At 60.7% G+C, this 682,585-nt stretch carries 620 protein-coding genes, 1 tRNA gene, 1 other RNA gene, 6 pseudogenes and 1 riboswitch; of the genes and pseudogenes, 321 read left to right on the forward strand and 307 right to left on the reverse strand.

Annotated elements, in window-relative coordinates; all coding sequences use genetic code 11:
* Positions 1-197: 197 nt before the first annotated feature.
* Both ACLD1Y_RS00005 and ACLD1Y_RS00010 read right to left on the reverse strand, forming a co-directional pair.
* Positions 198-1,085 carry a lysophospholipid acyltransferase gene (locus ACLD1Y_RS00005; protein ID WP_257780486.1) on the reverse strand — a complete coding sequence of 296 codons (888 nt, stop codon included), beginning with the start codon at positions 1,083-1,085 and terminating at the stop codon, positions 198-200.
* A 40-nt stretch (positions 1,086-1,125) separates the two neighbouring features.
* The gene (locus ACLD1Y_RS00010; protein WP_429474371.1) at positions 1,126-1,683 is read right to left on the reverse strand and encodes a DNA-3-methyladenine glycosylase I; all 558 of its coding nucleotides are present in this window, start codon (positions 1,681-1,683) and stop codon (positions 1,126-1,128) included.
* Positions 1,684-1,764: 81 nt separating this feature from the next.
* Here ACLD1Y_RS00010 and glyQ point away from each other — a divergent pair, with 81 nt between their 5' ends.
* The 4 genes from glyQ (at position 1,765) to ACLD1Y_RS00030 (ending at position 6,160) form a co-directional block, all read left to right on the forward strand.
* Entirely contained in the window at positions 1,765-2,718 is a 954-nt protein-coding gene (gene glyQ / locus ACLD1Y_RS00015) for a glycine--tRNA ligase subunit alpha (RefSeq protein WP_003187265.1), read from the forward strand.
* Positions 2,715-4,769 carry a glycine--tRNA ligase subunit beta gene (gene glyS / locus ACLD1Y_RS00020; RefSeq protein WP_429474373.1) on the forward strand — a complete coding sequence of 685 codons (2,055 nt, stop codon included), beginning with the start codon at positions 2,715-2,717 and terminating at the stop codon, positions 4,767-4,769. Before glyQ ends, glyS begins: the two co-directional genes overlap by 4 nt.
* A 2-nt stretch (positions 4,770-4,771) precedes the next feature.
* Positions 4,772-5,308: a D-glycero-beta-D-manno-heptose 1,7-bisphosphate 7-phosphatase gene (gene gmhB, locus ACLD1Y_RS00025; RefSeq protein WP_429474375.1), complete on the forward strand. Its 537-nt coding sequence runs from the start codon at positions 4,772-4,774 to the stop codon at positions 5,306-5,308.
* 81 nt (positions 5,309-5,389) lie between these two features.
* Positions 5,390-6,160 (forward strand): lysophospholipid acyltransferase family protein, encoded by a 771-nt coding sequence (locus ACLD1Y_RS00030; protein WP_429474377.1) that lies wholly within the window; start codon positions 5,390-5,392, stop codon positions 6,158-6,160.
* A 182-nt stretch (positions 6,161-6,342) separates the two neighbouring features.
* Here the strand turns inward: ACLD1Y_RS00030 and ACLD1Y_RS00035 are convergent, their stop codons facing one another.
* Positions 6,343-8,622, reverse strand: a complete 2,280-nt coding sequence (locus ACLD1Y_RS00035) for a CHASE2 domain-containing protein (RefSeq protein ID WP_429474379.1) — start codon at positions 8,620-8,622, stop codon at positions 6,343-6,345.
* A 327-nt stretch (positions 8,623-8,949) separates the two neighbouring features.
* Here ACLD1Y_RS00035 and ACLD1Y_RS00040 point away from each other — a divergent pair, with 327 nt between their 5' ends.
* On the forward strand, positions 8,950-9,669 hold the full coding sequence (locus ACLD1Y_RS00040; protein ID WP_429474381.1) for a response regulator transcription factor: 720 nt from the start codon (positions 8,950-8,952) through the stop codon (positions 9,667-9,669).
* A gap of 94 nt (positions 9,670-9,763) precedes the next feature.
* Here the strand turns inward: ACLD1Y_RS00040 and gyrB are convergent, their stop codons facing one another.
* The 4 genes from gyrB to dnaA are packed head-to-tail and all read right to left on the reverse strand — an operon-like array spanning position 9,764 to position 15,959.
* Positions 9,764-12,181, reverse strand: coding sequence for a DNA topoisomerase (ATP-hydrolyzing) subunit B (gene gyrB / locus ACLD1Y_RS00045; protein WP_429474383.1), 2,418 nt, complete (start codon positions 12,179-12,181; stop codon positions 9,764-9,766).
* Between the two features lie 4 nt (positions 12,182-12,185).
* The gene (gene recF / locus ACLD1Y_RS00050) at positions 12,186-13,289 is read right to left on the reverse strand and encodes a DNA replication/repair protein RecF (protein ID WP_010565854.1); all 1,104 of its coding nucleotides are present in this window, start codon (positions 13,287-13,289) and stop codon (positions 12,186-12,188) included.
* 10 nt (positions 13,290-13,299) lie between these two features.
* A complete protein-coding gene (dnaN, locus tag ACLD1Y_RS00055; protein ID WP_185709615.1) occupies positions 13,300-14,403 on the reverse strand; it encodes a DNA polymerase III subunit beta in 1,104 nt (367 codons plus the stop codon).
* Between the two features lie 38 nt (positions 14,404-14,441).
* Positions 14,442-15,959 (reverse strand): chromosomal replication initiator protein DnaA, encoded by a 1,518-nt coding sequence (gene dnaA, locus ACLD1Y_RS00060; RefSeq protein ID WP_429474386.1) that lies wholly within the window; start codon positions 15,957-15,959, stop codon positions 14,442-14,444.
* Between the two features lie 586 nt (positions 15,960-16,545).
* On the opposite strand from dnaA, the gene rpmH reads away from it, so the two are divergent.
* The 5 genes from rpmH to mnmE all read left to right on the forward strand — a co-directional run bounded on the left by rpmH (position 16,546) and on the right by mnmE (position 20,495).
* Complete coding sequence (gene rpmH / locus ACLD1Y_RS00065; protein ID WP_003213577.1) at positions 16,546-16,680, forward strand: 50S ribosomal protein L34; 135 nt, start codon at positions 16,546-16,548, stop codon at positions 16,678-16,680.
* 16 nt (positions 16,681-16,696) lie between these two features.
* Positions 16,697-17,101 carry a ribonuclease P protein component gene (gene rnpA, locus ACLD1Y_RS00070; protein WP_429475341.1) on the forward strand — a complete coding sequence of 135 codons (405 nt, stop codon included), beginning with the start codon at positions 16,697-16,699 and terminating at the stop codon, positions 17,099-17,101.
* On the forward strand, positions 17,094-17,339 hold the full coding sequence (gene yidD / locus ACLD1Y_RS00075) for a membrane protein insertion efficiency factor YidD (RefSeq protein ID WP_010207715.1): 246 nt from the start codon (positions 17,094-17,096) through the stop codon (positions 17,337-17,339). The genes rnpA and yidD overlap by 8 nt, the downstream gene beginning before the upstream one ends.
* 2 nt (positions 17,340-17,341) lie before the next feature.
* Positions 17,342-19,045 carry a membrane protein insertase YidC gene (yidC, locus tag ACLD1Y_RS00080; RefSeq protein WP_429474388.1) on the forward strand — a complete coding sequence of 568 codons (1,704 nt, stop codon included), beginning with the start codon at positions 17,342-17,344 and terminating at the stop codon, positions 19,043-19,045.
* A gap of 79 nt (positions 19,046-19,124) precedes the next feature.
* Complete coding sequence (gene mnmE / locus ACLD1Y_RS00085; RefSeq protein ID WP_429474390.1) at positions 19,125-20,495, forward strand: tRNA uridine-5-carboxymethylaminomethyl(34) synthesis GTPase MnmE; 1,371 nt, start codon at positions 19,125-19,127, stop codon at positions 20,493-20,495.
* A gap of 19 nt (positions 20,496-20,514) precedes the next feature.
* Here the strand turns inward: mnmE and ACLD1Y_RS00090 are convergent, their stop codons facing one another.
* The 3 genes from ACLD1Y_RS00090 to ACLD1Y_RS00100 form a co-directional block, all read right to left on the reverse strand.
* Entirely contained in the window at positions 20,515-22,953 is a 2,439-nt protein-coding gene (locus tag ACLD1Y_RS00090) for a TonB-dependent siderophore receptor (protein ID WP_429474391.1), read from the reverse strand.
* A gap of 88 nt (positions 22,954-23,041) precedes the next feature.
* The gene (locus ACLD1Y_RS00095) at positions 23,042-23,986 is read right to left on the reverse strand and encodes a FecR domain-containing protein (protein WP_429474393.1); all 945 of its coding nucleotides are present in this window, start codon (positions 23,984-23,986) and stop codon (positions 23,042-23,044) included.
* On the reverse strand, positions 23,986-24,492 hold the full coding sequence (locus ACLD1Y_RS00100; protein WP_429474395.1) for a sigma-70 family RNA polymerase sigma factor: 507 nt from the start codon (positions 24,490-24,492) through the stop codon (positions 23,986-23,988). The genes ACLD1Y_RS00095 and ACLD1Y_RS00100 overlap by 1 nt, the downstream gene beginning before the upstream one ends.
* 565 nt (positions 24,493-25,057) lie before the next feature.
* Between ACLD1Y_RS00100 and mnmG the strand changes: the two genes are divergently transcribed.
* From mnmG to ACLD1Y_RS00190, 18 genes and pseudogenes are all read left to right on the forward strand, one after another.
* Positions 25,058-26,950 carry a tRNA uridine-5-carboxymethylaminomethyl(34) synthesis enzyme MnmG gene (gene mnmG, locus ACLD1Y_RS00105; protein ID WP_105521474.1) on the forward strand — a complete coding sequence of 631 codons (1,893 nt, stop codon included), beginning with the start codon at positions 25,058-25,060 and terminating at the stop codon, positions 26,948-26,950.
* Positions 26,947-27,591: a 16S rRNA (guanine(527)-N(7))-methyltransferase RsmG gene (gene rsmG / locus ACLD1Y_RS00110; protein WP_429474397.1), complete on the forward strand. Its 645-nt coding sequence runs from the start codon at positions 26,947-26,949 to the stop codon at positions 27,589-27,591. The genes mnmG and rsmG overlap by 4 nt, the downstream gene beginning before the upstream one ends.
* An 18-nt stretch (positions 27,592-27,609) precedes the next feature.
* Positions 27,610-28,407: a ParA family protein gene (locus ACLD1Y_RS00115; RefSeq protein WP_017736233.1), complete on the forward strand. Its 798-nt coding sequence runs from the start codon at positions 27,610-27,612 to the stop codon at positions 28,405-28,407.
* Between the two features lie 9 nt (positions 28,408-28,416).
* Positions 28,417-29,289 (forward strand): ParB/RepB/Spo0J family partition protein, encoded by an 873-nt coding sequence (locus ACLD1Y_RS00120; RefSeq protein ID WP_016970690.1) that lies wholly within the window; start codon positions 28,417-28,419, stop codon positions 29,287-29,289.
* Between the two features lie 148 nt (positions 29,290-29,437).
* Entirely contained in the window at positions 29,438-29,845 is a 408-nt protein-coding gene (locus tag ACLD1Y_RS00125; RefSeq protein ID WP_003177069.1) for a F0F1 ATP synthase subunit I, read from the forward strand.
* 16 nt (positions 29,846-29,861) lie between these two features.
* Positions 29,862-30,731, forward strand: coding sequence for a F0F1 ATP synthase subunit A (gene atpB, locus ACLD1Y_RS00130; protein WP_003213554.1), 870 nt, complete (start codon positions 29,862-29,864; stop codon positions 30,729-30,731).
* Positions 30,732-30,864: 133 nt separating this feature from the next.
* Positions 30,865-31,122, forward strand: a complete 258-nt coding sequence (gene atpE, locus ACLD1Y_RS00135) for a F0F1 ATP synthase subunit C (protein WP_002555987.1) — start codon at positions 30,865-30,867, stop codon at positions 31,120-31,122.
* Positions 31,123-31,178: 56 nt separating this feature from the next.
* Positions 31,179-31,649, forward strand: coding sequence for a F0F1 ATP synthase subunit B (locus ACLD1Y_RS00140; protein ID WP_008439543.1), 471 nt, complete (start codon positions 31,179-31,181; stop codon positions 31,647-31,649).
* Between the two features lie 12 nt (positions 31,650-31,661).
* On the forward strand, positions 31,662-32,198 hold the full coding sequence (locus tag ACLD1Y_RS00145) for a F0F1 ATP synthase subunit delta (protein WP_017528669.1): 537 nt from the start codon (positions 31,662-31,664) through the stop codon (positions 32,196-32,198).
* 21 nt (positions 32,199-32,219) lie between these two features.
* Positions 32,220-33,764, forward strand: a complete 1,545-nt coding sequence (atpA, locus tag ACLD1Y_RS00150) for a F0F1 ATP synthase subunit alpha (protein WP_429474402.1) — start codon at positions 32,220-32,222, stop codon at positions 33,762-33,764.
* A 50-nt stretch (positions 33,765-33,814) separates the two neighbouring features.
* Positions 33,815-34,675 carry a F0F1 ATP synthase subunit gamma gene (gene atpG / locus ACLD1Y_RS00155; RefSeq protein ID WP_010207685.1) on the forward strand — a complete coding sequence of 287 codons (861 nt, stop codon included), beginning with the start codon at positions 33,815-33,817 and terminating at the stop codon, positions 34,673-34,675.
* Between the two features lie 27 nt (positions 34,676-34,702).
* Positions 34,703-36,079, forward strand: coding sequence for a F0F1 ATP synthase subunit beta (gene atpD / locus ACLD1Y_RS00160; RefSeq protein WP_003177062.1), 1,377 nt, complete (start codon positions 34,703-34,705; stop codon positions 36,077-36,079).
* A 44-nt stretch (positions 36,080-36,123) separates the two neighbouring features.
* The gene (locus tag ACLD1Y_RS00165) at positions 36,124-36,540 is read left to right on the forward strand and encodes a F0F1 ATP synthase subunit epsilon (protein ID WP_178920930.1); all 417 of its coding nucleotides are present in this window, start codon (positions 36,124-36,126) and stop codon (positions 36,538-36,540) included.
* A gap of 122 nt (positions 36,541-36,662) precedes the next feature.
* Positions 36,663-38,030 carry a bifunctional UDP-N-acetylglucosamine diphosphorylase/glucosamine-1-phosphate N-acetyltransferase GlmU gene (gene glmU / locus ACLD1Y_RS00170; RefSeq protein WP_429474405.1) on the forward strand — a complete coding sequence of 456 codons (1,368 nt, stop codon included), beginning with the start codon at positions 36,663-36,665 and terminating at the stop codon, positions 38,028-38,030.
* A gap of 229 nt (positions 38,031-38,259) precedes the next feature.
* A pseudogene (locus tag ACLD1Y_RS00175) lies at positions 38,260-38,337 on the forward strand (XRE family transcriptional regulator); the annotation flags it as partial.
* A 67-nt stretch (positions 38,338-38,404) separates the two neighbouring features.
* On the forward strand, positions 38,405-39,172 hold the full coding sequence (locus tag ACLD1Y_RS00180) for a DeoR/GlpR family DNA-binding transcription regulator (protein WP_429474407.1): 768 nt from the start codon (positions 38,405-38,407) through the stop codon (positions 39,170-39,172).
* 10 nt (positions 39,173-39,182) lie between these two features.
* Positions 39,183-41,015, forward strand: coding sequence for a glutamine--fructose-6-phosphate transaminase (isomerizing) (glmS, locus tag ACLD1Y_RS00185; RefSeq protein ID WP_429474409.1), 1,833 nt, complete (start codon positions 39,183-39,185; stop codon positions 41,013-41,015).
* Positions 41,016-41,076: 61 nt separating this feature from the next.
* Positions 41,077-41,460 (forward strand): hypothetical protein, encoded by a 384-nt coding sequence (locus ACLD1Y_RS00190; RefSeq protein ID WP_429474411.1) that lies wholly within the window; start codon positions 41,077-41,079, stop codon positions 41,458-41,460.
* Here ACLD1Y_RS00190 and pbpC read toward each other — a convergent pair.
* The 3 genes from pbpC to ACLD1Y_RS00205 form a co-directional block, all read right to left on the reverse strand.
* The gene (pbpC, locus tag ACLD1Y_RS00195) at positions 41,457-43,754 is read right to left on the reverse strand and encodes a penicillin-binding protein 1C (protein ID WP_429474413.1); all 2,298 of its coding nucleotides are present in this window, start codon (positions 43,752-43,754) and stop codon (positions 41,457-41,459) included. The genes ACLD1Y_RS00190 and pbpC overlap by 4 nt on opposite strands.
* Positions 43,735-49,542, reverse strand: a complete 5,808-nt coding sequence (locus tag ACLD1Y_RS00200; RefSeq protein ID WP_429474415.1) for an MG2 domain-containing protein — start codon at positions 49,540-49,542, stop codon at positions 43,735-43,737. Before ACLD1Y_RS00200 ends, pbpC begins: the two co-directional genes overlap by 20 nt.
* Before the next feature lie 98 nt (positions 49,543-49,640).
* Positions 49,641-50,534, reverse strand: coding sequence for a LysR family transcriptional regulator (locus ACLD1Y_RS00205; protein WP_429474417.1), 894 nt, complete (start codon positions 50,532-50,534; stop codon positions 49,641-49,643).
* A gap of 128 nt (positions 50,535-50,662) precedes the next feature.
* On the opposite strand from ACLD1Y_RS00205, the gene ACLD1Y_RS00210 reads away from it, so the two are divergent.
* The 3 genes from ACLD1Y_RS00210 to ACLD1Y_RS00220 all read left to right on the forward strand — a co-directional run bounded on the left by ACLD1Y_RS00210 (position 50,663) and on the right by ACLD1Y_RS00220 (position 54,608).
* The gene (locus tag ACLD1Y_RS00210; protein ID WP_429474419.1) at positions 50,663-51,574 is read left to right on the forward strand and encodes a dihydrodipicolinate synthase family protein; all 912 of its coding nucleotides are present in this window, start codon (positions 50,663-50,665) and stop codon (positions 51,572-51,574) included.
* Between the two features lie 65 nt (positions 51,575-51,639).
* The gene (locus tag ACLD1Y_RS00215) at positions 51,640-52,956 is read left to right on the forward strand and encodes an MFS transporter (RefSeq protein WP_429474421.1); all 1,317 of its coding nucleotides are present in this window, start codon (positions 51,640-51,642) and stop codon (positions 52,954-52,956) included.
* 71 nt (positions 52,957-53,027) lie between these two features.
* Positions 53,028-54,608 (forward strand): aldehyde dehydrogenase (NADP(+)), encoded by a 1,581-nt coding sequence (locus tag ACLD1Y_RS00220; protein WP_429474423.1) that lies wholly within the window; start codon positions 53,028-53,030, stop codon positions 54,606-54,608.
* Positions 54,609-54,749: 141 nt separating this feature from the next.
* Here ACLD1Y_RS00220 and ACLD1Y_RS00225 read toward each other — a convergent pair whose 3' ends face one another.
* Genes ACLD1Y_RS00225 through ACLD1Y_RS00250 form a run of 6 tightly spaced genes read right to left on the reverse strand, consistent with a single transcriptional unit; the run spans position 54,750 to position 60,424 of the window.
* Positions 54,750-55,682 carry a phosphatidate cytidylyltransferase gene (locus ACLD1Y_RS00225; RefSeq protein ID WP_429474425.1) on the reverse strand — a complete coding sequence of 311 codons (933 nt, stop codon included), beginning with the start codon at positions 55,680-55,682 and terminating at the stop codon, positions 54,750-54,752.
* Between the two features lies 1 nt (position 55,683).
* A complete protein-coding gene (locus ACLD1Y_RS00230; RefSeq protein WP_429474427.1) occupies positions 55,684-56,304 on the reverse strand; it encodes a lysophospholipid acyltransferase family protein in 621 nt (206 codons plus the stop codon).
* 9 nt (positions 56,305-56,313) lie between these two features.
* Positions 56,314-56,757, reverse strand: coding sequence for a hypothetical protein (locus tag ACLD1Y_RS00235; RefSeq protein WP_429474429.1), 444 nt, complete (start codon positions 56,755-56,757; stop codon positions 56,314-56,316).
* Positions 56,747-58,045 (reverse strand): phosphatase PAP2/dual specificity phosphatase family protein, encoded by a 1,299-nt coding sequence (locus ACLD1Y_RS00240; RefSeq protein WP_429474431.1) that lies wholly within the window; start codon positions 58,043-58,045, stop codon positions 56,747-56,749. The genes ACLD1Y_RS00235 and ACLD1Y_RS00240 overlap by 11 nt, the downstream gene beginning before the upstream one ends.
* Positions 58,046-58,047: 2 nt before the next feature.
* Complete coding sequence (locus ACLD1Y_RS00245; protein ID WP_429474433.1) at positions 58,048-59,796, reverse strand: bifunctional alpha/beta hydrolase/class I SAM-dependent methyltransferase; 1,749 nt, start codon at positions 59,794-59,796, stop codon at positions 58,048-58,050.
* A gap of 10 nt (positions 59,797-59,806) precedes the next feature.
* The gene (locus tag ACLD1Y_RS00250; RefSeq protein ID WP_429474435.1) at positions 59,807-60,424 is read right to left on the reverse strand and encodes a CDP-alcohol phosphatidyltransferase family protein; all 618 of its coding nucleotides are present in this window, start codon (positions 60,422-60,424) and stop codon (positions 59,807-59,809) included.
* Positions 60,425-60,744: 320 nt separating this feature from the next.
* Between ACLD1Y_RS00250 and hflK (ACLD1Y_RS00255) the strand changes: the two genes are divergently transcribed.
* From hflK (ACLD1Y_RS00255) to cfaB, 8 genes are all read left to right on the forward strand, one after another.
* Positions 60,745-62,649 carry a protease modulator HflK gene (hflK, locus tag ACLD1Y_RS00255; protein ID WP_429474437.1) on the forward strand — a complete coding sequence of 635 codons (1,905 nt, stop codon included), beginning with the start codon at positions 60,745-60,747 and terminating at the stop codon, positions 62,647-62,649.
* A gap of 9 nt (positions 62,650-62,658) precedes the next feature.
* Positions 62,659-63,651, forward strand: a complete 993-nt coding sequence (gene hflC, locus ACLD1Y_RS00260; RefSeq protein WP_429475343.1) for a protease modulator HflC — start codon at positions 62,659-62,661, stop codon at positions 63,649-63,651.
* Positions 63,648-64,673 (forward strand): protease modulator HflK, encoded by a 1,026-nt coding sequence (gene hflK / locus ACLD1Y_RS00265; protein ID WP_429474439.1) that lies wholly within the window; start codon positions 63,648-63,650, stop codon positions 64,671-64,673. The genes hflC and hflK (ACLD1Y_RS00265) overlap by 4 nt, the downstream gene beginning before the upstream one ends.
* Positions 64,670-66,562: a cation-translocating P-type ATPase gene (locus ACLD1Y_RS00270; protein WP_429474441.1), complete on the forward strand. Its 1,893-nt coding sequence runs from the start codon at positions 64,670-64,672 to the stop codon at positions 66,560-66,562. The genes hflK (ACLD1Y_RS00265) and ACLD1Y_RS00270 overlap by 4 nt, the downstream gene beginning before the upstream one ends.
* A 100-nt stretch (positions 66,563-66,662) precedes the next feature.
* Positions 66,663-66,914, forward strand: coding sequence for a BufA2 family periplasmic bufferin-type metallophore (bufA2, locus tag ACLD1Y_RS00275; RefSeq protein ID WP_429474443.1), 252 nt, complete (start codon positions 66,663-66,665; stop codon positions 66,912-66,914).
* Between the two features lie 65 nt (positions 66,915-66,979).
* Complete coding sequence (gene bufB, locus ACLD1Y_RS00280; RefSeq protein WP_429474445.1) at positions 66,980-67,825, forward strand: MNIO family bufferin maturase; 846 nt, start codon at positions 66,980-66,982, stop codon at positions 67,823-67,825.
* Positions 67,816-68,604, forward strand: a complete 789-nt coding sequence (locus ACLD1Y_RS00285; protein ID WP_429474447.1) for an HvfC/BufC family peptide modification chaperone — start codon at positions 67,816-67,818, stop codon at positions 68,602-68,604. The genes bufB and ACLD1Y_RS00285 overlap by 10 nt, the downstream gene beginning before the upstream one ends.
* Positions 68,605-68,689: 85 nt before the next feature.
* Positions 68,690-69,874, forward strand: a complete 1,185-nt coding sequence (gene cfaB, locus ACLD1Y_RS00290; RefSeq protein ID WP_429474449.1) for a C17 cyclopropane fatty acid synthase CfaB — start codon at positions 68,690-68,692, stop codon at positions 69,872-69,874.
* A 133-nt stretch (positions 69,875-70,007) separates the two neighbouring features.
* Here cfaB and cls read toward each other — a convergent pair whose 3' ends face one another.
* Positions 70,008-71,447: a cardiolipin synthase gene (cls, locus tag ACLD1Y_RS00295; protein WP_429474451.1), complete on the reverse strand. Its 1,440-nt coding sequence runs from the start codon at positions 71,445-71,447 to the stop codon at positions 70,008-70,010.
* A 130-nt stretch (positions 71,448-71,577) separates the two neighbouring features.
* Between cls and ACLD1Y_RS00300 the strand changes: the two genes are divergently transcribed.
* The gene (locus ACLD1Y_RS00300) at positions 71,578-72,099 is read left to right on the forward strand and encodes a DUF3617 domain-containing protein (protein ID WP_429474453.1); all 522 of its coding nucleotides are present in this window, start codon (positions 71,578-71,580) and stop codon (positions 72,097-72,099) included.
* On the opposite strand, the gene ACLD1Y_RS00305 is transcribed toward ACLD1Y_RS00300, so the two are convergent.
* Genes ACLD1Y_RS00305 through folE2 form a run of 7 tightly spaced genes read right to left on the reverse strand, consistent with a single transcriptional unit; the run spans position 72,096 to position 77,715 of the window.
* Positions 72,096-73,433 (reverse strand): dihydroorotase, encoded by a 1,338-nt coding sequence (locus ACLD1Y_RS00305; RefSeq protein ID WP_429474455.1) that lies wholly within the window; start codon positions 73,431-73,433, stop codon positions 72,096-72,098. The two genes, ACLD1Y_RS00300 and ACLD1Y_RS00305, sit on opposite strands and share 4 nt — an antisense overlap.
* Before the next feature lie 3 nt (positions 73,434-73,436).
* A complete protein-coding gene (locus ACLD1Y_RS00310) occupies positions 73,437-73,997 on the reverse strand; it encodes a DapH/DapD/GlmU-related protein (RefSeq protein ID WP_429474457.1) in 561 nt (186 codons plus the stop codon).
* Positions 73,994-74,407, reverse strand: coding sequence for a phosphoribosyl-AMP cyclohydrolase (gene hisI, locus ACLD1Y_RS00315; RefSeq protein ID WP_429474459.1), 414 nt, complete (start codon positions 74,405-74,407; stop codon positions 73,994-73,996). Before hisI ends, ACLD1Y_RS00310 begins: the two co-directional genes overlap by 4 nt.
* Positions 74,404-75,282, reverse strand: a complete 879-nt coding sequence (locus ACLD1Y_RS00320) for a metal ABC transporter substrate-binding protein (RefSeq protein ID WP_429474461.1) — start codon at positions 75,280-75,282, stop codon at positions 74,404-74,406. The genes hisI and ACLD1Y_RS00320 overlap by 4 nt, the downstream gene beginning before the upstream one ends.
* A gap of 11 nt (positions 75,283-75,293) precedes the next feature.
* A complete protein-coding gene (locus ACLD1Y_RS00325) occupies positions 75,294-76,160 on the reverse strand; it encodes a metal ABC transporter permease (protein WP_429474463.1) in 867 nt (288 codons plus the stop codon).
* Complete coding sequence (locus ACLD1Y_RS00330) at positions 76,160-76,828, reverse strand: metal ABC transporter ATP-binding protein (RefSeq protein ID WP_429474465.1); 669 nt, start codon at positions 76,826-76,828, stop codon at positions 76,160-76,162. Before ACLD1Y_RS00330 ends, ACLD1Y_RS00325 begins: the two co-directional genes overlap by 1 nt.
* Positions 76,825-77,715: a GTP cyclohydrolase FolE2 gene (gene folE2 / locus ACLD1Y_RS00335; RefSeq protein ID WP_429474467.1), complete on the reverse strand. Its 891-nt coding sequence runs from the start codon at positions 77,713-77,715 to the stop codon at positions 76,825-76,827. The genes ACLD1Y_RS00330 and folE2 overlap by 4 nt, the downstream gene beginning before the upstream one ends.
* A 128-nt stretch (positions 77,716-77,843) precedes the next feature.
* Between folE2 and ACLD1Y_RS00340 the strand changes: the two genes are divergently transcribed.
* Entirely contained in the window at positions 77,844-79,046 is a 1,203-nt protein-coding gene (locus ACLD1Y_RS00340; protein WP_429474469.1) for an N-acetylmuramoyl-L-alanine amidase, read from the forward strand.
* On the opposite strand, the gene ACLD1Y_RS00345 is transcribed toward ACLD1Y_RS00340, so the two are convergent.
* Entirely contained in the window at positions 79,043-79,411 is a 369-nt protein-coding gene (locus ACLD1Y_RS00345) for a glutamine synthetase (RefSeq protein ID WP_429474471.1), read from the reverse strand. The genes ACLD1Y_RS00340 and ACLD1Y_RS00345 overlap by 4 nt on opposite strands.
* A gap of 126 nt (positions 79,412-79,537) precedes the next feature.
* On the opposite strand from ACLD1Y_RS00345, the gene dksA reads away from it, so the two are divergent.
* From dksA to ACLD1Y_RS00365, 4 genes are read left to right on the forward strand one after another with little or no spacing between them, the layout of a single operon-like run.
* The gene (dksA, locus tag ACLD1Y_RS00350; RefSeq protein WP_429474473.1) at positions 79,538-79,942 is read left to right on the forward strand and encodes an RNA polymerase-binding protein DksA; all 405 of its coding nucleotides are present in this window, start codon (positions 79,538-79,540) and stop codon (positions 79,940-79,942) included.
* 27 nt (positions 79,943-79,969) lie between these two features.
* Positions 79,970-81,178 (forward strand): zinc metallochaperone GTPase ZigA, encoded by a 1,209-nt coding sequence (gene zigA, locus ACLD1Y_RS00355; RefSeq protein ID WP_429474474.1) that lies wholly within the window; start codon positions 79,970-79,972, stop codon positions 81,176-81,178.
* Positions 81,178-81,822 (forward strand): DUF1826 domain-containing protein, encoded by a 645-nt coding sequence (locus ACLD1Y_RS00360; protein ID WP_429474476.1) that lies wholly within the window; start codon positions 81,178-81,180, stop codon positions 81,820-81,822. The genes zigA and ACLD1Y_RS00360 overlap by 1 nt, the downstream gene beginning before the upstream one ends.
* Before the next feature lie 44 nt (positions 81,823-81,866).
* A complete protein-coding gene (locus tag ACLD1Y_RS00365; RefSeq protein WP_429474478.1) occupies positions 81,867-82,829 on the forward strand; it encodes a CobW family GTP-binding protein in 963 nt (320 codons plus the stop codon).
* Here the strand turns inward: ACLD1Y_RS00365 and ACLD1Y_RS00370 are convergent.
* The gene (locus tag ACLD1Y_RS00370) at positions 82,823-83,218 is read right to left on the reverse strand and encodes a DUF3301 domain-containing protein (RefSeq protein ID WP_429474480.1); all 396 of its coding nucleotides are present in this window, start codon (positions 83,216-83,218) and stop codon (positions 82,823-82,825) included. The genes ACLD1Y_RS00365 and ACLD1Y_RS00370 overlap by 7 nt on opposite strands.
* 117 nt (positions 83,219-83,335) lie before the next feature.
* Between ACLD1Y_RS00370 and pdxY the strand changes: the two genes are divergently transcribed.
* Positions 83,336-84,208, forward strand: coding sequence for a pyridoxal kinase PdxY (gene pdxY / locus ACLD1Y_RS00375; protein WP_429474482.1), 873 nt, complete (start codon positions 83,336-83,338; stop codon positions 84,206-84,208).
* Positions 84,209-84,251: 43 nt separating this feature from the next.
* On the opposite strand, the gene ACLD1Y_RS00380 is transcribed toward pdxY, so the two are convergent.
* Positions 84,252-84,728 (reverse strand): acyl-CoA thioesterase, encoded by a 477-nt coding sequence (locus ACLD1Y_RS00380; RefSeq protein ID WP_017739034.1) that lies wholly within the window; start codon positions 84,726-84,728, stop codon positions 84,252-84,254.
* Between the two features lie 291 nt (positions 84,729-85,019).
* Between ACLD1Y_RS00380 and ACLD1Y_RS00385 the strand changes: the two genes are divergently transcribed.
* The gene (locus ACLD1Y_RS00385) at positions 85,020-86,783 is read left to right on the forward strand and encodes a cation:proton antiporter (RefSeq protein ID WP_429474484.1); all 1,764 of its coding nucleotides are present in this window, start codon (positions 85,020-85,022) and stop codon (positions 86,781-86,783) included.
* A 147-nt stretch (positions 86,784-86,930) separates the two neighbouring features.
* Here the strand turns inward: ACLD1Y_RS00385 and ACLD1Y_RS00390 are convergent, their stop codons facing one another.
* The 3 genes from ACLD1Y_RS00390 to uvrD all read right to left on the reverse strand — a co-directional run bounded on the left by ACLD1Y_RS00390 (position 86,931) and on the right by uvrD (position 90,836).
* Positions 86,931-87,338, reverse strand: a complete 408-nt coding sequence (locus tag ACLD1Y_RS00390) for an SMI1/KNR4 family protein (RefSeq protein ID WP_429474486.1) — start codon at positions 87,336-87,338, stop codon at positions 86,931-86,933.
* Positions 87,339-87,474: 136 nt separating this feature from the next.
* A complete protein-coding gene (locus ACLD1Y_RS00395; RefSeq protein ID WP_429474488.1) occupies positions 87,475-88,347 on the reverse strand; it encodes a Tim44 domain-containing protein in 873 nt (290 codons plus the stop codon).
* Positions 88,348-88,652: 305 nt separating this feature from the next.
* The gene (uvrD, locus tag ACLD1Y_RS00400; RefSeq protein ID WP_429474490.1) at positions 88,653-90,836 is read right to left on the reverse strand and encodes a DNA helicase II; all 2,184 of its coding nucleotides are present in this window, start codon (positions 90,834-90,836) and stop codon (positions 88,653-88,655) included.
* Positions 90,837-91,082: 246 nt separating this feature from the next.
* Between uvrD and ACLD1Y_RS00405 the strand changes: the two genes are divergently transcribed.
* The 3 genes from ACLD1Y_RS00405 to ACLD1Y_RS00415 all read left to right on the forward strand — a co-directional run bounded on the left by ACLD1Y_RS00405 (position 91,083) and on the right by ACLD1Y_RS00415 (position 95,315).
* Positions 91,083-93,956 (forward strand): EAL domain-containing protein, encoded by a 2,874-nt coding sequence (locus ACLD1Y_RS00405; RefSeq protein WP_429474492.1) that lies wholly within the window; start codon positions 91,083-91,085, stop codon positions 93,954-93,956.
* Between the two features lie 161 nt (positions 93,957-94,117).
* Positions 94,118-94,984 (forward strand): transcriptional regulator HexR, encoded by an 867-nt coding sequence (gene hexR / locus ACLD1Y_RS00410; protein WP_017739023.1) that lies wholly within the window; start codon positions 94,118-94,120, stop codon positions 94,982-94,984.
* A gap of 133 nt (positions 94,985-95,117) precedes the next feature.
* A complete protein-coding gene (locus tag ACLD1Y_RS00415) occupies positions 95,118-95,315 on the forward strand; it encodes a PA3496 family putative envelope integrity protein (protein ID WP_429474494.1) in 198 nt (65 codons plus the stop codon).
* Here the strand turns inward: ACLD1Y_RS00415 and ACLD1Y_RS00420 are convergent.
* A complete protein-coding gene (locus ACLD1Y_RS00420; protein ID WP_429474496.1) occupies positions 95,245-96,219 on the reverse strand; it encodes a LysR family transcriptional regulator in 975 nt (324 codons plus the stop codon). The genes ACLD1Y_RS00415 and ACLD1Y_RS00420 overlap by 71 nt on opposite strands.
* A gap of 196 nt (positions 96,220-96,415) precedes the next feature.
* On the opposite strand from ACLD1Y_RS00420, the gene ACLD1Y_RS00425 reads away from it, so the two are divergent.
* Both ACLD1Y_RS00425 and oadA read left to right on the forward strand, forming a co-directional pair.
* Positions 96,416-97,831, forward strand: coding sequence for an acetyl-CoA carboxylase biotin carboxylase subunit (locus ACLD1Y_RS00425; protein WP_429474498.1), 1,416 nt, complete (start codon positions 96,416-96,418; stop codon positions 97,829-97,831).
* A gap of 11 nt (positions 97,832-97,842) precedes the next feature.
* Complete coding sequence (gene oadA / locus ACLD1Y_RS00430; protein WP_429474500.1) at positions 97,843-99,651, forward strand: sodium-extruding oxaloacetate decarboxylase subunit alpha; 1,809 nt, start codon at positions 97,843-97,845, stop codon at positions 99,649-99,651.
* Between the two features lie 87 nt (positions 99,652-99,738).
* On the opposite strand, the gene ACLD1Y_RS00435 is transcribed toward oadA, so the two are convergent.
* Positions 99,739-100,533: a hypothetical protein gene (locus ACLD1Y_RS00435; protein WP_429474502.1), complete on the reverse strand. Its 795-nt coding sequence runs from the start codon at positions 100,531-100,533 to the stop codon at positions 99,739-99,741.
* A 110-nt stretch (positions 100,534-100,643) separates the two neighbouring features.
* Positions 100,644-101,927: an autotransporter outer membrane beta-barrel domain-containing protein gene (locus ACLD1Y_RS00440; RefSeq protein ID WP_429474504.1), complete on the reverse strand. Its 1,284-nt coding sequence runs from the start codon at positions 101,925-101,927 to the stop codon at positions 100,644-100,646.
* Between the two features lie 268 nt (positions 101,928-102,195).
* Between ACLD1Y_RS00440 and ACLD1Y_RS00445 the strand changes: the two genes are divergently transcribed.
* Together ACLD1Y_RS00445 and ACLD1Y_RS00450 are read left to right on the forward strand one after the other, a co-directional pair.
* A complete protein-coding gene (locus tag ACLD1Y_RS00445) occupies positions 102,196-103,521 on the forward strand; it encodes a HipA domain-containing protein (protein ID WP_429474506.1) in 1,326 nt (441 codons plus the stop codon).
* Positions 103,518-103,796, forward strand: coding sequence for a helix-turn-helix domain-containing protein (locus tag ACLD1Y_RS00450; RefSeq protein ID WP_429474508.1), 279 nt, complete (start codon positions 103,518-103,520; stop codon positions 103,794-103,796). The genes ACLD1Y_RS00445 and ACLD1Y_RS00450 overlap by 4 nt, the downstream gene beginning before the upstream one ends.
* Before the next feature lie 3 nt (positions 103,797-103,799).
* Here the strand turns inward: ACLD1Y_RS00450 and ACLD1Y_RS00455 are convergent, their stop codons facing one another.
* Together ACLD1Y_RS00455 and ACLD1Y_RS00460 are read right to left on the reverse strand one after the other, a co-directional pair.
* The gene (locus ACLD1Y_RS00455) at positions 103,800-104,621 is read right to left on the reverse strand and encodes an amino acid ABC transporter permease (RefSeq protein WP_429474510.1); all 822 of its coding nucleotides are present in this window, start codon (positions 104,619-104,621) and stop codon (positions 103,800-103,802) included.
* On the reverse strand, positions 104,618-105,439 hold the full coding sequence (locus ACLD1Y_RS00460; RefSeq protein WP_429474511.1) for an ABC transporter substrate-binding protein: 822 nt from the start codon (positions 105,437-105,439) through the stop codon (positions 104,618-104,620). Before ACLD1Y_RS00460 ends, ACLD1Y_RS00455 begins: the two co-directional genes overlap by 4 nt.
* A 112-nt stretch (positions 105,440-105,551) precedes the next feature.
* Between ACLD1Y_RS00460 and ACLD1Y_RS00465 the strand changes: the two genes are divergently transcribed.
* Positions 105,552-106,448 carry a homocysteine S-methyltransferase family protein gene (locus ACLD1Y_RS00465; protein ID WP_429474513.1) on the forward strand — a complete coding sequence of 299 codons (897 nt, stop codon included), beginning with the start codon at positions 105,552-105,554 and terminating at the stop codon, positions 106,446-106,448.
* 25 nt (positions 106,449-106,473) lie between these two features.
* Here ACLD1Y_RS00465 and ACLD1Y_RS00470 read toward each other — a convergent pair whose 3' ends face one another.
* From ACLD1Y_RS00470 to ACLD1Y_RS00485, 4 genes are all read right to left on the reverse strand, one after another.
* Complete coding sequence (locus ACLD1Y_RS00470) at positions 106,474-110,964, reverse strand: dermonecrotic toxin domain-containing protein (RefSeq protein ID WP_429474515.1); 4,491 nt, start codon at positions 110,962-110,964, stop codon at positions 106,474-106,476.
* Positions 110,965-111,044: 80 nt separating this feature from the next.
* Positions 111,045-111,725 carry a GNAT family N-acetyltransferase gene (locus ACLD1Y_RS00475; protein WP_429474517.1) on the reverse strand — a complete coding sequence of 227 codons (681 nt, stop codon included), beginning with the start codon at positions 111,723-111,725 and terminating at the stop codon, positions 111,045-111,047.
* Positions 111,726-111,735: 10 nt separating this feature from the next.
* The gene (locus ACLD1Y_RS00480) at positions 111,736-112,182 is read right to left on the reverse strand and encodes an N-acetyltransferase family protein (protein WP_429474519.1); all 447 of its coding nucleotides are present in this window, start codon (positions 112,180-112,182) and stop codon (positions 111,736-111,738) included.
* Positions 112,179-112,817, reverse strand: a complete 639-nt coding sequence (locus ACLD1Y_RS00485; protein ID WP_429474521.1) for an FMN-binding negative transcriptional regulator — start codon at positions 112,815-112,817, stop codon at positions 112,179-112,181. Before ACLD1Y_RS00485 ends, ACLD1Y_RS00480 begins: the two co-directional genes overlap by 4 nt.
* Before the next feature lie 87 nt (positions 112,818-112,904).
* Here ACLD1Y_RS00485 and ACLD1Y_RS00490 point away from each other — a divergent pair, with 87 nt between their 5' ends.
* Positions 112,905-114,437, forward strand: a complete 1,533-nt coding sequence (locus ACLD1Y_RS00490; protein ID WP_429474523.1) for a PLP-dependent aminotransferase family protein — start codon at positions 112,905-112,907, stop codon at positions 114,435-114,437.
* Positions 114,438-114,591: 154 nt separating this feature from the next.
* Here the strand turns inward: ACLD1Y_RS00490 and ACLD1Y_RS00495 are convergent, their stop codons facing one another.
* The 7 genes from ACLD1Y_RS00495 to aspA all read right to left on the reverse strand — a co-directional run bounded on the left by ACLD1Y_RS00495 (position 114,592) and on the right by aspA (position 126,932).
* Positions 114,592-115,683 (reverse strand): polyamine ABC transporter substrate-binding protein, encoded by a 1,092-nt coding sequence (locus ACLD1Y_RS00495; protein ID WP_429474525.1) that lies wholly within the window; start codon positions 115,681-115,683, stop codon positions 114,592-114,594.
* Complete coding sequence (locus ACLD1Y_RS00500) at positions 115,680-116,720, reverse strand: histone deacetylase family protein (RefSeq protein WP_429474527.1); 1,041 nt, start codon at positions 116,718-116,720, stop codon at positions 115,680-115,682. Before ACLD1Y_RS00500 ends, ACLD1Y_RS00495 begins: the two co-directional genes overlap by 4 nt.
* A gap of 121 nt (positions 116,721-116,841) precedes the next feature.
* Positions 116,842-117,834 (reverse strand): AraC family transcriptional regulator, encoded by a 993-nt coding sequence (locus ACLD1Y_RS00505; RefSeq protein WP_429474529.1) that lies wholly within the window; start codon positions 117,832-117,834, stop codon positions 116,842-116,844.
* A 49-nt stretch (positions 117,835-117,883) separates the two neighbouring features.
* The gene (locus ACLD1Y_RS00510; RefSeq protein WP_429474531.1) at positions 117,884-122,524 is read right to left on the reverse strand and encodes a hypothetical protein; all 4,641 of its coding nucleotides are present in this window, start codon (positions 122,522-122,524) and stop codon (positions 117,884-117,886) included.
* A 103-nt stretch (positions 122,525-122,627) separates the two neighbouring features.
* Complete coding sequence (locus tag ACLD1Y_RS00515; RefSeq protein ID WP_429474533.1) at positions 122,628-123,605, reverse strand: asparaginase; 978 nt, start codon at positions 123,603-123,605, stop codon at positions 122,628-122,630.
* 77 nt (positions 123,606-123,682) lie between these two features.
* Entirely contained in the window at positions 123,683-125,128 is a 1,446-nt protein-coding gene (locus tag ACLD1Y_RS00520) for an alanine/glycine:cation symporter family protein (RefSeq protein WP_429474535.1), read from the reverse strand.
* A 379-nt stretch (positions 125,129-125,507) separates the two neighbouring features.
* The gene (aspA, locus tag ACLD1Y_RS00525) at positions 125,508-126,932 is read right to left on the reverse strand and encodes an aspartate ammonia-lyase (RefSeq protein ID WP_032884466.1); all 1,425 of its coding nucleotides are present in this window, start codon (positions 126,930-126,932) and stop codon (positions 125,508-125,510) included.
* Positions 126,933-127,114: 182 nt separating this feature from the next.
* Here aspA and ACLD1Y_RS00530 point away from each other — a divergent pair, with 182 nt between their 5' ends.
* From ACLD1Y_RS00530 to ACLD1Y_RS00560, 7 genes are all read left to right on the forward strand, one after another.
* A complete protein-coding gene (locus ACLD1Y_RS00530) occupies positions 127,115-128,035 on the forward strand; it encodes a LysR substrate-binding domain-containing protein (RefSeq protein WP_429474537.1) in 921 nt (306 codons plus the stop codon).
* A gap of 195 nt (positions 128,036-128,230) precedes the next feature.
* Positions 128,231-128,596, forward strand: a complete 366-nt coding sequence (locus ACLD1Y_RS00535; RefSeq protein WP_429474539.1) for a helix-turn-helix domain-containing protein — start codon at positions 128,231-128,233, stop codon at positions 128,594-128,596.
* Positions 128,593-129,897: a type II toxin-antitoxin system HipA family toxin gene (locus ACLD1Y_RS00540; RefSeq protein ID WP_429474541.1), complete on the forward strand. Its 1,305-nt coding sequence runs from the start codon at positions 128,593-128,595 to the stop codon at positions 129,895-129,897. Before ACLD1Y_RS00535 ends, ACLD1Y_RS00540 begins: the two co-directional genes overlap by 4 nt.
* 196 nt (positions 129,898-130,093) lie before the next feature.
* Positions 130,094-130,585 carry a 5-(carboxyamino)imidazole ribonucleotide mutase gene (gene purE, locus ACLD1Y_RS00545; RefSeq protein ID WP_003176980.1) on the forward strand — a complete coding sequence of 164 codons (492 nt, stop codon included), beginning with the start codon at positions 130,094-130,096 and terminating at the stop codon, positions 130,583-130,585.
* 12 nt (positions 130,586-130,597) lie between these two features.
* Positions 130,598-131,683, forward strand: coding sequence for a 5-(carboxyamino)imidazole ribonucleotide synthase (locus ACLD1Y_RS00550; protein ID WP_429474543.1), 1,086 nt, complete (start codon positions 130,598-130,600; stop codon positions 131,681-131,683).
* A gap of 105 nt (positions 131,684-131,788) precedes the next feature.
* Entirely contained in the window at positions 131,789-132,034 is a 246-nt protein-coding gene (locus ACLD1Y_RS00555) for a GlsB/YeaQ/YmgE family stress response membrane protein (protein ID WP_429474545.1), read from the forward strand.
* An 81-nt stretch (positions 132,035-132,115) separates the two neighbouring features.
* The gene (locus tag ACLD1Y_RS00560) at positions 132,116-132,652 is read left to right on the forward strand and encodes a DUF3299 domain-containing protein (protein ID WP_429474547.1); all 537 of its coding nucleotides are present in this window, start codon (positions 132,116-132,118) and stop codon (positions 132,650-132,652) included.
* Between the two features lie 271 nt (positions 132,653-132,923).
* Here ACLD1Y_RS00560 and ACLD1Y_RS00565 read toward each other — a convergent pair.
* Together ACLD1Y_RS00565 and ACLD1Y_RS00570 are read right to left on the reverse strand one after the other, a co-directional pair.
* Positions 132,924-133,799, reverse strand: a pseudogene (locus ACLD1Y_RS00565) (D-hexose-6-phosphate mutarotase); the annotation flags it as partial.
* Between the two features lie 58 nt (positions 133,800-133,857).
* Entirely contained in the window at positions 133,858-134,262 is a 405-nt protein-coding gene (locus tag ACLD1Y_RS00570) for an acyl-CoA thioesterase (RefSeq protein WP_003176975.1), read from the reverse strand.
* A gap of 240 nt (positions 134,263-134,502) precedes the next feature.
* On the opposite strand from ACLD1Y_RS00570, the gene ACLD1Y_RS00575 reads away from it, so the two are divergent.
* The 9 genes and pseudogenes from ACLD1Y_RS00575 to ACLD1Y_RS00615 all read left to right on the forward strand — a co-directional run bounded on the left by ACLD1Y_RS00575 (position 134,503) and on the right by ACLD1Y_RS00615 (position 145,220).
* Positions 134,503-135,792, forward strand: a complete 1,290-nt coding sequence (locus ACLD1Y_RS00575; RefSeq protein WP_429474549.1) for an MFS transporter — start codon at positions 134,503-134,505, stop codon at positions 135,790-135,792.
* 246 nt (positions 135,793-136,038) lie between these two features.
* Positions 136,039-137,025 carry a phosphate ABC transporter substrate-binding protein PstS gene (locus tag ACLD1Y_RS00580; protein WP_429474551.1) on the forward strand — a complete coding sequence of 329 codons (987 nt, stop codon included), beginning with the start codon at positions 136,039-136,041 and terminating at the stop codon, positions 137,023-137,025.
* Positions 137,026-137,411: 386 nt separating this feature from the next.
* Positions 137,412-139,445, forward strand: coding sequence for an ABC transporter permease subunit (locus tag ACLD1Y_RS00585; protein WP_429475345.1), 2,034 nt, complete (start codon positions 137,412-137,414; stop codon positions 139,443-139,445).
* A 16-nt stretch (positions 139,446-139,461) separates the two neighbouring features.
* A complete protein-coding gene (gene pstA, locus ACLD1Y_RS00590; protein WP_429474553.1) occupies positions 139,462-141,132 on the forward strand; it encodes a phosphate ABC transporter permease PstA in 1,671 nt (556 codons plus the stop codon).
* Positions 141,133-141,485: 353 nt separating this feature from the next.
* Positions 141,486-142,319: a phosphate ABC transporter ATP-binding protein PstB gene (gene pstB, locus ACLD1Y_RS00595; RefSeq protein ID WP_025856391.1), complete on the forward strand. Its 834-nt coding sequence runs from the start codon at positions 141,486-141,488 to the stop codon at positions 142,317-142,319.
* A 70-nt stretch (positions 142,320-142,389) separates the two neighbouring features.
* The gene (phoU, locus tag ACLD1Y_RS00600; protein ID WP_135289272.1) at positions 142,390-143,151 is read left to right on the forward strand and encodes a phosphate signaling complex protein PhoU; all 762 of its coding nucleotides are present in this window, start codon (positions 142,390-142,392) and stop codon (positions 143,149-143,151) included.
* 168 nt (positions 143,152-143,319) lie between these two features.
* Complete coding sequence (locus ACLD1Y_RS00605; RefSeq protein WP_429474556.1) at positions 143,320-144,228, forward strand: response regulator; 909 nt, start codon at positions 143,320-143,322, stop codon at positions 144,226-144,228.
* A gap of 50 nt (positions 144,229-144,278) precedes the next feature.
* Positions 144,279-144,494, forward strand: a pseudogene (locus ACLD1Y_RS00610) (helix-turn-helix domain-containing protein); the annotation flags it as partial.
* Positions 144,495-144,557: 63 nt separating this feature from the next.
* Positions 144,558-145,220, forward strand: a complete 663-nt coding sequence (locus ACLD1Y_RS00615; RefSeq protein WP_429474558.1) for a M23 family metallopeptidase — start codon at positions 144,558-144,560, stop codon at positions 145,218-145,220.
* Positions 145,221-145,223: 3 nt separating this feature from the next.
* Here ACLD1Y_RS00615 and ACLD1Y_RS00620 read toward each other — a convergent pair whose 3' ends face one another.
* From ACLD1Y_RS00620 to phoB, 3 genes are all read right to left on the reverse strand, one after another.
* A complete protein-coding gene (locus ACLD1Y_RS00620; protein ID WP_135289277.1) occupies positions 145,224-146,564 on the reverse strand; it encodes a hemolysin family protein in 1,341 nt (446 codons plus the stop codon).
* A 269-nt stretch (positions 146,565-146,833) separates the two neighbouring features.
* Complete coding sequence (gene phoR, locus ACLD1Y_RS00625; RefSeq protein ID WP_429475346.1) at positions 146,834-148,120, reverse strand: phosphate regulon sensor histidine kinase PhoR; 1,287 nt, start codon at positions 148,118-148,120, stop codon at positions 146,834-146,836.
* Between the two features lie 82 nt (positions 148,121-148,202).
* The gene (gene phoB, locus ACLD1Y_RS00630) at positions 148,203-148,892 is read right to left on the reverse strand and encodes a phosphate regulon transcriptional regulator PhoB (protein WP_003231714.1); all 690 of its coding nucleotides are present in this window, start codon (positions 148,890-148,892) and stop codon (positions 148,203-148,205) included.
* Positions 148,893-149,047: 155 nt separating this feature from the next.
* On the opposite strand from phoB, the gene ACLD1Y_RS00635 reads away from it, so the two are divergent.
* Positions 149,048-149,425, forward strand: coding sequence for a COG4315 family predicted lipoprotein (locus tag ACLD1Y_RS00635; RefSeq protein ID WP_429474560.1), 378 nt, complete (start codon positions 149,048-149,050; stop codon positions 149,423-149,425).
* Positions 149,426-149,550: 125 nt separating this feature from the next.
* On the opposite strand, the gene ubiA is transcribed toward ACLD1Y_RS00635, so the two are convergent.
* Positions 149,551-150,441 carry a 4-hydroxybenzoate octaprenyltransferase gene (gene ubiA, locus ACLD1Y_RS00640; protein WP_429474562.1) on the reverse strand — a complete coding sequence of 297 codons (891 nt, stop codon included), beginning with the start codon at positions 150,439-150,441 and terminating at the stop codon, positions 149,551-149,553.
* Positions 150,441-151,004 carry a chorismate--pyruvate lyase family protein gene (locus tag ACLD1Y_RS00645; protein ID WP_429474564.1) on the reverse strand — a complete coding sequence of 188 codons (564 nt, stop codon included), beginning with the start codon at positions 151,002-151,004 and terminating at the stop codon, positions 150,441-150,443. The genes ubiA and ACLD1Y_RS00645 overlap by 1 nt, the downstream gene beginning before the upstream one ends.
* A 198-nt stretch (positions 151,005-151,202) precedes the next feature.
* Between ACLD1Y_RS00645 and ACLD1Y_RS00650 the strand changes: the two genes are divergently transcribed.
* The 3 genes from ACLD1Y_RS00650 to ACLD1Y_RS00660 all read left to right on the forward strand — a co-directional run bounded on the left by ACLD1Y_RS00650 (position 151,203) and on the right by ACLD1Y_RS00660 (position 153,022).
* Positions 151,203-151,370: a rubredoxin gene (locus tag ACLD1Y_RS00650; protein ID WP_429474566.1), complete on the forward strand. Its 168-nt coding sequence runs from the start codon at positions 151,203-151,205 to the stop codon at positions 151,368-151,370.
* Between the two features lie 36 nt (positions 151,371-151,406).
* Positions 151,407-152,555, forward strand: coding sequence for an NAD(P)/FAD-dependent oxidoreductase (locus tag ACLD1Y_RS00655; RefSeq protein WP_429474568.1), 1,149 nt, complete (start codon positions 151,407-151,409; stop codon positions 152,553-152,555).
* Between the two features lie 191 nt (positions 152,556-152,746).
* Positions 152,747-153,022: an HU family DNA-binding protein gene (locus ACLD1Y_RS00660; protein ID WP_095014020.1), complete on the forward strand. Its 276-nt coding sequence runs from the start codon at positions 152,747-152,749 to the stop codon at positions 153,020-153,022.
* Between the two features lie 91 nt (positions 153,023-153,113).
* Here ACLD1Y_RS00660 and ACLD1Y_RS00665 read toward each other — a convergent pair whose 3' ends face one another.
* From ACLD1Y_RS00665 to tssA, 12 genes are all read right to left on the reverse strand, one after another.
* Positions 153,114-153,557 carry a hypothetical protein gene (locus ACLD1Y_RS00665; protein ID WP_429474571.1) on the reverse strand — a complete coding sequence of 148 codons (444 nt, stop codon included), beginning with the start codon at positions 153,555-153,557 and terminating at the stop codon, positions 153,114-153,116.
* 13 nt (positions 153,558-153,570) lie between these two features.
* On the reverse strand, positions 153,571-157,944 hold the full coding sequence (locus ACLD1Y_RS00670) for an RHS repeat-associated core domain-containing protein (protein ID WP_429474572.1): 4,374 nt from the start codon (positions 157,942-157,944) through the stop codon (positions 153,571-153,573).
* A 12-nt stretch (positions 157,945-157,956) separates the two neighbouring features.
* A complete protein-coding gene (locus ACLD1Y_RS00675) occupies positions 157,957-158,388 on the reverse strand; it encodes a DcrB-related protein (RefSeq protein WP_429474574.1) in 432 nt (143 codons plus the stop codon).
* A gap of 15 nt (positions 158,389-158,403) precedes the next feature.
* Positions 158,404-160,344, reverse strand: a complete 1,941-nt coding sequence (locus tag ACLD1Y_RS00680) for a type VI secretion system Vgr family protein (protein ID WP_429474576.1) — start codon at positions 160,342-160,344, stop codon at positions 158,404-158,406.
* A gap of 158 nt (positions 160,345-160,502) precedes the next feature.
* Entirely contained in the window at positions 160,503-163,166 is a 2,664-nt protein-coding gene (tssH, locus tag ACLD1Y_RS00685; RefSeq protein WP_429474578.1) for a type VI secretion system ATPase TssH, read from the reverse strand.
* Positions 163,159-164,202, reverse strand: a complete 1,044-nt coding sequence (gene tssG / locus ACLD1Y_RS00690; RefSeq protein ID WP_429475348.1) for a type VI secretion system baseplate subunit TssG — start codon at positions 164,200-164,202, stop codon at positions 163,159-163,161. The genes tssH and tssG overlap by 8 nt, the downstream gene beginning before the upstream one ends.
* Complete coding sequence (gene tssF / locus ACLD1Y_RS00695) at positions 164,166-166,025, reverse strand: type VI secretion system baseplate subunit TssF (protein WP_429474580.1); 1,860 nt, start codon at positions 166,023-166,025, stop codon at positions 164,166-164,168. Before tssF ends, tssG begins: the two co-directional genes overlap by 37 nt.
* The gene (gene tssE, locus ACLD1Y_RS00700) at positions 166,022-166,537 is read right to left on the reverse strand and encodes a type VI secretion system baseplate subunit TssE (protein WP_026013585.1); all 516 of its coding nucleotides are present in this window, start codon (positions 166,535-166,537) and stop codon (positions 166,022-166,024) included. The genes tssF and tssE overlap by 4 nt, the downstream gene beginning before the upstream one ends.
* Positions 166,538-166,615: 78 nt before the next feature.
* Positions 166,616-167,104 carry an Hcp family type VI secretion system effector gene (locus ACLD1Y_RS00705; RefSeq protein ID WP_017735732.1) on the reverse strand — a complete coding sequence of 163 codons (489 nt, stop codon included), beginning with the start codon at positions 167,102-167,104 and terminating at the stop codon, positions 166,616-166,618.
* 175 nt (positions 167,105-167,279) lie between these two features.
* Complete coding sequence (gene tssC, locus ACLD1Y_RS00710; RefSeq protein ID WP_429474583.1) at positions 167,280-168,779, reverse strand: type VI secretion system contractile sheath large subunit; 1,500 nt, start codon at positions 168,777-168,779, stop codon at positions 167,280-167,282.
* A 2-nt stretch (positions 168,780-168,781) separates the two neighbouring features.
* The gene (gene tssB, locus ACLD1Y_RS00715) at positions 168,782-169,288 is read right to left on the reverse strand and encodes a type VI secretion system contractile sheath small subunit (RefSeq protein WP_135289293.1); all 507 of its coding nucleotides are present in this window, start codon (positions 169,286-169,288) and stop codon (positions 168,782-168,784) included.
* A gap of 54 nt (positions 169,289-169,342) precedes the next feature.
* A complete protein-coding gene (tssA, locus tag ACLD1Y_RS00720) occupies positions 169,343-170,353 on the reverse strand; it encodes a type VI secretion system protein TssA (protein WP_429474586.1) in 1,011 nt (336 codons plus the stop codon).
* 394 nt (positions 170,354-170,747) lie between these two features.
* Here tssA and tagH point away from each other — a divergent pair, with 394 nt between their 5' ends.
* From tagH to ACLD1Y_RS00785, 13 genes are all read left to right on the forward strand, one after another.
* Positions 170,748-172,052, forward strand: coding sequence for a type VI secretion system-associated FHA domain protein TagH (gene tagH / locus ACLD1Y_RS00725; protein WP_429474587.1), 1,305 nt, complete (start codon positions 170,748-170,750; stop codon positions 172,050-172,052).
* Between the two features lie 51 nt (positions 172,053-172,103).
* Positions 172,104-172,613: a type VI secretion system lipoprotein TssJ gene (gene tssJ / locus ACLD1Y_RS00730; RefSeq protein ID WP_429474589.1), complete on the forward strand. Its 510-nt coding sequence runs from the start codon at positions 172,104-172,106 to the stop codon at positions 172,611-172,613.
* An 18-nt stretch (positions 172,614-172,631) separates the two neighbouring features.
* Positions 172,632-173,966: a type VI secretion system baseplate subunit TssK gene (tssK, locus tag ACLD1Y_RS00735; RefSeq protein ID WP_429474591.1), complete on the forward strand. Its 1,335-nt coding sequence runs from the start codon at positions 172,632-172,634 to the stop codon at positions 173,964-173,966.
* A gap of 6 nt (positions 173,967-173,972) precedes the next feature.
* Positions 173,973-175,262, forward strand: coding sequence for a DotU family type VI secretion system protein (locus ACLD1Y_RS00740; RefSeq protein WP_429474593.1), 1,290 nt, complete (start codon positions 173,973-173,975; stop codon positions 175,260-175,262).
* Positions 175,259-178,759, forward strand: coding sequence for a type VI secretion system membrane subunit TssM (gene tssM / locus ACLD1Y_RS00745; protein ID WP_429474595.1), 3,501 nt, complete (start codon positions 175,259-175,261; stop codon positions 178,757-178,759). The genes ACLD1Y_RS00740 and tssM overlap by 4 nt, the downstream gene beginning before the upstream one ends.
* Complete coding sequence (tagF, locus tag ACLD1Y_RS00750; RefSeq protein WP_429474597.1) at positions 178,756-179,376, forward strand: type VI secretion system-associated protein TagF; 621 nt, start codon at positions 178,756-178,758, stop codon at positions 179,374-179,376. Before tssM ends, tagF begins: the two co-directional genes overlap by 4 nt.
* Positions 179,377-180,096 carry a PP2C family protein-serine/threonine phosphatase gene (locus tag ACLD1Y_RS00755; protein ID WP_429474599.1) on the forward strand — a complete coding sequence of 240 codons (720 nt, stop codon included), beginning with the start codon at positions 179,377-179,379 and terminating at the stop codon, positions 180,094-180,096. It begins immediately after the preceding gene.
* Positions 180,093-183,050 carry a serine/threonine-protein kinase gene (locus tag ACLD1Y_RS00760; protein ID WP_429474601.1) on the forward strand — a complete coding sequence of 986 codons (2,958 nt, stop codon included), beginning with the start codon at positions 180,093-180,095 and terminating at the stop codon, positions 183,048-183,050. Before ACLD1Y_RS00755 ends, ACLD1Y_RS00760 begins: the two co-directional genes overlap by 4 nt.
* Complete coding sequence (locus ACLD1Y_RS00765; RefSeq protein ID WP_429475350.1) at positions 183,050-183,754, forward strand: ABC transporter ATP-binding protein; 705 nt, start codon at positions 183,050-183,052, stop codon at positions 183,752-183,754. Before ACLD1Y_RS00760 ends, ACLD1Y_RS00765 begins: the two co-directional genes overlap by 1 nt.
* Positions 183,754-184,938, forward strand: coding sequence for an ABC transporter permease (locus ACLD1Y_RS00770; protein WP_429474603.1), 1,185 nt, complete (start codon positions 183,754-183,756; stop codon positions 184,936-184,938). The genes ACLD1Y_RS00765 and ACLD1Y_RS00770 overlap by 1 nt, the downstream gene beginning before the upstream one ends.
* Positions 184,931-186,640: an SUMF1/EgtB/PvdO family nonheme iron enzyme gene (locus ACLD1Y_RS00775; RefSeq protein WP_429474605.1), complete on the forward strand. Its 1,710-nt coding sequence runs from the start codon at positions 184,931-184,933 to the stop codon at positions 186,638-186,640. Before ACLD1Y_RS00770 ends, ACLD1Y_RS00775 begins: the two co-directional genes overlap by 8 nt.
* Positions 186,641-186,724: 84 nt before the next feature.
* Positions 186,725-187,648 (forward strand): type VI secretion system-associated lipoprotein TagQ, encoded by a 924-nt coding sequence (gene tagQ, locus ACLD1Y_RS00780; RefSeq protein ID WP_429474607.1) that lies wholly within the window; start codon positions 186,725-186,727, stop codon positions 187,646-187,648.
* A gap of 124 nt (positions 187,649-187,772) precedes the next feature.
* Positions 187,773-188,141, forward strand: a complete 369-nt coding sequence (locus tag ACLD1Y_RS00785; RefSeq protein ID WP_429474609.1) for a helicase — start codon at positions 187,773-187,775, stop codon at positions 188,139-188,141.
* 136 nt (positions 188,142-188,277) lie between these two features.
* On the opposite strand, the gene ACLD1Y_RS00790 is transcribed toward ACLD1Y_RS00785, so the two are convergent.
* The 6 genes from ACLD1Y_RS00790 to exbB form a co-directional block, all read right to left on the reverse strand.
* Entirely contained in the window at positions 188,278-189,678 is a 1,401-nt protein-coding gene (locus tag ACLD1Y_RS00790) for an HDOD domain-containing protein (protein WP_429474611.1), read from the reverse strand.
* A gap of 77 nt (positions 189,679-189,755) precedes the next feature.
* Positions 189,756-191,831 (reverse strand): ATP-dependent DNA helicase RecG, encoded by a 2,076-nt coding sequence (recG, locus tag ACLD1Y_RS00795; RefSeq protein ID WP_429474613.1) that lies wholly within the window; start codon positions 191,829-191,831, stop codon positions 189,756-189,758.
* Between the two features lie 8 nt (positions 191,832-191,839).
* Entirely contained in the window at positions 191,840-192,760 is a 921-nt protein-coding gene (locus ACLD1Y_RS00800; protein ID WP_122511903.1) for a hydrogen peroxide-inducible genes activator, read from the reverse strand.
* Between the two features lie 220 nt (positions 192,761-192,980).
* Entirely contained in the window at positions 192,981-193,730 is a 750-nt protein-coding gene (locus ACLD1Y_RS00805; protein WP_185709996.1) for a TonB family protein, read from the reverse strand.
* A complete protein-coding gene (gene exbD / locus ACLD1Y_RS00810) occupies positions 193,727-194,152 on the reverse strand; it encodes a TonB system transport protein ExbD (protein ID WP_135289310.1) in 426 nt (141 codons plus the stop codon). Before exbD ends, ACLD1Y_RS00805 begins: the two co-directional genes overlap by 4 nt.
* Positions 194,153-194,158: 6 nt before the next feature.
* Positions 194,159-195,118: a tonB-system energizer ExbB gene (gene exbB / locus ACLD1Y_RS00815; protein WP_429474616.1), complete on the reverse strand. Its 960-nt coding sequence runs from the start codon at positions 195,116-195,118 to the stop codon at positions 194,159-194,161.
* Positions 195,119-195,307: 189 nt separating this feature from the next.
* On the opposite strand from exbB, the gene ACLD1Y_RS00820 reads away from it, so the two are divergent.
* A complete protein-coding gene (locus ACLD1Y_RS00820; RefSeq protein ID WP_429474618.1) occupies positions 195,308-196,159 on the forward strand; it encodes an SDR family oxidoreductase in 852 nt (283 codons plus the stop codon).
* Between the two features lie 124 nt (positions 196,160-196,283).
* Here the strand turns inward: ACLD1Y_RS00820 and ACLD1Y_RS00825 are convergent, their stop codons facing one another.
* The 6 genes from ACLD1Y_RS00825 to ACLD1Y_RS00850 form a co-directional block, all read right to left on the reverse strand.
* Positions 196,284-197,027: a hypothetical protein gene (locus tag ACLD1Y_RS00825; protein ID WP_429474620.1), complete on the reverse strand. Its 744-nt coding sequence runs from the start codon at positions 197,025-197,027 to the stop codon at positions 196,284-196,286.
* A gap of 57 nt (positions 197,028-197,084) precedes the next feature.
* Positions 197,085-197,465, reverse strand: coding sequence for a RidA family protein (locus tag ACLD1Y_RS00830; RefSeq protein ID WP_003176922.1), 381 nt, complete (start codon positions 197,463-197,465; stop codon positions 197,085-197,087).
* Between the two features lie 24 nt (positions 197,466-197,489).
* Entirely contained in the window at positions 197,490-199,595 is a 2,106-nt protein-coding gene (gene spoT, locus ACLD1Y_RS00835) for a bifunctional GTP diphosphokinase/guanosine-3',5'-bis pyrophosphate 3'-pyrophosphohydrolase (RefSeq protein ID WP_058424246.1), read from the reverse strand.
* 60 nt (positions 199,596-199,655) lie between these two features.
* On the reverse strand, positions 199,656-199,919 hold the full coding sequence (gene rpoZ, locus ACLD1Y_RS00840) for a DNA-directed RNA polymerase subunit omega (RefSeq protein ID WP_003176920.1): 264 nt from the start codon (positions 199,917-199,919) through the stop codon (positions 199,656-199,658).
* Positions 199,920-200,086: 167 nt separating this feature from the next.
* Positions 200,087-200,707 carry a guanylate kinase gene (gmk, locus tag ACLD1Y_RS00845; protein ID WP_016975930.1) on the reverse strand — a complete coding sequence of 207 codons (621 nt, stop codon included), beginning with the start codon at positions 200,705-200,707 and terminating at the stop codon, positions 200,087-200,089.
* A gap of 10 nt (positions 200,708-200,717) precedes the next feature.
* On the reverse strand, positions 200,718-201,581 hold the full coding sequence (locus ACLD1Y_RS00850) for a YicC/YloC family endoribonuclease (protein WP_429474624.1): 864 nt from the start codon (positions 201,579-201,581) through the stop codon (positions 200,718-200,720).
* 197 nt (positions 201,582-201,778) lie between these two features.
* On the opposite strand from ACLD1Y_RS00850, the gene rph reads away from it, so the two are divergent.
* Both rph and ACLD1Y_RS00860 read left to right on the forward strand, forming a co-directional pair.
* A complete protein-coding gene (gene rph, locus ACLD1Y_RS00855) occupies positions 201,779-202,501 on the forward strand; it encodes a ribonuclease PH (protein ID WP_017735760.1) in 723 nt (240 codons plus the stop codon).
* 22 nt (positions 202,502-202,523) lie between these two features.
* Positions 202,524-202,892 carry a DUF4870 domain-containing protein gene (locus ACLD1Y_RS00860; protein WP_429474626.1) on the forward strand — a complete coding sequence of 123 codons (369 nt, stop codon included), beginning with the start codon at positions 202,524-202,526 and terminating at the stop codon, positions 202,890-202,892.
* 58 nt (positions 202,893-202,950) lie between these two features.
* On the opposite strand, the gene ACLD1Y_RS00865 is transcribed toward ACLD1Y_RS00860, so the two are convergent.
* Positions 202,951-203,730, reverse strand: a complete 780-nt coding sequence (locus tag ACLD1Y_RS00865; protein WP_003195493.1) for an exodeoxyribonuclease III — start codon at positions 203,728-203,730, stop codon at positions 202,951-202,953.
* 82 nt (positions 203,731-203,812) lie between these two features.
* Between ACLD1Y_RS00865 and pyrE the strand changes: the two genes are divergently transcribed.
* Complete coding sequence (gene pyrE / locus ACLD1Y_RS00870) at positions 203,813-204,457, forward strand: orotate phosphoribosyltransferase (RefSeq protein ID WP_003195489.1); 645 nt, start codon at positions 203,813-203,815, stop codon at positions 204,455-204,457.
* 200 nt (positions 204,458-204,657) lie between these two features.
* Here the strand turns inward: pyrE and argB are convergent, their stop codons facing one another.
* From argB to coaBC, 4 genes and pseudogenes are all read right to left on the reverse strand, one after another.
* Positions 204,658-205,563, reverse strand: coding sequence for an acetylglutamate kinase (argB, locus tag ACLD1Y_RS00875; RefSeq protein ID WP_016975925.1), 906 nt, complete (start codon positions 205,561-205,563; stop codon positions 204,658-204,660).
* Between the two features lie 19 nt (positions 205,564-205,582).
* Positions 205,583-207,004: pseudogene (locus ACLD1Y_RS00880) on the reverse strand (phosphomannomutase/phosphoglucomutase); the annotation flags it as partial.
* A gap of 240 nt (positions 207,005-207,244) precedes the next feature.
* Positions 207,245-207,700 (reverse strand): dUTP diphosphatase, encoded by a 456-nt coding sequence (gene dut, locus ACLD1Y_RS00885; protein ID WP_110620471.1) that lies wholly within the window; start codon positions 207,698-207,700, stop codon positions 207,245-207,247.
* Between the two features lie 5 nt (positions 207,701-207,705).
* Entirely contained in the window at positions 207,706-208,914 is a 1,209-nt protein-coding gene (coaBC, locus tag ACLD1Y_RS00890) for a bifunctional phosphopantothenoylcysteine decarboxylase/phosphopantothenate--cysteine ligase CoaBC (protein WP_015886530.1), read from the reverse strand.
* Between the two features lie 143 nt (positions 208,915-209,057).
* Here coaBC and radC point away from each other — a divergent pair, with 143 nt between their 5' ends.
* Positions 209,058-209,732 (forward strand): RadC family protein, encoded by a 675-nt coding sequence (gene radC, locus ACLD1Y_RS00895; protein ID WP_429474630.1) that lies wholly within the window; start codon positions 209,058-209,060, stop codon positions 209,730-209,732.
* 28 nt (positions 209,733-209,760) lie between these two features.
* Here radC and ACLD1Y_RS00900 read toward each other — a convergent pair whose 3' ends face one another.
* Positions 209,761-211,353, reverse strand: a complete 1,593-nt coding sequence (locus ACLD1Y_RS00900) for an ABC transporter substrate-binding protein (protein WP_429474632.1) — start codon at positions 211,351-211,353, stop codon at positions 209,761-209,763.
* A gap of 458 nt (positions 211,354-211,811) precedes the next feature.
* Between ACLD1Y_RS00900 and rpmB the strand changes: the two genes are divergently transcribed.
* Positions 211,812-212,045, forward strand: a complete 234-nt coding sequence (rpmB, locus tag ACLD1Y_RS00905) for a 50S ribosomal protein L28 (RefSeq protein WP_003176907.1) — start codon at positions 211,812-211,814, stop codon at positions 212,043-212,045.
* A gap of 11 nt (positions 212,046-212,056) precedes the next feature.
* The gene (rpmG, locus tag ACLD1Y_RS00910) at positions 212,057-212,212 is read left to right on the forward strand and encodes a 50S ribosomal protein L33 (RefSeq protein ID WP_003176906.1); all 156 of its coding nucleotides are present in this window, start codon (positions 212,057-212,059) and stop codon (positions 212,210-212,212) included.
* 71 nt (positions 212,213-212,283) lie between these two features.
* On the opposite strand, the gene ACLD1Y_RS00915 is transcribed toward rpmG, so the two are convergent.
* Positions 212,284-212,646: a cupin domain-containing protein gene (locus ACLD1Y_RS00915; RefSeq protein WP_065902480.1), complete on the reverse strand. Its 363-nt coding sequence runs from the start codon at positions 212,644-212,646 to the stop codon at positions 212,284-212,286.
* Between the two features lie 230 nt (positions 212,647-212,876).
* On the opposite strand from ACLD1Y_RS00915, the gene ACLD1Y_RS00920 reads away from it, so the two are divergent.
* Both ACLD1Y_RS00920 and ACLD1Y_RS00925 read left to right on the forward strand, forming a co-directional pair.
* Complete coding sequence (locus ACLD1Y_RS00920) at positions 212,877-214,370, forward strand: aldehyde dehydrogenase (RefSeq protein WP_429474636.1); 1,494 nt, start codon at positions 212,877-212,879, stop codon at positions 214,368-214,370.
* 160 nt (positions 214,371-214,530) lie between these two features.
* Positions 214,531-215,673 (forward strand): MFS transporter, encoded by a 1,143-nt coding sequence (locus ACLD1Y_RS00925; RefSeq protein WP_429474638.1) that lies wholly within the window; start codon positions 214,531-214,533, stop codon positions 215,671-215,673.
* A 125-nt stretch (positions 215,674-215,798) separates the two neighbouring features.
* Here ACLD1Y_RS00925 and ACLD1Y_RS00930 read toward each other — a convergent pair whose 3' ends face one another.
* Positions 215,799-217,364: a phospholipase D family protein gene (locus ACLD1Y_RS00930; RefSeq protein ID WP_429475352.1), complete on the reverse strand. Its 1,566-nt coding sequence runs from the start codon at positions 217,362-217,364 to the stop codon at positions 215,799-215,801.
* Positions 217,365-217,429: 65 nt separating this feature from the next.
* Complete coding sequence (locus ACLD1Y_RS00935; RefSeq protein ID WP_429474641.1) at positions 217,430-218,854, reverse strand: PLP-dependent aminotransferase family protein; 1,425 nt, start codon at positions 218,852-218,854, stop codon at positions 217,430-217,432.
* 166 nt (positions 218,855-219,020) lie between these two features.
* Between ACLD1Y_RS00935 and ACLD1Y_RS00940 the strand changes: the two genes are divergently transcribed.
* Complete coding sequence (locus ACLD1Y_RS00940; RefSeq protein ID WP_429475354.1) at positions 219,021-219,245, forward strand: DUF1127 domain-containing protein; 225 nt, start codon at positions 219,021-219,023, stop codon at positions 219,243-219,245.
* 1 nt (position 219,246) lies between these two features.
* Here the strand turns inward: ACLD1Y_RS00940 and ACLD1Y_RS00945 are convergent, their stop codons facing one another.
* On the reverse strand, positions 219,247-220,539 hold the full coding sequence (locus ACLD1Y_RS00945) for an NAD(P)/FAD-dependent oxidoreductase (RefSeq protein ID WP_429474643.1): 1,293 nt from the start codon (positions 220,537-220,539) through the stop codon (positions 219,247-219,249).
* Positions 220,540-220,654: 115 nt separating this feature from the next.
* On the opposite strand from ACLD1Y_RS00945, the gene ACLD1Y_RS00950 reads away from it, so the two are divergent.
* Complete coding sequence (locus ACLD1Y_RS00950; protein WP_124405656.1) at positions 220,655-221,008, forward strand: YkgJ family cysteine cluster protein; 354 nt, start codon at positions 220,655-220,657, stop codon at positions 221,006-221,008.
* 165 nt (positions 221,009-221,173) lie between these two features.
* Here the strand turns inward: ACLD1Y_RS00950 and ACLD1Y_RS00955 are convergent, their stop codons facing one another.
* Complete coding sequence (locus ACLD1Y_RS00955; protein ID WP_003176896.1) at positions 221,174-221,662, reverse strand: Lrp/AsnC ligand binding domain-containing protein; 489 nt, start codon at positions 221,660-221,662, stop codon at positions 221,174-221,176.
* 156 nt (positions 221,663-221,818) lie between these two features.
* On the opposite strand from ACLD1Y_RS00955, the gene dadA reads away from it, so the two are divergent.
* The 6 genes from dadA (at position 221,819) to ACLD1Y_RS00985 (ending at position 227,902) form a co-directional block, all read left to right on the forward strand.
* Positions 221,819-223,120 (forward strand): D-amino acid dehydrogenase, encoded by a 1,302-nt coding sequence (gene dadA, locus ACLD1Y_RS00960; RefSeq protein ID WP_429474646.1) that lies wholly within the window; start codon positions 221,819-221,821, stop codon positions 223,118-223,120.
* Complete coding sequence (locus tag ACLD1Y_RS00965; RefSeq protein ID WP_017135862.1) at positions 223,092-223,445, forward strand: RidA family protein; 354 nt, start codon at positions 223,092-223,094, stop codon at positions 223,443-223,445. The genes dadA and ACLD1Y_RS00965 overlap by 29 nt, the downstream gene beginning before the upstream one ends.
* A gap of 67 nt (positions 223,446-223,512) precedes the next feature.
* Positions 223,513-224,586, forward strand: coding sequence for an alanine racemase (gene alr, locus ACLD1Y_RS00970; RefSeq protein WP_429474648.1), 1,074 nt, complete (start codon positions 223,513-223,515; stop codon positions 224,584-224,586).
* Positions 224,587-224,702: 116 nt separating this feature from the next.
* A complete protein-coding gene (locus tag ACLD1Y_RS00975; protein WP_003176893.1) occupies positions 224,703-225,251 on the forward strand; it encodes a cupin domain-containing protein in 549 nt (182 codons plus the stop codon).
* A gap of 180 nt (positions 225,252-225,431) precedes the next feature.
* On the forward strand, positions 225,432-225,842 hold the full coding sequence (locus ACLD1Y_RS00980) for a c-type cytochrome (protein WP_019819811.1): 411 nt from the start codon (positions 225,432-225,434) through the stop codon (positions 225,840-225,842).
* A gap of 137 nt (positions 225,843-225,979) precedes the next feature.
* Positions 225,980-227,902 carry an acetyl-CoA hydrolase/transferase C-terminal domain-containing protein gene (locus ACLD1Y_RS00985; protein ID WP_429474651.1) on the forward strand — a complete coding sequence of 641 codons (1,923 nt, stop codon included), beginning with the start codon at positions 225,980-225,982 and terminating at the stop codon, positions 227,900-227,902.
* A 132-nt stretch (positions 227,903-228,034) separates the two neighbouring features.
* Here ACLD1Y_RS00985 and ACLD1Y_RS00990 read toward each other — a convergent pair whose 3' ends face one another.
* Together ACLD1Y_RS00990 and rep are read right to left on the reverse strand one after the other, a co-directional pair.
* Positions 228,035-228,607, reverse strand: a complete 573-nt coding sequence (locus ACLD1Y_RS00990; protein WP_124526902.1) for a xanthine phosphoribosyltransferase — start codon at positions 228,605-228,607, stop codon at positions 228,035-228,037.
* Positions 228,608-228,665: 58 nt separating this feature from the next.
* Complete coding sequence (gene rep, locus ACLD1Y_RS00995) at positions 228,666-230,675, reverse strand: DNA helicase Rep (protein WP_185709973.1); 2,010 nt, start codon at positions 230,673-230,675, stop codon at positions 228,666-228,668.
* A 255-nt stretch (positions 230,676-230,930) separates the two neighbouring features.
* Between rep and ACLD1Y_RS01000 the strand changes: the two genes are divergently transcribed.
* Positions 230,931-232,595: a putative bifunctional diguanylate cyclase/phosphodiesterase gene (locus ACLD1Y_RS01000; protein ID WP_429474654.1), complete on the forward strand. Its 1,665-nt coding sequence runs from the start codon at positions 230,931-230,933 to the stop codon at positions 232,593-232,595.
* Between the two features lie 128 nt (positions 232,596-232,723).
* Here the strand turns inward: ACLD1Y_RS01000 and ACLD1Y_RS01005 are convergent, their stop codons facing one another.
* Positions 232,724-234,127, reverse strand: a complete 1,404-nt coding sequence (locus tag ACLD1Y_RS01005) for a NorM family multidrug efflux MATE transporter (RefSeq protein ID WP_429474656.1) — start codon at positions 234,125-234,127, stop codon at positions 232,724-232,726.
* Between the two features lie 152 nt (positions 234,128-234,279).
* On the opposite strand from ACLD1Y_RS01005, the gene ACLD1Y_RS01010 reads away from it, so the two are divergent.
* Together ACLD1Y_RS01010 and ACLD1Y_RS01015 are read left to right on the forward strand one after the other, a co-directional pair.
* Entirely contained in the window at positions 234,280-235,197 is a 918-nt protein-coding gene (locus ACLD1Y_RS01010) for a LysR substrate-binding domain-containing protein (RefSeq protein ID WP_429474658.1), read from the forward strand.
* A gap of 179 nt (positions 235,198-235,376) precedes the next feature.
* Positions 235,377-237,353 (forward strand): methyl-accepting chemotaxis protein, encoded by a 1,977-nt coding sequence (locus ACLD1Y_RS01015; protein WP_429474660.1) that lies wholly within the window; start codon positions 235,377-235,379, stop codon positions 237,351-237,353.
* Positions 237,354-237,366: 13 nt separating this feature from the next.
* On the opposite strand, the gene ACLD1Y_RS01020 is transcribed toward ACLD1Y_RS01015, so the two are convergent.
* Complete coding sequence (locus tag ACLD1Y_RS01020; protein ID WP_429474661.1) at positions 237,367-238,863, reverse strand: YifB family Mg chelatase-like AAA ATPase; 1,497 nt, start codon at positions 238,861-238,863, stop codon at positions 237,367-237,369.
* A gap of 202 nt (positions 238,864-239,065) precedes the next feature.
* The gene (locus tag ACLD1Y_RS01025; RefSeq protein ID WP_071488052.1) at positions 239,066-239,329 is read right to left on the reverse strand and encodes an accessory factor UbiK family protein; all 264 of its coding nucleotides are present in this window, start codon (positions 239,327-239,329) and stop codon (positions 239,066-239,068) included.
* A 421-nt stretch (positions 239,330-239,750) separates the two neighbouring features.
* Between ACLD1Y_RS01025 and glnK the strand changes: the two genes are divergently transcribed.
* The 4 genes and pseudogenes from glnK to sutA all read left to right on the forward strand — a co-directional run bounded on the left by glnK (position 239,751) and on the right by sutA (position 242,177).
* Complete coding sequence (gene glnK / locus ACLD1Y_RS01030) at positions 239,751-240,089, forward strand: P-II family nitrogen regulator (protein WP_002555808.1); 339 nt, start codon at positions 239,751-239,753, stop codon at positions 240,087-240,089.
* A 34-nt stretch (positions 240,090-240,123) separates the two neighbouring features.
* Entirely contained in the window at positions 240,124-241,461 is a 1,338-nt protein-coding gene (locus ACLD1Y_RS01035) for an ammonium transporter (protein WP_135289348.1), read from the forward strand.
* 211 nt (positions 241,462-241,672) lie between these two features.
* Positions 241,673-241,747 (forward strand): annotated as a pseudogene (locus tag ACLD1Y_RS01040) (secondary thiamine-phosphate synthase enzyme YjbQ); the annotation flags it as partial.
* Positions 241,748-241,850: 103 nt separating this feature from the next.
* Positions 241,851-242,177: a transcriptional regulator SutA gene (gene sutA / locus ACLD1Y_RS01045; RefSeq protein WP_135289349.1), complete on the forward strand. Its 327-nt coding sequence runs from the start codon at positions 241,851-241,853 to the stop codon at positions 242,175-242,177.
* Positions 242,178-242,278: 101 nt separating this feature from the next.
* On the opposite strand, the gene ACLD1Y_RS01050 is transcribed toward sutA, so the two are convergent.
* From ACLD1Y_RS01050 to lptM, 6 genes are read right to left on the reverse strand one after another with little or no spacing between them, the layout of a single operon-like run.
* Positions 242,279-242,974, reverse strand: a complete 696-nt coding sequence (locus tag ACLD1Y_RS01050) for an HAD family hydrolase (RefSeq protein WP_429474664.1) — start codon at positions 242,972-242,974, stop codon at positions 242,279-242,281.
* Positions 242,971-243,870, reverse strand: coding sequence for a tyrosine recombinase XerC (gene xerC, locus ACLD1Y_RS01055; protein WP_429474666.1), 900 nt, complete (start codon positions 243,868-243,870; stop codon positions 242,971-242,973). The genes ACLD1Y_RS01050 and xerC overlap by 4 nt, the downstream gene beginning before the upstream one ends.
* Before the next feature lie 2 nt (positions 243,871-243,872).
* Complete coding sequence (locus ACLD1Y_RS01060; protein WP_429474667.1) at positions 243,873-244,589, reverse strand: DUF484 family protein; 717 nt, start codon at positions 244,587-244,589, stop codon at positions 243,873-243,875.
* Positions 244,590-244,602: 13 nt separating this feature from the next.
* Positions 244,603-245,433 (reverse strand): diaminopimelate epimerase, encoded by an 831-nt coding sequence (gene dapF / locus ACLD1Y_RS01065; protein ID WP_159956336.1) that lies wholly within the window; start codon positions 245,431-245,433, stop codon positions 244,603-244,605.
* A gap of 3 nt (positions 245,434-245,436) precedes the next feature.
* Positions 245,437-246,684 carry a diaminopimelate decarboxylase gene (gene lysA, locus ACLD1Y_RS01070; RefSeq protein ID WP_429474669.1) on the reverse strand — a complete coding sequence of 416 codons (1,248 nt, stop codon included), beginning with the start codon at positions 246,682-246,684 and terminating at the stop codon, positions 245,437-245,439.
* 9 nt (positions 246,685-246,693) lie between these two features.
* Positions 246,694-246,861, reverse strand: a complete 168-nt coding sequence (gene lptM, locus ACLD1Y_RS01075; RefSeq protein WP_017845169.1) for an LPS translocon maturation chaperone LptM — start codon at positions 246,859-246,861, stop codon at positions 246,694-246,696.
* A 238-nt stretch (positions 246,862-247,099) separates the two neighbouring features.
* Here lptM and cyaY point away from each other — a divergent pair, with 238 nt between their 5' ends.
* From cyaY to rnk, 3 genes are all read left to right on the forward strand, one after another.
* On the forward strand, positions 247,100-247,447 hold the full coding sequence (cyaY, locus tag ACLD1Y_RS01080; protein ID WP_429474672.1) for an iron donor protein CyaY: 348 nt from the start codon (positions 247,100-247,102) through the stop codon (positions 247,445-247,447).
* Between the two features lie 2 nt (positions 247,448-247,449).
* A complete protein-coding gene (locus ACLD1Y_RS01085; RefSeq protein ID WP_429474674.1) occupies positions 247,450-247,668 on the forward strand; it encodes a DUF1289 domain-containing protein in 219 nt (72 codons plus the stop codon).
* A gap of 131 nt (positions 247,669-247,799) precedes the next feature.
* Positions 247,800-248,213: a nucleoside diphosphate kinase regulator gene (rnk, locus tag ACLD1Y_RS01090; protein ID WP_429474676.1), complete on the forward strand. Its 414-nt coding sequence runs from the start codon at positions 247,800-247,802 to the stop codon at positions 248,211-248,213.
* Here the strand turns inward: rnk and ACLD1Y_RS01095 are convergent.
* The 3 genes from ACLD1Y_RS01095 to ACLD1Y_RS01105 all read right to left on the reverse strand — a co-directional run bounded on the left by ACLD1Y_RS01095 (position 248,210) and on the right by ACLD1Y_RS01105 (position 251,855).
* Entirely contained in the window at positions 248,210-251,050 is a 2,841-nt protein-coding gene (locus ACLD1Y_RS01095; protein WP_429474678.1) for a class I adenylate cyclase, read from the reverse strand. The two genes, rnk and ACLD1Y_RS01095, sit on opposite strands and share 4 nt — an antisense overlap.
* A gap of 169 nt (positions 251,051-251,219) precedes the next feature.
* Positions 251,220-251,474 (reverse strand): TIGR02647 family protein, encoded by a 255-nt coding sequence (locus tag ACLD1Y_RS01100; RefSeq protein WP_110620436.1) that lies wholly within the window; start codon positions 251,472-251,474, stop codon positions 251,220-251,222.
* Between the two features lie 96 nt (positions 251,475-251,570).
* Positions 251,571-251,855 carry a hypothetical protein gene (locus ACLD1Y_RS01105; RefSeq protein WP_135289356.1) on the reverse strand — a complete coding sequence of 95 codons (285 nt, stop codon included), beginning with the start codon at positions 251,853-251,855 and terminating at the stop codon, positions 251,571-251,573.
* Between the two features lie 127 nt (positions 251,856-251,982).
* On the opposite strand from ACLD1Y_RS01105, the gene ACLD1Y_RS01110 reads away from it, so the two are divergent.
* On the forward strand, positions 251,983-252,642 hold the full coding sequence (locus ACLD1Y_RS01110) for a glutathione S-transferase family protein (protein ID WP_429474680.1): 660 nt from the start codon (positions 251,983-251,985) through the stop codon (positions 252,640-252,642).
* Positions 252,643-252,750: 108 nt separating this feature from the next.
* Here ACLD1Y_RS01110 and argH read toward each other — a convergent pair whose 3' ends face one another.
* Entirely contained in the window at positions 252,751-254,145 is a 1,395-nt protein-coding gene (argH, locus tag ACLD1Y_RS01115; protein ID WP_429474682.1) for an argininosuccinate lyase, read from the reverse strand.
* Positions 254,146-254,650: 505 nt separating this feature from the next.
* Here argH and ACLD1Y_RS01120 point away from each other — a divergent pair.
* The 7 genes from ACLD1Y_RS01120 (at position 254,651) to rsd (ending at position 261,052) form a co-directional block, all read left to right on the forward strand.
* Positions 254,651-255,397, forward strand: a complete 747-nt coding sequence (locus ACLD1Y_RS01120; RefSeq protein ID WP_429474684.1) for a LytR/AlgR family response regulator transcription factor — start codon at positions 254,651-254,653, stop codon at positions 255,395-255,397.
* Positions 255,398-255,535: 138 nt separating this feature from the next.
* Positions 255,536-256,477, forward strand: a complete 942-nt coding sequence (gene hemC / locus ACLD1Y_RS01125) for a hydroxymethylbilane synthase (protein WP_429474686.1) — start codon at positions 255,536-255,538, stop codon at positions 256,475-256,477.
* The gene (locus ACLD1Y_RS01130; protein ID WP_429474688.1) at positions 256,474-257,223 is read left to right on the forward strand and encodes a uroporphyrinogen-III synthase; all 750 of its coding nucleotides are present in this window, start codon (positions 256,474-256,476) and stop codon (positions 257,221-257,223) included. Before hemC ends, ACLD1Y_RS01130 begins: the two co-directional genes overlap by 4 nt.
* A gap of 41 nt (positions 257,224-257,264) precedes the next feature.
* Positions 257,265-258,377: a uroporphyrinogen-III C-methyltransferase gene (locus ACLD1Y_RS01135; protein WP_429474690.1), complete on the forward strand. Its 1,113-nt coding sequence runs from the start codon at positions 257,265-257,267 to the stop codon at positions 258,375-258,377.
* Between the two features lie 5 nt (positions 258,378-258,382).
* Positions 258,383-259,624: a heme biosynthesis protein HemY gene (locus ACLD1Y_RS01140; protein ID WP_429474692.1), complete on the forward strand. Its 1,242-nt coding sequence runs from the start codon at positions 258,383-258,385 to the stop codon at positions 259,622-259,624.
* Positions 259,625-259,862: 238 nt separating this feature from the next.
* Positions 259,863-260,384, forward strand: a complete 522-nt coding sequence (locus ACLD1Y_RS01145; RefSeq protein ID WP_429474694.1) for a disulfide bond formation protein B — start codon at positions 259,863-259,865, stop codon at positions 260,382-260,384.
* Positions 260,385-260,593: 209 nt separating this feature from the next.
* Complete coding sequence (gene rsd / locus ACLD1Y_RS01150) at positions 260,594-261,052, forward strand: sigma D regulator (protein ID WP_429474696.1); 459 nt, start codon at positions 260,594-260,596, stop codon at positions 261,050-261,052.
* 53 nt (positions 261,053-261,105) lie between these two features.
* Here the strand turns inward: rsd and ACLD1Y_RS01155 are convergent, their stop codons facing one another.
* Positions 261,106-261,783: an FKBP-type peptidyl-prolyl cis-trans isomerase gene (locus ACLD1Y_RS01155; RefSeq protein WP_429474698.1), complete on the reverse strand. Its 678-nt coding sequence runs from the start codon at positions 261,781-261,783 to the stop codon at positions 261,106-261,108.
* A gap of 193 nt (positions 261,784-261,976) precedes the next feature.
* Between ACLD1Y_RS01155 and ACLD1Y_RS01160 the strand changes: the two genes are divergently transcribed.
* The gene (locus tag ACLD1Y_RS01160; protein ID WP_429474700.1) at positions 261,977-263,167 is read left to right on the forward strand and encodes an AlgP family protein; all 1,191 of its coding nucleotides are present in this window, start codon (positions 261,977-261,979) and stop codon (positions 263,165-263,167) included.
* On the opposite strand, the gene ACLD1Y_RS01165 is transcribed toward ACLD1Y_RS01160, so the two are convergent.
* A complete protein-coding gene (locus tag ACLD1Y_RS01165) occupies positions 263,164-263,628 on the reverse strand; it encodes a TIGR02444 family protein (protein ID WP_429474702.1) in 465 nt (154 codons plus the stop codon). The genes ACLD1Y_RS01160 and ACLD1Y_RS01165 overlap by 4 nt on opposite strands.
* 50 nt (positions 263,629-263,678) lie before the next feature.
* On the opposite strand from ACLD1Y_RS01165, the gene ACLD1Y_RS01170 reads away from it, so the two are divergent.
* The 3 genes from ACLD1Y_RS01170 (at position 263,679) to ACLD1Y_RS01180 (ending at position 266,846) form a co-directional block, all read left to right on the forward strand.
* Complete coding sequence (locus ACLD1Y_RS01170; RefSeq protein ID WP_429474704.1) at positions 263,679-265,589, forward strand: ATP-binding cassette domain-containing protein; 1,911 nt, start codon at positions 263,679-263,681, stop codon at positions 265,587-265,589.
* Positions 265,589-266,143 carry a mechanosensitive ion channel domain-containing protein gene (locus ACLD1Y_RS01175; RefSeq protein ID WP_122485151.1) on the forward strand — a complete coding sequence of 185 codons (555 nt, stop codon included), beginning with the start codon at positions 265,589-265,591 and terminating at the stop codon, positions 266,141-266,143. The genes ACLD1Y_RS01170 and ACLD1Y_RS01175 overlap by 1 nt, the downstream gene beginning before the upstream one ends.
* Positions 266,144-266,213: 70 nt before the next feature.
* Positions 266,214-266,846, forward strand: coding sequence for a LysE family transporter (locus ACLD1Y_RS01180; protein WP_135290740.1), 633 nt, complete (start codon positions 266,214-266,216; stop codon positions 266,844-266,846).
* Between the two features lie 151 nt (positions 266,847-266,997).
* On the opposite strand, the gene ACLD1Y_RS01185 is transcribed toward ACLD1Y_RS01180, so the two are convergent.
* The 4 genes from ACLD1Y_RS01185 to ACLD1Y_RS01200 are packed head-to-tail and all read right to left on the reverse strand — an operon-like array spanning position 266,998 to position 270,141.
* Positions 266,998-267,738 (reverse strand): penicillin-binding protein activator LpoB, encoded by a 741-nt coding sequence (locus ACLD1Y_RS01185; RefSeq protein ID WP_429474708.1) that lies wholly within the window; start codon positions 267,736-267,738, stop codon positions 266,998-267,000.
* 3 nt (positions 267,739-267,741) lie between these two features.
* Positions 267,742-268,329, reverse strand: a complete 588-nt coding sequence (lpoB, locus tag ACLD1Y_RS01190; protein WP_429474710.1) for a penicillin-binding protein activator LpoB — start codon at positions 268,327-268,329, stop codon at positions 267,742-267,744.
* A 35-nt stretch (positions 268,330-268,364) separates the two neighbouring features.
* Complete coding sequence (locus ACLD1Y_RS01195; protein WP_017530843.1) at positions 268,365-268,736, reverse strand: YcfL family protein; 372 nt, start codon at positions 268,734-268,736, stop codon at positions 268,365-268,367.
* 10 nt (positions 268,737-268,746) lie between these two features.
* Positions 268,747-270,141, reverse strand: coding sequence for a COG3014 family protein (locus tag ACLD1Y_RS01200; RefSeq protein ID WP_429474712.1), 1,395 nt, complete (start codon positions 270,139-270,141; stop codon positions 268,747-268,749).
* 268 nt (positions 270,142-270,409) lie between these two features.
* On the opposite strand from ACLD1Y_RS01200, the gene ACLD1Y_RS01205 reads away from it, so the two are divergent.
* Both ACLD1Y_RS01205 and ACLD1Y_RS01210 read left to right on the forward strand, forming a co-directional pair.
* Entirely contained in the window at positions 270,410-272,305 is a 1,896-nt protein-coding gene (locus ACLD1Y_RS01205) for an FTR1 family protein (protein ID WP_429474714.1), read from the forward strand.
* Positions 272,306-272,365: 60 nt separating this feature from the next.
* Positions 272,366-272,821: a YaiI/YqxD family protein gene (locus ACLD1Y_RS01210; RefSeq protein ID WP_429474716.1), complete on the forward strand. Its 456-nt coding sequence runs from the start codon at positions 272,366-272,368 to the stop codon at positions 272,819-272,821.
* A 121-nt stretch (positions 272,822-272,942) separates the two neighbouring features.
* On the opposite strand, the gene elbB is transcribed toward ACLD1Y_RS01210, so the two are convergent.
* On the reverse strand, positions 272,943-273,608 hold the full coding sequence (elbB, locus tag ACLD1Y_RS01215) for an isoprenoid biosynthesis glyoxalase ElbB (protein ID WP_429474717.1): 666 nt from the start codon (positions 273,606-273,608) through the stop codon (positions 272,943-272,945).
* Positions 273,609-273,724: 116 nt separating this feature from the next.
* Between elbB and ACLD1Y_RS01220 the strand changes: the two genes are divergently transcribed.
* Positions 273,725-274,960, forward strand: a complete 1,236-nt coding sequence (locus tag ACLD1Y_RS01220) for a sterol desaturase family protein (protein WP_429474718.1) — start codon at positions 273,725-273,727, stop codon at positions 274,958-274,960.
* On the opposite strand, the gene ACLD1Y_RS01225 is transcribed toward ACLD1Y_RS01220, so the two are convergent.
* A complete protein-coding gene (locus ACLD1Y_RS01225) occupies positions 274,941-275,576 on the reverse strand; it encodes a DedA family protein (protein ID WP_429475357.1) in 636 nt (211 codons plus the stop codon). The two genes, ACLD1Y_RS01220 and ACLD1Y_RS01225, sit on opposite strands and share 20 nt — an antisense overlap.
* A gap of 208 nt (positions 275,577-275,784) precedes the next feature.
* On the opposite strand from ACLD1Y_RS01225, the gene hemB reads away from it, so the two are divergent.
* Together hemB and ppk1 are read left to right on the forward strand one after the other, a co-directional pair.
* On the forward strand, positions 275,785-276,798 hold the full coding sequence (gene hemB / locus ACLD1Y_RS01230) for a porphobilinogen synthase (RefSeq protein ID WP_429474719.1): 1,014 nt from the start codon (positions 275,785-275,787) through the stop codon (positions 276,796-276,798).
* Between the two features lie 18 nt (positions 276,799-276,816).
* The gene (ppk1, locus tag ACLD1Y_RS01235) at positions 276,817-279,039 is read left to right on the forward strand and encodes a polyphosphate kinase 1 (protein WP_429474721.1); all 2,223 of its coding nucleotides are present in this window, start codon (positions 276,817-276,819) and stop codon (positions 279,037-279,039) included.
* 149 nt (positions 279,040-279,188) lie between these two features.
* Here ppk1 and ppx read toward each other — a convergent pair whose 3' ends face one another.
* Entirely contained in the window at positions 279,189-280,691 is a 1,503-nt protein-coding gene (ppx, locus tag ACLD1Y_RS01240; protein WP_429474723.1) for an exopolyphosphatase, read from the reverse strand.
* Positions 280,692-281,184: 493 nt separating this feature from the next.
* Here ppx and ACLD1Y_RS01245 point away from each other — a divergent pair, with 493 nt between their 5' ends.
* From ACLD1Y_RS01245 to ACLD1Y_RS01260, 4 genes are all read left to right on the forward strand, one after another.
* Entirely contained in the window at positions 281,185-281,847 is a 663-nt protein-coding gene (locus ACLD1Y_RS01245) for a DUF1120 domain-containing protein (RefSeq protein WP_429474726.1), read from the forward strand.
* Between the two features lie 45 nt (positions 281,848-281,892).
* A complete protein-coding gene (locus ACLD1Y_RS01250; protein WP_429474728.1) occupies positions 281,893-282,648 on the forward strand; it encodes a fimbria/pilus chaperone family protein in 756 nt (251 codons plus the stop codon).
* A gap of 105 nt (positions 282,649-282,753) precedes the next feature.
* Positions 282,754-285,153: a fimbria/pilus outer membrane usher protein gene (locus tag ACLD1Y_RS01255; protein WP_429474730.1), complete on the forward strand. Its 2,400-nt coding sequence runs from the start codon at positions 282,754-282,756 to the stop codon at positions 285,151-285,153.
* Entirely contained in the window at positions 285,125-285,670 is a 546-nt protein-coding gene (locus ACLD1Y_RS01260; RefSeq protein ID WP_429474732.1) for a hypothetical protein, read from the forward strand. The genes ACLD1Y_RS01255 and ACLD1Y_RS01260 overlap by 29 nt, the downstream gene beginning before the upstream one ends.
* A gap of 4 nt (positions 285,671-285,674) precedes the next feature.
* On the opposite strand, the gene ACLD1Y_RS01265 is transcribed toward ACLD1Y_RS01260, so the two are convergent.
* The 4 genes from ACLD1Y_RS01265 to ACLD1Y_RS01280 are packed head-to-tail and all read right to left on the reverse strand — an operon-like array spanning position 285,675 to position 288,515.
* On the reverse strand, positions 285,675-286,412 hold the full coding sequence (locus ACLD1Y_RS01265; RefSeq protein WP_429474734.1) for an amino acid ABC transporter ATP-binding protein: 738 nt from the start codon (positions 286,410-286,412) through the stop codon (positions 285,675-285,677).
* On the reverse strand, positions 286,399-287,049 hold the full coding sequence (locus ACLD1Y_RS01270) for an amino acid ABC transporter permease (RefSeq protein WP_429474736.1): 651 nt from the start codon (positions 287,047-287,049) through the stop codon (positions 286,399-286,401). The genes ACLD1Y_RS01265 and ACLD1Y_RS01270 overlap by 14 nt, the downstream gene beginning before the upstream one ends.
* The gene (locus tag ACLD1Y_RS01275; protein WP_135290724.1) at positions 287,046-287,714 is read right to left on the reverse strand and encodes an amino acid ABC transporter permease; all 669 of its coding nucleotides are present in this window, start codon (positions 287,712-287,714) and stop codon (positions 287,046-287,048) included. Before ACLD1Y_RS01275 ends, ACLD1Y_RS01270 begins: the two co-directional genes overlap by 4 nt.
* A 15-nt stretch (positions 287,715-287,729) precedes the next feature.
* Positions 287,730-288,515: a transporter substrate-binding domain-containing protein gene (locus ACLD1Y_RS01280; RefSeq protein WP_429474738.1), complete on the reverse strand. Its 786-nt coding sequence runs from the start codon at positions 288,513-288,515 to the stop codon at positions 287,730-287,732.
* A gap of 255 nt (positions 288,516-288,770) precedes the next feature.
* Between ACLD1Y_RS01280 and ACLD1Y_RS01285 the strand changes: the two genes are divergently transcribed.
* The 5 genes from ACLD1Y_RS01285 to ACLD1Y_RS01305 all read left to right on the forward strand — a co-directional run bounded on the left by ACLD1Y_RS01285 (position 288,771) and on the right by ACLD1Y_RS01305 (position 293,982).
* Positions 288,771-289,466 carry a FadR/GntR family transcriptional regulator gene (locus tag ACLD1Y_RS01285; protein WP_429474740.1) on the forward strand — a complete coding sequence of 232 codons (696 nt, stop codon included), beginning with the start codon at positions 288,771-288,773 and terminating at the stop codon, positions 289,464-289,466.
* A gap of 121 nt (positions 289,467-289,587) precedes the next feature.
* The gene (gene trxA / locus ACLD1Y_RS01290) at positions 289,588-289,917 is read left to right on the forward strand and encodes a thioredoxin TrxA (protein WP_429474742.1); all 330 of its coding nucleotides are present in this window, start codon (positions 289,588-289,590) and stop codon (positions 289,915-289,917) included.
* Positions 289,918-290,151: 234 nt separating this feature from the next.
* On the forward strand, positions 290,152-291,411 hold the full coding sequence (gene rho / locus ACLD1Y_RS01295; RefSeq protein ID WP_016973082.1) for a transcription termination factor Rho: 1,260 nt from the start codon (positions 290,152-290,154) through the stop codon (positions 291,409-291,411).
* Between the two features lie 136 nt (positions 291,412-291,547).
* Positions 291,548-293,014: a 4-hydroxy-3-polyprenylbenzoate decarboxylase gene (ubiD, locus tag ACLD1Y_RS01300; protein WP_122427246.1), complete on the forward strand. Its 1,467-nt coding sequence runs from the start codon at positions 291,548-291,550 to the stop codon at positions 293,012-293,014.
* Complete coding sequence (locus ACLD1Y_RS01305) at positions 293,014-293,982, forward strand: CDP-6-deoxy-delta-3,4-glucoseen reductase (RefSeq protein ID WP_429474746.1); 969 nt, start codon at positions 293,014-293,016, stop codon at positions 293,980-293,982. The genes ubiD and ACLD1Y_RS01305 overlap by 1 nt, the downstream gene beginning before the upstream one ends.
* A gap of 122 nt (positions 293,983-294,104) precedes the next feature.
* Here the strand turns inward: ACLD1Y_RS01305 and ACLD1Y_RS01310 are convergent, their stop codons facing one another.
* Entirely contained in the window at positions 294,105-294,587 is a 483-nt protein-coding gene (locus ACLD1Y_RS01310; RefSeq protein ID WP_429474748.1) for a sn-glycerol-3-phosphate transporter, read from the reverse strand.
* A gap of 328 nt (positions 294,588-294,915) precedes the next feature.
* Between ACLD1Y_RS01310 and ACLD1Y_RS01315 the strand changes: the two genes are divergently transcribed.
* A complete protein-coding gene (locus ACLD1Y_RS01315) occupies positions 294,916-297,303 on the forward strand; it encodes a TonB-dependent receptor plug domain-containing protein (RefSeq protein WP_429474751.1) in 2,388 nt (795 codons plus the stop codon).
* A gap of 26 nt (positions 297,304-297,329) precedes the next feature.
* Positions 297,330-297,986: a gamma-glutamylcyclotransferase gene (locus ACLD1Y_RS01320; protein ID WP_429474753.1), complete on the forward strand. Its 657-nt coding sequence runs from the start codon at positions 297,330-297,332 to the stop codon at positions 297,984-297,986.
* Here the strand turns inward: ACLD1Y_RS01320 and glpT are convergent.
* Positions 297,983-299,320, reverse strand: coding sequence for a glycerol-3-phosphate transporter (glpT, locus tag ACLD1Y_RS01325; RefSeq protein ID WP_429474756.1), 1,338 nt, complete (start codon positions 299,318-299,320; stop codon positions 297,983-297,985). The genes ACLD1Y_RS01320 and glpT overlap by 4 nt on opposite strands.
* Before the next feature lie 293 nt (positions 299,321-299,613).
* Positions 299,614-300,591 carry an NADPH:quinone oxidoreductase family protein gene (locus ACLD1Y_RS01330; protein WP_429474758.1) on the reverse strand — a complete coding sequence of 326 codons (978 nt, stop codon included), beginning with the start codon at positions 300,589-300,591 and terminating at the stop codon, positions 299,614-299,616.
* Between the two features lie 150 nt (positions 300,592-300,741).
* Between ACLD1Y_RS01330 and ACLD1Y_RS01335 the strand changes: the two genes are divergently transcribed.
* Positions 300,742-301,149: a flagellar basal body-associated protein FliL gene (locus tag ACLD1Y_RS01335; RefSeq protein ID WP_099585937.1), complete on the forward strand. Its 408-nt coding sequence runs from the start codon at positions 300,742-300,744 to the stop codon at positions 301,147-301,149.
* Positions 301,150-301,267: 118 nt separating this feature from the next.
* Here ACLD1Y_RS01335 and ACLD1Y_RS01340 read toward each other — a convergent pair whose 3' ends face one another.
* From ACLD1Y_RS01340 to ACLD1Y_RS01355, 4 genes are all read right to left on the reverse strand, one after another.
* Positions 301,268-302,386, reverse strand: a complete 1,119-nt coding sequence (locus ACLD1Y_RS01340; RefSeq protein ID WP_429474761.1) for an ABC transporter permease — start codon at positions 302,384-302,386, stop codon at positions 301,268-301,270.
* Entirely contained in the window at positions 302,386-305,103 is a 2,718-nt protein-coding gene (gene rbbA, locus ACLD1Y_RS01345) for a ribosome-associated ATPase/putative transporter RbbA (protein ID WP_429474763.1), read from the reverse strand. Before rbbA ends, ACLD1Y_RS01340 begins: the two co-directional genes overlap by 1 nt.
* Positions 305,100-306,065 carry an HlyD family secretion protein gene (locus ACLD1Y_RS01350; protein ID WP_429474765.1) on the reverse strand — a complete coding sequence of 322 codons (966 nt, stop codon included), beginning with the start codon at positions 306,063-306,065 and terminating at the stop codon, positions 305,100-305,102. The genes rbbA and ACLD1Y_RS01350 overlap by 4 nt, the downstream gene beginning before the upstream one ends.
* A 176-nt stretch (positions 306,066-306,241) precedes the next feature.
* Positions 306,242-306,691, reverse strand: coding sequence for an EVE domain-containing protein (locus ACLD1Y_RS01355; RefSeq protein WP_429474767.1), 450 nt, complete (start codon positions 306,689-306,691; stop codon positions 306,242-306,244).
* A 195-nt stretch (positions 306,692-306,886) separates the two neighbouring features.
* Here ACLD1Y_RS01355 and ACLD1Y_RS01360 point away from each other — a divergent pair, with 195 nt between their 5' ends.
* Positions 306,887-307,036 carry a hypothetical protein gene (locus ACLD1Y_RS01360; RefSeq protein ID WP_090234720.1) on the forward strand — a complete coding sequence of 50 codons (150 nt, stop codon included), beginning with the start codon at positions 306,887-306,889 and terminating at the stop codon, positions 307,034-307,036.
* 21 nt (positions 307,037-307,057) lie between these two features.
* Here ACLD1Y_RS01360 and ACLD1Y_RS01365 read toward each other — a convergent pair whose 3' ends face one another.
* From ACLD1Y_RS01365 to ACLD1Y_RS01380, 4 genes are all read right to left on the reverse strand, one after another.
* Positions 307,058-307,672: a 5-formyltetrahydrofolate cyclo-ligase gene (locus ACLD1Y_RS01365; protein WP_429474770.1), complete on the reverse strand. Its 615-nt coding sequence runs from the start codon at positions 307,670-307,672 to the stop codon at positions 307,058-307,060.
* Between the two features lie 57 nt (positions 307,673-307,729).
* A non-coding RNA gene (gene ssrS, locus ACLD1Y_RS01370) (6S RNA) lies at positions 307,730-307,908 on the reverse strand.
* Between the two features lie 30 nt (positions 307,909-307,938).
* The gene (locus ACLD1Y_RS01375; RefSeq protein ID WP_003176812.1) at positions 307,939-308,256 is read right to left on the reverse strand and encodes a cell division protein ZapA; all 318 of its coding nucleotides are present in this window, start codon (positions 308,254-308,256) and stop codon (positions 307,939-307,941) included.
* Positions 308,253-308,462, reverse strand: coding sequence for a TIGR02449 family protein (locus tag ACLD1Y_RS01380; protein WP_003177365.1), 210 nt, complete (start codon positions 308,460-308,462; stop codon positions 308,253-308,255). Before ACLD1Y_RS01380 ends, ACLD1Y_RS01375 begins: the two co-directional genes overlap by 4 nt.
* A 138-nt stretch (positions 308,463-308,600) precedes the next feature.
* Between ACLD1Y_RS01380 and ACLD1Y_RS01385 the strand changes: the two genes are divergently transcribed.
* The 8 genes from ACLD1Y_RS01385 (at position 308,601) to gcvH (ending at position 317,524) form a co-directional block, all read left to right on the forward strand.
* On the forward strand, positions 308,601-309,158 hold the full coding sequence (locus ACLD1Y_RS01385) for a YecA family protein (RefSeq protein ID WP_429474773.1): 558 nt from the start codon (positions 308,601-308,603) through the stop codon (positions 309,156-309,158).
* A 20-nt stretch (positions 309,159-309,178) separates the two neighbouring features.
* Entirely contained in the window at positions 309,179-310,501 is a 1,323-nt protein-coding gene (gene pepP / locus ACLD1Y_RS01390; protein ID WP_429474775.1) for a Xaa-Pro aminopeptidase, read from the forward strand.
* Positions 310,498-311,685: a 2-octaprenyl-6-methoxyphenyl hydroxylase gene (gene ubiH / locus ACLD1Y_RS01395; RefSeq protein ID WP_429474777.1), complete on the forward strand. Its 1,188-nt coding sequence runs from the start codon at positions 310,498-310,500 to the stop codon at positions 311,683-311,685. The genes pepP and ubiH overlap by 4 nt, the downstream gene beginning before the upstream one ends.
* 61 nt (positions 311,686-311,746) lie before the next feature.
* Positions 311,747-312,964 carry a 2-octaprenyl-3-methyl-6-methoxy-1,4-benzoquinol hydroxylase gene (locus ACLD1Y_RS01400; protein WP_429475359.1) on the forward strand — a complete coding sequence of 406 codons (1,218 nt, stop codon included), beginning with the start codon at positions 311,747-311,749 and terminating at the stop codon, positions 312,962-312,964.
* Positions 312,965-313,059: 95 nt separating this feature from the next.
* A complete protein-coding gene (locus ACLD1Y_RS01405) occupies positions 313,060-314,064 on the forward strand; it encodes an extracellular solute-binding protein (protein WP_429474779.1) in 1,005 nt (334 codons plus the stop codon).
* Positions 314,065-314,228: 164 nt separating this feature from the next.
* On the forward strand, positions 314,229-315,845 hold the full coding sequence (locus ACLD1Y_RS01410; protein ID WP_429474781.1) for an ABC transporter permease: 1,617 nt from the start codon (positions 314,229-314,231) through the stop codon (positions 315,843-315,845).
* Between the two features lie 156 nt (positions 315,846-316,001).
* Positions 316,002-317,084 carry a glycine cleavage system aminomethyltransferase GcvT gene (gene gcvT, locus ACLD1Y_RS01415; protein WP_429474783.1) on the forward strand — a complete coding sequence of 361 codons (1,083 nt, stop codon included), beginning with the start codon at positions 316,002-316,004 and terminating at the stop codon, positions 317,082-317,084.
* 53 nt (positions 317,085-317,137) lie between these two features.
* The gene (gcvH, locus tag ACLD1Y_RS01420; RefSeq protein ID WP_429474786.1) at positions 317,138-317,524 is read left to right on the forward strand and encodes a glycine cleavage system protein GcvH; all 387 of its coding nucleotides are present in this window, start codon (positions 317,138-317,140) and stop codon (positions 317,522-317,524) included.
* A gap of 65 nt (positions 317,525-317,589) precedes the next feature.
* Here the strand turns inward: gcvH and ACLD1Y_RS01425 are convergent, their stop codons facing one another.
* From ACLD1Y_RS01425 to ACLD1Y_RS01455, 7 genes are all read right to left on the reverse strand, one after another.
* Positions 317,590-318,732, reverse strand: coding sequence for a DegT/DnrJ/EryC1/StrS family aminotransferase (locus ACLD1Y_RS01425; RefSeq protein WP_429474788.1), 1,143 nt, complete (start codon positions 318,730-318,732; stop codon positions 317,590-317,592).
* A 159-nt stretch (positions 318,733-318,891) separates the two neighbouring features.
* On the reverse strand, positions 318,892-319,557 hold the full coding sequence (locus tag ACLD1Y_RS01430; RefSeq protein ID WP_429474791.1) for an outer membrane protein: 666 nt from the start codon (positions 319,555-319,557) through the stop codon (positions 318,892-318,894).
* Between the two features lie 184 nt (positions 319,558-319,741).
* On the reverse strand, positions 319,742-320,056 hold the full coding sequence (locus tag ACLD1Y_RS01435; protein ID WP_003176799.1) for a DUF2388 domain-containing protein: 315 nt from the start codon (positions 320,054-320,056) through the stop codon (positions 319,742-319,744).
* 69 nt (positions 320,057-320,125) lie between these two features.
* The gene (locus tag ACLD1Y_RS01440; protein ID WP_429474793.1) at positions 320,126-320,572 is read right to left on the reverse strand and encodes an NfeD family protein; all 447 of its coding nucleotides are present in this window, start codon (positions 320,570-320,572) and stop codon (positions 320,126-320,128) included.
* Positions 320,573-320,576: 4 nt separating this feature from the next.
* Positions 320,577-321,497: an SPFH domain-containing protein gene (locus tag ACLD1Y_RS01445; protein WP_105521176.1), complete on the reverse strand. Its 921-nt coding sequence runs from the start codon at positions 321,495-321,497 to the stop codon at positions 320,577-320,579.
* A 77-nt stretch (positions 321,498-321,574) separates the two neighbouring features.
* On the reverse strand, positions 321,575-323,254 hold the full coding sequence (locus tag ACLD1Y_RS01450; RefSeq protein ID WP_429474796.1) for a GspE/PulE family protein: 1,680 nt from the start codon (positions 323,252-323,254) through the stop codon (positions 321,575-321,577).
* 83 nt (positions 323,255-323,337) lie between these two features.
* On the reverse strand, positions 323,338-323,676 hold the full coding sequence (locus ACLD1Y_RS01455; protein ID WP_429474798.1) for a hypothetical protein: 339 nt from the start codon (positions 323,674-323,676) through the stop codon (positions 323,338-323,340).
* A gap of 127 nt (positions 323,677-323,803) precedes the next feature.
* Between ACLD1Y_RS01455 and ACLD1Y_RS01460 the strand changes: the two genes are divergently transcribed.
* A complete protein-coding gene (locus ACLD1Y_RS01460; RefSeq protein WP_429474800.1) occupies positions 323,804-324,274 on the forward strand; it encodes an Lrp/AsnC family transcriptional regulator in 471 nt (156 codons plus the stop codon).
* Between the two features lie 19 nt (positions 324,275-324,293).
* Here ACLD1Y_RS01460 and ACLD1Y_RS01465 read toward each other — a convergent pair whose 3' ends face one another.
* Positions 324,294-325,661 (reverse strand): inorganic triphosphatase, encoded by a 1,368-nt coding sequence (locus tag ACLD1Y_RS01465; protein ID WP_135290694.1) that lies wholly within the window; start codon positions 325,659-325,661, stop codon positions 324,294-324,296.
* Between the two features lie 158 nt (positions 325,662-325,819).
* On the opposite strand from ACLD1Y_RS01465, the gene argE reads away from it, so the two are divergent.
* Together argE and argA are read left to right on the forward strand one after the other, a co-directional pair.
* A complete protein-coding gene (argE, locus tag ACLD1Y_RS01470) occupies positions 325,820-326,968 on the forward strand; it encodes an acetylornithine deacetylase (protein WP_185709779.1) in 1,149 nt (382 codons plus the stop codon).
* Positions 326,969-327,103: 135 nt separating this feature from the next.
* Positions 327,104-328,405 (forward strand): amino-acid N-acetyltransferase, encoded by a 1,302-nt coding sequence (argA, locus tag ACLD1Y_RS01475; RefSeq protein ID WP_429474803.1) that lies wholly within the window; start codon positions 327,104-327,106, stop codon positions 328,403-328,405.
* 129 nt (positions 328,406-328,534) lie between these two features.
* Here the strand turns inward: argA and tauA are convergent, their stop codons facing one another.
* Positions 328,535-329,521, reverse strand: coding sequence for a taurine ABC transporter substrate-binding protein (tauA, locus tag ACLD1Y_RS01480; protein ID WP_429474805.1), 987 nt, complete (start codon positions 329,519-329,521; stop codon positions 328,535-328,537).
* A 371-nt stretch (positions 329,522-329,892) separates the two neighbouring features.
* On the opposite strand from tauA, the gene ACLD1Y_RS01485 reads away from it, so the two are divergent.
* The 8 genes from ACLD1Y_RS01485 to ACLD1Y_RS01520 all read left to right on the forward strand — a co-directional run bounded on the left by ACLD1Y_RS01485 (position 329,893) and on the right by ACLD1Y_RS01520 (position 337,213).
* Complete coding sequence (locus ACLD1Y_RS01485) at positions 329,893-331,293, forward strand: OprD family porin (protein WP_429474807.1); 1,401 nt, start codon at positions 329,893-329,895, stop codon at positions 331,291-331,293.
* A 290-nt stretch (positions 331,294-331,583) separates the two neighbouring features.
* Entirely contained in the window at positions 331,584-332,222 is a 639-nt protein-coding gene (locus tag ACLD1Y_RS01490) for a peroxiredoxin (RefSeq protein WP_003195267.1), read from the forward strand.
* A gap of 315 nt (positions 332,223-332,537) precedes the next feature.
* Complete coding sequence (ssuE, locus tag ACLD1Y_RS01495) at positions 332,538-333,131, forward strand: NADPH-dependent FMN reductase (protein WP_429474810.1); 594 nt, start codon at positions 332,538-332,540, stop codon at positions 333,129-333,131.
* Between the two features lie 94 nt (positions 333,132-333,225).
* Complete coding sequence (locus tag ACLD1Y_RS01500; protein WP_429474812.1) at positions 333,226-334,194, forward strand: sulfonate ABC transporter substrate-binding protein; 969 nt, start codon at positions 333,226-333,228, stop codon at positions 334,192-334,194.
* A gap of 26 nt (positions 334,195-334,220) precedes the next feature.
* Positions 334,221-335,369: an FMNH2-dependent alkanesulfonate monooxygenase gene (gene ssuD / locus ACLD1Y_RS01505; protein ID WP_429474814.1), complete on the forward strand. Its 1,149-nt coding sequence runs from the start codon at positions 334,221-334,223 to the stop codon at positions 335,367-335,369.
* Positions 335,370-335,377: 8 nt separating this feature from the next.
* Entirely contained in the window at positions 335,378-336,166 is a 789-nt protein-coding gene (gene ssuC, locus ACLD1Y_RS01510; protein WP_429474816.1) for an aliphatic sulfonate ABC transporter permease SsuC, read from the forward strand.
* Entirely contained in the window at positions 336,163-336,969 is an 807-nt protein-coding gene (gene ssuB / locus ACLD1Y_RS01515; protein ID WP_429474818.1) for an aliphatic sulfonates ABC transporter ATP-binding protein, read from the forward strand. Before ssuC ends, ssuB begins: the two co-directional genes overlap by 4 nt.
* Positions 336,970-336,997: 28 nt before the next feature.
* Positions 336,998-337,213 carry a TOBE domain-containing protein gene (locus ACLD1Y_RS01520; protein WP_003213899.1) on the forward strand — a complete coding sequence of 72 codons (216 nt, stop codon included), beginning with the start codon at positions 336,998-337,000 and terminating at the stop codon, positions 337,211-337,213.
* A gap of 130 nt (positions 337,214-337,343) precedes the next feature.
* Here ACLD1Y_RS01520 and ACLD1Y_RS01525 read toward each other — a convergent pair whose 3' ends face one another.
* A complete protein-coding gene (locus ACLD1Y_RS01525) occupies positions 337,344-337,970 on the reverse strand; it encodes a TetR/AcrR family transcriptional regulator (protein ID WP_429474820.1) in 627 nt (208 codons plus the stop codon).
* 231 nt (positions 337,971-338,201) lie between these two features.
* On the reverse strand, positions 338,202-339,578 hold the full coding sequence (locus ACLD1Y_RS01530; protein ID WP_135290682.1) for a glutamine synthetase family protein: 1,377 nt from the start codon (positions 339,576-339,578) through the stop codon (positions 338,202-338,204).
* A 597-nt stretch (positions 339,579-340,175) separates the two neighbouring features.
* Between ACLD1Y_RS01530 and ACLD1Y_RS01535 the strand changes: the two genes are divergently transcribed.
* The 7 genes from ACLD1Y_RS01535 to ACLD1Y_RS01565 all read left to right on the forward strand — a co-directional run bounded on the left by ACLD1Y_RS01535 (position 340,176) and on the right by ACLD1Y_RS01565 (position 348,570).
* On the forward strand, positions 340,176-341,534 hold the full coding sequence (locus ACLD1Y_RS01535; RefSeq protein ID WP_101273482.1) for a glutamine synthetase family protein: 1,359 nt from the start codon (positions 340,176-340,178) through the stop codon (positions 341,532-341,534).
* A 58-nt stretch (positions 341,535-341,592) separates the two neighbouring features.
* Positions 341,593-342,957 carry an aspartate aminotransferase family protein gene (locus ACLD1Y_RS01540; protein WP_429474823.1) on the forward strand — a complete coding sequence of 455 codons (1,365 nt, stop codon included), beginning with the start codon at positions 341,593-341,595 and terminating at the stop codon, positions 342,955-342,957.
* Between the two features lie 193 nt (positions 342,958-343,150).
* Positions 343,151-344,245 carry a polyamine ABC transporter substrate-binding protein gene (locus ACLD1Y_RS01545; RefSeq protein WP_429475361.1) on the forward strand — a complete coding sequence of 365 codons (1,095 nt, stop codon included), beginning with the start codon at positions 343,151-343,153 and terminating at the stop codon, positions 344,243-344,245.
* A 223-nt stretch (positions 344,246-344,468) separates the two neighbouring features.
* Complete coding sequence (locus ACLD1Y_RS01550) at positions 344,469-345,563, forward strand: polyamine ABC transporter substrate-binding protein (protein ID WP_429474825.1); 1,095 nt, start codon at positions 344,469-344,471, stop codon at positions 345,561-345,563.
* A gap of 66 nt (positions 345,564-345,629) precedes the next feature.
* Complete coding sequence (locus ACLD1Y_RS01555) at positions 345,630-346,772, forward strand: ABC transporter ATP-binding protein (protein WP_429474827.1); 1,143 nt, start codon at positions 345,630-345,632, stop codon at positions 346,770-346,772.
* The gene (locus ACLD1Y_RS01560; RefSeq protein ID WP_105697207.1) at positions 346,769-347,689 is read left to right on the forward strand and encodes an ABC transporter permease subunit; all 921 of its coding nucleotides are present in this window, start codon (positions 346,769-346,771) and stop codon (positions 347,687-347,689) included. The genes ACLD1Y_RS01555 and ACLD1Y_RS01560 overlap by 4 nt, the downstream gene beginning before the upstream one ends.
* Positions 347,686-348,570 (forward strand): ABC transporter permease subunit, encoded by an 885-nt coding sequence (locus ACLD1Y_RS01565; protein ID WP_017739035.1) that lies wholly within the window; start codon positions 347,686-347,688, stop codon positions 348,568-348,570. The genes ACLD1Y_RS01560 and ACLD1Y_RS01565 overlap by 4 nt, the downstream gene beginning before the upstream one ends.
* 123 nt (positions 348,571-348,693) lie before the next feature.
* Here the strand turns inward: ACLD1Y_RS01565 and ACLD1Y_RS01570 are convergent, their stop codons facing one another.
* Positions 348,694-349,332, reverse strand: a complete 639-nt coding sequence (locus ACLD1Y_RS01570; RefSeq protein ID WP_429474829.1) for an HD domain-containing protein — start codon at positions 349,330-349,332, stop codon at positions 348,694-348,696.
* 250 nt (positions 349,333-349,582) lie between these two features.
* Between ACLD1Y_RS01570 and ACLD1Y_RS01575 the strand changes: the two genes are divergently transcribed.
* Positions 349,583-350,548, forward strand: coding sequence for a GlxA family transcriptional regulator (locus ACLD1Y_RS01575; RefSeq protein WP_429474832.1), 966 nt, complete (start codon positions 349,583-349,585; stop codon positions 350,546-350,548).
* A 39-nt stretch (positions 350,549-350,587) separates the two neighbouring features.
* Here ACLD1Y_RS01575 and ACLD1Y_RS01580 read toward each other — a convergent pair whose 3' ends face one another.
* Positions 350,588-352,942 carry a penicillin acylase family protein gene (locus ACLD1Y_RS01580; RefSeq protein WP_429474834.1) on the reverse strand — a complete coding sequence of 785 codons (2,355 nt, stop codon included), beginning with the start codon at positions 352,940-352,942 and terminating at the stop codon, positions 350,588-350,590.
* Between the two features lie 30 nt (positions 352,943-352,972).
* Positions 352,973-353,548, reverse strand: coding sequence for a DUF6436 domain-containing protein (locus ACLD1Y_RS01585; protein ID WP_429474836.1), 576 nt, complete (start codon positions 353,546-353,548; stop codon positions 352,973-352,975).
* Between the two features lie 98 nt (positions 353,549-353,646).
* Between ACLD1Y_RS01585 and ACLD1Y_RS01590 the strand changes: the two genes are divergently transcribed.
* Positions 353,647-354,570 carry an alpha/beta hydrolase gene (locus ACLD1Y_RS01590; RefSeq protein WP_429474838.1) on the forward strand — a complete coding sequence of 308 codons (924 nt, stop codon included), beginning with the start codon at positions 353,647-353,649 and terminating at the stop codon, positions 354,568-354,570.
* A gap of 7 nt (positions 354,571-354,577) precedes the next feature.
* Here the strand turns inward: ACLD1Y_RS01590 and ACLD1Y_RS01595 are convergent, their stop codons facing one another.
* Positions 354,578-355,330: a DUF2059 domain-containing protein gene (locus tag ACLD1Y_RS01595; protein WP_429474840.1), complete on the reverse strand. Its 753-nt coding sequence runs from the start codon at positions 355,328-355,330 to the stop codon at positions 354,578-354,580.
* Between the two features lie 132 nt (positions 355,331-355,462).
* Here ACLD1Y_RS01595 and ACLD1Y_RS01600 point away from each other — a divergent pair, with 132 nt between their 5' ends.
* Both ACLD1Y_RS01600 and ACLD1Y_RS01605 read left to right on the forward strand, forming a co-directional pair.
* A complete protein-coding gene (locus ACLD1Y_RS01600; RefSeq protein WP_429475363.1) occupies positions 355,463-356,095 on the forward strand; it encodes a 2OG-Fe(II) oxygenase in 633 nt (210 codons plus the stop codon).
* 2 nt (positions 356,096-356,097) lie between these two features.
* On the forward strand, positions 356,098-356,592 hold the full coding sequence (locus tag ACLD1Y_RS01605) for a DUF523 domain-containing protein (protein WP_429474842.1): 495 nt from the start codon (positions 356,098-356,100) through the stop codon (positions 356,590-356,592).
* 104 nt (positions 356,593-356,696) lie between these two features.
* Here ACLD1Y_RS01605 and ACLD1Y_RS01610 read toward each other — a convergent pair whose 3' ends face one another.
* Positions 356,697-357,191 (reverse strand): transporter substrate-binding domain-containing protein, encoded by a 495-nt coding sequence (locus ACLD1Y_RS01610; RefSeq protein WP_429474844.1) that lies wholly within the window; start codon positions 357,189-357,191, stop codon positions 356,697-356,699.
* A 134-nt stretch (positions 357,192-357,325) separates the two neighbouring features.
* Here ACLD1Y_RS01610 and ACLD1Y_RS01615 point away from each other — a divergent pair, with 134 nt between their 5' ends.
* Positions 357,326-357,766, forward strand: a complete 441-nt coding sequence (locus ACLD1Y_RS01615) for a DUF4399 domain-containing protein (protein WP_429474846.1) — start codon at positions 357,326-357,328, stop codon at positions 357,764-357,766.
* 64 nt (positions 357,767-357,830) lie between these two features.
* Here the strand turns inward: ACLD1Y_RS01615 and serA are convergent, their stop codons facing one another.
* Positions 357,831-359,060 carry a phosphoglycerate dehydrogenase gene (gene serA / locus ACLD1Y_RS01620; RefSeq protein ID WP_005792342.1) on the reverse strand — a complete coding sequence of 410 codons (1,230 nt, stop codon included), beginning with the start codon at positions 359,058-359,060 and terminating at the stop codon, positions 357,831-357,833.
* A gap of 204 nt (positions 359,061-359,264) precedes the next feature.
* Between serA and ACLD1Y_RS01625 the strand changes: the two genes are divergently transcribed.
* The 4 genes from ACLD1Y_RS01625 to ACLD1Y_RS01640 all read left to right on the forward strand — a co-directional run bounded on the left by ACLD1Y_RS01625 (position 359,265) and on the right by ACLD1Y_RS01640 (position 363,489).
* Positions 359,265-360,659, forward strand: coding sequence for an FAD-binding oxidoreductase (locus tag ACLD1Y_RS01625; protein WP_429474848.1), 1,395 nt, complete (start codon positions 359,265-359,267; stop codon positions 360,657-360,659).
* A 22-nt stretch (positions 360,660-360,681) separates the two neighbouring features.
* The gene (locus ACLD1Y_RS01630) at positions 360,682-361,347 is read left to right on the forward strand and encodes a fumarylacetoacetate hydrolase family protein (protein ID WP_429474850.1); all 666 of its coding nucleotides are present in this window, start codon (positions 360,682-360,684) and stop codon (positions 361,345-361,347) included.
* Positions 361,348-361,524: 177 nt separating this feature from the next.
* On the forward strand, positions 361,525-362,451 hold the full coding sequence (locus ACLD1Y_RS01635) for an SdiA-regulated domain-containing protein (RefSeq protein WP_429474852.1): 927 nt from the start codon (positions 361,525-361,527) through the stop codon (positions 362,449-362,451).
* Between the two features lie 123 nt (positions 362,452-362,574).
* Positions 362,575-363,489: an SdiA-regulated domain-containing protein gene (locus ACLD1Y_RS01640; protein ID WP_429474854.1), complete on the forward strand. Its 915-nt coding sequence runs from the start codon at positions 362,575-362,577 to the stop codon at positions 363,487-363,489.
* Between the two features lie 132 nt (positions 363,490-363,621).
* Here the strand turns inward: ACLD1Y_RS01640 and rpiA are convergent, their stop codons facing one another.
* A complete protein-coding gene (gene rpiA, locus ACLD1Y_RS01645; RefSeq protein ID WP_065902245.1) occupies positions 363,622-364,293 on the reverse strand; it encodes a ribose-5-phosphate isomerase RpiA in 672 nt (223 codons plus the stop codon).
* Between the two features lie 108 nt (positions 364,294-364,401).
* Here rpiA and ilvA point away from each other — a divergent pair, with 108 nt between their 5' ends.
* The gene (gene ilvA / locus ACLD1Y_RS01650) at positions 364,402-365,946 is read left to right on the forward strand and encodes a threonine ammonia-lyase, biosynthetic (protein WP_429475365.1); all 1,545 of its coding nucleotides are present in this window, start codon (positions 364,402-364,404) and stop codon (positions 365,944-365,946) included.
* Positions 365,947-365,987: 41 nt separating this feature from the next.
* On the forward strand, positions 365,988-366,401 hold the full coding sequence (locus ACLD1Y_RS01655; protein ID WP_429474856.1) for a DUF2269 family protein: 414 nt from the start codon (positions 365,988-365,990) through the stop codon (positions 366,399-366,401).
* Between the two features lie 105 nt (positions 366,402-366,506).
* Here the strand turns inward: ACLD1Y_RS01655 and ACLD1Y_RS01660 are convergent, their stop codons facing one another.
* Positions 366,507-367,163 (reverse strand): HAD family hydrolase, encoded by a 657-nt coding sequence (locus tag ACLD1Y_RS01660; RefSeq protein ID WP_429474858.1) that lies wholly within the window; start codon positions 367,161-367,163, stop codon positions 366,507-366,509.
* Positions 367,164-367,306: 143 nt separating this feature from the next.
* Between ACLD1Y_RS01660 and ACLD1Y_RS01665 the strand changes: the two genes are divergently transcribed.
* Both ACLD1Y_RS01665 and ptsP read left to right on the forward strand, forming a co-directional pair.
* Positions 367,307-367,786: an RNA pyrophosphohydrolase gene (locus tag ACLD1Y_RS01665; RefSeq protein WP_003176750.1), complete on the forward strand. Its 480-nt coding sequence runs from the start codon at positions 367,307-367,309 to the stop codon at positions 367,784-367,786.
* Positions 367,787-367,808: 22 nt separating this feature from the next.
* Positions 367,809-370,088: a phosphoenolpyruvate--protein phosphotransferase gene (gene ptsP / locus ACLD1Y_RS01670; protein WP_429474861.1), complete on the forward strand. Its 2,280-nt coding sequence runs from the start codon at positions 367,809-367,811 to the stop codon at positions 370,086-370,088.
* Between the two features lie 90 nt (positions 370,089-370,178).
* Here the strand turns inward: ptsP and ACLD1Y_RS01675 are convergent, their stop codons facing one another.
* Complete coding sequence (locus ACLD1Y_RS01675) at positions 370,179-370,925, reverse strand: NRDE family protein (protein WP_429474862.1); 747 nt, start codon at positions 370,923-370,925, stop codon at positions 370,179-370,181.
* Between the two features lie 215 nt (positions 370,926-371,140).
* On the opposite strand from ACLD1Y_RS01675, the gene lgt reads away from it, so the two are divergent.
* Together lgt and ACLD1Y_RS01685 are read left to right on the forward strand one after the other, a co-directional pair.
* Positions 371,141-371,953 carry a prolipoprotein diacylglyceryl transferase gene (gene lgt / locus ACLD1Y_RS01680; protein ID WP_010207296.1) on the forward strand — a complete coding sequence of 271 codons (813 nt, stop codon included), beginning with the start codon at positions 371,141-371,143 and terminating at the stop codon, positions 371,951-371,953.
* A gap of 52 nt (positions 371,954-372,005) precedes the next feature.
* Positions 372,006-372,839 (forward strand): thymidylate synthase, encoded by an 834-nt coding sequence (locus tag ACLD1Y_RS01685; RefSeq protein WP_429474864.1) that lies wholly within the window; start codon positions 372,006-372,008, stop codon positions 372,837-372,839.
* Between the two features lie 134 nt (positions 372,840-372,973).
* Here the strand turns inward: ACLD1Y_RS01685 and cadR are convergent, their stop codons facing one another.
* The gene (gene cadR, locus ACLD1Y_RS01690) at positions 372,974-373,414 is read right to left on the reverse strand and encodes a Cd(II)/Pb(II)-responsive transcriptional regulator (RefSeq protein ID WP_135291915.1); all 441 of its coding nucleotides are present in this window, start codon (positions 373,412-373,414) and stop codon (positions 372,974-372,976) included.
* A gap of 84 nt (positions 373,415-373,498) precedes the next feature.
* On the opposite strand from cadR, the gene ACLD1Y_RS01695 reads away from it, so the two are divergent.
* The 8 genes from ACLD1Y_RS01695 to ACLD1Y_RS01730 all read left to right on the forward strand — a co-directional run bounded on the left by ACLD1Y_RS01695 (position 373,499) and on the right by ACLD1Y_RS01730 (position 383,089).
* Complete coding sequence (locus ACLD1Y_RS01695; RefSeq protein ID WP_429474867.1) at positions 373,499-375,718, forward strand: heavy metal translocating P-type ATPase; 2,220 nt, start codon at positions 373,499-373,501, stop codon at positions 375,716-375,718.
* Between the two features lie 16 nt (positions 375,719-375,734).
* Positions 375,735-376,598 carry a LysR family transcriptional regulator gene (locus tag ACLD1Y_RS01700; protein WP_429474869.1) on the forward strand — a complete coding sequence of 288 codons (864 nt, stop codon included), beginning with the start codon at positions 375,735-375,737 and terminating at the stop codon, positions 376,596-376,598.
* A gap of 237 nt (positions 376,599-376,835) precedes the next feature.
* The gene (locus ACLD1Y_RS01705) at positions 376,836-377,900 is read left to right on the forward strand and encodes a putative 2-aminoethylphosphonate ABC transporter ATP-binding protein (protein WP_429474871.1); all 1,065 of its coding nucleotides are present in this window, start codon (positions 376,836-376,838) and stop codon (positions 377,898-377,900) included.
* A gap of 1 nt (position 377,901) precedes the next feature.
* Positions 377,902-379,608, forward strand: a complete 1,707-nt coding sequence (locus tag ACLD1Y_RS01710; RefSeq protein WP_429474873.1) for a putative 2-aminoethylphosphonate ABC transporter permease subunit — start codon at positions 377,902-377,904, stop codon at positions 379,606-379,608.
* Between the two features lie 19 nt (positions 379,609-379,627).
* Positions 379,628-380,650, forward strand: coding sequence for a putative 2-aminoethylphosphonate ABC transporter substrate-binding protein (locus ACLD1Y_RS01715; RefSeq protein WP_429474875.1), 1,023 nt, complete (start codon positions 379,628-379,630; stop codon positions 380,648-380,650).
* A 126-nt stretch (positions 380,651-380,776) separates the two neighbouring features.
* Positions 380,777-381,910 carry a TIGR03364 family FAD-dependent oxidoreductase gene (locus ACLD1Y_RS01720; RefSeq protein WP_429474877.1) on the forward strand — a complete coding sequence of 378 codons (1,134 nt, stop codon included), beginning with the start codon at positions 380,777-380,779 and terminating at the stop codon, positions 381,908-381,910.
* A complete protein-coding gene (locus ACLD1Y_RS01725; RefSeq protein ID WP_429474879.1) occupies positions 381,910-382,464 on the forward strand; it encodes a phosphonate degradation HD-domain oxygenase in 555 nt (184 codons plus the stop codon). The genes ACLD1Y_RS01720 and ACLD1Y_RS01725 overlap by 1 nt, the downstream gene beginning before the upstream one ends.
* 91 nt (positions 382,465-382,555) lie before the next feature.
* Positions 382,556-383,089: a hypothetical protein gene (locus tag ACLD1Y_RS01730; protein WP_429474881.1), complete on the forward strand. Its 534-nt coding sequence runs from the start codon at positions 382,556-382,558 to the stop codon at positions 383,087-383,089.
* Positions 383,090-383,094: 5 nt separating this feature from the next.
* On the opposite strand, the gene ACLD1Y_RS01735 is transcribed toward ACLD1Y_RS01730, so the two are convergent.
* Positions 383,095-384,462 carry a DUF3482 domain-containing protein gene (locus tag ACLD1Y_RS01735; RefSeq protein ID WP_429474883.1) on the reverse strand — a complete coding sequence of 456 codons (1,368 nt, stop codon included), beginning with the start codon at positions 384,460-384,462 and terminating at the stop codon, positions 383,095-383,097.
* Positions 384,455-385,825 (reverse strand): DUF2868 domain-containing protein, encoded by a 1,371-nt coding sequence (locus tag ACLD1Y_RS01740; protein WP_429474885.1) that lies wholly within the window; start codon positions 385,823-385,825, stop codon positions 384,455-384,457. The genes ACLD1Y_RS01735 and ACLD1Y_RS01740 overlap by 8 nt, the downstream gene beginning before the upstream one ends.
* A 69-nt stretch (positions 385,826-385,894) precedes the next feature.
* Here ACLD1Y_RS01740 and ACLD1Y_RS01745 point away from each other — a divergent pair, with 69 nt between their 5' ends.
* Positions 385,895-386,407, forward strand: a complete 513-nt coding sequence (locus ACLD1Y_RS01745; RefSeq protein WP_429474887.1) for a dihydrofolate reductase — start codon at positions 385,895-385,897, stop codon at positions 386,405-386,407.
* Positions 386,408-386,514: 107 nt separating this feature from the next.
* Here the strand turns inward: ACLD1Y_RS01745 and ACLD1Y_RS01750 are convergent, their stop codons facing one another.
* The gene (locus tag ACLD1Y_RS01750) at positions 386,515-387,906 is read right to left on the reverse strand and encodes an L-cystine transporter (RefSeq protein WP_429474888.1); all 1,392 of its coding nucleotides are present in this window, start codon (positions 387,904-387,906) and stop codon (positions 386,515-386,517) included.
* A gap of 238 nt (positions 387,907-388,144) precedes the next feature.
* Here ACLD1Y_RS01750 and ACLD1Y_RS01755 point away from each other — a divergent pair, with 238 nt between their 5' ends.
* From ACLD1Y_RS01755 to ACLD1Y_RS01770, 4 genes are all read left to right on the forward strand, one after another.
* Positions 388,145-389,209, forward strand: coding sequence for a haloacid dehalogenase-like hydrolase (locus ACLD1Y_RS01755; RefSeq protein WP_429474890.1), 1,065 nt, complete (start codon positions 388,145-388,147; stop codon positions 389,207-389,209).
* A gap of 232 nt (positions 389,210-389,441) precedes the next feature.
* Positions 389,442-389,975, forward strand: a complete 534-nt coding sequence (locus ACLD1Y_RS01760; RefSeq protein ID WP_429474892.1) for an RNA polymerase sigma factor — start codon at positions 389,442-389,444, stop codon at positions 389,973-389,975.
* Positions 389,972-390,919: a FecR family protein gene (locus ACLD1Y_RS01765; RefSeq protein WP_429474894.1), complete on the forward strand. Its 948-nt coding sequence runs from the start codon at positions 389,972-389,974 to the stop codon at positions 390,917-390,919. Before ACLD1Y_RS01760 ends, ACLD1Y_RS01765 begins: the two co-directional genes overlap by 4 nt.
* A gap of 132 nt (positions 390,920-391,051) precedes the next feature.
* Positions 391,052-393,493 carry a TonB-dependent siderophore receptor gene (locus ACLD1Y_RS01770; RefSeq protein ID WP_429474897.1) on the forward strand — a complete coding sequence of 814 codons (2,442 nt, stop codon included), beginning with the start codon at positions 391,052-391,054 and terminating at the stop codon, positions 393,491-393,493.
* A gap of 207 nt (positions 393,494-393,700) precedes the next feature.
* On the opposite strand, the gene ilvD is transcribed toward ACLD1Y_RS01770, so the two are convergent.
* The 3 genes from ilvD to ACLD1Y_RS01785 form a co-directional block, all read right to left on the reverse strand.
* Positions 393,701-395,542, reverse strand: coding sequence for a dihydroxy-acid dehydratase (gene ilvD, locus ACLD1Y_RS01775; RefSeq protein ID WP_429474899.1), 1,842 nt, complete (start codon positions 395,540-395,542; stop codon positions 393,701-393,703).
* Positions 395,543-395,830: 288 nt separating this feature from the next.
* Complete coding sequence (locus ACLD1Y_RS01780) at positions 395,831-396,289, reverse strand: REP-associated tyrosine transposase (RefSeq protein WP_429474901.1); 459 nt, start codon at positions 396,287-396,289, stop codon at positions 395,831-395,833.
* Positions 396,290-396,499: 210 nt separating this feature from the next.
* The gene (locus ACLD1Y_RS01785) at positions 396,500-397,696 is read right to left on the reverse strand and encodes a class I SAM-dependent rRNA methyltransferase (RefSeq protein ID WP_071490392.1); all 1,197 of its coding nucleotides are present in this window, start codon (positions 397,694-397,696) and stop codon (positions 396,500-396,502) included.
* Between the two features lie 267 nt (positions 397,697-397,963).
* Here ACLD1Y_RS01785 and ACLD1Y_RS01790 point away from each other — a divergent pair, with 267 nt between their 5' ends.
* Complete coding sequence (locus ACLD1Y_RS01790) at positions 397,964-398,776, forward strand: HDOD domain-containing protein (protein WP_429475367.1); 813 nt, start codon at positions 397,964-397,966, stop codon at positions 398,774-398,776.
* Between the two features lie 21 nt (positions 398,777-398,797).
* Positions 398,798-399,610 (forward strand): bifunctional DNA-formamidopyrimidine glycosylase/DNA-(apurinic or apyrimidinic site) lyase, encoded by an 813-nt coding sequence (gene mutM / locus ACLD1Y_RS01795; RefSeq protein ID WP_429474903.1) that lies wholly within the window; start codon positions 398,798-398,800, stop codon positions 399,608-399,610.
* 52 nt (positions 399,611-399,662) lie between these two features.
* Here the strand turns inward: mutM and ACLD1Y_RS01800 are convergent, their stop codons facing one another.
* From ACLD1Y_RS01800 to ACLD1Y_RS01820, 5 genes are all read right to left on the reverse strand, one after another.
* Positions 399,663-399,914: a YfhL family 4Fe-4S dicluster ferredoxin gene (locus tag ACLD1Y_RS01800; RefSeq protein WP_017734768.1), complete on the reverse strand. Its 252-nt coding sequence runs from the start codon at positions 399,912-399,914 to the stop codon at positions 399,663-399,665.
* Positions 399,915-400,148: 234 nt separating this feature from the next.
* Positions 400,149-400,628 (reverse strand): pantetheine-phosphate adenylyltransferase, encoded by a 480-nt coding sequence (gene coaD, locus ACLD1Y_RS01805; protein ID WP_003176711.1) that lies wholly within the window; start codon positions 400,626-400,628, stop codon positions 400,149-400,151.
* Positions 400,629-400,741: 113 nt separating this feature from the next.
* Positions 400,742-402,337 (reverse strand): GMC family oxidoreductase N-terminal domain-containing protein, encoded by a 1,596-nt coding sequence (locus tag ACLD1Y_RS01810; RefSeq protein ID WP_429474905.1) that lies wholly within the window; start codon positions 402,335-402,337, stop codon positions 400,742-400,744.
* A 43-nt stretch (positions 402,338-402,380) separates the two neighbouring features.
* Positions 402,381-402,926 carry a twin-arginine translocation pathway signal protein gene (locus ACLD1Y_RS01815; protein ID WP_429474907.1) on the reverse strand — a complete coding sequence of 182 codons (546 nt, stop codon included), beginning with the start codon at positions 402,924-402,926 and terminating at the stop codon, positions 402,381-402,383.
* Positions 402,927-402,954: 28 nt separating this feature from the next.
* Positions 402,955-404,382 carry a coniferyl aldehyde dehydrogenase gene (locus tag ACLD1Y_RS01820; RefSeq protein ID WP_429474909.1) on the reverse strand — a complete coding sequence of 476 codons (1,428 nt, stop codon included), beginning with the start codon at positions 404,380-404,382 and terminating at the stop codon, positions 402,955-402,957.
* 146 nt (positions 404,383-404,528) lie between these two features.
* Between ACLD1Y_RS01820 and ACLD1Y_RS01825 the strand changes: the two genes are divergently transcribed.
* Entirely contained in the window at positions 404,529-405,200 is a 672-nt protein-coding gene (locus ACLD1Y_RS01825) for a TetR/AcrR family transcriptional regulator (protein WP_429474911.1), read from the forward strand.
* Between the two features lie 33 nt (positions 405,201-405,233).
* Entirely contained in the window at positions 405,234-406,088 is an 855-nt protein-coding gene (locus ACLD1Y_RS01830) for a sulfurtransferase (RefSeq protein WP_429474914.1), read from the forward strand.
* Between the two features lie 121 nt (positions 406,089-406,209).
* On the opposite strand, the gene ACLD1Y_RS01835 is transcribed toward ACLD1Y_RS01830, so the two are convergent.
* The 4 genes from ACLD1Y_RS01835 to ACLD1Y_RS01850 all read right to left on the reverse strand — a co-directional run bounded on the left by ACLD1Y_RS01835 (position 406,210) and on the right by ACLD1Y_RS01850 (position 410,809).
* Entirely contained in the window at positions 406,210-407,205 is a 996-nt protein-coding gene (locus tag ACLD1Y_RS01835; protein ID WP_429474916.1) for a hydrolase, read from the reverse strand.
* A 148-nt stretch (positions 407,206-407,353) separates the two neighbouring features.
* The gene (gene rsmD / locus ACLD1Y_RS01840; protein ID WP_429474918.1) at positions 407,354-407,971 is read right to left on the reverse strand and encodes a 16S rRNA (guanine(966)-N(2))-methyltransferase RsmD; all 618 of its coding nucleotides are present in this window, start codon (positions 407,969-407,971) and stop codon (positions 407,354-407,356) included.
* Positions 407,971-409,461, reverse strand: coding sequence for a M16 family metallopeptidase (locus tag ACLD1Y_RS01845; RefSeq protein ID WP_429474919.1), 1,491 nt, complete (start codon positions 409,459-409,461; stop codon positions 407,971-407,973). The genes rsmD and ACLD1Y_RS01845 overlap by 1 nt, the downstream gene beginning before the upstream one ends.
* The gene (locus ACLD1Y_RS01850) at positions 409,454-410,809 is read right to left on the reverse strand and encodes a M16 family metallopeptidase (RefSeq protein ID WP_429474922.1); all 1,356 of its coding nucleotides are present in this window, start codon (positions 410,807-410,809) and stop codon (positions 409,454-409,456) included. Before ACLD1Y_RS01850 ends, ACLD1Y_RS01845 begins: the two co-directional genes overlap by 8 nt.
* 232 nt (positions 410,810-411,041) lie before the next feature.
* Between ACLD1Y_RS01850 and ftsY the strand changes: the two genes are divergently transcribed.
* The 4 genes from ftsY (at position 411,042) to rpoH (ending at position 415,041) form a co-directional block, all read left to right on the forward strand.
* Positions 411,042-412,370: a signal recognition particle-docking protein FtsY gene (gene ftsY, locus ACLD1Y_RS01855; protein ID WP_429474924.1), complete on the forward strand. Its 1,329-nt coding sequence runs from the start codon at positions 411,042-411,044 to the stop codon at positions 412,368-412,370.
* Positions 412,367-413,038, forward strand: coding sequence for a cell division ATP-binding protein FtsE (gene ftsE, locus ACLD1Y_RS01860; RefSeq protein WP_017737950.1), 672 nt, complete (start codon positions 412,367-412,369; stop codon positions 413,036-413,038). Before ftsY ends, ftsE begins: the two co-directional genes overlap by 4 nt.
* Positions 413,035-414,060: a permease-like cell division protein FtsX gene (ftsX, locus tag ACLD1Y_RS01865; protein WP_429474926.1), complete on the forward strand. Its 1,026-nt coding sequence runs from the start codon at positions 413,035-413,037 to the stop codon at positions 414,058-414,060. The genes ftsE and ftsX overlap by 4 nt, the downstream gene beginning before the upstream one ends.
* 126 nt (positions 414,061-414,186) lie before the next feature.
* Positions 414,187-415,041, forward strand: coding sequence for an RNA polymerase sigma factor RpoH (gene rpoH / locus ACLD1Y_RS01870; RefSeq protein ID WP_016972967.1), 855 nt, complete (start codon positions 414,187-414,189; stop codon positions 415,039-415,041).
* Positions 415,042-415,235: 194 nt separating this feature from the next.
* Here rpoH and mtgA read toward each other — a convergent pair whose 3' ends face one another.
* A complete protein-coding gene (mtgA, locus tag ACLD1Y_RS01875) occupies positions 415,236-415,958 on the reverse strand; it encodes a monofunctional biosynthetic peptidoglycan transglycosylase (RefSeq protein WP_429474929.1) in 723 nt (240 codons plus the stop codon).
* A gap of 74 nt (positions 415,959-416,032) precedes the next feature.
* On the opposite strand from mtgA, the gene ACLD1Y_RS01880 reads away from it, so the two are divergent.
* From ACLD1Y_RS01880 to ACLD1Y_RS01900, 5 genes are all read left to right on the forward strand, one after another.
* The gene (locus tag ACLD1Y_RS01880; protein WP_429474931.1) at positions 416,033-416,410 is read left to right on the forward strand and encodes a DUF423 domain-containing protein; all 378 of its coding nucleotides are present in this window, start codon (positions 416,033-416,035) and stop codon (positions 416,408-416,410) included.
* A 71-nt stretch (positions 416,411-416,481) separates the two neighbouring features.
* A complete protein-coding gene (gene thiS, locus ACLD1Y_RS01885; RefSeq protein ID WP_015886354.1) occupies positions 416,482-416,682 on the forward strand; it encodes a sulfur carrier protein ThiS in 201 nt (66 codons plus the stop codon).
* Between the two features lie 52 nt (positions 416,683-416,734).
* Complete coding sequence (locus ACLD1Y_RS01890; protein ID WP_105521099.1) at positions 416,735-417,529, forward strand: thiazole synthase; 795 nt, start codon at positions 416,735-416,737, stop codon at positions 417,527-417,529.
* A 9-nt stretch (positions 417,530-417,538) separates the two neighbouring features.
* Positions 417,539-418,264, forward strand: a complete 726-nt coding sequence (trmB, locus tag ACLD1Y_RS01895) for a tRNA (guanosine(46)-N7)-methyltransferase TrmB (protein WP_429474933.1) — start codon at positions 417,539-417,541, stop codon at positions 418,262-418,264.
* Between the two features lie 76 nt (positions 418,265-418,340).
* Positions 418,341-419,153: a hypothetical protein gene (locus tag ACLD1Y_RS01900; RefSeq protein WP_429474935.1), complete on the forward strand. Its 813-nt coding sequence runs from the start codon at positions 418,341-418,343 to the stop codon at positions 419,151-419,153.
* 179 nt (positions 419,154-419,332) lie between these two features.
* On the opposite strand, the gene ACLD1Y_RS01905 is transcribed toward ACLD1Y_RS01900, so the two are convergent.
* The 9 genes from ACLD1Y_RS01905 to ACLD1Y_RS01945 form a co-directional block, all read right to left on the reverse strand.
* Positions 419,333-419,656 carry a DUF3392 domain-containing protein gene (locus ACLD1Y_RS01905; protein WP_010207241.1) on the reverse strand — a complete coding sequence of 108 codons (324 nt, stop codon included), beginning with the start codon at positions 419,654-419,656 and terminating at the stop codon, positions 419,333-419,335.
* 18 nt (positions 419,657-419,674) lie between these two features.
* Positions 419,675-420,877 (reverse strand): radical SAM family heme chaperone HemW, encoded by a 1,203-nt coding sequence (hemW, locus tag ACLD1Y_RS01910; protein WP_429474936.1) that lies wholly within the window; start codon positions 420,875-420,877, stop codon positions 419,675-419,677.
* Positions 420,874-421,470, reverse strand: a complete 597-nt coding sequence (gene rdgB, locus ACLD1Y_RS01915) for an RdgB/HAM1 family non-canonical purine NTP pyrophosphatase (RefSeq protein WP_429474938.1) — start codon at positions 421,468-421,470, stop codon at positions 420,874-420,876. The genes hemW and rdgB overlap by 4 nt, the downstream gene beginning before the upstream one ends.
* Positions 421,467-421,901, reverse strand: a complete 435-nt coding sequence (locus ACLD1Y_RS01920) for a DUF4426 domain-containing protein (RefSeq protein WP_429474941.1) — start codon at positions 421,899-421,901, stop codon at positions 421,467-421,469. Before ACLD1Y_RS01920 ends, rdgB begins: the two co-directional genes overlap by 4 nt.
* Before the next feature lie 21 nt (positions 421,902-421,922).
* A complete protein-coding gene (metW, locus tag ACLD1Y_RS01925) occupies positions 421,923-422,543 on the reverse strand; it encodes a methionine biosynthesis protein MetW (RefSeq protein ID WP_105521094.1) in 621 nt (206 codons plus the stop codon).
* A gap of 7 nt (positions 422,544-422,550) precedes the next feature.
* On the reverse strand, positions 422,551-423,690 hold the full coding sequence (gene metX, locus ACLD1Y_RS01930) for a homoserine O-succinyltransferase MetX (RefSeq protein ID WP_429474943.1): 1,140 nt from the start codon (positions 423,688-423,690) through the stop codon (positions 422,551-422,553).
* A 105-nt stretch (positions 423,691-423,795) separates the two neighbouring features.
* Positions 423,796-424,383, reverse strand: coding sequence for a YggT family protein (locus ACLD1Y_RS01935; protein WP_429474946.1), 588 nt, complete (start codon positions 424,381-424,383; stop codon positions 423,796-423,798).
* A 24-nt stretch (positions 424,384-424,407) separates the two neighbouring features.
* Positions 424,408-425,226: a pyrroline-5-carboxylate reductase gene (proC, locus tag ACLD1Y_RS01940; RefSeq protein ID WP_429474948.1), complete on the reverse strand. Its 819-nt coding sequence runs from the start codon at positions 425,224-425,226 to the stop codon at positions 424,408-424,410.
* A 33-nt stretch (positions 425,227-425,259) separates the two neighbouring features.
* The gene (locus ACLD1Y_RS01945; RefSeq protein WP_429474950.1) at positions 425,260-425,946 is read right to left on the reverse strand and encodes a YggS family pyridoxal phosphate-dependent enzyme; all 687 of its coding nucleotides are present in this window, start codon (positions 425,944-425,946) and stop codon (positions 425,260-425,262) included.
* Positions 425,947-426,003: 57 nt separating this feature from the next.
* Here ACLD1Y_RS01945 and ACLD1Y_RS01950 point away from each other — a divergent pair, with 57 nt between their 5' ends.
* Positions 426,004-427,038, forward strand: coding sequence for a type IV pilus twitching motility protein PilT (locus tag ACLD1Y_RS01950; protein WP_429474953.1), 1,035 nt, complete (start codon positions 426,004-426,006; stop codon positions 427,036-427,038).
* A 297-nt stretch (positions 427,039-427,335) separates the two neighbouring features.
* On the opposite strand, the gene ACLD1Y_RS01955 is transcribed toward ACLD1Y_RS01950, so the two are convergent.
* A complete protein-coding gene (locus ACLD1Y_RS01955) occupies positions 427,336-427,974 on the reverse strand; it encodes a C40 family peptidase (protein WP_429474955.1) in 639 nt (212 codons plus the stop codon).
* 249 nt (positions 427,975-428,223) lie between these two features.
* On the opposite strand from ACLD1Y_RS01955, the gene ACLD1Y_RS01960 reads away from it, so the two are divergent.
* Positions 428,224-428,652, forward strand: a complete 429-nt coding sequence (locus ACLD1Y_RS01960; protein ID WP_429474958.1) for an NINE protein — start codon at positions 428,224-428,226, stop codon at positions 428,650-428,652.
* Between the two features lie 86 nt (positions 428,653-428,738).
* On the opposite strand, the gene ACLD1Y_RS01965 is transcribed toward ACLD1Y_RS01960, so the two are convergent.
* The 7 genes from ACLD1Y_RS01965 to gshB all read right to left on the reverse strand — a co-directional run bounded on the left by ACLD1Y_RS01965 (position 428,739) and on the right by gshB (position 434,734).
* Positions 428,739-430,010, reverse strand: a complete 1,272-nt coding sequence (locus ACLD1Y_RS01965) for a dihydroorotase (RefSeq protein WP_429474960.1) — start codon at positions 430,008-430,010, stop codon at positions 428,739-428,741.
* The gene (locus ACLD1Y_RS01970; RefSeq protein WP_016976042.1) at positions 430,007-431,011 is read right to left on the reverse strand and encodes an aspartate carbamoyltransferase catalytic subunit; all 1,005 of its coding nucleotides are present in this window, start codon (positions 431,009-431,011) and stop codon (positions 430,007-430,009) included. Before ACLD1Y_RS01970 ends, ACLD1Y_RS01965 begins: the two co-directional genes overlap by 4 nt.
* 24 nt (positions 431,012-431,035) lie before the next feature.
* Positions 431,036-431,542, reverse strand: a complete 507-nt coding sequence (pyrR, locus tag ACLD1Y_RS01975; RefSeq protein ID WP_429474963.1) for a bifunctional pyr operon transcriptional regulator/uracil phosphoribosyltransferase PyrR — start codon at positions 431,540-431,542, stop codon at positions 431,036-431,038.
* A 74-nt stretch (positions 431,543-431,616) separates the two neighbouring features.
* Positions 431,617-432,054 (reverse strand): Holliday junction resolvase RuvX, encoded by a 438-nt coding sequence (gene ruvX, locus ACLD1Y_RS01980; protein WP_005792259.1) that lies wholly within the window; start codon positions 432,052-432,054, stop codon positions 431,617-431,619.
* A complete protein-coding gene (locus ACLD1Y_RS01985) occupies positions 432,054-432,623 on the reverse strand; it encodes a YqgE/AlgH family protein (protein WP_429475368.1) in 570 nt (189 codons plus the stop codon). Before ACLD1Y_RS01985 ends, ruvX begins: the two co-directional genes overlap by 1 nt.
* 174 nt (positions 432,624-432,797) lie before the next feature.
* Positions 432,798-433,703, reverse strand: a complete 906-nt coding sequence (locus ACLD1Y_RS01990) for a TonB family protein (RefSeq protein WP_429474967.1) — start codon at positions 433,701-433,703, stop codon at positions 432,798-432,800.
* Between the two features lie 77 nt (positions 433,704-433,780).
* On the reverse strand, positions 433,781-434,734 hold the full coding sequence (gene gshB / locus ACLD1Y_RS01995) for a glutathione synthase (protein ID WP_429474969.1): 954 nt from the start codon (positions 434,732-434,734) through the stop codon (positions 433,781-433,783).
* A gap of 238 nt (positions 434,735-434,972) precedes the next feature.
* Between gshB and pilG the strand changes: the two genes are divergently transcribed.
* The 6 genes from pilG (at position 434,973) to ACLD1Y_RS02025 (ending at position 444,805) form a co-directional block, all read left to right on the forward strand.
* Entirely contained in the window at positions 434,973-435,380 is a 408-nt protein-coding gene (pilG, locus tag ACLD1Y_RS02000) for a twitching motility response regulator PilG (protein WP_429474971.1), read from the forward strand.
* 46 nt (positions 435,381-435,426) lie between these two features.
* Positions 435,427-435,792 carry a twitching motility response regulator PilH gene (gene pilH / locus ACLD1Y_RS02005; RefSeq protein ID WP_014720320.1) on the forward strand — a complete coding sequence of 122 codons (366 nt, stop codon included), beginning with the start codon at positions 435,427-435,429 and terminating at the stop codon, positions 435,790-435,792.
* Positions 435,793-435,804: 12 nt separating this feature from the next.
* Positions 435,805-436,329: a chemotaxis protein CheW gene (locus ACLD1Y_RS02010; RefSeq protein ID WP_429474973.1), complete on the forward strand. Its 525-nt coding sequence runs from the start codon at positions 435,805-435,807 to the stop codon at positions 436,327-436,329.
* A complete protein-coding gene (locus tag ACLD1Y_RS02015) occupies positions 436,326-438,377 on the forward strand; it encodes a methyl-accepting chemotaxis protein (protein ID WP_429474975.1) in 2,052 nt (683 codons plus the stop codon). Before ACLD1Y_RS02010 ends, ACLD1Y_RS02015 begins: the two co-directional genes overlap by 4 nt.
* A gap of 160 nt (positions 438,378-438,537) precedes the next feature.
* A complete protein-coding gene (locus ACLD1Y_RS02020) occupies positions 438,538-444,357 on the forward strand; it encodes an Hpt domain-containing protein (RefSeq protein WP_429474977.1) in 5,820 nt (1,939 codons plus the stop codon).
* Positions 444,350-444,805 carry a chemotaxis protein CheW gene (locus tag ACLD1Y_RS02025; RefSeq protein ID WP_429474979.1) on the forward strand — a complete coding sequence of 152 codons (456 nt, stop codon included), beginning with the start codon at positions 444,350-444,352 and terminating at the stop codon, positions 444,803-444,805. The genes ACLD1Y_RS02020 and ACLD1Y_RS02025 overlap by 8 nt, the downstream gene beginning before the upstream one ends.
* A gap of 154 nt (positions 444,806-444,959) precedes the next feature.
* Here the strand turns inward: ACLD1Y_RS02025 and ACLD1Y_RS02030 are convergent, their stop codons facing one another.
* A complete protein-coding gene (locus ACLD1Y_RS02030; protein ID WP_429474980.1) occupies positions 444,960-445,247 on the reverse strand; it encodes a HigA family addiction module antitoxin in 288 nt (95 codons plus the stop codon).
* Between the two features lie 429 nt (positions 445,248-445,676).
* On the opposite strand from ACLD1Y_RS02030, the gene ACLD1Y_RS02035 reads away from it, so the two are divergent.
* The 10 genes from ACLD1Y_RS02035 to madM all read left to right on the forward strand — a co-directional run bounded on the left by ACLD1Y_RS02035 (position 445,677) and on the right by madM (position 453,351).
* On the forward strand, positions 445,677-445,916 hold the full coding sequence (locus ACLD1Y_RS02035; RefSeq protein ID WP_122488784.1) for a DUF6124 family protein: 240 nt from the start codon (positions 445,677-445,679) through the stop codon (positions 445,914-445,916).
* Between the two features lie 314 nt (positions 445,917-446,230).
* The gene (mdcA, locus tag ACLD1Y_RS02040) at positions 446,231-447,901 is read left to right on the forward strand and encodes a malonate decarboxylase subunit alpha (RefSeq protein ID WP_429474982.1); all 1,671 of its coding nucleotides are present in this window, start codon (positions 446,231-446,233) and stop codon (positions 447,899-447,901) included.
* A complete protein-coding gene (locus tag ACLD1Y_RS02045; RefSeq protein WP_429474984.1) occupies positions 447,902-448,735 on the forward strand; it encodes a triphosphoribosyl-dephospho-CoA synthase in 834 nt (277 codons plus the stop codon).
* Positions 448,735-449,034: a malonate decarboxylase subunit delta gene (locus ACLD1Y_RS02050; RefSeq protein ID WP_135290263.1), complete on the forward strand. Its 300-nt coding sequence runs from the start codon at positions 448,735-448,737 to the stop codon at positions 449,032-449,034. Before ACLD1Y_RS02045 ends, ACLD1Y_RS02050 begins: the two co-directional genes overlap by 1 nt.
* Positions 449,027-449,869: a biotin-independent malonate decarboxylase subunit beta gene (locus tag ACLD1Y_RS02055; RefSeq protein WP_429474986.1), complete on the forward strand. Its 843-nt coding sequence runs from the start codon at positions 449,027-449,029 to the stop codon at positions 449,867-449,869. The genes ACLD1Y_RS02050 and ACLD1Y_RS02055 overlap by 8 nt, the downstream gene beginning before the upstream one ends.
* Complete coding sequence (gene mdcE, locus ACLD1Y_RS02060) at positions 449,866-450,636, forward strand: biotin-independent malonate decarboxylase subunit gamma (RefSeq protein WP_429474988.1); 771 nt, start codon at positions 449,866-449,868, stop codon at positions 450,634-450,636. The genes ACLD1Y_RS02055 and mdcE overlap by 4 nt, the downstream gene beginning before the upstream one ends.
* Entirely contained in the window at positions 450,630-451,217 is a 588-nt protein-coding gene (locus ACLD1Y_RS02065; protein WP_429474990.1) for a malonate decarboxylase holo-ACP synthase, read from the forward strand. The genes mdcE and ACLD1Y_RS02065 overlap by 7 nt, the downstream gene beginning before the upstream one ends.
* On the forward strand, positions 451,214-452,113 hold the full coding sequence (mdcH, locus tag ACLD1Y_RS02070; RefSeq protein WP_429474992.1) for a malonate decarboxylase subunit epsilon: 900 nt from the start codon (positions 451,214-451,216) through the stop codon (positions 452,111-452,113). The genes ACLD1Y_RS02065 and mdcH overlap by 4 nt, the downstream gene beginning before the upstream one ends.
* Before the next feature lie 67 nt (positions 452,114-452,180).
* Positions 452,181-452,585, forward strand: a complete 405-nt coding sequence (gene madL / locus ACLD1Y_RS02075; RefSeq protein ID WP_429474993.1) for a malonate transporter subunit MadL — start codon at positions 452,181-452,183, stop codon at positions 452,583-452,585.
* A gap of 1 nt (position 452,586) precedes the next feature.
* On the forward strand, positions 452,587-453,351 hold the full coding sequence (gene madM, locus ACLD1Y_RS02080; RefSeq protein ID WP_135290258.1) for a malonate transporter subunit MadM: 765 nt from the start codon (positions 452,587-452,589) through the stop codon (positions 453,349-453,351).
* A 128-nt stretch (positions 453,352-453,479) separates the two neighbouring features.
* On the opposite strand, the gene ACLD1Y_RS02085 is transcribed toward madM, so the two are convergent.
* Genes ACLD1Y_RS02085 through ACLD1Y_RS02100 form a run of 4 tightly spaced genes read right to left on the reverse strand, consistent with a single transcriptional unit; the run spans position 453,480 to position 456,642 of the window.
* Positions 453,480-454,394: a LysR family transcriptional regulator gene (locus ACLD1Y_RS02085; protein WP_429474995.1), complete on the reverse strand. Its 915-nt coding sequence runs from the start codon at positions 454,392-454,394 to the stop codon at positions 453,480-453,482.
* A 37-nt stretch (positions 454,395-454,431) separates the two neighbouring features.
* On the reverse strand, positions 454,432-454,974 hold the full coding sequence (locus ACLD1Y_RS02090; protein ID WP_429474997.1) for a chromate transporter: 543 nt from the start codon (positions 454,972-454,974) through the stop codon (positions 454,432-454,434).
* Entirely contained in the window at positions 454,974-455,537 is a 564-nt protein-coding gene (locus ACLD1Y_RS02095; protein WP_429474999.1) for a chromate transporter, read from the reverse strand. Before ACLD1Y_RS02095 ends, ACLD1Y_RS02090 begins: the two co-directional genes overlap by 1 nt.
* 22 nt (positions 455,538-455,559) lie before the next feature.
* Positions 455,560-456,642, reverse strand: a complete 1,083-nt coding sequence (locus ACLD1Y_RS02100; protein ID WP_429475000.1) for a TauD/TfdA family dioxygenase — start codon at positions 456,640-456,642, stop codon at positions 455,560-455,562.
* 323 nt (positions 456,643-456,965) lie between these two features.
* On the opposite strand from ACLD1Y_RS02100, the gene trhA reads away from it, so the two are divergent.
* Positions 456,966-457,583 (forward strand): PAQR family membrane homeostasis protein TrhA, encoded by a 618-nt coding sequence (gene trhA, locus ACLD1Y_RS02105; protein ID WP_429475002.1) that lies wholly within the window; start codon positions 456,966-456,968, stop codon positions 457,581-457,583.
* A gap of 32 nt (positions 457,584-457,615) precedes the next feature.
* Here the strand turns inward: trhA and ACLD1Y_RS02110 are convergent, their stop codons facing one another.
* The gene (locus ACLD1Y_RS02110; protein ID WP_429475004.1) at positions 457,616-458,518 is read right to left on the reverse strand and encodes a LysR family transcriptional regulator; all 903 of its coding nucleotides are present in this window, start codon (positions 458,516-458,518) and stop codon (positions 457,616-457,618) included.
* Positions 458,519-458,617: 99 nt separating this feature from the next.
* Here ACLD1Y_RS02110 and ACLD1Y_RS02115 point away from each other — a divergent pair, with 99 nt between their 5' ends.
* Genes ACLD1Y_RS02115 through ACLD1Y_RS02125 form a run of 3 tightly spaced genes read left to right on the forward strand, consistent with a single transcriptional unit; the run spans position 458,618 to position 461,139 of the window.
* The gene (locus ACLD1Y_RS02115; protein ID WP_429475370.1) at positions 458,618-459,850 is read left to right on the forward strand and encodes a D-amino acid dehydrogenase; all 1,233 of its coding nucleotides are present in this window, start codon (positions 458,618-458,620) and stop codon (positions 459,848-459,850) included.
* A gap of 10 nt (positions 459,851-459,860) precedes the next feature.
* Positions 459,861-460,217, forward strand: coding sequence for a RidA family protein (locus ACLD1Y_RS02120; protein WP_429475006.1), 357 nt, complete (start codon positions 459,861-459,863; stop codon positions 460,215-460,217).
* 19 nt (positions 460,218-460,236) lie between these two features.
* Positions 460,237-461,139 carry a transporter substrate-binding domain-containing protein gene (locus tag ACLD1Y_RS02125; RefSeq protein ID WP_429475008.1) on the forward strand — a complete coding sequence of 301 codons (903 nt, stop codon included), beginning with the start codon at positions 460,237-460,239 and terminating at the stop codon, positions 461,137-461,139.
* A gap of 140 nt (positions 461,140-461,279) precedes the next feature.
* Here the strand turns inward: ACLD1Y_RS02125 and ACLD1Y_RS02130 are convergent, their stop codons facing one another.
* Together ACLD1Y_RS02130 and ACLD1Y_RS02135 are read right to left on the reverse strand one after the other, a co-directional pair.
* Positions 461,280-461,999, reverse strand: a complete 720-nt coding sequence (locus ACLD1Y_RS02130; protein WP_429475010.1) for a 16S rRNA (uracil(1498)-N(3))-methyltransferase — start codon at positions 461,997-461,999, stop codon at positions 461,280-461,282.
* A gap of 135 nt (positions 462,000-462,134) precedes the next feature.
* The gene (locus tag ACLD1Y_RS02135; protein WP_429475012.1) at positions 462,135-463,541 is read right to left on the reverse strand and encodes an adenosylmethionine--8-amino-7-oxononanoate transaminase; all 1,407 of its coding nucleotides are present in this window, start codon (positions 463,539-463,541) and stop codon (positions 462,135-462,137) included.
* Positions 463,542-463,790: 249 nt separating this feature from the next.
* Between ACLD1Y_RS02135 and ACLD1Y_RS02140 the strand changes: the two genes are divergently transcribed.
* Both ACLD1Y_RS02140 and ACLD1Y_RS02145 read left to right on the forward strand, forming a co-directional pair.
* The gene (locus ACLD1Y_RS02140; RefSeq protein ID WP_429475014.1) at positions 463,791-464,342 is read left to right on the forward strand and encodes a cytochrome b; all 552 of its coding nucleotides are present in this window, start codon (positions 463,791-463,793) and stop codon (positions 464,340-464,342) included.
* Positions 464,343-464,374: 32 nt separating this feature from the next.
* Positions 464,375-464,953: a YceI family protein gene (locus ACLD1Y_RS02145; protein ID WP_429475016.1), complete on the forward strand. Its 579-nt coding sequence runs from the start codon at positions 464,375-464,377 to the stop codon at positions 464,951-464,953.
* Positions 464,954-465,202: 249 nt separating this feature from the next.
* Here the strand turns inward: ACLD1Y_RS02145 and ACLD1Y_RS02150 are convergent, their stop codons facing one another.
* The 5 genes from ACLD1Y_RS02150 to ahcY all read right to left on the reverse strand — a co-directional run bounded on the left by ACLD1Y_RS02150 (position 465,203) and on the right by ahcY (position 471,792).
* Complete coding sequence (locus ACLD1Y_RS02150) at positions 465,203-467,089, reverse strand: DEAD/DEAH box helicase (RefSeq protein WP_429475018.1); 1,887 nt, start codon at positions 467,087-467,089, stop codon at positions 465,203-465,205.
* Positions 467,090-467,310: 221 nt separating this feature from the next.
* Positions 467,311-468,102, reverse strand: coding sequence for a substrate-binding periplasmic protein (locus ACLD1Y_RS02155; RefSeq protein WP_429475020.1), 792 nt, complete (start codon positions 468,100-468,102; stop codon positions 467,311-467,313).
* A 63-nt stretch (positions 468,103-468,165) separates the two neighbouring features.
* A complete protein-coding gene (locus ACLD1Y_RS02160) occupies positions 468,166-469,248 on the reverse strand; it encodes a hypothetical protein (protein ID WP_429475022.1) in 1,083 nt (360 codons plus the stop codon).
* A gap of 81 nt (positions 469,249-469,329) precedes the next feature.
* Positions 469,330-470,175: a methylenetetrahydrofolate reductase [NAD(P)H] gene (metF, locus tag ACLD1Y_RS02165; protein ID WP_429475024.1), complete on the reverse strand. Its 846-nt coding sequence runs from the start codon at positions 470,173-470,175 to the stop codon at positions 469,330-469,332.
* A 207-nt stretch (positions 470,176-470,382) separates the two neighbouring features.
* Positions 470,383-471,792, reverse strand: a complete 1,410-nt coding sequence (gene ahcY, locus ACLD1Y_RS02170) for an adenosylhomocysteinase (protein ID WP_429475026.1) — start codon at positions 471,790-471,792, stop codon at positions 470,383-470,385.
* A 21-nt stretch (positions 471,793-471,813) separates the two neighbouring features.
* A riboswitch (S-adenosyl-L-homocysteine riboswitch) is annotated at positions 471,814-471,920 on the reverse strand.
* A 198-nt stretch (positions 471,921-472,118) separates the two neighbouring features.
* Between ahcY and ACLD1Y_RS02175 the strand changes: the two genes are divergently transcribed.
* Together ACLD1Y_RS02175 and ACLD1Y_RS02180 are read left to right on the forward strand one after the other, a co-directional pair.
* Positions 472,119-472,523: an acyl-CoA thioesterase gene (locus tag ACLD1Y_RS02175; protein WP_135290242.1), complete on the forward strand. Its 405-nt coding sequence runs from the start codon at positions 472,119-472,121 to the stop codon at positions 472,521-472,523.
* A 75-nt stretch (positions 472,524-472,598) separates the two neighbouring features.
* Positions 472,599-473,486: a formate/nitrite transporter family protein gene (locus tag ACLD1Y_RS02180; protein ID WP_429475028.1), complete on the forward strand. Its 888-nt coding sequence runs from the start codon at positions 472,599-472,601 to the stop codon at positions 473,484-473,486.
* Here ACLD1Y_RS02180 and ACLD1Y_RS02185 read toward each other — a convergent pair.
* Complete coding sequence (locus tag ACLD1Y_RS02185; RefSeq protein ID WP_429475030.1) at positions 473,480-474,739, reverse strand: cation:proton antiporter; 1,260 nt, start codon at positions 474,737-474,739, stop codon at positions 473,480-473,482. The genes ACLD1Y_RS02180 and ACLD1Y_RS02185 overlap by 7 nt on opposite strands.
* A 206-nt stretch (positions 474,740-474,945) precedes the next feature.
* On the opposite strand from ACLD1Y_RS02185, the gene ACLD1Y_RS02190 reads away from it, so the two are divergent.
* Positions 474,946-475,332, forward strand: coding sequence for an MAPEG family protein (locus tag ACLD1Y_RS02190; protein ID WP_429475032.1), 387 nt, complete (start codon positions 474,946-474,948; stop codon positions 475,330-475,332).
* 147 nt (positions 475,333-475,479) lie between these two features.
* Here ACLD1Y_RS02190 and mltA read toward each other — a convergent pair whose 3' ends face one another.
* Positions 475,480-476,664, reverse strand: a complete 1,185-nt coding sequence (gene mltA / locus ACLD1Y_RS02195) for a murein transglycosylase A (protein WP_429475034.1) — start codon at positions 476,662-476,664, stop codon at positions 475,480-475,482.
* A 129-nt stretch (positions 476,665-476,793) separates the two neighbouring features.
* On the opposite strand from mltA, the gene ACLD1Y_RS02200 reads away from it, so the two are divergent.
* A complete protein-coding gene (locus ACLD1Y_RS02200) occupies positions 476,794-477,243 on the forward strand; it encodes a c-type cytochrome (RefSeq protein ID WP_429475036.1) in 450 nt (149 codons plus the stop codon).
* 6 nt (positions 477,244-477,249) lie between these two features.
* Here the strand turns inward: ACLD1Y_RS02200 and ACLD1Y_RS02205 are convergent, their stop codons facing one another.
* The 5 genes from ACLD1Y_RS02205 to ACLD1Y_RS02225 all read right to left on the reverse strand — a co-directional run bounded on the left by ACLD1Y_RS02205 (position 477,250) and on the right by ACLD1Y_RS02225 (position 482,228).
* The gene (locus tag ACLD1Y_RS02205) at positions 477,250-477,645 is read right to left on the reverse strand and encodes a DUF1090 domain-containing protein (RefSeq protein WP_429475038.1); all 396 of its coding nucleotides are present in this window, start codon (positions 477,643-477,645) and stop codon (positions 477,250-477,252) included.
* A 39-nt stretch (positions 477,646-477,684) separates the two neighbouring features.
* A complete protein-coding gene (ligB, locus tag ACLD1Y_RS02210; RefSeq protein ID WP_429475040.1) occupies positions 477,685-479,349 on the reverse strand; it encodes an NAD-dependent DNA ligase LigB in 1,665 nt (554 codons plus the stop codon).
* Between the two features lie 96 nt (positions 479,350-479,445).
* A complete protein-coding gene (locus ACLD1Y_RS02215) occupies positions 479,446-479,799 on the reverse strand; it encodes a hypothetical protein (RefSeq protein ID WP_429475042.1) in 354 nt (117 codons plus the stop codon).
* A 223-nt stretch (positions 479,800-480,022) separates the two neighbouring features.
* Positions 480,023-481,213 carry a methionine adenosyltransferase gene (metK, locus tag ACLD1Y_RS02220; RefSeq protein ID WP_429475044.1) on the reverse strand — a complete coding sequence of 397 codons (1,191 nt, stop codon included), beginning with the start codon at positions 481,211-481,213 and terminating at the stop codon, positions 480,023-480,025.
* 19 nt (positions 481,214-481,232) lie between these two features.
* Complete coding sequence (locus ACLD1Y_RS02225; RefSeq protein ID WP_429475046.1) at positions 481,233-482,228, reverse strand: ArsR/SmtB family transcription factor; 996 nt, start codon at positions 482,226-482,228, stop codon at positions 481,233-481,235.
* Positions 482,229-482,487: 259 nt separating this feature from the next.
* On the opposite strand from ACLD1Y_RS02225, the gene tkt reads away from it, so the two are divergent.
* The 7 genes from tkt (at position 482,488) to ACLD1Y_RS02260 (ending at position 489,300) form a co-directional block, all read left to right on the forward strand.
* Positions 482,488-484,485, forward strand: a complete 1,998-nt coding sequence (tkt, locus tag ACLD1Y_RS02230; protein WP_429475047.1) for a transketolase — start codon at positions 482,488-482,490, stop codon at positions 484,483-484,485.
* A 159-nt stretch (positions 484,486-484,644) separates the two neighbouring features.
* On the forward strand, positions 484,645-485,700 hold the full coding sequence (gene epd, locus ACLD1Y_RS02235) for an erythrose-4-phosphate dehydrogenase (protein ID WP_429475049.1): 1,056 nt from the start codon (positions 484,645-484,647) through the stop codon (positions 485,698-485,700).
* A 17-nt stretch (positions 485,701-485,717) separates the two neighbouring features.
* Positions 485,718-486,881 carry a phosphoglycerate kinase gene (locus ACLD1Y_RS02240; RefSeq protein WP_429475051.1) on the forward strand — a complete coding sequence of 388 codons (1,164 nt, stop codon included), beginning with the start codon at positions 485,718-485,720 and terminating at the stop codon, positions 486,879-486,881.
* 29 nt (positions 486,882-486,910) lie between these two features.
* The gene (locus ACLD1Y_RS02245) at positions 486,911-487,141 is read left to right on the forward strand and encodes a hypothetical protein (protein WP_429475053.1); all 231 of its coding nucleotides are present in this window, start codon (positions 486,911-486,913) and stop codon (positions 487,139-487,141) included.
* A gap of 47 nt (positions 487,142-487,188) precedes the next feature.
* A complete protein-coding gene (locus ACLD1Y_RS02250; RefSeq protein ID WP_429475054.1) occupies positions 487,189-487,524 on the forward strand; it encodes an MliC family protein in 336 nt (111 codons plus the stop codon).
* Positions 487,525-487,648: 124 nt separating this feature from the next.
* Positions 487,649-488,713, forward strand: coding sequence for a class II fructose-bisphosphate aldolase (gene fba, locus ACLD1Y_RS02255; protein ID WP_122488823.1), 1,065 nt, complete (start codon positions 487,649-487,651; stop codon positions 488,711-488,713).
* Positions 488,714-488,871: 158 nt separating this feature from the next.
* Positions 488,872-489,300, forward strand: coding sequence for a hypothetical protein (locus tag ACLD1Y_RS02260; RefSeq protein WP_429475056.1), 429 nt, complete (start codon positions 488,872-488,874; stop codon positions 489,298-489,300).
* 53 nt (positions 489,301-489,353) lie between these two features.
* Here ACLD1Y_RS02260 and ACLD1Y_RS02265 read toward each other — a convergent pair whose 3' ends face one another.
* Positions 489,354-490,019: a polysaccharide lyase family 7 protein gene (locus tag ACLD1Y_RS02265; protein ID WP_429475058.1), complete on the reverse strand. Its 666-nt coding sequence runs from the start codon at positions 490,017-490,019 to the stop codon at positions 489,354-489,356.
* Positions 490,020-490,330: 311 nt separating this feature from the next.
* Here ACLD1Y_RS02265 and ACLD1Y_RS02270 point away from each other — a divergent pair, with 311 nt between their 5' ends.
* From ACLD1Y_RS02270 to ACLD1Y_RS02280, 3 genes are read left to right on the forward strand one after another with little or no spacing between them, the layout of a single operon-like run.
* Complete coding sequence (locus tag ACLD1Y_RS02270) at positions 490,331-492,436, forward strand: putative bifunctional diguanylate cyclase/phosphodiesterase (RefSeq protein WP_429475060.1); 2,106 nt, start codon at positions 490,331-490,333, stop codon at positions 492,434-492,436.
* Between the two features lie 42 nt (positions 492,437-492,478).
* Positions 492,479-492,979, forward strand: coding sequence for a M48 metallopeptidase family protein (locus ACLD1Y_RS02275; RefSeq protein WP_429475062.1), 501 nt, complete (start codon positions 492,479-492,481; stop codon positions 492,977-492,979).
* A 19-nt stretch (positions 492,980-492,998) separates the two neighbouring features.
* Positions 492,999-493,295, forward strand: coding sequence for a winged helix-turn-helix domain-containing protein (locus ACLD1Y_RS02280; RefSeq protein WP_429475064.1), 297 nt, complete (start codon positions 492,999-493,001; stop codon positions 493,293-493,295).
* Between the two features lie 130 nt (positions 493,296-493,425).
* Here ACLD1Y_RS02280 and ACLD1Y_RS02285 read toward each other — a convergent pair whose 3' ends face one another.
* A complete protein-coding gene (locus ACLD1Y_RS02285; RefSeq protein WP_429475066.1) occupies positions 493,426-493,878 on the reverse strand; it encodes a GNAT family N-acetyltransferase in 453 nt (150 codons plus the stop codon).
* Between the two features lie 176 nt (positions 493,879-494,054).
* Here ACLD1Y_RS02285 and ACLD1Y_RS02290 point away from each other — a divergent pair, with 176 nt between their 5' ends.
* Complete coding sequence (locus tag ACLD1Y_RS02290; protein ID WP_429475068.1) at positions 494,055-494,792, forward strand: substrate-binding periplasmic protein; 738 nt, start codon at positions 494,055-494,057, stop codon at positions 494,790-494,792.
* 90 nt (positions 494,793-494,882) lie between these two features.
* Here ACLD1Y_RS02290 and yccS read toward each other — a convergent pair whose 3' ends face one another.
* From yccS to betI, 10 genes are all read right to left on the reverse strand, one after another.
* Positions 494,883-497,057: a YccS family putative transporter gene (gene yccS, locus ACLD1Y_RS02295; protein WP_429475070.1), complete on the reverse strand. Its 2,175-nt coding sequence runs from the start codon at positions 497,055-497,057 to the stop codon at positions 494,883-494,885.
* Between the two features lie 219 nt (positions 497,058-497,276).
* Positions 497,277-498,455 carry an NAD(P)/FAD-dependent oxidoreductase gene (locus ACLD1Y_RS02300; protein ID WP_429475072.1) on the reverse strand — a complete coding sequence of 393 codons (1,179 nt, stop codon included), beginning with the start codon at positions 498,453-498,455 and terminating at the stop codon, positions 497,277-497,279.
* Positions 498,456-498,614: 159 nt separating this feature from the next.
* On the reverse strand, positions 498,615-499,952 hold the full coding sequence (dbpA, locus tag ACLD1Y_RS02305) for an ATP-dependent RNA helicase DbpA (protein WP_233081520.1): 1,338 nt from the start codon (positions 499,950-499,952) through the stop codon (positions 498,615-498,617).
* Between the two features lie 131 nt (positions 499,953-500,083).
* On the reverse strand, positions 500,084-501,511 hold the full coding sequence (gene mdtD, locus ACLD1Y_RS02310; RefSeq protein WP_429475073.1) for a multidrug transporter subunit MdtD: 1,428 nt from the start codon (positions 501,509-501,511) through the stop codon (positions 500,084-500,086).
* A 37-nt stretch (positions 501,512-501,548) separates the two neighbouring features.
* Positions 501,549-502,397 carry an alpha/beta fold hydrolase gene (locus tag ACLD1Y_RS02315; protein ID WP_429475075.1) on the reverse strand — a complete coding sequence of 283 codons (849 nt, stop codon included), beginning with the start codon at positions 502,395-502,397 and terminating at the stop codon, positions 501,549-501,551.
* A 273-nt stretch (positions 502,398-502,670) separates the two neighbouring features.
* Positions 502,671-503,987 (reverse strand): TldD/PmbA family protein, encoded by a 1,317-nt coding sequence (locus tag ACLD1Y_RS02320; RefSeq protein WP_429475077.1) that lies wholly within the window; start codon positions 503,985-503,987, stop codon positions 502,671-502,673.
* Entirely contained in the window at positions 503,987-505,429 is a 1,443-nt protein-coding gene (locus ACLD1Y_RS02325) for a TldD/PmbA family protein (protein ID WP_429475079.1), read from the reverse strand. The genes ACLD1Y_RS02320 and ACLD1Y_RS02325 overlap by 1 nt, the downstream gene beginning before the upstream one ends.
* A 176-nt stretch (positions 505,430-505,605) precedes the next feature.
* On the reverse strand, positions 505,606-507,309 hold the full coding sequence (betA, locus tag ACLD1Y_RS02330) for a choline dehydrogenase (RefSeq protein WP_429475081.1): 1,704 nt from the start codon (positions 507,307-507,309) through the stop codon (positions 505,606-505,608).
* 191 nt (positions 507,310-507,500) lie between these two features.
* A complete protein-coding gene (gene betB, locus ACLD1Y_RS02335; RefSeq protein WP_429475083.1) occupies positions 507,501-508,973 on the reverse strand; it encodes a betaine-aldehyde dehydrogenase in 1,473 nt (490 codons plus the stop codon).
* Between the two features lie 92 nt (positions 508,974-509,065).
* Entirely contained in the window at positions 509,066-509,659 is a 594-nt protein-coding gene (gene betI / locus ACLD1Y_RS02340; RefSeq protein ID WP_017735982.1) for a transcriptional regulator BetI, read from the reverse strand.
* Between the two features lie 380 nt (positions 509,660-510,039).
* On the opposite strand from betI, the gene ACLD1Y_RS02345 reads away from it, so the two are divergent.
* Complete coding sequence (locus ACLD1Y_RS02345; protein WP_429475372.1) at positions 510,040-511,974, forward strand: BCCT family transporter; 1,935 nt, start codon at positions 510,040-510,042, stop codon at positions 511,972-511,974.
* Between the two features lie 187 nt (positions 511,975-512,161).
* Here the strand turns inward: ACLD1Y_RS02345 and choV are convergent, their stop codons facing one another.
* The 3 genes from choV to ACLD1Y_RS02360 all read right to left on the reverse strand — a co-directional run bounded on the left by choV (position 512,162) and on the right by ACLD1Y_RS02360 (position 515,198).
* Positions 512,162-513,340, reverse strand: coding sequence for a choline ABC transporter ATP-binding protein (gene choV, locus ACLD1Y_RS02350; RefSeq protein WP_429475085.1), 1,179 nt, complete (start codon positions 513,338-513,340; stop codon positions 512,162-512,164).
* Positions 513,337-514,182 (reverse strand): choline ABC transporter permease subunit, encoded by an 846-nt coding sequence (choW, locus tag ACLD1Y_RS02355; protein ID WP_017735985.1) that lies wholly within the window; start codon positions 514,180-514,182, stop codon positions 513,337-513,339. The genes choV and choW overlap by 4 nt, the downstream gene beginning before the upstream one ends.
* 68 nt (positions 514,183-514,250) lie before the next feature.
* A complete protein-coding gene (locus tag ACLD1Y_RS02360; RefSeq protein ID WP_429475087.1) occupies positions 514,251-515,198 on the reverse strand; it encodes a choline ABC transporter substrate-binding protein in 948 nt (315 codons plus the stop codon).
* Between the two features lie 414 nt (positions 515,199-515,612).
* On the opposite strand from ACLD1Y_RS02360, the gene ACLD1Y_RS02365 reads away from it, so the two are divergent.
* Positions 515,613-516,989, forward strand: coding sequence for an L-serine ammonia-lyase (locus ACLD1Y_RS02365; protein ID WP_429475089.1), 1,377 nt, complete (start codon positions 515,613-515,615; stop codon positions 516,987-516,989).
* A 517-nt stretch (positions 516,990-517,506) separates the two neighbouring features.
* The gene (locus ACLD1Y_RS02370; protein WP_429475091.1) at positions 517,507-518,610 is read left to right on the forward strand and encodes a GlxA family transcriptional regulator; all 1,104 of its coding nucleotides are present in this window, start codon (positions 517,507-517,509) and stop codon (positions 518,608-518,610) included.
* A gap of 105 nt (positions 518,611-518,715) precedes the next feature.
* Here the strand turns inward: ACLD1Y_RS02370 and ACLD1Y_RS02375 are convergent, their stop codons facing one another.
* From ACLD1Y_RS02375 to ACLD1Y_RS02395, 5 genes are all read right to left on the reverse strand, one after another.
* Positions 518,716-518,979, reverse strand: a complete 264-nt coding sequence (locus ACLD1Y_RS02375) for a hypothetical protein (RefSeq protein ID WP_429475093.1) — start codon at positions 518,977-518,979, stop codon at positions 518,716-518,718.
* Positions 518,980-519,204: 225 nt separating this feature from the next.
* Complete coding sequence (locus ACLD1Y_RS02380; RefSeq protein ID WP_429475095.1) at positions 519,205-519,690, reverse strand: thioesterase family protein; 486 nt, start codon at positions 519,688-519,690, stop codon at positions 519,205-519,207.
* Positions 519,691-519,734: 44 nt separating this feature from the next.
* Positions 519,735-520,700, reverse strand: a complete 966-nt coding sequence (locus ACLD1Y_RS02385; protein ID WP_429475096.1) for an L-carnitine dehydrogenase — start codon at positions 520,698-520,700, stop codon at positions 519,735-519,737.
* A 162-nt stretch (positions 520,701-520,862) separates the two neighbouring features.
* Positions 520,863-521,750 (reverse strand): 3-keto-5-aminohexanoate cleavage protein, encoded by an 888-nt coding sequence (locus ACLD1Y_RS02390; protein ID WP_429475098.1) that lies wholly within the window; start codon positions 521,748-521,750, stop codon positions 520,863-520,865.
* A gap of 77 nt (positions 521,751-521,827) precedes the next feature.
* Entirely contained in the window at positions 521,828-522,760 is a 933-nt protein-coding gene (locus ACLD1Y_RS02395; protein WP_429475100.1) for a choline ABC transporter substrate-binding protein, read from the reverse strand.
* Positions 522,761-522,953: 193 nt separating this feature from the next.
* On the opposite strand from ACLD1Y_RS02395, the gene ACLD1Y_RS02400 reads away from it, so the two are divergent.
* Complete coding sequence (locus tag ACLD1Y_RS02400; RefSeq protein WP_429475102.1) at positions 522,954-523,898, forward strand: GlxA family transcriptional regulator; 945 nt, start codon at positions 522,954-522,956, stop codon at positions 523,896-523,898.
* A gap of 137 nt (positions 523,899-524,035) precedes the next feature.
* On the opposite strand, the gene ACLD1Y_RS02405 is transcribed toward ACLD1Y_RS02400, so the two are convergent.
* Genes ACLD1Y_RS02405 through ACLD1Y_RS02415 form a run of 3 tightly spaced genes read right to left on the reverse strand, consistent with a single transcriptional unit; the run spans position 524,036 to position 525,402 of the window.
* A complete protein-coding gene (locus ACLD1Y_RS02405) occupies positions 524,036-524,452 on the reverse strand; it encodes a DUF3010 family protein (RefSeq protein ID WP_429475104.1) in 417 nt (138 codons plus the stop codon).
* Between the two features lie 27 nt (positions 524,453-524,479).
* A complete protein-coding gene (locus tag ACLD1Y_RS02410; RefSeq protein ID WP_429475106.1) occupies positions 524,480-524,962 on the reverse strand; it encodes a hypothetical protein in 483 nt (160 codons plus the stop codon).
* 38 nt (positions 524,963-525,000) lie between these two features.
* A complete protein-coding gene (locus tag ACLD1Y_RS02415) occupies positions 525,001-525,402 on the reverse strand; it encodes a lysozyme inhibitor LprI family protein (RefSeq protein WP_429475108.1) in 402 nt (133 codons plus the stop codon).
* A 219-nt stretch (positions 525,403-525,621) separates the two neighbouring features.
* Here ACLD1Y_RS02415 and ACLD1Y_RS02420 point away from each other — a divergent pair, with 219 nt between their 5' ends.
* The 6 genes from ACLD1Y_RS02420 to ACLD1Y_RS02445 all read left to right on the forward strand — a co-directional run bounded on the left by ACLD1Y_RS02420 (position 525,622) and on the right by ACLD1Y_RS02445 (position 533,379).
* Positions 525,622-526,599, forward strand: a complete 978-nt coding sequence (locus ACLD1Y_RS02420; protein WP_053258385.1) for a dipeptidase — start codon at positions 525,622-525,624, stop codon at positions 526,597-526,599.
* A gap of 55 nt (positions 526,600-526,654) precedes the next feature.
* Positions 526,655-527,185: a DUF5943 domain-containing protein gene (locus tag ACLD1Y_RS02425; protein WP_429475110.1), complete on the forward strand. Its 531-nt coding sequence runs from the start codon at positions 526,655-526,657 to the stop codon at positions 527,183-527,185.
* Positions 527,186-527,200: 15 nt separating this feature from the next.
* On the forward strand, positions 527,201-529,261 hold the full coding sequence (gene dgcA / locus ACLD1Y_RS02430; protein WP_135288976.1) for a dimethylglycine demethylation protein DgcA: 2,061 nt from the start codon (positions 527,201-527,203) through the stop codon (positions 529,259-529,261).
* 173 nt (positions 529,262-529,434) lie between these two features.
* On the forward strand, positions 529,435-531,378 hold the full coding sequence (gene dgcB, locus ACLD1Y_RS02435; protein WP_429475112.1) for a dimethylglycine demethylation protein DgcB: 1,944 nt from the start codon (positions 529,435-529,437) through the stop codon (positions 531,376-531,378).
* Complete coding sequence (locus tag ACLD1Y_RS02440) at positions 531,378-532,598, forward strand: electron transfer flavoprotein subunit alpha/FixB family protein (RefSeq protein WP_429475114.1); 1,221 nt, start codon at positions 531,378-531,380, stop codon at positions 532,596-532,598. The genes dgcB and ACLD1Y_RS02440 overlap by 1 nt, the downstream gene beginning before the upstream one ends.
* A 10-nt stretch (positions 532,599-532,608) precedes the next feature.
* Positions 532,609-533,379, forward strand: a complete 771-nt coding sequence (locus tag ACLD1Y_RS02445) for an electron transfer flavoprotein subunit beta (protein WP_429475116.1) — start codon at positions 532,609-532,611, stop codon at positions 533,377-533,379.
* 120 nt (positions 533,380-533,499) lie between these two features.
* Here ACLD1Y_RS02445 and ACLD1Y_RS02450 read toward each other — a convergent pair whose 3' ends face one another.
* The 14 genes from ACLD1Y_RS02450 to gbcA all read right to left on the reverse strand — a co-directional run bounded on the left by ACLD1Y_RS02450 (position 533,500) and on the right by gbcA (position 546,773).
* Entirely contained in the window at positions 533,500-535,443 is a 1,944-nt protein-coding gene (locus tag ACLD1Y_RS02450) for a secretin N-terminal domain-containing protein (RefSeq protein ID WP_429475118.1), read from the reverse strand.
* An 18-nt stretch (positions 535,444-535,461) separates the two neighbouring features.
* On the reverse strand, positions 535,462-535,947 hold the full coding sequence (locus ACLD1Y_RS02455; protein ID WP_429475120.1) for a hypothetical protein: 486 nt from the start codon (positions 535,945-535,947) through the stop codon (positions 535,462-535,464).
* Positions 535,944-536,480, reverse strand: coding sequence for a hypothetical protein (locus tag ACLD1Y_RS02460; RefSeq protein WP_429475122.1), 537 nt, complete (start codon positions 536,478-536,480; stop codon positions 535,944-535,946). The genes ACLD1Y_RS02455 and ACLD1Y_RS02460 overlap by 4 nt, the downstream gene beginning before the upstream one ends.
* A gap of 7 nt (positions 536,481-536,487) precedes the next feature.
* Positions 536,488-537,030, reverse strand: a complete 543-nt coding sequence (locus tag ACLD1Y_RS02465) for a hypothetical protein (RefSeq protein WP_429475124.1) — start codon at positions 537,028-537,030, stop codon at positions 536,488-536,490.
* Positions 537,027-537,752 (reverse strand): hypothetical protein, encoded by a 726-nt coding sequence (locus ACLD1Y_RS02470; protein WP_429475126.1) that lies wholly within the window; start codon positions 537,750-537,752, stop codon positions 537,027-537,029. The genes ACLD1Y_RS02465 and ACLD1Y_RS02470 overlap by 4 nt, the downstream gene beginning before the upstream one ends.
* On the reverse strand, positions 537,733-539,370 hold the full coding sequence (locus tag ACLD1Y_RS02475; protein WP_429475128.1) for a GspE/PulE family protein: 1,638 nt from the start codon (positions 539,368-539,370) through the stop codon (positions 537,733-537,735). The genes ACLD1Y_RS02470 and ACLD1Y_RS02475 overlap by 20 nt, the downstream gene beginning before the upstream one ends.
* Before the next feature lie 4 nt (positions 539,371-539,374).
* Positions 539,375-540,559: a type II secretion system F family protein gene (locus ACLD1Y_RS02480; protein ID WP_429475130.1), complete on the reverse strand. Its 1,185-nt coding sequence runs from the start codon at positions 540,557-540,559 to the stop codon at positions 539,375-539,377.
* On the reverse strand, positions 540,556-541,020 hold the full coding sequence (locus tag ACLD1Y_RS02485) for a transglycosylase SLT domain-containing protein (RefSeq protein WP_429475131.1): 465 nt from the start codon (positions 541,018-541,020) through the stop codon (positions 540,556-540,558). Before ACLD1Y_RS02485 ends, ACLD1Y_RS02480 begins: the two co-directional genes overlap by 4 nt.
* A 1-nt stretch (position 541,021) precedes the next feature.
* Positions 541,022-541,453 carry a type II secretion system major pseudopilin GspG gene (gene gspG / locus ACLD1Y_RS02490; protein ID WP_429475133.1) on the reverse strand — a complete coding sequence of 144 codons (432 nt, stop codon included), beginning with the start codon at positions 541,451-541,453 and terminating at the stop codon, positions 541,022-541,024.
* Between the two features lie 206 nt (positions 541,454-541,659).
* Positions 541,660-543,189: a lytic polysaccharide monooxygenase gene (locus ACLD1Y_RS02495; RefSeq protein WP_429475135.1), complete on the reverse strand. Its 1,530-nt coding sequence runs from the start codon at positions 543,187-543,189 to the stop codon at positions 541,660-541,662.
* Positions 543,190-543,254: 65 nt separating this feature from the next.
* Complete coding sequence (locus ACLD1Y_RS02500) at positions 543,255-543,770, reverse strand: type II secretion system protein (protein WP_429475137.1); 516 nt, start codon at positions 543,768-543,770, stop codon at positions 543,255-543,257.
* On the reverse strand, positions 543,757-544,137 hold the full coding sequence (locus ACLD1Y_RS02505; RefSeq protein WP_429475139.1) for a type II secretion system protein: 381 nt from the start codon (positions 544,135-544,137) through the stop codon (positions 543,757-543,759). The genes ACLD1Y_RS02500 and ACLD1Y_RS02505 overlap by 14 nt, the downstream gene beginning before the upstream one ends.
* The gene (locus ACLD1Y_RS02510) at positions 544,112-544,606 is read right to left on the reverse strand and encodes a prepilin-type N-terminal cleavage/methylation domain-containing protein (protein ID WP_429475374.1); all 495 of its coding nucleotides are present in this window, start codon (positions 544,604-544,606) and stop codon (positions 544,112-544,114) included. The genes ACLD1Y_RS02505 and ACLD1Y_RS02510 overlap by 26 nt, the downstream gene beginning before the upstream one ends.
* A gap of 871 nt (positions 544,607-545,477) precedes the next feature.
* Positions 545,478-546,773: a glycine-betaine demethylase subunit GbcA gene (gene gbcA / locus ACLD1Y_RS02515; protein WP_429475141.1), complete on the reverse strand. Its 1,296-nt coding sequence runs from the start codon at positions 546,771-546,773 to the stop codon at positions 545,478-545,480.
* Between the two features lie 282 nt (positions 546,774-547,055).
* On the opposite strand from gbcA, the gene gbcB reads away from it, so the two are divergent.
* Entirely contained in the window at positions 547,056-548,156 is a 1,101-nt protein-coding gene (gene gbcB, locus ACLD1Y_RS02520) for a glycine-betaine demethylase subunit GbcB (RefSeq protein WP_124527192.1), read from the forward strand.
* 55 nt (positions 548,157-548,211) lie between these two features.
* On the opposite strand, the gene ACLD1Y_RS02525 is transcribed toward gbcB, so the two are convergent.
* On the reverse strand, positions 548,212-548,409 hold the full coding sequence (locus ACLD1Y_RS02525) for a hypothetical protein (RefSeq protein WP_429475143.1): 198 nt from the start codon (positions 548,407-548,409) through the stop codon (positions 548,212-548,214).
* 176 nt (positions 548,410-548,585) lie between these two features.
* On the reverse strand, positions 548,586-549,626 hold the full coding sequence (locus ACLD1Y_RS02530) for a threonine aldolase family protein (protein ID WP_207046252.1): 1,041 nt from the start codon (positions 549,624-549,626) through the stop codon (positions 548,586-548,588).
* Positions 549,627-549,716: 90 nt separating this feature from the next.
* On the opposite strand from ACLD1Y_RS02530, the gene ACLD1Y_RS02535 reads away from it, so the two are divergent.
* The 8 genes from ACLD1Y_RS02535 to fdhA all read left to right on the forward strand — a co-directional run bounded on the left by ACLD1Y_RS02535 (position 549,717) and on the right by fdhA (position 559,544).
* The gene (locus tag ACLD1Y_RS02535) at positions 549,717-550,439 is read left to right on the forward strand and encodes a TraX family protein (RefSeq protein ID WP_429475145.1); all 723 of its coding nucleotides are present in this window, start codon (positions 549,717-549,719) and stop codon (positions 550,437-550,439) included.
* A 237-nt stretch (positions 550,440-550,676) separates the two neighbouring features.
* Positions 550,677-551,930 carry a serine hydroxymethyltransferase gene (gene glyA, locus ACLD1Y_RS02540; protein ID WP_429475147.1) on the forward strand — a complete coding sequence of 418 codons (1,254 nt, stop codon included), beginning with the start codon at positions 550,677-550,679 and terminating at the stop codon, positions 551,928-551,930.
* Positions 551,931-551,952: 22 nt separating this feature from the next.
* On the forward strand, positions 551,953-553,203 hold the full coding sequence (locus ACLD1Y_RS02545; RefSeq protein WP_429475149.1) for a sarcosine oxidase subunit beta: 1,251 nt from the start codon (positions 551,953-551,955) through the stop codon (positions 553,201-553,203).
* 15 nt (positions 553,204-553,218) lie between these two features.
* Entirely contained in the window at positions 553,219-553,521 is a 303-nt protein-coding gene (locus ACLD1Y_RS02550; RefSeq protein ID WP_101273319.1) for a sarcosine oxidase subunit delta, read from the forward strand.
* On the forward strand, positions 553,518-556,535 hold the full coding sequence (locus tag ACLD1Y_RS02555) for a sarcosine oxidase subunit alpha (protein WP_429475151.1): 3,018 nt from the start codon (positions 553,518-553,520) through the stop codon (positions 556,533-556,535). Before ACLD1Y_RS02550 ends, ACLD1Y_RS02555 begins: the two co-directional genes overlap by 4 nt.
* Before the next feature lie 122 nt (positions 556,536-556,657).
* Positions 556,658-557,290 (forward strand): sarcosine oxidase subunit gamma, encoded by a 633-nt coding sequence (locus tag ACLD1Y_RS02560; protein ID WP_429475153.1) that lies wholly within the window; start codon positions 556,658-556,660, stop codon positions 557,288-557,290.
* A 10-nt stretch (positions 557,291-557,300) separates the two neighbouring features.
* Entirely contained in the window at positions 557,301-558,158 is an 858-nt protein-coding gene (gene purU / locus ACLD1Y_RS02565) for a formyltetrahydrofolate deformylase (protein ID WP_005792124.1), read from the forward strand.
* Between the two features lie 186 nt (positions 558,159-558,344).
* Positions 558,345-559,544 carry a formaldehyde dehydrogenase, glutathione-independent gene (gene fdhA, locus ACLD1Y_RS02570; RefSeq protein WP_429475155.1) on the forward strand — a complete coding sequence of 400 codons (1,200 nt, stop codon included), beginning with the start codon at positions 558,345-558,347 and terminating at the stop codon, positions 559,542-559,544.
* 126 nt (positions 559,545-559,670) lie between these two features.
* Here the strand turns inward: fdhA and ACLD1Y_RS02575 are convergent, their stop codons facing one another.
* From ACLD1Y_RS02575 to ACLD1Y_RS02590, 4 genes are all read right to left on the reverse strand, one after another.
* Positions 559,671-560,129 (reverse strand): anti-sigma factor domain-containing protein, encoded by a 459-nt coding sequence (locus ACLD1Y_RS02575; RefSeq protein ID WP_429475157.1) that lies wholly within the window; start codon positions 560,127-560,129, stop codon positions 559,671-559,673.
* A 125-nt stretch (positions 560,130-560,254) separates the two neighbouring features.
* Entirely contained in the window at positions 560,255-560,740 is a 486-nt protein-coding gene (locus ACLD1Y_RS02580; RefSeq protein WP_429475159.1) for a hypothetical protein, read from the reverse strand.
* 147 nt (positions 560,741-560,887) lie between these two features.
* On the reverse strand, positions 560,888-561,565 hold the full coding sequence (locus ACLD1Y_RS02585; RefSeq protein WP_429475161.1) for an anti-sigma factor: 678 nt from the start codon (positions 561,563-561,565) through the stop codon (positions 560,888-560,890).
* Positions 561,562-562,188, reverse strand: a complete 627-nt coding sequence (locus ACLD1Y_RS02590) for an RNA polymerase sigma factor (RefSeq protein ID WP_429475163.1) — start codon at positions 562,186-562,188, stop codon at positions 561,562-561,564. Before ACLD1Y_RS02590 ends, ACLD1Y_RS02585 begins: the two co-directional genes overlap by 4 nt.
* Before the next feature lie 151 nt (positions 562,189-562,339).
* On the opposite strand from ACLD1Y_RS02590, the gene ACLD1Y_RS02595 reads away from it, so the two are divergent.
* Entirely contained in the window at positions 562,340-562,912 is a 573-nt protein-coding gene (locus ACLD1Y_RS02595; RefSeq protein WP_429475165.1) for a DUF2780 domain-containing protein, read from the forward strand.
* On the opposite strand, the gene ACLD1Y_RS02600 is transcribed toward ACLD1Y_RS02595, so the two are convergent.
* Positions 562,909-563,796 carry an acyltransferase gene (locus ACLD1Y_RS02600; RefSeq protein WP_429475167.1) on the reverse strand — a complete coding sequence of 296 codons (888 nt, stop codon included), beginning with the start codon at positions 563,794-563,796 and terminating at the stop codon, positions 562,909-562,911. The two genes, ACLD1Y_RS02595 and ACLD1Y_RS02600, sit on opposite strands and share 4 nt — an antisense overlap.
* 174 nt (positions 563,797-563,970) lie before the next feature.
* Between ACLD1Y_RS02600 and ACLD1Y_RS02605 the strand changes: the two genes are divergently transcribed.
* The 4 genes from ACLD1Y_RS02605 to creD are packed head-to-tail and all read left to right on the forward strand — an operon-like array spanning position 563,971 to position 568,013.
* The gene (locus ACLD1Y_RS02605) at positions 563,971-564,471 is read left to right on the forward strand and encodes an ATP-dependent zinc protease family protein (protein WP_429475169.1); all 501 of its coding nucleotides are present in this window, start codon (positions 563,971-563,973) and stop codon (positions 564,469-564,471) included.
* A 9-nt stretch (positions 564,472-564,480) separates the two neighbouring features.
* On the forward strand, positions 564,481-565,149 hold the full coding sequence (gene creB / locus ACLD1Y_RS02610; RefSeq protein ID WP_429475171.1) for a two-component system response regulator CreB: 669 nt from the start codon (positions 564,481-564,483) through the stop codon (positions 565,147-565,149).
* Positions 565,149-566,588: a two-component system sensor histidine kinase CreC gene (gene creC / locus ACLD1Y_RS02615; RefSeq protein WP_429475173.1), complete on the forward strand. Its 1,440-nt coding sequence runs from the start codon at positions 565,149-565,151 to the stop codon at positions 566,586-566,588. Before creB ends, creC begins: the two co-directional genes overlap by 1 nt.
* Positions 566,589-566,639: 51 nt before the next feature.
* Complete coding sequence (gene creD, locus ACLD1Y_RS02620; protein ID WP_429475175.1) at positions 566,640-568,013, forward strand: cell envelope integrity protein CreD; 1,374 nt, start codon at positions 566,640-566,642, stop codon at positions 568,011-568,013.
* Positions 568,014-568,187: 174 nt separating this feature from the next.
* On the opposite strand, the gene ACLD1Y_RS02625 is transcribed toward creD, so the two are convergent.
* The 8 genes from ACLD1Y_RS02625 to ACLD1Y_RS02660 form a co-directional block, all read right to left on the reverse strand.
* Positions 568,188-568,817 (reverse strand): glutathione S-transferase N-terminal domain-containing protein, encoded by a 630-nt coding sequence (locus ACLD1Y_RS02625; RefSeq protein WP_429475177.1) that lies wholly within the window; start codon positions 568,815-568,817, stop codon positions 568,188-568,190.
* Positions 568,818-568,951: 134 nt separating this feature from the next.
* A complete protein-coding gene (locus ACLD1Y_RS02630) occupies positions 568,952-569,134 on the reverse strand; it encodes a hypothetical protein (RefSeq protein WP_429475179.1) in 183 nt (60 codons plus the stop codon).
* On the reverse strand, positions 569,131-570,225 hold the full coding sequence (locus tag ACLD1Y_RS02635; protein ID WP_429475181.1) for a PepSY-associated TM helix domain-containing protein: 1,095 nt from the start codon (positions 570,223-570,225) through the stop codon (positions 569,131-569,133). Before ACLD1Y_RS02635 ends, ACLD1Y_RS02630 begins: the two co-directional genes overlap by 4 nt.
* A gap of 63 nt (positions 570,226-570,288) precedes the next feature.
* Positions 570,289-572,721 (reverse strand): TonB-dependent siderophore receptor, encoded by a 2,433-nt coding sequence (locus ACLD1Y_RS02640; RefSeq protein ID WP_429475182.1) that lies wholly within the window; start codon positions 572,719-572,721, stop codon positions 570,289-570,291.
* Between the two features lie 230 nt (positions 572,722-572,951).
* Positions 572,952-573,920, reverse strand: a complete 969-nt coding sequence (locus tag ACLD1Y_RS02645) for a FecR domain-containing protein (protein ID WP_429475184.1) — start codon at positions 573,918-573,920, stop codon at positions 572,952-572,954.
* Positions 573,917-574,435, reverse strand: coding sequence for an RNA polymerase sigma factor (locus tag ACLD1Y_RS02650; protein ID WP_429475186.1), 519 nt, complete (start codon positions 574,433-574,435; stop codon positions 573,917-573,919). The genes ACLD1Y_RS02645 and ACLD1Y_RS02650 overlap by 4 nt, the downstream gene beginning before the upstream one ends.
* Positions 574,436-574,535: 100 nt before the next feature.
* Positions 574,536-575,243 carry a 3'-5' exonuclease gene (locus ACLD1Y_RS02655; protein ID WP_429475188.1) on the reverse strand — a complete coding sequence of 236 codons (708 nt, stop codon included), beginning with the start codon at positions 575,241-575,243 and terminating at the stop codon, positions 574,536-574,538.
* Complete coding sequence (locus ACLD1Y_RS02660) at positions 575,240-577,162, reverse strand: putative nucleotidyltransferase substrate binding domain-containing protein (RefSeq protein ID WP_429475190.1); 1,923 nt, start codon at positions 577,160-577,162, stop codon at positions 575,240-575,242. Before ACLD1Y_RS02660 ends, ACLD1Y_RS02655 begins: the two co-directional genes overlap by 4 nt.
* A 245-nt stretch (positions 577,163-577,407) precedes the next feature.
* Between ACLD1Y_RS02660 and ACLD1Y_RS02665 the strand changes: the two genes are divergently transcribed.
* Complete coding sequence (locus ACLD1Y_RS02665; protein ID WP_429475192.1) at positions 577,408-577,854, forward strand: response regulator; 447 nt, start codon at positions 577,408-577,410, stop codon at positions 577,852-577,854.
* A 174-nt stretch (positions 577,855-578,028) separates the two neighbouring features.
* Here the strand turns inward: ACLD1Y_RS02665 and ACLD1Y_RS02670 are convergent, their stop codons facing one another.
* A complete protein-coding gene (locus ACLD1Y_RS02670) occupies positions 578,029-580,206 on the reverse strand; it encodes a malate synthase G (protein ID WP_429475194.1) in 2,178 nt (725 codons plus the stop codon).
* 364 nt (positions 580,207-580,570) lie between these two features.
* Between ACLD1Y_RS02670 and ACLD1Y_RS02675 the strand changes: the two genes are divergently transcribed.
* The gene (locus ACLD1Y_RS02675) at positions 580,571-581,083 is read left to right on the forward strand and encodes a glycine cleavage system protein R (RefSeq protein ID WP_429475196.1); all 513 of its coding nucleotides are present in this window, start codon (positions 580,571-580,573) and stop codon (positions 581,081-581,083) included.
* Between the two features lie 223 nt (positions 581,084-581,306).
* Here ACLD1Y_RS02675 and rarD read toward each other — a convergent pair whose 3' ends face one another.
* The 5 genes from rarD to ACLD1Y_RS02700 all read right to left on the reverse strand — a co-directional run bounded on the left by rarD (position 581,307) and on the right by ACLD1Y_RS02700 (position 586,921).
* A complete protein-coding gene (rarD, locus tag ACLD1Y_RS02680; protein ID WP_429475197.1) occupies positions 581,307-582,191 on the reverse strand; it encodes an EamA family transporter RarD in 885 nt (294 codons plus the stop codon).
* A gap of 36 nt (positions 582,192-582,227) precedes the next feature.
* Positions 582,228-583,202 (reverse strand): serine/threonine protein kinase, encoded by a 975-nt coding sequence (locus ACLD1Y_RS02685; protein ID WP_016977838.1) that lies wholly within the window; start codon positions 583,200-583,202, stop codon positions 582,228-582,230.
* Between the two features lie 178 nt (positions 583,203-583,380).
* On the reverse strand, positions 583,381-585,279 hold the full coding sequence (locus ACLD1Y_RS02690) for a PhoX family protein (protein WP_429475200.1): 1,899 nt from the start codon (positions 585,277-585,279) through the stop codon (positions 583,381-583,383).
* Between the two features lie 79 nt (positions 585,280-585,358).
* Entirely contained in the window at positions 585,359-586,123 is a 765-nt protein-coding gene (locus tag ACLD1Y_RS02695; protein ID WP_429475202.1) for a TOBE domain-containing protein, read from the reverse strand.
* A 60-nt stretch (positions 586,124-586,183) separates the two neighbouring features.
* Positions 586,184-586,921 (reverse strand): ComF family protein, encoded by a 738-nt coding sequence (locus ACLD1Y_RS02700; protein ID WP_429475204.1) that lies wholly within the window; start codon positions 586,919-586,921, stop codon positions 586,184-586,186.
* A gap of 92 nt (positions 586,922-587,013) precedes the next feature.
* Between ACLD1Y_RS02700 and bioB the strand changes: the two genes are divergently transcribed.
* The 10 genes from bioB (at position 587,014) to ACLD1Y_RS02750 (ending at position 599,390) form a co-directional block, all read left to right on the forward strand.
* Complete coding sequence (gene bioB / locus ACLD1Y_RS02705; RefSeq protein WP_122487227.1) at positions 587,014-588,069, forward strand: biotin synthase BioB; 1,056 nt, start codon at positions 587,014-587,016, stop codon at positions 588,067-588,069.
* Between the two features lie 151 nt (positions 588,070-588,220).
* On the forward strand, positions 588,221-589,402 hold the full coding sequence (bioF, locus tag ACLD1Y_RS02710; RefSeq protein ID WP_429475206.1) for an 8-amino-7-oxononanoate synthase: 1,182 nt from the start codon (positions 588,221-588,223) through the stop codon (positions 589,400-589,402).
* Positions 589,395-590,126: an alpha/beta fold hydrolase gene (locus tag ACLD1Y_RS02715; protein WP_429475208.1), complete on the forward strand. Its 732-nt coding sequence runs from the start codon at positions 589,395-589,397 to the stop codon at positions 590,124-590,126. Before bioF ends, ACLD1Y_RS02715 begins: the two co-directional genes overlap by 8 nt.
* The gene (gene bioC, locus ACLD1Y_RS02720; RefSeq protein WP_429475210.1) at positions 590,119-590,931 is read left to right on the forward strand and encodes a malonyl-ACP O-methyltransferase BioC; all 813 of its coding nucleotides are present in this window, start codon (positions 590,119-590,121) and stop codon (positions 590,929-590,931) included. The genes ACLD1Y_RS02715 and bioC overlap by 8 nt, the downstream gene beginning before the upstream one ends.
* Positions 590,928-591,608: a dethiobiotin synthase gene (gene bioD / locus ACLD1Y_RS02725; RefSeq protein ID WP_429475212.1), complete on the forward strand. Its 681-nt coding sequence runs from the start codon at positions 590,928-590,930 to the stop codon at positions 591,606-591,608. The genes bioC and bioD overlap by 4 nt, the downstream gene beginning before the upstream one ends.
* Before the next feature lie 106 nt (positions 591,609-591,714).
* A complete protein-coding gene (locus tag ACLD1Y_RS02730; RefSeq protein WP_105698178.1) occupies positions 591,715-591,996 on the forward strand; it encodes a pyrroloquinoline quinone biosynthesis protein PqqE in 282 nt (93 codons plus the stop codon).
* A gap of 328 nt (positions 591,997-592,324) precedes the next feature.
* Positions 592,325-594,130: a phenylacyl-CoA dehydrogenase gene (locus tag ACLD1Y_RS02735; protein ID WP_135289024.1), complete on the forward strand. Its 1,806-nt coding sequence runs from the start codon at positions 592,325-592,327 to the stop codon at positions 594,128-594,130.
* Positions 594,131-594,338: 208 nt separating this feature from the next.
* Positions 594,339-595,628: a diguanylate cyclase gene (locus ACLD1Y_RS02740; protein ID WP_429475215.1), complete on the forward strand. Its 1,290-nt coding sequence runs from the start codon at positions 594,339-594,341 to the stop codon at positions 595,626-595,628.
* A gap of 90 nt (positions 595,629-595,718) precedes the next feature.
* Positions 595,719-597,488: an acyl-CoA dehydrogenase C-terminal domain-containing protein gene (locus ACLD1Y_RS02745; protein ID WP_429475217.1), complete on the forward strand. Its 1,770-nt coding sequence runs from the start codon at positions 595,719-595,721 to the stop codon at positions 597,486-597,488.
* A gap of 123 nt (positions 597,489-597,611) precedes the next feature.
* Positions 597,612-599,390, forward strand: a complete 1,779-nt coding sequence (locus ACLD1Y_RS02750; protein ID WP_429475219.1) for an acyl-CoA dehydrogenase C-terminal domain-containing protein — start codon at positions 597,612-597,614, stop codon at positions 599,388-599,390.
* Positions 599,391-599,616: 226 nt separating this feature from the next.
* Here ACLD1Y_RS02750 and ACLD1Y_RS02755 read toward each other — a convergent pair whose 3' ends face one another.
* Entirely contained in the window at positions 599,617-600,516 is a 900-nt protein-coding gene (locus ACLD1Y_RS02755) for a LysR family transcriptional regulator (protein ID WP_429475221.1), read from the reverse strand.
* A 209-nt stretch (positions 600,517-600,725) separates the two neighbouring features.
* Here ACLD1Y_RS02755 and ACLD1Y_RS02760 point away from each other — a divergent pair, with 209 nt between their 5' ends.
* Entirely contained in the window at positions 600,726-601,988 is a 1,263-nt protein-coding gene (locus tag ACLD1Y_RS02760; protein ID WP_429475223.1) for an aspartate aminotransferase family protein, read from the forward strand.
* A 183-nt stretch (positions 601,989-602,171) separates the two neighbouring features.
* Positions 602,172-602,330, forward strand: a complete 159-nt coding sequence (locus tag ACLD1Y_RS02765) for a YqaE/Pmp3 family membrane protein (protein WP_007904205.1) — start codon at positions 602,172-602,174, stop codon at positions 602,328-602,330.
* A gap of 5 nt (positions 602,331-602,335) precedes the next feature.
* Here the strand turns inward: ACLD1Y_RS02765 and pqqE are convergent, their stop codons facing one another.
* The 10 genes from pqqE to ACLD1Y_RS02815 form a co-directional block, all read right to left on the reverse strand.
* Positions 602,336-603,466, reverse strand: coding sequence for a pyrroloquinoline quinone biosynthesis protein PqqE (pqqE, locus tag ACLD1Y_RS02770; RefSeq protein ID WP_105698171.1), 1,131 nt, complete (start codon positions 603,464-603,466; stop codon positions 602,336-602,338).
* Entirely contained in the window at positions 603,459-603,734 is a 276-nt protein-coding gene (gene pqqD, locus ACLD1Y_RS02775; RefSeq protein ID WP_003194772.1) for a pyrroloquinoline quinone biosynthesis peptide chaperone PqqD, read from the reverse strand. Before pqqD ends, pqqE begins: the two co-directional genes overlap by 8 nt.
* Positions 603,731-604,483, reverse strand: coding sequence for a pyrroloquinoline-quinone synthase PqqC (gene pqqC, locus ACLD1Y_RS02780; protein WP_429475228.1), 753 nt, complete (start codon positions 604,481-604,483; stop codon positions 603,731-603,733). Before pqqC ends, pqqD begins: the two co-directional genes overlap by 4 nt.
* A gap of 106 nt (positions 604,484-604,589) precedes the next feature.
* Entirely contained in the window at positions 604,590-605,501 is a 912-nt protein-coding gene (pqqB, locus tag ACLD1Y_RS02785) for a pyrroloquinoline quinone biosynthesis protein PqqB (RefSeq protein ID WP_185709262.1), read from the reverse strand.
* Positions 605,502-605,573: 72 nt separating this feature from the next.
* Entirely contained in the window at positions 605,574-605,648 is a 75-nt protein-coding gene (gene pqqA / locus ACLD1Y_RS02790; protein WP_003194766.1) for a pyrroloquinoline quinone precursor peptide PqqA, read from the reverse strand.
* 159 nt (positions 605,649-605,807) lie between these two features.
* Positions 605,808-608,162, reverse strand: a complete 2,355-nt coding sequence (pqqF, locus tag ACLD1Y_RS02795; RefSeq protein ID WP_429475230.1) for a pyrroloquinoline quinone biosynthesis protein PqqF — start codon at positions 608,160-608,162, stop codon at positions 605,808-605,810.
* Between the two features lie 48 nt (positions 608,163-608,210).
* A complete protein-coding gene (locus ACLD1Y_RS02800; RefSeq protein ID WP_429475232.1) occupies positions 608,211-609,005 on the reverse strand; it encodes a carbon-nitrogen hydrolase family protein in 795 nt (264 codons plus the stop codon).
* A 10-nt stretch (positions 609,006-609,015) separates the two neighbouring features.
* Positions 609,016-610,707: a flavin monoamine oxidase family protein gene (locus tag ACLD1Y_RS02805; RefSeq protein WP_429475234.1), complete on the reverse strand. Its 1,692-nt coding sequence runs from the start codon at positions 610,705-610,707 to the stop codon at positions 609,016-609,018.
* A 146-nt stretch (positions 610,708-610,853) separates the two neighbouring features.
* Positions 610,854-611,300 carry an Lrp/AsnC family transcriptional regulator gene (locus ACLD1Y_RS02810; protein WP_429475236.1) on the reverse strand — a complete coding sequence of 149 codons (447 nt, stop codon included), beginning with the start codon at positions 611,298-611,300 and terminating at the stop codon, positions 610,854-610,856.
* Positions 611,301-611,336: 36 nt separating this feature from the next.
* Positions 611,337-612,206: a LysR family transcriptional regulator gene (locus tag ACLD1Y_RS02815; RefSeq protein WP_429475238.1), complete on the reverse strand. Its 870-nt coding sequence runs from the start codon at positions 612,204-612,206 to the stop codon at positions 611,337-611,339.
* 113 nt (positions 612,207-612,319) lie between these two features.
* On the opposite strand from ACLD1Y_RS02815, the gene ACLD1Y_RS02820 reads away from it, so the two are divergent.
* From ACLD1Y_RS02820 to ACLD1Y_RS02845, 6 genes are all read left to right on the forward strand, one after another.
* Positions 612,320-612,745 carry a VOC family protein gene (locus ACLD1Y_RS02820; RefSeq protein ID WP_429475240.1) on the forward strand — a complete coding sequence of 142 codons (426 nt, stop codon included), beginning with the start codon at positions 612,320-612,322 and terminating at the stop codon, positions 612,743-612,745.
* A gap of 291 nt (positions 612,746-613,036) precedes the next feature.
* Positions 613,037-614,203, forward strand: coding sequence for a nucleotide sugar dehydrogenase (locus ACLD1Y_RS02825; protein WP_429475242.1), 1,167 nt, complete (start codon positions 613,037-613,039; stop codon positions 614,201-614,203).
* Between the two features lie 11 nt (positions 614,204-614,214).
* Positions 614,215-615,078 (forward strand): NAD-dependent epimerase/dehydratase family protein, encoded by an 864-nt coding sequence (locus tag ACLD1Y_RS02830; RefSeq protein WP_429475244.1) that lies wholly within the window; start codon positions 614,215-614,217, stop codon positions 615,076-615,078.
* Positions 615,075-616,025 (forward strand): hypothetical protein, encoded by a 951-nt coding sequence (locus ACLD1Y_RS02835; protein ID WP_429475246.1) that lies wholly within the window; start codon positions 615,075-615,077, stop codon positions 616,023-616,025. Before ACLD1Y_RS02830 ends, ACLD1Y_RS02835 begins: the two co-directional genes overlap by 4 nt.
* A gap of 13 nt (positions 616,026-616,038) precedes the next feature.
* Positions 616,039-617,412 (forward strand): flippase, encoded by a 1,374-nt coding sequence (locus tag ACLD1Y_RS02840; RefSeq protein ID WP_429475248.1) that lies wholly within the window; start codon positions 616,039-616,041, stop codon positions 617,410-617,412.
* Positions 617,413-617,546: 134 nt separating this feature from the next.
* On the forward strand, positions 617,547-618,377 hold the full coding sequence (locus tag ACLD1Y_RS02845) for a class I SAM-dependent methyltransferase (RefSeq protein ID WP_429475250.1): 831 nt from the start codon (positions 617,547-617,549) through the stop codon (positions 618,375-618,377).
* Between the two features lie 202 nt (positions 618,378-618,579).
* Here ACLD1Y_RS02845 and ACLD1Y_RS02850 read toward each other — a convergent pair whose 3' ends face one another.
* The 6 genes from ACLD1Y_RS02850 to rpsU form a co-directional block, all read right to left on the reverse strand.
* The gene (locus tag ACLD1Y_RS02850; RefSeq protein WP_429475252.1) at positions 618,580-619,371 is read right to left on the reverse strand and encodes an FkbM family methyltransferase; all 792 of its coding nucleotides are present in this window, start codon (positions 619,369-619,371) and stop codon (positions 618,580-618,582) included.
* Positions 619,372-619,794: 423 nt separating this feature from the next.
* Positions 619,795-619,871: transfer RNA gene (locus ACLD1Y_RS02855), tRNA-Ile, on the reverse strand.
* A 15-nt stretch (positions 619,872-619,886) separates the two neighbouring features.
* Entirely contained in the window at positions 619,887-623,630 is a 3,744-nt protein-coding gene (locus tag ACLD1Y_RS02860; protein WP_429475254.1) for an EAL domain-containing protein, read from the reverse strand.
* Positions 623,631-623,753: 123 nt separating this feature from the next.
* Positions 623,754-625,604, reverse strand: coding sequence for an RNA polymerase sigma factor RpoD (gene rpoD / locus ACLD1Y_RS02865; RefSeq protein WP_429475256.1), 1,851 nt, complete (start codon positions 625,602-625,604; stop codon positions 623,754-623,756).
* A 67-nt stretch (positions 625,605-625,671) separates the two neighbouring features.
* A complete protein-coding gene (gene dnaG / locus ACLD1Y_RS02870; protein ID WP_429475258.1) occupies positions 625,672-627,645 on the reverse strand; it encodes a DNA primase in 1,974 nt (657 codons plus the stop codon).
* 360 nt (positions 627,646-628,005) lie between these two features.
* Positions 628,006-628,221: a 30S ribosomal protein S21 gene (rpsU, locus tag ACLD1Y_RS02875; protein WP_002551877.1), complete on the reverse strand. Its 216-nt coding sequence runs from the start codon at positions 628,219-628,221 to the stop codon at positions 628,006-628,008.
* Between the two features lie 201 nt (positions 628,222-628,422).
* Here rpsU and tsaD point away from each other — a divergent pair, with 201 nt between their 5' ends.
* A complete protein-coding gene (gene tsaD / locus ACLD1Y_RS02880; RefSeq protein WP_429475260.1) occupies positions 628,423-629,448 on the forward strand; it encodes a tRNA (adenosine(37)-N6)-threonylcarbamoyltransferase complex transferase subunit TsaD in 1,026 nt (341 codons plus the stop codon).
* Between the two features lie 43 nt (positions 629,449-629,491).
* Here tsaD and plsY read toward each other — a convergent pair whose 3' ends face one another.
* A complete protein-coding gene (plsY, locus tag ACLD1Y_RS02885; RefSeq protein ID WP_429475262.1) occupies positions 629,492-630,061 on the reverse strand; it encodes a glycerol-3-phosphate 1-O-acyltransferase PlsY in 570 nt (189 codons plus the stop codon).
* A gap of 74 nt (positions 630,062-630,135) precedes the next feature.
* On the opposite strand from plsY, the gene folB reads away from it, so the two are divergent.
* The gene (folB, locus tag ACLD1Y_RS02890) at positions 630,136-630,489 is read left to right on the forward strand and encodes a dihydroneopterin aldolase (RefSeq protein ID WP_053131128.1); all 354 of its coding nucleotides are present in this window, start codon (positions 630,136-630,138) and stop codon (positions 630,487-630,489) included.
* The gene (folK, locus tag ACLD1Y_RS02895; RefSeq protein WP_429475264.1) at positions 630,480-630,998 is read left to right on the forward strand and encodes a 2-amino-4-hydroxy-6-hydroxymethyldihydropteridine diphosphokinase; all 519 of its coding nucleotides are present in this window, start codon (positions 630,480-630,482) and stop codon (positions 630,996-630,998) included. The genes folB and folK overlap by 10 nt, the downstream gene beginning before the upstream one ends.
* A 90-nt stretch (positions 630,999-631,088) precedes the next feature.
* On the opposite strand, the gene ACLD1Y_RS02900 is transcribed toward folK, so the two are convergent.
* The 11 genes from ACLD1Y_RS02900 to ACLD1Y_RS02950 form a co-directional block, all read right to left on the reverse strand.
* On the reverse strand, positions 631,089-632,318 hold the full coding sequence (locus ACLD1Y_RS02900) for a multifunctional CCA addition/repair protein (protein WP_429475266.1): 1,230 nt from the start codon (positions 632,316-632,318) through the stop codon (positions 631,089-631,091).
* A gap of 63 nt (positions 632,319-632,381) precedes the next feature.
* Complete coding sequence (locus tag ACLD1Y_RS02905; RefSeq protein WP_429475268.1) at positions 632,382-633,947, reverse strand: SpoVR family protein; 1,566 nt, start codon at positions 633,945-633,947, stop codon at positions 632,382-632,384.
* On the reverse strand, positions 633,944-635,215 hold the full coding sequence (locus tag ACLD1Y_RS02910) for a YeaH/YhbH family protein (RefSeq protein WP_016977872.1): 1,272 nt from the start codon (positions 635,213-635,215) through the stop codon (positions 633,944-633,946). Before ACLD1Y_RS02910 ends, ACLD1Y_RS02905 begins: the two co-directional genes overlap by 4 nt.
* 115 nt (positions 635,216-635,330) lie before the next feature.
* Positions 635,331-637,253 (reverse strand): PrkA family serine protein kinase, encoded by a 1,923-nt coding sequence (locus tag ACLD1Y_RS02915; protein ID WP_135289065.1) that lies wholly within the window; start codon positions 637,251-637,253, stop codon positions 635,331-635,333.
* 285 nt (positions 637,254-637,538) lie between these two features.
* Complete coding sequence (glpE, locus tag ACLD1Y_RS02920; protein ID WP_429475270.1) at positions 637,539-637,868, reverse strand: thiosulfate sulfurtransferase GlpE; 330 nt, start codon at positions 637,866-637,868, stop codon at positions 637,539-637,541.
* 8 nt (positions 637,869-637,876) lie between these two features.
* Complete coding sequence (locus ACLD1Y_RS02925) at positions 637,877-638,725, reverse strand: symmetrical bis(5'-nucleosyl)-tetraphosphatase (RefSeq protein ID WP_429475271.1); 849 nt, start codon at positions 638,723-638,725, stop codon at positions 637,877-637,879.
* Positions 638,725-639,105 carry a Co2+/Mg2+ efflux protein ApaG gene (gene apaG / locus ACLD1Y_RS02930; RefSeq protein ID WP_429475273.1) on the reverse strand — a complete coding sequence of 127 codons (381 nt, stop codon included), beginning with the start codon at positions 639,103-639,105 and terminating at the stop codon, positions 638,725-638,727. Before apaG ends, ACLD1Y_RS02925 begins: the two co-directional genes overlap by 1 nt.
* 191 nt (positions 639,106-639,296) lie before the next feature.
* Complete coding sequence (gene rsmA / locus ACLD1Y_RS02935) at positions 639,297-640,109, reverse strand: 16S rRNA (adenine(1518)-N(6)/adenine(1519)-N(6))-dimethyltransferase RsmA (protein ID WP_429475275.1); 813 nt, start codon at positions 640,107-640,109, stop codon at positions 639,297-639,299.
* Positions 640,106-641,095, reverse strand: coding sequence for a 4-hydroxythreonine-4-phosphate dehydrogenase PdxA (gene pdxA / locus ACLD1Y_RS02940; RefSeq protein ID WP_429475277.1), 990 nt, complete (start codon positions 641,093-641,095; stop codon positions 640,106-640,108). The genes rsmA and pdxA overlap by 4 nt, the downstream gene beginning before the upstream one ends.
* Positions 641,092-642,432, reverse strand: a complete 1,341-nt coding sequence (gene surA, locus ACLD1Y_RS02945) for a peptidylprolyl isomerase SurA (RefSeq protein WP_429475279.1) — start codon at positions 642,430-642,432, stop codon at positions 641,092-641,094. Before surA ends, pdxA begins: the two co-directional genes overlap by 4 nt.
* Entirely contained in the window at positions 642,407-645,220 is a 2,814-nt protein-coding gene (locus ACLD1Y_RS02950) for an LPS-assembly protein LptD (protein ID WP_429475281.1), read from the reverse strand. Before ACLD1Y_RS02950 ends, surA begins: the two co-directional genes overlap by 26 nt.
* 130 nt (positions 645,221-645,350) lie before the next feature.
* Between ACLD1Y_RS02950 and ACLD1Y_RS02955 the strand changes: the two genes are divergently transcribed.
* From ACLD1Y_RS02955 to ACLD1Y_RS02965, 3 genes are read left to right on the forward strand one after another with little or no spacing between them, the layout of a single operon-like run.
* A complete protein-coding gene (locus ACLD1Y_RS02955) occupies positions 645,351-646,376 on the forward strand; it encodes an aminoglycoside phosphotransferase family protein (RefSeq protein WP_429475283.1) in 1,026 nt (341 codons plus the stop codon).
* The gene (gene murU / locus ACLD1Y_RS02960; protein ID WP_429475284.1) at positions 646,373-647,047 is read left to right on the forward strand and encodes an N-acetylmuramate alpha-1-phosphate uridylyltransferase MurU; all 675 of its coding nucleotides are present in this window, start codon (positions 646,373-646,375) and stop codon (positions 647,045-647,047) included. The genes ACLD1Y_RS02955 and murU overlap by 4 nt, the downstream gene beginning before the upstream one ends.
* Position 647,048: 1 nt before the next feature.
* Positions 647,049-647,816, forward strand: a complete 768-nt coding sequence (locus ACLD1Y_RS02965) for a TerB family tellurite resistance protein (protein WP_429475286.1) — start codon at positions 647,049-647,051, stop codon at positions 647,814-647,816.
* Positions 647,817-647,966: 150 nt separating this feature from the next.
* Here the strand turns inward: ACLD1Y_RS02965 and ACLD1Y_RS02970 are convergent, their stop codons facing one another.
* Entirely contained in the window at positions 647,967-648,941 is a 975-nt protein-coding gene (locus tag ACLD1Y_RS02970; RefSeq protein ID WP_429475288.1) for an alpha/beta hydrolase family protein, read from the reverse strand.
* A 77-nt stretch (positions 648,942-649,018) separates the two neighbouring features.
* On the opposite strand from ACLD1Y_RS02970, the gene ACLD1Y_RS02975 reads away from it, so the two are divergent.
* The 15 genes and pseudogenes from ACLD1Y_RS02975 to ACLD1Y_RS03045 all read left to right on the forward strand — a co-directional run bounded on the left by ACLD1Y_RS02975 (position 649,019) and on the right by ACLD1Y_RS03045 (position 664,309).
* Positions 649,019-651,013, forward strand: a complete 1,995-nt coding sequence (locus ACLD1Y_RS02975) for a transporter substrate-binding domain-containing protein (RefSeq protein ID WP_429475290.1) — start codon at positions 649,019-649,021, stop codon at positions 651,011-651,013.
* A gap of 18 nt (positions 651,014-651,031) precedes the next feature.
* Complete coding sequence (locus ACLD1Y_RS02980) at positions 651,032-651,661, forward strand: response regulator (RefSeq protein WP_017739608.1); 630 nt, start codon at positions 651,032-651,034, stop codon at positions 651,659-651,661.
* 214 nt (positions 651,662-651,875) lie between these two features.
* On the forward strand, positions 651,876-652,988 hold the full coding sequence (locus ACLD1Y_RS02985) for an ABC transporter ATP-binding protein (protein ID WP_135289077.1): 1,113 nt from the start codon (positions 651,876-651,878) through the stop codon (positions 652,986-652,988).
* A 44-nt stretch (positions 652,989-653,032) separates the two neighbouring features.
* A complete protein-coding gene (locus ACLD1Y_RS02990) occupies positions 653,033-654,073 on the forward strand; it encodes an ABC transporter substrate-binding protein (RefSeq protein ID WP_429475292.1) in 1,041 nt (346 codons plus the stop codon).
* 195 nt (positions 654,074-654,268) lie between these two features.
* On the forward strand, positions 654,269-655,501 hold the full coding sequence (locus ACLD1Y_RS02995; RefSeq protein ID WP_429475294.1) for an ABC transporter permease: 1,233 nt from the start codon (positions 654,269-654,271) through the stop codon (positions 655,499-655,501).
* Positions 655,502-655,514: 13 nt separating this feature from the next.
* Positions 655,515-656,339 (forward strand): ABC transporter permease, encoded by an 825-nt coding sequence (locus tag ACLD1Y_RS03000; protein ID WP_429475296.1) that lies wholly within the window; start codon positions 655,515-655,517, stop codon positions 656,337-656,339.
* Positions 656,340-656,555: 216 nt separating this feature from the next.
* Entirely contained in the window at positions 656,556-657,704 is a 1,149-nt protein-coding gene (locus tag ACLD1Y_RS03005; RefSeq protein WP_429475298.1) for an iron-containing alcohol dehydrogenase, read from the forward strand.
* 84 nt (positions 657,705-657,788) lie between these two features.
* Positions 657,789-658,463: a ribulose-phosphate 3-epimerase gene (rpe, locus tag ACLD1Y_RS03010; protein WP_429475300.1), complete on the forward strand. Its 675-nt coding sequence runs from the start codon at positions 657,789-657,791 to the stop codon at positions 658,461-658,463.
* Entirely contained in the window at positions 658,460-659,278 is an 819-nt protein-coding gene (locus tag ACLD1Y_RS03015) for a phosphoglycolate phosphatase (protein ID WP_429475302.1), read from the forward strand. Before rpe ends, ACLD1Y_RS03015 begins: the two co-directional genes overlap by 4 nt.
* A 67-nt stretch (positions 659,279-659,345) precedes the next feature.
* Positions 659,346-660,827: an anthranilate synthase component I gene (trpE, locus tag ACLD1Y_RS03020; RefSeq protein ID WP_429475304.1), complete on the forward strand. Its 1,482-nt coding sequence runs from the start codon at positions 659,346-659,348 to the stop codon at positions 660,825-660,827.
* A 10-nt stretch (positions 660,828-660,837) separates the two neighbouring features.
* Complete coding sequence (locus ACLD1Y_RS03025; RefSeq protein WP_024077700.1) at positions 660,838-661,431, forward strand: aminodeoxychorismate/anthranilate synthase component II; 594 nt, start codon at positions 660,838-660,840, stop codon at positions 661,429-661,431.
* Positions 661,432-661,440: 9 nt separating this feature from the next.
* Positions 661,441-662,490, forward strand: a complete 1,050-nt coding sequence (gene trpD / locus ACLD1Y_RS03030) for an anthranilate phosphoribosyltransferase (RefSeq protein ID WP_429475306.1) — start codon at positions 661,441-661,443, stop codon at positions 662,488-662,490.
* Positions 662,487-663,323, forward strand: a complete 837-nt coding sequence (gene trpC, locus ACLD1Y_RS03035; protein ID WP_429475308.1) for an indole-3-glycerol phosphate synthase TrpC — start codon at positions 662,487-662,489, stop codon at positions 663,321-663,323. Before trpD ends, trpC begins: the two co-directional genes overlap by 4 nt.
* Before the next feature lie 145 nt (positions 663,324-663,468).
* Positions 663,469-663,609, forward strand: a pseudogene (locus ACLD1Y_RS03040) (lipoate--protein ligase family protein); the annotation flags it as partial.
* Positions 663,610-663,613: 4 nt separating this feature from the next.
* On the forward strand, positions 663,614-664,309 hold the full coding sequence (locus ACLD1Y_RS03045; RefSeq protein ID WP_429475310.1) for a lipoate--protein ligase family protein: 696 nt from the start codon (positions 663,614-663,616) through the stop codon (positions 664,307-664,309).
* On the opposite strand, the gene crp is transcribed toward ACLD1Y_RS03045, so the two are convergent.
* Complete coding sequence (crp, locus tag ACLD1Y_RS03050) at positions 664,306-664,950, reverse strand: cAMP-activated global transcriptional regulator CRP (RefSeq protein WP_429475312.1); 645 nt, start codon at positions 664,948-664,950, stop codon at positions 664,306-664,308. The genes ACLD1Y_RS03045 and crp overlap by 4 nt on opposite strands.
* A 245-nt stretch (positions 664,951-665,195) precedes the next feature.
* Here crp and ACLD1Y_RS03055 point away from each other — a divergent pair, with 245 nt between their 5' ends.
* On the forward strand, positions 665,196-665,618 hold the full coding sequence (locus tag ACLD1Y_RS03055; RefSeq protein WP_124364628.1) for an OsmC family protein: 423 nt from the start codon (positions 665,196-665,198) through the stop codon (positions 665,616-665,618).
* Between the two features lie 53 nt (positions 665,619-665,671).
* Here ACLD1Y_RS03055 and coq7 read toward each other — a convergent pair whose 3' ends face one another.
* From coq7 to hemJ, 12 genes are all read right to left on the reverse strand, one after another.
* Positions 665,672-666,319 carry a 2-polyprenyl-3-methyl-6-methoxy-1,4-benzoquinone monooxygenase gene (gene coq7 / locus ACLD1Y_RS03060; RefSeq protein WP_017739622.1) on the reverse strand — a complete coding sequence of 216 codons (648 nt, stop codon included), beginning with the start codon at positions 666,317-666,319 and terminating at the stop codon, positions 665,672-665,674.
* A gap of 117 nt (positions 666,320-666,436) precedes the next feature.
* Complete coding sequence (locus ACLD1Y_RS03065; RefSeq protein ID WP_017739623.1) at positions 666,437-666,775, reverse strand: histidine triad nucleotide-binding protein; 339 nt, start codon at positions 666,773-666,775, stop codon at positions 666,437-666,439.
* A 74-nt stretch (positions 666,776-666,849) separates the two neighbouring features.
* Positions 666,850-668,100, reverse strand: a complete 1,251-nt coding sequence (locus tag ACLD1Y_RS03070) for a glycosyltransferase WbsX family protein (RefSeq protein ID WP_429475315.1) — start codon at positions 668,098-668,100, stop codon at positions 666,850-666,852.
* An 82-nt stretch (positions 668,101-668,182) separates the two neighbouring features.
* Positions 668,183-669,043: a class I SAM-dependent methyltransferase gene (locus ACLD1Y_RS03075; RefSeq protein WP_429475317.1), complete on the reverse strand. Its 861-nt coding sequence runs from the start codon at positions 669,041-669,043 to the stop codon at positions 668,183-668,185.
* A 40-nt stretch (positions 669,044-669,083) separates the two neighbouring features.
* A complete protein-coding gene (locus ACLD1Y_RS03080; RefSeq protein ID WP_429475319.1) occupies positions 669,084-669,923 on the reverse strand; it encodes a TylF/MycF family methyltransferase in 840 nt (279 codons plus the stop codon).
* A 20-nt stretch (positions 669,924-669,943) separates the two neighbouring features.
* Positions 669,944-671,287, reverse strand: a complete 1,344-nt coding sequence (locus ACLD1Y_RS03085) for an ABC transporter ATP-binding protein (RefSeq protein ID WP_429475321.1) — start codon at positions 671,285-671,287, stop codon at positions 669,944-669,946.
* A gap of 16 nt (positions 671,288-671,303) precedes the next feature.
* Positions 671,304-672,125: an ABC transporter permease gene (locus ACLD1Y_RS03090; protein ID WP_429475323.1), complete on the reverse strand. Its 822-nt coding sequence runs from the start codon at positions 672,123-672,125 to the stop codon at positions 671,304-671,306.
* Between the two features lie 105 nt (positions 672,126-672,230).
* Positions 672,231-673,160, reverse strand: a complete 930-nt coding sequence (locus ACLD1Y_RS03095) for a glycosyltransferase family 2 protein (RefSeq protein ID WP_429475325.1) — start codon at positions 673,158-673,160, stop codon at positions 672,231-672,233.
* Between the two features lie 244 nt (positions 673,161-673,404).
* The gene (locus tag ACLD1Y_RS03100; protein ID WP_429475327.1) at positions 673,405-674,193 is read right to left on the reverse strand and encodes an SDR family NAD(P)-dependent oxidoreductase; all 789 of its coding nucleotides are present in this window, start codon (positions 674,191-674,193) and stop codon (positions 673,405-673,407) included.
* Positions 674,194-674,255: 62 nt separating this feature from the next.
* Positions 674,256-675,209, reverse strand: coding sequence for a DUF805 domain-containing protein (locus ACLD1Y_RS03105; protein WP_429475329.1), 954 nt, complete (start codon positions 675,207-675,209; stop codon positions 674,256-674,258).
* A 69-nt stretch (positions 675,210-675,278) separates the two neighbouring features.
* The gene (locus ACLD1Y_RS03110) at positions 675,279-676,241 is read right to left on the reverse strand and encodes an NAD(P)H-dependent flavin oxidoreductase (protein ID WP_429475331.1); all 963 of its coding nucleotides are present in this window, start codon (positions 676,239-676,241) and stop codon (positions 675,279-675,281) included.
* A gap of 24 nt (positions 676,242-676,265) precedes the next feature.
* Positions 676,266-676,694 (reverse strand): protoporphyrinogen oxidase HemJ, encoded by a 429-nt coding sequence (gene hemJ / locus ACLD1Y_RS03115; protein ID WP_429475333.1) that lies wholly within the window; start codon positions 676,692-676,694, stop codon positions 676,266-676,268.
* 135 nt (positions 676,695-676,829) lie between these two features.
* On the opposite strand from hemJ, the gene argC reads away from it, so the two are divergent.
* Entirely contained in the window at positions 676,830-677,864 is a 1,035-nt protein-coding gene (argC, locus tag ACLD1Y_RS03120) for an N-acetyl-gamma-glutamyl-phosphate reductase (RefSeq protein ID WP_010206935.1), read from the forward strand.
* 165 nt (positions 677,865-678,029) lie between these two features.
* Positions 678,030-678,380, forward strand: coding sequence for an iron-sulfur cluster insertion protein ErpA (gene erpA, locus ACLD1Y_RS03125; protein ID WP_003176443.1), 351 nt, complete (start codon positions 678,030-678,032; stop codon positions 678,378-678,380).
* Positions 678,381-678,445: 65 nt separating this feature from the next.
* Here erpA and ACLD1Y_RS03130 read toward each other — a convergent pair whose 3' ends face one another.
* On the reverse strand, positions 678,446-679,537 hold the full coding sequence (locus ACLD1Y_RS03130) for an anhydro-N-acetylmuramic acid kinase (protein ID WP_429475335.1): 1,092 nt from the start codon (positions 679,535-679,537) through the stop codon (positions 678,446-678,448).
* A gap of 3 nt (positions 679,538-679,540) precedes the next feature.
* Positions 679,541-680,959, reverse strand: coding sequence for a peptidoglycan DD-metalloendopeptidase family protein (locus tag ACLD1Y_RS03135; RefSeq protein ID WP_429475337.1), 1,419 nt, complete (start codon positions 680,957-680,959; stop codon positions 679,541-679,543).
* Between the two features lie 209 nt (positions 680,960-681,168).
* Between ACLD1Y_RS03135 and tyrS the strand changes: the two genes are divergently transcribed.
* Entirely contained in the window at positions 681,169-682,368 is a 1,200-nt protein-coding gene (gene tyrS, locus ACLD1Y_RS03140) for a tyrosine--tRNA ligase (RefSeq protein ID WP_429475339.1), read from the forward strand.
* Positions 682,369-682,585: the final 217 nt, after the last annotated feature.

A 682,585-nucleotide genomic window follows, 5' to 3' on the forward strand; every position in this document is an offset into this window, starting at 1 on the left:
GGGCGAAGTCTCCCACGGTCTGTACTGGCTAGAGTCAGATGCTGGCTTTTAGTCCCACCACCCCTACAAGTCTAACCATACAAGCTGGCTTGCCTGCGATAGCATCACTGCGGTGTAACTGAAACACCGAGTTGCCCGCATCGCAGGCAAGCCAGCTCCCACATTTGATCTCCATTGGCTGGGAGGTCAGTGGTAAGTCAGTACCACCGCTCCTCACCCGGCGGGCGTTTCTTGAAGCGCTTCATGCTCCACATGTACTGGCTCGGGTAGGCGCCGACATACCGCTCCACCACCTTACTCATCGCCGCGCAGGACGTGGCCGTGTCGGTGCTGTACATGTCTTCCGGCGCCGCTTCCAGAATCACTTTGTAACCCGAACCGTCCGGCAGCCGTAGGGCATGCAGGAACACGCCCACGGCCTTGTGCCCTGCGAGCATGTTCGGCACGAACTTGCTGGTGAGGGCCTGGGTGGCAAAGAACGGCACGAAGATCCCGGCGGATTCGGCCGGCTCCGGGTCGGCGGGAATACCCACCTGACCGCCCCGGCGCACTTCCTTGATCACACTGAGGATGCCTTCCTTGGTCGATGCCGCCACGCGGTTGCCCAGTTGCACGCGTTGTTTGCGCAGCAATTCATCCACCGCCTTAAGCTTGGGCGGGCGGTAGAAAATGATCGGCTTGCACTGGCTGCAATAGAAGTGGTTCAACACTTCCCAGTTGCCCAGGTGACTGGTGATGCCGACCACGCCTTTGCCTGAGGCCAGGGCTTGGTGCAGCACTTCCAGGCCTTCGACTTCGCGTACCAGGTCGATGGAACGCTGGGCCGGCCAGATCCAGGCGCAGGCGCTTTCGGTCAGGGACTTGCCGATATCCATCAAGCTCTGGCCGACCAGACGCTCGCGGGCAGCTGGGTCCATGTCCGGGAAGCATTTGGACAGGTTGATCCGCACCGTGTCGCGGGAGCGGTTGGGGGTTTTCCACATGATCCAGCCAATCGCCGTGCCGACGGCCTGGACAGCGCGCCAGGGCAGCAGGGCGAACAATCGCAGAGCCCCTACCAGCAAGGCGCCTTTCAACTTTTCCACAGGTCACTCCTGATCGTGTGTGGTGCGCAAAGCCGGCATTCTAACCGGCGTTGGCCAGGTCCGCGTAACGGTCGCAGTCCAGGGTGTGGTCCATGACCATGCCCGAGGCCTGCATAAAGGCGTAGCAGATGGTCGGACCGACAAAGGTAAAACCGGCCTTTTTAAGCGCGCGGCTCATGGCTTCGGCTTCGGGAGTGATCGCCGGGACTTCGCTGCGATCCTTGAAGTGATTGACCTTGGGCACGCCGCCGACGAAGGACCAGAGCAGCGCCACGGGATTCTCCAGCGCCAGCCAGGCCGCGGCATTGCGGCGGGTGGCGTTGAGCTTCAGGCGATTGCGCACAATGCCTGGGTCGAGCATCAGCGCTTCAATCTCATCATCGGTCAACTGCGCCAAACGCTGCGCATCAAAACCAAACAAGACCTTTCGATAATGCTCGCGTTTGCGTAAAACGGTGATCCAGGAAAGGCCCGCCTGGAACCCTTCGAGCAATAACAACTCGAACAAACCCTGCGCATCGCGCAGCGGCGTTCCCCACTCCTGATCGTGATAAGCCATGTACAGCGGATCTTCAGAACACCAAAAGCAGCGTGGCATAAGGCTCCAGGGGATGGTGGCGCGGCCGAATCGGGTATACTCCCGCTCTTTAAATCGCAGCCCAAGTAACAGGTGAATTTCGTGAGCCAGCCTACGCCAGCCGTGCGTACCTTCCAAGACTTGATCCTCGCCCTCCAGCAATACTGGGCCGAGCAAGGTTGTGTGGTACTTCAGCCCTACGATATGGAAGTAGGCGCCGGCACTTTCCACACCGCAACATTCCTGCGGGCCATCGGCCCGGAAACCTGGAACGCCGCTTATGTGCAGCCCAGTCGTCGCCCGACTGACGGCCGCTACGGCGAAAACCCGAACCGTCTGCAGCACTACTACCAGTTCCAGGTGGTATTGAAGCCGAACCCGGACAATTTCCAAGAACTCTACCTGGGCTCGCTCAAGCATGTCGGCCTGGACCCTCTGGTGCACGACATCCGTTTCGTCGAAGACAACTGGGAATCGCCAACGCTGGGCGCCTGGGGCCTGGGCTGGGAAGTCTGGCTCAATGGCATGGAAGTGACGCAATTCACTTACTTCCAGCAAGCGGGCGGCATTGAGTGCTACCCGGTAACCGGCGAAATCACCTACGGCCTTGAGCGCCTGGCCATGTACCTGCAAGGCGTGGACTCGGTCTACGACCTGGTGTGGGCTGACGGCCCGTTCGGCAAAGTCACCTACGGCGATGTGTTCCACCAGAACGAAGTGGAGCAATCCACTTACAACTTCGAACACGCCAACGTCGACAAACTGTTCGAACTGTTCGACTTTTATGAAAGCGAAGCCAAGCGCCTGATCGAACTCGACCAGCCGCTGCCGTTGCCAAGCTATGAAATGGTGTTGAAGGCCTCCCATACCTTCAACCTGCTGGACGCCCGTCGTGCCATCTCGGTAACTGCGCGCCAGCAATACATCCTGCGTGTACGCACCCTGGCGCGCTCCGTCGCCCAAGCCTACCTGCTGGCTCGCGCCAAGCTGGGCTTCCCGATGGCGACCCCAGATTTGCGTGATGAAGTGTTGGCTAAGCTGGAGGCTGCACAATGAGTGCTCAAGATTTCCTGGTTGAACTGGGCACCGAAGAGCTGCCACCCAAGGCACTCAACACCCTGGCCGACGCGTTCCTGGCCGGTATCGAAAAAGGCCTGCAAAGCGCTGGCCTGAAGTTCGAAGCGAAAAAAGTCTACGCCGCGCCACGTCGCCTGGCAGTTTTGCTGACCGCGCTGGAAACCCAGCAGCCGGACCGCAGCATCAACCTCGACGGCCCGCCACGCCAGGCAGCGTTCGACGCCGAAGGCAATCCGACCCAAGCCGCGTTGGGCTTCGCCAAGAAGTGTGGCGTAGAACTGAGCGAGATCGACCAAAGCGGCCCTAAACTGCGCTTTAGCCAGGTCATCACCGGCAAGCCGACCGCCAGCTTGCTGCCGACCATCGTTGAAGACTCGCTGAACGACCTGCCGATCCCCAAGCGCATGCGCTGGGGTGCACGCAAAGAAGAATTCGTCCGCCCGACCCAATGGCTGGTGATGCTGCTCGGTGACCAGGTCATCGACTGCACCATCCTCGCCCAGAAGGCTGGTCGTGATTCCCGCGGCCACCGCTTCCATCACCCGGAAGCCGTTCGCATCACCTCGCCGGCCAACTACGCCGCCGACCTGCGTGCCGCCTACGTGCTGGCCGATGCCAACGAGCGTCGCGAGCTGATCAGCAAGCGCACCGAAGAACTGGCCCGCTTGCAGGAAGGCACCGCCATCGTGCCGCCAAGCCTGCTGGACGAAGTGACTGCCCTGGTTGAATGGCCGGTGCCGCTGGTGTGCTCGTTTGAAGAACGCTTCCTCGACGTGCCGCAAGAAGCGCTGATCACCACCATGCAGGACAACCAGAAGTATTTCTGCCTGCTGGACGTGGACGGCAAGTTGCTGCCGCGCTTCATTACCGTGGCCAACATCGAAAGCAAAGACCCGCAGCAGATCATCGCCGGTAACGAAAAAGTCGTGCGCCCGCGCCTGACCGATGCCGAGTTCTTCTTCAAGCAAGACAAGAAGCAGAAGCTGGAAGACTTCAACCTGCGCCTGCAAAACGTGGTGTTCCAGGAAAAACTCGGCAGCGTCTACGACAAGGCTGTACGGGTTTCCAAGCTGGCGGCCTACATTGCGCCGCGTATTGGCGGCGATGCTGCCTGGGCCGCCCGAGCGGGCCTGCTGTCCAAGTGCGACCTGGCCACCGAGATGGTCGGCGAGTTCCCGGAGATGCAAGGTGTTGCCGGTTACTACTACGCCCTCAACGACGGCGAGCCGGACGACGTAGCCCTGGCCCTGAACGAGCAGTACATGCCGCGCGGTGCCGGCGCTGAACTGCCAACCACCCTGACCGGTGCGGCCGTGGCCATCGCTGACAAGCTGGACACGTTGGTCGGCATCTTCGGTATCGGCATGCTGCCTACCGGTAGCAAAGACCCGTATGCCCTGCGCCGTGCCGCCTTGGGTGTGCTGCGTATCCTGATCGACAAAAAGCTCGACCTCGACCTGACCCAGGCCGTGGTGTTTGCCGTCGGCCAGTTCGGTGCCAAGGTCAAGCAAGCCGGCCTGGCCGAGCAAGTGCTGGAGTTCGTGTTCGACCGCCTGCGTGCGCGTTACGAAGACGAAGGCGTGGACGTGTCGGTGTACCTATCGGTGCGTGCGCTGCAGCCGGGTTCGGCGCTGGACTTCGACCAACGCGTACAAGCCGTGCAAGCCTTCCGCAAACTGCCGGAAGCCGATGCCCTGGCCGCCGTGAACAAACGTGTGTCGAACCTGCTGAGCAAGGCCGAAGGCCTGGGCAACGCCGACGTCGACCCTGGCCTGTTCGCCGACGCCAAGGAGTTCTCGCTGAACTCGGCCATCGCCAAGGCAGAAAACGCCGTGAAGCCGTTGATCGCCGAACGCAACTACGCCGAAGCCCTGGCGCGCCTGGCGACCTTGCGTGAGCCGGTGGATGCGTTCTTCGAAGCGGTGATGATCAATGCCGAAGACGCTGGCGTGCGCAAAAACCGCTACGCCATGCTGGCGCGTCTGCGCGGCCTGTTCGTCAACATCGCTGACATTTCGACGCTGAGCTGACCATGTTGAAACTGCTGATTCTTGATCGGGACGGGGTGATCAATTACGACTCCGACGCTTACATCAAGTCGGTGGAGGAGTGGGTTCCACTGCCCGGTTCGATCGAGGCCATCGCGCAGTTGAGCAAAGCCGGCTGGACGGTGGCCATCGCCACCAACCAGTCCGGCATCGCCCGCGGTTACTACGACATCGCCACCCTGGACGCCATGCACGCGCGCTTGCGCAGGCTGGTGGCCGAGCAGGGTGGTGAGGTGGGGATGATTGTGTACTGTCCCCACGGCCCAGACGAGGGCTGCGCTTGCCGCAAACCCAAGCCTGGCATGTTGAAAACCATTGCAGAACATTACAAGGTGCCGCTGGCTGGGCTATGGTTCGTCGGCGATAGCCTCGGTGACCTGGAAGCGGCCAAAGCCGTCGACTCTCAGCCAGTTTTGGTTAAGACCGGAAAAGGCGAAACGACCCAGGCGAAGACCCTGCCGGTGGGCACTTTGATTTTTGACGATCTCGCGGCCGTTGCCGCAGAACTTATCAACAACTAGCCGCCCTCGACTTCCTGACAAGGAATGTTCGGGAGTGCGCTTTTAACAGGCGGGCGTTGTCCCGCAACGGTAAATGCCGCCATGTCGATTTTGCAGGCCATCAGAACCTTCTTCTTTTACCTGCTGTTGGGCACCAGTTCGTTTCTCTGGTGCACCCTGAGCTTTTTTATTGCGCCATTTTTGCCGTTCAAGGCGCGCTATCGCTTTATCAACGTCTACTGGTGCCGCTGTGCGTTGTGGCTGTCCAAGGTATTCCTGGGCATTCGCTTCGAGATCAAGGGCGCTGAAAACGTCCCGGAACAGCCCTGCGTGATTCTGTCGAACCACCAGAGCACCTGGGAGACGTTCTTTCTTTCGGCGTACTTCTCGCCATTGAGCCAAGTGCTCAAGCGTGAGCTGCTGTATGTGCCGTTCTTTGGTTGGGCCATGGCCATGTTGCGGCCGATCGCCATCGACCGCGACAACCCCAAGGCGGCCCTCAAGCACGTGGCCAAGAAGGGCGACGAGCTGCTCAAGGATGGCGTCTGGGTGCTGATCTTCCCGGAAGGTACACGCGTGCCCTACGGCACCGTAGGCAAGTTCTCACGCGGTGGTACGGCATTGGCGGTCAACGCCAACCTGCCAGTGCTGCCGATTGCCCATAACGCCGGCAAGTTCTGGCCGAAGACCGGCTGGGCAAAACGCGCGGGCACCATCACGGTGGTGATTGGCGAACCGATGTACGCAGAAGGTGAAGGCCCACGCGCCATTGCTGCGCTCAATGACCGCGCTTCGGCATGGAACGAGGCACAGCAACGGGCCATGGGATCGTTGCCGCCGGAGCCGGTTGTGGCCGAGAAGCCGGCGGCTTGAGCATCTGTGGATAAGCTGTGTACGGTTTGTTGGCGAATTGCCGTTTTTGAATTGTAAGAAGCTGATTTACTTACATATTTCTCAAGACGCTAAAATCGCAAAAATGGTGCATAAGTTTTTCCCGCATTAAAAAAACCGGTCCTTGGGACCGGTTTTTTATGCACAGCGAAAAAGATGCTTTTTTAGTCATCCAACAACGGCAATTGCAGCCGGAACGTTGTGCCTTTGCCCAGAACACTGTCGCAGCTGATACGCCCACTGTGGCGCTCCACCACCGCCTTGACCATGGTCAACCCCAACCCGAGCCCCTCGCTGCCCTGAGCTGAATCGAAGCGTCGATACTGGCTGAAGAGCTCTGGCAAATCCTCTGCGGCGATCCCCGGGCCCTGATCGCTGATGCGGCATTCCAGCCAGCCTTGTGTGCTTTCGTGAGTCAACCTGACGGTGGTACCAGAGGGCGAGTACTTGACGGCATTCTCCAGCACGTTGAATAACGCACGGGTAAGCAGCGACTGATCAGCTGACACCATGCCTTCATCGGCCTCATCAAGGTCATGAACCAAGTGAATGCCTTTGAGCTGGGCGATCAGCGCCACTTGGTCAAACGCATCCATCACCAACATGGCGAACAGCGTTGGTTGGAACCGATAGCCGTCAGCCTCGGCTTTCGCCAGTTGGACGAAGGATTCGGTGAGGCTCAGGGCACGCCGCACCTGCTGTTCGATCTGGGCAAACACGGGTGACTCACCGTTATGCACATCCAACAGCGCAAGAATTGCCGAGTGCGGCGCACGCAGGTCGTGAGAAAGGAAGCGCAGCATGGTTTCACGGTGCTGCTGTGCTTCACGCTCCTTGCTCAAGTCTGTCAAGCTCAGCAGCCAGCCAAGGGCCACGTCACCTTCTGCGGGCAACAGCGGCGCTAGCTCCATGCGCAGGCTACGTTGGTGGATATCGCGAAACTCGATCAGTTCAAGCGCCGAGAGGGGCGGGCGCACGCCGTTGTGCAGCGGCGGGTAACCCAAGTCTGCCAGTTGTTCCTGCAAGTTCTCACTGACCAGGTCATTGTCGAATACTTCACGGGCAATGCGATTGGCCAGCAGGATATTGCCCCTAGGGTCGGTGATCAGCGTGGCCACCGGCAAGCACTCCAGGCCATCGGCCATAAACCGTCGGGTGTCACGCGTACGGCTAACGGCTTGTTCCAGGGCGAAGATACGCGACTGGAGCACGTCGCCATTGTTGGAAGGCGCACGGCGGCGCTCGGGCAATACTTTAGGTTCGTTATCCAGACGTGCCAGTTCCCAGCCGAAGTAGGCCAGGATCACGCTCAGGCGGCGCCAGTTCCAGATCAGGTAGCTGAGCAGCAAACCGATCAGGCACGCGGCAGGCGACCACCAGTGCCCCAGACGCAGCAGGCTTAGGGAAACCAGCAGCGCCATGGCCATGCAGCCCAGGGTCATCCATAACGCAAAGCGTGGGCGATACAGCAACAGTCCCAGCAGCAGTGCCACCAGGGACGTCGCCATGAGGGCCGCCAACCAGCCCGATAGATCGACGATGCTACGCCCTTGCAACAAGCCGTTAAGCACGTTGGCCTGGATCTCCACGCCTGCCGTGGTACCGACCGTGGAGGAGAGCGGAGTGACGAAACGGTCGCCCATACCGGAGGCGGTTGCGCCCACCAAAATCAGACGACCGCGCAATAGCTCTGACGGCACTTCGCCGTGTAATACGCTGGCGTAGGACACGCTGGGGAAATGGGTATGGGCGGCGATGAATGGGATTCGAATTGCGTGTTCCCGATGCCACTGCTTAGTCACAGGCTCCAGTGGTTCCCCAGGCATCTGCGACGGCTCATCACTCATTTGGTAGGCCAGCCACGCCAGTTGTGGGACGGTGGCGTCGGGTGGACCTTCGAGCAAATACAGGCTACGCACAACACCATCGTTGTCCGCTTCCACGTTGATATGGCCTACGCCCTTGGCGCATTTGAGCAATGGCAACATTTGCGCGCTTGGCTGGCTGTAGCTCGCAGAGCTGTCACGAACCAAGGGCAACAAGACATTACCGGCGCTGCACACCGCATCGGCCAGGCGCTTGTCATTGATAGGGTCGCCGGGCTCGCTGAAAAAAACGTCGAATAAAATACCCGCCGGTTGTGCCGCACTCAGACGATCAATCAGGTCAGCGTGCAAGCTACGTGGCCAAGGCCATTGGCCGAGTTTTTTCAGGCTGGGTTCGTCGATGGTCACCAGCAGGATTCGCGGATCGACCGGCAGCGGGGCGAGTCGACGAAGGCTGTCATACAGCGGGTTATTCAAGGCCAGGCCGGGGCTCAGCGACAAGTAGGCCGTGATGGGCAAAAGCAACAGGCCGATCCACAGCCATTCGCGCACCAGGCCGTGGAACAGGCGCTGGGCATGGGTGGGTTGGCGTTTTTCTGGCTTGCCCCAGAGCATCATAGGTCAACGTGCCTGTGCTGTTGTCGAGTAGGAGACGATGTCATGGAACGCGGCTTAGCTCATCGTAGGACGACACTGGAGTTTACGACAGCGCACGCGTCGGCTGATCCTTTTACTTACGGTCAGGAGCCGGTATCTTTCCCACACAGGTACCGAGGACTTTCAACGGCTTGACCACTGATTGATCCCAGCGTACCGAGAGATCCAAGGGGTCGATGAATCTGCGCATAATTCTTCAGATTCAATGGCCGGCATCTACGCAGCACGTGCCCTTATTCGAAACGGGTCAAAACGACTGCCATACTTTTCAAGAAGAAAGGACCACCCATGCGTGTCGCAATACTGGATGACGAACCCGCTGAACTGCGCCGGGTGGAACAGACACTGCGACAAATTCCCAGCACCGCCGAACAACCCTGGACCCTGCATTGCTTCGAGCGGGGCGAAGACCTGCTTCGTCAACTGCGCCGGGAAACCTTCGACCTGCTGATCCTCGACTGGCAACTACCGGACATCACAGGTATTGCCCTGTTGCGTTGGACCCGTGAACACATGGAGTCGCCACCTGCCGTCATCATGCTGACCAGTCGTGATGCCGAAAGCGACATCGTCACCGCGTTGAACAGTGGTGCCGATGATTACGTCAGCAAACCTTTCCGGCCTAACGAGCTCAAAGCTCGCGTCACGGCAGTTTTGCGTCGTCACGGCCTGCAGAAATCAGCTGCTCACGAAGTACAAAGCTTCAACGACCTGACCTTCGACGATGCTGAATTGACCGTCACTCGCGCGGGTAAACCGATCAACCTCACAGAGCGTGAGTACCGCTTGGCCAGTTGCCTGTTTGCCAACTTGGCGCGGCCTCTGTCCCGCGAATACTTGTACGAGCGGTTCTGGACCCACGAAGAAATGGTGTCCTCTCGGCCGCTGGATACGCACATCTACCGGCTGCGCAACAAACTGGGGCTAACGGCAGACCGGGGTTGGCAGCTGTTGACCATTTATGGGTATGGGTATCGGTTGGAGAGCGTCGCGGCTGCTTCACCGTGATGTTCCACGTGGAGCAATTTGGAAACCTATAGTTTCACGCAATAAAAAAGGCCAACGCTAAGCGTTGGCCTTTTTAATTTAGCGACTACCGGAATCAGAAATCCAGGTTAGAAACCGCCAACGCATTGCTCTCGATGAAGTCACGACGAGGCTCGACCGCATCACCCATCAGGGTGTTGAAGATCTGGTCTGCACCGATGGCGTCTTCGATGGTCACGCGCAGCATGCGACGCTGGCTTGGGTCCATGGTGGTTTCCCACAGTTGATCCGGGTTCATCTCGCCCAGACCTTTGTATCGCTGGATGGTGTGGCGCTTGGTGCTTTCTGCCATCAGCCAGTCGAGGGCTTCTTTGAATTCCTTGACCTGCTTCTTGCGTTCGCCACGTTGGATGTAAGCGCCGTCGTCCAGCAGGGTGCTCAACTGCGCGCCCAGGGTAACCACGGTTTTGTAGTCGTTGCTGCCGAAGAAGTCGCGGTTGAAGGTGACGTAGTTCGACAGGCCGTGGGAGATCAGTTCGACCTCTGGCAGCCAGACGTTACGTTCACGGTCTTCACGCAGGCTGGCTTTGTACACCAGGCCGGACTTCTCGGAGGTGCGCAGGCGCACTTCGTACTGAGCCAGCCAATCCTGCATCGCTGCATGATCGCCCAACTGCTCCATGCTCACGGCCGGCAGGTAGATGAAGTGCTCGGTCAGCTCCTGAGGGTACAGGCGCGACAAACGCTTGAGGGTCTTCATCACCATGCGGAAGTCGTTAACCAGACGCTCCAGCGCCTCACCGGAGATACCCGGAGCTTCGTCGTTCAAGTGCAGGCTGGCATCTTCCAAGGCCGACTGCGTCATGTACTCTTCCATGGCGTCGTCGTCTTTGATGTATTGCTCTTGCTTACCCTTTTTCACTTTGTACAACGGTGGCTGGGCGATGTAGATGTAGCCACGCTCGATCAGCTCCGGCAACTGACGGAAGAAGAACGTCAGCAGCAGGGTACGGATGTGCGAACCGTCGACGTCAGCATCGGTCATGATGATGATGTTGTGGTAGCGCAGCTTGTCGATGTTGTATTCGTCACGGCCGATACCGCAGCCCAATGCCGTGATCAAGGTGCCGACTTCCTGGGAAGAAATCATCTTGTCGAAGCGGGCTTTCTCGACGTTGAGGATCTTACCCTTCAACGGCAGGATGGCCTGGGTGCGACGGTTACGACCCTGCTTGGCGGAACCGCCAGCAGAGTCACCTTCCACCAGGTACAGTTCGGAAAGGGCAGGGTCTTTTTCCTGGCAGTCAGCCAGTTTGCCCGGCAGGCCAGCGATGTCCAACGCGCCTTTACGACGGGTCATCTCACGGGCTTTACGCGCGGCTTCACGGGCACGTGCGGCGTCGATCATCTTGCCGACAACCAGCTTGGCTTCGTTCGGGTTCTCCAATAGGAAGTCAGAGAAGTATTTACCCATCTCTTGTTCCACTGCGGTCTTCACTTCGGAAGACACCAGCTTGTCTTTGGTCTGGGAGCTGAACTTTGGATCCGGCACTTTTACCGAGATAATCGCGGTCAGGCCTTCACGGGCATCGTCACCGGTGGTGGCGACTTTGTGCTTCTTGGCCAAGCCTTCGGCTTCGATGTAGGTGTTCAGGTTACGCGTCAGTGCGGAACGGAAACCCACCAAGTGGGTACCGCCATCGCGCTGAGGAATGTTGTTGGTGAAGCACAACAGGTTCTCGTTGAAGCTGTCGTTCCACTGCAGGGCAATTTCTACACCGATGCCGTCTTCACGCTGGATGTTGAAGTGGAACACCTGGTTGACCGCGGTCTTGTTGGTGTTCAGGTATTCAACAAACGCACGCAAGCCGCCTTCGTATTTGAACAGTTCTTCCTTACCGCTGCGCTCGTCCTTGAGGACAATACCCACACCGGAGTTAAGGAACGAGAGCTCACGAATACGCTTGGCCAGGATGTCCCAGCTGAAGTGAATGTTCTTGAAGGTTTCGCTGGAAGCCTTGAAGTGGATCTGGGTGCCGGTGGTTTCACTGTCGCCTACGATAGCCATCGGTGCCTGAGGCACGCCATGCACGTAGGTCTGTTCCCAGATCTTGCCACTACGGCGCACAGTCAGAACCAACTGTTCCGATAGGGCGTTAACGACAGAAACACCTACACCGTGCAAACCGCCGGAGACTTTATAGGAGTTATCGTCGAACTTACCGCCGGCGTGGAGCACGGTCATGATGACCTCTGCCGCCGAAACGCCTTCTTCTTTATGCACATCAACCGGGATGCCACGACCGTTGTCGCGCACGGTGATAGATTCGTCCGGGTGGATGATGATGCTGATATCGTCGCAGTAGCCGGCCAGCGCTTCATCGATGGAGTTATCGACCACCTCGAACACCATGTGGTGCAGACCGCTACCATCATCGGTGTCGCCGATGTACATACCGGGACGTTTGCGTACGGCATCCAAACCTTTCAGCACTTTAATGCTGGTCGAGTCGTACGTGTTTTCTTCGCTCATGCCTTCACTCCCGATGGTCGTGGGTCTGGGTGATACGGCCCTGTTCCACGTGGAACAAAGCGACTGGCGTTTCCGTCTGCCAGCCTTCCCTCAATAATTCGTGGTCTACACAGGTGATAAACACCTGGCAGCGTAAGTCTTCCAACAAGCGGCATAGCGCACGGCGATGTTGCTCGTCGAGTTCAGACGGCAAGTCATCCACCAGATAAATACATTGACCGCGCCGGGCCTGGCTAACCAAGTGGCCTTGGGCGATACGCAGCGCACATACCACCAACTTTTGCTGACCACGGGACAAGATGTCCGCAGCGTTATGAGCGCCTAACCTAAGACGCAAATCAGCACGTTGGGGGCCGGCCTGGGTATGGCCAATTTGCTGATCCCGCTGCAGGGACGTCGCAAGCACAGCACTCAGCTCACGCTCTTTGTCCCAACCACGGTAGTAACTCAGCGTCAGTCCCTCAAGGTCCAACAGCTCACTCAAGGTCTGCTCAAAGACTGGTTTCAAGGCTTTGATATAGGCACGGCGGTATTCATCTATTTCGTCGCTGGCCAGGCACAGTTCCCGGTCCCAGGCCGCTTGCGAAGCGGCGTCAAGTGTACCATGCCGCAGCCATGAGTTCCGCTGCCGCAGGGCCTTCTGCAGCCGCTGCCAAGTGGCCATAAAGCGCGGTTCCACGTGGAACACTCCCCAATCGAGGAATTGCCTGCGGATTTTTGGCGCGCCTTCCAGTAACCGAAAACTGTCGGGATTGATCAGTTGCAGCGGCAGGATCTCAGCCAACTGAGCTGCACTGCGTGCATTCTGACCATCGATACGGATTTGAAACTCCCCACCGCGATCACGGGATATCCCCAGGCTGCTATGTCCACCTTCGGCCAGTTCAACCTGGCCAAACACCGTGCACGCCAATTGTTCGTATTGGATAACCGGTAACAGACGGGCACTGCGAAAGGAACGGGCGAGCCCCAACAAGTGAATGGCTTCCAGCACGCTGGTTTTGCCACTGCCATTGGCGCCGTGGAGGATATTGATGCGGGGGGAGGGGGAGAAGGTCACCGGGTGCAGATTGCGCACCGCGGTGACCGAGACGCGACTGAGGGACATCTAGCTTCTATTACAGGCGCATCGGCATAACAACGTAGGCCGAGTCGTCGTTGTCGGATTCTTGCACGAGGGCGCTGCTGTTGGAGTCGGACAGAATCAGGCGAACCTGTTCGGTGGTCATCACGCCCAGCACGTCGAGCAAGTAGCTCACGTTGAAGCCGATCTCCAGGGAACCGCCGTTGTAGTCAACGCCCACTTCTTCTTCCGCCTCTTCCTGCTCCGGGTTATTGGCCTGGATTTTCAACTGACCGTTGGCCAGTTGCAGGCGAATACCGCGGTACTTCTCGTTCGAAAGAATCGCAGTACGGCTGAACGCTTCACGCAGGGCTTGGCGATCACCGAGCACCAGCTTGTCACCACCTTTAGGCAGCACGCGCTCGTAATCCGGGAACTTGCCGTCGACCAGCTTGGAGGTGAAGGTAAATTCGCCAGTGGTTGCGCGGATATGGTGCTGACCCAATACGATGCTGACGTTGCCATCCGGTTCGGTGAGCAGACGCGCCAATTCGAGGATACCTTTGCGCGGCACGATCACCTGATGGCGATCCGGCTGGCCGATATCAGCCTTCATCGAGCACATCGCCAGACGGTGACCGTCAGTGGCAACAGCCCGGATGATGCCTTCGGACACTTCCAGCAGCATACCGTTGAGGTAGTAACGCACGTCCTGCTGGGCCATGGCGAAGCTGGTGCGCTCGATCAAACGGCGCAGTTTGCTTTGCTCCAGGCTGCAGGTCAGCGAGCCCGGACCCTCTTCTACAGTCGGGAAATCGTTGGCCGGCAAGGTGGACAAGGTAAAGCGACTGCGACCGGCCTTAACTACCAACTTGGCGTCATCGACCTTGATGTCGATCAGCGCGTCGTTCGGCAGACTTTTGCAGATATCCATCAGCTTGCGCGCTGGCACGGTGATCTCGCCCGGTTCGGCGGGTTCTTCCAATTGAACGCGACCGACCAGCTCAACCTCCAGGTCAGTACCCGTCAGGGACAATTGCTGGCCTTCGACCACCAGCAATACGTTGGAGAGCACCGGCAAGGTCTGTCGGCGCTCGACGACGCCTGCGACCAGTTGCAGGGGTTTCAACAGGGCTTCGCGTTGAATGGTGAAATGCATGGTCTAGTCCCTTGCCTTAATAAGCTGCGCTGGTGTCATCACGTAGTCAGTGTGCGCAGCAGGTTCTTGTAGTCCTCGCGAATATCCGCGTCGGATTCCTTAAGTTCGTTGATCTTGCGGCATGCGTGCAAGACCGTGGTGTGATCGCGACCGCCAAACACATCGCCGATTTCCGGCAGACTGTGGTTAGTCAACTCTTTAGAGAGCGCCATGGCCACTTGCCGTGGACGTGCGACCGAGCGCGAACGGCGCTTAGACAGCAGGTCGGAAATCTTGATCTTGTAGTACTCGGCCACAGTGCGCTGGATGTTATCCACACTCACCAATTTGTCCTGCAGTGCCAACAAGTCTTTCAGGGATTCGCGAATCAGCTCAATGGTGATGTCGCGGCCCATGAAGTGGGAGTGAGCGATGACCCGCTTGAGCGCGCCTTCCAGCTCACGCACATTGGAACGAATCCGTTGTGCGATAAAGAACGCTGCGTCATGGGGCAGATCGACTTTGGCCTGATCGGCCTTTTTCATCAGGATCGCCACGCGGGTTTCCAGCTCCGGTGGCTCGACCGCAACGGTCAGGCCCCAGCCGAAACGCGATTTGAGGCGTTCTTCCAGGCCCTCGATTTCCTTCGGGTAACGGTCACTGGTCAAGATGACCTGCTGGCCGCCTTCGAGCAGGGCGTTGAAGGTGTGGAAAAACTCTTCCTGGGAACGCTCTTTGCGGGCGAAGAATTGAATGTCATCGATCAACAACGCATCAACGGAGCGATAAAACCGCTTGAACTCGTTGATGGCGTTGAGCTGCAAGGCCTTGACCATGTCAGCCACGAAGCGCTCCGAGTGCAGGTATACAACCTTGGCATTCGGGTTCTTCTTTAATAGGTGGTTACCGACTGCGTGCATCAAGTGCGTCTTACCCAAGCCCACGCCACCATAAAGGAAGAGCGGGTTGTAGCCATGCTTGGGGTTATCGGCAACTTGCCAGGCAGCGGCGCGCGCCAGCTGGTTGGATTTACCTTCGACGAAGTTTTCAAAGGTAAACGTGCGGTTCAGGTAGCTGGTGTGCTTGAGCGCACCTTCAACCTGCACGGTGCGCTGTTCGGCGCGGACCGGTGCCTGTTGAGAGCTGGCACCTGCCATCGGGTCGAAGCTGTCGCGAGACGGCTCTTCATGCTCTGGCGCGCTTTTGCGCGCAGACGATTTGGACGGTGCAGGCACAGCAGTTGGCGTCGTGACAACCGGTGCCGCCGCAGCCTGGGCCTGCGACGCAGCCGCCGCCAAGGGCGCATTCGGCGCAGCGCGAGGCGCAGAGCTGCGTTTGCTACCTATTAATAAGGAAAGCACGGGCGCGATGCCGTTGCCATGTTCGTCGAGCAATTCGAGAACGCGGCTCAGGTACTTCTCGTTGACCCAGTCGAGAACAAAACGATTGGGTGCGTAGACACGCAACTCGTCGCCTTCGGCTTCGACTTGTAGTGGACGGATCCAGGTGTTGAATTGCTGGGCAGGCAGCTCTTCGCGCAAAAGCTCCACGCACTGCTGCCAAAGTTCCACTGACACGGATATCCCCTAAGTTGAAAGCCGGTGAGGCAAAAACAGCCGCCATTGTAGCGACCAGCCGCCCACTTATCCACATGTAGGTTGCTCACAGGGCAGCCAAAATCAATGCCTTATCCCATAAAAAAGCGACAGATGGTCTGTGCATAAGCTCTGTGGATAAGCGCGCCTGAGCTCGTTGTACAAGTGGGGTCGAAAGTCTGTGGGTAACTGGCCTGTGGATAACAACCCATTCCACCCACAGCTTATCCGACAGTGCAGCACAGGCAGAGCCCAGTTTCTCCCCCGTGTTGTCATTCTCTGTACATCAGGTGAAACATGGCCTCAAGGCAGTTATCCACAGATAGGCGGCTGCCTAGCTTTTATAAGCTTTACAGAAAAGCTTTAAATAACTTCCTTCTTTATTTTTATATCTATGGCATTGCCCGTGAAAGCTGAGCGTAGAGAAAAGGGCCCTTTGCCCTATAGAGATCTAATTGAAGGAAAAGCTGGTTGGAAATTGACCTAGAGGCTTGCTTTCTCTAGAATCGCCGGTCTCTTAAAACGGGGGCCATTCCGGCCCGTTGTGGACGAACCAGGTAACAACGCCATGAAACGTACTTTCCAACCAAGCACCATCAAACGCGCCCGTACCCACGGCTTCCGTGCTCGCATGGCTACCAAGAACGGCCGTGCTGTCCTGTCGCGTCGCCGCGCCAAAGGTCGTGCGCGTCTGGCAGTTTGATAATCCGGTACTGGTGGTGAGTCAGGACTTCAGTCGGGAAAAGCGTCTGCTAACCCCCCGGCACTTCAAGGCAGTCTTTGACTCCCCCACCGGCAAGGTTCCGGGGAAAAATCTCCTGCTCCTTGCGCGTAACAACGATCTGGATCACCCCCGCCTCGGGTTGGTGATCGGCAAGAAGAGCGTAAAGCTCTCCGTTGAGCGCAATCGCCTCAAGCGTCTGATGCGCGAATCGTTTCGCCTCCACCAGGACACTCTGGTTGGTTGGGATATTGTTATCGTCGCGCGCAAAGGCTTGGGGGATGTAGAAAACCCCGAATTGATTCAGCATTTCGGCAAGCTCTGGAAACGTCTGGCGCGTACCAACAAGCCAGCACCAGCAGTCATCACCGAAACTGTAGGGGTAGACAGCACTGATGCGTAAACTGGCACTCGTTCCGATCCAGTTTTATCGCTATGCCATTAGTCCTCTGATGGCCAGCCACTGTCGTTTCTACCCCAGTTGTTCCTGCTACGCGTTAGAGGCCATAGAAAATCATGGTCTTCTGCGCGGTGGCTGGCTGACCTTTCGTCGTTTAGGTCGCTGTCATCCGTGGAATCCCGGTGGTTATGACCCGGTTCCGCCTATCCCTACCTCCCGTTCTTCTTCGATGGCCGAGTAATCATGGATATTAAACGCACGATCCTGATCGTCGCCCTGGCAATCGTGTCCTACGTCATGGTCCTTAATTGGAACCAGGACTACGGCCAAGCTGCCCTGCCGACTCAGAATGTTGCTGCCAATGCTGTTCCTGCGGGACTTCCCGACACAGTGAGCGGTACCAACGCTGCCGCCAGTGATGACATTCCACGTGCAGCGGGCGAAACAAACGCACCCGCAGAAGTACCAGTTGCCGCCAGCACAGACCTCATCCAAGTCAAAACGGATGTATTGGACCTGGCTATCGACCCGCAAGGTGGCGATGTTGCCAAACTGACACTTCCGCTGTACCCGCGTCGTCAGGATCACCCGGAAATTCCATTCCAACTGTTCGATAACGGTGGCGAGCGTGTTTATCAGGCGCAAAGTGGCCTGATCGGCAGCAATGGTCCCGATGCCAGCCCTACCGGTCGTCCGGTTTTCTCCTCGGAGAAGAAGAGTTATCAACTGGCCGATGGCCAGGACCAACTGGTCGTTGACCTGAAGTTCAGCAAAGACGGCGTCAATTACATCAAGCGCTTCACACTCAAGCGTGGCCTGTACGACATCGTTGTCACTTACCTGATCGACAACCAGAGCGCACAGCCTTGGACTGGCGCAATGTTTGCCCAGCTCAAGCGTGACGCCAGCTCCGATCCATCGTCCAGCACTGCTACTGGCACCGCGACTTACCTGGGCGCAGCCCTGTGGACAAGTTCGGAGCCGTACAAAAAAGTATCCATGAAAGATATGGATAAGGTGGCTGAAGACAAAACCAAGGCGCCAATCACCTATAACGTGAGCGGCGGTTGGGTTGCGTGGCTGCAGCACTACTTTGTGACGGCGTGGATTCCTCAGCCAGGCCAGAACAATGCGGTACTGGCGCGCAAGGACACCAAAGGCAACTACATCATTGGCTACACTGGCCCGGCATTGACCGTGGCACCAGGTGCCAAGGCTGAAACCAGCGCTACCCTGTATGCCGGCCCGAAAAGCCAAGCCGTACTCAAAGAGTTGTCCCCAGGTCTGGAACTGACTGTGGATTACGGCATCCTGTGGTTCATTGCCCAGCCGATTTTCTGGCTGCTGCAACATATCCACAGCATCGTGGGTAACTGGGGCTTCTCGATTATCTTCCTGACCATGCTGATCAAAGGGATCTTCTTCCCGCTGTCGGCAGCCAGCTACAAGTCGATGGCGCGCATGCGTGCCGTGGCACCGAAACTGGCCGCTCTGAAAGAGCAACATGGTGATGACCGGCAGAAAATGTCGCAGGCCATGATGGAGCTGTACAAGAAAGAGAAGATCAACCCGCTGGGTGGATGCTTGCCGATTCTGGTACAGATGCCGGTATTCCTGTCGCTGTACTGGGTGCTCCTGGAAAGCGTGGAAATGCGCCAGGCACCGTTCATCCTGTGGATTACTGACCTGTCGATCAAAGACCCGTTCTTTATCCTGCCGATCATCATGGGCGCCACCATGTTTATCCAGCAGCGTCTGAACCCGACTCCGCCGGATCCGATGCAGGCCAAAGTGATGAAAATGATGCCAATCATCTTCACCTTCTTCTTCCTGTGGTTCCCAGCTGGTCTGGTTCTGTACTGGGTAGTCAACAACGTGTTGTCGATTTCCCAACAGTGGTACATCACTCGTAAAATCGAAGCGGCTACCAAAAAAGCCGAGGCGTAATTTACTCTGTGGATAACCACTCAAGACGCCCCCTAGTGGGGCGTTTTGCTTTCCGTCACTTTTGTTCTGGAACCTGCTGATGAGCGCTCCTCGTGAAACCATCGCTGCTGTCGCCACCGCTCAAGGTCGCGGTGGTGTCGGTATCGTTCGAATTTCCGGGCCGCTCGCCGGCATCGCGGCCAAAGCCATCAGTGGGCGGGAGTTGAAACCACGCTATGCCCACTTTGGTCAGTTTCTGGATGCTGACGACAGCGTCTTGGATGAGGGCTTGGCCATTTATTTTCCCGGTCCGAATTCCTTCACCGGTGAAGATGTACTGGAACTGCAGGGTCACGGTGGCCCGGTGGTGTTGGATATGTTGTTGCAGCGTTGTCTGCAATTGGGCTGCCGACTGGCTCGCCCCGGTGAATTTAGCGAACGTGCGTTCCTGAACGACAAACTCGACCTGGCTCAGGCCGAGGCGATTGCCGACTTGATCGAAGCCAGTTCTGCACAAGCTGCGCGTAATGCATTGCGCTCGCTGCAGGGCGCTTTTTCCCTGCGTGTGCATAACTTGACCGAGCAACTGATCAGCTTGCGCATCTATGTCGAGGCCGCGATTGATTTTCCGGAAGAAGAAATCGACTTCCTGGCGGATGGTCATGTGCTGGCGATGCTGGATAAAGTCCGCGATGAGTTATCCACAGTGCTGCGCGAAGCCGGGCAGGGGGCACTATTGCGCGACGGCATGACCGTAGTGATTGCCGGACGGCCGAATGCCGGAAAATCCAGCTTGCTCAATGCACTGGCCGGCCGTGAAGCCGCCATCGTCACCGAAATCGCCGGCACCACCCGGGATATCCTGCGTGAACATATCCACATCGACGGCATGCCGCTGCACGTGGTCGATACGGCCGGCCTGCGCGATACCGACGACCAGGTTGAAAAGATCGGCGTGGAACGAGCACTCAAGGCTATCGCCGAAGCAGACCGCGTGTTGTTGGTGGTGGACGCTACGGCGCCCGAGGCTGTGGATCCTTTTGCGCTCTGGCCAGAGTTCCTGGAGCACCGACCGGACCCGGCCAAAGTCACCTTGATCCGCAATAAGGCCGACCTGACAGGTGAGGCCATTGCCATGGAAACCAGCGACGACGGGCATGTGACGATCAGCCTGAGCGCGAAGTCCGCTGGCGAGGGCCTGGAAGTGCTGCGCGAGCACCTCAAGGCCTGCATGGGCTACGAGCAGACCTCGGAAAGCAGCTTCAGTGCGCGTCGTAGGCACCTGGAAGCGCTGCGACACGCCAGTGCGGCGCTGGAGCACGGTCGGGCCCAACTGACCTTGGCGGGGGCCGGTGAGCTGCTGGCGGAGGATTTGCGCCAGGCGCAGCAGCTGTTGGGCGAGATCACTGGGGCATTCAGCTCCGATGATTTGCTGGGGAGGATATTTTCCAGTTTCTGTATTGGTAAATAACCGAGTTATCCACAGCGCCTCACCAGTTGTAGGACACCGTACCGAGCAAGGTACGGCTGTCTCCCCAATAGCAACGGCCTGCGTCGTTGCAACCAGACACATATTCCTTGTCGAACAGGTTCTTGGCATTCAGGTCGACCGACCAGTGGGTATCGATCTGGTAGCCGATGGCTGCATCCACCAAGGTGACGCTGCCGGGGTCGAGTTTCCCGTAAAGGGTCGGCTTGGTGTAGGAAAAGGCGCTATCGAAGTAACGCACACCACCGCCCAGGGAGAGCCCTTTGAGATGGCCGTCCAAGAATCGGTATTTGCCCCACACCGAGGCCTGGTTGCGGGGAACACCGGTCATCTGCCGCCCCTCAACCAATGAGCCCACCGTATCCTTGGTAATCCGTGCATCGGTGTAGGTGTAGGCCGCCGTCAGATTCAGGTTCGGCGTGATGTTGCTGTTGATCTCGACTTCAGCACCCTTGGCGCGGCTTTCACCCACTTGGCGATAAGTATTGGTGGTGCTGTCGAGATAGGTGTCGTCTTGCTTGCGCAGGTCATAGACCGACAGCGTCATCGCTGTGTCCCAACCGATTGGCTCGTACTTCACGCCCACTTCATATTGACGACTGGTGATCGGCTTGAGCGGTGAGCCTGTCACCGAGATCTGCTGTACGGGTACGAACGCAGTGGAATAGCTGACATACGGCGTCAGGCCGTTGTCGAACTGGTACATCACGCCACCCTGGTAGGTGAATTTCTGCTCGGTGGTGCTTGAGTCCGATGAGGGCTTCACCTTGTCCCGGAATTGGCTATCGACCCAATCCTGACGCCCGCCGAGCAGGAACAGCCAGTGGTCGTACTTGCTCTGGACCTGTGCATACACCCCTTTCATCTGTTGTTCGAGCAAGGTGTTCTGCACCGCCAGCGGTGTGGTCGGTTCGCGCAGGTAAACCGGGTTATACACATTGATGGTGCCGGCGAAACCCGCGTCCCAGTCCTGATTGAACGAGGTCCGATCGTAGCTCGCGCCGAACAGGACAGTGTTTTCCAGTTCGCCCAGCTGGAATTTTCCTTCCAGTTGGTTATCCACGGAGTACACCATCGACTTGTTGTAGCGGTCGTAGGCGTTCATGTTCAGCTGGGTGCCGAAGCCCTGATTGTTCAGGTCACCCGGCCAGGTTTCATGGCGGTTGATGCGGGACTGCATGTAACGCGAGTTCTGGCGGAACTGCCATTCGTCATTGACGCTGTGGCTGAACTCGTAGCCAGTGCTCCAGGCTTCCCGTTCAAAGGTGTTCCAGTCTGGATCACCGAGCATGGTGTGCTTGGATAACTTGCCATTCGGGTTGGTCAGCAAAGTACCAGCGGCGGGTAAGCCAAGTTCCAGGTTGGTGTGGTCTTTCTGGTAGTTGGCCAACAGCGTCAGGGTGTTGTAATCGTCGAAATTCAGGGTCAGGGATGGCGCAATGTATAGGCGGTCATCCGGCACATGGTCCGTCTGTGTGTCGGACTTGCGACCCAGCATCACTACCCGGCCAAGGATATTGTCGCTGTCATTAAGTGGCCCGGAGATATCCACACCCAATTGGCGGCGGTTGTTCGAACCGTAGCCCAACTGCACCTCTCCCTGTGGCGTAGCGGTTGGATGCTTGCTGACCAGATTCACCAGGCCTCCCGGGGCGTTTTCGCCGTAGAGCAGTGAAGACGGACCACGGAAGATTTCTACGCGTTCCAAACCATAGGGCTCGCTGGTGGTGTCATACCGATTGCCTTGCACGCGTAGGCCATCGCGCAGCAGGCCATAGCCGTAATCCGTGGCGTTGAAACCGCGAATGAAGAACAAATCCCCGGCTAGGCTATCGCCGGCGGCAAAGGGCGGCGCGAAAATCCCGGGGACGTAGCCCAAAACCTCTGTCAGGGTTTGGGATTTCTGGTCCTTGATGCGTTGGCCCGTTACGACTGAAACCGAGCGGGGGGTTTCCGACAAGGGTGTGCTGGTCTTGGTGCCAATGCGGCTGTTTTGTGCTTTGTAGCCTACGTCGCCGGCGATCTCTTGGTTGAACCCAGCCTGTTGATAAGTGCTGACCGTGGTGGGTGACAGGGTGAGTTGGCCAACGGGTGCTGCTTGCAACACGTAGCTGCCAGGGGCTTGGGCCAAGGCCTCGAGGCCTGAGTTTTGCAGCAGCAGTGCAAAGCCTTGTTCCACCGAATAGTCGCCTTCCAGCCCCGGCGTGTTCAAACGCGCGGTTTGCTGGGGGGAGAAGGACAGAATCACATTCGCCTTGGCGGCAAATTGGCTTAAGGCATTATCGAGCGGGCCAGCCGCAATTGCGTAATGTTGCACCGCACTGGCGGCCATGACGCCAGTCGACAGCACAGCGCCGGTGCTGGCAGCAGTGCCTAGCATCAAGCCATAGGTGATGCCGTGGTATGAGAGTCGCTGGCGAAGCTTGGTTGAGAGGCGCATAGGTGGGTAAGCCCTGAAGGTTGCGTCGTGATTACCTGTAGGGCCGCGTCAGGTAAAAAAAAGATAACCCCCTGCGGATTATTTTTGTTCATCCGATTCGTTTCACCGAAACCCAATACCGAGTGAAGTATTTCACTTGGATTGGCAGGGTTGCTTGCAGATTGGCCAGCACCGCGTCAGTGGAGTCCAGCCGGAAGGTTCCCGACACCCGCAACCGCGCTGAGGCCGGATCGCACTGCAATACGCCTGTTCGATAGCGGGCGAGGTCGTCGATCACATCACCCAATCTGGCATCCAACACGATCAGTTGACCCTCCACCCAGGCCGCCTGGCTGCCGCGATACGGGTGATTCACGCCAACGTTCTGCCGGTCGAAGTCGACGCTTTCGCCGGCATTGAGCATCCGCACGTGGTCGGGTTGATCCGCGGGTGACACGCTGACCCGGTCTTCCAGTACCCCGACGCGTGTGGCGTCCGATAGCTGACGCACGGTGAACCGGGTGCCCAGTGCCTGCACCCGGCCCTGGCGGGTTTCGACGTAAAACGGTGTTTGGCCGCTCGACTTGCCCGTGCGGATAAGTACTTCACCTTCGCGCAGGCGGATCAATCGTTGGTTGGCGTCGAACACCACATCAATCGAGGTGTGTGTATTGAGGTCAACCTGTGTGCCGTCCGCCAACTCGATGCGCCGACGTTCGCCCACGCGGGTGCGATAGTCGGCCCACGCGTTGCCCAGGGACGTATGTTGCTGAACATTCCAGCCCAGATACCCGGTGCCACCGAGCAACAGCATCCACTTGAGGACCTGTCGTCGTTGTTGAGTTGTGGATAACGCACGGCGGGTCAATTCCGGGTGCAGGGCGCCGAGGCTGCGCTGCAGTTGCTCCATCTGATTCCACGCGGCTTGATGGGACGGATCGCCATTGAGCCATTGCTGCCAGGCCAGGCGTTCGGTAGGTGTAGGTGGTTGGGATTGAAACTGCACATACCAGCTGGCGGCGGCTTCGAAGGTTTTGCGATCGGGGACGGCCATTACAGGCAAGCCATGATCAGCGCGCATTCCGTCAGTGTGCGAACCATGTGCTTCTTCACCGTAGTCAGTGATACCTGTAGCTGATCGGCGATCTGTTGATAAGTCAGCCCATCAAGCTGGGACAGCATGAAAATCCGCCTCGCCCTTTCACCCAGGCCCGATAGAGCTTTGTCCACAGCCACCAGGGTTTCAATGATGATTGCCTTGTCTTCTTCACTGATGGCCGTGGGTTCAGGCCGCTCGGCCAGCGCCTGCCGATAGGCCTGTTCGATGGCATGCCGGCGATAACGATCAATCACCAGGCCCCGGGCGATGGTCGCCAAGTAATCCCGCGGTTCCTGGATCTGCGCCGCATGGCGTCCGCCCAGAATACGTACGAACGTATCGTGCGCCACATCGGCCGCATCGCAGGCGTTGTGCAACTTGCCTTTGAGCCAGCCGTGCAACCAGGAATGGTGTTGCTCGTAGATGTGCTGGACGGCAACCGTGTGTGAAGGAGGCGGCATAGGGGCGAGAAAAGGCTGCTTAATGATAATCGCTATTATTAACTGCACTGTGGTTTTCTCACAATAGGGGTCTTTTTGCGGTGAGGTTGCTCGTGCTGAAGGATTTCGGCGGCATCGTCGTGGGCGCAATTCATCTGAATTCGCGTATTTCTGTGGATTAAGCCCTGTGAATAACCGCCCCTGTGCCCAGTTGATAACAGGGCTCGAAAACTGAGTACAAACCCAACTGTGGATAACCACCTGTTTAATCCACAGGCTTAAAGCACTTATCCAAGGGCCTCATTGGCATATGACCACAGACTTTTGAATCGCTGTACATCACGTAAATAAAGGCCTGTATAGATCTATCCACAGAAAGGTTGCTCAGTAGAAATAAACATAAAAACAAAGATTTAATAAATTTCTCTCTTTTAATTTCTATTGTCTGTGATTCATCCACAGCTGGTTAAATTTTGTGCAAAGGGTTCTTTAGGAAGGGCTAAGTCCCTATACTTGCCGCCAAAGCTCTAAATCTCTTTCAACAGACAATTCCTGATTACCTACATAAGCAGGCACGAGGTGCGTGGTGGATTTCCCTTCCCGTTTTGAAGTGATCGTCATCGGCGGCGGTCATGCCGGTACCGAGGCAGCACTGGCGTCAGCACGCATGGGCGTAAAAACCCTGTTGCTGACGCACAACGTGGAAACCCTCGGTGCAATGAGTTGCAACCCCGCCATTGGTGGGATCGGCAAAAGTCATTTGGTTAAAGAAATCGACGCCCTCGGCGGCGTGATGGCCATGGCTACCGACAAGGGTGGTATTCAATTTCGCGTGCTCAACAGCCGCAAAGGCCCGGCCGTGCGTGCCACTCGGGCACAAGCCGACCGCATCTTGTACAAGGCGGCCGTACGCGAAACCCTGGAAAACCAGCCGAACCTGTGGATATTTCAACAGGCAGCCGATGACCTGATCGTCGAGCAAGACCAGGTACGTGGTGTTGTCACGCAAATGGGCCTGCGTTTCTTCGCAGAGTCCGTGGTGTTGACCACCGGTACCTTCCTCGGCGGACTTATCCACATTGGTATGCAGAACTATTCCGGCGGCCGCGCCGGTGATCCGCCGTCGATTGCCCTGGCAAAACGCCTGCGTGAATTACCGCTGCGTGTCGGCCGCTTGAAAACCGGTACTCCGCCGCGTATCGACGGGCGTTCTGTGGACTTTTCGGTAATGACCGAACAGGCCGGCGACACACCGATTCCAGTGATGTCGTTCATGGGCTCCAAAGAACAGCACCCGAAACAGGTGAGTTGCTGGATTACCCACACCAACGCCCGCACCCACGAAATCATCGCGGCGAACCTCGACCGTTCGCCAATGTATTCCGGAGTGATCGAAGGCATTGGCCCGCGTTATTGCCCATCCATCGAAGACAAGATCCATCGCTTTGCCGACAAGGAAAGCCACCAGGTCTTCATCGAACCCGAAGGCTTGACCACTCACGAGCTTTACCCAAACGGGATTTCCACTTCCCTGCCATTCGACGTGCAGATCCAGATCGTGCAATCGATTCGCGGCATGGAAAACGCGCACATCGTGCGTCCTGGCTACGCCATCGAGTACGACTACTTCGATCCGCGTGACCTCAAGTACAGCCTGGAAACCAAAGTGATCGGCGGCCTGTTCTTCGCCGGACAAATCAACGGCACCACCGGTTACGAAGAAGCCGGCGCCCAAGGTTTGCTGGCCGGGACCAACGCCGCATTGCGCGCGCAGGGCAAAGACAGCTGGTGCCCGCGTCGCGATGAGGCGTACATCGGTGTGTTGGTGGACGACCTGATTACCCTGGGTACCCAGGAACCGTATCGGATGTTCACATCCCGTGCCGAATACCGCCTGATCCTGCGCGAAGACAACGCCGACTTGCGCCTGACCGAAAAAGGCCGCGAACTGGGCTTGGTCGATGACGTGCGCTGGGAGGCCTTCTGCAAAAAACGCGAAAGCATCGCGTTGGAAGAGCAGCGTCTGAAAAGCACCTGGGTTCGCCCGGGCACCGAGCAAGGCGATGCGATTGCCGAAAAATTCGGCACGCCGCTGACCCACGAGTACAACTTGCTGAACCTGCTGTCTCGTCCGGAAATCGACTACGCTGGCCTGGTAGAAGTGACCGGTGGCGGCGCAGAAGATCCACAGGTCGCCGAGCAGGTTGAAATCAAGACCAAGTACGCCGGTTACATCGATCGTCAGCAGGACGAAATCGCTCGCCTGCGCGCCAGTGAAGACACCAAGTTGCCGGTGGATATCGACTACACCGGGATTTCCGGGCTGTCGAAAGAAATTCAAAGCAAGCTGGGGATAACTCGGCCAGAAACCCTGGGCCAGGCTTCACGCATTCCCGGCGTCACCCCGGCAGCGATTTCGCTGTTGATGATTCATTTGAAAAAACGCGGCGCGGGCCGTCAGTTGGAGCAAAGCGCTTGAGTTCGTTGGTCACCACGCAACACGCCGAAGAGTTATCCACAGGTGCACGTCAGTTGGGCGTTGACCTGACCCCGGCCCAGCACGAATTGCTGCTGGGCTACCTGGCCCTGTTGATCAAATGGAACAAGGCTTACAACCTCACCGCAGTGCGCGATCCGAACGAAATGGTCTCCCGTCACTTGCTCGACAGTTTGAGCGTGATGCCGTTTATCGAAAATGGCCGCTGGCTCGACGTTGGCAGTGGCGGTGGGATGCCTGGCATTCCGCTGGCCATCCTGTTTCCAGAGTCCCAAGTGACTTGCCTGGACAGCAACGGCAAGAAAACCCGCTTCCTGACCCAGGTCAAACTCGAGCTCAAATTGGATAACCTGCAAGTTATCCACAGTCGCGTCGAGGCCTTCACGCCTGAGCAGCCCTTCAACGGGATTGTTTCCCGGGCGTTCAGCAGCATGGAGAACTTCAGCAACTGGACTCGCCACTTGGGCGATCGCGATACGCGCTGGCTGGCAATGAAGGGCGTCCATCCAAGCGATGAGCTGTTAGCATTGCCGGCAGACTTCCACCTCGATAGCGAACACGCCTTGGCCGTACCCGGTTGCCAAGGCCAACGCCATCTGCTGATACTGCGCCGCACGGCATGATTGGGAACACAAGCAAGAATGGCTAAGGTATTCGCGATAGCGAACCAGAAAGGTGGCGTGGGCAAAACCACCACCTGTATCAACCTCGCAGCATCCCTGGTGGCTACCAAGCGCCGGGTGCTGTTGATCGACCTCGATCCACAGGGCAACGCCACCATGGGTAGCGGTGTGGATAAACACGGCCTGGAAAACTCGGTCTACGACTTGCTGATCGGTGAGTGCGACCTGGCCCAGGCCATGCACTTCTCCGAACATGGCGGTTATCAACTGCTGCCGGCCAACCGCGATTTGACCGCGGCGGAAGTGGTGCTGTTGGAAATGCAGATGAAAGAAAGCCGTCTGCGCAGCGCCTTGGCGCCGATCCGCGAGAATTACGATTACATTTTGATCGACTGCCCGCCGTCGCTGTCGATGCTCACGCTCAATGCGTTGGTGGCTGCCGATGGGGTGATTATCCCCATGCAGTGCGAGTACTACGCACTGGAAGGCTTGAGCGACCTTGTGGATAACATCAAGCGTATCGCCGAGCTGCTCAATCCGAACCTGCAGATCGAAGGCCTGCTGCGGACCATGTTCGATCCGCGCTTGAGCCTGATGAACGATGTATCGGCCCAGCTCAAGGAACACTTTGGCGACCAGCTGTACGACACGGTGATCCCGCGCAACATCCGTTTGGCCGAAGCCCCGAGCTACGGCATGCCGGCGCTTGCGTACGACAAATCCTCGCGGGGTGCCATTGCCTATCTGGCCCTTGCTGGCGAGATGGTCCGTCGCCAACGCCGCAACTCACGCACCGCTGCCGCCCAGCCAACTTAAGGAATCCCCATGGCCGTCAAGAAACGAGGTCTCGGACGTGGACTGGATGCACTGTTGAGTGGTCCGACCGTCACATCGCTTGAAGAACAAGCGGTGCAGGCCGACGAGCGCGAGTTGCAACACCTGCCCCTGGACCTGATCCAGCGCGGCAAATATCAGCCACGCCGGGACATGGACCCTCAGGCGCTGGAAGAACTGGCCAATTCGATCAAGGCCCAGGGCGTGATGCAGCCGATCGTGGTACGCCCGATCGGTGGCGGACGCTTTGAAATCATCGCCGGTGAACGCCGCTGGCGTGCCAGCCAGCAGGCCGGCAAGGAAACCATCCCGGCGATGGTGCGTGATGTGCCGGATGAAACCGCCATCGCCATGGCGCTGATCGAGAACATCCAGCGTGAAGACCTCAACCCGATCGAAGAAGCGATTGCGTTGCAGCGTCTGCAACAGGAATTCCAGCTGACCCAGCAACAAGTGGCCGAGGCGGTGGGTAAATCCCGCGTGACCGTATCCAATTTGCTGCGCCTGATCGCGTTGCCGGAAGTTATCAAGACCATGTTGTCCCATGGCGACCTGGAAATGGGTCACGCCCGTGCTTTGCTGGGTTTGCCGGAAAATCAACAGGTTGAAGGGGCGCGACACGTTGTCGCACGAGGGCTCACCGTTCGTCAGACCGAGGCCCTGGTTCGCCAGTGGCTCAGCGGCAAACCTGCACCGGTCGAAACGGCCAAACCTGATCCGGATATCGCGCGCCTTGAGCAGCGCCTGGCCGAGCGCCTGGGCTCTGCGGTGCAAATTCGCCACGGCAAGAAAGGCAAAGGCCAATTGGTCATCGGATATAACTCCCTTGATGAGCTTCAGGGCGTTCTTGCCCACATCCGCTGAAACATTTACTCATGTAGCGTGTGATCGGAAATCACTACCCGACAGTTGAATAGGGGCAGAACCGCCCCTATACTCTGCGCGCATTTTGTCGGCACAAATTATGCCAAGTTATTGATTTCCGGCAGCCGACCATTGAGGAGCAAGAGTGATGGAAACCCGCACGCCAAACACGTTGCCGTTCCATCGCTTGGCCGTTTTCCCGGTTTTATTGGCTCAATTTGTCATCTTGCTGATCGCCGCGTTGGCGCTTTGGTACGGGCATGGAGTCGTAGCCGGATATTCAGGACTCTGCGGAGGCCTGATAGCCTTGCTGCCCAATATGTATTTTGCTCATAGGGCCTTTCGGTTTTCCGGCGCCCGAGCAGCCCAGGCTATCGTCCGGTCATTTTATGCTGGCGAGGCAGGGAAACTGATTTTGACGGCAGTGCTGTTTGCACTGACCTTTGCAGGTGTGAAGCCATTGGCGCCGCTGGCTGTATTCGGCGTCTTCGTGTTGACCCAACTGGTCAGCTGGTTCGCTCCCCTGCTAATGAAAACAAGACTTTCGAAACCTTAGGGCGTTTGAGGCAACCATGGCAGAAACAACCGCTTCGGGCTATATCCAGCACCACTTGCAGAACCTGACCTTCGGTCAGCTTCCTAATGGCGGCTGGGGCTTTGCCCACTCCGCAGCAGAGGCCAAAGAAATGGGCTTCTGGGCTTTCCACCTGGACACTCTGGGTTGGTCGGTCGCATTGGGTCTGATCTTCGTCCTGATTTTCCGCATGGCGGCAAAAAAGGCGACTTCCGGTCAGCCAGGTGCTTTGCAGAACTTCGTTGAAGTATTGGTCGAATTCGTCGATGGCAGCGTGCGAGACAGCTTCCATGGTCGTAGCGCGGTGATTGCACCGTTGGCACTGACCATCTTCGTCTGGGTGTTCCTGATGAACGCTGTCGACCTGATCCCGGTCGACTGGATTCCTCAGCTGGCCATCCTGATCTCCGGCGATCACCACATTCCATTCCGTGCGGTTTCCACCACGGACCCTAACGCCACCCTGGGCATGGCCCTGTCGGTGTTCGCGTTGATCATTTTCTACAGCATCAAGATCAAGGGCATCGGCGGCTTTATCGGCGAACTGACCCTGCACCCGTTCGGCAGCAAGAACATCTTCGTTCAAGCCCTGCTGATCCCGGTGAACTTCCTGCTGGAATTCGTGACCCTGGTCGCCAAGCCGATTTCCCTGGCGCTGCGACTGTTCGGCAACATGTATGCCGGCGAGTTGGTGTTCATTCTGATCGCTGTGATGTTCGGCAGCGGCCTGCTCTGGCTTAGCGGCCTGGGCATTGTTCTGCAGTGGGCGTGGGCTGTGTTCCACATCCTGATCATCACCCTGCAGGCCTTCATCTTCATGATGCTGACCATCGTCTACCTGTCGATGGCGCACGAAGAAAACCATTAAGGCCAGTCTCGACTAGTCTGATGTCCTTCCCGGTAACACGGGAAGGTGGCCCTCACGGGCTATGAAACGATTTGTTTTACCGCTTTAAAATCTAAAAAACCTAAACCATACGACGTAAAAGTCGGGAGGAAAGATGGAAACTGTAGTTGGTCTAACCGCTATCGCTGTTGCACTGTTGATCGGCCTGGGCGCCCTGGGTACTGCCATTGGTTTCGGCCTGCTGGGCGGCAAGTTCCTGGAAGGCGCAGCGCGTCAGCCAGAAATGGTTCCAATGCTGCAAGTTAAAATGTTCATCGTCGCCGGCCTGCTCGACGCCGTGACCATGATCGGTGTTGGTATCGCTCTGTTCTTCACCTTCGCGAACCCTTTCGTTGGTCAACTCGCCGGTTAATCACTCGTCTTTTCGAGTGATTGGTGTGTTGTGCAACGAATGAGCGAGGTATTGGCGTGAACATTAATGCAACCATTATTGGTCAGTCCTTAGCGTTCTTGATTTTTGTCGTTTTCTGCATGAAGTTCGTATGGCCTCCGGTCATCGCAGCTCTGCACGAACGTCAGAAGAAGATCGCGGATGGGCTGGACGCTGCAGCACGAGCAGCTCGCGACCTGGAGTTGGCCCAAGATAAAGCGGGTCAACAACTGCGCGAAGCGAAAGCTCAAGCAGCCGAAATCATTGAGCAAGCCAAGAAACGCGGTAACCAGATCGTTGAAGAGGCTGTTGAAAAAGCCCGTATCGACGCTGACCGTGTGAAGGTTCAGGCTCAGGCCGAGATCGAGCAGGAACTGAACGGTGTCAAAGACGCGCTGCGTGCCCAATTGGGTGCCCTGGCCGTTGGCGGTGCTGAGAAGATCCTGGGTGCCACAATCGATCAAAACGCGCACGCGGAGCTGGTTAACAAACTGGCTGCTGAAATTTAAGCGAGGGCGATCATGGCAGAATTGACCACGTTGGCCCGACCTTACGCTAAGGCAGCCTTCGAGCACGCCCAGGCCCACCAGCAGCTGGCCTCTTGGTCAGCCATGCTCGGCCTGGCTGCAGCAGTGTCGCAAGACGACACCATGCAGCGCGTGCTCAAGGCCCCGCGACTGACGAGCGCAGACAAGGCCGCCACTTTTATTGAAGTGTGCGGCGACAAGTTTGATGTGAAGGCACAGAACTTCATCAACGTCATTGCCGAAAACGACCGTCTCCTGCTTCTGCCGGAGATCGCCGCTCTGTTCGACCTGTACAAGGCCGAACAAGAGAAATCGGTAGACGTTGAAGTGACCAGTGCTTTCGCATTGAACCAAGAACAGCAAGACAAACTCGCCAAGGTTCTCAGTGCACGACTCGACCGGGAAGTGCGCCTGCAAGTTGCGGAAGACCCATCCCTCATTGGGGGTGTTGTCATTCGCGCCGGCGACCTGGTTATCGATGGCTCGATTCGCGGCAAACTCGCGAATCTTGCCGAAGCATTGAAATCTTGAGTTTGAAGGGGCAGCAGAGCAATGCAGCAACTCAATCCTTCCGAAATAAGTGAAATTATCAAGGGCCGCATCGACAAGCTCGATGTGACCTCCCAAGCCCGTAACGAAGGCACTGTCGTCAGCGTATCTGACGGCATCGTGCGGATTCACGGTCTGGCCGACGTAATGTACGGCGAGATGATCGAGTTTCCGGGCGGCGTCTTCGGTATGGCCCTCAACCTGGAGCAAGACTCCGTAGGTGCCGTTGTATTGGGCGCATACACCAGTCTGGCCGAAGGCATGAGCGCCAAGTGCACTGGCCGCATCCTGGAAGTTCCGGTTGGTAAGGAACTGCTGGGTCGCGTTGTCGACGCACTGGGTAACCCTGTTGACGGTAAAGGTCCACTGGGCAACACCGAGACCGACGCGGTCGAGAAAGTTGCTCCAGGCGTGATCTGGCGTAAGTCGGTAGACCAGCCTGTACAGACTGGCTACAAGGCTGTCGATGCCATGATCCCTGTCGGCCGTGGCCAGCGTGAGCTGATCATCGGTGACCGTCAGATCGGTAAAACCGCTCTGGCCATCGACGCGATCATCAACCAGAAAGACAGCGGCATTTTCTGCGTCTACGTAGCTATCGGTCAGAAACAATCGACCATCGCCAACGTGGTTCGCAAGCTGGAAGAAAACGGCGCCCTGGCCAACACGATCATCGTGGCTGCCAGTGCTTCGGAATCTCCTGCGCTGCAATTCCTGGCACCGTACTCCGGTTGCACCATGGGTGAATTCTTCCGCGACCGCGGTGAAGACGCGCTGATCGTTTATGACGATCTGTCCAAGCAAGCAGTGGCTTATCGCCAGATTTCCCTGCTGCTGCGCCGTCCACCAGGCCGTGAAGCTTACCCAGGCGACGTGTTCTATCTCCACTCCCGTCTGCTGGAGCGCGCATCCCGCGTTTCGGAAGAGTACGTAGAGAAGTTCACCAACGGCGCAGTGACCGGCAAAACCGGTTCCCTGACCGCACTGCCGATCATTGAAACCCAGGCTGGCGACGTTTCCGCGTTCGTTCCGACCAACGTGATCTCGATCACCGATGGTCAGATCTTCCTGGAATCGGCCATGTTCAACTCAGGTATTCGTCCTGCAGTGAACGCCGGTGTTTCGGTATCCCGTGTGGGTGGTGCTGCTCAGACCAAGATCATCAAGAAGCTCTCCGGTGGTATCCGTACCGCTCTGGCTCAGTACCGTGAACTGGCGGCATTCGCCCAGTTTGCTTCTGACCTGGACGAAGCGACCCGTAAGCAACTTGAGCATGGTCAGCGCGTTACCGAGCTGATGAAGCAGAAGCAATACGCCCCAATGTCGATCGCTGACATGGCGTTGTCGCTGTATGCCGCTGAGCGTGGGTTCCTGACTGACGTCGAAATCGCCAAGGTTGGCAGCTTTGAACAAGCGCTGATTGCTTACTTCAACCGCGATCACGCCGACTTGTTGGCCAAGATCAACGTGAAGGGTGACTTCAATGACGAAATCGACGCTGGCCTGAAAGCCGGTATCGAGAAGTTCAAGGCCACCCAAACCTGGTAAGCCGCAGCGGGAGCCGCAAGGCTCCCGCTTGCTAACCTGATAGGTGTTACATGGCAGGCGCAAAAGAGATTCGCAGTAAGATTGCGAGCATCAAAAGCACGCAAAAAATTACCAGCGCCATGGAAAAAGTGGCGGTCAGCAAAATGCGCAAGGCACAAATGCGCATGGCTGCTAGCCGTCCTTATGCGGAGCGTATCCGCCAGGTAATTGGGCATCTGGCTAACGCCAACCCGGAATACCGCCACCCATTCATGATCGACCGTGAAGTTAAGCGCGTGGGTTATGTGGTTGTGAGCAGTGACCGTGGTTTGTGCGGTGGTCTGAATACCAACCTGTTCAAGGCCCTGGTCAAGGACATGGCGGTAAACCGCGAAAAGGGCGTCGAGATCGATCTGTGTGTAGTTGGTAGCAAGGGTGCGGCCTTTTTCCGCAACTTCGGCGGTAACGTCGTTGCAGCTATCAGCCACCTGGGTGAAGAGCCGTCGATCAATGATTTGATCGGCAGTGTGAAGGTGATGCTGGATGCGTACCTGGAAGGCCGGATTGACCGCCTCTCCGTGGTATCCAACAAGTTCATCAACACCATGACCCAGCAGCCAACCGTGGAGCAATTGATTCCACTGGTGGCGACTCCGGATCAGGAACTCAAGCACCACTGGGACTACCTCTACGAACCAGACGCCAAAGAGCTGCTTGATGGCTTGATGGTGCGCTACGTGGAGTCGCAGGTGTACCAGGCGGTGGTCGAGAACAACGCAGCTGAACAAGCGGCGCGGATGATCGCGATGAAAAACGCTACCGATAACGCCGGTGATCTGATCAGCGATTTGCAGCTGATCTACAACAAGGCGCGTCAGGCTGCGATCACCCAAGAGATCTCGGAAATCGTCGGCGGCGCTGCCGCGGTTTAACGGTTCAAATATTCAGAGGATCCAGCTATGAGTAGCGGACGTATCGTTCAAATCATCGGCGCCGTTATCGACGTGGAATTTCCACGCGACAGCGTACCGAGCATCTACAACGCGCTGAAAGTACAAGGCGCGGAAACTACTCTGGAAGTTCAGCAACAGCTGGGCGACGGCGTAGTTCGTACCATTGCGATGGGTTCCACCGAAGGCTTGAAGCGCGGTCTGGACGTTATCGACTCTGGCGCAGCCATCTCCGTACCGGTCGGTAAAGCGACCCTGGGCCGGATCATGGACGTACTGGGTAACCCAATCGACGAAGCTGGCCCGATCGACACCGAAGAGCGCTGGGGCATTCACCGTCCAGCACCTTCGTTCGCGGAACAAGCTGGCGGCAACGACCTGCTGGAAACCGGCATCAAGGTTATCGACCTGGTTTGCCCGTTCGCCAAAGGCGGTAAAGTCGGTCTGTTCGGTGGTGCCGGTGTAGGCAAGACCGTAAACATGATGGAACTGATCCGTAACATCGCCATCGAGCACAGCGGTTATTCCGTGTTCGCAGGTGTTGGTGAGCGTACTCGTGAGGGTAACGACTTCTACCACGAGATGAAGGACTCCAACGTTCTGGACAAAGTGGCACTGGTTTACGGTCAGATGAACGAGCCGCCGGGTAACCGTCTGCGCGTAGCACTGACTGGCCTGACCATGGCCGAGAAGTTCCGTGACGAAGGTAACGACGTTCTGCTGTTCGTCGACAACATCTACCGTTACACCTTGGCCGGTACTGAAGTATCCGCACTGCTGGGCCGTATGCCTTCCGCAGTAGGCTACCAGCCGACCCTGGCTGAAGAGATGGGCGTTCTGCAAGAACGTATCACTTCGACCAAAGAAGGTTCGATCACCTCGATCCAAGCGGTATACGTACCTGCGGATGACTTGACCGACCCGTCGCCTGCGACCACCTTCGCCCACTTGGACGCCACCGTCGTACTGTCCCGTGACATCGCCTCCCTGGGTATCTACCCAGCGGTCGATCCACTGGACTCGACTTCGCGCCAGCTGGACCCGAACGTGATCGGCCAGGAGCACTACGACACCGCTCGCGGCGTTCAGTACGTGCTGCAGCGTTACAAAGAGCTGAAGGACATCATTGCGATCCTGGGTATGGACGAGCTGTCGGAAGCCGACAAGCAGTTGGTAAACCGTGCTCGTAAGATCCAGCGCTTCTTGTCGCAGCCGTTCTTCGTGGCTGAAGTCTTCACCGGTGCCTCGGGTAAATACGTTTCCCTGAAAGACACCATTGCTGGCTTCAAAGGCATCCTCAACGGTGACTACGACCACCTGCCAGAACAAGCGTTCTACATGGTCGGCGGCATCGAAGAAGCGATCGAGAAAGCCAAGAAACTGTAATCCAAGCGCCCGGAAACGGGCGCTCATCAGGTTGAGGCAATCAGATGGCTATGACAGTCCATTGCGATATCGTCAGCGCGGAAGGGGAAATCTTCTCCGGTCTGGTAGAGATGGTGATTGCACACGGCGAACTCGGTGACCTTGGTATTGCCATGGGTCACGCGCCGTTAATTACCAGCTTGAAGCCGGGTCCGATCACTCTGACCAAGCAAGGCGGGGATAAGGAGGTGTTTTACATCTCCGGTGGTTTCCTCGAGGTTCAGCCGAACATGGTCAAGGTACTTGCCGACACCGTGCAACGTGCTGGCGACCTGGATGAAGCCTCCGCTCAGGAAGCCGTCAAGGCTGCTGAGAAGGCCCTGAACGAAAAGGGTGCGGACTTCGACTACAGCGCTGCTGCTGTACGTCTGGCCGAGGCTGCAGCCCAGCTGCGCACGCTCCAGCAGATCCGCAAGAAGTAAGCGGCCACGCCGTCATGCTTCAAGCGCGATTGATTAAAAAGGGTAGCCTCGGCTACCCTTTTTCTTTTTCCGCAAAACACTCTCTGGTCTGAAGCCGGACCGCCCAGGATTGGTAGCCACTCATGTCTCTTGAAATCGTCATTCTTGCCGCAGGCCAGGGTACCCGCATGCGCTCGGCCTTGCCCAAGGTGCTGCACCCGGTTGCCGGCAACTCCATGCTCGGCCATGTTATCCACAGCGCCCGGCAGCTCGACCCGCAGCGTATTCACGTAGTGATCGGCCACGGTGCCGATGTGGTACGGGAACGCCTGGCTGCGGACGACCTGAATTTCGTATTGCAAGACAAACAACTCGGCACCGGTCACGCCACCGCGCAAGCCGTGCCGTTCATCACTGCCGACACCGTGCTGATCCTCTATGGCGACGTGCCACTGATCGAAGTGGAAACCCTGCAACGCCTGCTCAAGCACGTGGTGCCTGGCCAAATGGGCCTGCTCACCGTTGAGCTGGACGACCCCACCGGCTACGGTCGCATCGTGCGCACCGCAGACGGCAAGGTTGCCGCCATCGTCGAACACAAGGACGCCAGCGAAGCCCAGCGCGCCATCACCGAAGGCAACACCGGTATTCTGGCGGTGCCTGCCAATAAGCTCGCCGACTGGATGAGCCGCCTGTCCAACAACAACGCCCAGGGCGAGTACTACCTCACCGACGTTATCGAGATGGCCGTGAGCGATGGCCTGCTGGTCGCCACCGAGCAACCCCACGACCCGATGGAAGTGCAGGGCGCCAACGACCGCAAGCAACTCGCCGAGCTTGAACGTCACTACCAACTGCGCGAAGGCCGACGCCTGATGGCCCAGGGTGTGACCCTGCGCGACCCGGCGCGTTTCGATGTGCGTGGTGAGGTCACGGTAGGCCGCGATGTTCTGATCGACATCAACGTGATCCTCGAAGGCCGCGTGATCATCGAGGACGACGTGGTGATCGGCCCGAACTGCGTGATCAAGGACAGCACCTTGCGCAAAGGCGTGGTGATCAAGGCCAACAGCCACCTGGAAGGCGCAGTGATGGGCGAGGGCAGCGATGCCGGCCCGTTTGCCCGTTTGCGCCCTGGCAGCGTGCTGGAAGCCAAGGCCCATGTGGGTAACTTTGTCGAACTGAAAAACGCCCACCTGGGTGAGGGCGCAAAGGCCGGTCACCTGACTTACCTGGGCGACGCCGTCATTGGTGCGCGCACCAACATCGGTGCCGGCACCATCACCTGCAACTACGATGGGGCCAACAAGCATGTGACCGTATTGGGTGAAGACGTGTTCATCGGTTCTAACAACTCGTTGGTTGCCCCGGTAAGCGTCGGCGATGGCGCCACCACGGCGGCGGGCTCCACCATCAACCAGAATGTGGATAACTTGCAGCTTGGCGTGGCCCGTGCTCGCCAGCGCAACATCGACGGCTGGAAGCGCCCGGAAAAAATCAAAACGTCCTGATTTATCCACAATTTCACCCGCAACAAATATCCAATGTGGGAGCGGGCTTGCTCGCGAATACGGTGTGTCAGTCACTGATCATGTTGACTGATACACCGCATTCGCGAGCAAGCCCGCTCCCACATTTGGTTTGTGCTGGGCTGAAATTTTTGCTCATCCTGCTTGACGATCTTTCGCCAATAGGTTTTGATTGCCTTCGTTATCTTTCGAAACGAAACTTATAACCACCATGTCGAAACGAAATACTCCCCAACGCCGTCACAACATCCTCACCCTGCTCAATGAACAGGGCGAAGTCAGCGTGGACGCNACGATCTTTCGCCAATAGGTTTTGATTGCCTTCGTTATCTTTCGAAACGAAACTTATAACCACCATGTCGAAACGAAATACTCCCCAACGCCGTCACAACATCCTCACCCTGCTCAATGAACAGGGCGAAGTCAGCGTGGACGCATTGGCCAAACATTTCGAAACTTCGGAAGTTACGATCCGTAAAGACCTGGCCGCCCTCGAAAGCAACGGCCTGCTGCTGCGCCGCTACGGTGGCGCCATCACCATGCCCCAGGAACTGGTGGGCGACGCCGCTCAGCCCATCTCGGTATACAAGCGCGCCATCGCCCGTGCCGCCGTGACGCGCCTGCGTGAACACGCCCGCATCATCATCGACAGCGGCAGCACCACCGCCGCCATGATCCCTGAACTGGGCCACCAGCCCGGCCTGGTGGTCATGACCAACTCTCTGCACGTGGCCAGCGCCTTGAGCGAACTGGAACACGAACCGGTGCTGCTGATGACCGGCGGCACCTGGGACCCCCATTCGGACTCGTTCCAGGGCCAGGTCGCCGAGCAGGTGTTGCGCTCCTACGACTTTGATCAACTGTTCATCGGCGCTGACGGCATCGATTTGCAACGCGGTACCACCACCTTCAACGAACTGCTGGGCCTGAGCCGTGTAATGGCCGAGGTCGCCCGTGAAGTAGTGGTGATGGTCGAATCCGACAAGATCGGCCGCAAAATCCCCAACCTGGAACTGCCCTGGAGCAGCGTCCATACCCTTATTACCGATGATCGCCTGCCGCTTGAGGCCCGCGACCAGATCCAAGCCCGCGGCATTACGCTGATATGCGCGGCAATCATCTAGGAGAAGCACCATGTGTGGAATTGTTGGCGCAGTCGCCGAACGCAACGTAACCGCCATCCTGATCGAAGGCCTCAAGCGCCTGGAATACCGTGGCTATGACAGCGCCGGTGTGGCCGTTTTTACCAATGCCGGTAAGCTTGAGCGCGTGCGTCGCCCGGGCAAGGTCAGCGAGTTGGAACAGGCCCTGGCCGGTGAGCCGCTGGTCGGTCGCCTGGGCATCGCGCACACCCGCTGGGCCACCCATGGTGCGCCGTGCGAACGCAACGCCCACCCGCATTTCTCCGGCGACCTTGCCGTGGTGCACAACGGCATCATCGAAAACCACGAAGTGTTGCGCGAACAACTCAAGGGCCTGGGCTACGTATTTACCTCAGACACTGACACCGAAGTCATCGCCCACCTGCTAAACCACAAGCTCAAAGACCACAGCGACCTGACCACCGCCCTCAAGGCCACGGTCAAGGAACTGCACGGCGCCTACGGCCTGGCCGTGGTCTGCGCCAGCCAGCCGGACCGCGTCGTCGCCGCCCGCAGCGGTAGCCCATTGGTAATCGGCCTGGGCCTGGGGGAAAACTTCCTTGCCTCCGACCAACTGGCCCTGCGCCAAGTCACCGACCGCTTCATGTACTTGGAAGAAGGCGATATTGCCGACATCCGCCGTGAAAGCGTGGCGATCTGGGACGTTAACGGCAACTCAGTCGAACGCGAAGCCGTGCAGTACCGTGACGGTGCCGAAGCCGCCGACAAAGGCGAGTACCGCCACTTCATGCTCAAGGAAATCCACGAGCAACCGGCTGTAGTCCAGCGTACCCTCGAAGGTCGCCTTGGCGACAAACAAGTGCTGGTCAACGCCTTCGGCCCGCAAGCCGCCGAGCTGTTCGCCAAGGTGCGCAATGTGCAGATCGTCGCCTGCGGCACCAGCTACCACGCCGGTATGGTTGCCCGTTACTGGTTGGAAGAACTGGCCGGCATCCCGTGCCAGGTCGAAGTCGCCAGCGAGTTCCGCTACCGCAAAGTAGTGGTACAGCCCGACACCCTGTTCGTGACCATCTCCCAGTCCGGCGAAACCGCCGACACCCTGGCCGCCCTGCGTAACGCCAAGGAGTTGGGCTTCCTGGCCAGCCTGGCGATCTGCAACGTCAGCATCAGCTCCCTGGTGCGCGAGTCCGACCTGACCCTGCTGACCCAGGCCGGTCGTGAAATCGGCGTGGCGTCCACCAAAGCCTTCACCACCCAGCTGGTTGGCTTGCTGCTGCTGACCCTGTCCCTTGGCCAAGTGCGCGGTACTCTTGCGAACGGCGTCGAAGCCACCCTGGTAGAAGAACTGCGTCGTCTGCCAACCCGCCTGGGCGAAGCCCTGGCCATGGACAGCACCGTGGAAAAAGTCGCCGAGCTGTTCAACGACAAAAACCACACCCTGTTCCTCGGCCGTGGCGCGCAATACCCGGTTGCGATGGAAGGTGCTCTCAAGCTCAAGGAAATCTCGTACATCCACGCCGAAGCCTATCCTGCTGGCGAGTTGAAACACGGCCCACTGGCCCTGGTGGATGACGACATGCCCGTGGTCACCGTGGCGCCGAACAACGAACTGTTGGAAAAGCTCAAATCCAACCTGCAGGAAGTACGCGCTCGTGGCGGCCAACTGGTGGTATTCGCCGACGAGAAAGCCGGCATGACCAACGGCGAAGGCACCCACGTCATCAACATGCCGCACATCAACGACACCCTGTCGCCGATTCTCTACACCATCCCGTTGCAACTGCTGTCGTACTACGTGGCTGTGCTCAAGGGCACTGACGTCGACCAGCCGCGTAACCTGGCCAAGTCGGTGACAGTCGAGTAATACCTCACGCACTTGGAGCCCCCATCGGGTCTCCAGGTTTTAACGCAAGGACGTTACGTCGATGCCATCTTCCTTTTCCCTGCTCGGCGAGCGTTTGCATAATCGCCGGTTTGCGGTTGTCAGCAACTCACAAGGGTTATCCGGTTCTGGCACGGTGTTTCATTACCTTGTCGACGGTGATGCTATTTCCAGCACTTACCAAGGCGGCCGAATCCGTATCGGCACGCAAGTCGGTCGCGTGACCGGCGCCGATACCATTGAGCTGTTATTTCAGTGCCTGACACTGGACGGTGAGTTGCTGTCCGGTTGGTCGCGCGGCACGGTGGCTGTGGATAAATCCGGCTGTACCAGCCTGAGCTTTGTATGGGGGTGGTTGTCGGGCGCGACAGGCGGTGGAGAGTCGAATTATGTTGAGATTGCTGAGCGTGATTGCCACTTCCCCTAAGGCACAAACTCCACCCGCAACCCCCTGCCCGCACTGCGCCCCTGATCATCACTGACCCGCAATCGGTACTCTCCCGATTTACCCGGCCGCCAGTTCAGTGTGGTTTGCGGGGTTCCCTGGCCGATCAGGGTTTGATCGGCAAACCAGTACAACGTGGTCGCATCGCTGGCCGCGTTGGCGTTGAGCGGAATGCTTTCCTGCGGCTGGGACAGGCGCAGTTGGTAGCTCACCTGGGTCAGCGGCGAGCGGATCTGCGGCGCCTCGCTCTGGTCGCTGATGCGGTTGGGTTGGCAGTTCTTCATCACAGTGGGCGGCGTGCGGCGTGGCAGGCCGGCAGCGCGGTACAGGCGCTGCACATCGCTGGGCCAGAACTCAAAGACTTCTTCACGGGTGTATTGCGCCTCGAACGGCGGGCACGCGGCTTTGCCGGTGCGGGTGTCGATCAGCACCGGGCGGTGCAGGTTGGACACGCGAATTGGCGACACGCCGGGGATGTACCAGGTCTTGCGGGTTTGCGGGCACCAACGGTTGGGCAGCTCACCGGACGCTGTGCACACATCAATGCGCACCAGTCCGGCGGGTGGCTTGTCGGGCTTGATCACCACATTGGGCAGGGCCAAGGGCAGGGCGTCGGCGATACGAAAGAACAACGGCGCGGCGGTCTTGGCGCCGATAAATGCCGGGTTCGGCCGCCCATCGAAATTGCCTACCCACACCACCAACACGTACGGGCCCACCAGCCCTGCACTCCAGGCGTCGTGAAAACCCCACGAAGTGCCGGTCTTCCACGCCGTGCGCCAATGCCGGCCGGGTAAACCATCCGGTCGCGGGTTGCGACGAAGCATGTCGCGCACCATAAATGCGGATTGCGCCGTGAGCAGTTGCACGCCTGTGGACTGCGGCTGCTCCTGCAAGTAGCGCAAGGGCCGCAAATGGCCGTCACCGGCCAACATCACATACAGCCGCGCCAGTTCCTCAGGGGTCATCTCGCCGCCACCAAGGGCCAGGGCCAGGCCGTAGTGGCTCTCGTCTCGCAGGCCTTTGATGCCGGCGCGTTGCAGCAAACCGTATAAAGACGGCGACTTGACCTGGCTGGCCAACCACACCGCCGGAATATTGCGACTACGGATCAACGCATCCCGTGCTGTCAGCGGGCCGACAAAACTGCCGTCGAAATTTTCCGGCTGGAAGTAGCCGAAGTTACTCGGCAAGTCCTTGAGGATGCTCATGGGGTGGATCACCCCTTGGTCCAGCGCCAGCCCATACAAAAACGGCTTGAGGGTCGACCCCGGCGAGCGTCGCGACAGCACGCCATTGACCTGGCCGTGGATGCTTGTGGATAAGTAATCCGCTGACCCCACCAGCGCCTTGACGCTCTGGTCGCGGCTGTCGATCAGGATCGCCGTGGCGTTTTCCACGCCAGTGCTGCGCCGCTCGGCGATAAAACCTGTGATCAGCCGCTCAAGCAATTGCTGCAAGGGCAGGTTGAGGGTGCTGTTGAGCTCGTTGCCGGGTTGGGACGCCAGCAGTTGCTCGCTCAAGTGCGGCGCCAGAAACGGAATCTGCTGGCGGTTGCGCGCCTCCAGAGGCAAGTCCAGCAAACTGTCGTTACGCGGGTCTTGTGGATAAGTCTCGCGCCAGTCCGCCATCAAGCGCAGCCGCGCGTTTTGCAGCGACGGCCCGAAGCGCGCACGCCGCCCCGGCTGCTGCGGAATCACCGCCAGCGCCAGCGCTTCGGACAACGACACCTGCGCCGCCGACTTGCCAAAGTAGATGCGGCTGGCCGCTTCGGCGCCTTCGATATTGCCGCCCATGGGCGCCAGGTTCAGGTAGGCCTCAAGGATGTCGTGCTTGCTGTAGCGCGCTTCCAGCCACAGGGCCAAGGCCATTTGCTGCAACTTGCCGGGCACCTGGCGGGTGTTCAAATCCCACAGGCGTCGCGCCAGTTGCATGCTCAGGGTCGAGCCGCCCTGGCGCTGACCGCCGCTGTAAGTGGCCAGCGCTGCGCGCAGCAACGCCGGGGGATTGATCCCCGGGTGCCAGTAGAAATTGCGGTCTTCCTTGAGCAACAAGGCTTCGACCAGTGAAGGCGATATTCGCTCAAGCGGCAGCCAGAGGCGGTATTGGCCGTCATCCGCCAAGGTCATGCGCAACAGCGAACCGTCGTCGGCCAACACCACCCGTGACGAAGTGACCGCCTGCTCCAGCGGCGCGTGGGGCCACAAGCGCAAGCCCGCCAACACTACCGCCGCTGCAAGCAGCGGCGTCAGGCGCTTAAGGCTTTGTAATTTCAAGCTGGCCTACTTTGCCGCGCCCTTGCAGGGTGGTTTCGTACATGCCTTCGGCGTAGGCCGGTGGCGTATTGAAGGTGCCCGCGTTAGTGGCACGCACGCGGTAGACGAAAGTGCCTACGTCCCGCAGTGCAGTGCCGTACAACACCACGCGATCATCTCGCACGTCCACGTACTCCGGCTGCCAGGTGCTCAGCTCGATTTCGCCGATGGGTGCTTGCCATGTGTCTTCTTCCTGGCGGTCCTCTACGTATTCGGACTCTTCGCCTTCGCCCTCACTCTCGTCAGTACTGGCGGCTTCCGGCTCCGGCGGCAAGTTATACACAGGCTCAACGCCACCCGGCAGCAAGTCGACCACGGCCACTTGCTGCACTTGATCGCGGTCGGTGGCGCGCAGACGCAAGCGCACCAGGAACTCTTCGCCCACGGCGACTTTGCTCACCGGCTCGCCCTTAAGGTCGAGGTATTCGTGGATGATCTCCAGCCCATTGTTGATCGGCTTGAGCTTGGTGCCCTTGTCGAAACCGGCTTCGCTGAGCATGTAGAACGCGGCAGGGCCATCGGATTTTTCCATCACCAGCTTTTGCGTGGCACCCGGCACCGCCGCGCGTGGCGGTTGGCCGGCCATGTCCAGCAACTGCTGCTGTTTGTCACCCAGCCAGGCCGTGGCCTTGAGGGTCATGTCGCTTTGCGCCCGCTGGCCATAGTTGTCCAGGGCCCGCAGCAACAGCGCCGCCGACAACGAGTTGTAACGCTGCTCGTTGAGGCGCTTACCGAGTTTATCCAGCAGCGCCGTGGGCACATCGTCCATCAACTCCGGGAAGTGCCGCGCCAGCAGGTGCAGGTGTTCGGCATCGTGCACCAGCGGGTCGTAGTACAGGCCATCGCTGTCCCACTTATCCACAAGGGCGCGCCACGGGATTTTGCGGAACAAGGTGTCGGCCTGGCGATCCTGCTTGAGCAACTTGTAGCTGGCGGCCAGGTACGCGGCGCCCAGGTCGTTCTGCCAGGTGTCCTTGAAGTAGCTCTCGTAGCGCTCGCGGATATCGCTCAAGGCGCCGCTCACCAGAATCCCCTGACGGCTCAAGAGGTAACTGGCGTAGGCGCGGTTGCGCAATTCCGACAGGCCTTCACTCGGGCCGTTGGCCAGGTCTGTCAGATAGGCATTCGAGCGCACCAGCAGATCTTCCGGCACCGGCAGGCCACGTTCCTTGGCTTCGATCAGGAAGTCGGTGGCATACAGGCTGGCGTACGGCGCCACGTCCGGGTTGGCCGCCCACAAACCAAAGCCGCCGGCCTGGTTCTGGCGTTGGCGCAGCATGCGCACCGCGCTGGCGAAGGCTTGCTCGGCTTCGGGTGCGTTGCCGCCCCAGATCAAAGCGGGCATGGCCTTGGACACCAATTGCTCGGTGCAGGCGTAGCCGTAGTCATCCAGGTAATGCTTGAGGCCGTTGGCCCACACCAGCGGCGAGGCCGCCACGCCCAATTGCACGTCGCGCAGTTGGCTGAACAGCTCGCGGGTGGGTTTGAGCTCTTTGCTGGCGCTGTCGAAGCGGCCCAGGCTCAAGGCTACGCGGTGTTCGCTCAACGGCCGGATCGAGGTGGTTTCCGCCACCTGGATGCGCTTGCCGTTGGGCAGTACCGCGACAAAACGCAGGTCCGCAGAACCCAGGGTATCGCCGACCTTGATCTTGAACTCGGCGGTGCCTTCCTTGCGCGGTTGCAACGACAGGGTGCTGCCCTTGTCGCCCTGCACCTTGAGGCCGTCGCTGGTCTGCACTTCAAACTTCACGTCGGCCGCCGCATCGAGGTTGCTGAACACCCCGGCGCTGACGTTGAACACATCCCCCGGCGCGACAAAGGCTGGCACGTTCGGCGTGATCACAATCGGCCCACGCACGTCGGTGTTGGCTTCGCTCACGCCCACACTGTCGCTGTCCACGGCCACCGCGAACAGGTGCAGCTTGCCGTTGAAGTTGTCTGGCACCTGGTAATGCAGCACGGTTTCACCGGCCGGCAAGTCCACCAAACCCGACCACCACGCCACCGGCGGCTGATGTTTGCGCTTGAACGGGTTGAGGTGATTGGCCAGGGCGCCTTCGGTGTCGCCACCGGGCGCTGCCCCACTGAGCAGGCGGCTGAATTCCGGCAGGATCAGGTCAAGGATCTGACTGGTACCGACCTCCAGCGCGCGCTTCTGGAAGAAGAAGCCCAGCGGGTCCGGCGTTTGGTAGCGCGCCACTTGCAGGATGCCTTCGTCCACCGCATACACCACGGCGCGGCCCGGACGGTCGGCGTTGACCTTGATGTCGAGCATTTGCCCCGGCTCGATCTTCGCCGGGCCTTCGACGTTGAGCGCCATGCGCCGCGCATCCAGGTTGATGCCAAAGGGCACCACGCCGTAGGACAGCGGGCTCATATACACCTCGGCCGAGCCCGTATCCCGCACAAACTGCACGTTGACGTAGGCATTGCCCTCAAGGCCTGCCGGCACGCGGATATGTTGCACGCTGTTGGTGCTGTCGGCCTTGAACCACTGCTGGGTGTAGACCTTGTCACGCTCGATGGTGATCAAACCGGCGCCGGTGTAAGGCGCGCGGATGCTGATGGCGATCTCATCACCGGTGGCATAGCTGCGTTTATCCAGGCGCAGTTGCAGCTCGGCGTTGCGCTCCAGGGAGCGCGAGGTGTTGCCGCGCCCGGCCACGCTGTAGTCGATCTGGTTGAGCAGGTTGCCGTTGGCGTCCTTGAGTTGCAGGGTGAAATCCCCCGGTGTGGCGGTATTCAGGCTCTGCTTGGCGCCGTCCACGGTCATCGCCAGCGGTGAGGCCGGTTGGCTGATGTTCTTGATGCGCGACTCGTACTTGTAGGTGCCGTTGGACTGCTTCACCAACACCGACACGTAGCGATGCTCGACGACTTCAGTGGTCAGACCGTCCACGGGCAGTGGCGAAAGGTCCGGCGCGACGGCCAGCCATTGCACTTGGCGCGGTGCATCCTTGGCAACGTACGACAGCGAATCCTGACTTTTCACACCCACCAGATAGGGCGCGGACGACACCAGCAAGGCACTTTGCGCCGCCACATTGCGACCGCCCTCGGCTTCAAACACCTGGGCCATCACTTGCAGGCGGTAGGTGCTGTTGGCAAAACGTTGCAGGTTCAGGTCGAGCACCGCCTGGCCGTTATCGTCGGCGGTGGTTTCGGCCAGGTCTTCGGTGCTGGCGTCTTCCAGGCCATCGTTAAGGCGGAAGCGATAGTCGGGGTAGCGGTCGAACGCCGCGAGGGTTGGGCTCAGGGACATCTTCGCCGTGACCCGACGCCCGGACGCCGGAGCACCGAACAAATGCATCGCGGTGACTTTGGCCACCACTTGGTCGGGTGCAATCCAGCCCTGCACAGGGGTGTCGTGCAGGCTCAGGCTGACCTTCATGCGGTCGGGCTCGAAGTCGCGCACCTTGAAGCTCACGCTGCCCAGGTCGGTGCGGGTCTGCTTTTGGCCAATCAGCTGCAACGTCGCGGTGTAGTCCCCGGCGGGGGCCACTTCACTGCTTTGGAAGTCAAAGGTTTCAAAGCCGCTGGCGGACAGCTTCAGCGGTTGGCGAATCACTTCCAGGCCACGCGGGTCGGTGATTTGCAGCTCCACCGGCAGGCCTTGCAGGGCCCCTTTCCAGTTGCCGCTGCGCACGATCATGCCCAAGTGCGCGGTTTCACCCGGGCGGTACAGGCCACGGTCGGTAAACAGGTAGGCGCTGAGGCGATCAATCGCACCGTCTTCTTCCAAACCGCCTACGTCGAAGCGCGACAAATCCAACTGCTGGGACTGACGGGCAATGGGCAAGAACGACTGGTCATTGCCACGGGTGACCACATACATCAGCGGCGTTTTCTCACGCCGCAGTTCATCGAGCTTGGCGAAATGCGCGTGGCCTTCGCCATCGGTGCGGCCGCTGCTGACCGGCAGACCGTTGCGGCCGATGATGTCCACCTGTGCGTCGGCCACCGGCGAGCCGTTACCGATGGACTGCACGTACACATCATGGCTGCCGTCGCTGGAGCGCTTGGCGATGATGCCGAGGTCGGTCACCACGATAAACCGCAGGTCGCTGGTGCTGCTGCGGTCGTACTCGAAGGTGCGCTCGGCCGGGTCATCCTGGGGGCTGAGCTTGAGTACGAAAATACCGCGTCGGCCGCCGTTGGCAGTGAGGTAGTGGCCCAGGTCCACGTTGTCGTAGACGGTTTTGGCCGGGTCATTGGACGACAGTGGAATATCCAGCGACTGCCGCTCGACCATGCGGTCGAAATACTCGTTACCGAAGTTGGGCCGGGCAAAGCTGCCGCTGCTCTGGTCCACCAGGTGTTGCAGCTGGTTGGGCAGCAGGCGGGCGATTTCTACGTGGGCGCCGGGCACGCCACGGGCCATGAAGCCCAGGCGTTTTTCGCCATTGAGGCTGAGCAATGCGCCGTCAGACAGGAACTGCAACGTGCGCGGATACGCCGGCATGCTGATGAGCGACGCCGTAGGATTCTTCGCCAGGTAGCCGCCGATGGCTTCCAGGTTGGCCGGAACGCGCACGTAAATGGCACGGCCAGCCGGCGCCTTGAACTTGAAGGCATGCAGGGTGTTCAGCGGTTCGACGCTGGGCACATGGGTCAGGTTGACCTTGGTGCTACGGGCGAGCAGAGCGTCGTCAATGTCGTTGCTGCTGTAGGGGCGGGTATCGTCTTGGGCTTTTTCCGGCAGCAACCAGGCCTGCACCTTACCGGCGATGGTGTCATCGGCTACAGCGCTGGAACTACTGAACATCAGCACCGGCTCCGGCTCGCCACGTGCGTTATCGACAAAACTCACTTCGGCGCTGGTAAAGGTCAGGCGATAACGACCGGGCACGGTCACTTGCGCCACCAGCGGCGCGGTGCTGGCGTTGCCGCCGTCGCGGGCCTTGAGGCCTTCGTCGAGCTTGGCGGTGACCGGCGTGCTTTCCAGCGGTGTGGCCAGGGCGGCGGAGCGCACGTAGGCGTTGAGCTTTTTCTCGTCGAAGGTGATTTCCGGGCGGTTGGGCAACTGCGCGTCGCGGTAGGCCAGGCCTTTGTCGAGGGTGACTGACACGCGCTTGCGTAGGCTGTCTTCATCCACCGGGTGGGAAAAATGGAAGGTGGCCACCAGCTGTTTCAGCGTCGGGTTGGACGGGTCTTGATACAGCTCGCTTTGCCCCAGGGTGGCGCGGAACGTCTGGGTCGAAAATTGGCTGCTGTATTGGCTGAGCAGTACGCCATCGGCCAGCAGGTTTTGCTTGGCCAGGTCCAGGGTGTAACCGGCGTCGACTGGCCAGTCTTTTTCCGGCACGAACAGCAAGGTGCGGTCGTCGGACCAACGCCAGGTACCGGCCACGTTGGGCTTGAGGCTGATGCCTTCGGTCACCGGCTTGCCAATCGCCGCCAGGGGCGCCACGGACTCGGCGAAGCGTACCTGCACGTTATCCACCACCGGCGTTGGCTGGGTGTAATCGGTCAGGTTCGGCTTGTGCAGGGAATAACCCACGGTGTGGGGTTGTGGCAGGTGGGAATACCACTGCCAGCCATAGAACCCAGCGGCCGCCAAAAGTACCAGGCCCAATACACCGGCGCCGGTCTGACGCGGATACGCACGGGCCTTGTGGCCCAGGTTCGCAACGCCACTGCCTATGGCCCGCAGCCAGAACGGCGGACGCCACTGGCCAAAGACGGCCCCCACCACAGTCGCTAACGCACCGGCAATACGGCGGCTGATCGCTTTGAACGAGTCGAACATGGTGAGCATCCCTGGCTAAGTGCGGCGTATCTTACACGCGTCTTTGATACAAAAGATGACGCCGACAGGCCGTAAAGCGGGGATGTGTGTGCGGCCCCTCACAAGGTGGTTTGAAACAAGCCTTTTACATATTCGCGAAAGTTGGCCACCAGCGGATCAGTGTCGCCCTTGCGCCAAGCCAGGTGCAGTTCGGCGTGGGCGCCGCCTAGTTCGATGGGTTTGAACACCACCTGTTCGGAGGGCAAGTGCTGGGCGGTGCTGGGCACCAGCGCGATGCCCATGCCGATATTGACCAGCGAAAGAATGGTGTGGGTCTGGTACAGGTATTGGACGTAGTGGGGCTCGACGCCCGCTGCGCGAAACAGCCCTGAGAGCAGCTCAAACGAGTATCGGCCCTCCGAGGGCGAATACATGATGAAGGGCTCACGGTCCAAGTCGCGCACGGTGAGGTGTTCGCGCTGGGCCAGGGGGTGGCCGACGGGGAGAGCCAGAGTGAACGGGTCGCGCAGCACGCAGGTGGTTTCGATGCCGGCATGGACTTTATCCGGGCGGATCAGCCCCAGGTGCAGGCGATTGGAGAGCAGGGCTTCTTTCTGTTCGGGAGTGGACATCTCCTTGAGCACCAGGTCGACGTTTTCAAAGGTGCGGTAAGCGCCGGACACAACCTCGGGCAGCACCTTGAAGCGCGCTGCCGATATAAAGCCCAGGCTGATGCTGCCAGCCTCACCGCGCACCGTGCGCCTGGCAGTGAGCGCGGCGGTTTCGCAGCGCAGCAGGATGTCCTCGGCTTCGGGCAAAAAAGCCCGGCCGGCGGGCGTTAACTGCACCGACCGGCGGGTGCGCGCGATCAGCATCACCCCCAGGTCATGCTCCAGCGCCTGGATCTGCCGGCTCAGCGGCGACTGGGTCATGTTCAAGCGTTGAGCGGCCTTGCCAAAGTGCAGTTCGGTGGCCACCGCGACAAAGCAGCGAAGTTGAATCAGCTGGAACATGATGCAAATCCTGCATTAGTTGATGCCGATTGAGCGTTGGAGAGGAATAAGTGCCACTGATTAGACTGAGTACCGTGTGCTAAATCAAGGGATGCGGCACCGTCAGGCCACTCTTCAGGAATACCTCAATGACAGTGACAACTACTTTGCGTGCCGCGCTGGACGGGATCTCCGGGATCCTCGTGACACCCTTTGATGCCCAGGATCAAATCGATGGCCCGCGCCTCAAGTCGATTGTCGACCACGCTATCGACGCCGGTGTGCATGCACTGGTGGCCAACGGCAATACTGGCGAGTTCTACGGGCTGAGCCTGGCGGAAGCCAAAGACATGGCCCAGATCGCCGCGGCCCATATCGACGGCCGGGTTCCCTTGATCGCCGGTGTAGGACGCAGCATTGGCGACGCGTGCGATCTTGCTAAAAACGCAAAAGAAGTCGGCGCCTCGGCGCTGATGATCCACCAGCCGCCAGACCCGTTCTCGGCGCCCCGTGGGTTTATTGATTATGTGAAGCGCGTGGGCGCGGCCAGCGGCGGCTTGCCGTTGATTCTGTACCTGCGCAACGAAGCCATTGGCCTGGCCGCGATTGAAGAACTGTGCCGGCTGCCCCAGGTGATCGGGGTCAAGTGGGCCTCGCCCACGCCGATGGTACTGGCCGAGGCGATTCGCCGGACTGCCGATTTGGATATCGCCTGGGTCGGCGGCTTGGCCGAGACCTGGGCGCCGCCGTTCTACGCCGTCGGCGCACGCGGTTTCACCTCGGGACTGATTAACGTCTTCCCGGCGCGTTCGGTGGCTATTCACAACGCACTGGAAGCCTCGGACTACGCCACGGCGCGCACGCTGATCAACGACATGTTGCCGTTTGAAGAACTGCGCGCCGAAGAAAACAACGGCACCAACGTGACTGTGGTGAAAACCGCTTTGCAGATGATTGGGCATGACTGTGGTGCAACCCGTCCGCCGTCCGCCTGGCCGCTGACCGCCAAGGCCAAGACGCACTTGAACGACCTGCTAGTGGGTTGGGAGTTGGTGCCTTAACCGACCTGGATCTTCACCGGTTTCAACTTGTTTCCCGCGAAAAAAAATAATATCGGAGAGCGCTCGTGGAAAGTTCTAAAGACCTGACCAAGCTCAGGAAAATACAACGCGTCAGTTTATTCCTGCTGGTGATCAGCGTGACGGTCAGCACCATTGACCGTGCCGCACTGTCGGTGGCCAATCCGCTTATCCGCGAAGAGTTCGGACTCTCCGTGGCTGACATGGGTTATCTGCTGTCGGCGTTTCTGTGGGCCTACGCATTGGCCCAACTGCCTATCGGCACCCTGATTGACCGCTACGGCCCGCGCTGGGTGCTGTCCATCGGTTTGGCCGTATGGTCGACCGCCCAGGCGTTGTGTGGCCTGGTGACCGGCCCGGTGCAACTGTTTGCCGCCCGCGCGTTGTTGGGGGCCGGTGAAGCGCCGCAGTTTCCATCCGGCGCACGGGTGGTGCGCGACTGGTTCGCCATCAAGGAGCGCGGTACGGCCACGGGGATCTTCCTCAGTGCCTCGTACTTGGGCACGGGTCTGGCCGCGCCCTTGCTGACCTTTTTGATGCTGTCGTTCGGTTGGCGCTGGATGTTCATCGTCATGGGTGTGGTGGGCTTGGTGGTGGCGGTGCTGTGGAAGTGTTTCTACCGCGAACCCGAGCAAGTGCAGCTGTCCCAGGCCGAGAACGAGCATCGCCTGGATGGCAACGTTAAGCCCACCACCAACCGCGTCACCTTTGCGCAATGGCGCAGCCTGTTCCGCAGCACCACCACTTGGGGCCTGGTGATCGGTTACTTCGGTGTGATCTATGTGAACTGGCTGTTCAATACCTGGCTGCCAGGCTACTTGCAGATGGAACGCCACATGACCTTGGAAAAGGTCGGCTGGGCGGTGGCCGTGCCTTACACCTTCGCGGTGTGCGGCGCACTGTTTGCCGGGCGTTTGACCGACTGGCTGACCCGTCGCGGTGTCAGCCTGATCAACAGCCGCCGTATTCCGGCCAGTTGCTTCTTGCTGGTGCAATTTGCCTTGATCGTGATGGTGACGTTCATTCCGGATAACACCCTGGCGCTGGCTTGCCTGTCGATGGCGATGTTCTGCGGCACAGCGGCAACCACCACGGCCTGGGCCATGATCAGTGCGCTGTGCCCGTCCAGTTGCACCGGCTCCATGGGCGCCCTGCAAAACCTGGGGGGTTACACCGGCGGTGCGTTGGCACCGGTGATCACTGGCTTGATCGTGCACAACACCGGCTCATTCACCCCGGCCTTGTTTACCGGCGCCGGCATGTCGCTGATGGCAGCGGTGGTTTATCTGTTCTTTGTGCGCTCGCCGGTAACGGTCGATGACGTCGAGACATTTACCAACGTTCAGCCTGCCAAGTCGGCTTAAAACCCACTCACTACTAATAAGCGCCCCGACTCACTCATCGGGGCGCTTTCGAGTCTTTTAGGAGTCACGCCATGCTGACCATTCTGGGTCAAAACTTTATCAACGGCGCCCGCAGTGCCCTGGGTCAATCGCTGCATGTCAGTCTGGACGCCACCACTGGCGAAGTGCTGCCTTACGCGTTCTACCAGGCCACGGAAGATGAAGTGGATGCTGCCTGCTGCGCTGCCCAAGACGCGTTCTCGGTGTACCGCCAACTGAGCCCGGCGCGCCGTGCCGAATTTCTTGACGCCATTGCCGATGAACTCGATGGCTTGAATGACGATTTCGTCGCCATCGTCTGCCGCGAAACCGGTCTGCCTGCGGCCCGCATCCAGGGTGAACGCGGGCGTACCGGTGGCCAGTTGCGGCTGTTTGCCCAAGTGCTGCGTCGCGGTGATTTTCTGGGGGCGCGCATTGATCTGGCGTTGCCGGAGCGCCAACCTCTGCGGCGTGCCGATATTCGTCAATACCGCATCGGCGTCGGCCCGGTGGCGGTGTTTGGCGCGAGCAATTTCCCCCTGGCCTTCTCAACGGCCGGTGGCGATACCGCCTCGGCGCTGGCGGCGGGTTGCCCGGTGGTGTTCAAGGCCCACAGTGGGCATATGGCCACGGCTGATGTGGTCGCCAACGCCATCACCCGCGCGGCTGAGCGCACCGGCATGCCTAAAGGTGTGTTCAACATGATCTTCGGCAGCGGCGTAGGCGAAGGTCTGGTCAAGCACCCGGCCATTCGCGGCGTTGGCTTCACCGGCTCGCTGACTGGTGGCAACGCGCTGTCGCGCATGGCGGCAGAGCGCCCGGACCCAATCCCGGTATTTGCCGAGATGTCGAGCATCAACCCGGTGATCATCCTGCCGGGCGCGCTCAACGCCCGCAGCGCAACGGTGGCCAAGGAGCTGGCCAATTCGGTCACCATGGGCGTGGGCCAGTTCTGCACCAAGCCTGGCCTGGTAATGGGCGTGCGTTCGGCGGCATTCAGCGCCTTTCTCGATGAGCTCAAAGTGCAAATGGGCGCCCAACCGCCCCAGACCATGCTCAATGCCGGTGGCCTGAAAAGTTACATCGGTGGCGTCGAACACCTGGGCGCCCACCCCGGCGTGGCGCATCTGGCGGGCCAGGCCCAAGGTAAAAAGCACGCACAGGCGCAGCTGTTCAAGGCGGATGTGAGTTTGCTGATCGACGGCGACGAACTGCTGCAAGAAGAAGTCTTCGGCCCTGCCACCGTGGTGGTCGAAGTCGCCGACGACGCCGAACTGGGCCGCGCCCTGCTGGCCCTGCGTGGTCAACTCACCGCCACCCTGATCGGTGAGCCATCGGACCTTGAGCAGTACCAGTGGCTGGTACCGCTGCTGGAAGAAAAGGTCGGGCGCATCCTGGTCAATGGCTACCCCACCGGCGTCGAAGTCTGCGATGCCATGGTGCATGGCGGGCCTTACCCGGCCACCTCCGATGCTCGAGGCACTTCGGTGGGCACCTTGGCCATCGACCGCTTCCTACGCCCGGTTTGCTACCAGGACTACCCGGACGCGCTACTGCCCGAAGCCCTGCGCAACGCCAACCCGCTGGGGTTGCGGCGGTTGGTTAACGGAGAGTGGAGCAGCGCGGTGTTTTAGGTTTCACCGAAAACCCTATGTGGGAGCGGGCTTGCTCGCGAAAGCGGTGTGTCAGCCAACCTATCAAGTGGCTGAACCACCGCTTTCGCGAGCAAGCCCGCTCCCACATTTTGATCTTCACCAGGCTTCAATACAGAGGGCTCAGGTCCACCAGAAACGCACAAGGTGGAAGAAAATCGGCGCGGCAAAACATACCGAATCCAGCCGATCCAGCATGCCGCCATGCCCTTCGATCATATGCCCCCAGTCCTTCACGCCGCGGTCGCGCTTGATCGCTGACATCACAATGCCGCCGGCAAAGCCCAGCAGGTTGATCAACAGTGCAATCAAAAACGACTGCCACGGGTTGAACGGGGTGGTCCAAAACAGCGCGGCGCCGATCAGGGAGGAGAGCAGGATGCCGCCGACGAAGCCTTCCACGGTTTTGGACGGTGACAGGTTGGGCGCAATCTTGTGTTTGCCGAACAACTTCCCACACACGTACTGAAGCACGTCCGACAGTTGCACCACGATCACCAGGTAGGCAATCAGCAACAGATTGCGACCTTCATAGCCGGGGATGTCGAGGGTGAGCAGCGCGGGCACGAACGACACGCAGAACACCGCGATCATCAAGCCCCACTGCACTTTCGAAGCGCGCTCCAGGAAGTGCGTGCTGTCGCCACCCAGGGACGCGAGGATCGGCAACAGCAAAAACACGTACACCGGGATAAAGATCGAGAACAACCCGTACCAGTCCGAATAAATCAGTAGGTATTGCAACGGCAGCGCCAGGTAGAACGCCGCCACCAACGCCGGGTAGTCGCTGCGCCGCGTTGGGGTGAGGGTGAGGAATTCGCGCAGGGCGTAGAACGACACCGCGTAGAACAGCAGGATCACTGCGCCGGTGCCGAGCCAGAAGGCAATGCCGATCACCACCACCATCACCCACCAGGCGTTGATGCGGGCGTTGAGGTTGTCGATCACCGCGTTGGGCGTGCCACGGGTGCGCAGCTTGAGGATCAGGCCGATCAGCGAGGCGAGCACCAGGATCGCGCCGATGCCGCCGAACAGCATTATGGTCTGGCTGTGCATATCAGGAATGCTCCGGGGCAAGGGCGAGCAGGGCGTCGCGGGTGCGGGCGAGGAAGGCGGCTTTGTCTTCGTCGTCTTCCAAGTGCAGCGGTGCGCCGAAGCTGGTGGTGCACAGCAAGGGCAACGGCAAGACGCGGCCCTTGGGCATGACCCGGTTGAGGTTGGCGATCCACACGGGGATCAATTCAGCCTGTGGGTAACTTTTGGCCAGGTGATAGAGGCCGCTTTTGAACGGCAGCAGGCCGTCTTCGAGGTTGCGGGTGCCTTCGGGGAAGATGATCAGCGAGTCGCCGCCTTCCAGGGCACTGAGCATGGGCTGCAACGGGTTATCCACAGGGTCTTTGCGTTCGCGGTCGATGAGCACGCCGTTGAATACGCGGTTGATGATGTAGCGGCGCAGGGCGCTTTTGTTCCAGTAATCGCTGCCGGCCACCGGGCGCGTGAATTTGCGCAGGTTCTGCGGCAGTGAGGCCCACAACAGCACGAAGTCGCCGTGGCTGCTGTGGTTGGCGAAATAGATGCGCTGCACCGGCACCGGCGCGCACCCGAGCCACAGGCTGCGAGCGCCGGTGACGGTGCGGGCCATGGAGGTAATGAGCGTGGCGACCACGGGTTCGAACATGGGAATTCCTTATCCGGCGAAAGGCAGCCAAGGGCTGGCGAGGATCACGCCCAGGGTCAGCAGCGCTTGCGCGCCCAGCAGCCAGGCTTGTTTGCGCAGCAGTTTGAGCGCGCCGCGACGGCGTTCGGCCCAGGGCCTGCCAGCGCGCTTGGGCGATTGCAGGCCGAGGGTTTGCAGGGCTTGGTCGAGGTCGCCGGTACGGTCTATGTCGCGGGCCAGCAGGGCGAACAGGTCGGCATCGAAGGCCACCCGCAGCGCCCAGTATTTTTGCAGCAGCCCCAGAATAATCATCCACAGGGCCAGCAGCAGGCAGATCGTTGAAATGCTCGCCATCAATACTTGCGCAAGGCCGAACAGCACGCCGAGCACGGTCAGGCCTGTGGATAACTGGTCCAGCGAACGACCACGGCGCAACAGGATGGCGACGACCTGTAGTTCCATATCAGCAGGCATGGGGCAGACCCTCCAACGCTTCACGGTGAGCGGGATGCAGGACCACATCGGCCCGCGCTGTACGAATAATAGTCAGCGCCTGCTCCACCGTCGCGGCGTGGCCGGTATGCAGCAACCAAGCGGCGACGGCCGTTGCGCTGCGGGAGTAGCCGAGGGCGCAGCACACCAGCAGCGGGCCGTGGGCGCGCAGGCGCTCGATGGCCTGGGCGGCTTGCAGGCATTCGGCGGGTGTGGGGGCGATCAAGTCGAGCACGGGGATGGATACGTAGGCGCGCCCCTGTGGATTAATCGGCAGCTCGGCGCACAGATCGACGATGGCCTTGAAGTGCTCTTGCTCGCGCGTTGTAGGAATACGCCCGAGCCAGACGTTATCCACAATCAGATCCGGTTGTGGATGTTTGCGTGTCCACAATCGTGAGTTGATCCACGCGGCGGCCAGATAAGGCGCATAAAGCCACCGCGCGGCGGGCGTGAGTCGACCATCGGCACGCTTCTGAAAACCCGCAGCCCCCAGCACGAAATAGTTCGCCTTGATCAAGGCCAGGGAAACCGCTGGCCAAAGTATCCACAGCCAGCCGCCGCCCATTACAAACGCCAGGATCGCCAGCGCCAACGCGCCCAGACCGTAGCGCATGCCCAGCCGCCAGCGCTGGGTGTCCCGCGTCAGCCGTGCGTTTAGCAGCGGGCTAGGATGCTCCACCGGCCACAACCACACGCATATCCAACCGGCGAGGGCGCCTGTGGGTAAGTCGATAAAGTGATGTTGATAAGTGGTCAGCACCGAAATACCGATCAGCGCGAACCAGCCATGCACCAGCCAACGCCACATGCCCTGGCTGTGGCGCTGGTACATGACCCACAAAATCACCAGCAGCGCGATATGCAGCGAAGGCGCCTGGTTGAAGGGTTTGTCGAACCCGGCCAGGACCGCGAACAGCCAGCCGAATACGCCGTCCAGTTCCGGGCGCTCGAAGGTGAAGCGCAGCGGCCAGATCAGGAAGCAGCTCACCGCGATTACCTGTGCACTCAGCAGCCGCAGCGCATGTTGCTTCAACTCATGCCGGGTGTGGGGCAGCAGCAGGGAAAACCCGTAAAGCAGGTCGATGGACCAGTAGGGCACGATGGTCCAGGCCCAAAACGGCATATGGGTTTCCCAGTCGAACACCAGCGTGCCGACGTCGCTGCGTTGGCTGGTGACCCAGGTGGCGAAGCCGTAGGTGCTGAAAAACAGCGGCGCCAACAGCAGCAGCCACAGAAAGGCAGGCTTTAACAGGCCGGGTTCGCGCATGTTCAGATCTTCTGTGCCAGGGACACGGTAAAGATGCCCCACTCATCCACACGCTGGGTGATCTTGCGAAAGCCCGCGGCTTCGACCAATTGATCCATCTCGGCCTGGCTGCGGCGGCGCATCACCCAGGCCTGGCCTTGGCGGTGGCTGGTGAGGGCGCGGGCGATCAGTTCCAACTGCGGGTGCCATGGTTGGCCGGTGTAGACCAGGTAACCGCCAGGCTCCACGGCCTCGGCCAAGCCCGCCAACGAGCCGCCGACCATGGCGTTGTCGGCAAACAATTCATACAGGCCGGACACCACTGCCAGCGTCGGCTTGGGCTCCAGCGCCGCCAGATCGGCGCGATCAAACGCATCGCCTTTGACGAACTGCGCAATATCCCCCAGGCCCTTCTCGCGAATCAGCGCGCCACCGTCGCGCACGTTGATGTCGCTGTAGTCGCGCAGCAGGATCGATTCCGGCAGCGGCGATACGCCCTGCAAGGCTTCGAGAATGTAGCGCCCGTGGCCGGCGGCGATATCGACAATGCGCACTTGGCGGTCATCGTCACGCAGCTTGGCCATGGCTAGGCGCAGCAGTTCCTCGACGTTCAACTTGCGCTGGCGAATACCGCGCCAGCCGATGGAGTTGAGGTAGTTGGTGTCGATCATCCGACCCAGCCCGCCCTTGCCGGTGGGCTTGTTGCGGTACACGTAGTCCAGGGTGCTGCCGGAGTCGAAGCCGGTGTCGAAGCCCAGCTTCACGCCATCGGACAGGTTCTTGCCCAGGCCCATGCTGGCGCGGGTGAGGCGCCAGTACAGGTCGCGCAGGGAGTTGCGCGGCAACGGCGCGGCGAGGGCTTCGGACTCGGCGCAAGTGGCGCCTATTTTGTCGGCGTCCAGCAACGAAGCGCGGTCCAGCGGGTGCGCGAAGTTTTGCAGGATAAAGCGCCGGGCGCTGCTCACGGCGGTGGCGCGGTCACGCTCACCCAAGGTGTCGTGGAAGAAACCGGGGAGGATGTGCAGCTCTTTTTTCAGGCTGCCCAGGCGGTCGAAAAACTGCTGCTGGGGTTTGCGGTGCACCACAAAGTCCGAACCCGAGACCAACAGTTGGGTCGGCACCTGGATCGCCTGGGCATCAGCGACAACGCGGTCGGCCGCTTCGTACAGGCCCAGCAGCACATTCACCGAGATGGCCTTGGTGATCAGCGGGTCGCTGTCGTAGGAGGCCACGCGCTCGGGGTCATGGCTGAGGAACTTGGCCTTGACGTAACTGTTGACGAAAAAGTTGCCACGAAACTTGCGCATCAGGGCCAGGCCCGGACGGGCGAAGGGCACGTACAGCTTGACCTTGAAGGCCGGGGAGGCCAGCACCAGGGCGCGGATCTTCGGCGCGTAATCGTGCACCCAGGTGGCTGCGATCACCGCGCCGACGCTTTGTGCGATGACGGCGAAGTTCTCTGGCTCGATGCCATAGGTGGCGCCGATGTGATCGCAAAAGGTCTGCACATCGCGGGCGCTGGTGGCGAAGCTTGGGCTGTCGCCGCGTTCACCGGGGGACTGGCCGTGGCCACGGGCGTCCCAGGCGAAGAAGTCGAATTGCGGCAGGTTCAGCTCATCCACCAAGTGGGCAATGCGCCCCGAATGTTCGTGGCCGCGATGGAACAACACGATGGCCTGGCGTGGCCCGGCACCTTCTGTCGCCGGCCAATGCCGGTAGAACAGCTCGACGCCATCGTGGGTGCTGAAGGTGTGTGCTTGTTGTTCACGCATCGCAAAATCCTTATGCAGAAGGGGAAGTGGTTTCGTTAAGACCTTGGCGCACGCGGTTGACCAAGGTATAGGCGAGCAGGGCGGCCACCAGCCACATCACCCCCTCCACCCAGCCTGCGCCGAGCCAGCCCAGCGCCACGCCGGTGGCCAGCACGCCGAGCACGAAGGCCCGGTCGCTTTTGCCCATCGGCCCGTCATAGCGGCGGGATGCGCCCACCATCGGCCCCAACACACCCGCGTATTCGCTGAACACCGCCAGCAGCGCCACCAGCAACACCGGCGCCAGGCTCACGCCTGGGATCAGCGCAAACGGCAGGATCAGCGCGCTGTCGGCGATCACATCGCAAAGTTCATTGAGGTAGGCACCCAGGCGCGACTGCTGGCCGAATTCACGGGCGAGCATGCCGTCTATGGCGTTGAGGGCCATGCGCAGGATCATCCACAGCGGGATCAACGCAAACAGCCACAGGTGTTGGGCAAAGCTGGCGATCAACAGGCCCACCAGCAGGGAAACCACACCGGCAAGGACGGTGATCTGATTGGCAGTGGTGCCGTTGTCGTAGAGACGCTGCACCAGCGGGCGCAGCAGATTTTGAAAACGCGGCTTGAGCTGATAGATCGAAATCATGGGGGTGACGCTTCCTTGTCCGTGAGCCCGCGAAAAACTGGGTGGGAGTGTGCCGATTAAACGCGGCGTACACCAGTGATGGCGCGTGTTTATGGGGGGTTGGTCACGGTCTTGAGTACTGCGATGTACCCCTGTGGGAGCGGGCTTGCTCGCGAAAGCGGTGTATCAGTCAGAACATGTAGCGACTGACACCCTGCTTTCGCGAGCAAGCCCGCTCCCACAGGGGATTTGCAATGAGTTCGAAAGCTGTATTCATCGAACAAAAATTTCACGCTCTGTGTTATATCGTAACGAATTGTGTACGTGCGGGCGTTGAGTGGATGCAAGTGGATCTAGAAGCTGACGGCGCTTCGGTGGAAGGCCTGCCGCGTTTTCAGCAAGGGCTGTTCCATGCCCGTCGGTTGCGCCAAGCCGGCATCAGCCTGACGGTGCTGGCGGTGGCCGGTTGGGTGTTGGCGTTGTTTGTCGCCCTGTTTGCGCCGCTGTCGATCTGGCCGGTGGTGTTGATCAACTGTGCCTCGGCGCTGCTGGTGCTGGTGGCCGGTTTGCAATCGGCGTGGTGGGTAGCCGATTGGCGTGCCCAGGCGCTGGAAGAACCGGTGGTGGAACTATCCGTTGAGCCAAGCGGCCGCTATGCGCGCCTGATGGGACGCTTCGGCCAGCAGATCGGCGCGCCGGTGTTGTGGCTCGGCGGCTGGTCGCTGCTGGCGCTGGTCAGCATTATCGAGTTCTGGAGCCTGGCGCTGCCTGCCGCGCCGGTCGGCCAATCAGCCAGCATCGGTGCAGCGTTGGCCTTGGCACTGGGGTTTGGCTTGCTGGTGTTCGAACGCCGCCTCGCGCAGGAAACCACCGCCCAATGGCCGGAAGCCTCGCAACTGGCACAGTTGAGCCGGGTGGCGATTATCTGCCTGGTGGTCAGTGCGGTTTGCCTGCTGTTTGCTGGCGCCGAGTCGGTCTGGCCGCTACGTCTGGCCGTACTGATTGGCCTGTTGCCGGCACTGGTGGCCGTCGAATTTCTGCTGAGGGCCGTGCTGTCGTTGTTCAGCCCGCGCCAGCCGCGCCTTGAGCCGCGCCTGATGGCGCAAAGTTTTATCGCCGGGTTGTTGCGCTGGCCACCGCAACCCTTGCTGGCCTTGCAGCACGAACTGCACAACCGCTTCGGCATCGACCTGCGTCAGATCTGGGCCTTTACCTACATGCGCCGGGCATTTTTGCCGGTGTTGCTGGTGGTGCTGGCGGTCGGTTGGGCGCTGACCGGGGTGCACGAAGTGCCGCTGCAAGGGCGTGGGATTTATGAACGCTTTGGCAAACCGGTTGAAGTGTTCGGCCCAGGTTTGCATGCCGGGTTGCCCTGGCCGTTGGGCCGCGTGATCAGTGTGGAAAACGGCGTGGTGCACGAGCTGGCCACCAGCGTCAGCGAAGCCGCCACCCCGGAATTGGCCGCTGCCGAAGGCCCGGCGCCGCTGATCGCCAACCGCCTGTGGGACGCCAGCCACGTGAATGACAAATCCCAGGTCATCGCCAGCAGCAGCGGCGACAAGCAGAGCTTCCAGATCGTCAATATGGATGTGCGGTTCGTCTACCGCATCGGCCTGACCGATCAGGCCGCGCTCGCCGCCACTTATAACAGCGCCGATGTGCCGACCCTGATCCGCAGCACCGCCAGCCGCATCCTGGTCCACGACTTTGCATCACGTACTCTCGACGAATTGCTCGGGGAACAACGCACCAGCCTCGCCGACGAAATCGGCCGCGCCGTGCAGACGGATCTGCAAACACTCGACAGCGGCGTGGAAATTCTCGCCACCGTGGTCGAAGCGATCCACCCCCCGGCCGGTGCCGCCAATGCTTATCACGGTGTGCAGGCTGCGCAGATCGGCGCCCAGGCCTTGATCTCCCGCGAGCGCGGTGCCGCCAGCGAGCAAACCAACCAAGCCTTGCTGCAAGCCAGCACCGCCCGCGACCAAGCCACGGCCACCGCCCGCGAAGTGAATGCCGGTGCCCAAGCCGCCGACCTGCGGTTTGCCGCCGAACAAAAGGCCTATGCCACCGCTGGCAAGGCCTTCGTGCTGGAGCAGTACCTCGGCCAACTCAGCCAGGGCCTCGCCCACGCCAAGCTGCTTATTCTGGATCATCGCCTGGGCGCCGACAGTGCGCCGACGATTGATCTGCGTTCCTTTACCTTACCGGCCGATCCTTCGGTGCCGCGTAAAGCCGTTCAATAAGGAGTCTGTCTGTTGAGCGCTCATTCCCACGATCACGGTCATCATCATGGCCATCACCACCACCATCATCACGGTGACGAACACGCTGGCGGCCCGTTCCCATGGCGGCGCATGGCCTGGGCGTTGTTGCTGGTGTTGTTTGCGGTAGCGGCCGCCAGCCTGGTGCAGGTGCGTTCCGGCGAGGCCACGGTGATTACCCGTTTTGGCAACCCGGCGCGGGTGCTGTTGGAGCCGGGCCTGGGCTGGCGTTGGCCGGCGCCGTTCGAGGCGGCGATTCCGGTGGATTTGCGCCTGCGCACCACCTCCAGCGGCTTGCAGGATGTGGGCACCCGCGATGGCCTGCGCATCATCGTGCAGGCCTATGTGGCGTGGCAGGTGCAGGGCGATGCCGACAATGTGCAACGCTTTATGCGTGCGGTGCAGAACCAGCCGGATGAAGCGGCGCGGCAGATTCGCACCTTTGTCGGCTCGGCGCTGGAAACCACGGCGGCCAGTTTTGACCTGTCCAGTTTGATCAACACCGACGCCAGTCAGGTACGCATTGCCGATTTTGAAACGCAGTTGCGCCAGCAGATTGAGCAACAATTGCTCACCACCTACGGCGTGCGCGTGGCTCAAGTGGGGATCGAGCGGCTGACACTGCCCTCCGTCACCCTCACCGCCACCGTTGACCGCATGCGCGCCGAGCGCGAAACCATCGCCACTGAACGAACCGCCGTGGGTAAGCGCGAAGCGGCGCAGATTCGCTCCGCTGCCGAGCGCGATGCGCGCATCGTGCAAGCCGATGCCACGGTGAAAGCTGCCGATATCGAAGCCCAATCGCGGGTAGAAGCGGCGCAGATTTACGGCCGCGCTTACGCCGGTAATCCACAGTTGTATAACTTGCTGCGCTCCCTCGACACCTTGGGCACCGTGGTCACGCCGGGCACCAAGATCATCCTGCGAACCGATGCGGCGCCGTTTCGCGCCTTGGTGGACGGGCCTAAGGACGTCCAGCCATGACCGAGCCTGACAGCCCGTGGATTCAGGCCGGGCGCCTCACGTTCCTGGCGCTGTACGCGGTCACCGTGTTGGCCGCGCTGGCCTGGGCATTTTCCAATGTGCGCCAGATCGACCCGCAGAACCGCGCCGTGGTGCTGCATTTTGGCGCCTTGGACCGCATCCAGAATGCCGGGCTGTTGCTGGCCTGGCCGCAACCGTTCGAGCAAGTGGTGCTGTTGCCAGCGGCGGACCGGGTGATTGAGCGCCGGGTGGAGAACCTGCTGCGTTCCGACGCGGCGGTGCAGGCCGACCGGGTGGCCAGTTTCGCCACGCCGCTCAGCGATGCCTTGGCTGGTTCCGGCTACCTGCTGACCGGCGATGCCGGTGTGGTGCAACTGGATGTGCGGGTGTTCTACAAGGTCACCGAACCCTATGCGTTTGTGTTGCAGGGCGCGCATGTATTGCCGGCATTGGATCGACTGGTGACCCGCAGCGCCGTGGCCCTCACGGCGGCCCGAGACCTGGACACCATTCTGGTGGCGCGCCCCGAGCTGATCGGCAGCGACAACGGCGCCGCCGAACGCCGTGAACGGCTGCGCGGTGACCTGGTGCAAGGCATCAACCAGCGCTTGGTGGACTTGACCGCAAGCGGTCTGGGCCTGGGTATCCAGGTTACTCGTGTGGATGTGCAATCGAGCCTGCCGGGCCCGGCGGTGAATGCCTTCAACGCGGTGTTAACCGCCAGCCAGCAAGCCGACAAAGCCGTGGCCAACGCGCGTACAGAAGCCGAAAAGCTCACCCAGACTGCCAACCAACAGGCTGACCGCCTGGTGCAAGTGGCCCATGCCCAGGCCAGCGAACGCCTGGCCAATGCTCAGGCGCAAACCGCCACGGTGGCCAGCCTCGCCCAAGTCAAAGACCCCGGCCTGCTGCTGCGCCTGTACCGCGAGCGCTTGCCGAAGATTCTCGGCCAGGCCGGTTCCGTGACCACGGTGGACCCCAAGGACGACTCCCGCTTGATCATCCAGGGAGCCGAACAATGAGCGCACCCATGCTGACCTCCGCCGAACAGCGCAGTGCTGCGCGGCAATTGACCCTGGCCATGCTGGCTTTGGGTTTGCTGGTGTTGGGCCTGGTGTGGCGCTGGCTGGCGCCGGACCAGACCGGCGTGAGCCAACTGCTGCTGGGCGTGGCTTCGCTGTTGGTGGCGGTGCCGGTGATGCGTTCGGCCTGGTACAGCCTGCGGTTTCCCAGCCTGCACGGCATCACCGACCAACTGATCGCCCTGGCCATGCTCGGCGCTTGGGCCACCGGTGATCTGCTGACCGCCGCGCTGTTGCCGATCATCATGATCTTCGGCCATGTGCTGGAGGAGCGCAGCGTGATCGGCTCCCAGGAAGCCATTCACGCGTTGGGCAAGCTGACCCGCAGCCACGCGCGGTTGGTGCAGGCTGACGGCAGCATCGTTGAGGTGGACAACGGCACGCTGCACACCGGCGACATCGTTGAAGTGCGTGCCGGCGACCGCGTGCCCGCCGATGGCGTGGTGTTGTCGGGCCAGGCCAGCTTGGATACGGCGCCGATCACCGGGGAGTCGGTGCCGCTGGAAGCCAGTGTGGGCGTGCAGGTGTTTGGCGGGGCGATCAACCTCGATGGCCTGCTGCGCCTGCAAGTGACCCGCACCGGCAGCGAGTCGACTCTGGGCAAAGTCATCGCCTTGATGCAGAACGCCGAGCGCTCCAAGCCGCCGATCACGCGGCTGCTGGAGCGTTACGCCGGCAGCTATATGGTGCTGGTGCTGTTGCTGGCGGCGGTGACCTGGTTTGTGACCAACGACGCCCAGGCGATGCTCGCCGTGCTGGTGGCGGCGTGCCCCTGTGCGTTGGTGCTGTCGGCACCGGCCACGGCGATTGCCGGGATTGCCGTGGCGGCGCGCCATGGGATTTTGATTCGCAGCTCGGCGTTCCTTGAGGAGTTGGCAGACCTGACCTCGCTGGTGGTCGACAAGACCGGCACCCTGACCTTTGGCACCCTGCGTTTGCAGTCCATCGAAACCACAGCGCCGGATCGACAGGTGTTGCTCAATCTAGCCGCCAGCCTGGGTTCGGCCAGCAGCCATCCGGTCAGCCGGGCGTTGGCGGGGTTGGCCACGCAGGAACAGATGCTGGTGCTGACCGATATTCGTGAACGCCAGGGCCTGGGCGTGGTGGCGCAGACTGATCAAGGCGAAGCGGCGCTGGGACGGCCTGAGTTGTTCGAGCAATTGGGCATTGTGACCACGCCTGTCCCCAACCATGACGGACCGATTGCAGGCTTGGCGTTGAACGGGCAGTTCCTGGCCTGGCTGCTGCTGGCCGACAGCGTCAAGCCGGAAGCCCGCCAGGCCCTGCAAGAGTTGCGCGAGCTGGGCCTGGGGCGGCAACTGCTGCTGACCGGCGACCGCCAAAGCGTCGCCGACAGCTTGGCGTTGGACGTGGGCATCAGTGACGTTGAAGCCCAGGCGTTGCCGGAAGACAAGCTCAACCGCGTGCTGGGGGAGATCGGCAGCGGCTTCCGCCCGATGGTGGTGGGCGACGGCATTAACGATTCGCTGGCGCTCAAGGCCGGTGTGGTCGGCGTGGCCATGGGGGCGGGCGGGGCGGATATCGCGCTGGCGTCGGCGGACGTGGTGCTGATCGGCAGCGACCTGCGGCGCTTGGGCACCTGCGTGCGCTTGAGTCGCCAGTGCCGGCAGACGTTGCAGGTGAACGTGATCATCGGCCTGGGTTGGACGCTGGCCATCGTGGTGTTTGCCGCATTCGGCTGGCTGGGGGCGGCGGGCGCGATGATTGCGGCGGTGCTGCATAACCTCAGCACGTTACTGGTACTGGGCAACGCCGGGCGGTTGCTGCGTTTTCAGGAGCCATTGTCGAAACTTGAAGAAAAATCGTGAAGGCGTTGTAACGCCGATGGGGGGCCTCTCTCTAGTGGTGTGTCGAGACTGAGCAATCCGCTCGGACCGACACCCCTACTGATCTCTGAGGACTACAAAAATGAACATCAAGAACGCCGTATCCGGTGCTGCCCTGGCTATCGCTGCCGCCACTCTGTTTGCCGGTGTCGCCACCCAGGTACAGGCTGCCGACGCTACTGTTCATTGCTACGGCGTCACCTCCTGCAAAGGCATGAACGACTGCAAAACCGCTGAAAACGCCTGCAAAGGCCAGGCAGTCTGCAAAGGCCACGGCTTCAAGGCCATGACCAAGGCCGCCTGCGATGCGGCTGGCGGTAAAGTCGGCGAGTAAGCGCGAGCCGGGTGCAACCGCAGCGGGTCTTCAAGCCGCTGCGGACACTTTTGCAGGAGTTCATGATGACGACACCATTCTCCTCCCTGGGCTACGGCCTGGGTCTACGCAACGAATACTATGAGCAGATCCTTGAACAATCCCCCGCGGTGGATTGGTTTGAAGTGATCTCCGAGAACTACCTGGTGCAAGGCGGCAAAGCCTTGTACTACCTCGACGCGATCGCCGAGCGTTACCCCCTGGTGATGCACGGCGTGTCACTGTCCATCGGCGGCCCCCATGCCCTCGATCTCGACTACCTGAAACAGATCCAGCAGCTCGCCGAGCGTATCCAACCGGCGTGGGTGTCCGATCACCTGTGCTGGAGCCGCGGCAGCGCCCACCAGTTGCATGACCTGTTGCCCCTGCCTTATACCGAAGAAAGCCTGTACCACGTGGCCGCCCGCGTGCGCCAAGTGCAGGACGTGTTGCAGCGCCCTCTGGTGCTGGAAAACGTCTCCAGTTACGTGCGCGCCAAGGCCGACGAATTCACCGAGTGGGAGTTTCTCAACGCGCTGGCGCACCTGTCGGGGTGCCAGTTGCTGCTGGACGTCAACAATGTGTACGTCAGCTCGCGCAACCATGGCTTCGACGCCTGGACGTTTATTCGTAACCTGCCACCGCACAGCATCCGCCAACTACACCTGGCCGGGCATATGGACTATGGCGACTATGTGGTCGATACCCATGATCATCCCGTATGCGATCCGGTGTGGGCGTTGTATCAGCAGACGTTGGAACATTTGGGGCCGGTGTCGACGTTGTTGGAGCGCGATGACCACTTCCCACCGTTCGAAGAATTGCTCACAGAGTTGAGCAAAGCGCGTGAGCTGGGCACCACGGCATTGGCCCGGAGGCCGTTATGCGCCTGACCGACTGGCAGTTGGCCTTCGAACAACATTTATTGACCGAGTCATCCGTCGCCAATAGTGGCTTCGCCTCTACCTTGCTGGGCGGCCCGACGCTGGATGTGGAAACGGGCTTGGCGATTTATCACAACGCCTATCTCGCACGCTTGAAGGAGGTGCTGCTGCATGACTTCGGCGCCATCCGCTATTGGCTGGGGGATGATGAGTTCGCGGTGTTGGCCCAAGCCTATGTGCGCCGCTATCCGTCTGCCCATTACAGCCTGCGTTGGCTGGGCGAGCGGTTCTCGGCGTTTATCCCCGAGCACTTGGTAGCAGAGCAAAGCGCACCACTGGCCGAACTGGCCCAGTTGGAGTGGGCGTTTACGCTGGCGTTCGACGCGCCAGGGGGTGAGCCACTGACCTTCAATGACATGGCGTCGCTGGCGCCTGAAGCCTGGCCGGGTTTGCAGGTCAGTCTGGCGCCCTCGGTGCAGCAGTTGCTGTGCCATTTTAATAGCGTTGCCATCTGGCGGGCCTGCAAGGAGGACGCGGACTTCCCCGGCAGCCAGGCCCTTGAGCTTGCGCAGGTTTGCCTAGTGTGGCGCCATCAGAATGTATGCCATTACCGCAGCCTGGATCCCGCCGAAGCCTGCGCCCTGGCGGGCATGGTGACCAGCGGCTGGTGCTTTGCAGAACTGTGCGCCGAGTTGGCAATCACCTGTGCAGAGGGTGCCCCGCTGCAAGCCGTTACATGGCTGAAACAGTGGGTCCAGGAGGGGTTGGTCGAGCGTCGAACCCCGTAGATGCGTGCGACTAATAGATAGCTTCCTACTTTTATAGGGATGGTCTACCCTCATTCCAGACGTCTGAAACAAGGGGGGACTACTCATGCTCGCGCAACTTCCACCGGCCTTACAGAATCTTCAGCTACCGCTGCGTCTTCGACTCTGGGACGGCCACGAATTCAATTTGGGCCCCGAGCCCAGTGTGACCATCGTGGTGAAGGACCCTACGATGGTGAGCAAGCTGACCCATCCCACGCTCAACTCACTGGGCGAAGCCTTCATCGAGGGCAAACTGGAGCTGGAAGGCTCCATCACCGAAGTGATCCGGGTGTGTGATGAGTTGAGTCACGCCCTGATCGAAGATGACGAAGAAAGTCGTCCGGTGCGTTCGATACACGACAAGGCCACCGACGCAGCAGCCATTTCCTACCATTACGACCTGTCCAACGAGTTCTATCAGCTGTGGCTGGACCAGGACATGGCGTACTCCTGCGGTTATTTCGAAACCGGCAGCGAATCCATCGACCAGGCCCAACAAGATAAATTTCGCCACCTGTGCCGCAAGCTGCGGCTGCAGCCAGGGGAGTATTTGCTCGACGTCGGCTGTGGCTGGGGTGGGCTCGCACGGTTTGCCGCGCGGGAGTTCGGGGTGAAGGTGTTTGGCATCACCCTGAGCAAAGAACAGTTGGCATTGGCCCGGGAGCGGGTGAAAGCCGAGGGCCTGGAAGACCAGGTGGACCTGCAGTTGCTCGACTACCGCGACCTGCCCCAAGACGGGCGTTTCGACAAAGTGGTGAGCGTGGGCATGTTTGAGCACGTTGGCCACGCCAACCTGGCGCAATACTGCCAGACCCTGTTTGGCGCGGTGCGTGAAGGTGGCCTGGTAATGAACCACGGCATCACCGCCAAGCACACCGACGGCCGCCCCGTTGGCCGTGGCGCTGGGGAGTTTATCGAGCGCTACGTGTTCCCCAACGGCGAATTGCCGCACCTGGCGATGATGACGGCTGAACTCAGTGAAGTCGGGCTGGAAGTGGTCGACGTCGAAAGCCTGCGCCTGCACTACGCGCGCACCCTGGACCACTGGAGCGAGCGCCTGGAAGACAACCTGGAAGCGGCGGCGAAGATGGTGCCGGAGCAGGCGTTGCGGATTTGGCGGTTGTATCTGGCCGGGTGTGCCTATGCGTTTGCGCGGGGCTGGATCAACTTGCACCAGATATTGGCGGTGAAGCCTCACGCCGATGGCAGCCATGAGCTGCCGTGGACGCGGGAAGATATCTATCGCTGAGCCTCTGGGAACACTGAGGATCCAAATGTGGGAGCGGGCTTGCTCGCGAATGCGGTGTGTCAGTCACTTGTGATGTAACTGATCCACCGCATTCGCGAGCAAGCCCGCTCCCACATGGGTTTTAAGTTGCCTGTTAGAGAATCGGTGAAATAAGCCGTGCCACCCGCATCCCCAACTGCTGCAAACGCCGCGTCTCGCGGCTTTCTTCCTGGCTGACTTCATGGGCCTGGGCAAAATCCTCCAGCAACATCTGCTCCACTTCGCGGGCAAAGGCTTCATCCACCGTCAGCAACATCACTTCGAAATTCAGCCGGAACGAGCGGTTATCCATGTTCGCACTGCCGATAGCGCTGATTTCGTTGTCCACCAACACCACCTTCTGATGCAGAAAGCCCGGCGTGTAGCGGAACACCCGCACCCCGGCGCGTACGGCTTCAATCGCATACAGGCTGGACGCGGCATAGACGATGCGGTGGTCAGGGCGCGATGGCAGCAGCAAGCGCACGTCAACGCCGCGCAATACCGCCAGGCGCAGGGCGGCGAACACCGCCTCGTCGGGGATGAAATACGGGCTGGTGATCCATACCCGTTCGGTCGCCGCATGGATCGCTTCGACGAAGAACAGCGAACAGGTTTCGTACGGATCGGCCGGGCCGCTGGCGAGCAGTTGGCACAGCACGCCATCTTCAGGGTAGGCGTCCGGCAGGATCAACGGCGGCAACTCACGGGCAGCCCAGAACCAATCCTCGGCAAATGACTCCTGCAAGCACGCCACCACGGGACCGGTGACTTGCATATGGGTATCGCGCCACGGTGCCAGTGGCGGCTTTTTGCCCAGGTATTCATCGCCCACGTTATGCCCGCCGACAAACCCGGTGATGCCGTCCACCACCACGATCTTGCGGTGGTTGCGAAAGTTGACCTGGAAGCGATTGAGCCAACCGCTGCGGGTGGCGAACGCCTTGACCTGCACCCCGGCCTCGCGCAGTGATTGCACGTAGCGATGGGGCAGGGCGTGGCTGCCGATGCGGTCGTAGAGCACGTAAATGTCGACGCCCTCGGCGGCTTTTTCCTTCAACAGGCTGTGCAGTTGGCGACCGAGGTCGTCGTCGTGAATGATGAAGAACTGAAACAGGATCGCGGTCTTGGCGCTGCGGATGGCGTCGAAGATTGCACTGAAGGTGGCATCGCCGTTGATCAATAAACGTACTTCGTTGTTGGCCAGGCACGGCATGCGGCCGAGCTTGGGCATGGCGCGCAGGGCGGCGTAGGCGCTGGAGTTGCGCGCGGCCAGGGCCTCCTCGACCCACGGGCGCCAGTTCAGCGCGGTGATGGCGGTGTGCATTTCCTGGTTGGCCTGGCGGCGCGCCTGGATATAGGCGTCGAAGGTGCTGCGGCCGAAGATCAGGTAGGGGATCAGCGTGAGGTAGGGAATGAACATCAGCGACAAGGCCCAGGCGATGGAGCCTTGGGCGGTCCTGACGGTCAGCACCGCGTGGATCGCGGCGAGGATGCCGAAAAAGTGCAGCGTGGCGATGAAGTAGGCGAGCAGGTGCGGGCCAAAGAAATCCATGGACGGCGGTACTCCAGACAATCCAATGCCTAACAGACCATGAACGGCTGTGAATGTCGCTATTTTATTTGCCGTGCAACACTGGCAACTTTGCGGCGTCTAACGCCCAACATTACCCAGGAGTTACCCGATGAATGCTCGTTTGCTCTGTTTAGCCTTGGTCACGGGTGTGGCGCTGCCGATGGCAGCCCAGGCGCAGATGCTGGCGCCGGGCTTGTGGGAATTGACCACCAGCAACATGAAAGTGGATAACCAGGACCTGCCGGATTTGTCGCTGATCCTGGGTCAGCTCAAGCAACAGATGACCCCTGAACAACGCGCCATGCTGGAAAAACAAGGCATCACCATGGCCGGCAAAGGCGTGCAGGTGTGCCTGACCCCGGCCCAGGTAGCCTCCGACTCGATCCCCCTGACCGACCCGCAGTCGGGCTGCAAGCAGGAAGTGACCGACAAGACCGGCAACCAGTGGAAATTCCGTTTCAGCTGCCCGAAAGCCCAAGGCACTGGCGTGGCGACCTTCCAGAGCCAGAAGGAATTCACCACCACCGTCAACGGCACCTTCAATGCTACCGGCATCCAGCAGAAGGGCAGCCTGGACAGCCACGCCCAGTGGCTGGGCAACGACTGCGGTACGGTCAAACCCCGCGCTTAACGCAAAAAATGCAGGGGCAATCCCTGGCAGCTGTCGACCACCTGGCCGTTGTGCCACGCCAGGTGGCCAGACACCAGCGTGGTACTGACGCTGTGCCGGAAGCTGCGCTCGGCAAAGGGCGTCCAACCACAGCGGCCAAGGATCGGTTGGCTGCTGACCGGTTTGCCTTCGGGCTCGGGTTGGATCAAAACAAGATCTGCCCAATAGCCTTCGCGCAGGTAGCCGCGATCCGGAATGGCAAACAGGTCGGCCACGCGATGGCTGGTCTTGGCCACCAGCATCGTCAGGGGCAAGTGCCCATCCGCCACCAATTCCAATAACGCCGGCAGCGCATGCTGCACCAGGGGCAAACCCGACGGCGCCTCTCGATACCCCAGTTGTTTTTGCGCCCAGGTATGCGGCGCATGGTCACTGCCAATCACATCCAGACGATCACTGAGCAAGGCTTGGCGCAGCGCGTCGCGGTCGGCGCGGGTCTTGATCGCTGGGTTGCATTTGATCTGGTGGCCGAGGCGGTGATAGTCGCGGTCATCGAACAGCAGGTGGTGCAGGCACACCTCGGCGGTGATGCGTTTTTCGGCCAGCGGCTTGTCGTCGAACAGCGCCAGTTCGCGGGCGCTGGTCAGGTGCAGCACATGCAGGCGCGTGCCGTGGCGCTTGGCCAATTCCACCGCGAAGGACGATGAGCGATAGCAGGCCTCGGCATCGCGGATCAGCGGGTGAGCGACGGCGGGGATGTGCTCGCCAAACCGCTCGCGCAAGCGCTGCTCGTTGGCCAGGATGCTCGGCGTGTGTTCGCAATGGGCCAGCAGGATGGTGGGCACTTCGGCAAACAGGCGTTCCAGGATGCGCGGGTCGTCCACCAGCATATTGCCGGTGGAGGCGCCCATGAACACTTTGACCCCGGCCACTTGGCACGGGTCGAGGGCGGCGACGATGTCGAGGTTGTCGTTGCTCACGCCAAAGTGAAAGCCGTAGTTGGCGACTGAATGCAGGGCCGCACGGCGCTTTTTGTCGGCCAGGGCTTCCAGGTTCAACGTGGCCGGGTTGGTGTTGGGCATGTCCATGAAGCTGGTGATGCCACCGGCCACTGCCGCGCGAGACTCGCTGTAGAAACTGCCTTTGTCCGGCGCACCAGGTTCACGAAAGTGCACCTGGTCATCGATCATGCCCGGCAGCAGCCATTGGCCTTGGGCGTCGATGGCCACAGGGGCGTTGCAGCCTTCGATGCTGCTGGCGATCTTCTCGATGCGGCCGTTGGATACCAGCACATCGGCGTCGAATTCCTGACCTTCGTTGACCAGGCGGGCATTGCGGATCAGCAGGCGGCTCATGGTTCAGAACTCGTTTTGCAGGGCTTTGTAGCCGCGTACCAGGTCGACGTTGGTGCGCGCCACGTCTTCGGAAAACTCCGAAGCGCTGACGCTTACCGGCGGGAATTGGGACAGGTCGGTAGTGGGTCCGATGCGGGTGGTGGAGGGCACGTAGAAGGTGTCCGGCAAGTCGCGACCGTCCACCACCGAGTTGTGGCGCACCACGCAGCCGTCGCCCACGGCGCAGTTGAACAGCACGCTGTTGAAGCCGATGAACACGCGGTCGCCGACCGTGCAGGGGCCGTGGACGATAGAGCGGTGGGCGATAGACGTGAATTCACCAATCGTCACCGCCGCGCCGGACTTGGAGTGGATGACCACGCCGTCCTGGATATTGGAATTGGCGCCGATGGTGATCGGGTCCATGGCGCCGCTGGCGTCAACCTCGTCGGCGCGGATCACGGCGTAGGGGCCGACGAAGACGTTCTCGCCGATGATGACTTTGCCGCAGATGATCGCGGTCTTGTCGACGTAGGCCGATTCGGCAATCACCGGCAGATCGCCGGAAGGGTTCTTGCGGATCATTCTGTGGGTTCCGTAATGATTTGTATGTGGTCGCCGTCGATGGCGTTGTAGAAGCAGGTGGGCCGGCCGGTATGGCAGGCCGGGCCTTGTTGATCGACGATCAGCAGTACCGCATCGCCGTCGCAATCCAGGCGTGCTTCCACCAACTGCTGCCAATGGCCGGAGCTTTCGCCCTTGCGCCACAACCGCTGGCGCGATCGCGACCAGTAGCAAACGTGCCCGGTGGCCAGGGTTTCGTTGAGGGCCTGACGGTTCATCCAGGCCAGCATCAATACCTCGCCGCTGCCGTGTTGCTGGGCGATGGCGGCGATCAGGCCATCGCTGTTCCACGCCAGGGCGTTGAGTACCTGTTCGAGTGGAAAGCGACTGCCAAGGGCAGCGCCTTCCAGGTCGAGCATGCTCAGGGTCATGGCTTGCTCAAGGCGGCGCACAGAGTGTTGAGGTTGTATTCGAACAGCCCGGTAAAGGTGCTGGCCGGGCCTTCTGCGGCAAGGGCATCGGAGTACAGCGTGCCGCCGATTTGCGCGCCGCTTTCGTCAGCGATTTGCTTGAGCAGGCGCGAATCCTTGATGTTCTCCATGAACACGGCCTTGACCTTGTCTTTGCGGATCTGGGTGATCAGCGCAGCCACTTCGGCAGCAGACGGCTCACGTTCGGTGGACAGGCCCTGTGGCGCGAGGAACTCGATGCCATACGCCTGGCCCAGGTAACCAAAGGCGTCATGGGAGGTGACGATGCGGCGGTTGCCCGGTGGCAGCGCGCCGAACTTGGCCTTGGCTTCGGCCAGCAGGCGGTAGATTTCTTTCAAGTAGGTTTGGCTGTTGCGCTGGTAGTCGGCCTTGTTGGTCGGGTCGGCGGCGACCAGCGCCTTGGTGATGTTGTTCACGTAGATTTCGGCGTTGGCCAGGTTGTGCCAGGCGTGGGGGTCGGGGATGGTTTCGCCGTCTTCGTCCATGGTGTGGGAGATCACGCCTTTGCTGGCGGTCACCACCGTGGCTTTGGTTTCGGTGCTGGTTACCAGGCGGTCGAGCCAGGGTTCGAAGCCCAGCCCGTTCTTGATGATGAGCTTGGCCTTGAGCAGCGCCTTGGCGTCGTCTGGGGTTGGCTCGTAAGTGTGGGCGTCGGCGTCGGGGCCGACCATGTTGCTGATCTGGATGTGATCACCACCGATCTGATGGGTGATGTCATCCAGGATACTGAAGCTGGTGGCCACTTGGAGTTTGTCGGCGGCCTGGGCCATCGATAGCGGCAGCAGAAGGCTGAACAGCACGAGTAAAGCGCGCATCGGGAAACACCTCATTGGGATGTGAGAGAGGGCGGGCGGCGCAGCAAACCGTGCACCGGACCGAAGACCACGGACAGCAAGTACCCGGCGCCCGCCACCAGCACGATGGCCGGGCCGCTGGGCAACGAGTAGTAGAACGACAGCAACAAACCCAACCACACCGACAGGCATCCCAGCACCGCCGATACCGCGATCAACACCGGCAGGCGCCGGCTCCAGAAACGTGACGCAATGGCCGGCAACATCATCAGCCCCACCACCATCAAGGCGCCGATGGCCTGAAAGCCAATCACCAGGTTCAGCACCACCAGCGTCAGGAACAACCCGTGGGCGAGCGGGCCGAGGCGGCTGACGGTTTGCAGGAACAGCGGGTCGAGGGTGTCCAGCAGCAGCGGTTTGTAGATAGCCGCCATGGCGATCAGGCTGAACCCGCTGACCCAGAGCATGCCGGTGAGGGTGGTTTGATCCACGGCCAGGGCAGAACCGAACAGCAGGTGCAGCAAATCCAGGCGTTTGCCGGCGATGCCGAGGATCAGCACACCCGCGGCCAGGGAGATGGGATAGATGGCGGCGAGGCTGGCGTCTTCACGCAGCCCGGTGCGGCGGGTGATCCAGGCGGAGAGGCCTGCCATGCCCAGGCCTGCACCGAGGCCACCAAGAGTCAGGGCGGGCAGGCTGAGGCCGGCGAACCAGAAACCGAGGGCCGCGCCGGGCAGGATGCCGTGGGCGACGGCGTCACCGATCAGGCTCATACGCCGCAGGATCAGGAACACCCCCAGCGGCGCAGTACTGCAAGCGAGCACCAGCCCGCCGATGAGGGCGCGGCGCATAAAGACGAAATCGACGAAGGGCATCCACAGGTGGGCGGCGAAGTGCATCAGGCCACCTGCATGTGCGGTTGGGGGCGGATCAGTGCCTTGCTTTCGCCGAACACGCAGCCGGTGCGTTTGATCTGCACAACTTGCTGGGTGTGGTGGCGCACGGAGGCCAGGTCATGGCAAACGATGACCACCGTGCGGCCTTCATCGTGCCAGGCGTGCACGTGCTTCCAGCATAGCGCCTGGCCTTCTTCGTCGAGGGCCGCGTGGGGTTCGTCGAGCAGCAGCACCGGCGCTTGCGCCAGGCTCATGCGGGCAAGCAGGGCGCGTTGCAGTTCACCGCCGGACAAGGCCATGAGTGGGCGATGCTCCAGGCCGCTAAGGCACCAGTCTTCCAGGACCGCTTCCAGGCGTTGGCTGCGTTGTTGTGGTGTGAGTTGAGTGCCCCAGAAACCGGCGGCGACCAGCTCTTGCAAGCTGATGGGGAACTGGCGATCCAGGTGCTGTTGCTGGGGCAGGAACGACAGGCCGCCACGGCGTGGAACATCCACCATCACTTTCCCCGCCAGCGGCTTTTGCAGGCCGGCGATGACTTTAAGCAGGCTGCTTTTGCCAGTGCCGTTGGCGCCGATGATGCCGGTGAGGCTGCCTTTTTCCAGGGTGAGATCGAAGGCGGGCGTGAGCGGTTGGCCGGGGGCGCCCCAGCGCAGAGCGGTGCAGGTGATCATGCAGGGTTTCTCGTCCAGCGGCTTTCAGCCACGGCATCGTGCGCGTGCAGGCTTTCGGCGTGGATCACTTTCAGGTGGAAGGCTTTGACGGCATCCGAGCGCTTCAAGGCGAGGTTCAGACGGCGGGCGGCGTCTTCGCAGAACATCAGGTTCTGCCCGTTGGCCAGGGCGAAGGCTTGTTCGTCCGCACGCTTTACAGCGGTTTGTACGGCAGTGCCGAGGGCGGCTTCGGCGTTATCAATCAGCTCTTTGAGCGGCAGGTGTTCGCCCTGCAACTGGACGTTTAGCTGCGCGCTGCTGCGCTGGCTGTGGGGCGTGGCGACAATACCGTTGGCACTGCCGAGCCAGCTAAGCACGTCTTCATGCTGCAACGGCGTGTTGGCGAAATCTTCTAGAAATTGCTGCTGAATCAACTGCCTGGCGAGGGCAGCCGAGCAAGGGCAGGTTGAGGAATAAGTAACGTCAATTTTTAGTTCCACGTGGAACATCTGGTTTTCCAAACGCGCTTGGATGCTCACCGGGTAGCTTTTCCAGCCGGCTAACGGGCTGACCAATGCCGGGCGTTTGAGCAGCAAATCGGTGTGGATACGCAGGTAAGCGTTCTTAGATAAACCTTCATGTGTGTCGAGGAAGCGCTGCAGTACATTACGCAGAAGTGCAGGTGTAAGAAGCTGCTGCTCCAGCATCTCTAGCGCCAGGTACAGGCGTGACATATGAATGCCACGAGCCTCGCCGTCGTCCAGGCTTACGCCGGCATCGGCGCGGGCGCTGAGGCGTTGGCCGTCGATCAGGATTGGCAGGGCAATGCCGCACATGCCTACCCAGTCGAGTGGCAAGGCTTGGCGTGAAGCCTGCGCGGCGATATCCGGCAGAGTCAGCGCATTCATGGGCAGGTCCATCGTTGGAAATAATTAGACATGTTATAGTATAACAATAAGATCGACGATGAATATTCTGCACCAGCCCTTTTTCAGTCATGTCGAGTAGGGATGCTCCTCCATTCGCGGTAGTTGTCATGCACAGACGTCAGCTCCTTAACCTGCTTCTAGCCAGTCCTCTTTTCACGCTACCGTTTGCGGCGAATGCCACGCAGATCAGCAATGCGCGGCTGTGGCGCTCGGACGACAAGCTGCGGCTGGTGTTCGACCTCAGTGGCCCGGTGCAGTACAAGACCTTTTCCCTGACCGCGCCGGAGCGCCTGATCATCGACCTGAGCGGCGCCGGGCTCAGCGGTGATTTCTCTCAGCTGGCGTTGAAGAACAGCGGGATCACCGCGATCCGCTCGGGGCATTTCGGTAAGAGCGACACGCGCATCGTGCTGGACTTGGCGGCGCCGATGCAGCTCAACAGCTTCCTGCTGCCGCCACAGGATGGCCAAGGCCACCGCCTGGTGCTTGATTTGACCAACGCTACCCAGGCGCCACGCCAGATTGCGGCTGAACCCAAGCCACTGGTGGATAAGGCTCATCCCAAGCGCGACATCATCGTCGTAGTCGACCCCGGCCACGGCGGCAAAGACCCCGGCGCCGTCGGTTCCAAGGGCCAGCGCGAAAAAGATGTGGTGCTGTCCATCGCCCAGTTGCTGGCCAAGCGCTTGAAGCGTGAGAAGGGCTTTGATGTGAAGCTGGTGCGCAACGACGATTTTTTTGTGCCATTGCGCAAGCGTGTGGACATCGCCCGTCAGCACAAGGCCGACATGTTTATCTCGGTGCACGCCGATGCCGCGCCACGGCTGACGGCCTCGGGCGCGTCGGTGTATGCGTTGTCTGAAGGGGGGGCGACATCTGCCACGGCACGCTTTATGGCGCAACGTGAAAACGGCGCCGACCTGTTGGGCGCCACGACGCTGCTCAATCTCAAGGACAAGGACCCGATGTTGGCCGGGGTGATTCTGGATATGTCGATGAACGCCACCATCGCCTCCAGCCTGCAACTGGGCAGCTCGATCCTGGGCAGCCTGGAAGGCATCACCACCCTGCATCAGAAACGCGTGGAGCAGGCTGGATTCGCGGTGCTCAAGTCACCCGACGTACCGTCGATTTTGGTGGAGACCGGGTTTATCTCCAACACCCGGGACGCTGCGCGCCTGGTCACGGCACGTCATCAGCAGGCGGTTGCGGAGGGGCTGTTCGATGGCCTTAAACGGTATTTCGAGAAAAACCCACCGATGAACAGCTACATGGCCTGGGCCCAAGAACAGAAGAGCGGCCAGGTCTAACAGCCCGTAATTCGGCTGCAGGTGAACTTGGCGCTGGCGCCTCCGGAACTGGAAAACCGGTTGATCGTGGTCCAGCCCACACGCCGCGTGTAGCCGACCCACGCCTCCCCATCCGATGCCAAACCGGTAAAGAACGTCAGCTGCCCATAGCGGCTGTTGGTCTGCGCCCAATAGCGTTTGCCGACTACCTCAAAGCCGCGCAAATACGTGGTGCTGCCTTGGGTCGCCACGCTGTAGGCATTGCCCTGTGGGTCCACGCACGCCAGCAGGTTGGCGCTGCGCGTGCAGTTGGCCAACAGGCTCGGCACTTGGGCGCACGCCGGTGCTGCCACGGCCACTAACAGGGCGCACGCCAGGTATTTCATAAGGTTTCTCTGGGCAGGAAGGTGCTCAAGCATTGCGCCCTTCGTCGTGGCGTTCAAGAGGGATTGGCTTATTTGTATTGTTATACTATAACATAAAAACACAGCCTGACCCGTGAACCGCTCCCCATGACCCGACAAGACCTGCTGGCCCAACCGCCCGCCGACTACATGAATGAAGCCCAGCAAGGCTTCTTCCGTGAGCTGCTACTCACCCAACGCAATGAGCTGCAAGCCCGTATCGAAGCCGAGTTCCTGGTGCTGCGCGAGCAGGAGCCCAACAGCGACCCCGCGGATGTCGGCAGCGCCGAAGAACAGCGCCAATGGCAACTGCGCCTGTTGGAGCGGGAAAAGAAGCTGCTGGACAAGATCGACGATGCCCTCGAACTGCTGGCCCGCGGTGAATACGGCTGGTGCCGCGAAACCGGCGAGCCCATCGGCCTGCAACGCTTGTTGCTGCGCCCCACCGCCACCCTGTGTATCGAAGCCAAAGAACGTGAAGAGCTGCGCGAACGTCATAAACGGGCGATTTGACCGGCCAACCCTGATGAGGAATATCTGATGCCCAACCGTCTCCCCGTTACTGTGCTGTCCGGCTTTCTCGGCGCCGGTAAAAGCACGCTGCTCAACTACGTCCTGCGCAACCGCGACAACCTGCGGGTAGCGGTGATCGTCAACGACATGAGCGAAATCAACATCGACGGCAGCGAGGTCCAGCGCGACGTCACCCTCAACCGTTCCGAAGAAAAACTGGTGGAGATGAGCAACGGCTGCATCTGCTGCACCTTACGCGAAGACCTGCTGCTGGAAGTGGGAAAACTCGCCAAGGAAGGTCGCTTCGATTACCTGCTGATCGAATCCACCGGCATCTCCGAACCCTTGCCCGTGGCCGAAACCTTTACCTTTCGCGATGAAAACGAGCAAAGCCTGGCCGACATCGCCCGCCTGGACACCATGGTCACCGTGGTCGATGGCATGAATTTCCTGCTCGACTACCAGGCCGCCGAAAGCCTGGCCTCACGGGGCGAAACCCTCGGCGAAGAAGACGAACGCTCCATCACCGACCTGCTGATCGAGCAGATCGAATTCGCCGATGTGATCCTGATCAGCAAGATCGACCTGATCAGCAGCCGCGAGCGTGAAGAGCTGATGGCGATCCTCGAACGCCTTAACGCCCAGGCTGAAATCATCCCGATGGTCATGGGCGAAGTGCCGTTGCACAAGATCCTCAACACCGGCCGCTTCGACTTCGAACGCGCCGCCCAGGCCCCGGGATGGCTACAAGAACTGCGCGGTGAACATGTGCCGGAAACCGAAGAGTACGGCATTGCGTCCACCGCTTATCGCGCACGCCGCCCATTCCATCCCCAGCGCTTCTTCGACTTTATCGACCGGCCTTGGGTGAACGGCAAATTGCTGCGCTCCAAGGGGTTTTTCTGGCTGGCCAGCAAACACCAGGACGCCGGCAGTTGGTCCCAGGCCGGGGGCCTGATGCGCCATGGTTTTGCCGGACGATGGTGGCGCTTCGTGCCCAAAAGCCAGTGGCCGCAGGACGAAGAAAGCGTTGCGGCGATCATGGGCAACTGGCAACTGAGCACCGGCGATTGCCGACAAGAACTGGTGTTTATCGGCCAGAACATCGACTTCGCCCAGATGCGCGCCGAGCTGGATGCGTGTTTGCTCAACGATGAAGAAATGGCCTTGGGCGTCGACGGTTGGCGCCTGCTGGCCGATCCCTTTGGCCCCTGGTATGAGGAGGCAGCCGCCTGATGCTCGCCCCGGTAATTCCCCTGCGCCCCGTGATCCGCCAGTCGTTTGGTGACACACCCCTGGCCTTGTCCGACATTCTTGAAGACGGCGTGAACCTGGCGCTATGGCAGCGCCAGTTGCCCCTGCATATCGCCGAGTTCGGTGCCTTGTTGGTGGCGCTCAACGAGCCGTTGGCCGACTCGATGGTGATAGAACTCAACAGCGAAGAGGCTGAGCCAAACTTGCTGGGTTTGGCGGCCAGTTGCCGTGATCTTGAAGGTTACGAGGGCTTTATCGCCGATGTGTCCTGGCTGGTCAGTGCGTTCGCCTGCCTGCTGGGCGCCAAGCGCATTGGCGTGCGCCTGCGGTTGTTGGACAAGGCCATGTGCCCGCGTTTTCACGTTGACCACGTGCCGGTGCGGCTGATCACCACCTATGCGGGCATCGGCAGCCAGTGGCTGCGTGAAGGCGTGATGGATCGCCGCAAATTGAGCCAGCCGGACGCCGAGCCCAGCGAGCGCATCCAGCAGGTCCACTGCGGCGAAGTGGCGTTGCTCAAAGGCACCAAATGGCATGGCAACGAAGGCTACGGCCTGATCCACCGCTCACCCGCACTCAAGGTCGACGAGCGCCGCTTGATCCTGACACTGGATTGGCTCGCATAACCGCGTAGGATCAAGCGCTCTACACGGCCTGAATGATGCCCCTGATGCTGCAGAACATTCCCACCCACGTGATTGCCGGGCCCTTGGGCGCCGGCAAGACCAGCCTGATCAAGCACCTGCTCTCTCAGCGCCCGGCCAACGAGCGCTGGGCGGTATTGATCAACGAGTTCGGGCAGATAGGCCTGGACGCGGCACTGCTGACCCTGGACGACGATGGCATCGCCTTGGGCGAGGTAGCGGGCGGCTGCCTGTGCTGCGTGAATGGCGCACCGTTCCAGGTAGGCCTGGGCCGTTTGCTGCGTAAGGCCAAGCCGGATCGGCTGTTTATTGAGCCCTCGGGGTTGGGGCATCCGGCGCAGTTGCTTAAACAGTTGCGCGAGGCACCGTGGCAAGCGGTGTTGGCGGTTCAGCCTTGCGTGATGGTGCTGGATGCCCAGGCCTTGGCAGCGGGCAAACCTTTGCCCCACGCGCAACAAGAGGCGTTGGCCAGCGCCGGACTGTTGGTGTTGAACAAGGATGAAACGCTGAATGCCGTGCAACGCCAGGTAATCGAAGAGAAGTTACCCGATTGCCCGCGTTACTGGACTCGCCAGGCGCAACTGCCTCTGGAACAGTTACCCGGCTTGAATGCGCAGGCTCGCGCCGCTGTGGATAACTTCGAAGTGCCCAAGGGGCTGGCGCAAATACCGGCGATCTGGAGTGATCCCACGCTACCCATCTGTCTCAGCCAGGCCCAGGAAGGCGGCTGGAGTGTTGGCTGGCGCTGGCATCCGGGCCAGCAATTCGACGTTGCGCGTTTGCACCAGTGGCTCACAAGCCTTGAGTGGCGCCGCGCCAAGCTGGTTATCCACAGTACCGAAGGCTGGGTATCCGCCAACGCTGTGGATAACAGCCCACTTGCCTGGCAACCCAGTGAATGGCGTCGCGACTCACGTATCGAATTGATCTTCAGCGCACCCCAGGACGTGGCGGCGTTGCAGGCTGCGCTGGCAGCCTGTCGTCAGTGACGATTCTTGCTGGCGTGGTCCTGGCGCCACTGGCTTAGCTCGATCACGTCGGCACTGGGCAGGGGCGTCTTGATCTCGAACGGATAGGGCGCCAATTCGATTTGCGCGCTGTGGGCGCCGAATTGGGTAATGGTCCCAGGGTGGCGGGCTTCGCCGGTCACGGTGAATTCGAAGTTATAGATGCGTGCCAGGCGCCGCCGACCGTTGGCATCCTTCACAAAACCGATGCGTTTGAGCGCCACGGCGCCATCGAGCAGTTCAATGTCGAGCTTGGCGCAATGCTGCTTGACCCGCTCCAGCGCACGTTCGCGCAGGCCGTGGTTGTGCCACACCCAGGCAGCGCCGGTGGCCAGCAGCATCAACACGAAGATATTTCCCAGGGTCAGCATGCGAAAAACTCCAACAAAGTGAGAGCAGCTTAACTGTGTCGCCGGTCTGTCGTACAGGCTGCGTTTAGTCGCATACTGCGCGGCCAGAATTTCAATGGTTTTACGGAAATCTCCTGCATGAAACGCACACCTCATCTGCTTGCGATCCAGTCTCATGTGGTCTTCGGCCACGCCGGAAACAGCGCCGCCGTTTTCCCCATGCAACGCGTCGGGGTGAATGTGTGGCCGCTCAACACTGTGCAGTTTTCCAACCACACCCAGTATGGACAGTGGGCGGGCGAAGTGTTGGCGCCGCAGCAAATTCCCGCGTTAGTAGAAGGGATTGCTGTTATCGGTGAGCTAGGCAACTGCGATGCGGTGCTGTCCGGCTACTTGGGCAGTGCCGATCAGGGGCGTGCGATTCTCACGGGGGTGGCGCGCATCAAGGCCACTAACCCCAAGGCCCTGTACCTGTGCGACCCGGTGATGGGCCATCCGGAAAAAGGCTGCATCGTGCCCCAGGAAGTCAGTGATTTCCTGCTGGACGAAGCGGTGGCCATGGCCGACTTCCTGTGCCCCAACCAGCTAGAGCTGGACAGCTTTGCCGGGCGCAAGCCGCAGTCCCTGTTCGATTGTTTGGCCATGGCCAAGTCGCTGCTGGCCCGTGGGCCGAAGGCGGTATTGGTCAAGCACCTGGATTATCCAGGGAAGGTGCCAGAAGGCTTCGAGATGTTGCTGGTGACCGCTGAAGGCAGTTGGCACCTGCGGCGGCCATTGCTGGCGTTTCCGCGCCAGCCGGTGGGCGTGGGTGACTTGACCTCGGGGCTGTTTCTGGCGCGGGTACTGCTGGGTGACAGCCTGGTGGCGGCCTTCGAGTTCACCGCAGCGGCGGTGCATGAAGTGCTGTTGGAAACCCAGGCGTGTGGCAGTTATGAGCTGGAGTTGGTGCGGGCCCAGGACCGTATCGCCCATCCGCGGGTGCGGTTTGAAGCCACCCCGATCGGTCTCTAACTCCACATTTTGATTGGGTTTACAGTTTGAGATTTACGGCGCTTCAGCCCTTGATTTCCTGATACCGCTTCTCCAGCTCCTGGCGAATCTGCCGGCGTTGTTGCGCCTGCACAAAGCGGCGTTTGTCTTCGCTGTTATGCGGCTGCAACGGCGGTACGGCGGCCGGTTTGCGCTGGTCGTCCACCGCTACCATGGTGAAGAAGCAGCTGTTGGTGTGGCGCACCGAGCGCTCGCGGATGTTCTCGGTCACCACCTTGATGCCCACCTCCATCGAGGTGTTGCCGGTGTAGTTGACCGAGGCGAGGAAGGTGACCAGCTCGCCTACGTGGATCGGCTCGCGGAAAATCACTTGGTCTACGGACAAGGTCACCACATAACGACCGGCATAACGGCTCGCACAGGCGTAGGCCACTTCGTCGAGGTACTTGAGCAGGGTGCCGCCGTGGACATTGCCAGAGAAGTTGGCCATATCAGGGGTCATCAGCACCGTCATCGACAGCTGGGCGTTTCCGGGTTCCATAGCACACTCACGGGTTGTAGGCATTGGTTGGGGGGCACCTCTGCGGGTGCTGGACTCTTTGCTGCGCCTTCCTTAACGGGACGCCAGCGGGCGGCTTGCCGTCACGCGTGCACCGATCTGTTTCCATATATTGCACCGGCTTTCTGCTGGAAGTCGCGGTGTTAACCTGCAAAAGCCCATCTCAGGGCATTTCTTACGATTTAGGCAGACTTTTCCTTCCGCATTTTGCGACCGTTTAAAGGTGCGTGCGGAAGTGGGAAAAGCGCCAGTACCCTCAAGGAGCCCCTCGCCATGCACGCCATCAGCTTTATCCAGGACTTGGCCGTGATCATGCTGGTGGCGGGGGTTGTCACCATCCTGTTCCACCGCCTTAAGCAGCCAGTGGTGCTGGGCTACATTGTCGCCGGCTTTATCATCGGCCCCCACACCCCGCCGTTCGGCCTGATCCACGACGAAGACACCATCAAGACCCTCGCTGAGCTGGGGGTGATCTTCCTGATGTTCTGCCTGGGCCTGGAGTTCAGCCTGCGCAAGCTGTTCAAGGTCGGCGCCACGGCGTTTATCGCGGCCTTCCTGGAGATCATCCTGATGATCTGGATCGGCTACGAGATCGGCCAGTGGTTCGACTGGAACACCATGGATTCACTGTTCCTCGGCGCGATCCTGGCGATCTCCTCCACCACCATCATCGTCAAGGCCCTCAACGACTTGAAGATGAAGAACCAGCGCTTTGCCCAACTGATTTTTGGCGTGTTGATCGTTGAGGACATCCTGGGCATCGGCATCATCGCCTTACTGTCGAGCATCGCCGTCAGCGGCACGGTCAGCTCCGGCGAAGTGTTCTCCACGGTCGGCAAGCTTTCGCTGTTTATGATCGTTGCGCTGGTGATCGGCATTTTGCTGGTGCCACGCCTGCTGGCCTACGTGGCCAAGTTCGAAAGTAACGAGATGCTGCTGATCACCGTATTGGGCCTGTGCTTCGGCTTCTGCCTGCTGGTGGTCAAGCTGGAATACAGCATGGTGCTGGGCGCCTTCCTGATCGGCGCAATCATGGCCGAATCCAAGCAGTTGATTAAGATTGAGCGCCTGATCGAGCCGGTTCGCGACATGTTCAGCGCAATCTTCTTCGTGGCCATTGGCTTGATGATCGACCCGCAGATATTGCTGCAATACGCCTGGCCGATTGCGGTGATCACCGTGGCTGTGGTGCTGGGCAAGATGCTGTCCTGCGGCCTGGGAGCGTTTATCGCCGGCAACGATGGCCGCACCTCACTGCGGGTGGGCATGGGGCTGTCACAGATTGGTGAGTTTTCCTTCATCATCGCGGCGCTGGGGATGACCTTGCAGGTGACCAGCGACTTTCTTTACCCGGTGGCGGTGGCTGTATCGGCGATTACCACGTTGCTGACGCCGTACCTGATTCGCGGCGCCGACCCGTTGTCGTTGAAGATCGCAGCGGTGATGCCCAAGCGCATGAGCCGGGTGTTCGGCATGTACGGGGAATGGCTGCGCAGTATTCAGCCACAAGGCGAGGGCGCGATGCTGGCGTCGATGATCCGCAAGATCATCCTGCAAGTGGGGGTAAACCTGGCACTGGTGGTGGCGATCTTCTTTACCGGCAGCTTTTTTGCGAAGCGTATTGGCGGCTATCTGGAGGGTTTGGTCAGCGACCCAAGCTGGCAGAAGGCATTGATTTGGGGCGGGGCGTTACTGCTGTCGCTACCGTTTTTGATTGCGGCGTATCGCAAGCTCAAGGCGCTGTCGATGCTGCTGGCCGAAATGAGCGTAAAGCCGGAAATGGCCGGGCGGCATACCCAGCGTGTGCGGCGAGTGATCGCGGAGTTGATCCCGATCCTGTCGCTGCTGGTGATCTTCCTGCTATTGGCAGCCTTGTCGGCCAGTATTTTGCCGACCAACAAGTTGCTGGTGCTGATCGCCGTGGTCACGGCAGCAGTAGCGGCCGTGCTGTGGCGGTGGTTCATCCGCGTACATACGCGGATGCAGGTCGCCTTGTTGGAGACGCTGGATAACCACAAAGACTCGCCTGAACACTAGCCTGTGGCGAGGGAGCTTGCTCCCGCTGGAGTGCGCAGCACTCCCATCCAGGCATTGGGTTTTTTCAGTATGACCTCGGTCGCTTGTGTTGGGGCTGCTTCGCAGCCCAGCGGGAGCAAGCTCCCTCGCCACAACAGCATACTGGGCTCAGCTTTCCAGCCAGACGTCCCGCGCCCAGTGCCACACCGATTCCCAGGACTCTTCGGTAACGAGTTCTTCTTCGCCGGACCACAGCACCACGGTGCCGTCTTCTTCGACGCAATAGTAATCGTCGCCATCCTGGCAGATTGGAATCAGCTCGCGAGGCACGCCGTTGTCCCAGGCTGTCGCGGCCACCTCCGGCAGGAAGGTATGGGAGCCAGGATCAGTGATGGTCACCGGTTCCAGGCTGCCGTACACCACATCACTGACGGTCAGCAGGAATTCCTTGAAGACAAACGGGATGTTGATGAACAGCTGTTCTTCAACTTCCACCAGTTGGTCTTCGTCAGGCAGCTCCAGGGGAACCGGGACCGGTTCGTTGGCTTCACGCAATTGTTCGATGATTTCTTCCACGGCCGGGATCCTCTTGCTAGATGGCGCGGTTTATAGGGGCGTTTTATACAGTAGCTCGCTATAAGTGCAACCGTGAAATAGAAAACCCCGGAACATGTCCGGGGTTTCGGCTATTGCTTGGTCACACGTGCGGGTTTCAGCCGTTCTGGCGGATACCGGCCACCAGCCAAGGCTGGTTTTCGCCTTGCGGGCGTTCCATGTTCCAGCTTTCGCTGAACACTTCGCCCTGGTCGAAGCGCGAAGTCTTCGACACGCCGCTGAAGGTCAGGGTGGCGATGGTCTTGTCGGCGCGATCATCCACACCTTCGAGCTGTACGCGCAGGTCGTCGATGTAGGTCGACTGGAAGCCGTCGCCCAGGTCGGCACGTTCGCGCTTGAGGAACTCCAGCAGTTGCGGGGTCACGAACTCGGCGATCTTGTCCATTTCGTTGGCGTCCCAGTGCTGTTGCAGGGACTGGAAGTGGCTGCGGGCCGCTTCAATAAAGCGTTCTTCGTTGAACCAGGCCGGTGCGTTGATCACCGGGCGGGCTGCAGCAGGGGCTGCCGAACCACCGAAGATCGAACCCATGGCAGGTTTTTGCTCGAACACTTCACGCTGCATCGGCGCGCCGGCTGGAGCCAGGTGCTCCTGCTGCTTGCGGCGACGGGCGGCGATAAAGCGGAAGATCACAAAGGCGATGACCGCCAGGATCAACATGTCGAAGATCTGCATGCCCTGGAAGCCGCCACCCATGAACATGGAAGCGAGCAGGCCACCGGCGGCGATGCCGGCCAGAGGGCCCAACCAGCGCGAAGCACCGCCGGCCTTGGCCGCGGCGCCAGCAGCACCGGCTGCGCCTGCGGTAGCGGCTGCACCGCCCATGCCGCCTGCGGAGGGAGCCATTTGGCTGGTTTGGTGAGTCGGGGCTGCGCCCGAACTTTTGCCGCCACCGAAGCGCTTGGCGTTGGCGTCGAGGCTCATCGTCAGGCCGATGCACAACGCCATGGCGATGCTAAGAAATCGTTTCATAAAGGGAATTCCCATTTGTGGATTGCACGCGCGCCATGTTGCACAGGTGAAGTGACAGTGGCTAGCGACATAATGTTTCGGGCTTTTACGTAAGACCGATTCAGAATGGTCTGTAGGACTTATTACTGATATTGGCCCGGCCTCGTTAAAAACAAGGGCGGGCCAATAAGCTTCATGTAACGCCAGGTTTCATTGACCGGTTTTTTGTGGCGAGGGAGCTTGCTCCCGTTGGGCTGCGCAGTAGCCCCAAAAACAGGCGCGCTACGCACGCCAGCGGGAGCAAGCTCCCTCGCCACAGGAATGTTTCAGACGGCTTCGAGCTTGGCGTAGCCCATCATCAGCCACTTGCTGCCTTCGGCGAAGTTCACCTGCACCCGGGCCTGTGCACCAGCGCCTTCGAAGTTGAGGATCACCCCTTCGCCGAACACGGCATGCTTGACCTGCTGACCCAGGCTGAACTGGGTTTCCGGGATCTCGGAACCGGCGAACAGACTGCTCGCGCTCTGCTGCTGGCCACCGCCGAACGGGCGGCTGACGCTGTTGGACAAGCGCACTTCCTGGATCAGGCCCTTCGGCACTTCCCGTACGAAACGCGACACCTTGTTGTAGGTCTCGCTGCCGTACAGGCGACGGGTCTCGGCGTAGGTCATCACCAGGTTCTGCATGGCGCGGGTGATGCCCACGTAGGCCAGGCGGCGTTCTTCCTCAAGGCGGCCGGGCTCTTCCAGGCTCATCTTGTGGGGGAACAGGCCTTCTTCCATGCCCACCAGGAACACGTACGGAAACTCCAGGCCCTTGGCGCTGTGCAAGGTCATCAGCTGGATGCTGTCTTCGTGCTCGTCGGCCTGGGTATCGCCGGCTTCCAGCGATGCATGGCCGAGGAACGCGGCGAGCGGAGTCAGCTCCTCGTCTTCCTCGGTGTTTTCGAACGCACGGGCGGCGCTCACCAATTCCTCAAGGTTTTCTACCCGGGCCTGGCCTTTCTCGCCTTTTTCCGCTTCGTGATAGGCGATCAGCCCGGACTGTTCGATCACCGTCTGGGTCATCAAGTGCAGGGGCATTTCCGCGCACTTGGCCGCCAGGTTCTCGATCAGCTCGACAAACACACCCAAGGCACCAGCTGCACGCCCGGTCAGGCCTTTATTGGCGATGAGCAAGCGCATGGCTTCCCACATCGACACATCGGCATGGCGTGCGTGATCGCGGATGGCTTCGACGGTTTTTTCGCCGATGCCACGGGCCGGGATGTTGATCACCCGCTCCAGCGCTGCATCATTGCCACGGCCTTCCAGCAAACGCAGGTAGGCCATGGCGTTCTTGATTTCGGCGCGTTCGAAGAAGCGCTGGCCGCCATAGATGCGGTACGGGATGCGTTCGCGCAGCAAGGCTTCTTCCAACACCCGCGATTGGGCGTTGGAGCGGTACAAGATTGCGATATCACTGCGCGCCAGGCCGGTTTTCAGGGCGCTTTCGATGGTTTCCACCACGTAGCGCGCTTCATCGTGTTCGTTGAACGCGGCGTACAGGTTGATGGCTTCGCCTTCGCCGCCGTCGGTCCACAGCTCTTTGCCCAGGCGCCCGGTGTTGTTGGCGATCAAGGCGTTGGCAGCCTTGAGGATACCGGCGGTGGAGCGGTAGTTCTGCTCCAGGCGGATGGTGACCGCATCCGGAAAGTCTTCGGAATACTGGTAGATGTTCTCGATTTTCGCGCCACGCCAGCCGTAGATCGACTGGTCGTCGTCGCCCACCACCATCAGGCTGTCGCCGCCCTTGGCCAGCAGGCGCAACCAGGCGTATTGCACGGCGTTGGTGTCTTGGAACTCGTCCACCAGGATGTGCCGGAAGCGCTTCTGGTAATGGGCCAGCAAGCCGGGGTTGTCGCGCCACAGGTCGAGGGCACGCAGCAGCAGTTCGGAGAAATCAATGACGCCGGCGCGCGCGCAGGCAGCCTCGTAGGCTTCATAAATGCTGCGCATGGTGGCCAGGAACAGATCACCGCTGGCCTGGATATGCTGCGGGCGCAAGCCTTCGTCTTTCTGGCCGTTGATAAACCATTGCGCCTGGCGCGCCGGCCAACGTTGTTCGTCCAGGCCCAGCTCGCGGATCACCCGCTTGACCAGGCGTTGCTGGTCGTCGCTGTCCAGAATCTGAAAGGTTTGGGCCAGGCCCGCCTCCTGCCAGTGCGCTCGCAACAGGCGGTGTGCCAGGCCGTGGAAGGTGCCCACCCACATGCCGGCCGGGCTGATGCCCATCAACTGCTCGATGCGGTGGCGCATCTCGGCAGCGGCCTTGTTGGTGAAGGTCACCGACAGGATGGAATGGGGGGACGCGTTTTCGACCTGGATCAACCAGGCGATACGGTGCACCAGCACTCGGGTTTTACCGGAGCCAGCACCGGCCAGGACCAACTGACGGCCAACGGGGGCCGCTACGGCCTGGCGTTGGGCATCGTTGAGGGAGTTCAGCAAAAGAGAGAGATCATCGCGCATCGGCGCATTCTATGGCCCTCGGGGGAGTGGGGCAAACACCAATACCGGTTGGTCGACGGAAAACAGTCAGGGTGATGACCGGTCGGTCAATGGCTCTAGCCCCCGCAGCGCCTCACTCAAGCCGTCTGGCCCGGAGGTCTGGGTCCAAGGTCGTACAGTTTTTATGACGTGGAGCAGTTTGGCCCAAGCGCTTGCTTGTGTATGCTCCGTCGACGTTTCGGGCTCACCATTATAAGAACACTGCCTATGACCCTCAGCACTGACCTGTTCGGCCCCTCGGCGGCCCCCGCGCAGGTTATCCGCAAACATTACGCCACCGAGATGGCGGTTGAGCGCACACGCCTGCTGTACCAGGGGTCGTTGTTGCCTACCTTGTTAATGTTGGTCAATGGCTTGGTCTGTGCCTGGCTGCTGTGGAACCCCAAGCAGTACTTGCTGGACAGTGTCTGGCTGGTCTGGCTGCTCGCGTTGGTGGCCATGCGCGTGATCCAGGTTGCGGCCTTTGACTCGGCTATGCCCAGCCGCCAGGCGCAACCGGTGTGGCGACGTATGTTCATGCTGGGTTCGGCAGTCAGCGGTTTGACCCTGGCCACTGCCGCCATCGCCCTCGTTCCGGCCGACAGCTTTATGCAACAGGCCTGGGTGTTCGGCCTGATCGGCGCCGCAACGCTGTCGGCCAGCGTGGCCTATGCCGTGAGCCTGCCGGCGTTCCTGTCGTTTGCCCTGCCGTGCCTGGTGCCGGCTATCGTTTATCTGTTCTGGAACGGTGCCCCGCAGCAACAGGGCTGGGGTGTGCTCGGCCTGATCCTGCTGGCTTCCTTGAGTTTGGTGGCATGGCAGGTCAACCGCCTGATCCAGCGCGGGCTGCTACGACGCTTTCAGAACCAGGCGCTGATCGAGCATTTGCAGAAGGCCCAGCAGCGCAGCGAGCAGTTGAATCTGGAGCTGGTTCGCGAAGTCGAGCAGCGCCGCCAGGTCGAGCTGGAACTGCGCCAAGCACAAACCGGCCTGCAGGACCGTGTGGCCCAACGCAGCCAGGAACTGGACGCCGCCAGCCTTGCCCTGAATAAAAGCGAAGCGCGCCTGGCCATGGCCCTGCAAGCCAGCGAACTGGGTCTCTGGGACTGGAACCTGCAAACCGATGAAGTGCACCACACTCAGCTCAAAGAGCTGTTCGGCCTGGAGCCCGAGTACGTCACTGCGATGCTCAGCCACCTCAAGCCCCGCCTGCACCCCGAAGACCTACCGCTGCTCAAGCGCGCCCTGGTGGAGCACCTCAAGGGTCGCAGCGAGGACTACCTGGTGGAATACCGCGTGCGCCATGGCGATGGGCACTGGGTGTGGATCGAAGACCGTGGCCGCGCCGTGGAGCGTGCGCCCAGCGGGCGGGTGACCCGAATGCTCGGCACGCGCCGCAATATCAGTGCCGGCAAGGCGTTGGAGGAGGAGCAACGCCTGGCATCGACGGTGTTCGAGGCGGCCAGCGAAGGCATTGTGATCCTTGACCCCAACTACGTACTGATTGCGGTGAACCAGGCCTTTAGTCGCGTTACCGGGTTTGATATCGACGACATGATCGGCCGCAATGTGGTGGAGTTGCCCAGCAGCCGCGACGCTCGCCGGCATTTCCCGGTGATCCGCCAGGCGTTGCTCAGCCATGGCACCTGGCAAGGCGAGTTGGTGGAAACCCGCAAGAACGGCGAGCTGTACCCGCAATGGCTGCAATTGAATGTGGTGCGCGATATCCGGGGGAACGTCAGCCATATCGTGGGTTTCTTCGCCGATCTATCCGCTCGCCGCGAATCCGAAGAACGCATGCGCTACCTCACCCATTACGACGAACTGACCGGCTTGGCCAACCGTTCGCTGTTTCGCGAGCGATTGCGCGAGGCCCATGCGCGGGTGCGTCAGGGCGGGCGCAGCCTGGCGTTGCTGCATATCAACCTGGACCGCTTCAAGTTGCTCAATGACAGCCTGGGCCATGAAGTCGCCGACCAACTGCTGCAAAAAATGGCGCGCCGCCTGATCAATGCCCTGCCTGAAGCTGACACCATTGCGCGCCTGTCCGGGGATGAGTTTGCCGTGCTGTTCGATGCCTACGGCAACCTGTCGAGCCTGGCGCGGGTGGCCACACGGCTGTTGGCAAAACTGCGGGTGCCGGTGACGGTGGACGGGCATGAGCTGGTGGTAAGCGCCTCGATGGGCGTCAGCCTGTTGCCGGATAACGCGCGGGAAATTTCTGCGCTGGTCAGCCAGTCGAACATGGCCATGCAGCATGCCAAGCACCTGGGCGGCAATAACTTCCAGTTCTACACCGACAGCCTGCAAGCCAGCACCCTGGAGCGTTTGCAGCTGGAAAACCACCTGCGCAAGGCCATCGAAGAGCGCCAGCTCACGGTGTTCTACCAACCCAAGTTGTGCCTGGCCACGGGCAAGCTCAATGCCGCCGAAGCGCTGATCCGCTGGGAGCATCCGCAGTGGGGCATGGTGCCGCCGGGGGACTTTATCGGTTTGGCCGAAGAGACTGGCCTGATCGTGCCCTTGGGCGAATTCGTGTTGCGCCAGGCCTGCTGGCAGGCGTGTGAGTGGCAGCGCCAGGGGCTGGCGCCGATCCGGGTGTCGGTAAACCTCTCGGTGCATCAGTTGCGCCAGGGCAAGTTGGTCAGCCTGGTGCGCCAGGTGTTGGAAGAAACCGGCCTGGACCCGCAGTACCTGGAGCTGGAACTCACCGAAAGCCAACTGCTCGACAGCGTTGAACACATCATCGCCACCTTCCAGCAACTGCGGGACCTGGGCGTGAAGCTGGCCATCGACGACTTTGGCACCGGCTATTCCTCCCTCAGCTACCTCAAGCGCATCCCGGTGGACTACGTGAAGATCGACCAGACCTTCATCCGTGGCCTCGGCCAAGGCCGTGAGGACGCGGCCATCACCCGGGCAATCATCGCCATGGCCCACGGCTTGGCGCTGAAAGTGGTGGCCGAAGGTGTTGAAGATCAGCAGCAACTGGACTTCCTGCGGGGGGAGCGTTGCGATGAAGTACAGGGCTACCTGATCAGCCGACCGATGCAGGCCGAAGGCTTGGCAGATTTGTTACGGAAAAATGCAGATTTTCCTTAGGGTAGGCCAGGGCGCCCCTGTGGCTACAAAGCCTGCGCCCTTTGATTCAGAGGGCAGCAGGGCGATTTAGTGATGCGTCGGACGGGCAAAACGACAATTCTTGTAGTATAACTACAAGCTTGCTACATCCCTGGCCCTGCCCATAAGAAGAGTCCTGCCCTTTGAACCTGTTGCAACATATCGCCCAGTCGCGCCACCTGTTACGCAAATCGGAACTCAAGGTTGCCGATCACGTGCTGCTTGACCCTGCGGCCGTAATGCACAGTTCCATGGCCGACCTGGCCCACAGCGTGGGCATCAGCGAGCCGACCATCGTGCGCTTCTGCCGTGCCATCGGTTGCTCCGGGTTCCAGGATTTGAAACTCAAACTGGCCCAGAGCCTCGCTGCCGGTGCGAGTTTCGGGCAGTTCGCAATCCACGAAGACGATTCCGTCGCCGACTACAGCCTGAAAATCTTCGACACCACGCTGCACACCCTGATGGAAGTGCGCGAGAAGCTCGACCCGATCGAGCTGCAAAAGGCCGTGACGGCCATGTCCCAGGCCCAGCGTGTGGAGTTTTATGGCTTCGGTGCCTCGGGTGCCGTAGCGGCCGATGCCCAGCACAAATTCTTCCGCTTGCTGCTTACCGCAGCGGCCTACAGCGACCCGCACATGCAGGCGATGTCGGCGGTGACCTTGAAGCCCACCGACGTGGCTATCTGTATTTCCCAGTCGGGGCGCTCCAAAGACCTGCTGATCACCGCCAACCTGGTGCGTGAAAGCGGTGCCACCCTGATTACCCTGTGCCCGAGCCAGACGCCGTTGGCGGAACTGTCCACGGTCAACCTGGCGATCGATGTGCATGAAGATACCGAGATCTACACGCCACTGACGTCGCGTATCGCCCACCTGGTGGTGATCGACGTGCTGGCGATGGGCGTGGCCATGGCGCGCGGGCCGAGCCTGGTCAACCACCTCAAGAGCGTGAAGCGCAGCTTGCGCAGCCTGCGGTTGTCACCCAAGTCGGTCAAAGCCCTGGACGACTGATTGAAATGCACGCGGACCCCTGTGGGAGCTCCTGCATATTTAGGAATATTCATCGTCCTGTAACCCTCGCGCCGCCAAACCGTAACCCCTCAAGGCCATCCTGAACTCCCGTACTCGCATTGGGAGACTCGAAATGGCCCGTCCCTACGAAGACAGCAACAGCGCCGTAAAAACCCGTCGTCAGCAGGAAGACCAGCGCCGCATGGCGTTCCGTCGCGCAATCGAAGACCGTTGCGAGGAGCGCCAATTGCTCCAGAGCATCAGTGACTACCCGGAGCTCCATTGGCAGGCACCCGCGGCTGCCCAGCGAAACGTTCAGCCAACACGCTGATCTGTGCCCGTTCGCTGCGGATAAAGCCCAGGAACGCATGGGCTACCGGTGACAGGCGCTTGGCCTTGGCCTGCACCAGGCACCAACTGCGGTACAGCGGCAGTTCCTCCACCGGCAGCTCTTTGAGCCCGCCGGTGGCCAGCTCCATGTTGACCGCGTGACGCGTCAGCAGGGCCACGCCTAACCCCGCGCATACACACTCACGCTGCGCCTCGGCCGAGGCCACTTCTACCGTTTGGGTGAAGTGCACGCGTTTTTCCTTGAAATACTCCTCGCAAGCCAGCCGTGTGCCCGAACCCGGCTCGCGCAGTAGCAGCGTGTAAGGCTCCAGGTCTTGCAGGCGCAGCGGGCCTTGCAGGCTCAAGGGGTGGTCGAGGGGCGCCACGGCGACAATCGGGTTGTTGAGGAAGGGTAGGAACTCCAGGCCCATGTCCTGGGGCACCATGGACATGATCACCAGGTCGTCGCGGTTGTCCGAAAGTCGTCGGATCACCTGGGCGCGGTTGACCACTGTCAGGTGCAATTGCACTTCGGGGTGCTGGCGCTTGAACGCGGCAAACAGATGCGGCACGAAGTACTTGGCGCTGGATTCAATCGCCAGTTTCAGCTGACCTTGCAGCGAGCCCTGCATGTCCGACAGCTGCATATCGAGGTTTTCCAGGCGCCCGAAAATGTCCCGGCTCGCCCGTTGCAAGGCTTCGGCGGCCTCGGTCATATAGAGTTTTTTGCCGACGTAATCGAACAATGGCTGGCCGATCAGCTCTTCGAGCTGACGAATTTGCAGGCTTACGGCCGGTTGTGTGAGGGACATTTCCTCGGCAGCGCGGCTATAGGAGCGCAAATCGCACACTTCATTGAAGATCTGCAATTGACGCAATGTCATACGCATCAATGACTTACGCATTTTTATCGTCCTTTCGCCCGAAGCTGTCAGGCCAACTATAAGTCTTTACTTATGCACGACCCAATAATTATTGATTTTTGTTAATCCCTCCGCGGGCTTAGTGTGTGTCTCGCGACTGTCATGAAACATTTGGTCACGCGCCGACCCGGGTCTAGCGGGTCGAAGAACGCAGCAATCGGCTCAAGGGAATTTCCAAGTGATAAAAAAGATCCTGATCGCCAACCGTGGTGAAATTGCCGTACGAATCGTGCGTGCCTGCGCCGAGATGGGCATTCGCTCGGTCGCGGTCTACTCCGACGCCGACCGCCACGCGTTGCACGTCAAACGTGCCGACGAAGCCCACAGCATTGGTGCCGAGCCCCTGGCCGGTTACCTGAACCCGCGCAAGCTGGTGAACCTGGCGGTGGAAACCGGCTGTGATGCACTGCACCCCGGCTACGGCTTCCTGTCGGAAAACGCCGAACTGGCCGACATCTGCGCCGAACGTGGCATCAAATTCATCGGCCCGTCCGCTGAAGTGATCCGCCGCATGGGCGACAAGACCGAAGCGCGCCGCAGCATGATCAAGGCCGGTGTACCGGTTACCCCCGGCACCGAAGGCAACGTCGCCGACATCGCCGAAGCCCTCACCGAAGGTGACCGTATTGGTTACCCGGTGATGCTCAAGGCCACCTCCGGTGGTGGCGGTCGCGGCATTCGCCGTTGCAACAGCCGTGAAGAACTCGAACAAGCCTTCCCCCGCGTGATTTCCGAGGCCACCAAGGCCTTTGGTTCGGCGGAAGTGTTCCTGGAAAAATGCATCGTCAATCCCAAGCACATCGAGGCACAGATCCTCGGTGACAGCTTTGGCAACGTGGTGCATCTGTTCGAGCGCGATTGCTCGATCCAGCGCCGCAACCAGAAGCTCATCGAAATCGCCCCCAGCCCGCAACTGACGCCAGAACAGCGCGCCTACATCGGCGACCTGTCGGTGCGTGCCGCCAAGGCCGTGGGCTACGAAAACGCCGGCACCGTGGAGTTCCTGCTCGCCGAGGGCGAGGTGTACTTCATGGAGATGAACACCCGGGTGCAGGTGGAACACACCATCACCGAAGAAATCACCGGGATCGACATCGTTCGTGAGCAGATCCGCATCGCCTCGGGCCTGCCGCTGTCGGTGAAGCAGGAAGACATCCACCACCGTGGTTTCGCGTTGCAGTTCCGTATCAACGCCGAAGACCCGAAGAACAACTTCCTGCCAAGCTTTGGCAAGATCACCCGTTACTACGCCCCCGGTGGTCCCGGCGTGCGTACCGACACGGCGATCTACACCGGCTACACCATCCCGCCGTTCTACGACTCCATGTGCCTGAAACTGGTGGTGTGGGCGTTGACCTGGGAAGAAGCCATGGACCGCGGCCTGCGTGCCCTGGACGACATGCGCCTGCAAGGCGTGAAGACCACCGCCGCCTACTACCAGGAAATCCTGCGTAACCCGGAATTCCGCAGCGGCCAGTTCAACACCAGTTTTGTGGAAAGCCACCCTGAGCTGACCAACTACTCGATCAAGCGCAAACCCGAAGAGCTGGCCCTGGCCATCGCCGCCGCCATCGCCGCCCACGCAGGCCTGTGAGGAATAGAACAATGACTAAGAAAATATTCGTAACCGACACCATCCTGCGCGACGCCCACCAATCGTTGCTCGCGACCCGCATGCGCACCGACGACATGCTGCCGATCTGCGACAAGCTCGACAAAGTCGGCTACTGGTCCCTGGAAGTCTGGGGCGGCGCGACCTTCGACGCCTGTGTGCGCTTCTTGAAAGAAGACCCGTGGGAGCGCCTGCGCAAACTGCGCGCCGCATTGCCTAACACGCGTTTGCAAATGCTGCTGCGCGGCCAGAACCTGCTGGGCTACCGCCACTACAGCGACGACGTGGTCAAAGCCTTCGTCGCCAAAGCCGCCGTGAATGGCATCGACGTGTTCCGTATCTTCGACGCCATGAACGACGTGCGTAACCTGCGCGTGGCCATCGAAGCGGTAAAGGCCGCCGGCAAACACGCCCAAGGCACCATCGCCTACACCACCAGCCCGGTGCACACCGTTGAGGCGTTCGTGGCCCAGGCCAAGCAGCTCGAATCCATGGGCTGCGACTCCATTGCGATCAAGGACATGGCTGGCCTGTTGACCCCGTTTGCCACCGGTGAACTGGTCAAGGCGCTGAAAGCCGAGCAGAACCTGCCGATTTTCATCCACTCCCACGACACCGCAGGCCTGGCCGCGATGTGCCAACTCAAGGCCATCGAAAACGGTGCCGACCACATCGACACCGCCATCTCCAGCTTCGCTTGGGGCACCAGCCACCCCGGCACCGAGTCGATGGTCGCCGCCCTTAAAGGCAGCGAATTCGACACCGGCCTGAGCCTGGAACTGCTGCAAGAGATCGGCTTGTACTTCTACGCTGTGCGCAAGAAGTACCACCAGTTTGAAAGCGAATTCACCGCCGTCGACACCCGTGTGCAAGTCAACCAGGTGCCGGGCGGGATGATTTCCAACCTGGCCAACCAGTTGAAAGAGCAGGGCGCTCTGAACCGCATGAGCGAAGTGCTGGCTGAAATCCCGCGTGTGCGAGAAGACCTGGGCTTCCCGCCGCTGGTCACGCCGACTTCGCAGATCGTCGGCACCCAGGCGTTCTTCAACGTGCTGGCCGGCGAGCGCTACAAGACCATCACCAACGAAGTGAAGCTCTACCTGCAAGGCGGCTACGGCAAGGCGCCGGGCACTGTGAACGAGAAACTGCGTCGCCAGGCCATCGGCAGTGAAGAGGTGATCGACGTACGCCCGGCCGACCTGCTCAAGCCGGAAATGACCAAGCTGCGCGGCGAGATCGGCGCGTTGGCCAAGTCTGAAGAAGACGTGCTGACCTACGCCATGTTCCCGGACATTGGCCGCAAGTTCCTCGAAGAACGCGACGCTGGCACCCTGGCGCCGGAAGTGCTGTTGCCGATTCCTGAAGCCGGCGGCGTGGCCCGTGCTGGCGGCGAAGGCGTGCCGACCGAATTCGTCATCGACGTGCACGGCGAAAGCTACCGCGTAGACATCACCGGTGTGGGCGTGAAGGCCGAAGGCAAGCGTCACTTCTACCTGTCCATCGACGGCATGCCGGAAGAAGTGGTGTTCGAACCGCTCAACGAATTTGTCGGCGGCGGCAGCAGCAAGCGCAAGCAAGCCACCGAGCCCGGCCATGTCAGCACCGCGATGCCGGGCAATATCGTCGACGTGCTGGTCAAGGAAGGCGACGTGGTCAAGGCCGGCCAGGCCGTGCTGATCACCGAAGCCATGAAAATGGAAACCGAAGTGCAGGCTGCGATAGCCGGCAAGGTAACCGCCGTTCATGTGGCCAAGGGCGACCGGGTCAACCCTGGCGAAATCCTGATTGAAATCGAAGGCTGATCCCTAGCCTTCGACACTACCGCTTAATCCTCGGGGGGGCAGGTGCTCCCCTTTTTTTTGCCTGGAATTTGGCGGCATTAAGGTGGGTCACTCCACCGTCGAGTAGGTCGCGCCTGGCTCGACCTCCATTGAACCGCCGATTTTGCTTTTATTGATCAACGTTGCGCCGCTATAGACCTTGCCCTGCTGGTTGGCCGCCATCTCGCCGGTGAGGGTCCAAGTGCCGCTTACGACCCATAGGTGCTGCATCCGCGTGGCGCCGTCGAAGGTGCCGCCACGGGGGTCGTCCAAGATGACTTGGTTGGTGCCGCTGCCGCCGTCCACTGCGCCTTCGAAGCGGCCGCCGTGCCTGACGATCAGCACATCGTCGCCGCCCCCCATATCCAGCGCCATCCCGTTGCCACCGGCAATCAGCCCGGCATTGACCACTTCGTCATTGCGGTCTCCACCCAGCTTTAGCCCCGTGTCTTTTTTGCCGACGATGCTGCCGTAGTTTTCCAGCCACACCGGCGCAAGCCCGGAGCTGACGAGACCATGATGTTCACCCGTTGTTTTGGCGGTTGCGCTGTTAATGATTTCAACCCCGCGCAGGGAAGTCGCGGGGCCGGTGGCAGGTGGGGGAGACAGCAGCCGGGCAGCGTTGTCGATGTCCAGGCCTATGCCGTTGTTGAGGGTGATGCTGACCGAGCTGAAACGCGCGCTGGACTTGGCTGCAGGTTGATCGCCGAGCGCGCTTTCAAGGGCTTTGGCGATGTCAGCTTGAGTCGCAGGGGCCTCGCTGGGGCTTGGGGTGTGCGCCGTGCTGGCGGGCTGCGCCAAGGTGCGCATGCCATAGCCCATCAGGGCGCCGATGGAAGGCATGTACGGGAATACAGATGACATAGTTTCCGGCCTCACGTGTGTAGGAGACCGGAATTTAGCCGGTGAGCGTGAGGGCTGACTGTCAGGAGACAGGCCCTGTGTATGCGCGAAATGTCATTGATTCAATGGCGTTAAAACCGCATCTGCCACTGACCCATCAGGCCCTGGCTGCGGCTGTTAGTGCCGTTTTCAGCGCTGTAGGTCAGGCCGACCGTATGTTGGGGCGACAAGGCGAGGTCCAGACCGGCGCTGATGCTGACGCTATTTCGGTTCAGGGCCGTGCCATTGATGTTGAAGCCGTCAACCAACCCAGGGACATAGCGATAGGACTGGCGGACCTGACTTTCGACATCGCCGTAAAGACGCTTCCAGCGGGTATCGACGTGTGGGGTGAGGCTGATCTGGTTATCGAAGCGGTAGACCGTGGCCAGGCGCAGGCCAAGGGTGCTGCTCAGGTTTTGCCGGGTTTGCGCTTCAACGTTCAGTGCGCTTATCCCACCGCTTTCCTTGAAACCGTCGCGGTGGTAGCGCTGGTAACCCAACCCGGCGAAGGGTTCGACACTGTAGTCGGCGTTGCCCAGTTGGTACCCCATTTCCGAAAACAAGGTTTGGCTGGTGGCATCGTAGCTGGCCTTGAGTGAGTCCTTGCGATCAACCACCTCGACGCTGCGCTTGTTCTGCCCGGCGTGCTCGCTATGGATCGCGCCCAGGCGCAGGGCCAGCGGACCGTCCTGATGCACCGCATAACCGCCCAAGTGCCAACTGTCCAAGTCGCCGGCAAAACGTTTGGCATCCAGGCGGCTGTTGGATTTGGCGCCCACCACGCCGATACGCCAAGCGTCGTCCAGCGCCCAGTCGGCGCCGAGCAACACGCCTTGAATACCGTATTTCAAGCCATCGCTGCCGCCTTGTTTGTCGAGGCTGCCGTCGTTGCCCAGGCCTTGCACCCAGAAGTGGCCGTCGTCGTCGGTGGGCAAGGTGCGCAGGGTTGAAAGCAACCGGTCGCTGATGTGACCGGTGGTGGCGTGGGCAGCGCTGGCCAGGTTGGCATTCTGACTACCGGCCAATTGTTCGAGCACCGCACCCATCCCGCCGGGTGCCCGGGCGATGTTGTCACCGAGCTTTTCCAGGTTTTTGATCTGTTCGGAGGTCAACTGACCGGACGTCAGCAAGCGGTTCAGTGCGGGATCCAGCACCTTGGCAACCTGCTGACCGTTACGGGTAGTGGCTTGGTTGTAGAAATAGCCGTCGATAGGGCCACTCTTAACAACAGGCTCATAAGTCCCATAGTTGTAAGAGGGTAATTGCATCGAAAACTGAAAGGGTGAACCCGCCTGCGCCTGAGCGAGCTGAGCGCTGGTCACGCCCACCGCGAACGCAGTGACACGGGCCAATTGCTTGAATGAAAAGGGCATGAAATCCCGACCTCTTGTGAATGAGGCCGGGAATTTAGCGAGAGGGCGCGGGGTTAACTGTCAGGTGATACGGGCACGATTTGCGGGAGTTGTCTCTGTTGCGAGACGATTTGTAGAACATGCATTTTATTGCGCTTATACGCCAACTTGAGCTTATCATATGCATTTTAATGCGTTTTATTAAGGTGCTTTAGGGCGATGTCTGCACTATATTGCATTAGGTCACCGTATTTTCGGCTTGATACCGCATTAAATTGCAGGTCTATCCATGCTCAATCTGACAGTGCAAATTTACTTCGAAGGCACCTGGCTAGACGCCATGCAACTGACGTTTGACGCTCCGGAACAAGGTCTCGACAGCCGTTGCAGCGCTGGCTATGAGCAGCGCTATCTGGTGAACCATCTCGACGAAATTGCCATGCCTTTCGCCGCCGCCGTGAGTGCCAGGCTGCCTTTGCAATGGGAAGGCTGTCGAACCCAGGGTGTACCAGCCTTTGTTCACGACATTGCACCGGCAGGCGCAGCCAAGCGTTTCCTCATGGCGCATCTTGGCCACGGCAAGCCCGATGACATCAGCGCAGACCTGTTCTTACTGATGCGCAGCACACCTGCTCCTATCGGTCATATGCGGATTAAAGAGTCGGTTGCCGCGTTGAGCAGCCGCCCGGCCATGGGGTTTTCCCGCCTAGAAGTGATCCAGCGAGATTATCGTTTTCTTGAGTATGCCTATGAGCAGGGCGCGGCCATCGGTGGTGCCACGGGGGCGGGAGGCGAGGCTCCAAAGTTGCTGCTGACAGAAAACCACGATGGCCTGTTGTTTCCGGATGCGGTGCTGGATGACGAGCAGGTCCGGCAGCATTGGTTCGTGAAATTTGCGCGCAATAAAGGTACGCAGCTTGACCAAGACATTCTGCGTAGCGAATACCACTACTACAGAGGTTTGCAGACCCTGGGCATCGATACGGTTGCAGCACAAGGGTTGGCGCTGGAAGAGGCGAGCAAGCCTAGCCTGTGGATGCAGCGTTTCGACCGGCATGTCGGCGACCAAGGCGTCGAGCGTTATGCGGTGGAATCGATCTACTCAATGGCTGGCGTGACGGTTCCCGGAAGTGCCATGGGGCACCGTGCAGTGGTTGAGCAATTGGTCGGGTTATGGCGCCAAGCGGGGCAATCCCAGGACGTGCCGGCATTGGTGGCGGAGTATCTCAAGCGGGATCTGCTGAACAAGGTCTTGGGTAACTCGGATAACCACGGACGCAACACCTCGATCATTCGTCAAACCGATGCTTTACGCCTGGCCCCGGTCTACGACCTGGCCCCCATGGTGATGGACGACGAAGGGATCACGCGCACCACCAAATGGCCCCGGGAGTTGGAGCGGGCTGGCGAGGTGGACTGGCTGGGTGTGTGCCGTTTGCTGGGCGACTTGGTCGATAGCCACGCGCTGTTTGAAGGTTTGAGGGAGGACGCACGCCAGCTTTTGGCACTGCCTGACATTCTCAGTGCCAGCGGCCTGCCTGTCGTGACGATGAACCACCCCGGCATTGCCTTGAAAAACTTGCCGCAACGCCTGAAAGAATGGGGATTGAAATGAGCCTGACCATTGAGGAACGCACCCAACTGATCGAAAGCATCCAGGCCGCGCTCGCCGACGGCACGCTGCCAATCAGTGAAGCCGTGCGCCGCCTGCGTACCGAAGTCACCGGCCTTCACCAAAGCCAGTTCGCCAAAATGTGCAAGATTTCGGTGCGAACGTTGGTGCATATCGAACATGGTGAGGGGAACCAGACGCTCAAGTCCTTGAACGCGGTGTTTCGCCCATTCGGCATGCAAATGGGTGTGGTCAAGCTGCGCCGCCAATGGGGCTGAGCCTCAACTGCGACGCACATACCCCTTGCCGTAATGCCGTTCCATACGCGCCTGAATCAGCTCCAGCCCCAAGGACATCACCCAGTAGATAATCGCCGCCGTGGTCAGCATCTCGATATAGCGATAGCTCGAACGCCCATACGATTGCGCCAGGAACATCACTTCCCACACGCCCATCACCGAAATCAGCGACGAGTCCTTGAGCATTGAGATGAACTGGTTGGTGGCTGGCGGAATGATGGTGCGCATGGCCTGGGGCAAGGTGACGTGCCAGAAGATCGCACTGTCGCGCATGCCCAGCGCAAGCGCCGCTTCCCGTTGACCGTGGGCGACGCCAAGGATGCCGGCGCGGAAAATTTCGCTCAAGTACGCGCCGTAGTTCAACGACAACGCAATGATCCCGGCGACGATCGCGCCCGGCACCAGGCCCAACTGCGGCAGGCCGAGGTAAATCAGCAGAATCTGGATCAGCAACGGCGTGCCACGAAAGAACGACGCGTAGAAACTCGCGATGCCGAACGCCACGGCGCTTTTCGACAAGCGCCCCAACGCGGTGACAAAGCCCAGCACCGACGACACCACAATCGAACACAGGCACAGAAACAACGTCAGCGCCGCGCCTTGCAGGAAGCCGTTGGGCGCCAGGTGCACGCCCACAAGGTTAGGCAGCTTGTCGAGGATGATCGAGAACTTCAGGTCAAAGCTCAGGAAGAAGCTGGCGAACAGGCAGAACAGCGCGGCCCAGGTCAGGTACAGCCGCGTGCGAAAGCCAAAGAGCCGTGGCTTGATCACCGGCGGCTTTGGAGGAGAGGGAAACGCAGTCATTGGCTGATATCGGCGCCGATCCATTTTTGCGACAGCTGGCTCAGGGTGCCGTCCTGTTTGAGCTGGGCGAAGACTTCACGCACCTTGGCGTCCCACTGCGGATCGCCTTTTTCGATGGCCACCGAGTTGGGTTCCGAATACAGCGCCTCGCCCGCCAGTTTGAAGCGCTTGTCTTCGTTCAGGCGCGGTTGGGCAGTGACCAGGTTGGTGAGGATCGCATCCAGACGCTTGCCGGCGCCCAGGCCGAGGTCTTGGAAGGCCACGTTGTCGGTGTCATACGGGGCGATCTGCACGTCCTCGAACGGGTACTGCAATTGGGTGTCTTCGGCGCCTTCGATCACCAGGTTTTTGTTCAGGTAGCTCTCGTAGCTGGACGCGCTGGTGAGGCCGACTTTCTTGCCGCTCAAGTCCTTGGCGCTGTGGATGCGATCATCCGTGGCGTTGACCACGATCACCGCAGGCGAGGCGTAGTACTCCACTGGGAAGTCGAATACTTCGGCGCGGGCTTTGCTCGGGGTCATGGAGCAGATGCAGATGTCATAGCGCCCGCTCCAGCGGCCGGCGGCGATCACGTCCCAGGACGGGGTTTCCAGGCGCAGCTTTACGCCGAGCTTGTGTGCCACGGCCTTGGCGACGTCGACGTCAAAGCCATCGAGTTGGTTTTGCTCGTTTAGAAACGAGAACGGCGGGTAGCTTTCCATCAGCACGCCGACCAGCTCTTTTTTCTTCTCGATCCGGTCCAGCGTAGCGCCGCCGAAGGCTTGAGTGGAAGCAGCCAAAATCGTCAGGCCCAAGGCCAGCAGCGGTTTTAGTTTCACGAAGGACACCTGAGTAAAAAAGAGTTGTTATGAACGGAATTGAACGTATTAAATAGTTATAAGAACGACTCTCATAGTGAGTTATTTTCATAAGCTTATGAGTAAAAAGCATATGGCCACAGCAACAGTAATTCTCGATGGCGGCATGGGCCGTGAACTACAGCGTCGCGGCGCACCGTTCCGTCAACCGGAGTGGTCTGCCCTGGCCTTGAGCGAGGCCCCGCAGGCGGTTGAAGCGGTGCACGCGGCGTATATCCAGAGCGGTGCCAACGTTATCACCAGCAACAGCTACGCGGTGGTGCCGTTTCATATCGGCGAGGAGCGTTTCGCCAAAGAAGGCCAGGCCTTGGCAGCGTTGGCCGGTGAACTGGCACGCCGTGCGGTTGAGGCGTCGGGCAAGTCGGTGCGTGTGGCGGGCTCGCTGCCGCCGCTGTTTGGTTCGTACCGTCCCGATCTGTTCGAGCCGCAGCGCGCAGCCGAGTTGCTGACACCGCTGGTGCAAGGCCTGGCGCCGTTTGTTGACCTGTGGCTGGCGGAAACCCAGAGCTCAATCGCCGAAGCACGCGCCATCCAGGCCGGGCTGCCAAAGGACGGCAAGCCGTTCTGGCTGTCGTTTACCCTCAAGGATGAAGACACCGATGACGTGCCGCGCCTGCGCTCCGGTGAACCGGTGGCAGACGCCGCCGAAGCGGCAGCGCAGTTGGGTGTGCAAGTGCTGCTGTTCAACTGCAGCCAGCCGGAAGTGATCGGCGATGCCATCGACGCCGCGCGCCAGACCTTCGAACGCCTGGGCGTGCAGATTGACGTCGGCGCCTACGCCAACGCTTTCCCGCCGCAACCCAAGGAAGCCACTGCCAACGATGGCCTGGACCCGTTGCGTGACGACCTCGACCCGCCAGGCTACCTGCACTGGGCCGCCGACTGGCAGGCGCGTGGTGCCAGCCATTTGGGCGGGTGCTGCGGGATTGGGCCGGAGCACATTGCAGTGTTGGCCCAAAAGCTTCGGTAGGTAAGCGAACATTGATCCGAATGCGTCAGCGGCGGCGCTCCTCAAGCCGTAAAAACGCGGCCAACGCGACCGGATCGTTGAGTTTGCGCAAAAGATTATCCAGCGCTGTCCGGGTCGTGAGCGCTGGTTGAGTGTCGGCGGGCAGTTGCTTCAGGTAGGCGTCGTCGATTTTAAGATGGGCCGCCGTGAACTGATTGGCTGGTGTCTTGAGGGTGGGGTAATGAAAGTGCGCCAGCCATAGCGGCTGGTCGCCGTTGGCTGAATCAAGAATGAAGTACTCCTGGAAGTAGTCATTGAACTGCGTGGTCTTGATTCTGCCCGCTTGATTGCGCGTGACCCGGACCTGGTCGTTCTCCAGCAGCCACTGAAAGTAGCCTTGCTGGGGTTTGCGCAGCTTGAGCAGCGTTGCTCTGATAGTGATGCCCTCTCGGCGCAATCGGGCTGCGCCGTCGCGCAGCTCCGCACTCAGGCTGGCGACCGGTAGGGCGTTGCCTGCCAGCTTGGCCAGCGTGTGCAGCGGTTCGAATACCTTGAGCGTCTGTTCCATCTTCAGTGCCTGCTGATCGAAGATGTCTTGCATGTCTGCCGGTATTCGAAACGGCTTCAGCGCGCTTTTTCGGGTGTCGCTGATAAAACTGTCCAGGCCCTCGGTCAACTCCAGCCCTTGTTGGGTGATGTCGATATAGTCGCCCGTGAGTTTCGCTGTCTGTTTTTTCAGCGGCGGGATAAGTGTCAATGGTGCCTGTTCGGGCACGTCTTGCGGCTCTTTGGGTTGATCCCGCAGGCGCTTTTTAATGACCCTGGCTTTTGCATACGGCTTGGACGTTGAGGGCTTGGCAGGTGCGCGCAACGACGGAGCGGCCTGTTGGAGCCGGCTGCCGATATTGCTCTGGGCCAATAGTAGAAATTCGTTGACGACACCTTTGAGGTTCGCAAGGGCATTGAGGTCTACGCGCTCTGGAAACTCGCCAGGCAGTTCCTCTATCCGATTGCGCACACTCTGGAACGTCTCGACCATTGCACTCAGGGTTTCCAGTTGTGCCTCTTGCGGGTCGTCCTTCAACAGTTGTGTCATGTTTCTACTGGCCGCTGTAGCGCGCTCCACCATCTCATAGACGGCACTGCGCGCCTGGGCCATGTCATGAGCGGCTTGCTCGCGTATGCACAGTTCGGCGGCGCTGGCGATTTCGTTGGTTTTCAGCTCCCAGCGGGTGTGAAATCGCTCCGATACTTGGATTTGACGGGCATCCATGGCACCGGCCGAGCCCATGCCGGACAGTGCGTGTTTGGCGCCCGCCAGAGCAATGAGTTTGGCGTCTATTTCCCGGCCCATTTCCACCGCCAGGTGGATGTCTGCCGGGAGTTGCTGGCGAGCGGTCACGTCTTCGGATTCGCGGTTTTTCAGGATGCGTTCAACGGCGGCGTTGTACGCGACATGTTTGAACGCGGTCCAGGTCATCAAGTAGGTGTTAAAGCCCTTGTACAGCCTGAGCAGTGTGTCCTCATACCCGAGGGTGCCGCCTTCATTGCGCCACTGATCGAGCAGCTTCAATGACGCTTCGCGATTGGCGATCAGCTCCTGGGCCTTGGACAAACTCTGGTCCAGCAGGGTCTGCGTGGAGGGGGACTTGAGCAGCGTGTGCATCTCGCCTTTCAGGACTTTTTCACGTTGCTCCAGCGCTTCGCGTTGTTGCTCCAGGGGCTGGAGTTTTTGCGCCCTGAGCATCCGCGACGCCTTCAACTTGCTCTTCAGGCTCTCGTTGCTGCGCAGCAGGCGCAGGTCGGTGTTGATGCGCCAGGTTCCCATCGACGTCTTGGCCAGGCAGGGGCCGGTAAGCGAAGGGTTGCGCGGGTCGAGAATGTGAATGTTGGCATCTTCATCGCCCACCACCTGGAACCAGCGCTGATCCACTTGGGCATAGGTGTTTTGCGCCACGTCGTAGAGCGGCGGGCGTTGCTGGGGCAGGGCATGGTCGCGCAGGTCCGGTGCTTCGACCTTGAACGCGTCCAGATAGGAGCCCCACTGCGTTGGCGTGCGGCGCGGCACGGCGCCTTCGACAGCCAATATCGAGAACTGGCGATGGGGCAGCGCGCGGCTGTCTGAGGCAAGGGCACGTAGCTGCGGCGGCGCAGGCAGGGGTGGCCTTGAACCTCGAGCGTCGGCAGATTTGGCTTTGCCCCTGCGCAGTGGCCCGGCCTTATGGGTGATGACAATGGCCAACGCCATCAGCACGTCGCCCAGGCGCTGCCACTTGATCAAACCATTGCTTTGCGCCGGCGTATCCAGCACTTGCTGGAGTTGATTGAAGATTTGCCAGACCCACACTGCCGTGGCGACGTAGCCGTTCAGGAAGCTTGAAGCGGCATTGAAGATGGCCCACGCGCTGTCTTCCAGCAATGCCCAGCGCCGCTCTGCGTTGGACAGCGACTCACGATCCGCCAGCTGTGCCATGGCCTTTGCGTTAGCCTCAAACAACGCGGCAAAAATATCCCCGGTCAGCTCGGTTTTGGAAAACACAAGGCTGCCGCCCCATTCGAACAGTTTCAACGGTGTCTGCACCAGTTCTGAAATCAGCCAGGCCGAGGTCAGACCGGTTGGGAAAACGTACTGGGCGTAGTTGAAGCTCAAGCTCTGGTTCGGCAGCCACGCCAGGATGGAGTCTCTGATCTCGCCGGGCTGGTGCAGCTCATACTTGAGGTTTTGCAGTGAAGGGAACTGTATCAGCGGGTTTTCGAGCAGCGGGCGATACAGCAGGCAGGGGCCGTGTTGTTGCGAGCGGGGGCCAATGATGAAGATGTTGAGCACCTCATCGAAGGTCTGGCTGATACGAAGGCTGGGGCGTATCGACAAGGGGCGGATGACGATAGGGTCTGGCGTGTCGGGCGTCGGGTTGACCAGCTCATTGATGGCGCGACAGCCCTGTTCGTCAACGTTGCCGGTGTGGGTGAGTTTGCATTCCAGCGCCAGCAGTGGCAGCAGCGACCGCAATTGCTGGATGTAAAACCGTTGTTGCCGGGGGGCTTCGAGTGGGTCGTCAATCAGCTTGTCTTGAATCAGTTTTGGGTACATCTGGCCGATGTCGACTTGCTCTGAAAGGCGCGTCAGGTAGCTGTCCGTGAGCCAGTCAGGCACGGTTTGCCCGCCCTTGAAACTCACGGTTGCCTGGTAGGGCGGCGTGTTACTGAGCGCATATTCGCCCAGGGTCTGCGGGTAGCTTTCCAGTGGATTGGCCAGGTTGAAAGGCCCCACCGCGAGGCTTTCCGTGCGGATGATCTGTATCTCATCGAGTGGCAGTGTGTCGGTGCCAGGGCGGTGGTCGGCAAGGATGGCGTTGCGCATTTTGTCCTGGGCGAAGGCTTTGATCGGTTGCAGTTGGAACAGGTCGGCGGGCACATCGTTGTACAGCGTGCTCAGGTCCAGCATGTGCTGGCTGTAGTCGTTCAAATCATGCGGCGAGGCATTGAGCAGCCAGTGGGGGATCGCCCCGTCGAGCATGTTCAGGCGTGTTGTATCCGGGTCGAGGTCCAACGGCTCTGTGGCGGTGGAGAGTGGTTGCGGTTGAGGCGCAGAGGTCACCAGGTTGCTGAACCCCTCGGTTTCTATCGCGGTGAGCTGGGTGGCGATGAGGGCCCAGGCCATGTGATCGAAAAAATTCCCCTCAGGTTCGACCAGGCGCATGGCCAAGGGCAACGAACTCATTGAAGTGCTGAGCCTGGACTGCGCGGCGGTCGCCAAGTCCTGTAAAGACGGGAAGGTTTCGTACCCATATTCGAGGGTATACATCATCAGGATGTCGGTTTGTTTGAATGTGCCTTGCACGATGGCGGTGCCGGCCAACATGAGATGTTTGAGGTTTTTCGCGTTGGGACTGTCAATGTCGAGCAGGCACACCTGGATGTGCGCCAGGTCGGGGCGGTGGATAAGCCGTTGGTGTTTGTCGGGGTACATCGAGATCCCCCGCGCAATGTCGCAGTGATCGGCATTCCAGCCCTCGACTTCCTGGATGTTCAGCGCGGCGGCGAGCCCGTCGGCCAGCTCTTGCCAGCGTGGCAGGCGAACCCCTGTGGCGTTCCAGAACGCCAATTGCTGCTCTTTGAAGGCGACGAAAAACACCGGCGCCAAATCATTGAGCAGTGTGGCTATCTGCTCAATGTCCACCGGCAATTGAACGGGCTCAGGCGTTGAGGGCTGTTGAGTGAGGAAGTGCTCACCTTGCAGATAGTTGGCCTTGGTGTTCTCCAGGGCCAACCGCACAAGAACGTGGGTCAGGGGCGTGTAATGGGTATCGACACAGGTCAGTTCGTTGTCGACGAACCTCCAGATGGGGGTGCCCACCACTGTTCGGTCGAGGTCCGGGTTCAGGTCGGGGTAGAGGATGTTCAGTTCGCTGCGCAGCAGGATCGAAGCCACTTCATTGCTGGTCGGCCCATCCTCGGTCAGACGAGTGAGCAGGGCTTTTTCCAACAGCGGTTTTGGGCTTGGCAGCGAGGGCGCTACGGAGGTTTTGGCATTCATGAGTTTCTCCATGGTCAGGACGGTGCGAGGCGCCGTTGCATGGAGAACCTAAGGGAAAGCCGGTGTAGGGTCGGTGGTAGTTAGATAGGCGCGGTGCGACACTCCAGCAGCGTCTTCAACTGGCGATCACCGTTCAGGTTGCCTGACGACAACCAGGCTTCAAACCCAGTCCCAACCGCCGGCCATTCGGCGTCGATGATCGAGTACCACGCCGTATCGCGGTTCTGCCCCTTGACCACCATGTGCTGGCGGAACACCCCTTCAAAGCTGAAGCCCAACCGCTCGGCCGCATACTTGGAGCGGGCGTTGGCGTTGTTGCACTTCCACTCCAATCGGCGGTAACCCTGCTCGAACGCATGCTTGGCCAGCAAGTACACCGCCTCGGTGCTTTTGGGCGAGCGCTGCATCGGCGCGCCAAAGGTGACGTGGCCGATCTCGATACGACCCTGGGCCGGCACGATGGACATCAGGCTGAGGATGCCTTGCACCTGGCCGGTGGCGCGGTCGATTACGCTGAAAAAGTACGGGTCGCTGTGGGCTGCGTGGTTGTTGAGCCAGTCGTTGAATACGCTGCGCTCGGGGAAGGGTCCGTAAGGCAGGTAGTCCCACAGTTTGGGGTCGGCGCCCGGGCCTTGGAGTGCCTGGAACAGATCGTCGCCATGGCGCGCCGGGTCGAGTTTCTCCAGGCGGATAAAGCGCCCTTCAAGCAGTTGCACGGTGGGCGCCGGGACGCCTGTCCAGTCAGCGGGGGAAATGGGCATGCGATGCTCCTTAAAGGCCTTTGCGAAATTGAATGAAACCCGGGCGTTCGGCGATGCGTTCGTACAACTGGATCGCCGTGGCATTGGTTTCGTGGGTGAGCCAGTGCACCTTGCAGCAGCCATCGGCCTTGGCGGTGGCGTAGACGAATTCGATCAGCTTGCGGCCCACGCCGGTGCCGCGTTGGCTCGGGTTTACCAGCAGATCCTGCAGGTAGCAGGCGTTCTCGATGCTCCAATTGGAACGGTGGTAGATGAAGTTGACCATGCCCACCGCCTTGCCGTCCTGCCAGGCCAGCGCCGAATGAGTCGGCTCGCTGGCATCAATCAGGCGCTGCCAGGTGCTTTGGCTGACGGCGTCCGGCAGTTCGGTTTGGTAGAACTTCAAGTACGCCTGCCACAGCGGCAACCAGGCGTCGTGGTCGGCGGCGGTGACCTGGCGGATGTCGATCTGGCTCATTCTGCAACTCCTTGGGGAATAAAGCGGGCGAGGGTCTGGTCGTGCGCGTCGGTGCTGGCGGCGAGGCCTTCACGTACGCCGGCGATGTCGGCCGGGCTGCGGTTCTGGCTGAGTTTGCGCTTGCCGATCAGGCGCTCCATCGGCAAGGCGAAGCCGACAATGGCCTTGAGCATGCCGTCAATGTAGTCGGCCGGGGCGTCGCTGACTTTCCAGGGCTGGGCGCGGTTGCCTTCATGGCGATCGGTCAGCGCAGTGACCAACTCAAGCAAGCGCTCGGCGTCGTTGAACACTTCGGCTTTGCCGTAGGCATGCACGGCGATGTAATTCCAGGTGGGTACGACTTTGCCGTGTTCGGCCTTGGCTGGGTAAAACGATGGACTGATGTAAGCCTCGGCACCTGCGAAAATCACCAGGGCTTCGCTGCCATTTTGCAGGTCGCGCCATTGTGGGTTGGCCTTGGCCAAGTGCCCGTAGAGCGTGCCATTCGGGCCTTCGTCGGGGTTGAGCAGCAGTGGCAGGTGGCTGGCCAACAGGCCTTGCTCGCCAAAGGTCACCAGTTGCGCCAGGCGGGTGTGCTGGATCATTTGATGCAGTTCGGGCAAGTCGTCGAGGGCAAAGGCGCGAGGTGTGTACATGGAAATATTCCTTGGCGAATGCCTGCATCCTAGGCAGGCTAATGGCTCGATGTAAGAGCCATCTAAGACCAATTTCATAGGTCCAATATGCCGTCTATGTCTTTCAATCCCGCGGGTATCGAGCTGGACCGCCGCCAGGGGCTGACCCGGCAACTCTACGAAGCCCTGCGCCAGCGGGTGCTGGACGGGCGACTGGTCAGCGGCACGCGTCTGCCCGCCAGCCGTGACTTGGCGGCGGCGTTGTCGATCTCGCGCAACAGCGTGGTGCGTGCGTACGATCAGCTGTATGCCGAGGGGTTTATCGAAAGCCGGGTGGGTGATGGCACTTACGTAGCGCAACTGCCCATGGCAAAAAAATTATCCACAAAAGTATCCACAGGGTTACGCACAGGCTTATCCCCAGGTTTATCCACAAAATGGGCAAATTTGCCGGAAGACTTGGACAGTGAAGTTATCCACAGCGGCGGTTTGGCGCGGATAAAAACCAACCACCTGCCACAGCCTCCAGCGGGGCAACCACGGGCTTTCCGGGTGGGGGTGCCGGCGTTCGACCTGTTCCCGTTTGAAGTATGGGCCAAGCTGAATGGGGCTTTCTGGCGCAAACCCGACCTCGAGCAACTGTGTTACGGCGACCCGGCGGGGGACGCTCGGCTGCGCAGTTTGATCGCGGCTTATTTACGCAGCTCCCGAGGCATGCAGTGCAGCGCTGAACAAATTGTGATCACCAGTGGCGCACAGCAAGCGATAAGCCTTTGTGCACAGTTGCTGGTGGAGTCCGGTGACGGAGTGGCGGTGGAAAACCCTGGCTACCGCGCGGCAGGTCATGCGTTCGCACTCGCTGGCGCGCAATTGCATGGGGTGCCGGTGGATGGCGAGGGGATCAATTGCCAAGTGCTCAACACCCTGGAGGATTGCCGTGTGGCCTACGTTACGCCGTCTCACCAATACCCGCTCGGCGTGGTGATGAGCCTGGCGCGCCGCCTGGAGCTGCTGGCCTGGGCCGAGCGCATGGGCGGCTGGATCATCGAAGACGACTACGACGGCGAGTACCGCTACAGCGGCGCGCCGCTGTCACCGTTGGCGGCGTTGGACCGCAGCGGCCGAGTGCTGTACGTCGGCACCTTCGGCAAGGTCGCATTCCCGGCCTTGCGCCTGGGCTACCTGGTGTTGCCGCCGGGGTTGGTAGACGCCTTCGCCCGGCGCCGCGCCGTGGACATGCGCCACTCCGAAGTCAGCACCCAGGCGGTCATGGCCGAGTTCATGGCGGCGGGGCACTTTCAGCGGCATATCCGTCGCATGCGGCGCGCTGCCTTGAGTCGGCGCAATGCGCTGTTGGCCGGCTGGCCCATTGGGTTGCCCGGTGTTGGCGAACTGCCCAGTGTTGCGGCAGGGCTGCATATGACGGTACGCGTCGACAGCCTGGCCCGCGAACAGCAATTGCTGGCGCAGGCCCATGCGGTGGAGGTCGAAGTCAACGGCTTGAGCGGCTACTGGCTGGCAGAATCGACCACGCCGGTGGACCAGCGCGCCGGCCTGGTATTGGGTTTCGCCGCTGTGCCCGAAGCGGATATCGCCGCGGCACTGGGGCGCTTGCGCCAGGCCTGGCGTGATGCCAGTTAGTTAAGAGCAAAAATTAACCTGTGGCGAGGGAGCTTGCTCCCGCTGGAGTGCGAAGCGCTCCCAGGCTTTTTAATCAAAGAGCTGGGGCCGCTGCGCGGCCCAGCGGGAGCAAGCTCCCTCGCCACAGGTACAGTGTTCGCCCTTACTGACCTGATCAGGTGCCGGACTTGATCTTGGTCCAGGCCCGCGTGCGTGCCCGCTCCGCATCACGTCCCAACGGCTTGAGCGTATACAGCGTGCCCATCGCCGCCTCGGTCGGGTACAGGTTGGGGTTGTTGCGAATCGCCGGGTCCACTTGCTCGGTCGCATCCTTGTTCGGGTTGGGGTAGCCGACAAAATCGCTGATCGGCGCGATCACCTGGGGTTGCAGCAGGTAGTTGATAAAGGTGTAGGCGTCCTGGGGGTTCTGCGCGCCTTTGGGGATGGCGAGCATGTCGAACCAGATCGGCGCGCCTTCCTTGGGTAGGCGCATGTCCACGGTCACGCCGTTCTTGGCTTCCTTGGCGCGGTTGGCGGCCTGGGAAAAACTGCCGGAATAACCCACCGCTACACAGATGTCGCCATTGGCGATATCGGCCATGTACTTGGAGGAATGAAAGTAAGTGATGTACGGGCGGATCTTCATCAGCAGCGCTTCAGCCTTGATGTAATCCTTGGGGTTGCTGCTGTTGGGGTCCAGGCCCAGGTGCTGCAAGGCCAGCGGCAGGATTTCCGAGGGCGAGTCGAGCAAGGCCACACCGCATTGCTTGAGTTTGCTGATGTTTTCTTCCTTGAAGATCAGGTCCCAACTGTCCACCGGTGCATTTGGCCCCAAGGCAGCCTTGACCTTGTCGGGATTGAAGCCGATCAGGATGGTGCCGTACATGTAGGGCACGGCGAATTTGTTGCCGGGGTCGTTGGCTTCGATCAGCTTCATCAGCTTGGGATCGAGGTGGTTCCAGTTGGGCAACTGGCTGCGGTCCAGGGGCTGGAATACGTTAGCCTCGATCTGCTTGGCCAAAAACACATTGGACGGCACCACCACGTCATAGCCGGAGTTGCCGGTGAGCAGCTTGGCTTCCAGGGCTTCGTTGGTGTCGAAGATGTCGTAGACCAGCTTGATCTTCGGGTTCTGCGCCTTGAAATCCTCCAGCGCCTTGGGGGTGATGTAGTCGAACCAGTTGTAGACCTTGAGGGTTTTTTCTTCGGCCTGGGCGGCGGCGCTGACTACGGCGGCGCACAGGGCCAGGGAGGCGAGCAGCTTCATCGGGTAGATCCTTCTTGTTCGAAACCTTCAAGAACATTGACGGCGTTGATGCCGATTTCTTCGACAGCGTAGCCGCCTTCCATCACGAACAGCGTGGGCTTGCCCAGGCGTGCGAGGCGCCGGCCCATGGCCAGGTAGTCCGGGCTGTCGAGCTTGAATTGCGAGATGGGGTCGTCCTTGAACGTGTCGACGCCCAGCGACACCACGATCACGTCGGGGGCGTAGCGTTCGGTTGCCTTGCATGCCTGTTCCAGTGCCGCACTCCACTGATCCCAGCCGGAGCCTGCCGGCAGCGGGTAGTTGAAGTTGAACCCTTCTCCAGCACCCTCGCCCAGCTCATCGGCGTAACCGAGGAAGAACGGAAACTCCGCCTCCGGGTGGCCGTGGATCGACGTGAACAGCACGTCGCTGCGCTCATAGAAGATCGACTGGGTACCGTTGCCGTGGTGGTAGTCCACGTCGATGATGGCGACCTTTTTGTGACCCTGGTCGAGGAACGCCTGGGCCGCGATGGCGGCGTTGTTGAGGTAGCAATAACCGCCCATCAAGTCGCTGGCGGCGTGATGCCCAGGCGGGCGGCACAGGGCAAAGGCACTGCGGGCGCCTTGCTGGATTGCCTGTTGCGCGGTGAGTGCCACTTGCGCCGCGCTGTATGCCGCTTGCCAGGTGCCAGCGGTGATCGGCGCGCCGCCGTCGAAGCTGTAGTAACCCAACTGACCATGCAGGCTGGTGGGCAATACCCGGCGCAGGGTGCGGGCGGGCCAGGTGTAGGGCAGCAGGTCGCCGTCCTGGGCGAATTCGGTCCAGCGCGCCCAGGCACCCTTGAAGAAATCGAGGTAGTCGCGGCTGTGGATGCGCTGCAGTGGCGCCAGGCCAAAGTCCTGCGGCGCCTGCACCGGGCCCAGTTCGCGGTCCTTGACCCGTTGCAGTACATGGTCGGCGCGGGACGGCATCTCGAAGCAGGGCATCAGTTGCCCGTCCATCAATTCGCAGCGTCCGTGGTGCAGGTGGTGGTCGTCGGAGTAGATCGTCAGCATGGGTGTTCCCCGCAGGCTCGTTGTTGTGCTTGCAGTGTTGGGGCCAGCGGCAATCGTGAAAACGGCAGGAGCGGCCATAAGGGGATAAATATGGCCAAAGACTTTGACCATAAATCGCCTATCAGTGGCGCATCAAGCTGGGCGCCACCCCACTCCAGCGCACAAACGCATGGCGGAAACTCGCGGTTTCACTAAAGCCCAGTTGCTCGGCGATCTTGTGAATCGGCATCTGGTCTTGCGCCAACCATTGCTTGGCCTGCTCAAAGCGCAACTCATCGAGCAATTGTTGATAGCTGCAGCCCACGGCCTGCAAGTGCCGGCGCAACGTACGTGCCGAACAGTTCATCTGCGCGGCCAACCCCTCCAGGCCGGGAGCGGCGTGCAGTTGCTCGGCCAGCAATTGGCGCACGCGGTTGAGCCAGGCCTGGCGCCCGGTGAACTCGGAGTTCTGTTTGCGGCAGCGTTCGGCCATGGCGCGGTGGGTAATGGCGTCCGCCAGTGGCAAGGGGTGTTGCAGCCATTCGCGGTCGAAGGCAAAACCATTGGTGCTGCACGCGAATCGCAGCGGACAGTCAAAGCGCTCGGCATAACGGGTGTGATAGCCCGGCGCCGGGTAGTCGAAGCGCGCCTCACGCAGTGCCAGGGGGCGGCCGAGCAAGTCATCGCAGATCACCTTCAGCGACACCAGGCAAAACTCCACGTTGAACGCCGCCAGTGCCGGGTTTTCCCGATAGTCACTGGCGTTCAGCCAGACCTGATCGCCATCCTCCACCAGTTTTAGTTCAAAAAGTGTTCCCAGCAGCGCCGGGTAGCGCAACGCCAGGCGTAACGCGTCACCTAAGGTGGCACTGGTGAGCAGCGCGTAGCCGAGCAAGCCGTAGCTCGACACATGCATGCGCCGGCCCAATTCCAGACCGATGTCCTGGCGCAGGGCCACGGCATTGGCGCATACACGCATCTCCTGGCAGGTGGTGATGCGGGTGTCGGCATGGCGCAGTTCTGCCGGGCCAATGCCGCTGCCGGCCAGCAATACATCGCTGGCCAGGCCTTGGTCCTTGAAGGTGGCCAGCACCAGGGACACGGCGTTGAGGGTGGTCAAATGGGAATGCAGCATGGGTAACCGTCGCCAGGGGTGTGTCTGCTGCGCAGCAAGTTACATGCCGTCATTCACCCTGTTTGGTCGAGGCTTGAAAGAACAACTGCGTGGCCGGCCTTAGGCTGATCTCACTGCGCAGGTAGGCGATTCGGTCTGCATCGTTCCCGCTTTCCCGCGAGCCGGCGTCGCGACCTGAAAGCTGTTCCCTGACGGTCTTGAGCCGGCCCGACAAATAGCGCTCGGCGCTTGACCAGGACTGGCTGTACTCAAAGTGCGCGTACCAAAGCACTTGCAGGGTCTTGCGGTCACGGATGGCGTACTCGTCGAGATAGATCGGCTTGGGACCTATCGGCTCCCGGAAACGGGTTTGCTTGATGGTGATTGCCGTATGCCGCACGAGCCACTCGACGCCGGTGACAGTGGGTGAGGCGTCCCGGATAACCGTCGACATATGCCCCTCGCTCTGCTCATAGAGGTTTTTTACCGCCACTTGCAGGGCCTGGCGCACGGTTTTTGCTGCACGGATGTCGATCTCGGCGAGGTTCTTTTGGGTGAGCCCGCGGCTGATGGCACTGCGGCTGTTTTCCAGTTGGTGGGCGTGTTGGTGATACAGGTACTCGATACCGCTGGGGGTGCGTTGGGCCTTGGTGGCGTGGCGTTCGGCCTGTTCCAGGAACCCCGGCAGTTGGTCGAGCAACGCCTGGCCTTCACGGGTCGCCCTGAGCAGGTCAACCACAGGGGTTATGGGCGCAGTCTCCCAGTGTCGCACCCACACGCCGTCTTTCTCGTGGTAGGTGGCGTAGATTTTCTCTGTGAGCGGCGAGCGGATATCGACGAATTTGGTTTCTTGCCTGGCTCTGTCCAGACGCGGTTCACCGATGAGCAGGCCATCGTAGCGGGTGCGGATAAATTTCTTCTGCGCCAGAGGCGGCGCGGGCAGCGGTTTTGTGCGGCTGCGCAGGCTGTCTCGTTCGCCACTCAAGAGGGCCAGGTTGTGCGTGGTTTTGCGTTGGAACTCGGTGAGTTGGTCGCGCAGCGCCTGAACATTGGGTTCAAGCGCATGCTCGGAAAACGTCACCGCGAAGTCTTCCAGGCGTTCGTCCAGCATCTGGAACTGTTCGGTCAGGCTGCTCAGCAAGTCGATGCGTTCGTCCAGGCGTGATTCGCTTCGTTCAAACAAGGTATCGCGCAGGCCCATGATGGCCAGGTCGGCACTGTCGACGATCTTGTCGATGGCGCCCCAGGCTTCGGGTTTTGCGGTCGTGGTGCTGGCAGGCAGGCACAGGTTGCGTGCAATGGTGACCTGAAGTGATTTGAGGTCCATCTCGGTATAACTCGGCAGTGCGTGCCGGGTGTCGCGGCTCAACTCAGCGCCATCGGTGCCCAATTGGTACATTTCTTCGAGGCGAGTCTGCATGTACGCCAGGTGCTCAAGCATTTGCGGGATCAACTCGCGCATTTGCCGGGCTTCGTTGATGTAACGCTCGCTCGGTGTTTCGGCTTGGCGCACGATCCTGACCAGTACGTCGTTCATTTTGGGCTGAAAGCGTGTCTGGGACTCTTTGATCCCGGCCAGGGTGAGTTCGGTCTGGGCCTTGAGGTAGCCGAGGGCCTTGGGCAAATAGTCCGGTGTGTAGGCATGCACGGCCAATTGCTTGAGCTTTTGCAGCGCCGATTCGTACCGCGTGCATTGGCTTTTCAAGGTGCTGAAGTAGGCCTCGCGGCTGGTTTCGGCCACGCTCGGTGAGCCTGTTTCGGGTCCAGCGTCCATATCCTCGCGGGCTTGGCGCAGTTCGGTCTGGAGGGTTTGCTTGTCTTTTTCGAACTCGCTCAACTGTTTTTTGAGTTGTTCGGCGCGCTGTTGCGCCAGGGTCTTGGCTTTTTGCACGAGGAATGTCGGGCCACCTCCGCGCAGGCGCAGGCGGGGGTCGACGAACCACTGGCCTTGCTTGTTGTGCATAAGCGGCGGGCCCGTACGCTCCGGGTTTTTGGGGTCGACAATGATAGCTCTGTCGTTGTCATTCACCTGCACTTCGAACCAGCGTTTGCCCACCGGGGCGTAATACTTTTGCCCGCTCTGATACAGGTGCCGGTAAGGCCCGGCGTCGCTGATGGGCTTATTCAGTGCGTCGGGCTTGTCCACCTGGAAGCTGTCGAGCACGGCGCCCAGGCGCTTGGGCGCGAGCGTGAGGGCACCACTGGTGTGCAGTGGGCTGAGGTGATCGTTGGGCAGGTTGGCGGTGCTGAGGGTAGGCAGTTGTTTGACAAGGGGCGGCGCAGGTTTGGGGACGGTGGGCGGTGGCGCGGGCTGCTCGCGGCTCGGCGCAGTTTCAAGGGCGCGACGCGGGGCCGTGCGGGCCGCGGCATGCATGGCAATCGCCATGCCCAGGTTGAGTAGCAGGTCACTCAGCGCAACACGTCTGGCTGAAGCGTCGTGGTGCTCGGTGGCGTCAACCAGCGCCTGCACCTGATCCATGATCTGCCAGACCCAAGCCGCAGTGCCCACTGCACGCCCCAAAAAGGGCAGCACGCCATTGAATATCGCCCAACCGGCGCGCTTGAGGGTGGCCCAGCGTGCCTCGGCATTCGATACCGATTGGCGGTCTGCCAGTTCGATCAGTGCGCGGGCGTTGGCATCGTAAAGGCTGGCGAACAGGTCGCCGCTGATGGCGTCCCCGCCTAGATTGAGTGGCCCGCTCAGGGTCACCAGCTTGATCGGGTTGGTCACCACTTCAGCAATCGCCCAAGGGGAGGGGATCTTCGCCGGGAACACATAGTTGCTGTAGTCACTGCGCGCGGCGTCGGGCAGCCACGCCAGCACCGATTCCCGCAGGCTGGGGGTCTGCTGGATGGCATACACCAGGTTTGCAGGCGAGGGGTACTGGCTCAAGGGCATGTCGAGCAGGGGCCGATACAGCACGCACGGCCCGGCCGTGATGTCCTGCGGGCCGATCACAAACATCGTGGCGACGACGTCCGGGGTGCTGTCCAACACACGATAGCTGGGCACGAACGCCAGCGGGCGCATGACGATGGCCTGCCCATCCACCTGGCGATCCGTCTCTTCGGGTTGCATCACGGCGGCGACAAAACGGTAGCCCCGCTCATCCAGCCCGGACTCCTGGCGGATCTTGCCTTGCAGTGCCAGCAGCGGCAGTTGCACCGCCAGATAATGGCCGTACAACACGCGGCGGCGGTCGGTTTCGGCGGTGTCACCGAGCAACGTGCGCTTGATCAACTGAGGGTAGGTATTGCCGATGTCGATGCGGTCGATCAGTTTCTCCACGTAGTCGACGGTTAGCCAGTCTGGCAGGGTGTACGGGGCCTTCTGGCGCAGGGTCTTGATGCCGAGCGGCACGTTGATCAGGTTTTGCAGGGCCAGTTGCGTGAGGCTGTAGAGCGTTGTATCGAACTGCCCCGGCACGGGGAACAGGCCCCACACCACAGGGCTCTGGACTTTCAGTTGAAGGGTGCCCAGCGACAGATCGGTCGCCTCGGGGTGATCCTTGAGCATCTCGGCCCGGAACCTGTCCAGCGCGTACTGCTCGATGGGTGCGATGCCCTCGTTGTACGTCTTGCCCTGATAGAACGTGTGCAGGGCCGACAGGTTTTTCAGGTAGCGCGAGTAGCTGTTCATGTCGGAAATCGAGGCGTTGGCCAGCCAGTCGGGCAGGGCCTGTTGCAGCCAGTCCATGTCCTCGTCCGGGCGTTTGCCATAGGGGGTGGCGCCGGGCGGGCCGGCCATGGACAACGGGCTGGCGTCTTCGCCGCGCAGGTCAGAAAAGTCGATGGCGCCAATCGCCTCAATCTGGATCGTGACCAGGGTGCAGGCCAGGTAATCGAAAAAATCGCCATCCGGCTCCACCAGTCGCCACTGGATGGTCTTGTGGGTGATGGCGGTGTCCAGCAGCAGGGGCAAATCCTCGCCCAGGGCCTCCAGGCTGGCGTACTTGCGAAAGCCCAGCAGCATCGAGTGCGCCAGGATGACGTCGTGCTTGTCTTGCTGGCCGATCACCACACTGACCAGGTGTTCGCTGAGGTGGGTGGCCGTGCCCTGGTCATCCACCTGGTCGACATCGAGCACGTAGGCATGGGTGCTGTAAGGGTCATTGGCCTTTCGATCCTCCAGATCGGGAGACTGGAACACTTGGCGCGCCATCAGGCAGTCCTCGTCTGTCCAGCCGGGCACCTTGTCGGCACTCCACAGCTTGCGCAGCACACCGGCCAATTCGTGCCAGTGGGGGCCGCTTTCGCCCACCGTTTGACTCCAGAATGCCAGTTGCTGCTCCTGATAACCCCGGATCATCACGGGTGCCAACACGTTTATGATCAGGCCGATGTCCTCTATGCGCGCGGCCAGGTGGACGGCGGGTTCGGTGATGGGCAACTGGGTGAGAAAGTGAATACCTTCGACAAACAGCGCCGGAACCGCCAGCACGGCCTGTCGCGCCAGGATGTCAGTAAGGGCTTGGTAGTGCGTGGGCTGGGCGACAACTTCACCGTTGATGATCTTCCAGCTGGGGGTGCCGACCATCACGATGTCCGGGTCGATATTCAGGCTGGGGTAACGTCGCTGCAGTTGTTTGCGCAGCAGCGCCGCAGCCACCTCGCGAAACGCCGGGCCGATGGAGAGCTGGTTGATCAGTGAAGAGGTGAGGCGGGCGCGGGGAGGGCGTCGATGGTGTTCGGTTGCGGGGGTCGAAGGCATGGGAAGTCCTGATGTGCGTTAGCAATGGCAATCACCCGAAGTGGGTGGTTGCCATGCTAGAAAGCGCTCGATCAGGCAGGCGGTGTATATCTAGGCCATGGGCTCAGCCCAGTTCACCGCACAGGTTGGTTTCAACCAGGTTTCGGACCTGGGCGTTGTCCAGGCCCGCGCCGAGCAACGCGTTGAGCTTGCCGAACGCCGCTTCACGGGTCATGCCGCCACCGGACAGCACGCCCACGCCACGCAGGCGACTGCCGGCCTCGTAGACGTCCAACTCCACACCGCCCTCATGGCATTGGGTGATGGCGACCACGACAATGCCCTGCTCTTGCGCGCGCTGGAGGCTGGCGAGAAACGCGGGGTTATCGCTGGGGCCGGTACCGCTGCCGAAGCATTCGAGGATCAGGGCCTGGATACCGCTGGCGATGACCGCGTCCAGCTGCGCCGCGCCAATACCGGGTACCAGAGGCAGCACGCCGACGCTGGCCAGGGCTTTTGGCTGGCGATAGCTCAGCGCACCGGGGATGGACTCGGCGCGGGCCACGCCGCCCTGACGATTGAGCGCTGCAAACGGGTTGCGGCCGAAGCTGCGGATTTTCGCGCAGGCCGTCGGCGCCATCATTGCACCGTGAAAGTGCAGGTGTACCCCTGCGGACAAGCCTGTGCCCAGCGCCTGCAAGGCACCGCTGACGTTTTCCCAGGCATCGCTGTCCGGCACGCCGGCCGGCAACATGGAACCGGTGAACACCACCGGCGTAGGCAGGCCCAGCAGTTGGAAGCACATGGCCGCCGCGCTGTAGGCCAGGGTGTCGGTGCCGTGCAGGATCAGCACGCCGTCGCAGCCCTGGTCCACGGCATCGATCACTGCTGTGCGCAGGCGCTGCCAGTAGGCGGGGGTCATGTTGGCGCTGTCGATCAGCGGGGCCATTTCCTGGAATTGCCAGGCGGGCAGCGGCTGACCGGCGAGCTGTTCGCGCATGCGGGCTTCAAAGCCGGACGCGGGGGCCAGGCCATTGGCACTGGCCTGCATGCCGATGGTGCCGCCGGTGTAGAGCACCATCACGTTGTGAGCTGGTTGCATCGAGAAATCTCCTGAACGAAAAACGCCGCCGGGCCCAGAGCATGCCCAAGGCCGGGCGGCGTGTCATCTATCGATGTTTAGCGTTGTACTTGGGCGTTCAGCTCAGCCGAAGTAGCGGTATCCGGTTTTGCCGGATTGGCCGGCCAGGCCTTGCGGTCCAGGTCCAGGTCAGGGAACTGGCTGGAATCGAACACCGGGGTCTTGATGCCTGCCGCGCGCTGGTTGTCGTAGTCGTTCAGCACGCGCATGGCGATTTTGAACAGGAACGCCAGGGCGAACAGGTTGACGAACGCCAGCAGGGTCATGGTGATGTCGGCGAAGGCGAACACGGTGCTCAGGTTCTCGATCGAACCCCAGAAGATCAACGCCAGTACCAGGGCGCGATAGCCCATCAACACCTTGCGATTGTTGCCTACCAAAAAGCGCAGGTTGCTCTCGCCCAGGTAGTAGTTGTACATGATCGAGGTGAACACGAACAACGCCAGGGCCACGGAGATGAACATGCGGCCCCAGTCGCCGACCACGGCCGCCAGGGAGTTCTGGGTCAGGGCAATGCCGTCGCCTTCAAAGCCTGGGGTGTAGAAGCCGGAGAGCAGGATCAGCAGCGCGGTGCAGGTGCAGATCACGAAGGTGTCGAGGAACACGCTGAATGCCTGGACCACGCCCTGGGCAATCGGGTGCTCTACAGAGGCCACCGCCGCCACGTTAGGCGCACTGCCCAAGCCGGCTTCGTTGGCGAACACGCCGCGCTTCACGCCCATGATGATCGCGCTGCCCACCAGGCCACCGAAGGCTTGGTCCAGGCCAAAGGCGCTCTTGACGATGGTCGCGAGCATGGCCGGTACGTGGTCGAATTGCAGCACGATCACGTACAGGGTCACGGCGATGTACACCAGGGTCTTGACCGGCACCAGCAGGTCGGCAATCGAGGCGATGCGCTTGATCCCGCCGATGAACACCAGGCCCAGCAATACCGCCAGCGCAAGGCCGGTGTAGGTGGTGTCCAGGCCAAAGGCGTTGTTCAGCGAGTGGGTCACGGCGTGGGCTTGCAGGCCGTTGAAGGCGAAACCGAAGGTCACCAGCAACAGGAACGCCATGACCATGCCCAACCAGCGCTTGTGCAGGCCGTGCTGGATGTAATACGCCGGGCCACCACGGTAGGTGCCTTCGGCGTCGGTACGTTTGTACAACTGGCCGAGGGAGCATTCGATAAAGCTCGACGACATGCCCACCAATGCAGTGACCCACATCCAGAACACGGCACCCGGGCCACCCAGGGTTACGGCGATGCCGACCCCGGCAATGTTACCGGCGCCTACACGGCCGGCCAGGCTGAGCATCAGCGCCTGGAACGAACTGAGTTGGCCAGAACTGCTCTTGAGGCTGTCTTTAAACACCGAGAACATGTGGAAAAAGTGACGCAGCTGTACGAAACGCGAGCGAATCGTGAAATAACCGCCGAGCCCGACAATGAGCACGATCAGTACTTTCCCTGAGAGGAAGTCGTTGATGACTTCGAGCATGGAGTGTTCCTCGCTGATTTTTCTAATGGCAAACGCAGGACGGTTCGACGCCGTCGCTTAGCACCAGGCAGTGCGCGACAGTTCGACCCCAATCCTTTTGCGGGTTGTTATTCATGCGGTTTCGCGCTGTTCGCGGGCCTCGTGACCGACGGCCTCACACGCGAGAGGGGCGGCACTATACCTAGGCGAACGTGATCCGTCTGCCCGGGGTGATTAAAGGTTTCAGCAGGGTGGTGGGCTTGCAGGGCGATATTGGATTTCTTATGGGCTTCATTTCACAACCTTGAGGCAAAAAAAAGGGCCTGAAGAACGAGCCTTCAGGCCCTCAAAAGGTGAGAGGTGTCTAGTCCCTCAACCTGGTGAGCTGTGCAACAAGCGCTTAGGCCTTCAGCGGGACCAAACGTGGAGCGATCATGTTTTCGGGGCGCAGGATGTCGTCGAGCATGGCGTCGTCGAGCAAGCCTTCTTCGCGCACCAGTTCCAGCACGCCACGGCCGCTTTCAAGGGCGATACGGGCGATGCGGGTGGCGTTTTCGTAGCCGATGTACGGGTTCAGTGCGGTGACCAGGCCGATGGAGTGCTCCACCAGTTCGCGGCAGCGCGCTTCGTTGGCGGTGATGCCGACGATGCAGTGTTCGCGCAGCATGTCCATGGCGCGTTGCAACAGGCGGATCGAGTCGAAGATCTTGAAGGCGATCAGTGGCTCCATCACGTTCAGCTGCAATTGGCCGCCTTCGGCTGCCATGGTCAGTGCCAGGTCGTTGCCGATCACTTGGAACGCCACCTGGTTCACCGCTTCCGGGATTACCGGGTTGACCTTGCCGGGCATGATCGAGCTGCCTGGCTGACGCGCTGGCAGGTTGATCTCGTTGATCCCGGTACGCGGGCCGCTGGACAGCAGGCGCAGGTCGTTGCAGATCTTCGACAGTTTTACGGCGGTACGCTTGAGCATGCCGGAGAACAGCACGAAGGCGCCCATGTCGGAGGTGGCTTCGATCAGGTCGGCTGCCGGTACCAGCGGTTGGCCGCTGATGGTGGCCAGGCGTTGTACGGCCAAGGCCTGGTAACGCGGGTCGGCGTTGATGCCGGTGCCGATGGCGGTGCCGCCCAGGTTCACTTCGGTCAACAGCTCCGGTGCCAGGGTTTTCAGGCGGGCCAGGTCTTCGCTCAATGTGGTGGCGAAGGCGCGGAACTCCTGGCCGAGGGTCATTGGCACAGCGTCTTGCAATTGGGTGCGGCCCATTTTCAGCACATGGCCGAACTCGACGCCCTTGGCGGCGAAGGCCTGGATCAGGCTGTCGAGGCTAGCCAGCAGCGCGTCATGGCCCAGCAGCAGACCCAGGCGGATCGCGGTTGGGTAGGCGTCGTTGGTCGACTGCGCCATGTTCACGTCGTTGTTGGGGTGCAGGTACTGGTATTCGCCCTTCTGGTGACCCATGGCCTCCAGCGCGATGTTGGCGATCACTTCGTTGGCATTCATGTTGGTTGAAGTGCCAGCGCCGCCTTGAATCATGTCCACCACGAACTCTTCGTGGAAATCGCCGCGGATCAGACGGGCACAGGCTTCGCTGATGGCAGCGTGCTTGGCTTCACTGAGCTGACCCAGCTCGCGGTTGGCGTCAGCCGCCGCTTGCTTGACCATTGCCAGACCGACCACCAATTTCGGGTAATGCGAAATCGGAACGCCCGAGAGGCGGAAGTTATTCACCGCTCGCAGGGTCTGGATGCCGTAATACGCTTGAGCCGGTACTTCGAGTACGCCAAGCAGGTCTTTTTCGGTACGGAAAGATGCAGCGGAGGACATGACGGAAATCATCTCGATATGGACCCGGAACTGGCCGGAACGCTGTGAATGCTAGGCTTGTGTGTGTTTTTGGGCCAATGCTGTTAAACACTGGGCTATGCATAAACGGCATAATGCGGATGTGACCCGGCTATCATGGCGGGCGTGTGTACCAAAATGGTGCATACCCGTGGGAGGAAGTAATGAACCTAGAGAGCAAATGGCTGGAAGACTTCAGCGCCCTGGCGGCCACCCGCAGCTTTTCCCAGGCGGCGGAACGGCGCTTTGTCACCCAGCCGGCGTTCAGCCGACGCATCCGTAGCCTTGAGGCAGCGCTGGGACTGACCCTGGTCAACCGCTCGCGCACCCCGGTGGAATTGACGGCGGCGGGGCAGCTGTTCCTGGTGACCGCGCGCACCGTGGTCGAACAGCTCGGTGAAGTGCTGCGCCATTTGCATCACTTGGAAGGCGGGCAGGGCGAAGTCATGCAAGTGGCGGCGGCGCACTCCCTGGCGCTGGGCTTTTTCCCACGTTGGATCGCACAACTGCGCAACGAAGGCTTGAACATCGCCACGCGGTTGGTGGCCACCAACGTCGGCGACGCCGTGCATGCCCTGCGCGAAGGCGGTTGCGACCTGATGCTGGCGTTCTACGACCCGGACGCTGCCATGCAGATGGACGCGGAAATCTTCCCCTCCCTGCACCTGGGCAACACCGAAATGCTCCCGGTGTGCGCCGCTGATGCCGATGGCAAGCCGTTGTTCGACCTGGAAGGCGAGGGCAGCGTGCCGTTGTTGGCCTACAGCGCCGGCGCGTTCCTCGGCCGCTCGGTGCACTTGCTGCTGCGCCAACGCGCCCTGCGCTTTACCACCGTGTATGAAACCGCCATGGCTGACAGCCTGAAAAGCATGGCGCTGGAAGGCCTGGGCATTGCCTGGGTGCCGCAACTGAGCGTGCGCGCAGAACTGGCGCGTGGCGAGTTGGTGGTGTGTGGCGGGCCGCAATGGCATGTGCCGCTGGAGATCCGCCTGTATCGCTGTGCGTTGGTACGCAAAGCCAACGTGCGGTTGTTGTGGCGCAAGTTGGAAGGTGGAGCGGCGCAGAGTCCTGTGACCGGGGGGTAAGATGATGTTTTGTAAATTGGATAGATTTTTGATCAATACTTGGCTTTAAATCATATTTTGATCATGTTTCTATCCAGAAGATTAGGTTCCATACATCGACTTACATGTCGCCTGATTATTGGCTAGGATACTGATCAATAAGTGGTAAATGTTCACCTATCGATCAGGAAGCCAGACAAAATGCGGATGACTACGATGAGTGAGCAAGCCATCGCAGAAGTGATTGGCTCGCGCCTTGAAGCCTTGAGGGTGAAAAAGAACATCAATCAGCAAACCGTGGCCGATGAGGCGGGCATATCCCGCACCACGTTACGCCAGTTGATGGCGGGCAAGGGCACCTTGCTTAACCTGATTGCGGTGTTGCGCGTGATCGGAGAATTGGATCGGTTGAGTTCTCTTGTCGAGGAGGTGCGTTCAAGCCCCATCCAGATGGCAAAGATGGCCGGGAAGAAACGCCAACGCGCCTACACCACCCGCAAGCCACCCTCCGCAGGCGCGTTGGTGACGGGCCAGAAGAAGCTCATCGTTCCCGACGCATCTGAGAAGGACACGAGTTGGTGATCGCACAAATCTACTTATGGGGCCTGTACGTTGGCGCGCTCAATTGGGATGAGGCAAGCCAGGTTGGCGAGTTCGAGTTTTCTCCCGAGTTTGTCGCCACCGGGCTGGAAATCTCGCCCATCCATATGCCCGCCCGCGTTGGTTACACCTATGCGTTCACAAGCCTGAACCGGGAAACCTATAAGGCGCTTCCGGCGATCTTTGCCGACTCGCTTCCGGATGATTTCGGTAATGCTTTGATTGACGCCTGGTTGGCCCAGCAAGGTCGCGACAAGCGTTCCTTCACGCCGGTGGATAGGCTGTTGTATCAAGGCAATCGCGGCATGGGCGCCCTGGAATACCGGCCGGCCATGAAGACAGAGGCCAACGAGGCCGAAAGTATCGAGATCGAGGCTCTGGTCCAGCTGGCTGGCGAAGTCCTTGCGGGGCGCGAGAGTCTTGAGGATCGCCTGACGTCCAACGATCCCACGGTGGATGATGCCGCGTTACAGCGCTTGATCCAGGTCGGCACCAGCGCAGGCGGTGCGCGTGCCAAGGCGATCATTGCGATCAACGACGAGGGGCATGTCAGGTCGGGCCAAGTGACGGCGCCACAGGGGTATAGCTACTGGCTTCTCAAGTTTGACGTTGCAAAAAACACCGACGTACTTGCTGATAGCCAAGGATTTGGCCGGATCGAATATGCATATCACCTGATGGCCAGGCAGGCCGGTGTAGTGATGACCGAATGCCGCCTGCTCGAAGAGGGCGGCCGCGCCCATTTCATGACCAAACGATTCGATCGCACGGATGATGGCGAGAAAATTCATACCGCAACGCTGTGCGCGCTGGATCATGCCGACTATAAAAAGCCCGGTGAGTACTCGTACGTTGAGGCGTTGAGCGTGTTCAGGGCATTGAAGTTGAGCCGTCGAGAGGCAGAGCAGTTTTTTCGGCGGATGGTGTTCAACGTTATCGCCCGAAACCAGGACGATCACACCAAGAACATCAGCTTTCTGTTGGATACGGACGGCACTTGGTACCTGTCACCTGCCTATGACGTGACGTGGTCCTATATGCCCGGTAATTTCTGGGTCGATAGCCATCAAATGAGCATTAACGGCAAGCGCGATCATTTTGTGCTGGAGGACCTGCTCAGTGTTGCAAGTCAGATCAACGGGCTCAAGGCGCGCCAGATTATCCGCGAAGTGCATGAGGCGGTCGTTCAATGGCCTGTTATTGCTGACAAGGCAGGTGTCTCGCAGGCCATGATTGATGCCATCGCCAAGACCCATCGCCTTGACCTGGCTACTGACTCTTGAGTCAATAAAACCGCCACTTTGCCCCGCTAGACAGATGGTCATCCAAGGGGCTGTTTATCTGGATTATTACGGTATACTGCGCGGCCTTCGGCCGGTCCAACTGGCCTTAATTCGTACAACAAGCCACGCCGGATTTCCCGCGTGGCTTGTTGTTTTTTGACGCGCCTGCGGGCGCCCAGAGAGAAGAGGCACGACGATGAGTGCATTGGTTGGCGTGATCATGGGCTCCAAGTCCGATTGGTCCACCCTTAGCCACACCGCCGATATGCTGGAAAAACTCGGCATTCCGTATGAAGTGAAAGTGGTCTCTGCCCACCGCACCCCGGATTTGCTGTTCCAGTATGCCGATGAAGCAGAATCCCGTGGCATCGAGGTGATCATCGCCGGTGCCGGCGGTGCGGCGCACCTGCCAGGCATGTGTGCGGCTAAGACTCACCTGCCGGTACTTGGCGTGCCGGTGCAGTCGGCAATGCTCTCGGGCGTGGATTCGCTGTTGTCCATCGTACAGATGCCGGCCGGCATCCCGGTGGCGACCCTGGCGATCGGCAAGGCTGGCGCCATCAACGCCGCGCTGCTGTCCGCCAGCATCCTGGGCGCCAAGCACCCGCAGTTCCACGCGGTGCTGAAAAAATTCCGTGCTGAGCAGACAGACAGCGTGCTGGACAATCCAGACCCACGCATCGCCTGAGGTTGTTGATTGATGAAAATCGGTGTAATCGGTGGCGGCCAACTGGGCCGCATGCTGGCTCTGGCGGGAACCCCGCTGGGGATGAACTTCGCTTTCCTGGACCCGGCGCCGGACGCTTGTGCGGCCGCGTTGGGTGAACACCTGCGGGCTGACTACAGCGACCCGGACCACCTGCGCCAGCTGGCCGATGAAGTCGATCTGGTGACCTTCGAGTTCGAAAGCGTACCGGCCGAAACCGTGGCCTTCCTCTCGCAGTTCGTGCCGGTATACCCGAGCGCTGAAGCGCTGCGCATCGCCCGCGACCGCTGGTTCGAGAAAAGCATGTTCAAGGACCTGGGCATCCCGACCCCGGCCTTCGCCGACATCCAGTCCCAGGCAGACCTGGACGCCGCCGTCGCCAGCATCGGCCTGCCAGCCGTGCTGAAAACCCGCACCCTGGGTTACGACGGCAAGGGCCAGAAAGTCCTGCGTACTCCAGCCGATGTGGTGGGCACCTTCGCCGAGCTGGGTAGCGTCGCTTGCCTGTTGGAAGGTTTCGTACCGTTCACGGGTGAAGTGTCGTTGATCGCCGTGCGTGCCCGTGATGGCGAAACCCGCTTCTACCCGTTGGTGCACAACACCCACGACAGCGGCATTCTCAAGCTGTCGGTGGCCAGCACCGACCACCCGTTGCAGGCGTTGGCCGAAGACTATTCCAGCCGCGTGCTCAAGCAGCTGGATTATGTTGGCGTGATGGCGTTCGAGTTCTTTGAAGTCGACGGTGGCCTCAAGGCCAACGAAATCGCCCCGCGCGTGCACAACTCCGGGCATTGGACCACCGAAGGCGCCGAGTGCAGCCAGTTCGAAAACCACCTGCGGGCGGTCGCGGGCTTGCCACTGGGTTCCACCGCCAAGGTCGGCGAGAGCGCCATGCTCAACTTCATCGGCGTGGTGCCAGCGGTGGAAAAAGTCATCGCCATCGACGACTGCCACCTGCACCACTACGGCAAGGCTTTCAAGGCCGGGCGCAAGGTGGGTCACGCCAACCTGCGCTGCAAGGACCGCGCAACGCTTGAAGCGCAGATCCTCAAGGTTGAAGCGTTGATCGCCGGGCAATAAGCCTGGGATCGGCGGGAACCATTCGGTAACCGCCGTCCTCTGATTGCAGGATGCCAAAGCCTGACTAGGCTTTGGCATAGCTCACTTCATTCAGAGGGAAATGCCATGGGTATCATCGGAACCATCTTTATCGGCCTGATCGTCGGCCTGCTGGCGCGTTTCCTCAAGCCTGGCGACGACAGCATGGGCTGGATCATGACCATCCTGCTGGGTATCGCCGGTTCCTTGGTCGCCACGTATGGTGGCCAGGCGCTGGGCATCTACCAGGCAGGCCAGGGCGCAGGCTTCCTTGGCGCACTGATCGGCGCCATCGTGCTGCTGGTGATCTACGGCCTGATCAAAAAGAAATGACCTAAGCGACAAAGCCCTCTGCGCTGCGCAGGCGCAGAGGGCTAGAATGCCGGCACTGTTTACCTTGCCGAGCTTTTTTTCATGCGCCGTCTTCTGTTGACTGTTCTTCTGCTGGGCTCAAGCCTGGCGCACGCCGGTGAACTGCCGGAAACCGACTGGCTCGACCTTATGCCGCTTTCTGACCAGAAAGCCCTCGAAACCATGCCTGAGATCGACCACAACTCCCCAGAAGCCCAAGGCACGTTCACCGATAAAGGTGGCTTGAAGCAGAGCAAAGGCTTGCCCGCAGTGATGTATTCCACCAAGACCGTGGGCGCCATGAACGGCAAGAATATCCGTATCGGCGGCTACCCGGTGCCGCTGGAAACCGACGCCAAGGGCCGCAGCACATTGTTCTTCCTGGTGCCGTACCCAGGCGCCTGCATCCACGTGCCGCCACCGCCGCCTAATCAGTTGGTGCTGGTGCGGTATCCCAAGGGGCTGAAGCTGGATGATATCTACACGCCCTTGTGGGTGACGGGCACGCTCAAGGTGGAGACGGTCAACAATGACTTGGCGGATGCTGCGTATGCGCTGGATGCGGGGAAAGTGAGGGTGGTGAAAGAGTCCGATCTCTAAAACCCGGCACAGAACCAATGTGGGAGCGGGGGGGGGGGGGGGGGGGGGGGGGGGGGGGGGGGGGGGGGGGGGGGGGGGGGGGGGGGGGGGGGGGGGGGGGGGGGGGGGGGGGGGGGGGGGGGGGGGGGGGGGGGGGGGGGGGGGGGGGGGGGGGGGGGGGGGGGGGGGGGGGGGGGGGGGGGGGGGGGGGGGGGGGGGGGGGGGGGGGGGGGGGGGGGGGGGGGGGGGGGGGGGGGGGGGGGGGGGGGGGGGGGGGGGGGGGGGGGGGGGNTACGCCAAGGGTGTGGCTTTTGCCGGGTGCCAACTCAATGACATCATCCAGTACATTCGCCGTCTCGATGCACAACATGCCTGTCCAGCCGTCATTGGCCATGTCATCAAAGGCTTTCGCGCGTTCGGTCCACGGGTTCCAGATTACGGTGGACTTCGAGCCCTCGCTGGTGAGCTGGATACGACGCTGCCAGTCTTGATCGACGATGTTCAACTGCGCCGGTGTGTCGAGGTAGATGCGATCCGTCTCGGCGGTGAAGTGCAGCAAACCGGATTGGTTTTTCTCGGTCCAGCTGTCAGCGGTGTCGATATACGCCGTCCCGTCCAGCCCTTCGACCTGCACGTTACGCACGTCGCTCACGGCAAAGTAGGTGTGCAGCGCTTGGCTGATGGTCACAGTGTGAGTGCCACGGTTGTGGCTGGTCAGGCGGATATGCAGTTGCTCGTCCAGCAGCAGGCTCAGGGTGAGGTCGACTTGATGGGGCCAGCCGGGGAAGCCACCTGCCGGCACCGGCAACACCAGGTCGATACGCAGGGCGTCACCTTCAAGCTCGGTCCCGGCCAATTCCCATAGCGCCGTACGTGCGAAACCGTGGGCCCCCGCAGGCTGCTCGCTCTGGCGCATGGCCTTGACGCTTGGCGGGTTGCGATCAAACACGCCAAACCACGGCCAGCACACTGGCACACCGGTACGAATGCCTTTGCCTAGCTTGAACACCGCTTCGGGGTTCGGCCAGATCAGCGGCTGCTCGCCATCGCGTTGGTAACGGAAGATGTGCGCGCCCTGTTGGGCCACCATCAACTCAGCGCCGTTGTGGCGGATGCGCCAGCAGTCCAGCTCGTCGATTTTCACGGTTTCAACGTGGGGCGTCGGCATAACAAAGCACTCTTCATGGCAGGCAATAGGGCAATTGACCGTCAAAACCCGGCGAGGTTTAACGTGCGCGCGACGGAACCGAACGCGTGCGGCCGCTGCCGTCGATGGCGACGAACACGAACACCGCCTCAGTGACCTTGCGCCATTCGCTGGACAGCGGATCGTCGCTCCACACTTCGACCATCATCTGGATCGAGCTGCGGCCGATCTCCAGGGCCTGGGTATAAAAGGACAACTGCGCGCCAACGGCCACCGGGACCAGGAACGCCATGCGATCAATAGCCACCGTGGCAACACGCCCGCCAGCGACCTTACTGGCCATGGCGGTGCCGGCCAGGTCCATCTGTGCGACCAGCCAGCCGCCGAAGATATCGCCAAAGCCGTTGGTTTCACGCGGGAGCGCTGTGATTTGCAGGGCGAGGTCGCCTTGCGGGATAGGGTCTTCTTGTTCGAGTTCGATCATGCCGGGGATGCCTCTCAAGACTGCGGGTTCTGGCGCGTGCGTGGGCCGAGTATATCGACACCCTTGCGCCGCGACGACCGTCTGTGGCTGATTTGGTCGGCAATTAGCCGCTGTATCGCGGCTTTTTGCCGCAACTGTGCTTGTGATGTGCTTTTGCAAGCGATTTGCTATCTTGCCCAACCCGTCCTGGCGCAGCCTGCACCTTGATTTGCCGTTCTGACTAATAAGAGAAGCCTTGCCATGTCCTCCGTGCCCGCAAGCAGTGCGCAACCGTCGCGCCCGCTGACCCGCAACGACTACAAAACCCTGTCGCTGTCTGCCTTGGGCGGGGCGCTGGAATTTTATGATTTCATTATTTTCGTGTTTTTCGCCACCGTGGTCGGAAAACTCTTTTTCCCGGTGGATATGCCTGAATGGCTGCGCATGATGCAGACCTTCGGTATTTTTGCCGCCGGTTACCTGGCACGCCCACTGGGCGGCATCATCATGGCGCACTTCGGCGACCTGCTGGGGCGCAAGAAGATGTTCACCCTGAGCATCTTCATGATGGCCGTGCCGACCCTGATCATGGGCCTGCTGCCGACCTACGCACAGATCGGCCTGTGGGCGCCAATCCTGTTGCTGCTGATGCGCGTCATCCAGGGCGCGGCGATTGGAGGCGAAGTACCGGGCGCCTGGGTGTTCGTCTCCGAACACGTACCACCACGCCACGTTGGCTATGCCTGCGGCACCCTCACCAGCGGCCTTACCGCCGGCATCCTGCTGGGTTCGCTGGTGGCCACGGCCATCAACACCCTGTACACCCCGGTGGAGGTTTCGGACTACGCCTGGCGTATCCCTTTCCTGCTGGGCGGCGTGTTCGGCCTGTTGTCGGTGTACCTGCGTCGCTGGCTGCATGAAACACCGATCTTCGCCGAAATGCAGCAACGCAAGACCCTGGCCGCCGAGCTGCCACTGCGCGCCGTATTGCGCGACCACCGTGGCGCCATCGTACTGTCGATGCTGCTGACCTGGTTGCTGTCGGCCGGGATCGTGGTAGTCATCCTCATGACCCCGACTGTGCTGCAAACCGTCTACCACTTCAGTGCGACCATCGCCCTGCAAGCCAACAGCCTGGCCATCGTCACCCTGAGCCTGGGTTGCATCGCCTCCGGCGCATTGGCCGACCGTTTCGGTGCGGGTCGCGTACTGGTGGCCGGTTGCGCGCTGTTGCTGGCGACCTCCTGGACGCTGTACCACAGCCTGATCAACCACCCTGACTGGTTGTTCCCGCTGTACGCCCTGACCGGTTTGTTTGTAGGCACCATCGGCGTCGTGCCGTATGTCATGGTCAAGGCCTTCCCACCGGTGGTGCGCTTTAGCGGGTTGTCGTTCTCCTACAACGTCGCCTACGCCATCTTTGGCGGTTTGACGCCGCTGGCGGTGTCGCTGCTGCTTAAGGAAAGTCCGATGGGGCCTGCTTATTATGTTGCGGCGCTGTGCCTGATGGGGATGGTCGTCGGTGGCTACCTGTGGAAGCGCGCACGCTGAAATCAGCCTGACACGACTGTGGCGAGGGAGCTTGCTCCCGCTGGACTGCGCAGCAGTCCCCCGCATTTTCAGGGCCGCTTCGCGGCCCAACGGGAGCAAGCTCCCTCGCCACGGTTGTGGTGTTTCTCTCATTCCTTTCCCCGTAGTGGCCTTTCATCTAACTGTCACATTGCAGACATAGAGTGTTCACACGGCCTCCCGATACTTGGCCCCGATCCAACTATCCCTATCTGCTAGGAGCAAGGCATGAAACTGAAACGTTTGATGGCGGCAATGACTTTTGTCGCTGCTGGCGTTGCGACCGCCAACGCGGTGGCCGCTGGTGTTGATCCGGCAATCCCGGCTTACGTTAAGACCACTGGTGTGTCGGGCAACTTGTCCAGCGTCGGTTCCGATACCCTGGCTAACCTGATGACCCTGTGGGCCGAGGGTTACAAAAAGGAATACCCGAACGTCAACATCCAGATTCAAGCTGCCGGCTCCGCCACCGCGCCACCTGCGCTGACAGAAGGCACCTCCAACCTGGGCCCGATGAGCCGCAAGATGAAGGACACCGAACTGGCGGCCTTCGAGCAGAAGTACGGCTACAAGCCAACCGCCATCCCGGTTGCCGTGGATGCCCTGGCCGTGTTCGTGCACAAGGACAACCCGATCCAGCACCTGACCATCGAACAAGTCGACGCGATCTTCTCCTCGACTCGCCTGTGCGGCGGCAAAGCCGACGTGAAGACCTGGGGCGACCTGGGTGTGACCGGCGACCTGGCCAACAAACCAGTGCAACTGTTTGGTCGTAACTCGGTATCCGGCACCTACGGCTACTTCAAGGAAGAAGCCCTGTGCAAAGGCGACTACAAGCCAAACGTGAACGAACAACCAGGCTCGGCTTCGGTCGTGCAGTCGATCAGCTCCTCGTTGAACGGCATCGGTTACTCGGGCATCGGCTACAAGACCGCTAGTGTGAAGACGGTGGCCCTGGCCAAGAAAGGCAGCACTGACTTCATCGAAGACAGCGAAGAAAACGCCCTGAACGGCAAATACCCGCTGTCGCGCTTCCTCTACGTTTACGTCAACAAAGCCCCGAACAAGCCTTTGGCTCCGCTGGAAGCCGAGTTCGTGAAGCTGGTTCTGTCCAAACAGGGCCAGGAAGTTGTAGTTAAAGACGGCTACATCCCACTGCCAGCCAAAGTTGCCGCCAAGGCCCTGGCTGATCTGGGTCTGAAAGAAGGCAACTAAGTTGCCTGCGCGGGGCCGGTAAATCGGCCCCCGCTTCTCAAATTCTTCGCCCGCTGCCAGCTCTGCTACGCGGCGGCTTTGTTGCGTCACTGCTTTGTCATCTTTCTGTCATACAGGATCGCTAGGGTGTGCGCATGAATGATCTGGCCAATTCCACCATGACGACGTCTTCTCCCCCCAAGCGCATTGACTTCAATACGCCTGAGTTGCAACGCAAGCGCCGCATTCGCGCGCTCAAGGATCGCCTTACTCGTTGGTACGTACTGGTCGGCGGCCTCGCTGTGCTCGGTGCGATCACCCTGATTTTCTTCTTTCTTGCTTATGTAGTCGCGCCCCTGTTCCAGGGGGCTTCGCTGACCAAAGCCGATGCGCTGACCCCGGCCTGGATCCAGGACGCCGGCAAGCCGCTGATGATCTCCCTCGAAGAACAGAACCAAGTTGCCATGCGGGTTTCCGACAAGGGCCAGGCGCTGTTCTTTGCCGTCGATACCGGTGCTGAGCTCAAGCGTGTCGACCTGCCGCTGCCCGCCGGCACCAGCGTGGTATCCATCGGCCAAGACCAGCCGGGCACCCCGTTGGTGATCCTCGGTTTGTCCAACGGCCAGTCCCTGGTGTTCCGCCACACCTATAAGGTGTCGTACCCAGATGGCAAGAAAACCATCTCGCCCGCCATTGAGTACCCCTACGGTGAAACGCCGATCGTGCTCGATGAAGCCGGGCGCCCGTTGGAACACGTTTCCCTGAATGCCACCGACTCGACGTTGGTGGTCGCCGGTTCCGCCGGATCGCACTTGAACGTGCTGTCCTTGAGCCGCGAAGAAAACATGATGACCGGCGAAGTGACCAGCGAGCAGAAGCGCATCGAGCTGCCGCAAATGACCGAGCCGGTGAAGGCGATCTTCATCGATCCGCGTCAACAGTGGCTGTACGTGATCAACGGCCGGGCCCTGGCCGATGTGTTCAGCCTGCGCGACAACAGCCTCAACGGCCGCTACAAACTGCTTGAAGACGGCACCGCCGAAATCACCGCCAGTACCCAACTGGTGGGCGGTATTTCGCTGATCGTCGGTAACTCCAAGGGTGGCCTGGCCCAATGGTTCATGGCCCGCGACCCGGATGGCGAGCAGCACCTCAAGCAGATCCGCACCTTCCAGATGGGCAGCGCGCCGATTGTTGAAATCACCGCTGAACAACGCCGCAAAGGCTTTACCGCCTTGGATGCATCCGGCAAGTTCGGCGTGTTCCACAGCACCGCCCACCGCACCTTGCTGGTAGACCCAGTGGTCGACGGCCAAGGCCTGTTCGGCCTGTCGCCACGGGCCAACCACGTGATCGTCGAAGCCGGCGGCAAGCTGCAACCGCTGCTGCTGGACAACCCGCACCCGGAAGTGTCGTGGAGCGCGTTGTGGAGCAAGGTCTGGTACGAGAACTACGACGAGCCTAAATACGTCTGGCAATCCACCGCCGCCAACACCGACTTCGAACCCAAGATGAGCCTGGCCCCGCTAACCTTCGGCACCTTGAAGGCTGCGTTCTACGCCATGCTGCTGGCCGCGCCGCTGGCGGTTGCCGCGGCGATCTACACCGCTTACTTCATGGCGCCGAGCCTGCGCCGCAAGGTCAAGCCGGTGATCGAATTGATGGAAGCGATGCCCACGGTGATCCTGGGCTTCTTCGCCGGCCTGTTCCTGGCGCCGTATGTCGAGGGGCACCTACCGGGGATTTTCAGCCTGTTGATGCTGCTGCCGATTGGCATCCTGGTGGCGGGTTTCATCTTCAGCCGTTTGCCTGAGTCGATCCGCCTGCGGGTTCCCGATGGCTGGGAAAGTGCGATCCTGATCCCGGTGATCCTGTTTGTGGGCTGGCTCTCGCTGTACATGAGCCCGTACCTGGAAACCTGGTTCTTCGGCGGCGACATGCGCATGTGGATCTCCCACGACCTAGGCATCACCTACGACCAGCGCAACGCTCTGGTGGTCGGCCTGGCCATGGGGTTCGCGGTGATCCCGAACATCTACTCCATCGCCGAAGACGCCGTGTTCAGCGTGCCGCGCGGCCTGACCCTGGGTTCGTTGGCCCTGGGCGCCACGCCGTGGCAGACCATGACCCGCGTGGTCATCCTCACCGCCAGCCCGGGCATTTTCTCGGCGCTGATGATCGGCATGGGCCGCGCCGTCGGCGAGACCATGATCGTGCTGATGGCCACCGGCAACACCCCGGTGATGGAGATGAACCTGTTCGAAGGCCTGCGAACGCTTGCGGCCAACGTCGCGGTGGAGATGCCCGAGTCGGAAGTGGGCGGTAGTCACTACCGCGTGCTGTTCCTCTCGGCGCTGGTGCTGCTGCTGTTCACCTTCATCATGAACACCCTCGCCGAGCTGATTCGTCAGCGTCTGCGCAAGAAATACTCGTCGCTTTAAGCAAAGGTAGAAGTCTGTGAAACAGAACTCCCTGAATGGATGGTTCAAGAGCGGCGCCCCGGGTGTCTGGATCAGCGGTGGCGCGGTGTCCATCGCGGTCATCATGACCATCGGCTTGCTGGCCGTGATCGCTGTGCGTGGCCTGGGCCACTTCTGGCCGGCCGACCTGATCCAGGCCAACTACACCGTGCCGGGCCAGGAAAACCATGTCGTCATCGGCGAAGTGGTGCAGAAGGAAGAAGTGCCTCGCGAGCGTCTGAAAAGCGCTGGCCTGCCAGTGCCGGACCAAGGCCCGGAATTCATGACCCGCGAGCTGATCAAGGTCGGCAACCGTGACCTGAACGGCAACGACTTCACCTGGATCGTCGGCGAGTGGTTGAAGGACCAGACCAAGCCTGCCGACCTGATGGCCATCGAACGCCGTGAGTGGGGCAACTTCTACGGCACCCTGGTCAACGTCAAGCAAGATGGCAAGGTTGTCGCCGAAGGCGCCGCGGCCTGGCCGGAGTTGCAAGCCCGTGTCGAGCGCGTCAACAAGCTGGCTGCCCAGCTCAAGACCCTGGAAAAATCCGATATCGGCGCGATCAACGCCGGCCTCGAACGCATCCGCCTGCATAGCCGCAAGCTTGAGCTGGAAGGCAAGCTCGACGCCGCCGCCCAGGCCGACATGGACGCAGACCGCGCCGAGCTGAACGCCCGCTACCAAGACATCGAAGCGCGCCTGACCGACCTGCACACCCAGTTCAACCGCGACGCCCTGACCGCCCGTGACGGCAACGGCAAGGAAGTAGAAATCGGCATTGGCAAAGTGGTGCACGCTTACCAACCGAACGGCATGGGCACGTTGACCAAAATCGGCTTCTATTTCAGCAAGGTCTGGGAATTTCTCAGCGATGACCCACGGGAAGCCAACACCGAAGGCGGGATTTTTCCGGCCATCTTCGGCACCGTGATGATGACCCTGATCATGGCGATGATCGTGACCCCGTTCGGCGTGCTGGCGGCGGTGTACCTGCGTGAATATGCCAAGCAGAACGCCTTGACTCGCATCATCCGCATTGCCGTGAACAACCTGGCCGGTGTACCGGCCATCGTCTACGGCGTGTTTGGCCTGGGCTTCTTTGTGTATGTACTGGGTGGTTCGGTGGACCGCTTGTTCTTCGCCGAAGCCCTGCCGGCGCCGACCTTCGGTACGCCGGGCCTGCTGTGGGCCTCGCTGACCCTGGCGTTGCTGGCGGTGCCAGTAGTGATCGTGGCCACCGAAGAAGGCCTGGCGCGAATTCCGCGCACCGTACGTGAAGGCTCCCTGGCACTGGGCGCGACCAAGGCCGAAACGCTGTGGAAGATCGTGCTGCCCATGGCCAGCCCGGCGATGATGACCGGCATGATCCTCGCCGTGGCCCGCGCCGCCGGTGAAGTGGCGCCGCTGATGCTGGTGGGCGTGGTGAAACTGGCGCCGTCGCTGCCGCTGGACGGCAACTACCCGTACCTGCACCTGGACCAGAAGATCATGCACCTGGGCTTCCATATTTATGACGTCGGCTTCCAGAGCCCCAACGTCGAAGCCGCACGGCCATTGGTGTACGCCACCGCCTTGCTGCTGGTGCTGGTGATCGCCACGCTTAACTTGTCGGCGGTGTGGATTCGTAACCACCTGCGCGAAAAGTACAAGGCGTTGGACAGCTGATTTAGGAGTCAACGCGGACCCAATGTGGGAGCGGGGGGGGGGGGGGGGGGGGGGGGGGGGGGGGGGGGGGGGGGGGGGGGGGGGGGGGGGGGGGGGGGGGGGGGGGGGGGGGGGGGGGGGGGGGGGGGGGGGGGGGGGGGGGGGGGGGGGGGGGGGGGGGGGGGGGGGGGGGGGGGGGGGGGGGGGGGGGGGGGGGGGGGGGGGGGGGGGGGGGGGGGGGGGGGGGGGGGGGGGGGGGGGGGGGGGGGGGGGGGGGGGGGGGGGGGGGGGGGGGGGGGGGGGGGGGGGGGGGGGGGGGGGGGGGGGGGGGNAGGTGGTTCAACGAAACGAATTGGTAGCACAGGGAGCATCCCATGCAACAAGACACCCACACCCACGGCATCAACATGTCGGCCCTGGGTCGCGACAAACAGAGCCTGAGCCTGGCCCAGGAAACCGTGGCCATCGAAGTACCGGGCCTGAGCCTGTACTACGGTGAAAAGCAGGCGCTGTTCGACGTCAGCATGAACATCCCCAAGCAGCGCGTGACCGCCTTCATCGGCCCGTCCGGCTGCGGCAAGTCCACGCTGCTGCGCACCTTCAACCGCATGAACGACCTGGTGGACGGCTGCCGCGTTGATGGCGCCATCAACCTTTACGGCACCAACATCTACCGCAAGGGCGAGGACGTGGCCGAGCTGCGTCGTCGTGTGGGCATGGTGTTCCAGAAGCCCAACCCGTTCCCCAAGACCATCTACGAAAACGTGGTCTATGGCCTGCGTATCCAGGGCATCAACAAGAAGCGCATTCTCGACGAAGCGGTGGAATGGGCCTTGAAAGGCGCGGCGCTGTGGGACGAAGTCAAAGACCGTCTGCATGACTCGGCACTCGGCCTGTCCGGCGGCCAGCAACAGCGTCTGGTGATCGCGCGCACCATCGCCGTGGAACCGGAAGTGCTGCTGCTCGACGAACCCTGCTCGGCACTTGACCCGATCTCCACGCTGAAAGTCGAAGAGCTGATCTACGAACTCAAATCCAAGTTCACCATCGTCATCGTGACCCACAACATGCAACAGGCGGCGCGGGTTTCTGACTACACCGCGTTCATGTACATGGGCAAACTGGTGGAATTCGGCGACACCGATACCCTGTTCACCAATCCGGCGAAGAAGCAGACCGAAGACTACATCACCGGTCGCTACGGCTAGGATGCCGGGGTTCTCCTCGCACTGACGCTGCGGTTCTCCGCACCTTACCGGACGCTCCAAGGACGCCAACATGATTAGCAAAGAAGGCCTTACCCATCACATCTCCGCGCAGTTCAACGCCGAGCTTGAGGAAGTGCGCAGCCACCTCCTGGCAATGGGCGGGCTGGTGGAGAAGCAAGTCAACGACGCCGTCACTGCGCTGATCGAGGCTGACTCGGGCCTGGCCCAGCAAGTGCGTGAGATCGATGACCAGATCAACCAGATGGAACGCAACATCGACGAAGAATGCCTGCGCATTCTGGCCCGTCGCCAGCCGGCGGCGTCCGACCTGCGTTTGATCATCAGCATCTCCAAGTCGGTGATCGACCTGGAGCGCATCGGCGACGAAGCCACCAAGATCGCCCGCCGCGCCATCCAGCTGTGCGAAGAAGGCGAAGCGCCGCGCGGTTACGTGGAGGTGCGCCATATCGGCGACCAGGTGCGCAACATGGTGCGCGATGCCCTCGACGCCTTTGCCCGCTTCGACGCCGACCTGGCGTTGTCGGTGGCCCAGTACGACAAGATCATCGACCGTGAATACAAGACCGCCCTGCGTGAGCTGGCCACCTACATGATGGAAGACCCGCGCTCTATCTCGCGGGTCTTGAGCATCATCTGGGTGCTGCGCTCCCTGGAGCGGATCGGCGACCACGCGCGCAATATCTCGGAGCTGGTGATCTACCTGGTTCGCGGCACCGACGTACGGCACATGGGCCTTAAGCGCATGAAGGCCGAAGTTGAAGGCTCGGCTGATCTAATCCCTAATGTTCCGGGCGAATCTGACGATAAGTAAGATTGCCCGAGAAAATAACGCCCGGCCTTTGGTCGGGCGTTTTCGTTTGTGGCCTCCGAATATTTTGCGCAGCGGAAGCAATAAAGTCCGACTGTGACTACCGAGTTTTGGCAAAATGCCACCAGTCAGGCGTCTTGCGTGCCGAAGTTTTTATAGGATGAAGGGTCGATGAGTAAAGTCAGTGTATTGGTGGTGGATGACGCCTCGTTTATCCGCGACCTGGTGAAGAAGTGCCTGCGCAACTACTTCCCAGGGATCAAGCTGGAAGACGCGGTGAACGGCAAAAAGGCCCAGGCCATCCTGATGCGCGAGACCTTCGACCTGGTGCTGTGCGACTGGGAAATGCCGGAAATGTCTGGCCTTGAGCTGCTGACCTGGTGCCGCGAGCAACCCCACCTCAAGGCTATGCCGTTCGTGATGGTGACCAGCCGTGGTGACAAGGAAAACGTGGTCCAGGCCATCCAGGCCGGAGTTTCCGGTTATGTCAGCAAGCCGTTCACCAACGAACAGCTGCTGAATAAGGTCAAGCAGGCCCTGCATAAGGTCGGTCGTCTCGACGCGCTGGTTGCCAGTGCGCCCACCAAGATGAACTCGGCCTTTGGTAACGACTCCCTGAGCGCCCTGACCGGCGGTAAAGTCGAGACCGTGCGTGCGGCCCCGGTTGCCACCGCAGCCCCTGCGCCAAGCAAAGGCCTGCTCAACAGTCCACCGGTGCAAGCCCCCGCAGCCGCACCAGCGGGCGGCCGCGGCCAGGGCCAGTTGCGCCTGTCCAGCGGCACACAGCAATGCGTGATCAAAGGCTTGAGCATCAAGGAAGCGCTGTTGGTGGTACGTCGCGGTGAAGTCCTGCCTCAGGTACTGGAAAGCGCCGTGCTCGACCTGGAACAAGGCGACAACGCCGAAGTGGCCCGCCTCAACGGTTACCTGCACGCCATTGTTGCCCACGAGCCCAAGCCCGACAGCGACTGGCTGCAACTGACCTTCCGGTTTATCGACCAGGACGCGCAGAAGCTCGACTACATCTCCCGCCTGATTGCACGCGGCACGGCGCAGAAGCATTTTGTGCCGGGTGCGTAACCTTTAGCTTTAGCGCAGCACTTGTGGCGAGGGAGCTTGCTCCCGTTGCGCGCCTGCGCTCAAAATTGATGTTGGAGTTGTACAAGACCATTCGCAGCTGGGAGCTTTCTCAAAAAGATGCGGCACACAGATTGGGCATCAGTCAGCCCCGACTTAACGACGTCCTCACCGGCAAGATCGACAAGCTCTCTCTGGATGCCTTAGTCAATCTGTCGGCGGCAGCCCAGATGAACGTAGATATTTGTTTCACCGGGCTCCCTGCCTGAGGTTCACTCAGCTTTGTCATGATCCCTTGCTAGCCTGCCGTTTCATCCCGGCAGGTTCACACCATGCTCATGCGCTGCTTGCTGTGCTGCGGGCTGGCTACGGTTGCCATGTCGGCCCAGGCCATGACCGTCTACAAATCCGTTGATGCCAACGGCAACGTGTTCTACAGCGACCGGCACACCCCCGGCGCGCAGGCGTTCGTGATCCGGGAGCGCAAGCCCGTGCGGCCGCTGCTCGACAGGCCAGCGCCGGTTTATCCACAACAAGCCTACCGCTACCCGCTGCCCTGGCGCGGTGGTCCGTTTCGCCTGAGCCAAGGGCCCAACGGCAGTTTCAGCCACACCGACAGCAAAAGCCGCTACGCCATGGACATCGCCATGCCTGAAGGCACGCCGATCATTGCGGCGCGCAGCGGCGTGGTGGTGAAGACCGAGAACGCGCAGGCTGGGCGCGGCAGTGATGCGTCGGGAAATTTTGTGCGGGTGCGCCATGACGACGGCAGCGAGGGCGTGTATCTGCACCTCAAGCAAGGGTCGGTCAGCGTGCGTGTGGGGCAGCGCGTGGCGGTGGGCAGCCCGCTGGCGTTGTCGGGCAATACCGGCAACAGCAGCGGGCCGCACTTGCATTTTGTGGTGCAGCGCGCCACCGAGGCGGGGCTGGTGTCGATCCCGTATGAGTTCAACCAGCCGGTGGGCGCCTTGCCCAACTTTGCGTTGGGCAATTGAGGGTCAGTCCAGCAACAGGACCTTGGCCAACACGATCTTCGGCCCTTTCATCTTCTTGATGATAATGCGTAAGCCTTCCACTTCCAGCACTTCCTCTTCTTCCGGCACCCGCTTGAGGGTGTCGTAGATCAGGCCGGCCAGGGTTTCGGCTTCGATGTGGTCCAGGTCAACGCCCAGTAGGCGTTCCACCTTGAACAGTGGCGTGTCACCGCGCACCAGCAGCTTGCCCGGCTGGTAGGCCAGGATGCCGCGCTCGGCCTTGCGGTGTTCGTCCTGGATATCGCCCACCAGCACTTCGAGCACGTCTTCCATGGTCAGGTAGCCGATGATCTTGCCGTCGGCTTCTTCCACCAGGGCAAAGTGCGCGCCGCCTTTGCGGAACTGCTCCAGCAGTTGCGACAACGGCATATGGCGTGACACGCGCTCCAGCGGACGGGTCAGTTCGGCCAGGTTGAACGACTCGGGGATGTGGTCCAGGGCTGCCAGTTCCAGCAGCAGGTCCTTGATGTGCAACAGGCCCACGAATTCATTGCGCACCGCGTCATACACCGGGTAGCGGCTGAATTTGTGGCGGCGGAACAGTGCGAGGATTTCCTTGAGCGGGGCGTTGAAGTCCAGGGTCACCAGGTCTTCCCGGGAGTTGGCCCAGTCCACCACTTCCAGCTCGCCCATTTCCACGGCGGAGGCGAGTACGCGCATGCCTTGGTCGCTCGGGTCCTGGCCACGGCTGGAGTGCAGGATCAGCTTGAGTTCTTCACGGCTGTAATGGTGCTCATGGTGCGGGCCAGGCTCGCCTTGGCCGGCGATACGCAGGATCGCGTTGGCGCTGGCGTTGAGCAGGTAGATCGCCGGGTACATGGCCCAGTAGAACAGGTACAGCGGCACGGCGGTCCACAGCGACAGCAACTCGGGTTTGCGAATGGCCCAGGACTTGGGCGCCAGTTCACCTACCACGATGTGCAGGTAGGAGATCACGAAGAACGCGGCGAAGAACGACACGCCCTTGATTACCTCAGGCGACTCGACGCCCACGGCGCCCAGCAACGGCTCCAGGATATGCGCAAAGGCCGGTTCACCGACCCAGCCCAGGCCCAGGGAGGCGAGGGTGATACCCAGCTGGCAGGCCGACAGGTAGGCGTCGAGCTGGCTGTGTACGGTGCGCAGGATCTGCCCGCGCCAGCCGTTGGTGTCGGCAATGGCCTCGACCCGGGTAGAGCGCAGTTTGACCATGGCAAACTCCGCCGCAACGAAGAAACCGTTGAGCAGGACCAGGATCAGTGCAAAAAGAATCATGCCGAAGTCGGCGAAGAGTGTCGCGAGGGTAATGCCAGGGGAAGGGTCCATGATGGGGTTTTGCAGGTTCCGTGTGTTCAATAAGGGGTGGCAGGTGGGCCGCAAAGGCAGGCGCAAGTCGGCCAATGTAGCGGCTGGCGGGGCGCTTGCCTAGTGCCCGCTGCCGGGTGGGACTTGGAATGCACGCTTGGAAACGATGCAAATCCACTGTGGGAGCGGGCTTGCTCGCGAATGCGGAGGGTCAGCTACACATGAGTTGACTGACCCACCGCATTCGCGAGCAAGCCCGCTCCCACATTGTGTCCTGTGTTGTGCTCGGGTTATTCGTCGGTGCTGAGCGCCTGCGCCCGCGCCACCTGTGCCGGCGGAAAATGGCAAGTAAACGTACTGCCATGCCCCAGCACACTGCTGATTTCCAGGCGCGCCCGGTGGCGCAACAACACATGCTTGACGATCGCCAGCCCCAGCCCGGTGCCGCCAGTGTTGGAGTTGCGGCTGGAGTCGACGCGGTAGAACCGTTCGGTCAGGCGCGGCAGGTGCTTGGCATCGATGCCGATGCCGGAGTCCTGCACGCTCAGGTGTGCGCCTTGCTCATCGGCCCACCAGCGGATGCGGATGTTGCCCTTGTCCTGGGTGTACTTCACCGCGTTGAACACCAGGTTGGAGAACGCACTGCGCAACTCGCCCTCACTGCCTTTGAGCAGCACGGCCGGGTCGGCTTCCAGGCTGATCTGCTGGCCGCGTTGGCCGGAGAGGGCCTGGGCGTCGTTCTTGATGGTCTGCAATAGGCTTTGCACCGTCACCGGGTGGTTGTCCGACGGGTAATCCGTGGCCTCCAGCTTGGCCAGCAACAGCAGGTCGTTGAGCAGGGTCTGCATGCGTGAACCCTGTTGCTGCATCTGTTGCAGCGCACGGCTCCAGCGCGGGTTGATGTCGTCGACGTTGTCCAGCAGCGTCTCCAGGTAGCCACAGATCACCGTCAACGGCGTGCGCAGTTCGTGGGAGACGTTGGCGACGAAGTCTTTACGCATCTGTTCCAGTTGGTGGATGCGGGTGACATCGCGTACCAGCATCAGGTGTTCGTTGTTGCCGTAGCGCGTGAGGTACAACTGGATGCGCACGCGGTCATTGGTGGGCGAGGGGATTTCCAGGGCTTCTTCGTAGTTGTCCTGCTCGAAGTACTCCTTGAAGCGCGGGTGGCGCACCAGGTTGGTCACCGGCTGGCCGCTGTCTTGCGGGGTCTTGAGGCCCAGCAGGGTCTCGGCAGCGCGGTTCCACCATTCCAGGTTGCCGTCGCTGTCGAGCATGATCACCGCGTCTTTGAGTGCGGCGGTAGACTCCTGCACCCGGTCGATCACTGCTTGCAGACGCCCGCGCACCCGTTGGTCGCGGCGTTGCAGGTGGTAGATGCTGTCGAACACCTCGCCCCACAGGCCGTAGCCGTCGGGCGGCGCTTCGTCGGGTTTGTGCTGGCGCAGCCATTCATGCAGGCGCAACAGCTGCTTGAGCGTCCAGCCCAGGTACAGGCCGATGCCGATGGCCAGGCTCCAGCCGTAATAGCCGCTGATCAGGCCTACGAGCAGGCAGCCGGTGATCAGCAAAAGCATGTGGCGGATCAGGGTGCCATGCCAGTTTTGGTTCACTTAAACATGCGTCCTTGTCAGCTGTTAAGAGAGGAGAGGGGCGGGCTCAGCCTTTGGTGGAAAACCGGTAGCCTGTACCGCGCACGGTTTGTACCAGATTCTCGTAGGCATCGCCCAAGGCTTTGCGCAGGCGACGGATATGCACGTCCACGGTGCGCTCTTCCACATACACGTTGCCGCCCCACACCTGGTCCAGCAATTGGCCACGGGTGTAAGCGCGTTCCTGATGGGTCATGAAGAATTGCAGCAGGCGGTATTCGGTAGGGCCCATCTCGGCCGGGGTGCCGTCGATGGTCACGCGGTGGCTGATGGGGTCGAGGATCAGGCCACCGACTTCAATCGGTGCCTCGCCATCGGTAGGACCTGCGCGGCGCAATACGGCCTTCAGACGAGCGACCAATTCCCGTGGGGAAAAGGGCTTGGTGATGTAGTCATCGGCGCCCACTTCCAGACCCTGGATCTTGTTGTCCTCTTCGCCCTTGGCGGTGAGCATGATGATCGGGATATCCCCGGTCAGCTCGTCACGCTTGAGACGGCGGGCCAACTCGATGCCGGAGGTGCCTGGCAGCATCCAGTCCAGCAGGATCAGGTCCGGCTTGCGGTCGACGATAATGGCATGGGCCTGCTGGGAGTTTTCAGCCTCCAGGCAGTCATAGCCGGCCATTTCCAACGCAACGGCGATCATCTCGCGGATGGGCGCTTCGTCGTCAACGATCAGAATGCTCCTGCCTACCATGCTCAAAAATCCTCTTGTCATTTAACTGTCTTGCGCCGCATTAGATAACGGAATTATTGCAGTCGTGTGACAGTAATTTAGTCGCTTGGGCAAGCAGCGGCACTCTGGACTACGCTTTGGGTCCGAATCCTGACAACCACAAACGGAAGGTTCCGATGACTAAAAGTACTTTTTCCTGGAAAGCCCTGTTGGTAACGGCGGCGTTGACGCTGCCAGGCTTGGCGTTCGCGGCAGAGCCAGCCATGACCCAGGATGGAATCTTGGTGGATCACAAGGGGATGACGCTCTACACCTTCGACAAGGACGCCGACGGCAAGTCCGTGTGCAAGGACAAGTGTGCGACCAACTGGCCGCCGTTGAAGGCCGAGTCTACCGATAAGTCGATGGGCAAATGGACCGTGATCACGCGCGATGACAATACCAGCCAGTGGGCCTACGACGGCAAGCCGGTCTACACCTACAAGGATGACCATAAGGCCGGGGACAAGACTGGGGATGGCAAGGGTGGGGCGTGGCACGTCATCAAGCCTTGAGCCTGCGGCGCCGCTGAGACCTTCGCGAGCAAGCTCGCTCCCACATTTTGATTTGTGAATACACTCAAATGTGGGAGCGGGCTTGCTCGCGAAGGCGTCCGTCCAGTCACTACAAAAAATGGCACCTAGCGAAACGCGTAATCCAACACAATCCCCACAAAAATCGCCAACCCCGCCCAGTGGTTATGCAAAAACGCCTTGAAGCACTTCATCCGATCCCTGTCCCGCGTATACCAGAACTCCCACGCAAAGCACGCCGCCGCCGCCAGCAGCCCCAAGTGGAACCAACCCCCTAGCTCAAACCGCGCGCCCGCCAGCAACAGGCACACCAGCGCCAGCCCTTGCAGCGTCAGGATGATCACGCGGTCCGCATCGCCAAACAGAATGGCCGTGGACTTCACGCCGATCTTCAAGTCGTCATCGCGGTCGGTCATGGCGTAATAGGTGTCATACCCCACCGTCCACAACAGGTTGGCGATATACAGCAGCCACGCGGCAGCAGGCAGGCTGCCGGTCTCGGCGGTGAACGCCATCGGCATGCCCCAGGAAAACGCCGCGCCCAGTACCACCTGTGGGTAATAGGTGTAGCGCTTCATGAACGGATAACTCGCCGCCAGCGCCAGGCCGCCCAGGGACAGCAGGATGGTGGTGGCGTTGGTCAGCAGCACCAGCAGGAAGCTGATGCCCATCAGCACGGCAAAAAACACCAGCGCCTCTTTAGAGCTGATCTTGCCGCTGACCAGCGGGCGTTGCTCGGTACGCTTCACATGGCCGTCGACCTTGCGGTCGGCCCAGTCATTGATCACGCAGCCGCCGGCGCGGGTCAGCACCACGCCCAGCACAAAAATCACGATATTGATGAAGGACGGCGAGCCCTTTCCAGCAATCCACAATGCCCATAGCGTCGGCCACAGCAGAAGGTAGATGCCAATGGGCTTGTCCATGCGGGTCAACTGAATGAAATCCCAGGCCCTTGGGTTCAGGCGGTTCAGGGACTTGAGCAGACGTTGATACATCAGCGGTTCTCCGGATGGTCATGCAGCGCGTGCCAGAAGGCCGGCAAGAAGATCTCCGCCACCAGGATACTGAGGGCACCGCGATCAAAGCGTGAGCGACGGCCCCACAAACCATCGACCTGATCCGCCGTGGGCAGCCACTGGCGTGGGTAATGGCACACCTCGATGGCCTGGCGGGTGAAGGCCTGGTCGCAGAACAGCAGCTCCCCCAGGGAGCGGCTGCCCAACTCATCCATGTGCAACCCGTCGCCCTGCAACGCACTGCGCGCCGCCACGCTGCGGGCGAATACCCACGGCTGGCCAGCCCCGCGCAAATACACTTCGCGCACCCAGCCCACCGTGGCTGGCGCCAGGTTCAGGGCGGCGCATTCGTCGTCCCGCAACGGTTGCCAGCCTTCGAACAGCGGCGTCACGCTGAAACCACCGTTGGACAACCCCGTCAGCCGTCGCGTAAGCGAGCCTTCATCGAGCAGCCAGTTGAGGGTCAGGGGCGCAGGCAAGGGGCTTAGAAGGCTCTGGGTCAGCCATTGGCAAGCAGCGGGAAGGGCGATTGAGTGCGGCACAGTGAGTCAGTATTGGCAGCAAAAGAGGCGGCGAGCTTACCATGGCGTCCTGCGCTTTTGCCGCGCCAAACCCGCCGTTTGCGCCGATCATGCTTGCATCTGCACGCCCCGATCAGTACAAAACGCCCTGAGCCGTACGGCAACGCTGTATCCATCGACCGTCGGCCAAGACGCCTGGACTCCCTGAGGAAGTAAGTGATGAAGAAGTGGCAATGTATCGTCTGTGGCCTGATCTATGACGAATCTGAAGGCTGGCCAGATGACAACATCGCGCCCGGCACCCGTTGGGAAGACGTCCCGGAAGACTGGCTGTGCCCGGACTGCGGCGTGGGCAAAATGGATTTCGAAATGATCGAAATCGCTTAATTCTGATTTTAAGAAACGTACTACAAGGAGAAAGGAATGAACGCACCTGTCGTGATCATCGGCACAGGACTGGCCGGTTACAACGTAGCCCGGGAGTTTCGCAAGCTCGACAGCGAGACCCCATTGCTGCTGATCACCGCAGATGACGGGCGCTCCTACTCCAAGCCCATGCTCTCCACCGGCTTTGGCAAAAACAAGGAAGCCGATGGCTTGAGCATGGCTGAACCCGGCGCCATGGCCGAGCAACTCAAGGCCGAGGTGCGTACTCATACCCGCGTCAGCGGTATCGATCCGGGCCACAAGCGCCTGTGGATCGGCGAGGAAGCGGTGGCCTACCGCGACCTGATCCTCGCGTGGGGCGCCGAGACCGTGCGTGTGCCCGTGGAAGGCGACGCCGCTGAGCTGATTTTCCCGATCAACGACCTTGAAGACTACGCACGCTTTCGCGCCGCCGCTGCTGGCAAGCGCCGTGTGCTGCTGCTCGGCGCCGGCCTGATCGGCTGTGAATTTGCCAACGACCTTATCCTCGGTGGCTACGAGATCGACCTGGTGGCGCCTTGCGAACAAGTCATGCCGACTCTGTTGCACCCGGCGGCGGCCGCTGCTGTCCAGGCCGGGTTGGAAAGCCTCGGCGCACGCTTCCACTTGGGCCCGGTGCTCAACCGCCTGCAACGCACCGCCGACGGCCTGGAAGCCCACCTGTCGGACGGTGAAGTGATCCACTGCGACCTGGTGGTCTCGGCCATCGGCCTGCGCCCGCGTGTCGACCTGGCCGCCGCCGCCGGCTTGCAGACCAACCGTGGGGTCACCGTGGATCGCCACCTCAAGACCTCCCACGCCAACATCTACGCCCTGGGCGACTGCGCCGAGGTCGACGGCCTGAACCTGCTGTACGTGATGCCCCTGATGAGCTGTGCCCGCGCCCTGGCCCAGACTTTGGCCGGCAACGCCACGGCGGTCAGCTACGGCCCGATGCCCGTCACCGTCAAGACACCGGTCTGCCCGCTGGTGGTTTCGCCACCGCCACGGGGCACCGAAGGCGTGTGGAGCGTCGAAGGCCAAGGCGCCGACATCAAGGCCCTGTGCCGTGACGCCAGCGGTCGCTTACTGGGCTACGCGCTCACCGGCAGCGCCGTGATGGAAAAACTGGCCCTCAACAAAGAACTTCCGCCGTTGCTGGCGTAAATACTGGTCGTTCTGTCGGAATCAGCACGTTCTTACCCCCAGAAAGGTCGCTGCGAGACTGGCGCAGCGTCTGTGAGCATGCCATTCTCACTTCCGTCTGCCGCAGAGTAGAGCCTGCGGCGCTTTGGGCGTTGCTCCAGAAGAGAGCAACACGGACATAACAACAAAAAACCGTCAAAGAGGCTTCACACATGCGTAAACCAGAACTCGCAGCCGCCATCGCTGAAAAAGCGGATCTCACCAAAGAACAGGCCAACCGCGTCCTCAACGCCGTTCTCGAAGAAATCACCGGCGCCCTGCACCGCAAGGACAGCGTCACCCTGGTTGGCTTCGGCACCTTCCTGCAACGCCACCGCGGCGCCCGCACCGGCAAAAACCCACAGACCGGCGAGCCGGTGAAAATCAAAGCGAGCAACACCGTTGCGTTCAAGCCGGGTAAATCGTTGAAAGATACGGTTAACGAGTAACCGGTTGTACCGTCTCGAAAGGGGGCGGGGCGGTAGGAAAAATGGGCACGCCGACTGGGTTGGGTGCCCATTTTTTGTTAGGACGAATATATCAGTGACTTTTCTTTTTTTCGTCCAGATAGAAATTCAGATATTTCTTTGGTCTTTCTTGAAAGGCACGCGCTTTGCCGAATCCATGAGCCTCATCAAAGTACTTATAGGCTTCGGTAGGTTTTCCCAATTCGAAAAATACCATCCCGAGGTTAATCAGCGGGCCGGTATCAATATCAGATTCTCGACCATCCAATGTCTTTTGTGCCCAAGGCTCAGCGGCCTTGAAGTCGCCGTTATCAAAGTGAAGATTGAAGAAAGACCCTGTAACCCAAGAAGATAAAGGCGACCACTCAAGTTTTGGTTCCGGTAGCAAGTCCCAGGCTTGCTGGTACAGGGCCTTGGCTTCCACTTTCTTGTTTTGCTCATCGAGATCATTGCCTGAAGCCATGATGGCCATGATCTTGTCGGCCAATGTTGGATTCTCGTCTGCCAGGTCTTTCATAAAATAATCCTTACTAATATTTTGGCTTTTCTGCTGGACCGATAAAGTCACCGGGGTCTTTGTACCGGTCGGTTAGCTGTGCACCTTTTGATCGGTTATGGGAATAGTATTCCAGCTCATAGTTGTCAGGGTCGCGCATCCAACCCCTTACTTCTTTGGTTTTAGCCCCGTGGTAACCGCCTTTGCTGTTCCAATACTTAACAGCATCGGTTTTATGGGCCATGTCAGCGTCTTTGATCGAATACCATTTTTTATCAGTGCTCTGGAACCGCATGTTTTTTCCGGAGCCAATTATTTTGCCTTCGGCTTTCATTCGCGCGATCACCGCCTTCCCTGTCCGACTGCCTTTGCCTGGTGTTCTGCCCACTGAATTCAGGCGGCAGGACAACCCGAGGGGGTCGATCCAACCGAACGGGTTGGGCGTGTATGCATAGAAATTCAACCCGCCGTGCAACCCAATCGGATCCGGCGTAGTAAACCGCCCCACATCCGGATCATAAAACCTGAACGTATTGAAATGCAGCCCCGTCTCCCGATCCAGATACTGCCCCTGAAACCGCAGGTTCTGCTCTTCGATGTAATACGGCTCCCGCGCTTCTTCCAGCGTGTTGCCCCAGACCCGATACGTCGCCTGCCAGACGTTGTGCCCATCCGCTTCGGTGAGTTGTTCGGGCAATCCGTTCAGGTCGTTGTGGTAGTACCGAATCTTCTGCAACGGCCCCGTACCGTCAACACGGGCCAGGGGCTCGTAGCCTTCGTCCTGGTAGATATAAAGACTGGTCTGACTGTGCCGATGCTCCTGCAATAACCGCAGGCCGTCCCACACAAACCGCGTTTCGCCCAGCGGGTAGCCATCGTTGGCGTATTCGGTTTTTTCAATGCGTCGGCCCAGCGGGTCGTAGGTCATCCTGACCACGCTGCCGTTCTCGTTGTGCACTTCAATCAACCGGCTTTCGGCGTCGTAGGCAAACCGCTGCAAGCCCCGCGCGGCGCTGCGTTTTTCTATCGTGCGGCCGAAGGCGTCGTAGCGGTAGCGCTTGTCCTGATAGGTCAGCAGCTTGTTATGCACCACCAACCCAGCGCCCGGTGGCGGGCCGTCGAGCAGGTTGGCGGCGGCGTCGTAGGCGAAGGTTTCGCGTTGGCCATGGAGGCTGTCTTGGCTGGCAATGATGCGGCCGGTGGCGTCGTAGTGCAGCAGTTGGCGGTGTTGGGTGGTGGGTTGCTGGTCGAGTTTGCCGATCAGGTTGTCAGCCGGGTCGTATTCGAATTGTTTTTGCGCCGCTGCGGGTAGCAACGAGGGCTGGCTGGCGTGGCGGCGTTGGCGTGCGCGCAGGCGGCCGCTGCGGTCGTATTCGCTGCGGGTGGTGAGCTGGCCTTGGGTGCGTAGTACTTCGCGGTGCAGGCGGTCGCGTTCAAAATCGCTGATGACCTGGCCGTCGAGGTTGATCTGGTGCAGGTGGCCACTGCCGTAACGTAGGCGATTGAGCCAACGGCCGTCTGGCAGTTGGGTCTGGATCAGGTTGCCGAGTTCGTCGTAGTGATGCGCCAGGTTGCCCGCTGCACTTTGCTCGGCGAGTAGCTGGCCGAGGGCGTCGTAAGCGAAGCCCAAGGCCTGTGCATTGCCCTGCACATCGGTAAAGATGACGGCGGTGAGTTGGTCCACCGGGTTGTAGGCGTAGTCGGTACGGCCATCGTCGGTGGTCTTGGCGATCAGGCGGCCAACCGCGTCACGCTCAAGGCGATGCACGATGGGCGCGGGTGGTGTCTCGGGGACGACCGCCAGGCCATTGCCGTAAGGGGCTGGGACCGCGGCGACCTCAATCACGTTATCTAGCAGGTCATAGCGGTAGCGCTTGGCACTGCCGTCGAGGTCTTGCTGTTCCGTCAACCGGTCGCCAGCATCCCAGGCAAACCGATAGCGCTCACCGTTTTCGTTGATCAGCGCTTGCAGCCGCCCGTAGCTGTCATAGCCGAACTGCACCTGCCGGCCGTGGGCGTCGGTTCGCTGGCGTACCTGGCCGCGACGGTTGTGCTGGTACAGCGTGGTGTGCCCGGCTGGGTCGGTGTAGCCCACCAGTTGCCCGCTGACGTCGCGCTGGTACTGCTCGGTGCGTCCGTCCGGCAGTTGGCTGCTGAGCAAGCGGCCCTGGGCGTCATAACTGAACAGAGTACGCTCGCCGAGGGCATCGGTGATCACCTGCAAGTTGCCACGCTCGTCGTAGCCAAAGCGGGTTGGGTAGCCCGAGCAATCAACGTGCTCGACCAACTGCCCGAACGGGTTCCAGCGCAGTTTTTTACTTTTGCCGGTGGCGTCGATGATTTCTACGGGTTGGCCGTGATCGTCATAGCGGTAGCGGGTGACGTAGCCCAGCGGGTCGGTCTCGGCGGTGCAATTGCCACGCGGGTCGTAGCGATACTGCCAACTGTTGTCGGCGGAGTCGGTCTCCACCATCGGCAACGCCCAATGCTCCAGCCACAACGTCGACTCACTGCGCCCCAACGGGTCACTCTCGCCGATCAGATTCCCGGCTTCGTCATAGCTGTATTCATAACGCCCACCCTGCGGGTCGGTGGCGCTGAGCAATTGGCGTTCGTCGTTCCACTCAAACAACCAGGTCTGGCCGAGGTTGTCGCGGTACTCAGTAATTTGGTGCTGTGGGTTCCACCGCCGTGTGCTGACGCGCTGCAAGCCGTCGCTGATACGGGTAAGGCCGGTCTGCAAGTCATAGTCGAACTGGTACGCGTCGCCCTCGTCGGTCCAATGCCGGACCACGCGCCACTCCAGGCCTTCAACCAATGCCCACTCATAAAAGCAACGCAATCCGGTGGGCAGTTGATGCTCCACCATCCGGCGGGCGCTGTCGTAGGCGAAACGCCGCTGCACTTGGCCGGTAGCATCGCGAACTTCAGCCAGGTTACCGGTGCTGTCATAGCCATAACTGACCAGCACTTCGCGACGCTCATCAGGGTAGACACGTTCGATCCGCACCAACTGGCCTTGATCACGGATCAACGCCACCTGCACCAAATCGAAGGTATCGCGCAGCCGCACCAGGCGCCCGGCGTCGTCGTAGTCGATATAAATACGGTTGTCGTTGCGGTCGCCAAGCTGAGTCAGGCGCAGCAGCGTGGGGTTGGCGCTGGGCTCAAACAAACGGTACAGGCCATCGTCGCTCTCGATCAGCAACTGCCCATTGAGATGACGCCGCACCGCCAGCCCTTCGCCAGCGCTGAACACCGCGCCACCCAAGGGAATCGAGCCCATGTCGATAGGGCGACCTTGCTCGTCGGTGTAGATCAGCGTGTCGCCGCCATCGGGATGGGGGCGGATCTCGACGCATACTTCATACACCACGCTCCAACCCGCGCCAAACACGCTACCGGTGCGTTCATCGCGGCTGTTGTAGAAGCGTTGCCAATCGATGGGCAGGATGCCCGGCAGTACGAAATCCAGCTCCTCGGCACCGCCCAGGACCTTGGCGCCCGTGGCCGCGTGCACCGGGTTCGATGAGCCCATCGCGGCATTGGCCATGGCGCCCATGGCACTGCTGACGGCCATCGAGGTGGCGCCACTGATCAGCATGCACGGCAATTTACTGAAGAACTTGCCCTTGCCGCCCTTGAGCATCAACAACGCCGTCACCGCCAGCCCGACGCCTGGGGTCTTGCCGCTGCGAATCTCGCGCACCACCACCGAGCCGCCGCCAATGGTCACGTTGGACGAGATCAACCCGGACGACACCACCTTTGCATCACAAGTACTGCGATCACCACTGCGCACCGCCGGCTGGCCGTTGATCGTGACCTTGTCCGACCCTTCGGCCAGAAACTGCGGTGGCATCGGCGGATGCTTCATGCAGGCCACCAGGTCCAGCGGCTTGGGCACGGCGCCAGGCGCTGGCGTGGCCACGGTGGGGCGCCACATCTGCGAGAAGAAACTCTCGGCCATGTCCAGGTAGCTGGCTTCTGGCGCGGGTTCTTCCAGCTCGGTACCCGCTGGCGCGACATGGGAGCTGATTGCCCCGGCAGCGCGAGCAGCGGGAATGTTGTTGGTCAGGGTATTGGTGGAGCCGGTGAGAATATTGGCCTGCACCGTGGGCGGGAACAGGGCGTTGCTGAAACTCTCACATAAATTCGATAAGCCTTTGTCCGCGCCGGTCTTGCTCATGGCCAGCCCGACAATGGTGCCCACCACCGCGCCCAGCAGGAAGCAGCCAAGCCCGCCGGTGGCCACGGTAATCCCGGTGGCGGCGACCACGGCAGCGGTCGCCACGGCGGTGATGGCGATATTGGCCGCCACCTCCAGCACGCCGCCGAGAATGTCGGCCATCATCGAGGTGTGGTCGAGCGCATCGCCCATTCGGGCCGCCCAAAGCGCGTCAGACATGCAGGCCGCTCATCAAAGGGCGTCGAACGACAGCGAATTCTTGATCAAGGCCCAGTGCGCCGCCTCGGCATCCCCCAAGGCGTCGGCCTTCACATAACTCAAGGCAAGCATCTTGCGCGTACCCGGCAGCACCAGCGCCAGTTGGTACTGGAACACCTTGTCATTGCCCTTGTTGAACTGGCTGCGCAGCTCAATCGCCGGCACGTCCTGATCCGCCCCCAACCGCACATCAACGCCCGGCTGGAAGCGCAAATCCTGCACCTGTTTTTCCAGGCGCTTGAGCTGGTCATCGAAGTTGCTGTGCAGGGTTTCACCGTCTGCCAGCAAGCTGCGGCTGATGATCAGCGAAGTGCCCAGCTCGGGGAACTTGAGGATGTTGATCGTGGCGTCCTGCACCTCGGCGGCGGGCAGTTGCAGCTGGAATTCGTTGATTCGGTACGTCATGGAAAACAGGTCTCGTCAGGAGCTTTTAGGCGTTGGGAACGCGGCTTTGATATTGGCGTCGATGCTGGTTTTCACACCCTGGCCATCGGGCGTTGCGCCGGGGCCGCCGCCGTTGTTCAGGTGCAGCACGCCACCGGTGTTGAACTCGGCATCGCCGCTGGCGTAGAAGCTGATTTGCACGCCGGTCAGGTTGATCTGCCCGCTGGCGTTCAATTCCAGGATGCTTTCGCCACACACCAGACGCAGGTTTTCGCCCACTTCGATGACGTAGCTTTGGCTGATGCTGTCGGTCTTTTTCTGGCCCACCGAGAGGATGTCTTCCTGCTTGACGATGCGCAGGCGGTTATTGCCAATCGTCACCGTCTCGTTGTGCCCAACGCTCTTGTTACGGTCATGCCCCACCGAATGGCTCTCATCCACCTCCACCACGATGTCCTGATTACGCTCGGCGTGGATATACAGCTGCTCCAGCCCCTTCTTGTCCTCCATGCGGATTTCATTGAAGTTGGCCGGCGTGCCGCCCTTGCTGGAGCGACTTTTCATGCCGCTTTGGGTGGCGTTTTCCGGCAGGTCGTAGGGCACGGTCTGTTCGGCGTTGTACACCCGCCCGGTGATGATCGGCCGGTCAGGATCGCCTTCCAGAAAGCTCACGATCACTTCCTGGCCGATCCGTGGGATCTGCATCGAACCCCAGTTTTTGCCTGCCCAGGACTGCGATACCCGAATCCAGCACGAGCTGTTTTCGTTGGACTGGTCGTGACGGTCCCAGTGGAAGTGCACCTTCACGCGGCCGTACTGGTCGGTCCAGATTTCCTCACCTTTGGGGCCGACCACCACGGCGGTCTGCGGGCCTTTGACCTCTGGCCGATGGGTGCTCTGCAAGGCGCGGTAGCTTTGCTGTGCGGGGATGCAGTTGAGGCTGCTTTCGAACTGTGCCGAGCCCGATCCACCACCGCTTTCCAGGCTTTCCTGGGTGATGTAGTAGCGGATGCCGACGATCAGGTATTCGCGGTTCTGGTCCTGGCGACTGAAGCCGGTGAGGCTGAACAAATGCCCCGACCCCAGGCCCCGTGCATTGCCACTGAATTCGATCTGCTCATGCTGGGTGTGCAGGGCTTCGATGCGGGTGCGGGCGTAGTGTTCGCCGTCCTCGCTTTGCACGTAGGTGCCGGGGTAGTCGTACAGCGGATAATCGCCGGCGGTGTGCTCGCGGGGTATGGCCGACCGCACGTCGATGCGAGCGCTGGGGCGCTGGAAATCGTAGTCGTTGAGCTCCAGCGAGCCGGGTTGGACATTCCGTGCCAGATGCCAGTTGTGCATATGGTCGCGCTCGCGCTGTTGCTCATCCTTGGGGTAATACGGGATCGAGGCGTAGCCGGGCACGGTGGTGTGGGCGCCATAGGCGTCGGCCAGCACCAGCACATGGCGGTCCTGTTCATGGCGGAAGAAGTAGTAGATGCCTTCCTGTTCCATCAGGCGGCTGACGAAATCGAAGCTGGTCTCGCGGTACTGCACGCAGTATTCCCACTCGCGGTACGGGCGGCTCAGGGCGTCTTCGAAGTCGGAAAAACCCAGGTCGCGAAACACCTGCTTGATGATCTGCGGGATGCTCAGGTTCTGGAAAATCCGGCAGTCCGAGGTGCGGCTCAGCAACCAGAACCACGGGCGCAGCACCACCTGGTAACTGGCGAACTGGCCTTGGTCGATGTCTTGGCTGCAACGGGCGACGATGCCGTGGAAGTGCCGCTCGCCACCGTCTGCCAGCTGCACGCCCACGCTCATGGGTTTGCCCAGCAACTGGTTGAGGTCGATGTTGGCGTCCAGGGAGGTCAGTTGCAGCTCATAGCTGAACAGCCGCCCCAACTCCTCACCGCCGCCCATTTGGTTGAGCAGCAGCACATCCGGCCCGAGGGGGCTGGTGATTTTGGCCAGGCGTGAGGCTTGGTTAAAAAGCATCGGGTATCTCGTAAATGACTAGATAACTGAAGAAACCGAATCCAAATGTGGGAGCGGGCTTGCTCGCGAATGCGGTGAGTCAGCCACCGGATGTGTCAACTGACACAGCGCTTTCGCGAGCAAGCCCGCTCCCACATTTTTTACCGCGTTCCGTCAGGTCAATCGGCGTCGCTGAAGGCGTAGTGCAATTCGTTATCCCGACTGCTGATCCGCACCCCCGCCAACGCCTTGCCTTCCAGCATGCGCGTGAGGAACTCGCGGCTCATGTCCGGCAGCAGGCTGTTGGTGAGGATGGTGTCGATCATGCGCCCGCCGCTTTCGGTTTCGGTGCAGCGCGAGACGATCAAATCGATCACCGCGTCGTCGTAGTCGAAGGCCACCTTGTGGGTGCTCTCCACACGCTTCTTGATGCGGTTCAGTTGCAGGCGGGTGATCGCCTTGAGCATCTCGTCGCTTAGCGGGTAGTACGGGATCGTTACCAAACGGCCAAGCAGTGCCGGCGGGAAAATCTCCAACAGCGGCTGGCGCAACGCCTTGGCGATCTCTTCCGGCTCCGGCACATTCGCAGGGTCTTTGCACACGCGGGAAATCAGCTCGGTACCGGCGTTGGTGGTCAACAGGATCAGGGTGTTCTTGAAGTCGATCACCCGGCCTTCGCCGTCTTCCATCACGCCTTTGTCGAACACCTGGAAAAAAATCTCATGCACGTCCGGGTGGGCTTTTTCCACCTCGTCCAACAGCACCACGCTGTAGGGTTTGCGCCGTACGGCTTCGGTCAGCACGCCGCCTTCGCCGTAGCCGATGTAGCCCGGTGGCGCGCCCTTGAGGGTGGACACCGTGTGGGCTTCCTGGAACTCGCTCATGTTGATGGTGATCACGTTCTGCTCGCCGCCGTACATGGCTTCGGCCAGGGCCAGGGCGGTCTCGGTCTTGCCCACGCCCGAGGTGCCGGCGAGCATGAACACGCCAATCGGCTTGCTCGGGTTGTCGAGGCCGGCGCGGGAGGTCTGGATGCGCTTGGCGATCATCTGCAACGCGTGGTCTTGGCCGATGATGCGTTTTTTCAGATGCTGGTCGAGGTTGAGCACCGTCTCCAGCTCATTGCGCGCCATGCGGCCCACTGGGATGCCGGTCCAATCGGCGACGACCGAGGCCACGGCCTGGTAATCCACGGTGGGCAGGATCAGCGGAGTTTCGCCTTGCAGGGCGCTGAGGCGCTGCTGCAGGTCGACCAGTTGGGCGCGCAGCTCGTCGTTGCCGCTGTCTACGGTACCGACGGTTTCGCGCAGGGTCGCGCGGGTGGCGAGCAGTTCGTCCACCAGCGCTTTTTCTTCGGCCCAGCGGCTTTCCAGGGTAGCCAGACGCTCACGCTCGGCACTCAACAGCGCTTCGCTGTTGGTTTGACGCGCACCAATGGCAATGCCGATGGCATGCTCGCGGGCGATGATTTGCAGCTCGGTTTCCAGGGCCTCGATGCGACGGCGGCTGTCGTCCACTTCGGCGGGCACTGCGTGCAGGCTGATGGCGACGCGGGCGCAGGCGGTGTCCAACAGGCTTACGGACTTGTCCGGCAACTGACGCGCCGGGATGTAGCGATGGGACAGCTTCACCGAGGCTTCCAGGGCTTCGTCGAGGATCTGCACCTGATGGTGTTTCTCCATGGTCGAGGCCACACCGCGCATCATCAGCAGCGCCTTGTCTTCCGAAGGCTCGGCCACCTGCACCACTTGGAAACGCCGGGTCAGCGCTGGGTCTTTCTCGATGTGCTTTTTGTACTCAGCCCAGGTGGTAGCGGCCACGGTCCGCAGGGTGCCACGGGCCAAGGCAGGCTTGAGCAGGTTAGCCGCATCGCCGGTCCCGGCGGCGCCACCGGCACCGACCAATGTGTGGGCTTCGTCGATAAACAGGATGATCGGCTTGGGCGAGGCCTGCACGTCTTCGATGACCTGGCGCAGGCGCTGTTCGAACTCGCCTTTCATGCTCGCGCCAGCTTGCAGCAGGCCCACGTCGAGGCTGCGCAGTTCCACGTCCTTGAGCGCGGGCGGCACGTCGCCGGCGACGATGCGCAGGGCGAAACCTTCAACCACGGCGGTCTTGCCCACGCCCGCTTCACCCGTGAGGATCGGGTTGTTCTGGCGTCGGCGCATGAGGATATCCACCAGTTGGCGAATCTCTTCATCACGGCCCACGATAGGGTCGAGCTTGCCGCTGCGGGCCTGTTCGGTCAGGTCCACGGTGAAGCGCTTGAGGGCTTCTTGCTTGCCCATGGCACTGGGCGCCATGGCGCCGCTGGCTTCACCCGGTACGGCACCGGCATTGAAACCATCGCTGGCGCTCAGGGCGTTTTCCGGCGAGTCGCCGACGTATTCGTCAAAGCGTTCGCTCAAGGCTTCTGCCTTGATCTTGTCGAATTCTGCCGACAAACCCAGCAATGCATGGCGCAAGCTCGGCGTCTTCAAGATGCCCAGCACCAGGTAACCGGTACGCACCTGGCTTTCGCCAAACATCAGGCTGCCGTAGACCCAGCCGCGCTCAACGGCTTCTTCCACATGGGAGGACAGGTCGGTGATCGACGTCGAGCCGCGGGGCAGGCGGTCCAGCGCTTCGGTGAGGTCACGGGCCAGGCGCGCCGGTTCCACGTTGAACTGACGGATGATGCGGTGCAGGTCCGAGTCCTGCAGTTGCAGCAACTGGTGAAACCAGTGGGCCAGTTCCACGTAGGGGTTACCGCGCAACTTGCAGAACACCGTGGCGGCTTCGATGGCCTTGTAGGCCACGCTGTTGAGTTTGCCGAACAGTGCGGCGCGACTGATTTCACCCATGCTCTGGATTCCTTGAGGTAGTGGCGTGGTCGGCGTAATGCCGGGCCAGGATTAGGTCGTTGGCGTCTTGCTCGGGCTTGCCGAGCCAGGTGTTGAAGCCCAGGCGGAACTGGCCGTTAAGTTGCAGCGCCGGCACTTCGGGTTGTTGCAGAACCAGGTTCAAGTCCCAGTCCAATTCATGGCCCAGGTACTCGGCCACCCACGCCACCAGCTCGTTGAACGGCTGTTGGCCGGGCAGCATGCCCATGTAGTCGTCAAGGGTGAGCGGGCCGAGGCGGATGCGGAATTTATGCTGGCGGTCCCACACATGGCTGCCCAGGCAAAAGTCCACACCCAGGCGGTTGGCGCTCACGCCCACGCGGCTGCGTTCGGGCAGTTCCAGCCATTGGCCGACGTACTCTTCGATCGCCACGGGCAGGCCGAAATACTCGCCGAGGATGGCCTTCAAACCGTCCGGGTAACGGGTTTGCGCCGACAGGTGGCCGCTGTAATGCAGCTTTGCGGTGTCGGGGATCAAACCCTGGTTGAGCAAGCTCGGCATGCCGCGTCCGCTCAGGGCCGCGAGGCGTGCGGACCAGTAATCGTCGTCTGGGCGGTCATGGCTGACCGTTGGCCGCGCCTCGGCCCAGGCCCGGTAAAACAGGCTGAGCAGGCGATGGTGGAACACATCCAAAAACTGTTTGCTGGTGCTGTCGGCGTTGTTGCGCTGACGCTCGCGCACATACTCGGTGATGTGCAGCGGCAGCGGGCCGTTGGGGCCGCCGAGGCCGAAGAAAAACTGCTCCAGGCGCGCCGGTTTGCCGTCGCCACCGGGATCGACCGAGGCCAGCGTGGCCGGTGCGAAGGTGCAATCGGCCTGTTGCCCCAGGCGCAGTGGGTCGTCCGCCAGGCGCAGGGAGTGGCCCAGGCGCGGCAGGTCCGGCGATTCGCACTCGATACGCCGCAGCGCCTGGAAAAAATCGTATTCCCAGGGCTCCTGATGCATCGCATCCAAGGTATTCACAGGGTCGGCCGCCGGCCGGGCTTGGCTTTCCAGCGCATGATCTCGCCGCGCTCGGTAGTACGGATCACCGTTTCGGTAAAGCTGTTAATCGACACGTAGCGCGCTAAAAAGCGTTCCAGCACCGCACCGAGCAGGAACACGCCGGTGCCGCGAAACGCGTTTTCATCGAACTCCAACGTGATCTCCAAACCACGGCCAAACACAATCGGGCCGGGCATCGGCAGGCGCCGGGTGACGGCTTTGCTGCTGACTTCGCGCAGGCCTTCGATCTGCAATTGCAGCGCCGCGTCGTTGCTGTCGCCGTACAGGCGCAGCAGTTCGCGCAAGGCGCCGGCGCCCTGGCCTTGCTCGCTCAACGACAGGTAATTGAGCGACAGCTGGCTGATCAGGCGCCAGGCCTTGGCGTCGTGGGCATGGCTGGCACGCGGGCGGCTCGGCCCGGCCACGCAACGCACAGATAACACCGGCGCGCTGTCGGCCAGGGTGAAGTCGGTCTTGCCATTGCCCACGCTCATGAATAACGGCAAATCGCGGTTGGTGCACAGCGCGGTCACGCCGAGCTGACGCAAGTCGTGGCCGTACGGCGCCTGGCGGCTGTCCACCAGGCTGACGAAGGTTTCACTGCCCACATAGGTGGAGCGCGGGCCATTGCGGCGCTGATCGCTGGACAACACTCGGGGCTCACGGCGCACCGTGTAGTAGGCCTGATCGCGGCCATAACGCGATGGATCGCGCACCGCATAAAACGGCAAAAACGGCTGCTCCGGCCCGGTGCCGTGGCCGGTGAGGCCGCTCAGGGAGTGAATCTCGAAGTCCATCGGCCGCGTGCGGTCGGCGATCACATGGTGTTCGTTGACCCGGTCCGACAGATGGATACGGTCCACACGCTTGGGAAACAGGTTGATCGCCGGCGTACAGAACGGCAAAAACTGCGCCGCGCCGACGCTGCCTTCCAGGCTCGGCTCGTGACGATCAAACAGCACGATCAGCTCCAGCTCCTGGCCATCGCAGCGCTTGACCGCCCGGCTCAGCTCGGCGAATTCCACGAACAGAAAACGGTGGGGCAGGGCGAAGTATTCCTGAAGCAAGCGATAGCCCTGGAACGCCCGCGCCACCACGGGCATGGCGGCGTCGGCATCGTCAAAACCCCGGGAACGCAGCGCGTCCTGGGGCAACCGCTCGACCCAATCGCCACCGGGCTTGCGTGCAAACACCGCGCAGGCATTGCCCAGCAGTTGCTCGTACAGGCGGAAGGGTTGCTCATCGGCGCCGCTTAAGTACAGCGGCAGGTTGTCCAGGTCGAGGCTGTTGAACGGCAGTTCGGCGCCGGTGCGCAGGGTCAGGCGCAGGCCAGCCTTGGCTTTCGGTTCGCTGGCGGCCAGGCGACCGAGCACGGCGCCGGGGTTGCCGAAGTATTCGGCGTTGCTGACCTGCAACGGCCACAACGTCACCGGGTGCGCGGTGCGGTACTCGCAGCAGGTTTGGGTTTCACGGCCCAGGGCGGCGCGCAAGACGGTGTCGCGGGGCAGCGGGAAGCCACTGGCCAGTGAGCCTTCGTCCGGGTCGGTCTGCAATTGCACCACGGTCATCGACGGCGTGGGCGCCAGGTAGTGCGGGTAGGCGATTTCCAGCAGGTTGTGGGTGAAGGTCGGGTACTCGGCGTCGAGCTTGAGTTGCACGCGGGCCGTGAGGTAGGCAAAGCCTTCGAGCAAACGTTCGACGTACGGGTCGGCGCAGTCCATGCCGGACAACGTCAGCCGACTGGCGATCTTCGGGTATTCCTTGGCGAACTCGGCGGCGCTTTCGCGCACATGGTGCAGTTCCTGGTTGTACAGCTCCAGCAGGCGCGGGTTCATGGGCGTCTCCGCTGGTCGGCATTCACCACGCGTACATGGCCGGACTCCAGGTCCAGGTCGGTTTGCAGCAACAGGCGCAAGGGCACAGGCTGCGCCCACAGGTCGCCTTCGATCTCGAAACTGAGCGCGTTGTGGTTCATCTCGCCATGGCCGACACGGGCTTTGACCCGCAAGGTGTGGCGCAGAATGCGCGGTTCAAACGTGGCGATGGCCTGGTAGATCAACGCTTCGAGCGCCTTGATATCGACGCTGGACACACTGTTGCCCGCCAGCGCCGGCAGGCCGTAATTGACCACCGAAGTACCGGCCGGGGTGTGCAGCGTTGCATCGGCATCCAACAACGACGTGGTGTTGAGCAGCCACGCCAGGTCGCGCAGCACCGAGGCTTTCAATTGGGTCAGGGACAGCACGCGTTTGTCGGCGCTTTCCTTGAGATTGGTTGGATCGTCATCGGTCAACCGGTCCAGCAGGGACGGTTGCAGACGGTCGCGGGAAGCGATTTCAGTGACCACCAAAGCAGCTCCACGGACGGGTTGCGGGAGGGACAAAATGCAGGCGGCCGTGGCGCAGAACCAGGGCCGCCAAGGCTATCAGCGCTTGGTGTTGGAACGGATATTCCAGCCAAACTTGATCGCGCCGCCGTCTTTGGTGCCGTCGGCTTTCTGCGGCTGGTAGTCGACCATTACTTGGGCAAAGTTCAGGGTGACGTTTTCGGTCAGGCGGTCATCGGAGCCCGAACCGCCGGTGCTCAGCGAGGTAACCAGCACTTCTTCCAGGTTGATCACCATGTACTCGACCTGGCTTTCACCACCGGCCTTGCGCACGGTGAGCTTGACCTTGTCGATGTGCTTGCCGCTGGCGCAGTGCATCATCAGGTTCGGCGAGGCCTTGTCGACGTACTTGGTCAGCGACAGGTCCTGGATATTCACCTTGCCTGCACCGCCGCCACCGCCCACGTGCATGTTGCCGGACTGGGCCATGCCCCAGCTCCAGTTCAATACGTCGATTTCGTCCTTGTGGGCTTTGTCCATGGACTCGCCCTTGATGTCGCCGATCTTGATGAAAATATCAACAGCCATGTTTTCTCCCTGTGTGGCGTGGGCCACTGAATGTGTTGATGTCGCCGACCCCTGTACGAGCGAGCTTGCTCGCGAAGGTCGTTAACGATGACGCGGGCATCCTGGATGGTCGCGGCGTCTTTGAGTTTTTCGCGAGCAAGCTCGCTCCTACAGGGAGCGAGCCGGTCCCGATTATTTATGCGCCCTTGGCCGAAGGCAGCTTCGACACCAAACGCAGCGACACGGTCAGCCCTTCCAGCTGGTAGTGCGGGCGCAGGTAGAACTTGGAGTTGTAGTACCCCGGGTTGCCTTCCACTTCTTCCACGATCACTTCGGCCGCCGCCAACGGGTGCTGGGCCTTGGTGGTTTCGGTGGAGTGCGCCGGATCACCGTCCACGTAGTTGAGGATCCAGTCCTGCAACCAGCGCTGCATCTCGTCCTTCTCTTTGAAGGAACCGATCTTGTCGCGCACGATGCACTTCAAGTAGTGGGCGAAGCGGCACGTGGCGAACAGGTACGGCAGGCGCGCGGCCAGGTTGGCGTTGGCGGTGGCGTCCGGGTCGTCGTATTCGGCCGGTTTCTGCAACGACTGGGCGCCGATGAACGCGGCGAAGTCGGTGTTTTTCTTGTGCAGCAGCGGCATGAAACCGTTCTTCGCCAGCTCCGCTTCACGGCGGTCGCTGATGGCGATTTCGGTCGGGCACTTCATGTCCACGCCACCGTCATCGGTGGGGAAGGTGTGGGCTGGCAGGTTCTCGACTTCACCACCGGACTCCACGCCACGGATGCGCGAGCACCAGCCGTAGTGCTTGAACGAACGGTTGATGTTCACCGCCATCGCGTAGGCGGCGTTGGCCCAGGTGTACTTGGAGCTGTCGGCACCGTCGGTGTTTTCTTCGAAGGCGAAGGCTTCCACCGGGTCGGTCTTGGCGCCGTACGGCAGGCGCGCCAGGAAGCGCGGCATGGTCAGGCCGATGTAGCGCGCATCTTCCGATTCACGCAGGGAGCGCCAGCCGGCGTATTCCGGGGTGGTGAAGATCTTGGTCAGGTCGCGCGGGTTCGACAGTTCTTGCCACGAGCCCATGCCCATCACGGTCGGCGATGCAGCTGCAATGAACGGGGAGTGCATGGCGGCGCAGACTTTGGACAGCTCGCCCAGCAGTTCCACATCCGGTGGCGACTGGTCGAAGTAGTAGTCGCCCACCAGGCAGCCGTAAGGTTCGCCGCCGAACTGGCCGTATTCTTCTTCGTACATCTTCTTGAAGATCGGGCTCTGGTCCCACGCGGTGCCCTTGAATTTCTTCAAGGTCTTGTGCAGGTCCGGCTTGGAGATGTTGAGCACGCGGATCTTGAGTTGCTCATCGCTCTCGGTGTTGTTGACCAGGTAGTGCAGGCCACGCCAGGCGCTTTCCAGTTGTTGGAAATCCTGATGGTGGATGATCTGGTTGACCTGGGCAGTGAGCTTTGCGTCGATGGCGGCGATGATCGATTCAATCGACTTGATCGCGTCGTTGGACACCAGGTCAGTCTGGGCCAACGCCTGTTCAGCCAGGGTGCGCACGGCGGTTTCCACGGCTTCGCGGGCACGCTCGGTCTTGGGCTTGAATTCTTGCAGCAGCAGGTTGGCGAACTCGCTGGCTTCTTCGGTTTGGGTGCCGAGGATCTGGCTGCCCTCGCGGGCGGTATTGTCCGTCATGATTACTGGTCCCCTACAGGCTTGGGCGCGCTGGCAAGTGCTTGCAGCAGTGCCGGGTCCTTGATCGCCTTCATGATGATTTCTTCAGCGCCAGTCTTGCCGTCCATGTAGGTCAGCAGGTTGGCCAACTGGGTGCGGGCTTCGAGCAGTTGGTTGAGCGAATCAACCTTGCGCGCCACGGCGGCGGGGCTGAAGTCGTCCATGCTTTCGAAGGTGATGTCCAGGCTCAAGTTGCCTTCGCCGGTCAGCTCGTTCGGAACGTGGAAGGCCACGCGCGGCTGCATGGCCTTGAGGCGCGAGTCGAAATTGTCGACGTCCACTTCAAGGAACTTGCGGTCGGCCACAGGTGCCAGCGGCTCGGCGGGCTTGCCGGCGAGGTCGGCCATCACGCCCATCACGAAGGGCAGCTGGACCTTTTTTTCGGCGCCGTAGAGCTCGACGTCGTACTCGATCTGCACTCGAGGCGCACGGTTGCGCGCGATGAATTTCTGAGAACTTTGCTTCGCCACGTTGCTGCTCCTGGTCGCTTGAGCGACGGTGTTGTTACTGGACTGCCGGACGCCTTACTCGTCGTCCGGGCCGCGCAGGTTTTCAAATTGGGACATGCCATCGGGAATCAGGTTGCGCACAATCGCCGCGAAGTCGGCGTGCACCAGATTCTTCGCCCGGTTCAACAGCACCGGCAACGGGCTCGAAGGCTCGTGCCGGGTGTAGTACGCAAGGATCTTGTCGAGGCTGCGCAGCACGTCATCGCGGCTGGCGATGTCGCCGACCGGGCGGGGTGCTGCGGGGGCGGCGGCGTATTCGACCGAGGGGGCACTGTCTTCACTGACGGCCTCGGGAACGCTGCTGCCGGGCACTGCTTGGTTGAGTATCTGCAACGCCTGTTTGAGCGGTTGCTTCAAGGCACTGAGGTCCACGCCCTGGGCGGAACCGACTTGATCGTTGACCTGTTCTTCGATGGCTTCGCAGGCCGCACGCGCTGCGCTCAAGGCGTCACGGGTGGCTTGCAGCTGCTCGGGGTCGCTGTCGAGGAATGCCGCATTGAGCTGCTGGGCGCCCAATTGCTCATCGGCAAAGTTCTGCAAACCGCTGGCGTTGAGCGCCGCGCGCAGGCTCACGGGGCCGAAGGTGCGCGAGCGCGTAAGGATGCTTTCGCGCAGCAGGCGGATGTTGGTGTCGCAGGTCAGGCCGGTGAGGGCGTTGATGCGTACGGTGGGGTCGTTATCGTCGTCGGCATCCAGGCGCGGGTGCAGCTCGGCCCAGTAGTCGCGCAGCAGCGCGTTGATCAGGGCGAGGGCTTCGGCAAACCCTGCAATGCCTTGCAAGGCAAGGGCGCTTTGCACCAGAAAATGGGTGATGCGCAGGTCTTTGCTGCGCTGCAACAGGTCGAGGCTTTGCTGCTGGATGCTGCGCCATTCCGGCGGCTCGGCAGGCAGGATGGCGTCGCCCATGCTGCGCTCGGGCTGGCCCTTGGCGGCACGCTCTAGTTGTAGAAAGTCCGCGTCATATTCCATGTCTTCACCACACGGCGAAGTCGCGGAAACGGCGGTGAGCAGCAACGGCACATCCACTGAAATTGATCTCCCTATCAGCCCGTTAGATGGCGGGCAATTCATGCATTAGTTGCGCGAGGAACTTTGCATGTTTTTTCGGTCATATAAGCAGGACGCCACTAGTGTGCCATCACTGATCTATGCGAAGTTGTGCATTTTTGGTGTAGTACTTACGCCTTGTCAAGGTAAGCTATTCGCCCTCTGTGACAGATGTGCGGTGCTTAACAACCTGCGCGACTGGTGGGTCGAACGGCGCACCGGGACAGGATTTTTGTCATGGAGCCCAGTTAAGATCAGCGATCATGCGGGAAAAAGCAGGTTGTAGACGGTCGGTTGCATGACCGGATGGGGATCTCCCGGGAGCCGTTGTCCTGGGAATCTACCGCGCGCGAAGTATCAGCAAGGAGGCAAGATGTCGCTGTGTTTGACTATCACTAGTTATCACAAGATTACCCCTGGGCAATGCCCCGAAAAGTCCATGAATCAGGGCGCGATGGCGATTGGCCGCAGTTCTGATAATGACTGGGTATTGCCTGACCCAGAGCGCCTGGTGTCCTCGCAACATTGCGTTATTCAATACAAAGACGGTCGTTATTATTTAACCGATAACAGCACCAACGGTGTGGAGTTGGTTAAAGCCGGTATTCGCATGCGCCGGGGAAACAGCGAGCTATTGCAAGATGGCGAGTTGATCCGCATCGGCGACTACGAGATTCAGGCGCGTATCGACTTCAACGTGCAGGCCGTCGACAGCCAATCTTTTGCTGGCGACTCACCCAACAGCTTTGAAGCGCTGATGGGGGCCGTAGCCAGCCCGCAGACGCCCACGCCTGCGATCGCGCCGCAGTTCCAGGGTGCCTCGTCGATGGACACCCTGCCGGACCTGTTCGACTTCCTCAGCCCTGCCGCCGTGCCACCGCCCACCGTGGCCGATCATGTGCCGGCCGAGCAGCATGACTTCCGCCCGCCGACCCCGGTTGCGGTCGAAAAGCCGGTGGTGTCGGGCGCGGTGATTCCCGAGGATTGGGACCTGTTTGGCGACGCGCCAGCCGCCGTTGCGCCGCCGCCAGCCCCCATCATCCAGCCGCCACCTGTGGTTGAGCCTGTGCTCCCCGTGGCAAACAGCCAACAGCCGGACTTGCTGCAAGCCTTCCTGCGCGGCGCCGGGCTGGATCAACTGAGCCTGGACAAGGCCCAGGCTGAGGCGCAGATGGAAAACATCGGCCGCAGCTATCGCCTTATGGTCGAAGGCCTGATCGACGTGCTGCGCGCCCGTGCCAGCCTCAAGGGTGAGTTCCGTATGCAGCAGACGATGATCCAGCCTGCTGAAAACAATCCGTTGAAATTCGCCCCCAATGCTGACGAAGCGTTACTGCTGTTGCTTCGTCATGGCAACCAAGCGTTTATGGCACCCGACGCGGCCGTGCGTGACAGTTTCAACGATTTGCGCGCCCACCAACTGGCGGTAATGGCCGGGGTGGAAGCCGCCATAAAACACTTGCTCACGCGCTTCGAACCAGCGCAGTTGGAAGAGCGCATGGGCAAGCCGGGTGGGCTGTCGAGCTTGTTCAACGGTTCGCGCCAGGCCCAGTACTGGCAGCAGTTCACCGAGCTCTACAGCAATATTTCCCGTGAGGCCCAGGAAGACTTCCAGGACCTGTTTGGCCGCGAATTCAGCCGGGCCTACGAAGACCACAGCGCCCGGCAGCGGCGCTGACCCGCAACACATGGATTAACGGATAGCTAAATACGTCATTGAGGACGCAGGATGATTCCCAGGTTTTTACTCGCAGTTGCCACACTGCTTCTGCTGGCGGCGTGTGCCAGTGACCCGGCCAAACCCGAAGCGGTGGCTGAGGCCGAAGCAGACACTGCCGCCATTGAGCTGCACTTTCACGCCATCGACGGGCTTAACCCCGGCGCCAATGGCCAGGCCGCCCCGGTGCGGGTGCGCATTTTCGAGCTGAAAAACGCCGCCACCTTTTCCCGTTCCGATTACTTCTCCCTGGCTGACCGCGCCCAATCCACCCTGGGCCTGGACCTGCTGGACCAGGATGAAGTGGTGGTGCACCCCGGCCAGCAACTGAGCATCCAGCGCGACCTCGACCCGTCCACCCGTCAGATCGGGCTGTTAGTCGGCTACCGAGAATTGGACCGCGCCCAATGGCGCACGGTCGTGACCGTACCGCCGCGCCAATACACCGAATACCAGATCAGCCTCGATGTGCGTGCCGTGCGCGCCGACGTCGTGGCTCCCCCATCCAGCCCTGCCCAATAAGAAGCAATCGGAGCCCCCATGTCCTGGAACAATCGCGTGGTCTGGTCGGAAGGCATGTTCATTGGAACGCAGCACTTCCAGCAGCATGACCGTTACCTGGAAAACCTGATCGACGCCCGCAGCCGCCCATTGTCCGCAGGCGCCTGGGGGTTCTCCGAGTTACTGATCGACCAGGGCCTGCTGGCCCAGGGCAAGCTGGCGATTGTGTCGGCGCGCGGCCTGTTGCCCGATGGCACACCGTTCAACATTCCCCAGGATGACCTGGCACCGAGCCCGCTGAATATCGACGACCACCTGCGCGACGGCCTGGTGTACCTGGCTTTGCCGCTCAAACGCGCGGGCGCCCGTGACACCGTGGACGAGGGCGAAGCCCTGGAAGCGGCGCGCTACGTGAGCCAGGTGCGCGAAGTGCGCGACGACAACGCCCCTTTCGAAAACCGTGCACCGGTGGCCGTGGGCTCCCGTGCCCTGCGCCTGTTGACCGCGCAAGACGGTATCAGCGATTACGCCGCCATCGGCCTGGTGCGCATCAAGGAAAAACGCGCCGACCGCGCCTTGGTGCTCGACGACTCCTACATCCCGCCGGTACTGGACGTGGCTGCGAGCAAACCGCTGACGGCGTTTCGCAGTGAACTGCTGGGCCTGCTGCACCAGCGTGGTGAAGCCCTGGCCGGGCGTGTGGTTGCCTCGGGTGCCGGTGGCGCGTCGGAGTTTGCCGACTTCCTGTTGCTGCAACTGGTCAACCGCGCCCAACCGCTGATCCAGCATTTGAGCCAACTGAGCCCGCTGCACCCGGAGCGTTTTTTCAGTGAACTGGTGAGCCTGGCCGGTGAGTTTTCGACCTTTTCCACCTCGGGCCGCCGCCCCCAGGAATACCCGCAATACCAGCACGACGAACTGGCCCTGAGCTTCGCCCCGGTGATGGCGGCACTGCGCGAAGCGTTGTCGATGCTGATCGACAGCAAAGCCACACCGATCCCGATTGTGGAGAAGGCCTACGGCATCCACGTGGCGATGCTGGCCGACAAGACCTTGCTCGACAACGCCAGCTTCATCCTGGTGGTGCGCGCCGACGTGCCCGGCGAAACCCTGCGTGCACGCTTCGGCCAGCAGAGCAAGGTGGGCTCGGTGGAGCACATCCGCGACATGGTCAACCTGCAACTGCCGGGTATTACCTTGCAGCCATTGCCGGTGGCGCCACGCCAGATTCCGTTCCACGTCGGCTCCACCTACTACGAGCTGGATCGGGGCAGTGAGCACTGGCAGCAGTTGCAGAACTCCGGCGGTTTCGCCTTCCACATCGCCGGGCAGTTCCCGGGTTTGAACCTGGCCTTCTGGGCGATCCGAGGATAATCCGCGATGCATCCCAATGATGACGACCGCACCCAGTTCATGCCGCGCCCAGGTGGCCGAGAGCCTGCGCCGGTGCGTGCCGAACCTGCGCCTTTGTCGGTGCCGGCCGCGCCGATGCTCACCGGCAAAAGCCAGGGTCTCAACCCGCTGGAAAGCGCCGCCGGCCCGCTGCTGGCCCTGCTGACGCGCCTGCGCAACACCATCGCCCACCCGGCGCCGGCCAGCCTGCGCGCGCAGTTGCTGGCCTACCTGCGCCAGTTCGAAGAGCGCGCCGAAGCCGCCAACATCCCGCGCAACGAAGTGCTGTTGGCCCGCTACGCACTGTGCACCGCCCTCGATGAAGCCGTGCTGAGCACGCCGTGGGGCAGCACCAGTGATTGGGGCAAACAGAGCCTGCTGATCACCGTGCACAACGAAGCCTGGGGCGGCGAAAAAGTCTTCCAGTTGCTCGACCATTGCCTGCAAAGCCCACGGGAACGCCTGTACCTGCTGGAGTTGCTGTACCTGTGCATGTGCCTGGGTTTTGAAGGCCGCTACCGCGTGATGAATGACGGGCGCAGCCAGTTGGAAGCGTTGCGCGAGCGTACCGCAGCGGCGATTCGCAGTGCCCGTGGCGAACACGAGCGCGAGCTGTCGCCGCATTGGCGTGGCGTGACCGTGGCGCGGGATCGCCTGGCGCAATTCATGCCGCCGTGGATCGCCGTGGCCATTGGCGTGGCGCTGTTGCTGGCGCTGCTGTTTGGCTTGCGCCTCAAGCTGGCCTCGGATGCCGAGCCGGTATTCAAGAACATCCATGCATTGGGCGAGATCCCGGTGCAGGCCATCGACCGTCCGGTGGCGCAGCCCAGAGTGATTGAGCGCCCGCGCCTGGCGGGCTTCTTGGCGGAAGACATCAAGGCTGGTCGCGTGGCCGTCGAGGATGCGGTGGACCGTTCGGTCGTGACCATCCGTGGCGATGAGCTGTTCGCCTCCGCCAGCTCCAGCATCGTCGATGACTACCAGCCACTGATGCTGCGCATTGCCGACGCGATTCGCAAAGTGAAGGGCCAGGTGCGCGTCACCGGGCACAGCGACAACCGCCCGATTGCCACGCTGCGCTTCCCGTCCAACTGGGCGTTGTCCGAAGCGCGGGCCAAGTCGGTGCTGGAGATTCTCGCGGCCAAGACCGGCCAGGCCGAGCGCTTCAGTGCCGAAGGGCGCAGTGACACCGAGCCGGTGGCCACCAACAGCACAGCCGAAGGCCGCGCCCGCAATCGTCGGGTAGAAATCACCGTATTGGCGGAGGGCGTCGAGTGAAGGCGTTTTTCAGTTTCATGATTCGCTGGGTGATCCCGGTGCTGGGCCTGATCGCCCTGAGCCTGATCATCTGGTTTGTCGGGCCGTTGCTCGACGTGCTGGTGCCGGAAGGGCGCCGCTGGGCGCTGATCATTCTGGTGTTTGCGCTGTGGCTCGCCTACCGCGTGTTGCGCATCATCCAGGCCCGCCGTCAGGCCGCCGAAGTGATGCGCAGCCTGGCCGCCGAAACCCCCGCCGACCCCAACAGCGTGGCCACCGCCGAAGAACTCACCACCCTGCGCCAGCGCATGGATGAGGCCTTGGCGTTGCTGAAAAAGGCCAAGCTCGGCGGCGATGAGCGCCGCAACCTGTATGAGCTGCCGTGGTACGTGATCATCGGCCCGCCGGGTTCGGGCAAGACCACCGCACTGGTCAATTCCGGCCTGCACTTCCCGCTGGCCGCCCAGTTGGGCGCTGGTGCCGTGCGTGGCGTCGGCGGTACGCGCAACTGCGATTGGTGGTTCACCGATCAAGCCGTATTGCTCGACACGGCCGGGCGCTACACCACCCAGGACAGCAACTCCACGGTGGATAAAGCCGCGTGGCTGGGCTTTCTCGACCTGCTGAAAAAGCAGCGTTCGCGCCGCCCCATCGATGGTGCGTTCATTGCCATCAGCCTGTCGGACCTGCTGCTCGGTACGGATGCCGAGCGCGCCGCCCACGCCGCTGCGATCCGCCTGCGTATCCAGGAGCTGTACACCCAACTGGGCGTGCGTTTCCCGATCTACCTGATGCTCACCAAGCTCGACCTGGTGCCGGGCTTCATGGAGTTCTTCGACAACCTGAGCAAAGAAGAGCGCGCCCAGGTGTGGGGCATGACCTTCGCCCTGGACGACGGCAAAAACAGCGACAGCCCGCTGGCCCACCTGCAAAGCGAATTCGCAGGCCTGGAACAGCGCCTCAACGAACGCTTGGTGGAGCGCCTGCAACAAGAACGCGACCCGGCGCGGCGCGACCTGATCTACGGCTTCCCGCAGCAGTTCGGCGCGTTGAAAGACTGCCTGCAAAGCTTCCTTGAGGGCGTGTTCAAACCCAATGCCTTCGAGGAGCGTGTGTTGCTGCGCGGTGTGTACTTCACCAGCGGCACCCAGGAAGGCAGCCCGATTGACCGCCTGATCGGCGCGATGGCCCAGAGCATGAACCTGGACCGCCAGCACCTGGCGCGCCAGAGCGGCACCGGGCGCAGCTATTTCATCGAAAAACTGTTCACCGCCGTGGCGTTTGCCGAACGTGGATTGGTGGGGGTGAACCCCAAGGTCGAACGTCGACGCAAATGGATCGCACGCGGTGTACTCGCCGCTACCGTGGCGACAGTGGTGGTGGTCAGCGGCTTGTGGTGGGTGAGCTACCGCGCCAACCAGGCCTACATCGCCCAGGTCGACCAAAAGGTCGCGCCGCTGGGCCAGAGCGTGCAGAACTTGAGCCCGGCCCAGCGCGACATCCTCGCCGTGCTGCCGCTGCTCAACGCGGTGAAAAACCTGGCGGGGGATTCGCCGAGCTGGTCCGAAGGCTTGGGGTTGTACCAGGGCGATATGCTTGAAGCCGAGTCCGCCAGCGTCTACCGCAAGCTGCTGATCGCCGTGTTCGCGCCGCGTTTGGTCACGCGCATCGAAGAGCAACTGCACGGCGGCGGCAACTCCGACTTCCTCTACGAAGGCCTCAAGGCTTACTTGATGCTGGCTGACGCCGAGCACTACGACCCGGACTTCATCAAGGCCTGGATTGCTCTCGACTGGGACCGCAACCTGCCCCGCGACTTGCCGGCCGATCAGCGCCAGGCCTTGGCCGGGCACTTGCAGGCGTTGTTCGAACGCCACCCACCGAATGCGCGCCTGGACCCACGCTTGATCGACGATCTGCGCCGCCAGTTGCAGCAACTGCCGGTGGCTCAGCGCGTCTACGACCGGGTCAAGCGCCAGAAACTGCCCGAAGGCATCGCGGATTTTCGGATCAACGAAGCCGCCGGCCGCGATGCCGCGCTGGTGTTCAGTCGCAAAAGTGGCAAGCCGTTGGGTGAGCCGCTGAGTGGGTTCTTTACTGCCAAGGGCTATCGCCAAGCGTTCCTGCTGAGCAGCCTGAACCAGACCGGCACCCTGGCCGAAGAGCAATGGGTATTGGGCCACGAGCAAGCCGACCAGCAGAACGTGGTGAGCCTGGCTGCCGATGTGCGCCGCTTGTATTTCCAGGACTACCAGCGCCAGTGGGATGCCTTGCTCGCGGATATCGACTTTGTGCCGATCACCAGCGTGGCCCAGGCGGCCGATGTGCTGCGGGTAATTTCCGGGCCGACCTCGCCGTTGAAAAAACTGTTGGTGGCGGTGGCCAAGGAAACCGATCTGCAAGCCGAGGAACGCCAGTTGGCCGCCAAAGGTGTGCCGGTGGAAGGCGGTGTCGACAAGCTCAAGGAGCGCCTGGGCAGCTTGTTGGGGCAGGAGCAAGCGACCGCCAATACGGCGGTGGCAGCGGATGACCCAGTGACCGCACACTTTGCCGAACTCAACAGCATCGTCAGCAAAAACGAAGGCGAACCGGCGGCTATCGACGGTTTGCTGGCGGACATGAACGCGTTGTATGTGCAGGTCAGCGCCATGGTGGGTGCCAGCGGCGATGCGTTGCTGGGGGAAGCGAAGAACCAGGCAGCGGCAGCGGCCACCCGCGTCAGCCTGAATGCCGAACGCCAGCCGCCGCTGGTGCAGGGCATGGTCAAGTCAGTGGTCAACTCCACCACCAACAGCATGATGGGCGGGGTGCGCAACCAACTGAACGCAGCCTGGATGAGTGAAGTGGTCAACGTCTATCGCCAGTCGCTGGCCGGACGTTACCCCATGTCGCCGGGCAGTGCGCGAGACGCGACCCTGGATGACTTCGGCATGTTCTTCGGCGTGGGCGGGGTGATGGATAACTACTTCCGCAAATACCTGCAGCCGTACGTGGACACTTCCGCCCAGACCTGGCGCTGGCAGCCGGGGGCGGCGCAGAAGCTCGGGATTGCCCCAGGGGTGCTGCAAACCTTCCAGCGTGCCGCGAGCATTCGTGATGCGTTTTTCCGCGCCGGTGGTACCCAGCCCATCGTGCGTTTCGAGCTTAAGCCGGTGTCGATGGACCCGAGCATCACCCAGTTCTTGCTCGACCTCGACGGCCAGCAACTGAGCTACGACCACGGCCCCAGCCGCCCGGTGGCGATGCAATGGCCGAACCCCGGCAGCATTGGCGTGGTGCGAATCTCGATCATGCCGCCTGCGGCCAGCGGCCGTTCCGGCGTGACCCTGGACGGCCCGTGGGCCTGGTTCCGTCTGCTGGAGCAATCGGACCTCACCGCCGGCAACTCGCCGGACCGCTTCAACCTGCGCCTGCGGGTGGATGGGGCGAGCATCGCTTACGAGCTGCGCGCCAACAGTGCGTTCAACCCGTTCAAGAGCCGGGTACTCAGCGGTTTCAGCCTGCCGGAGCGGCTATGACGACGCTGGGTTTCTACGGCAAGTTGGCCAGTCGCGGGGATTTCGTGAGCCGCGCCTTGCCCCAGAGTTTTATCGGCCCGTGGGACAGTTGGCTGGCGGCAGGTTTGCTTGCCAGCCAGCACAGCCTCGGCGGTGAATGGCTCAACGTGTACCTGGTCAGCCCATTGTGGCGCTTTGTGTTGGCGCCCGGCGTGTGCGGGCCGGATGCCGCGGTGGGGGTGGTGATGCCGAGTATTGACCGGGTCGGTCGGTACTTTCCGCTGGCGGTGGTGGCGTTGCTGGATCACGACACCAATCCCGCCGCCCTGGTGGGCGGCCCGGACGCCTGGTTTGAACAGGCCGAAGACCTGTTGCTCAGCACCCTGGACGCGGGCGCGACTTTTGAAGGTTTCAACGCTGGCTTCGACGCGCTGGGCGTTCCGCCCTGTGAGCCGCGAGTGGCTCAAACCCTGCCCTTTGGACGCATGAGTGCCCTCGCCGAACAGGCCTGTGTCGGTGCCAGCGTGTGGTGGGGACGGGGTTCGGAGCGGGTTCGGCCTGGTTTATCACGGTGCCAGGGCCTGCCGGCCGCCGACGTTTTTGCGCAGTTTTTGCTCGGACAAGAAGGTGTGGTGTAGATGGGGGCGATGTACAAATCCGCGAGCAAAAGCCATGTGGGCATGGTGCGCCAGGTCAACGAAGACGCGTGCCTGGACCTGCCGGAAAACCGCCTGTGGGTGGTGGCCGACGGTATGGGCGGGCATGCGGCGGGGGACTACGTGAGCAGCCTGATCGTCGACAGCCTGCGCAATGTGCCGCTGGGTCGCTCCCTTGAGGAATACAGCGCAGCGCTGCGCAATGACCTGCTGCGCATCAACGCTGCCGTGCGCGAAGAAACCGCCAACCGGGGCGTGACCCTGATGGGCAGCACCGTGGTGCTGCTGGCCGCCCGTGGCCTGCGCGGCGTGTGCCTGTGGGCCGGCGACAGTCGCCTGTACCGCCTGCGCGATGGCGTGCTGGAGCGCATCTCCCGCGACCACAGCTACGTGCAAGACCTGCAAGACAGCGGCCTGCTCAGCGAGGCCGACGCCCGTGTGCACCCGCGCGCCAATATCGTCACCCGCGCCATTGGCGTGGAAGCCCAGCTTGAGTTGTCGGCGGTCGACCTGCTGATCGCCCCTGGCGACAGCTACCTGCTGTGCAGCGATGGCCTGAACAAGACCGTCGAAGACCATGAGATCCGCGACGTGCTCAGCCACGACGCGCCGGACGAAATCGTCCGCAGCCTGGTGCACCTGGGGCTTAACCGGGGTGCGCCGGACAACATCACCACTATCGTCGTGAAGGTCTCGGCATGAACATCCAGATTCCTGGCTACGACATCGAAGGCGAGATCGGCGAAGGCGCCATGGCCAGTGTGTATCTGGCGACCCAGCGGTCGCTGGAGCGCAAGGTAGCGTTGAAGGTGATGGCGGCGGCGCTGGCGGCTGACCCAACCTTTTGCGAACGGTTTTTGCGCGAGGGCAAGACCCTGGCGCGTTTGTCCCACCCGCACACGGTGACCATCCATGACATCGGCAATGTCGGTGAGCTGTATTACATGGCCATGGAGTACCTGCCCAACGGCACGCTCAAGGAGCGTATCGCCGCAGGCATGACGCCAGAGCAGGGGGTGACGCTGATCCGCCAGATCGCTTCGGCGCTGGGTTACGCCCACGCTCAGGGCTTGGTGCACCGCGACGTCAAACCGGCGAACATCCTGTTCCGTGCCGATGGGACGGCGGTGTTGTCGGACTTCGGTATCGCCAAGTCCCTGGACGACCGCACCCAATTCACCCAGGCCGGTTTTGCCGTGGGCACGCCGAGCTATATGAGCCCGGAACAGGCGCGGGGCCAGGAGATCGACGGCCGCGCCGACCTGTATGCGCTGGGCGTGGTGCTCTACGAAATCCTGGTCGGCAAGCTGCCCTACAGCGGCACCGATGCGCTGTCCACGGCGCTGGCGCACCTGACCGAACCGCTGCCGGAATTGCCGGTGCACCACGGTCGTTACCAGCAGGTGTTGCGCAAGCTGTTGGCCAAGGACCCGGCCGAGCGTTACCCGGACGCAGCGGCGTTGCTGCGGGCGCTGGATGAGTTGCCGGTGTACTCGTCAGAAGCCACGCTGGTACGGCCGTTGCCGATACCGTTGAGTTTTGATCTGGGGGGGATTACCCCGGAGTCCATCGAGATTCCCACCGATAAACCCCAGCCGGTGCGCCAACCGGTGGTGCCGCCGACTCAGCACAGCGAGCAACGTCGCGGCCCGGTGTTGGCGCTGGCGGGCATTGCGGTGGCGGTTGCCTTGGCCATTGGCGGCGCCAGTTATTGGTGGTTGAGCGGTAGCGATGAGCCTGTGGCTAAGCCGCCCGTTGCCGTTGTTCCTACAGAGGTGCCAGCGGTTGCCGAAGTGGACGGCGGCCAGCGACCGTTGCTGATGGCGGGCAAGAAAACCTTGTTCCAGCGCGTCCTCAGCAAGCCGGGAGCGAAGCTTTCTTCTGATGCAGGCAGTGCGCCGGGCAAGGCATTGCCGGCGTTCTCCGTGCTCTACGTGTACCAGCGCAAAGACATCGACGGCAGCCCGTGGGTGCGCGTCGGCACCGCCACCGATGGCCGCAGCGACGGCTGGCTGCCCGCATCCCAGGTCAGCGACTGGAAGCAGAGCCTGGTGCTCAAATTCACCGAGCGTTCGGGCCGCGCGCCCGTGATGTTCCTGCGCCAACCCAGCGAAGTGGAAAAACTGCTCGCCGACCCAGCTGCCGCCAAAGGTGTATTGGCCAAGGCGCAGAAAAACAGCGACGACAATAGTCAGATCCTGGCCCTGGAACCCACCGCCAGCGCAGTGCCGCAAAACCAGTTCTACCTGCTGCCGATCTTCGATTCCAAAGAGAGCTTCGACGAAAACGGCACGCCGGTGCAGTTGCTCAATGTGGCGTCCATCGACCCTGGCACCAGCGCCGTGGCGAAACCTGCGACGCCTGTGCTCAATGCCAACGCCGATGCCTTCCGCACGGCGGTGGTGCTGGTGGTGGACACCACGGTGTCGATGCAGCCCTATATCGACCAGATCCGCGACGTGGTGCACGAGCTGCAAACCCGCATCGCCGAGCGTGGCGAGTTGGACAGCGTCAGCTTCGGCATGGTGGGTTTTCGCAGCAGCACCCAGAAGACGCCGGGGCTGGAATACGTGTCCAAAACCCTGATCACCTTGGATCAAGGCCGCGACCCGCAACGCTTCCTCGACCTGGCGCGCCAGGTCAAGGCGTCCACCGTGTCCAGCCATTCCTTCAACGAAGATGCGTTCGCCGGGGTGATGCAGGCGGTGGATGGCATGGACTGGTCTGGCTACGGTGGGCGCATCATCCTACTGGTCACCGACGCCGGTGCCCTGCGCAAGAACGACCCGTTCGCCGCCACCCAAATGAACGAAGCCGAAGTGCGCCAGGCTGCGCTGGGCAAGCAGATCAAGATCTACGCCCTGCACCTGCGTACCGACGCCGGCAAGAAGACCCACGCCGGTGCTGAAAGCCAATACCGCATCCTTACTGCCGACGCCAACCCGCAGATCGGCGATCTCTACACGCCGGTGCCCGGTGGTGATGTACGCAAGCTGGGCGAGCGGGTGGATGAGATCGGCACAGTGTTCGCCAACCTTGTGCACCAAGTGCGCAGCAACACGCCGCAGCCGGTGCCATTGCTCAATAGCGCACCGAGCCTGGCGGACAAATCCGCAGCGGTCGGCTACGCCATGCACATGGACTTCCTGGGGCGCAAAGCCGCGAGCCAGGCGCCGCAACTGGTCAGCGCCTGGACCGCTGACCGCGACCTTACCAACCCGGCGCTGCCGGCGTTTCAGGTGTGCGTGATGCTCACCAAGTTGCAGCTCAACGACTTGCAGCAGTCGCTGAAACTGATCGTCGATGCGGCGCGCAAAACCCAGACCTCGCCCAAGGATTTTTTCCAGGAAATCGCCAGCGCCTCGGCCTACATGAGCCGCGACCCGCAAGCCCTACGCAAAGGCGGCAACCTGGCCGATGGCGGCATCCTCGGCGAGTACCTGGAAGGCCTGCCGTACCGCAGCAAGTCGTTGAACATGACCCAGGACTTGTGGCTGTCGTTGAGCGTGGCCGAGCAGGAAGACTTTATCGACGAGCTGGATTCGAAAATCCGCCTCTATGAAACCTTCCACAATGATGTGGCCAACTGGGTCCGTTTCGGCGCTGCCGAACCGGGTGATGCGTTGTACCGCGTGCCGTTGTCGACGCTGCCGTGATGCTGAACCTGAGCGCAGTGCACAAGAGCCGGGGTGTCGGTAGCCAGCGCTATAGCCTGGTGATTCCGGCGTTGGCGCTGCGGGCGGGTGAGCAGGTGGCGATTGTCGGGCCCAGCGGCTGCGGCAAAAGCACCTTGCTGGATTTGCTGGCGCTGGTGTTGGCGCCGGATTCGGTGGGCCAGTTCGATTTCAATCAGGTCGATATCGGCGCGCTGTGGCGGGCTGATCGGCAAACCACCCTGGCCCAATTGCGCAGCCAGCATTTGGGCTATGTGCTGCAAACCGGTGGGCTGCTGGGCTTTCTCGATGTGCGCGGCAATATCGCGCTGTCCCGGCAACTGCTGGGCTTGAAGGACGATGGCAGCGTGATGCGCTTGGCTGAGCAGTTGGAAATCAGCGATCAGTTGGCGAAGAAACCGGCGGCATTGTCGGTGGGCCAGCGCCAGCGCGTCAGTTGTGCCCGCGCCTTGGCCCATGCGCCGCAATTGGTGCTGGCCGATGAGCCGACGGCATCCCTCGATCCGCTGAACGCCGAGCGCGTGATGCAGGCGCTGCTGGCTCAGGCCCGCGAGCACCGTGCGGCCTGCGTGATCGCCACCCATGACGAACCCCTGGCCCGCGCCAGTGGCTTGCAGGTGCGGCGCATCCGTTGCCGTCGCGATACCGATGGCGGCGTCACCGCCACCCTCGGGGAGGCGTGCTGATGCGCCTGGGTCTGGTGGCTTCGCTGGCGTGGCAGGACTATCGCAACGACGCCTGGCTGTCGACCTGTTCGGTGTTGGCGCTGGTGGCAGTGATCGCGCCGTTACTGGTGTTATTCGGCCTGAAATTTGGACTGGTTAGCAGTTTGACCGAACGTTTGGAGACCGACCCCGCGACCCGTGAAATTATTCCGCTGGGCGGTGGTCGATTTAGCAGCGCGTTTATCCAGCAGCTTGGCGAGCGCGCGGATGTGGCGTTTGCAGTGCCGCGTACACGCCAGATTGCTGCGACGGCGCAGGTCGGCGCGCTAACCCTGGAGATGCTGCCCACCGCACCGCGTGACCCGTTGCTCGATGGTTTGCCGATGCCCAAGGGCCTCGACCAGATCGTGCTCAGCCACACCGCCGCCGAAAAGCTCGCGGCCCGGCCCGGCGATTGGTTGCAAACCAGCTTTGCACGGCAAGTGGCGGGGCGCGTAGAGGCTCAGCACACGCGTTTGCAAGTGCTGGCGGTGTTGCCGCTGGAAGCATTCGCCCGTGACGGCTTGTTTGCCGATTTGGGCCTGCTGGAAGCGGCGGAAGATTATCGCGACGGCCGCGCCGTGCTGGCGTTGGGCTGGGAAGGTGAGGCGGTGGGCGTGAGCGAGCAGCGGGTGTATCCGGCGTTTCGCTTGTACGCCCGCAACCTTAGCGATGTGGAGCCGCTGCGGTTGTTGTTCGCCGCGCAGAACCTGTTGGTCTCGACCCAGGCCCAGGCCATTGCCCAGGTACAGTCGTTGAGCCGCAACCTGTCGATCGTGTTCTGGGTGATCGCCGGGCTGGCACTGGCGGGGGCGTTTGCGGCGATCTTTGCCGGAGCGTTGGCGGCGGTGGCGCGCAAGCGTCGGGAATTGTCGGTGTTGCGCCTGTTGGGGTTTTCTACCGGTGGGCTGTTGCTGTTTGTGGTGATGCAGGCGCTGTACAGCGCAGGGTTTGCCGCCGTCCTCAGTGCTGGCTTGTATGGGGTGGCCGAGGCGGGTTTGAATCAACTTTTTGTGCAGGTGCCGGGCGAGTACGCCAGCCACCTGCTGGCGCGCCATTACGGCCTGGCCCTGGTTGCAGTCATGGGCGTGAGCGCCGTGGCGGCGGCCTGTGGCGGTTGGCGAGTGGCGCGTATCCAGGCTTCTGAAGGAATCAGAGATGTATAAGTTACTGAGCGCCTGTGTGGTGCTGAGCCTGGCCTCGATGGCGTGGGCCGATGAGGCGAGCGACAAACTCGACAACCCCAAACCGTTGGAAGGTGACGTGAGCCTGCCGCTGCCGTGCGATGGCAACATGGTGTTCCGCTACGCCTACGTGCTGGCCCAAGGCACCCTGGATGACCGCGAGATCAGCCTCGGCTACCCCTTTGCCGAAGGCGAGGCGGGTTATCAGCAGTCGTTTATTTCTGGCTACCGCCGCGACTTTATCAACGGCCAGTTCACCCTCAAGGACTTGCCCAAAGACTGGAACAAAGTCATCGCGCCGCTGATGCCGAAGACCGACGCCAAGACCCCGCTCAAGCCCATGCTGTACTTCATCGGCAAGTACGAAGTGACCGCCCGCCAGTATGCCCAGGTGATGTCCCAGGCCCAGTCCCTGGCCAGCGGCGAACCTGCCCCGGCCTGTGATGTGCCCACCGGCATGCCTGGGCGTTTGCCCAAGGTGAAACTGTCGCGCTTTGAAGCCGAACGGTTCTCGGCGGTGTACAGCGCCTGGTTGATGAAATACCACCGCGACCTGCTGCCGGTGAGCGGGCGTGGTTCGTCGGCCGACGATGGCGGCCTCGGCTTTGTGCGCTTGCCCACCGAAGTGGAGTGGGAATTCGCTGCACGCGGTGGCCAGGCGGTGAGCCGTCAGGACCTGGAAGGGCGGCTGTTCCCGCGCCGTGTCGAAGGCAGCGACAGCGATGGCCCGCTGGGGGATTACGCGGTGTTCAACCAGGTCGCCGGAGGGACGGGCCAGGCTGCGCGGCTGATGCCTATCGGCACCAAGTTGCCCAACCCCATCGGGATGTTTGACGTGATTGGCAACGCCGCCGAAATGGTCCAGGAATCCTTCCAACTGGTGCACGCCGGGCGCCGCCAAGGCACCTACGGCGGCTTTGTGGTCAAGGGCGGCAACTACCTAGAAGGCGAGGGCACGCTGTTTACCGGCATGCGCCGCGAGTACCCGCTGTTCGCCGCCGATGGCACCGAACAAAGCAACGAGACCACCGGTTTTCGCGTGGCGATTGGTGCGCTGTCGGCGCCGCGTTCGCGCTACAAGGAGTTGTTCGCCCAGTGGCAGAAAGAAGGCCGCCTGGCCGCGCTGACCGATGCCATCGACGACGCCCAGGACCCGACCAAGCGCCTGGACAGCATCATCGCCGCCAGTGCCGACCCCAAGCTGCAAGCCGAGTTGGGGCTGGTCAACGAAGAGCTCAAGCGCAACGTTTCGCTGATCGCCCAGCAACGCGAAGAAGCGGCGGGCAACCTGATCCAGTCGGCCGCGTTGGTGGCCGAGACCATCAGCAACTACAACATCCGCCTGGCCAACCTGCAGAAGAGTCGCCAGCAGGCCAAGGACAACAAGGACGAGGCCAGCGCGCAGCTGTTTGACATGGCCATCGCCAATGGCCGCAGCGCCCTCGATGGCGCGGTGGCGATCTATATCGACAACCTGGCCACCGGCACGCGTTACACCGACGCGGTGATCCAGGCGCAGTTTCAACGCATCAAGGAAGAGTTGGATCGCAAGCCCGTGCTCGGCAAGAGCCTGGTGACGCGCGCGACACTGTTCGTCCGCCATGTCGGCAACTACCGCAAACAACAGCGGGCCGACCCGGCGACGATCTTGAAGGAATTGCTCGCAGCGAGCGGTCAGCGATGAGCGCTGGCTGTATGGCGAGCTTGGAAGGGACTCAGGCGGCGGTGGGCCGTGCTGGGCAAGTCAAACTAAACAGAGAACAGACCTATGCTTTTTTCCCGTAAGACGGTTTCCAAGCGTCACTTGTTGTTGATCGCCGCAGGCTTCAGCACCGTGCTGACCGGTTGCGCCACGTCGCCGACCTCCAAGGTCGCGTCGAGCACCAAGGTCGAGTACTACCCCAACTGCTACGAGCCGGTGCAGCACCTGCGTGCCACTGACTCGGACATGACCAAATCGGTCGTGACCGGTGCCGCCATCGGCGCAGCCGGTGGTGCACTGCTGGGCGCCTTCACCGGCGACAAGGAAAAACGTGGCCGTAACGCGGCGATCGGCGCAGCCGGCGGCGCCCTGGCGGGCGGCGCGGCGGGTTATTACACCGAGCGTCAAAAGCAGATCAGCGATGACAACCAGCGCATCGCGTCGTACTCCACCGACTTCAACAAAAGCGCCTCCGACATCGACCGCAGCACCGCCTACGCCAAGGCGTCGCAGCAGTGCTACCAGAGCGCATTCACCAAGCTGGTCAATGACCGCAAGGCCAAGACCGTCAACGACACCGAAGGCCGCAAGCGCCTGGCGGAAATCGTCGCGGGCCTGAAGGAATCCAATGACCTGATCGTCGCGGTCAACGGTAAAGCCAGCGAAGACCTGAACAACTACACCCAGGCCTACGAGAAAGACCTGCAACAAGTGGGCGTGCAGCGCACCGACGTAGTGACCGTGGCCACTGCCGATACCACACCGGTGACCCCGCCGGCCAAAGGTAAGAAGGCCGTGAAACCGGCGAAGAAGCCCGTACTGCCAACTGTGCCCAAAGAAGCGGTGACCACCGAGAAGAGCATCCAGACCGTGCAGGCCAAGCAAGCTGAAAGCAAGCAGGTCGCCAGCGCCGGTAAGGCGCAGCTCGAAGGCTCGTGCCGCGATCCGAACCTGGCCGACTGGGCGCCGGTGCCTTGCCCAAACGTTTAAGTAACATGCTGCTATAAGCGTCAAACGCCAGCCGATCTTCCGCCAATGCGCAAGATCGGTGGCGTTCTTTTTGCAAATCGTTACACTGCTGCGGCCACTCAATAATTACACCGAGGCCGTGTGCATGAAATTTCGTCTTCTTCTGTGGGTGCTGGGCCTGATGATGGGCAAAGCCAGCCGCACCAACCCTGCGTTCCAGCAACAGCTGGGTGACAAAGACCTGGCGTTCCAGTTGCAGACCCTCGACGGCAAAGTCGCCCGTCATTTCATCGTCAAAGACCAACGCATTACCAGCCGTTCGGGTGCTCACCCGTCGCCTGCGTTTGTTATCGCCTTTAAAGATGCCGCCTACGGCTTCGCCACGATGCAGGCGAAGAACAAGCAACTGGCATTCATGACGGGGATTCAGGACAAGTCGATCCAGATCAAGGGCAACCCGGCGCTGGTGATTTGGTTCCAGGGGTTGACCAAGTATTTGAAGCCGAAGAAATAGAAGTAGGCTTTCAGGTAGACCGAGGTGGATTCATCGGGAGCAAGCCCCCTCCCACATTCGACCGCATTCTCATGTTGGAACTCGGTCAACTGTGGGAGCGGGCTTGCTCGCGAAAGCGGTCCAACAGGCTACAGATTCAGTTCTGACTGAACTGGGACGCCAGTTCACGCAACAACACCTCAGCATCCAACACCTTACCGACCACTTCCTCAGCCTTGTCCCGGCTCAGCCCCAAACGCTCAAGCAGCGCATCCGGAATCGCTTCATCCGGCCCGGAGCCAATGCCACGGCTGCGCAACAGGCGCACCGCCAAACACACCAGGTTCGGGTATTCAGCGTACTGACCGTCATAGGTCGGGTCGTGCTGGAAGCGCAGGGCCGTAGACAGTTCGTCCGGCATGTCCCAGTAACGCATCAACCACGCACCGATCTGCTCGCGGCTGATCCCCAGCAGGTGCTGTTCCACATAGCTGTGGCACAGGTGCGGGTTGACCTCCAGGTGACGGCAGATCAGCGAGAAGTGCGGCGGGAACACGTGGGCCAGCAGCAGGTAACCGAAGTTGTGCAGCAGGCCGGCGAGGTAGGTCAGGCCGGCTTCCGGGCGCTGGGCACGGGGCATGGCACGGGTGAGGCCTTCGATCACGGCGGCGGTGTAGATCGACTGGTGCCAGTACGGCGTGGCCTGGTGCGGGTGGTCCTTGGGCAGGCTCAAGGTCTTGCCCAGAGCCAGGCCCAAAGCCAGGTTGATCACCAGGTCAAAGCCCAGCACGCGCACGATGGCGTCTTCCACCGAGCGGATCTTGCCTGGCGAGGCGTAATACGGCGATGCAGCCCAGCTCACAACCTGGGCAGCCAGGGCCGGGTCGGTTTCCACCACGCCGGTGATGTCATCAATGGTGGCGTTGGGGTCGACCCGCAGCTTGATGATCTTCTGCGCCGTGTCGGCCAGCGGCGGGATCTCGATGGTTGCTTCCAGGCGTTGCTGGATGCGACGGGCGGTGAACGCCTGCATCGCCTGGGTGATTTCCTCGCGGTCATCGTTGGGGCGGTCGAGGTTGGGGCGGATATTGCTCAGCGGCTCGCCGAAGTGCGCGGCACTGGCTTTGGTGAGCATGGTCTTGAAGTCGGCGCTGGCGATTTCCAGCAGCAGCCCGGCTTCGCCCGAGTGCACCAGCAGGCTGGGCTCGTTGAGCAAGCTCTCCTCGTACAGGCACGGCGAGCTGGTCAGGGCCGGCAGGCCTGGCAGCAGGCTCAGCTCATGCTTATCCAGCATGCGCTTGACGCGATCCGGCGACACCGCCGTAAGGCGTCGGCCGGTGAGTTCGGCGAGGCGGTTGAGGTCGAGCAACTGGTTTTGCGGGAACAGCACCATCAGTGCGCCCACCGCATCTTCCAGCAACACGGCCTGCACCTTGCGCGCAGGGTTCAGGCCAGGGTGTTCGGCGACTTCCTTGTAGGGGATGGCGAGCTTTGCGAGCAGAGCCTGAATGACCGGCGGGACGGTCACTGGGGCTGTAGCGAGGGCAACTTCTGACATGGCCTGGTCCAATTTCGTACAATCACAGAAGTATAACCAGCTTGATACATCTGTTGGTCGTATTAGTGAGTCAGGCGTCACACTTGGCCGTATTGCTGCCCGTGCCTGAGCCAGCGATCCAGCAGCGGGCTGACATGTTCCGGCCAGCGCTCCAGCAGCGCTTGCGCCGCATCGCGTACAGCGGGGAGCAAATCGGCATCGCGCATCAGGTCGGCGACCTTGAATTGCAGCAGTCCGGTTTGGCGGGTGCCGAGCATTTCGCCGGGGCCGCGCAGTTCCAGGTCCTTTTCGGCGATGACAAACCCGTCGTTGGTCTCGCGCATGATGCCCAGGCGCTGACGACCGATCTGTGACAGCGGTGGGTGATACAGCAGCACGCAATGGCTGGCGGCGCTGCCTCGGCCGACGCGGCCGCGCAATTGGTGCAGTTGGGCCAGGCCCAGGCGTTCAGGGTTTTCGATGATCATCAGGCTGGCGTTGGGCACATCCACGCCCACTTCGATCACCGTGGTGGCCACCAGCAGTTGCAGGTTGCCGGCCTTGAATTCGGCCATTACCGCCGCCTTTTCCGCAGGCTTCATGCGCCCGTGAATCAGGCCGACCTTGAGTTCGCCGAGGGCGCTGGTGAGGTCTTCATAGGTGGTTTCGGCGGCCTGGCAGGTCAACTCTTCGGATTCTTCGATCAGCGTGCACACCCAATAGGCTTGGCGGCCTTCGGCACAGGCGCCGCGCACGCGTTCGATCACTTCGACACGCCGGGTGTCGGTGACCAGCACGGTATTGACCGGGGTTCGGCCGGGGGGCAGTTCGTCGAGGATCGAAGTGTCGAGGTCGGCGTAAGCGCTCATGGCCAGGGTGCGCGGGATGGGCGTGGCGGTCATGATCAACTGGTGCGGGTTCATACGCCCGCCGACGCCTTTCTGGCGCAGGGCCAGGCGTTGCTGCACGCCGAAACGATGCTGTTCGTCGATGATCACCAGGGCCAGGTTCTTGAACTTCACTTCGTCCTGGAACAGCGCGTGGGTGCCTACCACCATCGGTGCGCCACCGGCGATCTGTTCCAGCGCGGCTACGCGGTTCTTGCCCTTGAGCTTGCCCGCCAACCACGCCACTTCCAGGCCCAGCGGTTCGAGCCAGCGCTTGAAGGTGATGAAGTGTTGCTCGGCAAGGATCTCGGTAGGGGCCATCAGCGCCACCTGGTAACCGGCTTCCAGTGCTTGCAGGGCGGCGAGGGCGGCGACGACGGTCTTGCCGGCGCCTACGTCGCCTTGGATCAGGCGCAGCATGGGTTCTTGCTGGCTGAGGTCGTAGGCGATTTCGTTGCCCACCCGCTGCTGGGCGCCAGTGGGCGCAAAGCCCAGGTTGGCCAGGTATTGCGCGGGCAGGCGCGTGGCCTTGGGCATCGCGGGCGCGCGCAGGGAACGCATGCTTTCGCGCAGGCGTTGCTGGGACAGTTGGTGAGTCAGCAGTTCTTCAAAGGCCAGGCGGTGCTGGGCCCAGTGGTGACCGAGGGCCAGTTCGTCCACATCGGCATCGGCCGGTGGGTGATGCAGGTAGCGAATCGCATCGTCCAGCGGCGCCAGTTGATAGTCGCGGGCCAGCTCCAGCGGGAGCCAGTCGGGCAGGCTTTTGGGGCCGAGCATCGTCAACGTTTGCGTGCACAGTTGGCGCAGGCGCTGTTGGGTCAAACCTTCGGTGAGCGGGTAGATTGGCGTGAGCGTGGTGTCTACCGGCGGCGGTTCGTCGCCGGTGATGGCGCGGTATTCCGGGTGGTAGATCTCCAGGCCCGACGCGCCGGGGCGGGCTTCGCCGTAGCAGCGTACGCGGGTGCCGCGCTTGAGGCCTTCCTTCTGCGCATTGCTGAAATGGTAGAAGCGCAGGCTCAGGCCGCCGGTGCCGTCTTGCAGGCGCACCACCAGGCTACGGCGCTTGCCCATCACCACATCGGCACCGCTGACGGTGCCTTCAACCACCGCATCTTGCCCAGGGCGCAATTGGCCGATCGGCACCACGCGGGTGCGATCCTGATAACGCAAGGGCAGGTGGAACAGCACGTCCTGAAGGTTCTCCAGGCCGACCTTGGCCAACTTCTCGGCCATGGCTTCACCGACACCCTTGAGTGCCGTCACCGACACCTGCGACAACTCAGTCATACGGTTGCTCAGCTCGCAGCAGTCGGCTTGGCCACCGAACACAGGCGGATCGAGTCGGCGAGGATCTCAATGGCCTTGGGCCGTGGGAAGCTGGCGCGCCAGGCGATGGCCACGGTACGGAATGGCACCGGTGGCGTCAGTGGACGCACTTCGATCACGCCGGGGGCGTAGTGATGGCTGTCCACGGCGGAGAACGGCAGGATCGAAATACCCAGGCCGGACGCGACCATGTGGCGGATGGTTTCCAGGGAGCTGGATTCCACCGTAGTGTGCTTGGCACCGTCGTTGCCCTTGGTCAGGGTCGGGCAGGCTTCGAGCACCTGGTCGCGGAAACAGTGACCTTCGCCCAGCAACAGCAGGCTCTTGTCGTTGAGCAGGCCGGCGTCGATGGTGTCTTTTTGCGTCCACGGGTGGGAGGCTGGCATCAATACGTAGAACGGCTCGTCGTAGAGGGGCAGGGTGAGCACGTCCGCCTCGTTGAACGGCAGGGCGATGATGATCGCGTCCAGCTCGCCATTGCGCAGTTTGTCGCGCAGTACGTGGGTGAAGTTTTCTTCGATATACAGCGGCATCTGCGGCGCGACGCGGTGCAGTTGCGGGATCAGGTGCGGGAACAGGTACGGGCCGACGGTGTAGATGGCGCCGACTTTCAGCGGAGCGGTCAGCTGGTTCTTGCCGGCCTGGGCCAGCTCGCGAATGCTTTGCGCCTGCTCCAGTACCTTCTGGGCCTGGGCAACGATGCCTTCACCCACGGGGGTGAGGCGCACGGCGCTCTTGCTGCGCTCGAAAATCAGCACACCGAGTTCGTCTTCAAGCTTCTTCACGCCTACCGACAACGTCGGCTGGCTGACATGGCAACGCTCGGCCGCGTGGCCGAAGTGCTGCTCTTGGGCGAGGGTAACGATGTAGCGTAATTCTGTAAGAGTCATAGCGGGCGTCCATGAGGTTGCGGGCCAAGCATACCGGCTGCAATCGATAGACGCACGTTATCAGAAGTTTGTTGGGGATTGAGTGGGGAATTTGGTTGTACACAGACAAATGTGGGAGCGGGCTTGCTCGCGAAGGCGGTGTGTCAGTCACTGAAAATGTCGACTGATCCACCGCCTTCGCGAGCAAGCCCGCTCCCACACAAGCCTGTACCCGCAGTCCTTAGCGGCGGCGCTTCTCGATGTTGTACACGAACGGTGCAACGATCTCGATGCTGCCGCCCTTGAGCATGTCGGCCGGCGGCTTGGGCAGCGGCTGGGCACGACGGATCATGTCCAGGGTGGCACGGTCCAGGTCGGCGTTGCCGGAGCGGCCCACTAACTCATAGGACAGCACGTTGCCGTCAGCGTCCACCACGAACCGCAGGCGGTTCAGGCCTTCCTTGCCTCGGGCCTGGGCGCCGGGCGGGTACTTCTTGTACTTCTGCAAGTGCGCCAGCAGGGTGCCTTCCCAGGATGCCTTGGCCGCGACTTGCTGCGGCGACGGGCCTGGTACGGGCTGGGCCGATTTCTCAGCCGGTGCGTTGGTCGGTGGAGCGTCGCTCGGCGGGTCCTCGGAAGGTTTCTCCTTGGGTGGCTCGATCTTCTTCTCCACCGGCTTTGGCGGCTGCGGCTTGGGCTTTGGCTTGACCGGCTTGGGCACCTGGATCGTCGGCTTGGGCGCCTCGGCCAGTTTCGGCAGGGGCAGCTCTTCGACCGGCGTCGGCGGTTGCGGCGGCGTGATCACCTTGGGCGGAGCCGGCGGCGGTGGCGCTGGCATCGGCGCCAGGTCGATGACCATGGCAGCCGGTGGCAACTGCACCGTGTGCGGCGCTGACCAATGAAGCGCGATAGCAATCGCGACGGCATGCACGCCCAGCACGACGGCGAGGCTGGTGCCATAACGCGTCAGTTTGTGGCGCGTCGTGATCATTTCTTGGCTGCCGTCTCAAGTCCGACCAGGCCCACCTTGAGGTAGCCGGCTGCCCGCAGGGCATCCATCACGCTCATCAGGTCGCCGTAGTCCACGCCTTTGTCGGCCTGGAAGAAGATCGTCGTGTCTTTCTTGCCTTGGGTCTTGGCGTCCAGCACCTGGCCCAGGGTTTCGGATTTGACTTCTTCTTCGCCCAGGAACAGACGCTGGTCCGCCTTGACGCTGAGGAACACCGGTTTCTCTGGCCGCGGCGCCGGTTTGGCGGTGGAGGCGGGCAGGTCGACCTTGATGTCAACGGTGGCCAATGGAGCGGCCACCATGAAGATGATCAGCAGCACCAGCATCACGTCGATAAACGGCGTGACGTTGATTTCGTGGTTCTCGACGAGCTCGTCGTCGCCTTGATTCAAATGCAGGCCCATGGCCGATTACCCCACTTTCACCATGTGCGGTTGCGAGCTGCGCTCGGTAGGCAGGTGATCGAGGTCGCGGCTGACCAGCAGCAGGACTTCTGCCGACGCGTCCGATACCTGGGCTTTGTAGCCGGCAATCGAACGGGCGAAGACGTTGTAGATCACTACCGCAGGAATCGCGGCAACCAGGCCCAGGGCGGTGGCCAGCAGGGCTTCGGCAATGCCTGGGGCAACGACGGCGAGGTTGGTGGTCTGGGTTTTGGCGATGCCGATGAAGCTGTTCATGATGCCCCATACGGTGCCGAACAGGCCGACGAACGGCGCGGTGGAACCGATAGTGGCCAGCACGCCGGTGCCGCTGCTCATGTTACGACCGCAGGCTGCAACCAGGCGCTCCAGGCGGAAGGCCACACGCTCCTTGATGCCTTCTTTTTCGCGGGTATTGGCCGACAGGCGCATTTCTTCCAGCGCGTCGTGCACCAGGGTGTTGGCCAGGGTGCCCTTCTTGGTCGCGCTTTCGCTCGCTTCCTTGAGGGTGGTGGCCTTTTTCAGGTGGACGATTTCAGTGCGCAGGCGACGCTTGGCGCCCAGCAGCTCGAAGCCTTTGGCGATCCAGATGGTCCAGGTGATGATCGAGGCGATAGCCAGGCCGATCATGACGGCTTTCACCACCACGTCAGCGTTCTGGTACATGCCCCATGGGGACAGGTCGTGGGCCATGCCCAGGGTGTTGTCTTCTTCCAGGACTACGCCGGTGTCGTCAGCGGAGGCAGGGTCGGCTGCCAGGGCTGGGTCGGTTGCGGCAGGCGCGGCGGCTGGGGTGGCAGTGCTGTGCTCGGCGGCAGCCGGGGTGGCTGGGGCGGTGGCGTCAGCGAATGCGGCGGTCGGCGCCAGCAGGACGCTGAACAGCAGCGCAGCAATCGCGCGCCAGGCGCGGGATGTGGTTGGCGAAGCGGGGGTTGTATTACGTGTCATGCTGGCCGGACCTGAGAGGAAAAATGAGTGGTCGTCCTTCCAGACCCTTGGGGGGCCGAGGACAAATGGGCGGTTATTATTGCAAGTAATTCTTGTTAACAGAAGTAATACAGTAACTTTATTTGTGCTTTTTCTGGCCGTTTGTCACCTGTGAGGGCTAACCTAGACCTTTGCGTACGGAGTTTTGTGATGTCTGCGCCTTCTGTTGTGATTGCCGGCTGTGGCGATGTAGGGAGCCGGCTGGCCAGCCAACTGCTCGCCTCGGAATGGGAAGTTCACGGCCTACGGCGTGATATTTCGCGGCTGCCCGAAGGGGTGATCGGCATTGCCGGCGACCTGTTCAACAAGGATTGCCCTGACACCTGGCCCATTGGTGGGGTGGATTACCTGGTGTATTGCGCAGCCGCCACCGACCACGACGAAGCCGGGTATCGCGCGGCTTACGTGCAAGGGCTCAAACATGTGCTGGAGTGGCTGCAGGACTACGGCCAAGCGCCCAAGCACCTGATTTTTGTGTCCAGCAGCAGTGTGTATGGGCAGCAGAACGGCGAAAAGGTCGATGAAACGTCCGACACCCAGGCGAAGGGATATTCAGGGCAGGTGATGCTGGAGGCTGAGCAAGTGGCGCTCAATAGCGGCATCCCGGCAAGCATTGTGCGTCTCACCGGCATTTATGGGCCTGGCCGCGAGTGGCTGTTGACCCAGGTCCGCCAAGGCTACCGCGTGGCGATTGACCCACCTTTATATGGCAACCGCATTCACGCGGATGACGCGGCGGGGTTGCTGGCGTTTTTGCTGCGGCACGTGGAGCAGGGCGGTGTGTTGGACAAGGTCTACATCGGTGTTGACGATGCGCCGGCGCCGTTGGCTGAAGTGGTGGACTGGTTGCGCGGATATCTGGGCGTGACCGAGTGGGCTGAGGATGCCAGTGTGCGACGGGCGGGGAGCAAGCAGTGCAGTAATGCACGGGCTAAAGCTTTGGGTTGGAAGCCCACGTACCCGAGCTATCGTGAAGGGTATGCTGCCATTCTGAAGGGCTGAAATGCATTTAAAAATGTGGGAGCGGGCTTGCTCGCGAATGCGGAGTGTCAGTCACTGAATGTGCTGCTGATACACCGCATTCGCGAGCAAGCCCGCTCCCACTTTTGGATCTTCGTTAGGCCTCTTACTGCTTTTCAAGCAACCACTGGCGAGGACCGGGGGTGAACTGCGGTACTTCATCCGTCTGCGCAGTGTTGATCGCCTGGAAGATTTCCAGTTGCTTGCCCTTGCGCACAAAAATCCACGGGTTGCCCTGGCCGTTCAACTGTAACCAGATGCTGTCATAGCCGCCGCTCATTGACGCGCAATCACCCGCCAGGCACAGCGAGTACTGGTCGACATTGGGCAGGCCTGCGACTTTGCCGTTGGCCTGGAATTGCACGATGGCGCCGCTGCCGAAGCCGTCGAGGATCTTCCAGTCACCGCCCATATAGGCCGCGTACAGCGCACGCTCGAAGTTGGCGCCCAATGGCGCGCCTTCCGGTGCGGGTTCTTTGGCGCGTGCAAACACTTGCTCTGGCTCGTTGTCGTTGGCCACTTGCAGCAGTTGTTTGCCTTTGCGCTTGAGTTCGGTGGCGGAGCTGCCATAGAAGTCCACGCTCCAGGCGCCGGACTGTTCGCCCAGCAACTTGCCTTCCGCTACTTCAAAGCCGTTGTAGTAGCGCGCCTGTGCTGCCTTGGTGTTGACCTCCCATTCGAGGTTCGGGCCAAAGCTCTGCAGGGCTTCACGCAAAGGGCCGCCCTTGGCTGCCGCATCGATGGCGACCTGGTTGATCCAGGTGCCGCTCACATCCAGGTCGGCGGGGTTGCTGGCGCAGCCGCCGAGCAGCAAGGTGAGCAGTGATGAGGCTACAAGCGCTTTGCGCATTACGAAATCCTTCTGAAACGGAGTCGGCGCAGCCTGGGGAAAGCTGCGCCGGGTGTTTTACTCGATGACCAGAATCGCGTCCATCTCAACCTGCGCGCCCTTTGGCAGGGCAGCAACGCCGATGGCGGCGCGGGCTGGGTACGGCTGTTCGAAGTACTTGCCCATGATCTCGTTGACCTTGGCGAAGTGGCTCAGGTCGGTGAGGAAGATGTTCAGTTTGACGATGTCCTTGAACGAACCGCCAGCGGCTTCGGCCACGGACTTGAGGTTCTCGAAGACCTGTACGGTCTGCGCTTCAAAGCCTTCCACCAGCTCCATGGTCTTTGGGTCCAGCGGGATCTGGCCAGACATGTAGACGGTGTTGCCCGCCTTGATCGCCTGGGAGTAGGTGCCGATGGCAGCTGGGGCCTTGTCGCTGGTGATAACGGTCTTGGTCATGAATGACTCCTTGTAATGGATCGCTTATGCACGCATGCGGGTGATGCGGATCACACCGGTCAAGGCGCGCAGTTTCTTGATCACGCGGGCCAGGTGCACGCGGTCGTGCACGCTGACGACAAGCTGGACCACGCTGATGCGACCATCGCGTTCGTCCATGCTGATTTTTTCGATATTGCCGTCCGCCGCGTTGACACTGCTGGCCAGCAGCGCGATCAGCCCGCGCTGGTGTTCCAGCTCCACCCGCAGCTCGACATTGAATTCGCCGGTGACATCCTTGGCCCACGAGAGCTGGATGCATTTTTCCGGGTTGTGGCGGATTTCGGTGATATTGCGGCAGTTGTCCAAGTGCACCACCATGCCTTTGCCCGCCGACAGGTGACCGACAATAGGGTCGCCCGGGATCGGCGTGCAGCACTTGGCGTAGCTGAGCACCAGGCCCTCGGTGCCGCGAATCGCCAGCGGGCCTTCGGGGCTTGGCAGTTGCTCGCCTTCGCCCAGCAGGCGGCGGGCGACCACGTAGGCCATGCGGTTGCCCAGGCCGATATCTTCCAGCAGGTCTTCGATGGTTTCCTGGCGATACTCGTGGAGCATCGCTTGCACGCGTTCCTGCGGGATCTTGTCCAGGGCGCTGTCGAAACCGTTGAGCACTTTGTTCAGCAGGCGCTCGCCCAAGCTGATGGACTCGGAGCGACGTTGCAGTTTCAGGGCGTGGCGAATATGCGTACGCGCCTTGCCGGTGACCACGAAGTTCAGCCATGCCGGGTTCGGGCGTGCACCTGGTGCGCTGACGATCTCTACCGTGGAGCCGCTTTGCAGTGGCTCGGACAGCGGTGCGAGACGGCGATTGATCCGACAGGCAATGCAGCTGTTGCCCACGTCGGTGTGTACCGCATAGGCAAAGTCGACCGCCGTGGAGCCTTTGGGCAGCTCCATGATCCGGCCTTTGGGCGTGAACACGTAGACCTCGTCCGGGAACAGGTCGATCTTCACGCTTTCGATAAATTCCAGGGAGTTGCCGGCACGTTGCTGCATTTCCAGCACGCCTTTGACCCACTGACGGGCGCGGGCATGGGTGCCTTTTGGCTGTTCGTCACCGCTGGATTTATACAGCCAATGGGCGGCAATGCCGTTGTTGGCCATCTCTTCCATTTCCCGGGTGCGGATCTGGATCTCGATCGGCACCCCATGCATACCAAACAGCGTGGTATGCAGCGACTGATAGCCGTTGGCCTTGGGAATGGCGATGTAATCCTTGAAGCGGCCCGGCAGGGGTTTGTACAAATTATGTACAGCGCCCAGCACGCGGTAGCAGGTGTCGACCTTATCGACGATGATCCGGAACGCGTACACGTCCATGATCTCGTTGAAGGCCCGGCGCTTGCCGCGCATCTTTTTGTAGATGCCGTAGATGTGTTTCTGTCGGCCGCTGACTTCGCCTTCGATCTCGTCGATCGCCAGGCAATGGCTCAGGGACTCTTCGATCTTGTTGACGATTTCCTTGCGGTTGCCCCGGGCGCGCTTGACCGCCTGGTAGATGCGCGCCGAACGCATCGGGTGCATGGCCTTGAAGCCGAGGTCTTCGAATTCGATACGAATGGCGTGCATGCCCAGCCGATTGGCGATGGGCGCGTAGATTTCCAGGGTTTCCTTGGCGATGCGCCGGCGTTTCTCGCCGGACAGCACTTCCAGCGTGCGCATGTTGTGCAGACGGTCGGCCAACTTGACCAGGATCACCCGGATATCGCGGGCCATGGCCATGGCCATCTTCTGGAAGTTTTCTGCCTGGGCTTCGGCCTTGGTCTCGAAGTTCATCTGGGTCAGTTTGCTGACCCCGTCGACCAGTTCGGCCACGGTTTCGCCAAATTGCGCGCTGAGCGCCTCTTTGGCGATGCCGGTGTCTTCGATCACGTCATGCAGCATTGCGGCCATCAAGCTCTGATGGTCCATGTGCATGTCGGCAAGAATATTTGCCACCGCAAGAGGATGGGTGACATACGCCTCGCCACTGCGGCGGCGTTGGCCGTCGTGGGCTTGTTCGGCGTAGAAATACGCTCGGCGGACCAGGTTGACCTGGTCTGGGCCGAGGTAGGCCGATAAGCGATCGGCGAGGGCGTCTATGCTCGGCAAAGTGTTAACTCCTGCCGATGGCTGTGACCCCGCGCCGTGCTACGTCGACCAGGCATAGGCTTAGACGGCCTCGTTGGACTCGTCCTCGAACGCTGCAAACAGCGGTTCGTCTTCAACGATTTCAGCGTTGGCGATGAACTCATAGCTCATCAGGCCTTCAGCGATTTCACGCAGGGCTACAACGGTAGGCTTGTCGTTTTCCCACTGGACCAGGGGCTCTTTGCCGCCAGTGGCCAGTTGACGGGCACGCTTGGTAGAGAGCATGACCAGCTCAAAGCGGTTATCCACGTGTTCTAGGCAGTCTTCAACGGTTACGCGGGCCATGGTATTCCTCGGAGCGAATGCAAGATGCGCGCTGCCCGGTTGGGCGAGCGGACTGAGCAGTTTAAAAAATCACCAGCGTTTAGGGAAGCGCTGATTTTTCGCGAGCCCTGGTAAAACCGCTGTAAGCGCCAATGTAAAGCCCTTGCAGCGGTTTTGGAAAGAGCTAATCAGCCAAGCAGTTCGGCGAGCAATTTGCCAAAACGCTGCTGTTGACGCTTTTGCTGGAGCTGATTGGTGCGGAAAATCGCCTTCAAATCGTCCAGTGCGTGGGCAAAATCGTCGTTGATGATCAGGTAGTCGTAGTCGACGTAGTGGCTCATTTCGCTGACGGCTTCGCGCATGCGGCCTTCGATGATCTCGTCGCTGTCCTGGCCACGGTTGGTCAGGCGCTGGTGCAAGGCTTCCAGCGATGGCGGCAGGATGAAGATCGAACGCGCCTGTGGCATCAGCTTGCGCACTTGTTCGGCGCCCTGCCAGTCGATTTCCAGGATCAGGTCGTGGCCTTCGTCCAGGGTCTGCTGCAGGTGGCTTTGCGAGGTGCCGTAGAGGTTGCCGAACACTTCGGCGCGCTCCAGGAAGTCGCCGTGTTCAATCATCTTGACGAACTCGGTGCGCTCGACGAAATGGTAGTGCACGCCGTTCACCTCACCCGGGCGCATGGCGCGGGTGGTGTGGGAGACCGAGATGCGGATCTGCTCGTCAGCGTCGGTCAGGGCCTTGACCAGGCTGCTTTTGCCCGCGCCCGAAGGGGCGGAAATGATGTAAAGGGTGCCGGTGCTGTGGGTCATGGAAGTTGCCTTACTCAATATTCTGTACTTGTTCGCGCATTTGCTCGATCAACACCTTGAGGTTGACCGCTGCCGTGGTGCTGCGCGGGTCGAAAGCCTTGGAGCCCAGTGTATTGGCTTCGCGGTTGAGTTCCTGCATGAGGAAGTCCAGGCGCCGACCGGCGGCACCGGCGGACTTGAGCACGCGGCGCACTTCGAGGATGTGGGTGCTCAGGCGGTCGAGTTCTTCGGCGACGTCGCTCTTTTGCGCCAGCAGGACCATTTCCTGTTCCAGGCGTGTCGGGTCGAGGTCGGCCTTCATGTCGGTGAAGCGGTCCAGGACCTTCTGGCGCTGGGTGGCGAGCATCTGCGGTACCAGCTCGCGCAGGGTCACCACGTCTTCTTCGATGGCGGTGAGGCGTTCGCTGATCAGGCGGGCCAGTTCGGCACCTTCACGCTCGCGGCCAGCCTTGAGCTCCTTCAAGCCCTGGTTGAACAGGGCGAGGGCTTCGGCGTTGAGGGCTTGCGGGTCAGTGGCGTCGGCCACCAGTACGCCGGGCCAGGCCAGTACTTCCAGGGGGTTCAGCGCGGCAGGCTGCTTGATCAGGCCGGCGATGGTCTCGGCGGCGGCCACCAGTTGCGCGGCGCGATCGCGGTCGATCTGCAAGGCCTTGCCGGTGGTTTCTTCGGTAAAGCGCAGGGTGCATTCCAGCTTGCCGCGGGAAATACCCTGGCGTAGTGCTTCGCGCACGGCGCCTTCGAGATCGCGGAATGATTCCGGCAGGCGCAGGTGCGGCTCCAGGTAGCGGCTGTTGACCGAGCGCAGTTCCCAGCTCAGGGTGCCTTGGACGCCGGCTTTTTCGACGCGGGCGAAGGCGGTCATGCTGTGCACCATGGAGGTACCTCGCGTTGCAGTCCCGCAAACGCGGGCTGATGGTTAAGAAGGCGCAGGATTGTAGCGCAGTGGGGCGAATGCGCCCAAACAAAGGGCGATAGGCCGGGCATTCGTAACCGAATTTTAAGAAGTGCCCCGAATCGGCTCACGGCTCTATAATGCTCGGCAGTTTTTCGTCCTCAGTACAGGTATCCCCTATGAAACGTCCAAGTGGTCGCGTTGCCGATCAGCTCCGCTCGATCCGCATCACCCGCAACTACACCAAACACGCCGAGGGTTCTGTACTGGTCGAGTTTGGCGATACCAAGGTGATCTGCACCGTCAGCGTCGAGAACGGCGTGCCGCGCTTCCTCAAGGGCCAGGGCCAGGGCTGGTTGACCGCCGAGTACGGCATGCTGCCGCGTGCGACTGGCGAGCGTAACCAGCGCGAAGCCAGCCGTGGCAAGCAAGGCGGGCGTACCCTGGAAATCCAGCGCCTGATCGGCCGCTCCCTGCGCGCGGCCCTGGACATGTCCAAGCTGGGTGACGTAACCCTGTACGTCGACTGCGACGTGATCCAGGCTGACGGCGGCACCCGCACCGCTTCCATCACCGGCGCCATGGTGGCCCTGGTTGACGCACTCAAAGTGATCAAGAAGCGTGGCGGCCTTAAGGGCGGTGACCCGCTCAAGCAAATGATCGCCGCTGTATCGGTGGGCATGTACCAGGGCGAGCCGGTGCTTGACCTGGACTACCTGGAAGACTCGGCCGCCGAGACCGACCTGAACGTGGTGATGACCAGCACCGGTGGCTTCATCGAAGTGCAGGGCACCGCCGAAGGCGCGCCATTCCAACCTGCTGAGCTGAACGCCATGCTGGCCTTGGCCCAGAAGGGTATGACCGAGATCTTCGAACTGCAGAACGCCGCACTGGCTGACTGAACCTGATTCAAGGAGAAACGCCATGAATGACAGCCAATTGCCTGTGCCTACGCCGTCCTACGAGGCGCGCCAGGGTGCGATGTTGTGTCATTTCGCGGCGTTTCTGGGGTTTGTCTTCCCCTTTGGTAGCGTTATCGGGCCGTTGATCCTGTGGCAGCTCAAGCGGGAGAAGGATGCGTTCATTGATGACCAGGGCAAGGAAGCCTTGAACTTCCAGATCACCGTGGCCATCGCCTGGATTGTTTGCATGGTGCTGGCGTTCGCGGTGATCGGGTTTTTCCTGATGATCGTGCTGGTGATCGCCACCCTGGTGCTGACTATCATTGGCGGCATCAAGGCCAACAAGGGGGTTGCTTACCGTTACCCCTTGACCTGGCGGCTGGTCAAATAATGATCGCCCACAAAAAAACCGACAGCGATGTCGGTTTTTTTGTGCCTGGGAAAAGACCTTAGATGGTCAGTGTCCAGTCGTAGTCCACGATCAGCGGCGCGTGCTGCGAGAAGCGCGGCTGGCGCGGCAAGCGTGCGCTGCGAACGAACCGGCGCAGACCAGGGGTCAGCAACTGGTAGTCGAAGCGCCAGCCCAGGTTGAGCATCTCAGCCTGTTCATTATCCGGCCACCAGCTGTACTGGTCGCCTTCACGGCTGACTTCACGCAAGGCATCCACATAGCCCATGTTGCCGACAATCTCGTCCATCCAGGCCCGTTCCGGCGCCAGGAAGCCCGGGGATTGCTGGCTGTCGCGCCAGTTCTTGATATCCAGCTTCTGTTGCGCCACGTACAGCGAGCCACAATAAATGTACTCGCGACGTTTGCGCCGCTGTTTATCCAGGTAACGGGCGAAATCGTCCATTAGCTTGAACTTCTGGTTCAAGTCTTCATCGCCGTTCTGCCCTGAAGGGAGCAGCAAGGTCGCGATGCTGACCTTATCGAAATCGGCTTGCAGGTAGCGCCCGTAGCGGTCGGCTGTCTCGAAGCCGAGGCCGCTGATGACCGCCTTGGGTTGCAACCGCGAATACAAAGCCACGCCACCTTGGGTGGGTACTTCGGCATCGCAGGCATAAAGGAAGTAGCCATCCAGTTGGAAGGCTGGGTCGTCCAGTTCAAAGGCGGAGGCGCGGGTATCCTGCAGGCAGATGACGTCGGCATTCTGGGCTTGCAGCCAACTGAGCAAACCACGCTCGACTGCAGCCTGAATACCATTAACGTTCACACTGATGATCCGCATAAATGGCCCCAAAAATCGCGTGCGTGTATGATACACGCCGTCCACCTAATTAGCTAAATCCGTGGTATCTGAGGCTTTTTTCATGCAGGCGTATCAACGCGATTTCATTCGTTTTGCCATCGATCGCGGCGTTTTGCGCTTCGGTGAGTTCACACTCAAGTCCGGGCGCACCAGCCCGTACTTCTTCAATGCTGGCTTGTTCAACTCGGGTTCGGCCCTGGCTCAACTGGGTCGTTTCTACGCGGCCGCCATCGTTGAGAGCGGTATTTCCTTCGACGTACTGTTCGGCCCGGCCTACAAGGGTATCCCTCTGGCGGCCGCGACAGCCGTGGCTTTGGCCGAACATCATGGGCAAGACCTGCCGTGGTGCTTCAACCGTAAAGAAGCCAAGGCCCACGGTGAGGGCGGTAGCCTGGTGGGTGCGCCGCTGACTGGCGATGTGCTGATCATCGATGACGTGATCACTGCCGGTACGGCCATCCGTGAAGTGATGCAGATCATCGCTTCCCAGGACGGCGCCAAGGCTGCCGGCGTATTGATCGCGCTGAACCGCCAAGAGCGCGGCAACGGTGAGTTGTCGGCGATCCAGGAAGTGGAGCGTGATTTCGGCATCCCGGTGGTGAGCATCGTGTCGTTGAACCAGGTGTTGCAGTTCCTGGAAGATGATCCGCAGCTCAAGCAGCATTTGCCTGCTGTTCGCGCTTACCGCGAGCAGTTTGGCGTTTGACCCAGAAAGTTCTGTGGAGTGGGCTTGTGTGGGAGCGGGCTTGCTCGCGAAGGCGGTGGGTCAGACATACATGTGCTGACTGACACTGCGCTTTCGCGAGCAAGCCCGCTCCCACAGTGGATCTCCACTGGTCTGTAGGTTCAAGCACATAAAAAAGGCCCCGCTCAACCAGATTGAGCGGGGCCTTTTATTTGCAGTGTTTAAGGACGCTTGCGATTACTGATCAGCGTGCCCATGCCGGTATCCGTGAAGATTTCCAGCAGTACCGCGTTCGGTACACGGCCGTCGATGATCAGCGAGCTGCCAACGCCGCCTTGCACCGCCTCCAGTGCACAGCGGATCTTCGGCAGCATGCCGCCATAGATGGTGCCGTCGGCGATCAACTCGTCCACCTGTTGCGTGGTCAAGCCGGTTAGCACTTTGCCTTCCTTGTCCATCAGGCCGGCGATGTTGGTCAGCAGCATCAGCTTTTCAGCTTTCAGCGCCTCGGCCACCTTGCCGGCCACCAGGTCGGCGTTGATGTTGTAGGACTCACCGTTGGCGCCCACGCCGATCGGCGCGATCACCGGGATGAAATCACCCTTGACCAGCAGGTTCAGCAGGTCGGTGTTCACACCCACCACTTCGCCCACCTGGCCGATGTCGATGATTTCCGGCTGGGTCATCTCCGGCGTCTGACGGGTGACGGTCAGTTTTTTCGCACGAATCAGCTCCGCATCCTTGCCGGTCAGGCCGATGGCACTGCCGCCGTGGCGGTTGATCAGGTTGACGATGTCCTTGTTGACCTGGCCGCCGAGGACCATCTCCACCACATCCATGGTCTGCGCGTCAGTGACACGCATGCCATCGATGAAGTGGCTCTCGATCGACAAGCGCTTGAGCAGGTCGCCGATTTGCGGGCCGCCACCGTGCACCACCACTGGGTTGATCCCCACAGCTTTCATCAACACGATGTCGCGGGCAAAGCCGGTTTTCAGCTCGTCGCTTTCCATGGCATTGCCGCCGTATTTGATCACCAGCGTCTTGCCGACGTAGCGTCGAATGTAGGGCAACGCTTCGGAAAGGACCTTGGCGGTGTTGGCAGCGGCTTCGCGTTCGAGGGTCATTCAGGGCTCCGGTAAAAAATCAGAACGGTAATTGGAGATCAGGGGCAACACGTTTCAACTGGGCGTGGAACACGTCCTTGATGCGCTGCAACTCAGCCTCGGTATCCGCCTCGAAACGCAGGACCAGCACCGGAGTGGTGTTGGACGCGCGAACCAGGCCCCAGCCTTTGGCGTAATCGACTCGCACACCATCAATGAGGGTCAGGTCGGCGCCTTCGCCCCATTGCGCATCGTGCAGTGCGTCAATGATGCTGAATTTGCTCTCCTCGGTCACATGGATATTGATCTCTGGCGTAGAAATATCATTCGGGAAGGTCTGAAACAGCTCTTCTGCGGAGGATTTTTCCTTGCTGAGGATCTCCAGCAGACGAGCGGCGCTGTAAATACCGTCATCAAAGCCGAACCAGCGTTCCTTGAAGAACACGTGACCGCTCATTTCGCCGGCCAACAGGGCGCCGGTTTCCTTCATTTTCTTTTTGATCAACGAGTGACCGGTCTTCCACATTAGCGGTCGGCCGCCGTATTCCTTGATCAGCGGGGTGAGGCGGCGGGTGCACTTCACGTCAAAGATGATCTCGGCGTTGGCATTGCGCGCTACCACATCACGGGCGAACAGCATCAATAGGCGGTCCGGGAACACAATCTCGCCGGTCTCGGTCACCACCCCCACGCGGTCGCCGTCGCCGTCGAAGGCCAGGCCCACGTCGGCCCCGGTTTCCTTGACCTTGGCGATCAGGTCTACCAGGTTTTCCGGCTTGCCCGGGTCCGGATGATGGTTGGGGAAGTTGCCGTCAACCTCGCAGAACAGCGGGATCACTTCGCAGTTCAGCGCTTCGAGCAGTTGCGGGGCGATCACGCCGGCCGCGCCGTTGCCGCAGTCCACCACCACTTTGAGGCGGCGCGCGAGCTTGACGTCGCGGGTAATTTCATCGGAATAGCGCTGCAGGATGTCGACCTTGGTGATGCTGCCCTGACCGCTGGTCAGGTCGTTGGTCTTCAGGCGGGTGTGCAGGGCCTGGATCTGCTCGTTGGCGAGGGTGTCGCCGGCGATGACGATCTTGAAGCCGTTGTAGTCCGATGGGTTATGGCTACCGGTGAGCATCACCCCGGACTTGCCGGCCAGGACGTTGGCGGCGTAGTACAGCGCCGGCGTAGGCACCAGGCCGACGTCGCTGACATGGCAGCCGCTGTCGGCCAGGCCCTGGATCAATTGCTCCACCAGTTCGGGGCCGGACAGGCGACCGTCACGACCGACCGATACATTCGGCTCGTCCTGGGCCAGGCTCTGGGAGCCAATGGCGCGGCCAATCCAGTAGGCGGTTTCGGCAGTCAGGGTCTTGGGCACCACGCCACGGATGTCGTAGGCGCGAAAGATGCTGTCGGGGAATGTCGGGGCTACTCGGGCTGCGGTACTCATCGCGGGGGGAAACTCCATCTGAAGGGGGCAAGGCTGGTCCCAATGTGGCTGACCGGCAGGCTCAAACTGAAGGGTATGACGGTGTTTTCGGCAGAGAGTTCGTGGTGCAAAAATGCCATCGGAGCGTGCGCTCCGTCTTTTTGTCTGCGTAATTCGTTGATTTCAAAGGGGAAATCTCGCTGATAAGGTCCGCGCATTCTTCGTCCTGAAAAGCCTTGCGGTGGCGTCGGGCCGGGCAACGGCGCCCGGCCAGATTCAGCTTAGTCAGTGACTGCCGGAATGCCCGAAGCCGCCAGCGCCGCGTTGGGTTTCATCAAATTCCTGTACCAGTTCGAAGTGCGCCTGCACCACCGGCACCAGCACTAACTGTGCAATGCGCTCGCCGACCGCGATGTTGAACGCGGTCTGGCCACGGTTCCAGCACGACACCATCAACTCGCCCTGGTAGTCCGAGTCGATCAAGCCCACCAGGTTGCCCAGCACGATGCCGTGTTTGTGGCCCAGGCCCGAGCGCGGCAGGATCAGCGCCGCCAGGCCTGGGTCGCCGACGTAGATCGACAGGCCGGTGGGAATCAGGAGGGTCTGGCCCGGCTCAAGGACGGTGTCCTCCTTCAGCATGGCGCGCAGGTCCAGGCCGGCGGAGCCTGGCGTGGCGTAGGCCGGCAGTGGGAATTCGTTGCCGATGCGGGGGTCGAGGATCTTGGCTTGCAAAGCGTGCATGGAAATTAAACCTGGTTCAGCCGTTGGGCGATAAAAGAGATCAGTTGGCGGGCAATCTTGCCCTTGCTGGTCTGGGCGAAAAGGGTGGCGTGCAGCTCGCGGTCGATCACGCTGCAGGCGTTTTCCTCGCTGTTGAAGCCGATGCTCGGGTTGGCGACATCATTGGCAACGATCAGATCGAGGTTTTTGTCCTTCAATTTGCGTGCGGCGTAGTCCAGCAAGTGCTCGGTCTCGGCGGCAAAACCGACGCTAAACGGACGGTCCGGACGGGTGGCGATGGTGGCCAGGATGTCCGGGTTGCGCACCATTTGCAGGAGCAGGCCGTCGCCGCTTGTAGGGTCTTTCTTGAGCTTTTGCGGGGCAACGACTTCTGGGCGGTAATCCGCAACCGCTGCCGAGGCGATAAACAAGTCGCAGGGAATCGCCGCTTCACAGGCCGCCAGCATGTCGCGGGCGCTGACTACGTCGATTCGCGTGACCCGATCAGGGGTGGGCAAATGCACCGGCCCGGTGATCAGCGTGACGCGTGCGCCTGCCTCAACCGCCGCTTCTGCCAAGGCAAAGCCCATTTTTCCTGAGCTATGGTTGGTGATGTAGCGCACCGGGTCGATGTTTTCCTGGGTTGGCCCGGCAGTAATCAACACGTGTTTGCCGGTCAGGGCCAGGTGCTGGAAGCACTCGGCGGCGCACAGTGCCAGGTCAGTGGCTTCGAGCATGCGACCCATGCCGACGTCGCCGCAGGCCTGGCTGCCGGACGCCGGGCCGAACACCTTGAGGCCACGGCTCTGCAGCAGTTGCGTGTTGGCCTGGGTCGCCGGGTCGCGCCACATGGCCTGGTTCATCGCCGGGGCGATGGCGACGGTGGCGTCGGTGGCCAGTACCAGGGTGGTGAGCAAGTCATCGGCGATGCCTTGGGCGAGGCGGGCGATCAGGTCGGCGGTGGCCGGGGCGATCAGCACCAGGTCGGCCCATTTGGCCAGCTCGATGTGGCCCATGGCAGCTTCGGCGGCCGGGTCGAGCAGGTCCAGGTGAACCGGGTGCCCGGACAGGGCCTGCATGGTCAGCGGGGTGATGAACTCACTGCCGCCGCGGGTCATGACCACGCGCACCTCGGCGCCTTGGTCCAGGAGCCTGCGAACCAGTTCTGCGCTCTTGTAGGCGGCAATGCCGCCGCCGACGCCGAGAACGATGCGTTTCCGATACAGACGCTGCATTGGTTTGCCTTTCCAGTTCAGTGATGCCAGTTCAGTGACGCCTGCGATGCCCCCTCCCCAGGTGAAATCGCACGCAAAAAAGAGGGCCTACGATAACACAGCGTCCGCCGGGCAACAGCGGCGCACAGATACAGGGAGGCGGGATGAGTATTCGCGATTGGCCAGTGGCGGAGCGGCCACGGGAAAAACTGTTGGAATGGGGCGCAGCGAGCCTGTCGGATGCCGAATTGCTGGCGATCTTCCTGCGTACGGGCGTTGCTGGCAGTAGTGCGGTGGACCTGGCGCGCCATCTATTGGCCCAATTTGGTGGTTTGCGCCCGTTGCTGGAGGCCAGCCAGACCGTGTTCAGCCAGCACTTGGGGCTGGGTCCGGCGAAGTTTTCCCAGTTGCAGGCGGTACTGGAAATGTCCCGGCGCCATATGGCCGAGCGGTTGCGGGTTGATTCGGTGCTGGAAAGCCCGGTAGCTGTGCGTGAATACCTCAAGGCGCTGTTACGCCATGAGCCTCACGAGATCTTTGGCTGCCTGTTTCTCGATTCAAAGCACCGGGTGTTGGGGTTCGAGGCGTTATTCCAGGGCACCATCGACGGTGCGGTGGTCTACCCCCGGCAAGTGGTCAAGCGCGCCTTGGCGTACAACGCGGCGGCATTGATTCTGTGTCATAACCATCCATCCGGGAGCGTGGAGCCCAGTGCGGCAGACCGCAGGTTGACCAAGTTGCTGCAAAAAGCCTTGGAAGTGGTGGATGTGCGGGTGCTGGACCACATCATCGTGGGCGATGGTGATCCATTGTCGATGGCGGAATATGGGTGGATGTAGCCCCGCCCGGTCAAGGCGGGGCGAGTGCTCAGGGCTTGACGCTGACCTTGGAGAAATCCTGGCGCCCGAACGGGCTCACCTGGTATCCCTCGACATTCTTGCGTGCCAGGGCAAAGGCCGTCGGGTGCGCCAGCGGCAACCACAGTGCCTGCTGCTGGATCTGCGCCTGGGCTTGTTGGTACAGCTTGCTGCGCACCCCTTGCTCGCTGGTGGTCTTGCCGGCGCTGATCAGCTTGTCCAGCGCAGGGTCGCAGTAGCGGGCGAAGTTGGTACCGGATTTCACCGCCGCGCAGGAAAACTGCGGGGTCAGGAAGTTGTCCGGGTCACCGTTGTCGCCGGCCCAGCCCATGAACAGCAGGTCGTGCTCGCCAGCCTTGGCGCGGCGGATCAATTCGCCCCACTCGATCACACGGATCTCGGCCTGGATGCCGATTTTGGCCAGGTCCGCCTGCAACAACTGTGCGCCCAGGTTTGGGTTGGGGTTCAGCAGGCTGCCGGTGGGGCGTGTCCAGATAGTGGTCTTGAAGCCGTCCTTGAGCCCGGCACGATCCAGCAAGGCCTTGGCTTTGTTCAGGTCCTGTGGATAACCCGGCAAGTCCTTGGCGTAGCTCCAGGTATTGGGCGGATAAGGGCCGTTGGCGGCTTCGGCGGTGCCTTCAAACACGGCCTTGAGGTAGCTGGCCTTGTCGAACGCCAGGTTGATCGCCTGGCGTACCTCGGGCTTGTCCAGCGGTGGATGCTGGCTGTTGATCGCCACGAAGGCGGTCATGAAGGCGGCGGTTTTCTCGACCTTGAGCGCCGCGTCTTTTTCGGCTTCGCCCACATCCAGAGGCTTGGGCGATAGGGCGATCTGGCATTCATTGCGGTGCAGTTTCTGCAGGCGCACGTTGGCGTCTGGCGTGATGGCGAAGATCAAGTTATCCACAGCCGGTTTGCCGCCGAAGTAGTCCGGGTTGGCCTTGTAGCGCACTACTGCGTCTTTCTGGAAACGCACGAAAACGAACGGCCCGGTGCCGATGGGTTGGCTGTTGAGCTTCTCGGGCGTACCGGCCTTGAGCAGTTTGTCCGCGTATTCCGCGGGGTAGATCGAGGCAAAGCCCATGCTCAGGGCGGCAAGGAAGGTGGAGTCGGCGTGATCCAGGGTGAAGCGCACGGTCAGCGGGTCGAGGGCGTCGATCTTCTTGACCAGCGTCGGCAGTTGCAGCGACTGGGCGTGGGGGAAGCCGCTCTGGGCGATCTTGTGCCATGGGTTGGCCGGGTCGAGCATGCGCTCGAAGCTGAAGCGTACGTCTTCGGCGGAAAGGGCGCGGCTTGGGGTGAAGTAGTCGGTGCGATGGAACTTCACATCCGGGTGCAGCTTGAAGGTGTAGGTCAGGCCGTCCGGCGAAACTTCCCAGCTGTCCGCCAGGCTCGGCACCAGCTTGCCGCTGGCTGCGTCGAACTCCACCAGGCGGTTCATCAGCACGTCGGCCGAGGCATTGGTGGTGGTCAGCGAGTTGTACTGCACCACATCGAACCCTTCGGGGCTGGCCTCGGTGCAGACGCTCAAGTTACTGGCGGCAGAGGCCAGCGGCGCGATAAAGAGTGGGGCGAGCAACAGCGGTAGGGCAGCGAGGCGCATGTTCGGTTTCCTTTGCAGATCGAAGGCCCATCTGCGAGTGCAGTCTGGAAAAGTCCTACCGTAGTGCTCAGATTGATAAATGACTAGCCCATTTTTGCCTGTGCTTTTGCCTCAAATGCTGTTTTCATGGCGCCTCAGCGCGTTCCGCTGTGCATTTTTTTGTGCGCGCGGGCGCTGTAAATCATTCTGTGCGACGAGTGGTCGGCTGTGACAGCGGCCCCTCCTGGCAACGGTTTAGGTGTGTTTTGCCTAGATTTACGCCGGTAAAAACACACGGGCTGTTGTTGCACTGGGGTCTTTCTGGTATAAAGCAGCGCTCTTTTCTAGGGGCCCGGTTCCTTCGCTTGTAGGTGTAGCCGGTAAGACCCTAAAGAAACGCGGCGCCTGGCGCCAAATGACTGAGAGATTAAGCGGCCAACCCATGCCGGGTTGGGCATGTGGTTTTAGAGGGCTGAGGCATGTCGAGAGTCTGTCAAGTTACCGGTAAGGGTCCGGTGACTGGGAATAACATTTCCCACGCAAATAACAAAACCCGTCGTCGTTTCCTGCCGAACCTGCAGCATCACCGCTTCTGGGTTGAAGAAGAGAAACGTTTTGTTCGCCTGCGTGTATCTGCCAAAGGCATGCGCATCATCGACAAGCGTGGCATCACTGTCGTGCTGGCCGAAATCCGTGCCGCTGGCAAGATCTAAGGAGCTCTATCATGCGTGAATTGATTCGAATGATCTCTAGCGCCGGTACTGGTCACTTCTACACTACCGACAAGAACAAGCGTACTACCCCGGACAAGCTCGAAAAGAAAATGTTCGACCCGCGCGTTCGCAAGCACGTGATCTACAAAGAAGGCAAAATCAAGTAATTGATTTTCTTCCTTGTGAAAAAAAGCCCGTCTCTCACGAGTCGGGCTTTTTTTTGCCTGTGATTTGCTGATCAGGCCTTCTGTTCAAACACCACGTAGATCTTGCGGCACGGCTCCAGCACTTCCCAGGTGCCACTGAAACCGGCAGGGATTACGAAGCGGTCGCCGGCGCGCAAGGTCTTGGCGTTACCTTCGGCATCTCGCAATACCGAAACACCCTGCACAATCTCGCAGTACTCGTGTTCGGTGTAGTTGACCTTCCACTGCCCGACTTCACCTTCCCACACGCCAGCACTCATTTGCCCACACGGACTGTTGTAGTGGTTGTAGATCGTTTGCTCAGGGTCGCCCTTGAGGATTTTTTCCGCGGCAGGGCGGTAGCGGTCGGGGGCGGTGTTGGCTTGGCTGAAGTCGACGATGTCCTGGATGCTCATGTGCGTGTCCCGTCTGGCCTGCGGTTGGAGAGCCCAAAGTCTATGTTTATTAAAATGAACATCGCAAGGGCGTTTGCCGGCGTTATGTCAAATATATTGAAACATCCCCAGCGGCTGGTTTAGGGTGGCTGCTGCCTTGAGCCGAACAGCAGGCTGGCCGGGCAAGCATTCTTTGAGGCTGCCGGGGGACATCACCTGGCCCTTGTATTCAATAAGAGGAGGACACTCGCATGACCACCCTGACCCGTGCCGACTGGGAACAACGCGCCAAGGATCTGAAGATCGAAGGCCGCGCCTACATCAACGGCGAATACACCGCCGCCGCGTCCGGCGACACGTTCGAATGCATCAGCCCGGTCGATGGCCGCCTGCTGGGCAAGGTTGCCAGTTGCGACGCCGCCGACGCCCAGCGCGCCGTGGAGAACGCCCGCGATACCTTCAATTCCGGTGTCTGGTCGCGCTTGGCGCCAGCCAAACGCAAGTCCGCCATGATCCGTTTCGCCGCGCTGCTCAAGGCCAATGCCGAAGAGTTGGCGCTGCTCGAAACCCTGGACATGGGTAAGCCGATCAGCGACTCCCTCAATGTCGACGTGGCCGGTGCTGCCAACGCCCTGAGCTGGAGCGGAGAGGCCATCGACAAGATCTACGACGAAGTCGCCGCGACGCCTCACAATCAGCTGGGCCTTGTCACCCGTGAACCCGTCGGCGTTGTTGCGGCCATCGTGCCGTGGAACTTCCCGCTGATGATGGCCTGCTGGAAACTGGGGCCTGCGCTGTCCACCGGTAACTCGGTGATCCTCAAGCCGTCCGAAAAATCCCCGTTGACCGCCATCCGTATCGCTGCCCTGGCGGTTGAGGCCGGCATTCCAAAAGGCGTGTTCAACGTGCTGCCGGGCTACGGCCATACCGTGGGCAATGCACTGGCATTGCACATGGACGTCGACACTCTGGTGTTCACCGGTTCAACCAAGATCGCCAAGCAACTGTTGATCCGCTCCGGCGAGTCGAACATGAAGCGCGTTTGGCTGGAAGCCGGTGGCAAGAGCCCGAACATCGTGTTCGCCGATGCGCCAGACCTGCAAGCCGCTGCCGAATCCGCCGCCGGGGCGATCGCCTTCAACCAGGGCGAAGTTTGCACCGCCGGTTCGCGTCTATTGGTCGAGCGCTCGATCAAAGACAAATTCCTGCCACTGGTGATTGAGGCCCTCAAGGGCTGGAAACCAGGCAACCCGCTGGACCCGGCCACCAACGTCGGCGCACTGGTGGACACCCAGCAGATGAACACCGTGTTGTCCTACATCGAAGCTGGCCACGCAGATGGCGCCAAATTGGTCGCGGGCGGCAAGCGTACCCTGGAAGAAACCGGTGGCACTTACGTTGAGCCAACGATCTTCGATGGCGTGACCAACGCCATGAAGATTGCCCAGGAAGAGATCTTTGGCCCAGTCCTGTCGGTGATTGCCTTTGATAGCGCTGAGGAAGCCGTCAAGATTGCCAACGACACCATCTACGGCCTGGCCGCAGCGGTGTGGACGGCGGATATCTCCAAGGCCCACCTGACCGCCAAGGCCCTGCGTGCGGGCAGCGTGTGGGTTAATCAATACGATGGCGGCGATATGACTGCACCGTTCGGTGGCTTCAAACAGTCGGGTAATGGCCGCGACAAGTCGCTGCATGCGTTCGACAAGTACACCGAGCTGAAGGCGACCTGGATCAAGCTCTAAGCAACACTGCTGATCACCTGTAGGAGCGAGCTTGCTCGCGAAGAGCTTGAAGGTGCCGCGTTTATCCAAGATGAACGCGACATCATTAACGTTTTTCGCGAGCAAGCTCGCTCCTACAGTTCGTTTTGCAAACCCGAAAATAATCCACAGGAGCGCACACATGCGTTGGGCGACCTATTTCGCCGTATTGGCCTCGGTCCTCAGCGTCGGGCTGGCCCTGGGCGTGAGCATGCCGTTGGTGTCCCTGCGCCTGGAGGGCTGGGGTTATGGCAGTTTCGCCATTGGTGTGATGGCTGCGATGCCGGCCTTTGGCGTGCTGTTGGGCGCGAAGGTTTCCAGCCGTATGGCCGCATGGCTGGGCACAGCCAACCTGATGCGCCTGTGTCTGTGGGGCGGCGCAGTGTCCATTGGCTTGCTGGCAATTCTGCCGAGCTACCCGGTGTGGCTGGTGCTGCGGCTGATGATCGGGGTGATCCTGACCATCGTGTTTATCCTGGGTGAAAGCTGGATCAACCAGTTGGTGGTGGAGCAATGGCGTGGCCGCCTGGTGGCGCTGTATGGCTGCAGTTATGCCCTGAGCCAATTGTCTGGCCCTTTGTTGCTGGGGGTTATCGGCACTGACCATGATTACGGCTTCTGGGTCGGCGTTGGCCTGTTGGTGGTGGCGCCGGTCCTGTTGTTGGGGCGTTCCGGTGCGCCTACCGCCGATTCCTTTAGCGTGACGTTCGGCGATCTGTGGCGCTTCTGCCTGGGCCTGCCGGCGATTGCCTGGGCGGTGGCGTTGTTCGCCGCGTTTGAAGCGATGATTCTGACGTTGCTGCCGGTGTATTGCCTGCAACAGGGCTTCACCGCCGAGATCGCCCTGGCCATGGTCAGTACAGTGGTGGTTGGCGACGCGCTGTTGCAATTGCCCATCGGCGCGCTGGCCGACTACCTGCCGCGACGCACGTTGTTCCTGGGGTGTGCTGTGCTGTTGCTGGTGTCGAGCCTGGCAATTCCACTGGTATTGCATACGCCGCTGATCTGGCCGATTTGGGTGCTGTTTGGCGCCAGTGCGGGCGGGCTGTTCACGCTGTCGTTGATCCTTATTGGAGAACGTTACCGTGACGATGCGCTGGTGCGCGCCAATGCCCATGTGGCGCAACTGTGGGGGATTGGCTGCTTGATAGGGCCGTTGGTGGCTGGTGCAGGTAGTCAGTGGATCAGCGGGCATGCGTTGCCGTTTTTAATGGCGGCGGGTGCGTTGGGATTAGTGGTGTTATTGCTGCGCCAGGGTGCATTTGGGGCGACTCAACCTGCCTGATTTTGGAATGCGGTCGAGTGTGGGAGCGGGCTTGCTCGCGAATGCGGTGTATCAGCCAAGTAATCTGTCACTGATACACCGCATTCGCGAGCAAGCCCGCTCCCACAATTGGATCTGTGTTGTATTTAAAGCATGCGTTCCAGGCCTACGCTGGTGGCAAACCACGCATTGAACCTGCGCCACCAACTCCCCGGCTCGCGGTCCAAGGTGTGCAGATGCCCGTCATCCTCGGTCACCCACACCACCTGGCCATCCTGTAACTTCGCCTCGTAACTCAACGCCGGCGCCATGCCCTGCAGCGCCAGGTTGCGCACGTGTTCCGCCAGCTCCGGGCTGTCCACCAGCACGCCGACCTCCGTGTTCCACAGCACGGAACGCGGGTCGAAGTTGAACGAGCCGATAAACGACTTCTCGCGATCAAAAATCATCGCCTTGCTGTGCAGGCTCGAATCCGAACCCCGAAAGCTGCCGCGTCGAAACAGGTGAGGCCCGCTGCCACCGCCGCCATCGCCCGGCTGGCGGCGCAGTTCATAGAGTTTCACCCCATGCTCCAGCAATGCCTTGCGATACGGCGCGTAGCCACCGTGCACGGCCGGTACGTCGGTGGCTTCCAGTGAGTTGGTCAACAGGCTTACCGATACGCCCGCGTCGGCGCGACCGGTCAGGTACACCAACCCCGGTTCCCCGGGAACGAAGTACGCCGAGATCATCATCAGCTCGTGGTTGACGCCTTCGAGTTGCGGCGCCAGTTGGGTGGTGAGCAGCAGCCGCGGGTCCGGCTCGGCGGTGGCCAGCACCTTGCTGGGAGCATCCCACAGCGCCTGGTTCCAGGCCCAGATCAGCTCGCGGCGCCAGATGTCCATGCGCGGCTGGGTCTGGTAGGTGCGCAAGCGGTTGTACAACGCATGATTCTGCTGGCGCGATTCGGCCAGCGACGCTTGCAAGCGCTCGCGCACGGCGGACAGGTCGCCTTTGGAGGGGCTGATGGACACAAAGTCATCAATCGGCTTGCTCAGGGCGCTGTTCCAGTACTGGTCGAAACTGTGCCCGAGTTGCTCGGCCACCGGGCCCACGCTGAGCATGTCGATATCGGTGAAGTTCAGGTTGGGCTCGGCGTCGAAATACTCATCCCCCAGGTTGCGCCCTCCGACGATGGCCACGCTGTTGTCTGCCAGCCACAGCTTGTTGTGCATGCGCCGGTGTTGCAGCGACAGGTTGAACAAGCGGCCCATGGCTCGGGTAACGCCGGTGCTGCGGCCCAGGTGCAGCGGGTTGAACAGGCGGATTTCGATCTTGGGGTGGGCGGCGAGGGTGGCGATGAGCTGGTCGAGGCCGTCGCTGGTGGTGTCGTCCAGCAGGATACGTACTCGCACGCCACGGTCGGCAGCCTTGAGTAGTTCATCCACCAGCATGCGCGTGCTAATGCCGTCGTGGACGATGTAGTACTGCAAGTCGAGGCTGGTTTGGGCGTTGCGGATCAGCTCGGCACGGGCCATGAAAGCTTCGCTGCTGTTGGGCAGCAGGCGAAAGCCCGAGCGGCCCTGGTACGGCGCGGCCTGGGCCTGGATCGAACGGCCAAACGAGGACTGTGTGGCAGGTAGGGCGTCGCTGGGGATGCGCGGCGTACTCACCGTCGCGCAGCCGCCCAGGGTCAGGGCTCCCAACAGGAAAAACGGTAATAGCCGTTGCATCTTCAAGGGAGTCGCTTCCAGATCAGGGCGGTTGTCGGCATATGACGGTTATTTCCCGTGAAAGGTCAGTCCACCGTTTCAGCCAACAGTTTGATTGCGGCAGCGCCGACTTTGCGCACGGCCTCTTCAATCTGCGGGGATGGCTTGGCACCGTAGTTCATGCGCAGGCAGTTGCGGTACTTACCGGACGCCGAAAAGATACTTCCCACCGCCACCTGTACGCCTTGTTCGATCAAGATGCGGTTGAGCTTGAGCGTATCAAAACCTTCCGGCAGCTCGACCCACAGCATAAAGCTGCCCTGAGGCCGACTGGCGCGGGTGCCCGCCGGGAAATAGCGGCTGACCCAATCGAGCATCAAGTCGCGATTGCGCTGGTATTGGGTGCGCATCCGCCGCAAATGCGGCTCGAAGTGCCCGCCCTTGAGAAATTCGGCAATGGCGATCTGCGGCTGCGTGGCGGTGGAGCCGGTGCTGATGTATTTCATGTGCAGCACCCGTTCCAAATACCGACCGGGCGCAACCCAACCGATGCGCAGGCCAGGCGCCAGGGTTTTCGAGAACGAACTGCACAGCAGCACACGGCCGTCTTCGTCGAAGGACTTGATGGTGCGCGGGCGCGGGTAGCTGTAGGCCAACTCGCCATACACATCGTCTTCAATGACTGCCACGTCAAAGCGCTGGGCCAGGGTGAGCAGCGCCCGCTTGCGCGCCTCCGGCATGATGTAGCCCAGGGGGTTGTTGCAGTTGGGGGTCAGTTGGATGACCTTGATCGGCCATTGCTCCAGCGCCAGTTCCAAGGCCTCAAGGCTGATGCCGGTGATGGGGTCGGTGGGGATTTCCAGGGCCTTCATGCCCAGGCCCTTGAGGGTCTGCATGGCGCCATGAAAGCTGGGGGAGTCCACCGCGACGATATCGCCGGGCTCGCAAATGGCATGGATGCTGGCGGACAGCGCCTCGTGGCAGCCGGTGGTGATCACGATGTCGTCGGCGGTCAGTTGGCAGCCGGAATCCAATGACAGCCGGGCGATCTGTTCGCGCAGTTCCATACAGCCAAGGATGTTGTCGTAATACAGGCCGGGCAGGTCCTGGCGGCGGCTCACGCGGGCCAGGCTGCGCAGCAGGGGCTTGAGGGTGGGGGACAGCACATCCGGCATGCCACGGCCCATCTGTATGACGTCTTTGCGGGGCACCGCGCGGATCAATTCCAGCACTTGGTCCCACTGGGAAATTTCCACTGGGCGCTGTGCCGGGCGACCGACTTCCGGCAGGGCCGGCAACTCTCGACCGACGGGCACAAAGTAGCCGGATTTCGGCTTGGGCATCGCCAGGCCATTGTCTTCCAGCACGCGATAGGCCTGTTGCACGGTGCTCAGGCTGACCCCATGTTCGACACTCAAGGCCCTTACAGAGGGCAGCCGGTCACCAGGGCGATAGAAGCCTTGTTCGATGCGGGTGCCCAGTAATTCGGCGAGGTTGACGTATAGGGTCATGGCGGCCACTCCCGGAGGACCATTACAGATACACGGAAAATACAGGATTCAGCTGCCCGAAGGCAGTCTCTGTATGGATTTAATAAAAGTGGGTTGAATCTGTAATGGTTTTGCCCCGGCGCTCATTCTTGTCACTCAAGGCAACAAGCCAATGAGAGGCAGCAAAATGAACGGCATGAGCGATGTGCGGCTGGCGTTACACAGTCAGGAACTGGAAGCAGGGCAGGAGCGCGCCGTGTCGGCGCCGACCGAGAGCCGCTGGGGTCTGTTCTGGCAGCGCCGCCACACACGCAAGGCGTTGCTGGAGCTGACCCGCGAACAACTGAGGGATGTGGGCTTGACCGCCGAACAGGCGCGCCAGGAAGGCTTGAAGCCGTTCTGGCGCAGCTGACTCACACCAGCTCTTTGAGCCGGTGCCAGAGCATCCCCAGCGCCAGCAGCGGCGAGCGCAGATGTTTGCCGCCGGGGAAGGTGATGTGCGGCACCTGGGCAAACAGGTCGAAACGCCCCTGCTGCTGGCCGCTGATGGCTTCGGCCAGCAGCTTGCCCGCCAGGTGCGTGGCGTTGAGGCCGTGGCCTGCGTAGGCCTGGGCGTAATACACGTTGGGTTGGTCGGCCAAACGGCCAATCTGCGGCAGGCGGTTGGCGCCGATGCCGATCATGCCGCCCCACTGGTAGTCGATCTTCACGTCGGCCAGTTGTGGGAACACCTTGAGCATCTTTGGCCGCATATAGGCGCCGATATCCTGGGGATCACGTCCGGAGTAGTGGCAGGCCCCACCGAACAATAAACGTCGGTCAGCGGACAGTCGGAAGTAGTCCACGGTGACCCGCTGGTCACACACCGCCATGTTCTGCGGCAGCAGGTTGGCGGCTTGCGCCTCGCTCAGCGGCTCGGTGGCGATGATGTAACTGCCAGCGGGCAGCACCTTGCCGCCCAACTGCGGGTTGAGGCCGTTGAGGTAAGCGTTGCAGGCCAGCACCAGGGTTTTGGCGCGCACGGTACCTTGGGCGGTGTGCACCTTGACCTCAGGGCCGTAGTCGATGCGCGTCACTTCGGACTGTTCAAACAGCTTCACGCCCAACTGTTGCGCGGCAGCGGCTTCGCCGAGTGCCAGGTTGAGCGGGTGCAGGTGGCCGGAGCCCATGTCGATCATGCCGCCTACGTAGCGCTCGGAGCCGATCACGCTGCTCATCTCTTGCGCTTGCAGTAGGCGCACTTCATGGCGATAGCCAAGGCTGCGCAATTCTTCTGCGTCTTCGGCCAGGCCTTGCAGGTCGCGGGGTTTGTTGGCGAGGTCGCAATAGCCCCAGGTGAGGTCGCAGGGGATCTGGAAGCGTTCGACGCGCTCGCGCACGATCTCTACAGCCTCCAGGCCCATCAGCTTGAGCTGGCGCACGCCGTCAGTGCCGATCACATTGGCAAACTGGTCCAGGCCGTGGCCAACGCCGCGAATCAACTGGCCGCCGTTGCGCCCGCTGGCGCCCCAACCGATCTTGCGTGCTTCCAGCAGCACCACGTTGAAGCCGCGCTCAGCCAGCTCCAAAGCCGTATTGAGCCCCGAATACCCACCGCCAATCACGCACACATCGCACGCCACTTCGCCGGTCAATGCCGGGTAATCGGGCTGCGGCACGCTGCTGGCGGCGTAGTAGGAAGTGGTGTGCCGGGCGCTGGCAGTCATGGGGAGCATCCCTGTTTGGAAAATTTGACGCAGGATACAGCGGTCGGACGAAGCTGTCTCAGCGCCGGCTTTTGCGGCAGAATCCACGCCTATCCGCCGTTTGGTACCTGTTTCGATGAGTTGCAACAGCCAGAAAGTCAGTGCACTGCGTAGGCAGATTCCCTCGTTCGAGTGCGTTCCCGGCTGTCACGACTGCTGTGGGCCAGTGACCACCTCGCCCGAGGAAATGTCGCGCCTGCCGCGCAAGACCGCTGCCGAGCAGGATGCGGCCATGGATGAACTGAACTGCGTGCACCTGGGGCCCAACGGCTGCACCGTGTATGACGAGCGGCCGCTGATCTGCAGGCTGTTCGGCACCACCAAGACGCTGCCATGCCCGAATGGGCGCCGGCCTGTGGAACTGATTCATCCGCGGGTGGAGAAACAGATCCATGAGTACATGGCGAGTACGCGGCAGGTGCTGGTCTAGCAGGTGTACGCAGTTCAAATGTGGGAGCTGGTTTTTGTGGCGAGGGAGCTTGCTCCCGCTGGGCTGCGTAGCTGCCCCAAAAAGCTTGGGAGCGCTTCGCACTCCAGCGGGAGCAAGCTCCCTCGCCACAGCAAGCCCCCTCCCACATAGACCTCATTTCTCCAGTCAGTCCGGGATCGGCAGGTTCAGGCTCTCTTTCACCTCTTCCATCACGATATAGCTCTTGGACTCCCGCACATGGGGCAGTTTGAGCAAGATATCCCCCAGCAGTTTGCGGTACGAAGCCATCTCCGAAATCCGCGCCTTCACCAGGTAGTCGAAGTCACCCGACACCAGGTGGCACTCCAGCACATGGGGCAGTTTCAGCACCGCGCGGCGGAACTCTTCAAAGGTGTCGCCCGATTTGTAGTCCAGGCTGATCTCGACAAATACCAGCAAACTCCCCTTCAAATGCTGGGGATTGAGCCGTGCGTTGTAGCCCATGATGATCCCTTCGCGCTCCAACCGGCGTACACGTTCGGTGCACGGCGTGGTCGAAAGGCCGACCTTTTCCCCCAGCTCGGTGAACGAAATACGCCCGTCGGTTTGCAGGATGCGCAGGATGTTGCGGTCGATCTTGTCCAGCTCCCGCTTGGTCTGGGTGTTGGTACGCATAGGGGATACGCCTCTGTGAAAAGCTTTTTTGCCGAGAATTGTCGCCAAATATAGGCACTTATATAGTGAAATGCACTGGCAATAGTTTTTTACACTGCGCCCATCATTGCTCGAATAACACACGTCAGCGGCCAAGCCCGCGATGAGGATCTAAAAATGCGCGTTCTGGTCTTGGGTAGCGGCGTCATTGGGGTGACCAGTGCCTACTATTTGGCGCGGGCCGGTTTTGAAGTGGTCGTTGTCGACCGTCAGCCCGCCGCTGCCATGGAAACCAGCTTCGCCAACGCCGGCCAAGTGTCCCCAGGCTACGCCTCGCCATGGGCCGCGCCGGGCGTGCCGCTCAAGGCCATCAAGTGGTTGCTGCAACGCCACGCACCGCTGGCCATCAAGGCCACCGCTGATATCGATCAATACCTGTGGATGGCGCAGATGCTGCGCAACTGCACCGCCAGCCGTTATGCAGTGAACAAAGAGCGCATGGTGCGCCTGTCCGAATACAGCCGGGACTGCCTCGACGAACTGCGTGCCGAGACCGGCATTGCCTACGAAGGCCGCAGCCTGGGGACGACCCAACTGTTCCGCACCCAGGCCCAGCTTGATGGCGCCGCCAAGGACATCGCCGTACTGAAAGAGTCCGGCGTGCCCTTCGAGCTGCTCGACCGCGCCGGCATCGCCCGCGTTGAACCGGCCCTGGCCAGCGTCACCGATATCCTCGCTGGTGCGTTGCGCCTGCCGAACGACCAGACCGGCGACTGCCAGATGTTCACCACCCGCTTGGCCGATATGTGCAAGCAACTGGGTGTGGAATTCCGTTTTGAGCAAGACATCCAGCGCCTCGACTACGCAGGCGAGCGCATCAACGGCGTGTGGATCGACGGCAAGCTGGAAACCGCCGACCGCTACGTGCTGGCGCTCGGCAGCTATTCGCCAAAACTGCTCAAGCCGCTGGGGATCAAGGCGCCGGTGTACCCGCTCAAGGGTTATTCGCTGACCGTGCCGATCACCAACCCGGCGATGGCGCCGACCTCGACCATTCTCGACGAGACCTACAAGGTCGCGATCACCCGTTTCGACAACCGCATCCGTGTCGGTGGCATGGCTGAAATAGCCGGTTTTGACCTGTCCCTTAACCCGCGTCGGCGCGAAACCCTGGAGATGATCGTCAACGACCTTTATCCTCAGGGCGGCGATCTGGCCCAGGCTTCGTTCTGGACCGGTTTGCGCCCGACCACACCCGACGGCACGCCGATTGTCGGTGCCACGCCGTTCAAGAACCTGTTTCTGAATACCGGCCATGGCACCCTCGGTTGGACCATGGCCTGTGGCTCCGGCCGTTTGCTGGCCGACCTGATGGCGAAAAAGACCCCGCAGATCAGCGCCGCAGGCCTCGATATTTCCCGTTACGGCAACCACCAGGAGTCCGCCAAACATGTCAATCCAGCGCCAGCTCACCAATGAGCGCATGAGCCAGATCGTTGTCCACAGCGGTACCGTGTATCTGGCAGGGCAAGTCGGCGACGACATGAACGCCGGGATTGAACAGCAAACCCGTGAAACCCTGGCCAATATCGAACGTTTGCTGGACCTGGCCGGCACCGACAAGACCAAGTTGTTGTCGGTGACGATTTACCTCAAAGACATTGATGCCGATTTTGCCGGCATGAATGCGGTGTGGGACAAGTGGCTGCCCAAAGGCGTCGCGCCGGCCCGTGCCACGGTTGAAGCCAAGTTGTGCGAGCCGGAAATTCTGGTAGAGCTGTCTGTTGTAGCTGCACTGCCTTAAACACCGAGCCCGGTACCGCTACAGGTGCCGGTTTTTATATCACCCTGCCGCCTAGAAGCCTGCCGCCATGCGTCCTGCCCGTGCCCTGATCGACCTCCAAGCCCTGCGCCACAACTACCAATTGGCCCGTGAAGTCACGGGGGCCAAGGCCCTTGCCGTGGTCAAGGCCGATGCCTACGGCCATGGTGCCGTGCGCGTGGCCCAGGCGCTGGAAGCCGAAGCCGACGGGTGTGCCGTGGCCTGCATCGAAGAAGCATTGGAGCTGCGCGCCGCCGGTATTCGTGCGCCGGTGCTGTTGTTGGAAGGTTTTTTCGAAGCCAGTGAACTGCCGCTGATCAACGAGCATGACTTGTGGTGTGTGGTGCATTCGCTGTGGCAACTGGAGGCGATTGAGCAAGCCAAGCTGAGCAAGCCCCTGACTATCTGGCTCAAGCTCGACTCGGGCATGCACCGCGTTGGCCTGCACCCCAAGGATTACCACGAGGCCTACCAACGGCTACTGGCCAGCGGCAAGGTGGCCAAGATCGTACTGATGAGCCACTTCGCCCGCGCCGATGAACTCGATTGCGTGCGTAGCGATGAACAAGTGGCGGTATTCGAAGCGGCGCGCCAAGGCCTATCGGCCGAAGTGAGCCTGCGCAACTCGCCGTCGGTGATGGGCTGGCCGAATGTGGTCAGCGACTGGGTGCGCCCGGGCATCATGCTCTACGGCGCCACGCCGTTTGGCGAAGACCAGGCCGTGGCAGCGCGTTTGCAGCCGGTAATGACCCTGGAATCGAAAGTGATCTGCGTGCGTGAGCTGCCGGCCGGCGAGCCAGTGGGCTACGGCGCCAGGTTTATCACGCCCAAACCGATGCGCATCGGTGTGGTTGCCATGGGCTATGCCGATGGTTACCCACGTCACGCGCCAACTGGAACGCCGGTGCTGGTAGCCGGGCAGCGCAGCCAATTGCTCGGCCGCGTGTCCATGGACATGCTGTGCATCGACCTGACGGACGTGCCCCAGGCCGGTCTCGGTTCCACGGTGGAACTGTGGGGCAAAAACATCCTGGCCAGCGACATTGCTGTGGCTGCCGAAACCATCCCCTACCAGATCTTTTGCAACCTGCGCCGCGTGCCGAGGCTCTATTCCGGGGATTGATCTTCAGGTACGAACACTGCTGCCCGGGATTTAGGCCCAAGTGTTGTAAATACTGAACGCTGTCGCCATGATAACGCTCAATTACAACAAAGCCTGAATCCTAGGAGGCTCCTGCATTGGACGTCGGCGAACGACTGCAATCCATCCGTAAACTGAAGGGTCTTTCCCAGCGTGAGCTCGCCAAGCGCGCGGGTGTCACCAACAGCACCATTTCGATGATCGAAAAAAACAGCGTCAGCCCCTCGATCAGCTCCTTGCGCAAGGTGCTGGGTGGCATCCCCATGTCCATGGTCGAGTTCTTTTCCGAGGAGATCCTCCAGGAAATACCGACGCAGATCGTCTATAAAGCCAATGAGCTGATCGACATCTCTGACGGCGCCGTCACCATGAAACTGGTAGGTCGGGCGCACCCCAGTCGGGCGATTGCGTTTCTCAACGAAATCTACCCGCCAGGTGCCGACACCGGCGAAGAAATGCTCACCCACGAAGGCGAGGAAACCGGGATCCTGGTGGAAGGACGCCTGGAATTGGTGGTCGGTCTTGAAACTTTTGTGCTCGAAGCTGGCGATAGCTACTACTTTGAAAGCACCAAGCCCCATCGTTTTCGCAATCCGTTCGACGTGCCGGCGCGACTAATCAGCGCAGCCACACCCGCGAACTTTTAAAGAAGAGGCGCCCTGCCAGCGTTGCAGAGGCACCCGCAGCAGTAACCGTGCGGCCGAATCTCCCTTTATTTAATAGGGTTGTTTCGGCCCGGCGGGCTAACCGTTATACTTTCGCCGCCTGCGAAACCGTGGCCGCAGGCGTGAATAGCCACCATTGAGGGTGAACGCGTGAACCTAATTATGAAAATGCTGGCTGCACCAGCAACCGTACTGGCCCTATGGGCTGTCAGCGCTCAAGCTGCGACCAATGACGATATTGCCAAGCGCCTGGAGCCTGTGGGCCAGGTGTGTGTCCAGGGTCAGGAATGCAAGGGTATGGAAGTCGCGGTTGCCGCTGGCGGCGGCGGGGCGAAAACCCCGGATGACATCATCGCCAAGCACTGCAACGCCTGCCACGGTTCCGGCCTGTTGGGTGCCCCAAAAATCGGCGACACCGCCGCCTGGAAAGAACGCGCCGACCACCAGGGCGGCCTCGACGGCATCCTGGCCAAGGCGATTACGGGCATCAATGCCATGCCGCCTAAAGGCACCTGTGCTGATTGTTCGGATGACGACCTCAAGGGCGCCATCAAGAAGATGTCCGGGCTCTAATCAGCCGATCTTCGCCAAAAATGCCGCTTACGAGCGGCTTTTTTGTGCCCGTCAATTTTGTTTCAGTGCTGGCCATTGCAGCAAACACCCGCCACGCTCTGTCCAACCCCTAATCACGCAATGTTGAGGAGGCTCGGATGGTGCAGTTGTGTTCAATCGAACAAGCAGTTGACGACGTACTGGCGCGCTTGCCGGCCCATATCCACATGGGCATGCCCCTGGGCCTGGGCAAGCCCAACCTGTTCGCCAATGCGTTGTACCGGCGCATCGCCAAGTTGCCGCAGCGGTCGCTGACAATCTACACCGCGCTGAGCCTGGGTCGCCCGCCGCTGGGGGATGGCTTGCAAAAGCGCTTTCTCGAACCCTTTATCGAGCGGGTGTTTGGCGATTACCCCGAGCTGGATTTTCTCGCCGACTTGCACAAAGACAGCCTGCCCAAAAACATCCATGTGCAGCAGTTCTTTATGCAGCCCGGCAGCTTGCTCCACAGCGAGTCGGCCCAGCAGGACTACGTGAGCAGCAACTACAGCCACGCCGCCCGCGATATCAACGCCGCCGGCCTGAACCTGGTGGCGCAGTTGGTGGCCAGCAGCAGCGAACACCCGGACCGCCTGAGCCTGAGTTGCAACCCGGATATCACCCTCGACCTGCTGCCGATGATCGCCAAGCGCCGTGACGCCGGGGAAACCATCCTGATCGTCGGCCAGGTTCACACCGATTTGCCCTACATGCCCGGCGATTCCGAGTTGGGCATGGATGCCTTCGATTACCTGTTGGATGAAAAGGACAGCACCGCGCTGTTCTCCACGCCGAATATGCCGGTGGGGTTCCAAGACCACTTTATCGGTCTGCATGCCAGCACTCTGGTGCGCGATGGCGGCACCTTGCAGATTGGCATCGGCTCCATGGGCGATGCATTGACCGCTGCGTTGCTGGCGCGCCAGGCCGATAACGAGGCGTACCGGTTACTGCTGACCGATCTGGATGTGTACCAATGGGCGCCGCTGATCAGCCATGAGGGCGGCGTCGATCCGTTCGCCCGTGGCCTCTACGGTTGCAGCGAAATGTTCGTCAACGGTCTGCTGGTGCTGGCGGATGCGGGGATTGTGCGGCGCAAGGTCTACCCAGATGTGGCAACCCAGGAACAGGCGAATGCCGGTACGTTGGATGATGCTGCACAGCCCGATGGTGTCTCGATCCACGGTGGCTTCTTCCTTGGCCCGCGCAGTTTCTACCAGCGCTTGCAGGAAATGACCCACGCCAAGCGCCTTGAATTCAACATGACCCGCATCAGCTACATCAACGAGCTGTACGGCCAGGAAGAACTCAAGCGCCTGCAACGCCAGGATGCGCGGTTTATCAACAGCGCGATCATGGTGACCTTGCTTGGCGCCGGTGTGGCTGACCAGTTGGAAGATGGCCGAGTACTCAGCGGCGTCGGCGGGCAGTACAACTTCGTCGCCCAAGGCCACGCGCTGGAAGGTGCGCGGTCGATCCTGATCTTGCGCAGCTGGCGTGAATCGGCGGGAGAGGTGAGTTCCAATATTGTCTGGGACTACGGCCACTGCACCATTCCCCGGCATCTGCGGGATATCGTCATCACCGAGTACGGCATCGCCGACCTGCGCGGTCAGACGGATGCCAAGGTGATCGAGGCGTTGCTCAATATCACCGACTCGCGTTTCCAGGAGGGTTTGATCGAGCAGGCGCAACAGGCCGGCAAACTGCCCAGGGACTTCCAATTGGATCCGCGCTTTGCCGACAACACGCCGGAGCGGCTCAAGGGTATTCAGGCGCGGCATCGACGGTTGTTTCCGGAGTACCCGCTGGGCAGTGATTTCACGGATGAGGAACGGGATCTGTTGCGGGCGCTGAATTGGCTCAAGAGCAAATTCAAACTGACGGAGATGTTGGAGTTGGGCAAGGCGGCGCTGGATGCGCCGGAGCCGGAGGCTTTTCCCGCGCATCTGGAGCGGATGGGGTTGGATAAGCCGGAGGGGCTGAAAGAGGATTTGTATCAGCGCTTGTTGCTCGCCGGCCTACAGGCCACCGCGCACTGACAAACACCACAAAACCAAATGTGGGAGCGGGCTTGCTCGCGAATGCGGTGTATCAGTCGGTAAATCTGCTGACTGACACTCCGCATTCGCGAGCAAGCCCGCTCCCACATTTTGATCTGTGTTCGCAGCGAATTACTCGATGAAGGTCACTACACCACCCGCCAACGACTTCACCCGCGCCAACGACTCAACCCGATAACCCTGCGCATCCAATTCCGCACGACCACCCTGGAACGACTTCTCGATCACGATCCCCAAACCGGCAACGGTTGCGCCGGCCTGCTTGATGATCGAAATCAGCGCCTGGGACGCCTTGCCGTTGGCCAGGAAGTCATCGATCACCAGCACGCGGTCGCTGCTGGTCAGGTGGCGCGGGGAGATCGCCACGGTGCTTTCAACCTGCTTGGTGAACGAGTACACGGTCGCCGACAGCAGGTTTTCAGTCAGGGTCAGGGACTGGTGCTTGCGCGCGAAAATCACCGGAACGCCCAGGTTCAGGCCGGTCATGATCGCCGGCGCAATGCCTGAGGCTTCGATGGTGACGATCTTGGTGATGCCCGAGTCCTTGAACAGCGCGGCGAATTCGTCGCCGATCAGCTTCATCAGCGCCGGGTCGATCTGGTGGTTCAAAAAGGCGTCGACCTTGAGTACCTGATCGGAAAGCACGATGCCTTCTTCGCGAATTTTCTTGTGCAGTGCTTCCACGGAAAGCTTCCTCTGTTGGCGCAACGTGCGCCGAAAGTAGATTAAAAAGTAGTCGATTCTAGCGCTTTAACATCGCGCGTATGTCCGCCAAGGCAGTGTTGCCGCGCACGGCCTTCACCTCGGTCGGGGTGTCGTCATTGCCTTCCCAGGCCAGGTCGTCTGGCGGCAGTTCGTCCAGGAACCGGCTGGGGGCACAATCGATGATCTCGCCGTATTGCTTGCGCTTGGCGGCAAAGGTAAAGGCCAACGTCTGACGTGCGCGGGTAATGCCCACGTAGGCCAGGCGGCGTTCTTCTTCGATGGTGTCGGCTTCGATGCTGGAGCGGTGCGGGAGGATTTCTTCTTCCATGCCCATGATGAACACGTAAGGGAATTCCAGGCCTTTGGAGGCATGCAAGGTCATCATCTGCACACCTTCGGCGCCGTCTTCCTCTTCTTGCTGGCGCTCAAGCATGTCGCGCAGCACCAGCTTGCCGATGGCGTCTTCGACGGTCATCTCGCCGTCTTCGTCTTTTTCCAGGGTGTTCTTCAGCGCTTCGATCAGGAACCAGACGTTGCCCATGCGGTAGTCGGCGGCTTTGTCGCTGGAGCTGTTGGTGCGCAGCCAGTTTTCATAGTCGATGTCCATGACCATGCTGCGCAGGGCACTGATGGGGTCTTCGCCGGCGCATTGTTCGCGCACCTTGTCCATGAAGCGCTTGAAGCGCGACAGGCGATCGGTGAAGCGTGTGTCTAGGTGTTCGCCCAGGCCGATTTCGTCGGTGGCGGCGTACATGGAAATTTTGCGTTCGGTGGCGTAGTTGCCGAGCTTTTCCAGGGTGGTGGAACCGATTTCCCGACGCGGCACGTTGATCACGCGCAGGAAGGCGTTGTCGTCGTCCGGGTTCACGATCAGCCGGAAGTAGGCCATCAGGTCTTTTACTTCCTGGCGTCCGAAAAAGCTGTTGCCGCCCGACAGACGATACGGCACCTGGTGGTGCTGCAATTTCAGCTCGATCAGCTTGGCCTGGTAGTTGCCGCGATAAAGAATCGCGAAATCGCTGTAGGGCCGGTCGGTACGCAGGTGCAGGCTGAGGATTTCTACAGCCACGCGCTCGGCTTCGGCATCTTCGTTGCGGCAGCGGATTACGCGGATCTCGTCGCCGTGGCCCATCTCGCTCCACAGTTGTTTTTCAAACTCGTGGGGGTTGTTGGAGATCAGCACGTTGGCGCAGCGCAGGATGCGGCTGGTGGAGCGGTAGTTCTGCTCCAGCATCACCACTTTCAAGGAGGGGTAGTCGTCCTTGAGCAGCATCAGGTTTTCCGGGCGGGCGCCGCGCCAAGCGTAGATCGACTGGTCGTCGTCGCCCACCACGGTGAACTGGTTGCGCGTGCCGATCAGCATCTTTACCAGCAAGTATTGGCTGGCGTTGGTGTCCTGGTATTCGTCCACCAACAGGTAGCGCACCTTGTTCTGCCATTTTTCCAGAATGTCGGCGTGCTCTTCGAACAGCTTCACGGGCAGCAGGATTAGGTCGTCGAAGTCCACCGCGTTGAACGCCTTGAGCGTGCGCTGGTAGTGGGTGTAGACGATGGCGGCGGTCTGTTCCTTGGGGTTGCGCGCGTTTTCCAGGGCTTGGGGCGGCAGGATCAGGTCGTTTTTCCAAGCGCCGATCATGTTCTTGATCTCATCCACGCCGTCATCGCCTGCGTATTCCTTTTGCATGATGTCGGTCATCAGGGCCTTGACGTCGGTCTCATCGAAGATCGAGAAGCCCGGCTTGTAGCCCAGCCGCACATGCTCCTTGCGGATGATGTTCAGCCCCAGGTTGTGGAAGGTACACACAGTGAGGCCACGGCCTTCGCCACCCTTGAGCAGGGTGCCGACGCGCTCTTTCATTTCCCGCGCCGCCTTGTTGGTAAAGGTCATGGCGACGATGTACTGGGCGCGGATGCCGCAGTTCTGGATCAGGTGCGCGATTTTTCGGGTGATCACACTGGTCTTGCCGGAGCCAGCACCGGCGAGCACCAATAGAGGGCCGCCGACGTAGTTCACGGCTTCTTGCTGCCGGGGATTGAGTCGGGACATACAGAGTTCAGGAGTCGTTATTCAAAAGGGCGGGCATTTTAACAGGCTGGCAGGATTCTGCTCTGTCAGAACGACGGTGTGACGTACCGCTCGATCTAAATTTGCCGGTTTTGATACTTTGCCGCAGGATGTGAGGGCATTTGGGACTATTGTTCGTAATCTGTGTATTTGATAACCCCTATCATTGGTGATTATCAGCCCGCACGTCATAATGCCCGCCGCCAACGAAATTTTTGCAGAGTCTAGGGAGCTAGCTTGTCTACGCCTGTCGAACCCTTGCGTTTGCTGCTATTGGCCGATGAGCCCGCGTGGGCAGCGTTGTTGCGCGAGTGCCTGGCGCCGATGGGCGATGGGGCTGTGCTGATCAGCGCGCCAAATTGGGACTCGGTGAGTCGTTTGTTCGACGACGACCACAGCGCCGTGCTATTGACCACGCCCAGCCTGCAACCCGGCCCTGGCCGTTGCAGCTTGCCGTGCGTGTTGCTGTTGGAACAGGAGCCGCTGGTTTCTCCCCTGGGTGTCAGCGATTGGTTGGTCCGTGATGTATTGGACGCCGATACATTGCGGCGCTGCCTGCGCCACGTTCGCGAACGCGGCCTGCTGGAAAACACCCTGCAACGCCTGGCCGAGCAGGACCCGCTCACCGGTATCGCCAACCGCCAGGGTTTCCAGACCCTGCTGGCGGCGCGTCTGGCCGAGAACGACGGTCGCGGCCTGGCGTTGGGGCACCTGGACCTTGACAACTTCCGCCACGCCAACGACGCCCTCGGCCACCAGGCCGGCGACCGGTTGATCCTGCAAGTGGTGTCGCGGCTTAAAAGCCAGCTTGAAGCCGGTGACCAGTTGGCCCGCCTGGGCAGCGACGAGTTCGCCCTGCTGATCGACACCCGCCGAGCGCCCCAGCGCGCCGAGTGGATGGCTGAGCGCATCACCGAAGTCATGGCCGAACCCTACTGGGTGGACGGCGAGAGCCTGCTGATCGGCTGCAGCCTGGGGGTGGCCCATGCCCGCGCCCGTGCGGGTGCCGACCCACTGATGTGGCACGCCCATATCGCCATGCAGCAAGCCAAGAGCACCCAGGGCTGCACCTTTCATATCTTCAACGAACGTATCAACCGCAACGCCCGCAGCCTCGCCGACCTGGAAACGGAGCTGCGCCGCGCCTTGCGTCGTGATGAACTGGAGTTGCATTACCAACCCCGGCTGGACCTGGACGACGGGCGCATCGTCGGCCTGGAAGCCCTGGTGCGTTGGCGTCACGGCGAGCGCGGCTTGTTGCCACCCAGCGAATTCGTGCCCCTGGCCGAACAAAGCGGCCTGATCGTGCCGTTGGGGTATTGGGTTATTTCCCGGGCCCTGCGCGACATGCAAGACCTGCGCGAGCGCGGCTTGCCGCCGCTGCACATGGCGGTCAACCTGTCATTTCGCCAGTTTCAGGACGGCCAATTGCTCTCGACGCTTAGCCGATTGATCGCCGAGCGTGGCGTGGACGCACGTTGGCTGGAGTTCGAGCTGACCGAAACCGCCGTGATGCGCCGCAGCGACCTGGTCAAGCAGACCATGGATGCCCTCGGCCGCCTCGGCGTACGGTTTTCCCTGGATGACTTCGGTACTGGTTTCTCCTCGTTCGTGCACCTCAACAGCCTGCCGATTGCCTTGTTGAAGGTGGATAAGAGCTTTGTCGGCGGCATGGAAGGGCGTGAGGAAAACCGCAAGCTGGTACACGCCATGATCAACCTGGCGCATAACCTGAACCTGGAAGTGGTGGCGGAGGGTGTGGAAACCCCCGAGCAACTGGCGTTGCTGAGGTTGTTTGGATGTGACCAGGCCCAGGGTTACCTGATCAGCAAGCCGTTGCCGCTGCTGGAGTTGGTGGAATACCTCACCTTCGGAAAAGGCCAGCAGGCGCTGCTTGGTTGAGTTGCAAACCCAATCCAATGTGGGAGCGGGCTTGCTCGCGAATGCGGTGGGTCAGTCAATAAATTTTTACCTGACATACCGCATTCGCGAGCAAGCCCGCTCCCACAGTTTTTGACCGAGCAAGGCCTTTATTCTGTCTGTGAGGCCTGAAATGAGGCTTGAACATCCGGCTCCTGCCGAATCATCCGCTTCATCTTCGCCTCAAACGCCCAGGTCAGGCTCACCGCCGCGCACGCTAACCCCAGTGCCAAGCCCCACCACACGCCGGTCGGGCCCCAGCCTAGCGTGAACGCCATCAGCCAGGCGGACGGCGCGCCGATCAGCCAGTAACAGCCCAAGCCCACCAGGAAGGTGGTCTTGGCGTCTTTCAGCCCGCGGATGCAGCCCATGGCGATGGTCTGCACGCCGTCGAACAATTCAAACCATGCCGCCACGGCCAGCAGGCTGACGGCCAGCACGATCACGTCGTGGAACGCCGGGTCGTTATGGTCCAGGAACAGTCCTATAAGCGGGTCGGAAAACAGCCACAACACGGCCGCAAATCCCAGCATCACCATGGCACCAAAGCCGATGCCGACCCGTCCGGCCATGCGCGCCTGCAGCAACTGACCTGCACCGTAATGCTGGCCGATGCGCATGGTCACCGCGTAGGACATCCCCGCCGGCACCATGAATGCCACCGAGACGATTTGCAGGGCAATCTGATGCGATGCCAGTTGCGTACTGCCCATGGTGCCCATGCACAGCGCCGCAAAGGCAAACAGCCCGACTTCCACCGCATAGGTGCCGCCAATCGGCAGGCCCAGGCGCCACAACTCGCGCAGGTACTGGGTGTTGAGGCGCAGCAGGCCGTTACTCAGCGGATAGGCGGCATACGCACGGTTGCTGCGGATGTACCACATCAGTGCCAACGCCATGCCATTGGCGACGATAGCGGTGACCAGGCCGATGCCCATCAGGCCCAGCTTGGGCAAGCCAAACATGCCCTCGATCAAGGCGTGGTTGAGCAGGTAGTTAAGCACCGTGCCGCAGAGGCTGATCACCATCACCGGGGTGGCCTTGCCGATGGCGCTGGTGAACCCGCGCAAGGCCATGAAGCTGAGGTAACCGGGCAGGGCGAACGGCAGGATCGTCAGGAATTGCCCCGCCGAATGCACATTGGTTTCGGTCTGCCCGAACATCAGCAGCAGCGGCTTGAGGTTCCACAGCAATAAGCCCGCTGCCAGGGCCATCAGCCAGGCGAGCCACAGCCCGGCCTGGGTCAGGCGGGTGGCGCCCTCGATATCACCTGCGCCATGACGGATTGCCACCAGCGTGCCCACCGCAGCGATCACGCCGATGCAAAAGATCGACACGAACGAATAGCTGGCTGCGCCCAGGCCGCCACCGGCCAAGGCTTCGGGGCTCAAGCGCGCCATCATTAGAGTGTCGGTCAACACCATCAGCATGTGCGCCAACTGTGAGGCAATCAACGGCCCCGACAGCCGCAGAATGGCCCAGAGTTCGGTACGTGCCGGATGCTGCATGATCATCACGCTCAAATAGTCAGAAGGTTGTAGAAGGGTTGATTCTCGGCGCTTACAGCCCGTTGCACAAAGGGATAAAAGCGATCGTTGGCATGATTAAAAGTCATGCTTGATTGATTCTGGTAGGGTTTTGCTGTCCTGCTGTCGGAGTTTTCCTCATGTCTCGTCGTCTTCCTCCTCTTTATGCTCTGCGGGCATTTGAAGCTGCCTCTCGACACAACTCGTTCACCCGCGCAGCGGAGGAACTGTCGATTACCCAAAGTGCGGTGAGCCGACATATCCGCACCCTTGAGGAGCATTTCGCCTGCCGGCTGTTCCAGCGCAGTGGTCGCAGCCTGCAGCTCACCGAGTCCGCCCGACTGTTATTGCCCGGCGTGCGCGAGGGCTTCGCAGCGCTGGAACGTGCCTGCCATACCTTGAACGCCGAAGATGACATCCTGCGCATGAAGGCGCCGTCCACACTGACCATGCGTTGGTTACTGGCCCGGCTCAGTCGCTTCCGGGCGTTGCAGCCAGGCAATGAGGTGCAATTGACCAGCGCGTGGATGAGCGTGGACGAAGTGGACTTCAACCAGGAGCCCTTCGACTGCGCGGTACTGTTGAGCTACGGGCACTTCCCCGCCGATTGGGAGGCTTGCTACCTGTTTCCCGAGTTGTTGATTCCTGTGGGGACGCCGAATTTGCTGGATGATGGCCCTTGGGACGCCGAGCGCCTGGCGACCGCCGAACTGCTGCATCCCACGCCTGATCGACGGGACTGGCGCAACTGGCTGGAACGCATGGGGTTGTCATCGCGGATATCGCTCAAGGGTGGGCAGGTGTTCGATACGTTGGAACTGGGCATGATTGCTGCCGCCCGGGGCTACGGCGTGTCCATGGGCGATTTGCTGATGGTGGCCGAGGACGTGGCCCAAGGACGGCTGAGCCTGCCGTGGCCTACTGCTGTGGCCAGCGGGGAAAACTACTATTTGGTATGGCCGAAAACCCGTCCCGGCGGTGAGCGTTTGCGAAGGTTGGCGGATTTTCTGCAAAGCGAGGTCAATGCCATGGAATTGCCTCCCGTTGAACGCCTGTAACGGGCAGACACACATCACCGTGCAATCGTTTGCGGCATACCCCTGTGATTCGCTCAAGTATTGATCGCGCCCGCCGAAGTAGGTGTGTTGGAACCATCGTGCACCAACGCTTCCCACTAGATAATTTGCCGAGCAGCGCTATGAGATCAGGATGATCCTGGCCTCGGCCAGGAGCTGTCATGTCTCAACCTCGCGCTCGGATCGCTTCCCAGCTTGGCCTCGCGTTAGCCGTGATTCTGGCTGTCGTGATCAGCGGCAGTACCGTGTTTGCCTTGCGTTCCCTCGACTCTGCCAACCTCGACACCCGCGAGGAACACCTGGCCAGCGAGGCGCGCTTGCTCGCCGACCAACTCAATACCTTCCACAGCACCTTGCGCGAAAGTACCCAGCGTTTGAGCGGGCTGTTTGAAAAGCGCTTTGGCGCTGGCTTGAGCGTGCGTGCGGATCAGCCGGTGAGCGTGGCCGGGGTACAAACCCCTGGCCTGTACCTGGGCAGCGATGTGCTGAACAACGATTTCGATGAGGTCGATGAGTTCAAGGACACTTCGGGCGGCGTGGCCACCGTGTTCGTGCGCACTGGTGAGGACTTTATCCGCATCAGCACATCGCTGACCAAGCAGGATGGCAGCCGCGCCATCGGCACTGCGCTGGATCACCAGCACCCGGCCTACCAACGTTTGCTGGCCGGGCAGAGCTACGTCGGCCGTGCGGTGTTGTTCGAACGCTCCTACATGACCCAATACACACCGGTGCGCGACGCGGCCGGCAAGGTGATTGCGGTGTTGTTCGTCGGTTTCGACTACACCGACGCGCAGAACGCGCAGTTCGACAACCTCAAGCGCTTCCGCATCGGCAAGACCGGCTCGCTGGCCCTGCTGGATGAGCAAAAGCGTTGGCTGGTGCCGCCAGCGGGCGTGCAGGCGCTGGACCAAGCAGTCCCGGTGATGCTCGACCTGGCCAAGACACCGGGTGCAGGGCACTTCTGGACGGACAAGAACGAAGACTTCTACAGCGTCGCGGTGCCATTCGACGGTGGCCCTTGGTCGGTCGTGGCAAGCATGCCGAAGGCGGAAATCCGTGAGGTCACCTGGGCTGTGGGCATTCGCCTGGTGATTGGCAGCGTGCTGGCGATGTTGTTTGCGGTGGGCGCTGCGGTGTGGCTGCTGCGCAGCAAGTTGCAGCCCTTGAGCGACCTGGTGCGCCAGGCCGAAGCCTTGGGCGCGGGTGATTTGAGCGCACGCCTGAACGTGTCCAGCCATGACGAAATCGGCCAGTTGGCCCGCAGCTTCAACCAGATGGGCGAAGCGTTGTCGACCATGGTTTCCCACATTCGCAAGGCGGCCGAAGAGGTCAACAGCCGGGCTCAGGCGTTGTCCGGTTTGTCCGGCGGTGCTTATGAAGGCATGGAGCAACAGTCCGGTGAAATCACCAGCATGGCTGGGGCGGTGGAGGAGTTCAGCGCCACGTCGTTGAATATCGCCGACAACATGGGCAATACCGAACGCCTGGCCCAGGAAAACGCCCAGCAAACCCGTATCGGCCGCACGTCGATGCAAGAGGCGTCGTCGTCCCTGGAACACATCGCCACTGCGCTCAACAGCACGGCCACGGTGATCAACACTCTTGGGCAGCGTTCCCAGGAGATTGGTGGGATTGTGGGTGTGATTACCTCCATTGCCGATCAGACCAACCTGCTGGCGCTCAATGCCGCCATCGAAGCTGCCCGCGCCGGTGAACAAGGCCGTGGGTTTGCCGTGGTCGCTGACGAGGTGCGTAACCTGGCATCGCGCACCCGAGAGGCCACCGACGAGATCTCTGGGATGATCCAGAGCATCCAGCAGGAAACCGGCAACGCCATCACCACCATGGAGCGCGGCAATGTGCTGATGCAGGAAGGCCTGTCGCGCAATGCCGACGTGGCTTCTGCCTTGGCGCGTATCGATGAGCAAAGCCGTTCGGCGGGGCAGCAGTTCGCCGCGATTACCACGGCGACTCAGGAGCAGAGCAGTACGGCAACGTTGCTGAGCAGTAATTTGCAGAGCATTGCGTTGGCGAACAGTGAGCAACGTGAGGTGGTGTCGAATCTGGCGATCACGGCCAAGGAGCTTGAGACCTTGGCGGCAGGCTTGCGTCATGAGGTAGATCGCTTCCGCTGACATAATGTGGGGCTTAAGTAATCGCCGCTGGCCGGTACTGCAGGGCCTCTTGCAGATGGTGGCGAGCAATTGCTTCCGTTTGCTCCAGATCTGCCAGGGTGCGCGCCACCTTGAGCAAGCGGTGCGCCGCCCGTAGCGATAGCGTCAGCCGTTCGCAGGCGGTCTCTAGCCAGCTTTCATCGACTTTCGGCAGCCTGCAATGCTCGCGTAACCCCGGCAAGTCTAGGAACGCATTGGCACAGCCCTGGCGCTGCTGCTGACGTTCACGGGCTTCAGCCACTTGCCTTGACGCGCTCGCCGTATCATCGCCGACCTGTGGTGTTGGATTCAGCGCAGTGCTTTCCCGCGCGACCGTCAGGTGCAGGTCGATCCGGTCCAACAGTGGTCCGGACAGTTTGTTGCGATAGCGCTGGATTTGTTCTGGGGTGCAGCGACAACGCCCGCTGGGCTCGCCCATGTAGCCACAAGGGCAGGGGTTCATCGCCGCCACCAGTTGAAAGCGCGCCGGGAAACTTACTCGGTCGCGAGCACGGGAGATCACGATATGTCCCGACTCCAAGGGCTCACGTAAAACCTCCAGCACCTTGCGATCAAACTCCGGTAACTCGTCCAGAAACAGCACGCCGTGATGGGCCAGGGTGATTTCCCCTGGCTGCGGCTTGGACCCGCCGCCCACCAAAGCAGGCCCTGACGCTGAATGGTGCGGCTGGCGAAATGGCCGATGGGGCCAATGGCTCAGCGGCGCCAGGCTGACCACTGATTGAATGGCCGCCACTTCCAACGCCTCCTGCTCGCTCAGCGGCGGCAAAAGGCCGGGAAGGCGGCTGGCGAGCAAGGTCTTGCCGGTGCCGGGAGGCCCGCTGAAAAGCAAATTGTGGGCGCCAGCGGCCGCAATCAACAAAGCGCGCTTGGCGGCGAGTTGGCCTTGGACTTCGCTCAAGTCCGGGTAAGGCTTGTTCAAATACAGCAGGCCATCGGATTTGTAGGGTTCGATGGGTTGGTGCCCATTCAGGTGCGCCACCACCTGCAGCAAGTGATCTACCGCAATCACTTTCAAACCCGACGCCAGGCACGCTTCTTCGGCATTGGCCCTGGGCACTATCACCGTGCGCCCGGCCTTGCGCGCCGCCAAGGCCGCCGGCAACACGCCTTTGATCGCACGCACCTCCCCGGATAACGCCAGTTCGCCCAGGCATTCCACGTCATCGAGCATCAGCGCTGGCACCTGCACACTGGCCGCCAAAATCCCCAGCGCAATCGCCAAGTCAAAGCGCCCGCCGTCCTTGGGCAGGTCGGCGGGCGCCAGGTTAAGGGTGATGCGGCGGGCGGGGTATTGCAGCGCGGAGTTGAGGATGGCGCTGCGTACGCGGTCCTTGCTTTCCTTGACGGCGGTCTCCGGCAAACCCACCAGGGTCAGGGACGGTAGACCATTGGCCATGTGCACTTCGACGGTGACGGCAGGGGCTTCGACGCCGACCTGGGCGCGGCTGTGGACGATGGCGAGGGACATGGAGGTTCCTTGAAAAGGGGGTTTTTCAAGGGTAGGCGAGGCGGGGAAAAGCGCGGCGTGGAGGTTTTACAGAACGTATCCAGAGCGCGACGCAGAGCTGATGTGGGAGCGGGCTTGCTCGCGAATGCGGTGGGTCAGTCACCGGATGTATTGACTGACCCACCGCATTCGCGAGCAAGCCCGCTCCCACAATGGACTGCGTTTATTCAGCAGAGGGGGGCGTGAGTCGTGCTTCCAGCTCGGCCACTTTCGCTTCCAGGCTCTCCAACCGCGCACGCGTGCGCGCCAACACCACCATCTGGCTATCAAACTCTTCCCGGCTCACCAGGTCGAGCTTGCTGAAGCCGCTTTGCAACAATGCCTTGAACTGGCTTTCGATTTCATTGCGGGGCAGCGGGGTGTCGCCGCTGAACAGGCGAGAGGCGTGGCCGCTCAGGGCGTCGAGGAGGTCTTTGGGCGCGAGCATGGGAAATATTCCGGAAAACTGTTGGCCGGCAGTGTATCACGCAGCGTCTATAGTCTTTTTCACGGCCTTGGGCGCACGCTTTTCGCGCAATGGCCCAGGCGGGTGCGCACTGTTTTTGTGCGCATTGCCATCGCGAAAAAGCCCCGTAGCTGGGCAAAAGTGGGCAAAGGACTGATTTCAGTGATTTTTACGGAGCTGGCAAGGTTTCTGCTTAGACGATCATGACCCATGCACTGATGCAGTCGCTGTGACGAATGCAGTGCGCCGACGGATCAGGGGTACAGGTTTCGTCACCAGTGGTTCGCTGGCGTCGCAACGGCACTGCCTTTGCGACGACGCGTTACAAAGCCAGGCACTGCGCTTAGACTTGAGACGGGTTTGTTTTCCTGGGGCAAGTCCACCAATTCGGGAGAGAGTTTTCATGAAGCTAGTCACTGCCATCATCAAGCCGTTCAAGTTGGACGATGTACGCGAGTCGTTGTCCGAGATCGGCGTGCAGGGCATTACCGTTACTGAGGTCAAAGGCTTCGGTCGGCAGAAGGGTCACACCGAGCTGTATCGCGGCGCGGAATACGTAGTCGATTTCCTGCCGAAGGTGAAGATTGATGTCGCCATTGACGACAAGGATCTTGATCGGGTTATCGAGGCGATAACCAAGGCCGCCAACACCGGCAAGATCGGTGACGGCAAGATCTTTGTGGTCAATCTGGAACAGGCGATTCGCATCCGTACCGGCGAAACCGATACCGACGCAATCTAAGCCGCCAAACCCCAACGCCCCAGGAGAAAACAATATGACTCTGCGTAAATTCGCAGGGCTCGGAGCCCTGTTGTCCATCGTAATGCCAAGCCTGGCCATGGCGGCAGACGAAGTGGCTGCTCCAGTCCTCAACTCCGGCGACACCGCCTGGATGCTGACCGCCACCGCTTTGGTGCTGTTCATGACCATCCCAGGTCTGGCGCTGTTCTACGGCGGTATGGTCCGCTCCAAAAATATTCTGTCGGTGATGATGCAGTGCTTTGCCATCACTGGCCTGATCAGCATCCTGTGGGTGGTCTACGGCTACAGCATCGCGTTCGATACCACCGGTATGGAACAGGGTGTGGTCAACTTCAATTCCTTCTTCGGCGGCATGGGCAAGGCGTTCCTGGCGGGCGTAACCCCGGCCAGCATCACTGGGCCTGCGGCGTTGTTCCCTGAGGCGGTGTTCATCACCTTCCAGATGACCTTCGCGATCATCACCCCGGCGCTGATCGTCGGTGCTTTCGCTGAGCGTATGAAGTTCTCCGCGATGCTGATCTTCATGGCTATCTGGTTCACCCTGGTTTACGCGCCGATCGCGCACATGGTCTGGAGCGGCAACGGTGGCCTGATGTGGGACTGGGGCGTGCTGGACTTCGCCGGCGGCACCGTGGTGCACATCAACGCCGGTGTGGCTGGCCTGGTAGCGTGCATCGTGCTCGGCAAGCGTAAAGGCTTCCCGACCACCCCAATGGCACCGCACAACCTTGGTTACACCCTGATCGGTGCGGCCATGCTGTGGATCGGCTGGTTCGGCTTCAACGCCGGTTCCGCTGCTGCGGCCAACGGCACTGCCGGCATGGCGATGCTGGTCACCCAGATCGCTACCGCTGCTGCGGCGCTGGGCTGGATGTTCGCCGAGTGGATCACCCACGGTAAGCCAAGCGCCCTGGGCATTGCCTCCGGTGTGGTGGCTGGCCTTGTGGCAATCACCCCAGCCGCTGGCACCGTGGGCCCGATGGGCGCCCTGGTCATCGGCCTGGTCGCCGGTGTGATCTGCTTCTTCTGCGCCACCAGCCTCAAGCGCAAGCTGGGCTACGACGACTCCCTGGACGCATTCGGCGTGCACGGTATCGGCGGTATCGTCGGTGCGATCCTCACCGGTGTGTTCGCGGCACCTGCTCTGGGGGGCTTCGGCACCGTGACTGACGTGGCTGCACAGGTCTGGATCCAGTGCAAAGGCGTTGGCTTCACCGTGATCTACACGGCGGTGGTGACCTACATCATCCTCAAGGTACTCGACATGGTCATGGGCCTGCGGGTAACCGAAGAGGAAGAGGCTGTCGGCCTCGACCTGGCGCAACACAACGAACGCGGCTACAACTTGTAAGTACGCATAAAAAAATTGCCCGGCTTGCCGGGCATTTTTTTGTCTGGTGTTTGTCAGTCCCAGAAAGCTGTAACGGTTTTTCCCAGGAGATTGTGCTGGGATGCGCGGGGTACTTTTCACCCTGCGAATGTCTTACAGGCATGTAGGCGTATTCGACACTTTGTTTTTTCCCTGAGCGCGCTAGAATGCGCGCCGATGGGCGTAGAACTGTATTTATCCAGGCGAGCACCGTGATCATGGCGGTGCTCGCAAAGTCCTCTCCACCTTGCACGGTGATGGGGCATAAGCCACTGGTTATCCAGTGGATGTTGATTTTTTTCCAGCAGCCTTCGACAGTTGGCGAAGCTGGGCTATAACTAATCTGCTTTTCGCAAGTCATGAGGTAGAACATGAGCGACGATGATCTGGAAAACGACGAACTCGAAGTAGGTGACGAAGACGACACCGAAGAAGGTCTTGAAGCGGCGGCGGAAGACGTTGCTGACGACGATGGTGGCGATGATGCACCTGCGCCGACGGCCAAAGGCAAAGCCAAGGCTGCGGTGTCGGTAGACGAACTGCCAAGCGTTGAAGCCAAGAACAAAGAGCGTGATGCCCTGGCCCGAGCGATGGAAGAATTCCTCGCTAAAGGCGGCAAAGTGCAGGAAGTCGAGGCCAACGTGGTGGCAGATCCACCGAAGAAGCCGGATAACAAGTACGGCAGCCGACCTATCTGAGGTCAGCCATCTGCTTGTAAGAAAAAGCCCGCCGTCGCTGCGGGTTTTTTCATGCCTGGAATAAAACTTAAGGTGTTGCACGGTTCCATGTGGGCGCGGTGTTAATTCCAGCTTTTGAGCAGTGCAGGGAGTTCAGTCAGGCTACGAACCTGCGCATCCGGCCGCTTATCCCCTTCCCACACCTTGCCCATCGGGTTAAACCACACCGCCCGCAACCCCGCCTGCTGCGCACCGGCAATGTCATCGCCTGGATGATCACCCACATGCACCGCCGCACTCGCACCCACCCCACCGCGCTGCAACGCCTCCTGGAACAGTCGTGAATCCGGTTTGGCGATGCCAATATCCTCGGCACGCAAGGCAAAGTGGAAGTAGTGCGCCAAGCCAACGCGCTGCACATCGGCATTGCCGTTGGTGATTACGCCCAGCAAAAAGTGCTGGCGCAGCGCTTGAAGCATCGGCTCGGCTTCGGGAAATGGAGTGAGCTGGTGCCGCGCATGAATGAAGGCTTCAAAGCACACATCCGCCATCTCCGTGGCTTCGGGCTGTGGATAACCGGCCTCTTCAAAGGCGTGGATCAGCACCCGGTGGCGCAAGAGGCTGATGCGATGCTTGAGTTCGGGATGATGCTCCAGCACTTTTTGGCGCAGGCTGGCGAAATGCTCCAACGGCAAGTCGCCGACTTTGGCGGCGTTAACCGTCAGCCATTCACGCATCGACGCTTCGGCGCTGATGATGACGGGTACGTTGTCCCAGAGGGTGTCGTCCAGGTCGAAGGTGATCAGCTTGATACTCATGAGTCGCCGCCCTTGATGCGTTTGGCCCGTGGATGGGCGCTGTCGTACACCGTTGCCAGGTGTTGGAAGTCCAGATGGGTGTAGATCTGGGTGGTCTTGATATCCGAGTGGCCGAGCAGCTCTTGCACGGCGCGCAAGTCCTGGGAGGACTCCAGCATATGGCTGGCAAAGGAGTGCCGCAGCATATGCGGGTGCAGGTTTTGCCCCAGTTCGCGCTCGCCGGCTGCCTTGACCCGTACCTGTATCGCCCGTGGCCCGAGGCGCCGGCCTTGCTGGCTGACAAACACCGCATCGTCCACCGGGTTGGTCAAAAGACGCAGTGGCAACCACAGCTGCAAGGCTTCGCGGGCTTTGCGGCCCACCGGCAGTACGCGGGTCTTGCTGCCTTTGCCGAGCACTTGCACCAGGCCGTCCGCCAGGTCCAACTGGTCCAGATTCAAGCCGGTCAGCTCAGACAGGCGCAGGCCCGAGGAATAGAACAGCTCAAGAATCGCCTGGTCGCGATGGGCTAGGAAATCGTCCTCGACCGCGCCATCCAGCAGTTGCAGGGCGCGGTCGGTGTCCAGGGTCTTGGGCAGGCGCCGCTCGCCCTTGGGCGGGGACAGGCCATTGGCCGGGTCGTGGTCGCACAGGCCTTCACGGTTCAGGTAGTGATAGAGGCCGCGCACCGCTGACAGCAGGCGTGACAGGCTGCGTGAGGACTGGCCCGCCTGGTGCAGGCGTGCGACCAGGCTGCGCAGGCTTTGGATATCCAGGGCCTTCCAGCTGTTGATCTGTTGTTTTGCGCAATACGCCAGGACCTTGTTCAGGTCCCGCCGGTAGGCTTCCAGCGTATGGGGCGACACTTGGCGCTCGTTGCGCAGGTGAGCGCAATAAGCGTCCAGTTGCCGTTCCATGGCTAGCGCACCGCGCGCAGGGCGGTGGTGAAGCGTGGCAGCACGCGGCCCAGTACTTCGGCGATGTAGGTCAGGAACAGCGTACCGACCGAACTTTTATAATGCGCAGGGTCGCGACTGGCGATGGCCAGCACGCCATGCAGGCCTTGGTGGCTGAGGGCGACCACGGCGGTGGAGCCGATCTGCTTGCGTTGTTCTGCGCCAAACAGGAAGTCCAGTTCATGCTCGCGCAGGGTGCCGCTGATGGTCTTGCCTTCGGATAGCAGGCCGCCAATGGCTGTCTGCGCTTCGCTGCCGCTGACCCAGCGTCCTACCGGCATCGGGTTGTCGCTGAACAGGATCAGGCTCACAAACGGCACCTGGAAATCCTGGCGCAGGCTGTCTTCCACGGCGATCACCGTTTCTTCCAGGCTGTTGGCATCCATCAGGGCCAGGATCAGGCGCCGGGTCTTGTCGAACAGGCGGTCGTTGTCACGAGCCACGTCCATCAAGTGCGAGAGCTTGTGGCGCATTTCGATATTGCGCTCGCGCAGGATTTTCATCTGTCGCTCCACCAGCGACACGGTATCGCCGCGCTGGTGGGGGATGCGCAGGGCCGGCAGCAGTTCTTCGTGTTCGACGAAGAAGTCCGGATTAGCCTCAAGGTACGCCGCGACGGCAGCGGCCTCCAGACTGTCGCTTGGGGATGCTTGTGCGGGTACTTGAGGCTTATCGGTCATTAGCTGGGCTCACTCATAGACGGACCTGTCCTTCGTATACACGCGAGGCCGGCCCGGTCATCAGCACCGGGTGGCCAGGGCCTGCCCATTCGATGGACAGGCGTCCACCAGGCAGGTCGATCAACAGCGGCGAATCCATCCACCCCTGGCTGATCGCGGCCACGGCAGCGGCGCAAGCACCGGTGCCGCAAGCCTGGGTCTCGCCGGCGCCGCGTTCCCATACGCGCAATTGCGCGCGAGAACGGTCGATCACCTGCAGGAAACCCACGTTGACCCGTGCCGGAAAGCGCGGGTGGTGTTCGATCTTCGGCCCCAGTTCATGTACGGGCGCGTTGTTGATATCGGTTACCCGAAGCACCGCATGGGGGTTGCCCATGGACACGGCTGCGAGGTCGACGACCTGGCCATCAACGTCAACTGCGTAGCTGGTCGCCTGCTCGGTGGCCTGAAACGGAATGTCCGCCGGCACCAGGCGAGGCGCGCCCATGTTGACGCTGATCTGGCCGTCATTGCGGATGTCCAGCTCGATCACGCCGCTCTTGGTCTCGACACGAATCTGCCGCTTGGCGGTCAGGCGCTTGTCCAGCACAAAGCGCGCAAAGCAGCGTGCACCGTTGCCGCACTGTTCCACTTCGGAGCCGTCGGAGTTGAAGATCCGATAACGGAAATCCACTTCCGGGTTGCTCGGCGCTTCAACAATCAGCAACTGGTCGAAACCAATACCGGTGTGCCGGTCGCCCCATTGTTTGGCGTGCTTGGGCAGGATGTGCGCGTGCTGGCTGACCAGGTCGAGGACCATGAAATCATTGCCCAGCCCGTGCATCTTGGTAAAACGCAGCAGCATGGCTTACTCCGGCAGCAGGCTTTCGCCAGCATACAACTCGGCTACCGTCTCGCGGCGACGCACTTCAAACGCTTGATCACCGTCCACCAGCACCTCGGCGGTACGGCCGCGGGTGTTGTAGTTGGAGCTCATGACAAACCCGTAGGCACCGGCCGAATGCACGGCCAGCAGGTCGCCTTCTTCCAGGGCCAACTGGCGATCCTTGGCCAGGAAGTCGCCGGTCTCGCAGATCGGACCGACGATGTCATAGGCGCGCGCTTCGCTATCACGAGGCGTTACGGCGGTGACGTTCATCCAGGCCTGGTACAGGGCCGGGCGGATCAGGTCGTTCATCGCCGCGTCGACGATGGCGAAATCCTTGTGCTCGGTGTGCTTGAGGTACTCGACCTGGGTCAGCAGCACGCCGGCGTTGGCGACGATATAACGCCCCGGCTCGAACATCAGCGCCAGGCCACGGCCTTCGATACGTTCGCGCACGGCTTTGATGTAGTCAGCGATCTGCGGCGGCTCTTCATCGCGATAACGCACGCCCACGCCACCACCGAGATCGATGTGGTGCAGGTAGATGCCGCATTCGCCGAGGCGGTCGATCAGCGCCAGCAGGCGGTCGAGGGCATCGAGGAACGGCGGCAGGGTGGTCAGTTGCGAGCCGATATGGCAATCGACGCCCAGTACTTCCAGGTTCGGCAGTTGGGCGGCGCGGATGTACACGTCTTCGGCGTCGGAAATGGCGATGCCGAACTTGTTTTCTTTGAGACCGGTGGAAATGTACGGGTGGGTGCCGGCATCGACATCCGGGTTGACGCGCAGGGAGATCGGCGCGCGAACACCCATCTCGGCGGCAACCACTTGCAGGCGTTCCAGCTCGTCGGTGGATTCGACGTTGAAGCAATGCACGCCGACTTCCAGGGCGCGGCGCATGTCTTCGCGGCTTTTGCCGACGCCAGAGAACACGATTTTGTCAGCCTGGCCGCCGGCGGCCAGTACACGTTCCAGCTCGCCACGGGACACGATGTCGAAACCAGCGCCCAAGCGCGCCAGGACATTCAGTACACCCAGGTTGGAGTTGGCCTTGACCGCGTAGCACACCAGGCTCGGCGTGCCTTCCAGCGCGTCGGCAAAGCTGCGGTATTGGGCTTCGATGTGCGCACGGGAGTACACATAGGTCGGGGTACCAAAGCGCTGGGCAATCGCGGACAACGCCACGCCTTCCGCGAACAGCTCGCCGTCCCGGTAGTTAAAAGCGTCCATGGGGTTCCCTTAGTAGGTGTCGTGCTTATGCGCTTTGGCAGGTTTTTGCGACGATTGCGCCTGTTCATTTGGGTCTTTGCTGTCATCGGGCAGGTACAGCGGGCCTTTTTGACCACAGGCACTCACGAGGCAGGCGACCGCGACGAGCGCAGCAAGGGAAGAGATCAGGCGCTTCATGGCGAAATCCTTGAATATGCATTAATTGCGCCCGAGTATACCGACCACCTGCCAGCTTGCCTATGCGCCGAAATACCCGTCCAGCGGGGCTTTGCCGAGAAGGCATGGAAGCGGGCTACGCTGGCTGGGGATATTTCGTACCGTCAATCGCGATGAAATCGGTATCCTTTGCAATCGGCGGGGCTCGCCCGTATCGTGCGGCGCTTGAGCAAAACCAGACACTTTTGAGGTTGCCACAATGAGTTTGACCGAAGCCCGTTTTCACGACTTGGTGGATGCTACCCAGCAGGCGCTGGAAGATATTTTCGACGACAGCGGCCTGGACGTGGACCTGGAAAACTCGGCCGGCGTGCTGACCGTCAAATTCGAGAGCGGCCAACAGCTGATCTTCAGCCGCCAGGAGCCTCTGCGCCAACTGTGGCTGGCAGCGCGCTCCGGTGGCGTGCACTTCGACTATGACGAAGAAAGCGGCAAGTGGCAGTGCGACAAGAGCGAAGAACTGTTGGGCGAAATGCTCGCGCGCCTGGTCAGTGAATATACCGACGCTGACCTGGACTTTGATGAGTTGGGGCAGGACGAGATCTGATCGTGAGCCAGCCTGCACCTGTACGCCCGCCCAAGCCACTGTTCAGTAATGTCAGCCCGGCAGTGCCGTCACCTTGTATCAGTTTGTGTCGCCTGGATGAGCAGAAAGTCTGCCTCGGTTGCTTTCGGCACGTCGAAGACATCCGCGAATGGCGCTCCGCCGACGATGCACGGCGCCGGGTGATCTGCGCCCAGGCCGAGCAGCGCAGGGCCCGCGCCTGAGGCTGTCTTGTTTATTTGTGACGCTGTGGTAGTGTCCGGCTACGCCTCAATTCATCGAGGCCCGTGAGAACCCCGCCTTTTTCTGGCGGGGTTTTGCTTTTTTGTGCAGAAAAAAGGAGTCTGCCTGAATCATGACCACCGCACCGTCCATCATCCTCACCCGTCTTGACGTGCAGCGCCTGGAGCAATTGATCGACCGCTTGGGCGATGAGTCTCCCGGCGTTGCAGCGTTGCAAGCCGAACTCGACCGCGCCGAAGACGTGGTTGGCCACGATGAAGTCCCGGCAGGTGTCGTGACCATGAACTCCAGCGTGCATTGTCGCGAGCAAGGCAGTGGCAAGGACTACCATCTGACTCTGGTCTACCCGAAACACGCGAATGCCGATGAAGGCAAGATCTCGATCCTGGCGCCGGTGGGCAGCGCGTTGCTCGGTCTGCAAGTGGGCCAGCACATCGATTGGCCAGCACCGGGTGGCAAAACCCTCAAGCTGGAATTGCTCAGCGTTGAAGGCCAGCCTAAAGATGGCGGCGCCTTTCCTCTCTAAATGTGGCTCAGCGCCTCGTTGAGCGACAGCTCAAGCTCCGCCTTGTAGCGCAGGTACAGGTTACTCGGGCTGTGCACGTCACCGAGCAGGCCTGACAGGTCCAGGTCGGTGATGTAGCAGCGGTAGCGTTCGGTCTCTCGGCGCTGCCCGACGATCTCTTGGGCGACCACGGTAAAAAGCTGGTCGCCGAATTCCAGCTCGCTAAACTCCCGCTGATTGCAGTACAGGGTTATGCCCACTTGGCCCGGCGCGGCTTTGCCGATAATTGCCTGCACGTCATAGAACGGCTTGTTGGCCGGGTTCTGTGGCGCCGGCCTTGGCTCGATGCCGCGTGCGCGACCGCTGCCCGACGGCAACAGTTGGTAATACAACGTTTGCACTGCACTCGGCGGTTCCTGTTGGTCCAGCGGTGACAGCGCGTCCCGGCGATAAATGATCGATTGCAGGAAGCGCTGCAACGGCGCAAGCAAACTCTGCTCGTCATGAAACGGCAGACGTTGTTGCCAAAGTGCGTTGAACTCATCGAGTACATACAACTCGGCGAAGCCTTCGTTGACCCGGTAGAACACCTGTACGCAATTGGCCATGCCCATGGGCAGCAGCAGCGCCAGGTCGTGGTCCTCCAGGGCCATCGCGTCCAGGTGCAGCGGGCTGTAGCTGGCCAGTTCTTCGCTGAGGTAGGCGATTAGCGCGTCCTGGGTCGCAAGCGAAACGTGGGTGGCTTGGCCGGGTATCAACTCCATCACGTGATAGTGCTGCTGCACCTGCAACAGGTAGCGGTGATTGGACTGGCCCAGCAGCAGGTTCTGCGCAGTGTCGAAGATTTCTTCCACGCGCTGGGCAATGAACTGCGCACGGTTGTGGCAAAAGCAGCGCACTCGCAACCGGGGAAGATGGTCTGGCGGCAACTGGTTGAGGTAGTCGCGCAGGCAGTCCAGCAGGGCGTGGGGGCCGTCGTAGCGGCTGACCATCACCTCGTTCCAGCTGTTGAGGGTGACCTGGTCCAGGGTCAGCACCAGGTTGTCGCGCACACCGGCGTAACTCAGGGAGTCCGTGCGCTCGGTGGTCATCAGGATATTCAGGTCGCGGTGATGCTTGAGCGGGTCGACGCCCACGTTGATCAGCAGCAACACTTCTTCGGGCACTGCCGAGCGCAGCAGGCGTTCTTCATCGACGCTGGCCAGGGGCAGGGCGATGGTCTGTTGCAGGCTGCCCAACAGGTTGAACAGCTCGAACTCAGTCATGTCGCTGGCGCCCGGGTGCAGGGCCAGGCGGGTGCTGCTGTCGATCACGCCGTTGCGATGGCACCAGGTGAGCATTTCCAGCAGGTCGCGGCTGCGTTTGATCGGCGCGAAGTGTTCCGATTCCTGGGCCGTCAGGCTGCCGTTGTACAGGCCCCAATAGTGCTGGCCGGGTTCCTTGCGGTTGGGCGATTGCACCAGGGTCAGGGTGTCTTCGGCCAGGTCCGGGGCGATGCCTGGGTTGATGAACTCGACTTTGCCGGCCTTGCGCTCAAAGGCTGCATACAAGCGTCGGCCCAGTACATTGAGATCACGCTTGTTGATCAGGCTGACGGTCTGTTCGGTACGGGCGAACTGGGTCAGGAAGCGATAGCTGTAGTTCAGCTCGTTGACCAGGGCGCGACGCTCGGAAGCCACTTGGCGCACTTTCCACTGGCTGCGGCTGTCCAGCAGGGCCAGTTGGCGTGTGTCCCAGCCCCATTCATGGGCCAGGCGCTCCAGCAGCAAGCGTTGCCAACCGGTGCTGCGCTGGCCGGCGCTGAGCTTGCGGTTGACCTTCAAGTACAGCGCCCGCCGCACCAATTCCAGACGTTCCGGCTCGTTGCGCGCCTTGAGATATTCCTCGATACGGCGGTACACCACGATGTACGGGTCCAGCTCGTCCAGGTCCATTTGGTTGGCAAACACCGCCCGCTTGAAGCGCAGGCTCAGGCAATGCACGTTGGGGTGTTCGCTGGCGTAGACCTCGGTCAGCAGCAGCTTGAGCACCGACTTGTAGGGCGACTCGATGCCCTTGAACAGTTGCCACAGCCCGGCCCCGATGAACTCCCCCGGGGGAATGCGCGCCAGGTGGCCGAGGTCGAGGGTTTCATCGGCGCGGATAAAGCGCTTGGAGATCAGTGTGTGGGTGAACTCGGCATAGCGGGTTTCTTCATACACCGGCACCAGCCACCAGATCGGCGTGCGCCCCGCGAGCCAGATGGCAGTGCGGTAGAACTCATCCAGCAACAGGTAGTGCTGGGTGGTGCCGCAGTCGTCGGAACTGAGTTGGGTGTCGCGTTCGCCCAGTACAAAGCGTGTCGGCTCGATCAGAAAGAAGTGCGCCTCGGCTCCCATGGTCAGGGCCCAGGCTTCCAGCAACTGGCACTTTTTGCGCAGTTCGGCCAACTCGGTTTCGCCAAGGTCCGGCGCGTGGCAGACCCACACGTCCATATCGCTCTGGTCGGCCTGGGCCAGGGTGCCGAGGCTGCCCATCAGGAACAGGCCATGGATAGGCCGGGGCGGGTTGCCATGGCGCGCCTTGTACGAGAACGAGCGAGTCAGGCGCTGGGCTTCGGCCAGGGCTTGGGGGTCGGGTTCGAAGTTCGACAGCCCGGCAGGGGTACTGCCGGAAACATAGCCGGGCAACAGCGGGTGGTTGACGTGGAAAAACAGCGGCAGCAGGGTCAGCACGCTTTGCTGGCGTGGCGTCAGCCCTTCGATGGCGCGGGCCATGCGGCCGTCATTGAGGGCCATGAAGCGCGCGCGCAGTTGGGCCAGCACCTTGCGGTCGATGCCTTCGTCCAGGTCAGGGCGGATCTCGTGGGTGCGGGTCATGTCGGACTCGGTGGCGCGCAGGGCCCGACGTGGGCGGCCGTGTTGGAGTTTACAGCCAGTAGCGTAGGTGGTTTAGAAAGTAATCGGTTTTTGGCGTCAGAACTTTAACCCGTTCACAGCAACGCCCTCGGAATCCGCGTTGGGCGGACTCCATGGGCGGGATCAGGTGTCAGGCAGCTTCTTTGGTGCTGGCAGTCGTAAGAATAGTCAGCAGGGTTTGGGCCTGCTCTGCAGCGTCACGACCCAGGCTGGTCAGATAGCCTCCGTCCGGCTGGTCGATAAGCCCTTTGGCGTGGAGGCGTTTGGCAGCGGCAATAGCAGCGGGAGCGGCGGTCTGGTGGACTTTCAGACCCTCCTTGGTGCTGTCCAATGGGAAGAGTACAAGGATTTCCAGTTCGGCAACCAACTCAGGGGTATACGACATAAGGACTCCAGACTTTCTAAGAATTTATTAGAGGCTAGCAGGCCATAAGGTGAACGCACTTTGCCGAACTGTCCAGTGTGTTGCCGCGTACTGGATTTATTGTTTTTCGGGCGGCAATGTCGGCAGGGCACGCAGTGCAGTTTCATACCATTCGGTATTGAACGCACGGTCTTCTTCCAGCAGTGCGTCAATCTCGACGGCCAGTACGTGGGCCATCAATTGCAGGATTTCTTCACGCTCATAACCGACCAGGGTCAGCTTGTTGAAGGTGGCCTTGGCGGCAGGCGGGTTTTCGCTTTCGATCTGGTTCTCGATGGCTTCGATCAGGGTGTTTTCGGCGAACTCTTCTTCGTCGTTGTCGATATCGGTTGGCTCGCTCATGGCAGGCTCCTTAAGGGAAAGGGCGCCAGTCTACCCCCATTCAGGCAGGTGATGCTGCTGGCAAGGCGTGGCCCTGGGAGCTATAACGCTTGCAGCCAACCCCACACTCGGCCTGGAGGCAGACGCAATGCTCAAGCTCTACGGATTTTCGGTCAGCAACTACTACAACATGGTCAAACTGGCACTGCTGGAGAAGGGGCTGCCTTTCGAAGAGGTGCCTTTTTACGCCGGGCAGACCCCAGAAGCCCTCGCTGTGAGCCCGCGAGGCAAGGTGCCGGTACTGGGCGTGAAACAGGGGTTTATCAACGAAACCAGCGTGATCCTTGAATACATCGAGCAAACCCAGGAAGGGCCTTCGCTGCTGCCGGCCGACTCGTTCCAGCGCGCCCAGGTACTGGCGCTGTGTCGGGAAATCGAGCTGTATATCGAACTGCCTGCCCGTGCCTGCTTCGCCGAAGCGTTCTTTGGCATGCCGGTGCCGGAGGCGATCAAAGACAAGTCCAAGGCCGAGTTGTTGCTGGGGGTTGGCGCGTTGGGCCGACACGGCAAATTCGCACCCTATGTGGCGGGGGAGAGCTTTACGCTGGCGGATCTGTATTTCATGTACAGCGTGAACCTCGCCTGTGGGGTAGGCGAGAAGCTGTTTGGGTTGGATTTGTTGGCGCAGATGCCAGCGGCCAAGGCGTTGCTGGAGAAGTTGCATGCCATGCCCAACGCGCAGAAGGTAGCGGCGGACAGGGAAGCGGCGATGCCGGCGTTTATGGCGATGATTGCTGCCAAGAAATAGGCACCGCCTTTGTGGCGAGGGAGCTTGCTCCCGCTGGAGTGCGAAGCGCTCCCAATATTTTGGGGCCGCTGCGCAGCCCAGCGGGAGCAAGCTCCCTCGCCACAGTTATCAGCGGCTGGCGAGCAACGCCTGACCGCGCACAACGGCTGCCTTCACCTGCACCGGCGCAGTCCCGCCAACATGGTCACGAGCATTCACCGAACCTTCCAGCGTCAGCACAGCAAACACGTCCTGCTCGATCTGGTCGCTGAACTGGCGCAGTTCCTCCAAGCTCATTTCCGCCAGGTCCTTGCCGGTGTCCACGCCGTACTTCACGGCATGGCCGACGATTTCGTGGCAGTCACGGAACGGCAGGCCACGGCGCACCAGGTAGTCCGCCAGGTCGGTGGCGGTAGAGAAGCCGCGCAGCGCCGCTTCACGCATGATCGCGTGCTTGGGCTTGATCGCCGGAATCATGTCGGCAAAGGCGCGCAGCGAGTCGCGCAGGGTGTCGGCGGCGTCGAACAGCGGCTCTTTGTCTTCCTGGTTGTCCTTGTTGTAGGCCAGGGGTTGGCCTTTCATCAGGGTCAGCAGGCCCATCAGTGCGCCGAACACTCGGCCGCTCTTGCCACGTACCAGTTCGGGCACGTCGGGGTTTTTCTTTTGCGGCATGATCGAGCTGCCGGTGCAGAAGCGGTCCGGCAGGTCGATGAACTGGAATTGCGCGCTGGTCCACAGCACCAGCTCTTCGGAGAACCGCGACAGGTGCATCATCGCGATGCTGGCGGCGGCGCAGAATTCGATGGCGAAGTCACGGTCGGACACGCCGTCCAGTGAGTTGCCGCCCACGGCGTCGAAGCCCAGCAGTTGCGCGGTGTATTCACGGTCGATCGGGTAGGTGGTGCCGGCCAGCGCGGCGCTGCCCAGGGGCATGCGGTTGGCGCGCTTGCGGCAGTCCACCAGGCGCTCGTAGTCGCGGCTGAGCATTTCGAACCAGGCCAGCAGGTGGTGGCCGAAGGTCACGGGCTGCGCGGTCTGCAGGTGGGTGAAGCCGGGCATGATGGTGCCGGATTCACGCTCGGCCTGCTCCAGCAGGCCTTTTTGCAGGCGGGTGATTTCGGCCAGGATCAGGTCGATTTCGTCACGCAGCCACAGGCGAATATCGGTCGCGACCTGGTCGTTACGGCTACGGCCGGTGTGCAGCTTCTTGCCGGTCACACCGATGCGGTCGGTGAGGCGGGCCTCGATATTCATGTGCACGTCTTCCAGGTCGACGCGCCAGTCGAACGTCCCGGCTTCGATCTCGCCACGGATGGTGGTCAGGCCGTCGATGATGCTGTCGCGCTCGGCGTCGGTCAGCACGCCGACCTTGGCCAGCATCGTCGCGTGGGCGATGGAGCCCATGATGTCGTGGCGGTACAGGCGCTGGTCGAAGGTGACGGAGGCGGTGAAGCGGGCGACGAAGGCGTCGACGGGTTCACTGAAGCGGCCGCCCCAGGACTGGTTGGTCTTGTCGGTGCTCATGGATTCGCTCGTGATCTGCTTAATAAAGAGGCATGGAAGTGTGTCGGCGATAATAACAGGGTTGCCTGTGCAGGCGGTGCTGCGGGTCGTCGGCATTTTTATTTGTGCAAAGGATGGCTAAGTGCCTTGCCGCCGATCGCGTCCCGGACGAGACTGGAGACAGAGGCTTATTGAAACGATATTTGACGAATGAGCAATGCCGTCGCAGTGAGCGTCTACAGTTGGACTGATAGTGTGTGAATGCACCAAAGTCGGGTGATGCGGTCAGAACCCAGACTATCCATTTAACACGGGGGGTATTCGGATTGTGTATCAGCAAACCCTACGACAATGCCCAAAGGCAGCAGGTCTTGGGCGCTATTGAACAGGTCCGGGTAAATATGGGTGCCGCTGTCAGGGCACTTTTTGCCGCTCGCGCTAGTCTTAGCGTGGATCGCTGTGACGCAAGTCACCGCACCTGTCTACGCTATCCTTGTGCGAGACTCACGCAGGAATCCAGCGCAATATGAATGTCCTGATCGTTGATGACGAACCCCAAGCCCGCGAGCGACTGAGCCGTTTGGTCAGTGATCTCGAGGGTTATACAGTCCTTGAACCGAGTGCCACCACTGGCGAAGAAGCGTTGACGCTGATCGACAGCCTCAAGCCCGACGTGGTGTTGCTCGATATCCGCATGCCGGGTCTTGATGGCCTGCAAGTTGCCGCCCGCCTGAGCGAGCGCGAATCACCGCCAGCGGTGGTGTTTTGTGCGGCTCAGGAAGAGTTTTCCGAGCAGACCTTGGAAGCCAGTGGTGCCAGCTTCGTTGCCAAGCCGGTCACAGGCGAGGCGTTGCTCAAGGCCTTGAAAAAGGCCGAGCGTCCCAACCGCGTTCAACTTGCCGCCTTGACCCAGCCCGCCGCCCAAAGTGGCAACGGGCCGCGCAGCCACATCAGCGCCCGCACACGCAAAGGCATCGAGCTGATTCCCCTGAGCCAGGTGGTCTATTTTATTGCCGACCACAAATACGTGACCCTGCGCCATGAGGCCGGTGAAGTCTTGCTCGATGAGCCGCTCAAGGCCCTTGAGGATGAATTTGGCGACCGCTTCGTGCGTATCCACCGCAACGCGCTGGTGGCCCGCGAACGAATAGAGCGCTTGCAGCGCACGCCGTTGGGGCACTTTCAGCTGTTCCTCAAAGGGCTTAATGGTGATGCCTTGATCGTCAGCCGGCGCCATGTCGCTGGCGTACGCAAAATGATGCAGCAGCTTTAGCCCGAGGGCTGTGGGCAGGGCTGCATTCCTTATCCCGGTGCGACGTGGCCAGGGAGGCCCCGCACTTGCTGATTCAAATCAAAGCGTATTTGCCTGAGCTGTTATTATCTGCCGTATCTATTCAGTACGGATTGATCCATGTCCTCTCGCGAAATCCGCATCGCCACCCGTAAAAGCGCCCTGGCCTTGTGGCAGGCCGAATACGTCAAAGCACGCCTTGAGCAAGCCCACCCAGGCCTCACGGTGTCCCTGGTGCCCATGGTCAGTCGCGGCGATAAGCTGCTGGACTCGCCACTGTCGAAGATCGGCGGCAAAGGCCTGTTCGTCAAGGAGCTGGAAACCGCGCTGCTGGAAAACGAAGCCGACATCGCCGTGCATTCGATGAAGGACGTGCCCATGGACTTCCCCGAAGGCCTGGGCCTGTTTTGCATCTGCGAGCGCGAAGACCCGCGCGATGCCTTTGTTTCCAATACCTATGCTTCCCTGGACGAGCTGCCTCTGGGCAGCATCGTCGGCACCTCCAGCCTGCGCCGCCAGGCACAGTTGCTGACCCGCCGTCCGGACCTGCAAATCCGCTTCCTGCGTGGCAACGTCAACACCCGTCTGGCCAAGTTGGATGCCGGTGAATATGACGCGATCATCCTTGCCGCCGCCGGCCTTATCCGCCTGGGCTTTGAAGACCGTATTACCTCGGCCATCAGCGTCGAAGACAGCTTGCCAGCAGGCGGGCAGGGCGCCGTAGGCATCGAATGCCGCACCGCCGACAGTGAAATCCACGCCCTGCTCAAACCCCTTGATCACCACGACACCGAGGTGCGCGTCACGGCCGAGCGTGCCCTGAACAAGCACCTCAACGGTGGCTGCCAGGTACCGATCGCCTGCTACGCGGTGCTCGAAGGTGAAAACCTATGGCTGCGCGGCCTGGTGGGCGATCCGGAGGGTGGCAACCTGTTGACCGCCGAAGTGCGCGGGCCACAGCGTGACGCCACTGCCCTGGGTATCCAGGTGGCCGAGGAGCTGCTGGACAAGGGCGCTGGCGCCATTCTGCAAAAAGTCTACGGCGAGGCCGGCCCGCAGTGACCCCATGGCGAGTGCTGCTGACGCGGCCTGCCGAGGAGTCGGCGGCGCTGGCGGCGGCGCTGTCGGACGCCGGCATTTTCAGCAGCAGCTTGCCTTTGCTGGACACTGAGCCGCTTCCCATCACTCCAGAGCAGCAGGCTGTGTTCCACGACCTTGGCCGCTATTGCGCGGTGATCGTGGTGAGCAAGCCTGCCGCGCGCCTAGCCGTGCAACAGTTGGAACAAGCCTGGCCACAGCTGCCATGGTTCAGTGTGGGGGCCGCCACCGCACAGGTACTGGCCGATCACGGCCTCAGCGTTCACTATCCCCCCACTGGTGATGACAGCGAGGCCTTGCTTCAACTGCCTGCGTTGCGCGAGGCTATCGCGCAGCCTGCTGCGCGGGTGTTGATCCTGCGGGGCGAGGGTGGTCGAGAGCTGCTAGCTGAGCGTTTGCGCGAGCAAGGTGCTAGTGTCGATTACCTGGAGTTGTATCGTCGGTTCCTCCCGGCCTACGACGTCGGGGTACTGGCCCAACGCATCCAGTTGGAACGCCTGAACGGCCTGGTGGTCAGCAGTGGGCAGGGTTTCTTGAACCTGCAGGCCTTGGCCGGTGCCGATTGGCCCCAGGTGGCGCAGCTACCGTTGTTCGTGCCCAGTGCGCGAGTCCAGGAAATGGCGCGGGCGGCTGGCGCAGAAAAAGTTGTGGATTGTCGCGGCGCAAGTGCCGCGGCTTTGTTAGTGGCGTTGCGCAGCACGACCTTTTAAGGAAGGCCGCCGCCACTCTCTGATACGCAAAGGACGGATACGTGAGCGAAACAGCCTTGCCTAAAGATGAAACCCAACCCGCACTCGATGCGCCGGTTGAGTCACCGGTCACCGCGCCGCGCCGTGGCAATGGCCTGGCAATCGTGGCCTTGCTACTGGGCGCCGCTGGCGTTGCTGCCGGCGGCTGGGGGATCTGGCAGGTCCGCGCCCTGCAAGCCAGCAACCAGCAACAGCTGGGCCAGGTGCAGGTGCTCGATGACCAATCCCAGTCTCTCAAGCAGAGCCAGCAACAACTGGCCGCGCGCCTGGCCCAGTTGCCAGGCGCGGACGAACTTGAGGAGCGCCGCCGCCTGGTCGCCCAGTTGCAGGGCGATCAGCAGCGTTTGAGTCAGCGCTTGGAAACCGTGTTGGGTGCCAGTCGCCAGGACTGGCGTCTGGCCGAAGCCGAGCATTTGATCCGACTGGCAAGCCTGCGCCTCTCCGCGCTGCAAGATATCAACAGCGCCCAGTCGCTGGTGCAGGGCGCCGACGAGATTCTGCGCGAACAGAGTGACCCTGGTTCATACGCCGCCCGCGAGCAACTGGCCAAGAGCCTGGCCGCGCTGCGCAGCACCGAACAGCCAGACCGCACCGGCCTGTACCTGCAATTGGCAGCATTGCGTGACCAGGTAGTGCAACTGGCGGCCATCGCCCCTGAGTATCAGCTGACCGAGCCTGCCTCCCAAGGGCGCCCGACCACCGATACCGACAGCCGCTGGAGCCAGTGGTGGGAGCAGATTTCCCGTTACTTCCGCATCGACTTCAACCCGGACGACAACATCCGCCCACTGCTGGCTGGCCAAGGTTTGAACCAGGTGCGTCTGGCGCTCAGCCTGGCGCTGGAGCAGGCGCAATGGGCGGCGCTCAATGGCGAGTCGGCGGTGTATAGCCGTTCGCTCGGCGAAGCGCGCAGCGTGCTGCAAGACAACTTCAACCAGGACAACCCGCAGAGCAAGGCGATGCTGGCGCGTATCGCCGAGCTTGAGCCCAAGGCGGTGTCGGTGGTAACGCCGGACCTGGCCGCGAGCCTGGCTGCGGTGCAGGCGTACCTTGAGCGTCGGCATCTGTCGGCTGATGAAGCCAAGGCGGCGGCCACATCGCCGAAGCAGGAGTAGAGCCGATGAAGCGTTTCTATGTGATCCTGGTGCTGGCGATTGCCATCGCGCTGGCACTGGCCGTGGGCATTTCGAAACACACCGGCTATGTGCTGATTACCTATCCCCATGTGTTGCATTACGAGTCCAGCCTGTGGGCGACGTTGGTGGCGGTGGCCGCCATCGGCCTGGCGATCTACCTGATCCGCGTGCTGCTGGGCTTGGTGACGACCTCCGGCGGCGTGGTTAACCCATGGTCGCGGCGTAACCGCAGCCGCCGTGTGCAAATCGCCATCGAACAAGGCCAAATGGACCTCGCCGAAGGCCGCTGGGCCAGCGCTGAACGCCACCTGCACCGTGCCGCCGAGGCGGAGCGCCAGCCATTGCTGTATTACCTCGGCGCGGCGCGTGCGGCCAATGAGCAGGGGCGCTACGAAGAGTCCGACGGTTTGCTGGAGCGTGCCTTGGAGCGTCAACCCCAGGCTGAGCTGGCGGTCGCCTTGAGCCACGCGCAGCTGCAATTGGACCGGGGTGATACGGATGGCGCGCTGACCACCTTGCAGGCTATGCATGAACGTCATCCCCATAACGCTCAGGTGCTGCGCCAGTTGCAACGTCTGCATCAGCAGCGGGGCGATTGGTCGTCGGTGATCCGCCTGTTGCCGGAGTTGCGTAAAGACAAGGTGCTGCCCGCCAGCGAGCTGGCTGAGCTGGAACGCCGCGCCTGGGGTGAAAACCTCAGCCTGGCCGCTCAGCGTGAGGAGCAGGGTGAAGCGGGTTTGCAGTCCCTTGAGCGAGCCTGGCAGCAACTGACTTCCGCCCAGCGCCAGGAGCCGCAATTGGTGCTGGCTTATGCCGAGCAGCTGCGTCAGTTGGGTGCCGATGCCAAGGCCGAAGAAGCGCTGCGAGGCGCGATCAAGCGTGATTACGACAGCCACCTGATCCGTCTCTATGGCTTGCTGCGTGGGAGTGACCCGGCCCGGCAATTGAAGTTTGCCGAAGGCTGGCTCAAGGACCATCCCGGCGATGCCAGCCTGCTGCTGACCCTGGGTCGCCTGTGTCTGCAAAACAGTTTGTGGGGCAAGGCGCGGGATTATCTGGAAAGCAGCCTGCACGTGCAGCGCAACCCAGAGGCGTGTGCCGAGTTGGCGCGCTTGCTCGCCCAGTTGGGCGATACCGAGCGCAGCAATCAACTGTTCCAAGAGGGCCTGGGCTTGTTGGATAGTCGCCTGCTGGCGTCGCCACTGCCTGTTCCCGCTCGGGTTTGAAGTAGGAAAGTGTCCGAGGGTTAGCTCAGAAGTGTCTGACCGCTGGCCCTCCGATACCCTGATCAAGACAGGGTCTAGCACCTTCTTCGGCAGAGTCCTACGTTCAGTTTCTTGGCGTCTTGCATCCTCTGATGGGATGTCCTTAGGCTCTCGCGGAAACGTCTGCTCTAGTGCTTATTGAAAGGGGTCAGGCCTTTCCTCTACCGTAGCGGCCTATCTTTCGCGATGCGGATAAAGCATGTCTTTGGCCCCTTCACGCTCCTTGTTTTTCCTCGCGTTCATGGCGGGTGCGCTGACGTTGGGCGCGTCCTTTTATCTTGAGTTCGGGGCCTCTTTGCGTCCGTGCTTCCTGTGCCAGATGCAACGGGTCTTCCTGGCTGCCTTCATGCTGATCAACCTGCTCGGCGCACTCCATAACCCCAAGCATTGCGCCGTTTACATGTACGGGGCGGCAAGCATGGGCTGCGCATTACTGGGCGCCATCACCGCTGTGCGCCAGGTGTTGCTACAAAATGTCGCTCCCGACCAGGCGGCCGATTGCTGGCCCAGCCTGCACTACATGATCGAAAACCTGTCGTTTTGGCAGGCATTGCAATTGACCGTCAAAGGCACTGTCGACTGCGTGGACATCAACTGGACCCTGTTTGACCTGAGCCTTCCGGAATGGAGCCTGTTGTTCTTCGTGGCGATGTTGATCCTGGGTGTCATGCAGTTTTCGCAGTTGCTGCTGAACCCACGTTTGCGCGCTTTTAGGCACTAAAAGCAGGTCGCGGCTTGTAGGACGGGATTAAACACTTGTATGAACTTTCTCTCCTGCGTACCTTGAAGCCATAGTCATGCGGGCATAATCTGGCCCGCACGTGTCATCGAAACCGTTTGTCAGATGCGGCCTTGTCCGGTTGCGGCTTTATCCTTGAAGTGTTGCGCGGGCACCAGGCGGCAGCGCCCCTATAGGGAAGAGAGATCATCATGCTGGAAAGTTGTCAGAATGCTCAGGAACGCTGGGGTGGGGTGCACAAGCTGATCGACAGCTGGTTGAAGGCACGTCACGAACTGGTTCGGGCCTTTGATGCTCTCGGCGCCAAGCCCGAAGCACTGGCTGAAAACCGTGAACCGCTACAGGATTTTTGTGGTGTGTTGGTGGATTACGTGTCGGCCGGTCATTTCGGCGTCTATGAGCAGTTGACCAAGGAGGCAGAAGCCTTTGACGATCAGCGTGGCCTGGAGTTGGCTGAGACGATCTACCCGCGCATCGATGCCATCACCGAACAGTTGTTGGCCTTCACCGACCTGTGTGATGCCGGAAACTGTGTCGCGGCAAAATTCAAAGAGCTGGGTGGGCTGTTGCACGAGCGTTTCGAGCTGGAAGACTGCTTGATCGAAGTGCTGCACAACGCCCACAAGGAAGAGTCTGCGACCCAGGCTTGACCCAGATGGCGAATTAAAAAAACGGTGCGCATTGCGCACCGTTTTTTATTGGGTCAGTGGCGGCTGCCGAGCAACTCGATTTCGAATACCAGCGGTGTATAGGGCGGGATCAACTCGCCTGCGCCGTCAGCGCCGTAGGCTTGGGCGGATGGAATCACCAAGCGCCATTTCGCCCCTACTGGCATCTGTTGCAGCGCACTGCTCCAGCCGCTGATGACACTGTCCAGGCGAAACCATTGCGGTTGGGTGCTCTGATCGAACACCGTCCCATCGGGCAACCGACCGACGTATTTTACCTGCACCTGGTCGCTGGCCATCGGCTTGTTGCCGGTGCCGGGAGTGAGTTCAGTGAGCAGGATTCCATCTGCCAGTTCGCGCACGCCCTTGGTGGCTTTTTCTTTGCTGAGAAATTGTTGTTCGACGGCAAGGGCTTTTTCGCTTTGAGGTAGCTGGGCATCGGCTTCGCTTTGCGCCTCGTGCTGGGCGAGAAGCTGTTCGATGCGTGCGTTTTCCAATGCCAGCGGCTTGCCTTGGTAGGCTTGCTTGAGGCCATCGATCAGGGCTTGGATCTGCAGGTCGGGAACCTCTTGGCGCAGGCGCTCGCCAAGGCTGGCGCCCAGGCTGTAGGCGAGGTCATGCTGATCCTGCTCAGAGGTTTTGGATGGCAATTGCGCGCCCGCATTGGCCACCGAAATCGCCAAGCCCAGCACAAGAAAAAGGTAACGCGACATGGGGCATTCTCCCGCCGAAAGTGCGACGGATTATGCCAGTGTGAATGGGCAAAAAGTGCCGCGTATTTTCGTTATATCGATAAGAATTTTCGTAGGTTGCAACGCAAGGCAAACGATACTGTCAACATGCCCTAGCGGCGGTAAGAGCAGAGGGCTAGTATGAGCCGCACCCAAGTCAGCCAGGAGGTAAACCATGTCGGCCAAACAGAAGCCTGTTAATACCCCGTTGCATTTACTCCAACAACTCTCGGGCAGCTTGCTCGAACATCTGGAAAGCGCTTGTTCCCAAGCACTGGCCGATGCAGAAAAGCTGCTCGCCAAGCTGGAAAAACAACGCGGTAAAGCGCAAGAGAAGCTGCACAAATCCCGCACCAAACTGCAAGACGCCGCCACTGCCGGCAAGGCCAAGGCACAAGCCAAAGCCAAAGACGCCGTTAAAGAACTTGAGGACCTGCTGGACGCCCTCAAGGATCGCCAAGCTGAAACCCGCACCTACATTTCCCAACTCAAAAAAGACGCTCAAGAAAGCCTGAAACTGGCCCAGGGCGTTGGTCGTGTGAAGGAAGCCGTTGCTAAGGTACTGGGCGCTCGCACCCCGGCAAAAGCTGTTGCCAAGCCAGTTGCTAAAACTGCTGCCAAACCAGCCGCCAAGCCAGTTGCTAAAACCGCTGCTGCCAAACCAGCCGCCAAGCCAGTTGCCAAAACTGCTGCTGCCAAGCCAGCCGCTAAGCCAGCTGCCAAAACCGCTGCTGCCAAGCCAGCCGCTAAGCCAGCTGCCAAAACCGCTGCTGCCAAACCAGCTGCTAAGCCAGCTGCCAAAACTGCTGCTGCCAAACCAGCCGCTAAGCCAGCTGCCAAAACTGCTGCTGCGAAACCAGCCGCCAAGCCAGCTGCCAAAACTGCTGCTGCGAAACCAGCCGCTAAGCCAGCTGCCAAAACTGCTGCTGCGAAACCAGCCGCTAAGCCAGTTGCCAAAACTGCTGCTGCGAAACCAGCTGCCAAACCAGCCGCTAAGCCAGCTGCTAAAACCGCTGCTGCGAAACCAGCCGCCAAGCCAGCTGCTAAAACCGCTGCTGCGAAACCAGCCGCCAAGCCAGCTGCCAAACCCGCTGCTGCGAAACCAGCCGCCAAGCCAGCTGCCAAACCCGCTGCTGCGAAACCAGCCGCCAAGCCAGCTGCCAAACCCGCTGCTGCGAAACCGGCCGCTAAGCCAGCTGCCAAACCTGCTGCTGCGAAACCAGCCGCTAAGCCAGTAGCCAAACCAGCTGTTGCCAAGCCAGCAACGCCTGCCGCTACCCCGGCAGCGTCCACCGCTCCAACTGCACCGGCCAGCAGCACTCCTGCACCGGCAGCGCCAAGCACCACCCCAACCAGCGCTTCCTAAGTGCCGGTGGCCACGACGCGCAGCTGCTGCAGCGTGTCGTGGTCAAGGTTGGCGGCATCCTCAGCCGCCAGTCCTTCCAGCCATTGCTGTTGACCCGCCACACCCGTCGGCCATGCCTGCGCCAGTAGCTCCAAGCGCATCAGCAACGCTCGCTCGGCATCCAGCTCCAAGGCTTTGACCCGCTCCCTCAACGTCGCCAACGGCTCATCCTGCTGTGCCAGGGCACGCCATTGCATGCGTAGGTGCCGTAACGGTTCGATGACGTCGGTTCGCCACGGTCGGGCAAGTTGCTGCAGTGCCTGCACACGCTCCGTCTCTAGTGCCACGCCACGCTGCTCCAACCACATGCCACACAGCAGCAGGCACACATCCGCCCCTTGTTCCTGCAAGCGCAGGCACGCGGTTTCGCACCCTGAGCGGGCGTAAGTCGAGAGGGCAAAGCTCCACAGGTCAGCGCACATATTCACACCCAAGCCAGCGGCCAACGAAGCTGGTAGACTCCGCCGCCATTATGATCCGACTTCAAAGCCTAACATTACAGCGTGGCCCGCAACGTCTTCTCGAAGACGCCGAGCTGACCCTGCACGCCGGTCACAAAGCCGGCCTGATCGGTGCCAACGGCGCCGGCAAATCCACGTTGTTCGCCCTGTTGCTGGGTGAGCTGACCCCGGATTCCGGGGACTGCTTGCTGCCGGCCGACTGGCGCATCGCCCATATGCGCCAGGAGATCGACACCCTGGACCGCATCGCGATCGACTACGTGCTCGATGGCGACCTGCGTCTGCGCCAGGTGCAACACGACCTGGCCGAGGCCGAGAAAGCCCAGGACGGTGCCGCCCAGGCACGCCTGCACGCGGAACTCGACAGCGCCGACGGCTACACCGCCGACGCCCGCGCCCGCAAGATGCTCGCCGGCCTCGGTTTTACCAACGAACAGATGGACCGCCCGGTCGCCGACTTCTCCGGCGGCTGGCGCATGCGCCTGAACCTGGCCCAGGCGCTGATGTGCCCTTCGGACCTGCTGCTGCTCGACGAACCGACCAACCACTTGGACCTCGATGCGATCCTGTGGCTGGAAGATTTCCTCAAGAGCTACCAGGGCACCTTGCTGCTGATTTCCCACGACCGGGATTTCCTCGACGCTGTGGTCGATAACATCGCCCACGTCGAACAGAAGAAAATCACCCTCTACCGTGGCGGCTACACCGCGTTCGAACGCGCCCGTGCCGAGCGTTTGGCCCAGCAGCAACAGGCCTTCGAGAAGCAGCAGGCGCAACGTGCGCACATGGAAAGCTACATCGCCCGGTTCAAGGCCCAGGCCACCAAGGCCCGTCAGGCCCAGAGTCGGATCAAGGCGCTGGAGCGCATGGAAGAGCTGTCGGCGGCCCACGTCGATTCGCCGTTCGACTTTGTGTTCCGCGAGTCAGTGAAAATCTCCAGCCCGCTGTTGGACCTGTCGGATGCACGCCTGGGTTATGGCGACAAAACCATCCTGGAGAAGGTCAAGCTGCAACTCACGCCGGGCGCGCGTATCGGTTTGCTTGGCCCTAACGGCGCGGGCAAGTCGACGCTGATCAAGAACCTCTCGGGCGAACTTGAGCCTTTGGCCGGGCGCCTGACCCGTGGCGAGAACACCGTGGTGGGCTACTTCGCCCAGCACCAGTTGGACTCCCTCGATTCCAAGGCCAGCCCGTTGCTGCACTTGCAACGCCTGGCGCCGACCGAGCGCGAGCAGACCCTGCGCGACTTCCTCGGTGGCTTCGACTTCCGTGGCGCGCGCATCGATGAGCCGGTGCTGAATTTCTCCGGCGGCGAAAAAGCTCGCCTGGCCCTGGCGTTGATCGCTTGGGACCGGCCGAACCTGCTGTTGCTCGACGAACCCACCAACCACCTGGACCTGGAAATGCGCCTGGCGCTGACCATGGCCTTGCAGGAATTCAGCGGTGCGGTGTTGGTGGTGTCTCACGATCGCCACTTGCTCAAGAGCACCACCGACAACTTCTTGCTGGTGGCGGACGGTAAAGTCGAAGAGTTCGACGGCGACCTTGACGACTACGCGCGCTGGCTGACCGATTACCGCCTGCGCAACGCGCCGGTCAGCAACACGCCGGTCAACCCGGACAAAACCGACAAGAAAGCCCAGCGCCAGGCTGCCGCCGCGTTGCGTCAACAACTGGCTCCGCACAAGCGTGAAGCCGACAAGCTGGAAGCGGAGCTTGGCAAGGTGCATGAGCGCTTGGCCAAGATCGAAGCCAGCCTGGGCGACAGCGCCGTATATGAAGCCGCCCGCAAGGACGAGCTGCGCGACCTGCTGGCCGAACAGGCCAAGCTCAAGGTACGCGAAGGGCAATTGGAGGAAACCTGGATGGAAGCCCTCGAACTGCTTGAAACCCTGCAAGCGGAGCTGGAGGCGTTGTCCTGATGGAAGCGCTGCAACTGCCGCTGCCGGCGCAATGGATCGAGCCTGTGTGGATCGGCGTGCAAATCCTGCTGATCCTGCTGGCTGGCTACCTGGCCCAGCGTTTTGTCGCCAAGGGCCTCACCCGCCTGGGCGAGCGCTACCCGCTGCCACCGCAACTGCTGATGCCACTGCGCGGTGGCTTGCGCTGGCTGATCATGGGCAGCGCGCTGATCTTTGTGCTGGGCCGCCTGGGCGTTTCCGCCACGGTGCTGTGGACTGCGCTGTCAGGGTTTGTGGCGGTCGCCGCCGTGGCGTTCTTTGCCATGTGGTCGGTGCTGTCCAACCTGCTGTGCGCCATTTTGATCTTCACCGTAGGGCCTTTCCGTATCGGCGATATCGTCGAGTTGGTGGATACCGTCGACAAACCGGGCGTCAAAGGGCGGGTAGTCGCGATCAATCTGCTCTACACCACGCTGATCGAAGTGGCCGAAGCCGGCACCGACAGTGCGATGGTGCAGGTGCCTAACAGCCTGTTCTTCCAGCGCTCGGTGCGCCGCTGGATTTCGCCTGCGTAAAAATCTATAGCCAGGCCTCGGTGCTCGGAGTTAGCTTAACGCTCACGACGAATTTGAAACGAGGTGTGTAATGGCACTCGATACATGGCTGGCCTTTTTCGTGGCCAGTTGGATCATCTCCCTTTCCCCTGGTGCTGGCGCCATCGCCTCGATGTCCAGCGGCCTGCAATACGGTTTTGTGCGCGGTTATTGGAACGCCATTGGCCTGCAAATCGGCCTGGCGATGCAGATTGCCGTGGTCGCCGGCGGCCTGGGTGCCATTTTGGCGACGTCCTCTACCGCGTTCTATGCGATCAAATGGTTTGGCGTGGCGTACCTGGTGTACCTGGCCATCAAGCAATGGCGCGCCTTGCCCATGGACATGACCGATGACGCGGCCGTGCGCCCGATCGGCAAACCGATGGCGATGATGTTCCGAGGTTTCCTGGTCAACGCCAGCAACCCCAAGGCCTTGGTGTTCATGCTGGCGGTACTGCCGCAGTTCGTGAACCCGCAGGCGCCGCTGCTGATCCAGTACGTGATCCTGGGTGCGACGATGATTGCCGTCGATATGATCGTGATGGCGGGGTATACGGGGTTGGCGTCGAAGGTGTTGCGCTTGTTGCGCACGCCCAAGCAGCAGAAGCGGATGAACCGTACGTTTGCGGGGTTGTTTGTGGGGGCGGCGGGTTTCCTCGCCAGCCTGCATCGCGCGACGGCATAGATCGCGATTTGGCTGAAGGAACCCAATCAAAATGTGGGAGCGGGCTTGCTCGCGAATGCGGTAGATCAGCCGGTACATCGGGTGACTGACACTCCGTCTTCGCGAGCAAGCCCGCTCCCACATTGGTTTGTGGTGCTTGTGAAATCGTGGCTCAGCGCAAGATTTTCGGCGCTTCATCCCTCGGCAAGTTATTACGCAACACCGGCTGGCCCGGCTCTTGATAACCACCACCCAACTGCTCCGCCAACTGCCGCGCCACATCTTCACCCAGCGCTTTCGATACTTCTTTCACCACCCGCGGCCGATTCAGGCTCACGCGCACGTCGCGGCTGTTCACCAGTTTGGTGTCCTGGCCTTCACCCATGGCGGTAAACGCCGAGGTGATCTCGTAAGTGCGAGTGTTGATCAGGCTGAAATCCGCCACCAGCGTCAGGCCCAGCACCGCCGAGTAGCTGTTGGTGTGGTCCAGGGCGTTGATGTCTTGGGTGAAGTCGATATCCGACAGCGTGCCGAACAGCACGTAGTCAGCGCCCTTGAAGTTGCCAGCCTTGATGCGCTTGATCACGTCGTAGACGTCACCCTTGGCATCGGCGGTGTAGGGCGTGCCCTGCACCAGTTGGAACTGGCGGGATTTGAGGATCTCGCCCTTGATATCGCCACTGAATTTGCGCAACTCAGTCTGTTCGATATAGCTGGTACGGCTTTCGTACTCGCTGTAGTTCGACGCGCCGCTGGCGTGGTAGGCGCTTGCCTGCATGTTGTTGCTGGCCGACACCTGGTGGATGTATTCCTCGACCCGCGCCTCGTAGGCCAGGTCGGTTACCGCGATTTTCGGGGCGGCCGAGGCGCCAAAGGCGCACAGCAGGCCGATCAAACCGATCCATGCACGCATTGCTTAGCGCTCCGTGGTCTTGCGGATTTCTTTTTCGTCCATCCATTCGGCCAGGCCGCTCTCGACGTCGATCAGTTGCAGGCTGAACTTGTAGAACACGTCCTTGTAGTCAGAGCTGCGCTTGACGATGGAGCTGATGGAGCCTTCCAGGCGGTACTTGGCAGCGACCATATTGCCGGTCTTGCTCACCGTGGACTTCTTGTACAGGCCGCTCTGGTTCTGCAACTTGAGCTGGTCCACCTGGCTTTGCATGTCGGTGTTGTCGCTGGCAAAGCGTGCGGTGCCGGTCTTCATCAATTGGGTCTTGATCGACGTGGTGATCTCGCGGGTATCGATGTACTCGCTGGTCTTGTTCTTCACGTCGTACACCTGCACCACCGGGCGGCCTTGCAGGATGCCGGACTGAGCCAGGGAGCGGGTCATGGTTTCGGCGATCATCTGCAGGTCGGTGGAGCCGAACTCGTTGGTCACGGTTTCCACGGCCTTGGTGTCGCCGTAGCTGATGTTCTTGCTGCCCAGGACCGGCGATGTGTTGGAGCAACCGCTGGCCAGGACGGCAACCACGGCGAGGATCGAGAAGCGTGCAAACATGGGGAAATCTCTCCAGAGCTGAATAGGGGCGGGCGTCAAGGCGTCTTCACTTCAAGGCGGAAGTCCGCCGCTTGCGGCAAGTTGGCGATGGCGGGCAGGAAGGTCGCCTGGTTGGCGTACAGGTTCAGCACTTTCCAGGTGTCTTCGTCGCCCACCGGGAAGCCATCGGCGCCCAGCCAGGCGAAGCGGTAGTACATCGTCTGGTTGCTGCTGGTGATGTTGCTCAACTGCACCTTGGCGGTGAGGAAGCCGTTCTCGCGGGCCACGCGGATGGCGCCGACGGCGATGCCCTTGAACTTGCCCATCACCACGATTTTGCTCGCAGCGCTGCCAGGTTCCGGCGGCGGCGGGGTGGCGCAGCCGGCAAGCAGGACCAGCGCCAGGGCGCCGAGGATGAAATGACGCATAGCGTGCTCCTTAAGGTTGTTTGAGGGCGATGGCTTGGGTGGCCTGGCTCGGTACCACATGCGCCGCAAGGCCGCCGGCGAACACCTGGTTGCCGACCACGCGCAGGGTGATCACTTGGTAGCGCTGGTCGGCCTTGACCGTCACCAGCGTGCCGCCCAGGGCATTGGGCAGGCTGACCTGGTGCTCGCCGTGCTTGAGGCGCAGGCGGGTGACCTGGGTCATGTCCGGCAGGGTGCGCCAGGTGCGGGTGTCGGCCCCTTCGGCGACGGCGGAGGCGATGCCCAGCACCAGGCCTGCCATGGGGTTGGTCTTGTTCAGGTTGTTCTGTGCCACGCCACGCGTAACCGCACGCACGGTGGTGCGCAAAATGATCCCTGGCATGTCATCGCGCAGGGCGCGGCGGGACATGGCGGTGGTGCTATTGAGCGGGGTGAGGTTCTGTTGCTGGCCGTCGATACCGATCTGGGCGAAGGTCGCCGTGGAGGTATCGGCCTTGATTACCGGGAACGACAGCGGGGTGATCACCAGGTTGCCGTTGATCGGGATCGGCAGCGGCAGCCGAATCGAGTCGCGGGCCGGCGCCAAGCCGCTCTGGACCACGATCAGCACCTCGGTTTCGTCGGCGCCGACCTTGGATTTGTCCAGGTCCAGCAACGCTTGCTCCAACAGCGGGGTGTTGGGGCGCAACTCGGCCGCTTTGCGGTAACCAGGGGCGGCCAGGTCTTTTTCACCCAGGGCCTCGTAGACGAAGCCGGCCAGGTAATGGCTGAACGCGCTCTGGTAGCTGTTTTTCAGGCCGACCACTTCCGGCGCGTCCAGGGCCTCCACTGGGTAGCCGCGCAGGTCTTTCATCTGGGTGGTCACGCCTTCGCGCTCGGCTTCATCTTCGCGCTTGAGGTATTCCTTGTCCCGCAGGTCGGCGATGACGGCTTCGCGCTCGTGGGTTTTCTTGATTTCGGTGCGGGCGCCGTCGAAGTCATTCAGGGCCAGCAGGTTCAAGGCCATCTGAGTGGTCAGCATGACTTTTTCGTAGTCGTAGCCTTCGTAGCGACGCACTTTGTCGTTGGCCAGGAAGCTACCGAACTGGGCAAGGTATTTTGCACTGTCGAACTTGACCGATTCTTCCCACTTGTAGACCTGCAGGTCGGCGCTGCGCCACGCGGTCTGGCTGCCAGTGAGGTCGCCCTTGGCCCGCAGCAACTCGCCCTTTTCGAAGAAATAGAGCAGGTCTTTGTCTTCGCCGGTGTTGTTTTTTTCCAGCAGGGTCAAGGCGGCGTCCACATTGCCGGTGGCCAATTGCTGGTTGGTGGCTTGCAACTCGGTGTCGTAGCTGCGGAACATCGAACAGCCGGAGAGCAAGGTAACCGCCGCGAGCGCGAACGGAGTCAAGGCGCGAAATGCCATGCAAACTTCTTCCCTGAAATGATCAGTCGGTGTGGTGATTCCTCATAAAAACGAGGAACGAAATTCCCTTTCGCACTAACAGGGCGCGGCATTATAAACGCCGTTACTGGCTAAACAATGGCTTATTGATGTGACGCAATCGACAAAAAGCCATCACTGAGCTCCGAAAAATACCCGCCTGTTTTAAACGCCACATCACTTACGCCTTGAGTCAAACCTGCTAAGCCTTAACAATGTGTTACTTCGTATTTCCCTCTGAGATTCATTCATGACTGCCCCCTTCCGTTTTCTCGCCTGGCTGCTGTTGCCGGCGTTGATGTCGTGCAGCTTCAATCTGTTGGCCGCAACTGCCGAAGGCGCTCCGCAAGCCCTGCATTTGCTGGACTACATTGGTGCTGACTACCCTCCTACAGTGGAGGCGGGCAAGGTTATTGATGAGTCTGAATACCGTGAGCAGGTCGAGTTTCTAGGCGTGTTGCAAGGCTTGGTCGCAGAACTGCCGCAACGCCCGGAGCGCGACGCATTAGTCAAAGGCGTCGACGAACTGAAAGCCGCTGTAACCGGCCATCAGGATGGCGCGACAGTGGCCCGTCAGGCCCGTCAATTGGGTGCCCAACTCGCGGTTGCCTATGAAGTGAGCCAAGCCCCGGCCATTACTCCCGACCCCACCCGAGGCGCTCCGCTTTACGCGCAGCATTGCTCGGTGTGCCACGGCGTTGCCGGTGCCGGCGATGGCCCTGCGGGCATGGGCATGACGCCGCCACCCGCCAACCTCACAGACGCCACGCGCTTGGACCGCCTGAGCCTTTACGCGATCTATAACACCTTGGGCCTGGGTGTCGAAGGCACCGATATGCCGTCCTTCGCCGACCAACTGGACGACCGCCAACGCTGGGACCTGGCCACCTACATTGCCGGTTTCACCGCCGACCCGGCCGCGGCTAAAAGTGAGCAACCGTTCAACCTCGCTGACCTGGCTCGCCAGACCCCCAATGAAGTACTCGCCGCCAACGGCCCAGCCGCTGCTGCGACCTTCCGCGCCCAACGTGCGCAACCGCCCCAGGTCAAGCGTGGTCCCGCGCAGTTGCTCGACTACACCGCCGCTACCCTGGACAAGAGCCTCGCCGCCTTCCGCAACGGCGACCACGAACAGGCCTACGACCTGTCTGTTGCCGCGTACTTGGAAGGTTTCGAGCTGGTGGAAAGCTCCCTGGACAACGTTGACGCCAACGTGCGCAAGGACACCGAAAAAGCGCTGATGGCCTACCGGCAGTCGTTGCAGGACGGCTTGCCGCTGGAGCAGGTGCAACAGCGCCTGGACGTGGCCAAGGGCAAGCTCACCGAATCGGCCGGCCTGTTGGGCAGCGACGGTTTGAGCTGGTCATTGAGCTACATCTCCGGCCTGTTGATCCTGCTGCGTGAAGGTTTGGAAGCGATTTTGGTGTTGGCGGCGATCCTGGCGTTCCTGCGTAACACTGGCCAGCAGTCGGCAGTGCGCAGCGTCAACGTGGGTTGGGGCCTGGCGCTGTTGGCCGGCTTGGCCACCTGGGCGTTGGCGGCGTATGTGATCGACGTGAGCGGCGCCCAGCGCGAATTGCTCGAAGGCTGCACCGCGCTGTTTGCCAGTGTGATGGTGCTGTGGCTGGGGGTGTGGATGCACGACCGCCGCCACGCGGCCGCCTGGCAGGACTACATCAAGAGCAGCCTGGTGGGCGGCGGCGGGCGGTTTGGTTTTGCGATGCTGGCGTTCTTCTCGGTGTACCGCGAACTGTTCGAAGTGATCCTGTTCTACGAAACCCTATGGCTGCAAGCGGGCCCGGCCGGGCACAACGCGGTATTGGCCGGTGGTGCTACGGCGCTGGTGCTGCTGGTGGGCCTGGCGTGGGTGATCCTGCGCGGTTCGGCGAAGCTGCCGCTGGCGTTGTTCTTCGGCATCAATGCGGCGTTGCTGTGCGCGCTGTCGGTGGTGTTTGCCGGGCATGGGGTGAAGGCGTTGCAGGAAGCCGGCATCTTCGGTACGCGACCGGTGGCGTTCTTTGACTTTGACTGGCTGGGTATTCATGCCGATGCGTATTCGCTGAGTGCGCAGGCGGTGGCGATCCTGGCGATTGTGGTGTTGTATGGTCGCAGTCGATTGGCCGAGAAGCGTCGCGTTACTGCTTAAGTCTTAAGTGGGCACCGCCGCTCCCACATTGGATCGATGTTGCTTCTGGAAGGAGTGTTTATGCGCGTATGGATCGATGCCGACGCCTGCCCTAGGGCGGCCAAGGACCAAGTGGTCAAGTTCGCCCTCAAGCGCCAGTTCGAAGTGGTGCTGGTGGCCGGGCAAAGCCAGATCAAGCCGAGCTTTTCCTGCGTAAAACTGATTGTGGTACCCAGCGGCCCGGACGCAGCAGACGACTACCTGGTGGAACACGCGCAGCCCGGTGAGCTGGTGATCTGCAGCGATGTGCCCCTGGCCGATCGGCTGGTGAAAAAAGGCGTAACGGCGCTCGACCCACGGGGCAAGGAATTCAGCCCGGCGAACATGAGTGAACGCCTGGCGGTGCGCAACCTGTTCACTGACCTGCGTGAACAGGGCCAGATGGACGGCGGGCCACCGCCCCATGGCGAGAAGGACAAGCAGGCGTTTGCCAATGCCCTGGACCGGATCCTCACGCGGTTGATGCGAGAAGCCTAACCGGTGGCGAGGGAGCTTGCTCCCGCTGGAGTGCGAGGCGCTCCCAAGATTTTTGGGCCGCTACGCAGCCCAGCGGGAGCAAGCTCCCTCGCCACATAAACTTCTGTGCCAGCATCGGTGTTCAGTCGTTCTCGTGGGTCAACTCCAGCACCCGATCCACCAACTTGTTGATCCCCGAAGCGACCTCGCTGATGTTCTTGCCCACCATATAGGCCGGCGTGCTCACCAGCTTGCGGGCCTTGTCTTCGACGATATCTTCCACCGCGCACTCCTGGTGCGTGGCGCCCATCTTGTCCAAGGCCGCCGCCGTATCAGGGCAGGTGCCGATGGTGCAGGTCACGCCGGGGCCGTAGATCTTCGCGGCCAGGGCAGGGGCGATGCAGATCAGTCCGACCGGCTTGCCCGATTCAGCAAACGCCTCGGCCAAGGCCAATACCTGGGGGTTAACGCTGCAACCGGCGCCCTCCACCGCAAAGTTCGACAGGTTTTTCGCCGCGCCAAACCCGCCGGGCACGATCAGCGCGTCGAAGTCTTCAGCGTTGGCTTCGCCGATGTCCTTCACCTCACCTCGGGCAATACGCGCCGACTCCACCAGCACATTGCGTGACTCGGGCATTTCCTCGCCGGTGAGGTGGTTGATCACATGCAACTGCGCAATGTCGGGGGCAAAGCATTGGACCTGAGCGCCGCGCTGGTCCAGGCGCAGCAGGGTGATCACGCTTTCGTGGATCTCTGCACCGTCGTACACGCCGCAGCCGGAAAGGATCACTGCAATCTTTTTGCTCATGGGCATTTCTCCTGGGGTCATGGCGTTAAATGTCTACTAATTTGTCACCTGTTGCCAATGGGGCTTGGCGCCACTACACCTACTCTAGATGTAACAAAAACAAACCGGACCAGACCATGGACTTCGTGCCTTACGCGGTACCGTTTTTCATCGCCTTGATCGTGGTGGAGCTGCTTGCCGACCGCTGGCGTGGCGAGCGCAACTACCGGGTGGCAGACGCCATCAACAGCCTCAGCACCGGCGTGCTGTCGACCACCACGGGCCTGCTGACCAAAGGCGTGGGGATTTTGACCTACGCGTTCGCCCTCAAGCACCTGGCGCTGTTCGAACTGTCTGCCCAGAGTGTCTGGACTTGGGTGTTTGCCTTTGTGTTCTACGACTTCTGCTACTATTGGCTGCACCGTATGGGCCATGAGCGCAATATCCTCTGGGCCGCCCACTCGGTGCATCACCAGAGTGAGGACTACAACCTCAGCACGGCCCTGCGTCAGACCAGCACCGGTTTTCTGCTGAGTTGGATCTTCTACCTGCCGCTGGCGGTGGTGGGTGTGCCGCTGCTGGTGTTTATCAGCGTGGCGTCCCTGAATTTGCTGTATCAATTTTGGGTGCACACTCGCCATGTGCCCAAGCTCGGCTGGTACGAGTGGTTCTTCGTCACCCCGTCCAATCATCGGGCCCACCATGCACAGAACGCTCTCTACATGGATCGCAACTACGGCGGGGTGTTCATTATTTGGGACCGGCTGTTCGGTACTTTCCAGGAGGAAGACGACAACGAGCCGGTGATTTTCGGCGTGACCACCCCACTGGCCAGCTGGAATCCGCTGTGGGCCAACCTGCAGTTTTATGCGCAGTTGTGGAGTGATGCGCGGCGCACCGAGCGCTGGAAGGACAAGCTGCGTATCTGGTTCATGCGCACTGGCTGGCGGCCTGAGGACGTGAAGGCCAAGTACCCGTTGGCCAAACACGACCTGAGCCAGTTCCGCAAATTCGAGGTGGCGCTGGACGTGCGCCAGCAGGTGTACATCGCCCTTCAATTTGCGGTGTATGTGGGCTTTGGCAGCTATTTGATGAATTTCGGCGAGGGGTTGCCCACCACGGCGCTGGTGGTGGGCTGGAGTGCAATGGCGCTGGGTTTGTTTACCTTGGGCGTGGCCCTGGAGAACCGCCCGTGGGCACTCAAGGCTGAATTGGCGCGGTTGGTATTGAATGTGCCGTTGGTATGGTTGGCGCCGCTGGTCGGGCTGTGGCCGGCCAGCAACTTGGGCTGGCTGGGCCTGGTCAGTTACAGCTTGTTGAGCGTGATCGGCCTCTACTGTTGCAGAAGCCGGCTTACTCCACTGGTGTCTTAGGCGCTTCAGCCGGGGCCGGCTCGGCAGCGAGTCGGGCCTTGGCGTCGGCACACGCCTCGCGGGCGATGCGCGCGTTCTTGAAGCGCCGGCGCAGCCACAGGCCGAAGCCCAGTACCAGCAAGGCGCCCAGCACCCACAGTTCGTACTTCTTCACGCTGCCCAGCATGCCTTCCAACACCGCACCGAAGTGGTAGGCGGCCGCGCCCAGTGCGGCGGCCCAGATCGCCGCGCCAATCCCGTTGAGGATCAGGTAGCGCAAGGGTGGATAGCCGGAAAGGCCAATCGCTACCGGCATGACCGTGCGTAACCCGTAGACGAAACGGAAGCTCAACACCCACAGATCCGGGTGCTTGCGGATATGCCCCAGGGCCTTGTCGCCCATCAATTGCCAGCGGGGCTTGCGTGCCAACAATTTGCGCCCGTGTTTACGGCCCATGTAATACCAAAGCTGGTCGCCGGCGTAGCTGCCAAAGAAGGCAACGACCACCACCAGGTTGATATCCATGTACCCACGGAACGCCAGGAAGCCTGCGAGAACCAAGATGGTCTCGCCCTCGAAGAAGGTGCCCAGGAAGAGCGCAAAGTAGCCGAAGTCATGCAGAAATTGTTGAAGCATGGTCTGGGGTGCTGGCGAAATGAACGCGCAGCCTACGCCTTCGTGAACATTCATGAAAGTATCGAGATGTGTCACGAAGTGAACAATTCCTACATAAACGACGAATGCGGCTACAGGTCGCATCGGCAAGCACAACTGTCATACCTTCGTCATAATGGCCGCTTATAACTGCAACGCTCGCCCGTATACGCGGGCTCAGGAGTCTGTCGTGAGCTTTACCCCTGCCAATCGCCTGTTCCCCGCAACCCGCCTGCGTCGCAATCGTCGTGATGATTTTTCTCGCCGCCTGGTACGTGAAAACGTCCTGACGACGAATGATCTGATCCTGCCGGTGTTTGTGCTCGACGGTGAGAATCGGCGCGAAGCAGTGGCATCGATGCCGGGTGTGGAGCGCTTGACCATTGATCAGTTGCTGATCGAGGCGGCCGGTTGGGTTGAGCTGGGGATTCCGGCGTTGGCACTGTTCCCGGTCACGCCTGCCGGGCTCAAGTCCCTGGATGCCGCCGAAGCCTGGAACCCGGAGGGCATCGCCCAGCGCGCCACCCGTGCCCTGCGCGAACGTTTCCCGGAACTGGGGGTGATCACCGACGTGGCGTTGGACCCGTTCACCACCCATGGCCAGGATGGCATTCTCGACGAAGACGGCTATGTTCAGAACGACATCACCGTTGATGCGTTGGTCAAGCAGGCCCTGTCTCACGCCGCAGCAGGCGCCCAGGTGGTTGCCCCGTCGGACATGATGGACGGGCGCATCCAGGCGATTCGCGAAGCCCTGGAGCTGGCCGGTCACGTCAATGTGCGCATCATGGCCTACTCGGCCAAGTACGCCAGCGCCTATTACGGCCCGTTCCGCGATGCGGTGGGCTCGGCGCTGAACCTGGGCAAGGCCAACAAGGCCTCGTACCAGATGGACCCGGCCAACAGCCACGAAGCCCTGCACGAAGTCGCGGCCGACCTGGCCGAAGGCGCTGACATGGTGATGGTCAAGCCGGGGATGCCGTACCTCGACATCCTTTACCGGGTCAAAGAGGAATTCAAAGTGCCGACCTTTGTCTATCAGGTCAGTGGCGAATACGCGATGCACATGGCTGCAATACAGAATGGATGGCTGAGTGAAGGGGTGATCCTTGAATCCCTGACAGCCTTTAAACGCGCCGGGGCTGATGGCATTCTGACCTACTTCGCCGCCCGCGCCGCTCAATTGCTTAGAGAGCAACAATAGCCCTCACAGGAACACTCGATGAATACCGAAGGACTCACAGACGTTGCTGTAAAAGACGCTCACCCGGTGGTTGAACAAGTCACCGAGACCCCACCGGAACTGGAACCGGCCCCGCCCGCCGTGGTGGCCGAGCCACCGGTGCCGGCGCCGGTGGCCGCGGTGACCAACCTGGATGACAGCAGCCTGTACATCCACCGCGAGCTGTCCCAACTGCAATTCAACATCCGCGTGCTGGAACAGGCGCTGGATGAGTCCTACCCCTTGCTGGAGCGGCTGAAATTCCTGCTGATCTTCTCCAGCAACCTGGACGAGTTCTTCGAAATCCGCGTAGCCGGCCTCAAGAAGCAGATCACCTTCGCCCGTGAACAAGCCGGCGCCGACGGCTTGCAACCGCACCAGGCGCTGGCGCGCATCAGCGAACTGGTGCACGGCCATGTGGACCGCCAGTACGCGATCCTCAACGACATCCTGCTGCCGGAACTGGAAAAACATCAGGTCCGCTTTATCCGTCGTCGCCACTGGACCACCAAGATCAAGACGTGGGTGCGTCGTTACTTCCGCGACGAGATTTCGCCGATCATCACCCCGATCGGCCTCGACCCGACGCACCCGTTCCCGTTGCTGGTGAACAAGAGCCTCAACTTTATCGTTGAGCTGGAAGGTATCGACGCCTTCGGCCGCGATTCGGGCCTGGCGATCATCCCGGCGCCGCGCCTGTTGCCGCGGATCATCAAGGTACCGGAAGAGGTGGGGGGCGCAGGCGATAACTATGTATTCCTGTCGTCGATGATCCATGCACACGCCGATGACCTGTTCCAGGGCATGAAGGTTAAAGGTTGCTATCAGTTCCGCCTGACCCGTAACGCCGACCTGGCGTTGGACTCCGAAGACGTCGAAGACTTGGCCCGTGCCCTGCGCGGCGAGCTGTTCTCGCGCCGTTACGGCGATGCAGTGCGCTTGGAAGTGGCGGATACCTGCCCGAAACACCTGTCGGACTACCTGCTCAAGCAATTCAACCTGGCCGAATCCGAGCTGTATCAAGTCAACGGTCCGGTGAACCTGACGCGGCTGTTCAGCATCACAGGCCTGGACAGTCACCCGGAGCTGCAATACACGCCGTTCACGCCGCAGATCCCGAAATTGCTGCAAAACAGCGAGAACATTTTCAGCGTGGTGAGCAAGCAGGACATCCTGCTGCTGCACCCGTTCGAGTCCTTTACCCCGGTGGTCGACCTGCTGCGCCAGGCCGCGAAAGACCCGCACGTGCTGGCTGTGCGCCAGACCCTGTATCGCTCAGGCGCCAACTCGGAAATCGTCGATGCGCTGGTGGACGCTGCGCGTAACGGCAAGGAAGTCACCGCGGTGATCGAACTGCGTGCGCGGTTCGACGAAGAGTCCAACCTGCAACTGGCCAGCCGTCTGCAAGCGGCCGGTGCGGTGGTGATCTACGGTGTGGTGGGCTTTAAGACCCACGCCAAGATGATGCTGATTCTGCGCCGTGAAGCCGGTGAAATCGTGCGCTACGCCCACTTGGGTACCGGTAACTATCACGCCGGTAACGCCAAGCTCTACACCGACTACAGCCTGCTGACCTCCGACGACGCCTTGTGTGAAGACGTCGGCAAGTTGTTCAGCCAGTTGATCGGCATGGGCAAGACCTTGCGCATGAAGAAGCTGCTGCATGCGCCGTTCACCCTCAAGAAGGGCATGCTCGACATGATTGCCCGCGAGACCCAGTTCGCCCTCGACGGCAAGCCTGCGCACATCATCGCCAAGTTCAATTCGCTGACCGATCCGAAGATCATTCGCGCGCTGTACAAGGCCAGCCAGTCCGGCGTGCGCATCGACCTGGTGGTGCGTGGCATGTGCTGCCTGCGCCCGGGCATTGTCGGCGTGTCGCACAACATCCATGTGCGCTCGATCATCGGCCGCTTCCTGGAGCACACGCGGGTGTTCTACTTCCTTAACGGCGGCGAAGAGCAGATGTTCCTCTCCAGCGCCGACTGGATGGAGCGCAACCTCGATAAGCGCGTAGAGACGTGCTTCCCGGTGGAAGGCAAGAAGCTGATCATGCGGGTCAAGAAGGAGCTGGAAAGCTACCTCACCGACAACACCCACAGCTGGAGCCTGCAGTCGGACGGCCGCTACGTGCGCAACACGCCAACCGGCAACCAGAACCCGCGCAGTGCGCAGGCGACGTTGTTGGAGAAGTTGGGTAGCCCGATTTTGACGGTGAACTAAAACCTGGTGTGGGGCGGGCTCTTGTGGCGAGGGAGCTTGCTCCCGCTCGGCTGCGCAGCAGCCGCCAGCTTTTGGGGGCGCTTCGCACCCCAGCGGGAGCAAGCTCCCTCGCCACAGCAATCCCTCTCCCACATCTTTTGCGGTGTGCTTTAGCGCACGTTCAGCGTGAACCCAACCCGCGTCAACCACTCCGCTTCCTGCGCAAAGTCCGCCTGGGTCAATTGGTTTTCATCCAGCCAGCCTTTGGGGAACAGCACGTCCAGGCTCTCGCCGTTGGCGCGCAGGGTCACTTGGGGCATTTCCTGGGTGCCACGGATGTGGTGGAACAAGATTGCGAAGCGCAGCAGCACGCACAGGCGAATCAGCTTGATGCCTTCATCACCGAACTCGGCAAACTTGTCCTTGGGGATATTGCGGCGATGGCCGCGCACCAGCAGGGCGAGCATTTGCTGGTCTTCGCGGGAGAACCCGGCGAGATCCGAGTGCTCGATCAGGTAGGCGCCGTGCTTGTGGTAATGGTAGTGGGCGATATCCAGGCCCACTTCATGCACCTTGGCGGCCCAGCCGAGCAGCTCGCGCCACACACCGTCTTCCAGGTCCCAGTCCTCGGCCACCTGGTCGAATGCGTGCAGGGCTTTGCGCTCAACGCGCGCCGCTTGTTCCAGGTCGACGTGATAACGCTCCATCAGCGAGCTGAGCGTGCGCTCACGCACGTCTTCGTGGTGATGGCGGCCCAGCAGGTCGTAGAGCACGCCTTCGCGCAGGGCGCCGTCACAGTGGTCCATGCGTTGCAGTTCTAGGGCGTCGAAGATGGCTTCGAGAATCGCCAGGCCCGCTGGGAAAATGGTACGGCGGTCGGGCTTGATGCCATCGAAGTCGATTTTCTCTGCGTCGCCCAGCTTGAACAGCTTGCGCTTGAGCCACGCCAGGCCTTCGGCATTCACCTCGCCAGTGCCGTGGCCGCCAGCCTTGAGGGCCAGGCCGATGGCACGGATGGTGCCGGATGAGCCAATGGCTTCATCCCAGGTCAGGCGGTGCAAGGCGTGTTCGATGCTCATGATCTCCAACCGCGCCGCCGTGTAGGCCTGGGCGTAGCGTGCCGGGGTGATCTTGCCGTCCTTGAAATAGCGTTGGGTGTAGCTGACGCAGCCCATTTGCAGGCTTTCGCGCAGCAATGGCTCAAATCTTTGCCCAATGATGAATTCGGTACTGCCCCCGCCGATGTCGGCAACCAGGCGTTTGCCAGGGGTGTCGGCCAGGGTGTGGGACACGCCCAGGTAGATCAGGCGCGCTTCTTCACGGCCGGAGATGACTTCTACCGGGTGCCCCAGGATCTCTTCAGCGCGGCGGATGAACTCGCCACGGTTGCGCGCTTCACGCAGCGCGTTAGTGCCGACGATGCGCACGGCGCCCAGGGGCATGCCGTTGATCAGTTGGGCAAAACGCTTAAGGCAATCGAGGCCGCGCTGCATGGACTCTTCATTGAGCTGGCGCTCGTCGTCGATGCCTGCAGCCAGTTGTACTTTCTCGCCGAGCCGCTCAAGGATGCGGATTTCGCCGTTCTGGGCCTTGGCCACGACCATGTGAAAGCTGTTGGAGCCCAGGTCGATGGCGGCGATCAGGGACAGATTCTTGGCTTGGGATTGCGGCATGGTGTGTGGGTCTCGGTCGATAACCTGACCATCGTGCCACGATCGACCGCTGGCGCCAACGCGTAGTGCGAGGGGATTTCCAATGAGTCTCTCGATAAGAGTCTTCTTTGCGGCGTGTAGGAGTTTTTTATGACGTTTGTATTACAAGTTAGATCGTTGCTGTGGTCCTCAATTTTAAAAGCCTTTGTTTTCAAGTCTTAAGAATATTTCCTACGCGATTCCGTGTTAATTGCATTGAGTGGTTTTGTATTTCGCACATCACTCTAAGCATTCTAGGTGGGTGGTCGCTGATAGTTCTTACGGATTTTGATATTTTTTCCTGCTTTATTATAAAGATGAAGTGTTGATACTTTGGTTCGGTATTTATGCCGTGGTGTTATTTATTTATGGGTGTGGGTTTTTAATGGGTAGGCACTTTGGTCGTGTACGCGTAAGGCCGAAAGTAATCCCTGTCCGTCACTCATTGTCTTTTATGCACGAGAGGTGATGCTTCATGAAATATAAAGCCAGTGTTGTCGCAGGTTCGCTGTTGGTGGCGGCTGTCAGCTTGAACGTTCAAGCAGCGGACTTGAAAGTCAAAGGCTATATAGCCCCTGCCAGTTGCAGTTTTACCATTGGCAACTCGGTTATCGATTATGGCCGGATTGACCCAAATACCCTGAGCCCGACCAACTACACCAAGCTCGCGAAGAAGAGTACGCCCTATGCCATCCGCTGCGGCAGCAACGCCACGGCCAAAATCGGCGTGAAGGTGGTGGACAACCGTTCGAGTACTCGGATAGCCGGCCTGATGACTTCCCAATTCGGCAGCGGCTACCGGGACAACTACAACTTCGGATTGGGGGCCACCGCGAAGGGGCAAAAGATCGGCGGGTATGTGGTGCACTTGCGTAACTCGGTTGCCGACGGTAAGCCCGCCTACGTCATTACCGACGAAGGCTACGGTGGAACTTGGGATCCTCGCAGTAGCGATTCCTTGGGCCACACCGCGAACATATCCAGTTGGCGCACGGGTGCGGCGATTACACCGGCACCTGTCAATACCGTCACCGGCAATTTGGAAGTTCAGGCGGTGATTAATAAGACCGCTGAACTTGATATGAGTAATCAAGTGAGTCTGGACGGTCAGGCCACACTTGAATTGCGTTATCTCTAAGCGATAGTTGAGGTCGGTACAAGTGGCTAAGTGCAGTTTTAACTTGTGCCGGCTTTTTTCTGTCCTGTAGTAAAGGAAAAACAGAGGGCTGCCAGTTTGCGAATTAAGTTTTTCTTGTCGCTGTCGACAGTTGTCGGTTTTTTAGTGTGCGCACCCGCATTGGCCGATGGCGTAGAGCCCGAAACCACGGTGATTGTACTTAATGAAGCCGACGGTGAGGTCAGTATGAACGTGAAGAATACTGATGCGACGCCGGTATTACTTCATTCGGCGATTGAAAATATCCCAGAAGATGGTGAGCCACTGGTTGTGATCACTCCGCCGGTAGCACGGGTTGACGCAGGCGAGCGGCAGATGGTCAGGTTTCTTTTTATAGGCGATTCACCGCTTAAAACTCAGCGCCTCAAACGTGCGACATTCGAAGGTATTGCCCAGGCGCGCCCCGGCTCAGGTGCGACGATCGGTATCAGCCTTCGGCAAAACCTGCCCCTGATCCTGCACCCCAAGGGTCTGCCCCTGCACCACGCACCGTGGGAGCTGCTGACCTGGCACTTGCAAGGCAAAACCCTGAGTGTGCGCAATGACAGCGCCTATGTGGTGCGCCTGGCTGACGAAGTGGTGTTGAAGCCGCTGCAGCGCAAGGTCTATCTGCCGCGCACCTACGTGTTGCCGGGTGAAACCCTCAGCGTGCCAATGGATACCGCACCGGTTGGCGCCACCGGCGTTTCGATTTCACCCGCGACCGTCTATGGGTTCACGGTGGAAAACTACGAAGCGCCAATCGTCGCTGCCGCGCAGTGACCTGCCATGAAAAAAAACTACGCTAGGCCACCCAATGTGGGGCTTCTACAGCGGCCCGATGAGCTATTCAGACGCAGTGGACTGAGCTTTTCGGTGTGCATGGCCATGATGTCGAGCGTTGTCGGCAGCGCACAGGCTGCACCCGCTGCTACGACTGTGGGTGGGTTTGACCTGGCTACCCTGCAGGCGCGTGGAATCAGCCCATCGGTGGCCCATTACTTTCGCCATGCTGCGCGTTTCAGTGAGGGCGTGCGCGTGGTGGACCTTACGGTCAATGGCGAGCGTATTGGCTTGACGGACGCCCGTTTTGATAGCGATGGCGAACTGTGTTTCACCCGCAGCCTGTTGGACCGAGCCGGCTTGCGTGTGCCCTCTGCGGTAATCGACAAACAGGCTGACCCCGCCTGCTATGACCTGCGGGGTGCTTACCCCAAGGCGATCGTCACGCTGCGACCCGGCAATGAAGAAGTGTCGTTGGTGGTGCCGACCGATGCCCTGCGGGGGCCGCAACGCGTTTCTGGCAGCTATGCGCGAGGTGGGACCGCAGCGCTGCTCAACTACGACATCCAGGCAGTCAACAGCCATTCGCGGGAAGATACGAACCGATATCTGTCGGCCTCCACCGAGGTGGGTTTCAACATGGGCGACTGGATAACGCGCAGTCGCCAGTTCTTTGTGTCCAATGATCACCGCTCAACGGCCGAGCATTTATATGCCTATGCGCAGCGTGACTTCCTGCCATTGGCGTCCACCTTCCAGGTTGGCCAGATTTCGGGAAACAACCCGGTTTTTGGCGGCGTTCAACTGATGGGCGCGCAGTTGTTTCCCGATGGCATTGAAGCGCCTCGCAGCAACGCTGGCGTGGTTGTCGAGGGGCAGGCGTATAGCCAGTCGCGGGTGGAGGTGCGCCAGTCCGGAGCTTTGATTTACACCACCGTGGTGCCGCAAGGGCCTTTCTCCCTGAGCAATCTGCCCTTGCTCAATGGCACCAGCGACCTTCAAGTCACGGTGATTGACACCCGTGGTGGGCAGCGCAGTTTTGTCGTGCCGGCGGCCACATTCCGCGCGGCGGTGCCGGTCAAGGCTGGCTATACAGCGTCTGTGGGCAAAATCCGGGATGTGGAGCGCCAAGGGCGCAAAGAGCCTTTGCTGGCAATGGGCAGCGGGACTTGGGCGGTGGGCAAGGGCAGTGCACTCAGCGCGGGTATGCAAGGCACCAATGACTACACCTCGGTGGGCGTGGCGATGGACAGCAGTTTTTCCGAGCGCTTTTCCCTAGGGCTGCGCAACAACCTTTCCCGCGATCATTCAAAAAAGGTGAAGGGAGCTCGTAACAGTGTTTCTGTCAGCGCGGGTTTACCGGCCAACGTGCAGATGGCATTGAGTGCCACCACCCAGACGCCGGGCTACCGCGATGTGCTCGATACGGTAAACCCAGACGTTAAAGGGGGGCAAAGCGCACGCTTCAAAAACCAATACACCGCCGGGTTCAGTTGGGCGAACCCGCAACTGGGCGGTTTTTCGATTGGCTACAGCCGGAGTGCCCATTTCAACAGCCGGACCACAGAGCATGTCCATGGGGCGTGGAACAAGAATTTCCGGTACGCCAACGTCGGCGTCACAGTCGAGTCCCAGGTCGGGCAATCGCGCCGTGTGGGCGACAGGGAAAAGGATGACGACGGGGTGGGAATCCGACTGCAAGTCAGCGTGCCCTTGGGTGGCGGCCGCAGTCTCAGCACCTACGCCCGTCGCCACGGCGAGCGCGCAAGTATTGGCGCAGCTTATGACGAGCGTGTTGATGACACCTTGAACTACCAACTGCGCAGCGACCATGACCTGGGCGAGCGCCGCGAAAACAGCGGCGGCGGCACCCTCAATGCAACATCCCGTTACGCTCAAGTGGGTTTGGGATTCAACCGGGATGGTGCCAGCACCAGCTATACCGGCCAATTGCAGGGGGCGGTAGTTGCCCATTCCGGCGGGGTGACGCTGTCGCCCTATCGGGTTGAGGACACCTTCGGCATCGCTTCGGTCGGTGATATCCCGGGCGCGCGGATCACTACCCCTCAAGGGCCGGTGTGGACCGACCCGTGGGGGAATGCGGTGATTGCCGGTCTGCCTGCCTATCAGGACAGCCTGTTGGATCTGGACGGCAAAAGCCTGCCGCGGCAAGTGGACATCAAGAACGGCACCCAGGCGCTGCAAGCCGGGCGCGGCTCGTTCAGCAAGGTCGATTTCGATGTGGTCAAGGTACGCCGGGTATTGCTGCGTGCCACGGATGTGCACGGCAAGCCGCTGCCACAGGGCGGTGCGGTGCTGGGAACCGACAACGCCTTGCTGACCACGGTTGTGGGGGACGGAATGATTTTCCTGAGCAATGTCCAGGCGCCGCAAACCCTCAAGGTGTCGTCGTCGAACGCCACGACTTGCGCACTGCAATTGGACCTTCCGGAGCGGACTTACAATGGTCAATTCTATGAAACGGCTGCTGCGACCTGCCGCTAAGCGGGCGGTTGGAAGCATCGTGGCACTGGGCGTGGTGTTGGGCTGCTTGATTCCGACAGCGCACGCTGCGAGCTGTCGACTGTTCCTGAGCCAATCTGTCATCGACTTCGGCCAACTACGTTCTGCTGATCGCTCTGCAAGCCTGGGCAGGCGTACGGTGCGGCTGAACGTTGTATGCCCTGAAAACAGCACTATTGCGCTGCGCTTCCAAGCTGACGCGGCGGATGGGCGAGGCTACCGTTTTGGGTCGCAGGGTTTGTTCGGCCTGGCACTCTTGCATCCCCAACTGGACGGGAAACCGGTCGAGCTGGCGCAGTTGTATAACCCTTCAGAGCGCAATGGCCAGATGCGGCCTGGCCAACCGTTGGTGGTAGTAGCGGGTGGGTTGCCGGCCAAGGGTCGTACGTTTTCTGCACAGGTGCAGGTGGACACCTGGCTACCGAGCGCGGCCACCGCTGTGCGCGATAAAACCACGCTGGAGGGCGGTGGGCGGTTCGAACTGGTGCCGGCCGGTTGATGGGTCAGGCGGGCACTTCGGTGGTGCGGATGAAGTTGGCCAGTTCCGCTGTCTGCGGGTCGGCAAACAACACCTTTGGATCACCGACTTCATGCACCTTGCCTTGGTGCATGAACACCAACTTATCCCCAACCTCCCGGGCGAAGCGCATTTCGTGGGTCACCATGATCAGGGTCATGCCGTCCTTGGCCAGTTGACGCACCACGCTGAGCACCTCGTTGACCAGCTCCGGGTCCAGCGCCGAGGTGATTTCATCGCACAGCAATACTTTGGGCGACATCGCCAGGGCGCGGGCAATGGCGACGCGCTGCTGTTGGCCGCCAGACAGGCGATCGGGGAAGGCGTCGAATTTCTCCCCCAGCCCGACGCGCTCCAACATCTGTTTGGCCAACTGGGCAGCCTTGGCCTTGGGTACTTTCTGCACCACCTGGGGGGCGAGCATCACGTTTTCACCCACGGTCAGGTGTGGGAACAGGTTGAACTGCTGGAACACCATCCCGACTTTCTGCCGCAGGCTACGCAGGTCGGCGCGGGCGGCGTCGAGGTATTCGCCGTCGACTTCGATCACGCCGTCGTTGATCGATTCCAGGCCATTGAGGGTGCGCAGCAAGGTGGATTTGCCCGAGCCGCTGCGGCCGATGATCGCTACCACCTGGCCTTCTTCAACCGTGAGGTCGATGCCTTTGAGGACGTGGTGATCGCCGTAGTATTTATGCAGGGCCGAAATTCTAAGCAGAGGCATGCAGTCTCCTTTCCAGGTAGCGCGCACTGAGGGACAAGGGGTAGCAGAGCAAAAAGTAACCAAGGGCCACCAGGCCGTAGACCATGAAGGGCTCGAAGGTGGCGTTGGCGAGCATGCCGCCGGTCTTGGTCAGTTCGGTAAAGCCGATGATCGAGGTCACGGCGGTGCCTTTGACCACTTGCACCGAGAAGCCCACCGTGGGCGCCACGGCAATCCGCAGGGCTTGGGGCAGGATCACGTAGCGCAATTGTTCAAGCGGGTTCAGCGCCAAGCTGGCCGAGGCTTCCCACTGCCCGTGGGCGATGGAGTCGACGCAGCCGCGCCAGATCTCGGCAAGGTAGGCGCTGGTAAACAGGGTCAGGGCAATGGCCGCTGCCAGCCACGGCGAGATATCCACACCCAGCAGGGCAATGCCGAAAAACACCAGGAACAGCTGCATCAACAGCGGCGTGCCCTGGAACAGTTCGATATAGGTACGGGCGACGTTGCGCGCGAATGCCTTGCTGCTGATGCGCATCGTCATCACCAGCAGGCCGATCACACCGCCGCCGATAAACGCCACCAACGACAGCAGCAGCGTCCATTGCAGGCCGGTGAGCAGGTTGCGCACGATGTCCCAGAACGAAAAATCACTCATCGGCTGTTCCTCATCACAAACCGGCGGCCGATCCAGTTGAGCAACTGGCGAATCATCAGCGCCATGCACAGGTACACCAGGGTGGTCAGGGCGTAGGTTTCGAAGGCGCGGAAGTTGCGCGACTGGATAAAGTTGGCGGCAAAGCTCAGCTCTTCGGTGGCGATCTGTGAACACACCGCCGAACCGAGCATCACGATGATGATCTGGCTGCTCAGCGCCGGCCACACCTTGCCCAGTGCCGGCAGCAGGACTACGTGGCGGAATGCCTCAAAACGTGTCATCGCCAGTGCAGCCGCAGCCTCCAATTGTCCACGGGGGACGGCCTGGATACCGGCGCGGATAATTTCGGTGGAGTAGGCCCCCAGGTTGATCACCATCGCCAGCACGGCGGCTTGCCACTCGGTGATTTTCAGCCCCAACGATGGCAAGCCGAAGAAGATAAAGAACAACTGCACCAGAAACGGCGTGTTGCGGATCAACTCGACATACACCCCGAAAAACCAGGCAAACGGCTGGATCTTCCACGCCCGCACCACGGCGCCGACGGTGCCCAGGGCCACCCCCAGAATCGCGCCGATGGCCGTCAGCTCAAGGGTGAACAGCGCACCGCGCAACAGCAGGTCGGTATTGGCCAGCACCGGCACAAAGTCAAATTGATACGCCATGAATCAGCTCCGCGTTCAGAGATCGGCAGGCAAAGGTTCTTTGAGCCATTGCAGCGCGTTCTTTTCCAGGCTGCCGTCGGCCTTGGCGGCGATCAGGATCTGGTTGACCTTCTCCAGCAGCGCCGGCTCGTTCTTGTTCACGCCCACGTACACCGGCGAATCCTTGAGTTTCACTTTCAGCGCCGGCACGCGTTTGGGGCTGCGTTCGCTGATTGCCACCATCACCACGTTGCCACTGGCGATCAGGTCGACCTGGCCGGCGAGGTAGGCGGCGATGGTGGAGTTGTTGTCTTCAAAGCGCTTGATGGTGGCTTCCTTGGGCGCCACGGCAGTCAGCTCGATGTCTTCGATGGCGCCACGGGTCACGCTGATGGTCTTGCCCTTGAGGTCGTCGAGGTTAGCGATGGCCGCGTCAGGCGGGCCGAACACCGCCAGGTAGAACGGCGCGTAGGCCTTGGAGAAGTCGATGACCTTTTCCCGCTCGGCGTTCTTGCCCAGGCTTGAGATCACCAGGTCGACCTTGCCGGTGGTGAGGAACGGGATGCGGTTGGTGCTGTTGACCGGGGTGAGTTCCAGCTTGACCTTGAGCTGGTCGGCCAGCAGCTTGGCGGTGTCGATGTCCAGGCCACGGGGCTTCATGTCCGGGCCGACCGAGCCGAAGGGCGGGAAGTCCTGGGGCACGGCGACCTTGAGGGTGCCACGGGCGACGATGTCGTCCAGACCGTTGGCCTGGGCGGGTGCCTGGCTCAGCATCAGGCTGGCAAACAGGGCAGTAAGCAGGGCGCTGTAGCGCTTGGTCATGGCAACTCTCCGAGAATGGCGAAGGAATTTTCTGAGTTTGCGCAGTGCACAGCCCATGCCATGACCGTCAAGATTGGCTGGAGCTCAGAGATTTGTTGACCTGCGGTGGTCTTACTGGTCTGAACAGTTGCTGGCTGTTTCGCACCCTTTTCGAGCGCCGATAAAACCCCGCGAGCCCCTTTGGGGCGTGGCTTGCCGCGGACTGCGAATAGCTTTACAACTAGCCGCTCAGTTGACTGCAACCTTGAGTTTTTTATGAATTCCATCGCCCAAGCCGTACCGGAAGCGGCCCTGCAGGCCATCCGCAAACTGATCAAGGAGCAAGGCTTCGGGCCGGGCCATGCGCTGCCGTCCCAGCGCGACTTGGCGGTGCAGTTGGGGGTGAGCCGGGCGTCGTTGCGTGAGGCGTTGTCGTCCTTGAGTGCCTTGGGTGTGGTCAGCGTGCAACCGGGTAAAGGCGTGTTTGTGCAGGCGGCGGAGGAAGCACCGGGATTTGCCTGGCCGTTTGCAGCCCAGGCCACGCCGCTGGATATCTTCCAGTTGCGCTACGCCCTGGAAGGCTTCGCGGCGGGGCTGGCGGCCGTGACCTTGACGATCGATGAGCTGGACCAACTCGAAGATAACGTCGAGGCCATGCGCAAGGTGCTCAAGGCTGGCGACTTCGAAGCGGCCGCCCGGCTGGACTTCGAATTCCACCAGCGCATCCTGCTGGCCAGCGGTAACCAGGCGATGATGAGCATCCTGAGTGTCAGCGCCGAGGTGTTCCTGGAGAGCCAGAAACTACCGTTCATCCGGCCGGAGCGGGCTATGGAAACCTGGCAGGAGCACCGCAAGATCCTGCGCGCCCTGGCCCGGCGCGCCAGTGCGGCGGCGCAAAAAACCATGCAGGAACATGTACGTAATGCGGCGTTGCGCACAGGCATTGCCTTCGTGACCCCCGTCGCGCCGTGAGCTGGGCGATACCCAAACTCATGCACCACCATAGCAACACTCAATCAGAGGCGGCTTCCTGAACGGGGGAAGGGCGGCTATGATGGGCCACGTTTTTTTTGCTTACAACCCGGAGACATCCATGAGCAACGATCTTATCAAGCACGTCACCGACGCGACCTTTGAGGCCGAAGTACTCAAGGCTCAAGGCCCGGTGCTGGTTGACTACTGGGCTGAATGGTGTGGCCCTTGCAAAATGATCGCTCCTGTTCTGGACGACATTGCGACCACTTACGACGGCAAGCTGACCATTGCCAAGCTGAACATCGACGACAACCAGGAAACCCCGGCCAAGCACGGCGTGCGTGGTATTCCTACGTTGATGCTGTTCAAGAACGGCGAAGTTCAGGCGACCAAGGTAGGCGCGCTGTCGAAGTCCCAGCTGCAAGCTTTCCTCGACGCGAACATCTAAACGTCGTCAAAAAAGCCCCGCAAATCGCGGGGCTTTTTCGTTAAACAGGGCTAGACGCTCCGAAACTCAGGTGTTACATTCGGCCCCGCACTGGTTTCTCCACTGCCCCCTGCAAGCCGTCGCCGACGCATTCCTTTTCGATTAGTACGCGATCCTGTCGCCTTCTCTGCGGCGCGGCCTCATTAAGCCAAAAGCTTAATTTCCCCCCTCCATAAATGATTACGTCATTCCTATATGAATCTGACTGAACTCAAGCAAAAGCCGATTACCGACCTGCTCCAACTGGCCGAAGAAATGGGCATAGAAAATATGGCCCGTTCGCGCAAGCAGGACGTGATTTTCTCCCTGCTGAAAAAGCACGCGAAAAGCGGCGAGGAAATCTCCGGTGATGGCGTGCTGGAGATTCTCCAGGACGGCTTCGGCTTCCTCCGCTCTGCTGACGCTTCCTATCTTGCCGGCCCAGACGATATCTACGTCTCGCCGAGCCAGATCCGTCGCTTTAACTTGCGCACCGGTGACACCATCGTTGGCAAGATCCGCCCTCCAAAGGAAGGCGAGCGGTATTTCGCCCTGCTCAAGGTCGACACGATCAACTTCGATCGTCCTGAGAACGCGAAAAACAAGATTCTTTTCGAGAACTTGACCCCGCTGTTCCCGACTGTGCGCATGAAGATGGAAGCCGGTAACGGTTCCACCGAAGACTTGACCGGTCGTGTGATCGACCTGTGCGCCCCGATCGGCAAGGGCCAGCGTGGCCTGATCGTCGCACCGCCGAAAGCCGGTAAGACCATCATGCTGCAGAACATTGCAGCGAACATCGCGCGTAACAATCCTGAAGTTCACCTGATCGTATTGCTGATCGATGAACGTCCGGAAGAAGTAACCGAAATGCAGCGCACCGTGCGCGGCGAAGTGGTTGCCTCCACGTTCGATGAACCGCCAACCCGTCACGTACAGGTTGCCGAAATGGTGATCGAGAAGGCCAAGCGCCTGGTCGAACACAAGAAGGACGTGGTGATCCTGCTCGACTCCATCACCCGTCTGGCCCGTGCCTACAACACCGTGATCCCGAGCTCCGGCAAGGTCTTGACCGGTGGTGTCGATGCCCACGCCCTGGAGAAACCGAAGCGTTTCTTCGGCGCCGCGCGGAACATCGAAGAAGGCGGCTCGCTGACCATTATCGCCACCGCACTGGTTGAAACCGGTTCGAAGATGGACGAAGTGATCTACGAAGAGTTCAAGGGTACCGGCAACATGGAACTGCCCCTGGACCGTCGCATCGCGGAAAAACGCGTGTTCCCGGCCATCAACATCAACCGCTCCGGCACCCGCCGCGAAGAGTTGCTGACCGCCGACGACGAACTGCAGCGCATGTGGATCCTGCGCAAGCTGCTGCACCCGATGGACGAAGTAGCCGCCATCGAGTTCCTGGTCGACAAGCTGAAGACCACCAAGACCAACGACGAGTTCTTCCTGTCGATGAAGCGTAAGTAATACAGCGTTTCAGGTCCGAAAGAATGGCGCCCTCAGGGGCGCCATTTTTTTTGCGCCCGCTTTTTAAGCACGCCCCGCAGCCAAATACCCCCCAGAGCAGGTAGGATGTACGCCTATTTTACGGGTGGCATGGTTAATGAAATTCAAGGATCTTCGGGATTTCGTGCAGCAACTTGAGCAGCGCGGAGAGTTGAAACGTATCCAGATGCCGATTTCCCCGGTACTGGAAATGACTGAGATTTGCGACCGCACCCTGCGCAACAAGGGCCCGGCGCTGCTGTTCGAGAACCCGACCGGCTATGACATCCCGGTGCTCGGCAACCTGTTCGGCACGCCTGAGCGCGTGGCGTTCGGCATGGGCGCCGAGTCGGTCAGCGAACTGCGCGAGATCGGCAAGCTGCTGGCCTTCCTCAAGGAGCCCGAGCCGCCCAAGGGCTTGAAGGATGCCTGGTCGAAGCTGCCGATCTTCCGCAAGATCATTGCCATGGCCCCCAAGGTGGTCAAGGACGCGGTGTGCCAGGAAGTGGTCATCGAAGGCGATGACGTCGACCTGGCCATGCTCCCGGTGCAAACCTGCTGGCCCGGCGACGTCGGCCCGCTGATCACCTGGGGCCTGACCGTTACCAAAGGCCCGAACAAGGACCGCCAGAACCTCGGCATCTACCGTCAGCAAGTGATCGGTCGCAACAAAGTGATCATGCGTTGGCTGAGCCACCGTGGCGGCGCGCTGGACTACCGCGAGTGGTGCGAAAAACACCCTGGCCAGCCGTTCCCGGTCTCCGTGGCTCTGGGCGCTGACCCGGCGACCATCCTCGGCGCCGTGACGCCGGTGCCCGACAGCCTCTCCGAGTACGCTTTCGCGGGCCTGTTGCGCGGTAACCGCACCGAGTTGGTGAAGTGCCGTGGCAACGACCTGCAAGTGCCGGCCACGGCCGAAATCATTCTCGAAGGTGTGATCCACCCGGGCGAAATGGCCGATGAAGGCCCGTACGGCGACCACACCGGCTACTACAACGAAGTCGACAGCTTCCCGGTGTTCACCGTCGAGCGCATCACCCATCGGATCAAGCCGATCTACCACAGCACCTACACCGGCCGTCCGCCGGATGAGCCCGCGATCCTTGGCGTAGCGCTCAACGAAGTGTTCGTACCGATCCTGCAAAAGCAATTTCCGGAAATCACCGACTTCTACCTGCCGCCCGAAGGCTGCTCGTACCGCATGGCCATCGTGACCATGAAGAAGTCGTATCCGGGCCACGCCAAGCGGGTAATGCTGGGTGTGTGGTCGTTTTTGCGACAGTTCATGTATACCAAGTTCGTTATCGTCACCGACGACGACATCAACGCCCGCGACTGGAACGACGTGATCTGGGCCATCACCACGCGCATGGACCCCAAGCGCGACACGGTGATGATCGACAACACGCCAATCGACTACCTCGACTTCGCCTCGCCAGTCTCGGGGCTGGGCTCGAAGATGGGCCTGGATGCCACCCACAAGTGGCCGGGTGAAACCACCCGCGAGTGGGGCCGGGTGATCGTCAAGGATGAAGCCGTCACCGCCCGTGTCGATGCGATCTGGAAAGAATTGGGAATAGATTGATGCGTGTAACCCTGCAACCTTCCGGCGCCGTATTGGAGCTGGTCCCTGGCGAGCGAATCCTCGAAGGCGCGCGTCGCCTGGGTTACGAGTGCCCCCAGGCCTGCCGCAACGGCGTGTGTCATGTCTGCGCCGCGCTGCTGGTGGAAGGCCGTGTGAAGCAGGCCGGTGAAGTGCGCGACCATGGCGAGTTCTACACGTGCATCGCTGAGCCGCTGGAAGATTGCATTGTGTTGTGGGATGGCGTGTTGGCGCCGGGAGAGTTGCCGTTGCGCAAGTTGTCGTGCCAGTTGAGTGAGTGCGTGGACGTCGGTGGTGATGTGTGGCGCGTGCGCCTGCGGGCCCCGGCCGGCAAGGCCGTGCGTTACCACGCCGGGCAATACCTGATGATCGAACGAGAGAATGGCGAGAAATCGGCGTTTTCCCTGGCCTCGGCGCCCCACGCCGGGCGTGAGCTGGAGTTGCATGTGCTGGTCCGCGAAGACAGCGCCCGCAGCCTGCTTGAGCAATTGCAGCGCAACCAGATGGCCCGCATCGAGTTGCCCTTTGGCGACACCCACCTGGCCGAACTGCCCGACGGGCCGTTGGTACTGATCGCCGCCGGCACCGGCATGGCGCAGATGCACAGCCTGATCGAACATTGCCGTGCTTCCGGCTTCAAGCACCCGGTGCACCTGTACTGGGGCGTACGACGCCCGGAAGACTTCTACGACATCGAACACTGGGACCAGTGGCAGCAACTGCCCAACCTGTTCCTGCACAAGGTCGTCAGCGACCTGTGCGGCTGGGAAGGGCGTTGCGGGTTGTTGCATGAAGCGGTGTGCGAAGACATCAGCGATCTCAAGGCCGTGCACGTCTACGCCAGCGGTTCGCCGGCGATGATCTACGGCACGCTGGATGCGTTGGTCGAGGCCGGGATGGATGCGCACCAGATGCGTGCCGACGTGTTTGCCTACGCACCTCGCCCCTGAAGGCTTGCGCTGAACCCTGTGGGAGCTGGCTTGCCTGCGATATCGGTGTGCCAGCCAGCCGATGTTTTCCTGACCCACCGCTATCGCAGGCAAGCCAGCTCCCACACCGATCTGCGCTGTACTCAGAAGCGCACACCCGTCGTCACCATCGCCGCATTGAACCCCAGCAACACCAACTCCGCCGCCACCGGCCCGTAATGGGCACCCACCGACGGAATGATCACCGGCGCCACGCCATAACGGTTCAAAGGGATCTTGTCACGGTACTTGCCGCGATAACCCTGGATCGCCCCGCCGGTCAGCTTCAGGTACACCGGATAGTCAGCCATGTCGTAGCGCTTGCCCGCGTAGGCGTAGTACGAACGCTGTCTGAACGAGTTGCGAAACGTCGCCCCGCCATACACAAAGCCTGAGGCCTCATTGCGCTCCAGGCCGATCAGGTCCTGGTTGTTGTTGTGCTCGGGGTCTGGCGCGAAGTGCCGGGTGTAGAGGCTGGTTTGCGCGTACCAGAAGCCTTTGTCATCTTCGGTCGCTGGCGCTTCGCCCGCCAGTGCAGTGGTGGCCTGGGCCAGGAACAGCAGGCCCGGCAATCGGAATTTTTTCATCGGTGCGACCTCGATAGTCGGTTTGAAGAGCGGCTAAGTGGGTCGTTGTGTGCACGCTATTTTGACGGCTTGCGGCGTTCCCAGGCTGAACCGTGGCTGAAAGTAGCGGGAGTACCCCCTTCAATCCTGACGGACGGGGCATCGGGCTTATGCTTTTGCTTATTCCTTTAAGGTATTTAATTTATCTGAAAGATATCTTTAAGCTATATCGCAACGGACTACCGATTTTCTGCCAAACACTAATAACTGACCGCCACCGCCCGCCAGCCGGATCGATCGTACGCATTCAGAGCATGAAGTTCTGACAGATGATTCCAAGGGGAGCGGTATGGGGAGTTACCAGAAACACGCGCTGTACTCGGCGATTTTGTCGGCCAATTTGCTGACCGCCGTGGGCTTCAATCCAGTATTCGCGGCTGAAACGTCCGCCACCGATGCAGCCAAACTCGACACAGTGATTGTCACCGGCACCCGCGCCCAGGAGCGTACTGCCAGTGCTTCGCTGTCGCCGGTGGATGTGATTTCCGGCGATACCCTGCGCAGCACCGGCTCTGATGAGTTGGGTGCGGTATTGGCGCGCCTGATCCCGTCGATCAACTTCCCACGCCCGAGCCTGGTGGACGGCGCCGAACTGGTGCGCCCGGCGCAGTTGCGCGGGCTGTCGCCGGATCAGGTGCTGGTGCTGGTCAACGGCAAGCGCCGTCACACCAGTGCTTTCGTCAACCTCGGCGGTGCGGTGGGGCGTGGCTCGGCACCGGCGGACCTGAACGCGATCCCGCTGTCGGCAGTGGACCATATCGAAGTGCTGCGCGACGGCGCCTCGGCGCGCTACGGTTCGGACGCGATTGCCGGGGTGATCAACGTGATCCTCAAGCACGCCGACCATGGCGGTTCGATCTCCAGCAAGTTCGGCCAGTACAAGAAGGGTGACGGCATCCAGCGCAACATCAGCGGCAACACTGGGCTGGCGCTGGGCGACAACGGTTTTATCAGCCTCTCCGGCGAAGGTGCCGACAACGATTACACCAACCGCGCTGGCAAGGATTACCGCGCCGCGAGCATCGGCTCCACCACCTATGGTCAGCAGGTGTTCCGCCAGGGCGAACCGGCGACCAATGAAGGCAAGTTCCAGTTCAACGCCGAATATGCCTTCAACGATGCGGCCGAGTTCTACAGCTTCGGCGGCTACAGCAAGCGGCGCGGCGAGACGGCGGCGTTTTACCGCGCCAGCAATGCGTCCAACAACATCGCGGCGCTCAACCCCAACGGCTACCTGCCGCTGATCAAGGGCAACCTCGAAGACACCTCGCTGGTGGTGGGCCTGCGCGGGTTGCTGGCCTATGACTGGCATTACGACCTCTCGGCCAACTACGGCAAGAACCAATACGAACTCAGTACCGAAACCATCAACACCTCCCTAGGCCTGGCCACGCCGCGCAAGTTCGACAACGGCACCCTGAGCAACGACCAGAAGCAGGTCAGCCTGGACTTGTCCCGTGAGTTCGACGTGGGCTTCCTGCCGTATCCGGTGTCCGTCGCCTTTGGCGGCGAATACCTGCGTCAGGGTTATGAAATCGAAGCGGGTGACGCTGCGTCCTACTACCAGACGGGTAGCTCGGGCCTTGGCGGCTTCCGTGAGGCGGACGCCGGCACCAGTTCGCGCCACAACTGGGCGCAGTACCTGGACCTGGAAACCAACTTCACCGAAAAACTCAGCGCCTCGGCCGCCGTGCGGCATGAGGATTACAGTGATTTCGGCTCCAACGTCAGCGGTTCGCTGTCGGCGCGCTACGACTTCACCCCGCAGGTGGCCTTGCGCGGCAGTATTTCCAATGGCTTTCGCGCACCGTCCCTGGCCCAGCAGAACTTTGCGTTTACCTCGTCCCAACTGATCGGCAGCGAAATCCGCGAGGCCGGCACGTTCCCGGCCTCCAGCCAGGTCGCGCGCCTGCTCGGCGCAGAAGACCTGAAGGCCGAGAAGTCGCGCAACTACAGCCTGGGCCTGGTGCTGGAACCCGCCGATGACCTGACAGTGACGGTGGATGTGTATCGCATCGATATTCGCGACCGTATCAGCCTGTCGTCCAACCTCAACCTGAGCCCGGCCACCCAGGCTTACCTGCAAGCCAACGGCGTCGGCAACATCAACTACACCACCGCCCGTTACTTCACCAATGCCACCGACACCAGCACCGACGGCGTCGACCTGGTGGCCAATTATCGCTACCAGTTCGATAACGGCATCCGCTGGAACAGCACCGTGGGCTACAACTACAACCACACCAAGGTCACGGACGTGAAGGCCAACCCGGCTATCCTCGACAGCCTCGGTGCCAACCTGGTGCGCGTAGACCGTCGCGAGAAAAGCGGTTTGCTCGGCGACACCACACCGGAACACAAGCTGAGCCTGGGTAACGACTTCACCTTCGGTAATTGGGCGCTGCACAGCAACCTGGTGCGCTACGGTGAATTCACCAGCTATCAGGCCGACAAGGTCAACGACCAGACCTTCAAGGCGGCGTGGGTGCTGGACCTGTCGGCGGACTACAAGCTGCAGAACTGGACCTTCACCCTGGGCGGCGACAACGTCACCGACAAGTACCCGGAAAAGGTCAATGCGTTCGCCAGCAGCGGCGGCAACCTCGCCTATAGCACTTTTTCGCCGTACGGTTACAGCGGTGCGTTTTATTACGGTAAAGTTGCTTACAACTGGTAACAGACAGGAGACCTAAGCGATCTGCCATGACCGTTATTGAATCCGATCTTATGCAATTGGCTTACCCTCCGCGGCTCGATCTGGGGCCGCAACTCACTCACGAACAGTTGATGAGCTCGATGCAGGCCACGATGGGTCGGCATAAGGGTGGGCCGGTCTGGCTTTTTGCTTACGGTTCGCTGATTTGGCGTCCGGAATGTTCTTCGACGCAACGGGTGCGGGCACGGGTCCACGGTTATCACCGGGGCCTGTATTTGTGGTCCCACGAGCATCGGGGCACGCCGGAAGTGCCGGGGTTGGTGTTTGGCCTGGATCGCGGTGGCTCTTGCAGCGGGTTCGCCTACCGCTTGCCGGAGGACCAACTGGAAGCCTCGCTGTACGCGCTGTGGTGCCGCGAAATGCCCTATCCCTCCTACCGGCCGCATTGGCTCAGCTGCCGTCTTGAGGATGGCACCCAGGTGCAGGCGTTAGGGTTTGTGTTGGAGCGGCACTTGCCCAGTTATGCGGGAAATTTACCCGACCAGGTGTTGAATCATGTGCTGGAGAGCGCTTGCGGGCGTTACGGCACTACGCGCGATTATGTCGAGCAGACCGTCAACGCCCTGCGTAGCCACGCCATGCCAGATAAAAACCTGGAGGCGCGGCTCAAGCGGTGTGCCAAGGACTGTTCAGGCAGCGATTAACGCGCTGCGCTGACGCTGTTGGTGTGCCACAGCGTAGGAATCAGGAACGCGATGGCCAACAGGCATGCGCCCACCAGCAGCACGAAGCCGCCGTCCCAGCCGAAGTGGTCCACGGTGTAGCCCATGGCCGCACTCGCCGCCACCGAACCACCCAGGTAGCCGAACAAGCCGGTGAAGCCTGCCGCGGTGCCAGCGGCTTTCTTCGGTGCCAGTTCCAGTGCCTGCAAGCCGATCAGCATCACCGGGCCGTAGATCAAAAAGCCGATGGAGAACAGTGCGATCATGTCGATCATCGGGTTGCCTGGCGGGTTGAGCCAGTAAACCAGGGTCGCCACGGTTACCAAGGCCATGAACACCACGCCGGTCAGGCCACGGTTGCCACGGAAGATCTTGTCCGACATCCAGCCGCATAGCAGCGTGCCTGGAATGCCCGCCCACTCGTAGAAGAAATACGCCCACGAGGTTTTATCCACGTTGAAGTGCTTGGCTTCCTTGAGGTAGGTCGGTGCCCAGTCCAGCACGCCGTAGCGCAGCAGGTAGACGAACACGTTGGCGAAGGCGATGTACCACAGCATTTTGTTGCGCAGCACGTACTTGACGAAGATTTCCTTGGCGCTGAATTCCTCCTCGTGGCTGGCGTTGTAGCCTTCGGGGTAGTCGTTCTTGTACTGCTCAATCGGCGGCAAGCCCACCGATTGCGGGGTGTCGCGCATGGTGATGAAGGCAAACGCCGCCACCAGCAACGCTACGGTGGCCGGGACGTAGAACGCCGCGTGCCAGTCGTTGAACCACGCCATGCCCAGCAGGAACAGCGGGCCGATCAGGCCGCCACCGACGTTATGCGCCACGTTCCACACCGAGACCACGCCGCCGCGTTCTTTCTGCGACCACCAGTGCACCATGGTCCGCCCACTCGGCGGCCAGCCCATGCCTTGGGCCCAGCCGTTGATGAACAGCAAGATAAACATCATGGTCACGCTGGACGTTGCCCAAGGTGCGAAACCGAAAATGAACATCACCCCCGCCGATACCAGCAGGCCGAAGGTCAGGAAGTAGCGCGGGTTGGAGCGGTCGGACACCAGGCCCATCAGGAACTTGGACAAGCCGTAGGCAATTGCGATGGCCGACATCGCCAGCCCCAGTTCACCACGGGTGTAACCCTCGTCGATCAGGTAGGGCATGGCCAGGGAAAAGTTTTTGCGCAGCAGGTAGTAACCGGCGTACCCAAAGAAAATACCGGCGAAGATCTGCCAGCGCAGGCGTCGGTAAGTGCTGTCTATTTTTTCTTCAGGCAGGGGCGCCTGATGTGCGGCAGGGCGAAAGAAAGCAAACATTCAAGAGCTCCAAATTTCTTGTTTTGACTGCGGATGCGAATGTTACAGTTTCGTTACCGAAAATAGCATCGCCTCTTATCTGCAAACACAGGAAATGAGAGCAAGTGCATGTTCTCTTACGAACATGTCGCGAATGGGTAAGTGTGGGTCGTTTGCCGTTCTTCGGGACTGTGGAGATGAAAATGTGGGAGCGGGCTTGCTCGCGAATGCGGTGGATCAGTCACCGAATATATTGACTGACGCACCGCATTCGCGAGCAAGCCCGCTCCCACACTGATCGCATTTCAAAGCTATTAGCGGGTTTGTACGACGACTTTCCCGACAGCCCGACGCTGCCCCAAGTCATTAATCGCCTGGGCCGCCTGCTCCAGCGGATACACCTGCGACACCAACGGTTTCAACTTGCCCTCGGCATGCCAAGTGAACAACTGTTGGAAATTCGCCGCATTGTCCTGCGGCTGACGCTGGGCAAACGAGCCCCAGAACACACCCACCACCGCCGCGCCCTTGAGCAACGCCAGGTTCACCGGCAACTCAGGGATGCGCCCGCTGGCAAAACCCACCACCAGCAAGCGGCCGTTCCAGGCGATGCTGCGGATGGCCTGGTCAAACAGGTCGCCGCCCACCGGGTCGTAGATCACGTCGGCGCCGTTGCCGTCGGTGAGGCGCTTGATCTCGTCTTTCAGGCTGGTTTCGCTGTAGTTGATCAACTCATCGGCGCCGGCCGCCTTGGCCACCGCGAGTTTGTCGGCGCTGCTGGCGGCGGCGATCACGCGGGCGCCCATGGCTTTGCCGATTTCCACGGCGGCCAGGCCCACGCCACCGGAGGCGCCGAGGACCAGCAGGGTTTCGCCGGGTTGCAGGTTGGCGCGTTGTTTCAGCGCGTGCATCGAGGTGCCGTAGGTCATGCTGAAGGCAGCGGCGGTGTTGAAGTCCATGCTTGGCGGGATCGGCAGCACGTTGTAGCCGGGCACCGCGACCTGCTCGGCAAAGCTGCCCCAGCCGGTCAGGGCCATGACCCGGTCGCCAACCTTGAGGTGGCTGACCTTTTCGCCGACTTCACTGACTACGCCCGCCGCTTCACCGCCCGGCGAGAACGGGAAGGGTGGCTTGAACTGGTACTTGCCCTCGATGATCAAGGTGTCCGGGAAGTTGACCCCGGCGGCATGCACGTCCAGCAGGATCTCGTTCTTCTTGATCGCTGGGCTGGCGACCTCTTCCAGCACCAGGGTTTCGGCAGGGCCGAAGGCTTTGCACAGCACAGCTTTCATCGGACTATTCCTTTGGGCGTCGTGGCCGATAAGTGTAGAAGGGCAGGTCTGTGGGTCAACGAGCATGCTCGCGCCTGATAAGTCGCCATAAGCTTGTGCTTAGCGTTGCTAGCGTTATGCTAGCGCGCAACCGAATGTGAGGAATGAACTGTGAAAGCGTGGATCCTGTTGATGCTGGCCCTGACCTTGCCGATGGCAGCCCAGGCCGAAGAAGCCAAAGAAGGCGAGGCGCCGAAAGTCAGCTACATCAGCCTCAGCCCGCCGTTTGTGGGTAACTATGGCCTGGACGGCACCGCGAAACTCAAAGTGTTCAAGGCCGACATCGCCCTGCGCGTGACCGGCACCGAAGCCGCCGCAGCGGTCAAAGCCAACGATGCGTTGATCCGCAACCAGTTGGTGGCGTTGTTCACCCAGCAGACCAACGAGACCATGAGCACGGTGGAAGGCAAGGAGAAGCTGCGCCAGGAAGCCCTGAAACAGACTCAGCAAGTGATGAATGACGAAACCGGCAAGCCGGTGGTGGAAGACCTGTTGTTTAACAACCTGATCATTCAGTAAGCCGGGCGCTTCGCGCCATTCGCGAGCAAGCCCGCTCCCACATTCGACCGCATTTTCATGTTGAAACGCGATCAACTGTGGGAGCGGGCTTGCTCGCGAAGAGGCCCTGACAGTCACCTCAGGACGCCAAACTCTTCCTGAACCGCCCCAACGCCACCAAGAAAAACACCAACCCAATCCCTGCCAACGCCAGCAAATCCGGCCACACCACGCCAACCCCTGCATCCCGAAACAGAATCGCCGCACTCAAGCTCACAAAGTGTGTGGAAGGCGAGCCCTGCATCACCCACTGCAACCACTCGGGCATGCTGTCCAACGGCGTACTGCCGCCTGACAACAGCAGCATCGGGATAATCACCGGAATCGCCAGCAAGCCGAACTGCGGCGTCGAGCGCGCCAGTGTGGCGAGAAAGATCCCCAGCGCCGTACTGGCAAACAGATACAGCGCCGTCACAAACAGGAACAGACTCAGCGACCCGGCCAGCGGTACGCCGAGCAACCCCTTGACCACCACCTCCAGCGACACCCAGGTACACAGCACCACCACCAGCATGTTGCTCCAGATTTTCGCCAGCATGATCTCCAGCGCAGTCAGCGGCAGCACCAGCAAGTGGTCGAGGGTGCCGTGTTCGCGTTCGCGCAGCAGCGCGGTGCCGGTGAGCACGATGGCCAGGATGGTGATGTTGTTGACGATCTGGATCACCGCCAAAAACCAGCCGCCTTCCAGGTTGGTATTGAACAGCGCGCGGGTGGTCAGCAGCGCAGGCGTCTGGCTGGCTGCGTTGGCTTGGCCGCTATAGGCCAGCAGCTCGCGCTGGAAAATCCGGCCGATGTAACCGGCGCCCATAAACGCCTGGCTCATCGCCGTGGCATCCACATTCACCTGCACGCCAGGCTGGCGACCAGCCAACAGGTCGGCCTGGAAGTTCGCCGGTACGTTGATCACGAAGGTGTACTCGCCGCTGTCCATGACCTTGTCCAACTGTTCATAGGCCAAGGGCGCAGGTGCTTGAAACTCGGGCGGCTGCAACGCCTCGGCCAGTTGCCGAGAGAGCGCGCTGTGGTCTTCATCGACAAACGCCACGCTGGCGTTGTGCACGCCGATCACTGAACCGGCGGCGGGCATGTAGATGGCCACGGTGAAGGCATAGAACAGGAACAGCAGCAGCACGCTGTCGTGGCGCAGGCTGGTCAATTCCTTGAGCCCCAGCCGCAGGATGTGCGCGAACGTATGCATCAGGCCTCCTGCTTCTTGAGCATCACCAGGCTCAGCCCGGTGAACGCGACAAAGAACCCGAACAACGCCAGGCACTGCGGCCACAACTGGCGCAGGTCCAGGGCCTTGGTGAAAGTGCCCACCGCGATATCCAGAAAGTGCCCCGCCGGAAACAGCGTGCCCATCAGCGCAGCCGCCCCTTCCAGGGACGAGCGCGGCACGATCAGCCCGGAGAACTGAATGGTCGGCAGGCTGGTGATGATCATGGTGCCCAGGATCGCCGCGATCTGGGTGCGGGTGAACGCGGAAATCAGCAGGCCCATGCTGGTGGTGGCCAGCACGTACAACAGGCCACCGAAGGCCAGGGTCACACCGCTGCCCTTGAAGGGCACGCCGAACAACCAACGGTTCATGGCCACCAGCAACGCCAGGTTGACCAGGCTGACGGCCAGATACGGCGCCTGTTTACCCAGCAGGAACTCCAGACGCGTGAGCGGCGTGGCGTAGAAGTTGGTGATCGAGCCCAGCTCCTTCTCGCGCACGATGCCCAGCGCGGTCAGCATCGCCGGGATAAACGCCAGGATCAGCGCCATCACGCCGGGGCCGATGGCATTCACGCTGACCACGTCCTGGTTGTAGCGGAAGCGGGTTTCCAGCGTGGCGCCGCCTGCGCTGCTGCGGGGCAGGCTGCTCAGTTCGGCCAGTTGCGCAAGGTTGCCTTGGTGTACGGCTTCCACATAATTACGGCTGGTTTCTGCACGAAACGGCATGCCGCCATCGAGCCAAGCGGCGACTGTGGGCTGGCGGCCGGCATAGAGGTCACGGCCAAACCCCGGCGGGATTTCCAGAGCCAGTTTGATTTCCGAGCGTTGCAGGCGCCGGTGCAGTTCGTTAGCGTCGCGGATGGCCGGTTGCTCGGCGAAATAACGTGAGCTGCGAAAAGCCTCCAGGTAGGCGCGGCTTTGTGGCGTCTGGTCTTGGTCGTAGACGGCAAAGGCGAGTTTCTCCACATCCAGGGAAATGCCGTAGCCGAAGATCACCATCATGAACAACGCCCCGAGCAGGGCAAAGGCCATGCGCACTTTGTCGCGCAGCAGTTCCTTGCCTTCGCGGCTGGCCACGGCCAACAGGCGGGCCACGCTGAAACCGCGTTTGCTCACCGGCGGTGCAGTGGTTGGGTTGACGGTGGCGACGGGCGCCTGGGCTTCGGGTTCACCTTGGGCTTGCTCCAGGCAGGTGACGAATGCCGCCTCAAGCGTGTCGCCCTGGAACTGCTGTTGCAGCGCCTGCGGCGTGTCGCAGGCGAGCACCGTGCCGGCGTGCATCAGGGAGATGCGGTCGCAACGCTGGGCTTCGTTCATAAAGTGGGTAGACAGGAAGATCGTCACGCCTTGTTCGCGGGACAGTTCGATCAACAGTCGCCAGAAGTCATCCCGTGCTGCCGGGTCTACGCCTGAAGTGGGCTCATCCAGGATCAGCACTTCCGGGCGATGCAGCACCGCTACCGCCAGTGACAAGCGCTGACGCAAGCCCAGGGGCAGCTCGCCAGATGGTTGTTCGGCCACATCACCGAGGTCGAAACGCTGGATCAACTCATCGATACGCGGGCCGCTGTCGGCCTTGGGCAGGTCGAACAGTTGCGCATGCAGCACCAGGTTCTGGCGCACGCTGAGTTCGCCATACAGCGAAAAGCTTTGCGACATGAAGCCCACGCGCTTGCGGGTGGCCAGGTCCTTGGCATTCACCGGGTTGCCCAGCAGCTTGGCGCTGCCTTCGGTAGCTGGCATCAGCCCGGTGAGGACTTTCATGGTGGTGGTCTTGCCACAGCCGTTGGAGCCGAGGAAACCAAAAATCTCGCCCCGGCCGATGGCAAAGCTGACGTTGTTTACCGCCGTAAAGTCGCCAAAGCGCAGGGTCAGGTCGTGGGCCTCGATGGCGATGTCGGTGTTGTCGCTTGCGCGGGGCGGGATCACCAGCGGTTGGTTGTCGTGGGCGCTGTCGCCCTGGAAGTGGGTGAACGCCTCGTCCAGCTTGCCGCTGGGCGTGGCGGCGGCCAGTTCACTGCTCAGGCCCTCGGCGATCAGCTTGCCGCGATCAAGCATCAAGCAGTGTTCGAATTGCTCGGCCTCTTCCATGTAGGCCGTTGCCACCAGCAGCGTCAGTAGCGGGCGTTCCTGGCGTACGGTTTCCACCAGTTCCCAGAAGCGGCGGCGCGACAGCGGATCGACGCCGGTGGTGGGTTCGTCGAGGATCAGCAGGTCCGGGTCGTGGATCAGCGCGCAGCACAGCCCGAGTTTCTGCTTCATCCCGCCGGAGAGCTTGCCCGCCGGGCGCTCGGCGAAGCGTGCGAGGTCAGTGGCCAGCAGCAGGTTGTGCATACGCTGGTCGCAGTCGGCCTTCGACAAGCCAAACAGGGTGGCAAAGAAGCGAATGTTTTCGCTGATGGACAACTCGGGGTACAGGTTGCCGCCCAGGCCTTGGGGCATAAAGGCGATGCGCGGGTACAAGCTGTTGCGGTGACGGCGGTCATCGATGGCGCCGCCCAGCACATTCAGTTGGCCGTCCTGAAGTTTCTTGACCCCTGCGATCAACCCCAACAGGCTCGACTTGCCCGCACCGTCCGGGCCGATCAACCCGCAGCGCGTGCCGGCCGGCAGGCTGAAACTGATATCGAGCAGTGCCTGTTGCTTGCCGTAGCGGTGGTGGATGCCGGTGGCGTGCAGCGCCAGACCGGTCATTGCAGGTTGGCCGGCCAGTCGATATCAGCTGTGCGCACATAGCCAGCGCCGGGCATGCCGGGCTTGGCCTGGGGCACGGCGCTGGGTTGGGTCAGGCGCAGTTTGACGCGGAACACCAGCTTCTGGCGTTCGTTGCGGGTTTCCACTTCCTTGGGCGTGAATTGGGATTTGGCGGCGACAAAGCTGATTTTCGCCGGCAGCGGTTGCTGGGGCAACGCGTCGAGCAGGATGCGCGCATCGCTGCCGACGGTGAGGCGGCCGGTGACGGAGGCGGGCAGGTAGAGGTTCATGTACTGGTCATTGGGATCGATCAGCAGCAGCACGCGACCGCCTGCGCCGAGCACTTCACCGGGCTCGGCCAGGCGCAGTTGGATGATCCCGTCGATAGGCGCGCGCAGGCTGCTGTCGTCGATTTCGCTGGTGAGCTGGGCGACCTGGGCCTGGGCGGCGCCGATGGCGGCTTTCACCGAATTGACCTGGGCTTGGGCTGCAATTACGGCGGCGTTGCCGGTGTTTTGCCGGGCTTGCTGCTGGTCGATCAATTGGCTGCTGGCGAAGCCGCGCTTGTACAGTTCCTGGGTGCGCTTGAGTTCTTGGTTGGCCAACAGTTGTTCGCTCTGGCGCAGTTGCACATTGGCCTCGGCGGCGGCGAAATTTTCCTTGGCGCGCAGTACTTCGGCTTCGGCTTGGGCGCGTTGGGCTTCCAAGGTGCGGGTGTCCATGCGTGCCAGCACCTGGCCCTTGAGCACTTTGTCGCCTTCATCCACGCGCACTTCGGCCAGGCGCCCGGGGATTTTGGCGGCGATCTGCACTTCGGTGGATTCCAGGCGGCCATTGCCCATGCTCAGGCCTTCGGGCAGGCGGTCTTGGGTGGAGCGCCAGTAACCAAAGCCGCCAGCGCCCAGCAGCAGGGCGATCAATGCGATGGCGAAAAGACGGGAGGTGTGGTGGTTCGTCGACATGGCGGCTTCCTGCGGCATTAGCGTCCTAGTTTGACCGGTTGGCGCCCGAAGGCGGTTGATGCCGGTCAAATGAACTGTAGGAGCGAGCTTGCTCGCGAAAAACGTCAACGATAGCGCGGTCCGTCTGGAAGGTCGCGGTGACTTTGCGTTTTTCGCGAGCAAGCTCGCTCCTACAGTTAACGCAGTTGGAGCACGGCTGCCCACTGCTCGGCAGTCACAGGCATCACCGAAAGCCGGCTGCCTTTTTGCACCAAGGGCAATTCGGCGAGTGCGGTTTGTTGTTTCAGATAACCCAGGCCGAGCACCTTGGGGAAGGTTTTGACGTGCGCCACGTCAATGGCGCTCCACGGGTTTTTCTCCGGGCTGGCCTTGGCGTCGAAATAGTCGCTTTGCGGCTCCAGCGCGGTGGGGTCCGGGTAGGCCGCCTTGATGATTTTGCCAATACCGGCAATGCCTGGCTCCGGGCAGCTGGAGTGGTAGAAGAAAAACTCGTCACCTTCCGCCATGGCACGCAGGAAGTTGCGCGCTTGGTAATTGCGCACCCCGTCCCAGCGCGCTTCACCGAGCTTTTCCAGGCCTTTGATGGAGAGTTCGTCGGGCTCGGATTTCATCAGCCAGTAGGCCATTTTTGGGCTCCTGAAATAGGCAGTGGGCAAGTTGTCTGGCAATTTGATGACAAACCGACAGTCGGTTGGCGCCAAGGTTTGCGTGTTGGTTCACGTTACCGCAGAATGCCGGCTTTTAAAGCTTGACGCAGCTGCAACGGACTACTTTGGAACGTTGTTGTCATCGTGTACGAGGTGCCTGAAGGGGGGCAATCGATGCAACGTAAACCGGATTTACTATGGATTTTGGTTATTTTGTTTGGTCTGGGCGTCGTGACCACCGGGTATGCGCAAAGCTTGTGGTCGAACAAGACCGATGCTCCCGTCGAGCTGACCCAGCAGCCGCTGCAACCGTTCAAACGCTGACCCTTCTTCGAGACGCCGCTTTTAGTGCGGCGTCTGTGCGACATACCACCGCTTATCGGTGACGGTGCCTGCCAACGGCACATCCCAAGTCGCCTGTACCAGCCTTTCGACTTTCTGACATTCATGGGCCAGGCCCAACAACGTCGGCTTGCGCCAGCTCTTGCGGCGCGCCAGGTAGGCGAGGCTGCGATCGTAGAAACCACCGCCCATGCCCAGGCGTCCACCCGTTTCATCGAACCCCACCAGTGGCAGCAATACCAGGTCCAGCGCCCATACCTTGCGCTGTCGGCTGATATTTACCCGTGGCTCAAGGATGCGAAAGCGATTGGGCAGCAGCTTTTCCCCTGGCCGTACGCGCTGGAACACCATCTTGGTCCGTGGCCAGGCGCTGAGCACGGGCAGGTAGGTGGCCTTGCCCCGGCGCTGGGCAGCACGCAGCAGCAGGCGCGGGTCGATTTCACCGTCCGTCGGTAGGTATAAGGAAATATGCTTGGCCCGGCGAAACAGCGGGTGCTGTGCCAGTTGCCGATACAGGCCGTGGGCGGCCTTGCGTTGCTCGCTCGGCGTAAGAGCACGGCGGGCCTTGCGCAACATGCGTCGAAGTTGCGGACGGGAAAGCGGCGCAGGTTCGGTCATGGTTTTCGGCTCATAAAACAATGCCAGTCCGAAGACTGGCATTGAGTTTGGGAATTCAGGCTCCCCGACAGAGCCGCTGTCGACTTAGCCCTTGAACCCGAAAGTTCAAGGTGGAAGAAGCAGTAGGCTTTAAGGCTTTCCGTCTAGCGGACATGCACACCAGCCCAACGTGCAACTTCCAGGGTAGTGCGAATCGGCTCAGGGACATCGCCGACTGGCAAACACGCCAGGGAGTGGAGCGAGTATACCTTAAACAGTCGCGGCAATCAGCCCTTGGGTGCGTCTGAATCGCTGGAAAGCACCAGATCCACGCGTTCCAGCAGGTCGCGCACCTGCTCGCGCGTCGAGCCGCTGGCCTGCACGTCAGGGCGTTCCTGCTTATGCAGCAGGTCGTGGGTGATATTCAACGCTGCCATCACGGCGATACGGTCGGCGCCGATCACTTTGCCGCTGCTGCGGATCTCACGCATCTTGCCATCCAGGTAGCGGGCGGCGCTCACCAGGTTGTTGCGCTCTTCCTGGGGGCAGATGATCGAATACTCTTTATCGAGAATCTGCACGGTGACGCTATTGCTTGAACTCATGAGTCTTGCTCCAGGGCCTTCAGGCGCGAAATCATCGATTCGACCTTACGCCGGGCGATTTCGTTTTTTTCAATGAGGTGAGCGCGTTCCTCGCGCCAGGTTTTTTCCTGAGCTAGTAGGAGTCCGTTTTGACTCTTAAGTTGCTCGACCCGATCAATTAGCAGTTCGAGTCTGGCCATCAGCGCTTGCAGGTCGGTGTCTTCCATTGGGTTCCACTGGATTTGTCTGATGAATGGCAACTGCAGGATAAACGATCTGACGCCCTTGATAGTCTTGGTACGTCTGCCGGTGCTAGGATACAGCGCTCCATTCTAGACATTGCGCCGTCTGGCGCCTAGCTCACCATGCCTATTCAGAACTCCCCGTACGACGCTTTCTCCAAACTGCTGAGCACCAGCGGCCACCCATGCTCGCCGGCCGAATTGCACGGCGTGTTGCTGGGCCGCAGCTGCACCGGCGTAGGCTTTGACGCCGACAACTGGCTGGCCGATGTGGCCGAGCTGCTGGAAACCGAGCCGACCGACAACGTGCGTAACGCGCTGATCGGCCTGCAGGAAATGGTCAAGGGCGAGCTGACCGGTGATGATGTCACCGTGGTCCTGCTGCTGCCCACCGACGACGCGCCGCTCGCCGACCGTGCTGCCGCCCTGGGCCAATGGTGCCAAGGCTTCCTCCACGGTTTCGGCGTGAACGCCGGCGGCCTGGACCTGAGCACCGACGCCAAGGAAGTGCTGCAGGACCTGGCAGCCATCTCCCAGGTGCAAGACGCCCTGGAAGAGTCCGAAGACGGTGAAGGCGACTACATGGAAGTCATGGAATACCTGCGCGTTGCGCCGCTGCTGCTGTTCACCGAGACCAAGAAGTCCGCTGAACCTGTAGCCCCCAAGCCGTCGCTGCACTAAGAAAGGAAGCCCATCTGCCCATGATTCATATCCCCCGAGCGGAATACACCCGGCGCCGCAAGGCGCTCATGGCGCAGATGGAACCCAACAGCATCGCGATCCTGCCGGCCGCCGCCGTGGCGATCCGCAACCGTGATGTGGAGCACGTTTATCGCCAGGACAGCGACTTCCAGTACCTGAGCGGTTTCCCCGAGCCTGAAGCGGTGATCGTGCTGATGCCCGGCCGCCTGCACGGCGAGTACGTGCTGTTCTGCCGCGAACGCAACGCCGAACGCGAACTGTGGGACGGCCTGCGTGCGGGCACCGAAGGCGCAATCCGTGATTTTGGCGCCGACGACGCGTTTCCCATTACCGATATCGACGACATCCTGCCCGGCCTGATCGAAGGCCGCGACCGGGTGTACTCGGCCATGGGCAGCAATGCCGAGTTCGACCGGCACCTGATGGAGTGGATCAACGTGATCCGCTCTAAAGCGCACCTCGGCGCCCAACCGCCGAACGAGTTTGTTGCGCTGGATCATCTGCTCCACGACATGCGCCTGTATAAATCAGCGGCAGAAGTGAAGGTGATGCGTGAGGCTGCACGAATCTCGTGCGTCGCGCATGTGCGGGCGATGCAGGCCAGCCGTGTCGGGCTGCATGAGTTCAGCCTGGAAGCCGAGCTGGATTACGAGTTCCGCAAGGGCGGCGCGAAAATGCCGGCCTACGGTTCCATCGTCGCCGCCGGGCGCAACAGCTGCATCCTGCATTACCAGCAGAATGACGCCGTGCTTAAGGACGGCGACTTGGTGCTGATCGACGCCGGTTGCGAGATCGACTGCTACGCCAGCGACATCACGCGCACCTGGCCGGTCAACGGCAAGTTTTCACCGGAACAGAAGGCGATCTACGAGATTGTGTTGGCTTCCCAGGAAGCCGCCTTTGCCCAGATCGCCCCGAACAAGCATTGGAACCAGGCCCACGAAGCGACGGTGCAAGTCATCACCGCCGGGCTGGTCAAGCTGGGTTTGTTGCAGGGCGACGTCGACGAGTTGATCGCCAGCGAAGCCTACAAAGCCTTCTACATGCACCGCGCCGGCCACTGGCTGGGCATGGATGTGCATGACGTGGGCGAGTACAAGGTGGGCGGTGAATGGCGTGTGCTGGAAGTTGGCATGGCCTTGACCGTGGAGCCGGGCATCTACATCGCGCCGGACAACCCGAACGTGGCAAAGAAATGGCGTGGCATTGGCGTACGCATCGAGGACGACGTGGTAGTGACCAAGCAAGGCTGTGAAATCCTGACCGGTGGCGTGCCCAAGGCAGTCGCCGAGATCGAAGCGCTGATGGCGGCGGCCCGATGAGCCGGGTCAATCTCGCCATTATCGGCGGTGGGCTGGTGGGCGCCAGCCTTGCGCTGGCGTTGCAGGCCGGGGCCAAGGCCCGTGGCTGGAAGATCGTGCTGATCGAGCCGTTCGCCCCGGGCGACAGCTACCAGCCGAGCTACGATGCGCGTTCGTCGGCGTTGTCCTACGGCGCCAAGCAGATTTATCAGCGCCTGGGCCTGTGGCAGGACATCTCCCGCCGTGCCGAACCGATCAAGCAGATCCATGTGTCGGACCGGGGGCGTTTTTCCACGGCGCGCCTGTCCGCCATGGAAGAAGGCGTACCGGCGCTCGGCTACGTGGTCGAAAACGCCTGGCTTGGCCAATGCCTGTGGCAGGGCCTGGACAAGGACGTGGTCAGCTGGCGTTGCCCGGCCGAAGTCACGCGCATGGAGCCATTGCCCGATGGCTACCGCCTGACCCTCAACGATGAAACCGTGCTGGAATGCGACCTCGCCGTGCTGGCCGATGGCGGCCGCTCCGGCTTGCGCGAGCAACTGGGGATTGGCGTGAAAACCCGCCCCTACAACCAGAGCGCGCTGATCGCCAACATCACCCCAAGCGAAGCCCACAACGGCGAAGCCTTCGAGCGCTTCACCGATGACGGCCCGATGGCCTTGCTTCCGCTGCCGGACAACCGTTGCGCGCTGGTGTGGACGCGCATCGGCATGGACGCCCAGCGTCTGGCCAATCTCGATGAGCGGGCTTTTCTCAGCGAATTGCAGGGTGTGTTCGGCTACCGCCTGGGCACCCTCAAGCAAGTCGGCGCGCGCCACCTGTATCCGTTGACCCTGGTGGAAGCCGAAGAGCAAGTGCGCTCCCACCTGGCGATCCTCGGCAATGCCGCCCACAGCCTGCACCCGATTGCCGGGCAGGGCTTCAACCTGTCCCTGCGCGATGCGCAGGCCTTGGCCGAAGCCTTGCTGGCCGGGCCGCAAGTACCGGGTGACCTGGCGACCTTACAGGGTTATCGCGAACGCCAGCGCCTGGACCAGAAACTCACTGTGGGTTTCTCCGACCAGGTCACGCGCCTGTTTGGCAGCGCCCAGCCGTTGGTCGCACTGGGCCGCAACATGGGCCTGCTGGGCCTGGACCTGCTGCCACCGGCCAAACGCTGGTTCGCCCGCCAGGCCATGGGCCTGGGCACGCGTCCCGATGCCTGACCGTCACCCTTTCATTTACCGGCGGCCCAAGCCGCCTGCGAGACAGGCTTAAACCATGGACATGCGCGCAGATGTGCTGATCGTCGGGGCCGGAATGGTCGGAAGCGCCCTGGCGCTGGCGTTGCAGGGCAGTGGCCTGCAGGTGCTGTTGCTCGACGGTAGCCCGCTGAGTGTCAAACCGTTCGACCATGACGCGGCTTTCGAGCCCCGTGTAAGCGCCTTGTCGGCCGCCAGCCAGCGCATTCTGGAGCGCCTTGGCGTGTGGGACGGCATCGTTGAGCGGCGCGCCAGCCCGTACGGCGAAATGCAGGTGTGGGACGGCAGCGGCACCGGGCAGATCCATTTTTCGGCGGCCAGTGTGCATGCCGAAGTGCTTGGGCATATCGTCGAAAACCGCGTGGTTCAGGATGCCTTGCTTGATCGCCTGCATGACTGCGACCTGGGCCTGTTGGCCAACGCCCGCTTGGAGCAAATGCGCCGCTCCGGCGATGACTGGCTGCTGACCCTGGCCGATGGCCGCAAGCTGCGTGCACCGCTGGTGGTGGCTGCTGATGGCGCCAACTCTGCGGTGCGCCGACTGACCGGCACGGCGACCCGTGAGTGGGATTACCTGCATAACGCCATCGTCACCAGCGTGCGCAGCAGCCAGCCGCATCAGCGCACGGCCTGGCAACGTTTTACCGACACCGGCCCGTTGGCGTTTCTGCCGCTGACGCGCGATGGGCAGGAAGATTGGTGTTCGATCGTCTGGTCGACCACGCCGGCCGAGTCCGAGCGCTTGATGGCGCTGGATGATGAAAGCTTCTGCCGTGAACTGGAACGCGCCTTTGAAGGGCGACTGGGGACGGTGATCAGCGCCGATCCACGTGTCTGCGTGCCATTGCGTCAACGTCACGCCAAGCGCTACGTGGCCGAAGGCCTGGCGTTGATCGGCGACGCGGCCCACGTGATTCACCCGTTGGCGGGGCAAGGCGTGAACCTGGGCTTCCTCGATGCGGCAACGTTGGCCGAAGTGCTGCTCTCTGCCACCGAGCGCGGCGAACGCCTGGCGGATGTGAAGGTGCTGAGCCGTTATGAACGCCGACGCATGCCCCACAACCTGGCCTTGATGGCGGCGATGGAAGGCTTTGAGCGACTGTTCCAGGCCGACCAATTGCCGCTGCGTTGGCTGCGCAACGCGGGGCTTAAGATGGTTGACCAGATGCCGGAAGCGAAAGCGGTGTTTGTGCGTCAGGCGCTGGGGTTGACTGGCGATCTACCGGATTTGGCCAAGCCCTGAAAGGTTTGTGCAACATCTGGTAACGCCTCCACCAAGCGCCACCAAATGTGAGTCCTTATCATTTGCCCTCTTTTTGCAAATGAGAGACCGCACCCATGTTGGCACCCAAGCGCCTCCTGACTGCCCTGGCACTCACCCTGATCGGCAGCACCACCGTGCAGGCCGCCGACGAAGTGGTGGTCTACTCCTCGCGCATCGACGAACTGATCAAGCCGGTGTTCGACGCCTACACCCAGAAGACCGGCGTGCAGATCAAGTTCATCACCGACAAGGAAGCCCCGTTGATGCAGCGCATCAAGGCCGAGGGCGAAAACGCCACCGCCGACCTGCTGCTCACCGTCGACGCCGGCAACCTCTGGCAGGCTGAGCAGATGGACATCCTGCAACCGTTCACGTCGCCTGTGATCGACAAGAACATTCCCCTGCAGTACCGCTCATCCACCCATGCCTGGACCGGCTTGAGCCTGCGTGCGCGCACCATCGCCTATTCCACCGACCGGGTAAAACCGGGCGACCTCACCACCTACGAAGCCCTGGCCGACAAACAGTGGGAAGGCCGCCTGTGCCTGCGCACGGCCAAGAAGGTCTACAACCAGTCGCTGACCGCCACCTTGATCGAAACCCATGGCGCGGCCAAGACCGAAGAAATCGTCAAGGGCTGGGTCAACAACCTGTCTACCGACGTGTTCTCCGATGACATCGCCGTGCTGGAAGCGATCAACGCCGGGCAATGCGACGTGGGCATCGTCAACACCTACTATTACGGCCGCCTGCACAAGCAGAACCCGAGCCTGGCGGTAAAGCTGTTCTGGCCAAACCAGGGCGACCGTGGCGTGCATGTGAACCTGTCGGGCATTGGCCTGACCAAACATGCACCGCACCCGGAAGCGGCCAAGGCGCTGGTGGAGTGGATGACCACGCCTGAGGCGCAGAAGATCTTTGCCGATGTGAACCAGGAATTCCCGGCCAATCCGGCGGTGCCGCCGTCGGCCGAAGTGGCGACCTGGGGCAAGTTCGTGGCCGATACCTTGCCGGTGGAAGTGGCGGGAAAGCGTCAGGCTGAGGCGATTCGCTTGATGGATCGCGCTGGCTGGAACTAAGTACAATCTGCAGGACATCGCAGTCCTAAATGTGGGAGCGGGCTTGCTCGCGAAGGCGTCGTGTCAGTCGATACATGTGTGACTGATACACCGCTTTCGCGAGCAAGCCCGCTCCCACATTGGATTTTGGTGACTTCAAGATATCCATTCACTGAGAACCGACTTTGGCCCACCCCGCCCAACGCCGCTGGTACCTGCCGGTCTTCACCGTCGCCGCCTTGGTGCTGCTGCCGCTGAGCGTGCTGTTGCTGTCCTGGCAAAGCATCGACGCGCAAATCTGGTCCCACCTCTGGGAAACCCAGATGCCGCGTCTGCTGGGCAATACCCTTACCCTGGTGCTGGGCGTTGGTGTCGGCGTGACCTTGCTCGGCGTCAGCCTGGCCTGGCTCACCAGCCTCTGCGAATTCCCCGGGCGGCGCTGGCTGGATTGGGCGCTGATGTTGCCCTTCGCGATTCCGGCCTATGTGCTGGCCTTTGTGTTTGTCGGCCTGCTGGACTTCGCCGGCCCTGTGCAAACCTTGTTGCGCGAATGGTTCGGCAGCGGCTTGCGCCTGCCCCGCGTGCGTTCCACCAGTGGTGTGGTCATCGTGTTGGTGCTGGTGTTCTACCCCTACGTCTACTTGCTGGCGCGCACCGCGTTCCTGGCCCAGGGCAAAGGCCTGATGGAAGCGGCGCGGGTGCTGGGGCAGTCGCCGTGGCAAGCGTTCTGGCGCGTAGCGCTGCCGATGGCGCGACCAGCGATTGGGGCGGGGGTGGCCTTGGCGCTGATGGAGACCTTGGCGGATTTTGGCGCTGTTTCGGTGTTCAACTTCGACACCTTTACCACCGCGATCTACAAGACCTGGTACGGCTTTTTCAGCCTATCCAGTGCGGCCCAACTGGCCAGCCTGTTGCTGTTGGTGGTGATGGTGGTGCTGTACGGCGAGCGCCGCGCCCGTGGTGCCAGCCGACCCAGCAATGAGCGGCCACGGGGCAAGGCGTTGTATCACCTGCGCGGGTTCAAGGCGGTTGCGGCCAGTGGCTGGTGTGGGTTGGTGTTCGCTTGCGCGTTCGTCATACCGATGCTGCAACTGGTGGCGTGGTTCTGGCAGCGTGGCCGCTTCGACCTGGATGAGCGGTATTCGGGCCTGATCGTCCACACCCTCTACTTGGGTGGGATTGCAGCGCTGATCACCGTCAGCGTGGCGCTGGTGCTGGCATTCGCCAATCGCCTGGCACCGACACGGGCGATCCGCTCCGGCATCAGCCTGGCCAACGTCGGCTATGCCTTGCCGGGCTCGGTGCTGGCCGTGTCGATCATGTTGGCGTTCAGCTACCTGGACCGTGAACTGGTGGTGCCCTTGTCCGGCTGGTTGGGTGGCGCGGGCAAGCCGTTGCTGCTGGGCAGTCTGTCGGCGCTGGTGTTGGCGTACCTGGTGCGCTTCTTGGCGGTGGCCTATGGGCCGCTGGAAAACAGCCTGGCGCGCATCCGCCCATCGCTGCCCGAAGCCGCCCGCAGTCTTGGCGTGAGTGGGCCACGACTGTTTTGCAAAGTGTATCTGCCGTTGTTACTGCCGGGGACGTTGAGCGCCGCGCTGCTGGTGTTCGTTGATGTGCTCAAGGAAATGCCCGCCACCCTGCTGATGCGCCCGTTCGGCTGGGACACCCTGGCGGTTCGTATCTTTGAAATGACCAGCGAAGGCGAGTGGGCGCGGGCCTCACTACCGGCGTTGACCCTGGTGTTGGTGGGCCTGCTGCCGGTGATCGGGCTGATCCGACGCTCGGCCCGGCAAATCGGTTAGGTGCCAGTCCTACGGCTTGCGGCTACAATGCGCGGCATTCGGTGCGCTCCGTCTTTCGGACTGGGTTGCTGTAAGTAGCTGCAGGCCTTGTAATTCAAGGTGTACAGCGCAAACAGCCACGCTGCGCACCTTCGCCAAGCCCGGAAGGAGAAACCCATGGGACAGCGTACGCCTCTGTATGACCTGCATCTCGCCCTCGGCGCGAAAATGGTCGATTTTGGCGGTTGGGATATGCCTCTGCATTACGGCTCGCAAGTTGAAGAGCACCATCAGGTGCGGCGCGACTGCGGGGTGTTCGATGTATCTCATATGACCGTGATCGATATCACTGGCCCCCAGGCCAAGGAATGGCTGCAGTACCTGCTGGCCAATGATGTGGATCGTCTGCATGGCTGCGGCCGTGCGTTGTACAGCGCCATGCTCAACGACAAGGGCGGCGTGGTGGACGACATGATTGTCTACCGTACCGACGCCGGTTATCGGCTGGTGGTCAACGCCGCCACTCGCGACCAGGACATGGCCTGGATGCAGGCGCAATTGGGCAGCTATCAGGTGCAATTGCACGAGCGGCCCGAGTTGGCGATGCTGGCGATTCAAGGCCCGCACGCCCGGCAGAAGATCGCCGAGCTGGTCACCCAGTCTCGCAGTACTCTGATCCACCAGCTCAAGCCTTTCGAAGGCCAGGCCGACGGCGACTGGTTTATTGCCCGTACCGGCTACACCGGCGAAGACGGCCTGGAAATTGTCCTGCCGGCCGATCAGGCGCCGGGCTTTTTCAACGACCTGGTAGGCGCTGGCATTTCCCCCATCGGCCTTGGTGCCCGCGACACCCTTCGCTTGGAAGCCGGCATGAACCTGTACGGCCAGGATATCCACCAGGACGTTTCGCCTTTGGCCGCCAATATGGCCTGGAGCATTGCCTGGGAGCCTGCCGAACGCAACTTCATTGGCCGTGCTGCGCTGGAAGCCGAACTGGCGGCGGGTGTGCAGTTCAAATTGGTCGGGCTGGTGCTGGAAGAGCGTGGGGTTTTACGCGCTCATCAGGTGGTTCGTATCGCCAATGTTGGCGAAGGGGAGATCACCAGTGGTAGTTTCTCTCCTACGCTAAGCAAATCCATTGCCCTGGCGCGCGTACCGACGGCAACAGCCGATCGGGCCGAAGTGGAAATCCGCGGCAAGTGGTACCCGGTTCGAGTGGTCAAGCCGACCTTCGTACGCCATGGCAAAACCTTGATCTAACCTATTTCCGGCAGGCCAAAGGCCGCTGACATTAATTCTTGAGGACACAGACTATGAGCAATATCCCGGCCGACCTGCGTTTTGCCGAGAGTCATGAATGGGCCCGCGTGGAAGCAGACGGCACCGTGACCGTCGGCATCTCCGACCATGCCCAGCAAGCGTTGGGTGATGTGGTGTTTGTTGAGTTGGCGGAAGTGGGCAAGGTATTTGCGGCTGGCGATACTGCGGGCGTCGTGGAGTCTGTGAAAGCCGCCTCGGATATCTACTCGCCGGTTGCTGGTGAAGTGATTGCGGTCAATGAAGAACTGGCCGATAGCCCTGAGTCGTTGAATTCCGAGCCTTACAGCGCATGGATCTTCAAGCTCAAGCCAAGCAATGCTGAAGGCGATCTGGCCAAACTGCTGGATGCTGCTGGCTACAAAGCCGCCATCGGCGAGTAAACATAGATTCAAATGTGGGAGGGGGCTTGCCCCTCCCACATTGGATGTTTGTCAGCCGTGAGTATTCAGCCTGCTTTGAGCACCGCTTTTACCGCCGCCACCGACCGCTCCACATCCGCCTCCGTCATCGCCGTGAACATCGGCAACGACACGATCAAACGCCCCACCTTTTCCGCCACTGGGAACATGCCTTCCTTGAAACCCTGTGCCCGATAAAGGCTCAGCAGGTGGATTGGCGGGTAGTGATAGCCAATGCCGACGCCGTGGGCCTGCATCTGCTCCATGAAGGTAGCGCGGGCGGGCAGGCCGTCCTTACGCTCCGGCAGCACCAGTTGGAACAGGTGCCAGTTGCTGTTTTCGAAATCCGCTGGCGGCAGTTGCGCGCCGTACTGCGCTTCAAAGTCAGCGCCAAAGCATTTGAAGTAGTGACGCGCCAGGTTTTGGCGATGGGCAGTGATCTTTTCGATATGGGCAAATTGGCCCAGGCCAATGGCGGCGGCGATATCGGTCATGTTGAACTTGCCACCCAGCACATCCACATCCAGGCCGTCGAAGCCGGTGCGGGTCACGCCCTGCAGGCGATACTTTTCCGCCAGGCGTGCTTCCTCGGCGTTGTTCAGCACCAGGCAGCCACCTTCGGAAGAAGTGATGTTCTTGTTGGCCTGGAAGCTGAACGACACAAAGTCGCCCGTAGCGCCGATGCGCTCGCCATCCCAGCTCGAACCCAGTGCTTGGGCGGCGTCTTCGATAATGCGCAGGTTGTACTTGTTGGCCAGCGCGTAAAGCATCGGCATGTCCAGAGGCAGGCCAGCCAGGTACACCGGGATGATGGCCTTGGTGCGCGGGGTGATTGCGGCTTCCACTTGGGCCAGGTCGATATTGCGGGTGACCGGGTCGATGTCGGCAAATATCGGAGTGGCGCCGACTTCCAGGATCACGTTGGCCGTGGCGACCCACGAGATCGGCGTGGTGATGACCTCATCGCCAGGCCCGATGCCGGCGATGCGCAAGGCAATCTCCATGGTGCAGGTACCCGAATTGAAGGTGCGCACCGGCCGGCCACCAAAGTACTCCGACAACTGCGCCTCGAATGCCTGCACTTTTGGCCCGCTGGTGATCCAGCCCGAGCGCAGTACATCGCCAACCGCCGAGATGGTGGCTTCATCAATGGTAGGTTTGGAAAACGGCAGGAAGGGCTGTTGGCTCATGACGACGAAGGCATCCGTTTCAGATTGGCGATGAGTAAGAGGCGTATCAGTACCGGCATGGTTGCACGGCACGACTGAATATAGCCTGTCTCCCGTGAATGAATCGTCATCGTGCAGGCAAAAACCGGTCTGCTGGAAATCGACACGCTCGGCGGTGTATCAGAGGGACAGCCGAGCTTCAAGAAACACATTCTGTTCCTTGAGCTTGCCTTTGAGCTGCTCGTCCCGTGCGTTAATCCGATTGGCGAATGTGTTGTAACCGGTTTCTACGTCGCCCAAGGAGATGTATCGGTATCCGACGCCGAGGGTAAGCTGCTGGTTGATCTTGGCGTCTAGTCCCATGCCCACGCTGTAGGCGAAATTATGCTGGCGATTGTTGGCGAAGCGACGGGTTTCAACGGTTTGGTAGCCCTCGCTTTCAATCCGAGCGACGCCGACCCCAGCCGTGCCGTAAAACGACAACCAAGGGTTGATCGGTATGTCTTTATAACCATTGAACATTAAGCGCTCGCTGTTGACCTGCAGGCTATTAACGTTGGCATTGAAGGGCGCCCAATAGGATTTGAACGTGGAGCTATTTGGCATCGTGTATTCACCTTCCAGTCGCCAGCCGTCGCTGAAGGCGTAGCCTGCTGCGAAGGAGGCGACGAATGATTTGCTGCTATTGGGGGCCTCTACGCGCTCGGTTACGCGTGGGCTGGTCAGCAGGGCGCTGGAAAGGTTCTGGCGAGCATTGTTGAGCTTCGCCGACCCGTACCAGTTTTCTGCTTGAACGTGGGAGGCTGCGAATGTGGTGAGAAGCGCGGCGTAGACAAACTTTTGCATGGGCTGTGATTCGCTTTTTAAAAAGGAATCCGTAGCTTGTAAGTTTGCCCCAGGTGGCTCGACAGGACTTATCTGTGATCGGTTGGGAAAACTAGAGTAAACGCGTAGCCATCAACATCGAGGACGGTAAGAGCGATCACAAGAATGCCGCTCGAAAGCGGCATTCTTCAGTAAGGCGTAAGTGTTACTCGGTCACTGCGTTTTTAGCGAGGATAGCGTTGGCCAGCTCCATATCCGTGGCTTGCAGGCCAGGGTTGTCGGCGCGGACTTTCTGCATGGCGGCTTCCAGGTAGGGGCCGCGGATGCCGCCGTCGCTGGCAACAAAGCTGCCGGCGTCGTCTTGTGCGGCAACCACCAGCTTGTGGTCCTTGAATGTCAGGTACGTCGAGCCAGTGGTGGCGCCGGACGAGATGACATTGCGCCAGAAACTGTCGGCCATCGCTGAACCGACAGGAAGGGAAAGCACAGCAAGGGTTGCGACAGCATATTTAAGACGCATGATGGGTGACTCCGGTTGGGTGATCTGTACTTTATGATTGTAGTTAGCCCAGCCGAGTTCCATCGCTGACTAAACAGTTTCAACCGTCAAAACCACACCATTCTGACCAATCACCCGTACTTGAGCGCCTACAGGGCTGTCGGGGCCGGTGACCATCCACACGCCGTCACCGACTTTTACCTTGCCTCGCCCGTCCACAATGGCCTGATGCACCACAAAGGTGCGCCCGATCAACTCAGAGCCGCGCTCGTTGAGCCCCGGTTGGTCACTGGCCTTGGCACTGCTGCGTTGGCGTTTCCACCAATACACCGCCGTCAATATCGACAACACGGCGAACAGCAGCAGTTGCCACTCCAGCCCCAGGGGCGGCACCAGGAACTTGATCACGCCCACGGCCGCTGCGGCGATGCCCATCCACAGCAGGTAGCCGCCGGCACCGAATACCTCAAGGATCAGCAACACCGTGCCCAGTGCCGGCCAATCCCAGAACGACAGGTGCTGCAGGAAGTCCCACATGGCCTCAGCCTTTCTTGCTGTCGAAGGTGGCCTTGACGATCTCGCCGATACCGCCGACCGCACCGATCACCTGGCTGGCCTCCAGCGGCATCAGGATCACCTTGCTGTTGTTGGCCGAAGCCAGCTTGCCCAAGGCATCGATGTATTTTTGCGCGACGAAATAGTTGACTGCCTGTACGTTGCCCGACGCGATCGCTTCCGACACCACTTGGGTGGCGCGGGCTTCGGCTTCGGCCTGACGCTCACGGGCTTCGGATTCAAGGAATGCAGCCTGGCGGCTACCCTCGGCTTCCAGGATCTGCGCCTGCTTCTTGCCCTCTGCGGTCAGGATCGCCGATGCCCGCAGGCCTTCGGCTTCAAGGATTTGCGCACGCTTGATCCGTTCGGCCTTCATTTGACCGGACATGGCGGCCATCAAGTCGGCGGGCGGGCTGATATCCTTGATTTCGATACGGGTGATCTTGATGCCCCATGGCGCGGTGGCTTCGTCCACGGTTCTCAGCAGTTTTTCGTTAATGCCGTCGCGCTGGCTGAGCATGGCATCCAGCTCCATGGAGCCGAGTACGGTACGGATATTGGTTTGCAGCAGGTTGCGGATGGCATGTTCGAGGTTGTTGACCTCGTAGGCCGCCTGGGCGGTGTTGACCACCTGGAAAAAGCACACGGCGTCGATCTGCACGGTGGCGTTGTCAGCGGTGATGACTTCCTGCGGCGGAATATCCAACACGCTTTCCATCACGTTGATCTTGCGACCGATGCGGTCCATGACCGGGATAATGATGTTCAGGCCGGGCTTGAGGGTGTTGGTGTAGCGGCCGAAACGCTCGACGGTCCACTGGTAGCCCTGAGGGACCACCTTGAAGCCCATGAACAGGATGGCCACGGCCAAACCCACGAAAAGAAGCAGTACGGTTCCGATCTGCATAACGATTCCCTATCTAGTGGTGTCAGTGAAGCGACGGTCGGCCGATTGTAACGGTCTCGTCACGGATAAGAACGGTTTCAGGCCCTGACAATCAAAGGATTTGTTTCTGAATCCCCAGGCGTTACCCGCAAGACTTCCGCCATTGTTGTCAGGCCGGCCTGCACTTTCTGTATGCCAGCCATTCGCAAGCTGCGCATGCCGTGCGTAATGGCTGCCCGGCGCAAGGCTTGTACGTCGACCCCTGGGGTGATCAGCGCCTTGAGTGGCTCATCGATGAGCATTATTTCGTAGACCCCGGCGCGTCCTTGGTAGCCGCTGTTTCGGCAGTCTGCACATCCGATGGCCTCAAAGGTTTCGCCGGTCGCGCGCTTGCACTGGGGGCATAACACCCGCACCAGGCGCTGTGCCATCACCCCTATAAGCGTAGCCTTGATCAAATAGTGAGCAATCCCCAGCTCCTGCAAACGGCTGATGGCACTGGGTGCGTCGTTTGTGTGCAGGGTCGACAGCACCAGGTGCCCGGTCAGTGCGGCCTGGATCGCCATTTCGGCGGTTTCCTGGTCGCGGATTTCGCCCACCATGATGATGTCCGGGTCTTGACGCAGCAGGGCACGCAGGCCGCTGGCAAAGGTCAGGTCGATATTGTGCTGCACCTGCATCTGGTTGAACGTCGGCTCTACCATTTCGATAGGGTCTTCCACCGTGCACAGGTTGACGTCTCGGGTCGCCAGTTGCCTGAGCGTGGTGTAGAGCGTGCTGGTCTTACCCGAACCGGTCGGGCCGGTGACCAGGAGGATACCGTTGGCCTGGCGCGTCATGCTCTGCCAGCGCTGCTGATCCTCGTTGGACAAACCCAACTGGTCGAAGCCCTTGAGCAGCACCTGCGGGTCGAAAATCCGCATCACCAGTTTCTCGCCAAAGGCTGTGGGCAGGGTAGAGAGGCGCAATTCGACTTCGATACCGGCCGGCGTCTTGGTCTTTACGCGGCCGTCTTGCGGTTTGCGTTTTTCTGCCACGTTCATCCGGCCCAGGCTTTTGAGGCGGCTGACCACCGCCACGGTCACCTGTGGCGGAAACTGATAGACGTCATGCAGCAGCCCATCGATGCGAAAACGCACGCAGCCCTGTTCCCGGCACGGCTCAATATGGATATCACTCGCCCGTTGGCCGAAGGCGTACTGCAACAGCCAATCGACGATATTGACGATATGCGCGTCGTTGGCATCCGGCTCTTGGTCGCTAGCGCCAAGGTTGAGCGGTTCGAAATGGCCAGGCGCCGCGATTTTCTGGTCGGCCCCGCTGACCGATTTCGCCAGCCGATAAAACTCGTCGATGTAACGCCGGATATCCTGGGGGTTGGCCACCACACGCCTGATCCTGCGCTTGAGCACCTGGGCCAGCCCGGCCTCCCAACCGGTCAAATGGGGCTGGGCGCTGGCGATGGTGACTGTCTGAGCGTCTACCGCCACGGCGAGAATGCCATGACGTTGGGCGAACCCGTGGGACATCAGCGGCACTAGCGTTGCCACATTGATCTTTAATGGGTCGATACGCAGATAAGGTTGCTCGACATGCCGCGCCAGCCATTGCGTCAGGGCTTCCAGGCAGGGGCCGTGTGTGGCGATGCATTCCAATGGGTGTTGAGCGTTATTTGCCGGCTGCGCTGACAAGCGTTTTGCCAGATCAGGTGTCACCAAACCGGTATCGACCAAGGCTGGCAACACGTGCTGCAATTCCAAGCGTTGATCGGTGGACATCGAGGTTTTCCTGGGAGGAGTCTGACGTAATCCCAGGCTAGCCAGCCTCTGAATATCTTCCTCCCAGCGTGTATTGCAGGCTTTTACCGAGCGACGCCCAGCACCGCTTCCGGCCTTGCGCAATCCGCCGGCAACAGCTGGAGTGAGCACACGCTGATCAGGTTACGAATCTTTTCACCAATCACCTGGGCGCGGTGCCAGCTCAAGCCGTCGATCACGATCTCGATGTTCAGTAAGTCTTCTTCGCGGCTCACATTCACCTGCTGCGGTGTGAGGAATTGCAGGGCAAAAAAGTTGAGCACCCGGCAGAGCACATCCGGTTCTGCCTCGGCGACGATCTGGTAGCGCGCCTTGCAATGGGCACTGTTGACAGCCCACGCATCAACGCGGGTAACAGGATGGCTGGTTTCGACGGCGTGCATGGGAACTCTCCGGGTTCAATGAGAGGAATTTTTACATTCGCCAGCGGAGATTTCTTATCTAAGATGGGCTGTAATGGCGCATATTTGACTTAATCAATTCAAGATAACCCTCTTAAAAGGTATTTTTATGCATGGCGAGCTGGACGCCTACGACCGCCGCATCCTGGCCCTGCTGCAAGAGGACGCTTCGCTGTCCAGTGCGCAGATTGCCGAACAGGTCGGCCTGTCCCAATCACCGTGCTGGCGGCGTATCCAGCGGCTTAAAGAGGAGGGCGTGATTCGCGCCCAGGTGACCCTGCTGGATCGCAAGAAGATCGGCCTCAATACGCAGATTTTCGCCGAGGTGAAACTCAACGCCCACGGTCGCTCCAACTTCACGGAATTCACCGAGGCGATTCGCGGGTTTCCGGAGGTGCTGGAGTGTTATGTGCTGATGGGGGCGGTGGATTTTCTGCTGCGCATTGTTACTGCGGATATCGAGGCGTATGAGCGGTTTTTCTTTGAAAAACTGTCGATGGTGCCGGGGATTCAGGAGGTCAATTCGATCGTGGCGCTTTCTGAAATCAAGTCCACCACCAGCCTGCCAGTATTGCGCTGACAGGCTGGTGATAGCGGCATCACAGACGCAGCAAAGTCTTCCAAGCCCGGTTCTGATACACCGCAATCGCCTGATGCATCCGCGCATCCAGCGACTCGTCGGTGATCGGCTGGTTGGCCAGTTGCACCAGCTTGTTCAGCTCGCCGTACAAACGGTCCAGCTCCGGAATATCCACCACATGACGCGCATGGTGCAGCCAGGCCTGAATGCGCTCGATGCGTGGCAGTTGCTCGGCCAGGTCTTCCGGTTGTTGCTGGTAGCGCGGCAGTTGCAGGGCGACGGCGTCGTCGGCCAACAGGCGCGGCAGCCAGTTGGTGATTTGCGCAGCGCCCTGGCGGTTGCCACGCACGTTGCGATCGGCGGTCCAGGTGCGGGCCAGCAGCCAACGGGAGGCGTTCAGTGAGAACAAGCCCCAGCGCACGTCTTCCAGTTCTTCGGCGAATTGCTCTGGAGCGGCTTTGCGGATGTCTTCGTCGTCGTCACCGGCTTGTACCAGTGGGCGCCAGTCTTCCAGCAGGGCATCGAGTGCGCTGCGCAGTTCGCTGGTGGATTGGCGCGGCGCGGCTTGGCCGAGGCTGCCAACCAGGGCGCGCAGTTCGCCAAGGTTATCGACCCAGTCTTGCAGCAGGCGCCAGTGGCCGTTGAAGCGGTATTGCTCGGCCAGGCGCTGGCTGCTGCCGAGCAGGTGCCACATGATGGCGGCGAAGGCGTCGTCCAACGGCATTTCGGCGTGGATCTGCGGCGCCGGCAGGCTCAGGGAGTAGCTGCTGGCGTCGTACAGGCGGTAGCCGCGCTCGGCCTTGCTGATATCGCACGGCATCAGCGCCAAAGTGGCGGCCAGTTCGGCGGCCAGTTCCAGCAGGGCAGCCGGTTCGCCTTCGCGCAGTTCCAGTTCCAGCTCGCAGATTTCTTCTTTCTGTTTGCCGACTACTACGTGGCCCAGGTCCAGGGCCGCTTCGATCACGACCTTGGCCTTGCCACGGCCCCAGGCGATTTCGGCGCGCTCACGCACGAAGTCAGTGGTGAAGATCGGCTTGAGGGTCTTTTTGTCCAGCTCAGCCAGTTGCTCGGGCCAGCATTCGCCGTCGAGTTTCTTCACGTCGAGCTTGGCTTTGGGCAGGTCCCAGTTGTACTCGTTGCGTTCCGACAAGCCGGCGATGCTTTGGCCGCGGGTCTTGAGGGTCTGGATAATGGCGTCACCGTCCTTGCGCAGGCGCAGGGCGACTTTGGCCTGGGCCAGGTCGCGCTCGGGGGTGTCGAAATACTGGTTCATCAACTCACGGCGTTCCCAGCCACTTTTGTTGCGTTTTTTCAGTAACGGGTGCTCACGCAGCGCGGCGAGTGTTTCGCGGCTGACGCGGAGCTTGATTTCGGTTTCTTTCTGCATGGCCGGAAAATCCAGGATCGGGAGCGCAGCCGGGGAAAAGTGTGGCTGCCAAGGTCGTGCAGTGTACAGGACTGAGCCCGGCAACGTGCCGCAACGGTTTATTGTGTCGTACAGATGGCTCTATAGTGGGGCTCATCCGGGAAGTTGAGAGACCGCGCATGCCGTTACCGTCCATGAAAGAGCAGTTCGCCGCGCTGATTGCCGCGCCGTCGGTCAGTTGCACCCAAGCGTCTCTCGACCAGAGCAACCGCCCGGTGATCGATTTGCTTGCCGGCTGGCTGGGGGATCTGGGTTTCGCCATCGACATCCAACAAGTCAGCCCCGGCAAGTTCAACCTGCTGGCCAGTTTCGGCAGCGGCCCTGGCGGCCTGGTGCTGGCGGGTCATAGCGACACCGTTCCTTATGATGCTGCACTGTGGAAGACCGATCCGCTCAAGCTGACGGAAGTCGACGGCCGCTGGGTAGGCCTTGGCAGTTGCGACATGAAGGGTTTTTTCGCCTTGGCCATCGAGGCCGTGTTGCCGCTGCTGGACCAGCCGTTCAAGCAACCGCTGCTGATTCTGGCCACCTGCGATGAAGAAAGCTCCATGTCCGGCGCCCGTGCGTTGGCCGAAGCGGGGCGCCCCTTGGGCCGCGCTGCAGTGATCGGCGAGCCCACGGGCCTCAAGCCGATCCGCTTGCACAAAGGCGTGATGATGGAACGCATCGACATCCTTGGCCAAAGCGGCCATTCGTCGGACCCAAGCCTGGGCCACAGCGCCCTCGAAGCCATGCACGACGCTATCGGCGAGTTGCGCGGCCTGCGCCTGGCTTGGCAACGCGAGTACCGCAATCCGCAATTCAGCGTGCCGCAGCCGACCATGAACTTTGGCTGCATCCACGGTGGCGACAACCCCAACCGCATCTGCGGCCAGTGCTCCCTGGAGTTCGACCTGCGCCCCCTGCCGGGAATGGACCCCCAAGTGTTGCGCGATGCCATTCGGCAAAAGCTGCAACCCTTGGCCGAGCGCCATCAGGTCAAGATCGACTACGCGCCGTTGTTCCCCGAGGTGCCGCCGTTCGAGCAACCGGAAGATGCCGAGTTGGTGCGGGTTGCGGAACGATTGACCGGTCATCGTGCCGAAGCAGTAGCGTTCGGCACCGAAGCGCCTTATCTTCAGCGCCTTGGTTGCGAAACCCTGGTACTTGGCCCTGGCGATATTGCCTGCGCCCACCAGCCGGGCGAGTACCTCGAAATGTCACGCTTGACGCCTACAGTGCGTCTATTGCGGGAACTGATCGAACATTACTGCCTGAAACCTGCATAAATTAACCCCTGCTTGTTCGTACATAGAAGGAGAGCGAGCGTGTCGCCAAGCCTGTTCCGACGATAACCATCAGCCCGCTGTGCGTTTTCACGATTCATCCTTTTTCGGCTGCTTTTTATTACAGGCCCAGGTGTTATGCCCGACTACGTTAATTGGCTTCGTCACGCTTCCCCCTACATCAACGCTCACCGGGACTGCACCTTTGTGGTCATGCTGCCCGGCGACGGTGTGGAACACCCCAACTTCGGCAATATCGTCCACGACCTGGTGCTGCTCCACAGCCTGGGCGTGCGCTTGGTACTGGTGCACGGTTCGCGCCCGCAGATCGAAGCGCGCCTTGAAGCGCGCGGCCTGATCCCGGCTTATCACGAAGGCTTGCGCATCACTGATGCAGCGACGCTGGAGTGTGTGATCGATGCGGTGGGCCACCTGCGTATCGCCATCGAAGCGCGCCTGTCCATGGACATGGCCTCGTCGCCCATGCAGGGCTCGCGCCTGCGGGTGGCCAGCGGCAACCTGGTAACTGCACGGCCGATTGGCGTGCTTGAGGGCGTGGACTACCACCACACCGGCGAAGTGCGCCGGGTCGACCGCAAGGGCATCAATCGCCTGCTGGACGAGCGCTCCATCGTGCTGCTGTCGCCCCTGGGCTACTCGCCCACCGGTGAAATTTTCAACCTGGCCTGCGAAGACGTCGCCACCCGCGCCGCCATCGACCTGGGTGCCGACAAGTTGCTGCTGTTTGGCGCCGACATGGGCCTGATTGATGAGCACGGCCGCCTGGTGCGCGAGTTGCGCCCACAACAAGTGCCGGCGCATCTGCAACGCCTGGGCAAGAGCAACTACCAGGCCGAGCTGCTCGACGCGGCCGCCGAGGCTTGCCGTGGCGGGGTAGGGCGCAGCCATATTGTCAGCTACGCCGAAGACGGCGCCTTGCTCACCGAACTGTTCACCCGGGACGGCGGCGGTACGTTGGTGGCCCAGGAACAATTCGAACTGGTGCGCGAAGCGGCGATTGAAGACGTCGGCGGCTTGCTGGATTTGATCAGCCCGCTGGAAGAACAGGGCATTCTGGTGCGCCGTTCGCGGGAAGTGCTGGAGCGTGAGATCGAGCAGTTCAGCGTGGTGGAGCGTGAAGGCATGATCATCGCCTGTGCGGCGCTGTATCAGATCGCCGATTCAGACGCCGGTGAGCTGGCGTGCCTGGCCGTGAACCCGGAGTACCGCCACGGCGGGCGCGGCGATGAGTTGCTGGAACGCATCGAAACCCGGGCTCGCGCGCAGGGCTTGAAGACGCTGTTCGTGCTTACGACGCGTACCGCGCATTGGTTCCGTGAGCGTGGTTTTGTGCCGAGCAGCGTGGACCGTCTGCCATCGGCGCGGGCGTCGCTGTACAACTACCAGCGTAATTCGAAGATCTTCGAAAAGGCCCTGTAAACCAGGACTAGAAATACACGCGGTCTAAATGTGGGAGCGGGCTTGCTCGCGAATACGGAGCGTCAGGCACAGATATGTTGACTGACCCACCGCTTTCGCGAGCAAGCCCGCTCCCACATTGGATTGCGTTTAGTCTCGAACAAATTTGTCGGTCACAAAGGCCGAATAATCGGGCAGCACCGCCTCAACCTTGCCCTGTTCCTTCAAAAACTTCGCCGTCTCCCCAATCGCCTTCGCCGTGCCGCCTTTAAGCAGCGCATCGGTTTGCTGTGCCCGCGCATCTGGAAATGTCGTGCCGGCGAGTAATTCAGGAATGTCGGCGGCATTGGAACCTGTCAATTTGGCGATTTTCTGCACCGGCTCTGAACCCACCGTCCAACCCTCCTTATGGGCGGCGTAGTCCGCGAATGAGTCCAGTGTGACCTTGGCAAACTTGGCCACTATGTCAGGATGTTTTTCCGCAAAATCCTTGCGCGCCACCCACACTTCGAACGTCGGTGCGCCCCACTGGCCCACCTGGGCCGCGTCTGTCAGGGTTTTGCCGGTCTTGCGGATCTCGCCCAGCGCCGGTGACCACACGAATGCGCCATCGATGTCGCCACGCTTCCAGGCCGCCGCGATTTCGGCCGGTTGCAGGTTCACCACTTTGACTTTTTTGCTGTCCAGCCCCCAGTGCTTCAACGCACCTAGCAGGCTGTAATGAGAGGTCGAGACAAAGGGTGTGGCGATGGTTTTGCCGACCAGGTCTTCAGGTTTGTCGATGCCGCTGCCGTTGCGCACTACCAAGGCTTCAGAAGCATTGATCTGCGCCGATACGATAAATGCCACGATCGGTAGATTGCGCGAAGCCGCTGCTGCGAGAGGGCTGGAGCCCAGGTTGCCGATTTGCACATCACCCGAGGCGATGGCCGTTACGACTTCCGGACCACTGTTGAATCGACGCCAGGCGATCTTCTCGCCGATGGCTTTTTCATAGAGTCCGTCGGCCTGGGGCACCTTGCTTGGGTCGATGCCGGTTTGGTAGCCGATGGTTAATTCAGCAGCGCTGACACTAAAAGAAACTATTAGTGACACAAAAACTGTAACAAATTGACGGGAGGATATGCGTTTGGCCATGATGGCGTCGCCTTTTTGATCGTGGGTGACGTATGAAACAGTACGGCCACACTAATCGATCTAAAAAAGCTCTAACAAATACCCTTTAGGAATTAGCTTATGGAGCGGGTCGTCTACTCTGACCGGTCCTGAGTGTTGAGCTGGCTTATTCCTGAATCGTATGAAAAAGAATGAAATAATTCTTTTTGGGTGTATGAAAAACTCATTACCCTGCAGGGACCAAATCAACTGTGGTTAGACGAAGGTAGTAGACACACCAGGTTACGATTGACTTGGTAGTCACTATCCGGTGCTAATCGCGCATCTGTGGATCGAGGGCGTCAGACCCGAGACCAAAGAAATACAAAAATTAGAAATGAGAGGAGCGGTACATGAAGAAGTCCACCTTGGCTTTGGCTGTAGCTTTGGGCGCAATCGCCCAGCAAGCAGGCGCTGCCGGTTTCATCGAAGACAGCAAGGCCACTCTGGGTCTGCGTAACTTCTACATCAACACTGACAACCGTGACGACGCTACCAAAGCGGCCAAAGCACAGAACAAGCAAGAAGAATGGGGCCAGGCTTTCGACCTGCGTTTCACTTCCGGTTACACCCAAGGCACCGTGGGCTTCGGTCTTGATGCGATCGGCCTGCTGGGCGTGCGTCTGGATTCGGGCGGCGGTACCAACGGCGCTACTGCCAAGAGCGCTACCAACTACGGTTCCTACGGCGGCACGGTTTTCCCGAGCAAGTCCAACGGCGAAGCCGTTGATAACTACTCCAGCCTGGGCCTGACCGCCAAAGCCAAGATCTCCCAGACCGAACTGAAATTGGGCACCCTGCAGCCTAAGCTGCCGGTTATCGTGACCAACGACGGTCGTCTGCTGCCGCAAACCTTCCAGGGCGGCCAGATCACTTCTGGCGACATCAAGGACCTGACACTGGTTGCCGGTCAGATCGAAAAAGCCAAGGGTCGTAACTCCAGCAACAATGAGAACCTGTCCATCGCTGGCGCCAACGGCCGTACCGCCAATGGCCGCGACAGCAACAAGTTCCTCTACGCCGGTGGTGACTACAAAATCACCAAGGACCTGACTGCCCAGTACTACTACGGCAACCTGGACCAATTCTACAAGCAACACTTCCTGGGCCTGCTGCACAACTGGGCAATTGGTCCTGGCGTGTTGAAAACCGACCTGCGCTACTTCAACAGCCGCGCAGATGGTAACAACAGCAACGAAGCCAACTACTACACCAGCGGTGACTACGGCACTAACGCAGCTGGCGCTAACATCGTCAAAGGTAAAGTCGATAACAACCTGTACAGCGGCTTGTTCCTGTACTCGGTTGCCGGTCACACCTTCGGTGGTGGTTACCAAGTCAGCAACGGCGACAGCGACTTCCCGTGGCTGAACCAAGGCGACGGTTCGTCGGCTTACCTGACCACTGACTCGCAGATCTCCAAGTTCGCCCGCTCTGGTGAGCGTACTTGGCAAGCTCGCTACGCTTATGACTTCGCCAAGATTGGCGTACCTGGCCTGACCGCTGGTGTGGTTTACCTGCGTGGCGACAACATCGACACCCGTGGTAACACCGGCACTGCGCAGGTTGCTACCAACTCCAACGGCGCGAACGAGTGGGAACGTGACATCACTGTTGCCTACGTCGTACCAGAAGGCCCACTGAAGAACGTTGGTGTTGCCTGGAAAAACGCGGTATGGCGCAACGACATTGCCGGCCAACGCAATCAGGACGAAAACCGCCTGATCGTCAGCTACTCGCTGCCACTGTTCTAGTAGCGTGAAGCTGTTGTAAGCCTGTAAAACCTTGCCCGGCGCGATGCCGGGCAAGGTGTTTTGCTTTCAAGTCAGGCTAAACCCCCGCAAGCCCTTCCTGAACCCCTCTTTTACAGCGTCTCAAGGCCTTCTCGAACCTTGAAGCGGATGTTGCTCCCTGCCCGTCGCAACGTCCAATGAACACATTTTTAATATTCTTTTATCGTCTAGATAAATCGATATTTATTCTTTTTAAATAATCCCCAATCCATGCACAGTAGGCTCCATAAGCACTCACCAGGAGCCACACCATGAGCCTAAGACTGGGCGATATCGCCCCCGACTTCGAACAGGATTCCAGCGCCGGCAAGATTCGTTTCCACGAATGGCTGGGCGATAGCTGGGGTGTGTTGTTTTCCCACCCGGCGGACTTCACCCCGGTGTGCACCACCGAGCTGGGTTTTACCGCCAAGCTCAAGGACGAATTCGCCAAGCGTGGCGTCAAGGCCATCGCCCTGTCGGTGGACCCGGTGGACTCGCACCACAAGTGGATCGAAGACATCAACGAAACCCAGAACACCGTGGTCAACTTCCCGATCCTGGCCGATGCCGATCGCAAAGTGTCCGACCTCTACGACCTGATCCACCCGAATGCCAGTGACACCCTCACCGTGCGCTCCCTGTTCGTGATCGACCCGAACAAGAAGATTCGCCTGACCATTACCTACCCAGCCAGCACCGGCCGTAACTTCCATGAAATCCTGCGGGTCATCGACTCGTTGCAGCTGACCGACAACCACAAAGTCGCCACTCCGGCCAACTGGCAGGACGGTGATGAAGTGGTGATCGTGCCGTCGCTCAAGGATGAGGAAGAGATCAAGAAGCGCTTTCCCAAGGGCTACCGCGCGGTGAAGCCATACCTGCGCCTGACCCCTCAGCCCAATCGTTAAGGCTGAAACCGCTATCGCGGGCAAGCCCGCTCCCACAGGGGGAATGCGGTCAACTGTGGGAGCGGGCTTGCCCGCGATAGCGCCATCACTGACACCACATCTATCAAGCAGCACCCGTCTCACAATGCAGGGGTTTTCAGGCCGTTTTATCGGCCTTTTTTTTCGCCTGGCGATTCATAAATCGTATATGCATTTAAAGAATAAACACATGAAAAAATAAGATTTAAAGATATATAAATCTGCTGATATGGTCTGTTCCATCTTGGCGCCATCGCCACACAGCGAACCGCCGGCACTTGCTCAAGGAATTCCTGCATGTTGGTCGTAACACTTGGAGGCAGTCCCAGCCAGCGTTCCCGCTCCGGGGTCTTGCTGGAAAAAACCCGTCAGTGGCTGCAAGACAAAGGTGTGGAAGTGGTGAGTTACCAGATACGGGACTTCCCGGCTGAAGACTTGCTGCACGCCCGCTTCGACAGCCCCAAGGTCATCGACCTGTTGCAACAAGTGGCCAACGCCGATGGCCTGGTGATCGCGACGCCCGTGTACAAGGCCTCATTCTCCGGCGCGCTGAAAACCGTGCTGGACTTGTTGCCCGAGCGCGCCCTGGCCCACAAGATCGTGTTGCCCATGGCTACCGGCGGCAGCATCGCCCACATGCTGGCGGTGGACTACGCCTTGAAGCCGGTGCTGTCGGCGCTCAAGGCCCAGGAATTGCTCCACGGCATTTTTGCCGAAGACAGTCAGATTGCGTACGGCGAAGGCAGTGCCCAGGCGCAGTTGGTGCCGGTACTCGAACACCGTTTGCACGAGGCCCTGGAGACGCTCTACAGCGCCATGGCCCGTCGCCCGAAACCGCTGGACCCCCATGTATTGAATGACCGTTTGTTGAGTGCTCGTTGGAGCATTTAAGTCTCACCGAAATATAGAAGTACTCACCTTACTCAGCCGCCAACGGCCAAGCAGGTGCAGCCAACCCCCTCATCGCATAGTTGGAGAGAGCGCCATGCGCACTGTCATCTTGCGTCGTGGTCTGGTCGCACTGTTTGCTGCGGCTGTGTCCTTCGGCGCCATTGTTCAAGCTCAAGCCGCCGAGACCCTGCGGATCGGTTATCAAAAGTACGGCACCCTGGTGCTGCTCAAGGCCAAGGGCACGCTGGAAAAACGCCTGGCTGCACAAGGCGTGACCGTGCAGTGGACTGAGTTTCCCGGTGGCCCACAACTGTTGGAAGGCCTGAATGTGGGCTCCATCGACTTCGGTGTCACCGGCGAAACCCCACCGGTGTTCGCCCAGGCCGCCGGTGCCGATCTGCTCTATGTGGCCTACGAGCCGCCCGCGCCGACCAGCGAAGCGATCCTGGTGCCGAAAGACTCGACGATCAAATCTGTGGCCGAGCTCAAGGGCAAGAAAATCGTGCTCAACAAAGGCTCCAACGTGCATTACCTGCTGGTACGTGCGCTGGAAGATGCTGGCCTTAAATACACCGACGTGCAGACCGTCTTCCTGCCGCCCGCCGATGCCCGTGCCGCCTTCGAACGAGGCAGTGTGGACGCTTGGGTGATCTGGGACCCGTACCAGGCCGCCGCCGAGAAACAACTGCAAGCCCGCACCCTGCGTGACGGTACCGGTATCGCTGACAACCACCAGTTCTACCTGGCCACCAAGCCGTATGCCGAGAAGCATCCGGAAGTGGTCAAGGCGCTGATCGAAGAAGTACGCGCCGTGGGCGAATGGTCCAAGGCCAACCCCCAGGAAGTCACCGAACAAGTGGCACCGCTGCTGGGCCTGCCGGCTGACATCACCCTGACGTCGGTGAAGCGCCAAGGCTACGGCGCGTTGTTCCTGACCCCGGAAGTGGTGGCCGCCCAACAGAAAATCGCCGACAGCTTCTACCAACTCAAATTGATCCCCAAACCCTTGAGCATCAAGGACGTGATCTGGACTCCACCCGCCGCCGTTGCCAAAGCGCCGTAAACCGACTTCTTGAAGGAGACAACTCCATGAGCCTCAATATTTTCTGGTTCCTGCCTACCCACGGCGACGGCCATTACCTTGGCACCGCCGAAGGCGCTCGCGCCGTTGATCACGGTTATTTGCAGCAAGTGGCCCAGGCCGCTGATCGCCTGGGGTTCGGCGGGGTGCTGATCCCCACCGGCCGTTCCTGCGAAGACTCGTGGTTGGTGGCGGCGTCGCTGATCCCAGTGACCCAGCGTTTGAAATTCCTTGTCGCCCTGCGCCCCGGGATCATTTCCCCGACGGTGGCGGCGCGCCAGGCCGCGACCCTGGACCGTCTGTCCGGTGGCCGCGCGTTGTTCAACCTGGTCACCGGCGGTGATCCAGAAGAATTGGCCGGCGACGGTTTGTTCCTGAGCCACGAGGAGCGCTACCAGGCCTCGGTGGAATTCACCCGCATCTGGCGTCGCGTGCTGGAAGGCGAAACCGTGGACTACGACGGTGAGCACATCAGCGTCAAAGGCGCCAAATTGCTCTACCCACCGATCCAGCAACCGCGTCCGCCGCTGTACTTCGGCGGTTCCTCCGAGGCGGCCCAGGACCTGGCCGCCGAACAAGTGGAAATGGTGCTGACCTGGGGCGAGCCGCCAGCGGCCGTTGCCGAAAAAATCGAGCAGGTACGGGCCAAGGCCGCCAAGCTTGGGCGCACCGTGCGCTTTGGTATTCGCCTGCATGTGATCGTGCGTGAAACCAACGAGGAGGCATGGAAAGCCGCCGATAAACTGATCTCCCACTTGGACGACGACACCATCACCCGCGCCCAGGCTTCGCTGGCGCGCTTTGATTCGGTGGGCCAGCAACGTATGGCCGCCTTGCACGGTGGCAACCGCGACAACCTGGAAGTCAGCCCTAACCTGTGGGCCGGCGTCGGCCTGGTGCGCGGCGGTGCGGGCACGGCGCTGGTGGGCGATGGCCCAACCGTTGCGGAACGTGTGAAGGAGTATGCAGCGCTGGGCATCGACACCTTTATCTTCTCCGGTTATCCACACCTGGAAGAGTCGTATCGGGTGGCCGAGTTGTTGTTCCCACACCTGGATATCGAACGTCCCGAGCTGCCGAAAAGCGCCGGCTACGTGAGCCCGTTCGGCGAGATGGTTGCCAACGACATCCTTCCTAAAGCTGCGTCGGCAAGCTGAGGCAGCCCATGAATTATGAAAAATTGAGCCATCGGGTGGCGCCTTGGGTGCTGCCGATCTTATTGCTGGCGGTGTGGCAGTTGTCGGTGTCGGCGGGTTGGTTGTCGACGCGCATTCTGCCTGCGCCCAGCGCTGTAATTGAAGCCGGGGTTCACCTGGTCGCCAGCGGCGAGATCTGGACTCACCTGGCCATCAGCGGCTGGCGTGCGGGCCTGGGCTTTGTGATCGGTGGCAGCATCGGCCTGGCCTTGGGCTTTATCACCGGCTTGTCGCAGTGGGGCGAGCGCCTGCTGGACAGCTCGGTGCAGATGATCCGCAACGTGCCGCATTTGGCGCTGATTCCGCTGGTGATCCTGTGGTTCGGCATTGATGAGACGGCGAAGATTTTCCTCGTCGCCTTGGGCACGTTGTTTCCGATCTACCTGAACACCTACCACGGCATTCGCAACGTCGACCCGGCGCTGGTGGAAATGTCGCGCAGCTACGGTTTGTCCGGCTTCAGCTTGTTCCGCCAGGTGATCCTGCCGGGCGCGCTGCCATCGATTTTGGTGGGTGTGCGCTTTGCCTTGGGCTTTATGTGGCTGACGCTGATCGTGGCGGAAACCATCTCGGCCAGCTCCGGCATCGGTTACCTGGCGATGAACGCCCGTGAGTTCCTGCAAACCGACGTGGTGGTACTGGCCATCGTCATGTACGCCATCCTCGGCAAGCTCGCCGACCTGGCCGCCCGTGGCCTGGAGCGTGTGTGGCTGCGCTGGCACCCGGCTTACCAAGTGAATAAAGGAGGTGCGGCATGACAGCTTTACAACCCCCGCGCCTGCTCAAGGGTATTCCCCTGGCGGTACGCAAGTTGCGCAAGGCCTTTGGTGCACGTGAAGTGCTCAAGGACATCGACCTGCACATCCCGGCCGGCCAGTTCGTGGCGGTGGTCGGTCGCAGCGGTTGCGGCAAAAGTACCTTGTTGCGCCTATTGGCCGGTTTGGACAAAGCCAGCAGCGGCGAGCTGCTGGCCGGTTCCGCACCGCTGAGCGACGCGATTGAAGACACCCGCTTGATGTTCCAGGAAGCGCGCCTGCTGCCGTGGAAAAAGATCATCGATAACGTCGGCCTGGGCCTTAAAGGCAACTGGCGTCCCAAAGCCCTGGAAGCCTTGGAAGCGGTCGGCCTGGCCGAGCGTGCCAATGAGTGGCCGGCGGCGTTGTCCGGTGGCCAGAAGCAACGCGTGGCCCTGGCCCGCGCGCTGATCCACCAACCGCGCCTGCTCCTGCTGGATGAGCCACTGGGCGCACTGGATGCGCTGACCCGTATCGAGATGCAGCAACTGATCGAAAACCTCTGGCGCAAGCACGGTTTCACTGTGTTGCTGGTCACCCACGACGTCAGCGAAGCCGTGGCCATTGCCGACCGGGTGATCTTGATCGAAGACGGCGAAATCGGCCTGGACCTGATCGTAGACCTGCCACGCCCACGGGCCCGTGGCTCGCACCGACTGGCCGCGCTAGAAGCCGAAGTGCTCAACCGTGTGCTGTCGCTGCCCGGCACCCCGCCGGAGCCCGAACCTGTTTCACCGCTGCCTACGCAATTGCGTTGGGCTCAATAACTCACTTGTCCCACACAGGAAAAACAACATGACTATTAAAGCCATCAACGTGCGTAACCAGTTCAAAGGCACCATCAAGGAAATCGTCGAAGGCGACGTGCTGTCGGAAATCGACGTGCAGACCGCGTCTGGCATCGTGACTTCGGTGATTACCACTCGCTCGGTCAAAGAGCTGGAATTGGTGATTGGCAGTGAAGTGATTGCCTTCGTTAAATCGACTGAGGTTTCGATTGCCAAGTTGTGATTTGCAGAGGTCTTGAGGCCGCCTTCGCGAGCAAGCCCGCTCCCACATTTGAATGCATTCCAAAGTTGGAACTCGGTCAAATGTGGGAGCGGGCTTGCTCGCGAAGAGGCCCTTCCAGTCACCACAAAACTCAACGCTTAGGCAGATAAGCCGGCAAATACAGCCCCACATACGCATCAAACACCCGCATCCCTTCTTCCGCCATGCGCGGCGTGATCAGCCCATGCTGATGCACCGAGCGTGCATACACCCGGTCGCTCAACTCCAGCGCCAGGGCAAACACATCCACATCATTCGGCAGTGTCGGCACTTCAAAGTGGCGGTTGAACACGGCCAACATCAAATCACCCAACTCCAAATCATGCTGACGGTCTGCCTGGGTCACTTCCGTAAGCCCGTGCTGTGCCAGGATCAGCTGGCGGGCGGCGGCATCGTGGTCGTAGATGGCGAGCATACGGTGCTCGACGATGTAGGACAGGTCGCGCCAATGCTTGAGTGACTCATGTTCGATGGGCGCCTGGATGGCCGCCCGGAAAGCCGCGTGCACATCGGCGGTCAGCGCTTCCAGCAGCGCTGGCACACTGGCGAAGAAGTGATACACCGACGACGGTGGAATCTGCGCCCGCTCGGCCACGCTGTAGATCGACAAACCGGCCACGCCTTCGGCGGCCAGCAGGGTGCGGGCGGCGTCGAGGATCGCATCGATCCGGGCCTGGCTGCGGGCGCGGGGTTTGCGAGGGGCGGGGCGGGTGGGCATGGAAGTCTCCTACAAGGCAGGGGGCATTGTATGAGCAGGAATCTGTGTTGTCTGCCAGGGCCTCTTCGCGAGCAAGCCCGCTCCCACATTTGACCGAGTACCAGCTTTGGAATGCAGTCAAATGTGGGAGCGGGCTTGCTCGCGAAGAGGCCACCTCGATCCCCCGGAAGAAACCCACAAAAAAACGCCACAGAGCAAAAGCCCGTGGCGTTCTTTTAATGCAATCACCGGTTAAACGGTATGCAGGTACCAGTTGTACTCAAGGTCAGAGATGGAGTGTTCAAACTCCTCCAGCTCACTTTCCTTACAGGCGACGAAGATATCGATGTATTTAGGATCGATGTACTTGGCCATCACCTCGCTGTCGTCCAACTCACGCAGGGCATCGCGCAGGTTGTTCGGCAGGCTCTGTTCGTTCTGCTCGTAGCTGTTGCCTTCCACCGGTGCGTTCGGCTCGATCTTGTTGGTCAGGCCGTGGTGCACGCCTGCCAACACCGAAGCCATCAGCAGGTAAGGGTTGGCGTCGGCGCCGGCCACACGGTGTTCGATACGTACAGAGTCGGCGGAGCCAGTCGGTACGCGGATCGCCACGGTGCGGTTGTCCAGGCCCCAGCACGGCGAGTTCGGCACGTAGAACTGTGCGCCGAAACGACGGTAGGAGTTGACGTTAGGGCACAGGAACGCCATCTGGGCGGGCAGGGTCTCCAGCACACCGCCGATTGCGTGACGCAATGCGGCGTTCTGCTCGGGATCCTCGCTGGCAAAGATGTTCTTGCCGTCCTTGTCCAGAATGGAGATGTGTACGTGCAAACCGTTGCCTGCCTGGCCTGGGTAAGGCTTGGCCATGAAGGTGGTGTCCATCTCATGGTCGTAGGCGATGTTCTTGATCAGGCGCTTGAGCAGTACCGCGTAGTCGCAAGCCTTGATCGGGTCGGCGACGTGGTGCAGGTTCACTTCGAACTGCGCCGGGGCACTTTCCTTGACGATGGCGTCGGCTGGGATGCCTTGCTCTTTGGCACCTTCCAGAATGTCCTGGAGGCAATCGACGTATTCGTCGAGGTCGTCGATCAGGTAGACCTGTGTCGAGTGCGGGCGTTTGCCGGAAATCGGCGAGCGGGGCGGTTGTGGGCGGCCGTTCACGTTCTCCTGGTCGATCAGGTAGAACTCAAGTTCGAAGGCGGCGCAGATGGTCAGACCGAGGTCGTCAAATTTGCTTACAACTTGGCGGAGCACTTCGCGCGGATCGGCGAAGAAAGGTTCACCTTCAAGTTCGTGCATGGTCATCAGCAGTTGCGCGGTGGGGCGCTTTTGCCAGGGTTCATTGCACAGGGTGTCAGGGATCGGATAACAGATTCGGTCAGCATCACCGATGTCCAGACCCAGGCCGGTGCTTTCCACCGTCGAGCCGTTGATATCCAGGGCAAATAAAGAGGCAGGCAGGTTAATGCCCTTCTCGTAAACCTTGTGGAGGCTGGTGCGTTCGATGCGCTTGCCGCGCACCACACCATTCATATCCGCAATTAGAAGGTCTACGTACAGAACCTCAGGATGATCCTTAAGGAACGCGTTCGCTTCGTTAAGCTGAACGGCACGCGGGGGTACCGACATGATGCAACACCTTTGTTGTTAAAAATATCAATCATTGATCTTTTCTGGTTTCAGTCAACCCGAACGGCATGCCGAAGTCAAGCGAGGCCTTTTTTGCCCTAAAAAAGCGCCATGAGGGCATTTTCGGGGCTTTTTGGGGCGGTTTTTCGGGTTTGAAGTGAGCAGGACTCGCAGGCTTGAGCGGGCCGTGTTGTATTTTTTACGGGGGTGTTGTGTAAAAAAATGAACAAGGCTAAGCTCGATTCAAACCCATAACAGCAATAATACCGGGGTGCTTCATGTGTCACCTGCCGCCCAACGGCGTCTTGGCCCGCTTCAGCCGGGCTGTGTCATCCGTACATTCCTCCCGCGGCATCGCCCGCGCCCCGGCCAATATTCTTGACGCTCGGGCCGACCTCTTTTTTGCCTCCTCATGTACTGCCCAACAGCGCTCACCCAGTGTGTTGCTCAAGATTGCGCACAACTTTGGCGTGAGGAATGCAACGTTGCAGCAAATGGCAGGTAAGCTCCTACCCTGAATGAACAAACGACGCGGATGCTGCGTCAACCAACGCCTGGCCTTTAATGGACGCCAGGAAACCCAGCCCAGAGGCATTTATGAGTAACAACCTCGACCAGCTCACCGATTGGTTGAAAGACCACAAGATCACAGAAGTCGAATGCATGATTGGCGACCTCACGGGCATCACCCGAGGCAAGATCTCGCCGACCAACAAGTTCATCGCCGAAAAAGGCATGCGCCTGCCCGAGAGCGTTCTGTTGCAGACCGTGACCGGCGACTATGTCGAAGACGACATCTATTACGAATTGCTCGACCCGGCCGACATCGACATGATCTGCCGCCCCGACCAGAACGCGGTATTCCTGGTGCCCTGGGCCATCGAGCCCACCGCCCAGGTGATCCACGACACCTACGACAAGCAAGGCAACCCGATCGAGCTGTCGCCGCGCAACGTGCTCAAGAAAGTCCTCAAGCTCTACTCCGATAAAGGCTGGCAGCCCATCGTGGCGCCGGAGATGGAGTTCTACCTGACCAAACGCTGCGAAGACCCGGACTTCCCGCTGCAACCTCCGATTGGCCGTTCCGGTCGCCCGGAGACCGGCCGCCAGTCCTTCTCTATAGAAGCCGCGAACGAATTCGACCCGTTGTTCGAAGACGTCTACGACTGGTGCGAATTGCAGGAACTGGACCTCGACACCCTGATCCACGAGGACGGCACCGCGCAGATGGAAATCAACTTCCGTCACGGCGATGCATTGTCCTTGGCCGACCAGATCCTGGTGTTCAAGCGCACCATGCGTGAGGCTGCGCTCAAGCACGACGTGGCCGCCACTTTTATGGCCAAGCCCATGACTGGCGAGCCTGGCAGCGCGATGCACCTGCACCAGAGCATCATCGACATCGCCACCGGCAAGAACGTCTTCTCCAACGAAGACGGGACCATGAGCCAGCTGTTCCTCAATCACATTGGCGGCCTGCAAAAATTCATCCCGGAATTGCTGCCGCTGTTTGCCCCTAACGTGAACTCGTTCCGCCGCTTCCTGCCCGATACCTCGGCGCCGGTGAACGTGGAATGGGGTGAAGAAAACCGCACCGTCGGCCTGCGCGTACCGGATGCCGGCCCGCAAAACCGTCGTGTGGAAAACCGCCTGCCGGGCGCCGACGCCAACCCGTACCTGGCGATTGCTGCCAGCTTGTTGTGCGGCTACATCGGCATGGTCGAAGGCCACAACCCGAGCGCGCCGGTGGTGGGTCGTGGTTACGAGCGCCGCAACCTGCGCCTGCCGTTGACCATCGAAGACGCCCTGGAACGCATGGAAAACAGCAAGACCATCGAGAAATACCTGGGTCAGAAATTCATCACAGGCTACGTCGCGGTCAAGCGGGCCGAGCATGAAAACTTCAAGCGCGTGATCAGTTCGTGGGAGCGGGAATTCCTGCTCTTTGCCGTCTGATGCGCCGGGCGCACGGGGCAACCCGCGCGCCCTTCACTGAAAAGTCTAGGAGATCGGTATGTCCAGCAACAACCCGCAAACCCGCGAATGGCAAGCCTTGAGCAGTGATCACCACCTGGCGCCGTTCAGCGACTTCAAGCAATTGAAAGAGAAAGGCCCGCGCATCATCACCAAAGCCCACGGCGTTTACCTGTGGGACAGCGAAGGCAACAAGATCCTCGACGGCATGGCTGGCCTGTGGTGCGTAGCGATCGGTTACGGTCGCGATGAACTGGCTGACGCCGCGGCCAAGCAGATGAAAGAACTGCCGTACTACAACCTGTTCTTCCAGACCGCTCACCCGCCGGTGCTGGAACTGGCCAAGGCCATTTCCGACATCGCGCCTGCCGGCATGAACCACGTGTTCTTCACCGGTTCCGGCTCCGAAGGCAACGACACCATGTTGCGCATGGTCCGCCACTACTGGGCGATCAAAGGCCAGCCAAACAAAAAAACCATCATCAGCCGCAAGAATGGCTACCACGGCTCCACCGTGGCCGGTGCCAGTCTGGGCGGCATGACCTATATGCACGAGCAAGGCGACTTGCCGATCCCGGGCATCACCCACATCGCCCAGCCGTACTGGTTTGGCGAAGGCGGCGACATGAGCCCGGAAGAATTCGGCGTGTGGGCGGCCAACCAGTTGGAAGAGAAGATCCTGGAACTGGGCGTGGATACCGTCGGTGCCTTTATTGCCGAGCCGATCCAGGGCGCGGGTGGCGTGATCGTGCCGCCGGCCACTTACTGGCCGCGGGTGAAGGAAATCCTCGCCAAGTACGACATCCTGTTTGTCGCCGATGAAGTGATCTGTGGTTTCGGCCGCACCGGTGAGTGGTTCGGTAGCGACTTCTACGACCTCAAGCCCCACATGATGACCATCGCCAAGGGCCTGACCTCGGGCTACATCCCCATGGGCGGCCTGATCGTGCGCGATGACGTGGTGGAAGTCCTGAATGAGGGCGGTGACTTCAACCACGGCTTTACCTACTCCGGCCACCCGGTGGCTGCGGCGGTGGCGTTGGAAAACATCCGCATCATGCGCGATGAACAAATCGTTAAGCGGGTGCACGACGAAACGGCACCGTATTTGCAGAAACGTCTGAGGGAACTGGCTGATCACCCACTGGTGGGTGAAGTGCGCGGTGTGGGCATGCTGGGGGCGATTGAGCTGGTGCAGGACAAGGCCACGCGCAAGCGTTACGAAGGCCGTGGCGCGGGCATGATCTGCCGCACTTTCTGCTTCGAAAATGGCCTGATCATGCGCGCCGTAGGCGACACCATGATCATTTCGCCGCCGCTGGTGATCAGCAAGGCTGAGATCGACGAGCTGGTGACCAAGGCTCGCCAGTGCCTGGACCTGACTTTGGCGGCATTGCAGGGCTAAGTGCTAGGCTCATGACGCAGGCTTTCAGGCGCTGCGTCTTGAGCAGTTTTAAGTGAGGCTTTGGTTGAAAGCCGGCCTCGGAACTTGCCAGACTGTCGCCCTGTTTTGTTGCCCTTTAGACGGGCTGCAGAACGTAGTAAGAACGTGGCCCAAAAAAGAAAAATTGGAGCATCACCAAATGAAGGCATTAGGTTTGAAGAACGCTGGCAAGACCCTCCTTGCCTTGTCCCTGATGGGCGCAATGGCGGGCGCGGCCCAGGCAGACGACAAAGTGCTGCACGTCTACAACTGGTCCGACTACATTGCACCGGACACCATCGCCAACTTTGAAAAAGAGTCGGGCATCAAAGTGGTGTACGACGTTTTCGACAGCAACGAAACCCTGGAAGCCAAGTTGCTGGCAGGCAAGTCCGGTTACGACGTGGTCGTACCGTCGAACAACTTCCTCGCCAAGCAGATCAAGGCCGGCGTGTACCAGGAGCTGGACACGTCCAAGCTGCCCAACTACAGCAACTTGAACAAGTCCTTGCTCAAGGCCGTGTCCGTCAGCGACCCGGACAACAAGCACGCCTTCCCGTACATGTGGGGTTCCATCGGCATCGGCTACAACCCGGAAAAGGTCAAGGCTGCGCTGGGCGTGGACAAGATCGATTCGTGGGACGTGCTGCTCAAGCCTGAGAACATCGCCAAGCTCAAAAGCTGTGGCGTGAGCTTCCTTGATTCGCCAACCGAAATGCTGCCGGTGGCGCTGCATTACCTGGGCCTGCCGACCGACACCCAGAAGAAGGCTGACCTCAAGCAAGCCGAAGACCTGTTCCTGAAAATCCGTCCTTCGATCGGTTACTTCCACTCCTCCAAGTACATCTCGGACCTTGCCAACGGCAACATCTGCGTGGCCGTGGGCTACTCGGGCGACATCCAGCAGGCCAAATCCCGCGCGGCTGAAGCCGGTGGCAAGGTCAAGGTGGCCTACGACATTCCAAAAGAAGGCGCCGGCAGCTTCTTCGACATGCTCGCCATCCCTAAAGATGCTGAAAACGTCGATGCGGCCTACAAGTTCCTGAACTACCTGCTCAAGCCAGAAGTGATGGCTGCTATTACCAATGCCGTGCGTTTCCCGAACGGTAACGAGACAGCCACCGCCCTGGTGGACAAAGACATCACCAGCGACCCAGGCATCTACCCGCCGGCAGACGTGCAAGCCAAGCTCTACGCGATTGCCGACCTGCCAGCTGCTACTCAGCGTGAAATGACACGCAGCTGGACCAAGATCAAATCGGGTAAATAAGGCTGTAGACCTGTAGGAGCGAGCTTGCTCGCGAAAATCGTCAACGATGATGCGGGCATTTAGGAAAAACGCGGCGTCAGTGAGTTTTTCGCGAGCAAGCTCGCTCCTACAAATAATTAAATGACAGAAAGTTTTGCCGGATCGGTTTATCGAGGGTAAGTTGCGCGCCGGTTTTGTTGCCGGGCAACAACTCTAAGGCCCAACTATTTAAGAGGACCTCCACTTGCCAATTTCTTTATTTCGCAAAGCCATGCTGGTGGGTGCAGGTATCACGCTGACGTTAAGCGTGCAGGCCGCACCGACGGTGCATATTTATAACTGGTCGGACTATATCGGCACCAACACCCTGGCTGACTTTGAAAAGGCCAGCGGCATCAAGCCGGTGTATGACGTGTTTGATTCCAACGAAACCCTGGAAGGCAAGTTGTTGGCCGGGCGTACCGGCTATGACGTGGTGGTGCCGTCCAACCACTTCCTGGGCAAGCAGATCAAGGCTGGGGCGTTCCAGAAACTCGACAAGTCGTTGCTGACCCACTACGCCAATCTTGACCCGGCACTGCTCAAACGCCTGGAAAAGAATGACCCGGGCAACCAGTACGCTGTGCCGTACCTGTGGGGCACCAATGGCATCGGTTACAACGTCGATAAAGTGAAGGAAGTGCTGGGCATCGACCATATCGATTCCTGGGCCGTGCTGTTCGAGCCGGAGAACATGAAGAAGCTCGCCACGTGCGGCGTATCGTTCATGGACTCGGCCGATGAAATGCTGCCGGCAGTGCTCAACTACATGGGCCTGAACCCCAACAGCGAAAACCCCGACGACTACAAAAAGGCCGAAGAAAAGCTGCTGAAAGTGCGGCCCTACGTGACCTATTTCCATTCATCCAAATACATCTCGGACCTGGCCAACGGCAACATCTGCGTGGCCGCCGGCTTCTCCGGCGATGTGTTCCAGGCCAAGGCGCGTGCAGCCGAGGCCGGCAAAGGCGTGAACATCGCCTACGCGATTCCCAAAGAAGGCGGCAACCTGTGGTTCGACGTACTGGCGATCCCCAAGGACGCCACCAACGTCAAAGAGGCCCACGCCTTCATCAACTATTTACTGCAACCTGAGGTGATCGCCCAGGTCAGTGATTACGTCGGTTATGCCAACCCTAACCCAGGGGCGGACACACTGATGGAGCAATCGATACGCACCGACGAAGCGGTTTACCCACCGCAGGCGGTTCTCGACCGGACATTCGTCAACTTCGAGCTACCCCCGAAAGTGCAGCGTTTAATGACCCGTAGCTGGACCAAGGTCAAGACGGGCAAGTAAGGCTCAAACTATCCAAGGTTCGTCCGTTTTGGACGTTCTGCACTCTTTTTTTTGGGAGTTTCGTAAATGGCAGTTGCCTCCGGCGCCTATAAGAAAGCCCTCGAAGGGGACCAGACACCGAAGAAGGTGCTGGTCAAAATCGACCGGGTCACGAAGAAGTTCGACGAGACGATTGCCGTGGACGATGTGTCCCTGGAAATCAAGAAAGGCGAGATCTTCGCCTTGCTCGGCGGTTCGGGTTCGGGCAAGTCCACTTTGCTGCGCATGCTCGCAGGTTTTGAGCGCCCGACCGAGGGCCGCATCTACCTCGACGGCGTGGACATCACCGATATGCCGCCCTACGAGCGGCCGATCAACATGATGTTCCAGTCCTACGCCTTGTTCCCGCACATGACCGTGGCGCAAAACATCGCGTTTGGCTTGCAACAGGACAAGATCCCCAAGGCCGAAGTCGACGCCCGCGTGGCCGAGATGCTCAAGCTGGTACAGATGAGCCAGTACGCCAAGCGCAAGCCGCACCAGTTGTCTGGCGGCCAGCGTCAGCGTGTGGCCCTGGCCCGTTCCCTGGCCAAGCGCCCGAAACTGCTGCTGCTCGATGAACCGATGGGCGCCCTCGACAAGAAACTGCGCTCGCAGATGCAGCTTGAACTGGTTGAAATCATCGAGCGCGTCGGCGTGACCTGCGTGATGGTGACCCACGACCAGGAAGAGGCCATGACTATGGCCGAGCGCATCGCGATCATGCACCTGGGTTGGATCGCCCAGATCGGCAGCCCGATCGACATCTACGAAACCCCCACCAGCCGCTTGGTGTGCGAGTTCATCGGCAACGTCAATATCTTTGACACCCAGGTGATCGATGACGCCGAAGGCCACGCGGTGCTCAAATGCCCGGACCTGGACCGCGACATCTACGTGGGCTACGGCATCGCCACCTCGGTGGAAGACAAGTCGGTGACCTACGCGATCCGCCCGGAAAAGCTGCTGGTGACCACAGAGATGCCGACCTGCGAGCACAACTGGTCCAGCGGTAAAGTGCACGACATCGCTTACCTGGGCGGCCACTCGGTGTTCTACGTGGAGCTGCCGAGCGGCAAGCTGGTGCAGTCCTTTGTCGCCAACGCCGAACGCCGTGGCCAGCGCCCAACCTGGGGTGACCAGGTGTACGTGTGGTGGGAAGACGACAGCGGCGTGGTACTGCGCTCATGAATACAAAAAAGCTCAAGCGCCGCTTGCAGCGCATCGTCCCCAGCGGCAAGCAGGTGGTTATCGGGATTCCGTTCCTGTGGCTGTTCCTGTTTTTCGCCTTGCCGTTTTTCATCGTCCTGAAAATCAGCTTTGCCGAAGCCGATGTGGCGATCCCGCCTTACACCGAGATCTACACCTACGTTGAGCAGAAGTTGCAGGTGGTGCTGAACCTGGCCAACTACAGCTTGCTGGCGGGCGATGAGCTGTACATCGCGGCTTACCTGGGCTCGCTGAAAATGGCGTTCTTCAGCACGCTGCTGTGCCTGCTGATCGGCTACCCGATGGCCTACGCCATTGCCACCGCGCGCAAAGAGATGCAGACCGTGCTGGTGCTGCTGATCATGATGCCGACCTGGACCGCGATCCTGATCCGCGTGTATGCGTGGATGGGCATCCTCAGCAACAACGGTTTGCTCAATGGTTTCCTGATGTCCATGGGGCTGATCAACGAACCGCTGCAGATCCTCAACACCAACATCGCGGTGTATATCGGCGTGGTCTATTCGTACCTGCCGTTCATGATCCTGCCGCTGTACGCCAACCTGGTGAAGCACGACCAAAGCCTGCTGGAAGCCGCTTCCGACCTGGGGTCGAGCACCTTCAACAGCTTCTGGAAGATCACCGTGCCGCTCTCCAAGAACGGCATCATCGCCGGTTGCATGCTGGTGTTTATCCCGGTGGTGGGCGAGTTCGTGATCCCGGAACTGCTGGGCGGCCCGGAAACCCTGATGATCGGTAAAGTGTTGTGGCAAGAATTCTTCAACAACCGTGACTGGCCGGTGGCGTCTGCCCTGGCGGTGGTGATGCTGGCGATCCTGATCGTGCCGATCATTCTGTTCAACCGCAGCCAAGCCAAAGAGATGGAGGGCAAGATATGAAGCGCGTCAGTTTCTCAAGCTTCATGCTGGTGGCGGGGTTGTTGTTTATCTACCTGCCGATGCTGATCCTGGTGATCTACTCGTTCAACGAATCCAAACTGGTGACGGTGTGGGGCGGTTGGTCGATCAAGTGGTACGTGGGCCTGTTGGACAACACCCAATTGATGGGCTCGGTGATGCGCTCCCTGGAAATCGCCTGCTACACGGCGGTGGCGGCGGTAGCGCTGGGTACCTTGGCGGCATTTGTGCTGACGCGTATCAGCCAGTTCAAGGGCCGCACGCTGTTCGGCGGCCTGGTGACCGCGCCGTTGGTAATGCCGGAAGTGATCACCGGTCTGTCGCTGTTGCTGCTGTTCGTGGCCATGGCGCAGATGATCGGTTGGCCTCAGGAGCGTGGCATCGTCACCATCTGGATCGCTCACACCACCTTCTGCGCGGCGTATGTGGCGGTGGTGGTGTCGGCGCGCTTGCGCGAGCTGGACCTGTCGATCGAAGAAGCGGCGATGGATTTGGGCGCGCGACCCTGGAAGGTGTTCTTCCTGATCACCATCCCGATGATCGCGCCGTCGTTGGCGGCGGGCGGCATGATGTCGTTTGCGCTGTCCCTCGACGACCTGGTACTGGCCAGCTTCGTATCCGGCCCGGGTTCGACCACCTTGCCGATGGAAGTGTTCTCGGCGGTGCGCCTGGGGGTTAAACCCGAGATCAACGCCGTGGCCAGCCTGATTCTGTTGGCGGTGTCGTTGGTGACTTTCCTGGTGTGGTTCTTCAGCCGTCGTGCGGAAGAGAAGCGCAAGAAGGCGATCCAGCAAGCCATTGAAGAGGCGGCGGCGGACGGTTGGCAGCAACCTGACAAGCGCAGAGCACCTGCACCGGTTTAACTGCCGGAACGCGGTTAAAAATGTGGGAGCGGGCTTGCTCGCGAATACGGAGTGTCAGTCACCAGATATGCCGACTGATCCACCGCATTCGCGAGCAAGCCCGCTCCCACATTTGACTGCATTTCAAGTCCAGGGTGATGTACGAATCACCTCCACAAAATTCATCGGCCTGAACCCCGGCTCCTGATCCACCAGCACATCGGTCTTCACATTCCCAAACGTGGTCTGCGGACGATGGCGCAAGCCGTCGGCAAAGGCGCAGATGATGCACTCCTTGAACCCTTCACCCCGTGGGTGCGCATGCACCACCGCTTCGCGCTGCACGCTGGAAAACGCTGCGTAGTCCATACCCAGCACATCCATTTCCACACCCGCCGTCACCAAGGCCACGGTGGGACGCAGATGCTGCGGCACGCCCGGCGTGGTGTGCAGGGCGATGGACAACCACACCTGTTCGATATCGTCATCGCTCAGCCCGTAAGGCTTGAGAAACGCCGCTGCTGCATTGGCGCCGTCCACTTCAAAGCGCTCGTTGTCACTGCGATGGCCTGCTACCAGGCCCAGGTCGTGGAACATCGCGCCGACATACAGCAGCTCCGGGTTGTAGGCCAGTTGCTTGCGCTCACCGCTCAACGCGCCGAACAAGAAGACCCGGCGGGAGTGGTGGTAGAGCAGGTCGGATTCGACATCACGAATGTATTCGGTGGTGGCCTTGGCGAGGGCGCTGTCGGGGATCGGGATACCGGCGATGGTGGTGGTCATGGTGGTGCTCCTCTGGAAAGATTCCAGTCTGGTCGCGTGCTCGCGAAGGGGCTATCGCGGCGGGGGAGCGATCCCGGCCAATGTGGTTGTACATCGTGCCAACGGTGTACTCGATCAAATGTGGGAGCGGGCTTGCTCGCGAATGCGGTCTGTCAGTTAATGCATGTGTCGACTGACCCACCGCCTTCGCGAGCAAGCCCGCTCCCACAGGGGGTCTGTGTTTATCCAGTTAGAGAAGGTGTGCCTGTTCATGAGCAAAACCGTCGCCATCCTGATCTTCCCCGGCGTCCAGTCGCTGGATGTCACGGGGCCTATGGACGTGTTCTGCGAGGCCAACCGCTTTCTGGCGCCGCAAGACCATTACCAACTGGAAGTGATCGGTTTGGGTCACGGCAATATGGCCGCGTCCAATGGCCTGTCATTGCAGGCCCATCGGCATTACAGCGAAGCCCTGCAAGCCTACGACCTACTGCTGGTGGCTGGCGGTCCGCAGTTGCCCTTCGAAGACTTCGGCGCGCCCTTCGATGACTGGCTACGCGGCGCAACCCAAAGAGCACAACGCTTCGGCTCGATCTGCAACGGCGCCTTCATGCTCGCCCGCGCAGGTCTCTTGGACGGCAAAACCGTCACCACCCACTGGAATGACGCCGCCGACCTGGCACACCTGTGCCCCACGGCCCAGGTCGAAGCCGACCGCCTCTACGTGCAGGACGGCAACCTCTACACCTCAGCGGGGGTCACGGCGGGTATCGACCTGTCGCTGTACCTGCTGGCCCAGGACCACGGCCCGGAAGTCGCGCTGAGCGTGGCCAAACGCTTGGTGGTGTTCACCCAGCGCTCGGGCGGGCAGTCGCAGTTCAGTCCGTTCCTTACGCCCCACGCCGAAACCACCTCGGCGGTGGCATTGGTGCAGCTGTACGTATTGGCGAACCTGACGGGGGATTTGACCATTGCCGACCTGGCCAATGCGGCCAATATGAGTGCGCGCAACTTCTCGCGGGTGTTTGCCCGGGAGGCACGCATCACGCCCGCAGAGTTTGTCGAACGGGCACGGGTGGACGCGGCGCGGGTGATGCTCGAAAGCAGCCCCGCACCGCTCAAGACCGTGGCCTATCAATGCGGCTTTCGTGATGCCCAGCATATGCGCAGTGTGTTCAACCGCCGGCTTGGGGTGACGCCGCAGCAATTCCGGCTCAACTTTGCTGCACCGGCTTAAAGCTGTACTCGGACCCACACTGATTGGGTTTGCAGATGATTATCGGGCTGGCAGCAGTTTTAGGGTGCCACGGGTATTGGCGGTGATTTCTTCATCACTGAAATGCGCCTGTTCATACCCACCTTCGATATACGTCTCCGCCTGGTCCCCATAATGCCGATCAAACGGCACCCCGCTTTGCCCCACCGGGTTGATGGTGAGCGCGTGGGCCACGTCGGCAAAGTCGATCAAGCGCCGCGTCGATGGGCCATAAGTCACCGGCCACGGTGCCGGGCCGATCATGGCGGATTGGTTATTCGGCACCTCATGGGTGCCCGGCGCGGGGAACGGGCCGACGTTGAAGACCTTGTCCAACGGCTTTTGCATGCCCAGCGGGTGGCCGTGGGTCAGGGTGTGGGCGTTGCCCCACTGCCATAGGCTTGGGTCATCGCCGAAGGTGGCCTTGAGGTGCGCCAGGCTGTTGTCCCAGGCGAGCTTGACGGTCTCGCTGCGCTTACCGTTCCACCACGGCGACTCCGGTGTGGCGGCCAGTCGCGGCAGGGCGGCGTCGATCACGCGGGTGCTGAGCAGGGTCTTGAACATGCCGTCGCCCAGTTTGGGGTGGAACGCGGCATCGGTGAGGTTGAACAGGAACTGGTTGAACAGTGTGGCGCTAGTGGATTCCAGCGGGTAGTCGCCTTTCCAGGCGGCCAGTTGCTCCACCAGTTTGAGCTGCGCCGGGTCCTTGACCACCTCGCGCAGCACTGGCAACAGCGGCGCCAACAGGCGCGGGCCGAACGCGGTGGTGGTGCCCAGTTGCAGGGCCTGGCTGTTGTTCAAGTCCCACTTCACGCTCTTGTCGCTCAGTTGCAGGTTCAACTGCTGGCCACGGTCGGCCAAATTGTAATAACCGGGGATCTCCATGCCGGTAGGTGACACAGGTTGGGCGTTGGCCGACACCACATAGCCGCGTGCCGGGTTCTCTTCCTGGGGGTTGGCGCTGAACGGGTAGAAGCCCAATTTATCCGCCTGGGCGGTGCTGCCATCGAGGATAAACCCGGCATTGACCCCGGCCGGGCGAATCGGCAACTGCGCGGCCGCCCACCAGCCGATATCACCCTTGGCATTGGCCCACATGATATTCAAACCCGGCGCTGACACCTTGGCCGAAGCGGCACGGGCCTTGGCTAAGGTGTCGGCGCGGTTGAGCTGGTAGAAACCTTCGAGGATCGGATTTTGGGTGTCTAGGAAGGCCCACCACATGGCAATCGGCGTCTTGCCGGCGTTCTCGCCGAGCACGTCATTGATGATCGGGCCATGGGGCGATTGGCGCAGGGTGAGGCTGACCGGCGCCTGGCCCTTGACCTTGATCTGCTGCTCGGTGCGGGTCATGTCGACCCACTGGTCGTGGTACCAGACCTGGTTGGGGTTGTCTGGGTTGAGCTTCTCGGCGATCAGGTCGAGGTCATCGTTCTGGAACATGGTCAGGCTCCAGCCGAAGTCCAGGTTGTGCCCCAGGAACGCCACCGGCACCAGCGCGTTGTGATAGCCATACAGCTCAAAGCCCGGCGCCGACAGCTGCGCCTCGTACCACACCGACGGCACCGAGAAGCGGATATGCGGGTCGCCCGCCAGCAACGGCTTGCCGCTCTTGGTACGGCTACCACTGATGGCCCAGGCGTTGCTGCCCTCGAACTGCGGCAGGCCGTTGTCGGCCAGGGCCTGCTCGCTCAGGGCGGCGATGGCGCCGAGACTCTGCCAGTCGCTGGCGGCGAGGCTGAGGGCGCCCTTGGGTTGCCAGTCCAGGTCGAAGACTTTCAGGTAGTCGCTGCCCAACTGGTCGCGTACGTAAGTCAGCAAGGGCTCGGTACGAAACGCGGCAGCAAAGCTGTAGGCCATGTACCCGGCGACGCTGATGGTGTCCTCGGCGGTGAACGGCCGCTTGGGGATGCCCAGCACATCGAACTCCATGGGGCTGGCGTGGCTGTCCTGATATTGATTGATGCCGTCCAGGTAGGCTTGCAGGGCCTTCCAGTGGGCAGACTCATGATCCAGCTGCGCCACATAGGTGGCGGCGCGGTCGCGAATGCGCAGGCTGCGAAACAGCTTGTCGGTGTCCAGCACCTTGGGGCCCAGCACCTCGGCCAGCTCGCCACGGGCCAGGCGGCGCATGATCTCCATCTGGAACAGCCGGTCCTGGGCATGCACGTAGCCTAGGGCGCGATACAGGTCGGCTTCGTTTTCGGCGCGGATATGCGGCACGCCCCGGTCGTCGTAGCGCACCATGACCGAGCCTTGCAGGTTGGCCAGCGTCACCGTGCCCTGGCGAGTCGGTTGCTTGCTGTACACGTACCAACCGGCGCCCAGGGCGACCAATACCAGCAGAACCGCGAGAACCTGCAAGACGCGCTTCATGAACTTTCCTTAGCAAGAATGGGGAGCGAACTACTGACCTTCGGGCCACGAACAATAGCAGCCCACCGCCAGGGTGTGGGTGGCATTCACTTCACGCCCCTCTTCAAGCGCCTTGAGGATCGGCTCGATAAAACTGTTGCTGGAATTGCACGTCAGCCCTTCGCTGTACGGCCCGAAATACGCGAGTTTGCCGGTGCGGTCCCAGATGCCCACGGCGGGGCTTGCGGGAACCTGGTCGGCGCCGGGCAGGGCGGTGAGGGTTTTCATTTTGCGCAGGTTATCGGGCAACTGGCCGTGGCTGCCGGGTTTTTGCAGGGCGTAAAACTCGACGCCCCGAGGCGCGTAATGCTCGATCAACTCGCCCAAGTGCTGCTGGTTGCCGACGTTGCACGGGCAGGCCGGGTCCCAGAAGTGCACCAGGCGGATTGGGCCGGGCCCAGCGAGGTCGGCGGGCAGTTTTAATGGATCGCCGGAAAACACCGCCGTGTGTTCGCTGAAGGCCCGCAGGTAGCGGCCTTGGAACCAGTCATACGCCGCCCACAGCACACCGGCGCAGATGACCAGGATCAGGCTGGCGAACAGAGTGGTGCGTAAGGGCGGTCGCATTCAGATCAATCCTCGAAGGTCGCGTAGCTTGCCATGCTTGTCCTGACAGATGAATATCGCAGCTCGATATTCATCTTCGCCGTAGTCTGGAAGCCTTTATGCCCGTTACCTTTGACCCCGATCATCTGCGCGAGAGCTTGCGGCCCCTGGTGGATGCGCAACCGCTCAGCGCCGAGGCGCGGGTGTACCAGCGTTTCTACGGGCTGGACCAGGCGGTCAGCCGTCTGGGGCGTTTTGAGGTGGAAGGGTTCGACGTGGTGGCGCAGGTGTGGTGGCCAGCCACGCCTGTGGCGACGATGTTTATGTTCCATGGCTTCTACGACCACATGGGGTTGTACCGCCATGTGGTGGAGTGGGCGTTGGGCCAGGGCTTTGTAGTGATCGCTTGCGACCTGCCGGGCCACGGTTTATCTAGCGGTGCACGCGCCAGCATCGATGACTTTGGGGTGTACCAGCAGGTGGTGAAGGCGCTGTTCGCCGAGGCCAGTGCGCTGCAACTGCCCCAGCCCTGGCACTTGTTCGGGCAAAGCACCGGTGGGGCGGTGGTGGTGGATCATCTACTCAGTCATGGCGCCGACAGCCCAGCCCAGGGCAAGGTTTTTTTGCTGTCGCCGTTGGTGCGGCCACGGTCGTGGGGGTGGTCGCAAGTCAGCTATTACCTGCTGCGCCCGTTCGTCAAAGGCATTGCGCGGCGGTTTAGCGATAACACCAACGACCCTGCGTTCCGGCCGTTCCTCGAAGCCGACCCGCTGCAACCGCGCATGCTGCCCACTGCCTGGGTGGGCGCCTTGGCTCGCTGGATCAAACGCATCGAAGCCGCACCGCGCAGCCCGCGACGGCCGGTGATTGTGCAGGGTGAGGAGGATATGACGGTGGACTGGCAGCACAACTTGCAGGTGCTGCGGGGCAAGTTTGATCAGCCTGAGGTGTTGATGCTCAAGCGGGGAAGGCATCATCTGGCCAATGAGATTCCGGAGATTCGCCAGGAATACTTCAGGTATTTGACGGACCACCTGAAATAACACCGTCTCAATGTGTCAGGCTTGAAGTGCTTTGGCCCACGGCGAGTCCTGCGCGAATCGCCGCCAACGCAGCCTGGTAATACGCCTTACCGTCTGGTGATTCAGCGAAGGTGGCGAACTCTTCCAATTCCGGATCAGACAAGTCCCGATAGACATACAACAAGGTGTTGTTCAGATCCTTATCGATCTGCTGCATCAGTCGCTCGCGCTGCCCATTCAACATACCCTGGGCCTGACCGCCGCCCAGCAGGCCGGGGATCATCTGGCTCAAGCTATCGGCGGCCACGCCGGCAATCGCCAGGCTCACTTCTGCTCCGGCTTCACGTGCAGGCAGTGCTTGAGCCAAGTGACCGATGATCAGGCTGCGGGTCGCGTCGGCTTCAATCTTCGGCAGGCCTTGGGCGTTCTTCGCCAACTGGTCGCGGCGCGTGGCCAGCAGCTCGGCGGCCACGATCTTGCGGCCCAACGGCGATTGGAAAAACGCCAAGGCGGGCTTGGGGTCGGGCAAGTTCTTGCGCAACTGCGCCTCGGCACGCTGGTCCACGGCCTGGGCCGCGAAGCGTTTGTTGCTGTTGTCCACCAGCGCCTGGTACACCGCCGGCGGCAAGCTATTGCGGTAACGTTGCTGGGCGGCACTGAGGGCGTCATTGAAATGCGCACGTTGTTCGGCCCAGCCGGCGACCTTGTACAACTGGTCATGGCCGTCTGCCCAGGCAGGCAAAACGCAGAACATCAGCAAGGATAAAAACAAACGACGCATTAGGGACTCCTGTCAGTCGGCCACTATTGTCCGTGTCGGGCGTAGGATTTGTCGAGAAATCCTATCGGTCAGCTGATTAAAGTGTATTCACGCGCTCGGCGGCTCTGTCGGATTCACAGGCGTATGGATACTATGCGCGCCATGCAAATACCCCTTGATCACCCGCTGTTGCAACGTATTGTCGACGACCTTGCCGAAAAAGGCTGGTCCCGGCAAGACGGCTTCCTGCCCCAGGCTCTGACCCTGGAATTGGCGGCTGAGTGCCGTAAACGTGCGGCCGAGGGTGAACTGGCCCCGGCAGCGGTGGGGCGTGGTCCGGCTCAAGAGATTCGCGAGGGCATTCGCGGTGACCATATCCAGTGGCTGGAAGAAGGTGATGCGGCGGTTTGCGGCACCTATATGGCGTTGATGGACAGCCTGCGCCTGGCGATGAATCGTGGCCTGTTCCTGGGCCTGGAAGATTTTGAGAGCCACTTTGCGATGTACCCGCCCGGGGCGTTTTACCTCAAGCACCTGGACCGCTTCCGCGACGATGATCGGCGTATGGTCTCGGCGGTGATCTACTTGAACGACGCCTGGCTGCCCGAACACGGCGGGCAGTTACGCATGTACCTAAAGGGCGGCGTCGAATACGATGTGGACCCCGCCGGCGGTTGCCTGGTGGTGTTTTTGTCCGGGGAAGTGCCCCACGAAGTCATGCCTGCCACGCGCGAACGCCTGTCCCTCACCGGCTGGTTTCGCCGGCGGGGTAACGAGCCGTTTTAAGCATGGAAAAGATTCTGATCAGCCGCTGCCTGCTTGGGCACAAGGTGCGTTACGACGGTGGCGCCAGCGGGCCGTTCGACCCATTGGCCGCGTGGCAGGCCGAAGGGCGGGTGGTTGCGATCTGCCCGGAGGTCTCCGGTGGTTTGCCGACGCCGCGCCCGCCTGCGGAGATTCCCGGCGGGCAGGGCGTGGAGGTATGGGAAGGGCGGGCCAAGGTGCTCACGGCCGAGGGCGAAGACTTCAGCGCAGCCTTTCTCGATGGCGCGCGCCAGGCGTTGGCGTTGGTGCAGCGCCACAATATTCGGATTGCCGTGCTCAAGGCCAATAGCCCGTCGTGTGGGAATTTGCTGACCTACGATGGCACCTTCTCAGGTGTGAAAGTGACGGGTGAGGGCGTGACAGCGGCGCTGTTGAAACGCCATGGTGTACAGGTCTTCAGCGAGCTAGAGCTGCCCGAGGCGGCGGTGGCCTTGGCCCATCTCCCAGATCAAACTTAGATCAAAATGTGGGAGCGGGCTTGCTCGCGAAAGCGGTGGTTCAGCCAACTCATCCGGTGACTGATACACCGCTTTCGCGAGCAAGCCCGCTCCCACATTGGGTTTTACTGTGTCTTGGCCATTGGTGTTTCACCCTCAAGCCACTTCTGCGCCAACGCCTTCAACCGCCCATCGGCCTTCACCCGCTGCAACGCCTTGTCCAGGCTTGCCTTGAACGCCGGGTTACCCTTCTGGAACGGAATCACCAGTTCCGGCTTCTCGTTATACGCCTCACTGAAATCGAACCGATCCTGCAGCGCGGCAGTCATAGCGATATGGTTGATGGCCACGTCGTACTTGCCGGTTTCCACCCCCGGCAGCAGGTCGGCGTCATCAGTGGTGATAAACGAGGGGCGTACGTCCATCTCTTTAGCCAGTTGTTCACCCAGTTCCACTTCAAAACCGGTTAGCTTGTCGCCTTCCTTGAAGTTGAACGGCGGGGTATTGGCTTCAAGGGCGATGCGCAACTCGCCTCGGTCGAACACATCATCGACCAGTTCGGCGTGAGCCAAGGGGCTCATGAGGGGAAGCAGCAGTAACAGGCCAGGCGAAAAGCGCATGGTCACTCCTAGAGAATTTTTATGTGCGAGGCGCCGTTCAGCATCGCTTTGCTATGGTGTTGAGTGCCTTGGACAGCAATTTGTCGCGAAGTTGTCATAACCCTACAGATTTCACAGAAAAACTGGAGAAGCGAATGAAAGCCTTTTTGTCCCGTGCAACGATTGCCAGCCTGTTGCTGGGCGCCTCCATGTTGGCGAACGCCGCCGACCTGCCGCGTACCCCTGCGCCTAAAGGCGCTGAAGTGTTTATCGTCTCGCCCAAAGACGGCGCAACCGTCGATAAAACCTTCACCGTCAAATTTGGCGTAAAAAACCTGGACCTGGAGCCGATCGACAAGCAAGTGCCGAATGCCGGTCACCATCACCTGCTGGTAGACCGGGACGTACAGTCGCTCCAGGCCGGCGATCCGATTCCAGCCGATGCCACCTCGATTCACTTCGGCAAGGCGCAGACCGAAACCGAACTGACCCTGACTCCAGGCAAGCACACCTTGCAACTGGTGGCGGGCGACAACGTACACCGTCAGTTCGAACCTACTGTAGCCTCGAAAGTCATCACGGTTAACGTCAAGTAAGATTTGTTCAGATGCAAAAAAGGGAGCCCCGAAGGGCTCCCTTTTTCGTGGTGCGGTTGAAACCTTAGAACAACACGCGGCTACGAATGGTGCCGTTGATGTGCTGCAGCTTCTCTTGCGCCAGGTCCGAGTACTCGGCGTCGACGTCGATCACCACGTAGCCGACCTTCTCGTTGGTCTGCAGGAACTGACCGGAGATGTTGATGCCGTTTTCTGCGAAGACCTTGTTGATCTCCATCATCACGCCAGGAATGTTCTGGTGGATGTGCAGCAGGCGGTGCTTGCCAGGGTGAGCCGGCAGGGCCACTTCCGGGAAGTTCACCGACGATACCGAGGTACCGTTGTCGCTGTACTTGACCAGCTTTTCCGACACTTCCAGGCCGATGTTGGCTTGGGCTTCGGCAGTGGAGCCACCGATGTGCGGGGTCAGGATCACGTTGTCCAGGCCACGCAGCGGGCTTTCGAAGATGTCGTCGTTGGAGCGCGGCTCCACCGGGAACACGTCGATGGCCGCGCCGATCAGGTGCTTGTCCTTGATCGCGTCGGCCAGGGCGTCCAGCTTGACCACGGTGCCACGGGCAGCGTTGATCAGGATGCCGCCTTTCTTGATGGCGCGGATTTCCTTCTCGCCGATCATCCACTGGGTCTCAGCGGTTTCCGGAACGTGCAGGGTCACGATGTCGGACATGCCCAGCAGCTCGGTCAGGCTGGCCACTTGGGTGGCGTTGCCCAATGGCAGCTTGGTCAGGGTGTCGTAGAAGAACACCTGCATGCCCAGGCCTTCAGCCAATACCGACAGCTGAGTACCAATGGAGCCGTAACCGACGATACCCAGCTTCTTGCCACGGATCTCGAAGGAGTTGGCTGCGCTCTTGATCCAGCCGCCACGGTGGCAGGAAGCGTTCTTCTCAGGAATGCCGCGCAGCAGCAGGATGGCCTCGGCCAGCACCAGCTCCGCTACGGAACGGGTGTTGGAGTACGGTGCGTTGAACACCGCGATGCCGCGCTCGCGCGCTGCGTTGAGGTCGACCTGGTTGGTGCCGATGCAGAAACAGCCGACCGCCACGAGTTTCTTGGCGTGGTCGAAGATCTCTTCGGTCAGCTGAGTGCGGGAGCGAATGCCGATGAAGTGCGCGTCGGCGATCTTTTCCTTGAGCTGGGCTTCCGGCAGAGAACTGGTGATGTACTCAATGCTGGTGTACCCGGCGGCTTTCAGAACGTCGACAGCCGATGGGTGGACGCCTTCCAGAAGAAGGAACTTGATCTTGCTCTTATCGAGAGAAGTCTTGCTCATCTGCGTAAACCTGTATCCCGGAGAAAAATGGCAGGGAATCGGATCGCTGAATCTGACCCGGACGGCAGGAAAGCCGTCACCGCAGAAACGCCTTTGGGCTCTGTCCTGCGGGGGCGGTATGCTAGCATACGCGCCCCGCAAACACTCATTCCTGCGACGTGAAGCGTTCTCAGGATGACCATGAATTGTTCGAGAGTTCTGTCGATGACCCATCCTGCCCTGATTGATGAGCTAAAGACCCTGGTTGAGCCTGGCAAAGTGCTGACCGATGCAGACTCCCTGGAGGCTTACGGCAAGGATTGGACCAAGCACTTCGCACCCGCGCCGACCGCCGTCGTCTTCCCCAAGACCATCGAGCAGGTCCAGGCCATCGTGCGCTGGGCCAATGCACACAAGGTGGCGCTGGTGCCATCGGGCGGGCGGACCGGCCTGTCGGCGGCTGCCGTGGCCGCCAATGGCGAAGTGGTCGTGTCGTTCGACTATATGAACCAGATCCTCGACGTGAACCTCACCGACCGCACCGCCGTGTGCCAGCCGGGCGTGGTCACCAAGCAATTGCAGAACGTCGCTGAAGAAAAAGGCCTGTACTACCCGGTGGACTTCGCGTCGTCCGGTTCCAGCCAGATTGGCGGCAATATCGGCACCAATGCCGGCGGGATCAAGGTGATTCGCTACGGCATGACCCGCAATTGGGTGGCCGGCATGAAGGTCGTCACCGGCAAGGGTGACGTGCTGGAACTGAACCGCGACCTGATCAAGAACGCCACCGGCTACGACATGCGCCAGCTGTTTATCGGCGCCGAAGGCACCCTGGGCTTTGTGGTCGAAGCCACCATGCGCCTGGACCGTGCGCCGAAAAACCTCACCGCGATGGTGCTGGGTACCACCGATTTCGACTCGATCATGCCGGTGCTGCACGCGTTCCAGAGCAAGCTGGACCTGACCGCCTTCGAATTCTTCTCCGACAAGGCCCTGGCCAAAGTCCTTGGCCGTGGCGATGTGCCGGCGCCGTTCGAGACCGAGTGCCCGTTCTACGCGCTACTGGAATTTGAAGCCACTACCGAAGAAGTTGCCAACCACGCGCTGGAAACCTTCGAGCATTGCGTGGAGCAGGGCTGGGTGCTGGACGGCGTGATGAGCCAGAGCGAAACCCAGCTGCATAACCTGTGGAAACTGCGCGAGTACATCTCCGAGACCATTTCCCACTGGACTCCGTACAAGAACGATATTTCGGTCACCGTCTCCAAAGTGCCAGCGTTCTTGAAGGAAATCGACGCGATCGTCGGCGAACATTACCCAGACTTCGAAATCGTCTGGTTTGGCCACATCGGCGACGGCAACCTGCACTTGAACATCCTCAAGCCGGAAAACCTGAGCAAGGACGAGTTCTTCGCCAAGTGCGCCACCGTGAACAAGTGGGTATTTGAAACCGTCGAGAAGTACAACGGTTCGATCTCTGCCGAACACGGCGTGGGCATGACCAAGCGCGACTACCTGACTTACAGCCGATCTCCGGTTGAGATCGAGTACATGAAGGCCGTCAAAGCCGTATTCGACCCGAACGGCATCATGAACCCCGGCAAAATCTTCGCTGTTTAATCGCCCCTGAAGGAGTCGTTCCATGAGCTATCAGCACAAGTATGTCGACGGCACCAATATCCACTTTCCGGTCGGGAAAGTGGTGTGTATTGGGCGTAACTACGCCGAACATGCCAAGGAACTGGATAACCCGGTGCCGACTGAACCGCTGTTGTTCATCAAGCCGGGCAGCTGCGTTGTCGCGTTGGAAGGTGGTTTCGCCATTCCAACCGAGCGTGGTTCGGTGCATTACGAAGCGGAAATCGCGGTGCTGATCGGCAAACCGTTGTCGACCAAGCCCAGCCGTGAAGAAGTGCTGGACGCCATCTCCGGGTTCGCCCCGGCGCTGGACCTGACCCTGCGCGACAAACAGGCCGAGCTCAAAGCCAAGGGCCTGCCGTGGGAAATCGCCAAGTCCTTCGACGGCGCGGCGGTGATCGCACCGTTCGTGGTCAGCAGCACCTTCCCGGATGTGACTGACATCGGCATCCGCCTGAGCATCAATGGCGAAGTACGCCAGGATGGCAACAGCGCGATCATGCTCAACCCGATCATCCCGATGATCCAATACATGGCCGGCTGCTTCTCGTTGCAGGCTGGTGATGTGATCCTCACTGGCACTCCGGCCGGCGTAGGCCCGCTGAATGTGGGGGATGAGTTGGTGTTGGAATTGCCGGGCGTTAATCGCTTCGAGAGCCAAGTTCGCTGACGAAACGCGGTCAAAAATGTGGGAGCGGGCCTGCTCCCACATTGGTTTGTGTGTGTCCACAAAATCCAGTTCTTTGCATTTTTTTCACACCCCATCCGGATAATCCTCAGCCTCTTGCGCGCGGGCTTCTTGATCCTGTGCTATCACCTAACGCTGACTTCCCGGAAAAAGCGCCCAATGGCCGTGCCCCTGCCTTCCAGTACCCCCAAGCCGCGTTCCCGCTTTGCCTTGCGCTGGTATTCCTGGCTGTTGCTGGCCGGCGTGATTGCCTATGGCGTTTCCTGGGCCATGCATTGGGATGATCGTGGCGTGCTGTGGGTGTTGGAGCGCTTCGAAAGCCCTGCCGAACGCCAGGACAGCGTATGGCTGCCGGACTACCATGCCGTGATCGACGCCAAGCTTTTGCCGGGCATGGAGAAGGACGAGGCCTCGGACGTCTCCTACAACCCCCAGACCAAAACCCTGTTCTCCGTGATGGGCAAGAACCCGTTCCTCGTCGAGCTGAGCTTGCAGGGCGATGTGCTGCGCAAGATGCCGCTCAACGGTTGGGATAACCCGGAAGGCGTGACCGTGATGGAAAACGGCCTGTTGGCCGTGGTCGACGAGCGCCAGCACCTCATGACGATCATCAAGGTCGACGCCACCACCACTGAACTGAACAAGGCCGACTTCCCCAGCTACGACCTGGGGCCCTCCAAAAACCAGAATAAAGCCTTCGAAGGCGTCACCTGGGACAAGCGCAACCAGCAGATCGTCCTGGGTGAAGAGCGCCCGCCGGCACTGTTCACCTGGAAGAGCGATGGCAGCCAGACCCTGGTGGGCGACAAGCAAAAGCTGACCAGCACCGAGTTGGACATGCGCAACCTCTCGGCTCTGGCGGTGGACCCGCGCACCGGGCACCTGCTGGTGCTCTCGGCGGACTCCCACTTGCTGCTGGAGCTGGATGGAAAGGGCGAGCAAGTTAGCTTCATGACCCTGCTTGGCGGCTTCAATGGCCTCAAGGACACCATTCCCCGGGCGGAAGGCGTGACGATGGACGAGAACGGCACCCTGTACATGGTCAGTGAGCCAAACCTGTTCTATCGTTTTGAAAGGCAGAAATAGCGCGCCAGTTACGTCGGATAGTTCTCTAAGAACGGCATTCGCCAGACATCAGGGCGCGTTTAAGTTTAAATTCAGACGGGCGTGATATTTCTTCGCCACTTTTTTTGCTCTCGAGCCCGTCCGATGCGCCGATTTGCCCGCCCCAAAACCGTTCTACTGACACTTGCGCTGATCGCCTTGATCGGCGCCGGGGCCGTTGCTCAGCACTTTCGCCTGTTCGAACGTGCCTGGTTCAACTTCCAGGCGTGGCGCCAGCCCACCAATGAACGTTCCATTGGCCTGGCCGATTACCAGGTGGTGTTGGAGGCCAAGGTTATCGAGGGTCTGCAAGACGACGTCTCGGCCCTCACCTACGACCCGGTGCGCAAAAGCCTGTTCACCGTCACCAATAAAAACCCCGAGTTGATCGAGCTTTCCTTGCAGGGCGATATCCTGCGGCGCATTGCGCTGGTGGGGTTTGGCGATGCCGAGGCTGTGGAATTTATCAGCGAAAACACCTATGTGATCAGCGATGAGCGCCAGCAGCGGCTGATCAAGGTGCATGTGGAAGACGACACCCGATTCCTCGACGCCGCCGATGCCGAGCAGATGACCCTGGGCCTGCATGTCGGCGGTAACAAGGGCTTTGAAGGCCTGGCCTATGACTCGGTGGGCAAGCGCCTGTTCGTGGCCAAGGAACGTGACCCGATGCTGATCTACGAGGTTCACGGGTTTCCCCATTTCAAGCCGGAAAAAACCTACTCGGTGCACGTGATCAACAACCCCAAGCGCGATGCCGGGTTGTTTGTGCGGGACCTGTCGAGCCTGCAATACGATGAGCGCAGCGGCCACTTGCTGGCGCTGTCGGATGAGTCGTTTCTGGTGCTGGAGTTGGATATTGATGGTCGGCCGTTGAGCAGCCTGTCATTGCTCAAAGGGCGCCATGGCTTGAAGCAGCGCGTGCCGCAAGCGGAAGGGATTGCGATGGATGATGACGGTCACTTGTACCTGACCAGTGAGCCGAATTTGTTCTACGTCTTCAAGAAACCGAGTCCTTGAAGTAACGCTGGACCAATGTGGGAGCGGGCTTGCTCGCGAATGCGGTGGTTCAGTCACCGATGTATCAACTGATCCACCGCATTCGCGAGCAAGCCCGCTCCCACACAAGCCCACTCCGCCTTTAGGCGTGCATCAGGCCTTGAGGGTTTTCACGCCTTCCGGAGTGCCCAACAGCAACACATCCGCTGGACGCGCCGCAAACAAACCATTGGTCACCACACCCACGATGGCATTGATCTGGGTTTCCAGCTCAACTGGGTTGGTGATCTGCATGTTGAACACGTCCAGGATAATGTTGCCGTTGTCGGTCAACACGCCTTCACGGTAAACCGGGTCACCACCCAGCTTTACCAGCTCGCGGGCCACGTGGCTGCGGGCCATCGGGATCACTTCCACCGGCAGCGGGAACGCGCCGAGCACCGGCACCAGCTTGCTGGCGTCGGCGATGCAGATAAAGGTCTTGGCCACGGCCGCGACGATCTTCTCGCGGGTCAGGGCGGCGCCGCCGCCTTTGATCAGGTTCAGGTGCGCGTCGCTTTCGTCGGCGCCGTCCACGTAGAACTCCAGGTCGCTCACGGTGTTGAGCTCGTACACCGGAATGCCATGGCCTTTAAGGCGTGCGGCGGTGGCTTCGGAGCTGGCCACGGCGCCATCAAACGCGCCTTTGTGTTGAGCCAGCGCATCGATAAAGCAGTTGGCGGTGGAGCCGGTGCCGACACCGACGATGCTCTTGTCGTCGAGTTTTGGAAGGATTAAATCGACAGCGGCCTGGGCCACTGCCTGTTTGAGTTGATCCTGGGTCATGCGGGCTCCGGAACGGGCGGGGAGTTATCGAGGGCGGCGAGTATAACCCAACAAAACCTCGGGATTCGTGTGGTCGCCCGGCCAAAAGCCGGGTTAGACTCCTTGGCCCTGCCAAACCGTGAAAGTAGAAGCCCGCCGATGCTTGAACAGTACGTCAAAAAGATCCTCACCTCGCGCGTCTACGACGTTGCCGTAGAAACCCCGCTGCAGACCGCCCGCCAGCTCTCCGAGCGGCTGGGCAACATGGTCTGGCTCAAGCGTGAAGACTTGCAGCCGGTGTTCTCGTTCAAGATTCGTGGCGCCTACAACAAGCTGACCCAACTGACCGCCGAAGAACGCGCCCGTGGCGTGGTCACGGCCTCGGCGGGCAACCACGCCCAGGGCCTTGCCCTGGCAGCCAAGGTGCTGGGGGTGAAAGCCACCATCGTGATGCCCAAGACCACCCCCGAGATTAAGGTCGAAGGTGTGCGCTCTCGTGGCGGCAAAGTCGTGCTGCATGGTGATTCCTTCCCGGAAGCCCTGGCCTACTCGCTCAAACTGGTCGACGAAAAAGGCTACGTCTACATCCATCCCTACGATGATCCCCACACCATTGCCGGGCAGGGCACCGTGGCGATGGAGATTCTGCGCCAGCACCCAGGGCCGTTGGACGCGATTTTCGTACCCGTGGGCGGCGGCGGGTTGATCGCCGGTATTGCGGCGTATGTGAAATATCTGCGCCCGGAAATCAAGATCATTGGTGTGGAGCCGGACGACTCCAACTGCCTGCAAGCCGCGATGGCGGCGGGTGAGCGCGTGGTATTGCCGACCGTTGGGCTCTTTGCCGATGGCGTGGCGGTGGCGCAGATCGGTCAGCACACCTTCGATATCTGCAAAGACTATGTCGATGAAGTGATCACCGTGAGCACCGATGAAATCTGTGCGGCGATCAAGGACATCTACGACGACACCCGCTCCATCACCGAGCCTGCGGGCGCGCTGGGCGTGGCCGGGATCAAGAAATACGTGGAGACCCGTGGCGTGACCGGGCAAACCCTGGTGGCCATCGACTCCGGCGCGAACGTTAACTTCGACCGCTTGCGCCACGTGGCCGAGCGCGCCGAGCTGGGTGAAGGTCGCGAAGCCATCATCGCCGTGACCATTCCCGAGAAACCCGGCAGCTTCAAGGCGTTCTGCGAAGCTGTGGGCAAGCGCCAGATCACCGAATTCAACTACCGCTTCCACTCCGGCAGCGAGGCGCACATCTTTGTCGGCGTGCAAACCCACCCGGAAAACGACCCGCGCAGTGCGCTGATCGCCAGCCTGACCGAGCAGGGTTTCCCGGTGCTGGACCTGACCGAGAACGAGCTGGCCAAGTTGCACATCCGCCATATGGTCGGCGGGCATGCGGCCCATGTCAGCAACGAAGTGGTGTTCCGCTTCGAGTTCCCGGAGCGTCCGGGCGCCTTGTTCAACTTCCTGCACAAGTTGGGCGGGCGCTGGAACATCTCGATGTTCCACTATCGCAACCACGGCGCAGCAGATGGCCGTGTAGTGGCTGGCCTGCAAGTGCCAGCGCACGAGCGCCACCTGGTGCCTGCGGCCCTGGAGGCCATTGGCTACCCGTATTGGGATGAAAGCGATAACCCGGCCTACAAGCTGTTTCTCGGCTGAGGGGCTACGCTGATGGGTGCGGCCTTAAAGGAGGACGACACATGGAAACCCTGACCACCCTGAAAGTTATCCACATCGCGGCGACAGTGTTGCTGCTGCTCAGCGGCCTGGGCTTGGCGCTGCTGGCTTGGCGCAAACGCAGCGCCGGCCCGGCGCTCACCGTGCAGCGCCCGTGGGTGTTTGTGTGGTTGTTGATGGGGATTTGCGTGGTCAGCATGCCGTTTACCGGCTGGTGGCTGGTGCACTTGGTTGGCTGGCCGCTGGGGCAGACGTGGATTCTGGGTTCCAGCATCCTCTACACCGTGGCGGCGCTGGCGTGGTTCTGGCTGGTGGCACGGCTTAACCGGTTGCGTAAGGGCGAGGGTGGTAGCTTGAATTTCACGTTGGTGCTGGCGGTGGTCAGCCTGGTGGGGTTTGTGGCGATTGCGGGATTGATGGGGGCCAAGCCCGTGTAGGAGCGAGCTTGCTCGCGAAAGGCGTCAACGATAACGCGGGTATCCTGGATGCTCGCGGTGCTCTCGGGCTTTTCGCGAGCAAGCTCGCTCCTACAAGGGAAGGTATCAGCTACGCAGTGTAATCACCGGCCACCCACGCTTCTCAGCCTCAGCCCGCAGATTCGGGTCCGGGTCCACCGCCACCGCATGCGTCACCTGCTCCAACAGCGGCAGGTCATTCATCGAATCGCTATAGAAATAGCTGTCTTCCAGGCTATACCCCGTCTCCTCCAGCCACCGATTCAAGCGCGTCACCTTGCCCTCGCGAAAGCACGGCACATCCGTGCTGCGCCCGGTGTAGCGGCCGTTTTCCATCTCGCATTCGGTAGCGATCAGGGTGTCGACGCCCAGGCGTGCGGCAATCGGCCCGGTGACGAAACGGTTGGTGGCGGTGATGATCACCAGCTTGTCACCGGCGGCGCGGTGTTTTTCCAGCAGCTCCACTGCCCGCGGGAGCATTAACGGCTCGATGCAGTCGCGCATGAAGTCGCGGTGCCACTCGTCCAATTGGGCCATCTCGGTGCGGCCCAGGATCTCCAGACAGAAGTTCAGATAGGCAGCGTTATCCAGCTTACCGGCGAGGTAATCCTGATAGAACTCGTCGTTACGAGCCTTGTAGGCGATCGGGTCGAGAATCCCGCGTTCACACAGGTAATCGCCCCAAGCGTGATCGCTGTCACCGCCGAGGAGGGTGTTGTCCAAGTCGAATAAAGCCAGGCGCATTGCGGTTACTCGCTGAAAAGTCTGTAAAAAGGCGTCCAGAATACGGTCTTTTCACAAGAGTGCACATAAGCTAAGAAGCCTCGTTGCCGCTTCATCAACCTTTGTGGAACAATGCGACGACATGCGTTTGCGAGGTTGTTGCCGTGATCGACCCCGATGGTTTCCGTCCTAATGTCGGGATTATTCTTACGAATGATGCCGGACAGGTGCTTTGGGCTCGCCGAATCAACCAAGATGCCTGGCAGTTTCCTCAAGGCGGAATCAACCCCGACGAAACCCCTGAAGACGCCTTGTACCGTGAGTTGAACGAAGAAGTCGGCCTTGAGCGCGAAGATGTGCAAATTCTGGCCTGTACCCGTGGCTGGTTGCGCTATCGTTTGCCGCAACGCCTGGTGCGTACCCACAGCCAACCGCTGTGTATCGGCCAGAAGCAGAAATGGTTTCTCCTGCGCCTGATCTCCAACGAGCAGCGGGTGCGGATGGATTTGACCGGTAAACCGGAGTTCGATGGCTGGCGTTGGGTCAGCTATTGGTACCCGTTGGGCCAGGTGGTGACATTCAAGCGCGAGGTTTACCGTCGCGCGCTCAAAGAGCTTGCCCCGCGCCTTTTAGCGCGCGACTGACGACGGAGTTCGACCCCGAGCCATGCTCAATACGCTGCGCAAGATCGTCCAGGAAGTTAACTCCGCCAAGGATCTCAAGGCGGCGTTGGGGATTATTGTGTTGCGCGTCAAGGAAGCCATGGGCAGCCAGGTCTGCTCGGTTTACCTGCTGGACCCCGAGACCAACCGTTTTGTGCTGATGGCCACCGAGGGCTTGAACAAGCGCTCCATCGGCAAGGTCAGCATGGCGCCCAATGAAGGTCTGGTGGGCCTGGTGGGGACGCGTGAAGAACCCCTGAACCTTGAAAACGCGGCCGATCACCCGCGTTACCGCTACTTTGCCGAAACCGGCGAAGAACGTTACGCCTCGTTCCTCGGTGCGCCGATCATCCACCACCGTCGCGTTGTCGGCGTGTTGGTCATCCAGCAAAAAGAACGCCGCCAGTTCGACGAAGGTGAAGAAGCCTTCCTCGTGACCATGAGCGCGCAGCTCGCAGGCGTCATTGCCCACGCCGAAGCCACCGGCTCGATTCGCGGCCTGGGCCGCGAGGGCAAGGGCATCCAGGAAGCCAAGTTTGTCGGTGTGCCAGGCTCGCCGGGTGCTGCGGTGGGTACGGCGGTGGTCATGCTACCGCCGGCGGACCTGGATGTGGTGCCGGACAAGACCGTCAAAGACATCGACGCTGAAATCAAACTGTTCAAAACCGCCCTGGAAGGCGTGCGCGCCGACATGCGCAACCTGTCGAACAAGCTGGCCACCCAGCTGCGCCCCGAAGAGCGTGCGCTGTTCGACGTGTACCAGATGATGCTCGACGACGCGTCCCTGGGTAACGAAGTCAAGACCGTGATCAAGACCGGCCAGTGGGCCCAGGGCGCTTTGCGCCAAGTGGTCACCGATCACGTCAACCGCTTCGAAATGATGGACGACGACTACCTGCGCGAACGCGCCTCGGACGTACGCGACCTCGGTCGCCGTCTGCTGGCCTACTTGCAGGAAGACCGTACCACCAACATGGTCTTCCCCGACAACACCATCCTGGTCAGTGAAGAGTTGACGGCTACCCAGCTCGGCGAAGTGCCGGAGGGCAAGTTGGTGGGCCTGGTCTCGGTATTGGGTTCGGGCAACTCCCACGTCGCAATCCTGGCCCGAGCCATGGGTATCCCGACGGTGATGGGCCTGGTGGACCTTCCGTATGCCAAGGTCGATGGCATCGACATGATCGTCGATGGTCATCGCGGTGAAGTGTTCACCAACCCCAGTGACGTGTTGCGCAAGCAATACGCCGAAGTGGTGGAAGAAGAGAAGCAACTGGCACTGGGCCTGGATTCATTGCGCGAACTGCCGTGCGTGACCACCGATGGCCACCGCGTGCCGCTGCTGGTCAACACCGGCCTGTTGGCCGATGTGGCCCGTGCGCAACAGCGTGGCGCGGAGGGCGTGGGGCTGTATCGCACCGAAGTGCCGTTCATGATCAACCAGCGCTTCCCGAGTGAGAAGGAGCAACTGGCGATCTACCGCGAGCAACTGCAAGCCTTCCATCCGTTACCGGTGACCATGCGCAGCCTGGACATCGGCGGCGACAAGTCGCTGTCGTACTTCCCGATCAAGGAAGACAACCCCTTCCTCGGCTGGCGCGGCATTCGCGTGACCCTCGACCACCCGGAAATCTTCCTGGTGCAGACCCGCGCCATGCTCAAGGCCAGCGAAGGCCTGAACAACCTGCGCATCCTGCTGCCGATGATCTCCGGCACCCATGAGTTGGAAGAAGCACTGCACCTGATCCACCGCGCCTGGGGCGAAGTGCGCGACGAAGGCGCCGACGTACCGATGCCGCCGATTGGCGTGATGATCGAAATCCCCGCAGCGGTGTACCAGGCCAAGGAATTGGCGCGGCAGGTGGACTTCCTGTCGGTGGGCTCCAACGACCTGACCCAATACCTGCTGGCCGTGGACCGCAACAACCCACGGGTGGCCGACCTCTACGACTACCTGCACCCAGCCGTGCTGCAAGCCCTGCAACACGTGGTGCGTGACGCCCATGCCGAAGGCAAGCCGGTAAGCATCTGCGGTGAAATGGCCGGCGACCCGGCGGCGGCCGTGCTGTTGATGGCGATGGGCTTTGACAGCCTGTCGATGAACGCCACCAACTTGCCGAAAGTGAAGTGGATGCTGCGCCAGGTTGATTTGGGCATGGCCAAGGATTTGCTGGCGCAGTTGATGACCATCGACAACCCGCAAGTTATCCACAGCTCGTTGCAGTTGGCGCTGAAGAACCTGGGGCTGACGCGGATGATCAACCCGGCTTCGGCGAAGACCTTGTAGGAGCGAGCTTGCTCGCGAAAAACGTTAACGATAACGCGGGGTATCTGGTTCCCCGCAGCGCTCTCAGGTTTTTCGCGAGCAAGCTCGCTCCTACAGGTTGAGTTCTACCTCACCCAACCGCCCACCATGTGGCCCAAAACTGCGCTCCACCATCCGCCGCTTTCCATCCGCATTCATAATCAACGCCGTACTCGCCCGCGTCCCATAACTGGGGCTGGCGATAAACACACTGGATAACAAGCTCTCCGTCGCCAACCCCACCCCGGTGTCCGGCAACTCTGCAAACGGCGCCGTCTGCGGGTCACTCAAAATCTCCAGCAACGCCTCGGGCTGCGGGTTGTCCAGCACCGCACTCAACGCCGCTTTGGCCTTGAGCAACTTGGGCCACGGCGTATCCAGCCCGGCGTTGGACAAGCCATGCACCCCCGCCTTCAACTGAGTCGGCTCAGTCTGGGTGGCGTTGTAATGCCACAGCTCATCCCGCGTCCCAACCAGCAGGTTAAACCCGGCATATTCAATCGAACGGCCGTTAACGTCGGCTAAATACTCATCAATTGGCAAGGTTCCATTGAGAAAGCGCGCCACCAACTCTCCACGGGACTTGCGTGCCGGCGGCTGGTGCGGGTCGCGGATATTGGTCAGGGCGGCAAAACGCCCATCGGCATTCACGCCGAGCCAGGTACCGCCCGCTTCCTGATCGCGGCCGGCATAGACGTCGGGGGCATCCAGCCACTGGGCCAGCGGCAGGCTGGGGCGGGCGTAAAACTCATCGCGGTTGGCCGCGACGATCAGCGGCTGGGCATGCCCCGGCCGCCAGGCGAAAACAATCAGGCACATCAGGCGATCCCTTTTGTGTTTTTTGCCACTCTACGCACTCAGGCCGAGGCGTTCCATCGTCTCCAGTTGGGTCGCATGCCTTCCATCCGTTAACATGCCGGACCTGATTCGGGGCCATCTTGTTAATTTCTGCTGTATTTGCAGCAGTAACGCAGCCTTAATCGCGCCCGGGCATGGTCCGGTCACCCTGACGAATGATGTAACGAGGAGTCGCAATGCTGCCTTACCCGCAGATCGACCCGGTGGCCCTGGCCATCGGTCCGCTGAAAATCCACTGGTACGGGTTGATGTACCTGATCGGCATCGGCGGTGCCTGGTTCCTGGCTTCTCGACGCCTGAACCGCTTCGACCCCACCTGGACCAAGGAAAAACTCTCCGACCTGATTTTCTGGTTGTCGATGGGGGTGATCGTCGGCGGGCGCCTGGGCTATGTGTTGTTCTACGATCTGTCCGCCTACATCGCCAACCCAACGCTGATCTTCGAAGTGTGGAAGGGCGGCATGGCGTTCCACGGTGGGTTCATCGGCGTGATGATCGCCGCCTGGTGGTTCGGCCGTCGTAACGGCAAGTCGTTCTTCCAGTTGATGGACTTCGTCGCCCCCATGGTGCCGATCGGCCTGGGCGCCGGGCGTATCGGTAACTTCATCAACGCCGAGTTGTGGGGCAAGCCGACCGACGTGCCGTGGGCCATGGTGTTCCCGCCGTTCAGCGACCCGGCGCAACTGCCGCGCCATCCGTCGCAGCTGTATCAGTTCGCGTTGGAAGGCGTGGCGCTGTTCCTTATCCTCTACATCTTCTCGCGCAAGCCACGCCCAACCATGGCCGTGTCGGGCATGTTCGCGCTGTTCTACGGGATCTTCCGCTTTATCGTCGAGTTCGTGCGCGTGCCGGATGCGCAGCTGGGCTACTTGGCGTTCGGTTGGGTGACCATGGGTCAGATCCTCAGCCTGCCGATGATCCTCGGCGGCCTGGGCCTGCTGTGGTGGGCGTACAATCGCCCGCAACCTTTGAAGAACACCGCGCTTTAAATTCGAATGCCGAGGTCTGCGGATCTCGGCTTCAAACGATACGGGTAAACCAATGAAGCAATATCTCGAACTACTGAACGACGTCGTGACCAATGGATTGACCAAGGGCGATCGCACCGGCACCGGCACCAAGGCCGTGTTTGCCCGTCAGTATCGGCATAACTTGGCCGACGGCTTCCCGCTGCTGACCACCAAGAAGCTTCACTTCAAAAGCATCGCCAATGAGCTGATCTGGATGTTGAGCGGCAACACCAACATCAAGTGGCTGAATGAAAACGGCGTGCGCATCTGGGATGAGTGGGCCACCGAAGAAGGTGATCTCGGCCCGGTCTACGGCGAGCAGTGGACCGCCTGGCCGACCAAGGACGGCGGCAAGATCAACCAGATCGACTACATGGTCGAGACGTTGAAGACCAACCCCAACAGCCGCCGCATCCTGTTCCACGGCTGGAACGTCGAGTACCTGCCCGACGAAACCAAGAGCCCCCAGGAAAACGCCCGCAACGGCAAGCAAGCCCTGCCGCCGTGCCACCTGCTGTACCAGGCGTTTGTGCATGACGGTCATCTGTCGATGCAGTTGTACATCCGCAGCTCCGATGTATTTTTGGGCCTGCCGTACAACACCGCCGCGCTGGCGTTGCTCACCCATATGCTGGCCCAGCAGTGCGACCTGATCCCTCACGAGATCATCGTCACCACGGGCGACACCCATGCGTACAGCAACCATATGGAGCAGATCAAAACCCAGCTGGCGCGCACACCGAAGAAGCTGCCGGAGTTGGTGATCAAGCGTAAGCCTGCGTCGATTTATGACTACAAGTTCGAAGATTTTGAAATTGTGGGTTATGACGCTGATCCGAGCATCAAGGCTGACGTCGCCATCTGATCAATGTGGGAGCGGGCTTGTGTGGGAGCGGGCTTGCTCGCGAAAGCGGTGGATCAGTTTGCATAGGTGTTAGCTGACCCACCGCATTCGCGAGCAAGCCCGCTCCCACATTTTGATCCGGTTACCAGGCTGAATTAGTGACCATGGCTCCTGCCCACATGCGAAGGCTCTGCCTCACTCGCCACCACACTCCCGCTGACCTCCAGCCGCTGCAAAATCCCACACTCTGGCCCGCCACCACAGCGCTGGCGCAGGTCCAGCAACTGCTCCTGCAACACCAACAACCCATCGATCCTCGCCTTGACGTGCTGGATATGCTCGTCGATCAACGCATTCACACTCTCGCACTGGTCCTGCGGGCTGTCCCGTAACCCCAACAGGCTGCGGATTTCTTCCAGAGTCATGTCCAAGCTGCGGCAGTTGCGGATAAAGATCAGCCGCTCGGTGTGCGCCTGGGTGTACACGCGGTAATTGGCCTCGGTGCGCGCAGGCGGTGGCAGCAGGCCTTCCTTCTCGTAATAACGGATGGTTTCCACCTGACAGTCGGTCAGTTTTGCCAGTTCGCCGATCTTCATCGCAGCAATCTCCAAATGGGTGCTTGACCCTATAGTGGCTACAGGGTCTTTACTTGGCAACAGGCACCTTACGGACGCGACCTGATGAGCGACTCCCTGCATACCCCCAACAAACTTACCCCTGTGCATAAGCACGGCCATGGCGGCGCCTGCTGCTCCGGCACTCCCGCGCCTGCGTTGGTGCAAGTGAGCGAAGCCCCAACCGCCGGCTCGCGGCTGAGCACGTTCCGCATCGAAGCCATGGACTGTCCCACCGAGCAAACCCTGATCCAGAACAAGCTGGGCAAGCTGGCTGGCGTGCAGCAACTGGAATTCAACCTGATCAACCGCTTCCTCGGTGTCACCCACGACCTGCCGAGCACCGCGCCGATCATCGCGGCGATCAAATCCATCGGCATGCAGGCCGACCCCATTGAGGACGGCACTCCACCTGCCGCGCCGCCTGCCAAGAAACATTGGTGGCCGCTGGCGGTGTCCGGCGTGGGTGCGTTGGGCGCCGAAGTGTTGCACTTCACCAACGCCGCGCCGACCTGGGTGATTGCGTTGGTGGCGCTGGTGTCGATCTTCAGCGGCGGTCTCACCACCTATAAAAAGGGCTGGATCGCCCTGAAGAACCTGAACCTGAACATCAACGCCTTGATGAGCATTGCGGTCACCGGTGCGATCCTGATCGGCCAGTGGCCAGAAGCGGCGATGGTGATGTTCCTGTTCACCGTGGCCGAGTTGATCGAAGCCAAGTCCCTGGACCGTGCGCGCAACGCCATCAGCGGTTTGATGCAGATGACCCCGGAACAGGCCACTGTTCAGCAGGCTGATGGTTCTTGGGCTGAGAAAGACGTTAAAAGTATCGAATTGGGCGCCATCGTGCGGGTAAAACCTGGCGAGCGCATTGGCCTGGACGGTGAAGTCACCGCTGGGCAATCCACCATCGACCAGGCGCCGATCACCGGCGAAAGCCTGCCGATTGAAAAGACCGTGGGCGATAAAGTCTTCGCCGGCACCATCAACCAAGCCGGTGCCCTGGAGTACACCGTCACCGCAGCGGCCAACAACTCCACCCTGGCGCGCATCATCCACGCCGTGGAACAGGCCCAGGGCGCGCGGGCGCCGACTCAGCGGTTTGTCGATAGCTTCTCGAAAATCTACACCCCGGCCGTGTTCCTGTTTGCCCTCGGCGTGGCGGTGATCCCGCCGCTGTTCATGGCTGGCGTGTGGTTTGACTGGATCTACCGCGCCCTGGTGCTGCTGGTGGTGGCTTGCCCGTGTGCGCTGGTGATCTCCACCCCGGTCACCATCGTCAGCGGCCTGGCAGCGGCGGCGCGCAAAGGCATTCTGATCAAGGGCGGCGTGTACCTGGAGGGCGGTTACAAGCTCGACTACCTGGCTCTGGACAAGACCGGCACCATCACCCACGGCAAACCGGTACAAACCGATTACCTGGCGTTGTTCCCCACCGTCGAAGGCAGCGCCCCGGCCCTGGCCGCAAGCTTGGCCGGGCGTTCCGATCACCCAGTGTCTTTGGCCATCGCCAACGCGGCTGTGGATAAAAACCTGTCCGTCCACGTTGTGGATAACTTCGAAGCACTCGCCGGTCGTGGCGTGCGCGGCGATATCAACGGTGAAACCTACCACCTGGGCAACCACCGCCTGGTGGAAGACCTCGGCCTATGCTCGCCTGCGCTTGAAGAAAAACTCTTCGCCCTGGAAAAACAAGGCAAGTCCGTGGTGTTGCTGCTCGACAAGTCTGGCCCGCTGGCACTGTTCGCCGTGGCCGATACGGTCAAAGACAGCAGCCGCGAAGCCATCGCGCAACTCCACGAGTTGGGCATCAAAACCCTGATGCTCACCGGCGACAACACCCACACCGCCCAGGCGATTGGCGCCCAGGTCGGCATCGATCAGGCCCGTGGCGACCTGCTGCCCACCGACAAACTGCAAGCCATCGAGGCCCTCTACAGTCAAGGCCACCGTGTGGGCATGGTGGGCGACGGGATCAACGACGCCCCGGCCCTGGCCCGCGCCGAGATCGGGTTTGCCATGGCGGCGGCCGGCACCGACACGGCCATCGAGACCGCCGACGTGGCGCTGATGGACGATGATTTGCGCAAGATTCCGGCATTCATTCGGTTGTCGCGGCAAACGTCGAGTATCCTCAAGCAGAACATCGCCCTGGCGCTGGTGATCAAGGCGATCTTCCTTGCGGTCACCTTCCTGGGCATGGCCACCATGTGGATGGCGGTGTTTGCCGACATGGGCGTAAGCCTACTGGTGGTGTTCAATGGCCTGCGCCTGCTGCGCAAATAAAGGATGAGAGGGTGGTGTGCTGAGTGCCGAGCTAAAGGCTTTTTTCATGGTCGCCCGCCTGGGCAGCATTACCCAGGCGGCGAAAAAGCTCGGCCTGAGCCAGCCCACCGTCACCACGCAGATTCGCAACCTCGAAAGCCAATACGGCGTTGAGCTGTTCTACCGTGGCGGCCGCCGCCTCACCGTCAGTGACGAAGGCGCGCGGTTGCTGCCGATGGTCAAGGCGCTGTTGCAGCAAGAAGCGGATATCGAATTTTTCCTGCGTAACAACGGCCAGGTCCAGGGAGCGCTGAGGATTGCCGCGACGGCGCCGTATTACATCCTCGACCTGGTCAAAGCCTTTCGCGAGCGCCTGCCCCAGGTGGAGGTGTCAGTAGAGATCGGCAACTCCCAGCAGGTGCTCGAAGCGCTGGATGATTACCGCGTCGATGTCGCTGCGTCTTCGCAACTGCTGGAAGACCCCCGCCTGATCCGTCGTGTATTGGGCAGCGATCCGCTGGTGCTGGCAGTGCACCGCAACCATCCCTTGGCCACACTCGATCATGTGCCGCTCAGCGCGTTGGCCGGGCATACGTTGTTGATGCGCGAAGCGGGCTCGACCACGCGGCGGCTGACGGAAGCGATGCTGCAAGGCGCCCATGTGAGCTACGGGCCGCTGCTGGAAATCGGTAGCCGGGAGTCGATCCGCGAGGCGGTGCTGCGCAATATCGGCATCAGCATCATTGCGCGCCAGGAAGTGCCCCACGACCCGCAGCTGAGGGTGTTGACCATCGAGAATGCGCCGCAGATTCCGGAGTATTTGTACTGCCTCAAGGAACGAAAGGGCGCGCGGCTGCCGGCGGCTTTTCTGGGGTTGGCGCAGGAAATGTCGCCCATTTGAGATCTATGGTGGTGTTGAGAGCCCCTTCGCGAGCAAGCCCGCTCCCACATTTTGACCGTGTGAACCCGATCAAGTGTGGGAGCGGGCTTGCTCGCGAAAGCGGTATTCCAGTCACCGCACCTCTATAACCCCAACCCAAATCCACCAATACCACTATCACTCCCTTTTGCCTTCCTGCCACACCAGCGACGCATTCCCTCCCTAGCATGGCCCTCATTCGTTTAATGAGGTGCCCCCATGAACACAGCCCTGACCCAACCCGGCGCTTCCATGAAGGTGCGCGGTGTCCAGAAACGCTTCGGCGCCTTTACTGCGTTGGACAATGTGTCCCTGGACGTCGCCGCCGGTGAGCTGGTGTGCCTGCTGGGCCCGTCCGGTTGCGGCAAGACCACCTTGCTGCGCTGCATCGCGGGCCTTGAGCGCCAGGACAGCGGCGAACTTTACCTGGGCGAACGTGACGTTTCCCGGCTGCCGCCCCAGGCGCGGGACTACGGCATTTTGTTCCAGTCCTACGCGCTGTTTCCCAACCTCACAGTAGAAGCGAACATCGCCTACGGCCTTACCGGCAGCGGCCGCGATGAAGTGCGCAAGCGCGTCGGCCAGATGCTCGAACTGGTGGGCCTCGCGGGCAGCGAGAAAAAATACCCCGGCCAACTCTCCGGCGGCCAACAACAACGTGTAGCCCTGGCCCGCGCCCTGGCGCCGGCGCCTTCGTTATTGCTGCTGGACGAGCCCATGTCCGCCCTCGACGCCCGGGTGCGTGAGCACCTGTGCACCGAGCTGCGCCAGCTGCAACGGCGCCTGGGCATCACCACGTTGATGGTCACCCACAATCAGGACGAGGCCATGTTGATGGCCGACCGCATTGCCGTGATGAACAATGGCAAGGTCGAGCAATACGCCACGCCCCAGGAGATCTACGACCGCCCGGCCACACCGTTCGTGGCCGAGTTTGTCGGCCAGGGCAATTGGCTGCCGTTCAGCCGCAACAGCGCCAGCCACGCCCAGGTCGGCGGGATGAACATGCGCCTGGCCGATGATGCGGGGGTGGCCAAGTCTGGCCGTCTGTTCTGCCGCCCGGAAGCCATCAGCGTCAACCCGCCGGTGCATGAAGAAAACCTGTTCCCGGCCAAGGTCCGTGAGATCACCTTTCTCGGCAACCGCTGCCGCATGAGTTTTGAATTGGAACAACTGCCCGGCCACGCACTGCTGGCCGAGCTGGCCCCGGAAGCCATGCCACGCCTCGGCGCCCAGGACATCTGGGTCGCCCTGCCGCCGCGCAGCCTGCAGGTGTTTGCCTGAGATGGCCGCTGTCATAACGCTACCGCGTCAGGTCTCCCGCGCCGAAACCGGTGATCGACTGTTTGTCGTCGGCGGCAAACTGCTGTGGCTGGCACTGCTGTGCGTCGCGGTACTGATGCCGTTGCTGGCGATTTTCTGGCGCGGTTTCAGCAGCGAAGCCGGGCAGGGCGGTGGTCTTGTTGCAGCGCGTGAGCTGCTGACCAGCGCCAACTTCCACTGGCTGCTGGGCAATAGCCTGAAAGTTTCCCTCAGCGTCGCGGCCATCGTCGTACCGCTGGCCTATCTGTTTGCCTACGCGCTGCAACGCACGCTGATCCCGGGTAAGGCGATCTGGCGAGGCCTGTCGTTGTTGCCGCTGATGGCGCCGTCGATGTTGCCGGGCATTGCGCTGGTGTACCTGTTTGGCAACCAGGGCATGTTGCGCGGGTTGCTCTCGGAAAACATCTACGGCTTCTGGGGGATCGTTCTTGGAGAGGTGATCTACACCTTCCCACACGCCTTGATGATTCTACTGTCGGCCCTGTCCCTGGCGGATGCGCGTCTGTTCGATGCCGCCTCCAGCATGGGCGCCAGCCCCGCTCGGGCATTTCGCAGCATCACCTGGCCGGCCACGCGCCAGGCGGTGTTCGCCGCGTTCTGTTTGGTGTTCACCCTGACCATCACCGACTTCGGCGTGCCCGTGGTGGTGGGTGGCGATTATCAGGTGCTGGCGCTGGAAGCCTACAAGGCGGTGGTCGGCCAGCAACAGTTCGGTCGCGGTGCGTTGATTGGCATGGTGTTGCTGCTGCCGGCGCTGTTCAGCTTTGGTGTGGATGCGTGGTTGCGCCGTCGTCACGGTGATTCCATGAGCGGCCGTGCCCAGGTCTTTCAGCCGGTGCCTTCACGGGTAAGAGACGGCTGCTACCTGGCCATCGTCCTACTGATCTGCGCCGTATTGCTGCTGGTGTTCGGCATGGCGGTGTACTCCTCGTTGGTGAAATTCTGGCCGTACAACCTGTCGCTGTCGTTGAACCACTACCAGTTCGAAGACACCGCTGGCGGCGGCTGGCTGGCCTATCGCAACAGCCTGACCATGGCCGTGTGCACCGCATTGATCGGCAGCGTGCTGATCTTCACCGGCGCCTACCTGATAGAAAAGACCAAGGGCCAGAAAAGCCTCAACCTCGCGCTGCGCCTGCTCACCTTTGTGCCAATGGCCGTGCCGGGGCTGGTGCTGGGCCTGGGCTACGTGTTCTTTTTCAACCTCAACGGCAACCCGCTGCATGTGTTCTACGGGACCATGACCCTGCTGGTGGTGTGCACCATTGCGCATTATTTGACCACCGCCCAGATGACCGCCACCACGGCGCTGCGCCAGCTGGACGCCGAGTTCGAAGCTGCCGCGCTGTCCCTCAAGGCGCCGCTGTACCGCCACTACCTGAAAGTCACCGTGCCGATCTGCTTGCCCGCTCTGCTGGACATCGTGCGCTACCTGTTTGTGTCGGCAATGACCACCGTGTCCGCCGCGATCTTCCTCTACAGCCCCGACACCATCCTTGCCGCTGTCGCCGTGTTGAACATGGACGACGCCGGCAACGTGGGCGGTGCGGCGGCCATGTCCACCCTGATCCTGTTCACGTCGGCCGGCGTCTCGCTGCTGCTGGCGTGGGCCTCACGCGGCGCACTGCGTCGCTCCCAAGCCTGGCGCCAAACCGCGCCGGGCCAATAATCCCGATAGGAGGTGTTCCATGTTCAAGCCCCTGGCGCTGGTCGCTGCCGTATTGTCTGCATTCAGCCTGAATGCCTTCGCCAAGACCGACCTTACTGTGTACACGGCCCTCGAAGCCGAGCAGTTGAAGACCTATAAGCAGGCCTTCGAAAAGGCCAACCCGGACATCGAAATCAAGTGGGTGCGCGACTCTACCGGCATCATCACCGCCAAGCTCCTGGCCGAGAAAGACCGCCCGCAAGCCGATGCCGTCTGGGGCCTGGCTGCGTCCAGCCTGGCGATTCTCGACCAGCAAGGCATGCTGGCTAACTACGCACCGAAGGACCTGGACAAGATCGGCAAAAACTATCGCGACCCTGCCAACCCACCGGCCTGGGTGGGCATGGACGTCTGGGCCGCGACCATTTGCTTCAACACGGTCGAAGCCGAGAAACAAGGCCTGACCAAACCGGTGAGCTGGCAAGACCTGACCAAGCCCGAGTACAAGGGCAAGATCGTGATGCCTAACCCGGCCTCGTCCGGCACCGGCTTTCTGGATGTGAGCGCCTGGTTGCAGACCTACGGCGAGAAGCAAGGCTGGCAGTACATGGACGACCTGCACCAGAACATCGGCCAGTACGTTCACTCCGGTTCCAAACCGTGCAAGTTGGCGGCTTCTGGTGAATTCCCGATTGGGATTTCGTTTGAATACCCGGCCGTGCAGTTGAAGCGCCAAGGCGCGCCGCTGGACATCATCCTGCCCAAGGAAGGCCTGGGTTGGGACATTGAAGCCACGGCAGTGATGAAGGGCACGGCCCATGCCGAGGCAGCGCAAAAACTCGCCGACTTCTCGGCAAGCGCCGCTGCGATGGATTTGTACAAAGACAACTTTGCCGTGCTCGCCCAGCCGGGTATCGCCAAGCCGCAGACCGAATTGCCGGCCGATTATGAGCAGCGGTTGATCAAGAACGACTTTGTGTGGGCGTCGAAGCATCGCGACAGCATTCTTACCGAGTGGCGTAAGCGCTATGACGGCAAGTCGGAGAAGGTGGCGGGTCAGTAAGTTTTTTCGTTAGGGCTGCTGGCCTCTTCGCGAGCAAGCCCGCTCCCACATTTGAATGTGTTCACAAATCAAAATGTGGGAGCGGGCTTGCTCGCGAAGGCGGCCTTGAATTCAGGACATCACTCCATGACATACCATACCGACCTACTGATCATCGGCGCCGGCATCCTCGGCCTGTCCCACGCCTACGCCGCCGCCAAACGCGGCCTCAGGGTCAAGGTCTTCGAGCGCAGCGCCACCCCGCTGGGCGCCTCGGTGCGCAACTTCGGCCAGGCCCTGGTCACCGGCCAACCGCCGGGCCCGATGCTCGACCTGGCGCGAGAAAGCCGCGACATCTGGAGCCATTGGGCCCAGGTCGCCGGCCTGCAACTCAAGCGCAACGGCGCCTACCTGTTCGCCCGTACCGAAGCCGAAGAGCATCTGCTGGAAGCCTTCAGCAAAGGTCGCGCCCAAGAGCACGGCTACAACGTCGAGCTGCTGCAAGGCGCCGCTATGAAAGATCTGTACGGCGGCCAGTTCCGCCATCACCGCGCCGCGCTGCATGGTCGGGACGATCAGCAACTGTATTCGCGCGAAGCGATCCCGGCGTTGATCAACTACCTTCGCAATGAATTGAAGGTGGAATTCCACTTCTCCACCCTGGTACGCGATGTAGAACCAGGCCAGCTGCACAGCACGGCAGGCAGCTTTCGCGGCGAGCAGATCATCGTGTGCTCCGGCCATGACTACCAAACCCTGCTGGCAGGCGCGATGGCCGAACTCAACCCGAGTATCTGCCGCCTGCAAATGCTGCGCGCCCGGCCTGCGGTCAATCTGAACCTGCAACACGCCTTGCTCACCGGCCTGAGTTGCGTGCACTACGGCGCCTTCGCCGATTTGCCGGAAGCAGCGGCGGTGCAGGCGCAGATCCTGCGCGAGGCACCGCACCTGCATGAACACGGCATCCACCTGCTGATCAGCCCCACGCCCCATGGCGAGCTGATCATCGGCGACTCCCACGACTACGGCCGCGACGCCTCGCCGTTCAATGCCGAGCAGGTGGATGACTGGATGATCGAGTTGGCCGAGCAAACGTTGGGTTGCAAGATCCAGGTGGTCGAGCGCTGGCAGGGTGTCTATGGCTCGCGTGGGCCGGGCCCGTTCTCATTTTTGCGGGCGGCACCGGGCGTCAGCGCGGCATTGATGCACACCGGCGTGGGCATGAGCGTAGGGCCGGCGCTGGCAGAGCGGAACATCGCCGCATTGTGGGGTGCGCTGTGATGAGCCCGGAACAGACGATTGCCGACGTGTTCGGCTTGTACGAGCAACACGGCGCGGCGGACTACATCGGCGAGCCGGTGTCGCAGATCGAACATATGTCCCAGGCCGCGCAATTGGCGATGGCCGAGGGGTTCGACGATGAAGTGGTGTTGGCGGCGTTCTTCCACGACATCGGGCACCTTTGCGGGCAGGGTGGCGAAAATATGGGCGGCTATGGCGTGGTCAGCCATGAGCGGCTGGGGGCCGATTTTCTGCGTCGTGCAGGGTTCGGCGAACGCATGGCCAGACTGGTGGAGTATCACGTGCAGGCCAAGCGCTATCTGACGTTCAGTCAGCCTGAGTATTTCGCCCGGCTAAGCGAAGCCAGCCGCCGTACTTTGGGTTACCAGGGTGGCGTGATGAGTGCCGAGGAGGCTCAGGCCTTCGAGCAGGACCCGTTGTGTGCCGTGAGTTTGCGCCTGCGCCATTGGGATGAGCAGGCCAAGCAAATGCATGTGCCGGTGTTGGATCTGCAAGTGCTCAAAGCCAAGGCTGAACGGCTACTGGCGGTATAGACGCGCCTTACGGTAAACGTCGACTCGCCCCATGGAGCGCCGCCAGCGACCCCATTAAGGTGCTTGCTTCTATTTTTAGGGAGCAACACCGATGCGCTACTTGAAAGCCATAGCCCAAGGCAAGGACTGCCGCGGTCACGCCGATACAGTCATTTTGCAGTTTTATTGGCACAGCCCTGGTTGTCCGGATGAGATGATTTACGAGGTGGTCGGCGTTGATACGACGGCGGATGGCAAGGTCGATGTGCTACGGCCGGAGAAAACCGATCCTGAGGCGCTGGACCTGGATAAACGCCAGCTTGAGGCGTTCGCCAATAGTTTCTTGAAGCTCAATTGGTTCAACGCGGGTGAGCACCAGCACCGCGCACTGGCAATGTATGTCGATCACTTCGGCAGAACGGGGCGGCCGAATGCGGTCAAGCTCGACTTTCACGAGCGCTCGGCCTCCAAGCGTAAAGCGTCACTGGTCTACAGGGCTGCGGCCTATGACGGCGACAGCGATGGTGTGCTGGAGTCGTTCACCAACAGCGACATCGACCGCAACGGGGTGGCCGACCATGCGGATAAAGAGCTGATCCGCTCGTTATGCATCGCCTTTCTGGCCTTTGAATGGCACCAACGCTGACCCTGTCAGGTTTCGTCCAGTCGGCTGGCCAGCACATCAACCTGCTCTTGGCGCTCGGCCTGGCTCAACTTGGCGTGAGGGTTCAGGGATGACCATTGCGGATGGGCGCGGGCCTTGTGTAGGGCTTCGGGCAACTTGCCTTCGCGCCAGGTTTTATCTTGGGGTGTATCGACCTTGATGCTGTGCATCGCCGCATGCCCACGCAGGTTCAGGGCCTTGAGCAACTGGCGTTGGCGCAGGGCGAGCAGGCGCAGCACGCTGTCGTCCACGGTCAGCTCGCGTTGGCCTTTGATTTTGCCCAGCAAGCGGTTGCCATAGCTGCGGGCGGTTTGCAGCGCGCCACCGGCAATGGCACCGGCGAGGGCGGCGGCGCCTAGGGTTAAACCACCGACCAGCAGGTCCACACCGGCGCCAGCGGCTGCCCCTGCGGCGATCCCGCCACCGACGCGCACACCCAGTTGCTTGAGGGTCTCGGGGTTGAACAGGTCATCGCCCCAGCGCCCGTCCAGCAGTGGCAAGTCGCTGGCGGCGGCGTCCTGCGGGCGGAAACCGAAGAGCTTGAGCAGCGCTTCCACGCATTTTTGTTCACGTTGGCGTATGGCCTTGCGCAGTTCGTTGATGGCTTGCGGCTCATCTTCCGGCACCACGCTGCGACGGCAGGCGGCGCAGTCGATCAGCAATTCGGCGATCAAGCGGGCGGCGCTTTGCTGACGGGCCTGGCGCTGGGCCTCCTGATCAAGAATCAAGCGTTCCAACTGTGGCCTTGCGCTTTCCAGCAGCAGGGCGAGGCTTTCATACAGGCGCCGTTCGCCGTCTTCCGGTGGCGCCACGCTGTCGAAGCGCACCAGCGCATGCAGGCCCAGGCGGGCCAGGGCTTCGCGCCAATCGGGCTCGCGGTGGTCGCTGCTGCTGACGAAATTGAGCACCGGCAGCAACGGCTTGCCGCAACTGGCCAGCACTTGCAGCTCGTCGCGGTACTTGGCCAGCACCGGCTCGCGGGCGTCGATCACATACAGCCCGGCGTCGGAGGCCAAGAGCTGGCGCAACACTTTGGCTTCCTGTTCGAAACGCTGGCGTGCCTCGCTGCCTTCGAGGAACCGTGCCAGGCGAGCCGGACCGTCGAGGCGTTCGCCCGGGCGATCCAAGCGTTCCAGATAGTCGAGTAGGGCGATGGCATCTTCCAGGCCGGGGGTGTCGTACAGCTCCAGCAAGGCTTCGCCATCCACCGACAAACGCGCACCTTCCACATGTCGCGTGGTACTGGGGCGATGGGAGACTTCGCCAAAACCCACGTCGCGGGTCAGCGTGCGCAGCAGTGAGGTCTTGCCCACGTTGGTGTGGCCGACCACGGCCAGTTTCAGCGGTTTAGTCATGACCGGTCTCCAGCCAGTTCAGCGGCGCGCAGTCGGCGAAGGGCAGCTCCAGTTGTTGCAGGGCGGCGTGCCAGTCGCCCAGGCGTTCGGCGTCCAGCGCCTGGCCGGGCGGGGCTTGCAGCAGCCAGACGCGGGTTTCGGTGGCACTGCGGGCCAGTTCGGCGATCAGCGCCAGGCTGCCACGGTCTGGCGAGCGGCGTGGATCGCAGGCGATGGCCAGGCGGGCGGGCGGAAAGCGCGTGAGTTGTTCCAGCAGTTTGTTGCGCGACTCGCGGCTGTCGAGGATGCCGGCGTCTTTTACGCTGGCGGGCAATTTGGGTGGCCAGGCGTGCTGGTCGTCCAGCTCGATACCCACCAATAAGGCGCCGTCACTGTGCAGCTCGCTGACGCCGCCAGTGACGTGGTGCAGGTGTTCCGGCGCGACATCATTGACGCCCAGGCGCTCGCTGCTGGGCATCAGGCGTTCGCGCAACTGGCTGTAGCCGGGCAGGTTGAGGTCCAGGCGCAGGGCAGCACGCCCGCGTTTCCAGCGCCACAGGCACAGCAGCGCGAGGACCAGGCGTGGCAGCAGGCCGTAGACCAGCAGCACGCCGACGAGCCAGGCGGCCCAGGCTTGGCGGGCGCTCTCGATATTCAGGGCGGAATCGCCGCTGGCGCGGATCATCTCGACGGTCGGCACGTTGAAGCCGAGCAGGGCGGGTAGGCTGCCCAGGGCCTGGGTCGCGGCGACGAAGGTGTCGGCGCTGAGAATGGTGGTTTCCCACACAAAGCCGTAGCGGCGGGTGGCGAGGAGTGTCAGAAGGATCACCAGCGCGCTGAGCAATGCCAGCAGCCACAAGCCGTTGACCAGCACGCCGACGGCCCAGCGATTGAGCTTCTGGCGTTGCAGCAACAGCAACAGCGCTGGCGCCAATTGCGCGGCCTTGGCGTCACGGGCGAGCTTTTCGCTGAGCCACAACCACAGTCGTCCCAGGCTGGCACTGTGTTCGCCGGCAAACAGCAGGCCCATGGCCCAGCTTATGAGCAAGATCAGATTCAAACCGAGCAGGCTGCCCAAGGCCCAGAACACATTCACCGGCGTCAGGCCGTTGCCCAATGCGGCAAAGGCCAGGCCTGCGCCACTGATTACGGCAACGACCGCCAACAGCACCAGCGCCAGGCGCGCGCCTTGCAGCCAGCGGGTGAGGGCTGTGGTTAGGCCATCACGCTCGGCCAGGTGCAAGGCGCGTTGTTGAATGCGTGTTGGCAAGTCGCCACCGGCCGCGCGGGCCAGGCGGTTGGCTTCCTGGTCTTCCAAAGCGCCTGCGTGTTCTTCACGCAGGCGCACGGTTTCTGTTAGCCAGAGTCTGTGCAGAGGAGTCACGCGCCGTCCTGTTGTGTGAGTGAGCCTGGAGCATAACCCCAGGCTCGTTGCTCTGGTATTCTCGTCGCCATGAAAAAAACTCTCCCTTTAAGCCTGATCGCAGCCCTCGGTGAAAACCGCGTGATCGGCGTCGATAACAGCATGCCCTGGCATTTGCCGGGGGATTTCAAATATTTCAAGGCCACCACCCTTGGCAAGCCGATCATCATGGGGCGCAAGACCTGGGATTCCCTGGGCCGACCGTTGCCGGGGCGCTTGAACCTGGTGGTCAGCCGTCAGACCGATCTGGTGCTTGAAGGTGCGCAAGTTTTTCCGTCGCTGGACGCAGCGATTGAGCGCGCCGAAGAATGGGCGCTGGCCCAGGGCGTGGATGAGCTGATGTTGATCGGCGGTGCGCAGTTGTATGCGCAGGGGCTGGAGCAAGCGGATCGCCTGTATTTGACGCGGGTGGCGTTGAGCCCGGACGGGGATGCTTGGTTTCCGGAGTTTGATCAGGGCCAGTGGAAGTTGGTTTCCAATCAGGAGAACCCGGCTGAAGGCGACAAGCCTGCTTACAACTTTGAAGTCTGGGAAAAAGCCTAATTGTGGCGAGGGAGCTTGCTCCCGCTGGAGTGCGAAGCGCTCCCAAGATTTTTGGGGCTGCTGCGCAGCCCAGCGGGAGCAAGCTCCCTCGCCACAAAGGTGAGTCGTCAGGCCTGCGCTAACTCAGCATGCTCATCGGCCTCCAACAGCGCCTTATCCGTCTGCCCCATGATCTGGCTGGTAATCGCCCCCGCCGTCATCGAACCGTTCACGTTCAGCGCCGTGCGGCCCATGTCGATCAGCGGCTCCACGGAAATCAGCAGCGCCACCAGCGACACCGGCAAGCCCATCGCTGGCAGCACGATCAACGCGGCAAACGTCGCACCACCGCCCACGCCGGCCACACCGGCCGAACTCAGGGTCACAATCGCCACCAAGGTCGCGATCCACAACGGGTCCAGCGGGTTGATGCCTACGGTCGGCGCTACCATCACCGCCAACATGGCTGGGTAAAGCCCCGCGCAACCGTTCTGGCCAATGGTCGCACCAAACGAGGCAGCGAAACCGGCGATGGACTGCGGGATGCCCAGGCGACGGGTCTGCGCTTCAATGCTCAGCGGAATGGCTGCGGCGCTGGAGCGGCTGGTGAAGGCAAACGTCAGCACCGGCCACACCTTGCGGAAGAAGCGCAGCGGGTTGATCCCAGCCAGGGACAGCAGCAGGCCGTGCACCACAAACATCAGGCCCAAGGCCAGGTACGACACCAGCACAAAACTGCCGAGCTTGATGATGTCTTGCAGGTTGGAACCGGCGACCACCTTGGTCATCAGCGCCAGCACGCCGTACGGGGTCAACTTCATCACCAAACGCACCAGGCGCATGACCCAGGCTTGCAGGGTGTCGATGGCGTTGAGGACTTTTTGGCCCTTTTCCACGTCATCCTTGAGCAGTTGCAGCGCGGCAACCCCCAGGAACGCGGCGAAAATCACCACGCTGATGATCGACGTCGGCTTGGCCCGCGCCAGGTCGGCGAACGGGTTTGATGGCACGAACGACAGCAGCAATTGCGGGATATTCAGGTCGGCGACCTTGCCTGCGTAATCACTCTGGATCACTTGCAGGCGTGCCATTTCCTGGGTGCCGGCCACCAGGCCTTCGGCGGTGAGGCCGAACAGGTTGGTCAGGCCGATGCCGATCAACGCCGCAATCGCGGTGGTGAACAGCAGGGTGCCGATGGTCAGGAAGCTGATTTTGCCCAGGGAAGCGGCATTGTGCAGGCGCGCTACAGCGCTGAGGATTGAAGCAAATACCAGCGGAATCACGATCATTTGCAGCAGTTGCACATAACCGTTGCCCACCAGATCGAACCAGCCGATGGAGGCCTTGAGCACCGGGTTGCCGGCGCCGTAGATCGAATGCAGTGCCACACCAAACGCCACGCCCAGCACCAAGGCAAACAACACCTTCTTGGCCAGGCTCCAGTTGGTGCGGCGGGTTTGTGCCAGGCCCAGTAACAGGGCCACGAACACCAGTAAGTTGAGAATCAGGGGCAGATTCATTGAAGCTCCGTAAGAGGCTGCCAATCGCGTGAGCCTGCGATTGCGAACCGGAAAGCCTAACAGCTTGATATCTAATGAATTAATAACAAGATGGAATGGTGACTGTCGTTTTTGGAATAAGCCTTTGGCGCTCAGGCACACGGCATTGGCGCGATCACGACGTAAGCGGTCGTGCTCGGGTGTTTACCGTCATACAGATTTGTTAGCGTCGGTGTCTTTCACTCAGGGAGAAACGCATATGAAGCTCGCTTCGAGACTGTTTGCCGCTGCGCTTTGCATGGGCCTGGGCCTTGCCGGCCACGCCATGGCCGCCACCGAGTTGAAGCACTGGCCAGCGCCCGCTGCCAAGCAACTGAACGAGATGATCGCCGCCAACGCCAACAAGGGTAACTTCGCGGTGTTCGACATGGACAACACCAGCTACCGCTACGACCTCGAAGAGTCCCTGCTGCCCTTCATGGAAAACAAGGGCCTGATCACCCGTGACAGCCTCGACCCCTCGCTCAAACTGATGCCGTTCAAAGACAGCGCTGACCATAAAGAGAGCCTGTTCAGTTACTACTATCGCCTGTGCGAAGTGGACGACATGGTCTGCTACCCGTGGGTCGCCCAAGTGTTCTCTGGCTTCACCCTCAAGGAACTCAAGGTCCAGGTGGATGAGCTGATGGCCTCCGGCAAGCCGGTGCCGGTCAGCTATTTCGAAGGAGATGCGGTTAAAACCTCCGAAGTCCAGCCGCCCAAGGTCTTCACCGGCCAACAGGAGCTGTACAACAAGCTGATGGAAAACGGCATTGAGGTGTACGTGATGACCGCCGCCTCGGAAGAGTTGGTGCGCATGGTCGCCGCCGACCCCAAGTACGGCTACAACGTCAAACCCGAGAACGTCATTGGCGTGACCACCCTGCTCAAAGACCGCACCACCGGCGAACTGACCACCGCCCGCAAGCAGATCGCTGCTGGCAAATACGACGAAAAAGCCAACCTCGGCCTGGAGCTCACCCCGTACCTGTGGACGCCGGCAACTTGGATGGCTGGCAAGCACGCGGCGATCCTGACCTACATCGACGAATGGAAAAAACCGGTGCTGGTGGGCGGCGACACGCCAACGAGCGATGGCTACATGCTGTTCCATGATGTGGACGTGGCTAAGGGCGGCGTGCACTTGTGGATCAACCGCAAGGACAAATACATGACCCAACTTAACGGCATGATGGCCAAGCATGCGGCGGCGCAGGCCAAGGAAGGGTTGGCGGTGACGGCGGACAAGAATTGGGTGATTGTGAAGCCGGAGGAGATTCAGTAACACCGAGTCGCCTGCATTCGCGAGCAAGTCGAATCGTCGCACCGCCGCTCCCACAGTTGACCGCGTTCCATCATGAAAATGCGGTCAAAATGTGGGAGCGGGCTTGCTCGCGAAGACGGCCTCAAGAACACCGCCGAACCCACAGCAAAAAATAGATATCAATTGCGAACCAATCTCATCCTCTGCTAGCGTGCACACCTTCTGAACCCCCCGTTCTCCTCAAGGTAGTGCCGTGCTCTCCTGGAATTCGCAGATCGCGCGCCTGTTCGCGGAGCAGAAGAAAGCCCTCGAAGCCTTCGTCACCCGCCGCACCGGCAGCGCCCAAGTGGCCGCCGACCTGACCCAGGAATCGTTCCTGCGCCTGGCGCGCATGGACTGCGGCGAGAAGATCGACAACCTCCCAGCCTTTCTCTTCACCATCGCCAGCAACCTGGTGCGCGACCACCAGCGCCAGGCCATCCGCCGTGAGCGCCTCGACGCTGGCGAACCCAGTGAGGAACTGCCGTGCACCAACCCCGGCGCCGACGAACAATTGGCCGCCTACCAGCAAGAACAACTGATGCAGGACGCGATCCTGGCGTTGCCTGAAGCGACTCGGCAGATCTTCCTGCTCTATCATGTCGACGAACTTTCCTACCGCGAGATTGGCGAACGCCTGTCGATCACCCCGCGCAGTGTGGAATACCAATTGCGTCGCGCCTTGATTGAATGCCGCGCCTACATCAAGACGCGGCTTGCCTGCGACACACAAGGACGTCGGTCATGACCGCCACACTCACTGCCGACGCGTTGTTCGAAGAAGCGTCCGCCTGGTATTTCCGCCTGCAGGCCGAGGACGTAACCCCGGCCGAACTGGACGCCTTCGCTGCCTGGCTCGGGCAAGGCCAGGCCCAGGATGATGCCTGGCAGGAAGTGCAGGCGCTGCTCGGCGCCATGCGCGAACCCGCACGGGTAATTCGTCGCGCCGAACAGGCGGCCTGGCGCAAGCCGCTGCGGCGTTGGGCGTGTGCCGCCGCCGTGTTACTGGCGGTCGGCCTGACCGTGCAAAACACCCCTTGGCTCGACCGCTTGCGCGCGGACTACGCCACCGGCACCGGCGAGTCGCGCACCGTCGAGTTGGCCGATGGCTCCCAGTTACAACTCAATACCGACAGCGCCATTCAAGTGCGCATGAGCGCTGGTGAGCGTCAGATTCGTCTTCTGCGCGGCGAAGGATTTTTCAGCGTGACCAAGGACCCGGCGCGGCCGTTCGTGGTGCAGTCCGGTGATGGCTGGGTCAAGGTGGTCGGCACCCAGTTCAGCGTGGCACGGCGTGATGCGCAGACGCGGGTGCAGGTGGCCCAGGGCAAGGTGCAGGTCAGCGCTGGCAGCGGTTCGCCGGTGTACCTGGAGCCTGGGCTGGCGGTGGAGTATCAGGACCAGCGCCTGGCCGATGTGCATGGTTTCGACCCGGCCAGCGGGTTTGCCTGGCGCCAACGGCAGTTGGTGTTTCGCCAGCAGCCACTGTCGGAAGTGGTCAGCGAACTGAACCGCTACTGGCCCGGCAAGACCGTGGTACTCGGGGATGCGCTGCGCAATCGTGTGGTGTCCGGCGTGTTCGAGATCGACAAACCCGACGCGGTGATCAAGGCGCTGGAGTACACCCTCAACCTGCATGCCGAGCATTACACCCCGTATTTGCTGGTGTTGCGCGAAGGCAAAGCGTCCTGAGTGTAATTTTCTCAAAATATTTTCAGGGTTTTCCCACAGGGCATCGTCCTTGATCACTGAGGCGCAAATAGTAAGCACTCTCAAGTAGTGCAGCGCCGATCACAGACTTTTTTGCACCGGGGAGCACCATCTATGGCACACCGATACGCCGCACGGCCTTTGCTGGCACTGGCCATTTCCATGGCCAGCGGCACAGCGCCGCTGTACTTGCAGGCCGCTGAGACCACGCAGGCCCAGACCTACCGCTTCGATATTCCAGGGCAAAGCCTGGACGGTGCGTTGGCGGCATTTTCGGCGGTGACGCGGATTCAAGTGTTGGTGTCCGGTGAGTTGACCCAGGGCGTGACATCCCCAGGTGTGCGCGGCAACTTGGGCCAGCGTGAGGCCCTTGGCTTGCTGTTGGGTGGCACGGGGTTGAACGCGGCATTTATCAATGCCGATACCGTGACCCTGGAAAAACCCGTGGCCAGCGGTGGCGCCCTTGAAGTCGGCGCCACGACCATTAGCGCCGAACGGCTAGGGGCTACCACCGAAGGTACAGGCTCCTACACCACCGGCGCGGTGACCATCGGCAAGGGCGAGCAGAAACTCAAGGACATCCCGCAGTCGGTCAGCGTCATGACCCGCAAGCAGATGGATGACCAGAACACCACCAAGCTTTCCGAAGTGGTCAAGCGCACCCCGGGGCTCACGGCGACCAAATCCCCCGGTCCCGGCATGTTTATCTTCTCCCGTGGCTTCGAGGTCGGCACCCTGCAATACGATGGCGTGGGCATCCCGCGTAACACCTACACGCTAGGCAGCTACCTCACCGAAAACATGGCGATCTACGACCGCGTCGAAACCCTGCGCGGTCCTGCAGCCTTATTGCAAGGCGCCAACAGCCCCGGCGGCACCATGAACCTGGTGCGCAAACGCGGCCAACAAGCGCCGACGGTGACCATCACCGCCAAGGCTGGCTCGTGGGACCACTACGGCACCCAGGTTGACGCTGGTGGCCCGCTCAACGCCGAAGGCACATTGCGCGGCCGTTTTGTGGCGGATTACGACACCACCAACTCCTTTGTCGACTATGTTGGCGCATGGAATCAGACGGTCTATGCGGCGGTGGACTACGACTTCACCCCCGACACCACCGTGGGCATCGGCATCAGTAACCAGAAAGGTCACTCGCGCCCCAACTTTATGTCGTTGCCCCGTTACGCCGACGGCAGCGATATCGGCCTGTCGCGCTCGACCTTTGTCGGTGCCAGTTGGAACCGTAGCGTCAACAACCAGACCCAGGTGTTTGCCGACCTGGAGCATCGCTTCAACGATGACTGGAAGGTGAAGGCCGCGTTGGTGGCGATGGACGAACGCAACGACGCGACCTACCAGGCCACGTGGGATACGATCCCCAATGGCGGCGGCACTGTGCGGTACATCGATTGGGTCACCGACTTCAACACCAAGAGCCGTGGTGCGGATGTGTATGTCAACGGCAAGTTCGATGGCTTGGGCTTCCAGCAGGAAATGGTGCTGGGCGCCAACTACTCCAAACTCACTACCGACGACTTGTGGGCGCGGGCGGCGACGCCGGGTGCGGATATCTTCAACATCGACCACAATCGCCCGCAGCGCGACAAATACCAATTGTTCCAGGAGGGTTGGGGCTCCAAGAGCTGGTATGACATCCGTCAGAAAGGCATCTATGGCACCTGGCGCGTGAAAGTCCTGGACCCTTTGACCTTGATCGTCGGCGCTCGCACCAGTTGGTATGACTATTCCTATATCGGCCAGGGCGGCACAAACGGTGTTTACCGTGCCCCTGAAGGCAGCAGCACCCAATCCCACGGTAAGGTCACGCCGTACGCGGGCCTGGTCTACGCCCTCAATGAACAATGGTCGGCCTACGCCAGCTACACCGATGCGTTCGAACCACAGACCAACCTGACCACCTCCCTTTCGATCCTCAAACCCATCGAAGGCAAGAACTACGAGCTGGGCCTCAAGGGCGAACTGGCCGATGGCCGCCTCAACGCTTCGTTCGCCGTCTTCCGCTACGACCAGGAAAACCGCGCCGCCCAGGACCTGCAGGGCGACAAGCTGTGTGGCGGCTGGTACTGCTCAAAGGCCTCGGGCAAGGTCCGCAGCCAGGGTTTTGAAGCCACGTTGGCCGGTGAAGTGCTGCCGGATTTGCAGCTGAACGCCAGCTACACCTACAACACCACCAAATTCCTCAAGGACGACGAATACGAAGGCAAGGTTTTCAGCACTTGGACACCCAAGCACCTGCTCAAAGTCTGGGGTGACTACCAACTGCCGGGGGATTGGCACAAATTCAGCGTCGGCGCCGGTGTGACCGGACAAAGCAGCACCGTGGCCTACGACCGCACGTTCAGCGTGCCGGGCAATGCGCTTTGGGATTCGCGGGTGGCGTACAAGATCAACCAGGAATTCACCGTGGCGGCGAACCTGAACAATATGTTCGACAAGAAGTACTACATCCCTGCGTATAACGCGAATTGGGGCAGTAACTACTATGGTGATCCGCGTAATGTGATGTTCACCATGACCTACACCCCGCAGTTCTAAAGCCTTACACCCAACCCCCTGTGGGAGCGGGCTTGTGTGGGAGCGGGCTTGCTCGCGAATGCGGTGTGTCAGGCAGCACTTCTGTAACTGACAGACCGCATTCGCGAGCAAGCCCGCTCCCACATTTTGATCTCCAGTGTTCTGGAGGGTTTGTATCGGGCAAAAAAAATGCCCCGCACTTGGCGGGGCATTTTTTATGGGTGCAGCTTACAGACCGTCAAGCATCGCCTTGTTACGCACAGCGCCCTTGTCGGCACTGGTGGCCAACAATGCGTAGGCCTTCAACGCGGTGGTGACTTTGCGCGGACGCTTCTCCACCGGCTTCCAGCCTTTCTTGTCCTGCTCAACCCGGCGTGCCGCCAGTTCTTCATCGCTGATCAGCAGGTTGATCGAGCGGTTTGGAATGTCGATCAGCACCTTGTCGCCATCCTGTACCAAGCCAATCGCGCCACCAGCAGCGGCTTCTGGCGAAGCGTGGCCGATGGACAGGCCCGACGTACCGCCCGAGAAACGCCCGTCGGTCAGCAGCGCACAGGCTTTGCCCAGGCCCTTGGATTTCAGGTACGACGTCGGGTAGAGCATCTCCTGCATACCCGGGCCGCCTTTTGGGCCTTCGTAACGGATGATCACGATGTCGCCTTCTTTCACTTCGTCGGCGAGGATGCCGCGAACCGAGCTGTCCTGGCTTTCGTAGATCTTGGCGCGGCCTTCGAAGACGTGGATGGATTCATCCACACCGGCGGTTTTCACCACGCAGCCGTCCAGGGCGATGTTGCCGTACAGCACGGCCAGGCCGCCTTCTTGGGAGTAGGCGTGCTCGACACTGCGGATGCAGCCGTTTTCACGGTCGTCGTCCAGGGTGTCCCAACGGGTCGACTGGCTGAACGCGGTTTGCGTCGGGATGCCAGCGGGGCCGGCCTTGAAGAAGGTGTGCACGGCTTCGTCGTCAGTCTGGGTGATGTCCCACTTGGCGATGCCCTCGGCGATGGTCTTGCTGTGCACGGTCGGCAAGTCGGTGTGCAACAGGCCGCCACGGGCGAGCGAACCCAGGATCGAGAAGATCCCGCCAGCGCGGTGCACGTCTTCCATGTGGTACTTCTGGATGTTCGGCGCGACTTTGCACAGTTGCGGCACGTGGCGGGACAGACGGTCGATGTCGCGCAGGTCGAAATCGATCTCGGCTTCCTGGGCTGCGGCCAGCAAGTGCAGGATGGTGTTGGTGGAACCGCCCATGGCGATGTCCAGGGTCATGGCGTTTTCGAACGCCTTGAAGTTGGCGATATTGCGCGGCAACACCGACTCATCGTTCTCGCCGTAGTAGCGTTTGCACAGCTCGACGATGGTGCGGCCTGCCTTCAGGAACAGTTGTTCGCGGTCGCTGTGGGTGGCCAGGGTCGAACCGTTGCCCGGCAAGGCCAGGCCCAGGGCTTCCACCAGGCAGTTCATCGAGTTGGCGGTGAACATGCCGGAGCACGAACCACAGGTAGGGCAGGCGCTGCGCTCGTATTCCGCGACCTTCTCGTCAGAAGCGCTGGAATCGGCGGCGATGACCATGGCGTCTACCAGGTCCAGGCCGTGGGAGGCCAGCTTGGTCTTGCCGGCTTCCATCGGGCCGCCGGAGACGAAGATCACCGGGATGTTCAGGCGCAGGGAGGCCATCAGCATGCCGGGGGTGATCTTGTCGCAGTTGGAGATGCACACGATGGCGTCGGCGCAGTGGGCATTGACCATGTATTCCACGGAGTCGGCGATGATCTCGCGGCTCGGCAGGGAATACAGCATGCCGTCATGGCCCATGGCGATACCGTCGTCCACGGCGATGGTGTTGAATTCTTTGGCGACACCGCCAGCGCGTTCGATCTCGCGGGCGACCAGCTGGCCCAGGTCCTTGAGGTGGACGTGGCCGGGTACGAATTGGGTGAACGAGTTGGCAATCGCGATGATCGGCTTCTTGAAGTCGTCATCTTTCATCCCCGTGGCACGCCACAGTGCGCGGGCGCCGGCCATGTTGCGGCCGTGGGTGGATGTTTTCGAGCGGTAATCTGGCATGGAGCACTCCGGGCGGCTAATCGGTATCAAAAGGGAGTGAGCTTCTATTGACCTCTGGAACACCCGAAAAATGGCACTGGTGTCCGGAAGTTGCCGCAAACGTTACGGGATCGCCGTGCGCATTGGCCTTGAGCTCATAAACCCGCCGGGGGATGACTGGCGATGAATAGGGCCGATTCTACACCGTCTTCCTGTAGGAGCGAGCTTGCTCGCGAAAATCGCCAACGATGACGCAGCGCTGTCAATTAGCCCGAGTCGTCTATACGTTTTTCGCGAGCAAGCTCGCTCCTACAACCAGCTTGCGTCCCACAGCGGATATTGGCCTATATGCTCCACCAAACCCGCTCGCAAGGGGTTTGCCACGATATAACGGGCCATAGCCTTCATGTCATCCTCTCGGCGCAGTGCCTGATCAAAGTAACCTTTTTGCCAAATAGTCCCGAATGAATGCCTCGTCTGGTTGATGGCACGGGCACTTCGTGACTTGGTGATTCGCATCAGCCTCGGCAGATCGCCGTTATGCAATTGCACCAGCCAGTGGAAATGGTCTGGCATGACTACCCAGGCCAAAGACGTTGCCTCGCCTTCTTCCTGAGCTTTTTTGAATTGGCTGACGAGCAGGCGCCCGATACGCCAATCCTTGAAGATCGGCTGGCGTTGGTGAGTTACGGCGGTAAGCAGATAAATCCTGTCCGTCTCGGAATAGCGCCCGGTACGGAGCCGATGTGCGTTTTGCTGGGTGGACATTCCTTCGTCCTCTTCTGTGATTGGAAGAGAAACGTTAGAAGACCAACTGTTCACTGGCGCCCAGACAGTACTTCTGAATATGTCCCAACTCACTGTAGGAGCGAGCTTGCTCGCGAAAATCCTCAACGATAACGCAGTGCTATCAGGTAGCCCGCGTTGCCTATGAGTTCTTCGCGAGCAAGCTCGCTCCTACAAGTGCGCTGGTGTTAATCAGCTATTGGGCAACAACCGGCACGTAATGCTCTTGATATACCGCGTCTCTGCAATCGCAGGGTGCACCGGATGGTCCGGGCCCTGGCCGCCGCGTTCGAGCATCTGGATATTGCGGTCCAGGTGACGGGCGCTGGTCAGCAGGATGTTTTGCAGGTCGTCTTCCGGCAGGTGCATGGAGCACGAGGCGCTGACGAGGATGCCGTCCTTGCTGAGCAGGCGCATGGCTTGCTCGTTCAGGCGACGGTAGGCGCCTTCGCCGTTTTTCATGTCTTTTTTGCGTTTGATGAAGGCCGGTGGGTCGGCGACGATCACGTCGAAGCGTTCTTCGCTGGCTTTCAGTTCTTTCAAGGCTTCAAACACGTCGCCTTCGATGCAGGTCATTTTCTCGGCAACGCCGTTCAGTGCAGCGTTGCGCTCCACGCCGTCGAGGGCGAAGGCGGAGGCGTCGACGCAGAACACTTCACTGGCGCCGAAGGCCGCCGCCTGCACGCCCCAGCCGCCGATGTAGCTGTACAGGTCGAGCACGCGTTTGCCTTTGGCATACGGGGCCAGGCGCGCACGGTTCATGCGGTGGTCGTAGAACCAGCCGGTTTTCTGGCCCTGGATCACCGGGGCTTCGAATTTCACGCCGTTTTCCTCCAGCGCCACCCACTCCGGCACCAGGCCGAATACGGTTTCGACGTAGCGGTTGAGGCCTTCGGCGTCGCGGGCGGCGGAGTCGTTCTTGAACAGAATGCCGCTCGGCTTGAGCACCTGGGTCAGGGCGGCGATCACGTCTTCTTTATGGGCTTCCATGGTCGCCGAAGCGATCTGCACCACCAGGATGTCGCCGAAACGGTCGACTACAAGGCCTGGCAACAGGTCGGAATCGCCGTAGACCAGGCGATAGAACGGCTTGTCGAACAGGCGGTCACGCAGGGACAGGGCGACGTTCAGGCGGTGCACCAGCAGCGACTTGTCCAGCGGCAACTTGATGTCGCGCGACAGCAGGCGCGCGCAGATCAGGTTGTTCGGGCTCATGGCCACGATGCCCAGGGTCTTGCCGCCGGCCGCTTCCAGGATAGCCTGGTCGCCTGCCTGGAAGCCGTGGAGTGGGGTGGCGGCCACGTCGATTTCGTTGCTGTAGACCCACAGGTGGCCGTTGCGCAAACGACGATCGGCGTTGGCTTTGAGACGCAGGCTTGGCAGGGACATGACGTCGCTCCGGAAAAAAGAGCGGGAGTATACCCCTGTGGGAGCGGGCTTGCTCGCGAAAGCGGTGTGTCAGGCGATGCATCCGCCGACTGGTATACCGCTTTCGCGAGCAAGCCCGCTCCCACCTTTGATCCCATTTCAGTTCGGGTTTTTGAGGTGTCGGTCAGGTTCCCATAGGGGGTAGAATCGCCCCCTAGTCCAGAGTAAGTACTTATGTCCCAAGAGCTATCCGCCGAACAGATCCAACAGGCCCTGCAAGGCATCAGTGTGCCGCCCCAACCGCAGATCATGGTGGATCTGCAGATGGAGCAATACATGCCCGACCCGGACCTGGAAGTGATTGCCCGGCTGATCGCCCAGGACCCGGGCCTGTCCGGCGCGTTGCTGAAGATCGTCAACTCGTCGTACTTCGGTCTGAGCAACAAGATCGCGTCGATCCAGCGCGCGGTTAACCTGTTGGGCAGCCGTTCGATCATCAACCTGATCAACGCGCTGTCGATCAAAGGCGAGATGAGCGACGACACCATCGTCACCCTCAACCGCTTCTGGGACACCGCCCAGGATGTGGCCATGACCTGCCTCACCCTGGCCAAGCGCACCGGCTCCCAAGCAGTGGACGAGGCCTACGCCCTGGGCCTGTTCCACGATTGCGGCGTGCCGCTGATGCTCAAGCGCTTCCCCAACTACATGGCGGTGCTGGAAGAGGCTTACGCCAATGCCGGTACCGACTGCCGCGTGGTCGATACCGAGAACAACGCGTTCAACACCAACCACGCCGTGGTGGGTTACTACACGGCCAAGTCCTGGCGCCTGCCGGAGCATGTGACCGACGCGATTGCCAACCACCACAACGCCTTGGCGGTGTTCAGCGATGAGTCGTCACGTAACCCGCAGCTTAAAAACCTGCTGGCGATCCTGAAAATGGCCGAGCACATCTGTTCGTCCTACCGTGTGCTGGGGAACCAGGCCGTGGACCATGAATGGAACGCCATCGGCCCGCTGGTGCTGGACTACGTGGGCCTGTCGGACTACGACTTTGAAAGCATGAAGCTGTCGATCCGCGAACTGGGCACCCACTGACCCTTCTTCCAAGAGGTACGCATGCCTGAGTTACCCGAAGTCGAAACCACCCGTCGAGGGATTGCGCCGCACCTGGAAGGCCAACGCGTCAGCCGCGTGGTGGTGCGTGAGCGGCGCCTGCGCTGGCCGATCCCGGAAGATCTGGATGTGCGCCTGTCCGGGCAGCGCATCGTGCTGGTGGAGCGGCGGGCCAAGTACCTGTTGATCAATGCCGAAGTGGGTACGTTGATCAGCCATTTGGGCATGTCGGGCAACCTGCGGCTGGTGGAGGCCGGGTTGCCAGCGCTCAAGCATGAGCATGTGGATATCGAGCTGGAGTCAGGTTTGGCCCTGCGTTACACCGATCCACGGCGTTTCGGCGCGATGCTCTGGAGCCAAGACCCGCATAACCACGAACTGCTGCTGCGCCTGGGTCCGGAACCGTTGACCGACCTGTTCGATGGCGAGCGGTTATTCAAGCTGTCGCGCGGTAAGTCGATGGCGGTGAAGCCGTTCATCATGGACAACGCGGTGGTGGTGGGAGTGGGCAATATCTACGCGACCGAAGCGCTGTTTGCGGCGGGGATTGATCCGCGTCGTGCGGCGGGCGGGATTTCCAGGGCGCGTTATTTGAAGCTGGCGATTGAGATCAAGCGCGTGCTGGCTGCTGCGATTGAGCGGGGCGGCACTACGTTGCGGGACTTTATCGGTGGCGATGGGCAGCCGGGGTATTTCCAGCAGGAGCTGTTCGTCTACGGCCGAGGCGGCGAGGGCTGCAAGGTGTGCGGGACTGAGCTGCGCAATGTGGTGCTGGGGCAGCGGGCGAGTGTGTTTTGCCCAAGGTGCCAGAGCTGATTGCTGGGTGAAGGCTGAGATTGCTATCGGGGGCTTGCCCCCGATGAGGCCCTTAAGCCTTACCAGTAATCTTGCGGTACTTATCCATCAACTGCTCTTCCGTCTCCGGATGCGCTTCATCCAACGGAATGCAATCCACCGGGCATACCTGCTGGCACTGGGGTTCGTCATAGTGGCCGACACACTGCGTGCACAGGTTAGGGTCGATCACGTAGATCTCTTCACCTTGGGAAATAGCAGCGTTCGGGCACTCGGGTTCGCAGACGTCGCAATTGATGCAATCGTCGGTGATGATCAGGGACATGGAAACTCCTGCCAGGGCTGTCAGCCAGGGCATCTGAAAACTAATGCGCGCAATTGTGCCGTATTGGCGCCCGCAGTGCGAGCTTGTGGCAAACCCAGGCGACGATCGCAGTCTCTGTGGCGAGGGAGCTTGCTCCCGCTGGAGTGCAAAGCGCTCCCAAGATTTTGGGGCCGCTTCGCAGCCCAGCGGGAGCAAGCTCCCTCGCCACAGCAAGCGCCCTCACTACAATGAGGCTTACTTCTTGAAGCGCAGCGTCAGGGCATCGGCCACGGCTGGGTGCACGAACTTGGTAATATCCCCGCCCAAAGCGGCGATTTCACGGACTAACGTCGAGGAAATGAACGAATAACGCTCTGACGGGGTGAGAAACAGGCTCTCCACGTCCGGCGCCAGTTGGCGGTTCATGTTGGCCAGCTGGAATTCGTATTCGAAGTCTGACACCGCACGCAGGCCACGCAGGAACACATTCGCGTTCTGCTCCTTGGCAAAGTGCGCAAGCAATGTGGAAAAGCCCACCACTTCCACGTTGGGCAGGTGCTTAGTGACCTCACGCGCCAGCTCCACGCGCTGTTCCAGGGGAAACAGCGGGTTTTTCTTGGGGCTGGCCGCGACCGCGATGATCACATGGTCGAACAAGCGAGAGGCGCGTTCGACCAGATCGCCATGGCCTTTGGTAATCGGGTCGAAGGTACCTGGGTACAACACTCGGTTCATCGCGTCGTCCTGGCGGAGTCCGTTGGGGAACCGGATGGTATCGCAGCCATCCCGGTCGGCCAAGTCAACTTACGCAGAAGAAAGCAGTATAGACATCGCGAATACCGTGTTTTTCACGCTGTTCTCAGACGTTCGGCCAAAGCTGTCGCCAGTTGGGCGGTCAATCCATACACCGATAATTGTGGATTGGCCCCAATGCTGGTGGGGAATAGCGAGCCATCGTGGATCGACAGGTTGCGCAGCTGGTGATGGCGGCCGAGGCTGTCGGCCACTGCGTTTTTCGGGTCTTCACCCATGGCGCAACCGCCCATCACATGGGCGCTACCCAGGCAGGTGCGATGCAGCTCCAGGTTCAGGCCTTCAATCATCGTGCGCGCCTCCCCCAGGGTTTTTACGTAGCGCGCATCGTGGTGCAGCGGCTTGACCGACTTGGCGCCCGCCGCGAACTGGATCTCGGCCATGCTGTGGAATGCGCGGCGCAGGCCGTCCCAGGCGTAGTCCGACATCTGGTAGTCGAGCACCGGTGTGCCGTCGCCGCGCAAACCGACCGTGCCGCCAGGGCTGTCGGGGTGGAAACCGTCCCGCAACAGAGCCAGCATTGCGTGGGTGTTGGGCAGTTGGCTCATGTCCAGGGCGTTCTGTTCGCCATAGCCACCGAGCAAGGTGCTGGCCAATGCGGGATGTAAGGGGGGAGCCTCCAGCTTGTACGACATTTTGCCGGTGGTGCCGTCCTGCCACTGGAAATGATCGGAATAGATCGACTGCGGCGCGCCGTAGAACGGGTTGATCACCTCGTCGAACAGGCCCGCCGAAAAATTCACCAAATGCAGGAAGGTGCGCTTGCCCACCCGTGAATGCGGGTCGGGCGCGTCCGAGCGCATCAGCAGCGCCGGGCTGTTGATGCCGCCGCCGGAGAGTACGTAGTGCTTGGCCTTGACCGTGATCTTGCGGCCGGTGGGGGCCACGCACAGCGCGTCCATGGCCACGCATTCCAGGCTGCTGATGCTGTCGCCTTTGTAAATGAGGCGTTCGGCGCGGGCCAAATATAGCAGTTCGCCGCCTTTTTCCAGGGTGGACGGGATGGTCGTCACCAGCATCGACTGCTTGGCGTTGACCGGGCAACCCATCCCGCAATAGCCCAGGTTGAAGCAGCCGCGCACGTTGCGCGGTATCACGTGCCAGCTGTAACCGAGCTGTTCGCAGCCCTTGCGGATCACATCATTGTTGGGGTTCGGCGGCATGGCCCAAGGCGCGATGCCCAGGCGCTGTTCCATTTTTTCGAACCAGGGCGCCATCTCGGCGCTGCTGTGGCCCTTGACCGAATATTCGCTGGCCCAGTGGGCAAGGGTGGCGTCGGGCGTGCGAAAACTCGATGTCCAGTTGATCAGTGTCGTACCGCCCACGGCTCGGCCTTGCAGGATGGTGATTGCGCCGTCCTTGCTCATGCGGCCGATGCCCTCTTGGTACAGGCTGGTGTAGGCCTCGTCCTCCAATAGCTTGAAATCGCTGCTGGTCTTGAGAGGGCCTTCTTCGATCAACAGCACCTTGTAACCGGCAGCACTGAGGATTTCGGCGGTGGTGCCTCCGCCGGCGCCGCTGCCGATAATGGCCACGTCAGCTTCCAGGGTCAGGTCGCTGTCGAGGGCGGCGCCATTGTGGGTTTTCCAGCCGCGTGCGAGGCCTTCACGGAATAGATCGGGTACGGGCATAGGTGTGCACTCTTGTTGTTATAGGTATGCAAGGTGGGAAGGGCTAGATCTTGGGTGGGCCTGGATAGCCGCAATGCACCCAAGCCGCCGGCTGGAAATACCACGCCATGATCACCAACTTGAGCAGCGAGCCCTGGCCCATGCGCAAGAGGTTCAGGTAGCTGTTTTCCCAGCGGTGCAGGAAGTTGCGGATTTGCTCGGCGCTGGCGTTCTCCCAACTGCCCCAGATACCGGTCAACGGCCCACGGGTGATGCCCATGCCCAATACGTCGAACAGTTGCTGGGTGAGCTTGAACATCTCCGGCGACAGGCGTTGCAGGCTGAAATCCAGCTGTTTGAGCGTGTCTTCAATCCGGCCGGCCACTTCCTGGGCGCTGGCCGCGCCTTCCAGTAGCACCGGGATCACCGCCCGCAAAAATGGCAGGTCGCTGCTGCGCAGCATCACGAAGCCACTGGCGGGCGTGCTGTTGGAGCAGCCGCTGAGGCTGGCGCCAAGCCCGGCGGTGGCCAGGAAGGCGCTGGCGCACAGGCCGATTTTCAAGACGCCGCGCCGTGACAGCGCGGGTGTATCAGTCAGGCTGGGGTTCATTGTTTTTATTGTCCCGAGATTGGTGATATCAACGAATAAACAGCTTTTGGATCAGTTTCTGGATCGACTTTCCATAGGGCGGGTAGATCAACTTCGCCGCGTTCAAGCGCTGTTTCACCAGCACTCCCTTGGCTTTGCTGAACGTGAGGAAGCCTTCATGCCCGTGGTAGTGGCCCATGCCCGAAGGGCCGATGCCGCCAAACGGCATGTCGTCTTGGGCCACATGCAGCAGCGTGTCGTTGAGGCACACGCCGCCCGAGTGGGTTTCGTGCAGCACGCGGTTCTGTTCGCCCTTGTTGTAGCCGAAGTAGTAAAGGGCCAGCGGGCGAGGGCGTTGGTTGATGTAGGCAAACGCCTGGTCAATGCCGCGATAGGGCACGATGGGTAGCACCGGGCCGAAGATTTCATCCTGCATCACGGTCATGTCATCGCTGACATTCAGCAGCAGGCTATGAGCCATGCGCCGGGCCTGGCCCTGGTCGTACAGCGGGACCAGGGTAGCGCCTTTGTCGGTGGCGTCCTTTACGTAGGCGTTGAGCCGGGCCAGTTGCCGTTCGTTGATGATGGCGGTGTAGTCCGGGTTATCGTTGAGGGTCGGATAAAAACCACGAACCGCTTCGGTGTAGGCCTTAACGAAACCGTCCACGCGATCTTCGGGCACCAACACGTAATCCGGAGCCACACAGGTCTGCCCAGCGTTCAATGCTTTACCGAAGGCGATGCGTTCGGCAGCGTCCTTGAGCGGCACATCGGCAGATACGATGGCCGGCGACTTGCCGCCCAGCTCCAGCGTGACCGGCGTCAGGTGCTCGGCTGCGGCGCGCATCACATGCTTGCCAATACTGGTAGCGCCGGTGAACAGCAGGTGGTCGAAGCGCAGCTTGGAAAACGCCATGCCCACTTCGGCCTCGCCCAGCACCACGCATACCAAGTCTTCGGGGAAGATTTTCCCCAATAGTTTTTTAAGCAGTTCACCCGTAGCCGGGGTGGACTCGCTGAGCTTGAGCATCACCCGGTTACCCGCCGCCAAGGCACCGACCAACGGGCCGATGGCCAGATACAACGGGTAGTTCCACGGCACGATCACCCCCACCACGCCCAAGGGCTGGTAGATGACTTTGGCGGACGCCGGTTGAAAGGCGATGCCTACCGCGCGGCGGGAAGGTTTCATCCAGCCCTTGAGGTGTTTGCTGGCGTAGTGAATGCCATGCAGGCTGGGCATCAGTTCGGCGAACAGGGTTTCGTCTGCGCTGCGGTGGCTGAAATCCTGGCTGATGGCGTTGATCAACGCCTGGCGTTCGTCGCTGAGCATGTCGCGCAGGGCCTTGAGCCATTGCTGGCGTTGGGCCGCTGGCGGCATCGGGTTAGCCGCATAGGCGCGCTGTTGGGCGTCGAACAGGTGCTGGAGTTGTTCCAGGGCCTGGGAATCTTGCAGGTAGGCAACGTTGGCAGACATGGCGCAGTTCCCGATTGTTATAGGTCTGCGTCGATTTTTAGAGTCATTGCTCTAAATTGTCAAATAACATTGCAGCAACATGCAGATTTATCCGGGCTAGGATAGGCCGTAAGATGCCCCATCACGTGTACAGAAGCTGATTCCCTATGGCACCACGAGTAAAGACCAGCGAGCGCATTGTGCAAACCAGCCTGGAGCTTTTTAACCAGCAGGGCGAGCGCAGTGTGAGCACCAACCATATTGCCGCCCACATGGAAATTTCGCCGGGCAATCTGTACTACCACTTCCCCAACAAGCAGGCGATCATCGCCGTGCTGTTTCGTGAATACGAAGTGCTGGTGGACAGTTTCTTGCGACCGCCCGAGGGCCGCGCCGCCACCGTCCAGGACAAGCGTTTCTATCTGCAAGCCTTGCTGGCCGGGATGTGGCGCTACCGTTTCCTGCATCGCGACCTCGAACACCTGCTGGAGAGCGACCCGGAACTGGCCACCGGTTACCGGCGTTTTTCCCAGCGCTGCCTGATCCAGGGCAATGCCATTTACCGAGGGTTTGTCGATGCCGGCATCCTCAATATGGACCCCATCCAGACCGAAGCCCTGACCCTCAACGCGTGGATCATCCTCACGTCCTGGGTGCGGTTTTTGTGCACCACCAATGAAAACTCCGCCCATCTGAGCGCCGAGGCGATCAAGCGCGGGGTGTATCAGGTGTTGGTGTTGGAAGCGGGGTTTGTCACGCCCGAGGCCAAAGAGGCAGTGGATGCGCTATTCAAAGAGTTTTACGTGCCGCTGGACCAGGCACTGGAAGAAGTGAAGTAGGACCTTTCCCGAATCTGCCCGCAGGAGTCCGTCATGCCGCTTGCCCAACTGATCAGCCCCCAGCAATTGGCCGAGCGCCAACAGTCGCCCGGGCTGGTGATCCTGGATTGCCGTTTTGCCCTGGAAGACCCGGACTACGGGCGTTGCAGCTATGCCGAAGGGCATATCGAAGGTGCGCAATATGCCGACCTTGAGCGCCACCTCAGCGGGCCGGTGACCAAAGGTGTCACCGGCCGCCATCCATTGCCTGTGGCAGACACGTTGGTTCGCCAACTGCGCGCCTGGGGCATCAATGCCGACACCGACGTGGTGCTGTATGACGACGGCCCGGGTGCATTTGCCGCCCGGGCATGGTGGTTGCTGACCTGGTTGGGCAAGCGCGATGGCGTGTTTATCCTCGATGGCGGCCTCAAGGCCTGGCACACCGCTGGTTTCCCGTTGAGCCTGGATGCGCCGGTGATCGAGCCTGGCAGCTTCGCGGGAGCGCCGGACAATCACTTGCTGCTGGACGCCGAACACCTGCAAAAACGCCTGGGCCAGCCGGGCCTGACCCTGATCGATGCCCGCGCCCAGGCACGTTTTCGCGGTGAAGTGGAGCCGATCGACCCGGTTGCCGGGCATATTCCGGGGGCGCAGTGTGCGGCGTTTAACGAGAACCTTGGCAGTGATGGACGCTTCTTGCCGGCGGAGCAACTCAAGCAGCGCTTCGCCGCGCAACTGCAAGGCCGTTCGCCGGATGAACTGGTGGCGTACTGCGGGTCAGGGGTGACGGCGTGTCACAACTTGTTCGCTCTGAGTCTGGCGGGGTATCCGTTGGGTAAGTTGTATGCGGGGTCTTGGAGTGAGTGGATTACGGATCCACAGCGGACGATTGCCACTGGCGACTGAGTTGCTGGGCGTGTGAACCCAATCCAAATGTGGGAGCGGGCTTGCTCGCGAATGCGGTGTATCAGTCACACATCTATCGACTGACACCCTGCATTCGCGAGCAAGCCCGCTCCCACATTTTTTAACCGTGTTGTGTCAGCAGCCATTCGGGGATGCGGCGTTCGAGGTAGTAGCTAGGATGCTTGAGTGAGCCGTCCACAAACCCCACATGTCCACCTTTTTCGGTCAGCTCAAACTCCGTGCACGCCGACAGTTCGCTAGCCTCAGGCAAGCTATGGGCAAACACAAACGGATCATCCGCCGCCTGAATAATCAGCGTCGGCGTGCGAATCTCACCCAGGTAATACCGACTCGACGCGCGCCGATAATAATCCTCGGCACTCAAGAAACCATGCAACGGCGCCGTCACCCGCCCATCGAAATCCCAAAACGTGCGCATCTTTTCCAGCGAGCCCAGGGCCTCCAGGGTCTTAAGCCCGTCAGCTCGGCCATCCTGCAGAAAGCGACTCTGTTTGACGCGGATATACGCCAACATTTCACGCATGAAGTGCTTCTGATACACCCGCGAAAAGCCCAGCCCGATGCGGTCCGCGCATTGATCCAGGCGAAACGGTACCGACACCGCTGCTGCGCCCTGTAACCCTGAGTTCTCGCCGGTTTCACCCAAATGCTTGAGCAATACATTGCCCCCCAGCGAGTAACCCACCGCATACAGCGGCGCCAACGGTCGCTTGGCCCGTAGATGGGCAATCGCTGCCGCCAGGTCTTCACTGGCACCAGAGTGATAACTGCGCGCCAATAGGTTGGGTTCGCCGGAGCAACCGCGCCAGTTCAGCGCCGCGCTGGCCCAGCCTTGAGCGGCGAGGGCTTTTTGTAGGCCGGCCACATAGGGCGAGTTGGATGAGCCCGTCAGCCCGTGCAGCACCAGCACTAACGGCGCTTGCGCGTCGTGGGGGCCGTGCCAGTCGAGGTCGAGGAAGTCACCGTCGTCCAGCCACAGGCGTTCGCGCTGGCGTTCGATATGGGTAGTGGGACGCCACAGCGGCCCCCACAGCGTTTGAAGGTGGGGGTTGCCGAGGCCGAAGGCGGGGGTGAACAGGTGGTTGGAAGGTTTCATGGAATTCTCGGTGTTGTGGCGAGGGAGCTTGCTCCCGCTGGGCTGCGCAGCAGCCCCATCAAGAACACCGCATGTTTTCAATTAGAACACTGTTGACGGTTTTGGGGCCGCTACGCAGCCCAGCGGGAACAAGCTCCCTCGCCACAGGTTAGGCGGCGCTTTCGACCGAGCGCTGCCACAACGCGTAATACACCCGCCCGGACTTCTGCTCCCGGTGCAGGCGCCACGAGCCCGGTAGGCCCAGGGTGGATGGCGCGGTCTCGCTTTCAGTGTAGATCCACGAATCCGGCGCCAGCCATTGGCGCTCTTCCAGCAGTGCGCACACGGTGGGCAGCAAGTTCTGGTTGAACGGCGGGTCGAGGAACACCACGTCGTACTCGCTGGCCGGCTGGGTTTCCAGATAGCGCAGGGCATCGGCGGTTTGCACCTGGCCGTTGGTGCAGCGCAGGGTACCCAGGTGTTCCTTGAGGCTGGAAACGGCCACGTTGCTCGCATCCAGCGCCTGGGCTTGGGCCGCGCCACGGGACAGCGCCTCCAGGAACAACGCACCGCTGCCCGCGAACGGGTCCAGCACCTTGGCGCCGCCGATGTAAGGCGCGAGCCAGTTGAACAGGGTTTCACGCACGCGGTCTGGCGTCGGGCGCAGGCCCACGACATCGGGGAAGCTCAGCTTGCGGCTGCCCCATTCGCCGCCAATGATGCGCAGCTGGCCCACACCGTTATGCACGTTGTGGACGGGTTTTTTCGGGCGAGATGAACTGGCCATTAATGCTCCGGAACCCCGAGCGGCTGCTCGGCGGGTTTATCAGTGGGGGGCGGTAGTGGCTTTTGCGCAGTCGTCGGGCCGGCGGTCACGATGACCATCTTGTCGGCGCTCAAGTGTTTGTTCATTGCAGCCTTGACCTGCTCTACGGTCAGGGCCTGGGATTGTTTCATGAAATCTTCCAGATAGCTTAGCGGCAGGTTGTAGAAACCCATCGCCCCCAGCTGCCCGACGATAGCGGCGTTGCTCGCGGTGGACAGCGGGAAGCTGCCGGCCAGCTCGCGCTTGGCGTCATCCAGTTCCTTTTGGGTCGGGCCGGTCTTAAGGTAGTCGGCTACTACTTCTTCCACCAGGCGCAGGGTGCCGCCGCTCATTTCGGCGCGGGTCTGCAGGTTGATCATGAACGGGCCGCGCACCTGCATCGGTGAGAAACCGGAGTACACACCGTAGGTCAGGCCGCGTTTTTCCCGCACCTCGCTCATCAAGCGCGTGCCGAAGCCGCCACCGCCGAGGATCTGGTTACCCAGGGACAAGGCTGCGTAGTCCGGGTCGGCGCGGTCAATGCCCAGTTGGGCGAACAGCAAATGCGTTTGTTTGGACGGGAACTCGATATGGCTCAGGCCTGCCTTGGGCTCGGTCGGCTGGGCTATCTTCGCCAGGGCCGGGCCTTTAGGCAGCGAGGCAGACACCTTGGCGGTCATGGCTTCGGCTTCGGCGCGGGTCAAATCGCCCACCACGGCAATTGTCGCGTTACCGGCGGCATACGCCTTGGCGTGGAACCCTTGCAGCTGCGCCAGGCTGATCTTGGGAACGCTTTGCGGCGTGCCTTCGCTTGGGTGCGCGTAAGGGTGATCGCCGTACAGACGCTTGAACAGCTCAAGGCTGGCCAGCTTGGCCGGGTTTTGCTTCTGGTATTCGAAACCGGCGAGGATCTGGTTCTTGATCCGTGCCAGGGAGTCGGCGGGGAAGGTGGGTTTACCGATTACCTCGTCAAACAGCTTGAGGGCGGCGTCGCGCTTGTCGCTGTCGCTCAGGCTACGCAGGGACACCAGCGCCATGTCGCGGTAAGCGCCATTGCCAAAGTCTGCGCCCAGGCCTTCGAAGTCGCGGGCGATCTGGCTCACATCCTTGCCCGGCACGCCTTCGTTGAGCATGGCGTTGGTCATCAACGCCAGGCCCGGTACGTCGCCGTCCTGGCTGCTACCGGCGGCGAACAGGATGCGCATGTCGAACATCGGCAGCTCATGGGCTTCGACGAACAGTACCTTGGCGCCTTCGGCGGTGGTCCAGGTTTGCACGTCGAGCTTGCGGTTGGTTGGCGCCTTGCCGTCCAGTTCGGCCAAGGATTGCAGTTTGCTGGCCGATTGGGCTTTTTCCAGCGCCGGGCTGGCGACGGATTCGCTCGGGCGCAGGAAATACACAGCGCTGGTGGCGATCAAGGTGACGACCACCAGGCCTGGGAAAATCAGGCGGCTGCTTTTGCGATCACTCATGAGCGGTCTCCTGGGGCAGAACATGGGCGACGCTGAGACGTTCGCGGGTGAAATAGGTGCGCGCGGCCTTTTGGATATCTTCCGGGGTCACGCTTTGCAGGTCGGCAAGCTCGGTGTCCATCAGTTTCCAGGACAGGCCGACGGTTTCCAGCGAGCCGATGGCCGTGGCCTGGCTGGTGATGGAGTCACGCTGGTAGACCAGGCCGGCAATGACTTGGGCGCGGATGCGTTCCAGCTCTGCGGTGGTCGGTGGCTTGGCTTTGAGTTCATCCAGCAGGCGCCACAGGCCGGCTTCGGCTTGGGCAATGGTCTTTTTCTTCTGCTGGTTCGGCGTGGCCGAGAGGGTGAACAAGGTGTCACCACGGGTGTAGGCGTCGTAGTTGGTGGAGGCGGCGGAGACCAGCTCCTCACCCCGCTCCAGTTGCTCGGAGATACGGGCGCTGTAGCCGCCGTCCAGCAGGGCCGAAATCAACCGCAGTGCCTGGACTGAGCGCTTATCTTCAGCGGTGGCCAGGCCAGGCACGTTAAAGCCCAGGATCACACTCGGCAGTTGGGTCTGCACGCGCATGGTCAGCAGGCGTTCGCCGGGTTCGGCCAGTTCCATCGGGATCTTGGCCGGTGGCACGTCACGCTTGGCGATCGGGCCAAAGTAGCGCTGGGCCAGGGTTTTCACCTCGTCCGGGGTCACATCGCCCACTACCACCAGGGTGGCGTTGTTCGGCACGTACCAGGATTGGTACCAGTGGCGCAGTTCTTCGACCTTCATGCGATCCAGGTCAGCCATCCAGCCGATGGTTGGCGTGTGGTAGCCGCTGGCGGGGAAGGCCATGGCCTTGAAGCGCTCGTAGGCCTTGGACATCGGGTTGTCGTCGGTACGCAGGCGGCGTTCTTCTTTAATAACCTCGATTTCACGGCTGAACTCGTCGGCCGGCAGGCGCAGGCTGGCCATGCGGTCAGCTTCCAGCTCGAAGGCTACGCCCAGGCGATCACGGGCCAGCACTTGGTAGTAGGCGGTGTAATCGTCGCTGGTGAAGGCGTTTTCTTCGGCGCCCAGGTCACGCAGGATCAGCGAGGCTTCGCCTGGGCCGACCTTGGCGCTGCCCTTGAACATCATGTGTTCCAGGGCGTGGGACAAACCGGTCTGGCCTGGGGTTTCGTAGCTCGAACCGACCTTGTACCAGACCTGGGAAACCACCACCGGCGCGCGATGGTCTTCGCGCACGACCACCTTAAGGCCGTTATCCAGGGTGAACTCATGGGTGGGTTGTGGGTCGGCAGCCAAGGCTGAAAGAGGCAGACAAACTGTACTGAACAGCAGGCCTGCGGCACGGCGGGCTAGAGCATTCATTCGTTTTTAAACCTGTTGGGCTGCCCGCTTGGTCTTAGCGTCGGCGGGCGAGGAGGTGCTAGGATACTGATCCGACTTAGGGACGGCCACTGCGGCTGCCCTGTTAAGGCCCGATTTAGGCCTTACAAGATGTTGCGCATGAACGAGCTGGCTAAAAAACAGTCTGTTACGCATCGAATTTTATTTACCGACGCGCCTACTGGCGCGTCGCTACCTTGAGATAGCCGTCTCCATGTTTGGTTCCAACGACGACAAGAAGACCCCAGCCCCGGCTGGCGAGAAAAAAGGCCTGTTCGGATGGCTGCGCAAAAAGCCGCAGGAAACCGCCGACGAACAACCACAGGTTCAGCCCGAGCCGATCCCACAGCCCGTAGTCGAAGCCGAGCCGGTAGTTGAAGCCCCGGCGCCGGTGGTGCTGCCAATGGCTGAGCCGGTGTTGCAACCGGTGGTCGAGGCTGTGCCAGAGCCAGAGCACAAACCGTGGCCTGAGCTGCCGGTGGCCGAAGAGCCCGTGGCATTGGTTGAAGACGTTCAGTCTGAGCACGTCACACCGCCTATTCCGGTGGTGGTCGAAGCCGTTGCACCTGTGGTTGTCGAGCCTGAGCCCGTCGCGGTTGCCGTCGAAACCAGCAAAACCGGCTTCTTCGCCCGCCTCAAACAGGGTCTGAGCAAGACCAGCGCCAGCATCGGCGAAGGCATGGCCAGCCTGTTCCTCGGCAAGAAAGTCATCGATGACGAACTGCTGGAAGACATCGAAACCCGCCTGCTCACCGCTGACGTGGGCGTCGAAGCTACCGCCGTGATCATCCAGAGCCTGACCCAGAAGGTTGCGCGCAAACAGCTGACCGACGCCGATGCGCTGTACAAATCCCTGCAGGCCGAGTTGGCCGCCATGCTCAAGCCGGTGGAAGCACCGCTGGTGATCACTGCGAACAAGCCGTTCGTGATCCTAGTGGTCGGCGTCAACGGCGCTGGCAAGACCACCACCATCGGCAAGCTGGCCAAGAAACTGCAGTCCGAAGGCAAGAAAGTCATGCTGGCGGCTGGCGATACGTTCCGTGCCGCCGCCGTTGAGCAGCTGCAAGTGTGGGGCGAGCGCAACAAGATCCCGGTCATCGCCCAGCACACCGGCGCCGATTCCGCTTCGGTGATCTTCGACGCCGTGCAAGCCGCCAAGGCCCGTAACATCGATGTGCTGATCGCCGATACCGCTGGTCGCCTGCACACCAAAGACAATCTGATGGAAGAACTGAAAAAAGTGCGCCGCGTGATCGGCAAGCTCGACGCAGACGCTCCCCACGAAGTGCTGCTGGTGCTAGACGCCGGTACTGGCCAGAACGCAATCAGCCAAGCCAAGCAATTCAACCAGACGGTACAACTCACCGGCCTGGCATTGACTAAGCTCGACGGCACGGCCAAGGGCGGCGTGATCTTCGCCCTGGCCAAACAGTTCGGGTTGCCGATTCGTTATATCGGCGTGGGTGAAGGCATCGACGACCTGCGCACCTTTGAAGCCGAACCCTTTGTAGAAGCACTTTTCGCCGAGCGGGAGCGTTCATGATTCGATTCGAACAGGTCGGTAAACGCTATGCCAACGGGCATGTGGGATTGCATGAGCTGAGCTTTCGAGTGCGTCGCGGCGAATTTTTGTTTGTAACCGGCCACTCCGGCGCCGGTAAAAGCACCTTGTTGCGCCTGCTGCTGGCCATGGAACGCCCGACTACCGGCAAGCTGCTGCTGGCGGGCCAGGACCTGGCCACCATCAGCAATGCGCAGATTCCCTACCTGCGCCGCCAGATCGGCGTGGTGTTCCAGAACCACCAGTTGCTGTTCGATCGTACTGTGTTCAACAACATTGCCCTGCCGTTGCAGATTCTGGGGTTGTCCAAGGCCGAGATCGTCAAGCGCGTGGACTCGGCCCTGGAGCGCGTGGCGCTGTCGGATAAAACCGATTTGTACCCCGGCGACCTCTCCACCGGCCAGCAACAGCGCGTCGGTATTGCCCGCGCCATCGTGCACCGCCCGGCCTTGCTGCTGGCGGACGAACCCACCGGTAACCTCGACCCGCGTTTGGCGGCCGAGATCATGGGGGTGTTCGAAGACATCAACCGCCTGGGCACCAGCGTATTGATCGCCAGTCACGACCTGGCGCTGATCGCGCGCATGCGCCACCGCATGCTGACCCTGCAACGCGGCCGCCTGATCGGCGACGGGGAGGCCGGCGTATGAGTGCAACACGCAGCCCTAAAGTCTCCGAACGCGTGGCGCCGAAAGCCGCCGACCCGCAACCGCAGAAAAAGAAAAAACACGACGATGACGATGGCCCGGACTTCAGCACGCTGCTGCGCGCCTGGATCGAGAGCCACCGTGCCAGCCTGCTGGACAGCCTGCGTCGCCTGGGCAAGCAGCCGATTGGCAGCTTTTTCACCTGCCTGGTAATGGCCGTGGCCTTGAGTCTGCCGATGGGGTTGTCGCTGCTGCTCAATAATGTGGAGCGCCTGGGCGGTTCCTGGCAGCGCGCGGCGCAGATCTCCCTGTACCTGAACATCGACGCCAGCGCCAAGGACGGTGAGTCCCTGCGCGATGACATCAAGAACCTGCCGGGGGTGGCCGATGCCGAGTACATCAGCCGCGACCAGGCCCTTGAGGAGTTCCAGCAACAGTCCGGCCTGGGCGAGGCGCTCAAGGAGCTCCCGCAGAACCCGCTGCCCGGCGTGGTGCTGGTGACGCCAAACGAAGTGGACAAGCCAGCTCTGGAGGCGCTGCGACAAAAACTCGCAGAGATGCCCAAGGTGCAACAGGCGCAACTTGATCTAGTCTGGGTAGAGCGCCTGGCGGCGATCCTCAAGCTGGGCGACCGCTTTGTGTTCGGTTTGACGGTGCTGTTGGTGTCTGCATTACTTTTGGTGATAGGTAATACCATTCGTCTTCATATTGAAAACCGTCGCACCGAGATAGAAGTGATTAAACTGGTCGGCGGCACGGACAGCTACGTGCGTCGTCCTTTTCTGTACATGGGCGCGCTTTATGGCTTCGGTGCCGGGATTTTGTCCTGGGGCGTGCTGGCGTTTGGCCTGGACTGGCTGAACGACGCGGTTGTCGGGCTTGCCGGATTGTACGGCAGTGATTTCGCCCTGGCCGGCGTGCCGGTAGCCGATGGTCTGAGTCTCTTGCTTGGCGCTGTGTTGTTGGGGTATATCGGTGCTTGGATTGCGGTCGCTCGTCATTTACGTGAGCTGGCACCGAAGTAGTTAATGTCAGATTAATGTGGTTTCGTTTGTATTGACCGTATCAGTGGTTTAGGGAACTTGTCCTACGGTTTCCGGTCAATTTTCGCAGTGCTGAACTGCACGAGTTATGTAAGTCGGAGGTTTCGTATGACCACTTCTTTGCAACCTGCTTATGCTCTGGTCCCAGGTGCAAACCTGGAGGCGTATGTGCACACGGTCAACAGCATTCCATTGCTGACGCCCGAGCAGGAGCGTGAACTGGCCGAGAGTCTCTATTATGAGCAGGATTTGGGGGCGGCTCGGCAGATGGTGCTCGCCCACCTGCGTTTTGTTGTACATATCGCCCGTAGCTATAGCGGCTACGGCCTGGCCCAGGCAGACCTGATCCAGGAAGGCAACGTCGGCTTGATGAAAGCCGTGAAACGCTTCAACCCTGAGATGGGTGTGCGTTTGGTGTCGTTTGCCGTGCACTGGATCAAGGCGGAAATCCACGAGTTCATCCTGCGCAACTGGCGCATCGTGAAAGTGGCGACCACCAAGGCCCAGCGCAAGCTGTTCTTCAACCTGCGCAGCCAGAAAAAACGCCTGGCGTGGCTGAACAACGAGGAAGTCCACCGCGTGGCCGAAAGCCTCGGTGTGGAGCCTCGTGAAGTACGCGAAATGGAAAGCCGCCTGACCGGTCATGACATGGCCTTCGACCCAGCCGCCGAAGCGGATGACGACAGCGCCTTCCAATCGCCGGCCAACTACCTGGAAGACCACCGGTACGACCCGGCGCGTCAACTGGAGGATGCGGACTGGAGCGACAACTCCAACCACAACCTGCACGAAGCGCTGGAAGTGCTGGACGACCGCAGCCGTGACATCCTCTACCAGCGCTGGCTGGCGGAAGACAAAGCCACGCTGCACGACCTGGCGCAGAAGTACAACGTGTCGGCCGAGCGGATTCGTCAGCTTGAGAAAAGCGCGATGAACAAGCTGAAACTGTCGATCGCCGCCTAAAACGCTGCAAAAAGACAACAAAATGCCCCTATCGAGAGATCGGGGCATTTTTGTTTGCATTCGGAAACTTCAAAAAACTACTCGGTCCTCTGTGGGAGCTGGCTTGCCTGCGATGAGGCCCTGTCAGTCAGCCTCTTTGCAAGCTGTCACACCGCCATCGCAGGCAAGCCAGCTCCCACAGGTACTATGTTCTGTCAGTCGGACCAGGGGGCCTTGCGGGTGTTGTTCAGTTCGACCAGGTAGCCATCGCCGCCGAGTTGCCCCATCTGCTGGCGAATCCACGCCGCGCGCCGTGCCACATACGCCGTCGGGTGGCTGGCACTCCACACCCGCGGGTTGGGCAACACCGCCGCCAGGTAACTGGCCTGCTGGCGCGAAAGCCCCTTGGCGCTCACCCCAAAGTGATGCCGCGCCGCCGCTTCTGCGCCAAATACTCCTTCATCCCATTCCACGCTATTGAGGTACACCTCAAGAATCCGCTGCTTGGGCCACAGTATCTCGATCAACCCGGTGAACCAGGCTTCCAGCCCTTTGCGCAGATAACTGCGGCCGGACCACAGGAACAGGTTCTTCGACACCTGCTGGCTCAGCGTGCTGGCGCCGCGAATCGAACCACCGCGCTCGTTGTGCAGGATTGCCGCCTGGATCGCGCCGAAATCAAAGCCCCAATGCTGGGGGAAACGCTGGTCTTCACCGGCCATCACCGCCACTTTCAGGTCGTCAGAGATCTCATCCCACGCCACCCAAGTGCGTTGCAGATCAATGGGCTCGCCGTCGAACCAGGATTCGACCTTGCGCTCCACCATCAGCGCCGTGAACGGCGGCGGCACGACACGAAATAGCAGCACCAGCAGCACACTGGCGATGGCAAACCATTTCACGACTTTGAGAAAACGCTTGAAGAGGAGACGCAGCATAGAGATGGCTTGGCCGAACCCGTTGAGCGGGCCATTATACAGACCCTGCCCCTTGCGTCTGACTGGAGTTCCTCATGCTGCGTGGCTTTCTGATGTTGGCTGCCTTTTTCGGCTTCACCGGTGTCGCCCTTGGCGCCTTCGCCGCCCATGGCCTGAAAAACCGCCTGAGCGCCGAATACCTGGCGATTTTCCACACCGGTGTCACCTACCAACTGGTACACACCCTGGCCCTGTTCGGCGTGGCGCTGCTGGCGGCGCACCTGCCGGGTCGCCTGGTCACCTGGGCGGGCGTTTCGTTTGTGATCGGTATCCTGTTGTTCTCCGGCAGCCTGTATGTGCTGACCATGGCTGGTATCAGCAAGCTCGGCATCATCACGCCGTTTGGCGGGCTGGCGTTCTTGCTCGGCTGGTTCTTCCTGGGGCTGGCCGCATGGCGCTTGCAGACGATCTGACCGAGGGACTTGGGTCATCAACCGGGATCGGGCTAGAATGCCGACCCCTAAAAACGATGGCGGCCCGTGGCATGCGCATTCAGTTGAACGGCGAATCCTTTGAACTGCCCGACGGTGAAACCGTTGCGGCCCTGTTGACCCGTCTGGACCTCACCGGGCGCCGTGTCGCAGTGGAACTCAACCTGGATATCGTCCCGCGTAGCCTGCACGCCGAGACCGCGCTCACCGAAGGTGACCAGGTCGAAGTGGTCCACGCCATTGGCGGCGGCTAGTCGCGCAGCTGTCTGAATTCTGCAGAACCTCACCCCATTTCGAGGATTTCCCATGAGCATCGTTCGTAGCGACAAGCCCTTCGTCCTGGCCGGTCGTACCTACCAGTCCCGTCTGCTGGTCGGCACCGGCAAGTACCGCGACATGGAAGAAACCCGCCTGGCCATCGAAGCCTCGGGCGCCGAAATCGTCACCTTCGCCGTGCGCCGCACCAACCTGGGCCAGATCGAAGGCGAGCCGAACCTGCTCGAAGTACTGTCGCCGGATCGCTACACCTTCCTGCCCAACACCGCTGGCTGCTACGACGCCATCGAAGCCGTGCGCACCTGCCGCCTGGCCCGTGAGCTGCTCGACGGCCACAACCTGGTGAAGCTGGAAGTGCTGGCCGACCAGAAAACCCTGTTCCCCAACGTGATCGAAACCCTCAAGGCCGCCGAAACCCTGGTCAAGGAAGGCTTCGACGTGATGGTCTACACCAGCGATGACCCGATCATCGCCCGCCAACTGGCCGAAATCGGCTGCATCGCCGTGATGCCGCTGGCCGGTCTGATCGGTTCCGGCCTGGGTATCTGCAATCCGTACAACCTGCAGATCATCCTTGAAGAAGCCAAGATCCCGGTGCTGGTGGATGCGGGCGTGGGCACGGCCTCCGACGCGACCATCGCCATGGAGCTGGGTTGTGACGCGGTGCTGATGAACTCGGCCATCGCCCACGCCCAGCAACCGGTCATGATGGCCCAAGCCATGCAACACGCGATCGTCGCGGGCCGCCTGGCCTACCTTGCCGGGCGCATGCCGAAAAAACTCTACGCCAGCGCCTCCTCGCCGCTGGATGGTCTGATCAAGTAAGAGCCATTGATGACTGAATCAAACGAAACGCCGAACACCCTGGAAGAAGGCGACGAGTCCAAGCACCGCCGCATCAAGAGTTTTGTGATGCGCGCCGGTCGCATGACCGAAGGCCAGCAAAAAGGCCTGGAACAAGGCACGCCGCTGTTCGTATTGCCCCTGGCCGATGCGCCGGTGGACTACGACCAGGTGTTCGGCCGTTCGGCCCCGCGTTCCCTGGAAATCGGTTTCGGCATGGGCCACTCCCTGCTGGAAATGGCCGCCGCCTCGCCAGAGCAAGACTTTATCGGCGTTGAAGTGCACCGCCCAGGCGTGGGCGCGCTGCTCAATGGCGTGCTGACCCAAGGCCTGACCAACCTGCGGGTGTATGACTGCGACGCGATCGAAGTGCTCAACCGCTGCATCGCAGACAACAGCCTTGACCGCTTGATGCTGTTCTTCCCGGACCCATGGCACAAATCCCGTCACCACAAGCGCCGCATCGTCCAGGCTTCCTTCGCCGAACTGGTACGCAGCAAGCTGAAAGTGGGCGGTATCCTGCACATGGCCACCGACTGGGAACCGTACGCGGAATACATGCTGGAAGTGATGAATGTCGCCCCTGGCTATCGCAACATCGCCGAAGACGGCAAATGTGTGCCACGCCCGGCCGAGCGGCCGATCACCAAGTTCGAACGTCGTGGTGAGCGACTCGGGCATGGTGTGTGGGATTTGAAGTTCGAAAAACTGGATTAACCCGCTACGCATCTACGGCGGTGGAGCAGGCCTGCTTCACCGCCGTTTCGTTTCTACTTGTAAAGGAATACAAGGGTTGAAAGTTACGTTCCCCTGTCTGTTGTTGCTGAGCCTGCTGTCTTCGACAGTCTGGGCCACCCCTGCTTCCTCCCTTCCGATACCTTCCCCCGACGACTACTTTGAGCGCGCCCAGAACAGGGCAGAGCAACTCAAAACACAATTCGACGAGTACGTGGCGCTGGAGGCCAGCGGTAAGTTGGACACCAAGGCCCTGCCTGAGTTATTGAAGGGTGTGGAAGGCGACATGGCCGCAATGCAGCACGACTTAAAAATGGCCGCCGAAGGTGGGCACGTCGTCGCCACATATATGCTGGCCAATATGCAAAGCCGGTTCGGGATGGGGGACGAACAGCGCAAGCAGGTGTGCGAGCCCATGCACAAAGCAATGGACAAAGGACTTCTGGCGGCAGCGGTGGGTTATTACTATCAGTGCGACCAGACTTACATGCGTTTTGATTTTCTTGACCCAGGCCACGTGAAGTATCTGGAAGATCTTAAGCAGATGCTTTTGCGCGTAGATGGGTTCAAGGACTTTTACCCTTTGTATACACAGCGCTCGTTGTGTTTCGAGGGCGATCCCCGGGCTGAGATCAAGGAGCAAAGAACCTTGGGCAACATGCAGGCGCGGGCCAGTGCGCGGATGTTGACCTATGACCAGTACCGGGCGGATGCCTACTACATATTGGCAGCGACGCGGATGAACGAAAAAGGCATGCCGGACAGCCTTAACCTGACCTACCTGAACCAAGCCTTCGAGCTGGGTTGTAAAGACCCGATGACGCTCAAAGCGTATTACGAAAAGGCGTTTGGAGGGCAGGTGGCCCAGTAGCGTTGTTTCGTTCCTCGACGGTAGCGAGCGCCCCAATCAACGCCAGCCTGGAATGCGGTCAAAAATGTGGGAGCGGGCTTGCTCGCGAATGCGGTGGATCAGTCGACATCTTCAGTGACTGAAAGTCCGCATTCGCGAGCAAGCCCGCTCCCACATTTGTATCTATGTTGGATTTGAGATCAGCGGCGGTCTGCTACTACGCCAATCAGTACCAGTACAACCACCAACACTGGCGCCAAGCTGTAGTTATTGAACTGGCTCAACCCCCGCACAATCCACGGCGTGGCGTAGATTAACGCCGCACCGCTGCCGATCATGCACAGCAACGCCATCAACGGTACGCGCAACGCACCGGCAACGCTGCCCAGGCGGGCTTCGACCCAGCCCTTGATGTCGGCGCCAAACAGCACCAGCAAACAGCCCACCAGGGCCAGGGAGATTTCCGACAGGTTGCTACGGCTCCAGCGGGATACGGTGGCGAGCAGGTCGAGTACCAAATCCATTCGATTTCCTTAGAGCGATCAGCTCAAAAACTTCTGCAACAGGTCATTGAGGAAGAGTTGCCCGCGGTCGGTCGCCGCCAGGCGTGACGGTTCGACCTGCATTAAGCCACTTTGTTCTGCCTCGCGACGGCCTTCATCCAGGCTCGCCAGGTCCAGGCCGGTACGTTCGGCGTACAGCCTGGCTTCGACGCCTTCAGTAAGGCGCAAGGCGTTCATCAGGAACTCGAACGGCAGCTCTTCGTTGGTCAGTTCCTTCGCGCCGGCCTGGAAGTTTTTCGCCGGGTTGAGGTAGTCCTTCGGTGCGCGGGTCTTCCAGGTGCGCACAATGCGCCCATCCGGGTGGCTGAGCTTACCGTGGGCGCCGGCGCCGATGCCGATAAAGTCGCCAAAGCTCCAGTAGTTCAGGTTATGCCGCGCCGGGCGACCGGGTTGGGCATAGGCCGACACTTCGTATTGCGCGTAACCATGCTCGGCCAACAGTGCCTGGCCGGCTTCCTGGATGTCCCACAGGGTGTCGTCTTCCGGCAACGCAGGCGGCTGGTTCCAGAACACCGTGTTGGGTTCCAGGGTGAGCTGATACCACGACAAATGCGTCGGTTTCAGCGCGATCGCCTGGCGTAGATCACTTAAAGCATCGTCCAGGGACTGGTTGGGCAAACCGTGCATCAGGTCCAGGTTAAAGTTATCGAACCCGGCCTGGCGCGCCATGCCCGCCGCGCGTACGGCCTCATCGCCATTGTGGATACGCCCCAGGGCCTCAAGCTTTTCCTTCTGGAAGCTCTGGATGCCAATGGACAGGCGATTAATCCCCAGCTTGCGGTACGCCACGAACTTCTCTTGTTCGAAGGTTCCGGGGTTGGCTTCCAGGGTGATTTCGATATCACGGGCAAACGGAATACGTGCTTCCACGCCTGTCAGCAGGCGGCCCAGCGCCGCAGCGCTGAACAGACTCGGCGTGCCGCCACCAAAGAAGATCGAGCTCAGTTCGCGACCGTAAACATCGTGCAAATCCTGGTCGAGATCGGCGAGCAAGGCGTCCACATACTCCTCTTCCGGCAGCACTTTGCTGGCGGTGTGGGAGTTGAAGTCGCAATACGGGCATTTGCGCACGCACCACGGGATGTGGATATACAGCGCCAAGGGCGGCAGCAGGGGCAGGGCCGCCCGTGGAGTTTGCGCGCCGCCGTGGATCAGCGGCTGCGCAGAGGTGTTTTGGGTCATTTCAGGCTCAGGCGTTGGCGCAGCAAATCCATTGCGCGGGCGCGGTGGCTGATCTGGTTCTTGTCGGCCGGGCTCAGTTCGGCACTGGAGACATTGCGCTCCGGCACCCAGAACAGCGGGTCATAGCCAAACCCATGCTCGCCGCTGGCCGCGTGCAGGATGCGCCCATGCCACAGGCCTTCGCACAGGATCGGCAGCGGGTCATCGGCGTGGCGCACCAGGGCCAGCACGCAGACGAACTGTGCGCCGCGCTCTGAATCCGGCACGTCCTTGAGGGCTTCAAGCAGCTTGGCATTGTTGGCCGCGTCGCCTTTGCCATCGGCATAACGCGCCGAATAGATACCAGGGGCGCCGCCGAGGAAGTCCACTGCCAGCCCCGAGTCATCCGCCAACGCCGGCAGGCCGGAGAGGCGTGCAGCGTTGCGTGCCTTGAGGATCGCGTTCTCAACGAACGACAGGCCGGTCTCTTCCGGCTCTACCTGGCTGAACTCGCCAATGGAGCGCAGTTGCACGGACTCACCAAGCATGGCTTGCAGTTCTTTGAGTTTGCCGGCGTTATGGCTGGCCAGTACGAGTTGGGTGAGGTTCATCATTCGGCCGGGAAAAGTTCTTGGACAAAACTGAAACCGTGGGCCTTGCCGCCGGTTTCAACGTTGATGGTGAAGGTCTTGAATTCCTGCTGCGGCACCGAGTAGGGCGCCAGGTAGTTGGTCACGCCTTTTTCGGTGATCTGCTTGAAGGTCAGCACTTCACTCTTGCCGAGCGAGTCCTTGATGGTGCCGGTCACTTGCGCCACCACGGGCGTCACACCCTTGAACACCGATACGTTGATCAAGCCCTTGTTCTTGCTGCGTACCACACCCACCGCCTGAGCGGTTTCCGGTTGCAGGAAGCTGGAAGTAAAGGTGTTGTAGCGCACAGTGATATCGCCGAATTCCTTCGTACGATTAGGGTCGATAATGTCGGCAGCCATGGCGTTGGCGCCCAGCAGCGCAGTCAATAGAAAAACAGCCAAACGACTCATGAGCGTCCCTCTTGAAAATGATTAGACGGCAATCTTGTGGTCGGTCAGGCCCGGGCTACTGACCCGGTAAATACCGATTTCGCCCAACAGGTTGGGCCATAGTTTACTCGCCCAGCCGTGGCGGTGCTGTTGATCGACGGCAAGGCGGTTGATCACCTTGGCTTCACGCTCGCCACACAAGGCTTCGAAGTCTTCGAAGGTGCAGAAGTGGATGTTCGGCGTGTTGTACCAGGTGTACGGCAGGAAGTCCGACACCGGCATGCGGCCCTTGGTGGCCAGGTACCAGCGGCAGCGCCAGTGACCGAAGTTGGGGAAGGTGATGATGCATTGGCGGCCGACGCGCAGCATTTCGTCGAGGATGCGGTCCGGGTAGTGCACGGCTTGCAGGGCCTGGGTCATCACCACGATGTCGAAGCTGTTGCTGGCAAAGTTGCCCAGGCCCTTGTCCAGGTCCTGCTCGATCACGTTGATGCCCTTGGCCACGCACTGGGCGATGTTGTCCGGGTCGTTTTCCAGGCCATAGCCGGTGACTTGCTTGTTGTCCCGCAACCAGCTCAGCAGTTCGCCATCGCCGCAGCCCAGGTCGAGCACGCGGCTGCCGGCGGGGATCCATTCTTGGATGATGTCCAGGTCGGCTCTCATGGCGTTCTCACAATACGATTCGGTTCATGTAGTTGCTGAAGGCCTGCAAGTAGCGCGGGATCGGGATCAGGAAGGCATCGTGGCCTTGCGGAGCATCGATCTCCAGGTAGCAGACGTCTTTGCGTGCGGCCATCAGCGCATCCACCAGCTCACGGGAGCGGGCTGGCGAGAAGCGCCAGTCGGTGGTGAACGACATCACGCAGAACTTGGCGGTGGCACCTTCGAAGGTTTTTGCCAGGTCGTCGTCGTGGTTGGCGGCCGGGTCGAAGTAGTCCAAGGCCTTGGTCATCAGCAGGTAGGTGTTGGCGTCAAAACGCCCCGAGAACTCCTCACCCTGATAACGCAGGTAGCTTTCTACCTGGAATTCGACGCTGTGGAAGTCGTAGTTGAGCTTTTCGCTCTTGAGACCACGGCCGAATTTCTCGCCCATGGAATCATCGGACAGGTAGGTGATATGACCGACCATCCGCGCCAGCATCAGCCCGCGCTTGGGAATCACGCCCGCTTCCTGGAACGAACCGCCATGGAACTCGGGGTCGGTGAGGATCGCCTGGCGCGCCACTTCGTTGAAGGCGATGTTCTGCGCCGACAGCTTGGGGGCCGAGGCGATGGCCAGGCAATGGCGCACGCGGTCTGGATAGGTGATGGTCCATTGCAGCGCCTGCATGCCGCCCAGGCTGCCACCGATCACGGCGGCCCATTGCTGGATACCCAACAGGTCGGCGAGGCGGGCTTGGCTGTGCACCCAGTCTTCCACGGTCAGCACCGGGAAATCAGCGCCAAATGGCTTGCCGGTTTCCGGGTTGAGGCTGCTGGGGCCGGTAGAGCCGTTGCAGCCGCCGAGGTTGTTCAGGCTGACCACAAAGAACTTATTGGTATCGATGGGTTTGCCGGGGCCGATGCAACTGTCCCACCAGCCGGGTTTGCGATCATCGGCAGAGTGGAAGCCGGCCGCGTGATGATGGCCGGACAGGGCGTGGCAGATCAGTACGGCGTTGCTCGCCGTGGCGTTCAGTTGGCCGTAGGTTTCATAGATCAGGTCATAGGCAGGCAGCGAACGGCCACAGGCCAAGGCCAGGGGCTCGCTGAAGTGCGCCACTTGGGGCACGACCAGTCCAACAGAATCGGGGGGAAAGGCAGCTGGCATCGACCCTGCTCTCGTTTAAATGAGGCGTAAGTCTAAAGACCGCTGCACCTAGCGGCAAGCAAAGGCCGGAGGTTATCCGGCCCTTGCACCAAAGCCAGCCTTGAATCAGATCAGGCCGAACAGTTCTTTAGGCATGAATGCATAGAACGCCAGTCGCGGGATTACCCAGCTCTGCACCAACTGGATCGCGATAAACGCAAAGATCGGCGAGATATCCAGGCCACCCAGGTTAGGAATCAGACGGCGGAACGGCGCCAGTACCGGCTCGGTAATCTGGTACACCAGTTCGGCGCCCGGGCTGCGGCTGCCCGGTGCGACCCACGACAGGATCACGCTGATGATCATCGACCAGAAAATGATCTTCAAAAACAGCGAGAAGATGCCGATCAGCGCCCATGGCAACAGCAGCACGGTGAAGGCCTGGTAACCGTTGAGTGTCAGGATCACGGCGAACAGCAGGATCTGCAGCAACAGCGCCAATACCAGCGACGACATGTCCAAGCCAAACAGGCTCGGGATCACCCGGCGCAATGGCTTGAGCAACGGCTGGGTGGCCTTGACCACGAACTGGCACAGCGGGTTGTAGAAGTTGGCCCGCACCAGTTGCAGGATAAAGCGCATCAGCACGATCAGCAGGTAAAGGCTGCCCAGCGTCTGGATGATAAAGATAAGCGCGTCATTGATTCCGAGCATGTTTGATTCCTGAATAAGGGAAGGTTATTTGCCCAGCTGCTCGGCCATCTCGGCCGAACGATGTGCTGCGGCACCCAGTGCTTTTTCCACCAGGGCTTCAAAGCCCCCGGCCTGGAACGATTCGATAGCGGCTTGTGTGGTGCCACCTGGCGAGGTCACGCGACGGCGCAGCTCGGCGGCATCCACGTCGCTGGAAACCGCCATATGCGCGGCGCCCAGGGCAGTTTGTTCGGCCAGTTGCTTGGCGACCTCCTGAGGCAGGCCCAGCTTCACGCCGGCTGCGGTCATGGACTCGATCAGCAGGAAGAAATACGCCGGACCACTGCCGGACACGGCGGTGACCGCGTCCAGTTGCTGTTCCTGTTCCAGCCACAGGGCGATACCCACAGCAGACAGCAGTTCCTGGGCTTGGTCACGCTGGGCGGCGTTGACCTCGGCGGTTGCGAACAGACCGCTCACACCCTTGCGCAACAGCGACGGGGTATTGGGCATGCAGCGCACAATGGGCTGCGCGCCGAGCCAGCGGGTCATGCTCGCGCAGGTGATACCGGCAGCGATGGACACCACCAGTTGATGCGGTTGCAGGCTTGGACGCAGGCTTTCGCACACGGCTTTCATGGCCTGGGGTTTCACCGCTAGCACGATCACATCGACGCCCTGGATGGCCTCGGCGTTGTTGGCGAAGGTTTCAATGCCGTGCTCGGCACTGACGCGGGCACGGGTGTCGGCGCCCGGGTCGCTGGCACGGATCTGCGCGGCGTCCAGGCCTTTGGCCCGCAGGCCGCCGATCAGGCTGGCCGCCATGTTGCCGGCGCCGATAAAGGCAATACGCGTGTTGCTCATGACAGGTCCTTATTCAGTGAAAAGTCAGCCATTTCATGGCTGGCCGTAGTCGCGGGCACCAAACAGGGCGGCACCGATCCGCACCCAGGTGGCGCCTTGGGCGATGGCCGACTCAAGGTCGTGGCTCATGCCCATGGAAAGTGTGTCCAGCGGCAGGTTCAAGCTGGCTTGCAGCTCGCGCACTGTGGCGAATGCTGCATCTTGCGCGGCGCGATCTTCGGTCGGCTCGGGGATTGCCATCAGGCCACGCAGCTTCAAGCGCGGCAGGGCGCTGATGGCGTTGGCCAGGGCCGGCAGGTCGGCGGGCGTACAGCCGGACTTGCTGGCTTCGCCACTGACATTGACCTGGATGCAGATATTGAGCGGCGGCAGGTCAGCCGGGCGTTGTTCGGACAGGCGTTGTGCAATTTTGAGGCGGTCCACGGAATGCACCCAAGCGAAGTTCTCGGCGATAGCGCGCGTCTTGTTCGATTGAATGGGGCCGATGAAGTGCCAACTCAAGGGCAGGTCGGTTAATTCGGCCTGTTTGCCTAGGGCCTCCTGGAGATAGTTCTCGCCAAAATCCTGCATGCCGGCGGCATAGGCTTCGCGCACGGCTTGCGCGGGTTTGGTCTTGCTCACGGCCAGCAGGTGGATGCTGTTTGCGTCGCGCTGCACGGCGTCGGCCGCGGCGCGGATGCGCTGGCTAACCAGGCCGATGTTGTCTGCTATCGTCGACATTCAAGATGCGCCCGTGGATATGGAGTCCGCGGCATTCTACTGGAAATGGAAAGCCCTATGGATATCACTGAACTGCTCACTGTGTGCGTGCGCCGAGGCGCCTCCGACCTGCATCTGTCGGCGGGCCTGGCGCCGATGCTGCGGGTGGATGGCGAGGTCTGGCCACTGGATTGGCCGGTACTGTCGCCGCCCCAAGTGAAGGATTTGCTCAGTCCTTTACTGAACCAATACCAGCAAAAGGATTTCGAAACATCTCTTGAAACAGACTTTGCCTTCGAACTGCCCGGTGTCGCGCGGTTCCGCGCCAATGTGTTCCAGCAGGATCGCGGCATGGCGGCAGTGTTTCGCACCATTCCCAGCGACGTTCAGAGCCTGGAAGCGCTCGGGCTGGGTGAGGTGTTCCAGCGCATCGCCCAGTTGCCCCGGGGCCTGGTGCTGGTCACTGGGCCTACCGGCTCAGGCAAGTCCACCACGCTGGCGGCGATGATTGACTACCTCAACCAGCATCGACGCCAGCACATCCTTACCCTTGAAGACCCGATTGAATTTATCCACAGGCCAAAAAACGCGTTGATCAACCAGCGCCAAGTGCATCGCGACACCCATAGCTTTTCCACCGCCCTGCGTTCGGCGCTGCGGGAAGACCCGGACGTGATCCTGGTGGGCGAACTGCGCGACCTGGAAACCATCCGCCTGGCCCTGACCGCGGCTGAGACCGGGCACCTAGTGTTTGGCACCCTGCACACCAGTTCGGCGGCAAAGACGGTGGACAGGCTGGTGGACGTGTTCCCGGCAGGGGAAAAAGCCATGGTCCGCTCGATGTTGTCGGAGTCGTTGCAGGCGGTGGTGTCTCAGGTACTGGTGAAGAAGATTGGCGGTGGGCGCGTGGCGGCGCACGAGATCATGCTGGGCACGCCGGCGATCCGGAATTTGATCCGCGAGGACAAGGTGGCGCAGATGGTCTCGGCGATACAGACGGGTGGGGCGTTGGGGATGAAGACGTTGGATATGAGTTTGAAAGCGTTAGTCGGGGAGGGGGTGGTAAGCCGGGATGAGGCGCGGGAGAAGGCGAGGGTGCCTGCGGACATATGAGGTCTTACGGAAGGTGAAAATCAAATGTGGGAGCGGGGGGGGGGGGGGGGGGGGGGGGGGGGGGGGGGGGGGGGGGGGGGGGGGGGGGGGGGGGGGGGGGGGGGGGGGGGGGGGGGGGGGGGGGGGGGGGGGNAGGCGAGGGTGCCTGCGGACATATGAGGTCTTACGGAAGGTGAAAATCAAATGTGGGAGCGGGCTTGCTCGCGAATGCGGTGGTTCAGCCAGCTCATCTGGTGCTGATAGACCGCATTCGCGAGCAAGCCCGCTCCCACATTTTTACCGCATTTCAGTCTGGAATCAGCGTTGCACTACACGAAGGTTGTTCTGTTCTTTAGGCAGCACCCGCTTGGCAATCACGTAGTTCTTGTCCCAAAACGGCTTTTTCAGCGTGTCGATGCTCACCGACTTGCCCCGACGAGGCGCGTGGATAAAGCGGTCGTTGCCCAGGTAGATGGCTACGTGGTTCACCTGGCGGCTCTTAAGTTTGAAGAACAGCAGGTCGCCCGGCTTCAGGTCCTTGCGGTCAACCTTCTGACCGTGGCCAGCGGCCATGGCGTTGGAGGTGCGTGGCAAATCCACCGCTGCGACGTCATTAAACGCATATTTCACCAAGCCGCTGCAGTCGAACCCTTTACTTGGGCTGCTGCCGCCCCAACGATAAGGAGTACCGAGCACGTTAACGGCGCGGCTGAGGACATTGCTGCTTTGCTTAGTGTTCACCCCGACCAGGCCGGCAGTTGCCTTGCCGTTATGAGCCTTGCTCAATTGAGTCGGGCGGTTGACGGTCAGCTTGACCGACTTGGCGGTGCTTGGCGTGCTGTGGACTTTAGGGGTGAAACCGTTGACGTTAGGAAGTCGTTGCTCACGATTGGTGGCGTGGGCGGCCAGTGGCATTAATAGGCAGATGGTTAGCCATGTCTTGAAAAATGGTCGCATTAGGCGTGGCTCTTATGGGTTTGCGCGCAACTTTATAACAGCTTTTTGTGCTGTTCTCAGGCCGTTTGTCGACTGAACCTTGGGGTCAAAATCAGGAAAAACGCGACGAATCGCCGCAATTGTCCTACACAAGTCAGGTGGCATAAGGCTTTGAGGGGAGGGAAGATACCCTAGCCGTACGTCGGGCGCCCGTAAAAAAGTCACAAAGAAAATGAAAAAATTTATCTATCGAGGCAAAAGAGGTACGCGATGAACACCTATCGACAGGATTATCCCCAGCAAGACACCCACAGCAAGGTGATCGGCTACCTGCTCTGGATTTTCGGTTTTACCGGGGCGCACCGCTTCTATTACGGCAAGCCGGTAACCGGCACGATCTGGTTTTTTACCTTCGGCCTTTTGGGTATCGGCTGGCTGATCGACCTGTTCCTGATCCCGGCCATGGACCGTGAAGCCGACCTGCGGTTTACTGCCGGGCCTATCGAGTACAACATCGCCTGGATACTGCTGGCGTTTCTTGGCGTGTTTGGTGTGCACCGCATGTACCAGGGCAAATGGATCAGTGGCCTGATCTACCTGCTGACGGGTGGGTTGTTCCTGGTGGGGGTGCTGTATGACTTCTGGACGTTGAATACGCAGATTTCGATTCGTAATGCTGAGCGTAATGGCGGTCGCTGAGTTTTCTGAACCAGAGTGAGATCCAAATGTGGGAGGGGGCAAGCCCCCTCCCACATTTACTGTGCCCACATTAGAGAGGTGGGCTATCAGGCCTTGTAGGTGATTCTCCCATCGACCACGGTGTAACGCACCGCCGCCGGCAGGCTATGTCCGATGAACGGGCAGTTTTCACCCTTCGACAGCCAATGTTCCCCGGCCACCGTCGAGCTGCCCACATCGAACAACACCAGGTCCGCCGGCCCACCCACGGCCAACTTGCCCGCTGGCAGGCGCAGGGCCTCGCCCGGTCCCGTGCTCAGGCGTGCCAGCAGCGTCGGCAGGTCGAGCAAGCCGTCTTCAACCAGTGTCATCGCCAATGGCAGCAACAGCTCAACACTGCTGATACCCGGCTCTGTCGCACCAAACGGTGCCAGCTTGGCATCCCGCTCATGGGGCTGGTGATGGCTGGAAATCGCCGATATCACACCCGACTTCACCGCCGCACGCAAACCGTCACGGTCGGCACGGGTACGCAGCGGCGGCTGCACGTGGTAAAGGCTGGAGAAGTCGATCAGCGCTTCGTCCGTCAAAATCAGTTGATACAGCGCCACATCCGCCGTTACCGGCAAACCACGGGCCTGGGCCTGGGCGATCAGGGCGACACCGCGGGCGCTGGTCAACTGGCTGAAGTGCGCACGCACGCCGCTTTGTTCCACCAGCAGCAGGTCGCGGGCCAGGGCCACGGTCTCGGCGGTTTCCGGAATGCCGGGCAGGCCGAGGAAGCTGGCCACGGCGCCTTCATGGGCCAGGCCGCCCTCGGCCAGGTCGCGGTCCTGGGAGTGGAAGATCACCGTCAGGTCGAAGGTGGCCGCGTATTCCAGGGCGCGCAGCAGCGTGCGGGTGCTGCGAAAACTCTCCAGGCCATTGCCGAACGCCACGCAACCGGCGTCGCGCAGGGCGATCAGCTCGGCGAGTTGTTCGCCTTCCAGGCCTTTGCTCAGGGCGCCGATGGGGAACACTTTGCAATTGCCGGCTTCACGGGCGCGGTCGAGGATCAGCTCGGTCACCGCCGAGGTATCCAGGATCGGCTTGGTGTGCGGTGGGCAGCACAGGCTGGTCACGCCACCGGCGGCAGCGGCGCGGGTTTCGCTGGTGATGGTGCCTTTGCGACTGTAGCCCGGTTCGCGCAGGGCGACGTTCAGGTCTACCAGGCCGGGCGCGGCTACCAGGCCCTTGGCGTCGATGCTTTCAACTGCGCTGAAACCGGCCGGTGCGGCGCCGATGGCAATGATCTTGCCCGCGTCCAGGTGCAGATCGGTAACTTGGTCCAGGCCACTGGCTGGGTCGATGACGCGAGCGCCGAGGATGCTGAGCTTCACTGGGCGTTCTCCTGCTCGAATTGACGTTGCGCGGTTTGCCCGCTCATGGCCATGGACAGCACGGCCATGCGGACGGCGATGCCGTAGGTCACCTGGTTCAAAATCACCGATTGCGGACCATCGGCCACCGCCGACTCAATCTCCACCCCACGGTTGATGGGGCCCGGGTGCATGACGATGGCATCTGGCTTGGCGCCGGCCAAACGTGCGGTGGTCAGGCCGAACAGGCGGTAGAACTCGCCTTCGCTGGGCAGCAGGCCACCGGCCATGCGCTCACGTTGCAGGCGCAGCATGATCACCACGTCCACATCCTTGAGGCCTGCGGCCATGTCGGTGTAGACCTTCACGCCGTACTGCTCGATGCCGATGGGCAGCAGGGTTTTGGGTGCGATCACGCGGATATCTGGGCAGCCCAGGGCTTTGAGGGCCAGCATGTTCGAACGTGCGACCCGTGAATGCAGGATGTCGCCGACGATGGCCACCGAGAGGTTTTCAAAGCTGCCCTTGTGCCGACGGATGGTGAGCATGTCGAGCATGCCCTGGGTCGGGTGGGCGTGGCGGCCGTCGCCGCCGTTGATGATCGCCACCTGCGGGCACACGTGCTCGGCGATGAAGTGCGCGGCGCCGGAGTCGCCGTGGCGTACCACGAACATGTCGGCGGCCATGGCTTCCAGGTTGCGCAGGGTGTCGAGCAGGGTTTCGCCCTTGCTCGCCGACGAGGTGGACACGTTCAGCGTGATCACGTCGGCCGACAGCCGCTGGGCCGCCAGTTCAAAGGTGGTGCGGGTGCGGGTGGAGTTCTCGAAGAACACATTGCAGATGGTCTTGCCGCGCAGCAGCGGGACCTTCTTCACCGCGCGGCCACCGACTTCGAGGAACGAGTCGGCGGTGTCGAGGATTTCGGTGAGCAGTTCGCGGGGCAAACCGTCGAGGGACAAGAAGTGTTGCAACTGACCCTGAGCATTGAGCTGCAGCGGGCGCTTGGCATCTAGAGGCGTCATCGCGGGGACTCTTTACAAGGCGGTTTAAAGGGCGAGGTCTTGCAGTTCGAGTTCGAGCGGCGTTGGACCGGACAATTTTACTCGCTGGTGGGCTGCAAGCGACAGTGTGGCACCCACCACATCCGGGCTGATCGGCAGTTCGCCAGCGTCCAGGTCCAGCAGGCATACCAGGGTCACGCTGGCCGGGCGGCCGTAGTCGAACAGTTCGTTCAGGGCGGCGCGGATGGTACGACCGCTCATCAGTACGTCGTCGATCAGCACCAGGTGCTGGCCTTCGATCTCGAACGGCAGGGCAGACGGGCGCACTTGAGGGTGCAGGCCGTTCTGGCTGAAATCGTCGCGGTAAAAGGAAACGTCCAGCGTGCCCAGGGGCGCGTCGCTGCCCAGTTCTTCCAGCAACGCCTGGGCCACCCACACACCGCCGGTGCGAATGCCGATAAAACGCGGCTCGCTGATGGCGCGGTGTTGCAGATGGGCCGTAAGGCTTTTAGCCATCTGGCTGATCAGTTCGGCGGGGTTCGGCAAGCTCATGGGGGCTCCTTCAAGGCCTTGGCGCAGGGCAAGGCCCGGGCTCAAACGTAAAAAAACGCGGCAAGCCGCGTCAGTCAGGATTCAAATAAAGCGGTGTTTTCGTCCAACCAGCCCTGCAACAACAAGGCGGCGGCGATGGCGTCCACGGGGTTGTCGCGGTAGCTGCCTTTCTGCCCGCCACGGTCACGGCGTTCACCCTTTGCTTCAAAGGTAGTCAAGCGCTCATCGTGGGTATAGAAGGGCAGGTTGTAGCGGCCATTGAGGCGGCGGGCGAATTTTTCGGCGCGCAGGCACATGTCGCTGGGGGTGCCGTCCATGTTCAGGGGCAGGCCGACCACGACGGCATCGGGCTTCCACTCCTTGATCAGGGCTTCGACCTGGTTCCAGTCGGGTATGCCGTTCTGGGCTTTCAAGGTGCACAGCTCGCGGGCCTGGCCGGTAATCACCTGGCCGACCGCTACGCCGATCTGTTTGGTGCCGTAGTCAAAACCCAATATCAAACGCAAAGCCATCAGGCGTGCCCCGCCTGGCTGGTGAGCAGGCTAAGGTTGACCCGCAGCTTGGCCGCCGCCGCTTCAAGGCGCAGCTCACTGGGGGTGTTGAACAGGATTTCGGCATCGAACGGGCATGTCAGCCAGGCATTACTGGCCAGTTCCGCTTCCAGCTGGCCTGCCTCCCAACCGGCATAGCCAAGGGTGATCACGCTTTGCTCAGGGCCGATACCGTCCGCGATGGCGAACAGCACATCCTGGGACGTCGACAACGACACGCCTTCAAGGTCAACCGTGGCCTGGAATTTCGGCCCGGTCGGGTGCAGCACAAAGCCGCGATCAGTCTGCACTGGCCCGCCGACGTAGATCGGCACGCCCTGGCAGCGCGCCGGCGGGTCGATCTCGGGGCGCAATTGCTCAAGGATATCCGCCAGGTTCAGCTCTTGCGGACGGTTGATCACCAACCCCATCGCACCCTTGGCTGTGTGCTCGACGATATAGGTCAAGGTTTGCGCAAAGTTCGGGTCGGCCATATGGGGCATGGCGATCAGGAATTGGTGCTTGAGGTAGGTCGGGCTGACGTTTTTCATGTTCGGTAGTGTGGCGGTGGAGGGGCGAACTGACAAGTCTGATCATCTGTGGGCATATGACTGTGGCGAGGGAGCTTGCTCCCGTTGGACTGCGCAGCAGGCCCATTTTCTGGGGCCGCTTCGCAGCCCAGCGGGAGCAAGCGCCCTCGCCACAACAAGGCTGCTCTTGAGGCCTCAGTTGCTGGAGAGGCGGTCGCCCTTGGCGAACTTCCAGGTGCGGATGATTTCCAGGCGATCAACGTCGTTCAGGTCACCCGTAAATGGCGCGAAAGGCGCAGCCAGACGCACGATGCGCTGAGCGGCCTGGTCCAGCAGCGGCTGGCCGGAGGACTCCAGTACCTGCACCTCATATAACGTACCGTCACGGTTGATCGACACCAGTAAGCGCAAATTGCCATAGATCTGCTGGCGCCGTGCTTCGTCCGGGTAGTTGAGGTTGCCGATGCGCTCGACCTTCTTGCGCCATTCGTCCTTATACCAGGCGCCTTTGTCGCGCATGGTGGAGGCGGCATTGAGCCGGTAGATGCGTGGGCGCTTGGCGTACAGCTGTTGTTCGTGGGCCAGCTCGGCTTCCAGGCTGGAGATTTCGTCGGTCAGCGTCGAACTGTCGAAAGTGGGCGCCGGCTTGACCGGCTCGGGCGTAGGTTCGGTCTTGGCTTTTTCGCGCTGGGTCGGGGCCTTTTGCGGCTTGGGTGCGACGGTGGTCACGGCGGCCTTTGGCGCGGCCTGCTTGACCTCGGGCTTGGGCGCCGGCGGGGGCGTGACTTTATTGACCTTGTTGTCCTGGAACGGCGCCACTTCGGTGGTCTTGGGTATCGCTTTCTTGTCCAGGGTGCCGCTGCCTTGCTGGTTGTCCTGGGCGAGGAAGTCGGCTTTCTCGGGCTTCTTCTCGCTCTTGAAGGTGGCGAGGGTGATTTCCAGGGTCTGGGTGATCTGTTTGGGCTCGACCATGGTGAAACCCACGCCAAGGATCAGCGCCAGGTGAATCAACGCCGCCAAGAACAGGGTAAATCCGAGCCGATCAGCCGGGCGTACGCCGCTGTGGGAGAGTTCGGGGGGCAGATCGGACGGGAGTGTCATGACAAGAAAACCAACATCGCGCGTTTCACAGGTGGCGCATGATAACGCAATGTTGGTGTGTGTCCGGCTGTTCTATGTCACTTGGCTTGTAGCTTGCGCTCAATGGCGGCCATCAGCATTTCGCCGATGTTCGTGCCAAATGCGTTGTCGATCTCACGGATACAGGTAGGGCTGGTGACGTTGATTTCGGTGAGGTGCTCACCAATTACATCAAGACCTACAAACAATAAGCCTTTTTCCCGCAGGGTCGGGCCAACTTGGCCTGCAATCCAACGGTCTTTTTCTGACAGAGGTCGTGCCTCGCCGCGGCCACCGGCCGCCAGGTTGCCACGGGTCTCGCCTGCGGCCGGGATGCGTGCCAGGCAGTAATCCACCGGCTCGCCGTCGATCATCAGGATGCGCTTGTCGCCGTCCTTGATCGCCGGCAGGTAGGCCTGGCCCATGATCTGCTGGGTGCCTAGGGCGGTCAGGGTTTCCAGGATCACCGACAGGTTCGGGTCGCCGGCGCGATGACGGAAGATCGAGGTGCCGCCCATGCCGTCCAGCGGCTTGAGGATCACATCACCGTGCTTGGCGGCGAATTCACGCAGCACGTCGGCACGGCGGCTGACTACAGTTGGCGGCGTGCACTGTGGGAACAGGGTAGCGAACAGCTTTTCGTTGCAGTCGCGCAGGCTTTGCGGTTTGTTGACGATCAGCACGCCTGCACGCTCGGCCTGCTCCAGCAGGTAGGTGGAGTAGACAAACTCCATGTCGAACGGCGGGTCCTTGCGCATCAGGATCACGTCCAGATCGCTCAAGGGGCTGTCGATTTCGTCCTCAAGCTCGAACCACTTCTCAGGGTTGGCAAATACCTGCAGCGGTCGCATGCGAGCGCGGGCCTCGCCGTCACCCTGGTAAAGATCGCGCTGCTCCATATAGAACAGGGTCCAGCCGCGGGCCTGGGCGGCCAGGAGCATGGCCAGCGAACTGTCCTTTTTATAGGAAATGCTGGCGATAGGGTCCATGACAATGCCGACGCGAACGCTCATGGGGATTTCCTCTAGCAAATTAGGGCGCATAAAAGTGGCGTCAGAGTGGCGCTGCGGCTGTTGTGGGTCAAGGAAAAACCACCTGGCGGGTGCCTCGATAGATTGCTCCCCGAGACTGTGCTAAAAAGACTGCCACGGCGCAGCGGCCCTTGAATTCCAAGGCTTGCGGCGCTCATCCTGTGCAACATCAGGCAGTACACACCGAAAACCGATTCGCTGTGGCGATGGTAGAGCAGATATGGAACAGCATTCCAACGCCTTGAGAGTGATGGTGATCGACGATTCAAAGACGATCCGCCGCACCGCCGAAACCCTGTTGAAGAACGTGGGGTGCGAAGTCATCACGGCCATCGACGGTTTCGATGCCCTGGCGCGGATTGTTGACCATCACCCGCACATTATCTTTGTCGACATCATGATGCCGCGCCTGGATGGCTATCAGACCTGCGCCCTGGTGAAGAACAACCCGGCGTTCAAGTCGATCCCGGTGATCATGCTGTCCTCCAAAGACGGCCTGTTCGACAAGGCCAAGGGGCGCATCGTGGGTGTCGATCAGTTTTTGACCAAGCCGTTCAGCAAGGAAGAACTGCTGGGTGCGATCAAGGCCTACGTGCCTGCCTTCGCCGCAGTGGAACAAGCACACTGACACCGCCCCACAAGGGCTGGCGTCTACCTAAGTAGTGGGGAAAACCATGGCACGTGTTCTGATCGTCGACGATTCGCCGACCGAAATGTACAAACTGACCGGCATGCTGGAAAAGCATGGCCACCAGGTCCTCAAAGCCGAAAACGGTGCGGACGGCGTGGCCCTGGCCCGCCAGGAAAAACCCGACGCCGTGCTGATGGACATCGTGATGCCGGGCCTCAACGGCTTCCAGGCCACCCGCCAGCTGTCCAAGGAGCCGGAAACCAACGGCATCCCGATCATCATCATTACCACCAAGGACCAGGAGACCGACAAGATCTGGGGCGCACGCCAGGGCGCCAAGGACTACCTGACCAAGCCTGTGGACGAAGAAACCCTGATCGCCACCCTGAACAAGGTGCTGGCCGGCTGACGGCAGGCCATCATGACCGAGTCGCAAACCGCCTTTGAGCTGTTGCTGGACATCGACCGCCGCTGCCGCCTGCTGGCCGCCGACCTGCCCTCCCAGGAAACCCGCCTGCAGCGTTGGAGCGGCATCGGTTTTCGCCTGGGCCAGCATTGGTACGTGGCGCCCATGGGCGAAGTCGCCGAAGTGCTGCATGAGCCGCACTGCACGCTGATGCCCGGGGTCAAGACCTGGGTCAAGGGCGTGGCCAACCTGCGCGGGCGCCTGCTGCCGGTGATGGACCTGGGTGGGTTTCTCGGCCTTGAACTGTCCAGGGCGCGCAAGCAACGGCGGGTGCTGGTGGTGGAATACAACGACTTGTTTGTCGGGCTGCTGGTGGATGAGGTGGTAGGCATGCAGCATTTCGCGCAAGACGCCTTGCAGGCGAATGCCGTTCCCGGCACGCCGTATATCCAGGGCCAGTTCGACGGCGACCCGCTGTGGCAGGTCTTCAGCCCCTTCACCCTGGCTCAGGCCCCAGGCTTCATGGATGTTGCCGCATGACTACCCCGACTACGCCCAAACCCCAGGCCGCTTCGCGCAGTCGCTCACAGATCATCGTGCTGTTTATCGCCCTGATCGTGTTCATCATGCTGCTGTTCGCCAACTTCGCGTACCTCAACACCCAGTCCACGTACGACAAGCAGTACATCGGCCATGCCGGTGAATTGCGCGTGCTGTCCCAGCGCATCGCCAAGAACGCCACCGAAGCCGCCGCCGGCAAGGCGGCCGCGTTCAAGCTGCTGTCTGACGCACGCAACGATTTTGCCCAGCGTTGGGGCTACCTGAAAAAAGGCGACCCGCAAACCGGCCTGCCCGCCGCACCCAGCGCGGTACGCGCCGAAATGCGCGCCGTACAGACCGACTGGGAAGCCCTGCTGAAAAATACCGATGCGATCCTGGCCAGCGAGCAGACCGTGTTGTCCTTGCATCAAGTCGCCGCGACCCTGGCTGAAACCGTGCCCCAACTGCAGCTGGAGTCGGAAAAGGTCGTCGATATCCTGCTGCAACGCGGCGCCCCGGCCAGCCAGGTGGCGTTGGCCCAGCGCCAGTCATTGCTGGCCGAACGCATCCTGGGCGCAGTCAACACGGTGCTGGCCGGCGACGAAACCGCCGTCCAGGCCGCCGATGCCTTCGGCCGCGACGCCAACCGCTTCGGCCAGGTACTCAACGGCATGCTCCAGGGCAACGCCGGCCTGCGTATTACCCAGGTCGAAGACCGCGACGCCCGCGCGCGGCTGGCGGAAATCGCCGAACTGTTCGAATTCGTTTCAGGTTCGGTGGATGAAATTCTCGAAACCTCGCCGCAACTCTTCCAGGTGCGCGCTTCGGCGAGCAATATCTTCAACCTCTCGCAAACCTTGCTCGATGAAGCCTCGCACCTGGCCACCGGGTTTGAAAACCTCGCCAGTGGGCGCACGTTCGATACCATTGGCGGCTATGTGCTGGGCTTGCTGGCGCTGGCCTCGATCATCCTGATCGGCTTGGTGATGGTGCGCGAAACCAACCGCCAGTTGCATGAAACCGCGCAGAAGAACGAGCGCAACCAGAACGCAATCATGCGCCTGCTGGACGAAATCGAAGACCTGGCCGACGGCGACCTCACCGTAACCGCCTCGGTGACCGAAGACTTCACCGGCACCATCGCCGACTCCATCAACTATTCCGTCGACCAACTGCGCGACCTGGTAGCCACCATCAACCTCACGGCGGGGCAGGTGGCCGGCGCGGTGCAGGACACCCAGGCCACCGCTATGCACCTGGCCCAGGCGTCGGAGCATCAGGCGCAGCAGATCGCCGAAGCGTCCACTGCCATTAACCAAATGGCCCAGTCCATCGACCAGGTCTCGGCCAACGCCGCCGAATCCTCGGCCGTGGCCGAGCGCTCGGTGGAGATCGCCAACAAAGGCAACGAGGTGGTGCACAACACCATCCACGGCATGGACAACATCCGCGAGCAGATCCAGGACACGGCCAAGCGCATCAAGCGCCTGGGCGAGTCTTCCCAGGAAATTGGCGATATCGTCAGCCTGATCGACGACATTGCCGACCAGACCAACATCCTCGCCCTCAACGCCGCGATCCAGGCCAGCATGGCCGGTGACGCCGGGCGAGGCTTCGCCGTGGTGGCCGATGAGGTTCAGCGCCTGGCCGAGCGTTCGTCAGCCGCCACGCGGCAGATTGAAACCCTGGTACGGGCGATCCAGGCCGACACCAACGAAGCGGTGATCTCCATGGAGCAGACCACCACCGAAGTGGTGCGCGGGGCGCGTTTGGCGCAGGACGCCGGGGTGGCGCTGGAGGAGATCGAAGGCGTATCCAAGACGCTGGCGGCGTTGATCCAGAGCATTTCGAATGCGGCGCAGCAACAGACGAGTTCAGCGGGGCAGATTTCGTTGACGATGAATGTGATTCAGCAGATCACGACGCAGACGTCGTCGGGGTCGACGGCGACTGCCGAAAGTATCGGTAATTTGGCCAAGATGGCGAGCCAGTTGCGCAGGTCGGTTTCGGGCTTCACCCTGCCTGCGGCCAAACAGGTCGATGATTGAAATACAGTCAAACTGTGGGAGCTGGCTTGCCTGCGATAGCGGTGGGTCAGCTACACATGTATCAACTGACTAGCCGCCATCGCAGGCAAGCCAGCTCCCACAGTTGATCTCCATTGTTTCTGGTAGCACCCGCAACTCAAAAATTCTCACCGGAGTGAATATGGTTGATCGGCACGACTACGTGGCCCTCGAATGGGTCAAGGGCGACATTGCCGAAACCCTGAAACAGGCACGCTCGGCGCTGGACGCGTTTGTCGAAACCGCTGACGGCGACGCCATCAGCGAGTGCCTGGCCGCCATCCACCAAGTGCATGGTGCGCTGCAAATGGTCGAATTCTACGGCGCAGCGTTGCTGGCCGAAGAGCTGGAAGAATTGGCCCTGGCCCTGCAAGCCGATCGCGTCAGCCAGCGCGACGAAAGCATCCGCCTGCTGCAACAAGCCCTCAGCCAATTGCCGCTTTACCTGGACCGCGTGCACAGTGCCCGTCGTGACCTGCCGCTGGTGGTCTTGCCGCTGCTCAACGACCTGCGCAGCGCGCGGGGCGAAAGCCTGCTGTCGGAGACCAGCCTGTTCAGCCCGCAATTGCTGTCGATTGCGCCACTGCCCGATGAAGCCCTGGCCCAACGTGCTCCCCCCGACTTGCAAGACCAACTGCGCCAATGGCATCAACTGTTGCAGCAAGCCTTGGCCGGGCTATTGAGGGAAGACCACGGCCCCAGCAACCTGGAAGACATGGCGCGGGTGTTCGCCCGGCTTGAAGCGTTGTGCCAGGGCGCACCGTTGCTGCCGTTGTGGCAAGTCACCTCGGCGCTGGTCGAAGGTATGCTCACTGGCGTGATCGCCAATAGCCCGGCGCTGCGCAGCCTGCTCAAGGCCAGTGACAAACAACTCAAGCGCTTGTTGGCCCAAGGCATCGGCGGCATCAACCAACCGGCGCCGGATGAGCTGCTCAAAAGCCTGCTGTTCTATGTCGCCAAAGTCACCCGGCCGACGCCGCGCATGCAAAGCCTCAAGGAACGCTACGGCCTTGACGAAGCCTTGCCCGACAGTGCCGTGGTCGATGCCGAGCGTGCGCGCCTGGCGGGGCCGGACCGTAACGCCATGGGCTCGGTACTCGGTGCGTTGTGCGAGGAACTGGTGAGGGTCAAGGAACGCCTCGACCTGTTTGTGCGCAGCGACCGCCAACACACCAGCGACCTCGATGCGCTGCTCGCGCCGTTGCGGCAGATCGCCGACACCCTGGCGGTATTGGGCTTCGGTCAGCCGCGCAAAGTGATCATCGACCAACTCGCCGTGGTGCTGAGCCTGGCCCAGGGTCAACGCGAACCCAACGACGCGGTGCTGATGGACGTCGCCGGCGCCTTGCTTTACGTCGAAGCCACGCTGGCCGGGATGGTCGGCACCGTCGAGCCGGAGAGCCGCGAAGAAAGCCGTTTGCCCACCACCGACCTGACTCAGATCCACCAATTGGTGATCCGCGAGTCCTGCCAGTGCTTGAAGCAGGCCAAGGAGCTGGTCATCGACTGCATCGAGGCTGATTGGGACCGCCAGCGCCTGGAATCCCTGCCGGAGCTGCTGAGCCAGGTGCGCGGTGCACTGGCGATGATCCCGTTGCCCCGGGCGGCGAGCCTGATGCGCGGTTGCACCGATTACGTCGACGAACAACTGATGGCCGACGACAACCCGCCGTCCGAGATGCAGTTGAGCCACTTCGCCGATGTGGTCAGCAGCCTTGAATACTACCTGGAACGCATGCTCCAGGACCCCGATGCCGCGGGCGAGCGGGTGCTGGAACTGGCCACCCAAGGCCTGGCGGCGTTGGGTTACCTGCCAGCTGAAAAACCCTGGCGCCAAGCACTGGTTGCGCCGGACGGCGCGCTGTCCTCAGAGATCACGCCGACCCAGTCCCAGTTCGATGCACTGGCCAGCCCCACCTCGCGCCTGAACCCACCGGCCCTGCAACGCCCCGGTAGCCTGCTGCCGCCGCCAGCCGATGAAGAACCCATCGATGACGAACTGCGTGAAGTGTTCCTCGAAGAAACCGACGAAGTCCTCGAGGTATTGCACCGCCACCTGCCCAACAGCGCCGACAAAACCGCCCAAGGCGAAATGCGCCGAGCTTTTCACACGCTCAAAGGCAGCGGCCGCATGGTGCGCGCGCTGGTGTTGGCGGAGCTGGCCTGGGCCGTGGAAAACCTGCTCAACCGCGTGCTGGAACGCAGCGTTACGCTCGGCCCCGAGGTTCAACACGTACTGGATGAAGCGGTGGCCCTGCTGCCGGAATTGATCGCCGACTTCGCCACCGACGACCAGCACCAACGGGATGAAGTCGACGCCCTGGCCGCCCGCGCCCATGCCCTGGCCAGCGGCGCACAGTTCCCGGCCGCCGAAGCCCACGACCCGATGTTGCTGGAGATCTTCCGCAACGAAGCCCAGAGCCATTTGGAAAGCCTTAACCACTTCCTGCAACAGGCCGCCGAGCATGTGCCGCTGCAAGTCAGCGATGAACTGCAACGCGCCCTGCATACCCTCAAAGGCAGCGCCTACATGGCCGGCGTGTTACCCATCGCCGAGCTGGCGCGGCCGCTGGACCACCTGACCCGCGAATACAAGGCCCACCGCCTGCCGCTGGACCTGGACGAAGTGGAGTTGCTGCTGGAAGCCGAAGGCCTGTTCCAACGTGGGCTGCGCCATCTGGACCGTGACCCGCTGGCACCGATCAAAGGCGCACAAGACCTGATCGACCGCACCCAAAGCCTGCTCGATCACCAGCTTGAAGCCTTGCTCGATGCGCCGAACACCGGCCTTCGAACCAAGCGCGACCCGCAACTGATCGCCAACTTCCTGGCCCAGGGCATGGACATCCTGCTTGACGCCGAAAACCTGCTGCGCCGCTGGCAACAGCACCCCGGCGAGCGCCAGGAACTCACCGCACTGTTGGATGAACTGACCACGTTGGGGGAGGGCGCGCACATCGCCGACCTGCACCCCATCGACGAGCTGTGCGAAGCCTTGCTCGACCTGTACGGCGCTGTTGAAGAAAGCAGCCTGGCGGTCAGCGAGCGGTTCTTCCACGAGGCCGAACAGGCCCACGAAGCGCTGATCAGCATGCTCGACCAACTGGCCGCCGGCCAGGAGATAAGCCCGGCACCGGCGCGGGTCGAAGCCTTGCGCGAGCTGCTGGACGAAGCCCTCGATCCGTCCGCCACCGGCCTGATAAAAAGCGACGGCAGCCGTGCGCTAAGTATTTCCGAATTGGGGGCCGCGACCCAGCAACTGGATCACGAAACGGCAGTGGACGATGAGATCGTTGAGATCTTCCTTGAAGAAGCCGTGGATATCCTCGACAGCGCTGGGCAGTCCCTCAAGCGCTGGTTGCTGGAGCCCGACAGCGCGGCGCCGTTGTCCTCATTGCAGCGCGACTTGCACACCCTCAAGGGCGGCGCACGCATGGCCGAAATCGGGCCGGTGGCCGAGTTGGCCCATGAGCTGGAATGCCTGTACGAAGGCCTGGTGGACCGCCGCTACAGCTACAGCGCCGAGTTGTCCCATGTGCTGATGGCCAGCCATGAACGACTGGCCCTGCAACTGGAAGAACTGCAACACCATCAGCCCCTGAGCGACAGTGCCGAACTGGTCGCCAAGGTACGTGCATTGCGCCAGAACAATCCCCCGGCGGCACCGGCGATTGCTGCGCAAACGCCGGGCGCCGATCCGGAATTGCTGGAGATCTTCCTCGAAGAAGCCGCCGATATCCTCGACAGCTCCAGCAGCGCGCTGCTGCGCTGGCAGGCTGAGCCCGGCAACCGCCAGGAAGTGGAAACCCTGCTGCGCGACCTGCACACCCTCAAGGGCGGTGCGCGGATGGTCGAGATTGGGCCGATTGGCGACCTGGCCCATGAGCTGGAGTTTCTTTACGAAGGCTTGTCGGCGGGTTTGCTGGCGCCGTCTGCGGAACTGTTCGCGCTGCTGCAAGGCTGCCATGACCGCCTGGCACAGATGGTTGATGCGGTGGCAGAGGGTTTGCCGGTGGGCTCGGTGGACAAGCTGATCGAGCGCATCAAAAGCCTGGTGCACCCGAGCACTGAGCCGGTGATGCCAGTGGCCTTGCCCACGGGCAAGGCGGAAGCGGTGGTCGACCCCGCCGCGGATATGGTGAAAATTTCCGCCGACCTGCTGGACGACCTGGTCAACCTGGCGGGCGAAACCTCGATCTTCCGGGGGCGCATCGAACAGCAGGTCAACGACGCACGCATCGCCCTCAACGAAATGGAAACCACCATTGAGCGCATGCGCGACCAGTTGCGGCGCCTCGACACCGAAACCCAGGGCCGCATCCTCAGCCGCCAGCAGGCCGAGGCCGAGCGCCTGGGTTACGAAGAATTCGACCCGCTGGAAATGGACCGCCATTCCCAGTTGCAGCAGTTGTCCCGTGCACTCTCTGAATCGGTGTCCGACCTGCTCGACCTCAAGGACACCCTCGACACGCGCAACCAGGACGCCCACGACCTGTTGCAGCAACAGGCGCGCATCAACACCGAGTTGCAAGAAGGCCTGATGCGCACACGCATGGTGCCCTTCGAGCGCATGCTGCCGCGCCTCAAGCGCATCGTGCGCCAGGTGGCGGAGGAGCTGGGCAAGGACGTGGAGTTTATCGTCGGCAATGCCGAAGGTGAGATGGACCGCAACGTGCTGGAACGCATGGTGGCGCCGCTGGAACATATGCTGCGCAACGCCGTTGACCATGGCCTGGAATCCCGCGAGGCACGCCTGCTGGCGGGTAAACCCGAGAAGGGCCGCATCACCCTGGACCTGACCCACGAAGGCGGCGATATCGTCTTCGACATGCGCGACGATGGCGCCGGTGTGCCACTGGACGCGGTACGGCGCAAGGCAATCAAGCGTGGTTTGCTCGACCCCAATCAAGACATCAGCGACCGTGACGTATTGCAGTTCATCCTGCAGCCGGGGTTTTCCACCGCGGAAAAAATCACCCAGATCTCCGGGCGCGGCGTGGGCATGGACGTGGTGCATGAAGAGGTGCGCCAGCTCGGTGGTTCAATGTTCATCGAGTCGACGCCGGGCGTGGGTGTGCATTTTCGCATTCGCTTGCCGTTCACCGTATCGGTCAACCGCGCGCTGATGGTGCAGTGTGCGGACGACCAATATGCGATCCCCCTCAATACCATCGAAGGGTTGGTGCGGGTGCTGCCCCATGAGTTGGCGGGGCATTACCAGCAAGACCCGCCGCATTATGAATACGCCGGCCAGCGTTATGAGCTGTTCTACCTGGGTGACCTGCTGCACACCGTCGGCCGCCCGAAACTGCTGGGCCAGTACCAGCCGGTGCCGGTGCTGTTGGTGCATTGCAATGAACGGCACGTGGCGGTGCATGTGGATGCCATGGCCGGTACGCGGGAGATCGTGGTCAAGGGCCTGGGCCCGCAGTTTGCCGGGGTTCAGGGTTTATCCGGCGCGACCATTCTGGGGGATGGGCGCGTGGTGCTGATCATCGACTTGCTGGCGCACATCCGCGCACGCCAACCGGCCTTGCCAGCCCAGGTGGTGGATGCGCCGCTGATCCTCAACGACCCGTTGAAAAAACGCCCGTTGCTGGTGCTGGTGGTGGACGACTCGGTCACCGTGCGCAAAGTCACCAGCCGCCTGCTGGAGCGCAACGGCATGAACGTGCTGACCGCCAAGGACGGCATCGACGCCATCGCCGTGCTCGAAGAACACACCCCGGACCTGATGCTGCTGGACATCGAAATGCCGCGCATGGACGGCTTCGAAGTGGCCACCCAAGTGCGTAACGACCCCCGGCTGATGCGCCTGCCGATCATCATGATCACCTCCCGCACCGGCCAGAAACACCGCGACCGCGCCATGGCCATTGGCGTGAATGATTACCTCGGCAAGCCGTACCAAGAGTCGGTGCTGCTGGAAAGCATCGCCTACTGGAGCAAGTCCCATGCTTGACCACCGCACCAGCCAACTCACCGGCCTGCTGCTGCCCCTGGCTGACCGCCACTTGGTACTGCCCAACGTCGCCATCGCCGAACTGATCGACTTCCAACGCGGCGAACCGGCCAGCGATGCGCCGCCGTGGTACCTGCGCCAAGTCACCTGGCGGGATCAGCTACTGCCGCTGATCAGCTTTGAAGCGGTGTGCGGTGAAGCGGCCGTCACCGGCGAGCGCTCACGCATCGTGGTGCTGAACGCCTTGGGCGGGCGGCCGACGTTGAAGTTTATTGCGTTGGTGATCCAGGGTATTCCACGCTCGTACAAGCTCGACAGCCAACTGAGTTATGTGGATGTGCCGTTGTGCCCGCTGGAGCTGGCGGCGGTGCAGGTGGGGGAGCATGTGGCGAGGGTGCCGGATTTGATGGGGCTGGAAGCGTTGCTGGTGGAGTCCGGCTTGGCCTGATTCCTACTTTCTTAGCCCCAGCGAAGATCAAAATGTGGGAGCGGGCTTGCTCGCGAAAGCGCAGTGTCAGTCAGCATATTTGTAACTGATGCACCGCATTCGCGAGCAAGCCCGCTCCCACATTTGATCTTCAGCGCTGGATAGACCGTGCCCGCTACTCAATCCGCGCAAACCGCTCAATCACCGGCTGCTCACGATGTTCGGCCTGCCACAAATCGTAGGCGCTCTGCATCGACAGCCATAACCGTCCAGTACTCACCCCCGCTCGCTCAAGTCGCACGGCCAAGTCTGGGCTTACCGGCGCATGCCCATGCAAAATCCTTGAAAACGTCTCACGGGCAAACCCAAGACGACGGGCCATTTCGGTGATGGTGATGCCCAGTGCGGGAATCACATCTTCAAGCAGGATTTCGCCTGGGTGAGGTGGGTTGTGCAGGGGCATGTTGGTCAGTCCTATCGCGGTGGCCATGCGGCCAAAAAGACTAAAAGGGCTAGTTCCCGGCAACAACCTTAAGCGCTGTATGAATTTTCCTTTTTTTTGCCGGCAGGGCTTCGGATTTTTCCTGCAAGATTTTGGGCAGGGCATGAACTTGTCGGGTGCGGTCGGCGGGCCTAGTCTTCGTCCCGTCATCGCAAAAAACGGTGACACGGACGTGCAAGTCCGGTTTCATGTCGGCGCACCAACGCCCTTAGCCTTTCAACGGGCGTTTTTCATGCCTGCTGTATTTGTTATGGCGGCTGTGCGCGGGAGATCCCTCGGGGTCTGCCGGGGTCCGATATGCCCGGTCTTGCACACCTGCGCACGGCTGCCACCTTAATTCGCGTGCAAGCGGAAGAGGGCAGTCTCCATCACATATCGGAGCTGTAAATCATGGTCAAGCCCACCCCCAATCCACCCCTATTCACCGTCAACCCCCACCAAAACACCGAAACCCTGCTGGTCAACGCCAGCGAAACCTTATCGTCCCTCAACGCACTCACCTGCAACCTGGCCTTTGACCTGGACGCCTCGCAGCGGGCAATCATGCTTGGGATTCAGCAAATGGCAGAGCTGGGGCAACTGTTGGTGGAGCGGGCGCTGGAACAAGTCAGTCCGTCACATGATGTTTGAAACGGTCCCTAATAGGGACTGATCGGTCCCTTTGTGGGACCGCGAATTAATAGGCGCCGCCTAGAAAATGTGGGAGCGGGCTTGCTCGCGAATGCGGAGGGTCAGTTAGAGGTGTGTTGACTGATGCGATGCATTCGCGAGCAAGTCGAATCGTCGCACCGCCGCTCCCACATTTTGATCTCTATCTGGTTTAAGTTAGCGTTTGCTGATGTTCCATTACTCCAGCCGTAACGATCAGCCGCTGAGCTTGATTGATGCGCCCACAGGTTCACTCCTAAGGTACAGCCCACGACAGCCAACCCCGTGGAGCGACCATGACAACAATAACTACCCCCGACTCGCGCTGGACGCGGCGGCGCGATGAGAAGCAGCGGCGGCTCGGGTTGGTCAAGCACTATGCAGACGGCGCAGTACTGGCCAGCGACAAGATCGTCGAAGCCCTCGAAGCCCTGATCCTCCCCGGCGACCGTGTGGTGCTGGAAGGCAACAATCAAAAACAGGCCGACTTCCTCTCGCGCTCCCTGGCCAAAACCGACCCCGCCAAGCTCCACGATTTGCACATGATCATGCCCAGTGTCGGCCGTTCCGAGCACCTGGACCTGTTTGAAAAGGGTATCGCCCGCAAGCTCGATTTCTCTTTTGCCGGCACCCAATCCCTGCGCATCAGCCAGTTGCTGGAAGACGGCCTGCTGGAAATCGGCGCGATTCACACCTACATCGAACTCTATGCGCGGCTGGTGGTGGACTTGATCCCCAACGTGGTGCTTTCCGCCGGTTTCATGGCCGACCGCGCGGGCAATATCTACACCGGCGCCAGCACCGAAGACACGCCAGCGCTGATCGAGCCCGCAGCCTTCAGCGATGGCATCGTGATCGTGCAGGTCAACCAATTGGTGGACGACGTCACCGATTTGCCCCGCGTGGACATCCCGGCCAGTTGGGTGGACTTTGTGGTGGTGGCCGACAAGCCGTTCTATATCGAGCCACTGTTCACCCGCGACCCGCGCCATATCAAGCCAGTGCACGTGCTGATGGCGATGATGGCGATCCGTGGCATCTACGAAAAACACAACGTGCAGTCCCTCAACCACGGCATCGGTTTCAACACCGCCGCCATCGAATTGATCCTGCCCACCTACGGCGAATCCTTGGGCCTCAAGGGCAAGATCTGCCGCAACTGGACCCTTAACCCGCACCCCACGCTGATCCCAGCCATCGAAAGCGGTTGGGTCGAAAGCGTGCATTGCTTCGGCACCGAACTGGGCATGGAGAACTACATTGCCGCCCGCCCGGATGTGTTCTTCACTGGCCGCGATGGTTCGATGCGCTCCAACCGCATGTTCTGCCAACTGGCCGGGCAATACGCGGTGGACCTGTTCATCGGCGCGACCCTGCAAGTGGACGGCGACGGCCATTCCTCCACCGTGACCCGTGGCCGCCTCGCCGGTTTCGGTGGCGCGCCGAACATGGGCCACGATCCGCGTGGTCGTCGCCATGGCACGCCGGCATGGCTGGATATGCGCCACGACGATGCGCCGGAGGCGTTGCTCGAACGCGGCAAAAAACTCGTGGTGCAAATGGTTGAGACCTTCCAGGAGGGCGGCAAACCCACCTTCGTCAACACCCTGGACGCGGTGGAGGTGGCGCGCAAAAGCGGCATGCCCCTGGCGCCGATCATGATCTACGGCGACGACGTCACCCACCTGCTCACCGAAGAAGGCATCGCCTATCTCTACAAAGCGCGCTCCCTGGAAGAGCGCCAGGCGATGATCGCCGCCGTTGCCGGGGTGACCGCCATTGGCCTGCGTCACAACCCCAAGGACACCGCACGCATGCGCCGCGAAGGCTTGATCGCCTTGCCCGAAGACCTCGGCATCCGCCGCACCGACGCCACCCGTGAGCTGCTGGCCGCCAAGAGCGTGGCCGACCTGGTGGACTGGTCCGGTGGCCTGTACAACCCGCCCGCCAAATTCAGGAGCTGGTAAATGCGCGCCCTCAAACTGCATGAACTGAGCCTGGCTGAACGCCTGGCAGACATGGCGGTAGATGCCTTGATCGATGAGGCCGACCTGTCGCCCAAACCTGCCCTGGTGGACCGTCGTGGCAACGGCGCCCACAGCGATTTGCACCTGGGCCTGATGCACGCCTCGGCGCTGTCGCTGTGGCCGATGTTCAAGGAAATGGCCGAAGCGGCCCTCGACATCGGCGAGATTGGCTTGCCCCTGCGCGAAGCCCTGGGTCGGATCGGTCGTGAAGGTGAGCAAGCGATGCTCATCACCACCAACGGTGTGAACACCCATCGCGGTGCGATCTGGGCCCTCGGTTTGCTGACTGCGGCGGCCGCTCTGGAGCCCTGCGCTATTACGCTGACCGCCGCTCGTTTAGCCCTGCTCAACGACCGTTACGCCCCGCAACCCATGAGCCACGGCGCCCAGGTCGCCCAGCGTTACGGTGCGCGCGGTGCCCGTGAAGAAGCGCAACTGGGTTTCCCTTCGGTTACGCAACGCGGCTTGCCGCAATTGCGCAAAAGCCGCCAGCAAAACACCGGCGAACAGAACGCCCGCCTGGATGCCTTGCTCGCCATCATGACCGAGCTGGCCGACACCTGCGTGCTCTACCGCGCAGGCCCCGAAGGGATCCACGCCATGCAGCGCGGTGCCCAAGCTGTATTGGATGCGGGCGGCAGCGCCACCCTGGCCGGTCGCCGCCAATTGCATGAACTGGATAACCAACTGCTGGCCCTGAATGCCTCCCCCGGCGGCGCCGCTGACCTGTTGGCCGCCTGCCTGTTTATCGACCGCCTCGACGGAGCGTTGTGATGGAAACCTTATCCTTTGAATTCCCCGCCGGGCAGCCGCCAAAGGGCCGTGCGCTGGTGGGCTGTGTGGGCTCGGGCGATTTGGAAGTGCTGCTGGAACCGGGCACGCCGGGCACGCTGACCATTCAGGTGCAGACCTCGGTGAATGGCGCCGAACAGCGTTGGCAACACCTGTTTGAACGCATCTTCCAGGAACACACACCACCGGCCATGAAGATTGATATCCACGATTTCGGCGCCACCCCCGGCGTGGTGCGTCTGCGCCTGGAGCAGGGCTTCGAGGAGGTTGGCCATGACTGATCTACTCGCCAAACACAGCTTCGTCGAATTGGGCGCACGGCAGCGGGCCAAGGCCTTGCTGGACGCCGGTTCCTATCGCGAATTGATCGACCCGTTCCAGCGCGTCATGTCACCGTGGCTCAGCCGCCAGGGCGTGGTGCCCCAGGCCGATGACGGCGTGGTGATCGCCAAGGGCAGTATCGATGGCAAACCGGTGGTGATTGCTGCCATCGAAGGTAACTTCCAAGGCGGCAGCTTGGGCGAAGTCGGCGGTGCGAAAATCGCCGGTGCTCTGGAGCTGGCCGCCGAAGACAACCGCAAGGGCATCCCCACCCGCGCCGTGCTGCTGCTGGAAACCGGCGGCGTGCGCTTGCAGGAAGCCAACCTGGGGCTGGCGGCGATTGCCGATATCCACGCGGCGATTGTCGATTTGCGCCAATACCAGCCGGTGATCGGCGTGGTGGCGGGCAGTGTGGGGTGCTTTGGCGGTATGTCGATTGCGGCGGGCTTGTGCAGTTACCTCGTGGTGACCCGTGAAGCGCGCCTGGGCTTGAACGGCCCGCAAGTGATCGAGCAGGAAGCGGGGCTTGAAGAATATGACTCCCGCGACCGGCCTTTCATCTGGAGCCTCACCGGTGGCGAGCAACGTTTCAACAGTGGCTTGGCTGACCGTTACGTGGCTGACGACGTGGCCGATATCCAACAGACCGTCAGCGCACTCTTACGCCAAGGCTTGCCGGAACAACAACGCAGCCGCCAGGCCGAGCACTACTTGGCGCGCCTCGCTGAACTGGACGCCACACCGCAAATCAACCCCGCGACCGTGCGCACGCTGTATCAAGGAGAACGCTCATGAGAGGGCTGCAGTGGTTCAACGCACTGAGTGCCGGTGCAACACCCGTTAAGGGGTTGCCGGATTCCTTGAAGGTGGCCGACGGCGTATTGGGCGAACAACCCGTTCGCTATCTCGCCGTGGTCACCGACCCTCACAACCGCTTCCCCCGCGCGCGCAATGGCGAAGTCGGTTTGCTGGAAGGCTGGGGCCTGGCCAAGGCCGTGGACGAAGCCATCGCCCGAGGTGACAAGCGCCCGCTGATCGCCATCGTCGATGTGCCAAGCCAAGCTTACGGCCGCCGCGAAGAAGCCCTCGGCATCCATCAGGCCTTGGCCGCTGCGGCGGACAGCTATGCCCGTGCACGTTTGGCCGGGCACCCGGTGATCGCGTTGCTGGTGGGCAAGGCCATGTCCGGCGCGTTCCTCGCTCACGGTTACCAAGCCAACCGCCTGATCGCCCTGCGCGACCCTGGCGTGATGGTGCACGCCATGGGCAAAGCGTCGGCGGCGCGGGTGACCCTGCGCAGTGTCGAAGAACTTGAAGCCCTGGCCGCCAGCGTGCCGCCGATGGCGTATGACATCGACAGCTATGCCAGCTTGGGTTTGCTGTGGGAGACCTTGTCGGTGAGCCAGATTGAACAGCCTACCGAGCAGGATGTTGAGCGGGTTGGCGATTGCCTGGTCAGTGCGATCAAGGACATCGCCACGTCTGATTTGAGCGGCCGCTTAGGTGCTACCAATCGCGCCGCGTCCAGCCACGTACGCCAACTGCTGCGGGAACAATGGTGAACGCCCACGACTTGCTCTGGGGCATGACCCCGGCGCATCTGCCTGCTGAGGCTCCGGCGTGGGCGGCGGATGCGCTGGGCGCGGTGGTGGTGCGTCGCGCCATCGTTGCCCCAGGGCTTGTCGCCGTCGGCGTGCGCGGGCGCTTGCGTGAGCAGCGTCTTGGCGCGGTGATGCCGATGGCTGCCATACAGCGCCGGGTCGCGCCGGAAGCGTTGTGCGAGGTGACTTCGCCCCGGGATCTACCGGCGTTGCAGGCACTCGCTCAACTACGTCCGGTGCTGGCGCCGCTGAACTGGGGCGTCACCGGCAGTGCGGGTTTTGAATTGGCCACGGGCATTGAAGCGCTGCATGCCCAAAGCGATCTGGATTTGATATTGCGTACGCCCGAGCCGCTGGATCGCAACGATGCACGCGATCTGCTGGCGGCATTGGACAAGGCGGTATGCGCCGTAGACCTGCAACTGCAAACGCCTTTCGGCGCAGTTGCCTTACGCGAATGGGCCGGTGCATCACGGCGGGTACTGCTGAAAACCGCCAGCGGTGCGCACTTGGTGATCGACCCCTGGCAGGCCGTGGCATGAGCAGCCTTTTGGTGTTTCCGGGGCAGGGCGCCCAACGGCCGGGCATGCTCCAGGCGTTGCCCGCCGATGTGCTGGAACACGCCAGCGACGCCTTGGGCGAGGACGTTCGCACCCTGGATTCGGCGCAAGCCCTGGCGAGTACCCGCGCCGTGCAGCTGTGTTTGTTGATCGCAGGCGTGGCCCACGCCCGCCTGTTGCAACACGCCCCGGATTACGTCGCGGGCCTGTCCATCGGCGCCTACCCGGCAGCGGTCATCGCCGGAGCCCTGGACTTCAGCGACGCGCTCAAGTTGGTCAGCCTGCGCGGCGAACTGATGCAAAACGCTTATCCACAGGGCTATGGAATGACCGCACTCATCGGCCCGGAGTTATCCACAGTCGAAACCTTGCTGGCCGAGATCCACAGCCCCGAAACCCCGGTGTACCTGGCCAATATCAATGCCGACAACCAAACCGTGATTGCGGGCAGCGATGCCGCCATGCAGCGTGTGGCCCAACGCATCAAGGGCAACGGCATCGCCAAGCGCCTGGCCGTGAGCGTGCCGTCCCATTGCGCGCTGCTGGAACAACCGGCCCAGGCCCTGGCGAGTGCCTTCGTGCCGCTCAAGGCGCCGCGCATCACTTACCTGAGTAGCACCCGTGCGCGACCTATCCACAACCCTGAACACCTGCGCGATGACCTGGCCTTCAACATGTGCCGCGTTGTCGACTGGCGCGGCACCGTGCAAAGCGCCTATGAACGCGGCGTGCGCCTGCAAATCGAACTGCCCCCGGGCGCCGTACTCACCGGCCTGTCACGCCGGGTGTTTGAACAAGGCACGGTGATCGCCTGCGAAGGCGCACGCCTGGATACGTTGCAGGCCCTGCTGCAAGAGGAGGAGCGCCGCCACCGATAAAGCACCACCCAAGGCTTTCGAAGCACAAAAACAACAATTTCGAACGAGCACTTTGAGGACGACAACAATGATTATTTACGGTGTGGCACTGCTGGCGATCTGCACGCTTGCGGGCGTGATCATGGGCGACATGCTGGGCGTGTTGCTGGGCGTCAAATCCAACGTGGGCGGGGTGGGCATCGCGATGATCCTGCTGATCTGCGCGCGCCTATGGATGCAAAAGCGCGGCGGCATGACCAAAGACTGCGAGATGGGCGTGGGCTTCTGGGGCGCCATGTACATCCCGGTGGTGGTGGCGATGGCGGCGCAACAAAACGTGGTCACCGCCCTGCACGGCGGCCCCGTCGCGGTGTTGGCGGCGATTGGTTCGGTGGTGGTCTGTGGTTGCACCATCGCCTTGATCAGCCGCACTCACAAGGGCGAGCCGTTGCCCGCCGAAGAGCCGCTGATCGCTGCTGCGGGAGGTCGCTGATATGTGGGATCTCATCGAGAAGGGTCTTGAACATAACGGCCTGATCACCGCGTTTGCCTTTGTGGGTGTGGTGATGTGGATTTCTGTGGTGCTGTCCAAGCGCCTCACTTTCGGGCGCATTCATGGGTCGGCGATTGCCATCGTTATCGGCCTGGTATTGGCCTGGGTGGGCGGCACGATTACCGGCGGGCAAAAAGGTCTGGCGGACCTGGCGTTGTTCTCGGGTATCGGTTTAATGGGCGGCGCGATGCTGCGGGACTTCGCCATCGTCGCCACGGCGTTTGAAGTACAAGCCACCGAAGCGCGCAAGGCCGGGATGATTGGCGTGATCGCGTTGCTGCTGGGTACGATCCTGCCGTTTATCGTCGGCGCGAGCATGGCCTGGGTTTTTGGCTATCGCGACGCGGTCAGCATGACCACCATCGGCGCGGGCGCGGTGACCTACATCGTCGGACCAGTGACCGGCGCGGCGATTGGCGCGACCTCGGACGTGATGGCGCTGTCGATTGCCACGGGGTTGATCAAGGCGATTTTGGTGATGGTCGGCACGCCGGTGGCGGCGCGGTGGATGGGCCTGGATAACCCGCGTTCGGCGATGGTGTTTGGTGGGTTGGCCGGCACCGTCAGCGGTGTGACTGCGGGGTTGGCGGCGACGGATCGGCGGTTGGTGCCGTATGGCGCGTTGACGGCGACGTTTCATACCGGGCTGGGCTGCTTGCTCGGGCCTTCGCTGTTGTATTTCATCGTTCGTGGGTTGGTTGGGTAAGTCTTGAATTTGTGTTGTTAGTTCGGGCCTCTTCGCGAGCAAGCCCGCTCCCACATTCGACCGCGTTCTCATGCTGGAACGCGGTCGAATGTGGGAGCGGGCTTGCTCGCGAAAGCGGTGTGTCAGGCTTACACCTGCCGATTGGCATACATCCGACACTCCGCCAACAACGCCAGCAAGTTCGGATCGCGCTCCTTGGCCTTCAAAAACATCACGCCAATCTGCTGCTGCAACCGGTACCTGGGCTGCAGCGGTATCAGCTTCACGCGGTTCTCATACACCGCCGCAATCCGCCCCGGCAGCAGTGCATAACCCACCCCCGAACTGACCATGCTCAGCAGGGTGAAGATGTCGTTCACCTGCATCGCCACCTTCGGTTCGAACCCCGCCTGCTTGAACACGCGATTGCCATCCTGGTGGGTGGCGAAGCCTTGGGTAAGGGTAATGAACGTGGCGTCGCGCACAGCCGCCAAATCGATTTGCTGCTCGCGGTCGAAGGGCGAGTCGGCTGGGGTAGCGAGGAAGATATCGTCGGAAAACAGCGCGATTTGCTCGCAGTCCGGGTCGTTGGCGTGTTCGTCGAGGGAGATGAGGATCGCGTCCACTTCCATGTTTTTGAGCTTGTAGAGCAGGTCGAAATTGGAGCCCAGGATCAGGTCGATGTTGAGTTCGCTGCGGCGGATCTTCAGGCCCATGATCAGTTGCGGCACGGTCTTGACCGTCAGCGAATACAGCGAGCCCAGCTTGAAGCGTTCGGCGGAGAACCCGGCGGCTTCGCGGGTGAGGCGCACGCTGTCGACCACGTCGGCCACCAGTTTCTGTGCGCGTTCTTCCAGCACATAGGCGCTTTCCAGCGGCGTGAGGTTGCGCCCTTCGTGTTTGAACAGCGGGCAGCGCAGGGCGTTTTCCAGGGAATGGATGGCGCGGTGCACGCTGACGTTGCTGGTTTGCAGCTCGGCAGCGGCGCGGGCCAGGTTGCCGGTGCGCATAAACGCCAGGAAGATTTCCAGCTTTTTGAGGGTGAACTCTTCGTCGATCAGCATGGCCGTGGCTCTTATTCGAATGCGCTCGATTGTGCCCCTAAAACCCGTTCACTCCCAGCCATGCGCTGCCCAGGCCCAACAGCACGCCGAGGATGATCAGCCAAATGGCGTTAAGGCGCGTGTAATACACCACGGCGGCGCTGGCCAAGGTCAGCACCAGGCTGGTGGCGTTGTTTTCCAGGCTGTTCATCAGGATGTAGCTGGCGGCGAGGATCAGCCCGATAGAGATGGGCTGCAGGCTGCGTTTGACCCGCTGCACCCACGGTGTTTCGGTGTGCCGCTCCAGCCAACCGGCGCCGAGGTAGGTCACCACCGAGCAGGGCAAGAGCTTAGCCGTCAGTGCCACTAATGCACCGGGCAGACCGGCCGCTTGCTGCCCGATAAACACCAGAAACATGCCGTTGGGTCCCGGCAATGCTTGGGACAAGGCGAAGAACGCGACGAATTGCGCGTCGGTGATCCAGTTCATGTCCGTGACGGTGTAGCGGTGGATATCGCTGAGCGCCACGGTATTGCCGCCAATCGCCATCAGCGACCACAGCGCGCATTGGATCATCAGGTGCAAGAGGACGGTTTGCATCAGCTTGGCGCCTTCTTCCCAGGGATATAGCTCAGGGCCAGTGAGCAGGGGATGCAGACAAGCAGCACGATCCACAACGGCAGTACCCAGACCGCCATCAACACAAAGGTCAGCACAAAGGCGCTGTAATTGGCGACAGTCCTGGGCATGGCCTTGAGCAAGCGCAGGGTGGTGCCTAGCATCAACCCGGTGGCAATCGGCATTACCGCGCCGAAAACCTGCTGCACCACCGTGTGACTCCACCATTTGGCATAGGCGAAGCCGGCGAGCACGGTGATCAGCGAGGGGAACAGGTACAGCCCGAATACCGCCAAGGCCGCTCCGGGCAAGCCATGCAGGCGCCGGCCGTAGATGATGCCGACGTTGGCGATATTGGGGCCGGGGAAAAATTGGCCCGTGGTCAGCAGTTCGTTGAACGCGGCTTCGGTCACCCAGCGCCTGCGGTCGACCATCATCTGTCGGGCCCAGGGCAGTACGCCGCCAAAACCGCAAAGACCTACCCACGCGAAGTTGTAGAACAGTTGCCACAGGCTGGGTGGTGGGGAAAGGGGGGGCTCGGGCATGTTCAGGTCCAGTGACAAGGGGTCAGACAATCACCCCGTGGCGTTCGGCAAGTTGGTGCTGGAAGCTTAGGGTCTCCGGCGTTGACTGCCAGCCGCGATAGCCGCCACGTAGCGTCGCTGCTTCTGTCCGGCCATACGCCTGGCGAAACCCAAGGGGCAGCGGGCGGCTGAACGGAGTGGCGAACCATTGGCGAAACAGGTGACGTTTTTTATCGGCTTGGCCGGTATCGGTGAAGGCCGTGCGGGCATGGCAAACCACGTGGTTATTCAACAGTTGCAGGTCTCCCGGCTGCAAGTGAATTTCCAGACAGTTTTGCGGGGTGTTGGCCAATTGCTCAAACGCGTCGATCGCATCCAGCGTGGTGTGCGACAACACAGGTGCACCGGGTAAGTTGCGGCAAGCAAGGATGCGTTTGCGGTAAAAGCGACCCGCAAAAACACCGTGATGGATGGCAAAGACCGGACAGCGGAAAAAGCGTTGGCGCGCCAAGTCAAAGAACGGCAGGGGTTGATAAAGGGCCTGGAGCCAGGTGGGGTTTTCCCGCGCAAGTTGGTTATGGATGCTCAGCATATTGGCGATACGGGTATGTCCACCGTGAGCCGCGTCACGCCGGCAGAGCAGGCTGGCCAGGTCGCAGGCGTCCACATGAAAACCCATGGCGGCGCTGGTCGCGTTGTCTCGCATCTGATCATGCCGGCCCTCGCTGATATCCCGCACATCCACCATCAATTGGCCCACTTCGTTTTGGACCAGGGGGACTCCCAAGTGCAGCCCTATCCCCCAGGCTAGCCAGCGGGCCAGGGGCTCACTCAGATGGGCGATGGGCAGGCCACGGATCAGAAACAGGCCCAGGCGTGTTTCACAGGCGAGGGCTGCCCTTTGCAGCACCGAATGCAGGGTTGGCAGCGGGAAGTCGTCCGGGCCGCAGTGCAGCGCGGGCTTTGTGCAGTACTGAATATGGGCGAGTGCCCGTTCCACTTCATGGACCTGTGCAGCCGATAGGGTGTAGACCCATTGTTGTTGCCGCTGGCGCAAGCTGGCGGCATCCCAGGGGGTGTTGGATTCGGGCAGCAGTTCACCGAGATTTAAAGGTGTGGGAGACATTTTCAGGCTCCTGGCAGACTTGGATTCGAGCTAAATAGTCCACCGGCTATGCGTCGTCAACCGAGGGCGTGCGCGGAATACGAATATTCTGTTCTGTTGGTAGGAAGGAGGATTTGATGGGCGAAGGCCATCTCCTTTTTTTGCAAGCGAATGCTCTTTTTTCTTTGATCGAAATAGAGAAATCATTGGGTTGAAGAATGAGGTGTGTTGCAAATGCGAAAAACGTTGTCACATATGCGTCAGATAATCACAGCACAGGTTTTTTCTTGAGTTGCACAGGGCTGGATTTGGTCTAGCAGCAGTAATTCAGAGGTGAGTGACACATGTATCACGGGGAACGATTCAACGCCTGGAGCCATTTGCTCGGGGCGGTCGCGGCTTTTGCGGGCGCGGTGTGGATGTTGGTGGCGGCGAGCTTGGACGGCAGCCCCTGGAAGATCGTCAGCGTGGCGATTTATGGCTTTACGCTGCTGGTGCTGTACAGCGCGTCCACCGTGTACCACAGCGTGCGCGGGCGACGAAAAGAGATCATGCAGAAGGTCGATCACTTTTCGATCTACCTGTTGATCGCCGGCAGCTACACGCCGTTTTGCCTGGTGACCCTGCGTGGGCCGTGGGGGTGGACGTTGTTTGGGATCGTGTGGGGGCTGGCGGTGATCGGTATTTTGCAGGAGATCAAGCCGCGTTCCGAGAAGCGGATTTTGTCGATCGTGATCTATGCGGTGATGGGCTGGATTGTGCTGGTGGCGGTCAAGCCGCTGATTGCGGCGTTGGGGGTGGCGGGGTTTACCTGGCTGGCGGCGGGCGGGGTGTTGTACACCGTGGGTATTATCTTTTTTGCCCTGGAGGATCGCCTGCGGCATTCCCATGGGATCTGGCATTTGTTTGTGATCGGCGGGAGTTTGCTGCACTTTGTGGCGATCATGCGCTACGTGCTTTGAACCCTGTGGGAGCTGGCTTGCCCGCTCCCACATTACAAGCGCTGCAGCAGCTCTTGGGCACGCTGACCGAAGATCCCCAGCAACTTGGCCAACATATGCGGTGGCGGCTCATCGGCACGGGTCAGCGCGTACAAGGTGATCGGCAGCGGCGGCGTGAGGGTGCGGATGCAGGTGGTGGCCGTCGAGGCGCCGAGGGCGGTGAAAGGGTCGATCACCGTAAGGCCGGCACCGGATTCCACCATGGCGCGGGCCAGGGAATAGGTCTGCACAGAGATCGTCACCCTTGGCGCCGGGTCGACGTTTTCCAGGTAGCTGTCGAGTTTTGCCGCCAACGGATCGGCACTGGACAGGCCAATCAACGGCGTACCCGCCAGATCCGCCAGGGGCAACGGTGTGCTCAATTCTGCGTCAGACCAGTAGCCTTTGGACGCCAACGCCACCAGCACTCCGTTGGCCAACACCTGGGTGGTCAACCCCGGATGCCCAGAGAAATTCAGCGTCAGCGCCAGGTCAATCTCACGCATCAACAGCTTCTGCACCAACTCGCGGCTATGGTCGCTGGACAGCTCACAGGCCATGTCCGGGTAGTCGCGCTTCCATTCCAGAATCGCTGGCGGCAGCAGCGACAGCGCCAGCGCCGGGATCGCGCCGATGCGCACACTCTGGCCCGGTGCGCGGCGCAAGCTCTTGGCCAGGCGCCGCACGCCTTGCAGGCTTTCAGTGACTTTCTCGACTTCCCGTTCCAACGCCAGGGCTTCCGGCGTGGGTTGCAGTTTGCCGCGCACTCTTAAAAAGAGCGGAAAACCCAACTGCAACTCGGCGTGTTGCAACACCTTGGTCACCGCCGGTTGCGACACGTGCAGCAACTGCGCGGCAGCGCTGACGGAGCCGGTCTGGCGGATGGCCTGGAAGATTTCGATATGACGCAGGCGCATGGCAAGTCCATAACCTTTGTTTATAGGTGGCCCATCTTTATTCATTGTCGGTGCCCTGTCACCTGCCCCTAGGCTTGAGGCCTCTTGATTGAACGGCGGGTGGCGGGGATGGTGTGCATCATCGGCGGTGGGGTGATCGGCTTGGCCAGTGCGTATGCGTTGGTGCGTGCGGGCCATGAAGTGACGGTGATCGAGGCTCGCGACAGCGTGGGCAGCGAAACCAGCTTCGCCAACGGTGGGCAACTGTCCTACCGCTATGTCGCGCCGCTGGCGGATGCCGGGGTGCCGCTGCAAGCCATCGGCTGGTTGCTGCGCGGTGACTCGCCTTTGAAGTTGCGCCCGCGTCTGGACCCCCAGCAATGGCGCTGGATGGCGGCCTTCCTCGGCGCCTGCCGTGGTTCGGTGAACAAACGCAATGCCGCCCACTTGCTGCGCCTGGCAACCCTGAGCCAGACCACCTTGCAGCAATGGCGCGAAGACGATCACCTGGACGGTTTCGACTGGCGCCGTAATGGCAAGCTGGTGACCTTTCGCAATGCCGGCTCCTTTGACCTGGCCCGCAGTAAAGTCACCGATATCCTGCAGCAGCAGGTGTTGTCGGCCGACGACTGCGCCCGGCTGGAACCTGCATTGGCAGGAGGTGGTTTTGTGGGGGGGATCTATACGCCGAACGAGGAAGTCGCCGACTGTCATGCCTTCTGCCAGCGCTTGGCAGCGCGGCTTGAAGCGTCGGGGCGCTGTCGCTTTTTGCTGGGGCGCAAGGTCACCGGCCTTCGCCATGCTGGCGGTGCGGTGCACAGCATCGAGTTGGGTGATGAGGTGATGCCGGTTGATCAATTGGTGCTGGCGGCCGGTTACCGCAGCGCCGAATTGGGCGTGTCGTTGCCGCTGTATCCGCTCAAGGGCTACAGCCTCAGCGTGCCGATTGGCGCGCAGCACCAGGCGCCGAACGTGAGCATCACCGACTACGACCGCAAGATCGTCTACGCGCGTATCGGCGAGCAACTGCGGGTGGCCGCCATGGTGGATATTGTCGGCTTCGATGCCGGCCTCGAACCCAAGCGCCTGGCCTTGATGAAGCGCCAGGCACTGGAGACTTTCCCTATGGCCGGCGACTACGCCCACGCGGTGGAATGGGCCGGCATGCGTCCGGCGACGCCCACCGGCGTGCCGCTGATTGGTGCCAGTGTCTATCGCAACCTGTGGTTGAACCTGGGCCACGGCGCCCTTGGTTTTACCCTGGCTTGTGGCAGCGGCCAGTTGTTGGCAGAGCTGATCGGCCAACACGTTCCTTCCATTGATATGCAGGGCCTGACGCCTCGCGCCGCATAAGGATGCACCCATGACCATCACCCGAATCAGCAGTAACGAGCGCCTCTCTGGTGCCGCAACCTTCAAAGACCTGGTGTTCCTATCCGGCCAAGTGCCTGGCGACGGCCAGGACGTAACGACCCAAACCCAGGAAGTGCTGGCCAAGATCGATGGGTTGCTGGCCCAGGCGGGCAGCGACAAGGACCATCTACTTAACGCGACGATTTACCTGAAAGACATCGATGAAGGTTTCGCACCGATGAACGCGGTGTGGTCCGCGTGGCTGTCGCCGGGCATGGCGCCGACACGCACCACCCTGCAAGCGGAACTGGCGCGGCCGAGTGTGCTGGTGGAAATCAGCGTGATCGCTGTACGTAAACAACCTTGAAGACCAACGGAAAATAACAATGAAAAAGATCCTGTTGACCGGCTGCACACTGGGGCTGTTATTGAGCGCACAGGCGCATGCAAACGAAGCTGCGCTGAGCGGCGCACTGGCCAAGATCGCCAGTGCCAAGTCCATCACCCTGGGTTATCGCGATGCGTCGGTGCCGTTTTCCTACGTGGGAGATCACAGTGGCAAGCCCATGGGCTATTCGGTGGACCTGGCGAGCAAGATCGTCGAGCGCATCCAGCAAAAAACCGGGGTGGCCAACCTGAATGTGAAGTACAACCTGGTGACCTCCCAGACCCGCATCCCGCTGGTGCAGAACGGCACCGTCGACCTGGAATGCGGCTCCACCGGGGTGACGGCTGAGCGGCAGAAGCAAGTGGCGTTTTCCTACGGGTTTATCTACGTGAAGGGCCAGTTGCTGACGGCGAAGGACAGCGGTATCAGCGGCTTTGCCGACCTTGCCGGCAAGAATGTGGTGACCACCGCCGGCACCACCAATGAGCGCTTCCTGAAAAGCTATAACGCCGAGCACAAAGCCAATATGTTCGTGATCAGCGCCAAGGACCACGGCGAGGCGTTCAAGATGCTCGAAACCGGTCGTGCGGCGGCCTTCTACATGGATGATGCGCTGCTCTACGGTGAACGCGCCAAGGCCAAGGACCCGCACAAGTGGGTGGTGGTCGGTAAGGAGCAATCGCGGGAAATCTACAGCTGCATGGTGCGTAAAGATGACCCGCAGTTTCTGGCGGTGGTCAACGAGACGCTCGGCGAGCTGTACAGCAGCGGCGAGATCAACGGGATTTACCAGCGTTGGTTCGAACAGCCAATCCCGCCCAAGGGCTTGAACCTGGAGTTCCCGATGACCAGCGAGTTGAAGGCGATCATTGCCAAGCCGGTGAGTGATCCGGTGGAGTGATGGCTTGGTAACCCAATCCAAATGTGGGGGCGGGCTTGCTCGCGAAAGCGTCGGATCAGTCAGCTTAACTGTGGCTGACACACCGCATTCGCGAGCAAGCCCGCTCCCACATTTTTGATTGGGTTTGCAAAGGGAGAAGGTTAGAAATCGCCCCACAGTTGCTGGGCCACTGCCAACGCAACTACCGGTGCCGTCTCGGTACGCAACACGCGCGGGCCAAGGCGTGCGGCGTGGTAGCCGGCAGCTTGGGCCGCGTCTACTTCTCCATCGGTCAACCCACCCTCAGGCCCGATCAAAAACGCCAGGCTTGCAGGCTTGGCATGGCTGACCATCGGCTCTGCCACCGGGTGCAGCACCAACTTCAAATCCGCCTCGGTCTGTTTCAACCAGTCGGCCAGCAACAGCGGCGGGTGAATCACCGGTACCGTCGAACGCCCACACTGCTCGCAGGCGCTGATCGCCACCTGGCGCCAGTGCAGCAGGCGTTTGTCGGCGCGTTCGTCCTTGAGGCGTACTTCGCAGCGGTCGCTGAAAATCGGCGTGATCGCGTTGACGCCCAGCTCCGTGGCTTTTTGAATCGCCCAATCCATCCGCTCGCCACGGGACAGGCCCTGGCCGAGATGGATATACAGCGGTGATTCAGCCTGGCCCGGGAAGCTCTCTGTCAGTTGCACGGTCACGCGCTTCTTGCCGACTTCCAGCAGGCTGCCCAAGAACTCCTGGCCGGAACCGTCGAACAATTGCACAGCGTCACCTTCGCCCATGCGCAGCACACGGCTGATGTAGTGCGCCTGGGCCTCGGGCAATTCATGCTCGCCGATGCTCAGCGGGGTGTCGGTGAAAAAACGGGACAGTCTCATTTCTGTTCTCTGGAAAATTCTATGTAGGAGCAGGATAACTGTGGCGAGGGAGCTTGCTCCCGCTGGAGTGCGAAGCGCTCCCAAAATCTTGGGGCCGCTACGCAGCCCAGCGGGAGCAAGCTCCCTCGCCACAAATTAGCCGGGGTCGCGAAAGCCTGGATGGAAGTCTTTAGGCACTGCAACACTGACGCTGCTATGGGTGGCGATATCGATACCTTCACTGGCCACCTCGGCGAGGAAATCGATTTGCTCTGGCGTAATCACATAGGGCGGCAGGAAATACACCACGCTGCCCAGCGGGCGCAACAAGGCGCCACGTTCCAGCGCGTGTTCGAACACCTTCAAGCCACGGCGTTCCTGCCACGGGTAGGCGGTCTTGGTGGCTTTGTCCTGCACCATCTCGATGGCCAGCACCATGCCGGTCTGGCGGACTTCCGAGACGTGGGGGTGGTCCACCAGGTGCGCGGTGGCGCTGGCCATGCGCTGGGCCAGGGCCTTGTTGTTTTCGATGACGTTGTCTTCTTCGAAGATATCCAGGGTCGCCAACGCTGCCGCGCACGCCAGCGGGTTGCCGGTGTAGCTGTGGGAATGCAGGAAAGCGCGCAGGGTGGGGTAGTCGTCGTAGAAGGCGTCGTACACGTCATCGGTGGTTACCACCGCCGCCAGCGGCAGGTAGCCGCCGGTGAGGGCTTTGGACAGGCACAGGAAGTCCGGGCGAATACCGGCCTGTTCGCAGGCAAACATGTTGCCGGTGCGGCCGAAGCCTACGGCAATTTCGTCGTGGATCAGGTGCACGCCGTAGCGGTCGCAGGCTTCGCGCAGCAGCTTGAGGTACACCGGGTGGTACATGCGCATGCCGCCAGCGCCCTGGATCAACGGTTCGATGATCACAGCGGCGACGGTGTCGTGGTGCTCGGCGAGGGTCTGTTCCATCACCTGGGCCATCGTGCGCGAGTGGTCTTCCCAGCTCACGCCCTCGGGGCGCAGGTAGCAATCGGGGCTTGGCACTTTGATGGTGTCGAGCAGCAGCGCCTTGTAGGTTTCGGTAAACAGCGGCACGTCGCCCACCGACATCGCGGCGATGGTTTCGCCGTGGTAGCTGTTGGTGAGGGTGACGAAGCGCTTTTTATTTGGCTGGCCGCGGTTGAGCCAATAGTGAAAGCTCATTTTCAACGCGACTTCGATGCAGGACGACCCGTTATCGGCGTAAAAGCAGCGGGTCAGGCCTTCGGGCGTCATTTTTACCAGGCGCTCGGACAGTTCGATCACCGGCTGGTGGCTGAAACCGGCGAGGATCACGTGTTCCAGTTGGTCGACCTGGTCCTTGATGCGCTGGTTGATGCGCGGGTTGGCGTGGCCGAACACGTTGACCCACCAGGAACTGACGGCGTCGAGGTAGCGCTTGCCTTCGAAGTCTTCCAGCCATACGCCTTCACCGCGTTTGATCGGGATCAGCGGCAGTTGCTGGTGGTCTTTCATCTGGGTGCAGGGATGCCACAGCACGGCGAGATCGCGTTGCATCCACTGGTTGTTCAAGCCCATTTTTCGTCTCCTCAAGCAACAATCGCGCAAGCCTATGCAATGGGCGACGGTGTCACAACCCATTACTTGCGAATTGGCAGTAAACACAGGACGGTCTGTCACGTTTCTTCTGGATAGTCCTTAATCCTTGGTTAATTTACGCTTCATAACCTCAAGATCACATTTCTCGATATTTCAAAGCGAAATTTTCCGCTTTAATTCGATAGGTAACGCGCTAGTCTTGGGCGCAGTTCTTACGGGATTAAGTACATGCAGTTACGCAATTCAACCGCCCGCTATGGCTGGGTCAGCATGGTTTTGCACTGGGGCGTGGCCCTGGTGGTGTTTGGCTTGTTTGCCCTGGGTTTGTGGATGGTCGGCCTCGACTACTACAGCGCCTGGCGCAAAGACGCGCCAGACCTGCACAAGAGCATCGGCATCACGCTGTTTGCCGTGATGCTGGTGCGTATCGTCTGGCGCCTGATCAGCCCGCCACCGCCACCGTTGGCCAGCTACAGCCGCATGACCCGTATCGGTGCCGCGTTTGGCCACGCGTTCCTTTATCTCGGGCTGTTTGCCGTGATGATCGCCGGTTACCTGATTTCCACCGCAGACGGTGTCGGTATCCCGGTGTTTGGCCTGTTTGAGATTCCTGCCGTGGTTTCCGGGCTACCGGACCAGGCAGACAACGCAGGCCTGGTGCATCTGTACCTGGCCTGGGTATTGGTGGTCTTCGCCGGCTTGCACGGTGTGGCCGCACTGAAACACCACTTCATTGATCGTGATGTGACCCTGACGCGAATGCTGGGGCGCAAAGCCTGATGTTCAACCTCGACTCACAAGGAATAGAAAGCATGTTGAAAAAGACGCTCGCCGCTCTGGCACTCGGTTCCGCCCTGCTGTCCGCCGGTTCCGCGATGGCTGCTGACTACAAGATCGACAAGGAAGGGCAGCACGCCTTCATCGACTGGAAAATCAGCCACCTGGGCTACAGCTTCATCCACGGTACTTTCAAGGACTGGGACGGCACGTTCAGCTGGGACAAGTCCAAGCCAGAAGCCAGCAAAATCGCTGTCGAAGTGAAAACCGCCAGCCTGTGGTCCAACCACGCTGAACGTGACAAACACATCGCCAGCAAAGACTTTCTGGACGTTGGCAAGTTTGCCGATGCCAAGTTCGTATCCACCGCAGTCAAGTCCACCGGCGAGAAAACCGCTGACGTGACGGGCGACCTGACCCTGCACGGTGTCACCAAGCCTGTGACCTTCAAGGCCACGTTCAACGGCGAAGGTAGCGATCCATGGGGCGGTCAACGTGCTGGCTTCAACGCCACCACCACGCTGAACCTGAATGACTTCGGCATCAAAGGCCCAGGCCCGTCTTCGCAGACACTGGACCTGGACATCTCGCTGGAAGGTGTGCAGCAGAAGTAATTTCTGCCCGCACAAAAAACCGGGTCGTCAGATCCGGTTTTTTTTTGCCTGCAATTTCAACACATCACTTGACCTGTTAATGGGGCCAGATGTGGGAGCGGGCTTGCTCGCGAATGCGGTGGATCAGTTAGTACATTTAATACTGACACACCGCATTCGCGAGCAAGCCCGCTCCCACATTGGATTTATGTCGAGTCAAAAAAAATGCCCCGCTTCCAAAGAAGAGGGGCATTTTCTAAGCGTTGAAACTCAGCGGTTGCGAGTCAGCAGCGCTGGTTTCTCACCACGAGGACGGCCTGGCAGTTGATCCAACTGCTCAGGTGTCGGGAAGCGATCTGCTTTCGACTCCTTGTGGATGATCTTCGGCGCCGGGCCGCCACGCGGGTTCTGCACGGCTGGCTCGGACGAACGAGGCTGGTCGTCACGGGCTGGGCGGCGGTTGTTGCTGCGCGAATCTTCGCGACGGGCTTGACCGTCACGAGGTGCGCCGCTGCGTGGGCCATTGCGCTTGGCAGGTGGCGTACCGGTGGTGCCGCCGCTGCTGTTGCGTGGGCCGTTCTGGCGAGCGCCTTGTGGCTGACCACCACGTGGTGCGCCTGCACCCGCGCCCTGTGCCGGAGCACCTGGGCGACGGCCACGGCCTTGGGCCGGCTTGGCCTGGGGCACGTAGTCAACGCGGTTACCGAAGTTATCCACGTCGTCGTCGAGGAACTCGTCCGGCGCACGGTCAGCAGCGGCGCGTGGTGGCTGGCTCGGCTGGCGCTGTTCGCGGGCCGGGGTGCCTTCACGGGGCTTTTGCTCGCGGGCTGGACGTTCGCCACGGCCGTTGGTGGGCGCTTTTTCCTTGCCGCCTTTGTCTTTGCCCTTGTCGCGACGACCACCGCCACCACCGCCGCCGTTCGGGCCATCGCCCTTCGGACCGCGTGGGTTGCGTGGGTTACGCACGTCCGGACGCTCGCGCGCTTCTGGCTTTTCGGCCTCCACGGCGCTGGCATCGAAGCCCATCAGGTCGCCGTCGGCGATTTTCTGCTTGGTCATGCGCTCGATGCTTTTCAGCAGTTTTTCTTCGTCCGGGGCAACCAGGGAAATGGCCTCGCCCGAACGACCGGCACGGCCAGTACGGCCGATACGGTGCACATAGTCTTCATCGACGTTTGGCAGCTCGAAGTTGACTACATGTGGCAACTGGTCGATGTCCAGGCCGCGGGCGGCGATATCGGTAGCCACCAGGATACGCACGGTGCCGGCCTTGAAGTCAGCCAGGGCCTTGGTGCGCGCGTTCTGGCTCTTGTTGCCGTGGATGGCGACGGCGGTGAGGCCGTGCTTGTCCAGGTACTCGGCCAGGCGGTTGGCGCCGTGCTTGGTGCGGGTGAATACCAACACCTGTTCCCACGCGCCGGCGGTGATCAGGTGCGCCAGCAGCGCACGCTTGTGGCTGGCGGCCAGGCGGAATACGCGCTGTTCGATACGCTCGACCGTGGTGTTCGGCGGCGTGACTTCGATACGTTCCGGGTTGTGTAGCAGCTTGCCAGCCAGGGCGGTGATGTCCTGGGAGAACGTTGCCGAGAACAGCAGGTTCTGACGTTTGGCCGGCAGGCGGGCGAGGACCTTTTTCACGTCATGGACAAAGCCCATGTCGAGCATGCGGTCGGCTTCGTCCAGCACGAGGATTTCCACGTGGGACAGGTCGACGCTGCCTTGGCCGCACAGGTCGAGCAAGCGACCCGGGCAGGCTACCAACACGTCAACACCACGGGACATGGCCTGAACCTGTGGGTTCATGCCGACGCCGCCAAAGATGCAGGCGCTGACGAACTTCAAGTCGCGGGCATACAGCTTGAAGCTGTCGTGCACCTGGGCGGCGAGTTCGCGGGTAGGGGTCAGGACCAGTACGCGCGGTTGGCGCGGGCCGTGACGCTGGGATTTGTCCGGGTGACCATTGGGAAACAACCGCTCCAGAATCGGGAGGGCGAAGCCGCCGGTTTTACCAGTACCTGTCTGAGCCGCAACCATCAGGTCGCGACCTTGCAACACGGCGGGAATGGCCCGCTGTTGCACCGGAGTAGGCTCGGTATAGCCCGCTGCCTCGATGGCGCGGACTAAAGCCTCGGAGAGACCGAGGGAAGCAAAGGACATGAGTAATCCTGTTTTAGTTAGGGCTTGGCCCAAAGGGATAATCTTGCCGGGCGTGAATGACGCTTAGGGGAGCGTTATCCCGTCCGGTCCTGCTGCGTCTGGCGGGCACTCCACCGGCTCGCGCGGGCTGAAAGCTGCGCTGTAGCGGGGTTGGGTGCCTTTTTCAAGACCTCAGCGGCCGGGCGTGAGCCTGGCGGAAAGGCCGGAGTATAACAGAGCAATCACGGCGCGCCGCTTTCCTGCTGCTCAACGGTGTGTTCTGAGGCCGTATCGGCTTGGAAACCCCCGTATTTGGCACTCAAGGCGACATATGCGGGCTCCTGCTTGAAGCGTTTGAGTTCGGCGGCAAAGCGCTGCACCAAAAGGTCCATGCCGGCACCCCGGCGTACCGCCAGGAACTGCTGTTGGCGGCTGACCACCACCGGTGCCTGGCTGACCTTGCCTTCCAGGCCCATGGCCTTGATCACATGCTGGCCCACCCGGCGGTCGGTGATCACCAAGTCAATGCGCCCCAGCAGCAATTTGCCGAAGTTGGCTTCGTGGCTGGGGGCTGGCTCGCGGTTGAACAAGCTGGCGTCGCTGAACGGCGCGCCATACAGGTAGCCCGGCGAGGTGCCAACGGTGAGACCGCGCAGGTCATCCAGGGTCTGGGCGGGATGAGGGCGTTCGTTGGCGTAGAACAGCACGAACTCCACTTCCGACAACGGTTCGCTGGGGTAAAGCAGCAGGGCGTCGCGCTCGTGGCTGTGGAAAATATCCAGTGCGCCGTCGGCGTGACCCTGGTCGAGCATGGCCAGGCAACGCTTCCAGGGCAGGAATTGCCATTGCACCTCCACCCCCAAGCGTTGGAACACGGTCACCGTGGTTTCGTAGTCCAGCCCGTGCATGGCGCCGTGTTCTTCGTACACGTAGGGCGCCCAGGGCTCCGTGACAATGCGCAATTTCTCGCCATAAGCGGCCAGGCTCAGGCAAGTCAATAGCGCAGCGGTCAACAGCTTCAGAATGACGGGCATGCCCTGAGGTTACGATGCCCCAGCGCTAAAGAGAAGCTCTGGCACACGCATCTGCGGGCGACGTTATTTTGTCTCCGAGGTCATCAGGTGTTCATAGATGGCCGCACGGCGCTCGCCGAGAATCAGGCGCACCAGTGGGTTGGCGAACCAGTGCTCCAGTTGATGGGCATCCACCGGGCATTTCTGCCGCTCCTCTTGGTTCTGCCTTGCCTTGTCCCACCAAACGGGGCCACAGGCTTGGTCGAACTCGTTTTCGTGTTCGTAGCAGCCGTAGAGAATCTCGCGGATGAACTGCTGCTTGCGCTTGGGCAAGGCCAGGGTGATCAGCTTGTACATCAGGCGCTGCAAGCGTGGCGGGCGCGGCAGGTGAGCAGAGACCTTGCGGGTATCGGCCAGGGCCGCGGCGCTGGTAGGAGCGGCGGCGTGCTTGGCGATCCACGCTTTGACCTTGGCCCGGAACAGCTGCTTGCGGCTCCAGTAGTGGTGGATCAGGTCTGGGCACTGACGCACGTTGACCGTGCGGTAGGCGGCCACCGACAGGCAGAACTCTTCCAGGGTGTAGGCGCCGTTGGCCATCGGGAACAGCTTGTCCATCAGCTCGATCGAGCGGTCCAGCAGGTAGGCATCCTGTTGTGCGATACCGATCACACCGGAGTTGAGCAGCCACATGTCGTCGTCGGCCAGGTTGCGCTCTGCCAAATGCTTGGCCAAGGTTTCATACAGCACGCCTTCGCGGTTATCGCCGTACTTGGCATGGAAGGCGTTGCACAGCAACGTGCCGGGGGCGACGCGTTCAAACAGGGCCATGGGCGAGTCATGGAAGAACGTATCGGTGTCGATCAATAGCGCCCGCTCTGCGGTCTGCAATACCTGGCGCAACAGCACGTGTTTGGTGCGGAAATGATAACCGTGAGGCTCGCACCAGCGTTTGCGCGTGGCGTCGTCCAGCGCGTGGACCTGCACCGGCAGGTCGCGGTAAGGCGCGGGGTTGTCGCTGAACACCTGGATGTCCAATGGCATGTCCTGGGGGCCTCCCAGGTGGGCCAGGGCACTGGCGATGCTGAATACCGCTTCCTGATGGTAAGTCTCGGCGCCGAAAACCAGGTACACCAGTTGTGGGCGGGGAGTCGGGGACGCTGTATTCATTTACTGCAGGCTTCCTTTCCGGGATGTAGGGATAAAAAAAGCCCTCGTATAAACGAGGGCCTGGGTGCTGCTTGAACAGCCTCAGCGTGGCAGCTTGAGGTTGTTCCAGATAGCTAGGCTTGGTTCAGCTTGGTTCAGGGTATAGAAGTGCAAGCCGGGCGCGCCACCTTGCAACAAACTTTCACACATTTCTGTGATGACCTGCTCACCGAACGCCTGGATGCTCTTGACGTCATCGCCATAGGCTTCCAGTTGCTTGCGCACCCAGCGTGGGATCTCGGCGCCACAGGCGTCGGAAAAACGTGCCAGTTTGCTGTAGTTGGTGATCGGCATGATGCCCGGCACGATGGGGATATTCACACCCATGGCCCGTACACGCTCGACGAAGTAGAAGTAGCTGTCGGCGTTGAAGAAGTACTGGGTGATCGCACTGTCGGCGCCGGCGTTGGCCTTGCGCACGAAGTTCTTCAGGTCGTCTTCGAAGTTGCGTGCCTGGGGGTGCATCTCCGGGTAGGCCGCCACTTCGATATGGAAGTGATCGCCGCTTTCTTCGCGGATGAAGCTCACCAGGTCATTGGCGTAGCGCAGTTCACCGCTGGCCATGCCCATGCCGGACGGCAGGTCGCCGCGCAGGGCGACGATGCGCTTGATGCCGGCGCTCTTGTATTGGGTCAGCAGGCCGCGCAGGTCGTCCTTGCTGTCGCCCACGCACGACAAGTGCGGAGCGGCGGGAACTTTGACTTGGCTTTCCAGCTGCAACACGGTGTTGATCGTGCGGTCACGGGTGGAGCCGCCGGCGCCGTAGGTGCAGGAGAAGAAGTCGGGGTTGTAGCTGGCCAACTGGGTGGCCGTGGCCATCAGTTTTTCATGCCCAGCATCGGTCTTGGTCGGGAAGAACTCGAAGCTGTAGCGACGGTCTTGGGACATGGTCGTATCCTTGGAAACTCGAAACTGGAAGGCTTGTGTGGGAGCGGGCTTGCATGTGGCGAGGGAGCTTGCTCCCGCTGGAGCGCGCAGCGCTCCCAAAATCTTGGGGCCGCTGCGCAGCCCAGCGGGAGCAAGCTCCCTCGCCACAACAAGCCCGCTCCCACATAAAGCCCGCTCCCTTTAAAAAGGGAGCGGGCCGCAGGCAAATCAGTAGCGGTAAGCGTGCGGCTTAAACGGACCTTCAACGGTCACGCCGATGTAGTCGGCCTGGGTCTTGGTCAGTTGAGTCACGACGCCGCCGAAGCCGCGGACCATTTCCAGGGCCACTTCTTCGTCGAGTTTCTTCGGCAGTACTTCCACGGTCAGGCGCTCGGCTTTCTGGGCGGGCGACAGGTCGGCGTACTTTTGGTCGAACAGGAAGATCTGGGCCAGTACCTGGTTGGCGAACGAGCCGTCCATGATGCGGCTCGGGTGGCCAGTGGCGTTGCCCAGGTTAACCAGACGGCCTTCGGCCAGCAGGATCAGGTAGTCGTCGTTCTGTGGGTCGAAATCGCCCGCGCCGGTACGGTGAACCTTGTGGACCTGAGGCTTCACTTCTTCCCATGCCCAGTTCTTGCGCATGAACGCAGTGTCGATCTCGTTGTCGAAGTGGCCGATGTTGCAGACAACAGCGCGCTTCTTCAGGGCTTTGAGCATGTTTGCGTCGCAAACATTCACGTTGCCGGTGGTGGTCACGATCAGGTCGATCTTGCCCAGCAACGCTGCGTCGATGCAGGCGGAGGTGCCGTCGTTCTGGCCGTCGATGAACGGCGAAACCACTTCAAAGCCGTCCATGCAGGCTTGCATGGCGCAGATCGGGTCAACTTCGGAGACTTTAACGATCATGCCTTCCTGACGCAGGGACTGGGACGAACCCTTGCCCACGTCACCGTAGCCGATCACCAGGGCTTGCTTGCCCGACAGCAGGTGGTCGGTGCCGCGCTTGATGGCATCGTTCAGGCTGTGACGGCAGCCGTACTTGTTGTCGTTCTTGCTCTTGGTCACTGAGTCGTTGACGTTGATGGCCGGGATTTTCAGCTCGCCCTTGGCCAGCATGTCCAGCAGGCGGTGTACGCCGGTGGTGGTTTCTTCGGTCACGCCGTGGACGCGGTCGAGGATGGCCGGGTACTTCTTGTGCAGCAGCTCGGTCAGGTCACCGCCGTCGTCGAGGATCATGTTGGCATCCCAAGGCGCGCCATCCTTGAGGATGGTTTGCTCCAGGCACCACTCGTACTCTTCTTCGGTCTCGCCTTTCCAGGCGAATACCGGGATACCAGCGGCAGCGATAGCGGCAGCAGCCTGGTCTTGAGTCGAGAAGATGTTGCAGGACGACCAACGTACTTCGGCACCCAGGGCAACCAGGGTTTCGATCAGCACGGCAGTCTGGATAGTCATGTGGATGCAGCCGAGGATCTTCGCGCCTTTGAGCGGCTGCTCAGAAGCGTACTTGCGACGCAGACCCATCAGGGCTGGCATTTCGGATTCGGCGATAAAGGTTTCGCGACGGCCCCAGGCAGCGAGGGACATGTCGGCGACTTTGTAATCGGTGAAACCAGCAGGCGTGTTGACAGCGCTCATGAAGAGCCTCCATTCGTAGTGTGCGAATGGGCGCCGTTGTGCGTTTAGTATCAGGCCCGATGAACCAGGCCGGACAACGCCCCATCCGAGCCTGACAGGTTGAACCTGCTGCAGCGCCCCTCGGACAGGTGGCGGGAAAACGGTAACAAGTGGATATGACCGTTTTGAAACGGCGCCGATTATAGCCGTGTGCGCCAGACTTCCCAAGCCTTTCTGTCGGACACATGAAGATCCCTCATGGGTTTGATAGGCAATGCCTCATAGAGCTCTGGCGCGGCCTCTGCCATGATGTCGCCCATCATTCGGCAAGACGCTTTGGAGTGACCATGAACTTCCACACCCGCAAATGGGTAAAACCTGAAGACCTCAACCCCAACGGCACCCTGTTCGGCGGCAGCCTGCTGCGCTGGATCGACGAAGAGGCGGCGATCTACGCGATCGTCCAGCTGGGCAATCAGCGCGTCGTCACCAAGTACATCTCCGAAATCAACTTCGTCAGCGCCTCGCGCCAGGGCGACATCATCGAACTGGGCATCACCGCCACCGAGTTCGGCCGCACCTCTATCACCCTGACCTGTGAAGTGCGCAACAAAATCACCCGCAAAAGCATCCTGACCGTTGAAAAAATGGTCTTCGTCAACCTGGGCGAAGACGGTTTGCCGGCGCCCCACGGCCGCACTGAAATCAAATACGTCAAAGATCAGTTCGCCGACGAAAGCATCAGCGAGTAATCCTGCCGGGCCAGTGAACGCTCGTGACCGGCGACAGGTCGTACCTGAACAACACCCTCCTGTTCAGGTACGCCCATGGCCACGCAAGAAGACGGCAAGACTCCCAACCTGTCCCAGGAAGAGCAGCACGACGTCGACAAGAACCAGCCGCCCCGCGCGGCGGTGTTGCATGAAATCATCCGCACCCAGGGCGACCAGGAGCTGGAGCGCAACGTAGCCGCGCTGTGGTGGTCGGCGCTGGCCGCAGGGTTGACCATGGGCCTGTCGCTCATGGGTATGGGCCTGCTCAACTCGCGGCTGCCGGATGCCGAGGGCTTCAAAGTGATCGCCAGCTTCGGCTACTGCGCGGGGTTCCTCGCGGTAATCCTGGCGCGCCAGCAACTGTTCACCGAAAACACCCTGACCGCCGTGCTCCCAGTGATGAGCAAACCCACCCTGGCCAATGCCGGGCGCCTGTTGCGCCTGTGGACGGTGGTGCTGGTGGGCAACCTGTGCGGCACCTTGCTGGTGGCCTACGTGATGTTGCACCTGCCGATCTTCGACACCAAGACCGACATGGCCTTTCTGGAAATCGGCCGTAAGGTCATGGAGAACGACCCGGGCCAGATGTTCGCCAAGGGCATCGTTTCCGGCTGGATGATCGCCACCATGGTGTGGATGATCCCGTCCATGGAAAGCGCCAAGATGTTCATCATCATCCTGATCACCTACCTGATGGCTCTGGGCGACTTCACCCACATCGTGGTGGGTTCGGCGGAAGTGTCGTACCTGGTGTTTGCTGGCGAGTTGCCGTGGAAGGATTTTTGGCTGGTGTTCGCTGGGCCCACGTTGGCGGGCAATATCATCGGGGGCAGCTTTATCTTCGCACTGATCAGCCATGCGCAGATCCGCAGTGAAAGCAGTTTGCCGGGCAAAGCTGCTGCGGACCCGAGGCATCCGCAGCAGATCGACAAGCGTCAGTGATGCTCAGGCGTGGCCTGGGGCTCGTCCCGGGTCACGCGCTTGACCAGCTTGCCGATGCTCAAGCCCTGCAACAGGATCGACGACAACACCACGATGTAGGTGATGCTCAGCAACAGGTCACGCTCCGGGCCCAGCGGCAACGCCAGGGCCAGGGCGACTGACACCCCGCCGCGCAACCCGCCCCAGGTGAGGATACGGATAGTGCCGCGCGGCACCGTGCGCCAGCGCCGCAGCAGCAGAATCGCCGGGGCCACTGTCAGCAGGCGCGACAGCAGGATCGCCACGGCCAGTAAGCTTGCGGCCAGTACGTGCAGCCAATTGAATGGCAGCAGCAACAGCTCCATGCCGATCAGCGCGAACAGCAGGGCGTTGAGCATGTCGTCGAGCAATTCCCAGAAACCGTCCAGGTAGCGACGGGTCATGTCGTTCATCGCCAGCTTGCGGCCGAGGTTGCCGATGATCAGGCCCGCGACCACCATCGCAATCGGTGCCGAGACGTGCAGCTCGGTGGCCAGCGCCGAACCGCCGATCACCAGGGCGAGCGTCAGCATCACTTCGATCTGGTGCTGTTCGATGCTCTTGATCATCAGGTACACCAGGTAACCGATCAGGCCACCGAACACCACGCCGCCAATCGCCTCGTGGGCGAACAGCATCGCGGTGGCGCCCACGGTGGGGGTCTCACCCAACTGGGCGATACCCAGCAATACGGTAAACACCACCACGGCGGTGCCGTCGTTGAACAGCGATTCGCCGACGATGGTGGTTTTCAACGGCTTGGAGGCATTGGCGGTACGCAGCACGCCCAATACCGCAATTGGGTCGGTGGGTGAAATAAGCGCGCCGAACAACAGGCAGTAGAGGAAGCTCACGTGCCAGCCAAACAGGGCAAAGATGTAATACGCCAGGCTGCCGATGACCACCGTGGCAATCAACACGCCGAAGGTGGCCAGCAGGCCGATGGGCCAGCGGTAGCTGCGCAAGTCGTTGAGGTTCACGTGCAAGGCGCCGGCGAACAGCAGGAACGACAGCATCCAGTTCATCAGCAAGTCGCCGAAGTCGATCTGGCCGATCAGTTGCTGGATACGTTCTTCCAGACCCGGGTAGCCGATAAAGCTCAACCCTTGCAGGATCAGGGAAAACATCAGGGCCGTGACCATCACGCCGATGGTGGGCGGCAGGCCGATGAAACGGAAGTTCACATAGGTGAGCAGGGTAGTAAGGCAAATGAAAGCGGCGACAAGTTCAAGCATCCGGGGTCCTTGGAAGTTGGGGGCAGAGCGTTTAGTGGTGGGATGGACCGCAGTAGCGGCGCGATGTTGCAGGGCGGTGCGCAAAACACCGATAGAACCTTTTGCAGCGTGGCGGCTCATAGCGTGGATGCGGCTGGCCAGAATTAGTGCTAAAACTCTAATTTCTGTTTCAAATTAAAAATAGAAAACTAAAAAAGGAATCAGTGATGACGGTAGCTTTCTGGTGTGTGTTGATCGCAATTTTCCTGCCTTATCTGTGCACGGGCCTGGCCAAATTCAGCCAGGGCAAGTTCGGGCCCAGGCAGAACCACGACCCTCGCGCCTTCCTGGAGACCCTCGACGGGTTCGCCCGGCGTGCCCACAACGCCCAGCTCAACAGTTTTGAAGTCACCCCGGCGTTCGCGGCCGCGGTGATTATCGCGCACCTGGCCGGTACGGCCGAATTGGTGACCATCAATGTGCTGGCGGTGCTGTTTATCACCAGTCGCCTGTTGTACATCATTTGCTACGTGGCGGATTGGGCGATTCTGCGGTCGCTGGTGTGGTTCGTGGGTATGGCGTTGATTGCGAGTTTCTTCTTTGTCTCGATGTAACGTTTGACGTAAATCCCTTGTGGGAGCGGGCTTGCTGTGGCGAGGGAGCTTGCTCCCGCTGGGCTGCGAAGCGGCCCCAAAATCTTGGGAGCGCTGCGCACTCCAGCGCGAGCAAGCTCGCTCGCCACAAAAGGCGTCTCCTACAGATTAGGTTCCGGCAGGAGCATCAGGCACGTGGGGAAGCGCCGCGCCCTTAGGCCACAACATCCAGATCTGCCCCTGTTGCTTCATATTCCCCGCCAATTCACCCGCCGCATCACCGGTGCCCCAAAACAAATCCGCCCGCACTTCGCCGGTAATGGCGCCGCCCGTGTCCTGCGCGGCGACAGGTCGTGCGATTGGGGAACCATCCGGCTTGGTGGTGGACAGCCACAACAGGCTGCCCAATGGAATCACCTTGCGATCCACCGCCACGCTGTAACCCGCCGTCAGCGGCACATTCAGCGAGCCGCGCGGGCCTTCGTTGCTGTCGGGGCGGGCGCTGAAAAACACGTAGCTGGGGTTGCTCGCCAACAGTTCCGGGATGCGCTGTGGGTTGGCCTTGGCCCAGGCGCTGATGGCGCCCATGGTCACGTCCTCTTTCTTCAACTGACCTTGTTCTACCAACCAGCGGCCGATGGGACGGTAGGGGTAGCCGTTCTGGTCGCCATAGCCGACGCGCAGCTGACGCCCGCCTGCGAGTTGAATACGACCTGAGCCTTGGATCTGCAGGAATTGCAGGTCCATCGGGTTGGTCAGCCAGGCAATCGGCTTGGCCGTGGAGCCCTGGCCGTTGAGGGCGCTGGCGTCGTCATACGGCTTGACCACCCGACCTTCCAGGCGACCGCGCAGGCGCTTGCCCTTGAGTTCGGGGTAGATGCTCTCCAGGTTGACGATGATCAGGTCATCCGGCACGCCATACACCGGCACATTGGCCTTGGCGGTTTTGGTCAGGCTACCGGGGTAGACCGGCTCGTAGTAGCCCGTGATCAGGCCGTTGGGGGTGTTGTCCGCCGAGCGCAGGCCAAACACATCCAAGCGCTCCTTGAGAAAACCACGCACCGCCACGGCATTGCCGGGCACCGTCGCCGCAGCGGCGCAGGTGGCGCCCCAGACCGGGTCGGCCTTGAGGCGCTGGCAAGCGCTGCGCCAGGATTCGAAACCCGCCAGCAAGTCGCTGTCGGATACCGCTGGCAGGGCCTCCCACGGTGCACTCACATAGGTGGCGACGGCATGGGGCTTTGAAGTTTCATCTTTGGCAGGTTCTTTACCCGCATCGCAACCGGCCAGCAGCGCGATCATCGGCAGAGCCCACGCCAGTCGGCAGCTCCAGCGTTTTGAGGTGATATTCATACACGCAATTCCTGAAGCGATTGCCCGCGCCGCAGCGCTGTGGGGCAACCCTTATTATTAATAGGGCTATTGGTCTTTACGGGCGGGGCGAGGATACTGGCCGCCGTTTCCCGTGACCTCGAAGCCACCATGACTTTTAAACGACTGACCGTTGTACTGTTGGCCTGCCTGACGTTGTCCGCCTGTGGCGGTGTAGATCCGAATTCGCCCCTGGGCCAACGCAAGGCCATCTTCAAGCAGATGCTCAAGACCGGCGAAGACCTGGGTGGCATGTTGCGTGGGCGCATCCCGTTTGACGGCGCGAAATTCGCCGAAGGCGCGGTGAAGCTGGATGCGTTGTCCCACGAGCCATGGAAGCATTTCCCGAGCGTGCGCGAAGAAGACCACAGCAGCGCGAAAGCGGATGTCTGGCAGAAACAGGCGCAATTCCAGCAACTGGCACGCGACCTTGAAACGGCCACCGGTGAATTGGTGACCGCAAGCCAAGTACAGCCTTACCAGGCCAGTAACCTGGGGCCGGCGGTGCAGAAAGTCGAAGATGCCTGCAGCGCCTGCCATAAACAGTTCCGGGACCACTGACCGGGTTTATTTGTCGAGGTCTTCCACGGCGTCCTGCAGCTCTTTGCGCGACTGGGCGAGCTTGTCTTTGCGCTTGTTGATCTTGTCGGCGTCGCCTTTTTTCATGGCTTTGTCGAGGTCGGCCTGACGGCGGCTGACTTCGTGCTTGGCATCGAGCACCTTGTTTTCCCGTTCCTTCTTCAAGGAGGCGTCGGTGCAATTGGCGGTGACTTCACTCAGGGCTTTTTCCAGGCCAGCTTGCTGGGCGCTGTTGCCGTGGGCCTTGGCCTGTTCGATCTGGGCGCTGATGGCCTGGCGCTTGGCGGCGCATCCGGTGAGTTGCGGTGCGTCTTCTGCAGCCAGCAGTGGAGTGGTCATAAGGCTTGCGACAGTCAGCAGGGCAAAGGGGGCTAGAAATTTCATGTGGGGCTCCAAAGTCGCAATCTGAGGGCCGGAACGGGTTTAAAACCCATCGATGCCGGCCACGCGTAGTGTGTCTGCCAAGGCCTGAACCTGCGGGTCGCGAAAAAAAGCGCTCAGTTGCGCCGCGCGGCCCGGGCCGATGCCGTCGATGGCCAGCCAGGCTTGGGTGTCTCTGGCAACCAGCGTTTGCCAGTCACCGTCCAGGTTGTTGCGTGCCGCAGGCGGGACGCCCAAGGCTTTGAGCCATTGCGCGAAGGGCCGTTGCCGCGCGCTATAGAGGCTGTCGAGCACCCGCGCACGGCTGCGATCACCGAAGCCATCAATGTTAGCAAGCTCTGCCGCATCCAGGGTTAACCAATCGAGAAAGCCTGCGATTAGACCGGCCTGGATCAATACGTTCCAGGTCTCGCGGCCGATATGGGGCAGTGCCAGGCCCTGTTCGCCGCTAAGCCAGGTGAGGCGCGCGAGCAGTTGCTCCTCGCAGCCGGGATCCAGTTGCCAGCAACTCAGGGCATGAAAGTGCCGGGGGTTTGGCGCGTCTACCTCAACCCGTTGCTCATTGCGCAGGATCACTTGGTCCAGTCGGGGAATCACCTGGCCGGCCAGGCTGATGGACACCTGGTCTCCGGGGCGAATATCCAGGGCTTGCCAACGTTTCAGGGAGCCGGCGCTGACACGGCTGATCTGCCGGTCGTCCAGTCGTACCGGCTCCAATTCCAGCATCGGCGTGATGCGCCCGGTGCGGCCGATCTTGAACTGTACCTTGCGTACCAACGCCAGCGCCTTGGCGACCGGGTACTTCCAGGCGACCGCCCAATACGGCGCGCTCACCTGCCAGCGTTCAGCGGGGGCGTGCTGGGCCTGGTGCAACACCACCCCGTCGCTGGCGAAAGGCAGCGGGTGGTTGTACCAATAGGTGCGCCAGTGCGCGGCTTGGCTGATGTGCTGGATGGGCTGACTGTAGCGCTGGGTATCGCTGAAGCCCCAGCGTGCCAGGGTAGCCAGGCGCTCGGTGAAGGATGCCGGGCCATCCGGCCAGGCCCAGACAAACAGGCCGATGCCGCTGGCTTCGGTGTCGCTCAATTGCCGGCGGTTCATCAGCCCGGCCACCTTGCTTCGGGCATTGAGCCCGCCGTGGGCCGATTGCACATGATCATCGAGGCGCCAATACAGTTCGCCTTGCAGCACCAGGTCGAGGGGCTCCGGCAACTGCTGGACAATGCCGGGGATCTTGCGCGCGGAGGCCGACCAGTCCTGGCCCATTACGCCGTCGCCGCGGCTGACGACCTGGCTCAAGCGACCCCGGCGATACACCAGCGTCACGGCAACACCGTCGACCTTGGGCTGAACCCAAACCTCCTGCCGTGTGGCCAGCCAGGCGCCAACCGCCTGTTCATCCAGCAATTTTTCCAGGCCGGTATGCGCCACCGGGTGGGGCAGGGTGCCCCGTGAAGTGGCCAGCGGATTGTCGGCGGGGGTGGTGGTGTGGGGGAAACATTCGCGCCAGCGAGCCAGGCGTTGTCGAGCCTGGTCGTACAGCTCATCGCTGATGGGGGATTGGCCGAGACGGTGGTAACTGTCGTCCCACTGGCGGATTTGCGTGGTCAGGCTATCGGCCTGTGACCGGGCATCTTCGGGGCAGGTTTGCGCGCATGCCCAAAAGGGCAAGGCGCTGAGTAGAAAGGCTATCAATCGGCGCATCATGAGCATCCTTGCTCGGAAAGGGGCGCCCAGCCTAAAGGATCCACACGCCCACAAAAAAGCCCCGGCAATGCGGGGCTTTTTACCGGGTGTTTCTGCTTACTTGAACAGACCGCCCAGGGCTTTCACGGCGTCGTTCTTGTCAGCCTTGGCTTCGGTGGTTTGTTGCTTGGAGTCGGCCTTGGCTTGAGCTTCAGTCAATTTGTCACAACCTTTGTTGACCTGATCCTGCGCGGCTTTGTAGGCCTTTACGGACAAGGTGTCGTTCTTGGCTTCGGCCGCGTCGATCTTGGTTTGCAGGTCTTTGGCGTGTTGTTGGCAGTCGCCGGAGTCACCGCCGCCCAGTTTGGACGTCAGGGCGCCACTCAGGGCGCTCAGGTCGGTACCGGCGTGGGCCGGCAGGGCGAACAGGCTGAGCAGAAGAGCGGCAGGGGCGAGCGTGGAGATGCGCATGAAAAACCTCAATGTTCGATTGCTTGCGCGCTGACAAATCCCGGGCGGGCGCAAGGCAATATCCAAATGAAGGTGAAGGGCCCGAGAGGGCGCGGATTCTAGTGGGCCATCATTGGGCCTGCAAGGTTTGGATCCAAAAAACGTGAAGATCGTCGCGCAAATCTTCCATCCATAAAAAAGCCCCGCCGGGCGAACCCGGCAGGGCGTTGGGTGCAGCGGGGGATTACAGGCCGGCGGCGACGCGAAGGTCGTTGGCGCGGTCGGTTTTTTCCCAGGTAAAGGTAGTGAAGGTGTCGTCGCCGACCGTCTTCTGCGCAGGAGTACGGCCAAAGTGACCGTAGGCTGCGGTTTCCTGGTACATCGGGTGCAGCAGGTCGAGCATGGTGGTGATCGCGTACGGGCGCAGGTCGAAGATCTCGCGCACCAGTTTTACGATCTTGTCATCGCTGATCTTGCCGGTGCCGAAGGTATTCAGCGAGATCGACGTAGGCTGGGCCACGCCAATCGCGTAGGAAACCTGGATCTCGCAACGCTCGGCCAGGCCAGCAGCCACGATGTTCTTGGCCACGTAACGACCGGCGTAAGCCGCCGAACGGTCAACCTTGGATGGGTCTTTACCCGAGAACGCGCCGCCGCCGTGACGGGCCATGCCGCCGTAGCTGTCGACGATGATCTTGCGACCGGTCAGGCCGCAGTCACCCACTGGGCCGCCAATGATGAACTGGCCAGTCGGGTTGATGTGGAACTGGGTGTCTTTGGTCAGCAGTTCGGCCGGCAGCACGTGCTTGACGATCAGCTCCATCACGCCTTCACGCAGGTCGGTGTAGGACACGTCCGGGTTGTGCTGGGTCGACAGTACAACGGCGTCGATACCGACAACCTTGCCGCCTTCATAACGGCAGGTCACCTGGGACTTGGCGTCCGGGCGCAGCCACGGCAGCAGGCCGCTTTTGCGGGCTTCGGCCTGGCGCTGAACCAGTTGGTGCGAGAAGGTGATCGGTGCTGGCATCAGCACGTCGGTCTCGTTGCTGGCGTAGCCGAACATCAGGCCCTGGTCGCCGGCGCCCTGGTCTTCTGGCTTGGCGCGGTCGACACCCTGGTTGATGTCGGGGGACTGCTTGCCGATGATGTTCATCACGCCGCAGGTCGCGCCGTCGAAGCCCACGTCGGAACTGGTGTAGCCGATGTCGGTGATCACGTCACGGACGATCTGCTCAAGGTCTACCCAAGCGGTAGTGGTCACTTCGCCGGCGATGATCGCTACGCCGGTTTTCACCAGAGTCTCGCAGGCCACGCGGGCGTGCTTGTCTTCAGCAATGATGGCGTCCAGCACCGCGTCAGAGATCTGGTCGGCGATTTTGTCCGGATGCCCTTCAGACACGGACTCGGAGGTGAAAAGGGAGTATTCGCTCATCTCGATGTTTTCCTGATATTTACCGATGGTGAGTGTCGCCAGCCGGTCGCTGAAAATGGCGGACCTGGATCTGGAAACCATTACGTAAACCTACATAGAGGCTTTCCCCGGGAACGAGCCCCGCAGCGGTGGCCCAACGGGCCAGATCGTCCTGTTCAAAACCCAACCAGAGATCACCGCAGGCCTCCCTGGCCCAATTCTGGTTGTGGCTGCATAAATCCGTAACCAGCAGGCTACCGCCGGGGTGCAGCAGCCCGGCCATTTGCTTGAGGGCGTCGGCGGGTGCGGCGAAATGGTGCAAGACCATGTTCAGCACCACGCAATCGGCCTTGATCGTTGTGCTATTGAGCGCGTCAGCCAGCTGCAGGCTGACGTTGCCCAGTGCTTCGCGCTCACACAGCTGGCGGGCCAGTTCGAGCATCGCGGGGCTGTTATCCAGCGCCGTGACCTGATGAAAACGGCGTGCCAGTTCCGGCAGGAACCCGCCATCTCCGGGGCCGACTTCCAACGCCGTGGCCTCATCACTGAAGCTCAGCTTGTCCAGCAGCGTCAGCACGCTGTCGCGGTATTGGGCCAGGCCGGCGATCAGGTCTTGTTGGGCGCGAAATTTCTCGGCAACCCGTGCGAAAAAGTCCTGGCTCGCCGCAGCACGTTGCCCGTGGACCAGGCCAATGCGCGACTGTACGTCGGTCGGCAGGCTCAGGCTGTCCACTTCTTCGAGCAGGGCGGCGTGCAACTTGCCGCCCAGCAGCTCGGTGTGGGGCAGGGCGCGGCGGTAAAAAATTGCATTGCCTTCGCGGCGGGTTGCCACCAGGTCGGCCTGGGCCAGCACCTTCAAGTGATGGCTCATGCCGGACTGGCCGATGGCAAAAATTTGCGCCAACTCCAATACGCCGAAGGAATCGTTGGCCAGTGCGCGCAATACGTTCAACCGCAACGGTTCGCCAGCGGCCTTGCATAAGGCTGCCAGTTCTTCGCCGTCGTCGGGACGCAAGGAGGACATGGGTAGATTCATAGGGCCAGCAGTCTAGAGGTGGGTGTAAGCCCCTGCAAGGCCAATATCAAAAAGTTTTGATATTGGTCGATAAGTGGCGGTTATAAGCAGCCGCTATAACCTTTAGACGAACGGGTAAGCGGTTTCTGCAAGGCAATGGCGCCCAAAGCACAGGAAAAACACCTTCAAGTGACTATCTGTCATTGCCCGCAGGCGGTGGCTGAGGGAAAATGCCGGTCCTTTTTTCCGTTTCTTTTCAGCAAACCCCAGGAGATCAGCGATGCCCAGCCGTCGTGAGCGTGCCAACGCCATTCGTGCCCTCAGCATGGATGCCGTGCAAAAAGCCAACAGCGGCCATCCCGGTGCCCCGATGGGCATGGCGGATATCGCCGAGGTACTTTGGCGTGACTACCTGAAGCACAACCCGACCAATCCATCGTTCGCCGACCGTGACCGCTTCGTGCTGTCCAACGGCCATGGCTCGATGCTGATCTATTCGCTGCTGCACCTGACCGGCTACGACGTCACCATCGACGACCTCAAAAGCTTCCGTCAACTGCACAGCCGCACGCCGGGCCACCCGGAATTCGGCTACACCCCAGGCGTCGAGACCACCACCGGTCCCCTGGGCCAAGGCCTGGCCAACGCCGTCGGCTTCGCGCTGGCTGAAAAAGTCCTGGGCGCGCAGTTCAACCGCCCTGGTCACGACATCGTCGACCACCACACCTACGTGTTCCTGGGTGATGGCTGCATGATGGAAGGCATTTCCCACGAAGTCGCCTCCCTGGCCGGCACCCTGGGCCTGGGCAAGCTGATTGCCTTCTACGATGACAACGGCATCTCCATCGACGGTGAAGTCGAAGGCTGGTTCACCGATGACACCCCTAAGCGCTTCGAAGCCTATAACTGGCAGGTAATCCGCAACGTCGATGGCCACGATCCGGAAGAGATCAAGACCGCCATCGACACCGCTCGCAAGAGCGCGCAGCCGACCCTGATCTGCTGCAAGACCACCATCGGTTTCGGCTCGCCGAACAAGCAAGGTAAAGAAGACTGCCACGGCGCCCCACTGGGTGATGCGGAAATCGCCCTGACCCGCGAAGCGCTGAAGTGGAACCACGGCCCGTTCGAAATCCCGGCCGATATCTACGCCGAGTGGAACGCCAAGGAAAAAGGCCTGGCGACCGAAGCAGAGTGGGACCAGCGCTTTGCTGCCTACTCCGCCGAATTCCCGGAGCTTGCCAACGAGCTGGTCCGTCGCTTGGCCGGTGACCTGCCTGCCGACTTCTCGGAAAAAGCCTCCGCCTACATCGCCGAAGTCGCGGCCAAGGGCGAGACCATCGCCAGCCGTAAAGCCAGCCAGAACACCCTGAACGCCTTTGGCCCGTTGCTGCCTGAGATCCTCGGCGGTTCGGCCGACCTGGCCGGTTCCAACCTGACCCTGTGGAAAGGCTGCAAAGGCGTGTCGGCTGAAGACGCCAGCGGCAACTACATGTACTACGGTGTACGTGAGTTCGGCATGAGCGCCATCATGAACGGCGTGTCCCTGCACGGCGGCCTGGTGCCTTACGGCGCGACCTTCCTGATGTTCATGGAATACGCCCGTAACGCCGTGCGCATGGCTGCGCTGATGAAAAAACGCGTGATCCACGTCTACACCCACGACTCCATCGGTCTGGGCGAAGACGGCCCGACGCACCAGCCGGTCGAGCAACTGACCAGCCTGCGCACCACGCCGAACCTGGACACCTGGCGTCCAGCCGACGCGGTGGAATCCGCAGTGGCCTGGAAGCACGCCATTGAGCGTAAGGACGGCCCTTCGGCGCTGATCTTCTCGCGCCAGAACCTGCAACACCAAGTGCGTACCGACGCGCAGATCGCCGACATCGCCCGTGGCGGTTATGTGCTGAAAGACTGCGCTGGCGAGCCGGAGCTGATCCTGATCTCCACCGGTTCCGAAGTGGGCCTGACCGTTCAGGCATACGACAAGCTGACCGAGCAAGGTCGCAAGGTACGTGTTGTGTCCATGCCGTGCACCAGCGTGTTCGAAGCCCAGGATGCCGGCTACAAGCAATCGGTTCTGCCGTTGCAGGTAAGCGCGCGTATCGCCATCGAAGCGGCTCACGCCGACTACTGGTACAAGTACGTGGGCCTGGAAGGCCGCGTGATCGGCATGACCACCTACGGTGAGTCGGCGCCGGCGCCAGCGTTGTTCGAAGAGTTCGGTTTCACCCTGGACAACATCCTGGGTCAGGCTGAAGAGCTGCTGGAAGACTAAGGCTGTAAATTGGGGTGGCTGGACTGGCCCCTTCGCGAGCAAGCCCGCTCCCACACTTGACCGAGTTCCAGCATGAGAATGCGGTCAAAATGTGGGAGCGGGCTTGCTCGCGAAAGCGGTCTAACAGCCACCCCTTTACCCAAGGTAATCGAGAACCCCATGCCCCAATCGCGTCCCTACAAAGTTGCACTCAACGGCTACGGCCGCATTGGTCGTTGCGTCTTGCGTGCTCTGTTCGAGCGAGGGGCGGCAGCCGGGTTTGAAATTGTCGCGATCAACGATCTGGCCGACATGGCCAGCATCGAATACCTGACTCGCTTTGACTCCACCCACGGCCGCTTCCCAGGCGAAGTGCGGGTTGAAGACGATTGTCTGCATATTAATGGCAACTGCGTGCAGGTCTTGCGCAGTGCCACCCCCGAAGGCATCGACTGGAGGGCACTGGGCGTCGACCTGGTGCTGGAGTGTTCCGGTGTCTACCACACCCGTGCCGATGGTCAGCGTTTCCTCGACGCCGGCGCGCCGCGTGTGCTGTTTTCCCAGCCGATGGCCAGCGAGGCGGATGTCGACGCCACCATCGTCTACGGCATCAACCAGGATTGCCTGACCGGCGCTGAACTGCTGGTGTCCAACGCCTCCTGCACCACCAACTGCAGCGTGCCGCTGCTGCGCCTGCTGGACCAGGCGATTGGCCTGGATTACGTGTCGATCACCACCATTCACTCGGCGATGAACGACCAGCCAGTGATCGACGCCTACCACCACGAAGACCTGCGCCGCACACGCTCGGCGTTCCAGTCAGTGATTCCGGTGTCCACGGGCCTGGCGCGCGGTATCGAGCGACTGCTGCCGGAACTTGCCGGGCGAATCCAGGCCAAAGCCGTACGGGTGCCGACGGTGAACGTGTCCTGTTTGGACATCACCATGCAAACCGTCAGCGATACCGATGCCGTGGAGGTCAACCGGATTTTGCGCGACGCTGCCACCAGCGGCCCGCTTAAGGGCCTCTTGGCCTACACCGAGTTGCCCCACGCCAGTTGTGATTTCAACCATGACCCGCATTCGGCAATTGTCGATGCCAGCCAGACTCGCGTTTCCGGCCCACGGCTGGTGAACATCCTGGCTTGGTTCGACAACGAATGGGGTTTTGCCAACCGCATGCTGGATGTTGCGGAACATTATCTGCACATCGCCTCTAAACAACCTCAACAGTAATTCAGGAACTGCGACCCATGACCGTGTTGAAGATGACCGACCTCGATCTGCAAGGTAAGCGCGTACTGATCCGCGAAGACCTCAACGTCCCAGTCAAGGACGGTGTTGTCACCAGCGATGCGCGAATCCTGGCCTCGCTGCCGACCATCAAGCTGGCCCTGGAAAAAGGCGCGGCCGTGATGGTCTGCTCCCACCTGGGTCGCCCGACCGAAGGTGAGTTCTCCGCCGAAAACAGCCTAAAGCCTGTAGCCGATTACCTCAGCAAGGCCCTGGGCCGCGACGTGCCGCTGGTGGCTGACTACTTGGCTGGCGTTGAGGTGAAGGCGGGTGACGTCGTGCTGTTCGAAAACGTGCGCTTCAACAAGGGCGAGAAAAAGAACAGCGACGAGCTGGCCCAGCAATACGCGGCGCTGTGCGACGTGTTTGTGATGGATGCCTTTGGCACCGCCCACCGCGCCGAAGGTTCGACCCACGGTGTGGCCAAGTTCGCCAAGGTCGCGGCTGCTGGTCCACTGTTGGCCGCTGAACTGGATGCGCTGGGCAAGGCCCTGGGCGCGCCGGCGCAGCCAATGGCGGCTATCGTTGCCGGTTCCAAAGTCTCCACCAAGCTGGATGTGCTCAACAGCCTGAGCCAGATCTGCAACCAACTGATCGTGGGCGGCGGCATTGCCAACACCTTCCTGGCCGCAGCCGGTCACCCGGTGGGCAAGTCCCTGTACGAGCCGGACCTGCTGGACACCGCCCGCGCCATCGCTGCCAAAGTCAGCGTGCCGTTGCCAGTTGACGTGGTCGTCGCCAAGGAATTTGCCGAAAGCGCCGCCGCCACCGTCAAGCTGATCGCTGACGTGGCCGACGACGACATGATCCTGGACATTGGCCCACAAACTGCAGCCAACTTCGCCGAACTGCTGAAAGCCTCCCAGACCATCCTGTGGAACGGCCCGGTAGGCGTGTTCGAGTTCGACCAGTTCGGCAACGGCACCAAAGTGCTGGCCAAGGCCATTGCAGAAAGCTCGGCGTTCTCCATCGCAGGCGGTGGCGACACCCTGGCGGCCATCGACAAATATGGCGTTGCTGATCAGATCTCCTACATTTCTACCGGTGGTGGCGCGTTCCTTGAATTCGTTGAAGGCAAGGTACTGCCGGCCGTTGAAGTGCTGGAAACCCGGGCCAAAGGTTAAGGCGCGTGGTGCGGAAAAGGAGTATTCCCATGATCAAGTCGTTGGCACTGGTGATCGCGGCGGGCCTGTTGGCCGGCTGCGGCAGCTCGCCCACAGCGGCGCCGGACGTGGGCCAGCCTGCATCGGCGCAGCCGAAAAAAAGCTGCTACCAGGCTGACTGGCAAGCCGAGACCATGCCGGTGATCAACAAGCGCATCGGCAACGAGCGTCTTGAGAAATACGACTCAGCGCCCAACGGTCAGGAACAGGGTTGCCCTTGACGGGTCTGATCAACTGGCGGCCACAGGTCGCCTCACGAGGATTGGCAATGAAAGGCGTATTCGCCCTGGCAGCTGTGGCTCTGTTGGCCGGTTGCAGCAGCATGAACATGTTCAGCAACAAGGCAGAAACTGCCGACAAGTGGACCACCTGGACCTGCGACAGCAAGGCTGAGGTCAACTGGCGCTTTGCCAACCAGGCCAAATCCGAGGTGGATGTTCGCCTCGGCGGTTCCGACCAGGTTTATCGTCTCAAGCAAGACGTTGCCGCCTCGGGTGCGCTGTACGCCAACGACCAATTGGCGTTTCACACAAAAGGCGAGGAAGGCCTGGTTTACTGGGTGGCCACCGACGATTTGATCGGCCGTGGCTGCAAAGCTCAGTAAGCCTGACAGCAATAACGATTCAGCAAGCCAGGCATGCAAACCCTGACCTGCAATAACTTGAATAGCAGCCGCCGCTACGGCAGGCTTGCACGATTAACGACCCTCGACCGGGAGAGACAACACAATGGCACTTATCAGCATGCGTCAAATGCTGGACCACGCAGCCGAATACGGCTACGGCGTCCCAGCCTTTAACGTCAACAACCTTGAGCAGATGCGCGCCATCATGGAAGCCGCTGACAAGACCGACTCCCCCGTGATCGTCCAGGCTTCGGCCGGTGCCCGCAAATACGCCGGCGCGCCGTTCCTGCGTCACCTGATCCTCGCGGCAATCGAAGAATTCCCGCATATCCCGGTGTGCATGCACCAAGACCACGGCACCAGCCCAGACGTGTGCCAGCGCTCCATCCAACTGGGCTTCAGCTCGGTGATGATGGACGGCTCCCTCGGCGAAGACGGCAAGACCCCGACCGACTACGAGTACAACGTACGCGTTACCCAACAAACCGTCGCCCTGGCCCACGCCTGCGGCGTATCGGTTGAAGGTGAGCTGGGCTGCCTGGGCTCCCTGGAAACCGGCATGGCTGGCGAAGAAGACGGCATCGGCGCTGAAGGCGTGCTGGATCACAGCCAGATGCTGACCGACCCGGAAGAAGCCGCCGACTTCGTCAAGAAGACCCAGGTCGACGCCCTGGCCATCGCCATCGGCACCAGCCACGGCGCCTACAAGTTCACCAAGCCACCTACCGGCGACGTGCTGGCCATCGACCGCATCAAGGAAATCCACAAACGCATCCCCAACACCCACCTGGTGATGCACGGTTCTTCCTCGGTACCGCAAGAATGGCTAGCGATCATCAACCAGTACGGCGGCGACATCAAAGAAACCTACGGCGTACCGGTTGAAGAAATCGTCGAAGGCATCAAGCATGGCGTGCGCAAGGTCAACATCGACACTGACCTGCGTCTGGCATCCACCGGTGCGATGCGTCGCCTGATGGCCACCAACCCGAGCGAGTTCGACCCGCGTAAGTTCTTTGGCGCGACTGTGACGGCGATGCGTGATGTGTGTATTGCACGTTATGAGGCGTTTGGTACTGCGGGTAATGGTTCGAAGATCAAGCCGATCTCGCTTGAAGCCATGTATCAGCGTTATTTGAAAGGTGAGTTGAACGCCAAAGTGAACTAAGTCACTGGTGTTAAGAAGCCCGCAGCGATGCGGGCTTTTTTATGGCTGTTGCTCTGTAGTGTGTCAGTTTAAGTTCGTGGCGGCGCTAGGGTTTTCTGTTTTATCTGTGCGTTATTGAAAGTGCGTTTTTGTGCAGTATGAATGATCTAAGGTTGATCATGCATTTCAATAACGGAGAACGGATGATGGGTTTTATTAGAGCGATTGGGGTTGCCTTGATGTTGGTGACAACGGGAGCAGTCACTTCAGCCTGCGCAGAGGGACGGGTATTTACCGCGTCTGTTGACGACAAGGGCAAGGTCTATGCGCAATCAACTCACTGGCTTAAAGAAGTGGTATTGACCGTGCACCCAGACTATTTTTCAGAATATAAGGTCAGGTTTGTGCCCGGAACCTTTAAGGATGCGCCGAGCTTTTGCGCGGTATCGGTAACGGATGTTGGTTCTAATGATCGTATTTTCTATGGTCATGCAAAGTTGGGCGGGGTTCCGGGTATTAACTATGTAAACGTATTGACACTTAATGTGGGTGATAACAAACCCGCCGGTGACTCTTCGATGGGGTTCATGTTGATGTGCGTTGAATAAAATAATGTGATCAAGAGGCCCCGCATGCGCGGGGCTTCTTCTGGCGCGTTGGGTTATTCGTGATCAATGTCCAACTTCGCAAACGTCACCCTTGCCCCTTCCTTGCTATCCCCACTGTTGTCCTGCACATAGGCCCCCGCCTTGAAATACAGCGGCTTGGCCCCCCACGCTGCGCCGATGCGTTCGTTCCACTCGCCATCCGCCGCATACACACTCAGCAATCCGGCTTTGTTGAGATTAATGACATAGGTAAAGCTCTTCTCCAGCGGCACATTGGACGCGACGATGATCACGCGACTTTCTTCCTCATCCGGCCGCATGCGCACTTTGGCGACGATGTTGCCGGTCTGGGTCTTTTCCTTGAATTGGTACTCCAGCTTGATCAGCGGTTTCTGGCTGTCATAGGCATGGATCTGCCCGATCACGATCTTGCCGGAGGAGGGCACCTGGTTGACGACCAAGGTGGCGCGCAGGAAGTTGTCCGCATCCGGGTAGGTCCAGTTACGCAGGCGCCCATCGGCGTAGGTTTCACGTAACTCACTGCGCGGGTAGATGGCGTTCTCGGTACGGGTGCCGGTCACCGGTGTCCAGAATTGCACATTGCTGCCTTCGGCCTGGAAATATTGGTCGTTGAAGCCGCTCATCAGCTTGGGCGTGTCGATGGTCGCGGGCGGAGAGCCGACGGGAATGCTCAGGTTCCAGGTGGAAAGGTCGATCATGGCATGTGCCTTTTTTACAGAGGGTGAAGGCTTTGGCCCGTGGGCCAGACAGGTTCTTTATAGGGTGTGTTGGCCGGCTTGTTAAATATTTGCTGGCAATTTATTGGCGCCAGAGGAATGCCAAAAAGCCATGTTTCCCATGAACCGTGGGCTGTAGGCACCGACCGTTAGTCGGCTTCCTGAAAAATGGCGCAGTGATGTCACTGACGTTACTTCTGATTTTCCGGAACCGGGGCTAGAGTGAGGCCTCAGAGTTTGTCCGGGTTTTCTGTCAGAATTGACCGGAATGGCTCCCAAGGAAGAGACGTAGCATGGAATGCGCTCCACACCCCGGCGATGGCAGTTCGGTTCTTCTGGTGGTCGATGACTACCCGGAAAACCTCGTCAGCATGCGTGCACTTTTACAGCGGGAAGACTGGCAGGTGGTCACCGCCGGCTCCGGGCTGGAAGCCCTCGAATTGTTATTGGTGCATGAAGTCGACCTGGTACTGCTGGACGTGAAAATGCCCGGCATGGACGGCTTTGAAGTGGCCCGCCTGATGCGCGGCAGCCAGCGCACGCGGATGACGCCGATCATCTTCCTCAGTGCCAACGCCCAATCTCCTGCTGCAGTGCTGGAAGGCTATGCCAGCGGCGCTATCGATTACCTGTTCAAACCCTTCGACCCCCATATCCTCAAGCCCAAGGTCCAGGCGTTGCTGGAGCACCAGCGTAATCGCCGGGCGTTGCAGCGCTTGAGCCATGACCTGGAATCCGCCCGCGCCTTCAATGCCTCGGTGCTGGACAACGCCGCCGAAGGCATCCTGGTGGTGGGCGAGGAGGGGGTGATCGAGTACGCCAACCCGGCGATCTCGCGTTTGCTCAATGCCACGATGGATGAGCTGCAGGGCCAGGAATTCCTCAATTTCCTGCAAAAGCCCCATATCCCCACTTGGCTGGACTCGCAGATGCACGCCGGTTATCGCAAGGGTGAAACCTGGCGCCTGCATGACGCGATCCTGCGCACCGGCCGTGGCCAGCAAGTGCCGGTGGCATTGTCCTGTGCGCCGCTGCCGGCCGAACAGAAGGCTATGGTGGTGACGGTGCTGGACATGTCCGAAGTGCGCCACCTGCACCAGCAACTGGAGTTCCAGGCGGTCACCGACCCGCTCACCGGGCTGCTGAACCGGCGCGGCTTCTATCAGGCGGTGGAGAGCACCCTACTGCGTAGCGAACGGGGCGAGCAGTCCCTGGTGTTGCTGTACCTGGACCTGGATGGTTTCAAGCGGGTCAACGACTCCTTGGGGCATGACGCTGGTGATCGGGTGCTGCGCTGGGTCTCGGAGCAGCTACAGGGTTGCCTCAATTCCTACGACATTCTCGGACGCATGGGCGGGGATGAGTTTACCGCCCTGCTGGAGCTGGAGTTCCCCGAACAGGCCGCGAAAGTTGCGGAAAAATTGATCGAACGGGTGTCCATCTGCCAGCAAGTGGAAGGCCTGGATGTGATGCTTGGTGTCAGCATCGGCATCGCCACCTTTCCAGACTGCGGTGCTGACTTGAACGGCCTGCTGCGTGCGGCTGACATTGCCATGTACGAGGCCAAGCGCGCCGGACGTCAGCAGTACCGCTATTACGATCAGGAAATGAACGGCCGTGCCCGTTCGCGCCTGATGCTGGAAGACAGCGTGCGCACGGCCATTCAAAACAAGGACTTCACCTTGGTCTACCAGCCCCAAGTGTCGCTGGTGGACGGCCGCTTACGCGGCGTCGAGGCGCTGTTGCGCTGGCAGCACCCCAGCGTGGGCGACGTGCCGCCGGGGTTGTTCTTGCCCTTGCTGGAAGAAGCGCGGTTGATCAGTCAATTGAGCGCCTGGATTTACCAGCAGGTCGCCGCCCAGCGCCAGGCATGGAAAACCACCTTTGATGACGAGTTGGTGCTGAGCGTGAGCCTCTCCAGCAACCAGTTCAATATGCCCAACCTGGCTGGCCAACTGCTGCAGGTGCTGGAACGACATGGGTTGCAGGGGCGGCAGCTGGAAGTAGAAATCAGCGAAGACAGTTTGATGAGTAACCTGGAGGAGTCTGCCAAACAGCTCAAGCTGCTGCGCCAGATCGGGGTGCGTATTGCCCTGGACGACTTTGGCTGCGGCAACTGTTCCCTGTCCCACTTGCGCGACCTAGCGTTCGACACGCTCAAGCTCGACCCGCAACTGGTGGCGCGGCTGCCAGGTTCGGCACGGGATGCGGCGATGGCGCGCAGTATTATCGAGTTGTGTGGGCATTTTGATGTGCTGGTGGTCGCCGAAGGCGTGGAAACCCACGAGCAGGCCCAGTGGCTCAAGGCCAATGGTTGCCCGTTTATCCAAGGGGCGTGGGCGGCGCAGCCGTTGATGGCCGACGAAGTCGCTGGCTGGTCGCACCCTCGTCTGCGCTGAATTCGCTACACTGGCGGCCATTCGAACCCTGTTGCAGACCTCATGACCGCGCTGAAATACCTCCAGGCCTACCCCGCTGCCCTTCAAGAGCAAGTGCGCCAACTGATTGCCAAGGACCAGTTGGGCGCCTACCTGGAACAACGTTACCCCGAACGCCACGCCGTGCAGAGCGACAAGGCGCTGTACGCCTACGCCCTGGCCTTGAAGCAGGAACACCTGCGCAACGCGCCGGCCATCGACAAGGTGCTGTTCGATAACCGCCTGGACCTCACCCACCGCGCCTTGGGCCTGCACACCACCATTTCGCGGGTGCAGGGCGGCAATCTCAAATCCAAGAAAGAGATCCGCATTGCCGCGCTGTTCAAGGAAGCGGCGCCAGAGTTTCTGCGCATGATCGTGGTGCACGAACTGGCACACTTCAAGGAATCGGACCACAACAAAGCGTTCTACAAACTCTGTGAACACATGATGCCGGGCTACCAGCAGGCGGAATTCGACCTGCGGGTGTACCTCACGTATCGCGACCTGCAGGGCAAGCCCTGACCCCACAAGGCGATTGACCATGGAAGTGAGCAAGACCAAAAGCAGTTTCTACCGCCGCTTGTACGTGGCGTACTTGATCGACAGCGGGCTGGCCAGCAGTGTCCCGGCGCTGACCGACGTCACTGGCATGCCCCGGCGCACGGCGCAGGACACGATTGCGGCGTTGGCTGACCTGGATATTGTGTGTGAGTTCGAGCAGGAAGACGGTGCGCGTAACCATGCGGGGCACTATCGGATTCGCAGTTGGGGGGCGATTGATCGGGGATGGATTGAGGGGAACCTGGATTCGGTGAAGCAGGTGTTGGGGTATCCCTGAAGTTTTGTGGTGAATGGTCTGACGCCTTCGCGAGCAAGCCCGCTCCCACATTTAACCGCGTACATCAGTTGGAATGCGGTCGAATGTGGGAGCGGCGGTGCGACGATTCGACTTGCTCGCGAAGAGGCCCTCACAGGCGCCGCATACCTATGTGTGGAATATCATCCTCAAGGTATTCCTCCCCCGCCACCACAAACCCATACCGTCCGTAGTACCCCTGCAAGTGCGCCTGGGCCGACAGGAAAACCGGCGTTTCAGGCCAGATCTCCTCAATCTGGCGCAATGTCTCTTCCATCATCTGGTGCCCAAGCCCGGTCCCGCGCGCCGCCGGTGCCACGATCACGCGGCCGACGACGACATCCCCGCCCTGTGACTCCGGATCCAGCAAGCGCAGGTACGCCACCAACTGGTCGTCCTGCCAGGCCATCAGGTGGTGGGTGTCGCCGTCCAGGTCCTGCCCGTCGATGTCCTGGTAAACGCATTTTTGCTCAACCACGAACACCTCGCCGCGCAGGCGCAGGATGGCGTACAGCTGCTCCTTGCCCAGGTCGGTGTGATGTTTGCAGACCCATTCGACTGTCATGGTGTGATCCCTTGTAAGTACCTGTTCCGGATAGTAAGCGCGGCAGCCGATTGTGTCTAAAGCAGCTATTTTTGTGAGTGAAATCAATTTGCCATCATTGAGTGCATTCGCCGCCCGTTTCTTTGTGTAATCTTGAGCTACTGTTAGAACCTCTGGGCCCGCCAAGGACGTTGAGCATGCCGCGATTGTTTCGTGCCGTTGCTTTGATTGGAGTGTTGCTGCTGGCCCAGCCGGCGTTTGCCCAGCGTTTACGTTTGGTCGCGGATGTGTGGCCACCCTTTACCGATGCCACCTTGATCAACGGTGGCCTGGCCACCGATATCGTCAGCACGGCCCTGGCCCGCGCGGGCTATGCCAGTGACTTCGAACAGGTGCCCTGGGCTCGGGCGCTGATGGGCGTGGGCGACGGGCGCTATGACGTGCTGGTCAACGCCTGGTACGACGATGCCCGTACGCAGTTGGGGCAGTTTTCCGGCGAGTACCTGCTCAACCGTGTGCGTTTTATCAAGCGCCGCGACGATCCCATCGAGTTCAAAAACCTTGCACAGCTGCACGACTACCCGATTGCGGTTGTACGCGGTTATGCCTATTCGGCGGCGTTCGACGGTGATACGCAGTTGCAGAAAGTACCTGTGCACAACTTCTCCATGGCCGTGCGTATGCTGGCGGCGCAGCGGGTGCGGCTGACGGTGGAGGATGAGTATGTGGCGCGCTATTACCTGTCGCGCGAATCGCCCAAGGTGCGCAATGCGGTGGAGTTCCTACCCACGCCATTGAGTGAAAACAGCCTGCATATTCTGGTGAGTCTGAAGAACCCCGAGCATGCGCAGATCGTGGCTGGGTTTGATCGGGAGATTGCCAGGATGAAGGCGGATGGGAGTTATGCGCGGTTGATGCAACAGCATGGGATGTAGGAGCGAGCTTGCTCGCGAAAACCCCGAGAGCACCGCGTAAAACCAGATGCGCTGCGTCATCGTTGACGACCTTCGCGAGCAAGCTCGCTCCTACACTTCCTTGATCAGATGCGCGGCTAGAGTGCGCAACGGCCCCAACTGCCGACAAATCAACGCCAACTGCGTCTGCACCAACCTTTGCCCTTCATCGATCTCATCCGGCATCTGCTCCAGGTCCGCCGCCAACGCTTCCTCGGCATCACTCTGAATCGCAATCGGCTGCTTGTTCGCCAGCCCGGTGGCGATTTCATCGATGCTCGCCGCCAACGTGTTCCCGGCGCCCTCAATCAAATGCTCGCGCACTTCGGGCGGTAACTGAGTCTCGCGGTGTGCACCCAACCCCGACAAATAACTGAGCAACGTGTGGGACAACACCAAGAAGCGGAAACCCACATCGGCCTCCTTACGAAAGTGCCCCGGCTCCATCAGCATATTCGCCAGGGTGGTCGACAGTGCCGCATCGGCGTTGTGCGCGTTGCGCCGAGCGAGGCGGTAGGCGAGGTCGTCGCTTTTGCCGACGGCGTATTGCTGCATGATCTGGCGCAGGTAGATGCTGTTGCAGGTCAGGGTGTTGGCCAGCACTTTGTTCAGGCGCCGGCCTTGCCAGTCTGGCAGGAACAGGAACACCGCCAGGCCCGCGATCAGGCTGCCGAGCAAGGTATCGAACAAGCGCGGCAGGAACAGCCCGTAGCCATCGCCTACCTGGTTGAAGCAGAACAGCACCATCAGCGTGATGGCGGCCGTGGCCAGGGTGTAGCGGGTGGTGCGGTTGATAAAGAACACCAGGCCTGCGGCGATGGCGAACATCGACTGCACCAAGGGGCTTGGGAACAAATCGAACAAGGCCCAGGCCACGGTCAGGCCGATGGCGGTGCCGATGATCCGCTGGCCGAGCTTGCGTCGTGTGGCCCCGTAGTTCGGTTGGCACACGAACAGCGTGGTGAGGATGATCCAGTAGCCTTGCGATGCGTGGATCGCATGCAGCATGCCGTAGCCCACCGTCAGGGCCAAGGACAGGCGCAGCGCATGGCGAAACAGTAAGGAGGTTGGCGTCATCTGTGTGCGCAGGCGCGTCCACATTTCCTTGAGGTTGCGCGGGGCACGGTCCAGCAGGTTGCTGTCGGTGGCGTCGGCCAGGCTGTCGGGGTTGCTGGCATCGCCCAGCAGGCGGTCGAGCGTCGACAGGTTGGCCGCCAGGGCGCGCAACGAACGCAGCAAACCGCGCCAGGCCGGGTTGCTCTGGATGCGCAGGTGTTCGAGGGAGGCGTTCAGGTCGCCCAAGGCTTCGGCGAAGCTGTCGTCATAGATGAACGGCTGGCGCAGCTGGATCGACTCGGCCAGGGTCTGACAGGCCTTGCCCTGCTGGCGCAGCAGGCGCTGGCAGCGGAACAGCACGTCGCTGTGGAAGAAGGCCTCGGCCAGGGCGTTGTAAGGGTAGTGCGATGAGCTGGCGCGTTCGTGGATGTCTTGCGCGAGGAAGTACAGCTTGAGATAGCGGCTGACCTTCGAACCCGGACGCCCATTGCCCACGCGGTGCAGGATGATTTCCTTCGCGGCGTTCAGTGCAGCGACGACACGGCCATTTTGCTGGGCCAGTTCCAGGCGGCGCGCCTCCACATCCAGCTGGCGAATCGGCTCAAACAGCGAGGACTTGAGCTTGAGGTAACGCCCCAGTTCGCGGAACAACCGCGCCAGGCTCTGTTGCACCGGCTGGTTGGAAAACAGCGCCTGCCACAACACCGACAGCGCGCCGTACCACGCGGCACCGGCCACCAGCAGCAGCGGCTCATGCCAGAAATCCGAGACCGCGCCACCGCGTTGGTCCACGCCGATCATGGTGTACACCGACAGGATCAACGTCGCCGAGGCAATCGCGCCATAGCGTTCACCCAAGGCGCCGAGCATGGTCAGGCAGAACGTGGCCAGGGCCAGGGAGATCGCGAAAATCCACGGGTAGGGGAACAGTAGCTCCACCGACAGCGCGGCGATGCTGAAACACACCAGCGTCACGGCCAAGGCGTTGAGGCGGCCTTGCCAACTGTCATCGGTCTCGGCCAGGGCGCTGGCGATAATCCCCAGGAACAACGGGATCAGCAGCGTCATTTCATCCTGATACCAGCACAGCGCCATGCTGCCGGTGAGGGCGATGAACACCCGGATGCTGTAGCTGAATTTATCCAGCGCCCAGAGGCGGCGCAGGGACTGCTTGAACGAGGTCGAGGACATGAAGGCTGGAGTCTTCCGGGACGATGCCGCTAAGTTGGCGCATCAGTGACGCCACGGCAAGGGTCACGATCACATCTGCTGGCAAATTATTCCCAAGCACACCACAAAACCAATGTGGGAGCGGGCTTGCTCGCGAAGGCGGTGTATCAGTCGATACATGTTTGACTGATCCGACGCTTTCGCGAGCAAGCCCGCTCCCACATTTTTGATCCGGTTTTGTCAGGCAAATTGTGCAGCGGCGTAGCCCGAGGCCCACGCCCACTGGAAGTTGAACCCGCCCAGGTGACCGGTCACATCCAGCACTTCACCGATAAAGTACAGGCCAGGGCTTTTCAGCGATTCCATGGTCTTGGACGACACTTCCCGCGTATCCACGCCACCCAGCGTTACTTCCGCCGTGCGATACCCCTCGGTCCCCGCCGGCACTAACTGCCAGCTGCCGAGTTTCTGTGCGATGTCGGCAATCTCCGCATGGGTGTACTGCTTCATCGGCTTGGACACAAACCAGGTGTCCGCCAGCAGGTTGGCCATTTTCTTGGTGAAGATCTCCCCCAGCAGGGTTTTCAGCTCGCTGTTCGGACGTTCGGCTTGTTGCGCTTGCAGCCAGTCGTGGGCGTCGTGGTCGGGCAGCAGGTTGATCTCCACCGTGTCGCCGGACTCCCAGTACGAGGAAATCTGCAAAATCGCCGGGCCGCTCAGGCCGCGGTGGGTAAACAGGATGTTCTCGCGAAAGCTTTGGTCGTTGCAGCTGACCAGGCAGTCCACCGAGGTGCCGGACAGCTCGCCGCACAAGTCCTTGAGCTGATCGGTGATGGTGAACGGCACCAACCCGGCACGGGTCGGCAGCAATTCGTGGCCGAATTGCTTGGCCACCTGGTAACCAAAACCGGTGGCGCCCAGTGTCGGAATCGACAGGCCGCCGGTGGCGATCACCAGGGATTCGCAGCGCAGCTCACCCACGGTGGTCTGCAATTGATAGCCGCCGTCGATTTTGGCGATCTCCTGGATCGAGGTGTCCAGGTGCATGCTCACGCCGGTTTGGATGCACTCGTCGAGCAGCATGCCGAGGATGTCGCTGGATTTGTTATCGCAGAACAGCTGGCCGAGCTTTTTCTCGTGGTACGGCACGCCGTGCTTGGCCACCAGCCCGATAAAGTCCCATTGGGTATAGCGGGCCAGAGCGGACTTGCAGAAGTGCGCGTTGTGGGACAGGAAGTTGGCCGGCTCGGTGTACATGTTGGTGAAATTGCAGCGGCCACCGCCGGACATCAGGATCTTCTTGCCGGCCTTGTTCGCATGGTCGATCAACATCACCTTGCGCCCACGCCCGGCGGCGGTCAGTGCGCACATCAAGCCTGCGGCGCCGGCGCCAATGATCACAACTTCGGTCGAGCGCAAAACGGTGTCCTCATAAAATTTCAGAATTGGAATACAGTCAAATGTGGGAGCGGGCTTGCTCGCGAATGCGGTGTGTCAGCCACTGAATAAGTTGACTGGTCCACCGCATTCGCGAGCAAGCCCGCTCCCACATTTTGATCTCTGTATGGCTTGAGAGCTTTACAGAATCCGCACGCGCAACGACCGGCCTTTAATCTTGCCGTCATTCAAACGCTGCAACGCCTGCTTGGCGATCCCGCGCTCAACCGCCACAAAGGCCTGGAAGTCAAAGATCGCAATCTTGCCCACCTGGGCGCCCGGAATCCCGGCTTCACCGGTCAGTGCGCCGAGGATGTCACCCGGACGCACTTTGTCTTTACGGCCGGCAGCGATGCACAGGGTGCTCATCTGCGGCAGCAACGGACCACCGCTCTGCGGTTTGAGGTTGTCCAGTTGATCCCAGTTCAGCGGCGACTTCTGCAGTTGCTCGATGGCCTGGGCGCGGTGCGCTTCGGACGGGGCAACCAGGCTGATGGCGATGCCGGTCTCACCGGCACGGCCGGTACGGCCCACGCGGTGGATGTGGATTTCCGAGTCGCGAGCCAGTTCGACGTTGATCACCATGTCCAGCGAGTCAATGTCCAGGCCACGGGCGGCAACGTCTGTGGCGACCAGCACCGAGGTGCTGCGGTTGGCGAACATCGCCAGTACCTGGTCGCGGTCGCGCTGTTCCAGGTCGCCATGCAGGCCCACGGCAGAGATGCCCTTGGACGTCAGGTGATCCACGGTTTCTTGCACTTGCTGTTTGGTAAAGCAGAACGCCACGCACGAAGCCGGGCGGAAGTGCGCGAGCACCTTGGTCACCGCGTCCATGCGTTCTTCCGGCGAGATCTCGAAGAAACGCTGCTCGATCTGGTCGTCGGAGTGGAACGCCTCGGCTTTCACTTGCTGCGGCGCACGCATGAACTTGGAGGCCAGCTGCTTGATGCTCACCGGGTAGGTGGCCGAGAACAGCAGGGTCTGGCGGCGCGGTGGGGTCTTGCTGATGATGTCTTCGATGGCGTCGTAGAAGCCCATGTCGAGCATGCGGTCGGCTTCGTCGAGGATCAGCGTGTTCAAGCCGTCCAGTACCAGCGAACCCTTACGCAGGTGCTGCTGGATACGGCCCGGCGTGCCGACGATCACGTGGGCGCCGTGTTCCAGGGAGGCGATCTGCGGGCCGAGGGACACGCCGCCGCACAGGGTCAGCACCTTGATGTTGTCTTCGGCACGGGCCAGGCGGCGGATTTCCTTGGCGACTTGGTCGGCCAGCTCACGGGTCGGGCACATCACCAGGGCCTGGCAGCCGAAGTAGCGCGGGTTGATCGGGTTCAACAGGCCGATGCCGAACGCAGCAGTCTTGCCGCTGCCGGTCTTGGCCTGGGCAATCAGGTCCAGCCCCTTGAGGATCACCGGCAAGCTTTGCGCCTGGATCTGCGTCATCTCGACATAACCCAGCGAGTCGAGGTTAGCCAGCATGGCGGCGGACAGGGGCAAAGTATTAAAAGCGGTGGCGATGGTAGTCACGGGACTGGCTCTGCAAAACAAAATGTTGCGCAGTGTACCAGCCCCGCAGGACTTTCCCTGCAAGTTCTAGACGGGAAGCCTACTTAGTGTTCAATGTCGTGCTCGCGGCTGACCACGCGTTTGCCGTCTTTTGGCGACAATTGCAGGAAGATCGCCGCCGCCAGCATGGCCATGATGCCCACGGTGAGGAACGTCAACTGGAAGGCGCCGAGCACGGTGCTTACGCCGTCGTTGCCGGTTTCAGCGGTAAACCCACCCAGCAACGCACCGGCGCAGGCTACCCCAAGGCTCAGGGACAATTGCGCCACCACCGAGAGCAAACTGTTGCCGCTGCTGGCCTGGGCGTCGTCCAGGTCGATCAGGGTCACGGTGTTCATCGCGGTAAATTGCAGCGAGTTGATCGCCCCCAGCACCGCCAGCATCCCCAGCAGCAACGGGTAGGGCGTCTGTTCGCTGACCAGCCCCATGCTTGCCAACATGATGCCCAGCGCCAGGGTGTTGCCAGTGAGGACGATGCGGTAGCCCAAACGCTCGATCAATGGCCGGGCGATGGACTTGGCAAACATCGCCGCCGCTGCCAGGGGCAGCATGCTCATCCCGGCTTGCGACGGTGAATACCCCAACGCCACCTGCAACAGCAACGGCACCAAAAACGGCAGCGCGCCGCTGCCCAGGCGGGCGAACAGGTTGCCCAGGATGCCCACCGCAAAAGTACGCGTCTTGAACAGCACCGGCGAGAACAGCGCATTGTCGATATGCCCGGCACGCAGCCAGTAAGCCGCCAGGCACGCCAGCCCGCCGAACAGCAACAACATCACCCGCAGATGCGGCAGGTGCAGCTCCCCCAGGCCTTCCATGGCGATGGTGATCAGCACCATCGCCGCGCCAAACAGCAGGAAGCCGACGCTATCAAACCGCGTGCGCTCGCTGCCGCGCAGGTCCGGGATAAGTTTCCACACGGCGTAGCAGCCGATCATGCCCACCGGTAGGTTGATCAGGAAGATCCAGTGCCACGTCAGGTATTGCACCATCCAGCCGCCCATGGTCGGGCCGAGCAACGGGCCAAGCAGGCCGGGGATGGTAATAAAGCCCATGATCCGCACCAGCTCGGAGCGGGGGTAAGCGCGCAGCACCACCAGTCGCCCCACCGGCAGCATCAGCGCACCGCCCAAGCCCTGGATCACCCGTGCGCCCACCAGCATGGTCAAGGTGCTGGAGAGGGCGCACAGCAGCGAACCGATGCTGAACAGCATGATCGCGCCAAAGAAGATTTTCTTGGTGCCGAAGCGGTCGGCAATCCAGCCCGACGCCGGAATCAGCAAGGCCACGGTGAGCATGTAGGCAATCACCACGCCTTGCATGCGCAGCGGGTTTTCCGCGAGGTCCCGGGCCATGGCCGGCAGTGCCGTGTTCAGAATCGTCCCGTCCAGCGACTGCATGAAGAAGGCAATCGCCACCACCCAGGGGAGCCAGCGGGCGGTCTTGGCATCGAGCGGGACGCGATTCGGCATAGAAAACCCTTTTTGTTAGCAGGCTATGTGTCGGCGATTATGCGCCATCCGTCGCGGCTTTTCCCACCAGGAAATCCAGCAATGCACGGTGCACCGCCACGGCGGCTTCGCTGGATTCCAGGTCCAGCAGGTGGCCGGTGTGTTCGGCTACGGCAAAGCTGCTGCGCCCCACGTACTGTTTGAACAGCCGAGCTTCGGCGGCGGGGGTGTATTCATCCAGCGCACCGTTGATGAAGTGCACCGGGGTTTCAATCTGCTTGAGCGCGGGCAGGTAATTGCCATCGCCCAGGGCCAACACCTGGTGGATATGAAAACGGGCCTGGCGGTACTCGGTGGTGGCCATGCTCGACAGGTGCCGATGGTTGTTGCGCTTGAGGCGCGGCGACAAGTATTTGCCCACTGTGTCGTTGAGCAGATGGCCGACGGCGGACTTGTCATCGGCCTCGATCAACACGCGCACGCGCTCGACGTATTCGAGCATGGCCTGGTTGAGGTTGGGGGCTAGGGCCATCACCACTGAGCTTTTGATCGACGGCGGGTTGTGGGCCAGGGTCAGCAGGGTGGAGATGCCACCCCAAGACGCCGACACCAAGTGGTTGACCTCAAAACGCTCCACCAGGGCGCGCAGGATCTGCACTTCGTCATCCTTGGTCACCAGGTCCAAGTCGGCGTTGTGCTCGCGGGAATAGCCCGAGAAAGGCAGGTCGAACAGCAGCACATTGAAATGCTCGGCCAGGCACTTGCTGGTGCGGGCGAATGAACGGGTGGTGGACAACGCGCCGTTGACCATCAGCACCGTGTCTTTTTGCGGGTCGTTGCCCAGTTGCTCGACGTGGACGTTGTAGTGCTTGAACAGCTTGTATAGGACGCAACTTCCCTGATTCATGTCGACGCTCACTTCCTGTGGGTGGCGGTGTGCCACTAACCGTTATAGCGAGGTTTTTTGTGGGCGACAACAGGGCACGCAGCAACAAGCGAGAGATGGGAAATGGCGGTAGGAAGGTGCGAAACGAGGTATCAGAAACCTGCACAAACTAATGTGGGAGCGGGCTTGCTCGCGAAAGCAGTGTGTCAGTCACTAAATGAGTTGACTGACACACCGTATTCGCGAGCAAGCCCGCTCCCACACAAGCCTGCTCCCACAGGGGATCTGCTGTGTTTAGAGAGTGAGTGTCAGGCGGTTTACTAAGGCGCCAGGCAACAGATTGGACGAGGTATTGCGCTGTCCATACGTACTCGGCGACAACAACAACTCCCGCTCCGCCGTCAGCGCCTCCAACTGCGAACCGAGCAAGCTGTACACACTGTCATCAAAGCGCATGGTACTCACCGGCGCCTTGATCTCGCCGTCTTCCACCCAGAACGTGGCAAAACGCGTCATACCAGTGAGGCGCGCGGCCGGCAGGTCGGAGTAGTTCAGGTACCACAGGTTGCTGATGTACAAGCCGGTGCCCAATTGTTTGAGGATATCGGCCTGGGCCAGGCTGCCTGCCGCCATTTGCAACGCGCTCGGCGCTTCGTCACTGCTGGCGCCGTTGGTGCTCAGCCCGTATTCGGCGGCGCTGCGGGAGTTGATCAGCTCGCCCGCGGCACGCCCGGCGTTGATCAGCGTGACGTCACCGCGTGGGTAACCTTCGCTGGAAAACGCTTCGCTCAACGAGCCGCTGACCTGCTCACTCACCGTCACCAGGGGGCTCAGAGATTGTTCACCGGCATACAGTTTTTGCAGCGAACTGCTTTTGCTGGCGATGGCCTGGGCGGAGAAACCACCCCAGGTGATGATGCTGATGATTTCTTCCATCGCCGCCGGCGCGAGGTAGGCGCGGTATTGCCCTGGCGCCAGTGTGTGCAACGGGCGGCCGAGAAAATCCAACTGCTCGCGGGCCAGTTGCACCCGTGCGCTGAACTCGGCGCTGTCCCAGGTGTGCCCGGCGTAGCTGGCCTTGACCGCTTCGCCATTGGCATGGAACAGGCTGAAATCAAAGTTGAAACTATTGGCCTGGTGCCAGCCAAACGCGCCCGATGAACTGGCGAAGCCCCGGCTGATGGGCCCGGCGGCGTAGAAACCGACCAGATCCACACCCTCTGCGGCGCGGCTGATGTCGTCCAGCACCTGGGCCAAGTCCGGCAAGGGCTGGTCTTGTTCATTGCTGCTTTGCCAGGCGTTATGGTTCAGCAGCAAGTACGGATCCTGCGGCAACAACGGCAAGGTTTCGCGCAGCTGTTGCAGGCCATCGGCGAGGCGTTGGCGGTCCAGCTCCGGCTCACCGGCCAGGGTGATACCCAAGTCAGCGTGGCGGCCATCGTTGATCAGTTTCAGCGTGAGGCTGGCCTGTTGAACCTGCCCGGCCTGGCGCACCTTGGCGTGGTTGAAACGCACGAACTCGGACGACTCATCCGCATAGCCCAAGTGAAATTGCTCTTTGTCGGTGATGGCGTGCTTGAGCCATTGCACCAATGCCTTGAAGTTGTTCATCAGGCATCTCCCCCAAATACATCGACGTTGCTAAAAACACAGGCCGGCGAGGCATGGCCCACGCGGATCACCTGGTTGGGTTCGCCTTTGCCGCAGTTGGGCGTGCCCAATACCTTGAAGGTGCTGGCGTCGCCCACGGCGCTGAGGTTGCGCCAGAACTGCGCGGAAATCGCTCGGTAGTTGGGGTTTTTCACCACGCCTTTGAGCTCGCCGTTTTCGATCAGTTGGCCCCACTCGCAGCCAAACTGGAATTTATTGCGCGCGTCATCAATGGACCACGAGCGGTTGGTGGACATCAGGATGCCGTTCTCGATACCGCCCACCAACTGCGCCAGGCTCTGGTCGCCGGCTTCGATATTCAGGTTGGCCATGCGGTCGATGGGCGCACGGTTCCAGCTGCTGGCGCGGCTGTTGGCCACGCCGCTCATGCCCGAACGGTATTGCGACAGCGCGCCGCCCAGCGGCTTGAGCAGTAGTCCTTCACGAATCAGGAACTGCTTGCTGGCCGCAGTGCCGTCGTCGTCATGGCTATAGCTGGCGAGCTGTTCGGGAATATCTGGGTCGAAGGTCACGTTGAGCAGCGGTGAACCGTATTGCAGGTGCCCAAAGTCGCTGGCCTTCACGAAGCTGGTGCCAGCGTAATTGCGCTCATCCCCCAGGATACGGTCCAGCTCCAGCGGGTGGCCGATGGACTCGTGGATCTGCAGGATCATCTGGTCGGGCATCAACAGCAGGTCGCGCGGGCCGTTGGGCGTGTTCGGCGCCAGCAGCAATTGCAGGGCTTCGTCGGCGATACGCGGGGCGGCGCCCGCGAGGCCAAAGCGGCTGATCACATCAAAGCCGCCTTGTTGGCCAAAGTTGCTGCCGCCCAGGGTGCGGGTCTGGCTGTCGTTGCCGTCGTAGGCGGTGACGTTGATGCCGGGGAACACAAAGCGCTGGGCCTGGCGCAGCTCGGCACCGGCACTGTTGAGGTAGATCTGCTCGACGTGGGTCAGGCCCAGGCTGACTTCCCAGTTCACCAGGCGCTCGTCCTTGGGCACCGCAGCCGATTCGCTGCCGAGCAATTGGTAGCAGTCGCTCAGGGACGGGAAGGTTTGTTCGAGTTCGGGTGACAGGTAGTCGGCCACATCGCTGGAGACGGGCTGGTCGCGCAGGTCGAGCAGGGCGTGGGGTTTGATGAGGCGAGCCTGTTGCTCGGCGCGCTCAAGGGCGGCTTGCAGGCCAGCGAGGGAAATATCGTTGGTCGCGGCGTAGGCCTCCACACCATTGAGACGCACGGTGAGCATGGCGCCTTCGTCGTGGTTAAGGTGCGGCGGTTCGGCGACGTTCTTGCGCACGGCCAGGTACTGGCCGGATTCGCGCACGTAGCGCAGGGAGAAGAATTCGGCGCGGGTGCGCAGGGCGGCGAAGTGTTTTTTGAGTGTGGCGTGGTGATCGAACATGGGGCCTTCCTTGTGGGCGGCTCGTCGCGGGCAGGCGGACAGAGTAGCTGATCAAGGAGGAGGTGAGCACCTGTGGCGAGGGAGCTTGCTCCCGCTGGGCTGCGTAGCGGCCCCAAAAGCTTGGGAGCGCTTCGCACTCCAGCGGGAGCAAGCTCCCTCGCCACAAAGTACGTCAGTTACTGCGCGGTCGGGCCTACTTCACGCATCGGCTTGCCACGCACTGGCGCATCACCCGCCACGTAGTAGTCAGCGGTGCTGCGCGCCAGCGGCTGGCGGCCACGGATCTTGTCGGCGATTTTCTCGGCGATCATGATCGTCGGCGCGTTCAGGTTGCCGGTGGTGATGATCGGCATGATCGACGCATCCACCACGCGCAGGCCTTGCACGCCATGCACGCGGCCTTCGCTGTCCACGACGGCCATGTCGTCGGTGCCCATCTTGCACGAGCAGGACGGGTGGAACGCGGTTTCGGCGTGTTCACGGATGAACTTGTCGAGTTGCTCATCGGTTTGCACGTCGATGCCCGGGCTGATTTCGCGGCCACGGTATTGGTCCAGGGCCGGCTGTTGCATGATTTCACGGGTCAGGCGGATGCCGTCGCGGAATTCCTGCCAGTCTTGCTCGGTGGCCATGTAGTTGAAAAGGATGCTCGGGTATTCGCGCGGGTTCTTCGACTTGAGCTGGATGCGACCACGGCTTGGCGAACGCATGGAACCCATGTGCGCCTGGAAGCCGTGCTCTTTCACACCGTTGCTGCCGTTGTAGTTAATCGCAACCGGCAGGAAGTGGTACTGAATGTTCGGCCACTCGAATTCTTCACGGGTACGGATAAAACCGCCCGCTTCGAACTGGTTGCTGGCGCCGATACCGGTGCCGTTGAACAGCCATTCGGCACCGATGGCCGGCTGGTTGTACCAGAGCAGCGACGGGTACAGCGACACCGGTTGGGTGCAGGCGTATTGCAGGTACAACTCAAGGTGGTCCTGCAGGTTTTCGCCGACGCCGGGCAGGTCGTGGACCACCGGGATATCGAGGCTTTCCAGCAGTGGCGCCGGGCCGACGCCGGAGCGTTGCAGCAGTTGCGGCGAACCGATGGCGCCACTGCACACGATCACTTCTTTGCGTGCACGGGCTTCAACGCGCTCTTCGGCCGCGCCGATCAGGTAACGCACGCCCACGGCACGCTTGCCTTCAAACAGCACTTTGTCGCTGAGGGCGTGGGTGACGATGGTCAGCGTCGAGCGCTTCTTGGCGGTGTCCAGGTAACCACGCGCGGTGCTGGCGCGACGGCCTTTAGGCGTCACGGTACGGTCCATCGGGCCGAAGCCTTCTTGCTGGTAGCCGTTCAAGTCGACGGTGCGCGGGTAACCGGCCTGTACGCCGGCTTCAACCATGGCGTGGAACAGCGGGTTGTTGCCAGCCTTTGGCGTAGTCACGCTGACCGGGCCATCGCCGCCGTGCCAATCGTTGGGGCCGATGTCGCGGGTTTCGGCTTTGCGGAAATACGGCAGGCAGTCCAGGTAGGTCCAGTTTTCCAGGCCTGGCAGTTTTGCCCAGCCGTCGTAGTCCATGGCGTTGCCACGGATGTAGCACATGCCGTTGATCAGGGAAGAGCCACCCAGGCCCTTGCCGCGACCACATTCCATGCGGCGGCCGTCCATGTGTGGCTCTGGGTCGGTTTCGTAGGCCCAGTTGTAGCGGCGACCTTGCAGCGGGAAGGCCAGGGCGGCTGGCATCTGGGTGCGGAAATCGAAGCGGTAGTCGGGGCCGCCGGCTTCCAGCAGCAGGACGGTGACGCCTTCGTCTTCGGTGAGACGGGTCGCCAGGGTGTTACCGGCGGAACCGGCACCCACAATGATGTAATCGTATTCTTGGGACATAAATGCACCCTCATATAAGTGGTTCAAGCTGTTTTTGTGGCGAGGGAGCTTGCTCCCGCTCGACTGCGCAGCAGTCGCAAAACCAGCGACCGAGTTCGGTCTGGAGGACTGCGGTGCCTGGGGTGGGGCTGCTTCGCAGCCCAGCGGGAGCAAGCTCCCTCGCCACAAAGGCGCACCCCAGGTCTCGGGACTTAGAACACCGAGGCGTAATCGCCCAGCTCAACCTGTACCGATTTGATGCGGGTGAAGTTGTTCAGCGAGCTGATGCCGTTCTCACGGCCCACACCGGATTGCTTGTAGCCGCCCACTGGCATCTTGGCGTCGGACTCGCCCCAGGCGTTGATCCAGCAGATACCCGCTTCCAGCTGATGAATCACGCGGTGGGCGCGGTTCAGGTCTTTGGTGACCAGGCCAGCGGCCAGGCCGAAGTCGGTGTCGTTGGCGCGGCGGATCACTTCTTCTTCGGTCTCGTAGGTCAGGATCGCCATGACTGGGCCGAAGATTTCTTCACGCACGATGACCATGTCGTCGGTGCAGTCGGTGAACACGGTCGGAGCCACGAAGGCGCCTTTGGCGAAGTCGCCGTCGGTCAGGCGGTCGCCGCCGCACAGCAGGCGTGCGCCTTGCTCTTTGCCTTTGGCGATGTAGCCCAGCACGCTTTCCATGTGGGCGAAGCTGACCAGCGGGCCGAAGTTGGTGTTTTCGTCTTCTGGGTTGCCGACGCGAATGCGCGCGACACGCTCAACGATCTTGGCTTCGAACGCGGCTTGCAGGTGCTTCGGTACGAATACACGAGTGCCGTTGGTGCAGACCTGACCGGAGCTGTAGAAGTTGGCCATCATCGCGGTGTCGGCGGCGCGGTCGAGGTCGGCGTCGTCGAAGATGATCAGTGGGGACTTGCCGCCCAATTCCATGGTCACGTCTTTGAGCGAAGAGCTCGACGCGCTGGCCATCACCTTCTTGCCGGTGTCGGTGCCGCCGGTGAAGGAGATTTTTTCGATGCGTGGGTGCTCGGTCAGCCAGGTGCCGACTTCACGGCCGCTGCCGGTCAGTACGTTGAACACGCCTGCTGGAACGCCGGCTTCGGTGTAGATCTCGGCCAGTTTCAGGGTGGTCAGCGAGGTGACTTCGCTTGGCTTGAAGATCATCGCGTTACCGGCCGCCAGGGCTGGCGCGGATTTCCACAGGGCGATCTGGATCGGGTAGTTCCACGCGCCGATACCGGCGACCACACCCAGCGGCTCGCGGCGGGTGTAGACGAAGGCGGTGTCGCGCAGTGGGATCTGCTCGCCTTCGATCGCTGGCACCAGGCCTGCGTAGTATTCCAGCACGTCGGCGCCGGTGACGATGTCGACGTACTTGGTTTCGGAGAAGGCTTTACCGGTGTCCAAGGTTTCCAGGGCGGCCAGCTCGTCGTTGCGCTCGCGCAGGATATCGACGGCACGACGCAGGATGCGCGAACGCTCCATGGCGGTCATGGCGGCCCAGATTTTCTGGCCTTTCTCGGCGCTGACGACGGCGCGTTCAACGTCATCGAACGTAGCGCGTTGCACTTGGGCGAGAACTTCACCGTTAGCCGGGTTGATGGCTTCGAAGGTGGCATCGCTGCCAGCGTCGCTGTAGCCGCCGTCAATGTAGAGTTTTTGCAGTTCGAAACGGGCCATAAAGTCCTCGCAAGTGCATAAGTGGTTGGCGTTGACCACCGCACCGGAGGCCGGTGCGGCAGCGTTCAGGGGTTGAGCGGTTTATGTGTGCTCTAACTCACCTGCTTGGCCAATTGGAAATCCATGTATTCGTAAGCGATCCGTTGCGCCTGCGCTGTGTCGAAAGCGTCTCCCGACAGGGCGCCGCGCAACCACAAACCGTCGATCAGGGCCGCCAGCCCGCGGGCTGCTTTGCGTGCGTGCGGCAACGGCAGCACGCGGCGGAACTGGCAGCACAGGTTGGAATACAGACGTTGATCGTTGATCCGCTGCAACCTGTGCAATGACGGGTGGTGCATGCTGGTGGCCCAGAAGGCCAGCCAGGTTTTCATTGCCGGTCCGTTGACCTGGCTGGCGTCGAAGTTGCCCTCGATGATCACCTGAAGGTGTGCCCGTGGGCTGTCGTCCGTCAGGGCCTGCCTGCGTTCGTGAACGTTGTCGATCAGCGCGTTCATCAAGTAACGCATCGTCGCTGCAATAAGGCCGTTCTTGTCCTTGAAGTAGTGACTGATGATGCCGTTCGAGACACCGGCCAAACGGGCGATCAGCGCAATGCTGGCATCTCCCATCCCGACCTGATCGATGGCCGTAAGTGTGGCTTCGATCAACTGCTGGCGGCGTATGGGTTGCATACCGACCTTGGGCATGTTGCACCTCTCCTTAGGCCTGCCGATGGGCGATGAACGTCCGTCGGCTTGATGGCCAGTCTATTTTGTTTTGATTGAACGTTCAATCAACAAAGAATAAGATCTGCGACAAATGGTCGCTGCCTACAGAGGTTTCCTACCTGGGAGCCGCGACAAATGACACCTGCAAAAACCCTTGAAACGCCCTGTCTACTGGTTCGGTAGGGGTGCAAGGATTTTCGGGGTGTCTTTATAACACCCGTCCGTCGCCTGCCCATAAAGCGATGTCCCGGGATAACCGCTGCCTTGTGTTTCTCTTTCGCACTGCCCGGAGCATCTGCGCCATGAGTTCTGCCTCTCTTATAAAGACCCCGCCAGAAAAGGTGCGGGTCAACGGTTGGGTGTTTTACACCTCCACCGCGTTGATTCTGTTGTTGACGGCCATCCTGATCATCGCCCCGCAGGAGGCCGGGCGCATGCTCGGCGTCGCGCAAGCCTGGCTGTCGAAAAGCTTTGGCTGGTACTACATGGTGGTCATCGCCGCCTACCTCGTCTTTGTGGTCGGCCTGGCATTTTCTTCCTACGGCAAACTGAAACTGGGCAGCAAGGACGACACCCCGGACTTCAGCTACGGCGCCTGGGCCGGCATGTTGTTCTCGTCGGGTATCGGTATCTCGCTGCTGTACTTCGGCGCCTCGGAGCCGTTGGACCACTACTTCAACCCGCCCGAAGGCGCGGCCGCCAGCAACATGGCTGCACGCCAGGCGCTGCAACTGACCTTCCTGCATTGGGGCCTGCATGGCTGGGCGATCTACGCCCTGGTCGGCCTGGCCGTGGCGTACTTCGCGTACCGTCATAACCAGCCGCTGGCTTTGCGTTCGGCGTTGTACCCGCTGGTGGGCGAGCGTTGGGTGAAGGGCGCGGCCGGCCACGCGGTGGACGGCTTCGGCATGTTCGTGACCCTGCTGGGCCTGGTGACCAACCTGGGGATTGGTGCGATGCAAGTGTCGTCCGGGTTGGAAAACCTGTTCGGCATGGAGCACAACAACACCAACCTGCTGATCGTGATCATCGTGATGAGCACCGTGGCGACCATCGCCGCCGTGTCGGGGGTGGAGAACGGTATTCGCCGCCTGTCCAACCTCAACATCGTGCTGTTCAGCGGCTTGCTGATCTTTGTGCTGTTGTTTGGCCCGACCCTGCATTTGCTCAACGGCTTTGTGCAGAACATCGGCGACTACATGAATGGCCTGGTACTGAAAACCTTCGACCTTTATGTGTACGAAGGCGACGGCGCCAAGACCGAACGCTGGATGGGCCTGTGGACCCTGTTCTACTGGGCTTGGTGGATTTCCTGGGCGCCATTCGTAGGCATGTTCATCGCGCGTATTTCCCGTGGTCGTACGGTGCGTGAACTGGTGGCGGGCGTGTTGCTGATTCCGCTGGGTTTCACCCTGGCGTGGCTGTCGATCTTTGGTAACTCGGCCTTGGATTTGGTGCTCAACCACGGTGCGGTGGAATTGGGCAAGACGGCGCTGGAACAACCGTCCATGGCCATCTACCAACTGCTTGAGCATTACCCCGCGTCGAAAATCGTCATCGGTGTGTCGATCTTTGTGGGCTTCGTGTTGTTCCTGACCCCGGCGGATTCCGGCGCGGTGATGATGGCCAACCTTTCTTGCAAAGGCGGCAACGTGGATGAAGATGCGCCGCACTGGCTGCGGATCTTCTGGTCGGCGGTGATCACTCTGGTGACCATCGGCCTGCTGTTTGCCGGCAACTTCGAAGCCATGCAAACCATGGTGGTGCTGGCGGGGCTGCCGTTCTCGGTGGTGCTGGTGTTCTTTATGTTCGGCTTGCACAAGGCGATGCGCCAGGACGTGGCCATCGAACAGGAGCAGGCGCAATTGGCCGAGCGTGGGCGTCGTGGTTTCAGCGAGCGCCTCACCGCGTTGGACCTGCAACCGAGCCAGGGCACGGTGCAGCGTTTCATGGACAAGCACGTAACGCCGGCGTTGGAAGAAGCCGCTGTTGCGCTGCGTGAGCAAGGCCTGGAAGTGCAGACCCTGCTGGGCAAATCCAAGCGCTGCATCGGTGTGCGCATCGAGATGGAAGAGGGCAACCCGTTTGTCTACGAAGTGAGCCTGGATGCTTACTCGTCGGCGTCCACTGACTTGCCTGAAGAAGAACGCACCCGCTACTACCGTGCCGAGGTGTACCTGCACAACGGGCCGCAGGAATACGACCTGATGGGCTTTGCCCAGGAACAGATCACCCGGGACGTGCTCGATCAGTTTGAAAGCCATCGGCAGCTCCTTGGCCGGGTCTATAGCTGATAGTTGAGTCTGGCGGCGCCATCACTGGCGCCGCTTTTTTTTATGCGTAAACAGATCAAAATGTGGGAGCGGGCTTGCTCGCGAATGCGGTGTATCAGTCAGCACATCTGTCACTGACCCACCGCATTCGCGAGCAAGCCCGCTCCCACATTGACCCCGTTTCTTCAGTGGGGTTTGTGGGGTTGGCTTAGCCCAGGTTTTTGCCTAGCAGTGCATGGTACAACTCGCTATCCCCCAAAATCCCCACCACCTTGTTGTTGTCATGCAACACCAACTTATTCCCGGTGTGATACCGAATCTGCAACGCATCGCGCATGCCGATATTCGAATCCACCAGCGTCGGCACCCGACCCAAACCTTCCACCGCTTCCCCCGGCGCCCAGTTCTGCAAGTTCATCACCGCGCCATTCTGGCGAGCACCCTGGATGGTGTTGCCTTCGGCCAGGTCCAGCCACGAGTCGCCACCCGGATCGAGACAGACTGAACCGTTGACGCGTTTGCAGTTGTCCAGCGTGCGCATCAGGCTGCGACCGCACAGTACGTTCAGCGGGTTGGTGTGGGCGACGAAGGTGCGCACATAGTCGTCCGCCGGGTTCAGCACGATCTCTTCTGGCACGCTGTACTGGATGATCTTGCCGTCTTTCATGATCGCGATGCGGCTGCCCAATTTGAGCGCCTCGTCGAGGTCGTGGCTCACAAACACAATGGTCTTGCTCAGCTTGCGTTGCAGCTCCAGCAGTTCATCTTGCAAGCCTTGGCGGATCAACGGGTCGAGGGCCGAGAAGGGTTCGTCCATCAGCAGGATATCGGCGTCCATCGCCAGCGCACGGGCCAGGCCCACACGCTGCTGCATGCCGCCGGAGAGTTCATCCGGCTTCTTGTTGCGCCATTGGGTCAGGCCCACCAGCTCGAGTTTTTCATCCACCAGCTTGCGTCGGTCTTTCTCCGGACGGCCCTGCATTTCCAGGCCGAAGCTGATGTTTTCGCGCACCGTCAGCCACGGCATCAGGGCGAACTTCTGGAACACCATGGCGATGCGCTTGGTGCGCATCATTTTAAGCTCTGCGGGTGTGCAGGAGGCGATGTCGATCTGGCGACCTTCATGCTCCACGAACAGCTGGCCACGGCTCACGGTGTTGAGGCCGTTGATGCAACGCAGCAGGCTGGATTTGCCCGAGCCCGACAGGCCCATCAGCACACAGATTTCGCCTTTCTCGATGTCCAGGCTGGCTTTTTCTACGCCTACGATCTGCCCGGTCTTTTTCAGGATTTCGTTACGGCTCATGCCCTGGTCCAGCAGCTTGAGCGCTTCGCGTGGGTCTTTGGAGAAGATCACGTCGACATTGTCGAATCGGATAATGCTCATGCATCACCCCCTACTTTGGCGTCGGGTTGTTTGCAGATGCGGTCGAGCATGATGGCCAGCAGTACGATCGCAAGGCCAGCTTCAAAGCCCAGGGCAATGTCTGCGGTGTTGAGTGCGTTGACCACCGGCTTGCCGAGGCCGTCGGCGCCCACCAGGGCCGCGATCACCACCATCGACAACGACAGCATGATGCATTGGGTAATGCCGGCAGCGATGCTCGGCATGGCGTGGGGCAGTTCAATGCGCGAGAGCAACTGACGGCGCGAGCAGCCAAAGGCTTTGCCGGCGTCGAGCAACTCTTGGGGAACGTCGCGGATACCCAGGTAGGTCAGGCGGATCGGCGCGGCAATCGCGAACACCACCGTAGAGATCAAACCGGGCACCACACCCAGCCCGAAGAGGGTCAGGGTAGGGATGAGGTAGACGAAGGTCGGTACGGTCTGCATCAGGTCGAGCACCGGCCGCATCATGGTGTAGAACAACGGTTTGTGCGCGGCAACAATGCCCAGCGGCACACCGATGACCACGCAGACCAGGGTGGCAAACAGCACCTGCGCCAGGGTCTCCATGGTCTCCTGCCAGTACCCCAGGTTCAGGATCAGCAGGAAGGAGGCGATGACAAAAACAGTCAGTCCCCATTTACGTTGAATAAAGTGAGCCAGCAGCGCAATCAGACCGATCAATGCCAGTGGATTGAACCAGGTCAGCGCAAACGTCACGCCGTGGATCATCGTTTCCAGTGTCGATGCGATTGCGTCGAAGTAGTTGGCGCCGTGTTGGGTCAACCATTCGACGAAGGCAGCGATGTACTGGCCTAGTGGGATTTTCTGTTCAGTCAGCATGGTAGTGAGTGTCCACATGCGAAGAGGGAAAACATCCCGGGGCAGCGCACCGCCCCGGGGACAACGGATTACTTGGCGAGATAGGCTTTTACGGCGTCGATGCCAGGTTTGCCTTCAACGGTGGTGACACCGGCAAGCCAGGTGTCGAGCACTTGTGGGTTGGCTTTGAGCCAGGCTTTGGCCGCAGCGTCGGGTTTTTGTTTGTCGTCCAGGACCTTGCCCATCAGGGTGCTTTCCATGTCCAGGGTGAACACCAGGTTTTTCAGCAACTGACCCACGTTGCTGCATTCCTGGGTGTAGCCCTTACGAACGTTGGTGTAGATGGTGGCCTGGCCGTAGTTGGGGCCGAAGGAGTCATCACCCCCGGTCAGGTACTTCATCTTGAAGCGGGTGTTCATCGGGTGTGGTTCCCAGCCGAGGAACACGATGGCCTGGTCACGCTTGGAGGCACGCTCGACCTGGGAGAGCATCCCGGCTTCGCTGGATTCGACCACTTTGAAGCCAGCGGTTTTCAGGCCGAAGGCGTCTTTGTCGATCAGCGTCTGGATGGTGCGGTTGCCGTCGTTACCCGGCTCGATGCCGTAGATCTTGCCGCCCAGCTCATCCTTGAATTTGGCGATGTCGGCGAAGTCTTTCAGGCCTTTGTTGTACAGCGCCTCGGGGACGGCCAGGGTGTACTTGGCGTTCTCCAGGTTGGCGCGCACGGTTTCCACGGTGCCGGCATCACGGTACTGCTTGATGTCGTTTTCCATGGTCGGCATCCAGTTGCCGAGGAAGATGTCCATGTTCTTGCCGTCGGCCAGGGACTTGTAGGTCACCGGTACGGAAATCATCGTAGTGCGTGGCTTGTAGCCCAGGCCCTTGAGGATTTCGCTGGTGGTTGCGGTGGTGACGGTGATGTCGGTCCAGCCGACATCGGAGAAGTTGACGGTCTTGCATTGTTCCGGTTCTGCAGCGTGCGCCAGGGCTGGCAGACTCAGCATGGCGGCCAACAGCAACGAGGGTGAAGCTTTCATAGGGCTAGACTCCTGTGTTTTTCTGGCGGCATTCGCCGCGCTTTATAAGTGTTGCGGTTAGAGCGTGGGATGACAGCTCTGGCACGGCGCCTTGCAAACGAGTCGAGACTGATCATGGACCAGTGAAAATCTGTCGCCTACAGGGGGCGTCGTATCCAGTACAGGGATGGTCGTATCCAGTGTCGGTGACGTCGCTTACAGATTTTTTAACGCTCAAATCTCTGGTTTCCAGGGATCTGCACCGCAAAAAACGGCCAAAACCCTCGTTCATACGGCAGCGGCGTTAGTGAGCATGGTTACGTCGGTGTGAGACGCCGGGAGGGCCGACAAAAGCTTGATGATGCCGCCATCTGGGCGATCTGAGCGTAGCACCTCGTTCAAGCCTGGCCGTGCTTATCGAGGAGTTCTACCGCAATGGCTATCAGCGTTTTCGACCTGTTCAAGATCGGCATTGGGCCTTCGAGTTCTCACACCGTCGGCCCCATGCGCGCCGCAGCGTTGTTCGTTCAAGGGTTACGTGAACGTGAACTGTTGGAACAAGTGCGGCGCGTCGAAGTTCAGCTTTACGGCTCGCTCTCGGCCACCGGCATTGGCCACGGCAGCGACACCGCTACCATCATGGGGCTGATGGGCGAGTGGCCGGACGCGATAGATCCGTCGCAAATCGGCATCCGCATCAGCACCCTGCGCGAAACCGACACCCTGCTGTTGGACGGGCGTCTGCCGGTGCCCTTCGTCTGGGCGCGGGACATGCAGTTGCTCGACGAAAACCTGCCATTCCACCCCAACGCCATGACCCTGGTGGTGCATGGCGATAGCGGCGAGCTGTACCGCGATACCTACTATTCAGTGGGCGGCGGTTTTGTGGTGGATGAGGCCCAGGCGCAAAGCGGCGTGGCGGACATGGACCGCACCGTATTGCCCTATGATTTTTCCAGTGCGGTGGAGCTGTTGCAGCTGTGCAAGACCCACAACCTGCGCGTCGCCGAATTGATGTTGGCCAATGAAAAAGTCTGGCGCAGCGAAGAAGAAATCCGCAGCGGCCTGATGAAACTCTGGCGCGCCATGCAAGATTGCGTGGAGCAAGGTCTCAAGCACGAAGGCATCCTGCCTGGCGGCCTGAACGTACGCCGCCGCGCCGCCAAGTTGCACCGCAGTTTGCAGGAACTGGGCAAGCCCAACGTGATCGGCTCAACGTTGAGCGCCATGGAATGGGTGAACCTGTTCGCCCTGGCGGTCAACGAAGAAAACGCCGCCGGTGGGCGCATGGTCACCGCGCCTACCAATGGCGCCGCTGGGATCATCCCGGCGGTGCTGCACTACTTCATGAAATTCAGCGAAGAAGTCACCGAAGCCAACGTGGTGGATTACATGCTCGGCGCGGCAGCGGTGGGCATCCTGTGTAAAAAGAACGCTTCGATCTCCGGTGCCGAAGTCGGCTGCCAGGGTGAAGTGGGTTCGGCGTGCGCCATGGCGGCTGCCGGTTTGGCGGAGATCCTTGGCGCTACGCCGGAGCAACTGTGCAACGCCGCCGAAATCGGCCTGGAACATAACCTGGGCCTGACCTGCGACCCGGTGGGCGGGCTGGTGCAAGTGCCGTGCATCGAGCGCAATGCGATTGCGGCGGTGAAGGCGATCAATGCGGCGCAGATGGCGTTGCGCGGCGATGGCCAGCACTTTATCTCCCTGGACCGGGTGATCCGCACCATGCGCGATACCGGGGCGGATATGCATGACAAGTACAAAGAGACATCGCGGGGTGGGTTGGCGGTGAGTGCTGTCGAGTGCTGAAGAGTTTTTGTGGCGAGGGAGCTTGCTCCCGGAGGCGTGCGTAGCGCGCCCAAGATTTTTGGGGCCGCTACGCAGCCCAGCGGGAGCAAGCTCCCTCGCCACAAGGGTGAGCCCACTGCGCATAAAGTGAACACCCAAACCAAAAGCGCCACCTTTTAGCGCGTCGCAAACAGATAAGTAGCTTGCGAACGATTCAGACCCCGACCACCCGTCACCCGTGCCAGCGGTGACAGACTTCTCCTACGCCCCCAAAGCGCCTTCCCACAAGTGCTACCGAACTGCTCACGTCCCTTGACTGGGACTATTCCTACGCCCATTTCCCGCCATACCCGCACTTACCACGCGGGCTTATATAGACGCGTCAAAACGTCGTTTTTAGGAGTTATTGGACGGCCATTCAATTTTAGGCATGGCAATTGCTCTATCAATCCAAAGCCTCTCACCTCGCTGGTTGAAGAGCGCAATAACAAGAGCCTCGCCTGAGGCCATCACCCGCTTTGTGTGAGGAGATACCGCGATGACGTCGTTCAACTCAGGGGCCCAACCCCAGAACCGTGCGCCTCAATCCATCGGCTTTTTGCTGCTGGACAATTTCACGCTGATTTCCCTGGCCTCCGCAGTCGAACCCCTGCGCATGGCCAATCAGCTGTCCGGCCGCGAGTTGTATCGCTGGACCACCCTGAGTGTCGACGGCAACCAGGTGTGGGCCAGTGACGGTCTGCAAATCACCCCCGATGCGTCCATGCACAAAGCCCCGGTCCTGGACACCGTGATCGTCTGCGGCGGCGTGGGTATTCAGCGCACCGTCACCCGTGAACATGTGTCGTGGCTGCAAAGCCAGGCGCGCCAGTCCCGCCGCTTGGGTGCGGTGTGCACCGGTAGTTGGGCCCTGGCCTGCGCCGGTTTGCTCGATGGTTTTGATTGCAGCGTGCATTGGGAATGCCTGGCCTCGATGCAGGAAGCCTTCCCCCGCGTGGCCATGAGCACCCGCCTGTTCACCCTCGACCGCAACCGCTTCACCAGCTCCGGCGGCACCGCGCCGTTGGACATGATGCTGCACCTGATCAGCCGTGATCACGGGCGTGAACTGTCCGCCGCGATCTCCGAGATGTTCGTGTACGAACGCATCCGCAACGAACAAGACCACCAGCGCGTGCCGCTCAAGCACATGCTCGGCACTAACCAGCCGAAGTTGCAGGAAATCGTCGCGCTGATGGAGGCCAACCTGGAAGAACCCATCGACCTGGACGAACTGGCGGTCTACGTCGCTGTGTCCCGTCGCCAACTGGAGCGGCTGTTCCAGAAATACCTGCACTGCTCGCCGTCGCGTTACTACCTCAAGCTGCGCCTGATCCGTGCACGGCAGTTGCTCAAGCAAACGCCGATGTCGATCATCGAAGTGGCGTCGGTGTGTGGGTTTGTGTCTACGCCGCACTTCTCCAAGTGCTACCGCGAATACTTCGGCATTCCGCCACGGGATGAGCGCGTGGGCTCCAACACCACGCAACAAGTGGCGATGATGCCGATTCCGCAGGCGCTGGTGTTGTCACCGTTGTCGGGGCCGATGTCGGCGTTGAGCCAGGCGCGCAATGAGTCGACGTTTGCCAGTGTGAGGCTCTAAACCTGCTTTTGTGGCGAGGGAGCTTGCTCCCGCTGGAGTGCGCAGCGCTCCCAAGATTTTGGGGCCGCTGCGCAGCCCAGCGGGAGCAAGCTCCCTCGCCACAGATCAGGCTTGAGAGTTCTGCTTGAACTGCACAAGAGCCGGCAACAACTGCTTATCAATCGCCTGCCTTACCGCCGGCAAAATCGTCGCACTGCCGGTGTACATCTGCTCAACCATGCCCTTGAGCGCCTTGGCCCGCGCCGCGCTCAAACCGCGCACGGCGCACTCGCAAGCCTGCTCGGCGGTGGAGCCGCTGGACACCTCAAAACCCAGCGAGCGCAGTTGGCTCAGCAGGTCATCCTGGTCAATCAAATCCGCATGCATCATGACGTTTATCCTGGTGAAGGGAGCGGGGTTTGACTTGGATTCTGGTAGCCGTCCAAGCGGTCGGCAAGGGCAGATTGCACGAATGCCTCAGATGGCTATGAGCATGTCGTTTTCGGGCCATTTGCCGACATCACTAATAGGCACACTGAAGCCTAAGCAAGCAGCTTGAAGGTTTGGTCACCCTCGGGATGTACGGCTCACACAAAACATTCTGCCTCGATCTTGTCACGGCTTGATCGGGGCTTTTTTTATGCCGATGACACGGCCGAGCAAGTCGGGAAGCGGCAGGTCGGTTTGTTCCTGGCTGATCGCCGAGAGGCGTTGCAACGTGGTCTCGGTAAAGGGCGCCGCATGCGGGCCGGCGAGATCGACGTGCAGCAGCATCTGTTCATTGCCCGCCAGCTCCTTCTCATCACCCACCAGATGCAGGCTGTGATAGAGGTGCAGGCGCTTGGCGTCATGGGCGATGAGTTGGGTGTGCACCTCGACGTCGGCACCCAGTTTCACTTCGTGCAGGTAGTTCAGGTGCAGTTCCAGGGTGAACAACGAGTGGCCGCTGGCTTCACGGTTTTGGCTGTCCAGGCCCAAGGTGTCCATCAACGCGTCGGTGGCGTAGCTGAAGATCAGCAGGTAGAACGCGTCGCGCAGGTGACCGTTGTAGTCAACCCAGTCGGGGTGGATTTGCGTCGTGTACGTGGTTAATGCAGGCATGGTTGGTACTCGGTCAAAAATGTGGGAGCCAGCTCCCACATGGGTTATTCGGCGAAGCTCATGCCGTGTTTGGCCTTGGTGGTTTTCACCGCTTCCAGCACCGCCAACAGGCAATCATCACGATAGCGCTCCAGCGCCGAAATGCTGTGTGTGCCCAGTTGATCGCGGGTGCCCTCCACCACATCGTCAATCAGCTTGTCCGTCAGCTCCGGTGCCGGCAGGTACGTCCACGGCAGCTGCAACGCCGGGCCGAATTGCGCCATGAAGTGCCGCATGCCTGCATCACCACCCGCTAGGGTGTAAGTGAGGAATGTACCCATGAACGACCAGCGCAGCCCTGCACCAAAGCGGATTGCATCGTCGATCTCGCCGGTGGTGGCCACGCCGTCATTGACCAGGTGCAGCGCTTCACGCCACAGCGCTTCGAGCAGGCGGTCGGCGATAAAACCGGGGACTTCCTTGCGCACATGCAAGGGGCGCATGCCCAAGGATTCATACACCGTGATCGCCGCTTGAATCGCCTCAGGTGCGGTGTTCTTGCCGCCGACCACTTCCACCAGCGGCAGCAGGTAAACCGGGTTGAACGGGTGACCGACCACGCAGCGTTCCGGGTGGGTTGAGCCCTCGTAGAACTCACTGGGCAGCAGGCCAGAAGTGCTGGAGCCGATCAACGCATTGGGCTTGGCAGCGGCGCTGATTTTGCTGTGCAGGTCCAGTTTCAGCTCCAGGCGTTCCGGGGCGCTTTCCTGGATGAAGTCGGCGTCTTTTACGCACTCTTCGATGGTGGCGACAAAGCGCAGGCGGTCTTGGGATGCGCCGGGTGTGAGGCCCTGCTTCTCAAGCGCCCCCCAGGCGTTGGCGACGCGTTTGCGCAGGGCGGCTTCAGCGCCGGGGGCCGGGTCCCAGGCGACTACATCCAGGCCGTGGGCGAGGGCGCGGGACACCCAACCGCTGCCGATGACACCGCTGCCCAGGGCGGCGAAGGTTTTGATTTCGGTGATAAAGCTCATGGCGACAATCCTGAAGAGTTCGGTGATCAACTGTGGGAATGAAGATCTAAATGTGGGAGCGGGCTTGCTCGCGAAAGCGGTGTGTCAGTTGATGTATTCGGTGACTGATCCACCGCTTTCGCGAGCAAGCCCGCTCCCACAGGGTTTTGTGGTGTTTGGGGGTTATCCGCGTTGGGTCAGGCCCATTTTTATGCGCCCTTCGGCCGGGGTCATGACTCGCGCACCCAAACGACTGAGAATCTCACTCGCCCGCTCCACCAACTGCCCATTGGTCGCCAGCACGCCCTTGTCCAGCCACAAGTTGTCTTCCAACCCCACCCGCACATTGCCCCCCAACAACACCGCTTGCGCCGCCATCGGCATCTGCATGCGGCCAATCCCAAAGCCCGCCCACACCGCGTCGGCGGGCAGGTTGTCGACCATGGCTTTCATGGTGGTGGTGTCGGCCGGTGCGCCCCATGGGATGCCCAGGCACAGTTGGAACAACGGGTTATCCAGCAGGCCTTCCTTGATCATCTGCTTGGCAAACCACAGATGGCCGGTGTCGAAAATCTCAAGCTCGGCCTTCACGTCCAGCTCCTGGATACGCTTGGCACCCGCCCGCAACTGGGCCGGAGTGGAGACGTAAATGGTGTCGCCATCGCCGAAGTTGAGGGTGCCGCAGTCCAGGGTGCAGATTTCTGGCAGCAGTTCCTCGACGTGGGCCAGGCGAGTCAGCGGACCGACCAAGTCGGTGTTGGGGCCGAACTCCATCGGGTTCTCGCCGCCACCGATCTCAAGGTCGCCGCCCATGCCAGCGGTGAGGTTGACGATGATGTCGATGTCGGCCTCACGGATGCGCTCCATCACCTCGCGGTACAGGGCAACGTCGCGGCTGAACTTGCCGGTTTGCGGGTCGCGCACATGGCAGTGCACAACCGTGGCGCCGGCCTTGGCGGCTTCCACCGCAGCAGCGGCGATTTGCTTGGGAGTGACCGGCACGTGGGGGCTGCGGCTGGTCGTGTCGCCAGCACCGGTGAGTGCGCAGGTGATGATGACGTCGTGATTCATGGGGCGGTTCCTTACAGGCGGGCGTAGTGGTGCCGTTCGCAGCCAGTAGCGGCTGCGACACGGTGATTCAAATCAGGTTATTTGCTGGTGAGTTGCAGGTTGGCCGCAGCCGGTTTGCCGTCGAAAGTGGTCACGCCTTGCAGCCAGCGGGCCTGGTCTTGCGGGTGATCCTTGAGCCACTGCTTGGCGGACTCGATAGCGTCCTTGTGGTCCAACAGCGGCTGCATCATCCGGCTCTCGTCGGCGGCGGTGAAGGTCAGGTTGGTCAGCAGCTTGTGCACGTTGGGGCACTGCTCGGCGTAGGTCGGCGCGGTGACGCTCCACACGGTGGCCATGCCTTCGTTCGGGCCCAGGGCGTCGTCGCTGCCGGTGAGGTAGGTCATGGCCACGTTGACGTTCATCGGGTGCGGCGCCCAGCCGAAGAACACCACGGCTTCCTTGCGACGCACCGCGCGGTCAACGGCGGCGAGCATGCCGGCCTCGCTGGATTCCACCAGCTGGAACTTGCCCAGGCCGAATTGGTTCTTGGCAATCATCGCTTTGATCTGCGTATTGGCTCCCGAGCCCGGCTCGATGCCGTAGATCTTGCCGCCCAACTCTTTGTCAAACTTGGCGATATCAGCGAAGGTTTTCAGGCCCTTGTCCGCGAGATAGGTCGGCACGGCGAGGGTGGCGCGCGCGTCTTCCAGGCTGGGTTTGTCGAGCACCTTGACTTGCTTGGCATCGACGAATGGCGTAATGGTCTGGGTCATCAGCGGGTTCCAGTAGCCCAGGAACAGGTCCAGGCGCTGGTCGCGGATGCCGGCGAAGATGATCTGCTGGGAGGCGCTGGTTTGTTTGGTGTTGTAGCCGAGGCCGTCGAGCAGCACTTGGGTCATGGCGCTGGTGGCGATCACGTCGGTCCAGTTCACCACGCCCATGCGCACGTTCTGGCAGGACGCCGCGTCGGCGGCCATCACGTTGGTGCTCAAGATGGCGCTGGCGCTAAGTGCAAGCATCAGTCGTTTCATGGTGGTTCCCTCGGCAGGTCGTTATTGTGGGTTCCGGCGTCTTTGTGCACCGTGACGCCACGTTACGCAGCTTGGGGGGCTATAAAACGCACGGCGGCGACCGACTCTTGCACTGCAGCGACCTGCCCCCTTGAATCCACCCGAGAACGGGAGTATCACAGTGCCACGCTGCCCGCCCGACGAGAGCGCCACCATGTCCCAGGATTTCTACTTTTTGCTGATGCCGGGGTTCTCGGCCATTGGCTTTATCTCTGCATTGGAACCGCTGCGGGTGGCCAACCGCTTTCGTGGCGAGTTGTACCGCTGGCATGTGCTGAGTGCCGATGGTGGCGCGGTATTGGCGAGCAATGGCATGTCGGTCAATGCCGATGCGGCGTTGGAGCCTTTGAAGAAGGGTGCGACGTTATTGGTGGTGGCGGGCTTCGAACCGTTGCAGTTCGCCACGCCTGCGCTAGAACACTGGCTGCGCCGCCTCGACCACGACGGCGTGACCCTCGGCGCCATTGACACCGGCGCTTGTGTCCTCGCCGAAGCGGGCTTACTGGACGGCCATCGCCTGACCCTGCACTGGGAAGCCATCGATGCGTTCAAGGAGTCCTACCCGCACCTCACCGTGACGCAAGAGTTGTTCGAAATCGACCGCCGCCGCATCACCTGCGCTGGCGGCACCGCCTCCATTGACCTGATGCTCGACCTGATCGCCCAGGCCCACGGTCCCGAGTTGGCGGTCCAGGTCTCCGAACAGTTTGTACTCGGCCGCATCCGCCCGCGCAAAGACCACCAGCGCATGCAGATCGCCACGCGCTACGGCATCAACAACAAAAAACTGGTGCAGGTGATCGGCGAGATGGAGCAGCATACCGAGCCTCCCCTGACCACTTTGGCCCTGGCCGAGTCGATCAAGGTCACACGCCGCCAACTAGAGCGCCTGTTTCGCCTGCACCTGAACGACACCCCGAGCAACTTCTACCTCGGCCTGCGCCTGGAAAAAGCCCGGCAGCTGCTGCGCCAGAGCGACATGAGTGTGCTGGAGGTGAGCATTGCGTGCGGGTTTGAATCGCCGTCGTATTTCACCCGCAGCTACAGGGCGAGGTTTGCGAAATGTCCGAGGGAGGATCGGCGACGAGAGGTGGTTTGAACCCGGATTTCGAGAGCTACACAAATCAAATGTGGGAGCTGGCTTGCCTGCGAAGGCGGCGTGTCAGCTCCACAAATGTCATCTGATACACCGCTATCGCAGGCAAGCCAGCTCCCACACTGGATACTCGGTGTGGCTTATTTTTTCAGCAGTGCCGAGCATGCCGCTTTGTAGGCTTCATGCTGATACTTGTTCAACGTCGCTGGCAGCTCAAAGTTGTGCTTCTTGTTCTGCGCATTAATGGTCTGCGGTGACAGTAGCGTTACCTCCACACCCTCAAGCAGCTGAAACACCCCCTCAATCTTGAACGTGGTCGGCCCACCGGCAAACTCACCCTTCTTGCTGCGCTTCTTGATGGCGATACGCTCGATGCCGTTGGCCTGCACAAACGCCTTCACCTGCGCGGCGAAGGCTTTGACGTTGGCCGCTTCATCGTCGTCTTCCAGGGCGATTTTCTTGGTGGCCAGGGCGACGTGGGTCAGCGCCTGGTTGTCCAGGGAGGCGACGGCGATGATGGCTTCGCTGCCTTTGATTTCGATGCCGCAGATAGTCATGTTCAAGCCTATGGGAATAAAAGGGTGTCAGTAGTAGCGATCTTCGGCTTTGTGCTGATAGATGCGGTACACGGTCCAGGTGATCATCCCCCAGAATAAAAGTATCAGGCCAGTGCTGACGATCATGATGTAGAAATTGGGCGAACTCGCATGAAAGTTGGCCTTGATGTTATGCACCGTTGGAAACCATTTTGAATAAACCACGGGCACCGGGTCTCCCACTTCGTAGCCAGGGTCTTCGACGTAGAAGCTGTTATTGACCATGCCGTCTTCACGTTGGCCTTCATGGCTGAACGTGTAATAGACGTTGGTGCTCGAATGGCGCGGGCCAACGTTTTCCAGTTGGGTGATCTGCCCCACCGTTTCTACGGGAGCCGCCTTGATCAGCCCGTAGGGAGTGCCCCGGCTGACGGACAGCGACAGCATCAGCGCCAGTATCAACGTGAACAGAAACAGCAGAACAGCGCGCGTGAACAGGAAATCCCGTTCCGCTTCGCGTGCGTAGTACATGTGACTTCCTTTTCAGTGGATCAAGTTGCTCGACCGGGTTATTCCTGCCCAATCGACTCCAAAAACTCCGAGCGCTCATCACTCATCCGTGCCAAACAATCATTCACCGCAATCGCGTAGGCCTTGGTGCCGGTCACCGCCGGGAAGGTGTCTACCGCGCAATCGGCATCACGCAATTTCTCCCACTTTTGCTGGGCATCCTTCAGACGAGCGGTAATGTCCGCCAGTTTGGTTTTGTCGCTGCCGTAGGTGGAAGCCATGCGTTCCAACAGGCCCTGGTAGTTATCTTTGAGCAGTTGTTCAGCCGTGGTTTTGTTGTAGGTGGCGCATTCCAGGGTTTGCTTGTCGTTTTCGATGCCATCGCAGGGCGTGCTGTCGGTGTCTTCGGCCGCATGGGCGGTGGTTGCGATGAGTGCCAAAGCCAGGAAAATCGATTTCATTGCGCCGTCTCATATCAGGTGATGCGGGAATTCTGGCCCAAGAGTAGGACAAAGAACAGCCGCCAGTCAGAGCTGTCTTAACAGCCTTTGTCGTGGATTGACGCTTTCGGCAATTCCCCTGTCGTTTTTGCACCCGGCTCGGGTTGCCCCTGGGCATATGCTGGCCCCAAAGCGCCGGCAGACGATTCGGCGCATGAATCGCCAATAAGGGGACGCCTGATGAGCCCAGCCGAATTGCACGCCGACAGCATCGTTATCGACGGGCTGATTATTGCCAAGTGGAACCGCGACCTGTTCGAGGACATGCGCAAAGGTGGCCTCACCGCCGCCAACTGCACCGTGTCGGTGTGGGAAGGGTTCCAGGCCACCATCAATAACATCGTGGCCAGCCAGACCCTGATCCGTGAAAACAGCGACCTGGTGATCCCGGTCAAAACCACCGCTGATATCCGCAAAGCCAAAGAACAAGGCAAGACCGGCATCATCTTCGGCTTCCAGAACGCCCATGCGTTCGAAGACCAACTGGGCTACGTCGAGATCTTCAAGCAGCTCGGCGTGGGGGTGGTGCAGATGTGCTACAACACCCAGAACCTGGTGGGCACCGGTTGCTATGAGCGCGATGGCGGCCTGTCGGGTTTTGGCCGCGAGATCGTCGCCGAGATGAACCGTGTCGGCATCATGTGCGACCTGTCCCACGTCGGTTCCAAGACCAGCGAAGAAGTCATTCTCGAATCGAAAAAGCCGGTGTGCTACTCCCACTGCCTGCCCTCCGGGCTTAAAGAGCACCCGCGCAACAAGTCTGACGAAGAACTCAAGTTCATTGCCGACCACGGCGGCTTTGTCGGCGTGACCATGTTCGCGCCGTTCCTGGCCAAGGGCATTGATTCGACCATCGACGACTACGCCGAAGCCATCGAATACACCATGAACATCGTCGGTGAAGACGCCATCGGCATCGGCACCGACTTCACCCAGGGCCATGGCCAGGATTTCTTCGAAATGCTGACCCATGACAAGGGCTACGCCCGTCGCCTGACCAGCTTCGGCAAGATCATCAACCCACTGGGCATCCGCACCGTGGGCGAGTTCCCCAACCTTACCGAGACCCTGCTCAAGCGCGGCCACAGCGAACGTGTGGTGCGCAAGATCATGGGCGAGAACTGGGTCAACGTCCTCAAGGACGTCTGGGGCGAATAAGCCACCGCATCACTGCGGACTATCACTACAACAAATTTTCTGGAGTTAAGTTTCCATGGCCAAGATCGCCCCGCAATTACCCATCGAAGTCGACAGCGAAACCGGCGTATGGACCTCCGATGCCCTGCCGATGCTGTACGTGCCGCGCCATTTCTTCGTCAACAACCACATCGGTATCGAAGAAGTATTGGGCGCCGACGCCTACGCCGAGATCCTCTACAAGGCTGGCTACAAATCCGCCTGGCACTGGTGTGAAAAAGAAGCTGAATGCCACGGCCTGGAAGGCGTCGCCGTGTTCGAGCACTACATGAAACGCCTGTCGCAACGCGGCTGGGGCCTGTTCAAGATCCAGGACATCGACCTCGACAAAGGCACCTGCAGCGTCAAGCTGGAACACTCGGCGTTTGTGTACGTGTACGGCAAGGTCGGGCGCAAAGTGGACTACATGTTCACCGGCTGGTTTGCCGGCGCCATGGACCAGATTCTGCAAGCGCGTGGCAGCCACATTCGCACCGTCGCCGAACAAGTCTACGGAGGCTCCGAAGAGGGCCACGATGACGGCCTGTTCACCGTCAAGCCGTTGTAAGCCGAGGACCGTGCCATGGCTTTCGAAGCAATGTTTGCGCCGATCCAGATCGGCAAACTGACCATCCGCAACCGCGTGCTCAGTACCGCCCACGCCGAGGTGTATGCCACCGACGGCGGGATGACCACTGAGCGCTACGTTCAGTATTACGAAGAGAAAGCCAAGGGCGGTATCGGCCTGGCAATCTGCGGCGGCTCCTCGGTGGTGGCCATCGACAGCCCGCAGGAATGGTGGAGTTCGGTGAACCTCTCCACCGACCGCATCATCCCGCACTTCCAGAACCTGGCCGACGCCATGCACAAGCATGGCGCCAAGATCATGATCCAGATTACCCACATGGGCCGTCGCTCGCGTTGGGACGGTTTTAACTGGCCGACCCTGATGTCGCCGTCGGGTGTGCGTGAGCCGGTGCACCGTGCCACTTGCAAGACCATCGAACCGGAAGAAATCTGGCGCGTGATCGGTAACTACGCCCAGGCCGCACGGCGTGCCAAGGCCGGTGGCCTGGACGGTGTGGAACTGTCAGCGGTGCACCAGCACATGATCGACCAGTTCTGGAGCCCGCGGGTCAACAAGCGTACCGACGAATGGGGCGGCACCTTTGAAGGCCGCATGAAGTTCGGCCTGGAAGTGCTCAAGGCCGTGCGCGCCGAGGTCGGCGACGACTTCTGCGTGGGCATGCGCCTGTGTGGTGACGAGTTCCACCCGGACGGCTTGTCCCACGAGGACATGAAGCAGATCGCCAAGTATTACGACGACACCGGCATGCTGGACTTCATCGGCGTAGTGGGCTCGGGTTGCGACACCCACAACACCCTGGCCAACGTGATCCCCAACATGAGCTACCCGCCGGAGCCGTTCCTGCACCTGGCGGCGGGCATCAAGGAAGTGGTCAAGGTTCCGGTGCTGCACGCGCAGAACATCAAGGACCCGAACCAGGCCACACGCATTCTCGAAGGCGGCTATGTGGACATGGTCGGCATGACCCGTGCACACATCGCCGACCCGCACCTGATCGCCAAGATCAAGATGGGCCAGATCGACCAGATCAAGCAGTGCGTGGGCGCCAACTACTGCATCGACCGCCAGTACCAAGGGCTCGACGTGCTGTGCATCCAGAACGCCGCCACCTCCCGTGAATACATGGGCGTGCCGCACATCATCGAAAAATCCACCGGGCCTAAACGCAAAGTCGTGGTGGTGGGTGCCGGCCCTGCCGGGATGGAAGCCGCACGGGTGGCCGCCGAACGTGGCCACGATGTGACCCTGTTCGAGAAGAAAGAATTTATCGGCGGGCAAATCACCACCGCTTCCAAAGCCCCGCAACGCGACCAGATCGCCGGCATCACCCGCTGGTTCCAACTGGAACTGGCGCGCCTGAAAGTCGACCTGCGCCTGGGCGTGGCCGCTGATGCCGACACCATCCTCGACCTGCGTCCGGACGTAGTCGTGCTGGCGGTGGGCGGGCATCCGTTCATCGAGCAAAACGAACACTGGGGCGCGGCTGAAGGCCTGGTGGTCAGCAGCTGGGACGTGCTCGACGGCAAGGTGGCGCCGGGCAAGAACGTGCTGGTGTACGACACCATCTGCGAATTCACCGGTATGTCGGTGGCGGATTTCCTCGCGGACAAAGGCAGCCAGGTGGAGATCGTCACCGACGACATCAAGCCCGGCGTGGCCATCGGCGGTACGTCGTTCCCGACCTACTACCGCAGCATGTACCCGAAAGAAGTGATCATGACCGGCGACATGATGCTGGAAAAGGTCTACCGCGAAGGCGACAAGCTGGTGGCAGTGCTGGAGAACGAATACACCGGCGCCAAAGAGGAGCGGGTGGTGGACCAGGTGGTCGTCGAGAACGGCGTGCGTCCTGACGAAGCCATCTACTACGGGCTCAAGGAAGGGTCGCGCAACAAGGGCCAGATCGACGTCGAAGCGCTGTTCGCGATCAAGCCGCAACCGTGCTTGAGCGAGGCGGGGGATGGCTACTTGCTGTTCCGCATCGGCGACTGCGTGGCGCAGCGCAATACCCACGCTGCGATCTATGACGCCCTGCGCTTGTGCAAGGATTTCTGACCCAGCCTTGAACCAATGTGTACTCGGTCAAAAATGTGGGAGCGGGCTTGCTCGCGAATGCGGTGAATCAGCCACCGGATGCGTCAGCTGACACACCGCATTCGCGAGCAAGCCCGCTCCCACATTTAGGGCCAGTTTCACAGTAGACCTCTGTGGTCTTTGGGAGCTTCACCATGTTGAACACCCTGCTTCCCATTTTATTGTTCGCCGCCCTGGGCCTTGCCGTCCTCGGCGCCCTGCGCCGCTTAAACATGTGGCGCCGTGGCCGCGCCTCCAAAGTCGACCTGCTCGGCGGCCTGTTGGCCATGCCCAAGCGCTACATGGTCGACTTGCACCACGTAGTCGCCCGCGACAAATACATCGCCAACACCCACGTGGCCACTGCGCTGGGCTTTGTGCTGTCGGCATTGCTCGCCATCCTGGTCCACGGCTTCGGCCTGCAAAGCCGCATCCTTGGCTATGCCTTGCTGCTGGCCTCGGTGCTGATGTTTGTCGGCGCCACCTTCGTCTACCTGCGCCGTCGCAACCCGCCGGCGCGGCTGTCCAAAGGCCCGTGGATGCGCCTGCCGAAAAGCCTGATGGCGTTCTCGGTGAGTTTCTTCCTGGTGACCTTGCCAGTGGCCGGGATTCTGCCGGCGGACTTCGGCGGCTGGTTACTCGCTGCGTTGTTAAGCGTGGGCGTGCTGTGGGGCGTGTCCGAGATGTTCTTCGGCATGACCTGGGGCGGCCCGATGAAACACGCCTTCGCCGGTGCCCTGCACCTGGCCTGGCACCGCCGCGCCGAGCGCTTTGGTGGTGGCCGTTCCACCGGTTTGAAGCCGCTGGACCTGAGCGATAAAACCGCGCCCCTGGGTGTGGAGAAGCCTAAGGATTTCACCTGGAACCAACTGCTCGGCTTTGACGCCTGCGTGCAGTGCGGCAAGTGCGAGGCCGCGTGCCCAGCGTTCGCCGCCGGCCAGCCGCTGAACCCGAAAAAGCTGATCCAGGACATGGTGGTCGGGCTGGCCGGCGGCACCGATGCCAAGTTCGCCGGTAGCCCGTATCCAGGCAAACCGGTGGGCGAGCACAGCGGCAATCCCCATCAACCGATCGTCAATGGCCTGGTGGACGCCGAAACCCTGTGGTCCTGCACCACCTGCCGCGCCTGTGTGGAAGAGTGCCCGATGATGATCGAGCACGTCGATGCCATCGTCGATATGCGCCGTCACCTCACCCTGGAAAAAGGCGCCACCCCGAACAAGGGCGCTGAAGTCCTGGAAAACCTGATCGCCACCGACAACCCCGGCGGCTTCGCCCCGGGCGGTCGTTTGAACTGGGCGGCGGATTTGAACCTGCCATTGCTCAGCGAAAAGGGCAGCTGCGACGTGCTGTTCTGGGTCGGCGACGGTGCCTTCGACATGCGTAACCAACGCACTCTGCGGGCGTTCGTCAAAGTGCTCAAGGCCGCCAAGGTGGACTTTGCCGTGCTCGGCCTGGAAGAACGCGACAGCGGTGACGTGGCCCGCCGCTTGGGGGATGAAGCGACTTTCCAACTGTTGGCGAGGCGCAATATCCAGACCCTGGAAAAGTATTGCTTCAAAAGCATCGTCACCTGCGACCCCCACAGCTTCCATGTGCTGAAAAACGAATACGGCGCCTTTAACGGCAACTACCTCGTGCAGCACCACAGCACCTTCATGGCCGAGTTGATCGGCGACGGCGCGCTGAACCTGGGCCAGCACAAGGGCAACAGCGTGACCTATCACGACCCGTGCTACCTGGGGCGCTACAACGGCGAATACGAGGCGCCGCGCCAAGTGCTGCGGGCGCTGGGCATTGAGGTCAAGGAGATGCAACGCTCGGGCTTCCGTTCACGCTGCTGCGGCGGCGGCGGCGGGGCGCCGATCACCGACATTCCCGGCAAGCAACGGATCCCGGATATGCGTATGGACGACATCCGCGAAACCGGTGCCGAGTTGGTGGCAGTGGGTTGTCCACAGTGCACGGCGATGCTCGAAGGTGTGGTTGAGCCGCGCCCGCTGATCAAGGACATCGCTGAGCTGGTAGCCGACGCCTTACTGGAAGACGCTGCGCCAGCCATAGCCCCAATAAAGCGTGAACCTGCGGAGGTGCATTGATGAGCGACATTATCCGCCGCGACCCTCGGGCCGAATGGATCGCCCGTAACCGTCTGCACCCGCTGCATGCGGCTATGCAACCGGCGCAACACAGCTGGATGGGGCCCAACGGCGTCATCCGCAAGAACGTGCACGGCGTCGGTTTTATCGGCCCCAATGGCATCAAACGTATTGACCGCAGCGGCGCCCAGCAGGGTGGCGCCGCCAAGCGCACGGCTGCAGTGGAAGTGCAATTGCCGCTGCATCAGGTGCCAGCGCCTGCGTTCTACATCAACGTGGTGCCAGACATGGTCGGCGGCCGCTTGAGCAGCCACGACCGCGATTTGCTCGGCCTTGCTCGCCAACTCGCGGGCAGCGACGGCGCGGTATTGGCGGTGGTGTTTGGCGAACATAAGGAAAGCGCGTTTGCCACCGCTGGCGTCGACCGCCTGCTGGTGCTGGACGGCCACGAGTTCGACGGCTATTCACCGGAGCAACGCGTCCAGGGCCTGCGGGCTGTGGATAACCAATTCAACCCACGCCACTGGCTGCTGCCGGACAGCCGCAGCGGTGGCGGCGAATTGGGTCGGCGCTTTGCCGCCAGCCTCAAGGAACGCCCGGCGACTCGGGTGTGGCAGATCAAGGGCGAAGAGTGCATCGGCCGTGCTGGCGCGGGCCAGGAAGACTTGGCCCGCCCGTTGCCACGCCTGATCCTCGCCGCCGTGGAATGCGCCGAACCGGTTAGCGAAACCCGCCACGAAGTCTTGCCCGTGGAGTTATCCACAACCCTGGCGCGCAGCTTGCCGCGTATCGAGGATCTCGGCGCGGTAGCGGTAGACCCGGGCGCCATTCCCATGGCCGAAGCGGAGTTCATTTTCTCCGGCGGCAACGGCGTGAAGGACTGGGCGCTGTTCCACCAGACCGCCGCTGCGCTGGGCGCTACCGAAGGCGCCTCGCGGGTGGCGGTGGACGACGGCTTTATGGCCCGTGATCGCCAAGTCGGCGCCAGCGGCACCTGGGTGACCGCGCGCGTCTACGTGGCCGTGGGGATTTCCGGGGCGATCCAGCACCTGCAAGGCATCGGTGCCTGCGACAAGGTGGTGGCGATCAACCTCGACCCTGGCTGCGACATGATCAAGCGTGCCGACCTGTCGGTAATCGGCGAAAGCGCCGCGATTCTGCAAGCCTTGGTCGCAGCGGTTGAGACCTACCGCAACGGTGCCAAGCGCGATGCGGCCTGAGGATATGAGCATGACCACGAATGTCATCAGCCTGGTGTCCATCGGCGCCCACCCCACCTCCGGCCGCCCGCGCCGCGCCGAGCAAGACGCCCGCGCAGTGGAGCTGGGTTTGCAACTGGCGGGGGATAAATTGCAGGTGCTGCACGCCGGCAACATCAATGAACCGACCTTGCGCAGTTACTTGGGCATGGGCTTGCCGCAACTGCATGTGCTGGAACAGCCAGCGGGCAGCGATGCCTTGCCAGTGCTCAGTGACTATCTGCGCGATGCTGGGGCCCAAGTGGTGCTGACTGGCAGCCAGGCGGAAACCGGTGAAGGCTCGGGCATGCTGCCGTTCTTGCTCGCCGAGCAATTGGGCTGGCCGCTGATTGTGGGGCTGGCGCAGGTGGAGTCCATCGACGGCGGTGTGGCCCACGTACTGCAAGCGTTGCCCCGTGGGCAGCGGCGGCGGTTGAAGGTGCGCTTGCCGTTTTTGGCCACGGTGGACAACGCCGCGCCCAAGCCACGGCAAAGTGCCTACGGCCCGGCGCAGCGCGGTGAATTGGCGGCCCATGAGGTTGAGGTTCAAGAGGATGAGTTGTTCACCGGCGCCGTGCTGCAACCGGCCAAGCCCCGGCCCAAGCGGCTCAAGGTGATCAAGGCCAAGAGCGGCGCGGATCGGATGAAAGCGGCCACGGCCAAGGCCAGTGGGGGCGGTGGGCAGGTGCTCAAGGGCGTGAGCCCGGAAGAAGGCGCCCAGGCGATTCTCAAGTTGTTGGTCGAAGAGGGCGTCGTGCGCTAATCCGAAAACGCTGAAGATCAAGTGTGGGAGCGGGCTTGCTCGCGAAGGCGGTGGATCAGTCAATGAATGGTTTGACTGACACACCGCCTTCGCGAGCAAGCCCGCTCCCACATTGGGTCCTCATTGTGCCTGGGGTGCTGGTGCGGGTGCCTGTACGGGCGCAGGCTTGGGTACCAAATCCGGCAACGGCGGCGGGAGCGCTTTCCAGTTGGCATCCGGCTGTTGCATCGGCGGCGGTATCGGCGGCGTCGGGTCGCCTCCGGTGGGCTTGAGGATCATTTTTTCGGTGGTATCACGCAGGATCATCCCCTCGGTTGAACTGCGCGCCTCGGTGCCGCTGTGAAAGGTACTGATCTGCGAGATCGGCAGGTCCAGGTTGCGTTCGATCCTGGGTGTCAGCAACAGGATGATCTCGGTCTTTTGCTGGGTATTGATGCTGGTGCCGAACAGCTTTTTTCCGATCCATGGAATCTGGCTCAGCCACGGCAGGCCAGAGCCTTCTTCGGTATCAGCGGTGCGGATCAGGCCCGAGACAATCTGGGTTTCATTGTTGCGTGCCGTGAGTAAAGTTTTGGTGGCGCGCGAACCCAGTTCAAAGGTGGCCGGTACGTTGTCCGAGGGAGGAATTCGCTTGGTGATATGGCTCATTTCCACATCCACTTCCAATTGCACTTCATCGCTGAGGCTGATGGTGGGTTTTAGCCTGATCTGCAAGCCCACATCCTGGTAGGACACCGACGACGTGGTGACCTGGTTGGCGGTGGTCGTTGTGACAACCGGGATTTTGTCGCCGATGTTGACCATGGCCTCTTCACGGTTGCGCACTCGCACCCGCGGGTTGGCCAAGGTCACTGTATTGCCGCTGCGTTGCAGCATATTGATGCGTGCCGAGGTGCTGCCGGTGTCCAGCAGTATGTTGTCACCGTTCAAGCCCCGGAGTGCGCTGAGGGGCACTCCCGCCAGCCCGGCTGGCACATTGGCCAGGTTGCCCACTGACAAACCAATGGCGTCCGGGTAGTCGATGCCCAGGTTTTGCTCGTCGGTCTTGAAGACCTCCAGCACTTGAATGGCGATGGTCACTTCGGCCTGGGCGATATCAATGGCCTCGACCATTTTTTCCACAGCGCTCAACGTATCGAGCCCGTCGCGCACGATCACCGCATTCAAGCGTTCGTCCACCAGCACTTCCTTGGGCTTGAGTACCTGCTTGATCTCGGCCGCGACGATTTTTGCGTCACCGTGGCTGAGGTAGAAGGTGCGCACTGCCAATTCGCGGTATTCGCGCTCTTTGTCGGGGCGCTTGGGGTAAATCAAAATCGTGTTGCGGTTGAGGATTTTCTTGTCCAGGCCCTGGGTGGTCAGCAGCAGGTTCAGTGCGTCTTCGGCAGTGGTGCGGCTGGCGGTCATGCTGGCGGCGGCGCTGGGGTTGACGTCTTTGTCGATGACAAAATTGACGCCGGACAGGCGGGCAATGGTCTCGAAAATCGTACTCAGGCTCTGGGAGCTGAACTCAAGGCTCAAGGGTTTACGCATGGCGTCGGACAGGTCGGCGCTGAGGTAATCAGCGCTCACCAGTTCGCGGGTCAGCGCATTGCGAAAATCCAGGGCCTCTCGGTAGTTGGGCTTTTGCGCGATGATCTGACGCACCAGGTTAAGCGCTTCCACCGGGTTATCGCGCTTCATTTCATAGGCCCGCGCCAGTTGCGGGCGCAATTGTTTCATCGCCTGGATACTCTGGATTTCCTGGCGTGCACCGAGGTTGCTGGGGTCGTACTTGAGGATGGTTTCCAGGGCGCGGATGGCGGCGGCGTCGTCATTGCGCATCAACGCTGCGCTGGCCTCGCGGCTGTATTGGGCCACCAACAATTCCAATTTGCTGAAATTGGCGGTGCGCAACTGGATATCGTCGGGGGCTTTCTTGGCTTCGGCTTGCAGCACCTCCACCGAGCGCACAATGTCGCCTTGCTGGCGTAGTTCATCGCTGTGCTTGATTGCATTTTGGGTCTGGCATGCACTGAGCAACGCCAGCATCAGGTTCAAGGACATTCTTGTACGAATCGGCATGAGCGTGTCCTTCCCCGGTCAGTGAGTGTCCAGGCGCAGGGTGCTGACATGCTTGAGCGGCATGTAGGTCAGCACCACGGCGGTGTCGGTGAGTTTGTCCAGGCGATAGTGAGCGTCGAGCATCTTGCCCGGCACGATGCGCCCCGGCACCGAGCAGCGGTTGCACAGGGTGTATTGGGTATTATTGCCGCGCAGTACGACGATTTTCGATTGGTTCTCGTAGCGCCATTGCGCGCTGACGGTGAAGGGCAGCGGCGGTGGTTTGGGCGGCGAGTTGTCCACCGCAGTGGGCGGCGGTGGCGCTGCCCAGGTTTGCGCGGGGAACAGGTCAATGACTGAGCCAGGTTGAGGCTCGGGTGTTGTGACTGGCGCACGTTCGGCGGGTTTGGCGATGACCGCCGTGGGCGCGCTGGCGGGGCTGTCCGGCGTGTCCTGCCAGAACAGCCAGCCGCAGCCGATCAGCGTGAGCAGCAACAGGATGCGCAGGTACAGTGGCAGCTTCATTCCACCACCCCCAGCACGCTCAGTTTGAGGTTGATATTCAGCAGGCCGCTGGTGATTTCCTTGCGTTCGAGCGTGAGGCTTTCGATGCGCACGGCCGGCTGTTGCGCGATGTCTACAAGCACCTCGCGCAACAGGTGGTAGGGCCCGACCAGGGGGATTTCCACGTCCAGGCGTTGCAGGCCGGTGTCGGCGGGTGCGGAGTAGGCCAGGGTGGTTTGTTCAATGACGAAGCCACGTTGGGAGATGATGCTTAGCAGCCGCTCCAGGCGCGGGGCGAAATCCTCGGCGCTGGGCATTTTTTCGACCACTGCCGGTTCGGTAACCTGCACCTCTTGGGGCTGCTCGGCGATACCGGCCTGCAGCTCCTGGCGCCGCTGTTGGTCGGCAACGCCTGCCGGGTGAATCACGCTGATTTCAATCACCAGCGCAGCCCCCATCATCGCCAGTGCCAGCAGGCCCCAGAAGCCCAGGCTTTGCTGCCATTGCATCAGGTACCAGCGCAGGCGCGGCAGGTGGCGGGTGAGGGCATCCATGGTCGGCTTACCCCGCGCCAACGACAAGTTTGACCTGCGTCGGGTGGTGCGGGTCGTTGGTCTTGAGGGCGCTTTGTTGCAGGTTGACATGCACCCCCGGCTGAGCGTTGAGCCGTTCGACAAAACGGAACGCATCGCCCAGTACCTTGGCCTCTAGATCCAGGTGCAACAGTTGGGTCTGGGTATTGACCTCTACTCGCGTCAACGCGATGTCTTTGGACCAGGCTTGGGCGACGGCGTCCATCAACGCAAAGGGCGTTGCCGATTGCCCGGTGAGCGCCGCCAGCTGTTGTTTTTGCCGGGGCGAGAGGCGGATGGCGGCCTGGATCAATTGCTCCTGGCGGCGTGTCAGTTGAATAAATTGCGCCTCAAGTTCATCGGTCTGGCGTTGTTGATGCTCCATGCGTTGCCAGTGTTGCCAGGTGATGAATATCAGGCCCACGGCGATCGCCCATAGCGCCACCACCAGCGGTCGATGAGTGGCGCTGGCGTGCTGGAAGTCGACCCCGGGCGCACGGGGTGCGCGCAGTTGCTGCCAGATGGGCTTCATTCGTGCAATTCCTCCAGCCAAGGGTGCAGTGGCCCAAGTCGGGATTGCGTGGGGCGGTTGGCAACCACCAACGTGGTGGGCGCGTGCTCCTGCGCCAGCAGGTCGGCGGTGAACAGGTTGTCGCTCAAGTCACTGCCGGGTTGGGTGGGCAGCACGCACACTTGATGGAGGGCGCCGTGTTGCCGATAGAGGCAACTGAGGCTTTCGGATTCGGACACCGCCAGCACGCAGTCGTCGGGCAATTTTCGCCAGTATTGCTGCGCCACGGCGGTCAGCAACGGTGTGCAGGTTATCAGTGGCAGGCGATGCAGCTTGAACAGCTCGCGCAGGTCGTGCAGCAATTCCCGCGAGACCGCCACAGCCAGGCGGTCGTAACCGAACCCGCCGCTGGCGATCTGCACCTGCCACCCTTCAGGATCGAAACCGGCCTGGTGTTCGAACGACGCTTGGGCAAAGCCTTGCCAGTCGGAAGGGCTGATGAGGCCGGGCTGCCACGGCAACATCAGGTAGTGCACATGAGGGAAACCCAGCAACACCGTGGCCCGGTCGAGGAAGCGCACACGGCCACGGGGCGCCTGCTCCAAGATGTGTGCACAGGCACCCAGCGGCTCGCCGTTCTGCTGCCCATGCCAGACCGCCGCGCCACGCCAGCGCTGGCGAGCAGCCCAGGCGGCGCCTGTGCTGTGCAGCCACACCACATGCTCAATAAAGGGAAATGACACGGTGGATCTCCTTGAGTGTGGTGTCGCCCTGGGCCGCATGGGCCAGGGCGATATCGCGGATAAACACATGGCCCGCTGCACGCGCCAGTTCACGCAAGGTGGACGCCGAGCTGCGGTTGAGCAGGCCTTCCTTGATGCTGTCGGTGACGGTCAGCACCTCCGCCAAGGCCAATCGGCCGCGATACCCCGTGTGACGGCAGGCCTCACAGCCTTTACCGACACGGTAGTGGCCGTGTTTGAGCTGGGCAGCGGGCAGTTGAGCGAGCCGCACGATTTCCGGGTCGGGCTTGGCGTCCATGCCGCAGTCCGGGCAAATGCGCCGCACCAGGCGTTGGGCGACCACCCCATTGAGGGCTTCGACAAAACTTGGCGGGTCCACGCCCATGTAGGTAAAGCGTTCCAGCACACTGAACGCACTGTTGGCGTGCACCGAGGACATCACCAAGTGCCCGGTAAGCGCGGCCTGCACGGCGATGCCAGCGGTTTCGCCATCGCGGATTTCCCCCACCAGAATCGTGTCCGGGTCGTGTCGCAGGATCGAGCGCAGACCACGGGCGAAGGTCAGGCCCTTCTTGTCGTTCACCGGGATCTGCAACACGCCGGGCAGTTCGTACTCCACGGGGTCTTCGATGGTGATGATTTTTTTCTCGCCGGTATTGGTCTCCGACAAGGCTGCGTACAGCGTGGTGGATTTGCCGCTGCCGGTGGGCCCGGTGACCAGCAACATGCCGTAGGGTTCGCTGGCCAGCCTGCGGATGCGCGCGATGGTGTCGGCGGCCAGGCCGAGGTTTTCCAGGCTTAGCGATTCGCCCCGTTGCGACTTGTCGAGGATGCGCAGCACGGCATCTTCGCCATGAATGCTGGGCATGATCGACACGCGAAAATCCACTTCGCGGCCCTGGATTTTCATCTTGAAACGCCCGTCCTGGGGCACGCGGCGCTCGCCGATATCCAGCTCCGACAGCACCTTGATCCGCGACAGCGCCTGCTCGGCCTGATCCAACCCGCTGGCCTGGCCCATCTGCTGCAACACGCCGTCGATGCGGTACTTGATCACCAGGCCCACGGGTGTGGTTTCCACATGGATATCACTGGCGCGGCTTTGCAGCGCATCGAACAGCATGGAATTGACCAGCCGCACCACCGGATTGTCGTCGCGGGCGATGCTGCTCAGGGAGATCTCTTGGGCGGCCTGGCCGACGCGGGCGTTTTCGTCGTCTTCGCCGAAGGGTTGCATCACCCGCTGGCTGGCTTCGGCCAGTTTCAGCTGGGCCATGACCGCGCCCGGCAGGCTCATGGCCAATGGCAGGGCGCGCAGGCCGGGGGTGGACTGAATCCAGTAGCGGTTGGTGAGGGTAAAGGGCTCCCCCAGCACCAGGCAGGGGTGGCCCTGGTAGTCCAGTGGCAGCACGTTGTGCACCAGCGCCTGGGGCAGTGACAGCAAGTCAAAACGCCAATGCTCGGCCAGGTGAGCGGGGTCAATGGCGAGCAAACCCAGGGGGGCGGCGATGGTCGTCAGTTGCTCCGGCGCCTTGTTCAACACTTCCAGTAGGTAATTGGCCAGGGGCAGTCCGCGCTGCTGCGCCAGTGTCTGCCATTGCCGTGTCAGTTCGCTCATGGCGCTACCCCTGGATGGACCCGGCCAGTTCAAAAATCGGCATGTACAGCATGAACACAATCAGGCCGATCAAACCGCCCACCACCAGCATCAGCAGGGGCTCGAAGACTTTGCTGAACAACTCGATGGCGCGCTCCAGCGCCTCGTCGTGAAACTGCGCGATGCGTTCGCACATCGACGCCAATTCGCCGCTTTGTTCGCCCACCCGCAACAGGCGTTCGGCGACGGCAGTGGTCAGTTGGTGGCGGGCCAGGGAAGTGGACAGTGGCTGGCCGGCCTGAATCTCGGTCATGGCCTGGCGCAAGTCGCCCTGACGCTCTGGCGGCAGTAACGCGCCGGACAACTCCACGGCCGTGACCACGGGCATGCCGCCCATCAGCAACATCCCGGCGGTGCGATAAAACCGCGCGAGGATAAACAACGTGCGCTGGGCGCCCAGGCTGGGGATCTTCCAGAACAGGTTGGCGGCGCGGCGCTTGAAGGCGGCGCTGCGCAACAACAGCACCAGGGCGACAATCGCCAGCAGCAGGCCGATCAGCAACTCCATCCCCCGGGTGTCCACCAACGCGCCCCACCACACCATGAAGCGCGCGGTGGCGGGCAGATCGGCCACCGCATCGAACACCGAGGCAAAGCGCGGGATCACGAAAAACAACAGGAACACTAGGATCAACGCCCCTACGCTCAACACCACCAAGGGGTACATCAGCGCGCCGCTGACGCGTTTTTTCACGGTCTCCAAGTGAGCTTCGAAATGGTGATAACGGCGCAGGGCCACGGCCAATTGGCCGCTGTGTTCGGAGGACGCCACAGTGGCGATCAACAGCGACGGGAAGGTCTGGGGCTTGAGTTGCATGGCCTTGGACAGGGAGTTGCCCTCGTACATTGAGGCCAGCAAGTCGCTCATCACCTGGCGGTTGATGCCGGGCGGGGCTTTGTCGCGCAGGGTTTCCACGGCCTCCACCAGTACCAGGCCGGCGTCCAGCAGCACCACCAGTTCCTGGATAAACAGGCCCAGGGCGAATTTGGCGCGGCGGCTGGGCAACTTGAGCTGGCGCCGCGTCTTGAGGGAAACAACCTGCGCGCCGTCGGCTTGCAACTGGCGGCGGGCCTGGGCCAGGTCGATGGCTTGCACGCGCAGGGTGTGCAAATGCCCATCGCGGATGATGCGGGCGTCAACGTCGATCATGGTGTTTGCCTCGCCAGTTGCTGGCGTTGTTGCACCAGCTCGCCGTAGTAGCGCCACACCGCCAGGGCATAACGTGTACGGCGCGCTTCGCGATCCGCTCTTACGCCCGCGTTATAGGCGCCGACGGCTTGCCAGCCGTAGCCCTTTTCTTGAATAAACCCAGCCAGGATCCACGCACCGACCATCACGCTGGTGCAGGGCTGGGTGATCAGGTGTTGCTCGGTGATGCCAAACTGTGCGAGGGCGGGCAAGTGGCGGCTGTTGATCTGCATCAGGCCGATGTCTTGGCTGCCGTCGCCGTTGATATTGCGTGCACGGGGGTTGAGGTTGGATTCGACCTTCGCGATGGCGTACAGCAACAGCGGATCGACGTGATAACGGGTGGCCGCCAATTGCCAGCAGTTGGCCTGGGCCGTGCCCGAGAGGCACAGCACAATCAGGGCAAGCGCCAGCGTGCGCATGTCACAGGCCGTACACGATATCGGCGTAGGTGTTCTCGCCACCGGCCTTGCCGTCGCGCCCCAACGAGATGATTTCTGCATCGTTGGGCGGGGTGCCGGGGTTCTTGAACAGATACGGGTTGCCCCACGGGTCGGGCGGCAACGCCTTTAAATAAGGCCCCTGCCAATTGCTGGCGTTGGCGGGGCGTGTGGTCAGTGCGTTCAGGCCGAGGGCTTCATCGGGGTAGTTGCCAGTGTCCAGGCGGTACTGGTTCAAGGCATCCGCCAGTGACTTCATCTGGCCCTGGGCGGTTTGGACTTTGGCCAACTCCAGGCGGTCGAACATCTTGGGGCCGACGTAGCCGGCGAGGAGGGCGATGATGAGTAGGACGACCAGCAGCTCCAACAGCGTGAAACCGCGCTTGGGGCTGTGGATAAATGAGAGTGTGCGCATGGAAATACCCTGTGGGAGGCCAAGGTAAGGCGGTTGTGAATAACTCTCCCGGCCCGCTGTTTAGACGGGCACCGCCGGTAGGACTGCGTTAGAACCAATACATATTCAACTGTAGCGTTGCCCGATATAAGGCGCCGTGAGGCGCCCTATAACGTTTGGCGCTAGCGCTTATCCAATAACTGAATATGCGTTAGCACGCTGGCCGGTCATTGAACTTCGTCCCAAGCCATTGTCCAGTTCGTACCCTCGCCAGGCTCAAAATAGCTGGCAGCTCCTGCACACCATGCAGTGACAGGCCAACTTTTACACTTATAGTTTTTACCGTTGTTGCTCACGATATCGCCGTCCTTATAGTCGGTACCTTCCACATAGGGCGGATGGTTCCCACCGCCAGTGCCTGGCGTAACAGTGAATTTAGAACTCGCTGTAGCAGTTTTGCCATTTTGCTGATCACGAACAATAAGCTCTGCTGTGAAAACGCTTGGAGCCACGACATTGTAGGCTTTGCCGCTGGCAGTGCTACCGCTTTGCGAGCCTTCCAACCCAGGGATTGCCCATTGGTAGACCAGTGGTTTATTGCTGCCTGTCGACCCTGTGCCACTAAACGTAAAGGCTTCTCCCGACTTCAGTGAGGTGGGTCCGCTTATCCGCGCGATAGGAGCATCAGGTTTGACCGGCGTTTGTCCATCCCCCGGGATGATCGACATGGCCTGTGTGTAACTAGGGTTAGTCACGTAAACCTTATTGATTAGAGCATCCGTAGGGTTAAATTTGACTGCCGAACCATTGAGCTCACCGATCTTCGCAACAGAAGGATCGACTTGAACAGCTATTTGTTCGCCCCACTGGCCCGGCCCCATATTGGAGCTATTGAGCAACTGGGTGATATCGACCAACTCCTTCTTCGACGAGTCGCTCCCGAATATCCGAAAATGCACTTTGTCACCAGGTTTGGCGACTTGCATATCTGCATTGATGAACGCGCCAATATCGGTCAGTGGATCAGGCACACCTCCCCCCAGAAACGCTACATCTGAACAAGAAATGAAGAATTCGCCATCGGGGTCATCTCGAACCCAGACTCCCACAATCAGACCACCGCCCGAGGCGTTGCTTGGTATAGGACGTGTGATCAAGAAAAACCCCGAGGCTCCGGAAATAACGGGTGGTTTTTGCCAGTTTGTACTCGCCACCGTGAGGTTTTCAGGCTGCCCCAAAGGGATCAAATCACTCCATTTCAAAACATCCGTGGCGCTGTTAAAACCCGTACGCGTAACAAACGGGTAAAAAGTGCTCGGTACGTGTGGCGCAGTCCCAATAAGACGCATAGTCAATGGTTGCCCAGGCTGAACAACGGTCTTTGTCCACCAAGGCGTTGGATAATCCAAACTGGCTTTTCTCGGGTCATTCACTGCGCATATCTGGCCATCTTTGATGATGTTCTGGATCTGTGCGATCGTAGGGTTATTAATATGCGGAATGTGTGCAACTTCGTTCCATTGTTGTGCGGGAAATGCCCATTCAGCAGGCGTATTGAAGGTCGCGGTGGATGATTCTCTACAGCCTCTATCCACAATGGCGGACCCATCCGTTGATGGCCAGAATCCGCCAGTAACCTGGCAGTTCATAGCACGTGTCTGCGGAGTGTCCAGCGCACCATGTGCCCAGCTTAGAACTGGCGCCAGGCATAACGCCGCCAACGTCCACTTAATAATGTTTTTTCTGTACTTATTCATGCTCTAGTCCACCTTCAATTCAGATAAACAAGTTCCGAACTGCTGGAACGATCAGTGTGATTTATTCAATTACCATCATTGGTCAGCTGATCTCCCATGGGAGCGGTGCGGGTTGCAGGATTACTCTGTACAGAGCCATACAGAAACACCCACCCTTGATAACTACCTTGCCCTGTAAAACTTTGATTGGCGGCTATAAAGTTGCCTTGTTTGAACGGTGTGCCCTTGGCCTTGCTGAACACGCCCATGATGGTTTCTCCCGGTCCTTCAACCACACCCCACTCGGCGGTGCCGGTCAGGGGATCGGCGTAGGCGCGGCGCAGGTAGCGCTTGATCGTCGGTTGGCGGCGGTCGAGCACCAGGTCTTCAAGGGACTTGGGAAAGGTATTGCCCTCGCGGTAATACAGCCCAATCGCCCGACGTATCTCATTGCCCCGCGCCAACAACTCCAACTCCCGCTCGCGCTGCAACACGCTGGACCACAGCGTGCCCACTTCCATCAACATCACGGCCACTACGGCCACCGTCACCAACATGCCCATGAACACCGAGCCGTGTTGGCGCTGTTTACCAGTCGGCATAGGCGCTCCCGTCCTTGGCGCTGCCAGGCGCGCCGCTGCGAACGTCGCCCAGGCCTTGTTCGTCCGAGGGTTGCAGTTGCCAGGTGTCGCGGCTGCCTGTGACCGGGTCTTTGGGCACCTCGCGCAGGTAGCGTTTATCCACCAGGGCTTGCAGGGAGTCGGGGTTGGCGCCGTGGTCTTCGCGGTACTGGTCCAGCGCCTGGCGGATGGAGGACAGGTTATGGCGCAGCACGGTTTCCTGGGCCTTGGCGTGCTGGCGGAAATACTGGGGGGTCACCAGGGTCATGAGGGTGGCGATGATGGCCATCACCACCAGCAGTTCGATCAGGGTGAACCCCTGATTACCACTGGCTGTATAACGTTCCATTCAAACTCTCCCGGGTGCTGCGGGATGAAACGTCGAATACATCTTCTCCCTCTTGTGGGTTGTCGGCGGTGCTTTTGTAGCTGCGCAGTTGCCAGGTTTGTTCGGGCGCACGGTCGGGGCACTCGCACACGGGGTCGCGGGGAATGCGGCGTAGGAAATAGAGTTTGTTGCCTTGCAGGTTGGTTTTATCCGTGACGCCTTCAACCAATACTTGCAGGCTGGGGGGGTAACCACTGGCGCTGACGCTCTTTTCAATGCGGCCGTCGTCGGAAGCTTCTTTGTAGGAATCAATCGCGCGCCGTATCTCCCGCAACGAACGTTGCAAGTCCAGTTCCCGGTCGCGTTTACCCATCAATGCCGTCAGCGGATAAGCCACTGTCGCGAGCGTGGCCAGCAGGGCCAGCGTCAGTAGCAATTCAATCAGCGTAAAACCTGTGGCGCAGTGATGGCGGGGTTTACCCTGCCCTATCACCGTGGTGTCTCCTGTTGTCCTGCCAAGGACTTCCGCATTAACCCAGGCTTGTGAAATGAACTGCAAGGGAGAGTGTAGATGCTGGATGTTTTTTGTACAGTTGCCGCTGTTACCCACAATGGCTGTGAGCGTAGCTGTGGATAAGGTGTTCGTGGCTGCCTGCAGGCCATGTGAATAAAGGGTTACAGGCCGTTGTACGAAAAATGACCAGACTAAGTTACGGTTTTTACGAAGGTTTTTGTGTGGATAAGCACGTTACGCGAGCCGGAGTTGCCCCCAAAGTCTGTTGGCGCTTCTGTGGATAAGATGTTTGCTATCGGCTGTAGACCATATAAACAGTGGTTTACAGGCTTTAGATCAAAAAGTGATCAAATTGGCGCCAGATGAGAATCAAAACCTGCATACCCCCGGTTTATGACGGTTTGGTCGGGTTTTCCACAGCACTTTGGAAGTTACACCCAATCTCTGTTGGCGGTTCTGTGGATAAGGTGTTTGCGTACCGCTACAAGCTACGTAAAACATGGTGTGCAGAGATGTGGTTAATAATTGATCAGGTGTGGGTTGAAACCGTGAAGTTGAATAAGTCACGGATTTTCTTCGGTTAATTTCCACGGGCAAGCACAGTTGCCCACAATTGCTGTGGGTGGCTTTGTGGATAAGTTGTTGGGTAAAGGCTGGAGGCCAGGTAGTTACAGGGCTGCAAGGCAGTTGATCAAATTTCGAACGCTAGGCGGCCAAATGTATGCGGGCTCTTGTGGCGAGGGAGCTTGCTCCCGCTGGGGTGCGAAGCGCCCCCAAAAAGCCGGAGACTGCTACGCAGTCAGCGGGAGCAAGCTCCCTCGCCACAGCAAGCCCGCTCCCACATGTTTTATTCGTGTACGGCAACACCTTTGAGGTAGGGCGCCGGCGCTGCACCCAGGTTGCTGAGCATGCGCTCGCTGTACCAATCCACGAAGTTCACCACGCCGAACTCGTACGTCTTGGAATACGGGCCAGGCTGGTAGGCGGTGGAGTTGATACCGCGCTGGTTCTCCTCAGCCAGGCGACGGTCCTGGTCGTTGGTGGCGTCCCACACCTGGCGCATGCGCTCCACGTCGTAGTCCACGCCTTCGACCGCGTCCTTGTGCACGATCCACTTGGTGGTGACCATGGTTTCCTGGGCGCTGATCGGCCACACGGTGAACACAATGATGTGATCGCCCATGCAGTGGTTCCACGAGTGGGGCAGGTGCAGGATGCGCATCGAGCCCAGGTCCGGGTTCTGGATGCGGCCCATCAGTTTGGCGCAGCCTTGTTTGCCATCCAGGGTCATCGACACAGTGCCCTTGAGCAGTGGCATGCGCACGATGCGGTTACGCAGGCCGAAGCTGGCGTGGGCGTAGGGGATCTTCTCGGCGTCCCACGCGGCAGCGGAGGCGGCGACGTGGTCCTTGAACGCCTGGTCGGCGCGTGGGTCGGTGACGTCGTCCCATTCCAGCAGGGTTTTCAGCAACTCGGGGTGCGACGCGTTGCAGTGGTAGCACTCGCGGTTGTTTTCCAGCACCAGCTTCCAGTTGGCTTTTTCGAACAAGGTGGTCTGGATCGCCACCTTGGTGTTCTCCATGTCGTACGGTTCCATGTAATGGCTCAGTGTCGACAGGAAGTCATCGATGGCCGGCGGGTTCTCGGCCAGGCTGATAAAGATATAGCCGCCGGCGGTTTTCACGTTCACGGGCTTCAAGCCATATTGCTTCATGTCGAAGTCGGCACCCATCTCGGTGCCGGCGAACAGCAGGCGGCCGTCCAGCTCGTAGGTCCACTGGTGGTAGTGGCAGACGAGTTTGGCGACCTTGCCCTTGTCGCTGGTGCACAAGCGCGAACCACGGTGGCGGCACACGTTGTGGAACGCATGCACCACGCCGTCGGCGCCACGGATCACGATGATCGGGTTCTTGCCCACTTGCAGGGTCAGGTAGTTGCCCTTGGTAGGAATTTCGCAGGTCATGCCGGCGATCAACCACTCTTTCTGAAAGATCTCCTGCATGTCGATATCGAACAGCCGCTCATCAGAGTAAAACGGCTGTGGCAGCGAGAAGGTGCGCTCGCGCTCTTGCAGCATTTGCGCGGTGGCCTTGCGTGCGGGTTCCAGCGGATCGCCCAAGCTTAAGGTTGCGGTGACGTCCATCGTGTGTGTCCTCATGGCCATTCTGTGTGGCCGGCGAATAGTGGCTACGGTTAGTGCAATGCAAGGCGTAAAGAATGCGTTGTTGTTGGCTGCGAGTGTGGGGCCGCCGATGCGCCGAACCTTATCCATGGGCGACATGGCCCAATCTGTTCCCGACGCGCAACCCCCGGTCGTTGGGGGCTGGTCGCGATAAGTATGTGAATGTCGCAGATAGGTAAATGGGCGAATCCGGCGTTACGCAGAATCGCCACCATAAGGCCGACATCGGCGGTGGAGAACAACATGTCTAATAATTTCCTGAATCCGGTAACCACCCAGACCTGGGCCAATGGTCGGCACATCGTCCGGTGCGTCAAAGTCATCCAGGAAACCTGGGACGTACGCACCTTCTGTTTTATGGCCGACCAGCCAATTCTGTTCTTTTTCAAGCCAGGGCAGTTCGTCACCCTGGAGCTGGAAATCGAAGGGCAGCCGATCATGCGGTCCTACACCATTTCCAGCTCGCCGTCGGTGCCCTACAGCTTCTCGGTGACCATCAAGCGCGTGCCGGGCGGCAAGGTCTCCAACTGGTTGCACGACACCTTGCATGAAGGCCAGGAGCTGGCGGTACACGGGCCGGTGGGGTTGTTCAATGCCATCGACTTCCCGAGCCCGAAAGTGCTGTACCTCAGTGGCGGGGTGGGGATCACTCCGGTGATGTCCATGGCGCGCTGGTTCTACGACACCAACGCCAACGTCGACATGACGTTTATCCACAGCGCCCGCTCGCCCAAAGACATCATCTACCACCGTGAGCTGGAGCACATGGCGTCGCGGATCGACAATTTCAGCCTGCACCTGATCTGTGAGAAACACGGTCTGGGCGAGCCGTGGGCCGGGTATCGCGGCTACTTAAACCACAAGATGCTCGAACTGATGGTGCCCGACTTCCTTGAGCGCGAAGTGTTCTGCTGCGGCCCTACGCCGTATATGAACGCGGTGAAGCGCCTGCTGGAAGTGGCCGGCTTTGATATGGCGCGCTATCACGAGGAGTCCTTCGGTGCCACGCCGCCGGAAGCCCGCGCCGATGCGGTGGAACAAGCCGAACAAGCGGCGGATGCGCCGGAAGTGGATTTGGCGGACCTGCACCAGGTGGAATTTATTGCCTCGGGCAAAAGCATCCGCGTGGCCCCAGGCGAAACCGTGCATGCGGCGGCGGCCAAGCTTGGCCTGTTGATCCCGAAAGCCTGCGGCATGGGGATCTGTGGGACGTGCAAGGTGATGAAGCTAGGGGGCGAAGTGGAAATGGAGCACAACGGCGGGATTACCGAGGAGGACGAGGCCGAGGGTTACATCTTGTCGTGCTGCAGCGTGCCGAAGGGCGATGTGCGTATCGAGTTCTGACTAATGCCACCGATCTAGTTGTGGGAGGGGGTAGGACCCCTCCCACAATCAGTGCTTAACGCACAAACAGGTTAATGATGTATGCGCCTGATGCTGTCATTTCGAACTCTTTCCCGGTGACAGTAAAGTGCCTTGAAGGCTCGATAATGGTATCACCGACGTTCGCCAGCTTCCGGAGGTCGTCCAGGCTGATGAGGGTGGCGTTAGTGGTGTCTTGCAGCTGAGCATCTGTTGTGTAGCGCTGAATTTCCATGGTGTTGCCCTCTATAGGATGTCCATTTCCAGCCGAATGTTCGGCAGGCAGTCAGCCCCGAAGTAACGCGTCCGTTTGTTCGGGGTGACGAGATCCTATCCAAGGCAGGGGGTAGATAGATACTGTCAGAAATACGTACAAACAGTCTCTGGAATCGGGCTGAAAGCCCCGTCGTTTCAGGCTCCCATTACTTTCCGAATATCCGCCGCCAACTCTCTTACACGTTCTTCCTCGGTATCCCACGCACACATAAACCGCGCGCCACCTTTGCCGATAAAGGTGTAGAAACGCCAGCCCTTGGCCGTCAGCGCTGCGATGGCCGGTTCCGAGAGTTGCAGGAACACGCCGTTGGCCTGCACCGGGAACATCAACTCCACGCCAGGAATATCCGCCACCAGGCTGCTCAGCAGTTGCGCGCAGTGGTTGGCGTGGCGCGCATGTTTGAGCCAGGCGTCGTTTTCCAGCAGGCCCACCCATGGCGCGGACAGGAAGCGCATTTTCGACGCCAGTTGGCCCGCCTGTTTGCAGCGGTAGTCGAAGTCTTCGGCCAGCTTATGGTTGAAGAACAGGATCGCTTCACCCACGGCCATGCCGTTTTTGGTGCCGCCAAAACACAACACGTCTACACCGGCTTTCCAGGTCAGGTCGGCCGGTGAGCAGCCGAGGAAGGCGCAGGCGTTGGAGAAGCGCGCGCCGTCCATGTGCAGGTTCAGGCCTAGCTCTTTACAGGTGGCGCTGATGGCGCGGATTTCGTCCGGGGTGTACACGCTGCCGACTTCGGTGGCTTGGGTCAGGGTGACCACGCGGGGTTTGGGGTAGTGGATGTCCTGGCGCTTGAGGGCGATCTCGCGGATCGACTCTGGGGTCAGCTTGCCGTTTTCGGTGCGGGCGGTGAGCAGCTTGGAGCCGTTGGAAAAAAATTCCGGCGCGCCGCATTCGTCGGTTTCAACGTGGGCGGTTTCCGAGCAAATCACGCTATGGTAGCTCTGGCACAAGGATGACAGCGCCAGGGAGTTGGCCGCGGTGCCGTTGAAGGCGAAGAACACTTCGCAGTCGGTTTCGAACAAGTTGCGGAAACCGTCGGCGGCGCGGTGGGTCCATTCATCATCGCCGTAGGCGCGTTGATGGCCCTGATTGGCTTGTTCCATGGCGGCCCAGGCTTCCGGGCAGATGCCGGAATAGTTGTCACTGGCAAATTGTTGGCTCTTGTCGGTCATGGCCCTGTCCTGTGGTCGATGTTGGTGCGCACTGTAACCAAGATTGTTGGCGCTGCGCACGCACTGTAAATGCAAAGTGGTTGGGGAATTATGCACGCTGCCTACACCTTGCCTGTCGGACGTGTCCGAGACGGCGCCCTGGACCTGCTCAAGTGGCTGGCGTTGCTGTGCATGGTGCTCGACCACCTGCGGTATGTCGGGTTGAGCCTGGATGGCTTGTATGTACCGGGGCGCCTGGCGTTCCCGTGGTTTTGCCTGGGGATTGCGGCCAATCTGCACCGCATGAAAAACGCCCAGGTCGGTGGGCGTTACCTGGGCTGGCTGCTGCTGTTCAGTGTGATCAGCGAAGTGCCGTATCGCCTGTTTATCGAGGATGCCGATACGTTGAACGTGCTACCGACCTTGGCGCTGGGGTTGTTGGTTGCGCGAGGATGGCAGCAAAAGGCGCTTGTTGATCGGGGGTTGGCGCTGGTTTCCGTTACGATAGCCGGCGTTTTTTCCACACAATTGATGTTCGGTTTTTTTGGTGTGTTGCTGCCGTTGGCGATGCTGTTGGTGTTTCAACGGCCCTGGTATTTCGCCGTGGTGCCGGGCGTGGTCTGTGTGGCGGCCAACCAATGGCAGGTGCTGCTCAATAGCGGGTCGCTGGTGGCGCTGTCGGGATTGATCGCATGCCTGATCGCGCCATTGGCCGGTCTTGTCTTATTGCGACATGCCAAAAACGTCTCTCCACCGGCCATGCGGCGCTGGGCTTATACCCTTTATCCGCTGCACTTCCTCCTGCTGCTAATCGTCCGCAAGATCATCGCCTAACCCCCTGTGGGAGCGGGCTTGCTCGCGAATGCGGTGTGTCAGTCAACATATGTATTAGCTGATACACCGCATTCGCGAGCAAGCCCGCTCCCACATTTGTTCTGTGGCGTTCAATGAATGTCGTAAACGCACCTTTGCGTGGCGCCCGTAGGCATTTGATCTATAGGCGCCAGCCCTACCATCGCATCAAAGGGCCCCACATGGGCCTCAACAATACGAAAGGCTGGGAGAGACGCGATGTTCAGCAAACAAGACCAGATTCAGGGATATGACGACGCACTGCTGGCGGCCATGAATGCCGAGGAGCAGCGCCAGGAAGATCATATCGAGCTGATCGCGTCAGAGAACTACACCAGCAAACGTGTGATGGAAGCGCAAGGCAGCGGCCTCACCAACAAATACGCCGAAGGCTACCCGGGCAAGCGCTACTACGGTGGCTGCGAGCATGTGGATAAAGTCGAGGCCCTGGCCATCGAACGCGCCAAGCAACTGTTCGGTGCCGATTACGCTAACGTGCAGCCGCACTCCGGTTCGTCGGCCAACAGCGCCGTGTACCTGGCGCTGATCAATGCGGGCGACACCATTCTGGGCATGAGCCTGGCCCACGGCGGTCACTTGACCCACGGCGCCAAAGTGTCGTCCTCGGGCAAGCTGTACAACGCGGTGCAGTACGGCATCAACACCGACACCGGCCTGATCGACTACGACGAAGTCGAGCGCCTGGCGGTCGAGCACAAGCCGAAAATGGTCGTGGCCGGTTTCTCTGCCTACTCCAAGACCCTGGATTTCCCACGTTTCCGTCAGATCGCCGATAAGGTGGGCGCGCTGCTGTTCGTCGACATGGCCCACGTCGCCGGCCTGGTTGCCGCTGGCCTGTACCCGAACCCGCTGCCCTACGCCGACGTGGTCACCACCACCACCCACAAGACCCTGCGCGGTCCACGTGGCGGCCTGATCCTGGCCAAGTCCAACGAAGAAATCGAAAAGAAACTCAACGCTGCCGTGTTCCCCGGTGCCCAGGGCGGCCCGCTGATGCACGTCATCGCCGGCAAGGCCGTGTGCTTCAAGGAAGCGCTGGAGCCAGGCTTCAAGGCGTATCAACAGCAAGTGATCGACAACGCCCAGGCCATGGCCGACGTGTTTATCAAACGTGGCTACGATGTAGTGTCCGGCGGCACCGATAACCATCTGTTCCTGGTCAGCCTGATCCGTCAGGGCCTCACCGGCAAAGAGGCGGACGCCGCCCTGGGTCGCGCCCACATCACCGTCAACAAAAACGCCGTGCCCAACGACCCGCAGTCGCCGTTCGTGACCTCGGGCCTGCGCATCGGCACCCCGGCGGTGACCACGCGTGGTTTCAAAGTGCCGCAGTGCATCGAACTGGCTGGCTGGATCTGCGACATCCTCGACAACCTCGGCGACGCTGATGTCGAGGCCAACGTGGCCAAGCACGTGTCTGCCCTGTGCGCTGATTTCCCGGTTTATCGCTGAGCGCGGTTTTGGAGTAATGACTATGCAACGCTACTCGGGCTTCGGCCTCTTCAAGCACTCCCTCAGCCACCACGAAAACTGGCAGAAGATGTGGCGCACGCCCACCCCTAAAAAGGTGTACGACGTGGTCATCGTCGGCGGCGGCGGGCATGGTCTGGCGACCGCTTACTACCTGGCCAAAGAGCACGGCATCACCAACGTGGCCGTGGTCGAGAAGGGCTGGTTGGGCGGCGGTAACACCGCACGCAACACCACCATCGTGCGCTCCAATTACCTGTGGGACGAGTCGGCGCACCTGTACGAACACGCGATGAAACTGTGGGAAGGCCTGTCCCAGGACCTCAACTACAACGTGATGTTCTCCCAGCGCGGCGTGTACAACCTGTGCCACACCCTGCAAGACATCCGTGATTCCGAGCGTCGCGTGAGCGCTAACCGCCTCAACGGCGTGGACGGCGAGTTGCTCAACGCCAAGCAGGTTGCGGACGAGATCCCGTACCTCGATTGCTCCAAGAACACCCGCTATCCAGTACTCGGCGCCACCGTGCAACGTCGCGGCGGCGTGGCCCGTCACGATGCCGTGGCCTGGGGCTTTGCCCGAGCCGCTGACGCACTGGGCGTGGACTTGATCCAGCAGACCGAAGTGATCGGCTTCCGCAAGGAAAACGGCGTGTGCATCGGTGTGGAAACCAACAAGGGCTTTATCGGTACCAAGCGCGTCGGTGTGGTCACTGCCGGTAACTCCGGGCACATGGCTTCACTCGCCGGTTTCCGCCTGCCGATCGAATCCCACCCGCTGCAAGCGTTGGTGTCGGAGCCGATCAAGCCAATTATCGACAGCGTGATCATGTCCAACGCCGTGCACGGTTACATCAGCCAGTCCGACAAGGGCGACCTGGTGATCGGCGCCGGTATCGACGGTTACAACGGCTACGGCCAGCGTGGTTCGTACCCGGTGATCGAGCACACTATCCAGGCCATCGTCGAGATGTTCCCGGTGCTGTCGCGCGTGCGCATGAACCGTCAGTGGGGCGGCATCGTCGACACCACGCCGGATGCGTGCCCGATCATCTCCAAGACGCCAGTGCCGAACATGTTCTTCAACTGCGGTTGGGGCACCGGTGGCTTCAAGGCCACGCCGGGCTCAGGCAACGTGTTTGCCGCCAGCCTGGCCAAGGGTGAGATGCACCCATTGGCGGCACCTTTTTCCATCGACCGTTTCCACAACGGTGCGCTTATCGACGAACACGGCGCTGCGGCCGTCGCCCACTAACAGGAGAAATTCCCTATGTTGCATATCTTCTGTCCTCACTGTGGCGAACTGCGCTCCGAAGAGGAATTCCACGCATCCGGCCAAGCGCACATCCCGCGCCCGCTGGACCCGAATACCTGTACCGACGAGCAGTGGGGCGACTACATGTTCTTCCGCGACAACCCCCGTGGCCTGCACCACGAACTGTGGATTCACGCCGCCGGTTGCCGCCAGTACTTCAACGCCACCCGCGACACCCTGACCTACGAAATTCTTGAAACCTACAAGATCGGCACCAAGCCGCAATTCACCGCCAAGGCTGCTGGAGAGAAGGTATGAGCCAGACCAATCGCCTGTCCAACGGTGGCCGGATCGACCGCAACAAAGTCCTGACGTTTACGTTCAACGGCCAGACTTACAAAGGCTTTGAAGGCGACACATTGGCCGCAGCCCTGTTGGCAAACGGTGTCGACATCATCGGTCGCAGCTTCAAGTATTCGCGCCCTCGCGGCATCTTTGCCGCCGGCGCCGAAGAGCCGAACGCAGTGCTGCAGATTGGCGCTACCGAAGCCACCCAGATTCCCAACGTACGCGCCACGCAACAGGCGCTGTACCAAGGCCTGGTCGCCACCAGCACCAACGGCTGGCCGAACGTCAACACCGACGTGATGGGCATCCTGGGCAAGGTCGGCGGCAAGCTGATGCCGCCGGGTTTCTACTACAAAACCTTTATGTACCCGCAATCGTTCTGGATGACTTACGAGAAGTACATCCGTAAGGCCGCTGGCCTTGGCCGCTCGCCGACCGAGAACGACCCGGACACCTACGACAACTTCAACCGTCACTGCGACGTGCTGGTGGTGGGCGCAGGCCCTGCTGGTCTGGCGGCTGCATTGGCGGCTGCACGTAGCGGTGCCCGTGTAATCATTGCTGATGAACAGGAAGAGTTCGGCGGCTCGCTGCTCGATTCCCGCGAAAGCCTCGACGGCAAGCCCGCCGTGGAATGGGTCGCCAGCGTGATCGCTGAACTCAAAGCCCTGCCGGACGTGGTGCTGCTGCCCCGCGCCACCGTCAACGGCTATCACGACCATAACTTCCTGACCATTCACGAACGCCTCACCGATCACCTGGGTGACCGGGCGCCGATTGGCGTGGTGCGCCAGCGTATCCACCGTGTGCGCGCCAAGCGTGTGGTGCTGGCGACCGGTGCGTGCGAGCGTCCGCTGGTGTACGGCAACAACGACGTGCCGGGCAACATGCTCGCCGGTGCGGTTTCGACCTACGTGCGTCGCTACGGCGTGGCACCGGGCAAAAAACTGGTGCTGTCCACCAACAACGACCATGCCTACCGCGTGGCGCTGGATTGGTTGGATGCAGGCCTGCAAGTGGTCGCCGTGGCCGATGTACGCCACAACCCACGTGGCGCGTTGGTTGAAGAAGCCCGCGCCAAAGGCATTCGCATCCTCACCGGCAGCGCCGTGGTCGAAGCCCGTGGCACCAAGCGCGTGACCGCTGCCCGTGTGGCTGCGATTGATGTCAAAGCGCATAAAGTCACCAGCCCTGGCGAGTGGCTGGACTGCGACCTGGTGGCCAGTTCCGGCGGCTACAGCCCGGTGGTCCACCTGGCCTCGCACCTGGGCGGCAAGCCGACCTGGCGTGAAGACATCCTCGGTTTTGTGCCGGGCGAAGCACCGCAAAAACGTGTGTGCGTCGGTGGCATCAACGGCGTTTACGGCCTGGGCGATTCCCTGGCAGACGGTTTTGAAGGTGGCGTGCGCGCGGCCAGCGAAGCCGGTTTTGCGCCAGTGGAAGGCACCTTGCCTAAAGCCCTGAGCCGCCTGGAAGAGCCGACCCTGGCGATCTACCAAGTGCCCCACGACAAACCTACCGCACGGGCGCCAAAGCAATTTGTCGACCTGCAAAACGACGTCACCGCCGCCGCCATCGAACTGGCGACCCGCGAAGGTTTCGAGTCGGTCGAGCACGTTAAACGCTACACCGCGCTGGGTTTTGGCACCGACCAAGGCAAGCTGGGCAACGTCAACGGCCTGGCGATTGCCGCCCGTTCGTTGAACGTGACCATCCCGCAGATGGGCACCACCATGTTCCGCCCGAACTACACGCCAGTGACGTTCGGCGCGGTAGCCGGCCGTCACTGTGGGCATATCTTCGAGCCGGTGCGCTACACCGCCCTGCAGGCCTGGCACGTGAAGAACGGCGCCGAGTTTGAAGATGTCGGCCAGTGGAAACGCCCGTGGTACTTCCCGCGCAACGGTGAAGACCTGCACGCCGCGGTGAAACGCGAATGCCTGGCCGTGCGCGACAGCGTTGGCCTGCTGGATGCCTCCACCCTCGGCAAGATCGACATTCAGGGCCCGGATGCCCGCGAGTTCCTCAACCGCATCTACACCAACGCCTGGACCAAGCTCGATGTGGGCAAGGCGCGCTACGGTTTGATGTGCAAGGAAGACGGCATGGTCTTCGATGACGGCGTGACCGCCTGCCTCGCTGACAACCACTTCCTGATGACCACCACCACCGGCGGCGCGGCCCGCGTACTCCAGTGGCTGGAAATCTACCAACAGACCGAATGGCCAGACCTCAAGGTGTACTTCACCTCGGTCACCGACCACTGGGCCACCATGACCCTGTCCGGCCCCAACAGCCGCAAGCTGCTGGCCGAAGTGACTGACATCGACCTGGACAAGGACGGCTTCCCGTTCATGACCTGGAAAGAAGGCCTGGTGGGCGGCGTACCGGCTCGCGTATTCCGGATCTCGTTTACCGGTGAGCTGTCGTATGAAGTCAACGTGCAGGCCGACTACGCCATGGGCGTGCTGGAAAAAATCGTCGAGGCCGGCAAGAAATACAACCTGACCCCGTACGGCACCGAAACCATGCACGTTCTGCGGGCCGAGAAGGGCTTCATCATCGTCGGCCAAGACACCGACGGCTCGATGACCCCGGACGACTTGAACATGGGCTGGTGCGTTGGCCGCACCAAACCGTTCTCGTGGATCGGCTGGCGCGGCATGAACCGTGAAGACTGCGTGCGTGAAGAGCGTAAGCAACTGGTGGGCTTGAAGCCGGTGGACCCGAAAGTGTGGCTGCCGGAAGGCGCGCAGTTGGTGTTTGATCCGAAGCAGTCGATCCCGATGAAGATGGTCGGTCACGTCACCTCAAGTTATGCGCACAACTCCCTGGGTTATTCGTTTGCCATGGGTGTGGTGAAGGGCGGCTTGAAGCGCATTGGCGAGCGGGTGTTTTCGCCGCAAGCGGATGGCAGCGTGATCGAGGCGGAGATTGTGTCTTCGGTGTTCTTTGACCCGAAAGGCGATCGCCAGAACATCTGATAAACCGAGTCGCGGCCTTCGCGAGCAAGCCCGCTCCCACAGGGGAATGCATTCCAAATGTGGGAGCGGGCTTGCTCGCGAAGACGCCAGTAGCCGCACAACAGAATCAGGAAAGGTGCTTTATGACAGCAGCCAATGTGTACCAACAACGCCCAACCACCGGGGCCAAGGCCGAGTCGTCGCTGCACCATGCCGACCTCGCCAGTCTGGTCGGCAAGGGCCGCAAAAACGCCGGCGTAACCGTGCGTGAAAAGAAACTCCTCGGTCACCTGACCATCCGTGGCGATGCCCATGACGCCGCCTTCGCCGCCGGCGTGCACAAGGCGTTGGGCATCGAACTGCCTGGCGCCCTGCAAGTGATCATCAAGGGCGAAACCAGCCTGCAATGGCTCGGCCCGGATGAGTGGTTGCTCATCGTGCCAAGCGGTGAAGAATTCGCCGCCGAACAAAACCTGCGTGCCGCCCTGGGTGATTTGCATATCCAGGTCGTCAACGTCAGCGGCGGCCAGCAGATCCTCGAGCTCAGCGGCCCGAACGTGCGCGATGTGCTGATGAAGTCCACCAGCTACGACGTGCACCCCGATAACTTCCCGGTGGGCAAGGCCGTTGGCACGGTGTTCGCCAAGTCGCAACTGGTGATCCGCCACACCGCCGAAGACACCTGGGAGCTGCTGATTCGTCGCAGCTTCTCGGACTACTGGTGGTTGTGGTTGCAGGATGCCTCTGCCGAATTCGGCCTGAGCGTCCAAGCCTGAGGAATGCCCCATGAGCCGCGCACCCGATACATGGATTTTGACCGCCGACTGCCCCAGCGTGCTCGGCACGGTGGACGCGGTCACCCGCTACCTGTTCGAGCAGGGTTGCTACGTCACTGAGCACCATTCGTTCGATGACCGGCTTTCGGGCAGGTTTTTTATCCGCGTGGAGTTCCGCCAGCCGGACGGTTTTGACGAGCAGGCTTTCCGCGATGGCCTGGCCACTCGCGGCGAAGCCTTTGGCATGATCTTCGAGCTGACGGCGCCGAACTACCGGCCAAAAGTGGTGATCATGGTCTCCAAGGCCGATCACTGCCTCAACGATCTGCTGTACCGCCAGCGCATCGGCCAACTGTCGATGGACGTGGTCGCGGTGGTGTCCAACCACCCTGATTTGAAGCCGTTGGCCGACTGGCACCAGATTCCCTACTACCATTTCCCCCTCGACCCCAACGACAAACCGTCCCAGGAGCGTCAAGTGTGGCAAGTGGTGGAAGACACCGGCGCCGAGCTGGTGATCCTTGCGCGCTACATGCAAGTGTTGTCGCCGGAGTTGTGTCGCAAGCTTGATGGAAAGGCCATCAACATTCACCACTCGTTGTTGCCCGGGTTCAAGGGCGCCAAGCCGTATCATCAGGCCTACAACAAGGGTGTGAAGTTGGTGGGCGCTACGGCGCATTACATCAACAACGACTTGGACGAAGGCCCGATCATTGCCCAGGGCGTGGAGGTGGTGGACCACAGCCACTATCCCGAGGACTTGATTGCCAAGGGACGCGATATTGAAGGGCTGACATTGGCCCGGGCGGTGGGGTATCACATTGAGCGGCGGGTGTTTCTCAACGCCAATCGAACTGTGGTGCTCTGATGGACGCCATCGGGGGCAAGCCCCCTCCCACATTTTGATTTGTGAATACCTTCAAATGTGGGAGCGGGCTTGCTCGCGAAGAGGCCATCACTAACAACGCAACAAACAGCATCTGTACCCGAGCACTTAACGCGCTGCCCACCCAAGGGCAACGCGGTTCCATAAAAACAACAGCGAGGTGAAAGCATGTCTGGTAATCGTGGTGTCGTGTATCTCGGCAACGGCAAGGTCGAAGTACAGAAAATCGACTATCCCAAAATGCAGGACCCCCGTGGCAGGAAGATCGAGCATGGCGTCATCCTGCGCGTGGTCTCTACCAATATTTGCGGCTCCGACCAACACATGGTGCGCGGCCGTACCACTGCCCAGACCGGCCTGGTGCTCGGTCACGAGATCACCGGTGAAGTGATCGAGAAGGGCAGCGACGTCGAAAACCTGAAGCTCGGCGATCTGGTGTCCGTCCCCTTCAACGTGGCTTGCGGCCGCTGCCGCTCGTGCAAAGAACAACACACCGGCGTCTGCCTGACGGTCAACCCGGCCCGTGCCGGCGGCGCCTACGGCTATGTGGACATGGGCGACTGGACCGGCGGCCAAGCCGAATACGTGCTGGTGCCGTACGCCGACTTCAACCTGCTCAAACTGCCGGACCGCGACAAGGCCATGGAGAAAATCCGCGACCTGACTTGCCTCTCCGACATTCTGCCTACCGGCTACCACGGCGCCGTGACGGCGGGTGTGGGCCCAGGCAGCACTGTGTACATTGCCGGTGCCGGCCCGGTCGGCCTGGCGGCTGCCGCCTCTGCGCGCCTGTTGGGTGCGGCGGTGGTGATCATCGGCGACGTCAACACCGTCCGCCTGGCCCATGCCAAGGCCCAGGGTTTTGAGGTGGTCGACCTGTCCCAGGACACGCCGCTGCACGAACAGATCGCCGCATTGCTGGGCGAGCCCGAAGTGGACTGCGCGGTCGACTGCGTGGGTTTCGAAGCCCGTGGCCACGGCCATGACGGCGTGAAGGCCGAAGCACCGGCCACCGTGCTCAACTCGCTGATGGGCGTGGTGCGTGTGGCGGGCAAAATCGGTATTCCGGGCCTGTACGTCACCGAAGATCCGGGTGCCGTGGATGCTGCCGCGAAAATGGGCAGCCTGAGCATTCGCTTTGGTCTGGGCTGGGCTAAATCCCACAGCTTCCACACCGGGCAAACGCCGGTGATGAAGTACAACCGTGCGCTGATGCAGGCGATCATGTGGGACCGCATCAACATCGCCGAGATCGTTGGGGTGCAGGTGATCAGCCTGGATGATGCGCCAAAAGGCTACGGCGAGTTCGATGCGGGCGTGCCGAAGAAGTTTGTGATCGACCCGCACAAGCTGTTCAGCGCTGCGTAATTTTAAAGCCACATAGATCCAAATGTGGGAGCGGGCTTGCTCGCGAATGCTCAGTGTCAGTCGACAGATATATGGCTGACCCACCGCTTTCGCGAGCAAGCCCGCTCCCACTTTGGTTTTGTGGTGTCAGCGATAGGCCAAGGCGCCCTGATACACCGTCGGCCCCGTTGGCTGCTTACTGACCGATCCCCCCTTGACCTCCGAACTCACCATCACCTCCACCGGCTTGCGGATGCTGGCCTGTTGGCGTGAATTCAGGTCGATAATGCCTTTGCCGTCCTCAGGCAATAGCCCCAGAGAAACCGGCGCTTTTCCTTCGGGCATTGCCCACAGTTCCAGGCTGCGATCCGGCTCGGGCGCGGCGGCGGCAATGGGCTCGACCTCCAGGTATTCCTTGTGTGCCATCAACTGCGCGGCCGGCTGTTGTTCGGTGGTCACCAGGGTGGCGGCGGATTTGACGTTGTCCTGGGTGTAGAGCGCGCTGCCCAGGCCTGCAACGATGGCCACGCACACGCCGATAAATACACGCGGGCGGCTCCAGAAAGGCGGTTTTGGCTCGGTCACGGTGTGGCGGGTGGCGCTCATGCGGTGGGTCCTGGCAGGGCTTTGAGTTCTGCTATGGACCCAGGTGCGCCGAAGAAGTTTGTGATGGGGCGCTACAAACTCCTCAGCTTCGCCTGAAACCTGGGACTTCTTGCAGTATTGAGGGGTCACTGGGTGGCTGCGTGCTTGCTTAACTCGCGGTAGTTGAATGCACAGTCTTCTTGCGTTGATGACACACAGAATTGGACGGCTTTGGCTTTTTTATACGCCCCCGTCTTGTTTGCGTCGGCTTTCCACTGCGTTTTCGGCGCGGGCTTCCAGTCTAGAAAGGAATAGAGTGTCATCCTGGCGAAAGCGAACCAGTCCTCGCCCTCGTAGTCGCAAGAAACGACGTCACGATTGCCCTCTGAGCTGATGTCTCGGTAAAGCGCACCGGTGAATTGGAAGGTCTCTTGATCACCAGCACTACCAAACGGATTTTCACCTACCCATATACGACCATGGGGGCCTGGCGCTGTGTAGCTGTAACCCTCTTGCTCTTGGTGTTCAGTGATCATGTCCTTGGATGGACATTGGGCAAGCTCTTCGGCCACGACGTTGCCGGCCAGGGTTGAAACGAGCAGCGTGCTCAGCGCGATCTTTGTCAGGTTCATGGGAGGCTCCATAGGGGGCAAGGACGGGAGCTTGTATGCTGGAACAGCCCATTAATGACGCCTACTGTCAGAAATGACAGTGATCTAGATGAAGTTCTAATAAAGAAAATTTGCATATCGCAGAAGGCACTCAAAGCACTGTTCAGCTCAAAGTGATGCCAATTGGCCCTGATACAGCACTGGCCCGGTAGGTTGCCCAGTAGCCGAGCCACCCCGTGGTTCCAGGCTCACGGCGAGGGTCAGCGGTGCGCTGAGCAAGGCTTGTTGGGCTTCGCTCAATTGAATACGGCCTTTGCCAGCCGCTGGCACCAGGCCTAGGGAAATCGGCTTGCCGCCGGGTGGGATCGCCCACAGTTCCAGATCATGCGTGGGTTCCACTGCCGCCAACGCCAACGACTCTAGCTGCAGATGATCGGCAAAGGCGTGGACCCGCAGCGCGGGTTGTTGGCCGGTGTCCACCAGCGTGGCGTTGTACTCCACGCCAATATCGCGCTGGTACAGCACGCCCACCAGCAGCGCCACGACCACCGCACAAGCGGCGGCCAGTACGCGCCAACCCTTCCAGAACGGCGTCTTCGCGGGCATGTGCAATACCTGCGGATCAATTCGCGCCTGGATGCCTGCCCACACATGCGCCGGCACGGGGCGCTCCGGCAAGCTGCCGGTGAGGCTGGCGAGGGCGTCTTGCCAATGGCCGAGTTCAACCCGCAGCGCCGCGTCGTCCAGTAACAGGCCTTCAAAGCGTCGGCGTGCGGTGGCGGGCATCAGGCCGATGGCGTAATCGGCAGCGAGGGCGCGGCGCAGGGCGGTGGTCTGGTAGTTCATGATTCAAGGCACCTGCGCAGGCGCTCCATGCCGCGACGAATCCAGGATTTGACCGAGCCCAATGGCGCCGCCATGTGTTCGGCCAACTCGGAGCAGGACAGGCCCTGGAAGTACGCCACGCTGATGGATTGGCGCTGCATGCCGTCGAGGGTATCGAGGCAGCGGTTCAAGGCGTTGGCTTGGCGCTGACTGTCGAGCAGGTCGTGGGCGCTGGGGGCGTCATCCAGCAGGGCGTCTTGCTGGCCCTCCGCCAGCGGCTGTTCACGGTGTTTGCGCAATTGGTCGATGGCCAGGTTGCGGGTGATGTTGACCATCCAGGTCATCGGCGCCGCCAGGTGCGCTTCATAGCGCGAGGCGTTGTACCAGATGCGCACGAAGGCCTCTTGCAGCACCTCTTCGGCCAGGTCCGCACGCCCCATGAAGCGCAGGGCCACCCCGTGCAAGCGCGGCGAGACACTGCGATAGAGGGTTTCGAACGCCTGGCGGTTACCCAGGGCACATTGGGCCAACAGAGGGCGCAATGGGTCAGCATCGTTGATCGAAATAGAGCTTCTCCAGGCACTCGAACGAGGGCGATGGGACTGCGCACGGTAGGCAGAGGGTAGTTCAGCTCTGGCATTCATTCCATCCCACTCCGGTTGGCGCATGGTGGATATACGCGGGAGCAGTTGATTTGGATGCAACGAATGCGTGAACACATCTTGGTGTGGGAACAATCCTTCGGGACTGTCAGTCAAACAGCTGCTTTTAGCGCTTACTTTAGAGGTTGTCTTGATGAAGATTTCACGCGGTTTTGCCCTGTCCTGCCTGCTCAGCGTGGCCGCCGGCCCGGTGTTCGCCGCAGGTTTCAGCCTCGGTGACGTGGCCAACGCTGTTTCCGGCGCCCAGGGCAGTAATAACAAGGCGGCAGCCGCCGCGCCGAGTTCCGAGACTGCGGGTCTGTTGAGCGCCTTGACCTCGCAACTCAACGTCACCCCCGAACAAGCCGTAGGCGGCACCGGCGCCATGCTGGGCCTGGCCAAGAACCAACTGAGCGGCAGCGACTATTCCCAATTGGGCAAAAGCGTGCCCGGTCTTGACCAGCTGTCGGGCAGCAACTCCTTGGGTAGCCTCGGCGCCCTGAGCGGATTGCTCGGCCAGACCGGCGGCAGCAAGACCAGCGGCCTGGATGGCCTGCTGGGCAACGTGAAGAGTACCAATGACCTCAACACCGCGTTCAGCGCGTTGGGCATGGACAGTGGCATGGTGGGCCAGTTCGCGCCGGTGATCCTGCAGTACCTGGGCAGCCAGGGCGCCAGCACTTCCGTACTGGGCAAGCTGGCCCAGGCCTGGGGCACTGGCGGCTAACGCTGCTCGGCGCGCAGTTGCTCGATGCGCGCATCCTTCTCCGTCCAGAGCTGGTTCACCCAGTTCTGGACGGTCTGGCGAAACGCCGAATCATTCTCGTAATCGCCTTGCCACAGCGCCGGGTCCAGCTCGCGGGTTTGAATGTCGATGATCACTGTAGGCACCGCGCCGCTGATCAAATCCCAAAACCCCGGAATCTTCTCCTGTGGATAAACCACGGTGACGTCGAGGATCGCGTCCAGCTGTTCACCCATCGCCGCCAACACAAACGCCACGCCGCCCGCCTTGGGCTTGAGCAATCGCTTGAACGGCGAACCCTGCTGGTTGCGTTTGGCTTCGCTGAACCGCGTGCCCTCCAGGTAATTGACCACCGTCACCGGCTGGCGCTTGAACAGCTCACAGGCTTCTTTGGTGATCTTCAAATCCTGCCCCGCCAGTTCCGGGTGCTTGGCCAGGAACGCCTTGCTGTAGCGCTTCATGAACGGGTAATCCAGCGCCCACCAGGCCAGGCCCAGGAAAGGCACCCAGATCAGCTCTTTTTTCAGGAAAAATTTGAAGAACGGCGTGCGCCGGTTGAGGGCCTGGATCAGCGCCGGGATATCCACCCAGGATTGGTGGTTGCTGATGACCAAGTAGGAGGTGTCGGTGCGCAAGTCGCCGCCGCCGCGAATGTCCCATTGGGTGGGGATGCACAGGGCGAAGATGAGCTTGTCGATCTCGGCCCAGGTCTCGGCGATCCACATCACCGCCCACGACATCCAGTCGCGCGAGCGCCCGGGGGCCACCAGCTTGAGCAGGGCAAACACCAGCAAGGGGCCGATCAGCACCAGGGTGTTGAGCAACAGCAACAGTGAGACAAAACAGCCGGTGAGCAGGCGGCGCATAAGCAACTCTTGGATTCTTGTGGGCGGGCCATGATATGCAAGCTGAGTCTAGAGGCCAAATCGCAAAGCACCGTACGAATGTTTCACAATGTGGCCGGTATGGTTGAAGCGAGCTAACTAACCCGCGCTTTTGCGGTCTAGAATCCGCCTACTTCTTTCCGAGGAACTCACTTCGTGAAACTGCTATTTGCCTCGCTCGCTCTGGTCGCCTTGCCTGTCATGGCCGCCGAACCGACCCTCTACGGTCGCTACGAATACATCCAGTTGCCGGAGATCGGCGAGACCTTCAAGGCCAAGATGGACACCGGCGCCCTGACGGCTTCGCTGTCAGCGCGCAATATCGAGACCTTCCAGCGTGACGGCGACGACTGGGTGCGCTTCCGCCTCGGCGGCAAGGACGCCAGCGACAAGGTCTACGAACACAAGGTCGCGCGTATCAGCAAGATCAAGAGCCGCGCCGATGAAGACGACGACAAGGACGAAGCCAGCGTGGCCAAGCGCCCGGTGATCGACCTGGAGATGTGCCTGGGCAACGTCAAGCGCACCGTGGAGGTCAACCTTACCGACCGCAGCAGCTTCAACTACCCGCTGCTGATCGGCGCCAAGGCCCTGCGTGAATTTGGCGCTGCGGTGAACCCGGCCCGTCGGTACACTGCCGACAAACCGGACTGCTGACAGAGCCCCATGGCCCACATCCTGATTGTCGAAGACGAAGCGGCGATTGCCGACACGCTGATATTCGCCCTGCAAGGCGATGGTTTTACCACCACCTGGCTGAGCCTTGGCCAGGAGGCGCTGGCCCATCAGCGCCAGACCCCGGCCGACCTGATCATCCTCGACATCGGCCTGCCGGATATCACCGGCTTTGAAACCTGCAAGCAACTGCGCCGGTTCAGCGAAGTGCCGGTGATGTTCCTCAGCGCCCGGGATGGCGAGATCGACCGCGTGGTGGGGTTGGAAATCGGCGCCGACGATTACGTGGTCAAGCCGTTCAGCCCACGGGAAGTGGCGGCGCGGGTGCGGGCGATCCTCAAACGTGTCGGCCCAGGCGTGGCGCCCGCCGTTTTCCAGGTGGACCTTGAGCGCATGCAGATCAATTATCGCGGCCAACCCCTGAGCCTGACGCGGCATGAATTTCGCCTGCTGCAAAGCCTGCTGGAGCAGCCCGAACGGGTGTTCAGCCGCGAGCAATTATTGGACGCGGTAGGCGTGGCGGCCGATGCCGGTTACGAGCGCAATATCGACAGCCATATCAAAAGCCTGCGCAGCAAGCTGCGAGCCGTGGCCGCCGACGCCGAGCCGATCCAGACCCATCGCGGCCTGGGCTACAGCTACAGCCCGAGCCACAGCTGATGCGCCTGGGGCTGCGGATTTTCCTGGTGTATGCGCTGTTTATCGGCCTCACCGGCTACTTTGTGCTTAGCACGGTGATGAAGGAAATCCGCCCCGGCGTGCGCCAGTCCACCGAAGAAACCCTGGTGGACACCGCCAACCTATTGGCCGAGATCCTGCGCGATGACGTGAAGAACGGCACTCTCGGACAGAGTCACTGGCCCGAACTGCTCAAGGCCTATGGCAACCGTCAACCGGGGGCGACTATCTGGGGCTTGCCGAAAAACCAGGTCAACCACCGTATCTATGTGACCGACGCCAAGGGCATCGTGCTGCTGGACTCCACCGGCGAAGCGGTGGGCCAGGATTATTCCAAGTGGAACGACGTGTACCTGACCCTGCGCGGCGAATACGGCGCGCGCTCCACCCGTAGCGAGGCGGATGACGCCACGTCTTCAGTGATGCACGTGGGCGCGCCGATCCGCGATAACGGTCAGATCATCGGCGTGGTCACCGTGGCCAAGCCCAACAGCTCGTTGCAGCCGTATGTGGACCGCACCGAGCGGCGCTTGCTGTGGTACGGCGCCGGGCTGGTGGTGCTGGGCCTGTTGCTTGGTGCCTTGCTGTCGTGGTGGTTGAGCGTGGCGCTGCGACGGCTCACGGCTTACGCAGAGGCGGTCAGCGAAGGCCGGCGTGCCGAGTTGCCCCATTACCGTGGCGGTGAGCTGAAGCAGCTGTCCACCGCCGTGGAACACATGCGCACGCAGTTGGAAGGCAAGGCCTACGTCGAACACTACGTACACACCCTGACCCACGAATTAAAAAGCCCACTCGCGGCGATTCGCGGCGCGGCGGAGCTGTTGCAGGGCGACATGAGCCGGGAGCAGCAGCAGCGCTTTGTCGGCAACATCGACAGCGAAAGCGCGCGCCTGCAACAGTTGATCGAGCGCCTGCTGAACCTGGCGCAGGTGGAGCAACGCCAGGGTCTGGAGGAGCAGGCGAGTATCCCGTTGGCAGCGATGGTCGAGGAGGTACTCAAGGCTCAATGTGCGCGAATCGAACGGGCAGGCTTACAGGTCGAGCAGAGCATTGCCGCTGATGTGAAGGTATACGGCGAGCCCTTCCTATTGCGTCAGGCCTTGGGCAATCTGCTGGACAACGCGCTGGATTTCACCCCGCCTGGCGGCACGTTGAAGTTCAGTGCACAAGCGCTGCATAACGATGTGCACGTCAGCCTGTTCAACCAGGCCGCAGCCATTCCCGACTACGCCCTGCCGCGCCTGAGCGAGCGCTTCTACTCGCTGCCACGCCCGGCCAGCGGGCGCAAAAGCACCGGCTTGGGCCTTAATTTTGTCGAGGAAGTGATGAAACTGCACGGCGGCGCGTTGCAGATCGGCAACGTCCCCGGCGGGGTGCAAGTGGTGCTGCATCTGCACACAATCTCCACATTGCCCACATAAATCCCCCACACAGGCTGCCCAGACTCTGCCCATCAAAACAGGGAGAGTCCCATGAACCGCAATCTGTTTTTAAAACTCGGCGCGATTGCGCTGCTGATGCTGGTATTGCTGATTCCATTGCTGATGATCAACGGCATCATCGGTGATCGCCAGCAAACCCGCGACGCTGTGTTGGAGGATATTGCCCGCAGTTCCAGCTACGCCCAGCACCTCACCGGGCCGGTGATGGTGGTGCCGTATCGCAAGACCGTGCGCGAGTGGAAGCTCAACGAAAAGCTCAATAAACGCTACGAAGAAACCCGTGAAGAGCGCGGTCGTTTGTACTTCCTGCCGGACCGTTTTGAGCTCGATGGCAAGGTGCAGACCGAACTGCGTGCACGGGGTATCTACCAGGCACGGTTGTTCCATGCCGACAACCGCATCAGCGGTCGTTTTGAGGTGCCTGCGCAGTTGGGCATCACCGAAGACTTTGCCGATTACCGTTTTGATCCAGCGTTTCTGGCGGTGGGCATCAGCGATATTCGCGGCATCGAAAACGCGCTGAAGCTTGAACTGGGCAGCCAGCAGTTGGAGTTCGAACCGGGCTCCCAAGTGGACTGGCTGGGTGAAGGCGTACACGTGGGGTTGCCGCAACAGGACATCAAGAAACCCTACGTGGTGGACTTCGCCTTCGACCTGCGCCTGCAAGGTACTGAGCAACTGCAAGTGGTACCGGTGGGCAAGATCAGCCAGGTGTCGCTGGCCTCCAACTGGCCGCACCCCAGCTTTGTCGGCAACTTCCTGCCGGCCCAGCGTGAAGTCACCGACGCAGGCTTTACCGCCAATTGGCAAACCACCTTTTTCTCCACCAACCTCGAGCAAGCCCTGCAAAGCTGCCTGGACGGGCAAGGCTGCAAGGACTTCAAGAACCGCAGCTTTGGCGTCAACTTCATCGACCCGGTGGACCAGTACCTCAAGAGCGACCGTGCGATCAAATACGCGCTGCTGTTCATCGCCCTGACGTTTGCCGGCTTCTTCTTGTTCGAAGTGTTGAAGAGTCTTGCAGTGCACCCGGTGCAGTACGCGCTGGTGGGCTTTGCCCTGGCGTTTTTCTACCTGTTGCTGCTGTCGTTGTCCGAGCACATAGGCTTTGCCTTGGCCTACCTCGTCTCTGCGGGTGCCTGTGTGTTGTTGATCGGTTTCTACGTGTGCCATGTGCTGCGCAGCATCAGCCACGGCTTGGGTTTTTCGGCGGGGTTGGCGGCGTTGTATGGCTTGTTGTACGGGCTGTTGAGCGCCGAGGATTACGCGCTGCTGATGGGCTCGCTGTTGCTGTTTGGCTTGCTGGGGACGGTGATGGTGCTGACGCGCAAACTGGATTGGTATGGGGTGGGCAAGCGTAAGACGGTGGAGCCGTTGCAGTTTGACCTGGAGGCGGTGCAATGATTGGGTTGCGTGAGGATCAGCGGGTGAAGGAGAGGCTGGTCAGCTTTCTCAACAACGCCGCCGCACAATGTGGGAGCGGGCTTGCTCGCGAATGCGGTCTATCAGAAAAAAATTCATTGACTGACCCACCGCTTTCGCGAGCAAGCCCGCTCCCACATTGGATCGCGGTGGATTTTAGGCCGGGGGCTGGGTCTGCTGCATCGAAGGACGCTGGCTGACTTCGGCGTACCAAGTGGCAAGCTTGGGGGTGTCCAACCGCCATTGCATGTCCGGATGGCGGAAATCCAGGTAACCCAAGGCACACGCCACGCTGATGGCGGCGATGTCGAAGTGGCTGGTCAGCTCGGCGATGGCATCCGCCTCCAACTCGGCGAGGCTGCGACGGATCTTGTTACGTTGCTCGTCGAGCCACTGATCCCAATGTTTCTCCACCGGGCGCAGGGCGCTTTCGTAGCGCACCAGCACGGCGGCATCCATGATGCCGTCGGCCAGCGAGGCCAGGGTCAGGCGCCGCCAGCGGGCCGAGCCGTCGCGGGGGATCAGCGGGTTGCCCACGTGCTGGTGGTCGAAGTAGTCGAGGATCACCCGGCTATCGTGCAGTACCGAGCCATCCGCCAGGCGCAGCGCAGGGATCTTGCCCACGGGGTTGCCTTGCACCACATCGGCGTCCGGGTTGACCGGTGTCGGCATGCAGGCTTGCAGGGTCACGCGGTCTTGCTGGCCGGTTTCCAGCAGCAGCACGCGGACTTTGCGTACAAAGGGCGAAGCGGGGTTGTGGAACAAGGTCATGCTGGGGGCGGACATGGGCATTCCTCAGTTTGGGCAGTGGCTAGCCTAGAGACATTGAGGGTGTTTTTGAAGGCCTCATCGCGGGCAAGCCCGGCTCCCACAGGGGAATGCATTCCAAGGTGGGAGCTGGCTTGCCTGCGATGAGGGCCTCAGCCGCGCCGCCCGAACAACGCCAAAGTGCCAATCACAGCAGGAACCCCCAACCCCACCCAACTCAACGAATCCCACCACCCATCCCCCAGCAACGCCGCAAACAACCCGGCGGCACTGAGCAGGCCAATCCCCAGTGGGATCCCGAACACCTTCCAGAAACTCGACTGACGTGGCTTCATGTTTTGCGCCTGACAATCCACAGGTAAACCCCACTGCCCAGCACAATGATGGTCAGCACATCCAGCACCGCCCATAAGATCTTCATCGGCATGCCGCCATAGTCGCCAAAGTGCAGCGGCTGGGACATGCCCATGGCGTCCATGTACCACGGCCGTTCGGCGATGGCGGTGACGGCCAGGGTGCTGGCGTCGATCAGCACCGGGGTGAGCAGGTGCGAGGTGAGGTGGGTGCTGCCCTTCATGAACACCGCGTAGTGGTGCTCGCTGGAAAAGCGTGTGCCGGGGAAGGCGATAAAGTCCGGCTCCATGCCGGGCGCGGCCTTGGCGGCGATGCTCAGCAGCTCGCTGGCAGGTGCACGCTGGGTCAACGGCGGCGCATTTTTGTAAGGCTCGATCATGGCGCTGAGGCTGTCCTGGCGCCAGGCAGCGATAATCAGGTCGGCGCACGCACTGATCACGCCGGTCACGCCCACCACCAACGCCCAAGTGAGGGTAACCACGCCGATCAGGTTATGCAGGTCGAGCCAGCGCAGGCGCGTGGACTTGTCCTGGCGCACGGTGGCGAACTTCAAGCGGCGCATAAAGGGCAGGTACAACACCGTGCCCGAGACAATCGCCAGCACAAACAAAATACCCATGAACGCCAACAGCAACTTGCCCGGCAAGCCGGCAAACATATCCACATGCAGGCGCAGCAGGAACAGGGTGAATCCGCCATTGGCCGATGGCATCTCCACCGCGTCGCCGGTGCGGGCATCGAGCATGAAGGTGTGGGATGAGTTGGGTTCGGTCCCGGCGGTGGCGGCCATGATCGCGATCACGCCGTTCTGGTCGTCCTCGTCCCAGGCCAGGTACTGCATGGCTTCGCCAGGGCGATGGGCCTGGGCTTTGGCAACCAGCTGCTCCAGGTTGAGCTGTGGGGTGCCTGCGGGCATCTGCGCCAGTTGAGGCTCGTTGCCCAGCAGGTGGTCGATCTCGTGGTGAAACACCAACGGCAGGCCGGTGAGGGCGAGCAGCAGCAGGAACACCGTGCAGATCAGGCTGGTCCAGGTGTGGATGAAGGACCAACGGCGGATGGTTTTGCTTTTCATTTTCTAGCCTTCAGACACACCAAAGCCGCCCATGGAAGGCGGCCTGGTGATTAACTCAGCCGTTTACCACTGGTAAGTGGCGCTGGCGACGACGCTACGTTGGTCACCGAAGTAGCAGTAGTTGCCATCACAGGTGGACAGGTAGTCCTTGTTGAACAGGTTGGTGGCGTTCAGTTTCACCGAAGCGCCCTTGAGGCTGTTATCCAGGCGACCCAAGTCGTAATGCACCGAGCCGTCGAACACGGTGTAGGCGTTGGCCTTACCGGTCCAGGTGTTGGCCTGGTCGCCGTAGGTGTTGCCGGTGTAGCGCGCACCAAAGCCAATGCCGAAACCGTCGAGCGGGCCGGTGTGCCAAGTGTAGTCAGTCCACAGCGAGGCTTGTTGGTTCGGGATCAGTTGCAGGCGGTTGCCTTTGTAGATGCCGGTTTGTACTTCTGATTTGGCCAGGGTGTAGGCGGCGATGACCTTGAGGTTCTCGGTTACATCAGACACCGCTTCCAGTTCCAGGCCCTTGACCTTCACTTCACCGGCTTGGTCGGTGATGGACTCGCCGCCCGAGCCGATACGGGTTACCAGCACGTTTTTCTGGGTCAGGTCATACACGGCGGCACTCAGCAGGGTGTTTGAGCCTGGAGGTTGGTACTTGATCCCCAATTCCCACTGTTTGCCTTCGGTGGGTTTGTAAGAAATGAGCGGGTTCACGCTGGCATTGCTCGCCGGTTGGAATGATTCGGCATAGGACAGGTACGGCACAAAGCCGGAATCGAACACATAGCTGAGGGCAGCGTTGCCGCTGAAGTTCTTGCTGCGGTCGGTATTGGTCGCATCCAGCTTGTTGAAGTAGGTGGTGCCTTGGTGCACCCAGTCTTCACGACCACCCAGGGTCAGGCGCCAGTTGTCCAAGGCCATCTGGTCCTGGACGTAGAGGCCGGTCTGCACGGTTTTCTGGTTGTAGTCGTAATACGGCGTGACGCCGACCGGGCGCAGGGTCGGCGTGGTATTGACCGGGTTGTAAATGTTGATGCTTGAGGCAGTGCCGTAGATTGTCCGGAACGAGGTGTCGGTGCGCTGGTGGTCCAGGCCGAGCAGCACGGTGTGGGTGATGTCGCCGGTTGCGAAGTCAGCCTGGAAGTTGTTGTCCACCGCGAACTGGCCGATGTTCTCGTCAACGTTGGTGGTCGTACGGCCGATATTGCCCGCAGCATCCGCGGGGAAGTAGGCGTAAGAGGCCACGGTCAACTGCTGGAACGACAGCTCCGACTTGGTGTAGCGCAGGTTTTGCTTGAATTGCCAGGTATCGTTGAAGCGATGTTCGAACGCATAGCCCAGCGCGTAATAAGTACGGTCGTAGAACTCGTAATCCGGATCGCCGAGGTTCTTGTGGTGCGACACCTCGCCTAACGACGATTTGATCTTGGTGCCCTGGATCGGCATGAACTGGCTGGTGGTGCCGGTATCGTCACGGGTGAACTGCGATAGGAAGGTCAGCTTGGTGTCGGGGTCGATGTTCCAGGTCAGGCTCGGCGCGATGTTGTAGCGCTTGTTGTCGATGTGGTCGACCTGGGTGCCGGCATCCCGCACCACACCGCTGACGCCGTAGAGAAACTGGCCTTCATCGTCAATCTTGCCGGTGCTGGCGAAGTTGATCTGGCGGTAGTTGTCACTGCCGTATTGCACCTGGATGGCGTTGCTCGACTCGGCACTGGGACGGCGGCTGACCATGTCCAGCAGGCCGCCCGGTGGTGTCTGGCCATAGACCGACGAGGCTGGGCCGCGCAGCAGGGCGAGGCGGTCGAGGTTCCAGGTCTCGGCTTTGGGGTTGGCATACACGCCGCGAGGCAGGGGCAGGCCATCGAGGAATTGGGTGGGCTCGAAGCCACGTACGCGCATCCAGTCGTAGCGGGTGTCGCTGCCGTAGCTGGCGGAGACGATACCGGGCATGTATTTGACGGCGTCATCGAGGTTCTGGACGTTACGGTCCAGCATCTGTTCGCGGGTGGCGACGGAAATCGAGCGCGGCGCTTCGACCAGCGCAGTGTCGGTCTTGGTGCCGGCAGCGGTGCGGCTGGCCAGGTAGCCTTGCACCGGGCCCCAGGCGCTCTCCTGATTGCCCTCTTGGCCTGTGATGTTGGTGACCGGCAGCGCCATCACACCCTCCGCAATTGCCACCAACGTATAAGTCCCGGCACTGCTCTGCTCCAGCTGCAAACCCGTGCCACGCAACGCTTCCCGCAGCGCACCCGGTGCATCGAACTGGCCCTGCACCGGCGCCGAAGTCTTGCCTGCCGCCAGCGCTGGGTTGAGGGTCAGCGCCAGGCCTGCCTGGCTGGCGATCTGGTTCAGGGTGCTGGCCAACGGTGCGGCCGGCAGGTTGTAGGCGCGCACGCTGGACGTTTGTTCCGCGGCGATCAGCAAGGGGCTGGCCAGCGGGGCGCTGAGGGCGATGGCCACGGCTAACAGGCTGGGGCGCAACAGGGTGTCTAGCGTGCGGGACATGGGGCGGCTCCTGAATGGAAATATTTCTCAATTGCCTAGGTGCCGGACGAGAATGGAAAAGTGATAGGGCAGGGTGGAAATATTTTTTGCCTTGGGGTTTTTAGAGTGTTCTGGAGGGCCTCTTCGCGAGCAAGCCCGCTCCCACAGTTGACCCCATTGAGTCAGGTAGAACTCGGTCGAATGTGGGAGCGGGCTTGTTCGCGAAAGCGATCACCCAGGCACCACAAAACCTAAGGCTTGGCACTCACTGTCACCCACCACGGCGTGTGCTGCTCAATCTGCACCGGCAATGTGGGCAGCAGGGCATTCAACGCCAGGGTGGTGTCATGCAGCGGGAAGCTGCCGGTAATGCGCAAATCGGCCACGTTTTTATCCACACCCAGGTACCCGGTGCGATAGCGCGCCAGCTCGGCAACCACATCCCCCAGGCGGGCGTTGTCTACCACCAGCATGCCGCGGGTCCAGGCATCGGTGGCCGGGGTGACGGCGAGCGCAGGGCCGAGGCCATCGCTGCGCATTAGCACTTGCTGGCCTTCCTTGAAGATTTGCTCGTGCTGCAGCGCCTCAGGTTGAGCGCCCACCGCTGATTGCAGCACGCTCAAGCGTGTAGCGTCGTCTTCGCGCTTGACGATAAACCGCGTCCCCAGCGCCCGCAGGTTGCCGTCGCGGGTTTGCACGTAGAACGGCCGCGCATCGTTGTGGCCGGTCTCCACCAGAATCTCGCCTTCTTGCAACACGATCAGCCGGCGTTTTTCATCAAACCGCACGTCGATGGCGCTGTGGGTGTTGAGGTTGATCAGTGTGCCGTCCGCCAGTTTCAGCGTGCGCTGCTCGCCGGTGGCGGTGCGCTGGTCGGCCAGCCAATAGTGGATCGGCACATAGCGTTCACCGGCAAACAACGCCAGGCCTATCAGCAGGGCGATACTCGCTAAGCCGCTGCCGAGTTTGCGCACCCGTTGACGAATACCTTCGCGTGACTGCAACAAGGCGACCCGCGCCGGGCCGCAGGCCACGCTGAAACGCCGGTCGAGCATGCCCAGTTGGCGCCACGCCCGGGCGTGTTCCTCATCGCTGGCCAGCCATTTGTCGAACTCCTCCTGTTCCACCGCGCTGCCGTCACCTGAATCCAGGGACAGTTGCCAGGCAATCGCGGCGTCCAGCACGCGGGACGAGACGGGGCGGGAACTGACCACGGTCACTGCGGCTCGCCGTACAGGGCGATGTAGCACTGGCGAATACCCTGGGCCAGGTACTGGCGCACGCGGGGCACCGACACGCCGAGGCGCTGGGCGATGTCGGCGTGGCCCATGCCGTCGAGGCGGTTATAAAGGAAGGCGGCGCGGGCCTTGCTCGACAGCTTGCCCAGCAGGCGGTCGATGGCCTTGAGGTCTTCGAGGATCAGTTGCTGTTCTTCGGGCGAGGGCTGCTCGCTTTCCGGGATCAGCATCAACTCGGTGAGGTAGGCCTGTTCCAGCGCGGCGCGACGGAAGTAGTCGAACAGCAGGCCCTTGGCGATGGCCACCAGAAAGGCCCGTGGCTCGCGAGGTTCGCGCAACTCGTCACGGCCCAGCAGGCGCATGAAGGTGTCCTGGCTCAGGTCTTCGGCGCGGCTCGGGCAGGCCACATTGCGCCGCAGCCAACCCAGCAGCCAGCCACGATGGTCGCGATACAACGCGCCAACCAGCTCACTGTGTGGGTTTGGGACCGACGACAAGGCTTCACCGAATAAACAAGAGGTTTAAACTAACGAGAATTATTCGCGATTGTGTCAGGGCCGCAGAGTGGGCGCAATGGGCGTTTGTCGGGTGATGAGATTAAAACGATGGCGCCTGTTTACGCCGTTTCCATTGGCTCAAACGCTCCTGCAACGCCTGTGGCGTGTCGATATGCTGGTGGCGCGCACGGCTGAGCAGGATCAGCATCAGCTCGGCCGTAGCCAGGGCGTCGGCGCTGGCGTGGTGACGTTCGCCCACGTGCAGGTTGAAGTGGTTGATCCAGTCGTCCAGCCCGGCTTCGCGAATGTGGGCCTCGGGGCATAGCAGCGGGGCAATATCGGCAACATCCAGAAACGGATGGGCCAGGCGATAGCCCAGGCTGTCCTTGAGCGCCCGACACAGCATGTGCTGGTCGAACGGCGCGTGGAACGCCAGCAACGGGCTGTCGCCGACAAACGCCATGAAGTCCAGCAACGCCTCCACTGGATCGCTGCCGGCGGCAATGGCACTGGGTCCCAGGCCGTGAATCAACACACTGGGGCTCAGTTTGGTTTCGGCCCGTTGCAGGGTGCGCTCGAACATTTGGGCGAAATCCACGGCGCCGTCCTCGATCACCACGGCGCCGATGGACAGCACCTGGTCACGGTTGAGGTTCAGGCCGCTGGTTTCCAGATCGACCACCACCCAGCGCTGGCTACGCAAGGAACCGTCGCCCAATGCGGCGGGCTTGGGCAACTGTGCAAGGCGTTGCTGTTGCGTGGTGTCGAGTCCCGGTTTTTTCGCACGCAACCAGTTGAACCAACTCACAGCTGATACCGCAACGTCAGGCTGCTTTGCAGGCGCTGGGCCTGGCGCAGGGATTCACGCAGGATGCGCCGGTCCAAGTGGTTGAGGCTGTCGGGGTCGACACGGTTGGAATACGGCTGGTTCTCGCGGGTTTGCAGTTGGTGCTGCTGCATGCGGGTTTGCTGGATAAAGTGATACGCCTCCTCATAGGCCGCGCCATCCAGGGGCTCGATGACTTCCTTGACCACCAGTTGGCGCAGGCGCTCCAGGGTGTTGTTGGTGTGGATGCCATTGGCCAGGGCCAGCAAGCGTGCACCGTCCACAAAGGGGGTGAGGCCCTGCACTTTTAGATCCAGAGTGGCCTTTTCGCCGCCTTTACGCGTGAGCACAAACTCGCGGAAACGTCCTACAGGTGGGCGCTGGCGCAACGCGTTCTCGGCCAGCATGCGTTGGAACAGGCGGTTATCCCCCACCTGGTCGAGAATGCCCTGGCGCAGTTGTTCGCAGCCACGTTCATCGCCCCACACCACCCGCAGGTCAAAATAGATACTGGAACCCAGCAGATTCTCCGGCGTGGCCTCGCGAATAAACGCTGCGAAACGCCGCGCCCATTCCGCCCGTGACAGGCACAGCTCGGGGTTGCCGGCCATGATATTGCCTTTGCACAGGCTGAACCCGCATAGCGCCAGGCTCTGGTTGATCTGCTGGGCCAGCGGCAGCAGGCGCGCTCGGATCGCAGCGGCTTCGGCGGCGTCCTTGGCCTCAAACAGGATGCCGTTGTCTTGGTCGGTATACAGCGTTTGTTCGCGGCGGCCTTCGCTGCCGAAACACAGCCAACTGAACGGCACGCCGGGGTCGCCTTTTTCCGCCAGGGTCAGCTCGATCACCCGGCACACGGTGTGATCGTTGAGCAAGGTAATGATGTGGGTGATCTGGGTCGACGAAGCTCCATGGGCCAGCATGCGTTCCACCAACTGGCCGATCTCGCCGCGCATGGCTACCAGGTTTTCGACCCTGGGCGCATTGCGGATGGTGCGGGCCAGGTGCACGAGGTCGACCCGTTGCAGGGAAAACAAATCACGCTCCGACACCACGCCACACAGGCGTTGTTCTTTGACCAGGCACACGTGGGCGATATGCCGTTCGGTCATGGCAATCGCGGCGTCGAAGGCGCTGTGGTCCGGGGTCAGGAAGAACGGCGCCTGGGTCATATGGCCGTCGATGGCCTGGTTGAAATCACTGGTGCCATCGGCTACCACCTGGCGCAGGTCGCGCAGGGTGAAAATCCCCAGGGGCGCCTTGTGCTCGTCAACGATCACTATGCTGCCCACCTGCTGCTCATGCATCAGCGTGACCGCTTCGCGCAATGGTGTGTGCGGGCCGCAGGTGACCGGGTGACGCATGGCCAACTCGCCCAGGCGGGTGTTCAGGGAGTACTGGGTGCCGAGGGTTTCCACGGCTTTTTGCTGCACCTGCTGGTTGACCTGGTCCAGCAGGCTGCTGACGCCACGCAGGGCAAAGTCGCGAAACGGGCTGGAGAGGGCGAACAGCTTGATAAACGCCGGCTTGTTCAGTTGCAGGCAGAACGTGTCTTCAGCGGCTTTATGCTCGGTGCGGGTGGCGCGCTCACCCAGCAAGGCGGCGAGGGGAAAGCATTCGCCGGTGGTGATCTCGAAGGTGGTCTCGGATGAGTCCGGCCGTTCGCCGACGACCCGGCCCTGCTTGACGATGTAGAAATGCTCAACCGGGCCGCCCGATGGCTTGAGGATGCTCTCGCCGGGGCCGAAGAAACGCAGTTGGCACTGTTCCACCAGAAACGCCAGGTGGGCGTTTTCCATCTGGTTGAACGGCGGGAAGCGTTGCAGGAACTGTAGGGTGCCGTGGATGTTCTGCAAGACAGCAGTTTTCCCCGCCCGGGCGAAGGCATCAGCTTTACTCATAACCATGACCGCATTTTTTTGTCGTTATCGTGCCTCATGGTCGACTCCTGCAAGGCAGGTGCCCATTGGACGTAAGTCTAGGTCGATACAAAGGGCCTATACCTAGGGAAAAACCTTACATCACTATCGTCCAAACCCCGTGGAACGCCCACTAGGCAAACTTTCCGACGAAGTGCACATTGTTCGCCCTTCCGCAGATGTCTGACGAGTGTGCTGGGAGATTGATGAGAACTGCTGAGAACCGTATGTCCGACCACGATATTTTGAGTGATGCCGAGCGCGAGGCGCTGAGCGCCGTGATGCTGGAGCCTGATTTACCGCCGCAACGGGTGTTGATCGTCGACGACGACAAGGACGCCCGTGAACTGCTGGCGGAAATCCTGGGGCTGGACGGTATTCGCTGCATGACCGCCGACAGTGGTGAGTCAGCGTGGGGCCTGTTGCAGTCCAGCAGTTCGATTGGCTTGCTCATCACCGACCTGCGCATGGCGCCGAGCAATGGCCTGGAGCTTATCCGCCAGGTGCGCAGCTCTACGCGGGCGGCGCTGCCGATCATCGTTATGTCGGGGGACGCCGAGGCGCCGGATGTGATCGACGCGATGCATTTGAGCGTGGTGGATTTTTTGCTCAAGCCGATTGATAGCGTGAAGTTGGCGAAGCTGGTGAAGCGGGAGTTGGGGATGGCGTCCTGATTTTTTGGTGACTTTTAGGGCCTCATCGGGGGCAAGCCCCCTCCCACATTTGACTGCGTTCTATCTGGAAAAACGCGGTCGAATGTGGGAGCGGGCTTGCTCGCGAAAGCGCCAGGCCAGTCACCACCGATCTCAAAGAAAAAGCCCCGGTCTCTCGACCAGGGCTTTTTTCATTTACAGGCCATTTTTAGCCTTGAACTCCCGACGCCGACGATGCAACACCGGCTCGGTATAGCCATTCGGCTGTTTGGTCCCTTCAATCACCAACTCCACCGCTGCCTGGAACGCGATGTTGCTGTCGAAATCCGGTGCCAGTGGGCGGTACAACTTATCCCCAGCATTCTGACGGTCCACCACCGGCGCCATGCGCTTGAGGCTTTCCAGCACCTGGTCTTGGTTGACGATGCCGTGGCGCAGCCAGTTGGCGATGTGCTGGCTGGAGATACGCAGGGTGGCGCGGTCTTCCATCAGGCCCACATCGTTGATGTCCGGCACTTTCGAGCAACCCACGCCCTGGTCGATCCAGCGCACAACGTAGCCGAGGATGCCTTGGGCGTTGTTGTCCAGCTCGTTGCGGATTTCTTCGTCAGACCAATCGGTGTTGCTGGCCAGAGGAATGGTCAGGATATCGTCCACCGAAGCGCGTTCGCGCTTGGCCAGTTCGGCCTGGCGCGCGAATACATCGACTTTGTGATAATGCAGCGCGTGCAGTGCAGCCGCGGTAGGCGACGGCACCCACGCGGTGTTGGCACCGGCCAATGGGTGGGCGATTTTCTGTTCAAGCATCGCCGCCATCAGGTCGGGCATCGCCCACATGCCTTTACCAATCTGGGCACGCCCTTGCAGACCAGTGCTCAGGCCGATATCGACGTTCCAGTTCTCATAGGCGCCGATCCATTTTTCCGCCTTCATGGCGGCCTTGCGCACCATCGCGCCCGCTTCCATGGAGGTGTGGATCTCGTCGCCGGTGCGGTCGAGGAAGCCGGTGTTGATAAACACCACCCGCTCGCTGGCCGCCTTGATGCAGGCCTTGAGGTTGACCGTGGTGCGGCGCTCCTCGTCCATGATCCCGACTTTGAGGGTATTGCGTGGCAGGTTCAGCACGTCTTCGATGCGGCCAAACAGCTCGTTGGTGAACGCGGCTTCTTCCGGGCCGTGCATCTTCGGTTTCACGATGTACACGGAGCCGGTACGGCTGTTCTTGCGGCTGTTGTTGCCGTTGAGGCTGTGGGTCGCAGCGAGGCTGGTGACCAGGCCGTCGAGGATGCCTTCGGGTACTTCATTGCCGTCTTTGTCCAGGATTGCATCGATGGTCATCAGATGACCCACGTTACGCACGAACAACAGCGAGCGACCGTGCAGGGTCACGTCCTGACCATTCACACCGGTATAAACGCGGTCGGCGTTCATGGTGCGGGTGAAGGTCTTGCCGCCCTTGGCCACTTCTTCGGCCAGGTCGCCCTTCATCAGGCCGAGCCAGTTGCGGTAGATCACCACTTTGTCATCGGCATCGACGGCGGCGACGGAGTCTTCGCAGTCCATGATGGTGGTGAGCGCGGCTTCCATCAGCACGTCTTTGACGCCGGCGGCGTCGGTCTGGCCGACTGGGGTGCTGGCATCGATCTGGATTTCGAAGTGTAGGCCGTTGTTTTTCAGCAGGATCGACAGCGGTTGCGCCGCGTCGCCCTGGAAGCCGATCAACTGGGCATCGTCGCGCAGGCCGCTGTTGCTGCCGCCCTTGAGGCTGACGATCAGCTTGCCATCAACGATCTTGTAGCCGGTGGAATCCACATGGCTGCCGGCGCTGAGCGGCGCGGCTTCGTCGAGGAAGGCGCGGGCGAAGGCAATCACCTTGTCGCCGCGCACTTTGTTGTAGCCCTGGCCCTTTTCGGCGCCGTCGGCTTCGCTGATGGCGTCGGTGCCATACAGCGCGTCATACAGCGAGCCCCAGCGCGCGTTGGAGGCGTTGAGGGCGAAGCGGGCGTTCATCACCGGCACTACCAGCTGCGGGCCGGCCATGCGGGCGATTTCGTCGTCGACGTTTTGGGTCGTGGCCTGGAAGTCTGCGGCTTCTGGCAGCAGGTATCCGATGTCTTGCAGGAAGGCTTTGTAGGCCACCGCATCGTGAGCCTGGCCGGCGTGCGTCTGGTGCCAGGTGTCGATGCGCGCTTGGAAATCATCGCGTTTGGCGAGTAGGGCTTTGTTCTTCGGTGCCAGGTCATGGATGACCTTGTCGGCACCGGCCCAGAACTGGTCGGCAGTAATGCCGGTGCCGGGAATGGCTTCGTTGTTCACGAAGTCGAACAGGACTTTGGCGACCTGCAGGCCACCGACTTGAACGTGTTCAGTCATTGCTTGCCTCACTCTGCACAGCTTAAGCGCTTTTTAGATTTTCATTATGTAGTGCCAGGTTGCGCATACTACATGATGACTTGCGGTTGTGAAAATTAGACTAAATACGTCGTTTAGCGACCCACTTTGGTCGTACGGTCACAGCGGAGAACGGGATGTTCTCAAAAAACTATTGGATTGTTCCAGATAAATATAAAAATGGTACACGATTTGTTTTCAGTCAGACTGACGTCCACCTTGTAGGAGCGAGCTTGCTCGCGAAAAACTCCAATGCGCCGCGCACATCCAGAGTGCCCGCGTCATCGTTGACGTTTTTCGCGAGCAAGCTCGCTCCTACAGGAATAACCACCAGCGGGGCTTCGCCATGGACCATCTTGTACTCACAATCATTGCCGCCGACAAACCCGGCCTGGTTGAACGTATCGCACAGAACATCGCTGCCCACGGCGGCAACTGGCTGGAAAGCCGCATGGCCCACATGGCCGGGCAGTTTGCCGGGATCCTGCGGGTCAGTGTTCCTACCGAAAACCGTCAGGCATTGGTGGGTGCGCTGGAAGACTTATCCACACACGGTATTCGTGTGCTGGTAGGCGAGGGCAGCAGCGGGCAGGCATCGGCGTCTAAATCCATTGTGATGACGCTGGTGGGCAATGATCGCTCGGGCATCGTGCGTGAGATCACGGCGCTGCTGAGCCAGCAGGGCGTGAACCTGGAGAGCCTGAGCACCGACGTACGCCCGGCGCCGATGAGCGGTGACCCGTTGTTTACCGCCGAGGCGTTGTTGCAGGTGCCGGCCACGTTATCCCTGGATGCGTTGCAGCAACACCTGGAAACCTTGGCGGACGACCTGATGGTGGAACTGCACAACGAGGAATAATCTGCCCACAAGGTTATGCATGGAAATCTTGCATGGGCCTGTGGATAACCTGTAGAGACCCGGCGCCAGGCCAAGCAGGCCGGGCTTTTCGCAGGTTTGAGCAAAAAACGAGCAATTTCAAAAGCTTGTGCACAAATGGCGGGGATCAGGTTGTGGATAACCTTGGGGTGGATGTCTGCAAGCCACGCCCGCTATGGCTTGCAGAGTTTTGTTCGTTATTTGATCAGCTTTTGCGCACGCTCAGCCAGATATCTACGCTGTACACCACCAGGCCGGCCCAGATGAACGCGAAGGCGGTCAGGGTGCTAGGCGCGAGGTGTTCGCCGAACAGCAGCACCGCTTCCAGCAGTACCAGGGTCGGTGCCACATACTGCAAAAAGCCCAGGGCGGTGTAGGGCAAATGCCGTGCGGCGGCGTTGAAACATACCAGTGGGATCAACGTCACCGGGCCTGCGGCTACCAGCCACCAGGCTTCGGAAGTGCTCCAGAAGGCCATCTGGGCACTGTGGGCCGTCGGGTTGAACAGCAACCACGCAATAGCGATCGGCACCAGCATCCAGGTTTCCACCACCAACCCCGGCAGCGCCTTGACCGGTGCCTGCTTGCGGATCAGCCCGTAAAAGCCAAACGTCAATGCCAGCACCAGCGACACCCATGGCAGGCTGCCCACCTGCCACACCTGTTGCGCCACACCCACCGCCGCCAGCCCCACGGCTACCCACTGCAAGCGCCGCAGGCGTTCGCCCAGCAGCAGCATGCCCAACACCACATTCACCAACGGGTTGATGTAGTAACCCAGGCTCGCTTCGAGCATGCGCCCGGTGTTTACCGACCACACATAGGTCAGCCAGTTGGCCGCAATCAACGAACCGCTCAGCGCCAAAATCGCCAGGCGCTTGGGGTTATCGCGCAGCTCGCGCCACCAGCCGGGGTGTTTCCACACCATCAGCAGCAAACCGCCAAACAAGGCTGACCAGAGCACGCGGTGCACGATGATTTCGGCGGCCGGAACACTGGCGATGGCTTTGAAGTAGAGCGGGAACAGACCCCAGATGACATAGGCACTCAGGCCCAGGATGTACCCTTTGCGGGGGTTGGCGGCTTGCATTGCAGAATCCTTGGAAGGTGTGAAGGTGGCCGGCGGTCAGAACAGTTTCAGGGGTTCTTCGTTGAGTGCCGCTAATTGCTCGCGCAACGCCAACACTTGGTCCCCCCAATAGCGCTCGCTGCCAAACCACGGGAAGCTGTGGGGGAACGCCGGGTCGTCCCAACGCCGCGCCAGCCAAGCGCTGTAATGCATCAGACGCAAGGCGCGCAGGGGTTCGATCAGCGCCAATTCACGCGGGTCGAAGTCGTGGAATTCCTGGTAGCCGTCCATCAATTCCGACAGCTGGCCCAGACATTCCTGACGATCACCGGCGAGCATCATCCACAGGTCCTGTACCGCCGGGCCCATGCGGCAGTCATCCAGGTCGACGATATGGAACATCTCGTCGCGGCACATCATGTTGCCGGGGTGGCAATCGCCGTGCATGCGGATGTTCTTGTGGGGCGTGGCCTTGTACACCTCTTCCACCCGCTTGAGCAGGTCACGGGCCACAGACTCGTAGGCCGGTAGCAGGCTCTTGGGGATGAAGTTGCCTTCGAGCAAGGTGGTGAGGGAATCGTGACCGAAGTTCTTCACGCCCAAGGCTTCACGGTGTTCGAACGGGCGGGTGGAGCCCACCGCATGCAAACGGCCGAGCAGTTGCCCAAGGCGATAGAGTTGGTCGAGGTTGCCCGGCTCCGGCGCACGGCCGCCACGGCGGGGGAACAGGGTGAAGCGAAAACCTGCGTGTTCGAACAGGCTTTCGCCGTTGTGGATAAGGGGCGCCACCACCGGCACTTCGCACTCGGCCAACTCGAAGGTGAAGCGGTGTTCTTCCAGGATCGCTTCGTTGGTCCAACGCTGGGGGCGGTAGAACTTGGCGATCAGCGGTTCGGAGTCTTCGATACCCACCTGATACACGCGGTTTTCGTAGCTGTTGAGTGCCAGCACGCGTGCATCGCTAAGGAAACCGATGCTTTCGACAGCATCGAGGACCAGGTCGGGGGTGAGTGTTTCAAACGGGTGGGCCATGGAAACTCCTGCGCGCAGCAGGGCGCCGCGTCCGGCCGGGTATGGTAACGCACCCGGCTTGGGATAGGTGGTGACTGTGCGGACGCCTTCGCGAGCAAGCCCGCTCCCACATTCGACCGCATTCTCATGCTGGAACTCGGTCAAGTGTGGGAGCGGGCTTGCTCGCGAAGAGGGTTTATCAGGCGCCGACAATCCCACCATCATCCCGCCGAATCGCCATCACCGACGAGCGCGGCTTACCGTTCGGCAAATGCTCCGGCCACGTGGACCCCCCGGTTTCCCCCGGATGTTGAATGCCCACAAACAGCGTTTTCTGATCCGGCGAGAAGCTGATACCCGTCACCTCACACGCCACCGGTCCTACCATGAAACGGCGGATTTCCCCGGTGCTCGGGTCGGCACACAGCATCTGGTTATTGCCCATGCCGGCGAAGTCGCCGGCGTTGCTGTAATCCCCGTCCGTAAGAATCCACAGGCGCCCGGCCTTGTCGAAGCCCAGGCCATCGGGGCTGTTGAACATGTTTTGCGGGTTGATATTCGATGAGCCGCCTTTTGGCTGACCTGCGTGCACGCCAGGGTTGCCAGCCACCACGAACAAGTCCCAGGTGAAAGTATCGGCGCCATGGTTATCGCTGTCGGCCTTCCAGCGCAGGATCTGGCCGTAAACGTTCTTTTCACGCGGGTTGGGCCCGCCCACCGGCTGGCCGTCTTCACCGCGCTTGGCGTTGTTGGTCAGGGTGCAATAGACCTGGCCGTCGGTGGGGCTGACCACGATCCATTCCGGGCGGTCCATGCGTGTGGCCTTCACCACGCTGGCGGCCAGGCGTGCGTGGATCAGTACTTCGGCCTGGCTGGCGAAACCGGTGCTGGCATCGATGCCATGTTTGCCGTGGGTCAGTTCGACCCACTGGCCCTTGCCCTTGGGATGGTCGGCGTTGCCGTCGCCTGCGTCGAAGATCGCGACAAACAGGGTGCCGTGGTCCAGCAGGTCTTTGTTGGCCTTGGGGTTCTTGTGGTTGATCTTGTCGCGGCTGACGAACTTGTAGATGAACTCGCCGCGCTCATCGTCGCCCATGTACACCACGGCGCGGCCATCGCGGGTTTCGGCCAGGGCTGCGTTTTCATGCTTGAAGCGGCCCAGGGCGGTGCGCTTGGCCGGGGTGGACTTGGGATCGAACGGGTCGATCTCTACCACCCAACCGTGGCGATTGAGTTCGTTGGGGTTCTTGGCCATGTCGAAGCGCGGGTCGTGTTGATGCCAGTTGATGTCTTTGCTGGCAGCGACCGCGCCGTAGCGTTTTTGCCCGGCGTCGAAGGTCTGTTGTGGGTCGGTGCTACCGAAGCAGTCGGTGAAGTTCTCTTCACAGGTCAGATAAGTACCCCACGGCGTTTTGCCGTTGGCGCAGTTCTGAAAGGTGCCCAGGGCTTTGGTGCCGGTTTTGTCGGCACTGGTTTTGAGCCAGGCGTGCCCTGCGGCGGGGCCGCTGAGGCGGATCGGCGAGTTGCCGTGGATGCGGCGGTTGTAGCGCGAGTCCTGCACGAACTGCCAGGTGTCGCCCTGGCGTCGTACTTCGATCACCGACACGCCTTCGCTGGCCTGGGCCTTGTGCACGTCTTCGGCCGATTGCGGCGCGCCGCCGTGGGCGAAGAGGTAGCGGTAGTTGGTGTATTCGTTGTTGATCGCCATGAGGGCGCGGTTATCGTCGCCGGGAAAGGCAAATAGGCTCATGCCGTCGTTGTGGTCGCCGAACTGTTGTTCCTGGGCCTTGGCGGTGCCGTTGCCGGACGGGTCGAAGGCCGGTGCGTTCTTGCTCAGCGGCTGGCCCCAACTGATCAGCACCGAAGCGCTGTAGCCGGGCGGCAGGCTGATGGCGTCGTTGGTGGCGGCGGCGATGCTGGTAAAGCCCAGCAGCGGGCTGGCGCTGGCAGCGTTGACGGCCAGGGCGCTGCGGGTCAGCAGGTTGCCGCCCAGGAACATTGCGGCGCCGCACAGGGCGCCAGCGCCGATAAAGCGGCGGCGGGTCAGGCCGACCATCTGTTCAAGGTCGGTGGCTTGGTTTTCTTCTAATAGGCTCATCACGGGCTCCCTGTGGTTTTTGCAGACACCATAAGGAGCGAACGTGACGAAATTGTTGCAGTTTGATGCAGGCCGCTGGCTACACCGGCGTGCCCAGCAGTACCTGGCTTGGCGCAAATTGCACCTGAATCGGTTGGCCTTGCGCGGCGCCCAGTGCCTTGAGCGCGTCGGGCGGTGCCAGGGCGCATAAAACCTGGCCGTTGGGCAGGGCGATGCGCACTTCCGTGGGGCCATCATCAGCGTCGAGAAGGGTCTCGATAATGCCGCTCATGCAATTGTGTCCAGGTGTTGCAGCCTGCCCGATGGCGATCAGTTCGAGCCAACCGGCCTTGATCAGGGCGACCACCTCAACACCGGTTTCCAGTTCCAGGCGCTCGGTGCTGTCGTGGGTGATCTGCGCATCCAAAGTCACGCCGCCCGCCAGTTGCAGGCGGACCAGGTCGTTGCGGCCATGGCTTTCAATCGCAACCACTTGGCCATGTAACTGGTTGCGTGCGCTGGTGCGCAGCATCAGGCGGCCCAGCAGGTTGAAGTCGCTGGCGGCTTCGTCGGAGCCGAGTATTTCGGCCTGCAAAACTTGCAAGCGTTGGTAGAGGCGCAGCACCCGCTCACCCTCGGCGGTCAGTTTGGCGCCGCCGCCGCCCTTACCACCGACGCTGCGTTCTACCAGCGGTTTTTGCGCGAGGTTATTGAGCTCATCGATGGCGTCCCAGGCGGCCTTGTAACTCAACCCTGCGCTTTTCGCGGCGCGGGTGATGGAACCCTGCTCGGCGATATGCCCCAGCAAGGCAATGCGCTGGGGGCGGCGGATGATGTGCTGGCTGAGGGATGTAGGCAGAGACATGGCGATACGCTTGGATGAGATGGACCGAACGTTGCGGGCAAGGGGTAGGTGGCGTCAAGTTCAGGTGCCCGGTTTGGGGGTGCGGGCCAGGCAATACACATCGACTTGCCGAGCGCCGGCATTGATCAATAGCCGCGCCAGGCTGTGGGCGGTGGCGCCGGTGGTGAGTACGTCGTCCACCAGGGCGAAGTGACGGCCTTGCACCCGGGCATCAGGGGCCAGGGCGAAGGCGCTGAGCAAGTTGCGTTTGCGGGTCTTGGCGTCGAGGGCTTGTTGCGCCACGGTTTCGTGGGGACGTAGCAACAGGTGTTCCTCAACAACGATGCCGAGGTGTTCGCTGAGCCAGCGTGCGAGCATCACGGCCTGGTTGTAGCCGCGCTCACGCAGGCGCTGGCGGGCCATGGGCACCGGCAGCAGGCAGTCGGGGCGGGCCAGCCCGGTGTTGTCGAAGCGGTGTTGCACGTGATGGCCCAGCAAGCGCGCCAGCAGTTGCCCGAACGGCCAACGGGCCTGGTGCTTGAAGCGGCTGATCAGGCTGTCGACCGGAAAGCTGTAGGTCCAGGGTGTGATGACGTGTTTAAACGCGGGGGGCTGTTTCAAACATTGGCCGCAAATCAGACCGTCCATCGGCAAGGGCAGGGCGCATACCTCGCAGTGTTCCCGTAGCCAGGGCAGCTCGGTTTCGCAGACGTTGCACACACAATCCCTGGAATCTGTTGCTTCATCGCAGATTAAACAGGATTGTTCGTTTTTTAACCAGATGTAAACCTGGTGTTTGTGGTCAGGTTGACAGTGCATGAATCTTCCTTAAATATGCCGAGCATCCGTGTCGTGCCTGTGGGTATTGCCCTTCCCGCAGCGCTTGCCAAAGCATAATCAAGGAATCGCCCATGAGCGCCAGCACCACCGCCACCCTGCGTCACGATTGGTCCCTCGCCGAGGTCAAGGCGCTGTTCGTGCAGCCGTTCAACGACCTGTTGTTCCAGGCGCAGACCGTGCACCGCGCGCATTTCGACGCCAACCGCGTACAGGTGTCGACCCTGCTGTCGATCAAAACCGGCGCCTGCCCGGAAGATTGCAAATATTGTCCGCAGTCGGGCCACTACAACACCGGCCTGGAAAAAGAAAAGCTGATGGAAGTGCAAAAGGTCCTCGAAGAGGCTGCCCGCGCCAAAGCTATCGGTTCGACGCGCTTCTGCATGGGCGCCGCCTGGAAGCACCCTTCGGCCAAAGACATGCCCTACGTGTTGCAGATGGTTCAGGGCGTGAAGGCCATGGGCCTGGAGACCTGCATGACCCTCGGCCGCCTCGACCAGGAGCAGACCGAAGCCCTGGCCCAGGCCGGCCTGGACTACTACAACCACAACCTCGATACCTCGCCTGAGTTCTACGGCAGCATCATCACCACCCGCACCTACAGCGAGCGCCTGCAAACCCTGGCCTATGTGCGTGATTCGGGGATGAAGATCTGCTCCGGCGGCATCCTCGGCATGGGCGAGTCCCTCGATGACCGCGCCAACCTGCTGATCCAGTTGGCCAACCTGCCGGAGCATCCGGAGTCGGTGCCCATCAACATGTTGGTGAAAGTGGCCGGTACGCCGCTGGAGAACGCCGAGGACATCGACCCGTTCGACTTTATCCGCATGCTGGCCGTGGCACGTATCCTGATGCCGCAGTCCCATGTACGTTTGTCGGCTGGTCGTGAGGCGATGAACGAGCAAATGCAGGCCCTGGCGTTCTTTGCCGGTGCCAACTCGATTTTCTATGGCGACAAGTTGCTGACCACCGCCAACCCGCAGGCGGACAAGGACATGCAGCTGTTCTCGCGCCTGGGCATCCTGCCGGAAGCTCGTGAAGAGCATGCCGATGAAGTGCACCAGGCGGCGATTGAGCAGGCGTTGGTGGAGCAAAAGAGCAGCGAGCAGTTCTACAACGCCGTCGTGTGATTGAAATGCGATGCAAATGTGGGAGCGGGCTTGCTCGCGAAAGCGCAGTGTCAGTCACTGAGTCTGCTGACTGATACACCGCCTTCGCGAGCAAGCCCGCTCCCACATTTGATCGTGCCCAGTCTCTAGTTTTGGATCTACCGAGGCCTGCATGTCTTTCGATCTCTCCGCGCGCCTCGCTGCCCGCCGTGCCGAACACCTTTATCGCCAGCGCCCGTTGCTTGAGAGCCCCCAAGGCCCTGAAGTGGTGGTAGACGGCCAGCCACTGCTGGCGTTCTGCAACAACGACTACCTGGGCTTGGCCAATCACCCCAAAGTGATCGAAGCCTGGCGTGCGGGCGCGTCCCGTTGGGGCGTGGGCGGCGGCGCGTCGCACCTGGTGGTCGGGCACGCGACGCCGCACCATGAGCTGGAGGAAGCCTTGGCCGACCTCACCGGCCGCCCGCGTGCGCTGCTGTTTACCACCGGCTACATGGCCAACCTCGGTGCCGTCACGGCGCTGGTGGGGCAGGGCGATACGGTGCTGGAAGACCGCCTCAACCACGCCTCGTTGCTGGATGCTGGCTTGTTGTCCGGAGCGCGGTTCAATCGTTACCTGCACAACGATGCCGACAGCCTGGCCAAGCGCCTGGAGAAAGCCACCGGCAATACGCTGGTGGTCACTGATGGCGTATTCAGCATGGACGGCGACCTGGCCGACCTGCCCGCGCTGGCCCGTGAGGCGCGCGCCAAAGGCGCTTGGTTGATGGTGGACGACGCTCACGGGTTTGGTCCGTTGGGCGCCAACGGTGCTGGGATCGTCGAGCATTTCGGCTTGAGCCAGGAAGACGTGCCGGTATTGGTCGGCACCCTCGGTAAAGCGTTCGGCACCGCTGGCGCATTTGTGGCGGGCAGTGAAGAACTGATCGAAAGCCTGATCCAGTTCGCCCGGCCGTACATCTACACCACCAGCCAACCGCCCGCGCTGGCCTGCGCCACGTTGAAAAGCCTGGAGTTGCTACGCACCGAACATTGGCGCCGCGAACACCTCAATGCGCTGATCCGCCAGTTCCGCCAGGGTGCCGAACAGCTTGGCCTGGAGTTGATGGACAGCTTTACGCCGATCCAGCCGATCCTGATCGGCGACAGCGCCAAGGCCGTGCGCCTGTCACAGATGCTGCGTGAGCGCGGGCTGATGGTCACCGCGATCCGCCCACCCACCGTACCGGCCGGCAGCGCCCGTCTGCGCGTGACATTGACGGCGACCCACACCGAGGCGCAGGTGCAGCTATTGTTAAACGCATTGGAAGAGTGTTTCCGCTTGTTAGGCGCCACGGAGCCCAACCATGCGTGATCGACTGATATTGCTGCCCGGCTGGGGCCTCGGCGTATCGCCGCTGGAGCCTTTGGCCGCCGCATTGCAGGGGCTGGATGAGCACCTGCGGGTGCAGATCGAGCCGTTACCGGCGTTGGGTTCCAGTGACCTGGATGAATGGCTGGACGAACTCGATGCCACGCTGCCGGACAACGCCTGGCTGGGCGGGTGGTCGTTGGGCGGTATGCTCGCCTCCGAGCTGGCTGCGCGGCGTGGCGAACGCTGCTGTGGCCTGCTGACCTTGGCGAGCAACCCGTGTTTCGTCGCCCATGACGGTTGGCCGAGCGCGATGCCCGCCGAGATCTTCGATGCCTTCCTCGCTGGTTGCCATGCCGATTCCCAAGTCACCCTTAAACGCTTCGGCCTGTTGTGCGCCAAGGGTGCCCAGGACCCACGCGGGCTGGCGCGGCTGTTGGTGAGTGGGGCGCCGAATATGTCGTCCAGCCTGTTGATGAGCGGTCTTGAGCTGCTCGCGCAACTGGACACCCGCGAAGCCCTGCTGGCCTATCGCGGCCCGCAGTTACACCTGTTCGCCGGTATGGACGAACTGGTGCCCGCCGAAGCCTGCGGCCACCTGCTGACGTTGCTGCCTGATGTTGAAATCGGTCTGATTGAACAGGCCGGTCACGCGTTTCTACTGGAAGACCCCCACGGTGTGGCGGGGGCTATCCAGGCTTTTTTGCATGAGTGTGTTGATGACTGATCTATCCCATCCCCCGTTGCCGGGTGCCTTGCCGGACAAGCGCCAAGTGGCGGCGTCGTTTTCCCGCGCCGCTGCCAGCTACGACAGTGTTGCCGAGTTGCAGCGCGCGGTGGGCGGCGAATTGCTGGCCCGCCTGCCGGCTGCGATCGCGCCGCAACGTTGGCTGGACATGGGCTGTGGCACGGGGTATTTCAGCCGGGTGCTGGGTGAATTGTTACCAGCCAGCCACGGCGTGGCGCTGGATATCGCTGAAGGCATGCTCAACCATGCGCGGCCGCTGGGCGGCGCTGAGCATTTCGTGGCGGGTGATGCCGAGCGCTTGCCGCTCAAAGCTCAAAGCGTGGGGCTGATTTTCTCCAGCCTGGCGGTGCAATGGTGTGCGAACTTCGACGCAGTGCTGAGCGAGGCCTATCGGGTGTTGCAACCCGGCGGCGTGTTGGCGTTTGCCAGCCTGTGCGTGGGCACGCTCGATGAGCTGCGCGAAAGCTGGCGGGCTGCAGACGGCCTGGTGCACGTCAACCGCTTCCGCACCTTTGAGGCGTATCAGCAGTTATGCGCGGCCAGCGGTTTGCGGGTGGTGAGCCTGGAGCGGCGTCCCCATGTGCTGCACTACCCGGATGTGCGCAGCCTGACCCATGAGTTGAAAGCGCTGGGCGCGCATAACCTCAATCCCGGGCGGCCGGGAGGGTTGACGGGGCGCGCGCGGATTGTTGCACTGGTGGACGCTTACGAGCAGTTCCGTCAGGCCCAGGGCCTGCCCGCCACGTATCAAGTGGTGTACGCCGTACTGGAGAAACCGCTATGAGCGTCGCTTATTTCATCACCGGTACCGATACCGATGTAGGCAAGACCACCGTCGCCGCAGGCCTGCTGCACGCGGCGCGGCAAGCCGGCAAAAGCACCGCCGCAGGCAAACCCGTGGCTTCCGGCTGCCAGGTGACGCCCAAGGGCCTGCGCAATGCCGACGCCTTGGCATTGCTGGCCGAGTGCTCATTGCCCTTGAGTTACGCCGAGGTCAACCCGGTGGCATTTGAGCCGGCCATCGCCCCGCACCTGGCGGCGCGGGAGGCGGGCGTTGCGCTTACGGTGCAATCGTTGCTCAAGCCTATGCAGCAGATCCTGGCGAAGGACGCGGATTTCACCTTGATCGAAGGCGCGGGCGGCTGGCGCGTGCCTTTGGCGGACCAGGCCAACCTGTCGGACCTGGCCATGGCGCTCAAACTGCCGGTTATCCTGGTGGTGGGTGTGCGCCTGGGTTGCATCAGCCATGCCTTGCTGACTGCCGAAGCTATTGCACGGGACGGCTTGCAGCTGGCGGGTTGGGTGGCCAATATCATCGACCCCAAGACCTCTCGTCTGGAAGAAAACCTCGCAACCTTGGCCGAGCGGTTGCCTGCGCCGTGCCTGGGGCGGGTGCCGAAACTCAAGCAGGCCGGTGCTGAAACGGTGGCGGAATATTTGCAACTCGACTTGCTTGACTGATTCGGGCTATCGCCAAGGCATTATGCCATTAGTGTTTTTGACGGGTGTTTTGCCAGGTTCTCTGCTTCAATTACCGTTCACGATTCTCTAAAAGCAGGCTTACGCCATGGACATCTCTGGAAGCAGCGCGTTTTATTCGGGGCTGAGCACCATTCAGACCGGGCAGAACCGTGTCGACCAGGCCGCCGGCAAAATCGCCAGCGCCGCGACCAACCAGCCCTCGGATGCACAGGTTGACCGTCTTCGCGCCAACGACCGTGCCCAACCTTCGAACTCGGCCAGCAATATGGTCGAGATGGCCGAAGGCAAGTTTCAAGTGGAGCTGGGCGCAAAAGTCGCGAAGGCTTCGGATGAAATGCTCGGTACGTTGATCGATACCTACGCTTAAACCCCTTTTTTCCGTCGCCCCGGCTCTTGTGTGGGAGGGGGCTTGCTCCCGATGACAGAGTGTCAGTCAACATCTTGATCGACTGATACACCGCCATCGGGAGCAAGCCCCCTCCCACATTTGTTACAGGGTGTCCTGTCGAACTTCTACACTCCCTTTGCTGTGGCTCCTCGCCGCAAGCGTCCCCGTGTGCGCCATTAATCTGCGTCATGACAAACGGCGTCTTGACATCCCCAGGTCGTAAACGTATGTTTCAAACACCTGTTTGACCGCCATAACAAATCCACGCGGTTGTTCATTCCAGATACATCAGCAGAGGTTTATCGCTATGCCTGACTACAAGGCCCCCTTGCGTGATATTCGCTTCGTTCGTGACGAACTGCTTGGCTATGAAGCGCACTATCAGAGCCTGCCGGCTTGCCAGGACGCTACTCCGGACATGGTTGACGCCATCCTTGAAGAAGGCGCCAAATTCTGTGAGCAAGTGCTGGCCCCGTTGAACCGCGTGGGTGACATCGAAGGCTGCACCTGGAGTGAGTCAGGCGTTAAAACCCCTACTGGTTTCAAAGAAGCCTACAAACAATTCGTCGAAGGTGGCTGGCCAAGCCTGGCCCACGATGTGGAGCACGGTGGCCAAGGCCTGCCGGAATCCCTGGGCCTGGCGGTCAGCGAAATGGTTGGCGCGGCCAACTGGTCGTGGGGCATGTACCCAGGCCTGTCCCACGGTGCGATGAACACCATCTCCGAGCACGGCACCCCCGAGCAGCAAGACGCTTACCTGACCAAACTGGTGTCGGGCGAATGGACCGGCACCATGTGCCTGACCGAACCGCACTGTGGCACCGACCTGGGCATGCTGCGCACCAAGGCCGAGCCTCAGGCCGATGGTTCCTACAAAGTCTCCGGCACCAAGATCTTCATCTCGGCCGGTGAACACGACATGGCCGACAACATCGTCCACATCGTACTGGCCCGCCTGCCGGATGCACCGGCGGGCACCAAAGGCATCTCGCTGTTTATCGTGCCGAAGTTCCTGCCCAACGCCGATGGTTCGGTGGGTGAGCGCAACGCGGTGACCTGTGGCTCCCTGGAACACAAGATGGGTATTCACGGCAACGCCACCTGCGTGATGAACTTCGACGCGGCCACCGGTTTCCTGATCGGCCCGGCGAACAAAGGCCTGAACTGCATGTTCACCTTTATGAACACCGCTCGCCTGGGCACCGCCCTGCAAGGCCTGTCCCACGCCGAGATCGGCTTCCAGGGCGGCTTGAAATACGCTCGCGACCGCCTGCAAATGCGCTCCCTGACCGGGCCGAAAGCGCCGGACAAAGCCGCTGACCCGATCATCGTGCATCCAGACGTGCGCCGCATGCTGCTGACCATGAAAGCCTTCGCCGAAGGCAACCGTGCGATGGTGTACTTCACCGCCAAGCAAGTGGACATCGTCAAGTACGGCACCGACGACGAAGCCAAGAAGCAAGCCGATGGCCTGCTGGCCTTCATGACCCCAATCGCCAAGGCGTTCATGACCGAAGTCGGTTTTGAATCCGCCAACCACGGCGTACAGATCTACGGTGGCCACGGCTTTATCGCCGAGTGGGGCATGGAGCAGAACGTTCGCGACAGCCGCATTTCGATGCTGTACGAAGGCACCACCGGCATCCAGGCCCTGGACCTGCTGGGCCGTAAAGTGCTGATGACCCAAGGCGAAGCGCTCAAAGGCTTCACCAAGATCGTGCACAAGTTCTGCCAGGCCAACGAAGGTAACGAAGCGGTCAAAGAGTTCGTCGCACCGTTGGCTGCACTGAACAAAGAGTGGGGCGAGTTGACCATGAAGGTTGGCATGGCCGCGATGAAAGACCGTGAAGAAGTCGGTGCCGCTTCGGTGGATTACCTGATGTACTCCGGTTACGCGTGCCTGGCGTACTTCTGGGCCGACATGGCGCGCCTGGCTGCCGAAAAACTGGCCGCCGGCACCACTGAAGAGGCGTTCTACACCGCCAAGTTGCAGACTGCGCGCTTCTACTTCCAGCGCATTCTGCCGCGTACCCAGACCCATAAGGCCACCATGCTGTCGGGCGCCAATAACCTGATGGACATGAAAGAAGAAGACTTCGGCCTGGCTTACTAAGCCAACCGGGTTCGCTTCCAGAGCCGCCGCTTCTTGCCAGAAGCGGCGGCTTTTTTGTGGGTGATGAAAAAACCGCAGTACAGCGCTCAGGGATTGCCGCTAGCTGCCGTTACAGTGATGGCAATGTGATACATGCGTGCCAGGTTGTGCTTAACTGTCTGCATAAAGGCACAGTGCCATCATTTTTTTGCGGGTCGGAGTTTTACCCTTGTCACGCGTGTCCGCTGTACGGTTCAGTCATTTCCTCCCTTCGTTGCTGCTTTTGCTGGCCGGGCTCTCGGCTGCGTACGTCAAGGATCTCAACGTCTTCTTCACCTCGCTGTTCAACGTGTTGCCGACCCTGGTGCTGTTGCTCGGCGGCTCGTATTGCGCGGTGTATCGGCGCCAGCGTGAGCTGTTCTTGATGATCACGGTGTACATCGCCTACTTTCTGCTCGACACCCAGACCGACTTCTACCGCGACAACGGCCGCGTGCGCGAAGACGCCGCCGTGGTGTTCCACCTGTGCTGCCTGCTGCTGCCGCTGTTGTTCAGCATCTATGGGATGTGGCAGGAAAAAACCCACCTGTTCCGCGACTTCGTCGCACGCTGTGCGGTGCTGTTCGCCGTCGGCAGCGTGGCGCTGGCGCTGGAGCAAAGTTATCCCCAGGCGCTGTTGAACTGGTTGGCAGAGATTCGCTGGCCGGCGCTGCATGGCACTTGGATGAGCCTGATCCAATTGTCGTACCCGATGTTCCTGATCGGTTTTGTGATCCTGGCGGCGCAGTACTGGTACCAGCCACGTCCGCTGCATGCGGCGCAGTTGGTGGGGTTGTTGGGGATGTTCTGGATGTTGCCGCAAACCTTCATCCTGCCGTTTACCCTCAACATCATGTGCAGCCAGGTGATGCTGATGATCGCTGCTGGCGTGGCCCACGAGGCTTATCAAATGGCCTTCCGCGACGAACTGACCGGCTTGCCGGGGCGGCGTGCGTTGAACGAACGCACGCAGCGGCTGGGGCGCAATTACGTACTGGCGATGACCGACGTCGACCACTTCAAGCGCTTCAACGACACCCATGGCCACGACGTGGGCGACCAGGTGTTGCGCCTGGTGGCGAGCAAGCTGGCCAAGGTCAACGGCGGCGGACGTGCCTACCGTTACGGTGGTGAGGAGTTCGCCGTGGTATTCGCCGGCAAGACCCTGGATGAGTGCATGCCGCACCTGGAAGAGATCCGCGAGATCATCGCCAACTACGACATCAAGCTGCGCAACCCGGACCGCCCGCAGGACGATCAGCAAGGCCGTCAGCGCCGGGCGGGCAGCGGTGCGACCAGCGTGTCGGTTACCGTCAGTATTGGCGTGGCCGAGCGCCAAGCCGAACAACGTACCCCCGAAGAAGTGCTTAAATCTGCCGACCAGGCGTTGTACGCCGCCAAAGGCGCGGGGCGCAACTGCGTGGTGGCGGCCGGGCAAACCCGGCGTGGCGCGGTGCGCATGGAAAGCGCTGCCGGTTGAGTAATGGCGCTGTATTCAGCAGCGCTACAGTGATTGTCCAGGCGCGTTGCCGGCAGTAGGTTGAAGCCATCTGCTGCCGGAGACATTGCCATGCCTGACTACAAAGCTCCTCTGCGCGACATGCGCTTTCTGATCGATAACGTATTTGATTTCCACGGTCACTACGCTGCGCTGGGGGCGACAGACGCCAGCCCGGACATGGTCAGCGCGATCCTCGAAGAAGGCGCGAAGTTCTGCGAAAACGTGCTGTCACCGCTGAACCGCAGCGGCGATGAAGAGGGCTGCCATTTCGACAACGGCGTGGTCACCACGCCCAAGGGCTTCAAGGAAGCCTTCGCCCAATACGTCGAAGGCGGCTGGCACGGCGTGGCAGCCGACCCGGCCTACGGCGGCCAAGGCTTGCCGCAGTCCCTGGGCCTGGTGCTGAGTGAGATGATCGGCTCCAGCAACACGTCCTGGGGTATGTACCCGGGCCTCACCCATGGTGCGATGTCGGCGATCCACGCCCACGGCACTGCCGAGCAGAAAGACACGTTTCTGCGCAAACTCACCGCGGGCGAATGGACCGGTACCATGTGCCTCACCGAAGCCCATTGCGGCACCGACCTGGGCCTGATCAAGACCCGCGCCGTGCCCCAGGCAGACGGCAGTTATGCGGTCACTGGCAGCAAGATCTTCATCTCGGCTGGCGAGCACGACATGAGCGCCAACATCATCCACTTGGTACTGGCCAAACTGCCGGACGCGCCAGCGGGCACCAAGGGGATCTCGCTGTTTATCGTGCCCAAGTTCCACGCCGATTCCGGTGAGCGCAACGCGGTGCACTGCGGCTCCATCGAACACAAGATGGGCATCAAGGCGTCGGCCACCTGCGTGCTGAACTTCGACGGGGCCAAGGGCTTCCTGATCGGCGAGGCCAACAAAGGCCTCAACTGTATGTTCACCATGATGAACCACGCGCGCCTGGGCACCGGCATGCAGGGGTTGTGCAACGGTGAGGCGAGCTTCCAGGGCGCGATCAAATACGCCAACGACCGCCTGCAAATGCGCTCGCTGACCGGCGCCAAGGCCCCGGAAAAAGCCGCCGACCCGATCATCGTGCACCCCGATGTGCGGCGCATGTTGCTGACCATGAAAGCCTTCAACGAGGGCAACCGGGCACTGACCTATTTCACCGCGCAGTTGCTTGATACCGCACACCTGAGCAGTGACGCCGCCGCACGCCAGGAGGCCGAAGACCTGTTGGCGTTCCTCACGCCCATCTGCAAAGCCTTTATGACCGACACGGGCCTTGAGGTGACCAACCACGGCATGCAGATATTCGGCGGCCACGGTTACATTCGTGAATGGGGCATGGAGCAACTGGCCCGCGATGCGCGGATTGCGCCGATCTACGAAGGTACCAACGGCATCCAAGCCCTCGACCTGCTGGGCCGCAAGGTGCTGGGCAGCCAGGGCAAGTTGCTGCGCGGCTTTACCAAGATTGTGCATAAGTTCTGTGGGGCGAACGCCGAGCATCCGCAGCTCAAGGCTTATGTGGCGCAACTCAATCAACTGAATGGGGAATGGGGCGAACTGACCACCAAGGTCGGCACGGCGGCCATGAAAAACCCCGATGAGGTCGGCGCAGCGGCTGTGGATTACTTGATGTACAGCGGCTACGTGGTGCTCGCCTACCTATGGTTGCGCATGGCGATCGCTGCCCTTGAACAAGGAGATGCCGACTTCACCAAGGCCAAGTTGGCCACGTGCGAGTTCTACTTCAAGCGCCTGTTGCCACGTACCGCCACGCACCGCGCTGCGGTAGAAGCGGGCAGCGAATGCCTGATGAGTCTGGCGGCGGAGGCATTTGCCTTGTGATGACTTAAAAATACCAATCAGTCACAAGTGGACCCTATGTGTCTGAAAAGTTGTTCGGGTACACTCGGAGCCTGTAAAACCGACACCTACCGAATTACTTTTCACGTTCTCACGAGGTTTGCCATGGCTGATTACAAAGCGCCGCTGCGTGATATGCGCTTCGTCCTCAACGAAGTCTTTGAGGTTGCCAACACTTGGGCCCAATTGCCGGCATTGGCAGACACCGTTGACGCCGAAACCGTAGAGGCCATCCTCGAAGAAGCCGGCAAGGTCACCGCCAAGTCCATCGCCCCGATCAGCTGCGGTGGCGATGAACAAGGCTGCCGTTGGGAAGACACGGCAGTGTTTACTCCGGATGGTTATCCACAGGCCTACAAAACCTACGCCGAAGGTGGCTGGGTGGGTGTCGGCGGTGATCCGGTGTTTGGCGGCATGGGCATGCCCAAGGCGGTGTCGGCCCAGGTTGAAGAGATGATCAACTCGTCGAGCCTGGCGTTCGGCCTGTACCCGATGTTGACGTCTGGCGCTTGCGTGTCGATCAACACTCACGCCAGTGAAGAGCTTAAGGCCACTTACCTGCCGAAGATGTATTCCGGCGAGTGGGCCGGCTCCATGTGCCTGACCGAGGCCCACGCCGGGACTGACCTTGGGATTATCCGGACCAAGGCCGAGCCGCAAGCGGACGGCTCCTACACGATCAGCGGCACCAAGATCTTTATCACCGGTGGCGAGCACGACCTCACCGACAACATCATCCACCTGGTGCTGGCCAAGCTGCCGGATGCGCCGGCCGGTCCCAAGGGCATCTCTTTGTTCCTGGTGCCCAAGTTTATGGTCAATGCCGATGGCAGCCTGGGCGCACGCAATTTGGTGAGCTGTGGCTCTATCGAACACAAGATGGGTATCCAGGCATCCGCTACCTGCGTGATGAATTTCGATGGCGCCGTGGGTTACCTGGTGGGCGAGCCGAACCGTGGTTTGGCGGCGATGTTCACCATGATGAACTACGAGCGTCTGGGGGTGGGTATCCAGGGGCTGGCGTCGGGCGAGCGCTCGTACCAGAACGCGATTGAATATGCGCGTGACCGTCTGCAAAGCCGCTCGCCGCTGGGTGCTCAGGCTAAAGACAAGGTTGCCGACCCGATCATCGTGCACCCCGATGTGCGGCGCATGCTGCTGACCATGAAGGCGGCGAACGAAGGCGGCCGTGCATTTTCCACCTACGTCGCCACGCAACTGGATATCGCCAAGTTCAGCGACGACGCTGCTGCCCGCGAACGTGCGGATAACCTGGTGGCGTTGTTGACCCCGGTGGCCAAGGCGTTCTTGAGCGACCTGGGGTTGGAAACCACGGTGTTGGGCCAGCAAGTGTTTGGCGGCCACGGTTACATCCGCGAGTGGGGCCAAGAGCAGTTGGTGCGTGATGTGCGTATCACCCAGATCTACGAAGGCACCAATGGCATTCAGGCGCTGGACTTGATGGGGCGCAAGATTGTCGGCAGTGGGGGGGCGTTCTACACCCTGTTCGCCGATGAGATCCGCCAGTTCATTGCCTCGGCGGGTGCCGAGTTGGCTGAGTTCACCAAGCCGTTGAGCGCTGCGGTGGATAACCTGGATGAATTGACTGCGTGGGTGTTGGACCGCGCCAAGACCAATCCGAATGAAATCGGTGCGGCGTCGGTGGAGTATCTGCATGCATTTGGATACATGGCCTACGCCTACATGTGGGCGCGTATGGCCAAGGCGGCGCTGGGCAAAGAGGCCGAGGAAGACTTCTATGCCAGTAAGCTGGGCACGGCGCGCTTCTACTTTGCCCGCCTGCTGCCGCGTATTCACTCGTTGAGCGCGTCGGTAAAAGCCGGTAGTGAATCGCTGTTTTTGCTGGATGAAGCCCTGTTCTAAGGGCGGGGAGGGCGTGTAAGCATTCTCTTACATGACGTGCTGCTAATCGTCCTCTATCGCCAAATTGGATCCACAGATAATCTACTTCACATGGACGTCGCGCAGGAAGCGCAAAGCAACAACACGGACACGTAGGATTCTGCCAGGACGGCGGAGTGAAATGGATGTCAGGGAAACAGTCTGCAAAGCCCCGCTTCGGCGGGGTTTTCTTTTGCCCGCGAAAAAGTCAGGCGGTCGCCTGCGGGGCATTCATCACGTCTTCCAGCAAGGTGCGCAGCAACGCCACCGTCGCCTGCTGGCGCTGCACATCGCGACATACCAACCCCACTTTGAGCGGCACCCTGGGTTCACTCAAGGGTTTCCACAGCAGCGCCTTGCTGTTGTGTTCGTCCTGGGAGCGCCCCGGCAGCACAGTGGCTAGCTTGGTATGGGGCAGGCTGTCGAGAATCCCCACCATGGTATTGAGCTCGGCCTGCACTTGCGGACGCCGCCCGAGGTTGGACAACTGGCCCTGCCAGATTTGCCTGACCTGAAACTCTTCCCCCAGCAGCAACATCGGCAATTCGGCAGCCTGCTTCAGCGAAACTTTCTTGAATTCCCGTAGGGGATGGTCTTCGGGGATGACGACCTTCAACTCATCTTCATACAGCAACACACCATGCAGCCCCGGTTGGCGTGGCGGCAAGTAGCTGATGCCGATGTCCAGCGAGCCATTCAGCAAGCGCCGCTCAATCTCCAGCCCGGTCAATTCGTAGATCTGCACCACCAAGTGCGGCTGAGCCTTGCGCACGCGTTCGAGCATTTGTGGGACCAGACTGGTGTGCACCGTTTGCAGCACGCCGATGGCCAAGGTGCGCATTGCCTGGCCCTTGAAGTTACGCAGCGCTTCGACTGCGTGCTGCATGCCGTCGATCAGCGGCAGGGCGTGGTTGTACAGCGTGTGCGCGGCGAGGGTGGGCAGCAGGCGTTTGCTGCTGCGCTCGAACAGGCTCACATCCAGGTTCTGCTCCAGTTGGCGGATCTGCTGGGACAGCGCCGGTTGGGAGATCGACAGGCGCTCTGCGGCACGGCCAACGTGGCCTTCCTCATACACCGCGACGAAATAACGCAGTTGCTTAAAATCCATAAGGTTTGCTTATCGAAAAAGCTGGAAAATCGAAATGGCCGACGGCCCCCGAGGCGCCTAGTCTAGCGCCTATTCGTGGGGCTTACAGGGCCAGATCGGGCAATGAACAGCGTTTATGTTGATAGCGTTTACATAGGCAAGGCAAAAAACCTCAAGGCCGTGTTGGCTTGTCGCACCGACCAAGGTCAGGTTGCTATTGGAGGTGAGCTGTGAATCTGTTCTGCCGCCCTACGCCGAGCCTGGACGATCTGATTCTGGAGCCTGCCAGCAGTAACCCTTCCAGCGAATCCCTGATGCCCTCCGTTGCGCGGCCGCCTCAAGTCTTTGTACGCGGCCAGGGCTCCTGGCTGTGGGACAGCGATGAGCGTGCCTACCTGGATTTCAGCCAAGGCAACGCCGCCAACAGCCTGGGCCACAGCCCACAGGTGTTGATCAAAGCCCTGGCCGACCAGACCCAAGCGCTGATCAACCCTGGCAATGGGTTGTATAACCGCGCTCAACTCAACCTCGCCGAACGCCTGTGCCATCGCACTGGCAGCGACCAGGCGTACCTGCTCAACAGTGGCGCGGAAGCCTGTGAAGCCGCGATCAAGCTGGCACGCAAGTGGGGCCAGCGGTATCGCGGCGGCGCCTATCGCATCATCAGCGCCAGCGCTGGTAACCACGGGCGCAGTTTTGCCGCCATGTCGGCGTCGGCAGGGGGGCCGCAAAACCGCTTTGAGCCGCAATTGCCGGGTTTCAGTCATGTGCCGTTCAACGACCTGCCGGCCCTGCACGCTGCAGTCGATGCACAGACCGTCGCAATCCTGCTCGAACCGATCCAAGGCGAAGCGGGTGTGATTCCAGCCACCGAGCACTACCTCAAAGGGGTTGAGCGGCTATGCCGCGAGCTGGGCATCCTGTTGATCCTCGATGAAGTCCAAACCGGCATCGGCCGTTGCGGCACCTTGCTTGCCGAACAGCAATACGGCGTACGCGCCGACATCATCACCCTGGGCAAAGGCCTGGGGGGCGGTGTGCCGTTGGCGGCGCTGCTGGCGCGGGGCAAGGCCTGCTGTTTCGAAGTCGGCGAGCTGGAAGGTACCCATCACGGCAATGCGCTGATGGCCTCGGCCGGTCTGGCGGTGCTCGATACGGTGCTGGACGGAGGCTTTATGGAGCACGTCCGTGAGTCCGGCCTTTATCTCGGCGAAGGGCTTGCCCGCCTGGCGTACCGCTACGACCACGGGCAACTGCGCGGCCAGGGCCTGATGTGGGGCCTTACGCTGTCGGATGATTCTGCCGATGCAGTGGTAAAAGCAGCGCTGCACGAAGGCTTGATCCTCAATGCCCCGCAACCCAACTGCCTGCGCTTCACCCCAGCGCTGACGGTGAGCAAAAGCAATATCGACGAAATGCTCCTGCGCCTGGCGCGCGCCTTCTCCCGCGTGCGCACCGCACAACTGCAATGCCGCAAGGGCATTGCCGTTTAACCCATATTTTCTGAACCGTCTCGCGGTATACGCGGCGCCTCCGGCCTGATTCTTTTGGTTGGGGGCGTTTTTTTGTGTGCGCAACAACGGATGGCTCAACGCCAGATCCCACTGAACCCTCACGAACCCCCAAGGTCGATTAGCTACACGGCTCACACGAGCCGATTTTCTGGAGCTGACCCCATGGACTTCATTCGTATCATCATCGCCATTCTGTTGCCGCCACTGGGTGTGTTCCTGCAAGTAGGTTTCGCCGGCGCGTTCTGGCTGAACATCCTGCTGACCCTGTGCGGCTACATCCCCGGTATCGTGCACGCGGTGTACATCATCGCCAAACGCTAAAGCGGTCAGCCTTTGGCGATGAGCCGTGAATTACGCTCATTGCGAAAGGCCAGTTGCTCGATGGTCTGGGTGGCGTGCTCGGCTTCCTCCCGCGCTTTAAGGATGATGCCGTGCTGCTCGGACTTGCTGCACACCGGGTCGGCATTGCTCGCATCCCCTGTGAGCATGAAGGCCTGACAGCGGCAGCCGCCGAAGTCTTTCTCTTTTTCATCGCATGAACGGCACGGCTCGGGCATCCAGTCGTAGCCGCGAAAGCGGTTGAAGCCAAACGAGTCGTACCAAATGTGCTGCATGCTGTGGTCGCGCACATTGGGAAACTGCACTGGCATCTGTCGGGCGCCGTGACAGGGCAGGGCGGTGCCGTCTGGCGTGACTGTCAGAAAGATGCTGCCCCAGCCATTCATGCAGGCTTTGGGACGTTCCTCGTAGTAGTCCGGGGTGACGAAGATCAGCTTGCACGGATGCCCTTCGGCTTCCAGCTTGGCGCGGTATTCATTGGTGATGCGTTCGGCGCGCACCAACTGTTCCTTGGTCGGCAGCAAACCCACACGATTGAGCTGCGCCCAGCCGTAGAACTGGCAGGTGGCGAGCTCAACAAAGTCTGCCTCCAACGCGATGCACAGCTCGATGATGCGGTCGATCTTGTCGATATTGTGCCGATGGGTCACGAAGTTCAGCACCATCGGGTAGCCGTGGGCCTTCACCGCCCGGGCCATTTCCAACTTTTGCGCGAAGGCTTTTTTCGAGCCAGCCAGCAGGTTGTTCACCTGCTCGTCGCTGGCCTGGAAGCTGATCTGGATATGGTCCAGGCCGGCCTTCTTGAAGTCGCTGATCTTCTGCTCGGTGAGGCCGATGCCGGAGGTGATCAGGTTGGTGTAGAACCCCAGTTTGCGCGCCTCGGCGATCAGTTCGGCGAGGTCCTGGCGCACCAACGGCTCGCCGCCGGAGAAGCCCAGTTGCGCGGCGCCCATTTCCCGCGCTTCGCGAAACACCTTGAACCACTGCTCGGTGCTCAGCTCCTTGCCCTGCTCGGCAAAATCCAGCGGGTTGGAGCAATACGGGCATTGCAACGGGCAGCGGTAGGTCAGCTCGGCGAGCAACCACAGTGGCAAGCCAATTGGCGGTTTTTCAGGCAAGGGTAATCCAGTGCTCTGCACGGGCGACCTCCATGAATTGCTCGATGTCGTCACCCAGCTCAGGCACGCCGGGAAACTGCTTATCCAGCTCGGCGATGATCGCGGCTACGTCACGCTCACCGTCGATCAAGCCGCCGATCAGCGCGGCGCTGTCGTTGAGCTTGATCATGCCTTCGGGGTAGAGCAACACGTGGCCCTTCTGCGCAGGTTCGTACTGGTAGCGATAGCCCTGGCGCCAGGTGGGTTTTTTGCTGCGATCAAAGCTCATAGGGGGATCCCTTTATGCCACACCCGCTGGTCGGTCACGCTGTGATACGGCGGGCGTTTGAGTTCGTAGGCCATGCTCATGGCGTCCAGCATGCTCCACAAAATATCCAGTTTGAACTGGAGAATTTCCAGCATGCGCTCCTGGCCTTCGCGGGTGGTGTAGTGCTGCAGGGTGATTGCCAGGCCGTGTTCCACATCACGGCGGGCTTGGCCCAGGCGGGTACGGAAATATTCGTAGCCGGCCGGGTCGATCCACGGGTAATGCTGCGGCCAGCTGTCGAGGCGCGACTGATGGATTTGCGGCGCGAACAGTTCGGTCAGCGAGCTGCTGGCGGCTTCTTGCCAACTGGCTCGACGTGCGAAGTTGACGTAGGCATCCACCGCAAAACGCACGCCGGGCAACACCAGTTCCTGGGAGCGCAGTTGGTCCGGGTCAAGGCCAACCGCTTGGCCCAGGCGCAGCCAGGCTTCAATACCGCCGTCTTCACCGGGGGCGCCGTCATGGTCGAGCAGGCGCTGGATCCACTCGCGGCGGATCTCGCGGTCAGGGCAGTTGGCCAGGATCGCGGCGTCTTTCAGGGGGATGTTCACCTGATAGTAGAAACGGTTGGCGACCCAGCCCTGGATCTGCTCGCGGGTGGCGCGGCCTTCGTACATCGCCACGTGGTACGGGTGATGGATATGGTAGAAGGCGCCCTTGGCCAGCAGGGCGGCTTCGAATTCTTCAGTGTTCATCGGCCGATCAGCCATATGAGATCCCCTGTAGGAGCGAGCTTGCTCGCGAAGGTCGTTAACGATGACGCGATGTTTCTGGGTGAACGCGTTGTTCTTGGGTTTTTCGCGGGCAAGCCCGCTCCTACAGTTCAATGCTCATGCCGTCGTAAGCCACTTCGACATTGCGCCGCACCAATTCCGCTCGCTCGGGGGAGTCTTCATCGAGGATCGGGTTGGTGTTGTTGATGTGGATAAGCACTTTGCGCTGCTCGGGCAACTGTTCCAGCACTTCGAGCATGCCGCCGGGGCCGTTTTGCGCCAGGTGGCCCATTTCGCGACCGGTGCGGGTGCCGACGCCACGGCGCTGCATTTCGTCGTCGTCCCACATCGTGCCGTCCACCAGCAGGCAGTCGCTGCCGGCCATGATTTCAAGCAACGGCGCGTCGACTTTGCCCAGGCCTGGGGCGTAGAACAGTTTGCCGCCGGTGCGCAGGTCTTCGACGATCAGGCCGATGTTGTCGCCCGGGTGCGGGTCGAAGCGGTGCGGCGAGTAGGGTGGGGCGGCGCTTCGCAATGGCAGCGGCGTGAAGCGCAGGTTGGGGCAGGCCGGGATGGTGAAGCTGGTGTCCAGCTCGATGCGGTTCCAGGCCAGGCCGCCGTTCCAGTGGGTGAGCATGGTGAACAGCGGGAAACCGGTGCTCAGGTCTTCATGGACCATGTCGGTGCACCACACTTGGTGCGGGCAGCCTTCGCGCAGGCTCAGCAGGCCGGTGGTGTGGTCGATCTGGCTGTCCATCAGGATGATCGCGCTGATGCCGGTATCCCGCAGTGCGCGGCCCGGTTGCATCGGCGCGAAGCTTTGCAGTTGCGCGCGAATATCCGGCGAGGCGTTGCACAGTACCCAATTCACGCCATCGTCGGAGATCGCGATGGACGACTGGGTGCGCGCATGGGCCCGCAGGCTGCCATCACGAAAACCCGCGCAGTTCACGCAGTTGCAGTTCCACTGCGGGAAACCACCGCCGGCGGCGGAACCTAGAATCTGGACAAACATGGTCGCTCCATCAAGCAAAGCTCAAAAACTAAAACGCCCCGGGCGGGCCGAGGCGTTGTATTACCCAGCGGATTAACGGCTGGCGAAGTACATGGTGACTTCGAAACCGATACGCAGATCAGTGTAAGCAGGTTTGGACCAGGTCATATTCTTACTCCTACGAAGGGATGGGGCATTCACTACCAAGTAATACATATAGTCCATCTCCGGCAGGAGATGTTCAGGTAGGTGCGTAGGAATAATACTCAGTTCTGGCCGAGATGGCGCTGTCTTGATGGAAAAAGCCTGTTGCAAGGTTGGCAATGATCAGCTTGCCGACTGCCAGGAATCATTCAAGCACGGGCCGTTGGCGACACACTGCCAGCCGCCTGTGGCGTCGTTGAGTAGTTGGGCAGCGCGCTGTATGTCCACGTGTGTGCGGGTTTGGATCAACTGTTCAAGCTCGCCAAGATAGGTCGACGAGTGGCCCGCCAACTGCGCGTGCCAAAGCAGCTCGGCGGCTTGGGCAACCGTAAGCGACTGCCCAGAGAACTGTTGCGCCAAGGCCTGGTTGCCCAGTTCGTCGCTACTGCTGATCAGCGCTGGCAGTTGTCGCAGGAAGGTTTGCAGGTGGTCGAAGATGCCCTCCAGGGACACGCTGGGGGACTGTACGCCAAACAGCAGGCCGGTTTGCCCGTTGATCTGTCGGACGCCGCTGAACACCGCGTAGCCGATCTGTAACTCTACCCGCAGGCGTTGGTAGAACGGTCCCTGGAGAAGATGTCCAAGCAGTCGCCATGCGCCTTCATCCGCCAAGGTTTGGCTGGGCGTCGGGCAAAACAGCAGCAACGCGGCTTCGCTGGAGTCGGTATTCACCTCGTGCCAGATGCGCTGACCACCCGGTGCAGGGCGCTGGGGCTTGATGTTCTCAGGTTGCCCGGGCAGTCGGGCGGCCGCTGTTTTGATCGCGGCTTCAAGCGCGGCGGGAAAGCCCAGCCCCAGGCCATGCCAGCGTGCGCTGGCCCATGAGGCTTCGCCGTTTTGGGCGGTCATTGCCGCGCAGCACGTGGGCAGCGCCTTGAGCAATTCCCGGATGGCAATCATGGGCGTCGAGGTCACAGGCGCCTGCGGCGCCTGATTCAGGCCGTTCGCCAAGGCTTCAAGCACCGCAGGCATGGGTTCGTGCAGGCCGACCATTTTCACCAGCCAATGATTGCCGATAGTGTCGAACGACAATTCAACGCCCGCCTGGTGCGCTTGCTCACGCAACGGTTGCACGGCGCTTTCCAGGCCGCTGGGTGCGAATTGCCATTGCAGGTACAACGCGGCTTCATCGCCATCATTGGCCAGCGTTTGGTTGAAGGCCAGTGCCGATGCGTCCTTGCGCCCCCGTGAACGATCCTGCGCAAAGGTGCGCAAACCCCGATGGGCGCTGGTTTGGCCGCGAATCAAACCGGCACGCTCTTCCTTCACGGCTGGGCGCAGGAATGGGTTGTTCGCCGGTAACTGCCACGTGTGCCGGGAGGGTGGCAGGTGCAAGGCGTCGAGCTGGGTCTTGAGGGCTGCGACGGCTTGATCCGAGAGGTTGTCGTTGTCGCGTCGGGCCAATGCCAGGGCGCCCTGGACCTGTTGTTGACGAGCGCTCAGCAGGGCGAACTCTTCGCGCAGTGAAGTCCAATCACTGTGTGCGAAAAAGCTCAACCAGTCGTGCAGCAATGCCTGGATTTGTGTCGCCGGTTCGTCTTGCGTACCGAGTGTGAAGTCGATATCCAACACCGCTTGCCCCGCGTAGTGATACAGCACGGTTGCTTGCAGCGCAGTGGCCAATTGCCGAGTTTGCAATTGCGCCAGCAGTCCGCCCGGCGCCGAAGCGTTGAGCCAGGTGCACAGAAACGCCAGGGCTTCGGCAGGCGCATCGCAGAGGATGACTTGATGCAAGTGATTGCCCGTGAGGTATTGATAGCCTTGGGCCTGGCCGGGTATCAGCGCCGGTGGCGCGGCTTGTGGGCGGTGAGGCCCGGTGATCAAAGCTTCGCTGAACCGCTGCGCCAAAGCCTCGAGGTCTTTCAGCGACTGCGGGCCGGCCAGGGTCAAGGTCATCTGCCCGCTCTGGTAAAACTGCTGATGAAATTCGCGCAGGGCGTGCTGAAAAGCCTCGCGCTCCACCGGCAAGCTATCGCGGTTGCCGGCATGAAAGCCGCGCAGAGGATGATCCGCCGCCAGCCCTTGCAGCAACGCAACCTGCTGCTGCGCCTTGGCATCCTGGGACCAGGCAATAAACTCCGCATGCAGCACTTCGCGTTCGCGCAGTTGGTCTTCCAGAGTGAGACGCGGGTGGGTCAGCATGTCGGCCAGCCGCTCCAGCCCATCGGAAAACGTCGGCACGGGTAGTTCAAAGAAAAAGTCCGTGGCGCGCTCGCGGGTGCTGGCATTGACCTGGCCACCCTGGCGCTGCACGTAGGTCATCAAGCCCTCGCCTGTAGGAAACCGCTCGGTGCCCAGAAACAGCAGATGCTCCAGGAAATGCGCCAGCCCCGGCCAGGCCAACGGCACGTCATGGCTGCCGGCAGCCACCCGTAACACAGCGGCGCAACGCTTCAAGCGCGGCGCATGACGTAGGGAAACCCGTAGGCCATTGGCCAGGGTCAGGTGAAGGTGATGAGGGTGGGCCGGCGCAGGCATGGGCACTTCCGAAACGTAGGAAGTGCCTATGCTAGCAAACCCGTGGGGTCAGGGCTTGTGCAGTGCGCCGTACAGCTCGGGGCGACGGTCTTGCAGGTAATGATTGGACGCCCGTGCGTCGATGATCGATTGGCGCTCCAATGTGCCGACGATCAAAGCTTCATCCAACCCGGCCTGGGCGATGCGTTGGCCGTTCGGCGCGGCAATACTGCTTTGCCCGCAATACTGAATCTCGCCTTCGTGCCCGCAGTAATTGGCGTACGCCACGTAGCACTGGTTTTCGAAGGCTCGCGCTCGCACGGTGACATCCGCCACAAAGTCGAACGGCACCATATTGGCGGTGGGCACCAGGATCAGCTCGGCACCGGCCAGTGCCAGGCGCCGAGTGTTTTCCGGGAACTCCAGGTCGTAACAGATCAGCAATCCCAGTTTCCAGCCATTGAGCTCCACCAGCGGAAAATCATCGCCCCCGGCACTGAACATCGAATGGTCGAGGTCGCCAAATAGATGGGTCTTGCGGTAGTTGCACAGGCGTTGGCCGAGGGCGTCGATCAATTGCACGGCGTTGTAGATTTGCCCGTCCTCGGCCCGTTCCGGATAGCCGTACAGGATGGCCACGCCAGCACTTTGCGCAACCTGGGCAATCGCCTGCGACGACGGCCCATCCTGCGCTTCGGCCAAGGCGCCAACGGCCTCGGCGCCGATGTTGTAGCCGCTGAGGAACATCTCCGGCAGCACCAGTACATCGGCGCCGGACGCCTCATGCGCCAACTGATGCAGGCGCTTGAGGTTGCCGGCCACATCCAATGGCAGCGGCGGGCATTGGTACAGGGCGACACGCATGGTCAACTCCTTACTCGGCCAGGGCGATGGGGCCGATTTCATCAAACACATCACCAGGGCCTGGGTTCTCTGGGTGAGTGCTGCCACCGAAGTGGGTCATGATGCCCCACACCGCATTCAACGAGGTCTGCACTGCGCCTTCTACCCATGCCGGGGTCCAGGAAACATCGTCACCGGCGATAAAAATCCCACGCTGTTCGGCGGGCATGTCTTTCTGCATGAAGTGCGCATACATACGCTGGTTGTAGCGATAGTGACCCGGCAGCGCGCCTTTGAACGCCCCGAGGAAGTGCGGGTCAGCTTCCCACGAAACAGTGATCGGGTCGCCGATGATACGCGCCTTGATGTCGACGTTCGGGTAGATCTTTTTCAGCGCATCCAGCGCCAGCTTGACGCGCTTGTCGATCGGCTGCGGGAGCATTTTCAGCGCATCGCTCATCCACGAATACGAGAGGCAGATCACGCCCGGCTTGTCGTCGCCGTTATCGAACAGGTACGTGCCACGGGTCAGGCGGTCGGTGAGGGTCATGCTCATCAGGTCGCGGCCGGTTTGCGGGTCTTTGTCCTTCCAGAACGGGCGGTCGACCATCACAAAAGTTTTCGACGATTGCATGTAGCGCGTGCGGTCCAGGGCCATCCACATCTTTTGCGAGAAGAGGGTTTCATCGCATTCGATCTGGGTGGTCAGCAGCCAGCTCTGGCAAGTGGTGAGCACGGCGGCGTATTCGCGGGTGTCGCCGTAGTTGTCGGTAACGGTAAAGCGTCCGTCGGCGGCGTGGGCGATGCGTTTCACCCCGGCCCGTGGCGCACCACGGTGCAACGAACTGAGACTGGTGCCTTCTGGCCAGTGGGCGCAGCGTTCTGGTACATGACGCCAGATGCCCATGGGCACCTGTGCTACGCCACCGACCACCAGGTGCTGGTGGTCGTCGCAGTTGGTCATCACCACGCGGAAGATTTCCAGCATGGAGTTAGGAAAGTCCGAGTCCCAGCCGCCGGTACCGAAACCGACCTGGCCGAACACTTCGCGGTGCAGGAACGATAATTTGGCGAACGCCTTGGAAGTGGCGACAAAGTCGTAGAAGGTGCGGTCGTCCCACAACGGTACGAGCTTATTCCACAGCTCCTTGAGGCGTGGCACGTCGCGGTCGCGGATGGCCTGCTGGATATCACCGAACTGCGAACCGGCTTCCAGGGCGTCGGCCCAGGCGTCAGCCACTTCCTGGAACAGTACCGGCAAGTCGGAGAGTTTTTGTGCGTAGTGGGTCTGGCCTTCGAGGTCGATCACCGTACTGCCGGAGGCCGGGGTGAGCGGGTTGGGGAACGGTTTGGTTTGCAGGCCGAGCTTGTCGACGTAGTGATAAAACGCTGTGGACGACACCGGAAAGCGCATGCCCCCCAGTTCGGCGATGATGCCTTCGGCGCCTTCAAATGCCTGGGAGCGCAGGCGGCCGCCCATCTTCGAGGCTTCGTATACCACCGGTTTCAGGCCTAGTTTCATCAACTCATAGGCGGCCACCAAACCGGCGATCCCGGCGCCGACAATCGCCACTTCGGCGCCATACTGGCCGGCAGGAATGCTGCCAAGGCCGGCCGGGTGCTCGATCCAGTCATCAAAGGCAAACGGGAAGTCCGGGCCAAAGACGGTGATGGGTTTTTTACCGTCTGCAGGGTGGCGATTGTTTTTCTTGGATGGGTTCATGGCTGACCTGGCTGGCAACTCGGCGGGGCACGACCCGCTGAGTATAGGAAAAGATGGCAGCCAGTTTAGGGAGCGTAGCGTTCGTTAATAAGACGCAAAGTGTCGTCGGATTGAATTGTTTTTGGTCAAAGTGACGAGGTCAGTGGTCAGACTGGCTGGCCGCGATCCAATTTGTTACTGAGGATGATCGAAGTGGTGGTTTTTTCCACCCCGTCGACGCTGCCGATCTGGTCCAGCAATTGGTCCAACTGTTCCGGCGAATCGGTGCGCAGCCAGGCCACGTAATCGAACTCGCCGCTGACCGCGCACAGTTGCTGGACCTGGGCCATCGCACTGAGCCTGCGCAGCACTTCCTTGCCCGAACGGGCTTGCACGGTGATCCCCACGTAGGCCTGCAAGCCGCCGTCAACGACACGTTGACCAAGGCGCACACCGTAACCGGTGATCACCTGGGTTTTCTCCAGGCGTGCCAGGCGCGACGTCACCGTGGTGCGCGCAATGCCCAACTGCCGGGCGAGCATGGCGATGCTTTCACGGGCGTTGAGCTGCAAGGCGGCGATCAGTTGGCGGTCGATTTCATCTAAGGCGGGCAAGGGAAGCTCCGGTACAGGCGACAATGGGCTGGCATGTTACAGGCTTGTATCGGCCAACAGGCAGCGGGCGAACAACTGCGGCACCGGCAACTGGCGCTGGCTGTAGCGACTGAGCAGGATGATCTCGCGGTAAAAAGTCAGCGTGCCAAGCGGGATAATTCGTACCTTGGCCGCGTGTTCAAGCCACAGGCCTGCCTGGGGGATCAGCGACACGCCCAGGCCACACTCGACCATCTTGACGATGGCTTCCAGTTCGTCCAACTCCAGCGCAACCTGCACATCAAGCTTGTGCTCGCGCAGGAACCGGCTCACCAAACGGCCGCCGAATGACGCACGGTCATAACGCACATGGGGTTGAGTACCGAGTAGCTGTAGCGGGTCATCCCCGGCCAGTGCGTGCGGCACGATCAGCACAAACGGCTCATTGCGCAGGACCTGCACGTGCAGCTCCTTGGGCAGGTCAAAGGGCGGGCGGATGATGATCGCCGAGTCCAGCTCCCCGGCGTCCACCTGGCTCAACAGCTCCAGCGACACCCCCGGCACCAGTTTGCACTCCACCGCCGGCGCTGCCTGGCGTAAGCGCAGCAAGGCTTGGGGCAACAGGCCGGTTTGTGCGGTGCCGATGGCGCCGACCTTTAGCTCGCCACGGTATTCATTGGCCTCCACCGGCACGGCCATGCAGTTGAAGGTCTCCAAAATCTCCTTGGCCAGCGGCAGCGCGCGTTGGCCAGCCGCATTCAGCGTGGCCTGGCGCCCGGTGCGGTCGAACAACGGCACGCCCAGCGCCTGTTCCAACTGGCGTATCTGCGCACTCACCGCCGACTGCGTCAGCCCGATATGCATCCCTGCCGCTGCAAAGGTGCCGTAGCGGGTTACCGCGATAAAGGTCTTCAATTCCCGCAGCATGGGCGTCTCGATTGATCGAAATAATTTGAGCTCGGCGCAAAAACTATCGTCTTTTCATCAAAGAGGGCAAGGCTAAACTCAACGCACTTAAATGCCCCTAGAGGTTTGACCTGATGACCCTTGCGCCTTTCCACCTGGCAATCCCGGTATACGACCTGGCCGCGGCGCGGCACTTCTACGGTGAAGTCTTCGGCCTGGAAGAGGGCCGCTCCAGCGACCATTGGGTCGACTTCAATTTTTTCGGCCACCAGTTAGTGATCCACGAACACCCGAAAACTGCGTCCCAGGACTCGGCCCACACCAATGCTGTTGACGGCCACGACGTGCCCGTGCCGCATTTTGGCGTAGTACTGAGCTGGGATGATTGGCACGCCCTGGCCGAACGCCTGCAAGCGCGGGATACGAAGTTTGTGCTGGAGCCGCATATACGGTTCCAGGGCCAGGTGGGGGAGCAGGCGACGTTGTTTCTGTTTGATCCGTGTGGGAATGCGCTGGAGTTCAAGGCATTCAGGGATATTGGGCAGTTGTTTGCGAAGTAACGTTTTAGGTCATGTGTGAGCAATTGGGCGATGTTAAGTCATCCCAAAATTGCGGGTGGGTCTACCTGGCTCAACCTGATTCGTTTTGAGAGCCCTATGGGGCCACCTTCCTCTTGAGCGGGCTGTCCTGGCCTGCCTTAGCGAGCACAAAGTGCGCAGTGATGGTCTTTGGTAGTCCATGTCTGCGTGCTAACGCCCGCGCCAGCCAAAGCTGTCGCTGAGTCGAATATTTGGATATGCTGGGCAATTAGTATTTTCTTGTTCTCTGTGGATCGGACAGGTAGAGGGTCTATGAAGATCGCTGTTGCGGGGTTGGGATATGTTGGTTTGTCCAATGCAATACTGTTGGCCCAGCACAATGAAGTAGTTGCGTTAGATATAAATGAAGAAAAGGTGGCGTTGGTTAATGCTGGAAAGTCGCCAATAGTAGATAAGGATGTCGAAGAATTTTTACGCAGCAAATACTTAAATCTAGTGGCGACCTTGGACAAGCAGCAGGCCTACAAGTATGCCGACTTTGTTGTCGTAGCGACCCCGACAGACTATAACCCTGATACAAACTGCTTTGATACGGCTTCGGTAGAGTCCGCTGTTGTTGATGTGCTGAAGATTAATCCGCAAGCGGTGATTATCATCAAATCAACCGTGCCCGTCGGCTACACGGAAAAACTCAAAAGTAGACTGGGCACTTCCCGCCTGATTTTTTCGCCAGAGTTTTTACGAGAAGGGAGTGCGCTGCATGACAACCTTCATCCATCGCGGATCATTATCGGCGAGCAGTCTACGCCAGCGAAAATATTCGCGGGGCTGTTGGTTCAGGGGGCACGCAAGGAAAACATTGATGTTCTGTTTACGGGAAGCGTAGAAGCCGAAGCGATCAAGTTGTTTTCCAATACCCATTTGGCGATGCGAGTGGCGTTCTTTAATGAGCTAGACACGTATTGCGAGATTCATGGCTTGACGGCGCGGCAAGTGATTGAAGGTGTTTGTCTGGACCCTCGTATTGGCGGTCATTACAACAATCCCTCGTTTGGCTACGGAGGGTACTGCCTGCCCAAAGATACACGCCAATTATTGGCGAATTTTGGCGATGATCACCAGCAGCTAATCACTGCCACAGTAGCCTCAAACACCACTCGGATGGAGTTTGTTGTCGCGGCGGTCATGAAGCGTCGTCCCAAGGTGGTCGGCGTGTATCGCCTGACAATGAAGACGGGTTCGGATAATTTCAGAGCCTCCGCTATCCAAGGTGTGATGTCGATGCTCGCGGCGCAAGGCGTTGACATTATCATCTATGAGCCGGAGTGGGCAGGCGGTACCTATGATGGGTTTGCAACCACTATAAATATTTCCGAATTCAAAGAGCGAGCAGATATCATTATTGCAAATCGCATGGCTGACGAATTGAATGACGTGCTTGAGAAAGTTTACACTCGAGATGTATTTCATAATAATTAATGGTGGAAACCATGAGTAAAATACTGGTTACTGGTGGTGCGGGTTTTATCGGAAGTACGCTGTGCGAAAAGCTGGCGCAGAATCCGAATAATGAAGTTTGGTCATTGGATGATTACTCAACCGGATCAGAAGATAATCATGTGTCGGGTGTGTTTTATATCAAAGGCAATACACGCGATGTCGCTCAGCTTATTAATTTTTCCCCGGATTTTATTTACCACTTGGGTGAATATTCTCGTGTTGAACAAAGCTTTGATGATATTGAGAAAGTGTGGGCGTCTAATAAAGATGGTACCTTCGCGGTTCTGCAGTTTTGTCGGGCGACTGGCGCCAAGCTGATTTACGCGGGGAGCAGCACAAAATTTGGTGATGGTGGGCTTGGGAGAAGCCAAAGCCCTTATGGCTGGACCAAGGCCAGCAATACTGAGTTGGTTGAAAACTACGGGGCCTGGTTCAACATTCCCTACGCGATTGTTTATTTTTATAACGCTTACGGGCCACGTGAGATTTCAACAGGCAAGTATGCGACCCTGATTGCCTTATTTAAAGAAAAACTCAAAAACGGTGAGGCGCTGACGGTGGTAAGCCCCGGCGCGCAAAAACGAAACTTTACGCATGTCGACGATATCGTGAGCGGGCTTGTGCTCGTGGGTGAGAACGGCTACGGCGATGAATATGGAATCGGCAACCCGGAGACCTTCAGCATTTTGGAGGTGGCTCAATTGTTTGGCGATAATATTGTCATGCTGCCGGAGCGCAAAGGTAATCGAATGGTTGCCGACGTAATGACGGCCAAGACCCACGCACTGGGTTGGCGTCCGAGTATCTCACTGGCTGAGCACATCAAAGCCTTTAAAGAGAGCCTGCTTAAATGATGGACGCTACCGATCTTCCTGCGGCTACCGTTTTGGATACAGCGGTATTATTTTTGGTTTTCAACCGAATCGACTCTAGCAAAGAAGTATTTGCAGCGATCCGTCAAGCCAAACCTGCGAGGCTTTATATCGCAGCTGATGGCGCAAGGGCGGGACGTGACGCTGAAGCTGAGACAGTAAAGGAGCTACGCGAATACCTCGTGGGTGCTGTTGATTGGCCCTGTGAAGTTAAAACACTTTTTCGTGAGAAAAACTTGGGCTGTAAATACGCAGTCAGCGGTGCGATTACTTGGTTTTTTGATCAAGAAGAGCAAGGGATCATTCTTGAGGATGATTGCTTGCCCAGCCAAAGTTTTTTTGGCTATTGTGAAACATTGCTAGAAAAATATAAGGAAGATGAGACTGTTTTTCTGATTAGCGGTGACGGACGAGCGACGCAGAATGTAAAGATAGATAACGACTATTCCTTTGTGAAATATCCATTTATTTGGGGGTGGGCGAGTTGGGCGCGTGTCTGGAAACAGTATGATCCTGAGTTGTCCGACTGGCCGCTGGTGAAGGAACGAGTCATCTCTGGCGTCAGTTCGCGTAATGCGACAAGAAAATTCTGGTCGCTCGCCTTTGACAAGATGTATAAAAAAGAGATTGATACTTGGGATTTTCAGTTTGTATTCCTGCTGCTGAAAAATTCCGCCAAGTGCATTGTGCCGCGAGTCAATCTGATCACGAATATTGGTTTCGGTGAAGGTGCCACTCATACTCATGATGGGAACTCGAATGATGCTAACTTGCCTCGATTTGAAATACCTTTGCCCTTGAGTCACGACGATCATGACAAAGAGACCGTACGGCTTAATGAGTATTACGATCGTGTAGAGTTCTCTCAGCGGAGCCTTCTGGAGCGAGTGCTTAACAAGGTAAAGCGCTATTTCAGGTTTAAATCATGAGCGAAATAGTGACATGAGCGTGTTGCCAGGCCCGGAAGGCCCTCTGTGGCTTAAAGCGCTTCCTCGATTTGTTGGACGCCATTTTGAAGGGCGTGCGCACGTTATATCAATTATCAATAACAGCGGTTGGTTGTTGTTGGATAAGTTGATTCGGTTGTTGCTCGGCCTGTTGGTGGGGGCCTGGGTGGCCCGGTACCTAGGTCCGAGTCAGTATGGTGAGTTAGCCTATGCACTAGCTTATATCGCCTTTTTTCAAGTGGTCGCGACGTTAGGACTGGATGGTGTTGTCGTTCGTGATATAAGCAATATGCCTAACAGTGCCAACACGTTACTGGGAAGTACCCTCTTTCTAAGGTTGGCCTCGGGCATCATCTGTTGGTTATCAGCTATCGCAGGTATGGCGCTGATCAATGGCGTCGACAGTCGAAGCGTTGTGCTAACGGCGTTGGCGGGTGGTGCACTGGTTTTTCAGGCTGCCGATACAGTTGACCTCTGGTTTCAAAGTCAGAGCCAGGTCAAGCGGACGGTACTGGCCAAATTGACTGCCTACGTTATTTCGAATGGCATCAAAATAGTGCTGATTTTTAGCGATGCGCCGCTTGCGTACTTTGCAGCAGTGATGGCGTTTGATGCTTTGGCGGCGGCCACCGGTTTGATTCTTTCTTATAAGTTATACCCTTGCAAGGAACGGTGGGTAGCCGCAAGCGCCACATGCAGAGCGTTGCTAAAAGAAGGCTGGCCGTTCATGTTGAGCGGGATTTCTGTAATCGCTTACATGCGTATAGATCAAATAATGATTAAGGAGATGATCGGTGAGAGCGCGTTGGGTATCTATGCAGCCGTGTTGCCCTTGGCAGTGCTTGGGCAAATTATACCGGTGACGCTGGCAACCAGTTTGGCGCCCTTTGTCGCGCGAAAAAAAGCGGAGGGGGAAGAGGCTTATTGGGCAGCACTGGATTATATTTTTCAGGGGTTTGCTTTAATAGGCTGGTTGTCGTCGTTAGTGACTATTTTGCTAGCTGATTATGTCGTTGGTTTGTTATTTGGTGATAAATACCAAGCTGGGGCGGCAGTGCTCGCGGTTTACTCTCTTACAAGTATATTTATAAGCTTGGGCGTTGCTCAATGGCTTTGGTCGCTAAATGAGCGAAAAGCTAAGTTTTTTTTATATAAAACATTGGCGGGCGGGGCAGTCTGTGTGCTCGGTAACTTTCTAGTCATACCTCGATTTGGTTTGGTTGGAGTGGCTTGGGTAGCCGTTCTTTCCCAGTTTGTTGCTGTGATGTTAGCAAACTTATTTATTGCGCCTCGTGTTTTAAAGTTACAGATATCATCTGTTTTTTTCGCTGGTTGGATAAGTGCTTTGGTTCAGAGGCTCGCAAGATGATGGTTTTGGGGGCGGGAGGATGCTGGGAGTCTATTGGAGCGGTTTGCAACAATGGAGTTGCTTTTATTAGCATCAATTGTTGTGCGATAGTCCTGAAGGTTGTTGCTTGGTGTGCGCTCGAGGTAAATGAATAAATGTCTGATCATATAGCTCCTATTGTCTTCGATGATGCAGAGGGTAAATGCCGGTTGTGTTTTGGGCCGTTAGAAAAAAAATTCAGTCAAGTTATTCTGCAGAAGTATGATGTAAAATATTATCAGTGTGATAGGTGTGGTTCGCTGCAGACCGAAAGACCTTATTGGCTGGATGAGGCATATAGCAACAAAAATTTATCGAGTCTTGATACCGGCGCCGCGCAGCGCAATATGCATAATATGGCGGCTGTATATGCTATTGCCAAATTGTTTGGCGCAAAAAATGCGATGGATGTCGGCGGGGGGGATGGATTGCTCTGTCGGCTGCTGCGCGATTATGAAATAAATTGCTACGTCAACGATAAGTACGCTTCACCTGCTTATGCACAAGGTTTTACGGTGCCGGACTACACTACGCCGGACATAGTCTTGGGGTTTGAGGTGATGGAGCATTTCGCATCGCCAGCGAGTGATATGGAAATGCTTTTTAAATATCAATCGAACATCATTTTGTTGAGTACCGAACTTTATACGAATCAGTTAGAAGATTGGTGGTATTTGGTGCCTGATTCGGGGCAGCATGTTTTTTTCTACAGCAAGCAATCGTTGCAAGTTTTAGCTGAGAAGTACAATTACGTAGTGCTCAACAGTGGTGGCTTCATTTTGTTTATCAGGAATGACGCTAGCGTCTTTAAAAAGACATTGGCCAAGTGTCTTTTGAAAACACGTATTTGTCGGATATTAAAAGTATTGATGGGGTTGCTGCCTGCACATGGAGTGGCGAAAGATCATGCGCTTCAAATTGAACGATTGAAGAACAACCCGCGCTAGGCGTGTCTCTGGCGATTTCGAGTTGAAGTCAAAACTCAGGGTAGATGATGTCTTCCAAAAGCCCTGCACGCGCAGGGCTTGGTTTTTAATTTTTAGTTGCTATAAGAGCTTTTAAGGCTTATCTGAAGAATTAACTGCATTGATAGATGACTCTTCATGGTTGGATCGAGGCACTCTCACAGGACGGCCGTAACCCATTTATTTATTCATCGAGTAATGCAACAATATTTTGATAGGCAAAAATTTCCGAATGAAGAGCAGAGCACCCCATTAACGACAACATTCCACCGGGTAGTAGTCGATACAATTTATAATTCGGCAGGGCGTTGATAAAGTCACGAAGATACGTACGACTGATAACATTCATCTCGTTAAATTCAAAGTGAATTGCCTGAATTCGTCGCTCATTAATAATTTCGGCCGCTCCCAAAATGACGGCGAGCTCGTGGCCCTCTGTATCTATCTTGAGTAAATCAATGCGATCAATGGCAGCTAAATTACAGTATTCCGAAACTGTAACTACTGGCACGCGGTGTTCGATAGCATCAGATTTGTGAATTGACTCAATAACTTCCTTGTACAGGGAAGCGTGCTCAGAACCATCATTCGCACTGTAATCATAAAGTGTCAGCACGCCTGGCTCGTGACCAACCGCTGAATTATTCAAATAAATACCTTCTGTGTCACCAAACTCCTTAAGCAAAACAGAAAACGTTTTTGGATGAGGTTCAAAAGCATGAATGATTGCAGATGAGTTTAGAGAGCGTAGAAGTTTTGCGTACCCTCCGGTATTAGCGCCAACATCAATAACTACCGGACTAGTTTTAGGTGATATGTATTTTCTTAAAAACGAGTATTCACCGCTGATCTTAGGGTTTTTATAATTCAAAATCCCTAGCCCTGCCAAGCTACACCGATGCAGAAGGTTATTAAGTCTTCTAAAAAACAGCCTGCCGAATGCCCATCGATAAATTGCGACCAATACATCCGTCATTACTTAAGACTCCTAACGAATAATTTAAACGTTCTATAAAAAATACAGAGGAAATCTACAATTTAAAAACCCTTTGAGCAAAGAAAATATTTGTTTTCACAGCGGCGACGAACTCAGAAGAGACCGCCACGAATGCGACACCAAACAAACCACGGGCTCTATAACTACAAGATTACCAAGCACGCAGACTACTCCACCCGCAAAGGTTTTTGTATAAGAAAAACTTGGATTTCCGTTCGTCCAGCGACCACGGCCACTAAGCAACACCTAGGGCTGCGATGCTATCGAAAACCTCCTTGCGAAAGTCGCCTTGAACCGCTGCCCCCGGCCGTCAGGCCTATCGAAAATCGCCGACTTCTTGCACTGGGGGCAATGATCTTTATGGGAAAACACAAAAGCCGCGCAATGCGCGGCTTTTTTGTTTGGTGGGCCCACACGGACTTGAACCGTGGACCAAAGGATTATGAGTCCTCTGCTCTGACCAACTGAGCTATAGGCCCTTAACTGGTCGCGGATTATAGCGATGGTTTCTCCGCTGTGCTATCCGAAAAATCCTCAGCATGCATACGAAGGAAGGTAGCAGCAAAAAGCTCCGGCGGCAGGGGGAGGCTGACGATGTAGCCCTGCATCTGTTCGCAGCCCTCTGCGGCAAGGAAGGTTTGTTGGGCCGGGTTCTCCACGCCTTCGGCGATGATGGTGAATTGCATGCTGTGGCCCAGGGCGATGATGGCGCGCACGATGGCGGCGTCGTGGGGGTCGTCGGGCAGGCCGCGCACGAAGGATTGGTCGATCTTGAGGAAGTCCAATGGCAGGCGCTTGAGGTAGCTGAGGGAGGAGTAACCGGTGCCGAAGTCGTCAATCGCCAGTTGCACGCCCAGGCGCTTGAGTTGGTGCAGCACCTCCAGCGCTTCTTCGGCCTGGCTCATGATGAAGTTTTCAGTGATCTCCAATTGCAGACGGTCGGGTTCCAGGTGGTAGTCACGCAGTAGTTGTTCGATGCGTGCCAGTAGGTTCGGGTGGCGTAGTTGCGCGCCGGCGAGGTTGACTGAGAGTGTGCCGAAGTCATCGAAGGTGCTTTGCCAGGCGTGCATTTGTCGGCAGGCCTGTTCCAGCACCCAGTCGCCGATCTGCAGGATCATGCCGTTCTCTTCGGCCAGAGCGATGAAATGCTCGGGCGGAACGTCGCCGAAGGTCGGGTGACGCCAGCGGATCAGCGCTTCTGCACCGATCAGTTCGTGGGTGATCAGGCTCAATTTTGGCTGGTAGCACAGGCTCAGTTCATCGCGCTCTATCGCGCGGCGCAGTTCGTGTTCCAACGCCACGCGCTCGTTGGCCTGGGCGGTAAGGTCGCGGGTATAGCTTTCGACCCGGTTGCGGCCCTTGGCTTTGGATCGGTACATCGCGGCGTCGGCGTTCTTGACCAGTGTGGCGACGTCGGTGCCGTCTTGGGGATACAGGCTGGTACCGATGCTGGCGCTGATAAAGAACTCGTGTTCACCGGCCTGGAACGGCGGGGTGAAGCAGGCCAGCAGTTTGTTCGCCAGGTTTTCGGCGTCGCTGGCGTGTTGCAGGCCGGGCAGCAGGATGATGAATTCGTCGCCGCCCAGGCGGGCTACGGTGTCGATGTCGCGCAGTTGGTCCTTGAGGCGCACGGCGATGTCTTTGAGCAGCAGGTCGCCAATCGGATGGCCGAGGCTGTCGTTGATGTGCTTGAAGCGGTCGAGGTCGAGAAACAGCACGGCGCCCTGTTTGCCGGTTTCCTGATGTCCATTGAGGGCTGCCTGCAGCCGGCTTTCGAACAGGGTGCGGTTGGGCAGGCCGGTCAACGGGTCGTGGTGTGCTTGGTAGTCGAGGCGGGCCTGGGCCAGCTTGAGGCTGGAGATGTCGGCAAACACGGCGACGAAGTGGGTGATCAGTTGCTCACGGTTGCGCACGGCGCTGATGGTCAGCCAACTGGGGTAAAGCTCGCCGTTCTTGCGGCGGTTGGAGATCTCGCCCTGCCAGTGCCCTTGGGCCGTCAACTGATGCCACATGGCCGCGTAGAAGGCGCTGTCGTGCAAGCCGGAGGCCAGCAGGCGCGGTGTATGGCCCAGGGCTTCAGCTTCGCTGTAGCCGGTGATTTCGCTGAACGCGCGATTCACGGCGCTGATGTTCTGCCGGGTGTCGGTGATCAGCACGCCTTCGGCGGTGCTCTCGAACACGGTGGCGGCCTGTTGCAGTTTTTCCTGCATCAACTGGCGCTCGGTGATGTCTCGGGCGATGGTGAGCATGCAGTCTTCATCGCCAATGGGCAGTGGGCGGCTGGACAGCTCGCACAGGCGAATTTGCCCATCGCTGCGCCGGATATGGCAGATAAAGTCGCGAACAAAACCGTCGCGCTGCATCAGCTCCAGCATGTGCTTGCGTTCGTTGAGGTCGACCCAAATACCCAGGTCCAGGGCCGATTGATCGATAGATGTGGCACTGGTGAAGCCGGTAATGCGGCTGAAGCCATCATTCACTTCTATCAACAAGCCATCACGCTGGCGGCTCAGCAGCAAACCGTCCGGGGAGGCATGGAAGGCCTTGGCGAACTTCTCTTCGGAGGTTTGCAGTTGTTGCTGGGTTTCCTTGAGTTGGGAGATATCACGTACCACCACCACGATGGCTTCAATCGTGTCGAGCTGGAACGGTTCTGCGGAGATCAGCCCGGTAAAGGCTTGGCCATTGCTGCGTAGAAAGGGCATCTCCAGGTTGCGGATACTGGACGTCTGTACGCGCTGAAGCAGGTCCGGGCCGATCCCCTCCACGCCCCAGATATTCAACTCAGTGCCCGTTTTGCCGACCACCTCTTCGGCACGCAGGCCAACCTGGTCCTCAAACGCCTTGTTGACCTCCAACAGGCAGCCATCGGACAACCGGGCAATCACCAAGATGTCCGGACACTGCTGGAACACCGAGGCGAACTTTTGCTCGGACAGTTGCAGGGCTTCCTCAGTGCGCTTGGCTTCGCTGATGTCGATCATCAGGCCGCGCAGTACTGGCTCATGACCGTGTTCGATCAGGCTGACGATATCGCGCACCCACAAGCAGCGGCCGTCGGCGGTGATTACCCGGTAGTCGACACTGTGGTCGCGATTGGCGCGGGTTTCGCGGTAGCAGTAGGCTTCGGTACGCGTGAGGTCAGCGGGGTGGATGATGTTGCGCCAGAACCCGGGGATCAGCCAATGGGCGCGGGGATAACCCAGCAACTCCTCGGCGTGGGGTGAGACGTAGCTATAGGTGAAGTCGGTGATGCTGGATTCCCAGGCGATGGCGGACAAGCTCTCCACCAAACCGCGATAGTGGTATTCGCTGCTGCGCAGTTCCTGCTCCAGGGCAACCCTGCGGGAAATTTCCGAGCTGAGACGACGATTGATCCGAATAACGATCGCCAATACGGTGCTCAACAACAATACCGCTGGCAGGCCGTAGGTCAGCAGGTCGGTCCAAAAGGCGCGGTGGTCGGTGATGCTGCCCACCCAATGTTGTTGAATGGCGTCGGTTTCGTCCGGGCTGAGGTCGGCAAGGACTTTATCCAGGATGCCCACCAGCATTTTGTTGTCGCGAGGGACGCCCATCGCCAATTGGTAGCGGTAGGGTGTTTCGCCACTCACGTACAGCCCGTCCAGCTTGAGCTGGCGCAGGCTCCAGACGCTAGACGCCAGGTCGCCCACCACGGCGTCTACTTCGTCGGTGGCCAGCGCTTGCAACGTCGAGCTGACATTGGGCATGGCCACCAGGTTGAGGTCGGGATGGTGGGTGCGTAGCAGTTCATGGGGGGCGTAATTCTCCACCACGGCGATTTTTAGCCCGTAGAGGTCCTTGAGGTCATGGGGTTGCGCGCCGCCCTCGTGGGCAAGGATCACGATGGGGAAGTCCAGGTAAGGGCGCGTAAATGCCATGTACCCTTGGCGTTCGGGGGTGGACATGACGCCAGGCAGCAGGTCGAGCTGGTTGTTTTTGGCCTGTTCGAGCACAGCGCTCCAGCTCACCGGTTCGATCAGTTTGATCCGCACACCCAGGCGATCTTGGATCAGGCGCACGTAGTCTGCGGCCAGGCCTTGATAGCGGCCATTTTCATCGCGGTATTCGAAAGGTGGCCATGAGGCGTCCACCCCCAGCCGCAGCTCCTGATGGTCCGCCAGCCAGCCACGCTCATCATCGCTAAGAGTCAACGCGCCAGCCGTTGCGGTCCAGGTCAGCAGCGACAGCAGCAACACAGTCGGCAATCTGGGCATAACGGTCTCGTTATGGCACGGGGAATGGTTCGAGTGTAGACGGGCATTGCGGGGGGAGGAGGGGATGCGCAGGCTTTTATCGATAGAAAACAAAACCCCCGGCCTAGGCCGGGGGTTCTGGTATCACTCGTCGAGGAAGGAGCGTAGATGCTCGCTTCGCGTCGGGTGGCGCAACTTGCGCAATGCCTTGGCTTCGATCTGACGGATCCGCTCGCGGGTCACGTCAAACTGCTTACCGACTTCCTCAAGGGTGTGGTCGGTATTCATGTCGATGCCGAAACGCATGCGCAGTACCTTGGCTTCACGGGCAGTGAGGCCGGACAGTACGTCGCGAGTCGCTTCTTTGAGGCTCTCAACGGTGGCGACATCGATTGGCGACTGCATGGTCGAGTCTTCGATGAAGTCACCCAGATGGGAGTCTTCGTCATCACCGATCGGGGTTTCCATGGAGATCGGCTCTTTAGCGATCTTCAATACCTTACGGATTTTATCCTCAGGCATTTCCATGCGTTCGCCCAGCTCTTCCGGGGTCGGTTCACGACCCATTTCCTGCAACATCTGCCGGGAAATACGGTTGAGCTTGTTGATGGTCTCGATCATGTGCACCGGGATACGGATGGTGCGGGCCTGGTCGGCGATCGAGCGAGTGATCGCCTGACGGATCCACCAGGTGGCATAAGTCGAGAACTTGTAGCCGCGACGGTATTCGAACTTGTCCACAGCCTTCATCAAACCGATGTTGCCTTCCTGGATAAGGTCGAGGAATTGCAGGCCACGGTTGGTGTACTTTTTGGCGATGGAGATCACCAGACGCAAGTTCGCTTCAACCATCTCTTTCTTCGCGCGGCGGGCCTTGGCCTCACCGATCGACATGCGACGGTTGATGTCCTTGATCTCAGCAATCGTCAGACCGGTTTCGGTCTCCAATGCTTGCAACTTCTGCTGGCAACGGATGATATCCGGCTGCAAGCGGCCAATGGCTTCGGCGTACTTCGCCTTGCCTTTAGCCAGCGCGTCAGTCCAGCTTTCGTCAACTTCGTTGCCCGGGAATTGGCGCAGGAAGTCGGTACGCGGCATGCGCGCATCACGGACACAGAGCTGCATGATGGCACGCTCTTGTGCACGCAGACGCTCAAGGGCGCTACGAACGCGTTCAACCAGGCCTTCGAATTGCTTCGGTACCAGCTTGATCGGCATGAACAGCTCAGCCAGGGCCAGCAGCTCGGCGATTGCCTGCTTGTTGGCGCGACCGTGCTTCTTCAAGGCCTTGCGGGTGATTTCCATTTGGTCGGAAACCGCACCGAAACGCTGGGCAGCGATGATCGGGTCTGGACCGCTTTCGACTTCTTCTTCGTCGTCGCTGCTGGCTTCAGCATCGTCGTCATCGGAATCGTCATCGGCTTTCGCAGCCTTGGCATCGACAGGCGGCGGCACTTCGGCAGCAGGCGGCGCAATGCCGTCGTCCGGGTCGATATAACCGCTCAGGACGTCGGACAGGCGGCCACCTTCGGTGGTGACGCGAGTGTACTCGGAGAGAATGTGGTCAACCGTGCCAGGGAAGTGCGCGATTGCGCCCATCACTTCACGGATGCCCTCTTCGATACGCTTGGCGATTTCGATTTCGCCTTCGCGTGTCAGCAACTCGACGGTACCCATTTCACGCATATACATGCGCACAGGGTCAGTCGTGCGACCGATGTCGGTCTCCACCGCGGCCAACGCAGCAGCGGCTTCTTCAGCGGCTGCCTCGTCGGTATCGGCGTCGGCCAACATAAGGGCGTCCGCATCCGGAGCACTCTCGTGTACGGGGATCCCCATGTCATTAATCATGCGGATGATGTCTTCCACCTGCTCTGGATCTGAAATATCCTCAGGCAGGTGGTCGTTGACCTCTGCGTAAGTCAGATACTTCTGCTCACGACCAAGGGTGATCAACTCTTTGATACGAGACTGCTGTTGCGCTTTTCCGGACATAACACCCTATCCACTGAAGGTCTTGGCGGGCAAAAAACAAGCCGAGGATTATACCCGAGCTATGACCTCACACGCCAGCTGAGGTCGGGTTTGATGCGGAAACATTCTGTTTTAAGAGGTCGCGCATCTGTTTTGCTATCTGAATTTGCTCTTCAGCCGATAATCCCGGCTGTCTTGCTCTCTTGATAAGTTCATCGAGGGTCTGCGTGTGCTGGCCCGCGGATAACCTATTAATGGTGTCTAAAAACTGTTGTTCAAGGTTGTCGCCGTCAATTAGCCACTCCTTTTCTGCGAGCGCTTTCAATAGGCGGCCTTGTTCAGTGCCGTGCCAACGAGCCATCAGCTGAATAGAGTTTAGCTTAGGATTTTTCTGCACGGCTTCGATCAAGGCGATCAGTACCTGTGCATAGGTATTGCTCTCGTTGGCAAAATGGTCGGCACTTTCAACCTTGCCAGCCAATTGCGGGTGGTGGATCAGCGTACGCAGCGCAATCAGCGTCGGCGCTTCCACCGCTACCGGTGTGCGTGGGGCGTAGGCCTCATCGCGATCGCCGCGCTTGCCGTTCTTGCTCCAGGGTTTCTTGTCCCATTTCTTGCCGCCGGCGCCGGGCTTTTTCGGTGTCCACTCCTGCTGGGGCGTATAGGCCTCCTGCGGTTGATGGAAGTCGGAATAGTCCGGCATGGCGTCGTAATCCATGCCTGGGTCGTAGGCCGGTGGCGGCGCATCTTGTGGTGCGCTGTGCGCCAGCTGGCTGACTGCTTCGCCGCTCAAGCCGGTGATTTCCAGCAAGCGCTGGCGCATGAGTGTGCGCAAGTTGGCGCCTGGCACCTTGTCGATCAACGGCGCTGCGAGGGTGGCCATGTGGGCCTTGCCTTCGAGGGAGCGCGGGTCGGCCTCTTCGGTCAGTTGCTGGAAGAAATAGTCTGCCAGCGGCTGCGCATGTTGATTGATGCGCGCGCGGAAGGCATCGGTGCCTTCGGAGCGCACCAGGGTGTCCGGGTCTTCGCCTTCGGGCAGGAACAGGAAGCGTGCACGGCGCCCGTCTTGCAGGCTCGACAACGTGGCTTCAAGTGCGCGCCAGGCGGCGTTGCGACCGGCCTGGTCGCCGTCAAAGCAGAACAATACGCTGGGTACCACACGAAACAAACGCTTCAAGTGTTCTTCGCTGGTGGCCGTGCCGAGGGTGGCCACGGCGTTGCGCAAACCTTGCTGGGCCAGGGCGATCACGTCCATATAGCCTTCAACCACGATGATTTCATCGAGGTTGCGATTGTTCTTGCGTGCTTCAAACAGGCCGTAGAGTTCCTGGCCTTTATGGAACACCGGGGTTTCCGGGGAGTTCAGGTACTTGGGCTTATCGTCCCCCAGTACGCGACCACCAAAGGCGATGATACGGCCACGGCTGTCGCGGATCGGGAACATCACGCGGTCGCGGAAGCGGTCGTAGCGCTTGCCGGTTTCGGCGTTTTCAACCAGCAGGCCGGCGTCGATCATGGCTTTTTGCTGCAGGGTGTCGCTGCTCAGGTGCTTATAGAGATTGTCCCAGCCGGGCGGCGCGAAGCCGAGGCCGAAGTCGCGGGCGATTTCCCCGGTAAGGCCTCGGCCTTTGAGGTAGTCGACGGCGGCTTTGCGCTGCGGATGGCTTTTAAGCGCCTGACGATAAAAGTCGGCAGCGGCCGTCAGCAGTGGGTACAGCGGCGAATCAGTGGGCTGGCGCGGTTTGTGCGGGCGGCCACTTTCTTCACGGGGGATCTCCATGCCGGCGGCTTTTGCCAGATCCTCGACGGCCTGGGGGAAGTCCAGGTTGTCGTGGTCCATCAGGAAGCCGAGGGCGTTGCCACCTGCGCCGCAGCCGAAGCAGTAATAGAACTGCTTATCGGGGCTGACGCTGAACGACGGGGTTTTTTCTTTGTGGAACGGGCAGCAGGCGGTGTAGTTCTTGCCGGCTTTCTTCAATTGCACGCGTGAGCTGACAACATCGACGATGTCGGTGCGGTTCAGAAGGTCGTCAATAAAGCTCTGGGGAATAAGCCCGGCCATGGCGTTCTCGTCATCACTGCGTGTAAATGAGGGCCCGTGAAGTGTTCAAGCCAACGTGTCGTAGGGCTCGATCATCAATCGTCTGCATGGGTTGCATTGAAGTGTATCTGCCGAACATTCACTGACGTTAGTTTCTGGTCAGTCTTTGGCATAGAAGAAAAGGGGGTGTGCTCGTCAGTAGCCTTGGTAGGCTCGTCAGAAGAGACGCGCACGCTGGCAAAAGAGCCAGTCCTGACGTGTGAAGCAGTTGTCTCGGTCGCGTGTGCGGCGTCGACAGTGAAGCATCAAGCGATATCCGCAAATGCCAACAGCCCGGCTGAGGGCCGGGCTTGGCAGAAGCTTGCTACGAACGTCTGTGTATTAGTACAGACGAACGGCGCGGCGCTGTTCGCGCTGAACTTTCTTAGCGTGACGCTTAACAGCGGCTGCTGCTTTGCGCTTACGCTCAGAAGTTGGCTTCTCGTAAAATTCGCGGCTACGAACTTCAGCCAGTACACCGGCTTTTTCGCAGGAGCGCTTGAAACGACGCAGAGCTACGTCGAAGGGTTCGTTCTCTTTAACTTTGACGGCTGGCATCCAGAGCTACCTTCTTTCATTACCGGGATCAACGTTCTCGTCGCAAGAAATTCGCGGCTGAGGTCGTCGGTTTTTAAGGGTTGCGGATGTTAACCCCTCATTGCCCGGAATGCAAAGCCTCTGATCGAAAACCGCTAGTCGGGAGGGGGAGCGGCGACTATTATGCGCGCCTTCGAATTTAGCCTCTAAAGGCGCAAACCCATGCTAGTACTGGGACTTGAAACCTCCTGCGACGAAACCGGTGTCGCACTCTACGACAGTGAACGCGGGCTTTTGGCCGATGCACTGTTCAGTCAGATCGACCTGCACCGTGCCTATGGCGGCGTGGTGCCAGAGTTGGCCAGCCGTGATCACGTCAAGCGCATGCTGCCCCTGATTCGTCAGGTGTTGGATGAGGCCGGCTGCGTGCCGACCGAGATCGACGCCATTGCCTACACCGCGGGCCCCGGATTGGTCGGAGCCCTGCTGGTTGGGGCCTCTTGCGCCCAGGCGATGGCTTTTGCCTGGGGTATTCCGGCCCTCGGTGTGCACCATATGGAAGGCCATTTATTGGCCCCCATGCTGGAAAAAACACCACCCCAGTTCCCGTTCGTCGCTTTGTTGGTTTCCGGCGGCCATACGCAGTTGGTTCAGGTGGATGGCATCGGCCAATACACCTTGTTGGGTGAGTCCCTGGACGACGCGGCCGGCGAAGCCTTCGACAAGACCGCGAAGATGATGGGCCTCAACTATCCGGGCGGCCCGGAAATCGCCCGCCTCGCCGAACAGGGTGTGGTCGGCCGCTACACCTTCCCGCGCCCGATGTGCGATCGCCCTGGTTTGATGTTCAGCTTCAGCGGCTTGAAAACCTCTGCGTTGAACACCTGGCAGCAAAGCGTCAGCGCCGGGGACGACAGCCAGCAAGCCCGTTGCGACATCGCGCTGGCGTTCCAGCAGGCCGTGGTGGAGACTTTGACCATCAAGTGCAAGCGCGCCCTGAAACAGGCAGGCATGAAGCGCCTGGTGATCGCAGGCGGCGTCAGTGCCAACAAGGCGTTGCGTGTTTCGCTGGAAAAAATGCTCGGCGACATGAAAGGCGATGTGTTCTACGCACGCCCCGAGTTCTGCACCGACAATGGCGCGATGATCGCCTACGCCGGTTGCCAGCGCCTGCAGGCCGGGCAGCATGAAAGCCTGGCGATCAGCGTGCAGGCGCGCTGGCCGATGGAGCAGTTGTCGCCGTTGTGAGCCCTTGTATGGCCGTAACGTGAGCCGGGCTCATCGCAGGTATTTAAAAATGCCGTTCGCGCCCGGCAAACAGGTCGCGTAAATTGCCGCGGTGGCGCCAGACGATCAGCAGCGTCAACACGCTCATCGGTAACAGCGCTGCCGGTTCCTGCCAGGCCAGCAATGGCAGGGTGAGTGGAGTCGCAATCAAGGCGGCGAGCGAGCTGGTACGGGTCAGGTAGAACGTCAGCAGCCAGGCGAGCACAGCCAGCAACGCTGCCGGTGGGTAGATCCCCAGCAGCATGCCAGCCGCCGTGGCGACACCCTTGCCGCCGCGAAAACGGAAGTACAGTGGAAACAGATGGCCGAGGACGGCACATACGCCCACCCAGGCCTGCTGTTGCAGGGTAAGGCCGGCGAGGCTGGCGATCAGCACGGGCAGCAGGCCCTTGCACAGGTCGCCCAGCAACGTCAGCACGGCGAGCTTCTTGCCGGCCAGGCGCAACATATTGGTGGCGCCGGCATTGCCTGAGCCACTCATTCGCGGGTCGGGATTTCCCGTCAGGCGGCTGAGCAAAATGGCGAAGGACAGCGAGCCGAGCAGGTAGGCGAGAATCGCCAGTGACCAAAACATGCTAACTATTCCGGGCGAGGACGCCCTGATTCTAACGGGGCATCGCGCCCTTGTCGTGCTGCGGAGAAGAGTGCTTGGACAGAGTGTTTATCGAAGGCCTGGAAGTCGACACCGTGATCGGGGCCTACGACTGGGAGCGCGGAATCCGCCAATGCCTGCGCCTGGACCTGAGCTTCGCCTGGGATAACCGCCCGGCTGCGGCCGGCGATGACCTGACCCTGGCGTTGGATTACGCCAGTGTGTCCACGCGTATCCAGGCGTTTGCCGAGCAATCCCAGTATCAGTTGGTGGAAACCTTCGCCGAGCGCCTGGCCGAAGTGTTGATGAGTGAATTCCAGATCCCCTGGCTACACCTCAAATTGACCAAGCCAGGCGCCGTCCCGGCCGCCAAGGGCGTGGGCGTGGAGATCGAGCGCGGATGCCGCTAACTCAGGTTTACCTTGGCCTTGGCAGTAATATCGAGCGCGAGTCCCACCTGTGCGCCGGCCTTGATGCGTTGGCGGGTTTCTTGACCGATGTTCGTTGCTCGGCGGTTTTTGAAAGCCAGCCGGTGGGGATCAAGAGCGGCCCGTTCTTCAATTTGGTGGTGTCAGCTTATACCGATCTGCCGTTGATGGAGCTGGACCGCCGATTGAAGTTTATCGAGGCCGACAACGGTCGTTACGCGCCGGATCGCAAGGGCTTGCCGCTGGATATCGACGTGTTGCTATACGGCGACCTGGTGGGCAATTTCGATGGCTTGATCTTGCCGCGTGCAGAAATCCTCAAGAACGCCTTTGTGCTGTGGCCGCTGTCGTTGATGGCGCCGCAACGTGTGCACCCTGAGGTGGGCAAGACGCTGGCCGAGCTGTGGCGCGATGCGCAGATCGACCAGGTGCTGGCGCCCGTCGCGTTTGAATGGCGGGGCCAGCAACTGACGCCGAATACACCCCTGTAGGAGCGAGCTTGCTCGCGAAAAACCTGAGGGCGCCGCGTTTCGTCAGGCTGCCCGCGTTATCGTTGACGATTTTCGCGGGCCAGCCCGCTCCTACAAGGGGTTGTGTTCCTTGTAGGCCTTCAGCGCTTTAAGCCGTTCGCGCTTGAGCGCTTCCCCCAGTTCCGGGCCTTTGAAACCTTGCTCCAGTAGCGGCGCCACCGCTACTTCGCGCGCGATACGTGCTGCGCCGCGTAAATAATCGGCCTGTGGATAACTACGCTGCTCAAAACCCTTGCGGCCCCGGGCGTCCATTTCGCAGGCAACCACAAACTCTTCAAAGCGTTGTGGCCTGCGATAAACATCAAAACTCTGCAGCAACTCCAGCAGCGTCGAGGCTTTCAGCTCTAGGGCGCGATGGCCATGAGTGTGATATTGGCCCACCAGCAATGCCAATTCCTGACAATCCCTTGGCACCTTGAAACGTTCGTTGACTGCCTTGATCAGCTTCAAGCCCGTGTGTTCGTGGGCAATGTGCTGCGGTAACTTATCCACAGGCGTCAGGCCTTTGCCCACGTCGTGCAGCAAGCAGGCCCAGCGTACGGTCAGCGGTTGCTGATGCAGGGCGGCCTGTTCCAGCACGCTCAGGGTGTGGACGCCGGTGTCGATTTCCGGGTGATGAGCGGCGGGTTGGGGGACGCCAAACAGCGCATCGACTTCAGGCATCAAGGTTTTCAGGGCGCCACAATCGCGCAATACCTGGATAAACACCTGTGGCTGATCTTCCATCAGGGCGCGGGAGATCTCTTTCCAACTGCGCTCGGGGGTCAACGCTTCCAGCTCGCCGGATTCGCTGAGTTGGCGCATCAGTTCCAGGGTGGGTGCGGCAACCGTAAAGCCGAGGGGGGCATAGCGCGCAGCAAAGCGCGCAACACGCAGTACTCGCAGCGGATCTTCGGCGAACGCGGGTGAAACGTGGCGCAGAATGCGTGCATCCAGATCCCGCTGGCCGTGGTAAGGGTCGGTCAGGTTGCCGTGATCATCTTCGGCCATGGCGTTGATGGTCAGGTCGCGACGGATCAGGTCTTCTTCCAGCGTCACCTCAGGACTTGCATGGAACACAAAGCCACCGTAACCCCGGCCGCTCTTGCGCTCAGTGCGGGCAAGGGCGTACTCGTCGCCATTGTTGGGGTCCAGGAACACAGGGAAGTCAGCGCCCACCGGCTTATAGCCCTTGGCTAGCATCTCTTCGGCAGTTGCGCCAACCACAACGCGGTCGATATCGGTGACCGGGATACCCAAAAGGCGATCACGCACGGCACCGCCGACTTTGTAGATTTTCATGAAAAAGCCTCCATTAGCGGCACAGGATAACGCCTGTGCCGGGCCAATGGAGGCTTTGCTGTTTCAGAGATGAACGACGGCCAGGTCCAGGCGGCCGTAGTCGTTGTCGTTATGGTCGCTGCGCGGTGGTACGTGGTGGGTTTTCATCACTTGGTCGCCTTGCAGGGTTTCCAGATGGATATCGAACCCCCACAACCGATGCAGGTGCTTGAGCACTTCGTCGGTGGATTCGCCCAAGGGTTTGCGGTCGTGTTGTTGATGGCGCAAGGTCAGTGAGCGGTCGCCCCGCACGTCGATGCTGTAGATCTGCACGTTCGGTTCGCGGTTGCCCAGGTTGTACTGCGCCGCCAGGGTTTCGCGAATGGTGCGATAGCCAGGCTCATCATGGATGGCTGGCACCACCAGGTCGTCCTTGAGGTCGTCGTCGAGGATGCTGAACAGCTTGAGGTCGCGAATCACCTGGGGTGACAGGTACTGCAAGATAAAGCTCTCATCCTTGAAGCTGCTCATGGCGAACTTGATGGTGGACAGCCAATCACTGCCGGCGATTTCCGGGAACCAGTGGCGGTCCTCTTCGGTTGGGTGTTCGCACATGCGCCGGATGTCGCGGTACATGGCAAAGCCCAACGCGTAGGGGTTGATGCCGCTGTAGTACGGGCTGTCGAAACCGGGTTGGAACACCACGCTGGTGTGGGAGGTGAGGAACTCCATCATGAAGCCGTCGGTGACCAAGCCCTCGTCGTACAGGTCGTTCATCAAGGTGTAGTGCCAGAATGTTGCCCAGCCTTCGTTCATCACCTGGGTTTGGCGTTGAGGATAAAAATATTGGGCGATCTTGCGCACGATACGCACGATTTCCCGTTGCCAAGGCTCCAGCAGCGGTGCGTGCTTTTCCAGGAAATACAGGATGTTTTCCTGAGGTTCGGCGGGGAAGCGAGCATTGTCCTTGTCGCTGTTTTTACCGGATTTTTTAGGAATGGTGCGCCACAGGTCATTGATCTGCTTCTGCAGATGCTCCTCGCGCTCCTTCTGGCGCAGGCGTTCTTCCTCGGCGGAGATGGGGTACGGCCGTTTGTAACGGTCCACGCCGTAGTTCATCAAGGCGTGGCAAGAGTCGAGCAGGTCTTCTACCGCGTCGATGCCGTGGCGTTCCTCGCACTGCATGATGTACTGCTTGGCGAACACCAAGTAGTCGATGATCGAGCTGGCATCGGTCCAGGTGCGGAACAGGTAATTACCCTTGAAGAAGCTGTTGTGCCCGTAGCAAGCATGGGCCACCACCAGTGCCTGCATGCAGATGGTGTTCTCTTCCATCAGGTAGGCGATGCATGGGTCGGAGTTGATCACGATCTCGTAGGCCAGGCCCATCTGGCCCCGGCTGTAGGATTTCTCGGTGCTGAGGAAGTGTTTGCCGTAGGACCAATGGTGGTAACCCAGAGGCATGCCTACAGACGCATAGGCATCCATCATCTGTTCGGCGGTGATCACCTCGATCTGGTTGGGATAGGTGTCCAGGGCGTAACCCGCCGCGATGCGGCTGATTTCCCGGTCATAGGCCTGGATCAGTTCAAAGGTCCACTCGGACCCCGTGGAGATCGGTTGGCGCTTTTGCTCTTTTTTGGCGGTCATGTCACTAACCTGCGCTGGAAGAGTTCACGGAAGACCGGGTAGATATCGCCGGCCGAGACCAGTTGCTGCTGGGCGAATGTGTCGGCAAAGGCTTCACCGATGCGCTCATATTCGAACCACAGAGCCTGGTGCTCACGGGGGGTGATTTCAACGTAAGTGTAGTACTGCACGAACGGCATGATCTGGTTGATCAGGATGTCGCGGCAGATGGGTGAGTCATCGTTCCAGTTGTCGCCGTCTGAGGCTTGGGCGGCGTAGATGTTCCACTCGTTGGCCGGGTAGCGCTCTGCCATGATCTCCTGCATCAGCTTCAAGGCACTGGAGACGATGGTGCCGCCGGTTTCCCGCGAATAGAAAAACTCCTCCTCGTCCACTTCCCGAGCGCTGGTGTGATGGCGGATGAACACTACGTCGATCTTGTCGTAGTTCCGTTTCAGGAACAGGTACAACAGGATAAAGAAGCGCTTGGCGATGTCCTTGGTGGCTTGGGTCATGGAGCCGGAAACGTCCATCAGGCAAAACATCACGGCCTTGGAGCTAGGGTTGGGCTGTTTGACCAGCAGGTTGTATTTGAGGTCGAAGGTGTCGAGGAATGGCACGCGGTGAATACGTGCACTGAGTTTTTCGATTTCCGCCTCGATTTCCTGGATATCGCCGAAGTTGTCTGGCTCCTCGCGTTTCAAGCGCGCCAACTCTTCCTTGGCTTCCTTCAACTTGGCGCGGCTGCTGCCTGACAGCGCGATACGTCGGGCGTGGGCCGAACGCAGGGTACGGATGATGTTGATCCGGGACGGGTTGCCCTCGTTGCTGATCCCGGCGCGCACGGTCTTGAAGGTGTCGGTGCCGGTGAGGTTGCGCTTGACCAGGTTGGGCAGTTCCAAGTCTTCGAACATGAATTCGAGGAACTCTTCCTGAGTGATCTGGAACACGAACTCATCCATGCCTTCGCCGGAATTACCGGCCTTGCCCGGGCCTTTGCCGCCGCCACCGCCTTGGGGGCGCTGGATATGCTCGCCGGTGGTGAATTCCTTGTTGCCTGGATGCACGACGGTCTGCTTGCCGCCCCTGCCGTGGTGCAGCACCGGTTCGTCGATGTCCCGCCCGGGGATGCTGATTTGCTCGCCATGCTCCATGTCGGTGATGGAGCGGCGGCTTACGGCTTCTTCCACAGCCTTTTTGATGTGGTCACGGTAACGCCGCAGGAAACGCTGGCGGTTTACCGTGCTCTTGTTCTTGCCATTGAGGCGTCGGTCGATCACATAGCTCATAGGGGAGCCCTCCGGGCAGCTTCACGTTACAAGCTTCAAACTGCGGGCTGGAAGCTTAAAGACAGGCGGTCAGTTGCCAGGCCCAGGGGCCTGGCACTGCACGCGTGTCGCTGCCTTATTGCGATTTGCGAACCCGCAGGTACCACTCGGAAAGCAGCCGTACCTGTTTGTCGGTGTAGCCACGCTCGACCATGCGTGTGACGAAGTCGTTGTGTTTTTGCTGGTCCTCCTTGCTGGCCTTGGCGTTGAAGCTGATGACCGGCAGCAGATCCTCGGTGTTGGAGAACATTTTCTTCTCGATGACCACCCGCAGCTTCTCGTAGCTGAGCCAGGTGGGGTTCTTGCCGTTGTTGTTGGCGCGGGCGCGCAGCACGAAGTTGACGATCTCGTTGCGGAAATCCTTCGGATTGCTGATGCCAGCCGGTTTCTCGATTTTCTCCAGTTCTTCGTTGAGGGCTACGCGGTTGAGAATCTCGCCGGTCTCCGGATCGCGATATTCCTGGTCCTGGATCCAGAAGTCGGCGTACAGCACGTAGCGGTCGAAGATGTTCTGGCCGTACTCGCTGTAGGACTCCAGGTACGCAGTCTGGATCTCCTTGCCGATGAACTCGATGTAGCGCGGTGCCAGGTATTCCTTGAGGAAACGCAGGTAGCGCTCACGGGTTTCGGCCTGGAATTGTTCCTGTTCGATTTGTTGCTCCAGCACGTAGAGCAAGTGCACCGGGTTGGCTGCGATCTCATGGGGGTCGAAGTTGAAGACTTTGGACAGGATCTTGAACGCGAAACGCGTCGACAGGCCGTTCATGCCCTCATCCACACCGGCGCTGTCGCGGTATTCCTGGATCGACTTGGCCTTGGGGTCGGTGTCCTTGAGGTTTTCGCCGTCGTACACGCGCATCTTGGAGTAGATGTTCGAGTTTTCCGGTTCCTTGAGGCGCGACAGCACAGTGAACTGGGCGAGCATCTTCAAGGTGTCGGGCGCGCAATGGGCCTTGGCCAGGGAGCTGTTGAACAGCAGCTTGTCGTAGATCTTGATTTCATCGCTGACCCGCAGGCAGTACGGCACCTTGACGATGTAGATCCGGTCGATGAAGGCTTCGTTGTTCTTGTTGTTGCGGAAGGTGTGCCATTCCGATTCGTTGGAGTGGGCCAGCAGGATCCCGGTGAACGGAATCGCCCCCAGGCCTTCGGTACTGTTGTAGTTGCCTTCCTGGGTGGCGGTCAGCAGTGGGTGCAGCACCTTGATGGGTGCCTTGAACATCTCCACGAATTCCATCAGGCCCTGGTTGGCCCGGCACAGTGCGCCCGAGTAGCTGTAGGCGTCGGCGTCGTTCTGTGGGAATTCTTCCAGCTTGCGGATATCCACCTTGCCCACCAGTGCCGAGATGTCCTGGTTGTTCTCGTCCCCTGGTTCGGTCTTGGCTACACCGATCTGGTTGAGGATCGACGGGTAGAGTTTCACTACGCGGAACTGGCTGATGTCACCACCGAACTCGGCCAGGCGCTTGGTGGCCCAGGGCGACATGATGGTGTTGAGGTAACGGCGTGGGATGCCGAAGTCTTCTTCAAGGATCGCGCCATCTTCGGTGGCGTTGAACAGGCCCAAAGGCGACTCGAACACCGGTGAACCCTTGATGGCGTAAAAGGGCACCTTCTCGATCAGTTGCTTGAGTTTTTCGGCCAGAGACGATTTGCCGCCGCCGACGGGGCCGAGCAGGTAGAGGATCTGTTTCTTCTCTTCCAGGCCTTGGGCGGCGTGGCGGAAGTAGGAGACGATCTGATCGATGCATTCTTCCATTCCGTGGAAGTCTTCAAAGGCCGGATAGCGGCGGATCACCTTGTTGGAAAATATTCGCGACAGCCGCGAATTGTTTGAGGTGTCTACCAGCTCCGGCTCGCCGATTGCCAGTAGCAGGCGTTCGGCGGCAGACGCGTAGGCACTGCGGTCCTGTTTGCACAGCTCGAGATACTCTTGCAGCGTGAGTTCTTCCTGCTGTGTGGACGCGAAGCGTTGTTGGAAGTGGCTAAAGATACTCATGACGTCGTCACCTCGCTCGATACGTGGAGCCGACGCCGGATCAATCAGTCGATGCTGGCAGTCATTGACAGACGCCAATGGCCGTTTTCCCCCCAGAACACCCTGAAACGCTACCGATGACCCGCACGCCGGTGTACCGGCTCTCCCCTGATTCGGATGGCCTGCGCTTAAGGATAGTTCGGAATCCGGGAGGTCAAGGCGCGATGCGTAATTAGTTTGGCCGCGCCGTTCGTCAGAAACGGCGCGAGCCCAAGCGTCACGCGGGATAGCGGGGTTTGAAAAAAATTATTGCGAATCGCCTGAGGAAATTTCTGCAGGATAAGTCGTACGCCACAGTTCAAAGCCACCGTCCAGGCTATAGACGTCGGAGAAGCCCTGGCTGATCAGGTACGCCGCCGCGCTCTGGCTGGAGTTGCCGTGGTAGCAGGCAACAATCACTGGCGCGTCGAGGTCGGTAGCGCGGATGAAATCAGCGATGTTGACGTTGTCCAGATGTTGGGCTCCGGTGATGTGAGCAGCCGCGTAGGTAGGCTGATCACGAATGTCGACGACCACGGCACCTTGCTCACGCAGGGCCTGGGCTTGTTCGGGGGGGATGCGTTTGAATTCGCTCATGGGGGCTCCTAGGGCTTGGCGGCCGGCAGGGTAACGGAAAGGGGGGATTCACACTGGCAGCTGTGGCGTTCGCCAGTGTCGATGTTCATCAAAGTCATGGCGCCGCCCCACACGCAACCGGTGTCGAGGGCGAATACGCCGGGCTCATCGCACTTGCCTTCAAGGGCTGCCCAGTGACCGAAGATGATCTTGGTATCACGGGTCTTGCGGTCCTTGTGGGCGAACCACGGTTTGTAGCCGGGCAGGGCGGTGTCGGCGCCTTCCTTGCTCTTGAGGTCCAGCTTGCCTTCGGCGGTGCAGAAACGCATGCGCGTGAAGTAGTTGGTGATCACCCGCAGGCGCGTGACGCCGGTGAGGTCGTTGTCCCACTTCACCGGTTCGTTGCCATACATGCCGTCGAGGTAAGTGGTGTACAGGCTGTCATCGGCCAACACGCTTTCGACTTCGGCGGCGCACTTGAGGGCTTTCTTCAGTGTCCACTGGGGCGGGATGCCAGCATGCACGAGGGCCATGTTGCGGCCTTCGTCGTAATGCATGATTTTTTGCCGACGCAGCCAGTCGAGCAATTCGGCGCAATCCGGCGCTTCGAGGATTTCCCGCAGGGTGTCGCTCTTTTTCAGGCGCTCGATGTTATTGCCCGCGGCCAGCAGGTGCAGGTCGTGGTTGCCCAGCACGCACACCAGGGACTCACGCAGGCTATATAAGTAGCGCAGGGTCGCCAAGGACTCGGGGCCACGGTTGACCAGGTCACCGACCAGCCACAGGCGGTCGCGTGCCGGGTCGAAGGCTACGCGTTCAAGCAGACACTTGAGGGGTTCCAGGCAGCCTTGCAGGTCACCGACCGCATACGTCGCCATCAGTGCAGGGCTCCAGGCACGGCGAGGCGGAAGGGCGCGATGATGGCGTCGAACAGCTGGCCGTCGGTGGCTTTCATCTGATACGAGCCTTGCATGATGCCGACTTTGGAGGTCATCACCGTACCGCTGCTATACGTGTGGCTGGCTCCGCTGTCGATCAGCGGTTGTTGGCCAACCACGCCGGCGCCGCGCACTTCCTCGACCTGGCCGTCACCGTCGGTGATCACCCAATGGCGGGACAACAGCTTGGCCGGCACCAGCCCGTTGTTTTTCACCGTGATGGTGTAGGCAAAGGCGAAGCGGTTGTTTTCAGGTTGGGATTGGTCCGCCAGGAAGCGGGTGACGACGCTGACGTCGATCTGGTAGCGAGGATCGGACATGCAAGAGGCCTTAAAAGCGGAGGACAGCAGATGCGAGTCAGTCTAGGCCAAGAGGTGGGCACTAGGCCAGACATGTGTCTGGCCTCTTCTGTAGGAGCGAGCTTGCTCGCGAAGATCGTCAACGGTAACGCGGGCATTCAGGCAGCACGCGGTGTCCTGGCGTTTTTCGCGAGCAAGCTCGCTCCTACAATTTATTCAGCGGCTGGCGCGGGCTGGATGGCCAGTTGGTCGGCCAGGCGCACGAATGCGGCCAGGTCCAACTGCTCGGGGCGCAGGCTGCCATCGACGCCAGCGGCTTCGATTTCAGCGTTGCTCAGCAAGGCCTTGAGGGTGTTGCGCAGGGTCTTGCGACGCTGGTTGAAGGCTTCGCGCACGACGCGCTCCAGCAACTTGTGATCCTTGGCCGGGTGCGGCAGCACGGCGTGAGGCACCAGGCGCACGATGGCCGAGTCGACTTTCGGCGGCGGGTTGAACGCGCCAGGGCCCACATTGAATAGGTGTTCGACGCGGCAGTGATACTGAACCATGATCGACAGACGGCCCCAATCACCACCGCCTGGCCCGGCAGCCAAGCGCTCTACCACTTCTTTTTGCAGCATGAAGTGCATGTCACGGATGATCCCTGCGTTGTTCAGCAGGTGGAAAATCAGCGGCGTGGAGATGTTGTACGGCAGGTTACCCACTACGCGCAGGCTGTTAGGCGCGGCGTTGAGGCTGTTGAAGTCGAATTTCAGCGCATCGCCTTGATGCAGGTTGAAGTTGGACTTGCCGGCGAACTGTTGGTTGAGGATCGGGATCAGGTCCTTGTCTAGCTCCACCACGTCCAGTTGCCCGCCGCTGGCCAGCAGGCCTTGGGTCAGTGCGCCCTGGCCCGGGCCGATTTCCAGCAGACGGTCTTCGGGTTTGGCATGGATGGAACGCAGGATGCGGTCGATCACGCCGGCGTCGTGCAGGAAGTTTTGCCCGAAGCGCTTACGCGCCCGGTGTTGGTAATGCTCAGTCATATACGGGTCTCGGCCATCTGATAGGCGGTTTCCAGGGCCACGCGCAGGCTGCCGGTATCGATCTTGCCGCTGCCCGCCAGGTCCAGGGCAGTGCCATGGTCGACGGAAGTGCGGATGATCGGCAGGCCCAGTGTCACGTTGACTGCGGCGCCGAAGCCTTTGTATTTAAGCACCGGCAGCCCCTGGTCGTGGTACATCGCCAGCACTGCGTCGCAGTGCTCCAGATATTTGGGGGTAAACAGAGTGTCTGCAGGCAATGGGCCGCGCAGGTCCATGCCTTCTTGGCGCAGACGCTCCAGGGTTGGTTCGATGATGTCGATTTCTTCATGGCCCAGGTGGCCGCCTTCACCGGCGTGGGGGTTGAGCCCGCAGACCAGGATGCGCGGTTGGGCGATGCCGAATTTTTGTTGCAGGTCGGCGTGCAGGATGCGCGTCACGCGCTCCAGTCGCTCAACGGTAATGGCGTCGGCAATGTCACGCAGTGGCAGGTGCGTGGTTACCAAGGCAACGCGCAGGCCGTGCGTTGCCAACATCATCACGACTTGTTCGGTGTGGGTCAGTTCAGCGAGGAATTCGGTGTGCCCGGAGAAGGCGATGCCGGATTCGTTGATCACGCCTTTGTGCACGGGGGCAGTGATCATCCCGGCGAAGTCGCCGTCGATGCAGCCTTGCCCGGCGCGGGTCAGGGTTTGCAGCACGAACGCTGCATTGGCCTTGTCCAGTTGCCCGGCAACCACTTTGGCTTGCAGTGGGGTGTCCCACACGTACAGGCTACCGGCGGGGGCGGGCAGGTCGGGCCAATTGCCTGGCGATGCGTCCAGCAAACTGACCGCCACGCCCAGTTGCGCGGCCCGCTCAAGGAGCAGGTCGCGGCTGGTAATGGCAATCAGGGGGTGTGGCTGGGCTTGCGAGGCGAGCAGCAGGCACAGGTCTGGACCAATGCCGGCCGGCTCGCCGGGTGTTACCGCGAAACGCTTCGGTTTCACTGAGTTGCCTGGTCGGTGCCTGTTTGCTCGGCGCCTGGCAGCTTGTTCTCTACGTAGGCTTCGTCACGGATCTGACGCAACCAGGTTTGCAGCTCTTCGTCGTATTTGCGGTTACGCAGTACGTTCAGGGCTTGTTGCTCGCGGGCCTGGCTGGTGTTGTCGGTGGCGCGACGGCCAAGGACTTCCAGCACATGCCAGCCATATTGGGTCTTGAACGGCTTGGACAGAACGCCTTGCGGGGTCTTGGCCATGACGTCCTGGAACTCCGGCACCAGTGCCTTCGGGTCGATCCAGTTCAGGTCGCCGCCGTTGAGGGCGGAACCCGGGTCTTCCGAGAAGCTCTTGGCCAGGGTGGCGAAGTCTTCACCGCTTTCGATGCGGTCATAGATCTTCTGGGCCAGTTCCTTGGTTTGGGCTTCGGTACGGATTTCGCTGGGTTTGACCAGGATATGACGAACGTGGACTTCGTCTTTCAGCGAGGTCTCGCCACCGCGACGCTCCAGCAACTTCAGGATGATGAAACCACCTGGGGTGCGGGCTGGTTGGGTGATACCGCCGACTTCCATGGCGCTCAGCTCGCGGTCGAACGGAGGTGGCAATTGAGCGGCTTTACGCCAGCCCATGTCACCGCCTTCGAGGGCGTTGTCGCTGCCAGAATGCGCGATCGCCATCTGGGCAAAGTCAGCGCCTTGCTTCAGTTGGTTATAAATCGCCTGGGTTTTGGCGGCGGCGGCATTGAGCTGCTCGGAGTTGGCGCTGTCCGGGGTCGGGATCAGGATATTGGCCAGGTGCAGTTCTTCGGAAAGCTGCATCTTGCCCAGGTCCGATGCCAGGAAGTTCTTCACTTCCTGCTCGGACACCTGAACCCGCTCGGCCACACGGCGCTGACGCACGCGGCTGATGATCATTTCACGGCGGATCTGGTCACGGGCGTCCTCATAGGACAAACCGTCGCGGGCCAGGGCTGCACGGAACTGGTCGATGCTCATGTTGTTGCGCTGGGCAATGGTGCCCACGGCCTGGTTCAGCTCTTCGTCCGAGATTCGGATGCCAGAACGCTCACCGATCTGCAGTTGCAGGTTCTCGACGATCAGGCGTTCCAGTACCTGCTGGTCCAAGACGCTGGTAGGTGGCACGCCACCGCCACGCTTGGCGATGGTTTGCTGGACTTCCTTGACGCGGCTGTCCAGTTGGCTCTGCATGATCACGTCGTTATCGACGATGGCCACTACCTTATCCAGTTCTTGAACCGCAGCGTGCGCCGATGCGGTACCCAGGAACAGCGCGCCCAGCACTAGCGGGCGCAGACAATCAGAAAGCTTGGTCTTCACGTTCACGATAACCTTCAATGCCTTTGTCGAGGAAGCTCTCTACCTTGGCGCCGGTCAGGCCGCCGAGTCCTTTGAGGACGATCTGGAGGAAGAGCCCGTGGTCACCCTTTTCGTTAAGCGGGGCGATCTGGCTGTATTCGTCGTTGGAAACCCAGTAACGGTTGATGACGCGCAGTTTCCAGCAGCAGTTGTCGTACTCGAAACCACCAAAGGCTTCCAGGGTACGGTTGCGGGCATAGTCGTACTGCCAGCGGGTGATCAGGTTCCACTGCGGAACGATCGGCCACATCATCGAGAAGTCGTGTTGCTGGATTTTGTAGTAATCCTTCACGTAGTTATCTGCGCCAGGCGTACCGTAGTCACCACCAAACTGCCATTTGCCGGTCAGCTGGTTGTAGACAACCTGGTCATTACGATAGCGGTAGCCAACGTTGATGATCTTGTTCGGGTTGTCTTCCGGCTGGTAGTGCAGCATCGCGCTACCGGAACGAGGAGCGTGCTCTTCGGTGTCCCAGTTGTAGTCCGCGGTGGCGCGCCAGTCGCGGTTGAAGCGGTACTCGTAGTCCAGCGCGACAGGCGAGACATCGGTACTCGCGTCGGCACGGTCGGACGCCAGGATGCCCGGCAATTGAACTTCGCGATCCTTGAAGTACAGCGCCTGGCCCACGGATACGCGCTGACGCTCGAAGCCGTTGTCTTCGATCCAGCGGCTGGTCAAGCCCAGGGACAGCTTGTTCTCGTCGCCGATACGGTCCGAGCCGCTGAAGCGGTTGTCGCGGAACAGCGAGGCGTAGCTGAACGAGTATTCGCTGGTGTCGAACACCGGGATATCGCTCTGGTCCTTGTTCGGTACGTACAGGTAGAACGCACGCGGCTCAAGGGTCTGGCGGTAGTTGGTGCCGAACCAGTTGGTATTGCGATCGAAGTACAGGCCGCTGTCGACGCTGGCAATCGGAACCGCACGGTCCTGGGAGCTTTTGAACGTGCCGCCGGCATATTGGGTGCCATTTCTCGCCGCCAAAGCTTGCGCAGCAACAATGTCGTCCTTGCCCTGACTGTCAAGATCAAGATCGTACTTGGTGTAGACGTACTTGAGCTTCGGCGTCACAAAACCGTAAGTCCAGTTCATCGGATACTCGACGGCTGGCGCTACGTTCAGGCGGGTGCCGTTGGCGCGAGTCAGACCTGTGACGTAGGTGTCCAGGCGACGCTCAGAGACACCGTCTTCATTGATGAAATTGCCGTTCTCTAGGCTGCGCTCAAAACGAACAGCTTCGGTCTCGTAGCTGAAGTTCAAACCGCCTGGATGGTACGGCAGCATGCCGTTGAAGGTGATTTGCGGCAGGCGGTCATATGGCGTGATCTGAGAGATTGTCGCCAACTGGTAAGCCTGGACGTTCAAGCGTGCTTGGAAGTCGTCGCCGCGATAGGTCACGGAACCCTGCTGGTTCACGTAGTCCTGGCTCTCGACGCCTTCCTGGTAGGACTTGAGGTCCTGGAAGTAGTACGGATCGCTGATCGTGGTGTAGTCGACCTGGGTCAGTACACGCGAATCCAACCCGCCCTTGTGTTGCCAGTTGAGCATGTAGCGAGTTTTTTCGGAGTCGGTCTGCTGCTTGCGCTCGTCGTTGTCGTCGTTCAGGTACGCGCCGCCGAACTGGCCTTCGCTGGACTTGGTGAGGTAGCGGAATTCGCCTTCCATCATCATGCCGCGCTTGGTCATGTATTGCGGGTACAACGTGGCGTCGTAGTTCGGCGCCAGGTTGAAGTAGTACGGCGTAACCAGGGTGAAGCCGGTCTCGCTGCCGGAGCTGAAGCTCGGTGGCAGGAAGCCGGATTGACGACGGTCGTCGATCGGGAAATAGATGTAGGGGGTGTACAGGATCGGGATGTTCTTGATCCGCAACGTCGCGTTGGTGGCCGTACCAAAACCGGTGGCCGGGTTCAACGTGATGTTGTTGCCCTTGAGCTGCCAGGCATTGCTGTCTGGTTCGCACGTGGTGTACGTGCCGTCCTTGAGACGGATGATCGCGTTTTCGGCACGCTTGGCGTACAGCGCGTTACCGCGGATGCGCGACTTGTGCAGTACGTACTCGGCGTTGTCGATCTGCGCCGCACCGGTGTCCAGCTGGACTTGGGCGTGGTCGCCGACGATCAAGGCACCGTTGTCGCGCATGCGCACATTGCCGTTCAGCTCGCCGCGGCTTTCAGCCTGGTACAGGCTCGCCTCTTGGGCTTCAAGCTGCATGCTGCCTTGGCGCATGACAACGTCACCGGCCAGGGTGGCGACTTGTGATTCCTGCTCGTAACGAGAAGCCTTGGCACCGATGAAGGTGGGCGCATCGCTCTTGTTCGTCTTGTCGTTCATGCCAGGACGAATCGGCTCGATGTACGCACCACCGCAATACGGGCCGGTTTCGGCCAGTTGGGCGGCGGTCAGCTTGTCGCGAGGGACCCAGTCCAAGTGGCTGTAGTCGGCGCTGCGCGAACGCAGGCCACGGCCCTTGGAGTCGGTAACCAGTGCGGTCTGCGGCGCGGACTCGGCTTTGCCGCCGGCTTCGCCTTGCGGCGTAGCGTCAGCCGTGCTGACAGCGGCGCCATCGTGCACGGGGCGCGGTGGCAACGGGGCTGCGGCGGTTTTTGGCGCGCAATCCCAGGCACCCGAAGCAGAGACTGAGCAGTCATACTGTTCCGCGGCGACCACGAATGAGGTGGCGAAAGGTTGCATGGCCAGCAGACTGCCGGTTACCAGCAACGGAAATTTTCTACGAAACGCGGGGGATTTCAATGCCATCTTATTAGTCCGGGCTTCCTGCGTGCCATCTGCCCGCGGTGTGGGCCGCACGCCTCTCGATGGTCTGAAAAAGATGCGTGATAATAAAGCATGACCCGCTTGACGGCTAGCGCCGTCGGAGACCCTTGTAATGCCCGAGCAAGATCTACGTTTACAACAGCTGAAAGTCTGGCTGGATGAGCAGTTGCCGATCCTTTTCAATGCTCAAGGTTGGGGTGCCGTACCCCCGGCCACATTGACTGCGGCCAGCAGCGACGCGAGTTTCAGGCGCTACTTCCGTTGGGAAGGCGGTGGCCGGACTTTCGTGGTGATGGACGCTCCACCCCCCCAGGAAAACTGCAAACCCTTCGTCGATATCGCCCATTTGTTGGCAACGTCGGGCATAAATGTTCCAAAAATTTATGCAGAAGATTTGCCCCACGGCTTTCTTTTGCTCAATGACCTGGGCCAAAAAACTTTCCTGGATGTGATTGACGCGCAAAACGCCGATCAATTGTTCGCCGATGCCATCGACGCCTTGCTGGCTTTCCAGCAATTGCCGATGGACGCACCCCTGCCCAGTTATGACGTTGCCTTGCTGCGCCGTGAGCTGGAACTGTTTCCAGAGTGGTACGTGCGTCGGCATCTGGGTATCGAGCTGGATACTCAGCAGCAAGCCCTCTGGCAACGTGCCAGCGATCTGTTGATCGACAGCGCCCTGGCCCAGCCCAAAGTGCTGGTGCACCGCGACTATATGCCGCGCAACCTGATGATCAGCGATCCGAACCCCGGTGTGTTGGATTTCCAGGATGCGGTCTACGGCCCGGTGACCTACGACATCACGTGCCTGTTCAAGGACGCCTTCCTCAGTTGGCCCCAGGCCCGTGTGCGTGAATGGCAGCGCGGCTACTGGGCGCGTGCGGGCCAAGCCGGCATTCCTGTTCAGGCCGATTTCAACGACTTCCTGCGGGCCAGCGACCTAATGGGCGTGCAGCGTCACCTCAAGGTCATCGGTATCTTTGCGCGCATCTGCCACCGTGACGGTAAGCCTCGTTACCTGGCCGACGTGCCGCGCTTCTTTGCTTATATAGAAGCGGTGCTGGCGGATCGTCCTGAGTTGACCGATCTGGCCCAATTGCTGGCGAGCCTGCGCCAGCCTGCCGAGGCGACTGTATGAAGGCGATGATCCTGGCCGCCGGCAAAGGCGAGCGGATGCGTCCGCTCACCTTGCACACGCCAAAACCGTTGGTGCAGGCCGGCGGCAAGCGCTTGATCGAATATCACCTGGAGGCGCTGGCCAAGGCTGGCTTCACTGATATCGTGATCAACCATGCCTGGCTCGGCCAGCAGATCGAAAGCTACCTGGGAGACGGTGCGCAGTTCGGCCTGCGTATCCGCTACTCACCCGAAGGTGAGCCGCTGGAAACCGGCGGTGGGATCTTCCAGGCACTGCCGTTGCTGGGGGACGAACCGTTCCTGGTGGTCAATGGCGATATCTGGACCGATTACGACTTCACCCGGCTTAAGCAACCCCTGCAGGGCCTGGCCCATTTGGTGATGGTCGACAACCCGGCGCATCACCCTTCAGGCGGTGATTTCTACCTCGATCAGGGTTTGCTTCATGATGCAGCGGCCGGTGCCGATAACCTGACCTTCAGCGGCATTTCCGTGCTCGACCCCAAGCTGTTCGCGGGTTGCAGCGCGGGTGCCTTCAAGCTGGCGCCGCTGTTGCGAGCGGCCATGGCTAAAGGTTTGGTAACGGGGGAGCACATGGCGGGACGCTGGATCGATGTCGGCACGCTGGAGCGTCTGGCACAAGTCGAAACCCTGCTGGCAGCGGGGCAGTAGCATGTTGTGGCCAGGGACGCTGATCGGCGCCGGGGCTGGCTTTGTCGTTGCCAGTATTCCGGGGGCCTTGTTGGGCGCGCTGCTGGGGCAGGCGTTGGATCGTCGCCTGCAACTGCACAGTTGGGCGCAGTTGCGTGAGCGCCTGGGTGGGCGCCCGGCGTTGCGCAATGACGAGTTGTTGTTCGTACTGCTGGGGCGCCTGGCCAAAAGCAACGGCCGGGTGGCAGACGGGCATATTCAACAGGCGCGACAAGAGATGCGCTCGCTGGACATGACCGAGTCGGCTCAGCGCCGTGCAATTGCAGCGTTCAATCGTGGCAAGTCCGGTTCTGATCGGGTGCGCAGTTACCTACGTGTGCTCAAGGCCCAACCCCATGCGGCGGAAGGTGTATTGCGTGCGTGCTGGCGTATGGTCTGGGCGGACGGCAGAGCGAGCGATGCCGAGCGTGATTTGATCGACTTGTGGGGCAAGTGGCTGGGCTGGACTCCGCAGCAGCTCAAGGCGCTGGCCGCTGACTTCACGCCGGAGCGCAAGCCGCTGGTGAATCGAAGCGGTAATTATCAGGATGCGTTGCGCTTGCTTGGCGTGACGGCCACGTCTGAACCATCGGTGATCAAGGGCGCTTATCGTCGCCTGCTCAGCCGCCACCACCCGGACAAGGTGGCCGGCAGTGGCGCCAGCCCCGCGCAGGTGCGTGAGGCGACCGAGCGTACGCGTGAGTTGCACAGTGCGTATGCGTTGATTCGTGAGCGGCGGGATTTTCGTTAGGCACCACTTTCTTGTTTTGATAACCCATTCCAATGTGGGAGCGGGCTTGCTCGCGAATGCGGTGGGTCAGTGTCAGATGTGCTGACTGATAGACCGCATTCGCGAGCAAGCCCGCTCCCACAGGGGGGGCGGTGCTCTTGAGGTTGGTGATCAGTCTGTAACCGCCTGCGGGCTCAACCACCCACGAACCCTTCGATACAACTGCTCCTGCTCGGCCGCGCTGTTGCCAGGCATGGTCTTGAGCGACACCTGCTTATAACCCTCATTCTTCAACCGCTTGGCCGCCTGGCCCCTAGCCTGGGCATTTTTGCGTGCCTGGGCGTTGTCTTGATAAAACACATCCGCAGTCGGCAGCTTCAAGCCAGGCGCCAATTGCTGTACATCCGGATGGCGTCCGGTCGGCGTCTGCGCGGCGACCATGACCAGTTTCTGCACCTGGGACGGCTGCTTCTCTGTCAAATACCGCGCGGCCCACCAGGCGCCCGTGCCATGGCCGAGCAACACCACGCTGCGCGCACTTTGGGATTGGGCGAAGGCCACGGCGGCATCGATGCGGGCGAAGATGCGTGAGGCGTCGGTCTTGTCTTGCTCATCCGCCCCCGGCACTACTGACGGGTCAGTGCCTTCGGCTTCGGCGCTGGCGGCTTGCTCGATAGGCTTGTCGGCGGTGCTGGCGTCCTTGCTGCTGGTATCGACGGTGGCCTTGGGCGCTTCCATCACGCGCGGTGGCAAGGTGTCTACGCTCACATCCGGCAACGACAGGCTGAGGCTACCCCAGTTGGCATCTGGCAATTTGCGCCGCAACGGACCGATTGCTTGCGGCCAGTCAGCATTTTCGCCGCTGCCCGGTACGATAATCACCACGCCTTCGGGCTCGGCGCTGTTGGCCGGTTTCCACAGGGCGAGGAATGAATCGCTGCCGGCCTGCAATTGCTGTTGTTCCTGCTGCGGGATTTTACGTTCCAGGGCACTCGCTTCTTCCTGGCTGCGCTCAAGCAAGGGCTGGCGTTCGACGGGTTTTTCGGCGGGCGGCGCGGGTGCATCGGCAGCCTGCACAGAAAAGGCACTGGTAAACAGCAGCGACAGGCACAATGCTGGCAGTGCCGAACGGTGAATAAAGGGCATCGTTAATTCCCGGCCAGAAGAGATTCCAGCAGCCTAATGGGTTGGTCAGTATTTGTCAGTGATGTGAGACGTGGATCATGGGTTTTCGCTGTCTGCTGGTTATCGGCTGTTTATGCTTTGCCTTGATGGCGAATGCCTCCACTGCGCCCGCCGCAGCGCCGGCGCAACTCAACGCACAGCAACGCGAATGGTTGGCCCAACACCCAGAGTTGCGGGTGGGCCTGGTCTTGCAGGCACCCTTCGCCCAATACGATCGACGCTTGCAGCGGTTGTCCGGGGCCAATGTGGAGTTGATGCAGTGGCTGGCCAAGGCGCTGAATGTCGAGCTGACCTGGCGCAACTTCCCCAGCCAGGAGCAGTTGGAAGCCGCCCTGCGCGAGGGTGAGATCGACATGGCCCCCGGCCTGCAACAAACCCCGTCCGGCCTGCGTCTGTGGTTGTTCACTGACCCTTATATGCGTGTGCCCCAGCATATCGTCGGCATCCGCGACGGCGGCGGCGCGGTAGAGCTGGAAAAGCTCGATGAACAATCCCGCGTTGCCGTACGCATGCCCAGCGCCGTGGCCGACTACCTGCGCAGCACGTACCCGAACCTTAATCTGCAAGGCGTGCCCATGGAGCGCCAGGCCCTGCAATTGCTGGTCAGCCAGCAGGCGCGCTACGCGGTGGTGGATGAAGCGCAACTGAGCCGGTTGTCTGGCGAGGCAGAATTCGCTGGGCTGGCGGTAGTCGGCGATATCGGCCTGCCGCAATTGCTGCGGGTGGCCACGCGCCGGGATTGGCCGGAACTGGCCGGCATCATGGAAAGTGCCCTGCGTGCCATCCCCGCTCGCGATCTGGACCAACTGCATAACCGCTGGCTGCAAGCCAAATACCCACGCCTTACCGAGTCCCCGGGGCTGTGGCAGAACATCAGCCTGTTGTTGGGGCTGCTGCTGCTTGCCAGCCTGGCGGTGGTGTTCTGGCAGCGCCGCCAGCAACAGGCGTTGGAGCATGGCCTGCTCGCCGCCCGCGAAGAAAGCGCCGCCCGCGCCGCCGGTGCCGAAGCGTTGCGGTTGACGCAATTTTCCATCGACCAGAGCACCGTGGGCATCTTGTGGGTCAATTGGGACAGCCATGTGCGCTACGCCAACCGCGCCGCCGAAACCATGCTCGGTTATGGCCCGGATGAGCTGATCGAACGCCCGCTGGCCGACCTCGACCCCACCCTTCACATAGACCGCTGGCTCAACCTGTGGAAGCGCGCCCGTGCCAGTGAAGACGGCCCGCAGAACTTCGCCACCGATTGCCGGCGTGCCGACGGCAGTGTCCTGCCGACCAATGTGTCCCTGAGTTTTCTGCGGTTTGCCGACGCCGAATACCTGGTGGTCTACCTCAACGATGTGACCGAACTTCGTCGTACGTTGGCCGCGTTGCTGCAAAGCGAAGCGCAGTTGCGCGAGTTGTCCGCCCACCTGGAAACCGTGCGCGAAGAAGAAAAGGCCCGCATCGCCCGTGAAGTGCATGACGAACTGGGGCAGATGCTCACCGTGCTCAAGCTGGAAACCTCCATGTGCGAATTGGCCTACGCACAACTGGACCCCGGCCTGCATGAGCGCTTGAACAGCATGAAGCGCCTGATCGCCCAACTGTTCCAACTGGTGCGCGACGTGGCCACCGCGCTGCGCCCGCCGATTCTCGATGCGGGCATCGCCTCGGCCATCGAATGGCAGGCGCGGCGCTTCGAAGCGCGCACACAGATTCCCTGCCTGGTTCAAGTCCCAGATAATCTGCCAGCCCTGAGCGACGCCAAGGCCATCGGCCTGTTCCGCATCCTGCAGGAAGCGCTGACCAATGTGATGCGCCATGCCCAGGCGCATACTGTCGAGCTGACGTTGGTGGTTGAAGGCGCGGACTTGCGCCTGACCATCAGCGATGACGGCGTCGGTTTCGTCCAGGCCCAAGGGCGCGCGGTATCGTTCGGTCTGGTGGGCATGCGCGAGCGGGTGCTGATCATGGGCGGACAGTTGAGCCTTTCCAGCGAGTTGGGGGAGGGCACCACCCTGAGCGTCACGGTGCCGTTGGATGCATAACACCAAGAGGAAGTCCCTGTGATCCGCGTACTGGTAGCTGAAGACCACACCATCGTTCGTGAAGGCATCAAGCAATTGATCGGCTTGGCCAAAGACTTGCTGGTAGTGGGGGAGGCGAGTAATGGCGAGCAATTGCTGGAGACTTTGCGCCATGTGCCCTGCGAAGTGGTGTTACTGGATATCTCCATGCCCGGCGTTAATGGCCTGGAAGCCATCGCGCGGATTCGTGCACTGAGCAACCCGCCAGCGATTTTGGTGCTGTCGATGCACGACGAAGCGCAAATGGCCGCCCGTGCCTTGAAGGTGGGCGCCGCTGGCTACGCCACCAAGGACAGCGACCCGGCGTTGCTGCTGACGGCCATTCGTAAGGTCGCGGCCGGTGGGCGCTATATCGACCCGGACCTGGCGGACCGCATGGTCTTCGAAGTGGGCCTCACCGATACGCGGCCGTTACACTCGTTGCTCTCTGAGCGTGAGTTCTCGGTGTTCGAACGCCTGGCCCAGGGCGCCAACGTCAACGACATCGCCCAGCAACTGGCGCTGAGCAGCAAGACCATCAGCACCCACAAGGCGCGCTTGATGCAAAAGCTCAATATCACCTCCCTGGCGGAATTGGTGAAGTACGCCATGGAGCACAAGCTGTTGTAACGACATACCTGTTTACGACCCCCTTTGAACCGTGCTGAACCGATTCCTGGCGCATGGCGCCGTGGCACTGTTCCATCCCCGCCATCCGTGTAGGGCGATCCCTACCCCAAACCTTCCATCCGGCTGATGCAATTCTCTCCCAGCCCCCGATTTCCGGGGGCTCGCGGCTGGACTACGCTTGTGCCACAGCAGTCCAAAATACAAAGGTGCGGGTATGAGCGAGGTGGATTCAAATGATGTCCTGGTCAGCTTTCGTGGCGTGCAAAAGAGCTACGACGGCGAGAACCTGATCGTCAAAGACCTCAACCTGGAGATTCGCAAGGGCGAGTTCCTCACCCTGCTCGGGCCTTCCGGTTCGGGCAAGACCACCAGCCTGATGATGCTCGCCGGCTTTGAAACGCCGACCGCTGGCGAAATCCAGCTGGCCGGGCGCTCCATTAACAACGTGCCGCCGCACAAGCGCGACATCGGCATGGTGTTCCAGAACTACGCGTTGTTCCCGCACATGACCGTCGCCGAGAACCTGGCGTTCCCGCTGTCGGTGCGCGGTTTGAGCAAGACCGACATCAGCGAGCGGGTCAAGCGCGTGCTGAACATGGTCCAGCTCGACGCCTTCGCCCAGCGCTACCCGGCGCAACTCTCCGGCGGCCAGCAACAGCGTGTGGCCCTGGCCCGCGCATTGGTGTTCGAACCCCAACTGGTATTGATGGATGAACCCCTCGGCGCCCTCGACAAGCAACTGCGTGAACACATGCAGATGGAAATCAAGCACCTGCACCAGCGCCTCGGCGTGACCGTGGTGTACGTGACCCACGACCAGGGTGAAGCGCTGACCATGTCTGACCGCGTGGCGGTGTTCCATCAGGGCGAGATCCAGCAGATCGCCGCACCGCGCACGCTGTATGAAGAGCCTAAGAACACGTTTGTCGCCAACTTCATCGGCGAGAACAACCGTCTCAACGGCCGCTTGCACAGCCACACCGGCGACCGCTGCGTGGTGGAGTTGGCGCGGGGCGAGAAAGTCGAGGCGCTGGCGGTGAACGTCGGCCAGGTCGGCGGCCCGGTGACCCTGTCGGTGCGCCCGGAACGCGTCAGCCTCAACGGTTCCAGCGAAAGCTGCGTCAACCGCTTCTCGGGGCGCGTGGCGGAATTTATCTACCTGGGTGACCACGTGCGCGTGCGCCTGGAAGTCTGCGGCAAGACCGATTTTTTTGTGAAACAACCGATTGCCGAGCTGGACCCAGCGTTGGCGGTTGGCGACGTGGTACCGATTGGCTGGCAAGTCGAGCACGTTCGCGCACTCGACCCACTTCTAGAGGCGAATTAATCGCCCCCATGGCTTCACCAACCCTGCACGTGGAGAGAACAACAATGTTGAAATCCCTGAAGTATTCGGCGCTGGCTATCGGTTTGATGGGCGCCACACACGCCATGGCCGGCCCGGACCTGACCGTTGTGTCGTTTGGCGGCGCGAATAAGGCGGCACAGGTCAAGGCCTTCTATGCACCGTGGGAAAGCGCGGGCAACGGCAAGATCGTCGCCGGCGAATACAACGGTGAAATGGCCAAGGTCAAAGCCATGGTCGACACCAAGAGCGTGTCCTGGGACCTGGTAGAGGTGGAATCGCCGGAGCTGTCCCGTGGCTGCGACGAAGACATGTTCGAACCCCTGGACCCAAAACTGTTTGGCAACACCGCCGACTACGTAAAAGGCGCAATCCAGCCGTGCGGCGTGGGTTTCTTCGTGTGGTCCACGGTGCTGGCCTACAACGCCGACAAGCTGACCAGCGCGCCAACCAGCTGGGCGGATTTCTGGGACACCAAGAAATTCCCGGGCAAGCGCGGCCTGCGTAAAGGCGCCAAGTACACCCTGGAATTTGCCCTGATGGCCGACGGCGTGGCGCCGAAGGATGTGTACAAAGTGCTGGCCGGCAAAGATGGCCAGGACCGTGCCTTCAAGAAGCTCGACGAGCTGAAACCTTCGATCCAATGGTGGGAGGCCGGCGCACAACCGCCGCAGTACCTCGCCTCCGGTGACGTGGTGATGAGCTCTGCGTACAACGGCCGCATCGCCGCCGTGCAGAAAGAAAGCAACCTGAAAGTGGTGTGGAACGGCGGGATCTACGACTTCGACGCCTGGGCCATCCCTAAAGGCCTGGCCAAAGACCGTGCAGAAGCGGCGAAGAAATTCATCGCTTTCTCGGTACAGCCGCAGCAGCAGAAGACCTACTCGGAAAACATCGCCTACGGCCCGGCCAATACCCAAGCCGTACCGTTGCTGGCCAAGGACATCCTCAAGGACATGCCGACCACCCCGGAAAACATCGCCAACCAGGTGCAGATCGACGTGAGCTTCTGGGCGGATAACGGTGAGCAGTTGGAGCAGCGCTTCAACTCGTGGGCTGCCAAGTAATCAGCATCGCCACTAAACCCATGTGAACGGGGTTTGTGTGGGAGCGGGCTTGCTCGCGAATGCGGTGTGCCAGTTGACACATGCATCGACTGACACACTGCATTCGCGAGCAAGCCCGCTCCCACACGAGCCCGCTCCCACATGAGATCTGCTGTGTTGGGCAGATTGCATTCATTTTCATTCTCGGAGTTTGCCATGGACATCGCCATTCCTGGCCCCACCCTCAAGCAACGCCTGGCGCGTGCCGAGCGGGTCAACCGCTGGAAGGCCCAGGCCTTGATTGCGCCGCTGGTGCTGTTTTTGCTGCTGGTGTTCCTGGTGCCTATTGTTGCGCTGTTGTTCAAGAGCGTCGGCAACCCGGAAGTGGTAGGCGGCTTGCCGCGTACCGTGGTGGCGGTGACCGCCTGGGATGGCCGTGGCCTGCCGGGTGAGCCGGTGTACCAGGCTCTCAGTGAAGACCTGGGCGAAGCCCGCAAAAACCAGACCTTGGGCGACCTGTCCAAGCGCCTGAACATGGAGCTGGCCGGCTATCGCAGCCTGCTGACCAAAACCGCACGGGCGCTGCCGTTTACCGAAGCCCCGGCCTCTTATAAAGAAGCGTTGGAAAACCTCGATGAACGCTGGGGCGACCCCGCGTACTGGCAGGCGATCCGGCGCAATACCAGCAGCCTGACGCCGTTCTACCTGCTGGCGGCCGTCGATCACCGTATCGACGACCTCGGCGAAGTGGCCCCGGCCACGCCAGACCAGGCGATCTACCTGGATATCTTCGCCCGCACCTTCTGGATGGGCCTGGTGATTACCGCCATCTGCCTGGTGTTGGCGTATCCCCTGGCGTACCTGCTGGCCAACTTGCCGGCACGCAAGAGCAACTTGCTGATGATCCTGGTGTTGCTGCCGTTCTGGACCTCGATCCTGGTGCGCGTAGCCGCGTGGATCGTTTTGCTGCAATCCGGTGGCCTGATCAACAGCGCACTGATGAGCATGGGCCTGATCGACAAGCCCCTGGAGTTGGTGTTCAACCGCACCGGCGTGTACATCTCCATGGTGCACATCCTGCTGCCGTTCATGATTCTGCCGATCTACAGCGTGATGAAGGGCATCTCGCCCACCTACATGCGTGCGGCGATTTCCCTGGGCTGCCACCCGTTCACCAGTTTCTGGCGCGTGTACTTCCCGCAGACCTACGCCGGTGTCGGCGCCGGGTGCCTGCTGGTGTTCATCCTGGCGATTGGTTACTACATCACCCCGGCACTGCTGGGCAGCCCGAACGACCAGATGGTCAGCTACTTCGTGGCCTTCTACACCAACACCAGCATCAACTGGGGCATGGCCACGGCGTTGGGCGGCTTGTTGCTGCTGGCCACTGTGGTGCTGTACCTGATCTACAACCGACTGGTGGGCGCCAGCCGCCTGCGCCTGAGCTAAGGAGACCATTGCGATGCTGAGCCCTTATATGTCGCCCATCGAACGGGTGTGGTTCTACAGTTTGCGGATTCTCTGCGGCTTGATCCTGTTGTTCCTGATTTTGCCGGTGCTGGTGATCATCCCGTTGTCGTTCAACAGTGGCAGCTTCCTGGTGTACCCGTTGCAAGGTTTCTCCCTGCACTGGTACCAGGACTTCTTCGGCTCGGCCGAATGGATGCGTGCACTCAAGAACAGCATCATCGTCGCTCCGGCGGCCACGCTGCTGGCCATGGTCTTTGGCACCCTGGCCGCCATTGGCCTGACCCGTGGCAATTTCCGCGGCAAGGCGTTGGTGATGGCGTTGGTGATCTCGCCGATGGTGGTGCCGGTGGTGATCATTGGCGTCGCCAGTTACCTGTTCTTCGCGCCGTTGGGGCTGGGCAACAGCTTCTTTTCGCTGATCGTGGTGCACGCAGTGCTGGGTGTGCCGTTTGTGATCATCACCGTGTCGGCGACGTTGCAGGGCTTCAACCATAACCTGGTGCGGGCGGCGGCAAGTCTGGGGGCTTCGCCACTGACCGCATTCCGCCGGGTGACCTTGCCACTGATTGCGCCGGGGGTGATTTCCGGGGCGTTGTTTGCCTTTGCGACGTCGTTTGATGAAGTGGTGGTGACGCTGTTTCTTGCAGGTCCCGAGCAAGCGACCTTGCCGCGTCAGATGTTCAGCGGGATCCGGGAGAACCTCAGCCCGACCATCGCCGCCGCCGCCACTTTGCTGATTGCGTTCTCGGTGCTGCTGTTGTTGACCCTGGAATGGTTGCGCGGCCGTAGCGAGAAATTGCGAACGGCCCAAGTCTAACGGTCGTGTGAAGATCAACGTGTGGGAGCGGGCTTGCTCGCGAAAGCGGTGTATCAGTCACCCAATGTACTGGCTGACACACCGTATTCGCGAGCAAGCCCGCTCCCACATGGGTTTTGTGTGAGTTCACAAATACCATTCAGATCCTGAATGCTAGGCAACCCAAAATCCCCAGCTACTCTTGTGCCAGCCCCCAACTAATAAGAGGCCGCGCACATGAGTACTTCCTCATTCAAGATCGCCCACAAACTCCTCACCGGTTCCGGCGCCATCGAACAACTGGCTGCTGAGCTCACCCGCCTGGATGTGGACAACCCGCTGATCGTCACCGACGCCGCGCTGGTCAAGTCTGGCACCGTGGCGCTGGCGCTCGAACACCTGGGCGGGCGTACCTATGAAATCTTCGACCGCGTACTGCCCGATCCGGAAATTGCCATCGTCGAAGACTGCATGCGCGTGTACCGCGACGGCGGGCACGATGGCCTGATCGGTGTGGGCGGCGGCAGCGCTATTGATATCGCCAAGAGCGTGGCGGCCTACGCCGGTTACCACGGCGCCCTGGCGGACTTGTTCGGCGTCGACCAAGTGCCGCGCAAGGGCCCGCCGCTGATTGCCATCCCCACCACTGCCGGCACGGGGTCGGAAGTGACCAACGTGGCGATCCTCTCCGACAAGGCCGCGCAGCTGAAAAAGGGCATCGTCAGCGACTACCTGTTGCCGGATGTCGCGCTGATCAGCCCGCAAATGACCCTCACCTGCCCACGCAGTGTGACCGCCGCCAGTGGCGTGGATGCGTTGGTGCATGCCATTGAGTCCTACCTGTCGCTGAATGCCTCGCCGATCACCGATGCGCTGGCCATCGGTGCGATCAAGCTGATTGCCCATGCGCTGCCCAAGGCCTACGCCAACCCGGCCAACCTGCAGGCCCGTGACGATATGGCCACCGCCAGCCTGATGGCCGGCATGGCCTTCGGTAATGCCGGGGTTGGCGCCGTGCATGCGCTGGCGTACCCCCTGGGCGGGCGCTTCAATATCGCCCATGGAGTGAGTAATGCGTTGCTGCTGCCCTATGTGATGCACTGGAACAAACTGGCCTGTGTCGAGCGTATGCAGGACATTGCCCAGGCCATGGGGGTCAATACGGCTGGGCTGAGTGCCGTTGATGCGGCCGACCGGGCAGTGGAGGCGATGACGCGATTGTGCGCCGCCGTCGAGATCCCGGCGGGCCTGCGCAGTTTCGGGGTTCCCGAGGATGCAATCCCTGCGATGGCCACGGAAGCGGCAGGCATCGAACGCCTGATGCGCAACAACCCGCGCAAGCTCAGCGCAGTCGACATCGAGAAAATCTACCGGGCGGCGTACTAGCCATTGAGCTAGGTCACGGTGCGCGCGGCAAAGCATGCGGTATACAATGCGCGCCATCGTGATTTAGCTCAAAAAAGGTGCGTCATGCAGCCCTTCGTCATTGCTCCATCGATTCTCTCCGCAGACTTCGCCCGCTTGGGTGAAGAAGTGGACAAGGTGTTGGCCGCTGGTGCCGACTTCGTGCACTTCGATGTCATGGACAACCACTACGTGCCCAACCTGACCATCGGCCCGATGGTCTGCGCTGCGTTGCGCAAGTACGGCATCACGGCGCCGATTGATGCGCACCTGATGGTCAGCCCGGTGGACCGCATCGTCGGTGATTTCATCGACGCCGGTGCGACCTACATCACCTTCCACCCGGAAGCCACGCTGCACGTGGATCGCACCTTGCAACTGATCCGCGAAGGCGGCTGCAAGGCGGGCCTGGTGTTCAACCCGGCGACCCCGCTGGACGTGCTCAAGTACGTGATGGACAAGGTCGACATGGTGTTGCTGATGAGCGTCAACCCAGGCTTTGGCGGGCAGAAGTTCATCCCCGGCACCCTCGACAAGCTGCGCGAAGCCCGCGCACTGATCGACGCCTCGGGCCGTGATATCCGCCTGGAGATCGACGGTGGGGTCAACGTCAACAACATCCGCGAAATCGCCGCGGCTGGCGCCGACACCTTTGTGGCGGGCTCGGCGATCTTCAATGCGCCGGACTACCAGGTAGTCATCGCCAAGATGCGTGCCGAGCTGGCGCTGGCACGGCCATGAGCGGCTTTGAGCAGCTATTCCCCGGCAAACTGCCACGGTTGGTGATGTTCGATCTGGACGGCACCTTGATCGACTCGGTGCCAGATCTTGCTGCGGCGGTGGATCAGATGCTGCTCAAACTGGGGCGCCCGCCTGCGGGGATCGAGTCGGTGCGTGAGTGGGTCGGCAACGGCGTGCACATGCTGGTGCGCCGGGCCTTGGCCAATCACATCGATGCCGAAGGGGTTGATGAGGTCGAGGCCGAGCACGCCCTGGAGCTGTTCAACGCCGCCTATGAAGACGGCCACGAACTGACCGTGGTTTACCCCGGCGTACGTGACACCCTCAAATGGCTGAGCAAACAGGGCGTGGAAATGGCCCTTATCACCAACAAGCCGGAGCGCTTCGTCGCGCCGTTGTTGGACCAGATGAAAATTGGCCGGTATTTCCGCTGGATCATCGGTGGCGATACTTTGCCGCAGAAGAAGCCTGACCCGGCGGCGCTGTTTTTTGTGATGAAAATGGCCAATATCCCGGCGTCGCAGTCGTTGTTCGTCGGCGACTCGCGCAGTGATGTGCTGGCGGCAAAGGCCGCTGGCGTGCAGTGCGTGGCCCTTAGCTACGGCTATAACCATGGGCGACCTATCGCCGAGGAGTCGCCGTCGCTGGTGATTGATGACCTGCGACTGCTAATCCCCGGTTGCTTGGGAGCGGGCGCTGAGATAACGTTGCCCGACACCGATCCGTCCCCTTCTGGAAATCCCATCGTGGTGGTCACTCGCAAACTCTGGATGAAAGTCATCAAGGCCCTGGCCCGCTGGCGTTGGCGCGCCTGACTGATCCTGGCCGCGCTGCGGCACGTTTGCATACCTGACCGTTAGACCCTCACGCCACGAGGCACACATGATCCGCGAAGAATTCCTGCGTTTGGCCGCTGCCGGCTATAACCGTATTCCCCTGGCCTGCGAAACCCTGGCCGACTTCGACACGCCGCTGTCGATCTACCTCAAGCTGGCCGACGAGCCCAACTCCTACCTGCTCGAATCCGTGCAGGGCGGCGAGAAGTGGGGCCGTTATTCGATCATCGGCCTGCCGTGCCGCACCGTCATGCGCGTTCACGACCACCATGTGAGCATCACCCATGATGGCGTCGAGATCGAAAGCCACGACGTAGAAGACCCGCTGGCCTTCGTCGAAACCTTCAAGGCGCGCTACAACGTGCCGACCATCCCTGGCCTGCCGCGCTTTAACGGTGGCCTGGTGGGGTATTTCGGCTACGACTGCGTGCGTTATGTGGAAAAACGCTTGGGCAAGTGCCCGAACCCAGACCCGCTGGGCGTGCCGGACATTCTGCTGATGGTCTCCGATGCGGTTGTCGTGTTCGACAACCTGGCCGGCAAGATGCACGCGATTGTGCTGGCCGACCCATCCCAGGCGGACGCGTTCGAGCAAGGCCAGGCCAGCCTGCAAGCGCTGCTGGAAAAACTGCGCCAGCCGATCACCCCACGTCGCGGCCTGGACCTCAGCCGTCCACCGGCGGCCGATCCGGTGTTTCGTTCAAGCTTTACCCAGGATGACTACGAGCGCGCCGTCGATACCATCAAGGAATACATCCTCGCCGGTGACTGCATGCAGGTGGTGCCGTCGCAGCGTATGTCCATCGACTTCAAGGCCGCGCCGATCGATCTGTACCGTGCGCTGCGCTGCTTCAACCCGACGCCGTACATGTACTTCTTCAACTTTGGTGACTTCCACGTGGTGGGCAGCTCGCCGGAAGTGCTGGTGAGGGTAGAAGACAACCTGATCACCGTGCGCCCGATTGCTGGCACTCGCCCACGGGGTGCGACCGAAGAAGCGGACTTGGCGTTGGAAGAAGACCTGCTGAGCGACGACAAGGAAATCGCCGAGCACCTGATGCTGATCGACCTGGGCCGCAACGACACCGGGCGTGTCTCGGAAATCGGTTCGGTGAAGCTCACTGAGAAGATGGTCATCGAGCGTTATTCCAATGTGATGCACATCGTCTCCAACGTCACTGGCGAGTTGAAGGCTGGCTTGACCGCGATGGACGCACTGCGGGCGATCCTGCCAGCGGGCACCTTGTCGGGTGCACCGAAGATCCGTGCGATGGAAATCATCGACGAGTTGGAACCGGTCAAGCGTGGTGTCTACGGCGGCGCCGTGGGGTATTTCGCCTGGAACGGCAACATGGACACGGCCATTGCGATCCGCACCGCCGTGATCAAGGACGGGGAGCTGCACGTGCAGGCCGGTGGCGGGATTGTCGCCGACTCGGTGCCGGCCCTCGAATGGGAAGAAACCCTGAACAAGCGCCGCGCGATGTTCCGCGCCGTTGCGCTGGCTGAACAGACCCCCAATTCCTGAGGTTTCCCCCATGTTGCTGATGATTGATAACTACGATTCTTTTACCTACAACGTTGTGCAGTACTTGGGCGAGCTGGGTGCCGAGGTCAAGGTGGTGCGCAACGACGAACTGACCGTGGCCGAAATCGCTGCCCTGAATCCAGAGCGCATTGTGGTTTCCCCTGGCCCGTGCACGCCGACCGAGGCGGGCATCTCCCTGGAAGCGATCAAGTATTTTGCTGGCAAGCTGCCGATCCTGGGTGTGTGCCTGGGCCACCAGTCCATCGGCCAGGCCTTTGGCGGTGACGTGGTGCGTGCGCGCCAAGTGATGCACGGCAAGACCAGCCCGGTGTTTCACAAAGATCTGGGCGTGTTCCAGGCCCTGAACAACCCGGTGACGGTGACGCGCTACCACTCGTTGGTGGTCAAGCGTGAAACCTTGCCGGAATGTTTGGAGCTGACCGCCTGGACCCAGCTGGAAGACGGCTCGGTCGATGAGATCATGGGCCTGCGCCACAAGACACTGAATATCGAAGGGGTGCAATTTCACCCTGAGTCGATCCTGACCGAGCAGGGCTACGAGCTGTTCGCCAACTTTCTCAAGCAGAGCGGCGGCACGCGCTAAGGACTTTCCATGGATATCAAGACTGCCCTGAGCCGTATCGTCGGCCACCTGGACCTGACCACCGCTGAGATGAGCGATGTGATGCGCGAGATCATGACCGGCCAATGCACCGACGCGCAGATCGGCGCGTTCATGATGGCCATGCGCATGAAGAGCGAGAGCATCGACGAGATCGTCGGCGCCGTCTCGGTGATGCGTGAGCTGGCGGACAAAGTTGAGCTCAAAACCCTCGACGGCGTGGTGGATGTGGTCGGCACCGGCGGTGACGGTGCAAACATCTTCAACGTGTCGACGGCTTCCTCTTTTGTAGTGGCGGCGGCGGGTTGCACCGTGGCCAAGCACGGTAACCGTGCAGTGTCCGGCAAGAGCGGCAGCGCCGACCTGCTGGAAGTGGCCGGCATCTACCTGAACCTGACCCCGGTCCAAGTGGCCCGTTGTATCGACAATGTGGGTATCGGCTTCATGTTTGCCCAAACCCACCACAGTGCGATGAAGCACGCCGCCGGCCCGCGTAAAGACCTGGGCCTGCGCACCCTGTTCAACATGCTTGGCCCGCTTACGAATCCGGCCGGTGTGAAACACCAGGTGGTGGGCGTGTTCAGTCAGGCGCTGTGCCGCCCGTTGGCCGAAGTGTTGCAACGCCTGGGCAGCAAGCATGTGCTGGTGGTGCATTCCAAGGATGGCCTGGACGAATTCAGCCTGGCAGCGCCGACCTTTGTGGCGGAGCTGAAAAATGACCAGATCACCGAATATTGGGTCGAGCCCGAAGACCTGGGCATGAAAAGCCAAAGCCTGCACGGCCTGGCGGTAGAAAGCCCGGCAGCTTCCCTGGAATTGATTCGCGATGCTCTGGGGCGTCGCAAGACCGAGAACGGTCAAAAAGCCGCTGAGATGATTGTTCTGAATGCTGGCGCGGCACTTTACGCAGCCGACCACGCCTATAGTCTGAAGGAAGGTGTGGAATTGGCCCACGATGCGCTGCACACCGGTCTGGCTCGCGAAAAACTCGAAGAGCTGGGAGCATTCACCGCCGTATTCAAGATGGAGAATGAAGGATGAGTGTGCCGACCGTTCTGGAAAAGATCCTGGCCCGCAAGGCTGAAGAAGTGGCTGAGCGCCGTGTACGCGTCAGTTTCTCTGAGCTTGAAGCGTTGGCCAAAAGCGCCGATGCACCGCGTGGCTTCGCCAATGCCTTGATTGCCCAGGCCAAGCTCAAGCAACCGGCGGTGATCGCCGAGGTGAAGAAAGCCTCGCCGAGCAAGGGCGTGATCCGCGAAAACTTCGTGCCGGCGGACATTGCCGTCAGCTACGAGAAGGGCGGCGCCACTTGCCTATCCGTGTTGACCGATATCGACTACTTCCAGGGCTCCGACCTGTTCCTGCAACAAGCCCGCGCGGCGTGCAAGTTGCCGGTGATCCGCAAGGACTTCATGGTCGACCCGTACCAGATCGTCGAAGCCCGTGCCCTGGGCGCCGACTGCGTACTGTTGATTGTCTCCGCGCTGGATGACGTGAAGATGGCTGAGCTGGCGGCCGTGGCCAAAAGCGTTGGCCTGGATGTGTTGGTGGAAGTGCACGACGGCGATGAGCTGGAACGCGCACTGAAAACCCTCGACACGCCGCTGGTGGGGGTTAACAACCGCAACCTGCACACCTTTGAAGTCAGCCTGGAAAACACTCTCGACCTGCTGCCGCGCATTCCGCGTGACCGCTTGGTGATTACCGAGAGTGGCATCGTCAATCGTGCCGATGTGGAGCTGATGGAGATCAGTGGGGTGTATTCGTTCCTGGTGGGCGAGACGTTTATGCGCGCGGAGAACCCGGGGGCGGAATTGCAGCGTCTGTTCTTCCCGGAGCGTGGCGTGGCGGTCAGCGGTTCGACCCTCGACTGATTTGAAATGCGATCAAAACTGTGGGAGCGGGCTTGCTCGCGAATGCGGCGTATCAGTCGACACATAAGTTGACTGACCCACCGCATTCGCGAGCAAGCCCGCTCCCACATTGGGTTTTGTGTTTATTCAGATAGGTAGGTGTTTGATGGTTAAGCCCGTAAGGATGACGGTTGAAGCTGGCCTTGCTGCCGAGCAAGACCTGTTGGCCGCTGTCTGCGCAGGCGAACAGGAATACGGTCTGCTGTTCTGGCAACCCAACGATCAAGCCTTGGTCATGCCGCGCCGGTNTGATGGTTAAGCCCGTAAGGATGACGGTTGAAGCTGGCCTTGCTGCCGAGCAAGACCTGTTGGCCGCTGTCTGCGCAGGCGAACAGGAATACGGTCTGCTGTTCTGGCAACCCAACGATCAAGCCTTGGTCATGCCGCGCCGGTTAAGCCGCTTGCCAGCTTTCGACGAGGCTAGCCAGGTCTCAGCGCAGGCGGGTTGGCCGGTGTTGCTAAGGGAAACCGGTGGAGAGCCCGTGCCGCAGTCGTCGGCCACGGTCAACATTGCTCTGGTCTACGCCCCTCCACGCAGCGAGGGCGATCAAAGTCGTATCGAAACCGGTTACTTGCGTCTGTGCCAGCCCATCTGCGACTTACTGATCGAGTTGGGCGGCGATGCGTCGGTGGGCGAAATCGACGGTGCATTCTGCGACGGTCGCTACAACGTCAATCTCAATGGCCGAAAAATGGTGGGCACTGCCCAGCGCTGGCGCCAAAGCGGTGGGCGCCCGGTGGGTTTGGTGCATGGTGCGCTGCTGCTGGACGGCGACCGTGAAGAGCTGATCGCATCGGTCAACCGCTTCAACGAAGCCTGCGGCCTAGATCAACGGGTGCGTGCCGACAGCCATATCGCCCTGCATGAAGCTTTCCTCGCGCCCGACGCTATCAGCCGGCTGGATGCTCTGTACCGTCAGATGCTGGCGACGTTCCTGCCAGCTTAACGGGTACCGAACACCACCATCGTCTTGCCTTTGACGTGGACCAGGTTGCGTTCTTCCAGGTCCTTGAGTACGCGGCCGACCATCTCCCGTGAACACCCGACAATACGCCCGATTTCCTGGCGCGTGACTTTGATCTGCATGCCATCCGGGTGGGTCATGGCGTCGGGTTGTTTGCACAACTCCAGCAGGCAGCGTGCAACGCGGCCGGTGACGTCAAAGAATGCCAGGTCGCCGACCTTGCGCGTGGTGTCCCGCAGGCGCTGGGCAATCTGGCCGCTCAGGGCGTAGAGAATGTCCGGGTCTTGCTGGGCCAGTTCGCGGAACTTGGTGTAGCTGATCTCGGCGACTTCGCATTCGACCTTGGCCCGTACCCACGCGCTGCGTTCCTGCTCTTTGCCCGGTTGTTCGAACAGCCCCAGCTCCCCAAAAAAATCCCCGGTGTTCAGGTAGGCGATGATCATCTCGCGGCCGTCTTCATCCTCGATCAGGATGGTGACCGAGCCTTTGATAATGAAGTACAGCGTTTCGGAGCGCTCGCCGGCGCAGATGATGTTGTGCTTGGCCGGGTAGCGCCGGCGCTGGCAATGCATCAGCAACTTGTCGAGATTCTTGATCTTGGGTATGGGAGTAAGGGCAACCATGGTTGTATCCCGAAAAGACAGCGCGAGGGGTCGGAGTTGTTATATGTGTCGGTATCGGCATTGATACACGTTGTATAAATAGTAGCAATACGCCATCGATTTGGCGCCAGCTTACCAGACACATTCTGACTCGATTAGCCAATTTATTGGTTAAACCCTTCGTTGATCGGTTTTAGCGGGAAACGGCGTCGTTATCGGGCCCTGTGCTAAGCTGGCGACCCTTTTTTAGCAGTGGAGTCTGGGCGATGAAGGCACGCATCCAATGGGCGGGCGAAGCCATGTTCCTCGGTGAGTCGGGCAGTGGCCATGTGGTGGTCATGGATGGCCCGCCGGAAGCCGGTGGCCGTAACCTGGGCGTACGCCCGATGGAAATGCTCCTGCTTGGTGTAGGCGGTTGCAGCAATTTCGACGTGGTCAGCATCCTGAAAAAGTCCCGCCAGGCCGTGGAGAGCTGCGAAGCGTTCCTGGAAGCCGAGCGGGCCACGGAAGATCCCAAGGTGTTCACCAAGATCCACATGCATTTCGTGGTGAAGGGCCGTGCGCTGAAAGAAGCCCAGGTCAAGCGTGCCATCGAACTGTCGGCCGAGAAGTACTGCTCGGCATCGATCATGCTGGGCGCGGCCGGTGTTGCCATCACCCATGACTATGAGATCGTAGAGCTGGGTTGATGGGTAAACCGTTGGCAAAAAGAAAGGGCGCTTAAAAAGCGCCCTTTTTTGTTTCAGATGCGGTATGTGCTTTTGGTCATGACCTTGGCCAGCAGGCTCATGCCAAACCGCACCGGCGCCGGGAAGCGAAAACCGCCGGCGTCCAATGCGCTTTCGGCGTGGTGTTCTTCGTCGATGCGCATCTGTTCAAGAATCGCCCGGGACTTTTCGTCCTCGGCGGGCAGTTGTTCCAAGTGTTCATCCAAGTGTTTGCACACCTGATGCTCGGTCGCGGCCACAAAACCCAGGCTGACTTTGTCGCTGATCAAGCCAGCAGCGGCGCCGATGCCAAACGACAAACCATAGAACAATGGGTTGAGCACGCTGGGATGGCTGCCCAGTTGGCGAATGCGTTGTTCGCACCAGGCCAGGTGGTCGATCTCTTCCTCGGCTGCATGCTCCATGGCTGCGCGCACTTGCGGCAACTTGGCAGTCAGCGCCTGGCCTTGGTACAGCGCCTGGGCACAGACTTCACCGGTGTGGTTGATGCGCATCAGGCCCGCGACGTGGCGGGTATCGGTCTCGCTCATCTGTGCATCGGGCTGCACGATGGCGGGCGAAGGGCGGTACGGCTGGCCACTGAACGGCAGCAGCGTGCGCATGGCCATATCGGCTTGCAGTAACAGACGGTCAATCGGCGAGTAGTGACGTTGGGTAGTCATGCTGACCTCCGGGAAGAATCTCGGCGGCCAGTTTACCGCAAGAGAAGGGCAAGCGTTTGCGCTGCGTCAAGGGCAAGGGGTCGCAGCCGGGGGCCGCGACCGTTGCCCATAGGCTGATCAGCCCGGCGGCCAGTTCATTTGGCGCTGACCCAAGACGTGCATATGGATGTGATAAACGGTCTGCCCGCCTTTCGGGTTGCAGTTCATCACCACGCGGAAACCTTCCTCGCAGCCTTGTTCCAACGCCAGGCGCTGAGCAGTGAACAAAATATGACCGGCTAGGGCTTTGTCTTCTTCGGTCAGGTCATTGAGGGTGGGGATGTGTTTTTTCGGAATGACCAGGAAATGCACCGGGGCGGCCGGGTGGATGTCCTTGAACGCCAGGACTTGATCATCTTCGTAGATGATATCCGCGGGTATTTCTCTGTTGATGATCTTGGTGAACAGAGTATCCACAGCTGTTTCTCCGTTATGAAAGTGCAGGGGCAGTGTACTCAGGCGTTTGCGGCGAGCCAAGCCATGTACGCCCGCTACTTTGAGCGCCGCGCAAGGATGTTGCGCACGAAGGCCACAAGGGGGAACAAGACCTTGTGCAGACGACGTCGGCGCTTTATGGCTTCCTTGATGCCTGAAAAAACCGCACAGCCATGGTACTTGATGAGCGCTGCGGCTTCATTGCGAAAGGTTCGAGTGGCGGTGCTCGGAACTCCCGTGGCAGGGAAGTGGGAAAACCGGCGCTGCCCCTGCTTTGCATTTAGCGTGGCTTGCAGGAAGCCGTTTCCGAAGTTGCGGTCCGGTTCAAGATGGCAGCCTTCTGCCCACTCATTCCACGCATTGATAAACACCAGTGGCGTTGCGTTCTCCCGTGACTTGTCTATAGCGGACGATAACCAGAACTCGTAGTTGTCGGGTACACCGTTGAGAATGATCAGTGCACGCTCATTAGTCCGAGCGGTGTTGTCCCACGACGGAAAGACGGTCTTGAAGACGTTGGCATTCTGCGCGTTGTAAGTTCGATCAAGATTGGACTGTGCGACGCTGGCGTACTGAAAAACATTGCCCTTGAATGCGTGATGGAAATTGAGCTGATCGTTTATGTTTGAAAGGCCAAGATTGTGGGGTGGGAATTCAACGCCGCTGTCGAAGCCGTATTTTTTATAGTTGTCGTTGCCGTGGGTCAGCGCGGCGCACAGGTGGATTTCACCCAAGCCGATGGTGCGACAGTGCTGACGCCAAATGCTGAGCGTTTTACACGCGTCGGGAAGATGTTGGGGGCGGTAAACAATCAAGAAGGGTTTTCCATCCACCCGGATGTACCGGCCATCTTCAAAGAATGGAATGAGCGACTGTATGAAGTTGATATCGTCGTCAGGCAGGTACTGTTGCGCGATCAAGATTTCGTGTTCGGCGGCATCCCAGCGGCGTGTCCAGTTTTCATTGGCCCAGCACAAACAAAATGGCATGTCACTTTCAGGGTCTTGGAGCATGTCATCCAATGGAATATTCAGGAGACGATGGCCAGAGAACCAATAATAGTGATAGCAAAAGCCGTCGATGCCATAGGCTTTTGCGGTCTCTATTTGATCTCGTCTGGTCTGCGTGACGCGCAGGTCATAGAAGCCGAATTCGGTGGGCAGGTGGGGTTGAAGATGTCCTTCAAACTGAGGTATCGCCTTGGTGACGTTGGTCCATTCAGTGAAGCCTTTGCCCCACCAGCGGTCATTCTCGGGTGTGGGATGAAATTGCGACAAATAAAAGGCAATCAGCTTGGGCGGGGTCATTGGCGTTTAGTCCCATCTGCAGGAGGGTAAAGGGTCGCCAACAACGCAATAGCGAATAAAGTCTAACGATGAATATTCCAGTTCACCCTATGTTCAGGCCCAACCTCTTGAGCGTGGCGCGCAGGGCCTTCTTGAACCCCTGCGGTAAGTACGCACCCACTCGTTGTTTGACGGACGAGAGAAACAGCGGGTGGATAATCCGAAGTTTGTTTCTCGTATCGGAACGCACATTCAACTTGAGTGCTTCACCTGGGCGGTGGTTCGGAACTGCCTTTACGACAACTTGATAGACCGTTGCGTCAGGACTTTGCCGTAAACACTGTTGGGTGGGTGTTGGTAGCAGCGACCACTGGGCGGCGAATTCGGTTTCTTCAGGTTGTTTCAGCACATAGGCGACCTCGATGATCTTCAAGTCGGCCTGGCTGAAGAGATCCTCAATGTTCTTTAACCCGAAGAAACGGATGTGTGTCCTGTCCAGCAACCCCCAGTCACGGTATTCAAAGTTGCCATTAAGTAAACAAGCCAGCACTGCTGCATGACCGGCGTGCGGTAAGGAGATCACCAGGTAACCGTTATCCTTGATCAATGGGACCATGCGCTTCAGGGCTGTCCAGGGGTCATACAAATGTTCAAGTACGTCGGCCGCGACCAGCACATCAAACGGTGCTGCGCCCTCCAGAAGTAACGGCCAGTGTTCGGCGTTCAGATCCGCCTGATAGATCTTTTCGCAGAATGGCGAGGCCTTTTTTATGGCCTCGGTATCCAGTTCAAGGCCCGTCACACTGCACTGGCCTTCGGTTGCCAGAATCCTGGTGATGGAGCCAGGCCCGCAGCCAACTTCCAGCACGCGCTTGTACTGCCCCACCAAGCGCACAACATGAGCGGGTGCTGTTGCCGATCGGCTGTCCACATCATATTCATAGTTGTGACGTTGATTGCTCATGGACCACTCCCTGGGCTGATTGTTTGCCTGTTTGAGGGGCTTACGGGACCTGCCAATAAACGCCCACGCCGTCGATCTCCACCAAGCTTGGCGTAAATTCGCGGGTGGTGAGGAAGTCATGCACCGCCTGTTTGCACGCAGGAACAACGTTGTAGTCATCGACAATGACGTATCCGCCGGACGATACCTTGTCGTACAAGGCCGATAAGGCATCCATGGTGGATTCATACATGTCGCCGTCCAACCGCAGCAGTGCCAGTTTTTCAATAGGCGCCCTCGTCAGCGTGTCTTTGAACCAACCCTTTAGAAAGACAACTTGTTCGTCCAGCAAGCCGTACTTCTCGAAGTTGCGCATGACTTGCTCCATGGGCACGCTGAGTTCGTCATACGTATGAAAAGTATCTCCGGTATCTGCCGGGTATTTTTCATGATCTGGAGGCGGCAGGCCTTCGAACGAGTCGGCAACCCACACGCGGCGGTCGGTCACGCAATAGGCATCAAGCACTGCGCGCATCAAGATGCATGCGCCGCCGCGCCAAACGCCGGTTTCTATCAGGTCACCCTCAATATTGTTGCCAAGCACACTTTCGGTCAGCGCCCTCACGTTCGCCAGGCGCTTCTTGCCGATCATCGTGTGTGCGACCGAAGGCCAGTCCCAACCGTACTCCCGCAACTGCGCATCAAATTGATCATGGCCCAGCACGTTGAGCGGCGGGTCTTCGTAGATTGACCCACTCAGGCAGTCCTGAACCGAGGTGAGGTATCGATTGATCAGCCTGTTACGCTCAGCAGCGAGATAGATCACCTCGCGGTTTCGTCGAAAAAGATTATGCGAGCCCTGTAACAGTGCGCTGAATATGCCGGGTCGCTGTTCATTCATATGATCGCTACCTTGAAGGGTCATGGTTTTGACGGCTTGCTTGTATTGATCAGTTCGATGTCGTCGAACGGTATGCCAATCAGGCCGCTCATGATGCTGGAACTTCTCGATTCGATAACGAACGCGTCGTTGATCCACTGCAACTGGGTTGCGTCGTCAGGCGATCCATCGGCAATGGCGACGTCGACGGTATAAGTTCCAACTTTCAATAGGGGGAAACGGAAGGTAAAAACGGCCCTTACGCAGTTGCCCGGGGAAGCAGTCACGGGCGCCAGGCAGGTATCGATAAACGTGTTCTGGCCTATCAATACCTGTCCAAGCCGGTCCTTGAGATTAAAACCGACAATCAGGTTCTGGCTTGGAACCCATACGGTTGCTTCCACCACAACCCTGGCCATTTCACCCCCCACCAGCCAAGAGAGTTGTTGGCCTTGCAAGTCCTCGATGCAGGCATGGGAAATAACGGCACCCTCATTGCCGAACGTGGTGGTGGCAGACGAGAACTCGAAGACTTGAATGTCATTTCTGACATTTGAATGATTGATAAAGGCCGTTCGCATGTCGCGTTTGTCTAACAGTTGCTCAAGGCCCTGCTCGGCGAGGGGGTGGGGGGGGCGTTTGTCCACAAGTGTCGAATGATAACGTCTAGCCAAATACTGCTCGCATACCGTTTTGGCTGACCCAATCGCCTGTATACGGCCTTTTTCCAACCATACGGCGCGATCGCATAAATTGACCACGGCACTGGAGTCGTGGCTGACGAAGAAAACCGTTCCCGTTTTTTTAAACTTATGGAGGAAGCGCATGCACTTTTGAGCAAACAGTGCGTCGCCCACGGCCAGTGCTTCGTCGATGACAAGAATGTCAGCGTCCACGTTGGCTATGACTGCAAAGGCAAGGCGCACATACATCCCTGACGAGTAGCGCTGAACCGGTTGATCCATGAAGTCGCCAATGTCTGCGAACTCGACGATGGCGTCATACTTTTCGTCAATCTGTTCTTTGCTCAAGCCGAGAATCGCGCCGTTAAAGTAGATGTTCTCTTTGCCCGTGAACTCAGGATTGAAGCCGGTCCCAAGCTCCAGCAGGGCGACGATCTTTCCGTGTGTTTCGATTAAGCCTTGGGTGGGTGAAAGCGTTCCGCAAATCAGCTTCAGGAGTGTGGATTTCCCTGATCCATTCAAGCCGATGATGCCGATGGTTTCGCCTTTTTCGATGTCCAGGTTTATGTCTATCAAGGCCCAGAAGTCGCTGTAGTAACGTTTCTGATGTAGCCCAAGTGCACGTTGAAGTCTTGGGTAAATCATTTGCTTCAACCGGTCTTGCGGCTGCGCGTATATCTCGAAGCGTTTGCCGAGGTTCACGACTTTGATACTGACCTCAGAGCACATCGGCGAACCCCTTGCGTGCGCATTGAAAGCACGCGAAACCCGCCCACGCCATCGCCGAGCCCAGGCAGAGCAATAGGCCGATAATGTAAAAGTTTGGCGGTTGTCCAATGATCAGGACGTTTCGCGACTCCTGAATAATGGCGGCGAGGGGGTTTAGCGTGACCCAGATCCGATAGTTCTCCGGCAAGGCGGTAATCGGGAAAAACACGGCAGACAAAAACAGCATGGCGGTTGTGAATAGGCTGGTTATCTGACCTATGTCACGCAGATAAACACCTGCCGCCGCCAATACCCACGCAAGGCCTAAGGTGCCAAGGATGAGCGGCGTCAGGACCAGAGGGAAATAGACGGCAGTGAGAGGAATGTGATGGTTAATGATCCATGCCGCGATCAACAGCACGCTTGAACTGACGAGCGTATGAAACAAGGCTGAGCCAAACGCCACCCAGGGAAGTATCTCGAGCGGGAAAACTACTTTTTTCACATAGTTCGCGTTGGAGATGATCAGGCCGGGAGCGCGATTTATACATTCGGCAAACAACCCATGCACAATCAGCCCGACGAACAGGATGATGGCAAAACCGGCGCCAGTATCGTGTGCGGGGTTTCCCCAGCGTGCGTTGAGTGCCACGGAGAATACAAACGTATAAATCACCAACATCAAGATGGGATTGAACAACGACCACGCGAGACCGAATATCGAACCACGGTAACGGCCCACAACTTCTCTTTGGACAAGCGCTTTTATAAGGCTTCGGTTTCGCCAGAAGCTGCTGAACAGTTCCTTGGGGGCAACGGAAAATGCTTGCATCAGACGGACTCCTCGTTATTCGCAAAAAACGTGGCATACGCAGTTTGCATACGGTGATCAGCCTGGGGTGCTTCTTGCGTATAGGTCGTCGAAGTGCTCATTGGGCTACAACTTCTTAAACAGCGCCGCGACAATCAGCCCCAGATTGCCAAGCAAGGTTTGGCGATAAAGGTGTGAACGAAAAAAATTGATAACTCGCAATGGCATTATTTGAGTGCGACAGCGTGTGAATAGAGCCAAGGTAGCTTGGTTTTCTCTGTCGAGATGTTCCCGCATGCCTTCCAGTGCGAGGATGTTTTGCGTGTTCCACTCTTGGAACCGTCCGTGAAACAGCATGCGAATACGGTACAAGCGTGCCGGCCAACTGGAGTTGCTTCCAACCAGGTTGCCACCGTGCTGACGATAGAGCAGATGGGGGGTCGAGTCATAATGTACGGCACCGCCTACGCCCGTCACCACTATATAAGCCCACCAGTCGTGTGAGGGAATGGTCAGGGCGGTGCTGGTCATCTGAAGCAGTTGGCGGGCCGCCAGGTTAAAAACCATGGTGTTGCCGCCGCCGATATTTTGTACCAACGCATTGGTGAAGTGTGGCAAGCGTGAGAAGTGAGGCGAGTAGCCAATGGGCTCGCCGCATTCGGATATGAGTTGGGTCCGGCCGCAATAAAGTGCCGGCTTTTTGAGAGGAATGGTGATGAGCCAGGCCATTGCGGCCTGCAGTTTTTCGTCCCCCCAGATGTCATCTTGATCTGACCAGGCGAAGAAGTCGGCTTCAATATCGGTGCGGCAGGTTAAAGACAGAAAGTTCTTAACGTAGCCCTGTTTGGGCCCCGATAGTATCCGGACCCGTTCCTGCCCACAGCGCGTGTGGAAGTGCTGCAATATATCCAGGGTCTTGTCGTTGGACCCATCGTCCGACACCAGCAGTTTCCAGTGCGGGTAAGTTTGCCGTGTAAAAGACTCCAGTTGTTCGGAAAGAAAAGAATCTCCGTTGTAGGTGCACATGAGTATGGCGACGGTAGGCAAGGCCGGCATAGGGAATACCTCCTCTGAATGGAAAGCATGGGTTTGAGCCAGCCAATTTCATCCATTCAGTGGAGTGTCTCAGAAAACATACGGCGAGATGTGCTGATGGTACCCGAGCTGTAACGAACCCCCGTGTGCTTAAAACGTAGCAGAGGTATCGAGGGTTTCCAGTATTTGGGTTGATTGAGGTCGAGTGACGGGAGATATTTTTAATACAATTAGTTAGTGGTGTTTTGCCAGCAATCTTGCGGCGTCAGCGCAGGCAATAGGCCTTGTTGATCATCCCGGCGATCTTGCGAGTCAGCCAGCGGGGGCTTAAGCGAGGGCTGAAGGTCATCCAGCGGTTGCGGCGGCCGGGAATGATGATGGCTTTGTTCTTTTCCAGCGCGCGTACGGTGTAGAGCGCGACTTCTTCCGGGGTCATCAGTTTGTCACTGCGTTCGAGTTTGGCGGTGTCCATTTGCGCGGTACCGAAGAACGCAGTGCGAGTCGGGCCGGGGCAAAGTACCGAGACCTTGATGCCGCAGCTTTTCAATTCTTCACGCAAACCTTCGGAGAAGTGCAACACATACGCCTTGCTGGCGTAGTAACTACTCATCCACGGGCCGGGCTGGAAGGCGGCAACCGAGGCGACGTTAAGAATCTGCCCACCGCCATACAGCGCCATGGCATTGCCTAGGGCGTGGCACATGCGGGTCAGGGCCAGGATGTTCACTTCGATAAGGTCTTGTTCGGTCATCCAGTCCTGGGCCAGGAATGGCCCGCTGGTGCCGATGCCAGCACAGTTGACCAGCAGGTCGATCTGGCGCTCGCCTTCTTCAAGTTCCAGCAGGAACCCGGACAAGCGCAGCGGCTCGCCGAGGTCGCAGGCACGAAAAAGCACTTCGACGCCGAACCGTTGAGTCAATTCGATTGCAATGCTTTCCAACTGATCACGCTGGCGGGCCACCAGAATCAAACTGCGGCCGCGCCGGGCCAATGCTTCGGCCATAGCCAGGCCGATGCCGCTGGAGGCGCCGGTGATCAGAGCGTAACGGGTCATGCCTTTCTCCATCGCAACGCCGCCGGCCTGTGACAGTGGCATCACAGGCGGCGGGCGTTTCTTTACTGTTCCGGAGAGTCTACAGGTTCGTCTGCCTCGTCAGCACTTTGCGCGTCATCTTCATCGACCGTCACGCTTTGGTCGGTGGCGTCATCTGAGGTGATGGAGCTGTTTTCGTAGCTGCTGTCGACGTTGGCTTCGAGTTGGTTGAGGTAGCCGTTCATGCCCAAGCTGACCACGATGATGAGCATCAGCGGAATGAATGCCAGCCACAGGGACGCCAGTACCTTCACCGCCGTGGAGTTGCGCGGTGGTGGTGCGCCGTATTGGTTGGCGCCTGGGTTACCTGGCAGCACCAGCAGTAGCAATGGGAACACACTGTTCACCAGCGGGACCAGGTTCAGCAGGTAGAACCAGCCGGACCAGCCCAGGTCGTGCAGGCGCTGTACGCCAATTTGTACGCTGACCACGACGATGGCAATACACAGTGCAAAGCCCAGCAGTGAGCCGAGAATCATGCCCGCCGTCGGCGACGCGGTTGCGACAGCGAAGCCTGCGGTCGCGATGATGCCGCCCGCGACGAGCATCGCTACGGTCAGTACCAGCGTCCACGCCAGGTAGCGCAGGCGGCCAATACGCCCATTGATGGTGAACACCTTGAGCGACGCGTACTCCGGCAGGTCATCCCCCACAACGGCACGCGGCGGTGCGTAAGGGGAGGTTGTGGGTTGGGCGCTGCCGGAATCGGTCTCGTGGGTTTCGGCAAGGCTGAAGGCAACGGGTTGTTCGGCTTCAATGCGGGCGTCTACACCGGCGTTTTTCAACGCAGACAAGTAGGTTTCGGCATCCGGGCGGGACAGGTCGCGCTTGAGTGCGACGGTGCGGCCGGTAAAGAGCTTCTCGATCGCTTCGACGTCACTCTTGAACAACTCGGCGAGGTTCAACTTGGCAGTGGTGCTTTCGACCCCCGGGAGCAAGGCTCCATCAAACACAATCTTGAAACGGCTGTCGCTCATGCGGGCATCCTTGTCACTTAATCAGGGAGGTGGTGCAGGCCTGCACGATCGGCAGGCCTTGCGGTTGGGTCAGCGTGGCCAGCGCAGTTGCTCCGCTTGCTCGCGTGCCTTGCGGTATTCGGCATCCAGGCGGGCAACGAGTTCATCGACGCTGAGTAAATCATTGATCTCACCGACGCCCTGGCCGGCGGACCATACGGTCTTCCAGGCCTTGGCTTCGTCGCTCAATGGTTTGAGCTTGGAGCCGAAGTTGACTTCACCTTTGCCTTGCAGGGCCGCGAGGTCAAAACCGGCGTTTTCCAGGCTCTGGCGCATAAAGCTGGCCGGCACACCAGAGACAGCGGGAGTGTGCACGATGTCGGCGGCGCGCGATGTGAGCAGCATCTCTTTATACGCATCCGGGGCATGGCTTTCGGTGGTGCCGATGAAACGCGTGCCGAAATACGCCAGGTCGGCCCCCAACAGTTGGGCCGCGAGGATCTCGTGCCCGTGGTTGAGGCAACCGGCCAGCAGCAGGGTTTTGTCGAAAAATTGGCGAATCTCGGCGATCAGTGCGAAGGGGCTCCAGGTTCCGGCGTGGCCCCCGGCCCCTGCTGCCACGGCGATCAAGCCATCCACACCTGCTTCGGCAGCTTTCTCGGCATGGCGCCGGGTGGTGACATCATGGAAGACCAGGCCACCGTAGCTGTGTACGGCATCGACCAATTCCTTCACCGCGCCCAGGCTGGTGATGACGATGGGCACCTTGTGCTCGACGCAAATCGCCAAGTCCGCTTCCAGCCTTGGGTTGCTGTTATGCACGATCAGGTTGACGGCATACGGCGCGGGGTTGTCCAACTGCGCCAGGCCCGCTTCGATTTCTTCCAGCCAGGCCTTGAAGCCACTGCTCTCGCGCTGGTTGAGCGCCGGGAAACTTCCGACTACACCGTTGCGACAGCACGCCAGGACCAGTTGCGGGTTGGAAATCAGGAACATCGGTGCCGCCACTACTGGCAGACGCAGACGTTGTTCAAGCAAAGCGGGCAGCGACATTGGAGGTACCCCGTGTGATTGAAGTTAGAACGGTTTGACCACAACCAAAATTACGATAGCCAGCAATAACAGAACCGGGACTTCATTGAACCAGCGATAAAAGACATGGCTGCGGGTGTTTTCGCCACGGGCGAAGCGTTTTACCTGCGCGCCGCACATGTGGTGGTAACCAATCAGCAGCACGACCAGCGTGAGCTTGGCGTGGATCCAGGCCCCTGACTGAAAGATGCTCGGGTTGAGGTAGATCAGCCAGATCCCGAACGCCAGCGCGGCAATCATCGCCGGCCCCATGATGCCGCGGTACAACTTGCGCTCCATGAGACTGAAGCGTTCTTTGCTGACGGTATCCTCACTTTGGGCGTGGTAGACGAACAGCCTCGGCAGGTAGAACAGCCCGGCAAACCAGCAGACGATGCTGATGATGTGGAAGGCTTTGACCCATAGATAAAGCATTTTTAGTTATTCCCAGGTTCACGGTAGCCGAGATAGTAGTGGCTCATGCGCCCGTACGTCACGTTGACGGTTGTCGCAGGACGATACGGCCCCTATTATCGACGGCTTTCCAGTGGGTTCGTTGAGGGCAGGTTTATGGTCAAGGTCGGTATCGTCGGCGGCACGGGTTACACCGGTGTCGAATTGCTGCGTCTGTTGGCTCAGCATCCGCAAGCAGAGGTGGTGGTCATCACTTCCCGATCCGAGGCCGGGTTGGCCGTGGCCGATATGTACCCGAACCTGCGAGGCCACTACGACGGCCTGGCGTTCAGCGTTCCGGACATCAAGACCCTGGGCGCCTGCGACGTGGTGTTCTTTGCCACGCCGCACGGGGTTGCCCATGCGCTGGCCGGTGAGTTGCTGGCCGCTGGCACCAAGGTCATCGACCTGTCGGCAGACTTCCGCCTGCAAGACGCCGATGAGTGGGCCAAGTGGTACGGCCAGCCTCACGGTGCGCCAGAGTTGTTGGAGGAGGCGGTCTACGGCCTACCCGAAGTCAATCGTGAGCAGATCAAGCAAGCGCGCCTGATTGCCGTGCCGGGTTGCTATCCAACCGCGACCCAGTTGGGTTTCCTGCCACTGCTTGAAGCTGGGCTGGCGGACGCTTCGCGGTTGATTGCGGACTGCAAGTCAGGTGTCAGCGGTGCCGGTCGCGGTGCAGCGGTAGGCTCGCTCTACTCCGAGACGTCGGAAAGCATGAAGGCTTATGCAGTAAAAGGTCACCGTCACCTGCCGGAAATCCGCCAGGGCCTGCGTCGCGCTGCGGGCAAGGATGTGGGCCTGACCTTCGTTCCGCATCTGACCCCGATGATCCGTGGCATTCACTCCACCTTGTACGCCACCGTGGTTGATCGCTCGGTCGATCTGCAGGCGTTGTTTGAAAAACGTTATGCCAACGAACCGTTCGTCGATGTGATGCCTGCTGGCAGCCACCCGGAAACCCGGAGCGTGCGCGGTGCCAACGTGTGCCGTATTGCCGTGCACCGTCCGCAGGATGGTGACCTGGTTGTGGTGTTGTCGGTGATCGACAACCTGGTCAAGGGCGCGTCGGGCCAGGCGGTGCAGAATATGAACATCCTGTTTGGCCTGGATGAGAAGCTGGGCCTGTCCCACGCGGGTATGCTGCCTTAACGCGGTTGTGTCGTTCAGCAGAAGGCCCGTTGATCGGGCCTTTTGCGTTTTTAATGGCCGCTGTGCAGATTGATATACCGTAACAATAGTTGACCGCTTTTCTAGGAGAAGCGGATAATGCCCGCCATTACGCATATGGCGGCGATACGCCGGGAGATTATCAGCATGAGCGTTGAGTCCTTCACCCCCACGGCTTTGCAATTCACCCACGGTGCTGCGCACAAGGTGAAGAGCCTGGTCGATGAAGAGGGTAATGATCGCTTGAAGCTGCGCGTATTTGTTACGGGCGGCGGTTGTTCAGGGTTTCAGTACGGTTTTACCTTCGATGAAGATGTGGCCGATGACGACACCATTGTCGAGCGCGAGGGCGTGAGCCTGGTCGTGGACCCGATGAGCTTCCAGTACCTGGCTGGCGCCGAGGTGGATTACCAGGAAGGTCTGGAAGGTTCGCGTTTTGTGATCAAGAACCCGAATGCCACCACCACCTGTGGTTGCGGGTCTTCGTTCTCGATCTGATCGATTCTGCATACAAAAACGCCGCTTGGCTTTGATAGGCCAAGCGGCGTTTTGCTGTCTGGGGTTTAAGCCGGGTAGATCGCGCCCAATACCCGAAGCCCGCGTGCGCCGGTGACGCTGGGGCGGTTGGCGGCGATGCCTTCCAGGCAGCAATGAGCCAGCCAGGCGAAGGCCATGGCTTCAACCCAGTCGGGGTCCACGCCGTGGAGGGCGGTGCTGCCGACCTGGGTGGCGGGTAGTAGCGCGGCCAGGCGGCTCATCAATGTGGCGTTGTGAGCGCCGCCGCCGCAAACCAGCAGGGTCTCGGTCTGGGGTTGAGCGCTTTGCAGGGACTCAACGATGGTCAGGGCGGTCAGTTCCAGCAGAGTGGCCTGGATGTGCTGTGGTTCGAATGCAGGCAGGCGGCCAAGGTGCTGTTGCAGCCACTCCAGGTTGAACACTTCACGTCCGGTGCTTTTAGGGCCCTTGGTCAAAAAGAATGGGTCACTGAGCAAGGCGTTGAGTAGCTGGGACTCAACCGTGCCGCTGGCAGCCCATTGGCCATCCCGATCAAAGTGTTCGCCGCGTTGCAGGTGTATCCAGGCATCGAGCAGGACATTACCTGGCCCGCAGTCGAATCCAGCCACTGGTTTACCTGTTTCGATCAGGCTTAGATTGCTGAAACCCCCTACGTTCAAGACCGCCCGGTTGCCGGTACTTTCACCGAACAGCGCTTCGTGAAAGGCAGGAACCAGCGGGGCACCTTGGCCGCCGGCGGCGACGTCGCGGCTGCGGAAGTCGCTGACCACGGTGATGCCTGTGAGCTCAGTCAGTAAGGCCGGGTTGCCAATCTGCACGGTAAAGCCCCGGGCAGGTTCGTGGCGAATGGTCTGGCCATGGCTGCCAATTGCGCGGATATCCTGAGGCTTGAGGTGCTGTTGATCCAATAAGGCATGAATGCCCTGTGCGGCAAGCGTCACCCAGTGTTGCTGTGCGACGGCCGAACGGGCGATTTCATCCGGGCCGCTGGTGCACAAACCAAGCAGTTCGATGCGCAGGGTATCGGGCATGGGGATGTAGTGGGTGGCGATCAATTTGATCGCTGGGCCTTGTTCGATCAGGGCGATGTCCAGGCCATCGAGGCTGGTCCCGGACATCACACCAATATAGAGCGACATACCTTAACGCTTCGCCGAGGCCAGCAGGGTAGAGCGCTCCTGATCCATGCGGGCCATCAACGGCTGGCTCTGTTGCATGAAGCGCGCGCGCTCGGCCTTGGCGATAGGGTCGGCCATCGGCAGCTTCTGGCCCAATGGGTCGACGTGTACGCCATTGACCTGGAACTCGTAGTGCAGATGCGGGCCTGTCGAGAGGCCGGTAGTGCCGATATAACCGATCACTTGGCCTTGCTTCACGGTGCCGCCAGTCTGCACGCCTTTGGCGAAACCTTGCATGTGGCCATACAGGGTGCGGTAGGTGTTGCCGTGCTGGATGATCACGGTATTGCCATAGCCACCGCGACGACCGGCCAACAGCACTTTGCCGTCACCGGCGGCCTTGATTGGCGTGCCGCGCGGGGCTGCATAGTCGACACCTTTGTGGGCGCGGATTTTGTTCAGAATTGGGTGCTTGCGACCCATGGAGAAACGCGAGCTAATGCGAGCGAAGTCCACGGGCGTGCGGATGAAGGCTTTGCGCATGCTATTGCCATCGGCGGTGTAGTAGCTGCTGTTGCCTTGTTTGTTGGTGTAGCGCACGGCGGTGTAGGTCTTGCCGCGGTTGGTGAAGCGTGCGGAGAGAATGCTGCCGGTGCCGACCACTTTGCCATTGGCGACTTTCTGCTCGTAGATCACATCGAATTCGTCGCCTTGGCGGATGTCTTGGGCGAAGTCGATGTCGTAGCCGAACACGCTGGCCATGTCCATGGTCATGCTGTGGGACAAGCCTGCGCGGGCGGCGGACTGCGACAGGGAGCTGTTGATCACACCGTGTGCATAGGCAGAACGCATCACCGGCTTGGTGGTGATGCGATTGAAGGCAAAGCCTTTGGCGCCTTTGGTCAGGGTGATGCTTTCGAGGTCGCTGACATTGCTGTGCAGGTTGTTGAGTTGGCCGTCAGGAGTGAATTCGAACTCAAGCTTCTGGCCGTGTTTAAGCTGGGTGAACTGCTTGGCTTGTTTGTCGCTGGCCAGTACTTCGTTAACAGTGGTGGCGGGCAGGCCTACCTTTTCAAACAGGGTCGACAGCGTATCGCCTTTGGACACGATGACTTCGCGGTGTTGAGAATTCTTGGCCACGTTGGCAGCGGGGGCAGGTTGGCCCTGGGTCGCGTGCTTGGTGTCTTCAGGGCTGTTGTCTATCTGGGCGAACGGTGATTCGACTGGCGCATTTGTGGCTTGTTGCGCGTCGGAAGCGTCTTGATCTTGTGTCAGTTGTTCAACTGGACTTTCCAGGTCAAGGCTCAGGGATGTTCGTTTGGCTTCTACGTCACTGGAAGGGAATACCAGGAGTGCCAGGCTGAGAAGAGCGGCGATACCACTTGCGGCAAGCAGGTGGGTCTTCGGGTAAAGCGGCGGCGCTTTAGACGGTTCTGTGGTCATAAGTAATTTTGACTTTGAAGATGAAATGGAAAAGATGAATGACATGATGAAGATGAAATAACTGTATAAAATATAACCAAATCATCTGTGGCGCAAGCTCGCGAACGCTGGGCTTGCTGAACGGTGTCCGTGCGCAGGGCAAAACTTGTAATTAGTCCCTGATCTTGTATGGTTGGTTCCCTTTTGAATCTGAGCCTTGCGGGTCTGTTATGAAGTCGGTTGAAGAACAGCTAGCGCTGATAAAACGTGGTGCGGAAGAACTGTTGGTCGAAGCTGAGCTGATCGAAAAGCTCAAGCGCGGTCAGCCCCTGCGTATTAAAGCCGGCTTTGACCCAACGGCGCCGGATCTGCACCTGGGTCATACCGTGCTTATTAATAAGCTGCGCCAGTTCCAGGAGCTGGGGCATCAGGTCATCTTCCTTATAGGTGACTTCACCGGGATGATTGGTGATCCGAGCGGCAAGAGCGCGACGCGTCCGCCGTTGACTCGCGAGCAGGTACTCGATAATGCCGAGACCTATAAGACCCAGGTGTTCAAGATTCTTGATCCGGCCAAGACTGAAGTGGCGTTCAACTCCACTTGGATGGATCAGATGGGGCCTGCGGACTTCATTCGCCTGACCTCCCAGTACACCGTGGCGCGCATGCTTGAGCGTGACGACTTCGATAAGCGCTACTCCACCAACCAGCCTATCGCTATTCATGAGTTCCTCTATCCGCTGGTTCAAGGGTACGACTCGGTGGCCTTGCGTGCGGACGTTGAGTTGGGCGGTACTGACCAGAAGTTCAACCTGCTGATGGGGCGTGAATTGCAGCGTGCGTACGGGCAGGAAGCTCAGTGCATTCTGACTATGCCGCTGCTGGAGGGGTTGGATGGGGTCAAGAAGATGTCCAAGTCCTTGGGTAACTATGTAGGTATCCAAGAAGCGCCGGGTGTGATGTACGGCAAGTTGGTTTCGATTCCTGACGCCTTGATGTGGCGTTACTTCGAGCTGTTGAGCTTCCGTTCGATGGACGAGATCAATGCATTGCGTGCTGATGTCGAGGCGGGTGCTAATCCGCGCGACGTTAAGATCAAGCTGGCAGAAGAGATTGTCGCGCGCTTCCATGGCGAAGAGGCTGCGGCCAGTGCTCACCGTGCTGCGGGCAATCGTATGAAGGAGGGCGAGTTGCCGGACGATCTGCCGGAGATTGAGTTGGCTGCTGCTGAGGCTATGCCGATCGCTGCCGTGCTTAATAAGGCAGGCTTGGTAAAGAACTCGGCGGTTGCTCGCGACCTGCTGGGTTCGGGTGGCGTGCGTATTGATGGTGAGGTTGTGGATCGCACCTTTATATACGAGCTAGGCGCGACCCACGTTTGCCAGGCGGGGAAGAAGGCATTTGCGCGTATTACGCTCAAATCCGAATAAGTCTGAAATTAGGTGTTGACGGCGAATTATATCTGTCTATAATTCGCCCCACTTCCGGCGCAGTCGAAACGGAAAACTCCTTGGTAAACAATGAGTTGCGTAGGTTTCGGCAGCAGGTTGCTTCAGTTCATCGAAGCAGTCGGGAAGTTGAAAAAGAGGTGTTGACAGCAGCGTGTAACGCTGTAGAATTCGCCTCCCGCTGACGAGAGATCGGAAG

It is taken from the genome of Pseudomonas sp. 18175 (assembly GCF_050432925.1).
Lineage (GTDB): Bacteria > Pseudomonadota > Gammaproteobacteria > Pseudomonadales > Pseudomonadaceae > Aquipseudomonas.

Coding starts and splice junctions, on each gene's coding strand:
- ACLD1Y_RS00575 (WP_429474549.1), top strand. CDS start 134,503: ATGTCCTCCGTGCCCGCAAGCAGTGCGCAACCGTCGCGCCCGCTGACC.
- ACLD1Y_RS01265 (WP_429474734.1), bottom strand. CDS start 286,412: ATGCCTCTGCTTAGAATTTCGGCCCTGCATAAATACTACGGCGATCAC.
- lptM (WP_017845169.1), bottom strand. CDS start 246,861: ATGAAGCGCCTGATCTCTTCCCTTGCTGCGCTCGTCGCGGTCGCCTGC.
- ACLD1Y_RS01675 (WP_429474862.1), bottom strand. CDS start 370,925: ATGTGCCTGATTGTTTTCGCCTGGCGGCCGGGGCATGCCCAGCCGCTG.
- cyaY (WP_429474672.1), top strand. CDS start 247,100: ATGAGTTTGACCGAAGCCCGTTTTCACGACTTGGTGGATGCTACCCAG.
- rep (WP_185709973.1), bottom strand. CDS start 230,675: ATGTCCCGACTCAATCCCCGGCAGCAAGAAGCCGTGAACTACGTCGGC.
- trpE (WP_429475304.1), top strand. CDS start 659,346: ATGATCCGCGAAGAATTCCTGCGTTTGGCCGCTGCCGGCTATAACCGT.
- ACLD1Y_RS01155 (WP_429474698.1), bottom strand. CDS start 261,783: ATGTCGCGTTACCTTTTTCTTGTGCTGGGCTTGGCGATTTCGGTGGCC.
- ACLD1Y_RS00270 (WP_429474441.1), top strand. CDS start 64,670: ATGAGCGCACCCATGCTGACCTCCGCCGAACAGCGCAGTGCTGCGCGG.
- ACLD1Y_RS00755 (WP_429474599.1), top strand. CDS start 179,377: ATGGGGGCGATGTACAAATCCGCGAGCAAAAGCCATGTGGGCATGGTG.
- ACLD1Y_RS00220 (WP_429474423.1), top strand. CDS start 53,028: ATGCTGACCATTCTGGGTCAAAACTTTATCAACGGCGCCCGCAGTGCC.
- cadR (WP_135291915.1), bottom strand. CDS start 373,414: ATGAAGATCGGCGAACTGGCAAAACTGACCGACTGTCAGGTGGAAACC.
- mdcE (WP_429474988.1), top strand. CDS start 449,866: ATGAGAGGGCTGCAGTGGTTCAACGCACTGAGTGCCGGTGCAACACCC.
- ACLD1Y_RS00770 (WP_429474603.1), top strand. CDS start 183,754: ATGCGCCTGGGTCTGGTGGCTTCGCTGGCGTGGCAGGACTATCGCAAC.
- ACLD1Y_RS01180 (WP_135290740.1), top strand. CDS start 266,214: ATGGCACTCGATACATGGCTGGCCTTTTTCGTGGCCAGTTGGATCATC.
- ACLD1Y_RS01255 (WP_429474730.1), top strand. CDS start 282,754: ATGATGTCGAGCGTTGTCGGCAGCGCACAGGCTGCACCCGCTGCTACG.
- ACLD1Y_RS01950 (WP_429474953.1), top strand. CDS start 426,004: ATGGATATCACTGAACTGCTCACTGTGTGCGTGCGCCGAGGCGCCTCC.
- ACLD1Y_RS00455 (WP_429474510.1), bottom strand. CDS start 104,621: ATGACTGCGTTTCCCTCTCCTCCAAAGCCGCCGGTGATCAAGCCACGG.
- ACLD1Y_RS01380 (WP_003177365.1), bottom strand. CDS start 308,462: ATGGAAGACACCGACCTGCAAGCGCTGATGGCCAGACTCGAACTGCTA.
- ACLD1Y_RS01120 (WP_429474684.1), top strand. CDS start 254,651: ATGAATGTCCTGATCGTTGATGACGAACCCCAAGCCCGCGAGCGACTG.
- ACLD1Y_RS02815 (WP_429475238.1), bottom strand. CDS start 612,206: ATGCTGCGGGAATTGAAGACCTTTATCGCGGTAACCCGCTACGGCACC.
- ACLD1Y_RS01185 (WP_429474708.1), bottom strand. CDS start 267,738: ATGCGTGCATGGATCGGTTTGATCGGCCTGCTGTGCGCCTTTGGCGCC.
- ACLD1Y_RS00705 (WP_017735732.1), bottom strand. CDS start 167,104: ATGGCTGTTGATATTTTCATCAAGATCGGCGACATCAAGGGCGAGTCC.
- dgcA (WP_135288976.1), top strand. CDS start 527,201: ATGGCTTTCGAAGCAATGTTTGCGCCGATCCAGATCGGCAAACTGACC.
- ACLD1Y_RS00365 (WP_429474478.1), top strand. CDS start 81,867: ATGCTGCAGAACATTCCCACCCACGTGATTGCCGGGCCCTTGGGCGCC.
- hemW (WP_429474936.1), bottom strand. CDS start 420,877: ATGACCCAAAACACCTCTGCGCAGCCGCTGATCCACGGCGGCGCGCAA.
- ACLD1Y_RS00660 (WP_095014020.1), top strand. CDS start 152,747: ATGCGTAAACCAGAACTCGCAGCCGCCATCGCTGAAAAAGCGGATCTC.
- ACLD1Y_RS03045 (WP_429475310.1), top strand. CDS start 663,614: ATGGTTAAGCCCGTAAGGATGACGGTTGAAGCTGGCCTTGCTGCCGAG.
- ACLD1Y_RS01445 (WP_105521176.1), bottom strand. CDS start 321,497: ATGCAGATCGGAACCGTACTGCTTCTTTTCGTGGGTTTGGCCGTGGCC.
- ACLD1Y_RS01825 (WP_429474911.1), top strand. CDS start 404,529: ATGGCACCACGAGTAAAGACCAGCGAGCGCATTGTGCAAACCAGCCTG.
- gmk (WP_016975930.1), bottom strand. CDS start 200,707: ATGACCCACAGCACCGGCACCCTTTACATCATTTCCGCCCCTTCGGGC.
- ACLD1Y_RS00510 (WP_429474531.1), bottom strand. CDS start 122,524: ATGCCTTCGACCCCCGCAACCGAACACCATCGACGCCCTCCCCGCGCC.
- mltA (WP_429475034.1), bottom strand. CDS start 476,664: ATGAATATCACCTCAAAACGCTGGAGCTGCCGACTGGCGTGGGCTCTG.
- yccS (WP_429475070.1), bottom strand. CDS start 497,057: ATGTCCTCGACCTCGTTCAAGCAGTCCCTGCGCCGCCTCTGGGCGCTG.
- ACLD1Y_RS01890 (WP_105521099.1), top strand. CDS start 416,735: ATGAGCATCGTTCGTAGCGACAAGCCCTTCGTCCTGGCCGGTCGTACC.
- ppx (WP_429474723.1), bottom strand. CDS start 280,691: ATGCCGCAATCCCAAGCCAAGAATCTGTCCCTGATCGCCGCCATCGAC.
- ACLD1Y_RS01935 (WP_429474946.1), bottom strand. CDS start 424,383: ATGCTCGGAATCAATGACGCGCTTATCTTTATCATCCAGACGCTGGGC.
- ACLD1Y_RS02285 (WP_429475066.1), bottom strand. CDS start 493,878: ATGACAGTCGAATGGGTCTGCAAACATCACACCGACCTGGGCAAGGAG.
- ACLD1Y_RS02395 (WP_429475100.1), bottom strand. CDS start 522,760: ATGAAACGACTGATGCTTGCACTTAGCGCCAGCGCCATCTTGAGCACC.
- ACLD1Y_RS02050 (WP_135290263.1), top strand. CDS start 448,735: ATGGAAACCTTATCCTTTGAATTCCCCGCCGGGCAGCCGCCAAAGGGC.
- ACLD1Y_RS00115 (WP_017736233.1), top strand. CDS start 27,610: ATGGCTAAGGTATTCGCGATAGCGAACCAGAAAGGTGGCGTGGGCAAA.
- thiS (WP_015886354.1), top strand. CDS start 416,482: ATGCGCATTCAGTTGAACGGCGAATCCTTTGAACTGCCCGACGGTGAA.
- ACLD1Y_RS01320 (WP_429474753.1), top strand. CDS start 297,330: ATGACCGTTATTGAATCCGATCTTATGCAATTGGCTTACCCTCCGCGG.
- ACLD1Y_RS00985 (WP_429474651.1), top strand. CDS start 225,980: ATGGTGCAGTTGTGTTCAATCGAACAAGCAGTTGACGACGTACTGGCG.
- ACLD1Y_RS00605 (WP_429474556.1), top strand. CDS start 143,320: ATGAGTAAAGTCAGTGTATTGGTGGTGGATGACGCCTCGTTTATCCGC.
- ACLD1Y_RS01490 (WP_003195267.1), top strand. CDS start 331,584: ATGAGCCTAAGACTGGGCGATATCGCCCCCGACTTCGAACAGGATTCC.
- ACLD1Y_RS02015 (WP_429474975.1), top strand. CDS start 436,326: ATGACTACCCCGACTACGCCCAAACCCCAGGCCGCTTCGCGCAGTCGC.
- fdhA (WP_429475155.1), top strand. CDS start 558,345: ATGTCTGGTAATCGTGGTGTCGTGTATCTCGGCAACGGCAAGGTCGAA.
- dut (WP_110620471.1), bottom strand. CDS start 207,700: ATGCACGCTTTGCAAGCCAAGATCCTCGACCCCCGCATCGGCAACGAA.
- ACLD1Y_RS01635 (WP_429474852.1), top strand. CDS start 361,525: ATGGCCGTGCCCCTGCCTTCCAGTACCCCCAAGCCGCGTTCCCGCTTT.
- ACLD1Y_RS00580 (WP_429474551.1), top strand. CDS start 136,039: ATGAAACTGAAACGTTTGATGGCGGCAATGACTTTTGTCGCTGCTGGC.
- ACLD1Y_RS00775 (WP_429474605.1), top strand. CDS start 184,931: ATGTATAAGTTACTGAGCGCCTGTGTGGTGCTGAGCCTGGCCTCGATG.
- ACLD1Y_RS00205 (WP_429474417.1), bottom strand. CDS start 50,534: ATGTTCCAGCTGATTCAACTTCGCTGCTTTGTCGCGGTGGCCACCGAA.
- elbB (WP_429474717.1), bottom strand. CDS start 273,608: ATGAGCAAAAAGATTGCAGTGATCCTTTCCGGCTGCGGCGTGTACGAC.
- ACLD1Y_RS01530 (WP_135290682.1), bottom strand. CDS start 339,578: ATGTCGGTACCCCCGCGTGCCGTTCAGCTTAACGAAGCGAACGCGTTC.
- mdcA (WP_429474982.1), top strand. CDS start 446,231: ATGACAACAATAACTACCCCCGACTCGCGCTGGACGCGGCGGCGCGAT.
- ACLD1Y_RS02450 (WP_429475118.1), bottom strand. CDS start 535,443: ATGCCGATTCGTACAAGAATGTCCTTGAACCTGATGCTGGCGTTGCTC.
- oadA (WP_429474500.1), top strand. CDS start 97,843: ATGACTAAGAAAATATTCGTAACCGACACCATCCTGCGCGACGCCCAC.
- rbbA (WP_429474763.1), bottom strand. CDS start 305,103: ATGACCGGTCTGGCGCTGCACGCCACCGGCATCCACCACCGCTACGGC.
- purE (WP_003176980.1), top strand. CDS start 130,094: ATGAGTGCATTGGTTGGCGTGATCATGGGCTCCAAGTCCGATTGGTCC.
- ACLD1Y_RS02160 (WP_429475022.1), bottom strand. CDS start 469,248: ATGAATACAGCGTCCCCGACTCCCCGCCCACAACTGGTGTACCTGGTT.
- hemJ (WP_429475333.1), bottom strand. CDS start 676,694: ATGCTTTATCTATGGGTCAAAGCCTTCCACATCATCAGCATCGTCTGC.
- ACLD1Y_RS01400 (WP_429475359.1), top strand. CDS start 311,747: ATGCGCGCAGATGTGCTGATCGTCGGGGCCGGAATGGTCGGAAGCGCC.
- ACLD1Y_RS02555 (WP_429475151.1), top strand. CDS start 553,518: ATGAGCCAGACCAATCGCCTGTCCAACGGTGGCCGGATCGACCGCAAC.
- ACLD1Y_RS01630 (WP_429474850.1), top strand. CDS start 360,682: ATGAGCTATCAGCACAAGTATGTCGACGGCACCAATATCCACTTTCCG.
- ACLD1Y_RS01200 (WP_429474712.1), bottom strand. CDS start 270,141: ATGGCATTTCGCGCCTTGACTCCGTTCGCGCTCGCGGCGGTTACCTTG.
- pdxY (WP_429474482.1), top strand. CDS start 83,336: ATGAAACGCACACCTCATCTGCTTGCGATCCAGTCTCATGTGGTCTTC.
- bioF (WP_429475206.1), top strand. CDS start 588,221: ATGTCTTTCGATCTCTCCGCGCGCCTCGCTGCCCGCCGTGCCGAACAC.
- ACLD1Y_RS02130 (WP_429475010.1), bottom strand. CDS start 461,999: ATGAGACTGTCCCGTTTTTTCACCGACACCCCGCTGAGCATCGGCGAG.
- ACLD1Y_RS02120 (WP_429475006.1), top strand. CDS start 459,861: ATGACCATCACCCGAATCAGCAGTAACGAGCGCCTCTCTGGTGCCGCA.
- glnK (WP_002555808.1), top strand. CDS start 239,751: ATGAAGCTAGTCACTGCCATCATCAAGCCGTTCAAGTTGGACGATGTA.
- ppk1 (WP_429474721.1), top strand. CDS start 276,817: ATGAATACCGAAGGACTCACAGACGTTGCTGTAAAAGACGCTCACCCG.
- proC (WP_429474948.1), bottom strand. CDS start 425,226: ATGAGCAACACGCGTATTGCCTTTATCGGCGCCGGCAACATGGCGGCC.
- ACLD1Y_RS02465 (WP_429475124.1), bottom strand. CDS start 537,030: ATGAAGCCCATCTGGCAGCAACTGCGCGCACCCCGTGCGCCCGGGGTC.
- pqqC (WP_429475228.1), bottom strand. CDS start 604,483: ATGGCTGATCGGCCGATGAACACTGAAGAATTCGAAGCCGCCCTGCTG.
- ACLD1Y_RS00385 (WP_429474484.1), top strand. CDS start 85,020: ATGCACGCCATCAGCTTTATCCAGGACTTGGCCGTGATCATGCTGGTG.
- ACLD1Y_RS00240 (WP_429474431.1), bottom strand. CDS start 58,045: ATGCGCGAACCCGGCCTGTTAAAGCCTGCCTTTCTGTGGCTGCTGCTG.
- ACLD1Y_RS00675 (WP_429474574.1), bottom strand. CDS start 158,388: ATGACGTACCGAATCAACGAATTCCAGCTGCAACTGCCCGCCGCCGAG.
- ACLD1Y_RS01020 (WP_429474661.1), bottom strand. CDS start 238,863: ATGTCCCTCGCCATCGTCCACAGCCGCGCCCAGGTCGGCGTCGAAGCC.
- ACLD1Y_RS00090 (WP_429474391.1), bottom strand. CDS start 22,953: ATGCGCCTCTCAACCAAGCTTCGCCAGCGACTCTCATACCACGGCATC.
- ACLD1Y_RS02840 (WP_429475248.1), top strand. CDS start 616,039: ATGAGCGTGTTGCCAGGCCCGGAAGGCCCTCTGTGGCTTAAAGCGCTT.
- glpE (WP_429475270.1), bottom strand. CDS start 637,868: ATGAGCGAATTCAAACGCATCCCCCCCGAACAAGCCCAGGCCCTGCGT.
- ACLD1Y_RS02140 (WP_429475014.1), top strand. CDS start 463,791: ATGCAGTTACGCAATTCAACCGCCCGCTATGGCTGGGTCAGCATGGTT.
- ACLD1Y_RS01945 (WP_429474950.1), bottom strand. CDS start 425,946: ATGTCGACGATAGCAGACAACATCGGCCTGGTTAGCCAGCGCATCCGC.
- ACLD1Y_RS00250 (WP_429474435.1), bottom strand. CDS start 60,424: ATGATTTCGATCTATCAGCTCAAGCCGCGTTTTCAAAATCTGCTGCGC.
- ACLD1Y_RS01640 (WP_429474854.1), top strand. CDS start 362,575: ATGCGCCGATTTGCCCGCCCCAAAACCGTTCTACTGACACTTGCGCTG.
- ACLD1Y_RS02590 (WP_429475163.1), bottom strand. CDS start 562,188: ATGAATGCCAGAGCTGAACTACCCTCTGCCTACCGTGCGCAGTCCCAT.
- ACLD1Y_RS00235 (WP_429474429.1), bottom strand. CDS start 56,757: ATGCCTGCTGATATGGAACTACAGGTCGTCGCCATCCTGTTGCGCCGT.
- ACLD1Y_RS00505 (WP_429474529.1), bottom strand. CDS start 117,834: ATGCTGCATTCCCATTTGACCACCCTCAACGCCGTGTCCCTGGTGCTG.
- ACLD1Y_RS00345 (WP_429474471.1), bottom strand. CDS start 79,411: ATGAAATACCTGGCGTGCGCCCTGTTAGTGGCCGTGGCAGCACCGGCG.
- recG (WP_429474613.1), bottom strand. CDS start 191,831: ATGACTGAGTTGTCGCAGGTGTCGGTGACGGCACTCAAGGGTGTCGGT.
- ACLD1Y_RS01105 (WP_135289356.1), bottom strand. CDS start 251,855: ATGAGCGAGCCAACCGATATCGACAACGACGAAGAAGAGTTCGCCGAA.
- tagQ (WP_429474607.1), top strand. CDS start 186,725: ATGCTTTTTTCCCGTAAGACGGTTTCCAAGCGTCACTTGTTGTTGATC.
- betB (WP_429475083.1), bottom strand. CDS start 508,973: ATGGCCCGTTTCGAACTGCAAAAACTCTACATTGACGGCGGCTACAGC.
- ACLD1Y_RS03135 (WP_429475337.1), bottom strand. CDS start 680,959: ATGACCACAGAACCGTCTAAAGCGCCGCCGCTTTACCCGAAGACCCAC.
- ACLD1Y_RS02525 (WP_429475143.1), bottom strand. CDS start 548,409: ATGGAAATTCAGCGCTACACAACAGATGCTCAGCTGCAAGACACCACT.
- argH (WP_429474682.1), bottom strand. CDS start 254,145: ATGAGCACCGACAAGACCAACCAGTCCTGGGGCGGCCGCTTCAGTGAA.
- tssJ (WP_429474589.1), top strand. CDS start 172,104: ATGATTCCCAGGTTTTTACTCGCAGTTGCCACACTGCTTCTGCTGGCG.
- ACLD1Y_RS01770 (WP_429474897.1), top strand. CDS start 391,052: ATGGCACACCGATACGCCGCACGGCCTTTGCTGGCACTGGCCATTTCC.
- ACLD1Y_RS02560 (WP_429475153.1), top strand. CDS start 556,658: ATGACAGCAGCCAATGTGTACCAACAACGCCCAACCACCGGGGCCAAG.
- pilH (WP_014720320.1), top strand. CDS start 435,427: ATGGCACGTGTTCTGATCGTCGACGATTCGCCGACCGAAATGTACAAA.
- ACLD1Y_RS02095 (WP_429474999.1), bottom strand. CDS start 455,537: ATGCCCGAGCCCCCCCTTTCCCCACCACCCAGCCTGTGGCAACTGTTC.
- argE (WP_185709779.1), top strand. CDS start 325,820: ATGCCGTTACCGTCCATGAAAGAGCAGTTCGCCGCGCTGATTGCCGCG.
- ACLD1Y_RS02715 (WP_429475208.1), top strand. CDS start 589,395: ATGCGTGATCGACTGATATTGCTGCCCGGCTGGGGCCTCGGCGTATCG.
- ACLD1Y_RS00535 (WP_429474539.1), top strand. CDS start 128,231: ATGAGTGAGCAAGCCATCGCAGAAGTGATTGGCTCGCGCCTTGAAGCC.
- rpoD (WP_429475256.1), bottom strand. CDS start 625,604: ATGTCCGGAAAAGCGCAACAGCAGTCTCGTATCAAAGAGTTGATCACC.
- choV (WP_429475085.1), bottom strand. CDS start 513,340: ATGAGCATTATCCGATTCGACAATGTCGACGTGATCTTCTCCAAAGAC.
- ACLD1Y_RS02425 (WP_429475110.1), top strand. CDS start 526,655: ATGGCCAAGATCGCCCCGCAATTACCCATCGAAGTCGACAGCGAAACC.
- ACLD1Y_RS02700 (WP_429475204.1), bottom strand. CDS start 586,921: ATGCACTGTCAACCTGACCACAAACACCAGGTTTACATCTGGTTAAAA.
- ACLD1Y_RS01245 (WP_429474726.1), top strand. CDS start 281,185: ATGAAATATAAAGCCAGTGTTGTCGCAGGTTCGCTGTTGGTGGCGGCT.
- ACLD1Y_RS02245 (WP_429475053.1), top strand. CDS start 486,911: ATGATCAAGTCGTTGGCACTGGTGATCGCGGCGGGCCTGTTGGCCGGC.
- ACLD1Y_RS02730 (WP_105698178.1), top strand. CDS start 591,715: ATGGACATCTCTGGAAGCAGCGCGTTTTATTCGGGGCTGAGCACCATT.
- ftsX (WP_429474926.1), top strand. CDS start 413,035: ATGAGTGCAACACGCAGCCCTAAAGTCTCCGAACGCGTGGCGCCGAAA.
- ACLD1Y_RS02250 (WP_429475054.1), top strand. CDS start 487,189: ATGAAAGGCGTATTCGCCCTGGCAGCTGTGGCTCTGTTGGCCGGTTGC.
- ACLD1Y_RS02320 (WP_429475077.1), bottom strand. CDS start 503,987: ATGAACAACTTCAAGGCATTGGTGCAATGGCTCAAGCACGCCATCACC.
- ACLD1Y_RS00805 (WP_185709996.1), bottom strand. CDS start 193,730: ATGATCACGACGCGCCACAAACTGACGCGTTATGGCACCAGCCTCGCC.
- ACLD1Y_RS01525 (WP_429474820.1), bottom strand. CDS start 337,970: ATGCCCACCCGCCCCGCCCCTCGCAAACCCCGCGCCCGCAGCCAGGCC.
- ACLD1Y_RS02290 (WP_429475068.1), top strand. CDS start 494,055: ATGCCGCGATTGTTTCGTGCCGTTGCTTTGATTGGAGTGTTGCTGCTG.
- ACLD1Y_RS02495 (WP_429475135.1), bottom strand. CDS start 543,189: ATGAATAAGTACAGAAAAAACATTATTAAGTGGACGTTGGCGGCGTTA.
- ACLD1Y_RS02405 (WP_429475104.1), bottom strand. CDS start 524,452: ATGACTATCTGCGGCATCGAAATCAAAGGCAGCGAAGCCATCATCGCC.
- mnmE (WP_429474390.1), top strand. CDS start 19,125: ATGAGCGCTCCTCGTGAAACCATCGCTGCTGTCGCCACCGCTCAAGGT.
- ruvX (WP_005792259.1), bottom strand. CDS start 432,054: ATGGCTTTGCGTTTGATATTGGGTTTTGACTACGGCACCAAACAGATC.
- ACLD1Y_RS01360 (WP_090234720.1), top strand. CDS start 306,887: ATGCAACGTAAACCGGATTTACTATGGATTTTGGTTATTTTGTTTGGT.
- gcvH (WP_429474786.1), top strand. CDS start 317,138: ATGAGCAATATCCCGGCCGACCTGCGTTTTGCCGAGAGTCATGAATGG.
- ACLD1Y_RS00125 (WP_003177069.1), top strand. CDS start 29,438: ATGGAAACCCGCACGCCAAACACGTTGCCGTTCCATCGCTTGGCCGTT.
- ACLD1Y_RS01485 (WP_429474807.1), top strand. CDS start 329,893: ATGAAGAAGTCCACCTTGGCTTTGGCTGTAGCTTTGGGCGCAATCGCC.
- epd (WP_429475049.1), top strand. CDS start 484,645: ATGCCCCAATCGCGTCCCTACAAAGTTGCACTCAACGGCTACGGCCGC.
- ACLD1Y_RS02150 (WP_429475018.1), bottom strand. CDS start 467,089: ATGTCCTTTGCTTCCCTCGGTCTCTCCGAGGCTTTAGTCCGCGCCATC.
- ACLD1Y_RS00230 (WP_429474427.1), bottom strand. CDS start 56,304: ATGTTCGAACCCGTGGTCGCCACGCTCATTACCTCCATGGCCCGCACC.
- ACLD1Y_RS00555 (WP_429474545.1), top strand. CDS start 131,789: ATGGGTATCATCGGAACCATCTTTATCGGCCTGATCGTCGGCCTGCTG.
- ACLD1Y_RS00010 (WP_429474371.1), bottom strand. CDS start 1,683: ATGCCACGCTGCTTTTGGTGTTCTGAAGATCCGCTGTACATGGCTTAT.
- ACLD1Y_RS02805 (WP_429475234.1), bottom strand. CDS start 610,707: ATGAACCCATCCAAGAAAAACAATCGCCACCCTGCAGACGGTAAAAAA.
- ssuC (WP_429474816.1), top strand. CDS start 335,378: ATGAATTATGAAAAATTGAGCCATCGGGTGGCGCCTTGGGTGCTGCCG.
- pyrE (WP_003195489.1), top strand. CDS start 203,813: ATGCAGGCGTATCAACGCGATTTCATTCGTTTTGCCATCGATCGCGGC.
- ACLD1Y_RS01210 (WP_429474716.1), top strand. CDS start 272,366: ATGCGCGTATGGATCGATGCCGACGCCTGCCCTAGGGCGGCCAAGGAC.
- dapF (WP_159956336.1), bottom strand. CDS start 245,433: ATGCTGCTGCGTTTTACCAAGATGCACGGGCTGGGCAATGATTTCATG.
- ACLD1Y_RS01015 (WP_429474660.1), top strand. CDS start 235,377: ATGTCTCAACCTCGCGCTCGGATCGCTTCCCAGCTTGGCCTCGCGTTA.
- trxA (WP_429474742.1), top strand. CDS start 289,588: ATGAGCAACGATCTTATCAAGCACGTCACCGACGCGACCTTTGAGGCC.
- ACLD1Y_RS02860 (WP_429475254.1), bottom strand. CDS start 623,630: ATGCCCAGATTGCCGACTGTGTTGCTGCTGTCGCTGCTGACCTGGACC.
- ACLD1Y_RS00395 (WP_429474488.1), bottom strand. CDS start 88,347: ATGAAACGATTTCTTAGCATCGCCATGGCGTTGTGCATCGGCCTGACG.
- rsmD (WP_429474918.1), bottom strand. CDS start 407,971: ATGGCCAGTTCATCTCGCCCGAAAAAACCCGTCCACAACGTGCATAAC.
- zigA (WP_429474474.1), top strand. CDS start 79,970: ATGCCCAACCGTCTCCCCGTTACTGTGCTGTCCGGCTTTCTCGGCGCC.
- ACLD1Y_RS02675 (WP_429475196.1), top strand. CDS start 580,571: ATGGACCATCTTGTACTCACAATCATTGCCGCCGACAAACCCGGCCTG.
- ACLD1Y_RS02135 (WP_429475012.1), bottom strand. CDS start 463,541: ATGGGCTTGAACAACCAGTGGATGCAACGCGATCTCGCCGTGCTGTGG.
- ACLD1Y_RS00180 (WP_429474407.1), top strand. CDS start 38,405: ATGTCGAAACGAAATACTCCCCAACGCCGTCACAACATCCTCACCCTG.
- ACLD1Y_RS00095 (WP_429474393.1), bottom strand. CDS start 23,986: ATGGCCGTCCCCGATCGCAAAACCTTCGAAGCCGCCGCCAGCTGGTAT.
- ftsY (WP_429474924.1), top strand. CDS start 411,042: ATGTTTGGTTCCAACGACGACAAGAAGACCCCAGCCCCGGCTGGCGAG.
- ACLD1Y_RS00790 (WP_429474611.1), bottom strand. CDS start 189,678: ATGTCAGAAGTTGCCCTCGCTACAGCCCCAGTGACCGTCCCGCCGGTC.
- ACLD1Y_RS00945 (WP_429474643.1), bottom strand. CDS start 220,539: ATGACTGCCAGCGCCCGGCACACCACTTCCTACTACGCCGCCAGCAGC.
- ACLD1Y_RS02085 (WP_429474995.1), bottom strand. CDS start 454,394: ATGCTGATCGACGAAGAGTTCACCCTCAAAAAGCTGGAAATCTTCCTG.
- ACLD1Y_RS01305 (WP_429474746.1), top strand. CDS start 293,014: ATGCGTGTAACCCTGCAACCTTCCGGCGCCGTATTGGAGCTGGTCCCT.
- ACLD1Y_RS02390 (WP_429475098.1), bottom strand. CDS start 521,750: ATGAATCACGACGTCATCATCACCTGCGCACTCACCGGTGCTGGCGAC.
- folK (WP_429475264.1), top strand. CDS start 630,480: ATGCCGCTAACTCAGGTTTACCTTGGCCTTGGCAGTAATATCGAGCGC.
- gbcA (WP_429475141.1), bottom strand. CDS start 546,773: ATGGACGTCACCGCAACCTTAAGCTTGGGCGATCCGCTGGAACCCGCA.
- rpoZ (WP_003176920.1), bottom strand. CDS start 199,919: ATGGCCCGCGTAACCGTTGAAGACTGCCTAGAACACGTGGATAACCGC.
- glmS (WP_429474409.1), top strand. CDS start 39,183: ATGTGTGGAATTGTTGGCGCAGTCGCCGAACGCAACGTAACCGCCATC.
- betI (WP_017735982.1), bottom strand. CDS start 509,659: ATGCCCAAGGTCGGTATGCAACCCATACGCCGCCAGCAGTTGATCGAA.
- ACLD1Y_RS02265 (WP_429475058.1), bottom strand. CDS start 490,019: ATGATCGACCTTTCCACCTGGAACCTGAGCATTCCCGTCGGCTCTCCG.
- ACLD1Y_RS00520 (WP_429474535.1), bottom strand. CDS start 125,128: ATGCTCGAAGTCATCAACGACTTCCTCTCAGGGAAAGTACTGATCGTG.
- tsaD (WP_429475260.1), top strand. CDS start 628,423: ATGCTAGTACTGGGACTTGAAACCTCCTGCGACGAAACCGGTGTCGCA.
- ACLD1Y_RS01365 (WP_429474770.1), bottom strand. CDS start 307,672: ATGACCGAACCTGCGCCGCTTTCCCGTCCGCAACTTCGACGCATGTTG.
- dnaN (WP_185709615.1), bottom strand. CDS start 14,403: ATGCATTTCACCATTCAACGCGAAGCCCTGTTGAAACCCCTGCAACTG.
- ACLD1Y_RS01605 (WP_429474842.1), top strand. CDS start 356,098: ATGGAAAAGATTCTGATCAGCCGCTGCCTGCTTGGGCACAAGGTGCGT.
- ACLD1Y_RS01035 (WP_135289348.1), top strand. CDS start 240,124: ATGACTCTGCGTAAATTCGCAGGGCTCGGAGCCCTGTTGTCCATCGTA.
- rdgB (WP_429474938.1), bottom strand. CDS start 421,470: ATGATGAACCTCACCCAACTCGTACTGGCCAGCCATAACGCCGGCAAA.
- ACLD1Y_RS02190 (WP_429475032.1), top strand. CDS start 474,946: ATGACGGTAGCTTTCTGGTGTGTGTTGATCGCAATTTTCCTGCCTTAT.
- hisI (WP_429474459.1), bottom strand. CDS start 74,407: ATGACCCTGAGCATGCTCGACCTGGAAGGCGCTGCCCTTGGCAGTCGC.
- ACLD1Y_RS02460 (WP_429475122.1), bottom strand. CDS start 536,480: ATGGATGCCCTCACCCGCCACCTGCCGCGCCTGCGCTGGTACCTGATG.
- ACLD1Y_RS02240 (WP_429475051.1), top strand. CDS start 485,718: ATGACCGTGTTGAAGATGACCGACCTCGATCTGCAAGGTAAGCGCGTA.
- ACLD1Y_RS00320 (WP_429474461.1), bottom strand. CDS start 75,282: ATGCGCGCTTTACTCGTGCTGTTCAGCCTTCTGCTGCCGCTATCGATG.
- ACLD1Y_RS01880 (WP_429474931.1), top strand. CDS start 416,033: ATGCTGCGTGGCTTTCTGATGTTGGCTGCCTTTTTCGGCTTCACCGGT.
- cfaB (WP_429474449.1), top strand. CDS start 68,690: ATGCTCGCGCAACTTCCACCGGCCTTACAGAATCTTCAGCTACCGCTG.
- ilvD (WP_429474899.1), bottom strand. CDS start 395,542: ATGCCAGATTACCGCTCGAAAACATCCACCCACGGCCGCAACATGGCC.
- ACLD1Y_RS01435 (WP_003176799.1), bottom strand. CDS start 320,056: ATGCGTCTTAAATATGCTGTCGCAACCCTTGCTGTGCTTTCCCTTCCT.
- ACLD1Y_RS00440 (WP_429474504.1), bottom strand. CDS start 101,927: ATGCCCTTTTCATTCAAGCAATTGGCCCGTGTCACTGCGTTCGCGGTG.
- ACLD1Y_RS01570 (WP_429474829.1), bottom strand. CDS start 349,332: ATGACCACCACCATCGCCGGTATCCCGATCCCCGACAGCGCCCTCGCC.
- atpA (WP_429474402.1), top strand. CDS start 32,220: ATGCAGCAACTCAATCCTTCCGAAATAAGTGAAATTATCAAGGGCCGC.
- ACLD1Y_RS01270 (WP_429474736.1), bottom strand. CDS start 287,049: ATGAGTGATTTTTCGTTCTGGGACATCGTGCGCAACCTGCTCACCGGC.
- ACLD1Y_RS00190 (WP_429474411.1), top strand. CDS start 41,077: ATGCCATCTTCCTTTTCCCTGCTCGGCGAGCGTTTGCATAATCGCCGG.
- ACLD1Y_RS01375 (WP_003176812.1), bottom strand. CDS start 308,256: ATGAGTTCAAGCAATAGCGTCACCGTGCAGATTCTCGATAAAGAGTAT.
- gbcB (WP_124527192.1), top strand. CDS start 547,056: ATGTCTAATAATTTCCTGAATCCGGTAACCACCCAGACCTGGGCCAAT.
- ACLD1Y_RS00210 (WP_429474419.1), top strand. CDS start 50,663: ATGACAGTGACAACTACTTTGCGTGCCGCGCTGGACGGGATCTCCGGG.
- ACLD1Y_RS02905 (WP_429475268.1), bottom strand. CDS start 633,947: ATGACCGCCAAAAAAGAGCAAAAGCGCCAACCGATCTCCACGGGGTCC.
- mdtD (WP_429475073.1), bottom strand. CDS start 501,511: ATGCCGAATCGCGTCCCGCTCGATGCCAAGACCGCCCGCTGGCTCCCC.
- ACLD1Y_RS01920 (WP_429474941.1), bottom strand. CDS start 421,901: ATGAGTCGTTTGGCTGTTTTTCTATTGACTGCGCTGCTGGGCGCCAAC.
- tssF (WP_429474580.1), bottom strand. CDS start 166,025: ATGAACCCGCGCCTGCTGGAGCTGTACAACCAGGAACTGCACCATGTG.
- coq7 (WP_017739622.1), bottom strand. CDS start 666,319: ATGACTACCCAACGTCACTACTCGCCGATTGACCGTCTGTTACTGCAA.
- ACLD1Y_RS01195 (WP_017530843.1), bottom strand. CDS start 268,736: ATGCGTCATTTCATCCTCGGCGCCCTGGCGCTGGTCCTGCTTGCCGGC.
- ftsE (WP_017737950.1), top strand. CDS start 412,367: ATGATTCGATTCGAACAGGTCGGTAAACGCTATGCCAACGGGCATGTG.
- sutA (WP_135289349.1), top strand. CDS start 241,851: ATGAGCGACGATGATCTGGAAAACGACGAACTCGAAGTAGGTGACGAA.
- crp (WP_429475312.1), bottom strand. CDS start 664,950: ATGGTTGCCCTTACTCCCATACCCAAGATCAAGAATCTCGACAAGTTG.
- ACLD1Y_RS00655 (WP_429474568.1), top strand. CDS start 151,407: ATGAACGCACCTGTCGTGATCATCGGCACAGGACTGGCCGGTTACAAC.
- tssC (WP_429474583.1), bottom strand. CDS start 168,779: ATGACGGACAATACCGCCCGCGAGGGCAGCCAGATCCTCGGCACCCAA.
- ACLD1Y_RS00310 (WP_429474457.1), bottom strand. CDS start 73,997: ATGATCCGCAAGAACCCTTCCGGCGATCTGCCGGTGATTGCCGAATCG.
- glpT (WP_429474756.1), bottom strand. CDS start 299,320: ATGTTTGCTTTCTTTCGCCCTGCCGCACATCAGGCGCCCCTGCCTGAA.
- ACLD1Y_RS03090 (WP_429475323.1), bottom strand. CDS start 672,125: ATGCAAGCATTTTCCGTTGCCCCCAAGGAACTGTTCAGCAGCTTCTGG.
- tssK (WP_429474591.1), top strand. CDS start 172,632: ATGTCCTGGAACAATCGCGTGGTCTGGTCGGAAGGCATGTTCATTGGA.
- ACLD1Y_RS00940 (WP_429475354.1), top strand. CDS start 219,021: ATGAACGGCATGAGCGATGTGCGGCTGGCGTTACACAGTCAGGAACTG.
- ACLD1Y_RS01110 (WP_429474680.1), top strand. CDS start 251,983: ATGCTCAAGCTCTACGGATTTTCGGTCAGCAACTACTACAACATGGTC.
- ACLD1Y_RS01460 (WP_429474800.1), top strand. CDS start 323,804: ATGCATGGCGAGCTGGACGCCTACGACCGCCGCATCCTGGCCCTGCTG.
- ACLD1Y_RS02845 (WP_429475250.1), top strand. CDS start 617,547: ATGTCTGATCATATAGCTCCTATTGTCTTCGATGATGCAGAGGGTAAA.
- ACLD1Y_RS00435 (WP_429474502.1), bottom strand. CDS start 100,533: ATGTCATCTGTATTCCCGTACATGCCTTCCATCGGCGCCCTGATGGGC.
- ACLD1Y_RS02535 (WP_429475145.1), top strand. CDS start 549,717: ATGCACGCTGCCTACACCTTGCCTGTCGGACGTGTCCGAGACGGCGCC.
- ACLD1Y_RS03095 (WP_429475325.1), bottom strand. CDS start 673,160: ATGCCGGCCTTGCCTACCGTCGCCATACTCATGTGCACCTACAACGGA.
- ACLD1Y_RS02270 (WP_429475060.1), top strand. CDS start 490,331: ATGGAATGCGCTCCACACCCCGGCGATGGCAGTTCGGTTCTTCTGGTG.
- ACLD1Y_RS00615 (WP_429474558.1), top strand. CDS start 144,558: ATGCTCATGCGCTGCTTGCTGTGCTGCGGGCTGGCTACGGTTGCCATG.
- ACLD1Y_RS02690 (WP_429475200.1), bottom strand. CDS start 585,279: ATGAGCCTATTAGAAGAAAACCAAGCCACCGACCTTGAACAGATGGTC.
- metK (WP_429475044.1), bottom strand. CDS start 481,213: ATGAGCGAATACTCCCTTTTCACCTCCGAGTCCGTGTCTGAAGGGCAT.
- erpA (WP_003176443.1), top strand. CDS start 678,030: ATGAGCGTTGAGTCCTTCACCCCCACGGCTTTGCAATTCACCCACGGT.
- ACLD1Y_RS02175 (WP_135290242.1), top strand. CDS start 472,119: ATGAACTTCCACACCCGCAAATGGGTAAAACCTGAAGACCTCAACCCC.
- ACLD1Y_RS02955 (WP_429475283.1), top strand. CDS start 645,351: ATGCCCGAGCAAGATCTACGTTTACAACAGCTGAAAGTCTGGCTGGAT.
- ACLD1Y_RS01520 (WP_003213899.1), top strand. CDS start 336,998: ATGACTATTAAAGCCATCAACGTGCGTAACCAGTTCAAAGGCACCATC.
- ACLD1Y_RS01815 (WP_429474907.1), bottom strand. CDS start 402,926: ATGAACCCCAGCCTGACTGATACACCCGCGCTGTCACGGCGCGGCGTC.
- ptsP (WP_429474861.1), top strand. CDS start 367,809: ATGCTCAATACGCTGCGCAAGATCGTCCAGGAAGTTAACTCCGCCAAG.
- ACLD1Y_RS00035 (WP_429474379.1), bottom strand. CDS start 8,622: ATGATGCTCTGGGGCAAGCCAGAAAAACGCCAACCCACCCATGCCCAG.
- pilG (WP_429474971.1), top strand. CDS start 434,973: ATGGAACAGCATTCCAACGCCTTGAGAGTGATGGTGATCGACGATTCA.
- bufA2 (WP_429474443.1), top strand. CDS start 66,663: ATGAACATCAAGAACGCCGTATCCGGTGCTGCCCTGGCTATCGCTGCC.
- ACLD1Y_RS02215 (WP_429475042.1), bottom strand. CDS start 479,799: ATGCGCATCTCCACGCTCGCCCCTGCCGCTCTTCTGCTCAGCCTGTTC.
- exbB (WP_429474616.1), bottom strand. CDS start 195,118: ATGACACGTAATACAACCCCCGCTTCGCCAACCACATCCCGCGCCTGG.
- ACLD1Y_RS02260 (WP_429475056.1), top strand. CDS start 488,872: ATGCATTTCAATAACGGAGAACGGATGATGGGTTTTATTAGAGCGATT.
- hemC (WP_429474686.1), top strand. CDS start 255,536: ATGTCCTCTCGCGAAATCCGCATCGCCACCCGTAAAAGCGCCCTGGCC.
- betA (WP_429475081.1), bottom strand. CDS start 507,309: ATGTCCCAAGAATACGATTACATCATTGTGGGTGCCGGTTCCGCCGGT.
- ACLD1Y_RS00380 (WP_017739034.1), bottom strand. CDS start 84,728: ATGGAACCCGGAAACGCCCAGCTGTCGATGACGGTGCTGATGACCCCT.
- ACLD1Y_RS02180 (WP_429475028.1), top strand. CDS start 472,599: ATGGCCACGCAAGAAGACGGCAAGACTCCCAACCTGTCCCAGGAAGAG.
- ACLD1Y_RS02985 (WP_135289077.1), top strand. CDS start 651,876: ATGAGCGAGGTGGATTCAAATGATGTCCTGGTCAGCTTTCGTGGCGTG.
- ACLD1Y_RS02155 (WP_429475020.1), bottom strand. CDS start 468,102: ATGCCCGTCATTCTGAAGCTGTTGACCGCTGCGCTATTGACTTGCCTG.
- ACLD1Y_RS01685 (WP_429474864.1), top strand. CDS start 372,006: ATGAAGCAATATCTCGAACTACTGAACGACGTCGTGACCAATGGATTG.
- ACLD1Y_RS02410 (WP_429475106.1), bottom strand. CDS start 524,962: ATGTACTACGCACGCGAAGCGGAACGGGATTTCCTGTTCACGCGCGCT.
- ACLD1Y_RS01405 (WP_429474779.1), top strand. CDS start 313,060: ATGTTGGCACCCAAGCGCCTCCTGACTGCCCTGGCACTCACCCTGATC.
- madL (WP_429474993.1), top strand. CDS start 452,181: ATGATTATTTACGGTGTGGCACTGCTGGCGATCTGCACGCTTGCGGGC.
- creD (WP_429475175.1), top strand. CDS start 566,640: ATGAACCGCAATCTGTTTTTAAAACTCGGCGCGATTGCGCTGCTGATG.
- ACLD1Y_RS00415 (WP_429474494.1), top strand. CDS start 95,118: ATGGCCCGTCCCTACGAAGACAGCAACAGCGCCGTAAAAACCCGTCGT.
- ACLD1Y_RS02360 (WP_429475087.1), bottom strand. CDS start 515,198: ATGAAAGCTTCACCCTCGTTGCTGTTGGCCGCCATGCTGAGTCTGCCA.
- lysA (WP_429474669.1), bottom strand. CDS start 246,684: ATGGACGCTTTTAACTACCGGGACGGCGAGCTGTTCGCGGAAGGCGTG.
- alr (WP_429474648.1), top strand. CDS start 223,513: ATGCGTCCTGCCCGTGCCCTGATCGACCTCCAAGCCCTGCGCCACAAC.
- rpmB (WP_003176907.1), top strand. CDS start 211,812: ATGTCGAGAGTCTGTCAAGTTACCGGTAAGGGTCCGGTGACTGGGAAT.
- ACLD1Y_RS00980 (WP_019819811.1), top strand. CDS start 225,432: ATGAAAATGCTGGCTGCACCAGCAACCGTACTGGCCCTATGGGCTGTC.
- ACLD1Y_RS02630 (WP_429475179.1), bottom strand. CDS start 569,134: ATGAAGCCACGTCAGTCGAGTTTCTGGAAGGTGTTCGGGATCCCACTG.
- ACLD1Y_RS02055 (WP_429474986.1), top strand. CDS start 449,027: ATGACTGATCTACTCGCCAAACACAGCTTCGTCGAATTGGGCGCACGG.
- pqqF (WP_429475230.1), bottom strand. CDS start 608,162: ATGCCTGCGCCGGCCCACCCTCATCACCTTCACCTGACCCTGGCCAAT.
- ACLD1Y_RS02745 (WP_429475217.1), top strand. CDS start 595,719: ATGCCTGACTACAAAGCTCCTCTGCGCGACATGCGCTTTCTGATCGAT.
- rpsU (WP_002551877.1), bottom strand. CDS start 628,221: ATGCCAGCCGTCAAAGTTAAAGAGAACGAACCCTTCGACGTAGCTCTG.
- ACLD1Y_RS02315 (WP_429475075.1), bottom strand. CDS start 502,397: ATGAATCAGGGAAGTTGCGTCCTATACAAGCTGTTCAAGCACTACAAC.
- ACLD1Y_RS01310 (WP_429474748.1), bottom strand. CDS start 294,587: ATGAAAAAATTCCGATTGCCGGGCCTGCTGTTCCTGGCCCAGGCCACC.
- trpD (WP_429475306.1), top strand. CDS start 661,441: ATGGATATCAAGACTGCCCTGAGCCGTATCGTCGGCCACCTGGACCTG.
- ACLD1Y_RS03100 (WP_429475327.1), bottom strand. CDS start 674,193: ATGACCCGTTACGCTCTGATCACCGGCGCCTCCAGCGGCATCGGCCTG.
- rpiA (WP_065902245.1), bottom strand. CDS start 364,293: ATGACCCAGGATCAACTCAAACAGGCAGTGGCCCAGGCCGCTGTCGAT.
- bufB (WP_429474445.1), top strand. CDS start 66,980: ATGACGACACCATTCTCCTCCCTGGGCTACGGCCTGGGTCTACGCAAC.
- tagF (WP_429474597.1), top strand. CDS start 178,756: ATGACGACGCTGGGTTTCTACGGCAAGTTGGCCAGTCGCGGGGATTTC.
- ACLD1Y_RS01260 (WP_429474732.1), top strand. CDS start 285,125: ATGAAACGGCTGCTGCGACCTGCCGCTAAGCGGGCGGTTGGAAGCATC.
- gshB (WP_429474969.1), bottom strand. CDS start 434,734: ATGAGCGTTCGCGTCGGCATTGTCATGGACCCTATCGCCAGCATTTCC.
- ACLD1Y_RS00370 (WP_429474480.1), bottom strand. CDS start 83,218: ATGCTGACCCTGGGAAATATCTTCGTGTTGATGCTGCTGGCCACCGGC.
- ACLD1Y_RS02035 (WP_122488784.1), top strand. CDS start 445,677: ATGGTCAAGCCCACCCCCAATCCACCCCTATTCACCGTCAACCCCCAC.
- ACLD1Y_RS01785 (WP_071490392.1), bottom strand. CDS start 397,696: ATGTCCCTGCCAAGCCTGCGTCTCAAAGCCAACGCCGATCGTCGTTTG.
- serA (WP_005792342.1), bottom strand. CDS start 359,060: ATGAGCAAGACTTCTCTCGATAAGAGCAAGATCAAGTTCCTTCTTCTG.
- ACLD1Y_RS00900 (WP_429474632.1), bottom strand. CDS start 211,353: ATGCGCCTCGCTGCCCTACCGCTGTTGCTCGCCCCACTCTTTATCGCG.
- ACLD1Y_RS00850 (WP_429474624.1), bottom strand. CDS start 201,581: ATGGTGCACAGCATGACCGCCTTCGCCCGCGTCGAAAAAGCCGGCGTC.
- ACLD1Y_RS02915 (WP_135289065.1), bottom strand. CDS start 637,253: ATGAGTATCTTTAGCCACTTCCAACAACGCTTCGCGTCCACACAGCAG.
- ACLD1Y_RS02820 (WP_429475240.1), top strand. CDS start 612,320: ATGACCCTTGCGCCTTTCCACCTGGCAATCCCGGTATACGACCTGGCC.
- rho (WP_016973082.1), top strand. CDS start 290,152: ATGAATCTGACTGAACTCAAGCAAAAGCCGATTACCGACCTGCTCCAA.
- hflK (WP_429474437.1), top strand. CDS start 60,745: ATGCAAGTGGATCTAGAAGCTGACGGCGCTTCGGTGGAAGGCCTGCCG.
- purU (WP_005792124.1), top strand. CDS start 557,301: ATGAGCCGCGCACCCGATACATGGATTTTGACCGCCGACTGCCCCAGC.
- ACLD1Y_RS00465 (WP_429474513.1), top strand. CDS start 105,552: ATGGCCACAGCAACAGTAATTCTCGATGGCGGCATGGGCCGTGAACTA.
- recF (WP_010565854.1), bottom strand. CDS start 13,289: ATGTCCCTCAGTCGCGTCTCGGTCACCGCGGTGCGCAATCTGCACCCG.
- ACLD1Y_RS01555 (WP_429474827.1), top strand. CDS start 345,630: ATGGCAGTTGCCTCCGGCGCCTATAAGAAAGCCCTCGAAGGGGACCAG.
- ACLD1Y_RS03110 (WP_429475331.1), bottom strand. CDS start 676,241: ATGTCGCTGCCCGCTTTGCTTGAACAACGTCTGCGTCTGCCAGTAGTG.
- mutM (WP_429474903.1), top strand. CDS start 398,798: ATGCCTGAGTTACCCGAAGTCGAAACCACCCGTCGAGGGATTGCGCCG.
- ACLD1Y_RS03130 (WP_429475335.1), bottom strand. CDS start 679,537: ATGTCGCTCTATATTGGTGTGATGTCCGGGACCAGCCTCGATGGCCTG.
- ACLD1Y_RS01780 (WP_429474901.1), bottom strand. CDS start 396,289: ATGTCCACCCAGCAAAACGCACATCGGCTCCGTACCGGGCGCTATTCC.
- ACLD1Y_RS02550 (WP_101273319.1), top strand. CDS start 553,219: ATGTTGCATATCTTCTGTCCTCACTGTGGCGAACTGCGCTCCGAAGAG.
- ACLD1Y_RS00490 (WP_429474523.1), top strand. CDS start 112,905: ATGCCGTCTATGTCTTTCAATCCCGCGGGTATCGAGCTGGACCGCCGC.
- xerC (WP_429474666.1), bottom strand. CDS start 243,870: ATGGAACGGCAACTGGACGCTTATTGCGCTCACCTGCGCAACGAGCGC.
- ACLD1Y_RS01660 (WP_429474858.1), bottom strand. CDS start 367,163: ATGCGCCTGGCTTTATTCGACTTGGACAACACCCTCCTCGGCGGTGAC.
- gspG (WP_429475133.1), bottom strand. CDS start 541,453: ATGCGCACACTCTCATTTATCCACAGCCCCAAGCGCGGTTTCACGCTG.
- hflK (WP_429474439.1), top strand. CDS start 63,648: ATGACCGAGCCTGACAGCCCGTGGATTCAGGCCGGGCGCCTCACGTTC.
- ACLD1Y_RS00620 (WP_135289277.1), bottom strand. CDS start 146,564: ATGGACCCTTCCCCTGGCATTACCCTCGCGACACTCTTCGCCGACTTC.
- coaBC (WP_015886530.1), bottom strand. CDS start 208,914: ATGCAGCGTCTGTATCGGAAACGCATCGTTCTCGGCGTCGGCGGCGGC.
- ACLD1Y_RS02600 (WP_429475167.1), bottom strand. CDS start 563,796: ATGCGCCGCCTGCTCACCGGCTGTTTTGTCTCACTGTTGCTGTTGCTC.
- ACLD1Y_RS02900 (WP_429475266.1), bottom strand. CDS start 632,318: ATGAAAATCTACAAAGTCGGCGGTGCCGTGCGTGATCGCCTTTTGGGT.
- ACLD1Y_RS01735 (WP_429474883.1), bottom strand. CDS start 384,462: ATGACTAAACCGCTGAAACTGGCCGTGGTCGGCCACACCAACGTGGGC.
- ACLD1Y_RS00300 (WP_429474453.1), top strand. CDS start 71,578: ATGAATGCTCGTTTGCTCTGTTTAGCCTTGGTCACGGGTGTGGCGCTG.
- ACLD1Y_RS02090 (WP_429474997.1), bottom strand. CDS start 454,974: ATGCAAACCGTCCTCTTGCACCTGATGATCCAATGCGCGCTGTGGTCG.
- rnk (WP_429474676.1), top strand. CDS start 247,800: ATGACCACCGCACCGTCCATCATCCTCACCCGTCTTGACGTGCAGCGC.
- ACLD1Y_RS02185 (WP_429475030.1), bottom strand. CDS start 474,739: ATGCTTGAACTTGTCGCCGCTTTCATTTGCCTTACTACCCTGCTCACC.
- ACLD1Y_RS00915 (WP_065902480.1), bottom strand. CDS start 212,646: ATGAGCATCCAGGACATCGTCGACTTCAGCCAAGCCAACACCGCCCCC.
- mtgA (WP_429474929.1), bottom strand. CDS start 415,958: ATGCTGCGTCTCCTCTTCAAGCGTTTTCTCAAAGTCGTGAAATGGTTT.
- atpE (WP_002555987.1), top strand. CDS start 30,865: ATGGAAACTGTAGTTGGTCTAACCGCTATCGCTGTTGCACTGTTGATC.
- ACLD1Y_RS01010 (WP_429474658.1), top strand. CDS start 234,280: ATGTCTCGTCGTCTTCCTCCTCTTTATGCTCTGCGGGCATTTGAAGCT.
- ACLD1Y_RS02420 (WP_053258385.1), top strand. CDS start 525,622: ATGAGCCCAGCCGAATTGCACGCCGACAGCATCGTTATCGACGGGCTG.
- ACLD1Y_RS03000 (WP_429475296.1), top strand. CDS start 655,515: ATGCTGAGCCCTTATATGTCGCCCATCGAACGGGTGTGGTTCTACAGT.
- ACLD1Y_RS01580 (WP_429474834.1), bottom strand. CDS start 352,942: ATGAAGCGCGTCTTGCAGGTTCTCGCGGTTCTGCTGGTATTGGTCGCC.
- ACLD1Y_RS01765 (WP_429474894.1), top strand. CDS start 389,972: ATGACCGCCACACTCACTGCCGACGCGTTGTTCGAAGAAGCGTCCGCC.
- ACLD1Y_RS01830 (WP_429474914.1), top strand. CDS start 405,234: ATGCCGCTTGCCCAACTGATCAGCCCCCAGCAATTGGCCGAGCGCCAA.
- ACLD1Y_RS00865 (WP_003195493.1), bottom strand. CDS start 203,730: ATGCGGATCATCAGTGTGAACGTTAATGGTATTCAGGCTGCAGTCGAG.
- phoU (WP_135289272.1), top strand. CDS start 142,390: ATGATTAGCAAAGAAGGCCTTACCCATCACATCTCCGCGCAGTTCAAC.
- ACLD1Y_RS01575 (WP_429474832.1), top strand. CDS start 349,583: ATGAGCAAAACCGTCGCCATCCTGATCTTCCCCGGCGTCCAGTCGCTG.
- folE2 (WP_429474467.1), bottom strand. CDS start 77,715: ATGAATGCGCTGACTCTGCCGGATATCGCCGCGCAGGCTTCACGCCAA.
- gyrB (WP_429474383.1), bottom strand. CDS start 12,181: ATGAGCGAAGAAAACACGTACGACTCGACCAGCATTAAAGTGCTGAAA.
- ssuE (WP_429474810.1), top strand. CDS start 332,538: ATGTTGGTCGTAACACTTGGAGGCAGTCCCAGCCAGCGTTCCCGCTCC.
- phoB (WP_003231714.1), bottom strand. CDS start 148,892: ATGGTAGGCAGGAGCATTCTGATCGTTGACGACGAAGCGCCCATCCGC.
- ACLD1Y_RS01280 (WP_429474738.1), bottom strand. CDS start 288,515: ATGACCAAGCGCTACAGCGCCCTGCTTACTGCCCTGTTTGCCAGCCTG.
- ACLD1Y_RS00450 (WP_429474508.1), top strand. CDS start 103,518: ATGAGCCTGACCATTGAGGAACGCACCCAACTGATCGAAAGCATCCAG.
- ACLD1Y_RS01720 (WP_429474877.1), top strand. CDS start 380,777: ATGACATACCATACCGACCTACTGATCATCGGCGCCGGCATCCTCGGC.
- glyS (WP_429474373.1), top strand. CDS start 2,715: ATGAGTGCTCAAGATTTCCTGGTTGAACTGGGCACCGAAGAGCTGCCA.
- glyA (WP_429475147.1), top strand. CDS start 550,677: ATGTTCAGCAAACAAGACCAGATTCAGGGATATGACGACGCACTGCTG.
- madM (WP_135290258.1), top strand. CDS start 452,587: ATGTGGGATCTCATCGAGAAGGGTCTTGAACATAACGGCCTGATCACC.
- bioD (WP_429475212.1), top strand. CDS start 590,928: ATGAGCGTCGCTTATTTCATCACCGGTACCGATACCGATGTAGGCAAG.
- uvrD (WP_429474490.1), bottom strand. CDS start 90,836: ATGCGCGATGATCTCTCTCTTTTGCTGAACTCCCTCAACGATGCCCAA.
- pyrR (WP_429474963.1), bottom strand. CDS start 431,542: ATGAGCTTGCCGAACCCCGCCGAACTGATCAGCCAGATGGCTAAAAGC.
- ACLD1Y_RS01960 (WP_429474958.1), top strand. CDS start 428,224: ATGAACACCTATCGACAGGATTATCCCCAGCAAGACACCCACAGCAAG.
- ACLD1Y_RS00785 (WP_429474609.1), top strand. CDS start 187,773: ATGAAATTTCGTCTTCTTCTGTGGGTGCTGGGCCTGATGATGGGCAAA.
- ACLD1Y_RS03025 (WP_024077700.1), top strand. CDS start 660,838: ATGTTGCTGATGATTGATAACTACGATTCTTTTACCTACAACGTTGTG.
- ACLD1Y_RS02765 (WP_007904205.1), top strand. CDS start 602,172: ATGGACTTCATTCGTATCATCATCGCCATTCTGTTGCCGCCACTGGGT.
- ACLD1Y_RS01755 (WP_429474890.1), top strand. CDS start 388,145: ATGAAGCTCGCTTCGAGACTGTTTGCCGCTGCGCTTTGCATGGGCCTG.
- ACLD1Y_RS01220 (WP_429474718.1), top strand. CDS start 273,725: ATGGACTTCGTGCCTTACGCGGTACCGTTTTTCATCGCCTTGATCGTG.
- ACLD1Y_RS01095 (WP_429474678.1), bottom strand. CDS start 251,050: ATGACCCGCACCCACGAGATCCGCCCTGACCTGGACGAAGGCATCGAC.
- dgcB (WP_429475112.1), top strand. CDS start 529,435: ATGTTGAACACCCTGCTTCCCATTTTATTGTTCGCCGCCCTGGGCCTT.
- plsY (WP_429475262.1), bottom strand. CDS start 630,061: ATGTTTTGGTCACTGGCGATTCTCGCCTACCTGCTCGGCTCGCTGTCC.
- ACLD1Y_RS01610 (WP_429474844.1), bottom strand. CDS start 357,191: ATGCGCTTTTCGCCTGGCCTGTTACTGCTGCTTCCCCTCATGAGCCCC.
- ACLD1Y_RS00560 (WP_429474547.1), top strand. CDS start 132,116: ATGCGCCGTCTTCTGTTGACTGTTCTTCTGCTGGGCTCAAGCCTGGCG.
- mdcH (WP_429474992.1), top strand. CDS start 451,214: ATGAGCAGCCTTTTGGTGTTTCCGGGGCAGGGCGCCCAACGGCCGGGC.
- ACLD1Y_RS01705 (WP_429474871.1), top strand. CDS start 376,836: ATGAACACAGCCCTGACCCAACCCGGCGCTTCCATGAAGGTGCGCGGT.
- ACLD1Y_RS02020 (WP_429474977.1), top strand. CDS start 438,538: ATGGTTGATCGGCACGACTACGTGGCCCTCGAATGGGTCAAGGGCGAC.
- ACLD1Y_RS01145 (WP_429474694.1), top strand. CDS start 259,863: ATGTCTTTGGCCCCTTCACGCTCCTTGTTTTTCCTCGCGTTCATGGCG.
- ACLD1Y_RS01615 (WP_429474846.1), top strand. CDS start 357,326: ATGAAAGCCTTTTTGTCCCGTGCAACGATTGCCAGCCTGTTGCTGGGC.
- glmU (WP_429474405.1), top strand. CDS start 36,663: ATGTCTCTTGAAATCGTCATTCTTGCCGCAGGCCAGGGTACCCGCATG.
- ACLD1Y_RS00225 (WP_429474425.1), bottom strand. CDS start 55,682: ATGCACAGCCAGACCATAATGCTGTTCGGCGGCATCGGCGCGATCCTG.
- ACLD1Y_RS03005 (WP_429475298.1), top strand. CDS start 656,556: ATGAGTACTTCCTCATTCAAGATCGCCCACAAACTCCTCACCGGTTCC.
- metX (WP_429474943.1), bottom strand. CDS start 423,690: ATGCCAGCTGCCTTTCCCCCCGATTCTGTTGGACTGGTCGTGCCCCAA.
- ACLD1Y_RS01990 (WP_429474967.1), bottom strand. CDS start 433,703: ATGACACTCCCGTCCGATCTGCCCCCCGAACTCTCCCACAGCGGCGTA.
- yidC (WP_429474388.1), top strand. CDS start 17,342: ATGGATATTAAACGCACGATCCTGATCGTCGCCCTGGCAATCGTGTCC.
- ACLD1Y_RS01540 (WP_429474823.1), top strand. CDS start 341,593: ATGTCCAGCAACAACCCGCAAACCCGCGAATGGCAAGCCTTGAGCAGT.
- ACLD1Y_RS01970 (WP_016976042.1), bottom strand. CDS start 431,011: ATGACGCCTCTAGATGCCAAGCGCCCGCTGCAGCTCAATGCTCAGGGT.
- rpmH (WP_003213577.1), top strand. CDS start 16,546: ATGAAACGTACTTTCCAACCAAGCACCATCAAACGCGCCCGTACCCAC.
- ACLD1Y_RS00040 (WP_429474381.1), top strand. CDS start 8,950: ATGCGTGTCGCAATACTGGATGACGAACCCGCTGAACTGCGCCGGGTG.
- ACLD1Y_RS02375 (WP_429475093.1), bottom strand. CDS start 518,979: ATGATGCATGCGGATTTGATTGACCAGGATGACCTGCTGAGCCAACTG.
- ACLD1Y_RS01340 (WP_429474761.1), bottom strand. CDS start 302,386: ATGCATACGTTCGCGCACATCCTGCGGCTGGGGCTCAAGGAATTGACC.
- ACLD1Y_RS00670 (WP_429474572.1), bottom strand. CDS start 157,944: ATGTCTGACGCGCTTTGGGCGGCCCGAATGGGCGATGCGCTCGACCAC.
- ACLD1Y_RS02025 (WP_429474979.1), top strand. CDS start 444,350: ATGCTTGACCACCGCACCAGCCAACTCACCGGCCTGCTGCTGCCCCTG.
- ACLD1Y_RS03055 (WP_124364628.1), top strand. CDS start 665,196: ATGAAGGCACGCATCCAATGGGCGGGCGAAGCCATGTTCCTCGGTGAG.
- ACLD1Y_RS01565 (WP_017739035.1), top strand. CDS start 347,686: ATGAAGCGCGTCAGTTTCTCAAGCTTCATGCTGGTGGCGGGGTTGTTG.
- ACLD1Y_RS01285 (WP_429474740.1), top strand. CDS start 288,771: ATGAATTCCATCGCCCAAGCCGTACCGGAAGCGGCCCTGCAGGCCATC.
- ACLD1Y_RS01560 (WP_105697207.1), top strand. CDS start 346,769: ATGAATACAAAAAAGCTCAAGCGCCGCTTGCAGCGCATCGTCCCCAGC.
- ACLD1Y_RS00285 (WP_429474447.1), top strand. CDS start 67,816: ATGCGCCTGACCGACTGGCAGTTGGCCTTCGAACAACATTTATTGACC.
- ACLD1Y_RS00420 (WP_429474496.1), bottom strand. CDS start 96,219: ATGCGTAAGTCATTGATGCGTATGACATTGCGTCAATTGCAGATCTTC.
- rpmG (WP_003176906.1), top strand. CDS start 212,057: ATGCGTGAATTGATTCGAATGATCTCTAGCGCCGGTACTGGTCACTTC.
- ACLD1Y_RS00830 (WP_003176922.1), bottom strand. CDS start 197,465: ATGACCAAGACCGTTATCACCAGCGACAAGGCCCCAGCTGCCATCGGC.
- ahcY (WP_429475026.1), bottom strand. CDS start 471,792: ATGAGCGCTGTCAACACGCCTGCTGGTTTCACCGATTACAAAGTCGCC.
- ACLD1Y_RS02735 (WP_135289024.1), top strand. CDS start 592,325: ATGCCTGACTACAAGGCCCCCTTGCGTGATATTCGCTTCGTTCGTGAC.
- bioB (WP_122487227.1), top strand. CDS start 587,014: ATGAGCGCCAGCACCACCGCCACCCTGCGTCACGATTGGTCCCTCGCC.
- ACLD1Y_RS02545 (WP_429475149.1), top strand. CDS start 551,953: ATGCAACGCTACTCGGGCTTCGGCCTCTTCAAGCACTCCCTCAGCCAC.
- ACLD1Y_RS00760 (WP_429474601.1), top strand. CDS start 180,093: ATGAACATCCAGATTCCTGGCTACGACATCGAAGGCGAGATCGGCGAA.
- ACLD1Y_RS02110 (WP_429475004.1), bottom strand. CDS start 458,518: ATGCGCCTGCGTCATATCGAAATCTTCCAGGCCATCCGCCAGACCGGC.
- ACLD1Y_RS00680 (WP_429474576.1), bottom strand. CDS start 160,344: ATGCTTTTTAACCAAGCCTCACGCCTGGCCAAAATCACCAGCCCCCTC.
- ACLD1Y_RS00950 (WP_124405656.1), top strand. CDS start 220,655: ATGAGTTGCAACAGCCAGAAAGTCAGTGCACTGCGTAGGCAGATTCCC.
- ACLD1Y_RS02585 (WP_429475161.1), bottom strand. CDS start 561,565: ATGAACTACCAGACCACCGCCCTGCGCCGCGCCCTCGCTGCCGATTAC.
- rph (WP_017735760.1), top strand. CDS start 201,779: ATGAAACGTCCAAGTGGTCGCGTTGCCGATCAGCTCCGCTCGATCCGC.
- ACLD1Y_RS00820 (WP_429474618.1), top strand. CDS start 195,308: ATGTCTGCGCCTTCTGTTGTGATTGCCGGCTGTGGCGATGTAGGGAGC.
- gcvT (WP_429474783.1), top strand. CDS start 316,002: ATGGGACAGCGTACGCCTCTGTATGACCTGCATCTCGCCCTCGGCGCG.
- lgt (WP_010207296.1), top strand. CDS start 371,141: ATGCTGCCTTACCCGCAGATCGACCCGGTGGCCCTGGCCATCGGTCCG.
- ACLD1Y_RS02580 (WP_429475159.1), bottom strand. CDS start 560,740: ATGAACCTGACAAAGATCGCGCTGAGCACGCTGCTCGTTTCAACCCTG.
- ACLD1Y_RS02670 (WP_429475194.1), bottom strand. CDS start 580,206: ATGACTGAACACGTTCAAGTCGGTGGCCTGCAGGTCGCCAAAGTCCTG.
- ACLD1Y_RS00530 (WP_429474537.1), top strand. CDS start 127,115: ATGAACCTAGAGAGCAAATGGCTGGAAGACTTCAGCGCCCTGGCGGCC.
- ACLD1Y_RS02415 (WP_429475108.1), bottom strand. CDS start 525,402: ATGAAATCGATTTTCCTGGCTTTGGCACTCATCGCAACCACCGCCCAT.
- ACLD1Y_RS02835 (WP_429475246.1), top strand. CDS start 615,075: ATGATGGACGCTACCGATCTTCCTGCGGCTACCGTTTTGGATACAGCG.
- ACLD1Y_RS03080 (WP_429475319.1), bottom strand. CDS start 669,923: ATGAATGAACAGCGACCCGGCATATTCAGCGCACTGTTACAGGGCTCG.
- ACLD1Y_RS00485 (WP_429474521.1), bottom strand. CDS start 112,817: ATGTACACACCTCGCGCCTTTGCCCTCGACGACTTGCCCGAACTGCAT.
- ACLD1Y_RS02530 (WP_207046252.1), bottom strand. CDS start 549,626: ATGACCGACAAGAGCCAACAATTTGCCAGTGACAACTATTCCGGCATC.
- pepP (WP_429474775.1), top strand. CDS start 309,179: ATGATTCATATCCCCCGAGCGGAATACACCCGGCGCCGCAAGGCGCTC.
- ACLD1Y_RS00550 (WP_429474543.1), top strand. CDS start 130,598: ATGAAAATCGGTGTAATCGGTGGCGGCCAACTGGGCCGCATGCTGGCT.
- ACLD1Y_RS02225 (WP_429475046.1), bottom strand. CDS start 482,228: ATGAATCTACCCATGTCCTCCTTGCGTCCCGACGACGGCGAAGAACTG.
- ACLD1Y_RS01355 (WP_429474767.1), bottom strand. CDS start 306,691: ATGGCCTACTGGCTGATGAAATCCGAGCCCGACGAACTCTCCATCAAA.
- ACLD1Y_RS02325 (WP_429475079.1), bottom strand. CDS start 505,429: ATGTTCGATCACCACGCCACACTCAAAAAACACTTCGCCGCCCTGCGC.
- dbpA (WP_233081520.1), bottom strand. CDS start 499,952: ATGCTGGCTAACCTCGACTCGCTGGGTTATGTCGAGATGACGCAGATC.
- dadA (WP_429474646.1), top strand. CDS start 221,819: ATGCGCGTTCTGGTCTTGGGTAGCGGCGTCATTGGGGTGACCAGTGCC.
- trhA (WP_429475002.1), top strand. CDS start 456,966: ATGTATCACGGGGAACGATTCAACGCCTGGAGCCATTTGCTCGGGGCG.
- aspA (WP_032884466.1), bottom strand. CDS start 126,932: ATGTCCTCCGCTGCATCTTTCCGTACCGAAAAAGACCTGCTTGGCGTA.
- ACLD1Y_RS00930 (WP_429475352.1), bottom strand. CDS start 217,364: ATGCAACGGCTATTACCGTTTTTCCTGTTGGGAGCCCTGACCCTGGGC.
- ACLD1Y_RS02665 (WP_429475192.1), top strand. CDS start 577,408: ATGTCCGACCACGATATTTTGAGTGATGCCGAGCGCGAGGCGCTGAGC.
- ACLD1Y_RS02950 (WP_429475281.1), bottom strand. CDS start 645,220: ATGGCATTGAAATCCCCCGCGTTTCGTAGAAAATTTCCGTTGCTGGTA.
- ACLD1Y_RS02205 (WP_429475038.1), bottom strand. CDS start 477,645: ATGAAATTTCTAGCCCCCTTTGCCCTGCTGACTGTCGCAAGCCTTATG.
- ACLD1Y_RS01450 (WP_429474796.1), bottom strand. CDS start 323,254: ATGTCCACCGATCAACGCTTGGAATTGCAGCACGTGTTGCCAGCCTTG.
- ACLD1Y_RS00445 (WP_429474506.1), top strand. CDS start 102,196: ATGCTCAATCTGACAGTGCAAATTTACTTCGAAGGCACCTGGCTAGAC.
- atpD (WP_003177062.1), top strand. CDS start 34,703: ATGAGTAGCGGACGTATCGTTCAAATCATCGGCGCCGTTATCGACGTG.
- ACLD1Y_RS02595 (WP_429475165.1), top strand. CDS start 562,340: ATGAAGATTTCACGCGGTTTTGCCCTGTCCTGCCTGCTCAGCGTGGCC.
- rpe (WP_429475300.1), top strand. CDS start 657,789: ATGCAGCCCTTCGTCATTGCTCCATCGATTCTCTCCGCAGACTTCGCC.
- ACLD1Y_RS01985 (WP_429475368.1), bottom strand. CDS start 432,623: ATGAAAAACGTCAGCCCGACCTACCTCAAGCACCAATTCCTGATCGCC.
- ACLD1Y_RS00740 (WP_429474593.1), top strand. CDS start 173,973: ATGCATCCCAATGATGACGACCGCACCCAGTTCATGCCGCGCCCAGGT.
- ACLD1Y_RS02485 (WP_429475131.1), bottom strand. CDS start 541,020: ATGCGCACGCTGGCGCTTGCCCTGATTGTGCTGTGCCTCTCGGGCACG.
- dnaG (WP_429475258.1), bottom strand. CDS start 627,645: ATGGCCGGGCTTATTCCCCAGAGCTTTATTGACGACCTTCTGAACCGC.
- bioC (WP_429475210.1), top strand. CDS start 590,119: ATGACTGATCTATCCCATCCCCCGTTGCCGGGTGCCTTGCCGGACAAG.
- ACLD1Y_RS00635 (WP_429474560.1), top strand. CDS start 149,048: ATGACTAAAAGTACTTTTTCCTGGAAAGCCCTGTTGGTAACGGCGGCG.
- ACLD1Y_RS02850 (WP_429475252.1), bottom strand. CDS start 619,371: ATGACGGATGTATTGGTCGCAATTTATCGATGGGCATTCGGCAGGCTG.
- ACLD1Y_RS02695 (WP_429475202.1), bottom strand. CDS start 586,123: ATGTCTCTGCCTACATCCCTCAGCCAGCACATCATCCGCCGCCCCCAG.
- ACLD1Y_RS02385 (WP_429475096.1), bottom strand. CDS start 520,700: ATGAGCTTTATCACCGAAATCAAAACCTTCGCCGCCCTGGGCAGCGGT.
- ACLD1Y_RS01850 (WP_429474922.1), bottom strand. CDS start 410,809: ATGAATGCTCTAGCCCGCCGTGCCGCAGGCCTGCTGTTCAGTACAGTT.
- choW (WP_017735985.1), bottom strand. CDS start 514,182: ATGCTGACTGAACAGAAAATCCCACTAGGCCAGTACATCGCTGCCTTC.
- ACLD1Y_RS01535 (WP_101273482.1), top strand. CDS start 340,176: ATGAGTAACAACCTCGACCAGCTCACCGATTGGTTGAAAGACCACAAG.
- ACLD1Y_RS00305 (WP_429474455.1), bottom strand. CDS start 73,433: ATGAGCCGCCTGCTGATCCGCAATGCCCGCCTGGTCAACGAAGGTCAG.
- ACLD1Y_RS02200 (WP_429475036.1), top strand. CDS start 476,794: ATGACTTTTAAACGACTGACCGTTGTACTGTTGGCCTGCCTGACGTTG.
- ACLD1Y_RS02825 (WP_429475242.1), top strand. CDS start 613,037: ATGAAGATCGCTGTTGCGGGGTTGGGATATGTTGGTTTGTCCAATGCA.
- ssuD (WP_429474814.1), top strand. CDS start 334,221: ATGAGCCTCAATATTTTCTGGTTCCTGCCTACCCACGGCGACGGCCAT.
- ACLD1Y_RS00200 (WP_429474415.1), bottom strand. CDS start 49,542: ATGTTCGACTCGTTCAAAGCGATCAGCCGCCGTATTGCCGGTGCGTTA.
- ACLD1Y_RS01625 (WP_429474848.1), top strand. CDS start 359,265: ATGACCCATCCTGCCCTGATTGATGAGCTAAAGACCCTGGTTGAGCCT.
- ACLD1Y_RS01005 (WP_429474656.1), bottom strand. CDS start 234,127: ATGATCATGCAGCATCCGGCACGTACCGAACTCTGGGCCATTCTGCGG.
- ACLD1Y_RS02370 (WP_429475091.1), top strand. CDS start 517,507: ATGACGTCGTTCAACTCAGGGGCCCAACCCCAGAACCGTGCGCCTCAA.
- radC (WP_429474630.1), top strand. CDS start 209,058: ATGAGTATTCGCGATTGGCCAGTGGCGGAGCGGCCACGGGAAAAACTG.
- ACLD1Y_RS02145 (WP_429475016.1), top strand. CDS start 464,375: ATGTTGAAAAAGACGCTCGCCGCTCTGGCACTCGGTTCCGCCCTGCTG.
- ACLD1Y_RS01800 (WP_017734768.1), bottom strand. CDS start 399,914: ATGTCCCTGATCATCACCGACGATTGCATCAATTGCGACGTCTGCGAA.
- ACLD1Y_RS00100 (WP_429474395.1), bottom strand. CDS start 24,492: ATGCCGCCTCCTTCACACACGGTTGCCGTCCAGCACATCTACGAGCAA.
- atpB (WP_003213554.1), top strand. CDS start 29,862: ATGGCAGAAACAACCGCTTCGGGCTATATCCAGCACCACTTGCAGAAC.
- ACLD1Y_RS01590 (WP_429474838.1), top strand. CDS start 353,647: ATGCCCGTTACCTTTGACCCCGATCATCTGCGCGAGAGCTTGCGGCCC.
- ACLD1Y_RS00920 (WP_429474636.1), top strand. CDS start 212,877: ATGACCACCCTGACCCGTGCCGACTGGGAACAACGCGCCAAGGATCTG.
- ACLD1Y_RS02910 (WP_016977872.1), bottom strand. CDS start 635,215: ATGAGCTATGTGATCGACCGACGCCTCAATGGCAAGAACAAGAGCACG.
- ACLD1Y_RS01455 (WP_429474798.1), bottom strand. CDS start 323,676: ATGCACGCCGTCGAAACCAGCCATCCTGTTACCCGCGTTGATGCGTGG.
- ACLD1Y_RS02030 (WP_429474980.1), bottom strand. CDS start 445,247: ATGCCCCTGCACAACCCACCTCACCCAGGCGAAATCCTGCTTGAAGAT.
- ACLD1Y_RS00245 (WP_429474433.1), bottom strand. CDS start 59,796: ATGCGTGAACAACAAGCACACACCTTCAGCACCCACGATGGCGTCGAG.
- ACLD1Y_RS02480 (WP_429475130.1), bottom strand. CDS start 540,559: ATGATCGACGTTGACGCCCGCATCATCCGCGATGGGCATTTGCACACC.
- ACLD1Y_RS00765 (WP_429475350.1), top strand. CDS start 183,050: ATGCTGAACCTGAGCGCAGTGCACAAGAGCCGGGGTGTCGGTAGCCAG.
- ACLD1Y_RS02975 (WP_429475290.1), top strand. CDS start 649,019: ATGGGTTTTCGCTGTCTGCTGGTTATCGGCTGTTTATGCTTTGCCTTG.
- ACLD1Y_RS01600 (WP_429475363.1), top strand. CDS start 355,463: ATGCGCGCCATGCAAATACCCCTTGATCACCCGCTGTTGCAACGTATT.
- ACLD1Y_RS00965 (WP_017135862.1), top strand. CDS start 223,092: ATGTCAATCCAGCGCCAGCTCACCAATGAGCGCATGAGCCAGATCGTT.
- phoR (WP_429475346.1), bottom strand. CDS start 148,120: ATGCTTTTGCTGATCACCGGCTGCCTGCTCGTAGGCCTGATCAGCGGC.
- ACLD1Y_RS03105 (WP_429475329.1), bottom strand. CDS start 675,209: ATGAGCGACAGCCGTTTCAAGATTGTGTTTGATGGAGCCTTGCTCCCG.
- ACLD1Y_RS02100 (WP_429475000.1), bottom strand. CDS start 456,642: ATGTCTCCCACACCTTTAAATCTCGGTGAACTGCTGCCCGAATCCAAC.
- coaD (WP_003176711.1), bottom strand. CDS start 400,628: ATGAACCGAGTGTTGTACCCAGGTACCTTCGACCCGATTACCAAAGGC.
- ACLD1Y_RS00650 (WP_429474566.1), top strand. CDS start 151,203: ATGAAGAAGTGGCAATGTATCGTCTGTGGCCTGATCTATGACGAATCT.
- rarD (WP_429475197.1), bottom strand. CDS start 582,191: ATGCAAGCCGCCAACCCCCGCAAAGGGTACATCCTGGGCCTGAGTGCC.
- ACLD1Y_RS01695 (WP_429474867.1), top strand. CDS start 373,499: ATGAGCGACTCCCTGCATACCCCCAACAAACTTACCCCTGTGCATAAG.
- ACLD1Y_RS01730 (WP_429474881.1), top strand. CDS start 382,556: ATGCGCTACTTGAAAGCCATAGCCCAAGGCAAGGACTGCCGCGGTCAC.
- ACLD1Y_RS01500 (WP_429474812.1), top strand. CDS start 333,226: ATGCGCACTGTCATCTTGCGTCGTGGTCTGGTCGCACTGTTTGCTGCG.
- ACLD1Y_RS00825 (WP_429474620.1), bottom strand. CDS start 197,027: ATGCGCAAAGCGCTTGTAGCCTCATCACTGCTCACCTTGCTGCTCGGC.
- ACLD1Y_RS01430 (WP_429474791.1), bottom strand. CDS start 319,557: ATGCAAAAGTTTGTCTACGCCGCGCTTCTCACCACATTCGCAGCCTCC.
- ACLD1Y_RS03070 (WP_429475315.1), bottom strand. CDS start 668,100: ATGACCCCGCCCAAGCTGATTGCCTTTTATTTGTCGCAATTTCATCCC.
- ACLD1Y_RS00480 (WP_429474519.1), bottom strand. CDS start 112,182: ATGAGCCAGATCGACATCCGCCAGGTCACCGCCGCCGACCACGACGCC.
- ACLD1Y_RS02635 (WP_429475181.1), bottom strand. CDS start 570,225: ATGAAAAGCAAAACCATCCGCCGTTGGTCCTTCATCCACACCTGGACC.
- ACLD1Y_RS01170 (WP_429474704.1), top strand. CDS start 263,679: ATGATCCGACTTCAAAGCCTAACATTACAGCGTGGCCCGCAACGTCTT.
- ACLD1Y_RS02475 (WP_429475128.1), bottom strand. CDS start 539,370: ATGAGCGAACTGACACGGCAATGGCAGACACTGGCGCAGCAGCGCGGA.
- ACLD1Y_RS01140 (WP_429474692.1), top strand. CDS start 258,383: ATGAAGCGTTTCTATGTGATCCTGGTGCTGGCGATTGCCATCGCGCTG.
- ACLD1Y_RS00570 (WP_003176975.1), bottom strand. CDS start 134,262: ATGATCGAACTCGAACAAGAAGACCCTATCCCGCAAGGCGACCTCGCC.
- ubiA (WP_429474562.1), bottom strand. CDS start 150,441: ATGTATCAACGTCTGCTCAAGTCCCTGAACCGCCTGAACCCAAGGGCC.
- ACLD1Y_RS02275 (WP_429475062.1), top strand. CDS start 492,479: ATGACCGCGCTGAAATACCTCCAGGCCTACCCCGCTGCCCTTCAAGAG.
- ACLD1Y_RS01585 (WP_429474836.1), bottom strand. CDS start 353,548: ATGCGACCGCCCTTACGCACCACTCTGTTCGCCAGCCTGATCCTGGTC.
- ACLD1Y_RS00165 (WP_178920930.1), top strand. CDS start 36,124: ATGGCTATGACAGTCCATTGCGATATCGTCAGCGCGGAAGGGGAAATC.
- ACLD1Y_RS00145 (WP_017528669.1), top strand. CDS start 31,662: ATGGCAGAATTGACCACGTTGGCCCGACCTTACGCTAAGGCAGCCTTC.
- gmhB (WP_429474375.1), top strand. CDS start 4,772: ATGTTGAAACTGCTGATTCTTGATCGGGACGGGGTGATCAATTACGAC.
- ACLD1Y_RS02640 (WP_429475182.1), bottom strand. CDS start 572,721: ATGTCCCGCACGCTAGACACCCTGTTGCGCCCCAGCCTGTTAGCCGTG.
- ACLD1Y_RS00860 (WP_429474626.1), top strand. CDS start 202,524: ATGAATGACAGCCAATTGCCTGTGCCTACGCCGTCCTACGAGGCGCGC.
- ACLD1Y_RS02625 (WP_429475177.1), bottom strand. CDS start 568,817: ATGTCCGCCCCCAGCATGACCTTGTTCCACAACCCCGCTTCGCCCTTT.
- ACLD1Y_RS01745 (WP_429474887.1), top strand. CDS start 385,895: ATGAAAAAAACTCTCCCTTTAAGCCTGATCGCAGCCCTCGGTGAAAAC.
- ACLD1Y_RS01225 (WP_429475357.1), bottom strand. CDS start 275,576: ATGCTTCAACAATTTCTGCATGACTTCGGCTACTTTGCGCTCTTCCTG.
- ACLD1Y_RS01655 (WP_429474856.1), top strand. CDS start 365,988: ATGGAAACCCTGACCACCCTGAAAGTTATCCACATCGCGGCGACAGTG.
- creC (WP_429475173.1), top strand. CDS start 565,149: ATGCGCCTGGGGCTGCGGATTTTCCTGGTGTATGCGCTGTTTATCGGC.
- ACLD1Y_RS01350 (WP_429474765.1), bottom strand. CDS start 306,065: ATGTCGACGAACCACCACACCTCCCGTCTTTTCGCCATCGCATTGATC.
- ACLD1Y_RS01905 (WP_010207241.1), bottom strand. CDS start 419,656: ATGGATTTGGTACTCGACCTGCTCGCCACCGTATCCCGCTGGAGCCGT.
- ACLD1Y_RS02045 (WP_429474984.1), top strand. CDS start 447,902: ATGCGCGCCCTCAAACTGCATGAACTGAGCCTGGCTGAACGCCTGGCA.
- ACLD1Y_RS02445 (WP_429475116.1), top strand. CDS start 532,609: ATGACCACGAATGTCATCAGCCTGGTGTCCATCGGCGCCCACCCCACC.
- ACLD1Y_RS01165 (WP_429474702.1), bottom strand. CDS start 263,628: ATGTGCGCTGACCTGTGGAGCTTTGCCCTCTCGACTTACGCCCGCTCA.
- tssH (WP_429474578.1), bottom strand. CDS start 163,166: ATGGGTGAAATCAGTCGCGCCGCACTGTTCGGCAAACTCAACAGCGTG.
- rsd (WP_429474696.1), top strand. CDS start 260,594: ATGCTGGAAAGTTGTCAGAATGCTCAGGAACGCTGGGGTGGGGTGCAC.
- ACLD1Y_RS00955 (WP_003176896.1), bottom strand. CDS start 221,662: ATGCGTACCAACACCCAGACCAAGCGGGAGCTGGACAAGATCGACCGC.
- ACLD1Y_RS02970 (WP_429475288.1), bottom strand. CDS start 648,941: ATGCCCTTTATTCACCGTTCGGCACTGCCAGCATTGTGCCTGTCGCTG.
- ACLD1Y_RS03015 (WP_429475302.1), top strand. CDS start 658,460: ATGAGCGGCTTTGAGCAGCTATTCCCCGGCAAACTGCCACGGTTGGTG.
- ACLD1Y_RS02065 (WP_429474990.1), top strand. CDS start 450,630: ATGGTGAACGCCCACGACTTGCTCTGGGGCATGACCCCGGCGCATCTG.
- metF (WP_429475024.1), bottom strand. CDS start 470,175: ATGTCCCAAGACCGTCGCTACAGCTTCGAGTTCTTCCCGACCAAGACC.
- ACLD1Y_RS01330 (WP_429474758.1), bottom strand. CDS start 300,591: ATGAAAGCTGTGCTGTGCAAAGCCTTCGGCCCTGCCGAAACCCTGGTG.
- ubiH (WP_429474777.1), top strand. CDS start 310,498: ATGAGCCGGGTCAATCTCGCCATTATCGGCGGTGGGCTGGTGGGCGCC.
- metW (WP_105521094.1), bottom strand. CDS start 422,543: ATGAGAGCCGACCTGGACATCATCCAAGAATGGATCCCCGCCGGCAGC.
- apaG (WP_429475273.1), bottom strand. CDS start 639,105: ATGTCCGATCCTCGCTACCAGATCGACGTCAGCGTCGTCACCCGCTTC.
- dksA (WP_429474473.1), top strand. CDS start 79,538: ATGACCCGACAAGACCTGCTGGCCCAACCGCCCGCCGACTACATGAAT.
- ACLD1Y_RS01845 (WP_429474919.1), bottom strand. CDS start 409,461: ATGAGTGATCGCAAAAGCAGCCGCCTGATTTTCCCAGGCCTGGTGGTC.
- ssuB (WP_429474818.1), top strand. CDS start 336,163: ATGACAGCTTTACAACCCCCGCGCCTGCTCAAGGGTATTCCCCTGGCG.
- ligB (WP_429475040.1), bottom strand. CDS start 479,349: ATGATGCGCCGATTGATAGCCTTTCTACTCAGCGCCTTGCCCTTTTGG.
- ACLD1Y_RS01160 (WP_429474700.1), top strand. CDS start 261,977: ATGTCGGCCAAACAGAAGCCTGTTAATACCCCGTTGCATTTACTCCAA.
- ACLD1Y_RS00330 (WP_429474465.1), bottom strand. CDS start 76,828: ATGATCACCTGCACCGCTCTGCGCTGGGGCGCCCCCGGCCAACCGCTC.
- ACLD1Y_RS00120 (WP_016970690.1), top strand. CDS start 28,417: ATGGCCGTCAAGAAACGAGGTCTCGGACGTGGACTGGATGCACTGTTG.
- murU (WP_429475284.1), top strand. CDS start 646,373: ATGAAGGCGATGATCCTGGCCGCCGGCAAAGGCGAGCGGATGCGTCCG.
- ACLD1Y_RS00475 (WP_429474517.1), bottom strand. CDS start 111,725: ATGCCCATTTCCCCCGCTGACTGGACAGGCGTCCCGGCGCCCACCGTG.
- ACLD1Y_RS00325 (WP_429474463.1), bottom strand. CDS start 76,160: ATGCACTTCGCCGCCCACCTGTGGATGCCCTTCGTCGATTTCGTCTTT.
- rsmA (WP_429475275.1), bottom strand. CDS start 640,109: ATGACTGAGCATTACCAACACCGGGCGCGTAAGCGCTTCGGGCAAAAC.
- tkt (WP_429475047.1), top strand. CDS start 482,488: ATGCCCAGCCGTCGTGAGCGTGCCAACGCCATTCGTGCCCTCAGCATG.
- ACLD1Y_RS01955 (WP_429474955.1), bottom strand. CDS start 427,974: ATGCGACCATTTTTCAAGACATGGCTAACCATCTGCCTATTAATGCCA.
- ACLD1Y_RS02660 (WP_429475190.1), bottom strand. CDS start 577,162: ATGAGTAAAGCTGATGCCTTCGCCCGGGCGGGGAAAACTGCTGTCTTG.
- ACLD1Y_RS01710 (WP_429474873.1), top strand. CDS start 377,902: ATGGCCGCTGTCATAACGCTACCGCGTCAGGTCTCCCGCGCCGAAACC.
- ACLD1Y_RS01425 (WP_429474788.1), bottom strand. CDS start 318,732: ATGAGCCAACAGCCCTTCCTGCCGTTTTCCAAACCTACCATTGATGAA.
- trmB (WP_429474933.1), top strand. CDS start 417,539: ATGACTGAATCAAACGAAACGCCGAACACCCTGGAAGAAGGCGACGAG.
- ACLD1Y_RS00515 (WP_429474533.1), bottom strand. CDS start 123,605: ATGCAACCAGCTCACAACGTGATGGTGCTCTACACCGGCGGCACCATC.
- ACLD1Y_RS01205 (WP_429474714.1), top strand. CDS start 270,410: ATGACTGCCCCCTTCCGTTTTCTCGCCTGGCTGCTGTTGCCGGCGTTG.
- ACLD1Y_RS00800 (WP_122511903.1), bottom strand. CDS start 192,760: ATGACTCTTACAGAATTACGCTACATCGTTACCCTCGCCCAAGAGCAG.
- ACLD1Y_RS01440 (WP_429474793.1), bottom strand. CDS start 320,572: ATGTGGGACTTCCTGCAGCACCTGTCGTTCTGGGATTGGCCGGCACTG.
- tagH (WP_429474587.1), top strand. CDS start 170,748: ATGTCGCTGTGTTTGACTATCACTAGTTATCACAAGATTACCCCTGGG.
- ACLD1Y_RS01715 (WP_429474875.1), top strand. CDS start 379,628: ATGTTCAAGCCCCTGGCGCTGGTCGCTGCCGTATTGTCTGCATTCAGC.
- ACLD1Y_RS01060 (WP_429474667.1), bottom strand. CDS start 244,589: ATGACCGATAAGCCTCAAGTACCCGCACAAGCATCCCCAAGCGACAGT.
- ACLD1Y_RS02500 (WP_429475137.1), bottom strand. CDS start 543,770: ATGCCGACTGGTAAACAGCGCCAACACGGCTCGGTGTTCATGGGCATG.
- tauA (WP_429474805.1), bottom strand. CDS start 329,521: ATGGCCAAACGCATATCCTCCCGTCAATTTGTTACAGTTTTTGTGTCA.
- ACLD1Y_RS00925 (WP_429474638.1), top strand. CDS start 214,531: ATGCGTTGGGCGACCTATTTCGCCGTATTGGCCTCGGTCCTCAGCGTC.
- ACLD1Y_RS03075 (WP_429475317.1), bottom strand. CDS start 669,043: ATGAGCAATCAACGTCACAACTATGAATATGATGTGGACAGCCGATCG.
- ACLD1Y_RS01100 (WP_110620436.1), bottom strand. CDS start 251,474: ATGTCGTATACCCCTGAGTTGGTTGCCGAACTGGAAATCCTTGTACTC.
- ACLD1Y_RS00665 (WP_429474571.1), bottom strand. CDS start 153,557: ATGAAAGACCTGGCAGACGAGAATCCAACATTGGCCGACAAGATCATG.
- ACLD1Y_RS01835 (WP_429474916.1), bottom strand. CDS start 407,205: ATGAAACCTTCCAACCACCTGTTCACCCCCGCCTTCGGCCTCGGCAAC.
- ACLD1Y_RS01725 (WP_429474879.1), top strand. CDS start 381,910: ATGAGCCCGGAACAGACGATTGCCGACGTGTTCGGCTTGTACGAGCAA.
- ACLD1Y_RS02400 (WP_429475102.1), top strand. CDS start 522,954: ATGTCCCAGGATTTCTACTTTTTGCTGATGCCGGGGTTCTCGGCCATT.
- ACLD1Y_RS01275 (WP_135290724.1), bottom strand. CDS start 287,714: ATGGCGTATCAATTTGACTTTGTGCCGGTGCTGGCCAATACCGACCTG.
- ACLD1Y_RS02755 (WP_429475221.1), bottom strand. CDS start 600,516: ATGGATTTTAAGCAACTGCGTTATTTCGTCGCGGTGTATGAGGAAGGC.
- ACLD1Y_RS01810 (WP_429474905.1), bottom strand. CDS start 402,337: ATGCCCGTACCCGATCTATTCCGTGAAGGCCTCGCACGCGGCTGGAAA.
- ACLD1Y_RS02505 (WP_429475139.1), bottom strand. CDS start 544,137: ATGGAACGTTATACAGCCAGTGGTAATCAGGGGTTCACCCTGATCGAA.
- ACLD1Y_RS00405 (WP_429474492.1), top strand. CDS start 91,083: ATGACCCTCAGCACTGACCTGTTCGGCCCCTCGGCGGCCCCCGCGCAG.
- ACLD1Y_RS00470 (WP_429474515.1), bottom strand. CDS start 110,964: ATGAATGCCAAAACCTCCGTAGCGCCCTCGCTGCCAAGCCCAAAACCG.
- ACLD1Y_RS01465 (WP_135290694.1), bottom strand. CDS start 325,661: ATGCAGAAAGAAACCGAAATCAAGCTCCGCGTCAGCCGCGAAACACTC.
- argB (WP_016975925.1), bottom strand. CDS start 205,563: ATGACCCTCGAACGCGAAGCCGCTGCCAACACCGCCAAGGTCCTTTCC.
- atpG (WP_010207685.1), top strand. CDS start 33,815: ATGGCAGGCGCAAAAGAGATTCGCAGTAAGATTGCGAGCATCAAAAGC.
- ACLD1Y_RS00500 (WP_429474527.1), bottom strand. CDS start 116,720: ATGCTGACGATCTACTCCGACGACCACCACCTGCACCACGGACGCTGC.
- ACLD1Y_RS02965 (WP_429475286.1), top strand. CDS start 647,049: ATGTTGTGGCCAGGGACGCTGATCGGCGCCGGGGCTGGCTTTGTCGTT.
- ACLD1Y_RS00360 (WP_429474476.1), top strand. CDS start 81,178: ATGCTCGCCCCGGTAATTCCCCTGCGCCCCGTGATCCGCCAGTCGTTT.
- ACLD1Y_RS02440 (WP_429475114.1), top strand. CDS start 531,378: ATGAGCGACATTATCCGCCGCGACCCTCGGGCCGAATGGATCGCCCGT.
- ACLD1Y_RS02365 (WP_429475089.1), top strand. CDS start 515,613: ATGGCTATCAGCGTTTTCGACCTGTTCAAGATCGGCATTGGGCCTTCG.
- ACLD1Y_RS02830 (WP_429475244.1), top strand. CDS start 614,215: ATGAGTAAAATACTGGTTACTGGTGGTGCGGGTTTTATCGGAAGTACG.
- ACLD1Y_RS01820 (WP_429474909.1), bottom strand. CDS start 404,382: ATGTCTGCCAACGTTGCCTACCTGCAAGATTCCCAGGCCCTGGAACAA.
- ACLD1Y_RS02925 (WP_429475271.1), bottom strand. CDS start 638,725: ATGGCGACGTATGCGGTCGGTGACCTGCAAGGCTGCCTGGAACCCCTC.
- ACLD1Y_RS01175 (WP_122485151.1), top strand. CDS start 265,589: ATGGAAGCGCTGCAACTGCCGCTGCCGGCGCAATGGATCGAGCCTGTG.
- ACLD1Y_RS02010 (WP_429474973.1), top strand. CDS start 435,805: ATGACCGAGTCGCAAACCGCCTTTGAGCTGTTGCTGGACATCGACCGC.
- argA (WP_429474803.1), top strand. CDS start 327,104: ATGCCCGACTACGTTAATTGGCTTCGTCACGCTTCCCCCTACATCAAC.
- ACLD1Y_RS01385 (WP_429474773.1), top strand. CDS start 308,601: ATGCCTATTCAGAACTCCCCGTACGACGCTTTCTCCAAACTGCTGAGC.
- rpoH (WP_016972967.1), top strand. CDS start 414,187: ATGACCACTTCTTTGCAACCTGCTTATGCTCTGGTCCCAGGTGCAAAC.
- ACLD1Y_RS01050 (WP_429474664.1), bottom strand. CDS start 242,974: ATGAGTATCAAGCTGATCACCTTCGACCTGGACGACACCCTCTGGGAC.
- ACLD1Y_RS00340 (WP_429474469.1), top strand. CDS start 77,844: ATGCACAGACGTCAGCTCCTTAACCTGCTTCTAGCCAGTCCTCTTTTC.
- ACLD1Y_RS02125 (WP_429475008.1), top strand. CDS start 460,237: ATGAAAAAGATCCTGTTGACCGGCTGCACACTGGGGCTGTTATTGAGC.
- exbD (WP_135289310.1), bottom strand. CDS start 194,152: ATGGGCCTGCATTTGAATCAAGGCGACGACGAGCTCGTCGAGAACCAC.
- ACLD1Y_RS02685 (WP_016977838.1), bottom strand. CDS start 583,202: ATGGCCCACCCGTTTGAAACACTCACCCCCGACCTGGTCCTCGATGCT.
- ACLD1Y_RS00935 (WP_429474641.1), bottom strand. CDS start 218,854: ATGACCCTATACGTCAACCTCGCCGAATTACTGGGCACCCGCATCGAA.
- cls (WP_429474451.1), bottom strand. CDS start 71,447: ATGGATTTCTTTGGCCCGCACCTGCTCGCCTACTTCATCGCCACGCTG.
- ACLD1Y_RS02995 (WP_429475294.1), top strand. CDS start 654,269: ATGGACATCGCCATTCCTGGCCCCACCCTCAAGCAACGCCTGGCGCGT.
- ACLD1Y_RS02990 (WP_429475292.1), top strand. CDS start 653,033: ATGTTGAAATCCCTGAAGTATTCGGCGCTGGCTATCGGTTTGATGGGC.
- yidD (WP_010207715.1), top strand. CDS start 17,094: ATGCGTAAACTGGCACTCGTTCCGATCCAGTTTTATCGCTATGCCATT.
- ACLD1Y_RS02750 (WP_429475219.1), top strand. CDS start 597,612: ATGGCTGATTACAAAGCGCCGCTGCGTGATATGCGCTTCGTCCTCAAC.
- trpC (WP_429475308.1), top strand. CDS start 662,487: ATGAGTGTGCCGACCGTTCTGGAAAAGATCCTGGCCCGCAAGGCTGAA.
- ACLD1Y_RS00495 (WP_429474525.1), bottom strand. CDS start 115,683: ATGAAGCTGCTCGCCTCCCTGGCCCTGTGCGCCGCCGTAGTCAGCGCC.
- ACLD1Y_RS02380 (WP_429475095.1), bottom strand. CDS start 519,690: ATGCCTGCATTAACCACGTACACGACGCAAATCCACCCCGACTGGGTT.
- ubiD (WP_122427246.1), top strand. CDS start 291,548: ATGAAATTCAAGGATCTTCGGGATTTCGTGCAGCAACTTGAGCAGCGC.
- tyrS (WP_429475339.1), top strand. CDS start 681,169: ATGAAGTCGGTTGAAGAACAGCTAGCGCTGATAAAACGTGGTGCGGAA.
- ACLD1Y_RS01315 (WP_429474751.1), top strand. CDS start 294,916: ATGGGGAGTTACCAGAAACACGCGCTGTACTCGGCGATTTTGTCGGCC.
- ACLD1Y_RS00030 (WP_429474377.1), top strand. CDS start 5,390: ATGTCGATTTTGCAGGCCATCAGAACCTTCTTCTTTTACCTGCTGTTG.
- pqqB (WP_185709262.1), bottom strand. CDS start 605,501: ATGTTTGTCCAGATTCTAGGTTCCGCCGCCGGCGGTGGTTTCCCGCAG.
- pstB (WP_025856391.1), top strand. CDS start 141,486: ATGCAACAAGACACCCACACCCACGGCATCAACATGTCGGCCCTGGGT.
- ACLD1Y_RS02800 (WP_429475232.1), bottom strand. CDS start 609,005: ATGCGTGTCGCCCTGTACCAATGCCCGCCGCTGCCATTGGATGTGGCC.
- ACLD1Y_RS01750 (WP_429474888.1), bottom strand. CDS start 387,906: ATGAATCTGCCCCTGATTCTCAACTTACTGGTGTTCGTGGCCCTGTTA.
- argC (WP_010206935.1), top strand. CDS start 676,830: ATGGTCAAGGTCGGTATCGTCGGCGGCACGGGTTACACCGGTGTCGAA.
- lpoB (WP_429474710.1), bottom strand. CDS start 268,329: ATGTTTGCACGCTTCTCGATCCTCGCCGTGGTTGCCGTCCTGGCCAGC.
- ACLD1Y_RS01025 (WP_071488052.1), bottom strand. CDS start 239,329: ATGCTCGCGCCCAAAGACCTCCTCGACGCCCTGAGCGGCCACGCCTCT.
- creB (WP_429475171.1), top strand. CDS start 564,481: ATGGCCCACATCCTGATTGTCGAAGACGAAGCGGCGATTGCCGACACG.
- ACLD1Y_RS02455 (WP_429475120.1), bottom strand. CDS start 535,947: ATGAAGCTGCCACTGTACCTGCGCATCCTGTTGCTGCTCACGCTGATC.
- ACLD1Y_RS02280 (WP_429475064.1), top strand. CDS start 492,999: ATGGAAGTGAGCAAGACCAAAAGCAGTTTCTACCGCCGCTTGTACGTG.
- pqqD (WP_003194772.1), bottom strand. CDS start 603,734: ATGAGCTTTGATCGCAGCAAAAAACCCACCTGGCGCCAGGGCTATCGC.
- fba (WP_122488823.1), top strand. CDS start 487,649: ATGGCACTTATCAGCATGCGTCAAATGCTGGACCACGCAGCCGAATAC.
- ACLD1Y_RS01595 (WP_429474840.1), bottom strand. CDS start 355,330: ATGCGTCGTTTGTTTTTATCCTTGCTGATGTTCTGCGTTTTGCCTGCC.
- ACLD1Y_RS02575 (WP_429475157.1), bottom strand. CDS start 560,129: ATGAGCGCCACCCGCCACACCGTGACCGAGCCAAAACCGCCTTTCTGG.